830 protein-coding genes, 17 tRNA genes, 3 rRNA genes, 8 pseudogenes and 2 riboswitches (2 of these 860 only partly in view) are annotated in these 922,746 nt (G+C 74.9%); of the genes and pseudogenes, 314 read left to right on the top strand and 544 right to left on the bottom strand.

Translation table 11 applies throughout. From position 1 onward, the window contains the following. Positions 1-522, bottom strand: the beginning of a protein-coding gene (locus K5O09_RS06300) for a dynamin family protein (RefSeq protein WP_255596165.1). Its footprint begins 1,170 nt before the window's first position; 522 of the gene's 1,692 nt are visible here — the first part of the coding sequence; it begins with the start codon at positions 520-522; its stop codon lies off the left edge, out of view. A 146-nt stretch (positions 523-668) separates the two neighbouring features. Here K5O09_RS06300 and K5O09_RS06295 point away from each other — a divergent pair. Both K5O09_RS06295 and K5O09_RS06290 read left to right on the top strand, forming a co-directional pair. Beyond that, positions 669-741: transfer RNA gene (locus tag K5O09_RS06295), tRNA-Arg, on the top strand. A 199-nt stretch (positions 742-940) separates the two neighbouring features. Then, positions 941-1,330 carry an Lsr2 family protein gene (locus K5O09_RS06290; RefSeq protein ID WP_222171931.1) on the top strand — a complete coding sequence of 130 codons (390 nt, stop codon included), beginning with the start codon at positions 941-943 and terminating at the stop codon, positions 1,328-1,330. 13 nt (positions 1,331-1,343) lie between these two features. On the opposite strand, the gene K5O09_RS06285 is transcribed toward K5O09_RS06290, so the two are convergent. The 3 genes from K5O09_RS06285 to K5O09_RS06275 form a co-directional block, all read right to left on the bottom strand. Further along, complete coding sequence (locus K5O09_RS06285) at positions 1,344-2,612, bottom strand: transcriptional regulator (RefSeq protein WP_222171930.1); 1,269 nt, start codon at positions 2,610-2,612, stop codon at positions 1,344-1,346. A gap of 67 nt (positions 2,613-2,679) precedes the next feature. After that, entirely contained in the window at positions 2,680-3,135 is a 456-nt protein-coding gene (locus K5O09_RS06280) for a DUF779 domain-containing protein (RefSeq protein ID WP_222171929.1), read from the bottom strand. 65 nt (positions 3,136-3,200) lie between these two features. Next, the gene (locus K5O09_RS06275) at positions 3,201-4,724 is read right to left on the bottom strand and encodes an aldehyde dehydrogenase family protein (protein WP_222171928.1); all 1,524 of its coding nucleotides are present in this window, start codon (positions 4,722-4,724) and stop codon (positions 3,201-3,203) included. Positions 4,725-4,924: 200 nt separating this feature from the next. Between K5O09_RS06275 and K5O09_RS06270 the strand changes: the two genes are divergently transcribed. Next, positions 4,925-5,269 carry a PGPGW domain-containing protein gene (locus K5O09_RS06270; protein ID WP_222171927.1) on the top strand — a complete coding sequence of 115 codons (345 nt, stop codon included), beginning with the start codon at positions 4,925-4,927 and terminating at the stop codon, positions 5,267-5,269. A 36-nt stretch (positions 5,270-5,305) separates the two neighbouring features. Here K5O09_RS06270 and K5O09_RS06265 read toward each other — a convergent pair whose 3' ends face one another. Beyond that, the gene (locus K5O09_RS06265) at positions 5,306-5,836 is read right to left on the bottom strand and encodes a MarR family winged helix-turn-helix transcriptional regulator (protein ID WP_222171926.1); all 531 of its coding nucleotides are present in this window, start codon (positions 5,834-5,836) and stop codon (positions 5,306-5,308) included. A gap of 487 nt (positions 5,837-6,323) precedes the next feature. Between K5O09_RS06265 and orn the strand changes: the two genes are divergently transcribed. Then, positions 6,324-6,926, top strand: coding sequence for an oligoribonuclease (orn, locus tag K5O09_RS06260; RefSeq protein ID WP_370635571.1), 603 nt, complete (start codon positions 6,324-6,326; stop codon positions 6,924-6,926). 56 nt (positions 6,927-6,982) lie between these two features. Continuing rightward, positions 6,983-7,058: transfer RNA gene (locus K5O09_RS06255), tRNA-His, on the top strand. Between the two features lie 79 nt (positions 7,059-7,137). Here K5O09_RS06255 and K5O09_RS06250 read toward each other — a convergent pair. Then, positions 7,138-8,055: a RimK family alpha-L-glutamate ligase gene (locus tag K5O09_RS06250; protein ID WP_370635531.1), complete on the bottom strand. Its 918-nt coding sequence runs from the start codon at positions 8,053-8,055 to the stop codon at positions 7,138-7,140. Positions 8,056-8,065: 10 nt separating this feature from the next. After that, positions 8,066-9,106, bottom strand: coding sequence for an ABC transporter ATP-binding protein (locus K5O09_RS06245; protein WP_222171925.1), 1,041 nt, complete (start codon positions 9,104-9,106; stop codon positions 8,066-8,068). Positions 9,107-9,240: 134 nt separating this feature from the next. On the opposite strand from K5O09_RS06245, the gene K5O09_RS06240 reads away from it, so the two are divergent. From K5O09_RS06240 to K5O09_RS06230, 3 genes are all read left to right on the top strand, one after another. Further along, on the top strand, positions 9,241-9,957 hold the full coding sequence (locus K5O09_RS06240) for an ABC transporter permease (protein WP_255596162.1): 717 nt from the start codon (positions 9,241-9,243) through the stop codon (positions 9,955-9,957). Between the two features lie 3 nt (positions 9,958-9,960). After that, positions 9,961-10,797 carry an ABC transporter permease gene (locus K5O09_RS06235; protein WP_222171924.1) on the top strand — a complete coding sequence of 279 codons (837 nt, stop codon included), beginning with the start codon at positions 9,961-9,963 and terminating at the stop codon, positions 10,795-10,797. A gap of 154 nt (positions 10,798-10,951) precedes the next feature. Further along, on the top strand, positions 10,952-11,956 hold the full coding sequence (locus K5O09_RS06230) for a glycine betaine ABC transporter substrate-binding protein (RefSeq protein WP_222171923.1): 1,005 nt from the start codon (positions 10,952-10,954) through the stop codon (positions 11,954-11,956). A 122-nt stretch (positions 11,957-12,078) separates the two neighbouring features. Here the strand turns inward: K5O09_RS06230 and K5O09_RS06225 are convergent, their stop codons facing one another. After that, positions 12,079-13,563, bottom strand: a complete 1,485-nt coding sequence (locus tag K5O09_RS06225) for an NAD(P)/FAD-dependent oxidoreductase (protein WP_222171922.1) — start codon at positions 13,561-13,563, stop codon at positions 12,079-12,081. A gap of 264 nt (positions 13,564-13,827) precedes the next feature. On the opposite strand from K5O09_RS06225, the gene K5O09_RS06220 reads away from it, so the two are divergent. After that, positions 13,828-14,040: a hypothetical protein gene (locus K5O09_RS06220; RefSeq protein WP_222171921.1), complete on the top strand. Its 213-nt coding sequence runs from the start codon at positions 13,828-13,830 to the stop codon at positions 14,038-14,040. 44 nt (positions 14,041-14,084) lie between these two features. Here the strand turns inward: K5O09_RS06220 and K5O09_RS06215 are convergent, their stop codons facing one another. The 4 genes from K5O09_RS06215 to K5O09_RS06200 all read right to left on the bottom strand — a co-directional run bounded on the left by K5O09_RS06215 (position 14,085) and on the right by K5O09_RS06200 (position 16,649). Further along, a complete protein-coding gene (locus K5O09_RS06215; RefSeq protein ID WP_255596161.1) occupies positions 14,085-15,587 on the bottom strand; it encodes a GH1 family beta-glucosidase in 1,503 nt (500 codons plus the stop codon). Between the two features lie 146 nt (positions 15,588-15,733). Next, positions 15,734-15,806, bottom strand: a tRNA-Lys gene (locus K5O09_RS06210). 93 nt (positions 15,807-15,899) lie between these two features. Beyond that, complete coding sequence (locus K5O09_RS06205; protein ID WP_222171920.1) at positions 15,900-16,265, bottom strand: hypothetical protein; 366 nt, start codon at positions 16,263-16,265, stop codon at positions 15,900-15,902. An 87-nt stretch (positions 16,266-16,352) separates the two neighbouring features. Then, positions 16,353-16,649 (bottom strand): co-chaperone GroES, encoded by a 297-nt coding sequence (locus K5O09_RS06200; protein ID WP_255596302.1) that lies wholly within the window; start codon positions 16,647-16,649, stop codon positions 16,353-16,355. 136 nt (positions 16,650-16,785) lie between these two features. On the opposite strand from K5O09_RS06200, the gene bcp reads away from it, so the two are divergent. From bcp to K5O09_RS06185, 3 genes are all read left to right on the top strand, one after another. After that, a complete protein-coding gene (bcp, locus tag K5O09_RS06195) occupies positions 16,786-17,253 on the top strand; it encodes a thioredoxin-dependent thiol peroxidase (RefSeq protein WP_222171918.1) in 468 nt (155 codons plus the stop codon). Positions 17,254-17,293: 40 nt separating this feature from the next. Further along, positions 17,294-17,376 (top strand) — tRNA-Leu (locus K5O09_RS06190). A 268-nt stretch (positions 17,377-17,644) separates the two neighbouring features. After that, entirely contained in the window at positions 17,645-19,327 is a 1,683-nt protein-coding gene (locus K5O09_RS06185) for a methyl-accepting chemotaxis protein (protein WP_255596160.1), read from the top strand. Between the two features lie 76 nt (positions 19,328-19,403). On the opposite strand, the gene trxA is transcribed toward K5O09_RS06185, so the two are convergent. Continuing rightward, complete coding sequence (trxA, locus tag K5O09_RS06180; RefSeq protein WP_255596301.1) at positions 19,404-19,829, bottom strand: thioredoxin; 426 nt, start codon at positions 19,827-19,829, stop codon at positions 19,404-19,406. A 99-nt stretch (positions 19,830-19,928) separates the two neighbouring features. Between trxA and K5O09_RS06175 the strand changes: the two genes are divergently transcribed. Together K5O09_RS06175 and K5O09_RS06170 are read left to right on the top strand one after the other, a co-directional pair. After that, entirely contained in the window at positions 19,929-20,483 is a 555-nt protein-coding gene (locus K5O09_RS06175; RefSeq protein WP_222171916.1) for an NUDIX hydrolase family protein, read from the top strand. A gap of 10 nt (positions 20,484-20,493) precedes the next feature. After that, positions 20,494-21,225: a Pr6Pr family membrane protein gene (locus K5O09_RS06170; RefSeq protein WP_222171915.1), complete on the top strand. Its 732-nt coding sequence runs from the start codon at positions 20,494-20,496 to the stop codon at positions 21,223-21,225. Between the two features lie 21 nt (positions 21,226-21,246). Here K5O09_RS06170 and K5O09_RS06165 read toward each other — a convergent pair whose 3' ends face one another. The 7 genes from K5O09_RS06165 to clpS form a co-directional block, all read right to left on the bottom strand. Next, entirely contained in the window at positions 21,247-22,863 is a 1,617-nt protein-coding gene (locus tag K5O09_RS06165; RefSeq protein WP_222171914.1) for an ABC-F family ATP-binding cassette domain-containing protein, read from the bottom strand. 8 nt (positions 22,864-22,871) lie between these two features. Then, on the bottom strand, positions 22,872-23,522 hold the full coding sequence (gene rdgB / locus K5O09_RS06160; RefSeq protein ID WP_222171913.1) for an RdgB/HAM1 family non-canonical purine NTP pyrophosphatase: 651 nt from the start codon (positions 23,520-23,522) through the stop codon (positions 22,872-22,874). Continuing rightward, positions 23,519-24,352 carry a ribonuclease PH gene (gene rph, locus K5O09_RS06155; protein WP_222171912.1) on the bottom strand — a complete coding sequence of 278 codons (834 nt, stop codon included), beginning with the start codon at positions 24,350-24,352 and terminating at the stop codon, positions 23,519-23,521. The genes rdgB and rph overlap by 4 nt, the downstream gene beginning before the upstream one ends. 40 nt (positions 24,353-24,392) lie before the next feature. Beyond that, positions 24,393-25,193 carry an MBL fold metallo-hydrolase gene (locus tag K5O09_RS06150; RefSeq protein ID WP_222171911.1) on the bottom strand — a complete coding sequence of 267 codons (801 nt, stop codon included), beginning with the start codon at positions 25,191-25,193 and terminating at the stop codon, positions 24,393-24,395. 179 nt (positions 25,194-25,372) lie between these two features. Further along, positions 25,373-26,188 carry a glutamate racemase gene (murI, locus tag K5O09_RS06145; RefSeq protein WP_222171910.1) on the bottom strand — a complete coding sequence of 272 codons (816 nt, stop codon included), beginning with the start codon at positions 26,186-26,188 and terminating at the stop codon, positions 25,373-25,375. Between the two features lie 10 nt (positions 26,189-26,198). Then, positions 26,199-26,897, bottom strand: a complete 699-nt coding sequence (locus tag K5O09_RS06140) for a DUF2017 family protein (RefSeq protein WP_222171909.1) — start codon at positions 26,895-26,897, stop codon at positions 26,199-26,201. Then, on the bottom strand, positions 26,898-27,185 hold the full coding sequence (gene clpS / locus K5O09_RS06135; RefSeq protein WP_222171908.1) for an ATP-dependent Clp protease adapter ClpS: 288 nt from the start codon (positions 27,183-27,185) through the stop codon (positions 26,898-26,900). It lies immediately after the preceding gene. A gap of 57 nt (positions 27,186-27,242) precedes the next feature. On the opposite strand from clpS, the gene K5O09_RS06130 reads away from it, so the two are divergent. Beyond that, positions 27,243-28,568, top strand: coding sequence for a nicotinate phosphoribosyltransferase (locus tag K5O09_RS06130; RefSeq protein WP_222171907.1), 1,326 nt, complete (start codon positions 27,243-27,245; stop codon positions 28,566-28,568). 92 nt (positions 28,569-28,660) lie between these two features. On the opposite strand, the gene K5O09_RS06125 is transcribed toward K5O09_RS06130, so the two are convergent. From K5O09_RS06125 to K5O09_RS06080, 10 genes are all read right to left on the bottom strand, one after another. Next, a complete protein-coding gene (locus tag K5O09_RS06125; RefSeq protein WP_222171906.1) occupies positions 28,661-28,816 on the bottom strand; it encodes a hypothetical protein in 156 nt (51 codons plus the stop codon). Positions 28,817-28,987: 171 nt separating this feature from the next. Then, positions 28,988-30,793 carry a DEAD/DEAH box helicase gene (locus tag K5O09_RS06120; protein WP_222171905.1) on the bottom strand — a complete coding sequence of 602 codons (1,806 nt, stop codon included), beginning with the start codon at positions 30,791-30,793 and terminating at the stop codon, positions 28,988-28,990. Further along, complete coding sequence (locus K5O09_RS06115) at positions 30,790-31,170, bottom strand: DUF3039 domain-containing protein (protein ID WP_222171904.1); 381 nt, start codon at positions 31,168-31,170, stop codon at positions 30,790-30,792. The genes K5O09_RS06120 and K5O09_RS06115 overlap by 4 nt, the downstream gene beginning before the upstream one ends. Positions 31,171-31,402: 232 nt before the next feature. Beyond that, complete coding sequence (locus K5O09_RS06110) at positions 31,403-31,930, bottom strand: hypothetical protein (protein ID WP_222171903.1); 528 nt, start codon at positions 31,928-31,930, stop codon at positions 31,403-31,405. 205 nt (positions 31,931-32,135) lie between these two features. Further along, positions 32,136-32,930 (bottom strand): glucosamine-6-phosphate deaminase, encoded by a 795-nt coding sequence (gene nagB / locus K5O09_RS06105; protein ID WP_222171902.1) that lies wholly within the window; start codon positions 32,928-32,930, stop codon positions 32,136-32,138. Continuing rightward, positions 32,930-33,913, bottom strand: coding sequence for an ROK family protein (locus K5O09_RS06100; RefSeq protein WP_370635529.1), 984 nt, complete (start codon positions 33,911-33,913; stop codon positions 32,930-32,932). The genes nagB and K5O09_RS06100 overlap by 1 nt, the downstream gene beginning before the upstream one ends. A 1-nt stretch (position 33,914) precedes the next feature. After that, entirely contained in the window at positions 33,915-34,868 is a 954-nt protein-coding gene (locus K5O09_RS06095; RefSeq protein WP_222171901.1) for a carbohydrate ABC transporter permease, read from the bottom strand. Beyond that, the gene (locus K5O09_RS06090) at positions 34,865-35,821 is read right to left on the bottom strand and encodes a carbohydrate ABC transporter permease (protein WP_222171900.1); all 957 of its coding nucleotides are present in this window, start codon (positions 35,819-35,821) and stop codon (positions 34,865-34,867) included. The genes K5O09_RS06095 and K5O09_RS06090 overlap by 4 nt, the downstream gene beginning before the upstream one ends. A 40-nt stretch (positions 35,822-35,861) precedes the next feature. Continuing rightward, on the bottom strand, positions 35,862-37,157 hold the full coding sequence (locus K5O09_RS06085) for an extracellular solute-binding protein (RefSeq protein ID WP_222171899.1): 1,296 nt from the start codon (positions 37,155-37,157) through the stop codon (positions 35,862-35,864). 104 nt (positions 37,158-37,261) lie between these two features. Beyond that, positions 37,262-38,464 carry an ROK family transcriptional regulator gene (locus K5O09_RS06080; RefSeq protein ID WP_222171898.1) on the bottom strand — a complete coding sequence of 401 codons (1,203 nt, stop codon included), beginning with the start codon at positions 38,462-38,464 and terminating at the stop codon, positions 37,262-37,264. 131 nt (positions 38,465-38,595) lie between these two features. On the opposite strand from K5O09_RS06080, the gene K5O09_RS06075 reads away from it, so the two are divergent. Together K5O09_RS06075 and pgi are read left to right on the top strand one after the other, a co-directional pair. After that, positions 38,596-39,645 (top strand): LLM class flavin-dependent oxidoreductase, encoded by a 1,050-nt coding sequence (locus tag K5O09_RS06075; RefSeq protein WP_222171897.1) that lies wholly within the window; start codon positions 38,596-38,598, stop codon positions 39,643-39,645. A 109-nt stretch (positions 39,646-39,754) separates the two neighbouring features. After that, the gene (gene pgi, locus K5O09_RS06070) at positions 39,755-41,437 is read left to right on the top strand and encodes a glucose-6-phosphate isomerase (protein ID WP_222171896.1); all 1,683 of its coding nucleotides are present in this window, start codon (positions 39,755-39,757) and stop codon (positions 41,435-41,437) included. A gap of 82 nt (positions 41,438-41,519) precedes the next feature. Here pgi and K5O09_RS06065 read toward each other — a convergent pair whose 3' ends face one another. The 6 genes from K5O09_RS06065 to K5O09_RS06040 form a co-directional block, all read right to left on the bottom strand. Next, positions 41,520-42,578: a glycosyltransferase family 1 protein gene (locus K5O09_RS06065; RefSeq protein WP_222171895.1), complete on the bottom strand. Its 1,059-nt coding sequence runs from the start codon at positions 42,576-42,578 to the stop codon at positions 41,520-41,522. A gap of 6 nt (positions 42,579-42,584) precedes the next feature. Then, complete coding sequence (locus K5O09_RS06060; RefSeq protein ID WP_370635528.1) at positions 42,585-45,326, bottom strand: sodium-translocating pyrophosphatase; 2,742 nt, start codon at positions 45,324-45,326, stop codon at positions 42,585-42,587. 108 nt (positions 45,327-45,434) lie between these two features. Next, positions 45,435-46,202 (bottom strand): 16S rRNA (uracil(1498)-N(3))-methyltransferase, encoded by a 768-nt coding sequence (locus K5O09_RS06055; RefSeq protein ID WP_222171894.1) that lies wholly within the window; start codon positions 46,200-46,202, stop codon positions 45,435-45,437. A 3-nt stretch (positions 46,203-46,205) separates the two neighbouring features. Then, on the bottom strand, positions 46,206-47,333 hold the full coding sequence (gene dnaJ / locus K5O09_RS06050; RefSeq protein ID WP_222171893.1) for a molecular chaperone DnaJ: 1,128 nt from the start codon (positions 47,331-47,333) through the stop codon (positions 46,206-46,208). Between the two features lie 82 nt (positions 47,334-47,415). Then, on the bottom strand, positions 47,416-48,450 hold the full coding sequence (gene hrcA, locus K5O09_RS06045) for a heat-inducible transcriptional repressor HrcA (RefSeq protein ID WP_222171892.1): 1,035 nt from the start codon (positions 48,448-48,450) through the stop codon (positions 47,416-47,418). Between the two features lie 132 nt (positions 48,451-48,582). Further along, entirely contained in the window at positions 48,583-50,163 is a 1,581-nt protein-coding gene (locus tag K5O09_RS06040; protein ID WP_255596159.1) for an MFS transporter, read from the bottom strand. Positions 50,164-50,211: 48 nt separating this feature from the next. On the opposite strand from K5O09_RS06040, the gene K5O09_RS06035 reads away from it, so the two are divergent. Further along, the gene (locus K5O09_RS06035; RefSeq protein WP_222171891.1) at positions 50,212-51,063 is read left to right on the top strand and encodes a DUF3097 domain-containing protein; all 852 of its coding nucleotides are present in this window, start codon (positions 50,212-50,214) and stop codon (positions 51,061-51,063) included. Positions 51,064-51,127: 64 nt separating this feature from the next. Here K5O09_RS06035 and K5O09_RS06030 read toward each other — a convergent pair whose 3' ends face one another. Next, the gene (locus K5O09_RS06030; protein WP_222171890.1) at positions 51,128-52,165 is read right to left on the bottom strand and encodes a hypothetical protein; all 1,038 of its coding nucleotides are present in this window, start codon (positions 52,163-52,165) and stop codon (positions 51,128-51,130) included. A gap of 171 nt (positions 52,166-52,336) precedes the next feature. On the opposite strand from K5O09_RS06030, the gene K5O09_RS06025 reads away from it, so the two are divergent. Beyond that, on the top strand, positions 52,337-52,708 hold the full coding sequence (locus tag K5O09_RS06025) for a DUF4870 domain-containing protein (RefSeq protein ID WP_222171889.1): 372 nt from the start codon (positions 52,337-52,339) through the stop codon (positions 52,706-52,708). 6 nt (positions 52,709-52,714) lie between these two features. Here the strand turns inward: K5O09_RS06025 and hemW are convergent, their stop codons facing one another. Beyond that, entirely contained in the window at positions 52,715-53,959 is a 1,245-nt protein-coding gene (hemW, locus tag K5O09_RS06020) for a radical SAM family heme chaperone HemW (RefSeq protein WP_222171888.1), read from the bottom strand. After that, a complete protein-coding gene (lepA, locus tag K5O09_RS06015; RefSeq protein ID WP_255596158.1) occupies positions 53,956-55,836 on the bottom strand; it encodes a translation elongation factor 4 in 1,881 nt (626 codons plus the stop codon). The genes hemW and lepA overlap by 4 nt, the downstream gene beginning before the upstream one ends. Positions 55,837-55,879: 43 nt before the next feature. Between lepA and K5O09_RS06010 the strand changes: the two genes are divergently transcribed. Together K5O09_RS06010 and rpsT are read left to right on the top strand one after the other, a co-directional pair. Further along, entirely contained in the window at positions 55,880-56,623 is a 744-nt protein-coding gene (locus K5O09_RS06010) for a maleylpyruvate isomerase family mycothiol-dependent enzyme (RefSeq protein WP_222171887.1), read from the top strand. A 263-nt stretch (positions 56,624-56,886) separates the two neighbouring features. After that, positions 56,887-57,147 (top strand): 30S ribosomal protein S20, encoded by a 261-nt coding sequence (gene rpsT, locus K5O09_RS06005; protein WP_222171886.1) that lies wholly within the window; start codon positions 56,887-56,889, stop codon positions 57,145-57,147. A 281-nt stretch (positions 57,148-57,428) separates the two neighbouring features. Here rpsT and K5O09_RS06000 read toward each other — a convergent pair whose 3' ends face one another. Together K5O09_RS06000 and K5O09_RS05995 are read right to left on the bottom strand one after the other, a co-directional pair. Continuing rightward, positions 57,429-58,760 carry a helix-turn-helix domain-containing protein gene (locus K5O09_RS06000; protein ID WP_222171885.1) on the bottom strand — a complete coding sequence of 444 codons (1,332 nt, stop codon included), beginning with the start codon at positions 58,758-58,760 and terminating at the stop codon, positions 57,429-57,431. A gap of 133 nt (positions 58,761-58,893) precedes the next feature. Beyond that, entirely contained in the window at positions 58,894-59,031 is a 138-nt protein-coding gene (locus K5O09_RS05995; RefSeq protein ID WP_222171884.1) for a hypothetical protein, read from the bottom strand. A 208-nt stretch (positions 59,032-59,239) separates the two neighbouring features. Between K5O09_RS05995 and K5O09_RS05990 the strand changes: the two genes are divergently transcribed. Beyond that, positions 59,240-59,992 (top strand): EAL domain-containing protein, encoded by a 753-nt coding sequence (locus tag K5O09_RS05990; protein WP_222171883.1) that lies wholly within the window; start codon positions 59,240-59,242, stop codon positions 59,990-59,992. A 49-nt stretch (positions 59,993-60,041) separates the two neighbouring features. On the opposite strand, the gene holA is transcribed toward K5O09_RS05990, so the two are convergent. From holA to K5O09_RS05955, 7 genes are all read right to left on the bottom strand, one after another. After that, complete coding sequence (gene holA / locus K5O09_RS05985) at positions 60,042-61,079, bottom strand: DNA polymerase III subunit delta (RefSeq protein ID WP_370635527.1); 1,038 nt, start codon at positions 61,077-61,079, stop codon at positions 60,042-60,044. Positions 61,080-61,083: 4 nt separating this feature from the next. Next, on the bottom strand, positions 61,084-62,454 hold the full coding sequence (locus tag K5O09_RS05980) for a ComEC/Rec2 family competence protein (RefSeq protein WP_222171882.1): 1,371 nt from the start codon (positions 62,452-62,454) through the stop codon (positions 61,084-61,086). Between the two features lie 437 nt (positions 62,455-62,891). Further along, the gene (locus K5O09_RS05975) at positions 62,892-63,572 is read right to left on the bottom strand and encodes a ComEA family DNA-binding protein (protein WP_255596157.1); all 681 of its coding nucleotides are present in this window, start codon (positions 63,570-63,572) and stop codon (positions 62,892-62,894) included. Positions 63,573-63,952: 380 nt separating this feature from the next. Further along, positions 63,953-64,876 carry a DegV family protein gene (locus K5O09_RS05970; RefSeq protein WP_222171880.1) on the bottom strand — a complete coding sequence of 308 codons (924 nt, stop codon included), beginning with the start codon at positions 64,874-64,876 and terminating at the stop codon, positions 63,953-63,955. Positions 64,877-65,010: 134 nt separating this feature from the next. Continuing rightward, entirely contained in the window at positions 65,011-67,956 is a 2,946-nt protein-coding gene (gene leuS, locus K5O09_RS05965; protein WP_255596156.1) for a leucine--tRNA ligase, read from the bottom strand. Between the two features lie 183 nt (positions 67,957-68,139). Continuing rightward, positions 68,140-69,348: an MFS transporter gene (locus K5O09_RS05960; RefSeq protein WP_222171879.1), complete on the bottom strand. Its 1,209-nt coding sequence runs from the start codon at positions 69,346-69,348 to the stop codon at positions 68,140-68,142. 200 nt (positions 69,349-69,548) lie between these two features. Further along, positions 69,549-70,241: a metal-dependent transcriptional regulator gene (locus K5O09_RS05955; protein WP_304518606.1), complete on the bottom strand. Its 693-nt coding sequence runs from the start codon at positions 70,239-70,241 to the stop codon at positions 69,549-69,551. Positions 70,242-70,368: 127 nt separating this feature from the next. On the opposite strand from K5O09_RS05955, the gene K5O09_RS05950 reads away from it, so the two are divergent. After that, positions 70,369-72,102, top strand: a complete 1,734-nt coding sequence (locus tag K5O09_RS05950) for an alpha/beta-hydrolase family protein (RefSeq protein WP_255596155.1) — start codon at positions 70,369-70,371, stop codon at positions 72,100-72,102. A 144-nt stretch (positions 72,103-72,246) separates the two neighbouring features. On the opposite strand, the gene K5O09_RS05945 is transcribed toward K5O09_RS05950, so the two are convergent. Beyond that, positions 72,247-73,023: an LLM class F420-dependent oxidoreductase gene (locus K5O09_RS05945; protein WP_222171876.1), complete on the bottom strand. Its 777-nt coding sequence runs from the start codon at positions 73,021-73,023 to the stop codon at positions 72,247-72,249. Positions 73,024-73,247: 224 nt separating this feature from the next. On the opposite strand from K5O09_RS05945, the gene K5O09_RS05940 reads away from it, so the two are divergent. Both K5O09_RS05940 and K5O09_RS05935 read left to right on the top strand, forming a co-directional pair. Next, a complete protein-coding gene (locus K5O09_RS05940) occupies positions 73,248-74,321 on the top strand; it encodes a hydroxymethylglutaryl-CoA reductase (RefSeq protein WP_222171875.1) in 1,074 nt (357 codons plus the stop codon). A gap of 246 nt (positions 74,322-74,567) precedes the next feature. Then, entirely contained in the window at positions 74,568-75,773 is a 1,206-nt protein-coding gene (locus tag K5O09_RS05935) for a hydroxymethylglutaryl-CoA synthase (protein WP_222171874.1), read from the top strand. 52 nt (positions 75,774-75,825) lie between these two features. Here the strand turns inward: K5O09_RS05935 and K5O09_RS05930 are convergent, their stop codons facing one another. Continuing rightward, on the bottom strand, positions 75,826-77,538 hold the full coding sequence (locus K5O09_RS05930; RefSeq protein WP_255596153.1) for a hypothetical protein: 1,713 nt from the start codon (positions 77,536-77,538) through the stop codon (positions 75,826-75,828). Between the two features lie 281 nt (positions 77,539-77,819). Here K5O09_RS05930 and K5O09_RS05925 point away from each other — a divergent pair, with 281 nt between their 5' ends. Then, the gene (locus K5O09_RS05925) at positions 77,820-78,875 is read left to right on the top strand and encodes a glutathione S-transferase family protein (RefSeq protein WP_222172619.1); all 1,056 of its coding nucleotides are present in this window, start codon (positions 77,820-77,822) and stop codon (positions 78,873-78,875) included. 115 nt (positions 78,876-78,990) lie between these two features. On the opposite strand, the gene K5O09_RS05920 is transcribed toward K5O09_RS05925, so the two are convergent. The 5 genes from K5O09_RS05920 to K5O09_RS05900 form a co-directional block, all read right to left on the bottom strand. After that, positions 78,991-79,893 carry a VOC family protein gene (locus K5O09_RS05920; protein WP_255596151.1) on the bottom strand — a complete coding sequence of 301 codons (903 nt, stop codon included), beginning with the start codon at positions 79,891-79,893 and terminating at the stop codon, positions 78,991-78,993. 69 nt (positions 79,894-79,962) lie between these two features. After that, positions 79,963-80,601: a hypothetical protein gene (locus K5O09_RS05915; protein WP_222171872.1), complete on the bottom strand. Its 639-nt coding sequence runs from the start codon at positions 80,599-80,601 to the stop codon at positions 79,963-79,965. A 108-nt stretch (positions 80,602-80,709) separates the two neighbouring features. Beyond that, positions 80,710-81,312 (bottom strand): N-acetyltransferase, encoded by a 603-nt coding sequence (locus K5O09_RS05910; protein ID WP_222171871.1) that lies wholly within the window; start codon positions 81,310-81,312, stop codon positions 80,710-80,712. 39 nt (positions 81,313-81,351) lie between these two features. Next, the gene (locus tag K5O09_RS05905) at positions 81,352-81,843 is read right to left on the bottom strand and encodes an NUDIX domain-containing protein (protein WP_222171870.1); all 492 of its coding nucleotides are present in this window, start codon (positions 81,841-81,843) and stop codon (positions 81,352-81,354) included. A 9-nt stretch (positions 81,844-81,852) separates the two neighbouring features. Then, the gene (locus tag K5O09_RS05900; protein ID WP_222171869.1) at positions 81,853-82,713 is read right to left on the bottom strand and encodes an NAD(P)-dependent oxidoreductase; all 861 of its coding nucleotides are present in this window, start codon (positions 82,711-82,713) and stop codon (positions 81,853-81,855) included. 95 nt (positions 82,714-82,808) lie between these two features. Between K5O09_RS05900 and K5O09_RS05895 the strand changes: the two genes are divergently transcribed. Further along, positions 82,809-83,129, top strand: coding sequence for a nucleotide pyrophosphohydrolase (locus K5O09_RS05895; RefSeq protein ID WP_222171868.1), 321 nt, complete (start codon positions 82,809-82,811; stop codon positions 83,127-83,129). Continuing rightward, positions 83,116-84,843 carry a DUF2075 domain-containing protein gene (locus K5O09_RS05890; protein ID WP_222171867.1) on the top strand — a complete coding sequence of 576 codons (1,728 nt, stop codon included), beginning with the start codon at positions 83,116-83,118 and terminating at the stop codon, positions 84,841-84,843. The genes K5O09_RS05895 and K5O09_RS05890 overlap by 14 nt, the downstream gene beginning before the upstream one ends. An 18-nt stretch (positions 84,844-84,861) precedes the next feature. On the opposite strand, the gene K5O09_RS05885 is transcribed toward K5O09_RS05890, so the two are convergent. Continuing rightward, positions 84,862-85,227 carry a DUF2200 domain-containing protein gene (locus K5O09_RS05885; RefSeq protein ID WP_222171866.1) on the bottom strand — a complete coding sequence of 122 codons (366 nt, stop codon included), beginning with the start codon at positions 85,225-85,227 and terminating at the stop codon, positions 84,862-84,864. A 111-nt stretch (positions 85,228-85,338) separates the two neighbouring features. Here K5O09_RS05885 and K5O09_RS05880 point away from each other — a divergent pair, with 111 nt between their 5' ends. The 5 genes from K5O09_RS05880 to K5O09_RS05860 all read left to right on the top strand — a co-directional run bounded on the left by K5O09_RS05880 (position 85,339) and on the right by K5O09_RS05860 (position 90,630). Next, complete coding sequence (locus K5O09_RS05880; RefSeq protein ID WP_222171865.1) at positions 85,339-86,538, top strand: sensor histidine kinase; 1,200 nt, start codon at positions 85,339-85,341, stop codon at positions 86,536-86,538. A gap of 5 nt (positions 86,539-86,543) precedes the next feature. Continuing rightward, positions 86,544-87,200, top strand: coding sequence for a response regulator transcription factor (locus K5O09_RS05875; RefSeq protein ID WP_222171864.1), 657 nt, complete (start codon positions 86,544-86,546; stop codon positions 87,198-87,200). Between the two features lie 166 nt (positions 87,201-87,366). Then, entirely contained in the window at positions 87,367-88,119 is a 753-nt protein-coding gene (locus tag K5O09_RS05870; RefSeq protein ID WP_222171863.1) for a hypothetical protein, read from the top strand. After that, a complete protein-coding gene (locus K5O09_RS05865; protein WP_222171862.1) occupies positions 88,116-89,123 on the top strand; it encodes an electron transfer flavoprotein subunit alpha/FixB family protein in 1,008 nt (335 codons plus the stop codon). Before K5O09_RS05870 ends, K5O09_RS05865 begins: the two co-directional genes overlap by 4 nt. Before the next feature lie 31 nt (positions 89,124-89,154). Then, positions 89,155-90,630, top strand: a complete 1,476-nt coding sequence (locus K5O09_RS05860; RefSeq protein ID WP_222171861.1) for an FAD-dependent oxidoreductase — start codon at positions 89,155-89,157, stop codon at positions 90,628-90,630. A gap of 79 nt (positions 90,631-90,709) precedes the next feature. Here K5O09_RS05860 and K5O09_RS05855 read toward each other — a convergent pair whose 3' ends face one another. After that, the gene (locus tag K5O09_RS05855) at positions 90,710-91,663 is read right to left on the bottom strand and encodes an alpha/beta hydrolase fold domain-containing protein (protein WP_222171860.1); all 954 of its coding nucleotides are present in this window, start codon (positions 91,661-91,663) and stop codon (positions 90,710-90,712) included. A 136-nt stretch (positions 91,664-91,799) separates the two neighbouring features. On the opposite strand from K5O09_RS05855, the pseudogene K5O09_RS19520 reads away from it, so the two are divergent. The 7 genes and pseudogenes from K5O09_RS19520 to K5O09_RS05825 all read left to right on the top strand — a co-directional run. Next, positions 91,800-92,465 (top strand): annotated as a pseudogene (locus tag K5O09_RS19520) (YncE family protein); the annotation flags it as partial. A gap of 136 nt (positions 92,466-92,601) precedes the next feature. Beyond that, complete coding sequence (locus K5O09_RS19140; RefSeq protein ID WP_255596431.1) at positions 92,602-93,300, top strand: hypothetical protein; 699 nt, start codon at positions 92,602-92,604, stop codon at positions 93,298-93,300. Further along, entirely contained in the window at positions 93,300-94,586 is a 1,287-nt protein-coding gene (locus K5O09_RS05845) for an MFS transporter (RefSeq protein WP_222171859.1), read from the top strand. Before K5O09_RS19140 ends, K5O09_RS05845 begins: the two co-directional genes overlap by 1 nt. Next, complete coding sequence (locus K5O09_RS05840; protein ID WP_222171858.1) at positions 94,576-95,673, top strand: DNA glycosylase AlkZ-like family protein; 1,098 nt, start codon at positions 94,576-94,578, stop codon at positions 95,671-95,673. Before K5O09_RS05845 ends, K5O09_RS05840 begins: the two co-directional genes overlap by 11 nt. After that, positions 95,666-96,127 carry a hypothetical protein gene (locus tag K5O09_RS05835; RefSeq protein WP_222171857.1) on the top strand — a complete coding sequence of 154 codons (462 nt, stop codon included), beginning with the start codon at positions 95,666-95,668 and terminating at the stop codon, positions 96,125-96,127. Before K5O09_RS05840 ends, K5O09_RS05835 begins: the two co-directional genes overlap by 8 nt. Before the next feature lie 46 nt (positions 96,128-96,173). After that, positions 96,174-96,710, top strand: a complete 537-nt coding sequence (locus tag K5O09_RS05830; RefSeq protein WP_222171856.1) for a thiamine pyrophosphate-dependent enzyme — start codon at positions 96,174-96,176, stop codon at positions 96,708-96,710. A gap of 181 nt (positions 96,711-96,891) precedes the next feature. After that, positions 96,892-97,815, top strand: coding sequence for a PHB depolymerase family esterase (locus tag K5O09_RS05825; RefSeq protein ID WP_222171855.1), 924 nt, complete (start codon positions 96,892-96,894; stop codon positions 97,813-97,815). 300 nt (positions 97,816-98,115) lie between these two features. On the opposite strand, the gene K5O09_RS05820 is transcribed toward K5O09_RS05825, so the two are convergent. The 12 genes from K5O09_RS05820 to K5O09_RS05765 form a co-directional block, all read right to left on the bottom strand. Next, positions 98,116-98,188, bottom strand: a tRNA-Ala gene (locus K5O09_RS05820). 87 nt (positions 98,189-98,275) lie between these two features. Next, a complete protein-coding gene (locus tag K5O09_RS05815) occupies positions 98,276-98,971 on the bottom strand; it encodes a histidine phosphatase family protein (RefSeq protein WP_222171854.1) in 696 nt (231 codons plus the stop codon). Next, positions 98,968-99,363: a ribosome silencing factor gene (gene rsfS / locus K5O09_RS05810; protein ID WP_222171853.1), complete on the bottom strand. Its 396-nt coding sequence runs from the start codon at positions 99,361-99,363 to the stop codon at positions 98,968-98,970. The genes K5O09_RS05815 and rsfS overlap by 4 nt, the downstream gene beginning before the upstream one ends. Before the next feature lie 31 nt (positions 99,364-99,394). After that, positions 99,395-99,703, bottom strand: coding sequence for a hypothetical protein (locus K5O09_RS05805; protein ID WP_222171852.1), 309 nt, complete (start codon positions 99,701-99,703; stop codon positions 99,395-99,397). A gap of 1,211 nt (positions 99,704-100,914) precedes the next feature. Continuing rightward, complete coding sequence (gene nadD, locus K5O09_RS05800; protein WP_222171851.1) at positions 100,915-101,517, bottom strand: nicotinate-nucleotide adenylyltransferase; 603 nt, start codon at positions 101,515-101,517, stop codon at positions 100,915-100,917. A gap of 24 nt (positions 101,518-101,541) precedes the next feature. Next, on the bottom strand, positions 101,542-101,697 hold the full coding sequence (locus K5O09_RS05795; protein ID WP_222171850.1) for a hypothetical protein: 156 nt from the start codon (positions 101,695-101,697) through the stop codon (positions 101,542-101,544). Positions 101,698-101,758: 61 nt separating this feature from the next. Further along, the gene (locus K5O09_RS05790) at positions 101,759-103,099 is read right to left on the bottom strand and encodes a glutamate-5-semialdehyde dehydrogenase (RefSeq protein ID WP_222171849.1); all 1,341 of its coding nucleotides are present in this window, start codon (positions 103,097-103,099) and stop codon (positions 101,759-101,761) included. 160 nt (positions 103,100-103,259) lie between these two features. After that, positions 103,260-104,399 carry a glutamate 5-kinase gene (gene proB, locus K5O09_RS05785; RefSeq protein ID WP_222171848.1) on the bottom strand — a complete coding sequence of 380 codons (1,140 nt, stop codon included), beginning with the start codon at positions 104,397-104,399 and terminating at the stop codon, positions 103,260-103,262. Between the two features lie 58 nt (positions 104,400-104,457). Beyond that, positions 104,458-105,969 (bottom strand): GTPase ObgE, encoded by a 1,512-nt coding sequence (obgE, locus tag K5O09_RS05780; RefSeq protein ID WP_222171847.1) that lies wholly within the window; start codon positions 105,967-105,969, stop codon positions 104,458-104,460. A gap of 87 nt (positions 105,970-106,056) precedes the next feature. Beyond that, complete coding sequence (rpmA, locus tag K5O09_RS05775) at positions 106,057-106,311, bottom strand: 50S ribosomal protein L27 (RefSeq protein ID WP_147796066.1); 255 nt, start codon at positions 106,309-106,311, stop codon at positions 106,057-106,059. A gap of 64 nt (positions 106,312-106,375) precedes the next feature. Then, positions 106,376-106,684 (bottom strand): 50S ribosomal protein L21, encoded by a 309-nt coding sequence (gene rplU, locus K5O09_RS05770; protein WP_222172616.1) that lies wholly within the window; start codon positions 106,682-106,684, stop codon positions 106,376-106,378. 276 nt (positions 106,685-106,960) lie between these two features. Then, positions 106,961-110,545 carry an Rne/Rng family ribonuclease gene (locus K5O09_RS05765; RefSeq protein ID WP_222171846.1) on the bottom strand — a complete coding sequence of 1,195 codons (3,585 nt, stop codon included), beginning with the start codon at positions 110,543-110,545 and terminating at the stop codon, positions 106,961-106,963. A 299-nt stretch (positions 110,546-110,844) separates the two neighbouring features. Between K5O09_RS05765 and K5O09_RS05760 the strand changes: the two genes are divergently transcribed. The 5 genes from K5O09_RS05760 to K5O09_RS05740 are packed head-to-tail and all read left to right on the top strand — an operon-like array spanning position 110,845 to position 118,999. Then, positions 110,845-112,326, top strand: a complete 1,482-nt coding sequence (locus K5O09_RS05760; RefSeq protein ID WP_222171845.1) for a cytochrome ubiquinol oxidase subunit I — start codon at positions 110,845-110,847, stop codon at positions 112,324-112,326. Between the two features lie 21 nt (positions 112,327-112,347). After that, positions 112,348-113,430: a cytochrome d ubiquinol oxidase subunit II gene (gene cydB / locus K5O09_RS05755; RefSeq protein ID WP_222171844.1), complete on the top strand. Its 1,083-nt coding sequence runs from the start codon at positions 112,348-112,350 to the stop codon at positions 113,428-113,430. 15 nt (positions 113,431-113,445) lie between these two features. Next, the gene (gene cydD, locus K5O09_RS05750; RefSeq protein WP_222171843.1) at positions 113,446-115,206 is read left to right on the top strand and encodes a thiol reductant ABC exporter subunit CydD; all 1,761 of its coding nucleotides are present in this window, start codon (positions 113,446-113,448) and stop codon (positions 115,204-115,206) included. Beyond that, positions 115,203-117,224: a thiol reductant ABC exporter subunit CydC gene (cydC, locus tag K5O09_RS05745; protein ID WP_222171842.1), complete on the top strand. Its 2,022-nt coding sequence runs from the start codon at positions 115,203-115,205 to the stop codon at positions 117,222-117,224. Before cydD ends, cydC begins: the two co-directional genes overlap by 4 nt. Beyond that, the gene (locus tag K5O09_RS05740; RefSeq protein WP_222171841.1) at positions 117,209-118,999 is read left to right on the top strand and encodes a GAF domain-containing sensor histidine kinase; all 1,791 of its coding nucleotides are present in this window, start codon (positions 117,209-117,211) and stop codon (positions 118,997-118,999) included. Before cydC ends, K5O09_RS05740 begins: the two co-directional genes overlap by 16 nt. Before the next feature lie 6 nt (positions 119,000-119,005). Here the strand turns inward: K5O09_RS05740 and K5O09_RS05735 are convergent, their stop codons facing one another. Next, positions 119,006-119,635 carry a response regulator transcription factor gene (locus K5O09_RS05735; protein WP_222172615.1) on the bottom strand — a complete coding sequence of 210 codons (630 nt, stop codon included), beginning with the start codon at positions 119,633-119,635 and terminating at the stop codon, positions 119,006-119,008. A gap of 159 nt (positions 119,636-119,794) precedes the next feature. Between K5O09_RS05735 and K5O09_RS05730 the strand changes: the two genes are divergently transcribed. After that, a complete protein-coding gene (locus K5O09_RS05730; protein WP_222171840.1) occupies positions 119,795-120,745 on the top strand; it encodes a phosphoglycerate dehydrogenase in 951 nt (316 codons plus the stop codon). Positions 120,746-120,760: 15 nt separating this feature from the next. Here K5O09_RS05730 and mutM read toward each other — a convergent pair whose 3' ends face one another. The 11 genes from mutM to K5O09_RS05675 form a co-directional block, all read right to left on the bottom strand. Continuing rightward, on the bottom strand, positions 120,761-121,669 hold the full coding sequence (mutM, locus tag K5O09_RS05725) for a bifunctional DNA-formamidopyrimidine glycosylase/DNA-(apurinic or apyrimidinic site) lyase (protein ID WP_222171839.1): 909 nt from the start codon (positions 121,667-121,669) through the stop codon (positions 120,761-120,763). Positions 121,670-121,682: 13 nt separating this feature from the next. Beyond that, positions 121,683-122,432, bottom strand: coding sequence for a ribonuclease III (rnc, locus tag K5O09_RS05720; RefSeq protein WP_222171838.1), 750 nt, complete (start codon positions 122,430-122,432; stop codon positions 121,683-121,685). Positions 122,433-122,492: 60 nt separating this feature from the next. After that, positions 122,493-122,687 carry a 50S ribosomal protein L32 gene (gene rpmF / locus K5O09_RS05715; protein WP_146839392.1) on the bottom strand — a complete coding sequence of 65 codons (195 nt, stop codon included), beginning with the start codon at positions 122,685-122,687 and terminating at the stop codon, positions 122,493-122,495. 2 nt (positions 122,688-122,689) lie between these two features. After that, positions 122,690-123,268: a DUF177 domain-containing protein gene (locus tag K5O09_RS05710; protein WP_255596148.1), complete on the bottom strand. Its 579-nt coding sequence runs from the start codon at positions 123,266-123,268 to the stop codon at positions 122,690-122,692. Between the two features lie 118 nt (positions 123,269-123,386). Continuing rightward, the gene (locus K5O09_RS05705) at positions 123,387-123,872 is read right to left on the bottom strand and encodes a hypothetical protein (protein WP_222171837.1); all 486 of its coding nucleotides are present in this window, start codon (positions 123,870-123,872) and stop codon (positions 123,387-123,389) included. Beyond that, positions 123,869-124,372: a pantetheine-phosphate adenylyltransferase gene (gene coaD, locus K5O09_RS05700; protein WP_222171836.1), complete on the bottom strand. Its 504-nt coding sequence runs from the start codon at positions 124,370-124,372 to the stop codon at positions 123,869-123,871. The genes K5O09_RS05705 and coaD overlap by 4 nt, the downstream gene beginning before the upstream one ends. 10 nt (positions 124,373-124,382) lie before the next feature. Then, positions 124,383-124,964: a 16S rRNA (guanine(966)-N(2))-methyltransferase RsmD gene (gene rsmD / locus K5O09_RS05695; protein WP_222171835.1), complete on the bottom strand. Its 582-nt coding sequence runs from the start codon at positions 124,962-124,964 to the stop codon at positions 124,383-124,385. Then, the gene (locus K5O09_RS05690; RefSeq protein WP_255596147.1) at positions 124,961-126,652 is read right to left on the bottom strand and encodes a DUF6297 family protein; all 1,692 of its coding nucleotides are present in this window, start codon (positions 126,650-126,652) and stop codon (positions 124,961-124,963) included. The genes rsmD and K5O09_RS05690 overlap by 4 nt, the downstream gene beginning before the upstream one ends. After that, positions 126,649-127,341 carry an ABC transporter ATP-binding protein gene (locus tag K5O09_RS05685; RefSeq protein ID WP_222171834.1) on the bottom strand — a complete coding sequence of 231 codons (693 nt, stop codon included), beginning with the start codon at positions 127,339-127,341 and terminating at the stop codon, positions 126,649-126,651. Before K5O09_RS05685 ends, K5O09_RS05690 begins: the two co-directional genes overlap by 4 nt. A gap of 64 nt (positions 127,342-127,405) precedes the next feature. Continuing rightward, positions 127,406-129,658 carry an ATP-dependent DNA helicase RecG gene (locus tag K5O09_RS05680; protein ID WP_370635524.1) on the bottom strand — a complete coding sequence of 751 codons (2,253 nt, stop codon included), beginning with the start codon at positions 129,656-129,658 and terminating at the stop codon, positions 127,406-127,408. Beyond that, positions 129,655-130,983: a DAK2 domain-containing protein gene (locus K5O09_RS05675; protein ID WP_222171833.1), complete on the bottom strand. Its 1,329-nt coding sequence runs from the start codon at positions 130,981-130,983 to the stop codon at positions 129,655-129,657. Before K5O09_RS05675 ends, K5O09_RS05680 begins: the two co-directional genes overlap by 4 nt. Positions 130,984-131,333: 350 nt before the next feature. Between K5O09_RS05675 and rpmB (K5O09_RS05670) the strand changes: the two genes are divergently transcribed. Together rpmB (K5O09_RS05670) and K5O09_RS05665 are read left to right on the top strand one after the other, a co-directional pair. Continuing rightward, on the top strand, positions 131,334-131,525 hold the full coding sequence (rpmB, locus tag K5O09_RS05670) for a 50S ribosomal protein L28 (RefSeq protein ID WP_146839379.1): 192 nt from the start codon (positions 131,334-131,336) through the stop codon (positions 131,523-131,525). Positions 131,526-131,655: 130 nt separating this feature from the next. After that, the gene (locus K5O09_RS05665; protein ID WP_222171832.1) at positions 131,656-132,174 is read left to right on the top strand and encodes a GNAT family N-acetyltransferase; all 519 of its coding nucleotides are present in this window, start codon (positions 131,656-131,658) and stop codon (positions 132,172-132,174) included. A gap of 49 nt (positions 132,175-132,223) precedes the next feature. On the opposite strand, the gene K5O09_RS05660 is transcribed toward K5O09_RS05665, so the two are convergent. Next, positions 132,224-133,249, bottom strand: coding sequence for a thiamine-phosphate kinase (locus K5O09_RS05660; RefSeq protein ID WP_222171831.1), 1,026 nt, complete (start codon positions 133,247-133,249; stop codon positions 132,224-132,226). Positions 133,250-133,291: 42 nt separating this feature from the next. On the opposite strand from K5O09_RS05660, the gene K5O09_RS05655 reads away from it, so the two are divergent. Further along, complete coding sequence (locus tag K5O09_RS05655; RefSeq protein WP_222171830.1) at positions 133,292-133,879, top strand: DUF3515 family protein; 588 nt, start codon at positions 133,292-133,294, stop codon at positions 133,877-133,879. 3 nt (positions 133,880-133,882) lie between these two features. On the opposite strand, the gene K5O09_RS05650 is transcribed toward K5O09_RS05655, so the two are convergent. Further along, positions 133,883-135,016: a D-alanine--D-alanine ligase family protein gene (locus tag K5O09_RS05650; RefSeq protein ID WP_222171829.1), complete on the bottom strand. Its 1,134-nt coding sequence runs from the start codon at positions 135,014-135,016 to the stop codon at positions 133,883-133,885. A 69-nt stretch (positions 135,017-135,085) separates the two neighbouring features. Here K5O09_RS05650 and K5O09_RS05645 point away from each other — a divergent pair, with 69 nt between their 5' ends. Beyond that, the gene (locus tag K5O09_RS05645; RefSeq protein WP_222171828.1) at positions 135,086-136,249 is read left to right on the top strand and encodes a PLP-dependent aspartate aminotransferase family protein; all 1,164 of its coding nucleotides are present in this window, start codon (positions 135,086-135,088) and stop codon (positions 136,247-136,249) included. Positions 136,250-136,388: 139 nt separating this feature from the next. Here K5O09_RS05645 and K5O09_RS05640 read toward each other — a convergent pair whose 3' ends face one another. The 6 genes from K5O09_RS05640 to K5O09_RS05615 form a co-directional block, all read right to left on the bottom strand. Continuing rightward, a complete protein-coding gene (locus K5O09_RS05640) occupies positions 136,389-138,686 on the bottom strand; it encodes a glycoside hydrolase family 3 N-terminal domain-containing protein (protein WP_255596146.1) in 2,298 nt (765 codons plus the stop codon). Continuing rightward, a complete protein-coding gene (locus K5O09_RS05635; protein ID WP_222171827.1) occupies positions 138,683-139,741 on the bottom strand; it encodes an ABC transporter permease in 1,059 nt (352 codons plus the stop codon). The genes K5O09_RS05640 and K5O09_RS05635 overlap by 4 nt, the downstream gene beginning before the upstream one ends. A gap of 3 nt (positions 139,742-139,744) precedes the next feature. Continuing rightward, positions 139,745-140,728 carry an ABC transporter permease gene (locus K5O09_RS05630; protein ID WP_222171826.1) on the bottom strand — a complete coding sequence of 328 codons (984 nt, stop codon included), beginning with the start codon at positions 140,726-140,728 and terminating at the stop codon, positions 139,745-139,747. 5 nt (positions 140,729-140,733) lie between these two features. Beyond that, the gene (locus K5O09_RS05625) at positions 140,734-141,546 is read right to left on the bottom strand and encodes an ABC transporter ATP-binding protein (protein WP_222171825.1); all 813 of its coding nucleotides are present in this window, start codon (positions 141,544-141,546) and stop codon (positions 140,734-140,736) included. Then, the gene (locus K5O09_RS05620; RefSeq protein WP_255596145.1) at positions 141,543-142,400 is read right to left on the bottom strand and encodes an ABC transporter ATP-binding protein; all 858 of its coding nucleotides are present in this window, start codon (positions 142,398-142,400) and stop codon (positions 141,543-141,545) included. Before K5O09_RS05620 ends, K5O09_RS05625 begins: the two co-directional genes overlap by 4 nt. A gap of 110 nt (positions 142,401-142,510) precedes the next feature. Then, positions 142,511-144,181, bottom strand: coding sequence for an ABC transporter substrate-binding protein (locus tag K5O09_RS05615; protein ID WP_222171824.1), 1,671 nt, complete (start codon positions 144,179-144,181; stop codon positions 142,511-142,513). A 226-nt stretch (positions 144,182-144,407) separates the two neighbouring features. On the opposite strand from K5O09_RS05615, the gene K5O09_RS05610 reads away from it, so the two are divergent. The 3 genes from K5O09_RS05610 (at position 144,408) to K5O09_RS05600 (ending at position 146,614) form a co-directional block, all read left to right on the top strand. Next, positions 144,408-145,052 carry a TetR/AcrR family transcriptional regulator gene (locus K5O09_RS05610; RefSeq protein WP_222171823.1) on the top strand — a complete coding sequence of 215 codons (645 nt, stop codon included), beginning with the start codon at positions 144,408-144,410 and terminating at the stop codon, positions 145,050-145,052. Between the two features lie 114 nt (positions 145,053-145,166). After that, positions 145,167-146,129, top strand: coding sequence for a hypothetical protein (locus K5O09_RS05605; RefSeq protein ID WP_222171822.1), 963 nt, complete (start codon positions 145,167-145,169; stop codon positions 146,127-146,129). Continuing rightward, the gene (locus K5O09_RS05600; RefSeq protein WP_222171821.1) at positions 146,126-146,614 is read left to right on the top strand and encodes a GntR family transcriptional regulator; all 489 of its coding nucleotides are present in this window, start codon (positions 146,126-146,128) and stop codon (positions 146,612-146,614) included. The genes K5O09_RS05605 and K5O09_RS05600 overlap by 4 nt, the downstream gene beginning before the upstream one ends. Here the strand turns inward: K5O09_RS05600 and K5O09_RS05595 are convergent. Beyond that, positions 146,611-147,612 (bottom strand): NAD(P)H-dependent glycerol-3-phosphate dehydrogenase, encoded by a 1,002-nt coding sequence (locus K5O09_RS05595; protein ID WP_222171820.1) that lies wholly within the window; start codon positions 147,610-147,612, stop codon positions 146,611-146,613. The two genes, K5O09_RS05600 and K5O09_RS05595, sit on opposite strands and share 4 nt — an antisense overlap. Then, positions 147,609-148,367, bottom strand: coding sequence for a 1-acyl-sn-glycerol-3-phosphate acyltransferase (locus K5O09_RS05590; protein WP_222171819.1), 759 nt, complete (start codon positions 148,365-148,367; stop codon positions 147,609-147,611). Before K5O09_RS05590 ends, K5O09_RS05595 begins: the two co-directional genes overlap by 4 nt. Before the next feature lie 254 nt (positions 148,368-148,621). Here K5O09_RS05590 and K5O09_RS05585 point away from each other — a divergent pair, with 254 nt between their 5' ends. The 3 genes from K5O09_RS05585 to K5O09_RS05575 are packed head-to-tail and all read left to right on the top strand — an operon-like array spanning position 148,622 to position 150,745. Beyond that, positions 148,622-149,752 (top strand): ANTAR domain-containing protein, encoded by a 1,131-nt coding sequence (locus K5O09_RS05585; protein WP_222171818.1) that lies wholly within the window; start codon positions 148,622-148,624, stop codon positions 149,750-149,752. A 25-nt stretch (positions 149,753-149,777) separates the two neighbouring features. Continuing rightward, a complete protein-coding gene (locus K5O09_RS05580; RefSeq protein ID WP_222171817.1) occupies positions 149,778-149,939 on the top strand; it encodes a hypothetical protein in 162 nt (53 codons plus the stop codon). 2 nt (positions 149,940-149,941) lie between these two features. Beyond that, positions 149,942-150,745, top strand: a complete 804-nt coding sequence (locus K5O09_RS05575) for a GAF and ANTAR domain-containing protein (RefSeq protein ID WP_255596294.1) — start codon at positions 149,942-149,944, stop codon at positions 150,743-150,745. 72 nt (positions 150,746-150,817) lie between these two features. On the opposite strand, the gene murA is transcribed toward K5O09_RS05575, so the two are convergent. The 3 genes from murA to leuC form a co-directional block, all read right to left on the bottom strand. Continuing rightward, positions 150,818-152,134, bottom strand: coding sequence for a UDP-N-acetylglucosamine 1-carboxyvinyltransferase (gene murA / locus K5O09_RS05570; RefSeq protein ID WP_222171815.1), 1,317 nt, complete (start codon positions 152,132-152,134; stop codon positions 150,818-150,820). Between the two features lie 205 nt (positions 152,135-152,339). After that, a complete protein-coding gene (gene leuD / locus K5O09_RS05565) occupies positions 152,340-153,005 on the bottom strand; it encodes a 3-isopropylmalate dehydratase small subunit (protein ID WP_222171814.1) in 666 nt (221 codons plus the stop codon). 47 nt (positions 153,006-153,052) lie between these two features. Further along, the gene (leuC, locus tag K5O09_RS05560) at positions 153,053-154,504 is read right to left on the bottom strand and encodes a 3-isopropylmalate dehydratase large subunit (RefSeq protein WP_222171813.1); all 1,452 of its coding nucleotides are present in this window, start codon (positions 154,502-154,504) and stop codon (positions 153,053-153,055) included. Between the two features lie 96 nt (positions 154,505-154,600). Here leuC and K5O09_RS05555 point away from each other — a divergent pair, with 96 nt between their 5' ends. Further along, entirely contained in the window at positions 154,601-155,320 is a 720-nt protein-coding gene (locus K5O09_RS05555; protein WP_154728344.1) for an IclR family transcriptional regulator, read from the top strand. A gap of 307 nt (positions 155,321-155,627) precedes the next feature. Here K5O09_RS05555 and K5O09_RS05550 read toward each other — a convergent pair. Both K5O09_RS05550 and K5O09_RS05545 read right to left on the bottom strand, forming a co-directional pair. Further along, positions 155,628-155,700, bottom strand: a tRNA-Glu gene (locus tag K5O09_RS05550). A 103-nt stretch (positions 155,701-155,803) separates the two neighbouring features. Beyond that, positions 155,804-155,875, bottom strand: a tRNA-Gln gene (locus K5O09_RS05545). A 239-nt stretch (positions 155,876-156,114) separates the two neighbouring features. On the opposite strand from K5O09_RS05545, the gene K5O09_RS05540 reads away from it, so the two are divergent. The 15 genes from K5O09_RS05540 (at position 156,115) to K5O09_RS05470 (ending at position 169,903) form a co-directional block, all read left to right on the top strand. After that, the gene (locus K5O09_RS05540) at positions 156,115-156,363 is read left to right on the top strand and encodes a hypothetical protein (RefSeq protein ID WP_222171812.1); all 249 of its coding nucleotides are present in this window, start codon (positions 156,115-156,117) and stop codon (positions 156,361-156,363) included. 350 nt (positions 156,364-156,713) lie between these two features. Then, positions 156,714-157,250 carry a hypothetical protein gene (locus K5O09_RS05535; protein ID WP_222171811.1) on the top strand — a complete coding sequence of 179 codons (537 nt, stop codon included), beginning with the start codon at positions 156,714-156,716 and terminating at the stop codon, positions 157,248-157,250. Between the two features lie 96 nt (positions 157,251-157,346). Next, complete coding sequence (locus tag K5O09_RS05530; RefSeq protein WP_222171810.1) at positions 157,347-157,610, top strand: hypothetical protein; 264 nt, start codon at positions 157,347-157,349, stop codon at positions 157,608-157,610. Between the two features lie 404 nt (positions 157,611-158,014). Then, positions 158,015-159,904, top strand: a complete 1,890-nt coding sequence (locus tag K5O09_RS05525) for a hypothetical protein (RefSeq protein WP_222171809.1) — start codon at positions 158,015-158,017, stop codon at positions 159,902-159,904. Beyond that, positions 159,901-161,424 (top strand): phage tail domain-containing protein, encoded by a 1,524-nt coding sequence (locus K5O09_RS05520; protein ID WP_222171808.1) that lies wholly within the window; start codon positions 159,901-159,903, stop codon positions 161,422-161,424. The genes K5O09_RS05525 and K5O09_RS05520 overlap by 4 nt, the downstream gene beginning before the upstream one ends. A 12-nt stretch (positions 161,425-161,436) precedes the next feature. Then, the gene (locus K5O09_RS05515) at positions 161,437-163,914 is read left to right on the top strand and encodes a siphovirus ReqiPepy6 Gp37-like family protein (protein ID WP_222171807.1); all 2,478 of its coding nucleotides are present in this window, start codon (positions 161,437-161,439) and stop codon (positions 163,912-163,914) included. Positions 163,915-163,930: 16 nt separating this feature from the next. Next, complete coding sequence (locus K5O09_RS05510) at positions 163,931-164,110, top strand: hypothetical protein (RefSeq protein WP_222171806.1); 180 nt, start codon at positions 163,931-163,933, stop codon at positions 164,108-164,110. A gap of 37 nt (positions 164,111-164,147) precedes the next feature. Further along, the gene (locus K5O09_RS05505) at positions 164,148-164,873 is read left to right on the top strand and encodes a hypothetical protein (RefSeq protein ID WP_222171805.1); all 726 of its coding nucleotides are present in this window, start codon (positions 164,148-164,150) and stop codon (positions 164,871-164,873) included. 1 nt (position 164,874) lies between these two features. Beyond that, positions 164,875-165,936, top strand: coding sequence for a fibronectin type III domain-containing protein (locus tag K5O09_RS05500; RefSeq protein ID WP_222171804.1), 1,062 nt, complete (start codon positions 164,875-164,877; stop codon positions 165,934-165,936). Between the two features lie 48 nt (positions 165,937-165,984). Continuing rightward, on the top strand, positions 165,985-166,908 hold the full coding sequence (locus K5O09_RS05495; protein WP_222171803.1) for a peptidoglycan-binding domain-containing protein: 924 nt from the start codon (positions 165,985-165,987) through the stop codon (positions 166,906-166,908). Beyond that, positions 166,905-167,198, top strand: coding sequence for a hypothetical protein (locus K5O09_RS05490; RefSeq protein WP_222171802.1), 294 nt, complete (start codon positions 166,905-166,907; stop codon positions 167,196-167,198). The genes K5O09_RS05495 and K5O09_RS05490 overlap by 4 nt, the downstream gene beginning before the upstream one ends. Then, a complete protein-coding gene (locus K5O09_RS05485) occupies positions 167,195-167,419 on the top strand; it encodes a hypothetical protein (protein WP_222171801.1) in 225 nt (74 codons plus the stop codon). Before K5O09_RS05490 ends, K5O09_RS05485 begins: the two co-directional genes overlap by 4 nt. 147 nt (positions 167,420-167,566) lie before the next feature. Further along, positions 167,567-168,148 (top strand): hypothetical protein, encoded by a 582-nt coding sequence (locus K5O09_RS05480; RefSeq protein ID WP_222171800.1) that lies wholly within the window; start codon positions 167,567-167,569, stop codon positions 168,146-168,148. A gap of 403 nt (positions 168,149-168,551) precedes the next feature. Then, positions 168,552-168,938 carry a hypothetical protein gene (locus K5O09_RS05475; RefSeq protein WP_222171799.1) on the top strand — a complete coding sequence of 129 codons (387 nt, stop codon included), beginning with the start codon at positions 168,552-168,554 and terminating at the stop codon, positions 168,936-168,938. A 197-nt stretch (positions 168,939-169,135) separates the two neighbouring features. Then, positions 169,136-169,903, top strand: coding sequence for a hypothetical protein (locus K5O09_RS05470; protein ID WP_222171798.1), 768 nt, complete (start codon positions 169,136-169,138; stop codon positions 169,901-169,903). A 32-nt stretch (positions 169,904-169,935) separates the two neighbouring features. Here K5O09_RS05470 and K5O09_RS05465 read toward each other — a convergent pair whose 3' ends face one another. Genes K5O09_RS05465 through K5O09_RS05450 form a run of 4 tightly spaced genes read right to left on the bottom strand, consistent with a single transcriptional unit; the run spans position 169,936 to position 173,873 of the window. Beyond that, positions 169,936-170,682, bottom strand: a complete 747-nt coding sequence (locus tag K5O09_RS05465) for an HAD family hydrolase (RefSeq protein ID WP_222171797.1) — start codon at positions 170,680-170,682, stop codon at positions 169,936-169,938. After that, positions 170,679-172,187, bottom strand: coding sequence for a glutamate--tRNA ligase (gene gltX / locus K5O09_RS05460; protein ID WP_222171796.1), 1,509 nt, complete (start codon positions 172,185-172,187; stop codon positions 170,679-170,681). Before gltX ends, K5O09_RS05465 begins: the two co-directional genes overlap by 4 nt. A 54-nt stretch (positions 172,188-172,241) precedes the next feature. Continuing rightward, positions 172,242-173,024 carry a fumarylacetoacetate hydrolase family protein gene (locus tag K5O09_RS05455; protein ID WP_222171795.1) on the bottom strand — a complete coding sequence of 261 codons (783 nt, stop codon included), beginning with the start codon at positions 173,022-173,024 and terminating at the stop codon, positions 172,242-172,244. A gap of 27 nt (positions 173,025-173,051) precedes the next feature. Continuing rightward, complete coding sequence (locus K5O09_RS05450; protein WP_222171794.1) at positions 173,052-173,873, bottom strand: methyltransferase domain-containing protein; 822 nt, start codon at positions 173,871-173,873, stop codon at positions 173,052-173,054. Between the two features lie 95 nt (positions 173,874-173,968). On the opposite strand from K5O09_RS05450, the gene K5O09_RS05445 reads away from it, so the two are divergent. Then, the gene (locus K5O09_RS05445; RefSeq protein WP_222171793.1) at positions 173,969-175,006 is read left to right on the top strand and encodes a heparan-alpha-glucosaminide N-acetyltransferase domain-containing protein; all 1,038 of its coding nucleotides are present in this window, start codon (positions 173,969-173,971) and stop codon (positions 175,004-175,006) included. Between the two features lie 7 nt (positions 175,007-175,013). On the opposite strand, the gene K5O09_RS05440 is transcribed toward K5O09_RS05445, so the two are convergent. The 5 genes from K5O09_RS05440 to K5O09_RS05420 all read right to left on the bottom strand — a co-directional run bounded on the left by K5O09_RS05440 (position 175,014) and on the right by K5O09_RS05420 (position 177,692). Beyond that, positions 175,014-175,676 carry a pyridoxal 5'-phosphate synthase gene (locus K5O09_RS05440; protein ID WP_222171792.1) on the bottom strand — a complete coding sequence of 221 codons (663 nt, stop codon included), beginning with the start codon at positions 175,674-175,676 and terminating at the stop codon, positions 175,014-175,016. 100 nt (positions 175,677-175,776) lie between these two features. Then, complete coding sequence (locus tag K5O09_RS05435; RefSeq protein ID WP_222171791.1) at positions 175,777-176,238, bottom strand: PTS glucose transporter subunit IIA; 462 nt, start codon at positions 176,236-176,238, stop codon at positions 175,777-175,779. Further along, the gene (locus K5O09_RS05430) at positions 176,238-176,468 is read right to left on the bottom strand and encodes a PTS transporter subunit EIIB (RefSeq protein WP_222171790.1); all 231 of its coding nucleotides are present in this window, start codon (positions 176,466-176,468) and stop codon (positions 176,238-176,240) included. Before K5O09_RS05430 ends, K5O09_RS05435 begins: the two co-directional genes overlap by 1 nt. Positions 176,469-176,514: 46 nt before the next feature. Next, entirely contained in the window at positions 176,515-176,760 is a 246-nt protein-coding gene (locus K5O09_RS05425) for a glucose PTS transporter subunit EIIB (RefSeq protein ID WP_222171789.1), read from the bottom strand. Positions 176,761-176,777: 17 nt separating this feature from the next. Next, complete coding sequence (locus K5O09_RS05420; RefSeq protein ID WP_222171788.1) at positions 176,778-177,692, bottom strand: GntR family transcriptional regulator; 915 nt, start codon at positions 177,690-177,692, stop codon at positions 176,778-176,780. Between the two features lie 267 nt (positions 177,693-177,959). Between K5O09_RS05420 and K5O09_RS05415 the strand changes: the two genes are divergently transcribed. From K5O09_RS05415 to K5O09_RS05405, 3 genes are all read left to right on the top strand, one after another. Beyond that, positions 177,960-179,423 carry a PTS transporter subunit EIIC gene (locus tag K5O09_RS05415; protein WP_222171787.1) on the top strand — a complete coding sequence of 488 codons (1,464 nt, stop codon included), beginning with the start codon at positions 177,960-177,962 and terminating at the stop codon, positions 179,421-179,423. Continuing rightward, complete coding sequence (gene ptsP / locus K5O09_RS05410) at positions 179,420-181,096, top strand: phosphoenolpyruvate--protein phosphotransferase (RefSeq protein WP_222171786.1); 1,677 nt, start codon at positions 179,420-179,422, stop codon at positions 181,094-181,096. The genes K5O09_RS05415 and ptsP overlap by 4 nt, the downstream gene beginning before the upstream one ends. Positions 181,097-181,202: 106 nt before the next feature. Then, positions 181,203-182,285, top strand: coding sequence for a LacI family DNA-binding transcriptional regulator (locus K5O09_RS05405; RefSeq protein WP_370635523.1), 1,083 nt, complete (start codon positions 181,203-181,205; stop codon positions 182,283-182,285). Here the strand turns inward: K5O09_RS05405 and K5O09_RS05400 are convergent. The 15 genes from K5O09_RS05400 to rnhA all read right to left on the bottom strand — a co-directional run bounded on the left by K5O09_RS05400 (position 182,266) and on the right by rnhA (position 199,680). After that, on the bottom strand, positions 182,266-182,559 hold the full coding sequence (locus K5O09_RS05400; RefSeq protein ID WP_222171784.1) for a ferredoxin family protein: 294 nt from the start codon (positions 182,557-182,559) through the stop codon (positions 182,266-182,268). The two genes, K5O09_RS05405 and K5O09_RS05400, sit on opposite strands and share 20 nt — an antisense overlap. Beyond that, complete coding sequence (locus K5O09_RS05395; RefSeq protein ID WP_222171783.1) at positions 182,556-183,869, bottom strand: FAD-dependent oxidoreductase; 1,314 nt, start codon at positions 183,867-183,869, stop codon at positions 182,556-182,558. The genes K5O09_RS05400 and K5O09_RS05395 overlap by 4 nt, the downstream gene beginning before the upstream one ends. Beyond that, positions 183,866-184,765: an electron transfer flavoprotein subunit alpha/FixB family protein gene (locus K5O09_RS05390; RefSeq protein WP_222171782.1), complete on the bottom strand. Its 900-nt coding sequence runs from the start codon at positions 184,763-184,765 to the stop codon at positions 183,866-183,868. Before K5O09_RS05390 ends, K5O09_RS05395 begins: the two co-directional genes overlap by 4 nt. A 51-nt stretch (positions 184,766-184,816) precedes the next feature. Then, entirely contained in the window at positions 184,817-185,584 is a 768-nt protein-coding gene (locus K5O09_RS05385) for a hypothetical protein (protein ID WP_222171781.1), read from the bottom strand. Further along, on the bottom strand, positions 185,581-186,906 hold the full coding sequence (locus tag K5O09_RS05380) for an MFS transporter (RefSeq protein ID WP_222171780.1): 1,326 nt from the start codon (positions 186,904-186,906) through the stop codon (positions 185,581-185,583). The genes K5O09_RS05385 and K5O09_RS05380 overlap by 4 nt, the downstream gene beginning before the upstream one ends. A 21-nt stretch (positions 186,907-186,927) precedes the next feature. Continuing rightward, on the bottom strand, positions 186,928-187,800 hold the full coding sequence (locus tag K5O09_RS05375; protein WP_222171779.1) for a TIGR03084 family metal-binding protein: 873 nt from the start codon (positions 187,798-187,800) through the stop codon (positions 186,928-186,930). Further along, positions 187,797-188,951 (bottom strand): acyl-CoA dehydrogenase, encoded by a 1,155-nt coding sequence (locus K5O09_RS05370; RefSeq protein ID WP_222171778.1) that lies wholly within the window; start codon positions 188,949-188,951, stop codon positions 187,797-187,799. The genes K5O09_RS05375 and K5O09_RS05370 overlap by 4 nt, the downstream gene beginning before the upstream one ends. Positions 188,952-188,963: 12 nt before the next feature. Further along, positions 188,964-191,651: an AMP-binding protein gene (locus K5O09_RS05365; RefSeq protein WP_222171777.1), complete on the bottom strand. Its 2,688-nt coding sequence runs from the start codon at positions 191,649-191,651 to the stop codon at positions 188,964-188,966. Next, positions 191,648-192,421, bottom strand: a complete 774-nt coding sequence (locus K5O09_RS05360) for an enoyl-CoA hydratase/isomerase family protein (protein WP_222171776.1) — start codon at positions 192,419-192,421, stop codon at positions 191,648-191,650. Before K5O09_RS05360 ends, K5O09_RS05365 begins: the two co-directional genes overlap by 4 nt. Continuing rightward, positions 192,418-194,508 carry an FAD-dependent oxidoreductase gene (locus tag K5O09_RS05355; protein ID WP_222171775.1) on the bottom strand — a complete coding sequence of 697 codons (2,091 nt, stop codon included), beginning with the start codon at positions 194,506-194,508 and terminating at the stop codon, positions 192,418-192,420. The genes K5O09_RS05360 and K5O09_RS05355 overlap by 4 nt, the downstream gene beginning before the upstream one ends. A 95-nt stretch (positions 194,509-194,603) precedes the next feature. After that, on the bottom strand, positions 194,604-195,893 hold the full coding sequence (locus tag K5O09_RS05350) for an MFS transporter (RefSeq protein WP_222171774.1): 1,290 nt from the start codon (positions 195,891-195,893) through the stop codon (positions 194,604-194,606). 40 nt (positions 195,894-195,933) lie between these two features. Then, complete coding sequence (locus K5O09_RS05345) at positions 195,934-197,151, bottom strand: CoA transferase (protein ID WP_222171773.1); 1,218 nt, start codon at positions 197,149-197,151, stop codon at positions 195,934-195,936. 72 nt (positions 197,152-197,223) lie between these two features. Beyond that, positions 197,224-198,459, bottom strand: coding sequence for a CoA transferase (locus K5O09_RS05340; RefSeq protein WP_222171772.1), 1,236 nt, complete (start codon positions 198,457-198,459; stop codon positions 197,224-197,226). A gap of 342 nt (positions 198,460-198,801) precedes the next feature. Beyond that, positions 198,802-199,071 carry an HPr family phosphocarrier protein gene (locus tag K5O09_RS05335; RefSeq protein ID WP_222171771.1) on the bottom strand — a complete coding sequence of 90 codons (270 nt, stop codon included), beginning with the start codon at positions 199,069-199,071 and terminating at the stop codon, positions 198,802-198,804. Between the two features lie 147 nt (positions 199,072-199,218). After that, on the bottom strand, positions 199,219-199,680 hold the full coding sequence (rnhA, locus tag K5O09_RS05330) for a ribonuclease HI (protein ID WP_255596142.1): 462 nt from the start codon (positions 199,678-199,680) through the stop codon (positions 199,219-199,221). Between the two features lie 44 nt (positions 199,681-199,724). Between rnhA and K5O09_RS05325 the strand changes: the two genes are divergently transcribed. Together K5O09_RS05325 and K5O09_RS05320 are read left to right on the top strand one after the other, a co-directional pair. Beyond that, entirely contained in the window at positions 199,725-202,316 is a 2,592-nt protein-coding gene (locus K5O09_RS05325; protein WP_222171770.1) for an RNA helicase, read from the top strand. Positions 202,317-202,476: 160 nt separating this feature from the next. After that, positions 202,477-203,166: a VIT1/CCC1 transporter family protein gene (locus K5O09_RS05320; protein WP_222171769.1), complete on the top strand. Its 690-nt coding sequence runs from the start codon at positions 202,477-202,479 to the stop codon at positions 203,164-203,166. A 53-nt stretch (positions 203,167-203,219) separates the two neighbouring features. Here the strand turns inward: K5O09_RS05320 and K5O09_RS05315 are convergent, their stop codons facing one another. From K5O09_RS05315 to K5O09_RS05300, 4 genes are read right to left on the bottom strand one after another with little or no spacing between them, the layout of a single operon-like run. Then, positions 203,220-203,966 carry an energy-coupling factor transporter transmembrane protein EcfT gene (locus tag K5O09_RS05315; RefSeq protein ID WP_222171768.1) on the bottom strand — a complete coding sequence of 249 codons (747 nt, stop codon included), beginning with the start codon at positions 203,964-203,966 and terminating at the stop codon, positions 203,220-203,222. After that, on the bottom strand, positions 203,963-205,756 hold the full coding sequence (locus K5O09_RS05310) for an ABC transporter ATP-binding protein (protein ID WP_222171767.1): 1,794 nt from the start codon (positions 205,754-205,756) through the stop codon (positions 203,963-203,965). Before K5O09_RS05310 ends, K5O09_RS05315 begins: the two co-directional genes overlap by 4 nt. Continuing rightward, entirely contained in the window at positions 205,746-206,378 is a 633-nt protein-coding gene (locus K5O09_RS05305) for an ECF transporter S component (protein ID WP_255596141.1), read from the bottom strand. The genes K5O09_RS05310 and K5O09_RS05305 overlap by 11 nt, the downstream gene beginning before the upstream one ends. Continuing rightward, complete coding sequence (locus K5O09_RS05300; protein ID WP_222171766.1) at positions 206,371-207,024, bottom strand: Ykof family thiamine-binding protein; 654 nt, start codon at positions 207,022-207,024, stop codon at positions 206,371-206,373. Before K5O09_RS05300 ends, K5O09_RS05305 begins: the two co-directional genes overlap by 8 nt. A gap of 51 nt (positions 207,025-207,075) precedes the next feature. After that, positions 207,076-207,184, bottom strand: a riboswitch (TPP riboswitch). A gap of 46 nt (positions 207,185-207,230) precedes the next feature. On the opposite strand from K5O09_RS05300, the gene ybaK reads away from it, so the two are divergent. Genes ybaK through K5O09_RS05280 form a run of 4 tightly spaced genes read left to right on the top strand, consistent with a single transcriptional unit; the run spans position 207,231 to position 209,295 of the window. Next, on the top strand, positions 207,231-207,725 hold the full coding sequence (ybaK, locus tag K5O09_RS05295; protein ID WP_222171765.1) for a Cys-tRNA(Pro) deacylase: 495 nt from the start codon (positions 207,231-207,233) through the stop codon (positions 207,723-207,725). A 42-nt stretch (positions 207,726-207,767) separates the two neighbouring features. Next, positions 207,768-208,547 (top strand): YggS family pyridoxal phosphate-dependent enzyme, encoded by a 780-nt coding sequence (locus K5O09_RS05290; RefSeq protein WP_222171764.1) that lies wholly within the window; start codon positions 207,768-207,770, stop codon positions 208,545-208,547. Beyond that, positions 208,544-208,915 carry a YidH family protein gene (locus K5O09_RS05285; RefSeq protein WP_222171763.1) on the top strand — a complete coding sequence of 124 codons (372 nt, stop codon included), beginning with the start codon at positions 208,544-208,546 and terminating at the stop codon, positions 208,913-208,915. The genes K5O09_RS05290 and K5O09_RS05285 overlap by 4 nt, the downstream gene beginning before the upstream one ends. Beyond that, complete coding sequence (locus K5O09_RS05280) at positions 208,912-209,295, top strand: DUF202 domain-containing protein (RefSeq protein WP_222171762.1); 384 nt, start codon at positions 208,912-208,914, stop codon at positions 209,293-209,295. The genes K5O09_RS05285 and K5O09_RS05280 overlap by 4 nt, the downstream gene beginning before the upstream one ends. 93 nt (positions 209,296-209,388) lie before the next feature. Here K5O09_RS05280 and K5O09_RS05275 read toward each other — a convergent pair whose 3' ends face one another. The 10 genes from K5O09_RS05275 to K5O09_RS05230 form a co-directional block, all read right to left on the bottom strand. Beyond that, positions 209,389-209,787: a YccF domain-containing protein gene (locus K5O09_RS05275; protein WP_222171761.1), complete on the bottom strand. Its 399-nt coding sequence runs from the start codon at positions 209,785-209,787 to the stop codon at positions 209,389-209,391. A 97-nt stretch (positions 209,788-209,884) separates the two neighbouring features. Then, on the bottom strand, positions 209,885-210,961 hold the full coding sequence (locus K5O09_RS05270; RefSeq protein WP_222171760.1) for a biotin/lipoate A/B protein ligase family protein: 1,077 nt from the start codon (positions 210,959-210,961) through the stop codon (positions 209,885-209,887). 177 nt (positions 210,962-211,138) lie between these two features. Continuing rightward, positions 211,139-212,290, bottom strand: coding sequence for a glycerate kinase (locus K5O09_RS05265; RefSeq protein WP_222171759.1), 1,152 nt, complete (start codon positions 212,288-212,290; stop codon positions 211,139-211,141). A gap of 18 nt (positions 212,291-212,308) precedes the next feature. Then, positions 212,309-213,937 carry a citramalate synthase gene (gene cimA / locus K5O09_RS05260; protein WP_222172607.1) on the bottom strand — a complete coding sequence of 543 codons (1,629 nt, stop codon included), beginning with the start codon at positions 213,935-213,937 and terminating at the stop codon, positions 212,309-212,311. Between the two features lie 424 nt (positions 213,938-214,361). After that, a complete protein-coding gene (locus K5O09_RS05255) occupies positions 214,362-215,462 on the bottom strand; it encodes a branched-chain amino acid aminotransferase (RefSeq protein WP_222171758.1) in 1,101 nt (366 codons plus the stop codon). A gap of 92 nt (positions 215,463-215,554) precedes the next feature. Continuing rightward, the gene (locus tag K5O09_RS05250) at positions 215,555-216,598 is read right to left on the bottom strand and encodes a 3-isopropylmalate dehydrogenase (RefSeq protein ID WP_222171757.1); all 1,044 of its coding nucleotides are present in this window, start codon (positions 216,596-216,598) and stop codon (positions 215,555-215,557) included. A gap of 44 nt (positions 216,599-216,642) precedes the next feature. Continuing rightward, entirely contained in the window at positions 216,643-217,113 is a 471-nt protein-coding gene (locus tag K5O09_RS05245) for an ASCH domain-containing protein (RefSeq protein ID WP_222171756.1), read from the bottom strand. Positions 217,114-217,194: 81 nt separating this feature from the next. Then, positions 217,195-218,223, bottom strand: a complete 1,029-nt coding sequence (gene ilvC, locus K5O09_RS05240) for a ketol-acid reductoisomerase (protein ID WP_222171755.1) — start codon at positions 218,221-218,223, stop codon at positions 217,195-217,197. Between the two features lie 45 nt (positions 218,224-218,268). After that, positions 218,269-218,793: an acetolactate synthase small subunit gene (ilvN, locus tag K5O09_RS05235; RefSeq protein WP_222171754.1), complete on the bottom strand. Its 525-nt coding sequence runs from the start codon at positions 218,791-218,793 to the stop codon at positions 218,269-218,271. 18 nt (positions 218,794-218,811) lie between these two features. Further along, entirely contained in the window at positions 218,812-220,692 is a 1,881-nt protein-coding gene (locus K5O09_RS05230; RefSeq protein WP_222171753.1) for an acetolactate synthase large subunit, read from the bottom strand. A 346-nt stretch (positions 220,693-221,038) separates the two neighbouring features. On the opposite strand from K5O09_RS05230, the gene K5O09_RS05225 reads away from it, so the two are divergent. Further along, a complete protein-coding gene (locus tag K5O09_RS05225; RefSeq protein WP_222171752.1) occupies positions 221,039-221,722 on the top strand; it encodes a hypothetical protein in 684 nt (227 codons plus the stop codon). A 4-nt stretch (positions 221,723-221,726) separates the two neighbouring features. Here the strand turns inward: K5O09_RS05225 and K5O09_RS05220 are convergent, their stop codons facing one another. The 6 genes from K5O09_RS05220 to K5O09_RS05195 form a co-directional block, all read right to left on the bottom strand. Continuing rightward, positions 221,727-223,451 carry an alpha-glucosidase gene (locus K5O09_RS05220; RefSeq protein WP_222171751.1) on the bottom strand — a complete coding sequence of 575 codons (1,725 nt, stop codon included), beginning with the start codon at positions 223,449-223,451 and terminating at the stop codon, positions 221,727-221,729. Positions 223,452-223,483: 32 nt separating this feature from the next. Next, positions 223,484-224,479, bottom strand: coding sequence for an ABC transporter permease subunit (locus K5O09_RS05215; protein ID WP_222171750.1), 996 nt, complete (start codon positions 224,477-224,479; stop codon positions 223,484-223,486). Further along, positions 224,476-225,489 (bottom strand): ABC transporter ATP-binding protein, encoded by a 1,014-nt coding sequence (locus K5O09_RS05210; RefSeq protein WP_222171749.1) that lies wholly within the window; start codon positions 225,487-225,489, stop codon positions 224,476-224,478. The genes K5O09_RS05215 and K5O09_RS05210 overlap by 4 nt, the downstream gene beginning before the upstream one ends. 90 nt (positions 225,490-225,579) lie before the next feature. Beyond that, positions 225,580-227,295: a dihydroxy-acid dehydratase gene (gene ilvD / locus K5O09_RS05205; RefSeq protein ID WP_222171748.1), complete on the bottom strand. Its 1,716-nt coding sequence runs from the start codon at positions 227,293-227,295 to the stop codon at positions 225,580-225,582. A 109-nt stretch (positions 227,296-227,404) separates the two neighbouring features. Continuing rightward, positions 227,405-229,222 carry a dihydroxy-acid dehydratase gene (ilvD, locus tag K5O09_RS05200; protein WP_370635570.1) on the bottom strand — a complete coding sequence of 606 codons (1,818 nt, stop codon included), beginning with the start codon at positions 229,220-229,222 and terminating at the stop codon, positions 227,405-227,407. A gap of 175 nt (positions 229,223-229,397) precedes the next feature. Next, the gene (locus K5O09_RS05195) at positions 229,398-230,138 is read right to left on the bottom strand and encodes a VOC family protein (protein WP_222171746.1); all 741 of its coding nucleotides are present in this window, start codon (positions 230,136-230,138) and stop codon (positions 229,398-229,400) included. Positions 230,139-230,263: 125 nt separating this feature from the next. Here K5O09_RS05195 and K5O09_RS05190 point away from each other — a divergent pair, with 125 nt between their 5' ends. The 4 genes from K5O09_RS05190 to K5O09_RS05175 all read left to right on the top strand — a co-directional run bounded on the left by K5O09_RS05190 (position 230,264) and on the right by K5O09_RS05175 (position 234,477). Further along, positions 230,264-231,049, top strand: coding sequence for a MerR family transcriptional regulator (locus tag K5O09_RS05190; RefSeq protein WP_222171745.1), 786 nt, complete (start codon positions 230,264-230,266; stop codon positions 231,047-231,049). Between the two features lie 371 nt (positions 231,050-231,420). Beyond that, positions 231,421-232,782 (top strand): deoxyribodipyrimidine photo-lyase, encoded by a 1,362-nt coding sequence (locus K5O09_RS05185; protein WP_222171744.1) that lies wholly within the window; start codon positions 231,421-231,423, stop codon positions 232,780-232,782. 220 nt (positions 232,783-233,002) lie between these two features. Continuing rightward, entirely contained in the window at positions 233,003-233,569 is a 567-nt protein-coding gene (locus K5O09_RS05180; RefSeq protein ID WP_222171743.1) for a DoxX family protein, read from the top strand. Positions 233,570-233,913: 344 nt separating this feature from the next. After that, on the top strand, positions 233,914-234,477 hold the full coding sequence (locus tag K5O09_RS05175) for a DoxX family protein (RefSeq protein WP_222171742.1): 564 nt from the start codon (positions 233,914-233,916) through the stop codon (positions 234,475-234,477). A gap of 152 nt (positions 234,478-234,629) precedes the next feature. Here K5O09_RS05175 and K5O09_RS05170 read toward each other — a convergent pair whose 3' ends face one another. From K5O09_RS05170 to K5O09_RS05105, 14 genes are all read right to left on the bottom strand, one after another. Then, the gene (locus K5O09_RS05170) at positions 234,630-235,175 is read right to left on the bottom strand and encodes a GNAT family N-acetyltransferase (protein WP_222171741.1); all 546 of its coding nucleotides are present in this window, start codon (positions 235,173-235,175) and stop codon (positions 234,630-234,632) included. A 216-nt stretch (positions 235,176-235,391) separates the two neighbouring features. Then, entirely contained in the window at positions 235,392-236,903 is a 1,512-nt protein-coding gene (gene gatB / locus K5O09_RS05165) for an Asp-tRNA(Asn)/Glu-tRNA(Gln) amidotransferase subunit GatB (RefSeq protein WP_222171740.1), read from the bottom strand. Next, positions 236,900-238,414: an Asp-tRNA(Asn)/Glu-tRNA(Gln) amidotransferase subunit GatA gene (gene gatA, locus K5O09_RS05160; protein ID WP_222171739.1), complete on the bottom strand. Its 1,515-nt coding sequence runs from the start codon at positions 238,412-238,414 to the stop codon at positions 236,900-236,902. Before gatA ends, gatB begins: the two co-directional genes overlap by 4 nt. Position 238,415: 1 nt before the next feature. Further along, complete coding sequence (gene gatC / locus K5O09_RS05155) at positions 238,416-238,712, bottom strand: Asp-tRNA(Asn)/Glu-tRNA(Gln) amidotransferase subunit GatC (RefSeq protein ID WP_222171738.1); 297 nt, start codon at positions 238,710-238,712, stop codon at positions 238,416-238,418. An 81-nt stretch (positions 238,713-238,793) separates the two neighbouring features. Next, positions 238,794-239,207: a pilus assembly protein CpaE gene (locus tag K5O09_RS05150; protein WP_222171737.1), complete on the bottom strand. Its 414-nt coding sequence runs from the start codon at positions 239,205-239,207 to the stop codon at positions 238,794-238,796. 100 nt (positions 239,208-239,307) lie between these two features. After that, positions 239,308-240,549: a GNAT family N-acetyltransferase gene (locus tag K5O09_RS05145; protein ID WP_222171736.1), complete on the bottom strand. Its 1,242-nt coding sequence runs from the start codon at positions 240,547-240,549 to the stop codon at positions 239,308-239,310. Next, a complete protein-coding gene (gene ligA, locus K5O09_RS05140; protein WP_222171735.1) occupies positions 240,546-243,029 on the bottom strand; it encodes an NAD-dependent DNA ligase LigA in 2,484 nt (827 codons plus the stop codon). Before ligA ends, K5O09_RS05145 begins: the two co-directional genes overlap by 4 nt. Beyond that, entirely contained in the window at positions 243,029-243,403 is a 375-nt protein-coding gene (locus K5O09_RS05135) for a hypothetical protein (protein ID WP_222171734.1), read from the bottom strand. Before K5O09_RS05135 ends, ligA begins: the two co-directional genes overlap by 1 nt. Before the next feature lie 113 nt (positions 243,404-243,516). Further along, a complete protein-coding gene (locus K5O09_RS05130; RefSeq protein WP_222171733.1) occupies positions 243,517-243,738 on the bottom strand; it encodes a helix-turn-helix transcriptional regulator in 222 nt (73 codons plus the stop codon). Positions 243,739-244,050: 312 nt separating this feature from the next. Continuing rightward, complete coding sequence (locus K5O09_RS05125; RefSeq protein ID WP_222171732.1) at positions 244,051-244,275, bottom strand: helix-turn-helix domain-containing protein; 225 nt, start codon at positions 244,273-244,275, stop codon at positions 244,051-244,053. Between the two features lie 230 nt (positions 244,276-244,505). After that, positions 244,506-244,889 (bottom strand): hypothetical protein, encoded by a 384-nt coding sequence (locus tag K5O09_RS05120; protein WP_222171731.1) that lies wholly within the window; start codon positions 244,887-244,889, stop codon positions 244,506-244,508. Beyond that, on the bottom strand, positions 244,886-245,920 hold the full coding sequence (locus tag K5O09_RS05115) for a hypothetical protein (RefSeq protein WP_222171730.1): 1,035 nt from the start codon (positions 245,918-245,920) through the stop codon (positions 244,886-244,888). The genes K5O09_RS05120 and K5O09_RS05115 overlap by 4 nt, the downstream gene beginning before the upstream one ends. After that, on the bottom strand, positions 245,917-247,068 hold the full coding sequence (gene mnmA, locus K5O09_RS05110; protein ID WP_222171729.1) for a tRNA 2-thiouridine(34) synthase MnmA: 1,152 nt from the start codon (positions 247,066-247,068) through the stop codon (positions 245,917-245,919). Before mnmA ends, K5O09_RS05115 begins: the two co-directional genes overlap by 4 nt. Then, positions 247,068-248,264, bottom strand: coding sequence for a cysteine desulfurase family protein (locus K5O09_RS05105; RefSeq protein ID WP_222171728.1), 1,197 nt, complete (start codon positions 248,262-248,264; stop codon positions 247,068-247,070). Before K5O09_RS05105 ends, mnmA begins: the two co-directional genes overlap by 1 nt. A 38-nt stretch (positions 248,265-248,302) precedes the next feature. On the opposite strand from K5O09_RS05105, the gene K5O09_RS05100 reads away from it, so the two are divergent. After that, a complete protein-coding gene (locus K5O09_RS05100; protein WP_255596139.1) occupies positions 248,303-249,295 on the top strand; it encodes a phosphotransferase family protein in 993 nt (330 codons plus the stop codon). A gap of 31 nt (positions 249,296-249,326) precedes the next feature. Here K5O09_RS05100 and K5O09_RS05095 read toward each other — a convergent pair whose 3' ends face one another. Next, positions 249,327-250,319, bottom strand: coding sequence for an electron transfer flavoprotein subunit alpha/FixB family protein (locus K5O09_RS05095; RefSeq protein WP_222171727.1), 993 nt, complete (start codon positions 250,317-250,319; stop codon positions 249,327-249,329). Then, positions 250,319-251,143 (bottom strand): electron transfer flavoprotein subunit beta/FixA family protein, encoded by an 825-nt coding sequence (locus tag K5O09_RS05090; protein ID WP_222171726.1) that lies wholly within the window; start codon positions 251,141-251,143, stop codon positions 250,319-250,321. The genes K5O09_RS05095 and K5O09_RS05090 overlap by 1 nt, the downstream gene beginning before the upstream one ends. Before the next feature lie 126 nt (positions 251,144-251,269). Here K5O09_RS05090 and glgX point away from each other — a divergent pair, with 126 nt between their 5' ends. Continuing rightward, entirely contained in the window at positions 251,270-253,486 is a 2,217-nt protein-coding gene (gene glgX / locus K5O09_RS05085) for a glycogen debranching protein GlgX (RefSeq protein WP_222171725.1), read from the top strand. 65 nt (positions 253,487-253,551) lie between these two features. Here glgX and glgP read toward each other — a convergent pair whose 3' ends face one another. Then, a complete protein-coding gene (glgP, locus tag K5O09_RS05080; protein ID WP_222171724.1) occupies positions 253,552-256,131 on the bottom strand; it encodes an alpha-glucan family phosphorylase in 2,580 nt (859 codons plus the stop codon). A gap of 201 nt (positions 256,132-256,332) precedes the next feature. Here glgP and K5O09_RS05075 point away from each other — a divergent pair, with 201 nt between their 5' ends. The 4 genes from K5O09_RS05075 (at position 256,333) to glgB (ending at position 263,874) form a co-directional block, all read left to right on the top strand. After that, positions 256,333-258,447, top strand: coding sequence for an alpha-1,4-glucan--maltose-1-phosphate maltosyltransferase (locus K5O09_RS05075; RefSeq protein WP_222172605.1), 2,115 nt, complete (start codon positions 256,333-256,335; stop codon positions 258,445-258,447). 98 nt (positions 258,448-258,545) lie between these two features. Further along, a complete protein-coding gene (gene treS / locus K5O09_RS05070; RefSeq protein ID WP_222172604.1) occupies positions 258,546-260,255 on the top strand; it encodes a maltose alpha-D-glucosyltransferase in 1,710 nt (569 codons plus the stop codon). A gap of 11 nt (positions 260,256-260,266) precedes the next feature. Then, positions 260,267-261,622 carry a phosphotransferase gene (locus K5O09_RS05065; RefSeq protein WP_255596138.1) on the top strand — a complete coding sequence of 452 codons (1,356 nt, stop codon included), beginning with the start codon at positions 260,267-260,269 and terminating at the stop codon, positions 261,620-261,622. A 65-nt stretch (positions 261,623-261,687) separates the two neighbouring features. Continuing rightward, positions 261,688-263,874 (top strand): 1,4-alpha-glucan branching protein GlgB, encoded by a 2,187-nt coding sequence (glgB, locus tag K5O09_RS05060; RefSeq protein WP_222171722.1) that lies wholly within the window; start codon positions 261,688-261,690, stop codon positions 263,872-263,874. Positions 263,875-264,419: 545 nt separating this feature from the next. Here glgB and rrf read toward each other — a convergent pair. The 6 genes from rrf to K5O09_RS05030 all read right to left on the bottom strand — a co-directional run bounded on the left by rrf (position 264,420) and on the right by K5O09_RS05030 (position 273,950). Continuing rightward, positions 264,420-264,536 (bottom strand): 5S ribosomal RNA (gene rrf / locus K5O09_RS05055). Between the two features lie 97 nt (positions 264,537-264,633). Next, positions 264,634-267,743: ribosomal RNA gene (locus K5O09_RS05050) — 23S ribosomal RNA — on the bottom strand. Positions 267,744-268,104: 361 nt separating this feature from the next. Further along, positions 268,105-269,626 (bottom strand): 16S ribosomal RNA (locus K5O09_RS05045). Together the 16S, 23S and 5S rRNA genes form the textbook arrangement of a ribosomal RNA operon. A gap of 658 nt (positions 269,627-270,284) precedes the next feature. Beyond that, the gene (locus K5O09_RS05040) at positions 270,285-271,226 is read right to left on the bottom strand and encodes a tetratricopeptide repeat protein (protein ID WP_222171721.1); all 942 of its coding nucleotides are present in this window, start codon (positions 271,224-271,226) and stop codon (positions 270,285-270,287) included. Between the two features lie 49 nt (positions 271,227-271,275). Then, positions 271,276-272,322: a hypothetical protein gene (locus K5O09_RS05035; protein WP_222171720.1), complete on the bottom strand. Its 1,047-nt coding sequence runs from the start codon at positions 272,320-272,322 to the stop codon at positions 271,276-271,278. Further along, positions 272,319-273,950 (bottom strand): hypothetical protein, encoded by a 1,632-nt coding sequence (locus K5O09_RS05030; RefSeq protein ID WP_222171719.1) that lies wholly within the window; start codon positions 273,948-273,950, stop codon positions 272,319-272,321. Before K5O09_RS05030 ends, K5O09_RS05035 begins: the two co-directional genes overlap by 4 nt. 233 nt (positions 273,951-274,183) lie before the next feature. Between K5O09_RS05030 and K5O09_RS05025 the strand changes: the two genes are divergently transcribed. Both K5O09_RS05025 and K5O09_RS05020 read left to right on the top strand, forming a co-directional pair. Next, the gene (locus tag K5O09_RS05025) at positions 274,184-276,613 is read left to right on the top strand and encodes a hypothetical protein (RefSeq protein ID WP_222171718.1); all 2,430 of its coding nucleotides are present in this window, start codon (positions 274,184-274,186) and stop codon (positions 276,611-276,613) included. Further along, on the top strand, positions 276,610-277,083 hold the full coding sequence (locus K5O09_RS05020; protein WP_222171717.1) for a hypothetical protein: 474 nt from the start codon (positions 276,610-276,612) through the stop codon (positions 277,081-277,083). Before K5O09_RS05025 ends, K5O09_RS05020 begins: the two co-directional genes overlap by 4 nt. Before the next feature lie 56 nt (positions 277,084-277,139). Here the strand turns inward: K5O09_RS05020 and K5O09_RS05015 are convergent, their stop codons facing one another. The 9 genes from K5O09_RS05015 to K5O09_RS04975 all read right to left on the bottom strand — a co-directional run bounded on the left by K5O09_RS05015 (position 277,140) and on the right by K5O09_RS04975 (position 287,478). After that, entirely contained in the window at positions 277,140-277,955 is an 816-nt protein-coding gene (locus K5O09_RS05015; protein WP_222171716.1) for an alpha/beta fold hydrolase, read from the bottom strand. Beyond that, positions 277,952-278,746 carry an alpha/beta hydrolase gene (locus tag K5O09_RS05010; protein ID WP_222171715.1) on the bottom strand — a complete coding sequence of 265 codons (795 nt, stop codon included), beginning with the start codon at positions 278,744-278,746 and terminating at the stop codon, positions 277,952-277,954. Before K5O09_RS05010 ends, K5O09_RS05015 begins: the two co-directional genes overlap by 4 nt. Before the next feature lie 38 nt (positions 278,747-278,784). Beyond that, entirely contained in the window at positions 278,785-279,096 is a 312-nt protein-coding gene (locus tag K5O09_RS05005) for a hypothetical protein (RefSeq protein ID WP_222171714.1), read from the bottom strand. Positions 279,097-279,170: 74 nt separating this feature from the next. Beyond that, positions 279,171-280,625 (bottom strand): GH1 family beta-glucosidase, encoded by a 1,455-nt coding sequence (locus tag K5O09_RS05000; RefSeq protein WP_222171713.1) that lies wholly within the window; start codon positions 280,623-280,625, stop codon positions 279,171-279,173. Positions 280,626-280,813: 188 nt separating this feature from the next. Continuing rightward, complete coding sequence (gene yicI, locus K5O09_RS04995; RefSeq protein ID WP_222171712.1) at positions 280,814-283,087, bottom strand: alpha-xylosidase; 2,274 nt, start codon at positions 283,085-283,087, stop codon at positions 280,814-280,816. A gap of 13 nt (positions 283,088-283,100) precedes the next feature. Then, positions 283,101-284,027 carry a carbohydrate ABC transporter permease gene (locus K5O09_RS04990; protein WP_222171711.1) on the bottom strand — a complete coding sequence of 309 codons (927 nt, stop codon included), beginning with the start codon at positions 284,025-284,027 and terminating at the stop codon, positions 283,101-283,103. Then, positions 284,027-284,965, bottom strand: a complete 939-nt coding sequence (locus K5O09_RS04985) for a carbohydrate ABC transporter permease (RefSeq protein ID WP_255596137.1) — start codon at positions 284,963-284,965, stop codon at positions 284,027-284,029. The genes K5O09_RS04990 and K5O09_RS04985 overlap by 1 nt, the downstream gene beginning before the upstream one ends. Before the next feature lie 82 nt (positions 284,966-285,047). After that, positions 285,048-286,355, bottom strand: coding sequence for an ABC transporter substrate-binding protein (locus K5O09_RS04980; protein WP_222171710.1), 1,308 nt, complete (start codon positions 286,353-286,355; stop codon positions 285,048-285,050). Positions 286,356-286,428: 73 nt separating this feature from the next. Beyond that, positions 286,429-287,478, bottom strand: a complete 1,050-nt coding sequence (locus K5O09_RS04975; protein WP_222171709.1) for a LacI family DNA-binding transcriptional regulator — start codon at positions 287,476-287,478, stop codon at positions 286,429-286,431. Positions 287,479-287,846: 368 nt separating this feature from the next. On the opposite strand from K5O09_RS04975, the gene K5O09_RS04970 reads away from it, so the two are divergent. Together K5O09_RS04970 and K5O09_RS04965 are read left to right on the top strand one after the other, a co-directional pair. After that, positions 287,847-288,845 (top strand): LacI family DNA-binding transcriptional regulator, encoded by a 999-nt coding sequence (locus tag K5O09_RS04970; protein WP_222171708.1) that lies wholly within the window; start codon positions 287,847-287,849, stop codon positions 288,843-288,845. A gap of 127 nt (positions 288,846-288,972) precedes the next feature. Then, on the top strand, positions 288,973-289,383 hold the full coding sequence (locus K5O09_RS04965) for a hypothetical protein (RefSeq protein ID WP_222171707.1): 411 nt from the start codon (positions 288,973-288,975) through the stop codon (positions 289,381-289,383). Positions 289,384-289,403: 20 nt separating this feature from the next. Here the strand turns inward: K5O09_RS04965 and K5O09_RS04960 are convergent, their stop codons facing one another. From K5O09_RS04960 to rpmE, 18 genes are all read right to left on the bottom strand, one after another. Further along, positions 289,404-289,850: an HNH endonuclease gene (locus K5O09_RS04960; RefSeq protein WP_222171706.1), complete on the bottom strand. Its 447-nt coding sequence runs from the start codon at positions 289,848-289,850 to the stop codon at positions 289,404-289,406. 32 nt (positions 289,851-289,882) lie between these two features. Further along, the gene (locus tag K5O09_RS04955; protein ID WP_222172602.1) at positions 289,883-291,193 is read right to left on the bottom strand and encodes an N-acetylglucosamine-6-phosphate deacetylase; all 1,311 of its coding nucleotides are present in this window, start codon (positions 291,191-291,193) and stop codon (positions 289,883-289,885) included. 10 nt (positions 291,194-291,203) lie between these two features. Next, positions 291,204-291,899: an endonuclease NucS gene (gene nucS / locus K5O09_RS04950; protein WP_222171705.1), complete on the bottom strand. Its 696-nt coding sequence runs from the start codon at positions 291,897-291,899 to the stop codon at positions 291,204-291,206. A gap of 25 nt (positions 291,900-291,924) precedes the next feature. After that, positions 291,925-292,350 (bottom strand): DUF2550 domain-containing protein, encoded by a 426-nt coding sequence (locus K5O09_RS04945; protein ID WP_222171704.1) that lies wholly within the window; start codon positions 292,348-292,350, stop codon positions 291,925-291,927. An 11-nt stretch (positions 292,351-292,361) separates the two neighbouring features. Then, a complete protein-coding gene (locus tag K5O09_RS04940; protein ID WP_222171703.1) occupies positions 292,362-292,643 on the bottom strand; it encodes a F0F1 ATP synthase subunit epsilon in 282 nt (93 codons plus the stop codon). Between the two features lie 56 nt (positions 292,644-292,699). Then, complete coding sequence (atpD, locus tag K5O09_RS04935; protein ID WP_222171702.1) at positions 292,700-294,184, bottom strand: F0F1 ATP synthase subunit beta; 1,485 nt, start codon at positions 294,182-294,184, stop codon at positions 292,700-292,702. Between the two features lie 71 nt (positions 294,185-294,255). Beyond that, complete coding sequence (locus K5O09_RS04930) at positions 294,256-295,152, bottom strand: F0F1 ATP synthase subunit gamma (RefSeq protein ID WP_222171701.1); 897 nt, start codon at positions 295,150-295,152, stop codon at positions 294,256-294,258. Positions 295,153-295,155: 3 nt separating this feature from the next. Then, on the bottom strand, positions 295,156-296,784 hold the full coding sequence (gene atpA / locus K5O09_RS04925; RefSeq protein ID WP_222171700.1) for a F0F1 ATP synthase subunit alpha: 1,629 nt from the start codon (positions 296,782-296,784) through the stop codon (positions 295,156-295,158). Between the two features lie 74 nt (positions 296,785-296,858). Next, complete coding sequence (locus K5O09_RS04920; RefSeq protein WP_222171699.1) at positions 296,859-297,671, bottom strand: F0F1 ATP synthase subunit delta; 813 nt, start codon at positions 297,669-297,671, stop codon at positions 296,859-296,861. Further along, positions 297,671-298,255: a F0F1 ATP synthase subunit B gene (locus K5O09_RS04915; protein WP_222171698.1), complete on the bottom strand. Its 585-nt coding sequence runs from the start codon at positions 298,253-298,255 to the stop codon at positions 297,671-297,673. The genes K5O09_RS04920 and K5O09_RS04915 overlap by 1 nt, the downstream gene beginning before the upstream one ends. Beyond that, complete coding sequence (gene atpE / locus K5O09_RS04910) at positions 298,252-298,506, bottom strand: ATP synthase F0 subunit C (protein WP_283321017.1); 255 nt, start codon at positions 298,504-298,506, stop codon at positions 298,252-298,254. Before atpE ends, K5O09_RS04915 begins: the two co-directional genes overlap by 4 nt. A 90-nt stretch (positions 298,507-298,596) precedes the next feature. Next, on the bottom strand, positions 298,597-299,388 hold the full coding sequence (gene atpB / locus K5O09_RS04905; protein WP_222172601.1) for a F0F1 ATP synthase subunit A: 792 nt from the start codon (positions 299,386-299,388) through the stop codon (positions 298,597-298,599). A gap of 114 nt (positions 299,389-299,502) precedes the next feature. Next, positions 299,503-300,006 (bottom strand): hypothetical protein, encoded by a 504-nt coding sequence (locus K5O09_RS04900; protein WP_222171697.1) that lies wholly within the window; start codon positions 300,004-300,006, stop codon positions 299,503-299,505. Next, positions 300,003-301,325, bottom strand: a complete 1,323-nt coding sequence (locus K5O09_RS04895; RefSeq protein WP_222171696.1) for an MraY family glycosyltransferase — start codon at positions 301,323-301,325, stop codon at positions 300,003-300,005. The genes K5O09_RS04900 and K5O09_RS04895 overlap by 4 nt, the downstream gene beginning before the upstream one ends. Continuing rightward, entirely contained in the window at positions 301,322-301,975 is a 654-nt protein-coding gene (locus K5O09_RS04890) for an L-threonylcarbamoyladenylate synthase (protein WP_222171695.1), read from the bottom strand. Before K5O09_RS04890 ends, K5O09_RS04895 begins: the two co-directional genes overlap by 4 nt. Beyond that, a complete protein-coding gene (gene prmC / locus K5O09_RS04885) occupies positions 301,972-302,928 on the bottom strand; it encodes a peptide chain release factor N(5)-glutamine methyltransferase (protein WP_222171694.1) in 957 nt (318 codons plus the stop codon). Before prmC ends, K5O09_RS04890 begins: the two co-directional genes overlap by 4 nt. Continuing rightward, entirely contained in the window at positions 302,925-304,016 is a 1,092-nt protein-coding gene (prfA, locus tag K5O09_RS04880; RefSeq protein ID WP_222171693.1) for a peptide chain release factor 1, read from the bottom strand. Before prfA ends, prmC begins: the two co-directional genes overlap by 4 nt. A 135-nt stretch (positions 304,017-304,151) precedes the next feature. Further along, the gene (rpmE, locus tag K5O09_RS04875; RefSeq protein WP_222171692.1) at positions 304,152-304,367 is read right to left on the bottom strand and encodes a 50S ribosomal protein L31; all 216 of its coding nucleotides are present in this window, start codon (positions 304,365-304,367) and stop codon (positions 304,152-304,154) included. 139 nt (positions 304,368-304,506) lie between these two features. Between rpmE and K5O09_RS04870 the strand changes: the two genes are divergently transcribed. Continuing rightward, positions 304,507-305,628: a glycosyltransferase family 4 protein gene (locus K5O09_RS04870; protein WP_255596136.1), complete on the top strand. Its 1,122-nt coding sequence runs from the start codon at positions 304,507-304,509 to the stop codon at positions 305,626-305,628. Positions 305,629-305,780: 152 nt separating this feature from the next. Here K5O09_RS04870 and rho read toward each other — a convergent pair whose 3' ends face one another. From rho to K5O09_RS04835, 7 genes are all read right to left on the bottom strand, one after another. Beyond that, entirely contained in the window at positions 305,781-307,874 is a 2,094-nt protein-coding gene (gene rho, locus K5O09_RS04865; protein ID WP_255596135.1) for a transcription termination factor Rho, read from the bottom strand. A 269-nt stretch (positions 307,875-308,143) separates the two neighbouring features. Beyond that, on the bottom strand, positions 308,144-309,100 hold the full coding sequence (thrB, locus tag K5O09_RS04860; RefSeq protein ID WP_222171689.1) for a homoserine kinase: 957 nt from the start codon (positions 309,098-309,100) through the stop codon (positions 308,144-308,146). A 5-nt stretch (positions 309,101-309,105) separates the two neighbouring features. After that, positions 309,106-310,197: a threonine synthase gene (gene thrC / locus K5O09_RS04855; RefSeq protein WP_222171688.1), complete on the bottom strand. Its 1,092-nt coding sequence runs from the start codon at positions 310,195-310,197 to the stop codon at positions 309,106-309,108. Next, entirely contained in the window at positions 310,197-311,552 is a 1,356-nt protein-coding gene (locus K5O09_RS04850; RefSeq protein ID WP_222171687.1) for a homoserine dehydrogenase, read from the bottom strand. Before K5O09_RS04850 ends, thrC begins: the two co-directional genes overlap by 1 nt. Positions 311,553-311,712: 160 nt before the next feature. After that, on the bottom strand, positions 311,713-313,119 hold the full coding sequence (lysA, locus tag K5O09_RS04845; RefSeq protein ID WP_370635569.1) for a diaminopimelate decarboxylase: 1,407 nt from the start codon (positions 313,117-313,119) through the stop codon (positions 311,713-311,715). Between the two features lie 50 nt (positions 313,120-313,169). After that, complete coding sequence (gene argS / locus K5O09_RS04840; RefSeq protein WP_222171685.1) at positions 313,170-314,849, bottom strand: arginine--tRNA ligase; 1,680 nt, start codon at positions 314,847-314,849, stop codon at positions 313,170-313,172. A 91-nt stretch (positions 314,850-314,940) separates the two neighbouring features. Then, positions 314,941-316,209: an MFS transporter gene (locus K5O09_RS04835; protein WP_222171684.1), complete on the bottom strand. Its 1,269-nt coding sequence runs from the start codon at positions 316,207-316,209 to the stop codon at positions 314,941-314,943. Positions 316,210-316,314: 105 nt separating this feature from the next. On the opposite strand from K5O09_RS04835, the gene K5O09_RS04830 reads away from it, so the two are divergent. Both K5O09_RS04830 and K5O09_RS04825 read left to right on the top strand, forming a co-directional pair. Continuing rightward, positions 316,315-316,968, top strand: a complete 654-nt coding sequence (locus tag K5O09_RS04830) for a FadR/GntR family transcriptional regulator (RefSeq protein ID WP_222171683.1) — start codon at positions 316,315-316,317, stop codon at positions 316,966-316,968. 56 nt (positions 316,969-317,024) lie between these two features. Then, positions 317,025-317,097 (top strand) — tRNA-Arg (locus K5O09_RS04825). Positions 317,098-317,189: 92 nt separating this feature from the next. Here K5O09_RS04825 and K5O09_RS04820 read toward each other — a convergent pair. From K5O09_RS04820 to K5O09_RS04805, 4 genes are all read right to left on the bottom strand, one after another. Next, positions 317,190-317,564 carry a PH domain-containing protein gene (locus tag K5O09_RS04820; protein WP_222171682.1) on the bottom strand — a complete coding sequence of 125 codons (375 nt, stop codon included), beginning with the start codon at positions 317,562-317,564 and terminating at the stop codon, positions 317,190-317,192. A gap of 265 nt (positions 317,565-317,829) precedes the next feature. After that, complete coding sequence (locus tag K5O09_RS04815) at positions 317,830-319,500, bottom strand: SulP family inorganic anion transporter (protein WP_222171681.1); 1,671 nt, start codon at positions 319,498-319,500, stop codon at positions 317,830-317,832. After that, the gene (locus K5O09_RS04810; RefSeq protein ID WP_222171680.1) at positions 319,497-319,859 is read right to left on the bottom strand and encodes a helix-turn-helix transcriptional regulator; all 363 of its coding nucleotides are present in this window, start codon (positions 319,857-319,859) and stop codon (positions 319,497-319,499) included. The genes K5O09_RS04815 and K5O09_RS04810 overlap by 4 nt, the downstream gene beginning before the upstream one ends. A 71-nt stretch (positions 319,860-319,930) precedes the next feature. Continuing rightward, on the bottom strand, positions 319,931-321,139 hold the full coding sequence (locus K5O09_RS04805; RefSeq protein ID WP_222171679.1) for an acyltransferase: 1,209 nt from the start codon (positions 321,137-321,139) through the stop codon (positions 319,931-319,933). Between the two features lie 174 nt (positions 321,140-321,313). Here K5O09_RS04805 and K5O09_RS04800 point away from each other — a divergent pair, with 174 nt between their 5' ends. Continuing rightward, entirely contained in the window at positions 321,314-322,153 is an 840-nt protein-coding gene (locus tag K5O09_RS04800; protein ID WP_222171678.1) for a CPBP family intramembrane glutamic endopeptidase, read from the top strand. Between the two features lie 495 nt (positions 322,154-322,648). Here the strand turns inward: K5O09_RS04800 and K5O09_RS04795 are convergent, their stop codons facing one another. Both K5O09_RS04795 and K5O09_RS04790 read right to left on the bottom strand, forming a co-directional pair. Further along, positions 322,649-324,892 (bottom strand): LLM class flavin-dependent oxidoreductase, encoded by a 2,244-nt coding sequence (locus K5O09_RS04795; RefSeq protein WP_222171677.1) that lies wholly within the window; start codon positions 324,890-324,892, stop codon positions 322,649-322,651. After that, a complete protein-coding gene (locus tag K5O09_RS04790) occupies positions 324,889-325,818 on the bottom strand; it encodes an LLM class flavin-dependent oxidoreductase (RefSeq protein WP_222171676.1) in 930 nt (309 codons plus the stop codon). The genes K5O09_RS04795 and K5O09_RS04790 overlap by 4 nt, the downstream gene beginning before the upstream one ends. 96 nt (positions 325,819-325,914) lie before the next feature. Between K5O09_RS04790 and K5O09_RS04785 the strand changes: the two genes are divergently transcribed. Continuing rightward, positions 325,915-326,403, top strand: coding sequence for a MarR family winged helix-turn-helix transcriptional regulator (locus K5O09_RS04785; RefSeq protein ID WP_222171675.1), 489 nt, complete (start codon positions 325,915-325,917; stop codon positions 326,401-326,403). Between the two features lie 126 nt (positions 326,404-326,529). Further along, positions 326,530-326,736, top strand: coding sequence for a hypothetical protein (locus tag K5O09_RS04780; protein ID WP_222171674.1), 207 nt, complete (start codon positions 326,530-326,532; stop codon positions 326,734-326,736). A gap of 55 nt (positions 326,737-326,791) precedes the next feature. Here the strand turns inward: K5O09_RS04780 and K5O09_RS04775 are convergent, their stop codons facing one another. Further along, positions 326,792-327,544: a YcnI family protein gene (locus tag K5O09_RS04775; RefSeq protein ID WP_222171673.1), complete on the bottom strand. Its 753-nt coding sequence runs from the start codon at positions 327,542-327,544 to the stop codon at positions 326,792-326,794. Positions 327,545-327,634: 90 nt separating this feature from the next. Further along, positions 327,635-328,267: a hypothetical protein gene (locus K5O09_RS04770; protein WP_222171672.1), complete on the bottom strand. Its 633-nt coding sequence runs from the start codon at positions 328,265-328,267 to the stop codon at positions 327,635-327,637. Positions 328,268-328,388: 121 nt separating this feature from the next. Between K5O09_RS04770 and K5O09_RS04765 the strand changes: the two genes are divergently transcribed. After that, positions 328,389-330,764 carry an excinuclease ABC subunit UvrA gene (locus K5O09_RS04765; RefSeq protein WP_222171671.1) on the top strand — a complete coding sequence of 792 codons (2,376 nt, stop codon included), beginning with the start codon at positions 328,389-328,391 and terminating at the stop codon, positions 330,762-330,764. Between the two features lie 158 nt (positions 330,765-330,922). Then, entirely contained in the window at positions 330,923-333,229 is a 2,307-nt protein-coding gene (locus K5O09_RS19415; protein WP_222171670.1) for a bifunctional diguanylate cyclase/phosphodiesterase, read from the top strand. Positions 333,230-333,250: 21 nt separating this feature from the next. Here K5O09_RS19415 and K5O09_RS19130 read toward each other — a convergent pair whose 3' ends face one another. Beyond that, positions 333,251-335,269 carry a sodium:proton antiporter gene (locus K5O09_RS19130; RefSeq protein ID WP_255596134.1) on the bottom strand — a complete coding sequence of 673 codons (2,019 nt, stop codon included), beginning with the start codon at positions 335,267-335,269 and terminating at the stop codon, positions 333,251-333,253. 203 nt (positions 335,270-335,472) lie between these two features. On the opposite strand from K5O09_RS19130, the gene aztD reads away from it, so the two are divergent. After that, entirely contained in the window at positions 335,473-336,828 is a 1,356-nt protein-coding gene (gene aztD / locus K5O09_RS04750) for a zinc metallochaperone AztD (RefSeq protein ID WP_222171669.1), read from the top strand. 144 nt (positions 336,829-336,972) lie between these two features. Continuing rightward, positions 336,973-337,995, top strand: a complete 1,023-nt coding sequence (locus tag K5O09_RS04745) for a metal ABC transporter substrate-binding protein (protein ID WP_255596133.1) — start codon at positions 336,973-336,975, stop codon at positions 337,993-337,995. Between the two features lie 9 nt (positions 337,996-338,004). Here the strand turns inward: K5O09_RS04745 and K5O09_RS04740 are convergent, their stop codons facing one another. Continuing rightward, complete coding sequence (locus K5O09_RS04740) at positions 338,005-338,274, bottom strand: Rho termination factor N-terminal domain-containing protein (protein ID WP_222171668.1); 270 nt, start codon at positions 338,272-338,274, stop codon at positions 338,005-338,007. 111 nt (positions 338,275-338,385) lie between these two features. Then, positions 338,386-339,483 carry a GTP-binding protein gene (locus K5O09_RS04735; protein ID WP_222171667.1) on the bottom strand — a complete coding sequence of 366 codons (1,098 nt, stop codon included), beginning with the start codon at positions 339,481-339,483 and terminating at the stop codon, positions 338,386-338,388. A 52-nt stretch (positions 339,484-339,535) separates the two neighbouring features. Here K5O09_RS04735 and rpmB (K5O09_RS04730) point away from each other — a divergent pair, with 52 nt between their 5' ends. From rpmB (K5O09_RS04730) to K5O09_RS04700, 7 genes are read left to right on the top strand one after another with little or no spacing between them, the layout of a single operon-like run. Next, a complete protein-coding gene (rpmB, locus tag K5O09_RS04730) occupies positions 339,536-339,772 on the top strand; it encodes a 50S ribosomal protein L28 (RefSeq protein ID WP_222171666.1) in 237 nt (78 codons plus the stop codon). Beyond that, a complete protein-coding gene (rpmG, locus tag K5O09_RS04725; RefSeq protein ID WP_255596132.1) occupies positions 339,772-339,939 on the top strand; it encodes a 50S ribosomal protein L33 in 168 nt (55 codons plus the stop codon). Before rpmB (K5O09_RS04730) ends, rpmG (K5O09_RS04725) begins: the two co-directional genes overlap by 1 nt. Next, positions 339,939-340,244 (top strand): 30S ribosomal protein S14, encoded by a 306-nt coding sequence (gene rpsN / locus K5O09_RS04720; RefSeq protein WP_222171665.1) that lies wholly within the window; start codon positions 339,939-339,941, stop codon positions 340,242-340,244. Before rpmG (K5O09_RS04725) ends, rpsN begins: the two co-directional genes overlap by 1 nt. A 10-nt stretch (positions 340,245-340,254) precedes the next feature. Continuing rightward, positions 340,255-340,527, top strand: coding sequence for a type B 50S ribosomal protein L31 (locus tag K5O09_RS04715; protein ID WP_222171664.1), 273 nt, complete (start codon positions 340,255-340,257; stop codon positions 340,525-340,527). Next, positions 340,524-340,646 carry a type B 50S ribosomal protein L36 gene (gene ykgO / locus K5O09_RS04710; protein ID WP_034227039.1) on the top strand — a complete coding sequence of 41 codons (123 nt, stop codon included), beginning with the start codon at positions 340,524-340,526 and terminating at the stop codon, positions 340,644-340,646. Before K5O09_RS04715 ends, ykgO begins: the two co-directional genes overlap by 4 nt. Further along, positions 340,646-340,816, top strand: a complete 171-nt coding sequence (gene rpmF / locus K5O09_RS04705) for a 50S ribosomal protein L32 (RefSeq protein ID WP_222171663.1) — start codon at positions 340,646-340,648, stop codon at positions 340,814-340,816. The genes ykgO and rpmF (K5O09_RS04705) overlap by 1 nt, the downstream gene beginning before the upstream one ends. 53 nt (positions 340,817-340,869) lie before the next feature. Then, the gene (locus tag K5O09_RS04700; RefSeq protein WP_222171662.1) at positions 340,870-341,517 is read left to right on the top strand and encodes an alpha/beta family hydrolase; all 648 of its coding nucleotides are present in this window, start codon (positions 340,870-340,872) and stop codon (positions 341,515-341,517) included. Between the two features lie 2 nt (positions 341,518-341,519). Here the strand turns inward: K5O09_RS04700 and K5O09_RS04695 are convergent, their stop codons facing one another. From K5O09_RS04695 to K5O09_RS04685, 3 genes are all read right to left on the bottom strand, one after another. Further along, complete coding sequence (locus K5O09_RS04695) at positions 341,520-341,999, bottom strand: heme-degrading domain-containing protein (RefSeq protein WP_222171661.1); 480 nt, start codon at positions 341,997-341,999, stop codon at positions 341,520-341,522. A 73-nt stretch (positions 342,000-342,072) separates the two neighbouring features. Beyond that, positions 342,073-342,753: a cyclopropane-fatty-acyl-phospholipid synthase family protein gene (locus K5O09_RS04690; protein WP_222171660.1), complete on the bottom strand. Its 681-nt coding sequence runs from the start codon at positions 342,751-342,753 to the stop codon at positions 342,073-342,075. Positions 342,754-342,793: 40 nt separating this feature from the next. Then, positions 342,794-343,825, bottom strand: a complete 1,032-nt coding sequence (locus K5O09_RS04685; RefSeq protein WP_222172598.1) for an FAD-dependent oxidoreductase — start codon at positions 343,823-343,825, stop codon at positions 342,794-342,796. Positions 343,826-344,001: 176 nt separating this feature from the next. On the opposite strand from K5O09_RS04685, the gene K5O09_RS04680 reads away from it, so the two are divergent. Then, the gene (locus K5O09_RS04680; protein WP_255596288.1) at positions 344,002-344,628 is read left to right on the top strand and encodes a helix-turn-helix domain-containing protein; all 627 of its coding nucleotides are present in this window, start codon (positions 344,002-344,004) and stop codon (positions 344,626-344,628) included. Here K5O09_RS04680 and K5O09_RS04675 read toward each other — a convergent pair. Continuing rightward, on the bottom strand, positions 344,625-345,797 hold the full coding sequence (locus K5O09_RS04675) for an SLC13 family permease (protein WP_222171658.1): 1,173 nt from the start codon (positions 345,795-345,797) through the stop codon (positions 344,625-344,627). The genes K5O09_RS04680 and K5O09_RS04675 overlap by 4 nt on opposite strands. A 65-nt stretch (positions 345,798-345,862) precedes the next feature. Then, on the bottom strand, positions 345,863-347,095 hold the full coding sequence (locus K5O09_RS04670) for an AGE family epimerase/isomerase (RefSeq protein ID WP_222171657.1): 1,233 nt from the start codon (positions 347,093-347,095) through the stop codon (positions 345,863-345,865). Between the two features lie 207 nt (positions 347,096-347,302). On the opposite strand from K5O09_RS04670, the gene K5O09_RS04665 reads away from it, so the two are divergent. From K5O09_RS04665 to K5O09_RS04635, 7 genes are all read left to right on the top strand, one after another. Beyond that, complete coding sequence (locus K5O09_RS04665) at positions 347,303-348,433, top strand: LacI family DNA-binding transcriptional regulator (protein WP_222171656.1); 1,131 nt, start codon at positions 347,303-347,305, stop codon at positions 348,431-348,433. Between the two features lie 27 nt (positions 348,434-348,460). Further along, positions 348,461-349,228: an HAD family phosphatase gene (locus K5O09_RS04660; protein ID WP_222171655.1), complete on the top strand. Its 768-nt coding sequence runs from the start codon at positions 348,461-348,463 to the stop codon at positions 349,226-349,228. Next, positions 349,225-351,738 carry a glycoside hydrolase family 65 protein gene (locus K5O09_RS04655; protein WP_222171654.1) on the top strand — a complete coding sequence of 838 codons (2,514 nt, stop codon included), beginning with the start codon at positions 349,225-349,227 and terminating at the stop codon, positions 351,736-351,738. Before K5O09_RS04660 ends, K5O09_RS04655 begins: the two co-directional genes overlap by 4 nt. A gap of 280 nt (positions 351,739-352,018) precedes the next feature. Continuing rightward, positions 352,019-354,745 carry a bifunctional acetaldehyde-CoA/alcohol dehydrogenase gene (gene adhE, locus K5O09_RS04650; RefSeq protein WP_222171653.1) on the top strand — a complete coding sequence of 909 codons (2,727 nt, stop codon included), beginning with the start codon at positions 352,019-352,021 and terminating at the stop codon, positions 354,743-354,745. 150 nt (positions 354,746-354,895) lie between these two features. Continuing rightward, a complete protein-coding gene (locus K5O09_RS04645; protein WP_222171652.1) occupies positions 354,896-355,396 on the top strand; it encodes a hypothetical protein in 501 nt (166 codons plus the stop codon). A gap of 118 nt (positions 355,397-355,514) precedes the next feature. After that, entirely contained in the window at positions 355,515-355,637 is a 123-nt protein-coding gene (locus tag K5O09_RS04640; RefSeq protein ID WP_222171651.1) for a molybdopterin oxidoreductase, read from the top strand. Positions 355,638-355,782: 145 nt separating this feature from the next. Continuing rightward, positions 355,783-357,084 carry a pyridoxal phosphate-dependent aminotransferase gene (locus K5O09_RS04635; protein ID WP_222171650.1) on the top strand — a complete coding sequence of 434 codons (1,302 nt, stop codon included), beginning with the start codon at positions 355,783-355,785 and terminating at the stop codon, positions 357,082-357,084. A gap of 20 nt (positions 357,085-357,104) precedes the next feature. Here the strand turns inward: K5O09_RS04635 and K5O09_RS04630 are convergent, their stop codons facing one another. The 3 genes from K5O09_RS04630 to K5O09_RS04620 all read right to left on the bottom strand — a co-directional run bounded on the left by K5O09_RS04630 (position 357,105) and on the right by K5O09_RS04620 (position 360,515). Continuing rightward, the gene (locus tag K5O09_RS04630) at positions 357,105-358,391 is read right to left on the bottom strand and encodes a multidrug effflux MFS transporter (protein WP_222171649.1); all 1,287 of its coding nucleotides are present in this window, start codon (positions 358,389-358,391) and stop codon (positions 357,105-357,107) included. A 114-nt stretch (positions 358,392-358,505) separates the two neighbouring features. Continuing rightward, the gene (locus K5O09_RS04625; protein ID WP_255596131.1) at positions 358,506-359,633 is read right to left on the bottom strand and encodes an adenylate/guanylate cyclase domain-containing protein; all 1,128 of its coding nucleotides are present in this window, start codon (positions 359,631-359,633) and stop codon (positions 358,506-358,508) included. Positions 359,634-359,648: 15 nt separating this feature from the next. After that, positions 359,649-360,515, bottom strand: coding sequence for a biotin--[acetyl-CoA-carboxylase] ligase (locus K5O09_RS04620; protein ID WP_255596130.1), 867 nt, complete (start codon positions 360,513-360,515; stop codon positions 359,649-359,651). 144 nt (positions 360,516-360,659) lie between these two features. Between K5O09_RS04620 and K5O09_RS04615 the strand changes: the two genes are divergently transcribed. From K5O09_RS04615 to K5O09_RS04600, 4 genes are read left to right on the top strand one after another with little or no spacing between them, the layout of a single operon-like run. Next, a complete protein-coding gene (locus K5O09_RS04615) occupies positions 360,660-362,267 on the top strand; it encodes an acyl-CoA carboxylase subunit beta (RefSeq protein WP_222171648.1) in 1,608 nt (535 codons plus the stop codon). After that, positions 362,264-362,869, top strand: a complete 606-nt coding sequence (locus K5O09_RS04610) for a hypothetical protein (RefSeq protein ID WP_255596129.1) — start codon at positions 362,264-362,266, stop codon at positions 362,867-362,869. The genes K5O09_RS04615 and K5O09_RS04610 overlap by 4 nt, the downstream gene beginning before the upstream one ends. Next, complete coding sequence (locus K5O09_RS04605; RefSeq protein WP_222171647.1) at positions 362,866-363,114, top strand: acyl-CoA carboxylase epsilon subunit; 249 nt, start codon at positions 362,866-362,868, stop codon at positions 363,112-363,114. The genes K5O09_RS04610 and K5O09_RS04605 overlap by 4 nt, the downstream gene beginning before the upstream one ends. 53 nt (positions 363,115-363,167) lie before the next feature. Next, entirely contained in the window at positions 363,168-364,889 is a 1,722-nt protein-coding gene (locus K5O09_RS04600) for a DUF885 domain-containing protein (protein WP_222171646.1), read from the top strand. A 150-nt stretch (positions 364,890-365,039) separates the two neighbouring features. Here K5O09_RS04600 and K5O09_RS04595 read toward each other — a convergent pair whose 3' ends face one another. After that, positions 365,040-365,747: a vitamin K epoxide reductase family protein gene (locus K5O09_RS04595; protein WP_222171645.1), complete on the bottom strand. Its 708-nt coding sequence runs from the start codon at positions 365,745-365,747 to the stop codon at positions 365,040-365,042. A 97-nt stretch (positions 365,748-365,844) separates the two neighbouring features. Between K5O09_RS04595 and K5O09_RS04590 the strand changes: the two genes are divergently transcribed. From K5O09_RS04590 to K5O09_RS04520, 15 genes and pseudogenes are all read left to right on the top strand, one after another. Then, a complete protein-coding gene (locus K5O09_RS04590; protein WP_222171644.1) occupies positions 365,845-366,495 on the top strand; it encodes a nucleoside triphosphate pyrophosphatase in 651 nt (216 codons plus the stop codon). 501 nt (positions 366,496-366,996) lie between these two features. Next, a complete protein-coding gene (locus tag K5O09_RS04585; protein ID WP_222171643.1) occupies positions 366,997-368,796 on the top strand; it encodes a biotin carboxylase N-terminal domain-containing protein in 1,800 nt (599 codons plus the stop codon). Next, positions 368,797-369,303: an NUDIX domain-containing protein gene (locus tag K5O09_RS04580; protein WP_222171642.1), complete on the top strand. Its 507-nt coding sequence runs from the start codon at positions 368,797-368,799 to the stop codon at positions 369,301-369,303. A gap of 251 nt (positions 369,304-369,554) precedes the next feature. After that, positions 369,555-370,457 (top strand): class II fructose-bisphosphate aldolase, encoded by a 903-nt coding sequence (locus tag K5O09_RS04575; protein WP_222171641.1) that lies wholly within the window; start codon positions 369,555-369,557, stop codon positions 370,455-370,457. 24 nt (positions 370,458-370,481) lie between these two features. Continuing rightward, entirely contained in the window at positions 370,482-370,958 is a 477-nt protein-coding gene (locus K5O09_RS04570; RefSeq protein ID WP_222171640.1) for a PTS sugar transporter subunit IIA, read from the top strand. An 89-nt stretch (positions 370,959-371,047) separates the two neighbouring features. Next, entirely contained in the window at positions 371,048-371,371 is a 324-nt protein-coding gene (locus K5O09_RS04565) for a PTS fructose transporter subunit IIB (protein WP_222171639.1), read from the top strand. Then, on the top strand, positions 371,368-372,447 hold the full coding sequence (locus K5O09_RS04560; RefSeq protein ID WP_222171638.1) for a PTS fructose transporter subunit IIC: 1,080 nt from the start codon (positions 371,368-371,370) through the stop codon (positions 372,445-372,447). Before K5O09_RS04565 ends, K5O09_RS04560 begins: the two co-directional genes overlap by 4 nt. Before the next feature lie 163 nt (positions 372,448-372,610). After that, the gene (locus tag K5O09_RS04555; RefSeq protein WP_222171637.1) at positions 372,611-373,528 is read left to right on the top strand and encodes a cupin domain-containing protein; all 918 of its coding nucleotides are present in this window, start codon (positions 372,611-372,613) and stop codon (positions 373,526-373,528) included. Positions 373,529-373,657: 129 nt separating this feature from the next. Beyond that, the gene (locus K5O09_RS04550; RefSeq protein WP_222171636.1) at positions 373,658-375,388 is read left to right on the top strand and encodes a dihydroxyacetone kinase family protein; all 1,731 of its coding nucleotides are present in this window, start codon (positions 373,658-373,660) and stop codon (positions 375,386-375,388) included. Then, entirely contained in the window at positions 375,385-376,152 is a 768-nt protein-coding gene (locus tag K5O09_RS04545) for a triose-phosphate isomerase family protein (RefSeq protein ID WP_222171635.1), read from the top strand. Before K5O09_RS04550 ends, K5O09_RS04545 begins: the two co-directional genes overlap by 4 nt. A gap of 38 nt (positions 376,153-376,190) precedes the next feature. Beyond that, positions 376,191-376,661 (top strand): annotated as a pseudogene (locus tag K5O09_RS04540) (ribose-5-phosphate isomerase); the annotation flags it as partial. Positions 376,662-376,754: 93 nt separating this feature from the next. Then, positions 376,755-376,964, top strand: coding sequence for an HPr family phosphocarrier protein (locus K5O09_RS19515; protein WP_370635567.1), 210 nt, complete (start codon positions 376,755-376,757; stop codon positions 376,962-376,964). A 4-nt stretch (positions 376,965-376,968) separates the two neighbouring features. Beyond that, a complete protein-coding gene (locus K5O09_RS04530; protein WP_255596127.1) occupies positions 376,969-378,669 on the top strand; it encodes a putative PEP-binding protein in 1,701 nt (566 codons plus the stop codon). 57 nt (positions 378,670-378,726) lie between these two features. Next, positions 378,727-379,674: a sugar-binding transcriptional regulator gene (locus tag K5O09_RS04525; protein ID WP_222172592.1), complete on the top strand. Its 948-nt coding sequence runs from the start codon at positions 378,727-378,729 to the stop codon at positions 379,672-379,674. 49 nt (positions 379,675-379,723) lie between these two features. Then, the gene (locus K5O09_RS04520) at positions 379,724-381,691 is read left to right on the top strand and encodes an endonuclease/exonuclease/phosphatase family protein (protein WP_222171634.1); all 1,968 of its coding nucleotides are present in this window, start codon (positions 379,724-379,726) and stop codon (positions 381,689-381,691) included. Between the two features lie 4 nt (positions 381,692-381,695). On the opposite strand, the gene K5O09_RS04515 is transcribed toward K5O09_RS04520, so the two are convergent. Beyond that, positions 381,696-383,225, bottom strand: coding sequence for an NAD(P)H-quinone dehydrogenase (locus K5O09_RS04515; RefSeq protein WP_255596126.1), 1,530 nt, complete (start codon positions 383,223-383,225; stop codon positions 381,696-381,698). Positions 383,226-383,493: 268 nt separating this feature from the next. Between K5O09_RS04515 and K5O09_RS04510 the strand changes: the two genes are divergently transcribed. The 3 genes from K5O09_RS04510 (at position 383,494) to K5O09_RS04500 (ending at position 387,239) form a co-directional block, all read left to right on the top strand. Then, positions 383,494-384,324 carry a purine-nucleoside phosphorylase gene (locus tag K5O09_RS04510; protein ID WP_222171632.1) on the top strand — a complete coding sequence of 277 codons (831 nt, stop codon included), beginning with the start codon at positions 383,494-383,496 and terminating at the stop codon, positions 384,322-384,324. Between the two features lie 57 nt (positions 384,325-384,381). Further along, complete coding sequence (locus tag K5O09_RS04505) at positions 384,382-386,265, top strand: phospho-sugar mutase (RefSeq protein ID WP_222171631.1); 1,884 nt, start codon at positions 384,382-384,384, stop codon at positions 386,263-386,265. 185 nt (positions 386,266-386,450) lie between these two features. Beyond that, positions 386,451-387,239: a hypothetical protein gene (locus tag K5O09_RS04500; protein WP_222171630.1), complete on the top strand. Its 789-nt coding sequence runs from the start codon at positions 386,451-386,453 to the stop codon at positions 387,237-387,239. Between the two features lie 60 nt (positions 387,240-387,299). Here K5O09_RS04500 and deoC read toward each other — a convergent pair whose 3' ends face one another. The 12 genes from deoC to K5O09_RS04440 form a co-directional block, all read right to left on the bottom strand. Beyond that, on the bottom strand, positions 387,300-387,974 hold the full coding sequence (gene deoC, locus K5O09_RS04495) for a deoxyribose-phosphate aldolase (protein WP_222171629.1): 675 nt from the start codon (positions 387,972-387,974) through the stop codon (positions 387,300-387,302). Beyond that, on the bottom strand, positions 387,971-389,062 hold the full coding sequence (locus K5O09_RS04490; RefSeq protein ID WP_222171628.1) for an adenosine deaminase: 1,092 nt from the start codon (positions 389,060-389,062) through the stop codon (positions 387,971-387,973). The genes deoC and K5O09_RS04490 overlap by 4 nt, the downstream gene beginning before the upstream one ends. Before the next feature lie 94 nt (positions 389,063-389,156). Further along, entirely contained in the window at positions 389,157-389,381 is a 225-nt protein-coding gene (locus K5O09_RS04485; RefSeq protein ID WP_222171627.1) for a hypothetical protein, read from the bottom strand. A 74-nt stretch (positions 389,382-389,455) separates the two neighbouring features. After that, a complete protein-coding gene (locus K5O09_RS04480; protein WP_222171626.1) occupies positions 389,456-390,397 on the bottom strand; it encodes a hypothetical protein in 942 nt (313 codons plus the stop codon). 318 nt (positions 390,398-390,715) lie between these two features. Then, a complete protein-coding gene (locus tag K5O09_RS04475) occupies positions 390,716-392,020 on the bottom strand; it encodes a thymidine phosphorylase (protein ID WP_222171625.1) in 1,305 nt (434 codons plus the stop codon). Beyond that, positions 392,017-392,427 (bottom strand): cytidine deaminase, encoded by a 411-nt coding sequence (locus tag K5O09_RS04470; RefSeq protein ID WP_222171624.1) that lies wholly within the window; start codon positions 392,425-392,427, stop codon positions 392,017-392,019. The genes K5O09_RS04475 and K5O09_RS04470 overlap by 4 nt, the downstream gene beginning before the upstream one ends. Before the next feature lie 79 nt (positions 392,428-392,506). After that, complete coding sequence (locus K5O09_RS04465; RefSeq protein WP_222171623.1) at positions 392,507-393,793, bottom strand: ABC transporter permease; 1,287 nt, start codon at positions 393,791-393,793, stop codon at positions 392,507-392,509. Continuing rightward, the gene (locus K5O09_RS04460) at positions 393,790-395,073 is read right to left on the bottom strand and encodes an ABC transporter permease (protein ID WP_370635520.1); all 1,284 of its coding nucleotides are present in this window, start codon (positions 395,071-395,073) and stop codon (positions 393,790-393,792) included. The genes K5O09_RS04465 and K5O09_RS04460 overlap by 4 nt, the downstream gene beginning before the upstream one ends. Continuing rightward, a complete protein-coding gene (locus K5O09_RS04455; RefSeq protein ID WP_222171622.1) occupies positions 395,070-396,650 on the bottom strand; it encodes an ABC transporter ATP-binding protein in 1,581 nt (526 codons plus the stop codon). The genes K5O09_RS04460 and K5O09_RS04455 overlap by 4 nt, the downstream gene beginning before the upstream one ends. A gap of 143 nt (positions 396,651-396,793) precedes the next feature. Beyond that, entirely contained in the window at positions 396,794-397,885 is a 1,092-nt protein-coding gene (locus K5O09_RS04450; RefSeq protein WP_222171621.1) for a BMP family protein, read from the bottom strand. A gap of 231 nt (positions 397,886-398,116) precedes the next feature. Then, complete coding sequence (locus K5O09_RS04445; protein ID WP_222171620.1) at positions 398,117-399,325, bottom strand: amidohydrolase; 1,209 nt, start codon at positions 399,323-399,325, stop codon at positions 398,117-398,119. Positions 399,326-399,387: 62 nt separating this feature from the next. Then, positions 399,388-400,539: a mannose-1-phosphate guanylyltransferase gene (locus tag K5O09_RS04440; protein ID WP_222171619.1), complete on the bottom strand. Its 1,152-nt coding sequence runs from the start codon at positions 400,537-400,539 to the stop codon at positions 399,388-399,390. 234 nt (positions 400,540-400,773) lie between these two features. On the opposite strand from K5O09_RS04440, the gene sdhC reads away from it, so the two are divergent. From sdhC to K5O09_RS04420, 4 genes are read left to right on the top strand one after another with little or no spacing between them, the layout of a single operon-like run. Next, a complete protein-coding gene (gene sdhC, locus K5O09_RS04435; protein WP_222171618.1) occupies positions 400,774-401,202 on the top strand; it encodes a succinate dehydrogenase, cytochrome b556 subunit in 429 nt (142 codons plus the stop codon). Next, a complete protein-coding gene (locus K5O09_RS04430; RefSeq protein ID WP_222171617.1) occupies positions 401,202-401,651 on the top strand; it encodes a succinate dehydrogenase hydrophobic membrane anchor subunit in 450 nt (149 codons plus the stop codon). The genes sdhC and K5O09_RS04430 overlap by 1 nt, the downstream gene beginning before the upstream one ends. Positions 401,652-401,697: 46 nt before the next feature. Beyond that, positions 401,698-403,536, top strand: coding sequence for a succinate dehydrogenase flavoprotein subunit (gene sdhA / locus K5O09_RS04425; protein ID WP_222171616.1), 1,839 nt, complete (start codon positions 401,698-401,700; stop codon positions 403,534-403,536). After that, the gene (locus tag K5O09_RS04420) at positions 403,536-404,303 is read left to right on the top strand and encodes a succinate dehydrogenase iron-sulfur subunit (protein WP_222171615.1); all 768 of its coding nucleotides are present in this window, start codon (positions 403,536-403,538) and stop codon (positions 404,301-404,303) included. Before sdhA ends, K5O09_RS04420 begins: the two co-directional genes overlap by 1 nt. Positions 404,304-404,618: 315 nt before the next feature. On the opposite strand, the gene K5O09_RS04415 is transcribed toward K5O09_RS04420, so the two are convergent. The 8 genes from K5O09_RS04415 to sigE form a co-directional block, all read right to left on the bottom strand. Beyond that, complete coding sequence (locus K5O09_RS04415; RefSeq protein ID WP_222171614.1) at positions 404,619-405,545, bottom strand: endonuclease domain-containing protein; 927 nt, start codon at positions 405,543-405,545, stop codon at positions 404,619-404,621. Positions 405,546-405,997: 452 nt separating this feature from the next. Beyond that, positions 405,998-407,041: a YihY/virulence factor BrkB family protein gene (locus K5O09_RS04410; protein ID WP_222171613.1), complete on the bottom strand. Its 1,044-nt coding sequence runs from the start codon at positions 407,039-407,041 to the stop codon at positions 405,998-406,000. Positions 407,042-407,100: 59 nt separating this feature from the next. After that, a complete protein-coding gene (locus tag K5O09_RS04405; protein ID WP_222171612.1) occupies positions 407,101-407,664 on the bottom strand; it encodes a 2'-5' RNA ligase family protein in 564 nt (187 codons plus the stop codon). Beyond that, on the bottom strand, positions 407,661-408,683 hold the full coding sequence (gene trpS, locus K5O09_RS04400; RefSeq protein ID WP_222171611.1) for a tryptophan--tRNA ligase: 1,023 nt from the start codon (positions 408,681-408,683) through the stop codon (positions 407,661-407,663). The genes K5O09_RS04405 and trpS overlap by 4 nt, the downstream gene beginning before the upstream one ends. A gap of 61 nt (positions 408,684-408,744) precedes the next feature. Beyond that, positions 408,745-409,149: a twin-arginine translocase TatA/TatE family subunit gene (locus tag K5O09_RS04395; RefSeq protein WP_370635519.1), complete on the bottom strand. Its 405-nt coding sequence runs from the start codon at positions 409,147-409,149 to the stop codon at positions 408,745-408,747. An 80-nt stretch (positions 409,150-409,229) separates the two neighbouring features. Continuing rightward, entirely contained in the window at positions 409,230-410,906 is a 1,677-nt protein-coding gene (locus K5O09_RS04390) for a S1C family serine protease (protein WP_255596120.1), read from the bottom strand. Beyond that, positions 410,903-412,009, bottom strand: a complete 1,107-nt coding sequence (locus tag K5O09_RS19410) for a zf-HC2 domain-containing protein (protein WP_222171610.1) — start codon at positions 412,007-412,009, stop codon at positions 410,903-410,905. Before K5O09_RS19410 ends, K5O09_RS04390 begins: the two co-directional genes overlap by 4 nt. Further along, a complete protein-coding gene (gene sigE / locus K5O09_RS04380; RefSeq protein WP_222171609.1) occupies positions 412,006-412,641 on the bottom strand; it encodes an RNA polymerase sigma factor SigE in 636 nt (211 codons plus the stop codon). The genes K5O09_RS19410 and sigE overlap by 4 nt, the downstream gene beginning before the upstream one ends. A 284-nt stretch (positions 412,642-412,925) precedes the next feature. Here sigE and K5O09_RS04375 point away from each other — a divergent pair, with 284 nt between their 5' ends. Then, positions 412,926-413,558: an O-methyltransferase gene (locus K5O09_RS04375; RefSeq protein ID WP_222172588.1), complete on the top strand. Its 633-nt coding sequence runs from the start codon at positions 412,926-412,928 to the stop codon at positions 413,556-413,558. 136 nt (positions 413,559-413,694) lie between these two features. On the opposite strand, the gene K5O09_RS04370 is transcribed toward K5O09_RS04375, so the two are convergent. The 6 genes from K5O09_RS04370 to dapE all read right to left on the bottom strand — a co-directional run bounded on the left by K5O09_RS04370 (position 413,695) and on the right by dapE (position 419,922). Further along, positions 413,695-415,302: a M17 family metallopeptidase gene (locus tag K5O09_RS04370; RefSeq protein ID WP_222171608.1), complete on the bottom strand. Its 1,608-nt coding sequence runs from the start codon at positions 415,300-415,302 to the stop codon at positions 413,695-413,697. Positions 415,303-415,324: 22 nt separating this feature from the next. Then, a complete protein-coding gene (locus tag K5O09_RS04365; protein WP_082812748.1) occupies positions 415,325-415,492 on the bottom strand; it encodes a DUF3117 domain-containing protein in 168 nt (55 codons plus the stop codon). Positions 415,493-415,658: 166 nt separating this feature from the next. Further along, entirely contained in the window at positions 415,659-416,933 is a 1,275-nt protein-coding gene (locus K5O09_RS04360) for a hypothetical protein (protein ID WP_255596117.1), read from the bottom strand. Positions 416,934-416,944: 11 nt separating this feature from the next. After that, complete coding sequence (folP, locus tag K5O09_RS04355; protein WP_222171607.1) at positions 416,945-417,889, bottom strand: dihydropteroate synthase; 945 nt, start codon at positions 417,887-417,889, stop codon at positions 416,945-416,947. Then, positions 417,879-418,736 (bottom strand): TIGR00730 family Rossman fold protein, encoded by an 858-nt coding sequence (locus K5O09_RS04350; protein ID WP_222171606.1) that lies wholly within the window; start codon positions 418,734-418,736, stop codon positions 417,879-417,881. Before K5O09_RS04350 ends, folP (K5O09_RS04355) begins: the two co-directional genes overlap by 11 nt. Positions 418,737-418,827: 91 nt before the next feature. Then, positions 418,828-419,922: a succinyl-diaminopimelate desuccinylase gene (dapE, locus tag K5O09_RS04345; protein WP_222171605.1), complete on the bottom strand. Its 1,095-nt coding sequence runs from the start codon at positions 419,920-419,922 to the stop codon at positions 418,828-418,830. Between the two features lie 67 nt (positions 419,923-419,989). Here dapE and dapD point away from each other — a divergent pair, with 67 nt between their 5' ends. Both dapD and K5O09_RS04335 read left to right on the top strand, forming a co-directional pair. Further along, complete coding sequence (gene dapD, locus K5O09_RS04340) at positions 419,990-420,943, top strand: 2,3,4,5-tetrahydropyridine-2,6-dicarboxylate N-succinyltransferase (protein ID WP_222171604.1); 954 nt, start codon at positions 419,990-419,992, stop codon at positions 420,941-420,943. 41 nt (positions 420,944-420,984) lie between these two features. Further along, positions 420,985-421,851, top strand: a complete 867-nt coding sequence (locus K5O09_RS04335; RefSeq protein ID WP_255596115.1) for a hypothetical protein — start codon at positions 420,985-420,987, stop codon at positions 421,849-421,851. Between the two features lie 64 nt (positions 421,852-421,915). Here the strand turns inward: K5O09_RS04335 and K5O09_RS19405 are convergent, their stop codons facing one another. The 5 genes from K5O09_RS19405 to fdxA form a co-directional block, all read right to left on the bottom strand. Further along, complete coding sequence (locus tag K5O09_RS19405; protein ID WP_304518601.1) at positions 421,916-422,830, bottom strand: methyl-accepting chemotaxis protein; 915 nt, start codon at positions 422,828-422,830, stop codon at positions 421,916-421,918. Beyond that, positions 422,830-423,456 carry a PAS domain-containing protein gene (locus K5O09_RS04325; protein ID WP_222171603.1) on the bottom strand — a complete coding sequence of 209 codons (627 nt, stop codon included), beginning with the start codon at positions 423,454-423,456 and terminating at the stop codon, positions 422,830-422,832. Before K5O09_RS04325 ends, K5O09_RS19405 begins: the two co-directional genes overlap by 1 nt. A gap of 76 nt (positions 423,457-423,532) precedes the next feature. Further along, on the bottom strand, positions 423,533-424,831 hold the full coding sequence (locus K5O09_RS04320; protein ID WP_222171602.1) for a citrate synthase: 1,299 nt from the start codon (positions 424,829-424,831) through the stop codon (positions 423,533-423,535). A 203-nt stretch (positions 424,832-425,034) separates the two neighbouring features. Beyond that, complete coding sequence (gene dapC, locus K5O09_RS04315; RefSeq protein ID WP_222171601.1) at positions 425,035-426,192, bottom strand: succinyldiaminopimelate transaminase; 1,158 nt, start codon at positions 426,190-426,192, stop codon at positions 425,035-425,037. 5 nt (positions 426,193-426,197) lie between these two features. Then, positions 426,198-426,524 carry a ferredoxin gene (fdxA, locus tag K5O09_RS04310; protein ID WP_222171600.1) on the bottom strand — a complete coding sequence of 109 codons (327 nt, stop codon included), beginning with the start codon at positions 426,522-426,524 and terminating at the stop codon, positions 426,198-426,200. A 121-nt stretch (positions 426,525-426,645) separates the two neighbouring features. Between fdxA and K5O09_RS04305 the strand changes: the two genes are divergently transcribed. Further along, positions 426,646-426,900, top strand: coding sequence for a hypothetical protein (locus tag K5O09_RS04305; RefSeq protein ID WP_222171599.1), 255 nt, complete (start codon positions 426,646-426,648; stop codon positions 426,898-426,900). Between the two features lie 27 nt (positions 426,901-426,927). On the opposite strand, the gene K5O09_RS04300 is transcribed toward K5O09_RS04305, so the two are convergent. The 6 genes from K5O09_RS04300 to K5O09_RS04275 form a co-directional block, all read right to left on the bottom strand. Then, positions 426,928-428,721: a VanW family protein gene (locus K5O09_RS04300; protein ID WP_222171598.1), complete on the bottom strand. Its 1,794-nt coding sequence runs from the start codon at positions 428,719-428,721 to the stop codon at positions 426,928-426,930. 150 nt (positions 428,722-428,871) lie between these two features. Next, complete coding sequence (locus K5O09_RS04295; RefSeq protein ID WP_255596111.1) at positions 428,872-429,408, bottom strand: flavin reductase family protein; 537 nt, start codon at positions 429,406-429,408, stop codon at positions 428,872-428,874. Continuing rightward, on the bottom strand, positions 429,405-429,788 hold the full coding sequence (locus K5O09_RS04290) for a hypothetical protein (RefSeq protein ID WP_222171597.1): 384 nt from the start codon (positions 429,786-429,788) through the stop codon (positions 429,405-429,407). Before K5O09_RS04290 ends, K5O09_RS04295 begins: the two co-directional genes overlap by 4 nt. Before the next feature lie 299 nt (positions 429,789-430,087). Continuing rightward, positions 430,088-431,188: a PIG-L family deacetylase gene (locus tag K5O09_RS04285; RefSeq protein ID WP_255596109.1), complete on the bottom strand. Its 1,101-nt coding sequence runs from the start codon at positions 431,186-431,188 to the stop codon at positions 430,088-430,090. 11 nt (positions 431,189-431,199) lie between these two features. Then, positions 431,200-433,137 (bottom strand): translational GTPase TypA, encoded by a 1,938-nt coding sequence (gene typA / locus K5O09_RS04280; protein WP_222171596.1) that lies wholly within the window; start codon positions 433,135-433,137, stop codon positions 431,200-431,202. 141 nt (positions 433,138-433,278) lie between these two features. After that, positions 433,279-435,096 carry an ABC transporter ATP-binding protein gene (locus K5O09_RS04275; protein ID WP_255596107.1) on the bottom strand — a complete coding sequence of 606 codons (1,818 nt, stop codon included), beginning with the start codon at positions 435,094-435,096 and terminating at the stop codon, positions 433,279-433,281. 84 nt (positions 435,097-435,180) lie between these two features. On the opposite strand from K5O09_RS04275, the gene K5O09_RS04270 reads away from it, so the two are divergent. Further along, the gene (locus K5O09_RS04270) at positions 435,181-435,789 is read left to right on the top strand and encodes a PH domain-containing protein (protein WP_222171595.1); all 609 of its coding nucleotides are present in this window, start codon (positions 435,181-435,183) and stop codon (positions 435,787-435,789) included. Between the two features lie 37 nt (positions 435,790-435,826). On the opposite strand, the gene K5O09_RS04265 is transcribed toward K5O09_RS04270, so the two are convergent. From K5O09_RS04265 to K5O09_RS04250, 4 genes are all read right to left on the bottom strand, one after another. Next, positions 435,827-436,924 carry an ABC transporter permease gene (locus tag K5O09_RS04265; RefSeq protein WP_222171594.1) on the bottom strand — a complete coding sequence of 366 codons (1,098 nt, stop codon included), beginning with the start codon at positions 436,922-436,924 and terminating at the stop codon, positions 435,827-435,829. Then, on the bottom strand, positions 436,921-438,441 hold the full coding sequence (locus K5O09_RS04260; protein WP_222171593.1) for an ABC transporter permease: 1,521 nt from the start codon (positions 438,439-438,441) through the stop codon (positions 436,921-436,923). Before K5O09_RS04260 ends, K5O09_RS04265 begins: the two co-directional genes overlap by 4 nt. Positions 438,442-438,652: 211 nt before the next feature. Further along, positions 438,653-440,497, bottom strand: a complete 1,845-nt coding sequence (locus K5O09_RS04255; protein WP_222171592.1) for an ABC transporter family substrate-binding protein — start codon at positions 440,495-440,497, stop codon at positions 438,653-438,655. Between the two features lie 341 nt (positions 440,498-440,838). Further along, on the bottom strand, positions 440,839-441,342 hold the full coding sequence (locus K5O09_RS04250; RefSeq protein WP_222171591.1) for a MarR family winged helix-turn-helix transcriptional regulator: 504 nt from the start codon (positions 441,340-441,342) through the stop codon (positions 440,839-440,841). A gap of 108 nt (positions 441,343-441,450) precedes the next feature. On the opposite strand from K5O09_RS04250, the gene K5O09_RS04245 reads away from it, so the two are divergent. Then, positions 441,451-442,242, top strand: a complete 792-nt coding sequence (locus K5O09_RS04245) for an SDR family NAD(P)-dependent oxidoreductase (protein ID WP_222171590.1) — start codon at positions 441,451-441,453, stop codon at positions 442,240-442,242. 64 nt (positions 442,243-442,306) lie between these two features. Here the strand turns inward: K5O09_RS04245 and K5O09_RS04240 are convergent, their stop codons facing one another. From K5O09_RS04240 to K5O09_RS04225, 4 genes are all read right to left on the bottom strand, one after another. Further along, positions 442,307-443,437 carry a class I SAM-dependent methyltransferase gene (locus K5O09_RS04240; protein WP_222171589.1) on the bottom strand — a complete coding sequence of 377 codons (1,131 nt, stop codon included), beginning with the start codon at positions 443,435-443,437 and terminating at the stop codon, positions 442,307-442,309. Continuing rightward, entirely contained in the window at positions 443,437-444,522 is a 1,086-nt protein-coding gene (gene ychF / locus K5O09_RS04235; RefSeq protein ID WP_222171588.1) for a redox-regulated ATPase YchF, read from the bottom strand. The genes K5O09_RS04240 and ychF overlap by 1 nt, the downstream gene beginning before the upstream one ends. Before the next feature lie 108 nt (positions 444,523-444,630). After that, entirely contained in the window at positions 444,631-446,193 is a 1,563-nt protein-coding gene (locus K5O09_RS04230; RefSeq protein WP_222171587.1) for a hypothetical protein, read from the bottom strand. Continuing rightward, positions 446,169-447,035 (bottom strand): ABC transporter ATP-binding protein, encoded by an 867-nt coding sequence (locus K5O09_RS04225; protein ID WP_222171586.1) that lies wholly within the window; start codon positions 447,033-447,035, stop codon positions 446,169-446,171. The genes K5O09_RS04230 and K5O09_RS04225 overlap by 25 nt, the downstream gene beginning before the upstream one ends. Before the next feature lie 104 nt (positions 447,036-447,139). On the opposite strand from K5O09_RS04225, the gene rmuC reads away from it, so the two are divergent. Then, a complete protein-coding gene (gene rmuC / locus K5O09_RS04220; RefSeq protein ID WP_222171585.1) occupies positions 447,140-448,558 on the top strand; it encodes a DNA recombination protein RmuC in 1,419 nt (472 codons plus the stop codon). A gap of 12 nt (positions 448,559-448,570) precedes the next feature. Here rmuC and K5O09_RS04215 read toward each other — a convergent pair whose 3' ends face one another. Beyond that, positions 448,571-449,614 (bottom strand): 4-hydroxy-3-methylbut-2-enyl diphosphate reductase, encoded by a 1,044-nt coding sequence (locus K5O09_RS04215; protein WP_222171584.1) that lies wholly within the window; start codon positions 449,612-449,614, stop codon positions 448,571-448,573. Between the two features lie 89 nt (positions 449,615-449,703). Here K5O09_RS04215 and xseA point away from each other — a divergent pair, with 89 nt between their 5' ends. From xseA to K5O09_RS04200, 3 genes are all read left to right on the top strand, one after another. Beyond that, the gene (gene xseA, locus K5O09_RS04210) at positions 449,704-451,071 is read left to right on the top strand and encodes an exodeoxyribonuclease VII large subunit (protein WP_222171583.1); all 1,368 of its coding nucleotides are present in this window, start codon (positions 449,704-449,706) and stop codon (positions 451,069-451,071) included. A gap of 253 nt (positions 451,072-451,324) precedes the next feature. After that, positions 451,325-451,597, top strand: coding sequence for an exodeoxyribonuclease VII small subunit (locus K5O09_RS04205; protein ID WP_222171582.1), 273 nt, complete (start codon positions 451,325-451,327; stop codon positions 451,595-451,597). An 85-nt stretch (positions 451,598-451,682) separates the two neighbouring features. Beyond that, entirely contained in the window at positions 451,683-452,630 is a 948-nt protein-coding gene (locus tag K5O09_RS04200; protein ID WP_222171581.1) for a carbohydrate kinase, read from the top strand. Positions 452,631-452,757: 127 nt separating this feature from the next. Here the strand turns inward: K5O09_RS04200 and K5O09_RS04195 are convergent, their stop codons facing one another. The 4 genes from K5O09_RS04195 to K5O09_RS04180 are packed head-to-tail and all read right to left on the bottom strand — an operon-like array spanning position 452,758 to position 457,318. Continuing rightward, positions 452,758-454,119 carry an ABC transporter ATP-binding protein gene (locus K5O09_RS04195; RefSeq protein WP_222171580.1) on the bottom strand — a complete coding sequence of 454 codons (1,362 nt, stop codon included), beginning with the start codon at positions 454,117-454,119 and terminating at the stop codon, positions 452,758-452,760. Between the two features lie 28 nt (positions 454,120-454,147). After that, positions 454,148-454,996 (bottom strand): carbohydrate ABC transporter permease, encoded by an 849-nt coding sequence (locus K5O09_RS04190; RefSeq protein ID WP_304518600.1) that lies wholly within the window; start codon positions 454,994-454,996, stop codon positions 454,148-454,150. Further along, complete coding sequence (locus tag K5O09_RS04185) at positions 454,996-455,982, bottom strand: carbohydrate ABC transporter permease (RefSeq protein WP_222171579.1); 987 nt, start codon at positions 455,980-455,982, stop codon at positions 454,996-454,998. Before K5O09_RS04185 ends, K5O09_RS04190 begins: the two co-directional genes overlap by 1 nt. Before the next feature lie 46 nt (positions 455,983-456,028). Further along, positions 456,029-457,318, bottom strand: a complete 1,290-nt coding sequence (locus K5O09_RS04180) for an extracellular solute-binding protein (RefSeq protein WP_255596100.1) — start codon at positions 457,316-457,318, stop codon at positions 456,029-456,031. Between the two features lie 207 nt (positions 457,319-457,525). Between K5O09_RS04180 and K5O09_RS04175 the strand changes: the two genes are divergently transcribed. Further along, positions 457,526-458,188: a carbonic anhydrase gene (locus tag K5O09_RS04175; RefSeq protein WP_222171578.1), complete on the top strand. Its 663-nt coding sequence runs from the start codon at positions 457,526-457,528 to the stop codon at positions 458,186-458,188. Positions 458,189-458,305: 117 nt separating this feature from the next. Further along, positions 458,306-459,718 carry an aspartate ammonia-lyase gene (locus K5O09_RS04170; protein WP_222171577.1) on the top strand — a complete coding sequence of 471 codons (1,413 nt, stop codon included), beginning with the start codon at positions 458,306-458,308 and terminating at the stop codon, positions 459,716-459,718. A 188-nt stretch (positions 459,719-459,906) separates the two neighbouring features. Here K5O09_RS04170 and K5O09_RS04165 read toward each other — a convergent pair whose 3' ends face one another. Together K5O09_RS04165 and K5O09_RS04160 are read right to left on the bottom strand one after the other, a co-directional pair. After that, complete coding sequence (locus K5O09_RS04165) at positions 459,907-461,256, bottom strand: PhoH family protein (protein ID WP_222171576.1); 1,350 nt, start codon at positions 461,254-461,256, stop codon at positions 459,907-459,909. 278 nt (positions 461,257-461,534) lie between these two features. After that, complete coding sequence (locus tag K5O09_RS04160; protein WP_222171575.1) at positions 461,535-462,296, bottom strand: isoprenyl transferase; 762 nt, start codon at positions 462,294-462,296, stop codon at positions 461,535-461,537. A 187-nt stretch (positions 462,297-462,483) separates the two neighbouring features. On the opposite strand from K5O09_RS04160, the gene K5O09_RS04155 reads away from it, so the two are divergent. After that, positions 462,484-463,155 carry a hemolysin III family protein gene (locus K5O09_RS04155; protein WP_255596097.1) on the top strand — a complete coding sequence of 224 codons (672 nt, stop codon included), beginning with the start codon at positions 462,484-462,486 and terminating at the stop codon, positions 463,153-463,155. 22 nt (positions 463,156-463,177) lie between these two features. Further along, complete coding sequence (locus tag K5O09_RS04150; protein ID WP_222171574.1) at positions 463,178-463,951, top strand: GTP pyrophosphokinase family protein; 774 nt, start codon at positions 463,178-463,180, stop codon at positions 463,949-463,951. A gap of 10 nt (positions 463,952-463,961) precedes the next feature. On the opposite strand, the gene K5O09_RS04145 is transcribed toward K5O09_RS04150, so the two are convergent. Genes K5O09_RS04145 through mca form a run of 3 tightly spaced genes read right to left on the bottom strand, consistent with a single transcriptional unit; the run spans position 463,962 to position 466,095 of the window. Then, a complete protein-coding gene (locus tag K5O09_RS04145; RefSeq protein ID WP_255596095.1) occupies positions 463,962-464,786 on the bottom strand; it encodes a nitrilase-related carbon-nitrogen hydrolase in 825 nt (274 codons plus the stop codon). Continuing rightward, complete coding sequence (locus K5O09_RS04140) at positions 464,783-465,241, bottom strand: hypothetical protein (protein WP_222171573.1); 459 nt, start codon at positions 465,239-465,241, stop codon at positions 464,783-464,785. The genes K5O09_RS04145 and K5O09_RS04140 overlap by 4 nt, the downstream gene beginning before the upstream one ends. Beyond that, a complete protein-coding gene (mca, locus tag K5O09_RS04135) occupies positions 465,238-466,095 on the bottom strand; it encodes a mycothiol conjugate amidase Mca (RefSeq protein ID WP_222172577.1) in 858 nt (285 codons plus the stop codon). Before mca ends, K5O09_RS04140 begins: the two co-directional genes overlap by 4 nt. Positions 466,096-466,233: 138 nt before the next feature. Here mca and K5O09_RS04130 point away from each other — a divergent pair, with 138 nt between their 5' ends. Together K5O09_RS04130 and greA are read left to right on the top strand one after the other, a co-directional pair. Beyond that, positions 466,234-466,644 carry a DUF4307 domain-containing protein gene (locus K5O09_RS04130; RefSeq protein WP_255596094.1) on the top strand — a complete coding sequence of 137 codons (411 nt, stop codon included), beginning with the start codon at positions 466,234-466,236 and terminating at the stop codon, positions 466,642-466,644. 308 nt (positions 466,645-466,952) lie between these two features. Then, positions 466,953-467,441 carry a transcription elongation factor GreA gene (gene greA / locus K5O09_RS04125; protein WP_222171571.1) on the top strand — a complete coding sequence of 163 codons (489 nt, stop codon included), beginning with the start codon at positions 466,953-466,955 and terminating at the stop codon, positions 467,439-467,441. A gap of 197 nt (positions 467,442-467,638) precedes the next feature. Here the strand turns inward: greA and ilvA are convergent, their stop codons facing one another. Genes ilvA through K5O09_RS04110 form a run of 3 tightly spaced genes read right to left on the bottom strand, consistent with a single transcriptional unit; the run spans position 467,639 to position 471,349 of the window. Further along, on the bottom strand, positions 467,639-468,862 hold the full coding sequence (gene ilvA, locus K5O09_RS04120; RefSeq protein WP_370635518.1) for a threonine ammonia-lyase: 1,224 nt from the start codon (positions 468,860-468,862) through the stop codon (positions 467,639-467,641). Beyond that, the gene (locus tag K5O09_RS04115; RefSeq protein WP_370635517.1) at positions 468,855-470,123 is read right to left on the bottom strand and encodes an AI-2E family transporter; all 1,269 of its coding nucleotides are present in this window, start codon (positions 470,121-470,123) and stop codon (positions 468,855-468,857) included. Before K5O09_RS04115 ends, ilvA begins: the two co-directional genes overlap by 8 nt. Next, the gene (locus tag K5O09_RS04110; RefSeq protein ID WP_222172574.1) at positions 470,120-471,349 is read right to left on the bottom strand and encodes a cystathionine gamma-synthase; all 1,230 of its coding nucleotides are present in this window, start codon (positions 471,347-471,349) and stop codon (positions 470,120-470,122) included. The genes K5O09_RS04115 and K5O09_RS04110 overlap by 4 nt, the downstream gene beginning before the upstream one ends. 110 nt (positions 471,350-471,459) lie before the next feature. Between K5O09_RS04110 and msrA the strand changes: the two genes are divergently transcribed. From msrA to K5O09_RS04095, 3 genes are all read left to right on the top strand, one after another. Further along, on the top strand, positions 471,460-472,128 hold the full coding sequence (gene msrA / locus K5O09_RS04105; protein ID WP_222171570.1) for a peptide-methionine (S)-S-oxide reductase MsrA: 669 nt from the start codon (positions 471,460-471,462) through the stop codon (positions 472,126-472,128). Positions 472,129-472,214: 86 nt separating this feature from the next. After that, positions 472,215-472,937, top strand: a complete 723-nt coding sequence (locus K5O09_RS04100; RefSeq protein ID WP_222171569.1) for a HEAT repeat domain-containing protein — start codon at positions 472,215-472,217, stop codon at positions 472,935-472,937. Positions 472,938-472,957: 20 nt separating this feature from the next. Beyond that, complete coding sequence (locus tag K5O09_RS04095) at positions 472,958-473,719, top strand: hypothetical protein (protein ID WP_222171568.1); 762 nt, start codon at positions 472,958-472,960, stop codon at positions 473,717-473,719. 7 nt (positions 473,720-473,726) lie between these two features. On the opposite strand, the gene deoD is transcribed toward K5O09_RS04095, so the two are convergent. Then, positions 473,727-474,443, bottom strand: coding sequence for a purine-nucleoside phosphorylase (deoD, locus tag K5O09_RS04090; protein ID WP_222171567.1), 717 nt, complete (start codon positions 474,441-474,443; stop codon positions 473,727-473,729). Positions 474,444-474,546: 103 nt separating this feature from the next. After that, entirely contained in the window at positions 474,547-474,948 is a 402-nt protein-coding gene (locus tag K5O09_RS04085; protein ID WP_222171566.1) for an FKBP-type peptidyl-prolyl cis-trans isomerase, read from the bottom strand. 143 nt (positions 474,949-475,091) lie between these two features. Here K5O09_RS04085 and K5O09_RS04080 point away from each other — a divergent pair, with 143 nt between their 5' ends. Next, positions 475,092-476,357 (top strand): FAD-binding protein, encoded by a 1,266-nt coding sequence (locus tag K5O09_RS04080; RefSeq protein WP_222171565.1) that lies wholly within the window; start codon positions 475,092-475,094, stop codon positions 476,355-476,357. Between the two features lie 52 nt (positions 476,358-476,409). Here K5O09_RS04080 and K5O09_RS04075 read toward each other — a convergent pair whose 3' ends face one another. The 3 genes from K5O09_RS04075 to K5O09_RS04065 form a co-directional block, all read right to left on the bottom strand. Next, entirely contained in the window at positions 476,410-477,762 is a 1,353-nt protein-coding gene (locus K5O09_RS04075) for a hypothetical protein (protein ID WP_222171564.1), read from the bottom strand. A 122-nt stretch (positions 477,763-477,884) separates the two neighbouring features. After that, the gene (locus tag K5O09_RS04070; RefSeq protein WP_222171563.1) at positions 477,885-479,291 is read right to left on the bottom strand and encodes a cystathionine beta-synthase; all 1,407 of its coding nucleotides are present in this window, start codon (positions 479,289-479,291) and stop codon (positions 477,885-477,887) included. A gap of 93 nt (positions 479,292-479,384) precedes the next feature. Further along, positions 479,385-480,239 carry a Bax inhibitor-1/YccA family protein gene (locus K5O09_RS04065; protein WP_222171562.1) on the bottom strand — a complete coding sequence of 285 codons (855 nt, stop codon included), beginning with the start codon at positions 480,237-480,239 and terminating at the stop codon, positions 479,385-479,387. Between the two features lie 256 nt (positions 480,240-480,495). On the opposite strand from K5O09_RS04065, the gene K5O09_RS04060 reads away from it, so the two are divergent. The 4 genes from K5O09_RS04060 (at position 480,496) to K5O09_RS04045 (ending at position 484,577) form a co-directional block, all read left to right on the top strand. Beyond that, positions 480,496-481,440 carry an ABC transporter ATP-binding protein gene (locus K5O09_RS04060; RefSeq protein ID WP_222171561.1) on the top strand — a complete coding sequence of 315 codons (945 nt, stop codon included), beginning with the start codon at positions 480,496-480,498 and terminating at the stop codon, positions 481,438-481,440. Continuing rightward, the gene (locus K5O09_RS04055; protein ID WP_222171560.1) at positions 481,437-482,270 is read left to right on the top strand and encodes an ABC transporter permease subunit; all 834 of its coding nucleotides are present in this window, start codon (positions 481,437-481,439) and stop codon (positions 482,268-482,270) included. The genes K5O09_RS04060 and K5O09_RS04055 overlap by 4 nt, the downstream gene beginning before the upstream one ends. A gap of 13 nt (positions 482,271-482,283) precedes the next feature. Continuing rightward, positions 482,284-483,840 (top strand): histidine kinase, encoded by a 1,557-nt coding sequence (locus K5O09_RS04050; protein WP_222171559.1) that lies wholly within the window; start codon positions 482,284-482,286, stop codon positions 483,838-483,840. Positions 483,841-483,950: 110 nt separating this feature from the next. After that, entirely contained in the window at positions 483,951-484,577 is a 627-nt protein-coding gene (locus K5O09_RS04045) for a response regulator transcription factor (RefSeq protein WP_222172573.1), read from the top strand. 4 nt (positions 484,578-484,581) lie between these two features. On the opposite strand, the gene K5O09_RS04040 is transcribed toward K5O09_RS04045, so the two are convergent. Beyond that, positions 484,582-485,814 carry an MFS transporter gene (locus tag K5O09_RS04040; protein ID WP_222171558.1) on the bottom strand — a complete coding sequence of 411 codons (1,233 nt, stop codon included), beginning with the start codon at positions 485,812-485,814 and terminating at the stop codon, positions 484,582-484,584. 111 nt (positions 485,815-485,925) lie between these two features. Between K5O09_RS04040 and K5O09_RS04035 the strand changes: the two genes are divergently transcribed. Beyond that, the gene (locus tag K5O09_RS04035; RefSeq protein WP_222172572.1) at positions 485,926-486,387 is read left to right on the top strand and encodes a MarR family winged helix-turn-helix transcriptional regulator; all 462 of its coding nucleotides are present in this window, start codon (positions 485,926-485,928) and stop codon (positions 486,385-486,387) included. A gap of 149 nt (positions 486,388-486,536) precedes the next feature. Continuing rightward, a complete protein-coding gene (locus K5O09_RS04030) occupies positions 486,537-487,448 on the top strand; it encodes a siderophore-interacting protein (protein WP_255596089.1) in 912 nt (303 codons plus the stop codon). A gap of 55 nt (positions 487,449-487,503) precedes the next feature. Here K5O09_RS04030 and K5O09_RS04025 read toward each other — a convergent pair whose 3' ends face one another. The 16 genes from K5O09_RS04025 to mfd all read right to left on the bottom strand — a co-directional run bounded on the left by K5O09_RS04025 (position 487,504) and on the right by mfd (position 506,927). Beyond that, entirely contained in the window at positions 487,504-487,782 is a 279-nt protein-coding gene (locus tag K5O09_RS04025; RefSeq protein WP_255596087.1) for a sulfurtransferase TusA family protein, read from the bottom strand. Between the two features lie 97 nt (positions 487,783-487,879). Continuing rightward, positions 487,880-488,590, bottom strand: a complete 711-nt coding sequence (locus K5O09_RS04020; protein WP_222171556.1) for an ANTAR domain-containing protein — start codon at positions 488,588-488,590, stop codon at positions 487,880-487,882. Between the two features lie 175 nt (positions 488,591-488,765). After that, positions 488,766-488,839, bottom strand: a tRNA-Leu gene (locus K5O09_RS04015). Positions 488,840-488,961: 122 nt separating this feature from the next. Further along, positions 488,962-490,488, bottom strand: coding sequence for an MDR family MFS transporter (locus tag K5O09_RS04010; RefSeq protein ID WP_222171555.1), 1,527 nt, complete (start codon positions 490,486-490,488; stop codon positions 488,962-488,964). 356 nt (positions 490,489-490,844) lie between these two features. Further along, positions 490,845-492,311 carry an NAD(P)/FAD-dependent oxidoreductase gene (locus K5O09_RS04005; protein WP_222171554.1) on the bottom strand — a complete coding sequence of 489 codons (1,467 nt, stop codon included), beginning with the start codon at positions 492,309-492,311 and terminating at the stop codon, positions 490,845-490,847. Between the two features lie 79 nt (positions 492,312-492,390). After that, positions 492,391-493,557, bottom strand: a complete 1,167-nt coding sequence (locus K5O09_RS04000) for a hypothetical protein (protein ID WP_222171553.1) — start codon at positions 493,555-493,557, stop codon at positions 492,391-492,393. Further along, complete coding sequence (locus tag K5O09_RS03995) at positions 493,554-493,880, bottom strand: PadR family transcriptional regulator (protein ID WP_222171552.1); 327 nt, start codon at positions 493,878-493,880, stop codon at positions 493,554-493,556. The genes K5O09_RS04000 and K5O09_RS03995 overlap by 4 nt, the downstream gene beginning before the upstream one ends. A gap of 428 nt (positions 493,881-494,308) precedes the next feature. After that, the gene (locus K5O09_RS03990) at positions 494,309-495,280 is read right to left on the bottom strand and encodes a Ppx/GppA phosphatase family protein (RefSeq protein ID WP_255596084.1); all 972 of its coding nucleotides are present in this window, start codon (positions 495,278-495,280) and stop codon (positions 494,309-494,311) included. Positions 495,281-495,321: 41 nt separating this feature from the next. Then, positions 495,322-495,831: a DUF501 domain-containing protein gene (locus K5O09_RS03985; RefSeq protein WP_222172570.1), complete on the bottom strand. Its 510-nt coding sequence runs from the start codon at positions 495,829-495,831 to the stop codon at positions 495,322-495,324. Between the two features lie 95 nt (positions 495,832-495,926). Next, positions 495,927-496,412: a septum formation initiator family protein gene (locus tag K5O09_RS03980; RefSeq protein WP_222172569.1), complete on the bottom strand. Its 486-nt coding sequence runs from the start codon at positions 496,410-496,412 to the stop codon at positions 495,927-495,929. 874 nt (positions 496,413-497,286) lie between these two features. Beyond that, positions 497,287-498,567: a phosphopyruvate hydratase gene (gene eno, locus K5O09_RS03975; RefSeq protein ID WP_222171550.1), complete on the bottom strand. Its 1,281-nt coding sequence runs from the start codon at positions 498,565-498,567 to the stop codon at positions 497,287-497,289. A 155-nt stretch (positions 498,568-498,722) separates the two neighbouring features. Then, positions 498,723-500,108 (bottom strand): Re/Si-specific NAD(P)(+) transhydrogenase subunit beta, encoded by a 1,386-nt coding sequence (pntB, locus tag K5O09_RS03970; RefSeq protein ID WP_222171549.1) that lies wholly within the window; start codon positions 500,106-500,108, stop codon positions 498,723-498,725. 1 nt (position 500,109) lies between these two features. Continuing rightward, complete coding sequence (locus K5O09_RS03965) at positions 500,110-501,672, bottom strand: Re/Si-specific NAD(P)(+) transhydrogenase subunit alpha (RefSeq protein ID WP_222171548.1); 1,563 nt, start codon at positions 501,670-501,672, stop codon at positions 500,110-500,112. A gap of 172 nt (positions 501,673-501,844) precedes the next feature. Continuing rightward, positions 501,845-502,615: a MazG family protein gene (locus K5O09_RS03960; RefSeq protein ID WP_255596080.1), complete on the bottom strand. Its 771-nt coding sequence runs from the start codon at positions 502,613-502,615 to the stop codon at positions 501,845-501,847. Further along, positions 502,612-503,163: a SurA N-terminal domain-containing protein gene (locus K5O09_RS03955; protein ID WP_222171547.1), complete on the bottom strand. Its 552-nt coding sequence runs from the start codon at positions 503,161-503,163 to the stop codon at positions 502,612-502,614. The genes K5O09_RS03960 and K5O09_RS03955 overlap by 4 nt, the downstream gene beginning before the upstream one ends. 113 nt (positions 503,164-503,276) lie before the next feature. Continuing rightward, positions 503,277-506,927, bottom strand: coding sequence for a transcription-repair coupling factor (gene mfd, locus K5O09_RS03950; RefSeq protein WP_222171546.1), 3,651 nt, complete (start codon positions 506,925-506,927; stop codon positions 503,277-503,279). Positions 506,928-507,207: 280 nt separating this feature from the next. On the opposite strand from mfd, the gene K5O09_RS03945 reads away from it, so the two are divergent. Then, positions 507,208-508,884: an acyltransferase gene (locus K5O09_RS03945; protein ID WP_222171545.1), complete on the top strand. Its 1,677-nt coding sequence runs from the start codon at positions 507,208-507,210 to the stop codon at positions 508,882-508,884. Between the two features lie 18 nt (positions 508,885-508,902). On the opposite strand, the gene K5O09_RS03940 is transcribed toward K5O09_RS03945, so the two are convergent. The 5 genes from K5O09_RS03940 to K5O09_RS03920 form a co-directional block, all read right to left on the bottom strand. Beyond that, positions 508,903-510,093, bottom strand: coding sequence for a glycosyltransferase family A protein (locus K5O09_RS03940; RefSeq protein WP_222171544.1), 1,191 nt, complete (start codon positions 510,091-510,093; stop codon positions 508,903-508,905). An 87-nt stretch (positions 510,094-510,180) separates the two neighbouring features. Beyond that, on the bottom strand, positions 510,181-511,245 hold the full coding sequence (locus K5O09_RS03935) for a glycosyltransferase family 2 protein (RefSeq protein WP_222171543.1): 1,065 nt from the start codon (positions 511,243-511,245) through the stop codon (positions 510,181-510,183). A gap of 114 nt (positions 511,246-511,359) precedes the next feature. Then, complete coding sequence (locus K5O09_RS03930) at positions 511,360-511,878, bottom strand: DapH/DapD/GlmU-related protein (RefSeq protein ID WP_222171542.1); 519 nt, start codon at positions 511,876-511,878, stop codon at positions 511,360-511,362. A 1-nt stretch (position 511,879) separates the two neighbouring features. Then, positions 511,880-513,025: a glycosyltransferase gene (locus K5O09_RS03925; protein ID WP_222171541.1), complete on the bottom strand. Its 1,146-nt coding sequence runs from the start codon at positions 513,023-513,025 to the stop codon at positions 511,880-511,882. Then, the gene (locus K5O09_RS03920) at positions 513,022-513,882 is read right to left on the bottom strand and encodes a glycosyltransferase (RefSeq protein ID WP_222171540.1); all 861 of its coding nucleotides are present in this window, start codon (positions 513,880-513,882) and stop codon (positions 513,022-513,024) included. The genes K5O09_RS03925 and K5O09_RS03920 overlap by 4 nt, the downstream gene beginning before the upstream one ends. A gap of 176 nt (positions 513,883-514,058) precedes the next feature. Between K5O09_RS03920 and lhgO the strand changes: the two genes are divergently transcribed. After that, positions 514,059-515,279 carry an L-2-hydroxyglutarate oxidase gene (gene lhgO / locus K5O09_RS03915; RefSeq protein WP_222171539.1) on the top strand — a complete coding sequence of 407 codons (1,221 nt, stop codon included), beginning with the start codon at positions 514,059-514,061 and terminating at the stop codon, positions 515,277-515,279. A gap of 50 nt (positions 515,280-515,329) precedes the next feature. Then, a complete protein-coding gene (locus K5O09_RS03910; protein ID WP_222171538.1) occupies positions 515,330-516,448 on the top strand; it encodes a glycosyltransferase in 1,119 nt (372 codons plus the stop codon). Positions 516,449-516,535: 87 nt separating this feature from the next. On the opposite strand, the gene K5O09_RS03905 is transcribed toward K5O09_RS03910, so the two are convergent. Beyond that, positions 516,536-517,375 carry a polysaccharide deacetylase family protein gene (locus tag K5O09_RS03905; protein WP_222171537.1) on the bottom strand — a complete coding sequence of 280 codons (840 nt, stop codon included), beginning with the start codon at positions 517,373-517,375 and terminating at the stop codon, positions 516,536-516,538. A 374-nt stretch (positions 517,376-517,749) separates the two neighbouring features. Between K5O09_RS03905 and K5O09_RS03900 the strand changes: the two genes are divergently transcribed. The 15 genes from K5O09_RS03900 (at position 517,750) to K5O09_RS03830 (ending at position 537,617) form a co-directional block, all read left to right on the top strand. Beyond that, complete coding sequence (locus K5O09_RS03900; protein WP_222171536.1) at positions 517,750-518,574, top strand: glucose-1-phosphate cytidylyltransferase; 825 nt, start codon at positions 517,750-517,752, stop codon at positions 518,572-518,574. A 4-nt stretch (positions 518,575-518,578) separates the two neighbouring features. Continuing rightward, the gene (locus tag K5O09_RS03895; protein WP_222171535.1) at positions 518,579-519,607 is read left to right on the top strand and encodes an NAD(P)-dependent oxidoreductase; all 1,029 of its coding nucleotides are present in this window, start codon (positions 518,579-518,581) and stop codon (positions 519,605-519,607) included. After that, positions 519,604-520,191, top strand: coding sequence for a dTDP-4-dehydrorhamnose 3,5-epimerase (gene rfbC / locus K5O09_RS03890; protein WP_222171534.1), 588 nt, complete (start codon positions 519,604-519,606; stop codon positions 520,189-520,191). The genes K5O09_RS03895 and rfbC overlap by 4 nt, the downstream gene beginning before the upstream one ends. After that, entirely contained in the window at positions 520,188-521,471 is a 1,284-nt protein-coding gene (locus K5O09_RS19400; protein WP_222171533.1) for an NAD(P)H-dependent oxidoreductase, read from the top strand. Before rfbC ends, K5O09_RS19400 begins: the two co-directional genes overlap by 4 nt. 291 nt (positions 521,472-521,762) lie before the next feature. Next, entirely contained in the window at positions 521,763-523,004 is a 1,242-nt protein-coding gene (locus tag K5O09_RS03880; protein WP_222171532.1) for a glycoside hydrolase family 99-like domain-containing protein, read from the top strand. Continuing rightward, complete coding sequence (locus tag K5O09_RS03875; RefSeq protein ID WP_222171531.1) at positions 522,997-524,169, top strand: glycosyltransferase family 4 protein; 1,173 nt, start codon at positions 522,997-522,999, stop codon at positions 524,167-524,169. Before K5O09_RS03880 ends, K5O09_RS03875 begins: the two co-directional genes overlap by 8 nt. Then, the gene (locus K5O09_RS03870; protein ID WP_222171530.1) at positions 524,166-525,374 is read left to right on the top strand and encodes an ABC transporter ATP-binding protein; all 1,209 of its coding nucleotides are present in this window, start codon (positions 524,166-524,168) and stop codon (positions 525,372-525,374) included. The genes K5O09_RS03875 and K5O09_RS03870 overlap by 4 nt, the downstream gene beginning before the upstream one ends. Positions 525,375-525,379: 5 nt before the next feature. Next, positions 525,380-526,204 carry an ABC transporter permease gene (locus K5O09_RS03865; RefSeq protein WP_222171529.1) on the top strand — a complete coding sequence of 275 codons (825 nt, stop codon included), beginning with the start codon at positions 525,380-525,382 and terminating at the stop codon, positions 526,202-526,204. A gap of 24 nt (positions 526,205-526,228) precedes the next feature. After that, a complete protein-coding gene (locus tag K5O09_RS03860) occupies positions 526,229-529,501 on the top strand; it encodes a hypothetical protein (protein ID WP_222171528.1) in 3,273 nt (1,090 codons plus the stop codon). 37 nt (positions 529,502-529,538) lie between these two features. After that, the gene (locus K5O09_RS03855; RefSeq protein WP_222171527.1) at positions 529,539-530,426 is read left to right on the top strand and encodes a glycosyltransferase family 2 protein; all 888 of its coding nucleotides are present in this window, start codon (positions 529,539-529,541) and stop codon (positions 530,424-530,426) included. Next, positions 530,423-531,646 (top strand): glycosyltransferase family 4 protein, encoded by a 1,224-nt coding sequence (locus tag K5O09_RS03850; RefSeq protein WP_222171526.1) that lies wholly within the window; start codon positions 530,423-530,425, stop codon positions 531,644-531,646. The genes K5O09_RS03855 and K5O09_RS03850 overlap by 4 nt, the downstream gene beginning before the upstream one ends. Before the next feature lie 31 nt (positions 531,647-531,677). Continuing rightward, complete coding sequence (locus K5O09_RS03845) at positions 531,678-533,783, top strand: glycosyltransferase (RefSeq protein WP_255596072.1); 2,106 nt, start codon at positions 531,678-531,680, stop codon at positions 533,781-533,783. Then, the gene (locus tag K5O09_RS03840) at positions 533,780-535,327 is read left to right on the top strand and encodes an O-antigen ligase (protein WP_222171525.1); all 1,548 of its coding nucleotides are present in this window, start codon (positions 533,780-533,782) and stop codon (positions 535,325-535,327) included. Before K5O09_RS03845 ends, K5O09_RS03840 begins: the two co-directional genes overlap by 4 nt. Beyond that, complete coding sequence (locus K5O09_RS03835) at positions 535,324-536,403, top strand: glycosyltransferase family 4 protein (protein ID WP_222171524.1); 1,080 nt, start codon at positions 535,324-535,326, stop codon at positions 536,401-536,403. The genes K5O09_RS03840 and K5O09_RS03835 overlap by 4 nt, the downstream gene beginning before the upstream one ends. Continuing rightward, positions 536,400-537,617, top strand: coding sequence for a glycosyltransferase (locus K5O09_RS03830; RefSeq protein ID WP_255596070.1), 1,218 nt, complete (start codon positions 536,400-536,402; stop codon positions 537,615-537,617). Before K5O09_RS03835 ends, K5O09_RS03830 begins: the two co-directional genes overlap by 4 nt. Here K5O09_RS03830 and K5O09_RS03825 read toward each other — a convergent pair. The 9 genes from K5O09_RS03825 to K5O09_RS03785 all read right to left on the bottom strand — a co-directional run bounded on the left by K5O09_RS03825 (position 537,595) and on the right by K5O09_RS03785 (position 550,754). Further along, positions 537,595-538,818 (bottom strand): glycosyltransferase, encoded by a 1,224-nt coding sequence (locus tag K5O09_RS03825; protein ID WP_222171523.1) that lies wholly within the window; start codon positions 538,816-538,818, stop codon positions 537,595-537,597. The two genes, K5O09_RS03830 and K5O09_RS03825, sit on opposite strands and share 23 nt — an antisense overlap. Continuing rightward, on the bottom strand, positions 538,815-540,749 hold the full coding sequence (locus tag K5O09_RS03820) for a polysaccharide biosynthesis tyrosine autokinase (protein WP_222171522.1): 1,935 nt from the start codon (positions 540,747-540,749) through the stop codon (positions 538,815-538,817). The genes K5O09_RS03825 and K5O09_RS03820 overlap by 4 nt, the downstream gene beginning before the upstream one ends. Continuing rightward, on the bottom strand, positions 540,746-541,915 hold the full coding sequence (locus K5O09_RS03815; RefSeq protein WP_222171521.1) for a glycosyltransferase: 1,170 nt from the start codon (positions 541,913-541,915) through the stop codon (positions 540,746-540,748). Before K5O09_RS03815 ends, K5O09_RS03820 begins: the two co-directional genes overlap by 4 nt. Beyond that, positions 541,902-543,464 carry a sugar transferase gene (locus K5O09_RS03810; protein ID WP_222171520.1) on the bottom strand — a complete coding sequence of 521 codons (1,563 nt, stop codon included), beginning with the start codon at positions 543,462-543,464 and terminating at the stop codon, positions 541,902-541,904. The genes K5O09_RS03815 and K5O09_RS03810 overlap by 14 nt, the downstream gene beginning before the upstream one ends. Positions 543,465-543,798: 334 nt before the next feature. Beyond that, positions 543,799-544,419, bottom strand: coding sequence for an aminoacyl-tRNA hydrolase (pth, locus tag K5O09_RS03805; protein WP_222171519.1), 621 nt, complete (start codon positions 544,417-544,419; stop codon positions 543,799-543,801). Between the two features lie 133 nt (positions 544,420-544,552). Next, a complete protein-coding gene (locus tag K5O09_RS03800; protein ID WP_222172565.1) occupies positions 544,553-545,140 on the bottom strand; it encodes a 50S ribosomal protein L25/general stress protein Ctc in 588 nt (195 codons plus the stop codon). A 632-nt stretch (positions 545,141-545,772) separates the two neighbouring features. Then, on the bottom strand, positions 545,773-546,756 hold the full coding sequence (locus K5O09_RS03795; RefSeq protein ID WP_222171518.1) for a ribose-phosphate diphosphokinase: 984 nt from the start codon (positions 546,754-546,756) through the stop codon (positions 545,773-545,775). Next, entirely contained in the window at positions 546,753-548,411 is a 1,659-nt protein-coding gene (glmU, locus tag K5O09_RS03790; RefSeq protein WP_222171517.1) for a bifunctional UDP-N-acetylglucosamine diphosphorylase/glucosamine-1-phosphate N-acetyltransferase GlmU, read from the bottom strand. The genes K5O09_RS03795 and glmU overlap by 4 nt, the downstream gene beginning before the upstream one ends. Before the next feature lie 300 nt (positions 548,412-548,711). Beyond that, a complete protein-coding gene (locus K5O09_RS03785; RefSeq protein WP_222171516.1) occupies positions 548,712-550,754 on the bottom strand; it encodes a DUF11 domain-containing protein in 2,043 nt (680 codons plus the stop codon). A 288-nt stretch (positions 550,755-551,042) separates the two neighbouring features. Between K5O09_RS03785 and K5O09_RS03780 the strand changes: the two genes are divergently transcribed. After that, a complete protein-coding gene (locus tag K5O09_RS03780; RefSeq protein ID WP_222172914.1) occupies positions 551,043-551,186 on the top strand; it encodes a hypothetical protein in 144 nt (47 codons plus the stop codon). Here the strand turns inward: K5O09_RS03780 and K5O09_RS19110 are convergent. From K5O09_RS19110 to K5O09_RS03740, 6 genes and pseudogenes are all read right to left on the bottom strand, one after another. Next, complete coding sequence (locus K5O09_RS19110; protein ID WP_255596068.1) at positions 551,164-552,030, bottom strand: PRD domain-containing protein; 867 nt, start codon at positions 552,028-552,030, stop codon at positions 551,164-551,166. The two genes, K5O09_RS03780 and K5O09_RS19110, sit on opposite strands and share 23 nt — an antisense overlap. Before the next feature lie 2 nt (positions 552,031-552,032). Further along, the gene (locus K5O09_RS03760; protein ID WP_222171515.1) at positions 552,033-553,442 is read right to left on the bottom strand and encodes a glycoside hydrolase family 1 protein; all 1,410 of its coding nucleotides are present in this window, start codon (positions 553,440-553,442) and stop codon (positions 552,033-552,035) included. A 9-nt stretch (positions 553,443-553,451) separates the two neighbouring features. Further along, positions 553,452-553,991, bottom strand: a complete 540-nt coding sequence (locus K5O09_RS03755; RefSeq protein ID WP_222171514.1) for a PTS glucose transporter subunit IIA — start codon at positions 553,989-553,991, stop codon at positions 553,452-553,454. Between the two features lie 45 nt (positions 553,992-554,036). Beyond that, entirely contained in the window at positions 554,037-554,816 is a 780-nt protein-coding gene (locus K5O09_RS03750) for an FAD-dependent oxidoreductase (RefSeq protein WP_222171513.1), read from the bottom strand. A gap of 205 nt (positions 554,817-555,021) precedes the next feature. After that, positions 555,022-555,927, bottom strand: a pseudogene (locus K5O09_RS19510) (hypothetical protein); the annotation flags it as partial. Between the two features lie 82 nt (positions 555,928-556,009). Continuing rightward, the gene (locus K5O09_RS03740) at positions 556,010-557,440 is read right to left on the bottom strand and encodes a PTS transporter subunit EIIC (RefSeq protein ID WP_222171512.1); all 1,431 of its coding nucleotides are present in this window, start codon (positions 557,438-557,440) and stop codon (positions 556,010-556,012) included. Positions 557,441-558,052: 612 nt separating this feature from the next. On the opposite strand from K5O09_RS03740, the gene K5O09_RS03735 reads away from it, so the two are divergent. The 3 genes from K5O09_RS03735 (at position 558,053) to K5O09_RS03725 (ending at position 560,346) form a co-directional block, all read left to right on the top strand. Then, positions 558,053-558,331 carry an HPr family phosphocarrier protein gene (locus K5O09_RS03735; protein WP_222171511.1) on the top strand — a complete coding sequence of 93 codons (279 nt, stop codon included), beginning with the start codon at positions 558,053-558,055 and terminating at the stop codon, positions 558,329-558,331. Positions 558,332-558,351: 20 nt separating this feature from the next. Further along, on the top strand, positions 558,352-560,073 hold the full coding sequence (locus tag K5O09_RS03730) for a putative PEP-binding protein (RefSeq protein ID WP_255596066.1): 1,722 nt from the start codon (positions 558,352-558,354) through the stop codon (positions 560,071-560,073). 99 nt (positions 560,074-560,172) lie between these two features. Continuing rightward, the gene (locus tag K5O09_RS03725; RefSeq protein WP_222171510.1) at positions 560,173-560,346 is read left to right on the top strand and encodes a DUF6767 domain-containing protein; all 174 of its coding nucleotides are present in this window, start codon (positions 560,173-560,175) and stop codon (positions 560,344-560,346) included. 11 nt (positions 560,347-560,357) lie between these two features. Here K5O09_RS03725 and K5O09_RS03720 read toward each other — a convergent pair. Beyond that, positions 560,358-560,429, bottom strand: a tRNA-Gln gene (locus tag K5O09_RS03720). Between the two features lie 152 nt (positions 560,430-560,581). Between K5O09_RS03720 and K5O09_RS03715 the strand changes: the two genes are divergently transcribed. Both K5O09_RS03715 and K5O09_RS03710 read left to right on the top strand, forming a co-directional pair. Next, a complete protein-coding gene (locus K5O09_RS03715; RefSeq protein ID WP_222172562.1) occupies positions 560,582-561,232 on the top strand; it encodes a TetR/AcrR family transcriptional regulator in 651 nt (216 codons plus the stop codon). A gap of 64 nt (positions 561,233-561,296) precedes the next feature. Then, positions 561,297-561,827 (top strand): MarR family winged helix-turn-helix transcriptional regulator, encoded by a 531-nt coding sequence (locus K5O09_RS03710; protein ID WP_222171509.1) that lies wholly within the window; start codon positions 561,297-561,299, stop codon positions 561,825-561,827. Between the two features lie 124 nt (positions 561,828-561,951). Here the strand turns inward: K5O09_RS03710 and K5O09_RS03705 are convergent, their stop codons facing one another. The 4 genes from K5O09_RS03705 to K5O09_RS03690 form a co-directional block, all read right to left on the bottom strand. After that, on the bottom strand, positions 561,952-563,085 hold the full coding sequence (locus K5O09_RS03705; protein WP_222171508.1) for an ABC transporter permease: 1,134 nt from the start codon (positions 563,083-563,085) through the stop codon (positions 561,952-561,954). Continuing rightward, positions 563,082-564,020: an ABC transporter ATP-binding protein gene (locus tag K5O09_RS03700; RefSeq protein WP_222171507.1), complete on the bottom strand. Its 939-nt coding sequence runs from the start codon at positions 564,018-564,020 to the stop codon at positions 563,082-563,084. The genes K5O09_RS03705 and K5O09_RS03700 overlap by 4 nt, the downstream gene beginning before the upstream one ends. Before the next feature lie 119 nt (positions 564,021-564,139). Continuing rightward, on the bottom strand, positions 564,140-564,865 hold the full coding sequence (locus K5O09_RS03695) for a response regulator transcription factor (RefSeq protein ID WP_222171506.1): 726 nt from the start codon (positions 564,863-564,865) through the stop codon (positions 564,140-564,142). Continuing rightward, entirely contained in the window at positions 564,862-566,181 is a 1,320-nt protein-coding gene (locus K5O09_RS03690) for a sensor histidine kinase (RefSeq protein WP_255596063.1), read from the bottom strand. The genes K5O09_RS03695 and K5O09_RS03690 overlap by 4 nt, the downstream gene beginning before the upstream one ends. A 46-nt stretch (positions 566,182-566,227) precedes the next feature. Here K5O09_RS03690 and K5O09_RS03685 point away from each other — a divergent pair, with 46 nt between their 5' ends. From K5O09_RS03685 to K5O09_RS03655, 7 genes are all read left to right on the top strand, one after another. Next, positions 566,228-568,036: an ABC-F family ATP-binding cassette domain-containing protein gene (locus tag K5O09_RS03685; protein WP_222171504.1), complete on the top strand. Its 1,809-nt coding sequence runs from the start codon at positions 566,228-566,230 to the stop codon at positions 568,034-568,036. A gap of 88 nt (positions 568,037-568,124) precedes the next feature. Continuing rightward, positions 568,125-569,918, top strand: a complete 1,794-nt coding sequence (metG, locus tag K5O09_RS03680; RefSeq protein WP_222171503.1) for a methionine--tRNA ligase — start codon at positions 568,125-568,127, stop codon at positions 569,916-569,918. Beyond that, positions 569,919-570,893 (top strand): TatD family hydrolase, encoded by a 975-nt coding sequence (locus tag K5O09_RS03675; protein WP_222171502.1) that lies wholly within the window; start codon positions 569,919-569,921, stop codon positions 570,891-570,893. 403 nt (positions 570,894-571,296) lie between these two features. Then, positions 571,297-572,625 carry a ubiquitin-like domain-containing protein gene (locus K5O09_RS03670; protein WP_255596061.1) on the top strand — a complete coding sequence of 443 codons (1,329 nt, stop codon included), beginning with the start codon at positions 571,297-571,299 and terminating at the stop codon, positions 572,623-572,625. A gap of 274 nt (positions 572,626-572,899) precedes the next feature. Next, positions 572,900-574,141 carry a resuscitation-promoting factor gene (locus K5O09_RS03665; RefSeq protein ID WP_255596060.1) on the top strand — a complete coding sequence of 414 codons (1,242 nt, stop codon included), beginning with the start codon at positions 572,900-572,902 and terminating at the stop codon, positions 574,139-574,141. 63 nt (positions 574,142-574,204) lie between these two features. Then, positions 574,205-575,170 (top strand): rRNA adenine dimethyltransferase family protein, encoded by a 966-nt coding sequence (locus K5O09_RS03660; RefSeq protein WP_222171500.1) that lies wholly within the window; start codon positions 574,205-574,207, stop codon positions 575,168-575,170. A gap of 73 nt (positions 575,171-575,243) precedes the next feature. Next, positions 575,244-576,188, top strand: a complete 945-nt coding sequence (locus tag K5O09_RS03655) for a 4-(cytidine 5'-diphospho)-2-C-methyl-D-erythritol kinase (protein ID WP_255596058.1) — start codon at positions 575,244-575,246, stop codon at positions 576,186-576,188. A gap of 13 nt (positions 576,189-576,201) precedes the next feature. On the opposite strand, the gene K5O09_RS03650 is transcribed toward K5O09_RS03655, so the two are convergent. From K5O09_RS03650 to rsmI, 3 genes are all read right to left on the bottom strand, one after another. After that, positions 576,202-576,927 (bottom strand): head GIN domain-containing protein, encoded by a 726-nt coding sequence (locus K5O09_RS03650; protein ID WP_222171499.1) that lies wholly within the window; start codon positions 576,925-576,927, stop codon positions 576,202-576,204. 147 nt (positions 576,928-577,074) lie between these two features. Then, positions 577,075-578,256, bottom strand: coding sequence for an aminotransferase class I/II-fold pyridoxal phosphate-dependent enzyme (locus K5O09_RS03645; RefSeq protein ID WP_222171498.1), 1,182 nt, complete (start codon positions 578,254-578,256; stop codon positions 577,075-577,077). A 106-nt stretch (positions 578,257-578,362) separates the two neighbouring features. After that, positions 578,363-579,220, bottom strand: a complete 858-nt coding sequence (gene rsmI, locus K5O09_RS03640; protein WP_255596056.1) for a 16S rRNA (cytidine(1402)-2'-O)-methyltransferase — start codon at positions 579,218-579,220, stop codon at positions 578,363-578,365. A 65-nt stretch (positions 579,221-579,285) separates the two neighbouring features. On the opposite strand from rsmI, the gene K5O09_RS03635 reads away from it, so the two are divergent. Continuing rightward, the gene (locus tag K5O09_RS03635) at positions 579,286-581,118 is read left to right on the top strand and encodes a dolichyl-phosphate-mannose--protein mannosyltransferase (RefSeq protein ID WP_222171497.1); all 1,833 of its coding nucleotides are present in this window, start codon (positions 579,286-579,288) and stop codon (positions 581,116-581,118) included. Positions 581,119-581,178: 60 nt separating this feature from the next. Here K5O09_RS03635 and K5O09_RS03630 read toward each other — a convergent pair whose 3' ends face one another. Then, complete coding sequence (locus K5O09_RS03630; RefSeq protein WP_222171496.1) at positions 581,179-582,657, bottom strand: family 20 glycosylhydrolase; 1,479 nt, start codon at positions 582,655-582,657, stop codon at positions 581,179-581,181. A 496-nt stretch (positions 582,658-583,153) separates the two neighbouring features. Between K5O09_RS03630 and K5O09_RS03625 the strand changes: the two genes are divergently transcribed. Further along, the gene (locus K5O09_RS03625; RefSeq protein ID WP_222171495.1) at positions 583,154-584,041 is read left to right on the top strand and encodes a DUF4349 domain-containing protein; all 888 of its coding nucleotides are present in this window, start codon (positions 583,154-583,156) and stop codon (positions 584,039-584,041) included. A gap of 87 nt (positions 584,042-584,128) precedes the next feature. Here K5O09_RS03625 and K5O09_RS03620 read toward each other — a convergent pair whose 3' ends face one another. The 6 genes from K5O09_RS03620 to glp form a co-directional block, all read right to left on the bottom strand. Then, positions 584,129-585,160: a bile acid:sodium symporter family protein gene (locus K5O09_RS03620; RefSeq protein WP_370635516.1), complete on the bottom strand. Its 1,032-nt coding sequence runs from the start codon at positions 585,158-585,160 to the stop codon at positions 584,129-584,131. Between the two features lie 43 nt (positions 585,161-585,203). Continuing rightward, a complete protein-coding gene (locus K5O09_RS03615) occupies positions 585,204-585,761 on the bottom strand; it encodes a dihydrofolate reductase family protein (RefSeq protein ID WP_222171494.1) in 558 nt (185 codons plus the stop codon). A 179-nt stretch (positions 585,762-585,940) separates the two neighbouring features. Beyond that, a tRNA-Ala gene (locus K5O09_RS03610) sits at positions 585,941-586,016 on the bottom strand. 58 nt (positions 586,017-586,074) lie between these two features. Next, entirely contained in the window at positions 586,075-587,178 is a 1,104-nt protein-coding gene (locus K5O09_RS03605) for a hypothetical protein (RefSeq protein WP_222171493.1), read from the bottom strand. 102 nt (positions 587,179-587,280) lie between these two features. Continuing rightward, positions 587,281-587,886, bottom strand: coding sequence for a GNAT family N-acetyltransferase (locus K5O09_RS03600; protein ID WP_222171492.1), 606 nt, complete (start codon positions 587,884-587,886; stop codon positions 587,281-587,283). Next, on the bottom strand, positions 587,886-589,100 hold the full coding sequence (gene glp, locus K5O09_RS03595) for a gephyrin-like molybdotransferase Glp (RefSeq protein ID WP_222171491.1): 1,215 nt from the start codon (positions 589,098-589,100) through the stop codon (positions 587,886-587,888). Before glp ends, K5O09_RS03600 begins: the two co-directional genes overlap by 1 nt. Positions 589,101-589,256: 156 nt before the next feature. Here glp and K5O09_RS03590 point away from each other — a divergent pair, with 156 nt between their 5' ends. Beyond that, positions 589,257-589,895, top strand: coding sequence for a 5-formyltetrahydrofolate cyclo-ligase (locus tag K5O09_RS03590; RefSeq protein WP_222171490.1), 639 nt, complete (start codon positions 589,257-589,259; stop codon positions 589,893-589,895). Beyond that, positions 589,892-590,125 (top strand): annotated as a pseudogene (locus K5O09_RS19505) (FmdB family zinc ribbon protein); the annotation flags it as partial. The gene K5O09_RS03590 and the pseudogene K5O09_RS19505, both read left to right, overlap by 4 nt. A 62-nt stretch (positions 590,126-590,187) precedes the next feature. Here the strand turns inward: K5O09_RS19505 and K5O09_RS19500 are convergent. Next, entirely contained in the window at positions 590,188-590,439 is a 252-nt protein-coding gene (locus K5O09_RS19500; RefSeq protein ID WP_370635587.1) for a hypothetical protein, read from the bottom strand. 80 nt (positions 590,440-590,519) lie between these two features. Between K5O09_RS19500 and K5O09_RS03580 the strand changes: the two genes are divergently transcribed. From K5O09_RS03580 to K5O09_RS03570, 3 genes are all read left to right on the top strand, one after another. Continuing rightward, on the top strand, positions 590,520-591,221 hold the full coding sequence (locus K5O09_RS03580) for an SAF domain-containing protein (protein ID WP_222171488.1): 702 nt from the start codon (positions 590,520-590,522) through the stop codon (positions 591,219-591,221). Positions 591,222-591,279: 58 nt separating this feature from the next. Beyond that, positions 591,280-591,813, top strand: a complete 534-nt coding sequence (gene mscL, locus K5O09_RS03575) for a large conductance mechanosensitive channel protein MscL (RefSeq protein ID WP_222171487.1) — start codon at positions 591,280-591,282, stop codon at positions 591,811-591,813. A gap of 76 nt (positions 591,814-591,889) precedes the next feature. Then, on the top strand, positions 591,890-592,066 hold the full coding sequence (locus tag K5O09_RS03570; RefSeq protein ID WP_222172913.1) for a hypothetical protein: 177 nt from the start codon (positions 591,890-591,892) through the stop codon (positions 592,064-592,066). A gap of 136 nt (positions 592,067-592,202) precedes the next feature. Here K5O09_RS03570 and K5O09_RS03565 read toward each other — a convergent pair whose 3' ends face one another. Further along, entirely contained in the window at positions 592,203-597,032 is a 4,830-nt protein-coding gene (locus K5O09_RS03565; protein WP_255596053.1) for a hypothetical protein, read from the bottom strand. 697 nt (positions 597,033-597,729) lie between these two features. Between K5O09_RS03565 and K5O09_RS03560 the strand changes: the two genes are divergently transcribed. Continuing rightward, on the top strand, positions 597,730-598,170 hold the full coding sequence (locus tag K5O09_RS03560) for an OsmC family protein (RefSeq protein WP_255596052.1): 441 nt from the start codon (positions 597,730-597,732) through the stop codon (positions 598,168-598,170). Here K5O09_RS03560 and K5O09_RS19395 read toward each other — a convergent pair. The 10 genes from K5O09_RS19395 to K5O09_RS03510 all read right to left on the bottom strand — a co-directional run bounded on the left by K5O09_RS19395 (position 598,133) and on the right by K5O09_RS03510 (position 613,437). After that, positions 598,133-600,631 (bottom strand): LuxR C-terminal-related transcriptional regulator, encoded by a 2,499-nt coding sequence (locus tag K5O09_RS19395; RefSeq protein WP_222171486.1) that lies wholly within the window; start codon positions 600,629-600,631, stop codon positions 598,133-598,135. The two genes, K5O09_RS03560 and K5O09_RS19395, sit on opposite strands and share 38 nt — an antisense overlap. A 198-nt stretch (positions 600,632-600,829) precedes the next feature. After that, positions 600,830-601,390 carry a hypothetical protein gene (locus K5O09_RS03550; protein WP_222171485.1) on the bottom strand — a complete coding sequence of 187 codons (561 nt, stop codon included), beginning with the start codon at positions 601,388-601,390 and terminating at the stop codon, positions 600,830-600,832. Between the two features lie 12 nt (positions 601,391-601,402). Then, the gene (locus K5O09_RS03545; RefSeq protein ID WP_222171484.1) at positions 601,403-602,551 is read right to left on the bottom strand and encodes a zinc-dependent alcohol dehydrogenase; all 1,149 of its coding nucleotides are present in this window, start codon (positions 602,549-602,551) and stop codon (positions 601,403-601,405) included. A 123-nt stretch (positions 602,552-602,674) separates the two neighbouring features. After that, a complete protein-coding gene (locus K5O09_RS03540) occupies positions 602,675-603,049 on the bottom strand; it encodes a hypothetical protein (RefSeq protein WP_222171483.1) in 375 nt (124 codons plus the stop codon). 145 nt (positions 603,050-603,194) lie between these two features. Further along, the gene (locus tag K5O09_RS03535; RefSeq protein ID WP_255596051.1) at positions 603,195-607,706 is read right to left on the bottom strand and encodes a polysaccharide lyase family 8 super-sandwich domain-containing protein; all 4,512 of its coding nucleotides are present in this window, start codon (positions 607,704-607,706) and stop codon (positions 603,195-603,197) included. A gap of 141 nt (positions 607,707-607,847) precedes the next feature. After that, positions 607,848-609,023, bottom strand: a complete 1,176-nt coding sequence (gene manA, locus K5O09_RS03530; RefSeq protein WP_222171482.1) for a mannose-6-phosphate isomerase, class I — start codon at positions 609,021-609,023, stop codon at positions 607,848-607,850. A 14-nt stretch (positions 609,024-609,037) separates the two neighbouring features. Then, entirely contained in the window at positions 609,038-610,144 is a 1,107-nt protein-coding gene (locus K5O09_RS03525) for a glycosidase (protein WP_370635515.1), read from the bottom strand. A gap of 109 nt (positions 610,145-610,253) precedes the next feature. Next, positions 610,254-611,159 carry a carbohydrate ABC transporter permease gene (locus tag K5O09_RS03520; RefSeq protein ID WP_222171480.1) on the bottom strand — a complete coding sequence of 302 codons (906 nt, stop codon included), beginning with the start codon at positions 611,157-611,159 and terminating at the stop codon, positions 610,254-610,256. Next, positions 611,159-612,127 carry a carbohydrate ABC transporter permease gene (locus tag K5O09_RS03515; protein ID WP_222171479.1) on the bottom strand — a complete coding sequence of 323 codons (969 nt, stop codon included), beginning with the start codon at positions 612,125-612,127 and terminating at the stop codon, positions 611,159-611,161. The genes K5O09_RS03520 and K5O09_RS03515 overlap by 1 nt, the downstream gene beginning before the upstream one ends. A 17-nt stretch (positions 612,128-612,144) precedes the next feature. After that, complete coding sequence (locus tag K5O09_RS03510) at positions 612,145-613,437, bottom strand: sugar ABC transporter substrate-binding protein (RefSeq protein WP_222171478.1); 1,293 nt, start codon at positions 613,435-613,437, stop codon at positions 612,145-612,147. A gap of 239 nt (positions 613,438-613,676) precedes the next feature. Between K5O09_RS03510 and K5O09_RS03505 the strand changes: the two genes are divergently transcribed. Further along, the gene (locus tag K5O09_RS03505) at positions 613,677-614,786 is read left to right on the top strand and encodes a LacI family DNA-binding transcriptional regulator (protein WP_222171477.1); all 1,110 of its coding nucleotides are present in this window, start codon (positions 613,677-613,679) and stop codon (positions 614,784-614,786) included. Between the two features lie 91 nt (positions 614,787-614,877). Here K5O09_RS03505 and K5O09_RS03500 read toward each other — a convergent pair whose 3' ends face one another. The 6 genes from K5O09_RS03500 to K5O09_RS03475 all read right to left on the bottom strand — a co-directional run bounded on the left by K5O09_RS03500 (position 614,878) and on the right by K5O09_RS03475 (position 621,226). Beyond that, the gene (locus K5O09_RS03500; protein WP_222171476.1) at positions 614,878-615,186 is read right to left on the bottom strand and encodes a hypothetical protein; all 309 of its coding nucleotides are present in this window, start codon (positions 615,184-615,186) and stop codon (positions 614,878-614,880) included. Between the two features lie 223 nt (positions 615,187-615,409). After that, a complete protein-coding gene (locus tag K5O09_RS19095) occupies positions 615,410-615,733 on the bottom strand; it encodes a hypothetical protein (protein WP_255596050.1) in 324 nt (107 codons plus the stop codon). 96 nt (positions 615,734-615,829) lie between these two features. After that, entirely contained in the window at positions 615,830-617,923 is a 2,094-nt protein-coding gene (locus K5O09_RS03490) for a glycoside hydrolase family 2 protein (RefSeq protein WP_222171475.1), read from the bottom strand. Between the two features lie 41 nt (positions 617,924-617,964). Further along, positions 617,965-618,912 (bottom strand): carbohydrate ABC transporter permease, encoded by a 948-nt coding sequence (locus K5O09_RS03485; protein WP_222171474.1) that lies wholly within the window; start codon positions 618,910-618,912, stop codon positions 617,965-617,967. Continuing rightward, positions 618,912-619,814, bottom strand: coding sequence for a carbohydrate ABC transporter permease (locus K5O09_RS03480; RefSeq protein ID WP_222171473.1), 903 nt, complete (start codon positions 619,812-619,814; stop codon positions 618,912-618,914). The genes K5O09_RS03485 and K5O09_RS03480 overlap by 1 nt, the downstream gene beginning before the upstream one ends. Beyond that, a complete protein-coding gene (locus K5O09_RS03475) occupies positions 619,811-621,226 on the bottom strand; it encodes an ABC transporter substrate-binding protein (protein WP_222171472.1) in 1,416 nt (471 codons plus the stop codon). Before K5O09_RS03475 ends, K5O09_RS03480 begins: the two co-directional genes overlap by 4 nt. A gap of 125 nt (positions 621,227-621,351) precedes the next feature. On the opposite strand from K5O09_RS03475, the gene K5O09_RS03470 reads away from it, so the two are divergent. After that, the gene (locus K5O09_RS03470; protein ID WP_222171471.1) at positions 621,352-622,383 is read left to right on the top strand and encodes a LacI family DNA-binding transcriptional regulator; all 1,032 of its coding nucleotides are present in this window, start codon (positions 621,352-621,354) and stop codon (positions 622,381-622,383) included. Positions 622,384-622,484: 101 nt separating this feature from the next. Next, the gene (locus K5O09_RS03465; protein WP_222171470.1) at positions 622,485-622,805 is read left to right on the top strand and encodes a hypothetical protein; all 321 of its coding nucleotides are present in this window, start codon (positions 622,485-622,487) and stop codon (positions 622,803-622,805) included. A gap of 59 nt (positions 622,806-622,864) precedes the next feature. Here K5O09_RS03465 and K5O09_RS03460 read toward each other — a convergent pair whose 3' ends face one another. Further along, on the bottom strand, positions 622,865-625,153 hold the full coding sequence (locus K5O09_RS03460) for a bifunctional diguanylate cyclase/phosphodiesterase (RefSeq protein WP_222171469.1): 2,289 nt from the start codon (positions 625,151-625,153) through the stop codon (positions 622,865-622,867). Positions 625,154-625,544: 391 nt separating this feature from the next. Here K5O09_RS03460 and K5O09_RS03455 point away from each other — a divergent pair, with 391 nt between their 5' ends. Then, the gene (locus K5O09_RS03455) at positions 625,545-626,627 is read left to right on the top strand and encodes an acyl-CoA desaturase (RefSeq protein WP_222171468.1); all 1,083 of its coding nucleotides are present in this window, start codon (positions 625,545-625,547) and stop codon (positions 626,625-626,627) included. Between the two features lie 84 nt (positions 626,628-626,711). Here K5O09_RS03455 and K5O09_RS03450 read toward each other — a convergent pair whose 3' ends face one another. The 5 genes from K5O09_RS03450 to K5O09_RS03430 form a co-directional block, all read right to left on the bottom strand. After that, entirely contained in the window at positions 626,712-626,921 is a 210-nt protein-coding gene (locus K5O09_RS03450) for a cold-shock protein (protein WP_222172553.1), read from the bottom strand. 611 nt (positions 626,922-627,532) lie between these two features. Then, positions 627,533-628,213: a DUF6226 family protein gene (locus K5O09_RS03445; RefSeq protein WP_222171467.1), complete on the bottom strand. Its 681-nt coding sequence runs from the start codon at positions 628,211-628,213 to the stop codon at positions 627,533-627,535. Positions 628,214-628,269: 56 nt separating this feature from the next. After that, positions 628,270-628,725, bottom strand: a complete 456-nt coding sequence (locus K5O09_RS03440) for an N-acetyltransferase (RefSeq protein ID WP_255596049.1) — start codon at positions 628,723-628,725, stop codon at positions 628,270-628,272. Between the two features lie 164 nt (positions 628,726-628,889). Then, complete coding sequence (locus tag K5O09_RS03435) at positions 628,890-629,513, bottom strand: DUF47 family protein (RefSeq protein WP_222171465.1); 624 nt, start codon at positions 629,511-629,513, stop codon at positions 628,890-628,892. Next, a complete protein-coding gene (locus K5O09_RS03430) occupies positions 629,510-630,481 on the bottom strand; it encodes an inorganic phosphate transporter (RefSeq protein ID WP_222171464.1) in 972 nt (323 codons plus the stop codon). Before K5O09_RS03430 ends, K5O09_RS03435 begins: the two co-directional genes overlap by 4 nt. 211 nt (positions 630,482-630,692) lie before the next feature. On the opposite strand from K5O09_RS03430, the gene K5O09_RS03425 reads away from it, so the two are divergent. The 6 genes from K5O09_RS03425 to K5O09_RS03400 all read left to right on the top strand — a co-directional run bounded on the left by K5O09_RS03425 (position 630,693) and on the right by K5O09_RS03400 (position 638,145). Then, positions 630,693-631,622, top strand: coding sequence for a carbohydrate ABC transporter permease (locus K5O09_RS03425; protein WP_222171463.1), 930 nt, complete (start codon positions 630,693-630,695; stop codon positions 631,620-631,622). After that, positions 631,622-632,440, top strand: a complete 819-nt coding sequence (locus K5O09_RS03420; protein WP_222171462.1) for a carbohydrate ABC transporter permease — start codon at positions 631,622-631,624, stop codon at positions 632,438-632,440. Before K5O09_RS03425 ends, K5O09_RS03420 begins: the two co-directional genes overlap by 1 nt. A gap of 8 nt (positions 632,441-632,448) precedes the next feature. Then, positions 632,449-633,810 carry an extracellular solute-binding protein gene (locus K5O09_RS03415; protein ID WP_222171461.1) on the top strand — a complete coding sequence of 454 codons (1,362 nt, stop codon included), beginning with the start codon at positions 632,449-632,451 and terminating at the stop codon, positions 633,808-633,810. 112 nt (positions 633,811-633,922) lie between these two features. Next, positions 633,923-634,552, top strand: a complete 630-nt coding sequence (locus tag K5O09_RS03410) for a 2'-5' RNA ligase family protein (RefSeq protein WP_222171460.1) — start codon at positions 633,923-633,925, stop codon at positions 634,550-634,552. A gap of 50 nt (positions 634,553-634,602) precedes the next feature. Beyond that, positions 634,603-635,637, top strand: a complete 1,035-nt coding sequence (locus tag K5O09_RS03405; protein WP_222171459.1) for a LacI family DNA-binding transcriptional regulator — start codon at positions 634,603-634,605, stop codon at positions 635,635-635,637. Positions 635,638-635,817: 180 nt separating this feature from the next. Then, positions 635,818-638,145 carry a glycerophosphodiester phosphodiesterase family protein gene (locus tag K5O09_RS03400; protein WP_222171458.1) on the top strand — a complete coding sequence of 776 codons (2,328 nt, stop codon included), beginning with the start codon at positions 635,818-635,820 and terminating at the stop codon, positions 638,143-638,145. A 488-nt stretch (positions 638,146-638,633) separates the two neighbouring features. On the opposite strand, the gene K5O09_RS03395 is transcribed toward K5O09_RS03400, so the two are convergent. Beyond that, positions 638,634-639,452 carry a hypothetical protein gene (locus K5O09_RS03395; RefSeq protein ID WP_222171457.1) on the bottom strand — a complete coding sequence of 273 codons (819 nt, stop codon included), beginning with the start codon at positions 639,450-639,452 and terminating at the stop codon, positions 638,634-638,636. 150 nt (positions 639,453-639,602) lie between these two features. Next, positions 639,603-640,106, bottom strand: coding sequence for a hypothetical protein (locus K5O09_RS03390; RefSeq protein WP_222171456.1), 504 nt, complete (start codon positions 640,104-640,106; stop codon positions 639,603-639,605). A 241-nt stretch (positions 640,107-640,347) separates the two neighbouring features. Here K5O09_RS03390 and K5O09_RS19090 point away from each other — a divergent pair, with 241 nt between their 5' ends. From K5O09_RS19090 to K5O09_RS03375, 4 genes are all read left to right on the top strand, one after another. Beyond that, a complete protein-coding gene (locus K5O09_RS19090) occupies positions 640,348-640,773 on the top strand; it encodes a hypothetical protein (protein WP_255596046.1) in 426 nt (141 codons plus the stop codon). Further along, positions 640,740-641,327, top strand: coding sequence for a nuclease-related domain-containing protein (locus K5O09_RS03385; protein WP_255596044.1), 588 nt, complete (start codon positions 640,740-640,742; stop codon positions 641,325-641,327). The genes K5O09_RS19090 and K5O09_RS03385 overlap by 34 nt, the downstream gene beginning before the upstream one ends. Positions 641,328-641,464: 137 nt before the next feature. Continuing rightward, the gene (locus K5O09_RS03380; protein ID WP_222171454.1) at positions 641,465-642,034 is read left to right on the top strand and encodes a hypothetical protein; all 570 of its coding nucleotides are present in this window, start codon (positions 641,465-641,467) and stop codon (positions 642,032-642,034) included. Positions 642,035-642,247: 213 nt separating this feature from the next. Continuing rightward, a complete protein-coding gene (locus tag K5O09_RS03375) occupies positions 642,248-642,895 on the top strand; it encodes a hypothetical protein (protein ID WP_222171453.1) in 648 nt (215 codons plus the stop codon). Between the two features lie 65 nt (positions 642,896-642,960). On the opposite strand, the gene K5O09_RS03370 is transcribed toward K5O09_RS03375, so the two are convergent. The 11 genes and pseudogenes from K5O09_RS03370 to K5O09_RS03320 form a co-directional block, all read right to left on the bottom strand. Beyond that, positions 642,961-643,317: a hypothetical protein gene (locus K5O09_RS03370; RefSeq protein WP_222171452.1), complete on the bottom strand. Its 357-nt coding sequence runs from the start codon at positions 643,315-643,317 to the stop codon at positions 642,961-642,963. A gap of 152 nt (positions 643,318-643,469) precedes the next feature. Then, on the bottom strand, positions 643,470-644,669 hold the full coding sequence (locus tag K5O09_RS03365; protein WP_222171451.1) for a hypothetical protein: 1,200 nt from the start codon (positions 644,667-644,669) through the stop codon (positions 643,470-643,472). 32 nt (positions 644,670-644,701) lie between these two features. Continuing rightward, the gene (locus K5O09_RS03360) at positions 644,702-645,001 is read right to left on the bottom strand and encodes a hypothetical protein (RefSeq protein ID WP_222171450.1); all 300 of its coding nucleotides are present in this window, start codon (positions 644,999-645,001) and stop codon (positions 644,702-644,704) included. Between the two features lie 148 nt (positions 645,002-645,149). Next, positions 645,150-646,372 (bottom strand): annotated as a pseudogene (locus K5O09_RS03355) (low temperature requirement protein A). A gap of 146 nt (positions 646,373-646,518) precedes the next feature. Next, entirely contained in the window at positions 646,519-648,480 is a 1,962-nt protein-coding gene (locus K5O09_RS03350; RefSeq protein ID WP_222171449.1) for an ATP-dependent endonuclease, read from the bottom strand. 230 nt (positions 648,481-648,710) lie between these two features. Beyond that, entirely contained in the window at positions 648,711-649,223 is a 513-nt protein-coding gene (locus K5O09_RS03345; protein WP_222171448.1) for a helix-turn-helix domain-containing protein, read from the bottom strand. 78 nt (positions 649,224-649,301) lie between these two features. Then, positions 649,302-651,470 carry a DEAD/DEAH box helicase gene (locus K5O09_RS03340; protein WP_222171447.1) on the bottom strand — a complete coding sequence of 723 codons (2,169 nt, stop codon included), beginning with the start codon at positions 651,468-651,470 and terminating at the stop codon, positions 649,302-649,304. 718 nt (positions 651,471-652,188) lie between these two features. After that, positions 652,189-653,118 carry a carbohydrate ABC transporter permease gene (locus K5O09_RS03335; protein WP_222171446.1) on the bottom strand — a complete coding sequence of 310 codons (930 nt, stop codon included), beginning with the start codon at positions 653,116-653,118 and terminating at the stop codon, positions 652,189-652,191. Then, entirely contained in the window at positions 653,115-654,278 is a 1,164-nt protein-coding gene (locus K5O09_RS03330; RefSeq protein WP_222171445.1) for a carbohydrate ABC transporter permease, read from the bottom strand. Before K5O09_RS03330 ends, K5O09_RS03335 begins: the two co-directional genes overlap by 4 nt. A 112-nt stretch (positions 654,279-654,390) precedes the next feature. Then, complete coding sequence (locus K5O09_RS03325) at positions 654,391-655,707, bottom strand: extracellular solute-binding protein (protein ID WP_222171444.1); 1,317 nt, start codon at positions 655,705-655,707, stop codon at positions 654,391-654,393. Positions 655,708-655,747: 40 nt separating this feature from the next. Further along, entirely contained in the window at positions 655,748-657,397 is a 1,650-nt protein-coding gene (locus K5O09_RS03320) for a beta-xylosidase (protein ID WP_222171443.1), read from the bottom strand. Between the two features lie 189 nt (positions 657,398-657,586). On the opposite strand from K5O09_RS03320, the gene K5O09_RS03315 reads away from it, so the two are divergent. After that, entirely contained in the window at positions 657,587-658,627 is a 1,041-nt protein-coding gene (locus K5O09_RS03315) for a LacI family DNA-binding transcriptional regulator (RefSeq protein WP_222171442.1), read from the top strand. Between the two features lie 60 nt (positions 658,628-658,687). On the opposite strand, the gene K5O09_RS03310 is transcribed toward K5O09_RS03315, so the two are convergent. Then, a complete protein-coding gene (locus K5O09_RS03310) occupies positions 658,688-659,719 on the bottom strand; it encodes a LacI family DNA-binding transcriptional regulator (protein WP_222171441.1) in 1,032 nt (343 codons plus the stop codon). A 208-nt stretch (positions 659,720-659,927) separates the two neighbouring features. Between K5O09_RS03310 and K5O09_RS03305 the strand changes: the two genes are divergently transcribed. From K5O09_RS03305 to K5O09_RS03295, 3 genes are read left to right on the top strand one after another with little or no spacing between them, the layout of a single operon-like run. Then, positions 659,928-661,898, top strand: coding sequence for a right-handed parallel beta-helix repeat-containing protein (locus tag K5O09_RS03305; protein ID WP_255596042.1), 1,971 nt, complete (start codon positions 659,928-659,930; stop codon positions 661,896-661,898). 5 nt (positions 661,899-661,903) lie between these two features. Continuing rightward, positions 661,904-662,797 (top strand): dihydrodipicolinate synthase family protein, encoded by an 894-nt coding sequence (locus tag K5O09_RS03300; protein ID WP_222171440.1) that lies wholly within the window; start codon positions 661,904-661,906, stop codon positions 662,795-662,797. Next, positions 662,794-664,800 (top strand): YjhG/YagF family D-xylonate dehydratase, encoded by a 2,007-nt coding sequence (locus K5O09_RS03295; RefSeq protein WP_304518599.1) that lies wholly within the window; start codon positions 662,794-662,796, stop codon positions 664,798-664,800. The genes K5O09_RS03300 and K5O09_RS03295 overlap by 4 nt, the downstream gene beginning before the upstream one ends. A 79-nt stretch (positions 664,801-664,879) precedes the next feature. Here K5O09_RS03295 and K5O09_RS03290 read toward each other — a convergent pair whose 3' ends face one another. The 7 genes from K5O09_RS03290 to K5O09_RS03260 all read right to left on the bottom strand — a co-directional run bounded on the left by K5O09_RS03290 (position 664,880) and on the right by K5O09_RS03260 (position 673,667). Next, the gene (locus K5O09_RS03290) at positions 664,880-665,641 is read right to left on the bottom strand and encodes a hypothetical protein (protein ID WP_222171439.1); all 762 of its coding nucleotides are present in this window, start codon (positions 665,639-665,641) and stop codon (positions 664,880-664,882) included. A 34-nt stretch (positions 665,642-665,675) separates the two neighbouring features. After that, positions 665,676-667,781, bottom strand: a complete 2,106-nt coding sequence (locus K5O09_RS03285; RefSeq protein ID WP_222171438.1) for an alpha-amylase family protein — start codon at positions 667,779-667,781, stop codon at positions 665,676-665,678. A gap of 34 nt (positions 667,782-667,815) precedes the next feature. Further along, positions 667,816-668,802 carry an ABC transporter permease gene (locus K5O09_RS03280; protein ID WP_222171437.1) on the bottom strand — a complete coding sequence of 329 codons (987 nt, stop codon included), beginning with the start codon at positions 668,800-668,802 and terminating at the stop codon, positions 667,816-667,818. Further along, on the bottom strand, positions 668,799-670,301 hold the full coding sequence (locus tag K5O09_RS03275; protein WP_255596040.1) for a sugar ABC transporter ATP-binding protein: 1,503 nt from the start codon (positions 670,299-670,301) through the stop codon (positions 668,799-668,801). The genes K5O09_RS03280 and K5O09_RS03275 overlap by 4 nt, the downstream gene beginning before the upstream one ends. Positions 670,302-670,400: 99 nt before the next feature. After that, a complete protein-coding gene (locus tag K5O09_RS03270; RefSeq protein ID WP_255596039.1) occupies positions 670,401-671,510 on the bottom strand; it encodes a substrate-binding domain-containing protein in 1,110 nt (369 codons plus the stop codon). A 405-nt stretch (positions 671,511-671,915) separates the two neighbouring features. Beyond that, entirely contained in the window at positions 671,916-672,929 is a 1,014-nt protein-coding gene (locus K5O09_RS03265; RefSeq protein ID WP_222171435.1) for a LacI family DNA-binding transcriptional regulator, read from the bottom strand. 87 nt (positions 672,930-673,016) lie between these two features. After that, positions 673,017-673,667, bottom strand: coding sequence for a GntR family transcriptional regulator (locus K5O09_RS03260; protein WP_222171434.1), 651 nt, complete (start codon positions 673,665-673,667; stop codon positions 673,017-673,019). Positions 673,668-673,806: 139 nt separating this feature from the next. On the opposite strand from K5O09_RS03260, the gene K5O09_RS03255 reads away from it, so the two are divergent. Beyond that, positions 673,807-674,553: an alpha/beta fold hydrolase gene (locus K5O09_RS03255; protein ID WP_222171433.1), complete on the top strand. Its 747-nt coding sequence runs from the start codon at positions 673,807-673,809 to the stop codon at positions 674,551-674,553. 43 nt (positions 674,554-674,596) lie between these two features. On the opposite strand, the gene K5O09_RS03250 is transcribed toward K5O09_RS03255, so the two are convergent. Beyond that, entirely contained in the window at positions 674,597-675,064 is a 468-nt protein-coding gene (locus tag K5O09_RS03250; RefSeq protein WP_222171432.1) for a MarR family winged helix-turn-helix transcriptional regulator, read from the bottom strand. Between the two features lie 149 nt (positions 675,065-675,213). Here K5O09_RS03250 and K5O09_RS03245 point away from each other — a divergent pair, with 149 nt between their 5' ends. Further along, positions 675,214-676,197, top strand: coding sequence for an NAD(P)-dependent oxidoreductase (locus K5O09_RS03245; protein WP_222171431.1), 984 nt, complete (start codon positions 675,214-675,216; stop codon positions 676,195-676,197). Positions 676,198-676,283: 86 nt separating this feature from the next. Here K5O09_RS03245 and K5O09_RS03240 read toward each other — a convergent pair whose 3' ends face one another. From K5O09_RS03240 to K5O09_RS03225, 4 genes are all read right to left on the bottom strand, one after another. Continuing rightward, on the bottom strand, positions 676,284-676,796 hold the full coding sequence (locus tag K5O09_RS03240; RefSeq protein WP_222171430.1) for a hypothetical protein: 513 nt from the start codon (positions 676,794-676,796) through the stop codon (positions 676,284-676,286). A gap of 453 nt (positions 676,797-677,249) precedes the next feature. Continuing rightward, positions 677,250-679,880 carry a hypothetical protein gene (locus K5O09_RS03235; RefSeq protein WP_222171429.1) on the bottom strand — a complete coding sequence of 877 codons (2,631 nt, stop codon included), beginning with the start codon at positions 679,878-679,880 and terminating at the stop codon, positions 677,250-677,252. A 242-nt stretch (positions 679,881-680,122) separates the two neighbouring features. Next, positions 680,123-680,791, bottom strand: coding sequence for a hypothetical protein (locus K5O09_RS03230; RefSeq protein WP_222171428.1), 669 nt, complete (start codon positions 680,789-680,791; stop codon positions 680,123-680,125). A gap of 355 nt (positions 680,792-681,146) precedes the next feature. Next, positions 681,147-681,740 (bottom strand): DUF4304 domain-containing protein, encoded by a 594-nt coding sequence (locus K5O09_RS03225; RefSeq protein WP_222171427.1) that lies wholly within the window; start codon positions 681,738-681,740, stop codon positions 681,147-681,149. On the opposite strand from K5O09_RS03225, the pseudogene mobF reads away from it, so the two are divergent. The 6 genes and pseudogenes from mobF to K5O09_RS03205 form a co-directional block, all read left to right on the top strand. After that, a pseudogene (gene mobF / locus K5O09_RS19085) lies at positions 681,739-682,644 on the top strand (MobF family relaxase); the annotation flags it as partial. The gene K5O09_RS03225 and the pseudogene mobF sit on opposite strands and share 2 nt — an antisense overlap. Next, positions 682,574-682,864: pseudogene (locus tag K5O09_RS19080) on the top strand (hypothetical protein); the annotation flags it as partial. The pseudogenes mobF and K5O09_RS19080, both read left to right, overlap by 71 nt. A gap of 162 nt (positions 682,865-683,026) precedes the next feature. Then, entirely contained in the window at positions 683,027-684,835 is a 1,809-nt protein-coding gene (locus K5O09_RS19075) for an ATP-dependent RecD-like DNA helicase (RefSeq protein ID WP_255596280.1), read from the top strand. A gap of 36 nt (positions 684,836-684,871) precedes the next feature. Next, a complete protein-coding gene (locus K5O09_RS03215) occupies positions 684,872-685,084 on the top strand; it encodes a helix-turn-helix domain-containing protein (RefSeq protein ID WP_013772283.1) in 213 nt (70 codons plus the stop codon). Continuing rightward, the gene (locus K5O09_RS03210) at positions 685,084-686,046 is read left to right on the top strand and encodes a site-specific integrase (protein ID WP_222171426.1); all 963 of its coding nucleotides are present in this window, start codon (positions 685,084-685,086) and stop codon (positions 686,044-686,046) included. Before K5O09_RS03215 ends, K5O09_RS03210 begins: the two co-directional genes overlap by 1 nt. After that, positions 685,950-686,237 (top strand): tyrosine-type recombinase/integrase, encoded by a 288-nt coding sequence (locus tag K5O09_RS03205; protein WP_370635513.1) that lies wholly within the window; start codon positions 685,950-685,952, stop codon positions 686,235-686,237. The genes K5O09_RS03210 and K5O09_RS03205 overlap by 97 nt, the downstream gene beginning before the upstream one ends. Here the strand turns inward: K5O09_RS03205 and K5O09_RS03200 are convergent. Beyond that, the gene (locus K5O09_RS03200; RefSeq protein ID WP_222171425.1) at positions 686,230-686,766 is read right to left on the bottom strand and encodes a hypothetical protein; all 537 of its coding nucleotides are present in this window, start codon (positions 686,764-686,766) and stop codon (positions 686,230-686,232) included. The genes K5O09_RS03205 and K5O09_RS03200 overlap by 8 nt on opposite strands. Before the next feature lie 259 nt (positions 686,767-687,025). Next, the gene (locus K5O09_RS03195) at positions 687,026-688,933 is read right to left on the bottom strand and encodes a DUF4209 domain-containing protein (protein ID WP_222171424.1); all 1,908 of its coding nucleotides are present in this window, start codon (positions 688,931-688,933) and stop codon (positions 687,026-687,028) included. Between the two features lie 368 nt (positions 688,934-689,301). Here K5O09_RS03195 and K5O09_RS03190 point away from each other — a divergent pair, with 368 nt between their 5' ends. Further along, the gene (locus tag K5O09_RS03190; RefSeq protein ID WP_222171423.1) at positions 689,302-689,844 is read left to right on the top strand and encodes a hypothetical protein; all 543 of its coding nucleotides are present in this window, start codon (positions 689,302-689,304) and stop codon (positions 689,842-689,844) included. Positions 689,845-690,024: 180 nt separating this feature from the next. On the opposite strand, the gene K5O09_RS03185 is transcribed toward K5O09_RS03190, so the two are convergent. After that, positions 690,025-690,097, bottom strand: a tRNA-Arg gene (locus tag K5O09_RS03185). A gap of 239 nt (positions 690,098-690,336) precedes the next feature. Next, positions 690,337-690,846 carry a hypothetical protein gene (locus tag K5O09_RS03180; protein ID WP_222171422.1) on the bottom strand — a complete coding sequence of 170 codons (510 nt, stop codon included), beginning with the start codon at positions 690,844-690,846 and terminating at the stop codon, positions 690,337-690,339. A 757-nt stretch (positions 690,847-691,603) separates the two neighbouring features. On the opposite strand from K5O09_RS03180, the gene K5O09_RS03175 reads away from it, so the two are divergent. Then, positions 691,604-692,152 carry a hypothetical protein gene (locus K5O09_RS03175; protein ID WP_222171421.1) on the top strand — a complete coding sequence of 183 codons (549 nt, stop codon included), beginning with the start codon at positions 691,604-691,606 and terminating at the stop codon, positions 692,150-692,152. Positions 692,153-692,502: 350 nt separating this feature from the next. Here the strand turns inward: K5O09_RS03175 and K5O09_RS03170 are convergent, their stop codons facing one another. From K5O09_RS03170 to K5O09_RS03155, 4 genes are all read right to left on the bottom strand, one after another. Beyond that, on the bottom strand, positions 692,503-692,823 hold the full coding sequence (locus K5O09_RS03170) for a hypothetical protein (protein ID WP_222171420.1): 321 nt from the start codon (positions 692,821-692,823) through the stop codon (positions 692,503-692,505). Between the two features lie 511 nt (positions 692,824-693,334). Then, complete coding sequence (locus tag K5O09_RS03165; protein ID WP_222171419.1) at positions 693,335-693,634, bottom strand: hypothetical protein; 300 nt, start codon at positions 693,632-693,634, stop codon at positions 693,335-693,337. A gap of 88 nt (positions 693,635-693,722) precedes the next feature. After that, positions 693,723-694,376 carry a response regulator transcription factor gene (locus K5O09_RS03160; protein WP_222171418.1) on the bottom strand — a complete coding sequence of 218 codons (654 nt, stop codon included), beginning with the start codon at positions 694,374-694,376 and terminating at the stop codon, positions 693,723-693,725. After that, positions 694,373-695,560 (bottom strand): sensor histidine kinase, encoded by a 1,188-nt coding sequence (locus tag K5O09_RS03155; RefSeq protein WP_222171417.1) that lies wholly within the window; start codon positions 695,558-695,560, stop codon positions 694,373-694,375. The genes K5O09_RS03160 and K5O09_RS03155 overlap by 4 nt, the downstream gene beginning before the upstream one ends. Positions 695,561-696,036: 476 nt before the next feature. Here K5O09_RS03155 and K5O09_RS03150 point away from each other — a divergent pair, with 476 nt between their 5' ends. The 8 genes from K5O09_RS03150 (at position 696,037) to K5O09_RS03115 (ending at position 704,162) form a co-directional block, all read left to right on the top strand. After that, positions 696,037-696,732: a DUF4352 domain-containing protein gene (locus K5O09_RS03150; protein ID WP_222171416.1), complete on the top strand. Its 696-nt coding sequence runs from the start codon at positions 696,037-696,039 to the stop codon at positions 696,730-696,732. 63 nt (positions 696,733-696,795) lie between these two features. Continuing rightward, positions 696,796-697,806 (top strand): LacI family DNA-binding transcriptional regulator, encoded by a 1,011-nt coding sequence (locus tag K5O09_RS03145; RefSeq protein ID WP_222171415.1) that lies wholly within the window; start codon positions 696,796-696,798, stop codon positions 697,804-697,806. A 269-nt stretch (positions 697,807-698,075) separates the two neighbouring features. Continuing rightward, a complete protein-coding gene (locus tag K5O09_RS03140; protein ID WP_222171414.1) occupies positions 698,076-699,275 on the top strand; it encodes a sugar ABC transporter substrate-binding protein in 1,200 nt (399 codons plus the stop codon). Between the two features lie 19 nt (positions 699,276-699,294). Beyond that, on the top strand, positions 699,295-700,251 hold the full coding sequence (locus K5O09_RS03135; RefSeq protein WP_222171413.1) for a carbohydrate ABC transporter permease: 957 nt from the start codon (positions 699,295-699,297) through the stop codon (positions 700,249-700,251). Then, the gene (locus K5O09_RS03130) at positions 700,248-701,072 is read left to right on the top strand and encodes a carbohydrate ABC transporter permease (RefSeq protein WP_222171412.1); all 825 of its coding nucleotides are present in this window, start codon (positions 700,248-700,250) and stop codon (positions 701,070-701,072) included. The genes K5O09_RS03135 and K5O09_RS03130 overlap by 4 nt, the downstream gene beginning before the upstream one ends. A gap of 47 nt (positions 701,073-701,119) precedes the next feature. Beyond that, positions 701,120-703,162 (top strand): TIM-barrel domain-containing protein, encoded by a 2,043-nt coding sequence (locus tag K5O09_RS03125; RefSeq protein ID WP_222171411.1) that lies wholly within the window; start codon positions 701,120-701,122, stop codon positions 703,160-703,162. Between the two features lie 105 nt (positions 703,163-703,267). Further along, entirely contained in the window at positions 703,268-703,933 is a 666-nt protein-coding gene (locus K5O09_RS03120; protein WP_222171410.1) for a transcriptional regulator, read from the top strand. A 1-nt stretch (position 703,934) separates the two neighbouring features. Continuing rightward, the gene (locus tag K5O09_RS03115; protein ID WP_222171409.1) at positions 703,935-704,162 is read left to right on the top strand and encodes a hypothetical protein; all 228 of its coding nucleotides are present in this window, start codon (positions 703,935-703,937) and stop codon (positions 704,160-704,162) included. An 86-nt stretch (positions 704,163-704,248) separates the two neighbouring features. Here the strand turns inward: K5O09_RS03115 and K5O09_RS03110 are convergent, their stop codons facing one another. From K5O09_RS03110 to K5O09_RS03090, 5 genes are read right to left on the bottom strand one after another with little or no spacing between them, the layout of a single operon-like run. Further along, positions 704,249-705,016 (bottom strand): ABC transporter permease, encoded by a 768-nt coding sequence (locus K5O09_RS03110; RefSeq protein ID WP_222171408.1) that lies wholly within the window; start codon positions 705,014-705,016, stop codon positions 704,249-704,251. After that, on the bottom strand, positions 705,013-705,783 hold the full coding sequence (locus K5O09_RS03105; protein WP_255596033.1) for an ABC transporter ATP-binding protein: 771 nt from the start codon (positions 705,781-705,783) through the stop codon (positions 705,013-705,015). The genes K5O09_RS03110 and K5O09_RS03105 overlap by 4 nt, the downstream gene beginning before the upstream one ends. Next, positions 705,776-706,354: a TetR/AcrR family transcriptional regulator gene (locus K5O09_RS03100; protein ID WP_255596032.1), complete on the bottom strand. Its 579-nt coding sequence runs from the start codon at positions 706,352-706,354 to the stop codon at positions 705,776-705,778. Before K5O09_RS03100 ends, K5O09_RS03105 begins: the two co-directional genes overlap by 8 nt. A 9-nt stretch (positions 706,355-706,363) precedes the next feature. Then, a complete protein-coding gene (locus tag K5O09_RS03095) occupies positions 706,364-707,008 on the bottom strand; it encodes a hypothetical protein (RefSeq protein ID WP_222171406.1) in 645 nt (214 codons plus the stop codon). Continuing rightward, positions 707,005-707,994: a sugar-binding transcriptional regulator gene (locus tag K5O09_RS03090; protein ID WP_222171405.1), complete on the bottom strand. Its 990-nt coding sequence runs from the start codon at positions 707,992-707,994 to the stop codon at positions 707,005-707,007. The genes K5O09_RS03095 and K5O09_RS03090 overlap by 4 nt, the downstream gene beginning before the upstream one ends. A gap of 137 nt (positions 707,995-708,131) precedes the next feature. On the opposite strand from K5O09_RS03090, the gene K5O09_RS03085 reads away from it, so the two are divergent. From K5O09_RS03085 to K5O09_RS03060, 6 genes are read left to right on the top strand one after another with little or no spacing between them, the layout of a single operon-like run. Next, a complete protein-coding gene (locus K5O09_RS03085) occupies positions 708,132-709,211 on the top strand; it encodes an ABC transporter permease (RefSeq protein WP_222171404.1) in 1,080 nt (359 codons plus the stop codon). Between the two features lie 44 nt (positions 709,212-709,255). Beyond that, the gene (locus K5O09_RS03080) at positions 709,256-710,278 is read left to right on the top strand and encodes a substrate-binding domain-containing protein (protein WP_222171403.1); all 1,023 of its coding nucleotides are present in this window, start codon (positions 709,256-709,258) and stop codon (positions 710,276-710,278) included. 1 nt (position 710,279) lies between these two features. Then, positions 710,280-711,890, top strand: a complete 1,611-nt coding sequence (locus K5O09_RS03075; RefSeq protein ID WP_222171402.1) for a sugar ABC transporter ATP-binding protein — start codon at positions 710,280-710,282, stop codon at positions 711,888-711,890. A 44-nt stretch (positions 711,891-711,934) separates the two neighbouring features. After that, on the top strand, positions 711,935-712,606 hold the full coding sequence (locus K5O09_RS03070; RefSeq protein ID WP_222171401.1) for an SIS domain-containing protein: 672 nt from the start codon (positions 711,935-711,937) through the stop codon (positions 712,604-712,606). Continuing rightward, complete coding sequence (gene xylB / locus K5O09_RS03065; RefSeq protein WP_222171400.1) at positions 712,603-714,114, top strand: xylulokinase; 1,512 nt, start codon at positions 712,603-712,605, stop codon at positions 714,112-714,114. The genes K5O09_RS03070 and xylB (K5O09_RS03065) overlap by 4 nt, the downstream gene beginning before the upstream one ends. 2 nt (positions 714,115-714,116) lie before the next feature. After that, positions 714,117-714,761 (top strand): transaldolase family protein, encoded by a 645-nt coding sequence (locus K5O09_RS03060; protein ID WP_222171399.1) that lies wholly within the window; start codon positions 714,117-714,119, stop codon positions 714,759-714,761. Positions 714,762-714,851: 90 nt separating this feature from the next. On the opposite strand, the gene K5O09_RS03055 is transcribed toward K5O09_RS03060, so the two are convergent. The 6 genes from K5O09_RS03055 to K5O09_RS03030 all read right to left on the bottom strand — a co-directional run bounded on the left by K5O09_RS03055 (position 714,852) and on the right by K5O09_RS03030 (position 722,890). After that, on the bottom strand, positions 714,852-717,194 hold the full coding sequence (locus K5O09_RS03055; RefSeq protein ID WP_222171398.1) for a TIM-barrel domain-containing protein: 2,343 nt from the start codon (positions 717,192-717,194) through the stop codon (positions 714,852-714,854). Next, positions 717,191-718,408 carry a glycoside hydrolase family 15 protein gene (locus K5O09_RS03050; protein WP_222171397.1) on the bottom strand — a complete coding sequence of 406 codons (1,218 nt, stop codon included), beginning with the start codon at positions 718,406-718,408 and terminating at the stop codon, positions 717,191-717,193. Before K5O09_RS03050 ends, K5O09_RS03055 begins: the two co-directional genes overlap by 4 nt. A 90-nt stretch (positions 718,409-718,498) precedes the next feature. Continuing rightward, positions 718,499-719,767 carry a sugar ABC transporter substrate-binding protein gene (locus tag K5O09_RS03045; protein WP_222171396.1) on the bottom strand — a complete coding sequence of 423 codons (1,269 nt, stop codon included), beginning with the start codon at positions 719,765-719,767 and terminating at the stop codon, positions 718,499-718,501. Positions 719,768-719,803: 36 nt separating this feature from the next. Further along, positions 719,804-720,706 carry a carbohydrate ABC transporter permease gene (locus tag K5O09_RS03040; protein ID WP_222171395.1) on the bottom strand — a complete coding sequence of 301 codons (903 nt, stop codon included), beginning with the start codon at positions 720,704-720,706 and terminating at the stop codon, positions 719,804-719,806. Further along, positions 720,699-721,700, bottom strand: coding sequence for a carbohydrate ABC transporter permease (locus tag K5O09_RS03035; protein WP_222171394.1), 1,002 nt, complete (start codon positions 721,698-721,700; stop codon positions 720,699-720,701). Before K5O09_RS03035 ends, K5O09_RS03040 begins: the two co-directional genes overlap by 8 nt. Then, positions 721,697-722,890, bottom strand: a complete 1,194-nt coding sequence (locus K5O09_RS03030; protein WP_222171393.1) for an ROK family transcriptional regulator — start codon at positions 722,888-722,890, stop codon at positions 721,697-721,699. Before K5O09_RS03030 ends, K5O09_RS03035 begins: the two co-directional genes overlap by 4 nt. Positions 722,891-723,137: 247 nt before the next feature. Here K5O09_RS03030 and K5O09_RS03025 point away from each other — a divergent pair, with 247 nt between their 5' ends. The 3 genes from K5O09_RS03025 to K5O09_RS03015 all read left to right on the top strand — a co-directional run bounded on the left by K5O09_RS03025 (position 723,138) and on the right by K5O09_RS03015 (position 725,567). Further along, positions 723,138-724,265, top strand: coding sequence for a TerC family protein (locus tag K5O09_RS03025; protein ID WP_222171392.1), 1,128 nt, complete (start codon positions 723,138-723,140; stop codon positions 724,263-724,265). 103 nt (positions 724,266-724,368) lie between these two features. Beyond that, positions 724,369-724,836, top strand: coding sequence for an OsmC family protein (locus tag K5O09_RS03020; RefSeq protein WP_222171391.1), 468 nt, complete (start codon positions 724,369-724,371; stop codon positions 724,834-724,836). Next, a complete protein-coding gene (locus tag K5O09_RS03015; RefSeq protein ID WP_222171390.1) occupies positions 724,833-725,567 on the top strand; it encodes a hypothetical protein in 735 nt (244 codons plus the stop codon). The genes K5O09_RS03020 and K5O09_RS03015 overlap by 4 nt, the downstream gene beginning before the upstream one ends. Positions 725,568-725,630: 63 nt before the next feature. Here the strand turns inward: K5O09_RS03015 and K5O09_RS03010 are convergent, their stop codons facing one another. After that, positions 725,631-726,623, bottom strand: coding sequence for an aldo/keto reductase (locus tag K5O09_RS03010; protein WP_222171389.1), 993 nt, complete (start codon positions 726,621-726,623; stop codon positions 725,631-725,633). A gap of 203 nt (positions 726,624-726,826) precedes the next feature. Between K5O09_RS03010 and K5O09_RS03005 the strand changes: the two genes are divergently transcribed. The 3 genes from K5O09_RS03005 to rocD all read left to right on the top strand — a co-directional run bounded on the left by K5O09_RS03005 (position 726,827) and on the right by rocD (position 729,647). Next, positions 726,827-727,315 (top strand): SRPBCC family protein, encoded by a 489-nt coding sequence (locus K5O09_RS03005; protein ID WP_222171388.1) that lies wholly within the window; start codon positions 726,827-726,829, stop codon positions 727,313-727,315. A 150-nt stretch (positions 727,316-727,465) separates the two neighbouring features. Beyond that, on the top strand, positions 727,466-728,296 hold the full coding sequence (ddaH, locus tag K5O09_RS03000; protein ID WP_222171387.1) for a dimethylargininase: 831 nt from the start codon (positions 727,466-727,468) through the stop codon (positions 728,294-728,296). 106 nt (positions 728,297-728,402) lie between these two features. Continuing rightward, a complete protein-coding gene (gene rocD / locus K5O09_RS02995; protein ID WP_222171386.1) occupies positions 728,403-729,647 on the top strand; it encodes an ornithine--oxo-acid transaminase in 1,245 nt (414 codons plus the stop codon). Between the two features lie 54 nt (positions 729,648-729,701). On the opposite strand, the gene K5O09_RS02990 is transcribed toward rocD, so the two are convergent. Next, complete coding sequence (locus K5O09_RS02990) at positions 729,702-730,889, bottom strand: hypothetical protein (RefSeq protein ID WP_222171385.1); 1,188 nt, start codon at positions 730,887-730,889, stop codon at positions 729,702-729,704. 185 nt (positions 730,890-731,074) lie between these two features. Between K5O09_RS02990 and K5O09_RS02985 the strand changes: the two genes are divergently transcribed. Then, positions 731,075-731,548, top strand: coding sequence for an Lrp/AsnC family transcriptional regulator (locus K5O09_RS02985; RefSeq protein WP_255596030.1), 474 nt, complete (start codon positions 731,075-731,077; stop codon positions 731,546-731,548). 21 nt (positions 731,549-731,569) lie between these two features. Here the strand turns inward: K5O09_RS02985 and K5O09_RS02980 are convergent, their stop codons facing one another. From K5O09_RS02980 to K5O09_RS02965, 4 genes are all read right to left on the bottom strand, one after another. Continuing rightward, positions 731,570-732,568: a universal stress protein gene (locus K5O09_RS02980; protein WP_222171383.1), complete on the bottom strand. Its 999-nt coding sequence runs from the start codon at positions 732,566-732,568 to the stop codon at positions 731,570-731,572. A gap of 111 nt (positions 732,569-732,679) precedes the next feature. Continuing rightward, positions 732,680-733,186, bottom strand: a complete 507-nt coding sequence (locus K5O09_RS02975; RefSeq protein ID WP_222171382.1) for an HNH endonuclease — start codon at positions 733,184-733,186, stop codon at positions 732,680-732,682. Between the two features lie 202 nt (positions 733,187-733,388). Further along, complete coding sequence (locus tag K5O09_RS02970) at positions 733,389-734,162, bottom strand: C40 family peptidase (RefSeq protein ID WP_222171381.1); 774 nt, start codon at positions 734,160-734,162, stop codon at positions 733,389-733,391. Between the two features lie 2 nt (positions 734,163-734,164). After that, a riboswitch (cyclic di-AMP (ydaO/yuaA leader) is annotated at positions 734,165-734,364 on the bottom strand. A 210-nt stretch (positions 734,365-734,574) separates the two neighbouring features. Further along, entirely contained in the window at positions 734,575-735,273 is a 699-nt protein-coding gene (locus tag K5O09_RS02965) for a metal-dependent transcriptional regulator (RefSeq protein ID WP_222171380.1), read from the bottom strand. An 87-nt stretch (positions 735,274-735,360) separates the two neighbouring features. On the opposite strand from K5O09_RS02965, the gene serC reads away from it, so the two are divergent. Then, the gene (gene serC / locus K5O09_RS02960) at positions 735,361-736,494 is read left to right on the top strand and encodes a phosphoserine transaminase (RefSeq protein WP_255596029.1); all 1,134 of its coding nucleotides are present in this window, start codon (positions 735,361-735,363) and stop codon (positions 736,492-736,494) included. A gap of 133 nt (positions 736,495-736,627) precedes the next feature. On the opposite strand, the gene K5O09_RS02955 is transcribed toward serC, so the two are convergent. The 4 genes from K5O09_RS02955 to K5O09_RS02940 form a co-directional block, all read right to left on the bottom strand. Beyond that, the gene (locus tag K5O09_RS02955; protein WP_222171379.1) at positions 736,628-737,485 is read right to left on the bottom strand and encodes a peptidase; all 858 of its coding nucleotides are present in this window, start codon (positions 737,483-737,485) and stop codon (positions 736,628-736,630) included. 492 nt (positions 737,486-737,977) lie between these two features. Then, positions 737,978-739,777, bottom strand: coding sequence for a DUF4012 domain-containing protein (locus K5O09_RS02950; RefSeq protein WP_222171378.1), 1,800 nt, complete (start codon positions 739,775-739,777; stop codon positions 737,978-737,980). 65 nt (positions 739,778-739,842) lie between these two features. Further along, the gene (locus tag K5O09_RS02945; RefSeq protein WP_222171377.1) at positions 739,843-741,168 is read right to left on the bottom strand and encodes an MFS transporter; all 1,326 of its coding nucleotides are present in this window, start codon (positions 741,166-741,168) and stop codon (positions 739,843-739,845) included. A 10-nt stretch (positions 741,169-741,178) separates the two neighbouring features. Beyond that, positions 741,179-741,646 (bottom strand): MarR family winged helix-turn-helix transcriptional regulator, encoded by a 468-nt coding sequence (locus K5O09_RS02940; protein ID WP_222171376.1) that lies wholly within the window; start codon positions 741,644-741,646, stop codon positions 741,179-741,181. Positions 741,647-741,965: 319 nt separating this feature from the next. Here K5O09_RS02940 and K5O09_RS02935 point away from each other — a divergent pair, with 319 nt between their 5' ends. Then, positions 741,966-742,958: an endonuclease domain-containing protein gene (locus K5O09_RS02935; RefSeq protein WP_222171375.1), complete on the top strand. Its 993-nt coding sequence runs from the start codon at positions 741,966-741,968 to the stop codon at positions 742,956-742,958. A 27-nt stretch (positions 742,959-742,985) separates the two neighbouring features. Here K5O09_RS02935 and K5O09_RS02930 read toward each other — a convergent pair whose 3' ends face one another. From K5O09_RS02930 to K5O09_RS02705, 47 genes are all read right to left on the bottom strand, one after another. Then, entirely contained in the window at positions 742,986-744,311 is a 1,326-nt protein-coding gene (locus K5O09_RS02930) for a UDP-glucose/GDP-mannose dehydrogenase family protein (protein ID WP_222171374.1), read from the bottom strand. A 136-nt stretch (positions 744,312-744,447) separates the two neighbouring features. After that, positions 744,448-745,932, bottom strand: coding sequence for an NCS2 family permease (locus K5O09_RS02925; RefSeq protein ID WP_222171373.1), 1,485 nt, complete (start codon positions 745,930-745,932; stop codon positions 744,448-744,450). A gap of 100 nt (positions 745,933-746,032) precedes the next feature. Beyond that, positions 746,033-746,518: a hypothetical protein gene (locus K5O09_RS02920; protein ID WP_222171372.1), complete on the bottom strand. Its 486-nt coding sequence runs from the start codon at positions 746,516-746,518 to the stop codon at positions 746,033-746,035. Continuing rightward, the gene (locus K5O09_RS02915) at positions 746,515-746,877 is read right to left on the bottom strand and encodes a response regulator (protein ID WP_222171371.1); all 363 of its coding nucleotides are present in this window, start codon (positions 746,875-746,877) and stop codon (positions 746,515-746,517) included. Before K5O09_RS02915 ends, K5O09_RS02920 begins: the two co-directional genes overlap by 4 nt. Positions 746,878-746,947: 70 nt before the next feature. Next, positions 746,948-747,400 carry a chemotaxis protein CheX gene (locus K5O09_RS02910; protein ID WP_222171370.1) on the bottom strand — a complete coding sequence of 151 codons (453 nt, stop codon included), beginning with the start codon at positions 747,398-747,400 and terminating at the stop codon, positions 746,948-746,950. Then, a complete protein-coding gene (locus tag K5O09_RS02905; RefSeq protein WP_222171369.1) occupies positions 747,397-747,780 on the bottom strand; it encodes a response regulator in 384 nt (127 codons plus the stop codon). Before K5O09_RS02905 ends, K5O09_RS02910 begins: the two co-directional genes overlap by 4 nt. Then, entirely contained in the window at positions 747,777-748,784 is a 1,008-nt protein-coding gene (locus K5O09_RS02900; RefSeq protein ID WP_222171368.1) for a protein-glutamate O-methyltransferase CheR, read from the bottom strand. The genes K5O09_RS02905 and K5O09_RS02900 overlap by 4 nt, the downstream gene beginning before the upstream one ends. Further along, the gene (locus K5O09_RS19070; protein ID WP_255596026.1) at positions 748,781-749,389 is read right to left on the bottom strand and encodes a CheB methylesterase domain-containing protein; all 609 of its coding nucleotides are present in this window, start codon (positions 749,387-749,389) and stop codon (positions 748,781-748,783) included. The genes K5O09_RS02900 and K5O09_RS19070 overlap by 4 nt, the downstream gene beginning before the upstream one ends. Positions 749,390-749,513: 124 nt before the next feature. Next, positions 749,514-749,966, bottom strand: a complete 453-nt coding sequence (locus K5O09_RS19065) for a response regulator (RefSeq protein WP_255596025.1) — start codon at positions 749,964-749,966, stop codon at positions 749,514-749,516. A 103-nt stretch (positions 749,967-750,069) separates the two neighbouring features. After that, entirely contained in the window at positions 750,070-751,698 is a 1,629-nt protein-coding gene (locus tag K5O09_RS02890) for a methyl-accepting chemotaxis protein (protein ID WP_222171367.1), read from the bottom strand. Beyond that, a complete protein-coding gene (chvE, locus tag K5O09_RS02885) occupies positions 751,698-752,807 on the bottom strand; it encodes a multiple monosaccharide ABC transporter substrate-binding protein (protein ID WP_222171366.1) in 1,110 nt (369 codons plus the stop codon). Before chvE ends, K5O09_RS02890 begins: the two co-directional genes overlap by 1 nt. 137 nt (positions 752,808-752,944) lie before the next feature. After that, positions 752,945-754,549, bottom strand: a complete 1,605-nt coding sequence (locus tag K5O09_RS02880; protein ID WP_222171365.1) for a methyl-accepting chemotaxis protein — start codon at positions 754,547-754,549, stop codon at positions 752,945-752,947. 191 nt (positions 754,550-754,740) lie between these two features. Further along, positions 754,741-756,459 (bottom strand): methyl-accepting chemotaxis protein, encoded by a 1,719-nt coding sequence (locus K5O09_RS02875; protein ID WP_255596024.1) that lies wholly within the window; start codon positions 756,457-756,459, stop codon positions 754,741-754,743. A gap of 141 nt (positions 756,460-756,600) precedes the next feature. After that, on the bottom strand, positions 756,601-758,205 hold the full coding sequence (locus tag K5O09_RS02870) for a methyl-accepting chemotaxis protein (protein WP_222171364.1): 1,605 nt from the start codon (positions 758,203-758,205) through the stop codon (positions 756,601-756,603). 167 nt (positions 758,206-758,372) lie between these two features. Then, the gene (locus K5O09_RS02865) at positions 758,373-758,789 is read right to left on the bottom strand and encodes a chemotaxis protein CheW (protein ID WP_222171363.1); all 417 of its coding nucleotides are present in this window, start codon (positions 758,787-758,789) and stop codon (positions 758,373-758,375) included. Beyond that, positions 758,786-761,233 carry a chemotaxis protein CheA gene (locus K5O09_RS02860; protein WP_255596022.1) on the bottom strand — a complete coding sequence of 816 codons (2,448 nt, stop codon included), beginning with the start codon at positions 761,231-761,233 and terminating at the stop codon, positions 758,786-758,788. Before K5O09_RS02860 ends, K5O09_RS02865 begins: the two co-directional genes overlap by 4 nt. 217 nt (positions 761,234-761,450) lie before the next feature. After that, complete coding sequence (csrA, locus tag K5O09_RS02855) at positions 761,451-761,714, bottom strand: carbon storage regulator CsrA (protein ID WP_222171361.1); 264 nt, start codon at positions 761,712-761,714, stop codon at positions 761,451-761,453. Between the two features lie 193 nt (positions 761,715-761,907). Further along, positions 761,908-763,197 carry a hypothetical protein gene (locus K5O09_RS02850; RefSeq protein WP_222171360.1) on the bottom strand — a complete coding sequence of 430 codons (1,290 nt, stop codon included), beginning with the start codon at positions 763,195-763,197 and terminating at the stop codon, positions 761,908-761,910. Continuing rightward, positions 763,175-765,238 carry a flagellar biosynthesis protein FlhA gene (flhA, locus tag K5O09_RS02845; RefSeq protein WP_222171359.1) on the bottom strand — a complete coding sequence of 688 codons (2,064 nt, stop codon included), beginning with the start codon at positions 765,236-765,238 and terminating at the stop codon, positions 763,175-763,177. Before flhA ends, K5O09_RS02850 begins: the two co-directional genes overlap by 23 nt. Positions 765,239-765,341: 103 nt before the next feature. Continuing rightward, the gene (locus K5O09_RS02840) at positions 765,342-766,499 is read right to left on the bottom strand and encodes a flagellar biosynthesis protein FlhB (RefSeq protein WP_255596021.1); all 1,158 of its coding nucleotides are present in this window, start codon (positions 766,497-766,499) and stop codon (positions 765,342-765,344) included. Continuing rightward, positions 766,496-767,254 (bottom strand): flagellar biosynthetic protein FliR, encoded by a 759-nt coding sequence (locus K5O09_RS02835; protein WP_222171358.1) that lies wholly within the window; start codon positions 767,252-767,254, stop codon positions 766,496-766,498. The genes K5O09_RS02840 and K5O09_RS02835 overlap by 4 nt, the downstream gene beginning before the upstream one ends. A gap of 6 nt (positions 767,255-767,260) precedes the next feature. After that, positions 767,261-767,533 carry a flagellar biosynthesis protein FliQ gene (gene fliQ / locus K5O09_RS02830; protein ID WP_222171357.1) on the bottom strand — a complete coding sequence of 91 codons (273 nt, stop codon included), beginning with the start codon at positions 767,531-767,533 and terminating at the stop codon, positions 767,261-767,263. Beyond that, the gene (gene fliP / locus K5O09_RS02825) at positions 767,533-768,333 is read right to left on the bottom strand and encodes a flagellar type III secretion system pore protein FliP (protein ID WP_222171356.1); all 801 of its coding nucleotides are present in this window, start codon (positions 768,331-768,333) and stop codon (positions 767,533-767,535) included. Before fliP ends, fliQ begins: the two co-directional genes overlap by 1 nt. Positions 768,334-768,439: 106 nt before the next feature. Next, positions 768,440-769,267, bottom strand: coding sequence for a flagellar biosynthetic protein FliO (locus K5O09_RS02820; RefSeq protein ID WP_222171355.1), 828 nt, complete (start codon positions 769,265-769,267; stop codon positions 768,440-768,442). After that, a complete protein-coding gene (gene fliN, locus K5O09_RS02815; RefSeq protein ID WP_222171354.1) occupies positions 769,267-769,980 on the bottom strand; it encodes a flagellar motor switch protein FliN in 714 nt (237 codons plus the stop codon). Before fliN ends, K5O09_RS02820 begins: the two co-directional genes overlap by 1 nt. Then, entirely contained in the window at positions 769,980-770,861 is an 882-nt protein-coding gene (locus K5O09_RS02810) for a FliM/FliN family flagellar motor switch protein (protein ID WP_255596020.1), read from the bottom strand. The genes fliN and K5O09_RS02810 overlap by 1 nt, the downstream gene beginning before the upstream one ends. A gap of 242 nt (positions 770,862-771,103) precedes the next feature. Then, positions 771,104-771,619, bottom strand: a complete 516-nt coding sequence (gene fliL, locus K5O09_RS02805) for a flagellar basal body-associated protein FliL (RefSeq protein ID WP_222171352.1) — start codon at positions 771,617-771,619, stop codon at positions 771,104-771,106. 7 nt (positions 771,620-771,626) lie between these two features. Next, positions 771,627-772,550 (bottom strand): flagellar motor protein MotB, encoded by a 924-nt coding sequence (locus tag K5O09_RS02800; RefSeq protein WP_222171351.1) that lies wholly within the window; start codon positions 772,548-772,550, stop codon positions 771,627-771,629. Then, the gene (locus K5O09_RS02795) at positions 772,547-773,314 is read right to left on the bottom strand and encodes a motility protein A (protein WP_222171350.1); all 768 of its coding nucleotides are present in this window, start codon (positions 773,312-773,314) and stop codon (positions 772,547-772,549) included. Before K5O09_RS02795 ends, K5O09_RS02800 begins: the two co-directional genes overlap by 4 nt. Further along, positions 773,314-773,637 carry a flagellar FlbD family protein gene (locus K5O09_RS02790; protein WP_222171349.1) on the bottom strand — a complete coding sequence of 108 codons (324 nt, stop codon included), beginning with the start codon at positions 773,635-773,637 and terminating at the stop codon, positions 773,314-773,316. Before K5O09_RS02790 ends, K5O09_RS02795 begins: the two co-directional genes overlap by 1 nt. Before the next feature lie 317 nt (positions 773,638-773,954). Then, on the bottom strand, positions 773,955-775,133 hold the full coding sequence (locus K5O09_RS02785) for a flagellar hook protein FlgE (protein WP_222171348.1): 1,179 nt from the start codon (positions 775,131-775,133) through the stop codon (positions 773,955-773,957). Positions 775,134-775,169: 36 nt separating this feature from the next. After that, a complete protein-coding gene (locus tag K5O09_RS02780) occupies positions 775,170-775,610 on the bottom strand; it encodes a flagellar hook assembly protein FlgD (RefSeq protein WP_222171347.1) in 441 nt (146 codons plus the stop codon). Positions 775,611-775,620: 10 nt separating this feature from the next. After that, positions 775,621-776,544: a flagellar hook-length control protein FliK gene (locus K5O09_RS02775; RefSeq protein ID WP_222171346.1), complete on the bottom strand. Its 924-nt coding sequence runs from the start codon at positions 776,542-776,544 to the stop codon at positions 775,621-775,623. Positions 776,545-777,142: 598 nt separating this feature from the next. Then, complete coding sequence (locus K5O09_RS02770) at positions 777,143-777,916, bottom strand: C40 family peptidase (protein WP_255596019.1); 774 nt, start codon at positions 777,914-777,916, stop codon at positions 777,143-777,145. Continuing rightward, positions 777,913-778,350 (bottom strand): flagellar export protein FliJ, encoded by a 438-nt coding sequence (locus K5O09_RS02765; RefSeq protein ID WP_222171345.1) that lies wholly within the window; start codon positions 778,348-778,350, stop codon positions 777,913-777,915. Before K5O09_RS02765 ends, K5O09_RS02770 begins: the two co-directional genes overlap by 4 nt. Next, positions 778,347-779,633, bottom strand: a complete 1,287-nt coding sequence (locus K5O09_RS02760) for a FliI/YscN family ATPase (protein ID WP_255596279.1) — start codon at positions 779,631-779,633, stop codon at positions 778,347-778,349. Before K5O09_RS02760 ends, K5O09_RS02765 begins: the two co-directional genes overlap by 4 nt. Positions 779,634-779,740: 107 nt before the next feature. Continuing rightward, entirely contained in the window at positions 779,741-780,397 is a 657-nt protein-coding gene (locus K5O09_RS02755; RefSeq protein WP_222171344.1) for a FliH/SctL family protein, read from the bottom strand. Beyond that, entirely contained in the window at positions 780,387-781,394 is a 1,008-nt protein-coding gene (fliG, locus tag K5O09_RS02750; RefSeq protein ID WP_222171343.1) for a flagellar motor switch protein FliG, read from the bottom strand. The genes K5O09_RS02755 and fliG overlap by 11 nt, the downstream gene beginning before the upstream one ends. Further along, positions 781,394-782,989, bottom strand: a complete 1,596-nt coding sequence (gene fliF / locus K5O09_RS02745; protein WP_222171342.1) for a flagellar basal-body MS-ring/collar protein FliF — start codon at positions 782,987-782,989, stop codon at positions 781,394-781,396. The genes fliG and fliF overlap by 1 nt, the downstream gene beginning before the upstream one ends. Continuing rightward, the gene (locus K5O09_RS02740; RefSeq protein WP_222171341.1) at positions 782,989-783,330 is read right to left on the bottom strand and encodes a flagellar hook-basal body complex protein FliE; all 342 of its coding nucleotides are present in this window, start codon (positions 783,328-783,330) and stop codon (positions 782,989-782,991) included. Before K5O09_RS02740 ends, fliF begins: the two co-directional genes overlap by 1 nt. Then, positions 783,327-783,731 carry a flagellar basal body rod protein FlgC gene (locus tag K5O09_RS02735; RefSeq protein ID WP_222171340.1) on the bottom strand — a complete coding sequence of 135 codons (405 nt, stop codon included), beginning with the start codon at positions 783,729-783,731 and terminating at the stop codon, positions 783,327-783,329. The genes K5O09_RS02740 and K5O09_RS02735 overlap by 4 nt, the downstream gene beginning before the upstream one ends. After that, complete coding sequence (locus tag K5O09_RS02730; RefSeq protein ID WP_222172543.1) at positions 783,731-784,072, bottom strand: flagellar basal body protein; 342 nt, start codon at positions 784,070-784,072, stop codon at positions 783,731-783,733. Before K5O09_RS02730 ends, K5O09_RS02735 begins: the two co-directional genes overlap by 1 nt. Before the next feature lie 240 nt (positions 784,073-784,312). Continuing rightward, on the bottom strand, positions 784,313-784,753 hold the full coding sequence (locus K5O09_RS02725; RefSeq protein ID WP_222171339.1) for a hypothetical protein: 441 nt from the start codon (positions 784,751-784,753) through the stop codon (positions 784,313-784,315). After that, positions 784,743-785,195: a flagellar export chaperone FliS gene (fliS, locus tag K5O09_RS02720; protein ID WP_222171338.1), complete on the bottom strand. Its 453-nt coding sequence runs from the start codon at positions 785,193-785,195 to the stop codon at positions 784,743-784,745. Before fliS ends, K5O09_RS02725 begins: the two co-directional genes overlap by 11 nt. A gap of 28 nt (positions 785,196-785,223) precedes the next feature. Further along, a complete protein-coding gene (fliD, locus tag K5O09_RS02715; RefSeq protein ID WP_222171337.1) occupies positions 785,224-786,579 on the bottom strand; it encodes a flagellar filament capping protein FliD in 1,356 nt (451 codons plus the stop codon). Positions 786,580-786,708: 129 nt separating this feature from the next. Further along, positions 786,709-787,902, bottom strand: a complete 1,194-nt coding sequence (locus K5O09_RS02710; RefSeq protein ID WP_222171336.1) for a flagellin — start codon at positions 787,900-787,902, stop codon at positions 786,709-786,711. Between the two features lie 219 nt (positions 787,903-788,121). Further along, entirely contained in the window at positions 788,122-788,997 is an 876-nt protein-coding gene (locus K5O09_RS02705; protein ID WP_255596018.1) for a sigma-70 family RNA polymerase sigma factor, read from the bottom strand. 370 nt (positions 788,998-789,367) lie between these two features. Between K5O09_RS02705 and flgN the strand changes: the two genes are divergently transcribed. Genes flgN through K5O09_RS02675 form a run of 6 tightly spaced genes read left to right on the top strand, consistent with a single transcriptional unit; the run spans position 789,368 to position 794,175 of the window. Continuing rightward, positions 789,368-789,853: a flagellar export chaperone FlgN gene (gene flgN / locus K5O09_RS02700; RefSeq protein ID WP_222171335.1), complete on the top strand. Its 486-nt coding sequence runs from the start codon at positions 789,368-789,370 to the stop codon at positions 789,851-789,853. A gap of 13 nt (positions 789,854-789,866) precedes the next feature. Next, positions 789,867-791,285 carry a flagellar hook-associated protein FlgK gene (gene flgK / locus K5O09_RS02695; protein ID WP_222171334.1) on the top strand — a complete coding sequence of 473 codons (1,419 nt, stop codon included), beginning with the start codon at positions 789,867-789,869 and terminating at the stop codon, positions 791,283-791,285. Then, positions 791,282-792,184, top strand: coding sequence for a flagellar hook-associated protein FlgL (gene flgL / locus K5O09_RS02690; protein WP_222171333.1), 903 nt, complete (start codon positions 791,282-791,284; stop codon positions 792,182-792,184). Before flgK ends, flgL begins: the two co-directional genes overlap by 4 nt. Further along, positions 792,181-792,606 carry a flagellar assembly protein FliW gene (locus K5O09_RS02685; protein WP_222171332.1) on the top strand — a complete coding sequence of 142 codons (426 nt, stop codon included), beginning with the start codon at positions 792,181-792,183 and terminating at the stop codon, positions 792,604-792,606. Before flgL ends, K5O09_RS02685 begins: the two co-directional genes overlap by 4 nt. 25 nt (positions 792,607-792,631) lie before the next feature. Continuing rightward, positions 792,632-793,876 (top strand): EAL and HDOD domain-containing protein, encoded by a 1,245-nt coding sequence (locus K5O09_RS02680; protein WP_222171331.1) that lies wholly within the window; start codon positions 792,632-792,634, stop codon positions 793,874-793,876. A gap of 56 nt (positions 793,877-793,932) precedes the next feature. Beyond that, positions 793,933-794,175 (top strand): DUF2530 domain-containing protein, encoded by a 243-nt coding sequence (locus K5O09_RS02675; RefSeq protein ID WP_222171330.1) that lies wholly within the window; start codon positions 793,933-793,935, stop codon positions 794,173-794,175. Positions 794,176-794,230: 55 nt separating this feature from the next. Here K5O09_RS02675 and K5O09_RS02670 read toward each other — a convergent pair whose 3' ends face one another. The 7 genes from K5O09_RS02670 to K5O09_RS02640 all read right to left on the bottom strand — a co-directional run bounded on the left by K5O09_RS02670 (position 794,231) and on the right by K5O09_RS02640 (position 804,069). Further along, positions 794,231-795,463, bottom strand: a complete 1,233-nt coding sequence (locus K5O09_RS02670) for an MFS transporter (RefSeq protein WP_222171329.1) — start codon at positions 795,461-795,463, stop codon at positions 794,231-794,233. Then, entirely contained in the window at positions 795,460-798,780 is a 3,321-nt protein-coding gene (locus tag K5O09_RS02665; RefSeq protein WP_222171328.1) for a sacsin N-terminal ATP-binding-like domain-containing protein, read from the bottom strand. The genes K5O09_RS02670 and K5O09_RS02665 overlap by 4 nt, the downstream gene beginning before the upstream one ends. Next, positions 798,777-799,664, bottom strand: coding sequence for a DUF3027 domain-containing protein (locus K5O09_RS02660; protein WP_222171327.1), 888 nt, complete (start codon positions 799,662-799,664; stop codon positions 798,777-798,779). The genes K5O09_RS02665 and K5O09_RS02660 overlap by 4 nt, the downstream gene beginning before the upstream one ends. Before the next feature lies 1 nt (position 799,665). Further along, complete coding sequence (locus K5O09_RS02655) at positions 799,666-800,049, bottom strand: cold-shock protein (protein ID WP_222171326.1); 384 nt, start codon at positions 800,047-800,049, stop codon at positions 799,666-799,668. Between the two features lie 131 nt (positions 800,050-800,180). Beyond that, positions 800,181-801,464, bottom strand: coding sequence for an EAL and HDOD domain-containing protein (locus tag K5O09_RS02650; RefSeq protein WP_222171325.1), 1,284 nt, complete (start codon positions 801,462-801,464; stop codon positions 800,181-800,183). Between the two features lie 112 nt (positions 801,465-801,576). Continuing rightward, on the bottom strand, positions 801,577-802,791 hold the full coding sequence (locus K5O09_RS02645; RefSeq protein WP_222171324.1) for a M20 family metallopeptidase: 1,215 nt from the start codon (positions 802,789-802,791) through the stop codon (positions 801,577-801,579). A gap of 3 nt (positions 802,792-802,794) precedes the next feature. After that, a complete protein-coding gene (locus tag K5O09_RS02640) occupies positions 802,795-804,069 on the bottom strand; it encodes an MFS transporter (protein ID WP_222171323.1) in 1,275 nt (424 codons plus the stop codon). Between the two features lie 131 nt (positions 804,070-804,200). On the opposite strand from K5O09_RS02640, the gene K5O09_RS02635 reads away from it, so the two are divergent. The 4 genes from K5O09_RS02635 to K5O09_RS02620 all read left to right on the top strand — a co-directional run bounded on the left by K5O09_RS02635 (position 804,201) and on the right by K5O09_RS02620 (position 811,458). Next, positions 804,201-806,570, top strand: a complete 2,370-nt coding sequence (locus K5O09_RS02635; RefSeq protein WP_222171322.1) for a helicase-associated domain-containing protein — start codon at positions 804,201-804,203, stop codon at positions 806,568-806,570. Then, positions 806,567-808,249, top strand: a complete 1,683-nt coding sequence (locus K5O09_RS02630) for a DNA repair helicase XPB (RefSeq protein WP_222171321.1) — start codon at positions 806,567-806,569, stop codon at positions 808,247-808,249. Before K5O09_RS02635 ends, K5O09_RS02630 begins: the two co-directional genes overlap by 4 nt. Positions 808,250-808,573: 324 nt before the next feature. Then, positions 808,574-810,652: a TPM domain-containing protein gene (locus K5O09_RS02625; RefSeq protein ID WP_222171320.1), complete on the top strand. Its 2,079-nt coding sequence runs from the start codon at positions 808,574-808,576 to the stop codon at positions 810,650-810,652. 41 nt (positions 810,653-810,693) lie between these two features. Then, positions 810,694-811,458, top strand: a complete 765-nt coding sequence (locus K5O09_RS02620) for a PspA/IM30 family protein (RefSeq protein ID WP_222171319.1) — start codon at positions 810,694-810,696, stop codon at positions 811,456-811,458. Positions 811,459-811,530: 72 nt separating this feature from the next. Here K5O09_RS02620 and K5O09_RS02615 read toward each other — a convergent pair whose 3' ends face one another. Further along, the gene (locus K5O09_RS02615; protein WP_255596016.1) at positions 811,531-812,262 is read right to left on the bottom strand and encodes a type 1 glutamine amidotransferase; all 732 of its coding nucleotides are present in this window, start codon (positions 812,260-812,262) and stop codon (positions 811,531-811,533) included. A 79-nt stretch (positions 812,263-812,341) separates the two neighbouring features. Between K5O09_RS02615 and K5O09_RS02610 the strand changes: the two genes are divergently transcribed. From K5O09_RS02610 to K5O09_RS02595, 4 genes are all read left to right on the top strand, one after another. After that, positions 812,342-813,076, top strand: coding sequence for a response regulator transcription factor (locus tag K5O09_RS02610; RefSeq protein WP_222171317.1), 735 nt, complete (start codon positions 812,342-812,344; stop codon positions 813,074-813,076). Next, on the top strand, positions 813,073-814,710 hold the full coding sequence (locus K5O09_RS02605; RefSeq protein ID WP_255596015.1) for a cell wall metabolism sensor histidine kinase WalK: 1,638 nt from the start codon (positions 813,073-813,075) through the stop codon (positions 814,708-814,710). Before K5O09_RS02610 ends, K5O09_RS02605 begins: the two co-directional genes overlap by 4 nt. Positions 814,711-814,823: 113 nt before the next feature. Then, positions 814,824-815,585 carry a hypothetical protein gene (locus tag K5O09_RS02600; protein WP_370635512.1) on the top strand — a complete coding sequence of 254 codons (762 nt, stop codon included), beginning with the start codon at positions 814,824-814,826 and terminating at the stop codon, positions 815,583-815,585. Continuing rightward, positions 815,582-815,854: a DUF4031 domain-containing protein gene (locus K5O09_RS02595; protein ID WP_222171315.1), complete on the top strand. Its 273-nt coding sequence runs from the start codon at positions 815,582-815,584 to the stop codon at positions 815,852-815,854. The genes K5O09_RS02600 and K5O09_RS02595 overlap by 4 nt, the downstream gene beginning before the upstream one ends. Positions 815,855-816,146: 292 nt before the next feature. Here the strand turns inward: K5O09_RS02595 and groL are convergent, their stop codons facing one another. Then, entirely contained in the window at positions 816,147-817,772 is a 1,626-nt protein-coding gene (groL, locus tag K5O09_RS02590; RefSeq protein ID WP_222171314.1) for a chaperonin GroEL, read from the bottom strand. Positions 817,773-818,044: 272 nt separating this feature from the next. Between groL and K5O09_RS02585 the strand changes: the two genes are divergently transcribed. Beyond that, positions 818,045-819,337 (top strand): glycoside hydrolase family 15, encoded by a 1,293-nt coding sequence (locus K5O09_RS02585; RefSeq protein ID WP_222171313.1) that lies wholly within the window; start codon positions 818,045-818,047, stop codon positions 819,335-819,337. Positions 819,338-819,362: 25 nt separating this feature from the next. Here K5O09_RS02585 and K5O09_RS02580 read toward each other — a convergent pair whose 3' ends face one another. From K5O09_RS02580 to K5O09_RS02570, 3 genes are all read right to left on the bottom strand, one after another. Next, the gene (locus K5O09_RS02580; RefSeq protein ID WP_222171312.1) at positions 819,363-819,566 is read right to left on the bottom strand and encodes a cold-shock protein; all 204 of its coding nucleotides are present in this window, start codon (positions 819,564-819,566) and stop codon (positions 819,363-819,365) included. Between the two features lie 127 nt (positions 819,567-819,693). Further along, positions 819,694-820,308, bottom strand: coding sequence for a LytR C-terminal domain-containing protein (locus K5O09_RS02575; RefSeq protein WP_222171311.1), 615 nt, complete (start codon positions 820,306-820,308; stop codon positions 819,694-819,696). Positions 820,309-820,361: 53 nt separating this feature from the next. After that, positions 820,362-820,727, bottom strand: coding sequence for a DUF3263 domain-containing protein (locus K5O09_RS02570; protein ID WP_255596014.1), 366 nt, complete (start codon positions 820,725-820,727; stop codon positions 820,362-820,364). Positions 820,728-820,818: 91 nt separating this feature from the next. On the opposite strand from K5O09_RS02570, the gene K5O09_RS02565 reads away from it, so the two are divergent. Both K5O09_RS02565 and K5O09_RS02560 read left to right on the top strand, forming a co-directional pair. Next, positions 820,819-821,499 (top strand): uracil-DNA glycosylase, encoded by a 681-nt coding sequence (locus K5O09_RS02565; protein ID WP_222171310.1) that lies wholly within the window; start codon positions 820,819-820,821, stop codon positions 821,497-821,499. A gap of 73 nt (positions 821,500-821,572) precedes the next feature. Beyond that, entirely contained in the window at positions 821,573-822,439 is an 867-nt protein-coding gene (locus K5O09_RS02560; protein WP_222171309.1) for an SGNH/GDSL hydrolase family protein, read from the top strand. A 16-nt stretch (positions 822,440-822,455) separates the two neighbouring features. Here K5O09_RS02560 and K5O09_RS02555 read toward each other — a convergent pair whose 3' ends face one another. From K5O09_RS02555 to K5O09_RS02535, 5 genes are all read right to left on the bottom strand, one after another. After that, positions 822,456-822,869: a hypothetical protein gene (locus K5O09_RS02555; RefSeq protein ID WP_222171308.1), complete on the bottom strand. Its 414-nt coding sequence runs from the start codon at positions 822,867-822,869 to the stop codon at positions 822,456-822,458. Between the two features lie 119 nt (positions 822,870-822,988). Then, positions 822,989-824,086, bottom strand: a complete 1,098-nt coding sequence (locus K5O09_RS02550; RefSeq protein ID WP_222171307.1) for a hypothetical protein — start codon at positions 824,084-824,086, stop codon at positions 822,989-822,991. After that, entirely contained in the window at positions 824,083-824,643 is a 561-nt protein-coding gene (locus tag K5O09_RS02545) for a signal peptidase I (protein WP_222171306.1), read from the bottom strand. The genes K5O09_RS02550 and K5O09_RS02545 overlap by 4 nt, the downstream gene beginning before the upstream one ends. Positions 824,644-824,722: 79 nt before the next feature. Then, on the bottom strand, positions 824,723-825,175 hold the full coding sequence (locus K5O09_RS02540; protein ID WP_222171305.1) for a hypothetical protein: 453 nt from the start codon (positions 825,173-825,175) through the stop codon (positions 824,723-824,725). Positions 825,176-825,429: 254 nt separating this feature from the next. After that, positions 825,430-826,578 carry a sensor histidine kinase gene (locus tag K5O09_RS02535; RefSeq protein ID WP_222171304.1) on the bottom strand — a complete coding sequence of 383 codons (1,149 nt, stop codon included), beginning with the start codon at positions 826,576-826,578 and terminating at the stop codon, positions 825,430-825,432. Positions 826,579-826,653: 75 nt separating this feature from the next. Here K5O09_RS02535 and K5O09_RS02530 point away from each other — a divergent pair, with 75 nt between their 5' ends. Further along, positions 826,654-827,325 carry a response regulator transcription factor gene (locus tag K5O09_RS02530; RefSeq protein WP_222171303.1) on the top strand — a complete coding sequence of 224 codons (672 nt, stop codon included), beginning with the start codon at positions 826,654-826,656 and terminating at the stop codon, positions 827,323-827,325. Between the two features lie 175 nt (positions 827,326-827,500). Here K5O09_RS02530 and K5O09_RS02525 read toward each other — a convergent pair whose 3' ends face one another. Both K5O09_RS02525 and K5O09_RS02520 read right to left on the bottom strand, forming a co-directional pair. Next, the gene (locus K5O09_RS02525; RefSeq protein ID WP_222171302.1) at positions 827,501-828,037 is read right to left on the bottom strand and encodes an alpha/beta hydrolase; all 537 of its coding nucleotides are present in this window, start codon (positions 828,035-828,037) and stop codon (positions 827,501-827,503) included. 5 nt (positions 828,038-828,042) lie between these two features. After that, the gene (locus tag K5O09_RS02520; RefSeq protein ID WP_255596012.1) at positions 828,043-829,017 is read right to left on the bottom strand and encodes a LysR family transcriptional regulator; all 975 of its coding nucleotides are present in this window, start codon (positions 829,015-829,017) and stop codon (positions 828,043-828,045) included. Positions 829,018-829,118: 101 nt separating this feature from the next. On the opposite strand from K5O09_RS02520, the gene K5O09_RS02515 reads away from it, so the two are divergent. Next, the gene (locus tag K5O09_RS02515; RefSeq protein WP_222171301.1) at positions 829,119-829,976 is read left to right on the top strand and encodes an aldo/keto reductase; all 858 of its coding nucleotides are present in this window, start codon (positions 829,119-829,121) and stop codon (positions 829,974-829,976) included. Between the two features lie 31 nt (positions 829,977-830,007). Next, entirely contained in the window at positions 830,008-830,943 is a 936-nt protein-coding gene (locus tag K5O09_RS02510) for an aldo/keto reductase family oxidoreductase (protein ID WP_222171300.1), read from the top strand. A gap of 132 nt (positions 830,944-831,075) precedes the next feature. Here the strand turns inward: K5O09_RS02510 and K5O09_RS02505 are convergent, their stop codons facing one another. The 7 genes and pseudogenes from K5O09_RS02505 to K5O09_RS19050 form a co-directional block, all read right to left on the bottom strand. Beyond that, positions 831,076-831,927: an SAM-dependent methyltransferase gene (locus K5O09_RS02505; protein ID WP_222171299.1), complete on the bottom strand. Its 852-nt coding sequence runs from the start codon at positions 831,925-831,927 to the stop codon at positions 831,076-831,078. A 74-nt stretch (positions 831,928-832,001) separates the two neighbouring features. Beyond that, a tRNA-Thr gene (locus K5O09_RS02500) sits at positions 832,002-832,075 on the bottom strand. Positions 832,076-832,118: 43 nt separating this feature from the next. Next, entirely contained in the window at positions 832,119-833,402 is a 1,284-nt protein-coding gene (locus K5O09_RS02495) for an MFS transporter (protein ID WP_222171298.1), read from the bottom strand. A gap of 101 nt (positions 833,403-833,503) precedes the next feature. Further along, positions 833,504-834,358 carry a thioredoxin domain-containing protein gene (locus K5O09_RS02490; protein ID WP_222171297.1) on the bottom strand — a complete coding sequence of 285 codons (855 nt, stop codon included), beginning with the start codon at positions 834,356-834,358 and terminating at the stop codon, positions 833,504-833,506. Positions 834,359-834,394: 36 nt separating this feature from the next. After that, positions 834,395-834,943 carry a hypothetical protein gene (locus K5O09_RS19060; RefSeq protein ID WP_255596430.1) on the bottom strand — a complete coding sequence of 183 codons (549 nt, stop codon included), beginning with the start codon at positions 834,941-834,943 and terminating at the stop codon, positions 834,395-834,397. Positions 834,944-834,989: 46 nt separating this feature from the next. After that, the gene (locus K5O09_RS19055; protein ID WP_255596429.1) at positions 834,990-835,883 is read right to left on the bottom strand and encodes a hypothetical protein; all 894 of its coding nucleotides are present in this window, start codon (positions 835,881-835,883) and stop codon (positions 834,990-834,992) included. Between the two features lie 485 nt (positions 835,884-836,368). Further along, positions 836,369-836,902, bottom strand: a pseudogene (locus K5O09_RS19050) (serine/threonine-protein kinase); the annotation flags it as partial. A gap of 233 nt (positions 836,903-837,135) precedes the next feature. On the opposite strand from K5O09_RS19050, the gene K5O09_RS02480 reads away from it, so the two are divergent. The 5 genes from K5O09_RS02480 (at position 837,136) to K5O09_RS02460 (ending at position 843,649) form a co-directional block, all read left to right on the top strand. Further along, positions 837,136-838,569 (top strand): trehalose-6-phosphate synthase, encoded by a 1,434-nt coding sequence (locus tag K5O09_RS02480; RefSeq protein ID WP_222171295.1) that lies wholly within the window; start codon positions 837,136-837,138, stop codon positions 838,567-838,569. 12 nt (positions 838,570-838,581) lie between these two features. Beyond that, entirely contained in the window at positions 838,582-839,421 is an 840-nt protein-coding gene (otsB, locus tag K5O09_RS02475; RefSeq protein WP_222171294.1) for a trehalose-phosphatase, read from the top strand. 9 nt (positions 839,422-839,430) lie between these two features. Beyond that, on the top strand, positions 839,431-840,996 hold the full coding sequence (locus tag K5O09_RS02470; protein ID WP_222171293.1) for a PQQ-binding-like beta-propeller repeat protein: 1,566 nt from the start codon (positions 839,431-839,433) through the stop codon (positions 840,994-840,996). 173 nt (positions 840,997-841,169) lie between these two features. Further along, on the top strand, positions 841,170-842,294 hold the full coding sequence (locus tag K5O09_RS02465) for an ABC transporter ATP-binding protein (protein WP_222171292.1): 1,125 nt from the start codon (positions 841,170-841,172) through the stop codon (positions 842,292-842,294). 83 nt (positions 842,295-842,377) lie between these two features. Further along, a complete protein-coding gene (locus K5O09_RS02460; RefSeq protein WP_222171291.1) occupies positions 842,378-843,649 on the top strand; it encodes a DUF4032 domain-containing protein in 1,272 nt (423 codons plus the stop codon). A gap of 33 nt (positions 843,650-843,682) precedes the next feature. On the opposite strand, the gene K5O09_RS02455 is transcribed toward K5O09_RS02460, so the two are convergent. The 6 genes from K5O09_RS02455 to K5O09_RS02430 all read right to left on the bottom strand — a co-directional run bounded on the left by K5O09_RS02455 (position 843,683) and on the right by K5O09_RS02430 (position 848,542). Further along, positions 843,683-844,165 (bottom strand): pyridoxamine 5'-phosphate oxidase family protein, encoded by a 483-nt coding sequence (locus K5O09_RS02455; RefSeq protein WP_222171290.1) that lies wholly within the window; start codon positions 844,163-844,165, stop codon positions 843,683-843,685. A 102-nt stretch (positions 844,166-844,267) separates the two neighbouring features. Continuing rightward, positions 844,268-845,260 (bottom strand): 23S rRNA (guanosine(2251)-2'-O)-methyltransferase RlmB, encoded by a 993-nt coding sequence (gene rlmB, locus K5O09_RS02450; RefSeq protein WP_222171289.1) that lies wholly within the window; start codon positions 845,258-845,260, stop codon positions 844,268-844,270. Next, a complete protein-coding gene (cysS, locus tag K5O09_RS02445; protein ID WP_222171288.1) occupies positions 845,260-846,702 on the bottom strand; it encodes a cysteine--tRNA ligase in 1,443 nt (480 codons plus the stop codon). Before cysS ends, rlmB begins: the two co-directional genes overlap by 1 nt. A 131-nt stretch (positions 846,703-846,833) precedes the next feature. After that, a complete protein-coding gene (ispF, locus tag K5O09_RS02440) occupies positions 846,834-847,325 on the bottom strand; it encodes a 2-C-methyl-D-erythritol 2,4-cyclodiphosphate synthase (protein ID WP_222171287.1) in 492 nt (163 codons plus the stop codon). Then, positions 847,322-848,038, bottom strand: a complete 717-nt coding sequence (gene ispD, locus K5O09_RS02435; protein ID WP_222171286.1) for a 2-C-methyl-D-erythritol 4-phosphate cytidylyltransferase — start codon at positions 848,036-848,038, stop codon at positions 847,322-847,324. The genes ispF and ispD overlap by 4 nt, the downstream gene beginning before the upstream one ends. A 21-nt stretch (positions 848,039-848,059) precedes the next feature. Beyond that, positions 848,060-848,542: a CarD family transcriptional regulator gene (locus tag K5O09_RS02430; protein WP_013769765.1), complete on the bottom strand. Its 483-nt coding sequence runs from the start codon at positions 848,540-848,542 to the stop codon at positions 848,060-848,062. Positions 848,543-848,943: 401 nt separating this feature from the next. Here K5O09_RS02430 and K5O09_RS02425 point away from each other — a divergent pair, with 401 nt between their 5' ends. Then, the gene (locus K5O09_RS02425) at positions 848,944-849,435 is read left to right on the top strand and encodes a hypothetical protein (RefSeq protein WP_222171285.1); all 492 of its coding nucleotides are present in this window, start codon (positions 848,944-848,946) and stop codon (positions 849,433-849,435) included. Positions 849,436-849,576: 141 nt separating this feature from the next. Here K5O09_RS02425 and pstB read toward each other — a convergent pair whose 3' ends face one another. The 6 genes from pstB to K5O09_RS02395 all read right to left on the bottom strand — a co-directional run bounded on the left by pstB (position 849,577) and on the right by K5O09_RS02395 (position 855,825). Continuing rightward, the gene (pstB, locus tag K5O09_RS02420; protein ID WP_222171284.1) at positions 849,577-850,356 is read right to left on the bottom strand and encodes a phosphate ABC transporter ATP-binding protein PstB; all 780 of its coding nucleotides are present in this window, start codon (positions 850,354-850,356) and stop codon (positions 849,577-849,579) included. Between the two features lie 41 nt (positions 850,357-850,397). Next, complete coding sequence (pstA, locus tag K5O09_RS02415; protein ID WP_222171283.1) at positions 850,398-851,366, bottom strand: phosphate ABC transporter permease PstA; 969 nt, start codon at positions 851,364-851,366, stop codon at positions 850,398-850,400. Between the two features lies 1 nt (position 851,367). Beyond that, positions 851,368-852,381, bottom strand: coding sequence for a phosphate ABC transporter permease subunit PstC (gene pstC / locus K5O09_RS02410; protein ID WP_222171282.1), 1,014 nt, complete (start codon positions 852,379-852,381; stop codon positions 851,368-851,370). A gap of 115 nt (positions 852,382-852,496) precedes the next feature. Further along, positions 852,497-853,612, bottom strand: coding sequence for a phosphate ABC transporter substrate-binding protein PstS (pstS, locus tag K5O09_RS02405; protein WP_222171281.1), 1,116 nt, complete (start codon positions 853,610-853,612; stop codon positions 852,497-852,499). 157 nt (positions 853,613-853,769) lie between these two features. After that, positions 853,770-854,486, bottom strand: coding sequence for a response regulator transcription factor (locus K5O09_RS02400; protein ID WP_222171280.1), 717 nt, complete (start codon positions 854,484-854,486; stop codon positions 853,770-853,772). A 4-nt stretch (positions 854,487-854,490) separates the two neighbouring features. Continuing rightward, positions 854,491-855,825, bottom strand: a complete 1,335-nt coding sequence (locus K5O09_RS02395) for a cell wall metabolism sensor histidine kinase WalK (protein WP_222171279.1) — start codon at positions 855,823-855,825, stop codon at positions 854,491-854,493. Between the two features lie 192 nt (positions 855,826-856,017). Here K5O09_RS02395 and phoU point away from each other — a divergent pair, with 192 nt between their 5' ends. Next, entirely contained in the window at positions 856,018-856,683 is a 666-nt protein-coding gene (gene phoU / locus K5O09_RS02390) for a phosphate signaling complex protein PhoU (protein ID WP_222171278.1), read from the top strand. A 90-nt stretch (positions 856,684-856,773) separates the two neighbouring features. Here phoU and K5O09_RS02385 read toward each other — a convergent pair whose 3' ends face one another. Further along, on the bottom strand, positions 856,774-857,514 hold the full coding sequence (locus tag K5O09_RS02385; RefSeq protein ID WP_222171277.1) for a phosphoglyceromutase: 741 nt from the start codon (positions 857,512-857,514) through the stop codon (positions 856,774-856,776). Between K5O09_RS02385 and K5O09_RS02380 the strand changes: the two genes are divergently transcribed. Beyond that, complete coding sequence (locus K5O09_RS02380; protein WP_370635510.1) at positions 857,513-858,049, top strand: nitroreductase family deazaflavin-dependent oxidoreductase; 537 nt, start codon at positions 857,513-857,515, stop codon at positions 858,047-858,049. The two genes, K5O09_RS02385 and K5O09_RS02380, sit on opposite strands and share 2 nt — an antisense overlap. 58 nt (positions 858,050-858,107) lie before the next feature. Here the strand turns inward: K5O09_RS02380 and mshA are convergent, their stop codons facing one another. The 4 genes from mshA to K5O09_RS02360 all read right to left on the bottom strand — a co-directional run bounded on the left by mshA (position 858,108) and on the right by K5O09_RS02360 (position 863,458). Beyond that, entirely contained in the window at positions 858,108-859,346 is a 1,239-nt protein-coding gene (gene mshA / locus K5O09_RS02375; RefSeq protein ID WP_222172537.1) for a D-inositol-3-phosphate glycosyltransferase, read from the bottom strand. A gap of 130 nt (positions 859,347-859,476) precedes the next feature. Continuing rightward, complete coding sequence (locus K5O09_RS02370; protein WP_222171276.1) at positions 859,477-860,901, bottom strand: sugar porter family MFS transporter; 1,425 nt, start codon at positions 860,899-860,901, stop codon at positions 859,477-859,479. Then, on the bottom strand, positions 860,898-861,962 hold the full coding sequence (locus K5O09_RS02365) for a lactonase family protein (protein ID WP_255596010.1): 1,065 nt from the start codon (positions 861,960-861,962) through the stop codon (positions 860,898-860,900). The genes K5O09_RS02370 and K5O09_RS02365 overlap by 4 nt, the downstream gene beginning before the upstream one ends. A 191-nt stretch (positions 861,963-862,153) precedes the next feature. Then, entirely contained in the window at positions 862,154-863,458 is a 1,305-nt protein-coding gene (locus tag K5O09_RS02360; RefSeq protein WP_255596009.1) for an ROK family transcriptional regulator, read from the bottom strand. A 108-nt stretch (positions 863,459-863,566) separates the two neighbouring features. On the opposite strand from K5O09_RS02360, the gene xylA reads away from it, so the two are divergent. After that, positions 863,567-864,754, top strand: a complete 1,188-nt coding sequence (gene xylA, locus K5O09_RS02355) for a xylose isomerase (RefSeq protein ID WP_222171274.1) — start codon at positions 863,567-863,569, stop codon at positions 864,752-864,754. A gap of 111 nt (positions 864,755-864,865) precedes the next feature. Continuing rightward, the gene (gene xylB / locus K5O09_RS02350) at positions 864,866-866,296 is read left to right on the top strand and encodes a xylulokinase (RefSeq protein ID WP_222171273.1); all 1,431 of its coding nucleotides are present in this window, start codon (positions 864,866-864,868) and stop codon (positions 866,294-866,296) included. Positions 866,297-866,374: 78 nt separating this feature from the next. Here the strand turns inward: xylB (K5O09_RS02350) and K5O09_RS02345 are convergent, their stop codons facing one another. From K5O09_RS02345 to dacB, 19 genes are all read right to left on the bottom strand, one after another. Further along, positions 866,375-866,713 (bottom strand): Lsr2 family protein, encoded by a 339-nt coding sequence (locus K5O09_RS02345; RefSeq protein WP_222171272.1) that lies wholly within the window; start codon positions 866,711-866,713, stop codon positions 866,375-866,377. Positions 866,714-866,833: 120 nt separating this feature from the next. Beyond that, entirely contained in the window at positions 866,834-867,010 is a 177-nt protein-coding gene (locus tag K5O09_RS02340) for a hypothetical protein (protein WP_222171271.1), read from the bottom strand. A gap of 32 nt (positions 867,011-867,042) precedes the next feature. Further along, entirely contained in the window at positions 867,043-868,572 is a 1,530-nt protein-coding gene (lysS, locus tag K5O09_RS02335) for a lysine--tRNA ligase (RefSeq protein ID WP_222171270.1), read from the bottom strand. A gap of 9 nt (positions 868,573-868,581) precedes the next feature. Next, positions 868,582-869,580, bottom strand: a complete 999-nt coding sequence (gene nadC, locus K5O09_RS02330; RefSeq protein WP_370635509.1) for a carboxylating nicotinate-nucleotide diphosphorylase — start codon at positions 869,578-869,580, stop codon at positions 868,582-868,584. Between the two features lie 10 nt (positions 869,581-869,590). Then, on the bottom strand, positions 869,591-871,282 hold the full coding sequence (locus K5O09_RS02325) for an L-aspartate oxidase (RefSeq protein WP_255596008.1): 1,692 nt from the start codon (positions 871,280-871,282) through the stop codon (positions 869,591-869,593). Continuing rightward, on the bottom strand, positions 871,275-871,772 hold the full coding sequence (gene panD / locus K5O09_RS02320) for an aspartate 1-decarboxylase (RefSeq protein WP_255596007.1): 498 nt from the start codon (positions 871,770-871,772) through the stop codon (positions 871,275-871,277). The genes K5O09_RS02325 and panD overlap by 8 nt, the downstream gene beginning before the upstream one ends. A gap of 3 nt (positions 871,773-871,775) precedes the next feature. Beyond that, on the bottom strand, positions 871,776-872,663 hold the full coding sequence (gene panC / locus K5O09_RS02315) for a pantoate--beta-alanine ligase (RefSeq protein WP_222171268.1): 888 nt from the start codon (positions 872,661-872,663) through the stop codon (positions 871,776-871,778). After that, positions 872,660-873,751: a Rossmann-like and DUF2520 domain-containing protein gene (locus tag K5O09_RS02310; RefSeq protein ID WP_222171267.1), complete on the bottom strand. Its 1,092-nt coding sequence runs from the start codon at positions 873,749-873,751 to the stop codon at positions 872,660-872,662. The genes panC and K5O09_RS02310 overlap by 4 nt, the downstream gene beginning before the upstream one ends. Further along, positions 873,748-875,304 (bottom strand): PH domain-containing protein, encoded by a 1,557-nt coding sequence (locus K5O09_RS02305; RefSeq protein WP_222171266.1) that lies wholly within the window; start codon positions 875,302-875,304, stop codon positions 873,748-873,750. The genes K5O09_RS02310 and K5O09_RS02305 overlap by 4 nt, the downstream gene beginning before the upstream one ends. 101 nt (positions 875,305-875,405) lie before the next feature. Beyond that, positions 875,406-875,969, bottom strand: a complete 564-nt coding sequence (locus tag K5O09_RS02300) for a PH domain-containing protein (RefSeq protein ID WP_222171265.1) — start codon at positions 875,967-875,969, stop codon at positions 875,406-875,408. A gap of 84 nt (positions 875,970-876,053) precedes the next feature. Next, positions 876,054-876,551, bottom strand: a complete 498-nt coding sequence (locus K5O09_RS02295) for a DUF3180 domain-containing protein (RefSeq protein WP_222171264.1) — start codon at positions 876,549-876,551, stop codon at positions 876,054-876,056. Then, a complete protein-coding gene (folK, locus tag K5O09_RS02290; protein ID WP_222171263.1) occupies positions 876,551-878,110 on the bottom strand; it encodes a 2-amino-4-hydroxy-6-hydroxymethyldihydropteridine diphosphokinase in 1,560 nt (519 codons plus the stop codon). Before folK ends, K5O09_RS02295 begins: the two co-directional genes overlap by 1 nt. After that, a complete protein-coding gene (gene folP, locus K5O09_RS02285) occupies positions 878,107-878,991 on the bottom strand; it encodes a dihydropteroate synthase (RefSeq protein WP_255596005.1) in 885 nt (294 codons plus the stop codon). Before folP (K5O09_RS02285) ends, folK begins: the two co-directional genes overlap by 4 nt. 50 nt (positions 878,992-879,041) lie before the next feature. Continuing rightward, on the bottom strand, positions 879,042-879,665 hold the full coding sequence (folE, locus tag K5O09_RS02280; RefSeq protein WP_222171262.1) for a GTP cyclohydrolase I FolE: 624 nt from the start codon (positions 879,663-879,665) through the stop codon (positions 879,042-879,044). Between the two features lie 16 nt (positions 879,666-879,681). Next, positions 879,682-881,769, bottom strand: coding sequence for an ATP-dependent zinc metalloprotease FtsH (ftsH, locus tag K5O09_RS02275; RefSeq protein ID WP_222171261.1), 2,088 nt, complete (start codon positions 881,767-881,769; stop codon positions 879,682-879,684). Positions 881,770-881,908: 139 nt separating this feature from the next. Further along, positions 881,909-882,463, bottom strand: coding sequence for a hypoxanthine phosphoribosyltransferase (hpt, locus tag K5O09_RS02270; protein ID WP_222171260.1), 555 nt, complete (start codon positions 882,461-882,463; stop codon positions 881,909-881,911). Further along, the gene (gene tilS, locus K5O09_RS02265; protein WP_222171259.1) at positions 882,460-883,590 is read right to left on the bottom strand and encodes a tRNA lysidine(34) synthetase TilS; all 1,131 of its coding nucleotides are present in this window, start codon (positions 883,588-883,590) and stop codon (positions 882,460-882,462) included. Before tilS ends, hpt begins: the two co-directional genes overlap by 4 nt. 1 nt (position 883,591) lies before the next feature. Beyond that, positions 883,592-884,611: a zinc-dependent metalloprotease gene (locus tag K5O09_RS02260; RefSeq protein ID WP_255596004.1), complete on the bottom strand. Its 1,020-nt coding sequence runs from the start codon at positions 884,609-884,611 to the stop codon at positions 883,592-883,594. A gap of 38 nt (positions 884,612-884,649) precedes the next feature. Continuing rightward, on the bottom strand, positions 884,650-886,053 hold the full coding sequence (gene dacB, locus K5O09_RS02255) for a D-alanyl-D-alanine carboxypeptidase/D-alanyl-D-alanine-endopeptidase (protein WP_255596003.1): 1,404 nt from the start codon (positions 886,051-886,053) through the stop codon (positions 884,650-884,652). A gap of 184 nt (positions 886,054-886,237) precedes the next feature. Here dacB and K5O09_RS02250 point away from each other — a divergent pair, with 184 nt between their 5' ends. Continuing rightward, positions 886,238-886,735, top strand: a complete 498-nt coding sequence (locus tag K5O09_RS02250; protein ID WP_146835884.1) for an inorganic diphosphatase — start codon at positions 886,238-886,240, stop codon at positions 886,733-886,735. Positions 886,736-886,821: 86 nt separating this feature from the next. On the opposite strand, the gene K5O09_RS02245 is transcribed toward K5O09_RS02250, so the two are convergent. Further along, positions 886,822-888,207 (bottom strand): C40 family peptidase, encoded by a 1,386-nt coding sequence (locus K5O09_RS02245; RefSeq protein WP_222171256.1) that lies wholly within the window; start codon positions 888,205-888,207, stop codon positions 886,822-886,824. Between the two features lie 543 nt (positions 888,208-888,750). Here K5O09_RS02245 and K5O09_RS02240 point away from each other — a divergent pair. The 5 genes from K5O09_RS02240 (at position 888,751) to K5O09_RS02220 (ending at position 894,328) form a co-directional block, all read left to right on the top strand. After that, positions 888,751-890,070, top strand: a complete 1,320-nt coding sequence (locus tag K5O09_RS02240; protein WP_222171255.1) for a bifunctional o-acetylhomoserine/o-acetylserine sulfhydrylase — start codon at positions 888,751-888,753, stop codon at positions 890,068-890,070. Between the two features lie 89 nt (positions 890,071-890,159). Beyond that, positions 890,160-891,332: a homoserine O-acetyltransferase gene (locus K5O09_RS02235; RefSeq protein ID WP_370635507.1), complete on the top strand. Its 1,173-nt coding sequence runs from the start codon at positions 890,160-890,162 to the stop codon at positions 891,330-891,332. Between the two features lie 38 nt (positions 891,333-891,370). Continuing rightward, positions 891,371-892,198, top strand: coding sequence for a maleylpyruvate isomerase N-terminal domain-containing protein (locus tag K5O09_RS02230; protein ID WP_222171254.1), 828 nt, complete (start codon positions 891,371-891,373; stop codon positions 892,196-892,198). A 162-nt stretch (positions 892,199-892,360) separates the two neighbouring features. Beyond that, positions 892,361-893,323, top strand: coding sequence for a zinc-binding dehydrogenase (locus tag K5O09_RS02225; protein WP_222171253.1), 963 nt, complete (start codon positions 892,361-892,363; stop codon positions 893,321-893,323). A gap of 36 nt (positions 893,324-893,359) precedes the next feature. Further along, positions 893,360-894,328, top strand: a complete 969-nt coding sequence (locus K5O09_RS02220) for an alpha/beta hydrolase (RefSeq protein ID WP_222171252.1) — start codon at positions 893,360-893,362, stop codon at positions 894,326-894,328. A gap of 12 nt (positions 894,329-894,340) precedes the next feature. Here the strand turns inward: K5O09_RS02220 and K5O09_RS02215 are convergent, their stop codons facing one another. Both K5O09_RS02215 and K5O09_RS02210 read right to left on the bottom strand, forming a co-directional pair. Then, complete coding sequence (locus tag K5O09_RS02215) at positions 894,341-895,453, bottom strand: hypothetical protein (RefSeq protein ID WP_222171251.1); 1,113 nt, start codon at positions 895,451-895,453, stop codon at positions 894,341-894,343. 203 nt (positions 895,454-895,656) lie between these two features. Further along, positions 895,657-895,950 carry an MTH1187 family thiamine-binding protein gene (locus tag K5O09_RS02210; protein ID WP_222171250.1) on the bottom strand — a complete coding sequence of 98 codons (294 nt, stop codon included), beginning with the start codon at positions 895,948-895,950 and terminating at the stop codon, positions 895,657-895,659. A gap of 155 nt (positions 895,951-896,105) precedes the next feature. Between K5O09_RS02210 and K5O09_RS02205 the strand changes: the two genes are divergently transcribed. After that, positions 896,106-896,525, top strand: coding sequence for a DUF4383 domain-containing protein (locus tag K5O09_RS02205; RefSeq protein ID WP_222171249.1), 420 nt, complete (start codon positions 896,106-896,108; stop codon positions 896,523-896,525). Further along, positions 896,522-897,121 (top strand): hypothetical protein, encoded by a 600-nt coding sequence (locus K5O09_RS02200; protein WP_222171248.1) that lies wholly within the window; start codon positions 896,522-896,524, stop codon positions 897,119-897,121. The genes K5O09_RS02205 and K5O09_RS02200 overlap by 4 nt, the downstream gene beginning before the upstream one ends. 143 nt (positions 897,122-897,264) lie before the next feature. Here K5O09_RS02200 and rplA read toward each other — a convergent pair whose 3' ends face one another. The 5 genes from rplA to K5O09_RS02175 all read right to left on the bottom strand — a co-directional run bounded on the left by rplA (position 897,265) and on the right by K5O09_RS02175 (position 899,928). Beyond that, positions 897,265-897,984: a 50S ribosomal protein L1 gene (gene rplA / locus K5O09_RS02195; protein WP_222171247.1), complete on the bottom strand. Its 720-nt coding sequence runs from the start codon at positions 897,982-897,984 to the stop codon at positions 897,265-897,267. Positions 897,985-898,089: 105 nt separating this feature from the next. After that, on the bottom strand, positions 898,090-898,521 hold the full coding sequence (gene rplK, locus K5O09_RS02190; RefSeq protein WP_222171246.1) for a 50S ribosomal protein L11: 432 nt from the start codon (positions 898,519-898,521) through the stop codon (positions 898,090-898,092). An 88-nt stretch (positions 898,522-898,609) separates the two neighbouring features. Continuing rightward, positions 898,610-899,404: a transcription termination/antitermination protein NusG gene (gene nusG / locus K5O09_RS02185; protein ID WP_222171245.1), complete on the bottom strand. Its 795-nt coding sequence runs from the start codon at positions 899,402-899,404 to the stop codon at positions 898,610-898,612. Between the two features lie 71 nt (positions 899,405-899,475). Beyond that, on the bottom strand, positions 899,476-899,760 hold the full coding sequence (secE, locus tag K5O09_RS02180) for a preprotein translocase subunit SecE (protein ID WP_222171244.1): 285 nt from the start codon (positions 899,758-899,760) through the stop codon (positions 899,476-899,478). A gap of 95 nt (positions 899,761-899,855) precedes the next feature. Continuing rightward, positions 899,856-899,928 (bottom strand) — tRNA-Trp (locus tag K5O09_RS02175). 157 nt (positions 899,929-900,085) lie between these two features. Here K5O09_RS02175 and K5O09_RS02170 point away from each other — a divergent pair. The 6 genes from K5O09_RS02170 to K5O09_RS02145 all read left to right on the top strand — a co-directional run bounded on the left by K5O09_RS02170 (position 900,086) and on the right by K5O09_RS02145 (position 906,315). Continuing rightward, positions 900,086-901,333 carry a pyridoxal phosphate-dependent aminotransferase gene (locus K5O09_RS02170; protein ID WP_222171243.1) on the top strand — a complete coding sequence of 416 codons (1,248 nt, stop codon included), beginning with the start codon at positions 900,086-900,088 and terminating at the stop codon, positions 901,331-901,333. 83 nt (positions 901,334-901,416) lie between these two features. Continuing rightward, entirely contained in the window at positions 901,417-902,319 is a 903-nt protein-coding gene (locus tag K5O09_RS02165) for an ABC transporter ATP-binding protein (RefSeq protein WP_222171242.1), read from the top strand. After that, positions 902,316-903,155, top strand: coding sequence for an ABC transporter permease (locus K5O09_RS02160; RefSeq protein ID WP_222171241.1), 840 nt, complete (start codon positions 902,316-902,318; stop codon positions 903,153-903,155). Before K5O09_RS02165 ends, K5O09_RS02160 begins: the two co-directional genes overlap by 4 nt. Before the next feature lie 50 nt (positions 903,156-903,205). Then, a complete protein-coding gene (locus tag K5O09_RS02155; protein WP_222171240.1) occupies positions 903,206-904,570 on the top strand; it encodes a sensor histidine kinase in 1,365 nt (454 codons plus the stop codon). After that, the gene (locus K5O09_RS02150; RefSeq protein ID WP_255595999.1) at positions 904,567-905,196 is read left to right on the top strand and encodes a response regulator transcription factor; all 630 of its coding nucleotides are present in this window, start codon (positions 904,567-904,569) and stop codon (positions 905,194-905,196) included. The genes K5O09_RS02155 and K5O09_RS02150 overlap by 4 nt, the downstream gene beginning before the upstream one ends. 69 nt (positions 905,197-905,265) lie before the next feature. Beyond that, on the top strand, positions 905,266-906,315 hold the full coding sequence (locus K5O09_RS02145) for an adenosine deaminase (RefSeq protein ID WP_222171239.1): 1,050 nt from the start codon (positions 905,266-905,268) through the stop codon (positions 906,313-906,315). A gap of 107 nt (positions 906,316-906,422) precedes the next feature. Here the strand turns inward: K5O09_RS02145 and K5O09_RS02140 are convergent, their stop codons facing one another. The 3 genes from K5O09_RS02140 to K5O09_RS02130 all read right to left on the bottom strand — a co-directional run bounded on the left by K5O09_RS02140 (position 906,423) and on the right by K5O09_RS02130 (position 910,403). Then, positions 906,423-907,517 carry a UDP-N-acetylmuramate dehydrogenase gene (locus K5O09_RS02140; protein WP_222171238.1) on the bottom strand — a complete coding sequence of 365 codons (1,095 nt, stop codon included), beginning with the start codon at positions 907,515-907,517 and terminating at the stop codon, positions 906,423-906,425. Further along, positions 907,514-908,749 carry an MFS transporter gene (locus K5O09_RS02135; RefSeq protein WP_222171237.1) on the bottom strand — a complete coding sequence of 412 codons (1,236 nt, stop codon included), beginning with the start codon at positions 908,747-908,749 and terminating at the stop codon, positions 907,514-907,516. Before K5O09_RS02135 ends, K5O09_RS02140 begins: the two co-directional genes overlap by 4 nt. A gap of 82 nt (positions 908,750-908,831) precedes the next feature. Then, positions 908,832-910,403: an MFS transporter gene (locus K5O09_RS02130; protein WP_255595991.1), complete on the bottom strand. Its 1,572-nt coding sequence runs from the start codon at positions 910,401-910,403 to the stop codon at positions 908,832-908,834. Positions 910,404-910,576: 173 nt separating this feature from the next. Here K5O09_RS02130 and K5O09_RS02125 point away from each other — a divergent pair, with 173 nt between their 5' ends. Further along, the gene (locus tag K5O09_RS02125; RefSeq protein ID WP_222171236.1) at positions 910,577-911,644 is read left to right on the top strand and encodes a LacI family DNA-binding transcriptional regulator; all 1,068 of its coding nucleotides are present in this window, start codon (positions 910,577-910,579) and stop codon (positions 911,642-911,644) included. A gap of 55 nt (positions 911,645-911,699) precedes the next feature. Here K5O09_RS02125 and K5O09_RS02120 read toward each other — a convergent pair whose 3' ends face one another. The 6 genes from K5O09_RS02120 to K5O09_RS02095 all read right to left on the bottom strand — a co-directional run bounded on the left by K5O09_RS02120 (position 911,700) and on the right by K5O09_RS02095 (position 913,309). Beyond that, positions 911,700-912,125: a MaoC family dehydratase gene (locus K5O09_RS02120; RefSeq protein WP_222171235.1), complete on the bottom strand. Its 426-nt coding sequence runs from the start codon at positions 912,123-912,125 to the stop codon at positions 911,700-911,702. Then, complete coding sequence (locus tag K5O09_RS02115; RefSeq protein ID WP_222171234.1) at positions 912,125-912,574, bottom strand: MaoC family dehydratase N-terminal domain-containing protein; 450 nt, start codon at positions 912,572-912,574, stop codon at positions 912,125-912,127. The genes K5O09_RS02120 and K5O09_RS02115 overlap by 1 nt, the downstream gene beginning before the upstream one ends. Before the next feature lie 15 nt (positions 912,575-912,589). Beyond that, positions 912,590-912,760 (bottom strand): 50S ribosomal protein L33, encoded by a 171-nt coding sequence (rpmG, locus tag K5O09_RS02110; RefSeq protein WP_146839572.1) that lies wholly within the window; start codon positions 912,758-912,760, stop codon positions 912,590-912,592. Between the two features lie 74 nt (positions 912,761-912,834). Beyond that, positions 912,835-912,911: transfer RNA gene (locus K5O09_RS02105), tRNA-Met, on the bottom strand. Between the two features lie 49 nt (positions 912,912-912,960). After that, positions 912,961-913,032 (bottom strand) — tRNA-Thr (locus K5O09_RS02100). 195 nt (positions 913,033-913,227) lie between these two features. After that, positions 913,228-913,309 (bottom strand) — tRNA-Tyr (locus tag K5O09_RS02095). Positions 913,310-913,437: 128 nt separating this feature from the next. Here K5O09_RS02095 and K5O09_RS02090 point away from each other — a divergent pair. Further along, entirely contained in the window at positions 913,438-913,938 is a 501-nt protein-coding gene (locus K5O09_RS02090) for a YajQ family cyclic di-GMP-binding protein (protein WP_222171233.1), read from the top strand. Positions 913,939-914,010: 72 nt separating this feature from the next. On the opposite strand, the gene htpX is transcribed toward K5O09_RS02090, so the two are convergent. Then, positions 914,011-914,889: a zinc metalloprotease HtpX gene (gene htpX / locus K5O09_RS02085; RefSeq protein WP_222171232.1), complete on the bottom strand. Its 879-nt coding sequence runs from the start codon at positions 914,887-914,889 to the stop codon at positions 914,011-914,013. Between the two features lie 136 nt (positions 914,890-915,025). Here htpX and K5O09_RS02080 point away from each other — a divergent pair, with 136 nt between their 5' ends. From K5O09_RS02080 to K5O09_RS02070, 3 genes are read left to right on the top strand one after another with little or no spacing between them, the layout of a single operon-like run. Continuing rightward, complete coding sequence (locus K5O09_RS02080; RefSeq protein WP_255595990.1) at positions 915,026-915,871, top strand: transporter substrate-binding domain-containing protein; 846 nt, start codon at positions 915,026-915,028, stop codon at positions 915,869-915,871. Continuing rightward, entirely contained in the window at positions 915,871-916,767 is an 897-nt protein-coding gene (locus tag K5O09_RS02075) for an amino acid ABC transporter permease (RefSeq protein WP_370635566.1), read from the top strand. Before K5O09_RS02080 ends, K5O09_RS02075 begins: the two co-directional genes overlap by 1 nt. Before the next feature lie 32 nt (positions 916,768-916,799). Further along, positions 916,800-917,561, top strand: a complete 762-nt coding sequence (locus K5O09_RS02070) for an amino acid ABC transporter ATP-binding protein (protein ID WP_304518613.1) — start codon at positions 916,800-916,802, stop codon at positions 917,559-917,561. 256 nt (positions 917,562-917,817) lie between these two features. Here K5O09_RS02070 and K5O09_RS02065 read toward each other — a convergent pair whose 3' ends face one another. Beyond that, complete coding sequence (locus K5O09_RS02065) at positions 917,818-919,215, bottom strand: FAD-dependent oxidoreductase (RefSeq protein ID WP_222171229.1); 1,398 nt, start codon at positions 919,213-919,215, stop codon at positions 917,818-917,820. A 208-nt stretch (positions 919,216-919,423) separates the two neighbouring features. Between K5O09_RS02065 and rarD the strand changes: the two genes are divergently transcribed. Further along, a complete protein-coding gene (rarD, locus tag K5O09_RS02060; RefSeq protein ID WP_222171228.1) occupies positions 919,424-920,425 on the top strand; it encodes an EamA family transporter RarD in 1,002 nt (333 codons plus the stop codon). Between the two features lie 26 nt (positions 920,426-920,451). Here rarD and K5O09_RS02055 read toward each other — a convergent pair whose 3' ends face one another. The 3 genes from K5O09_RS02055 to eccB all read right to left on the bottom strand — a co-directional run. Further along, entirely contained in the window at positions 920,452-920,805 is a 354-nt protein-coding gene (locus tag K5O09_RS02055) for a hypothetical protein (RefSeq protein WP_222171227.1), read from the bottom strand. 135 nt (positions 920,806-920,940) lie between these two features. Then, entirely contained in the window at positions 920,941-922,227 is a 1,287-nt protein-coding gene (locus tag K5O09_RS02050) for a S8 family serine peptidase (protein WP_222171226.1), read from the bottom strand. Then, positions 922,224-922,746: the 3' portion of a type VII secretion protein EccB gene (gene eccB, locus K5O09_RS02045; RefSeq protein ID WP_222171225.1), read on the bottom strand. The gene runs 866 nt beyond the window's last position; the window shows 523 of its 1,389 coding nt (coding positions 867-1,389); its start codon lies off the right edge, out of view; it ends in the stop codon at positions 922,224-922,226. The genes K5O09_RS02050 and eccB overlap by 4 nt, the downstream gene beginning before the upstream one ends.

The following is a 922,746-nucleotide window of genomic DNA, read 5'->3' as shown; positions in this document are numbered from 1 at the left end:
CCACAGGTCCGCGGCCTCCAGGAGCCGCTGGGCGGAGCGACGGTTGCTCTCCAGCACCGAGTCGAGGTCCGGGGCGTCCATGAGCGCGATGCCCCGCGGTACCTGCTCGGAGGCCACGACGTCGACGGCGTCGGTCACCGGGTGCTCGCGCACCAGCTCGGCGTCGTCCGGGTGGTGCACCAGCACCGGCCGGCGCGTGGTCGGCCGCAGCACGCCAGCGGCGCTCACCTCGGCGCCCACCAGGGAGTTGACCAGCGTCGACTTGCCCGCACCCGTGGACCCGGCGACGACGACGACGGCCGGCGCCGACAGCTGCCGGAGCCGCGGCACCAGGTGGTCGGCGAGCTGGTCCACGAGGCGGGTGCACGACGCGCGCGCCTGCTCCGCCCCCGGCACGTCGAGCGGGAAGTCCGTCGCCCGCGTGTCCCGCAGCAGGTCCGTCACGGCGTCGAGCAGCGACGTGGCGGCGAGCGGCCGGTCGAGGACGTCCCCCGCGGCCGAGCTCCCCGCCTCTGCGTGCACGGCCACATCCTCGCCCGTGACCGGGCACCGGCCAAACCCCCGCGCCGCGCGACCTGCGATTCCATGGGGCAGACGGCCCCGGGGCGGCAGGCCCGGGGCGCGTAGGCTGGTGCGCCGGACGGGCGCCCGCCGGCGGGCCGTCCCCCGCCTCCATAGCTCAATGGATAGAGCAACGGCCTTCTAATCCGTCGGTTGCAGGTTCGAGTCCTGCTGGGGGCACCGCACCTGACGTCACGGACCCGGGGTCGTGTACCTGCCCGGCTTGCACCCGACCCCTGCCGCGGTGTCCACGACCCCCGATCCCGACGCACAGCACCCCCGACCTCGACCGCGGGCCGCTTCCGGCCGGTGGCGCGCGCGTAGGTTCGGACCCCGCCCGCTGCCGGCGAGGTGCGGGATCGGACCCCGGAGGGCGGACGTGGCACGACGCACGCAGGTCGCCCTGGTCGACGACCTGGACGGCTCTCCCGCGACGTCGAGCCACGTGCTGGCGCTCGACGGGCACGTCGTCGAGCTGGACCTGTCCCCCGCGAACGCGGCCCGGCTCGCCGCAGCCGTGGCACCGTTCCTCGAGGCCGGCCGGACCTCGCGTCGGCCCCGCACGGCAGCCCCGCTGCGGGAGGCGTCGGTGATCCGCACGTGGGCGGCGCGTCAGGGCATGGCCGTCACGGCCACGGGCCGCATCCCGCACGAGGTGCTGCGCGCCTACGTCGAGGCGCAGGCCCGCACGGGCGGCACGGGCGGCACAGGAGGAGACGGCGCGGACCGCCCGGGTCCCGCCACCGCCACCGCCGACCCCGCCCGCTGACGCACCGCGCCCGTCACCGCCACGGGTACGGTGCCGGCCCCACCCCGAGCCGCCGCACCAGCAGGTCCAGCCGCGACAGCGCGCGGGCGTGCACCGCGGTGCCCGGCCGGGTGCACGCGACCAGCCGCTCCCAGCCCTGCCAGTCGTCCGCCCCGTCGTCGCGGTCGAGCCAGCCCTGGAGGGCGACGGGGTCGTCGCCGCCGAGCACGGCGCCGCGGACGTCGGCCGCGAGCGCGTCGCGCACCCGCTCGACCCCCGGCGCCCGGGACCGGGGCAGCACCGGCCCGGGGTACTGGTCGAGCGCCTGCCGCACGCGACCGGACGCGAGCGTCTCCCGCACGGCCGCGACGTCGGAGTCGAGCGGCGCGGCGAGGCGGTACGGCCGGGAGTGCGCGACCAGCGGCCCCGCGACGCGCCGCAGCCGTGAGACCTCCGCGCGGACGGCCACGTCGGACATCGCGTCGGGATGCAGCAGCACCGCCAGCTCGTCGGCGTGCAGGCCGTGCGGGTGCTCGCCCAGCAGGAGCAGCAGCTCGGCGTGCCGCAGCGACAGCGTGCGCGGGGCGCCGTCGGACCCGACGAGCACGCCCGACCCGGGGCGCAGCACCTCGAGCCGCATCCGACCGGCGGCGACGGGACGGTCCCGCGCGAGGCTGCGCGCCCGCAGGTCGGCCTCCACCGCGACGGCCGTGGCGCGGACGAGGGAGCCCATGAGCACCGACGCGGCCTGCTCGCGGCCGGTGACGTCGAGCGCACCGAGCACCCGCCCGTCCGGTCCTGTCAGCACCGCGGCGGTGCAGCTCCACGGCTGGACGGCCCGCGTGAAGTGCTCGGCGGCGCGCACCTGCACGTCGTGGCCGGTCGCCAGCGCGGTCCCGGGGGCGTTCGTACCGACGTGCTGCTCGTCCCAGGCGGCGCCCTCGACGAACCCGACCTCCTCGACCGCCCGCCGGACGCGCGCGTCGCCCGCGACCCACAGCAGGCGGCCGTCGGCGTCGGTGAGCGCGACCACGAACCCCTCCCCGACGGCCGCGTCGAGCAGCAGGCCCCGCACCAGGGGCAGGGCGTGGCGCAGCGGGTGCTCGTCGCGGTACGCCCGCAGGTCGGCCTCCGAGAGGGTCACCGGCGGCGCGGGCCGCTCCGGGTCGACGCCGCTGCGCAGGCTCCGCAGCCACGAGTCGGCGACGAGCGGGCGGACGCCCGCGACGCGCACCCCGGTGTGCAGGAAGCGCTCGTGGGCGACACGGGTGCGCGCGAGCGCCGACGGCTCGTCGGTCCGCACGGCCCACCCCCTCGACGTCGTCGTCGCGCCGCCAGTCTGACCCGGCCGGCCCCCGGCGCGCCAGAGGTCAGCCCCCTCCCGGCACCGGCGCCGCGCCCGTCCGCCCCGGCCCGCGCACGAGCAGCTCCGGCGGCTCCTCGCCCGCCGACGTCGCGCGCCACTCCTCGTCGGTGAGCAGCCGCGACCGGATGAGGAACCGCACCCCCTCGGGCGCCTCCAGCGAGAAGCCGGCGCCGCGCCCGGTCACCACGTCGATCGTCAGGTGCGTGTGGCGCCAGTACGCGAACTGCGCGCGGCTCATCCACACCGGCACCGTGAAGCCGTCCACCCGCAGGTCGCCCAGGTGGACGTCCGCGTCGCCGGTGAGCAGCTCGCCCGCGGGGTAGCACATCGGCGAGGAGCCGTCGCAGCAGCCGCCGGACTGGTGGAACATCAGGTCGCCGTGCTGGTCGTGCAGCCGGCGCAGCAGGTCCGCCGCCGCCGGGGTCAGCGCGACCCGGCCGGGCGTCTCGTCGTCGTCCACGTGCCTCCGTCCCGCCCGCCGCGCGGCCCCGCCGGGTCGGGGCGGGGCCGCGCGCGGGGTGCCGATCAGAAGAACCCGAGCTTCTGCCCGGAGTAGGACACCAGCAGGTTCTTCGTCTGCTGGTAGTGGTCGAGCATCATCTTGTGGTTCTCGCGCCCGACGCCGGAGCCCTTGTAGCCGCCGAACGCCGCCGCCGCGGGGTACGCGTGGTAGCAGTTCGTCCACACGCGGCCCGCCTCGATGTCACGGCCCGCCCGGTAGGCGATCGACCCGTCACGGGACCAGACGCCCGCGCCGAGCCCGTACAGCGTGTCGTTGGCCGTGTGGATCGCGTCCGAGTAGTCGGAGAACGACGTGACCGCCACGACCGGCCCGAAGATCTCCTCCTGGAAGATCCGCATCGAGTTCTTGCCCTCGACGATCGTCGGGGTGACGTAGTAGCCGCCCGCCAGGTCGCCGTCGAGCTCCGCGCGGGTGCCGCCGGTGAGCACCTTGGCGCCCTCGGCCTGACCGATGTCGATGTACGACAGGATCTTCTCGAGCTGGTCGTGGGAGGCCTGCGCGCCGATCATCGTCCCGGTGTCGAGCGGGTTGCCCTGCTTGACGGCCTCGGTGCGGGCGATCGCGTCGGCGAGGAACCCGTCGTAGATCGACTCCTGGATGAGCGCCCGCGACGGGCAGGTGCAGACCTCCCCCTGGTTGAGGGCGAACATCGTGAAGCCCTCGAGCGCCTTGTCGTAGTAGTCGTCCTTCGCGCGGGCGACGTCCTCGAAGAAGATGTTCGGGCTCTTGCCGCCCAGCTCCAGGGTCACCGGGATGATGTTCTGGCTGGCGTACTGCATGATCAGCCGCCCGGTGGTCGTCTCCCCAGTGAACGCGATCTTGCGGATGCGGGGGCTGGACGCGAGCGGCTTGCCGGCCTCGACGCCGAACCCGTTGACCACGTTGACGACGCCCGGCGGCAGCAGGTCGGCGATGAGCTCCATGAGCATGAGGATCGACGTGGGCGTCTGCTCGGCGGGCTTCATCACCACCGTGTTGCCGGCCGCGAGCGCCGGGGCGAGCTTCCACGTCGCCATGAGCAGCGGGAAGTTCCACGGGATGATCTGCCCGACCACGCCGAGCGGCTCGTGGAAGTGGTACGCAATCGTGTCCGCGTCGATCTCCGAGATGGACCCCTCCTGCGCGCGCACCGCGCCGGCGAAGTACCGGAAGTGGTCGACGGCCAGCGGCAAGTCCGCGGCCAGGGTCTCGCGGACCGGCTTGCCGTTCTCCCAGGACTCGGCGACCGCGAGCATCTCGAGGTTCGCCTCCATGCGGTCGGCGATCTTGTTGAGGATCACCGCGCGCTCCGTCGCCGTGGTCCGGCCCCAGGAGCGGGCGGCACCGTGCGCGGCGTCCAGCGCGCGCTCGACGTCCGCGGCGTCCCCTCGAGCCACCTCGGTGAACGTCCGGCCCGTCACCGGCGTCGGGTTCTCGAAGTAGCGTCCGGAGGCCGGGGCGACGAACTCGCCGCCGATCCAGTGGTCGTACCGCTCGCGGTAGGTGGCGGGGCTGCCGGGCTGGCCCGGTGCTGCGTAGACGGTCATGTGCACCCTCCGTGCAGGTCTGCGGCCGGGCCGGGGTGCGGCCGGGGCCGGGGGCACCGCGTCGTTGCGGTGCGCCGTGCCGCGACGGTAGGCAGGGCACGGTTGCAGCACCGTTGCAGCGCAGGTCAGCCCCGTGCGGGAACACGGGGGCGTCGTGGTGCGTCTACTCTCCGAGGACCCCCGACACCCCTGGAGCCCGCATGACGGACGACGGCCTGGCCGCGGAGATCGCCGCCGGGGAGCGCACGGACGGCCGGGCGCACCGTGCGCTGGCCCGGCTGCGCGCGCGTCTGGACGGCTCGCCGTGGCTGCGGCTGACCTACAAGGTCCTGGTCACGGTCGTGGGCGGCGGCGTGGTCGCGGTGGGGATCGCCCTGCTCGTGCTGCCGGGCCCGGGCTGGCTGGTGATCTTCCTCGGCCTGGGGATCCTCGGGACGGAGTTCCCGGCGGTGCGGCGGCTCACGGACCGGTTCAAGGCGCTGGTGCTGCGGGTGTGGCACCGCTGGCGGACCCGCCGCGCGCGTCGGGCCGCCGACACGGCCTGAGGTCGGCCGGGGGGGCGCGTCAGGAGGCGGTCGCCCTCAGGACGCGACGACGGCGTTCCCGCAGGCGCCGGACGGGTCGGCCACGGGGGTCTGCGCCTGCAGCCGGTTGTCCGGGTCGAGGGCCCCGAGGACAGCGAGCGCGATGGCGTCGAGCTGGTCGAGCTGGTCGGACGTGAGCCGGTCGACCACGAGGCGGCGCACCTCCGCGACGTGCGCCGGTGCCGTCGCGACGACCTTCGCCCAGCCGGCTTCCGTGAGGGTCGCGAGCGTGGCGCGGCGGTCCGCCGCGCTGCGGGTGCGGGTGAGGTAGCCGCGGGACTCGAGCCGCGCGGCGACGTGCGAGAGCCGGGGCAGCGTCGCGTTCGTGCCGGACGCGAGGGCGGTCATCCGCAGCGTCCGGCCCGGGGCCTCGGACAGCTTCGCGAGCACGAGGTAGTCGAAGTGCGTCAGGTCGGCGTCCCGCTGGAGCTGGTGGTCGAGCGCGGCCGGCAGCAGCTCGGCCACCGCCTCGAGCCGCATCCACGCCTGGAGCTGCCGGGCGGTCAGCCAGCGCGGGTCGTCGGACATACCCGGAGCCTACCCGAAGTGATTGACGCTTCAACTGTGGGCGACGCGCGCCACGCCGCGCGGACCAGGTTCGTCCCCCAGAAATACCGGTGACGCGACCGGCCCGGCGGTGGAACCGTAGGGGTCACCGCGGTGAGTCCCGGGACCCGGCCAGGTCCTTCCCAGCAGCACGACAGGACCACCACCATGCACCCCACCCTCACCTTCGAGCTCGTCCGAGCCGACCACCAGGCGCGCCTGGAGGCCTCCCGCCTGCGCTCCGAGCGGCTGCTCGCCGCCCGGGGGTCCAGACAGGTCGCCGAGACCCGCGGCCGCCCGCCGGAACGGCGACCCCGCCACCTCCTGCGGCGACCCGCCGCGGCGCGCTGACCAGGACGGGCGAGCCCGCCGGACCCCCGTCCGGCGGGCTCGCCCGTACCCTGGGCGGGTGAGCACCCTCAGCAACGGCAACGGCAGTGCCGACCGCATCGTGTGGATCGACTGCGAGATGACCGGGCTGGACTCCGTGTCGGACGCGCTCGTCGAGGTCGCGGCCGTCGTCACGGACTCCGAGCTCAACGTCCTCGGCGAGGGCGTCGACGTGGTCATCGCCCCGCCCCCGGAGGCGCTCGCGCAGATGGGCGACTTCGTCCGGACGATGCACACGACCTCCGGCCTGCTGGACGCGCTCGCGACCGGCACCACCCTCGCGGACGCGCAGGAGCAGGTGCTCGCGTACGTGCGCGAGTGGGTTCCGGAGCCGGGCAAGGCGCCGCTGGCCGGGAACTCCGTCGGCACCGACAAGGTGTTCCTCGACCGCGACATGCCGGAGCTCGTGGCGCACCTGCACTACCGGGTCGTCGACGTGTCGTCGATCAAGGAGCTCGCCCGCCGCTGGTACCCGCGCGTCTACTTCGCCTCGCCGCAGAAGCACGGCGGGCACCGGGCGCTGGCCGACATCCTCGAGTCGGTCGACGAGCTGCGCTACTACCGGGAGGCGCTGCTCGTGCCGCAGCCCGGCCCGGACTCCAAGGCCGCCAGGGCCGTCGCCGCCCGCATCGAGGCGACGTCCGTGGCCGCCGCTCACCGCGCCTCGACCCCCTCGTCCTGAGGACCCCGCGGGAACCGGTACACTTCTCGTCGGCCCTGCGAAACCGGGGCCGCATGGTGGCTATAGCTCAGTAGGTAGAGCACCTGGTTGTGGTCCAGGGGGTCGCGGGTTCAAGTCCCGTTAGCCACCCCACCGACGACAGCGGCGCAGTCCCCGAGGGGCTGCGCCGCTGTCGTACGTGCCGCCCGGCGACCCCGGGCCGGCCACGGCCTCAGAGCCGCCGGACGACCGCGTCGGCGAACCGCTGCACGGCCTCGGGCGCCTGCGCGAAGAAGAACGACGGCTCGATGAGCTCCAGCTCCAGGACCACAGGGTTCCCCTGGTCGTCGGGGATGAGGTCGACGCGCGTGTAGGCCAGGGGCTGCTCGACGCCCGGCACCAGAGCGGGCAGCGCGTCGACGACCCGGCGTCCCAGCGCGAGCTCCGCCTCGGAGGCCTCGCGGGGGGCCATGACCTCCTCCTTGTACAGCACGCCGTCGGTCTCCCCCTCCCGGTACGGACCCTCCAGCAGCGGCGCCTTGCGCACGGCGTGGCTGAGCTCGCCGTCGAAGTAGACGAGCGCGGTCTCCCCCACCGTGTCGACCTGCTTGAGGTACCGCTGCACCATGACGTGGCGCCCGGCGTCCAGCAGGTGCTTCACGTGCTGGATCGCCAGGGCCCGCGACGGCGTCTGGCTGGCGTCGTACCGCCCGGTGTCGCGGGAGCCGGCGCTGATGGTCGGCTTGATGACGAACTCGCCGAACGCCGGGAACCGGGTGTGGATCGCGCGGGCGTCGAAGTTGCGGGCCGGGTCCATCCAGATGGTCGGGACGATCGGCAGGCCCGCCGCCTCCATCGCGCGCTGGTAGATCTTGTCGATGTTCCAGGTCAGCACCTGGGCGGGGTTGATGAGGCGGGAGGACTGGCTGACGCGCTGCGCCCACCAGCGGAAGTCCCGCGGGCGCTCGGTGTAGTCCCAGGTGGAGCGGACGACGACGGCGTCGTACGACGACCAGTCGACGTCGGCGGCGTTCCAGACGGGCGACTCGACCTCGAGGCCGCGCTCCCGGAGCGCGGCGACCAGCGGCGCGTCATCCGGGTCGAGGTCCGGCAGGGCGGCGCAGGTGGCCAGGGCGATCCGTGTGCTCACCCTCGGCAGACTACCCACGCACCCCCGCGGACGGCTCCGGTTCGACCGTGCCGGTCGCCCGCTCCTGCGCGTCGTCCACCAGGCGGTGCAGCGCGGCGAGCAGCCCCGAGGCGTCCAGCTCCCCGGCGACACCGCCGCCGTCGGGCGCGTGCACCGGGACGCGCCCGGACGGCTCCGCGGCGAGGGCGGCGAACGCGGCGTCCAGCGGGTCGCCGAGCCGCACGGGCGCCGCCGCCGCCCGGGTGCCCTCCGTCGGCCCGCGCACCGGCCGGACGTCCCGTGGCTCGACCGTGCCGAGCGACAGCAGCCGGACCGCTGCGCCGGTCCCCACGAGGTCCGCCACCGCCTCCGAGGCCGGCGCGGCGAGCAGGCGGACGGGGTCCGAGAGCTGCTCCAGGTGACCCCCGCGGCTGAGCACCGCCACCCGGTCGGCGAGCCGCACCGCCTCGTCGACGTCGTGCGTGACGAGCATCACGGTCGTCCCGAGCTCCTGCTGGATGCGGCGGAACTCCGTCTGCAGCCGGCGCCGGCCGACGGGGTCGACCGCCCCGAACGGCTCGTCCATGAGCAGCACGGGCGGGTCCGTCGCCAGCGCGCGGGCGACGCCGACGCGCTGGCGTTCGCCGCCCGACAGCTCGTGGGGGTAGCGGCGGGCGTACCGGCCCGGCTCGAGTCCGACCAGCTCGAGCAGCTCCGCGGTGCGGGCCCGGGTGCGCGCCCGGTCCCAGCCGAGCAGGCGCGGGACGGTGCCGACGTTCTGCTCGACGGTGCGGTGCGGGAACAGCCCGACGTTCTGGATGACGTAGCCGATGCGGCGCCGCAGGCCCACCGCGTCGACGTCGGTGACGTCCTCGCCGTCGAGCACGATGCGCCCCGACGACGGCTCCACCAGGCGGTTCGCCATCCGCAGGGTCGTGGACTTGCCGCAGCCCGACGGCCCGACGAGGGCGAGCAGCTCGTGCTCGCGCACCTCCAGGGAGAGGTCCCCGACCGCCACGGTGCCGTCCGGGTACTCCTTGCGCACGTGCTCGAACCCGATCGCCGTCGCCATGCGCCCACGCTATCCGGGCCCGCCGACAGCCGCGCCACGAGGTGCTCCCCCGGTGACCGCCTCACGTCACCGCCGCGCACCGCCCGTGACGTCCCGGGCCGCGCGTGTCGGAGCTCCCGGGTAGCGTCACGGAGGTGACTGGAGACCCGACGGCCACGACTGTGGCGCGCGCCGCCGCCGCGGCGGGCGACCCTGCCGCGAACCCCTGGCTGTCGTGGGAGTACGTGCAGCGCAACTGGGGTGACATCAGCCGGGCGCTCGAGCAGCACGCCGGCCTCACCGTGCAGGCCGTGCTCATCGCCTGCCTCATCGCCCTGCCGCTCGGCATGCTGGCCCACCTGCGTCCACGACTGGCGGCCCCGATCGTCGGCACCACCGGCGTGCTCTACACGATCCCGTCGCTCGCCCTGTTCACGGTGCTCGTGCCGTGGACGGGGATCGGCCGGACGCCGGTGCTCGCCGGGCTCGTGCTGTACGCGCTGCTCGTGCTGGTGCGCAACGTGCTCGTGGGCCTCGCCGGCGTGGACGACAGCGTCCGGGACGCGGCGCGCGGACTCGGCTACGGGCGGCTGCGCCTGCTGCTCACCGTCGAGCTGCCCAACGCGCTCCCCGCGATCGTCACCGGCATCCGGCTCGCGACGGTGACCACCGTCGCGCTCGTCACGGTCGGCGTCGTGGTCGGCTACGGCGGGCTCGGCAACCTGATGTTCCGCGGCTTCCGCAACAACAAGTACCACGCCGAGATCCTCACGGCGACGCTGCTGTGCCTCGCGCTCGCGCTGGTGCTCGACCTCGTGCTGTGGCTGGTCGGGCGCGCGGTGACGCCGTGGGCCCGCGGACGGGAGGCCTGACGCGTGGACGTGCTGCAGGACGCGGTCACCTGGCTCAACGACCCGCTGAACTGGACGGGCCGCGGCGGCGTGCTGGCCCTGGCCGCGGAGCACCTGCGGATCAGCGCGCTGGCCGTGCTGCTCGCCGCCCTCGTCGCCCTGCCCGCGGGCATCTGGCTCGGGCACCGCCGCCGCGGAGGCGTCCTCACCGTCGTCCTGGCCAACACGTCGCGCGCCCTGCCCACGTTCGCGCTGCTCACGATCTTCGCCGCGAGCGGGCTGTTCGGCGCGAGCGCGACGATCCTCGCCGTCGCGGTGTTCGCCGTGCCGCCCATCCTGTCCAACACCTTCACCGGTCTCATGGAGGTCGACGCCGACGTGCGCGAGGCCGCCCGCGGCATGGGCATGTCGGGCTCCCGCTCCCTCGCGCTCGTCGAGCTGCCGCTCGCGCTGCCGCTCGTCGGGGCCGGGCTGCGCACCGCCGCCACCCAGGTGCTCGCGACCGTGCCGCTGGCGGCGCTCGTGGGCGGCACCAGCCTCGGCTCGGTCATCGTCCAGGGCATGGCGCTCCAGCGGTACGGGCAGGTCGTCGCAGGCGCCGTGCTCGTCGCCGGGCTGTGCCTGCTCGTCGAGGGGCTGCTGGCCCTCGCCCAGCACGCCGCCACGCCCGAGCCGATGCGCGCGTCCGCCCGGCGCCGGGCCGCCCGGGGCCGCTCCGGCGGGCGCGGGTCGGGTGGCTCGTCCGGCTCCACCGACCCGGCGCGGACCGGGCCGGCCGGCCGCGGTGCGACGAGCGCGACGGGTCCCGCCCGCACGTCCGTCACCGAGACGGCAGGGCCGAGCGCCAGGAGGTCCTCGTGACCGCGCGACGTCCCCAGCGGTTGCCGGTGCCCTGGTTCACCGGTTCGATGAACGGCGCGCTCTGCGCGCCCTCCGCGACCCCGGCGCCGGACGACGGCGCCGGACCACCGCGACCCCGCCCGTGTGCCCCCATCCCGAGAACAGAGGAACGCACATGAACCTCCGCCGATCCACGCTCCCCGCCGCGGCGGCCGGGCTCCTGCTCCTGGTCGCCGCCTGCGGCGACCCGGGCTCGGGCGGCGGCACCGCCGACCCCACCTCCGGCTCCGACGCGTCCGGCGCGGTCTGCGAGCCCGTCGCGGGCGACCAGCTCGTCGTCCTGGAGGACGACGAGGGCCTGCAGAACGCCGACAACGTGATCCCCGCCGTGAACGCCGCGGCCGCCGAGGCGGACCCCGGCCTGGTGCCGCTGCTCGACACCGTGTCCGAGGCGCTCGACACCGACAAGCTCATCGCGCTCAACAAGGCCGTCGACATCGACCGGCAGACCTCCTCCGAGGCCGCCGCGCAGTTCGTCGAGGACGAGGGCCTGGCGGCCGACGACGACGCGGCGGGCGCCGGGAAGAGCGTCGTCGTCGGCGCGGCGAACTTCTCGGAGAGCGCGACGCTCGGCGAGATCTACGCCGCCGTGCTGCGCTCGGCCGGCTACACCGCCGAGGTGCAGACCATCGGGAACCGGGAGACGTACCTGCCGGCCCTCGAGAGCGGCCAGATCACGCTGACCCCGGAGTACGCCGCGACGCTCGCGGAGTTCCTCAACGCCTCGGCCAACGGCCCGGACGCCGAGCCGGTCGCGAGCGCCGACCCGGACGCGACCGTCGAGGCCCTGACCGCGCTGGGCGCCGACGCCGGGCTGACGTTCGGGGCGGTGTCCGCCGCCCAGGACCAGAACGCGTTCGCCGTGACCAGCGCGTTCGCCGAGGAGCACGACGTGACGACGCTGTCCGACCTGGCGACCGCGTGCGGCGGCGGCCTCGTGCTCGCCGGGCCCGCCGAGTGCCCGGAGCGGCCGTTCTGCCAGCCGGGCCTCGAGGAGACCTACGGGCTCAGCTTCACCGAGTTCCGCTCGTACGACTTCGGCCTCATCGGGGACGCCGTGCGCCAGGGCGAGGCGTCGATCGGCCTCGTCCTGTCCAGCGACGGCTCGCTCGCGAGCTGACCGCAGCGGACGGGCTGCGGCGAGCACCGCGCGCCCGGCGGCGCCGGACCCCGCTCACGCCGACGGCCCGGGAGGAGGACACCTCCTGCCGGGCCGTCGGCGCCTCCGGGCCGGGCGCGCGCTCAGAGGCCGGCGGTCTCCAGCAGCCGCAGCCACAGCTCGCTGACGGTGGGGTACGCCGGCACCGCGTGCCAGAGCCGGTCGAGCGGCACCTCCCCCACGACGGCGATCGTCGCGGCGTGCAGCACCTCCGCCGCGTCGGGACCGGTGAACGTCGCCCCGACGACGACGCCGCGGTCCTCGTCGAGCACCAGGTGCGCGGTCCCGCTGTAGCCGTCGGCGGCGACGGAGGCGCCCGCCACCGATCCGATCGGGTACGAGACGGCCCGGACGCGCAGGCCGGCGTCCCGCGCCTGCTGCTCGGTCCGCCCCACCCACGCCACCTCGGGCCGCGTGAACACCACCTGCGGCACCGCGGCGGCGTCCGCGCTGGCCCGGTAGCGCGTCCACGGCCCGGCCTCCCGCTCCGCGTCCGCGTGCCCCTCGGAGAACCGCGCGGCGACGACGTCGCCCGCCACGCGCGCGTCGTACTTGCCCTGGTGGGTGGTGGCGGTGCGGCCCGTGACGTCCCCGACCGCGAACAACCAGCCCCCGTCGACCCCGGTGACCTCCAGCGCGTCGTCGACGGCCAGCGGCGCGCCGGGCTCGAGCCCGAGGACGTCGAGACCCAGGTCCGCCGTGCGCGGCCGGCGCCCGGTGGCGACGAGCAGCTCGTCGGCGTGCACCTCCTCCTCCCCCTGCGGGCCGGTGGTGGCGACGTGCACGCCGTCCTCGTCCCGGCGCACCGCCGTGACCGCCGTGCCGAGCCGCACGTCCACGCCGAGGTCACGCAACCCCGCCGCGACCTCCTCCGACGCGAACGGCTCCGCACCCGTGAGCACCCGGTCGCCGCGGACCAGCAGCGTCACCGCGGCACCCAGGTCCCGGTACGCCACCGCCATCTCCACGCCGACCACGCCGCCGCCCAGGATCGCGAGCCGCTCGGGCACGTCCTGGACGGCCGTGGCCTCCCGTGAGGTCCAGGGGGCGGACTCCGCCAGACCCGGGACGGGCGGGATCACCGGCTCGCTGCCGGTGGCGACGACGACGGCGTGCCGGGCGATGACGCGGACGTCCTCCTCCTCGCTCTCGACGAGCAGCTCCCGCGGGCCGGTGAACCGCGCGGTGCCGCGCACCAGCGCGATGCCCGCCGAGTCCAGCCACTCGACCTGCCCGTGGTCGTCCCAGTGCGAGGTGAAGACGTCGCGGCGGGCCAGCACCTGCGCCGGGTCCGGCGTGCCGGTCACCAGCTCCGCGGTGCCGGGCACCGCCTGCGCCGCCGCGAGGACCGCGCCGGGGCGCAGCAGCGCCTTCGACGGCATGCAGGCCCAGTACGAGCACTCGCCGCCGACGAGCTCGTGCTCGACCACCGCGACGGACAGCCCGAGGCGTCCGGCGCGGTCCGCGGCGTTCTCCCCGACCGCTCCGGCGCCGATGACCACCACGTCGTAGGTGACGGTGGTGCCGCCGGATCCGGTGGTCCCGGGGGTCTGAGGGCTCTCGGTCATGTGCTCGCTCCGTTCCCTGGCGTGCGCGGTCGGGTCGCCCGCGACGCAGCAGGTGGCCGGCTCGCGGGTGCCGACGCCGCGACGAGGCAGAGCGGGTCGCGGCGTACGGACCCATGGTGGCCCCGTCCGCACCGGTCGGCAGGTCGACCCGGACCGGGCGTTTCGGCCGCCGACCGCGTGACGTGACGGTTCCGGGTGGATGCACCCGGGTGAAACGGGTCCGTCCCCCTGTGGCGGACCGCCGACTGGTGGGACCTTTGTCCCATGGAACGGGACGAGTGGCGGATCGACGTGACCGATGCCGATGTCCGCGCCGCGAAGCGCGAGTGGGCGGCCGCCCGCGACGGCGGCGCCACGGACGCGGAGGTGGCCCGCCGGTACGACGTCCTGCGGATGCTCGTCCACGCGCAGGCGCAGCAGCTCGCGGACGACGTCCGGGCCCACGCCGGGCGGGCGCGCACCCCCGACGCGGAGTGACCCGCACCGACGCCCCCTGACGCCGGCCGGCCCGACGGGGACGGTCAGGCCGCCGGCACCGCGTTGCCGGCGATCACCCGCTGGTAGAACCGGAAGCTGTCCTTGGGCACCCGCTCCTGGGTGTCGAAGTCGACCCCCACGATGCCCCAGCGCTGCTGGTACCCCTCCCCCCACTCGAAGTTGTCGAGGAACGACCAGACGTAGTGCGCCTCGAGCGGCACCCCGTCGGCGATCGCCCGCGCGGCCTGCTGCATGTGGGTGCGCAGGTACTCCGTCCGGTACGGGTCGTCGGTGGTGAGCTCCGGCGTCTCGTCGGGGATGCCGTTCTCGGTGAGCAGCAGGGGGATCGCCGGGTACTCGTCGCGCAGCCGCACCAGCAGGTCGTACAGCCCCTCCGGCCACACCTGCTGCCAGGTCGCCGCCGACGTCGGGTGGATCTCCACCTGCTCGCCGGTGACGCCCACGCCGGTGACCCCGTAGTACTGGACGGCCAGCAGGTCCGCCGGTGTGCTGATCACCTCGAGGTCCCCGTCCTGCACGAGCGCGGCGAACGCGTCCGGGTCGGCCGGGACCTGACCGGGTTCCGGGCCGATCGCGTCCTGCGGGTAGGACCCCCGCAGCACCGCGTCGAGGAAGAGCCGGTTCTCCCGGGCGTCCACCCGCGCCGCCGCCTCGTCGGCGCCCTCCAGCGGGTAGACGGGCAGCAGGTTGAGCGCGATCCCGATCCGCCCTCGCGCCCCGCTCTCCCGGAACCGCCGGACCGCCAACCCGTGCGCCAGCAGCTGGTGGTGCACCGCCGCCACCGCGGTCGCGGGGTCGTGGAGACCGGGTGCCTGCGCGCCGTACCAGTGGCCGACGTACGCGTGGGTCTTGGGCTCGTTGATCGTGAACCAGTCGGCGTCCACGTCGCCGAGCGCGTCGACCACGATCCCGGCGTAGTCCGCGAACCGCTCGGCCGTGTCCCGCCGCGCCCACCCGCCCGCGTCCTGGAGCGCCTGCGGCAGGTCCCAGTGGAACAGCGTGATCGCGGGCCGGATGCCGGCGTCGACCAGCCCGTCGACGAACCGGCGGTACCAGTCGAGCCCCGCCTGGTTCGCCGCGCCCGCCCCGGTCGGCTGGATGCGCGGCCACGCGACCGAGAACCGGTAGGACCCGATGCCCAGCTCGGACATGATCCGGATGTCGTCCGCCCACCGCCGGTAGACGTCGGCGCCCGGGTCCCCCGTCGCCCCGCCCTTCACCTTCCCGGGCGTCGCGCAGAACGTGTCCCAGACCGACGGCCCGCGCCCGTCGGCGGTCGTGGAGCCCTCGACCTGGAACGCGGACGTGGCGGCGCCCCAGGTGTAGCCGGCGGGGAACGCCAGCGGCTCCGCCGGTGGTGCCCAGACGCCGGGCGAGGCGGAGGGCGCCGGGCCCGGACCGGCCGAGCAGGCACCGAGCAGCGCGACACCCGCGGCCGCTCCCAGGCCCAGGACGGTGCGGCGGTCGAGCACGGGGCCGCCCTGCCGCAGCAGGTCGGCGAGGGAGGGGGTGGTCGGGGACGGCACTGGACGCTCTCCTTCGAGGTCAGCGGCGTGGGAGCGCTCCCGCACCGACGTGCGGCCCAGCGTAGCGAGGGACACCCTGCTGCGGGGTGCGAATCGGCCATGCAGAGAGGCCCCGCCCGGCTCTCGCCGGACGGGGCCTCTCACAGTGCGCCATCAGGGACTCGAACCCCGAACCCGCTGATTAAGAGTCAGCTGCTCTGCCAATTGAGCTAATGGCGCGCGGTTGAGAACGTTAGCACCGCCCTGCGGCCGGACGCGAATCCGATCCCGCGCCAGGCGCCCGTTGTGGTGCAGGTCACGGCTGACCTGCGCTCACGCCGGCTTCCGGCCCTCCGGCAGGCTGCCCGCTGCGGCGTCCGGGTCGACCGGGAGCTCGTCCTCGGCGCACGGCGCGACGACCCCCGCCGCGTCGTCGGCGTCCGCGTCGGCCGCGTCCCCCTCGTCCCCACCGGGCTCGACCCACCACGCGTCCTCGGGCAGGCCCTCGGCGCGCAGGATCGCCTCGGAACGGGGCTCGGCCACCGCGAGGTCGGCGAGCAGGGTCAGGGGCACGTGCTCGGCGAGCAGGTCCATCACCGTCCCGGCCGCGTCCTCGGCGACCGCCGGCGGCGCGGCCGGACCGTCCCCCGGTCGGTGCTCCTGCGGCTGCCGCTGCGGCCGCCCCTCGTCGTGCTCCACGGCCTCTCCCCCGGTCGTTCCAGACGACCATGGGAACACCCCCCTCGGGGCGGCGCAACAGCGCGGACGCGGCAGGGTCTGCGCTGCTCAGAGGTACAGGCCGGTCCCCTGGCCGTCCCCGCGCGGCTCGGCCACCGCGTGCACGTCCTTCTCGCGGAGCAGCAGGTACGTGCGCGCCTCCAGCTCGACCTCGGCACGCTCGTCCGGGTCGAACAGGACCCGGTCCCCCACGGCCACCTGGCGCACGTGCTGCCCGACCGCGACCACCGCGCCCCACGTCAGGCGCTTGCCCACCGCAGCCGTCGCGGGGATGACGATGCCGGCCGTCGACCGGCGCTCCGAGGCGTCGGCGTCGAGCTGCACGAGCAGGCGGTCGTTCAGCATGCGGATCGGCAGCTCGGGGCGGGCCGCGGCGGCCTCGGGACGCTGTGCACTCACCCGGCAGACGGTACCCCGCGCGCGTCGTACGCTGACGGCGCCGGGCACCCGCCCGAGCAGCCCGCAGACGCAGGAGACGACCATGCCCCGCCTCGCCGCCGGCGACACCGCGCCGGACTTCACCCTCCCGACCGCGGACGGCGGCTCCGTCACGCTGTCCGATCTGCGCGGGGAGCACGTCGTCGTGTACTTCTACCCCGCCGCCGGCACGCCGGGCTGCACCACCCAGGCCTGCGACTTCCGCGACTCGCTCGCGTCGCTGCAGGCGCACGGCTACCGCGTGGTCGGCGTCTCGCCGGACGGTGTCGAGGCACTGGCCCGGTTCGCGGAGGCCGAGGCGCTGACGTTCCCGCTGGCGTCCGACCCCGACCGGACGGTGCTGGAGGCGTGGGGCGCGTGGGGTGAGAAGACGCTGTACGGCAAGACGGTCACGGGCGTCATCCGCTCGACGGTCGTCGTCGACCCGCAGGGCGTCGTCGAGCTCGCCCGGTACAACGTCAAGGCGACCGGGCACGTCGCGAAGCTGCGGCGCGACCTCGGCATCGACTGACGCCACGGCCCCGGCGCTCTGGCAGAGTGACCGGGCCGACGCGGGAGTGGTGAAACGGCAGCCACGCCAGGTTTAGGTCCTGGTGCCCGAGAGGGCGTGCGGGTTCGAGTCCCGCCTCCCGCACCTCGTCGACTCTCTCGTCGACAGCCCCCGGACCACGACGAGACCGACTCCGGCCGGTGCTCAGCCGACCGGCCCCGCGCCTCGCGCGCTCCCGCGGTTCACCCGCCCGCCCGGCCCGTCACCCGCCCGTGGCACGTGAGCGCCCGGCGACCGGGTGAGCCGCGCCGCCGTTCCTCAGTTCGCCTCTCACCCGCGCGACCAGGACGACGGGGTGTGGTGCATCCCTCGCAGGTGACGGCGCTTGCGGTGCGACGACGAGAGGCCGGGGATGACGACGACGACCGACCGGGTGGCCGGGGCGGACGAGGACACCGGCACGAGCCCGGACGCGCCCGACGCGCAGGAAGAGCGCGTGCCCACCGCCCCGCCGGACCGGCGGGCCCCCCGGGCACCGCGGGCCCCCCGGGGCAGGCGGCGCGGGCTCGGCTTCACCGGCAAGATCCTGCTGACGGTCTCGGTGGCGGTCGGCATGACGGGGCTGCTCGGCTGGGTGTCGATCCTCACGCTCTGGCAGAGCACCGCCCGCACGGAGCGGATGTACTCCGACCACGTCGCGGGGATGGTGCTCGCCAGCGAGGTGCGGACGGAGCTCGGCAGGGCGCAGCAGCTCGGGGCGGACATGCAGGACGCGCTCGGCAACAGCGACCCGGTCCGCGCGTCGTCGATGGAACCGGACCGCGCGAGAGCGCTCGACGCGGCGGCGTCCGCGCTCGACGAGTACGCGGCCCTGCCGCGCCTGACCGCCGAGCAGACCGACGCGGTGGGCGGCGTGCAGGCCGCTCTGACGACGTTCAGCGGCCTGGTCGCGTCCAGCCAGGGCGCGGAGACGGCTGCCCGGGAGGCCGTGCAGCGCGTCGACGACCTCATCACGCTGCAGGGCGGGCTCGCCGAGGACGCGTCACGCGCCGCGACCGCGGCCGGCGACCTCAGCGTGCGGATCGAGTTCGCGGCCCTGGCGGTCGCCGCGATCGTGCCCACGATCGTGGCGGTGGTGGTCGCGCGCCGGCTCAGCCGCCGGATGCAGCGGCTCGCGGACGCCGCGCAGGCCATCGCCGGAGGCGACCTGACCGGGCGCACGGACGACGACGGCCCGGACGAGATCGGCCGCACGGCGCGGGCCCTCGACCAGGCGACCGAGTCGCTGCGCAGCACCGTCGGCCGCATCGACAGCACGGCGCGTGCGGTCGCCGACGCGGCGGGGACCCTCGCGGGGGCCGCGCAGCAGGTCGTGGCGGAGGCGGACGGCACGGCGGAGCGGGCCGGGCTCGTCGCGGCGTCTGCCGCCCAGGTGGACGGCAACGTGCAGGCGGTGGCCGCGGGGACGGAGCAGATGGGCGCCTCCATCCGCGAGATCGCCCGGAACGCCGCCGAGGCCGCGAAGGTCGCGGCGCAGGCCACGGACGCCGCGGAGTCGACCAACGCGCAGATCAGCCGGCTCGGTGCGTCGTCGCAGGAGATCGGCAACGTCGTGAAGGTCATCACGACGATCGCCGAGCAGACGAACCTGCTGGCCCTCAACGCGACGATCGAGGCGGCGCGCGCCGGGGAGGCCGGCAAGGGCTTCGCGGTCGTGGCCGGCGAGGTCAAGGAGCTCGCGCAGGAGACCGCGAAGGCGACGGAGGACATCGCCCGCCGGGTCGAGGCGATCCAGCAGGACACGGACGGCGCCGTGGCCGCCATCGGGGAGATCGCCCGGGTCATCGCCCGGATCGACGACTACCAGACCACCATCGCCTCGGCGGTGGAGCAGCAGACGGCGACGACGGCGGAGATGTCCCGCTCCGTCGGCGACGCCGCGGCGGGGTCCGGGGAGATCGCCTCGACGATCACGGCCGTCGCGGGCAGCGCCCGCGAGAGCTCGACGGTCCTGGGCGGGATGAGCGCGTCGGTCGCCGACCTCGCGAGCATGGCGGAGGACCTGCGCACCAGGATCGCGCAGTTCCGGCACTGACCCTCCGGCGTCCCGCGCGCGGACCCGGACGCGACGACGCCCCCGTGCACCAGGTGCACGGGGGCGTCGTCGTGGTTCAGCTCTGCGCAGCCCCTGCGGCAGCGATCTGGGCGCGGACGTCGTCCATGTCCAGCGCCTTCACCGCGTCGACGACCTGCTCCAGCGCCGGCGCCGGGAGGGCACCCGCCTGGTTGAACACGAGGACGCCCTCGCGGAACGCCATCAGGGTCGGGATCGACGTGATCTGCAGCTCGGCAGCCAGCTGCTGCTCGGCCTCGGTGTCCACCTTGGCGTGCACGATGTCGGGGTGCTGCTCCGACGACTGCTCGAAGATCGGTCCGAAGCGCTTGCAGGGACCGCACCAGTCGGCCCAGAAGTCCACCAGGACGATGTCGTTCTCGCTGATCGTCTTCTGGATGGTGTCGGCCGTCAGCTCGGTCGTGGCCATCAGTCGCCTCCTGTTGTCGGTTTGACGCCAGTAGAGCGCCCGGACCCTCCCCAGTATTCCCGGCGCCGGGAGCCGCCGCGCGCGGTCTCCGCCGCCCTCCCCCGTCCGCGCGTCGGGGTGTGCGCCCGGGCGCCCGCGGGGTACAACTGCCGGGTGACCGACACCGCCGACCTGCCCCCCGACCCCGAGCGCCCCGCCGGCTGGCTGAGCCCCGAGGGCATCGCGGCCGCCCGGCGCTCGTTGCCTCTGCTGTACGTGGACGCCGTGCCGGTGCGGGTCGACGAGGCGGGGGACGTCGTCGCCGTGGGGCTGCTGCTGCGCGTGACACCGGAGGGCGTCATGTCCCGCGCGCTCGTGTCCGGTCGCGTGATGTACCACGAGCGGGTGCGCGACGCGCTGCTGCGGCACATCGAGAAGGACCTCGGACCTGTCGCCCTGCCGCAGGTCCCGCCGACCCCCCAGCCCTTCACCGTCGCCGAGTACTTCCCGACGCCGGGCGTGACGCCGTACCACGACCCGCGGCAGCACGCGGTGTCCCTGGCGTACGTCGTGCCGGTCACGGGTGACTGCCGCCCGCAGCAGGACGCGCTCGACCTCGCCTGGCTCACCCCGGAGGAGGTGTGCAGCGAGCAGGTGCAGGTCGAGATGAACGGCGGTCAGGGCCTGCTGCTGCGCCAGGCGATGGCGCACGTCGGCCGGATGCCCTGAGGCCCGGGCCGTGACCACCCCCGCCGTCGGAGCGACGCCCCCGGGACGAGGCGTCGCGCCGGCGCGGGTGCTGCACGCCGTCCCCGCGCTCGCCGCCGGCGGCGGCCTGGTCCTCGAGGTCGGGCGTGCCCTCGCGGAGGGCCCCGGCGACGCGGGCACCACCACGGAGCGGCTGGTCCGGCTGTTCTCGTACTTCACGATCCAGTCGAACCTGCTGGTGCTCGCGGCGTCCGTCCTGCTGGTGGCCCGGCCGGCACGCACGGACCGGTTCCCGGCCGTGCTGCACCTCGACGCGCTGCTGTGCGTCGCCGTCACGGGCGTCGTCTACCACGGGGTGCTGGCGGACCCGTCGGCGGCGTCGACCCCGAGCGGCCGGGCCGCCGACCTGCTGCTGCACACGGTCGCGCCCGTCGCGACGTGGCTCGTGTGGCTGCTCGTGGGCCCGCGGCCGCGGTTCGGGGGCGGGACGGCAGCCTGGGCGGTCGTGTACCCGCTGGTGTGGATCGCCTGGACGTTCACGCGCGGCGCCGCGACGGGCTGGTACCCCTACCCGTTCCTGGACGTCGCCGCGGTCGGTGCGGCGCGGGCCGCGCTCAACACCGCGGCGGTCGCGGCCGGGTTCCTCGTGCTGGCGCTGCTCGTGCGCCTGCTCGAGCGGGTGCTCCCGCGGACACCTCGCGTCCCCACGGCTCCGGCTGCCCCACCGGACGCGCCGGACACGCCGGACACGCCGTCCGCCTGACCCCGTCGGGCCGCGACCGCGTCAGAGGTCGAGCACCGGCCAGCCCGCGAGGTCCGCGCGCATGGCCCGGTCGTGCGTCGCGACGACGACCGCGGCGGACGTGAGCCGCAGCGCCTCCGTGAGCTCGTCCACCAGCGCGATCGACAGGTGGTTGGTCGGCTCGTCCAGCACGAGCACGTGCGGTGCGGCGAGGAGGGCCGCCGCCAGCTCGAAGCGCCGCCGCTGCCCGACCGAGAGCTCGCGCAGCGGTCGTTCCAGGTCGGCCTCCTCGAGCAGGCCCAGCGCGGCGACGGGCAGGACGTGCGCCGGGTCGAGCGCGCCGGACTCCAGCAGGTCGATCGCCCGGCGGGCGGCCGCCTCGAAGCCGGTCATCGCGAGGCGGACGGGGCTGTCGTCGTCCTGGACGAGCACGCCGAGGCGGACGCCCGGCGCGACGGAGCGGTGGCCCCGGTCGAGCGGCACCTGGCCCGTCAGCGCCGCGAGCAGCGTGGACTTGCCCGCCCCGTTCGCCCCGGTGACGAGCAGCCGTCCGGCGGGCGGCAGGTCCACCCGCACGCCCGGGAGGTCCAGCCGTCCGGCCACGCGCGGGGCGCGCAGCTCCAGCAGCGGCCCTCCGGCGTACCCGGGCGGCAGCGACGGGAGGTCGGGGAACGCGAGCGCCGGCGGCGGCACGGGCACCTCGACGGCCTCCGCCTCCAGGCGCTGCACGAGGCGGTCGGCGGCCTTGACGTGCAGGCGGGCGCGGGTGGCGCGGCGGTGCTTCTGCGAGCCCTTCGGCGGGCGCCACTCGTCGGACAGCCCCTCGTACGAGGCGTCGAGGCGCTCGGCGAGCCGCGCGGCCCGCTTGCGCTCCTGCGCGTACCGGGCGCGCCACCGGCGCAGCGCCTGGTCCTTCTGGAACCGGTACGTCGCGTACCGGGTGGCGCCGTACAGCACGGGCCGCCCGTCCATCGAGGGGTCGAGGTCGAGGACGGCGGTCATGACGTCGTCGAGCAGCCGGCGGTCGTGCGTGACGATGACGACGACGCCCGGCCACTGCTGGAGCTCGGCGGTCAGGTAGTCGATGCCGCCGGCGTCGAGGTGGTTCGTGGGCTCGTCGAGCAGCAGGATGTCGGCCCGCTCCGCGACGTGGCAGGCGAGCCGCGCGCGGTAGGCCTCGCCGACGCTGAGCGTGTCGAGCCGCCGACCCGGGTCCCGCGGTGCCCCGAACCGCGTCAGCGCCTCGTCGACGCGCCGGTCGACGTCCCAGGCCGCGAGCCGCTCCGCCGCGGCCAGCGCCTCGGTCAGCTCCGCGAGGTCGCCCGACGCGTGGTCGAAGCGCGCGACGACCTCGTCCAGGCGGGCCGCGGCCGCGCGCACGTCCCCCGCCGTGCGTCGCACCAGGTCCCCGACGGTCGAGCCCGGCGGCACGTCGAGCTCCTGCTGCACCACCGCGACCGAACCCGCGCGCCGCACCTCGCCGGACGTGGGCACCAGGTCGCCCGCGAGCAGACGCAGCAGCGTCGTCTTGCCGGCGCCGTTCTCGCCCACCAGGCCGACGCGGTCACCCGCGGACGCCGAGACGCTGACGGCGTCGAGCACCGGGCGCCCCGGGTAGCCGAACGTGAGGGCGTCCGCGACGAGGTGGACCTCGGCCACGGGCGCGCTCAGCCGCCGGCCGCCGGACCGCCCGCGGGCGCCCCGGCGAGCACCGCGACCACGGCGGGCACGAGCGCCCGGAACGCCTGACCGCGGTGCGAGATGCGGTTCTTCTCGTCCGGCGTCAGCTCCGCGCACGTGCGCGTCTCCCCCTCGGGCACCAGCACCGGGTCGTACCCGAAGCCGTGCTCCCCCCGCGGCTCCCGCGCGAGCGTGCCGCGCAGGTGCCCGAGCTCCACGTGCTCGGCGCCGTCCGGGGTGACGAGCGCCGCCGCGCAGGTGAACCGCGCCGCGCGGTGCTCGGGCGCGATGTCGGCGAGCTGCGCGAGCAGCAGGTCGAGGTTCGCGCGGTCGTCGCCGTGCCGGCCGGCCCAGCGCGCCGAGAAGATGCCGGGCGCACCGCCGAGCACGTCCACCGACAGCCCGGAGTCGTCCGCGACCGCGGGCAGGCCGGTGTGCCGGGCGAGCGCGCGCGCCTTGATGAGGGCGTTCTCCGCGAACGTCACGCCGTCCTCGACGGGCTCCGGGGCGCCGACGTCGCGCGCGCCCACCACCGAGGCCGGGTCCAGGCCGGGCAGCGCCGGGACGAGGATCGCCCGCAGCTCGGTCAGCTTGTGGGCGTTGTGCGTCGCGAGGACGAGGCGGGCGGGCGCGGTCACGCGGGCACCGCCGGACCCGGCGTCGCCGAGCCGCCGCGGACCGTGACGGGGCCGTCCGCCACCGGCAGCGCCAGCACCTCCGCCTGCACGCGGGCGAGCTCACCGGTGCCGACCAGCGCCAGGTCGAGCAGCGCGTCCAGCTCCGCGCGGTCGAACGGGGCGTGCTCGGCCGTGCCCTGCACCTCGACGAACGAGCCCGAGCCGGTGACGACGACGTTCATATCCGTCTCGGCGCGGACGTCCTCGACGTACGGCAGGTCCAGCACGGGGCGGCCGTCCACGATGCCGACGCTCACCGCCGACACGGAGTCGCGCAGCACGGTCCGCTTCCGGTCGACCTGCTTCTGCGCCACGCCCCACGCCACCGCGTCCGCGAGCGCCACGTACGCGCCGGTCACGGCCGCGGTCCGCGTCCCGCCGTCCGCCTGCAGCACGTCGCAGTCCAGCACGATCGTGTTCTCACCCAGCGCGGCGACGTCCACGACCGCGCGCAGCGAGCGGCCGATCAGTCGGGAGATCTCGTGCGTGCGACCGCCGATCTTCCCGCGCACCGACTCCCGGTCCGACCGGGTGGTGGTGGAGCGCGGCAGCATCGCGTACTCGGCGGTGACCCAGCCCTCGCCCGAGCCCTTGCGCCAGCGCGGGACGCCCGCGGTGAACGACGCCACGCACAGCACCTTGGTGCCGCCGAACTCCACGAGCACGCTGCCCTCACCCGCGTCGAGGTAGCGGCGGGTGATCGCGATCGGCCGCAACGCGTCAGGCGCGCGGCCGTCGGCGCGCGGGGTCGCGGGCACGGCGGACGTCGAGGTGGTGGGCTCGGTGGTCATGCCCCCGAGGGTAGCCCGGCGCACCGGGGGCGCCGCGCGGTCAGAGGTCGACGACCGCGCCCGGCCGGGCCAGGTCGAGCGGCCCGTCGTACGCGCCGGCCGCCTCCGCGAGGCTCGCCTCCGGGTCGTTCCAGGCGACCAGGTGGGTGAGCAGCAGCCGCCGCGCGCCGCCCCGTTGCGCGGCCCGCCCGGCGCGCAGCCCCGTGAGGTGCACGCCGCGGGGCGCGTCCGACGACTCCAGGTACGCCGCCTCCGCGAGCAGCAGGTCCGCGTCGCGCGCGACGTCGTCGAGTCCCGGGCACTCGTCGGTGTCGCCGGTGTAGCCGAGCGTGACGGTGCGCCCCGGGTCGACCGAGGACGGGCCGGAGACGCGGAACCCGAACGCGGGCACGGGGTGCTCGACGGGGACGGGCAGGATCGTCAGCGGCCCGACCCGGACGGCCTCACCCGCCCGCCAGGTACCCAGCGCCAGGTGCGCCCCGGTGTCGGTGGCCGGGTCGTGGCCCGAGAGCTGCGCGAGACGCTCCGCGGTGCCGTCGGGCCCGAAGAGCGGCAGCGGCTCCGAGCGGCAGCCCCGGGGGTCGTAGCGCAGCATCACGCCCAGCACGACGACGTCGGCGACGTGGTCGGCGTGCAGGTGGCTGATCGCGACCGCGTCGAGCCTCGACGGCTCGAGGTACCGCTGGAGGGGGCCGAGCGCGCCGTTGCCCAGGTCGAGCAGCACGCTCCACGTGCGGGTGCCGCCCTCGCCGTCCGGACCCTCGGCCTGGACCAGGTAGCTGGACGCGGCGGAGTCCGGGCCCGGGAACGACCCGGCACTGCCCACGACGACCAGCCTCATCGGCACCTCTCCCCTGCATGACCGGCAGGACCGACGACCCTCGGCGGCCCGGGTGCCATGATGCCGTGCGCGTCGCGGTGGCGGGCGGTCGACGGTCCCGCCGCGGACGTGTCGCTCGTCACGGCGGGGAGGGGGAGGCCACCCGGGGTGCACCTGCCGGGCGCGCCGTCGTCCGCCGGTCAGCGCAGGGCGCCGCGCGCCTCCACGTGCTGCACCTCGGGGCCGAGGAACCGCCGGGCGAGGTGGGCGAACGAGTCCGGGTCCCCGGTGGCGAGGAACCGGTGCTGCGGCGGCCCCGCGGCCGGGTCGCGCTCCAGGTCGTGGGCGACGAGCGTCCGGTAGACGTCCTTCGCGGTCTCCTCGGCCGAGGACACGAGCGTGACGCCCTCACCCATCACGTACGAGATCACGCCGGTGAGCAGCGGGTAGTGCGTGCAGCCCAGCACCAGCGTGTCGACGCCCGCGTCCTTGACGGGCTGCAGGTACTCGCTCGCGACGCTCAGCAGCTCCGGGCCCGACGTCACGCCCGCCTCGACGAACTCGACGAACCGGGGGCAGGCCTGCGTCGTGAGCTGCACGCCCGGCGCCACCGCGAACGCGTCGTCGTACGCCCGCGACTCGATCGTCGCCTTCGTGCCGATGACGCCGATGCGGCCGGTGCGGGTCGCGGCGACCGCGCGCCGCGCCGCCGGGAGGATCACCTCGACGACCGGCAGGCCCTTGCGCAGCGTGTACCGCTCGCGGGCGTCGCGCAGCACCGCGGACGACGCCGTGTTGCAGGCGATGACCAGCATCTTCACACCCGCGTCCACCAGGTCGTCCATCACCTCGAGGGCGTGGGCGCGGACCGCCGCGAGCGGCTTCGGGCCGTACGGGGTGTTGAGGGTGTCGCCGATGTAGAGCACCGACTCGTGCGGGAGCTGGTCGATGATCGCCCGCGCGTTGGTGAGACCGCCCACCCCCGAGTCGAAGATCCCGATGGGTGCGTCGTTCACGTCCGCGATCCTAGTCCCGGCCGGCGCCGTCGTGCTGCGGCGGCTCCGGGAGGTCCGCCAGCAGGCACGCCATCAGGGTCTCCTGCCACCAGCCCAGCGCCAGGAAGACCGAGCCGAGGTACTGGCGCGCCTGCGCCGCGTGGTCACCAGGGGCCGGGTCACCGTGCACGACCTCCTGCTCGAGCCGATCGCTCGCCTCCTCGTCGGTCACGCCGAGCCGCTCGCCGAGCACGAGGCGGACGTCGGTCAGCGTCGCCGCGAGCTCCGGGGCTCGGTCGCGCGGCACCCGGACCACCGCTCCCGCGCGGTGGCGCCCACCGCGGACAGCCGTGCCGCCCGCGGGCGCCGGGCCCAGCAGCGCGGTGTGCAGCTCCTGGAGGCGCCGGAGCTTGCGGGCGCGCAGGTCGTCCTCGGTCAGCCGGCGGAACTCGGCGGTGACCTCGGGGTCGTCCCGGGAGGCGTCGGGCAGCAGCCGGTGCACGGCGGGGTCGTCGGGCGCGGGCAGCGGGTCCAGCCGCAGGTGCACCTCGCCGAGCGCGTCGCCGCGCGGACGGTCGCCCCCGGCGTCCCCGGCGTCCCCGGCGGGCCGGGTCCCCGGGAGCCCGCCGAGCAGCTCCGCCACGTCGGCCACCACCGTGGCGAGCACCTCGCGCTCACCCGCGTCGACCTCCGCGACCAGGTCCCCGCCCTCGCGCCGGAACGCGCGCACCTACGCCTCCCCCCGCTGCAGCGTCGCCCACAGGCCGAACCCGTGCATGGCCTGCACGTCCACCTCCATCTGTTCGCGGTTGCCCGTGGACACGGCCGACCGGCCCTGCTCGTGCACCTCGAGCATCAGCTTCTCCGCCTTCGCCTGCGGGTAGCCGAAGTACGAGCGGAACACGTAGGTGACGTACGACATGAGGTTGACCGGGTCGTTCCAGACCACCGTCACCCAGGGCTCGGCCACGGCGCCCTCGGCGTGGGCGGTCTCCTCGGGTGCGATCTCCACGGACACCGGACCACTCTAGGTTCCCTGGCGGCGACGCCGCCCCCGCGCGCCTACCGTGTGCCCATGACGTCGAGCACCGCCCTGCTGACCGACCGGTACGAGCTCACCATGCTGCAGGCCGCCCTCGCGGACGGGACGGCCGGGCGCCGCTGCGTCTTCGAGGTGTTCACGCGGCGCCTGCCGCACGGGCGACGCTACGGCGTGCTCGCCGGCACCGGCCGCGTCCTCGAGGCGCTGGCCGACTTCCGCTTCGGGCCCGAGGAGCTCGGCTGGCTGTCCCGCGAGGGCGTCGTCGACGACACCACGCTGGAGTACCTCGCGGACTACCGGTTCACGGGCACCATCACGGGGTACGCCGAGGGGGAGATGTTCTTCCCGCACTCCCCCGTGCTGACCGTCGAGGGCAGCTTCGCCGAGGCGGTGCTGCTGGAGACCGTCGTGCTGTCCGTCCTCAACTACGACTCCGCCGTGGCGTCGGCGGCGTCCCGCATGACGAGCGCCGCGATCGGCCGGCCGTGCCTGGAGATGGGCGCCCGGCGCGCCCACGAGCAGGCCGCCGTCGCCGCCGCGCGGGCCGCCGCCGTCGCCGGGTTCGCCGGGACGTCGAACCTCGAGGCCGGCCGGCGCTACGGGATCCCCACCATCGGAACGGCCGCGCACGCCTTCACGCTGCTGCACGACGACGAGGAGGCCGCCTTCGCGGCACAGGTCGCGTCGGCCGGCGCCGGCACCACGCTGCTGGTCGACACCTACGACGTGCGCCGCGGCGTCGAGCGGGCCGTCGCGGCCGCCGGCCCGGGCCTCGGGGCGGTGCGGCTCGACTCCGGCGACCTCGGCGTGCTCGCGCAGGAGGTGCGCGCCCAGCTCGACGCGCTCGGCGCCCGGGACACGCGCATCGTCGTCACGTCCGACCTGGACGAGTACGCGATCGCCGCGCTCGCCGTCGCACCCGTGGACTCGTACGGGGTCGGCACGTCGCTGGTCACCGGCTCCGGCGCGCCCACGTGCGGGATGGTCTACAAGCTCGTCGCCCGTGAGGGGGTGGACGGTCGGCTCGCGCCGGTGGCCAAGGCCTCGACCGCGAAGACGTCGACCGGGGGCCGCAAGAACGCGGCGCGACGGCTCGACGGCGAGGGGCGCGCGGTCGCCGAGGTCGTCGTGGGCGGTTCCGACGACGCGGTGCGTGCATGGACCCCGGACTCCGACGACCTGCGCGGACTGGTGGTCCCGCTCGTCGTCGACGGCGCGGTGCAGCCCGGCTGGACGGGCTCGGAGGGCGTCGCCGCCGCCGCCGCGCGCCACGCGGCGTCCCGCGACGAGCTGCCCCGCGGAGCGCGGCGGCTGTCGGCCGACGAGGCCGCGCTCCCGACGGTGACGCTGACGGTCTGAGCGCCGGGCCCCCGCGGGGACCGGACCCGGGGACGCACCGGCGCCCGCGCCCCCAGGAGGGGACGCGGGCGCCGGGTACCAGCGGTGGCGGGCTAGACCCGCGAGCCTCCGCGGCGCACCAGGCCGAGAATGAGGCTCACGACGAGCACCGCGATGCCGATCCAGAGCAGGAACTTCGCGGCCTCGACCGCGACGCCCAGGATCAGCAGCACCACACCGATGATGATCAGGATGAGCCACGTGGGCATCTGACGACTCCCTTCGTCCCCCTGCTCCGTGGTCCGCCGGTCGACCCGGCGGACGTCTGTCACGGGGATGACGCTCTCATCGCGCTGCACGGTCCGCACGCCGGGAGCAGCGGTTGCGCGCCGGCCGAACCGTGGTAGTAGCAGCGCGCTGACCTGCGCGGATACCGGGAGTCAGCGCTTGCCGACGAACCAGCCCCGGACCATCGACACGCGCGCCTCGAGCTGCGCCGGGTCCGCCAGCGGGACCTCCGGACCCCCGCAACGGCGGCGCAGCTCGGCGTGCACCGCGCCGTGCGGCTGGCCGCTGCGGCGCGACCAGGCGCCCACCAGCTGGGAGAGCTCCTTGCGCAGCTCCGCCTGCCGGCGGTGGTCCATCTCGGCGCGGTCCGGGGCCGGCTGCCCCTTGCCCTTGCGGGCGTTCACCTGGCTGGCCTGGCGCTGCCGCAGCAGGGTCGTCACCTGGTCCGGGTCGAGCAGGCCGGGCAGCCCGAGGAAATCCAGCTCCTCCTCCGACCCCACGTCCGCGCCGGTGCCGAACTCGCCGCCGTCGAACAGCACACGGTCGAACGACGCCTGGGCCTCGAGCGCCTCGAACGTGCCCTGCAGGGCGTCCGAGGCCTTCTCCGACCGGTTCGCGTCCGCGACCAGCGCGTCCTCGGGGTTGTAGCCCTCGCCCTGCTCCTCCGCCGTCAGGGGGCGGTCCAGGGCGTGGTCGCGCTCGACCTCCAGCGCGTTCGCCAGCGCCAGCAGCGGCGCGACGCTCGGCAGGAACACCGACGCGGTCTCCCCGCGGCGCCTCGCCCGGACGAACCGCCCGACCGCCTGCGCGAAGAACAGCGGCGTCGCCGTGCTCGTCGCGTACACGCCCACGGCGAGCCGCGGGACGTCGACGCCCTCCGAGACCATCCGCACCGCCACCAGCCAGCGCGACTCCGACGCGGAGAACTCGTCGATGCGGGCGCTCGCGCCGTCGTCGTCGGACAGCACGACCGTCGGCGACTTCCCCGTGAGCCGTGCCAGGTGGCCGGCGTACGCGCGGGCGTCCGTCTGGTCGGTCGCGATGACCATCGCGCCCGCGTCCGGCACCGTGCGCCGCACCTCCGTCAGCCGGCGGTCGGCCGCGGCCAGCACCGACGGGATCCACTCGCCGTCCGGGTTGAGCGCCGTCCGCCACGCCTGCGCGGTCATGTCCTTGGTCAGCGGCTCGCCGAGGCGGGCGCTGACCTCGTCGCCGGCCTTCGTCCGCCACCGCATCGAGCCCGAGTAGGTGAGGAACAGCACCGGGCGGACGACGTGGTCGCGCAGCGCCTCGGAGTAGCCGTACGTGTAGTCCGCGCGGCTGCGGCGGATGCCGTCCACGCCGCGCTCGTACTCGACGAAGGGGATCGCCGCCGTGTCGCTGCGGAACGGGGTGCCGGTCAGCGCCAGGCGGCGGGTCGCCCCCTCGAACGCCTCCCGCACGGCGTCACCCCAGGACAGCGCGTCACCGCCGTGGTGGACCTCGTCGAGGATCACGAGCGTCGGCGCCGCGGTCGTGCGGGCGGCGTGCAGCGCCGGCTTCGACGCCACACCGGCGTACGTCAGGGCGACGCCGTCGAACCCGTGACCGTGCCGGCCCTGCGCGTTCTTGAAGTTGGGGTCCAGCTTGATGCCCACGCGCGCGGCGGCGTCCGCCCACTGGTGCTTGAGGTGCTCCGTCGGGGCGACCACGGTCACGCGGCGCACGATCCGCGCCTGCAGCAGCTCCGTGGCGATCCGCAGCGCGAACGTCGTCTTGCCGGCGCCCGGCGTCGCGACCGCCAGGAAGTCCCGCGGCGACGTCGCCAGGTACTGCTCGAGCGCCTCGGCCTGCCAGGCGCGCAGCTTGCCCGCCGTCCCCCACGGCGCACGCCCGGGGAACGCCGGCGGCAGCTGCGATGCTGCCGACGTCGAGGCGTGCGAGGCGGATGCGGACGAGGGGCGCTCCGCGGCGCTCACTGTCCGCCGGAGGAGTCGCCCGAGCCCTTGCCGCGGCCGAAGCCCCAGCGGCGTCCCCCGCCGCCGGACCCCTGGTCACCGTCCCCGCCGTCCTGCGGTTCGCGCAGACCCTCGTAGATCTCCTTGCACACCGGGCAGACGGGGAACTTGTTCGGGTCCCGGCCGGGGACCCACACCTTGCCGCAGAGCGCGACCACGGGCTTGCCGGACAGCGCCGACTCCATGATCTTCTCCTTGCGCACGTAGTGCGCGAAGCGCTCGTGGTCACCCGGCTCGACGGCCTGCTCCTGCTCGACGCGCTCGAGGAGCCCCGTCGAGCCGCCGCCCGGCTCCGACAGTCGGTCCGGCTCGGTGCTCGGCGGCAGGGGCTCACTCATGCCCGCCATCGTACGACCCCCCACCCCCACACCCCCTCCCCTCGCGCCCGCCCCCGTCCCCCCCTCGCGAGTTCGGCACTCCGGGTGCGAGTTCGGCACGTGCAGGTGCCGAACTCGCCTGGGACTGCCGAAGTCGCCAAAACCGCCGGCACGCCGTCACGGTCGGGAGCGCAGGAGGCGGGCAGCACGGGCGGCGACGACCTCCGATCACCCGGCGGGCGGACACGACCCCTCAGCCACCGGCAGCCGTCCGGACCACCGCGGCGAGGGCATCCGGATCCACACCCCGGCGGATCGCGGCGTCCACCACGACGAGGGCCGGGCCGGGTCGCGTCGCCCGCGCGCAGTCCACCACCGTCCGCGCCAGCGAGGTGACCGGGAGACCGTCGACCGTCGTGCGGTGCGACAGAGGCAGCTCGCCGACGTGCCGCGCGAGCGCGGGGTCGTTCCGGGCGCTCGGTCGTGTGGCCTGGAGGATGTGCGTGCGACCCGAGAGCCCGACCACCGGCAGCCCCCACACCAGCGCCGCTGACTCCCCGCAGAAGTGGAAGGGGAGGGTGATCTGGGCGGCGACGGCGATCAGGCGCTGCACCGCGGCGCGGTGCGCCGACTCGCCCGGCGGCTCCGCGGGCGGGGTGGCCCCGTACGCGCCGCGGCGGAGCCGGACCAGCGCACCGTCACGGACGGCCCGTCGCACGTCCGCTGCGGGGCGCGTCCGTGCGAGGACCACGGTGGCGTCGGACAGCGAGGACGAGGACATGCCCCCAGCCTCACGCCGGACAGCGCCGCGCGGGCTCGGGCAGCCACCCGCCTGGGACCACGCTCGACCACCCGGCCTGTGCAGGACCCGGCGCGCCGCCCAGCCCGCGAGTTCGGCACTCCGAGGCGAGTTCGGCAGCTGCAGATGCCGAACTCGCACGGGAAGTGCCGAACTCGCGGGCGACCCGGGGCGACCGCGGGGTGGGCTAGATGGTCTGCCAGGCCGGCTTGGCGGCGAAGGTCTCGCGGTAGTACGCCGCGAGCTGGAGGCGGCTCGCCGCCGCCTCGTCGACGAGGACCGTGGCGTGCGGGTGGTGCTGCAGGACGGTCCCGGGCCACATCGCGCTGACCGGGCCCTCGACGAGCTGGTGGACGGCCTCCGCCTTGTGCTTGCCGGTGGCCAGCAGCAGGACGTGCCGGGCGGACATGATGGTCGCCAGGCCCTGCGTCAGGCAGTGCGTGGGCACCTGCGAGACGTCGCCGCCGAAGAACCGGGCGTTGTCCTCGCGGGTCTGGCGGGTGAGCGTCTTGATGCGGGTGCGGGACGCCAGCGACGACCCGGGCTCGTTGAACGCGATGTGCCCGTCGGTGCCGACGCCGAGGATCTGCACGTCGACGCCGCCGGACTCCGCGATGGCGGCCTCGTACGCCGCGCAGGCCGCGGGGATGTCCTCCGCGAGCCCGTCGGGGCCGTGGACGTCGGCCGGGTCGATGTCGACGCGGGAGGCGAACTCGGTCTCGATGACGTTGCGGTACCGCTCGGGGTGGTCGGCGGCGAGCCCGACGTACTCGTCGAGCATGAACGCCTGCACGCCGGCGAACGACAGGCCCTCCTGCGTGTGCCGCCGCGCGAGCTCGTCGTAGACCGCGAGCGGGCTGGACCCGGTGGCGATGCCGAGCACCGCGTGCCGGCCCTCCGCGGCGCGGGCGCGCAGCACCCGCTCGATCGTGTCCGCCGCGAGGCGGGCCAGCTCGGGCCCGGGCGCGATGACGACCTCCATCAGGACTCCCTCCGTCCGACCAGCGCGGCGCCGACGGCACCCACCGGTACTCCACGCGGCGCGAGGGTGACCCGCTCCGCCATCTGCATCGCGGCCAGGAACGCGGAGTCCCGGGCCTGCCGGTCCAGCTCGTCGCGCAGCACGTCGAGCAGCGGCGCGCCCAGCTCGCTGACGCCGCCGCCCACCACGACGTGCGCGACGTCGGTGGTGAGCAGCAGCACCCGCACCGCGGCGGCGAGGGCGTCGGCGAACCGGGAGCGCACGGCGAGCGCCTCGCGGTCGCCCGCCTGCGCCGCCTCGAACAGCGCGACCGGCGCGGGCCGTCCGTCGGACGTCGGCCAGGCGGCGCCGAGCGCGCTGCCGGACGCGTACTGCTCGAGGCAGCCGCGCTGGCCGCACGGGCACGGCAGCCCGCCGGGGACGTGCACGAGGTGCCCGATCTCTCCTGCGACACCGCTCGCGCCGCGCCGCAGCCGGCCGTCCAGCACGAGACCCGCCGCGAGGCCGGTGCCGAGCGCGAGGAACGCCAGGTCGGGCGCCGGGTCGGGCAGCAGGTGCGCAGCGCCGACGGCGGCGACGTTGAGGTCGTTCTCGAGCCGCACCGGCACGGCGCCCAGCAGGCCGGACACCTGCGCGGCGAGCGGGACGGAGCCCTCGATGCCGAGGTTGACGGCGTGCTCGACGCGCCCCGCGGCGGGGTCGACGATGCCGGGCAGCCCGATGCCGACGCCCGCGAGGTCGGCGACGGCGAGCCCGGCGTCCGCGACGAGCCGGCGGACGGCCTCGGCGGCGGTGGCCGCGACGGCGTCACCCCCGGGGCGCGACGCGAGCCGCAGCCCGGGTCCGCTGGTGCCCTCGGGGTCCACGAGCACGCCGAGCGTCTTGGTGCCGCCGACGTCGAGCCCGACGGACCAGCCGGCGGACGCGCCGGTCGTTCCCGGTCCCGGGCCGCTCGCCCGGGACCGCGTGATCACCTCGTCCACGTCAGCCCTTCACCGCTCCGGACACCAGCCCCGAGGTCATCCTGCCCTGGACGACGAGGAAGAACACGATGACGGGCACGGCGATGAGCGTGGACGCGGCCATGACCTCGCCCCAGTCGACGCCCCGGTTGGTGCTCGCGGCGAGGAACGAGCGCAGCCACAGCGGCAGGGTCCGCGCGGACTCGGCGGGCAGGGCGACCAGCGCGACCGTGAACTCGTTCCACGCCTGCAGGAACGCGTACACGCCGGAGGCCACGAGCCCGGGGGCCAGCAGCGGGAACGTGATCCGCAGGAACGCCCGGGTGCGCGACAGGCCGTCCACCATGGCGGCCTCCTCGAGCTCGATGGGCACGCCGGCCACGAACCCCCGCAGCATCCAGATGGTGAAGGGCACGACGGCGGCGGTGTACAGCACCGAGACGCCGATGACGCTGTTGAGCAGCCCGGCGGTGGACAGCATCTTGTACTGCGCGATGAACAGGCCCTCGGCGGGCAGCATCTGCACGAACAGCACCGCCACGACGAACGTCAGGCGCCCGCGGAACCGGAACCGGCTGATGGCCAGTGCGGCCAGGAACGCGAACACGAGCACGGCGACGACGGTCGTGCCGGTGATCGCGAGGCTCATGCGCAGGGCCGACCCGAACGAGCCGCCCTCCAGCACGGCGCGGAAGTTGGCGAGCGTCGGGCTGGTCGGCAGGAACGACGGCGTCGCGGACCGCAGGCGCGCGTCGGGCGTCAGCGCCGACAGCACCATCCAGTAGACGGGGAACGCCCACAGGGCGGCGACGGCGACGCCGAGCGCGCCGAGCAGCACGCGACCGAGGCGGCGGCGCACGCGAGGACGCGCGGCGGGGCGGCGGCTCACCGGCGCGGCGGGCGTCCCGCCGCGGGCGGCTCCGGCGGCGACGGGGCGGGCCGGCGCGGCAGCGGCGCCGGTCTCGACGGAGCTCATCGGTCCTCCTTGAGCAGGCTGCGGACGTAGGGCCAGCTGAGCAGCACGGTGAGCGCGAGCACGAAGATCGACACCGCCGCGGCGCCCGCGAAGTCCTGCCGTCCGATGCCGAGCTCGAAGATGAAGTTGCCCAGCAGGTTCGTCTCGCTGACGGGGGCCCCGCTGTCCTGCAGCAGCCGGATCTGCGCGAACACCCGCAGGTCCCAGATGATCTGCAGCAGCAGCACGATGGACAGCACGGGCCGCACGAGCGGCATCGTGACGTGCCAGAAGATCTGCGCGGGCCGGGCGCCGTCGATGCGGGCGGCCTCGAGCACCTCGTCGGACACCTGCGTGAGCGCGGCGTAGACGGACAGCGCCACGAACGGCACCGACATCCAGACGATGACGACGGTCGCGACGAAGAAGAACGACAGCGGCTGCGCGAGCCACGAGTGCCCGGCGTACGAGTCGAAGCCGACCTGGACGAGCAGCCAGTTGACGACGCCGGTGCGCCAGTCGAACAGCCACTTCCAGACGGTGACGGCGGCGACGAGCGGCATCGCCCACGCGAGCAGGAGGGCGACCTGGAGCACGACCCGCACGACGGGGTGCACGGCCTTCATGAGCAGCGCGAGGAGCACCCCGATGCCGACGGTGACGAAGGCGTTGACGAGGCAGAAGACGACGGACCGCACGACGACCGCCCACAGCGCGTCGTCGCTGAAGATGCGGGCGTAGTTGTCGAGGCCGACGAAGGTGGGCGGCTGGCCGAACTGCTGCGCGAGTCCGAACTCCTGCAGCGACGTGACGACCTGCCAGAACAGCGGGTACCCCATGCCGAGCAGCAGAACGGCCACGGCGGGCACGAGCAGGACGTACGGGGTGGCGCGGGGGCCGCGGCGCCGGCGGGCCGCAGGCGGCGCGGCCGGGGAGGCGGCGGGGGGCGCGGGGCGCGCCTCGGTGGTGGACATGCGTTCTCTCCTGACGGGCGACGTGCCGGCCGGCGGTCGGTCACTGGCCGTTCAGCATCGGCGTGATCTGCTCGTCGTACTGCGCGGCGAGCTCGGTCACGTCACCGCCCTCGGCGATCTTCTGGAACAGCTCCTCGTAGACGAACGCCGCCTCGACGGCGGCCCAGCCCGGCGCCGCCGGGGTGAGCTTGGACGCCGCGGCGGTGTCGATCATCGTCTGCGCGAACTCGTCGTCGCCCAGGGAGTCGACGTACTGCGAGTTGGCCGGCCCGAGGCCGTTCTCGCCGAGCATCTGCTGGTACTCGGGCGAGAAGATGATCCGCATGAGGTTCTCGGCCAGCTCCGGGTGCTGGGACTGGGCCGAGATCGCGATGTTCGAGCCGCCCGCGAACACCGGCGCGAGGCCGCCGTCCGCGCCCGGGAGCGCGAAGATGCCGAACTTGCTGGTGTCCGTCATGCCGTCGCGGACCTCCTCGCCGGCGTCGTTCGTCGTCAGGTCGCCGATGGACCAGCGGGCCCAGCCCGGGGCCATGATCGTCGCGGCGGCCGGGGCGGCGCCGTCGGTGCCGTCGTTGAGGAAGTCCCAGTAGGCGACGTCGCGCTCGGTGGCCGGCACGTTGGACGAGCCCTCGTAGACGGCCTGCCACTGCTCGAGACCCTCGATCGTCTTCGGGTCGGACAGCGTGGAGGTCCACTCGCCGCCGTCCTGCGTGGCGAGCTCGCCGCCGTTCGCGAACACCCACGAGATGCCGTTGCGCCAGTCCTGGCCGCCGATGGCGAACCCGGACTGCGCGTCGGTGCGGAGCTTCGTGACGTCCTCGGAGAACTCGGCGAGGGTCGTCGGCGGCTCGAGGCCCGCGGCCGACCAGATGTCCTTGCGGTAGAACATGTGGCGCGAGCCGAAGTAGTAGGGCAGCGCGTAGTTCTTGCCGTCCGCCTTGCCGACCTCGACGAACGACGGCAGCAGGTCGTCTCCGCCGAGCTCGTCGTACAGCGGGGTCAGGTCGCGGAACGCGCCGATCGTGGTGAAGGTCGGCGACTGCGTGTTGCCGATCTCGACGACGTCGGGGGTGTTGGCGGCGTCCGGCAGCGCGGTCGTCAGCTTCGTGACGAGGTCGCCCCACTCCTGCTCCTCGATGGTGAGCGTCGAGCCGGGGTTCTCCTCCTCGAACGTCGTCTTGAGGTAGTCGCGCAGCTCGTCGGGCGTGTCCGCGCCGGCGAGCCAGAGGGTGATGTCCGCGGCCTCGGGGGTGCCGTCCGACGACGTCGAGCCGCCGTCGTCGCCCGACGAGCACGCCGTCAGCGCAAGCGTCGCCGCCACACCGACGGCTGCCATCCGTACGATCTTCACGTTGGTGTTCCTCCCTGATGCGAGGCGAGGCCCGTCCGGGCGTCGCCGGGGTGGTGGTACCGGCACTGCAAGCGGTCGGCTCGGGGTCGTCACGTGACCCCGAGCTGACCGGACAGCACGAGCGCCGCGGCGCCGGAGAGCGCCCCGTCCTCGTCCAGCGAGCCCATCCGCAGCACGAGGTCCTGCCCCAGCAGGGGCATGGTCCGGGCCCGGACGGTGGCGAGCGCCTCCACCCTGAGGGCTCCGTCGAGCAGCTCCGGGGGACCGGAGAGCAGGACCTCGGCGAGGTTGAGCGCGCTGACGACGGGAGCCAGGGCGATGCCCAGCTTCCGTCCGACCGACGCGAGCACCGCGTCGGACTCCTCGGGGGTGCGGCCGGCCGTGGCGCGGCGCAGGGCGGGCAGGGACAGCAGGGTCTCCAGACAGCCCTCGCGCCCGCACGCGCAGGGCTGCGGCAGCGGGTCGCCGGCGCGGACGTCGCGGTCGTCGACCACGGTCACGTGCCCGATCTCCCCGGCCGCGTCGCCGCGGCCGCGCACGAGCGCGCCGTCCAGGACGATGCCGGCGCCGACGCCCTGCCCGACGGTGACGACCATGAGGCCGGTGCCGGTGGCACCCCCGTACGTGTACTCCCCCAGCGCGTGGGTGTTGGCGTCGTTGGCGACCTGGACCGGGACCCCGAGGCGCTCGGTCAGGAGCGCGGCCAGCGGCAGCTCGTACCACCCGCGGTTGGGGGCCGCGACGACGTAGCCGGAGGAGTCGATGACGCCGGGCGACCCGATGCCCACGCCCACGACGGGCCGGTCGGCGGCTGCCAGCAGCTCACGGCACAGGTCCTCGAGCACGGCGACGGCCGCGTCCCCGGTGCGCCCGTCGAGCGAGACGGCGCGGCGCGCCACGACGGCACCGGTGAGCGTCATCACGGCGCCGCGGAGGCTGGCGTCGTCCGCGAGGTCGACGGCGACGACGTGGAACTCCTCCGTGCGCATCCCGACGAGAGTGGCGGGCTTGCCCACGCGGCCCTCGGGCCGGAGGCCGAGCTCCTCCACCAGGCCCTCGGAGATGAGGACGGAGACGAGGTCCGAGACGGTGACGCGGGTCAGCCCGGTGCTGCGGGCGAGGTCGGCCCGTGACGACGGCCCCTCGTGGAACAGGTGCTGCAGGACGAGCGCGCGGTTGTGCGCCCGGGCGTGCTCGGGGAGCACCTTCGCCGTGGGTCGCAGCGCCCGGCCCACTCCCCGGGGCGCGGGTGCCCCGGGACGCGCCGTCCGCGTCGTCTCTGTCGCCGCCATGTTTGTTAGTAGACCTTCCTTACTAACTACCGTCAAGAAGTTCCCGTGACCGTGACCACATCGTGACCGCGCGTTCACCGGCGTGACACGCGTCCCGGAATGCCCGCGCCCGCGCGAGCGCTCCACCTCGCATGGAGCTCGGTCTGTACACCTTCGGCGACATCCACCCCGACCCCGTCAGCGGGGCGGTGACCTCCCCCGCCCAGCGGCTGCGCGACGTGCTCGAGCGCGTCCGGCTGGCCGAGCAGGTCGGCCTCGACCACGTCGGCGTCGGCGAGCACCACCGGCCCGACTACGCCATCTCCTCCCCCGCCACCGTCATCGCCGCCGCCCTCGCGCAGACCGAGCGGATCAGCGTCGGCAGCGCCGTCACCGTGCTGTCCACCGAGGACCCCGTGCGGGTGTACCAGCAGTTCGCAACGATGGACCTGCTGTCCGGCGGGCGGGTGGAGCTGCTGGCCGGGCGCGGCTCGTTCATCGAGTCGTACCCCCTGTTCGGCGCCTCGCTGGACGACTACGACGCGCTGTTCGAGGAGAAGATCCGCCTGCTGCTGCGCATCGACCGCGGCAACCCCGTCACCTGGTCCGGCCGGTTCCGCCCGCCGCTGCAGGGCGTCGACGTGCTGCCGCGCCCGCTCGACAAGCCGGGGCTCGGGGAGCACCTGCGCATCGCGATCGCGACCGGCGGCAACCCCGCGTCCTCCGAGCGCGCCGGGCGGCTCGGGCTGCCCGTGTCGTACGCGATCATCGGCGGCCGCCCGGCCGACTTCGCCGGGCTCGTGCAGCTGTACCGCCGCGCCCACGAGGAGGCCGGCCACGACCCGGCCACGCGACGCGTCGAGGTCGCCGGGATGGGGTTCGTCGCCGAGGACGGCAAGCAGGCGCGCGACTTCTTCTTCCCGTACTGGCTCGACTCCATGCGCCGGATCGCCTCCGAGCGCGGGTTCGCGATCCCCAACCGCATCGCCTTCGAGTCGCAGGCCGCCACGGGCGGGGCGTACTTCGTCGGCGCGCCCGAGGAGATCGCCGAGCGGATCGTCGCCCTGCACGGCGCGCTCGGCCACGACCGGCAGATCTTCCAGATGGACCTGTCCGGCGTGCCGCAGCGCGAGAGCCTGCGCGCGATCGAGCTGCTCGGCACGCGCGTGGCGCCGCTGGTGCGCGAGGCGCTGGGCGGCTGAGCCGGCTCACGCGACCGACGCCGCCCGCGGGGCCGACGGTCCCGCTCGCCCGGGGTGCGCGCGCGGATACGGTGGTCCCCGTTGGATCTGCTTCCGAGAGGGACTCCCCGTGACTGCACCCGTCGACGCCACCACCACCGGCGCCTGGACCGCCCTGACCGCGCACCGTGACGCGCTGACCCCGGACCTGCGCGGCTGGTTCGCCGCCGACCCGGAGCGTGCGACCCGCCTGACCCGGCAGGTGGCGGACCTCACCGTCGACCTGTCGAAGAACCTCGTCACCGACGAGACCCTGGAGCTGCTGACGCGGCTCGCCGACGAGGTGCACCTCAAGACCCGCCTGGACGCGATGTTCTCCGGCGAGCACATCAACGTCACCGAGGACCGCGCGGTGCTGCACACGGCCCTGCGGCGCCCCGCGGACGCCGAGCCGCCGCTGGTCGTGGACGGCCAGGACGTCGACGCGGACGTGCAGGAGGTGCTCGCCAAGGTCGCCGCGTTCGCGGAGAAGGTCCGCTCCGGCGAGTGGACGGGCGTGACCGGCGAGCGGGTGGCGACGGTCGTCAACATCGGCATCGGCGGTTCGGACCTCGGCCCCGTCATGGCGTACGAGGCGCTCAAGCCGTACGTGCAGGAGGGCCTCGAGGTCCGGTTCGTGTCGAACATCGACCCGACGGACATCGCCGAGAAGACGAAGGACCTCGACCCGACGACGACGCTGTTCATCGTCGCGTCCAAGACGTTCGGCACCCTGGAGACGCTGACCAACGCGCGCCTGGCCCGTGACTGGCTGTGGCGCGGGCTGGTCGCCGCCGGCGCGATCGAGGACACCGAGGAGGCCCGCACCGGCGCCGTCGCGAAGCACTTCGTCGCGGTGTCGACGGCGCTCGACAAGGTCGCCGCGTTCGGCATCGACCCGGAGAACGCGTTCGGGTTCTGGGACTGGGTCGGCGGCCGCTACTCCGTCGACTCCGCCATCGGCACCTCGCTCGCGATCGCGATCGGCCCGGACGCGTTCGGCGAGCTGCTCGAGGGCTTCCACGCCGTCGACGAGCACGTCCGCAGCACGCCGTTCGAGCAGAACGTGCCGGTCCTCATGGGCCTGCTCAACGTCTGGTACGTGAACTTCCTCGACGCGCACACGCACGCCGTCCTGCCGTACGCCCAGTACCTGCACCGGTTCCCGGCCTACCTGCAGCAGCTGACCATGGAGTCGAACGGCAAGTCGGTCCGCTGGGACGGCACGCCGGTCACGACGGAGACGGGCGAGGTGTTCTGGGGCGAGCCCGGCACCAACGGCCAGCACGCGTTCTACCAGCTCATCCACCAGGGCACCCGGCTGATCCCGGCGGACTTCATCGCTGTCGCGAACCCCGCGCACCCGCTGCAGGACGGCGGCACCGACGTGCACGCGCTGTTCCTGGCGAACTACTTCGCGCAGACCAAGGCGCTGGCGTTCGGCAAGACGGCGGACGAGGTGCGCGCCGAGGGCACGCCGGAGGAGATCGTCCCGGCCCGCGTGTTCTCCGGGAACCGCCCGACGACGTCGATCCTGGCGCCGTCGCTCACGCCGTCGGTGCTGGGCCAGCTGATCGCGCTGTACGAGCACATCACGTTCGTCCAGGGCGTGGTGTGGGGCATCGACTCGTTCGACCAGTGGGGCGTCGAGCTCGGCAAGAAGCTCGCGCTCGAGATCGCACCGGCGGTCGAGGGCGACACGGCGGCGCTCGACGGGCAGGACCCGTCGACGCGCGCCCTCATCGCGCGGTACCTGGAGCTGCGGCAGGGCTGAGCCCGGAGCACGCGTCACGACGGAGGCCCGCACCCCGAGCGAGGGGTGCGGGCCTCCGTCGCGTCCGGCCCTGCCGCGCGGCTCAGTGCGCGGAGCCGAACCACTCCTCCACCCGCTCGGCCACCGCGCGGTCGAACGTGTCGTCGTCGTGGTGCGTCATCAGCCACTGCACGAACGACCCGCCGGCCACCGCGTCGAGCTCCTTCCGGCAGCGCGCGGTGTCGGTGACCGCCCGGTGCAGCAGGTCGACCGCCTCGTCTGGAGTCCGGTAGCAGAACGGGTACCCCTCGGGCAGCAGGGCCCGCGCCCAGGGCAGGTCGGGGAACACCCCGACGGCACCGGCGGCGAGCGCCTCCACGTACTCCAGGCCGTAGGACTCCTCGGTGGCGGTCGCCAGGAACGCCGTGGTGCGCGCGAGCGCCTCCCAGTACGAGTCGCGGCTGGACGTGAGCGGCCCCACCCAGCACCAGTCCCGCTCGGACATCCGCATGGCGGTCTCGGACACGAGGTGCGACTCGTGCAGGCGGGCCTCCACCCGGATCGGCGTCCGCTTGTGCACGCGGTCCACGACCTCGAGGAACAGCCGCGGCTGCTTGCGCTCCGAGACGTAGATCGCGGGGTACAGCACGACGGGGACCGGCGGTTCCCGGCGCGGCCGGATGTGGTCGACCCGGAACCCGAGGTTGACCCAGGCGATCCGCGCCCGCTCCCCGAGCGCCGGCACGGTGCTGCGGGCCACCAGCTCGCGGATCTCCGAGGCCGTGCGGGCGGAGTTCGCGAACGTCGGGAACAGCGCGCACGACAGGGCCAGGGCCGCGCGCTCGACGTCGTGCTGGTAGCGGGTCGCGTCCCACCAGACGAAGTTCATGATCTGCGGCCGCTCGCACCCGCCCGCGCGCAGCGTCTGCCAGACCTGCACCGAGTCGAGCACGTCCATGGTGACGACCACCGTGCCGTCGCCGTCGAGGAACTCCAGCGGCAGCATGTCGAAGCCCGCGCACCGCCGCGGCCCCGGACCGACGAGCACCGACCCCGGGAACACCCGCAGCAGCCGCCGGACGAGCGTGGCCGCGGCGTCGTGCCCCGCGACCTGCCCGTCAGGCCCGACGAGGACCGCGTCGTGCTTGACCGCGACCCGCACGGCCGGTCACCGCCCCTCGGACTCGACCAGCTCGTCGGCGTCCACCGGGACGTCGTCCGGCAGGACGTCGCGCTCGGTCGCCGCCTGGCGGGGCACACCGTCGCCGGCCGTCCGGTCGGCCGGCATGGCCGTCCGGTCGTCGGCGCGGTCGCCGGCGTCCGCGTCGCCGCCGGCGGGCTCGGACGGCTCGGCCGGCTCCGCGTCCCCGACCGGCGCCGAGCCGATGCGCATCCCGTAGAACGACCGGTACACGAAGTACGCCGACACCACGAAGAACACCGCCGCCAGCACGTGCACCAGGACGCCGCGGCCGTCGTCCGCGAGGCTCACCGCGAGCTCGACCGCCAGCAGCCCGAACAGCGTCGTGAACTTGATGACCGGGTTGAGCGCGACGGACGAGGTGTCCTTGTACGGGTCGCCGACCGTGTCGCCGACGATCGTCGCGTCGTGCAGGGCGGTGCCCTTCGCGTGCAGGTCGACCTCGACGATCTTCTTCGCGTTGTCCCAGGCGCCGCCGGCGTTCGCCATGAAGATCGCCTGGTAGAGGCCGAACACCGCGATGGAGATCAGGTAGCCGATGAAGAAGAACGGCTCCACGAACGCGAACGACAGCGTGGCGAAGAAGATCGCGAGGAACATCGTCAGCATGCCCTTCTGGGCGTACTGGGTGCAGATCTCCACGACGCGGCGGGAGTCCTCCTCGGACGCCCGGGTGCTGCCGTCGAGCTTGATGTTGCCCTTGATGAACTCCACCGCGCGGTACGCGCCCGTCGTGACCGCCTGGATCGACGCCCCGGTGAACCAGAAGATCACCGCGCCGCCGGTGATGAGGCCGAGCAGGAACGGCGGGTGCAGCAGCGACAAGTTCTCCAGGCCGGTGGTCAGGCCCTGGGTGAGCGCCACGATGATCGAGAAGATCATGGTGGTCGCGCCCACGACGGCCGTGCCGATGAGGACGGGCTTCGCCGTCGCCTTGAACGTGTTGCCGGCGCCGTCGTTCTCCTCGAGCATCCGCTTGGCGTTCTCCCACTGCGGCAGGAACCCGTGCTCGGCGTCGATCTGCTCCGCGGCGCCCGGCAGCTCCTCCACGAGCGACAGCTCGTAGACGCTCTGGGCGTTGTCCGTGACCGGGCCGTAGGAGTCGACCGCGATGGTCACGGGCCCCATGCCGAGGAACCCGAACGCGACGAGACCGAAGGCGAACACGGCCGGCGCGACCATGAGGTCGCCGAGGCCCTGCTCGCTGATGAGGAACGCGCCGCCCATGAGGCCGACCACCGTGATGCCGAGCCAGTAGGCCGAGAAGTTGCCGGCCACGAGCCCGGACAGGATGTTGAGCGACGGGCCGCCCTCGCGGGAGGAGGTGACGACCTCGCGCACGTGCCGGCTGTTGGTCGAGGTGAACACCTTGACCAGCTCCGGGATGAGCGCGCCGGCCAGCGTGCCGCAGGAGATGATCGCCGCGACCTTCCACCACAGCCCGTCCCCGGCGCCCTCGAGGTGCCCGAGCACCGCCCAGGTGGTCACGTAGGTGAAGACGATGGACACCAGCGAGGTCAGCCACACCAGCGACGTCAGCGGCCTCTCGAAGTCCATGCGGTCCGCCGTGGCGTAGCGGCGGCGGGTCCAGGCGTCGTTGGCGAGGTAGGACACGGCGGACGCGATGACCATCACCGCGCGGATGACGAACAGCCACACCAGGAGCGTCGCCTGCACCGCGGGGTCGTCGACCGCCAGCAGCACGAACGTCACCAGCGCCACGCCGGTCACGCCGTAGGTCTCGAAGCCGTCCGCGCTCGGGCCGACCGAGTCGCCCGCGTTGTCACCGGTGCAGTCGGCGATGACACCGGGGTTGCGGGCGTCGTCCTCCTTGATCTTGAAGACGATCTTCATGAGGTCGGACCCGATGTCCGCGATCTTGGTGAAGATGCCGCCCGCGATGCGCAGCGCCGAGGCGCCGAGGGACTCGCCGACCGCGAACCCGATGAAGCACGCGCCCGCGACGTCGGCCGGCAGGAACAGCAGGATCACCAGCATCATGAACAGCTCGAGGCTGATGAGCACCATGCCGATCGACATGCCCGACTTCATCGGGATCCGGTGCACCGGCAGCGGCCGGCCCCGCAGCGACGCGAACGCCGTCCGGGAGTTCGCGAACGTGTTGACGCGGATGCCGAACCACGCCACCGCGTACGACCCGGCCATGCCGAGCAGGCTGAACCCGATGATCATCGCGACCCGGCCCCACTCGAAGCCGACGAGCGCCTTGTAGTACACGACGATCACCGCGGCGATGAACACCCACAGCAGCATGAGGAACCTGCCCTGCTGCGTGAGGTACGTCTTGCAGGTGGAGTAGATGAGCTCGGAGATCTCCCGCATGGCCGTGTGGACCGGCAGGCGGCGGAGCTGCACGTACGACGCGACGCCGAACGCCAGGCCCAGCACGCACACCACCAGCCCGAGGCCCAGCAGCAGCCGCCCGGAGACCCCGCCGAGCACGGTCACGGCGCCGAGGTCGGGCAGCACGAGGCTGGCCTCGCCGCCGTGCACGGCACCCGCGCCGGCGCCCGATCCGGCACCGGACCCGGCACCCGCGCCGGCCTCGCCGCACCCGGCGAGCAGGAGGACCAGCGCGCCGGCGGCCCCGCCCAGCACGGGCAGGCGCCGGGAGCGCCGGGAGGTGCGGCGGGGTCCTGCTGCCCCCGCCGCGAGGTCGTCGTTGCCGGTCCGTACGTCTGTGTTCACGGTCGGTTCCCTGGTGAGAGCGCCTTCGCTGCCACCTTCGACGCTAGGACCGTGACGCAGGTCACGGATGAGACGTACGGCCCAGGACCGACGTCCCGGGCGGGCGCCTCAGCCCCAGCGCCCGAGCCGCTGCGCGAGCAGCCCCAGGGCCACCGGGCCGGCCGTCGACGTGCGCAGCACGTGCGGCCCGAGCCGGACGGTGACCGCCCCCGCGCCGACCAGCGCCGCGACCTCCCGCTCCGAGATGCCGCCCTCCGGCCCGACGACGACCAGGACGTCCGTCCCGGCACCCGCCGCGGGCAGCGCGGCCCCGCCCAGCGGCACCGTCGCCTCCTCGTGCAGCACCAGCGCGACGCCGCCCGCGGCCACCACGTCGCCGACACGTCGCGCCAGCGCCGGGGAGTCCAGCGCGAGCTCCACCTCGGGGACGTGCGCCCGGCGGGCCTGCTTCGCCGCCGTCCGCACCGTGCCGAGCCAGCGCGCGCGGCTCTTCGCCGCCCGGTCCCCGCGCCACACGACGACCGACCGCTCGGCCTGCCACGGCACGACGCCGTCGGCACCCACCTCCGTGGCCGCCTCGATCGCCAGCTCGTCCCGGTCGCCCTTGGCGAGGGCCTGCACGAGGACGAGCCGCGGCGCGGGAGGTGCCTCCACGACGACGTGCCGGACGCGCAGGTGCACGCCCTCGGGGCCCACGTGCTCGACCTCGCCGACCAGCCGCACGCCGGCCGTGTCCACGACGTCGACGCGCTCCCCCGGCGCCCGCCGCTGCACGACCCCCGCGTGCCGGCCCTCGGTGCCGTCCAGCAGGTACAGGTCGCCGGCCGCGAGTGCCGCGAGACCGCCCGGCTCGGCCAGGAAGACGGGTGCCGTCACGTGTCAGCGCCCGGCGAGCTTGTCGCGCAGCTTCGCGAAGACACCCGGCGTGGACGCGGACAGCCGCGCCTCCGGGCGCTCCTCCCCGCGCAGCGCCGCGAGCCGGCGCAGCAGCTCCGCCTGCTCGTCGTCCGTCGCGGTCGGCACCTGGACGTCGACGTGCACGTGCAGGTCGCCGCGGCCCCCGGCGTGCAGGTGCCCGACACCGAGCCCGCGCAGGGTGACCACCTGCGCCGGCTGCGTGCCGGGGCGCAGGTCGACCTCCTGAGGGCCGTCCAGCGTGTCCAGCGTGAGCACCGTCCCGAGCGCCGCCGCCGTCATCGGGACCTGCAGCGTGCAGTGCAGGTCGTCGCCCTCGCGGACGAACGACTCGTGGCGCCGCTCCCGGATCTCCAGGTACACGTCGCCCGCCGGGCCGCCCGCCGGGCCGACCTCGCCCTGCGCCGTGAGCTTGATGCGCGTGCCGGTGTCCACGCCCGCGGGGACGTCGACCTCGAGCACCCGGCGCGACCGGACGCGGCCCTCCCCGGCGCACTCGGTGCACGGCTCGGGGATGACGGTGCCGAACCCGTGGCAGGCGGCGCACGGCTGCGAGGTCATGACCTGGCCGAGGAACGAGCGCGCGACGCGCTGGACGCTGCCGCGGCCGCCGCACACGTCGCAGGTGCGCGGCGACGTGCCGGGCCGGCAGCACGTGCCGCCGCAGGTCGGGCAGAGCACCGCGGTGTCCACCGGAACCTCGCGATGCGTGCCGAACGTGGCCTCCGCGAGGTCGATGTCGAGCCGCACGAGCGCGTCCTGGCCGCGCCGGGCGCGCGGGATCGGGCCGCGCTGCGCCCCGCCCGCGGCAGCGGCACCGAAGAACGTCTCGAAGATGTCCTGGAAGCCGAAGCCCCCGCCCATGCCGCCGCCCGAGGACGACGGGTCGGCACCCATGTCGTACATGCGGCGCTTCTCCGGGTTGGACAGGACGTCGTACGCCCGGGAGACGTCCTTGAACCGCTCCTCCGACGCGGCGTCGGCACCGGCCACGTCCGGGTGCAGCTCGCGCGCCAGGCGGCGGTAGGCCTTCTTGATCTGCTCGGGCGTGGCGTCGCGGTCCACGCCGAGCACCTCGTAGTAGTCGCTCACTCGTCACTTCCTGTCGGTCGCGCGCGTCGACGCGGGTCGGGGGCGCCGCGGGGGCGGGCGCGGGTGGTGCGGTCGGGGCCGGTCACCCGGCGAGGATCCGGGACAGGTAGCGGGCGACGGCGCGGACCGTCGCGATCGTCCCGGGGTAGTCCATGCGGAGCGGGCCGACCGAGCCGATCCGGGCGACCGCGGCGCCACCGCCGTCGCCGGGCCCGCCGTAGCCGGTCGTGACGAACGAGGTCTCCACGAGGCCCTCGTGCTGGGTCTCGCGGCCGATGCGCACCGCCACGGCCGCCTCGTCCTCGGCCATCTCGGTCAGCAGCCGCAGCAGCACGACCTGCTCCTCCAGCGCCTCCAGCACGGGGCTGATGGTGCGGGCGAAGTCCTGGCCGCCGCCCCGCACGAGGTTCGCGGTGCCGGCCAGCACCACGCGCTCCTCGCTCTCGCGGGCCAGCGTGTCCTCCACGACGGCGACGACGGCGCGGACCAGCGGGGCCGCGACGGGCTCGAACTCGTCGGACAACCCGGACAGCACGGCGTCCAGCTCCGCGAGCCGGCGGCCCGCCGCCGCCACGTTCAGCCGGACCCGCAGCCGGGCGACGACCGCTCCGTCGAGCGGCTCGGCCAGCTCCAGGGTGCGCTGCTCCACACGGCCGTGGTCGGTGATGATGACGACGAGCAGGTGCCGGTCGCCGACCGGGACGAGCTCGACGTGCCGCAGGGCCGTGCGCCGCAGCGACGGGTACTGCACGACGGCCACCTGGTGCGTGAGCTGGGCGAGCAGCCGGACGGCGCGGTCCACCACGTCGTCCAGGTCGGCCGCGTCCTCCATGAAGGTCTCGATGGCCCGGCGCTCCGGCGCGGACAGCGGCTTGACGGTCGCGAGCCGGTCCACGAACAGCCGGTAGCCCTTGTCGGTCGGCACCCGGCCGGCGGAGGTGTGCGGCTGCACGATGTAGCCGGACTCCTCGAGCGCGGCCATGTCGTTGCGGATGGTGGCCGGCGAGACGCCGAGCGCGTGCCGCTCGACCAGCGCGCGGGAGCCGACGGGCTCGCGGGTGGCGACGTAGTCCTCCACGATCGCGCGCAGCACGTCCAGCCTGCGGTCCTCGCTCATCGCCACCTCCCGATGCCTGTCACCCGGTCCGTCGCGCCCGGTCCGCCGGCGCCCACGTCCCGTCCGCCGCGCCGTCCGGCGGCCGCCGGGACGCACCACCGGGATGGCACTCACCGGACGCGAGTGCCAATTCTACTCGGCCGCGCGGGCAGGTGCCCTGCGGCCCGCGCCCGAGGCCCCGGGTCCGGCCGTCCCGCCGGTCGCCTCCGGGTCGCGCCGCCGCGCCACCAGGTCGACGACGCCGACCGCCAGGGCCACCGCGACGAGCGACACCGTCACGAGCAGCGCGCGCCCCGCGGCGACACCCCCCTCCACGCCGCCCGCCAGCGCGGTGTAGTACGTCGAGAGCGCGACGGCCACACCCAGCGCGGACCCCACCCGCTGCCCCACCTGCAGCATGCTGCCCGCGACGCCCGCCCGGTCCAGCGGCACGCGCGCGAGCGTCAGCGTCTGGTTCGGGGAGATCACCAGGCCGCTGCCCGCGCCCGCGACCATCTGCGTCCCGGCGACCACCAGGCCGACCGCCGGCGGGTCCACCAGGCGGATCGCCAGGTCCGTGCCGACGAGACCCGTGAGCACGAGCACCAGCCCCACCACGACCAGCGCCCGGCCCCGCGTCGCGACCAGGCGGCCGGACTGCTGCGCGGCCACGGCCGACGCGATCGCGAACGGCATCCCGACCAGACCCGCCTGCAGCGGCGTGAACCCCGCGATCTGCTGCAGGTACAGCGTGGTCACCAGGAACACGGCCGTGAACCCCGCGAAGTACGCCATGCCCAGCAGGGCCCCGTTGTGGAACGACGGCTCCCCCAGCACCCGCGGGTCGAGGACGGCGGCCCCGGTCCTGCGCTGGTACCCGCGCTCCCACGCGACCGTGGCCACGGCCAGCACCGCCGCCACCGCCAGCCACCACCAGCGCGCCGGGTCGTCGCCGCTCTCGCCGGTGGTGATGACGAACGGGACCATCACGGCCGTCGTCGTGACAGCCACGAGCACGAGACCCGGCACGTCGAGCCGCGGGCGGCCCGGACGCGCGGACGCGGCGGACGTCCCGGGGCGGCCGCGCGGCAGGAACCGCAACGCCAGCGGCAGCACCACCGCGATCACCGGCACGTTGACGAAGAACACCCAGCGCCAGCCGTGCTCGGCCCCGAACGCCTGGATGATCAGCCCGCCGAGCAGCGGGCCGAGCGCCGTCGACACCCCGATCGTCGCGCCGAAGTACCCGAACGCCCGGCCGCGCTCGTACCCCGAGAACAGCTGCTGGATCGTGCCGACCACCTGCGGGTTCAGCAGGCCCGCGCTCGCGCCCTGCAGCAGCCGCATGGTCGCGAGCACCTCGTCCGACGGAGCCAGGCCCGCCCCGAGGCTGGTCAGCGCGAAGCCGGTGAGCCCCACGAGGAACAGCGCACGCCGGCCGTGGGCGTCCCCGAGCCGGCCGGCCGGCACCAGCACCAGCCCGAACGCCAGCGTGTACCCCGCGACGATGAGCTGGAGCTGGCTCGCGCCGGCGTCGAGGCTGCGCTCGATGGACGGTAGAGCGACGTTGACGATGGAGACGTCGAGCATCGTGATGAACCCGATGGCCAGGCAGACGCCGAGCGCGCGCCAGCGGTGGGGGTCCGGCTCCTGCGCGGCCGGCGGCTGCGCGGCCGGCCGGTGCGCGGCGGGCGGCTGCGCGGTCGGACGCTGCGGGTGCGGGGTGGACGTCACCGTCGTGTCGTACCACGGCCCCGCGCGGTCGGCACCTAGGCTGCCGCGGTGACCGACCGCTACGGACCCGACGTGCTGGCCGCCGGATCGGCCCGCGCGCACCGCCGCCCGACCTCCGTCCCCACCCCGGCCGAGCGCGGGCTGGTCGTCGAGGAGGTCACCACCGGCTGGGTCGGCGCGGTGGTCCGGGTCGAGAAGTCGGGCGGGGAGCACGTCGTCGTGCTCGAGGACCGCCGGGGCCGCACCCGCACGTTCCGGCTCGGCCCCGGGTTCTGGGTCGACGGGCGGCCCGTCGAGCTCGTCGCGCCGCGCGCCGCCGCCCCCACCGGTCCGCGCCGCACCGCCTCCGGCTCGGTCGCCGCACCCGACCAGCGCGCCCGCGTCGCCGTCGGCAGCCGGATCTGGGTGGAGGGCAAGCACGACGCGGAGCTCGTGGAGAAGGTGTGGGGTGACGACCTGCGCGCCGAGGGCGTCGTCGTGGAGCTGCTCGACGGCGTGGACCACCTGGTCGACGCGCTGCGCGGGTTCCGGCCCGAACCGTCCCGCCGCGTCGGCGTCCTGGTCGACCACCTGGTGCCCGGGTCGAAGGAGCAGCGGATCGCGGAGGAGGCCCTGCGCGCCGCGCCCGCCGGGACGGTGCTCGTGCTCGGGCACCCCTACGTCGACGTGTGGCAGGCCGTGCGCCCCGAGCGGGTGGGCCTGCGCACGTGGCCGACCATCGAGCGCGGCACCGAGTGGAAGCGCGGCATCCTGCGCGAGCTGGGCTGGCCGGCGGACGATCAGGCAGACGTGGCGCGCGCCTGGCAGCGCATCCTGCGCAGCGTGCGGAGCTACACGGACCTGGAGCCGTCGCTGCTGGGGCGGGTCGAGGAGCTGATCGACTTCGTGACGGCCCCCTGAACGACGACCGGCGCCGCCCCCGGGTGGGGGCGGCGCCGGTGCGGCGTGCGGGTGCGCCCCGGGGTCAGGGGGCGACGGGGTCGCCCTGCGCCCGGCGGTACACGTACGTGGTCGCCAGCAGCCCGAACGGGAACGACACCAGCTGGCCGACGTAGCACAGGAAGCTGCCGACCGCGTTGGCCGCGAGGACGCCCAGGTACAGCAGCACGACGGTGCCGAGGTTGCGGTTCACCAGCGCGAAGCTGGCCTTGAGCGCGTCCACCGGCGCCATGCCCTTGTCGAGCACGAAGAACAGCGTGAACTGCGCGAAGAACGCGAACACGATGCCCGGCAGCACGAACAGCAGGGTGCCGATCGCCGTGCCCACGCCCACGAGCAGGACCGCGACGACGACCTTGCCCAGGTCGTCGAACCGGAAGAACGTGCCGAACTCGATGCGGCGGCCGTTCGCGACCTCCAGCGACGCGCGGATCACGCCCGCCTGGAGGAACGCCGACAGCAGGACGACGACCGCCAGGACCAGGAGCCAGCCGAAGCCGAGACCGACGGCGCCACCGGTGCGCAGCTCGCCCGTGACCGGGTCGATCGAGGCCGCGGTGCCCACTCCGAGGATCGCGAACAGCACGGCCGCGACGATGCCGATGACGACCACGTACACGAGGACGCCGAGCACGAACGGGCCCCAGTTCTGCGTGAACTTGGTCCAGCCCCAGTTGAACGAGTCGCCGACCGTCACGCCCGCGCCGGGCTGGCCGTACCCCGGCTGGCCGCCGTAGCCGGGCTGGCCGTAGCCGGGCTGCTGGCCGTAGGGGCCCTGGCCGGGCTGGCCGTAGCCGGCGGCCGGCGGCGGCGGGTAGCCCCCGGGAGGCGGCGGGTAGCCGCCTGCGGGGGCGCCGTACCCCCCGGCGGGCGGGTATCCGGGCGCCCCGGCGGGCGGCGGGGGCGGCGGGTACGCGCCGGGGGCGCCGGCCGCCGTCGGCGGCGCGGTCGGCGGGACCGGGGGCTCCGCGACAGGCGGCTCCGGCGTGCTCGGCGGGATCGGGGCGTCAGGCGTCGACGGCTCGTCGTCGCGCGGCGGGTTCGTGCCGGGGTTCTCGGTCATCGGAGTCCTCCTGGTCCGGACGTCGCTCGTCCGTCGCGACAGCGAACCGAAGCCCGAGGTCGCGTGTCAAGGAATACGACCGGACGTGTGCGAATCGGGCAGCTCGGACACAGCGCACCTCCGACCGGTAGCCTCGCCACGACCCGTCGCCGACGTCCCGGGAGCACCACCGTGTCGTACCCCCCGCCGTACCCGCCCGCCGGACCGCCGCCGCTGCGCCCCGACGAGGAGCGCACGTGGGCGATCGTCGCCCACCTGGGCGGCCTGGTCGCCGGGTTCCTCGCGCCGCTCGTCATCTGGCTGGTGTTCCGGGGCCGCGGCCCGTACCTGGAGAACCAGGCCAAGGAGTCGCTGAACTTCCAGCTCACCCTGCTCATCGCCTACGTCGCCGGGGGCGTGATCGCGCTCGTCACGCTCGGCTTCGGGACGCCGCTGCTGCTGCTGGTGTGGGTCGGGCAGCTCGTCCTGCAGATCCTGGCGGCCGTCGCCGCGAGCCGGTACGAGTGGTACCGCTACCCGGTGAACATCCGGTTCGTGAGCTGAGCCGGCTCAGTCGGTCAGCGCCCGCACCACGGCGTCCGCGAGCAGCCGCCCCCGGCGGGTGAGCACGACGCGGGCGCCGGGGCGGTCACCCCGTCCCAGGGCCGCGCGCCCGTCGACGAGACCGTCCGCCACGAGGGTCCCGACCGCGGCGCGGGCGCGTGCCGACAGCTCGTCGAGGGGCAGCCCCTCGCCGAGCCGGACGCCGAGCATCACCCGCTCCAGTCGCGCCGACGCGTCCTCGACCACCTCGCGCCCGGCCGCCGGGCTGAGGCCCGCCGCGAGCCGCGCGTCGTAGGCCCGCGGGTGCTTGACGTTCCACCACCGGACGCCGCCGACGTGGCTGTGCGCCCCCGGTCCGACGCCCCACCAGTCGTCGTTGCGCCAGTAGGCGAGGTTGTGCCGGCACGCGTCGTCCGGTGTGCGCGCCCAGTTGCTGACCTCGTACCACCGCAGCCCCGCCGCCGTCAGCAGATCGTCGGCGAGCTCGTACTTCGCGGCCTGGTCGTCCTCGTCCGGCAGCGCCAGCTCGCCCCGGCGCACCTGCACCGCCATCCGGGTGCCCTGCTCGACGACGAGCGCGTACGCGGACACGTGGTCGACCCCCGTCGCGAGCGCGGCCTCGACGGACGCCCGCCAGTCGTCGAGGGACTCCCCCGGTGTGCCGTAGATGAGGTCGAGCGACACCGCCAGTCCCGCGTCGCGCGCCCACCGCACGACGTCCGGGATGCGCCGCGGGTCGTGCGTGCGGTCCAGCGTGGCGAGCACGTGCGGCACCGCCGACTGCATGCCGAACGACACCCGCGTGAAGCCGCCCCGGGCGAGCGCCTCGAGCGACTCCGGCGTCACGGAGTCCGGGTTGGCCTCCGTCGTGACCTCGGCACCGGGCGCGAGCCCCCACGCGTCGCGCACGCCGTCGAGCACGCGCACCAGGTCGCCCGGCGGCAGGACCGTCGGCGTGCCGCCGCCCACGAAGACCGTCGACACCGGGCGCTCGGGCAGGCCCGCGTCGCGCAGCACCCGGGCGCCCAGCGCGACCTCCGCGAGCGCGGTGTCCGCGTACGCGATCTGGCTGGCCCCGCCGCCCAGCTCGGTCGCGGTGTACGTGTTGAAGTCGCAGTAGCCGCACCGCACCGTGCAGAACGGCACGTGCAGGTACACCCCGAACGCCCGCCCGGCCGCCGCGTCGACGACCGAGGCCGGCAGCGCGCCGTCGTCCGGGGCGGCGTCGCCGTCCGGGAGCGCCGGGCTCACTTCTTCTTCGCGTCCTTGGCGTCCTTGCCGCCGCCCGCGTCGGACGACAGCGCCGCGATGAAGGCCTCCTGCGGCACGTCGACCCGGCCGATCGTCTTCATGCGCTTCTTGCCCTCCTTCTGCTTCTCCAGCAGCTTCCGCTTGCGGGTGATGTCACCGCCGTAGCACTTCGCGAGGACGTCCTTGCGGATCGCGCGGATGGTCTCGCGCGCGATCACGCGCGACCCCACGGCCGCCTGGATCGGCACCTCGAACTGCTGGCGCGGGATGAGGTCCTTGAGCTTCGACGCCATCATGACGCCGTACGCGTACGCCTTGTCCTTGTGGACGATCGCGCTGAACGCGTCCACCTGCTCGCCCTGCAGCAGGATGTCGACCTTGACGAGGTCCGCGACCTGGTCGCCCAGCGGCTCGTAGTCGAGGCTCGCGTACCCGCGCGTCCGCGACTTCAGCTGGTCGAAGAAGTCGAACACGATCTCCGCGAGCGGCAGCGTGTACCGCATCTCCACGCGGTCCTCGGACAGGTAGTCCATGCCCTGCAGGTCGCCGCGCTTGCTCTGGCAGAGCTCCATGATCGCGCCGATGAACTCGCTCGGCGCGAGGATGGTCGACTTCACGACCGGCTCGCGCACCTCGCGGATCTTGCCGCCCGGGAACTCGCTCGGGTTCGTCACGGTGACGACCTGACGGTCCTCCATCGTCACCTCGTAGACCACGTTGGGCGCGGTCGAGATGAGGTCGAGGCCGAACTCGCGCTCCAGCCGCTCCCGGATGATCTCGAGGTGCAGCAGGCCCAGGAACCCGACGCGGAACCCGAAGCCGAGGGCCACCGAGGTCTCCGGCTCGTAGTTCAGGGCGGCGTCGTTGAGCTTGAGCTTGTCGAGCGCGTCGCGCAGCGCCGGGTAGTCCGAGCCGTCGATCGGGTACAGGCCCGAGAACACCATCGGCTTCGGGTCGGAGTAGCCGCCGATCGCCTCGGTGGCCGGCTTGCCGGCGTTCGTGACGGTGTCGCCGACCTTCGACTGGCGGACGTCCTTCACGCCGGTGATGAGGTAGCCGACCTCGCCGACGCCCAGCCCCCCGGTCGGGACGGGCTCCGGTGAGATGACGCCGATCTCGAGCAGCTCGTGCGTGGCCTTGGTCGACATCATCGCGATGCGCTCGCGCGGGTTGAGGTTGCCGTCCTTCACCCGCACGTACGTCACGACACCGCGGTAGGTGTCGTAGACCGAGTCGAAGATCATGGCGCGCGCCGGGGCTCCCGGGTCGCCCGTCGGGGCGGGCACGAGCTCGACGATCCGGTCCAGCAGCGCCTCGACACCCTCGCCCGTCTTGCCGGACACCTTGAGGCAGTCCGCGGGGTCGCCGCCGATCAGACCGGCGAGCTCCTCCGCGTACTTCTCGGGCTGCGCGGCCGGCAGGTCGATCTTGTTCAGCACCGGGATGATCTGGAGGTCGTTCTCCATCGCCAGGTACAGGTTCGCGAGCGTCTGCGCCTCGATGCCCTGCGCGGCGTCCACGAGCAGCACCGCGCCCTCGCACGCCGCCAGCGACCGGGACACCTCGTAGGTGAAGTCCACGTGGCCCGGGGTGTCGATCATGTTGAGCGCGTACGGGGTCTCACCGAGCTGCCACGGCATCCGCACGGCCTGCGACTTGATGGTGATGCCGCGCTCACGCTCGATGTCCATGCGGTCGAGGTACTGCGCCCGCATGGCGCGCGCCTCGACGACGCCCGTGAGCTGCAGCATGCGGTCGGCGAGCGTCGACTTGCCGTGGTCGATGTGCGCGATGATGCAGAAGTTGCGCAGCAGCTCGGGCGGGGTCGCCGCCGGGGTGATGCGCCGGGACAGCTCGGCGCTCGGGATCGGGGACACGTGCTCCCTCGGTTTCGCAGGGTCGGACTGCCACCATGGTCCCATGCCGACGCGCGAGTCCCGAGCCGGCGGCGCCGCGCCCGCCGCACCCGTGCTGCTCGACGTGCTCGCCGAGGCGCAGGACGCGTTCGCCCGGCTGCTCGCCGACGCCGACCCTGACGCGCCGGTCGCGGCCTGCCCCGGCTGGACCGTCACCGACCTCGTCCTGCACCTCGGCGCCGTCCACGTGTGGGCGGCCGGCATGGCGCGCGGCACGGACAGCGACGAGGAGGGCGCGCCGGGGCCCCGTGAGCCGGTCGCCCTGCAGGCGCGGTACCGGGAGCAGGCCGGGACGTTGCTCGGCACGCTGCGCGCACTCGGGCCGGACGCCCCCGGCCTCACGCTCCTCGGCCCGGGCCCCGCGTCGTTCTGGCACCGGCGCCAGGTGCACGAGACGCTCGTCCACCTGCACGACCTCGCCGCAGCCGCCGGCGCGGAGCACCCCGTGACCGACCCGTCGCTCTGGGCCGACACGGTCGACGAGGTCGTCACCGTGATGCTGCCCCGGCAGGTCCGGCTGGGTCGCACCACGCTGCCCGAGGTCGCCGTCCGCCTCGCCGCGCCGGACGCGGGCAGGACGTGGCTGCTCGGCGTCGCGGAGGCCGGCCCCGCCGCCGAGGTGGCCGGACCCTCCCGCGCGCTCGCGCTGCTGCTCTGGGGCCGCACGACCGCGGACGACCCCGCGCTCCGGGTCGCCGGGGACCGGGCCGCCCTTCGTGCCGCGCTCGGCCGGGCTCTCACGCCGTAGGGCGTCGGACCGGGCCCCCGACCTGACGGGATCGCCGACGCCGCTCCCCCCGGGCGACGCGGGCCGGGCCGGCCGCGTGGCCGGAGGACGCATCGTCGCGACAGGATCCGCCTGGTAAGATCGTCAGTCGCGTGTCCGCCCGGGTCGGCGGGCACTCGTCCAGCGCCTCTCCGCGGGTGTCCCCACGCCCCAGTCCCGGAGCTGGACGCGCCCTCTACGACCTGTTCCTTTCGCTCCGGCGAACACACGAGAGAGACCACACCGTGGCCAACATCAAGTCCCAGATCAAGCGGATCCGCACCAACGAGAAGGCGCGCCTGCGCAACAAGGCCGTCAAGTCCGAGCTGAAGACCTACGTGCGCCGCGTGCGCGAGGCCGTCGCCGGCGGCGACAAGGACGCGGCGACCACCGCGCTCACCGCCGCGTCGAAGAAGCTCGACAAGGCCGTCTCGAAGGGCGTCATCCACGCCAACCAGGCCGCGAACAAGAAGTCCGCGCTGGCCAAGGCTGTCAACACGCTCTGACACGCCAGCAGTCCTGACCGGAGGGCGCCACCCCTGAGGGGTGGTGCCCTCCGTCGTCTCCACCCCGAGGGCCGCCGCGACCCGGCCACCGGCACCGGCCGGGCCACCCGCGTTCCGCGCCCGAGCAGGGCGACACGCCCCCCGGCGCGTCCGCACGGACGGATCCGAACGACGACGTGCCGCGGACGGCCCGTGAGACGCCCGAGGGCGTCACCCCCCCTGCGGGGTGACGCCCTCTGCGCGGGGGCGGCCGTCGCGGCCACCCCAGAGGAAGGCGGTGGTCAGTCCTGCGCCACCGCGCTCCACGCCTCCCAGAGCACCGCGGGGACCGCGGGCCGGAAGCCCGCCTCGCGCAGCGCCCGGTCGAACGCCTGCGCCGCGCCCGTGACGTCCCCGTGCCCGAGGAACCGGTCGCCGAGCTCGCGCCAGACAGCAGCGGACTGCCGCGACGCGGACATCATGCCGAGCATGTCGGCAGCCCAGCGGTACGCACGAGATGCAGCCGGCACCTCGCCGCGCGCGTGCAGCGCGTCGCCGAGCGCGAGCTGCGCGGCACTGCTCTCGAGACGCGGCTGGTCGCCCAGCCGCTCGAGGGCGCCCCGCGCAAAGCGCTCGGCCGCGATCGGGTCCCCCTGCATGAGGTGGGCGCGGGACCGCTCGACATCCAGGCGCGCCATCTCCACCTCGGAGCCGGACACCGCGAGCTCCGGAGCGGCGCGCTCGAGCTGCTCGAGCGCCATCGCCGGCTCGGCCGGATCGCTGCGCAGCAGGAGCCACGCGTAGTTCAGCCGGAGACGCGGGATGTCACGGCTGACCTCCCCCTCGCCCAGCAGCGCGAGGGCGCGCTCCGTGTAGCGCTTCGCCAGCGCGTAGTCGTGCCGCTGCTCGGCCACGAGCGCGGCGTTCCAGTACACGGACCCGCGGCCGCGCGGCGTCCCGAGCGACTCCGCCTGGCGGATCAGCTCGGCGGCGCGGTGCGTCGCGTAGAGCAGGTCGCCGCGCTCGACGTACGCCCACAGCGTCGTCGACCCGAGCCGCAGGTGCTCGTCGGTCCCGGTGAGCCCGGCGTCCTCCAGTTCGGCGAGCTGGCGGTCACCGAGCTCGATCGCCCGCCCGAGGTCGCCGGACTCCACGTAGGAGGCGACGAGGGCGGTCGCGGCGGCGGCGGCGTCGAGGTGGTGCCCCTCGGCACGGGCCTGGCTCAGGAGCGGCTCGAGGACGCCGACGGCCGACTCGAGGTCGCCGGCCATCTCGTGGGCCTGGGCGAGCGCGAGACGCGCATCGACGCGGACCTGCCTCGAGACGGGCTCGAGGTCGAGCGCGAGGATCCTGTCGCGGGCGGAGGTAGCCTCACCCGACACGAGGTCGAGGCGCGCGTAGTCCAGTGCGAGCCGGGCGCGGGCCTCTGCCGGCCCCTCGTCGCCGTGCTTGAGGTAGTCCACGGTCGAGCCGAGCCGCTCGGCGATGATCCCGAGTGCGGCGTCGGTGGGCTCCCGGCGGCCGGACTCGATCAACGAGATGTAGCTCGGCGAGAGCGCGTCGCCTGCGAGGGCCGTCTGGGAGAGCCCAGCGGCCAACCGCGCCTGGCGGACGCGGTCAGCAATGGTCGTCATGGAAGTCATTGTAGCTATGACGTGGTCCTGGGGCGAGCGGGTCACCCGTCCGCCCGTGCGGGAGCCGGACGCAGAGCCGGCCCGCTCCGCGCACCGAGAGCCAGCGGAGCGGGCCGGCATGCACCGACTGCGATCAGGCGATGACCCGGCAGCAACCCGTCGCGCCGCTCTGGATCGTGAAGCCACCGCCGGCGTTCGCAGCACCCGAGGCGCCGAGCGTGAGGGTGAGGGCGAGGGCGGCGGTCGCCAGGGCCTTGATCGAGGTGCGCATGGGTCTCTCCTGTCACAGAACGTTGACTCTCTGTCACGTCGATCATGACTCATCCGCCCCGGCCCGCACCACCTCTTCTAGGGATTCGCCTGATGTCCGCCCAAATGGGTGAATTGTCGCTCCAGATCAGGCGAGAATCCGGGGCAAGTGCGCCGGTCCGCGCGGTTCGCCCGTGTCATGCCGGATCGACTGTGATGTCATGGACGGCATGACCAGGGGACAGGGCGAAGCGGAGCGGCGGCTCGCCGCCGAGATCGACGCAGCGATCCCGGACGCGTTGCGACGCGAGTGGGACCGTCGTGTGGCCCGCGAGCAGGTCGTCATCGGCCGCCAGGGGATCTTCTCGCCACGACTGCACCCCTTCGGCTACGAGCTCGGCTTCCGTGTCCCCGGGGCGGCGGCCGCGGACGCCGCGGCCTGGTCGGAGCTGCAGCACGAGCGAGCCACCAGCGCCGTCCTCCGGGCGACGTTCGGCCGCGCGGACGTCGACGAGGTCGGGCACGGCCGGTGGTTGTTCGTCCGCTGCCCCCGTGCGTTCCTGGTGGGAGACCTGCACCTGCCTGCACGCCCCGACCGGCTCGTCGTCGAGATCGCCGCGGGCACCCGCATCGACGGCGACGTGCTGCGGGGGGTCCGCCACCTGCGCGAGCAGGGCTTCCGCGTCGCGCTCGCCGGGTTCGTGTCGCGCGCCGACCAGCGCGCGCTGCTCCCCCAGGCCGACTTCGTGAAGATCGACGCACGGGACCTCGACGTCGAAGGCGAGCCCGTCGTGGACCTGGCCCGGTCGCACGGCGCGCTGCTGGTCGCGGAGTTCGTCGAGTCGTCGGAGGAGCTGCGCGCCGGCCGCCGCCTCGGCTTCGACCTCTACCAGGGCAACCTGCTCGAGCGCAGCCTGCTGCTCGACCGGTCGTCGGCACCGCTGCTCGGCCCCGACCACGACTCGATCGGCCGGTACCTCTAGCCCGGGCGGCGTCCACGCGGGTCGATCGGCGCCCCGGGGACGCACCGGATCAGCGTCGGACGGACGCCGCGATCCGCAGGACCGCACGTTCGACGGCGAAGTGCGGGTCCCGGCCCGCGCCCTTGACCTCGGCGTCCGCCTGCGCCACCGCCGTGATCGCCTGCGCCAGCCCCTCGGGGGTCCAGTGAGCCAGCTCACGACGCGACCGGTCGAGCTGCCAGGGCGCGAGGCCGAGCTCGCGCTCCGCACCGGAACCGCGCCCCCGGACCGCCGAGACCTTGGCGAGCACGCGGAGGCGGGCGGCGAGCGCGGCGACGAGCGGGACCGGGTCGACGCCGGTGGCGAAGGCGTGCCGGAGGAGCGCGACGGCCTCACCGGAGGCCCCCTCGACGGCCGCGTCGGCGACGCGGAAGCCCGTCGCCTCGATACGGCCTCCGTAGTAGCGCTCGACGACCTCGACGCTGATCACGCCCGTGGTGTCGGAGACCAGCTGGGTGCACGCCGCCGCGAGCTCGCGCAGGTCGCTGCCCACCGCGTCCACGAGCGACCGCACCGCCCGTGGCTCCATGCGCCGGCGCGCCCGCCGGAGCTCCTGGGTGACGAACGCGACCTTGTCCGCGTCCTTCTTGAGCGGCTCGCACGCCGCCACCGGGTGCCCCGCCGCCCGGACCGCGTCGAGCAGCCGCTTGCCGCGCTGGCCGCCGCCGTGCCGCAGCACCAGGACGACGTCCGACTGGGGGGTGGAGACGTAGGCCGTCGCGTCGAGGATCAGGTCGTCGGTCGCCTTCTCCACGCCCTCCACGACCACGAGGCGGTCCTCGGCGAACAACGAGGGGCTGGTCACGAGGGTCAGCTCCCCGGCCGTGTACGCCGCGCCGTCGACACGCGTCACCTCGACCTCCGGGTCGCGCTCCCGGGCGAGCGCGACGAGGCGCTCCACCGCGCGGTCCGCGAGGAGCTCCTCCGCGCCGGTCACGAGCACCACCGGCGCGAGGACGACCTCGTCCCACGCAAGGCCTGCGGGAGCTGACGACCGGGCGCCGCCACGGGAGGTGCGGCGCGGGGCGGAGGTCGAGGCGGGTGGCACGTGCCTAGGGTGCCACGCGCCGCCGACAGCGCAGGACCAGCACCACCGACGCGGCCGACGCCGCCGCCAGCAGCAGGACGCCCACCGGGCCGCCCGCCCAGGTCACGAGCGAACCGGGGAGGCCCGCAGCCGTCCGCGCGACCCCGGCGATCCACCAGCAGGCCGCCCCGGCGACGCCCGCAGCCCACGCCGCACCGTCCGGCCACCAGGGTCCGAGGACGGCCGCGACCAGCCCGCCCACGGTGGCCGGGGCGACAGCGGGCGCGGCGAGGAGGTTGGCGGGGACGGAGTAGACCGGCACCTGCGGCGAGAGCAGGAGGACGACCGGAGCGCAGACCGCCTGGGCGGCGACCGGCACCGCGCACGCCAGCGCCAGCCAGGACGCCTGCCCCCGCGCCGCCCGCGATCCCGCGTCCCGCCACCGGTGTGCGAGCGGGGCCGCGAGCACGGCGATGCCCGCGGTCGCGACCACGGACAGGACGAAGCCCAGGTCACGGGCGAGCCACGGGTCGACGACGAGCAGCACGACGACCGCGCAGCCCAGCGCCGGCACGGTCCGGGACGGGCGCCCGGCGGCCAGGCCGAGGAGCCCGACGCCTCCCATCACGGCAGCCCGCACCACGCTCGCGGCCGGGTGGACGAGAGCGACGAAACCCGCCATCACGGCCGCGGTCGGCAGCCACCGCCAGCGGCGCGGGACGTGCAGCCTGGCCGCGAGCGCCAGGACCACCGCACCGAGCAGCGAGAAGTGCGCCCCGGAGACCGCCGTGAGGTGCGCGAGCCCCGAGTCGCGCATCGCCTGCTCCAGGTCGCCGACGCCGCGCGTGTCCCCGACCGCGACCGCGGGCAGCAACCGCCCGGCGTCTCCGGGGAGGTCGGCGGACAGCTCACCGAGACCGGCCCGGAGGCGTTCCGAGACGACGAGCGGCGCCGGTGGGCCGCCCCGGACCCGCGGAGCGACGGTGGCGCGCGCCCGGGCGACCGCGCGGTCCGCCGTGTGGCGTGCCGGCACGAGCCGCGCGAGCACCGTCACGACGGTGCCGTAGCGCAGTCCAGCAGCCGAGCCGGGCGCGACGACCTCCACGGCGGCGCGGGTCCGCAGCCCGTGTCCACCGGATCGCCCGTCATGATCCGGGCGTCCGGTGGTCGCCACCACCTCGGTCACCGCGAGCAGGAAGCGGACCCGGCTCGGCGGCGACCGGCCACTGCCGTCGCGGTTCCCCGGGTGGGCGTCGGACGGATCGCCGAGCGGCGCCGGCGTGCTCCGGACGACGCCCGTCAACCGGACGGACGAGCGCGCCTCGGCGAGCGCGCGCAGGTCCCCCGACTCGCGGGCACGGACCTGACCGGCGGTCGTGAGGAGCAGGACTCCCACGGCCCCGAGGACGAGGACGGCCTGCCCACGCCCCGCTCGCCCGGTGCCGACGGCGCGACCCGTGCTGTCGGCGCGCCCGGCAGGATCGGCACGCCCGGCAGGATCGGCACGCCCGGCACCACCGGCACGGCCCGGACGGCGCGCCGCCGCGGCGGATCGGGCCCCGCCGACCCGTGGCGCACCGGCCCCGCGACCACGACGTGGCCTCGAGCGGAGGTACGTCGAGGTCGCCACCAGGACCGTGAGCGCCGCACAGGCCCCTCCCGCGACGGCGAGCTCCCCCGCAGGGCGCGCCACGGCGACGAGCGCCGCAGCCCACACAGCACCGGCGGCGGGCACCAGGCGCAGGTCGGTCCGCTCCGCGCCGGGGCCGGGCACCCCCGACGTGGCCACCACCTCGGGGCCCCCGGTCGCGGACGCCCTGGTCGTCGCCACCCTCACACCCGCGCCCGGTCGCGCAGACCGGCGAGCAGCGCCGGGCCGATGCCCGGGACGTCCTCGAGCGCCTCCACGTCGGCGAACGTCCCGTGCTCGGTGCGCCACGCGACGATCCGCTCCGCCAGGACCGGGCCGATACCGGGCAGCGCCTCGAGCTCGGTCGCGCTCGCCGTGTTGAGGTCGACCTGTCCCCCGGGCCCCTGTCCCCCGGGTGCCCCTCCGGAGGGCGCGTCGACGCCCGTGCCGGCCTGGTCCGCGGCCGGCACGGGCTCTCCGGGGGCGGGCACCCGCACCTGGGTGCCGTCGGCGACGACCGCGGCGAGGTTGACGACCGCGAGGTCGGCGTCCGGGAGCGCCCCGCCCGCGGCGGCGACGGCATCCGCGACACGCGAGCCCGACGGCAGCTCCACGACGCCGGGGACGGCCACCCGACCGACGACGTGGACCCGCACGACCGCGACCGACGGGACGCTCGTGGGGGGCGGCGGAGCCGTGGCCGAGGGCTCGGGCAGGGCCACGGCGGGAGCACTGGGCGCCGAGGCGGCGCGCAACGCGACCGCGCCCCCGACGAGGGCGAGGGCGAGCACGGCGGCGGCCGCCACCCGCGGGGTGACCCTCCAGCGGACGGCACCGAGGACCCGGCCGCCGTCGCGGTGCCAGGGCTCCTGGTCGTCTCCCACGTCGGGCACCCCCGTTCCCGGTTCCCGGCGAACCGCGTCCCGTGCCACCGGCTCCCAGGACGCCGGCTCCCAGGACGCCGGCTCCCAGGACGCCGGCTCCCAGGACGCCGGCTCCCGGGCCGGAGGCTCCGCGGGCGTGTGCTGCCACGCGTCCGCCGGCCGGGGCCGAGGAGCGCCATCGCCGGCACGGGCGGCGTGCCGACCCCGAGCGCGCCGGGGCGCGGGCTCGGGGGCGGGTCCGCCGTCGTACCAGGTCATGCCCGGACGCTAGGCACGGCGCGGCCGTGGGGTCCGCTCCGGGAGCGCGTGCCTGGGGACGACACACGGCCGGGCCGCCTGGGGAGGACCCGACGTCCCGCGACAGGCGGACCCGCCCGGCCTCAGCGGTCGGTGACCGTCACCGCCAGTGCCCCCACGCCGAGGTGGCCACCGAGCACCGCACCGACCTCGCGCACCAGGACGTCAGCGGTGCCGAGCGTCGCACCCACCCGTGCCGCGAGTGCCTCGGCATCGTCCGTGCGCTCCAGGTGCTGGACGGCGAGCCGCACCCCCGGTCCGCGGCGGCGCGCCTCGGCCACCACGAGGTCGTGCAGCCTGTCCCGTGCCGCGCGGCGGGTCCGGACCCGCTCGGCGACCTCGATGCGGCCGTCGCGCAGCGTCAGCACGGGACGCAGGCCGAGCACGGTCCCGAACGCCGCGGCCGCCCCGGACAGCCGCCCACCCCGGCGCAGGTGATCCAGCGAGTCCACGACGAACCAGGCGGCCGTCGAGCGCCCGACCTGCTCGGCCGCGGCGGCGACGGTCGCCCCGTCGGGCTGTCCGCCCCAGGCGTCCCCGGACGCCGCCTCGGCGGCGGCGAGCGCCGCGAAACCGAGGCCCATCCCGGCGGAGCGGGAGTCCACCACGTGCACGGGCAGCGGGGCGAGCTGCGCCGCGAGCCCGGCGGCCCGCACCGTCCCGGACAGCTCGCCCGAGAGGTGCACCGAGACGACCTCGGCCGCGCCGCGGGAGGCGGCGGCCTCGTAGGCCCGGGCGAACGCCGCGGGGGGTGGCTGCGAGGTCGTGAGCCGGCGCCCCGCGGTCAGCAGCGCGGCGAGGTCACCGGGCCCCAGGTCGACCCCGTCGCGGTAGCGCTCACCGTCGGCGGCGACGTCGAGAGGCACCACGGCGACCCCCCATGCCTGGGCGTCCGCGGCGGTCAGGCACGACGTCGAGTCGGTCACCACGGCGACACGCGGCGGCAGGGGTCGGCCGTCGGGCACCCCGCCGCCGGCGGCGGGCGCGGCGACGTCCCGCCGCAGCATCCGGGCGATCCGCTCCGCCCACCTCGGCGGCAGCGCCGTCCGTGCCGCCTCCGGCGCCCTGCGTGGCGTTCTGGAGGACGCCGCCGCGACGTCCTCCAGAACCTCCGGCGAGCCGCCGGCGCCGCGGGGCACCGTCAGGCCGGGACCACGTTGACGAGCTTCGGCGCGCGCACGACCACGGTGCGCACGTCACGGCCGGCGAGCGCGCGCTGCACGCCGGCGTCGGCGAGAGCCAGCTCGCGCAGCGAGGCGTCGTCCGCGTCCGGGCTGACCTCAGCCCGGCCGCGGACCTTGCCCTGCACCTGGAACACGCAGGTGACCGTCTCCTCCACCAGGTACTGCGGGTCGACGACCGGGAACGGCTCGTGCGCCAGCGAGCGCTCGTGCCCGAGGCGGGACCACAGCTCCTCCGCCAGGTGCGGCGCGACGGGCGCGGTCATGAGCACCAGCTGCTCGGCGACGGACCGCGGCACGGCGGGCAGCGACGTGAGGTGGTTGTTGAGGACGATCAGCTTGGCGATCGCGGTGTTGATCCGCATGCCTGCCATGTCCTCGCGGACCTCGGCGATCGTGCGGTGCAGCACCCGGAGCGTCTCGACCGTCGGCTCGGCGTCGGCCACGGTGACCTCACCGGTCTCCTCCGAGACCACGTTGCGCCAGACACGCTGCAGGAAGCGCTGCGCGCCGACGACCGCCCGGGTCTCCCACGGGCGGGACAGGTCCAGCGGGCCCATCGACATCTCGTAGACCCGCAGCGTGTCCGCGCCGTACTCGGCGTACATCTCGTCCGGGGAGACGGCGTTCTTCAGCGACTTGCCGATCTTGCCGTACTCACGGTGGACCTCCTCGCCGTTCCAGGTGAACCCGGACGCGACGGACTCGTCCTCGACCACCTCGGCGGCCGGCACGTACACCCCGCGCGCGTCGGTGTAGGCGTAGGCCTGGATGTAGCCCTGGTTGAACAGCCTGTAGAACGGCTCACGGCTGGAGACGTGGCCCAGGTCGTACAGCACCTTGTGCCAGAACCGGGCGTACAGCAGGTGCAGCACGGCGTGCTCGACGCCGCCGACGTACAGGTCGACGCCGCCCGCGCCGTGGGTGTCGCCAGGATTGTGGCCCGGGCCCATCCAGTACTGCTCGAGCGCCGGGTCGACGACCTGGTCGGTCGCGTGCTGGGGGTCCAGGTAGTGCAGGTAGTACCAGCACGAGCCGGCCCAGTTCGGCATGGTGTTGGTGTCGCGGCGGTAGACCTTCGGGCCGTCGCCCAGGTCCAGCGTGACGTCCACCCAGTCGTCGTTGCGGCTCAGCGGCGCCTCCGGGGAGGAGTCCGCGTCCTCGGGGTCGAACGTGCGGGGCGCGTAGTCCGGCACGTCCGGCAGGTCGACGGGCAGCGACTGCTCCGGGATCGCGATCGGCAGGTCGTTCTCGTCGTAGACGATCGGGAACGGCTCGCCCCAGTACCGCTGGCGGCTGAACAGCCAGTCGCGCAGCCGGTAGGTGGTCGTGCGGGACCCGGCGCCGCGCTCGGCCAGCCAGTCGACGATCCGCGTCTTGGCCTCGGCGACGGACAGCCCGTCCAGGCTGATCTCGTCGTTCGACGAGTTGATGATCTCGCCGTCGCCGGTCCAGGCGCCCTCGTGGCCCTCCGGCGGCTGCACGGTGTGGACGACCGGCAGGCCGAACGCCTCGGCGAACGCGAAGTCGCGGGTGTCGCCGCCGGGCACCGCCATGATCGCGCCGGTGCCGTAGCCCATCAGGACGTAGTCGGCGATGAACACGGGCAGCTGGGCGCCGTTGACCGGGTTCAGGGCGTAGCCGCCGGTGAACACGCCGGTCTTGCGGCCGGCGTCGGCCTGGCGCTCGACGGCCGACTTCGCGGCGGCCTCGCGACGGTAGGACGCGACGGCCTCCGCCGGGGACGCCGCACCGCCTCGCCAGGACTCCGGCACGTCCTCGTCCCAGGCGGGCTCGGACGCGGCGACGATCGCGTCGACCAGCGGGTGCTCGGGCGCCAGCACGACGTAGGTCGCGCCGAACAGCGTGTCGGGTCGGGTGGTGAACACGGTCAGCGGCTCGTCGGCGTCGGTCACCTCGAAGTCGACGTGCGCGCCCTCCGAACGACCGATCCAGTTCCGCTGCATCGCGGTGACCTTCTCCGGCCAGTCGATCAGCGACAGGTCGTCGGCCAGGCGGTCGGCGTACGCGGTGATCCGCATGTTCCACTGCCGCAGCGTGCGCTGGAACACCGGGAAGTTGCCGCGCTCGGACCGGCCCTCGGAGGTGACCTCCTCGTTGGCCAGCACGGTGCCCAGGCCCGGGCACCAGTTCACCGGGGTCTCGGAGACGTACGCCAGCCGCTGGGAGTCGACGACCCGGCGCCGCTGCACCTCGTCCAGCTCGGCCCACGTCGCCCCCTCGGGCACCCCGTCGACGCCCTCGGGGAGGGCCCGGCCCGCCTCGTAGGCCGCGACCAGGGTCGCGACCGGGCGCGCGGCCCCCCGTCCGCCGTCGGGCCGCTCGGCGTCCTCGTCGTACCAGGAGCCGAAGATCTGCAGGAAGATCCACTGCGTCCAGCGCACGTAGTCCGGGTCGATCGTGGCGAACGTGCGACGCGGGTCGTGGGCGACACCCAGGCGCTTCAGCTGGCGCGCCATGATCTCGATGTTCGCCTCGGTCGTGGTGCGCGGGTGCTGACCGGTCTGCACCGCGTACTGCTCCGCCGGGAGCCCGAACGCGTCGTACCCCAGGGCGTGCAGCACGTTGTCGCCCTGCATCCGGCGGAACCGCGCGACGACGTCGGTCGCGATGTACCCCAGGGGGTGCCCGACGTGCAGGCCCGCCCCCGACGGGTACGGGAACATGTCCATGACGAAGAACGGGCGGGCGTCCGGGCGTGCCGACGCTCCCTCGCCGTCCGTCAGCGCCCCGGTGGGGTTCGCCGCGAAGAACGTGCCGCGCTCCACCCACTCGTCCTGCCACCGGAGCTCGATCTCGCGTGCGAGGTCGGCGGTGTAGCGGAACGGCACGTCCTGGCCGGTGGTGGGGACGGAGTCGGGCTGGGCTGAGGCGTGCGAGGTCACCGCCCGAGCATATCGACGCCCACACCCCCTCCCTCCCACCTCTCCCCCACCCCCGCTGACGCCGTCGGAGGCTCCGACGTGGGATCGAGGTGGTCCGCGGAGCACCACGATCCCGCGCGACACCCTCCGAGCGCGTTGGGAGCCTCCGAACGGGCGGGAGGGGACGGGAGGGAGGGGTGGGTGTCAGCGGGGTGGGGGGCGGAGGGCGGTGGCGGCGACGGTCAGGCCCACGGCGGTGAGCGCCACGCCGACCCACGCGGGCGCGAGGTAGCCGAGGCCGGCGGCGATGACCAGGCCGCCCGCCCAGGCACCGGCGGCGTTGCCGACGTTCAGCGCGGAGTGGCAGAGGGCGGCGCCGAGGGACGGCGCGTGCGGCGACAGGTCCATGAGCCAGGACTGCAGCGCCAGCCCGAGCACCTGCGACGCCACGCCGAGCCCGACCACGGCGATCACCCCGGGCACCGGCGAGCGCCCGAGGACCGCGACGAGGACCAGCACGACGGTCGTGGCGGCGAAGCCGAGCAGCACGGTGCGCGGCACGGACCGGTCCGCGAGCCGGCCGCCGATCAGGGTGCCGGCCGTCATCCCGACGCCGAACAGCGCGAGGACGACGGGCACGGTCGTGACCGCCAGGCCCGTGACCTCGGTGAGCAGCGGCGAGACGTAGGAGTACACCGCGAACATGCCGCCGAACCCGACGGCACCGGCGCCGGCCGCGACCCACAGCCGCGGGTTGCGCAGCGACCCGATCTCGGTGCGGACGCTCGCGCCGTCCGGCACGGCGAGCCCCGGCAGCCACCGCCACAGCGCCGCGAGCGTCACCAGCCCGAGCGCTCCGACGGCCACGAACGCGGCCCGCCAGCCCATCGCCTGCCCGAGCACGGTCGACAGCGGTACACCCACGACGTTCGCCACGGTCAGCCCGGCCATCATCGTCGCGACCGCCTGGCCGCGACGCCCGGGACCGGCGACGTGGGCACCCATCGCGGCACCGACGCCGAAGAACGCCCCGTGCGGCAGCCCGGCGACGAACCGCGCTGCGACCAGCCACCCGGCTGTGGGCGCGAGCGCGGACAGCACGTTGCCGACGGTGAACGCGGCCATGAGCAGCAGCAGGAGCCGGCGCCGCTCCACGCGGGCGGCGACGCTCGTGAGCAGGGGCGCCCCGACGACGACGCCCAGGGCGTAGGCGGTGATCACGTGGCCGGCGGTGGGGATCGAGACCCGCAGGTCGTCCGCGACGAGCGGGAGCAGGCCCATCGTCGCGAACTCGGTGGTCCCGATGCTGAAGCCGCCGAGTGCCAGGGCGAGCAGCGGCAACCGTGCCCGCCGGCGCACGAGGTGCGGGTCGAGGACGGAGTCGCCCGCGGGCGTGCCGGTGGTCGTGTGCATGAGGGCGCTCCCGCGGCGAGGTCGGTGTGCGGCTGCGCGCGGGCCGGACGGGCGGGGGCACGGCCGACGGGTGCGGCGGCCCGTCCCGGTGTGCCACGTCGGCGGGGTCCCGGTCGAGCCAGCCTACCGGCCGCAGCCCGGACCGCGCGGTGCGGCCCCGCCCGCGCCCGACCCGGGTCCGCCGGGCCGCCCCCCGGAGCTCAGGCGTCGAGCAGCACCCAGATCGCGCGGGCCGCGACCTCGCCCAGCTCGACCCCGCTCGGCTCACCGCCACCGTCCGGGGGCAGCACGCGCACGGACGTCATGCCGGCGAAGTCGCGCCGCTCCACCACCTCGACCCGGGCGTCCAGCACCACCCCGACGGACGCGAGGTACCGCAGCAACCCCGGGTCGGCGTCGGAGATGCGGGCGATCCGGCCCGACCCGCCGTCGAGCTCCCACAGCATGCGCGCGGCCGGGGCGGGCACCGTGCCGTCGGGCGCGGGGATCGGGTCGCCGTGCGGGTCCCGCGTCGGGTGCCCCAGCCTGGCGTCGATGCGCTCGACCATGAGGTCGGACACGGCGTGCTCGAGCACCTCCGCCTCGTCGTGGACCTCGTCCCAGGCGTAGCCGAGCTCGCTGACCAGGAACGTCTCGATGAGCCGGTGGCGGCGCACCACCTGGACGGCGTGGCGCACCCCCTCGGGGGTGAGGGTGATGGCGGCGTACGGGGCGTGCTCCACGAGCCCCTGGTCGGCGAGGCGGCGCACCGTCTCGGACACCGTGGACGCGCCCACCCCGAGCCGCTCGGCGAGCATCTTGGTGGTCACCGGCGCCGTCGACCACTCCCGCGCGGTCCAGATGACCTTGAGGTAGTCCTGGGCGACGGAGGTCAGGTCGCTCGTCTCGCTCACGACGTCCAGCGTAGGGCCGTGGCAGCTGCGGGGCGGGGACCGTCCGCGGCGACGACGCGCTGTGGTAGGAATCGCGGGAGCCGTCCGCGCACGCCGGGCGGCGCGGACCGCTCGACGGAGGACGCCCGTGGACGCCGACCGACCGACCGCTGTGGACCGGGCGCGACGCGCCGCCGGGAGCGTCCTGGGGGCGGTGGGTCGCTGGTTCGCCCGGCGCGAGCTGTCGTGGCCCGGCATGCTCGGGGCGCTGCTCGGGTTGGCGGCCGCGATGACGCCGTCGCTGCTCCCCCGCCCGACCCTGTACCTCGGGTTCATCGCGGGCGTCGGGGCCGCGCTCGGGTACGCCCTCGGCGTCCTCGTCGCGTGGGTGGTCCGCCGCACCGGGATACCCCTGCCTCCCGCCCGTGTGCGCCGCGTCGCCTGGCGGGTCCTGTCCTGGGCGGGCCCTGTCCTCGCCGTGGTCGTCGTCGTGGTGGGCTGCCAGTGGCAGGACGACGTCCGCGTGCTGGTCGGCGAGGAGCGGCGAACGTCGTCGGCGTTCCTCGTCGGGGTCCTCGCGCTGGCCGTGGGACTGGCGCTGATCGCCCTGGGGCGCGCGCTGCGCCGACTGTCCCGCCGGGTCTCGCGCCTGCTGGGACGCTGGGTGCCCGCCTCCGCGGCGTCGCTGCTCGGTGTCGTCGTGGTGACGCTGCTCGTGTACTGGCTCGCCGCGGGCGTGCTGTTCCGGGTGGTCGTCGACGTCGCGGACTCCGTGTACGCGGGCACGAACGCCGGCACCCCCGACGGGGTCGAGCCCGTCACGTCGCCGCTGCGCTCCGGGTCGCCCGCCTCCGCGGTCTCGTGGGACTCCCTCGGTCGCCAGGGGCGCGCGTTCGTGGCCGGCGGCCCGTCGACGGACGAGATCGCCGAGGTGACCGGTGAGCAGGCGACCGAGCCGATCCGCGTCTACGCCGGGCTGGACTCGGCCGACGACGCCGCGGGGCGGGCCGAGCTCGCCGTCGACGAGCTGGAGCGCACCGGGGCGTTCGACCGGTCGGTCCTGGTGGTGGCCGGCGCGACCGGCACCGGCTGGACGGAGCCCCAGCAGATGGCCGCCCTGGAGTACCTGTGGGGCGGTGACACGGCGATCGCGACCATCCAGTACTCCTTCCTGCCGAGCTGGCTGTCGTTCCTCGTCGACGCCGACCGCGCGTCCGAGGCCGGGCGGCTGCTGTTCGACGCCGTGCACGCCCGGTGGGCCGAGCTGCCGCAGGACGACCGGCCGCAGCTCGTGTCCTACGGCCTGAGCCTCGGGTCGTTCGCCGCGCAGGCGCCGTTCGGATCCGTCGGCGACCTCACCGCGCGCGTCGACGGCGCCCTCTATGTGGGCACGCCCGCCTTCACCCCGCTCTGGCGCACGATCACCGCCGAGCGCGACCCCGGCAGCCCGCAGTGGCAGCCGGTCGTCGACGACGGCCGCACGGTGCGGTTCGCGTCCGACGGCACCGGGCTCGCCACGCAGGCCGGGACCTGGGACTCCCCGCGCGTCGCGTACCTGCAGCACGCGTCCGACCCCGTCGTCTGGTGGTCGTGGGACCTGCTCACCCGGCAGCCCGACTGGCTCGCCGAGCCGCGCGGGCCCGACGTGTCCGGCCGGGTGCGCTGGTTCCCCGTCCTGACGTTCGTGCAGGTGACCGTGGACCAGTTCTTCGGGGTCAGCGTCCCGGACGGGCACGGGCACAACTACGCCTCGCAGGTGGTGGCGGCGTGGGCCGCCGTCACGGAGCCCCCGGGCTGGTCGGACGCGGAGCTGGCGGACCTGCAGTCCCTCATCGACGAGACCCTGACCCTGCCGACCCTCCCGGGCGCCGACGTCGGCTGACCCGCACCCACCCCGGCCACCTCTGCCCGCCCCGGCCGCCCCTGCCCACCCCCGCACGCGAGTTCGGCACTCCGGTGCGAGTTCGGCAGCCGGAGCTGCCGAACTCGCCGTGGCGGGCGGATGGCGGGTGCGCGCGGGTGGGGGTCAGGCGCGGGCGTCGCGCCAGCGGGTCCACTGCTCGACGAGGGAGAGGTCGTAGTCGGGGCCCCCGACGCCGACCGTGAAGAGAGTCACACCTGCCTCCACCAGCGGGGCCGCGACCTCGGACGGCGGGGCGCTGACGCCCACGGACCGCTCGACGAGGGCGGCGGTGTCACGGCCGACGGCGGCGCCGTGCTCGTCGAGGATCGCGCTCTTGCGGGTCAGCGTCTCGAGGTCGCCGAACGAGTGCCACGCGTCGGCGTGCTCCGCGACGACCCGCAGCGTCTTGCGCTCGCCGCCGCCGCCGATCAGCACCGGGATGTCCCGCGTCGGCGCGGGGTTGCCGGCCGCGAGGCGGGCCTTGATGCGCGGCAGCGCCTGCGCGAGGTCCGCGATGCGGGAGCCCGCGGTGCCGAACTCGTACCCGAACTGGTCGTAGTCCTTCTCGAACCAGCCGGCGCCGATGCCGAGGATCAGGCGGCCGCCGCTGATGTGGTCGACCGTGCGGGCCATGTCGGCCAGCAGCTCGGGGTTCCGGTACGAGTTGCAGGTCACGAGCGCACCGATCTCGACGCGGCTGGTCTGCTCCGCCCACGCGCCGAGCATCGTCCAGCACTCGAAGTGCTTGCCGTCGGGGTCGCCGTAGAGCGGGAAGAAGTGGTCCCAGTTGAAGATCACGTCCACCCCGAGGTCCTCGGCGCGGCGGACCGCGTCGCGGATCTGGGCGTAGTCCGCGTGCTGGGGCTGGATCTGGACTCCGATGCGGAGGGGTCGTGTCATGGTCGTCACCGTACGTCCGCGCCGGCCGCGCGCGCCGCCCCGGACCGGCACCCGGCGCCGGCGCGGGGTCGCGCGCCGTCTACGCTGAGCCGGTGCGGCCGCCCGCGTCCGCGTGCCGTCGCCGGCGCGCACCCGGCCGGCCGCGCCCGATCGACCAGCGCCCGGCACCAGCCGGCCCGTGCGCCCGCCGCACGGTCGCCCCGCTCCCGACCCCGGAGGTCCCCATGCCCGCCGTCGCCGACGCGTCCGAGCTCTCGGCGCCCGTCCCGCTGCGCTGGGTCGGCCCGCTGCGGGTCAGCGGCAACGTCATGACCGGCGAGGCGGAGGTGCCGCTCGCGACGTACGAGTCCCCGCTGTGGCCGTCGGTGCGCCGCGGGGCCCGGATCTCCACGATGGTCGAGGGCGGCATCCGCGCGACGCTGGTGGACGAGCGGATGTCCCGCTCGGTGCTGCTGGAGGCGGGCGACGCGGGCGTGGCGCTGGCCGCCTGGCAGCACCTGACGTCGCACCGGGCGGAGCTCGAGGCCGTCGTCGCCGGCAGCAGCCGGTTCGCCCGGCTGATCGACCTGCACGTGCAGATCGCCGCGAACCTGCTGTTCGTCCGGTTCGAGCTGACCACAGGCGACGCGTCGGGCCACAACATGGTGACGAACGCGGCGGACCGCCTCATGGACCACGTCCTGGCGACGGTGCCGGGCGTGCGGTACGGGTCGGTGTCGGGCAACTACTGCTCGGACAAGAAGGCCACCGCCGTGAACGGCATCCTCGGACGCGGCAAGAACGTCGTGACGGAGATCGTCGTGCCGCGGCGGCTCGTCGAGCGGTTCCTGCACACCACGCCCGAGGCCGTCGTCCAGCTCAACGTCCGCAAGAACCTCATCGGCACGATGCTGGCCGGCGGGCTGCGCTCGGCGAACGCGCACTACGCGAACATGCTGCTGGCGTTCTACCTGGCGACCGGGCAGGACGCGGCGAACATCGTCGAGGGCTCGCAGGGCCTCACCCACGCGGAGGTCCGCGACGGCGACCTCTACTTCTCCTGCACCCTGCCGAACCTCATCGTCGGGACCGTCGGGAACGGCAAGGGCCTCGGCTTCGTCGAGGAGAACCTCGCCCGGCTCGGGTGCCGCGAGGAGCGTGAGCCCGGCGCGAACGCCCGGCGGCTGGCGGTGCTGTGCGCCGCGACCGTGCTGTGCGGGGAGCTGTCGCTCATGGCCGCGCAGACGAACCAGGGCGAGCTCATGGCCGCGCACCTGCGCCTGGAGCGCGGCGCGGCGGGTCCCGCGGCCACGGCCTGACCCGGCGCGCGGGGCGGCCGACCGGCCGGGTCTCCCGTGACCGCCGGGATGAATCCGGCCCGCGGGGGCGTTCCGTGTGAGGCGCGTGAAGACCCCGGCCGTCGCTGGTCGGGCTCCGCGCGCGGGGCTACAGTCGTCCGGGCCTCGCGTGGCGCCGGTACGACGCAGCACCACGCTCCGGGGCCACCCGCCCCGGGCCCCTCCGCCCGACGGGCGGCGACCAGCCCGAGAGGATCCCACCCCGACATGCAGCTCGGCATCGACGACCTGGCCTTCGCGACCGCGGACCGGTACCTCGACCTGGCGGACCTCGCCCCCGTGCACGGCGTGGACGTCGCGAAGTACACCGTGGGCCTGGGCCAGGACCGGATGAGCGTGTGCGCCCCCGACGAGGACGTCGTGACGCTGGCCGCGGCAGCCGCGCTGCCGCTGGTCGAGGACCTCGACGACGCCGGCCGCGCCGCGATCCGGACCGTGCTGCTGGCCACCGAGTCGGGCATCGACCAGTCGAAGTCCGCCGGCGTCTACGTGCACCGGCTGCTCGACCTGTCCCCCTCGGCGCGCGTCGTGGAGCTCAAGCAGGCCTGCTACGCGGGGACGTCGGCGCTGCAGATGGCGCTCGCCCTCGTGGCGCGCAACCCGGAGCAGAAGGTGCTCGTCATCTGCTCGGACGTCGCCCGGTACGACGTGGGCTCCTCCGGCGAGCCGACCCAGGGCTGCGGCGCTGTCGCGATGCTCGTGACGGCCGACCCGCGCCTCGTGGCCATCGAGCCGGTGTCCGGCCTGCACACCACGGACGTCATGGACTTCTGGCGGCCGAACTACCGCTCGACGGCGGTCGTCGACGGCCGGCTGTCGCTGCGCGCGTACACGGACTCGCTGGCCGGGGCGTGGCAGGACTACCAGGCGCAGGGCGGCGCCGCCCTGGCCGACATCGACGCGTTCGTGTACCACCAGCCGTTCACGAAGATGGCGGTCAAGGCGCACGCGCACCTCGCCCGTGTCGCCGGCGGCCCCCGGGACGCCGAGGCGCAGGCCGCGCAGATCGCGGACACCCTGCGGTACAACCGCGAGATCGGGAACTCGTACACCGCGTCGATGTACGTCGGGCTGGCGTCGCTGCTCGACCACGCGACCGAGGACCTCGCCGGCTCGCGCATCGGGTTCTTCTCGTACGGCTCCGGCTCCGTCGGCGAGTTCTTCACCGGCGTCGTGCAGCCCGGGTTCCGGCAGCACCTGCGCGCCGAGGCCCACCGCCGGCTGCTCGACGACCGGGAGCGGATCTCGCACGCCGAGTACCTGCGGATCGTCGCCCCCGTGAACCCGGTGGACGGCGGGGACCACGTCCTCGAGCCCACCACGCGCGGCTCGTTCCGGCTCGCCGCCATCTCGGGCCACCAGCGGGTGTACGAGCGGGCAGCCGCGGCGGACGCGGGGAGCGCGGTCGCCTGACGGGGACGCCGCCCGACTCGCTCGTCCGGCGGCGGCCGCCCACGTGGCGGCGCTACTGGTACGTCACCAGGTCCGGCGTCGGCTGCACGGCGTAGGTCTGCGCCGGGTCCAGCATCGGCTGGTCCTCGTCGTAGAAGTTCTTCCAGCCCCAGTGCACGTCCGGCGCCCCCTGGCGCAGTGCCCGCCACGTGTCGGCCTTCGCGGGCTGGGAGCCCTGGCCGTCGGCGTGGATGATCACCGCCAGCTCGTCGTGGCTGGTGTCGAGGCGCTCGCGGTCGGTGATCATCCGCAGCGAGAACTGGTGGAGCAGGAACATCTTCTGCGGCAGGTGGTGCTCCCGCGTGAACCCGGCGAGCCAGTCGGCGGTCGCGTTGACCTCGTCGACGCCCACCGACCCGATCTGCCGGAGGTGGACCTGGTCGGGCGCGAGACGCCACTCGGGGTCGAGCGCGAGGCCGACGTGCGGGTACGCGAGCAGCTCGGCGTACTGCTTCGCCTGGGTGACGAAGTCCGTGCGACCGGGCTGCAGGTCGATGACGACCGCCTGGCCCGCCTCCTGCGCGGCCTCGACCAGCGGTCGCAGGTCCTCCACGCTGCGGGCGCGCGAGTACGAACCGTCCGGCTCCGGGGCGGCGGAGGCGACCGTCGCGATGATCTCGAGGGTGGGCACGACCGTGTCGTCGGTCAGGGCCGCATAGGGCTCCGCGGTCTGGCGGGCGCGCGCGATCGTGGCCGGTACGTCCTGCTCACCCAGGACGCCGAGCGCCGGCGTGCCGGGGGTCCCGTACAGCGCCACGTAGCGCTTGCCCGGCTCGCCGCGCGGGAACACGAGCTGCCCGCCTCCGGGGAGCTCCACGCCGGTCGCAGCCGCCGCGACGCGCGCGCCGAGCCGCTCGGGACCGCCGAAGCCGGGGGCCAGGGCCACCACGGTCCGGACGCCGTCGAGCGCCTGCACCGTCTCCGAGGTCGCCCGCGGGTCCCCGCCGGGCACGTCGACGACGGGGACCCCCGCCGCCCGCGCCGTGGCGAGCGCGGCAGCGGTGCGGCCCTCACGGTCGGCGGCGGCGTCCACGAGGACGGCGGCGTGGGCCGGCTCCTCGGACGGCACGACGAGCGGGCCGTCGGCGGCGAGCAGGACGCCGGCCGACGGCGGCCCGGACGGGGCGGCCGTCGGCGAGGCTGAGGACGGCGGCGTCGGCGGGCGGCTCCCGGACCGGGTCCGCGAGGGCTCCGGCGACGTCCGGGCACGCGACGCGCGGGACGACGCGGGAGAGGACGGCGCCCGCGGCGAGGAGCTCGCCGTCGGGGAGGCGTCGGGCGCGGGCGCGGGCCCGGTCAGCAGCGCCGTGCCCGGCCGGTCCAGGCCGGCGACCGCTGCGGCCAGCCGCGCCGGGTCCACCTCGTGCGGGTCCCCGAACGCGAACCCGAGCTCGGCGAGCACGGACGGGTCGGCAGGGTCGACGGCGTGCACCCGCAGGCCGGAGCCGAGGTCGTCCGGCGGCTCGCCGACCGCCACGACGTCGGTGGCCCCCAGCCGCTCGATCTCCTCGGCGAGCCCGTCGTCGCCCGCGACGAGCGCCGGCACGCCGAGAGCGACGGCCGCCGACGCGGCGGGTCCGACGGTCGCCGGGTCGTCGTCCGCGGCGAGCACGACGGCCGGCGCCTGCGCGAACAGGGCACGGCTCACCGCCAGCGCCGTCGCGGCGGCGGATCCCTCGGGCAGGACGGTCGCCCGCTCCTCGGGGAGCCGGACGTCCGCGCTCACGGGCTCGGGCGTCGGCGTCGGCGAGGCACTCGGGCCGGGCGGTGTCGCCCCGCCGGTGCAAGCCGCGAGCGCGACCGCGACGACGGACGCCAGCACGGCGACTGCGCCACGCCGGGTCGGCCCGGGGCGGTGTGCGCGGGGTCGGGCGGGACGAGGGGCGGGGGCGGACGCAGCAGGCACGGGTCTCCGGGGCCGGGGACAGGTTCCCTGCCACTGTAGGTGTGCCCACCGACACCTGCGACGCCGAGCGCGCACCGTCGCGGCACGGGATGATCGTCCGCATGGGCACGGAGAGCACGCAGCAGGAGTTCAGCACCGCGGGGTCGTACGTCACGTCCGGCGAGGAGTTCGTGCGGGACCAGAACTACCTCACGACCCGCATCACCGCGGACGGCCGGGACGGCTACCCCGTCGAGCCCGGCCGCTACCGCCTGGTGGTGTCCCGCGCCTGCCCGTGGGCGAACCGCGCGGTCATCGTGCGCCGCCTGCTCGGCCTGGAGGACGCGATCTCGCTCGGGGTGTGCGGTCCGACGCACGACTCCCGGTCCTGGACCTTCGACCTCGACCCGGGCGGCGTGGACCCGGTGCTCGGCATCCCCCGCATCCAGGACGCCTACTTCCGGCGCGTCCCGGGGTACGACCGCGGCATCACCGTCCCGGCGCTGGTGGACGTCCCGTCGGGCGCCGTCGTCACGAACGACTACGCGCAGATGACGCTCGACCTGTCGACGCAGTGGACGGCGTTCCACCGCGAGGGCGCCCCGGAGCTGTACCCCGAGCACCTGCGGGACGAGATCGACCAGGTCGCCCGGAAGGTGTTCACCGACGTGAACAACGGCGTCTACCGCTGCGGGTTCGCCGGGTCGCAGGAGGCGTACGAGCGGGCGTACCGCCGGCTGTTCTCCCGGCTCGACTGGCTGTCCGAGCGGCTGTCGATCCAGCGGTACCTGGTCGGCGACACGATCACCGAGGCGGACGTCCGGCTGTTCACCACGCTCGTGCGGTTCGACGCCGTCTACCACGGGCACTTCAAGTGCAACCGGTCGAAGCTGACCGAGATGCCGGTGCTGTGGGCGTACGCGCGGGACCTGTTCCAGACCCCGGGCTTCGGCGACACGATCGACTTCGACCACATCAAGCGGCACTACTACGTGGTGCACGAGGACATCAACCCCACCCGGATCGTCCCCGCGGGCCCGGACCTGCGCGGGTGGCTGACGCCGCACGGCCGCGAGTCGCTGGGCGGACGCCCGTTCGGCGACGGCACCCCGCCCGGCCCGGTCCGCGAGTCCGAGCGCGTCGACCCGGCGCACACCGCGGAGGCGATGGCGGGCTGACCCGCCCGCCGCGGACTCCTCCCGCCGGGTTCGGCAGCTCCGGCCGCGGAACCGGCGTGTCGCGCCGGCGTGTCGCCTGGGAGTGCCGAACTCGGCGGAGGCCGGGCGCGGCTGGTCAGGCAGCCGGGCGGACGCGGACCACGTTGCGCCACGGGTCGTCGAACGTGACCGTCGCGCCGTCGTCCCGCACGTGCACGCCGTGCGCCGCCAGCCGCTCCCGCAGGGCGCCCACGTCGTCGCTCCCGGGGACGACCAGCGTGACCTCGCCCAGCCCCAGGCTGCTCGCCCGCGGGCCGGCGCCGGCGGAGTTCCACGTGTTCATCGCCATGTGGTGGTGGTACCCGCCGGCCGACACGAACAGCGCGCCGTGCCACTCGGCCATCACGTCGAACCCGAGGGCGTCGACGTAGAACGCCCGCGCCCCGGCGACGTCGCCGACCTGCAGGTGCACGTGACCGACGACCGGCGCGCCCGCCGGGGCCGCGAGCGCCGCGTCGGTGACGTGCCCGCGGATGAACTCGTTCGGGTCGAGCCGCAGCGCGTCCATGACCACGCGCCCCTGCGCGTCGTACTGCCACACGTCGCGGGCGCGGTCCCAGTACAGCTCGACGCCGTTGCCCTCGGGGTCGGTGAGGTAGAACGCCTCGGAGACCAGGTGGTCGGCGCTGCCGACGTACGTCTGCGGCGCGCGGGAGGCGACGGACGCGAGCGTGGCCGCGAGCGCCTCCCGGGTGTCGAAGAGGATCGCCGTGTGGAACAGCCCGGCCTGGCTACGGCTCGTCGGGGGGAGGTCCGGCGTGTGGCGCAGCACGACGAGCGGCCGACTCCCCCGCCCCAGGACGACCACGTCGGGGCGCTCGACGCCCTCGATCCGCGCGTCCGGCCGCTCGACCACGTCGAGCCCCAGCACGTCGCGGTAGTAGCGGAGCTGGGCGTCGAGGTCCGCGACGAGGAGGGTCACGGGTCCCATCGCGGTGTCGGCGGCGAGGCGGTCCTGGGTGGTGTCGGCGGCGGCCATGCCGTCGATGATAGTTGAGGCTTCAACTGTTGACCAGAGACGCGTGTCGCAGGACCACGCCGGAGCGCGTCAGCCCCGGCGCTGCAGGTCGTTGTGCCCGAAGTCGGTGAGGAACCGCGGCCCCTGCTCGCGCAGCTCCGCCTCGAAGTCCGCGGCCCAGCCGCTGTACGGTGCCCGGGCCAGACCGTCGTTCGCGAACCGCGCGTCGTCCGTGAGCTCCGTGACGCAGAACGCCGGGATCTGCAGGTCCGTCACCGGGCCGGAGCGCTCGCACTCCGCGACCACCAGCGGCGCGTTCTCCCCGCCGAAGACGTCGACCACCCAGCCGTCCGCGCCCAGCCACACCGCGTACCGGTTCTTGACGATGCGGTGGCCGCCGCGCCGGATCATCTCGATGCCGACCGTCACGTCGATCTCGCGCTCCGCCTCGTACCGGGTGCCGACGTTCATGGGGCCCTTGAGCGTGACCGCGCAGAACTCGAAGGCGTCACGGGCCTCCTCGAGGACCGCCAGCGGGTCGGCGTCGGGCCCGAGCGGCAGCTGCAGCCCGTCGGCCTGCACCCGCAGGCGCAGCGCGTAGCCGTCCTGCGCCAGGAAGTACGACTGCACGATGAGCACCGGCTCGGGCTCGGCCAGCAGCTCCATCGGCGGCGTGCGCACGAAGAACCGGCGCTCGAACTCGAAGTCGCCGTAGCCGGTGTCGCTCACCGGACCCTCCCCGCTCGTCCTCACAGCGCCCGGGGCGTGGGCGCCGCTGCAGGTCACGCTACGCGACCGCCCCGCGCCGCCGCGGGACCCCGCTCCCGCCCGGCGGCGTCACGAGGCGCGCAGGTCCATCCCCAGCGTCCGGCCCCAGGACGCGGTGGCCACCTCCTGGAACCCGACGCGCCCGTAGAACGCGATCGCGCCCGGGTTCTGCTCCGAGACCTTCAGGTGCACGCCCGGCACGCCGCGCTCGCGCAGCGCCCCCGTGAGCGTCTCGATGAGCGTGCGTCCCAGCCCGCGCCCCTGGGCGCGCGGCAGCAGGTCGATGTGCAGGTGCGCCGGGTAGGCCGCGGTGAGCTCCTCCTCGTACCGGGAGCCGCGGTGGATCGTCTGCAGCAGGTCGTGGTCGCGCAGCCCCTCGACCTCCGGGCGCAGCGGGTACCGCTCGCGCAGCGGGGGCCACCAGACGTCCTCCTGCCAGCGCGCGAACGCCTGCGAGTCGGCCGTGCCCACGACGTATCCGGCCACGCCGTCCTCGTCGGTGACGACCCACGCCAGCCCCGGGTCGGCCACGGGGTACGGGGCGGCGTACACGTGGCCGAGCAGGTCCGGGTCGCGGTAGAACCGGGTCCCGTCGCCGCCGGAGTCGCCGGTGAGCAGGCACACGCGGTACATGCCCGCCAGGTCGCACGTCGAGAACGGTCTCACCTGCATGCCCGCGACCCTACCGGCGCAGCCCGACGTGCGGGGCGGTCAGACCGCGAACCGCGCGGACGTCTCCGGCGACAGCGCGTGGGCGATGCGCGCGTGCATCTCCGCGGACATCTCCGGCAGGGCGTCGAGCGGGAACCACCGCGCCTCGGAGTTCTCGCCGTCGCCCGGCCCCGGCTCCCCCGAGACCCAGCGGAACCGGAACGTCAGGTCCAGGTACTGCGAGCGGTCGCCGTTCGCGTACGTCATCGGCGGCAGGGAGTGCACCCACGCCAGGCGCTCGGCGACCGCGACCACCTCGGTCTCCTCGAGGACCTCGCGCGCACCCGCGACCGCCGGCTCCTCCCCCGGGTCGATGATCCCGGTGACGGGCGTCCACGCCCCGTTGTCGGCGCGCCGCACCAGCAGGATCTCCTCGGCACCGGGCGCACCGCCGACCACCGGGCGCACGACCACCGCGCTCACACCGGACAGCCACAGCAGGTCGTGGCCGATCTTCTCGCGCAGGTCCAGGACGAAGTCAGGCGTGGGCACGCTGCGATGCTACGGGCGCGGCGACCCGACCTCGTCGCGCCACGAGTGCTGCGGCTCGAACCCGATGAGCTCGCGCGCCGCGTCGATCGCGAGCAGCGTCTCGTACGTGCCGAGGTCCCGCCGCACCGGCACGTCGGGGAACTCCGCGGCCAGCAGCTCGGAGGACGGGGTGTCCATGATCGTGTCGGCCGCCGCGATGATGACGTTCCGGGAGCCGGACGTCGTGGCCTCCAGCGCGAGCCGGCAGGACGCCGCCGCGTCGCGCGCGTCGATGTAGCCCCACAGGTTCCACCGCCGCAGGGCGGGGTCGCCGTGGAAGGCGGGGACCCGGGCGTACGCCTCGGGCGGGAAGACGTTCGAGAACCGCAGCCCGACGAACGGGATGCCCGACCACTGCGCGACCTGCGCCGCGAGGTCCTCGCTCAGCACCTTCGACAGCGCGTACGTCGACGTCGGGTACGGGAAGTGGTCCTCGTCCACCGGCGCGTACCGCGGCGGCACGTCGAACGGCAGGCCCAGCGTGGTCTCGCTCGACGCCCACACCACCTTGCGCAGCCCCAGCCGCTGCGCGGCCAGGAACACGTTGCCGTTCGCCGCGAGGTTGCGGCTCAGCGTCTCCGGATCGGACTCCATGCCCGGCTGCGGGATGTTCGCCAGGTGCACCACGGCCGTGCAGCCCGCGAGCGCCTCCACCGCCTGCCCGTAGTCGGTCAGCTCGGCGCGCATCACGTCGACACCCAGCCCGGCGCGCTCGCCGAACGGCCCCTGCGCGTCGGTGGCGTGGACGGCGTAGCCGTGGTCCAGCAGGTCCCGCACGACGGCCCGGCCCACCTTGCCCAGGGCACCCGTGACGGCGACGGTCTCGGTCATGGCCGCCATCCTCGCCGGGGCGCGGCGGGCGCGTCCACCGGAGGCGCGTATCCCGAACCGCCTGCCGCACCCCCGACGTCCCCTACCGTTGTCCCATGCCGCACCGCGACGTTCTCGAAGCGATCCGTGCATTCGTGGCCGAGCGCGAATGGGCCCAGTTCCACACCCCCGAGAACCTGGCGAAGAGCATCTCCATCGAGGCGGCGGAGCTGCTCGAGTGCTTCCAGTGGGACGAGGCGTCCGACCGTGAGCGGGTCATTGCCGAGCTCGCGGATGTCCTGACCTACGCGTACCTCCTCGCCGACAAGCTAGGAGTCGACCCGGGCGACATCGTCCTGTCCAAGCTCGCGACGACCCGGCAGAAGTACCCGGTCGAGAAGGCTCGCGGGCGGAGCACGAAGTATGACCAGCTCTAGGGTCCACCGCTTCCCGTTCACGCAGGCGCACGTCCGCCTGCTCAGGGACGTCGATCCGCGCTTTGCGAACTGGCCGGTCGTCTACGCCCTGGACGGCGCGGGCGAGGTGTACGTCGGCGAGTCGCTGAGCGTCGCGACCCGCTTGAAGCAGCACCTGGAGAATCCCGACCGCCAGCACTTGGCCGAGGCCCGCGTCGTCATCGACGAGACGTTCAACAAGTCGGCGTGCCTCGACCTCGAGTCGTACCTGATCCGCCTGTTCGCGGGTGACGGCAAGTTCCGCGTGCTCAACCGCAACGAGGGCGTCACGGACGCCGACTACTTCGATCGCGATGCCTACCGTGCCGCCTTCGCGGAGATCGCCGACGAGTTGCGGGAGGCAGGCCTCTTCGAGCGGTCGGTCCCGGAGATCGAGAACAGCGACCTGTTCAAGCTGTCGCCGTTCAAGGCGCTGAATGCGGACCAGGCGATCGCGCTGGAGTCGCTGCTGGACGGACTCTTCGCCGACATCGGTGCGGGGACGCACAGCACCTCCGTCGTCCAGGGAGACCCGGGAACGGGCAAAACGGTCGTGGCGATCTACCTCATCAAGCTCCTGCGCGACATCGCGCGCTGGGAGCCGACGGAAGACCCGGTGTCGGACTCCGTCTTCGCCGAGTACTTCACTCCGGAGAACGCCCGTCTGCTTCGCGACTTCCGCATCGCGCTGGTCGTCCCCCAGCAGTCTCTCCGCAGGACGATCGAGAAGGTCTTCGCCCGGACGCCCGGCCTGAGCCCGTCGATGGTCCTCACCCCGTTCCAGGTCGGGGAGTCGCGGGATCGGTTCGACCTGCTCATCGTCGACGAGACGCACCGTCTCAACCAGCGCGCCAACCAGGCCACGGGCGTGCTCAACGCGAAGTTCCCCGCGATCAACCGGCGGCTCTTCGGAGAGGACGACCTGCAGCTGACGCAGCTCGACTGGATCGTGGCGCAGAGCGATCACCGGCTCTTCCTGGTCGACGCAGCACAGCGCGTCCGGCCCGCCGACCTGCCCAGGGAACGGCTTGAGCGCCTGGTGACGGAGGCGTCGTTCGACCGCCGCTTCCACCTCCGATCGCAGATGCGGCTCGCAGGCGGGAGCGACTACATCGAGTACGTCCGCGCCCTGCTGCGCCCGGGCAGCACGCCCTTCGTCGCACCGCAGACATTCGGCGACTACGAGTTCGCCATGTACGACGACATCGCCGCGATGAGAGAGCGGCTCGCTGCTGCGGAGCGTGCTCACGGCCTCGCGCGGCTGGTCGCCGGCTACGCCTGGCCGTGGCGCTCGCGCCACGACCGTGCTGCCTACGACATCAGCATCGGCGGCCTCCAGCTCCGGTGGAACAGCGCCGCACGGGACTGGATCAGCTCGCCAGGGTCCGTCGACGAAGTCGGATCCGTCCACACCGTGCAGGGGTACGACCTCAACGTGGCCGGCGTGATCATCGGGCCCGATCTGCGCTTCGACCCGGTGCGCGAGCGACTCGTGTTCGACCGGTCGAACTACTTCGACACCAAGGGCAAGGAGAACAACCCGACGCTCGGCAAGACGTACACGGATGACGAGCTCCTGGAGTTCGTCACGAACATCTACGCCGTCCTGCTGACCCGAGGCATGCGGGGGACGCTCGTGTACGTGTGCGACGCACCGCTGAGGGAGCACCTCGGCCGGTACATCCCCCGGGCCTGAGCGCGTCCACCGGAGCGCTCAGACGGTCGCGTCGCTCCCGCGCAGGATCGACGTCATCTTCTTGCCGCGCCCCACCTCGTCGACCAGCTTGTCCATCCACCGGATCTGCTGCATCAGCGGGTCCTCGATCTCCTCGACCCGGTACCCGCAGATGACCCCGGTGATGAGCCCGGCGTTCGGGTTCATGGCGGGCGCCTGCGCGAAGAACGTCCGCAGGTCGGTGCCGTCGTCGAGCACGCGGCGCAGCCCGGCGTCGTCGTAACCCGTCAGCCACGTGATGACCTGGTCGACCTCGGCCTGCGTCCGGCCCTTGCGCTCCGCCTTGGCGACGTAGTGCGGGTAGATGCTGGCGAGGCTGGTGGCGAAGATGTCGTGCCGCGGCATGGGGTCCTCCTCGGGCGTCCGGCCCAGTATCGCCGACGGCGCCGTCCCGGGACCGCCGGTGTGGGTCCACGGTCCCTGGCGGCCCGGCGGCGCCTCCCTACGCTCGGGAGTGTGCACGACGCCGACGTGGTGGCGCTCCTGACGCGGCTGGTCCGGGTCGACGAGGTGCTGGCCGCGCCCGGCGACCGGGCGGACCGGCTGGCCGGCGCGGCGGAGGTGCTGCGGGAGGTCGTCGGCGCGCGGCTGTCCCCGGTCTTCCTGCTCGACCGGACCGGCACGCGGCTGGAGCTGGTCGCCGACCAGGCGCAGCGCCGCGTCCTGGGCGACGACTTCCGGACGATGCCGGCGTACCAGCACCTGCGCGCCCCGTGGATCAACACCGAGGAGTGGCCGGTGTCCGCGGCCGACCACCTGGACCACGCGTCGTGGCAGGTCCTGCCCGAGGACTTCCGGGCCTGGTTCGGGACGTCCGGGATCGTGGCGCCGATCCACGCCGACGGGCGCCACCTGGGGGCGGTGCTGCTGGCGTTCGACGGTGAGTACCGCCTGGCCGAGGACGTCCGGGCGTTCCTGGCGGTCGCCGGCCGGATCATGGGCAACGCCCTGTACCGCTGGCAGGCCGGGGAACGGGAGCAGGAGCTCGGCGCCCTGCAGGAACGGCGGCGTCTCAGCGACGAGCTCCACGTGGACCTCGCGCAGCAGACCGCCGCGCTCGGCATGCAGGTGGAGGCCGTCCGGCTGGACGCGGAGACCGGCTCCGAGCTGCTCGCGCAGGACGTGGAGGCTCTGCGACGGGCCGTGGGCAGCCTGCAGCGGAACCTGCGTCACCAGATGCTGGGGCTGCGCGCGGACGCGGGGCTGGGCGCCCGGCGGCTGCTCGAGACGGTGCGGGCGCACCTCGACACGTTCAGCACGGAGCTGCAGATCCGCACACACCTCGTCTGCCCCGACACGGCAGCCGCCGATCGCGTGCCGGTGGCCGTGGCGGCCCAGCTGCTGCGGGTGCTCCAGGAGTCGCTGTCGAACTGCCACCTGCACGCGTCCGCCAAGGCGGTGGCCGTGCGGCTGCTGGCGTCCGGCACGCGGGTGCGGCTGGAGGTCCAGGACGACGGCGCCGGGTTCGACCCGGCGAGCGTGCCGGACTCGCGGCTCGGCCTGTCCATCATGCGCGAGCGGATGGAGCAGGTCGGCGGCTCGCTGTCCCTGGTGTCCGTCCGCGGCGGCGGCACGCTGGTCGTCGCGGAGGCGCCGCTGGACCCGGCCGGCCGTGTGGTCGGCGGCCCCGGAGTCGACGTGCGGGAGAGGATCTGAGTCCCGTGGAGCAGGCGACCGGTGTCCTCGTGGCCGACGACCACGCGCTGTTCCGGGACGGCCTGACGTCGCTGATCGGCCGGTGGCCGGACTTCGAGGTCGTCGGCACCGCGGCCGACGGGGCGGAGGCGATCAGCCTGGCGCGCTGCCTGCACCCGCGGCTGGTGCTGATGGACGTGCGCATGGAGCCGGTGGGTGGCGTCGAGGCGACCGCGCGCATCTGCGCCGAGGACCCGTCGGTCAAGGTCGTCATGCTGACGATGTCGCGGCTCGGGGAGGACGTCTACCAGGCGCTGCGCAGCGGGGCGGACGGGTACGTCATCAAGGACGAGCCGGCGCACCGGCTGCACGACTACCTCGCGGCCGTCATGCGCGGCGAGACCGCCCTGTCCAGCGCGCTGGCCGCCCAGGTGCTCGCCGAGCTCACCGGCAGCCCCGTCGGCCACGACCCCGGTCCGCGGGTCTGCGACACGCTCACGCCGCGGGAGCTGGACGTGCTCCGGCTGCTGGTCGACGGCCTGTCCAACGAGGAGATCGCCCGCGACCTGCACCTGGGCGAGACGACCGTGAAGAAGCATCTGGGGCGCGTCATGGACAAGCTCCACGTCCGCAACCGTGTCCAGGTCGCCGTGTACAGCGTCCGCCAGGGCCTCGTGCCGTGACACCTACCCCCCGGGGGTAGCCGATCGGTCGCCCCGGCCGGACCGGTCGGTGCTGGTGACCGAGGGCGGCGCGGCGAGATCGTGGAACCGCGCGGGGGCGTGCGCCGCACGACGCCGTCCCTGCACCCGGACGTCGCCGTGCGCCCGGTCGACGAGGAGGTCCGGCGTGCGTGTGGTGATCGTGTACTCGTGGGCTCGCGACACGGGAGCCGCGAGCGTCCGTGCCGACGGGTCCGTGGACTGGCGTGGCGCGAGGACCGCCCCGGGCGAGGACGACCCGGCGGCGCTCGCGGTCGCGCGGCAGCTCGCCGAGGACACCGGCGGGGAGGTCACGGGCCTGACCCTGGGTGAGGGGGACGCCAGCTGGGTCCTCGCCCGCGGGGTCGGGTCGACGTGGTGCGTCGGGGACGCGCCCCTGCTCACCGACGACGCGGCGACAGCCGGGATCCTCGCGGCAGCCGTCCGCGCGATCGACGAGGTGGACGTGGTCGTCGTCGGGGATGCGGCGGAGCACGCCGGTGTCCCGGCAGCGCTCGCCGGTCTGCTCGGATGGCCCGCCGTGCTCGGTGTCACGGCCGCGAGCGCCGAGACCGCCGACGCCGTGGGTGCCCCCGCGCGGGTGCGCGCCACCCGCCGGTCGCCGTCCGGCACCGAGACGATCACCGCCGCGCCGCCCCTCGTGCTGGGGGTCGCCGCCGAGTCCGGGACCCACCGCGTCCCCGGCATGAAGGAGCTGCTCGCGGCACGGCGGCGGCCCGTGACCCCCCTGACGCTCGCGCAGATCGGCGCGGGTGTCGAGGACGTGACGAGCCGCGGGACCGACCTGCCGCCGACCGCGCCGACGCACGTCTTCGAGGGCCCTCCCGACGAGGTGGCGGCGCAGCTCGTGGCGGCCCTGCGGGCAGGAGGCGCGCTGTGAGCGCCGGACCGGGCGACGCCCGCGGCCCCGCCGGTGCCCGCGAGGGCGGCGCGTGGCTGGTCGTCGCGGACGCAGGCTGGCGGGCGGCGCTGCGCGTCGCGCGGGGGGCGCGGTCCGAGGTCAGCGCCGTCGTCGTGGGCCCGCGCCCGCTCGCGGACGCCGTCGCGGCGGCCGGGGTCCCGGTGCTGTGGGTCGAGCCCGGGACCGGGACGCCCGCCGAGGCGTACGCGGGGGCGCTCGCCGTGCAGGTCGCCGCCGAGCAGCCGGCACTGCTCGTGGGCACCGGCCATCCCGCCTCCCGCGTCCTCCTCGGCGCCGCCGCGGCGCTCGTCGGTGCCCGGCTGCTCACCGGCGCGGTCGACGTCGTGCCGGTGGCCGTGGCCACGGGCGCAGCGGGAGGCGGCGGGACGGGCGCCGTCGCGCCGGCGTGGACGGTCCGGCGCGCACTGCTCGACGGGGCCGTCGTCGAGACCGTGGACTCCCCCGCCCCGCTCGCCCTGGTCGTCGACGTCGCGGCCGAGGACGAGGACGAGGGTGCTGCGACTGCGCTGTCGCCCGGGACCGTCCGGCCCCTCGCGGCCGCGCCGGCGGCCATGACGCTGAGCACGGTCCCGTCCGCGGAGCCGGCCGGCGGACTGGAGGACGCCCGCGTGGTCGTCGCCTTCGGCCGCGGCGTGCGCTCCCGCGACGACGTCGCGCTCATCGAGCGGCTCGCGGACGCCCTCGGCGCCGAGCTGGCGTGCTCCATGCCGGTGGCGGACGACCGCGGGTGGCTGGACCGGTCCCGCTACGTCGGCCGGTCGGGTCGGCACATCGCGCCCCGGCTGTACCTCGCGGTCGGCATCTCCGGGGCGCCCCAGCACCTGGAGGGGGTCCGCGGCGCGAAGGTCGTCGCCGCCGTGGACCAGGACCGGGCCGCCCGCATCTTCCGCGTCGCCGACTACGGCGCCGTGGGCGACCTGTACGAGGTGGTGCCGGCACTCATCACGGCACTGCAGCGGTGAAGCAGTCACGAGTCCGGATCAGGAGAGCATCATGAGCGAGCAGTTCGACTCCCGCTACGACGTCGTCGTCATCGGCGGGGGTGCATCGGGCCTGTCGTGCGCGGTGCAGGCCGCCAAGGACGGCCTGACGTGCGCCCTGCTGGAGAAGGAGGAGCACACCGGCGGCAGCTCGGCCTTCGCGGAGGGGCACGCGGCGTTCGAGTCCGACGAGCAGGCCAAGCGGGGCATCACGGTCACGAAGACGCAGGCGTTCGACACCTACCTGGACTACTCGCACTGGCGGGCCGACGCGTCGATCGTCTCCCGGTTCGTGGAGAACGCGGCCACGACGATCGTCAAGATGCGGGACGAGGAGGGCGCCGTCTACGAGGACGTCACCGTGACCGCGGTCGACCAGCCCGGCGAGCTCGTGACATGGCACCTGCCCGAGGGCGAGGTGGCCCACCTCATCGAGCTGCTCGAGGCCGATGCGCGTCACCGCGGGGTCGACGTGTTCCTCGGGACCAGCGCGACGTCGCTGCTGCAGGACGAGTCGGGACGGGTGGTCGGCGTGACCGCCACGGACGCGGACGGTGCCCCGGTGCGGCTGGGCGCCCGGGCCGTCGTCGTCGCGACGGGCGGCTATGCGGCCAACCCGGAGCTCGTCGACCGCTACACGCGCTACGACGCGCTGGGTGAGAAGCTCATCAACGTCGGCGGCCCCGGCAACACCGGCGACGGCCTGCGGATGGTCCTCGAGGCGGGCGGCACCGAGCACCGGTCGATCGGGACGCTGCTGCTGTTCCCGTTCATGCGGGACAAGGCGATCACCAGCCAGACCAACGCCGCGGCGTTCCAGCCGTACTTCTGGGTCGACGCGCACGGTCGCCGCTTCACGGACGAGGCGGTGGCCCTCAGCTTCGGCAACGCCGGCGACGTGGTCGCAGGCCTGCCGGGTGCGATGTTCTGGTCGGTCTTCGACTCCGGCACCGTGCGCCACCTCGTCGAGGACGGCAACGAGGTCGGGCTCGGCATCTACGTGCGCAACGGCGAGAAGCTGGTCGGCCTGCCCGACGAGATCGCGGCCGACGCCACCGACCCCGCGCGCACCAACGTCGTCGGCGCGGACACGATCGAGGACCTCGCGACCGCGATGGGCGTCGACCCCGCCGTGCTGCGCACCGAGGTCGACGCGTACAACGCCGCCTGCGAGGACGGCGTCGACAGCCGGTTCCACAAGGCCGCGAAGTTCCTGCTCCCGGTCACGACGCCGCCGTTCTACGCGGTGAAGATGGAGACCGGGATCATGGTCACGATGGGCGCGATCCGGATCGACGACCGGATGCGGTGCCTCGACGCGGACGGCCGGCCCATCCCCGGCCTGTACAGCGTGGGGTGCGACGCCGGCGGCCTGTTCGGTGAGTCGTACAGCCTGCCGATCCCCGGGTCGGCGAACGGCTTCGCGCTCACGTCGGGCTGGCTGACGGCCGACGACATCGCCGAGCGCATCGGGGCCGGGAGCCTGTAGCCGCAGGGGGCACCGACGGCGGCCGGCCGGGACGCGCGGGTCCCGGCCGGCCGCCGTCGCGCCTGCCCCGGCCCGCGCGTCAGCCGGCGTCCGCCGCCGCGGCTTCCCGCACCGCCGCGCCGACCAGGCCGAACGCCGCGACGGCGTGCGTGCGAGCCACCGGCGAGCGCCACGTCTGGTCGAGGAACCCGTGCGGCATCCCGCCGGCCGTGAGCACCGTCAGCGGGCCGCCCGCCGCGCGCACCCGCTCGGCGAACCGCTCCTCGCCGGCCCGGAACCCGTCACGCTCCGCGATGAGCAGCAGGCTCGGCGGCAGCGCCGCCAGCACCTCCGGCGGCGCGAGCACCGGCGAGACCAGCGGGTCCGTGCGCACGGCGTCGTCGGGCAGGTACGACCGCTCGAACAGCAGGCCGATCTCGTCGGGCTCGTCGGCGCGCGTCGTCACGTGGTCCACGTCGGGGTACGCGAGCAGCGCGAACGCCGGCCGCGGGGCCGCGCCGCGCACCGCGAGCTGGCACACCGCGAGCGCCGTCGACGCGCCCGCGGAGTCCCCCGCGACCGCGTACGGCCCGCTCAGGCCCAGCCCGGCGCCACCCTCCCCGGTCAGCCAGGTCACGGCGTCCTGCGCGTCCTCGACGGCCGCCGGGAACGGGTGCTCGGGCGCGCGCCGGTAGTCGAGGCTGACGACCGGCAGCCCCGAGCACCGGGCGAGCTCGGCCGCCGTGTGCTCGGCCGTGTCGAGGTCACCGAGCACGAACCCGCCGCCGTGCACCCAGACGGCGAACCCCGCTCCGAGGGCGGCGCCGTGCGGCCGGTAGAGGCGGGCGGCGATCGAGCCGGCCCGGGTCGGCACGGACAGCTCGGCGCGCTCGACCCCCGGCGCCGGTACGGGCCCGAACTGCCCGGTGTCCGCCGCGCGCATCCGCCGGGCGGTCGCCACGCGCTCGGCGTGCGTCCCGCTCGGGAACGTCTCGGGCGGCGCCGACGGGTCGGGCTGCGGGGGTGCGTCGACGAACTCCGGGTCCAGCTCCACGACCGGCGAGGCTACCGCGCCGAGCGTCCGGCGACGCGAGTCACAGGTGGACTCACTCGCTGTCATTGTGTCAGTGTCCCCATGGTCAACGCGTTGGCGCTGACGCGAATCATCCGGATCGCCGCCTGGGGGACACATGAGCGACATCCAGATCTTCTCGACCGACACCGATGACGGGACCATCTCAGTGATCGGCAAGGCGGGTGACGAGCACCGCCTGCTCCAGCGCATCCGCGTCGGGAACGCGCCGCGAGGGGCCGTGAAGTTCACCGCCCACGGACGAGGGTTCGTGTCGAACACGAGTCAGAACACCATCTCGGAGATCGACCCCGTCTCTCTCGAGGAGGCACGGCGGATCGAGGTCGGCCACGGTCCGCGCGGCCTCGGGATCGTACCGGGCGACACGTACCTGCTGGTCTCGAACTCCGGCTCCGACTCGCTGTCGATCGTGGACCTCGCCCTCAACGTCGAGGTGCGCCAGATCGGCACCGGTCGCGACCCGCGGCACATGGCGATCACCCCTGATGGCCGCTGGGCGTTCGTCTGCATCTGGGGAGACGGTGTCATTGCGAAGATCGACCTCGCCGGACTCGCCACCGGGCGGGTGGAGGACGTCGCGATCGTCGAGACGTTCGACGTCGGGAGCACCGCTCACCCGTACGCGCCGGCGCTCGACCCCTCCGGCAGTCGTCTCTTCGTCGCGAACACACAGGCGACGTACCTCTCGGTCATCGACATCCACTCCGGCGTCGTGACGCAGATCGAGCTCGGCAGCATCGGCGGCCGCGCCATCACGTTCACCACCGACGGGCGCTACGCGCTCGCGACGATCGAGGCGCGCTCCGAGGTCGTCGTCATCGACCTGACGACCCTCGAGGAGACCCGCCGGATCCCGGCCGGTCCGAGGCCGGCACCACCACCTGGCACGAGGAGAACTGGTGGCCGAGATCCCCGCTGTGACGGTGCGGCGCGAGTACGAGTGGGCATTGCCGCCCGAGAAGCACCGCACGGACCGGACGGCAGCCCACGACGAAGCCACGCTGCTCGCCCAGCACTTCCGGTACGTCAGGCGCGTGCGGTACCCGGAGGCGTGCCCTCCCTGGGTCCTGGGCCAGGAGCTCGGCTGGATCATCAGGGCCCCGTTGACCGTCACCGTCTCGCCCGTCCACGACCTGCAGGTCGACGCCGAGGCCGATCCGAACGAGATCGCCCGCCTGGCCGGGACGTCCGAGTTCTGGAGCCGCAGCGGTGGCTTCATCACAGCGCCGCGTTCTCCGTGGCTCCGTCTGCACCAGTTCCGGGGTTCCTCCGGCGCGTGGGAAGCGGTGTTCCTTCCGAACGGGGACGGTTCCGTGGAGTGGCGCCTCGGCTTCTCCGTCGACATCCCGGACGAGTACTTCCTGCTGACGCAGTCGATCGGGGTACCCGGGATCGACGTCCCGCCGGGCGTGCTGACAGCGCGACAGCTACGACGCAGCATCGGCGCCGGAGGCATCTCGCTGGCATTTCGTCCGACCGGTGACGTCTCGATCCAGCGCGGCGACCCGATCGCCAGGCTCGTGCTGCTGCACCGGTCGTCGATCCAGGCGCGCCTCGAGGTGGACGAGTCCGCGGACGTCGTCGGAGGAACAGCGTGATGAGGCCGCCCGGCACGGAGCGTGCGGTGCTCGGCGATCCGCGAGCGTTGTGGTTGTTCATGATCATCGTGGTGCGTCGGGTGGCCGGTGCGGCGTTCCCCGTGGCTCTCCTCATCGCCGTCGCCGATACGCGGGGGCTCGTGATCGCAGCGAGCGTCCAAGCGGTCCGGGTCGCCGTCGCGACGTTCAGCACCCCGTTCCGTGCGCGGCTCATCGACCGGTTCGGGCGGTCCCGGGTCGTGCTGCCGCAGACGCTCGTGGCAGCGGTGACGCTCGTGCTGTTCGTCGCGGTCGTCGGCGACGACCGAGCGGCGCTGGTACTGATCTACGTCGCGTGCGTACTCGCCGCGGTCGCGCCTGCGGCGGTGGACGCTGTCATCAGGTCCGCGTGGGCCGAGATCGGGCGGACGGAACGGCAGGTCAAGCTCCTCCACAGCGTCGACTCGCTCCTCGAGGAGACGGGGTTCCTGCTCGGACCGGTGGTGGCCTCGGCCCTGCTGCTCGCCATGTCGCCGCAGCAGGGCCTGTGGGCCGTGACCGCCGCGGCGGTCGGTGGCAGCCTGCTCGTCTTCACGTCGAGCCACTTCCGCACCGCGCTGCGACGTCCGCCGGCGGCGAGACCACGCGCAGCGGAGAGGACACCCCGCACCTGGCGCGCACGCCTTCGCACGGTGGCCGGACCGATCGCTCAACCGTCGCTGCGGCAGATCGTCCTGCCGCTGGTCATGATGGGCACGAGCCTGGGGTGGCTCGGGCTCCTGGTCCCGCAGGTCGCGACCGCGTCTGCCGGTGGGCTCGACCGCACCGGATACCTCATGGGCGCGATCAGCCTGGGAGGCGTCGTCGGAGGGTTCAGATACGCGCTGGTCACGTGGCGAGCGTCGCTGCGCACGCGCCACGCCGTGCTGCTCCTGGCATTCGCGGGCCCGCTCGCGACCGCTGCTCTCACGTGGTCGAGCGCCTGGGGGCTCGCCGTCGTCCTGGCGGTGAGCGGACTCGCGGTCACGCCCCTGTACATCAACAGCTACCTCATGATCGACGACGGCCTGCCCGAGGACGTGCGACATGAGGCGAACACGTGGGTTCCCGTGGGCAACAACGTCGGCTACACCATCGGGATCACCGCCGCCGGGTTGCTGACCGCCGTCGCCCCGGGCGCCCGGACGCTCGCGCTCGCACAGTCCGTGCTGGCGGTCGGCACGGTGCTCATCGGCTGCTGGTTGCTCCGCACCGCACGCACGCTCGCACCGCGCCCTGCAGAGGAAGCGGCGTCGCATGCGATCTGAGACCGGGATGCCGGTCGCGCGAGCACGCAGTCTCGCCGTGACCGCGCAGGGCCTGCACGACGACGAGACGAGCACCGCACGGATCGTGGAACGCATCGGCTTGCTCCAGATGGACCCGCTCACTCGCGTCGCGCGAGCGCATCTGCTCACGTGCGCGGCCCGGACGACCGTCCGTCCGGTCAGCGGGGTCGACCGCGAGCTGTGGCCGGTCGACGAACCCGCCGCAACCTTCGAGACCTACACGCACGCAGCGTGCGTCATGCCGATCAGCGACTGGCCACTGTTCGAGATCCACCGTTCTCGCGCCCGTGACCGGGCCGACACTCCACCACCGGAGGTGCGACAGCGGGTCCGAGAGCTGATCGCCGACAGCGAGCACGGGTTGACCATCCGCGAGCTGCAACGAGACGACCGCACCGGCGGTGGTTGGGGATGGTCAGCGACCAAGCGCGCAGCCGAGCACATGGTGTGGCGAGGAGACCTCGCCTGCACGAGACGCCGACGGGGCGAGCGCGTCCTGGACCTCGTCGGGCGAGCCGTCCCGGTCGAGCAGCTGGACCAGACCCTCGCACCCGACGAGTGCGTCGCGGCACTGGCCGAGCGTGCGCTGGCGGCGCTCGGCGTCGCCACGACCGAGGAGGTGGCGACGTACTACCACCTGCGCGCCGATCTGGTCGCCGCCACGCTCCGTTCGCGGGGTCACGCACGGGCGAGGATCGAGGGGTGGCCGGACACAGCCTGGGTCCTCGAACCCGCCGCGACGAGGACCGCGCAGCCACGACCCCGGCTGATCGGACCGTTCGACAACCTCATCAGGGACCGGGCACGGACCCGCCGCCTGTTCGGGTTCGACTACGTGTTCGAGGCGTACAAGCCCGCCGCGCGCAGGAGGTACGGCCCCTACGCGCTCGCCGTTCTCGTCGATGACGACCTCGTCGCGCGAGCCGGCATCCAGCGGCAGGGTCGCTCGCTGACGCTGCAGCAGGTGTTCCCCGAGGCCTCCCAGGACCCGAGCTGGTGTCGACAGCAGACCGTGGAGGCCGTCAGGTCGCTCGCGGTCCAGCTCGGGCTGGAGTCCGATGTCTGAGCTCTGGCCCTTCAGCCACCACGTCCTGGTTCCCTGCTCGTTGCTCGCGGCGCTGGACGTGCTGAGCAGCTCCGTCGAGACCGTGCACGCGGCGCGCGAGGAAGAAGCGATCGCCATCGGGTGCGGACTCGTGCTCGGCGGCGGGACGCCTCTGGTGGCGATGCAGAACTCCGGACTGGCCAGCGCGCTCAACACTCTCGGGTCGCTGGCGGTGGCCTACCGGATCGGGCTGTGTCTGCTCATCTCCGTCCGTGGTGACGACGCCGACCCGAACCCCGCGCAGCAACCAGTGGGACGCGCCACACGAGCGCTCCTGGGCAGTCTTGACGTCCCCCACGCGACCGCCGGCGACCCGACGGACCTGCGGCTGCTGCTCCCCGACTCCGCGCGGTCCGCGACTCAGCATCGACGGCCCCACGCCGTGCTGATCGACAGACAGGCCATCGATGCTTGAGCGCGCGGTGCTCCTGGAGGACCTCCGTCGGTCGCACCCGGAAGCGGTGATCGTCTGCCAGCTGGGCGACACCACCGAGGAGCTCCGACGAGTGGCCGACGACCCCCGGAACCTGTACCTGCTCGGGTCCATGGGCATGGTGATCCCGGTGGCACTCGGCGTGGCCTTGACCACCGGCACCCAGGTGATCGCCGTCGAAGGCGACGGCGGCTGCTTGATGAACCTCGGCACCCTGACGACCGTCGCTCGCTACGGACCCGAGACGCTCTCCATCCTCGTCCTGGACAACGGTTCCTACGGCAGTACCGGGGGGCAGCCGAGCGCGACGAGCACCGGCGCCGACCTCGCCGCGATCGGGCGCGCTGCGGGCCTCGGTGAGTCACGGCAGTTCAGCCACGCCGGCTCGGAGGACGCGCTCGTGAACTGGCTCGGCATGCCCGGACCCAGGCTCGCGGTCGCCCGGACGCGACACAGCTCTCCGCCGGAGGATCGACGACCGCCCCCGATGCTCCCGGTCGAGAACAGAGCCAGGTTCACGGTGGCCATCGGTCGAGGCCGACCTCGCACCCCTGACCCCACCTGAGTGTCGACGGCGCGTACCGCATCCAGGTCACCGACGGCGAGCTCTGCGGCACCTCCGTCGCGCGACGTCGGGATCCCTGCGCCCGTCCGATCGGTCACCGCTCGTGCGGCCGCGCCGAAGAGCACGCGGCGGCTCAGGGGCTGGTTTGCCCCATCCCCCTGACCCGCGCAATCATCCGCCCATGACGATGATGTCCGCGCGGAAGACCGGTGCATGGGCCGCTGCCCTGCTGCTCGTGCTGGCTGGGTGCACCGGCGGCTCCGACGCCGCTGCGCCGACGCCGACGCCCACTCTGGTCGCACCGGGTGGCTCGGGCACCATCGACCTCGACGACCGCACGTTCACCCTCGACGTCCCCTCCGGCTATGACGCCGCCGAACCTGCGGCCCTGATCGTGTCGCTGCACGGCTACTCGGAAGTCGGAGCGAGCACGGCCACCTACCTCGGCCTGCGGGATCAGTCCGAGGAGAAGGGCTACCTGCTCGCCTACCCGGAGGGCCTCGTCGACAGGGCGGGCAAGCAGTACTGGAACGCGACGGCCGCCTGCTGCTCCTTCGACGGTGTCGACCCGGACGACGACGGCTTCCTGACCAGCGTCATCGAGAGGATCCAGGCGCAGTACGCGGTGGACACGAAGCGGGTCTTCGTCATCGGCCACTCGAACGGCGCGTTCATGGCGCTGCGCATGGCGTGCCACCACCCCGACCTGATCGCTGCGGCCGTGTCGGTCGCCGGAGAGAACGACGTCGACCCGTCGGCGTGCGCCCCGGGCCAGCCCGTCAGCGTCCTGCAGGTGCAGGCCGACACCGACGAGGTCATCAGCTACACGGGCGGCAGTGTCGGTCCGGGGGATCCCTATCCGGGGGCTGAGCAGACGGTCGCGGACTGGCGGGCGATCGACGAGTGCGAGGACAGCGCGACCCAGGGCACCGCGGACTACGACTCGACGCTCGCGGGCCCCGAGACCGTCACGAGCAGCTGGTCCTGCTCCCAGGGCACAGAGGTCGGTCTCTGGACGATCGTGGGCGGCACGCACGGCCCGACGTGGTCGGACGCGTTCGCCCCTGACGTGACCGACTGGATGCTGGCGCACGGGAAGGCCTGACGTCGGGCGTCGGTCGGCCTGAAGGGGGCTCCGGGGCCACCGACGACCCTCCGGTCGATCCGTGATCCCGTCGGCCGCACGGTGTTCAGAGCCCCGGTGGGCACCCAGCGGGACGCGTGCGGGTCGCCGGCTGGTCCTGCCGGGAGTCCCGCCTCCCTCGCACGTGCGCGACCACCCCGTGGTCCGCGTCGGTGATGGCGCAGGGCCGCAGCGCGCCGGTGAACATCTGGATCAGCAGCAGAGGCCACATCCGGGCCCTGTCTCCAGGATGCCGGCGTGGCCTCTGACCTGCTACGTCGGTGGAGCTGAGGGGACTCGAACCCCTGACCCCCTGCATGCCATGCAGGTGCGCTACCAGCTGCGCCACAGCCCCGTGATCAGGTCCGCAGACCGTCACACCACCCGCTGAGCGGGCGACCTGAACTCTACTCGACGCCTCGCCCCGACGCGAATCGGCAGGTCACGCGGGGTCTCGCACCTCTTCGTCCATCGTCGGCGCGGGGCGGTCGGGGCCCGCGTTCCAGTCCGACGACGCGTGCACCGGCCCGACGTTCAGCGCCTCCAGGCGCCACGCCAGCCCGGACCCGGGGCGCCCGGGCTGCAGCTCCGCCCAGTGGGCGTTCGACATGCCGGACATGCCCTTCCAGGTCGGCGGCAGCCCGAGCAGCCCGACGATGCCGAGGTTGATGGCGGCGCCGTGCGACACGACGACGAGCGTGTCGTCCCGCTCCAGCGCGCCGGCCAGCTCCGTGACGCCCTCGACCATGCGCGCGAGCACGTCCGCGCGCGTCTCCGCGCCGACCCGCTCCGGCTCGCGGCCCGACACCCACGCGGCGTGCTGCTCGGGCCAGAGCTCAGCGATCTCCGCGGACGTCATGCCCTCCCACTCCCCGAAGGAGCGCTCGCGCACCCGGGCGTCGGTGTGCAGGGGCAGGCCCGTGCGGGCGGCGAGCGCCTGCGCGGTCTCCCGCGCACGCCCCAGGTCGGACGACACGATGCGGGTCGGGGCGTACCGGCTCGCGAGCGCCGCCGCGGCGGTCTCCGCCTGCCAGAGCCCGACGTCGTCGAGCGGGATGTCGGACTGGCCCTGCAGCCGCGCGCTGGCGTTGTGGGCGGTGCGCCCGTGGCGCCACAGGACGACGCGCCCGGCGGTCACTCCCCCGCCTCGCCGCCCTCGGGCGTGCCGTGCACGTCCGCCGGGAGCTCGATCACCGGGCAGTCCTTCCAGAGCCGCTCGAGCGCGTAGTAGACGCGGTCCTCGGCGTGCTGCACGTGCACGACGATGTCGCCGAAGTCGATGAGGACCCAGCGGCCCTCCTGCTTGCCCTCACGACGCAGCGGCTTGGCGCCCAGCTTGTGCAGGGACTCCTCGACGGCGTCGACGATCGCGCCGACCTGCCGCTCGTTCGTGCCCGACGCGATGACGAACGCGTCGGTCAGCACGAGCTGGCCGCTCACGTCGAGGGCGATGATCTCCTGGGCCTTGAGGTCGGCGGCAGCACGGGCTGCTGCGACGGTGAGCTCGACGGCGCGGTCGGATGCCGGCACGGCACTCCTCGGTTCGATGGGGTGGGGCAGGTCAGGGTGCGGCGCTGGTGGCCGCGAGCGCGACGGCGGGAACCGACGGCCCGGCGGCCGAGGCGCGGTCCGACGCCGTGTTGGCGACGAAGATGATGAGGAAGCCGAGCACGAACGCCACGACCGCCAGGATGATCCACTGCAGCCACGTGAACGGCAGCGGCCGCCGCAGGCGCTCGGGCTGCTCCGGCTCGTCGTCGGCGTCCTCGACTGCCGACGCGGGCACCAGGGTGCCGGTCGGGTCGGTCTGCTCGGCCTCGGGGACCGGCGCGGGAGCCATCGCCTTGAGCAGGCTCTGCCACTGCGGCACGGGGACGTCGTCCTCGTCGGCCGCCTGCTCCGCGGCCGGTGCGGGGCTCGCGGCGGCGGGCGGGAGCGACGCCCAGGGCGACGGGGCCGGGGCCGGGCGGGGTGCGCCGGTCGCGGCAGCTGCGGACGCCGGAGCAGCGGCGCCGGTGGCCGCGGGTCCGGCGGGGCTCGCCGTCCGCGGCCGGGGTCCCGGCCGGCTCCCCGTCGCGGCACCGGGTGCGGACGTCCGGGACCCGGGCTGCCCGGGACCCTGCGGCGCGCCGGGGGCCGGTGCAGCGGGGGTGACGGCGGTCGGAGGTGCAGCGGGCGCGACGCCACCGGACGGCACCCACGCGCGGTCCTGACCGGCGGGTCCGCCCCCGGGGCGGGTCCCCTGCGCCGGGGCGACAGGTGCGGGCCGGTCGGCCCAGCGGGCGGCGCGGTCGGGGCGGGGCGGCACGGCACCCGCGGGGGTCGTGCCCGGCGCCGGGGCACCGGCGGCCGAGGGGCCGGCGGCCACCCCGGGGCGCCCGGTGGGGTCGGGGCGCCCGGGCGTCGGAGGGGCCGGACGCGATCCGGCGGCCGGTGCATCCGGCCGTGGCGCGGCAGGCGCAGCAGGCCGTGGTGCGGCCGTGGGGGCGGCGTCCCGGCCGCCGGGCGCACCGGCTCGCGCCTCCGTCCCGCCGAGCGCCGTCCCCGGGACCGCGGTGGCGTCAGGGGCCGAGGCGGTGCGGATCGAGCGGCGCGTGCGCGCAGGTGCCTCCGGCTGCAGACCCGGCACCTGGTAGGGCGTCGACCCGCCCGGGCGGCCGTCGGGGCCGACCGCGGAGACCGGGCGGTTGCGCAGGGCGCGGCGCGAGGCCACGGCTGCTGCCCCGGCCCCGCCGGTCGCCGCGACACCCGGGCCACCGGGGGCGCTCCCCGTCGACGGTGCCTCGCCGGCCCGGCCCGAGCCGCGGGCGGGCGTCGCCTCACCACCGCCCGCCGCACCGGCTCCGGCCGACCGGGGGGCCGCGCCGTCCGGGTTCGCACCCGGCGCAGGGGGACGCACCGCGGGAGCGGGGGAACCGGACGCCGCCGCGGCGCGGGCGGCACCGGCGGCGGGCTGCACGGGGGCACCGGGGCGTCCGGCGTCGGCCGGCGTCCCGCCTGCTGCGGCCGCCTGCTCCGCCGCGCGCCGTGCCGCCTCGCGCTCCCGCAGCTCCCGACGGGTCAGCGGAGTGCCGGGTGTGCTCATGACTGACTTCCTCGGTACAGACCGTGCTTGGCGATGTACTGGACGACCCCGTCCGGGACGAGGTACCAGACGGGCTTCCCGGCGCGCGCGCGCTCACGCACGTCGGTGGACGAGATGGCCAGCGCCGGGATCTCCCACTGGCTGACCCGGTCGGACGGCAGGCCGTCCGTGGACAGGGCGTGGCCCGGCCGGGTCACCGCGACGAACTGCGCGCGCTCGAAGAGCTCCGGGGAGTCCTTCCAGGTGAGGATCTGCTCGATGGCGTCGGCGCCGGTGATGAAGTACAGGTCGGCGTCGGGCCGCTCGTGCGCCAGGTCGCGCAGCGTGTCCACGGTGTACGTCAGACCGGGCCGGTCGATGTCGACGCGGCTCACCGTGAACCGCGGGTTCGACGCGGTCGCGATGACCGTCATGAGGTAGCGGTGCTCCGCGGGCGTGACCTCGACGTCCTGCTTGAACGACGGCGCGCCCGTGGGCACGAACACGACCTCGTCCAGGTCGAACTGCGCGGCGACCTCGCTGGCGGCGACGAGGTGGCCGTGGTGGATGGGGTCGAACGTGCCGCCCATCACCCCGAGCCGGGATCGTCGCTGCGTCATCGGTGGCGGGTCCCTCGCGGCCGGTCAGTCGTGGCGGGTGCCGACGCTCCGGAAGGCGAACGTCACGAGCAGCAGGGCGATGAGGACGCCGAAGCCGGCGATGCCGAAGACGACGGGCTCGAACGGCAGCTCGACGGTCTGCTCGGCGGCGGCCTCGGCGGCGCGCAGCGCAGCGTTCACGTGGTCCTCCCGGGAGGGGTCGAAGTGAGGGTCCAGTGTCGCACGTCCGGCGGGTCCCCCGTCAGGGACGGACGTGCCCGTCGCCGTGCACCACCCACTTGGTGGTGGTCAGCTCGGCGAGCCCCATGGGACCGCGGGCGTGCAGCTTCTGGGTGGAGATGCCGATCTCCGCGCCGAGGCCGAGCTGGCCGCCGTCCGTGAACCGGGTGGACGCGTTGACCATGACGGCCGCGGAGTCGACCTCCGCCACGAACCGCTCGGACGCGGCGAGGTCGCGCGTGACGATCGCCTCGGTGTGACCCGACGACCAGGTGCGGATGTGCTCCAGCGCGGCGTCGAGGTCGTCGACCACCCGCACCGCGAGGTCGAGCGACAGGTACTCGGTCGCCCAGTCCTCGTCGGTGGCCGGCACGACGTCCACCCCCGCGGGCGCGAGGTCCGCGGTCGCGGCGTCGCCGTGCACCGTGACCCCGGCGTCCGCGAGCGCGGTCAGCGCGGACGGCAGGAACCCGGCGGCCGCGTCGCGGTGGACGAGCAGCGTCTCCGCGGCGTTGCAGACGCCGACGCGCTGCGTCTTCGCGTTGAGCAGGATCGGCAGGGCGACCGCGGGGTCGGCCGTGGCGTCGACGTACACGTGGACGTTGCCCACGCCCGTCTCGATGACCGGCACGGTGGCCTCGCGCACGACCGTCCGGATGAGGTCCGCCCCGCCACGCGGCACCAGGACGTCGACCAGGCCGCGGGCGTGCATGAGCGCGACGCCGCCCGCGCGGCCGTACGCGTCGATCGACTGGACGAGGTCGGCGGGCAGCCCGCGGGCCTCGAGGGCGGCGCGCAGCACCGCGACGATCCGCTCGTTGCTGCGCGCGGCGGCCGACCCGCCCCGGAGCACCACCGCGTTGCCGCTCTTCAGCGCCAGCCCGACGGCGTCGACGGTGACGTTGGGCCGCGCCTCGTAGATCATGCCGACCACGCCCATCGGGACCCGGAGCTGGCGCATCCGCAGCCCGTTCGGCAGCGTGGAGCCGCGGACGACCTCCCCGACCGGGTCGGGCAGCGCCGCGACCTCCCGGAGGGCGTCGGCGATGCCGGCGATCCGCTCGGGCGTCAGCGTGAGCCGGTCGAGCAGACCGGCGGACGTGCCCTGCTCGCGGCCTCGGGTCACGTCCTCGGCGTTCGCCGCGACGATCGTGTCGGCATCCGCGACGAGCGCGTCCGCGAGCGCCCCGAGCGCGGCGTCCTTCGTGGCGCGGGTGGCCACGGCGAGCGCGCGGGCGGCGACCTGCGCGCGCTGCGCCACGGCGAGCACCTGCTCGGCGACGTCGGGCTGCGTGCCGCCCCCCGGTGCCGGGGCCGCGTCGAGGTGCTGCGCCGTGGCCGGGGCGTCGAGGGAGGTCGTCATCGCACCAGGGTAGTCCCGGGCGCCGGACACGCCCCGGAGCCGTCCGGGGGCTGGTCGGACGGCCACCGCCGCACCCGCGCGCGCCTGCCGCGGCCCGCCGCGCGCGCCTCGGGCCCGCCGCCCCGGCCCGCCGCGCCCTGCCCGGCGCCCCGCGTCGCGCTCAGCGCCGCCGGCGCACCAGCACGAGGTCGTCCCGGTGCACGAGCTCGCGGTCGTACCCCTCGCCCAGGTCGGCACGCAGGTCCTGCGTCGAGCGCCCGAGCAGCCCCGGCGCCTCCTGCGCGGAGTACGCGACGAGGCCGCGGGCGACCACCGTGCCGTCCGGCCCCGCGAGCTCCACGGGGTCGCCGGCCTCGAAGTCGCCCTCGACCGCGGTGACGCCCGCCGGCAGCAGCGACGTGCCGCGCTCGACGACGGCCCGCACCGCCCCGTCGTCGAGGACGAGCCGACCTCGGGTCCGCGCCGCGTACGCGAGCCACAGCAGGCGCGTGGACGTGCGGCGCCCCGTCGCCGCGAACCACGTGCCCACGTCCTGGCCCGCCAGCGCCGCCGCGACCTGCGCAGCCGAGGTCAGCACCACCGGCACGCCCGACGCCGTCGCGATGGCCACGGACTCGAGCTTGGTCACCATGCCGCCGGTGCCGACGTGGCTGCCGCGCGCCGACACGTCGACGCCCTCCAGGTCGCGCGGCCCGCGGACCTCCGGGATGCGGCGCGAGCCCGGCCGGGACGGCGGACCCGTGTACAGCCCGTCGACGTCGGTGAGCAGCACCATCGCGTCGGCGTGCACCAGGTGCGAGACGAGCGCCGCGAGCCGGTCGTTGTCGCCGAACCGGATCTCGTCGGTCGCGACCGTGTCGTTCTCGTTCACGATCGGCACGATGCCCAGGTCCAGCAGCCGGTCCAGGGCGCGCTGCGCGTTGCGGTACTGCCCGCGCCGCATGGTGTCGTCGGCCGTGAGCAGCACCTGCCCCACCCGCAGGCCGTGCGCGTGGAACGCCCGCGTGTAGTGCGCGACGAGCAGGCCCTGGCCGACCGACGCGGCGGCCTGCTGCGTCGCGAGGTCCCGCGGGCGGCGGGCGAGGCCCAGGGGGTCCATGCCGGTCGCGATCGCCCCCGAGGACACGAGCACGACCTGACGGCCGTCCGCGACGCGGGACGCCAGCACGTCCACCAGCGCCCGCAGCCGCTCGGGGTCGAGGCGGCCGTCCGTGTCCGTCAGGGACGAGGAGCCGACCTTCACCACCACGCGGCGGACCTGGGGCAGCAGGCGGCGGTCGGACAGCGCGGCGGCACTCACGCGGGCATTCTGCCCCGGGGGCGGCGGCGGCCCCACGGGATTCCGCGGGCCGGACGCCTCAGTCCTCGGTCCAGAGACCGGCCTCGCGCTCCGTCCACAGCTCGGCGCGGGCCTCCGCCTTGGCGTCCATGCGCTCCTTGTACTCGTGGCGCTTCTGGCCGCGGGTGGGCCGGCTGTGGTCCTCCAGCCGCACGTCCGACCCGCGCGGACCGCCGAGCAGCTCCGCGCCGGTCAGCAGCGTGGGCTCCCAGTCGAACACCACCGCGGACGGCCCGTCGCCGATGACGACCTCGGCGCCCGAGACCGCACCGGCCTTCAGCAGCGCGTCCTCGACACCCAGCCGCGCCAGCCGGTCCGCCAGGTACCCGACGGCCTCGTCGTTCGCGAAGTCCGTCTGACGCACCCACCGCTCCGGCTTCGACCCCCGCACCTGGAAGTACTCGTGATCGCCCTCGACCCGCCGCGTCACGGTGAACCCGGACTCGTTGACGGCCCGTGGCCGCAGCACGACGCGGGTGGCCTCGGGCGCCGGAGCCTCCCGGCGGGCCTGCTCGACCAGCTCGGCCAGCGCGAACGTCAGGGGGCGCAGGCCCTCGTGGCTCGCCGTCGACACCTCGAACACCCGCAGGCCCCGCGCCTCGAGGTCCGGGCGCACGAGGTCCGCGAGCTCGCGCGCCTCGGGGACGTCGATCTTGTTCAGCACGACCAGCCGCGGGCGCTCCGTCAGCGGCACCCGGCCACCCTCGATGCCGAGGTCCCCCGCGTACGCCGCGAGCTCGGCCTCGATGACCTCGAGGTCGGTCAGCGGGTCGCGCCCCGGCTCCAGCGTGGCGCAGTCCAGCACGTGCACGAGCACCGCGCAGCGCTCGACGTGCCGCAGGAACTCCAGACCGAGCCCCTTGCCCTCGCTCGCGCCGGGGATGAGGCCCGGCACGTCCGCGACGGTGTAGCGCGCGTCTCCCGCCTGGACGACGCCGAGGTTCGGCACCAGCGTCGTGAACGGGTAGTCGGCGATCTTCGGCCGGGCGGCGGACACCGCCGCGACCAGGGACGACTTGCCGGCGCTCGGGAACCCGACCAGCGCGACGTCCGCGATCGTCTTGAGCTCCAGCACGACGTCCCGGGCCTCGCCCGGCTCACCGAGGAGCGCGAAGCCGGGGGCCTTGCGCCGCGGGGACGACAGGGCCGCGTTGCCCAGACCGCCGTGACCGCCCTCGGCGACGACGAACTGCGCGCCGGCGCCCACGAGGTCGGCCAGGACCTCGCCGTCGGCCGACTTCACGACGGTGCCGTCCGGCACGGGCAGCACCAGGTCCTGGCCCGTGGAGCCCTGCCGGTGGTCACCCATCCCCTGGGTACCCGACGGGGCGTGCCGGTGCGGGGCGTGGTGGTAGTCGAGGAGCGTCGTCACCTGCGGGTCGACGACCAGGACGACGCTGCCCCCGTTGCCGCCGTTGCCCCCGTCGGGACCGGCGAGCGGCTTGAACTTCTCGCGGTGGATGGACGCGCAGCCGTGGCCGCCGTCACCGCCGCTGGCGTGGAGGACGACTCGGTCGACGAACGCGGCCATGTGCGGGTGGTTCCTTCCTCATGGACGAAGGGGCGCACCGCGTCGTGCGGTGCGCCCCTCCGGCCTGCGTGCTGGGGTGCGGCGGTGTCAGCCCGCCGTCACGATGTCGATGACCTTGCGGCCACGACGGGTGCCGAACTGCACCGCACCGGCGGCGAGGGCGAACAGCGTGTCGTCGCCGCCACGGCCGACGTTCACGCCGGGGTGGAAGTGCGTGCCGCGCTGGCGGACGATGATCTCGCCGGCGTTGACGACCTGGCCGCCGAAGCGCTTGACGCCGAGGCGCTGGGCGTTGGAGTCGCGACCGTTGCGCGAGGAGCTCGCGCCCTTCTTGTGTGCCATCTCAGGCCTGCTTTCCTGCGGTGCTGTCTACGGGAGGTCGGTCACGGGCGCGCGGCCCGCTGGGTCACTTGATGCCGGTGACCTTGAGGCGGGTGAGCGCCTGACGGTGGCCCTGGCGGCGGCGGTAGCCGGTCTTGTTCTTGTACCGCAGGATGTCGATCTTCGGGCCCTTCTCGTCCCGGACGACCTCAGCGGTGACGGTGACCTTGGCGAGCGCCGCGGCGTCCGACGTCACGGCCTCCCCGTCGACCAGCAGCAGCGCCGGCAGCTGGACCGTCGAGCCGGCCTCGGCCGCGATGCGGTCCACGACGACGACGTCGCCGACGGCGACCTTCTCCTGACGGCCGCCGGCCTTCACGATCGCGTACACCACGTTGCTGCTCATCTCTGCTCGTCGAACTACAGGTTCTGGGGGCGTCCCGACCCGGGCCGCGTCCCGGCGCGCCACCGCGGTGGCAGCGGGACTCGGGAGCGTCGGCACCGCAGGGGCGGTACGCGCGAACGGTGCTCTCCGGCGAGGACCGCACGAGCGGCTCTCGTCAGAACGCACCGACGTTCAAGGATACGCAAGCCCGTCCCCGAGGGTCAAACCGTGCCGGTATCCGGGGGTGGGTGCGGGGCCCGGTGCCGGTGCACCGGGCCCCGTCCCTCAGGCCTCGTCGGGCTCGTCGGTCTCCTCGGGCGCGGGCAGCTCGAACAGACCGGGGTCCACCGGCGTCAGCTCGAGCCGGCCTCCCCCCTCGTCCGCGGCGGACGCCGCTCGCCCGGTCGTGCCGGGCTCGTCGGCCGTGCCGGAGCGGTGCGCCAGGTCACCCAGGGCGGCGAAGACGTCCAGCACCACGGGGTGCGGGTCCGGCTCCGGCGCCCGGTCGGCCGCCGGGTCCTGAGCGGCACCACCGTCACCGACCACCTGCTCGACCCGCTCCGCCACCACGGTCCGGGCCACGGTCGTGCCGTCCGCCTCGGCGTCGTGGTCGTGCTGCGGCTCGTCGTCGTGGGCGTGCGCGTGGGCCGCGGCGGCGGCGATCGTCGCGAGCGTCGCCTTGACGGCCTCGCGCGCCTCCGGCAGCACCGGGACGGCCGCCGTCGGCGCGCTCGCCGCCGGCTGCTCCTTGGCACCACCGCGCTTGCGTCGGGACTTCTTGGCCTCGCCCCCCTCGGGCGCCTGCTGCGGGGCGCCCGCGTCGGGGCGCCCGTTGCCCCGCTCGACCGGCTCCGCGTGCACGATGAACCCGCGGCCGTTGCAGTGCTCGCAGGTCTCCGAGAACGCCTCGACGAGCCCCTGGCCCACCCGCTTGCGGGTCATCTGGACCAGGCCGAGCGAGGTGACCTCGGCCACCTGGTGCTTCGTGCGGTCCCGGCCGAGGCACTCGACCAGCCGGCGCAGCACGAGGTCGCGGTTGGACTCCAGCACCATGTCGATGAAGTCGATGACGATGATGCCGCCGATGTCCCGCAGCCGGAGCTGGCGGACGATCTCCTCCGCGGCCTCCAGGTTGTTGCGGGTGACGGTCTCCTCGAGCGTGCCGCCCGCTCCGGTGAACTTGCCGGTGTTGACGTCCACGACCGTCATGGCCTCGGTCCGGTCGATGACCAGCGAGCCACCCGACGGCAGCCACACCTTGCGGTCCATGCCCTTGGCGAGCTGCTCGTCGACACGGTGGTCGTGGAACACGTCGCCCGTGCCGGTGTACTTCGACACCTTCTGCGCGAGGTCCGGCGCGAGCTCGCCGATGTACGACGAGATCGTCGACCACGCGCCGTCGCCCTGGACGACGAGCGACGAGAAGTCGTCGTTGAAGATGTCGCGGACCACGCGGATCGCCAGGTCCGGCTCCCCCTGCAGGAGCGCCGGGGCGGACGCGGTCTTCGCCTTCTTCTCGATCGCCTCCCACTGCGACTGCAGGCGGGCGATGTCCGCGCGCAGCTCCTCCTCGCTCGCCCCCTCGGCGGCCGTGCGCACGATGACGCCGGCGGAGTCGGGGACGACCTCCCGCAGGATCTTCTTCAGGCGGGCGCGCTCGGGCTCCGGCAGCTTGCGGCTGATGCCCGTCATGCCACCGCCCGGCACGTACACGAGGTAACGGCCGGCCAGCGTGACCTGCGACGTCAGGCGGGCACCCTTGTGGCCGATCGGGTCCTTCGTGACCTGCACGAGCACGGAGTCGCCGGACTTCAGCGCCTGCTCGATGCGGCGCGGCTGCCCGCCCTCGAGACCCGCGGCGTCCCAGTTGACCTCACCGGCGTACAGCACGGCGTTGCGACCCTTGCCGACGTCGACGAACGCGGCCTCCATGCTCGGCAGCACGTTCTGGACCCGCCCCAGGTACACGTTGCCGGCCATCGAGACCTGCGCCTGCCGGGACACGTAGTGCTCGACGAGCACGCCGTCCTCGAGCACGGCGATCTGCGTCTTGCCGTGCGCCTCGCGGACGATCATCGACCGCTCGACCGACTCACGACGCGCCAGGAACTCGGCCTCGGTGATGATCTGACGGCGGCGGCCGGCGTCCCGACCTTCCCGGCGGCGCTGGCGCTTGGCCTCCAGGCGGGTCGATCCGCGCAGCGCGGTGACCTCGTCGCTCCGGCCCCCCGTCCGGCGCGGCTCGCTCTCGCCCTGCTCGCCGCCACGGCCCGAGCGGCGACGGCGCCGGCGACGGCGGCTGCCACCGCCCTGCTCGTCACCCTCGGACTGGTCGTCCGCGTCGTCCCCGCCGTCGGTGCCGTCCGCGTCCTGCCCGCCGTCCGCCTGGTCGTCGTCGCCGTCCTCCGGGGCGTCGGCGGACTCGGCGTCGCCGTCCGACGTGCCACGGGAACGCCGTCCGCGCCCACCGCGGCGGCGACGACGACGCGGTGCGCCCTCGTCGCCGTCCTGCTCGGTGTCGCCGTCCTCGGCGGCACCGGCGGGCTGCTCGTCGGCGTCCACCGCGGCCTCGTCCTGCGGGAGGGGCACCTCGGTGCCATCGACCTCGGGGGCCTCGGCGGCCTCGGGGGCCTCCTCGGGACGGGTGCGTCCACGGCGGCCGCGACGACGGGACGGCGCGGGCTGCTCGTCGGCGGGCGCAGCCGGAGCGGGACCGGCGTCCGCGGTCCGGGCGTCCTCGGCCTGGGCCGCGGCGGAGATCGTCTCGGGCGACCCGGACGGCGCCTGGGCGCGCCGGCGGCGGCGCGGCGCCTCGGGAGCCTGGAACAGCAGCGCGGTCGTCGCGAGACGCGCCGCGCTGCGGTCCTGGTCGCCACCCGGGGCGGCCGGGGAGGCCGCCGGGCCGGCCGGCGTGGTGCGCCCGAGCTCGGCGAGGACGTCCAGACGCGACTCCGGCGCGGCGGCGGACGTCTGCTCGGCCTGCTCGACCGTCTCGGCGATCTGCTCGTCCTCGGGCTCGTCGATCAGGGGCTCGTCCACCGGCGCGGCCGGCTCCGGCTGCGCGGCTGCCGTGCCGACCGGAGCGGCGGAGCCCGGCTCGACCGGGGCGGCGGTGGGACGGGTGGCCCGGCGGGACCGGCGCGCGCGGGACACGGGCTGCTCGGCGGCGGGCTGCTCGGCCGGGGCCTGCTCGGCGACGGGCTGCTCGGCGACGGGCTGCTCGGCCGGGGCCTGCTCGGCGACGGGCTGCTCCGCGGCCGCCGGGGCGGGCTGCTCCGCGGCGGGGGCGCCCTGCGCGTCGGCGACCGGGGCCTGCGGTGCCTCGGCGGCGGCAGGAGCGTCCGCAGCCGGCGCGGCGGCCCGGCGGGTGGACCGGCGGCGGCGCGGGGTGGGCGCCTCCTCGGGCTCCGGAGCGGTCGCCTCGGCAGGCACCTCAGGGGCACCGGCCTCGTCGGCGTGGGCGGCGGCCTCGGCGGCGAGCTGCGCCTTGGTCCTGCGGGGGGTGCGGCGCCGGACGGGCGTGGCGGGTGCGTCGTCGGCAGCGGGCGCGGGGCCGGGGTCCGCGGGGCCGGCCGGCACGACCGCAGCCGGTGCGTCGGCGGCCGGCTCCGGGGCGCCCGGCGATCCGGCGGCCTTGGTCACGCGCTTGCGGGGGGTGCGGCGCGGGCGGGTGGTCGCCTCGGCCTGCTCACCCCCCGGTGCTGCTGCGGGGGTGGTGTCCGAGGTGTTGTCGAGCGTCACGCGGGGTGCTCCTGCAAGCCCGGGTACGCCGGCCACACGCGCGGCGCCCTCGGGCGGTCGGTCGTCGCTCGCGTCCCCGCGGCGACGGAAGTCGTCGGTGTCGGCCGCTGCACGGGCGTTCGGCGCCATCGCCTGCCTGGCGCGGCAGTCCGGGTGGACCGTCCGCGGCCGGCGGCGCCTGGCGAGCGCGATGCGCTGGTGCGGCGAGCACGGTGGGCGCCCGGGGTGTGTGGATCCCGGGAGTCCGCCGCCAGTATCGCACAGTGCCCTAGATCACGCTCGTGAAGCGCGTCACGATGAGACGACACGGCGTCAGATCACGGGACCTTCGTCCTACCCTTGTGAAGCCGGGCGCAATACCTTCGGAGAGCGGCCGGCACCTAGGCCGTACGGCCCCCCACTCGCACCTGCTCCTGGACGGATCGCCCATGGAAGCCCTCGATCTGGCTCGCTGGCAGTTCGGTGTCACCACCGTCTACCACTTCATCTTCGTCCCGCTGACGATCGGCCTCGCCCCGCTCGTCGCCATCATGCAGACCATCTGGGTGCGCACCGGCAACGAGGCCTGGCTGCGCCTGACGAAGTTCTTCGGCAAGCTCCTGCTCATCAACTTCGCCATCGGCGTGGCGACGGGCATCGTCCAGGAGTTCCAGTTCGGGATGAACTGGTCCGAGTACTCCCGCTTCGTCGGCGACGTGTTCGGCGCGCCGCTCGCGATGGAGGCCCTCGCCGCGTTCTTCGTCGAGTCCACGTTCCTCGGCCTGTGGATCTTCGGCTGGGACAAGCTCCCCAAGAGGATCCACCTGGCGTGCATCTGGGCGGTCGCGATCGCGACCAACCTGTCGGCCTACTTCATCCTCGCGGCGAACTCCTGGATGCAGCACCCCGTGGGCGCGATCTTCAACACCGAGACCGGGCGCGCGGAGATGAACGACATCGGCGCGGTCCTCACCAACAACACCCTGCTCGCCGCGTTCCCGCACACCATCACCGCGGCGTTCCTCACCGCGGGCACCTTCGTCGCCGGCATCGCCGCCTGGTGGATGGTGCGCCTCGTGCGCCAGGGCCACGCCGAGAAGGCGCGGACCGTCTACCGCCCGGCCGTGATGCTGGGCGTGGTGACCATGCTCATCTCGGGCGTCGGCCTCGCGATCACCGGACACGCGCAGGGCCAGCTCATGTTCGAGCAGCAGCCCACCAAGATGGCGGCCGCCGAGGCGCTCTGCGTCACCGAGGACGGCGCGGCCTTCTCGCTGTTCGCGGTCGGCGACCTCACCAACAACTGCGAGGGCGTCACGCACTACCTGCAGATCCCGGGCCTGCTGTCGTTCCTCGCGAACAACGACTTCAACTCGACGCTGGAGGGCGTGGACGACCTCCAGGCGCGTTACGAGGAGCAGTTCGGCGAGGGCGTGAACTACATCCCCGACCTCACGGTGACGTACTGGTCGTTCCGCCTCATGATCGGCTTCGCGCTCGGGTCCGTGGCCCTCGCCCTGACGGCGCTGTGGCTCACCCGCAGGGGCCGGGTCTCGGACAACCCGTGGCTCGCCCGCATCGCGCTCATCGCGATCCCCACCCCGTTCATCGCGTCCGCGTTCGGGTGGATCTTCACCGAGATGGGCCGGCAGCCCTGGGTCGTCTACCCGAACCCGACGGGCGTCGACGGCGTCTGGCTGCTCACGCAGCGCGGTGTCTCGGAGGTGGTGTCCCCGACGACGGTGATCATCTCGATGACCGCGTTCACCCTGCTCTACGGGGCGCTCGCCGTGGTGTGGTTCAAGCTCATGAAGCGGTACGCCGTCGAGGGCGTCGCCGACACCGAGAAGGACGTGAGCCCGGACAACCCCGACAACAAGCCCGACAACTCCCCGGACGCCGCGGACCGCCCGCTGTCGTTCGCCTACTGACGGACGGAGGGACTGACCGACATGGAGCTCTCGACTCTCTGGTTCCTGCTCATCGCCGTCCTGTGGACCGGTTACCTGGTCCTCGAGGGGTTCGACTTCGGCGTCGGCATGCTGCTGCCGTTCCTCGGCCGCAAGGACAAGGACCGCCGGGTGATGATCAACACGATCGGCCCGGTCTGGGACGGCAACGAGGTGTGGCTGCTCACCGCGGGTGGCGCGACGTTCGCGGCGTTCCCGGAGTGGTACGCCACGATGTTCTCCGGGTTCTACCTGGCCCTGCTGCTCATCCTGCTCGCGCTGATCATGCGGATCGTCGCGTTCGAGTGGCGCGGGAAGATCAACACCGACGCGTGGCGGGCCTGGTCCGACCGCGGCATCATCATCGGCTCCTACGTCCCGGCCCTGCTGTGGGGCGTGGCGTTCGGCAACCTGGTGCGCGGCGTCGAGCTCGACGCGAACCACCAGTACGTCGGTGGGTTCTTCGCGCTGCTCAACCCGTTCGCCCTGCTGGGCGGTGCCACGACGCTGCTCATCTTCCTCACGCACGGCGCCGTGTTCCTGGCCCTCAAGACCTCCGGGGACATCCGCGACCGGGCCGGCGCGGTCGCCGCCCGCCTGTCGGTCGTCACCCTCGTGGTCGCGGGCGGCTGGGCCGTCTGGGCGCAGCTCGCCTACTCGGTGGCCTGGACGTGGGCGGCTGTCGTCGTCGCGGCCGGCGCGCTCGTCGCCCTGGTGCTGACGACCCGCGCGCGGCGCGAGGGCTGGGCGTTCATCGCGTCGGCGGTCGCGATCGTCGCGGCGGTCGTGCTGATCTTCGGGTCCATGTACCCGGACGTCATGCCCGCGATCGACCCGGCGAACTCGCTGACCGTCGACAACGCCTCGTCCACGCACTACACGCTGACCGTCATGACGTGGGTCGCCGTGATCCTCACCCCGATCGTGCTGCTCTACCAGGGCTGGACGTACTGGGTGTTCCGCAAGCGGATCTCGACGGACCACATCCCGGAGCACACCGGGCTGACGTTCGCCGAGGTGACGTCGAAGGTCGGTGCCGGCACCGGTCACGGCGGCACCTCCCCCGACGGCTCGACCCGGGCCTGAGGACCGCTCAGCCGCGTGAAGCCGCTCGACCCGCGCCTGCTCCGCCACGCCCGTGCCGCCCGGGGGTACCTGGCCCTGACGGCCTCCCTCGGGATCGTCACGGCCGGGCTCGTCATCGCCCAGGCGGTGCTGCTGGCGCAGGTGCTCGCGGCCGCCGCGCACGACGGCGCCGGCCTGCCCGACCTGCTCCCGCGGGTCGGGTGGCTGGCGGCCGTCGTCGCGGCGCGCACGGTCGTCACGGCCGTGCAGGAGCGCTACGCCCACCGCGCGGCCACGCGGGCGGTCGCGGAGCTGCGCGAGCAGGTCGTCGCCCGGGCCGCCGAGCTCGGACCGCGGTGGCTCGCGGAGGGTGAGGGCGCGCGCGTCGTCACCCTCGCGACCCGCGGGCTCGAGGCCCTCGAGCCGTACTTCGTGCGGTACCTCCCCCAGCTCGTCCTCTCCGCGACCGTCACCCCGGCGACGCTGGTGGTGATCCTCGGGCTCGACTGGGTGTCCGCCGCGATCGCCGCCGGCACGCTCCCGCTCGTCCCCGTGTTCATGGTGCTGATCGGGCAGCTCACCCAGGGGCGCTCCGCCCGGGGCCTGCGCGTGATGCAGCGGCTGGGCTCGCAGGTGCTCGACCTGGTCGCGGGTCTGACCACGCTGCGGGCGTTCGGGCGCGAGCGCGGCCCGGCGGCCCGCGTGCAGGCGCTCGGCGACGCGCACCGCCGCGCCACGATGGGCACGCTGCGGATCGCGTTCCTGTCCGGCATGGTGCTGGAGCTGCTCACCACCCTGTCCGTCGCGCTGATCGCCGTGGGCATCGGGCTGCGGCTCGTCTACGGCCAGCTCGACCTCGAGACCGGCCTCGCCGTCCTGGTCCTGGCACCCGAGGTCTACCTGCCGCTGCGGCAGGTCGGGGCGCAGTTCCACGCGTCCACGGACGGCGTCGCCGCCGCCGACCAGGTGTTCGCGGTGCTCGAGACGCCGGTCCCCGAGGGCGGGGAGGAGCCCGCACCGGACCTGCGCACCGCCACGGTCCGGCTCCGGGGCGTGAGCGTGCGGGCCCCCGGGCGCGACCTGCTCGCGCCCGCCGGGCTGGACCTGACCGTCGGCCCGGGCCGCACCGTCGCCGTGACGGGCCCGAGCGGCGCCGGGAAGTCGACGACCGTGGACCTGCTGCTCGGCCTCCTGCGGCCCGACGAGGGCACCGTCGAGGTGGTCGCCGACGACGGACGCGCGACGCCGCTCGCGGACCTCGACCCGCAGACGTACTGGCGGCAGGTCGCGTGGCTCCCCCAGCGGCCCGTCCTGGAGCCCGGCTCGGTGAGCCGACTCGTCGCGGGCACCGAGGACGCCGAGCTCACGCCGGCCGCCCGGGCCGACCGCGACCGGGCCGCCGCGCTCACGGGGCTCGACGCCGTCGTCGCGGGCCTGCCGCACCGGTGGCGCACGGACCTCGGGCGCGGCGGGGCGGGGCTCTCCGTCGGGCAGCGGCAGCGGGTGGCGCTCACCCGGGCGCTGCTGTCCGAGGCGCCGCTCGTCGTGCTGGACGAGCCGACGGCACACCTCGACGCCGCGGGCGAGCAGGTGGTCCTCGACACGGTCCGCGCCCTGCGGGCGGAGGGCCGGACGGTGGTGCTGGTCGCGCACCGGCCGTCGCTCGTCGCGCTGGCCGACGAGGTCGTGACGGTGCGGTCCGCGCCGCTCACCACGGGCGGCCGTGACGACGTCCGCGCGCTCGCCGCCGGCGTCGCGGGCAGCGTCGGTCCGGCGGGCGCCGAGGGCGTGCGATGAGCACCTCGCCGTCGTCGCCGGGTCCCGCGACGCACCTCCGCCCGTCCCGGGACCGGGCGGTCGCACGCCCCCCGGCCCCCGGGGTCGAGGGCGGCGGCCCCGGCCACGGGGACGGGCTCCGGCAGCGCCTCGCCGTGGACCCGCTGTGGCGCGCCGTCCGGCTGCTCGACGTGAACCCCCGGCGCGCCGCCCTGGCCGTGCTGCTCGGCGTGGCGGCGCTCGGGTCGGCGGTCGCTCTCGCCGCGGTGTCCGCCTGGCTCATCACGCGGGCCGCCCAGATGCCGCCGGTGCTCGAGCTCTCGGTCGCCACGGTCGCCGTGCGGGCGTTCGGCATCGGCCGCGGGCTGTTCCGCTACCTCGAGCGGCTCGTGTCGCACGACGTCGCCCTGCGCGGCATGAGCCGCCTGCGGACGACGCTCTACCGCCGCCTCGCGGAGGGACGCGCGGAGGCCACCCTGGGGCTGCGCCGCGGTGACCTGCTCGCCCGGGTGGGCGCGGACGTCGACGCCGTGGGCGACGTGGTCGTCCGGGGGCTGCTGCCCGCCGCCGTCGCCGCGGTCCTGGGCCTCGGGACGGTCGTCGCGATGGCGCTGCTCCTGCCGGCCGCCGGCCTCACGCTCGCCGTGTGCCTGCTCCTCGCGGGCGTCGTCGCTCCCTGGCTCGCGCAGCGCGCCGCCCGGACCACCGAGCTGCGCGCCGCCGCCGCCCGCGCCGAGATGGCCGCCACGGCCCTGGGCCTGCTCGAGGACGCGGGGCCCCTCGCGGTCCAGGGCCGCACAGGCGCCGAGCTGTCCCGGCTCCGGTCCGCCGACGCCGACCTCGCGGCGGCCACGGACTCCGGCGCCGGTCCCGCGGCGGTCGCCGCCGCCCTCGGGACGCTGGCTGTCGGTCTCGCCGTGGTCGCCGCCCTGCTGGTCGGCGTGCCGGCCGTGACCGCGGGGACGCTCGCCCCGGTGGAGCTCGCGGTGGTCGTCCTCACGCCGCTCGCGGCGTTCGAGGCGACGAGCGTGCTCCCGGCCGCCGCCATCCAGGTGCACCGCTCGCGGGCGGCCGCGCAGCGGCTCGTCGCGCTGCTGGACGACGCGGCGGGGCCGGAGCCCGCTGCCGGCGCGGGGACCGCTCCAGGAGCGGCGGCGACGCTCCCCCGCCCCGCGTCGCCGGCCGGCTCGTCCGCTCCAGGGGCCGCCCCTGCGGGCGCGCCGGGCACGTCCACCCCGGCGACCGTGGCACCCACGCCCGCGGTGCCCGGCGGTCCCCACCTCACCGCGCGCGGCCTCGCGGTCGGCTGGCCCGGGCGGGAGCCGGTGGTGACCGGGCTGGACCTCGACCTCTCCCCCGGGCGCAGCGTCGCCGTCGTCGGGCCGTCCGGTGTGGGCAAGACGACGCTGCTGCTGACGCTCGCCGGGATGCTGCCGATCCGCGGCGGGGAGCTCCTGCTCGACGGGGTGCCGCTGGCCGCCGTCGACCCGGCCCTGCGCCTCGCGCGGTTGGCGCTCACCACCGAGGACGCCCACGTCTTCGAGACCACCGTGCTGGAGAACCTGCGGGTCGCCCGTGGGGACGCGACCGCGCAGGACGCCGAGGCGGCGCTGGAGCGGTCCGGGCTCGGGGACTGGCTCGCGGGCCTGCCGGACGGCGTCGACACCGCGCTCGGCCCGGACGCGCGCAGCGTGTCCGGCGGCGAGAGGCGGCGGCTCCTGCTGGCCCGGTCCCTGCTGGCGACGGCCCCCCTGCTGCTCGTCGACGAGCCCGCGGAGCACCTCGACCCCGTGACCGCGGACCGGCTCGTCCGCGACCTGCTCGGCACGCCGCGCACGGCCGGCAGCGCCCGGGGCGTGCTGCTCGTCACGCACCGGCTCGCCCCCCTCGGCGCGGCGGACGAGGTCGTCGTCCTCCGCGAGGGTCGGGTCGCGGCGCGCGGGACGCACGCGTACCTGCTGGACACCGACGCCCACTACCGTGTGGCCCACGCGACCGAGCAGCACGACAGTGGGGCACAGACATGGCGGACCACCTGACGGCACCGGACACCACCCCCGGTGCCGGTGCGCCCGAGACCGGCCCGGGCGTGACGACCACGATCCACGTCCGCGAGCCCGGCGGCCGCTCCCACCTGGAGCTCGGCACCGCCGCCGAGACCGGCGACGAGCTCGCCGACCTGCTCGACGCGGTCCTGTCGGTGGCCTCCGGTCTGGAGCTCCCCGGCGTGCTGGAGCGGTTCGTGCGGGTGTCCGTGGAGCTGACGGGCGCCCGCTACGGCGCGATCAACGTGCTGGACTCCCGCGGCGAGTCGACCACGTTCGTCCAGACCGGCGTCCCCGCCGCGACCGCCGCGCTCATGGGGCACCCGCCGCACGCGCAGGGCGTGCTGGGCCGGATCCCGGCGCAGGGCGTGCTCAGGCTCGACGACCTCACCCAGCACCCGGCGTTCCGCGGGTGGCCCGCCGGCCACCCGCCGATGGGCTCGTTCCTCGGCGCGTCCGTCCGTGTGCGGGACCAGGTCTACGGCTACCTGTACCTCTCCGAGAAGGACGGCGGGTTCACCGACAAGGACGCCACCACCGTGATCGCGCTCGCCGCGACCGCGGGTGTGGCCGTCGCCAACGCCCAGCTCTACTCGGACGCGGCCCGCCGCGAGCACTGGCTGCGCGCCGGCCAGGACATCACGACGATGCTGCTGTCCGGCGCGGACGAGGAGGAGGCGCTGGCCCACATCGCCGCGACCGCGCGGGACGTCGCCGACGCGGACGCCGCCGCGCTGGCGCTGCCGGGCGTGGGCGGCGAGCTGCTCATCGAGCTGGCGGACGGCCACAACGCGGACACGCTGGTCGGTGCCCAGCTCACACCCGGCGGGCCGACGTGGTCCGTCATGCAGGAGGGCACCGGGCTCGTCATCGACTCGCTGGCCAAGTCGCGGCGCATCACGGTGCCCGCGATGCGGTCCTTCGGCTCCGCCCTGTTCGCCCCGCTCCAGACCTCCGGGCGCGGCGTGGGCGTGCTCATCCTGCTGCGGCGCATCGGCTCGCCCGCGTTCGACGCGAACGACCTCGCCACGGCCGAGTCGTTCGCGTCGCAGGCCGCCCTGGCGTTCGTGCTCGCGGAGGCGCGCCACGCCCAGGACCAGGCCGCGCTGCTGGACGAGCGGGAGCGCATCGCCCGGGACCTGCACGACCTCGCGATCCAGCAGCTCTTCGCCACGGGCATGCAGCTCGAGACCGTCCGGCGGCGGTCCTCCCGCGGCGTCGACCCGTCGGAGCTCACGAGCATCGTCGAGGAGGCCCTCGACAACGTCGACGCCTCCGTGCGGCAGATCCGCCAGATCGTGTACGCCCTGCGGGACCCGGACGCCGCGACCGGCATCGTCGAGCGGCTGCGGCGCGAGGCGTCGCTCGCGCGCACGGGCCTGGGGTTCGCGCCCTCGCTGGTGGTGCTCCTCGACGGCGAGGCCGTGCCGGACGGCGACTACATCGTCGCGGACCTCGTGGACGAGCGCATCGGTCCCGACCGGACGGACGACGTCGTCGCGGTGGTCCGCGAGGGTCTCGCGAACGCCGCCCGGCACGCCCACGCGTCCTCGGTCAGCGTGCGCATCGGGGTGCGCGGCGCGGGCCCGACGGGCGCGGTGCGCGTGGAGGTGGAGGACGACGGCGCGGGTCTGCCGGCGACGCGGGACCGCCGGTCCGGCACCGGCAACCTCGCCGCCCGCGCGCGGCAGCACGGCGGGACCTTCTCGCTCGGCGTCGCGCCCGGGGGGACGGGGACGCTGCTGTCGTGGGAGGTCCCGCTCGGCTGAGCCGGCTCAGGAGTGGCCGGTCTCCGCGCGCCACCCGCTGTGACGCCGCGCGGCCACCCAGGCCGCGACCTGCGTGCGACGCTGCAGGCCCATCTTGGCGAGCAGCGACGTGATGTGGTTCTTCACCGTCTTCTCGGCGACGCCCAGGCGCTCGGCGATCTCCCGGTTCGACAGGCCGTCGCCGATGAGGTCGAGCACCTTCAGCTCGCTCGGCGTGAGGTTCTCGGTGGGGTCCTCGTGGCCGGCCCGGCGGCGGGTCACCGTGCGCTCGTCCAGCAGCGTGCGGCCCGCCGCGACGGCGCGGATGACGTCCGTGATCTCGGCTCCGCGCACGCTCTTGAGCAGGTAGGCGGCGGCCCCGGCGTCCAGTGCGGCGGCCAGCGCGTCGTCGTCGTCGAACGACGTCAGCACGATCGCCCGGGCGGTCGGCAGGGTGACCTTGACCTGGGTCATGAGGTCGATCCCCGTACCGTCGGGGAGCTGGAGGTCGACCAGCAGCACATCGGGGTGCACGAGGCCCGCGCGCCGGACGCCGTCGGCGACCGACCCTGCCTCGGCGACGACCTTCATGCCGTCGGCTCGCTCGACGACCTCGGCGATGCCGCGCCGGACCACCTCGTGGTCGTCGACGATCATGACCGAGATCGGACCGGTGCGGGCCGGCGGGACTGCGCTGTTCGTGGCGGACACGAGGGCATCGTAACGACACGGGGGCGCGTGGTCCGGCACCGGCGCTCCGACGGCCCGCCGGTGCGTCGCCTGGCGTGCGCCCGTCCGGTACGGGAACCTGCCCGCATGACGACCACCGTCCTGCTGCCCTCCTCGATCGCGCTCTCCCCCACGCTCCCGGACGGGGTCCGCACCGCCGCGTACGACGTGCGGGAACCGCTGCCGGACGCGCTGCTGGACGCCGACGCCCTGGTGGCGTGGGGCAACCCGACCGAGCAGCTCGCGGACGCGGCCCGCCGCATGGGCCGGCTGCGCTGGGTGCAGACGCTGGCCGCCGGGCCGGACTCCGTGCTGTCCGCCGGCTTCGCGCCGCACGTCCGGGTGACCTCGGGACGGGGCCTGCACGACGGCCCGGTGGCCGAGCACACGCTCGCCCTCGTGCTCGCGGTCGCGCGCCGGCTGCCCGACCTGGTGCGGGCGCAGGACGAGCACCGGTGGGCGGCGGACCTCGGCGGCGTGCAGCGCCTCCCGCACGAGGGCGGCGAGTTCCGCTCGCTCGCGGGCGCGCGGGTGCTCGTGTGGGGCTTCGGGTCCATCGCGACCCGGCTGGCGCCGCTGCTGACCGTCCTCGGCGCCCAGGTCGTCGGCGTCGCGTCCACGGCGGGGACCCGGGCGGGCTACCCGGTGATCACCGCCGCCGAGGTGCACGAGGCGCTGCCCGGCACGGACGTGCTCATCGGCATCCTGCCGTCGACGCCCGCCACCCGCCGCGTGCTCGACGCGCGGGTGCTCGGGCGGCTGCCCCGGCACGCCTGGGTGGTCAACGTGGGCCGCGGCTCGACGCTCGACGAGGACGCCCTGCTCGCCGCGGTCCGGGAGGAGCGCCTCGCCGGGGCGGCGCTCGACGTGTTCGAGACCGAGCCGCTGCCCGCGTCGTCGCCGCTGTGGGACGAGCCGCGCATCCTCATCACGCCGCACGCCGCCGGCGGCCGGCCGGTCGGCGCGGACACCCTGCTCACCGACAACATCGCGGCGTTCGTCCGGGACGAGCCGCTGCGCAACCTCGTGCGCCGCTGACGGCCGCCGGCCGGGTCAGGGCGCCTGGCAGACCGGGCAGTAGTGCGACGACCGGTTCGCGAACGCGACCCGCACCACCGGCGCCCCGCACCGCGGGCACGGCCGGCCCTGCTGCCCGTACACCGCGAGCGAACGGTCGAAGTAGCCGGACGCCCCGTTGACGTTCACGTAGAGCGCGTCGAAGCTCGTGCCGCCCTGCGCGAGCGCGTCCCGCATCACGGCGGCCGCCCCGTCGAGCACCCGCAGCGCCGTGACCTGGTCGAGCGACGCGGTCGGCGTGGCGGGGTGCACCCGCGCCCGCCACAGCCCCTCGTCGGCGTAGATGTTGCCCACGCCGGACACGAGCCCCTGGTCGAGGAGCGCGCGCTTGACCTCCGTGCGCCGGCGCCGCACCGCGCGGGCGACGGCCTCCGCGTCGAGGGCCGGGTCCAGCAGGTCGCGCCCGATGTGCGCGACCGGGGAGGGCAGCAGCGACAGCGCCGAACCGGCGCCGCCCGGACCGCCGTCGGCGGTGGGTACCAGGTCGGCCACCGACACGTGGCCGAACGTCCGCTGGTCGACGAAGTCCAGCGCGCCGCCGTCCTCCAGCAGCAGGCGCACCCGCAGGTGCGGGTGCGCGTCCCCCGACTCGACGTCGGCCGCTGACCCGCGCACCAGGAGCTGCCCGCTCATCCCCAGGTGCGCCAGCAGGGCGTCGTCCGGGTGCTGACCCGCCGGGCGGTCCAGCGGCAGCCACAGGAACTTGCCCCGCCGGACGGCCGCCACCGGGGTGCGCCCCACGAGCCGGCCCACGAGGTCTCCCGGACCCGCGAGGTGCCGGCGGACGCTGTACGGGCGGCGCACCTCGACGGCGCGCACCGTGCGCCCGACGACGTGCCGCTCCAGGCCGTCGCGGACGGTCTCGACCTCGGGGAGCTCCGGCACGGCAGGTGGGGAGTCAGCCGGCCGTGCGGTCGTCGGCGCCGGCCGAGACGGCGCCCGACCCTGCCTCGGACCCGGCCTCGGCCCCGGCTTCGAGGGCGGCGTACGCCAGGGCGGCGGCCCGCTGCTCGGCGAGCTTCTTCGCGGTGCCCGTCCCGGTGCCGCGCACGACGCCGGCCACCACGGCCTCGGCCGTGAACGTCCGCGCGTGATCCGGCCCGTCGCTCGTGACCGCGTAGGCGGGCGCGCCGAGGCCGAGCGTCGCGGTGAGCTCCTGGAGGCTCGTCTTCCAGTCCAGGCCCGCGCCGAGGTCGGCCGCAGCGGTGAGCGTCGGCCCGACGAGGCCCATCACGACGCCACGCGAGACCTCGAGCCCGTGCGACAGGTACACGGCGCCGAACAGGGCCTCCAGCGTGTCCGAGAGGATCGAGTCCTTGTCCCGGCCGCCGGTCGCGAGCTCGCCCTTGCCGAGCAGGACGTAGGAACCGAGGTCGAGCGCGCGCGCGACCTCGGCCAGCGCCCGCTGGGAGACGGTCGCGGCCCGCATCTTCGCGAGCTCGCCCTCCGACTGCGCAGGATGCCGCCGGTAGAGCTCCTCCGTCACGACGAGCCCGAGCACCGTGTCCCCCAGGAACTCCAGGCGCTCGTTGGTCGGGATGCCGCCCGCCTCGTGGGCGAACGACCGGTGGGTGAGTGCCAGCACCAGCAGCTCGGGGTCCAGGTGGACCCCGAGCTGCTGGGCGAGCTCTGCTGCTGCTGTGCTCATGGTGCGGTCATCCGCCCGGGCGGCGCGTCGGCTGCTCGGGCGGACGGGAGACGCGTCGGCTCAGCCGGCGTGCTCGGTCCGCATCGCCTCGGCGTAGCGGCGACCGGCGTAGGCGCCGCAGGTCGGGCACGCCTGGTGCGGGCGCATGTCCGACTTGCACTGCGGGCAGGTGCTGAGCGTCGTGGCAGTGGTCTTCCACTGCGACCGACGCGCACGGGTGTTGCTGCGCGACATCTTGCGCTTCGGAACAGCCACGGCTAGCTCTCTCTCTTCTCGTCAAGCGTGCTCTGCAGGCCGCCGAGGGCCGCCCACCGAGGGTCAATGGTGTCATGCGCGTGTCCCGGCTCGTCCGCCAGGCGCGCTCCGCACTCGGAGCACAGACCCGGGCAGTCGTCCCGGCACAACGGCTGGAACGGTAGCGCAGTCACCAGCGCATCCCGCAGCGCGGGCTCGACGTCGGCCAGGTCGCCGTCCAGCTCGCGCACGTCCTCCTCGTCGTCACCGTTCTCCGCCGCCACCTCGGCACGACCGGGATACACGTACAGCTCCTGCACCGGGACGTCGACATGGTCGACGACCTCGTCCAGGCAGCGGACGCACTCCCCGACCACGCGGGCACGCACGGTTCCGGAGACCAGGACCCCCTCCATGACGGCCTCGAGCCGCAGATCCAGCTCGAGGTCGTCCCCGGTGGGGACGCCGATCACGTCGGTACCGAGGTCCTCGGGCGCGGGAACCGTGCGCTGCACCCGCCGCATCGATCCCGGACGTCGCCCGAGCTCGTGGGTGTCGAGCACGAGCGGCGAGCGGGGATCGAGGTGAGTCGGGCGCTCCACGGTCCACGTTCCTGTCGTGAGGGGGTCTCGGTGCCTGCGGTGACCGGCAGGACCAACGGTCGATCCTACGGCACAGCGCGGCGAGCGCCCAATCCGCCGGCTGCCGGCGGCCCGCTGCCTACGCCTGGTCGTCCTCGAGGCGTCCCGCGAGCTTCGCGCGCCCCGCCTGGACCTGGCTCAGCACCTTGCCCAGGTCGATCTCGAACTCCGCGAGCCGGCGGTCGCAGTAGTCGTCGGCCTCACGGCGCAGGGCCCGGGCGGTCTCCTCCGCCTCCCGGACGATCTGGGCCGCGCGCTCGCCGGCCTGCGCCACGACCGCCTCCTGCTCGACGAGCTCTGCGGCGCGGCGCCGGGCGGCCGCCTCGATGCGCTCCGCGTCGGCACGCGCGGCCGCACGTTCGGCGTCCGCGGCGGAGAGCACCTCGTCGGCCCGGCCGAGCTGGGCCGGGAGCGCCTCACGGGCCTGCGCGACGAGATCCAGCAGCTCCGCGCGGCTGACGAGGACGGAGGACGACATCGGCATCGCGCGCGCCGCGTGGAGCGCCTCCTCGAGCGCGTCGAGCACGGCGGTCAGGCTGCTCCGGGCGGCGGTCGGCTCGGTCATGCGGGGCTCCCCTCGGGTCCGGGCGCGGCTGCCAGGGCGGCGCGCACCGCGGCCGCGACGGCAGGGGTCACCAGGTCGTCGACCACGCCGCCGTGCCGCGCCACGTCCTTGACGAGCGAGGACGCCACGTGGGACAGCGCGGGGTCACCGACCACGAACGCGGTCTCGACCCCCGACAGGTGGCGGTTCATCAGGGCCATCGGCAGCTCGGCGTCGAAGTCCGCGCCGCCCCGCAGGCCCTTGACGACGACCGTGGCGCCGAGCGCGCGCAGCTCGTCGGCGAGCAGCCCGTCCGACGAGGCCACCCGGACGCCCGGCAGGTCCGCCACGGCGTCCCGGATCAGCGCGACGCGGGTGCCGACGTCCAGCAGCGGGCGCTTCGCGGCGTTGTGGGCGACGAGCACGACGACCTCGTCGGCGAGCCGCGCCGCGCGGCGCACCACGTCGAGGTGGCCGAGCGTGAACGGGTCGAACGAGCCGGGGCAGACCGCGAGCGTCACGCCAGCGAATCTACCTCCGGCCCGGCTCGCCGTCCGGGACGGGGCTGCGCGCGCCGAGGTGCACGGCCGTCTCCCCGTAGGTCCGGGTGTCGAACCCGTGCATCCCCGCGGGCCACGGGGGCGCCGCGCTCCGCGCGGACCGCTCGACCACCACCACGGACTCGACCGTCAGGGCCGGCACCAGCGCGGCGAGGACCTCGGCCAGCGTCGCGTCGGGCACGTCGTACGGCGGGTCGAGCAGCACCAGGTCCCACGGCTCGGCCGGCGGGCGGGCGGTGTACGCCTCGACGCGGTCGCGGACCACGGTGACGCGGTCCGCGAGGCCCAGCGCAGCGGCGTTGCGGCGGCACACGTCCGCCGCGGCGCGGCCCCACTCGACCAGCACCACGCGCGCGGCCCCGCGGCTCGCCGCCTCCAGGCCGAGCGCCCCGGAACCCGCGTAGCCGTCGAGCACCCGGGCGCCCTCGACCGCGTCGAGGTGCTCGAGCCGCGAGAACAGCGCCTCGCGGACGCGCTCGCTCGTGGGGCGCGTGCCCTTCGGCGGCACGGCCAGCGTCCGCCCGCCGACCGACCCCGCCACGATCCGCGTCACCGCCCACCGCCCTTCTCCGGCTCGGTCGCCTCCGCCAGCCGGTCCATCATCGTCTTGGTGCTGGTGCTGGACCCGAACGCCAGCGCGATCGCCGAGGCCACCGCCTGCACCACCACCAGCGTCGGCACGACGGTGCCGAGCGCCACGCAGATGACGACCGGGACCATGCCGAGCACCGCGACGTCCGGGCCCCGCGACAGCACGCCGGCCACACCGCCGGGCAGCGCACCCATCGGGGTCGAGACCAGCGGCCCCTGCCAGTTCGGCGCCGGGCGGTACGCGCCCCGCACGGCCGCTCCCGCCCAGACCGGCGCCGAGACGGCGCCGAGCACGAGCCAGGGCACCGGCTCGCCCTCCCACCGGCCGATCGCGGTGAACGCGACGACCGACCAGAGCAGCATCGCGACGCCGGGCACCACGAGCCGCGCCCGCCGGACCCGGGCGGCGGAGAGCGGCAGCAGCCGGTCCACCACCGGGGCCATCTCCGCGCGGCGCGCGCCCTCGGCGGTCGCCAGCATCCCGACGTAGCCGCTGACCAGCACCGCGGCCACCACGCCCAGCACCCCGGCGAGCTGCGGGGTGACGACGACGACCACGGGCACGAGCGCGGACACGACCAGCTGCACGAGGTGCCGCGGCGAGCGCAGCAGCACCGTCAGGTCGGCGACCACGACCGCGGACACCGGGCCGCGCACGAGCCGCATGCGCCGCACCGAGCGCCGGCGGGGCCGGGCCGCCGAGTCGGACAGCGCGCGGCCGAGCTCGCGCGAGTCGAGCGACACCACCGCACCGGCCGCCTGGGTCGCGACGGAGCCGCTCTCCCGCAGGTGCCGGCCCCGGATCCGGCCGAGCCGGGTGTCCAGCCACCAGGCCAGCCCCCCGACCGCCAGGACGAGGACGCCGAGGACCGCCGCCGGGACGTCGGGCAGCGCCGTGACCCGCCAGCCCGCGAGCGCGGCGACCAGCGCCAGCACCGGGGCCGCGGCGACGACGAGGTCCCCCACGACCGCCGTGGTCCGGCGCGGCACCCCGCGGGACTGGGCGAGGCCGGCGAGCAGCACCAGCGCCGCGCACGCCAGCCCCGCGGCCGCGCCGATGCGCAGCACGTGCCCGATGCCGTGGTCGGCGAGCAGGCCGCCGTCGAGCAGGGCCACGGCGACCGCGCCGACCACGCCGGCGGCCACCGGGAGGCGTCGCGCCGTCGGTCGCAGGAGCCCGCGGCGGTCCACCGGGGACCCGAGCCACCACGTGGCCTCGGCGCCGCCCGCACCGACCGGCCCGAGCCGCGCGCCGAGGGAGAGCACGGCCCCGCCCACGAGCACCGCCACGACGGCGACCACGGTGGGCAGGCTGACGCCGGTGGACAGCGCCTGGTCCGGGACGTGCGGCAGCGACGTCCGGAGCTGGCCGGCGACCCCGAGCGCGACACCGAGACCGATCGCCGTCGTCACCGCGGCGTAGTACACGTCGCCCAGCACCTCGCCGAGGCCCGCTCCCGACCGGCGTCGCGCGACCTGCGCGGTGTACCGCCGGACGGACCGCGCGGCGGGGACGGGGGTCACCCCCTCGCTCGGCGACACCGCCGGCGCGGGGGCGTCCTCCCAGGTGGCGTCGCCCGGGTCCGGCGCACCGCCCGTCGTCACCGCGAACTCGTCGACCGACCCCGGGCCGGGCTGCCGCGCGGTCACAGCACGCCCGGACGCAGCGCCTCGACGGCGTCCGCGACACCGAGCAGCCGGGAGCTCTCGTCGCCGACGAGCACCGCGCGGTCCGCGACGGCGCGCAGCAGCTCCGGGTCGTGCGTGGCGAGCAGCACCGAGCCGCCCGCGCGCTTCTCGGCCACCAGCCGCTCCGCCAGGTGGTCGCGCATCGCGACGTCCAGGCGCTGCTCCGGCTCGTCCAGCACGAGCAGCGACCGCGGCCGCACGAGCCCGGCGGCCAGCAGCAGGCGCCGCCGCTGACCCGACGAGAGGGCGACCGGCAGCGCCGCCGCGTGCTCGGTCAGCCCGAACTCGTCCAGCAGGCCGTCGACCACCGCGTCCGCGCCCTGCACGCCGTGGGCCCGGGCGGTCAGGTACAGGTGCTCGGCGACGGTCAGCGCAGGGAAGTACGCGTCGTCGTCCAGCACGCTCGAGACCCGCGTCCGGAAGCCGACCTCGCGCTCGTCGACCGGCCGCCCCAGCACCTCCACCCGGCCACCCACGGGCTCGAGCAGACCGAGCACGGCGCGCAGGACGGTCGACTTCCCGGAGCCGTTCGCGCCGACGAGGGCGAGCGCGCGGCCCGGTGGGAGGGTGAAGGACACAGGGGCGCACACCGGCTCCCCGCCGTAGCCGACGAGCAGGTCGACGGCACGGATCACGGGCTGCTTCGACACGGGCAGCAGCGTACGCACCGCCGCCGGGCGCCCCGACGGGACCGTCGGCCCGCGGGCCGTCCGGTCACGTGCGGTCGAGGAACTCCTCGCGCTCGCCCGCCAGCACGCCCTGGATCGCGGCCGCGAGCGCCGGGTGGCCCGCGAGCTCCGGGTCGGCCTCCACGAGGCCGCGCGCGGCGACCCGGGCACGCTCGATCACGTCGGCGTGCCGGGTGACCTGCAGCAGCCGCAGCGAGGAGCCGCGGCCGGACTGCGCCGCACCCAGCACGTCGCCCTCCCGGCGCAGCTCCAGGTCGGCGTCCGCGAGCTCGAAGCCGTCCCTCGTCGCCTCGAGCCGCCCGAGCCGCGCAGCGGCCGGCGTGCCCTCGGCCACGTCCGCCACCAGCAGGCACACCCCGGGCCGGCTCCCCCGCCCGATGCGCCCGCGGAGCTGGTGGAGCTGCGAGATCCCGAACCTGTCGGCGTCGAGCACCACCATGACCGTCGCGTCGGGAACGTCCACGCCGACCTCGATCACCGTCGTGGAGACGAGCACCGGCACCGCGCCCGAGGCGAAGTCCGCGAGCGCGCGGTCCTTGTCCTCGGGGCTCATCCGGCCGTGCAGCTCGCCGACCCGGACGCCGTGCAGCGCCGGTGCGGCGCGCAGCTCGGCGGCGACCTCGGTGACGGCCCGCAGCGGCCGCTGCGCGGGGGCGTCGTCCCCGGGGCCGTCCGGCGGCAGGTCCGTCACGAGGTCCGCGCCGTCGACGTCCTCGCGCTTCGCGTCCCCGTCGATGCGCGCGCACACCACGTACGCCCGCCCGCCGCGCTCGACCTCCTCCCGCACCCGCTGCCACACGCGCTCCAGCCAGGCCGGCCGCGCGGCCGGGACCAGGTGCGTGACGACCTCCGCGCGACCCGCCGGCACCTCGCGGAGCGTCGACGTCTCGAGGTCCCCGAACACCGTCATCGCGACCGTGCGCGGGATGGGCGTGGCGGTCATCACGAGCAGGTGCGGCACGCCACCGGCCTTGGCGCGGAGCACGTCGCGCTGCTCCACCCCGAACCGGTGCTGCTCGTCCACGACGACCAGGCCGAGCTCGGCGAACTGCACGTGCTCGGACAGCAGCGCGTGCGTGCCGACCACGATCCCGGCCGCCCCGCCGGCGATGTCCGCGAGCGCTCGCCGACGCGCCGCCGATCCCTGCGAGCCGGTCAGCAGCGCGACCCGGGTCGCGCCGTCGGCGCCGCCGAGCATGCCGCCCTCCGCGAGGTCGCCGAGCAGCGCCTGGAGCGTCCGGGCGTGCTGGGCGGCCAGCACCTCGGTCGGTGCCAGCAGCGCCGCCTGACCGCCGGCGTCGATCACCTGGAGCATCGCCCGGGCGGCGACCACCGTCTTGCCGGAGCCGACCTCGCCCTGCAGCAGGCGCTGCATCGGACTGCCGCCGGCGAGCTGCCGGGCGATCTCCTCCCCCGTCTCGCGCTGGCCCGCGGTGAGAGCGAACGGCAGCCGGGCGTCGAACGCGTCCAGCAGGCCGCCGGCCCGCCGTGGACGCGCCACGGCGGCCTGGGCGGCGAACCGCGCCTTGCGCCGCGCGAGCTCCGCCTGGAGGACGAACGCCTCCTCGAACCGCAGCCGCTCGAGCGCAGCCTTCAGCTCGTCGTCGTCCTGCGGCCGGTGCACGCCGAGCAGCGCCTCGCGCAGGCCCGGCATCGACCCGCGCACGTCGTCCGGCAGGGGGTCGGGCAGGTCCCGGTCGGTCATCGACGTGAGCACGACCTTGACCGCCTCGACGACGGTCTGGTTCTTCAGGCCGGACGTCAGGCCGTACACCGGCCGGGGCCGCTCGCTCTCCGCCAGCCGGGTGGCCTCGTCGGCGTCGTCGTCGGTCTCCCGCAGCTCGTACTCGGGGTGCAGGAGCTGCATCTGGCCGCGGTAGTCCTTGACCGTCCCCGAGAACAGCCCGAGCGCGCCGGGCCGCAGCTCCTGCTCGAACCGGCGCAGCGCGCCCTGGTGCTTGGCGAACCAGGTCAGGTGGAGCCGGTCGCGCCCGTTGCGCACGACGGCCTCGAGGATGACCCCGCCGCGGGACCGCATCGTGCGCATCGTGGCCTGCTCGACCTCGGCGTCGACCGTGACGTGCTCGCCGACGCGCAGCTCGCCGATCGAGGTCGGGTGCCCCCAGCGGTGGTAGCGCCGCGGGTAGTGGCGCAGCAGGTCGCCGACGGTCAGCACGTCGAGCTTCGCCAGCTTCTTCGCGACGCCCGGCACCACCCGGCCGAGGTCCTGCTCCAGGTAGGGCAGCGGCCGCACGACCGCGTCGTGCGGGGCGGTCACGCGCCGGCCTCCGTCGGCTGCGCCCCCGCCGTCCCCGAAGCGGGCACCCACGCCACCGCCGGACGGGACACGCCGGGCGTCCCGAGCGCGGCCAGCACCGCGTGGTCGTCCACGGCGCCGTCGACGACCACCCACGAGGGGTCCAGGTCCCCCGGCCCCAGCAGGCCCCCCGGCAGGACGGTCACCGGGCCCCCGCCGGCCGCGGCGTCGCCCGCCGCCCGGCGCACGGCGTCGCGGGCCGCGGCGGGCGACGTGCCGGCGGGCAGCAGCGCCACGACCGCGCCGGTGTCCGCGAGGGCCTCCGCGGCGGTCGCCGACGCCGTGCACGCCACCACCGGCCGGGCCCCGCCGAGCAGCGCGCGCACCGTGGCGGTCCACGCCGCGCCCGACGCGGCGAGCACGGCGGCCGCGTCGGCCGGGACGGGCGCGTGGACGTGGGCCGTCACCAGCCCGTCGCCGGGGACCACGGCGACGGCGTCCCCCACGGATCCGAGCGCGCCCGTCAACGCGCCGGCCACGGTCGCAGCGTCGGCGGCACCGAGCAACGCGACCACCTCGTAGACCGACGGGCCGGCGGACGCACCGGCACCCGCCTCGGGCGGGGTGCCTCCCGGCGGGGCGGAGCCGGCGTCGCCCGGGCCGCCGCCCCGTGCGGCCCCGCCCGGACGCGCGTGCTCGGTCAGCCACCCGACGTCGACCGCCCCGTCCCGGCCCGCGAGCGCCGCCGCCAGGGCGTCGAGCAGCACCAGCAGCGCGCACGCGCCGGCGTCCACGACGCGCGCCGATCGCAGCACCGGGTGGGTTGCGCTCACCCGTGCCAGGCCCTCCCGGCCGGCCGCGACGCCGGCGGCGAGCGCCGAGGCGTCGTCCGCCCCGGCGGCCGCGGCGTGGCGCGTCGCGCTCGCGACGCCCGCCGCCACCGTCAGCACCGTCCCGTCCTCGGGCGCGGCCACCGCCGCCCGCGCGGCCTCCGCCGCCACCCGGAGCGCCTCCGCCAGCGACCCCGGCGCCGCCCCGGCGAGCCCGCCCAGGTAGCGGCTGAGGATGACGCCGGAGTTGCCGCGGGCCGACAGCAGCGCCCCGCGGGCGAGCGCCTGCAGCACCTGCGGCCCGTCTCCGGCCGCGGCGGGCCGGGCGGCCACCTCCTCGGCGGCGCCGCGCACCGTCAGCAGCACGTTGGTGCCGGTGTCGCCGTCCGGGACCGGGAAGACGTTCACGGCGTCGATCCGCTCGCGCGCCGCCTCGAGAGCCGGTACCGCGCGGTCGAGCCAGCCGCGCAGCACGAGGCCGTCGTCCAGCCGTCCGGTCCCGGGTCGCCCAGCCACGTCCGCGCGCAGTCCTTCCGTCGTCGCCGCGGGCCCGCTGACCCGCACCCCCTTACTCTGCCCCACCGCGGCGACACCCCACCCCTCGTGCCCGGGGATGCCGGGCGGGCACCGGACCGGCAGGAGCGGGACCGGGTCGCGCGGCGCCCGCCGGCAGCCGGTGTGACGGACGTCGTTTTGAGGCTCACCGCGCTCGTGGGCTAGTCTTGTCCGGTTGCCTGGCCTCTGCCGGGCACGGGTGCGCCCCCCGGCCGGTCCTCGGACCGCTGGTGCGGGCCCGCCGACCCACCAGGACTTGCCGCCCGGGGCACCCCCCGAGCGGCGTGCAATGACCGGATCAGGAGAAGACCGTGGCTGCCAACTGCGACGTCTGCGCCAAGGGCCCGAGCTTCGGGCACAGCATCTCGCACTCGCACGTGCGCACCAAGCGCCGCTGGAACCCGAACATCCAGCGCGTGCGCGTCGTGGTGGCGGGCACCCCCAAGCGGATGAACGTCTGCACCTCGTGCCTCAAGGCCGGGAAGGTGCAGCGCGCCGTCTGAGCGCACCAGGCTCGACGAAGGCCCGCGCGGAGCGATCCGCGCGGGCCTTCGTGCTGCCCGGGGGACGGCCGGTGGCGGACCGCCCCGCGTCCCCGCCCCCACCCCGCGGGCCGTGTGGCACGCTGGGCGCATGAGCGAGCAGCGTCGCGAGCACACGGTCCGTCCCGCGGAGCCCGCCGACGCCACCGGGATCGCCCGCGTCCACGTCGAGACGTGGCGCCACGCGTACGCCGGCCTCGTGCCCGGCGACTACCTGGCGGCGCTCGACGTCGAGCGACGCACCGAGGTCTGGCGGCGCGACCTCGCGCCGGGCGGCCGCATCCGTGCGTGGGTCGCGACGGTGGACGACGAGGTCGTCGGGTTCATCTCGCTGGGCCCCTCGCTGGACGAGGACGCCGAGCGGGGCACGCTGCAGGTCTACGCGATCTACCTCGAGCCGGGCCTGTGGGGCTCGGGCGCGGCCCGCGAGCTGCTGCGGACCGCGCTCGCCGACGTCCCACCGCGCACCGCCGTGACCCTGTGGGTGTTCGCCGAGAACGAGCGCGCCCGGCACTTCTACCGGCGGCACGGGTTCCAGCCGGACGGCACCGAGCGCACCGAGGAGGTCGGGGGCGCCGACCTGCTGCAGGTCCGGTACCGCCGGCACTGAGCTCCCCGGGCACCGCGCCCCGGCGTCCCCCGGCGGCAGCACGGAGCCGTCAGCGGTGGAAGTGCTCCCAACCGGGCGCGGCGTGCGGCGGTCGTCCCGCGACGAGCACCGCGCCGGCGGGCGTCCCGGGGCCGGGCCCGCGCACCCGGCCGACCACGCGGAAGCCGGGCGGCACCGCGCCGGGCGGGAACGCCGCGAGCAGACCATGGTCCTCACCTCCCCCGAGCACCCACGCCACCGGGTCGGCACCGAGCGCGTCCGCCGCCGCCCGCAGCGCCGCGACGTCGTCCGCCAGCGCCCGGTGCGGGTCGTGCAGGTCGAGCACCACGCCGGCGGCGGTCGCGAGACGGGCGGCGTCGCGCAGCAACCCGTCCGAGACGTCGAGCATCGCGGTGGCGCCGCAGCTGGCGGCCTCCGGCCCGGCCGCGAGCGGCGGCTCCGGGCGACGGTAGACGCGGACGACCTCCGGGTCGGCGTCCGGCCGGCCGGCGTCGAGCAGCGCGAGCCCCGCGGCGGACCGGCCGACCGTGCCCGCGAGCGCCAGGACGTCGCCCGGGCGCGCGCCGGAACGCAGCACGGGGTCCCGCCCGCCGAGATCGCCGTGCACCGTGACGGCGACGACCACGACGGCGCCGCCCGACAGGTCCCCGCCGACGACCCCCGCGCCCACGGTGCGGCAGGCGGCTCCGAGCCCGCGCGCGAGGCCTTCGACCCAGGCCACCGGCAGGTCCCCCGGTACGACCAGGGAGACGACGAGCGCCGTGGGACGCGCGCCCATCGCGGCGACGTCGGCCAGGTTCTGCATCGCCGCCCGCCAGCCGACGTCCTCACCGCTGGACCACCGGCGCCGGAAGTGCCGGTCCTCCACCAGGACGTCCGTGGAGACGACGAACCGGCCGTCGGGCGCCGCGAGCACGGCGGCGTCGTCGCCCGGGCCCAGCAGGGTGCGGTCGCCGGCCGGCAGGTGCGGGAGCACGCGGGCGAGCAGGCCGTCCTCGGACAGGTCCGCGACGACGGGGCCGCGGTCGCCGCCGTCCGGGGTCGGAGCGGCGTCGGGAGCTGCGGCGTCGGTCACGCCCGTCACGGTAGCGCCCGTCCACCGGGTTACCGTGACGGGGTGACCGACCGCACCGCGCCCCCCGCCGCCGGACCGCGTCCCGGGAGCACCGCCCCCGCACGGAGCCGGAGGCCCCGGACGGTCGCCGTCGTCACCGCGCTCGCCGGTGCCGCACTCGCCGGGTGCGCACCCCAGGTCGGCGTCACCGTCGCCCCCCACGCGACCGACCCCGACTGCGCCCGGGTGGTGCTCACGCTCCCCGACTCCCTCGGGGACGGCCTGGACGAGGTCCGCACCACCAGCCAGGCGACGGCGGCGTGGGGCGACCCGGCCGACCCGGTGACGCTGCGCTGCGGCGTGGAGGTGCCCGGCCCCACCACGGAGCAGTGCGTGACGATGGAGACCGCGAGCGGTCCGGGCATCGACTGGCTCGTGCGCGCCGAGGCGGAGGCGGCGGACGGCACGGTCGCGCCCACGGGCCCCGCCGAGGCCCCGGGATCGAACGACTGGACCTTCGTCACCTACGGGCGGGACCCCGCCGTGGAGGTGCACGTCCCGGCGGCGGTGGTGGCGGAGCGGTCGACGTCGTTCCTCGACGCCCTCAGCCCGGCGATCGCGCAGGTCGAGGCGACCCGCTCCTGCGTCTGACGGTCAGCGCAGCCCGGTGGGGCGCTCGAGCGCCAGCCGCAGCAGCTCGTCGAGCAGGTCCGGGTACGACAGCCCGCTCTGCTGCCACATCCGCGGGTACATCGAGAACGGCGTGAACCCCGGCATGGTGTTGATCTCGTTCACCACGACGTCGCCGTCGGGCGTGACGAACACGTCGACGCGGGCCAGTCCCTCGCCGTCCACCGCCTCGAACGTGCGCACCGCCACCTCCTGGACGCGGGCGACGACGTCCGCGGGCAGGTCGGCGGGGCACGACAGCTCGACGGCGGACTCGTCGAGGTACTTCGCCTCGAAGTCGTAGAACCCGTGGGTGCCGTCGGTCACGACGATCTCCCCCGGCAGCGAGGCCCGCGGGCGGGACCCGCCGCGCCCGCCGAGCACGGCGCACTCGATCTCGCGGCCGACGATCGCGGCCTCGACGACCACCTTCGGGTCGTGCCGCCGCGCCTCCTCGACGGCGGCGGGCAGGTCCGCGAAGTCGGTCACGCGGCTGATGCCGATGCTCGACCCGGCGCGGGCCGGCTTGACGAACAGCGGCAGCCCGAGGGCCTCGACACGCGAGCGCACGCCGTCGCGGTCGGTCTCGAGGTCGTCGCCCCGCAGCGTCACGTACGGCCCCACGGGGAGTCCCGCCCCGGCGAGCACGACCTTCATGAAGTGCTTGTCCATGCCGACCGCCGACGCGAGGACGCCGGCGCCGACGTAGCGCACGTCCGCGAGCTCGAGCATGCCCTGGAGCGTGCCGTCCTCGCCGAACGGCCCGTGCAGCAGCGGGAGCACCACGTCGACGGCGCCCAGGGCGGCAGCGGGCACGCCCGGCTCGATGACCTGGAGCTCGCGCGAGCCGGCCTCCTGCGGCAGCAGCACCTGCTCCGGCACCGCCTCGACCTCCGGCAGCCGGCCGTCGACGATCGCCCACCGGTCCGGGTCGTCGGCGACGCGCACCCAGCGGCCCTGCGGGGTGATGCCGATGGGCAGCACGTCGTACCGGTCGCGGTCGATCGCACGCAGCACGGCACCCGCGGTGGCGCACGAGATCGCGTGCTCGCTGGACCGGCCGCCGAACAGGACGAGGACGCGCGGACGGGCGGACGGGGACTGCTCGGTGCTGGACATCGCCCGCGAGCCTAGCCGCAGCGTGGGACGCGCGAGGGCGGCACGCGGGCGCGGCGTACCCTGCGCTGCGTGACGCACCCCGACCCCGCCGCCCTCGCGCGCGAGACGCTCGCCGTGACCGCCGGTCGCCCGCCGCGCGCCCAGGGCGCCCCGGTGAACCCGCCCGTCGTGCTGTCCTCGACGTACGTGTCCCAGGGCGTGCCGCAGCCGGGCGAGCTGATGTACGCCCGGGGCGACACCGAGACGTGGGGACCGTTCGAGCAGACGCTGGGCGCGCTGGAGGGCTCGGCCCACCCGGCGCTCGTGTACGGCTCCGGCATGGCGGCGATCGCCGCGGCGCTCTCGCTGGTCCCGCACGGCGGGCGCCTGGTGCTCCCGCGGCACGCCTACCAGGTGACGCTCGGGTACGCGCGCGACCTCGCGGAGCGCTCGGACGTCGAGGTGGACCACGTCGACGTCGCGGACACCGCGGCGGTCGTCGCGGCCCTCGACCCGTCCGCCTCCCCCACCGGCCGGCCGACGTCGGTCCTGTGGGTCGAGTCCCCCACGAACCCGATGCTCGAGGTCGCGGACCTGCCCGCCCTGGTCGCGGCCGGCCACGCCGCCGGCGCGCTGGTCGCGGTCGACAACACGTTCGCGACGCCCCTCGTCCAGCGGCCTCTCGAGCACGGGGCCGACGTCGTGGTGCACTCCGTGACGAAGTACCTGGCGGGCCACAGCGACGTGGTGCTCGGCGCGGTGCTCACGGACGACGCCGCCCTGCGCGAGCGGCTGCACACCTACCGCACGGTGCACGGCGCGATCGCCGGCCCGTTCGAGGTGTACCTCGCGCTGCGCGGCGTCCGGACGCTCGCGCTGCGGGTCGAGCGCTCGCAGCGCACCGCGCTCGACCTCGCGCACCGCCTCGCCGCCCACCCCGGCGTCGTCGAGGTGCGTCACCCCGGCCTGCCGGGCGACCCGGGCCACGCCCGCGCGACCGCCCAGATGTCCGGCTACGGCTCGATCATCGGGCTGCGCCCGGCGGGCGGGGCGGCCGCCGCCGACGCGGTGGTCGAGCGGCTGCGGCTGTGGGTCCCGGCGACGAGCCTCGGCGGCGTGGAGTCCAGCATCGAGCGCCGCCGCCGGTTCGCGACGGAGTCGCCGACGGTCCCGGAGGACCTGCTGCGCCTCTCGGTCGGCATCGAGGACGTCGAGGACCTCTGGCGCGACCTCGCCCAGGCCCTCCCCGCCTGACCCACCCACGCCCGCCCACGCACACCCACGCCCGCCCGCGCCGCCGAGTTCGGCAGTCCCAGGCGAGGTCGGCACCTGGAGCTGCCGACCTCGCACCCGGAGTGCCGAACTCGGCGGGCGGGGGTGGGGCGTGCGTCGGTCAGCGGATCGTGAACGGGGCGCGCACGAGTGAGGCGTCGCGGGAGCTCGGGCCGACCAGCAGGTCGAAGTCCCCGGGCTCGACGACGCGGCGGCCCGCGGCGTCGACGATCGTGCAGTCCGCGACCGGCACCTCCAGGACCACGCGCACCGACGCGCCGGGCGCGACGTCGACCTGCCGGAACGCCTTGAGCTCCTTGTCCGCCCAGGACACCGACGTCACACGGTCCGACACGTAGGCCTGCACGGTCTCCCGCACGGGCCGCGTCCCGGTGTTGCGGACGGTGACCTCGGCCCGCACCACGTCGCCGGTGCCCAGGTCCGTGGCCGCGAGCACCAGGTCGGCGTACTCGACCGTCGAGTACGTGAGCCCCTCCCCGAACGCGAACGCGGGCCGCTGGGTCAGGTCGGCGTAGCGGTCGCCGTGCTGGCCGCGGATCTGGTTGTAGTAGGTCGGCTGCTGCCCGACGTGCCGCGCGAACGACACGGGCAGCCGCCCGGACGGCTCGGCGAGCCCGAGCAGCACCTCCGCGAGCGCCCGGCCGCCCTGCATGCCGGGGTTCGCGGCCCACACCAGGGCGTCCGCCCCGAGCGCCGACTCCGGCAGCACGAGCGGCTTGGAGGCCAGCAGCACCACGACGAGCGGCGTCCCGGTCGCCGCGAGGGCGTCGAGCAGGGCGACCTGCCCGCCCACCAGCTCGAGCGTCGCGGTGGAGCGCCCCTCGCCGACGAGCTCGATGCGGTCCCCCACGACGGCGACGACGTAGTCCGCGCCGCGCGCCGCGGCGACGGCCTCGGCGATGAGCGCCTCGTCCGGCTCGGCGGGCACGACCACGGGCGGGCGCGGCTGCCCGTCGGGGAACGTCGCGCCCTCGGGGTCCGGCTGGAGGGTGAGGATCTCGGCGCCGCGCGCGTGGTCGACGACCCAGCCCTCCGGCACGGACGAGCGCAGGCCGTCCAGCACGGTCGTGATCATGGCGCGGGGCTGGCCCTCGGGCAGCCAGTCGGCCTGGCCGGACGAACCGGCCCAGTCGCCGAGCTGCGTCTGCGCGTCGTCGGCGAGCGGCCCGACCACGGCCACGCGCCGCGGCGTCGCCCCTGCCGGGTCCACCGCACGGCCGGAGGCGTCCGCGGTGAGCCCGCCGGCCAGCGGCAGCACGGCGCCCTCGTTGCGCAGCAGGACCAGCGACCGTCGCGCGACCTCGAGGTTGAGCGCGGCGTGGTCGGCGCTCCCGATGACGGCGGCCTGGGTGGCCGGGTCGGGGCGGCGCGGGTCCTCGAACAGCCCGAGCCGGAACTTCAGCGCGAGGATGCGGGCGACCGCCGGCTCGAGGTCCGCCTCGGTCAGCAGGCCCCGCTCGATCGCCTCCAGCGCGCCCTCGAAGAACCGTGGCGTCGTCATGACCATGTCGTTGCCGGCCTTCACCGCGGCGGCGGCGGCGTGCGCGTAGTCGGGCTGCACCTTCTGCTCCCAGACCATGCGGCCGACGTTGTCCCAGTCGGTGACGAGCGTGCCGGTGTAGCCCCACTCGCCGCGCAGCACCTCGTTGAGCAGCCAGTCGTTGACCGTGATCGGCACGCCGTCGGTGGTCTGGTACCCGAGCATGAACGTCGCGCAGCCCTCGCGCGCCACCCGCTCGAACGGCGGCAGGAACCACGACCGCAGCTTGCGCCGCGAGATGTCCGCCTCGGAGGCGTCCCGGCCGCCCTGCGTCTCGGAGTACCCGGCGAAGTGCTTCGCGGTGGCGAGGATGGCCGTCGGGTCCGCCAGGCCGTCGCCCTGGTAGCCGCGGACCATCGCGGACGCGAGCTCCCCGATGAGGTACGGGTCCTCCCCGAACGTCTCGTCGACGCGGCCCCAGCGCAGGTCGCGGGTGATGCACAGCACCGGGCTGAACGTCCAGTGCACGCCCGTGGGCGCGACCTCCCGGGCGGTGGCCCGGGCGACCCGCTCGACCAGCGCGGGGTCCCAGCTCGCCGCCATGCCGAGCTGCGTGGGGAAGATCGTGGCCCCCACCCAGAACGAGTGGCCGTGGATGCAGTCCTCGCCGACGAGCAGCGGGATGCGCAGCCGCGTGGAGTCGACGAGCTCGTGCGCGAGCGCCAGCCGCTCCGGCGACGCGTGCAGCAAGGACCCCGCGAGCCGGCGCAGCACGTGGTCGGCCACGTCGTCTCGGGCGTCGAGCTGCAGCATCTGCCCGACCTTCTCCTCGACGGTCATGCGGTCCAGCAGGTCGCGGACCCGGTCGGCGACGGGCAGGGCGGCGTCGAGGTAGGCGGCGGTGGTGGTCTCGGTCACGAGGGGTCCTTCTGCTCGGAGTGCTGCCGCGGCTGCGGCGGGTGGAGCGGGGTGGTGCGGACGGCGGTGACGCCGCTGGTCGGACGCAGGCCCCGCCTGCGCATCGCACGGGCCCGCTCCCCCGCGGACCGCAGCCGCGGGTTCACGTACTCGTCGATGCCGAAGTTGATGAGCGACAGCGCCATGCCGAGCAGCGCGATGCACAGCCCGGCCGGCACGTACCACCACCAGAAGTCGGGGAACGCGCCGTTCTGCTGCGCCCAGTACAGGATCGTGCCCCAGTTGAGGTTCGTGATGGGGATGACCCCGATGAACGCCAGCGTCGTGAGGCCCAGCACGGCGGCGGTCACGGTGCCGACGAACGACGAGGCGATGATCGCCGTGAGGTTCGGCAGCATCTCCACCGCGATGATGCGGTGCAGCGGCTCGCCGTTGGCGCGGGCGGCCTGCACGAAGTCGCGGTTGCGCAGCGACATCGTCTGCGCGCGCAGCACGCGGCCGCCCCACGCCCAGCCGGTGATGGCGAGCACCGCCGAGATGAGCAGCAGGCTCGGGTTGTCGTACTGCGAGGCCACGATGATCATCAGCGGCAGGCCGGGCAGCACGAGGAACACGTTGGTCAGCGCCGACAGCGACTCGCTGCGCCACCCGGCGACGTAGCCGGCGGTGACGCCCACGGCCACCGCGATGAGGGTCGCGATGACGCCGGCGCTGAACCCGACGACGAGCACCCCGCGGGTGCCCAGGACGATCTGGCTGAACACGTCCTCGCCCATGTGCGTGGTGCCGAGCCAGTGCTGGGCGGACGGCGGCTGCCGGAGGGCGTCGAAGTCCTTGTCGAGCGGCCCGTACGGGGCGATGAGGTCGCCGAAGACCGCCAGCAGGACGAAGAACCCGAGGATCGCGAGCCCCGTCAGCGACTTGCCGTTGCGGAACATCGCGAACGCCCGGCCGAGCCGCGCGGCGGCGCCCGTGCCGCGCGACGCGGCTCCGGACGGCCCGGGCCCGACGGGGGCCGCGGCCTCCTCGGTGGCGGTGGTGGTGGGGAACGTCATGGCTCAGCCCTCCGTCTGGCGGGTGCGCGGGTCGAGGACGGCGTACGCGACGTCCGCCAGGATGTTCGCGACCAGGACGGTCAGCGTGATGACGAGGAACAGCCCCTGCATGAGCGGGTAGTCCTTCGCGGTGGTGGCGTCGAGCAGCAGCTTCCCGACACCGGGGTAGGAGAACACCAGCTCCATGACGAGCGTGCCGCCGACGATGAACCCGAGCGACAGCGCGAACGACGACAGCTGCGGCAGCACCGCGTTGCGGGCGGCGTAGTTCACCATCACGCGCCGCGGGGACAGGCCCTTCGCCTCGGCGACGGTCACGTAGTCCTCGTCGAGGACGGTGACCATCATGTTGCGCATCCCGAGGATCCAGCCGCCCAGCGACGCGAGCACGATGGTGAGCGCCGGCAGCGTGCCGTGCTGGATCACCTGCCCGACGAAGTCGAGCGTCAGCGCCGGGCTGCTGCCCTTGTCGTAGGCGTGGGACGCGGGGAACCAGCCGAGCGTCGTGGAGAACACGGCGATCGCGATGAGGCCCATCCAGAAGTACGGCACGGTCGAGAAGAACGTCGCGACGGGGACGAGGGCGTCCGCGCGGCTGCCGCGGCGCCACCCGATCCACGACCCGAGGCCGGTGCCGAGGAAGAAGCTGAGGACGGTCGCGATGCCCACGAGGCCGACGGTCCACGGCAGGGCCGTCGCGATGACGTCGGTGACGGGCGCGAGCCCCTTGGAGAACGACCGGCCGAGGTCGCCGCGCAGCAGCAGCCCCCAGTAGTCGGCGTACTGCTGCAGCAGGCCCTTGCCGTCGTCGAGCCCGAACAGCGTCCGCAGCGAGTCGGCGGCCTCCGGGCTGATCCGGCCCTGGTTCTTCTGCAGGTAGGCCGAGACGGGGTCGCCCTTCATCATGCGGGGCAGGAAGAAGTTGATGGTGATGGCCGCCCAGGCCGTGAACAGGTAGAACACGGTGCGGCGCACGGCGAATCTCACGGCGGTCAGCTCCTGGAGGTCGACGTCGCCGGGCCGGCGAAGTGCGTGTCCGGGTCGGGTGAGGCGTCCCGCAGCGCGCGGGTGTAGGGGTGCTGCGGGCGCAGGATGACGTCGTCCGCCGGTCCGCTCTCCACCACGACGCCGTGGTGCAGCACCATGATCTCGTCGCTGAAGTGCCGGGCCGTCGCGAGGTCGTGGGTGATGTAGAGGACGCCGAGGTCCGACTCGCGCTGCAGCTCGGCCAGCAGGTTCAGCACGCCGAGCCGGATCGACACGTCGAGCATCGACACCGGCTCGTCGGCGACCAGCAGCGACGGCCGGGACGCGAGCGCCCGGGCGATGGCGACGCGTTGGCGCTGGCCGCCGGACAGCTCGTGCGGGCGGCGGTCGACGACGGCGGGCGGGTCGAGGTGGACGCGCTCGAGCAGCCGCACCACCTCCGCGTCCACCTCGTCGGGCGGGACCACGCGGTCCAGCCGCAGGGGGCGCTCCACGTGGTGGCGGATGGTGTGGTACGGGTTCAGCGACGCGAACGGGTCCTGGAACACCATCCGCACCTGCTGCCGGTAGCGGCGCAGCGCCCGGCCGCGGCGCGGGATCGGGGCGCCGTCGAGCAGCACCTCGCCGCTGGTCGCCCGCTCGAGCTGCGTGATGATCTTCGCGATCGTGGACTTGCCGCTGCCGCTCTGCCCGACCAGCGCGATCGTCTGCCCGGACGTGAGCGCGAACGACACGTCGTCGAGCGCGAGCATGTCCCCCGCCCCGCGGACGCGGTAGCGCTTGGTGACGCCACGGAGCTCCAGCGTGCTGGTGGTCATCGTGCGGCCTCCTCGGCGCTGCCCGTCCGCACGAAGTCCCCGCGCTCGCCGGTCAGGCTCGGGAACGACCCGAGCAGCCGCTGCGTGTAGGGGTGCTGCGCGTGGCGGTAGATGTTCTCGGCGGTGTCCAGCTCGACGATGCGGCCCTCGCGCATGACGGCGATCCGGTCGCTGATCTCGAGCAGCAGCGGCAGGTCGTGCGTGATGAACACCACGGAGAACCCGAGCTCGCGGCGCAGGTCCGAGATCTGCTGCAGGATCTCGCGCTGCACGAGCACGTCGAGGGCCGTGGTCGGCTCGTCCATGATCATGAGCTGCGGCCGCAGGGCGAGCGCCATCGCGATCATGACGCGCTGGCGCATGCCGCCGGAGAGCTCGTGCGGGAAGGACCGGAGCCGCTCGCGGCCGACGCCCACCATGTCGAGCAGGTCGCCGCACTCGCGCCGGCGCTCCGCCTTCGGCATCCCGGGCCGGTGGGTGCGGAACACGTCGTCGAGCTGCTTGCCGATCGCCACGACCGGGTTCAGCGCGTTCATCGCGCCCTGGAACACCATCGAGGCCTTGTCCCACCGGAACGCCCGCATCTCGGCGTCGCTGAGCGCCCCGAGGTCGATGTCCGCCCCGGAGGCGTCGTGGAACGTCGCCGAGCCACCCGCGATCACGGCGGGCGCCTTGAGCAGACGCTGCACGCCGTACGCCAGCGTGGTCTTGCCGCACCCGGACTCGCCCGCGAGGCCGAGGATCTCACCCCGGTGGACGCTGAGCGACACCTCCCGGACCGCCTCCACCGGCGGGTCCACGTCGTACACGACGCTGAAGTCCGACACCGTCAGCACGTCGTTGGTCGTCGTCACTGCACCTTCCCGTCTTCCCGCGGGCCCGTGGCCCGCCCGTCCGTCCGGCACGGCTGCGGCCGGCCGGCGGCGGGGACGAGGTCCCGTCGCCGGCCGGCCGCAGCGGCGCGTCAGCTCGCCGGCTCCAGGCTGGTGAGGATCAGCGCGGCGGTGGGCTGCGTCGGGTCGGGGTTGGCGTACGGGTCGTCCTCGCCCGGCCAGCCGACGTAGCTGCGCGTGTTGTACTCGCCGATGAACGGGCGGGTGCCGATCGGGAGGGCGGGCACCTGCTCGACGAAGATCTGCTGGATCTCCGCCAGGGCCTCGGCGCGCGCGGCGTCGTCCGTCGCGGTGGCGTAGGTGTCGAGCGCCGCCGTGGCCTCCGGGCTGTCGAACCGCCCGAAGTTGTAGTCCGCGGCCTCGCCGAGCGGCTTCAGCCACCGGCCGTCCATGATGTCGCTGTACAGGTCGTACGGCGTGGCGCCGGTGTCGGTCCAGTGCAGGATCGCCTGGAAGTCGCCCTCGCTCTTCATGGCCCACCAGGTGTCGGCGTCCGGGGTGTCGACGGTGGCCTCGACGCCCAGCTCCTTGGCCGAGTCGGCGATCAGCGAGATGCCGGTGACGTAGTCGCTCCAGCCCTGCGGGACGCTGAGCTCGAAGGTGACGGGCTCGCCGTCGGGGTCGACCAGCGCGTCGCCGTCCCAGGTGTAGCCGGCGTCCGTGAGGATCTCCTTGGCACCCTCGACGTCGACGCCGTAGCTCTCCCCGGTGAAGTCGTCGCCGATGAACGGGTCGCCCGCGGGCGTGGGCAGGCCGGTCACCGAGGTGAGCTCCGGCACGCCGCCCTCCCGGGCGATCGCCTGGTGCTTGCTGCGGTCGACGACGAGGTTCATCGCCTGGCGGAACGCGACGTCGCTGAACGGCTTCGTCCCGGTGTTGACGAACATCGCGTCGATGCCGAGGCCGGCGGCCGCCCAGTAGACGTTCGCGTCGTCCTTGTCCAGGTACGCGGACTGCACGTTCGGGATGAACGCCTGCGCCCAGTCGGCCTCGCCGTTGGCCAGCGCCGTGGTGAGCGCCGTGTTGTCGTTGTACGACACGTAGTACAGCGTCGGCGCGGCCAGCTCACCGCCCCAGTAGTCGTCCCGCGCGGTGAGCTCGACGCTCTGCGAGGAGAACTGCGACAGCACGTAGGGGCCGGTGCCGACGGGCTCGAGGTTCGGGTCCGTGGCCGGGTCGGAGACGTTCTCCCAGATGTGCTGCGGGACGATGAGCTTGTGCAGGACCTTGTCCTGCTTGGCGAACATCGACGCGGCGAAGGAGATCGTGACGGTGTCGCCGTCGAGCGCGACCTCCTCGATGCCGAGCGCGGCGTTGTCCAGCTCCGGCTTGTCCTTGAGCAGCGTGAACGTGTACGCGATGTCGTCGGCGGAGAAGGCCTCGCCGTCGTTCCACGTCACGCCGTCGCGGGCCACGAGGGTGACCTCGGTGTAGTCGTCGTTCCAGGTGATCTCCTGCGCGAGCCACGGCGTGACGTCGTCGCTCGGGTCGATCAGGTTGACGAAGCCGAGGGGCTCCAGGATGGCGTTGATGTAGCCGAGCTTCATGCCCGAGGCGTCGCCGACCCACGGGTTGTTCGACTCGGTGGCGATGGCACCGTCCGGCTTGGCGATGGTCAGCGGGGCGCCGGCGGCACCGGTGCTGCTGCCCTCGTCGCCCGCGCCGTCCGACCCGCCGGAGCAGGCCGTCAGTGCCAGGGCGGCGGCCACGCCGAGCGCGACCGCCGGGTACTTCACCCTCATGGTTTCTCCTTCGAAACGGCGCCGGGACGCAGCCGGCGTCTGAGGTCACGCCGCGTCCTCGCGGTCGTGCTGCGCGGAACGTTACTACACTGTCAGTAAGTCTTTGCCAGGCCACGAGATCACGAGTTGGTCACGGCTGGCGGGTCCCGGTCGGCAGCAGCGCCGGCCGCTACGATCGGCGCGCGACCACGCCCGCAGGCGCGTCGGCAGAGGAAGTGAGACAGCCATGAGCTCGGCCAAGCGGCCCGCCCGGCCGCGCCCGGAGACGCTGGAGCGCCGGCGGCGCATCCTGACCGCCGCCACGACGACGTTCGGCAGCAAGGGCTACAACAACGGCCCGCTCACCGAGATCGCCGAGCAGGTCGGCATGACGCACGCCGGGATCCTCCACCACTTCGGGTCCAAGGACCAGCTGCTCGTCGAGGTCCTGCGCTTCCGCGACCAGTCCGACGTCGAGGGGCTCGCGGAGCAGCACATCCCCGGGGGCATCGAGCTGTTCCGCCACCTCGTGCGCACCGCGTTCGCCAACGAGGAGCGGCCCGGCATCGTCCAGGCCTACGCGGTGCTGTCCGCCGAGTCCGTGACCGACGACCACCCCGCGCGCGCGTACTTCGAGGAGCGCTACCGCACGCTGCGCGCCGAGATCGCCGACGCGTTCCGGGAGGTCTGCGCCGAGCGCGGCGTCACCGAGCCGGACACGGTCGGCCGCGCCGCCGCCGCCATCCTCGCGGTCATGGACGGGCTCCAGGTGCAGTGGCTGCTCGCGCGCGACGACGTGGAGCTGGCGCGCACGAGCGAGTTCGCGATCGAGGCGCTCGTGGCGGCGGTCGTGCGGCCGCAGGAGCCCGTCGTCGGCACCGAGCGCGCCTGACGCCCGTTCCGGGACCGGCCCCCGCGCGGGGTTGCTCCGCCCGGAGGCCCCCTCCTGCGGGCGTCGGCGTCGGGACGGCCCCGGGCTTGCCGCCGCACACCCGGGCGGTGTTCAATGAGTCAACTCATCGACTCATTGGAGCACCTCATGGCCGGTCTCGTCCTCCTGCTCCTGCTGGCGCTCGCCGGGTGCGTGGGCGTGCTCCTCGCGCTGCTGCTCGCGGCGGCGCGGGGCGGCACGACCGCGGACGCCCCGGCCGTCACGCGCGCCGCCCGGCGCCACGAGACGCTGGTGTCCCTCGGCGCCACCGCGACCAGCGTGCTGGTGGCGCTCGCGGTCGTCGGCTCCTCCGACGTCGTCTGGACGTCGACGTACGAGCCCCTGCCCGCCGCGCCGGGCGTCCTCGCGTACACCGCGCCGTTCCTGGCAGCGGTGGTGTTCGCAGCCGTCCGGGCGCTCGGGGAGACGTCCTGGCCCCGCCCCCGGGGCGCCGTCCGCTCCGCGCCGCTCGCGCGCCGGACGGTCCGCGACCTCGGGGGCCGACGCCTCGTCGCCCTGCTGGGGACCGTCGCGGCAGGGCTGGTCGCGGTCGTGGTCCTGGGCGTCACGGCCGCCCCCGACGGCCGCTCGGTGGCGCACCCGCCGGTGCTCGACGCCGCGGGCCGGGTGGTCGGGACCGGCGCATCCGGGCCGTACCCGGGCTGGCCCTTCGGCGTGCCGGTCGCGGTCGCGCTGCTCCTGGCGCTCGGTGCGGCACTGGTCGCGCTGCGCGTCATCACCCGGCGCCCCCCGCTGCCCGTGCTGCCCGCCGCGCACGACGACGTCATCCGCCGCACGTCCGCCGCGCGGGTGCTGGCGGGCGTCCAGGCGTGGACCGGCTCCGCCCTCGGCCTCATGCTGCTCGTCGCCGCCGCCGCCCTCGCGAACGCCGAGCACCCCGCGGGCAGCGCGGCCGCAGCCGCGGCGGGCGTCGCCTTCCTGGTCGTCTCGCTCGGCCTCGCAGGCTCCGCCGTGCCCGCCCGCAGGTTCACCCCGGCCGCGGCAGCCGGCGACAGGGTCCGGGGCGTGGCCGCGTGACGGAGCTGCGGGTCGACGTCTCCGCCGCGACGCCCGTCTACGAGCAGATCCGGGCCCAGGTCGCGGGCCTCGTCGCGCTCGGCACCCTGGCACCGGGCGAACGCCTGCCCGCCTCCCGCGACCTCGCGCGCGACCTCGGCATCGCGGTCGGCACCGTGCAGCGCGCCTACCGGGAGCTCGAGGCGGCCGGCGTGGTGACGTCACGGCGCCGGGTCGGGACCGTCGTCGCGGGGCCGGAGGCCGGCGCAGCCCCCGCGCACCGGCGGGACGCCGCGGACGGCCGGGACGGCGCGCACGGCACACCGACGCTGCTGGACGACGTGCGCGCGCTGGTCCGCAGGGCCCGTGCCGAGGGGCTCACCGACGGCGCGCTGCTCACACTCGTGCGGGGCGCGCAGGTCGACCCGTCGCCGGACCGGTCGCACCCACCGGGTGTGCCGTGGCTCGAGGGCGACCGGGGCCTCGTCGGGCCTCCCCCGGCCTAGAGGCCCTCCGCCTTGCGCGGGCGCCCCAGCAGCAGCGGCGCCAGGGCGTCCACCGGCAGGCCCTCGTGCAGCACCTGCACGACGGCCGCGGTGATCGGCATCTCGACGCCCGCGCGCTCCGCGAGGTCCAGCACCGACCGGGAGGACTTCACGCCCTCGGCGGTGCCGCCGGTCGCCGCCACGGCCTCGTCGAGCGTCATCCCCTGGCCGATGTGCAGCCCGAGGCGGTGGTTGCGCGAGTCCGGCGACGCGCACGTCGCCATGAGGTCCCCCATGCCCGCGAGCCCCGGGAACGTCTCCGCCTTCGCCCCGAGCGCCAGGCCGAGCCGCGTGATCTCGACCAGCCCGCGCGTGATGACCGTCGCCATCGTGTTGTACCCGAGGCCGCGGCCCTGCGAGATCCCGACCGCGAGCGCGATGACGTTCTTCACCGCACCGCACAGCTCGACACCCACGACGTCGTCGTTGGTGTACGGCCGGAAGTACCCGGAGGCGCACGCGGCGGCGACGCGCTCGGCGGTGCCCGCGTCCGACGACGCGACGACGGTGGCCGTCGGCTGGCGCGCCGCGATCTCCGAGGCGAGGTTCGGGCCCGACAGCACCGCCACCCGGGCGGGGTCCAGCTCGAGCGCCTCGGCGACGACCTCGCTCATGCGGCGGTCCGTCGCGAGCTCGACGCCCTTCATGAGGGACACCGCGACGGCGCCCGGGTCGAGTCGGCCGGCCAGCGGGGCGAGCGTCGCCCGGGCGGACTGCGACGGCACCGCGACGGCGACGACCTGCGCGCCGGCCACCGCGGCGACCGGGTCCGGGTCGGCGGTCACGCGCGCGGGCAGCTCGACCCCGGGCAGGTAGCGCTCGTTGCTGCGGGACCCGGCGATCTCGGCGCAGACGGCGGCGTCACGCCCCCAGACGGTCACGTCGCAGCCGGCGTCGGCGAGCACGGCCGCGAACGTCGTGCCCCACGCGCCGGCGCCGAGGACGGCAGCGCGGGTCACGCGGCCCCGTCCGCCGTGGGGGCCGCGGGTCCGTCCGCCCCGGCACCGCCCCCGCCACGGCGCATGTCGTACGGCCGCTCCGGGGGGGTCTCGCCGCGCACGTCGGCCAGCAGGGCGGTGATCGCCGCCATGACCCGGGCGGTCGCCTCGCGCAGCGTCGCGGCGTCGAGCGGGCGGCCGTACAGGTCCGCGAGGTCGACGGGGGGTCCGGCCACCACGGTCACCCGCTTCGGCGGGATCGGCTTGAACACCTTCGCGTACCGGCCGAGCAGCAGCTGCGGCCCCCACTGCGCGATCGGCACGACCGGGACGCGGGTGGTCAGCGCCAGGCGGGCCACGCCGGTCTTCGCGACCATCGGCCACAGGTCCGGGTCGCGCGTGAGCGTGCCCTCGGGGAACACCGCGACGCACTCCCCCGCGGCGAGCGCCTGCTCGGCCGCCCGCAGCGAGTCGCCCGCCTGGGAGGTGTTGCGGTGCACGGGGATCTGCCCGCTGGTCCGCAGCACCCAGCCCAGGACGGGGACGGAGAACAGCGACGACTTGGCGAGGATCTTCGGCGCCACCCCGTTGTCGTACAGGTAGTGCGCGAACGTGATCGGGTCGACGTTCGTCATGTGGTTGCCCGCGGCGATGAAGCCGGAGCCCACCGGCAGGTGCTCGGTGCCCCGCCAGTCACGACGCGTGATCGCGTACAGCACGGGTCGCAGCACGCGGGCGACGTTGCGGTAGGCGCGGTTGGCGCGGGGCGGGTGCACGGGAGCCGATGCTACCCGGGCGACCGCGCGCGGCCCCCCGTGCGGCACGACGCCGGCGCAGCACGGGCCCGGCCGCGGACCACGCAGCCGCCGGCAGGAGCGTCGGCGTGCGAACAGCGGGCGGTTTTGGCACGATCGCACCGTCCTCGCGGCCGCGCCGCAGGACGCCCGGGCGTCGTTGGGACGAAGCGAACCGCACGGGACACCAGTGCGTCGCGCCCTCGCGCGCGCCGCGCCCCGGCTCCGGAGCACGCATGTCCCTCACCACCCGCGCCTCGTCCCCCGTGGAGCGCCGCAGCACCGCCGTCCCCGGCACCTTCCACCTGCTCGGCGACGACACCCTCGTCTGGTCCGAGCCCGTCTTCCGGCTCCACGGCTTCGAGCCGGGCGACGTCGTCCCGTCGACCGCGCTGATGCTGGCGCACTGCCACCGGGACGACCGCCCCGCCCTGGAGGCGGTGCTCCGCGCCGCTCCCGCGCAGCCCGGCGAGGGCCGTAGCGTCCGGTACCGCCTCGTCGACGCGTCGGGGACGGAACGCGTGGTGCTGGCGGTGCTCGCACCCGGGCTCGACCCGCGGCACGCGCACGGCCTCCGCGCGACGGCCGGCGGTGCCGGGCTCGACGGCTGGCCGCCGGCCCAGGACCACACCCACCTGGGCGCCACCTCGCCCGCAGCGGAGGGCACGCCCACCGGCGGGGGACGCACCCCGCAGCCGCTGGGTCTGCTCGTCGACCTGGACGCGGAGATCGGTGCGGCGGCGGCCCGGCGGGCGGACGAGATGCTCGCCGCGGCGATCTCGTCGCGAGAGGTCATCGACCAGGCCAAGGGTGCCGCGATGCTCGCCTACGGGCTCGACGGCCCGGCGGCGTTCGAGCTGCTGCGGTGGCACTCCGAGCACCTCAACGTCAAGGTGCGGACCGTGGCCGAGCGGATGCTCACCGCGCTGCCCGGGCGCCGGCGCCACACCGACCCGAGGGACCTGGTCGACGCCGCCCTCGCGAGCCTCGTCGACGCGCCGGGCGGAGCCCCCGCCGACGGCGGGGCCCGCACCGACGACGGAGCCCGCACCGACGACGCACCGGCACCGCTGACCGTGCGGCACCGGGTGGACGGACGGTCCGTCCTCGTGGCGCTCGACGGCGAGGCGGACGCGGCGACCGCCCCGGCGCTCGTCGCCGGGTTCGCCGACGCACTGCGTGCCGTACCACCCCGCGGCGTGCTCGTCGTCGACGCCTCGCGCCTGCGTCGGCTCGGCCCGGTGGCCGCGCTGCACCTGGCCCGGCTGCGACGACGCTGCGACAACGCGGGCGTCAGCCTGCGGATCCTGCCGCCCGCAGGGAGCCGGCCCGAGATGCGGGCTCCCGCCGCACGCAGCAGCATGTGAAGGACCCCAGCCGAGGAGGACCGACGTGAGCGACAAGCCGACGGACCGGCCCGAGGGCCTGCTGCCCGACGGAGACCCGGACGACGTGGCCGAGGCGAGCACGCCCGGCTCGGACGGTGACGGCCCCGAGTCCGGCTACCAGAGCGAGCCCGAGCAGACGGGCGAGGACCAGCCGGACGGCGCGTGACGATGTCGGAGTCGACCGTCCCCGCGTCGAGCGGACCCCTCGCGAGGGACCCCGCCACGGACGCGGACGGCTGGCGGACCGGCGTGCTCGACGAGCTCCACGGTCTGCTCGTCGCCACGGTCCCGGTGGACGCGCTCCTCGACGCGATCGTGCGGCGGGCGGCGGACCGCGGCGGCCCCGGCGCCTCCGCGGCGATCACCGTGCGGCTGGGGGGCCAGTCGACCGTGGCTGCGGCCGCCGACGAGCGGGCCGCGGCCTGCGACCGCGCGGAGCAGTCGGCAGGAGAGGGCCCGTGCCTCGAGGCCGCGCGCGTCGGCCGGCGCATCACCGTGCCGGACGTCGTCGGGGAGCAGCGGTGGCCGGCCTGGCGTCGTGAGACCGTGCGTGGAGGGTTCCTCGCCGCCGCCGCGCTGCCGGCGACCGTCGTGCCCCGCAGCGCGCTGGAGCTCGCCATCAACCTGTACCGCACCACGCCCGGCGAGTGGGACGAGGCCGTCCTGGACGACGTCGCGCGCCTCGCTGACGACGCCGCACGGGCCGTGGTGGTCGCCGCGCGCGCCGAGGAGCAGGCGCAGCTGAACACCGATCTGCGCCAGGCCATGGCGTCGCGCGCGGTCATCGACCAGGCGCTCGGCGTGGTGATGGCGCAGAACCGCTGCGGCCCGGAGGAGGCGTTCGCGATCCTGCGGCGGGCGTCGCAGCACCGGAACAGCAAGATGCGGGACGTCGCCGGCGAGATCGTCGCGCGCGTCTCCGGGACGCAGCCGCACAGCCCGCACGAGTTCCGCGACCGGCCGCGCGGCTGAGCCGGGCCGGTGTCCGCGGCGCCCGGGCCCGGGGCGCCGGGGCGCGACCCTCCGCCCGGACAGGTCCGGGGTTCAGCCCCGGTCGAACTCCGCGCCGAGCGCCGCCAGCTTGTCCGCGAAGCGTTCGTAGCCCCGGTCGATCAGGCTGATCCCGCGGACCGCGGACGTCCCCTTGGCCGCCAACGCGGCGATCAGGTGGCTGAACCCGCCCCGCAGGTCCGGCACCTCGATGTCGGCGGCCGCGAGCGGGGTCGGCCCGGAGACCACGGCCGAGTGGTAGAAGTTCCGCTGCCCGAACCGGCACGGCCGGCCGCCCAGGCACTCCTTGTACACCTGGATCGTCGCGCCCATCCCCCGCAGCGCGTCCGTGAAGCCGAAGCGGTTCTCGTACACCGTCTCGTGCACGATCGACAGGCCCTTGGCCTGCGTCAGCGCCACGACCAGCGGCTGCTGCCAGTCGGTCATGAAGCCGGGGTGGACGTCGGTCTCCAGCACGATCGCGGACAGGTCGCCGCCGGGGTGGAAGAACCGGATGCCGTCGTCGTCGACCGTGAACTCGCCACCGACCTTGCGGAACGTGTTGAGGAACGTGGTCATCTCGGGCTGGGTGGCGCCGCGGACCAGGACGTCGCCCCCGGTGGCGAGCGCCGCCGACGCCCACGACGCCGCCTCGATCCGGTCCGCGAGCGCGGTGTGCCGGAACCCGACGAGCCGGTCCACGCCCTCGATCCGGATGACCCGGTCGGTGTCGACCGAGATGATCGCGCCCATCTTCTGCAGGACGTTGATGAGGTCCATGATCTCGGGCTCGATCGCCGCGTTCGTCAGCTCGGTGATGCCCTCGGCGCGCACAGCCGTCAGCAGCAGCTGCTCGGTGGCCCCGACGCTGGGGTACGGCAGCGTGATCTTCGTGCCCTGCAGGCGGCGCGGCGCCCGGATGTGGATGCCGCCCGCGCGCTTGTCCACCACCGCGCCGAACTGGCGCAGGATGTCGAGGTGGTAGTTGATCGGCCGGTCGCCGATCCGGCAGCCCCCCAGGTCGGGGATGAACGCCTCCCCCAGCCGGTGCAGGAGCGGCCCGCAGAACAGGATCGGGATGCGGCTGGAGCCCGCGTGCGCGTCGATGTCGGCGACGTGCGCGGACTCGACGTCCGTCGGGTCGAGCCGCAGCACGCCGGCCTCGGCGTCCGCGTCCACCCGCACGCCGTGCAGCTCGAGCAGGCCGGTCACGACCGCGACGTCGCGGATCTGCGGGACGTTGCGCAGCTCGCTCGGCGTCTCCCCGAGCAGCGAGGCGACCATCGCCTTCGAGACGAAGTTCTTGGCGCCCCGGACGGTGATCTCGCCCGAGAGGGGCGTGCCGCCGTGGACGTACAGCAGATCGGTCATCCCCCCATGGTGACGCACGCCGGCGCGCGATCACGCCCCCGCGCCGCGCGGCCCCGTCCCCGTCCGCCAAACCTCCACAACCACCCCTCGCCCCGCCCCACCCTTCCCGCGAGTTCGGCAGTCCGCGCGCGAGGTCGGCAGCTCCAGGTGCCGACCTCGCCTGGGACTGCCGAACTCGGCGGGTGTGCGGGCGCGGGGGTGGGGGTCAGAGGCCGGGGCGGCGGCCGATCGCGACCTCGACCGGGCGGGCGGCCTTGATCTCGACCGGGGGCAGGTGCTTGGCCGGCAGGGTCTTCGGGCGCCAGGCGTCCCGGGTGGCCTCGAACGCCGTGATCTCGTCCTCGTGCTGCAGCGTGAGGCCGATGTCGTCCAGGCCCTCCATGAGGCGCCAGCGCGTGTAGTCGTCCACCTGGAACGGCACCACGACGTCGTCGCACGTGACGGTGCGCGTGCCGAGGTCCACGGTCACCTCGGTGCCCGGCTTGGTCTCGAGGATCTTCCAGATCAGCTCGACGTCCTCCTGCGCGACCTGGGCCGCGAGCAGCCCCTGCTTGCCGGAGTTGCCGCGGAAGATGTCGGCGAACCGGGCGGACAGGACGACCCGGAATCCGTAGTCCTTGAGCGCCCACACGGCGTGCTCGCGGGAGGAGCCGGTGCCGAAGTCGGGGCCGGCGACCAGCACCGAGCCCGCCTTGTACGCGTCCTGGTTGAGCAGGAACTCCGGGTCGTTCCGCCACGCGGCGAACAGCGCGTCCTCGAACCCCGTGCGGGTCACCCGCTTGAGGTAGACGGCCGGGATGATCTGGTCGGTGTCGACGTTGCTGCGGCGCAGCGGGACGCCGACGCCGGTGTGCTGGGTGAACTTCTCCATGAGGGTTCTCGATCCTGGGGTCGTGGGGGGCGTCGGGGCGTCGGGGCTCAGGCCGGCTGGAGGTCCAGCGGCGAGCCGTCCGGCACCGCGACGTCGGGGCCGAGGTCGGAGACGGACGAGAGCGTGCCGCGGATCGCCGTGGCGGCGGCGACGAGCGGCGACACCAGGTGGGTCCGGCCGCCCTTGCCCTGCCGGCCCTCGAAGTTGCGGTTCGACGTCGACGCGGACCGCTCCCCCGGCGCGAGCTGGTCGGGGTTCATGCCCAGGCACATCGAGCAGCCGGCGTTGCGCCACTCCGCGCCGAAGTCGAGGAAGATCCGGTCGAGCCCCTCCGCCTCCGCCTGGAGCCGCACCCGGGCGGACGACGGCACGACGAGGACGCGCACCGAGTCGGCCTTCTTCTGCCCCCGCATCAGCTTGGCGGCCGCCCGCAGGTCCTCGATGCGGCCGTTGGTGCACGAGCCGATGAAGACCGTGTCGACGGCGATCTCACGCAGCGGCTGGCCCGGGGTCAGGCCCATGTACTCGATCGCGCGCTCGGCGGCGACGCGCTCGTTGGCGTCCGCGATCTCCTCCGGCACCGGCACGGCGCCGGACAGCGGCAGGCCCTGCCCGGGGTTCGTGCCCCAGGTGACGAACGGCTCGAGGTCCGCGGCCTCGAGGACGACCTCGGCGTCGAACACCGCGTCGTCGTCCGAGCGCAGCGTCTCCCAGTACGCGACGGCGGCGTCCCAGTCGGCGCCCTCGGGGGCGTGCGGACGGCCCTTGAGGTAGTCGAACGTCGTCTGGTCCGGGGCGATCATGCCCGCCCGGGCGCCGGCCTCGATCGACATGTTGCAGATCGTCATCCGGCCCTCCATCGACAGGCTCCGGATGGCCTCGCCGCGGTACTCCAGGACGTAGCCCTGACCCCCGCCGGTCCCGATCCTCGCGATCACCGCCAGGATGATGTCCTTCGCGGTGGCGCCGAGCGGCAGGGAGCCGTTGACCGTGATCGCCATCGTCTTGAACGGCGCCAGCGGCAGCGTCTGGGTGGCCAGCACGTGCTCGACCTCGGACGTGCCGATGCCGAACGCCAGCGCCCCGAACGCCCCGTGCGTCGAGGTGTGCGAGTCGCCGCACACGACGGTGAGGCCCGGCATGGTCAGGCCGAGCTGGGGGCCGACCTGGTGCACGATCCCCTGGTCGGCGTCGCCGAGCGAGTGCAGCCGGACGCCGAACTCCTTCGCGTTGTTCCGCAGGGTGTCGATCTGCGTGCGCGACGTGAGGTCGGCGATCGGCAGGTCGATGTCGAGCGTCGGGGTGTTGTGGTCCTCGGTGGCGAGCGTGAGGTCCGGGCGGCGGACCTTCCGGCCGGCGAGCCGCAGACCCTCGAACGCCTGCGGGCTGGTGACCTCGTGCACCAGGTGCAGGTCGATGTAGAGCAGGTCCGGCGCGCCGTCGGTGCCGCGCCGCACGATGTGGTTCTCCCACACCTTCTCCGCCAGTGTGCCGGCCATGTCGCCGTCCTCTCGTCCGCCCGGGCGGGGGGCCGCCGCGGGTCCGTTCTCCGTGTCGCACTTGCGTCTCAGTCAGCGAGACGCCAATATCGACCTATGGACAACTCTAGCGGAGTCGGCGTGCTGGACAAGGCCGCCTCGGTCCTCAACGCCCTCGAGGCCGGACCCGCCACCCTCGCGCAGCTGGTCAACGCCACCCATCTTGCCCGCCCGACGGCCCACCGTCTGGCCGTCGCGCTCGAGCACCACCGCCTGGTGGGGCGCGACATGCAAGGCAGGTTCGTCCTGGGGCCGCGACTGACCGAGCTCGCCAGCGCCGCCGGCGAGGACCGGCTGCTCGCCGCGGCCGGCCCGGTGCTCGCCGCGCTGCGCGACCACACCGGCGAGAGCGCGCAGCTCTACCGGCGGCAGGGCGACCAGCGCATCTGCGTGGCCGCCGCCGAGCGCCCCATCGGGCTGCGGGACTCGATCCCCGTCGGCGCGACGCTGACCATGGCGGCCGGCTCCGCCGCGCAGATCCTCCTCGCCTGGGAGGAGCCCGACCGCCTCCACCGCGGCCTGCAGGGCGCGAAGTTCACCGCCACGATCCTGTCCGGCGTCCGCCGCCGCGGCTGGGCGCAGTCGGTGTCCGAGCGCGAGGTCGGCGTCGCGAGCGTCAGCGCCCCCGTGCGCGGGCAGTCCGGCCGCGTCGTCGCAGCGGTGTCGATCTCCGGCCCCGTCGAGCGCCTGAGCCGCCAGCCCGGCCGCCTGCACGCCGCCGCGGTGGTCTCCGCCGCGAACCGCCTCACGGAGGTCCTGCGCCGCACGGCGGAGTGATGGAGCACCCCCGCCGCCGCCCCGAGGTGCGCGCGAAGGTGCGCGCAGGGCCGCGCAGCGACCCGTCGGCACCGCACGCCGTCCGCGTGCGTGTGCACGCGACGTCGGCAGTCCCAGGCGAGATCGGCACCTCGGACTGCCGACGTCGCCCCCGAACTGCCGACCTCGCGGGATGACCTCGCGGGGCGCGGCGGGGCGGGGGCGGTGCGGGGGGCGACAGGGCGGCCATGGCCGCGCCGGGGGGGTGCAGGCCGCGCGGGGAAAGGCGAAAGGCCGGCCGCCCCGCGGGCGACCGGCCTTTCTTCTGTACCCCCAAGGGGATTCGAACCCCTGTTACCGCCGTGAGAGGGCGGCGTCCTAGGCCACTAGACGATGGGGGCCTAGTCGATCCCACCGCAGCAGCGGTGTGACCGGGTCATACTCTACATCATCCTGCTCGGCCTCGTCGAACCACCCGATCCCGGGCCATTCTCGGAAACCTTGCTGGGGTACCAGGACTCGAACCTAGACTAAGTGAACCAGAATCACTCGTGCTGCCAATTACACCATACCCCAATGGCGATCCCGGCCATTCTTCCGCCTTCCCGGGCCCGCGCCGGCCGGTGCACGGGGGCGCCGGAGGAGCAGGTGGGAGGGACGGCGTCGTGGACGCTGTGCCGACCGAGAACACTACCGGAGCCGAACCCCACCGCCAAACCAGCGCACCGACGGCACCTCTCACGCGGCGCGAGACGCACCGGCAACAGCCGCGCCACTGCTCGGACGACCGCGCAGCACGACAGGGAGGCCCCACGATGACGACCCACGAAGCTCGGCTCGCGGAGCCTGTCACGACCTGGCTCCGCTACGGAGACCGTGTCGAGGTCGTGGGCTGGGACGCTCCCCAGCGCCCGTACTGGGACGGCCCTGCGCTGGTCCTCGCGGTGCACGAGGACGGTACCGCTGCGGTCGTCGCCTCCGGCACCCAGCCCGCCGCGTCGGCGTGCGCGTGCCTCGGCCCGTGCGCTGGCGTGTTCGACGCGCGTTACCTCCGCCGGGTCTGACCCAGGGGCAACAGCCGCGCCACTGCTCCGTCGAGGCGGTCGAGAGCCACCGGGAGCCCGCTCCCCCGCGGCCGGTCGGCACCGATCCCTCGGCGGCCGGGCCGCGAGCGCGATGAAGCGCCCGCCCGGCCACCCGCGGTGCGTCCCCTGCTTCCGTGCGCCCGGCGCCGACGGGGGACGCACCGCCCTGTGACGGCACCGGCCGTCGCCTCGATCCTCCGGCGCCGCGTGCGCCGGTGGCCGCTCCGTCCGACCGACGCGAGCCAGCCCCCACCCCGACCCGGGAGCCGCGACGACGTCGCACCGGGTCACGGCCTTCCCGTGGCCGACCAACCACTAGGAGAACACCGATGGCAGGAGACGCCACCAACACGAGCCTCTGGGACGGGGCCGACGTCTACATCGCCGAGGCCGGCACCGCGAGCCCCACCGACACCACGACCGCGTGGGGCGTCGCCTGGAGCCCGGTCGGACTGCTGAACGGCGAGGAGGGCTTCACCGAGGCGCGCGAGGAGGAGACCGCCGAGCACTACGCCTGGGGCGGCACCCTGTACCGCCGCACCAAGAGCAAGCACAAGCGGACGATCCGGTTCGTCGCACTCGAGGACAACGAGACCACGTTCGCGCTGCGCAACCCGGGCTCGACCCGGACCACCGCGGACGGCCTCGTCAGCTCGACCGTGAAGCTGCCGGTCGGCCACACGTTCGCGATCGGCTTCGAGATGCGCGACGGCGGCAAGGTCAAGCGCCGCGCGATCCGCACCGCCGAGATCCAGGAGATCGCGGAGATCAAGGAGAGCGACGTCGAGCCGACGATCTACGACATCACCGTCCTGATCTTCCCCGAGGCCGACGGCACCCTCTACACCGAGGTCGCCGACGCCTGAGCACGGACCGGGTGGGGGTCGTCGCGCGGGCGACCCCCACCCCTGCACCACCCTCCCGCGCACCAGCCACCTCCGATCCGCGCCAGGAGCACACCCATGAGCAGCACCGCCCGCAAGTCCGAGTCCGCCGGCACCCCGATCGCGTTCGACCACGAGGGGCAGTCGCTCGAGGTCCTCGCCCCGTCCGACTGGACGGTCGAGGCGCTCGAGGCCTACGAGGGAGGCAAGGTCACCACCTTCCTGCGCGCCATCATGACGCCGTCCGCGTGGGCCGAGTTCAAGTCCCGAGCCCCGAGGGTCTCCGACCTGGAGGGCCTCGTGGTCGCGATCCAGAGGGCCGCGGGGCTCTCGGGAAACTGACGACGCTCCTCGCGCTCCTCCGTGAGCACGGCGACGCGGTAGAGGCCGACCTCCAGCGCTTCTACCGCGTCGACCTCGCGGAGTTCTACCGCGGGGAGCTCTCCGTCCGACGCCTGTCCGTCCTCGTCGACCATCTGCCGCACGAGGCGGCGACGACTGCCGCCCGCCTGGGCACCGACCCGGGCTGGAGCCTGACCTCGGTCTTGACGGCGGACGTGTTCCACGCGCTCTCCGGCAAGGCGCATCCCGCGCGCCCGAAGCCGCGCCGCGGCGGTCCCTCGACGGGCCGGTACCGCGCGCTGCGGGCGCGCCTCGAGGCCCAGCGCACCCGCCAGTCCGCCGAGCGGGCACCTGTCCCCGACGCCCCGGAGGCGCCACCCCCCATCTAGCCATTGGAGGCCCCCGTGCCCGAGTCCGCCGGGACCATCACGCTCGTGCTCGTCCCGAGCCTGAAGCAACTCACGCAGTCTCTGCTGCCCGCGCTGGAGTCCCTCGCGGGCTCCGCGGGAAGGGCCGCCGGCAGCGCCCTCGGCGCGTCGATGTCCGCGACCGCCGGCGACGCCTTGTCCCCCCTCGCGAAAGCGGGCGCAGACGCCGGCACGAAGACCGGGGACTCGTTGTCGGCCGCGGTGTCGAAGGCGGTGTCCGGCCTGGGCCCGAACCTCGTGGACGAGCTCGCCGACATGGGCGTGTCGGCAGCGGCCGGCATGGTGAAGTCGATGATCGGCCTGGGCCCCGCCCTGGTCTCGAAGATCGCCGGGCTGGGCATGAGCGCCGTCAAGAGCGTCGCCGGCCTGGGCATGAGCGCCGCCAAGAGCCTCGGCAGCGCGATCGCCTCGATCGACTTCGCCTCGATCGCCGGCCCCGACGGGGTCGCCGCCTTCCAGCAGATCCTCACCCCGCTCACCTCCGTCACGGACGCCTTCCGGGTCTTCGGGCAGACGGCGATGGGCGCCTTCACGCAGGCGTACTCCGAGACCGGTTCGGTCGAGGGCGCGATCACCGCGCTCACGGACTCGCTGCTGGCCCAGCTCCCCGGGCTCGCCGCGACGATCCAGACCGCCTTGAAGCAGGTCGTCACCCTGATCCAGACCGCGCTGCCGGTCATCACCGGCCAGCTCGTCCCGGCGCTGCTGGCGACCGTCACCACGCTCCTGCCCGTGCTCGTGTCGGCGATCGTCACCGCGGCGCCGATGCTGGTGGAGGCCGCGTCCACGCTGTTCAGCGGCCTGCTCACCGCGCTCGTGCCGCTTCTCCCGCTGCTCGTCGAGGGCATCACGACCCTCGTCGCCGGCATCGCGCTGGTGCTGATCGAGAACCTGCCCCTGCTCATCGAGGCCGGACTGACCCTGTTCACATCCCTCGTGCAGTCGCTCGGGGTAGCCCTGCCGCTGCTGATCGAGGCGCTGGCCGCGGCGCTGCCGGTCATCATCGAGACGATCGTCATGATGCTGCCGGCGCTGCTCGACGCCGGTCTCCAGGCGCTGATGGGTCTGGTGATGGCGGTGGCGTCCGCGCTCCCGTCGGTCATCACGGCGCTCGCCGAGATGGCGCCGGTGCTCGTGCAGACGATCATCACGTTCCTGCCGCAGCTCCTCGACGGCATGATGCAGGCGCTCGTCGCGCTGGTGATGGCGATCGCGCAGAGCCTCCCGACGATCCTGACGGCGCTGGTCGGCATGCTCCCGCTGCTCGTGGGTGCTCTCGTGGACATGGGCCCCGAGCTCATGGTGGCTTTCGTCCAGGCCCTCGGCTCGCTCATCACGGGGCTCGCCTCGACCGTGCCCGACGTGATCGCCGGGGCGTGGGACCTGATCGAGACGCTGATCGGGGAGTTCACCAAGATCGACCTGCTCCAGGTGGGCAAGGACGTCATCGGCGGGCTCATCAGCGGCATCGTCTCGATGGGGTCGCAGCTGCTCGACTCGATCCGGCGCACGGTGACGGACAAGCTCCCGTCATTCGTCAAGGACGCGCTGGGCATCCACTCCCCCTCGCGCGTGTTCATGGAACTCGGCGCCTTCACGGCGGCCGGCATGGCGCTCGGTATCGCGGACGGCGGGCGGCGGGTGCAGCGCGCCGCCGACTCCCTCGTGCCGTCGACGCCGCGGAGCCTGCTGTTCGGCTCTCCCGCCGTCGCCGGCGGCGGGCTCGCCACGCCGGCTGCCTCCTCACCGCAGTACCTCGTCCTCGTGGACCAGGACGGCGACCTCATCGGCCGGATGCAGGTCGAGGCCGGCCGGGTGCAGGACGGCGCCGTCACTCCTCTGACCCTCGGAAGGGCTTCCTGGTGAACACCTCACGTCTCACGCTCAGCGGCGGTGGCGTCGTGGTCGACCTGAGCGACCACCTCGACCGCCACCCGTCCGGGGGCACGGCGGTGCTCGACGACGGGCTCGACGGGCTGGGCCTGCCGCCCGTCTCGCCGCGGTTCTTCGACGGTGCCGGCGACGGCTCCACGTACCGGGGCGCGCGCGTCCAGCCCCGGGACATCACGCTGCCGGTCCTCATCACCGCGACCGGCCGGAACCTGCTCCGCGAGCGGGTCTCTGCCCTCGCGACCGTCCTGTCCCCCGTGCACGCGCCGGCGCGCCTGACCTACACCGAGCCGGACGGCACGGCGTGGACCGCCGACGTGGTCCGCACGGGCTCCGGTGCTCCGGTCACCGACGGGGTGTCGCACTACGCCGTCGACCTCGGGCTGCGTTCCGCGGATCCCTACTGGACACGCGAGAACGCCGCCTCGCACACCATCGAGTCTGCAGGTGCCGGCCGGGGCCTCCTGCGCCCCGGGGCATCCCTGTCCGCGCTGCGGCTCGCCTCGGGGCAGGTGATCGGGGACGCGGTGATCGAGAACCCGGGCGACGCGCCCGCCTACCCGGTGGTGACGCTGACCGGGCCGGCGACGCAGTTCGAGCTCACCTCGCCGACGGGTGAGCGGCTCCTCTGGTCCGGGACGCTCGAGGAGGGTGAGCGCCGTGTGTTCGACCACCTGGCGGGCACCGTCGTCGACGACAGCGGGACCAACTGCTATGCCGAGCTGGGTGCGGCGCCCCGCTTCTGGGCGATCCCGCCCGGGGTCCAGACCGCGCACGTCGACGTGGCGGGATCGAGCGTGGGCCGGGTGGTCCCGGTCGACCCCCCGCTGCGGACGAACCTGGTCCCGGACCCTCGGGCCCGCTCGCTGTCGTCGTGGGTCGCCGGCGCAGGTGCCGAGCTCGACCTCGGCGACGGGGTCGTGCGCATGACTGCCACCGCCGGGACGGGTGCCACCGCCCGCCTCCGCCGGGCGCCGGACGCGCCCGACGAGCGCTGGGAGGTCTCCGACGGCGACCAGGTGGCCGTCCGTGTCGCCGTCGCGAACCCCGGCGAGGGCGACCTGGTCGTCCGGCTGCGCACGACGGCCACCCTGCCCGACGGGTCGCCCGCCTCCTCGGCGCCCGGGACACCGGCGGTCGACGTGCGCGTGGCGCTGCCCGCAGGCGCTCACGCGGTGCTCGAGGGCGTCGGCACCCACCGGTCGGACGACGCGACGCACCTCGCCGTGGAAGTCGCCGTCCTGGGCCCCGCGGACTCGGCACCCGCCCCCGGGGACGCGGTGACGCTCGGACAGCCCGCACTCCTGCTCGGTCCCGGCGCGCCGACGGCGCTGCCGGTGCCGTACTTCGACGGCGCAACCGCCGCCTCGTCCGGCCGGGTCTACGCCTGGGCCGGCACCCCCGACAGCTCTCCGTCCGTCGAGCGCGCCACCGCGGTCGTCGGACGCACCTCCGTCTCCGTCGCCTGGAAGCCCCGGCGCTGGTTCATGCTCTGAGAGGAGCCCCTCGTGCAGGTGTCCGATCTGCTCGTCGAGGTCCGCGACCGCGACCTGCGCCGCATCGCCCAGATCTCGCCCCAGTCCCTCGACCTGTCGTTCACCGTCCGCGACTCCGCGGTCGGTGAGTGGCGGCTCCGCCTCCCCGCGGAGCACCCGGCCGTCGCGCACCTGCGCGTGCCCGGTGCCGGCATCGTCGTCTCCGGCCCCGACGGCGTGCTGCTGTCGGGGCCGGCCCGGACCCCGACGATCGAGGCCGACCTGGCGGACCCCACCGGCATCGCCACGGTGGAGGGCGTCACGGACGAGTCGCTGCTGTGGTCCCGGCTCGCGTACCCGCCCTCCGACGGCCGCACGCCGGAGCGGGGCGAGGGGGCCGGCTCCGTCCGGCTCGGCTTCTCCGACGCGTACGCCGTCCGGACGGGCGACGCGGAGTCGGTGATGCTCGACTTCGTCTCGGCCAATCTCGGCGCCGGTGCGGAGCACTCCCGGAGGGTGCCCGCGTTCGAGGTCGCGGCGTCCGAGCACCGTGGTGGGCCCGTCACCAAGAGCGCGCGCTTCGACGTGCTCGGCGACCTGCTGCGCGAGATCGCGTCGGTCGCGAGCCTGCGGTTCCGCGTCGTGCAGGTCGGGGACACGCTCCGGTTCGAGGTGCTCGACGTCGTCGACCGCCGGGCGACCGTGCGCTTCGACCTGGTCAACGGCACGCTGTCCGCGCAGAAGGTCGCGACGAGCCCTCCGGCGCTGACCCGCGCCATCGTCGCCGGCCCCGGCGAGGGCAGCGACCGCACGATCGTCGAGGCCTGGACGGCCGAGTCCACCGAGGCGGAGGACGCCTTCGGCCCGTGGGGCCGTGTGGAGCGGTTCCTCGACCAGCGCGGGGCCGAGGACGACACGGAGCTCGAGCAGGCCGGTGCGCAGGTCCTCGGCGAGGAGGGCACGATCTCCGTCGCCGTCCGTGCCGTCGCCAGCGACGACCTGACCATGCGGTTCACCACCGACTGGGGTGTCGGCGACCAGGTCGCGGTGGTGGTCGAGGGGCAGGAGACGGTCTCGCGCGTCACCGCCGCGACCGTGATCGCGGACGCGTCGGGCGTGACGGTCGGCGCGACCATCGGCGACGTCGAGGGGTTCGACCCACGGAGCGCGCTCGACCGGCGGGTCGAGGACACCCGAGCGCGGGTGTCCTCCCTGGAGCGGACCGCCGAGTCGGGCGTCTTCTCGGTCGGCGACGAGGTGGTCACGTTCCAGCAGGTGCAGGCGGGCACGGCGGTCCAGCTCCCGACGCTCCCGTACCTCACCCGCACCGGCGTCGTGGAGCAGTACTACACGCAGGGCGCTCCCCGCGTGCTGTGGGACGACTCGACGACGCTGTCCGGACCGTACGCGCAGCTCGGGCACGACTGGCACCCGACCGCCGGGGAGAAGGTGCTCGGCATCCGCAACACCCGGTCGGGGGCGTGGGTGGTGAGCCCGGTCCGCGAGACGCCGGGGCTGCCGCCGCGTTGGCACCCGATGGCGCTGGAGAACGGCTGGACAGCCTACTCGTCCACCTACGCGTCGCCTGCCTTCACGCGAACCTCGCTCGGCCTCGTGAAGCTCCGGGGGCTGATCAAGAACGCCGTCCAGTCCCCCTCCGCTGGCGGCGTCATCGCCCGGCTCCCTGCGGGCTTCCGGCCGTCGACGCTGCTGATGTTCGCCTCGCAGATCAGCGAGAACGGCGGCACCTCGGGCGCGGTCGACGTCCGCCCCGACGGCTCCGTCGCGGCCCGGCACGTCGCAGGCGGGTGGACCAGCCTGGAGAACGTCGTGTTCTGGGCGGCAGATGCCCTCCCGGAGCGCGAGTGGACGACCGCAACGCTCACGAACGGGTTCCAGCACTTCGTCGACGTCAGCGGCGGCGGCTGGGCCCGCGTCTCCAGCTACCGGGATCCGTACGGCGTGGTGTGGGAGCGCGGTCTCGCGACCCGTGACGCGGTCCCGGGCACCGGGGTCGCGATGCTCTGGTCACCTCCGGGCCAACGCCCCGCTCACACGCAGCACCGTCGCACGACCGCGAACAACGGTCACGCGCACGTGTACAAGCTCGCCTCCGGCGCGACCACGGTGGGGACCGGGGCGGCGGGTTCGACGTTCGTGTCGCTCGACGGCGCACCGTTCGTCGACGTCGGGTCGCCGCTCACGTGGACGCCGCTGCCGCTGGAGAACGGCTGGACGGACTACAACGCGCAGTCGTTCTCCCCCGCGGCCTACACCCGCACCCCCGACGGCGTCGTGCACCTGCGGGGGCTCGTCACTGGCGGGACCGCGACCGCGACGATCTCCCGGCTGCCGCCCGGCTTCCAGTCCTCCGAGCGCCTGCTGGTCGGCACGGTCGCCAACAACGCCACCGCGCGTCTCGACGTGCTTCAGACCGGCGCGATCCAGCACCTGGCCGGATCCACCACCTGGTTCTCCCTCGACGGGCTCTGCTACGTCGCGGACCAGTGACCCGCAGGGAACTCCCATGATCCACCTCGCCTCTCCCCGGTCGTACGCGCTCGACGAGAGCACGGGCGAGCTCGTGCTCGTCTGCGCCGAGGCCCCCGCACCGGACCACCCCGACCCGGTCTCGTTCGTGTCGGAGCACGACCACGTGCTGCGCCTCGCCGTGACGGCACCCGACCCCGCACCGACCACCGACTGACCGACCCGCACCGACGACCTCCTGACGGGAGACCCCGATGACCCAGACCTCCTGGCCCTTCGAGAACGCGGACACCTCCGAGACCCAGTACTCGTACCTCGTCCGCGAGTTCCTCGACCCGGGTGTCGCCGGCGCACCCGGCGACACCACTCTGCGAGTCACGGCCGGGAGCACCGGCCTCGCCGTGACCGTCGCGCCCGGGCGCGCCTTCGCCCGGGGCTACATGCTCTCCGTCACCGGAACGGAGTCGCTGGCGCTCGAGCCCGCGCACGCCTCGCTGGCGCGGATCGACCGGGTCGTGGCGCGCTTCGACCCGACGGCCGACGCCGCGACCCTCGAGGTGGTCCCGGGCACCCCCGGGTCCGGTGCGGCCCCGGCGCTCACGGTCACCGACACCGGCGTCTTCGACCTCGCTCTCGCCAGTGTCGCGGTCGCAGCGGGTCAGACGACGACCTCGGCGTCCGACGTCACGGACGAGCGGGTGTACCTCGGGAACGTGTGGTCCACCGCGACCCGGCCCGGCTCGACCCGCAATCCCGTCCCCCCGGTGAAGGGGCGCTCGCTCGGCTTCAACCTGACGCTGAACGCCTACGAGTACTGGGACGGCGCCGCGTGGCGACCGCTGATCCCCCCGCCCCCCACCTGGGCCACCCTCACGGGCAAGCCGACCACCTCGACGCTCGACGGCCGCACGATCACCGTGAGCGACGACGCCCCCACCGCCGGAACCGGCGCACCCGGGGACATCTGGCTGGAGTACTGAGATGCCGATCCAGTGGGGCGGCACCACCGGCCACATGCAGGTGGGCATCGACGTCCGCTACGACGCGTACGACACGAACACCACAGCGATCAACGTCTACGTGGACTTCTGGGTGCGGACGATCGCGTGGGGCGCGGCCGACAACCAGACGCTCACGGCCTACGTCAACGGCGGGGCGTGGTCGACGTGGAACTACCACCTGAGCTCTCCGAGCGGCGCCACGACGGCGCAGGTCGTCGGCACCGTGACCATCGCCAGCCAGGGCCTGTCCTACGGCGGCGGGCCGAGCTACACGTTCCAGGGCTCGGTCTCCGGGTCCGCGCTCGGGCCGAACCCGTCGCACGCGATCGGGTGGACGCTGCCGGCCCGGCCCGCGAACGTGCCGACAGCGCCGGGCACCAGCGCCGACTCCGTCACCTCCTCGTCCGCGCGGGTGGTCGTGCGCGCGGCCGACGGCCGCGGCGCCGGCGTCGACGCGTACCGGGTCCGTGTGCAGCGGACGGCTGACGGCGCCATCGTGTTCGACCAGCAGACCGGCGGCACGGTCACGGTCGGCGGGCTCGCGCGCGCCACCCGGTACTCGTACTTCGCCGGAGCCCACAACGCGGTCGGATGGGGGCCCTGGTCGGCCGCACGGGACTTCACCACCGCGGCGACCGCACCGGACGCCCCTACGGCGGCACCGCGATCGACAGCGGTGGCGCCGGACTCGCTCGGGTTCTCCTGGACCGCACCCGTCAACGGCGGTTCCGCGATCACCACGTACGACCTCCAGGTGAGCACCTCCGCGGCGTTCAGCACCGCGAGCACCGTCTCCACCACCGCCCTGTCCGCCACCGCGACCGGACTGGCGCCCGCCACGCTCCACTACGCCCGGGTGAGGGCGCGCAACGCCGTCGGGGTGGGCGCGTGGTCCCCGGTCGCGCGGGTCGAGACGCTCTCGAGCGCGAAGGTCCGGGTCGACGGCGCGTGGCGTCTGGCCCGGGTCTGGGTCCGCACCTCGACCGCCTGGGTCCAGGCGAAGGCGTGGAAGCGCCACCCGGACGGCTCCTGGCGCCTGTGACCACCGACGCGGCGGCCGCACTCCGAACCACCGGAAGGAGGGCCCTCCATGGCCCGCTACCCCGGCGCCACCTGGCGCCCGCTGCCGACGTCGCGCCTGTCCGGCGCGCGCATGGCGGCCTACAACCGCGTCAACCTGCACGTGACGGCGGGCATCGGCTCGCCGTTCGGGGTGTTCGACCGCCCGGGTGCCGCGTCGTCCCACTTCTACGTCGCGAAGTCCGGGGCGGTCGAGCAGTTCGTCGACACCGGACTGCGGGCCGAGGCCGACCTGGACGGCAACGACGCGACGATCTCCGTCGAGACCGAGGGCGGGCACCCGGCCGCCGTGGCGAACTCGGAGCCGTGGACGGCAGCACAGGTCGAGTCGATCGCCCGGCTCTACGCCTGGACGGTGACGACGCACGGCATCGCGCTGCGGATGGCGACGTCCTCAGCGCTCGGCGAGGCGTCCCGCGGCTTGTCCTGGCACCGGCTGGGAGTCGACGGGGCGTTTCCCGCGTTGCCCTCGGTCCTGGCGGGGCGCACGCAGCGTGGTGGCGGCATGCGCTACTCCACCGTCCGCGGGAAGGTCTGCCCGGGCGATGCGAAGATCCAGCAGATCGGAGCGGTGCTCGATCGCGCCCGGGAGCTCCTGCGCACACAGTCGACGACCAGCGCACCCGCACCCGCACCCGCGCCGGTGGCCCCGGGCGTCCCGGCTCCGCCCTACCCGCTGCCGGCGGGCCACTGCTTCGGCCCGCGGTCGGGCCCGGTGTGGCAGCACTCCGGCTTCTTCGACCACCGGGAGCACCTGCGCACGTGGCAGGCCCGGATGCGGGACCGCGGCTGGGCGATCGACCCCGACGGGCTGTACGGCGCGCAGACCGCCGCGACGACCCGGGCGTTCCAGGCGGAGAAGGGCCTGACCGTCGACGCGCTGATCGGACCGGTGACGTGGGCCGCCGCGTGGACGGCACCCATCACGCCGTGAGCGGTGCGCAGTCGGCTCCGGCAGCACTGCCGGTCGATACCCGGGCGGACCCGGCCGTCGTCCTCGCCGTGGCGCGCGTCGAGGCGAAGATCGACGTCGTCCTGGCCCAGCACGAAGCCAAGCTCGAGGCCCACGGCCACCACCTCGCCGACCACGAGACCCGCCTGCGTGCCCTGGAGGCACGGTCGACGGTCTCCCCCCGCGCACTGTGGACGACGGTCTCCGGCGCGGCCGTGCTGCTCGTCACCCTGTCCCCGTTCCTCACCCGACTGCTGGGAGCCACCCCATGACCCTGTACGCCCTCCTGCCACCGTCCTGGCGGCCCTACGCGAAGACGGTCGTCGCCGTCGTCGGCACCGTCCTGTCCGTCCTGGCGGTCGGTCTGCCGGCGGTTCCCCCGTGGGTGGTCGTCGCGACGAACGTCCTCACCGCGCTCGGCGTGTGGGGAGTCCCGAACACATCGCCCGGCACCGACGACCCGACCGCGACCCGGGCGGACCCGGCCGGATGACCGGAGGCCGGCGCGCTACCGGACCGGTAGCGTGCCGGCGACCCCTCAGGGCTACCGGACCGGTAGCGTGCCGGCGACCCCTCAGGGCTACCGTTCATCCGTGAGTCGTCTCGCGGGAGACGTCAGGCGTGGGATACGGTCGTCGTCATGCCGCACCGTGACCGTTCGCTCGACGCCATCCGGGACGACGCCGTCGGCGCGCTCCGAGCGCTCGTGCACCCTGATGCGGACGCCGACCTGACGCGGCTCCGTCGCCGGGCCGCCTCAGCCCTCGTGGAGGCTCGCGGGCACTTCGTGACGCGCAACGGCACGCTGGACTGGAGCGGCCGCTCGCACGCGTACCACGCGTTCGTGGGCGACCTGTTCTCCGAGGCGAACATCCCACGGGAGCTCACCCCGACCATCCAGGCATCGCTGCGCTACCACACCGGGAACCTCGTCCGGGAGAGCGTCGCCGAGGACGATCTGGCCGTGGCCGGTTTCCACCGCACCGCCACCCCGCGCGAGCGTTCCGCCGAGCGCCGCCGGCGCCGCAGCGAGACCGTCGCTCTCGTCGAGTCCGGCGGTCCGCTGAGTGGGGACGACGTGCTTCGCGCCCTCACGCTCGCGCAGTCCGTCCTCACCCGGCTCGACACGCACGCGATCCGGGCGCTGCCCGCCCGCGAGCGTCGCGACGCGACCGTCGCCCTGCGGCACCTGGCGGATCGGGCCGCCGAGCTCTCGGACTGAGGCGTCGGCGCGCCGTCCCGCACCGGAGGCCCCGACCTCCGCCCCGCGAGCTCGGCGCGACGGGTCGACGACCAGGCGGGTGCCGCAGGCGGGCAACCGATGCGAACCGTCGCGGTAGACCACGAAGCGCTCCCCGCACCCGCACGTGCAGCACTCTTCGCGGCCCCCCGCCGTCGCGTCCGACGCACCCGAGCCCGCACCGTTCAGCATCCTCGCTCACCCCTCCCAGCCCTCTCCGTGAGGACTGCCGGCAGCGTAGGACGGGGCCCTGACACGCACTGACGCAACTGGGTGACGTGTCAGCGGGTCGGCAACGCGGGGCCGTCCGGGCGCCACTGCCCTGGTACGCCGGACACCGCCGGCCAGCCGGATCGCACCGGCGTCGCATCCCCACGGAGGACACATGCCTGCCCGCACCGACGCCCGCAGCACCCTCGGCGACCTCGTCCTGCACGCCAGGACGCTCGCCCTCCACCTCGAGGTGGCGGAAGCCGCCCAGTGGACGCCCTGCCCCCGCCCGGAGGCGCCGGAGCGGCAGCACGGCCGGTCGCGCAGCGCTCGCCCGAGCGACCCCACGGCGGAGGTCGCGCTGGACGAGGCCCGGCTGGCCCTGCGCAGAGTGGTGCGGGACGGAGAAGCCACCCTCGCGGAGGCGGTCGCGCGACTGGCCGGCAGCACCCGACGCCTCGAGGTCGCACTGAACGCCTGGTACGGCGGCGCACCGACCGCGACCGCCCCGGAGACCCGCGACGTCGTCGCAGTCGCCACCGCCGTCGCGAGCCGCGTGTGACGCCTCACGCGAGTGCTACCGTGACCTCGACCCGGGCGGTCGCGCGAACAGCGCACCCGACCGCGCTGACGGGCTCGGGAACGACCCCCGCGGAGCCCGACACACGACGCGGCCCCCGCCGGGCCGCTCCCGTACGACTCCGATCCGCGCAGGCTGCGACGCGACGCACCGCCGGAGAGACTTGGAAGGACGCCTCCATGCCCGATGTCGCCCACCTCTTCGAGGCGCGGACCCAGATGCCGGACCTGCTGCCCGAGGTCGAGGACGCACTGGTCCAGCGCGTGCGAGACGGCGACTCCGAGGCGTTCCTGCGGCTCGCGGAGAACTACGCACCTCGCCTGCGGGCCGCGTCGGCCCGTGCCCGTGCGACCATCGACGACCGGGACGAGCGGCGTCAGGCCGCGCTCACCGCCTTTCACAGCGCGGTGCTGGCCACCCGCCCGGGGCAGCGCGTGGCCCGGGTGGTGAAGCTGACGATGAGCAGCGAGATGAACCGGGCCGCTTCTGCGGCACGCCCTGGCCCGTCCGTGCCGCACGGCACCGCCCGGCGCTACTTCTCGATCCTGGGCGCCGCGGGCGGCGACCCGGTCGTCGCAGCGGCCACTGCGCCGGAGCTGGGCATGTCGGCCGACGCATTCCGGAGCGTCCGGGACGCGGTGCACCACAGCGTCTCCGTCGAGGCGCTCGCGGAGAGCGAGGACGGGTCCGCGATCGACCGGCACATCTCACCCACCTACGAGCCCGTGGCACACGCCGGGGCCGTGGAGCGCCGCATTCTCGTCGAGGTCGCACTGGACGCGCTGGAGGGCGTCGAACGGACGGTGACGCTGCTCGCGTACGGGTTCTCCGAGCCCGATCCGGTCCCGGACGCCGAGATCGCGCAACGCCTCGGGATCAACCGCAGCAGCGCGTGGAAGATCCGGCAGCGAGCCCTCGGCAAGATGCGCGCGCGGCTGGGCGCGTGAGACGCCTCATGGGGCGCTCGTCGCGGCCGTGCTCAGAGCCCCAGCACCCACGGCAGCTCGTCGAGCCCGCTGATCACCACGTCGCCGGGCAGCGCCTCGGTCGCGTTCGTGCCCTTGAGGCCCAGCCCCGGGCGGGCGAGCCACACGCCCCGCAGACCGGCGGCCACGGCGGCGCGGGCATCCACGTCCAGCTCGTCCCCCACGTACGCCGTGCGCCCGGGCTCCGTGCCGAGGCGGCGGCACGCCTCGGCGAACACCCGGGGGTCGGGCTTGCCGAAGCCGAGCGTGTCGACGCCGACCAGCAGCGGGACGTCGTCGGCGAGGCCCGCCCGGGTGAGCTTGCGCACCTGGTACTCGGTCGCGGCGTTGGTGAGCGCCCCGACCCGGATCCCGGCGTCCAGCAGGCGACGGACGGTCGCCGCGGCGTCCTCGTGCGCTGCCCACGCCCCCGTGAACCGCTCCTCGAACAGGGAGTTCCACCGGTCGTAGGCCGCGTCGTCCAGCGTGGGCCCGCCGAACGCGGCGTGCAGGTCGTTCGCGCGGCCCATCCGCTGGTCGCGGTAGCCGACCTCACCGCGCGTGTACTGCCGGTAGCGCCCGTGGGCGTCGGCCCGCCAGTGCGCGAGCACCTCCGCGTCGCGTGCCGGGTCCAGGCCCGGCAGCCACTCGCGCGCGACGGCGGCGAGCGCCGCGGCGAACGCCCCGTGCGTGTCGACCAGGGTGTCGTCGACGTCGAACAGGACGCCGTCGACCAGGGGTCCGGAGGCGGGAGCCGTCACAGCGTGGCGCGCAGCGCGGCGACCCGGGCGAGCGTCGACGCGCGGCCCAGGATCTCCAGCGACTCGAACAGCGGCGGCGACACCCGGCGGCCCGAGACGGCGACCCGCAGCGGTGTGAACGCGAACCGCGGCTTGATGCCCAGCCCGTCCACCAGGGCCGCCTGCAGGGCCTCCTGGACGGCCTCGGTGGTGAACCCGTCGGCGGGCAGCGCGGACAGCGCCTCCGTGGCGGCGTCGAGCACCTGCGCGGCGGTGTCCTTGAGGGCGCCCCGGGCGTCCTCCTCGACCACGAGCGCGTCGTCGGCGACGAACAGGAACCCGAGCATGCCCACCGCCTCGCCGAGCAGCGTCACCCGGGTCTGGATCAGCGGGGCGCCGGCGTCCAGCAGCGCCCGGTGGGCGGGCGCGAGGTCGGCGTAGGAGTCGGCGGGCACCAGGCCGGCGTGGTGCAGGTACGGCACCAGGCGGTCCCGGAAGTCGTCGGGCGCGAGCAGCCGGACGTGCTCGGCGTTGATGGCCTCCGCCTTCTTGAGGTCGAACCGCGCCGGGTTCGGGTTGACGTCCGCGACGTCGAACGCCTCGACCAGCTCGGCGACCGAGAAGATGTCGCGGTCCGGGCCGATGGACCAGCCGAGCAGCGCCAGGTAGTTCAGCAGCCCCTCGGGGGTGAACCCGCGCTCCCGGTGCAGGAACAGGTTCGACTCGGGGTCGCGCTTGGAGAGCTTCTTGTTGCCCTCTCCCATCACGTACGGCAGGTGGCCGAACTGCGGCATGACGGTGGCGACGCCGAGCTCGAGCAGCGCTCGGTACAGCACGACCTGGCGGGGGGTGGAGGACAGCAGGTCCTCGCCGCGCAGGACGTGGGTGATGCCCATGAGCGCGTCGTCGATCGGGTTGACCAGCGTGTACAGCGGGTGGCCGTTGCCGCGCACGATCACGTAGTCCGGCACCGAGCCGGCCTTGAACGTGACGTCGCCGCGGACGAGGTCGGTGAACGTCACGTCCTCGTCGGGCATGCGCAGCCGCAGCACGGGCTCGCGGCCCTCGGCGCGGTACGCGGCCTTCTGCTCGTCGGTGAGGTCGCGGTCGTAGCCGTCGTAACCGAGCTTGGGGTCGCGGCCGGCGGCGCGGTGCCGGGCCTCGACCTCCTCCGGCGTCGTGAACGACTCGTAGGCGTACCCGCCCTCGACCAGCCGGCGCGCGACGTCGGCGTACAGGTCCATGCGCTGCGACTGCCGGTACGGCTCGTGCGGGCCGCCGACCTCGACGCCCTCGTCCCAGTCCAGCCCGAGCCAGCGCAGCGCGTCGAGCAGCTGCTGGTACGACTCCTCGGAGTCGCGCGCCGGGTCGGTGTCCTCGATCCGGAACACGAACGTGCCGCCGACGTGCCGGGCGTACGCCCAGTTGAACAGCGCGGTGCGGATCAGGCCGACGTGCGGCGTACCGGTCGGGGACGGGCAGAAGCGGACGCGCACGGGCGCGGAGCCGGGGGCAGCAGGACTCACGGCCTCCACCCTAGCGAGGGCACGGGGCGCTCCCGACCGGCGGGCGCCCGGGCGTCAGGAGCGGCGCAGCACCGGGTTGCGCAGCGTGCCGATCTCCTCGACCTCGACCTCGACGACGTCCCGCTCGGCCAGCAGCCCGACGCCCGCCGGGGTGCCGGTGAGGATGATGTCGCCGGGCAGCAGCGTGAACACCTCGGAGATGTACGAGATCAGCGCGGCGACGTCGAACACCATCTGCGACGTGCGGCCGTCCTGCTTGGCCTCGCCGTTGACGCGCGACCGCACGGCCAGGTCCTCGACGTCGAGCCCCGGGACGACCCAGGGGCCGATCGGGCAGGACGAGTCGAACCCCTTCGCGCGGGTCCACTGCGGGTCGCTGCGCTGGGCGTCCCGGGCGGTGACGTCGTTGGCCACGGTGTAGCCGAACACGCGGCTGAGGGCGTGCTCGGGGCGGACGTCCTTGGTGACCTTGCCGATGACGACGGCGAGCTCGGCCTCGTACGAGACCTCCTCGGTCCAGTCCGGCAGCACGATCGGGTCGTCCGGGCCGACCACCGAGGTGTTCGGCTTGAGGAACAGCAGCGGCGCCGTCGGCACCTCGTTGCCCAGCTCGGCGGCGTGGTCGACGTAGTTGCGGCCGACGCCGACGATCTTGGACCGCGGGATCACCGGGGCCAGCAGCCGCACGCCGTCGCCGAGCGGGATGCGCTCGCCGGTGGGCTGCACCGGGGTGTAGATCGGGTCGCCGGTGATGACGACGAGCTGCTCCTGACCGGGATCGCCCTCGACCAGGGCGTAGCGGGGGTCGTCCCCCGTGGTGAACCTCGCGATGCGCACGGGCCCAGCCTAACGGCGCACCGCGGGTCAGACGCGGGCGAGGACCTCGCCGTGCAGGACGGCGAACCAGCCGTCCGGCGCGTCGCCCCACTCGCGCCAGCCGACGGCGAGCTGCTCCAGGCCGACCTCGTCGGCCAGTGCGTGCTCGACCGCCTGACGGCCGAAGTCGGACTGGACGCAGCGGTCCGCCCACAGGTCGGACCACCAGGCGCGGTCCTCGGCGGACGCGTAGCACCAGACACCTGCCGTCACGACGAGGCCGTCCGGGTCGAAGCCCGCGGCGAGCGCCCACGAGTGCAACCGGCGCCCGGCGTCGGCCTCCGCCCCGTTGGCCTGCGTGACCTCGTGGTACAGCGCCGACCACTCGTCGAGCGTCGGCGAGGGCGGGTACCAGGTCATGCCCGAGTAGTCCGCGTCGCGCACCGCGACCACGCCACCGGGCTTCGTGACCCGCCGCAGCTCCCGCAGCGCGGCCACGGGGTCGACGAGGTGCTGCAGCACCTGGTGGGCGTGCGTCACGTCGAACGTGGCGTCCTCGAACGGCAGGGCGTACGCGTCGCCCTCCTGGAACGTCACGGTGGTGGCACCGGCGGCCGCGGCCTCCTCGCGCGCGAGCTCGAGGACCCTCTCGGACCGGTCGACCCCGACGACGGCACCGGGTGCGACGCGTGACGCGAGGTCGACGGTCAGGTTGCCGGGGCCGCAGCCGACGTCGAGCAGGGACAGGCCCGGGCGCAGGGCGGGCAGCAGGTAGGCCGCCGAGTTCTCCGCGGTGCGCCACCGGTGGGAGCGCAGCACGCTGTCGTGGTGGCCGTGGGTGTAGACCTCGGCCGGGTGCGTGTCGGTCACCTGCCGACTGTAGGGCGGCACGGGGGGTGCGTTCCAGTGGGCGGTACGCGACGTCTCGCTGTCCGAGACCACCGGTCACGCACTAGCGTGACGGCATGCAGCGGATCGCCGGGGTGGACGTGGCGCGCGGCCTCGCCGTGCTCGGCATGGTCACCGCCCACGTCGGCCCCGGCGGCCCGCAGGACCCCTGGCCCTGGTCGCTCACCCAGGTCGCGGACGGCCGCCCCGCGGCGTCGTTCGTGCTGCTGTCGGGCGTCTCCGTCGCGCTTCTGTCCGGCGGCCACGCGGCCGTCGCGGGCACCCGGCGCGTCCAGGCCCGCACCCGGCTCCTCGTCCGGGCGTTCCTGGTGCTGGCGATCGGGGTGCTCGTCGAGCTGCTCGGCACCCCGGTGGCCGTGATCCTCCCCACGTACGCCGTGCTGTTCGCCTGCGCCGTGCCGCTCCTGGGCGCCCCGCCCCGCCGGCTCCTCGTCGCTGCGGCGGTGGTCGCGGTGCTCGGCCCGGTGCTGCGGATCGCCCTCGACCCCGCGCTCGAGCGGCTCCCCGCCCGCGCGTGGACCGAGATCCTCACCGGCTCCTCCTACCCCGCGGTGGTGTGGTTCGCGTACGTCCTCGTCGGGCTCGCGGTGGGGCGCGCGGACCTGCGCTCGACCCGGGTCCGGCTCCGGCTGCTCGGCGCCGGCGTCGCGCTCGCCGTCGTCGGCCACGGGGCGTCGGCGCTCCTCACGCGCGCGGTCACGCCCGACGGCACCCTGGCGGCCCTGGTCACGACGGAGCCGCACTCGTCCTCGCCGCTCGAGGTGGCCGCGAACACGGGCGTGGCGCTCGCGGTGCTCGCGCTGAGCCTCGTGGTCGCGGACGCCGCACCGCGTCTCGTCGCACCCGTCGCCGCGACCGGTGCGCTCGCGCTGACCGCGTACACCGGGCACCTCGTGGCGATCGCGCTGCTGGGCGACGCCGTCGTGTGGGAGCCGGACGCCGGGACGTGGCTCGCGTTCCTCGTCGGCGTCGTCGGGCTGTGCTGGCTGTGGCGAGCGACGTCCGGCCGCGGACCTCTCGAGCGGCTGCTGCACGACCTCGCCGCGCGGGCGTCGGACGTCGCACCCGACGCCCTGCCGCCGGCACGGCCGTGAGGTCCGGTCAGGGCCAGCCGAGGTGCCGGGCCCACCGCCCGTCGGCGCGCTCGTACTGCACCCGCAGGTGCGCGCGGTCGGAGTCGCCCTGCCACAGCTCCACCTCGTCGGGGTCCACCGCCCAGAGCTGCCAGGTCGGCACCACGAGCCGCGGCTCGCGGTCCACGCGGGAGCGGGCGGCGACGACGGCGCCGGTCATCTCCTCGATCGAGTGCAGGACCTCCCCCGGCCGGGACGCGAGCGCCGCCGCGCGGGAGCTCGGCGAGCGCCGCAGGAAGTCCGCGGCGCAGGTGGCGTCGTCCAGCGCGTGCGCCGTCCCGACGACACGCACCTGGCGCCCGAGCGGCTGCCAGTAGAAGGACAGGGACGCGCGCGGGTTGCCCGCGAGCTGGCGCGCCTTCACCGTGCGCGCGTCGGTCGCGAACACCCACGCGCCGTCGACGAGGTCGGCCAGCAGCACGACGCGCGCGCTCGGCGCCCCGTCCGGGCCGACCGTGGCGAGCGTCATCGCGTGCGGCTCCGGCACGCCGGCGTCGACCGCCGCGGCGAACCACACCTCGAACGCCTCCACCGGGTCGGCGGGCAGCGCGTACGGGTCGACCTCGGGCAGGTTCCCGGTCAGCGCCGGCAGGGCGCGGAGCAGGTCCCGCGTGGACGCTCGGGGCAGCATCCGCCCAGTATGGCGCCCGGCGGGCGGGCACCCTCGGGACGCGGGCCGGGACCTGCGCCAGGGGCGGGCGCGTCCGTGCGCGGCCGGCCCCGGCGAGGGGTCAGGCCAACGACAGCAGCGGGTCGCCCGCTGCCACGGTGGCGCCGGGCTCGGCGAGGCGGGTCAGCGAGTCGGGCAGCGCCTCGAGGCCGATCACGGGGCAGATCGCGGAGCGGCCGCCGGCCTCGATCGCGGCCGGGTCCCACTCGACCAGGAGCTGGCCCTGCTCGACGGCGTCACCCTCGGCGACGTGGAGCGTGAAACCCTCCCCCCCGAGCTGCACGGTGTTGATGCCCAGGTGCACGAGCACGCCGCGCCCGCCCTCGGCGAGCAGCACGAACGCGTGCGGGTGCAGCTTCGCGACGGTGCCGGAGACCGGCGCGACGACGGCGCGGCCGGCGTCCGGGTCGGGCTGCACCGCGAGCCCGGGGCCCACGATCTCCCCGGAGAACACCGGGTCGTCGACGTCCGCGAGCGCCCGCACGGCGCCGGCGACCGGGGCGAGGACGGTCAGAGCCGCCATCAGCGCAGGTCCTCGATGTCCGAGGCCAGCGTGTCGGCCTCGGGGCCGACGATCACCTGCACGACCGTCCCGGACTGCATGACCGCGATGGCGCCCGCGGCCTTGAGGGTCGGCTCGCTGACCTTCGAGGGGTCCTCGACCTCGACCCGCAGCCGCGTGATGCACGGCTCCAGGTCGACGATGTTGGCGTCCCCGCCCAGTCCGGCGAGGATCTGCTCGGCCTTGCTCATGGTGTGTCTCCTTCGGTGCTCGGTCGGTGGGGTCTGCGGGGGCGGGTCACATCAGGTCGGCCAGGTCGAGGGCGAGGGTGTCGACGCTGGGCCCGATGACCACCTGCACCACCCTGCCGGACACCATGACCCCGAACGCGCCGGCCGCGCGCAGGGCCGCCGTGTCCACGCGCGAGGGCTCCTTCACGAGCGAGCGCAGACGCGTGGTGCACGGCTCGATCTCGTCGATGTTGTCCACCCCGCCGAGCCCGGCGAGGATCGCCGTGGCCTGGTCGGTGTCGGGTCGTGCCATGCGGTTCCTCCCTGGGTTCACGGTCGCGCCCCGACGACCTCGGGCGGGCGGGTCGCACCGGGCGCCTGCGGGGCGGCCGACGCCGCGGGTGCCGGCGACGGCGCGCGACCCTCCCCCGCGGCGAGGGGCGGCAGACCACGGTCCCCGGTCTCGTGGCGCGCACCGTCGCGCACGCGGGGTACGAGGGCGGGGCTGGGCGTGCTGAGCGGCACCCACACGCTGTACCGGTCGCCGCGGTAGCAGGCTCGCGAGTACATGCACGGGGTGTCCGCGCTGAACGTGCGCCGGGTCGCGCGCAGCACCGCGCGGGTGGCGCGCAGGTCGAGCAGCGCGGCCTCCTCGTCGGTCGCCTCCGACGCGGTCAGCGTCTCCTCGCCCCACGACGGGTCGAGGCCGACCGCGCGGAGCGCGTCGTACAGGCTCGGAGGCGGTCCGGCGGCGAACAGGTCGGGGGCCAGGCCCACCGGCACCCAGAGCTGCTCGATGCTCATCGGCGTGCCGTCGGCGTACCGGACGCGCCACAGGTGGTGCAGCGGGGCACCGACCTCGGTGCCCAGCGCGTCCGCGGCCTCCGCCGAGGCGGGCACCGTGAGCGCGTCGAGCACCCGGGTGTCGGGGCGCATGCCGCGGCGGCGCATCTCCTCGCCGAAGGTCGTCAGGCGCATCTCGAAGTCCATGCGCTGGGGGGCGACGAACGTGCCGCGCCCCTGCTCCCGCACCAGGACGCCCTCCCCGACGAGCGCCTCGACAGCCTGCCGGACCGTCATCCGCGACACGCCGAACCGCTCGCACAGCGCACGCTCGGACGGCACGGCGTCGCCGACGGCCAGCTCGCGCTCGACGAGCTCCTCGAGGTAGGACCGGACGGCCTGGTGCTTGTGCGTCGCCCGGACGGTCGACGCGGGGGCGGTGCGGGGCTGCTCTGCGTGCACGGCCTCACCTTCCCACTCGGTCGACGTCGTCCCGGCACCGGACCACGGTGCGGTCCCCTGTGTGGTGCTTGACACATCTTCCGGTCTAGACCACTCTGACCGCAACTGGTCCAGACAACCTGCCGGACGGGCCGGGCTGCACGCAAGTCGGCCCCCTCCCGCCGCCCGGCGCACGCGCTCCGACCGCCGGCGCCACCAGCCGGCGGAGCACCCCTCCCGCACCGGACGGACCCGGCTGCGGGTCCGACGCTCGACGAGGAGACACCCATGACCGCCACCACGGTGGACACCCCGAAGCGGGGCATCCCCGGCCTCGCGCAGCTGCAGCGCGTCGGCCGGTCGCTGATGCTCCCCATCGCCTCGCTCCCCGCCGCCGCGCTGCTGCTGCGGCTGGGGCAGGCCGACATGCTCGGAGCCGACGGCCTCGGCGCGCGCGCCGACTGGCTGCTGCCGGTCGCCGACGTGCTCGCCGCCGCCGGCAACGCGCTGATCGGCAACCTGCCCATCCTCTTCGCGCTCGGCGTCGCGGTCGGCTACGCCCGCAAGTCGGACGGCTCGACCGGGCTGGCCGCGCTCGTGGGGTACCTGGTGTTCAAGGGCGTGACCGACGCGCTCTCCCCGTACATCCTCGGTGAGCCCGACGCCGTCACGGCAGAAGGCGTCCTCGGCTCGGCCGACCCCGCGGCGCTCGACGCGGCCGGCAACGGCGACTACAACGCCCTCGTCCTCCACGCCGTCCAGCAAGGCCTCGGCGCACCGGACCAGGAGCTCATCAACTACGGGGTGCTCGGCGGCATCGTCATCGGCCTCGTCGCGGCCCTGCTGTACCAGAAGTACTACCGGATCAAGCTGCCGGCCTACCTCGCGTTCTTCGGCGGCCGCCGCTTCGTGCCGATCGTCACCGCGGGCGCCGCCGTGCTCATCGCCGTCCTCGCGGCGCTCATCTACCCCGCCTTCGACGCCGGGTTCACCGCGGTCGGCGACTGGGTCACGGGCTCCACCGTCGTCGGCGGGTTCGTGTTCGGCACCCTCAACCGCCTGCTGCTGCCGTTCGGCCTGCACCACCTGCTCAACTCGCTGCCGTGGTTCCAGTTCGGCGACTACACCGACGCGGCCGGCGACGTCTGGCACGGCGACATCGCGCGGTTCCTGCACGGCGACCCGACCGCCGGGACGTTCATGACCGGCTTCTTCCCGATCATGATGTTCGCCCTGCCCGCCGCCGCGCTGGCGATCGTGCACACCGCGAAGCCGAAGAACCGCAAGGTCATCGCCGGCATCATGGGCTCCGCCGCGCTGGTCGCGTTCGTCACCGGCGTCACCGAGCCGCTCGAGTTCGCGTTCGTGTACGTGGCCTACCCGCTGTACGCCATCCACGCCGTGCTGACCGGCACGTCGCTGGCGCTGGTGAACGCGCTCGACATCCGCAGCGGGTTCGGGTTCTCGGCGGGTGCGATCGACTACCTGCTGAACTTCCGGATCGCCGAGCAGCCGCTGCTGCTCATCGTGATCGGCCTGGTCTACGCGGTCATCTACTACTTCCTGTTCCGGTTCATGATCACGCGGTTCAACTTCAAGACCCCCGGCCGCGAGGACGACCCGGTGGCCGAGGGCGCCGGCGACGTCGCGGCGGACCGGGCGGAGGCGGCGCCGGCCGGAGCCGCCACCACCTCCGCCACGCCGCCAGCGGCCGACGGCCCGGGGCGCCGCGCCGGCGGGGGCACCGCATGACGGTCGCCCTCCAGGGCGTCGGGGTCAGCCCCGGGACGGGCGCCGGCACGGTGCAGACCATGCCGGCGCCCGTCGCCGAGCCCCCCGCCGCCGACCTCTCCCCCGCGGCGGACGTCGAGGCGGCCTGCGCGGCGGTCGAGTCCGCCGCGGCGGGCGTCCAGGCGGACCTCGCGGACGCCGCCGGGCACGCCTCGGGCACCGCCGCCGAGGTGCTGACCGTCGCCGCCGCGATGGCCGCGGACCCGGCGCTCGCGACCGACGCGGTCCGACGCGTCCGGGAGCTGCGCCGCACCCCGGAGCGGGCGGTGTGGGAGGCCGCCGCCGTGGTCATCGACCAGCTCGCCGGACTCGGCGGGTACATGGCCGAGCGCACCCGGGACGTCGCGGACGTCCGCGACCGGGTCGTCGCGCGCCTCACGGGCGTCCGGCCGCCGGGCGTGCCCGCGCCCGGGCACCCGTTCGTGCTCGTGGCGCACGACCTCGCCCCGGCCGACACCGCCACGCTCGACCCGGAGCAGGTCGTCGCGATCGTGACCGCGGGCGGAGGGCCGACCTCCCACACCGCGATCCTCGCGCGCTCGCTCGGCATCCCCGCCGTCGTCGCCGTGCCGGGAGCCAGCGCGCTCCAGGACGGGGAGACGGTCGCGGTGGACGGCTCGGCCGGCACGGTGCTGCGCGACCCCGGTCCCGACGACCTCGCCGCCGCCGACCGGGCCCGCGCGCGCCGCGACCGCGCGTTCTCCGGCACCGGGCGCACGGCCGACGGGCACCGCGTGCAGCTGCTCGCCAACGTCGCCGACCCCTCCGGGGCGGTGTCGGCGGCGGAGGCCGGCGCGGAGGGCGTCGGGCTGTTCCGCACGGAGTTCTGCTTCCTGGGCCGCGCCGACGAGCCTCCGGTCGCCGAGCAGGTCCGGGCCTACCGAGCCGTCCTCGCGGCGTTCGCCGGCAAGAAGGTCGTGGTCCGGACCCTCGACGCGGGCGCGGACAAGCCGCTGCCGTTCGTCACCGCCGACGGTGAGCCGAACCCGGCCCTCGGCGTGCGCGGCCTGCGCACGGCAGCCCGCCACCCCGAGGTGCTGGACCGGCAGCTCGCCGCGATCGCCGAGGCGGCGCACGCCGAGCACGCCGAGGTCTGGGTGATGGCCCCGATGGTCGCGACCCCCGACGAGGCCGAGGCGTTCGTCGCCCGGTGCGAGGCCCACGGGCTGCGGCAGGCGGGCGTGATGGTCGAGGTGCCGGCGGCCGCGCTGTGCGCCGGCCCGGTCCTGGAGCACGCCCGGTTCGCGAGCCTCGGCACCAACGACCTCACGCAGTACGCGATGGCCGCCGACCGGGAGCTCGCGGACCTCGCGGCGCTGTCGACGCCCTGGCAGCCCGCCGTCCTGGCGCTCGTCCAGGCGACCTGCCGGGGCGCTGCCGCGCACGACCGGCCCGTGGGCGTGTGCGGCGAGGCCGCGGCGGACCCGGCGCTCGCGCCGGTGCTGGTGGGGCTCGGCGCGACGTCGCTGTCCATGACGCCGCGGGCGCTCGCGGACGTGGCCGCCGTGCTCGAGCGCGTCACCCTGGAGGACTGCCGGCGGGTCGCGGCGCTGGCCGTCGCCGCACGCACGGCCGGTGAGGGCCGGGCAGCGGTCCGGGAGGCGCTGCCGGTGCTCACCGGGCTGGGGCTGTAGCGGTGCCGGAGGAGCGCGGCGGGGCGACCGGCCCCCGGGACCTGCGTAGACTCCGGCAGGACCCGGGCCGTCGCCCTGGGGTTCGCGGCGCCTCGACGACGGGGCGGTGAGGGGGAGGACGAGGGCCGTGGGCCGGGTGCGCATCGCGGACGTCGCGCAACGTGCGGGCGTGTCCAAGGGCGCCGCCTCGTTCGCGCTGAACGGCCGCCCCGGAGTCTCCGCGGAGACCCGCGAACGGGTGCTGCGCATCGCCGCGGACATGGGGTGGCGGCCGAACACAGCCGCCCGCGCTCTCGCCGGCGGACGCTCCGACACGATCGGTCTGGTGCTCAACCGGCCGCCACGCGTGCGGGGCGTGGAACCGCTGCTCCAGCACTACCTCGAGGGCATGCAGGACGAGCTCGTGGACCACGCGATCACGCTGAGGATGCAGGTGGTCTCCGGGCACGCCGCGGAGCTCGCGACCTACGACCAGTGGGCGTCCGGGAACGGGGTCGACGGGCTGGTGGTCATCGACCTCCGCGTGGACGACGACCGGCCCCGGGCGCTGCAGACCCTCGGGCTGCCGGCCGTCACGCTCGGCGACCCCCGCTACACCTCCGGCCTGCCGACCGTCTGGACCGACGACGTGGGCGCGGCCCACGAGCTCGTGGACGCCCTGGTCGCGCTGGGCCACCGCCGCCTGGCGCGGGTCACGTCCGGTTCGCGGCTCGCGTACTCCCGGGTGCGCACGGACGCGCTCACCGAGGCGGCCGCCGCACGCGGGCTGCCCGCACCTGCCGTGGTGCAGTCCGAGGGCGGCTCCGCCGCCGCGCCGGAGGCCACCCGGCAGCTGCTCGACCGCCCCGCTGCGGACCGGCCGACCGCGATCGTCTACGAGAACGACGTCCAGGCGATGGCGGGGACGGGGGTCGCCGCCGAGCTCGGCCTGGACGTACCCGGCGACGTCTCGATGGTCGCGTGGGACTCCTCGGGGATCAGCCGGCTGACGCGGCCGACCCTCACCGTGATGACGCGGGACGCCCGGGCCGAGGCCGCCTGCGCGGTCCGGATGCTCCTGGAGCTCGTGGAAGGCGCCCCGGCCCAGCAGCTCCAGGCACCGACCGCGCGCCTGGAGCTGCGGGCCAGCACGGGGCCCGCGCCGGACGACGACCGCCGGCGACCGCCCCTCAGCCTTCCCGGAAGCTGACCCCGAACCCCCCGCGCGGGTAGTGCCACGTCAGCGCCCCCGGCGGGGCGACCGCCCGGCACGTGCCGCACTCGAGGCAGGCGGCGTACTCCACGTCGAGCCCGCCGTCCTCCCGTTCCGCGTACACGCGGGCAGGGCACACCGCCACCAGGACAGGCCCGCAGCCGGTCGCCCGGACCACGTCCTGGTGCACCTCGATGTGCGACTCGTCCTCGTCGAGCTCGAACCGGTTGCGCGCGAGGCGCTCAGCGGTCGACGGCTTCGCGCCGGTCACAGGGCACGCACCCCCGCCAGCGCGTCGGAGGCGAGGTCCCGCAGCCGCACGGGTGAGCGCCGCAGCGCGTCCACGGCGACCCGCGCCAGGTGCTTGCGGGGCGTCCCGTCCAGCCGGAACACGTCCACCATGATCTCCTCCAGGAGTCGTCCGTAGTCGCCGTACACACGGGGCCGCTCGAGGAACGCGGGCGCCTTCGCGTAGGTGCGCAGGTCCCGCCCGACCGTGCCGGCGAGCAGCCGCTCGCGGTACCCGCTGAGCCCGGCGGCCGACACGTCGTCCGCCTCGAGCGCCGCGCTCACGCCGGCGGCGGCTGCGACGGCCGAGCCGATCGCCAGGTCCATGCCGCGCACGGTCAGTCCCGAGTTGATGGTGAGCCCGGCGGCGTCGCCGACGACGACCATGCCGTCGGAGACGACCTCGCCGAGCATGTCCCAGCCGCCTTCGGCGACCAGGTGGGAGCCGTACTCCACCACCTGCGCGCCGCGGACGTAGCGGGCCAGCCGCGGGTGCGCGAGGAAGTGCTCGAACACGTCGGCGGCCGCCAGGCCCTTCGCGACCAGGTCGTCGAGCCGCAGCACCACGGCCACCGACAGCGACGAGCGGTTGGTGTAGACGATGCCGCCGCCCCCCACACCCCGGGTGCAGTCGCCGACGTACGCGATCGCGGCGCCCTCGTCGCCGGAGACACCGAACCGGTCCTCGATGACGTGCTCCGGCAGGGTGAGCACCGCCTTCACCCCGACCGCGAGGTGGTGGGTCGGGGGCTGCGGACGCAGGCCGGCCTCGCGGGCGAGGAACGAGTTGACCCCGTCCGCCGCCACGACGACGCGGGCGCGCAGCTCGTCCTCGCCCGCCTGCACGCCGACCACGCGGCGCCCCGCGGCGCCGGACCCACCGGGCGCGGTGAGCACCCGGTCCACGCGGACGCCCGGCATGAGGTACGCGCCGGCCTCCTCCGCCTGGGCGGCGAGCCACGGGTCGAACCGCGCGCGCAGCACGGTGACGGCGTTCACCGGGTCCGCGAGCCGGTCGGAGGCGACGTCGAGCCCGACGGCCGACTCCGGGGTGAGGAACACGACCTCGTTGCGGGTGACACGCCGCTCGTAGGGCGCCTCGTCGAGGCAGCCCGGGAACACGTCCTCGAGGACGCGCGAGTAGAGCACGCCACCGGAGAGGTTCTTCGACCCGGGGGACTCACCACGCTCGATCACCGCGACGGAGTGGCCCTGCCGGGCGAGCAGCGCCGCCGTGACGCTCCCGGCCGGCCCCGCCCCGACGACGACGACGTCGAAGTCCGGCTCGGTCACCGCAACGCCTCCGTCAGCGCCGGGACCACCTGGTAGAGGTCACCGACGACGGCGTAGTCGGCCTCGGCGACGATCGGCGCCTCCGCGTCGGTGTTCACCGCGACGACGGTGCGCGAGCCGCGGGCTCCGACCATGTGCTGCACCTGACCGGAGATGCCGAGCGCCAGGTACAGGTCGGGGGTGACGGTGCGGCCGGAGACGCCGACGTACCGGTCCTTCGGGAAGAACCCGACGCCCTCGGCGAGCGGCCGGGTGCAGGCGGTGGCGGCACCGAGCGCGTCGGCCAGTGCCTCGACGAGCGCCACGTCCTCCCGGGCCTTCAGCCCGCGGCCGACCGAGACGACGCGGCGGGCGCCGCGCAGGTCCACCCCCGCCGTCGCCGCCGGGCGGGTCTCGACGACGCGGACCGCCGCCGGGACGGCCGGCGCCTCCTCGACCGGCGCAGGGGCGCCGGGGGCCGGCACGTCGCCGCCGTCGGTCACCAGCACGACAGGACCGGTCGCGCGCACGTCCTCGGTCGCGACGCCGCCGAGCACGGTACGGGTGACCAGCACGCTCCCGCCCTCCGGGACGACGGCCGTGACGCCACCCAGCGCAGGGGCGTCGAGCCGGGCCGCCGCGGCACCCGCCAGCACGCGGTCCGCGGGACGGTCGGCGGCGAGCACGACAGCCGGTCCCGCCGCTGCGACGGCGTCGGCCGCGGCGGACGCGAAGGCCGAGGCCGGAGCGTCCCCGGGCTCGCCGAGCCAGACGACGCGGTCCGGCGCGCCCGCGGCGACGGCGTCCGCGACGGCGCGGGCTCCGGCGACGACGGCGACGACCGGGCCGCCGAGCGTGCGGGCGATCGCGAGCAGGCGGTCCACGGCGGGGTCGGTGGTGACGATGCAGGTGGTCATGGGGGGTCCTTCGGTGGTGTCGGTCCGGGCAGGTCGCGGAGGCGCGACGCCTCAGAGCACGCCGTCGGCGCGCAGCGCGGCGACGAGCTCGGCCGCAGCGGCCTGCGGGTCGGCGGCGTCGATGCGGATGCGGCGGCGGTCGGCGAGCGCGGGCTTCGCACGGCCGACGACCTCCAGGCCGTCCGGCCCGGCCTCGGGCGCGGGCAGCTCGTCCGTCGGCTTCTTGCCCGCGCCGAGGATGTCCTTCATGCCCGGCACCCGAGGCAGCACCGCGTCGGTGCTCGCGGCCAGCACCGCCGGCCCGGTGACCTCGAGCACCTGCGAGCCGGAGCCCACGGCCTGCTCGACGCGGAGCACGCCGCCGTCGCCGGCCGACACCGCGGTCACCTCGGTCAGCAGCGGCCAGCCGAGGTACCCCGCGAGCACGGCCGGCACCAGGTGCGCACCCTCGTCCACGGACGAGTCGCCGGTGAGGACCACGTCCACGTCGCGCTCGGCACGCACCGCGGACGCGAGCGCCCGTGCCGTCGCCGTGGCGCGTGCTCCGGCGAGCGAGGCGTCGGCGACGACGACCAGCCGGTCGAGGCCGCGCGACAGCGCCGCCTTGCGGGCCATCGGGGACCCCGCGTCGGGGCCGCCGACCGTGAGGCCCACGAGCTCCGCGCCCGACGCGTCCGCGAGCGCCCGGGCCAGCTCGATGGCCACCGGGTCGTACTCGCTGACGGACGCCTTGGCACGGGACAGGTCGACGGACCCGTCCGCCGCGACCACGGCCTCCTGGGGGTTCGGGGCCCACTTGTGGGCGACGGCGATCTTCACGGACGAGCTCCTTCACGAACGGAGGTGGGGGTGGCACGGGGGGCCGTGCGGGTGCGCACAGCGAGGACGGCGAGGGCCGCCACACCGAGGAACGCCGACGCGCTCGCCCACCAGGCACCGGTGAACGTGCCGGTCACGTCGTGGATCCGGGCGTAGGCGACCGGGGCCGCTGCCGAGAACAGACCGAGGGCGACGGTCACGAACGAGTACAGGCGGGAGTAGTCCACGGTGCCGAACAGATGCCGCACCATCAGCGGCGGCACGACGACCAGTCCGGCGTAGCCGCCGCCGAACACGAAGCAGCCGAGCAGGAACATCCGGGCGTCCGCACCGCCGGCGACGACGATCAGCGGCCCGGCGACACCGGACGCGGCGCTGACCAGCGCGGTGGGCAGCACGCCGTACCGGTCGTGCAGCCACCCGAGGGCGAGCTTGCCCAGGATGCCGCCGACCATGATCGCGGACACGCCCGTCGCACCGGTGGCCGAGTCGAGCCCGATCGACGCGGCGTGGCTGGGCGCCTGCTGGAGCATGCACGCACCGAAGGCGATGAGACCGCCGAGCAGGACGGCGCAGACGAACGGGACGGAGCGCACGACCGCACCGACCGACCTCGGGGAGCCCGCCGGCGTGGTCGCGGCACCGGGCCCCGGGGCAGCGGAGCCCGGTGCCTCGCCCACGTCCTGCGGCGCGTCCGCCCCGTACGGCCGCAGTCCGAGCTGCTCCGGCTTCAGCCGGATCAGCAGCAGCGTCGCCGGCACGGCCAGCAGCCAGCCGGCACCGCCCATGATCGCGCGGGTCTCCCGCCAGCCGATGGCGTCGATCAGCGCGCCACCCAGCGGGTTCACCAGGGCGGCGACGGCGCTGGCGAACGCCGCGGCGATGCCGAGAGCGAGGCCGTTGCGGGTGCGGAACCAGTTGTTGATCACCAGCGGGATCGGGATGTACAGCAGCACCCCGTAGCTGATGCCGAGCAGCACACCCGCCGCGTACCAGTGCCCCAGCGACGTGAACAGCGCGCTGGAGGCGTACGTGCCGCACGCCAGGGTCATGGCCCCGGCGAGCACCCACGGCAGCCCCGTGCGGGGCAGGAGCCAGCCGGCGACCGGCAGCGTCGCCGTCATCACCAGCGACACCACGGTGAGGTACCCGTTCAGCGAGGCCAGGGACCAGCCCATCTCCTCGCTCACCGGGCTCAGGTAGATGCCGGCCGAGTTGCCGATGACGCCGACGGCACCGCCGTACAGCAGGCAGCAGGCGACGAGCACCCACCAGGCGCGGTGCAGGGGGTGCCGGGTGGCGGGGGCAGCGGGAGCGGACATGTCTCACACCTTCGGGAGAGGTCAGCGGGGCGGGGTGGCGGGGACGGCGGCGGGGGCCTGCGCGGCGGCGCCGGCGAACGACTGCACGACGTCGGCGTACTGCCGCGCCTCGTCGCCGACGACCTCCAGCCCGGTGTCCTGCCAGCGGCGACGGCGGGTGGCGACGAGCGCCCAGTCGAGCGCGTCACCGCGCACGACGTCGGCGGCGTCCGGCTCGCCCCTGGTCCAGGGGACACCGGACGGCATCGTGAGCTCGAGGCGCACGGGGGTGGCCGGCAGCTCGAGGCCGTTGATCCGGTACGCGTTCGGCCGGGCCTGCCAGGACAGGAACAGCGTGCTGGCGATGCGGTCGGACGTGATCGGTGCGACGCCGAGCGCATCGGTCAGGTCGACCGAGTGCGCCCACAGCTCCATGTGCCGGGCGGAGGCGAGCGACCGGGCGGCCATCGGCAGCCCGGGCGCCCACGGCACCCGGGCCTTCGGGTCGGCCTCGAGCAGCGCCGTGACCAGGCGGGACCGCAGCTCGCGCCACCGGTCCAGCACCTCGGCGCCGGGCAGGTGGCTGAACCGGGTGACGCGGTGCGCGTCGTCGTGGCCGAAGTTCGCGTCGGCGAGCACGGTGACGTCGGCCGACGTGTCACCCGAGCCCGCGGCGACGAGCAACCGGGTCGCGGCCCAGTCGAACGCCGCGATGTGCAGCAGCTCTTCCTTGAACGTCCACGCGCACGTGGCCGCGGGGGCGTCCCACTGCGCCTCGGTCAGCGGGTCGAGCAGCACGTCCACGGCCGCCTGCTCGGCGACCAGGTCGTCGACGATCCCGGACATCGGACGCGGGTCCATCTCGGGCGCGAGCTCCGGGACGCCGCCGGTGGCGACGCGGTCGCCGGCGCTCACTGCGCGGCCTGCTTCAGCAGCTGGCGCCCGGCGATGTGGATCATGACCTCGTCGGTGCCGCCGCCGATGCGCTGCACGCGGGCGTCCACCCACAGGCGCGACACCCGGCAGTCGGTGGTGTAGCCGATGCCGCCGAAGATCTGCATCGCGTCGTCGATGACCTCGTTGGCGGCCTGCGCGCAGTACAGCTTCGCGAGCGCGGAGTCGATCTGCACCGGCTGGCCGTTGTCGATCTTCCACGCCGTCTTCGCGACGAGGTTGCGCATGTTCTCGATCTTCAGCGCCATCGAGGTGATCTTCTGCTGGACGAGCTGGAAGGCGCCGATGGGCCTGCCGAACTGCACGCGCTGGTTGGCGTACCGGGCGGCGTCGCCGTACGCGCACTCCGCCATGCCGAGCAGCTGGGCTGCCATGAGCAGGCGCTCGACCTCGAAGTTGACCATCGCCTGCATGAAGCCGTTGCCCTCGACGCCGACGAGGTCGGACTCCTCGAGCTCGACGTCCTGCAGGTAGACCTCGCAGGTGTCCATCATGTGCCAGCCGATCTTCTGCAGCGGCTCGATGGTGACGCCCGGCGCGTCCATCGGCAGCCACCACATCGACAGGGCGTCCGTCTTCGACTCCTCGCCGGTCGCGTCGGCGTTCCGGGCCAGGCAGAGCATGTACCTCGAGCGCAGCGCGTTGCTCATGAACGTCTTGTGGCCGTTGAGGTACACCTTGCCGTCGCGGCGGGTGAACGTCGTGGCGATCGCGGAGGAGTCCGACCCCGCCTGCGGCTCGGTGAACCCGAGGACGAATCCGACCCGCCCGGCGGAGACCTCCTCCATGCACTGCCGCTTCTGCTGCTCGTTGCCGAACTCCAGCATGTCCGCGATGGACAGCGCCTGACCGAAGACGAAGTGCGGGCCGCCGCACCGGGTGATCTCCTCCGCCACGAGCATGAGGGTCTGGGTGTCGACCGGTGTCCCGCCGTACTCCTCGGGGACGCCGAGCATCGTGAACCCGGCCTCGGCGAGCGCCTCGACGAGCTCGGTGGGGTACCGGTGCTGCTCGTTGCACTCCTTCATGTACGACTCGGGGCAGGCCCGGTCCATCACCTCGCGGAGGCTCTCGAGCAGCAGCTCCTGCTCGTCGGTGGTGCGGAAGTCCATCGGTGGTGCCCTTCAGTTGCGGTGGTGGGAGCCGTCGGTGCCGCGGCGCAGGACGCCCCGGCCGACGAGCAGGTCCAGGTAGGCGACGGTCTGGCCGGCGGTGAGCCATCGCAGCCCGAGCGGGGCGGCGTCCCAGTCGGCCACCGCCCGCCAGCGGAGCAGCGGGACGAGGTCCGCCGCGGTCGCGCCGTCGTACGCCGCGACCAGGTCGGCGAGCTGGGTCAGCCGCTCCTCGTGGTGCGCGAGCAGCTCGCGGGCCCGCGCGGCCGCCGGGCCGTCCGCTGCGCCGTGCCCGGGCAGCCAGACGTCGACCGGCAGCTCCGCGACCCGGCGCAGCCCGCCGAGGTGGTCGGACGCCGCGGAGGCCGACGGTCCCGGGCACAGCGGCGGCGTGACGTGCCCGAGCAGGTGGTCGCCGGAGAGCAGCACGCGGCTCTCCGGCTGGTACAGGCAGATGCTGCCCGGCGTGTGCCCCGGGGTGGCGAGCACCCGCCAGTCGTGCCCGTCGACGGTCAGCACGGCCCCGTCGGCGAGCCCGACCGGGTCCTCGGCGAGCAGGCCGGTGTCGACCGAGCGCAGGTCGGTGGCGGCGAGCGCGTCGGCGTCCGCGGCGAACCCCGCCGCCGCCCAGCGCACCGCCGCGGCGGCCCGCGCCCCGGGCTCCGCCGAGCGTCGCAGGTGCGCGAGCGCGCCCTCCCCCGCCAGCAGCCGCCCGCCCCGCGCCCGCAGCCGGTGCACGAGTCCGGTGTGGTCCGGGTGCTCGTGCGTGACGAGCACGTCGAGGTCCTCGCGCCGCACGCCGAGGCGGTCGAGCACCCGCGCGAGCAGCCCGAGGCCCGCAGTGGAGTCCGATCCGGTGTCGACCAGCAGCGACCGCTCGCGCCCGCGGAGCAGGTAGCAGAGCGTGGCGTCCTCGAGGCCCGCGGTGTGCGGCAGCGGGATCCGGAACACGTCCGGGGCCTCGCAGACCTGCTCGTACGCGTCGTCGAGGGCGGGGCGGGCGGCGGACGATGCGGCGACGGCGTCCAGCACGCCGCAGGTCCGGATCACGTCGCGCGTGGTGATCTTCCCCGCGTCGTCGCGGTCCAGGGAGTCGAGCACGAAGAGGTGCAGCGGCTTCTTGTAGCGCGCGAGCCGGGCGCAGCAGGTGTCCTGGATCTCCGTGAGCGTCGGGGCGGTCCCGCCCTCGGACAGCTCCACCGCGACCGCGACCGCCTCACCGAGGACGGGGTCCGGCACGCCGAACACGACGCAGTCCGCGACCCCGGGGTGTGTCCGCACGGCGGCGTCGACCTCCGCGGCGAACACGTTCTCGCCGCCGGACTTGATCAGGTCGCGGCGCCGGGACATCAGGTAGAGGTATCCGTCGGCGTCGCGTCGCATGAGGTCGCCCGAGCGCAGCCAGCCGTCGGCCGTGAACGCCGCCCGGGTCGCCTCGGGCTGCCCGTGGTACCCGGTCATCACGGCCCCGGTGCGGACCACGGCCTCGCCGACCTCGCCCTCGGCGACGTCCCGGCCCGCGTCGTCGACCAGGCGGATCTCGGTGAACGGCATCGCGCGGCCGACCGACCCCGCGTGCGCGGCCGCCGGCCCGGCCTCCTCGGGCCCGAGCACGGCGCAGGCCCCCAGCCCGCTCTCGGTCTGGCCCCAGCCGTAGGACAGCACGGCGTCCGGGAGCCGGCGGTAGACGGCCGCGATCACGTCGGGTGCGAGCCCGCCCGCCGCGGACTGCACGAGCCGCACCGTGGACAGGTCGTGGTCGCCGATCGCCGGGTGGTGCAGCAGCCGGCCGAGGGTGGAGGGCGGCAGCAGGATCAGGTAGCTGACACCCCGGCGCTCGACCTGCCGCAGGATCGCCTCGGCGTCGAAGCCTGCGCACAGGACGAGGGTCGCGCCGACGGCGATCCCCATCGACATCCACGCGTGCCCCGCGTGGTGGTCGAGGGGGCACTGGATGAGCACGACCTTGCGCTCGTCGACGTCCAGACCGTTCGACAGGTAGGTGCCCTCGGCGTTCACCAGGTCCGCGCGGTGCGTGCGCTCGACCCCCTTGGGAGCTCCGGTGCTGCCTCCGGTGAACTGGATCCGGGACACCGCGTCCAGGTCCCGGACGGGCGGGGGCGCCTCAGCCGGCGCGCTGCGCTGGAGGCCGGTGAGCGACGTCGCCCACACCGGGCACTGCCCCTCCGCGAAGGCGGGGTCCGCCACGCCCAGGTCAGCGGCCGACCAGGGCGCGACCCCGGGACCCGTGCACGGCCCGTCGACGCACAGCATCCGCACGCCCGCGAGCGCCGCGGAGTCCACCTTCGCCGTGTACATCGCGGCGAACACCAGCGTGCCGGCGTCGCAGGACCGCAGGAGGCACGCCACCTCGCGCGCGGTGAGCCGCACGTTCAGCGGCACCGCGACGGCCCCGATCAGCTGGACCGCGTAGAACAGCTCGACGATCTCCGGGCAGCTCGGCAGCAGGTACGCGACCCGGTCGCCGCGCCGCACGCCCTGGCCGAGCAGGGCGCGGGCGATCCGGTGCACGGTGTCCCGGGCGGTGCCGTAGTCGACCACCACGTCGCCCAGCACGAGCGCGGGGCGGTCCGGGTGGGCCGCGGCGGCGGCCAGGAACGGCTCGGCCGTGTTCGCGTACCGCGCGGCGAGCGTCGGCGCGGACGTCACGTCCGCCGCTGTGCGCTGCGCGCGGGTCATCGCGCGAACCGCTTCATCGTCTCGCGGAACCCCTCCGTGCGGGTGCACAGCGGGGACGCGGTGGTCTCCGCCTGGAGCACGGCCTCGAGGCCGGTGTCCGCGGCGGCGTTCATGATGCCCTTGGTGATCTGCACGGACTGCGGGGGCATCCCCGCGACCCGGTGGGCCAGCTCCAGCGTGCCGGCCTCGAGCTCGTCCGGCGGCAGCACCCGGTTCGCCAGGCGCAGCTCGCGCAGGTCCGTGGCGGACAGCTCGCGGTCGGCGAGCAGGATCTCCTTGGCGACCTTGTCCCCCACCAGGTCCGGCAGGAGCTTCATCAGGCCCATCTCGGGCACGATGCCGATCCGGCAGAACGCCGGCACGACGCGCACCCGGTCGGACACGCACACGAGGTCGCAGGCCAGCAGCAGGCTGAACGCGCCGCCGACCACGAAGCCGTCCGCCATCGCGACGACGGGCGTGCCGATCTGCCGGATCGTGCGGATCACGGTCTCGTACCGCTGCAGCCGGGCCCGGGCCGCCTCGACGGTCTGCTCGCCGGGGCCGGACTGGGTGAGGTCGCCGCCGGAGGAGAAGTGCTCACCCTCGCCGCGCAGCACGACGACCCGCACGTCCTCGTCGGCGTCCGCGACCCGCAGGTACGCCGCCAGCAGGTCCATCATGTCCGCGCTGATGGCGTTCCTCTTGCGCGGCTGGTTGAGCACGACCGCCAGCACGCCGTCGCCGAGCTGCTCGGTGTAGACGGGCTCGCAGGAGCCGGGCGCCGTCACAGCGACACCCCTGCGCGGAAGCCCGCCTTGGTGGCGTCGGCGATCCGGCCCGGGTCGTGGCAGTCGCCCACCGCGTGCACCTCGACGCCCAGGGCCTCGATCTCGCGCGCCAGTCCGGGGTTCGGCACGAAGCCGAGCGTCACGGCCACGGTCTTCGCGTCCGCGCGGACCGGGTTCTGCGTCCCGTCCGGCGCGGTCTGGACGCCCAGGACACCGTCCCGGGTGATCTCCGTGACGCGGGTCGACGGGTAGGTGGTGACGTTCGGAGCCTTCTTGAAGTCCGACGTGACGTGGAACCGGTCGGAGCCGCCCACGTCGTAGCCGATCTTCTTGCCCTCCTCGATGATCGTCGTCGTCCGTCCGGAGTGCATCGACAGCTCGCCGAGCTCGCAGCCCGGCAGGCCGCCGCCGATGATCGCGACCGACCGGCGCAGCGGCCAGGGGCTGAACGAGGTCGCCCAGCGGGCGAAGCCCGGCGTGTAGTAGATCCTCAGGAACCGGGCGGCGGCGGCCCACAGCACGGTGCTCACGACGCCCGGCTTGCGCGGCGGCGTGCCGTTGAGCATCTGCAGGAAGTCGTGCGAGGTGACGACGTTCTTGCCGTCGACGCCCGGCACGTCGATGCCCTTGGGCTCACCGCCGATCGCGACCACGACCGCGTCGGGGCGCTCGCGACGCACCAGGTCGGCGGTCACCGGGGTGTTCAGCACGACGCGGATCGCGGGGTTCTTGCGCAGCCTGACCTTGTAGTACGACAGCAGCCGCTCGTGCAGCGGGCTGAAGATCGCGCTCATCTTCGTGCAGCCGCCGGTGCGCGGCCCGGCCTCGTAGATCGTCACGTCGTGCCCGCGCTCGTGGGCGGCGAACGCGGCGGACAGCCCGGCCGGGCCGGAGCCGGCGACCATGACCTTCTTGCGGACCGGCGCCTTCTCGGTGGCGATCGTGTCGAGCTCCGGGCCCAGGCGGGGGTTCAGGCCGCACTTCTCCAGCGGCAGCCCCCGGCCGACGACGTCGTCGATGCACCGGTTGCAGCAGATGCACATCGCGATGTCCTCGGGCCGGTCCTCCATCACCTTCCTGGCGAAGTCCGGGTCGGCGATCGAGTACCGCAGGCCGCCGATCAGGTCGGCTTTGCCCTCGCGCAGGATCCTCTCCATCACGACCGGGTCGGTCTCGCGGTAGGCGGTGACGACGGGCTTGGTCGCGACCGTCTTGATCCGCTCGGAGATCCAGGACCAGTGCCCGTCCGGGACCCGCTTGGTGGTCAGCGGGACGCTGCTCTCGTGCCAGCCCACCGCCAGGTCGTGCAGGTCCAGGCCCGCCTCCTCCAGGTACGGCACGACCTGCAGGGCGTCCTCGATCGTGTGCCCGGCGCCGTGGGGGCTCGAGACGTACTCCACCGGGGACCAGCGCACCAGGATCGGGAAGTCCGGCCCGACCTCGGCGCGGACCGCCCGGAGCACCTCGACCGTCAGGCGCACCCGGTTCTCCAGCGAGCCGCCGTACTGGTCCGTGCGGTTGTTCGTCGCCGGCGACAGGAACCGGTTGAGGATGCCGCCGACGCCCGCCATCACCTCGACCGCGTCCCAGCCCGCAGCCTTGACCACCCGGGCGCAGTTCACGAACTGCTGCGTGAAGATCTCGATGTGCTCGAGGGTCATCGCCCGGAACGGGCCCATCATCGGCAGGATCGAGATGTCGGACGGACCCCACGCGTGCTCGTCCTCGTCCGTCCTCGACTTCCAGTCGTGCACGAAGTAGGGCTGCCCGGCGAGCAGGCCACCGTGCTCGTGGACCGCGTCCGCCATCCGGCGCAGGTGCGGCAGGCAGCTGTCGTCCCACGCCCCCGGCAGCCGGTGGTTGCCGGGGTGCTCGGCGGTGCGCTCGTACGGGCAGACCGTCTGCAGGATCAGGCCGGTCTGCCCGGCGGCGCGCACCGAGAGGTAGTTCAGGAACCGCTGCGTCGGTCGCGATCCGGCGTCCACGTAGCCCGCCCCCGGCGACATCGAGGTGGTCATGAGCTTGTTCCGGAGGGTCATGCCGCCCACCTGGATCGGTGCGGACAGCAGCGGGAACTGGGTACCCATGAGGAGTTGCTCCTGGAGTGGTTCGGGGGCGGGCGGAGGTACGGGGGGCCGTCCGGCCCGGCGGACGGGGGTGGCCGCCGGGCCGGACGATGCGGTCAGCGCCGCCCGGCCCAGCCCCTGCGAGCGGTCCGCAGGATGACCGGGACGAACACGGCCACGGCGAGGTACAGGCAGATGACGAGCACGAAGGCCGGGGTGAAGGAGCCGCTCATGTCGTAGATCCGCGCGTACGTCAGCGCGGCGAGACCGGAGAACACGAAGATGCCGGTGGAGACCCAGGAGTAGATCTCCGCGTAGTGGGCGGTGCCGAAGCCCTCCCGGGCGACCATCGGGGAGATGACCGTCAGCGCCGAGTAGCCGACGCCGAACACACCCATGCCGACGTAGAAGAGGGCGACCGACGAGCCGGCGAGCAGAGCCATGGCGAGGCCCGCCGCACCGCACAGGCCCGCGACCACGCCGGTGACCTTGCTGCCGAGCGCGTCGGACAACCAGCCGAGCAGGAACTTCCCGCACGTGCCGCCGATCATGACGATGGACACCGCGACCGCGCCGGCCTCGGCACCGAGCTCGCCGGTGGCCGCGAACGACGGGATCTGCTGGAAGAACGCCGCGCAGAACACCAGGAAACCGGCCGTCAGGATGAGCAGGTAGAACGCCGGGATCCGACGGGCCTGGGCGAGCTCGGCACCCTCCTCGGCCGGCGGGGCGCCCGTCGTGGTGGCAGCCGCCCCGGTGTCGTCGGCCCCGAACGGCAGGACGTTCATCGACGCCGGGTCCTTGCGCACGAACAGCGCGGTCAGGGCGACCGACACCACGGTGATGACGACGCCGAAGACCATGCGGGTGTGCTGCCACCCCTGGGACTCGATCATCGACTGACCCACCGGGCTGGCGACCGCCGCCAGGATGCTCAGCGCCGCGCCCGCCGTGCCGATGGCCAGGCCCGCCTGCTTGCGGAACCAGGCGTTCACGAGCGTCGGGACCGCGAGGAACATGAAGAAGGAGCAGGAGACGCCGTAGATCACGCCGTACAGGTGCCACTGCCACGGGTGCGTGGCGTACGCGGTCCAGATCGTGCTCAGGCCGTAGGCGGCGGCGGTGAGCGTGAGGATCCAGCGCGGGTTGTACTTCGCCATGAGCGCGCCGGCGACCGGCGTGCACAACGCCGCGACCCAGGGCTGGATGGTCATGTACAGCGTGGCCTCGGTGCGGCTCCAGCCGAACTGCTCCATGACCGGGGTCACGAAGATGCCGGAGGTGTTGCCGACGATGCCGACCGGCACGGCGTAGAAGCCGATGCAGGCGATCAGGATGACCCAGGCGTAGTTCGAGCGCGTCGGGGCGGCGCTCGCCCGGGCCGGTGTGACGGCCGTCGTGTTCACAGGGGGGCTCCTCAGGGAGGTGGGGTGCCGGGGACGGGGATCAGACCGCGGGGCCGCCGACGACACCGTCGGCGCGCAGCGCGGAGATCTCGTCCGCGGAGAAGCCGTGCTCGGCGAGCACGGTGTCGGTGTCGAAGTCCCGGGGCGCACCGCCGCGCACGGTCTTCGAGGGGTTGTTGCGGAATCTCGGCACGGGAGCCGCGCCGGTGACCTGCTCGCCGGTCTCCAGGTCCTGCCAGGACTCGAAGACGCCCCGCTGCCGGTAGTGCGGGTGCTCGCGCATCATCTGGTAGGTCATGACCGGGCTGACCGCGACCCCGAGCGCGCCGAGCTCGGCGTCCACCTCGGCGACGGTCCGCGCCGCGCAGTACGCCTCGAGCTGCTCGACGAACTTGCGGGCACGCTCCGGCTTGTCGCGGCTGATCGACTGGATCACGCCGTCGAAGTCCGGGTCTCCCTCGAGGCCGAACAGCCGGATCATGTTGCGGACCGCGGTGGCGCCGCCGACCGCGATGAAGACCCAGCCGTCGGAGCAGCGCTCGGTGCCGTTGCACGCGCCGTAGGTGTCGAGGTTGCCCATGCGGGGCGGTTGCAGGCCCTTGTTGAGCCCGTCGGTGAGGTACGAGGCCTGCAGCCGGACCAGCGACTCGAACTGCGCGACGTCGATGCTCTCCCCCTGGCCCGTCTGCCGGGCGCGCAGCACCGCCGCGAGGGCCGACCACGCGCCGAACAGCCCGGTGACGAAGTCGCCGGTGTACGGCTTGGTGACGTACGGCGGCAGCGGGTCCGGGAACCCGTTGATCGCCAGGTACCCGCTGAACGCCTGCCCGATCGAGTCGAACGACGCCCGTCGCAGGTACGCCGGGTCGCCCGTCAGGCCGAAGCCCGAGATGTGGACGATCACGAGACGCGGGTTGGCCTCCCACAGCACCTCGTCCGTCAGCCCCCAGCCGGCCCACGTGCCGCCCTTCGACGACTCGACCAGGATGTCGGCGTCGGCGAGCAGGCGGAACAGCACCTGGCGGCCCCGCTCGGAGGGGATGTCCAGGCTCATCGAGCGCTGGTTGCGGCGCTCCGTCGACCAGGACTGCGGCCACAGCCGGTACATGTCGGGCACCCGGGTGTTCTCCACCTGGACGACGTCGGCGCCCTGCTCGGCGAACAGCCCGCACATGAACGGGCCGGCGACCACCGACGAGGCGTTGACGACCTTGAGGTCCTGCAGGTTGCCGAACGGCTGACCGTCTGCGTCCTTCACGGGGGCTCCTGGGATGTGCTCGGGTGACGAGGTGTGAGGTGGCCGGGCGGGTGCCGTGGCCGGCGTGCGGGGTCAGGCGGTGGTCTCGGAGTACGGCAGCCGGCTCAGGCCGCCTGCCGCGTACAGGGCGTCACGGGTGGCGTCGGGGATGCCGAGCTCGGCGAGCAGCTCGTCGTTGTCCTGGCCGACGGCGGGGGCGCCGCGCCAGATCCGCCCGGGCCGGTGCGTCACCTCGGGGACGACCTTCACGCCGGGCACCGTCGTCACGCCGTCCGACGCGGTCCACTCGGTGAACACGCCGCGCGCCCGGTAGTGGGGGTGCTCACGGGCGGCGGCGTAGTCGAGCAGCCGGGACACCGGGACCCCCGCGGCGGCCAGCTCGTCCTCGACCTCGGCGGCGGTGCGGCTCCCGATGTAGCCGGCGAACGCGCGTTCCAGCACGTCGGCCGCCCGGGTCTGCACGGCGACGTACCCGGCACCCTCGGGGAAGAGCTCCGAGCCGGTCTCCAGCCCGAGGACTGGCAGCAGCCGCGCGAGGACGCCGGCGCCGAGCGCCAGGACGTAGATCTCCTGGCCGTCACCGCACCGGTAGGTCCCGTAGACCGCGCAGATACGTGACCGGTCGCCCTCCTTGACGTAGTCCAGGCCGTACCTCAGGTAGTCCGTCGGGTAGTTCGCCTGAATGCGCAGCATCGCCTCGAACTGGGCGATGTCGAGACTCTCGCCCCGCCCGGTGCGTTGCCGCGACAGCAGCGCCGCATTCGACATGCCGAACGCGAAGAATGCCGCCGTGTAGTCGGCCGGGAACGGCATCGCCGGGGTCGAAGGCTGCCCCGGCATCCCATTCATCCGCATGGCGCAACCGAACGCCTGGGCGATCGGGTCGTAGGACGCGCGCCGGACCCAGGCGTCCTCACCCGTCTGCCCGAAGCCTGAGATGTGCGCGACGACCAGGCGGGGGTTGTGTTCCCACAGCACCGCGTCCGGCAGACCGATCCGGGCGAACCGGCCGCCGACCGACGCCTCGATCAGCACGTCGGTGGTCTCGATCAGCCGCAGGAACACCTCGCGGCCCGGGCCTTTGACGTAGTCGAGGGCCAGGGAGCGCATGTTGCGCCGGTCCTGCTGCCAGGCGCCCGAGCGGCGTGCGACGCGGGAGGTGTCGACGGCACGAGGGTTCTCCACCCAGATGACGTCGGCGCCGTGCTCGGCGTAGAGCTCGGCGGCGAACGGCGCCGCGACGGACAGGCCCGTCATGACGACGCGGTAGCCCTCGAGCATACCGAAGGACGGCTTCTGCGTCACCACGGCGCAATCCTCCCCGGTCATTGAGGCACGCGGACGACGCATTCCATGACGTCCAGGCGCACGGTCCTGCAGAGAATGGTCACCGCGCCGAGCCTCTCAGCATCGGACGAGGTTCCCAGGAATGACCGTACGCCATCTACTAAACCGCGATAGCAGGACCTCCGTCCCACGACCTCCCGGGACCTCGGTCCCGACTCCCGCGGCCGGTGCGACCCCGCAGCACCGATCCCGCGCCGCCGCCCGGCACTGCAGGACCTGGGTCCCGCCCGGCGGCGGCCCGGGCACGACGAGGCCCCGTGCACCAGGACGGTGCACGGGGCCTCGAGCGGGGTGCGGCGCCGGTCAGGCGATCTCGGTCTGCAGCAGGAACGCCTCCAGGGCGTCGAGCGCGGCCGCGGCCTCGGGGCCGTCGGCCTCGGTGGCCAGCACCACGGTGTCCCCGGCGGCGGCACCGAGCGTCATGATCCCGAGGATGCTCGCTGCCTGCACCGGGGCGGCGTCGCCCTTGCGGACGGTGACCGGGACCGGCTGCTTGCCGGCCTCGGCGACGAAGAGCGCGGCGGGGCGGGCGTGCAGGCCCTCGGCGATGGCGACGACGACGGGACGTTCCATGGGGGCGACCTCCGGGGTGACGTGTCCGTGCCCGGCACTGGGCACCGGTGCAGCGTAACTGGTCTGGACCATCCGCCCGGACCGGTCGCGCGGGACGGCCTTCGCGCGCCGTGCCGGCCCCGCCCGCCCCGTGCCGACCCGGCCGCGTCAGCCCGCCCGGACCTGGTCGACGCCCCGGTTCGCGAGCTCGTCCGCGCGCTCGTTGCCCGGGTCGCCCGCGTGGCCCTTCACCCAGTGCCAGGAGATCGCGTGCCGCGCGACCTGCTCGTCGAGCGCCTGCCACAGGTCCTGGTTCTTCACCGGCTTCTTGTCGGCGGTCCGCCAGCCGTTGCGCTTCCAGCCCGCGATCCACTTCGTCACGCCCTGCATCACGTACTGCGAGTCGACGTGCAGGTCGACGCGGCACGGCTGGTTCAGCGCCTTCAGCCCCTCGATGACGGCCGTGAGCTCCATGCGGTTGTTGGTGGTGACGGCCTCGCCGCCGAACAGCTCGCGCTCGTGCCCGCCGGACCGCAGCAGGGCCCCCCAGCCGCCGACGCCGGGGTTGCCCTTGCAGGCGCCGTCCGTCCACATCTCGACGGCGGGCGGGGCGGGTTCGGCGGCGCTCATGGTCGCCCACTGTAGGGCGCACCCCGCCGTGAAAGGATCGCCGGGTGGCTGCCTCCCGATCGACCCTCGCCGACCGGGTCCCCGCCGATCCGCGCGACCCCGACGCCCTGTACGCGGCGTTCACCGGCTGGGCGCAGGACCAGGGCCTGACCCTCTACCCGCACCAGGACGAGGCGCTGCTGGAGCTGGTGACCGGCTCGCACGTCATCCTGTCGACGCCCACGGGCTCCGGGAAGTCCCTCGTGGCGACCGCGGCGCACTTCGTCGCGCTCGCCCAGGGCCGCCGCACGTACTACACCGCGCCCCTCAAGGCGCTCGTGAGCGAGAAGTTCTTCGCGCTGGTCGAGGCGTTCGGGTCCGCGGACGTCGGCATGATGACCGGCGACTCCGCGGTGAACCCCGACGCCCCGATCATCTGCTGCACCGCCGAGATCCTCGCGAACCTCGCGCTGCGCCAGGGGCCGGGCGCGGACATCGGCCAGGTCGTCATGGACGAGTTCCACTTCTACGCCGACCCGCAGCGGGGCTGGGCGTGGCAGGTGCCGCTGCTGGAGCTGCCGCGGGCGCAGTTCCTGCTGATGTCGGCGACGCTCGGCGACGTCACGTTCTTCCGCGAGGACCTGGAGCGGCGCACGGACGTGCCTGTGGCCGTGGTCGACGACGCCGAGCGGCCGGTGCCCTTGTCGTTCTCCTACGAGGTGGAGCCGCTGCACGAGCTGCTGGAGATGCTGGTGCAGACGGGCCGCTCCCCCGTGTACGTCGTCCACTTCACCCAGAAGGAGGCCGTCGAGCGCGCGCAGTCGCTGCTGTCCATGACGCTCGCGAGCCGGGAGCAGCGGGACCGGATCGCGGACGAGCTGGGCGACTTCCGGTTCGGCCCGGGGTTCGGCAGGACGCTGTCCCGGCTGCTGCGGCACGGCGTCGGCGTGCACCACGCGGGCATGCTCCCCAAGTACCGCCGCGTCGTCGAGCGGCTGACCCAGAAGGGCCTGCTCCGGGTCGTCTGCGGCACCGACACCCTGGGCGTCGGGATCAACGTGCCGATCCGCACCGTGCTGCTCACCTCTCTCGTGAAGTACGACGGCACCCGGATGCGGCACCTGTCGGCGCGCGAGTTCCACCAGATCGCCGGGCGGGCGGGCCGCGCGGGCTTCGACACCACCGGCGAGGTGCTCGTGCTCGCCCCGGAGCACGTCATCGAGAACCGCCGGGCCCTGGCCAAGGCGGGCGACGACCCGAAGAAGCTCAAGAAGATCGTCCGCAAGCAGGCGCCACCCGGGATGGTGAACTGGACGGACAAGACGTTCGAGCGGCTGCGCGACGCCGAGCCCGAGCCCCTGACGTCGTCGTTCACGGTCACCCACGCGATGGTGCTGAACGTGCTGGCGCGGCCGACGGGCGACCCGGTCGAGACGATGCGCCACCTGCTGCTCGACAACCACGAGCCCGAGGCCTCGCGCGGCCGGCTGGTGCGGCAGGCGGTGGCGATCTACCGGTCCCTGCGCACGGCCGGCGTCATCGAGCGCGTCGTCGAGCCCGGACCCGGCCCGGAGCGGCTGCGCCGGACCGTGCGGCTCACCCTCGACGTGCCGCCCACGTTCGCACTGAACCAGCCGCTGTCCCCGTTCGCCTACGCCGCGCTCGACCTGCTCGACCGCGAGGACCCGGGCTACGCGCACGACGTGGTGTCGGTCATCGAGGCGACGCTCGACGACCCGCGCCAGGTGCTCGCGGCGCAGGAGAACCGCGCCCGCGGGGAGGCCGTCGCGGCGATGAAGGCCGACGGCATCGAGTACGAGGAGCGGATGGCGCTGCTCGAGGAGGTGACCTACCCGCGGCCGCTGGCGGAGCTGCTGGGCGGGACGTTCCAGATCTTCAAGCAGACCAACCCCTGGGTCGCGGACCACGAGCTGTCCCCGAAGTCCGTCGTGCGCGACATGCACGAGCGCGCCGCGACGTTCGCCGAGTACGTGTCGCTGTACCAGCTCGACCGCACCGAGGGCGTGCTGCTGCGGTACCTCGCGGACGCGTTCCGGGCACTGCGGCAGACGGTGCCCGAGGACGCCCGCACCGAGGAGCTGCACGAGATCATCGAGTGGCTGGGCGACCTGGTGCGCCGCACGGACTCGAGCCTGCTGGACGAGTGGGAGCGGCTGGCGCACCCGGAGGACCTCGACGACGCCACCGTCGCCGGGTCGCGGCCGGAGGACGACGCGCCGCCGCCGGTCACGACGAACCGCCGGGTGTTCCGCGCGCTCGTCCGCGGCGCCCTGTTCCGGCGGGTCGACCTCGCGGCGCGGGAGGCGTACCCGGCGCTCGCGGCACTGGGCGACCTGGACGCGGACGACGCCCCGTGGACGGCCGACCGCTGGCGCGACGCGCTCGACCCGTTCTACGACGACCACGACGAGATCCTCACCGGGCCCGCGGCACGCGGGCCGGCGCTGTTCCAGGTGGACGAGCGCCCCGCGGCGCACGGCGAGGCGGGCGCGCGCGGCGACCTGTGGTTCGTCCGCCAGCTGCTCGACGACCCCGCCGGGGACCACGACTGGCGCATCGACGCGCTGGTCGACCTGCCGGCGTCGGACGCCGCGGGCGAGGCCGTGCTGCGGGTGCTCGACGTGGGCCCGCTGTGACGTCCCGCTGACCCCCGCCGCGGACCTGACGAGACCTGCCGCTGGCCTGCACAGATACCTGGATCGGTTCCAGATCAGGGCAGGCTAACCTGTGTTTGCGCAGGTCAGGGCAGCCTTTCCTGTGATGACACGGCGTCAGAACCGGCCTAGCGTGGAGGCCATGACGAGCCTGTCGAGCCACCTCCTGGACCGCGGTCGCACCCCGGCGACCGCTCCCCAGCGCCGGGTCGCCGGTGACACCCCTGCCGCCGACGACCCGGCCCTCGCTGCCGCCACCGCGCCCGTCGTCGCCGCGCCCCGCCCGGCCGCGGACGTGCTCGACCTGCCCACCGCCAGCCGGCTCAACTGGCTGCGCGCCGGCGTCCTCGGCGCCAACGACGGCGTCGTCTCCGTCGCCGCCACCGTCGTCGGCGTGGCGGGCGCGGCCACCGAGGTCAGCGCCCTCGCGATCGCCGGGTTCGCGGCCCTGGCCGCCGGGGCCCTGTCCATGGCGGCCGGCGAGTACGTCTCGGTGAGCAGCCAGCGTGACGCGGAGAAGGTGCTGCGCACCCACGGCGTGCTGGACGCGACCGCGGAGCTCACCAACCCCTGGCACGCCGCGCTCGCCTCGTTCGTCGCGTTCCTCGCCGGTGGCATCGTGCCGCTGCTGGTCGTGCTGGCCCCCTGGGGCGCAGGTCGCATCGTCGCCACGTTCGTCGCCGTGGCCCTCGCCCTGGTCGTCACGGGGTCCGTCAGCGCCCGGCTCGGCGGCGCCCCGGTGGGCCGGGCCGTACTGCGCAACGTGGTCGGCGGCTCGCTCGCGATGCTGGTCACGTACGGCGTCGGGTCCCTGGTCGGCCTGGCGGTCTGACGACGCGGCGGTCCGACGACCCGGCGCGCCGCCGGCCTCCGACCACCCCGGCCTCACCCCGCGGACCAGGCCCCCGCGGCGACCACGACCACGACCACCCCGAGCACGCCGGCCGCCAGCGCCCCGTCGCCCGCGCCGAGCGGCACCGGGCGCCACACCGTCCGCGGACCGGCGGACAGCCCGCGCGACTCCAGCGCGAGCGCGACCCGCTCCGAAGCCCGGACCGACGCCACCAGCAGCGCGAACGCGGAGCGGCCCAGGCCACGCCACCCCTCCCGCGGCCGTCCGTCGCGGCGGAGAGGGGCACGGACGGCCTGCGCCGCCCGGATCGTCGCCCACTGCCGCGGCAGCCCGGCGAGCATCCGGTGACCCGCCAGGAGCGCGTACGCGTACCGCGGGCTCAGCCGGGCGTGCCGGACGAGGCTGACCATCAGGTCCCGCGGCGGGGTGCTGGCCAGGAACGCGACGGTCGCGACGCCGATCACGCACCCGCGCAGCGCCAGCGCGGCGCCGACCGCGAGCCCCTCGTCCGTCACGCGGAACGGGCCCGCTGCGGCCAGGACGTCGCCCGGCCGGCTGAGCGCGTTCACCAGCAGGACGCCGGCGCCGAAGGTCCAGAACGGCACCTGCGCGAGCAGCAGCCGGCGCGGTCCGACCCCCGCTCCCCAGCGGGCGGCGACGAGCCCGAGCAGGTACAGCACGGCGAGGGTGCGGGGGTCCAGCAGCGCGAGCGTCGCGACGGACACCGCGACGACCAGCAGCAGCTTGACGGCGGGGTTGCGGGCCTCGAGGGGGCTCACGGGGCCGGCACCTCCGTCCGCTCGCCCGCGGGCGCGGCGGGCCCGGCCGCGACCGTGGTCGCCGCACCGGCCGTGGTCACGCCGCGGGCGTCCAGCGCCGCGAGCGCGTCCCGCAGCCGCCCCGCGTCGTCCGCGGCCTCGGCGAGCCAGCGCAGCAGCCGCGACGGGCGCAGCCGGGCGGCGTCGAGCAGCCTCGGGTCCCGCAGCAGGGTGAGCGGGTCCACGTCCGCGACCAGCCGGCCGCCGGCGAGCACCAGCACCCGGTCCGCGCACGACGCGACCGCGCGCAGGTCGTGGCAGCTCAGCAGCACGGCCCGTCCCGCGCGCGCCGTCTGCGCGAGCGCACCGAGGACGGCCGCGGTGCCGTGCCGGTCCAGCCCGAACGTCGGCTCGTCGGCCAGCAGCACCCCGCGGTCGTGCACGAGCATCGCGGCCAGGCTCAGCCGGCGCTGCTCACCGCCGGACAGCCGGTGCGGGTCCCGGTCCGCGAGCGCCGTCAGGCCGAACCGCTCGAGCGCCTCGGCGACCCGGGCGTCCGTCGCCGGACCGGGCGGCAGCCCGACGGCGACCTCCGCCCGCACGGTGCGGGCGGCGATCTGGTGCTCGGGGTTCTGGGCCACCAGCCCGGCGCGCGCCCCGTCCACGACGCCGGCGAGCGGCGGCAGCAGCCCGGCGAGGCACGCGAGCAGCGTGGACTTCCCTGCGCCGTTCGCCCCGACGAGCGCCACCACCTCGCCCGCGCGCAGCTCGAGGTCCACGTCCCGGAGCACCGGTTCGGGCACGGGGCCGCGGCGGGAGCGCCGGCCGTGACGGGGTGCGGGCCCGCCGCGCCCTGCCGCCAGGCCGCGCGCCGCCAGCAGCACCTCCCCCCGCGGTGCGGTCACCGGGCCCGGCGGTGCGGCGGCGGCGAGGGCCAGGACCCGGTCGCGCTGCCCGGGCCCGCCGACCGCGCCGCCGAGGACCGTCGCGATCTCGACGTCCTCCGGCAGCCAGCAGCCGCGGGCGAGTAGCTCCGGCCCCGCCTCCCGTGCGACACGGGCGGCGGGGCCGTCGTGGGTCACGCGCCCGTCGGCCGACAGCACGACCCACCGCCCCGGCAGCCCGGCGACGCCCGCGTCCCCCGCGAGCGCGTCGAGCCGGTGCTCGACCAGGACGCACGCGGCCCCGGTCGCGGCGCGCGTGACGGCGAGCGCGTCCCGCACCGCCGCCACCCCGTCCGCGTCCAGCATCGACGTCGGCTCGTCGAGCAGCAGCAGCCGCGGTCCCGCCACGACGGCGGCCGCGAGGGCGACCCGCTGGAGCTCGCCGCCGGACAGCGCGTCCGTGCGGCGGCCCGCGAGAGCCCCCGCCCCGGCCGCGCCGAGCGCCGCCGCGACCGCCGGTCCGATCACGTCCGGCGGCGTCCCGAGGTTCTCCAGCGGGAACGCGACCTCGTCCGTGACGTCGGCCAGGCACACCCCGGTCTCGGGGTCCTGCGCGAGCACGCCGACCACGTCCGCGAGCGCCGCGACGCCGTGCTCCGCGACCGCGCGGCCGGCGACGAGGACCCCTCCCTCGACGTGGGCGGGCACCGCGTGCGGCACCGCGCCGTGCAGGCAGCGCAGCAGCGTCGACTTCCCCGCCCCCGAGGGCCCGAGCACGAGGACCTGCTCCCCCGGTGCGAGCCGCAGGTCGACCGGGCCGACGCCGGCGCCGCCGTCGAGCACGGCCTCCAGCCCGGACACGTCCAGCACGACCCCGGGCGCCGGCGGGACAGCGGGCGCCACCGGGGCCGGCGCGTCAGCCGGCACGGCGCCGGGGCACCGGGCGCCCGGCCGCAACCGCGCGTCCGATCGCGAACCCGTCGAGCACGCCGGTCCGGTGCAGGGCGTCGACGACGACCTTCGCCAGCAGGCCGCCCAGGACGACGCCCGACACGGCCTGGAGCACCAGCCGCAGCACCAGCACGTCCTGCCCGTACCAGCCGAACCGGAACGCCGACCAGCCGAACACCAGCGTCGCGCCGAGCAGCCCGGAGGCGGCGAACCGGCCCCAGCCGAACCGCCGGTACCGGCCGAGCGCGAACGGGATCTCGCTGCCGAGGCCCTGCAGCAGCGCGGCGACGACCAGCAGCGGCCCCACCGGAGACCCGAGGAACACCACCTCGACCACCGAGGCGATCACCTCGGCGAGGATCCCCACGCCGGGCCGCCGGATGATCGCGACGGCGACCGGGGCCACCAGCAGCCACCCGCCCAGCAGCACGTGCTGCGCGAGGTCGCCCGCGGGCCCCATGAGCACCGCGAGACCGTTCCACGCCTGGACGAGCGCCCAGTACAGGAACCCGAACACCACCCCCAGCACGACCATCAGCACGATGTCCTTGAGCGCGAGCGGCTCCCGCCGGCGCGCGCCCACGACGCCCTCAGCCACGGCGGGTCGGGCTGTTGAGCGAGAAGGTGACGTGGCTCGTCACGTGCTGCACGCCGCGCCCCGCACGCGCCCAGGCGCCGACCACCGTCTCCACGAGCGCTCCCACGTCGCCCTCCAGCCGGGTGACGAAGTGCTCGGAGCCCCGGAACGTGCCGCTCGCCCGGGCCAGGTCGATCGCCGCCTCGATGTCCCGCATGTGGTCGGGCACCACCCCCGCGCGGACGTCGTCGGCCAGCGGGTACAGCGCCCACTCGGCCGCGCCGGAGCGGCCGGTGCGCCGGCCGGGCGGCAGCACGACCTCGCGCGGGCCCGCCCCTCCGGGCAGCGCGCACCGCACCTCGCCCGGGCAGCCCCGCGACAGGTGCAGCGTGACGGCGGCGTGCTCGCCCGTGGCGGCCACGGCGTCCACGAGGTCGGTGAGGTACCGGAGCAGGTCCGCCTCGTGGCCTCCGACGTAGGTGCTGACGTCGCCGGTCTGCACCACCAGCCCGTCGGTGCGGACCGACCCGAGCACGCCGAGGACCACCTCGACGTACCGGTCGCACATCACGGCGACGGTGACGCGGGCGCCCACCCCGAACCGGAGCGGGTCGGCGACCAGGTCGGCGGCCTCCGCGGGCCGGACGGGCGTCGGTGTCGGGGTCATGCGTCCTCCTGTGCTGGTCGGATCAGCACGGGGGACGCGGACGGGTGCCCGGCATCCTGCGATGTCGCTCCCTGCGCTGGCATGACCCAGATCAGGTTCAACGGTCGGAGTTCGAGTACTCCCTCTCAGCCCGGCTCACCGGACTCCCGTGCTGCCCCGCACGCTAGCAGCACCGGGGCGGACGGGGCGCGCCCTAGGCTGGCCCCGTGAGCCGCAAGCAGCCGCCGTCCGGCACGCCCGCGCTCGTCGCGCTGACCGCCGCCGGGGTCCCGCACACCGCGCACGCCTACGAGCACGACCCGCGCAGCACGGTCGGCTACGGGCTCGAGGCCGCCGAGGTGCTGGGCATCGACCCGGAGCAGGTCTACAAGACCCTCATGGCCTCGGTCGACGGGACGCTGACGGTGGCCGTCGTGCCCGTCGCCGGGAAGCTCGACCTCAAGGCGCTCGCGAGCGCCGTCGGCGGGAAGAAGGCCGTGATGGCCGACCCCGCGGCCGCGGAGCGCGCGACCGGGTACGTGGTCGGAGGGATCTCCCCGCTCGGTCAGAGGACGGCGCACCCGACCGTCGTCGACGAGACGGCGCAGCTGTTCGACACCGTGTTCGTGTCCGGCGGACGCCGCGGCCTCGACGTCGAGCTCGCCCCGGACGACCTGATCCGTCTGACGGCGGCGACCGTCGCGGACATCGCCCGCGGCTGACGGCGCCGGGCGCCCGCCGCCGGAGCGATTAGGGTCGGACACATGACGACCGGCGCGACCGAGCTCGCGGAGCGGCTGGCGCGCGTCCGCTCCCGGGTCGCGGCCGCCGAGTCCGCCGCGGGCCGCCCCGCCGGCTCGGTGCGGCTGCTGCTGGCCACCAAGACCCAGGACGCCGCGACGGTGCGCGCGGCGGTGCTCGCCGACATCGCCGGGGCCGCCACCACGGCCGGCACCGCCCGTCGGGTGCTGCTCGGCGAGAACCGGGTGCAGGAGCTCGTCGCCAAGGGGCCGGACCTCGCCGACCTCGCGCCCGAGCTGCACCTCATCGGCCCGCTGCAGTCCAACAAGGTCAACGCCGCGCTGCGCTGGGCCACCTGCGTGCAGAGCGTCGACTCCACGGCCCTGGCCGACCGGCTCGCGCGCCGGTGCGCCGACGACGACCGGACGCTCGACGTGCTGGTGCAGGTCAACGTCTCCGGCGAGCCCACCAAGCACGGTGCCGCGCCGCAGGACGCGCTCGACGTGGTCCGGGCGGTCGCCGGACACCACCGGCTGCAGCTGCGCGGGTTCATGACGGTCGGCGCGAACACACCCGACGAACGGGCCGTGCGCGCCGGGTACGCCGCGCTACGCGACCTGCGGGACAAGGTCTCCGGCAGCGGGGAGGCGGGCACCGGCGACGCCGTCGAGCTGTCCATGGGCATGAGCCGCGACCTCGAGGCGGCCGTGGCCGAGGGGGCGACCATCGTGCGCATCGGCACAGCCGTGTTCGGCCCGCGGCCGGTCCGCGCGGGCGTCCCGGGAACGGCCCCGGCGGCGTGACCGCGCCCGCCGACCGCCGGCTCCCCCGGCGGGTGTACGCCCGCGGCACCGAGCCCGACGGCCGGTTCTCGCTCGCGAACGAGCGGACGTTCCTCGCCTGGGTCCGCACGGCGCTCGCGCTGCTCGCCGGTGGCGTGGCCCTGGAGGCCCTGGACCTGCCCGTGGAACCGCACCTGCGCCTCGCGGCCGCCGTGCTGCTGCTCCTGCTGGGGATCGCCGCGCCGGCGCAGGCGTGGCTCGGCTGGGCGCGCGCCGAGCGGGCCCTGCGCGAGCGGGACCCGCTGCCGGCACCGGCGTTCAGCGGCCCGCTCGCCGCCGGTGTGGCGCTGGCCGGCGTGCTCGTGCTCGTCGGGCTGCTGCTGCGGTGAGCACCGCGAGCCGGGCGCACACCGCCCCGCCCGGGGCGCAGCCGGAGCGCACGGCGCTCGCGTGGCGCCGCACCTCGCTGTCCGTCGCGGTGGGTTCGCTGGTCGCCGGCCGCGTGCTCGAGCCGTGGCTCGGAGCGTCGGTCTGGGGGGCCACGGCGCTCGGGCTGCTCGGCGCGCTCGCGCTCGACCGGGCGGGCGCCCGCCGGGCCGTGCTCTGGGCCGCGGTCGTCGACGACGCGCACCCCGACCGCGGGCCGGGCGCCCCGGTCCCCGCCGGCGCGCGCACGCCCGGCGGTGCTGCCCTCGGTGCGACGGCGCTGGCCGCGGCGGTGCTCGGTGTGGCCGCGCTGGTCCTCGTCCTGCGGCACGCGGCGGTCTGACGCGACGCCGGGGCCGACGCGACGCCGGGGCCGACGCGACGCCGCGGCCGACGCGGCGCCGCGGCGGACCGGGGTCGGAGGCCGCCGCGGGGCTCAGCGCCCGTACGCCGCCAGTGCCCGGTCCGTCGGCACGATCTGCTTGCCGAGCGGCACGAGCGAGACCGGGATCATCTTGAGGTTCGCGATCGCCAGCGGGATCCCGATGATCGTGATCGCCTGCGCGAGCGCCGTCGTCAGGTGCCCGAGCACCAGCCACCAACCGGCCACGAGGATCCAGATGACGTTGCCGATCGTCGACATCGCGCCGGCGGTCGGCCGGTCGACGATGGTCCGACCGAACGGCCACAGCGCGTACGACGCCATCCGGAACGACGCGATGCCGAACGGGATGGTCACGACGAGCACGCAGCAGATGATCCCGGCGACCACGTAGCCGAGCGCGAGCCACAGGCCGCCGAACACGAGCCAGATGAGGTTGAGCAAGAGCTTCACGGCACCAGCCTGACGGACGCCACCGCTCCTGCGCATCGGGGACCTCCCCGACCCGACCCTGGTCCTGCCGCGGTCGTGCGGTCGCCGTGCTGCCGGCTCACGGCACGCGCGCCGTCCACTCCGGGTTGCCGAACTTCTCCTCGACCAGCTGCTGCGCCCGCTCCAGCTCCTCCGGCCGGAGGTCGCCGTCGACCGTCCGGTACCGCGACCGGAAGTGCGTGACGAACGCGTCGATGACCTGCTCGCGCGGCAGGCCGGTCTGGGACCGCACCGGGTCCACCCGCTTGTTCGCGCTCGTCGTGCCCTTGTCGGACAGCTTCTCCCGGCCGATGCGCAGCACCTCGAGCATCCTGTCCGCGTCGATGTCGTAGGCCATCGTCATGTGGTGCAGCACCGCCCCGCCGGCCAGGCGCTTCTGCGCGGACCCGGCGATCTTCCCGGCCGGCGACGCGATGTCGTTCAGCCCGGAGAACGTCGCGGTGACGCCCACGTCGGCCAGCGCGCCGATCACCCAGTCGTCGAGGAACCGGTACGACTGCTCGAACGACAGGCCGTCGACGAGCGACGCCGGCACCACGAGCGAGAACGTGATGCAGTTGCCGGCCTCCATGAACATGGCCCCGCCGCCGGAGATCCGCCGGACCACGGTCACGTCGTGCTTCGCCGCACCCTCCGGGTCCACCTCGTTGCGCAGCGACTGGAACGACCCGATGAACACGGCGCGCTCGTCCCACTCCCAGAACCGCAGCGTCGGGCCGCGACGGCCGGCGGCGAGCTCCTCGGTCAGCACCTGGTCCAGCGCGCCCAGCACGGCGGGCGGCAGCGCACCGGGCCGGATGAGCTCGAACGTGTGGTCCTGCCAGGACGTCGCGTGGCCCAGTGCGCGCCGCACGGCGATCGCCACGGCCTCGGCCGTGAAGCCGACCATGTGCACCGGGGCGTCGAGCGTGCCGTCGGCCTCGGCGCGCCGCAGCCCGTCCTCGACGGCCACCGTGAGGTCCGGCACCCGCGCGTCGGCGGGGCGGCCGCGCAGCGACGCGTCGATGACCGCGAGCGCGGCGTCGGGTTCGAGGAAGAAGTCCCCGCTGATCCGGACGTCGGCGAGGGCGCCGTCCGCGACCTCCACGTCCGCCGCCACGAGCTTGCCACCGGGGACCTTGTACTCACCACGCACGATGCCGATCCTAGGCCCGCCGCGTCCGCACCCCACCCCGGGCCCCGGCCCAGGCCCACGTAAGGACCCGATCACGCGGGCGCACCCGGCGCGCCCGTCCGCACGGATCCGGACCGCAGGACGGCGCGGTCCCGAGCGACGGCCCGGCGAGGGCAGGCCCGGTGGAGGGCCTCCCGGCTACCCGCGGGAGTGGTGCCGGCCCGCGGCGCGCACCAGGCGGGCCACCTCGCCGGCCGTGGCGGCGAGCTCGTCCGACGCGATCCCGGGGTCCAGCGCCTCCGCGAGCGGGCGCGGCCCCGACTGCACGGCGAGCACCGCGTCGAACGGCGCGGTGGCGCCCGGGTCGCCGCCCCGCGCGACCGACCCGGCGAGCGCCACGACGACCGCCCCGGCGTCCCGGGCCAGCGCCGCGACGCCGGCCGGGGCCTTGCCGTGGGCGGTCTGCCCGTCGACGCGCCCCTCCCCGGTCAGGACGAGGTCGGCGCCGACGAGCGCGTCCGCGAGTCCGGCGGCCCGGGCGACGAACGCGAACCCCGGCTCGCGCCGCGCCCCGAGCGCGAGCAGCGCCGCGCCCAGACCGCCCGCGGCCCCCGCGCCCGGCAGGTCCGCCACCGGCCGGCCCGCGGCAGCGAGCGCGGCACCCCACGCGGCGAGCCGGTCGTCCAGGTGCCGCACCTGGACGGCGGTGGCACCCTTCTGCGGCGCGAACACGTGGGCGGCGCCGGCCGGCCCGTGCAGCGGGCTGTCGACGTCCGTCAGCACGAGCAGCCCGACGTCCCCGAGGTCGGGCAGCGACGACGGGTCCAGCGCGCAGGGCGACCACAGCGGGTTCACCCCCGCCGCCGGCACCGGGCGGCCGTCGGCGTCGCTCACGCGGGCCCCGAGGGCGATCAGCAGACCCGCGCCGCCGTCGGTGCACGCGGTCCCGCCCAGGGCGACCGCCACCCGCCGGGCGCCCGCGTCGACGGCGTGACGCACCAGCAGGCCGACCCCGGCCGAGCCGGCCCTCGGCGGCAACGTCGCGTCCACCGGGCCGACCTGGGCCGGCCCCACGCACGACGCGGCCTCGACCACCGCGGTCCCGTCCGGCAGCAGCGCGTACGCCGCGGTCACCGGCCGGCCGAGCGCGTCGACCGTCGACGCCTCCACCCGCTGCCCGGCGACGGCGGCCAGCAGCGCGTCGACCGTGCCCTCGCCGCCGTCGGCGACCGGGACCACGCGCACGTCGGCGCCCGGCACCGCCGCGAGCACGCCGACGCGTGCGGCGTCGCCCGCCTCGGCGCTGCTGAGGCAGCCCTTGAACGAGTCGAGCGCGACGACGACCTTCACGGTGCCTCCCACGGCCGCTCAGCGCGGCGCGACGCCCCGGTTCCGCAGTCCCCAGATCGCCGAGTCCGTCAGCGCCTCCCACGACGCCTCGATGAGGTTCGGCCCCACGCCCACCGTGCTCCACGCGGTCTGCCCGTCCGTGGTCTCGATGAGCACCCGGGTCACCGCGTCGGTCCCGTGCATCGCGTCGAGGATGCGCACCTTGAAGTCGATGAGCTCGAACTCCGCGAGCTCGGGGTACACCCGCTGGAGCGCGAGGCGCAGGGCGTGGTCGAGGGCGTTGACGGGGCCGTTGCCCTCGCCCGTGGCGACGATGCGCTCCCCCCCGGCGTGCAGCTTCACGGTCGCCTCCGCGGTGGCGGGGGTGCCGCGGGAGCCGGCGCGCTCGACGATGGTGCGCCACGACTCGACCCGGAAGTACGCGGGCCGTCCGCCCTCGACCTCCTCGGCGAGCAGCAGCTCGAACGACGCGTCGGCGGCGTCGTACGTGTAGCCCTGCGCCTCGGCGTCCTTGACGCGCTGGGTGACGCGCGTCAGCACCTCGTCCTGCCCGGCCAGGTCGAACCCGAGCTCACGGCCCTTGAGCTCGACCGACGCGCGCCCGGCCATCTCCGAGACGAGCATCCGCATGTCGTTCCCGACGGCCTGCGGGTCGATGTGCTGGTACAGGTCCGGGTCGACGCGGATCGCCGAGGCGTGCAGCCCGGCCTTGTGCGCGAAGGCGCTGACCCCGACGTAGGGCTGGCGCGCGAACGGCGCGATGTTGGTGATCTCGCTGATCTGGTGGGCGATGCGCGACATCTCGGCCAGGCCGCCGGAGCCGTCCGGCGGCGGGGCGAGCACGCTGCGCCCCGTCTTGAGCTCGAGGTTGGCGACGACCGACAGCAGCTCGGCGTTGCCGGTGCGCTCCCCGTAGCCGTTGACGGTGCCCTGGACGTGCACGGCGCCCGCCTCGACGGCCGCGAGCGTGTTCGCCACCGCACAGCCGGAGTCGTTGTGCGCGTGGACACCGAGGCGCACCAGCGGGTCCGCCGTGCCGAGCGCGGCGCGCAGGTCGCGGATGACGTCGGCGACGTGCGTGGGGAGCATGCCGCCGTTCGTGTCGCAGAGCACGACGGTCTCGGCGCCGGCCTCCGCAGCCGCGAGGACGACGTCGCGCGCGGCGGCCGGGTCGTGCCGGAACCCGTCGAAGAAGTGCTCCGCGTCGACGACGACCCGGCGGCCCTCCCCGACGAGCAGCCGGACGGAGTCCGCGACCATCGCCAGGTTCTCCGCGACCGTGGTGCGCAGCGCCCGCTCGACGTGCCGGGAGTCGCTCTTGGCGACGAGCGTGACGACCGGGGCCTCGGAGTCGAGCAGCGCGCGCAGCTGCGGGTCGTCCCAGGCCCGTACACCGGGCTTGCGGGTCGCGCCGAACGCCGCGAGCACCGCGTGCCGCAGGTCGAGCTCCTTGGCCGCGCGGGCGAAGAACTCCGTGTCCTTCGGGATCGCGCCCGGCCAGCCGCCCTCGATGTAGCCGACGCCCAGCTCGTCCAGCAGCGGGGCGATCGCGAGCTTGTCGGCGACCGACAGGTTCATGCCCTCCTGCTGGGCGCCGTCGCGCAGGGTCGTGTCGTAGACGTCGAACGCGCCGGGCGTGCCGGCCACGGGGTGCGCGGCACCGGTGCGGGGCAGCGAGGCGGGGGCGTCGTCGCGGGGTGCAGAGGTCACGGTCGGGCTTCTCTCGGCGAGGGAGGACGGTGCGAGCCGGGTGAGCGTGCGGGTGAGCGTGCGGCAACAAAAAGACCCCCCGGGTTCGGGAGGTCGGCGCGTCCGCGGGGGTGGGCGGACGCGCTAGGCGATGACGATCGGGTGGCGAACGGTCATGGGCGCCATCGTGGCACACGTCACGCCCGCCGTCAGCCCCGTCCACCCCCCGGGACGCCCCGCACCCCACCCGCCCCACCCCCGCGAGTTCGGCAGTCGGCGCGCGAAGTCGGCAGCTCCAGGTGCCGAACTCGACGGGGAGTGCCGAACTCGCGGGCGGGGCGGGGGCGGGGCGGGTGGGGCGGGGCGGGTGGTGGGTGGGGCGTCAGGCCAGGCGGTGCATCCAGCCGTGCGGGTCCGCGGCGCGGCCGTACTGGATGTCCGTGAGGGCCGCGCGGATGCCGGTCGTCACCGCGCCGGCGGTGCCGTCGCCGACGGTGACGTCGAAGTCCCCGCCCGCGAGGCGCCCGATCGGCGTCACGACCGCGGCCGTGCCGCAGGCGAGCACCTCCGCGACCGACCCGTCGCGCAGCCCCGCGAGCAGCTCCGTCAGCGGGATGTCACGCTCCCGGATCTCCCGGCCCTGCTCGGCCAGCAGCGTGAGGATCGACGACCGGGTCACGCCCTCGAGGATCGACCCGGACAGCCGGGGCGTGGACACCGACCCGTCGGCGCCGACGACGAACACGTTCATGCCGCCGAGCTCCTCCAGGAGGGACCCGGTCGAGGCGTCGAGGAAGCAGACCTGCTCGCACCCGCGCGCGTAGGCCTCCTGCTGCGGCAGCAGGCTCGCGGCGTAGTTGCCGCCGCACTTGGCCGCCCCCGTGCCGCCGGCGCCCGCCCGCGCGTAGTCCTCGGAGACCCAGATGGACACCGGCTTCACGCCGCCGGCGAAGTACGACCCGACGGGCGACGCGATGACGAGGTACTCGGCCTGCATCGACGGCCGCACGCCGAGGAACGCCTCGGAGGCGTACATGAACGGCCGCAGGTACAGGCTGGTCTCCTCCCCCGACGGCACCCAGTCGAGGTCGGTGCGCACCAGGGCGGTGATCGACGCGAGGAAGTCCTCGGTCGGCAGCTCGGGCAGCGCCAGGCGCCGCGCGGACCGCTGCATGCGCTCGGCGTTCGCGGTGGGCCGGAACGTCCAGACCGAGCCGTCGTCGTGCCGGTACGCCTTGAGCCCCTCGAAGATCTCCTGGGCGTAGTGCAGCACCGCGGTCGCGGGGTCGAGCTGCAGCGGGCCGTACTTCTCGACCCGGCGGTCGTGCCAGCCGAGGCCCTGCGTCCAGGAGGCGCGGGCCATGTGGTCGGTGAACACGGTGCCGAACTTCGGCGTGGCGAGCAGCGACTCCCGCTCGGCCCGGGGGGTGGGGGTGTCGGTGGGGCGGACCTCGAACGCGAGGTCGGTGTCGGAGATGCTCATCGGTGGCGGCCTTTCAACCAGGAGTCGGGACGACGGTACCTGGGCGACGGCCGGGGTGGACAGGCGCGGACGGGTCCGCGCGGGTGGGGCGCTCAGCCGGCGATGCGCGCGGCGAGGTCCTTGCCCACCTCGGCCGTCGACCGTACTCGCGTGCCCCGCTCCGCCACGTCGGCGGCGACCGCGGCCTCGACGCGGGCGGCCGCGTCGTGCTCGCCGAGGTGGTCGAGGAGCAGCGCGACGGACAGCACGGTCGCGGTGGGGTCGGCCTTGCCCTGCCCGGCGATGTCGGGCGCGGAGCCGTGCACGGGCTCGAACATGCTCGGCGCGGTGCGGTCCGGGTTGATGTTCGCGGACGCGGCCAGCCCGATGCCGCCGACGATGGCGCCGGCGAGGTCGGTGAGGATGTCGCCGAACAGGTTGTCGGTGACGATGACGTCGAACCGGGCCGGGTCGGTGACGAGGAAGATCGTCGCGGCGTCGACGTGCAGGTAGTCGACCGTCACGTCGGGGAACTCGGCGTTCACGGCCTCGACGGTCCGGCGCCACAGGTGGCCGGCGTGCACGAGGACGTTGTGCTTGTGCACGAGCGTGAGCTTCTTGCGCGGGCGCGCGGCAGCCCGGGCGAACGCGTCGCGGACCACGCGCTCGACGCCGAACGCGGTGTTGACGCTGACCTCGTTGGCGATCTCGTGCGGGGTGCCCACGCGGATCGCGCCGCCGTTGCCGACGTACGGGCCCTCGGTGCCCTCGCGGACGACCACGAAGTCGACGTCGCCGGGCGTGGCCAGCGGCGACGCGACGCCCGGGTACAGCTTCGCGGGGCGCAGGTTGACGTAGTGGTCGAGGGCGAAGCGCAGCTTCAGCAGCAGCCCGCGCTCCAGCACGCCGGACGGCACGCTCGGGTCGCCGATCGCGCCGAGCAGGATCGCGTCGTGCGTGCGGATCGCGGCGAGGTCCTCGTCGGTGAGCGTCTCGCCGGTCGCGTGCCAGCGGCGGGCGCCCAGGTCGAAGTCCGTCGTGGTGACCGTCGTGCCGGTGCCGGACAGCGCCGCCTCCAGCGCGAGCAGGCCCTGCTCCACGACCTCGGTCCCGATGCCGTCACCCGCGACGACCGCCAGGTTGATCTGCTGCGCCATGGTCCTCATCCTAGCCGTGCGTCCCACTGATCGGGACGACTGTCTCAGCGGTCGGACGACCGCGGGTAGAGCAGCTCGAACCGCTCCACCACCACCGGCGCGTCCGGCGCGAGGGCGCCGACCCCGTCGACGTCGACGCCGTCCGCCCCCGCCTCGTCCAGGCGCGCGGTCCGGACCTCGGTCGTCCGGATCAGCGCTCCCGGGTGCCCGGCGCCGTCCAGGACGATCGCCAGGTCGCCCCGCACCGGGAGCGGCTGACCCGCGCCCTCGAGGTCCGCGAGCGCCGTCGTGGAGGCCGTCGTCGCACCGTCGAGCACCCGGGCGAGGAACCGGTCCGCCTCCGCGGGGTCCTCCCCCGCGGACCACGTCGGAGGCACGAGCGTGCCGTGGATGTCCGGCCCGGTCACCGAGACCAGCCGCACCACGCCGGCCCGCACGCGGGCGACCTCCCAGAAGGCGAGGATCTCCGCGCCCACGTCCGCGTCGCCCGCCGGCCTCTCGTTCGTCCCGCCCATGTCGCCATCCTCCCCCGGCGACCGACGGAGCGGGGCCCCGGGGGCGGACCCCGGGACCCCGCTCGCGTCAGCCGTGGCAGGTCAGCGCGCGGCCGAGCCCTCCACGTAGTCGGTGTCCGACGGCTTCACCCACGCGAACAGCTGGCGCAGCTCGCGGCCGACGGGCTCGATCGGGTGGTTCTGGCCCTTCGCGCGCAGCGCCTGGAACTCCGGGGCGCCGGCGTCCTGGTCGGCGATGAACCGCTCCGCGAACGCGCCGTTCTGGATGTCCGCGAGGACGGCCTTCATGTTCTCCTTCACGTCGGGCGTGATGACCCGCGGGCCGGAGACGTAGTCGCCGTACTCGGCGGTGTCGGAGACGGACCAGCGCTGCTTGGTGATGCCGCCCTCGAAGATGAGGTCGACGATCAGCTTCAGCTCGTGCAGCACCTCGAAGTACGCGACCTCCGGCTGGTAGCCGGCCTCGGTCAGCGTCTCGAAGCCGTACTGGATCAGCTGCGACACGCCGCCGCAGAGGACCGCCTGCTCACCGAACAGGTCGGTCTCGGTCTCCTCGGTGAACGTGGTCTTGATGCCGGCGGCGCGCAGGCCGCCAATGCCCTTGGCGTAGGACAGCGCGAGGTCCCAGGCGGAGCCGGACGCGTCCTGCTCGACGGCGACGATCACCGGCACGCCGCGACCGTCGACGTACTCGCGGCGCACGAGGTGGCCCGGGCCCTTGGGGGCGACCATGACGATGTCGTGGTCGGCCTCGGGCTTGATGTAGCCGAAGCGGATGTTGAAGCCGTGGCCGAACACCAGGGCCGCGCCGTCCTTGAGGTTCGGGGCGATCTCGTCGCGGTAGATGTGCCGCTGCACCTGGTCCGGCGCGAGGATGACGACGACGTCCGCGCCCTGCACGGCCTCGGCGACGCCGGCGACCGCGAGGCCCTCGTTCTCCGCCTTCGCGCGGGACGACGAGCCCTCGCGCAGGCCGACGGTCACGTCGACGCCCGAGTCGCGCAGGTTCAGCGCGTGCGCGTGCCCCTGGCTGCCGTAGCCGATGACGGCGACCTTCTTGCTCTGGATGACCGACAGGTCGGCGTCGTCGTCGTAGAACAGCTCAGCCACGATGGATCTCCTTGTGTGTGGGACAGGTGGTGCGGGACGGGGTGGTCAGGCGGACCGGCTCACGCGCTCGAGCGCGCGGTCGGTGATGGAGCGCGGACCGCGGCCGATGGCGACGGTGCCGGACTGGACGATCTCGCGGACGCCGAACGGCTCGAGCGCCGCGAGGAGCGCCGTGAGCTTCGCGGGCGACCCGGTGGCCTCGATGGTGACGGTGTCGGGGACGACGTCGACCACGTGGGCGCGGAACAGGTCGACGACCTCGAGCACCTGCGTGCGGGTGGCGCCCTCGGCGCGCACCTTCACCAGCAGCAGCTCGCGCTGCACGGACGCGGCGTCCTCGAGCTCGACGATCTTGATGACGTTGATGAGCTTGTTCAGCTGCTTGGTGACCTGCTCCAGCGGCAGCTCGTCGACGTCGACGACGACCGTGATGCGCGAGATCTCCTCGTGCTCGGTCGGGCCCACGGCGAGGGAGTGGATGTTGAACGACCGCCGGGCGAACAGGCCCGCGACGCGGGTCAGCACACCGGGCTTGTTCTCCACGAGGACGGAGAGGGTGTGACGGCTCATGATCTGCTCGCTCCCGGGTCAGTCTTCGCGGTCCCACGCCGGGCTGATGCCCCGGGCGTACTGGATGTCGTCGTTGCTCACGCCGGCGGCGACCATCGGCCACACCATGGAGTCGCGCGACACCGTGAAGTCCACGACGACGGGTCGGTCGTCGATCTCCATCGCGCGCTGGATGGTGGCGTCCACGTCCGCCGCCGTCTCGCAGCGCAGACCCACCGCGCCGTACGCGTCGGCGAGCTTCACGAAGTCGGGGACGCGCGCGGTGCCGTGGCCGGTGTGGAGGTCGGTGTTGGAGTAGCGCGACTCGTAGAACAGCGTCTGCCACTGCCGGACCATGCCGAGCGAGGAGTTGTTGATCACCGCCACCTTGATCGGGATGTCGTTGATCGTGCAGGTGGCGAGCTCCTGGTTGGTCATCTGGAAGCAGCCGTCGCCGTCGATGGCCCAGACCGTGCGGTCCGGGTCGCCGACCTTCGCCCCCATGGCCGCGGGCACCGAGAAGCCCATGGTCCCGAGCCCGCCGGAGTTCAGCCAGGAGTTCGGGCGCTGGTACTTGATGAACTGCGCGGCCCACATCTGGTGCTGCCCGACGCCGGCCACGAAGATGGACTCCGGGCCGGAGATCTCCCCGATGCGGGAGATGACGTGCTGCGGGGCGAGATGGCCGTCGCTCGGCTCGTCGTAGCCGAGCGGGAACGTCTCGCGCCACGCGTCGATCTGCCGCCACCACGCCTCGAGGTCCGGCTTGCCGTGGTGCGCCTGCTCCTTGGCCAGCTCCGGCAGCAGGTCGGTGATGACCTCCCGCAGGTCCCCGACGATCGGCACGTCCGCGGCGCGGTTCTTGCCGATCTCGGCGGGGTCGATGTCGGCGTGCACGATGGTCGCGGACGGGGCGAACGACGAGAGCTTGCCGGTGACGCGGTCGTCGAACCGCGCGCCGAGCGCCACGACGAGGTCGGCCTTCTGCAGCGCGGCGACCGCGGCGACCGTGCCGTGCATGCCGGGCATCCCGAGGTGCTGCGGGTGGGTGTCGGGCAGGGCGCCCCGGGCCATGAGCGTCGTCACCACGGCGGCGCCGGAGGCGTCGACCAGGCGGCGCAGCTCGGCGGAGGCACCGGAGCGGATGACGCCGCCGCCGACCATCAGCACCGGGCGGCGGGCCGTCGCCAGCAGTCGGGCGGCCTCGCGGATCTGCTTGCCGTGCGGCTTGGTGACCGGGTGGTAGCCGGGCAGGTCCATCTGCTGCGGCCAGCTGAACGTGGTGTCGGACTGCATCGCGGACTTGGCGATGTCGACGAGCACGGGGCCCGGGCGGCCGGTCGAGGCGATGTGGAACGCCTCGGCGATGGTGCGCGGGATGTCGGCGGGGTCGGTCACGAGGTAGTTGTGCTTCGTGATCGGCAGCGTGATGCCGACGATGTCGGCCTCCTGGAACGCGTCCGTGCCGATCAGCGACGCGCCGACCTGGCCGGTGATGGCCACCAGCGGGATGGAGTCCATGTTCGCGTCGGCGATCGGCGTCACGAGGTTCGTCGCGCCCGGCCCGGAGGTCGCCATGCAGACGCCGACCCGGCCGGTGGCGTGGGCGTACCCGGCGGCGGCGTGCCCACCGCCCTGCTCGTGCCGCACCAGGATGTGCCGCAGGCGCGTGGAGTCCATGAGCGGGTCGTAGGTCGGCAGGATCGCGCCGCCCGGGATGCCGAAGACGACCTCGGCACCCGCCTCCTCCAGCGAGCGGACGATCGACTGCGCACCGGTCACCTGCTCGGTGACGACGGGACGCGGCCGGATCGCGGTGGGCTCGGCGAGGCGCGCGCCGTCGCGCGGCTCGGGGGCGGCGGCCGCGGGTGCGGACGGGGCCGACCTGCGGGGCGGTGCCGGGTGGGGGCCCTGGACCATCGGTGTCTCCTGGCGTCGGTGCTGGTGGAGCGTGGTGCGAGTGGTGCCGCCGGTGGCGTCCGTCGGCACGAAAAAACCCCTCGAGCCCCTGGGCGGGGCGGGTCGAGGGGTGCGCGCGCTGACGAGGCCTTCCGTGCGTGGCCTCAGCCGGCGCGCCCGGGAAGTACTACGAGGAGGTTCGTCCGCATGCCCGTGACCCTACGCCTGTCGCCGACGGGCTGTCACGCCCGGGTGGCGCCGTCTCACATCGTGGTGCACGAGTCCACCTGGTGATCGGTACCGAGCTGTGACCCGGGAGGCGGCGTGCCGCCCGGCAGGTCGCAGCGGCTGCTCCTAGCCTCGCACCATGACGCGCTCCTCCCGGTCCAGCCGCCGCCCGCTCACCGCCGGGGCCCTCGGCGCCGTCGCCGCGCTCGCCCTGCTGGGCGCCTGCGGCACCGACGACACCGCCGGCGAGCCGACCACACCCCCCGAGACCTCCGCCGCACCGACGTCCGGGACCTCGCCGACGCCGACCCCGGAGCCGACCGCGACCTCCGGGTCCGGCACCACCGACGACGACGCCGAGGCGGACTCCGCCGCGCCGCCCTTCCCCGCCGACACCGACGTCGACACCGCGGAGCCGTCGTCCGACGCGCGGCTCACCGTGACCGACGTCCGCGTGGGCCACCACGAGGGCTACGACCGCGTCGTCCTCGAGCTGGGCGGCACGGGGACCCCGGGCTGGCGCGTCGAGTACGTGGACTCCGCCACCGAGGACCCCAGCGACGCCGCCGTGGAGCTCTCCGGGGACAGCGTGCTGCAGGTCATGCTGAACGGCACCGCCTACCCGTACGACACCGGTCTCACGGAGTTCCCGCTCCGCGAGGCGGTGACCGCGCCCGGGACCACCGCCGTCACCGAGGCGGTGCTGCTGGGCACGTTCGAGGCGCAGTCCCAGGCCCTCGTCGGGATCGACGGGGACCCGCGGCCGTTCCGGGCGTACCTGCTGCCCGACCCGGCGCGCGTGGTGGTGGACGTCCAGCAGTGACGCGTCAGCCGCGGCGCCGCACCACCCGCGCCTCCCACGGGCGCAGCACGGTCGGCTCCCCCGGCCCGTCGTGGGTGCCGAGCACCAGCTCGCCCCAGCCGCCGTCCGCCGCCGCCGGCCAGCCGTCGCCCAGGTCGACGCGCGCGTCCTCGCCGGAGACGTTGACGACCACCAGCAGGGCGTCGTCCCCCAGGGTCCGCGTGAACGCGTAGACCTGCTCGTCCCGCGGCAGCAGCATCGTGAAGTCGCCGAGCGCGACCACCGGGTCGGCGTGCCGCAGCGCGATGAGGCGACGGTAGTGGTGCAGCACGGAGGCCGGGTCGGCCTGCTCGGCGGCGGCGTTGACCTCGACGTGGTTCGGGTTGACCGCCAGCCACGGCGTCCCGGTCGTGAACCCGGCCTGCGGCGAGCCGTCCCACTGCACCGGCGTGCGCGCGTTGTCGCGGCTCATCGCGGCCAGCCCCGCCAGGAGCTGCTCGTCGGTGGCGGTGCCCAGCGCCCGGGACTGCGCGACGTGGTTCAGCGACTCGATGTCCCGGTACTGGTCGAACCGCGTGAAGTGCGCGTTCGTCATCCCGAGCTCCTCGCCCTGGTAGACGTACGGCGTCCCGCGGTGCAGGTGCAGCAGGGTCGCGAGCGCCTTCGCGGACTCCCTGCGGTACCGCCCGTCGTCCCCGAACCGCGACACGACCCGCGGCTGGTCGTGGTTGTCCCAGTACAGGCTGTTCCAGCCGGCGTCCGCGAGACCGGCCTGCCAGCGCCCGAACGTCGCCTTGAGGTCCGTGAGCCGCAGCGGGCGCGGGTCGAACTTGCCGCCCGGCCCGTGGTCCAGGCCGACGTGCTCGAACTGGAACACCATGTCGACCTCGCGCCGCGCCGGGTCCGTGTACCTGCGCGCCTCCTCCAGCGTGACGCCGGGCGTCTCCCCGACCGTCAGCAGGGCGCCCTCGCGGCCGTCGAACACCTCGCGGTGCATCTCCTGGAGGAACTCGTGCACCCGCGGGCCGTCCGTGTAGTGCGCGCTGCCGTCACCCCACACCCCCGCCACGACCGGGCCGTCGGGCAGCGACGTGTTCTTGGAGATCAGGTTGATGACGTCCATGCGGAAGCCGTCGACCCCGCGGTCCAGCCACCAGCGCATCATCGCGTAGACCGCCTGCCGCACCTCCGGGTTCTCCCAGTTGAGGTCGGGCTGCTTCCGGCTGAACAGGTGCAGGTAGTACTCGCCCGACGCCTCGTCGAGCTCCCAGGTGGAGCCCGAGAAGAACGAGTGCCAGTTGGTGGGCTCCGCGCCCGGCTGCCCCGGCGCCATGCCCTCGCGGGGCGGGCGCCACCAGTACCAGTCGCGCTTCGGGGAGTCGACCGACGACCGGCTCTCGACGAACCAGGGGTGCTCGTCCGACGTGTGGTTCACGACCAGGTCCATGACGAGCTTCATCCCGCGGGCGTGCAGCGCGCCGATCAGCTCGTCCAGGTCCTCCAGCGTCCCGAACACCGGGTCGACGTCCTGGTAGTCGCTGATGTCGTACCCGTTGTCGTCCTGCGGCGAGCGGTAGATCGGCGACAGCCAGACCACGTCGACGCCCAGCGCCTCGAGGTGGTCCAGCCGCGACGCGATCCCCCGGAGGTCACCGACGCCGTCGCCGTCGGAGTCCTGGAACGAGCGCGGGTAGACCTGGTAGACGGTCGCGCGGGTCCACCACGGCGCGTCCTCGACGGTGAAAGCCATGCCGCGACCCTCTCACGGGGCGGGTGCGGCCGTCAGTCGACGTCGCGCCTGCGCAGCACCACGGCCCCGAGCGCGACGAGAACCGCCGCCACCACGGCCAGCAGCACCCCGCCGTGCAGCATCGACAGCGTCCGCTCCCCCGTGCAGGCCCCCGCCTGCGGGACGCCGTCGAGCGGCGGGCACGCCTCGGGAAGCCAGTACGTCGTGCCGGCCTGCAGCCACGCCTCGAGCGACAGCCGCAGGGTCCAGGGCTGGAGCGCCGGCAGGATGCCGGCCAGGACGCCGTCGACGAGCAGCATCCACCCGATGCCCACGCCGAGCGCCGCCGCCGCGCTGCGCAGCAGGAACCCGAGCGCCGCGCCCACCGCGCCCAGCACCGCCGCCGCGGCGAGGGTGCGCGCCGCCTGGTCGCCGAGCGCCCGCCACGTCTCCGCCGTCACGTCGCCGACCGTGTCCTGGAGAGCCGCCGCGGCCCAGGACCCCGCCACCGTGACGGCGAGCGCCGCGGCCGCGGGCACGAGCACGCCCACCCCCGCGACGACGACCTTGCTCGCGTAGACCCGGCCGCGCTGCGGCACGAACGTCAGCCACGTGCCCAGCGCCCCGGTCGCGAGCTCGGCGGTCACGAACGTGACGCCCGAGGCGAACGCCAGCAGCAGCACGAGCACGGTCGCGCCGGAGAGCCAGCCGCGCGCGTGGTCGGCGAAGGTCGGCTGCACCGGGATGTACTGCTCGAGGCGAGGCTCGATGCTGTCGCATCCCCAGTCGGCGTCCGGGTTCGTGGCGCGTTCCTGCTCCTCGCCGCTGCGGCAGTCCGCGACGTACTGGTCGCCGTTCTCCTCCCAGTCCTCCTGGGCGAGCGCGACCTGCTGCTCGGCGCTCGCGACCGCCTCCGCGGACGGCGGCCGGACGGACGCGACCACACCCGCCACCACCGCGAGCGCCGCCACGACCGACAGCAGCGCGAGCCAGCGGATCGCCGCGCGGTACCGGAACCGCCGCGCCTCGACGCGCACGAGCCCGGTCACGAGCGCGCCCGCCGTCCGTGCGGGGCCGGTCGGCCCTGGTACGGCGCGGTGCCGGCGCCGGTGCCGGGCGGCCCGTCCGCGCCGCCCGTGCCGGTCAGCGCGAGGAACACCTGCTCCAGGTCCGCGCGGACCGGCACCAACTCGTGCAGGTACAGGCCCGCCTCGGCGAGAGCACGGGTGATGTCGGCCGGCGCCGCGCCCCCGACGACCAGGCCGCCCGATCCGTCCGGCCGCACCGGCCACCCCCGGCCGGCGACGACGGCCGCGGCGCGCTCCGGCTGCTCCACGCCGACGCGCGCCTCCTGCGTCCCCGCTCCGGCGACGAGGTCCGTGACGCGGCCGCTCGCGACCAGCCGGCCCTGCGTGACGATCGAGACGGTGTCCGCCACCTGCTGCACCTCGGCGAGGATGTGGCTCGACACCAGCACCGTCCTCCCCGCGTCCGCCAGGGCGCGCATGGTCCGGCGCACCTCGTGGATCCCCGCGGGGTCGAGCCCGTTGGTCGGCTCGTCGAAGATCACGAGCTCCGGGTCCTTGAGCAGCGTCGCGGCGATGGCGAGGCGCTGCTTCATGCCGAGCGAGTACGTGCGGAACGGGCTGCCCGCGCGGTCCCCCAGGCCCACGTCCGCGAGCACGCGGTCGACGCGCGCCGGCGGGGTGCCGATCGCGGCGGCGAGCAGCTCCAGGTTGCGGCGGCCGGAGAACGCCGGGAAGAACCGCGGCGACTCCACGATCGCCCCCACCCGCTGCACGACGTCGGGCAGCGCCTCCGGGACGGGCCGGTCCAGCACGCGCACGCTGCCCGCGTCCGGGCGCACCAGGCCGAGCAGCATCCGGATCGTGGTGGTCTTGCCGGCGCCGTTCGGGCCGAGGAACCCGTGCACGCCGCCGAGCGGCACGTCGAGGTCCAGGCCGCCGACGGCCACGACGCGGCGACCGCGGTGCCGGTAGGTCTTGCGCAGCCCACGGGTGCTGACCGCGGTCGTGCCGGGCGGGGCCAGGTCGGTCATCGTCCTCCGTCGGTCCGGGAGCACCGCGTGGTCGACGCCCCCGGCCGACCCTAGCGGCGGAGCACGCCGCCGGGGGCCCGTTCACCCCGGTCAGATCAGCACGGCCCCCGTCGACGCGGACTGCACGAGCTTCGCGTACTTCGCCAGCACGCCGCGGGTGTAGCGCGGCGGCAGCGGCGCCCACCCGACGCGGCGCGTCGCGAGCTCCTCCTCCGGCACCAGCAGGTCGAGGGTCGCGTTCGCGACGTCGAGCCGGATCCGGTCGCCGTCACGGACGAACGCGATCGGGCCCGCGTCCACGGCCTCGGGCGCGACGTGGCCCACGCACAGGCCGGTGGTGCCGCCGGAGAACCGGCCGTCGGTCAGCAGCAGCACGTCCTTGCCGAGCCCGGCACCCTTGATGGCGCCGGTGATCGCCAGCATCTCGCGCATCCCCGGGCCGCCCTTCGGGCCCTCGTACCGGATGACCACGACGTCCCCGGCCTGGATGGTGCCGTCCTCGAGCGCGTCCAGGGCGGCGCGCTCGCGCTCGAACACGCGGGCGGTGCCCTCGAAGACGTCGGTGTCGAACCCGGCGGACTTCACGACGGCGCCCTCGGGGGCCAGCGAGCCGTCGAGGATCGTGATGCCGCCGGTGCGGTGGATGGGGTCGTCGAGCGCGCGCAGGATCTTGCCGTCCGGGTCCGGAGGGGCGACGTCGGCGAGGTTCTCCGCGACGGTCCTGCCGGTGACCGTGAGGCAGTCGCCGTGGATCAGCCCGGCGTCGAGCAGGGCCTTCATGACGACGGGCACCCCGCCGATCCGGTCGACGTCCGCCATGACGTACCGGCCGAACGGCTTGAGGTCGCCCAGGTGCGGCACCCGCGCGGCCACCCGCTTGAAGTCGTCCAGCGTCAGCTCGACCTCGGCCTCGTGCGCGATCGCCAGCAGGTGCAGCACCGCGTTGGTGGAGCCGCCGAACGCCATCACGACGGCGATCGCGTTCTCGAACGCCTCCTTGGTCATGATCTGCCGGGCGGTGATGCCCTTCCGGAGCAGCTCGACCACGGCCTCGCCGGACCGCAGCGCGACGTTGTCCCGGCGGCGGTCGGCGCTCGGCGGTGCGGCGGACCCGGGCAGCGACATGCCCATCGCCTCGGCGACCGACGCCATCGTGTTCGCGGTGTACATGCCGCCGCACGCGCCCTCGCCCGGGCAGATGGCGCGCTCGATGCGCTCCAGGTCGCCCTTCGACATCAGGCCGCGGGCGCAGGCACCGACCGCCTCGAACGCGTCGATCAGCGTCACGTCCTTCTCGGTGCCGTCCTCGAGCTTCACCCAGCCCGGCATGATCGAGCCGGCGTACACGAACACGCTCGCCAGGTCGAGCCGCGCTGCCGCCATGAGCATGCCGGGCAGCGACTTGTCGCACCCCGCCAGCAGCACGGAGCCGTCCAGGCGCTCGGCCTGCATCACCGTCTCCACGCTGTCGGCGATGATGTCGCGGCTCACCAGGGAGAAGTGCATGCCCTCGTGGCCCATGGAGATGCCGTCCGACACCGAGATGGTCCCGAACTCCAGCGGGTAGCCGCCGCCGGCGTGCACGCCGCTCTTCACCGCCTGCGCCAGACGCTGGAGCGACAGGTTGCAGGGCGTGATCTCGTTCCACGAGCTCGCGACGCCGATCTGCGGCTTCACCCAGTCGTCGTCGCCCATGCCGACCGCGCGGAGCATGCCGCGCGACGCCGTGGCCTCGATGCCGTCGGTCACCTGCCGGGAGCGCGGCTTGATGTCGATGTCCGGGGTGGTCCCGCCCGTGGTCGTCATGAGCCGACTGTAGGCGCGCGCGGCGCGGCGCGCCCCGGACGGGTCGGGCGCGGCGGGCGCGGCGGGCGCGGCGGGGCCGCGCGTCGTGGCGCCCGGCCCCGCCGGAGGTTCAGCCGCGGCGGATGCGGCTCACGTCGCGGACGGCGCCGCGGTCCGCGCTGGTCGCCATCGCCGCGTACGCCTGCAGCGCCGGGGACACGTACCGGTCGCGGGCCACCGGCTGCCACGGGTTCTCGCGCGCCTCCATCTTGGCGCGGCGCTCCGCGAGCACCTCGTCGGGGACGTTGACGCGGATCAGCCGGGTCTCGACGTCGATCTCGATCTCGTCGCCGTCCTCGATCAGCCCGATCGTCCCGCCGGCCGCGGCCTCCGGGCTGACGTGGCCGACCGAGATGCCGCTGGACCCGCCGGAGAACCGGCCGTCGGTGATGAGCGCGCACACCTTGCCCAGGCCGCGGCCCTTGATGAACGACGTCGGGTAGAGCATCTCCTGCATGCCGGGGCCGCCGGCCGGGCCCTCGTACCGCACGACGACGACGTGGCCCGGCTCGACCTCCTTGCGCAGGATCTTGTCGACCGCCTCGTCCTGCGACTCGCACACCAGCGCCCGCCCGACGAAGTGGAACACGTCCGGGTCGATGCCGGCGGTCTTGATGATCGCGCCGTCCTCGGCGAGGTTGCCGCGCAGCACCGCGAGGCCGCCCTCGACCGTGTAGGCGTGGGCGACGTCCCGGATGCAGCCGTTCGCCGCGTCCGTGTCGAGGGACTCCCAGACGTTCGAGGTCGAGAACGCCTGCGTGGTGCGGACGCCGCCGGGCGCCGCGTGGAACAGCGCCTCGGCCCGCTCGGTGGCCTTGCCGCCGCGGACGTCCCAGTCGTCGAGCCATGCCCGCAGCGTCGGGGTGTGCACGCTCGTGACGTCGTGGTCCAGCAGGCCCGCCCGGTCGAGCTCGCCGAGCAGCGCCGGGATGCCGCCGGCGCGGTGCACGTCCTCCATGTGGAAGTCCGGGTGGTTCGGCGCGACCTTCGACAGGCAGGGCACGCGGCGGCTGAGCGCGTCGATGTCGGCGAGCGTGAAGTCGACGCCCGCCTCCTGCGCCGCCGCCAGGATGTGCAGCACCGTGTTGGTGGAGCCGCCCATGGCGACGTCCAGCGTCATGGCGTTGGCGAACGCCGCCCGGGTGGCGATGCCGCGCGGCGCCGCGGTGTCGTCCTCGTCCTCGTAGTAGCGGCGCGCCAGGTCGACGATCGTCCGGCCGGCCTCGAGGAACAGCTCGCGGCGGGCGCTGTGCGTCGCCAGCGTGGAGCCGTTGCCCGGCAGCGACAGGCCGAGCGCCTCGGTCAGGCAGTTCATCGAGTTCGCCGTGAACATGCCGGAGCAGGAGCCGCACGTCGGGCAGGCGTTCTCCTCGACCGTGGCGAGCGCCTGGTCGGAGACGGCGTCGTCCGCGGAGTAGTTGATCGCGTTGATGAGGTTGAGGTGGGTCTTCGCGACGCCGTCCGCGACGACCGCCTTGCCGGCCTCCATCGGACCGCCGGACACGAAGATCACCGGGATGTTGAGCCGCAGCGCGGCGTTCAGCATGCCGGGGGTGATCTTGTCGCAGTTCGAGATGCACACCAGGGCGTCCGCGCAGTGGGCCTGCACCATGTACTCGACCGAGTCGGCGATGAGGTCGCGGCTGGGCAGCGAGTAGAGCATCCCGGCGTGGCCCATCGCGATGCCGTCGTCGACCGCGATGGTGTTGAACTCCTTGGCGACGCCGCCGGCCTCCTGGATCGCCGACGCGACGAGGTCGCCCATGTCCTTGAGGTGCACGTGGCCCGGGACGAACTGCGTGTACGAGTTCGCGATCGCGACGATCGGCTTGCCGAAGTCCTCCGAGCCCATGCCGGTGGCCCGCCACAGCGCGCGGGCACCGGCCATGTTGCGGCCGTGGGTCGAGGTACGGGAGCGCAGGGGACGGCTCACGGGACAGCTCCTTCGGACGTGCAGGGCGTCGCCGCCGCGGTGACGCCCTGACACGGTACGTCCGGGCGGGTGGCGAGGCGGGGCACGTCCGACCTGTGATCGCCCAGCAGCTGGACGGTGGGCGCTTCGCTCAACCCCGCCCGCGGTCCTGCCAGGTGCAGACGCACGCCTCGTTCCCCTCCGGGTCGGCGAGCACCCAGAACGCCGGTGCGCGGCTGTCCGACACCAGCCTGCCCCCGGCGGCGAGCGCGGCGGCCACCCGGGCCTCGGCCTGGTCGTGCGGGACCGTGACGTCCACGTGGATGCGGTTGCGCTGGGGGCGCGGGGCGTCCATCTGCTGGAACCAGTACCCCGGGCCGAGGCCGGCGGGGTCGGCGAGCACGTGGTCCTCGGGGTCCGTCCCGGGCTCGGGGCCGTAGCCGAGCACCGCTCGCCAGAACGGCGCGACCGCCGAGATGTCCAGCGCGTCGACCGCCACCTCCTGCGACGTGAGGAGGCCGGGGTCGCCTGCGACGCCGAGCTCGTCCGCCGCGCGGGAGACCGCCTCGGCGAGCGCGAGGTCGGTCTCGGTGAGCCCGTGGGACGCCCACGTCGTCGTGCGCACGTGGACCTGGTCGGGGCGCAGGGTGACGTCCGGCCTCGCACCCAGCCGTTCGGCCTCCGCCGCGACCCGCGCGACGAGGGCCGCGCCGGTGGCGAGGTCACCGGTGCGGAACGCGGCCTGCAACCAGAGCAGCAGCACCCGCCAGTGGCGGCCGTCGACGCGGGCGGTGGCCGCGGCGGGACCGACGACGGGAGCGGCGGGCGGGACCGCCGGTGCGGCCGCCGGCGTGGCTGCCGACCGGGCTGCGTCCTGGGGGGAGGGCTCCATGTGCCGAGCCTGCCACCGGGGTCCGACAACGGTCGTGGCGCACGGTGTTGCGGTTGACGCGACGTCGACGCCTACGGTCGGTCGACGACGGCGGACCTCCCGCCGTCGGAGGCGGAGGAGCGACCATGACCAGCACCGGGCCGGACGGCGGACGGTGGACCACGTCGGAGGTCGTGCGCCTGTCGGGCGTCACGTCGCGCACCCTGCGCCACTACGACGCGATCGGCCTGGTCCGTCCCCTCGGCACCGCACCGAGCGGTCAGCGCGTGTACGGACGAGCCGAGCTGCTGCGCCTGCAGCAGGTGCTGGTGCTGCGGGAGCTCGGCGTCGGTCTCGCGGGCATCGCCCGGGTCCTCGACGCGCGGGACGACCCCGCCGCGCAGGCTGCACGGCTCCGCGAGCACCACACGTGGCTGCTGGCCGAACGGGACCGGTTCGACCGGCTCGCCCGGACCGTCGCCTCCACCGTCGAGTCCCTGGAAGGGGGCACCGTCATGTCCGTCGAGCACCTGTACGAGGGCTTCGACCACCGCCGCTACGAGCCGGAGGCGCGCGAGCGCTGGGGGGACGACGCCGTGGACCGCAGCAACCGGGCCTGGGCGTCGATGTCCGCCGAGGAACGGGGCGCCCACCGGGCCGAGGGCCTCGCCCTCAGCGAGGCGCTGGCCGCCGCCCTGCGCGCCGGCACCCCCGCGGACGACCCCGCCGTCTGCGCGCTCGTCGCCCGCCACCACGCGTGGGTGTCGCTGTTCTGGACCCCCACGGCGGAGGCCTACCGGGGGCTGGCCGCGACGTACACGGAGGACCCGCGGTTCGCCGCGACGTACGACGCCGTCGCGCCGGGGCTCGCCGCGTACCTGCGGGCGGCCGTCGACGCGCACGCCGACGCCGTCGCCGCCTCAGGGAGCTGACCTGGCGGGGACGCACCGGGAGGCGCCGCGAGATCGGGACCATCGGCCCATCCGCGCGGTCGGCGCGCGCGGGACCCTGAACTCGGTGTCGGACCACCGGCCGTCTCTCCCCCGGGGCGGTCACCGGGCCACCAGCCCGCGGTCCAGCCAGGTCACCTGGTGACGACGACCCGTCCCAGGTACCCCCAGTCGAGGCACCATCGGCTCATCGCCCGGGCCGGTGGTGCCTCGACGTCTGCCCGGGGTCGTGCGGCTGCGTGCCCGTGCCGTGCCGCCCTGCCGCCGGCCGCCCTCCGCCCCCACGTGGCACGCGCCGGGTGCGACGCCCCGCCAGGCTCGCGGGCTCGGGTCGGTGTGGCTACGGTCGGCCGATGACCGCCATCCACTGGTTCCGCCGCGACCTGCGCCTCGGTGACAACCCGGCGCTGCACGCGGCGGCGGACGAGGGCGACGTCGTGGCGCTCTACGTGCTGGACCCGCGGCTCTGGGCGGCGGCGGGTGCGCCGCGCCGCGCGTACCTGGCCCGGAGCCTCGCGGCACTCGACGCGCAGACCGGCGGGCGGCTGCTGGTGCGCCGCGGTGACCCGTGCGACGTCGTGCCCAGCCTGGCGCGCGAGGTCGGCGCCTCCGGGGTGCACGTCGCGGCCTCCGTCGAGCCGTACGGGCGGCGCCGCGACGGCGCCCTCGAGCGCCTGCTCGCCGACGAGGACGTCCCCCTGGTCCGGACGGGATCGCCCTACGCCGTCACGCCCGGACGTGTCCGCAACGGCTCGGGCAACCCGTACCAGGTGTTCACCCCGTTCCGGCGGGCGTGGCACGAGCACGGCTGGCGCTCCCCGGCCCCGGACGCGGTGGCGACAGCCCGCCGGGTGGCGTTCGCGGACGCCGGGCCGGGTGAGCTCGTCCCGGACGCCCCGGTGCCGGACGGTCTCGAGCTGCCGACCGCCGGCGAGGCCGCCGCGCTCGAACGGTGGGCCGAGGTGCTGGACGACCGGGTCGCACGGTACGCCGACGAGCGCGACCGCCCGGACCTGGACAGCACGTCGCGGCTGTCGGTCCCGCTGAAGTGGGGCGAGATCCACCCGCGGACGATCCTGGCCGACCTGGCGAGCCGGCGCGGTGAGGGCGCCGAGACGTTCCGCAGCCAGATCGCCTGGCGCGAGTTCCACGCCGACGTGCTGCTGCACCACCCGCGGGCCGTCCGGGAGTCGATGACGCCGGTCGTGCCCGAGGACGCGTGGGCGACGGGGGCCCGCGAGCAGGAGGCGTTCGACGCCTGGGCCTCGGGACGCACCGGCTACCCGCTCGTCGACGCCGGGATGCGGCAGCTCCGCCACGAGGGCTGGATGCACAACCGCGTGCGGATGGTCGTCGCGTCGTTCCTGGTCAAGGACCTGCACGTGCGGTGGCAGCGGGGCGCGGACCACTTCATGGCGTGGCTGGTGGACGGCGACGTGCCGCAGAACCAGCTCAACTGGCAGTGGGTCGCGGGGACGGGCCGCGACGCGGCACCGTACTTCCGGATCTTCAACCCCGTGACGCAGGGCACGAGGTTCGACCCCGACGGACGCTACGTGCGCCGCTGGGTGCCCGAGCTGCGGGACGTCCCGGGGCGCGCGGTGCACGAGCCCTGGAAGCTGCCGCGCTCCGCCGCCCCGGACTACCCGGAGCGCCTCGTCGACCACGCGCGGGAGCGGGCCGTCAGCCTCGGCGCGTACCAGTCGATGCGCTGAGCCGGTCGACGCGCTGAGCCGGTCGATGCACGGAGCCGGTCATGCGCGGAGCCGCCCCGGCTGGGACCTCGGTCCCGGAGACGAGCCGCGCAGCCCCCGGGGAACCGCTGGCGGGAGCCGCTCCGGGACGGCCCGGGACCTTCGGCCCGTGCGCACCCCGGACGGTCGCCGCCAGATTGGGAACGTCGTCACAAAGACGTGAACCCGACCGGAGGCTCTCATGACCGCGACCGTGACACCTCGCAGCAGCTCCACCACCACCGCCCTGCCGGCTCAGGAGGAGGTGGTCACCTCCCTCACCGCGCGCCGTGTGCTGGCCCTGACCCGCCTCGCCACCGGCTTCATCTTCCTGTGGGCGTTCCTCGACAAGACGTTCGGGCTCGGCTACGCCACGCCGTCCGAGCGGGCCTGGATCAACGGCGGGACGCCGAGCCAGGGCTTCCTCAACAGCCCCGCCGTCGTCGGCCCGTTCCAGGGCTTCTTCCAGGGCATCGCCAGCCCGCTGACGGACGTCCTGTTCATGCTCGGCATGCTCGGCGTCGGCGCCGCCGTCATGCTCGGCATCGGGATGCGCGTCGCCGCGTGGTCCGGCTCGATCATCATGGTGATGATGTGGATGGCCGAGTGGCCGCTCGTCGAGGGCTCCACCAACCCGCTGGTGGACTACCACATCATCTACGCGCTGACCCTCGTCGTGCTGGCGACCTGCCTGGCGAGCGACACGTGGGGCCTGGGGCGCTGGTGGCGCGAGCTGCCGGTGGTCCGCGCGCAGCGCTGGCTGCGCTGACCCGCGGCGGCGGGGCGGGCGGACTGCGCCCACCCCGCCGCGAGGCCGGCCCGAGGCGCCCGTCCCGTTGCTGCGGGGCGGGCGCCTCGGCGTGCCGGACCCAGGACCTGGGTCCCGGGTCCGGCGCGCCCGGGCACCGGTCGTCGGAGTGGCGACCGACGCCTCCACCCTCCGCCGTGGGTCCAAGGTCCCGAACCATCCTCACGAGCGGCCCATTTCGGGCCTCCCTGACGGTTTCGGGCGGGGACCTGGGACTTTCGGCCAAGGCGTCCGGCCCCACGCGGGTGGAGATTGGGAATGTCATCACAAGGACGACGACCTACCTGAACGGACGTGAGCAGACGATGGCCACGATCACCCCCACCCGGACCAGCGGCACCACCGAGACCCGCACGCACGACGACGTCCTCACGTCGGTCGCCGCGCGCCGGACGCTCGCGGGCCTGCGCCTGGCGACCGGCTTCATCTTCCTCTGGGCGTTCCTCGACAAGACCTTCGGCCTGGGCTACTCGACGCCCTCCGAGAACGCCTGGATCAACGGCGGGGCGCCGAGCCAGGGCTTCCTCAACAGCCCCGCCGTCGTCGGCCCGTTCCAGGGCTTCTTCCAGGGCATCGCCAGCCCGGTCACCGACGTGCTGTTCATGCTCGGCATGCTCGGCGTCGGCGCCGCGGTGATGCTCGGCATCGGCACCCGCGTGGCCGCCGTCGCCGGCACCGCCATCATGCTGATGATGTGGGCCGCCGAGTGGCCGCTGCAGTCCGGCTCGACCAACCCCCTGGTCGACTACCACATCGTGTACGCGCTGGCCCTGATCCTCGTGGCGTTCGCCGCGGGCGGCGACACCTGGGGCCTCGGCCGCTGGTGGAAGAGCCTGCCGGTCGTGCAGAAGAACCGCTGGCTCGTCTGAGCCACACCGACCCGAGGCGCCGGTCCCCTCCCTCCCGGGGGCCGGCGCCTCGCGCTGTCCCCCGGGAGACCGAGCGGCGCGGCGCCCCCGGTGGGCGGCGTGCGCCCGGCGGGGCGACGTGCGCCCGGCGCACGCCCCCTCGCGCGCGGGAGTCAGGCGGCGCGCTGGGTGCGGTACTCGTCCTCGAGCATCGCCATCATGATCGCGTCGCACCAGCCGTCCCCGTCGCGGTAGGCGTCGCGCAGGCGCCCCTCGACCCGGAACCCGATGTTCTCGTACAGGGAGAACGCGCGGGCGTTGATGCTCAGGACGTCCAGGCCGACACGATGCAGCCCGATGCCGTCGAACGCCAGGCCGAGCACCAGCTCGATCGCCTCCGTGCCGTAGCCGCGCCCGCGGTAGGCCGGACGCATGACGAGGCGCAGGTTCGCCGACCCGACCACCTCGTCGATCTCGTTCAGGACGATCTCGCCCAGGTACTCGTCCGACCCGTTCGCCGTGATCGCCAGGTCGATCCGGCCCGGCCGGTCCGCGACGGTCGCGCACCAGCGCTCGACCTGCTCGCGTGTGAAGACGGTCGTCGTCCCCGTGGTCCGTCTCCCCTCCGGGTCGCTGACCATGTCCCACATCGCCGGCGCGTCCTCCGCCCGGATCGGCCGCAGGCGGATCATCTCGCCCTCGAGCGTCGGCTTGTCCATGAGGCCTCCTGTCGTCCTGCCCGAGCCTAGGCAGACGTCGTCACGGGCGTGTTTCGGGCTCCCCCACGTCGCGCGTCGACGGCCGCGCTGGAGCGCGGTCCTGTCGTCGGCGCGGCGCCCCGGCCGGGTCGTCGGCGTGACGACACCGTCAGATCGCCGGGTCGCTCCGGTCGTCCGGTGCGGCGGCGGCCCGCTCAGGCCCGCCGCCGCAACCGGTCAGCCCTGGGCGACCCGCTCGAGCACGAGCTCCCGCACGCGCCCTGCGTCGGCCTGACCGCGCGTGGCCTTCATGACCGACCCGATGATCGCGCCGACCGGCCCGAGGTTGCCGGACCGGATCTTCTCGGCGATGTCGGGCTGCGCCGCGAGGGCGGCGTCGATGGCCTCGAGCAGAGGACCGTCGTCCGACACGACCTCGAGCCCGCGCGCGACGACGACCGCCTCCGGGTCCCCCTCGCCGGCGAGCACGCCCTCGAGCACCTGCCGCGCGAGCTTGTCGTTGATGCGGCCCGCGTCGACCAGCTGCTGGAGCTGGCCGATCTGCGCCGGGGTGATCGGGAGCTCGCCGAGCTCGACGTCCTGCGTCTTGGCGGTGCGCGCGAGCTCCCCCATCCACCACTTGCGGGCCGCGGCGGGGCTCGCGCCCGCGGCCACGGTGGCCTCGATGAGCTCGACGGCCCCCGCGTTCACCACGTCGCGCATCTCGGCGTCGGCGTAGCCCCACTCGCCCTGCAGCCGACGCCGGCGGGCGGCCGGGAGCTCGGGCAGCGCGGCGCGGATCTCCTCCACCCACGCACGGGACGGTGCGACGGGCACGAGGTCGGGCTCCGGGAAGTACCGGTAGTCCTCGGCGTCGGACTTCACGCGGCCCGCCGTCGTGACACCGGTGTCCTCGTGCCAGTGCCGCGTCTCCTGCGTGACGGTCCCGGCGGCGTCGAGGATCGCGGCCTGGCGGCTGATCTCGTACCGGACCGCGCGCTCGACCGACCGGAACGAGTTGACGTTCTTGGTCTCGGTGCGGGTACCCAGCGGCGACGTCGACGTCGGCCGCAACGACACGTTGACGTCCGCCCGCACGTTGCCGCGCTCCATCCGGGCCTCCGACACCTCGAGGGCGCGGAAGATGTCGCGGAGCGTCTGCACGTACGCCCGGGCGACCTCGGGCGCGCGCTCGCCCGCACCGGTGATCGGCCGGGTGACGATCTCCACGAGCGGGATGCCCGCCCGGTTGTAGTCGACCAGCGAGTACTCCGCGCCGTGGATCCGGCCCGTGGACCCGCCGACGTGGGTGTTCTTGCCCGCGTCCTCCTCCATGTGCGCGCGCTCGATCTCGACGCGGAACACGGTGCCGTCCTCGAGCTCGACGTCGAGGTACCCGTCGTGCGCGATCGGCTCGTCGTACTGCGAGGTCTGGAAGTTCTTGGGGACGTCCGGGTAGAAGTAGTTCTTCCGCGCGAACCGGCAGGACTCCGCGATCTCGCAGTTGAGCGCCAGGCCGATGCGGATGGCGTACTCCACGGCGGTGCCGTTGACGGCCGGCAGCGCCCCGGGCAGGCCGAGCGACACCGGCGTGACGGCGGTGTTGGGCTCTGCGCCGAACGTCTGCGGGGCACCGTCGAACATCTTGGTGGCGGTGCCGAGCTCGACGTGCACCTCGATGCCGATGACCGGGTCGAACCGGGCCACGGCCTCGTCGTAGTCGACCAGGTCGACGCTCCGGGTGCTCACTCGCCCACCTCCAGCTCGGGAGCCTTGGCCAGCAGCGGGCCGCCCCAGTTCTTCTCCAGCAGCGCCTCGAGCGCGGCGCCCACGCGGTACAGCCGGTCGTCGGCCTTCGCCGGGGCCAGCACCTGGAAGCCGACGGGCAGGCCGTCGTCCGACAGGCCGTTCGGCAGCGACATGCCCGGCACGCCGGCGAGGTTCGCCGGGATGGTGGCGACGTCGTTGAGGTACATCGCCAGCGGGTCGTCCAGCTTCTCGCCGAGCCTGAACGCCGTGGTCGGCGCCGTCGGCGACACCAGCACGTCGGCCTGCGCGAACGCGTTCGCGAAGTCGCGCTGGATCAGGGTGCGGACCTTCTGGGCCGAGCCGTAGTAGGCGTCGTAGTAGCCCGCCGACAGGGCGTAGGTGCCGAGGATGATGCGGCGCTTCACCTCGTCGCCGAAGCCGGCCCCGCGGGTCGCGGCCATGACGCGCTCGGCGGTCACGGGCCCCTCGGACGGCTCGACCCGCAGGCCGAACCGCATGCCGTCGAACTTGGCCAGGTTGCTGGACGCCTCGGACGGCAGGATCAGGTAGTAGGCGCCGAGCGCGTACTCGAAGTGCGGGCAGGAGACCTCGACGATCTCGGCACCCGCGCCGCGGAGCAGCTCCAGCGACTCCTCGAACCGCGCGAGCACGCCGGGCTGGTAGCCCTCGCCCTGCAGCTCCCGGACCACGCCGACGCGCACGCCGGTGAGGTCGCCGGTGGCGCCCTCGCGGGCCGCCGCGACCAGGCCGGGCAGCGGCTCCGGGATGGACGTCGAGTCGCGCGGGTCGTGCCCGCCGATGAGCTCGTGCAGCAGGGCCGAGTCGAGCACGGTGCGCGTGACCGGGCCGGCCTGGTCCAGCGACGAGGCCAGCGCGATCAGGCCGTAGCGGGACACCGAGCCGTACGTCGGCTTCACGCCGACGGTGCCGGTGACGGCGCCCGGCTGGCGGATCGAGCCGCCGGTGTCGGTGCCGATGGCCAGCGGTGCCTCGTACGCCGCGACCGCCGCGGCGGACCCGCCGCCGGAGCCGCCGGGGATGCGCTCGAGGTCCCACGGGTTGTGCGTGTTGCCGTAGGCCGAGTGCTCGGTCGACGACCCCATGGCGAACTCGTCCATGTTGGTCTTGCCGAGGATCGGCAGCCCGGCGGCCTTGATCCGCTCGACCAGGGTCGCGTCGTACGGCGGCACCCAGCCCTCGAGGATCTTCGAGCCGGCGGTGGTCGGCAGGCCCTGCGTGACGACGACGTCCTTGACGGCGATCGGCACGCCGGCGAGCGGGTGCAGGTCCTCGCCCGCGGCGCGGCGCGCGTCGACGTCGGCGGCGGTGGCCAGCGCCTGCTCGGCCGACACGTGCAGGTACGCGTGCACGGCGGGCTCGACGGCGGCGATCCGGTCCAGGTGCGCCTGCGTGACCTCGACGCTGGTGACCTCGCGCGCGGCGAGCCTGTCGGCGATCTCCGCGGCGGACAGACGGGTCAGGTCGGTCATCTCACTCCTCCCCGAGGATCTGCGGGACGAGGAACTTGCCGTCCTCCGACGCCGGCGCGCCGGACAGGGCCTGATCCTGCGTCAGCGGCTGCTCGGGTACGTCCGGGCGGAACACGTTGGTCATCGGCAGCGGGTGGCTGGTCGCCGGCACGTCGGGCGTCGCGACCTCGCTGACCCGGGCGACCGACTCGACGATCACGTCGAGCTCGCCGGCGAGACGGTCGAGCTCCTCGGGGGTCAGGTCGATCCGCGCCAGGCCCGCGACGCGCGCGACCTCGTCACGAGAGAGGGAGGACATGGCCGCGAGTCTAGTCGCGGAACGGTCCCCGACCGGCGTCGTCCCCAGGCACGGTGCGGCCGGGCGCGCGACCCGCCGGTCTCAGACGCGCGCCGCCGACACCAGGGCCAGGACGGCGTCCGCGTAGGCGTCGGCCGCGTCCGTCGCCGCGAACGACCGCTCCGGCTGCCCGGGGAGCTCGGCGACCACGAGGTAGGAGCCGTCGAGCGCGCGCGCCAGGCTGCGGAACGTCCCGCCCAGCAGCTCGCGGAGCTGGTCCTCGCGGGGCAGCCACAGGGCGTCGTCCTGGGTCACCGAGTCCAGCGCCCACTCCGTCGTGCCGTTGAAGCCGAGGACCGTGCCCGTGGGGTACGTGTGCGGCTCGATGGTCATCTCGCTGATGGTGAAGACCTCGCCCGCGAGGCCCGGCTGCCGCAGTGCGAACCGGTCGCCCGAGCGGGGTGCCCACAGCAGCCCCGCGGCCTGCAGCAGCTCCGCCCGCTCGATCGAGATCACGCGATCAGTATGGTCCGGTGCCGCACGAGCCGCGCGACGTCCGGCCGGAGCCTCCCGGCACCCGGCAGGAGCCGACGGCGCCCCGGACCCTCGCCCCGCGTCAGCGCTGCCAGTAGGCGTACCGTTCGGCCGGCCGGAACCCCTCGGCGGCGTAGAGGTCCGCCGCTCCGGCGTTGCTCACCTCCACCTGCAGGAACGCCCGGCGGGCTCCCGTGCGCGCCGCCACCGCCAGAGCCGACCGGGTGAGCAGGCGACCGACGCCCCGGCGTCGCGCCTCCGGCGCCACCACCAGGCAGGACAGGCCCACCCAGTCCTCGGCGAACGCTGCCCGCAGCACCCCCAGCGTGGTCCGGCCCTCGCCCACGGCCGAGAGGTAGCGGGCCGGCGTCGCAGCCAGCACCTGCCGGGCGGTCGCCGCGTCGGCGTTCGCTCCGCCTGCCTTCACCCCGAGCCAGCCGTCCAGCCACGGGCCCTCCACCCGCTCGGAGACGACCACCTGCACCCCGGCGTGGGCTGGCACGGGGGGCGGGGGCTCCACGTCGCGGACCAGCACGTCGGTGGCGGCGACCGGCGCGTAGCCGCGGGAACCCAGCACCTCCGCCAGGCCCGCGGGCGCGGCCGCGCAGACGCGCACGACCGTCGGCAGACCGACCGCGTCGTAGCGAGCCTCCACCGCGTCGAGCGCGCCGTCCAGGTCCATCGGCCGTCCCAGCGGCAGCACGCTGTTGGCGCGCCGCGTGAACCCGCCGGCGAAGCCGAGCCGCCAGCCCTCGAGCGTCTCGACGGTCGCCGGCACCCACGTGGCGGACTCCACCAGCACCCCCGGCGCGGCGGGCGGTGTCCACGTCAGGACGCGCAGGGCGACCCCCTCGTGGCCCCAGTCCCGCGCGGGCGCGGCCACGAACCCGAGCCGTTCGTAGAGGCGGCGCGCGGCGGCCATCGGCTCCAGCGTGGAGAGCACCACGCCCCGGGCCCGTCGGGCGACCGCCTCCCGCAGCGCCGCCGTCGTCAGCCGCTCCGCGACTCCTCGACGCCGGGCCTCCGGCGCGACCGCGAGCATCCGCAGCTCCAGCTCGCCCGGTTCGGCGACCTCCGCGTAGGAGGTCCCGGCGGGGGCGAGCGTCACCGTCCCGACCACGACGTCCTGTGCGGCGCCCGTGCCCGGGACGGTCGCGACCAGCAAGACCGCCTCCCGCGCCCGCCGGGCGGCGTCGCGCAGCTCAGCCGCGTAGCCGTCGCCGTCGTCGAGCAGTCCGTCGGCGTGGTACGCCTCCGCGGCCAGGGCACCCGCCTGGTCCAGGTCCTCCGGGCGGGCGACGCGCACCCGCACCGCGCCGGTCACGCGTCGTCCGACGCGTCCGCCGGGGACCCCGGGGGTTCCGTTCCCGGGGGCGCCTCGACGCCGTCGGCGTCCGGCAGGCCCGCGGGTCCCTCCGCCAGCAGCGTGACGAACCCGGCCTCGTCCACGATGCGGAGGCCGAGCTCGCGCGCCTTCGCCTCCTTCGAGCCCGCGTTGTCGCCGACGACGACGAAGTCCGTCTTCTTGGAGACGCTGCCCGCCGCCTTGCCCCCGCGGCTGAGCACGGCCTCCTTCGCCTGGTCGCGGCTGAACCCCTCGAGGCTGCCGGTGACCACGACGGTGAGCCCCTCGAGCGTGCGCGGGACCGAGGCGTCCGCCTCGTCCGCCATCACGACGCCTGCTGCCCGCCACCGCTGCACGATCTCGGCGTGCCAGTCCTCGGCGAACCAGTCGACGATCGAGTCCGCGATCGTCGGGCCGACGCCCTCGACCGCCGACAGCGTCTCGCGGGCCTGCTCGGCGTCCGCGAGCGCGTCCTCGAGCGCGGCCATCGACCCGAACCGCTGCGCGATCGCGCGGGCCGCCGTCGGGCCGACGTTGCGGATGCTCAGCCCGACGAGCACCCGCCAGAACGGCTTGCTCTTGGCGGCGTCCAGCTCGTCCAGGAGCTTCCTCGCCTGCTCGGACGGCACGTCCTCGTGCTCCGGCAGCACCTCCCCGCGGGCCTCCGCCTCGCGCCGGGCCCGCGCGCTGTGCGTCACGCGGCGCCGGAACGGGGAGCGGCGGCGGACGACGCCGTCCTCGTCGACGCGCGGCTCGCCGGAGTCGGGGTCGCGGACGACCACCTCGACCTGCTTCAGCAGGTCGAAGCTGCGGTCGCGCACGCGCTGCCGCTCGGCCTCGGTGGCGTCCGCGGGCCAGGCCACGAGGTCGAAGAGGTCCGCCTCGTTCACGACCGGCGGCCGGGCCGGCACCTCCGGCTGCGTGAGGGCGGCCGCGGTGACCTCGCCCAGCGCCTCGATGTCGAGGGCGCCACGCGAACCGATGTGCTCGACGCGTCCCCGGACCTGGGCCGGGCAGGTGCGGGCGTTGGGGCAGCGCAGGTCGACGTCGCCCTCGCGCATCGGACGCAGCGTGGAGCCGCACTCGGGACACTGCGTCGGCATCGTCCAGTCGGTCCGCGGGTACCCGTCGTCCGCGAGCGCGGTCACCGGCCCGACGATCTCGGGGATGACGTCGCCGGCCTTGCGCAGCACCACCACGTCCCCCGGACGGACGCCCTTCGCGGCGACGACGTCCTTGTTGTGGAGCGTGGCCATCGCGACCGTCGAACCGGACACGCGGACCGGCTCCATCACCGCGTAGGGCGTGACGCGCCCCGTGCGCCCGACGTTCACCTCGATCGCGAGCAGCCGGGTGTTGACCTCCTCCGGCGGGTACTTGTAGGCGATCGCCCAGCGCGGGGCACGGCTGGTGGCACCGAGCCGGCGCTGGAGCACGAGCTCGTCGACCTTGATCACGATGCCGTCGATCTCGTGCTCGACCTCGTGCCGGTGCTCGCCGTAGTGGTCGATCATCTCCTGGACGCCGGCCAGGCCCGAGACCACCCGGCTGTGCGGCGACACCGGGACGCCCCACCCGGCCAGCAGGTCGTACACCTGCGACTGCCGCTCGAGGCCTGCGCCCCCGCCCGTCCCCCACCGCAGGGCGCCGATGCCGTGCGCGTACATCTGCAGCGGGCGGGACGCCGTCACCCGCGGGTCCTTCTGGCGCAGCGACCCCGCGGCCGCGTTGCGGGGGTTCGCGAACGGGGACCGGCCGGCCGCGACCTGCGCCGCGTTGAGCCGCTCGAACGCCTCGACGGGCAGGAACACCTCGCCGCGCACCTCGATCTGCTCGGGGTGCGAGGCGGGGTCGCCGGCGAGGGTCTCCGGGATCGCGGCGATGGTGCGGACGTTGAGCGTGACGTCCTCGCCGGTGCGCCCGTCGCCGCGCGTCGCCGCACGCACGAGGCGGGCGGGGCCGTCGCCCGCCCGCTCGTAGAGCAGCGCGATCGCGAGGCCGTCGATCTTGAGCTCCGTCAGGTACCGCAGCCCCGCGTCCGCCGGGATCTCGAGGTCGCGGTGCACGCGCTCGGCCCACGCCGCGACGTCCTCCGCCGAGAAGGCGTTGTCCAGCGACAGCATCCGCTCGACGTGGTCGACCGCCCGGAAGTCCGTCGAGAACGTGCCCCCGACGCGCTGCGTCGGGGAGTCCGGGGTGCGCAGGCCGAGCCCCTGGTACGCGTCCTCGAGCGCCTCGAGTCGACGCAGGGTCGCGTCGTACTCGGCGTCGCTGGCCAGCGGCTCGTCGCGCACGTAGTAGGCGAACTGCAGGTCGCGGACCCGGTCGGCCAGCTCGGACCAGAGGCGGCGGGCCGCCGGCTCGTCCAGGCCGGTGTCGTCGGGCGTCGTCGTCTCGGCTCGTGTCGCGTCCACCGGCACATCATGCCTCCCGGTGCCGACACGCACGCGGGCGGGCATCAGGCCCTCGCCAGGTCGAGCAGACGGTCCAGCGCCGGCACCAGCCGGTGCCAGGACTCGACCGTCAGCTCGAGGACCTGGTCCGTCCCGTCGCCCGCGTAGAGCCAGGTCGTGGGCGCCCCGTCGCGCCGGTGGAGGCAGAGCGCGAGGTCCGTGGTCGCGCTGCGCTCCCCGTGCCCGTCGTCCGGGTCGAGCTCGCCGAACAGCGGCGGCGTCTCGTCACCCCGGGCCCGCAGCTCGCGCACCGGCACGGACAGCGAGGCGCTCGCGTGCCGGCGCCCCGCGCCCTCGTCGTCGTCCTCGTGCAGCACCACGCACCAGGGCGGGCAGCCGCCCGCCACCGTCCTGCCGGGCCTGTCCTGCGTCGTTCCCACGGCTCCTCCTCCGCTCGTGTCGCGAGGGGTCCGGGACTGCTCCCCCTCGGGTGGTGACCACCATGGGCGGGGGTACTGACACGGGAGGCCGGTCGTCCACAGGGGACGGCGGATCACCGTCCGGCGGGCTCCAGCAGGTCGCGCACGTCCACGGCGAGCCGGTCCGCGAGCCGCTCCACCGTCCGCAGGGTGAGGTTGCGCTCGCCGCGCTCCACCGCACCCAGGTACGTGCGGTGCACGCCGAGCGCGTCGGCGAGCGCCTCCTGGCTCAGACCACGCTCCGCCCGCACGCGACGGACCTGCTCACCCACGACACGCTGCAGCTCGCCTTCCACCCGACCACGGTCCGGGTCTCGCTACTTCTGCGTCTACAGACTCATGAGTAGCACACGCGAGCCCGGGCGGCACCGTCCGGACCCGCCGGAGCGCACGACCCGTGGGAGGCGCTGGCGCACGGGGGCCGGAGCCGGGTCCGCGGCGAGCGCCGGCACCGCGCCACGCACAGCGCCGCGCGCACCACCGGGCGCAACGCCGCGCGCAACGCCGCGCGCAAGGCCGGCCGCGCGACCGGCACGCGCCCGGCGCGCAGTCCCCGCGCCCGGCGGGGCGCGCGGTCAGGCGGGCGCACGGCTCGGCCGGGCGCGCGGTCAGCGGGGTGCGGGGTCGCGGAGCAGCTCGGACGGGACGACGCCGAGCCCGGCGGCGAGCCGCTCGACGGTGCGGAGCGTGAGGTTGCGCTCGCCCCGCTCGACCGCCCCCATGTACGTGCGGTGCACGTCCAGCTCGACGGCGAGCGCCTCCTGGCTGACGCCCCGCTGGGACCGGATCCTGCGGACGTTGCGTCCGACCACGCGCTGCAGCTCGCCTTCCACCCGCCCGACGCTCCCGGCGCGTCCGGTCGCCGTCCACACACTGATGCGTAGCGCCCGCGCGATCCCGCCGACCCCACCTACCCGGCGCGCCCCATCCCGCACCCGCCCGTCCGCCCTCCCGTCGGAGGCACCCGCGAGGGATCGGAGGTCTCCGTGGACCACCACGACGACGCGCGGGCACCACCGTCCACGTCCGGAGCCTCCGACGGGAGCACGCATGCCGAGGAGGGTCACACCGGTGGCGGCACGTCCCGTCGCCGGCGCACCAGCGCCACGCCGGCCGTCCCGAGCACCAGCGTCACACCCACCGCCGCCGCCACGACCGCCGCCGTCACCGCGGGGGCCGAGCCCTCCGCCAGCACCGTCTCGTGCGGGCTGCCGCCGACCGTCCAGGTGCACACCGAGCGCGGCGGCAGCAGCGACGTCGTGATCTCGGCGCCCTCCTCACCTGCGGTGGCCGCCGCGACGCACGACCCCTCGTCCGCCAGCCCCGTCCGCAGCGTCCCGGTGAGGAGCCCGATCCCCTGCACGAGCAGCACGACGAGGCCCACGACCGCCAGCGCCGCACCGCCGGCGAGGAGTGCTGCCCTCGCCGTGCCCGCGCGCCGCCTCACGACTCGGCCCGCTCGGCCACGACGGTGGCGGCGCGTGCCACGGCGGCGAGCGTCGCCCGCGCGGCCGCGGGGTCGACGGCCGCACCGCCCGGCACGGACGGCCCGGCCGGGGCGAGCAGCACGACGTCGCGCAACCCCGCGCGGTCGAGGCCGACACGCTCCCATCCGCGCAGCACGGCGTCCGCGACCCCGCGCACGTCGGGCCCGGCGCACTGCGACGTCGCGGGCTGCGGCACCCCGGCCCACAGGGCGGTGCCGGCCTCGACGGCTTCGGCGACCCTCTCCCAGGCGTGCTCGTCGAGCGCGGACGTCTCGACCCCGAGGGCGTCCGCCCCTGTGCCGCGCGCAGCGCCCACCACGGCGGCACCGGGCCCGACGTGCAGGACGACGCGCTCGGCACCGGCCGCCCGCAGGACGCCCACGACACGCGACAGCCGCTCGGAGACCACCGGCGCGGGCACGGCACGCAGCCGGGCGTACCCGGAGAACGACGGGAAGACGCCGGCGACCACGGGGGCGAGCAACGGCTCGTGCAGCAGCACCGTGGGCCGCGCCCCGGGGACGGCGCGCATGATCGCCGCCAGGTGCTCGGCCGTGCCGGCGGCGAGCGACTCGGCGATCTCGGCGACGGCACCCTGGTCGCCGACGGCCCGGTCGCCGCGCGCGAGGTAGACCGAGGCCGCCAGCGTGAGCGGACCGCACACGGGGACGACCAGCGAGCCGGACCAGCCGTGGGCGGCGACCGCGAGCGCGTCGAGGTCCTCACGGCGGGCGGCGGCGAGCCGGGTGGCGTCGGCCCCGGGGCGGTCGGCGAGCTTCCAGCCGTGCGGCCCGAGCTCGGCGGGCAGCTCGACCAGCAGCCCGAGCGCCTGCGCCGCCGCCGTGCCGACAGGTCCCCGCTCGGCGAGCCGCACGGTCCACGGCAGGCCCGTGACTCCGTCGGGCAGGTCCGCGAGGTCGCCGAGCACGGTCTGCTGCGCCTCGAGGGGGTCGGTGCCGGGCCACGGGCCGGTGCCGCTGACCGCCGTCACCCGCGTCCCCCGGCCGGGACCGCGCGGCCCGGGACTGCGCGCTCCGGGACCGCCCGGTGCGCCCGGTGCGCCCGGTCGACGGTTGCCTGCCCGAGCACGCGGTCGTCGTCCCCGCCGCCGTAGAGCACCGCGGACTGCCCGGGCGCGACACCGCGCAGCCGCCCGTCGACCTGCACCTGCGCGCCCCCGTCCACCGCCCGCACCCGCGCGGGCACGCCCTCGCCGTGCGCCCGCACCTGCAGCGTGCACGCCGTCCACCCCGCGGGGGCGTCGCCGAACCAGACCGCGTCGACCGCGTCGAGCGCGGCCACGGACAGGTCCTCGGCCCCGCCGACGACCACGCGGTTGCTCACCGGCTCGATCGCCAGGACGTACCGGGGCCGGCCGTCCGGGGCGGGCCGCCCGAGCCGCAGGCCCTTGCGCTGACCGACCGTGTACCCGTACGCCCCGTCGTGCTGCCCGAGCACCGCGCCGTCCACGTCGACGACCTCCCCGGGGCGCGACCCGAGCCGGGAGCGCAGGAACCCCTGGGTGTCGCCGTCCGCGACGAAGCAGATGTCGTACGAGTCGGGCTTGGCCGACACCCCCAGGCCGCGCGCGGCCGCCTCGGCGCGCACCGCGTCCTTCGACGGTGCGTCCCCGAGCGGGAACAGCGCGCGGGACAGGCGCTGCGGCCCCATGACGGCCAGCACGTACGACTGGTCCTTCGCCCGGTCGACCGCGCGCCGCAGCACCGGCGCCCCGTGGTCGTCGCGCTCCGCGCGCGCGTAGTGCCCGGTGCAGACCGCGTCGAAGCCGAGCGCGAGCGCCTTGTCGAGCAGCGCGTCGAACTTGATGTGCTCGTTGCACCGCACGCACGGGTTCGGCGTCCGCCCGGCCTCGTACTCGGCGAGGAAGTCCGCCACGACCGTGTCCTCGAACCTCTCGGACAGGTCCCACACGTAGTACGGGATGCCCAGGACGTCGGCGGCGCGCCGGGCGTCGCCCGCGTCCTCGATCGAGCAGCAGCCGCGCGACCCGCTGCGCATCTGCGCGCGGTCGCGGGAGAGCGCCATGTGGACGCCGACGACCTCGTGGCCGGCGTCGACCGCGCGCGCGGCGGCCACCGCCGAGTCCACGCCGCCGGAGAGCGCGGCGAGCACGCGCATCAGGCGACCCCCGCCCGCGACCGGCCCGCGAGGCCCGCGGCCTGCGCCCGCTCGACCGCACCCGGCAGCGCCGCCAGCAGCGCGTCCACGTCGTCCCGGGTCGACGGCCACCCGAGGCTGAACCGCAGGGCCCCGCGGGCGTCGCCCTCCTCCAGGCCCATCGCGAGCAGGACGTGGCTCGGCTGCGGCACCCCCGCCTGGCACGCCGAACCGGTGGAGCACTCGACGCCGGCGCTGTCGAGCAGGTAGAGCAGCGAGTCCCCCTCGCAGCCCGGGAAGGTGAAGTGCGCGTTCGCGGGCAGCCGCCCGGCGGCGTCGGCGGGACCGCGCAGCACCGCGCCGGGCACGGCCGCGCGCACGCCCGCGACGAGCGCGTCGCGCAGCGCACCCAGGTGCTCGGCGGTCGCGGCGCGAGCGGCCACCGCGCGGTCCACGGCGACAGCGAACGCGGCGATCGCAGGGACGTCGAGCGACCCGGACCGCACGCCGCGCTCCTGCCCCCCGCCGTGCAGCACCGGCACCAGACCGAGCTCGCGGCGCGCGAGCAGGGCACCGACACCGACGGGGCCCCCGACCTTGTGACCCGAGACCGTCATGGCGTCGAGACCGGACGCCGCGAAGTCCACCGGCACCTGGCCGACCGCCTGCACCGCGTCAGCGTGCACGGGGACGCCGTGGGCGTGCGCCAGCGCGACGACCTCGGCGACCGGCTGCAACGTCCCGACCTCGTTGTTCGCCCACATCACGGAGACCAGCGCGGTCGCGTCGCCGTGCTCGGCGAGCTCGTCGCGCAGCGCGTCGAGCCGCACGCGGCCCTCGTCGTCCACCGGCAGCAGCACGATCTCGGCACCCGCGTGCTCGGCGAGCCAGAACGCGGGGTCGAGCACCGCGTGGTGCTCCACAGCCGACACCAGCACCCGCCGACGGGTGGGGTCCTGCGCGGTGCGCGCCCAGAACACCCCCTTGACGGCCAGGTTGTCCGCCTCGGTGCCCCCACCGGTCAGCAGCACCTCGCTCGGGCGGGCGCCGAGCGCCGCGGCGAGGCGCTCGCGGGACTCCTCGACGACCCGGCGCGCCGCCCGCCCCGCAGCGTGCAGCGACGACGGGTTCCCGGTGCGGGACAGGTGCTCGACCAGGACGGCGGCCGCCTCCGGGAGCACGGGCGTCGTGGCCGCGTGGTCCAGATACGCGCTCACCCGCACGAGTCTACGAACCACTTTGGCAGGATGTGCGCGTGAGTCACGACGCGACGATGCCTCCGCTGGCCTTCAGCGGCCAGCGCCTGGACTGGCGCGACCTCCCGCGGGGGGTCCGCAGCCGCATCCAGGAGCTCGCCGGCGCCCAGGTCACGGCTGAGACCAGCGCCACCACCGGCTTCAGCCCGGGGTTCGCCGCGGTGCTCGAGCTGGCCGACGGCCGGGGGGTGTTCGTCAAGGCGGTCTCGCCCGAGCAGAACCCCGAGTCCCCGGAGCTGGCGCGGGCGGAGGTGCGGGCCGCCGCCGCCCTGCCGGCGCACGTCCCCGCCCCGCGGCTGCTGTGGTCCGGCGACGACGGCGAGTGGGTGCTGCTGGGCTTCGAGGTCGCGGCGGGACGACCGCCGCTGCTGCCGTGGCGGCCCGACGAGCTCGAGGTCGTGCTGCGGGCGCTCGACACGCTGGCGGAGTGCGAGCCGCTGCCCGGCCACGAGCTGCGCCCCACCGCCGAGATGCTGGCGGGCGACTTCACGGGCTGGGAGCGGATCGCCGCGCGCCCCGCCGACGAGCTGGACCGGCTGGTCGCGACGGCCGGCGACGCGGGGCCGTGGCTGCTCGGGCACCTGGACCTGCTCGTCGCGTGGGAGCGGGACGCCCTGGCGGCGTGCGCCGGGGACGCCCTGGTGCACGGCGACCTGCGCGCCGACAACGTCCTCGTTGACCACGACCACGACGGCGGCCGCGTCGCTCTCATCGACTGGCCGCACGCCGGCACCGGCGCGCCGTGGCTGGACCTGGCGTTCATGCTCCCGAGCGTCGCGATGCAGGGCGGCGGGTCGCCCCAGGAGATCTTCTGGTCCCGGCCCGTGGCGGCGCGGGTGGACCGGGACCGGCTGCGTGCCGTGGTGGCCGGGCTGTCCGGCTACTTCGCGCACTCGGCGCTGCAGCCGGCCCCGCTCGGCATCCCGAACCTGCGCCGGTTCCAGGGCGCGCAGGCCCGCGCGGCCGTGGAGTGGCTGCGGGCGATGGCGTAGCACCCGGCCGACGTCGCCGTCCGGCCCGCGCTCAGCCCCGGCGGAGCCTCCGCAGCTCCTCGGTGAGCTGCGGCACCACCTGGAACAGGTCGCCGACGACGCCGTAGTCGGCGATCTCGAAGATGGGCGCCTCCGGGTCCTCGTTGACGGCGACGATCGTGCCCGACGCCTGCATGCCGCCGCGGTGGTGGACGGCGCCGGACACCCCGAGGCCGAGGTAGAGCCGCGGGGAGACCGTGACGCCGGTCTGCCCGATCTGCGCCTCGTGCCCGATCCAGCCCTCGTCCGTCGCGACGCGCGTGGCGCCGACGGCTGCACCGACCTCGTCCGCCAGCGCCTCCAGCGGACCGAAGTCGCCGCCCGTCCCGCGCCCGCCCACGACCACGACGTCCGCCGAGGACAGGTCGGGACGGTCGGAGGGCGCCTGCGGGGTGCGCTCCACGACGCGCACGCGGGTGGCGCGGGCGGTCACCGCCACGGTGCGGGGGCGGACCTCCGGCGCATGCGGCGCATCGTGCTCGACGTGCGAGGAGACGACCGCGCCTGCCTTGAGCAGCACGACGGCCGCGTCGGTGAGCACCGCGCAGCGTGTCGTCCACGTGCCGGCCAGGACGGTCTTCGCCGCGACGACGCGCCCCGCGGCGTCACGCTCCACCGACGCGGCGTCCGTCACGACCCCGGCGCCGGTCGCGATCGCGACGCGGGCGGCGGCCTCCTTGTTCTCGAACGTCGACAGCGCGAGCAGCACCGTGGCCCCGGTCGCGCGGACGACGTCCACGACGGCCTCGGCGAGCACGGGCGTGAGCAGCGGGTCCGCGTCGCCGGTCGTGACCGCGTGCACGACCGAGACCCCGTGCCTGCCCAGCACGGGCAGCGCGGGGTCGAGCGGCTCGTCGCCGACCCACACGCCGTGCACGGCCCCGTCCGGGCCGGCGAGACCCCGGGCGGCCGTCGCGAGCTCGAGCACGCTGCCGCGCAGCGCACCCGTGTCCGCGTGGTCGAGCAGGACCAGCACCGTGGCCATCAGAGGACCTCCCCCGTCGCGGGCGTCGTGCGGACCAGGTCGCGTTCCAGCAGCCAGGCGGCGAGCCGCCGGCCCGCCTCGCCGTCGTCGGTCACCAGCACGCGGTCCGTGCGGGGCGGCCGGGGCGCGGCCTCGACGACCTCCGTGCGGGCGCCCGCGACACCGACCGTCGCGGCGTCGACCCCCAGGTCGGCGAGCGTCAGCACCGTGACCGGCTTCTTGCGGGCGGCCATGATCGCCTGGAAGTTCGGGTAGCGCGGCTCGTTCGCCCGGTCGGTGACGGACACCAGCGCCGGCAGGGGCGCCTCGAGCACCTCCGTGGCGTGGTCCAGGTCCCGGCGCACGGTGACGGTGCCGTCCGCGAGCGCCACCGACGAGGCGAGCGTGAGCTGCGGGAGGTCCAGCAGGTCCGCCAACGCCGCCGGCACCAGCGAGGTGAGCCCGTCGAGGCCGGCCATGCCGGTGACGACGAGGTCGGCCTCCCCCAGGTGGCGGACGGCCGCGGCCAGCACCCTCGCGGTGCCGATCACGTCCGACCCCGCGACCGCGTCGTCGAGCACGTGCACCGCGGCGTCCGCCCCGAGCTGGAGACCCCGCCGCACGGCGTCCTCGGCGTCGTCCGGGCCGGCCGTCACCACGACCACCTCGACGTCCACGCCGGCGTCGCGGGCCTGCTCCGCCAGGACGACGGCGGCCTCGACCGCGTTCTCGTCGAGCTCGTTCAGCGTGCCGTCGCCGCCGTCGCGCACGAGCCGGCCGTCGGGGCCGAGGGCGCGCTCGGACTGGATGTCGGGCACGTGCTTGACGCACACCACGATTCTCACCTCCGGAACGTTACCCGTCCCGGGCCGGCTGCGGCGCGGGGCGCGGCCGGCGACGACGACGTCCGGGCGACCACCTCACCCGGCCGCTGCGCAGGTCGGGGGGCACCGGCACGCCACAATGGAGGCGTGGTGCACTCCTCCGACCGCCCGTCCGCCGGCCCGCCGCCGCGCCTCGGCGTCCACGTCACGGACGACGGCGCCGACGTGGCGGTGCTCGCGCCCCACGCCGAGGCGGTGGAGCTCTGCCTCCTCGACCCCGACCCGTCCGCGCCGACGGGGTGGGCGGAGCGGCGCGTCCCCCTGGCGGGCCCCGACCTGGGCGTCTTCTCGGCCCGGGTGCCCGGTCTGCGCGCCGGCCAGCGCTACGGCCTGCGCGCGCACGGCCCGTGGGACCCGGAGGCGGGGCTGCGGTACAACCCGGCGAAGCTGCTGGTGGACCCGTACGCGACCGGGCTGGCCGGGGAGGTCGGTCACGGGCCGGCGACGTACGGCCACGTGGTGGACGACGCCCTGCGAGGTGACCCCTACGGCCCCGCCGACCCGCGCGACTCCGTGGCCCAGGTCCCGCACGGCGTGGTGGTGGACCGGCGGCCGGGCCACCGCGGCGCGGGGGACGGCGTCGACCCGACCGCCAACCGCCCGTACACGCCGTGGGGCGACACCGTCGTCTACGAGGCGCACGTCCGCGGGCTGACGCTGCGGCACCCGGACCTGCCGCCGCACCTGCGCGGGACGTACGCCGCGCTCGGGCACCCGGCGGTCGTCGGGCACCTACGGGCTCTCGGTGTCACCGCGCTGGAGCTGCTGCCGGTGCACGCGTCCTCCTCCGAGCCGCACCTCGTCGGCAAGGGGCTGACGAACTACTGGGGGTACAGCACGCTGGGCTTCTTCGCCCCGCACGCCCCCTACGCCACCGCGGCGGCACGAGCAGCGGGGCCCGCTGCGGTGCTCGACGAGCTGCGCGGCGCGGTGCACGCCCTGCACGAGGCGGGCATCGAGGTGCTGCTCGACGTCGTGTGCAACCACACCTGCGAGGGCGGGCTCACCGGCCAGCACCTGTCGCTGCGCGGCCTGGACTCCGCCGTCTACTACCTGCACGACGGCGGCCACCCGGCGGCGCTCGCGGACGTGACGGGCACCGGCAACACGCTGGACTTCCGCCGTCCGGAGGTCATCCGGCTCGCGCTCGACTCGCTGCGGTACTGGGCGCTGGAGGTCGGCGTCGACGGCTTCCGGTTCGACCTGGCCGTCACCCTGGGGCGCGGGCACGGCGGCTTCGACCCGGACCACCCGTTCCTGGTCGCGGCGGCGACGGACCCGGTGCTGCACGGCCTGAAGCTGATCGCCGAGCCGTGGGACGTCGGGCCGGGGGGCTGGCGCACCGGGCAGTTCCCGCCGCCGTTCGCCGAGTGGAACGACAAGTTCCGCAACTCCGTGCGCTCGTTCTGGCTCGCGGACCCGGCGCGCGCCGCGCACGGCCTGCCGGAGCACCGGGTGCGGGACCTCGCCACCCGGCTCGCGGGGTCCGTGGACCTCTTCGGGCACACCGACCCGCCGCTCGTGCGCGGGCCGCAGGCCTCCGTGAACTACGTGACCGCCCACGACGGGTTCACGCTCGCCGACCTCGTCGCCTACGAGCACAAGCACAACGAGGCGAACGGCGAGCAGAACCGCGACGGCTCGGACGACAACCGGTCGTGGAACCACGGGGTCGAGGGCCGCGTGGGTCCCGACTCCGTGGCCTCCGACATCGTGCCGCTGCGCCGGCGCTCGCTGCGCAACCTGCTGGCCACGCTGCTGCTCGCCGCCGGGACGCCGATGATCACGGCGGGCGACGAGATGGGCCGGACGCAGCGCGGCAACAACAACGCGTACTGCCAGGACTCGGACGTGTCGTGGGTGTCGTGGGACCTCGCCCCCTGGCGACGCGACCTGCTGGCGACCACGCGCCACCTCACGGCGCTGCGCCACGCGCACCCGGCGCTGCGCAGCACCCGGTTCTTCACGGGGCGCGCGGGGTCCGGCACCCGGCCGGACCTCACGTGGTTCGACCCGTCCGGGGTGGTGTTCACCCACGAGCGGTGGCACGACGGCGACCTGCGCACGCTGCAGATGCTGCGGGCGACGGCTGACGACACGGTGCTCGTGGTGGTCAACGGCTCGCTCGACCCTGTCGACGTGGTGCTGGCCGACGACCGGCCCACGCTGTGGGAGCTGGCCTGGGACTCCACCTGGGAGCACCCCGACGAGGCCCGGACCGCCGCCGTCGACGGTGCGCTGCACCTCGAGTCGGGGACGCGCGTGGTGGTCGAGCCGCTCAGCCTGCGGGTCTACGTGGCCTGACACGCCAGGAGGAGCCCCGCCCGGTCGTGGGGGCGGGGCTCCTCCTGGCGTGCGGTCGGGCGAGGTCAGCCGGCGTTCGCGACCAGGCCGACCTCGGCGACGGACGCCAGGCCCGGGTGCCGCGGGACCACCCGGACGCTGTACCCGAACGGGCCGGACGCGGCGAGCAGCACGTCACCCGCGAAGGCGTACCGCCCGCCCTCGTACGTCTCCGCGAGTGCGAGCGGGTCGACCGTGAAGCCGTGGAGCTCGTCCGACTCCGTGACCTTGCCGTGCACGACCTGCACCTCCACGTCCTCGGGCGCGAGGTCGCCGAGCGCGACGTACGCCTTGACGTGCAGGGCGTCGCCGACCTGCGGCACCTCGCCGACGCCGCCGGACTCGACGTGGTCGACGCGGACGTGCTGCCAGCCGGACCGCACACGCCCCTTCCAGGCGGCCAGCTCGCGGGCCCCGGTGAACCCGGCGTCACCCGCGAGCGCGCGCCCGGCGGACGCCGCCGGCGCGTAGAGCCGCTCGACGTAGTCCGCGACCATGCGTGTCGCCTGGACCTTCGGGCCGAGCGTCGCGAGCGTGTGCCGGACCATCTCCAGCCAGCGCAGCGGCAGCCCGCGCTCGTCGCGGTCGTAGAACCGCGGTGCCACCTGGTGCTCGATGAGCTCGTACAGGGCCGCGGCCTCCAGGTCGTCGCGGCGGTCGGGGTCCTCGACGCCGTCCGCCGTCGGGATCGCCCAGCCGTTCTCGCCGTCGAACCACTCGTCCCACCACCCGTCGAGGATGGACAGGTTGAGGCCGCCGTTCAGCGCCGCCTTCATGCCGGACGTGCCGCACGCCTCGAGCGGGCGCAGCGGGTTGTTCAGCCAGACGTCGCAGCCCGGGTACAGCGTCTGCGCCATCGCGATGTCGTAGTTCGGCAGGAACACGATGCGGTGGCGGACGTCGGCCTCGTCGGCGAACCGGACGAGCTGCTGGATCAGCCGCTTGCCCTGGTCGTCCGCGGGGTGGGACTTGCCGGCGATGACGAGCTGGACGGGGCGGTCGGGGTGGGTGAGCAGCGCGCGCAGCCGCTCCGGGTCCCGGAGCATGAGCGTGAGGCGCTTGTACGTCGGCACCCGGCGTGCGAACCCGATCGTCAGCACGTCGGGCGACAGCACGTCGTCCACCCAGCCCAGCTCGGCCGGCGACGCCCCGCGGCGGGCCCACGAGCCGCGCACCCGACGCCGGGCGTCCGCCACCAACGAGGCCCGCAGCGTGCGGCGCAGCTCCCAGAGCTCGGCGTCGCCGATCGCGTCGGTGAGCCAGCCGGTCCCGGAGGCGATCTCGTCGCCCGTGAGGCGCTCGGCCGCGAGGTCCGACAGCCGGCGGTCCACCCACGTGGGCGCGTGGACGCCGTTGGTCACCGAGGTGATCGGCACCTCGACGTCGTCGAAGCCCGGCCACAGGCCGTTGAACATGCCGCGCGACACCTCGCCGTGCAGCAGCGAGACGCCGTTGGCCCGGCCCCCCAGCCGCAGGCCCATGACGGCCATGTTGAACATCAGCGGGTCGCCGCCCGGGTAGTCCTCGGCCCCCAGCGCGAGCACCCGCTCCACCGGGACGCCCGCCGTGGCGTTCGACCCGCCGAAGTACTGCTCCACGAGCGACGCCTGGAACCGGTCGATGCCGGCGGGCACGGGGGTGTGCGTCGTGAACACCGTGGCGGCCCGCACCGCCTCCAGCGCCTCGTCGAACCCCAGGCCGGCCCCCCCGACCAGCTCCCGGATCCGCTCGACGCCGAGGAACCCGGCGTGCCCCTCGTTGGTGTGGTAGACCTCCGGCTCCGGCGCTCCGGTCAGCCGCGACCACAGCCGCAGCGCGCGGACGCCGCCGACGCCCAGCAGCAGCTCCTGCTGCAGGCGGTGCTCGCCGCCGCCGCCGTACAGGCGGTCGGTGACCTTGCGGGCGGCCTCGTCGTTCTCCGGCACGTCCGAGTCGAGCAGGAGCAGCGGCACGCGGCCGACGGTCGCCGTCCAGACGTGCGCGTGCAGCACGCGGTCCCCGGGCAGGGGGATCGACACCACGGCGGGCGTCCCGTCGTGCTCCCGCACCAGCGTCAACGGCATGCCGTCGGGGTCGAGCAGCGGGTAGGTCTCCACCTGCCAGCCGTCGCGCGTCAGCGCCTGCTTGAAGTAGCCCGCCCCGTAGAGGAGGCCGACGCCGACGACCGGCACACCCAGGTCGGACGCGCTCTTGAGGTGGTCGCCCGCGAGGATGCCGAGGCCTCCGGAGTACTGCGGCAGCACGGCGGTGATGCCGAACTCCGGCGAGAAGTAGGCGATGGCCGCGGGCAGCGACGGGTCGGAGACCTGGCGACGCTGGTACCAGCGCGGCGCCTCGAGGTACTCGTGCAGGTCCGCGGTCGCGGCGCGGACGGCCGCCACCACGTCCGGGTCGGCGGCGAGCTCCGCGAGCCGCTCGGGACGCAGCGCGCCGAGCAGGGCGACGGGGTCCCCGTGCACCTCGTCCCAGAGCGCCGGGTCGATGCGGGCGAACAGGTCGCGGGTCGGCGCGTGCCAGGACCAGCGCAGGTTGTGCGCGAGCTCGTCCAGGTCGGCGAGCTCGGCGGGCAGCGACGTGCGGACGGTGAATCGGCGGATGGCTCTCACGGTCCACGAGCGTACGCAGGGGCGGGGCCGTCGGAACAGCACCTCGGTCCCACCAGATGCGGATCGCGGCACGTCGCGCCGTCCGGATGCCGGGCAGGCACCCCAGTGGATAGGTTCGGAACCGTGACGTCGACTCCCCCGCCGCGCCGGCCCGCGCCGCGCCGCACCCGCGCACGCCAGACCCCCGCCCAGGCCGAGCTGGTGCCCGCCGAGCAGCCGGGGACCGGGGCGCACGCCGCCCCGGCGACCGCCACCACCGCGGCGGCACCCGCCGCGCCTGCCGCCCCGGTCGCGACCACCGACCCTGTGCACGCGCCCGTGGGACGGATCCCCGTGGTCGACGTGTCCCCCGTCGCGGAGGCCGGGCGCTGGCCGGCGAAGGCCGTCGTCGGCGAGGCCGTCCCGGTCCGCGCCACGGTGTTCCGCGAGGGCCACGACGCCTGCGCCGCGACCGCCGTGCTCGTCGGGCCCGACGGGCGGGACCGCGCGCGGGCGACCATGGTCGACATCGCCCCGGGCCTGGACCGCTACGAGGCCCGCCTCGTCCCGGACGAGCCGGGCGCCTGGGGGTTCCGGGTCGAGGGCTGGTCGGACCCGTACGGCACGTGGCTGCACGACGCGCCGCTGAAGGTCGGCGCCGGCGTGGACGTCGAGCTGGTGCTCGAGGAGGGCGCGCGGCTGCTGGAGCGCGCGGCGTCCCGGGCGTCCGGCGACGCGGGCGCCGCGATCCCCACGGACGACGTGGCGCTGCTGCGGGACGCCGTGACCGCCCTGCGGGACGCGTCCCGTCCGGCGGAGGCCCGGCTCGCCGCGGGCACCGCGCAGGAGGTCCGCGCCGCGCTCGCCGCCCACCCGCTGCGCGAGCTCGTCAGCCCCTCCCCGACGTACCCGCTCGTCGTCGACCGCCCTCTCGCGCTGGCCGGCGCGTGGTACGAGATCTTCCCGCGCTCGATCGGCGCGACGTACGACGAGGTGACCGGGACGTGGAGCACGGGGACGCTGCGCACCGCCGCGGAGGACCTGCCGCGCATCGCCGACCTGGGCTTCGACGTCGTGTACCTGACGCCGGTCCACCCGATCGGCACGACGCACCGCAAGGGGCGCAACAACACCCTCGACGCCCGCCCGGGCGACCCGGGGTCGCCGTACGCGATCGGGTCCCCCGACGGCGGGCACGACGCGATCGAGCCCTCGCTCGGCACGTTCGACGACTTCGACGCGTTCGTCGCCCGCGCCCGGGGGCTCGGGATGGAGGTCGCGCTCGACCTCGCGCTGCAGTGCTCCCCCGACCACCCGTGGGTCGCCGAGCACCCGGAGTGGTTCACCACCCGCATCGACGGGACCATCGCGTACGCCGAGAACCCGCCGAAGAAGTACCAGGACATCTACCCCCTGAACTTCGACAACGACCCGGAGGGCATCTACACCGAGATCCGGCGGGTGCTGCAGGTCTGGATCGACCACGGCGTCACGGCGTTCCGCGTCGACAACCCGCACACCAAGCCGTTGTCGTTCTGGCAGCGGATCCTCGCGGACGTGCGGGCGTCGCACCCCGAGGTCGTGTTCCTGTCGGAGGCGTTCACGCGGCCCGCGATGATGCTCAACCTCGCCCGCGTCGGGTTCCACCAGTCGTACACGTACTTCACCTGGCGGAACACCAAGGAGGAGGTCGCCGAGTACCTCGCGGAGGTCTCCGGCGAGCAGGGCTCGTGGATGCGGCCGTCGTTCTGGCCCACCACCCACGACATCCTCACGCCCTACATGCAGACCGGCGGCGCGGCCGGGTTCGCCGTGCGGGCGGTCCTCGCGGCGCTCGGCTCCCCCACCTGGGGCATCTACTCCGGCTACGAGCTGGTCGAGGACGTGCCGCGCCCCGGCGTCGAGGAGCAGATCGACAACGAGAAGTACGAGTTCAAGCCCCGCGACTGGGCCGCGGCCGAGCCGCTCGGCATCGCGCGCCTGCTGCGGTCCCTCAACGCGATCCGTCGGGCGCACCCCGCGCTGCTCCAGCTGCGCAACCTCACGGTGCACCCGACGTCGGACCCCGCGCTCGTCGCGTTCTCCCGGCACCTGCCGGCGGAGCTGTCGCCGACGGGGGCGGCCGACACCGTCCTCGTCGTCGTGAACCTCGACCCGCGGTCCGCGCACGACGGCGTGGTGGACCTCGACCTGGCCGCCCTCGGCCTCGAGCCGGACGCGCGCTTCGTCGCCCACGACGTGCTGTCGCAGGAGGTCTACGCCTGGGACGCGCACCCGTGGGTCAGGCTCGACCCGTTCAGCCGGGTGGCGCACGTCGTCCGGGTGGAGCGGGTGTGAGCCCGACGGGGCCCCCCGGGGCCGTCCCCGCGGCGGCCGCCGCCCCCGGGTCCGCGACCACCGGCCCGCCTGCCGGTCACGCGCCGCCCACCGGGCAGATCGCGGTCACCGCGCTGCCCCCGCGGCGCCAGCCCGCCGTACCGCCGGCGGAGGGCGGCGGCCTGAGCCCGGATCCCGAGTGGTACCGGACCGCGGTCTTCTACGAGGTGATGATCCGGTCGTTCTCCGACTCCGACGGCACGGGCAGCGGTGACCTGCGCGGCCTCGCCCAGCGGCTCGACTACCTGCAGTGGCTCGGCGTCGACTGCCTGTGGCTGCCGCCGTTCTACCCCTCGCCGCTGCGCGACGGCGGGTACGACGTGTCGGACTACACCGCGGTCGCCCCGCAGTACGGCTCGGTCGAGGACTTCACGGACCTGGTCGCGGCGGCGCACGAGCGGGGCATGCGCGTGATCGTCGACCTCGTGATGAACCACTCGTCCGACCAGCACCCGTGGTTCCAGGCCTCGCGGTCCGACCCGGACGGCCCGTACGGCGACTTCTACGTGTGGTCGGACGACCCGACGCGGTACCAGGACGCGCGGATCATCTTCGTCGACACCGAGACGTCCAACTGGACGTTCGACCCGGTGCGCCGGCAGTACTTCTGGCACCGGTTCTTCAGCCACCAGCCCGACCTGAACTTCGACAACCCGCGCGTCGTCGAGGCCATGCACGACGTCGCGCGGTTCTGGCTGCGACTCGGCGTCGACGGGTTCCGGCTCGACGCGGTCCCGTACCTGTACGAGCGAGACGGCACGAACTGCGAGAACCTGCCCGAGACGCACCGGTTCCTGCGGGACCTGCGGTCGATGATCGACCGTGAGTTCCCCGGCCGGATCATGCTCGCCGAGGCGAACCAGTGGCCCGAGGACGTGGTGCACTACTTCGGCACCGAGGAGGAGCCGGAGTGCCACATGTGCTTCCACTTCCCCGTGATGCCCCGCATCTTCTACTCGATGCGGGACCAGCGGGCGACGCCCGTCGTCGACATCCTGGCCGACACCCCGGCGATCCCGGGCGGCGGCCAGTGGAGCACGTTCCTGCGCAACCACGACGAGCTCACGCTCGAGATGGTGTCCACCGAGGAGCGCGCGTCCATGTACGGCTGGTACGCCCCGGACTCCCGGATGCGCGCCAACATCGGCATCCGCCGCCGGCTGGCGCCGCTGCTCGACGACTCCCGCAAGGAGATCGAGCTCGCCCACGCGCTGCTGCTGTCCCTGCCGGGCAGCCCGTGCCTGTACTACGGCGACGAGATCGGCATGGGCGACAACATCTGGCTGCCCGACCGCGACGCGGTGCGCACGCCGATGCAGTGGACACCCGACCGCAACTCCGGCTTCTCGACGGCCGACCCCGGCAAGCTGTACCTGCCGGTCATCCAGTCGCTCGTCCACCACTACAACAACGTGAACGTCGAGGCCCAGCTCGCGCAGACGACGTCGCTGCTGCACTGGGTCCGGGGCATGCTCGCCGTGCGGCGGCAGCACCCCGCCCTCGGTCTCGGGACGTTCGAGGTGGTGCAGGGCGACAACGACGCGGTGCTGGCGTTCCTGCGTCGCACGTCCACCGAGACGCTGCTGGTCGTGGCGAACCTCGCCGCGACCGCCCGGGCCACGACCCTCCACCTGCCCGCACCGCTCGCCGGCGCCGGACTGCGTGACGTGTTCGGCGGGGCCGCGTTCCCGGGCGTCGGCGCGGACGGGACCACCACCTTCACGCTCGGGTCCCGCGACTTCTACTGGCTGGCGGTGACGGAGCAGTGACCGACCGACGGGTGACCCACGAGCCCCGCGACGACGCGCTCGCCGCGCTGCTCGCGCCCTGGCTGCCGGGCCGGCGCTGGTTCCCGGTGAAAGGGGCCGACGCGCGCGTGACGGCCGTCGGGGGGCTGAGCCTGCGCGACCCCGCGGACGACGGCGGCGACGTCGAGGTGCGGCTGCTCCTGCTCCGCGCGGAGGGCGGCGGCTCGGGCGCGGTGCTGCAGGTGCCGGTGGTGCTGCGGGCCGCCGCAGCGGCCGGCGACGGCTCCGGGGACCGGGACGGGCGCGGGGACGACCCCGCCGTGGTCGGGCGCCTGCCGGACGGCACGACCGTGCTGGACGCCGCGGGGCTGCCCGAGTTCGAGCGCGCGTGGCTCGCCGCGGCCGACCGGCCGGCGGACGTCGATGCGGCGCCGGCGGCGGCCCTCGGGACGCCGCGCGTGATCTCCGGCGAGCAGTCCAACACCTCCGTGATCCTGCCGGGCGCCGGACCGGACGGCACCACCGCCATGCTCAAGGTCTTCCGAGGGTTGTCCGACGGCGACAACCCGGACGTCGACGTGCCGCGCGCTCTCGCGGCGTCGGGGTGGCCGCACGTGCCCCGCCCCCTCGCCTGGATGGGCGCCGAGTGGCAGGACGGCGACCGCACGGCGCACGGGCACCTGGGCGTGCTCAGCGCGTTCGTGCCCGGCGCCACGGACGGGTTCGAGCTCGCCTGCGCGATGGCACGGCGCGGCGAGTCGTTCGGCCCGCTCGCCGAGGAACTCGGCGTCGTCGTCGGGCAGATGCACCGCGCTCTCGCCCAGGTGCTGCCCTCCACCGGCCCCGGGGTCGACGCCGCTGCAGCCGGCTCGGCGGTCGCAGACGCCCTCACCGAGCGCTACGGCTGGGCGCGCGGGGTCGTGCCGCAGCTGGACGCGTTCGCGACGCAGGTCGAGGCGCTCGCCGAGCGCACCCGGTTGCTGGCCGAGGTCCCGCCCCGGCAGCGCGTCCACGGCGACCTGCACCTCGGTCAGGTGCTCCGTGGCGACAGCACCTGGTACGTCCTCGACTTCGAGGGCGAGCCGCTCGCGCCCGTCGCCCAGCGGACCCGGCCCGACCTCGCCCTGCGCGACGCCGCCGGCATGCTCCGGTCGTTCGACTACGCCGCCGCCGTCGGGGGCGGGCCCCAGGCGTGGACGGAGGTCGCACGGGCCGCGTTCCTCGCCGGCTACGCGAACGAGGCGCCGGAGCTCGACGCCGGCACGCGCGCGCACCTCCTGCGCGTCCTGGAGCTCGACAAGGCGCTCTACGAGTCCGTGTACGAGGCGCGGAACCGACCGGACTGGCTGCCGATCCCGCTGCACGCGGTCGAGCGCCTGCTCGGCTGACGACGCCGGTCCGCGGGGCGTGACGTCTCCCTGCGGGAACGCCCCGGGGGTGGTTGGGTAGGCACATGGAACGTCCGGCTGCTGACACGTCGCCCGTCACCGTCGACCCCGGCACGCTGCACGCCGTGGCCTCCGGGACCCACCACGACCCGCACGCCGTGCTGGGCGCGCACGTCACGCCCAGCGGCCTGGTGGTGCGCACGCTGCACCCGCTCGCCGACGCGGTGGTCGTCGTGACCGCGAGCGGCGGCACGCCCGCCGAGCACGAGCAGGACGGCATCTGGGTCGCGCTGCTGCCCGAGACCGAGGTCGTCGACTACCGCGTCGACGTCACTTACGGGGACCGCACCACCCGCCTCGACGACCCGTACCGCTACCTCCCGACCGTCCAGGAGCTCGACCGCCACCTCATCCGCGAGGGCCGGCACGAACAGCTCTGGACCGTCCTCGGCGCCAACGTCCACCGCTACCCCGGGGGGCTGGGCGAGGTCGAGGGCACGGCGTTCGCCGTCTGGGCCCCCAACGCGCGCGCGGTCCGCGTCATCGGCGACTTCAACCACTGGCAGGGCTCCACGCACGCGATGCGCTCGCTCGGCGACTCCGGCGTCTGGGAGATCTTCGTGCCCGGCGTCGGCGCCGGCGCACGCTACAAGTTCGAGATCCTCGGCGCCGACGGGAGGTGGCGCCAGAAGGCCGACCCGCTCGCGAAGGGCACGGAGGTGCCGCCGGCGACCGCCTCGGTCGTCGTCGAGTCGGCGTACTCCTGGCGCGACGAGGACTGGCTGGGGTCCCGGCGGTCCCACGACCCGCACAACGGGCCCATGAGCATCTACGAGGTGCACCTCGGCTCGTGGCGGCAGGGGCTGTCCTACCGGGAGCTCGCCGACCAGCTCACCGCGTACGTCCTGGAGCTCGGCTTCACGCACGTCGAGTTCCTGCCCGTGTCCGAGCACCCGTTCGGCGGCTCCTGGGGCTACCAGGTCTCGTCGTACTACGCGCCGACCTCCCGGTTCGGACACCCCGACGACTTCCGGTACCTGGTCGACACCCTGCACCGCGCCGGCGTGGGCGTCATCCTCGACTGGGTCCCCGCGCACTTCCCCAAGGACGAGTGGGCGCTCGCGCGCTTCGACGGCACACCCCTGTACGAGCACCCCGACCCGATGCGCGGCGAGCAGCCCGACTGGGGCACCTACGTCTTCGACTTCGGCCGCAACGAGGTCCGCAACTTCCTCGTCGCCAACGCCACGTACTGGCTCGAGGAGTTCCACGTCGACGGCCTGCGGGTCGACGCCGTCGCCTCCATGCTCTACCTCGACTACTCCCGCGAGCCCGGCCAGTGGCGCCCGAACGTCCACGGTGGCCGCGAGAACCTCGAGGCGATCGCGTTCCTCCAGGAGGCCAACGCCACGGCCTACCGCCGCACGCCCGGGGTCGTGATGATCGCCGAGGAGTCCACCGCGTGGCCCGGCGTCACCACGCCCACGTCGGGCGGCGGGCTCGGGTTCGGCCTCAAGTGGAACATGGGCTGGATGAACGACACGCTCCGCTACCTCGCCGAGCAGCCGATCAACCGCCGCTACCACCACCACGAGGCGACCTTCTCGCTCGTCTACGCGTTCTCCGAGCAGTTCGTGCTGCCGATCAGCCACGACGAGGTGGTCCACGGCAAGGGCTCGGTCATGCGGAAGATGCCGGGTGACGACTGGCAGCAGCGCGCCGGCGTCCGTGGCCTGCTCGCGTACCAGTGGTCGCACCCGGGCAAGCAGCTGGTGTTCATGGGCACCGAGTTCGCCCAGGGCACCGAGTGGGCCGAGTCGCGCTCGCTCGACTGGTACCTGCTCGACCACGCCCCCCACCGCGGCGTCCAGGCGTGCGTGCGGGACCTCAACGCCTTCTACCGGTCGCACCCCGCGATGTGGGCGCTCGACCACTCCCCCCAGGGTTTCGAGTGGATCGACGCCAACGACGCGGACCGGAACGTGCTCGCGTACCTGCGCCGGGACGACCACGGCGGCGTCGTCGCCGTCGTGGTGAACTTCGCCGGGGTCCCGCACGAGGACTACCGCCTCGCGCTGCCCCAGGGCGGCACGTGGGTCGAGGCGATCAACACCGACGCCCAGGAGTACGGCGGGTCCGGCGTGGGCAACCTCGGCCGGGTGCAGGCCCGGCCGGAACCGCACCACGGCCGCGCCTTCTCGGCGACGCTGCGCGTCCCCCCGCTCGGGGTGCTCTACCTCGTCCCGGCCTGAACCGCCGGCGCCCCTGGGCCGGCTGACCGACCCCACGCGGGCCCGAGCCGCGACAAGCACTCCGTAGGACGCAGCGGACGCTCTCCCGACCACGCCCACACCCGCATCCCCCTGCCTGCGATCAGTGCGACCCTGCCCGGCAACAGGCCCGGCCAGCGTCCATCGCAGGGCCCCGCGCTCGCGAGCCGGGGCCGCCCGTCGAGGTTGCCGTAGATGCGGGGTTGCGCGACATGAACCCCACGACAACCGCAATGTCGATGCGGCACGTGCGAGGACCGCGAACGATCCGCCCGCGCGCCCGGGCGGAGCCGTGGGCGCCCAACGGACCCTGCGCACTCGAGCAAACCCGACAGTGATGGCGGTCCTGCGTATGACGCGCGGCTCTGCGGGCTCACGCGGTGCCGTGCGCGCACGGATGATGAACGCGCGGGTCCGGGGGCTGTGCGCGGGTGCGCGTGCGTTCGCGTCTCTTCTCGCGGGCGTGCATTCCCCGTGGGGAAACAGAAGAAGCCACCCCAGCGATGGGGTGGCTTCTTCTGAATGATGTCCGGCGGCGTCCTACTCTCCCACACCCTGGCGAGTGCAGTACCATCGGCGCTGAAGGGCTTAGCTTCCGGGTTCGGAATGGGACCGGGCGTTTCCCCTTCGCTATGGCCGCCGTAACTCTGTCGAACTGTCGACACGGGACACCCACCGACAGGTCGGAGGGCGCGTGTTCGTGGTTCGGGAACCGCACAGTGGACGCGTAGCAAAGTATGAGTGGTGAAGTTGTCGGCTTATTAGTACCGGTCAGCTGCGAGGGTCTTGCGTCCCCTCTTCCACATCCGGCCTATCTACCCGGTGGTCTAGCCGGGAGCCTCTCAGGTCCGAAGACCCGTGGAAACCTCATCTTGAAGCAGGCTTCCCGCTTAGATGCTTTCAGCGGTTATCCCTTCCGAACGTAGCCAACCAGCCGTGCTCCTGGCGGAACAACTGGCACACCAGAGGTTCGTCCGTCCCGGTCCTCTCGTACTAGGGACAGCCCTTCTCAAGTTTCCTGCGCGCGCAGCGGATAGGGACCGAACTGTCTCACGACGTTCTAAACCCAGCTCGCGTACCGCTTTAATGGGCGAACAGCCCAACCCTTGGGACCTACTCCAGCCCCAGGATGCGACGAGCCGACATCGAGGTGCCAAACCATGCCGTCGATATGGACTCTTGGGCAAGATCAGCCTGTTATCCCCGGGGTACCTTTTATCCGTTGAGCGACGGCGCTTCCACAAGCCACCGCCGGATCACTAGTTCCGACTTTCGTCCCTGCTCGACCTGTCAGTCTCACAGTCAAGCTCCCTTGTGCACTTGCACTCGCCACCTGATTGCCAACCAGGCTGAGGGAACCTTTGAGCGCCTCCGTTACATTTTAGGAGGCAACCGCCCCAGTTAAACTACCCACCAGGCACTGTCCCTGATCCGGATCACGGACCGAGGTTAGATATCCAGAGCGACCAGAGTGGTATTTCAACGTTGACTCCACCGACACTGGCGTGCCGGCTTCACAGTCTCCCACCTATCCTACACAAGCCGCACCGAACACCAATACCAAGCTATAGTAAAGGTCCCGGGGTCTTTCCGTCCTGCTGCGCGTAACGAGCATCTTTACTCGTAGTGCAATTTCGCCGAGTTCGCGGTTGAGACAGCGGAGAAGTCGTTACGCCATTCGTGCAGGTCGGAACTTACCCGACAAGGAATTTCGCTACCTTAGGATGGTTATAGTTACCACCGCCGTTTACTGGGGCTTAAATTCTGAGCTTCGCCTTGCGGCTGACCCGTCCTCTTAACCTTCCAGCACCGGGCAGGCGTCAGTCCGTATACATCGTCTTGCGACTTCGCACGGACCTGTGTTTTTAGTAAACAGTCGCTTCTCCCTGGTCTCTGCGGCCCTCCACGCTTCCCGGGCGAACCGGTACACGCTTCAGGCCCCCTTCTCCCGAAGTTACGGGGGCATTTTGCCGAGTTCCTTAACCACGATTCTCTCGATCGCCTTGGTATTCTCTACCTGACCACCTGAGTCGGTTTAGGGTACGGGCGGCTAGAACCTCGCGTCGAAGCTTTTCTCGGCAGCATAGGATCACCCAATCATCCAGCATACGCTGTCACCATCGGTTCTCAGGCTATGTGAGTGGCGGATTTGCCTACCACTCGCCCTACGGCCTTGGACGTGGACTACCATCGCCACGCTGGGCTACCTTCCTGCGTCACTCCTGTTAATACGCTTACCTACTACCGGATCGGGTCGCGCGCTCCCCGCACGGTGCACCCCGAAGGGCGCGATATGCGGGCTCGGGCGCTTAGCATCACCGGGCTCGGTATGGGCGGTTCTTCGCCGGTACGGGAATATCAACCCGTTGTCCATCGACTACGCCTGTCGGCCTCGCCTTAGGTCCCGACTTACCCAGGGCGGATTAGCCTGGCCCTGGAACCCTTGGTCATTCGGCGGACGGGTTTCTCACCCGTCATTCGCTACTCATGCCTGCATTCTCACTCGTGTAGCGTCCACCACTGGGTCACCCCGCAGCTTCACCCGCCACACGACGCTCCCCTACCCATCCACACGCCTGGACCACGAAGGCCTAGCGCAATGTGTGAATGCCACAGCTTCGGCGGTATACTTGAGCCCCGCTACATTGTCGGCGCGGAATCACTTGACCAGTGAGCTATTACGCACTCTTTCAAGGGTGGCTGCTTCTAAGCCAACCTCCTGGTTGTCTGTGCAACTCCACATCCTTTCCCACTTAGCATACGCTTAGGGGCCTTAGCTGGTGGTCTGGGCTGTTTCCCTCTCGACTACGGAGCTTATCCCCCGCAGTCTCACTCCCGCGCTCTCACTTACCGGCATTCGGAGTTTGGCTAACGTCAGTAACCTGGTAGGGCCCATCGGCTATCCAGTAGCTCTACCTCCGGCAAGAAACACGCGAGGCTGCACCTAAATGCATTTCGGGGAGAACCAGCTATCACGAAGTTTGATTGGCCTTTCACCCCTAACCACAGGTCATCCCCCCGGTTTTCAACCCAGGTGGGTTCGGTCCTCCACGCGGTCTTACCCGCGCTTCAACCTGCCCATGGCTAGATCACTTCGCTTCGGGTCTAGAGCACGCGACTATCACGCCCTGTTCGGACTCGCTTTCGCTACGGCTTCCCCACACGGGTTAACCTCGCCACGTACCACTAACTCGCAGGCTCATTCTTCAAAAGGCACGCCGTCACCCCTGCTAGGGAGGCTCCGACGGATTGTAGGCACACGGTTTCAGGTACTATTTCACTCCCCTCCCGGGGTACTTTTCACCTTTCCCTCACGGTACTTGTCCGCTATCGGTCACTAGGTAGTATTTAGGCTTAGCAAGTGGTCTTGCCAGATTCACACGGGATTTCTCGGGCCCCGTGCTACTTGGGATCCCCTTCGGGAGGCCACATGATTTCGTCTACGGGGGTACCACCCTCTGTGCCGGGCCATTCAATGCCCTTCGACTATCACGAGGCTTTCTGACTCCCTGCTGACTCGGCAGAATCAACTGAAAGGTCCCACAACCCCGTACACGCAACGCCTGCCGGCTTGACACGCATACGGTTTGGCCTGATCCGCTTTCGCTCGCCACTACTCACGGAATATCTCTTCCTGCCGGTACTGAGATGTTTCACTTCCCGGCGTTCCCTCCACACACCCTATATATTCAGGTGCGGGTCACACGACATGACTCGTGCGGGGTTTCCCCATTCGGACATCCTCGGATCACGGTTCGTTTGCCAACTCCCCGAGGCTTATCGCAGGCTACCACGTCCTTCTTCGGCTCCTAGTGCCAAGGCATCCACCCTGTGCCCTTAAAAACTTGACCACAAAGACATACTTAAAGATGCTCGCGTCCACTGTGCAGTTCTCAAACAACGAACGATCCCCGGTCTTGCGTCCGGCGCCTACCCGCTGCACGAAGCAGCTGGCGGTTCGACCGACCAACCGGGCCCGTCACGAAGCAACCTCCCCACGCGGGGCTGTTCCCTCAGGACCCAACAGCGTGCCTCGGCGACCCACCCGACCCGGCGGCGCGCGTTCCATCCCGAAGGAGTACTGACGCAGTGCCGGCCCGAACGGACCGCCGTAGTTGATGTTCCACCCGTGAGCACCACCCCCGACGCGTACGGCCGGGGCATGGCCTCTGCACGACCCCACCGAAGCAGGGCGTGTCAGATGCTCCTTAGAAAGGAGGTGATCCAGCCGCACCTTCCGGTACGGCTACCTTGTTACGACTTAGTCCCAATCGCCAGTCCCACCTTCGACGGCTCCCCCTCAAAGAGTTGGGCCACCGGCTTCGGGTGTTACCGACTTTCGTGACTTGACGGGCGGTGTGTACAAGGCCCGGGAACGTATTCACCGCAGCGTTGCTGATCTGCGATTACTAGCGACTCCGACTTCATGGGGTCGAGTTGCAGACCCCAATCCGAACTGAGACCGGCTTTTTGGGATTCGCTCCACCTCGCGGTATCGCAGCCCTTTGTACCGGCCATTGTAGCATGCGTGAAGCCCAAGACATAAGGGGCATGATGATTTGACGTCATCCCCACCTTCCTCCGAGTTGACCCCGGCAGTCTCCTATGAGTCCCCACCATCACGTGCTGGCAACATAGGACGAGGGTTGCGCTCGTTGCGGGACTTAACCCAACATCTCACGACACGAGCTGACGACAACCATGCACCACCTGTACACCGACCTTGCGGGGCAACCATCTCTGGAAGTTTCCGGTGTATGTCAAGCCTTGGTAAGGTTCTTCGCGTTGCATCGAATTAATCCGCATGCTCCGCCGCTTGTGCGGGCCCCCGTCAATTTCTTTGAGTTTTAGCCTTGCGGCCGTACTCCCCAGGCGGGGCACTTAATGCGTTTGCTGCGGCACGGAACTCGTGGAATGAGCCCCACACCTAGTGCCCAACGTTTACGGCATGGACTACCAGGGTATCTAATCCTGTTCGCTCCCCATGCTTTCGCTCCTCAGCGTCAGTTGCGGCCCAGAGACCTGCCTTCGCCATCGGTGTTCCTCCTGATATCTGCGCATTCCACCGCTACACCAGGAATTCCAGTCTCCCCTACCGCACTCTAGTCTGCCCGTACCCACTGCAAGCCCGAGGTTGAGCCTCGAGTTTTCACAGCAGACGCGACAAACCGCCTACGAGCTCTTTACGCCCAATAATTCCGGACAACGCTTGCGCCCTACGTATTACCGCGGCTGCTGGCACGTAGTTAGCCGGCGCTTCTTCTGCAGGTACCGTCACTTGCGCTTCTTCCCTGCTGAAAGAGGTTTACAACCCGAAGGCCTTCATCCCTCACGCGGCGTCGCTGCATCAGGCTTGCGCCCATTGTGCAATATTCCCCACTGCTGCCCTCCCGTAGGAGTCTGGGCCGTGTCTCAGTCCCAGTGTGGCCGGTCGCCCTCTCAGGCCGGCTACCCGTCGTCGCCTTGGTGGGCCGTTACCCCACCAACAAGCTGATAGGCCGCGAGTCCATCCCTGACCGATAAATCTTTCCAACCGCATCGGATGCCCGAGCGGTACGTATCCGGTATTAGACCTCGTTTCCAAGGCTTATCCCAGAGTCAGGGGCAGGTTACTCACGTGTTACTCACCCGTTCGCCACTGATCCCCCCAGCAAGCTGGGGTTCACCGTTCGACTTGCATGTGTTAAGCACGCCGCCAGCGTTCGTCCTGAGCCAGAATCAAACTCTCCGTAAATGTCTCATTGGCAACCACCACCCGAAAGCAGCAGTCCACCGACACACGAAACGACCCCCACCCGCTGGCGAGCGAGGATCTATCAATTCGGCTTACCGGGAACCGCACCGACGGGGTCGGACACGGCTCCCCAGTGAAACCAAGACCCACCACACGGGCCAACCACCCCGAACGAGGCGACCAAACCCGAGCGATGAACCATCTTGGCATCAACTACTAGGCACACTGTTGAGTTCTCAAAGAACAGACGCGCATCCCCCACTCACCCTTGCGGGCTCCTGGCCGGAGGCAACCGTTCAAACTTATCCGATCCGGTCCTGCCGGTCAAGTCCGTGTGGACCGTCCCGATCTCGGTGGATCGATCCTCGGCGCGACGAGCGACGGGCACATGTGTCCCGACGAGTCCGAGCCAAGGGGGTGGTCTCCCGGGGGACCAGCCACCGGGTTGATCCTCGGTGTCCGTTCCTCCCTGCCGGGCGACGTCGTAGAACATTACGCAGTCCCGCGGTGGAGCGTCAACTCGGCAGACCGTGACCCGGGTCACCCCCGTGATCACGCGGATCTCACCGCTGACCAGCCCGGACGGGAGCCGGGTCCGCCCCCCAGCGGCTCGCGCCCGAGCCGGGACACCGCTCCCTCAGGGCCCGGCTGGCGGCGCTCAGTACAGGGCGCTCGCCAGCGCGCGACGGGCGGCTGCCACGCGCGGGTCCTCGGTCCCGACGACGTCGAACAGCTCGACCAGCCGCACGCGCACACGCTCCCGCTCGGGTCCCGACGTCACGCGCACGGTGTCCACCAGGCGCGCGAACGCGTCCTCGACCTGGCCTCCGAGCACGTCGACGTCGGCCACGGCGAGCTGGGCGTCGACGTCACCGGGCGCGTCGGCCGCCGCCTTGCGCACCGTCGCCAGGTCCGCGTCCCGGGTCCGCGAGAGCAGCCCCACCTGCGCGAGCCCGGCCCGGGCCATCTCGTCCCGCGGGTTCTCCCGCAGCGCCTGCTCGTACGCCGCCGCGGCAGCGGGGAGGTCGTCGCGCTCGATGGCGTCGTACGCGGCCTGGTGCAGGGGCGGCAGCGGCGGCTCCTCCGGCTCGGCGGGGACCTCGGGGGCGTCCGCGCGCGGCGCGACCGTGCCGGTCACACCGTTCGCCGCAGCGGCTTCGAGCACCTGGTCCAGCACCCCCCGCACCTGCTCCAGCTGCGGCACCCCCTGGAACAGCGGCAGCGGCTGGCCTGCGAGGACCGCGACCACCGAGGGCACCGACTGCGCCTGGAAGGCCGCCGCGACCTGAGGGTTCGCCTCCGAGTCGATGCGGGCCAGCAGGAGCCGGCCGCCGTACTCGTCCGCGAGCGCACCCAGGTCGCGCGCCAGGTTGATGCTCGCCTCGCTCCACGACGCCCACAGCAGCACGACCACCGGGTGCTGCGTCGAGGACTGCACCAGGGCCGGGAAGCCCTCGGTGTCCACGTCCGTCACGTACGGGCCGGGCGTCGGCAGTCCGCCGGGGGTCCCGGGGGCCGGGGTCGCGGGTCGGCCGAGACCGGACAGGTCGACCGCGCCCCGCACGTCGAGGCGCGGCTGGTGGGCCGGGTTCTGGCTCATGCTGCTGTGCTCCTGCTCTCGCGTGGACTGACGATGTCGCGGGCGGACGTCACTCGCCGGTGACGGCCGTCCGGGCGTGCTCTGCCGCCAGCACCTGGACCTGGTCCTCCCCGCCGGCGGGCGGCACGTACAGGGCCACGACGTCGGTCCAGGTGCGGACGAGGTTGCTGGACACGCTGTCGCGCCCCGCCAGGGCCACGTCGAACGGGTCGCTCAACGTGATGCTCCCCTGGCTCAGGGTGATGGTCGTGACGGTGCTCAGCTCCCCGACGACGATCGCACCTCCGTCGGCGGTCCGCAGGGCGGTCACCTCGCCGTCGACGGGCGCGACCGTCTCCGCCACGGTCGCGACCTCCTGGAGGCTCGACGCGGTCTGGTTGCGGGCCTCTGTCAGGGCCGAGCGGAAGAAGTCCTGCGGGAAGGTTCCGGCGTGCTGGGAGGCGTCGCCGTTCGTCAGCACGTCCGCGTACTGCGCGACCGCCTCGGTCGGGGTCACGAGCAGCGAGTCGTCGTCGGGGGCGACCGGCTCGCTGCCGATCGCCGGGTCCGCCGTCGCCGGCATCTGCACCGACGGGCCGAGGCGCGCCCAGCCCCACAGGCGGTACGGCTGGCGCGGACCGGTCTGCTCGAGGACGAGCAGCAGCGGCGCCTGGAGGTCCGCGGGCTGCTCGGTCACGACCATCTGCGTGCGCGGCCAGGACGCGGTGTCGGGGACGATCGTCGTCTGCGCCGTCAAGGGGATCGTCACCGGAGGGCGCTCGCCGTTCGTGGCGGCCGCGCGGGCGTACTCCGCCGTGCGGATCGCGAGGGCGGGACCCGAGAGGCGTGCCTCCAGCCCTGAGGCGTCCAGTACCTCGTCCCCCGTCGCCAGCACGTCCCCGACGGCGGCCAGGACGTGCTCGGACTGCGCCGCGGTGAGGACGGGGGGCGGGACGGCCGGGACGGCGTCGGGCGAGGGCTCGGGCAGCGGGGCGGCGCACGCGCCGAGCGCGAGGGCCGCCGCCACCGCGAGCGCCGCGCCCATCGTCCGGCGGCGAGACGGATGCGGGCGGAGAGCCCCGGGCAGGGGGCCGCGCCGGGTGGTCGGTGTGGTCATCGTCCCTCCTCCGTGGGCTCGTCGTCACGGTCACGGGCTGCGCCGCCGGCGGGCCCCGGCCCGTCGTCCGACGGGAACCCCCACATGCGACGCCAGGCGTCGGCGCGCTGCGCGGGCGACGCCGACTCGTCGGCCGGCGCCGGCGGCGTGACCTCCTGCGCGTGCCGCGACGGCGTCGCCGGCGGGGCTGCGGCCGGGGCGACGGGCGACCACGCCGTCGCGGTGGCGGCGGGCGTGGGGTCCGCGACGGCGTCGTCCCGCTGCTGCTCGGCCGGGGTCTCGGCGCGCGACCGGCGCCACGGCAGCCGTGCGCTCAGCCGACGGCGGTCCTGCCCGGGCGCACGGTCCTCGTCGCCCTCCGGTGCGGCGCCCTCGGACGCCGGAGCTCCCGGCGCGCCCGGGCGGGGCTGGTCCGGGGACGCGGGCGCGGCCGACGGTGCGGGCGCGGCCGGGCGCGCCGGTGCCGTGGGGGCCGACGAGGGGGACGCAGGCGTCGATCGGGTCGCCTCCGTGGTCCCGGTCACGGGGGCGCGCTCCCCCGCGCTGCTCCCGGGCCGGGTGGTCCCGCCCGGCCCGCCGCCCGAGGCCGCGCCGGTCTCGTTCGCGGAGTCGTGCGTCGCGCCGCCGGGGGCGGTCCCTGCCGCGGCGGGCGCAGCTCCCGTCACGGTCGGCACCGCTCCGGTCACCACCGGGATCGCCCCCGTCTCCCCGCGCCTCCCGCGCCGGCGTGCGGCGGCGGCGGCCGCGGCAGCCGCCGCCTCGGCCTCGCGGATCTGCCGCCGGGTCAGCGGTGCTCCGGTCGGGCTGATCGTGCCGAGCGCGACGGCTCCGGTCACGGGCGCGCCCTCCCCGGCGCCCCCCGTGCCGCCCGCCGGGGTGGCGGGCGCGGCGACGACCGCGATCTGGCCGGTGGCGACCGCGTGCCATCCCGTGTCCGGCCCCTGGCGACGCTGCCTCAGGATGCGGACCAGCAGCACCGCGGCGACCGCCAGCAGCAGCACGCCCGCCGCCACACCGGGCCACAGCCAGGGCGTCGTCACGGTCTGCGGCCAGGCGAGGTCCAGCACGGGGGCGCTGTCGCCGAGGCTCACCGCCAGGAGGGACCACCGGCCGTCGTGCGCGGGCCACTCCAGGGTCGCGGAGCCGTCCCCGGCGACCTCGACGAGCCACATGTCGGACCCGGTCGGGTCGGCAGCCGGAGCGGCCTCGCTCCCGGCGCCGCCCGTGGCGGACGGGCTCGGGCTCGCGGTCTCGCCCGCCGCGTCGGCGGTGGCCGTCCCGCTCGGTTCCGGGGCCGGCGCCTCGACGCTCGTCGTCGCCAGGGTGTGCCAGTCGGACAGCCCGGTCACCCGGACGTAGGGGTCGTCGCCCAGCCAGCCGAGGACGTCGGTGTCCCGGCCGACCGCCAGGACCACCGGCGAGCCCTCGGCCCGCACGGTGACGGTCACCGGGTCGCCGGCGAGCTCGAGCACACCGGGGTCGGTCACCAGGGCCCGCGTCGCGCCGCCGGGCGCCGCGGTGGCGACCAGGGGGTCGTCGGCCCGCCACACGGTGGCCGACGCGACGCCGAGCGCGATGGCGGCGACGCCGAGCACGGCGAGCACGGCGGCGATCAGTCGCTGGAGCACGCGTCTTCCTCTCGAACGTGACGGCCCAGGATAGGCCGGGGACCTCGGTGACCGGGCACGCCGGCGGGACGGGGCAGGGCACGACCGCCGCGTGCCCGGCCCTGGGGACGGGTGCCGCGGGGCGGGTCCGCCCGGATACGCTGACCGACGGACCGGGGTCGGACGGACGTCCCGAGCCTCCCGCCCGGAGGCGGTCCCCACAAGCGCTCGCGCGCTCCTGCAGGAGGAACTTCGTGGCAGACGACCGTACGCCCTTCCCGGTGGTCAACTTCCGTGGCTACGACCGCGGACCCGTCGACGACCGCATGGCCGAGCTCGAGCGCGCGCTGTCCGACGCACGGAACCAGGTCGCCTCGCTCGACGAGCGCGTGCTGCAGATCTCCGGCGAGCTGTCCGAGGCGCACCGCCAGCTCCGCGAGGCCGAGCGGCCCACCTACTCGGGGCTCGGGTCCCGCATCGAGATGCTGCTGCGCTCCGCCGAGGAGCAGTCGTCGGACGTGGTCCAGCAGGCGAACGCGCAGGCGTCGGACGCCCTCGCCCGCGCCCGCCTCGCCGCCGGCCAGCTCCGCGCCCGCGCGGAGAACGAGGTCGCCGAGATGCTCGCGACCGCCCGCCGCGAGGCCACCGAGGAGCGCTCCACCGCGCACACCGAGGCGGAGAGCGTGCTCACCGGTGCGCAGCGCCGGGCGGAGGAGCTCGTGGGCTCGGCGGAGCGCGAGGCGGCCCGCATCCAGACGGCGATCCAGACCGAGGAGAGCGAGCGCCGGGCGACGCTCGAGCGCGAGCTCGGCACCCTGCGGGCGACGGTCGAGCGCGAGACGACCGAGCTGCGCATCAGCACGGAGCAGGCGGCCGAGGCGCTGCGGTCGACGACGGAGGCGGAGACCTCCGCGATGCGCGCCGACGCCGAGCGGTACGACCAGGACCTGCGTCAGCGCGCCGACGCCGAGACGACCGCGCTGCGCCAGCGCGTGACCGCCGAGCTCGCCGAGCTGCGGACCGAGGCGGAGCGCTGGTCCGCCATGCAGCGGTCGCTCGCCGCGACGGAGATCGCCGAGGCACGGCAGGCGGTGGGTGAGGAGGTCACCTCCCTGCGTGCCGAGGCGCAGTCCCACGCCGACGCGGTGCGGTCGGCCGCCGAGCGCGCTGCCGCCGAGCTGCAGCAGCGGGTCGCCGTCGAGACGGCCGCGCTGAGGACCGAGGCGGAGCAGTACGCCGGCTTCGTGCGGGCGACCGCCGACCGGGAGACCGGAGAGCTCCGGGCGGCCGTGGCCGACGAGGTCGCCGCCGCCCGGCAGGAGTCGGAGCAGGCGCTCGCCGTCCAGCGCGCGGAGGCCGAGCAGTACGCCACCGAGCTCCGCGCGACCGCGGAGCGCGAGACGTCCGAGCTGCGCGAGCGCACCGAGCACGAGGTCGCCACCCTGCGCTCCCTCGCCGAGCGGGAGACGTCCGAGCTGCGCGAGCGCACCGAGCGCGAGACCACGGAGCTGCGCGAGCGCACCGAGCGCGAGGTCGCCGAGCTCCAGGAGGCGACGCGGCTCGACGTCGAGCGGCGGACGACCGAGGCGTCGCGCGCCGCGGAGGAGCTCCTCGGCCGCGCACGGACCGAGGCGGACGCCATGCTCGCGCAGGCCCGGCAGGCGCTCGCCGATGCAGAGCTGTCGATCGCCGCGCAGCGCGAGGCCGCCGAGCGTGCCGACTCCGACCGGCACGCGACCGCGCGCGCCGAGACGGAGAAGCTCGTGGCCGACGCCGAGGCGCACGCCGCCGACGCCGAGCAGCGCGTCGCCAAGGCCCTGGAGCAGGCCGAGAAGATCCGCGTCGACTCGCAGGCGCACGCCAAGGAGCTGCTGTCGAACGCCCGGCAGAACGCCGACCGCGTGGTGGCCGAGGCCCGCGAGCACGCCGAGAAGACCCTGTCCGAGGCGATGTCGGAGGCGGAGCGCGAGCGCACCACCGCGCAGCGCCAGGTCGAGGACCTCAACCGGCAGCGCGAGTCGATCACCACGTACCTCGACGAGCTCCGCAATCTCCTCGGCCACGACCCGGTGCCGAACCGGCAGACGCTCGAGCGGGCGGACGCCGCGCAGGCGCAGTTCGCGGCCAAGCAGGGGACCGCGCGGCCCGCGGCACGCCCGGCGCGCGGGGGGAAGGGCCGGCCCGCGCCGGTCTCCGCGGCCGCGAGCGCACCGGTGCCCGCCGCGACGGACGGCACCGCGGTCTCCGCGGACCCGGAGACGGACGGCGCGGACGGGGATGCGACCACCGGCCCCTCCGGCAGCACGTCCACGGCCGACCGCCCGACGTCCGGGCCGGCCGAGCACGCGACGACCGGTGGGCAGGAGAACCCCGCCGACGGCGAGACCCCCGCGGACGCCGACGACGCACCGGCCGGCGACGCCGGTCCGGGCGAGGCCGACGCCCGGCCCCAGGACGGGGACGAGCACGGTGCGGACGCGATCGGGGGTGCCGCTGCCGACGGCGCGTCGGGTGCCCGTGCGTCCGGCAGCTCGGCGTCCGGCAGCTCGGCGTCCGGCAGCTCGGCGTCCGGCGAACCGGCACCCGGCGAGTCGGCATCCGACGACGAGGGCGACGCCGGTTCCGCCGAGGGCACCGCGCCCGCCGGGGACGACGCCGGCGAGCCCGCCCCCGCCGACCGGTGAGCGCCACGCCCCCCGCCGACGGCCCGGACGCCCGTCCTGCCGCCGACGCGGGGTCGGACTGGCGGTCCCGGCGGCGCGAGGCCGCTGACGCCCACGAGGCAGCGCTGCGGGCCCGACGGCAGGCGGAGTCCGCGCGGGCCCGTGAGCTCATCGCCGCCTTCGTCGCGGAGGCCACCGCGCGCGGCGTCGCGCCGGAGCCGCTGCAGGCGCAGGGGTACGGCGGCCGCGGGCGCTTCCGGACGCCGCTGCGCGGGTGGTACCTGCGCCGGGACCGCACGGTCGCGGTCGGGACGGACGGCGGGTTCTACGTGCTGACCGTGCCGCCGTCGATCGGCGCGCGGCTGCGCGGGGTGCAGCCCGAGCCGCAGGACCCGCCGCTGGTGCTGGGTGCCGGTGGCAAGGACGGCGAGTCGCTGGACCTGCCGGTGGCGCTCGCCCGTGCGCTGGGTGACGCCCCCGGTCCCGTCTGACCCACCGACGCCGGCACGGTCGCGCGCCGGCCGGGCCCCGGCAGCCCCGCCTGGCCTCAGCGCCCGGCGGCCGCCCGTCCGAGCAGCTCCCCGAGGGCGGCCGCGACCGCGTCCGGGCTCTCGACCGCCGTGAGGTGCCCGGCGCCCGGGACGACGACGGGCTCGACGCCGAGCAGGTCCGCGGTGCGACGCGCCTCGGCCACGGGCGTCGGCTGGTCCTCCTCGCCGACGAGCACCAGGGCCGGCCCGGCGAGCTCCGCGAGCTGCGACGCCCGGTCGGGCCGTGCGGCCATCGCCCGCTGCGACCACGCGACGCCGGCGGGCGGCTGGGCCTCGATCCACGCGCGCACGCGGTCCGCCACCCCGCGACCCCGGGCGGCCTCCCCGAGCAAGGCCTCGGCCATGGGGAGCACCGCGTCGACCGTCCCGGACGACTCGACGGCGTCGGCGACGCGCAGCCGGTTCGCCCGTGCCTCGTCGGAGTCGGCGCCGACCTTCGTGTCGAGCAGCCCGATCCCGGCGACGAGGCCGGGGTGCCGCTCGAGCAGCGCCAGGGCCACGTAGCCGCCCATGGACAGACCGGCCACGACGGCGCGGTCGTGGCCGGCCTCCGCGAGCGCCGCGGCGACGGCGTCGGCGGACGCGTCGAGCGACGGCGCGGGCAGCGGCACCCCCTGCGCGGCGCCGAGCCCCGGCAGGTCGAGCGCGAGCACGGGCTGCGTGGCTGCGCCGTGCGGCGCTGCGGGCAGGAGCGCGGCGACGTCGGCCCACATCCGGTGGTCGAGCGGGAAGGCGTGCAGCAGCACCAGCGGCAGCCCGGTCCCGGGTCGCAGCGCGTGGACGACGGCGGTCGCGTGCGGGGTGTGCGTCATGCGTCCTCCTCGGGGGCGTTCCCGGTGGCGGCCTGCTCGCTCGGGCCGTCCCAGGTGGTCGGCAGGGGCACGGGGAAGCCGGGCCGGACGTGCCGGACGACCTCGTCGAGCACGCGGCGGACGTACGCCTCCCCCACCCACAGGTGCTTCGCGCCGTCGACGCCGATCACCTCGGCCTGGTGCACGCGCGCGAACCGCTCGCGGGCCTCGGCGGGGCGCAGGTAGTCGTCGTGCTCGGGCACCAGGACGACGAGCGGCTTGCCGTCGGCGTCCCAGGCGTCGAGGTCCGCGTCGGTGGCGCGGTGCAGCGGCGGGGACAGCAGCACGGCGCCCTCGACGACCGGGTCGAGGCCGTGCATGAGTGCGAGCTCGGTGCCGAAGGACCACCCGACGAGCCAGGGGTGCGGGAGGTCGCGGAACTCGGCGAGCTCGATGGCGGCGTGCACGTCGAGCTTCTCCGACCGCCCCTCGTCGAACGCCCCCTGCGAGGTGCCCCGCGGGCTGGACGTGCCGCGGGTGTTGAACCGCAGCACCGCGATGTCGGCGAGCGCCGGCAGCCGCCAGGCCGCCTTGCGCAGCACGTGCGAGTCCATGTACCCGCCGTGCGTCGGCAGCGGGTGCAGCGTGACCAGCGTCGCGGCCGGGGTCTTCGGCGTCCCGTCGGGGTGGACGGGGAGGGCGAGCTCGCCGACGAGCGTCAGGCCGTCGGCGGTGTGCAGCTCGACGTCCTCGCGGTGCGCGGGCAGGACGGTCAGCGAGCGGATGGCGGTGGAGGCGGCGTCGGTGGTCATCGCCGTCGAGCGTAGTCCGGGGCGCGCGCCGGCTCCCCTCACCGCCGGGTGGGCCGCCGGCGTCCCCGCGCCGACCAGCACGCCGCGTGCCAGTGCCGCCGGTCGGCGAGCGCCGCGTCCGCCCCGAACAAGCCGTCGGCCGCCCAGGCGACGACGTGCGGCGTGCCGGGCGCGATCTCCTGGTCGCAGCCCGGGCACCGGTAGGTGCGCTCGGACCCGGCGACGCGCTGCACCGTCCAGGTGCCGTCGGGGCCCTCCTCGGACGTGCGCCCGCCGCGCACGCGCTCGAGGTCGAGCGGGACGTGCTCCGCGGAGTACGGGCGCTTGCCGGAGCGACGGGTCGAGGGCACGCCCCCATGATCCCGGACGCACCCGGGGGCGGCCACCGCCCTCGCGGTGACCGCCCCCGGCGCGGCGGCGTGGGTCAGGACAGCGTCGCGGCCGTCTCCGCCGGCGCGATGGTCCGGGTGGCGACGAGGTCGCGGTACCAGAGCGCCGAGTCCTTCAGGGTGCGCTCGCCCGTCGGGTAGTCGACGCGGATGATGCCGAACCGGCGGTCGTAGCCGTACGCCCACTCGAAGTTGTCCATGAGCGACCAGACGAAGTACCCGCGCACGTCGGCGCCGGCGTCCATCGCCGCACCGACGGCGTCGATGTGGTCGTGCAGGTACTCGACGCGCGGCAGGTCGTGGACGCGGCCGTCGGCGGACACCTCGTCGGAGAACGCGGCGCCGTTCTCCGTGACCGCCATGGGCAGGCCCGGGTAGCGGCGGTGCAGGTCGAGCAGCAGCTCGGTGAGGCCCTCGGGCTCGATGTTCCAGCCCATGGCGGTGTGCGGGCCGGGCAGCGGCAGCCACTCGACGTCGTCGCAGCCGACCCACGGGCTGACGACCGAGGACTTGTGGCCGTCCGGCCCCGGGGTGCCGTCGCCGACCACCGGCTCGCCCTGGAGCCGCTGCACCTTGCCGGTGGAGTAGTAGTTGACGCCCAGCAGGTCGATCGGGACGCGGATGAGCTCCAGGTCCCCGTCCTGCACGAACGACCAGTCGGTCAGGTGCGCGGTCTGGGGCAGCACGTCCTGCGGGTAGCGGCCCTCGAGGAGCGGCTGCAGGAACACCTCGTTGGCGACCAGGTCGACCTGCCGCTTGGCGGCGACGTCCTCGGGGGCGTCGGAGGCGGCACGGGTCACGTGGAGGTTGAGCGTGATGGAGATCTGCGCGGCATCGCCGAGCACCTCCCGCACCGCCCGGGCGGCCAGGCCGTGCGCGAGGTTGAGGTGATGGACCGCGGCGAGCGAGGTGGCGGGCTCGGTGCGGCCGGGCGCGTGCACGCCGGACGCGTAGCCGAGGTAGGCGGAGCACCACGGCTCGTTGAGCGTGGTCCACACGGTGACCTTGTCGCCCAGCACCTCGGCCATCTTCCGGGCGTACTCGGCGAACCGGTAGGCGGTCTCGCGGTTGCCCCAGCCGCCGGCGTCCTCGAGCGCCTGCGGCAGGTCCCAGTGGTACAGGGTGACGACGGGCGCGATGCCGGCGGCGACCAGGCGGTCCACGAGGTCGACGTAGAACGCGATCCCCTCGTCGTTCCACGCACCGGAGCCGTCCGGCTGGACGCGCGGCCACGCGATCGACAGGCGGTACGCCTGGAGGCCGAGCTGCTGCATGAGCGCGACGTCCTCGGGGACCCGGTGGTAGTGGTCGGCGGCGACGTCACCGGTGTCGCCGTTGAGCACGGCGCCCGGGCGGGCCGAGAACGTGTCCCAGATCGACGGGCCGCGGCCGCCCTCGGTGGCGGCCCCCTCGATCTGGTAGGAGGCGGTGGCGGAGCCCCACAGGAAGTCGGCGGGGAACTGGCGTCCGGACGGACGGGTGGTCGGCATGGCTGTCCTCGAGGGGGTCGGGTGGCGGGCCGTCCGGGGACAACCCTGTCGAATCGATACGATACACGGCGTGGGAGCGCTCCCGCGACTCGTGGCCGCAGGAGCGGGTGGGCCGGTGCCGTCCGGCTGCTCCCGGTGGCGGGACGCGGCGACCCGGCCGCGCCCCGCCGCCGGACGGCGGACGTGCGTCAGGTCGCGGGGACCTCCAGCACGGAGCCGGACGCCGCGACCGGCGCGCCCAGCCCGAGGGCCAGGCCCCAGGCGGCCGGCGCGTCGCCGGTGACCTCCGCACGGACGCGGTCGCCCGCGCGGGTCACCCGGAACACCGCCTCGCCGCCCGAGGGCCGCGCCACCCGCGTGACCGAGTCGTGCCCGTCCGCCAACCCGAACAGCCGCAGGGTGACGCCCTCGGCGTGGTCGTAGTCGGGCCGGTCCGTGCGGGCGCCGACCGGCAGCACCGTGTCCGGGCGGACCAGGACCGGCAGCGAGTCGAAGCCGTGGCGCTGGCGGTGCCACCGCGGGCCGGAGACCCGCGAGCCGTCGAGCAGCGAGGTCCACTCCCCCTCCGGCACGTACACGTCCACGTCGCCCTCCGCCGAGAACACCGGCGCGACGAGCACCGACGACCCCAGCAGGTACTGGGTGTCCACCGTCGCAGCGCCGGGGTCGTCCGGGAACTCGAGCACCATCGGCCGCATCGCCGGCAGCCCGTCGGTGTGCGCCTCGCGGCCGACCGCCGACAGGTACGGCATCAGCGAGAGCTTGAGCTCCGTGAACCGCTGGGTGACCGTGACCGACTCGTCGTCGTAGGCCCACGGCACCCGGTACGACCCGGACCCGTGCAGCCGGGAGTGGGACGACAGCAGCCCGAACGCCAGCCAGCGCTTGAAGACGGCGGCGTCCGGCGTGCCCTCGAAGCCGCCGATGTCGTGCGACCAGAAGCCGAAGCCCGACGACGCGAGCGACAGGCCCCCGCGCAGCGACTCGGCCATCGACACGAACGTCGACTCGCAGTCGCCGCCCCAGTGCACCGGGAACTGCTGGCCGCCGGCCGTCGCGGAGCGGGCGAACAGCACCGCCTCGCCCTCCCCGCGCTCCTCGGTCAGCAGGTCGAAGACCGCCTTGTTGTACAGGTGCGTGTAGTAGTTGTGCATCCGCTCGGGGTCCGAGCCGTCGTGCCAGACCACGTCGGTGGGGATCCGCTCGCCGAAGTCGGTCTTGAAGCAGTCGACGCCCATGTCGAGCAGCGCGCGGAGCTCGCCCTGGTACCAGGCGACGGCGTCCGGGTTCGTGAAGTCCACGAGCGCCATGCCGGCCTGCCACAGGTCCCACTGCCACACCGAGCCGTCCGGGCGGGTCACGAGGAACCCGCGCTCCCGGCCCTCGGCGAACAGGCGCGAGCGCTGGGCGATGTACGGGTTGATCCACACGCACACCCGCAGGTCCCGCTCGTGCAGCCGCTCCAGCATCCCCTCGGGGTCCGGGAACGTCGCCGGGTCCCACACGAAGTCGCTCCAGTGGAACCGGCGCATCCAGAAGCAGTCGAAGTGGAACACCGACAGCGGCAGGCCGCGCTCGGCCATGCCGTCGACGAACGACGTCACCGTCTGCTCGTCGTAGTCCGTGGTGAACGAGGTCGACAGCCACAGGCCGTACGACCAGTCCGGCACCCGCGCGGGCCGTCCGGTCAGGGCGGTGTACCGGCGCAGCACGTCCTTCGGGGCGGGCCCCGCGATGACGTAGTAGCGCATCCGCTGCCCCTCGACGCTGAACTGCGTGCGCGAGACGACCTCCGATCCGACCTCGAACGAGACGTGCCCCGGGTGGTCGACGAACACGCCGTACCCGGCGTCGGTCAGGTAGAACGGCACGTTCTTGTACGCCTGCTCGGACGACGTCCCGCCGTCGGCGTTCCAGACGTCGACGGACTGCCCGTTCTTCACGAACGCGGTGAACCGCTCCCCGAGGCCGTAGACGTGGTCGCGGACCCCTAGCGCGAGCTGCTCGCGCACGAACTGCCGGCCGTCGGCGTCCGTGACGATCCCGACGCCGCGGGACGTCGCCCCCGTGACGACGCGCCCGTCCACCTCGACGTCGAGCGCCCACTCCCCCGCCGTCGCGACGCGGGCCGTGAGGTTGCCGGTGGTGAGGGAGGCGCGCGGGTCGTCCGCGGTGGGACCGGTGACGACGACGTGCGGGCGCTCGTCCGCGACGGCGAACACCGGGCCGCGGTCCACCCCGCCCTGGTGGTGCTCGATCGTCACGCCGAGCACCCCCTCGGCGGGCGAGTCGAGCGTGATCGTGACGAGCGGGTGGTTGAGCGAGTCGCCGCGGGTCTCCAGCCGCCGCACGCCGGCGTACGCGGTCAGACCCCGGTCGCCGACCACGACCTCGTCGACCGATCGTGGACGCAGGATGTCGACCCCGGGCAGGTTCTGCCAGTAGCCGTCGGTGAACTTCATGGATGCGCTGCCCTTACTTGACCGCGCCCGCGGTGATCCCGCGGGTCAGGGTCCGCTGGAAGATCAGGAAGAAGATGATCGCGGGGACCATCGAGACGAGCGCGCCCGCGTTCGTGGTCGGCGCGTCCATCATGCGGTCGCCCTGGAGGGAGGCGAGCGCGACGGGGATCGTCTGGGTGGCGTTGGTCGTGAGCATGACCAGCGGGATGAAGAACTCGTTCCACGTCCAGATGAAGAAGAAGATGAGCAGCACGCTCAGGGTCGGCCGCACCACCGGGAACACGACGCCCCAGAGCGTGCGCCACCGGCCGGCGCCGTCCAGCGACGCCGCCTCGAGCAGCGCCCGCGGGAACGTGCCGAGCACTGACGACAGCAGGTACGTGCCGAACGCCGCCTGGATGACGGTGAAGATGATGATGACCGACCACTGGTTGTTGGACAGGCCCACCTCCTGCGCCATCTGGAACAGCGGGTAGACGAGCACCTCCTGCGGGAGCATGTTCGCCAGCAGGAACAGCGTGACGACCCACATCCGGCCCTTGACCCGCCCGACGCCGAGCGCGTACGCCGACAGCAGCGACAGCGTCACGCCGAACACGGCCACCGTGCCGGAGATCCAGACCGAGTTGACCAGCTTCTCCGGGAAGTCCACGCGGGTCCAGAAGCTCCGCAGACCCTCGGTGTAGAACTCCGCCGGCCACGACAGCGGGCCGTTCTGCGAGTAGTCCGCCGGCGCCTTGAACGCGTTGAGCACCATGATGACGAACGGCACGAGCATGAGCACCGCGACGACGACCGCGGCGGCCAGGACGAACCAGCGGGCGGTGCCGCGGCGGTGCCGGCGGTCGGTCTCGCTGGACCGCAGCGGCGTCGGCGGGCGGCGGGAGCCCAGGGCCCGGCGCGGCGCCACGGACGGGACGGTCTCGATCGGGGCGGCCATCAGCGACCCTCCTCCTCGCGGCGGGCGCTGCGGGCCTGCAGCACCATGATCACGACGGCCACGGCGATGATGAGGACCGTCAGGACGTTGGCGATCGCGGCGCCGTAGCCGACCTTCGACTTGTCGAAGAAGTTCAGGTACGAGTAGTAGCTCGGCACGAGCGTCGAGGACTCCGGGCCGCCGCGGGTCAGCACGTAGATGGGGCCGAACACCTTGAGGGCCGCCACCGTGCACGTGAGCGTGATGACGAACGTCTCCGGCTTGATCTGCGGGATCGTGATGGCCCGGAACCGGTGCCACCAGCCCGCGCCGTCCAGCTCGGCGGCCTCGTAGAGCTCGGGGTCGACCCGCTGCAGCGCGGACATGAAGATGACGACCGGGTAGCCGATCTGGATCCAGATCAGCACGAGCATCACGGTCGGCAGCGCCGTCGTCGTGGACCCCAGCCAGTTCGGCGGGTCCGTCACACCGACCTCCCGCAGCAGCACGTTCAGGGCACCGGTCTGGGAGTTGAGGATCCAGTTCCACAGCACGCCCGCGACGGCGACGGGGAGGATCTGCGGCAGGTAGTACGTCGCGCGCAGCACCGAGGCGACCCGCGGGCCGAACCGCTTGCCCAGCACGTCGAACAGCGTGGTGGCGAGCAGCAGGCCGATCACGGTCGGCACCAGCACCATCGCGACGATCATCGCGACGGAGTTGCGGAACGACGTCCAGAACTGCTCGTCGGCCAGCAGGTCGGTGTAGTTGCCGAGCCCGTACCAGCGCAGCGGGGCGTTGCCGCCCTTCCACTTGTGCAGGCTGTAGTAGATGTTCATCCCGAACGGGATGAGGATGACGACGGTGAACGCGATCAGCCCGGGCACGAGGTACGGGAGGTACCCGAGCCAGTCGCGCGAGCGGCGGTTGCGAACCCGCGGTCGGTCGACGGTGGTCACTGCTGCTCCTCGGTGAAGGCGGCGGGAGGGTCCCGGCCGGCGCCCCGCAGGGGGACGCGGGGCGCCGGCCGGGTGGACGGGGTCAGCCCTCGAGGAGGTCCGTCTTGCCCGACTCGTACGCCGAGGACAGGCCGTCGAGCACCTCGGACGGGGTCTTCGACTGGTTGATCAGCGACTGGAACTCCGAGACCAGCACGTCGTAGAAGCCCGGCACCGGCCAGTCGGGGTAGTACGCCAGGCCGTCGTCATCGAGGATCGCCTCGAAGTTCTCCGTGAGCTCCTTCGTCTTCGGGTCGGTGATCGCGGACGAGTCACCGGCGACCGGCAGACCGCCGGCCTGGCCGAGCACCTCCTGCACCTCGGGGCGCAGGGTGATGTCGATGAAGTCGTACGCCAGGTCCTTCGCGACCGCGTTCTCCGGGACGACCCAGAGGTTGCCCGAGGAGCCCGGGTGCATCGTGTTCTCCGGGAACAGCGTCTGGCCCCAGGTGAACGGGATCTCCTCGGTCAGGCGCCCGAACCACCAGGAGCCCGAGACCATGAACGGGTACGTGCCGTTGATGAACGACACGCCCATGTCCTCCGCGGTCAGCGCGGCGGAGTCCGCCGCGACGTAGCCGGCCTTGATCCACTCGTCGAGCTTCTCGGTCGCCTGCGTGAAGGCGTCGCCGTGGAAGTCGACGTCGGACGTGAAGAGCTGGTAGTCGTCGACCAGCTCGCGGTCCGCGTAGTGCAGCACGAGCTCGTACCAGAGCTGCCCCATCGGGTACTCCGCGCCGGCCTCGGCGAGCGGCGTGACGCCGTTCTCCTGGAACGTCGCGAGGGCGGCCTCGAACTCGTCGAACGTGGTCGGCACGGCGATGCCGTACTGGTCGAGCATGTCCTGGTTGAAGTACACGCCGACGAACTCGCCGTAGTTGGGCACGCCGTACCAGTCGCCGGAGCCCATGAGGCCCTGCTCGTCGTAGCGCGCGGTGGTCTGGATGGACGCCGGCAGCGTCGAGTCCCAGCCGCGCGACTCGGCCTCGTCGGTCAGCGGGGTGATGAGGCCCTGCGACGCGAGCTGCCCGGCCGTGGCGTTGCCCTTGTTGTACTCCATGACGTCCGGCACGTCGTCGCCGGTCAGGAAGATCTTGGCGTTCTTCTGGATCTGCTCGAACGTCTGGTTCTCGACGTTCACGGTGACGTCGGGGTGCTCGTCCTCGAAGATCTCGATGGCCTTGTTCCACGCCTGGCCCATGGCCGAGTCGTCGTTCTCGTAGTGCCAGATGGTGAGGGTGTCGGCGTCGGAGCCGCCCCCGCCGCTGCTGTCGCCGCCGCACGCCGCCAGGGCGAGCGGCAGGGCGAGCGCCAGGGCACCCGCCACGACCGTCTTCCGCTGCACTGCCATCACACGTCCTCCTCGTCGAGTTCCTGCTCCGTGCTGTCCGGGCCCGGCGGTCGCCGGCCCGGTGGGGGTGTGTCTAGGGGGTGGCGCCCGCGACGGTCGCGACCCTCCGGCACGGTGCCGCGGCCGGTGCGGGCCCGGTGCTGCCGCAGTCCACGAACCGGCACGGCAGCACCGCGGGCGGCGGCGGCGTCCCGGCCCCGAGCAGCGCCAGCAGCACGTCGACGCCGGCGCGGCCGAGCTCCGCGCCGGGCGCGTGCAGCGTCGTCAGCGGCGGGACCGACTGCCCCGCCACCGCGGGCGACGACACGACGGGGAGCACCGACACGTCGCCCGGGATGGCGGCGCCGCGCAGACCGAGCTCGGCGACCACGCCGAACGTGGCGTCCTCGTTCATCGTCACGACCGCGGTGGGCGCCTCGGCGTCGGCCATCAGCAGCCGGACCGCGTCCCGCCCGCCCTCGACGGACTCGTCGGCGTGCACCTGCCGGGAGGCGAGCCCGCGCAGCCGCATCGCCCGCTCGTAGGCGGCGGCCGCGCGCACGGTCGGCCCGTGCCCCTCCGCCACCCGGTGCGCCGCGTGGTTGACGAACGCGATGCGGCGGTGGCCCAGCGCCGCGAGGTGCTCCACCGCGTCGTGCAGCGTCGCCTCGAAGTCGACGTCGACCGACGGCAGGTCGGTGTCGCCGGCCGTGCGACCGATCAGCGCCGTCGGCACGCCGGCGGCGCGCAGGCCGCGCACCCGCGCGTCCTCCAGGTGCACCTCCATGACGAGGACGCCCTCGGCCAGGCCCTGCCGCGCGACCTCCAGCACGCCGGCCTCGTCGTCCACCGCGAACGGCCAGAGCACGAGCTGGTACCCGCGCTCCTGGGCGCCGGCCGCGGCGCCGAGCACGAACTCGGCGGACGTCCTGCTCAGCCCGGAGGCCCCGACGGGGTACGTGAGGGCGAGCACGCGGCTGTGGCGCGAGGCGAGGCCGCGGGCGAGGGCGTTCGGGCGGTAGCCGAGCTCGTCCATCGCCGCCTGCACCCGCGCCCGGGTGGCCGCGGAGACCGGCCGCGCGGAGGTGAGCGTCGCGGAGACGGTGGACAGGGCGACCCCGGCCCGGCGTGCGACGTCCTGCATCGTCACGACCATCGGTCTCCCCTCCTCCTTGAGCGGTGACTCTCGTCGATGAGAGTCGAAGCGCTTCGCGCGGTCGTCACTCTAGGCAGCGGGGTGCGGCGGCGTCCAGGGGTGTAGATATCGAAACGGTCACGACTGAGGTCGAAGCGATTCGATACGCGGTTGGGCGTCGTCGTGCGGAGGTTTGGCGGTCTCGCGGAGACGAATCGGACCGGTGGGGCGCCACCTCGACTCTGCACAGTCGAAGCGCTTCACCTCGTTGTTGCCACGCGCTGACCTGCGCTTTCGACCACCTCGAGCGCGCGCCGGCTGCACCACGGGAGGCCGATCGGCACGCCCCGCACCGGCACGCCACTACCCTGTGCTGCATGGCGACCATCGGGGACGTGGCCCGTGCGGCGGGGGTCTCGGTCTCGACCGTCAGCTACGTGCTGAGCGGCAAGCGCACCATCTCCGCCCCCACGCGCGAGCGGGTGCAGCAGGCGATCTCCGACCTCGGCTACCGCCCCCACGCCGGGGCGCGGGCCCTGGCCTCCAGCCGCAGCAACGTCCTCGCGCTGATGGTCCCGTTCCGGCCCGGCATCAACGTGCAGATCATCATGCAGTTCGTCGGCGGGGTCGTCACGACCGCCCGCGAGCACGACCACGACGTGCTGGTGCTCACGCAGGACGACCCGCAGGGCATGACCCGCATCGCCGCGAGCTCGACCGCCGACGCGCTCATCGTCATGGACATCGAGGCGGACGATGCCCGCCTGCCGGCGCTGCGGTCGCTCACGCTGCCGAGCATCCTCATCGGGGTGCCCGACGACACGACGGGCCTGAGCTGCGTGGACCTCGACTTCGCCGGGGCCGGCCGGCTCGCGGTGCGGGAGCTCGCCCGGCACGGGCACCGCCGGCTGGCGCTCGTCGCCGCCTCGCAGGACCGCCTCGACCACCGCGCGAACTACGCGGTCCGCATGCGCCACGGCGTGCTCGAGCAGGCGGCCACCAGCGGCGCCGACGTCGCGGTCGTGCCCGCCGAACCGACCTTCACCGGCGGCGCGCAGGCCCTCGACCGGGTGCTCGACGAGCATCCCGGCACCACCGGGCTGGTCGTCCACAACGAGGCGGCGCTCGGGGGCGTGCTCGCGCGCGCCGCCGACCGGGGGCTGCGGATCCCGGAGGACCTGTCCGTTGTCGCCGTCAGCCCGGCCGACGTCGCCGCCGCCCTGCCCGTCCCGGTCTCGATCATCGAGGTGCCCGGGAACCGCATCGGCCGGCTCGCGGTCGAGATGGCGATGGCCCGCCTCGCCGGCGAGGACCTCGCCGAGACCCGGCTCGTCGCCCCCGCGTACACGGACCACGGCAGCGTCGCGGCCGTCTGACGCGCCACCTCGCCCTCGCACGAGGGGCCGACCCCGGGCCGCCGATCGGGTGACCGCACCACGGTTCGCCCCCGTCACCCGGGTCGGCCCTGCCAGTCTGCGGCCGGGGACGAGCCGAGGAGGCGCGGTGGCACCGGTGGGACAGGATCGGCTCGGACGGCCGCGGGCCGGGCGCCGCGTCGCGCAGCGGGCCGTCACCCTCGTGCTCGGCGCGCTGGTCCTGGCCGGCTGCGGCCTGGGCAACCCCCCGCAGGCCGACATGGCGATCACCAACGACACCGACGAACCCCTCGCGATCAACGAGCAGACCAGCCCACCCCGGTACACGATCGACCCCGGCGAGACGCACGGGTTCTCCCTCGGCGGCTACGAGGGCGACTGCACACCCTGGACGCTGCACGCCACCACCACCGACGGGATCGAAGCCTCCACCGTCGGAGAACCCCTGTGCGACGGCGACCACTGGACGATCACCCAGGACGAGCTCGACACCGCCCGACAGGAAGCCGGCTCACCCCCACCCACCCCGACGCCGTAGGGCGTGACGGCGCCACCGCACTAGCCGGCGACGGCGCTCCCGCCGGCCACGGACCCGTCCTCCCCCACTGCTCCCGGCTCGTCCGCAGCCGCCCCATCGACCGTCGCTGCGCGCAGCGACCGCAGCACCAGCGCGTGCCGGAGCAGGAACGCCTGCTCGTCCAGCTTCTTGCGCCGCAGCCACCCGGTGACCTCGTCGTCGTGCTTGCTCGCGTTGCAGGAGGCGCAGGCCGGGACCACGTTCTCGACCGTGTACCGGCCGCCGCGTGCGACCGGCATCACGCAGTCCCGCTGGAGCGCCGGACCCGGCGCACGGCAGTACGCGCACCCGTCCCACGCCGCGAGCAGGGCCGCCCACTGCGCGGCCGTCAGGTCGTTGTCCACGCGGGAGAGCCGGCGCTGCCGGCGCTTCGCGTAGCGGGCGCGGGCCGCGGGGCCGGCGGGACGGAACCGGCGGGCAGGGGGCACGGGCGGCACCGTCGCACCGTACCGCTGCCGGGTCACACCTCGACGAGCGCCCCGCCGCGGTAGACCGCCACGCACGCGAGGTCGCCGTCCGTCACGACGACGTCCCCGCGCCGGCCGACGGCCAGCGCGCCGAGGTCCGGCCGCCCCAGCACCTCGGCGGGCGTCGCGGACGCCGACCGCACGGCAGCGACGAGGCCGACACCCGCGGACACGACGCTGCGCACGACGTCCAGCAGGTGCGCGGTGCCGCCGGCGATGGCGCCGGCCGTGCCGTCCTCGTTGCGCAGCCGCGCGACGCCCTCGCCGACGCGCACTGCCATCGGCCCGAGCTCGTAGTCGCCGTCCGCCATGCCGGTCGCGGCCATCGCGTCGGTCACCAGCGCGATCGATCCCGGGCCGACGAGGTCGAAGACCGCCCGCACCGTGCCGTCGGCCAGGTGGGTGCCGTCGGCGACGAGCTCGACCACGAGCTCGCCCCGGGCCGCCGCCGCGAGGCAGGCCGCGACCGGTCCCGGGTCGCGGTGGTGCAGGGGGCGCATGCCGTTGAACAGGTGCGTCGCCGTCGGCCGGGCCGACCGTCCGGTCGCTGCTCCCCCGCCGGCCGCAGCGGACCGGCGTCCGCCGCCGAGCAGCGCCCGGGCGCGAGCGACCGCCGCGTCGACCTGCTCGGCGGACGCGTCCGTGTGGCCCACCGACGGCACCGCGCCCGCGCGCACCAGCGCCGCGAGCACGTCGTCGGCCGGCTCCCCGTCGTCGCCGCGTCCGTGGCCGTCCGCGACGCCCGGCACCTCGGGCGCGACGGTCATCGTCACGAGGTGGCCGCGGGCCGCCGCCGCGAGGTCCGTCACCAGGGCGGGGTCGCCCGCGAGCATGTCGTCCGGGTTCTGGGCGCCGCAGCGCGCGGCGGACAGGAACGGCCCCTCGGCGTGGATGCCTACGAGGTCCCCGGACTCCACCAGGTCGGCCAGCAGCGCCGCGCGCTCCAGCAGCACGTCGCGGGGCGCGGTCACGAGCGACGCGACCAGGCTCGTCGTGCCGTGGCGCAGGTGCTCGCGCGCCGCGACGAGGGCCTCCTCGCGCGTCGTCGCGTCCGGGAAGCTGGACCCGCCGCCGCCGTGGTCGTGCACGTCGACCAGCCCCGGCAGCAGCGTCGTCCCCGGTGCCGGCACCGGCGGCAGCTCGTCCGCCCACGCCCCCGGGACCTGCGCGGCGGGACCGACCCACGCGATCGAGCCGCCGGACAGGACGACCACGCCGTCCGGCAGGACCTCCTGGGGAGTCACCACCTCCCCGCGCAGGACGACGTCGACGGGGGCGGTCTCAGCGGTGGTCACGACCCCCATCATGGCGCACTCAGAACAGGCGGGAGTCCACGTCGTCGACACCGCGCATCGCGTCGTAGTCGAGCACGAGGCAGGCGATGCCCCGGTCGGTCGCGAGCACCCGCGCCTGCGGCTTGATCTCCTGCGCCGCGAACACCCCGCGCACCGGCGCGAGCAGCGGGTCCCGGTTCAGCAGCTCCAGGTAGCGCGTGAGCTGCTCGACGCCGTCGATGTCGCCGCGGCGCTTGATCTCCACGGCCACGGTCGACCCCGACGCGTCCCGCGCGAGGATGTCGACCGGCCCGATCGCCGTCGGGAACTCCCGCCGCACCAGCGTGTGGCCGGCGCCCAGCACCTCGATCTGCGCGGCCATGAGCTCCTGCAGGTGCGCCTCCACGCCGTCCTTCACGAGGCCGGGGTCGACGCCCAGGTCGTGCTCCGAGTCGTGCAGCACGTCGTGCACCTCGATCACCAGGCGGTCGTCGCTCTTGGTGTGCTGCACGGTCCACACCTGCCGCACCCCGCGCTCGGCGGCCTCGCCGGCGGCGTCCTCGGTGCGCAGCGTGCACGGCGGGCTCATCCAGTTCAGCGGCTTGTACGAGCCGCCGTCGGAGTGCAGCAGCACCGACCCGTCGGCCTTGACCACCACCAGCCGGGTCGCCAGCGGCAGGTGGGCGTTCAGCCGCCCGCTGTACCGGGCGGAGCAGCGCGCGACGAGCAGGCGCATGGGGGACGTCCTTCGGTGCTGTGCGTCAGATGACGTGGTGCGGCACGGGCGGCGCGGCCTCGAGCCACGAGGTGAGGCCCGCGTAGGCCTCGGGGGTCATGAGCAGCTCCACCTCGGGGCGCGGGCCCGGTCCGGACCCGACCCGGCAGCGCACGAGGTACGCCCCGCCCGGGGACGCCGGGTCCGCCGCGGTGCGCTCGACGACCTCGATGCCGCCCCGCGGCCAGACGTGCTCCGGGCGCGGCGCGAGCGACTGCAGCCGCCACCAGTAGAGGTGCCGGGCGCCGTAGTGGGCGATGCCGCGGGTCCAGCGGCCCCGCACCCGCAGCGAGCAGCGGAACGATCCGACCCGCCGGGTCAGGGAGTGCCACCGCGACAGCCCGAGCCCGAGCACGACGAACGCCGCGAGGACGACGAGCAGCGCGACGAGGGCGACCTGGGTCCCGCTCACCGCCCGGCCCGTCAGCGCGCGGAGGCGCCGGAGGCCACCGCCTCGGCCGCGTCGACCACGACCGTGACCTGGTCGGCGTCCACGGACAGGAAGCCGCCCTCGACCGTCCACCGGTGGACGGTGCCCCCGGTCTCGGTCACCCGGACCTCCCCGCGCCGGAGCACGGAGAGGACCGGGGTGTGCCCGGCCAGGATGCCGATCTCGCCGTCCGAGGCGGGGGCGCTGACGATGCGCGCCTCACCGGACCAGATGGTGCCGTCGGTGTCGACGAGGTCGACCTCGAGGTGGGCCATGGGACGAGAACCTCCGGGGTGGGGACGAGGGCGGGGTGGAGCGGCGGGCGCCTGGGTCAGACGCCGTACTCCTTCTGGATGCGGGCCCAGTTGCGCTCGAGGTCCTCGAGGCCGCCGATGTTGAAGAACGCCTGCTCGGCGATGTGGTCGAACTCGCCGTCCGCGATCTTCTTGAACGCCTCGACCGTCTCGGACACCGGGACCGTCGAGCCGACGACGCCGGTGAACTTCTCGGCCATGTAGGTGTTCTGGGAGAGGAACTGCTGGATGCGGCGCGCCCGCGCCACGACCGTCTTGTCCTCCTCCGACAGCTCGTCGACGCCGAGGATCGCGATGATGTCCTGGAGCTCCTTGTTGCGCTGCAGGATCGACTTCACGCGGGTCGCGACGTCGTAGTGCTCCTGGCCCACGTAGCGCGGGTCGAGGATGCGGGACGTCGACGCCAGCGGGTCCACCGCGGGGTACAGACCGCGGGACGCGATCTCGCGGGAGAGCTCCGTGGTCGCGTCGAGGTGCGCGAACGTCGTGGCCGGGGCCGGGTCGGTGTAGTCGTCGGCCGGCACGTAGATCGCCTGCAGCGAGGTGATCGAGTGGCCGCGCGTCGAGGTGATGCGCTCCTGCAGGAGGCCCATCTCGTCGGCGAGGTTCGGCTGGTAGCCCACCGCGGACGGCATGCGGCCGAGCAGCGTCGACACCTCGGAGCCGGCCTGCGTGAACCGGAAGATGTTGTCGATGAACAGCAGCACGTCCTGCTTCTGCACGTCGCGGAAGTACTCCGCCATCGTCAGGGCGGACAGGGCGACGCGCAGACGCGTGCCCGGCGGCTCGTCCATCTGGCCGAAGACGAGGGCGGTCTTGTCGAAGACGCCCGCCTCCTCCATCTCGACGATCAGGTCGTTGCCCTCACGGGTGCGCTCGCCGACACCGGCGAACACCGACACACCGCCGTGGTCCTGCGCGACGCGCTGGATCATCTCCTGGATGAGGACGGTCTTGCCGACGCCGGCGCCGCCGAACAGGCCGATCTTCCCGCCGAGCACGTACGGGGTGAGCAGGTCGATGACCTTGATGCCGGTCTCGAACATCTGCGTCTTCGACTCGAGCTGGTCGAAGGCCGGGGGCTTGCGGTGGATCGGCCAGCGCTCCGTGACCTCGAACGTCTCGCCCTCGGCCAGGTTGAGCACCTCACCGGTCACGTTGAACACGTGGCCCTTGGTGATGTCGCCGACCGGCACGCTGATCGGGGAGCCGGTGTCCGTCACCAGCGCCCCGCGGACCAGGCCGTCGGTCGGCTTCAGGGCGATGGCGCGCACGAGCGAGTCGCCGAGGTGCTGCGCGACCTCGAGCGTCATCGTGAAGCCGCCGCTGGCCTCGCCCTCGCCCTGACCGGACAGGTCGATCTCGACGGTCAGCGCGTTGTAGATGTCCGGGATCTGGTCCGCGGGGAACTCGATGTCCACGACGGGCCCGATCACACGGGCGACGCGGCCCACGCCCGGCGTAGCCGTGGTGTCCTTCGCGTCGACGGTGGTCGCGGTCATGTCTGCCTGCCTTCGGTCGTCCGCCGGTGTCCGGCGGGCTGGTTCGGGTCGTGCTCGTGCTGCGGGCGGGGTCAGGAGGCGAGCGCGTCGGCGCCCGACACGATCTCGCTGATCTCCTGGGTGATCTCGGCCTGGCGGGCCTGGTTCGCCAGCCGCGTGTAGGTGCGGATGAGGTCCTCGGCGTTCTCCGTCGCGGTGTGCATCGCGCGCTGCCGGGCGGCGAGCTCGGACGCCGCGGCCTGCAGGAGGCACGCGAAGATCCGGGTGCGCACGTACCGCGGCAGCAGCGCGTCCAGCACCTGGTCGGGGTCCGGCTCGAACTCGTACAGCGGCAGCGCACCCTGCTCGCCGGCGGGCGCGACGCCCTCGACGACCTCCAGCGGGAGCATCCGGATGACCTGGGGGCGCTGGCTCACCATGTTGACGAACTGCGTCGACACGATGTGCAGCTCCCCCACGCCGCCGTCCTCGGGCGCCGCGGCGAAGGCCTCGAGCAGCGTGCTCGCGATCTCCTCGGCGAGGTCGGACGTCGGGGCGTCGGACTGCCCGGTCCAGACGCCCGCGAGCTCGCGGTGCCGGAACCGGTAGTACGACTCGGCGCGGCGGCCGCTGACGTACAGCGCGACCTCCTTGCCCTCCTCCTGCTCCAGGCGCTCGACCAGCCGCTCCGTCTCGCGGATCACGGACGCCGAGTAGGCGCCCGCCATGCCGCGGTCCGACGCGATGAGCAGCACGGCCACCCGGTTGGTGTCGTGCCGCTCCGCGAGCAGCGGGTGCCGCACGTCGGAGTGGGTCGCCACGGCCGACACCGCCCGCGTGATGGCGCGGGCGTACGGGGACGCCGCCGCCATGCGGTCGCGGGCGCGCCCGATCCGCGAGGCCGCGATCAGCTCCTGCGCGCGGAACATCTTCTTCAGCGACTGCGTGGACCTGATCCGGGCCCGGTAGATCCGCTGCTGGCCGGCCATGCGTCAGGCCTTCTTCTGGCGGACGATCTGCTCCTGCTCGACCGGGGTCTCCTCCTCGGGCTCCTCGGCACCGACGAGCGGGGTGCCGTCGGCCTTGAGGAACCCGTGGCGGAACTCGTCGACCGCGGCCGCGAGCTTCTCCTCCAGGTCGTCACCGAGCTTGCCGGTCTCCGCGATGGAGGTCAGCACGTCGGTGTTGCGGCGCAGGTGGTCCAGCAGCTCCGACTCGAAGCGGCGCACGTCCGGCACCGGCACGTCGTCGAGCTTGCCCTTGGTGCCCGCCCAGATCGACGCCACCTGGTCCTCGACCGGGAACGGCGAGTACTGCGGCTGCTTGAGCAGCTCCATGAGGCGGGCGCCCCGGGTCAGCTGCGCGCGGGACGCGGCGTCCAGGTCGGAGGCGAACATCGCGAACGCCTCGAGCGACCGGTACTGCGCCAGGTCCAGCTTCAGCGTGCCGGAGACCTGCTTCATCGCCTTGACCTGCGCGGCACCGCCGACGCGGGACACCGAGATGCCGACGTCCACGGCGGGACGCTGGTCCGCGTTGAACAGGTCCGACTGCAGGAAGATCTGCCCGTCGGTGATGGAGATGACGTTGGTCGGGATGTACGCCGAGACGTCGTTCGCCTTCGTCTCGATGAACGGCAGACCGGTCATCGAGCCGCCCCCGAGCTCGTCGGAGAGCTTCGCGCAGCGCTCCAGCAGGCGGGAGTGCAGGTAGAACACGTCACCCGGGTAGGCCTCGCGGCCCGGCGGGCGGCGCAGCAGCAGGGACACGGCGCGGTACGCCTCGGCCTGCTTCGACAGGTCGTCGAACACGATGAGGACGTGCTTCCCGCCGTACATCCAGTGCTGGCCGATGGCCGAGCCGGTGTAGGGCGCCAGGTACTTGAAGCCCGCCGGGTCGGACGCGGGGGCGGCGACGATCGTCGTGTACTCGAGCGCGCCGGCCTCCTCGAGCGCGCCGCGCACCGCGGCGATCGTCGAGCCCTTCTGGCCGATCGCGACGTAGATGCAGCGGACCTGCTGGTTCGGGTCGCCCGACTCCCAGTTGGCCTTCTGGTTGATGATCGTGTCGATCGCGATCGCCGTCTTGCCCGTCTGGCGGTCGCCGATGACGAGCTGCCGCTGGCCGCGGCCGATCGGGATCATCGAGTCGATCGCCTTGATGCCGGTCTGCAGCGGCTCGTGCACGGACTTGCGGGCCATGACGCCCGGGGCCTGCAGCTCGAGGGCGCGGCGGCCCTCCGCGGCGATCTCGCCGAGGCCGTCGATCGGCTGACCCAGCGGGTCCACGACCCGGCCCAGGTAGTCGTCGCCGACGGGCACGGACAGCACCTCGCCGGTCCGGCGGACCTCCTGGCCCTCCTCGATGCCGGTGAACTCACCGAGCACGATGACGCCGATCTCCCGGACGTCGAGGTTCAGGGCCAGGCCCAGCGTGCCGTCCTCGAAGCGCAGCAGCTCGTTGGCCATCGCGCCGGGCAGGCCCTCGACCTGCGCGATACCGTCGCCGGCGAGGGTGACGCGGCCGACCTCCTCGGACGCGGCGCCGCTGGGCTCGTACGTCGTGACGAAGCTGTCCAGCGCGGCGCGGATGTCCTCCGGCCGGATCTGCAGCTCGCTCATGGCATCTCTCCTGTCGTGTCGCACGCTCGCCGCGTGCGCTCCCACGTGGTTCCGGGTCGGGCTCGCAGAGCCCGTCAGCTGGCCAGTCGTCGTCGGGCGTCCGCCAGCCGTGCGAGCACGGTCGCGTCGATCACCTCGGGGCCGACCTGCACGCGCAGGCCGCCCAGGACGTGCGGGTCCACCTGGACCTGCACCTGCATCTCGCGGCCGTAGGCCCGGCCGAGGATCTCCGCGAGCCGGCGCTGCTGACCGCCGTCCAGCTCGGCCGCGCTGACGACCGTCGCGACCGTGCGGCGGCGCCGCTCCGCGATGAGGTCGGTCAGGTGCCCGAGCGTGGCGACGTACCGGCGGCCGCGCGGCGCGACGGCCGCCCGGCGGGCCAGCACCCGCGTCGCGGGCGCGCCCTGCCCGCCCAGCAGGCGGTCGACGAGCTCCCCGCGGGCCTCGGCGTGCACCGAGTCCGCGTACAGGAGCCGGCGCACCTCGCGCTGGCCGGCGAGCGCCCGGCCGAGCCGGAACAGCTCGTCCTGGACCTGCTCGATCGTGCCGTCGGCCTCCGCCGAGGCGAGCACCGCCGCGAAGGCCAGGTGCTCGACGGCGTCCGCCAGGTCCTCCTCGGCGGACCAGCGCGCCCGCACCAGCCCCTGCGCGGCCTCGACCACGCGCGGGTCGGCACCGGTGAGCAGCCGCGCGGCCAGCGCGGCCTTGCGGTCCGCGGCGGCCGACGGGTCGGTGAGGGTGCGCCGCAGCGAGCCGGACGAGTCCAGCGCGTCCACCAGCGCGAACAGCTGCTCGCCGAGCAGCCGCCCCTCGGCGCCGGTCTCACGCAGCACCGGCTCGAACCGGCCCTCCGCGGCGACCAGCGACGCCCGGCTCGTCCCTCGCATCAGCTCCCCTTACCCGCGGTGGCCGTGGTCTGCGCGTCCAGCTCGTCCAGGAACCGCTCGACGACGCGCGAGCGGCGCGCCTCGTCCGCGAGCGACTCTCCGACGATCTTCGACGCGAGCTCGGTGGCCAGCGCGCCGACGTCGGCGCGCAGCGAGACGGCGGCCTGCTGGCGCTCCGCCTCGATCTGGCGCTGGGCCGTCTCGGTCACCCGGGCGGCCTCGGCGGTCGCCTTCTGACGGGCCTCGGCCACGATCTGGCCGGCCTCGGCGCGCGCCTCCTCGCGGATGCGGGCGGCCTCCGTCCGGGCCTCCTGGAGCTGCTGCTCGTACTCGGCCTTGGCCGCGGCAGCCTCCTCCTGGGCGTGGGCCGCCTGGGCGAGCCCGCCCTCGATCTTCTCCGTGCGCTCGTCGAGCACCGCCGTGAACTTCGGCAGCACGAGCTTGTAGAAGACGACCGCGATGACGACCAGGATGACGAAGGACCACAGGAGGTCGTACGAGGCCGGGACCAGCAGCCGCCAGCCCTCGACCTCCTCGGTCTCCGCGGCCAGGACGCTCGCCGCGGTGAGCGCGGCGGTGCTCACGAGAAGAGGAAGCCGGTGATCAGGCCGAGGAGACCGAGCACCTCGACGAAGCCGATGCCGATGAACATCGTGGTCCGGAGCTGGCCGGCGACCTCGGGCTGGCGGGCCATGCCCTCGACCGTCTTGCCGATGAGGATGCCGAGGCCGATGCCCGGGCCGAGGACCGCGAGGCCGTAGCCCACGGTCGCGATGTTGCCGGAGACGGCGTTCTCGGCCGCAAGGATGACGCTGGGGTCCGCGAGAAGAGACACGCTTGCTCGTTCCTTCCGTTTGGCCGCCGACCGGTCGGTCGGCGGTCGTTCAGTGCCGGGGGGTCCGTGACCGCCCGGGGTCGTGCAGGGTCAGTGCTCGTCCTCGATCGACTGGCTGAGGTAGACGGCCGTGAGGACGACGAAGATGTAGGCCTGCAGCGCCGCGACGAACACCTCGAACAGGGTGATCGCGAAGCCGCCGGCCAGGGTGAGCGCCCCGAAGGGCTTCAGGCCGCCGCTGGCCTCGAACAGCAGGAACTGCGTGGCCGAGAAGCACAGCACGAGCATGAGGTGACCGGCGACCATGTTGGCCATGAGCCGGATCGCCAGCGTGAGGGGCCGCAGGACGAACACCTGCAGGAACTCCACGGGCGTCAGCAGCACGTAGAGGAACGGCGGGACGCCCGGCGGGAACAGGCTGTTCTTGAGGAACCCGCCGACGCCGTGGGCCTTCACGCCGGCCCCGAGGTACATGACGTACACCCAGAGCGCGAGCATGACCGGCAGGCCGATCAGGGACGTCCCGGCGATGTTCAGCCCGGGGATCACACCGGTGATGTTGAACGCGAAGATCGCGAAGAAGATCGTCGTCAGGAGTGCGACGTACTTGCCGGCCTTCTCCTTGCCGATGATGTCCTCGGCGACGTTGACGCGCACGAAGTCGAGGAGGAACTCGGCCATGTTCTGGCCGCGGCGCGGGACGAGCCGCGCCCGCCGGGCCGCGATCACCATGAGGGTCAGCAGCACCGCGACGGCGACGAAGCGGACCAGCTGGAGCCGGTTGATCTCGAAGACGGTGCCCTCGAACCAGATGGCCGGCGGGAAGAACTCGGCGATCGACGGCTTGTGGAACCCGGACTCGCCTTCGGCAGCGAGCGGCAGGATCGTCGCAAGGCTGGACAGAGCAGTCTCCTGTAGGTCGAAGGCGCCGGCGGTCGATCCCAGGTATGGGTCACTCCGCCGGGACCCGGCCGTCGTGGGTGGTTCGGGGGAAGCCTAGCCCATCGTCGGGCTGTCGCCGTCCGGCTCGTCCCGATTCGGGACCTTCGACCCAGAACCCGTGGGTGACACGTACGGCACCCTGCCCCGCTGCACCGCGCGGTAGTCGAGCAGGGCCGACCCGATGACGGCCACGGCGACGACCACGGCGAGCACGTAGCGGTCGTAGAAGTCCATGCCGCGCAGCACCGCGAGCACGACCACGACCACCGCGAGCTTGCCCAGCCAGGTGCCCATGATGACGGCCATCATCTTCCCGGGCGCCGTGTGGGAGGTCCGCAGCATGGACAGCGTCGTGGTGCCGGAGAACACGAGCGCGATCGCGGCGCCGACGAGGGCGCCCCAGACGCCCGGCGCCCCCGCGACGAGCCAGCCGATGCCGACGCCGAGCACGGCGACGCCCGCCACCAGCACCACCATGTCGCGCAGGGCGCGGCGGAAGACGGCCGCCACCTCCGGGCTGTCGCCCCGGGGGGTCGTCTCGGGCGTGGGGTCGGTCATCGGTCCGTCCTCGGGTCGGTGTCGGTCGCGCTGGACAAGGAGGCGTGCAGGGCCACGGGCGGGCCGCCGGCGGCGTCCGGGGCGGGGTGCCAGGCGTGCCGGCGGGCGTCCGCGGCGTGCCGCGCGGGAGGCGCCACCCCGTGCGGTGCGGAGGCTGCCGTGCCGGGCTCCCCCGGTCCGGGGCGGGCGGGGCCGGGCGGCGCCACCCCCGGGCCGCCGGCGGGACCGGAGCCGCTGTGTCCCCGCAGCGGTCCCAGGGTGAGGGCGAGCGCCACGAGCACGCCAGCGCCCAGCCCGGTGAGCACCGCGGTGGTCGAGAACCACACCAGGGCCACCGCCGCGCCGGTGAACAGCGCCGTCCACACGTAGAGGATGATCACCGCACGCCGGTGCGAGTGCCCGATCGCCAGCATCCGGTGGTGCAGGTGCATGCGGTCCGGGTGGAACGGCGACTTGCCCGTGCCGACCCGCCGCACGACGGCCAGCCCCATGTCGAGCAGCGGCAGCAGCAGGACGGCCAGGGGCAGCAGGATCGGCAGGAACGCCGGGAACGACTGCCGCGGCAGCGCGATGGCCGGGTCGATCTGCCCCGTGACCCGGATGCCCGCCGCGGCGATCACCAGGCCGATCAGCATCGACCCCGAGTCGCCCATGAAGATGCGCGCCGGGTGGAAGTTGTGGGGCAGGAACCCGACGCACGCGCCCACCAGCAGGGCGACGATCAGCGTCGCGAGGCTCGAGTAGTCGCCCGGGCTGGCCTCGCGCGTGAGCTGGTAGGAGTAGACGAAGAACCCGGCACCGCCGATCGCGATCAGCCCCGCCGCCAGGCCGTCGAGCCCGTCGACGAAGTTCACCGCGTTCATGGCGACGACGACCGTCAGCACCGTCAGGCCGAGCCAGATCCGGTCCGAGCCGAGCACGACGCCGTCGATCGGGAGCTGGTAGAGCTGCACGCCCTGCGAGGCCATCACGAACGCCGCGAGGACCTGGCCGACCAGCTTGGTCATCCAGTCGAGGTCCCAGATGTCGTCCGCGACGCCGAGCGCGCACACGATCGTCGCGGCCGCCGCGATGCCGATGATCGGCCGCGGGTTCTCGAACACGGCGTCGAGGAACGGCAGCCGGCTCGCCATCGCCAGACCCACCAGGATCCCCGCCCACATCGCGAGCCCGCCGAGCCGCGGCGTCGGGATGGAGTGCACGTCACGCGTCCGCACCGCCGTGATGGCGCCCCACCGCAGGGCGCACCACCGCGCCACCGGCGTCAGCAGGTACGTGGCCGCTGCGGCGATCAGCAGGAGCAGGAGGTACGCCCTCACCGGCCGGGTCCACCCACCACGGGTGCGACCTCGCGGAGGCGCTCGAGGGAGAGGGCGCCCTCGCGGACGACCCGCAGCTCGTCGCCGGTGGCGTCGACGATCGTCGAGGCGACCTGACCGGGCGTGCGTCCGCCGTCGAGGTACGTCTGCACGCGGTCGCCGAGCTGCGAGACCGCCTCGGCGACCTCCAGGGCCGACGGCTGCCCGGTGCGGTTCGCGCTCGACACCGCCATCGGGCCGGTGCGGCGCAGCAGGGCCAGCGCGACCGGGTGGTCCGGCACCCGCAGGGCGACCGTGCCGTGCGTGTCCCCGAGGTCCCAGGCCAGCGACGGCTGCGCCACCAGGATGATCGTCAGCCCGCCGGGCCAGAACGCCTCGGCGAGGTCGCGGGCGGCCGGCGGGACGCCCATCGCCAGCCCGTCGAGCGTCCGCGCGTCCGGCATCAGCACCGGGGGCGGCATCTGCCGGCCACGGCCCTTCGCCGCGAGCAGCGCCGCGACCGCGGGAGGCGTGAACGCGTCCGCACCGATCCCGTACACGGTGTCCGTCGGCAGCACGACCAGCCCGCCGCGCTCGACCGTGTGCACGGCGGCGTCGAGGGCGGGCCCCCAGGTCGCGGGGTCGGTGGCGTCCAGGGCGTGGGCAGTCACGGCTGCGAGTCTCCCACGCCGGCCCTGGCGCCCGGAGGCGGCTCGCCCGGCTCCCCCGGTCCGGGCGCCGGGCCGCGGCGGCGGGCCACGAGCATCCGGGGTCGGCCGGTCAGGTCGGGCAGCGTCGCGATCGCCTCGAACGCGCCGGTCGCCTCGGCGTCCGCCCGGGACGCGGCGTCCTGCACCTCGGCGTGCTCCATGACCAGCAACCCGCCCGGCGCCAGCAGCCGCGTGGCCGCGGCCAGGACCGCGCGCGGGACGTCCAGGCCGTCCGCGCCGCCGCCGTACAGCGCCAGGTCGGGGTCGTGGTCCCGGACCTCCGGGTCCACCGGCACGGCGTCCGGCGGGATGTACGGCGGGTTGGAGACGACGACGTCGACGGTGCCGTCGAGCTCCGCCAGCAGCGCCGGGTCCCGCACGTCGCCGAGCTCCACGCGCATCGAGCCGGAGCCGGACGCCCCGTGGTTGTGCCGCGTCAGGGCCACGGCCTCCGGCGACGCGTCGACGGCCACCACCCGGGCACCGGGCACCTCGGTGTCGACCGACAGCGCGATGCCGCCCGCGCCGCAGCAGAGGTCGACCACCAGCGGCGACCGCCCCTCCGCCGCGAGGCGCGCGGCCTCGTCGACCGCGACCTGCGCGACGGTCTCGGTCTCCGGCCGCGGCACGAACACGCCCGGCTCCACCCGCAGGCTCAGGTAGCGGAACACCGTCGACCCGACGATGTGCTGCAGCGGCTCGCGGCGCCGGCGGCGGTCGACCAGGGCGGCGTACTCCTCGGTGAACCCCTCCGGCGCGGGCGGGGCCATGACGAGGTCCAGCCGCGGCAGCCCCAGGGCGTACGCCGCCAGCGCCACCGCGTCGTGCCGTGGCGACCCGACGCCGGCGTCCGCGAGCACGCGCGTCGCACCCTCGACGAGCGCGCGGACCGTCGGCGCCGCGGCCTCGGTCACGACTCCCCCGCAGCGGCCAGGCGCGCGGCCTCGTCGGCGTCGACGGCCGACTGCACGACCGGGCCGAGGTCGCCGTCGAGCACCGCGTCCAGGTTGTACGCCTTGTAGCCGGTGCGGTGGTCCGCGATCCGGTTCTCCGGGAAGTTGTACGTCCGGATCCGCTCGGAGCGGTCGACCGTGCGGACCTGGGAGCGCCGGGCCGCGCTCGCCGCCGCGGCGGCCTCCTCCTGGCGCGCCGCGAGCAGCCGCGCCCGCAGCACCCGCATCGCCTGCTCGCGGTTCTGCAGCTGCGACTTCTCGTTCTGCATCGACACGACGATGCCGGTGGGGACGTGGGTGATCCGCACCGCCGAGTCGGTGGTGTTCACCGACTGGCCGCCCGGGCCGGACGACCGGTACACGTCGATGCGCAGGTCGTTCGGGTCGATCTCGACCTCGCCCTCGTCCTCCACCTCCGGGAAGACCAGGACGCCCGCCGCCGACGTGTGGATCCGGCCCTGGGACTCCGTGACCGGCACGCGCTGCACCCGGTGCACGCCGCCCTCGTACTTGAGGCTCGCCCACACGCCGTCCGCCGGGTCCGTGACCGCGCCGCGCGCCTTGATCGCGACCTGCACGTCCTTGTAGCCGCCCAGGTCCGACTCGGTGGACTCGAGCGTCTCGGTCCGCCAGCCGCGCCGCTCGGCGTACCGCAGGTACATGCGCAGCAGGTCCCCGGCGAACAGCGCCGACTCCTCGCCGCCCTCGCCCGCCTTGATCTCCAGGATCGCGTCGCGGGCGTCGTCCGGGTCCCGCGGGACCAGCACCCGCCGCAGCCGCTCGGCGGCCTCCGCCTCCGTCGCGGCCAGCGCGGGCAGCTCCGCCGCGAACGCGTCATCCGACTCCGCCAGCTCGCGCGCGTCCGCGAGGTCCTCGGCCGCCGCGCGCCAGGCGGCGTGGGCCTGCGCGACCCGGCCGAGCTCGGCGTACCGGCGCCCCAGCCGGCGGGCCAGCGCCTGGTCGGCGTGCACCGCCGGGTCGGCGAGCTGCTGCTCGATGCTCGCGTGCTCGTCGAGCAGCGGGCGCGCCGCCGCGAACGGGTCGGTCATGGGCGGGGAACCTCCGGGAGGTGCGGGCGCGGGCCCGGCGCGGCCGGGACGGCGGCGGGCGCACACCGTCCGGACATGCGACGACGCCGGTGACCGCGGTCCGTGACGGACCGCCGGTCACCGGCGTCGGGACTGCTAGTTGGCCGGGCGCTTGCCGTAGCGCGCCTCGAACCGGGCCACGCGGCCACCGGTGTCGAGGATCTTCTGCTTGCCCGTGTAGAACGGGTGGCAGGCGCTGCAGACGTCGGCGCGGATCTCGCCGGAGGTCGCGGTCGAGCGCGTGGTGAACGTGTTGCCACAGGTGCAGGTCACCTGGGTCACCACGTACTCGGGGTGGATGTCAGTCTTCACAGGTGTTCTCCTCGGGTTGGGCCTCCGGGTCGTGCGCGCGAGCCGCTCACGTGAACCGCAGACCGACGGAACAGTCTGCCAGAACAGCGGGCCCGGACGAAATCTTCCCCGTGCCGCAGGGCTCCCTACGATGGCGGCCATGCGCATCGGCCTGGTGATCGACGACGGCCTCGACAAGCCGGACGGCGTCCAGCAGATCGTGCTCACGCTCGGGCGGCGGCTCGCGGACCTCGGCCACGAGGTCCACTACCTGACCTCCAGCACCGACCGCACGGACCTGGCGGACCTGCACGTGCTCGGCCGCACCGTGTCGGTGCGGTTCAACGGCAACCGGCTGCGCAGCCCCCTGCCGGCGTCGCGCGCGCGCATCCGGCGGCTGCTCGCCGAGGTGCCGTTCGACGTGCTGCACGTGACGATGCCGTACAGCCCGCTGCTCGCGGGACGGGTGGTGTCGGCGGCGTCGCCCCGCACGGCCGTCGTCGGCTCGTTCGTCATCTACCCGCAGGACGCGGTCGCCCGGTGGGGCATCCGCGCGCTCGGGCTGGCCGAGCGACGCCGGCTGCGGCGGTTCGACGCGATCAGCGCGCTGTCCGAGGCGGCCCGGGAGTCGGTACGGGAGGCGTACGGGCGGGACGTGCCGGTCATCGGGGGGCCGGTGGAGCTGGGGGCGGCTCCGGCGGGCGGTACCCGGCGGGCGGACGACGCGCCCGTGCACGTCGTGTTCCTCGGGCGGCTCGTCGAGCGCAAGGGACCGCGCGAGCTCCTGGCCGCGATGGCGGCGCTGCCGGCGACCGTGCGGCCGTGGCGCCTGACGCTCGCCGGTCGGGGACCGCTGCTCGAGGACCTGCGGGCGCGTGCGGCCGCCGCGGGGATCGCCGACCGGGTCGACTTCCCCGGGTTCGTCGCCGAGGAGGACAAGGCCGCCCTGCTCGCCGGCGCGGACGTGGTGGCGCTGCCGTCGACCGGCGGCGAGAGCTTCGGGATGTCCGTGGTGGAGGCGCTCGCCGACGCCGGCGGTGTCGTGCTCGCCGGCGACAACCCGGGCTACCGCACCCCGATGGCGGGGCTCGAGGCGCAGCTCGTCGACCCCCGTGACACGGCGGCGTTCTCCCGGACGCTCGCGCGGTGGATCGACGACCCGGGCGCGCGCCTCGCGGCCGTGGGTCCGCAGCGCGCGGCGGCGCAGCGGTTCGAGGCCGGGGAGATCACCCGGCAGACCCTGGCCTGGTACGCGCAGGCGATCGCGTCCCGCCGGCCCTGACCGGTCCGGCGACCTGACCGCACCCCTGCTCTGCCTGCCTGCTCGCCCCCGCTCGCGCCCCGTCCGCCCGTCGAGAGGTGGGGCGACGCGGCAGGGGCGGCACCCGTGCGGGTGCCGCCCCTGCCGTGAGCGGTGTCGCGCCGAGGCGGACGTCAGACGATCGAGCGGGTCTGGGTCTCGTCGTGGCCGTGCGCGCCGGTGCCGGGCGTCGTCTTCTGCACCTGGAGCAGGAACTCGACGTTGCTGCGCGTCTCCCGGAGCTTGCCGAGCAGCAGCTCGATGGCCTGCTGCTGGTCCAGCGCACCCATGACGCGGCGGAGCTTCCAGATGATCTTGAGCTCGTCCGGGGCGATGAGGATCTCCTCGCGACGCGTGCCGGACGCGTTGACGTCGACCGCCGGGAAGATGCGCTTGTCCGCGAGCGACCGGGACAGCCGGAGCTCCATGTTCCCGGTGCCCTTGAACTCCTCGAAGATGACCTCGTCCATCTTGGAGCCGGTCTCCACCAGCGCCGAGGCGAGGATCGTCAGCGAGCCGCCGTGCTCGATGTTGCGCGCGGCACCGAAGAACCGCTTCGGCGGGTAGAGCGCCGAGGCGTCGACGCCGCCGGACAGGATGCGCCCGGACGCCGGCGCCGCGAGGTTGTACGCACGGGACAGGCGGGTCAGCGAGTCGAGCAGCACCACGACGTCCTGGCCGAGCTCGACCAGGCGCTTCGCGCGCTCGATCGCGAGCTCCGCGACCATCGTGTGGTCCGACGCGGGGCGGTCGAAGGTCGAGGCGATGACCTCGCCCTTCACGGTCCGCTCCATGTCCGTGACCTCCTCGGGGCGCTCGTCGACGAGCACGACCATGAGGTGGACCTCGGGGTTGTTCGCGGTGATCGAGTTGGCGATCTGCTGCATGATGATCGTCTTGCCGGCCTTCGGGGGCGCGACGATGAGGCCGCGCTGGCCCTTGCCGATGGGGGCGACGATGTCGATGACCCGCGGCGTCAGGTGGTTCGACTCGTTCTCGAGCCGCAGCCGGTCCTGCGGGTACAGCGGCGTCAGCTTGGAGAACTCGGGCCGCTGCCGTGCCTGCTCGGGCGCCATGCCGTTGACGGTGTCGAGCCGGACGAGCGCGTTGGCCTTGTTCGGGCGGCCGGCCTGCTGCTGGCCCGGCGCCTCGCCCTCGCGGGGCGCACGGACCGCGCCGGTGATGGCGTCGCCGCGGCGCAGACCCGCCTTGCGGACCTGACCGAGGGGCAGGTAGACGTCGTTCGGGCCGGGCAGGTACCCGCTGGTGCGCACGAAGGCGTAGGACTCGAGCACGTCGAGGATGCCGGCGACCGGGACGAGGACGTCGTCCTCGCTCAGCTCGATCTCCTCGTAGGCGGCGTCGCCCGGGCCCCGCTGGCCGCGGCCGCGCTTGGTCCGGTCACGGTCGCGGTACCGGTCGCGCGAGCGCCGACGGCGGCCGCCGCGCTCGTCGTCGCGGTCCTCCCCGCCCTGGTCCTGCTGGCGGTCCTGCCGAGCCCGGTCCTGCTGCTCGCCCGGCTGCTCCTGCTGCGGGCGCTGCCGCTGGCCGTCGCCGCCCGTCGGCCCCTCGGGCAGCGTCACGTCGACCGTCGGGGCGCCGGCTCCCCGCCCCGAGCGGCGCGAGCGGCGCTCGCCCGTCACGGAGCCGACGGCGTCGGCGGCACGCGCAGCGCGGTCGTCGCGCACCTCGGGCTGCTGCCCGCCCTGGCGGCTGTCGAGGGAGCGCTCGACAGCCTCGAGGCCCGCCAGCACGTCCACGGTGCGGCCGGGTCGCTGCCCGGAGGGACCGTCCTCACCGTCGGCGCGCTGCTCGCCCTGCGCCTCGGCCTGCGCCCGTACGGGGCGGCGGCGCGAGGACCCGCGACGGGCCTCGTCGTCGACGGCCGGGGTCTCGGCGGGGGCCGTGCGCGCCGCCGGGGCGTCCGCGGCGGCGGGCGCGACCGGCGCGTCGGCAGCCGCAGCGGGCCGACCCGCGGCACGGGACGCGGCGCGGCGGGCGCGCGGCTCGGCAGCGGCGCCGTCCTCGGCGCGCGTGCCGGTGCCGGCGCCGGAGCGCTTGGCCCGGATGGCGTCGACCAGGTCGGTCTTGCGCATCCGCGAGGTGCCCGTCACGCCGAGCTGCGCGGCGAGTGCCTGGAGCTCGGGCATGCGCATCGCGGAGATCGCGCCGCCACGGGCGGAACCGCCGGAGCTGCTGCTCACGGCCGGCTCGATGGTGTCTGTCACGAAGGACCCTTCCCCCTCGTCGGGGACCGCCACCCTCCGTCGGGGCGCGGTCTGCGTCCGGCCCTCGGGTCGGGGCCGTCGCGTCGGTGGGGCCTCACCGGTCGCGCGGAAGCGTCGACGTCGGTGGGCTGGTGCGTTCCCGGTCTCGGATCTCATGGGACCCGTGCCTTCGGGGCGCTGGCACGCGCGGCGCTGCACCCGAATGAGGCTGAGCGGATATCAGGACGAAGTCCGGGGAACAGGGCCAGCATACCACCGGGGGCGCGCCGTCAGGGCAGCCTCTGCCACGTCGCACCGTCGGTGTCGATCGCCAGCCGCACGATGCGCCAGCCGCCCATCGAGCCGCCGAACACGGCGGCCAGCGCCGCGTCCGCGTCGGTCGCCGCCGGCGTCTCCGGACCTGCCGCGGAGCGCGCCAGCACCAGCACGGTCGGGCCGGCACCGGACACGACGGCGGGCACGTCCCGGGCCCGCAGCGCGTCGACGAGCGCCATGCTCTCCCGCATCACCGGGCGCCGGTAGCCCTGGTGCAGGCGGTCCTCGGTGGCGGGCAGCAGCAGGTCCGGCCGGCGTCCGAGCGCCTCGACGAGCAGTGCCGCGCGACCGGCCTGGTACGCGGCGTCGGCGTGCGGGACCGTCGCGGGCAGCACGCCGCGCGCGTGGGAGGTGGCCAGGCGCGTGCCGGGGACGACGACGACGGGGGCGATCGAGGCGTCGACCGGGAGCCGCGCGGCGCGCACCGCTCCCCCGGCGGCGGCGTCGTCGCACCACGCGACCGTCGCGCCCCCGAGCAGGGCGGGCGCGGCGTTGTCCGGGTGCCCCTCGAGCGCCGTCGCGAGCGCGAGGACGACGTCGTCGTCGAGCGACTCCGGCTCGGCGACCAGGGCGCGCGCGGCGAGCAGGCCCGCGACGACAGCCCCGGCGGACGACCCGAGGCCCCGGCCGTGCGGGATCCTGTTGCGGCACGTCAGGTGCAGGCCGGTCTGCGGCGCCCCGACGTGGTCGAGCGCGTGGCGCAGTGCCCGCACCACGAGGTGGTCCTCGCCCGACGGGACCTCCTGCTCGCCCTCGCCCACGACGTCCACGACGACCTCGGCGGACCCCAGCGCCCGGACCTCGACGTCGTCGTGCAGCGCCAGCGCGAGGCCCAGCGCGTCGAAGCCCGGGCCGAGGTTCGCGCTCGTCGCCGGCACGCGCACGCGCGCCCGGTCGGCACCCAGTCGCACGGCCGTCAGCCCAGGCCGAGCGCCGCGGCGATCTCGACCACGTCGGGTCGCACGCGGGTGGTCTCGACCTCGCCGCCGTCCGCGGTGCGCAGCGCCCACTGCGGGTCCTTCAGCCCGTGACCGGTGACCGTCACGACGATGCGCGACCCCGCGGGCACGCGGCCCTCCTGGGCGAGCCGCAGGATGCCCGCGACGCCCGCCGCCGACGCCGGCTCGACGAACACGCCGACCCGGGAGGACAGGACGCGGTGGGCGGCGAGGATCTCGTCGTCCGTCACCGCCTCGATCAGGCCACCGGACAGGTCGCGCGCCGCCTCCGCCTGGACCCAGGAGGCCGGGTTGCCGATGCGGATCGCCGTGGCGATCGTCTCGGGCTCCGTCACCGGGTAGCCGCGCACGATCGGCGCGGCGCCCGCGGCCTGGAAGCCCCACATCGCCGGGGTGTGCGTGGCGACCGCCGGGAGGTCCGCACCCGCGTCGAGCCCCGCGTACTCGCGGAACCCCTTCCAGTACGCCGTGATGTTGCCGGCGTTGCCGACCGGGAGCGCGTGGATGTCCGGGGCGTCGCCGAGCGCGTCGACGATCTCGAACGCGCCCGTCTTCTGGCCCTCGATGCGGTCGGGGTTCACGGAGTTCACGAGCTCGACGGGGTACGCCTCCGCGAGCTTGCGGGCCGCGACGAGGCAGTCGTCGAAGTTGCCGTCGACCTGCAGCAGCTTCGCGCCGTGCGCGACGGCCTGGCTGAGCTTGCCCATCGCGATCTTGCCGTCCGGCACCAGCACCGCGCAGACCATGCCCGCGGCGGTGGCGTACGCGGCGGCGGACGCCGACGTGTTGCCCGTCGACGCGCACACGACGGCGCGCGCGCCGCGCCCGGCGGCCGCGGAGATCGCCGTCGTCATGCCGCGGTCCTTGAAGGAGCCCGTGGGGTTCATGCCCTCGACCTTGACGAACACCTCCGCCCCGGTGAGCGCGGACAGCGCCGGCGCGGCGACGAGCGGCGTGCCGCCCTCGCCGAGCGTGACGACGTGCTCCTGGACGTGCGCGGGCAGCCGGTCCGCGTACTCGCGGATGACGCCGCGCCACTGCTGTGCCATCAGGCTCCCTCGACTCGCAGGACGGAGACGACCTCGCGGACGGAGTCCAGGCCGCCGATCGCGGCGACGGTGGCCGCCAGAGCGGCCTCCGGCGCCTCGTGCGTGGTGATGACGAGGCGGGCGACGCCGGGCGTGGCGTCGGCGTCCGCCGGCGACTGCCGGACCGCCTCGATCGAGACGCCGTGCTCCGCCAGCACGGCGGACACCTGGGCGAGCACGCCGGGGCGGTCGTCGACCTCGAGCCGCACCTGGTAGCGGGTGCGGGCGGACTGCGCCGGCAGCACGGGCAGGTCGGCGTACCAGGACTCCGCCGGGCCGCGGCCGCCGTGCACCCGGTGGCGGGCCGCCGAGACGACGTCGCCGAGCACCGCGCTCGCCGTGGGGGCGCCGCCCGCGCCGCGGCCGTAGAACATGAGCTCGCCCGCGGCCTCGGCCTCGACGAACACCGCGTTGAACGCCCCCCGGACGCCGGCGAGCGGGTGGGACAGCGGCACGAGCGCGGGGTGCACACGCGCCTGGACGCCCTCGCGGCCGTCGTCGCCGACCCGGCGCTCGGCGATCGCGAGCAGCTTGATGACGTGGCCCGTGCGACCGGCCCAGGCCACGTCGTCCGCGGTGACTCCCGTGATCCCCTGCCGGTCGACGTCGTCGAGGGACACCCGGGTGTGGAACGCCAGCGAGGCCAGGATCGCGGCCTTCGCGGCGGCGTCGTAGCCCTCGACGTCCGCGGTGGGGTCCGCCTCCGCGTAGCCGAGCGCCTGCGCCTCCGCCACGGCGGCGTCGAGGTCCAGCCCGTCCGCGGCCATGCGGTCGAGCACGTAGTTGGTGGTGCCGTTGACGATGCCCAGCACCCGCTGGACGCGGTCACCGGTCAGCGACTCGCGCACCGGCCGGACCAGGGGGATCGCGCCGGCGACGGCTGCCTCGAAGTACAGGTCCACGCCCGCGGCGTCCGCGGCGGCGTACAGCGTCGGGCCGTCCTGGGCGAGCAGCGCCTTGTTCGCGGTGACGACCGCCGCGCCGTGCTCGACGGCGCGCAGCAGCAGCGACCGCGCGGGCTCGATGCCGCCCACCACCTCGACCACGACGTCCGCCTTCGCGACGAGCCCCTCGGCGTCGGAGGTGAGCAGCGCGCGGTCGACGACCGGGTCCCGCTCGGCGTCGACGTCCCGCACCGCGATCCCGACGAGCTCCAGCGGCGCCCCGACCCGGGCGGCCAGGTCGGGCCCCTGCGTCGTGAGCAGCCGCACGACCTCCGTGCCGACGACGCCGCAGCCGAGCAGCGCGACCCGCACGGCGGGACGGTCGCCGGCGGCGGGCGTGGCGGGTCCGACGGTCTCGTCGCGTGCTGTCACCGCGTGCGCCTCTCGATCACGCCCGGGGCACCGGGCCTGGTGGGGTGCGTCCCGGGGCGTCGCCGCCGGGCCGAGCCCCAGGATAGGGGCCGTGCCGCGCCCGCCGGGGGCGCATCCACACCCTGGGCGGGGCACCGCCGGAGGGGCGGGTCCCCGAGCCTCAGCCCAGGTCGAGGGCCAGCAGGTCGTCCTCGGTCTCGCGCCGGACCAGCACGCGGGTCGCTCCGTCGCGGACCGCCACGACCGGCGGGCGCGGGACGTGGTTGTAGTTGGAGGCCATCGAGCGGCCGTACGCACCGGTGGCGGCGACCGCGAGCAGGTCCCCGGGCGCGACGTCGGCCGGCAGCTGCACGTCGTGCACGACGATGTCGCCGCTCTCGCAGTGCTTGCCGACGACCCGCGCGAGGACGGTCCGTGCCGCACCCGTCCGGGAGACGACCGCCGCGTGGTACGGCGCGCCGTACAGGGCGGGTCGGATGTTGTCGCTCATGCCGCCGTCGACGGAGACGTACAGCCGGACCCGTCCGTCCTCGAGCGTGACGGGCTTGACCGTCCCGACCGTGTAGAGCGTCAGGGTGGTCGGGCCGACGACCGCCCGGCCGGGCTCGAACGACAGCCGCGGCACCGGGGTGCCGAGCTCGGCGCAGGTGGCGTCGACCGTCGTGGCGAGGTCCTTCGCGATGCGCTCGGGGTCGAGGGGCACCTCCCCCGGCAGGTACGCGATGCCGAAGCCGCCGCCGAGGTCGACCTCGGGCGCGAGGTACCCGGTGCGGGCGGCGAGCTCGGCGCGCAGCCGCAGCACCGCGCCCGCGGCGACCGCGAAGCCCTCGGGGTCGAGGATCTGCGAGCCGATGTGGGAGTGGATGCCCAGCAGCCGGAGCTCCGGCGCGGCGACGACCCGCTCGAGGGCGGTCATCGCGGGGCTGGTGCCGTCGGCGGCGGTCGCGACGGACAGGCCGAACTTCTGGTCCTCGTGCGCGGTCGAGATGTACTCGTGGCCGCCTGCGTGGACACCGGTGGTCACGCGCACCATGACGGGGGCGGGCTCGGGCTCGGCACCGTCCGCGGTGCGCGCCCGCACGGCCGCGAGGAGGCGGTCGACCTCCCCGAGGGAGTCGACGATGATCCGCCCGACCCCGGCGTCGAGCGCCCGGGCGATCTCCGCGTCGGACTTGTTGTTGCCGTGCAGCCCGATGTCCGCGCCCGGGACGCCGGCGCGCAGCGCGACCGCCAGCTCACCGCCCGTGGACGTGTCGACCCGCAGGCCCTCCTCGTGCGCCCAGCGGGCGACGGCGACCGACAGGAACGCCTTGCCCGCGTAGTACACGTCGACGCCCGCACCGAGGTGCCCGAACGCCTTCTCGAACGCCACCCGGAGCCCCCGCGCACGGGACCGGAACGCGGCCTCGTCCAGCACGTACGCCGGGGTGCCGTGCTCGGCCGCGAGGTCCCGCAGGTCGACGCCCGCGACGCGCACGGCACCGTCGGCGCCCCGCACGGCGTGCGCCGGCCACGGCAGGCCCAGCGCGCCGGCCTCGGGGGCGCCGTCGGTCCCGGCGCCCGCCACCGCGTGGCCCGCCGCGGAGTCGGCGGTGGCGCCCGAGCCGGGGGCGGCGGTCACATCCGCTCCGGCGCGCTCACCCCGAGCAGCCCCAGGCCGTTCGCCAGCACCTGCCGGGTCGCGTCGTTCAGCCACAACCGCGTGCGGTGCACGTCGGAGACCGGCTCGTCGCCGAACGGCAGCACGCGGCGCTGCTCGTACCACTTCTGGTACGCCCCGGCGACCTCCTCCAGGTACCGGGCGACACGGTGCGGTTCCCGGAGCTCGGCGGCCTGCGCGACGACGCGCGGCATCTCCGCGATCCGGCCGAGCAGCACGGACTCGGTCTCGTGGTCGAGCAGCGAGGCGTCGAAGCCGTCGGCCCGCCGGACGCCCGCGTCGGCGGCGTTGCGGGCGACAGAGCAGGTGCGGGCGTGCGCGTACTGCACGTAGTAGACGGGGTTCTCGTTGGTCGCCCGGCTCAGCAGGTCCAGGTCGAGGTCGATCGAGGAGTCCGCCGACGAGCGCGCCAGCGAGTAGCGCGCCGCGTCGACGCCCACGGCCTCGACCAGGTCCTCGATCGTGACGACCGTGCCCGCGCGCTTGCTCATCCGGACCGGGGTGCCGTCCTTGACGAGGTTCACCATCTGCCCGATGAGGATCTCGAGGTTGACGTGCGGGGTGTCGCCGAACGCGGCGCACATCGCCATCATCCGGCCGATGTACCCGTGGTGGTCGGCGCCGAGCATGATGATGACGCGGTCGAAGCCGCGCTCCCGCTTGTCCAGGTAGTACGCCAGGTCGCCGGCGATGTAGGCGGCGTCGCCGTCGGACTTGATGATGACGCGGTCCTTGTCGTCCCCGAAGTCGGTGGTGCGCAGCCAGGTGGCACCGTCGGCCTCGTAGACGTGGCCGAGCTCGCGCAGGCGCGCGACGGCCCGGTCGACGGCCCCGTTCTCGTGCAGCGTGTCCTCGTGGAAGTACACGTCGAAGTCGACGCCGAAGTCGTGCAGGGACTTCTTGATCTCCGCGAACATCAGGTCGACCCCGCGGGACCGGAACGCCTCCTGCGCCTCCGCGTCGGGCAGCGTGCGGGGGTCGGGCTCGCCGGCCTCGGCGGCCCGCGCGATGACCGCGTCGGCGATGTCGGCGATGTACTGGCCGCCGTAGCCGTCCTCCGGCGCCTCCTCGCCGCGCGCGCGGGCGAGCAGCGAGCGCGCGAACCGGTCGATCTGCGCGCCGTGGTCGTTGAAGTAGTACTCGCGGCCGACGCGGGCACCGGACGCCTCCAGGACGCGGGCCAGGCTGTCGCCGACGGCGGCCCACCGCACGCCGCCGATGTGGATCGGGCCGGTCGGGTTGGCGGAGACGAACTCCAGGTTGATGCTCTGCCCGGTCAGAGTCTCGTTGCGGCCGTACCCCGGGCCGGCCTCGACGACCGAGCGCGCGAGCTCGCCCGCCGCGGCCGTGTCGAGCGTGATGTTGAGGAAGCCGGGCCCGGCGACGTCGACCTTCGCGACCCCGGGGGTGTCCGCGAGCCGGCGCGCGAGCTCCTCGGCGAAGGCCCGCGGGTGGGTGCCGGCCTTCTTCGCGAGCTGCAGCGCCACGTTGGTCGCCCAGTCGCCGTGCTCGCGCTGCCGGGGTCGCTCCACGTGCACGGTCGCGGGCAGGTCGGCGGCGTCCAGGGCGAAGGTCCCGTCGGCGACGGCGCCCGCGAGGGCGGCGCGCAGGGACTCGGAGAGCTCAGCGGGGGTCACCGGACAAGCGTAGCGACGCCCCGGCGCTGCCCCGTCCGCCGTCCACAGCCCGCACGGCTGCGACCGCTGTGGACGGGCCGACGCCCCGTCGTCAGGCGCGCGCCCGCGGCCCCCACGTGTCCTCCAGCATCACCGGGCGGCACGCGACGGTCGCCGCGCCCACGAGGACCACCAGCGTCCCCATGAGGAACAGCAGCGCCGCCGTCCAGGTGCCCGTCGCGTCGTAGAGCACGCCCACCAGCAGCGGGCCGGTGCCGGCGATCGCGTAGCCGACGCCCTGCGTGAAGCCGGACAGCGACGCCGCCCCGGCGGACGTCCGCGTCCGCAGGTTGATGAGCGCCAGCAGCACGGGGAACGCCCCGGGACCGAGACCGCCCAGCAGGATCCACAGCCACACCGGACCCCCGGGCGCGAGCAGCAGACCGAGGTAGGACGCCATGAAGCACGCGACGAAGAACACCACGAGGCCGATGGGGTTCCGCATCCGCGACGCGGCGATCGGAGCCACGAGCGCGGGCGGCAGCCCGAGGATCGCGAACACCGACAGCCACACCCCCGCCGCGTGCGGCGACGTGCCGCCGTCCACGAGGATCTGCGGCAGCCAGGCGAACATCGCGTACGAGTCGAGCGAGTTCATGGCGAACGTCACGGCCATCCCCCACGCCAGCGGGCTGCGCCAGACCCGCCCGCCCGAGCGGTGCCGGGACCTCAGCGCGGGCGTAGTCACCGGGGCGCGCCGCAGGAGGCCGCCGAGCTCGGCGCGCGCGGCGGCGGACCGCACGATCACCACCAGCCACGGCAGCGCCGCGACCACGCCGACCGCGGACCACACCGACAGCGACGCCCGCCACCCGAGCCGCTCCGCCACCGGGAGCGCGAGCAGCGCCGGCAGCGCCGTGCTGAACGTCATCGTCACCGAGTACACGGACGTCACCACGCCGATGCGGTCCGGGAAGTAGCGCTTCACGACCGGCGGCAGCAGGACGTTGCCCATCCCCATGCCGGCGAGCGCGATCACCGACCACCCGAGGAACCCGGTCGCCGTCGACGTGCCCGAGCGCACCACCTCCCCCGTCGCCGACAGCAGCATCGCGAGGACCAGCAGCGGCTCCAGCCCGATGCGGCGCGCGAGCAGCGGAGTCACCGAGCCGAACGCCGCGAACGACACCACCGGGATGGTCCCGAGCAGGCCGGCCTCGGTCGCGGACAGCGCCACGTCCGCGCGCACCAGGTCGAGGATGGGCGACACGGACGCGACCGCGATACGCAGGTTCAGCGCGACGAGGACGACGCCCAGCAGGACGAGGCGGCGGCCCCGCCACGGCGCGGCGGAGCCCACGGGAGCGGCGGCAGACGGCATGCGACCTCAGGAGCGGGGGCGGAGGGCGCGCGGCGGTGGGCGCTGGCGGACCGGTGCCGGGTTCGTGTTGAATCGCGGCACAACTGACCAGGGAGACTACCCCGCATGACGCGACGCACCGGCCTCATCGACGCGACGGTGGCCCAGCTCCGGGCACGGATCACCTCCGGCGAGTGGCGGGTCGGCACCCGCATCCCCCCGGAGCCCGCGCTGGTCGAGATGCTCGGCGTCGGCCGCAACACCGTCCGTGAGGCCGTCCAGTCGCTCGTGCACGCCGGGCTCGTCGAGCGGCGGCAGGGGTCCGGCACGTACGTGCTGTCGGCGTCCGAGCTCGCGGTCAGCATGGGCCGGCAGATCGCCGACGCCCGGCAGCGGGACGTCATCGAGGTGCGCCGCAGCCTGGAGGTCGAGGCCGCCCGCCTCGCCGCGCGCCGCCGCACCACCGCCGACGTCGCCACCATCACCGCCCTGCGCGACGCCCGCGCCGAGGCGTGGCGCTCCGGCCAGCTCGACCGCATGGTCTCCGCCGACCTCGCGCTGCACCGGGCCATCGCCCGCGCCGCCCGCAATCCCGTGCTGCTGTCTCTGTACGAGAACCTCATCGACGCGATCACCGACAACATCCGGTTCAACTTCGCGCAGGTGCTCCAGGACGGGGACCACCACGACGGCCTCGTCGAGGCGATCGCCGCCGGAGACGACACCCGCGCCGTCGACGAGACCGCGACCTACCTGTCGGGACTCCTCGGCGAGGACTGACACCGCCCGCGGCCTGGTAGTCTCGTGCACCGCGCCGGTCCGACGGCCGCGCGCACGCCCTCGTAGCTCAGTGGATAGAGCGTCTGCCTCCGGAGCAGAAGGTCGTAGGTTCGAATCCTATCGAGGGCACAGGTTGACCAGCAGGTCCGCACGCCCGTGACACCCACCGTCACGGGCGTTGCTCGTCCCCGCTTCTCGCGGGTCGAGCGGCGTGGGGGCTCCTAGAGCACCCGCTCGCCGATGAACCGCCCGATGACGCGGATGTCGATCCCGCGGGCGAACTCCAGCTTCACGCGTCCGAGCCCCGAGAACCACAGCTCGAGCTCCGAGTCGAGGTCGAACGTCCCCGCCGACTCGACCGAGAACGCCTGGATCTTGCTGTAGGGCAGTGAGGACCAGTCGCGCTTCTTGCCCGTCATCCCCTGCACGTTCAGGGCGATCAGCCGCTTGTCCGTCAACGTGACCGAGTCGCGCATGCCCTTGAAGGCCATGACGATGCTCTCGCCGGGCACGAGCAGCTCGGCGATCTCCTTGTGCGCGTCGGAGGGGTCGCGGGGGGCGAGCTTGGCGTACGAGGCGTTGGTGAAGTCGATCATCCGCCGAGCGTGCCGCAGGGACCTGCCCGCGCCAACCGCTGATCGAGTGGTGGAGGGATCCCCGCTCGCCTGCCGCCGAGGACGGCTGCTCAGCGCCGTGGACCGGCGATGACGTCGACGCTCCGCGTGGTGGTGCGGGCCCGGACGACGGCGACCGTGGCGGCGGACCCCGGCCGGGCGACCCGTCGAGGTACGTGAGCGACACCGCGAGCGCGGTGGCCGTCACGGCGCCGAGCGGAGGCGGCCCCGGACTCCGGACGGCCCATCAGGGCACCGGCTGCGGCGCCGGCCGGGTGTCCTCCCCGGGCGCGGGGTCCACGAGCGCCCGCGCACGCCTCACCGCGACCGCCGCGTCCTCGACGGCGTGCTCCTCGTCCCGCAGGGCGGCGAGCACCCCGACCCGGCCGGCGAGCGCCCGGTGGTGCACCCGCAGGCCCGTGATCAGCACCGCGACCCCGCGCCGCTCCAGGCCGGTGACCAGCTCCTGCAGCACCTGGGCGCCGGTCGCGTCGATGTGGTGCACGCGTGCGAGGTCGAGGACCACCACGTCCGCACCCCGGACCGTGGCGACGTGGTCGAGCACCCGCTCGGCAGCGGCGAAGAACAGCGAGCCCTCCACCCGCAGCAGCGCGATGCGCTCGTCGCCGGCCACGGCGGGGCCGGGCAGCTCCAGGCGGTGGACGCCCGCCGCCCGCGCGAGGCTGCGCAGGCTGAGGGCGGCGGCCACGGCCATGCCGAGCCCCACCGCGTAGACCAGGTCGACGGTGATGGTGACCACCGCGGTCAGCACGAGCAGCAGCGCCGCCGCGCGGGTCGACCCGAGCACCGCGCGCACCGTCCGCACGGACACCATGCGCACGGCGGTCACGAGCAGCACCCCCGCCAGCGCGGCGAGCGGGATACGGGCGACCACGGAGCCGGCCAGCGCGACGACGCCCAGCAGCACCAGGGCGTGCACCACGGCCGCCGCGCGCGTCCGGGCGCCGGAGCGCACGTTGACGGCGGTCCGGGCGATCGCACCGGTCGCCGGCATGCCCCCGAACAGGGCGGAGGCGACGGACGCCAGCCCCTGCCCGACGAGCTCGCGGTCGCCGTCGTACGGCCCCGCTCCCGGGTAGCCGGCGGCGACGCGGGCGGACAGCAGCGACTCGATCGCCGCGAGCGCCGCGACCGTCACCGCCGGGGCGACGAGGGCGGGCAGCGCGCCCGGGTCCACGCCGGGCAGGGCCGGCGCGGGGAGCCCCGCGGGGAGTCCGCCGATCGTGGCGAGCGGCAGCCCGGCCGCGGACGCCACGACCGTCACCAGGAGGATCGCGACCAGCGACCCCGGGACGGCGCGGTGCACCCGCGGCGCGAGGACCATGACCGCCGCGACCGCTGCGACGACGGCGAGCGACCACGCCGCGCGCGGGCCGCTGACCTCGTGCAGCACCTGCCAGGCCGCGACGACCGCGTTGGCGTCGTGCCCGCCGGCGGCGACGCCGAGTGCGGCCGGGACCTGCTGGAGCGCGATGATGACGGCGATGCCGACCGTGAACCCCTCGATCACCGGCCAGGGGATCAGGCCGACCGCCCGCCCGAGCCGGAGCACCCCGGCGAGCACGACGAGCACGCCGGCGAGCAGGCCCACCACGGCGAGCGTCCCCGTGCCGTACCGCGCGACGATCGGCGCGAGCACGACGACCATCGCACCCGTCGGACCGGACACCTGGACCGGGGAGCCGCCGAACACCGCGGCGACGACACCCGCGACGACGGCGGTGACGAGCCCGGCGGCCGCCCCCGCACCCGAGCTGACGCCGAACGCGAGCGCCAGCGGCAGCGCGACCACGCCCACGGTCACGCCGGCCACGAGGTCCCCGCGCCAGGACGTGCGCAGCTCGGCGTAGTCCCGGGTCGAGGGCAGCAGCGAGCGGACGCCGGTGAGCGCGCTCACCGCGCGGCGCCCGGCAGCGCGGGCTGCTGCTCCCGCGCCTCGGAGAGCTGCCGCTGCGTCGTCCGCAGCACCTCCTCGAGGAGGGCGCGGGCGACGCGCAGCAGCTCCGCGACGTGCGGCGAGGCCAGCCGGTAGGACACCGCGCTGCCCCGGCGCTCCGAGTCGACGAGCTGGTAGCGGCGCAGCACCGCGAGGTGCTGGGACAGGTGCGACGCCTCCAGCCCGGTCTCCTCGAGGAGCACCGAGACCGGCACCTGGTCCGACGCGGCGAGCAGCTCCAGCACCCGGATGCGGACGGGGTGCGCGAGGCCCTTGAAGAGGTTCGCCTTGATCTCGTTGAGCGGCTGCGGCGTGGGCACCGGACTCCCGACGGATGATGGGTTGATGGATCCATCATGCCACGAAGCCACGGCGGCTCCCGGCGACGGCCTCAGGGGACGGGCGCCGCCTCGGGCCGGTCGGTGCGGCGCGGACCCGGCCTCCCGCCCACCAGTGCCCCCACCCGGCGCGACAGCCGGTGCGACGGCCCCTCGACAGCCCGGAAGAACACCTCCGCCAGCAGCAGCGACGCCGGCACCGTCAGCAGCAGCACGGCCGGCGTCACCCAGCCCGTGAGGAAGCCGACCGCGACGACGACCGGCTCGTGGACCAGGTAGAGGCTGAACGAGCGCGTGCCGAGCCAGTGCACGGCGGGGTGCCGCAGCGGCCGGTCGAGCGGCCCGAGCGCCGCGACGACCAGCAGCGCCGCGCCACCCGCCTGGAGCACCCGGGCGAGCGCGAGCACCCCCACCGGCAGCCCCGCGCGCAGCCCCCCGAGGTCGAGCAGCCACGGGCCGCTCGCGAGCAGCGCGGCCCCGACCAGCACCCCGGCCCGCGTCGCCCCGCCCCAGCGCGCGACCGCCGCACCGAGCCGCTCGCGGTCGGCCGCCAGCAGGCAGCCCAGGCCGAACAGCGGCAGCTGGTACAGCGCGCCCAGCGCGTACGGCCGGTCGACGGGTCCGATCGCGGCGCCGACCCATGCCACCGCGGCCAGGACGCCGCCGGTCGCCACGGCGTAGCGGCGCAGGCGCGTCGCCAGCCACACGAACACCGGGAGGGTCAACGAGAACACGACCTCCCAGCGCAACGACCACAGCGCCGTCATCGTGGAGCCCACAGGGCCCGCCAGCAGGGTGAGGTCCGCGAGCACGCCCGTCCGGCCCAGCTCGCCGTGGAACACGAGCCACGGGCTGAGCCCGGCGCTGTCGGCCCGGGGAACCGCGAACCGCAGGGCGACCGCGAGCACGACGGCGGCCCACACCGGCAGGTAGAGCCGCAGCAGCCGCTGCGGGTAGTACGCGCTCCACCGGTGCTGCGCCCGCTGCGCCGCGACGGTCAGCACGAACCCGCTGAGCACGAAGAACATCTGCACAGCCACCTCCCCGTCCCACAGCAGGTGCAGCGGCGTGGCGGTGACCGCCTGCACGAGCGCGCTGCGCGGCGCCCCCGAGCCGTCGGAGGCCGCCATGAGCGCCGGGACGAGCAGCAGCGAGTGGTGCACGAGGACGACGAGCGCCGCGACGCCGCGCAGCCCGTCGAGGGCGGCGAGGCGACCGGACGACGACCCGGTGGGGCCGTCGACGTCGGCGGGGACGGGCATCGGGACCTCCGGCTCCGGGCCGGCGGGTGCGGGCCGAGCCGCCAGCGTGGCGGGAGCCGCGGCGCCCGGGGACCGCCGACCGGGTGGCTCCCGTCCCTTTCACCCTGTATGGGCGGTTGATCGCGACCGCGTGCCCACCGCGCGCCGGGCGCCCGTCCGTGGCAGCGTGCGGGCATGACGACGACAGCCGCGCCGGTCGCCCGCGCCCCCTGGGACACCGGCTCCCCCACCCGGCTCCTGGCAGCCGCGCTGGTGTGCGGCTCGGCCGTGCTGCTGTTCGCGGTGCACGCCCGCCCGCTCGGCTACGTTCCGCTCGTCGCCGGTGTGCTGGTGGCCCTGGCCGTGGACCGGGGGCTCGCGCGCGACCTCGGCCTCGTCGCGACCGGTATGGCGATCATCTCGACGATCTCGCTCGAGGCCGACCTGTCCGACGCGGGCATGGCGCGGTTCACGGTCGCGCTGTCGCTGGCGGTGCTCGTGCCCTGGGCGCTGTCCCGGTACGCGTTCGGCCAGCGCACGATCGTCTTCCCGGTCGCGACGGGCCGGCGGTGGACGCGGGCGCAGCTCGTGTACCTCGCCGTGGTCGTCGTCGCCGGGTACCTGATCCTGCCGTTCTACTTCATCGGGTCGGGCGCCTACCGCAACTGGCCCGAGGTCACCGGCGGCGCCGAGATCGCCCGGCTGTTCGTCGGCGTCAACGCCGTGGGCATCTGGGACGAGCTGTTCTTCATCTGCACCGTCTTCGCGCTGCTGCGCCGGCACCTCGGGCTCTGGACCGCGAACGTCCTGCAGGCGACCGTCTTCGTGTCGTTCCTGTGGGAGCTGGGCTACCGCGAGTGGGGCCCGCTGCTGACCGTGCCGTTCGCGCTGGTGCAGGGCTGGATCTTCGCCCGCAGCGCCTCGCTGACCTACGTGCTCGCGGTCCACCTGCTGTTCGACCTGGTGGTGTTCGGCGTGCTCGTGCACGCGCACCACCCGCACCTGCTGGACGTCTTCATCACCGCGCCCCGCTGAGCAGGGGACGCAGCGGAGGGGGACCGGGCCACCCTCCCTGGCCCGGTCCCCCTCCGTGTCCCCCTGCGAGCCGGCGGCGCGGGGCCGCGAGCTGGTCCCCGGCCCTCACGGGGCCGGGGCGTCGGGTGCCGGCCCTCAGGCCGGGGTGCGCCGCGAGGCGGCGATCTTGCGGCCGAGCGCGATGAGCGCGCCGGTCGCGGCGATGGCGGTGACGACCTTCACGGGTGCGGGCACGGGGTTCTCCTCAGCGGTGGACGCGGTGCCGGGAGTCGCGGGCGCGCTGCACGAGGTCCCCGAGGCCGACGACGACGATCACGGCCACGAGGCCGACGACGACGATCCACACCTGGGGGGTCATGCTGCTCTCTCCTGCGGTTCCGGCTGGCTGGCACGACCATCGTGGCCCGCGGCACCCCCTCGGCGGATCGCCCGCCCGCCGTATCCTCGCGTACGACGAACGGCGTACGCCGGGGGTCGCGGGGTCCCCCTGGGCGCCTACGCGGACCCCCCGGCGACCCCGAGCGGACCCTGAGCGGCGCCGTCCCGCGCGGGCACGGCGCGCGCCGGCCGGTCGGCCACCGAGACGTTGTGCCGGAACACGTCCTGCGGGTCGTAGCGCCGCTTGAGCTCCCGCAGACGCTCGAGCGTCGCGCCCGGGAACGCCTCGGCGACACGCTCGGGCCGGGGGTCGGTCTCGAAGGACAGGTACAGGCCGTCGAGGTGCGGCGCCATCGCGTCCCAGGCGGCGTCGAGGCGCCGCCGGTCCGTGCCGAACGCCACGAGGTTGAAGTGCGCCGTGCGGTGCGCGTAGGCCGTGGCGTCCCGCGGGACGTCGTGGACCGCGCCGCCGGCGGCCCTGATCTGGAAGAACGTCGTGACGCCGCTCCGCACGAGGCGGGCGGCGTCGGCCGCGAGCCCCGGGGTGAGGTGCTCGGCCATCGCGGTCCGCGTCACCGGCTCCCCCTCGGAGGTGTGCCGCTGGTCGGGCACCGACACGACGGCGCTGTACGGCAGGAGCTGCACCTGCTGCTGGAGCAGCGGGGCGATCCGCGCGAAGGGCTGCAGCCGCTCGATGATCGTGTCCGGGTCCTCGGAGTCCACCATCGCCATGACCTGCGCGACCATCACCCCGCCCCGCGGCGGGCCCATGAGGAGGAAGGCGGTCGTGTCCCGCGGCGCGGCCTCGACGGCGGCACCCCAGTCGACGAGCAGCCGCTCCGTGTCGGACGCGTCCAGGACGAGCTGGGCGAACCCGACGTCCCCGACCTCGTCGACCTCGAACTCGAAGGACGTGACGACGCCGAGGTTGCCCCCGGCGCCGCGCAGCCCCCAGAAGAGGTCCGGGTTCTCGGCGTCCGAGGCGCGCACCACGGAGCCGTCCGCGAGCACGACCTCCGCGGCGCGCAGGTGGTCGAGCGTCAGCCCGTGCTCGCGCACGAGGAAGCCGATGCCGCCCGCGGTCGCGAGCCCGCCCACGCCGACGCCGCCGTAGTCCCCGGACGTCAGCGCCCACCCGAGCGGCTGCAGGGCGGCCGCGACCTCGCCCCACCGGGCCCCGGGCTCGATGCGCACCCGGCGGGTGGCGTGGTCGAGCACCTCGATCGCCGCCATGCGCGACAGGTCCAGCACGATGCCGCCGTCGTTGGTGGAGCGGCCGCTGATGCCGTGCCCGCCCGACCGGATCGCGAGCGGGACGTCCTGGGTGCGGGACCAGCGCAGCGCCTCGACGACCTGCGCCGTGTCCGCGGGACGCAGCACCAGACCGGGCCGGCCACCCCGCAGGTACGTCGGGCGGACGGCCGCGTAGCCGGCGTCGCCCGGCTCGACCGCCGCGTCCGCGAGCGCCGCGGGAACGGCGTCGTAGTCGATGCCCGGGCGGCGGGCGGCGCGAACGGCGGAGCTGCGCGTCGTGCCGACCACGGTGCCGCGGGCCGCCCTGACGGTGGCGACGCGCTCGCGCAGCGGGCCCGCCACGTCCGCGGCGAAGCCGGCCGCGGCCGCCTCGTCGGTCGCGGCCACGACGACTGTGGCGACACCCGCGTCGAGCACCAGGGGCGCCAGCACGTCGACGGTGGCGACCTCCACGGGGACGACCACGCCCCGGCGGACCTCGCGCGGGTCCCGCCCGGCCGCGAGCAGCGCGGAGTCGAGCGCGTGCAGCTCCGCGGACAGCGCCTCCCCGGAGGAGGACAGCCACCACCCGTCGGCGACGCGGGCCGCCGAGGCCAGGGCCGTGGGCGCGGTGCCCGGGCCGCCGAACCAGACCGGCAGGTTGTGGGCCGGCGCGGGCCCGCGGGCCGTGCCCGGCACCACGTGGTGGCGGCCCCGCAGCACGAACGGACGAGGGTCGCCGGTGTCCCACAGCCCGCGCAGGACCGCCGCGACCTCCTCGAGCGCCTCGTCGACGCCGTCGGCGTCCGCCACGTCGCCGGCCAGGCCGAGCGCGAGCCGGCCCCCGGACAGGTGGTCGAGGTGCGCCGCGGCGCGGGCCAGCACGGCCGGTGGGCGGCCCTCGGTGCGCAGGCCCAGCGTCGCGACGGCCGCACGCCGCGTCGCCGCCGCGACGTGCGCGAGCAGCGTCCAGGGCTCGAGGGTCCCGTCGCCCCCGTCCGGCACGGCCACGAGATCGAGCCCGTGCTCCTCGGCCCGGGCGGCGACCCGGGCCGGCCGTCCGGGGTCCGCGGCGTCGACGGGCAGCAGGACGCCGAGCTGCAGCGGGTGGCCGAGGTCGGCGGTCATGCGCCCGCCCCCGGGGTCGGGACGTGGGCGGTGCTGCGCTCGGCGGCCACGAGCTCGCGCACGGCCGGAGCGATCTCCTGGCCGACGGTGGCGATGAGGGTGGGGTCGTCGCCCCCGACGACGAACGCGCTGATCCCGTGCTCCAGCGCGAGCGAGGCGAGCTCCTCGACCCACTGGCGCGGCGGCCCGACGAGGAGCTCCCCGGTGGGTCGCGGCGTGAGCCGGCCACCCACGTTGAGCAGCCTGCGTACAGCCGACGGGTCCCGCCCGGCGGCCGCGGCGGCCTCGTCGATGCGGGCGTTGCCGTCGTCGAGGTCCTGCAGGCTGCGCAGGTAGGCGAGCGAGGGCAGCCAGCCGTCGGCCGCCTCCCCTGTGAGCCGGAGCATCCGCGGCTTGTAGGCCCCGATCCAGATGCCGACCGGGTGGGCGGGCGCCGGGCCGCGCTTGGCGCCCACGGCGGGCCAGTACTCCCCGGGCAGGTCGACGCGCGACCGGTCACCGGTGTCCCACAGCGCCCGGACGACGGCGACCGCCTCGCGCAGCGCGTCGACGCCCTGGCCGGGCGTGAGCCGGCGGCCGCCCATCGCCTCGATCGCGTCCCAGAAGCCGCCCGCGCCGAGCCCGAGCTCGACCCGCCCGCCGGACAGCAGGTCCAGGCTGGCGACCGCCCGGGCGAGCACGGCGGGCGGACGCAGCGGGAGGTTCGCGACGTTCGGCGCCAGGCGGATGGTCCGCGTCCGCGCGGCGACCCACGACAGCAGGGTCCAGGTGTCGAGGAACGCCGGCTGGTACGGGTGGTCCTGGAACGTCGCGAGGTCGAGCCCGACCTGCTCGGAGAGCTGCGCCAGCCCCACCACGCGCTCCGGGTCCGCGTTCGTCGGCGTGATGAACGACCCGAACAGCAGGTCGTGGCCGTAGTCCGTCATCGTGCTCCTTCCGCGCGCCGACACTCGTCGGCTCCGGCGATCGTATGTCTCGCAGATCATTGGCACAACCACGGGACCGGCGTACGATCGGCGACCATGACCGCCGTGACCGACACGCACCAGTCCGACCTCGGCTGGTCGCTGGGCGTCCTGCTCCGGGCGTACGAGCGCGGACTCACCTCCGCGCTCGCGGACGTGCCGCACGGGTTCCGCGGCTTCCTCGTGCTGCGGGAGGTGGTGCGTGGCGCGCACCCGAGCCAGGCAGCGCTCGCCGCCAGCCTCGGCATCGACCGCACCGTGATGACCTACCTGCTGGACGACCTCGAGCGCGCCGGGCTCGTCACACGCCGCGTCGCCGAGGTCGACCGCCGCCAGCGGCGTGTCCTGGCCACCCCCGACACCGAGGGGCTGCTCGCCGACCTGGAGCAGCGGGTCGCCCGCGCCGAGGACGCGGTGTTCGGCGCCCTCGACCCGTCCGACCGCCGCACCGTGTCAGCCCTGCTGCGCCGCGCGGCGTGCGAGTACCGCGACAGCGACCCCGACGAGCACCCCTGCGCCGTGGTCGAGCAGGCGCTGGGCGGCTGAGGCCGGACGCCCCGGCCGGTCGCACGCCGCGCCGGGGCACAATGAGCCGGGCGCCGCTCCCGCGGCGCGGGAGTGCGCGGACGGCACGACCGGCACCACCCGGGGACGCGAGGAAGAGGGACGGCGATGGCGACCATCGGCAGGGCGCAGGACAAGCGCGAGGCGGCGCTGCTGAGCGTGTTCGGCCCCGCGCAGGTCGGTGACCCGCTCGCGCCCGACCGGGAGGTCGCCGACGCCGACCGCGAGCGCGACCTCGCGCTGCGCACCGAGTTCGTCCGCGTCGTCGGCGCGGACGGGCGGTCGTACCTCGTGGAGCGACCCGCCGCGGACTGAGCTCGCCGCCGGCCGGCCCCGGGCCGTCGCACCCGGAGCCGGCCGCGCGCGCCGGTCAGCGGGCCGCGTCGCTCCCCCGGCGCCGGGTGCGCAGCGCGACGACGAGCGCCGCGACACCGGCGGCCAGCGCGAGCGCGCCCAGCACCCGGGACGGGACGTCCGCGGCCGGTTCCCGGACCGAGGCGTCGCCGGACGCGGCGGCCTCGTCCGCGGCGGTGTCGGCCCCGGCGGCGTCGTGACCGCCGTGGCCCTGCGCCGCGGCGGTCGTCGTGAGCTCCGGCGCGGGGTGCTCGGGCTCCGCACCGCCGTCGGCGACCTCGTCCCAGTCGACGACCTCGCCGTCGTCGTACTCCTGGTGGGCGGGCAGGACGAGGCGGGTCCCGGCGTCGGGCAGCGGGCCGACGGAGAGCGCGAACTCCTCGAACTCCCCGTCGCCGATCCCGTCGCCGTCCGCCGTCCAGACCACGCGGACCGGCGCGCGGGTGAGCGTGGCGCCGCCCACCTCGACCGGCTCCGGCAGCGCCCCCTCCTCCACGGTGGCGGTCCAGCCCGCGACCGGGCGCGTGGACACCGAGCTGAGCGGCGTGGCGGTCGGCAGGTCCACCGTGACGCGGGTGGTCGCGGCGGACGCGGACTCGTTCGGGACGCGGAACGTCAGGACGGTCCAACCACCCGCGGCGGTGGACTCGGGGACGACCCGCACGTGCGCGGAGGCGGTTGAGGCGGGCAGCAGGACGAGGGCCGCGGCCAGGGCGGCGGAGGTGAGTGCGGACGCCGCGCGGGCGCGGGCGTGACGGGGTGCGGACATGAGGTGCCTTCCAGGGACGACGAGGAGCGCGTCGACGCCCGGGCGGGCGGCGCGCAGGACGGCCCGGCCGGGGGCCCGCCCCCGCGGGGGTCAGGCGGCGGCCGCGGCGGGCACCGGCACCGGGGGGCCCCGCCGGGCGGCGCCGCCGCGGAGCACGGCGGGCGGCCGCGGGACCGCGACCCGCGAACGGACCGGCGCCGGACGGCGTGCCGGCACGGCGACCCGCCCGCCGAGCAGCGCCGGCAGCACCGCGGACCAGCGCCGCAGCAGCGCGCCGACCCCGCGGTCGGTGGCGACGAGCAGCAGCACGGCGACGACGACCGCGAGGGCGTGCGCGCCGACCATCCCCGCGCCGGCACCGTGGGTGTGCGGGACGTCCGCCAGGGCGCCCACCGGGGCGACGGCGCCGGCGTGGTGCCCGGACGGCAGCCCCGACGCGGCGGCGGCACCGGGGCGTGCCGGACCGGCGAGCCACGTCAGCGCCGCGTGCACCCCGAGCTGTCCCGCCAGCGCGGCCGGGAGCAGCACCGGGACGGTCAGGGGCCGTCGTGAGAGCGCCGTCGCGCCCAGCAGCACGGGGACGCCCGCGAGCAGGAGCGCCGGCAGCGTCGGGGCGGCACCGCCGCCGAGGACGTGGGCGCCGGAGCCCAGCCCGAGCACCGTGACCGCGACGCCGACCAGGCGGCCGGCCGCGAGCGCGCGGGGCGGGGGCGGGCGGTCCACGGCGTCGACCGTACTCCACCGACCGGGACCTTGGTCCCGGTCGGTGGCACGGTGCCGGGGGCGGCACGGCCCGGTTGTCGGACCCGTCGGCCACACTGGTGCGCGAGCCGAGGGAGACCCGATGACCACCGAGACGCCCACCGGGCCGCACGTCGCCGACAGCCACGACCGCATCCGCGTGCGGGGCGCGCGCGAGAACAACCTCCGCGACGTCAGCGTCGACCTGCCGAAGCGCCGGCTCACCGTGTTCACCGGCGTGTCCGGGTCGGGCAAGAGCTCCCTGGTGTTCGGGACGATCGCCGCCGAGTCCCAGCGGATGATCAACGAGACCTACAGCGCGTTCGTGCAGGGCTTCATGCCGACGCTCGCCCGCCCGGACGTCGACGTGCTCGACGGCCTGACCACCGCGATCATCGTCGACCAGGAGCGCCTGGGGGCGAACCCGCGCTCCACGGTCGGCACGGTGACGGACGCGAACGCGATGCTGCGCATCGTCTTCAGCCGGCTCGGGCAGCCGCACCTCGGCCAGCCGCAGGCGTTCTCGTTCAACGTCGCCTCCGTCAGCGGCGCGGGTGCCGTGACCGTGGAGAAGGGCGGCGCCCCGGTCGCCGAGCGCCGCGAGTTCCGCGTCACGGGCGGCATGTGCCCGCGCTGCGAGGGCCGGGGCACGGTGCAGGACGTCGACCTCGCCGAGCTGTACGACGCCGACAAGGCCCTGGCCGACGGCGCCCTGCGGGTGCCCGGCTACACGATGGACGGCTGGTACGGCCGCATCTTCGCCGGCAGCGGGTTCTTCGACATGACCAAGCCGATCCGCGACTTCACGCAGCAGGAGCTCGCGGACCTGCTGCACCGGGAGCCGACGAAGATCAAGGTGGAGGGCATCAACCTCACCTACGAGGGCCTGATCCCCAAGATCCGCAAGTCGATGCTCGCCAAGGACGTCGACGCCATGCAGCCGCACATCCGGGCGTTCGTCGAGCGGGCGGTCACCTTCACGACGTGCCCCGACTGCGACGGCACGCGGCTCAACGAGGGCGCGCGGTCCTCGAGCGTCCACGGTCTGTCGATCGCCGACGCCTGCGCGATGCAGATCAGCGACCTCGCGGCGTGGGTGCGCGGCCTCGAGGAGCCGTCCGTCGCTCCGCTGCTGGAGTCGCTCGGGGAGACGCTCGACTCCTTCGTCGAGATCGGCCTGGGCTACCTCTCGCTCGACCGGCCGTCCGGCACGCTGTCCGGCGGCGAGGCGCAGCGCACCAAGATGATCCGGCACCTCGGGTCGTCGCTCACCGACGTCACGTACGTGTTCGACGAGCCGACCATCGGCCTGCACCCGCACGACATCCAGCGCATGAACGGCCTGCTGCTGCGGCTGCGCGACAAGGGCAACACCGTGCTCGTCGTCGAGCACAAGCCCGAGGCGATCGCGGTCGCCGACCACGTCGTCGACCTCGGCCCCGGGGCGGGCTCGGCGGGCGGCGAGATCGTGTTCGAGGGCACCGTCGCCGGCCTGCGCGCGAGCGGCACGCTGACCGGGCAGCACCTGGACGACCGCGCCACGCTCAAGCCCGCCGTGCGGCGGCGCACGGGCGTCCTCGAGGTCCGCGGAGCCCGGACGCACAACCTGCGGGACGTCGACGTCGACGTGCCGCTCGGCGTGCTGACCGTCGTGACGGGCGTCGCCGGGTCCGGCAAGAGCTCGCTGATCCACGGGTCCGTCTCGCGGCGCGAGGGCGTCGTGACGGTGGACCAGGGCGCGATCCGCGGGTCCCGCCGCAGCAACCCGGCCACCTACACCGGCCTCCTGGAGCCGGTGCGCAAGGCGTTCGCGAAGGCCAACGGCGTCAAGCCCGCCCTGTTCAGCGCCAACTCGGCGGGCGCCTGCCCCACCTGCAACGGCGCCGGGGTGGTGTACACCGACCTCGGCATGATGGCCGGCGTCGCCACCACGTGCGAGGAGTGCGAGGGCCGGCGGTTCCAGGCGTCCGTCCTGGAGTACACCCTCGGCGGCCGGAACATCGCCGACGTGCTCGCGCTGCCGGTGACCGAGGCGGAGCGGTTCTTCGCGGAGGGCGACGCCCGGACGCCGGCCGCGCACGCCGTCCTGGCCCGGCTCGCGGACGTCGGCCTCGGCTACCTGACGCTGGGGCAGCCGCTCACCACGCTGTCCGGCGGCGAGCGGCAGCGCCTCAAGCTGGCCGTCCACATGGGCGAGCAGGGCGGCGTGTACGTGCTCGACGAGCCGACCACGGGGCTGCACCTCGCGGACGTCGAGCAGCTGCTCGGGCTGCTGGACCGGCTGGTCGACGCCGGCAAGACGGTCGTCGTGATCGAGCACCACCAGGCCGTGATGGCGCACGCGGACTGGATCATCGACCTCGGCCCGGGCGCCGGGCACGACGGAGGGCGGGTCGTGTTCGAGGGGACGCCGGCCGAGCTGGTCGCGGCGCGGTCCACGCTGACCGGCGAGCACCTCGCCGGCTACGTGGGCGCATGACGCGGGCGGTCCACGGGTGCTGCGGGGCCGCGGAGGCCGGGCGCCAGGGCCCACCGCGCGCTCGGGCCGCACGGGCCTGACCTGCGGGTCGACGGCACCCAGGGGAACCACCCGCCCCCGAGGGTCAGGAACCGCGCGGAGCAGCCGATGACAGCTGCATGACCGGGCGACCTGGCACGTGGCCGCCCCCGCGGGTCGCAGTCGTCGGCGGGGCGCTGGTCGTGCATGCGCTGCTCCCGGACGGCGCCCCACGTGACGCGCTCTTCGTCGCGATCGGCGCGGTGTGCGTGGTCTCGCTGTCCCGCACGTCGTCCGCGATGCCCGCAGGCCGGCGGCGCGCCTGGTGGCTCCTCACCCTGGGGCTGGCGGCGTGGGTGGCCGGGGACCTGCTCTGGACGGTGCTGGACCGGCTGCTGGGCACGTCCCCGTTCCCCTCCGTGGCGGACGTGGCCTACGTGGCGTCGTACCCGCTGCTCGCGCTGGGCATGGTCCGCGCCTTCCCCGCGCCGTCCGGGCGACGCCCCGTGTGGCTGCTCGACGCGCTGCTCGTGACCGGCGGCGCCGTCCTGCTGCTGTGGCTGGCCGTGCTCGAGCCCGCGCTGACCGGGCTCCGGACCGCGTCGGCGGCGACGCTCGTGGGCGCCCTCTACCCGCTCGGCGACGTCCTGCTGCTGGTGGTGCTGGCGCGCACGGCCACGGCGTCCGGGCGCCGTACGAGCGCCCACCTGCGCGCGAGCTGGGCCGTCCTGCTGATCCTCGCCGCGGACGTGCTGTTCCAGATCGGGTCCCGGGAGCCGTCCGCGGAGCAGCACCTGCACCTGCTCGACACGCTCTGGCTCGCCGGGTACGTGCTGCTCGTCGCAGCGGGCCGCCACCCCTCGGCGGCGTCCGAGGCGCCGGCGCGGCCGTCCGCCGACCTCGGCGTGGGGCAGATCGTGCTCGTCGCGGCGTCGTGCGCCGTCGTGCCGGTCACACTGGTCGCCGGGACCCTGTCCGGCGGACCGCTGCACCTCGTCGAGACCTGCGTCGTGGGCACCGCGATGATGACCGCCCTGCTGGTGCGGTTCGGCGGTCTCGTGCGCGCCCTGAGCCGCCAGAACGCCCACCTCGCCCACCTCACGGTGACGGACCCGCTCACCGGGCTCGCGAACACCGCCGGCCTCGCGGCGCACGTCGAGCGGCCCGCCGCCGACGCGCCGTCCGGGACCGTGCCCGTGCTCCTCCTGGTGTCGCTGGACGGGTACCGGGACGTGGTCGAGACGCTCGGGTACGGCGTCGCCGACGACCTCCTGGTGGCCGTCGCGCGCCTGATGGACGACCGCGCGCCCGAGGGCGCCAGCATCGCGCGGCTCGGCCGGGACGTGTACGCCGTGACACTGGACGTCGCGACGCCCGCCGAGGGGTGCGCAGCGGCGCACGAGCTGCGGGACCTGCTGGCGGCGCCCGTGCGGGTGCGGGGCATGGACCTGCCGGCCCACGCGCTCGTCGGCGTGGCCCTCGCCCCGGCCCGGCCGGCCTCCCTGACCGCGCTGATCGCCGACGCGGACGCGGCGCTCGCGGCAGCCCGGCGCCGCCCGGAGCGCGTCGCGTGCGCCCACTGCGACGGCGGCGGCGAGGCGGGAGGTGCGACGCTGCCGGAGGCGGATCTGCTGCGAGGCCTCGCGGCGGCCGTCGAGCGCGGCGAGCTCGTCGTGCACTTCCAGCCGGTCGTCGCGGTGCGGGGCGCGCGGGTCACGGGCGCGGAGGCGCTGGTCCGCTGGCAGCACCCGCAGCACGGCCTGCTCGGCCCGGCCGCCTTCATCCCCGCGGCGGAGCGCACCGGCCTCGTGCGGCCCGTGACCCTGCACGTGCTCGACGTGGCGCTCGCCCGCTGCGCGCAGTGGCGGCAGCGTCGGCCGGACTTCGTCGTCGGCATCAACATCTCGGCCCAGGACCTCGACGACCCGCGCCTCGTGGACGACGTCCGTGCCGCGCTCGACCGGCACGGGCTGCCTCCGCAGGCGCTGACCCTCGAGGTCACCGAGACCATGGCGATGCGCGACGGCCCCGGTGCGGAGCGCACGCTGCGGGAGCTCGCGGCGACGGGGGTCTTCCTCGCGGTCGACGACTACGGGGTGGGCTACGGCTCGCTGGACTACCTGCGGCGGCTGCCCTTCACCGTGCTCAAGGTCGACCGGGTGTTCGTCTCCCCCGCGGCTGCCGACCCGGTGTGCGCCGAGATCCTGCGGTCGACCGTCGACCTGGGCCACGCCCTCGGCATGCACGTGGTGGCCGAGGGGGTCGAGGACTCCGCCACGGGGGCGCTGCTGCAGGAGTTCGGCTGCGACCTCGCCCAGGGCTGGGCGTTCGGCCGCCCGGAGCCGGCGGAGGAGTTCGAGGCCCGGCTCGCGGTCGGCTCCCGGACCGCGGAGCGGCCCGCACCCTCCGGCCGGCCGGGGGCCTCCGAGCGGATGTCCACCTCCTGAGCGCCGACCTCGGGTCGCGGCTCAGTCCTGCGCGCGCAGCTCGAGGCTGATCTGGTCGGCGTCGAGGACCGTGAGCGCCTCGGTCAGCGCGCCGGAGGACGCGGTGCCCAGGTCGCGCACCCGGAGCAGGGCCGCCCGCTGGGCCTCGAGCGTCGCCAGCCGCAGCTCGCGCACCTGGGCGGCGGTCGACGCGCGGTCGGACCCGGCGTCGACCTCGGAGTCGACCTCCTCCGCCTGCCGCTCCGCCGCCCGCCGGGCCAGCTCGAGCACTGCGGGGTCGTACGGCGTGCCGTCCGGGCGGCGCAGGTCGGGGTCGCCCAGCAGGGCGGCGGCGGCACGGGACATCTCGAGCACGAGCCGGTCCAGGTCCGCACGATCGTCGGCGCCGTCGCGCGACAGCCCGAGGCGCCGCACCACCCACGCCAGGGTGCCTCCCTGCACCAGGAGGGTGCCCGCCGCGACCGTGAACGCCACGAGGACCAGCAGCGCCCGGTGCGGCGTCTCGCGCGGCAGCGACTGGGCCGCCGCCAGCGTGACGACGCCCCGCATGCCGGCCCACACGAGCACGACCCCCTCGCGCGGCCCGAGGGGCTCCGCCTGGAGGTAGTCGATGTCCGCGATCCGCCGCGTGATGCGGGCCCGCACACGGCTCGTCCGGGTCTCGGAGCTCTCGTCGGGGCGGACGCGCGGCTTGCGTGCCCAGCGCCGGCGCCCGAGCGCCCGGCGGAGGTCCTCGCGGGCGGGGGCCGAGACCGGCCGTGCCGCGGGAGGCTCCGGGCGCACCTGCTCGGTCGAGGAGGCCGACGGCCCCGGCGCACCGACGGCCGCGTCCTCGCTCCCCCCGGTCACCGGTCGTCCCGGCTCCCGGCGATCGGGCCCCGCCCCCGCGACCCCGAGGCCCCGCTCCGCGAGCGGGTCCGAGCCCTCCCGCCGGGCGGCACCCGGTGGACTCTGACGCCAGATCTGCGCGCGCTCCTCCGGCGTCATCCGGCTGAACGCGTCCACGCGGTCGCTCGCCGCACTGAGGAACCCCCGGACGCCCGCGCCGCGGCGGGCCCGGCGGGACAGCGTCCGCACCAGGAACGCGACGTAGCCCGTGCGCACCAGCAGGACGACGGCGGCGGCGAGCACCGCCAGCCCGAGCGCCGTCCAGAGGCTGCCGTGCTCCCCGCGGACCTCCTCGACGAGGCCGTACACCTCGAGCCCCATCACCAGGAACACGGCGCCCTCGAGCAGCAGCTCCAGGGTGCGCCAGTTCGCGGCCTCGGCGATGCGGTCCTGGGGGCGGAGCCGCACGCTCCCGGAGCCGGCGACGAGGCCGGCCGCGACGGTCGACACCAGGCCGGAGGCTCCGACCCGCTCCGCGGGCAGGTAGGCGACGAACGGCACCAGGAACGAGATGGCGGTGGTCAGGTGCGGGTCGGACACGCGGGTGCGGAGCCACAGGCTCGCCTTGCCGACCGAGGCGCCGACCACCACGGCGACGACCACCGCGAACACGAAGTCGCCGGCGACGCCCCACAGGGTCACCGAGGCGGCCGTGGCCGCGATGGCCGAGCGCAGCAGCACCAGCGCGGAGGCATCGTTGAGCAGGCTCTCGCCCTCCAGCACGGTGACGACGCGCGGGCTCACGCCGGAGCGGCGGACGATCGACGTCGCGACGGCGTCCGTCGGGCTCAGGACGGCGCCCAGGGCGATCCCGGTGGCGAGCGTGACGTCGGGGATCAGCCAGGAGAACACCAGGCCCAGCACCACCGAGGTCACCACCACGAGGGCGACCGAGAGCCCGCTGATCGCCGTGAGGTCGCGGCGGAAGTCCATGGTGGGCATCGACACCGACGTCGCGTAGAGCAGCGGCGGGAGCACGCCGCCGAGGATCCACTCGGGCTCGATCTCCACCGCCGGCACGGCCGGGACGAGGCTGATCGCGATGCCGAGCAGCACGAGCAGCAGCGGAGCGGCGACGCCCACCTTCGGCGCGAGGGCCGTGACCCCGATGACGGCGACCGCGGCGATCAGCGCGACGAGCAGCAGGTCCATCAGGCGTCCCCGGCGGGACGAGCGGGCCCCACGGGGTGTGCGGGCGGGGACGGCTCGGACGGCTCGGGCGACACGGCGGGAGCCGGGGCTGCTGGCGTCATGCCGCCCAGTGTGTCGCGCCGGCCCCGGCGACGTCCCGCACCGGTGCGTGGCTCTCCCGCTGACTTCATGAGAACGGGTATCATTTGTGTTAACGTCGGCACATGAACCGAACGACCCGTCCCCGTCCGCGCGTCCTCGGCGCCCTCGGCCTCGGGGTGTCCGCCGCGCTGCTCGCGGCCTGCAGCACCGGCGCCGGCGACACCGCCGCACCCGCCCCGGACCCGACCTCGGCCGCACCCGCCGCCACCGAGGTGGCGACCGCGAAGCCGCGCCTCGTCCTGACCTACGACGGCGGCCTGCAGGTGCTCGACGCCGACAGCCTCGAGGTCGTGGCGGACCTGCCGCTCGAGGGGTTCACCCGCGTCAACGGCGCAGGCGACGGCCGCCACGTCCTCGTCACCACCACGGGCGGGTTCCAGGTCCTGGACGCGGGCACCTGGTCCGAGCCGCACGGGGACCACGCCCACTCCTACACGAGCGACCCGGTGCTCACCGACGTGCTCTGGCCCGCGGAGAAGCCGGGCCACGTCGTGCCGCACGAGGGCCGCACGGCGCTGTTCGACGACGGCACGGGCGCGATCACGGTGCTCGACTCCACCGACGTCGCCGATCCCGACGCCCCGGCACGGGAGCTGACGACGCCGAGCGCCCACCACGGCGTGGCGGTGGAGCTCTCCGACGGCACGCTCGTCGTGTCGGAGGGGACCGAGGAGGCGCGCACCGGTATCCGCGTGCTCGACGCCGACGGCACCGAGGTCGCCGCGTCGCAGGAGTGCCCCGGCGTGCACGGCGAGGCCGTCGCGGCCGGCGAGGCCGTCGTGATCGGCTGCGAGGACGGCGCCCTGGTCCACACCGGCGGCACCATCACGAAGGTCGCCGCGCCCGACGCCTACGGCCGGATCGGCAACCAGGCCGGTACCGAGGAGTCCCCGGTGGTGCTGGGCGACTACAAGTCCGACCCCGAGGCGGAGCTCGAGCGCCCGACCCGCGTCTCGCTGATCGACACCCGCGACGGCAGCCTGCGTCTGGTCGACCTGCCGTCGTCCTACACCTTCCGGTCGCTCGGCCGCGGTGAGGACGGCGAGGCTCTCGTGCTCGGCACCGACGGCTCGCTCCACGTGATCGACCCGGAGTCCGGCGAGCTCGTCCGCTCGATCCCGGTGGTCGACGCCTGGGAGGAGCCGGACGAGTGGCAGTCCCCCCGGCCCGCGCTCACCGTGCTCGACGGGTCCGCCTACGTCACCGACCCCGCCACCCGCAGCGTGCACGCCGTCGACGTGGTGTCCGGCGAGGTCTGGCTGTCCACCACGCTCGACGTCACGCCGAACGAGATCACCGGCGTCTCCGGCGCCGTGCCGCACACGACCGGGCACGACGGCGCCGAGCACGACCACGAGCACGGGGACGAGCACGACCACGAGCACGGCGACGAGCACGAGGACGCGCACACCGACTGACGCGCCCGCAGCCCGACCCCACACCCCCCACCCAGCCCCCGGCCGCGCGCGCGGACGGGAGGGCGCGGACGCACGACGCGACCGCCCCCCTCCCCGCCCTCGCGCGCGGCCGGACGCGCTCCCGCACCCACTCGGAGGACCCCCGTGCCGCACGCCCGCACCCGCTCGTCGAGCCCCGCCCCGCAGTCGAGCCCCGCCCCGCACCCCGGACGGGGCGCACCGCAGCACCGCCGCCCCGGCTCCCGCACCGCCCCCGCGGCCCGCACCGCGCGCACCCCGCGCGCCGCCGGACTGGCCGCAGCGGCCGGCCTCGCGCTCGCGGCGTGCGCGCCCGCGGGCACCGACGACCGGGTCGACGTCGTCGCCGCGTTCTACCCGCTGCAGTTCGTGGCCGAGCGCGTCGGCGGCGGGCACGTCGACGTCGCGTCGCTCACCCCTCCCGGGGGCGAGCCGCACGACCTGGAGCTCTCGCCGAGCGCCGTCTCCCGCATCGGCGACGCCGACCTCGTCGTCTACCTGTCAGGCTTCCAGGCGGCCACCGACGAGGCGGTCGCCGCCAGCCGCCCCGCGCACGCCGTGGACACCGCCGGGGCGGCGGCCCTCGAGGCCGGCCCCGACGGGACGGACGCCGGGTCCCGGTCCGGGGCCCTCGACCCGCACTTCTGGCTGGACCCGGCGCGGCTGGCGGAGGTCGGGCACCAGGTCGCGGACGCGCTCGCGGAGGTGGCACCGGCCCACGCCGACGACTTCGCCGCGGCCGCAGCGGACCTCGAGGCAGACCTCGACGCGCTGGACGACGACCTGGCCCGGGGCCTGGCGTCCTGCCGGGGGGCGACGCTCGTGGCCTCCCACGAGGCGTTCGGCTACCTCGCCGAGCGCTACGGCCTGCACCAGGTCGGGCTGTCGGGCATCGACCCGGAGGTCGAGCCGTCGCCGGCGCGCCTGCGCGACGTGGCGGACGTGGTCCGCGACGAGGGCGTGCGGACGCTGTACTTCGAGGTGCTCGTCAGCCCGAAGGTCACGCGGACCCTCGCGGACGAGCTCGGCGTCGCGACCGCCGTCCTCGACCCGCTCGAGGGCAGGGCCGAGGGCGACGAGCGCGACTACCTGGACGTCATGCGGGACAACCTGGACGCGCTCGCCACCGGCCTGACCTGCGGCGGCTGACCGCCCGCCTCAGTGCGACCGGAGCGCGTCGACCAGCTCGGACTTCTTCATGGACGAGCGTCCCTCGACGCCGATCTCGGCGGCCCGCTTGCGGAGGTCGGCGACCGTCCAGTCCTCGTAGGAGCCGGACTCGCCTCCCTGGCGGCCGACCGACGACCGTCCCCGCGCGGCGGCGGCGTTGGCGATCCGCGCGGACTTCTCCTTGCTGTTGCCCTCGTCCCGGAGCTCCTCGTACAGCTCCTTGTCCTTGACGCTCGGACCGGGGTCACGGCGCGGCATGGCGGCCTCCTGGGTGTCGGCGGTGCTGACCCCCCCGACACTGCCCCCGTCGGCGCACGCCCGCATCCGCACGGGCGCGGTCGGGCGCGGCTCGGGAACGGGCGTCCGGCGTCAGGCGGCGCGGTCCCCGAGCCAGGGTGCCAGCACGTCCTCCCGGCCGAGCCAGGCGTGCAGCCCCCGGGCGTGCTCGCGGGCGGTCACCAGGACGTCCTCGAACGCGCCGAGCAGCTCGGCGCGCACGTCGTCCACGCCGGTGAAGACCAGGCGGGTCGTCGGCGTGCCGCGACCCCACGTGCCGACCTCGCCGATGCTGAGCTGCCCGCCGGCGCCGTCCCAGCCGCACACCGAGTCGGGCCGGGTGGGGACCCAGAAGTGCCCGCGGCTGCGGTGCCGCCCGCTCCCGAGCCGGGCGACCTCGGCCACGAGGCGGTCGGGGTGCAGCGGACGGTCGGCGCGCAGGTCGAGCGTCCACACGCCGTGGGCGGTCGGTGCGCCGGGCACCGGTGCCGCCGCCCGCGGGTCCAGGCGCCGCTCCGCCGCCGCCGCGTCGTGGCGCCCGGACAGCAGCACGTCGGCGTCGACGCCCCACACGTGGTCGACCCGCAGGCCGTCCGCGGCCCGGACGTGGTCGAGCAGGTCGGAGGCGACGGGGTGCTCGGCGGGGTCCCCGCTGACCAGCAGGACGTCGGCGTGCGCCACCTGGGCGGCGAGCGCCTCGCCGACGCCGCGCTCGTCGTCCTCGGTCAGCGCGATCCCCCGCTCGGCGAGCAGGTCGTCGCCGAGCAGGTCGTGCTCGACGGCCCCGAGGTCGAGGGCCGCGACGACACGGGCGAGCCGCAGCCCGCGGAGCCGGCCGCCCTCGCGCGCGGCCGCTCCCAGCGCCCGGGTGACGGGGAGCGACTCCGCCGAGACGGGCAGGGCGAGCAGCACGGCGTCCCACCGCGGGTCACGGGCCAGGCGCTCGAGGGTGGGCACCGCGTCCTCCCGCACCGAGCAGCTCAGGCACGCGTGCGCGAGCGGGACGAGGACGTCCTCGAGCACGCCGTCCGCGTCCGCCACTACCCTCCGGATGCCACCGCCCTCGGCCCCGTCGACGATGTCGTGCCGCAGCACGACGGTCCGGGGGCGGTCGGTCACCAGGCCGAACGCGACGGCGTCGCGCAGCAGGGGGTCGACGGTGGCCAGGACGGTGAGGGTCGTCGGCGTCATGGGTCCAGCGTAGCGCTTGTCGCAAACGATTCTCATTACGTATGATGGACTCATGTCCGCTCACTGCCAGGTCCTCGGGACGACCCCGGGGTTCGGCCACTCGATCTCCCACTCCCACCGGCGCACCAAGCGGCGGTTCGACCCGAACATCCAGCGCAAGCGCTACTGGGTTCCCTCGCTCGGTCGGCACGTGACGCTGACGGTCTCGGCCCGGGGCATCAAGACGGTCGACAAGCTCGGCATCGAGGTCGTCGTGGCCCGGATCCTGGCCCGCGGGGAGAAGGTCTGATGGCCCGCGCCGCCGACGTGCGCCCGATCATCAAGATGCGCTCCACCGCGGGGACCGGGTTCACCTACGTCACCCGCAAGAACCGCCGCAACGACCCCGACCGGCTCGTGCTGAAGAAGTACGACCCGGTCGTGCGCCGCCACGTCGACTTCAAGGAGGAGCGCTGATGGCCAAGACGAGCACGATCGCCAGGAACGAGCAGCGCAAGCAGGTCGTCGCCCGCTACGCCGAGCGGCGCCGCGAGCTCAAGGCCGCGTCCGTGAACCCGCACCTGCCCGAGGCCGAGCGCGTCGCGGCGCGCACCGCGCTGCAGGCCCTGCCCCGCGACGCCAGCCCCACCCGGGTGCGCAACCGCGACGTCGCCGACGGCCGCCCCCGGGGCTACGTCGGGAAGTTCGGGCTCTCGCGCGTGCGGATGCGGCAGATGGCCCACCGCGGCGAGCTGCCCGGCGTGACCAAGTCCAGCTGGTGAGGAGAACGACATGAAGCAGGGCATCCACCCCGACTACCACCCGGTGGTGTTCCGGGACCTCAGCGCGGACTTCGCGTTCCTGACCCGCTCCACCCTGACCTCGGACAGGACCGGCGAGTGGGAGGACGGGAACACCTACCCCGTCGTGGACGTCGACGTGTCCTCCGCGAGCCACCCGTTCTACACCGGCAGGTCCCGCGTCCTGGACACCGCCGGCCGCGTCGAGAAGTTCCGTCGGCGCTACGGCCTCACCACGCCCGCGACCCCCGAGGAGATCCGATGAAGGTGCGCGCCTCCCTGGCGTCCCTGAAGAAGAAGGAGGGGTCGATCGTGGTGCGCCGCCACGGCAAGACCTTCGTGATCAACAAGAAGAACCCGCGCTGGAAGGCCAGGCAGGGCTGATGGCCGTCCCCAAGCGCAGGCTCTCCCGGAGCAACACCCGCGCCCGCCGCTCCCGGTGGAAGGCCACCCCCGTGCCGCTCACCACCGCACGCACCCCCGACGGACGCACCGTCGAGGTCCCCCGCCGCCTGGTCCGCGCCGTCGAGCGCGGCCTGGTCGACCCGGCCTGACGGGGCCCGCCCGTCCGGGCCCGCGCGCCGTGCCCCGCGCTACCGTGCGGGGCATGGCGCGCGACGACGTCCCGGCCGAGCTGCTCGACCTCGACACCCCGCAGGGGACCGCCCGCGCGCGCCTGCACCTCCCGGCCGGACCCGCCCCGGCGCCCGGCGCGCTGGTGCTCGGCCACGGCGCCGGCGGCGGCGTCGACGCCCCCGACCTGCTCGCGGTGACCGCGCTGGCGACCGGCCTCGGTCTGGCGGTCGCGCTCGTCGAGCAGCCCTACCGCGTCGCGGGCAAGCGCGTCGGCCCGCGCCCGCCCGCGCTGGACGAGGCCTGGTCCGCGGCCGTCGCGGGCGTAGGCGACCGGCTGCCCGGCGTGCCGCTGGTGACCGGGGGCCGGTCCGCCGGAGCGCGCACGGCCTGCCGGACCGCCCCCGCCACCGGTGCCGCCGGGGTGCTGTGCCTGGCGTTCCCGACGCAGCCGCCCGGCCGCCCGGACCTGCCGAGCCGCCTCCCCGAGCTGGAGACCCCCTCGGTCCCCGTCCTCGTGGTGCAGGGTGCGACCGACCCGTACGGCGTCCCGCCGGAGGCCCCCGGCCGCCGGGTGGTCGTGGTGCGGGGCGACCACGGCCTGAAGGCCGACCTCCCGGCCGTCACCGCCGCGGTGCGCGACTGGCTGCCGACGGTGCTGCCCGCGCGGCCCGCCGGCTGACCTCAGCCGTCCAGGAACGTCCGGACGGCCTCGACCACCAGCGCGTGGTCCTCGGCCTGCGGCAGGCCCGACACGGTCACCGCGCCGACCACCCCGACACCCTCGACGTGCACCGGGAACGCCCCGCCGTGCGCCGCGTACTCCTGCAGCGGCAGGTCGTGCGCCGCGGCGAACGTCGTGCCCTTCGCCCGCGCCCGGAGGCCCTGCAGGTACGACGAGGTGCCGAACCGCTCGACGACCCGCACCTTCCGCTCGACCCAGGTGTCGTTGTCCGCGACGGTGCCCGGGCGCGCGGCGTGGAACAGCTGCTGGGTGCCCCGGCGGACGTCGACCGTCACCGGCAGCCCGCGCTCGGTGGCCAGCCGGACCAGCAGGCAGCCGAGCTCCCACGCGTCGTCGTGGGTGAAGGTGGCGAACCGGAGCTCGCGCTCCTGCCGCTCGACCTCGGCGATCACGGCCTGCACGTCGCTGTCGTCGCTCATGCCCGCGATCCTGCCACCCGCCGGGAGCCCCGGCAGGCGGCAGGACGCGCGCGGCGCCCGGGACGGGTCGCGCTCAGCGGCGGCGCACCGCCCGCACCACCGTGTCGCGGATCGTGATCTCCCGGCCGTCGGGGTCCACGACCTGCCGCGGGCGCGCCTCCGCCACCGGGACGTCCCAGGCCCCCGGCTCGAGCGCCGCCACCACGTCCTCGGGCTCGAAGAACAGCGCGGGCACGTCGGGCCGACCGATCGTCGTGCCCAGGTCGCTCGCGTGGTGGGCCACCACGAGCAGCGTCCCGCCGGGAGCGGTCGCCCGGGCCATCGTCCCGAACGCCGCGCCCCGCACGTCCGGCGGCAGGTGCAGGAAGTGCGTCGTGACGAGGTCGAAGGCGCCCTCCCCCGAGTCCCACCCGGCGATGTCGACGCGCTCGGTGCGCACCCGCTCCGCCACGTCCGGCCCGGCCGCCTCGGCCGCGGCCCGCACCCGGTCCAGCGCCGTCTGCGCGAGGTCCACCGCGGTCACGCGCCACCCGCGGGACGCCAGCCACAGGGCGTCCCCGCCCTCGCCGCACGCGACGTCCAGGGCGCGGCCCGGCGGCAGCGCCCCCGCCTCCGCCACGAGGGAGGGGTTCGGCCGCCCGCTCCACACCTGCGGCGCCGACCGGTAGCGCTCCTCCCAGAACTCCCGGTCGTGGCGGACCTCGCCCGGGTCGCCGCCGTGCCCGTGCCCCTGCCCGTGGTCGTGCCGGCTCATGCCGTCCTCCTGTCGTCGGTCCCGATCGTCGTCCTGGTCGTCACAGCCCGTGCCGTCCGTCGCCCGCGAGCCGGTCCGCGAGCGTGCGTTCCGCCGCCGCGGAGAACGCCGCCGCCTGCTCCCGCCGGTACCGCGCCACGGCCGCGTCGGCGTCCTCGGCCGCGAGCTCGGCCACGAACGCGGCGCCCGCGGCGAGCCCCTCGGCGGCCGCCACCTGCACCTGCGCGCGCAGGTCGGTGACGTTGCCGGCCACCCGGACGCCCGGCACCGCGGTCGCGCCGTCGGGGCCCGCCTCGACGGCGGTGCCGAACCGGCGCCCGCCCATCATCAGGGGCACGGTCGGCAGCCCGAGCGGGTCGAGCCCGTCGAGCCGCGCGGACAGCGCCGTGGCCACCACCACGGCGTCGCACGGCAGCACCAGCCCGGATGCCAGCCGCACGCCGGAGACGGCGTCGGTCGTGACCTCCAGGCCCGCGACGCGCCCGTCGACCACCCGCACACCGAGCGCGGCGAGCCGCTCCCACCCGGCCTCGTCGGGGTCCTCACCGCCGTCCAGGAACAGCGTGAGGTCCCGCGTCCACCCGTGCCAGAGCTGGGCCTGGTGCAGCGCCGCCGCCCCGGAGCCGAGGATCGCGACCGCCCGGTCGCGCACCTCCCAGCCGTGGCAGAACGGGCAGTGCAGCACGTCGCGGCCCCAGCGGGCGGCGAGCCCGTCGACGGGCGGCAGCTCGTCCGCCAGGCCCGTCGCGACCAGCACCCGGCGGGCACGGACCACACGCCCGCCGTCGAGCTCTGCCCGGAAGCCGTCGTCGTCCCGCCGGACGTCGACCACGCGGGCCTCGACGACCTCGCCGCCGTACCCCTGCACCTCCGCGCGCCCGCGCGCCAGCAGCTCGACCGGGGGCAGGCCGTCGAGCCCCAGGTAGGCGTGCATGTGCGCCGCGGGCAGGTTGCGCGGCGTGCCGTCGTGCACCACCAGCACCCTGCGGCGGGCGCGCGCGATCGTGAGCGCCCCGCTCAGGCCCGCGGCACCGCCGCCGACCACGAGCACGTCGCACCGGTCCTCGTCCATCGCGTCCACCCCGTCCTCCTCGGTCCGTCGCGACGAGCCTGCGCCGGCACCTCCGGTATTGACAAACATCGTTGCCGGATCGGCAAACTGGGGTCGTGTCCGACCGCACCCGCCCCCACGACCCGCAGCGACCCTCCGGCCCGCCGCCCGCCCCGGCTGACGACCTCGACCCCGTCCTGGAGGCCGTCGGCCCCCGGCTGCGCGACCTCCGCCAGCGGCGCGGCGGAACCCTGGCGGACCTCTCCCGCAGCACCGGGATCTCGGTGAGCACCCTGTCCCGGCTCGAGTCCGGGCAGCGCCGCCCCACGCTGGAGCTGCTGCTGCCGCTCGCCCGGGCGCACCAGGTCCCGCTCGACGAGCTGGTGGGCGCGCCCGCGACGGGCGACCCGCGCGTGCACCTGTCGCCGTTCGAGCGCCATGGCGTGACGTACGTGCCGCTGAGCCGCCGCCCGGGTGGGCTGCAGGCCTACAAGATGGTCTTCCCCGCGGGGCACCACCCCGGACCGCCCGACCCGCGCACCCACGAGGGCTACGAGTGGATGTACGTGCTGTCCGGCCGCATGCGCCTGGTGCTCGGCGAGCACGACCTGCTGGTGGACGCCGGCGAGGCGGTGGAGTTCGACACCCGCGTGCCGCACTGGTTCACCAACCCCGGTCCGGGACCCGCGGAGGTCCTCAGCCTGTGGGGCCCGCAGGGCGAGCGCATGCACGTGCGGGCCCGCTCCACGCGCCGGCGGGCGGCGGCCGGGTCCGGCGGCACGACCGCGGCCGGCGGCACGACCGCGGCCGGCGGCTCCCGCTAGGCCGTCACCGCGAGCGCGAGCACCGCCCCGGCGACCGCGAGCGGCGCCACCCACAGCCCCTGCACGACGAACGCCCGCACGGGCACGTGCACGAGCGCCTGCCGGCAGCGCTGCCACCAGAGCACGGTGGCGAGCGACGCCCACGGGGTCAGCAGCGGGCCGACACCCGTCCCGATCAGCACGGCGGCGAGCCGCAGCGGGTCGCCGCCGGCGACGGGCTCCAGCACCAGGTACGCCGGCAGGTTGTTCACGACGTTCGCCGCGCCGGCCGACAGGGCCGCGACGCCCAGCAGGGCGCCCGTGCCGTCACCGCCGGGCGCCGCGGCGACCAGCGCCTCGCCGAGCCCGCGCACGTGCAGCGTCTCGACGGCCACGAACAGCGCGGCGACCACCAGCAGCATCCGCCACGGCACGAGCTCCGTGGGGCGCACGGGCAGCGCCCGCCGCCGCACCGCGAACGCCGCGAGCAGGACGACCGCCGCCGCGAGCGCGACCGCCCACACCGGCAGGCCCGCGACGAACCCGACGGCCATGACCGCGGTGGTCGCGCCGGTGACGCGCAGCAGCGCCCGGTCGGGCGGGACGTACCGCGGGCCGGGCTCGAACCGCCCGCGCAGGTCGGCCCGCCCGCGCACGGCGAGCACGGCCACGGTCACCAGCACGGCCGCGAGCGCGGGCGCCCACATCAGCCCGAGGTAGCCGACCCCGGCGTCCGTGAACCGGTGGTCGGCGAGCAGGTTCGTGAGGTTGGAGACCGGCAGCAGCAGCGACGCGGTGTTCGCGAGCGCGACGACCGTCAGCACGAGCAGCAGCGGCGACGTGCCGGTGCGGCGGGCCAGGCTGATCGCGAGCGGCGTCAGCAGCACCGCGGTGGTGTCGAGCGAGAGCAGGACCGTGGAGGCCACGGCGATGGCGACGAGCAGCAGCCACAGCAGCCACCGACGCCCGCCGGCCGACCGCGACGCCGCGTCCGTCGCGACGTCGAACAGCCCGGCCGCGCCGCACAGCTCCGCCACCACGGTCAGCGCGGCGACGAACAGCAGGACGGGTCCGACGCGCTCGGCCAGCGCACCCGCGTCGACGCGCGGGAGCGCCCCCGTCACCACGAGGAGGGCGGCCACCACCACGGCGGCGACCCACCAGGGGACGGACCGCCGGCGCCTGGACACGGCGTGACTCTAGGACCCCGTCCCGTGCGCCGCGCGCCAGGTCCGGCGCCGGGACGCCGGCGGGCTCAGTCCAGCAGCCCCTGCGCGAGAGCCGGGGCGATGACCGGCGCGAGCGGCAGCCGCGGGATCAGCGTCGCCTGCACCGCGTGGTAGAGGTCGGCCTTGCCCTCCCACACCGTGCGCGACACCCGGTTGTCGGTGCCGAGCTCGTGCCACCAGGAGCCGCCCTCGTGGTCGAGCAGGTGCTCGGCGACGTACTCCCACCACGTGACGTACCAGTCGTCGAACCGCTGGTCGCCCGTCGCCGCGTGCAGCGCCGCGGCCGCCGCGACGGCCTCGGCCGCCACCCAGTGCATCCGCTCCCGCACGACAGGCTTCCCGGACCAGTCGACCGTGTAGACGAACCCGGGGGCGCCGTCCACCGACCAGCCCTCGCGCACGGCGGCGTCGAACAGGGCGACGGCGTCGTCGAGCATCCACGTCGGCGCCACGTCCCCGGCGGCGGTGAGCGCGGCCCGGGCGTGCAGGGTGAGCCTCGCCCACTCCAGCCAGTGCCCGATCGTCGCGCCGTACGGCCGGAACGGGTGGGCCGGGGTGTCGGCGTTGTACTCCAGGTCGGCCTCCCAGCGGGCGTCGAAGTGCTCGGGGATCCGCCACTCGTTGCCGCGCGCGTACCCGTGCACGACGCGGGTGAGGATGCGCACCGCGCGGTCCAGCCACACCCGCTCCCCGGTCACGCCGTGCGCGGCCAGGTACGCCTCGACGGTGTGCATGTTGGCGTTGACGCCGCGGTAGCCGTCGAGGTGCGTGAAGGTCCGGTCCCAGGACTCGACGGCCATGCCGGCCTCCTCGTCCCAGAACCGCTGGTCGGACACCGCCAGGGCCTCGCGCAGCAGGGCCTCGGCGCCCGGACGCCCGGCCGCCGTCGCCGACGCGGTGGCGAGCACGACGAACGCGTGCGGGTAGGCCGCCTTCTCCGTGTCACGGGGCGTGCCGTCCGCGTCGACCTCGGCGTACCAGCCGCCGTGCTCGGCGTCGCGGAACAGGCCGTCCAGCGCGGCGAGACCGTGGTCCACGAGGGCCGCGTTGCCCGGCCTGCCCATCAGGTGCGCGAGGGCGTAGACGTGCGTCATGCGGCAGGTGATCCAGAGCTCGACCGGCCCGGGCAGCGGACGCCCGACGTCGTCCAGGCGCAGGAACCCTCCGGACGGCGCGAGGGACGCCCTCCCGAAGGCGAGCAGGCGGTCGGTCTCGGTCTCCAGCCAGCGGGCGTGCGCGGGCGTCGTCAGCCACGTCATGGGTGTCACCCTAGTCACACCCGCGCCGGCGGCAGCAGGCCGGCGGCGGCGGCGCGAACCCGCAGGCAGCGCGCGGGACGCCGGGTTCGCCCGACTCGTCCTGGCGCTTTGACAGCGTCGCGCGCGCGGCGGGAGGATTTGACCGGTCAAAGCGCTCCGTCGCCTCCGCCCCCTCCGCACCAGCCGCACGGACGCCCCGAGGACCCCATGCACACCCCCGACGCCCCGCGCCAGCACGCGGACCCGGCCGGTCGCGTCACCATCCGCGCCGTCGCCGAGCACGCGGGCGTCTCGCGGCAGACGGTCTCGAACGCGCTCAACGCCCCCGGTCGGCTGTCCGCGGACACGCTGGCCCGCGTCCGCCGCTCCGTCGACCTGCTCGGGTACGTCCCGGACCGGGCAGCCCGCGCGCTGTCCTCGCGGCGGTCCGGGCTGATCGGCATCCGCGTCGGGCCCACCGCGCACCGCACAGCCGCCCACCCGGACCGGCTGCTGCACGCGCTCGTCGCCGCCGCGCGCCCGCACGGCTACCGGCTGCTGGCCTTCGACGCCCCGTACGGCGACGACGACGCCGAGATCGCGGCGTACGCCGAGCTGCTCGCCGGGCACGACGTGGACGCGGTCGTCGTCGCGGACACCCACCCCGGTGACCGCCGGCCCGCCTGGCTCGCCCGGCAGGGGGCCGCCTTCGCGGTGCACGGGCGCCCCTGGGGCGAGGACGACGCGACGCACCCGTGGGTCGACGTCGACGGCGCCCTCGGCACGGAGCTCGCCGTCCGGCACCTGGCAGAGCGCGGCCACCGCCGCATCGGGTTCGTCGGGTGGCCCCACGACGGCGCCGGCGGGGACGCCCGGCGAGCCGGCTGGCGTGCCGGCACCGCGCGGCTCGGCCTGCGCCCCGACCCGGACCTGACGGCCGCAGCCGACGACCCCGGCGCCGCCGCCACGGTCGTCGCCGCGGCGCTCGCCCGGCGAGAAGACGCCCCCACGGCGTTCGTGTGCGCCTCCGACGTGCTGGCCCTCGGCGCGCTGGACGCCGTCACCGACGCCGGCGCCACCCCCGGCCGGGACGTGGCCGTCACCGGCTTCGACGACTCCGACCTGGCGGCCCTCGCGCGTCCCGGGCTGACGAGCGTCCGGCAACCCCTCACACTGGTGGCGCAGATCCTCGTCGAGCAGGTGCTGGACCGGCTCGGCGTCGACCTCGGGCGCCCGCCGGCCCCGGCCGGCCCGGTCGCCCCGGAGCTCGTCGCCCGCGCGTCCAGCGCCTGGTCCGTCCCCGCGGTCCCCGTCGTCCGCAGGCCCCCCGCAGACCCCGTCACCCCCGCCCCCCGCTGACCCCCGAGCACCCTGGAGCACCCGCCCGTGGCACCCGCCCCCGACCGCCCCTCCGCGGTCCTCGACGGCCTCGACGCCGTCCTGTTCGACCTCGACGGCGTCCTCACGCCGACCGCCGTCGTGCACATGCACGCGTGGGCCCGGCTGTTCGCCCCGCTGCTGGAGGAGCGCGGCGCGGCGCCGTACACCGACGCCGACTACTTCGCGCACATCGACGGCAAGCCGCGCTACGAGGGCGTCCGCACGCTGCTGGCCTCCCGAGGGATCGAGCTGCCGTGGGGGGACCCGGCCGACTCCCCCGACGCCGCGACCGTCTGCGGCCTCGGCAACCGGAAGAACGCGGTGTTCACGCAGGTGCTGGAGTCGGAGGGCGTGACGCCCTACCCCGGCTCGGTGCGGCTCGTGGACGCGCTGATCGCGGACGGCCGGGCGGTCGCCGTGGTGTCGAGCAGCCGCAACGCCGTGCCCGTGCTGGCCGCGGCCGGCCTGACCGACCGGTTCCCCCTCGTGGTGGACGGCCTGGTGGCGGCCGAGCGCGGCCTGGCGGGCAAGCCCGCACCGGCGACGTACCTGTACGCCGCGGAACAGCTCGGCGTGCCGCGCGAGCGCGCGGTCGTCGTCGAGGACGCCGAGTCCGGCGTCGCCTCCGGCCGTGCCGGGGACTTCGGGCTCGTCGTGGGCGTGGACCGGGGCGCGGGCGCCGCGGTCCTGCTGGAGCAGGGGGCTGACCTGGTGGTGGACGACCTCGCGGAGCTCGTCACCACGTCCGACGACCCCGAGAGCACCCTGCCGTGAACCCCACCTCCCTGTTCACCCCCGACCCCCTCGACCGGCACCGGTTCCCGAAGGACGAGTGGCGGCTGCGCGAGACGCGGCACGACGCCCGGGACCTGGGCCGCACCGAGACGCTGTTCGCGGTGGGCAACGGCTACCTCGGCATGCGCGGGAACGTCGAGGAGGGCCGCGACAGCCACAGCCACGGCACCTTCATCAACGGCTTCCACGAGACCTGGCCGATCCGCCACGCCGAGGAGGCGTACGGCTTCGCCCGGGTCGGTCAGACCATCGTCAACGTGCCGGACGCGAAGATCCTGCGCCTGTACGTCGACGACGAGCCGCTGCTGCTCACGGTCGCCGACCTGCACGAGTACGAGCGCACCCTCGACTTCCGCGACGGCGTCCTCTACCGGGACCTGGTCTGGCAGACGCCGTCGGGCAAGCGCGTGCAGGTGCGCAGCCGGCGCATGGTGTCGTTCGCCGAGCGGCACCTGGCCGTCATGACGTACGAGCTCACGATGCTCGACGCCGACGCGCCCGTGGTCGTGAGCAGCCAGATCCTCAACCGGCAGGACGGGCAGGACGAGTACCACGTCCGCGCGGCCGCCATGGGTGAGGGCTTCGACCCGCGCAAGTCCGAGACGCTCAGCGAGCGGGTGCTCGAGCCCCGGTCGCACTGGGGGTCCGGCGGCCGCTACGTGCTGTCGTACCGCACGGCGGCGTCCGGGATGACCCTCGCGGTGGCGGCCGACCACGCCATCGAGACGGACAACGAGGTCGAGGAGCTCTCGCTCGTCGAGGAGGACCTCGCCAAGCACGTCTACCGGGTCGACGCGAAGCGGGGCCGGCCGGTCCGCATCACCAAGGTCGTCACCTACCACTCGTCGCGCGGCGTGCCCGCGCGCGAGCTCGCCGACCGCTGCCGCCGCACCCTGGACCGGGCCGCGAAGGCCGGCGTCGAGCAGGCGTTCGCCGACCAGCGCGCGTGGCTCGACGCGTTCTGGGCGCGCTCCGACGTCGAGGTGCCGGGGCAGCCCGAGCTGCAGCAGGCCATCCGCTGGAACCTGTTCCAGCTCGCGCAGGCCACCGCGCGCGCCGAGGGCAGCGGCATCGCGGCGAAGGGGCTGACCGGCTCGGGGTACAGCGGGCACTACTTCTGGGACACCGAGATCTACGTCCTGCCGTTCCTCAGCTACACCTCCCCGCGGGTGGCCCGCAACGCGCTGCGGTTCCGCTACACGATGCTGGACGCCGCGCGGCGCCGGGCCGCCGAGCTCAACCAGAACGGCGCGCTGTTCCCGTGGCGCACCATCAACGGCGAGGAGGCGTCCGCGTACTACGCGGCCGGCACCGCGCAGTACCACATCGACGCGGACATCGCGCACGCCGTGCGGCAGTACGTCGCCGCCACCGGGGACGACGGGTTCCTGGCGCGCGAGGCCGTCGACATCCTGGTGGAGACCGCGCGCATGTGGGCGGACCTCGGGTTCTGGCGCGGGACCAACGGCGACGCGTCGTTCCACATCCACGGCGTCACGGGGCCCGACGAGTACACGACCGTGGTGAACGACAACCTGTTCACCAACGTCATGGCCCGCGCGAACCTGCGCGGGGCGGTCGAGGCCGTCGAGCGGCTCGCGCACGAGCACCCGGCGGAGCACGCCGCGATGGCCGCCCGGCTGCGCCTCACGCAGGACGAGCTGGACGAGTGGGCGCACGCCGCGGAGCGGATGCACATCCCGTTCGACGAGCGCCTGGGCATCCACCCGCAGGACTCGCAGTTCCTCGAGAAGGAGCTGTGGGACCTCGCCAACACGGACCCGGCCAAGCGCCCGCTGCTGCTCTACTACCACCCGCTCGTGATCTACCGGTTCCAGGTGCTCAAGCAGGCCGACGTGGTGCTGGCCCTGTTCCTCCAGGGCGACCAGTTCACGCCGGAGGAGAAGCTCGCGGACTTCGACTACTACGACCCGCTGACCACCGGCGACTCCACGCTGTCGGCCGTCGTGCAGTCGATCGTGGCCTCCGAGGTCGGCTACCAGGAGCTGGCGCTGCGGTACTTCACGTCGGCGCTGTACGTGGACCTGGCGGACCTGCACCACAACACGTCCGACGGCGTGCACGTCGCGTCGCTCGGCGGGGTGTGGAGCGCGCTGGCGTGCGGGTTCGGCGGCATGCGGGACCACGAGGGCGTCGTGTCGCTCGACCCGCGGCTGCCGGAGGTCTGGGACGGGCTGACGTTCCGGATCACGCTGCGCGGCACGCGGGTGCGCGTCGACGTCCGGCACACCGAGCTGCGGCTGACCGTCGAGGACGGAGACGCCGCGGACCTCGTCGTGCGCGGCGAGCACGTGAAGGTCACGGCGGGCGACCCCGTGGTGGTGCGCCTCGACCCGGCGCCGCGCCTCATCGGCACGCCGACGGTGCGCGACATCGAGGGCACGCGCCGCGCCGACGGCACCCTCATGACGGCGACCGTGCCGGACCACCCGACCGTCGTCACGCCGCCGCCGCTGCCGCACGAGTGAGCCCGTCGGGGCCCCGCACCGGGGCCCCGCGCAGGCTGCGACGACGAGGCCCGTCGTCCCGGACCACCCCGGGGCGACGGGCCTCGTCGTGCTGCCCGCCGCCGCGTCGTCGCAGGTCACGGGCGCGCCCGGCAGGCACGGCCCGGGAGGTGGACCGGCCGGACCTAGGTCCCCGGGACTCCGGTCCCAGACTTTGTGAATTCTTTCTCGATATCGTCGTCCACGTGAGGTCGACGGAGCCCTTACACCCCCACCTCATCGGACCACCCGGGAGAACCCCGTGACCATCACGACGAGCACCGACACCGCGGCCGCCATCGACCAGCTGGTCGCCGGCGCCACCAAGGCGCTGGCGGAGTACGCCCGCTTCACGCAGGAGGACGTCGACCGGCTGGTCAAGAAGGCCGCCGTCGCCGCACTCGACCAGCACGGCCAGCTCGCCGAGCTGGCGGTCGAGGAGACCGGCCGCGGCGTCTTCGAGGACAAGGCCGTCAAGAACATCTTCGCCTGCGAGCACGTCACCAACTCGATGGCGGCGCTCAAGACCGTCGGCGTCATCAGCCGCGACGAGATCAACGGCATCACCGAGATCGCCGAGCCCGTCGGCGTCATCTGCGCGATGACCCCGGTGACCAACCCGACGTCGACCGCGATCTTCAAGTCGCTCATCGCGCTGAAGACCCGCAACCCGATCATCTTCGCGTTCCACCCGAACGCCCAGAAGTCCTCCGTCGCCGCGGCGCGGGTCGTGCGGGACGCGGCGATCGCCGCCGGCGCCCCCGAGCACTGCATCCAGTGGGTCGAGACGCCCTCGATGGAGGCCACCGGCCTGCTGATGAACCACCCCGGCGTCTCCACCATCCTCGCGACCGGCGGCAACGCGATGGTCCGCGCGGCGTACTCCTGCGGCAAGCCGGCCCTCGGCGTCGGCGCGGGCAACGTCCCGGCGTACATCGAGAAGACCGCCAAGCTCAAGCGGGCCGTCAACGACGTGGTGCTGTCCAAGTCGTTCGACAACGGCATGATCTGCGCCTCCGAGCAGGCCGTCATCCTGGACGACGAGATCTACGACGCCGCGCTCGCGGAGTTCGCGGTCCTGCACGCCTACCGCGCCACCAAGAAGGAGAAGGCGCTCCTCGAGAAGTTCATCTTCGGCGTCGAGGCCAAGGGCAAGAACTGCGCCGACGCCAAGCTGAACCCGACCGTCGTCGGCAAGTCCCCGCAGTGGATCGCCGAGCAGGCCGGCTTCTCCGTCCCCGCCGAGACCTCGATCATCCTCGCCGAGGTCGGCTCCGTCGGCCCGAACGAGCCGCTGACCCGCGAGAAGCTCTGCCCCGTGCTGGCCGTGCTGCGCGCCACCTCCACCGAGCAGGGCATCCAGCTCGCCGAGCAGATGGTCGAGTTCGACGGCCTCGGCCACTCCGCCGCGATCCACACCCAGGACGAGGCGCTCACCGAGGAGTACGGCAACCGCGTCAAGGCGATCCGCGTCATCGCGAACGCCCCCTCGTCGCTCGGCGGCATCGGCGACATCTACAACGCCTTCATCCCGTCGCTCACCCTCGGCTGCGGCTCCTACGGCCACAACTCGGTGTCGAACAACGTGTCGGCGATCAACCTCGTCAACATCAAGCGCGTGGGCCGGAGGAACAACAACTTGCAGTGGTTCAAGGTCCCGGCCAAGACGTACTTCGAGCCGAACGCCATCCGCTACCTGACCGACATGGCCGACGTCGAGCGGGTCACCATCGTCACCGACGCCACGATGACCACTCTCGGGTTCGTCGACCGCGTCCTGGACGTCCTGAACCGCCGCGGCAACCACGTGTCGGTCCAGATCATCGACCAGGTGGAGCCGGAGCCCAGCGTCAAGACGGTCCAGGCCGGCGCGGCGCAGATGCGGCACTTCCGCCCCGACACGATCATCGCCCTCGGCGGCGGCTCGCCGATGGACGCGGCGAAGGTCATGTGGCTGCTGTACGAGCACCCGGAGATCGTGTTCTCCGATCTCAAGCAGAAGTTCTTCGACGTCCGCAAGCGCGCGTTCAAGTTCCCGGTGCTCGGCGACCTGGCCAAGCTGGTCTGCATCCCGACCACCTCGGGCACCGGCGCCGAGGTCACCCCGTTCGCGGTCATCTCCGACCCCGACGCCGGCAAGAAGTACCCGCTGGCGGACTACGCGCTGACCCCGACGGTCGCGATCATCGACCCGGTCCTCACCTCGAAGATGCCGCGCTCGCTGGCCGCCGACTCCGGCTTCGACGCCCTGACCCACGCCACCGAGGCGTTCGTCGCGGTGTACGCCAACGACTTCACCGACGGCATGGCGCTGCAGGCGATCCGCCTGATCTTCGACAACCTGGCGCAGTCGGTGAACGGCGACCCGGCCGACCCGGCCACCAAGGCCGCCCGCGAGAAGATGCACAACGCGGGCACCATCGCCGGCATGGCGTTCGGCAACGCGTTCCTCGGCATCGTGCACGCGATGGCGCACGTCATCGGCTCGACGTTCCACCTGGTCCACGGCCGGACGAACGCCACGCTGCTGCCGCACGTCATCCGGTACAACGGCCAGATCCCGACCAAGCTCACGAGCTGGCCGAAGTACGAGCACTACGTCGCCCCGGAGCGGTTCCAGCAGATCGCCCAGATGCTGGGCCTGCCGGCCGAGACCCCGGAGCAGGGCGTGGAGTCCTACGCCCTGGCCATCGAGGCCCTGCGCGCGAAGGTCGGCATCCCGTCGTCCTTCCAGGCGCAGGGCGTCGACGAGCAGGACTTCCTGTCCCGGCTCGACGAGGTCGCGATGGGCGCGTACGAGGACCAGTGCGCGCCGGCGAACCCCCGCATGCCGATGCGGGCGGACATGAAGGACATCATGACTGCGGCCTACTACGGCACCTCCGTCGCCGAGGTGCGAGGCCGCCGCGAGCAGCGGGGTGCGACGAGTGACGCGCCCGCCGGGGCGGGGGCCCCGGACGAGGAGAGCGCCACGGTCGCCTCCTCCTGACCCACGGTCAGGCTGCTCGCCGAGCGCCCCGCCCGCGATCGTCCGCGGGCGGGGCGCTCCTCTGCGTCCGGGCGGTCCCGGCGCCGCCGCTCCCAGCCGGACGCCAGGCGCGCCTGGCACAATGACCGGTCCCCGACGAGGAGGCCCCACATGACCACCCGCCGCCACCGCGCCGCCCTGGCCGCGCCGCTCGTGCTGGGCGCGCTCCTGCTCGGCGCGTGCTCCGAGGCGCAGGACGTCGCCTCGCAGGCGCAGTCCGCCGTCGACTCCGCGCGCGACGCCGCCGGCCGGCTCGGCGAGCTCGCCGACGCGGCCCGCGAGCGCGTCGAGTCCGCCCGCTCCGCCGTCGACGACGCCCGCACCCGGCTGTCCGAGCTCGACGCCGGCGCCCGCGCCGCCGCGCAGGACGCCGTCGACCAGGCGAGCACCGCCGTGGACGACGCGACGACCGCGCTCGCCGACGCCCGGGAGCAGGGCTCCGCCGCCACGCAGGAGCAGCTCGACTCCGCCCGGTCCGCCCTCGACTCCGCGCGCAGCGCCCTCGACGGCGCGTCCACGCAGGTGGACGACGCGACCGCGGACGCCCTGGACCGGCTCGCGCAGCAGGTCGAGGAGCTGAGCCGCCAGGTGGAGCAGACCGAGCAGGGCTGAACCGGCCGGACGGCGCAGCCCGTCGGGCGAGCGGGGCCGTTGCGCGAACCGCTCGGCTCACCCGGGCGAAGGACCCTCGACCCCTTCAGTCCGGGTCCGGCGTGCCGATGTCCCCGTCATGAGCACGCACCACCCGCGCACCCGGACCCGGCACCACGTGCCGTGGTGGGTGGCGTGCGCGTGGGCGTCGCTGCTGCTGCTCGTGCTCGGCGGGCTCGCGGCGGCCTCCGGCTGGCTCTGAGACGGGGCGGCGCCGCCCCTCGGCGTGCCACGTGCCGGCCCTCCCCCGCGCCGACCGACACCACGGTCCCGCCCCGCGGTCCGCTCGCGCGGGCGGGACCGGCCGCGGTCTACCCTCCTGGCGTCCCCGAGACGACAGGACCGCGATGACCCCGCACCCGCACGACAGCCCGGCGCCCCGTCCCGGGCGCCTCGGACAGCGCGCGGGGCGCTGGCAGGCGACCGCCCGGGCGGCGGGCCTGCTCGGTGCGGACGGCGTGCCCCGGCCGACGGTCTTCGCGGAGATGTCCGCGCTCGCCGCGAGCACCGGTGCACTCAACCTCGGCCAGGGGTTCCCCGACGTGGACGGCCCGGAGTCGGTGAAGCGTGCCGCCGCGGACGCCATCGCCGCCGGGGTCAACCAGTACCCGCCGGGGCCGGGCACCCCGGAGCTGCGGCGCGCCGTGGCCGACCACCAGCGGCGCCACTACGGCCTGGACGTCGACCCGGACACGGAGGTGCTCGTCACCACCGGCGCCACCGAGGCGGTCGCCGCGGCGCTGCTCGCGCTCACCGAGCCGGGCGACGAGGTGCTCACGCTCGAGCCGTTCTACGACTCCTACGCCGCGGTCATCGCGCTGGCCGGCGCGCGCCACACCACCGCGCCGCTCGTGGCCGGCCCCGACGGTTTCCGGCTGGACGCGGACGCGCTGCGCGCCGCCGTCACCGACCGGACGCGCGTGATCCTGCTCAACACGCCGCACAACCCGACGGGTGCCGTCCTCACGCCCGCCGAGCTCGCGGTGGTCGCCGAGGTCGCCGAGCGCCACGACTGCCTCGTGGTGACCGACGAGGTGTACGAGCACCTCACGTACGACGACGCCCGGCACGTCCCGTTCGCGACGCTGCCCGGGGCCGCCGGCCGCACGCTGACCGTCTCGTCCGCGGGCAAGACGTTCTCGTTCACCGGCTGGAAGATCGGCTGGGTCACCGGGCCGGCGCCGCTCGTGGACGCAGTGCGGGCGGTCAAGCAGTTCCTCACGTACGTGTCCGGGGCGCCGTTCCAGCCCGCGGTGGCGCACGCGCTCGCGCTCGAGACGACCGACGGCCCCGACGCGGGCTGGGTCCGCGGGCTCGCGGAGTCGCTGGCTGCGCGTCGGGACCTGCTGGCCGCCGGGCTGACCGGGGCGGGCTTCGCGGTCGCGCGGCCGCAGGGAACGTACTTCGTGGTCGCCGACGCCGCCGCGCTGCTGTCCGGGCCGCTCGCCGGATCGGGGATCCGCGACGCGGCAGGTCTGTGCCGCGCGCTCCCCGGTCTCGCGGGCGTGGTCGGGGTGCCCGTGAGCGCGTTCACCCGGCCCGGGTCCGCCGCGGACGAGACACTGCGCACCGCGGTGCGGTTCACGTTCGTCAAGCAGGAGGCGGTCCTCGAGGAGGCCGTGCGGCGACTGGCGCGCCTCGGCGCCTGACCGCCCGCCACCCCGGGGGCTCAGTGCGCCGCGGTCCAGCCGCCGCGACGGTAGGCCGGGGTCGCGAGCGCGAGCACCAGCAGCGCGCCGGCCGCCGCGCCCGTCATGACGCTCGCCATCGCCACGGTGTCCTCGCCGAGCACACCGACCAGCGGGCTCACCGCACCGGCGACACCGGCCTGCAGCGACCCGATGAACGCCGCGGCCGTCCCCGCGCGCTCACCGTGCCGCGACAGGGCGATCGCCGAGGCGTTCGGCGGCGTGAAGTTCACGAGCGACATGATGAGGAACAGCGCCACCAGCAGCGCCGGCAGCCCGCCGGCGCCCGTCAGCGCGAGCACCAGCAGCGCCGCGGTGAGCGCCAGCGAGACGGGCAGGACCGCGCGGATGATCTGGATCGGGGCGTAGCGGCGCACCAGCGCGGCGTTCACCTGGGCACCGCCGACCAGGCCGACGCCGTTGACCGCGAACACCAGCGCGAACTGCCCGGCGCTCAGCCCGAACCCCTCGCGCAGCACGAACGGCGACCCCACCACGTAGCTCATGAGCACCGCCTGCCCGAGCCCCGGCAGCACCGCGAGCGCCACGAAGTGCCGGTCCCGCGCCAGGACCAGGTAGCCGCGCCACGCGCCCGCGGTGGACGACAGCCTCCGCTCGGACGGCAGCGTCTCCGGCAGGCGCCGCAGCACGACGACCCAGAGCACCGCGCCGTACACGGCCAGCGCCACGAACACGCCGCGCCACCCGAACTCGCCGGCGATCAGCCCGCCGACGCTCGGCGCGAACAGCGGCGCGACCCCGATGACGAGCATCAGCCGCGACAGCAGCCGCGACGCGTCCGGCCCCACGAACCGGTCGCGGATCACCGCCATCGCGACCACCGACGCCGACGCGTTGAAGAACCCCTGCATCGTGCGCAGCGCGATCAGCGGGACGATCGCCGGGGCGATCGCGCACAGCAGCGACGTCACGACGTGCAGCGCCACGCCGACGAGCACCGGCCGGCGCCGGCCGAAGCGGTCCGACAGCGGGCCGATCACCAGCTGGCCCACGGCCCCGCCGATGAGCATCGACGTCATCGTGAGCTGAGCCGCCGCGGCACTGGTCCCCAGGTCGCGGGCCACGTCCGGCAGCGACGGCAGGTAGATGTCGGTGGTGACGGCCGGCAGCGCGGTCATCACCCCGAGCAGGAGCACGTACCTGGCGCTCGGCCGGAACACGGGTGCCGCGACGCCCCCGGCAGCCCCCGGCGCGGCGGGGACGGATGCGGGTGCCGGGTGTCGTGCGGGTGGTTCGCCGGTGCTCATGTGCCCTGATCGTCGCACGCGGCGACGAGCGGCGCGAATCGATTCGATCCGGGCCGTCGCGGTCCACGCACCCGCTCGGCGCGCCGACGCCGCGCCGGCTCCGGCGGGCGGACGTCAGGCGGTGCGGACCCGCACCGGCGCCAGCGCCCCGATGCCCTCGAGCTCGCGCTCCGGCTGCGGCTCCAGCACGAGCCCCGGCACGTCGACGAGCAGCCGCGCGGTCGCCGGGTCGGTGAGGACCGTGCTCGGGTCCGCGATGTCCGTCAGCCGGGCGGCGACGTTCACCGACGGCCCGAACACGTCGCCGAACCGGGACAGCACCCGGCCCCACACCACGCCGACCCGCACCGGGGTCACGCCCCGCGCGCCCTCGGCGAGCCCGCCGGCCGCCTTCTCGCGCTCGACGTCGAGCTCCCCGCCGAGCACCCGCGCGAGCTCCAGCGCGACGCGTGCCCCGGTCCGCACGTCGTCCGCCACGAACAGCACCGCGTCGCCGATCGTCTTGACCACGCGGCCGCCGCCCTGCGTGACGACGTCCCGGGCGATGGTCTCGAACCGCTGCACGAAGTCCGACAGGTCCGTCGAGCCCAGCCCGGCCGTCCGGCGCGTGAACGACACCATGTCGGCGAACCCGACGGCCCGGGCCAGCGGCAGCGCCGCCGGGTCCCCGTCGCGGTCCTGCCCGGCCGCGAACTCCACCGCGTACCGCGACGCGATCGACGCCAGGTGCCGGCGGTAGGAGTGCAGCAGCTGCGCCTCGAGCACGGGGGCGAGCACCGGCAGCGCCTCCAGCACGGCGCGTCGGGCGGCCGGGTCGTCGAGCCCCTGCCGCGTCGCGACGTCCTCCACCAGCGCCTCGACCTGCCACAGCGCCAGCCGGTCGCTCGTGTGCCCGAGCGCGCGCGTCAGCGAGATCATCGTGCGGCCCGACACGAGATCCTCCCGCAGCAGCGCCGCCGCACTGCCCAGCGCGTCCGCGTCCCGCACCGTGAACGCCGCGTCGTCCGCGTCCGGGTGCGGCAGGCCGAGCGTGCGCCAGTACAGCCGCACCAGCTCGACGTCGACGCCGGCGCGCTCCGCCAGGTCCCGCATGCTCAGGGTGCGGGCGCCGCCGAGCAGAGCCGCGTCGAGCCGGGCGCCGGCCGACTCGGCGACGCCGGGCGCGGCCGAGGGGTCGGCCGGCGCCGGGGCGACGGGGCGCGCCTCGTCGTCCTGGCGCGCGCTGCCCGTCCGGTCCGTCACACCAGCGACCCTAGTTCACGGCAGGTGCCCGCGGGTGGGCCGGACGTGACGCACGTCACCGGCCAGCAGCCGCCGCTCGGCACCATCAGGGCCCCGCAGCACGAGGGCGCCGTCGGGGTCGATCCGCACCGCCGTGCCCCGCAGCCGCGCGCCGTCCGGCAGGGTGGCCCCGACCTCCGAGCCGAGCGTCCGGCACACCGCCACGACCTCGGAGTCGAGCCCCGCTGCCGCGACGTCCCCGCCCGTCGCCCGCCACCGCTCGAGCACCGCGCAGACCTCGCGGACGAGGGCGACCAGCACGGCGGTGCGGTCGGCGGCGGGCGCACCCGACAGCCGCAGGGACGTGGCGCTCGGCACCGGCAGCTCGGCGGCCGTCTGCGACACGTTGACGCCGATGCCGAGCACCACCGCGTCCCCCGCCGGAGCCGCCTCCGCGAGGATCCCGACGGCCTTGCGGTCCGTCCCCCAGCCGGGCAGGTCCTCGGCACCGGGCGGAGCCGGCAGCAGCACGTCGTTGGGCCACTTCACCGCCGCCGTCAGGCCCGTGGCCGCGGACAGCCCGTGCACGACGCCCAGCCCCGCCAGCAGCGGCAGCCACCCCCAGGACGCGCGCGGCACCCCGGGACGGAGCGCCAGCGACATCGTCACCGCCGCCCCGGCCGGCGTGGTCCACGTGTGGCCTCCCCGCCCGCGCCCGGCCTGCTGGTGCTCGGCGACCAGCAGCCCGCCGTCCGCCCACCCGGCGTCGGCCGCCAGGCGCGCGAGCAGCTCGGTGCTCGTCGACGTCGCCGTCGCCACGACCTCGCACCGCCGCAGCGGCCCGCCCGGCCCGGCCAGCGCCGCGACCTCGTCCGCCCGCAGGGGCCCGCGTCCGTCCTCCACGCCCCCATCCTCCCCGCTCCCGCCCCGCGGCGGCCCGTCCGCTCGGGACCGCGCGCCGGTTGTCGCATCCGCACCACGCCGCGCGCCGAGGTCCGTGGCCGTCGCCCACCCCCGCCGCCGTCCGCGCGCACTAGCCTTCCTCGGGTGACTGACACCCCCGCGTCGCACGCACCCACGCCCCCGGCCGGAACGGCCGCGAAGGTCGCCGACCTCGCGGACCGCTACCGCCGCGCCGTCACGGAGCCCGAGCAGGCCGCCGCCGAGAAGCAGCACGCCCGCGGCAAGCGCACCGCCCGCGAGCGCATCGAGGCGCTCCTCGACCCGGGCTCGTTCACCGAGCTCGACGCGTTCGTCCGGCACCGCTCGACCAACTTCGGGCTGGACCGCAAGCGCGTCCCCGGCGACGGCGTCGTCGTCGGGCACGGCACGGTCGACGGCCGCCCGGTCGCCGTCTACTCGCAGGACTTCACGGTGTTCGGCGGCAGCCTCGGCGAGGTGCACGGCCAGAAGATCACCAAGGTCATGGACCTGGCGCTGCGCACCGGCATGCCGCTGGTCGGCATCAGCGACGGCGGGGGCGCGCGCATCCAGGAGGGCGTCGCGGGGCTCACCCAGTTCGCGGAGATCTTCCGCCGCAACGTCGCCGCCTCGGGCGTCGTCCCGCAGATCAGCCTGATCCTCGGTCCGTCGGCCGGCGGGGCCGTCTACTCCCCCGCGCTCACCGACTTCATCGTCATGGCCGACGGCACCTCGAACATGTTCATCACCGGTCCGGACGTCATCCGTGCGGTGACCGGCGAGGACGTCGGCTTCGAGGAGCTCGGCGGCGCCACCACGCACAACACGCGCTCGGGCGTCGCCCACTACCTGGCCTCCGACGAGGACGACGCGCTGGACTACGTGCGGTCGCTGCTGTCGTACCTCCCGCAGAACAACCTCACCGACCCGCCGGCCTACCCGCACGAGGCCGAGCTCGAGGTGACGGACGAGGACCTCGAGCTCGACACGCTCGTGCCGGACTCCGACAACCAGCCGTACGACATGCGCACCGTCGTCGAGCACGTGCTGGACGACGGGGACCTGCTCGAGGTCCAGCCGCTGTTCGCGCGCAACGTGCTCATCGGCTTCGGGCGCGTCGAGGGTCACACCGTCGGCGTCGTCGCGAACCAGCCGCTGACCATGGCCGGCACGCTCGACATCGACGCCGCCGAGAAGGCCGCCCGGTTCGTGCGGACCTGCGACGCGTTCAGCATCCCGGTGCTGACCTTCGTGGACGTCCCGGGCTTCCTGCCGGGCACCGACCAGGAGTGGAACGGCATCATCCGGCGCGGCGCGAAGCTCATCTACGCGTACGCCGAGGCGACGGTCCCGCTCGTCACCGTCATCACCCGCAAGGCGTACGGTGGCGCCTACATCGTCATGGGGTCGAAGCAGCTCGGCGCCGACGTGAACCTGGCGTGGCCCACGGCGCAGATCGCCGTCATGGGCGCCGGCGGTGCGGTGAACATCCTGCAGCGCGGCGCCCTGCAGCAGGTCGCCGCGGCCGGCGGGGACGTCGAGGCCGAGCGTGCCCGGCTCACGCGCGAGTACGAGGAGGCCATCGTGAACCCGTGGGACGCCGCGGACCGCGGCTACGTGGACGCGGTCATCGCGCCCGCCGAGACCCGGTCGCAGATCGTCCGCGCGCTGCGCGTGCTGCGCACCAAGCGCGCGGCGCTGCCCCCCAAGAAGCACGGGAACATCCCGCTGTGACCGGCGACCCCCTGCTCCCCGGCGGCGGCCACGACGGCGGCGATGGGCACGGCCACGACCACGGGCACGACGCGCACGACCACGCGGGCGGCGCCCACGGGCCCGAGCCGCTGCCCGGCGTCGACACCGGTGCCATGCACACCGCCGTCGACGCCCTGACCGCCGCGCTGCACGACTACGTCGACACGGCCGCGGGCGTCCGGGCGGAGTTCGGCGCCTCGGAGGCCGACGAGGACCCGCGGGTGCTCGCGCTCGAGGCGCGCGTCTCCGGGTTGAACGCCCGGCTGTACGACCTGCTGCACGAGAGCCTGGGCATGCACTCCGAGCTCACGGGCATGACGTGGGAGGACGAGGCGGCGCCCGAGGCCGAGACCGGCGCCGACGAGGACACCGACGAGTTCCACCTCGGGTTCGTCGTCAGCGTGCCCCCGCACCCGAGCGACCAGAGCATCGACGCGGTGCTCGGCATCGTCGACAACGGCGGCGCCGAGATCGTGGAGCGGCTGCTCGAGAGCGGCTTCACGGTCGAGGGCTGGGGGGCGTCGCGCGGGGCGCCGGTCGTGTTCGACGACGACCCGGACGACGACGAGGACGACCGGTGACGGCCGGCGAGGCCGGGACGTCCGGGCCCGCGCACGTCCAGGTCGTCCGCGGCACGCCCGACGACGTGGAGCTCGCGGCGCTCGTCGCGGGGCTGGTGGCCGCGACGGGAGGCGGCGAGGACGGGGCGACCGACTGGCCGGGCACCACGCCGCGCGCCGGGTGGGCGGACCGGGCCCGCACCGTCCCGGGCGGCGGCGCGGCCTGGCGCCCCGGCCCCGACGCGTGGCGGCACAGCCTGCGCTGACGTCAGCGCATTCCCGGTGAACCGGGCCCCGTGGCGCGAGTAGGGTCGGCCGGGTGAGCACTGCACCCACCCCCGACAGCCGCGCACCGGAGCGTGCCGCCACCCCGATCGACGCGATCGCCGACGCCTACGTCGACACGACCGCAGCCCTCAACCCCTTCGAGGCCACCGCGCTCGGCATCACGGGCCACGACCACGAGGTCACGGACCTGTCCCCCGCCGGCCACGAGGCCCGCGCGGAGGCCGCCCGGGCCACGCTGCGCGCGCTCGACGCCGAGCAGCCGGTCGACGAGGTCGACCGCATCACGCTGGCCGCGATGCGCGAGCGCCTCGGCCTGGAGCTCGAGCTGCACGACGCGGGCGAGCTGCTCGCCGACCTCAACGTGATCGCCTCGCCGGTGCAGGGCATGCGCGACGTGCTCGACCTCATGGCGACCGACGGCCCCGACGCGTGGTCCACGATCGCCCAGCGGCTCTCCGGGCTGCCGACCGCCGGCGCCGGCTACGTGGAGTCGCTGCGGCTCGCCGCCTCGCGCGGCCGCGTGCCCGCCGTCCGCCAGGTGCGCGAGGCGCTCGCGCAGGCCGAGGAGCTCGCCGACCCGTCGACGTCGTTCTTCACCACCTTCGTCGCGGGCACCGAGGCCCGCGAGGCCGTCGCCGCCGGCGGTGACGCGCTGCGCGAGGACCTGGAGCGCGGCGCCGAGGCGGCCCGCCGCACGTACGCCGAGCTCGCCGCCTTCCTGCGCGACGAGCTCGCCCCGCAGGCGCCGGAGGCGGACGCCGCCGGCCGCGAGCGCTACGCCCTGTGGTCCCGGTACTTCCTCGGTGCCGCGGTCGACCTGGACGAGACGTACCAGTGGGGGCTGGAGGAGCTCGAGCGCGTCGTCGCCGAGCAGGAGGCCGTCGCCGCGCGGATCGCCGGCCCGGGTGCCACCGTCGAGCAGGCCGTGGCAGCGCTCGACGCGGACCCGTCCCGCCGGCTCGAGGGCACCGACGCGCTCCAGCGCTGGATGCAGGAGACCTCCGACGCCGCCGTCGCCGCCCTCGACGGCGTGCACTTCGCCATCCCCGGGCCGATCCGCACGCTCGAGTGCCGCATCGCCCCGACGCAGAACGGCGGCATCTACTACACCGGGCCGTCCGACGACTTCAGCCGGCCCGGCCGCATGTGGTGGTCCGTGCCGCCGGAGGTCACGACGTTCAACACGTGGCGCGAGAAGACGACCGTCTACCACGAGGGCGTCCCCGGTCACCACCTGCAGATCGGCCAGGCCGTCTACCAGCGCGCGACGCTGAACTCGTGGCGCCGGCTCGCGTGCTGGGTGTCCGGGCACGGCGAGGGCTGGGCGCTGTACGCCGAGCGCCTCATGGCCGACCTCGGGTTCCTCGACGACCCGGGCGACCGGCTCGGCATGCTCGACGGCCAGCGGATGCGGGCCGCCCGCGTCGTGCTGGACCTCGGCGTCCACCTGGGCCTGCCCGCGCCGGAGCGCTGGGGCGGCGGCACGTGGGACGCCGACAAGGCGTGGGAGTTCCTGCGCGCCAACGTCAACATGCCCGAGCAGTTCGTGCGGTTCGAGCTCAACCGGTACCTCGGCTGGCCGGGGCAGGCGCCCGCCTACAAGATCGGGCAGCGCATCTGGGAGCAGGTCCGCGACGGCAACCGCGCCGCGACGGAGGCGCGCGGCGAGGAGTTCGACCTGCGTGCGTTCCACGCCCGGGCGCTCGGCATGGGCGCGCTGCCGCTGGACGTCCTGCGGGACGCGCTGGCCTGACGACGGCGGTCGCCCCGGCCCCGTGCCGTGACGCGAACGAGGGCCCCCGGACCTGGTCCGGGGGCCCTCGTTCGTCGGGTGGTGGGTCGGGGTGGTGCGGCGGGCGGCGCCGCGGCGGGCAGGTGCCGTGCGCAGGTGCGGCGCGTGCCCTCAGGCCGCCAGCAGCGTGGGGCCGTACTTGAGCAGGATCGCCGCGAGGAACAGCACGATCACGGCGGCCGTCACGTACCAGTCGGTCCCGGTCGCCACGAACCGGCGCGCCCACGGCCCGGCGCGGCCCGGCAGCCGCAGGTGCCCGTCGCGGACGTTCCACCGGGTCAGGCCGGCCCACACCAGCGTCGTCGTCACGGTGATGAGCAGGCACCAGGGGCACAGCGCCTTGATGACGAAGTACGACTGCAGGAACAGCCACCACGCGAACACCAGGGCCACCGTGTACAGCGCCTGCGTGCCGAGCATGTACCACCGCGGGAACCGCACCCCGGCGATGCCGGCCACGGAGATCGCGATCACCACGGACTCGAACGCGATGCCGAGGAACGCGTTCGGGAAGCCCAGCACCTCCGCCTGCGGGGAGAGCGCCACGGTGCTGCACGAGATCACCGAGCTCACGTCGCAGCTGAACGTCGCGGACGGGTCGAGGGCGAGGCGCCACGCCTCGATCGACAGCACGAACGACGTGAACAACCCGATGGCGCCGGACACGACCATCTCGATCGCGGTCCGGCGGCGCCACGCGACGCGCTCCGGGGAGTCGGGGTCGTCGTCCACGGGGTCGCGGTCGAGCAGGTCGATCGGGTCGGCGGCGGCGCCCACGGGGCGCGTGGCCAGGTCGCTGTCCTCGGTCACGCCTGTCATCGTCGCATCCCCTCCTGGGAGTTCACCGGACATCATCGGCACGCCGTCGCTGCGCACGGGAGGACGTACGTCCCCGGCCCGGCCGTACGCTCGCCCGGTGACCACCCTCGTGCTGGCCTCCGCCTCCCCCGCCCGGCTCGCGACGCTCCGCGCCGCCGGCATCGAGCCCACGGTGGCCGTGTCCGCGGTCGACGAGCCCGCGGTGCTGGCGGCCGCTGGCTCCGTCACGCCGGCCGAGGCCGTGCTGCTGCTCGCCCGCGCGAAGGCCCGTGACGTCGCGCCGGCCCACCCCGGGGCGCTCGTGCTGGGGTGCGACTCCATGCTGGAGCTGGACGGCGAGGTGCTCGGCAAGCCCGCGGACGCCGCCGAGGCCACCGCCCGGTGGCGCGCGATGCGCGGGCGGGCCGGGCTGCTGCACACCGGGCACTGGCTCGTGGACGCGCGGCACGGGAACGCTGCCGCGGACGCCTCGACGGAGGCCGAGCCGGAGGCGGAGTCGGAGGCGGAGTCGGGCGCGACGTCCACCACCGTCGTGCACTTCGCGGACGTGACGGACGCGGAGATCGCCGCCTACGTCGCCACCGGCGAGCCGCTCCACGTCGCGGGTGCCTTCACCATCGACGGCCTCGGCGGCCCGTTCGTCGAGCGCATCGAGGGCGACCACCACGGCGTCGTCGGCCTGAGCCTCCCCCTCCTCCGCCGCCTCCTGGCCACCCGAGCCGTCCCGATCCCCACCCTCTGGCCCTAGCCCCACCCACCCCCCACCCCACCTGAACCCCGTCGGAGGCTCCGACGGGTCGTCGTGGTGCTCCGCGGACCACCACGATCCCGCGCGCCCACCTCCGAACACACTCGGAGCCTCCGAACGCCGCGACCCCCACCCACCTGAACCCCCCGCGCGGCAGCGCGACACCCCGCACCCACCTGCACGCGCTCCGTCCGTTCGGAGGCTCCGACGGGTCGTCGTGGTGCTCCGCGGACCACCACGATCCCGCGCGCCCACCTCCGAACACGTGGGGAGCCTCCGAACGGGGATAGCGGTGGGGCAGCGAGGGCCACGGTCGCCACGGAGGTGGCGGGGAGGGTTTGTCCGCTCCGGACAAGGGGCGGACGGGTGTGGCACCCCCGGGCGCGAGGGCGTTGACGGAACCTCCAAACGCGAGCGTCGCCAGGTGGGCGGTTCCGCAGTCTTGGGGGCGCACGTCCGCCAGGACGTGATCCCCGCCCACCCCCCGCGTTACCGTGAGCCGTGCCCCGCATCTCGAAGGTCCTCGTCGCCAACCGCGGCGAGATCGCCGTCCGCATCGCCCGCGCCTGCCGGGACGCCGGCATCGGCTCCGTCGCCGTCTACGCGGACCCCGACCGCGAGGCGCTGCACGTGCGCGTCGCGGACGAGGCGTACGCCCTGGACGGCGCCCGCGCGGCCGAGACGTACCTCGACATCGCGAAGCTGCTCGACGTGGCCCGCCGCTCCGGCGCGGACGCCGTGCACCCCGGCTACGGGTTCCTCTCCGAGAACGCCGAGTTCGCGCAGGCCGTCATCGACGCGGGCCTCACGTGGGTCGGCCCGCCGCCGGCCGCGATCCGCGAGCTCGGTGACAAGGTCAGCGCCCGGCACATCGCGCAGCGGGCGGGCGCCCCGCTCGTCGCCGGCACGCCGGACCCGGTCTCCGGCGCCGCCGAGGTGCACGCGTTCGTCGCCGAGCACGGCCTGCCGGTGGCGATCAAGGCGGCGTTCGGCGGCGGTGGCCGCGGCCTGAAGGTGGCGCGCTCCGAGGACGAGATCGACGAGCTGTACGACTCCGCGGTGCGCGAGGCGACGGCGGCGTTCGGCCGCGGCGAGTGCTTCGTGGAGCGCTACCTCGACCGCCCGCGCCACGTCGAGACGCAGTGCCTCGCCGACGAGCACGGCACCGTCGTCGTCGTGTCGACCCGCGACTGCTCGCTGCAGCGCCGGCACCAGAAGCTCGTCGAGGAGGCCCCGGCGCCGTTCCTCTCGGACGCGCAGCGCGCGCAGCTCGTCGACGCCTCCGTCGCGATCCTCCGCGAGGCCGGGTACGTCGGCGCGGGCACCTGCGAGTTCCTGGTCGCCGCGGACGGCACCATCTCGTTCCTCGAGGTGAACACCCGCCTGCAGGTCGAGCACCCGGTCTCCGAGGAGATCAGCGGCATCGACCTGGTCCGCGAGCAGCTCCGGATCGCCGACGGCGAGCCCCTGGGCTACACCGAGGTGGAGACCCGCGGGCACTCGTTCGAGTTCCGGCTGAACGGCGAGGACCCGGCCGCCGGGTTCCTGCCCGCCCCCGGCCGCATCTCCACGCTCCGGTTCCCCGCCGGCCCCGGCGTCCGGGTCGACTCCGGCGTCGTCGAGGGCGACACCGTCTCCGGCGCGTTCGACTCGATGATCGCCAAGCTCGTCGTCACGGGCGCGACCCGGCAGCAGGCGGCCGAGCGGGCGCGGCGTGCGCTCGCCGAGCTGGAGATCGCCGGCATCCCGACCGTCGTGCCGTTCCACCGCGCGGTGATGGCGGACCCGGCGTTCGTCCCGACGGACCCGGAGCAGCCGTTCGCGGTGCACACCCGGTGGATCGAGACGGAGTTCGCCGACCGGCTGCCGTCGCTGACCGGGGCACCCGCCGTCACGACGTCCGGCCCCGACGCGGACCCGGAGCCGACCGAGCTGGAGCGGGTCGTCGTCGAGGTCGGCGGCAAGCGGCTGGAGGTCGTGCTCCCGGCGGCCCTCGCGCTGCGGGCGGGTCGCACCGGCCGCGCACCAGCCGGCCCGCGCCGCGCAGCGCCGCGCCGCAACGGGGCCCGCACGGTCGCCGCGTCGGGGACGACGCTGACGTCCCCGATGCAGGGCACGATCGTGAAGGTGGCCGTCGGTGAGGGCGACACGGTGGCCGAGGGCGACCTGGTCGTGGTGCTGGAGGCCATGAAGATGGAGCAGCCGCTGGTCGCCCACCGCGCAGGCACCGTGTCCTCCCTGTCAGCGGGTGTCGGCGGGATGGTCGCGGCGGGGTCCGCCATCTGCGAGATCGTCGACTGAGTGGCCGAGGTCCCGCCGCACCGGCCGCGGCACCCCGGCGACGGCTGGGTCGCCTGCCGCTGCGGACAGCGGCACTGGGGCCTGTCCGGCGCGGCCGGTCTGCTGCTCGCCCGCCCCGCGACGGGCACGGATGCCGCCGCGGTGGTCCTGCAGCACCGCGCGCTGTGGAGCGACCAGGGCGGGACGTGGGGGCTGCCCGGCGGGGCGCGGCACACCGGTGAGCCCGCGGTCGACGGTGCGCTGCGCGAGGCGGCGGAGGAAGCGGGCATCGAGCCCGCGTCCGTGCGGGTGGTGGGCGAGCACGTGCTGGACCACGGTGACTGGTCGTACACCACGGTGGTCGCGGTGACGGCCGGGCCCGTGGACGCCCGGCCGACCGACGACGAGAGCCTCGCGATCGCCTGGGTGGCGCTGGACGACGTGGCGACGCTGCCGCTGCTGCCGGCGTTCGCGGACGCGTGGCCGACGCTGCGCGCGCTGCTGGACGAGGCCGCCGCGGCCTCCTGACCGCGCCGCCGCGCCGAGTCTCGACGCCGTCGAGGCGCCAGCACCCGTGCACGTGATCCCGGCCGGGTCCGGCTCCTGACGCGGTCCGACGGGATCTCGCACAAGCCTTGTGCAAGATCTTGCACCTGTGCAATGCTCTTCACGAGCCGCTGCGGAGCCCTCCCGGCGGCGGGACAGGTCGACGACGACCGCACCCGGTCACCGCTCGCCCCACCCGCCCCGCGAGGCGCCCTCCGCACCAGTGCGGCTCCATGCCGCCGCACCACCAGAAGGGCTGGACCATGCTCGTCAACATGCGCGAGATCCTCGACGACGCGCGGACCCACAACTACGCCGTGGGCTGCATCAACACCCCCACGATGGACCTGCTGCGCGGGATCGTGGGCGCCGCGGAGGACGTCGGGACGCCGATCATCATCGACCACGCCGAGGTGCACGACCCGCTGGTGCGCGTCGAGGACATCGCCCCGTACATGATCGACTTCGCGCGCAAGGCGAAGGTGCCGGTGGCGGTGCACATCGACCACGGCGTCGACCCGACGTTCATCTGGCGCGGCATCCGCTCCGGCTTCACGTCGGTGATGTACGACCTGTCCACGCTCCCGTTCGAGGAGAACCTGAAGCGGGTCACCGAGTTCACCGGCATCGCGCACTCGCTGGACATCTCGGTCGAGGCCGAGCTCGGCGTGATGACCTCCACCCTGCACGACTCGCACGGCGGTCCCGCGGCCCCCGCGGACATCCGTGAGACGTTCACGGACCCCGACCTCGCGGCGACCTTCGCCAAGGAGTCCGGCGTCGACGCCCTCGCGGTCTGCTTCGGCACCGTGCACGGCATGTACGTCGAGGAGCCGAAGCTCGACATCGAGCACCTGACCCGGCTGCGCGCCGCGGTCCCCGAGGAGACCGCGCTGGTCATGCACGGCAGCTCCGGCGTCGACTTCGACCAGATCGCCCAGGCGGTCAAGGCCGGAGCGACGAAGGTCAACTACTACTCGTACCTGTCGGCCGAGGCGTCCCGGTTCGCCGCGCAGCTCGTCGCCGAGGCGGGCAAGCCGGTGTTCTACCATGACCTCACCGAGGCGACGGTCGAGCACATCCGGACGACGACGACGGAGCTGCTGACCGTCTTCGCCAACGGCCACACGTTCTGAGCCGCAGCCGTGGACGCGCAGGCGATGGGGAGGGCCATCGGCGAGGACCTGGTCCGGCTGGACGTGCCGGCACCGGCGTCGAAGGCGGAGCTGTTCCGCGCGATGGCGCAGACCCTGGCCGCGGACGGCCGGATCGACGACGTCGACGACTTCCTGGCCGCCCTGGAGGAGCGTGAGCAGCTCGGCCCGACGTACATGGGCGACGGCCTCGCCCTGCCGCACGGCCGGGGGGCGACCGTGCGCCGCCCGTCGGTCGCGTTCTGGCGGCTCGCCGAGCCGCTGACCTACACGTCCTGCGGGGAGACGGGCGAGGTGCGGCGGGTGTTCATGCTCGCCGTGCCCGAGGGGGGAGCGACGGAGCACCTGCAGGCGCTCGCCCTCCTGGCCCGGCTCCTGATGGACGACGACGCGGTGCACGCCCTCGACGTGGCCCGCACCCCCGCGGAGGCGGTCGACGTGGTCGTCGCCTTCGCCCGCGCCCGGGAGACCCAGCCCGCCTGAGGCGGCCGCCCCCGAGCACGCACGACGCCCCGGCACCGACGCCGGGTGAGGTGACCAGCAACGACGCATCACCGAGAGGGGAAGTCGCAGTGAAGATCGTCGCCGTGACGTCCTGCGCCACGGGTATCGCCCACTCCTACATGGCCGCGGAGGCCATCACGAAGGCCGCCAAGAAGGCCGGGTACGGGGTCAGGGTCGAGATCCAGGGCGCGATGGGACTCGAGAACAAGCTCAGCCAGGCGCAGATCGACGACGCCGACGTCGTCGTGCTGTCCAACGACGTCGGCCTCGTGGAGCCCGGCCGGTTCGACGCCAGCAGCGACAAGATCGTGCGGATCCCCCCGCACGAGGTCATCACCCACCCCGAGCGCGTCGTCGAGAGCGCCCGCCGCATCACCGGGGAGGCGTCGTGAGCTGGAGGGAGCAGGGCACCGTCGTCAAGCAGGCGCTGCTCACCGGGGTCAGCTACATGCTGCCGTTCGTGGTCGCGGGCGGCATCCTCATCGCCCTCGGCTTCGCCATCGGCGGCATCTACGTCTACGACGGCACCGGGTTCGCGGCCGACGTCTTCGCCTGGGGCAAGATGGCGATGAACCTGATGACCGCCGTGCTCGGCGGCTACATCGCCTACTCGATGGCCGACAAGCCGGCCCTCGCCCCCGGATTCGTCGCGGGCACCATCGCCGCGACGCAGGGCTCCGGGTTCCTCGGCGCCATCCTCGGCGGCATCGCCGCGGGCTACATCGTGATGGCGCTGAAGAAGATCCGGCTGCCGTTCGCGCTGCGCTCGATGCTGCCGGTCCTCATCATCCCGGTGGTCGGCACGCTCGCCGTCGCCGTGCTGATGCAGTACGCGCTCGGCATCCCGGTCACCTGGCTGAACACCTGGATGCTCGACACGCTGCAGTCGATGTCCGGCGGCACGCTCGTGCTGCTCGGCATCATCCAGGGCGCGATGCTCGCGTTCGACATGGGCGGCCCGGTGAACAAGGCGGCGTACGCCTTCGCGCTCGCGGCGGCCGACGCCGGGAACTGGGCGCCGATGGCGGCGAACTTCATCGCCTCCATGGCCCCGCCCCTGGGCATCGCACTGGCGATCCTCATCGCCCGGCGCAAGTTCACCAAGGCCGAGCAGGCCAGCGTCGGTGGCCTGCTCGTCGGCGGGGCCGGGATGATCACCGAGTTCGCGATCCCGTTCGCGGCCGCGAGCCCGCTGCGGGTGATCCCCGCGCTGATGGCCGGCAGCTCCGTCGGGGCCGCCCTGTCCTACGTGGCCGGCCTCACCCTGCAGGCGCCGCACGGCGGGCTGTTCGTGCTGCTGCTGTGCAACAAGCCCCTGCTGTTCCTGCTCATCCTCGCCGTCTCCGGCCTGGTCACCGCGTTCACCCTGATCGCGCTCCGGCCGAACCTGCCCGCCGACCCCGCACCCGGGGCGGCACCGGACGACGAGCCCGTCAGCTCGAGCGCGGACGCCCTGCAGCTCGACTGACGACCCGACGCGGCCGCGGCCCCCGCCCGGCTCCTGCACGACCCCGGCACGCCCGAGGCACGGACCCTGCGCGCACCCGCGCCGGCGTCAGCGTGCCCGCGCACGGGTCGCGGCCGCGTCACCCCCGGACCTCCACCCACCACCAGAAGGAGTGACGCACCCAATGACCAAGTTCCAGGACGTGATGGGGAGCTGGCCGTTCCCGCCCGCCGAGAAGCGGCCGATGCTGCTGCGGCAGTCGGACTACCTGCACTACCTCTACCCGCCGGACAACGCCCGCACGAGCGACAACAACTACCTGTTCCTCTCGACGGACACGATGCTGGTCGGCATCTACGAGCTGGCGCCCGGTGCGTCGTTCGAGCCGATCGACATCCACCCCGGCGACGAGTCGTACTTCATCCTCGAGGGCCCCGTCGTGCAGAAGTGCTCGCTCGGCCAGTACGTGCAGCTGCAGAAGGACGAAGCGCTGTACATGCCGGAGCGGGTGTGGCACCAGGGCAACAACTTCACGACGCACAAGGCCCGCATCCTGTACTTCATCGCGCCGAAGGCGTGGGGCGACGACATCCCGCCGAAGGTGTTCCCGACAGCCGACGACACCAAGTCGTACAAGGGCCGCAAGAACGCCGAGATCGCCGACATCTCGGGCCGGCAGGGCATCACCCGCATGCCCACCACCGACGACCTCGGCCACTGGCCGGTCGACGGCGTCGCGGCGCGGCAGTTCCCGCAGAACATCTACCGCATCCGCGAGGACGACAAGCTCATCACCCTGTCCGGGACCGAGCAGCCCACGCTGATGAAGTTCTCGGTGAGCACCGACCGCCAGCACCTGGGCGAGATCATCCTGCCCGCCGGCGGCACCGGCCCGCGCTGCTCCGACATCGACAGCCACGGCGGCGACGCCCTCCTGTACTGCCTCGAGGGCCCGATCACCGTGAACCTCCCCGACGAGCTCGAGGCGTTCACGATGGACCCGGGCGACTCGTTCTTCGTGCCGGCCGGTACCCGCTACCAGCTGTGCAACTTCGACGGGTACCCCGTCCGCGCCGTGTTCTGCATCGCGCCGGACCTCTGACCGGCCGCGGGGTGCGGCCAGGTCACCTGCCGCACCCCGCGCGCCTTCGCCCGTCCGCCCCGCGACCGGCAACCGGCGCGACGGGACCCATCCGCACGCGAACCCCTGCGACCCGAGGAGACGCCCGCGATGACGCGCGTGCTCAACGACCCCACCACCTTCGCCCGCGACCACCTGCGGGGCTTCGCCCACCTGCACGCCGACCTGCTCACCGCAGTCCCCGGCGGCGTGGTCCGCGCCGACGCCCCCCCGGCCGCCACCGTCGCGGTCGTCACCGGCGGCGGCAGCGGCCACTACCCCGCGTTCTGCGGCTGGGTCGGCCCCGGTCTGGCGGACGGCGCCGTGGTCGGCGACGTGTTCGCCTCCCCGTCCGCCGAGCAGGTCGTCCGTGTCGCCCGCGCGGCGGACACCGGCGGCGGCGTCCTGCTCGTCTACGGCAACTACGCCGGCGACGTCCTGAACTTCACCGAGGCGCTGGACCGCCTCGCCGCCGAGGGCGTGGCCGTGCGCCAGCTCGCCGTCACCGACGACGTCACGTCCGCCGGGCCGGACGAGCGCGAGCGCCGCCGCGGCACCGCCGGCGACCTGGTGGTCCTCAAGGTGGCGGGCGCCGCCGCGGCCGCGGGGCACGACCTCGACCGGGTCACCGCCCTCGCCGAGCGAGCCAACGCCCGCACCGCGTCGTTCGGCATCGCGTTCTCCGGGTGCACGCTCCCCGGCGCGGACGCTCCGCTGTTCGACCTGCCCGACGGGCTCATGGGTGTGGGCATGGGCGTGCACGGTGAGCCGGGCATCGCCGAGCAGCCCGTCGCCCGCGCCGCGGACCTCGCGCGGCTGCTCGTCGACCGGCTGCTGGCCGAGCGTCCCGCGGACGCGAGCGACCGGGTGGCCGTGCTGCTGAACGGCCTCGGCGCGACCAAGTACGAGGAGCTGTTCCTGCTCTGGGGCGAGGTCGCCGCACTGCTGGAGGCCGCAGGCCTGACACTGGTCGCCCCCGAGGTCGGCGAGCTCATCACCAGCCTGGACATGGCCGGGCTCTCGCTGACGGTCTGCTGGCTGGACGCGGAGCTCGAGGAGCTGTGGCGGGCGCCGGCGACCTCGCCCGCGTTCCGGCGCGGGGCGGTCCACGCGGGGCCGGCACGCCGGACCGCCGCCGCCACGCCCGCGCCCGTCGCGGAGACCGCGCCCGTCACGCCCCGCGCGCCCGAGGTCGTCGCGGTGTCCCGCCTGGTCGCGGGCGCCGCCGGGGACGTGCGCGACGCGCTCGCCGCCGCCGAGCAGCACCTGGGTGACCTCGACGCGGTCGCCGGCGACGGGGACCACGGCCGCGGGATGTCCCGGGGCGCGAGCGCCGCGCACGAGGCCGCCGCCCGCGCCGCCGCGCTCGGGGCCGGGCCGGCCACCGTGCTGCAGGAGGCGGGCGCCGCCTGGGCGGACCGCAGCGGCGGCACGTCCGGGGCGCTGTGGGGCGCCGCCCTGCGCGCGGCCGCGGGTGCGCTGCCCGACGACGCCGTGCCGGACGCGTCCGCCGTGGTGGCGGCCGTGACCGCCGCGCGCGACGCGCTCGTGCGCACCGGCGGGGCCGCGGTGGGCGACAAGACGATGCTCGACGCGATCGAGCCGTTCGTGACCGTGCTGGCCGAGGGCGTCGCCGACGGCGCCCCGGTGCGCGAGGCGTGGACCCGGGCGGCGCGGGAGGCGCAGACCGCGGCCGAGGCGACCGCGCAGCTGACCCCGCTCCGGGGACGGGCGCGACCGCTCGCGGCGCGCAGCCTCGGGCACCCGGACCCGGGGGCGGTCTCGGCGGCGCTGGTGCTGACGACGCTCGGCGGGGCCGGCACCGGCGGGGGTCCGGCATGAGCGCCCGCACGACCCGGCCGCTCGCGGCCGTCAGCCTCAAGACCTACCTCGGCCAGGCGGACACCCTGGCGTGGCTGGAGGCGGTGCGCGGCGTCGCGGTCACCGGCCCGGCGGGCGTCGACCTGCTCGTGCTCCCCGTCGCGACCGCCCTGCCCGACGCCGCGCGCGTGCTCGGCGCGGTGGGGGTGCGGGTCGGCGCCCAGGACTGCTCCTGGACGCCGCCCGGCGCGTACACCGGCGAGCTGCCCGCCGAGCTGCTCGCGGAGGTCGGTGCGGAGGTCGTCGAGATCGGGCACGCCGAGCGCACGGGGGTGCTCGGGGAGGACGCCGCGGTGACCGCCGCCAAGGCCGCCGCCGCGGTGCGGGCCGGCCTGGTCCCGCTGGTCTGCGTCGGCGAGGACGAGCGGGTCTCCCCCGAGGCCGCCGCGTCACGGTGCGCCGCCCAGCTCGATGCCGCCCTGCGGGACGTGCCGGAGGGGCCGGTCCTCGTCGCGTACGAGCCGGAGTGGGCCATCGGCGCCGACGAGCCCGCCGGGCCGGACCACGTGCGGGCGGTCTGCCGGCGGCTGCGCACGCACCTGGACGCGCACCGCCCCGACCACCGCCTGCTGTACGGCGGCACGGCGGGACCCGGGGTGTTCACCCGGCTGCACCCCGACGTCGACGGGCTGTTCCTCGGACGGCGCGCGCACGAGGTCGCCGCGCTCGCCGAGGTGATCGAGGAGATGGCGCGGGTGGCCGGACCGGCACCCGTCGCCCCGTGACCAGCACCAGCACCAGCACCAGCACGAGGAGAGGCACGATGACCGACAGGCTGCGGATCGTCGTCGGCGCGGACGACGCCGGCGTGGACTACAAGGAGGCGCTCGCCGCCCAGCTGCGCCAGGACGAGCGGGTCGCCGAGGTGATCGACGTCGGCGTCGGACCCGACGAGCACACCGCGTACCCCGACGTCGCCGTCGAGGCGTCCCGCAAGGTCGCCGCCGGGGAGGCCGACCGGGCGCTGCTGATCTGCGGCACCGGCCTCGGCATGGCGATCACGGCGAACAAGACCCCCGGCGTCCGGGCCGTCACCGCGCACGACGTGTACTCGGTGAGCCGGTCGGTGCTGTCCAACGACGCGCAGGTGCTCACGATGGGGCAGCGCGTCATCGGGCTGGAGCTCGCGCGCACCCTGGTCGACGGCTGGCTGGACCTGCGGTTCGACCAGACGTCGCCGTCGAGCAGCAAGGTCGAGCTGATCCGCCGGTACGACGAGGCCCGCACCGCCGCGCCGACCCCCGACACGGTCCGGGCCGCCGAGTCCCCCGTCACCCGCACCGTCGTCGTCGGCTCCCGCAGCGGCCTGCACGCCCGCCCGGCCCGGTTGTTCGCGGACGCCGCGAAGGCCACCGGCCTGCGGGTCCTGGTCTCCCGGGCCGGCGGCACCCCCGCCCCGGCGTCCAGCGTGCTGGCGGTCATGGCGATCGGCGCGCAGCAGGGCGACGAGATCGTGCTGTCCGTCGCGGGCCCCGGCGCCGAGCGCGTGGCCGACGACCTGGCCGCGCTCGTGGCCCGCGACCTGGACGAGGAGTGAGCAGGTGACGACCACCCTCCGCGACGCGGACCGGGTGCTGCGCGGCGTCGGCGTCGGCCGTGGCGCCGCGGTCGGCCCGGTGGTGCGCGTGCACCCGGCGCCGGCGCTGCCACCGGCCGAGCCCGCCGTCGCCGACCCGGCCGCGGCCGTGACCGCCGCGCTGGACGCCGTCGCCCGCGACCTGGACGCGCTCGCCGAGAGCGCGGACGGCACGCTGCGCGAGGTGCTGCGCGCCACCGCCGCGATGGCCGACGACGAGATGCTCCGCACCGAGGCGCTGCGCCGGGTGGCCGGCGGCACCGCACCGGCCCGAGCCGTCGACGAGGCGGTCGAGGAGGTCTGCGCGACCTTCACCGCGGCGGGCGGGTACCTCGCCGAGCGGGTCACCGACCTGCGCAGCGTCCGGCACCGCGTCGTCGCGCGCCTGCTCGGCCTCCCCGCGCCGGGGGTCCCGCTGCTGACCGAGCCGTCCGTCGTCGTCGCCGAGGACCTCGCGCCGGCCGACACCGCGGGGCTGGACCCCCGGCTGGTGCTCGCGATCGTCACCGAGCAGGGCGGCCCCACGGGGCACACCGCGATCATCGCCGGCCAGCTCGGGCTGCCGTGCGTGGTGCGGGCACCGGGCGCGTCGGTGCTGGAGGACGGCGACCGGGTCGCGGTGGACGCCGCCGCCGGGGTGGTGCACCGCGACCCCGGCCCCGCCCTGCGCAAGCAGCTCGCCGGACGTGCCGCTGACCTGCGCTCCCTCGCGGAGGACACCGCGCCCGGCGCGACCGCCGACGGGCACCCGGTCGCGCTGCTCGCGAACATCGGCACCGCCGAGGACGCCCGCGCGCTGCCGCCCGGTGCCGAGGGCGTCGGGCTGTTCCGCACCGAGGTGCTGTTCCTCAGCCGCGCGGTCGCCCCCGCCGTCGAGGAGCAGGCCGACGTCTACGCCGCGGTGCTCGCGTCGCTCGGCGACCGCAAGGTCGTGGTCCGCACGCTGGACGCCGGCGCCGACAAGCCGCTGCCGTTCGCCGGGCTGCCGCCGGAGGAGAACCCCGCGCTCGGCGTCCGCGGCTACCGCCTGGCCCGGCGCCGCCCGGAGCTGCTGGACGACCAGCTCCGGGCGCTCGCGCTCGCCGCCCGCCGCACCGGCACCGAGCCGTGGGTGATGGCCCCGATGGTGGCGACCCCCGCCGAGGCGTCCGCGTTCGCCGCCCGGGCGCGGGGTGCCGGGCTGAGCACCGTGGGCGCGATGGTCGAGGTGCCGTCGGCCGCCTGGTCCGCGAGCGCCCTGCTCGCCGACCTCGACTTCGTGTCGATCGGCACCAACGACCTGGCGCAGTACACGATGGCGGCCGACCGGTTGCAGGGCGACCTCACGGACCTCCTCGACCCGTGGCAGCCCGCCGTGCTGGGGCTCGTGGAGCGCACCGTGACGGCGGCGCGGGCAGCCGGGCGGCCGGTGGGGATCTGCGGCGAGTCCGCGGCGGACCCCGTGATGGCGCTCGTGCTGGTCGGCCTCGGCGTGACCAGCCTGTCCATGTCCGCGTCGTCCCTCCCCGCGGTACGCTTCTCGCTGCGTCAGCACAGCCGCGCGACGTGCACCGAGATCGCCCGCGCGGCCCTGGCGTCACCCGATGCCCACGGGGCGCGCGCGGCGGCGTCGGCGCGTGTCGCACCCGAGGTCCGCCGGACCCTGGCCCTGCCAGAGCAGGGCTGACCGGTGAGCGGGGGGCGTGTCGTCTGGGCGCTGAGGTCGGGCACGAGAGGGGGCGTGATGCGCGGTGGAGGGGACCACGTGCGCCTGATGGCGCGCGTCGCACGGATGCATCACGAGCAGGGCATGCGCCAGACCGCCATCGCGGCCGAGCTGCACCTGTCGACCGCGCGGGTGTCCCGGCTGCTCAAGCGGGCCGTCGAGGAGGGCATCGTCCGGACCATCGTGACGCTGCCGCCCGACGTGCACACCGACCTGGAGCAGGAGCTCGAGGCGCGGTACGGGCTCGCCGAGGCGGTGATCGTCGACGGCCCGGACGGCGACGAGCCCGTGCTGCCCGCCCTCGGTGCCGCCGCGGCGGTCTACCTGGAGTCGACGCTGACCGGCGAGGTCGTCGGCATCGCGTCCTGGAGCTCCAGCCTGCTCGCGGTGATGGACGCCATGCAGCCCACGAACGGCTACACCCTGCGCCAGGTCGTGCAGATGGTCGGCGGGCACGGCAACCCCGCGGTGCAGATGGAGTCCTCCCGCCTCATCGGGCAGTTCGCCCAGCTCACCGGTGCCGAGGCCGTCATGGTGCCGGCCCCCGGCCTGCTGGGCTCCCGGCAGGCGCGCGACAGCCTGCTCGCGGACCCGCCGGTCGCCGAGGTCGTCACGCGGTGGGACGAGATCACCGTCGCGCTGGTCGGCATCGGCACGCTCGAGCCGTCGGCGCTGATCCGGGAGAGCGGCAACGCCATGGCGCCCGACCAGCTCGAGCGGCTCCGCGGGCTCGGCGCGGTCGGGGACATCTGCCTGCGGTACTTCGATGCCGACGGCCGGGTCATCACCTCCGAGCTGGACGACCGGATTCTCGGCATCGAGCCGGCGAAGCTGCTCGCGATCCCGCGGCGGGTCGCGGTCGCCGGGGGCATGCGCAAGCTCGCCGCGATCCGGGCCGCGCTCGTGGGCGGGTGGGTGACGGTGCTCGTCACGGACGCGAACGTCGCGCGGGCGCTGCTGGCCTGACCCGGGGTTGCTGGTGGCCACGCACCGCCCGCGGCCCTAGGTTGTCGGGATGACCGTCCCGGCCGCCGCACCGCCCGCCACACCCCCGGCCGGTGGCCCGCGGCCCCCGGACGCCGGCGTCACGACCCGCGTCACCCTGCTCGCCCTGGTGACCGTGCTGGCCGTCGACGTCGTGCGCGCGTCCGGGCCGGTCCTGGACCGGGCGTTCACGGTCGGCACGGTCACCGTCGCGGTCACCGCCCTGGTGACGTTCGTCGGTGCGGGGCTGGTCGCGGCCGTCGCGCTGCTGGCCACCGGGCGTCGCGGTCCCGGGACCGCCTCGGGCGCCACGGTGCTGGCCGTCGTGGCCGCCGCGGGCGCGGCGCGCCTCGTCACGCAGGCCGTGCACGACGCCGCCCGGTTCGGCGCCGGGCTGGTCACCGCCGCGCTCGCCGTCGCGGCTCTCGTCCTGACGGCCACCCTGGTCGCGGGGCGGCCCACCGGCGGCCGGCAGGCGGCGCTCGGGCTGACGCTCGGCACCGGGCTGTCCGCGGCGCTCCAGCTGACGCTCGGCACCTGGGACCCGCTGTGGCGCGGTGGAGTCGTCGGGAGCGTCGTCGCGATCACGCTCGTGGGGCTCACGGTCGCGCTGGCCGTGGTCGGGCGCGGCTGGACCGCGGCGGGCCGGCCGCGCCGGACCTGGGTGCTCGGGCCCGCCCTGGCCCTGGTGCTCATGGTGCTGGCCAACCCGGCGTTCGCCGCCTCGCAGTCCGGCGTGCCGCTGCTGGGCGCGGGCACCGCGACCGTGCTCGCCGCCGCGGCGACCGTGTGGGTGCTGCTGGTCCCGCGCGTCCTCGTCCCGGCGGTGCGGGTGTGCGCCGCGGTGCTGCTGCCCGTCGCGACGGCCGTGGCCGTGCTCGTCACCGGGCCGGTCGCCCTGGTCGCGGTCGTGCTCGCCGAGGGCGCCGCGGGGGTCGTCCTCGCGGCGGCCCTCAGCACCCGCCGGCCCGCACCGCCCGGGGTGCCGCGCACCGCGCTGGCCACCTCGGCCGTCGGGGCCGGGCTGGTCGCGGTCCTGCTCGTGTACCTGCTCGACTACGACGTCCCGCTCGGGGTCGACAACGCGTGGGTCGTGGTCCTCGCGGCCGCCCTGGTCGCCGTGGGCGGCCTGCGCTGGCGGACCCCCGAGGAGACCTCGGTCCGGGAGAGCGCGCCCCCGCTGCGGGCCAACGCGCTGCGGTTCCTCGTGCTGCCCTCCGTGGTGCTGCTGCTGGTCGCCTGGTGGGCGTCCGCGGCCGGGACGTCGACGGCCGTCGCGGTCGACCGGGAGGCCGGCACGATGGTCGTCCTCGACTGGAACCTGCACTACGGCGTCTCCGCGGACACGGCCGTCGACCTGGAGCAGGTCGCCCGCACCATCGAGTCCGAGGCGCCCGACGTCGTGATGCTCCAGGAGGTCGCGCGCGGCTGGGTGCTCGGCGGGGGCACGGACATGGCCACGTGGCTCGGGCACCGGCTGGGCATGCACGTGGCGTTCGCGCCGGCGGCCGACCAGCAGTTCGGCAACGTCCTGCTGTCCCGCGAGCCGCTGCGCGACGTCGAGGTGGTGCGGCTGCCGTTCGGCGCCGGGCCGCAGCAGCGCTCGGCGCTCACCGCCCTGGTCGACGGGCCCGACGGGCAGCCCGTCCGGGTCACGTCCGTGCACCTCCAGCACCGGGACCAGAACACCCCCACCCGGCTCGAGCAGCTCGCCGCCCTGGAGCGCGCGCTGCCCGACGACGGGCCCTCGGTGCTCGGCGGCGACCTGAACGCGGGCCCGGGCTCCCCCGAGGTCGGGGCGCTCACGGACGCCGGCTGGGCCGACGCCCTCGACACCGCGGGCGACCCGGTCGCGCTCACCTACCCGAGCGACGACCCCGAGGTCCGGATCGACTGGCTGCTCGGCCGCGGCGGGGCGGTGTTCGACGACGCGCGGGTGCTGTCCGACGAGTCCTCGGACCACCTGCCCGTGGTCGCCGTGGTGCGCGTCGGGGGCTGACCCGCTACTCCGTGTGGTGCAGCACCCGGGCGACCTCGGCGATGCTGCCGGACAGCGACGGGTAGACCGTGAACGCGCTCGCGACGTCGTCGACCGTCAGGCTGTGCGACACCGCGAGCGTGATCGGGAAGATCAGCTCCGACGCCCGCGGCGCCACCACGACGCCGCCGAGCACCGTGCCGGCCGTCGAGTGCGCGAACAGCTTCACGAAGCCGTCCCGGACGCCGAGCATCTTCGCCCGCGGGTTCCGGGCCAGGGGCAGCGTGTGCGTGACGAAGTGCGCGTCCCGCTCGACGAGGGCGCGCTCGCTGAGGCCGACGGTCGCGATCTCGGGGGCCGTGAAGATGTTCGCCGCGACGCCGCGCACCTGCAGCGGCGCGACCGCGTCGCCGAGCGCGTGCGACATGGCGATCCGGCCCTGCATCGCGGCGACGGACGCGAGCGGCAGCACACCCGTCACGTCGCCGGCCGCGTAGACCCCGCGCGCCGACGTCCGGGACACCCGGTCGACCTCGATGTGCCCGGACGGCGTGGTCAGCACGCCCGACTCCGCCAGTCCGAGGCCCTCGGTGCTGGGGATCGACCCGACCGCGAGCAGCACGTGCGACCCCTCGATCTCGCGGCCGTCCGCCAGCGTGACCACGACGCCGTCGGCGGTGCGCCGCGCGGCCTGCGCCCGCGAGCGCGCCACGACCTCCATGCCGCGGGCGCGGAACACGTCCTCGAGCATCGTCGCGGCGTCGGCGTCCTCCCCCGGCAGCACGCGGTCGCGGCTCGAGACCAGCACGACCTGCGACCCCAGCGAGACGTAGGCGCCGGCGAACTCCGCGCCCGTCACGCCCGAACCGACCACGACCAGCCGCTCCGGCAGCTCGGCCAGGTGGTAGAGCTGCGTCCACGTGAGGATCCGCTCGCCGTCCGGCTGGGCGTCCGGCAGCGTCCGCGGGGTCGCCCCGGTGGCGAGCAGCACCACGTCGGCGTCGAGCGTGCGCTCGCCCGCCTCCCCCGTGACGACCACCCGCTCCGGACCGTCCAGCCGGCCGTGGCCGATCTCGACCTGCACGCCCTCGCGCTCCATGCGGGTGCGGATGTCCCGGGACTGGGCCAGGGCCAGCTCGCGCACGCGGGCGTTCACGGCCGCCATGTCGACGCTGTGACGCCGCCGGCGGCCCCCGTCCGCCGCCGTGCCCGGCACCTCGTCGTCACCCGGGGACGCCGGGATGTCCAGCCGGATCCCCAGGTCGGGGGCGCGCTCGGCGATCGTCATCCACTCCGCCGTGGCGATGAGGGTCTTGGACGGCACCACGTCGGTGAGCACGGCGGCGCCACCCAGGCCCGCGCGCTCCACCACGGTCACGTCCGCCCCGAGACGCCGGGCGACCAGCGCCGCCTCGTAGCCGCCGGGTCCTCCCCCGACGACGACGACGCGCGGGGCGGGCCGGCGGTCGTCGCGCGGCTGCTCGGGACCGCGCTGCGGGGCGGGCGTGGCCGGGTCGGCGGGGGCGGGCGCGGGCGTGGGGGTCGGCTGCGTCACGCCGACCATCTTGACCCCTGCGCCCGCCGGGCGCGCGCGACCCGCGCGGGCGTCCGTGCCCCGGCCCGCGCACCCGGCCCGCCGCCCGGTGCCCAGCCGGTGGATCCCGCCGTCTCGGCGGCGCCGTCCCCGGGCTGCGTGAGGCACGACGCCGGTAGGCTCGGCGGGTGCGTCCGGCCCTGGCCGGGGCACCCGCAGACCCGCGCTGCGCCCGCGCGGGCACCCGTGCCGCACGTCCGCAGCACCCGCCCCAGGAGGAGCACCCCGCATGGCCGACGACGCCCGCCTCGACGACCCCACCACCGACCCGCTGGCCGTCGCCGCCGACGCCGCGACGTTCCTCGCCCGCGAGACCGGCGTCGACCGGCACGACGTCGCGCTGGTGCTCGGCTCGGGCTGGGGCGGAGCCGCCGACCTGCTGGGCGAGACCGTCGCGGAGATCCCCGCGCCCGAGGTGCCGGGCTTCGCGGCGCCGGCCGTCGTGGGCCACGTCGGCACGATCCGCTCGATCCGCATCGAGGCGACCGGCAAGCACGCGCTGGTGCTCGGCTCCCGCACCCACCTGTACGAGGGCAAGGGCGTGCGCCGCGTGGTGCACGGCGTGCGGACGGCCGCCGCCGCGGGCTGCTCGACCGTCGTCCTGACCAACGGCTGCGGCGGCCTCGACCCGTCGTGGGCGCCGGGCACGCCCGTGCTCATCAAGGACCACATCAACCTCACGACCGTCTCCCCGCTGGAGGGCGCGACGTTCGTCGACCTGACGGACCTGTACTCCGCGCGCCTGCGGGACGTCGCGCGCACCGTGGACCCCACGCTGGACGAGGGTGTGTACGTCCAGTTCCGCGGACCGCACTACGAGACGCCTGCCGAGGTCGCGATGGCCGGCGTGCTCGGCGGCAGCCTCGTCGGCATGTCCACCACCATCGAGGCCATCGCCGCGCGGCACGTCGGCATGGAGGTGCTGGGCGTCTCCCTGGTGACCAACCTCGCGGCGGGCGTCGGCGACGAGCCGCTGTCCCACGAGGAGGTGCTCGAGGCCGGACGCGCCGCGGGCCCTCGCATCAGCCGGCTGCTCGCGGACGTCGTCGGCCGCATCTGAGCGCCCCGTCCCCGCACGCCGCCCCCACCCACCCCGACCGAGGAGCAGGACCCGCCGATGACCGAGCAGCAGCCCACGGACCCGACCGCCGACGGCTGGCCGGCCCTGGCGGAGCAGGTGCGCGCGTGGATCGCCGACGACCCCGACCCCGCGACCGCCGAGGAGCTGCGACGGCTCCTGACCCGCGCCGAGGCGGAGCTGCCGGAGGTCGACGGGGACACGGTCACGCCCGAGCAGCGGCACGCCGCGGTCGACGTGCAGGAGGCCCGTGAGGACCTCGCGGACCGGTTCCAGGGGTTGCTGCAGTTCGGCACCGCCGGCCTGCGGGGCGCGATCGGCGGCGGCCCGCACCGCATGAACCGCGCGGTCGTCATCCGGGCGGCGTCGGGCCTGGGGGCGTTCCTGCTCGGCGAGCTCGAGGGGGCGACGCCGGCGCCGAAGGTCGTCGTCGGCCACGACGCCCGGCACGGCTCGGAGGACTTCGCACGCGACACGGCGGCGGTGCTCACGGCGGTGGGCGTGGACGTCGTCATGCTGCCGCCGCGGCTCCCCACGCCGGTCCTCGCGTTCGCCGTCCGCCACCTCGGCGCGGACGCGGGCGTCATGGTCACCGCGAGCCACAACCCGCCGCAGGACAACGGCTACAAGGTGTACCTCGGCGGGCGCGTCGTGACCGACGCCGGCCAGGGCGCGCAGATCGTCCCGCCGGTGGACGGGGCGATCGCGGCGGAGATCGCCCGGGTGCCGTCCGTGGCGGCGGTGCCGCGCGCGCGGGACGGCTGGGCGGTCGCCGGGCCCGAGGTGGCGGACGCGTACGTGGCGCAGGTGCTGCGCCTCGCGGACGTGTCGGAGGCGGCGCGCACCGCGGCGGCGGGCCTGCGCATCGTCCTGACGCCGATGCACGGGGTGGGCGGCGCCACCGCGCGGCGCGTCCTCGCGGAGGCCGGCTTCACCGACGTGCACGTGGTCGCCGAGCAGGCCGAGCCGGACCCCGACTTCCCGACCGTCGCGTTCCCCAACCCGGAGGAGCCCGGCGCCATCGACCTCGCCGTCGCCCTCGCGGCGGAGGTCCGGGCGGACCTCGTGATCGCGCTCGACCCCGACGCGGACCGGTGCGGCGCCGCCGTCGTCGACCCGCGGCTGCGCACCTACTCCGGCCCGGGTGCCGCGGCCGCCGACGGCTGGCGGATGCTCCACGGGGACGAGACGGGGGCCCTGCTCGGCAGCGTCGCCGCCGAGCGGTTCGGCACACCCGGCGCCACCGAGGTCGCGCCCGACGCCCCGGTGCTGGCGAACTCGATCGTGTCGTCGCGGCTGCTGGCGCGCATCGCCGCGCACGCCGGTCTGCGTCACGCGCAGACGCTCACCGGGTTCAAGTGGATCTCGCGCGTCGACGGCCTCGTCTTCGGCTACGAGGAGGCCCTCGGGTACTGCGTCGACCCCGCCCACGTCCGCGACAAGGACGGCATCTCCGCCGCGCTCACGCTCGCCGGGCTCGCCGCGCGCCTGAAGGTCGAGGGCCGCACCCCGGTCGACGTGCTCGACGACCTCGCGCGCCGCCACGGGCTGCACCTCACCGACCAGCTCTCGGCGCGGTTCACGGACCTGTCGCAGATCCCGGAGACCATGCAGCGGCTCCGCGAGCACCCGCCGGTCGTCCTCGCCGGCTCCCCCGTGATGTCCGTCGTGGACCTCGCGGCGGGCTCCGAGGCGGACCGCGGCGGCCTGCCCCCGACCGACGGCATCCGGCTGCTCACGCAGGACGACACCCGCGTGGTCGTGCGCCCGTCCGGCACCGAGCCGAAGGTGAAGTGCTACCTCGAGGTCGTCGTGCCGGTCGAGGAGCACGCCTCCCCGGAGACGGTCGGCGCCGCCCGTGCGGCGGCGCGGCAGCGGCTCGACGCGGTGCGCGCGGACGTGGCGGCGGCGCTGGGGCTCTGAGGCCCCGCGGCGGGCGACCCACGCGACCGGCACGACCGGCGCGCCGGGCACGACCGGGGCGATCGGCGCGACGAGCACTGCCGCCGCGGCGGGCACGGCGCGGGACGCCGGGCAGGCGGGTGACGTGCGGGCACGCACCGCGGAACCCGCCCGGCCGGCGCCACCGCGCCGCTACGGTGACGCCCGTGCACCCGACCCCGGCCCGCCGCGCCGCCCTCGGCCTGACCGCCGCGGCGGTCGTCGTGGGTCTGGCCGCGTGCTCGTCCCCGACGGACCTCGGCGAGGAGGTCGCGAGCCACGCCGTGCAGTCCCTGCTCGACGACCTGGCCTTCGAGAGCTACGCCCCGGACATCGTGGAGTTCGCCCGGCGCGCGGAGGCCGCCACCGAGCAGGGCCCGATCATGATGCTGGACGTCGAGGAGGGCGACGCGTCGGCGCGCAACGGCGGCGAGCCGATCGGGTGGATCACGTTCGGGCTGACCGTGAGCGACACCCGCCGGGCCGAGGGCTACTGGGACTCGGACCGCGAGCAGGACCCGGGGCCGTCCTGCTACCGGGTCATGTTCGACCACTGGGGCGCCCAGGACATCCGCGGCGCCGACTGCCCCGACACGCTCGAGGAGGTCCCCGCGCCGCCGTCGCAGCAGCCGGAGATCGCCGCGAACGCCGAGGAGGCGGTGTGGTCGGTGCTGCAGGCCCTGCCGGAGGACCCGCCGTCGGAGGACGAGATCGTCGCGGAGGTCACCGCCCTGCTCGAGCCGCACGACAACGACGTGACGCCGCTCGCGGAGGTGACGGCCCACGTCGAGGGCACGTCCGTGGCCGTCGCGACCGGCGACGCCCACGACTGCGTGCTCGTGGGGCGGTTCCAGGGCGAGGTCCGGGACGTCGACGTCCCGTCGGTGTACCTGCTGCCCGGGGAGCTCGGCTGCACGGCGGACACGGCGTTCGCCGACCTGCGCCCGCCGCACTGACGCCAGACCGGGCCCGGCACCGCCGCCGGCCCACGGGACCGGCGGCGGGGCGTCAGGAGTTCAGTACCCGCCGTCCGCCTCGAAGCCGCCGAGCACCGCCGCGGTGCCCGACAGGCCCAGGCGGGTGGCGCCGGCCTGGACCATCGCGAGCGCGTCGGCCGTCGTCCGGATGCCGCCCGACGCCTTGACGCCCAGCCGTCCGCCGACGGTGGCCGCCATGATCTCGACGGCGTGCACGGAGGCGCCCCCCGCGGGGTGGAAGCCGGTGGAGGTCTTCACGAAGTCGGCGCCCGCGGCCTCGGCGGCGCGGCACACCTCGACGATCTCGTGGTCCGTCAGCGCGGCGGACTCGATGATCACCTTGAGCACGACGGGCGCCGGGGCGGCGGCGCGCACGGCGGCGACGTCGGCCTGCACGTCAGCGAACCGGCCCTCCTTCGCGGCACCCACGTCGATGACCATGTCGACCTCGTCGGCGCCGTCGGCGACGGAGCGCGCGGCCTCGGCCGCCTTGACGTCGCTGTGGTGCTTGCCCGACGGGAAGCCGCAGACGGTCGCGACCTTGAGCCCGCGGGCGTCGAGCGGCAGGAACGACGGCGAGACGCACACGGAGTACACGCCCAGCTCGACGCCCTCCGCGATCAGCGCCTCGACGTCGGCGCGGGTGGCCTCCGGCTTCAGCAGCGTGTGGTCGACGAACTTCGCCAGTCCTGCGGCGTCCAACGAGGCGCTCATGCGCGGTGCCTTCCTGGTGCGGTGGGTGCGTGGCCGGGCAGGATCACCCGGTCGACGAGGTCGGTGCGCTCGTCCTCGTGGAGGAACGCGTGCCGCGCGGCGGTGACCGTGACCGCGCGCAGGTCGTCCGGCGTCCAGCCGGCCTCGGAGACGAGCAGGTGCAGCTCCCGGCTCAGCGTGGTGCGGGACTGCAGACGGTTGTCGGTGTTGACGGTGACCGCGAAGCCCAGCCGCAGCAGCGTCGTCACGGGGTGGTCGGCGTACGACACCGCGCCGCCGGTCTGGATGTTCGACGTCGGGCAGACCTCGAGGGCGATGCGCCGGTCCCGGATCCAGTGCGCGAGCCGGCCGAGCCGGAACCCGCCCTCGCCGTCCGGCCGGATGTCGTCGAGCAGGCGGATGCCGTGGCCGAGCCGCAGCGCCCCCACGTCCACCGCGCCGTCCAGGGAGTCGCGTCCGGCTGCCTCACCGGCGTGCACGGTGACGGGGAACCGGGCGGTCCGCAGCTGCGCGAACGCCGCCCCCATCGCGCTCGCGGGGTACCCGTCCTCCGGCCCGGCGACGTCGAAGCCGACCACGCCGCGGTCCCGGTTCGCCAGGGCGAGCGCCGCGACCTCGTCCGCGCGGTCCGAGTCCCGCATGGCGCACAGCAGCAGGCCGGTGCGGATGGTCCGTCCCTGCGCCGCCGCCTGGGACTCGCCCTCGGCGAGGCCCTCGCGCACGGCGTCGACCGCGTGCTGCAGCGACAGCCCGCGGGCCTGGTGCAGCTCGGGCGCGAACCGCTCCTCGGCGTACACCACGCCGTCGGCGGCGAGGTCGAGCACCGCCTCCCGTGCGACCCGCCGCAGCGCCTCGGCGGTCTGCATGACGCCCGCCGTGTGCGCGAACGTCGCCAGGTACGCCTCGAGGCTCCCCGACCCGGCCTGCGCGTGGAACCAGGTCGCGAGCTCGTCCGCGTCCGTGCTCGGCAGCGCGTGCCCGGCCTCGGCGGCGAGCTCGACGACGGTGGCCGCGCGGACGCCGCCGTCGAGGTGGTCGTGCAGCAGCACCTTCGGCAGCGCGACGATCTGCTCGAGGGTCGCGGTCATGCGCCCACCGTACTGGTCCACGATGCGGACCGTCGCATCGCCCGGGGGCTGCCGGGCGCCCGCCGGTCGCCCGCCCGGGAGCGGGCTGCGCGGGTCAGGCCGGGTACTCCTCGGAGTCGTCGTCGGGGACGGGCGTGACCTGCTCGGCGACGTCGGCGGGGTCGGCCTCGCCGGCGAGGTCCGGCCGGGGCTCGTCGGGGTCGTACGCGCCGTCGCGCGCGTCGCGGTCGTCGTCGGGCTCGACCTCGGGCAGGTCGGTCAGCGCGGGCTCGACGAGCCCGGCGTCCCGCCAGGTCCGGTCTCCGGGCACGGTGCTCATGGCGCCTCCTGACGTCGGCTGCTGTACGCCTCCATCGTGTCCCGCCGCGCGCGGGACCGCCAGGGCAGGGCGGATCAGGCGCGCCGGGGCACCGGGAGGAGCGCCCAGGCCAGGTGGCTCCAGTGGCCGAGGGCGGCGACGGGCCCGGACGGCGACCGCAGCGTCGCGCGGGTCACGCCCAGCACCCGGCCCGCCCCCGGCTCGTACACCCGGTAGCTGTCGCCGGTGCGCGCGACCGCGAGGACGACGTGGCGGGGCAGCGCGGCCCCGAGACCGCCGGACGTGTCGCCGCCGGCGTAGAGCGGCACCGGCACGTCCCGGTCCAGCGCGGCGTCCACGCGCGCCAGCAGGTCGTCCACCTCGTCCGGGCGCGTGTCGTCCACGAGCACCGAGCGGTAGGTCGCACCGGGGAACCGCGCGACCCGGGCCGCGCCCCACGGCGGCGTGCCGAGCGACAGCGGCCACGGCAGCACGCCCAACACGGCCCGCCGCGTGCTGCGCCGGTGCAGGGCCGCCTGGAGCAGGCCCCACCGCTGGGCGGACGCCTGCCCGGGCGTCGCCGCGCCGTGCACGACGGCCCCGCCCGGCGACCGGAACCAGTCCGGGGCGTCCGGGTCGTGAGGCGACGGGGGCGCAGGCAGGTCGACGCCCGCGAGCTCGGGCGGGACCGGCGCGCCCGCGGGCAGCTCCCCCGTCACCAGCCACGCCGCCAGGACGGGGTCGCCCGCGGCCGCGAGCATCCCGAGCACGGCGGCACCGCACGTCGTGCCGTCCACCTGGCGCGCGGCCGCGGTGCCCCACCGCACGGTGCGGCCGGCCGGCACGTCCAGCGGGGCGAGCACCTGCCGGCGCGCACCCGCGTCGAGCGCCGCCAGGACGGGGCGCAGCGGCTCGGGCAGCGCCGGCCGGGGCACCGGCACGGGGTCCGACGCCGCGGGCGGCGCGGTCGCGGGCGACGCGGGGACGACCCGGCCGCGGACGGCGCGCAGCAGCGTCGTGACCTGCATCCCGCTCACACCCTCACCTCCGCCTCGGCCCGAGCCCCCGCAGCGCGTCCGCGTCCGCGTCCGCGTCCGCGTACGAACCGTACGCGCCCGCCCGTGCCCGTCCCGCCCGCCCGTGCCGGTCCCGCCCGCCTGTGCCTGCGCCCGCCTGCCTGTGCCTGCGTCCGCCTGCCTGTGCCTGCGTCCGACGAGATTGCCGTCGTTGTGGGGTTCCGCGGCCGGAAGCCCGCAACGACGGCAATCTCGTCGGCGGACGGGGAGTGCGCACGCGGCCGGCGCGCGGGTGCGGCCCGGGTCCGGGAGCAGGCCCCGCGGACCCGGGCCGGGGCGTCAGGACGCCGCGATGCGGTCCAGGACCAGCGGCGTCGGCGCGGTCGCCGCCTCCGACGCCACGTCGAACGCGCCCTCGAGCGCGCCCAGCGCCCGCGGGAACCGCTCCGGGGTGTCGGTGTGCAGCGTCAGCAGCGGCTGGCCGGCCCGCACGGCGTCGCCGGGCTTCGCGTGCATCTCGACGCCCGCCCCGGCCTGCACCGGGTCCTCCCGGCGGGCGCGCCCGGCGCCGAGCCGCCACGCCGCGATGCCGACCTGGTACGCGTCGAGCCGGGTCAGGACGCCGTCGGCGGGCGCGAGCACCTGCTCGGTGTGCCGGGCGACCGGCAGCGTCGCGTCGGCGTCGCCGCCCTGAGCCTCGATCATCCGGCGCCACACGTCCATGGCCCGGCCGTCGGACAGCGCGGCCCGCACGTCGACGTCCGGCTTCCCGGCGGCCGCGAGCATCTCCTGCGCCAGCGCGACGGTGAGCTCGACGACGTCGGACGGCCCGCCGCCGGCGAGCACCTCCACGGACTCCCGGACCTCGAGCGCGTTGCCCGCGGTGAGACCGAGCGGCGTGGACATGTCCGTCAGCAGCGCGACGGTCCGCACGCCCGCGTCGGTGCCGAGGTCGACCATCGTGCGCGCGAGCTCGCGGGCGCGGTCCAGGTCCTTCATGAACGCGCCGGAACCGACCTTCACGTCGAGCACGAGCGCGCCCGTGCCCTCGGCGATCTTCTTGCTCATGATCGACGACGCGATCAGCGGGATGGCCTCGACGGTGCCGGTGACGTCCCGCAGCGCGTAGAGCTTGCGGTCCGCGGGGGCGAGGCCGGAGCCCGCCTGGCAGATGACCGCGCCGACGTCGTCGAGCTGCGCCATCATCTCGTCGTTGCTGAGCGCCGCGCGCCAGCCGGGGATCGACTCGAGCTTGTCGAGCGTGCCGCCGGTGTGGCCGAGTCCGCGCCCGGACAGCTGCGGGACCGCCACGTCGAACACGGCGACGAGGGGCGCGAGCGGCAGCGTGATCTTGTCGCCGACGCCGCCGGTGGAGTGCTTGTCGGCCGTCGGGCGCCGCAGGCCGGAGAAGTCCATGCGCTCGCCGGACGCGATCATCGCGGCGGTCCAGCGGGCGATCTCCGCGCGGTCCATGCCGTTGAGCAGGATCGCCATGTTGAGTGCCGACATCTGCTCCTCGGCGACGACGCCGCGCGTGTACGCGTCGATCACCCAGTCGATCTGGGCGTCGGAGAGCCGGCCGCCGTCCCGCTTGGTGACGATGACGTCCACGGCGTCGAACTGCTCGGTGCTGGGGGTGCTCACGACGACTTCCTCTCGACCAGGTCCGACGGCCCGAACGCGTCGGGCAGGACCTCGGTCATCGGCTTGATCCCGCTCACCGTGTCGACGAGCAGGTCCGGACCGCCGTGCTCCCACAGGAGCTGACGGCAGCGGCCGCACGGCATCAGGGCGTTGCCGTGGGCGTCCACGCAGGCGAACGCCACGAGGCGCCCGCCGCCGGACACGTGCAGGCCGGACACGAGCGCGCACTCCGCGCACAGGGTCAGGCCGTAGGACGCGTTCTCGACGTTGCAGCCGGTGACGACCCGGCCGTCGTCGACGAGCGCGGCGACCCCGACGGGGAACTTCGAGTACGGCACGTACGCGCGGTGCATCACCTCGGTGGCGGCGGCCCGCAGCGCGTCCCAGTCGATCTCGGGGGTGGTCATGGTGCTCCTTCCGGGGGCGGGTGCACCGCCCCGCGCAGACCGCCGCCGGTCGCGTCGGGGACGCGGCCGGCGGGCGGGCTCACTTCACGTACGCGATGCCCTCCGCGGCGGGTGCCCGCACGCGGCCGACGAGGCCGGCGACCGCGAAGATCGTCACCACGTACGGGGTCATCAGCATGATCTGGCTGGGGATGGGCGTGCCGATGATGCCGAGCACGACCTGCAGGTTGTCGGCGAACCCGAACAGCAGGGCGGCGGCCAGCGCGCCCTTGGGGCTCCACCGGCCGAGGATCATCGCCGCGAGGGCGATGAAGCCCTTGCCGCCGGTCATCTCCTTGCCGAACGCGAGGCCGTTCGCGACGGTGAAGAACGCGCCGCCGAGACCCGCGACCGCGCCGCCCAGCAGGGTGTTGCGCAGCCGCGTGCGGTTGACGTTGATGCCGACGGTGTCCGCCGCCTTCGGGTGCTCGCCGACGGCCCGCATGCGCAGGCCCCAGCGGCTGCGGAACACCAGCACCTGCAGCACGATCACCACGACGTACATCACGTACACCAGTGCGGTCTGGCGGAACAGGACCGGGCCGATCACCGGGATGTCGGACAGGCCGGGGATCGCCAGGGTCGGCAGGCGCGGCGGGGTGTTGAGCGAGCCGGCGTTCTCCTTGAGCACGGTCGAGAACAGGTAGCTCGTGATGCCGACGACCAGCACGTTCAGCACGACGCCGACGATGATCTGGTCCACGACGTACTTGATGGCGAACGCCACCAGCAGCGCCGAGACCAGAGCGCCGGCGACCGGCGCCGCGAGCAGGCCCATGTACGCGCTCTGGGTGAGCGTCGCGACGACGGCCGCGAGGAACGCCCCCGCGAGCAGCTGGCCCTCGATCGCGATGTTGATGATGCCGGAGCGCTCGCACAGCAGACCGGCGAGCGAGCCGAACACCAGCGGCACCGCGAGGAACAGCGAGCCCTGCAGCAGCGACGTCAGCGGCAGGGGCTGCGCCTTGTCCGCGACCGCCCACGTGAGCAGCGCGAAGATCAGCGCCACCGCGTACACGGCGGGCAGCCAGATGCCGGTCTTCCGACGGGTCCGGGCGGCCTGGAACGTCCACGCCGACAGCGCGACCGCCACGAGGCACAGCAGGAGCGCGGTGAGCTTCGACGGCACCGTGAAGGCCAGGTTCTCGCCCGGCCAGAACACGGTGAACGTCGTCTCCCGGCCGGACGCCGGCAGGACGCCGAACAGCAGCAGGGCGAGGACGGCGACCGACGCGTACCCGATCGGCGCCTTGTAGGAGATCGGCGGCAGCGGCTTGCCCGTGGCGGGCGCCGGCGCGGCCGGGGCGGGGGCGGTCACGGCGCTCACGCTGCGGCCTCCTTCACGACGGGGGCGGACAGCTCGGGGGCAGCCCCCGACGCGCCGCGCGGGGACGGGAGGCGGAACACGGCCCGCACGAGCGGCGGTGCCGCGATGAACAGGACGACCAGCGACTGCACGACGAGCACGATGTCGATCGGCGTGCCGGTCCGGGACTGCATCGCGAAGCCACCGGCCCGCAGCGCGCCGAACAGCAGGCCCGCCAGGAACGTGCCGAGCGGCTTGGACCGGCCGAGCAGCGCCACCGTGATCGCGTCGAACCCGAAGGACGCCGCGACGCCGGCGGTGAGCACCTTCTCGGTGCCGAGCACCTGCGCCGTGCCGGCCAGCCCGGCCAGGGCGCCGGCGACCACCATGACCCACAGGTACATGCGGTTGACGTTGATGCCGGCGGTCCGGGCGGCGCTCGCGTTGGAGCCGACCGCGCGGAACGCGAAGCCGATCGTCGACCGGTTCATGAGCCACCACACGAACACCGCGGCGAGGATCGCGACGACGAACCCGAGGTGCAGCCGGAACTGCGACCCGAGCAGCAGCGGGTACAGCGCGCTGTCCTTGATCGGCGGCGAGATCGGGTTGTTGCTGCCCCCGCGCTTGAACGCGCCCAGCGTCAGCAGGTAGCCGACCAGGTAGATCGCGATGTTGTTCAGCATGATCGTCACGATCACCTCGTTGGCGCCGGTCCGGGCCTTGAGGTAGCCGGCGATGCCGGCCCACAGACCGCCGCCGATCGCGCCGCCGATGACGGCCAGCAGCAGGTGCAGGCCCGGGGGCAGCGAGAACGCGAAGCCGATGTACCCGGCGAACACCGCGCCGAGGATGATCTGGCCCTGCGCACCGATGTTGAACATCCCGGCGCGGAAGCCGATCCCGAGGCCCAGGCCCGCGAGGATCAGCGGGACCGACCAGGTCATGGTCTCGGTGATCGGCCGGATGGCCCGGACGAACGACGACGCCGTCGGGTCGAGCACGGCGCCCTCGAACAGCGCGCGGTACGCGCCCCAGACGGCCGTCCAGACGGCCGAGAAGAAGTCCGAGGGACGCGCGAACAGGTAGCCCGCCGCGTCCTGCACGGCGGAGTCGGCGGCCGCGATGAGCACGCCGGAGATGATCAGCGCGAGCACGACCGCGGCGACCGTCACCAGCCAGGAGCTGGAGAGCATCTCGCGCAGCGCGCCCTGGGCGCGGGCCTCCAGGCCGTCGTCGCGCCGGGGGGCCGGCGCCGTGGACCCGGCCGGCTTGTCGGGGGCGGGGGTCGCCTCGCTCACTTGCTCTCCTCCTCGGAGGCGTCGATGTCGGCCACGCCGAGCACGGTGTGGTGGGACGCGGCCTGCTGCTCGGCCTCGGCCTGCGGGACGCCGGCCATCATGAGGCCCAGGACGTCCCGGTCGGTGCCGCCGGGGACGATGCCGACGATGCGGCCGCGGTACATGACGACGATCCGGTCGGCCAGCGCGAGCACCTCGTCGAGCTCGGTGGACACGATGATCACCGGGGTGCCGTTGTCCCGCTCCTGCACGACGCGCTTGTGCACGAACTCGATGGACCCGACGTCGAGGCCGCGGGTCGGCTGCGACGCGATGAACAGCCGCAGCGGCCGGGACATCTCGCGGGCCAGGACGACCTTCTGCTGGTTACCGCCCGACAGCGTGCCGGCGGCGGCGTCGACGGACGGCGTCCGGACGTCGAACTCGACGGTGCGCTGCTCGGCGTTCTCCCGGACGGTGCGGGGGTCGAGCGAGATCCCGCGGGCGAACGGCTCGCGGTCGTACAGGTCGAGGATGAGGTTCTCGGCCACCGAGAAGTCGGCGACCAGGCCGTCCTCGGTGCGGTCCTCGGGCACGAACCCGACGCCCGCCTGCAGCACGTCCTTGACCGAGCGGCCCACCAGCTCGGTGCCGTCCAGCACGACGGAACCGGCGACGGGCTGCTGGAGCCCGAGGATGACCTCGGTCAGCTCGGTCTGGCCGTTGCCCTGCACGCCGGCGACCGCGACGATCTCCCCGCGCGCGACGTCGAACGACACGTCGTCGACCTGCCGGACACCGGCCTCGTCGAGCACCGACAGGTTCCGGACCCGCAGCGCCACCTCGCCCGGCTGCGCGGGAGCGCGGTCCACGCCGAGCGACACCGACCGGCCGACCATGAGCGACGCGAGCTCGGTCTCCGCGGCGTCCGGCCACGCGCTGCCGACGACCTTGCCGCGGCGGATGACCGTGATGCGGTCCGCGACGGCACGGACCTCGCGGAGCTTGTGGGTGATGAAGACGATGGAGGTGCCGGCCGCCTTGAGCTGGCGCATGATCGCGATCAGCTCGTCCGTCTCCTGGGGCGTGAGCACCGCGGTGGGCTCGTCCAGGATCAGCACCTGCGCGTCGCGTGACAGCGCCTTGATGATCTCCACCCGCTGCTGCGCGCCGACCGGGAGGTCCTCGACGAGGGCGTCGGGGTCCACGTCGAACCCGAAGCGGTCGGAGATCTCCTTGACGCGGCGCCGCGCCTCGGGCAGGTCGATGAGCCCGCCGCCCTTGACCGGCTCGTAGCCGAGGACGACGTTCTCCGCGACGGTGAACACGGGCACGAGCATGAAGTGCTGGTGCACCATGCCGATGCCGGCGGCCATCGCGTCACCGGGCCCGGTGAACGTCACCGGTGCCCCGTCGACGAGGATCTGCCCGTCGTCCGGGTCGTAGAACCCGTAGAGCACGTTCATGAGCGTGCTCTTGCCCGCGCCGTTCTCACCCAGCAGCGCGTGGATCTCGCCGGGCTCGACCACGAGGTCGATGTGGTCGTTCGCCACCAGGGCGCCGAAACGCTTGGTGATCCCCCGCAGCTCCAGCTTCACGTGGGCCTGCTCCTTCGGTCGTTCGTCGTGCGCACACTAGGGCAATTCCGGCGCCTTGTGGGCATCCCCCGGCGTGCGCGTGGGGGTGAACGCAGGAGGTGGCCCGGGCAGACCAGCTGCCCGGGCCACCCCTGGGTGCTGCGTCAGTTCTGGCTCGGGGACTCCACGACCAGGTCACCGGAGATGATCTGGGCCTTGAGGTCCTCGACCGCCGTCTTGACGTCGTCGGTCACGACCGAGTCGAAGTCGTGGAACGGGGCGATGCCGATGCCGCCGTTCTCCAGCGTGCCGACGTACGGGTCGGAGGAGAAGTTGCCGTCCGCGGCCTCCGAGACCGTGTCGAACACGGCCTGGCCGATCTCCTTCATGACCGAGGTCAGGACGATCGCGGAGTAGTCCGGCGCCGTGAGGTACCAGTCGGCGTCCACGCCGACGATCGAGACGTCGCCGGCCTCCTGGGCCGCCGCCGCCGCGCCGAGGCCGACCGGGCCGGCGACGGGCATGATGACGTCCGCGCCCTGGTCGATGAAGCCCTTGGCGAGGTTCTGGCCGTTGGCCTGGTTCTCGAAGTCACCGGTGAAGGAACCCGTCTGGGCCTCCTTGTCCCAGCCGAGGACCTTGACGTCCGCGCCGTTGTCCTCGTTGTACTTCGCGACGCCGTCGACGAAGCCGTCCATGAAGATCGAGACCGACGGCAGCTGGATGCCGCCGAACGTCGCGACGGTGCCGGTGGCCGACGTGCCCGCGGCGGCGTAGCCGGCGAGGTAGGCGGCCTCCTGCGTGTTGAACAGGAGCGGCTTGGCGTTGTCGAGCGTGACCGGCTTGAAGTCCGCGTCGGAGAACGACGAGTCGATCAGCGCGAACTCGATGTCCGGGTTCGCCTCGGCGGCCGTCTGGATCGGGTCCTCGAGGAGGAAGCCGACGCCGATGATGAGGTCGCAGTCCTGCTGCACGAGCGAGTCGATGTTCGGCGTGAAGTCGGTCTCGGCCTGCGACTCGACCTTGACCTCCTGGACGCCCAGCTCCTCGACCGCGCGGTCGAGGCCCTCGGCACCGGACTGGTTGAAGGACTTGTCCTCGAAACCGCCCGAGTCGGAGACCATGCAGGCCTTGAAGTCCGACGCGCCGGTGTCGGAGCCGCCGGTCTCCTCGGAGTCCTCCGGCGCGCTGCCGCACGCGGCGAGGGCGAGCGCGACAGCCCCGCTGAGGGCGGCCACACGGATGATCTTCTTCACGCGACACTCCTGCTTCTCGTCGTCGACCGGTCCGGTGGCCCGGCCCGCGCCGCACGCGCCGTTGCGCGCGGCCCGGGAGCAGGGTCCGTCCGGTGTTCGGCACGACCCTAGCGAGGCGCGGGTGTCCGCTGTGTTACCGGGCGGTCACACCGCCCCTTCGTTACGGACTTGGAACAATCGGGACCTCTCGGGCACCTCAGCCGTCACCCGGCCGGGTGCACGCGTCGGGGCTCAGCCCGCCGCGTGGCCGTCGGCGCCCGCCCGCAGGACCGCCCGGGCCAGCAGGGCGGCGCCGGCGGCGATCGCCTGCTCGTCGACCACCAGGTCCCCCTGGTGGATGTCGTAGGTCCGCCCGCCCGGCGTGCGGGTCCCGAGCCGGGCCATGGCACCGGGCACCTTCGTCAGGTACCAGGCGAAGTCCTCGCCCCCGAGCGACTGCTCGGTGAGCTGTACCGAGTCCTCGCCGAGCACGTCGCGCGCGGCGCCCTCGAGCACCGCGACGGCGCGCTCGTCGTTCTCGACCGGCGGCACCCCGCGCTGGTGCCGCACCTCGACCTCGACGCCGTACGGCGCGACGACCTGCTCGACGGCGTCGTGCACCACCTGCGTCGCCCGCTCCCACGCCCGCACGTCCAGGCAGCGCAGGGTGCCGCGCACGGAGCCCGAGGCCGGGATGGCGTTGTGGGCGGCGCCGGCCTGCACGGCGCCCCAGGTCAGGTTGACGCCGGAGCGCGGGTCGAGCCGACGGCCGAGCACCGCCGGGACCTGTGTGATGACCTGGCCGAGCGCGTAGACGACGTCGCCTGTGAGGTGCGGGCGCGACGTGTGCCCGCCGGGCCCGGTGACGACCACGGTGATCTCGTCGGAGGCCGAGGTGATCGGCCCGATGCGGGTGCCGATGCGCCCGACGTCGACCTTCGGGTCGCAGTGCACGGCGAAGATCCGGCCGATGCCGTCGAGACCGCCGGCGCTGATCACGTCGAGCGCGCCGCCCGGCTGCACCTCCTCCGCCGGCTGCAGCAGGAGCCGCACGCCGACCGGGAGGTCCCCCGTGCTGTGCAGCTCGGCGAGCACCAGGCCCGCGCCGAGCACCGCCGCGGTGTGGACGTCGTGGCCGCAGGCGTGTGCGACGCCGTGGACCGTCGAGGCGAACGGCAGCCCCGTGGTCTCCTGCACCGGCAGCGCGTCGATGTCCGCGCGCAGGGCGATGCGGCGGCGGCCGGTCTCGAGGGGGCTCGGCCCGATGTCGCACGTCAGCCCGGTGCCGGGCAGCAGCCGCGGGGTCAGGCCCGCGAGGCGGAGGCGGTCGGCGACGAGCCGGGTGGTGCGCTGCTCCGTGCGGCCGAGCTCGGGGTGGGCGTGGATGTCCCGCCGGATCTCCACGAGCTCGGGGTGCAGCGTGGCGACCAGCTGGGTCACCCGGGAGGCGTCGACGATCACGCCACCGACCCTAGTCGCCCCCGCGGCGGTCGCCCGGGGACGACCGCCGACCGGGACGCAGGTCAGAGCAGGTCGTCGCGCCCCCGCGCCCGCCAGCCGTCCACCGCCTGCTTCACGGCCTGGGCGTGCTCCCGCGTCGTCACGAGCAGCGCGTCCGGGGTGTCCACGACCACCGCGTCGGGGACACCGAGCACGGTGACGGTGCGGCCGGCAGCGGGGACCACCAGCGCACCGGGCGCCGCGATCCGCTGCACGGCCGCGTCGTCGCCGAGCGTGCGGGCCGCCTCGGCGTCGACCGTCGGCAGGAGAGCGCCGAGCGACGCGAAGTCGCCGACGTCGTCCCACGTGAACGACCCCGGCACGACGGCCACACCGCCCGCGGCGGCGACCGGCTCGGCGATGGCGTGGTCGATGGCGATCTTCGTCAGACCCGGCCAGACCTCCGCGAGCACCTGGTCCCGGCGGTCCGGGTCGTCCCAGGCCGAGGCGATCGTGCGCAGGCCCTCGGCGAGCGCCGGGAGCTGGGTCGCGAGGTGGTCCAGCAGGACGCCCGCCTGCACGAGGAACATGCCCGCGTTCCAGCGGTACTCCCCCGTGGCGAGGTACGCGGCGGCGGTCTCGGCGTCCGGCTTCTCCGTGAAGCCTGCGACGTGCCGGGCGCTCGGGGCGTCGGGCACGCCGAGCGGGGCGCCGGAGCGGACGTAGCCGAAGGCCGTCGAGGGCTCGGTCGCCGTGATGCCGATCGTCACGACGTACCCGGCCCGCGCGGCCGCGACGCCCTCGGCGACCGCGCCCCAGAACGCCTCGAGGTCGACGATGACGTGGTCCGCGGCGAACGAGCCCAGCACCGTCTCCGGGCCGTGCCGCCGCGCGAGCACCGCCGCCGCGAGCCCGATCGCGGCCATCGAGTCACGCGGCGAGGGCTCCGCGAGCACCTGCGAGGCGCCCAGCTCCGGCAGCTGCTCCGCCACGGCCGCGGCGTGCCGGGCGCCCGTGACGACGAGCACGCCGTCCTCGCCGGTCAGCGGGACCAGCCGGTCGACCGTGCCCTGCAGGAGGGTGCGGCCCGTCCCCGTGAGGTCGTGCAGGAACTTCGGCGAGCCCTGCCGGGACAGCGGCCAGAGCCGCGTGCCGGCACCCCCGGCGGGCACCACGGCGTGGAAGCCGGGGATCGGGCGGGGACGTGCGGGCGGGGCCGTCGGGCGCTCGGACATGGCGGTCAGCGTAGCGGCGCGGGGACGGCGGGCCCCGTGGTGCGCGCACCCCCTCGTCCGGCGGTGGGACCCGCGCCCCGACCAGGGACTTCGGTCCCGTCGGGCGTGTGCGGTTCGTCACACTAGGCCGGATCGGTTCTCCGCCACGGGGCCGGACGGCGCACCATCACTACAGTGATCTGACCGGACACTGCAGTCCCGCCCGAACTCGCCAGGAGGCCTACCGTGCCCACGGTGCCTACGACGCCGACCGCGCCCGCCGCCGCACCCCCCCGGGCGGCCCGGAAGCGGACCCCCGGCGGCACCCTCTACCGCGGCCGCGAAGGCATGTGGTCCTGGGTCGCCCACCGCGTGACCGGCGTGCTGATCTTCTTCTTCCTGCTCGTGCACGTGCTGGACACGTCGCTGGTGCGGGTCTCGCCCGAGGCGTACAACGCCGTGATCGGCACCTACAAGAACCCGGTCATGGGGCTCGGCGAGGCCGGTCTCGTGGCCGCCATCGTCTTCCACGCGTTCAACGGCATCCGGATCCTGCTCGTGGACTTCTGGTCCAAGGGCGCGAAGTACCAGCGCGTCATGCTCTGGGTCGTGCTCGGCCTGTTCGTCGTGACGATGGCGGGCTTCCTGCCGCGGCACCTCATGCACGTCTTCGGAGGCGAGTGATGGCGACGATCGCCGCCCCGCGCACGCGGGGTACCGGGCCCGGCCGCCGGACGTCGCGCGGCAACTGGGAGCTCTACGGCTGGGTGTTCATGCGCGCGTCCGGCGTCGTGCTGCTCGTGCTGATCTTCGGGCACCTGTTCGTGAACCTGGTCGCCGGCGAGGGCATCTCCGCCATCGACTTCGGGTTCGTCGCCGGCAAGTGGGCGTCCCCGTTCTGGCAGATCTGGGACCTGCTCATGCTGTGGCTCGCGATGATCCACGGCACCAACGGCGTCCGGACGATCATCAACGACTACGCCGAGCGCGACGGCACCCGGCTGGTGCTCAAGCTCGCCCTGTACGCGGCGTTCACCGTCGTGGTGGTGCTGGGCACGCTGGTGATCTTCACCTTCGACCCGTGCCCCGCGAACAGCCCGGCGGACCTGCTGCCGTCGTTCTGCACCGCCTGACGCCCCGCACCCGCCACCCGCTCCCGCTTTGGAGGCATCGACACCGATGCAGACCCACCAGTTCGACGTCGTGATCGTCGGCGCCGGCGGCGCCGGGATGCGCGCCGCCCTCGAGTCGTCCGCCCGCACCCGCACGGCCGTCATCTCGAAGCTCTACCCCACCCGCTCGCACACCGGGGCGGCGCAGGGCGGCATGTGCGCCGCCCTGGGGAACGTCGAGGACGACAACCCCGAGTGGCACACGTTCGACACCGTCAAGGGCGGGGACTACCTGGTCGACCAGGACGCCGCGACGATCATGGCCGACGAGGCGATCGACGCCGTGCTCGACCTGGAGCGCATGGGCCTGCCGTTCAACCGCACCCCCGAGGGCCGGATCGACCAGCGCCGGTTCGGCGGCCACACCCGCAACCACGGCGAGGCCGCCGTGCGCCGCGCCTGCTACGCCGCGGACCGCACCGGGCACATGATCCTGCAGACGCTTTACCAGCAGTGCGTGAAGAACGAGGTCGCGTTCTTCAACGAGTTCTACGTGCTCGACCTGCTGCTCACGCACGACCTCACGGGGCGCGAGGTGCCCGACGGCGAGGACGTCGCCGTCTCCGGCGTCGTGGCCTACGAGCTCGCGACCGGGGAGATCCACGTGTTCCGCGCCAAGTCCGTGGTCCTGGCCACCGGCGGCGCCGGCAAGATCTACAAGACGACCTCCAACGCGCACACCCTCACCGGCGACGGCATGGCGCTGGCCTACCGCCGCGGGCTGCCGCTGGAGGACATGGAGTTCTTCCAGTTCCACCCGACCGGCCTCGCGGGCCTCGGCATCCTGCTGTCCGAGGCCGCGCGCGGCGAGGGCGGCATCCTGCGCAACGCCGACGGCGAGCGGTTCATGGAGCGGTACGCCCCCACCATCAAGGACCTCGCGCCCCGCGACATCGTCGCCCGGTCGATGGCCAACGAGGTGCGCGAGGGCCGCGGCGCCGGGCCGAACAAGGACTACGTCCTGCTCGACCTCACCCACCTGGACCCCGCGCACATCGACGCGAAGCTCCCCGACATCACGGAGTTCGCGCGGACCTACCTCGGCATCGAGCCGTACACGGAGCCCGTGCCGGTGTACCCGACCGCGCACTACGCCATGGGCGGCGTGCCGACGAACGTCGAGGGCGAGGTCCTGCGGGACACCACGCACGTCGTGAAGGGGCTGTACGCCGCCGGCGAGGTCGCCTGCGTCTCCGTGCACGGCTCGAACCGGCTCGGGACCAACTCCCTGCTCGACATCAACGTGTTCGGCAAGCGCGCCGGCATCTCCGCCGCCGAGTACGCCGCCACCGCGCCGTGGGTCGCCCTGCCGGAGGCCCCGGAGGCGGCCGTCGTCGAGCAGCTCGAGACCATGCGCAGCCGCCCGCAGGGCGAGCGGGTGTCGGACGTGCGCCGCGAGCTGCAGCAGACGATGGACACCAACGCCCAGGTGTTCCGCACCGCGGAGTCCCTGCGGCAGGCGTTCGCCGACATCCAGGCGCTCCAGGAGCGGTACACCCGGGTGTCCGTGCAGGACAAGGGCCGCGCGTTCAACACCGACCTCATCGAGGCGATCGAGCTCGGGTTCCTGCTCGACGTCGCCGAGACCGTCGTCGTCGGGGCGCTGAACCGGCGTGAGTCCCGCGGCGGGCACTTCCGCGAGGACTACCCGCAGCGCGACGACGCGAACTTCATGGAGCACACCATGGCGTACCGCCGGGAGCCGGGCGTGCCCGTCGACTCCCCCGCGGGTTCCGCGCCGAAGGGCGAGGAGGTGCCCGCACCGGGCCCCGGCCGCCCCGTCGTGCTCCTGGGCACCAAGCCCGTCGTGACCACCGTGTACCAGCCGATGGAGCGGAAGTACTGATGACTGCTGTCGCAGAGCGCTCGGCCGGGACCGAGCCGAAGGCCGGCGAGATCCCGACGTTCGACGTCACCCTGAGGATCCGCCGCTACACCCCCGAGACCCACGGTGACGAGCCGTACTGGCAGGAGTTCACGGTCACCGCCCACGGCACCGACCGCCTGCTCGACGCGCTGCACAAGATCAAGTGGGAGCACGACGGGTCGCTGACGTTCCGCCGGTCCTGCGCGCACGGTGTCTGCGGCTCCGACGCCATGCGGATCAACGGCCGCAACCGGCTCGCGTGCAAGGCCCTGCTCAAGGACCTCAACCCCGACAAGCCGATCCTCGTCGAGCCCATCAAGGGCCTGCCGGTCATCAAGGACCTCGTGGTCGACATGGAGCCGTTCTTCGCCTCCTACCGCGAGATCATGCCGTTCCTCATCACCACGGGCACCGAGCCCTCGCGCGAGCGGCTGCAGTCCCCCGAGGAGCGGGCCCGGTTCGACGACACCACCAAGTGCATCCTGTGCGCTGCGTGCACGTCGTCCTGCCCGGTGTTCTGGACGGACGGGCAGTACTTCGGCCCGGCCGCGATCGTCAACGCGCACCGGTTCATCTTCGACAGCCGCGACGAGGGCGGGGCGCAGCGCCTCGAGATCCTCAACGACAAGGAGGGCGTCTGGCGCTGCCGGACGACCTTCAACTGCACCGAGGCGTGCCCGCGCGGCATCGAGGTCACCAAGGCGATCCAGGAGGTCAAGCGCGCGATGATCACCCGCGCGTTCTGACCCCGCGGGCCCGGGCCGCACCTGCGCAACCCCGCACCTCTCTGTGCGTTCGGATCCGAACGCACAGACACACCCGGCGCGTCGGTGCCGAGGGATCCACGCGTCCGGCCGGGACGCGCGGTTCTCCATCCGAGAGCTGCTGTCAGGTGTCGTTCGGATCCGAACAGGCAGACACGCTCGGCGCGTCCATGCCGAGGGATCCCTCGGGGCGACCGGCCGGACACCAGCCCGGAGCGCACGTCGACGTGGGCGGGCCGTGCCCCTCTCGCGCGGCGGGACCACCCGATCCCCCGGGCCCCCGAGCCGGGCCTCGACTCAGTGAGCGGTCCACGCACCGGCCGATGCGCGAGGCACCGCCCGGCGGTGGGCATCCCGGAGCAGGCGGCACCACTCCGCCCGGGCTGAGCGCGTCGCGAGGTCGGCTGCCGTCGCCCGCACGATGACGAGGCCGAGGCGCTCGAGACGCTGCTGCCGGGCCGCGTCGGAGCTCCGCTGCTGCGCCGAGGCGTGGACCGCCCCGTCGTACTCGCCCACGAGCCCGACGTCCGGGTCGAGGACGTCCACGCGGGCCACGAAGCCACCGCGCGCGTCGCGGATCACCGCGTTCGACGTCGGAGGCCGGAGACCGGCCTCGCACCAGAGCAGTCTCATCGCCGACTCCTGCCGCGACTCGACACCGTCCGTCGACAGGGCCACAGCCCGACGTCCGCGGGCTGCACCGGTGAGGTGACGCCTCTCCTCCAGGAGCTCCGCGAGCTGGTCCGGATCCACCAGGCGGAGCGCCCGGAGCCGGTCGATCGCAGCCACCGCCTGGGGCAGCGGGGACAGCCGGGCCAGGTCGAAGGCCGTGCGGAGCGGTGTCGTGACCTCGATGCCGTCGACCCGCTCCCGCTCGGCCGCTGCCACGGGCGTCCTCACGACGCGCCGGAACGGTCGTGCCACGAGTCGCGTCTCCGGCGGGACGAGCAGCAGCACGGGTTCCGGTGCGTCCGGGGAGCCCCACGCGCCGTCGAACTGGGGGACCTCGGATCGTCCCAGACGGCGCCGCTCGTGCACCCGGGCGGCGGCCCACCCGCCGACGACCGCGTCGTCGGGAGCGGCGGTGGTCGCGAGCCGCACACGGGTACCGGGATCCGCCGGGTCGGAGCCGACGACCATCCACAGACCACGCGCCGCCCGGGTGTAGCTCCCGTCGCGCAGGAGGCGTGCGACGCCGAACGCCCGCGCCTGAGCGGTGGTCATCACACTGGGGAGTGCCCCTGTCGCCGCCATGTGACCAGCGTCCACGGCCGTCTCCGTCGACGGACCGTCTGCCGCCGGCGCCCTGGGGACGATCACCGAGGCCACGTGCTGTGGAGGAGCGGGACCCCGGGCGTGGCCGCACGAGGCCAGGTCCGCGTCACGTACGGACCCGCGCCGCGACCCGTGCTCCGTGGTCTGCCCCGGACCGTTCGGACCCTTCGGCACCCACACGCCCGGCGAGTCCGCCCCGACGGATCCGATCACCGACGCCGGACGAGGGCGTTCGCGCGCCACCGCACAGCACTGCGGATCCGTGCGCACGAACACGCCCGGTGAGCCCGTCCCGACGGATCCGAACGGCACCGGAGGGCACCGGAGGGCACCGGAGGGCACCGGAGGGCACCGGAGGGCACCGGAGGGCGAGACCTACCGCCCCGCGCCCACCGGGTCCGTCAGCCCGCCGTGGCGGGGGCGTCGACCGGGGCGGTCTCCTGCTGCGCGGCCGGCGGGTCGGCCGTCCACGCGGCGGCCAGCAGCACCACCCGGGCGATGAGGTTGATCCAGATCAGCAGCGTGACGATGACCGCGAAGGACGCGAGCACCGCGTTCGTCCGCACGGACCCGGCGACCACCGAGGTGCCCAGCACGCGCACGACCCCGAGGCCGATCCCCGCGACGAGCATGCCCTGGCGCAGGTCCCGCCAGGCGGGCCGCTGGCCGCCGAGCAGCACGACGATCATCCAGAAGGTCGCCCCGTCGACGACGAACGCCACGAGGATCCCCCCGGCGCGCAGCACCCACGACGCGACGGTGGAACCGTCGAGGCCGAGCGCGCCGAGCGCCCAGTCCGCGGCCGTCGCGGTGGCGATGCTCAGCACCGCGGACACCAGGACGGCGACCGCGATGCCCGCGAACCCTCCGAGCTCCCGCAGCTTGCCCGCCACGAGGTTGCCTCCGGGGCCGACGTCGGCGAACATCGCGCGGACCGCCGTGCGGAGCGCCGCCATCGCGGAGATCGCGCTCACGACCAGCACGACGACGGCGACGGCGCCGGCGATACCCACGGTCGTGCTGAGGACGAGGTCGTCGGGGTCGACGATCCCGCTCTCGTCGCCGCTGCTGGTCTTCACCAGCCCGGGAAGGTTCGCGTCGATGGTCGTCAGCACCGTGCTGCGCAGCTCGGCGTTGTTGCCGAGCACCGCCATGAAGACGGTGTAGCCGATGGTCAGACCCGCGAACAGCGAGAAGACGGTCGCGTACGCGATGCCCCCGGTGAGCACACCGCCGCCCGCCGCACCGAACCGGGCGTTCGCGCGGGCGGCCCGGGTCTGCTGCCACCACGCGAGCAGGGCCTTCGCGCGGGCGACCAGCCCCGCCGCACCGCCGGGGTACACGCGGGCGCCGATGTCCCGGCGGTTGCCGGCCGCCACGTCGTCGGTGCTGCTGACGGAGGCGTGCGCGTGCCCTGCGCCCCGCGGTTCGGCCGGCAGTCCCATGGTGCGACCCTAGGAGCGAGCGGCGTCTCCGGCATCCCGAACGGGTGCGTCCGCGCCGGTCAGGACGCTGCGGGACCGGGGGTGCCGCCGCCGAGCCGGTACGCGCCGATGGTCCGCCACACGCCGTCGTCGCCGTGCTCGTACACGTGGATCTCCGGGACGTGGAACCGGGCCTCGAAGTCCGCGAGCTCCACGAAGGCCCGGTCCAGAGCGGCGTCGTCCACGTCGTGCGCGATCGTCACGTGCGGGTGGTAGTGGAACCGCAGCTCCTGGGCGAGCACGCCGGAGCGCACTGCGACCTCGAGCCCCTCGCACGACGCGATGCCCTCGACGACCTGCACGAACACCACGGGCGAGACCGGGCGGAACGTCGCGGTGCCGCGCAGGTGCACGGTGAACGGCGGGTGCGCTGCCGCGACGGCCCGCAGGTGGCGGTCGACGTCCGGCAGCGCCGCCGTCGGCAGCACGGTGGGGCCGAGCAGCGTGATGTGCGGCCGGATCAGCTCCGCGGCCGGGTCCCCGACCCGCGCCCGGGCGGCCTCCAGCGCACCGGCGAACGGCTCGGGCACGCTGACGGCCACACCGATCCGGAGCTCCTCGCCGAACGGGCCGGTGGGGTTCATGCCGTCCCGCGGCGCGGCAGCAGGCCGAACCGCTCCGAGATCCGCCCGAGCGTCGAGCGCGCGATGACCCGGGCCCGCTCGGCGCCGTCCGCCAGCACCGCGTCGAGCGAGGCCGGGTCGGACAGGTACCCGTCCACCCGCTCCTGGAACGGCGTGAGGAACCCGGTCACGACCTCCGCGAGGTCGACCTTGAGGTGCCCGTAGCCCTTGCCCTCGTAGTCGGCGACGATCGCGTCGACGTCGCGCCCCGTGAGCGCGGAGAAGATCGTCAGCAGGTTGGCGACGCCGGGCTGGGCCTCGCGGTCGAACCGCACCTCGCCGATCGCGTCCGTCACCGCCGACCGGATGCGCTTCGCGACCGTCTTCGGCGGGTCGAGCAGGTCGACGATGCCGTTGGGGCTCGACGCCGACTTGCTCATCTTCGACGTCGGGTCCTGCAGGTCGTAGATCTTCGCGGTCGCCTTGACGATGTGCGCGTCCGGGACGACGGCGGTGCCCTCGCCGAACCGGGAGTTCAGCCGCTGCGCGAGGTCGCGGGTGAGCTCGAGGTGCTGGCGCTGGTCCTCGCCGACCGGCACGAGCGCCGTGTCGTACAGCAGGATGTCGGCCGCCATGAGGATCGGGTACGTGAACAGCCCGACCGAGGTGCCCTCCGCCCCGTGCTTGGCGGACTTGTCCTTGAACTGCGTCATGCGCCCGGCCTCGCCGAAACCGGTCTGGCAGGAGAGCAGCCAGGCGAGCTCGGCGTGCTCGGCGACGTGCGACTGCACGAACAGGATCGAGCGCTCGGGGTCGACGCCGGCGGCCAGGTACTGCGCCGCGGTGCGCCGGGTGCGCTCGCGGAGCGCGGCCGGGTCCGGCGAGACCGTCAGCGCGTGCAGGTCGACGACGCAGTACAGGGCGTCGTAGGTGTCCTGCAGCGCGACCCACTGGGTCAGCGCGCCGAGGTAGTTGCCGAGGTGGAGGGAGTCGGAGGTGGGCTGCATCCCGGAGAAGATGCGAGGGGAGCCGGAGACCATGGGTCCATTCTGACGGTCGGGGGCCGGGGCCCGGTGGAGGGGTGCGGGCACGTGCGGGGCGTCAGGTCGCCTCGTCGTCGAACGGGGCGGGCGGCGTCGGGGGCGGGGCGGTGCCGGGGAGCCGGGAGGGGCCGGCACCGGCGGACGCGGTCGCGGCGGCGGCCGAGGTGCGTGCAGCGACGGCACCGCGCGACGACGCGGTGCCGGGCTCCGGGTCGAGCAGCGCCTCGCGCACGATCCGGCGGGGGTCGTAGCGCCGCGGGTCGAGGGCCTCCCAGTCGATGTCCTTGACCTCGTCGCCGAGCTCCGAGTCCACGCGGGTGCGGGCGTCCTGCAGGTAGTGGCGGGCCTGCTTCGTGAGGCGGGCGAGCTGCTCGGCGTACCGCGGCAGCCGGGACGGCCCGATGACGATCACGGCGACGAGCAGGATCACGAGGAGCTCGCCGCCGTTGATGTCGAACAACACCCGCCCAGGCTACCGCTCGGCGCGAGGGCGGTCGCAGCGCCGCCGTCCGGCCCCGCGTGCGGCTCCGGACGTCCGGCGGCTCAGCCCTGCGGGGACTCGTCCAGCACCACGCGCACGTCCCGCTCCGCACCGTCGTCACCGCGCACGCGCAGCAGGACGGCCTCCCCGGGCGTGCGCGCCCGGATGGCGACGATGAGCTCGTCGGGCTGCGTCACCGGTCGCCCCTCGATGGCGAGGATGACGTCCCCGGGCCGGATCCCCGCCCGGTCGGCCGGTCCGTCCGGCGTCACCGGTGGCTGACCCTGCTGCGACTCCCCTGCGACGCGCACGCCCTCCCCGGTGTAGCGGGTGTCGAGCATCGCCCCGATCACGGGGTAGGTGGCGCGCCCCGTCTCGATCAGCTGCTCGGCGGTGCGACGCGCCTGGTTCGACGGGATCGCGAAGCCGAGCCCGATGCTGCCTCCGGCGGCCGGTGCGGCCCCCGGAGGCTGCGCGATCGCCGAGTTGATGCCGACGACCTCCCCCGCGGCGTTCACCAGGGGCCCCCCGGAGTTGCCCGGGTTGATGGCGGCGTCCGTCTGGATCGCGTTGATGAACGCGGTCGCCTCGTTGCCGTCGCCCGCCGCCACCGGACGGTTGAGAGCGCTGACGATGCCGGACGTGACCGTGCCCGCGAGCCCGAGCGGCGCGCCCACGGCGACGACGGGATCGCCGACCTGGACCTCGTCGGAGTCCCCCAGCGCCAGCGGGGTCAGACCGGTGACGTCGACCTTGAGCACCGCCAGGTCATAGTCCGGGGTGCTCCCGACGACGGTGGCCGGCTCCTGCGACCCGTCCGCGAACAGCACGACCAACGACGAGCCGGCTTCCTCGGCGCCGGCCACCACGTGGTGGTTGGTGAGGATGTAGCCGTCCTGGCGCAGCACCATGCCGGAGCCCGTCGCCGAGCCGACGGCGCTCGTCGCCTCGATCGACACCACGGACGGCAGCACCGTCGCCGCGATGCCGGCGACCCCGTCGGCCGCCCGGTCCGGTGAACCGCCTGGGACCGCGGCGGGCAGGCCCGCGTCGGCCAGCCGGTCGTCCCGGTCGGTGAGGCCGGCGCCGACCAGGCCCCCGAGCAGTCCTGCCCCGAAGGCCGCGACGACCAGCCCGGCGACGACGCCCAGCGGCAGCCGGGCGCGACGGCGCGGGGCGGCGGGCGGCTCGAACGGCGGCCACGGCGCTGCGCCCTCGGGCACGACGGCCGGGCGCGGGACGGCCCCCGGGTCGGGCGGCAGCGGGGTCGGCGCGTACGGCGACGGCGGGGCGGCGCCCCGGGTGGCGGGAGGGACCGGTGGGAGGCCTGCGAGCGGGTAGCCCGACGGGCCCGCGGCCGGGTAGCCCGACGGCGCCGCGCTCGGGTAGCCCGACGGGGCGGGACCCGACGGGGCGGCGAAGGGCGACGAGGACGCCGGCGCCGTCCGGGGGGCGTGCCACGGGTCGGGCGCGGGCGCACCACCGCCGGGCGGGCCCCACGGACGGGGGGCCTGCCACCCGGGCGGAGCGGCCGGTGGAGCGGCGAACGGGTCGCCGTGGCGCGGCGGGGTGCCGCCGACCGGCGGGGTGGTCCCCGGCCGGCCGGGGACGGGTCCCGGTGCCGCGGCGGGCTCGTCCGGCGGCACCCCCGGCTGCTGCTCCCCCACCTGCGGCTCCTCCCCGTGCTGCTCGCGCCGGCCGTGCTCGTCGTGCTCGCCGTGCTCGTCGCGGGCCGTCACGGCAGGTGCACGGCGGTCGTGAGCGTGTCCCAGCCGCGGGTCAGGCGGGCGGGCAGCCCGGTGTCGAACTCCCCGCCGGGGAACCGGGCGACGACAGCCGAGACCTCCGGGTCGGTGCCGGCGGCCACGACCTCGACGACGGTGTCGCCCGACTGCCAGGCGGCGTGCCACGGGGCCGTGGACAGCACGTAGACGGTGCGGCCGGCGACGTCGAGCTGGTCGGCGGCGGTCAGGACCCCGGTGTCGAGCTGGCCGTGCTGCTCGGTGACGACGACGCCGCCGGCCGGCCCGGACAGGTCGACCTCGAGGGTGCGTCCGCCGTCGCGCTCCCGCACGGACGTCACGGCCCAGCCGTCCGGGATCTCGGTGGGGCAGGTCCACCCGTGCGCCCGCATCCAGTCCAGGTACTCCTGCGTGGTGGCACCCACCGCGGGCTCGCTCGGCGCGGCCACCGCGACCGCGGCAGGCGCCCCCGCGTCCCCGAGCACCGCCAGGGCGTCCCGGGACGCGGTCACCGGGGCGACGTCCGGGCGGTCGCCGAGCAGGAACAGACCGACGGCGACCATGCCGAGCCCCGTCAGGGACCCGACAGCGGCGCGGAACCGCCGGCGGCCCTGCCCGGGGCCGGGGAACCCGCGGCCACCGAGCACGCCGCCGGACCCCAGCACCTCACGGCCGAGCACCCGTCCGGTGACGCCCGTCCGGGCACCGACCACACGGCCGGACCCGAGGACCTCGCCGCCGAGCACACCGCGCCCCCCGCCGAGCAGGCCCACGAGCCCGGTCGCCGCCGGGGACGGGCGGGCTGCGCCGGCGGGCGGGACGAACGGGTCCATCCGACCCGGAGCCGCGTGGCCTGCCGGGCCGCGACGCGGGTCCCCGGTCCCCGGGCAGCCGCCGAGAGCCAGCAGCCGGGCGGTCAGGTCCCCGGCCGGGCGGACGTCGTCCGCGTCGGAGAGCACACGGCGGGCGGCCCGGGCGGCGGCCAGGTCGGCCGCGCACCGCGGGCAGCCGGCGACGTGCACCAGGGCGCGCTCGGTCGCCGCCGGGCCGAGCTGCCCGTCGACCAGGGCGCTGATCCGGTCCCCGAGGTGGCCGCTCATCGTGCCCCCGCGGGTGCGGGCGCGGACGGCCCGGCGGCCGGACGCCCGTCGAGGGCCCGCTCGTGCGGGGTGGCGTCCTCGGACGGCGGCGTCCGCTGCTCGCGGGGCGCACGGTGCTCCAGCGACACCCGCAGCCGGGCGCGCGCCCGGTGGATGCGCGAGCGCACCGTGCCGAGCTTGATGCCCAGCGTCACCGCGATCTCCTCGTACGACAACCCCTCGATGTCGCACAGGACGACGGCCGCGCGGTACTCCGGCGGCAGCTCGTCGAGCGCGCGCTGGACGTCGACGTCGAGGTTGTCGTGCTCGAACGCCCGCTCGGGGCCCCCGTCGGACGTGGGGTACCGGTCGCCGTCCTCGCCCATCGCGTCCATGCGGATGCGCTGCCGGCGGCGCGCCTGGTCGAGGAACAGGTTGGTGGTGATGCGGTGCAGCCAGCCCTCGAACGTGCCGGGCGTGTACGTCGACAGCGACCGGAACACCCGCACGAAGACCTCCTGCGTGAGGTCCTCGGCGTCGTGCCGGTTGCCGGTCAGCCGGTAGGCGAGGCGGTACACGCGCGCGGAGTGCTCCCGGACGATGGCCTCCCAGCTCGGGGGCTGCCAGTCCGTGTCGGGCACCGAGGTCGCCATCCAGGTCCTTCGTCTCAGGAGCCGCGGGGCGCGGCGCGTGCCCCAGTCTCCCAGGGCGCGGGTCCCCGTGCGAACCGGTTCCCCTCCTGCTCACGCACAACGCGCACACACTCCGCACCGTTCCCGCGGGTTCCGCCGGTTCCCGACCGGTGCCGGGCGTGACGCGCGCCCGCGCCCGGCCGCCCTCCGCGCGTCGCCCGCGGCCGCGCCGCCCGGGCCGGGTCGCCCACTAGGCTGGCCTGCGTCGACGTCCGCCCCTCTCGAACCGTCCGCAGGAGGACACCATCGCCACCGACAAGGCCGCCAGCTGGGTCTACGCGGAGGGCTTCGTGCCCGAGGACGACACCCTGCTGCGCGCCCGGGACCGCGCGGGTCAGCTCGGCTGCACGCCGGTGGCTCCCGGCACGGGGGCCACGCTGACGGTGCTCGCCGCCGCGGCACGCGCCCGTGCGGTGGTCGAGATCGGGACCGGTGCCGGGGTGAGCGGCCTGCACCTGCTGCGCGGCATGCCCGGCGACGGCGTGCTGACCACGATCGACGTCGAGGTGGAGCACCAGCGGGCCGCCAAGACGGCGTTCGCGGAGGAGGGCGTGCGCCCGGCGCGCACCCGCACGATCTCGGGCCGGGCCCTCGACGTGCTGCCGCGCCTGACCGACGGCGCCTACGACCTCGTGCTCGTCGACGCGGACATCGAGAACTACCCCGCCTACGTCGAGCAGGCGGTCCGCCTGCTGCGCCCCGGTGGCGTTCTCGCCGTCGACGACGCGCTGTGGCACGACCGTGTCGCCGACCCGGCGCGCCGCGACGAGGCGACGACGATCGTCCGCGAGACGGGCCGGCGCGTGCGGGAGGACGAGCGGCTCCTGCCCGCGCTGCTGCCGGTCGGCGACGGGCTGCTGGTGGCCGTCCACCGCTGATCCCCCCGGCCGTCGGGTGGCGGTGCGTCCCGGTCGCGCGCCGCTCCCTCTCGGAGTCGTCGGGCGCGGGGCGCGTCCCCGCTCGCGGTCCGGCCGCGCGCGGACTGCCCCGGAGCCCCGCCCGCCGGGCGTCGGGTCAGCGCAGCGCCGCGAGGTACCGCAGCAGCAACCGGGCGCCGAAGCCCGTCGCCCCCTCGGTCACCTCGTGCTTGTCCGCCGTCGACCGCGCCGGCCCGGCGATGTCGAGGTGCGCCCAGGTGCGGGTGCCCACGAACTCCCGGAGGAACAGCGCGGCGGTGATGGAGCCGCCGCCCTGCTTCGGGTCGATCGGCACGTGCCGCAGGTCCGCCACCGTCGAGCGCACGGCGTCGGCGTAGTCCTCGACGAGCGGCATGGACCACACGGGCTCGCCCGACTCGACGGCGGCGGTCTCGATCGCCCCGGCGAGGCGCGGGTCGGTGGCGTAGAGCGCCGCGTGCTGCTTGCCGAGCCCCAGGCTGGCCGCGCCCGTGAGCGTCGCGACGTCGAGCAGCACGTCCGGGTCCAGCGTCGCGTCCGCCCACGCGAGCGCGTCACCGAGCACCAGCCGGCCCTCGGCGTCCGTGTTCGCGATCTCGACGGTGCGTCCGCCCCACAGGGTCAGCACGTCACCCGGCCGGTACGACGCGGCGCCGACGTGGTTCTCCGCGAGCGGCAGGACCGCGGTGACGCGGTGCGGGACGCCGGCGGCGGCCGCTCCGAGGACCGTGGCGAGCGCGACCGCGGCCCCGGCCATGTCGGTCTTCATCGGGACCATGGACTCGCGCGGCTTGATGGACAGCCCCCCGGTGTCGTACGTGATGCCCTTGCCGACCACCACGACGTGCCGGGCGCGCCGGGAGCCGCCGTCGGCGGGCGGGTCGTACGCGACGGTCACGAGCCGCGGGGTCGACGCCGAGCCCGACCCGACGGCGAGGATGCCGCCGAATCCCTGGGCGGCGAGCTCGCGGGGGCCGAGGACCTCGACGCGCAGCCCTGCGTCGCGGGCCAGTGCGGAGGCACGGTCGGCCATCCAGGCCGGGTCCTTGGTGCTCGACGGGGTGTTGGCCAGGTCGCGGACGAGCCACGTCGCCGTGGCGCCGCGCACCGCGTCGTCGAGCGCGGCCTGGGCCCGGACCCCGTCGCGGCCGACCACGACGAGCTCGGAGGCGGGTGCCTCACCCGCCGGCGCGGGGGCACCGATGCGCTGCACCCGGTAGGCGGCCAGCAGGTAGCCCTCGGCGAAGGCACGCACGGCGCGCGGCCCGTCGCCGCCGGGCTCGGTCGCGACGGTCGTGAGCACGCGCCGCAGCCCGCGCGTGGCGCGCGCCAGGGCTGCGCCGGCGCGTCGCAGCTCGTCGGGGGTGCCGGCGCCGACGCCCACGAGGACGAGCCGGCGCGGCAGGCCGTCCCAGGGCAGCGCGGCACCCGCGCGACCGACCGGCCGCGGGAGGAGCAGGGTCCACGCCTCGCCGGGCGCGCCGGTCAGGCCGGCGCGCTCGGCGACCTCGGCGAGGTCGATGCCGTAGCGGGCGGCGGCGTCGGCGGTGCCGCGGCCCGGCTGGAGGTCGGTGTCGTCCGGTGCGGGCGGGGCGACCGGGACGGCCACCGCGTCGACGTCCGCCTCCAGCAGGAGCGCGGAGGACGCGAGCGAGCCGCCCACCAGGCCGACCGCCGGCACCGGGCGGCCGATGCGCACCTCGGGGTGCGTCACGGAACGTGCCACGACGGAGCGAGTCCCCGAGCCGTCAGGAGACGACGGAGGTGAGGGCCTCGCCCAGCTCCTGCGCCTCGGTCGCGTTGAGCTCGACGACGAGCCGGCCACCGCCCTCGAGCGGGACCCGCATGACGATGCCGCGGCCCTCCTTGGTCACCTCGAGCGGACCGTCACCAGTCCTCGGCTTCATCGCGGCCATGCGGGGCTCTCCTTCGCGTCGTGCGTCCCGGGACCCGAACGCGCTGGTCCCGCCGCGGGCGGGGCCGGTGCGGACAGGGCGCGGATCAGCGGATGTCCGTCGGTCAGTCTAGTTCACCGGGGCGACGAGCGAGGCAGGGAGCGCCCGCTCACGCGCGCACCGGTGGTCACGGCGGCCACCCGGAGGGCGGGACGAGACGCCAGATCCACCACACCCACACCACCTGGAGGACGAGCATCAGGACGGCCACCGCGGCCGTCCACGCCCACCGCCCGGCACGCGGGCGCGTGACCACCCCGGCGGTCGCGGCACCGAGGGGGAACGCCAGCAGCAGGAACCGCGCGAGGCTGCTCCCGGGCTCCACCGCGGCCGCGAGGTACAGCAGGTAGGCGGCGGACCAGGCGTGCAGCTCCCGCCCCAGACGCCAGGTCGACGGGGCGACGAGGCTCCCCACCACGACCACGGCGGCCGCGAGCACGACCCACGGGGCGGCGCTGCCGAACCAGAACTGCGGCACGTAGGCCCACCCGGCGAACGGGGCCGTCGTCGGGGACCCGCGCCACGCCTCCTGCGTGAGCAGGTACGCGTCGGGGACCCCCGTCACCCAGCCGCACACCACCAACCACGCGAAGCCGGAGACCACCGAGGTCAGCGCGAGCGCCCCGAGGCCGAGGACGTCGCGGCCCGGCGGTCGCTGCCCGGTGGCCCGCCACTCCCGCCACCGGACCAGCGCGTGCACCGCGACGACGACGGCCATGGGCAGGGCGACCGCGCGCGTGAACCCGAGCGCCAGCACCGCCAGGCAGGCCCAGCCGTAGCGGCGCGTCACGACGGCCAGCAGCGACGCTGCGACGAGCAGCAGCGCGAGCGCCTCCGTGTAGCCGACCTGGAGCACGACGGACGTCGGGAACACGCTCACCAGCAGCACCGTCGCCAGCGGCAGGCCGGGCCGCGCCGCGACCGCCCGGGGTGCGCCCCGGACCACCGTGCGGTGCACGAGCAGGACCGCGCCCGCGCCGAGCAGCAGCGACACCGTCGGGGCGACGACGGCCCACGACCCGCCGGTGACCGCCATGACGCCGCGCACCAGCAGGGGGTAGAGGGGGAAGAACGCCCACTCGTTCTGCTGGACCAGGCCGTCGGCACCCACCGGCAGCGTCGCGGGGTAGCCGCCCTCGGCGATCCGGCGGTACCAGGTGGCGTCCCACATCAGCCCCGCGTAGTCCGCGTACCCCGGCGCGGCACCCGTCCAGCCGGTGGCGGCCTGGTGCCGCGCGACGACGAGCAGCACCACCGCGGAGAAGGCACGCGCCGCGGCGTAGACACCGAGCGCCTGCGCCCACCACGGCCAGGTGCGGGCGTCGAGCGGCCGCACGGCCGGCACCGGCACCGGGGGCCCGTCCGCGCCGGCGCCCGCCCCCCGCGCGCCGGCCCCCGTCACCCCCGCTCCCGTCACGCCAGGCCCCGGACGGCCCGCGCCGGAGGGGCGTCGCCGCGCAGCGCGGCCACCATGTCGACGACGCGCCGGGTCGCGCGCACGTCGTGCGCGCGGAACACCCGGGCACCCAGCCACGCCGCCACCGACGTCGCCGCGAGCGTGCCCTCGAGGCGGTCCTCCGGCGGGAGCCCGAGCGTCTCGCCCACCAGGTCCTTGCGCGACAGCGCGACCAGCAGCGGGTGCCCGAGCGTCGTCAGCGCGGCGGTCCGGCGGACCAGGTGCAGCGAGTGCCAGGTGTTCTTGCCGAAGTCGTGGGTCGGGTCGACCAGCACGCTCGCCGGGTGCACGCCGAGCCCGACCGCACGGGCCGCGGACGCCCGGAGCGTGGCGAGGACGTCCAGGAGGACGCCGTCCCGGGGGTCGGTGCCCGCGGGCGCGTCGTCCGGCAGCGGGTAGGACACGCGCAGCGGGTCGGTCCGGGGCGGGAGCCCGCCGGTGTGCGAGCAGACCACGCCCAGCCCGCGCTCCGCGGCCACCTCCACGAGGGCCGGGTCGTGGCCGGCCCAGGTGTCGTTCAGCAGGTCGGCTCCGGCGTCCGCGGCGGCGCGCGCCACCTCCGACCGCCACGTGTCGACGCTCACCAGGAGGTCCGGGTGCCGCCGACGGACCCGCTCGACCAGCGGCACCACGCGCGCGATCTCCTCGGCGGCGTCCACGGCGGGACCGCGGCCGGCACGCACGCCGCCCAGGTCCACGAGGTCGGCGCCCTCCTCCTCGGCCCGCGCGACCGCGGCGTCCGCCCCCGCGTCGTCGTACCGGGCGGCGGCGTAGAACGAGTCCGGCGTCCGGTTGACGACCGCCATCACGACCGGGCGCTCCGGGCCGTACCAGCGGCCGCGCAGCAGCAGGGGCGCGCCGGCGGCCGGGACCGCCGGGGCCGCGGAGTCGTCAGCGGCCACCCGACCCCGCCTCCGCCTCGCTCTCCGCGGTGGCTCCGGACTCCGCTGCCGCCTGCGCCCGCGCCGCGTCACGGGCCGCCTCGCGCTCGGCCTCGCGCAGCTCGACGCCGCGGTCGCGGACGATGCGGACCGCCTCCTCCGGGTCGTCCACCAGACGGAGCAGCTCGAGGTCGGCCTCGCGGACCATGCCCCGCTCCAGCACCGGCCCGCGCAGCCACTCGAGCAGCCCGCTCCAGTAGTCGGTGCCGACCAGCACGATCGGGAACTCGGTCACCTTGTGCGTCTGCACGAGCGTGAGCGCCTCGAACAGCTCGTCGAACGTCCCGAACCCGCCGGGCAGCACGATGAAGCCCTCCGCGTACTTCACGAACATCGTCTTGCGGGCGAAGAAGTAGCGGAAGTTGACCCCGAGGTCGACCCACGGGTTCATGCCCTGCTCGAACGGCAGCTCGATGCCGAGGCCGACCGACAGGCCGCCCGACTCGGAGGCGCCCTTGTTCGCGGCCGACATGATGCCCGGCCCGCCGCCGGTGATCACCGCGTAGCCGGCCTCCGCCAGCAGCCGCCCGACCGACTCGCCCAGCGCGAAGTCAGGGTGCTCGGGCAGCGTCCGCGCCGAACCGAACACGCTGACGGCCGGGCCGAGCTCCGCGAGCGCCCCGAACCCCTCGACGAACTCGCTCTGGATCCGCATGACGCGCCAGGGGTCGCCGTGCAGCCAGTCGGAACTGCCGCCGCCGGACAGCAGCCGCTGGTCGGAGGTCGTGGCGGGGATCTGCCCGCGCCGGAGCAGCACCGGGCCCTTGCGGTAGCCGGAGCCGGGTGCCGGGAGGCCGTCGTCGCTCATGGGAGCCGACTCTACGGTCAGCGGCGCGGCGCGGCGGCGTGACGTGCGGCGACGGCGGATGGCGGCCGGGTGAACGGCACGTGGCCCGGCGTCAGGCGGTCAACCACGCGCGCAGGGCCTCGTGGCACAGGACGAGCTGCGCCACGGGCAGCCGCTCGTCGTCCTTGTGCGCGAGCAGCGGGTCGCCGGGGCCGAAGTTGACCGCGGGGATGCCGAGCTCGGCGAACCGCGCGACGTCGGTCCAGCCGTACTTGGGTGCCGGTGCGCCCCCGGTCACGCCCAGCACCGCCGCGGCGAACTCGGCGGCCGCCGGGTCGTCCAGCCCCGGACGGGCACCGCCGGCCGCGTCCGTGACGACGACCTCGAACCCGGCGAACAGCTCCTCGACGTGGGCGGTGGCCTCCGCCACCGTGCGCGACGGGGCGAAGCGGTAGTTCACGGTGACGACGCAGCGGTCCGGCACCACGTTCGTGGCGACGCCGCCGCTGATCAGCACCGCGTTCAGCCCCTCGCGGTACACGAGCCCGTCGACCTCGACGGACGCGGGCTCGTACGCGGCCAGCCGGGCGAGCACCGGCGCGGCGGCGTGGATCGCGTTGACCCCGGTCCACGCGCGGGCCGAGTGGGCGGCGACGCCCGTCACCCGGACCTCGGCGCGCAGGGTGCCGTTGCAGCCGCCCTCCAGGCCGGCGTCCGTCGGCTCCCCCAGCACCGCGAAGTCCGCCTCGAGCCACTCGGGGTGCCGCCGGACGACCCGGCCCAGGCCGCTCAGGGAGGCGTCGACCTCCTCGTGGTCGTAGAACACCCACGTGACGTCGCGGGTCGGCGCGGTGAGCGAGGCGGCCAGCGCGAGCTGCACGGCGACGCCGCCCTTCATGTCGACCGTGCCGCGCCCCCACAGCACCGCGTCCTCACCCTCGCCCTCCAGCCGGGTCGGGAGGTTGCCCGCCACCGGCACGGTGTCGAGGTGCCCGGCCACGACGACCCGCGACGCGCGACCGAGGTGGGTGCGCGCGACGACCGTGTCCCCGTCGCGCAGCACCTCCAGGTGCGGGTACGCGGCCAGGGCCGCCTCCACCGCGTCCGCGAGCGCCGCCTCGTCCCCGCTGACCGAGGCGATGTCGCACACGCGCGCGGTGAGCGTCGTGAGGTCGGCGGTCAGGTCCAGCGGGGTGGTCGTCGTCACGCCGCGACCCTACCGCCGGGCGCCGGGCCGGCCCCGGACGGCCCCGGACGGCCCCTAGGCTGGTGGCATGACCGACCGCACCGCCTGGGGCTGGGGCCTGGCCACCGTCGCCGACTCCGGGACCGTCCTCGACACCTGGTACCCGCAGCCCGCGCTCGGCGCCGCACCGGACGACGTCCCGTGCCCCCCGGAGCTCGCCGACCTGGCCGGCACCGACCCGGCCCGCGGGGTGCGCACGGAGACGGTGCTGACGGTCGTCGACCTGGACGCCGCACCCGCCGGCGCGTCCGACGCGTACCTGCGGCTGCACCTGCTGTCGCACCGGCTGGTGCGTCCGAACACGATCAACCTCGACGGGCTGTTCGGCGCGCTGCCGAACGTCGTGTGGACGGACCGCGGGCCCTGCGCGGTCGAGGGCTTCGAGGCGACCCGCGCCCGGCTGCGGGCGGCGACCGGGCGGCCGGTGACCGTCTACGGCGTCGACAAGTTCCCGCGCATGGTCGACTACGTGCTGCCGTCGGGCGTGCGCGTCGCTGACGCCGACCGCGTGCGGCTCGGCGCGCACCTCGCGCCCGGGACGACCGTCATGCACGAGGGCTTCGTGAACTTCAACGCGGGCACGCTCGGCACGTCCATGGTCGAGGGCCGCATCTCCCAGGGCGTGGTCGTCGGCGAGGGCAGCGACATCGGCGGCGGCGCGTCCATCATGGGCACGCTGTCCGGCGGCGGGCGGGAGCGGGTGTCGATCGGTGAGCGGTCGCTGCTCGGCGCGAACGCCGGGCTCGGCATCCGGCTCGGCGACGACTGCGTGGTCGAGGCGGGCCTCTACGTGACCGCCGGCACCAAGGTGACGCTGGTCGGCCAGACCGGCCCCGACGGCGCGCCGCGGGTCGTCAAGGCGCGCGAGCTGTCCGGCGCCGACGGGATCCTGCTGCGGCGCAACTCCCTGACCGGCGGGGTGGAGGCCGTGGCCCGGACCGGGACCGGCATCGTGCTCAACGCCGCGCTGCACGCGAACTGAGCGCCGTGGCGCGACGGCGGTCCCGGCTCGGCTGCGCGGCGGTGACCGCGCTGGCCGTGCTCGCGGGTGCCGTCGGCGCGGTCGTCTGGACGCTCGACGCCACGCACGACGACACGGCGTCCCGGCGGTGCACGGCCACCGTCGACGGCGCCGTGTGGGACCTGTCGGCCGACCAGGCGGACAACGCCGCGCTGATCGCCGCCACCGCCCAGCACCGCGGTCTCCCCGCGCGCGCCGTCACGATCGGGCTGGCCACGGCGCTGCAGGAGTCACGCCTCATCAACATCGACTACGGCGACCGCGACTCGGTGGGGCTGTTCCAGCAGCGGCCGTCCCAGGGCTGGGGCACCGTCGAGCAGATCATGGACCCCGTCTACTCCACCGGCCGGTTCTACGACGGCCTGGTGGAGGTGCCGGGCTACACGGAGCTGCCGGTCACCGAGGCCGCGCAGGCCGTGCAGCGGTCGGGGTTCCCGGACGCCTACGCGCAGCACGAGGCCCGCTCCCGGGCGTGGGCGTCGGCCCTGACCGGCTGGAGCACGGCCGCCCTGCACTGCGACCTGGACGCGCCCGGCGGCCCGGGCGACCCCGACACCGTCGCGGCGCGGGTCCAGCGGGACTTCGCGGGCAGCGTGACGGCCGTGGCCGACGGTTCGGCGACTGGCGAGGAGGGGCCGGTGGTGCTGCTCGAGGCCGGGGGCCTGGTCGCGCTCGCCGGAGGCGATCCGGCGCGCGCAGGGTGGGCCGTCGCGCAGTGGGCGGTCGCCGCCGCGGAGGCGCTCGACCTGGCGACCGTCGAGGTCGGGGACGCCCGCTGGTCACGCGGCGGCGACGGGTGGCAGGCGGGCGCGCTCGCCGAGGCCCTCGCCCCGGGCACGGTCGCGCTGACGCTGCCGCCCGCGCGCTGACCCGCGCCGGGCCACGCGCCGGCTCGGCGCCAGGCCCGGCGCGTGGGTCCGACCGGCCCGGGCGTCAGCTCAGAGCCGCGAAGCTCGTGATCTCCGCACGGAGCTGCTCCGCGAGCTCGGCGAGCCCCGCCCCGTCACCGCCGTCGGCCGCCGCAGCGACCGCGGCCACCTGCGTCGACATCCCGGCGATGATCTCGTCGATGCGGCCGATCGCCCGGCCGGCCTCCTCGGCGGCGGCCTGCGCGGCCACGACCTGGCGCGCGATGTCGTCCGACCGCCCCGCGGAGTCGTCGGCGAGCGTGCGCACCTCGTCGGCCACCACGGCGAACCCGCGCCCCGCGTCGCCGGCCCGCGCCGCCTCGATCGCGGCGTTCAGGGCGAGCAGGCGCGTCCGGCTCGCGATCGTCTTGACGAGCCCGGCGGCCTCCTCGATCTGCGCGGACGTGTCCGTGAGCTCCCGCACGGTCTCCCGGGAGTCGTGGGCGGCTCCCGTCGCCGAGCGCGCCGCGGCGGCGAGCGACGCAGCCGACGAGGCGAGCCCGTGGGCGGAGTCGGCGACCCGTGCTGCCACCGCGACCATGCGCTCCGCGAGGTCGGACCGTTCCGCCTGGTCCCGCGCCGTGCGCTGCGCGGCGGCCTCGAGCCCCGCCCGGGCGGCGTCGATCCGCACGGCTCCGTCGCGGAACGCCCCTGGCATGCCGCGGCGCAGGAACCGTCGGTGGAACCGCCCTTCACCGGCCGCGGTGAGCGACGCCTGCGACTCGCGCACGTACGCGTCGACGACGTCGGCCAGCCGGTTCAGCGCGGTACGAGCACGCTGCACCGCCGGATCGCCCTCGAGGACCGGCAGCCGGCCCTCCAGGTCGCCGTCGGCCACGCGGTCGCAGAACGCGGCGACGAGCTCGAGCGACCGCCGGGTCTCCTCGTCGACGCCCGGGACGACGTGCCCGTCCTCTCGCCCGGGACGCCCTCGCCGCATCACCGGGCACCCGCGGCGGGTGCGTCGGAGGCGTCGTCGGCCGCGGCCAGCGACCACACGAACTCGTCGTACGTCGCCCCGGCCTCGGCCAGCGCGGCGTCGAGCGCGGCACGGCCCGCCGCGATCCGGTCCGGCGTCCGGGACTGCGCGTCCTCGACGGCGCGGATCCGGGCGTAGAGGTCCCCCACCGCGCGGCGGGTCGCCGGCGGCACCCACCGCCGGTTGGAGTGGTAGCCGACCACCGAGCCGTCCGGCGCGAACGACGGCGTGACGTGCGCGAGCACCCAGTAGTGCCCGCCGTCCGCCGCGAGGTTCACCACGTAGGCGAAGATCTCCCGCCCCGTCGGGATGACCTCCCACATCAGCTGGAAGACGGCCCGCGGCATCGCCGGGTGCCGGATCAGGTTGTGCGGGCTCCCGAGGATCTCGTGCTCGGCGTAGCCGCTGACGCGCACGAAGACGTCGTTGGCGTAGGTGATGACCCCCTTGGGGTCGGTCTTGGAGACGATGATCTCCTCGGGACCGAAGGTCCGCTCGACGCCGGTCGGCCCCGCTGCGCGCCGCCCTCGCGCAACGTCGGTGGGCCGCCGGGTCCCGCGCACGGGCGCGGTCGACGTGGGCGACATGCTCCCTGCATCGGTCCGGCTACTGGCGTTCTGACCGATTCGTCCTGCGGAAACGCAGGGAAGCGGTTGCCGGTCGTCAGCGCTCCGTGACCGCCCGATAGTCGCGCGCCGGCGAGCCGGAGTACACCTGGCGCGGCCGGCCGATCTTCGTCTGCGGGTCCGTCATCATCTCCCGCCACTGGGCGATCCAGCCGGGCATCCGGCCGAGGGCGAACAGCGGCGTGAACATGCGCTCCTCGAAGCCCATCGCCTTGTAGATGAGCCCGGTGTAGAAGTCGACGTTCGGGTAGAGCTTGCGGGAGATGAAGTACTCGTCCGACAGCGCGATCTCCTCGAGCGTGCGCGCGATGTCGAGCAGCTCGTTGTTGCCGCCGAGCGCCGCGAGCACCGCGTCGGCGCTCTCCTTCACGATCGCCGCGCGGGGGTCGTAGTTCTTGTACACGCGGTGCCCGAAGCCCATGAGGCGGACGCCCTGCTCCTTGTTCTTCACGCGGCGCATGAAGTCCGAGGCGTCGCCGCCGTTCGCCTGGATCTCGGCCAGCATCTTCAGCACGGCCTCGTTCGCCCCGCCGTGCAGCGGGCCGGACAGCGCGTTGATGCCCGCGGCGACCGACGCGTACAGGTTGGCGTGGCTGGAGCCCACGACGCGCACGGTCGACGTCGAGCAGTTCTGCTCGTGGTCGGCGTGCAGGATGAGCAGCTTGTCGAGCGCCCGCACCACGGTGGGGTCGACGTCGTACTGCTGGTACGGGACCGCGAACGTCATCCGCAGGAAGTCCTCGATGTACCCCCGCGAGTAGTCGGGGTACAGCAGCGGCTCCCCGCGCGACGTCCGGTGCAGGTAGGACGTGATCGTCCGGGTCTTGGCGAGGATGAGCACGGTCGCGAGCTCGACCGTCTCCGGGTCGAACGGGTCGAGCGACTCCGGGTAGAACGTGGCCAGCGCGTTGATCGCCGACGACATCACCGCCATCGGGTGGGCGCCCGACGGGAACGTGCCCATGAACGTGCGGAAGTTCTCGTGCACGAACGTGTGGCGGTTGACGCGCTCCACGAACGCCTCGAGCTGGTCGGCCGTCGGCAGCTCGCCGTTGAACAGCAGGTACGCGACCTCGAGGAACGAGGACTTCTCGGCGAGCTGCTCGATCGGGTACCCGCGGTAGCGCAGGATGCCGGCGTCGCCGTCGATGTAGGTGATCTGCGACTCGCAGGACGCGGTGTTCATGAAGCCGGGGTCGACGGTGACCAGGCCGGTGTCCCGCAGCAACGACGACACCACGACGCCGTCGTTGCCCTCGGTGGCGCGCACCACGGGCAGGTCGTGCGGGGTGCCGTTGACGACCAGCTGGACGGGCTCGGTGGCGACGTCGGTCATGGCGCTCCTCCTCGGGCGGTGTGCGGGTGGACCTCGGTCCGGTCCGCGAGGTCGATCAGGGGCCGGAGGCGGCCGCTGCGGTGCGGGCGCGCCACGGGGGTGGCGTCGGCCTGCCCTGACGCTACTTCCCGTCCGGGGGCTCGACCATCCCGGCAGCGGCCCGGCGGCGTGTGACTCGGGTCACAGGACGGGCGACGCGCGGATCAGGCCGACGGCACCGCCGCGAGGCGCTGCACGGCCGCGGCCACGCGCTCGTCGGTCGCGGTGAGGGCGACCCGCACGTGCCGCGGCGCCCCGTAGAACGCCCCCGGCGCCACCAGCACCCCGGCCTCTGCGAGCCTGCCGACGGTCGCCCAGCAGTCGTCATCGCCGCGCGCCGGCCGGGCCCACAGGTAGAGGCCGGCGGGCGACCCGTCGACCACCAGCCCCGCACCGGTCAGCGCCCCGAGCAGCGCCGACCGCCGCGCCCGGTACCGCTCGCGCTGCTCCGCCACGTGCGCGTCGTCACCCAGCGCGACAGCCATCGCCGCCTGCACCGGCGCCGGGACGATCATCCCCGCGTGCTTGCGGGTGGCCAGCAGGTCCGCCACGAGGGCCGGGTCCCCGGCGACGAACGCCGCCCGGTACCCCGCGAGGTTCGACTGCTTGGACAGCGAGTACACCGCCAGCAGCCCCGTCACGTCCCCGCCCGTCACGCGGGGGTCGAGCACGCTCGGCACGCCCTGCGAGGCCCACGGCTCGTCCCAGGGCAGCTCCGCGTAGCACTCGTCGGACGCCACGACGACGGGCCTGCCGGTGCGCCGCCCCGCGGCACGCGCGGCGTCGACGACGGCGCGCAGCGCGCCGACGTCCAGCACCCGGCCGTCCGGGTTGCCCGGCGAGTTCAGCCAGACCAGCCGCACCCGGTCGCCCCCCGGGCCTCCCAGCAGCGCCGCCGGGTCGTCGGTGGCGACCGGCTCGGCGCCCGCCAGGCGTGCGCCCACGTCGTACGTCGGGTACGCGGCCGCCGGGTGAGCGACGACGTCACCGGCCCCGAGACCCAGCAGGGCCGGCAGGAACGCGACGAGCTCCTTGGACCCCACGGTCGGCAGCACACCGGCCGGGTCGAGCCCCGGCACGCCGCGCCGCCGGGCGAACCACGAGACCACCGCCTCCCGCAGCGCGGGCGTCCCCCACGTCTGCGGGTACCCCGGCGCGTCCGCGGCGTCGGCCAGCGCGCGCCGCACGACCTCCGGCGTCGGGTCCACCGGGGTCCCGACGGACAGGTCCACGATCCCGCCGGCGTGCTCCCGCGCGCGGTCGGCGTACGGCGCGAGCGTGTCCCAGGGGAAGTCCGGCAGGGCGCCGGTCAGCAGGCCCACGCGCTCTACTCGCCGTGCACCTGGAGCGGCAGCGTCGCGATGATCGGGTGGTCCTTCTCGATCACGCCCATCTTGGCGGCGCCGCCCGGCGAGCCGAGGTCGTCGAAGAACTCGACGTTCGCCTTGTAGTACTCGCTCCACTGCTCGGGGACGTCGTCCTCGTAGTAGATCGCCTCCACCGGGCAGACCGGCTCGCAGGCGCCGCAGTCCACGCACTCGTCGGGGTGGATGTACAGCGACCGCTTCCCCTCGTAGATGCAGTCGACCGGACACTCCTCGATGCAGGCCTTGTCCTTGACGTCCACGCAGGGCTGGGCGATCACATACGTCACGGTGCGTCCTCCACGCGCGCGGCCTCGGCGGGGGCCGGCGCGGTCGCAGGTCGGGTCCAGTTGGTTCGTCCTAGTATCGCTCACCTGCGCACGGACGGCGCAGCCAGGGACGGAGGCACCGGTGACCACCGACGACGGGACCGACCCGGCCGCGCCCTGGCGCGCCTGGCGCCCCGGGCAGCGGGTCGTGGTCCGCCGCCGGCTCCCCGCCGGCGAGCCGCAGCCCTACACCGACGTGCTCGGCGAGCTGCTCGCGGTGGACGACGCCGGGGTCACGGTCCGGACGCGGCGCGGCGGCGACGTGCGGGTGCCGGGCGACCAGATCGCGATCGGGAAGCTCGTCCCGCCCGCCCCGCAGCGGCGGCCCCGGCGCTGACCGCCGCCGGGGCGTCGGGGACCCCCCTCAGCCGGCGGGCGGCGCCGACGCCGGGTCCGGGCCGCACACCACCTTGTTCTGGGGCTTGTACGTCCACGTCGACGGTTCGACCGCGACGACCTCGCCGTTGAGCGCGATCGTCCGGGTGACCGTGATGCGGAACCCGGGGTTGCCGGCGGACTGCGGTTCGCACGTCGGGGACTGCGAGTACACCGTGGTCGGCTGCACGACGTTCGTCTTGGGGCCGGACTCCGAGGTGACCTCCCAGTACGGCGTGCCCCACAGCCGCACCCAGGTGCGGCCGTCGGCGACCCACGCCTGGACGAGCACGCCGTGCGGGGTGTTGTTCTTCCACCGCATGTCGAGCGTGCCCGTGTAGATGGTCGCCTCGCGGCCGGCCGGGTAGCGCTGGAACCACTCGGAGTGCGGCTTGTGCTCGATGTCCTCCATGCCGGCCTCGTAGGCGGCGTTGTACGTGGTGGTGGACAGCTGCGAGAGCCCGCCGCCCCACGCGTCGGTGTGCTCGCCGTTGACGATCGCGCCGGCGGTGGTGAAGCCGTGGGCGGCGTCGATCGGGCCGAGGGCGTCGGTGAGGCTGAAGATCTCGTCCGGGCGCACCAGCGTGCCGTTGATCGCGGCGGCGCCCGCGGTGATGTTCTGGGTGCGCCGCGGCTCGCTGGTCAGCGGGGTCGAGAACTCCGAGACGACCTGCGTGATGCCGAGGTCCTCGAGCGCCTTCGTCGTCTGCGCGGGGTCCGACTCGACCAGCTCCACCTCGGTGGTCCGCTCGTCCGCCACGGCGGCGCCGGCGACGGCTGCCGCCAGCGCGTCGGGGTCGAGCGTGGTGCCCGGGACGCCGGGGACGATCACCGGGCTGCCGCTCGACAGGTCGAACCGGGCGTCCGAGGCCGTGGTGAGCAGGTCGGTGCTGCGGGCGAGCACCGCGTCCACGAGCGCGGGCCCGTCCATCCGCAGCACCAGGTCGCCGTCCTCCGGCACCATCGACGACACCGAGGTCAGGACGTCGACCGGCAGCTCGACGGTCTGACCGGCGACCTGCACGGCCACCGGCGCGGCCGTGACGCGCGAGGCGACGTCCTGCAGCGCGGCGTCCGTCTCCTCCTGCGTGATGTCGGGCTCGACGACCTCGGTCGGCAGCTCGAGCGGTCGCGCGGCGGTCAGCCAGGTGTCGACGAGCTCCTGCCGGACGGCGTCGACGTCGAGCGACCAGCCGTCGACCGCGTCGACGGCGTGGGCGTCGCCGTCCGCGAAGACGACCGAGCCGTCGACGGGGGCCAGGCTCAGGGCACCGCCCAGCGTGTCCAGGGCCGCGTCGAGAGCGGCGTCGTCGACCTGGGTGACGGGCGGCTCGGCCTGCCCGCCCACGACGTGCTGCCACAGCCGCTGCGGGCGCAGGTCCGCGCCGGTGAGCCGCTCGACGGTCGCGTCGACGTCCAGGGCCAGCCCGGCGGCGGCCGGGTCCAGGGAGCCCGTGATGTCCTGCGCGGTGACGGGCACCGCCTCGGTGGCGAGGTCGCCGAGCCCGTCGGTCAGCGCCCGCTCGGCGTCGGCCGTCGTCATGCCCCCGACGTCCACGCCGGCGACGGTCGTCCCGCGCGGCACGCGGTCGGCGAGCGCGTACGCGGCACCCACGTAGCCGCCCCCGAGCACGACGAGCACGCCGACGACGACGAGCACCGTGCGCAGCCAGCGGCGGCGGGGGCGGTCCGCGTCGAACTCCTCGAGCGGCGACCACGCACCGTCGTCCGGGCCCTCGGGGTCCACCACGGGCTCCGTGCCCTCCGCACTGCCCTTCGCCATCCGGTTCCCCCTCGCGAGACCCCGCGGGTGCGCTCCGTGCGCTCGCCGCCAGGGGCCGATTCTACGGGCGGCCCCTGACGCTCCCGCGGCGCGTCCCACGGTGCGCCCCCGCGGCGAGATCACGACTTCGCAACGATTCGATCCCGCAGGTCAGCGGACCGGCCGCAGGCGCCGCCGCAGGTGCACGAGGCTGCCCGACCCGGGGTCGCCCTCGCGCGCGGTCAGCACCTCCCCCAGCACCACGTCGTGGTCGCCCGCCGCGACGACCTGGACGGTCCGGCACTCCACCCAGGCGGCCGCCCCCGACACCCACGCGGCGCCCGACCGCGGGGCGCGGACGTGCGGCACCCGGTCGAGCTGCCCGATGCTCGGCCGGCCCGGGGACGCGAGCCAGTCCGCGACCGGCGCCTGGTCGTCCGCGAGCACGCTCACCGCCCAGGTGTCCACGTCGTCGAGCGCCTCCCGCAGCCGCGCGTCCCGGTGCACGCAGAACAACAGCATGGGCGGCTCCAGCGACACCGAGGTCACCGCGCTGGCGGTCATCGCGTGGTCGAGCCCGCGCCAGCGCACGGCGAGCACGACGACGCCCGCGGGCAGCCGGCCCATCGCCGCCCGGAACGCGTCCGTCGCCGCGCCTCCGCCCGGGTCGCCGTCGCCGTACAGCGGGTCTACCGACGCGTCGGTCACGGCGTGCTCGGCCGGCGCCGCAGCGGCACGTCCGCGAACCACGCCCCGGGGGCGAGCACCGCGCCCAGCGCCACGGCGAGGGCTCCGACCGCCCAGACCCAGCCGATCGCGCCGGCCGCGGGGACCAGCACGTCACCGCCCGGACCGCGCCCGGAGAGCACCTGCACCGCCAGGAAGAGGCCCGCCAGCAGGGCCGTCGACGCGATCCGCCCGCCGCCGGCCCGCGCGACGACGGCCACGGCCAGCACGAGCAGCAGCCCGACGACCAGACCCCAGGGGCGCGTCGAGCGGTGCAGCACGGTGCCGACGGCACCGGCGACGACGCCGAGCAGCACGGCGCCCAGGGTGCTCAGGACCAGGCGGGAGGTGAGGGGCGGCACGGGCGCCAGGCTACGTCCGCCGCGGGCGCCGCGTCACGCCGGTCGGGCGGCGCCGGCGGACCGGCACCGGGCCGGCGTCGCGCGGCGCCGGGACCGGCGGGTCGCGCCGCCGTCAGGTCCGGCGGGGTCGCGCCCGTCAGGACCCGCGAGCCGTGCCCGTCAGGTCCCGCGAGCCGTCCCCGTCAGGTCAGGCGGGTCGCGCCGCCGTCAGGTCAGACGGGTCGCGCCCGACAGGACCCGCGCGTCGCGCCCGTCAGAACCCGCGCGTCGCGCCCGTCAGGTCCGGCGCGTCGCGCCCGTCAGGTCCGGCGCGTCGCGCCCCGCGGCACCCGCAGCTCCGCCGGGGCGCCGCCGGGCGCCCAGCGGTACCCCTCAGCCGGCAGCACGGGGGCGAGCACGAGGTTCGACAGCGCGAGGCAGGCGGCGGCCGCGGAGTGGTCGAGCGGCCGGACCGCCTGCACCTGCGTCGCGTGGGCCCGCAGCGCCGCGAGCACCCGGTCCCGCACGGGCGCGACGTCCACCACGAGGTCCGGCTCCCCCGCGGCGGCCACCGACGGCAGCGGGCCGCCGGGGTCGGGCAGCGCGAGCGGGCCGCTGCGCGTCGCCGGGTCGGCGGCGGCGTGGGCCGCGAGCACCGCGCGGACCGCGGGGTCCTCGGCCAGCGCGGCGTACCCGGCGCGCAGGGCGTCCGGGTCCTGCACCGCCCACGCGACGGCCGGCCGCCACCCGCCCGCGGCGGCCGGGTCGGCGGCCCGCTCCGGGTCGGCAGGCCGCTCCGGGTCGGCAGCCTGTGCCAGCTCCACCGCCCGCATCGTGACCTCGTGCGCCCGCACGTGGTCCGGGTGCCCGTAGCCGCCGCCCGGCTCGTACGTGACGACGAGGTCCGGGCGCCGGTCCAGCAGCAGCCCGGCGAGCCGCCCCGCGGCCTCGTCCAGCGGCACGCCCACGAACGCCCGCTCCGGCAGCGCGGCCGCGGCCCCGGCCCGCCCGGTCCCGACCCACGCCATTCCCGAGTCCTCGTACCGCGTCCCGGACGTCGAGAGTGCAGCAGATGCGGGGTTCAGGGCCTCGGACCCCGCACCTGCTGCAACCTCGACGGGCGGGGAGGCGAGCGGGAGCGTGTCGAGGAAGACCTGGGCCGCGCCCAGGGCCGCGACCGCGCGCGCGAGCTCCCGCTCCCGGTGCGTGGCCAGTGCCGGGCCGTCGCCCTCCAGGTGGGCGAGCTCCGCGCCGATCACCTCGCCGCGCTCCCCGCGGGTGCACGTGACGACCAGAGCCGGGAGGCCGGCGGCGGCCCACGTGGCGAGCAGCGCGCCGGACGTCAGCGTCTCGTCGTCCGGGTGCGCGTGCACCGCGACCACGCCACCCGTCACGGGCGGCGTGGTCGCGGCGGTCGTCACGGCGTGAGCCGTCAGGCGCGCTTGGCCCGCGCGGTCTGGCGGGCGCGCTCGGTCTGGTCCAGGACCACCTTGCGGATGCGCACCACCTCGGGGGTCACCTCGACGCACTCGTCCTCGCGGGCGAACTCCAGCGACTCCTCGAGCGTCAGGTGCCGCGGCGGCACCAGGTTCTCGAAGTTGTCGGCCGTGGAGGAGCGCATGTTGGTGAGCTTCTTCTCCTTGGTGATGTTGACGTCCATGTCCTCCGCGCGGGAGTTCTCGCCGACGATCATGCCCTCGTAGACCTCCTGCGTGGGGTCCACGAAGAACGAGCCGCGGTCCTGCAGGTTGATCATCGCGTAGGGCGTGACGACGCCCGCGCGGTCGGCCACCAGCGAGCCGGACACCCGGGTCTCGATGGGGCCGGCCCACGGCTCGTAGCCCTCGGCGATCGACGACGCGATGCCGGTGCCGCGGGTGTCGGTGAGGAACCGGGTGCGGAAGCCGATGAGGCCGCGCGACGGCACGAGGAACTCCATGCGGACCCAGCCGGTGCCGTGGTTCGACATCGTCTCCATGCGGCCCTTGCGCTGCGCCAGGAGCTGCGTGACGGCGCCCAGGTACTCCTCGGGCACGTCGACGGTCATGCGCTCGACCGGCTCGTGCACCTTGCCGTCGATCTTCTTGGTGACGACCTGCGGCTTGCCGACGGTCAGCTCGAAGCCCTCGCGGCGCATCTGCTCGACGAGGATCGCCAGCGCCAGCTCGCCGCGGCCCTGGACCTCCCACGCGTCGGGGCGGTCGGTCGGGACGACGCGCAGCGACACGTTGCCGATGAGCTCGGAGTCGAGGCGGTCCTTCACCTGCCGGGCGGTGACCTTGTGGTTCTTGCCGCCCTTGCCGGCGAGCGGCGAGGTGTTGATGCCGATGGTCATCGAGATCGCCGGGTCGTCGACCGTGATGAGCGGCAGCGGGCGCGGGTCCTCGGGGTCCGTCAGCGTCTCGCCGATGGTGATGTCGGCGATGCCCGCGACGGCCACGATGTCGCCGGGGCCGGCCTTCTCGGTGGGCACCCGGTCGAGGGCCTTCGTCTCGAGCAGCTCGGTGATGCGGACGTTCTGCATCGTGCCGTCGGCGCGCGCCCACGCGACCGTCTGCCCCTTGGTCAGCTCGCCGTTGAAGACGCGCAGCAGCGCGAGGCGCCCGAGGAACGGCGAGGCGTCGAGGTTCGTGACGTGGGCCTGCAGCGGCGCGCCCTCGGTGTACGTGGGGGCCGGGATCTTCTCGAGGATCGTCGCGAACAGCGGCTCGAGGTTCTCGGAGTCCGGCAGGCCGCCGTCGGCGGGCTGGTTCAGCGACGCCCGGCCGGCCTTGGCGGCCGCGTACACGACGGGGACGTCGAGGATCGCGTCGAGGTCCAGGTCCTCGACCTCGTCGTGCAGGTCGGACGCGAGGCCCAGCAGCAGGTCGGTCGCCTCGGCGACGACCTCGGAGATGCGGGAGTCGGGGCGGTCGACCTTGTTGACGACGAGGATCACCGGCAGCTTCGCGGCGAGCGCCTTGCGCAGCACGAACCGCGTCTGCGGCAGCGGGCCCTCGGACGCGTCCACCAGCAGCACGACGCCGTCGACCATGGACAGGCCGCGCTCCACCTCGCCGCCGAAGTCGGCGTGACCCGGGGTGTCGATGACGTTGATGGTGATGCCGTCGGGCTGACCCGCCGCGGCCGCCGCGGGGCCGGAGTACCGGACCGCGGTGTTCTTCGCGAGGATCGTGATGCCCTTCTCGCGCTCGAGGTCACCGGAGTCCATCGCACGCTCGTCCACGTGGGCGTGGGCGCCGAACGCGCCGGACTGCCAGAGCATGGCGTCCACGAGCGTGGTCTTGCCGTGGTCGACGTGGGCGACGATCGCGACGTTGCGCAGGTCGCCGCGCACACGGGTTCCCGTGGGCGTCGAGGGCACAGACATATGAGGACTCATTCCGCGAAGGGGGTGGGAGGGGGCGCGACGACGTCGAGCGCCGATCGATTCTACGCGCCCGCGCGCCCCGGCACGAGAGAGGCCCTGTGCCGGGGCGCGCGGGGGTGGTACGGGGGTCGTGCGGGGCCGTCAGAGACCGGTGGGGTCGGGGTGCCCGGCGCCGAGGTCCTCCGCGTCGGCCGGGCGCCGGCGGTCGCGGGACGCCGCCTCCTCGCGCTCGATCTCCTCGCGCTGGGCCTCCAGCATCGCGTCCCGCAGCTCGCGCCGGCGGCGCTGCTCCTCCGGGTCCGGCACCGGCACCGCGGCCAGCAGGCGCTGCGTGTACGGGTGCTGCGGCTCGGTGACGACCTGCGCGGTCTCGCCGATCTCCACCAGCTTGCCCTTGTGCATCACGGCGATGCGGTCGGACAGGATCTCGACCACGGCCAGGTCGTGGCTGATGAACAGGCACGCGAAGCCGTGCTCGCGCTGGAGCTCCTGGAACAGCTCGAGCACGGTGGCCTGCACCGAGACGTCGAGCGCCGAGGTCGGCTCGTCCGCCACCAGCAGCTTCGGCTCGAGGGACAGCGCCCGGGCGATGCCGACACGCTGCCGCTGCCCGCCGGACAGCTCGTGCGGGTAGCGGTTGCGCATGGCCCGCGGCAGCTGCACCTGGTCCAGCAGGCGCTCGACCTCACGGCTGAGCTCGGCGCCCTTGGTGCCGCGGTGCAGCAGCAGCGGCTCGGCGATGGACTCGCCGATCGGCAGGCGCGGGTTCAGCGAGGAGCCCGGGTCCTGGAACACGATGCCGACCTGGCTGCGCAGCGGGCGCAGGGTCTTGGCGGTGGCGCCCACCATGTCGACGCCGTTGATCGTCAGCGAGCCCGACGTCACCGGCAGCAGGCCGACGAGGGCGCGGCCGATGGTGGTCTTGCCCGACCCGGACTCGCCGACGAGGCCCACGACCTCGCCCTGGGCGATCGAGAAGCTCACCTCGTCGACGGCGCGGAACGCCGGCGTGCGGCCGCGCCCGGGGTACTCGACGACCATGTCGCGGGCCTCGAGGATGACCGGGCGCGTCGTGGCCGGCGCCGCCGACGGCTGCTCGACCGGGGTCGCCGAGGCGCCCGGCGTGCCGGCGTGGCGGCCCAGGTGCGGGACCGAGTCCAGCAGCCGCTGCGTGTACGGGTGCTGCGGGGCCGAGAAGATGGCCGCGGAGTCGCCGTGCTCGACGACCTCGCCGTCCTTCATGACGACGATCGAGTCCGCCATGTCGGCGACCACGCCCATGTCGTGGGTGATGAGGACGATGCCCGAGTTGATGCGGTGCCGCAGGTCCCGCATGAGCTTGAGGATCTCGGCCTGCACCGTCACGTCGAGGGCCGTGGTCGGCTCGTCGGCGATCAGGAGCTTCGGGTCGCACGCGAGCGACTGGGCGATCATCGCGCGCTGGCGCTGGCCGCCGGAGAGCTGGTGCGGGTAGGAGTCGAAGCGGCGCTCCGGCTCCGGGATCTCCACCAGGCGCAGCAGCTCGATCGCGCGCTCCTTGGCGGCGGACGGGCCCATCTCGAAGTGGGTGCGCAGCGTCTCGACGATCTGGAACCCGATCGTGTAGACGGGGTTCAGCGCCGTCATCGGCTCCTGGAAGATGACCGCGATCTCCTTGCCGCGGATCTTGCGCAGGGGTCCGTTCGGCATGCCGATGAGCTCGCGCTCGCCGAGCTTGGCGGAGCCGGTCGCGCGCCCGTTCTGCGGCAGCAGGCCGAGCAGCGCCATCGACGACTGCGTCTTGCCGGAACCCGACTCGCCGACGATCGCCAGGACCTCGCCCGGGCGCACGTCATAGCTCACGTGCTTGGCGGCGGGGAACCACGCGCCGTCCACGTAGAAGTCCACGCCGAGGTCGCGCACGCTCAGCACCGGGGTGGTCTCCGGTGCGGTCGTGCCGTGGGAGGTGTCGATGGCCACGGTTCAGTGTCCTTCCTGCAGCGGCAGCGTGCCGGTGCACCACGACGCGGCGGTCCGGGACCGGGCGTCTGGGAGCATGAGGCCATGGGCCCCACGCATGTCTTCCGTTCGGGATTCGGCCGGGTGCTGACCGCCGCGGCCGCCGTCGCGGCGGTGGCCGCGGGCGTCAGCGTGGTCGCCACCGACGGCGCGCAGGCGCTGCTCGCCTACGGTCCGTGGCTGGCACTGGCCGTCGTGCTGGTGGCGGCGACCTTCTGGCTGCCGCAGGTGGAGGTCAGCGACGCGGGCGTCGAGGTCCGCAACGTGTGGTCCACGGTGCGGGTGCCCTGGCCCGCGTTCCGCGGCGTCGAGGCCGGCTTCTCCCTGGAGGTGCGGTCGGTGTCCGGCACGGTGAGCGCCTGGGCGGCGCCCCGGTCGAGCGGCACCGCCGCCCGGCTGTCCCGTGGCCGCCGCGAGGAGGCCCCGCTCCCCGGCGGCGAGCCCGGCGCCGTGCTGCGTCACCGGGGCGCCGCCGAGACCGCGGCCCGCGCCGTCGCCGAGCGGTACACCGCCCTGCGGGACGCCGGCCACCTCACGGGTGCCGAGGCGGCCGTCGCGGCCGGCGTGGTGCCGACCCGCCGGCTGCACGTCCGCACGGTCGCGGCCGTCGTGCTGCTCGTCGCGGCCGGCGTGGCCGGGCTGCTGCTGGGCTGACAGCGGCCCGCGCCGGGGTGCGTCCACCGGGTCGACCTCAGCTGCCGAGGCCGTTGCCGCGGCCCTGGATCTGCAGCGGCACGACCGGCTCGCGCGAGGCCGCGGCCTCGGCGCGCGCCATCTTGCGCTCCGACGGGATCCGCTTCTGCCGCGGGTCGAACGCGTCGCGGAGGCCGTCGCCGATGAAGTTGACGCTCAGCGCGATGACCACGATGAACAGACCGGGCCACCAGAACAGCCACGGCCGCGTGGCGAAGGCGCTCTGGTAGTCGCTGATGAGGCGGCCGAGCGACACCTCCGGCGGCGTGATGCCGAAGTGGATGTAGGAGAGCGCCGTCTCGAGCAGGATCGCCTGGCTCATGAGCAGCGTGGTGCTCACGATGATGACGCCGATCGCGTTCGGCAGGATGTGCTTGAAGATGATCCGCCGCGTGCTCGCGCCGGCGACGCGCGCGGCGTCCACGAACTCCCGCTCGCGCAGCGACAGGAACTCGCCGCGCACCAGGCGCGCGAGGCTCGGCCACAGGATCAGGCCGAGGGCGAAGGCGAACACCAGGCCCGACACCCCGCCGGCGAGCTTGCCGACGACCGCGCCGATGACGAGCGCGGGGACCGTGATGAACAGGTCCGTGGTGCGCATGAGGAACGTGTCGATCCGGCCGCGGTAGAAGCCGGCGAGCGAGCCGACGAGCACGCCCACGACGCAGGACACCACGCCGATGATGAGCATGACCATCAGCGAGGTCTGGATGCCCTTCATCACCTGGGCGAACATGTCGCGGCCGATCTCGTCCTGGCCGAGCGGGTGCTCGCCGATCGCGAAGCCGGTCCCACCGAGCCACGTCGGCAGGGACAGCGTCGGGCTGCCGCCCGGGTTCGTGATGTTCTGCGGGTCCGGCGCGCCGGTGTACTTCCACCAGCCGGGGACGGGGCCGAAGCCGACCGAGCTGAACGCCAGCAGGATCACCGCGACGAGCACGCCGAGGCCGATCATCGCGCCCTTGTGCCGGAAGAACCGGCGCCGGACGATCTGCCCCTGGGACAGGCCCGCGACCTCGTGGAGCTCGATCGCGTTCTCAAGGTGCTCCGTCGGCTGGTCGCCGCCGGACGGGGGGGTGGGGTTCTGGGTGCTCATGCGTCCAACCGGATCCGGGGGTCGACGACCGCGTAGATGATGTCAGCCACGATGTTCGCGATGATCGCGAGGGCCGCGGTGATGAACAGGTAGGCCATCACCGGGTCCATCTCGGCGTTCTGCAGCGACTGCACGAAGAGCTGACCCATGCCGGGCCGCGCGAACACGGCCTCGGTGATGATCGCGCCGCCGATGAGGGTGATGACGTCGATGGGGACGACCGTCGCCAGCGGGATCAGCGTGTTGCGGAACCCGTGGCGGACCACGACGAGCCGCTCCGGCAGGCCCTTGGCGCGCGCGGTGCGGATGTAGTCCTGGTTCATCACCTCGAGCATGCTCGAGCGGGAGTACCGGGTGTACGCCGCGAACGCGATGAGGATCAGCGTCAGCGTCGGCAGGATCAGGTGCGTGAACGAGTCGAGCGTCTGCACCCAGTAGTTGCCGCCGAGGTTCGGCGTGCGGTCGCCGAACGTCGGGATGGGACGGCCGCTCAGCGCGTTGAAGTACGGCACCCAGACCTTCATGACCTGGTCGACGAAGATCAGCGCGCCGACGACGATCGCGGTGATCGCCCCGGCGCGGGCCGAGACGCCGCGGTCCGGGCCGCCGAACAGCATGCCGACCCCCCAGCCGACCGCCAGGGTCACGACCGCGAGTCCCGCGATCAGCAGGTGCGACTCGTCGACCGCCTTGAAGAAGGACCCCATCGGGAAGTACAGGGCGACACCGAGCAGCGCGACCGTCAGCGTCGTGAACAGCGCGCGGCGGTTCTCCAGGCCCGCGGACACCATCGTCACGGCGAGGGCCGTCCCGACGCCGAGCACCAGCAGCAGCACCGGGCCGATCTGCGGCCGCGACCACCAGTCGGCGAGCTGCAGGTAGGCGAACATCGAGAAGGTCGCGGCGGTCGCGATCCCGAAGACCTGCGCGCGGCGGCGTGTCGACCCGCCGATCGCCAGCATCCAGACGACACCGGCGACCGCCGACAGGGCGATCAGCACGGGCCAGGCGATGGTCGGGTCCCGCAGGAAGTCGTTGAAGCCGATGGCGCCCCACTGCTTGAGCAGGACGGCGACCCAGAAGGACGGCAGCGAGTACAGCAGGAACGACACGAAGATGATCAGGTAGTCGAACGCGCTGTACTGGCGCAGCGCGCTGACGATGCCGACGAACACGCCGAGGATCAGCGCGAGGAACGTCGCGGCGGTCACCAGCTCGAGCGTCGAGCCGATCGCGTCGCCGATGAGCGGTCGGACGTCCTGACCCGTGCGCCAGGCGACGCCCCAGTCACCGGTCACGAAGTTCCCGATCCACCGGAAGAACCGGATGACGACGTTCGTCTCGAGGTCGAGCTGGTCGATGCGGGCCTCGATGAGCTGGGCCTTGTTGGGCGCCGTGCTCTCCCGCAGGTCCTGCAGCGGGTCGACCGCGGCGTTGACCAGGATGAACATCAGGAACAGAGCCACGAACAACGTGGCCAGCCCCGCAAGGAAGCGGCGCCAGAGGAATCTCAGCACGGGGAGGGGACCTCGCTCACGGAAAGGATGCCGCGGACGAAGAGGGATCCTAGCCTCACGTCCGCACGTACTCGTGGCCCGGGTCGGGTCCGAGCACGCGAAGGGCGCCGGGCGGGGGTGCCGCGGCGCCCTTCGGTGTGGTTCTGGGCGGCCGTCCCGCCGGCGCCTCGGGGAGGCACCGGCGGGACGTGCCGGTCGTGCGCTGGGTGGGTCAGCTCGCCGAGGCGGCCGAGCCCGGGGTCCAGTTCCAGAAGCCCGCGAAGATCGTCGGGTTGATCGAGATCTTCGAGATCCCGTCGATCTTCTCCGGGTTCCAGGCGGTGACGCCCGGGAACTGGAACAGGGTCACGCCGAACGCGTCGTCGACCAGGTGCTTCTCGATCTGGCCGAGCAGCTCACCCTGCTCGTCGGGGTCGGTCGAGACCTGGAGCTCGTCGAACAGCGAGTCGACCTCCGGGTTCGAGTACCCGTAGAAGTTGTTCGTCGCGTCGGTCCGGTAGTTGGCGTCCGACTCCGTGACGGCCGTCGACTGCGACTGCCAGCCGAACAGGGCCGCGTCGTAGTAGGAGGTCGCGTTGGACAGGTCGGTGCCCCAGTCGGACTGGACCTGGTACGGGGTGACCGTGATGCCGGCCTCCGCCGCGGACGCGGCGATCAGCTGGAACTCGTTCTGGCGCCGGGTGTTCTCCGGGTCGAAGAGCAGGCGGACGTTGACCGCCGGCACGCCGGCCTCGGCGAGCAGGGCCTTGGCGCCCTCGATGTCCACCTCGCCGAACTGGGCGTCCTGGCCGGAGGCCTCAGCGACGGCGTCGTAGTTGGGCGAGCCGGGGACCACGGTGAAGGAGCTGCGCACCGTGGCGTTCTCGTTCAGCGGCTTGATGAGCGAGTCGACGATGTCCTGGCGCGGGATCGTCTTGAGGAACGCCTGGCGCACCTTGAGCGCCTTGTCGGCGTCGCCGCCGTAGGTCGCCGGGTCGAACGGACCACCGTTGGCGAACTGCAGGTCGATGTGCTCGTAGGTGCCCTCGTCGGAGGTCTCCACCTTCAGGCTGTCGATCGCCTGGATCGCCTCGAGGACGTCCGCAGTCGACTGCGGGCTGATGAGGTCGACCTCACCGTTCTGCAGCGCCTGGACCTGACCCATCGGGTCGCCGTTCCAGCGCACCGTGACGGTACCGATGGCCGCCGTGTTCGCGCCCTCGTAGGCCTCGTTGGCCTTGAGGGTCATGTACTGGTCCTTGACGAAGTCCGTCATGACGTACGCGCCGTTGGACAGGTACAGGTTCGCGTCGTCCGGGAGCTCGGTGTAGTTGAAGTCCGTGCTCCAGACCTTGGCGATCTTGGAGAGCGTGTCGACGTCGTTGTTGAGGATCGCGTCCTGGACCGCCTGCGTGGCGGCCTCGGCGTCCGCCTCGTCCAGCGCGCGCTGACCGACGACGTGCGACGGCAGCGTCGGCGCCGTCATGCAGGTCTCCCAGTCCGCGAACGGCTTGGTGTAGGTGAACGTGATGGTGCTGCCGTCGACCTCGGGGGTCTCGATCAGGGCGGCGCACGGGGAGGCGGCGTCGAAGTAGACACCCGCGTCCAGGGCGTCCTGGTTCGAGATGTTGCCCTCGTCGTCGTACTCGGCCTCGACGTTGTTGAACGTGCCGCTCTGGGCCGCCCACTCCAGGAGGAAGTCGGTCGGGGTGACCGCGACGCCGTCGGACCACTTCGCGGTGTCGGCGAACGTGTACTCGACGGTCAGCGGGTCGTCGGAGGTCTTCTCGTACGTGCCGAACGACTCGTCCGGGACCAGGTTCAGCTCCTGGTCGTAGTAGTTGAAGCCCGACTTGGTGAGGTACGTGATGACCGAGTTGGCCGTCGCGTTACCCGTGATGCTGTTCTGGTTGTACGAGTAGAACGGCTGGTTCCAGGCGATGTTCACCGAGGTCTCGGTGTTGATGCCCGAGTCGTCGGTGGTGTCGTCGCTGCCGGAGTCCGAGCAGGCCGTCAGCGCGAGGGCGCCGGCCGCAGCGATGGAGACCGCAGCGGCGGCCTTTCGTGTGATCCTCAATGTTCCTCCTGAGAAGGTGGCGCTCGGCCTCCGGCCCCTGCGCCGCGGCCGTCACCGGCTCGCGCAGGGCGGACGCACGCTCCCGCCATGGATGGGGACACGCTAGTGGCGTCGAGACGGACATATCGGACACCCCCGAGGCCAGGGGCCGATCGTTACCGGATCGATACTGAGTAGTAGTGTCCAGCATTCAAGACGGAACATGCGTGTAACGTCCCGGAAACATCAGGATCGCGGGGCCGGCACCTCGTGACGGGCCCCGCGCGGGCACCGCAGCCGAGCGCGGGTCGCGCCGGGTGTGCTATGGACGCGCCGCTGCGGAGACCGGCACGCGCCCAGGGCTACCGCTCCGCCGGGTCGGCCGGGGGCTCCCAGCCGCCGTCCTCACGGATCCCCCGCGCGATCCGCTGCCCGATGTCCCGCAGCTGCCGGACCTGCGCCGAGGTCAGCCGGTCGAGCACCAGCCGCCGCACGGTCCGCACGTGCCCGGGCGTCGCGTCCGCCACCGCACGGCGCCCGGCGTCCGTGAGGACGGCGAGCGTGTACCGGCCGTCCTCCGGGTCCGGGCCGCGACGCAGCCAGCCGCGCGCCTCCAGCCGGCCCGCCGCGCGCGACAGCCGGGACAGCGTGCTGTTGGCGTAGCCCGCCAGCACGCTCATGCGCAGCGTCCCCCCGTCGGCGCGACTCAGCGCGTAGAGCACGCCGTACTCGAAGTGCGTGAGACCCGCGTCGCGCTGCAGCGGGGCGTCCAGCGCCGGGGGCAGCCACTCCAGGACGGTGGCGAGGGCCGACCACGCCTCGAGGTCGGTGCCGGACAGCTCGCGGGGCGCGCCGGGATCGGTCATGCCCCGCACCCTAGCCGTCGTCGCTGACTTGCCCAGGCAAGTCATCGACGCCTACGGTCACGTGCTTGAGCAAGCGACCCCGCGCCGTGCGGGACGGAGGAGGACGAGATGGATCTGCAGCTGACCGGCCGGAGGGCCTTCGTGAGCGGGTCGACCCAGGGCATCGGCCACGCGATCGCACGGGGGCTGCTGGACGAGGGCGCCGAGGTGGTGGTCAACGGGCGCGACGCCGGCCGGGTCGACGCCGCCGTGGCGCTGCTGCGCGACGCCGTCCCGGGCGCCGTCGTGTCCGGCATCGCCGCCGACCTCGCCGACGCCGCACAGGTCGAGCGGCTGCTGGACGAGCTCGGGGAGGTCGACGTGCTCGTCGTCAACGCCGGGGTCTTCGACGTGGCGCCGTTCGACCGGCTCACGGACGCCGACTGGCAGCGCCACCTCGACCTCAACCTCCTGAGCGCCGTGCGCCTCACCCGCCGGCTGCTCGGCCCGATGCTCGGCCGCGGGTGGGGCCGCGTCGTGCTGATCAGCAGCGAGTCCGGGGTGGACGTCCCGGCCGACATGACGCACTACGGCGTCACCAAGGCCGCCCTGCTCGCGCTGGGGAACGGCCTGGCGAAGACCACCCGCGGCACCGGGGTCACGGTCAACACCGTCCTCGGCGGGCCGACGTGGTCCGACGGCGTCGCCACGACCGTGGAGCAGATCGCGGGCGCCCAGGGCGTGGTGCCCGCCGACCTCAAGGCGTCCCTGGCCACCGCTCGCACCACGTCGCTGCTGCAGCGGTTCATCGAGCCCGAGGAGATCGCCCGGCTCGCGGTGTACCTCGCCAGCCCGGTGTCGTCGGCCACGAACGGCGCCGCCGTCCGTGCGGACGGGGGCGTGCTCACGACGCTGCTGTGAGCCGCTCGACGGCGTCCGGGCGCGTCACGGTCCGCCGCGTCCGGGCGTCCGGGCGCCCGGGCGCTCAGGCCCGCAGGGACGCGGTGATCGTGAACTTCGGGTTCCGCGCGACCTGCCGCGTCGGGCCGACCGCCTCCCGCAGCGCCGGCCGGTACCCCAGTCCCGAGTTCCACACGCACCACAGCTCGCCACCCGGGCGCAGCACCCGCGCCGCCTCCACGAACAACCCGCGGGCCACCCCGTCGTGCACCGCGGCGCCGACGTGGAACGGCGGGTTCAGCAGGACGAGGTCCGCGCTCGCGTCCGCGATCCCGGCGGTCCCCCGGGCGCGCCGGACGCGGACGCGCTCCCCCAGCCCGTTCGCCGCGACGGTCGCCCGGGCGGACGCGACGGCCGCCGCGGACTCGTCGGTGGCCACGACCTCCACGCCCGGGCGCGCGGTGGCCAGCGCGGACGCCAGCACACCGGTGCCGCAGCCGAGGTCGACGGCGGTGCGGGCGTCCGGCACCGCACCGGCCAGGTGCTCGACCAGGAACCGCGTCCCGATGTCGACGCGCGCACCGGCGAACGCCGCACCGTGCGCGCACACCGTCAGGCCGAGGTCGTCGTGCCGCGCGGTGACGGGCCAGGCGGCCGCGCCCGCGGAGGGGCGAGGCTCCACGGCGTGCAGCACCCGGGCCTTCTGCCGCCCGCGGCTGGCCCGCACGACGCCGAAGTGGCGGGCCAGCACCTCGTTCATGGCCCGGGACATGTGCTTCTCCCGGCCCGCCGCGACCACCGCGACCGCCGGGTCGGCGTGCCGCGCGACGAGCCCGGCCACCTCGTCCAGCGCGTCGAGCGACCGCGGCAGCAGGAGCAGCACGACCCGCGCCCCGGACACGAGCTCCGGGCCGAGCCCGGCGAGCGACCGGAACACGTCCGCGCCGCCGAGCCGGGCGGCGTTCCCCGCCAGCGCGAGCTCGCCCGTGAGCCGGTCGGTGTGCGCGCGGACCCCGCTGAGGCCGAACCGGTCGGCCGCCCCCAGGGTCACCGCGCCGTACCGGTCGCCGACCACCACGACCGTCCCGGGCGCGGCCCGGTCGAGCAGCGGCGCGGCCTCGTCGAGGAGCAGCCGGTCCGCGGCGTCCACCGCGACCAGGTCGGGCGCGGGGATCTCGGGGTCGCAGCGCAGCGCGGCGAGCAGGTCCTCGGTCATCAGACGTTGAAGCGGAACTCCACCACGTCGCCGTCGGCCATCACGTAGTCCTTGCCCTCGATGCGGGCCTTGCCGGCGGACCGCGCGGCGGCCACCGAGCCGGCCTCGACCAGGTCGTCGAACGAGATGACCTCGGCCTTGATGAAGCCCTTCTGGAAGTCCGTGTGGATGACGCCGGCGGCCTGCGGGGCCGTCCAGCCCTGCCGGATCGTCCAGGCGCGCGACTCCTTCGGCCCGGCCGTCAGGTAGGTCTGCAGGCCGAGGGTGTGGAACCCGACGCGGGCGAGCTGGTCGAGGCCCGCCTCCTCCTGGCCGTTCTCGGCGAGCATCTCCTTCGCCTCGTCCGGCTCGAGCTCGACCAGGTCGGACTCGAACTTCGCGTCGAGGAAGATGGCGTCGGCCGGGGCGACGAGCGCGCGCAGCTCCTCCTGCATCGCGGTGTCCGCCAGGCCGGCGTCGTCGGTGTTGAACACGTAGATGAACGGCTTGGCCGTCATGAGCTGCAGCGGGGCGAGGTCCGCCAGGTCGAGCCCGGCGGCCTTCGCGCCCTGGAAGAGCGTCTGGCCCGTCTCCAGCACGGCCTGCGCGGCCTGGGCGGCGGCGAGCTCGGCCGGGTCCGCCTTCTTGGCGCGGACCTCCTTCTCGAGCCGGGGCACGATCTTCTCGAGCGTCTGGAGGTCGGCGAGGACGAGCTCGGTGTTGATCGTCTCGATGTCGTCGCGCGGCGACACGCGCCCGTCCACGTGCACGACGTCGGGGTCGGCGAAGGCGCGCGTCACCTGGCAGATGGCGTCGGCCTCGCGGATGTTCGCGAGGAACTTGTTGCCCAGCCCCTCGCCCTCGCTGGCGCCCTTGACGATGCCGGCGATGTCGACGAACGACACGGTCGCGGGCAGGATCCGCTCGCTGCCGAAGATCTCCGCGAGCTTCTCCAGCCGCGGGTCGGGCAGCGGCACGACGCCGACGTTCGGCTCGATGGTGGCGAACGGGTAGTTCGCCGCGAGCACCTGCGCGCGGGTCAGGGCGTTGAAGAGGGTGGACTTGCCGACGTTGGGCAGGCCGACGATGCCGATGGTGAGTGCCACGGGCGACCATCCTAGGGGGCCGCGCGGCGGGCGGCCCGGGGCTGCGCGCGCCGGAGGACGCCGTACGGCGCGACGGGGCGCCGGCGCGGGCTGCCGCCGCGGGGCCGCTCAGGCGAAGGAGCGCAGCGCCTGCAGCAGCTCCGGCGCCCGGCGGTCGTACTCCCGGGCGCCCAGCCGGATCCCGCCGAGCAGCACGGCGACGCCGACCCCGGGAGCCACGACCACCGTCAGCGCGACGAGCACCGCGTTCCCGGTGAGCACGGCGGCGACCGCGAGCGCGACGCCCGGCAGGCACAGCGCACCGAGGACGAGCATCCCGACCCACTGGGTCACCATCGTGGCGAACGACGAGCCCTGCGGCGTCGTGAACGGGCTCTCCCCCGGCTTCGGCACGGGGTAGACGACGCGCGCCGAGAACACGCTCGCCGCGCCCACGCCCGTGAGCAGGACGCCGAGCGAGCCGGCGAGCACCGGCAGCGTCGCGCCCCACCGGCCGGAACCGGCGAGCACCACCACGTCGGTCACCAGCACCGCCGCGCCGCCCACGAGCAGGCCGGCCAGCGCCCGCCCGGCCCTGTCCGCGCGGCCGTCGACGGGTGCGGCGACGTGCGTCCAGAACGCGGTGTAGTCGGACGAGACGTCCGTCGACAGGGACCACCCCATGACGAACGCGACCAGCAGCCCCGCCCACAGCAGCGACGTGCCGCCCCGCCCGAGGAACCACAGCAGCAGCACCATCACCGGCACCACGGCCACCGCGCCGGCGTAGCGGGCGTCGCGCACCCAGTACGTGAGGCAGCGCGCGGCCACGGCCCCGGTCGGCGTGGCCGGCAGCCGCCCGAAGAACCCGAGACCGGTGCTGCGCGCCGCCGGGCCGGCCCCCGGCGGCCGCACCAGCGCGGCGGCCATCGACCGGTCCCACACCAGCGCGCCGAGGGCGACGGAGGCGCACGCGACCGCGAGCTTGCCGAGCGCGGCGAGCCACGCCCCGGCGGCGACGTCCGCCGCGAGCGCCCACGGCGCCCCGAGCGGGGTCCACCCGACGACGACGGCCACCCCGGGCAGCGCGTCCGCGACCGCGCTGAGGCCCGCGGTGACACCGATGACGATCGGGCCCGCGAGGATCAGCGGGACGAACGCCAGCACGGCCGCCACCTCGCGGAACCGCCGCCCGCTCACCAGCGGCGCCAGCAGGGTGGTGAGCGCCCGGGAGCCGACGACGCACAGCGCGACGCCCAGCGCGGCGCCGACGAGGGCGGCGACCGCCGCGAGCGGGGTGCGCCACCACACCAGGGCGGTCGCCGCCGAGATCACGGTCGTCGCGACGCCCGGGAGCCCGACCAGCCCGCCGACCGCCAGCCCCAGCAGCAGCGTCCGGCGCCGCACCGGGAACAGGCGGAACCGGTCCGGGTCCAGCGTGCTGTCCACACCGAACGCCACGAGCGGCAGGAGCCACCAGCCGGCGACCAGCAGTGTCCCCCCGAGCACGACGACGGTGCGGGCCAGCTCCTGGTCGCGCTGCACGCCGAGCGCGACGAGGCCGGCCACCGCGAGGACCACCAGGAACGCCGTGTAGGCACCGCCGAGCACCAGCCCGACGACGCGCCACGTGCTCCGCCGCAGACCACCCCGCAGCAGCGCCAGCTTCAGTCGGACGAGGTGTGCAACCACGCCAGCCCCTCCTCGCTGCGGCGGCCGCCGACCAGCTCCACGAAGCGGTCCTCCAGGGACGCCGCGCCGCGCACCTCGTCCACCGTGCCCTGCGCCAGCACCCGGCCGGCCGCGATCACGGCGACGTGGTCGCACATGCGCTGCACCAGGTCCATGACGTGCGACGACACGACCACCGTGCCGCCGTCCGCGACGTACGACGCGAGGATGTCCCGGATGTTCGCCGCCGACACCGGGTCGACCGCCTCGAACGGCTCGTCCAGCACGAGCACGCGCGGGGCGTGGACGAGCGCGCACGCCAGCGCGATCTTCTTGGTCATGCCCGCCGAGTAGTCGACGACGAGCGTGTCGGCGTCCGCGGTGAGGTCGAACGCCCGCAGCAGGTCGGCGGTGCGGTCCCCGACGGTCGCGCGGTCCAGGCCGTGCAGCAGCCCGGCGTAGGTCACGAGCTGGGCACCGGTGAGGCGGTCGAACAGGCGGACGCCGTCGGGCAGCACGCCCAGCATGCGCTTGACGGGCAGGGGGTCGGACCACAGGTCGTGGCCTCGCACGACCACGCGGCCGAAGTCGGGGCGCAGCAGGCCGGTGGCCATCGACAGCGTCGTCGTCTTGCCGGCGCCGTTCGGGCCGACGAGGCCGTACAGCGAGCCGGCCGGCACCTCGAGGGAGACGTCGGCGACGGCGATCTTGGTGCCGAACCGCTTCCACAGGCCCTGGATGGACAGGGCCGGCGCCGCGGACGGGGGCGAGGCGGGGGCCGGCGCCGCGTCCGCCGCAGCGGCGCCGCCGGACGGGGCCGCGTCGTCGGGCCGGGCAGGGCTCAGGGGCTCGTCCGCGGTCATCGGCCCAGCATAGGAGGGGTGCGCGCCCGGCCGCCCGGCATCCGCCACCCGGACGGGCGCGCGGATCCCGGGCCGTGTCGGTGGTGGCTGGCAGGCTGCGGCGCATGACGGATCTCGCGCTCGTGGTCGCGCTCGCCGGCTCGCTGTTCGTCGGCGTGGCGGTGGGCTGGCTCGCCGCGTCCGGTCGCTCCGCGGCGCGCCTGCGGGCCGCGGAGGTCGAGGCCGCGCGGTGGCGCGCGTCCGCGGAGGTCCGGGGCGAGCTCGGCGGGACGGCCGGCGAGGAGCGGCAGGCGGACCGGTTCCGGGCGCTCGCCGCCGACGCGCTCGCCCAGAGCAGCGAGCAGTTCCTCGCGCTGGCGCACCAGAGCCTCGCCGCACGGCACCAGGAGCAGTCCGGCGACCTGGCCCAGCGCGAGCAGGCCGTCCGGGCCCTCGTGGACCCGCTGGCGCGGACGCTCGACGCGGTGCGCGCGGAGCTCCGCACGGCCGAGCAGGCGCGGGCGCAGGGCGACGCGGCGCTCGGCGAGCAGGTGCGCCAGATGCGCGAGGAGGCCGGGCGGCTGCGGGAGGAGACCGCGCGGCTCGTGACGTCGCTGCGGTCGTCGCAGGTGCGGGGCCGCTGGGGCGAGGTGCAGCTGCGCCGGGTCGTCGAGGCCGCCGGGATGCTGCCGCACGTCGACTTCGTGGAGCAGGACCAGGTCCGCACGGACGACGGGCTGCTGAGGCCCGACATGGTGGTGCACCTGGCGGGCGGCAAGCGCGTGGTGGTGGACGCCAAGGTGGCGTTCCTCGGCTTCCTGGAAGCGGTCGAGGCGACGGACGCGGCGGAGCGGCAGCGGCGCACCGCGGCGCACGCACGGCACGTCCGCGCCCACGTCGACCAGCTCGCCGCGAAGCGCTACTGGGACCAGTTCGCGCCGGCGCCCGAGTTCGTCGTGATGTTCGTGCCGGCGGAGGCGTTCCTGCACGCGGCGCTCGACGTCGACCCGGGGATCGTCGAGCGGGCGTTCGAGCAGAACGTCGTGATCGCCACCCCCATGACGCTGCTCGCCCTGCTGCGGACCGTCGCGTACGCCTGGCGGCAGGACGCGCTCGCCGACAACGCCCAGGCGGTCCTCGACCTGGGCAAGGAGCTGCACGGCCGCATCGCGACGCTCGGTGGGCACCTGTCCAAGGTCGGCCGGGCGATCGACGGCGCGGCCACGGCGTACAACCAGTCGATCGCGTCGCTCGAGTCGCGCGTCCTCGTGTCCGCGCGCCGGTTCGCGGACCTGCGCGTCGTCGACACCGACCTGCCCACGCCGCAGCCGGTCGAGCGGCGGCTATCGGTCGTCACCGCCCCGGAGCTCGTGGCGTGGGAGGAGGCGCGCGTCGTGGGGCTGGACGGCGGGACCGTGCCCGGACCCGGCGACGAACGCCACCGGTCCGCGGCACTGGGTGCGCTGGACGACGCGGTGCTCGGGGAGCCCGGTGGGATCGCGGCGCCGGACGAGCACGGCACCCGGGGCGGCGCGCCGGCCTGACCCGGCCGACGCTCAGACCGGGCGGACCGCCAGGTCGCGGCGCTCGCCCCGGCGGGGCCGCGGGTCGTCCGCACCCGCCGCGCGCAGGTCCGACCGCAGCTCCCTCGGCAGCGAGAACATGAGGTCCTCCGTCGCGGTGCGGACCTCCTCCACGTCGGCGAAGCCGTGCGCCGCCAGGACGTCCAGCACGTCCCGCACCAGGATCTCGGGCACCGACGCCCCCGACGTGACACCGACCGTCCGGGCGCCCGCCAGCCACGCGGGATCCACCTGGGCGGCCGAGTCCACGCGGTACGACGCCCCCGCGCCGGCCTCCAGAGCCACCTCGACCAGGCGCACCGAGTTCGAGGAGTTCGCCGACCCGACCGTGAGGACCACGTCGCACTCCGGCGCGAGCTTCTTCACCGCCACCTGCCGGTTCTGCGTGGCGTAGCAGATGTCGTCGCTCGGCGGGTCCTGCAGCAGCGGGAACCGCTCGCGCAGCCGGCGCACCGTCTCCATCGTCTCGTCGACGGACAGCGTGGTCTGCGAGATCCACACCACGCGGCTCTCGTCCCGCACGGTCACGTCGGCGACAGCCTCGGGGGACGCGACGACCTGCACGTGGTCCGGCGCCTCGCCCTGCGTGCCCTCGACCTCCTCGTGACCCGGGTGCCCGATCAGCAGCACGTCGAGGTCGTCGGCGGCGAACCGCACCGCCTCGCGGTGCACCTTGGTGACGAGCGGGCACGTCGCGTCGATGGTGCGCAGCGACCGCGCCGCGGCGGCTGCTCGCACCGCGGGGGAGACGCCGTGGGCCGAGAACACCACGCGCGCGCCCTCCGGCACCTCGTCGGTCTCGTCGACGAACACCGCGCCACGCGCCGCGAGCGTGTCGACGACGTGGCGGTTGTGGACGATCTCCTTGCGCACGTACACCGGGGCCCCGTAGTGCTCCAGCGCCTGCTCCACGGCGACGACCGCGCGGTCGACCCCGGCGCAGTACCCGCGCGGGGCGGCCAGCAGCACACGCCCGCCGGTGCGGGCGTCCGGCGCGGGCGCGGTGTCAGGCGTCACCGCGCCAGTCTAGGCGGCGGTCGCGCGGCGACGACCGGAGGCACCGGCGGTCGCGCCGGGGTGTCGGGGCGGCGTGGCAGGGTGGGTGCGTGCAGCAGCCCTCCCCCGACGTCCCGCGCGCCGCCGCCGGCCCGCGCCCGGGGACGCCCCCGACGGACCTCCCCGCACGGGCCCTCGACACGACGGCGGAGCGCCCGTGGCCGGTGCGGCTGCTGTCCGTGAAGATCGCCGACTACGTCGCGAAGATGTCCCCGCTCTGGGTCGAGGGCCAGGTCGTGCAGCTGAACCGTCGCCCCGGCGCGGGGATCGCGTTCCTCACGCTGCGCGACACGGACACGGACATGTCGCTGCCTGTGTCGCTCCCCGCCCAGGTGCTGGCCTCGGTGGCGACGCCGCTCAGCGAGGGCGCGCACGTCGTGGTGCACGCGCGCCCGACGTTCTGGACCAAGCGCGGCACGCTGCAGCTCAACGCCGACGAGGTCCGAGCCGTCGGGATCGGCGAGCTGCTCGCCCGCATCGAGCACCTCAAGCGCGTGCTGGCGGCCGAGGGGCTGTTCGACGCCGAGCGCAAGGTCGCGCTGCCGTTCCTGCCGCGGGTCGTCGGCCTGGTGTGCGGCCGGGAGTCCAAGGCCGAGCACGACGTCGTCGTGAACGCCCGCGCCCGCTGGCCCCAGGTGGAGTTCGTGATCCGCGAGGTCGCGGTCCAGGGCGCCGGCGCCGTGCCGCAGGTCAGCCGGGCGATCGCCGAGCTCGATGCCGACCCGCGGGTGGAGGTCGTGGTCGTCGCGCGCGGCGGCGGCTCCGTGGAGGACCTGCTGCCGTTCAGCAACGAGGCGCTCGTGCGGGCCGCGGCGGCGTGCCGCACACCGCTGGTGTCGGCCATCGGGCACGAGACGGACACCCCGCTGCTCGATCTCGTCGCGGACTACCGCGCGTCCACCCCGACGGACGCCGCCAAGCGCATCGTGCCGGACGTCGGCGAGGAGCGGGCTCGAGTGGCCCAGGCCCGGTCGCGCATCCGGGCCGCCGTAGAGCACCGGGTGGCACGGGAGGCCGCGGGGCTCGAGCAGGTGCGCAGCCGCCCCGTCCTCGCGCGACCCGGCACGATGGTCGAGACGCGCGAGGCGGACGTGCACCGGCTGCGGGAGACCGCGCGGCGCTGCCTGGACCACGCGCTCACCGGTGGGGCCGCGCAGGTGCGGTCCCTGGCGGCGCAGGTCCGGGCGCTGTCGCCGGCGGCGACCCTGGAACGCGGGTACGCCGTGGTGCAGACCACCGACGGGGCCGTGGTGCGGGACGCCACGAGCGTGGCCGCGAAGGACTCGCTGCGCGTGCGGCTGGCCCGGGGGGAGCTCATCGCATCGGTCGTGGCGGTGGCACCGGGCCGGCGCCGGCCCGCGGACGCGGACGCCGCGACGGACGCGGACGCCGCGGCGGGCGGGGCCACCGGCTCCTGACCGCGCGCGGCGGCGCCGGGACGGCCCTGCCCGGCGACGGCGCAGGGGCCGGGCGGCGCGCGGCACTCCCTCCGGGTGCCGGCTCGACGGCCGGGCTCGAAGGCGCGCGGCACTCCCCCGGGCACCGGCTCGACGGCCGGGATCGGGAGGCCCGCGGCACTCCCCGGGCACCGGCTCGACGGCCGGGCTCGGGAGGCGCGCGGCGCGTCCCCGGACCGGCGTCCCGGGCCGGGTGTCCTCGGTCGTTGGTTAGATGGGACCCGTGAGCGCCACCACCCCCGCACCGGACGCCCCGGGCGTCGCCGAGCTGTCCTACGAGCAGGCCCGTGACGAGCTGGTCGCGGTCGTCTCCCGCCTGGAGGCCGGTGGCGCGACCCTGGAGGAGTCGCTGGCGCTGTGGGAGCGCGGCGAGGCGCTGGCCGCCCGCTGCCAGGAGTGGCTCGACGGCGCGCGGGCCCGGCTGGACGCCGCCCGGACCTCCGACGACGCCCCCGACGCACCGGCCGGTGAGGGCCGCCCGGCCTGACACCCACTGGCCGCCCGGTCCCCTGATCCGCCCGACCTCCGACCGACCCCGTCCACCGGCACCGCAGCCGGACCGAAGGAGCAGCATGTCCGAGCAGTCCGCCCCCGCCACCGCCCGCGCGCTCGTCGTCGGGGAGGCCCTCGTCGACGTCGTGCTGCGGCCGGGCGACGAGCCCGCCGAGCACCCTGGCGGCAGCCCCGCGAACGTGGCGATCGGCCTCGGCCGGCTCGGGCGCCGCGTGGACCTGCTCACCTGGCTCGGGGACGACGCCCACGGCGACCTGGTGCGCACGCACCTGGAGTCCTCCGGCGTCCACGTGCTCGCCGGGGACCGCCGACCGGAGCACACCCCGGTCGCCCGCGCGCACGTCGACGAGGCCGGCGTGGCGAGCTACGAGTTCGACCTGACGTGGGACCTCCCGGACCGCTGGGACGAGGGCGACGGCGAGGCGCTGGTCGTGCACACCGGGTCGATCGCCACGGTCATCGAGCCGGGCGGCGAGGCGGTCGCCCGGCTGCTCGCGGACCGCAGGGAGGGCGCGACGCTGACGTACGACCCCAACCTGCGGCCCGCGCTCATGGGCTCTCCGGAGCAGACGCTGCCCGTCGTGGAGCGGCTCGTCGGCCTGGCGGACGTCGTCAAGGTGTCGGACGAGGACCTGGGCTGGCTCCACCCGGGTGTGCCCCCGGTGGAGGTCGCGCGCGACTGGGTCGGGCGCGGACCGGCGCTCGTCGTGGTGACACTCGGCGGCGAGGGCGCGCTGGCGGTCACCGCGGGCGGCGACGAGCTGACCGTGACGGCGCCGCGGGTGCAGGTCGCGGACACCGTCGGCGCGGGCGACTCGTTCATGGCCGGGCTGGTCGACGGCCTGTGGACCGCCGGCCTGCTCGGCGCGGACGCGCGCGAGCAGCTGCGGGAGGTCGACGTGGCGACGGTCGAGCGGGTGCTCGCGCGCTGCGTGGCGATCGCCGCGATCACCGTGTCGCGCGCCGGCGCAAACCCGCCCACGTCCGCGGAGCTCGGCGAGGCCTGACCGTCCCGGCGGGCCCGTACGCCGGCCGGGGTCGTCACGTCCGGCCGAGGTCGTCACGCCGACGTGACGACCTCGGCCCGAGCTGACGACCTCGACGGCGGAGCCGGGGCGGCAGCCCGGCCGGGGGTCAGCCTGCCTGGCGGTGCCGGCCCGCGGACGGCTCGCGGCCGCCGGAGGGCTCGCGTCCGCCGGACGGCTCGCGGTCGGGCGCGCGGCCGTCCGACGGCGTGCCGTCGTCCGAGCGCTCCGCGTCGCGGTGCGCCCGCTCCAGCGCCGCCCGGCGGTCCTCCTCCGTCTCGGCGTCGATCCGCTTCGCGGCCTCGTCGTCGTACGTGAGGTTCTCGCCCGACTCCGGGTCGAACACCAGCAGCCGCCGCGGGTCGAACCACAGCTCCGCGCGGCTGCCGTCACGCACCCGGCTCTCGGACCCCAGCGCGACGACGACCTGGGTGCGCATGCCCTCTCCGTCGAGGTCCCGGTCGAGCTCCTCGAGCTTCGCCGCGACGTCGGCGTGCGTGTCGAACGGGATGTACGCGTACAGCTCCGCGCCGAGCCACTCCACGACGTCCACGTCGGCCTCGAACCGCACACCGCCGTCCCGCTTCGTCCCGTCCATGACGCGCGCGTCCTCGACGTGCTCGGGGCGCAGGCCGACGATCACCAGGTCGCGTCCGTCGACGCGCTGCCGCAGGTCGTCCGTGAGGGGCACCTCGGCGAACGGCAGCACCAGGGAGTCGCCGCGCACCTCGCCGGGCATGAAGTTCATCGGCGGGGACCCGATGAACCCCGCGACGAACAGGTTGACGGGCTGCTCGTACAGCGCCCGCGGGCTCGCGACCTGCTGCAGCTCGCCCTTGCGGAGCACGGCGACCCGGTCGCCGAGCGTCATCGCCTCGGTCTGGTCGTGCGTGACGTAGACCGTGGTGGTGCCGAGCCGGCGCTGCATCCGGGCGATCTCGGTGCGCATCTGCCCGCGCAGCTTCGCGTCGAGGTTCGACAGCGGCTCGTCGAACAGGAAGGCGCGGGCGTCGCGGACGATCGCGCGGCCCATCGCGACCCGCTGCCGCTGCCCGCCGGAGAGGTTCGCGGGCTTGCGGTCCAGGTGCTCGCGCAGCTCGAGGGTGTCGGCCGCGAACTCGACGTGCGAGCGGATCTCGTCCTCGGTGAACTTCCCCTTCTGCAGCCGCAGCGGGAACGCGATGTTCTCGAACACGGTGAGGTGCGGGTACAGCGCGTAGTTCTGGAACACCATCGCCAGGTGCCGGTCGCGCGGCGCCTTCTCGTTGACCACCTCGTCGCCGATCCTCAGCTCCCCGGACGTGATGTCCTCGAGGCCGACGATCATCCGGAGCAGCGTCGACTTCCCGCAGCCGGACGGGCCGACGAGGATGACGAACTCGCCGTCCTTGATGTCGAGGCTGACGCCGTTGACCGCCGGGTAGCCGTCGCCGTACTCCTTGACGATGTCCGTCAGGGTGATGGATGCCATGGGTTCCTCCTCGTGCGCGCCCGGGGCGTCAGCCCTTGACGGCGCCCTGGGTCAGCCCGGAGACGATCTGGCGCTGGAACAGCAGCACCAGGACGACGACGGGAACGGTGACGACGACCGCGGCGGCGGAGATGGCCCCGGTCGGCTCCTCGAACTGGGAGGCGCCGGCGAAGAACGCCAGCGCCGCGGGGACGGGGCGCGCGGCCTCGGTGGACGTGAGCGAGATGCCGTACACGAAGTCGTTCCACGCGATGAAGAACGCGATCAGCGCCGTGGTGAAGACCCCGGGTGCGGCCAGCGGGACGATGGCCTTGCGGAACGCCTGCCAGGTGGTGGCGCCGTCGACCTGGGCGGCCTGCTCGAGCTCCCAGGGGATCTGCCGGAAGAACGCCGTGAGCGTCCAGATGGAGATCGGCAGCGTGAGGGACAGGTAGGGGATCACCAGACCCGGCCACGTGTCGTACAGCCCGATGGACCGCCAGAGGTTGAACAGCGGCGTGACGATCGAGATGACCGGGAAGATCGACACCGCGAGCGCCGTGGTGAGGATCAGCTTGCGGCCGGGGAACTGCAGGCGGGCGATCGCGTACGCGGCGAGCGTCGACAGGACCACGGAGATCGCGGTGGCGATCAGCGAGATGCCGACGGAGTTGCGCAGGGACGACAGGAACAGGTCCTGCGCGGACCCGTCGGGCGCGAGGATCTCCCGGTAGTTCCCGAGCGTCCAGGTGGTCGGCAGGAACGTGCCGCTGTTGAGGTCGCTCGACAGCTTGAACGACGTCGCGAGGATCGACGCGACCGGGAAGAGCGCGTACACGAGCACCGCCAGCGTGATCGCGGCCCAGGCGATCTTCTGCCGGCCGGACATGGCACCCATCAGCGGTCCCCCCTCGCGCCGGCCAGGTCGACCTTGAAGATCTTGATCGCGATGAAGCAGATGATGAGGACGCACACGAAGAGCAGCACCGAGATCGCGGACCCGAGCCCGATCTCGAGCCGGCCGATGGAGGTCCGGTAGGCCAGCAGCGACAGCACCGTGGTGTTGTTCGCGCCGTTGGTCATGATGAAGACGTTGTCGAAGATGCGGAACGCGTCCAGCGCGCGGAACAGCACGGCGACCATGATCGCGGCCTTCATGTTCGGCAGGACCACGCGCTTCATGCGCTGCCACCACGTGGCGCCGTCGACCTGCGCGGCCTCCTCGAGGTCGCCCGGGACCTGCGCGAGGCCGGCGAGCAGCAGCAGCGAGATGAACGGCGTGGTCTTCCAGACCTCGGAGGCGATGATGACGAACAAGCTGGTGCCGGTGCCGGCGAACCAGTTGAGGTTCTCGTCGATGCCCGGTACCCAGTCGAACCACTGGTTCACGTACCCGGAGTCGATGGCGAACGCGTAGAACCACGCGAACGCCGAGACGACGGTGATGATCCCGTAGGGCACGAGGATGGCGGTGCGCAGCAGGCCGCGCAGCCGGGTGACCGCCCGGTGCATGACGAGCGCGAGCGCGAACCCGAGCACCAGCTCGATCGCGACCGTGACCAGCATGATGATCGTGGTCACCAGCAGAGAGCCCCAGAACACGGGGTCGGTGAGGATCACGGCGTAGTTGCCGAGCCCGATGAACGCGCGGTCGTCCGGCGCGGTCAGCCGGTTGCGGAAGAGCGACTCGTAGAGCGCCTGCAGGATCGGGTAGGCGGTGACGGCGAGCATCACCACGAACGCAGGGCCGGCGAGGAGCCAGCCGAGGCGTGCCTCGGCGCGGGCGCGGTCGCTGCGGCGCGGCTTGCCGGACCGCTCAGGACCGGCACCCCGGGTGCTGCGCGACGCGGCGGCCGCCGTCGCGCCCGTGACCTCGGTGCTCATGTCCCCGCCCCCTCGGGTCGCGCGGGATGGGCGTCCTCTCGTCGGTTCACAGCAGGCGCTCCCCTCGCAGCACGGCGGTGATGAAGTCGGTCGACTCCTGCGGCGTGGAGTCAGGGTCGACGGCGGTCGGCGGGTGCCACGTCTCGACCAGACCCTGCGAGACCTCGTTGTAGTACGGGGTCTGCGGGCGGGGTGCTGCCTGCTCCAGCGACTGCCGGATGACGTCCGCCATCGGGAACGTCTCCTGCACCTGCGGGTCGTCGTAGGCCACGGTGCTGGCGGGCGGGTTGCCGTCGGAGACGAAGTACGCCGCCTGGTTCTCGGGCGCCACGATGCATGCCGCCGCCTGGTACGCCTCGTCGACGTGCTCGCTGAACGCGCCCACCCCGAGGTTGATCCCGCCGTACGGCGGTGCGGCGTCCTCACCCTCGACGACCTGCGGGTAGACGGCCCAGCCGACGTCGTCGAGCACCGCCTGGTCGAGCGTGCCGTCCTCGACCGCGCCCTGCATGGCCGGCCAGACGAACGGCCAGTTCACCATGAACGAGCCGCTGTCGCCCTGGAACTGCGAGAGGGAGGCGTTCTCGTCCTGCGTCGGCAGGCCGGGGCCGCCGAGCCCCTCGGAGCCGATCTCACCGATGATGCGGGCCGCCTCGCGCCCGGCGTCGGAGTCCAGCCCGAGCTCGACGTCCTGCGCGTCGGCCTCGGGGGTCTCGACGACGTGGCCCCCGGCGGACTCGATCAGCGCGTTGATCCACACGGTGTAGGCCTCGGCCTTGATGCCCTGCACCCCGAGGCGCTTGTCCTGGTCGCGGGCCGCGTCCATGACCTGGTCCCACGTCACGGGCTGCGACATGTCGAGCCCGGCGGCCTCCGCCACGGAGGTCCGGAACCACAGCAGCTGCGTGTTCGCCCAGAACGGGACCGTCACGAGATCGCCGTCCCAGGAGGCGCCCTGCAACGCGCCCTCCGCCACGTCCTGGCTGACCTGCTCGGCGACGTCCGGGGGCACCGGCGCGAGGAACCCGGCGTTCGCGAGCTCGGGGATGAACGGCGGGTCGAGGCTCATGAGGTCGATCGAGGAGTCCGAGGCGGCCAGGCGGCGGGCGAGCTGCTCGCGCTGCGCGCTGGCCTCGCGCGGCAGCACGGAGACCTCGATGCGGTAGGCGCCGTCGGCCTCCTCGGTGCACTGCTGCGCGAGCGCCGCCTGCCCGCCGGCGTCGGGGTTGGTGTACCAGGTCAGGACCGGGGTGTCGTCGGCCGGGGCGCACGCCGCGAGCCCCGCGCCGAGCGCGAGCACGGCCCCCGCGGCGATCCCCCTCGATCGTCTGCGCACCGTCACCGCTCCCTCCCCTGGTGCCGCGGGCGCCGGACCTGCGCACCCGCGGCGTCTGCCACGCGTCCCCCCAGTGCTACCCCGGTCCCGGCGGCCCTGCCACCGGAAGCGGGCGGCGGCGCGCATGGTGCGCTTCGCACGGTCGACGTGCCGGACGCCGGTCGGACCGGCGGGTGCGCACCCGCCGGGCGATGTGATCATGTGGGCATGGCACACCCCACGTCCCCCGCCGAGGCCTGGTCCGCGCTGCGCGACGGCAACGACCGGTTCGTCCGAGGCGCGATGGAGCACCCGTCCCAGGGCATCGACCGCCGGGCCGAGGTGAGCACCGGCCAGGCGCCGTTCGCGGTCGTCTTCGGCTGCTCGGACAGCCGCGTCGCGGCCGAGATCATCTTCGACCAGGGCCTCGGCGACGTGTTCGTGGTCCGGACGGCGGGCCACGTGCTCGACACGACCGTCATCGGGTCCATCGAGTACGGCGTCGAGGTGCTGGGCGCGTCCCTCGTGGTCGTCCTCGGGCACGACTCGTGCGGCGCGGTCGCGGCGGCGACCGCCGCGCTGACCACCGGGGAGCTGCCGCGCGGGTTCGTGCGCGCCGTCGTCGACCGGGTGATCCCCAGCATCGTGTCGCTCGCCCACGGGCCCGACGCCGACGGGCGGCCGCGGGACCTCGCGACGGTGGACCCCGCGGAGCTCGGGCACGAGCACGTGCGGCACACCGTCGACATGCTGCGCTCGTACTCGGTGACGCTCGCGGAGGCGATCGACGCCGGCCGGTGCGCGGTGGTGGGCGTGGAGTACGCGCTCGCCGACGGCCGGGCGCGGCTGACGTCCGCCGTCGGCGAGGTGGGTGACGAGCCTGTCGCCTGACCGTCGCCCGCGCGGCCGGCGCCGCCCACGACGCGCGGGTGTGACGTGCGCCATAACCCGGGACGAAGGTCCCGGACGGTCGGGCCGGCGGCACGCCGCGGTGGCAGGATGCCGCGCATGAGCCTGCACGCCGACGACGACGTCCAGTACCGCACCGAGCACGACACGATGGGCGAGGTCCGGGTCCCCGCCGCCGCGCTGTACCGCGCGCAGACCCAGCGCGCCGTCGAGAACTTCCCGATCAGCGGGACGACGCTGGAGCGCGGCCACGTCGCGGCACTGGCGCAGATCAAGAAGGCCGCCGCCCTGGCGAACGCCGAGCTGGGCATCCTCGACCGCGCCGTCGCGGACGCGATCGCCGCCGCGGCCGACGAGGTCGCCGACGGCCGGCACGACGCGCACTTCCCCGTGGACGTCTACCAGACCGGGTCCGGCACGTCCTCGAACATGAACATGAACGAGGTGCTGGCCACGCTCGCGTCGCGGGCGCTCGGCGCGGACGTCCACCCCAACGACCACGTCAACGCCTCCCAGTCCTCCAACGACGTGTTCCCGACGTCCGTCCACGTCGCCGCCACCGCGGGGGCCGTGCAGGACCTGGTGCCGGCGCTGGAGCACCTCGCCGCCTCGTTCGAGCGGCTGGCCGAGCGCCACGCGGGCGACGTGAAGTCCGGCCGCACCCACCTCATGGACGCCACCCCGGTGACGTTCGGCCAGGAGTTCGGCGGGTACGCGGCAGCGGTCCGCCGGGGCGTCGAGCGCGTGCAGGCCGCCCTCCCCCGGGTCGCCGAGGTCCCCCTGGGCGGCACGGCGGTCGGCACCGGCATCAACACCCCGGCCGGCTTCCCGCAGCGGGTCATCGCGCTGCTCGCGCAGCACACCGGGCTGCCGCTCACCGAGGCCCGCGACCACTTCGAGGCGCAGGGCGCCCGCGACGGGCTCGTGGAGCTGTCCGGCGCGCTGCGCACCATCGCCGTCAGCCTCACGAAGATCTGCAACGACCTGCGCTGGATGGGCTCCGGTCCCAACACGGGGCTCGGCGAGATCCGGATCCCGGACCTCCAGCCGGGCTCCTCGATCATGCCCGGCAAGGTCAACCCGGTGGTCCCCGAGGCCGTGCTCATGGTGGCGGCCCGGGTCGTCGGGAACGACGCGACGGTGGCGTGGGGCGGCGCCAGCGGGTCGTTCGAGCTCAACGTGCAGATCCCCGTCATGGGCCACGCGGTGCTGGAGTCCGAGCGGCTGCTCGCCGCCGCGTGCCGGGTGCTCGCCGACCGCTGCGTCGACGGCATCGAGGTCGACGTCCAGCGCGGCGCCGCGTACGCGGGCTCGTCGCCGTCGATCGTCACGCCGCTCAACCGGCTGATCGGCTACGAGGCGGCCGCGAAGATCGCGAAGCACGCGGTCGCGCAGGGCGTCACGGTGCGGGAGGCGGTGCTCGCACTCGGCTACGTCGACCGCGGGGAGCTCACGGAGCAGCAGCTGGACGAGGCCCTCGACCTGCTGAGCATGACCCGCCCGAAGGCCTGACCCGCCCGAAGGCCTGACCGCGCGCGGGGCCGTCCGCCGCGGCGCCGGTTCGGGTGCCGTTCGGATCCATGCGGCCGGACACGCCGGGCGCGTCGGTGCGTGCGGATCCGAACGCCCCGGAGGGGGCGGCAGCGGGACGGGTCAGGCGGGCCCGGTCCGGGCAACGCGCTGACCCGTCCGGCGCGCCGTCAGAGCTCGATGCCCTCCAGCAGCTCCGTCACCAGCGCCGCCACCGGCGACCGCTCCGAGCGGGTCAGCGTGACGTGCGCGAACAGCGGGTGGCCCTTGAGCGCCTCGATGACCGCCGCGACGCCGTCGTGCCGGCCGACCCGCAGGTTGTCCCGCTGGGCGACGTCGTGGGTGAGCACCACGCGCGAGGACTGCCCGATGCGGGACAGGACCGTGAGCAGGACGTTCCGCTCGAGGGACTGCGCCTCGTCGACGATCACGAACGCGTCGTGCAACGACCGGCCGCGGATGTGCGTGAGAGGCAGCACCTCGAGCAGGTCGCGGTCGAGGACCTCCTCGACCACCTCGCGGCTCACCACGGCGCCGAGGGTGTCGAACACCGCCTGCGCCCAGGGGTTCATCTTCTCGGACTCGTTGCCGGGCAGGTAGCCGAGGTCCTGGCCGCCGACCGCGTACAGCGGGCGGAACACCATGACCTTGCGGTGCTGACGGCGCTCCAGGACGGCCTCGAGCCCCGCGCACAGCGCCAGCGCCGACTTGCCGGTGCCGGCCCGTCCGCCGAGCGACACGATGCCGACCTGCTCGTCCAGCAGCAGGTCGATCGCGATGCGCTGCTCGGCGCTGCGGCCGTGCAGCCCGAACACGTCCTGGTCGCCGCGGACCACCTGCACGTGCTTGTCGGCCGTCACGCGGCCCAGCGCCGACCCCCGGGGGCTGTGGATCACCAGGCCGGTGTGGCACGGCAGCGACGGGGCGTCCTCGACGTCCGCGAGCGGCAGGCTGTCGTGCTCCCAGAGCTGCGCCATCTGCTGCTCGGTGAGGTCGAGCGCGTCCATCCCGGTCCACCCCGAGTCGACCGCCAGCTCGTGCCGGTACTCCTCGGCGCGCAGACCGATCGCGGACGCCTTGATGCGCATCGGCAGGTCCTTGGACACCACCGTCACGTCGTGGCCCTCCGCCGCGAGGTTGGCCGCGCACGCCAGGATGCGGGTGTCGTTGTCGCCCAGACGGAAGCCGGCCGGCAGCACGCCCGGGTCGATGTGGTTGAGCTCCACCCGCAGGGTCCCGCCCAGCTCGCCGACCGGGAGCGGCGCGTCGAGGCGCCCGTGCTGCACCCGCAGGTCGTCCAGCATGCGCAGCGCGGTGCGGGCGAAGTACCCGAGCTCCGCGTGGTGGCGCTTGCCCTCCAGCTCGGTGATCACGACGACGGGGAGCACCACGTCGTGCTCGGCGAACCGCAGGATCGCCCTCGGGTCGGACAGCAGGACGGACGTGTCGAGGACGTGTGTCCTCCGCCCCTCCCCCGGCTGCTCCGTCGAGACGGTGGCGGTTCCCAGCTTGCTGACCACGGCAGGCTCCCTCCGGCGCCGATCAGCGCCGCATCGGGCCCCTCGCGCCGTCCGTGCCCCGAGGGGCCGTGCGGCACGCGGTGACGGGACGAGGGCGGCCGGCCCGGGTGTCGGGCCACGACCGGCCCTCCTCCCGGAGCGGATGCTCCATGGGCTGGCCTCCCCGGGACGGCGGGCGCCGTCCGTTGCTCCCGGACGCTACGCCCGGCGTCCGGGGGCGCGGCGCGCGCGACACGCCCGCGGCGCGGCGCGAAACCTGATGTTCACCCCGCGTGCGCCTACCGGCCGTGCCGGCGCTCCCGCGCGGCGTAGTCGCGGACCGCGCGCAGGAAGTCGACCCGCCGGAAGTCCGGCCAGTACGCCTCGCAGAAGTAGTACTCGGAGTGCACGGACTGCCAGAGCATGAACCCGCCGAGCCGCTGCTCCCCAGAGGTGCGGATGACGAGGTCCGGGTCGGGCTGCCCCTTCGTGTACAGGTGGTCCGCGATGTGCTCGACGTCGAACGTCGCGGCGATCTCGTCCAGCGAGGCGCCCTCGGCCGCGCGCTCGGCCAGGTACGACCGCACCGCGTCCGCGATCTCGCGGCGGCCGCCGTAGCCGATCGCGACGTTCACGTGCAGCCCGGCGACGTCAGCGGTCGCGGACTCGGCGTCCCGCAGGATGCCGCGCGTCCGCTCCGGCAGCAGGTCCAGCGAGCCGACAGCCTGCAGCCGCCACTGCCGGGTCGCGGCGAGCTCGCGCACGGCGTCCTCGATGATGCCGAGCAGCGCCTCGAGCTCCTCGGGGTCCCGGGTCAGGTTGTCGGTGGACAGCATCCAGAGGGTCACGACCTCGACCCCCACCTCCTCGCTCCACTGCAGGAGGTCGGCGATGCGGTCGGCGCCGCGCCGGTGCCCGGTGGCCGTCGACTCGCCGAGCTGGCGCGCCCAGCGCCGGTTGCCGTCGAGGATGACCCCCACGTGGCGCGGGACCCGGTCGCGTGGCAGCGAGGCGGCCAGCCGACGCTCGTACAACCCGTAGAGCGGGTGGGGCAGGCGCACGCGCGGAACTCCTTCGCCGGGAGGGGTGGCGGTGCTCACGGTACCGCCCGGCCGCCTCCGGACGACCGCGCTCGCTGGGGGCGCGCGGAGGAGGGTTCGTGCAGGACCCGCGAACCTACGCCCCCGTAACCTACGCACTCGTAGGTTACGCTGCTGGCGACATCACCGAGCCGAGGAGGGATGCGCCGTGAAGGTCGCCGACACCGCCGAGCAGGTCGCGCAGGCCGTCAAGCCACGGCTGCGCGGCTGGATCCACGCCGGCATGTTCCCGCTGGCCACCGCAGCGTCCGTCGTGCTCGTGGCGCTCGCGCCGACGGCGAGGCTCACGATCGCCTCCGCGGTGTTCGGCGGGGCCGCGATGCTGCTGTTCGGCACCAGCGCCGTCTACCACCGCGGCACCTGGTCGCCCCGCGTCGCCGGCGTCCTGCGCCGCATGGACCACACCAACATCTTCCTCGTCATCGCCGGCACCTACACCCCGCTCGCCGTGGCTCTGCTGCCCACGGCCACCGCCCGCACGCTGCTCGTCATCGTGTGGTCCGGGGCGCTCGTCGGCCTGCTCGCACGCGTCTTCTGGCTCGGCGCCCCGCGCTGGGTGTACGTCCCCGTGTACATCGCCCTCGGCTGGGTGGCGGTGTGGTTCCTGCCGGCGTTCGGACGCGCACCCAACGGCGGCCCCGAGGTCATGTGGCTCGTGATCGCCGGTGGCCTCGCGTACACCGTCGGCGCCGTCGTCTACGGCCTCAAGCGACCGAACCCCAGCCCCCGGTGGTTCGGCTTCCACGAGATCTTCCACCTGCTGACCGTCGTCGGGTTCACCTGCCACTACGTGGCCGCCGCGCTCGCCGTGCTGCGCTGACCCGGCCGATACGGTGGAGGCCATGTCCGCCGTGCCTCCCGCCCACGACGCCCCCGACCCGGCGCAGGTCCGCGCGCTCATGCGCGAGATGCGCCGCCTCGCCCTGACGTACAAGTTCGGGATCGACGAGGTCATGACGAAGATCGCGATCCTGCGCGACGAGTTCCGCCACATGCAGGACGACAACCCGGTGGAGCACGTCGGCTCGCGGCTGAAGTCGTTCGAGTCGATCGCGGCGAAGTGCCGGCGCAAGGGCATCCCGCTGGACCCCGGGGCCGTGCGCTCCCAGATGTTCGACATCGCCGGGGTGCGCGTCACGTGCTCGTTCGTGTCCGACATCTACCGCCTGCGGGACATGCTGATCGGCCAGGGCGACCTCACGCTGCTCGAGGAGCGCGACTACATCGCCCACCCCAAGCCGAACGGGTACCAGTCGCTGCACCTCATCGTCCAGGTGCCGGTCTACCTGTCCGACCGGGTCGAGGACGTCGTCGTCGAGATCCAGCTCCGGACCATCGCGATGGACTTCTGGGCGAGCCTCGAGCACAAGATCTACTACAAGTACGCCGGTCAGGTACCGCGCCACCTCACCGACTCGCTCAAGCTCGCGGCCGACGTCGCCGCGTCCCTGGACACGTCGATGGAGCGCATCCACCACGAGGTCAAGGCCCTCGCCGGGGAGCAGCCGGCAGCCACGGCGGAGGTCGAGCAGGCGCTCAGCCCCGAGGACATCCTGCGCTCGTTCTGGCCGGCGCCCGACACGCAGCTCGACGCCGAGGGCCGCCCGCGCGTCTGAGCAGGCGGGCTCAGGCCACCGGGACGACGCGGTAGCGGCGGTGGTCCAGCGACGGGTTCACCGCGCGCACGGCGGCGAGCGCCGCGGGGTCGAGGTCGACGGTGCGTAGCTCCGGCTCCGTGCCGAGCTCCGGCCCGACGACGCCGTCCGGGCCGACGACGAGCGACCGGCCCGTGACACCGCGCCCGGCCTGGCCGACCGCCACGACGACGACGGTGTTCTCGATCGCGCGCGCCGTCGCGAGGGTGCGCCAGTGGTGCTCCTTGAGCGGACCGGCCGCCCAGGCCGCCGGGACCACCAGCACGTCGGCTCCCGCGTCGACCGCGCGCCGCGCCGACTCGGGGAACCGCAGGTCGTAGCAGGTGAGCACTCCGAACCGCAGGCCGGCGACGTCGAGCGTCAGCGGCGCGGCGTCGACCGGCCCCGGCTCCAGCCGGTCGGACTCGCGGTGCCCGAACGCGTCGTACAGGTGCACCTTGCGGTACACCCCGGCGAGCGTGCCGACGGCGTCCACCGCGACGACGGCGTTCACCGCACGGTCAGCCCGGGACCCGGGGAGCATCGTGCCGGCGACCACCGCGACGCCGTGCGCCACGGCGCGTTCCCGCAGCAGCGAGACGAACGGCCCGTCGAGCGGCTCCGCGTGCTCCGGCCCGGTACCGCGCGGGTCGAAGCCCGAGGCGTACTCGGGCAGCACGAGCACGTCCGCGCGGGCTCGCGACGCGGTGTCGAAGGCCCGCCGGACCACCTCGCGGTTGGCGTCGTGGTCGTCGCTGACCCGCAGCTGGCCGAGCGTCACCCGCACGGCGGGCCGCACGGGCGGGTCGACGGTCACGGGCGGTCCCGGTCCTCGGGCGCGGGGCCGCCGTCGGCCGTTCCGAGAGCTGCTTCGCCCTCGGTGGCGGGCGCGTCGCCCTCGGCGGCGGGCCGGTCGCCCCCGGCCGCGGGCGCGCCACCGCCGGGCGCCGACGTACCGGCCCCGGCCGCCGCCTCGTCCTCCTCGAGCCTGCGGGCGTTGCGCTCGACGACGCGGAGGTGCCGCACCAACGAGAACGCCAGGGCGATCACCGCGGCCGCCACGGCGAAGGTCACCAGGAAGCCGAGCAGACCCGGCGACGTCTGGTCCTCCGGCGGGATCTCCACCGTGCCGGGCGACGGGGACGGCTCCGCGGCTCCCGGCACCCGGGCCGCGGCGGGCGCCGGGAGCACGGTGTGCAGCGCCTCGCCCAGCGCACCGCCCGCCTGCAGCACCGCGCCGTGGGCGACCGCGATCAGCGTCGCGGCGCTCATGCGCGGGCCTCGCGCACGCCGGCGAACAGGTCGTCCTCGGGCAGCGTGGTCGGCACCCGCGACTCGGCGAGCTCGTACTCCTCGTGCGGCCACACCTCCAGCTCGAGGTCGCGCGGCATCGCGAAGAAGAACCCCTCGGGGTCGATCTGCGTCGCGTGCGCACGCAGTGCGGCGTCCCGGGCGTCGAAGTACCCGCCGACGGGGACCAGCGTCGTCACCTCCCGCTCCGGGATCTCCCGCGCGGCACGGGACTCGACCCACTCGCCGAACGGCGACTCGAGACCCCGCGCGACCATCGCCTCGTGCGCGGCACGGATCCGGGCCATCGAGAAGCCGTGGTTGTAGTACAGCTTCAGCGGCGTCCACGGCTCGCCGGCACCGCGGTAGCGCTCCGGGTCCCCCGCCGCGTGGAACGCCTCCACCGCGACCCGGTGGGTCATCACGTGATCGGGGTGCGGGTAGCCGCCGGTCGGGTCGTACGTCGTCATGACGTGGGGGCGGAACTCGCGCACCAGCTCGACGAGCGGCCGCGCGGCGTCCTCGAGCGGCACCAGCGCGAAGCAGCCCTCGGGCAGCGGCGGCAGCGGGTCGCCCTCGGGGAGGCCCGAGTCGACGAAGCCCAGCCAGTGCTGCCGGACGCCCAGGGCCTGCGCGGCCGCGGCCATCTCGACGCGCCGCACCGCGCGCATGCCCTCGATGCCGCCCTCGACCGGCGGGTGGTGCGGGTTCAGCACGTCGCCCCGCTCGCCGCCGGTGCAGGTCACGACGAGCACGTCCACCCCCTCGGCGGCGTACCGGGCGGTCGTCGCGGCACCCTTGCTCGACTCGTCGTCCGGGTGGGCGTGCACGGCCATCAGGCGCAGCTGCTCGGTCACGTTCGCTCGTGGTCCTTCCCTCGGCGTCCGCCGGAGCCCGGCGGGCGGGAGACAATGATCTCTCACCCCACCGACACCGGCGCACCCCGGCGCCCGGCGGACCAGCAGGAGGAGCGCGTGACCGCAGACGCCGCCGCGACGCCGGTACCCCCGGAGGGCCGCTACGGACGCCCGCCGACGCCCCGGGGACGCCGGGCGACGCGGGCCGCCGTGGCGGTGCTCGCGGTCGTCGGCGTCGCGCTCGTGGTCTGGCTCGGCGTCGGGCAGGCGAGGACGCCGGTGCGCTGGGACGAGGTCGGGTTCCGCGTCGACGGACCCACCGCGACCGAGCTGACGTTCGACGTCACGAAGGCCCCCGGCACGACCGCGGTGTGCCAGGTGCAGGCACTGTCCGAGCGGTACGCCGAGGTCGGCGTCCGGACCGTCGAGGTCGGGCCGGCTGGGACGCGCACCCAGCGCGTCACGACGACGATCCCCACCGCCGAGCAGGCCGTGTCCGCCGTCGTGGAGTCCTGCGAGCCCGCCTGACGCCGGGCGGGCACCGGGCGGCACGACGCCGGACACCGGTCGGGCACCGGTCGGGCACCGGTCGGGCACCGCGCGGCACGACGCCGGACACCGTGCGGACCCGCACGCGCCGGGAGCCCGGCGTTGGTATGATTGCCGATTCATACGCCGCCCCCGGACCGACGTCGCCCGACGTCGCCGCAGGTCGACGCGACCACGAGACGGCGGCACACCCGTTCACGCACCTCGCGGGTCCGCGCACGCCTGACCGGGGACGACGCAGAGTGCACCCGCCCCGCCGGGGCGCGACACGCAGGGAAGGAGTGGACGTGACCGACACGACGCAGGCCGCCACCTGGCTGACGCAGGAGGCCTACGACCGCCTCAAGGCGGAGCTCGAGCACCTCGAGGGCCCCGGACGCGCCGAGGTCACCGAGCGCATCGCCGCCGCGCGTGACGAGGGCGACCTCAAGGAGAACGGGGGCTACCACGCGGCGCGCGAGGAGCAGGCCAAGCAGGAGGCCCGCATCCGCGAGCTCAAGGAGAAGCTGCGCAACGTGCAGATCGGCACCCCGCCGGACGACGGCGTCGTGGAGCCGGGCATGGTCGTGACCGCCGTGGTGGCGGGAGACGAGATGACGTTCCTCCTGGGCTCCCGCGAGATCGCCGGCAGCGCCGACATCGAGGTCTTCTCCCCCACGTCGCCGCTCGGCGCCTCCATCAACGGCCGCCAGGTCGGCGACACGGTGGCCTACACCGCGCCGAACGGCCGCGAGATCCCCGTCGAGATCAAGGCCGCGAAGCCCTTCGAGGGCTGACCCGCTCGACACCGCGAGGGCCCCGTCCGCACGCCGGACGGGGCCCTCGCTGCATCCCCGCCCGCCCGCGCCGGACCCGCGCGGTCGGCACGCCGGGCCGAGAGAGCGCGGCGAGGTCGGCACATCCAGGCGAGTTCGGCAGTCCTCGGTGCCGAACTCGCACCGGGAGTGCCGAACTCGCGCGATGGGGGGCGGGGTCAGTGCTCGGACAGGCGGAAGCCGGCGTCGCGGAGGCTCTGCAGGAGGCGCGCGCAGTGCTCGGGGCCCTTGGTCTCCACCTGGACCTCGATCTCGACCTCGTCGATCTCCAGGTCCACCCCGGTGCGGACGTGCGACACGTGCATGACGTTGCCGCCGGCGGACGCGAGCTCGCGCAGCAGACCCGCGAGCGCGCCCGGGGTGTCGTGGACGCGCACCCGCAGCTGCAGGTACCGGCCGGAGACGGCGAGCCCGTGGCGGACGACGCGGAGCAGCACGAGCGGGTCGATGTTCCCCCCGGACAGCACGACCACCACGGGCCCCTCGAGGTCCCCGGCCCCGGCGGCCATGACGGCGGCGACCCCGGCGGCCCCGGAGGGCTCGACGAGCAGCTTCGCCCGCTCCGCGACGAGCAGCAGCGCGCGGGACAGGTCCTCCTCGGAGACGGTGCGCACCTCGCAGGCGTGGCGCCGCAGCACGTCGAACGGCACCCGCCCGGGCGTGCCCACCGCGATCCCGTCCGCCATGGTGTGCAGCTCCGGTGCCGGCACCGGCTCCCCCGCGACGAGGGACGCCGGGTACGCCGCGGCACGGGCCGCCTGGACGCCGATCACCCGGACGTGGGGCGCCGCCTCGGCGACGACCGCCTGGATGCCCGCCGCCAGCCCGCCGCCGCCGAGCGGCACGACGATCGTCCGGACGTCCGGCACCTGCTCGAGGACCTCGAGCGCCAGCGTCCCCTGCCCGGCCACGATGTCGGCGTGGTCGAACGGGTGGATGAGCACCCGCCCGGTCCGGTCGGCCTCCGCCCGGGCGGCGACCAGCGCCTCGTCGACGCTGCGGCCGTGCGGGCGCACCTCGGCGCCGTACTCCTTGGTCGCCGCGATCTTCGGCAGGGCGGCGTCGACCGGCATGTACACGACGGCGTCGATCCCGAGCAGCTGCGCGGCGAGCGCGACCCCCTGCGCGTGGTTGCCGGCGCTCGCCGCGACGACACCCCGCGCCTTCTCCTCGGGGGACAGCCGGGACATGCGCACGTACGCGCCGCGGATCTTGAAGGACCCGGCCCGCTGCAGGTTCTCGCACTTGAGGTGCACCGGGACGCCCGCGACCTGCGACAGCGCCCGGGACGTCTCCACCGGCGTCCGTGTCGCCACCCCGTCCAGCAGGCGGGCGGCGACCCGGGCGTCCTCCAGGAAGCTCACCTCGGTCCGCTCAGCCACGGGAGTCCGCCCCGCCTGCCCCGCGCTGCGAGAACAGACCCGGTGGTCGCAGGTCGGGGTGGTCGTCCGTGCCGAGCTGCGGGAACTTGTCGTGCCCGTGCAGGTACAGCACGACGGTGTTCAGCACGGCGGCGATCGGCACGGCGAACAGGGCGCCGACGATGCCGGCCGCCATCGACCCGGCGGTCACGACCAGCAGCACCGCGACGGGGTGCAGCGACACCGCGTGGCCCATGAGGAACGGCTGGAGCACGTGCCCCTCGATCTGCTGCACCGCGAGCACCACGCCCAGCATGATCAGCGCGACGACCCAGCCCTTCGCGACGAGGGCGACCAGCACCGCGACGGCGCCGGTGGCGATCGCGCCGACGATCGGGATGAACGAGCCGACGAACACCAGCGTGGCCAGCGGCAGGGCGAGCGGCACCCCGAGGATCGCGGCGCCGAGGCCGATCCCGGTGGCGTCGACCAGGGCGACGAGGATCTGCGTGCGGGTGTAGCCGGACAGCGTGACGATGCCGCGGCGGCCGGCCTGGTGCACCCGCTCCCGCACGGACGACGGCAGCAGCCCGACCACCCAGGACCAGATGGTGCGGCCGTCGAGCAGGAAGAAGAACGTGCAGAACAGCGCGATCAGCGTGCCGGCGGCGACGTGCCCGACGGTCGTGGTCACCGACAGCGCGCCGGACAGCAGGGCGTCGGCGTTGGCGCTGAGCTGCTCCCGCCCCTGCTGCACCAGCTGGTCGAGCTGGACGGTGTCGATGCCGAGCGGCCCGTCCGACAGCCACGTGAGGGCCTCGTCGATGCCCTGGGACGCCTGGTCGGACAGGTCGCCGAACCCTGCCGCGATGGAGCGCCCGGCGATGACGACGAGCCCGGTGACGGCGGCGAGCAGGAGCAGCACGGAGGTGATCGAGGCCAGGGCGCGCGGGAAGCGGGCCGCCCGCCGCAGCCACCGGGCCACCGGCGTGAGCAGCACGGTCAGCAGCAGCGCGACGGCGACGGCCACGACGATCATCTGGAAGTACCCGACGAGCCACAGCGCGGCGGCCGCCGCAGCCACGATGAGCAGGAACCGCCACGACCACGCGGCGGCGGCGCGCACGGACGGCGTCACCGACTGCTCGGCGCTCCAGCCGCGGGGCGTCGCGCCGGACGTCAGGTCGCCCTCGTGGAGCACCGGCGCCGGCTCGGCGGCGACGGCCCGGCGGCTCCGCGCCCGGCTGCGCCAGCCCCGCCCGGGCAGGCCCGGCGCGCTCACGCGAGCGCCTGCGCGAGGTCGGCGAGCAGGTCGGCCTCGTCCTCGATGCCGACGGACAGCCGGACGAGGTCGTCGGGGACCTCCAGGTCGGTGCCGACGACGGAGCCGTGCGTCATGCGGGCCGGCAGCTCGATGAGCGACTCGACGCCGCCCAGCGACTCCGCGAGCGTGAACACGCGGGTGCGGGCGCAGACCTGGGCGGCGCGCTCGGCGCTGCCGGCGCGGAACGACACCATGCCGCCGAAGCCGGACATCTGGCGCGCGGCGACGGCGTGGTCGGGGTGCGAGTCCAGGCCCGGGTACAGCACGTCGCCGACGTCGTCGCGGCCGGAGAGGAACCGCGCCACCGCGGCGGCGTTCGCGCAGTGCCGGTCCATCCGCACCGCGAGCGTCTTGAGGCCGCGCAGCGTCAGCCACGCGTCGAACGGACCCGCGACCGCGCCGGACGCGTTCTGGTGGAACGCCACAGCGTCGGCCAGCGCCGTCGTGCCGGTCGGCCCCTCGAGGCCCACCGGCAGCTGCGCCCCGTCGGCGACGACCAGCGCCCCGCCGACGACGTCGGAGTGGCCGCCGATGTACTTGGTGGTGGAGTGCACGACGACGTCCGCCCCGAGCGCGATCGGCTGCTGCAGGTACGGGGTCGCGAAGGTGTTGTCGACGACGAGCACCGCGCCGGCCGCCCGCGCGTGGGCCGCGAGCGCCGCGATGTCGGAGACGCCGAGCAGCGGGTTGGTCGGCGTCTCCACCCACACCAGCTTCGTCTGCCCCGGCCGGATCGCGGCCAGCACGGCGTCCGGGTCGGACAGGCCCACCGGCGTGTGCTCGACGCCCCACGGGCCGAACACACGCGCGATGAGGCGGTACGTGCCGCCGTACGCGTCGTCCGGGACCACGACGTGGTCGCCGGGCCGCAGCACCGCGCGCAGCAGCGTGTCCTCCGCCGCGAGCCCGGACGCGAACGCGAAGCCCGCGCCGCCGCCCTCGGCCGCCCGGAGCGCCTCCTCGAGCGCCGCGCGCGTCGGGTTGCCCGAGCGGGAGTACTCGTACCCGCCGCGCAGCCCGCCGACCCCGTCCTGCTTGTAGGTCGAGACCTGGTAGATCGGCGTCACCACCGCTCCCGTCGCGCCGTCCGGCTCCTGCCCGGCGTGGATGGCCCGCGTCGCGAAGCCGGCCCCGGACCAGTCGCCGTCGTCGGTGTGCGCGGCGAGGTCGCCGGATCCGGGCAGCGTGGGGTGCGTCTCGTCAGTCACAGGGTCAGGCTAGGCGCTCGGGAGGCCGGGGAACACGCGGGCGCGCGGCCCGGTTGAGAGCGTCGGACCCGAGGAAGGGAGTCACCATGAGCTGGCTGTTCGGATCTGCTCTCGCCGCCACGATGGTCACGCCGGAGCGCGCCCTGCGCGGCCGCGAGGACTACGCCTACACCGTGCCCGCCACGCACACCGTGCTCGGCACGCCCCTGCGCGGGCCGTGGCCGGAGGGCACCCGCACGATCACGCTGGGGCTGGGCTGCTTCTGGGGCGCGGAGCGCGTCTTCTGGCAGCTGCCCGGCGTCGTCGCCACGTCGGTCGGCTACCAGGGCGGCTACACGCCGTACCCGACGTACGAGGAGGTGTGCACCGGGCTGACCGGGCACGCCGAGGTCGTGCAGGTCGCCTACGACACGTCGGTGGTGTCGGACGCGGACGTGCTGCGCACGTTCTGGGAGTCGCACGACCCGACGCAGGGGTTCCGGCAGGGCAACGACCGCGGCACGCAGTACCGGTCGACGGTCTACCCGACCACGCCGGAGCAGGAGGTCGCCGCACGCGAGACGCTCGCGGCCTACCAGGAGCGGCTGACCCGCGCCGGGTACGGCGAGATCACCACGGAGGTGCGTCCCGCGGCCGAGGCCGGGCCGTACTACTACGCCGAGGACTACCACCAGCAGTACCTCGACAAGAACCCGAACGGGTACTGCGGGCTCGGTGGGACCGGCGTGTCCTGCCCGCGGCCGCTGGACGCCTGACCGCAGGCGGCAGCACCACGACGCCGCGGCGTCCGGGGGTCGGGAACGGCCCCGGGCGCTGCGGCGTCCGCGTACCGTGACCTGGTGTGACGAAGGTCGACGAGCACCGCGCCGCGCTGCGTGCACTGCCGCCCGAGCAGGTGCGCGGCTACCTCACGCAGCACTCCGGGCTGCCGGGGCCCCGGGGGAACCTCGAGGCGATGGGGGCCTTCGCCGACGTCGCGCCCGCCCCCCTGGTGCTCGCGCTCGCGGACGACCCGGACGAGTACCTGCGCTGCTGCGGCACCGTCGGCGCGGGGCGGCTGCTCGTCGAGGCACTGGCGGCCGGGGACGACGGCGGCGCGCGCGAGCTGCTCGCGCTGCTGCACGACCGTGCCGCGGACCCGCTGTGGCGCGTGCGCGAGGCGACGGCGATGGCCCTGCAGCGGCTCGGCGACGACCGGCCCGCGGACCTGCGGACGACCGTCGCCGCCTGGGCCGCGGACGCCCACCCGCTGGTGCGCCGCGCGGCGGTCGCGGGCGTGTGCGAACCCCGGCTGCTGCGCGACCCGGCGACGGCGGCCGCCACCCTGTCGGCGTGCGCGACGGCCACCGACGCGCTCGCCGCCCTGCCCGCCGGCGCGCGGCGTGACCCCGACGTCCGCACGCTGCGCCAGGCACTCGGGTACTGCTGGAGCGTGGCCGTCGCGGGAGACCCCGGGGCCGGCCTGCCCGCCTTCGCCGACCTGCGGGCGTCCGCGGACCCGGACGTCGCGTGGGTCGTGCGCGAGAACGAGAAGAAGAGCCGGCTGCGCCGGCTGCTGCGCTGACGAGCCGTCCGAGGAGACCCGTGCCACCCGTGCCTCCAGCCGCCCCCGTCCCCGCCCGCGGGGCCGTGCGCACCGCCGCGGAGCCCGGCTCGCCGAGCGACCGCGCCGCCGCACGCCGCGACCGCCGCCGGGCCGGCACCGCTCTCGCCCTGGTGCTGCCCGCGCTGCTCGCCGGGGGAGGCTGCGGACCGGAGACCGCGCGACCTCCCGCCGCGGAGGTCGCGACCGCCCCCGACTGCCTCGCGACCGACGTCCTGTGGGAACTGGGCCTGACGCCGCCGGAGGGCCACGACCGCCCGGCCCCCGCGGCGGGGTCGGTCCCCGGGGGGTTCCTCCCTGTCTCGGCCGTGCACTGCCGCGGCCCGCTCGACGGACCGGTGCAGCTCGTGGAACCGACCGCACCCGGTGGCGGCGCGGAGCCGGCGCCGGGTCTCCTGTCCGTGCCCGAGAGCGACGCCGTCGACCTCGGGGACCTCCCCGCGGTGCCGGAGGCCCCCGACCCGGGCCGCGCGGCCGTCACGGTCACGGAGGTCGAGCTGGCCGGCGACCTCGGTCCCCTGCTCGCGCAGCTCGCGCGCCCGAGCCGGGTCGCCGGACCGGACCAGGCCTGCACCGCGATGTGGCAGTCGCAGCCGCAGGTCTACCTGGTGGACGCCGACGGCAGGGCCGTGCGGGTGCAGTGGCCGTCCGACGAGTGCGGGTACCCGCTGGACGGCGTCACGTCCCCGTTGGCGGTGCTGCGGGCGGTCGGCACCCGCGTCCTGGTGGCCGAGCCGGCCTGACGGCGCGTCAGTCCGTGGCGGCGAACGCGCGCAGCGCGATGCCGACCGCGTGCTGGAACAGCCGCTCGCGCTCGTCCGCGTCGAGCTCGGCCGCCTGGAACGTGAAGTCGGAGATGGACAGCAGCGCCAGGGCCTCCGCCTTCTCCCGGTCGGCCGCCGCGTACAGCCCGGCGGCCTCCATCTCCACGGCGAGCGTGCCGTGGTCGACGAGCTGCTGCATGAGCTGCGGCCGGTCCGCGTAGAACACGTCGGACGTCAGCACCGGCCCGGCGTGGACGCGGGCCCCCTCGACGTCGCGCGCGGCGGCGACCGCGGCGGACGCGAGCGCGAAGCTCGGGGCGTGGGAGTAGTGCAGCCCCGGCAGCCGGTTGGCGCTGACGCCGGAGTCGGTGTGCGCGGCGGTGGCGACCACGACGTCGCCGAGCTCGAGGTGCCGCTGCATGCCGCCCGCCGTGCCGATGCGGATGATCCGCCGCACGCCGTAGAACCGGAACAGCTCGGTGGCGTAGATCGAGATGGACGGCACGCCCATCCCGGAGGCCATCACGGACACCGGCCGGCCCTGCCAGGTCCCCGTCCAGCCGACGACGCCGCGCACCTCGGTCACCAGCCGGGCGTCGTCCAGGACCGTCTCCGCGATCCGGGTGGCGCGCCGCGGGTCGCCCGGCATGAGGACGTCCGGGGCGAAGTCGCCGGGCTGGGCGGAGATGTGCGGGGTGGGCATGGGGGTCTCCTGGTCGGGGCGGAGCGGGGGCCGGGCGGGTCCGGACGCCGCGCCGCCGCCCTCCGGGTGCGGGCGGGCGGCGGCGCGACGACGGGCGGAGGCGTCAGCGGGTGCCGACGATGTCGACGACGAACACCAGGGTGTCGCCGCCGCGGATGCCGGCCTGCGGCACACCGCGGTCGCCGTAGCCCAGGTGCGGCGGGATCGACAGCAGCACGCGCGAGCCGACGGGCTGTCCGACGAGGCCCTCGTCCCAGCCGCCGATGACGGCGCCGACACCGATCGGGAACGAGATCGAGGAGCCGCGGTCGTACGAGTTGTCGAACACGTGGCCGCCCCAGGTCTGGCCCAGGTAGTGCACCTCGAGGTCGTCACCGGCCTCGACGAGCGCGCCGTCCCCGGGAGCGAGGACGACGACCTCGAGCTCGGCGGGCGCGTCGCCCTCGGGGAACGTCAGGGTCGGCTTCTCGCCGAACGATCCGGTGGCCTCGGGCAGGGTGGACATGACGTCTCCTCGGTCGTGGGCTGAACTCCCCCATCCTGCCCGCTCCCGTGCCCTCCCTGCGAACCCGGGAGACCGGCCGCCCCGGCGCGGACGGGTTAGCGTCGTCCCGGCGGGCGAGGGGCGCGCGCCGGACGGGAGCACCGATGTCGCTGACCACCTGGGCCGGGAACCTCACCTACGGCGCCGCGCGCGTGCACGAGCCGCGCACGGTCGAGCAGGTGCAGGAGGTGGTCGCCGGCGCGCGACGGGTGCGGGCGCTCGGGACGCGGCACTGCTTCAACGGCCTCGCCGACACGGAGCACGACCTGGTCCGCCTGGACGCCCTCGACCCGGACGTCCGCGTCGACGCCGGTGCCCGGACCGTGACGGTCACGGCAGGCACCCGGTACGGCGCCCTGGCGCGCGTCCTGCACGCGCAGGGCTGGGCGCTGCACGACCTCGCGTCGCTGCCGCACATCTCGGTGGCCGGGGCGGTGGCGACCGCCACCCACGGGTCGGGTGACCGGTCCCGGAACCTCGCCGCGGCCGTCGCGGCGGTCGACCTCGTGGCCGCGGACGGCACGCTGCGGCACGTCGCCCGCGGCCACGACGACTTCGCCGGTGTCGTGGTGGGACTCGGTGCGCTCGGGGTCGTCGTGCGGGTCACGCTCGACGTGGAGCCGACGTACGACGTGGCGCAGGAGGTCCACACCGACCTGCCGTGGGACGTCGTGCTGGAGCACCTGGACGACGTGACCGCCTCGGCGGACTCGGTCAGCCTGTTCACCGACTGGACCGGACCCGCGGTGCAGCAGGTCTGGCGCAAGACCCGCCTGCCCGCCGGTGGCGGCTACGAGCGACGCACCGAGCTGTTCGGGGCCCGCCCCGCGCCCGGCCCGCTGCACCCCCTGCCCGGCATCGACCCCGTCCACTGCACCGAGCAGCTCGGCGTCCCCGGCCCCTGGCACGAGCGGCTGCCGCACTTCCGGCTGAAGTTCACCCCGAGCAACGGCGACGAGCTGCAGTCCGAGTACCTGGTGCCCCGGTCGCGGGCAGCCGAGGCGTTCGAGGCGCTGCGAGCCCTCGCCCCCGTCGTCACGCCGCTGCTCCAGGTCTCGGAGGTCCGCACCGTCGCGGGCGACGATCTGTGGCTCAGCACGGCGTCCGGCGGCGACCGGGTCGCCCTGCACTTCACGTGGCACCCGCGGCAGGCCGAGGTCGAGGCCGTCCTCCCCCGCATCGAGGCCGCGCTGGCCCCGCTCGGCGCGCGCCCGCACTGGGGCAAGCTGTTCGCCTCGCTGGTCGCCCCGGGCTCGGACCCCCGCGCGCTCTACCCCCGGCTGGACGACTTCCGCGCGCTGGTGGCGCGCACGGACCCGGAGGGCACGTTCCGCAACGCGTTCGTCGACCGCCACGTCCTGGGGGCGTGAGGGGTCGGGCCCGACCCGGCCGCGGGCGGCGCACCGCCCGCGGCCGGGAAGGTCACCCGAGTGCCACGCCGGTGGCGCCCGCGTTCGTCACGGTCACCCACCCCGCGGTGAGCGGACCCTCCTTGACGGAGACCTGACCGGACGCGCTGCGCACGGCGACCCGGTCGTCGTACAGGTCGAGCTCGACCTTGGTCGTCGACAGGGTCACCCACTGCGCCGTGACCGGACCGTCCTTCACGTAGACGGCCCCGGAGGTCGAGAGCACGCCGATCCGGCTGCCGGCGAGCACCACGTCGGCGCCCCCGGTCGTGACCGTGGTCCAGCCCGCGGTGACGGCACCCTCCTTGACCTGGACGGCACCCGACTTCTGCACGACCGCGATGCGGTCCGCGCCGAGGTCGAAGGTGGACACGCTCGTGGCCACCTTGGTCCACATCGCCTCGAGCGGGCCGTCCTTCACCCACAGCGTCCCCTGGGTGTCCAGGACGCCCACCCGCTCGGCGTCGAGGGCGACCTGCGTACCCGGCGACTGGACGGCGACCCAGGGTGCACTGACGGGCCCGTCCTTGACGAACACCGTGCCGTTGGTGTCGACCACCCCGATCCGGTCACCGGAGAGGTCGAACGACGCGACGCCGCGGTACACGAGAGTCCACGTACCGGTCAGCGACTCGCCCTCCTTCACGTACAGGTCGCCCCCGGTCGTGAGCATGGCGACGCGGTCACCCTCGACGGCGCTCGTCGCGACCGCCGACGCGACCGTCGTCCAGCTGCCCGTGAGGGGCCCCTGCTTGACGGAGAGCGATCCGGAACCGTCCACCACGGCGACACGGTCGTAGGTGGTGGGGAGCACCGGCGCCTGGGTCGGCGCGTCGTCGCGGATGCCGGTGTAGCGCCACGCCTGGTAGCCCTGCCCCGCCATGGCGGCCATCGAGTACGTGGTCTTGCGGGCGGTCAGGTTCCAGTTCGGCTGCTCGTACACCCAGGCCGCCGTGCGGGAACCGTCGGTCCACCCGGCGAAGATGCGGGCGTGGACCCCCGGCCGCAGCAGCATGTCCCCAGGGGCCAGCTCCCCGAAGCCCCCGAGCCGGACGCTGACGTTCGGCAGCGTCCGCGTGCTGAGCGAGCTCCCGAGGTGCCACGCCATCGACACCATGCCGGAGCAGTCTTGGCGGTAGAGCCGGCCGTCCGGGTCCGGGTGGGACGCACTCTGGCTGTACGGGACCTGCCGGTCGACCCAGAACTGCGCGCGGGCCAGGACCTCAGCCCGGTTGATCGGGCCTCCGACGTCGGAGGCCCGGGCCTCCGATCCGGTCGTGATCGTCAGCCACGCCGTGAGAAGCAGGACCGCAAGAAGAGCTGCGATCACTCGTCGGGGCGGTCGGATCGTGAAGCTGGTGGGCATGTCATTCCCCCTTCACTCGGGTATCTCCCGAGGTCAGGGGCACCGTAGCGACGGCGGACGCGCCGGCGGGCGCGAACGCCGGCAGGTTCACGCGACCGGCGGCAGGTCGACACGCGCGCCGGTCAGCGCGCCAGGAACGCCAGCAGGTCGTGCCGGGTGAGGACGCCCACCGGCACGCCGTCGTCCACCACCATGAGCGCGTCGTGCTTCTGGAGCGCCTCACGCGCCGAGCCGACCGTCTCGCCTGACCCGATGAGCGGCAGCGGCGCCGACATGTGCCGGTCGACGCGGTCCGACAGCGCCGCGGCGCCCGAGAACACGGCGTCCAGCAGCTCGCGCTCGGAGACGGCACCGGCGACCTCGCCGATCTTCACGGGTGGCTCGGCCCCGACGACCGGCATCTGCGAGACGCCGTACTCCTGGAGGATCTCGATGGCGTCCCGGACCGTCTCGTTGGGGTGCGTGTGGACGAGCGCCGGCACGCTGCCGTCCTTCGTCCGCAGCACGTCGCCGACGGTGGCGCCCTCGCCCGCGTCGAGGAACCCGTAGGACCGCATCCAGCGGTCGTTGAAGATCTTCGACAGGTAGCCCTTGCCGCTGTCCGGCAGCAGCACCACGATCACGGCGCGGGCCGCCGCCTGCGGGTCCTCCTCCTCGAGGCGGCGGGCCAGGCGCAGCGCGCCCTCGACGGCCATGCCGCAGGACCCGCCGACCAGCAGCGCCTCCTCGCGGGCCAGGCGCCGGGTCATCGCGAACGAGTCCGCGTCGGACACGGCGATGATCTCGTCCGGCACCGCCGGGTCGTACGCGGTCGGCCAGAAGTCCTCGCCGACGCCCTCCACCAGGTACGGCCGGCCGTCGCCGCCGGAGTACACCGAGCCCTGCGGGTCGATGCCGACCACGCGCACCGGCCCGCCGTCCGCCGCCGGGCGGTCCGCCGAGACGTCGTGCAGGTAGCGGCCGGTGCCGGTGATGGTGCCGCCGGTCCCGACGCCCGCGACGAAGTGCGTGACCCGGCCGTCGGTGTCCGCCCAGATCTCCGGGCCGGTCGAGTCGTAGTGGCTCGCGGGGCCGTTGACGTTGGCGTACTGGTTGGGCTTCCAGGCGCCCTCGATCTCGGTCACCAGCCGGTCGGACACCGAGTAGTAGGAGTCCGGGTGGTCCGGCGGGACGGCCGTGGGGGTGACGACGACCTCGGCGCCGTACGCGCGCAGCACGTCGCGCTTGTCCTCCGAGACCTTGTCCGGGCACACGAACACGCAGCGGTAGCCCTTGCGCTGGGCGACGAGCGCCAGACCGACGCCCGTGTTGCCGCTGGTCGGCTCGACGATGGTGCCGCCGGGCCGCAGCTCGCCGGAGGCCTCGGCCGCCTCGATCATCCGCAGGGCGATGCGGTCCTTGGCGGACCCGCCCGGGTTGAAGTACTCGACCTTGGCCAGGACGGTGGCGGACAGGCCGGCGGTCACGGCGTTGAGGCGGACCAGCGGCGTGTTGCCGACGAGGTCGGAGACGTGCTGCGCGTACTTCACGGGGCTCCAGACGGCCGAGGGGGTGGCGGGGACGTGCGACGGCCCCGTCGCACCAGCCTAGGGCCGGGCGGCGGGGCCGTCGTGGGGGTGGTGTCAGTCGCGGCCCTGGAGGATCGCGAGGATCCGCAGGATCTCCAGGTACAGCCAGACGAGCGTGACGATGAGGCCGAACGCCGCGGACCAGGCGAACTTGTTCGGCACGCCCTGCTCGACGCCGCGCTTGATGGCGTCGAAGTCCATGATGAGGCTCGCGGCGGCCAGGCCGACCGCGAACAGACCGGCGATGACGCCGATCGGGCCGTTGCGCAGCGGGCCGAAGCCGTCGCTCGCGACGAAGAACATCATGACGACGTTGACCAGCGAGTACGCCAGGTAGCCGACCATCGCGATGAGCAGCCAGCGCGTGAACTTCGGGGTGACGCGGACGCGGCCGGACTTGAACAGGAACAGCGCGGCACCGAAGGTGGCGAACGTGGCGATGATCGCCTGCATGACGATCGGCTGCACGTTGCCGGTGACGTCGGTCGTCATGTTCTGGAACGCCAGGCTGATCCCGCCGAGGAACACGCCCTGCGCCACCGTGTACAGCGTGATGAGCACGGGGCTCGGCTCGCGCTTGAACGCGTTGACGAGGCCGAGCACCAGGCCGACGACCGCACCGATCGGCCAGATGCCGGGCGCCAGGTTCCAGGTGGCGGCGGCGACGACGACGAGCAGCGCGAGCAGCCCGCCGGTCTTGACGATGACGTCGTCGTAGGTGAGGCGGCGGGTGTCGCGCGTGGTCGCGGACGGCGCGCCGTACATCTGCTCGAGCGTCGACGCCTCGACGACCGGGCCCGTCTGGCCGAGGGTGCCCGTCGGGGCACCCTGCTGCGGGCGGGCGGCCCGGTTCCCGCGGGCGCGCGGGTCGCCGAAGACGGCGCTGTTGTTGAACACCGGGTTGCTCATCGGTCCTCCAGGGTCGGTTCGAGATCGAGCCGGCAGTGGTTCACCACCCTAGAACGCCACGCCGCCTCCGGAAGTTCCCGCGGCGCACGACGCGACCTGCGCGGGAGCCCGGACCGGACCGGGTCATCCGTGAGGAGGACCCGCGTCGTCCGCCCGGCCGAGCGCAGGGCCGGACGGGTTCGGCCGCGCGACCGTTCCGCGCGGGCACACGGGTCCGTACGGTCGTGACGTACCGGAACCCACCAGTGAGGACACCATGATCGAGGCACGAGGACTGACCAAGAGGTACGGCAGCAAGACCGCCGTCGCCGGCATCGACTTCACCGTGCAGCCGGGCAAGGTCACGGGCTTCCTCGGCCCGAACGGCGCCGGGAAGTCCACGACCATGCGGATGATCATGGGGCTGGACCGCCCGACCGCCGGCACCGTCACCGTCAACGGCCGCCCGTACGCGCAGCACCGTTCCCCGCTGACGGAGGTCGGCGCGCTGCTCGACGCGAAGGCGGTGCACTCGGGCCGCTCCGCGACCAACCACCTGCGGGCGGTCGCCGCGACCCACGGCATCGGTCGCAAGCGCGTCGACGAGGTCATCGAGATGACCGGCCTGCAGGGCGTCGCCGGCAAGCGGGTCGGCGGGTTCTCGCTCGGCATGGGCCAGCGGCTCGGCATCGCGGCGGCGCTCCTCGGCGACCCGCGCACCCTCATCCTCGACGAGCCGGTCAACGGCCTCGACCCCGAGGGCGTCCTGTGGGTCCGCAACCTCGTCAAGCACCTGGCCGGCGAGGGCCGCACGGTGTTCCTGTCCTCCCACCTCATGAGCGAGATGGCGCTGACGGCCGACCACATCCTCGTGATCGGCCGCGGCCGGATCATCGCGGACGCCCCCGTGGCGGACATCGTGGCCGGCGCGTCCGGCGCGTCCGTCCGGGTCCGCAGCCCCCAGGCGGCGCAGCTCGCGGACCTGCTCCGCGGCCCCGACACCACCGTGACCTCCGTCGAGGCGGGCCTGCTGGAGATCGCGGGCGCCACGGCCCCGGCCGTCGGCGAGCTCGCCGCGCAGCACGGCCTGGTGCTGCACGAGCTCACGCCCGTGTCCGCGTCGCTGGAGGCGGCCTACATGTCGCTGACCGCCGACGACGTCGAGTACCACTCCGACCCCGCGGCCCTCGCCGCCACGACCAGCCAGGAGGCCCGGCGATGAGCGCCACCGCCACTGTCCCCGCCGCCCGCCGCGGCTCGCCCCACGTCTCCGGCGACGTCCGCGTCACGTTCCCGCGGCTGGTCCGCTCGGAGTGGATCAAGCTCTGGACGGTCCGCTCGACGTGGTGGGTGCTGCCCATCACCGTGCTCGCGATGGCCGGCATCGCCTGGATGGTCGCCTACTTCGGCACCCAGGAGGCGACTGACGGCGCCGAGGTGGTCCTCGGCGCGTCCACCGCGGCGGTCGTGGTCAGCGGCCTGCAGCTCGCTCAGCTCGCGATCTGCGTGCTCGCGGTGCTGACGATCACCGGCGAGTACACGACCGGCATGATCCGCAGCACGCTGACCGCGGCACCGACGCGCACGCCCGCGCTGCTGGCGAAGGCGCTCGTCGTGGTGGTCGTGGCCTGGGTGACCGGCCTGGTGGCGACGCTCGCGTCGTGGGCCGTCACGTACCCGGTGCTGGGCGAGCAGCTCCGCGTCGACCTCGACGACGCCGTGAACCAGCGCATCCTGGTCGGCGCGCCGCTCTACCTCGCGGCGATCGCGCTGCTCGCGTACGGCATCGGCGCGCTCCTGCGGCACTCGGCCGGCGCGCTCGCCACCGTGCTGGGCCTGCTGCTGGTGGTCGAGAGCGTCTTCGCGCTGGTGCCGTGGACCTTCTTCCAGAAGGTCAGCCCGTACCTGCCGATGTCCGCCGGGTCGCAGCTCGTGCAGAACGGCGGCCCCGACGCGACGCTGTCCCCCTGGGAGGGCTTCGGGGTGCTGGTGGCCTGGGGCGTGGTCGCCCTCGCCGCCGCGCTGGTGCTCGCGAAGCGCCGCGACGCCTGACCCGGCCGCACCCGTGGCAGGGTGGCCCCGTCCCGCTCCGGCGGGGCGGGGCCGCCGCCGTCCCGGCCCCGCCCGATCCGCCCGCCACCCCCCGGAGGTCCCGCTGAGCCAGAGCCCGAGCCAGACGCCGGACACCGCTCCCGCCGGCTTCACCGAGCTCGACGCGCGTCGGCTCGGCCGCGTCCGGCGGTTCTTCGCGCAGCGCCCGGTGGCGTCCGACGTGCTGGTCTGCCTGGTGTACGCGGTCGCCGTGGTGGGAGAGGCCGGGCCGCAGGACGTCAGCGGGTTGCTGCTGGCCGGCCGGCCCGCGGCCGCGCTGTCGCTCGTGCTCGCCGTGCTCGGCGTCGCCGTGCTGGCGGTGCGGCGGCGCTGGCCCGTCCGCGTGGCGCTCGCCATGGCCGCGCTCGGCGTGCTGCACGTGCTGGTCGCCGGGCACGTGGGGGCGTTCGACCTCGGCTTCGCGCTGGCGCTCTACGTCGTCGCCGCGAGCCGGCCGCAGCGGTTCGCCTGGTCGGTCCTGGGGATCGCGTCCGTGACGGTGGTCGGGGCGCTGCTGCTGTGGGGCGGGCGACCGGATCCCACACCGGGCACGGTGACGGTGGCGACGGCCGAGGGCACCGAGGTCCGTCCGCTGCCCGAGCCGGTCGTGACCTCCGACGCGCCGAGCTTCCTGCTGGTCGGGCTCGGGGCGTTCGCGATCGGGGCGAACGTGCGCGCGCGCCGCCTGCACACCCGGGCCCTGGTCGACCGTCACCAGCAGCTGGTCGATGCCGGCGAGCAGCACGCCAAGCTCGCGGCGGCCGCCGAGCAGGCCCGGATCGCACGCGAGATGCACGACGTCGTCGCGCACGGCCTGACCGTGATGATCGCACTGTCGGACGGCGCGCGGGTCGCGGTGCGGCGGTCCCCGGACGACGCGGTGGCCGCGCTCGACCTGCTCTCGGAGACCGGCCGCTCCGCACTGGCCGACATGCGGCGGATGCTCGGCGTGCTGCGCGGCGCCGACGTGCCGCTCGAGCCGCAGCCCGGCACGCACGACCTGGAGTCGCTGGCGCAGCAGTTCCGCGCCGCGGGCCTCACGGTCCACCTGACGACGGCGGGTCCGGCGCTCCCGGCGGACGCCGGCCTGGCGCTCACCGTCTACCGCGTGGTCCAGGAGTCGCTGACGAACGCGCTGCGCCACGCCGGCAGCGGCGCGCGGGTGGACGTGCTCGTGCGGCACGGCGCGGGCCGCATCGGGATCGAGGTCGTGGACGACGGCGGCGCGGACCCTGCCACCGAGGCGGATCCGGAGCCGGGCCGGCGCGCGCGCCTGAGCGGGCGGCTCGCGGAGCGGCTCGAGGACCCGCTGGGGACCAACACCGACGCCGGCGGCACCGAGGCGCTCGTGCCGGACCAGCCCGTCCGGACCGGCCGCGGGCTGGTCGGCATGCGGGAGCGCGCCGCGGTCTACGGTGGCTCCGTGGCGGCGGGGCCGTACCGGGGCGGCTGGCGGGTGCACGTGGAGCTCCGCACCGAGGACTCCGGGGCCGCCACCACCACCGACGAGCACGACGAGGAGCGCACGTGAGCAGCACCGGGGACGCGACAGGGCCCGGCACCGGGCCGGCGGTCGGGACCCCGGGCGGCGCACCCGGACCGGTCCGCGTGCTCCTGGTGGACGACCAGCCGCTGCTGCGCATGGGCTTCCGGCTGGTGCTCGACGACGAGGACGACCTCACGGTCGTGGGCGAGGCCGGGGACGGCGCCGAGGCGCTGCAGCAGGTCGCCGCCCTGCAGCCCGACGTCGTGCTCATGGACGTCCGGATGCCCGGGACGAACGGCATCGAGGCGACCCAGCGGATCGTCGCGTCCGGGTCGCCGTCCCGCGTGCTCATCCTCACGACGTTCGACCTGGACGAGTACGCGTTCGCGGCGCTGCGCGCCGGGGCCAGCGGCTTCCTCCTCAAGGACCCCCGCCCGGCGGAGCTCACGGACGCGATCCGGGCGGTCGCGACCGGGGACGCCGTGGTCTCCCCACGGGTCACCCGCCGGATGCTCGAGCTGTTCGCGGAGGAGCTGCCCAGCGCAGTGGCCGACGCCGCCCGGCCGCGCGACGACGCCCGGCTCGCCGAGCTCACGCAACGCGAGCGCGAGGTGCTGCTGGCCGTGGCCGAGGGGCTGTCGAACGCGGAGGTCGCGCAGCGGCTGTTCCTGTCGGAGGCCACCGTCAAGACGCACGTCGGGCGCATCCTGGCGAAGCTGGGCGTGCGCGACCGGGTGCAGGCCGTGGTGTTCGCGTACGAGTCGGGCCTGGTCGGGCGCTGACGGCTCAGGCCTCGCCGACGGCCTCCTCCGGCGTGCCCTCCACGGCGCGCGCCGCGCGGTCCCAGGCGCGCCACGTCAGGCGCTCCCCCACCGCGCCGGCCATCGCCTGCCCCTTCCGGGCGAACACCGCGACGCCGAGCAGCAGCACGCCCGCGCCGAGCCAGTACGGGGCGGTCGGGCTGACGGGGTGCAGCAGGCCGGCGATGACCGGCGCGGGTGCCGCGAAGCCCCACCGCACGAGGTTGAACGCCGCGGTCGTCGTGCGCCGCTCGGCTCCGCCGATGCCGAGCGCGAGGTCCGTCAGGTTGGCGTTGGCGATGCCCATGCAGACGCCCGCGAGCACGAGGACGACGACGGACTCCGCGGTCCCTGCGCTCGTGGCCAGCAGCACGAGCGCGACGAGCAGGCCGCCCACGGCGACGCCGACCGTGGCGACGGCGCCGACGCGGTGCGCGAGCCGGTGCCCGACCACGAGGATGCCGACGGCGAGGCCGACGCCCCACGCCGTGAACACCAGCCCGAGCGGGATGACGCCGAGGCCGAGGAACACGGGCGTGTAGCCGAGCACCACGAAGAACACGAAGTTGTAGGCCGCGGTCACGGCGCACAGCGCGCGGAACGCGGGCCGGCGGTAGGGCTGCAGGACGTCGCGCAGCCGCAGCGGCGTCGGCGGGTCCTGCGGGTCACGCAGCCGGGTGACCGACATCGCGAGCGCCAGCAGCATGAGCACGCCGCAGGCCGCGAACGGCACGCGCCACGAGATCTGGCCGAGCAGCCCGCCGATCAGCGGGCCGACGGCGAAGCCCAGGCCGACGCAGGTCTCGAAGAGCTCGACCACCCACTCCCGGTCCGTCGCGAGCGCGACCAGCAGCACCATCGCGGTCGCGAAGAACATGGCGTTGCCGAGGCCCCACAGGCCGCGCAGCACGGCGAGCTGGGCGATGGAGCCGGACAGGGCGGCCAGCACCGAGGCGACCGCGACGACGGTCACGCCGGTCGCGAGCACCGCGCGGTACCCGAACCGCCCGGTGGCGATGACGGCGGGGATCATGCCGACCGCCATCACGATGAGGTACGCCGTGAACAGCAGCTCGATCTGCCACGTGGAGGCGCCGATCTCCGTGCCGATGACGGGCAGGATCGGGTCCACCACGGCGATGCCGGCGATGGCGAAGAAGGCCGTCAGGGCGGTGGCGTAGATCGCGGTGCGGTGCGGTTCGTGGTGCCGGCTGGGCATACGTCTCCTGGGGAAGGGGTTCGTCGAGGGGTTTATCTGTACTATACAGCCATCTGTCACCGGGGCACGTGGCAGACTGCCGACGCCGACCACGAGGGACCCGAGGTGACCATGCAGCAGCCCGCCGACGACGTGCGCACGATCGAGGCCCAGGTCGCGATGCTGCTCCGCCTCGCGGACCGCACCCGCCGGGCCGGCGCGCGCGCCCGCGGGGAGATCGAGCGGTCCGCCTACCTCGTGCTCTCCGTGCTGGCCGCCCAGGGGACCGCCAGCGTCAACGCGATCGCCGACGCCCTCCGCCTCGACCCCTCGACCGTCACACGGCAGGTGCTGGCCATGGAGCAGGCCGGCCAGGTGCGGCGCACCGCCGACCCCGGGGACGGGCGCGTGACGCTGGTCGCCGCCACGGATGCCGGGCTGGCAGCGCTCGCGACGACGCGGGACGTCCGGGCGCGCCTGTACGCCGAGGTGCTCGACGGCTGGCCCGAGGACGACCGGACGGAGCTCGCGCGGCTGCTGACGCGCCTCAACGCGGACATCGACACCTGGGGCCGGGCGCACCCCGTGCGCTGACCGCGCGCGGACGCCCCGGGCCGGCAGATGCGCCGGGCACGTGACGGGGCCCCGCACCAGCACCTACGCTCGTCACCGGCGGTCGACACCCCCGGGGCCGCCTCCCCCCGGCGCCGTCCGGCGCCCGGCACCCCCACCGGAAGTGCCCCGTGACCTCTCCCGACCCCGCAGCCGCGCCCGCCGGCCCTCCCCGCAAGGGGCGGACCGCGCTGCGCGCTGTCGTGCTGCGCACCCAGCACCTCACGCCCGCGATGGTCCGCGTGACGCTCGGTGGGCCCGGCCTCGCAGGCTTCGCGCCGTCGGCGGCCGCGGACTCCTACGTGAAGCTCGTGTTCCTGCCCGGCGTCGGCCGCACGGTCACCGGCGCTGACGCCCTCGCGCTGTGGACCACGCCCGAGGGCGTCGTCGACCTGGCGGCCGCCCGGGAGGCCCTGCCGCCCGAGCACCAACCCCGCCTGCGCACGTACACGGTGCGCGCGTGGGACGACCTGGAGCTGACCCTGACCCTCGACGTCGTCGTCCACGGCACCGCCGGCCTCGCCGGCCCGTGGGCCGCGACCGCCGCGCCCGGGGACGAGATCGCGGTGGTCGGACCGGGCGGCGGGTACAGCCCGGACCTGGGCGCCGACCACCACCTGCTCGTCGGCGACGCGTCCGCGCTGCCCGCCGTCGCGGTCGCGCTCGAGCGGCTCGGGGACTCCGCGTCGGGGATCGCCGTGCTCGAGGTGACCGACCGCGGCGAGGAGGTCGCGCTGCACGTGCCGGACGGCGTGGCGCTGCGCTGGGTGCACGCCGGCGAGGCCGCACCCGGCACCCGACTGGTGGAGGCCGTGCGCGGTCTGCCGTGGCCCGACGGCCGGGTGCACGCGTTCGTGCACGGGGAGGCCGGGGCGGTGCGCGACCTCCGGCGGTACCTGCGGGTCGAGCGCCGACTGCCCGCCGCCGACCTGTCGATCTCCGGCTACTGGCGCCTCGGCACGGACGACGAGGGCTGGCGGGCCGCCAAGCGCGACTGGCTCCGGGGCATCGAGGAGTCGGAGTCGGCCGCAGGCCTCGACTGATCCCCCACCGGCGCGTCGAGGCTCCCGGGGGACCCCGGAGCCCGCAGGACCGTGCTCAGGCGCCCGGCGCCAGGTGCCACGGACGCGCCGGGTCCGTCGCCCGCGGGTCCGCGGCCAGCCGCACCGCGTAGGTCGCCGGCGGCGGGCCGTCCGGCACCGGCCCCAGGTACTCGTGCCCCGTGAGCCGGCACCACGCCGGCAGGTCGACCGGCGCGACCGGGTCGGACGTCGTCAGGTGCACGACCGTGCCGGCCGCCAGCTCGCGCGCGCGGTCGCGCAGGAGCACCAGGAGGCGGGCGCAGCCCAGGTCGCCGCCGTCGATGTGGACCGTCACGAGGCGTGACCGTACCAAGTCCCGCGGGCCGCCCGGCGGTCGACGAGCGCGCGAGCTCCCGTGCTGTCGCGCCGGGCGGGTCAGCGCCGGTGCCCGGTCACGCCACGTCGCGCGGAGCCGGGACCACGCCCGGCGCCGGCACGGCCCCGGCGACCAGCCCGGCGGCCACCTCGCGGGTGTCGCGGTGGGTGGCGGCGTCCCGCAGGTAGGCCAGCGCCTCGGCCGCGTCGCACTGCCGCTGCGCCATCACGACCCCCACCGCCCGGTCGATGAGCGGCTGGGACCGGCTGCACGCCAGCAGGTCGTCCATCGTGTGCGCGAGCGCGATCACCTCGTCACGGGCCCGCACCACCGACGCGATGCCCTCGGCGAGGCCCGCGGCCCGCTCCGCCACCTCGTCCCAGCCGGCCGGGCGGCGCCCGTACAGCGACAGGTGCACGGTCACGTCGCGGTGCTCCCCCGCGACCACAGCCGCGGACCGGTAGCCCTGCACCCGGCACGCGTGCGCCCACACCGGCCACCGCCGCTGCACGTCGGGGTCCGCCAGGTCCGGCAGCAGCACGGGGTCACCGGTCAGCCGCACCTGGTAGCGCGGGCCCCGCCGCGGCCGGTCCTGCGCACCGTCGCAGCGCGCCGCGCCGACCGACGACGCCGCCAGCCACCGGTCCACACCCCGCACCGTCGCGGTGGCGCAGGCGTGCGCGTCCTCGACCCCGGCGGTGCGACCCGCCCGGTCGGTGAGCGTCTGGATGAGCGCGTCCAGCGAGGCGTCGGCGTGCAGCCGGACGGCCTCGTCGTGACCGGGCATCGGGTCCCCCCGCGAGCTCGCGCCGGCCTGCGCGCCGCTGCACAGGGGGTCAGGATGGCGCTCTCCGGCGCGGTGCGCCACCGGAGAGCGCTCGCCGCGTCCGGGCTGCACGCCCCGGCGGCCGTGCGAGCGGCACTGGCACGAGGACGTGGGGGGCTCCGGGTCGAGCTCGAGGTGCCCCCGGCGGGGGTCGAACCCACACTGTGCCGGGTTTAAGCCGGCTGCCTCTGCCGGTTGGGCTACGGGGGCCGGGGCCATCCTGCCACCCACGCCGGACGTCCGGACCCGTGGGGAGGGGCGGGCGTGCGGGCGCGCGGGGACGGCGCGGGCCCGGGGGCATCGCCGGACGCCCCCGGGTCCCACGCCGCGGCTCAGTGCACCGCGGGCCGCTCCCCGGCCGGCGGCCGGCGCACCAGCAGCGACGCCCCGACCGCGACGACCGACACGATGCCGCCCCACAGGAACGCGTCCTGCACGCCGGCGGTCGTCGCGTCGAGCACGTCCGCGCCCGCCGCGATCCGGCCGGCCGTCGTGGTGGACAGCACCGTGATGAACAGGGCGGTACCGGCGGCCCCCGCGAGCTGCTGGACCGTGTTGACGATCGCGCTGCCGTGCCCGTACAGCTCACGCGGCAGGGTCCCGAGCGCGGACGTGAACAGCGGCGTGATCATGAACGCCAGCCCGGCGGACAGCAGCGTGTGCACCGCGACGACGGTCGCCGCCGAGGTCCCCGGGTGCAGCGTCGACAGCAGCCACAGCGCGGCGCTGAGCGCGACGGCGCCCGGCGTGACGAGCGGGCGCGGCCCGAACCGGTCGAACAGCCGCCCCACGAGCGGGGACAGCGCGCCCATGACGACGCCACCGGGCAGCAGCAGGAGGCCCGTCTGGAGGGTCCCGCGGCCCAGCACGCCCTGCAGGAAGATCGGCAGCACGATGAGCGCGCCGAACATCGCCATGAACGAGATGACCAGCACGAGCGTCGACACCGTGTAGGAGCGGTGCGTGAAGACGCGCAGGTCGAGCAGCGCGCCCGTCGTCCGCTGCAGGGCGAGCTGCCGCCGGACGAACACGACCAGCGCCACCACCCCGACGGTCAGCGGGATCCAGGGTGCGACCGGCGCGTGGCCGCCCGCGGACTCCCCGATGCTCGACAGCCCGAAGATCAGCGCGCCGAAGCCCACGGCGGACAGCGCCAGCGAGACGACGTCGAGGCGGGCGTCCCGCGGGGTCGTCACGTCGCGGACCCGCCACACCCCGAGGCCCAGCGCGGCGAGCGCGATCGGCAGCATCACGAGGAACACCCAGCGCCAGGACAGCTGCGACAGCACGAGGCCCGACATCGTCGGACCGACCGCCGGCGCCACGGAGATGACGATGGAGATCGTCCCCATGACCCGGCCGCGGATCGCCGGCGGCACCAGCGTCAGCACCGTCGTCATGAGCAGCGGGATCATGACGGCGGTCCCGCTCGCCTGGACCACACGGCCGGCCAGCAGGACGCCGAACCCGGGGGCGACCGCCGCGATCGTCGTGCCGACGGTGAACAGGGACATCGCCGCGACGAACACCTGCCGGGTCCGGAACCGGTCCATGACCCAGCCGGTCGCGGGGATGACCACGGCCATCGTCAGCATGAAGCCGGTGGTCAGCCACTGGCCGGTCGCCGCGGAGACGCCGAGCTCCTCCATGAGGACCGGCAGCGCGACGCCCATCGCGGTCTCGTTGAGGATGACGACGAAGCCGGCGACCAGCAGCAGGGCGATGACGGTGCGGTCGGCCGGGTCGAGCCGCACCGGCGCGGGTGCGGCCTGCGGGTCGGCGGGCGCGGTCGACCGGTCCGCGGTTCCGCGTGGGGCGGGCGGGGGAGACGGCGGCAGGGTGCCGGTGCGAGCAGTCATGGGTCTCCCTCGAGTCGGGTGGTCGTCCACCTGGGGGTGCGGGGCCGCTCACGGGCGCGGGGGCGCCGGGCAGCGGTGCGTCGTCGACCTGGGAACCCCCGCCGGGGGACGGGCATTCCGGGTGTCCGCCGGTCGGACGCCGGCGACTGCGCCATGGTGCCACCCGGCACCGACACGGACGCCAGCGATTTCCCGGCACGACACCGCCCGCCCACCGCCCCGTTCGGAGGCTCCCAACGTGGTCGGAGACCTCCACACGTCATCGGAGGTGTCCGGGGAGGTCTCCGATGACGTGTGGAGGTCTCCGTACGCGTTCGGAGCCTCCGACGGGGTCGGTGGGCGGGCGGGGTGGACCGTCAGGCCGTGGTGCCTGCCGTGGACTTCGGCTCGGCGGCGGGCTTCGCCTCCGTGCTCGCGACCGGGCTGTGGTCCTCGGCGGCCGGCTCGGCCTTCGGGCGGGGCGGGACCGACGCGGCGCGGAACTCCGCGCGCGGGTCGTGCAGCGAGCCGAGCGGCACGACCTCGCGGCGCCACAGCAGGTTCGCGGTCCAGCCGGCCATGATGCTGAGCTTGCGGTTCAGCGTCGGCATGGCGAACACGTGGTACGTCCGGTGCATGACCCACGCGAGGAACCCGCGGACCTTGATGCGGCCCATGAACTGCGCGACGCCCTTGTACATGCCGAGCGACGCGACGGCGCCGATGTTCTTGTGCTTGTAGTCCGTCGGCTCCGCGCTGCGCAGCACCCGGGCGAGGTTGTCCGCCAGGTGCGTGGCCTGCCGGATGGCGTGCTGGGCGTTCGGCGGGCAGAACTGGCCCGGCTGGGTCAGGTCCGGCACGGCGGCGCAGTCGCCGGCCGCGTAGGCGTCGGGCACGACGTTCCCGTCGGCGTCCGCCACCTGGAGCGTCGGCAGGGTGATGACGCGACCGAGCTTGTCGAGCGGCAGGTCCGAGTTCTGCAGCACCGGGTTCGCCTTGACGCCCGCGGTCCACACGATCGTCTCGGAGTCGAACTCCGTGCCGTCGGACAGCACCACGTGGCCGTCGACGCACGAGTTGAGGAACGTCGACAGGAACACCTCGATGCGGCGCTTGCGGAGCTGCTCGAGCGTGTAGCCGCCGAGCTCCTCCGAGACCTCGGGCAGGATGCGCCGCGAGCCCTCGACGAGCACGAACCGCAGGTCCTCCTGGTCGAGCGAGCGGTACTGCTTGACCGCGTCGCGCGCCATGTCCTCGACCTCGGCGATGGCCTCGACACCCGCGAACCCGCCGCCCACGAACGTGAAGGTCAGCATCCGCCGGCGCAGCTCCGGGTCCCAGGTGGACGACGCGAGGTCGATCCGACCGAGCACGTGGTTGCGGACGGCGATGGCCTCCTCGACGTTCTTGAAGCCGATGGCCTGCTCCGCGAGCCCGGGGATGGGCAGCGTGCGCGCGACCGACCCGAGGCCGACGATCAGGTGGTCGTAGGTGATCCAGTACGGGTCGCCCTCCTCGGGCGTGACCTCGACCGTGCGGTCGGCGTGCTGGATCGCCGAGACCTTGCCCTGGAGCACGTCGATGCCCTTGAGGGCGCGCCGGTGCGGCGCCACCACGTGGCGGGCGTCGATCGAGCCGGCCGCGGCCTCCGGGAGGAACGGCGCGTAGGTCATGTAGGGACGCGGGTCGACCACCACGATCGCGGCCTCCCGGTTCCCGAGCCGCCGGCGCAGCCGCCGGGCGGAGTACAGCCCCACGGAACCGCCGCCGAGGATGACGATGCGCGGCACCTTGCGGGGCTTCCCCGACGCGCGCGCGGGGGTCGTGACGGTGGCCTCAGACATACGTCAACGGTACGTCCCATGACTTGTTGAAAGCGACCTGACCCCACGTGATCCTGGGCACAAAGTCCCGGACGACGTGTCACGGGGTCGCGGTGGCCTCCGACTCAGGGCTCGCCGACGGTTCCGAGGCAGGACGTTCGTCCTGGTCGGCGGACTGCTCGTCGGTGGTGTCCTCAGGATCGGCCGCCGCGTCGTCGACGATCGCCGGGGCCTTGGCGAACGGCCGCGGCGGCTGCTGCGGCTCGGTCGTCAGCAGCTCCTCGGTCGTGCGCTCCGAGCCGTCGCCCCGGTCCCAGTCGAACTCCGCCGACGGTGCGCCGCGCAGCGGGTAGATGTTCCACCGCTCGCGACCGTCCTCGTCCTGCACGGGCAGGAACGACCACTCCCCCGCGACCCCCGGCAGCGACCACCAGCCCCAGCCGCCGTCGGTGACCGTGCGCACGGGCCTGCCGCGGTCGTCGTACACCTGCACGTCGGTCAGCGCGTTGCCCTCGGCGTCGTAGACGAACAGGTTGCTGACCTGCATCCCGTCCACCCACACGCCGTCCTGCGGCTGGGTCTCGACGTACTGCGTCGAGTACTGCATCCGGCTGACCTCCGAGTCGCTCGCGACGGCGACCACCGGCACCAGGAGGACCGCCGCGACCGCCGAGACCAGCACCGGGAGCACCCGTCCGCGCCGCGGCACCCAGCGCCCGCGACCCCACTGCACGCTCACGACCGCCAGCACTGCGAGCACCAGCATCGTCACGGGGTCGCGCGGCAGCCAGCCCTGGCGGAAGCCGAACACGAACGCGATCACCTGGTAGACGACCCACGCGCGCGCGAGCCACCACACCGGGCGGAGCGAGACGAGGAAGTCGCGCAGCGGCGGCCACCACGGCTGCGCACCCAGCTCGGATCCCATCCGCTCGAGACCGGCGCGCAGGCGGGCCCACGCCCGCTGGGCGGGCGACCGGAGGTCCGGCACGTCGTCCGCGGGCTCGGGCAGCCCGGCCGCCAGGCGCAGCTCGCGCGCGTAGTCCCGCGGGTCGCCGAACCGCGCCCGCAGGTCGGCGACGTCGCTGCCGGCGGCGAGCCGGGACTCGTCGGCCAGCGCGTCCGCCAGGTCGGCCTCCAGCCCGTCGGTCAGGTCGTCGACCTGGTCCTGCGGCAGCCCGGTCAGGTGGGCGCGGACCAGGGCGGCGTACGCCCCGACGTCCGGCACCGGCCCGGGTGCGGGCGCGGCGTGGGCGGTCCCGGTCACGCTGCCTCCTCCTCGAGCAGGCGGGACATCGTGCCCGCGAACTCGCGCCAGTCCTTGCGCTGGGCGGCGAGCATCGCCCTGCCCTGCGCGTTGATCCCGTAGTACTTGCGGTGCGGGCCCTCGTCGCTCGGCACCACGTAGGACGTCAACGCGCCCTGGGAGTACAGGCGCCGCAACGTCCCGTACACGGAGGCGTCGCCCACCTCGGCGAGGCCCGCGGACCGCAGCCGGCGGACGACGTCGTAGCCGTAGCCGTCCTCGTCCGCGACCACGGCCAGCACCGCGACGTCGAGCACCCCCTTGAGCAGCTGGGTCGTGTCCACCGCGCCTCCCGCATCACCGCCGGCCCTGCGGCCGGTCCGTCCGTCCCGGGGTGCGGCGCCCCCTGTCCGCCGCACCCCGGGCTGCTGGCGCGGGAGTCGACCCTCCTCGGCTCCCGCAGGTCACACGGTACTACAGTTCGCGCAGTACCGGGCAGAATTGGATAGTCCGCATGTCGCAGCACGGGCGAGGTGGCGGTCGCGGGCGTGCCGGGCGTCGACGGGAGCCCGTCTACGCCCGGCACGACCCAGGGACAGCGCGACTCAGGGACGGCACGGCTCAGCGACTTCACGGCTCGGCGACGTCACGGCTCAGCGACGGCACGGCTCGGCGACGTCACGGCTCGGCTCGGCGACCGGATCATCCGGGCACGACGCGGCACCGAAGCACCGGCGGCACGGCGGTGCCCGACCGCCGTCCCCCCAGGCGGTCAGCCCCGGAGGTCGGCCTGCCGCTCGGCGACGCTCCAGGCGATGCCGTCGAGGATGTCGTGCTCCGAGGTGACGACCTCGGTGAGCTCGCCGCCGGCCGCGGCGACCTCGGCACGGACCCGCTGCACGACCTCGCGCCACACCAGGGCGCCGGCGCCGATGACGTCCACCCGCCCGGGGTGCATGAACCCGAGCGCCGCGCGCGAGGCCCGGTCCCGCGCGAGCAGGTCGTCGCAGGCCGCGACCACGTCGTCGACCGGGAGCACGGAGCCGTCGATCGCCGCCGGGTCGTACGCGGGCAGGCCCAGCGCGTGCGCGGTGACGGTGGTGACGGACCCGGCCAGCCCGACGAGGGTCGCAGTGCGCGAGAACGGCACCGCCCGCCCGGCGACATCGAGCGCCGCACGGACGTCGCGGACCGCGGCCTCGACCTCGTCCACCGCGGGCGGGTCCGACCGGAGGTGGCGCTCGGTGATGCGCACGCAGCCGACGTCCATCGAGTAGGCGGCCTCCGGGGCGCCGTCACCGAGCACGACCTCGGTGGAACCGCCGCCGAGGTCGACCACCAGGTACGGCGCGTCGTGCCGGGCACCGAGCACCCCGGTCGCGCCCCGGAACGAGAGCGCGGCCTCCTCGACGCCCCCGATGACCTCCGGCTCCACGCCGAGCGCCTCGCGCACGCCGGCCACGAACTCGTCGCGGTTCTCCGCGTCGCGCGAGGCGCTGGTCGCGACGAACCGGACCGCCTCGACGCCGAGGTCCTCGCACACCTGCGCGTAGCGGTGGGTGGCGTCCAGGGTCCGCGCGAGCGCCTCCGGTGCGATGCGTCCCGTGCGGTCGACGCCCTGCCCGAGCCGCACGACCTCCATGCGGCGGTCCAGGTCCACGAGGGTCCCCGCGGACGGGTCGACGTCGGCCACCAGGAGCCGGATGGAGTTGGTCCCGCAGTCGATGGCAGCCACACGCGTCACGCGGGCCATCCTCCCATCCCCCGGCGGGTGCGCCCGGCGGCTCAGCAGGTGCAGCGGTCCGGCCGCCACACGTCGCGCAGCATCAGCAGGACCTCGTCGCCGACCGGGTTCACGCCGGGACCGGCGGCCAGCGCGTGCCCCACGACAACATGCAGGCACTTCACCCGCGTCGGCATCCCCCCGGCCGACACCCCGGCGATCTCCGGCACGTCGCCGAGCGCCGCGCGGTCCGCCAGGTACGCCTCGTGCGCGGCCCGGTACGCCGCACCCAGCTCCGGCTCGCTCTGGACCCGCGCCGTCAGCTCCTTCATCAGGCCGCCGGCCTCGAGCGTGCTGACCGCACCGACAGCGGGCGGGCACGTCAGGTAGTACGTCGTCGGGAACGGGGTGCCGTCGTCCAGCCGGGGCGCGGTGCGCACCACCAGCGGCCGCCCGCACACGCACCGGGCGGCGACGCCCACCACCCCGCGCGCCGGCCGGCCGAGCTGCTCCCGCAGCGCCGCGAGGTCCGCGTCGGTCACGTCGGGCGCGTCGTGGCGGGCGCGCGGCACCTCGGCGGGGTCGGGCAGGGCGCCCACGGTGGTCGGGGGCAGGTCGGTCACGGCGGTCCTCGGGTCGGGCTGGTCGGCAGCGGTCGGGGCGGACGTCAGGGCGTCGGCTCCGCGTCGGGAGCGCCGTCGCCCGGGCTCGGGGTCCCGTCGGCCGGCGCCGACCCATTGTCCCCCGCCTCCGGGTCCTCCGCGGAACCGCCCGCCTCGCCCGTCCCCGCGACGCCCGCGACCTGCACGGAGTCCCAGAGCCGCGCGTACCAGGGCCGTGTCGGGTCGTCGGACCCCGCCGAGGCCGTGGGCCCGGTCGGCGCCTCGTCCGCGGGTTGCTCCTCCGGCACGACCTCAGGGTCCGCCACGCGTAGCGCCCGCTCCCCCGGCATCACGAACGCCAGCCGGGACCGGGCCTGCGCCTCCACGTACGCCGGGTCCGACCACCGGTCCAGCTCCGCCTGCAGGTCCTCGTTCCCCTGCTCGGCGGCGGCGACCTCGGCGCGGAGCTGCTCGAGCTGCACCTGCTGGTCGAGGTACTGCCGCAGCGTCGGGAACACCAGCACGAACGCGATCGACAGCACGACCAGCATCACCAGCGCGCGGACGGTGAACAGCCGCGGCAGCCGCTGCTGGACGGTCTCGGCGCGCGGGCCCCGGCGGTCTCCGCCGCCGGCACGCGCACCCGGGCGGGAGCTGCTGGGGCGCCCCGCCGCGGGGCGAGGGGGTGCCGAGCGCGCCCGGGACAGCCGTGGGACGCGGGGTCGCGGGACGCGGCACGGACTGCTGCGGCACGCCCGTGCGGGGGCTGCCCGCGGTGCCGACGGCGCCGGGCGCGGGCGAGCGCGGCACGGCCGCGGTGCTGGGCGCCCCCGGGGTCCGGGCCGGCTCCCCCGGGGTCCGGGCCGGCTCCCCCGGGGTCCGGCCCGGCGCCCCCGCGGTCCGGGTCGGTGTGCGCGGCGCGCCCGGCGTGCCGGCGGCTGCCGCAGGACGTGCGGCCGCGGAGCCGCGCGGGGCGGCCGGCGTGCGCACCCCCGTCGCGGACCGGGGCTTCCCGGTGCGGCCCGTGCCCGCGACACCCCGGCCGGCGGCGGGCGTCCGACCGGAACGGTCGGCGTCCGTGCGGAGCGCCGCCTCGCGGCTCGCGTCGTCGCCGGCCCCGGTGCGGGGCGCGGCGGGACGACGAGGGGCGGGCATGGACCCGATTGTGCCCCGCCCGGTGCCGCCCGCCCCGCAGGTGGCCCGGCCGTGTCCGCCGCCACGCACACGATCCGCACATCCCCCGACCCCCGCGAGGTCGGCACGTCCAGGCGAGTTCGGCAGCTCCAGGTGCCGACCTCGCACCGGAGCTGCCGAACTCGCGGACCCGGCGGCGGCAGGCGGCGGCCGGCGAGGCGGCGGGAGCGGACGCGCCGGAGGCCGGCAGCCCCGTCAGGGCTACCGGCCTCCGGTCGTGAGCGTGAGGGCTCAGGCCTTCCAGCGGGGGAAGGCCGACAGGCCGGCGTAGCGGCCGGCGTCGTCCAGCTCCTCCTCGATGCGGAGCAGCTGGTTGTACTTGTTGATGCGCTCGCCGCGCGCCGGGGCGCCGGTCTTGATCTGGCCGGCGTTGGTCGCGACGGACAGGTCGGCGATCGTGACGTCCTCGGTCTCGCCGGAGCGGTGCGAGGTCATCGTCGTGAAGCCGTTGCGCTGGGCCAGGGTGACGGCGTCCAGCGTCTCGGTCAGGGTGCCGATCTGGTTCAGCTTGACCAGCAGGGAGTTCGCGGCCTTGAGCTCGATGCCCTTGGCCAGACGCTCCGGGTTGGTGACGAACAGGTCGTCGCCGACGATCTGCACCTTGTCGCCGACCTTGGTGACGAGCTCGGACCAGGTGCCCCACTCGTCCTCGGACAGCGGGTCCTCGATGGAGACCAGCGGGTAGTCCGCGACGAGCTGCTCGTAGAACGCGATCATCTCGGCCGGCGTGGTGGCCTTGCCCTCGAACTGGTACGCGCCGTCCTTGAAGAACTCGGTGGCGGCGACGTCCAGGGCCAGCGCGACGTCCTTGCCCGGCACGAAGCCGGCCTTCTCGATCGCGACGAGGATCAGGTCCAGCGCGGCGCGGTTCGACTCGAGGTTCGGCGCGAAGCCGCCCTCGTCGCCGAGACCGGTCGACAGGCCCTTGCTCTTCAGCACGGACTTCAGCGAGTGGTAGACCTCGGCGCCGGTGCGCAGGGCCTCGCGGAAGGTCGGGGCGCCGATGGGGGCGACCATGAACTCCTGGATGTCGACGTTGGAGTCGGCGTGCGACCCACCGTTGAGGATGTTCATCATCGGGACGGGCAGCACGTGGGCGTTCGGGCCGCCGACGTAGCGGAACAGCGGCAGGTCGGCCGAGTCGGCCGCGGCCTTCGCCACGGCGAGCGAGACGCCGAGGATCGCGTTGGCGCCGAGCTTGCCCTTGTTCGGGGTGCCGTCGAGGTCGATCAGGGCCTGGTCGACCAGGCGCTGCTCGGTGGCCTCGAAGCCGATGAGCTCCGGGGCGATCTCGTCGATGACGGCGTTGACCGCGTCCTCGACGCCCTTGCCCAGGTAGCGGGACTTGTCGCCGTCACGGCGCTCGACGGCCTCGAAGGCACCGGTCGAGGCACCCGAGGGCACACCGGCACGGGCGATCGTGCCGTCGTCGAGAGCGACCTCGACCTCGACAGTGGGGTTGCCGCGCGAGTCCAGGATCTCGCGGGCGCCGACGGCCTCGATGCTGGCCATACGTGCTCCTTCGACAGTTCGGGTGGGGATGCGTCCTCAGCCTAGTGCCGTCCGCCGCGTGCGTCGGTGGGACCTTCGGCGAGCGCCCGGTGAACACGCGACGACGGGCCCCGGGCGGCCGTGGCGGCCGGGGCCGGGGCCCGTCGTGCGGGGTGTCAGAGCGCGGCGACGATGCGCTCCACCTGGTCCTTCGCGTCGCCGAACAGCATGGCGGTGTTCTCGCGGAAGAACAGCGGGTTCTGCACGCCGGCGTACCCGGTGGCCATCGAGCGCTTGAACACGATGACCTGCTTGGCGTGCCAGACCTCGAGCACCGGCATCCCGGCGATCGGCGAGCCCGGGTCCTCGAGGGCCGCGGGGTTGACCGTGTCGTTCGCGCCGATGACGAGAGCCACGTCGGTGTCCGCCAGGTCGTCGTTGATCTCGTCCATCTCGAGCACGATGTCGTACGGCACCTTGGCCTCGGCGAGCAGCACGTTCATGTGCCCGGGCAGGCGCCCGGCCACGGGGTGCACGCCGAACTTCACGTCCACGCCGGAGGCCCGCAGCCGCGCCACGAGGTCCGCGACCGGGTACTGCGCCTTGGCGACGGCCATGCCGTAGCCGGGGGTGATGACGACCGAGCCGGCGTTCTTGAGCAGCTCGGCGACCTCGGCGGCCTGGATCTCGCGGTGCTCGCCGTAGTCCTGCGCGGACGCGCTCACCGTGCCGCCCTCGGCGCCGAAGCCGCCCAGGATCACGCTGATGAACGACCGGTTCATGGCGCGGCACATGATGTACGACAGGATCGCGCCGGAGGACCCGACGAGGGCGCCCGTGACGATGAGCAGGTTGTTGCTCAGCATGAAGCCGGCGGCGGCCGCGGCCCACCCGGAGTACGAGTTGAGCATCGACACGACGACGGGCATGTCGCCGCCGCCGATCGCGGCGACCAGGTGCCACCCGAGCGCGAGCGCGACGACGGTCATGCCGACCAGCGGCACGAGCGACGGGCTCGCGAGGAACCACGCCATGAGGCCGCCGGACGCCACGAGGGCGCCGAGGTTCAGCCAGTTGCGGCCGGGCAGCGTCAGCGGCGCGGACTTCATCTTCGCCGACAGCTTGAGGTAGGCGACGACCGAGCCGGTGAACGTCACGGCGCCGATGAGGACGCCGAGGAACACCTCGACGAGGTGCACCGCGTCGGCGTGCGTCTCGGTCAGGTAGGAGTTGAAGCCGACGAGCACGGCCGCGATGCCGACGAACGAGTGCAGCATCGCGATCATCTCGGGCATCTGCGTCATCTCGACGCTGCGCGCCCGCCACGTGCCGACGGCGATGCCGATGACGAGCACGAGGGCGATGAGCAGCAGCGTGACCAGCGGGCTGCGCTCGGACTGGTCGAGGCTGAGCACGACGGTGGCGGCCAGGGCGAGGCCCATGCCGATCATGCCGAGCAGGTTGCCCCGGCGGGCGGTCTCCTGCTTCGACAGCCCCGCGAGGCTCAGGACGAACAGGACGGCGGCGACGAGGTACACGCCCTGGACAGCGGAGGTGAGCATCTCAGGCCTCCTCCTTCCGGAACATCCCGATCATGCGGTAGGCCACGAGGAAGCCACCGAAGATGTTGATGGAGGCGACCGCGGCCGCCGCGAACGCGAGCGCCGACACCACCCAGTCGTCGCTGCCGATCTGCAGCAGGGCGCCGACGAGGATGATCCCGGAGATGGCGTTGGTCTGGGCCATCAGCGGGGTGTGCAGCGAGTGGCTGACGTTGGAGATGACGTAGTAGCCGACGAACACCGCGAGCACGAACACGGTGAAGTGCCCGAGGAACGCGGCGGGCGAGAACGTGATCGCCAGGGCGAGCAGGACGGCGCCGAGCGCGAGCCCGACCATCTGCCGGCGGCCCTTGCGCGCCGCGGCCTCGCGGGCCAGCCGGGCCTTCTCGGCGGGGTCGACCGGCGCGACGGCGGGCGCCGCGTCGGCGGCGGGTGCCGCGGAGACCTGCACCGGCGGGGGCGGCCACAGCACCTCCCCGGCCTTCGTCACGGTCATCCCGCGCTGCACGACGTCGTCCATGTCGAGCACCAGCGCGCCGTCCTTGCCCGGCGTGAGGAGCTTGAGCAGGTTGACCACGTTGGTGCCGAAGAGCTGCGAGGTGTGCCGCGCCATCCGGCTGGTGAGGTCGGTGTACCCGAGGATCGTCACGCCGTTCGCGGTGACGACCTTCTCCCCCGGGACGGTCAGCTCGCAGTTGCCGCCGCCGGACGCGGCCAGGTCGACGATCACGCTGCCGGGCCGCATCGCGGCGACCATGTCGGCGCTGATCGTGCGGGGGGCGGTGCCGCGGACGAGCGCCGTGGTGACGACGATGTCGGCCTTGGCGGTCTCCGCGGCGTACATCTCCGCGGTGAGGCGCTCCTGCTCCGCGGTGAGCTCGCGGGCGTAGCCGTCGGCGCTGACCTCCTGCTGGGCGGCCGCGGCCTGGACGAACGTCGCGCCCATCGACTCGATCTGCTCGCCGACCTCGGGGCGCACGTCGTACGCGCGGACCTGGGCGCCGAGGCTGCCGGCGGCGCCGATGGCCGCGAGCCCGGCGACGCCGGCGCCGATCACGAACACCGTGGCCGGCGGCGTCTTGCCCGCGGCGGTCACCTGGCCGGTGAACATCCCGCCGAACTCCTCGGCGGCCTCGATGACAGCCCGGTAGCCGGCGACGTTGGACATGGTGCTCAGCACGTCGAGCGCCTGCGCGCGCGAGATGCGCGGGACCGCGTCGAGGGCCAGGGCCGAGACGCCGCGGGCCGCGAGGGCCGCCACGAGCTCGGGGTGGGCGGCCGGTGCCATCATCGACACCAGCGTCGCGCCGGGGGTCAGGGCGGCGATCTCGTGCTCGGCCGGGGCGTTCACGGCGGTGACCACGTCGCTGGCCCAGACCTCGGCGGCGTCGGCGAGGGCCGCACCCGCCTCGGCGTAGGCCGCGTCGGGGAAGCTCGCCGCGGCACCCGCACCGTGCTCGACCACCACCTCGTACCCGAGCTTCGCGAGCTGGGCGACGGTGGCGGGCGTCGCGGCGACCAGGCGCTCGCCGGGCCGGCTCTCCTTCGGGACGCCGATCCTCATCGACCCCTCCTCATCCGTGGACGCGCACCCGCGCAGGTGCGCGGGACCGGCCGCGCGGGGGCGTGGCCGCGACCATCCTGCCCAGCCCGGGCGCGGGCCGTGCCGGACCTTCGGCCCGGCAATCGCTTTCCTGCTGCTGGTGGCGGTGTGACGTGCCTCGCGGCCGGCCCGGTCAGTCCGCCTGCTGGACGCCCGCGGCCTCCGCGGCCCGCAGCCGGGCCTCCCACGCCGCCGTCGCGCGCCGCAGCTCGCCCTCGGCGTCGAGGCCCGCGCGGCGCGCCTCCTGCACCAGCGCGAGGAGCCGCTCCCCGACCCCGGTGCCCGCAGCGCCGTCAGCGGCGGGGACCGCGTCCGCGCCGACGGGGAGGGTCGCGCCGGCCGGGACGTCCAGGTCCGCGCGCGCGGCGCGGGAGGCGATCTTCTGCGCCCGCGCCAGCGCCCCCATCGCCAGCGGGACGCCGTCGAGCACGGACTCGCGCTGCTTCTCGACGCGCTTGATCCGCTCCCACTGCCGGTGCACGCCGTCGCTCCCGTCGACCTCCGCGCCCGCGAACACGTGCGGGTGCCGGCGGACCAGCTTCGCGACGAGGTCCGCCGCGACGTCGTCCACGTCGAACGGGTCGTCCGGGTCCTCCTGCGCGATGCGGGCGTGGAAGACCACCTGCAGCAGGAGGTCCCCCAGCTCCTCGCGCAGGTTCGCCCGGTCGCCGCGCTCCACGGCCTCCGCGACCTCGTAGGCCTCCTCCAGCACGTACGGGACGAGCGAGGCGTGCGTCTGCTCGGCGTCCCACGGGCAGCCGCCCGGCGAGCGCAGCCGGTCCATGACGGCGACGAGCCGGCGCAGCGGGTCGGCGACGTCGGCGGCGTCCCCCGGACGCGCGGCCGGGTCCGGGTGCCCGTCGCCGGGCCCGCCCGGCCGCGCGGTGCCGGGCGCCGCGGTCACGGGGTCGCGTCCGCCGCGGCGTCCTGGGCGACGAGCCACGGGTACGTGGTCGCGCCGATCGTGCCCTCGTCGGTGCGCGTGCCGAAGCGCGGGTTGATCGTGAAGTCGAGGGACGACAGGTCCTCCTGCAGCGCCGTCAGCCGCTGCTCGGCGTCCGAGGCGCCCTGCAGCGCCTGCAGGGACAGGACGTAGCGCATGACGTCGACGGAGGACTCCGAGAACTCGCGGTCCTCGTCGCCCCCGGCCGCCGCGACCTGCTGCTGCAGGGCGTCGCCCGCCTGCTCCGGCGACACGCCCACGCCCGCGTCCTGCGCCGCACCGACGACCAGCGGCTCCTGGACGAGGACGCCCACGATCGCGGACTGCGTCACGCCCTGGAGCACGTCGCCGAGCTCGCGCGTCGCGGTGTCGACGTCGGCCGACGACACGACGCGGTCACCGACCACCGCGGCCGCCCCGGGCTGACCACCGCTGCACGCGGCGAGCGCCGCCACCAGCGCCGCGGCGCCCGTCACCGTCAGCAACCGCCTGCTGGACCTCCGCGTCACCGCACGCTCACCTTGCCTTCTCCTGGTCGCACCCTCGCCCGACCGGGCCATCGTAGAGGCCGCGCCTGGCAGCCCGGGACGCGGGGCGTGCGCGCGGCGGGTCGGCGAGCCCGTCACCGCCCCGCCGTGCCGACGCCCGCCGCAGCGGCCACGTCCCCGAGCACCACCGCGTCGATGAGCTGGCGCGCCCACGTCAGGACCGCCTCGCCGTGGAGGGGCTTGCCGCCGATGCGCGCCGTCGTGGGGAACGGCACCAGCACCGTGCGCAGCGCCGGCTTGAGCACCGATCCCGGGTACAGCCGCTTGAGCCGCAGCTGCGCGGACTCGGGCAGCTCGACGGGCGCGAACCGCACGAACCTGCCCTGCGCGGTGACGTCGCTCAGACCCGCCGCCCGGGCGTGCAGCCGGAACCGCGCGACCGCGAACAGGTTCGTGACCGGCTCGGGGATCGGCCCGTACCGGTCCACGAGCTCCTCGGAGATCTCCGTGAGCGCCGCCTCGTCCGCGGCCGCCGCGAGCTTGCGGTACGCCTCGAGCCGCAGCCGCTCGTGCGCGATGTAGTCGTGCGGGATGTGCGCGTCCACCGGCAGCTCCACGGTGACGTCGGGCAGCTCCTCCGGCTGGTCGCCGCGGTAGGACGCCACCGCCTCGCCCACCATGCGGATGTACAGGTCGAACCCGACGCCCTCGATGTGGCCGGACTGCTCGCCGCCCAGCAGGTTGCCCGCGCCGCGGATCTCGAGGTCCTTCATCGCCACGGCCATGCCCGCACCGAGGTCCGTGTTCGCCGCGATCGTCGCGAGCCGGTCGTGGGCGGTCTCCGTCAGGGGCTTCTCCGGCGGGTACAGGAAGTACGCGTACGCCCGCTCGCGGCCGCGGCCGACGCGCCCGCGGAGCTGGTGGAGCTGCGAGAGCCCGAGGCGGTCGGCGCGCTCCAGGATGAGGGTGTTCGCGTTCGAGATGTCCAGGCCCGTCTCGACGATCGTCGTGCAGACGAGGACGTCGAACCTCTTCTCCCAGAAGTCGACGATGACCTGCTCGAGCTGGTGCTCGTTCATCTTGCCGTGGGCGACGGCGACGCGGGCCTCCGGCACCAGCTCGTGCAGCCGGGACGCGGTGCGCTCGATCGACTCCACCTTGTTGTGGACGTAGAACACCTGGCCCTCGCGCAGCAGCTCACGGCGGATGGCGGCGGCGATCTGCTTCTCCTCGTACGCGCCGACGAAGGTCAGCACCGGGTGCCGCTCCTCCGGGGGCGTGGCGAGCGTCGACATCTCCCGGATGCCGGTGACCGCCATCTCCAGGGTCCGCGGGATCGGGGTCGCGGACATCGCCAGCACGTCGACGTTGGTCCGCAGGGCCTTGAGCGTCTCCTTGTGCTCGACGCCGAACCGCTGCTCCTCGTCGATGACGACCAGGCCGAGGTCCTTGAACCGGATCTCACCGGTGATGAGCCGGTGCGTGCCGATGACGATGTCCACCGAGCCGTCGCGCAGGCCGTCGACGACCGCCTCGGACTCGGCCTTCGTCTGGAACCGCGACAGCGCCTTGACCGTGACCGGGAAGCCCGCGTACCGCTCGGTGAACGTGTCGAGGTGCTGCTGGACCAGCAGCGTGGTCGGCACCAGCACCGCCACCTGCTTGCCGTCCTGCACGGCCTTGAACGCCGCGCGCACCGCGATCTCCGTCTTGCCGTAGCCGACGTCGCCGCAGATCAACCGGTCCATGGGGATCGGCTTCTCCATGTCCTGCTTGACCTCGTCGATCGTCGCGAGCTGGTCCGGCGTCTCCACGTAGGCGAACGCGTCCTCCAGCTCGCGCTGCCACGGGGTGTCGGGGCCGAACGCGTGGCCCGCGGTCGCCATGCGCGCGCTGTAGAGCCGGATCAGCTCCCCGGCGATCTCCTTGACCGCCTTGCGGGCGCGGCCCTTGGTCTTCGCCCAGTCGGAGCCGCCCATCTTGTTGAGGCTCGGCGCCTCGCCGCCGACGTACTTGGTCACCTGGTCGAGCTGGTCGGTCGGGACGAACAGCCGGTCCCCCGGCTGGCCCCGCTTCGACGACGCGTACTCGATGACCATGTACTCGCGGGTCGCCGCGGCCGCGCCGGAGCCGATGGTCCGGGACACGAGCTCGACGAACCTGCCGACGCCGTGCTGCTCGTGCACGACGAAGTCCCCCGGCCGGAGCTGCAGCGGGTCGACGACGTTGCGCCGCCGGCTGGGCATCCGGCGCATGTCACGCGTGCTCGACCCCGGGCGGCCGGTGAGGTCGGACTCGGAGAAGACCGCCAGACGCAGCCCCTCGGCCACGAAGCCGGGGCCGACCTGCGCCGGTGTGACCAGCACGACCCCGCCCTCGGGCTCGGCCTCGAGCGCCGGCACCAGGCGTGCCGGGACGTCGGCGGCGCGCAGCTGCTCCGTCATGCGCTGCGCGGGGCCGTGCCCCTCGGTCGCCAGGACCAGCCGCCAGCCGTCCTGCTGGAGCCGCCGCACGTCGGCGACGGCGCGGTCGACCTCGCCGCGGTAGCGCTCGACGTCGCGGGCCGCCACCACGAGCGTCTCCACACCGTCCGCGACGCGCAGCCCGTCGGGGTCGCCCTCCGCCGCGTCGGCGTCGAGGGTGAACGGGCTGAGGGTCCACCACCCGAGCCCCCGCACGGCGGCGAGCGCCCGGACCTCCGCGAACGAGGCGAACGAGGCGGCGGACAGGTCGAGCGGCGTCGCGGCGCCCGCCGCCGCCGACGTCCACGCCGCCTGGAGGAACTCCTCGGTGGTGGCGACCAGGTCGTGCGCGCGCCGGCGGACCCGCTCGGGGTCGGCGAGCACGAGCAGCGCGTCGTCGGGCACCAGGTCGAGCACCGGGACCATCCGCTCCACCAGGGCCGGGGCGAGCGACTCCATCCCCTCGACGGCGATGCCCTGCGCGAGCTTGTCGAGCATGTCCACCGCGCCGGGCAGCCGCTCCACCAGGGCGGCGGCGCGCTCGCGCACCTCGTCGGTCAGGAGGATCTCCCGGCACGGCGGCGCCCACAGCCCGTGGTCGGCGATCTCGAGGCTGCGCTGGTCGGCGACCGAGAACCAGCGGATCTCCTCGACGGTGTCGCCCCACAGCTCGATGCGCAGCGGGTGGTCCTCGGTCGGCGGGAACACGTCGAGGATGCCGCCGCGGACCGCGAACTCGCCGCGCCGCTCCACCATGTCGACGCGGCTGTACGCGGCCGCCACCAGGCGCTCGGCGACGTCGGTGAGGTCCGCACGGTCCCCGGCCGCGAGCGCGACGGGCTCGAGCTCGCCCAGGCCGTCGACGACCGGCTGGAGCAGCGCGCGCACCGGCATCACGAGCACGCGGATCGGTCCGGCGTGGCCCGGCTCGGGGTCGGGGTGCGCCAGCCGGCGGAACACCGCGAGCCGCCGGGCCACGGTGTCGGCGCGCGGGGACAGGCGCTCGTGCGGGAGCGTCTCCCACGACGGGAGGACGGCCACGTCGTCGTCGGCCAGGTAGCAGCGCAGCGCGGCCGCCATCTCGTCGGCGTCACGGCCGGTCGCGGTCACGACGACGAGAGGGCGCCCGGCCCCGGGGCGGGGACGGTCCGCCGCTCCCGCCCCGGCACCCGCCGTCCGGGCCCCCGCGAGAGCGGCGAGCAGCGGAGGGCGCACGCCGGCCGGCCCGACGACGTCGACCTCGCCGCGGGCGGCGACCAGGCCGACGGCGCGCGCCACCGCGGGGTCGGCGAGCAGGACGGGCAGCAGACCGGCGACGTTCATGGGTTCCTTCCGCCACGGGGGCGCACAGCACGAGAACCCCGGATCCAGAGGACCCGGGGTGGGTGCACCACTCTACGAGCGCCCACCGACACCCTCATCTGCGGCCGGGTTCTTGACACGGTCTCACCCAGTTTGTCCTAATTTGCACCGAGGGCCGTGCCCTCACGGACCCGGTCGGGCAGGACCCGGTTCAGCTGCCCGGCCCGCCGGGCCCGCCGACGGCGTGCAGACCACCCGCGCCGGCACCGGCCACCCTGCCGCCGACCCACCGGGAGACGACATGACGGGATCCGCGCCTGCGCGGAGCGTGCCCTGCGCGACGGCGGCGGGCGCTGCCGCGGCGGACGGCGCGGCCCCGTCGCTCCCCGTCCTGTGGAGCCTCAACGGGCTGCGGGCCGTCGGCGCGCTGCTCGTGATGCTGTACCACGTCAACGCCTGGAACCTGCAGGTGATCCGCGGTTCCAGCGCCGGGTTCACCGGCGTCGGGCTGTTCTTCGTCCTGTCCGGCTTCGTGCTGACCTGGACCGCACGGCCCGGCACGACCGTCGGCACGTTCTACCGCAGGCGGCTCGCGCGCATCGTCCCGAACCACGTGGTGACCTGGCTGCTCGGGCTGGCGATCGCGGTCGTGCTCATGGAGCAGGTGCTCGACCCCACGACCGCGGTCGTGGGCCTGCTCCTGCTGCAGGCGTGGTCCCCCGACGCGCAGCTCGTGTTCGCGGTCAACGGCGTCACGTGGTCGCTGTCCTGCGAGATCGCGTTCTACGTGGCGTTCCCGCTGCTCCTGTGGGGCCTGCGGCGGATGCGCGCGCGCACGCGCACCGCCGTCGCCCTCGGCGCGCTCGCCGTCCCGCCGCTCGTGGGCGTGCTCTGGCCGGCCACCGTCCCGCTGCTGTTCCACCTGCCCCCGGCCCGGCTCCCGGAGTTCGTGCTCGGCATGGTGACCGCGATGGCGGTGCAGGAGGGGTGGCGACCCCGGGTCCCGGCCCCGGTGCTGCTCGGCCTGCTCGCCGTCGGCATCCTCGGCGCCGCCGCCGTCACGGTCCACCCCACGGTGCTCACCGCCGCGCTCGCCGTCGCCTTCGCGCCGCTCGCCGCCCGGTGCGCGCGGGGGGACATCGACGGTGGCAACCGCTGGGCGCGGCACCCGGCGGTGGTCGTGGCGGGTGCGCTGTCGTTCTCCTTCTACCTGCTGCACGAGCTCGTGATCAAGATGGTGCTGGTGACACCGGTGCGGGGTCCCGTGACGATCCCGCTGGTGCTCGCCGTCTCCGCCGCGCTGGCGTTCGGGCTGTACCGCGGGGTCGAGGTGCCGGCCCGCGCGCGGCTGCTCGCCGGGGCCCGGCAGCAGCCGAGGCCGTCGCTCGCGGAGCTCGGCGCCGCCGCGCACGCGCGGGCCGAGCGGCGACCCCGTCACTCCCGGCCCCGCTCCGTCGCGTGGTCGTTCCCTGTCCCCGGGACCGCCGGCCGTGCCGTGCTCGCGACGGCCGCCCCGGCACCCGTGCTCCCCGCCGGCCACGTCGTCGCGGCCGGCGGGGCGACCGCCGCCGGAGCCGTGGTGCACGGGGCGGTCGCGCCCGGGGCACCAGCCGCGGGTGCCGCTGCGGGTGCCGTCGCGGGTGCCCTCGCGGCGGAGCCGGACGGCGCGCTGCCGGGCGGCCCGGGCTCGGCCTCCGAGGCGCGCTGGGCCGGTGCGGCCGACCACGGGACGCCGGGATGGCGCCCGCCGGCCGCGCCGCGCACGCCCCCGCCGGCACCGGTGCGGGTGCGGCCGTGGGCCCCGGCCGCACCACCCGCGGCCACGGCGCGCGGCGCCGGGCCGACGACCGTCCGCCCCGTGCCGACGGCGTGGTCCCCTCCGCCGCCTCCGTCCCGCCCGGCCCGGCCCGTCGATGCGGCCCGCCCGCTCCACCCGGCCCACCCGGTCCCGCCCGGGGCGGGCGGCGCGCGGACCTGATCTCCGGCGCGTCCGGTGTCAGGACGCGCTGCGGTCCGGCAGCACGGGCGCGGCGGGCCGGCTGTGCGGCGGTCGGCGCCAGAAGTCGACCACGGACCCGCGCGGCCCTCTCGCTCCGGCGGACGGCTCCCGGACCGCGGCAGCGTCCTGCGCGGCCCCCGGTGCACCGGGGGCCGCGCAGACCGCCACGGCCGACGACCGGGGACGGGTGACCAGCGCGACGGGCGCGGCCGCCCGGGGCGCGCCCGCGCCGCCGGGGACGTCGCCTTCGGCGGAGCGCGGCGGCTCCCGGTCGGACGCCCGCCGCTGCCGGAGCAGCTCCGCCGACCGGGCGCAGGCCGCGCGGGCGGGCAGGAGACGGTCCGGCGGGGCGTGGCGCGCGCCCAGCAGCAGCACCACGGCCGCGTCCCGGAGCAGGGCGGCCAGGGCGGGGAGCAGCGCGGGGCGGCCCTGACCGAGGTGGCGGACGACGTACGCGTCGACCCGGCCCAGCGCCCGGGCGCGGCGCGCCGCGGCACGGCGTCCGGTGCGCGGGTCACGGCCCAGCAGCACCGGGCTGCCGGAGACGGCGGCCTCACGGAAGCCTGCGCCGACCGCGTCACGCCGGAAGACGGCCGCCGCGCCCTCCTCGTCGGCGGCGAGCCCCTCGTCGAACCCCACGGCCTCGAGCACGGCCCGCGTCGTGCCGCCCGCGGCGGCGGGCCAGGCCCCGGCCGGAGGCGGGTCGGGGACGAGACCGAGCACGCGGTCGGCCGGGCCGGCCGGCACGCGGGCCCGGGCGTGCACAGCGCCCCCGACGAGGTCGGCACGGCCGGCACGCATCGGCGCGGTCATCGCCGTCACCCAGCCGGCGGGGACCCGCACCTCCGCCAGCGTGAAGAGCAGGTACCGGCCGCGGGACGCCGCGACGCCGAGGTTGCGGGCGCGCGCCGCACCGACGCCGGGCGCGGCGACGACCCGCAGCCGTCGCCCGCAGGCGCGCAGCACGGGGCCCAGGGAGGCCGCGTCCCCGGCGACGAGCACGATCTCCCCGCCGAGCCGGTCGCCCCGCAGCGGGACGGCGGGCCCCCCGGACCCGGCGTGCGGACCGCGCGCCGCGGCGTCGAGGGCGGCGAGGAGGTCGAGCAACGTCCGGGGCAGTCCCGGCTCCGACCCGCGGGCCACGACGACCACGGAGACGTCGACGCGCCCCGGGAGCGACTCGGGCACCCTCACCTCCCGGTGGCACGGCCCCGGGCACGGGCACCCGGGGATGAGGTCATACCCTCCCAAACCGGACAGGCCGGGTCGAGCGTCTCACCCGTCCGGGTGGTCCCCCGGGTCCGCCCGCCCGTGCGCACCGCCCCCGCGGCCGGGCGTCACGCCGCGGCCGGCCAGACCTGCGACCTGGCCCGGCGGGAACGGCTCGGGGTCCGGCAGCCCGCCGAGCGCGTAGCCCAGTCCGAACCCTGTCGACCACGACAGCCGTGCCACATCACCGCGCGACCGCACGCGCACGATCTCGCCGGCGACCGCGCCGGCCCGGCGCACGACCCGCACCGGCGTGCTCCGCAGCAGGCGCTGGTGCGGGCCGCCCCGCTCCGGACCCGGGCGGGGCGTCGGTTCGTGGTGCGCCGCGAGCGCCTCCCGCACGTCCCCGTACCGGGCGGCGAGCCAGCGCTGGCCCATCCCGCTGTGGCGGCCCTGGTCCCAGGTGTCGCGGAGCCCGTGCCGCAGCCGCATGTGCACGACCGCGGCCGGCTCGAACCCCAGGGGGCTCCCGGCCAGCTGGGCCCGCCAGCACAGGTCCGTGTCCTGCAGCCAGCGCGCGCGGGTGTCGAAGCGGCCGATGCGGTGGAACAGCTCCCGTCCGATCCCGAGGTTGCTGGCCGCCGCGCACGGCAGCCAGGGCAGCGGCTCGGTGTACTGGAGCCCGTCGACCTGCGGCAGCGCGCGCGAGCGGCGGGACGCCCGGTCGTTGAGACGGTGCCACTCCAGGCGGCCGGCGACGACGCCGTCGCGGTCGACGGCGGCGCCGAGCGCGTCGATCCACCCGGGCGCCACGACGTCGTCCGCGTCGCAGAACAGCAGCGTGCCGCCGCGGGCGACCCGGGCGGCGGCGTTGCGCGCCGCACCGGCGCCGGGCGTCCCGGCGGCGTCGACCAGGCGGGCCTGCGGCAGCCAGGAGCGTGCCTCCTCCACGACCTCGCGGGTGCCGTCGGTCGAGCCGTTGTCGGCCACGATGACCTCCCAGGGGCGCTCGGCGCGCTGGGCGGCGAGGGCGCGGAGCTGGTCCGGGAGCGTGGCGGCGGCGTCGCGCGCGGCGATGACCACGGAGACGGCGACGGGGTCGGATCCGGCGTGGCGAGCTGGCGCGCGCATGGTCCCCCTATGGGTCAAACCGTGACATTTCACCCATCGAAGCACGCGTCCGGCCGTCCCGCACGCCGCGCCGGCCGCGGTCCTCGGCAGCCCCCGGGGCGGTGGCCGGCGGCGTCAGTACCGCTCGGGCCCGTAGTCGATGCGGTAGTGCTGCTCGCGCGGCCGCTCCCCGACCGGCTTCGCCGGGACGCCGCCGACGACGGTCCACGGCGGCACGTCCTGCGTCACCACCGCGCCCGCCGCGACGACGGCCCCCTCGCCGATCGTGACGCCCCGCACCACCGTCGACCGGCTCGCCAGCCAGGCCCGGTCGCCGATGACGATCGGCCCGAGCCGCCCCGCGAACCCCGGGTCGCGCAGGTCGTGGTCGGCGGTCACCAGCAGGACGTGGCTCGCGATGACGACGTCGTGCCCGATGTCGATCCCACCGCGCGCGTCCACCTGGCAGAACCGCCCGACGTGGCAGCGCCCGGCGATCCGCAGGTTGCCCGGCTCGAGGACCTCGGAGCCTCCGAACAGGTACACGTGCTCGCCGAGGTCCGCGCCCAGCCGGCGCAGCGTCGCGATGCGCAGCGCGTTGCTCGGCACGTGCGTGATGACCCGGTTGAAGACCAGCTCTCCCCGTCGTCCCACCTCAGGCCTCCTTCCCGCGGACGGCGCCCGCGCGCTCCGGCTCCCGCGCCCCGACCAGCCGTGCGGCGATCGCGCCCGGCAGGTGCTCGCGACGGACCAGGGCGCGTCCCGCCTCCCCCCGCCGGCGCCGGTCCCCGCCGTCCGCCACGAGCGCCCGGACGGCCGCGACCAGCTCGCGCTCACCCGGCTCGCCGTCCCCGACGACGACGACCTGCGCCTCGTCGAACAGGTGCGACGCGCCCCGGGAGTCGTTCGTGACGACGGCGCAGCCGTGGCCCAGCGCGGCGACGAGCGGGCCGCTCACCGCGAAGGCTCCACCCCCGCCCCAGCCGTCGCGCCGCCACCGGACGACGACGGCCGCGCGGGCGAACGACGCCCGGACCTCGGTCTCGGGCAGGAACCCCAGCAGGCGGACACGGTCGAGCACCCCCCGCGCCGCAGCCTCCGCCCGCACCCGCTCCTCGGTGGCCGGCGCTGCCGCGCCGACGGCCAGCGTCCAGCCGTCGGGCAGCCCGCCCGCCACCCGCACCAGCGGGACCACGTCGGCGGCGTCCGCGACGTAGCCCGGCACCAGGACCTCGGTCCGGCCGCCGGTCGGCACCTCAACGACCGCGCCGACGTGCGGGAGGTCCTGCACGGGGCGGGTCAGCCGGTGCGCGCGCTCCAGCGTCCGCGCCCCGGCCGGCGACAGGCACAGCACGCGCTCCGCCCGCTGCAGCAGGCCGCGCTCCGCCCGGCGACCGAGCGTGGCGGACAGGAACGCGGCCAGCCTGCGCCCCCCGCGACGGTCGAGCAGCGTGGTGAAGAACGCGCCGCCGGAGAGCTCCGGGACGTCGTGCACCATGAGCCACACCCGGCGACCGCGGAGCGCCAGCCACCAGGCGGCCCAGAACTCCGCCAGCCCCCGGCCGGCCTGCTCGACCACCAGGACGTCGGACGGGGCGCGACGGGCGAGCCGACGGGCCAGCCGCAGGGCCAGCACCGCCGACTGGGACGCCGCCGGATCGGGCGGCAGCCGCTCGACGTCGACGTCCCCGAGCTCCTCCAGCACCGGGCGGAACGCCTGGGCGTAGGCCGCGACGCCGCTCGGGCTGGGCGGCAGCCGCGTCACGTGCACCAGCCGCTGCACCGTGCGGTCGGCGGTCACCGTGTCCCCCGCCGGCCGCCGCGGACCCCGTCCCGCACCCCGACCGCGGTGCGCTGCAGCCCCTCCGCCAGGCCGAGCAGCCGGGTGCGGCGGCGCGGCACGTCCTGCGTCAGGCGCCCCGTGCGCTCGTCCTCGAGCAGCGAGCCGTACAGGTGCCCGAACGTGTGCAGAGCGGCGACCGCGAAACCCGCGCGGCCGTCGCGCCAGACACCGGAGTAGACGGTCGACCGCAGCAGCTCCCGCAGCAGGGCGACAGGATCGTCCAACCGGGTGAACCGTCCGGGGTTGTTCGCGGCGTACCGGAGGATCTTCTCGGTCGTCTGGCCGATGGAGCGGAAGTTCAGGTGGGCGATGGCCGGGACGGCGTCCGGGGCGTCGACCCCGCGGCCGTCCAGCACCGGGGGGACGTGCGCGAGCGCCGGCTCGGCGTAGTGCGCGCGCCCGCGCCGCAGGAGGGCGAACTTGGCGCTGCCGCGCAGCGAGTGCTCCAGCAGCCGGCCGAACGCCACGTTGTCGTACCGCAGCCGCACGCCGGCGACGTCGTCGGGACCGTCGAGCACGGGCTGCAGCGCCTCGCGGAACCCTGCCGGGAGGTGCTCGTCGGCGTCCACGAACAGCACCCAGTCGCTGCTCGCCGCATCGAGCCCGAGCTGGCGCACCTGCTCCACGACGGGCGCGTCCGGGACCGGCACCACGCGCGCACCGTGCTCGGCGGCGACGGCGGTGGTGTCGTCGCGCGAGCCCATGTCGCAGACGAGCACCTCGTCGAACCCGGCCAGCCGCGGCAGGCAGTCGCGCAGCAGGTCGGCCTCGTCTCGGGAGTACACGACGGCGCTCACGGTGCCCGGGGAGGTCATGGCGTCGAGCGTAGGTGGGGGTCCCCCGGAGGCGGCACCGCCTCCAGGGTGAATTCCGGCGAAAGCGGACATAGCGGGCATCACGGACGGCTAGCCTCGCGGTGCGGACGGGGGTCCGCCCACCGCGCCGCCGCGGCGGCCTGCGGCCCGACCGGGCCACCCGGAAGGAGCACGGCATGAGCCACGTCCTCGTCGTCGGCAGCGGGATCGTCGGGCTGGCGGTGGCCGCCCGCCTGGCCGCGCGCGGCGACCAGGTCACCGTCCTGGAGAAGGAGGACGGGCTGGCCCTGCACCAGACCGGCCGCAACTCCGGTGTCGTGCACTCCGGCCTGTACTACGCGCCCGGCAGCCTCAAGGCGACGATGGCCGCCGCCGGCGCCCGGTCGCTCACCGCGTACGCCCGCGAGCGCGGCGTGCCGGTCGAGATCTGCGGCAAGCTGGTCGTGGCCACCTCCGAGCGCGAGCTGCCGGGCCTGGAGAAGCTCGCGGACCGCGCTGTCGCCAACGGGGTGCCCGCCCGGCGGCTCAGCCCGTCCGAGGCCCGCGAGCACGAGCCGCACGTCCGCGCGGTCGGCGCGCTGCGCGTCGAGTCGACCGGCATCGTCGACTACCCCGGCGTGTGCCGTGCGCTCGCCGCGGACGTCGAGGCCGCCGGCGGCGAGGTCGTGCTGGGCGAGGACGTGCTCGCCGCGCGGACCGTTCCCGACCGGCCCGGCACGCGCGGCCGCGTCGAGGTGCGGACCGACAAGGCGGACCGCGAGGTCGACGCGCTCGTCGTGTGCGCCGGGCTGCACGCCGACCGGGTCGCCCGCGCGTGCGGGCTGCAGCCGGAGGCGCGGATCGTGCCGTTCCGCGGGGAGTACTTCGAGCTCACCCCCGAGGCCGGCGAGCAGGTGCGCGGGCTCATCTACCCCGTGCCGGACCCCCGGTTCCCGTTCCTCGGCGTGCACCTCACGCGCGGCATCGAGGGGCACGTCCACGCCGGGCCCAACGCCGTGCTCGCGCTCGCCCGCGAGGGCTACACGTGGCGCGACGTGTCGCCCGGCGACATGGCCGACGCGCTCGGCTGGCCCGGTCTGTGGCGGCTGGCCGCCCGCAACCTCGTGCCGGGTGCGGCCGAGGTGGGCCGCTCGCTGTCGACGCACGCGTTCGCCCGGAGCCTCGCCCGGCTGGTGCCCGGGATCACCGCCGGCGACCTCGTGCCCGCGCCGTCCGGCGTGCGCGCGCAGGCACTGCGCCGCGACGGCGGACTGGTCGACGACTTCCTCGTCCAGACGACCGCGCGCCAGGTCCACGTGCTGAACGCGCCGTCCCCGGCGGCCACGGCGTCGCTGGAGATCGCGCGCCACATCGTCGAGCGGCTCGACGCCACCGTCCCCCTGGAGCACGCCGCATGAGCCCGCACGCGGCGACCCCGGCGGCGAGTCCCTGGTCGAAGGAGACCACGATGCGCATCGCCCTGATCGTGCAGCACCCGGTGCTGCCGGAGGTGACCGCCGGGGGCATCCTCGACCTGCACCACCTGGCGCGGGAGCTCGTGCGCGCGGGCCACGCCCCGGAGGTCGTCGCGACGAAGTACGGCGGCCGGCGGCTCCTCCCCCGCCGCGCCCTGCAGCGGCTGCGGCCGCGCCACCCGGCCGCCTGGGCGGACGACGCCCAGGGCTACCGGACCACGCGGTACGGGCCGTGGGCGCTGCGCGCCGGGGTGGAGCAGCGGCTGGACGACGGCGACTGGGACGTGGTCGCGCTGCAGGACGTGGCCACGTTCGACCTCGTCGAGCCGGTGCACCGCCGCGGGATCCCGCTGCTGATCCGCATCGTCGCGATGCAGGAGGTCGACGAGCTCGCGCGGCGCAGCGCCACGGACCCGGTGTTCGCCGCCGTGCTGCGCGACCCGCGCGTCCGCGTGGTGAGCAACTCCCGCTACGTCGCCGGCCAGGTCCGGGACGCGCTCGGCCTCGACACCCCCGTGGTCTACCCGCCGGTGGACCTGGGCGACTGCCGCGCGACCGGGCACGACCCGGTGCACGTCACGATGGTCAACCCCCGCGACGTCAAGGGCATCGACACCACGCTCGCGGTCGCCGCCCTGCTGCCGCACCGGCAGTTCCTGCTGCAGGAGGCGTGGGCGCTGGACCCGGACGAGCGCGACGTCCTGCTCGGGCGGCTGCGCGCACTGCCGAACGTGCGGCTCGCCCCGGTGACCGACCGCATGGCGGAGGTCTACCGGCGCACCGCCGTCCTGCTCGCGCCGTCCCGCGTGGTCGAGACGTTCGGGCGCGTGGCGCTCGAGGCCGCGGCCAACGGCATCCCCGTGGTCGCGACGCGCGCCGGCGGGCTGCCCGAGGCGGTCGGCCCCGGTGGCGTGCTCGTGGAGCCGGACGCGGCGCCGCAGACGTGGGCCGGCGCGGTCGAGGAGCTGCTCGCGGACCCCGCCCGGTACGCCCGGGTCGCCGCCGCCGGTCGCGCGCACGCGGCGCAGCAGGCGTTCGACCAGAGCGCGGTGGCCGCCGCGATCCTGCGGGTCGCGCTCAGCGCGTCGGGCGGGACGACGCTGGCCGCCTGATCCCGTCGCGACGCGGCCCGCCCGCATGCGCAGACGCCGGGCCCCTGATGGAGGGAGGGACCCGGCGCCGGTCGGTGGACGCGCCGGTCAGCGCATCATGTCGCGCATCATCGCCCGCACCGGCGGGTACTCGGCGAGCAGCTCACCGGCGGTGCGGGTGCGGTAGCCGTCCGCGGCGATCCGCTGCAGCAGCGCGTCGAGCACCGCGGCGCGGTCGTGGCGGGGCAGCTCGGACGGGTCGGAGGCGGTCTCCGGATCGGCGCGGGTGTCGTGCATGAGCACGAGCGCCCCGGGGTGCAGCGACGCGTACGCACGGCGCTCCATCTCGTCCTGCTCGCCGTGGTACCAGTCCTCGACGGACGAGGACCACAGCACCACGCGCAGGCCCTGGCGCGCCCAGCCGCGGCGCTGCCGCACGGTGTGGGACCCGTACGGCGGGCGGAACAGGTGGATCCGCTGCCCGGCGATCTGCTCCACGACGGCGCGCGACTCCGCCACCACGCGCATGGACTCCTCGTACGGCACCTGCGCGAGCCGGCGCCGGTGGTCGCGGCTGTGCAGGGCGAGCTCGTGGCCCTCGGCGACGATGCGCCGCACGAGGTCCGGGTGCTGCTCCGCCGCCTCGCTCAGCACGAAGAACGTCGCGTGCGCGCCGCGCGCCGCCAGGACGTCGAGCAGGCGCGGCGTGTGGTGCGGGTCGGGGCCGTCGTCGAACGTCAGCGCGACCACCCGGTCGAGCGTCTCGACGCCGACGAGCGCCGCGAGCGGCTGGAGGACGGGCCGGGCGAGCTCGACGACGGCGCGCCGGGGCAGGGGGCGCGGCGCGGGGGCCCCGAACTCGCCCATGTCGCGGCGCAGGACGACCCGTCCGCGGCCGGGGTGCAGCCGCGGGGCGGACTGCTCGCGGGGGACGAGGGGTGTCGGCATGACGGCCTCCTGCGCCGCGGGCCGGGACCGGGTCGGCGCCCGGCCGGCGCGCTCGCTGCTTCGGCGGGTGGGCTGGCCGGGCCAGTCTGCCCGCCCCAGCGTGTCCTGGATGTCCGTTTTGCGGCATTTCACCCTGATGACAGCATGCGCGGCCCGCGTTCACCCGAACGTGGCGCGGGCTGTCTCCGCCGGCCGCGACCGCGCGCCCGCCCCGGGCCCCGGCCCGCCGCCGGGCACCGCACGGGACCGTTCGGGCGAAATGTCCGAGTTTCACCCGTTCATACCTGTCTGGGTGGAAATGCCCCGACTAGCCTCGGAACCAGAGCCGGCAGTCCCCACGGCCACCACACCCCCGTCCCCGCCCTGGAGGAGCCATGACCGCAGGCGAGCCCGACCCGGCCGACATCCCGGTGGTGATCCTCTGCGGCGGCATGGGGACGCGGCTGCGCGAGGCCAGCGAGAAGCTCCCCAAGCCGCTGGTCGACATCGGCGGCCGCCCGATCCTCTGGCACATCATGAAGACCTACGGCGAGCACGGGTTCCGCCGCTTCGTGCTGGCGCTCGGCTACAAGAGCGACCTGATCAAGCAGTACTTCCTCGACTACCGGCACCTCACGTCGGACTTCACGCTGCACCTCGGCGCGGACGGCGCCGGCTCCGAGCCGGTCTTCCACGGCACCGCCGCGAAGGAGGACTGGGAGATCACGTTCGTGGAGACCGGCCTGACCACCGCGACCGCCGCCCGCATCCGCCGCGTCGCCGACCACCTCGACGCGCCGCGGTTCGCCCTCACGTACGGCGACGGCATCGGGGACGTCGACATCACCGCGGCCCTCCGCCACCACGAGCAGCACCGCCTGCTCGGCACGCTCACGGGCGTCCACCCGTCCAGCCGGTACGGCGAGATGCGCGTCGACGGCGACACCGTGGTCGAGTTCAACGAGAAGCCGACGCTCGCCGACGGCTGGGTCAACGGCGGGTTCTTCCTGTTCGAGCGGGAGTTCGTCGACAAGTACCTCGACGACGACCCGACCGTGATGCTCGAGAGCGCGCCGCTGCAGCAGCTCGCCCGCGACCGGCAGCTCTCCGTGTACGAGCACGAGGGCTTCTGGATGGGCATGGACACGTTCCGCGACTGGACGGAGCTCAACGGGCTGTGGGACAGCGGCCGGGCCCCGTGGAAGATCTGGGAGGACTGAGCACGTGCGCATCCTGGTCACCGGCACCGAGGGCTACCTCGGGAGCCTGCTCGCCCCGACGCTGCTGGGCCGCGGGGACGAGGTCACCGGCCTCGACACCGGCTACTACAAGAACGGCTGGCTCTACAACGGGGTCCACGAGACGCCGCACACGCTCGTCAAGGACATCCGGCACGTCACACCCGACGACCTGGCCGGGTACGACGCCGTGGTCCACATGGCCGAGCTGTCGAACGACCCCATCGGGGACCGCATCGGCGACGTCACGTACGACATCAACCACCACGGCTCCGTCGCCCTGGCGTCCGCCGCGAAGCGCGCCGGGGTGTCCCGGTTCGTCTACATGTCGTCGTGCTCCGTGTACGGCGTCGCCGACGGGACCGTCGACGAGACCAGCCCGGTCGACCCGCAGACCGCCTACGCCCGGTGCAAGGCACTCGTCGAGCGGGACGTCACCGCCCTCGCGGACGACGACTTCTCCCCGACGTTCCTGCGCAACGCCACCGCGTTCGGCGCCTCGCCGCGGCAGCGGTTCGACATCGTGCTGAACAACCTCGCCGGCCTGGCGTGGACGACGCACCGCATCGCGATGACGTCCGACGGCACGCCCTGGCGGCCCCTCGTGCACGGCCTCGACATCGCCAAGGCCATCCGCGCGGTGCTCGACGCGCCCCGGGAGGCGGTGCACGCCCAGGTGCTGAACGTCGGCGCGGACGCAAACAACTACACGGTGCGCGAGATCGCCGAGACCGTCGGGGCCGAGTTCCCCGGCTGCGAGGTGTCGTTCGGCGAGCCCAGCGCGGACAACCGGTCCTACCGGGTCTCCTTCGCGAAGATCCGCGAGGTGCTGCCCGGCTTCGACACCGACTGGGACGCCGCCGCCGGCGCCGCGCAGCTCCACCGGGTGTTCGAGCAGATCTCCCTGGACACGGAGACGTTCACCGGGCGCGGGCACACCCGCCTCGCGCAGATCGAGCACCTGCTCAAGACCGGACAGGTCGACTCTCAGCTCTTCTGGACGGTGAACCCGTGAAGTACACCCCGACCGCCGTCGACGGCGTGACGATCGTCGACCTCGAGCCGCGCGGCGACGACCGCGGGTTCTTCGCCCGGACGTTCGACACCACGGAGTTCGAGGCGCACGGGCTCGACACGACGGTCGCGCAGTGCAACCTGTCGTACAACCACCGGGCCGGGACGCTGCGCGGGCTGCACCGGCAGGTGCCGCCGTACGCGGAGGGCAAGCTCGTGCGGTGCACCGCCGGGGCGATCGTCGACGTGGCCGTGGACGTCCGCCCCGACTCGCCCACCTACGGGGCCCACGTCATGGTCGAGCTGTCCGCCGCCAACCGGCGCGCGCTGTTCATCCCGCCCTACGTCGCGCACGGGTACCAGACGCTCACCGACGACGCCGAGGTGGTCTACCAGGTCAGCGGGCCCTACGCGCCCGAGGGCGAGCAGGGGTTCCGGTACGACGACGCCGCGTTCGGCATCGAGTGGCCCGTGCCGGTGACGGTGATCTCCGACAAGGACGCGTCGTGGCCGCTGGTCGGGTCGGGCGGAACGCCTGCGTCCGCGGGCGCGTCGGCGTCGGCGTCGGCCGAGGTGGCGCCGTGATCGTCGTCGACTCCCTGCTGCGCGCCCGGCAGGCCGACGGCGCCCCCATCCGGGTGGCGCTCGTCGGCTCGGGGTTCATGGGCCGGGGGCTCGTCAACCAGATCGTCAACTCCGTGCCCGGCATGGACGTCGTCGCGATCGCCGCCCGGCACCCCGAGCAGGGCGTGCGGGCGTACACCGAGGCCGGCCTGTCCGGCGTCGTCGAGGTCGACTCCCCCGCCGCGCTGGCCCGGGCCGCCCGGTCCGGCACGCCCGTCGTCACCGCCGACTACCGGGTCGCGATCGCGTCCGACGCGGTCGACGTGGTCGTGGACGTCACCGGCGCCGTCGAGTTCGGCGCGCACGTGGCGCTCGCCTGCTTCGAGCACGGCAAGCACCTGGTGCTCATGAACGCGGAGGTCGACGCGACCGTCGGCGCCGAGCTCGCGCGCCTCGCCGACAAGGCCGGCGTCGTCTACACCGGCTGCGACGGCGACCAGCCGGGCGTGCAGATGAACCTGCACCGGTTCGTCACGGGGCTCGGCCTGACGCCGCTCGTGGCGGGGAACATCAAGGGCCTGCAGGACGAGTACCGCACGCCCACCACCCAGAAGGCGTTCGCCGAGCGCTGGGGCCAGGACCCGCACATGGTCACGTCCTTCGCGGACGGCACCAAGGTGTCCGTCGAGCAGGCGCTCGTCGCGAACGCGACCGGGATGTCGGTGCACCGCCGCGGGATGCTCGGCATGGACCACGACGGGCACGTCGACGAGCTGACCACCCGGTACGACGTCGACGAGCTGCGGGCGCTCGGCGGGGCGGTGGACTACGTGGTCGGGGCGCGCCCCGGGCCCGGTGTCTACGTCCTGGCGACGCACGACGACCCGAAGCAGCGGCACTACCTGGAGCTGTACAAGCTCGGCACCGGGCCGCTGTACTCGTTCTACCAGCCGTACCACCTGTGCCACTTCGAGGTGCCGACCACCATCGCGCGGGCGTTCCTGCTGGGCGACGCCACCATCCGGCCGCTCGGGGCGCCGTCCGTCGAGGTCGTCACGACTGCCAAGACGGACCTGCCGGCGGGGACCGTGCTGGACGCACTGGGGGGCTACCACTACTACGGCCAGGCGGAGAAGGCGTCCGTCACGCGCGCCGAGCAGCTGCTGCCGGTGGGCGTCGCGGAGGGGTGTCGCCTGGTCCGGGACGTGCCGAAGGACGCCACGCTGACGTACGACGACGTGGAGCTGCCGGAGGGCCGCCTGGTCGACCGCCTGCGCGAGGCCCAGGCCGCCCTGACCTGACGACCCGCCACCCCCCGGGGCCCGCTCGGAGCCTCCCACCGCACTCGGAGGGGTGCGCGCGCCATCGTGGTGGCCCGCGGACACCTCCGAGAGCGCCCGGACGCCTCCGAACGCGTTCGGAGCCTCCGAGGGGATGGGGGTCGGGGCGGGGGTGGGGCGTCACCCGGATGCCAGGCAGTTCACCCGGGGTGACGGGACAAATCGGACAAATGCGCTCATAGACTCGCCACCACGGGGGCCCGGGACACCGCCCCGACCCGTCACCGTCCGACACCGAGAGAGGGGACCGCTGTGCCCGCGACACCCGCGACGCCCACGTCACCCACCGCGCTGCGCGCCCGTGCCGTGACGTTCTACCTCCCCCAGTTCCACCCGGTGCCGGAGAACGACGCCTGGTGGGGCCCGGGGTTCACGGAGTGGACGAACACGGCGAAGGCCCGGCCGCTGTTCCGGGGGCACGTCCAGCCGCACCTGCCGGCGGACCTCGGGTTCTACGACCTGCGGATGCCGGAGGCGCGGGAGGCGCAGAGCGACCTCGCCCAGCGGTACGGCGTCGAGGCGTTCGTGTACTGGCACTACTGGTTCGGCGGCGGCCGGCGGATCCTCGAACGGCCGTTCGCCGAGGTGCTCGCGTCCGGCGCGCCGTCCGTGAAGTTCTGCCTGGCCTGGGCGAACCAGACGTGGAGCGGGATCTGGCACGGCGCCAGCGACCGCATCCTGATGGAGCAGACGTACCCCGGGGCGGAGGACGAGCAGCGGCACTTCGACTCGCTGCTGCCGGCGTTCCGCGACGAGCGGTACCTGCGCGTCGACGACCGCCCGGTGTTCTACGTGTTCCGCCCCGAGGACCTGCCCGACGCCGCGGCGTTCGTCGACCGCTGGCAGGCCATGGCCCGCGCGGCCGGCCTGCCCGGGCTGTACCTGGTGGCGGAGGTGTCCGACCTGCTGGGCCGCGGCCCCCGCTACACCGACGTGGACGCCGCCGGGTTCGACGCCGGCGTGTACATGCGCATCCCGGCACGGCGGACGCGCGCCGACGTGCTGCGGATGCGGGTGGGGCGCAAGCTCGGCCGCCCCGAGGTGTACCCCCACGCCCCCGACTTCCAGCCGGCGCCCGCCGGGCTCTCCGACCGGTTGCAGCCGTGCGTGTACCCGAGCTGGGACAACACGCCGCGCTCCGGCACGCGCGGGCTGGCGGTGACCGGCTCGACTCCCGCGCTGTTCGAGCGGCACGTCCGGCAGGCCACCGACTCGCTGCAGGACCGCCGCCCCGAGGAGCGGCTGCTGTGGGTCAAGTCGTGGAACGAGTGGGCGGAGGGGAACTACCTGGAGCCGGACCTGGAGCACGGCCACGGCTGGCTCGAGGCGCTCCGGGACGGCCTGAGGGACCAGGCGGCGGCAGCACCGACCGCCCGGACGACGACGGCCACCCGCGCGACCGGGACCGCAGTCGCAGCGGCGACGACCTCTGCCCGCGCCCCGCGGCCGGTCGCCGCCCGCGCAGCAGCAGCGGAGGGGGGCGCGCGTGGCTGACCGCACCCGGACGAACGCCACCGCGGCAGCGCCCGGCGCCGACGCCGACCGCGCCGACAGCCCCCTGCGCATCGCGATGGTGTCCTACTACCTCCCGTCGGGCAGCAAGATCGGCGTGGGCTTCCAGGCGCACGAGCTGGCCACCGAGCTGGCCCGCCGCGGCCACCACGTCGCGATGTTCAGCGACTGCCCGCCCGTCCCCGGTGCCCCGTACGAGCACCGGCACGTCGCCATGTCCGGCTCGTTGCGCACGTTCCGGTTCGCGACCGCGCTGCGCCGGCAGGACCTGTCGGGCTTCGACGTGCTGCACGCGCACGGCGACGACTACTGGCTGTGGCGCCGCCGCGCGCCGCTGCACGTGCGCACGGTCCACGGCTCGTGCTTCGAGGAGGCCCGGCACATCCGCGGTGCCAAGGAGAAGCTGCGCATGCTGCTGCTCGGCGTGAGCGAGGTGGTCGCGTCGTACGTCGCCGACCGGGTGGTCGTCGTGTCGCCGCAGACCCGCCGCTGGGTGCCGCGTGCGCACGCCGTGGTCCCGAACGGCGTCGACACCACGCGCTTCACCCCCGCGGACGACGGTGACCGCGCGGACCACCCGGTGGTGCTGTTCGTCGGCACGTGGCACGGCCGCAAGCGCGGGCGGGACCTGGCGGCGGCGTTCCGGCGGGACGTGCTGCCGCGGCTGCCCGACGCCGAGCTGTGGATGGTCACCCGCGACGCGCCGCAGGACCCGGGGCCCGGCGTGCGGGTGCTGGGCCGGCTGTCCGACGCCGAGCTCGCCGACGCCTACCGGCGCGCGTGGGTGTTCTGCCTGCCGTCCTCGTACGAGGGCTTCGGCATCCCGTACGCGGAGGCGATGGCCAGCGGGCTGCCCGTGGTCGCCACGCCGAACGTCGGCGCCCGCTACGTCAGCGACGAGGGCCGCGCCGCGGTGCTGACGGAGCTCGACGGCCTGGGGACGGCGCTCGCGGACCTGCTCGCGAGCCCCGGCCGCCGCGCGGACCTCACGGCGCGCGGCCTGGACCGCGTCCGCACCTTCTCGCTCACGGCCGTCGCCGACGCCTACGAGCGCCTGTACCGCGGCGGAGCCCCGGCCGGCCGGGCAGCCCCCGGCCGCGCGCGTCCGCCGCAGACCACCACCGCCCAGCACGGAGAGTCCCGATGACCGACGCCGCCATCCGCGCCACCGGGGTGGGCAAGCACTACCGGATCGCCACGAGCGGGGACGCCCCGTCGACCGCCGCGGAGGCGGTGATGCGCCGGCTGCGCCACCCGATGGAGCGCCAGCAGTTCGAGGAGTTCCGCGCACTGGACGACGTGTCGTTCGAGGTCCCGTGGGGCGAGGCCATCGGCATCCTCGGCCGCAACGGCGCCGGCAAGTCGACCCTGCTCAAGCTGCTCACCCGCGTGGCCGCCCCGACCCGCGGCCGCATCGAGCTGGGCGGACGTGTCGGGTCGCTGCTGGAGGTCGGCACCGGGTTCCACCCCGAGCTGACCGGCCGCGAGAACGTGTTCCTCAACGGGACGCTGCTCGGCATGCGGAAGTCGGAGATCAAGGCCCGGTTCGACGAGATCGTGGCGTTCTCCGGTGTCGAGAAGTTCCTCGACACCCCCGTGAAGCGGTACTCGTCCGGCATGTACGTGCGGCTCGCGTTCGCCGTCGCGGCCCACCTGGACACGGAGATCCTGGCGATCGACGAGGTGCTGGCGGTCGGCGACGCGGAGTTCCAGGCCAAGTGCATCGAGCGGATGCGCACGGTCGCCGCGGAGGGCCGCACCGTGCTGTACGTGTCGCACCAGATCCAGACCGTCAAGGCCCTCTGCACGTCGGCGCTGTTCCTCGAGCACGGCAACCTCGTGATGCACGGGGACGTCGACGACGCGATCGAGCTGTACCAGACCAGCCGCGACCGGGCGGCGATGAGCCGGACGGACATCGAGCGCCGCCCGGGCACCGGGGAGCTGCGCATCACGTCGGCCACGATCTCCAGCCCGCTGTACCGGACCACCGAGCCGAAGACCATCGAGTTCCTGGTCTCCGCCAACGCGGACTACATCGGCAAGTACTTCGTGTCCTGCCACGTGAACGACCGGCACGGCACGACGATCCTGCAGTGCGACTCCCGGGTCACCGGGCTGTGGCTCGACCCGTCCGTCGAGCAGAAGATCGCGCTGACGATCTCGGGCCCGTGGCTGAAGCCCGGCGAGTACTCCGTCGACCTGTTCGTGTGCTCCTCGGGCGTGCTCGACGCGTTCGAGGGCGCCGGCCGCTTCGAGATCCACCCCGTGCTGCCCTACCCGCAGGCCGTGTCCGACGAGGGTCTCGACGCCGGCCTCGTCCTCGCCGACTTCGACTACGAGAGGCGGTGACCGCGGTGGCCACCCGCGCGATCGTCATCACCCCGCCCGGCCGGCTGCCGCTGCCGTCCGTCCGCGAGCTCTGGGAGGCCCGCGAGGTCTTCACCCGGTTCGGCACCCGCGACCTCAAGCTGCGCTACCGGCAGACGGCGCTCGGCGTCATCTGGGTGGTGCTGCAGCCGCTGCTGAGCGCCGGCATCTTCTCGGTCGTCTTCGGGCAGATCGCGAACCTGTCGAGCGACGGCGTGCCGTACTTCGTGTTCTCGTTCGCCGGGATGCTCGCGTGGACGCTGTTCAACGGGATCGTGTCCCGGGCGGCGCCGTCGCTGGTGAACAACCAGGCGCTGGTGTCGAAGGTGTTCTTCCCGCGGATGCTGGTGCCGCTGTCCTCGGTGCTGTCCGTGCTCGTCGACTTCCTCGTGGCGTCCGCGCTCATGGTGGTGCTGCTGCTGGTCTACGGCGTGCAGCCCGGCTGGGCGCTCGTGACGCTGCCCCTGTGGGTGCTCGCGGTGATCCTCCTGGGGTCGGGGCTCGGGATGGCGTGCTCGGCGCTCATGGTGAAGTTCCGTGACGTCGCGTACGTGGTGCCGTTCGCCCTGCAGACCCTGCTGTACGCGAGCCCGCTGGCGTACTCGCTGTCCGAGGTGGGCGAGAACATCCGCTGGCTGTTCGACATCAACCCGCTGACCTGGGTCCTCGAGGGCTTCCGCTGGGCGCTGCTGGGGCTCGCGCAGCCGGCCCCCTGGCAGATGGTCGCGACGGCGGTCGCGAGCGTCGTGGTGTTCGCCGGCGGCGCCCTGGTGTTCTCGAAGATGGAACGCGGTTTCGCGGACGTGATCTGACGTGCAGGCGCCGAGGGGGACGACGTGACCAGCACCAGGGGCTCAGGGCCGGGCGGGGACCGCGCGCGCGCGCGCCGGGTGGTGGCGGCGGTCGTCGTCGCGGGCGCGGTGGTCGCGACGGGGACGACCGTCGCCCTCACCCGCGACCGCGGCGCGGCGGTGTCCTCGAGCGGCGAGGGGGCGGCCCCCGCGGGGGTACCGGCCACGCGGATGTGCGGGGTCGCGGACACGGGGCGGTTCGCGGCGCTCGCGGCGGACGCCCCGTCGGTGGAGCCCACCGCGCTGGTGCCCGACCTGGCCGCGGCGGGCGGCGGCGACCCCGCGGGCCTCGAGGCCGTGGGCGACCACGTCGCGACGCTCGCGCGGGCGGACGGCGCCGGCGGCACCGCCGTGGTGACCGTCTGGTCGCCGGACGGCGACGCCGAGCGGGTCGTCACGGTGACCGCCCCGGCCGGCGGCTCCGCTCCGGACACGTTCACGCTGTCCCCCGACGGCGACGTCATCGCCCCGACGGGGTCGGCCGACGGCCGGGAGGTCGGGGCGTGGACCGAGGGTGACGAGCCGGAGACCGTCTGGGACCTCGCCGGCGCCGGCGACGGCCGGGTGGTCGACGTCATGCCGTTCACCGCGGGCGACGACGACGCGGTGGCCGCCGTGGCGTTCGAGCGGTCGCGCACCCTGGTGCTGCTGCACGCCGACGGCACCGTGTCGGACGGACCCGAGGTGGCGTGGGACTGGTACCCCCGGTTCTTCCCGCAGCCCGACGGCACGCTGTTCGTGCTGAGCGACGCGGACGGGGAGTCCTCCTACACCACGCTGACCCGGTACGACGCGGACGGTCGCGTGCTGCTCCAGGTCGGCGGCACGATGACCACCGACTCGGGCAACGGGCGCGGGCAGACGCTCGACCACCCGTCGGGCGTGGCGCCCGCCCCGGACGGCGACGGGTTCCTCGTGTCCGGTCCCACGTGGCGCGTCGTCGAGATCGGACCGGACGGCATGTGGCGCGGCATCGCGCTGTCCGGCGAGGGCCAGGGGTCGACGTTCCGGCTCGCGGACCACACCCCGCTGACCCGTGCGGGCGACCACTACTACTTCCTGTCCCCGGCCGACGGCGGCGGCGTCCAGCTCAGCCGGGCGACCCCGCCGGAGCTGCGCACGCTGCTGGACGCGCCGATCACCTGGAACGTGTCGGTGTCCGGCACGACCGACAAGCTCGGCTACGGCGCGGGCCTGGCCACGGACGCGACCTACGACTACTTCGCGGACGGCGAGACGCCGGCCGTGCACGCGCAGTTCGACCCGTGGTGGGGCACCGTGGCGGACGACTACGAGGTGCGCTACGAGGTCAGCGGCGACCCGTGGGTGCAGCCGGCCGTGGAGACCGTGAGCGGCACCGTCGCGATCCCGGAGGACGGCGGGCAGGTGCCGATCGACCTCCCGGCGGCGCGCCCGGGGCCGTACCAGGTGCACGCGACGCTGGTCGAGAAGGCGACGGGCGAGGTCCGCACCGCCACCTGCCTGCGCTACGCGGTCGGGGCGCCCGGCGCGACCTTCGACCCGGACGGCCTCGCGGACGGCGCGGACTGGGGCGGCGCGGGGCCGCTGCGCGGGGTGCAGCTCGCGGACGAGCTCGGCGTGGGGACGCACCGCGTGCAGCTCGACGTCGCGGGCATGGTGCCCGAGGACGCCACCCCGTCGGTGAGCGCCCTGAACCTGTCCGCGCTCCCGGGCGCGACCGAGGACGACCCGTTCGCCGGGCTCGCGGCGGCCGCCACCGAGGCCGCCGCGCGCGGGGTGAACCTGTACGTGCAGGTGGGCGAGGCCGACGAGCGCGCACAGCAGGCGGTGGCGGACGGCACCTGGGGCGACTGGGTGACGGCGATCGTGACGGCGGTGCACGAGGGTGCCCCGGACGTCCACCTGTGGGCGCCGTGGAACGAGCCGAACAACACCGGCTTCGGCGACGGCGCGTCCTACGTCGAGCACGTGCTGGAGCCGTTCGCCGCGGCGGTGCACGCGATCGACCCGGACGCGCGGGTCATCGGCGGCAACGCGCTGAACGTCGTGGTGCCCTGGTACCGGCAGGCCGTCGAGGCCGGCGCCTGCGACGCGTGGGACATCGTCGGCATCCACCCCTACACGGGCTTCAACCGGTCGTGGGACGAGGAGGGCGAGCAGGGCCCGATCGGCCAGATCACGCAGCTCCGCGAGGTCCTGGCGGCGTGCGGGGACGACCTGCCGGTGTGGAACACGGAGTCCGGCTGGTGGTCGGACGGGCCGGCGAACGAGTGGGGCCAGGCGTACGACGTCGCCCGCACGTCGCTGTGGCAGAGCGAGCTCGGCGTCGACGCGTGGATGTACTTCTTCAGCGAGGGCGGCTGGGGCGAGGGCAACAACACCTGGTCGCTGGTGCAGGTCGGCTCGTTCGTGAAGCCGGGCGCGCTGGCGATGGCGACGGTGGGCGACCTGATGGCCGGACGCCCCGCCGCGGAGCGGGCCGAGGTGGAGGACCCGACGGTGCGCGCGATGACCGTCGGCCCGGTGCCCGGCGCGGACGACGGGCCGGCCGCCGAGCCGCTGCTGGCGGTGTGGACGCTGGACGCCGTCACCGACGTGGCCCTGCTCGCGGACCGGGCGGCGTCCGTGACCGTCACCGACGTGTACGGCGGCACCCGCACGGTGGACGTCGCCGCCGGGGAGTCGACCCGGCTGCGCGTGACCGGCGCGCCGCAGTACCTGTCCGCGCCGGCAGGCACCGGGCTGCGGGTGGCGGCGCTCGACGGCGGGGCGAACCTGCTCGCCGACGCCGACGTCAGCGCGTCGTCGACCTCCGCGGGCGACGCCGCGACCCTCGTCACCGGGGCGGGCGCCCTGGCGGACCCGTGGCGGGCCGGCCCGACGGTGGACGGCGAGCCGGACGTGAGCCCCTGGGTGAGCGCCACGCTGCCCGCAGCGGCGACCCTGGACCGGGTGGTGGTCGGCTCGGCGGGCATCCGGTGCTGCACCGCGGGCGTCAAGGACGCCGTCGTCGAGGTCGAGGCCGCCGACGGCACCTGGACCGAGGTCGGCCGCGTGACCGGCGCGTTCCTCGAGCGCACCCACGTGCTCCGCTTCGACCCGGTCGAGGCGACGGCCGTGCGCCTCACCGTCCCGACCACCGAGCAGCGGGACGTCACGATCCCCAGCGCGAACTACGGCGGCCAGACCGGCGGCCTGCTCCCGGCCTGGGAGCCGGTGCGGCCGGAACCGACCTGGCCCGTCTCCCTGGTCAGCCTCGCCGCCTACGGCCCCTGACCCCGTCCGTCCCGACTCCGCCGACCAGGAGGCCGCCATGCCACCCCGGGCTACCGTGGGGATCCCCGTCTACAACGGGGAGAAGTACCTGCCCGCCGCCCTCGACTCCGTGCGCGCGCAGGACGAGGAGGACATCGAGATCGTCATCTCGGACAACGCCTCCACCGACGCCACCGAGGAGATCTGCCGCGCGGCGGCCGCCGAGGACCCGCGCATCCGGTACGTCCGGCAGGCGGAGAACCGCGGCGGGCGGTGGAACTTCAACCACCTCGTCGAGCTCGCGCGGGCGCCCTACTTCACGTGGGCCGCCGCGGACGACATCCGGCGCCCCGCCTTCGTGCGCCGGTGCCTGGAGGTGTTCGCCGACTCCGACCCCGCGACGGTGCTCGTCTACCCGCGCACGCAGATCATCGACGCCGGCGGCCTGGTCACGGAGGACCTCCACGACGCCGACCTGGCCTGCGACGAGCCGACGCCGCACGAGCGGATGGCGCACTTCCTGCGCGCCCAGGCCGCCCACATCTTCTACGGCCTGCACCGCACCGACGCCCTGCGCAGCACGCGCGGCATCCGGCCGACGGTCGGCAACGACCTCGTGATCCTCGCGGAGCTGGCGTGCCGGGGGCCGTTCGCGCTGGTCCCGGAGCAGCTGTTCTGGCAGCGGCGGCACGCCGAGCAGTTCTCGGCGCAGGGCCAGGCGCAGATCGCGTGGCACGCCCCGAAGGCGTCCGTCCGGTTCGCGTTCCCGCACACGAAGGTCAGCATCGAGCTGGTGCGCGGCGTGCTGTCCTCGCCCGTCGACGCCGCCGAGACGGCCCGGTGCCTGGCGACGATCCCGGTGGCGTGGACGCTGCCGCGCTGGCGCGGGCCCGCGGCGGACGTGTGGGCGGCGCTGGGTCTGCCGCCGCGGAGCTCGCGGCGATGAGCGCGCCGGCGGGCGGCGCGACGGCGGACGCGACCCCGGGTGGCGGCCCGGCCACCCGGGTCCCCGAGGTGCACGTCCTGACGCCCGGCGACCACTTCTCGCCCCGCACCGGATCGGCCATCCCGACGGTCGTCGACGGCCTGTGCGCCGCTCTGCCCGCCGGCACGGCCCCGCGCCCGCGCGTCGTGGTCGCCGACGGCACCTACCCCGACCGCTACCCGAGCGCCGAGGCGGTGGGCTACCCGCAGGCCGCCGCCCGGCGGTCCGACCGCTACCTGGACGCCGCCGCCGGCCGGCTCGGGCTCCCCCGGCCCGGTGTGCGCCGGACGCTGCGCCCGACGCTGGCCGCGCAGGCCGACTGGGACCCCGGGGTGGTGCTCGCGCACAACGCGCCGCAGCTGGTGCCGCTGGTGCACGAGCGGCACGCGGCCGTGCTGTACGCGCACAACCTGCTGCTGCGCACGTACTCGACCCGGGAGGCGGACCGGGTGCTCGGGCGCGCCGCCGCGATCGTGTGCGTCAGCGCCGCGCTCGCCGAGCAGACCGCGGCGCACCTGCCCGCGCGGCTCCGCGACCGGCTGCGGGTGGTGCCCAACGGCGTCGACACCACGCGCTTCGCCCCCCGCGCCGACCCCGGCCGCGGCGAGCGGCTGCGCGTGCTCTTCGTCGGCCGGATGATCCCCGACAAGGGCGCGGACGTGCTGGTGTCCGCGGTGGAGCGCCTCGGCCGGGACGACGTGGCGCTGACGCTCGTCGGGTCGCAGAACTTCGACGCGGGCGCGCGGCCCTCGCCGTACGAGCGGGACCTGCGGGAGCGGGCGGCGGCGCTCGGGGACCGGGTCCGGCTGCTCCCGTTCACCCCGCGGGGCGCGGTCGCGGAGCTCTACCGGCAGGCCGACGTCGTCGTGGTCCCGTCCCGGTGGGCGGAGCCGTTCGCGCTGACCGTCATGGAGGGGATGGCGTCGGGTGTACCGGTCGTGGCGTCGGCGGCCGGCGGGATCCCGGAGGTGCTGGGCGACGCGGGCGTGGCCGTGCGGCCGGACGACCCGGACGACCTCGCGGCGGCTCTCGCGGCGCTGGCGGACGACGAGACGCTGCGCCGCCAGGTGGGCGCGCGCTGCCGGCGCTGGGCCGAGGCGCGCGACTGGCGCTGGGCCCGCGGCGTGCTGGACGGCGTGCTGGCGGAGGTCGCCGGTGTTTCACCCACGCCGGTCGGGTGAACCTCTTGCACCAATTGTCCGTTTTGTTCTGGTGACCGGCACGATGGTCACCATGCGCGTCCTGCGGATCTCCCACAGCGCCGTCGTCACGGCGTGGCGCGGTCGCGAGGCCGCTCTGCGCGCCCGCGGCATCGAGGTCCGCACGCTCTCGGCCCGCCGCTGGGAGGAGGGCGGCCGGGACGTCGACCTGGACCCGCAGCCCGGCGAGGACGTCGTCGGCGTCCGCACCGTCGGCCGGCACCCGAACGTCTTCCTCTACGACCCGCGTCCGATCTGGCGCGCGCTCGGCGAGCGGTGGGACGTCCTCGACGTCCACGAGGAGCCCGCCGCGCTCGCCACCGCCGAGGTGCTGCTGCTGCGTGCGCTGCGGCGCTCCCGGGTCCCCTACGTCCTGTACTCCGCGCAGAACATCGCCAAGCGCTACCCGCCGCCGTTCCGGTGGTGGGAGCGCCGCGCCCTGCGCCACGCCGGTGCCGTCAGCGTCTGCAACACCGAGGCCGGCGACGTGCTGCGCGCCAAGGGGCTGACCGCCCCCGCGCACGTCATCGGGCTCGGTGTCGAGCAGTCCGGCCCGGCGCCCCTGGACGCCGGCGTAGCCGGTGCGGCCGCCCCCGCACGCACCGGCTACGTCGGCCGCCTCCTCGCCCCGCACAAGGGCCTCGACGTGCTGCTGGACGCCGCCGAGGCCGACCCCGGGCTGCACGTCGCGATCGCCGGGGCCGGCCCGCACGAGGACGCCCTGCGCCGCCGCGCGTCCTCCCCCGCGCTCGCCGGGCGCGTCACGTTCCACGGGCACCTCGCAGGCGCCGGGCTGTCCGCGTTCTACCGCAGCATCGGCGTGCTCGCCGTGCCGTCCGTCGCCGCCCCCGGCTGGCTCGAGCAGTTCGGCCGCGTCGCCGTCGAGGCGATGGCCGCCGGGGTGCCCGTCGTGGCGTCCGACTCGGGCGCGCTGCGGGACGTGGTGGGCGGTGCCGGGGTGCTCGTCCCGCCCGGGGACGCCACCGCGCTCGCCCGGGCGCTGCGGGGCGTGCTCGACGACCCGGAGCACGCCGCGCGGCTGCGCGAGGCCGGGCTGCGGCGCGCCCGCGCGTACACGTGGGACGCGATCGCCGAGCAGTACGAGGCGATGTACCGCGGGCTGCTGCCGGGACCGGACCTCACCGACCCGGCGACATCGGGCGCCGGCAGGAGCGCGGACCGGGGCGTCGAGGTCGTCGTCGTCGCGTACGGCGCCGCCGACCTCCTGCAGCGCGCCCTCGCCCCCGTCGCCGGCGCGCTGCCCGTGACCGTCGTCGACAACTCCGGCGACGCGGACGTCCGCGCCGTCACCGAGGCGGCCGGCGCCCGCTACCTGGACCCCGGCGCCAACCTCGGGTTCGGCGCCGCGGTCAACCACGCGCTCGCCGACCGGCTCCTGCCCGGCGCGGACGTGCTGCTGCTCAACCCGGACGCCCGGGTCGAGCCGGACGACGTCGCGGTGCTGCAGCGGCGCCTGCTCGCCGAGCCGGACCTCGCGGCCGTCGGCCCGGCGCAGGTCGGCGAGGACGGCGCCCCCGCCCGCGTGCGGTGGCCGTTCCCGACCCCCCGCGCCGCCTGGCGGCAGGCTGCAGGCCTCGGACTCGGCCCCGACGACCAGGGGTTCGTGATCGGCTCGGTGCTGCTGCTGCGCGCCGAGGCGCTCGCCCGGGTCGGCGGGTTCGACGAGTCCTACTTCCTCTACGCGGAGGAGACCGACTGGCAGCGCCGCGCCCGCGACGCGGGATGGCGGTCCGCGGTCGTCGCGGACGTCGTCGCGCAGCACGCCGGCGGCGGCACCAGCTCCGACCCCGCCCGCCGCGAGACGCACTTCCACGCCGGCCAGGAGCGCTACCTGCGCCGGCACCACGGCGCCACGGGATGGGCGTCAGCGCGTGCGGCGGTCGCCCTCGGGGCCGTGCCGCGCGCGCTGCTCCCCGGGGACCGCGGCCGCGCCGCCCGGCTCCGGCTCCGGCTCTACCTGGGCGGCCCCGTGCGTGCCGAGGCGGCGCTCGGCGACCTGCGCGCCCCCCGCGGCGACGGTGCCGCCCCACCCGCGGCCCCGCCCCCCGGCCCGCGCACCCTGCCCGAGCCCGTCGACGAGCGGGAGCCCGCCGCATGACCACGACCACGCCGCCCGCCCCGCCCGGCCCCCCGCCCGCGGAGGACGTCCCGCGCGGGCCCGGTCTCTCGCTCGCCCCCGGCGTCGAGCCGCACCGGGCGCTGCCGCCGCAGGGCGTCCTCGAGCGCGTCCCCGGCGCGGGCGCCAGGCGTCGGGTGACCGTGGCCGCGGGTCTCGCGACCCTCGGTGTCGTGCTGGTGCTGCTGACGTCCGTGCAGCCCTGGTTCACGCTGGGCGCCGGCGTGCTCGTCCTCGTGGTGGGGCTGACCCTGCGGGAGCCCCTGGCGCTCCCCGTGCTCGGCATGCCGTTCCTGCTGCTGGTGAACCGGGTGGGCGGGGCGCTGTCGCTGTCGGACTTCGTGCTGTTCGCGGCGTTCTGGCCGGCGCTGCTGTTCGCCCGGCGTCCTCTGACCGGCGCGATGCGGGGCGTGCTCTGGGCCACCGCGTTCTACCAGGCCACCGTGCTGTTCACCGTGATCGCGAACCCCTACGTCGCGAACGCCGTCGAGTGGCTGCACTCCTGGCTGCTGGTCGGCGGCGCGCTGCTCGTCGGCTGGGCGATCGGCGCCGCCGGGCACGCCCGCCTCGCCCTGGGGCTCTACGTGGCGGGATCGGTCGTGGTGGCGCTCGCCGCGCTGGCGCAGTTCGCGGTGAACCTCGGCCAGGGCAGCACCGCGCCGGTGTACCTCAACGAGCCGTTCCTCATGCACAAGAACTACATCGGGTGCGTGCTGGCGTTCGCGGCCATCGTCGTCTACACCCGCCCGCGGTGGCTGCGGTGGAACGACCTGGTGTGCCTCGGCCTGTTCGGCCTGTTCGTCGCCGGCATCCTCGTCGCGCAGTCCCGGCAGGCGCTCATCGGGCTCGCCGTCGCGGTCGCCGTCGTGGCGCTGCGCCCCGACCCGCACCGGCACCGCTCGAAGGTCGTCCTGCTCGCCGTCGCGGGCGGGGCGCTCGTGGTCGGCACCCTCGTGCAGGACCAGCTCGAGTCCGGCAACCAGTACAACTCCGCCTACCAGCGGCTGATCTGGTTCCGGCAGTCGCTGCTGATCTGGGAGCAGTACCCGTGGTTCGGCGCCGGGCTGCGCTGGTGGTACACGGACCGGTTCGACGAGAAGTTCCAGCCGCCGAACGCCGAGTTCGAGATGCTGTCGTCGGGCGGCATCGTGGGCCTCGTCGGCTTCCTGGTGATGTTCCTCGTGATCCTCGTCATCCTGTGGCGGGTCGACTCCCGCTACGGGACGCTCGCGTTCGTGCTGGTGCTGATGCGCTTCGTGCAGGGCCAGTTCGACCTGTTCTGGGTGGCCGCGCAGGTGTCCATCCCGTTCGTCATCGCCGGCATCTGCCTCGGGGCGCAGGCCCACGCCGCCCGCTCGGGCGCCGGGGAGGACGGCCTGCCGCCCCGGGTGGCGCCACCACCGCCCGCACGGCGCGGACCGGGCAGCGCGGACAGCGCGGAGGGTCGCCGCGCCCGGCACGCCCGGCCCGAGCGGCCCCGCCGGCGCCGCCTGCCCCTGCCGATCGGCCACCGGGAGCACTCGTGACCACCGACGTCGTGCACGTGGTGTGCACCGACGCCTTCGCCGGCGTCGAGCGCTACGTGACCACCCTCGCCCGCACGCAGGACGCCCGCGGCCTGCGCGTGCACGTCCTCGGCGGTGCGGCGGACCGGATGCCCGCCGAGCTGGCCGGCTCCGGCGTCCGGTGGGCGCCCGCGCCGACGCCCCTGCGCGCCGCGGCCGCCCTGCGCCGGCTCGGCACCCGCCTGGTGCACGCGCACATGACCGCCGCCGAGCTCGCGGCGGTCACGGCCGGCCGCGCCCCCGTCGTCACCACACGGCACTTCGCGGACCACCGCGGGTCCTCCGTGGCCGGGCGCGCCGTGGCCCGCGTCGTCGGGCCGAGGATCGCCGCGCAGGTCGCGATCAGCCGGTTCGTGGCCGACCGCGTCGAGGGTGCGTCGACGGTGGTGCACCCCGGGGTGCCGTCCGTGCCGCGGGTGGACGGCGAGGTGGCGGCCGACCGCCGCCCGGTCGTGCTCATGGCGCAGCGGCTGGAGGCGGAGAAGCGGACCGACCTCGGACTGCGCGTGTGGGCGTCCAGCGGGCTCGCCGACGCCGGCTGGCAGCTGCTCGTGGCAGGATCCGGCGCCGAGCGGCCCGCGCTGGAGCGCCTCGCCGCCGAGCTCGGTGTCGCGGCGTCCACGCGGTTCCTGGGTTCCCGGTCCGACGTCGACGCGCTGCTCGCCACCGCCGGGATCTTCCTCGCCCCGCGGCCCGACGAGCCCTACGGCCTGTCGGTGGTCGAGGCCATGGCGCACGGGACCCCCGTCGTCGCGGGGCGCGGCGGCGGGCACGACGAGACCGTCGGGTCCGCGGACGGGGCGGTGCTCGTGCCCGCCGACGACGTCCCCGCGGCGGGTGCCGCGCTCGCCCGGCTCGCCCGCGACCCGGAGCGCCGCGCGGCGTACGGCGAGGAGCTCCGCGCCGTGCAGCAGCGGCACTTCGACCTCGGCACGCACGCCGACGGCATCGCCGCCGTGTACGCGGCGGTGCTCGGCGGGGAGCCCGGGGCCTCCGGGCCCGCAGCGCCCGCGGTGCCCGGGGCGGTGCGCCGGTGACCGCCGCGACCCACGACGCCGTGCGACGCTCCGCGGCCCCCGACGACCGCCGCGACCTCGTCGTGGTGTCCCTGGAGCCGTGGGACGAGGTGTGGCGCCGCAACCAGCACCTGGTCGCGGGCCTCCTGGCCGACGACCCGGGGCTGCGGGTGCTGTTCGTCGAGCCGCCCGTCGACCACCTGCACGACCTGCGCCGCGGCGCCCCGCCCACGCTCGGGCGCCCGGTGCGGCGGCTCGGCCCGCAGGACGGGGCCCCGGAGGGGAGGGCGTGGGCGTACCGGCCGACGAAGTGGCTGCCGCGCCGTCTCGACGCGGGCGGCGACGACCGGCGGGCCCGGGCGGTCGCCCGCGTGGCCCGGCGGCTCGGCATGGTGAACCCGGTGCTGTGGGTGAACGACCCGGGCGGTGCCGCCGTGCTGCGCGCCACCGGCTGGCGGGCGCTGTACGACGTCACCGACGACTGGCTGCGCGCCGTCCGCGAGCCCGCCGAGCACGAGCGCCTCGAGGCCGCCGAGCGGGTGCTCATGGAGCGCTGCGCGGAGGTCGTCGTCTGCTCCCCCGCGCTCGTCCGCGCGAAGGGCGCCGACCGGCCGGTGACGCTGCTGACCAACGCCGTCGACGTGGACGCCTACCGCACACCCGCGCCCCGCCCCGCCGACCTGCCGGACGGCCCGTACGCGGTGTACGTCGGCACCCTGCACCCCGACCGGCTCGACGTGGACGCGTGCCTGCGGCTCGCCACGCACCTGCGGGCGACCGGCTCCCGGCTCGTGCTGGTCGGGCCGCCGCTGCTGGACCTGCTCGACCTGACACGGCTCGAGGCCGCCGGGGCCGTGCTGCTCGGTGCCCGCCCGGCCGCACTGGTCCCGGCGTACCTGCAGCACGCCGGAGCGCTCGTCGTGCCGCACGTCGTCGACGACTTCACCGACTCGCTGGACCCGATCAAGCTGTACGAGTACCTGGCGGTGGGCCGCCCGATCGTCGCGACCCCCGTCGCCGGGTTCCGGGACCAGCCGCCGGACCGCGTGACCACGGCCTCGCCGCAGCACCTGCCGGACGTCGTCGCCCGCGTGCTCTCCGACGCCGACGCCACCGGCGCCGCCGCCACGGGGCCCCGGTTCCCGCGGCAGGCCCTGGCCGCCGCCGACGTGCCGCGCTGGTCCGACCGGGTCCAGGAGATGGCGGTGGTCCTCAGCCGCGTCCGCGCCGGCTGACCTGCTCCCACACGGCGGTCAGACGGACGGCGGTGCGCTCGACGGCGAACTCCGCCTGCACGTCCTTCCACGCCCGGTCCGCCCGTGCGGCGGCCTCCTGCGGGCGCTCCAGCACGCGCGCGACGGCCGCGGCCAGCGCCTCCGGGTCACGCGGCGGGACCAGGAGGCAGCGCTCGGTGCCGTCGGCGGCCACAGCGAGCTCGTCGACGCCGCCGCCGGCGGTCGCGACGACGGGCACCCCGCGGGCCATCCCCTCGGCGACGACCTGGCCGAACGGCTCGGGCACCGGCGAGGCGTGCACCAGCACGGACAGCCCGTCCACCTCGGCGACCGGATCCGCGACCCAGCCCGTCCACTCCAGCCGGCCGTCGAGCCCGCGCCGGGCGGCCAGCTCGCGCACCTGCGCCTCGTAGCCCGCCTCGGCGAACAGGGCCGCTCCCACCACCCGGAACCGGGCCGACGGGAACCGCTCGGCCAGCAGGGCGCACGCCTCGACGAACTCCCGCTGCCCCTTGGTCGGGCTGACCCGCCCCACCAGGCCGACGACCGGCACCTCCGGCGCCCGACGCGCCGCAGGGTCCGCCGCGACCTGCTCCGGCGCCAGCCCGGGGTACGCGAGCGTCCACCCCCGGCGCAGCGGCAGCAGGGTCCCGGCCGTCGCGCGCGAGTTCACCACGACGTGCCGGGGCCCGTGGCGCGCGACCGCCCGCAGCACCCGGGCCAGGCCCCCGGGCAGGTAGTCGTCCGCGATCCGGTCGTGCACGTGCCAGACCAGCGGCCGGCGGCTGAGCGCTGCGGCCGGCAGGCCCAGCAGGTCGGCCTTGAGCGACGTCGTGTGCACGACGTCCGCGTCCAGCTCCCGCAGCAGACGGCCGAGGCGGGCCACGAACGGCGCCGTCACGACCGCGGACCTGACCGCCCCGAGCACGGAGCGCCCCGCCGCCGCGCGATCCGTGCGGGCGATGCCGGGGTCCAGCGGCAGCACGCGCACGGCCACGCCGGCGTCGCGCAGGCGCTCGCGCAGCGGGCCGTCGGAGAACAGCACCACGGTCACCGCGACGCGGGCCGGGTCGAGCGCGCGGCACGTCCGCAGCAGCGCGAGCTCGGCACCGCCCAGCTCCGCGGTGTGGTCCAGCACGACCACCCGCACCGGTCCGTGCGGCGCCGCGGGCCCGCGCGGCGCGGCGCGGCCGGCGGTCACGTCGTCTCGGCGACGACCGGCGCGCGGTCCTTCCGGCCGCGGTCGCCGGCGCCCGGCCCCGTGCCCGACTCCTCCGACGCCCGGCCACCGGGACCCGGCGCGGGGGTCGGGACCCGGCCGTCGCGCGCGGTGTCGTCGCCCTCGACCGCCCCGTCGGTCTCGTCCGGCCCGGCGTCGTCCGCCCGGCCCGGCCCGGCGTCGTCCGCCGCGCCCGGCCCGGCGTCGTCCGCCGCGCCCTTGCCGGCGTCGTCCGCCCGGCCCGGCCCCGCGGCGGGCTCGGATCCGGCGTCGCCACCGCCCGCGGGCCCGCCGGCGGCGCTCGCGTCCTGCACCGTGCCGCTCGCGCCGGACGCCCGATCGTCGTCGGCGACGTCCCCGGGCTCGACCGCCGCACCGGTGTAGGCGTACGTCGCCTCGTAGGCCACGTGCCGACGCTCGCCGGTGCCCTCGAGCGCCAGGCCCAGCAGCGCGGCGTTCGCGGCGCGCAGGCGCTCGGCCGACTCCTCGACAGCCGCCGCGGCGGTGTGCCCGACCGTCACGGCCAGCAGCACGCCGTCCGCGTAGGAGCCGAGGATGGTGGCGTCGGCCGCGACCAGCATCGGCGGCGCGTCGATGATCACCACGTCCGCGGCGCGTCGCAGCTGCTCCACCAGCGCGCGCACCTCGTCGCTCGCGAGGTAGTCGGCGGGGTCCAGCTCCGTCTGGAGGGCGGGGTGCACGGACAGGTGCGGGATCGCGGTCGGGACCGCCGCGGTGCGGTTGCGCGCGCCGTCACGGCCGGACGGGGCCGGGGCGTCGGCGGACGCCGGCAGCAGCGCGTTGAGGCGCGGCTGACGCAGGTCACCGGACAGCACCACGACGCTGCGTCCGGACAGCGCCCACGACGCCGCCAGGTTGGCCGCCACGAACGAGCGCGGCGTCTCGACGTCCGCCGCCGTCACCACGATCACGGCGCTGCCCGAGTCGTTCTCGACCGCCGCCTGCAGGGCGGTGCGGAGCTCGCGGACGGACCGGGTGTACGCCGTCGCCTCGCGCCGGGCGACCGGGAGCGTGCCCTCCGCCTCGTACGACTTCAGCGCCGCGCCCGTGCCGGACAGACGGGCGAGCACCGGGGCGCCCGCCGATCGGCGCGCCGCGCCCGTCGTGCGGATCTTGGTGTCCAGGCCGCGCCGGACCACCGCGAGGCCGATGCCGACCAGCAGGCCCGCCAGCCCCGCGACGGCGTACACCAGCATCGGCGGGAGGCTCACGAGCGTGCCGTGCACCGCGTTCTGGAGGATCGAGGCGGGGGAGGCCAGCAGCTGCGCCTGCGTGAGCTGCGACGACAGCGTCTGGTACTGCTCCATCGTCGTCGAGTACTGGGCCTCGAGCAGGCCCTCGACCGGGTCCACCTGGGCGTCGGGGTTCGCGTTCGCGGCCGCCGCGGCGGCCGCCCTCCGGGACTCCGTGATCGCCTGCTGCTGCTCGTCGATGCTCACGGCGAGCCCGTCGAGGCGCTTCTGCATCGCGGCGACGTCGTCGTCGAACTGCGACTGCAGCGCCGCGACGTACGCCGTGGCGACGGCGTTCGCGGCCTCGACGGTGTCCTGCGGGTCCAGCCCGGTCTCGGTGACGACGACGTTGTTGGGGTTCTCCAGCGCGTACTCGGCCGACGTGCGGGCCGCGAGGTCGTCGGCGAGGCCCGGGTCGCCCAGGGCGGTCGCGGCCGTCGTCGTCACCCCGTCGCCCGTCACGAGCGCCGGGTCGCTCTCCAGCCGGATGCCGGCCTCGGACAGCGTCTCGGTCCCGACGATCTGCACGGTCGCCTCGGCCGCGTACTCCGGCTCCTGGCGGTCGACGTAGAGCCAGGCTCCCGCGAGCGCCGCCAGGACGGACACCAGCACCAGCCACTTGCCGAACCAGATGGTCCGGAACATGTCCTGCAGGGTCATCGGGGGCGCCTTTCGGTCGGGACGGTCTCGAGGCGGGGCCGGGTGCCGGCCGCGTGCGCGAGCTCCTCGCGGGCGATCGCGTGCAGCCGCGCGACGAACCGCCCCGCGGCGAACTCGTCGGCGTGCGCCGTCAGCACCCGGGGGTCCCAGGTGCGGTCCAGCGCGCGCCCGGCGGCCTCGGCCACCAGGTCGGGGTCGGGGGCGTCGAAGAGCTCCCCGGTGACGCCGTCGCGGACGGTGTCGAGGTAGCCGCCGTCACGCAGGACCACGGACGGGCGACCGAAGGCCGCGGCCTCCAGCGGCGACAGGCCGTAGTCCTCGTAGGACGCGGCGACGAGGGCGGCGCAGTGCCGGTACAGCCAGCGCAGCCGGGCGTCGTCGACGCGCCCGACGAGCCGGACCCGCGGCAGGTCGCGCACCCGCTGGGCGAGCGACGCCCGCTCGGGGCCGTCGCCGACCACCACGAGGCGCGTTCCCGGCATCCGGCGCACGGCCTCCACGACGACGTCCACGTTCTTGTAGGGCAGCAGCCGCGCGACGCACAGCAGGAAGCCCGGCTCGACACCGTCGGGCGCGGTCTCCTCACCGGCGGGCAGCATCGCGGGGGGCGGCGGGAGGATCTCCGCCTCGATCCCGTAGGTCTCCCGGATCGCCCGGGCCGTCACGGTCGAGTTCGCGAGGTACCGGTCGGCGGTCCCTGCGGCCCGGCGGTCCCAGCGCCGCAGGCCGGGGGCCAGCAGGCCGAGGGCGCGGGCGGCGAGCCACCGCTGGGCGCCGCCGGCCGGGCCGAGGTACCGGTCGGTCTGGTACAGCCAGCGCGCGGGGGCGTGGCAGTAGACGACCTTGCGGCCCGACGTCGGGAACCCGTGCGCCCACCCGGTCGACGACGCCAGCACCACGTCCGCCTCGATCGGCGTCGCCCTCACGGCGGGCGCCAGCAGCGGCAGCGCCAGCCGGTGGTGGCGACGCAGCAGCCCGACGCGGTCCAGCGGGCTCGTCCGCACGTCGAGGGGCCCGAACTCCGGGAACGTGCCCCGCGGGTGGTAGAGCGTCGTGTACAGGGGCGCGTCCGGGAACGCCTGCGCCATCACCAGCGCGACGCGCTCCGCCCCGCCGCGCTGGGTGGCGTAGTCGTGCGCCAGCGCGACGCGCTCACCGCCCGCCATGCCCGCTCACGACGACGTAGAAGGTGCGCCACAGGATCATCAGGTCGAAGGCGATCGACCAGTTCTCGACGTACCGCAGGTCGAGCTTCACGGCCTCCTCCCACGCCAGGTCCGCGCGGCCGCTGATCTGCCACAGGCCGGTGAGACCCGGCTTGACCAGCAGGCGGCGGCGCGCCGACTCGCGGTACTGGGCGACCTCGAACGGCAGCGGCGGCCGGGGACCGACCAGCGCCATGTCGCCCTTGACCACGTTGAACAGCTGCGGCAGCTCGTCCAGGGAGTGCTTGCGCAGGAAGTGCCCGATGCGCGTGATGCGCGGGTCGCGGTCCATCTTGAACAGGGGGCCGTCGGCCTGGTTCGCCGCGCGCAGCTCCGCGAGCCGCTCCTCGGCGTCGACCACCATGCTGCGGAACTTCAGCATCGAGAACTCGCGGCCCTCCTTGCCGACCCGCGTCTGGCGGAACAGCACAGGCCCGGGGCTCGTGACCTTCACCGCGACCGCGATGACGACCAGCACCGGCAGCAGCGCGAGCAGCGCGCCCGCCGAGAACGCGGTGTCGAACGCGCGCTTGGCGATGATCCGCGAGCGGCGCGACTCGGCGGCGTTCACGTGGATCAGCGAGAGGCCGGCCGTGGGCTCCAGCGTGACACGCGGGCCGAACACCTCGACGATCCCGGGCGCGACGACCAGCTCGGTGCGCGTGCGCTGCAGCGCCCACGACAGCCGGCGCAGCGCCTGGCCGGACAGCTCGGAGCCGGTGACGATGACGACGTCGAACTCTCCGTCGACCGCCACCTGCACGACGTCGGAGACGGACCCGAGCACGGGGACCCCGAGGGGCGGCAGCGACCCGTCGAAGGACGGGACGCACACACCGGCGATGTGGTAGCCGTACTGCGGGAGCCCGCGCAGGTCGTCCACGACGTGCGTGATCGACGACGCGTCCCCCACCACGAGCGTGCGACGCATGGACTCCCCGGCCGCCCGGCGCCGGTGCAGGGCCCGGCGCGCGACGTGGCGGGCGGTGATGAGCACCAGCACCACCAGCGGCAGCGCGAAGAACACGATGGTGCGCGGCACGTCGACGTCCAGGCCGACCGCCAGCAGGGCCAGCCCCGCGGCGCTGAGCACACCGCCGCGGATCACCGCCTCGAACTCCAGGTGCCCGTCGCCGATCACCTGCCGGTCGTAGCCGCGCTCGACGGCGACCATCGCGATGAACAGCACGCCGATCATCAGGCCCCAGGACAGCTGGAGCAGCGACACCCCGTGCATGAGGAACAGCAGCAGCGTCGGGATGCAGGTGGCCAGCACCACGTCCCGTGCCAGCGTCTCGATCTGGTACGTCGCGTGCTGGCTGCGCCATCGGGAGGGCGCGGCGGTGCCGAGGGGCTCGTGGAACGGGCGGTCGGAGGCCCAGGAGAGCCGCGGTCCGCGGGCGGCGCGCCGGCGTTCGGCGGCGTCGTGCTCGGTCGAGGGTCCGGCCTCCGTCGCCGCGACGGCGCGCTCGGCGGAGCGCGACACGTCGTGATCGTCGAGCAGGCTCATGTCTGGGTCCCCCCGGGCGGCGTTGGTGTGACTTGAGGCTATATCAGCGGGTTTGCCCCAGTCCGCCCGATCTGTCCGTTTTCACCCCTTTCGCACCCGTATGGGCGATCGGCGGGGCGCTGACCTGCGACGACACCCGCGCTGGACGCGCTCCCACCCCGGTGTCACCCGGATGCCGCACCGCACGCCCCGGGCCTGCGACAACACCCGCCACGCGCCCGCCACCCGCCCCGGACACACCGCGAGGTCGTCGCTCCGGGCCGAGGTCGTCACGTCGGCGTGACGACCTCGGGCCGAGGTGACGACCTCGAGCGGGCTGCTGCGCGCGACCCGGTCAGCGGGTGCGGGTGTGGAAGCGGAGCTGCGCGCGCTCCAGGCCCTCCGTCACCAGCAGCTCGACGGCGTCCGCCGCGTCGTCGAGCAGGAACGGCAGCTCCTTCTGCTCCGGCTTCGCGAAGTCGCGCAGCACGAAGTCCGCCGCGTCCATCCGCCCCGGCGGCCGGCCGATGCCCACCCGCACCCGCAGGTAGTCCTTGGTGCCGAGCGCCTTGGACGTGTCCCGCAGACCGTTGTGCCCGCCCTCGCCCCCGCCCAGCTTCAGCTTGATCTCGCCGAACGGGATGTCGAGCTCGTCGTGCACCAGCACCACCCGCTCCGCCGGCACGTCGTAGTACCGCGCGAGCGCCGCGACCGGCCCGCCGGACGTGTTCATGAAGGTGGTCGGCTTGGCGAGGACGGCCCTCGGACCGGGCGCACCGCCGGGCAGCGTGCCGATGCGCACCTCCGCGGTGGCGGCCTGCGGGCGCCGGGACAGCACGCCGCCCTTCGACCCGAACGACGCCCCCGAGCGCCGCGCCAGCTCGTCGAGCACCATCTGCCCGACGTTGTGCCGGTTGCCGGCGTACTGCGGCCCCGGGTTCCCCAGGCCGACCACCAGCCAGCGCCCCTCGCTCATCGCGGCGCCACTCCCTCTCGTCGTCGGGGGCACCGCTCGGCGCCCCGCATGCCGGACGCCCGGCACCGTGGCACGGTACCGGGCGTCCCCAGCGCGGTCGGCGCTGCCCCCTGGAGGGGGCGCGCCGGGCGGATCACTCCGCGGCGGCCTCGGCGGCCTGGTCCGCGGCACGGTCCTCGGCGGACACGGTCGGGACCGTGACGGTCACGATGACCTGCTCGGCGTCACCCTCGAGCAGGGCGCCCGTCGGCAGGGCGAGCTCGCCGGCGGTCAGCGCGGTGCCGGCCTGCAGGCCCTCGATCGAGACCTCGACGTGCTCGGGCAGGTGCGTGGCCTCGGCCTGGAGGGTCAGCGTCTGGGTCTCGACGATGTGGATCGTGCCCGGGGCGGACTCGCCCACGACGGTGACCGGGACCTCGACCGTGACCTTCTCGCCGCGGCGGACGATCAGCAGGTCGACGTGCTCGATGACGTTCTTGACCGGGTCGCGCTGCACATCCTTGGCGATCGCCAGGGTCGCCTTGCCCTCGAGCTCGATCTCGAACAGGGCGTTCGCCTGCTTGACGGCCAGCATCGTCTCGTGGCCCGGGAGCGCCACGTGCACCGGCTCGGTGCCGTGCCCGTACAGGACGGCGGGGATCTGGTGGGCGCGGCGCAGGCGGCGCGCGGCGCCCTTGCCGAACTCGGTGCGGGTGGTGGCGGCGAGCTTGACCTCGGACACGGTGACTCCCAAGAAGCAGAGGATGACGGGCGAGACGGTGTGGTGGCCTCGACGCGGGACGCTGGACGGGCACGCGGAGGCGGACCACCCAGTCGATCACGGAGATCGGTGGTCTCGATCCGACGCGGTCCGCGCGGCCGTGTCCGCGGCACCCTGGGGTGCGGGACGCGCCGTCCGCCGGACCGTCGACGGGTCGTGGAGCGACCGTCCGACGTCCCTCGCCGAGGCAACCCCCCGATACTACCCGCGTCCCACCCCGCGGGACGAATCCGCTCCCACGGCTCCCGCACCCCTCCCCCGTGCCGGCCCGTACCCGCGCCCATCCACCCGCACCCGCGCACCCGCTCATCCGCGCACCCCCACCCGCACCCGCTCATCCCCACGCGCCGCGCCGCGCCGAGAGTCCAGGACACGCCCGGGATCGCGACTCCCGGCCGGCGTGTCCTGGACTCTCACCGCAAGAACGCGCGCGAGCGGCGGGACGCGCGGGCACGCACGGTCAGGCCCTGCGTCCGCGCGCAGCCCGCGTCGAGAGTCCAGGACACGCCCGGGGCACGCCGCCCGGGTCGGCGTGTCCTGGAGTCTCGGCGTGGCGGGGCGCGCGCGGAGGGTGCGCGGGACCGCGCTCGGGGTCAGGACTGGCCGTCGAAGAGGCTCGTGACCGAGCCGTCGTCGAACACCTCACGGATCGCGCGGGCGATCAGCGGGGCGATCGAGAGGACGGTCAGGTTCTCGAACCGGTGCTCGTCCGGGATCGGCAGGGTGTCCGTGACGATGACCTCGCGGGCGCCGCACTGCTGCAGGCGGTCGGTCGCGGGGTCGGACAGCACGCCGTGCGTCGCGGCGACGATGACGTCCTTCGCGCCCGCCTCCTTGAGCACGCGCACCGCCCCGGTGATCGTGCCGGCGGTGTCGATGAGGTCGTCGACCAGCACGCAGGTCCGACCCTCGACGTCGCCGACGACGCGGTTCGCGACCGTCTTGTTGGGCTGCCGGATGTCGCGGGACTTGTGGACGAACGCCAGCGGACCGCCACCGAGCTTCTGGGCCCACAGCTCCGCGACGCGGATGCGGCCGGCGTCCGGGGACACGACGGTGACGTTCTGCACGTCGACGCGGGTCCGCACGTACTCGGTGAGGATCGGCATCGCCCACAGGTGGTCGACGGGCCCGTCGAAGAAGCCCTGGATCTGCGCGGCGTGCAGGTCGACGCTCATCAGCCGGTCGGCGCCCGCGGTCTTGAACAGGTCCGACACCAGGCGGGCCGAGATCGGCTCGCGGCCGCGGTGCTTCTTGTCCTGCCGGGCGTAGCCGTAGAACGGCGCGATCACGGTGATCGTCTTGGCCGAGGCGCGCTTGAGCGCGTCGACCATGAGGAACTGCTCCATCAGCCACTGGTTGATGGGCGCCGCGTGGCTCTGCAGCACGAACACGTCCGCGCCGCGCACCGACTCGGCGAACCGCACGTAGATCTCGCCGTTCGCGAAGTCGTACGCCGTCGTGGGCAGCAGGTCGATGTCGAGGCTCTGCGCCACGGCAGCGGCCAGATCAGGGTGCGCACGACCCGAGACCAGGACGAGCCGCTTCTCACCGTCCTGCGAGACGATCCCGGTCATCGTGCGGTGTCCTCCGTGCTGGGCTGGGCGTCGGGCAGCGGGGCCGGGTGGTCCGGCAGGTGCGGGGGCGGCGTCGAGTAGACGCCCGAGCCGGCGGCGCGTCCGGCGCGCTCACGCTCGGCGCGCGCCTGGGGCGAGAGCTGGTCGTCGTCGCCTCGCGCGCGGGCGGCGGCCTCGGCGGCCGGGGTCCCGGCGCGGGACCGGGCGACCCAGCCCTCGATGTTCCGCTGGGCGCCGGCGCTCACGGCCAGCGCGCCCGGGGGGACGTCGTGCCGGATGACCGAGCCCGCACCGGTGTACGCGCCGTCGCCGACCGTGACCGGCGCGACGAACATGTTGTCCGAGCCGGTACGGGCGTACGAGCCGATCGTGGTGCGGTGCTTGCGCACGCCGTCGTAGTTGACGAACACCGACGCCGCGCCGATGTTCGTCTCCTCCCCGATGGTCGCGTCGCCCACGTAGGACAGGTGCGGGACCTTGGAGCCGGCGCCGATCTCGGCGTTCTTCGTCTCGACGAACGTGCCGATCTTGCCGCGCTCACCGAGCACGGTGCCGGGGCGCAGGTACGCGAACGGCCCGACGGTGGCGCCCTCGCCGATCACCGCGAGCGACCCGTGCGTCCGCACGACGGTCGCGCCGGCGTGGACCTCGACGTCCGTCAGGGTCGTGTCCGGGCCGATCGTCGCGCCGGAGGCGACCGACGTCGCTCCGTGCAGCTGGGTGCCGGGCAGCAGGGTGACGTCCTGCGCGAGCTCGACGTCGACGTCGACCCAGGTCGTCGCAGGGTCCACGACCGTCACGCCCGAGCGCATCCAGTCGTCGAGGATGCGGCGGTTCAGCTCGGCGCGCAGCACCGCGAGCTGGGCCCGGTCGTTGACGCCCTCGACGAGTACCGGGTCGTCGGTGCGCAGCGCCCGCACCCGCCCGCCGTCCGCCCGCGCGATCGCGAGCACGTCGGTCAGGTACACCTCGCCCTGCGCGTTGTCGCGCCCGAGCCGGCCGAACGCCCCGCGCAGCACCGCGGCGTCGAACACGTAGACCGACGAGTTGATCTCGGCGATCGCCCGCTGCTCGTCGGTCGCGTCCTTCTCCTCGACGATGCCGAGCACGTCGCCCGCGTCGGCCGGGTCCTGCGAGCGCAGGATGCGCCCGTACCCGGTCGGGTCGGCGACCTCGGTGGTCAGCACGGTCACGGCGTCGCCGTCCGCGGCGTGCGCGGCCAGCAGCTCGGCCAGCGTGCCGCCGTCGAGCAGCGGGATGTCCCCCGCCAGCACGACGACCGGGCCCTCGACGAGCACGTCCGCGGCGGAGCCGGGCACGCCCGGGCCGTCCCCCGCGGACGCCGCCTCGGCCTGGGCGGCGGCGTCGAGCACCGCGAGCGCGCACTGCACGGCGCGCCCGGTGCCCGGCACGTCGTCCTGGTCGGCGACCAGGACCTGGGGCATGAGCTCGCGGGCGTGCGCGGCCACCTGGTCGCGCTCGTGCCGGACGACGACCGCCGTCCGCCGGGGCTCGAGCGCCTGGGCCGCGGCGAGCGCGTGCCCGAGCATCGAGCGGCCCGCGAGGGTGTGCAGGACCTTGGGTGTGGCCGAACGCATCCGGGTGCCCTCACCTGCGGCGAGGACGACGACCGCAGCGGGGCGGGGGGTGGTCACCTGTGGGTGCTCCCTGTCGAGAGGTCTGCCCGGACGAACGCGGGGGCGCGGCCGGGCGGGGACGTCGTGCTCCCGCACTCTACCGCCGTCGCGGCGACCCCCGGCGCGCGTCCGTCGGCTCCCCGCACGCGCCCGACCACGCCGGACCCGTGCGCGACGGCCGTCGCTGCGGCCCGGCTCCACGACGGTCGGGGGTGCACGACGGGTCCGCGACGGGTCCGCGACGGGTGCGCGAGGGTGTGCGGGAGGGACGTGGGCGCACCCCTCCGCACGCCCGCGCCCCTCCCGCACGTCTGGGGGTCAGCCCTCGCCGCGCGGCCGGCGGCGGCCACGGACCACGAGGAGCGCTCCACCTGCGACCACCAGCGAGGCCGCGCACAGCAGCACCACGCCGGCGGGGGTACCGGTCCACGCCAGGACGCCGCTCGCCGTGCTCGGCGCCGCGTTCCCCGTCGACGGCGAGGTGGTCCCGCCCGGCACGGCCACCACGGTCGGGTCGGGGGACGGCGCCGGGTCCGGGTCGGTGGGCTGCGGGTCGACGGGCTGCGGGTCGGTGGGCACCGGGTCGACAGGCTGCGGGTCGACGGGCTCCGGGTCGACCGGCTCGGGGTCGACCGGCTCGGGATCCGCCGCGACGAAGCTCACGCGCACCGTGCCGACCTCGGTGCCGCCGACGGACGCGCGGACCGTCGCCACGCCCGGCTCCGCGGACCGGAGCCCGACCGTGACGGTGCCGTCGCCGTGGTCGACCGGGGTGTCCAGCTCCCCGAGGTCCGTGGCGAACGTCACGTCGCCGGCAGCATCCGCGGCCTCGACGCCACCCGCGCGGGGCGCGTCCGCAGAAGGCGCATCCGCAGCGGGCGCGTCCGCAGAAGGCGCATCCGCCGAAGGCGCGTCCGCCGAAGGCGCGTCCACGGCAGGCACAGCCGCATCAGGCGCATCCGTAGCGGGCGCGTCGCCGGCGGGGACCGCGGCGTCTGCGTCCCCCTGGCCGGGGGTGACCGCCCCCGTGGTGAGCGTGACGGTCGACACCGACACGCCGTCCGCCGGGAGCGCGCGCGGGGCGGCGTCCAGCGTCGCGGTGACGGCCCGCTCGGTGACCTCGACGGTCGTCGGGGCGCCGCAGCTCTCCGGCGATCCGGTGGCGCACGCCGACGGGTCGAGCACCGTCGGCGACGCCGCGCGCGTCACCGACGCCTCCCAGGTCCCGGCGGACACGGCGCGTGCCGTCAGCCGGATCTGCGCCGCCTGCCCGGACGCGAGGTCCCCGACGGTCCACGTGCCCGTCGCGGCGTCGTAGGTCCCGTCGCCGGACTGCGCCGTCAGCGCCAGGCCGGCGGGGATCGCGAAGTCGACGGCGGTCCCGGGCGACGCCGCGGGCCCGTCGTCGCGGACGTCGAGCGTGTAGGTCACCTCGTCGCCGACCTGGACGGAGGGCGGGTCGACGGTCGCGCCGACCGCGAGGTCCGCGAACGGCTCGACCCGCTCGCCGACCGTCACGAACCACGCGCGGGTCACCTCCGCCCCGGGCGCCACCGCGTCGGCGCGCCACAGGACGGCGGCGCTGTTGTCGAGCGCCGGGAGCTCGTCGCACGCCGCCGTGGTCCTGTCGGCGCGCAGGCACCCCGTCGTGACGCCGTACCCGCTGGCGGCAGCGGCGACGGCGTAGTAGTTGCCACCCAGCAGGATCGGGTCGGGCGACACCGCCACGACGCTCATCGCCCCCGCGCCCTCCGACGCGATGCAGCTCGAGGAGGTGGCGTCCATCGCCGACATCCCGAAGTCGCTCCCGGCGAAGTAGCAGTCGTACCAGTAGCCGAGCTGCACGTCCTCCGCCCTCTGCCTGAGGTTCGTGTAGCTGATCCGCCCCTGGACGTAGTCGTCGCCGTCGGCGTAGAGGTTCGTCGTGGTGACCCGCATGACGCCGGCCACCTCGCGCGTCGTGGAGATCCAGTACGGGTCGGCCGGCGTGCCGGTGCCGCCGTGCCGCTGCTCGACGAACGTGCCCGACGCCCAGAACATCTCGCGCCCCGACGCTGTCGTGACCATGGGGCCGGTGTTGCCCGCGGCCGTGCCGCCCTCGCGGTCGGTCGTCCGGTAGTACGCCCCGAAGGTCGTCGAGTGCCGGGTCCAGAGCTGGCTGCGCATCGACGGGTCGAGGTACACCCGCTGGATGCTGGTGTTCTCGACGCGGATCGCGCCGTCCTCGACGTGCCCCGGCGCCGCGAGCGCCGGGCCGCCCCCGGCCACGAGCCCGAGCCCGGCCAGTGCCACGGCGAGCACCCCCGCCCCGGCGCGCCGCAGCCGGCCCCCGATCGTCGTCCTCGGTCGTCTGGCGTCCACGCCTGGTCCTCTCGTCGCCGCGGCGGCGCCCGCGCGGGCACCGCGTCCGACGCTGACGGCGCTGCGGCAGGACCGGGTGGGGGACCCCTGTCCTGCGTGGGTGCTCCGTCGCCGCGTCCGCACGCGGGCCCGTGGAGCACTCAGGCCGTCCACCGCGCGGGTGAGTGGAGGCGCAGCGGACGTGAGCGCCGCGACCTGCGTGGGCCCGCGTGCAGCGCCGGCCCCGCGCGGGGATGCTGGGACGCGGCCCCCGGCGGACGGTGCCGGGGCGGCCGAGGGAGGCGCCGGGTGCCGGGCCTGGGGGCCCGGCTGCTGCTCGACCGGCGCGACGACCCGGACGAGCCGCTGCGGGTCGACGCCGACCCGGCGGGGCGCCCGTTCCGCCGTCGTCCTGGGCTGAGCCTCCCCGTCAGCGCGGCGCGGCCCCGGTGAGCCGCGTGACGTGCAGCGTGAGGTAGAGCAGCTCGTCGGCGTCGACCGTCCAGTCGAACAGCTCCTCGAGCAGCGCCCCGATCCGCACGGCCGAGGCGAACTGCCGCGGCTTCGACGCCCGCACGGCCGCGAGCACCTCGTCGGTGTCGCCGCTGCCGGAGGGCACGCCCGGGGCCGGGGGCTTCGGGTCCTGGCGCGCCCGGACGAACAGGAACCGCAGGTGGGTGACGAACCGCGCCACGTCCACCGCGCCCTCGTCGAACCGGATGCCGTGCTCGTCGTCGATGATCTGCAGGATCTGCTGCAGCGCCTCGGTCATCCGCACGTACTCGCGCATGTCGTCCGAGCCGTACTGGGCGTTGACGAAGTGCATCGCGATCGGCACGGCCTCGGACGCGGGCAGCCGGACGCCGGTGCGCCGCTCCACGATCTCCAGCGCCTCCCGGCCGAACGCCAGCTCGGCGGGGTAGAGGTAGGAGAGCTCCGAGCGCAGCGGGTACTCGGTCGCGCTGCCCTCGCGCACGCGGCGGAGGGCGAACCCGATGTGGTCGGCGAGCGGGAGGAGCACCCGCGCCGTGACGTGCGGCCCGAGGCGCTCGCGTCCTGCGCGCATGACCTCCTCGGAGGCCGCGACGGCGTCGATCGAGATCTCCTCGACCATGGCCGCGAGCCGCTCCAGCGAGCCGATGCCGTCGGGCACGAAGGTGCGCTGCACCGCGGCGGGGTCCACCTCGTCGCCGGGCGAGGTGCGGAACCCCAGGCCGGGGCCGAGCAGGATGACCTCCGTCCCGGCGTCGTCGATCCCGAGCACGACGCTGTTGTTCAGGACCTGCTTGACGCGCATGGTCACCTCCGCCGCCCGTTGGTCGCGATCAGCTCGCGGTACCAGTGGAAGGAGTCCTTGCGGTACCGGTCGAGCGTGCGCAGGTCGTCCTCGTCGCGGTCGACGTAGACGAACCCGTACCGCTTGCGCATGCCCTGGTGCGTGGACACGAGGTCGATCGCGGCCCACGGGCAGTAGCCGATCACCTCGACCCCGTCGGTGACCGCCTCCTGGATCTGCGCCACGTGGTCGCGCAGGTACGCGATGCGGTACGGGTCGTGCACGGTGCCGTCGGGCTCGAGGACGTCGGGGGCGCCGAGCCCGTTCTCCGTGACGAGCAGCGGCAACCGGTACCGGTCGTACAGCTGCCGGAACGTCGTCCGGAACCCGACCGGGTCGGTCTCCCAGCCGAACGCGGTGGTCGGCAGGTGCGGGTTCTCGACGCCGCGGTACACGCCGGCGTCGCCGATGAGCAGGTGCTGGTCCTGCGAGCCGCCCTTCTCGGGCCCGTCCGGCGTCGGGGCCCCGACCGTGTGCGAGGTGTAGTAGTTGAACGCCACGAAGTCCGGCCGGCCGGCGGCCAGGTCGTCCAGGTCCCCCGGCGCGACGACCGGCCGCCAGCCGCGCTCCCCCAGGTACGCCCAGGCGGTCGGGTTGTAGACGCCGTGGACCGCCGCGTCCAGGTACAGCCAGTTCCGGATCGCGGCGAAGTCCTCGGCCGCGACGACGTCGAGCGGGTCGCTGCTCGCCGGGTACACGCACGCGATGTTCGGCGCCGGCCCGACCAGCGCACCGGGCACCTCGTGCACCGCGCGCATGGCGCGGGCCTGGGCGACGAGCATGTGGTGGCTCTGCTGATAGAGCTCGCGCTGCGGGTCGTCGCCGGCGGGTGCCGGGACACCGAGCGCCCCGCCGAACAGGATCATGACGTTCTGCTCGTTGATCGTCAGCCAGTACCGCACGCGGTCGCCGAGCGCGGCGGTCAGCACCCGCGCGTACCGCTCGAAGGCGTCGACGGTCGCCCGCGACGACCAGCCGCCCTTCGCCTGGAGCGCCTGCGGCAGGTCGAAGTGGTACATCGTGAGGACCGGCTCGATGCCGTGCGCGAGCAGCGCGTCGACCAGGCGGCCGTAGAACGCCAGGCCCTCCGGGTTCACCTCGCCGTCGCCGTCCGGGATCACGCGCGACCAGGACACGGAGAACCGGTACGCGCGCAGGCCGAGCTCCGCCATCAGCGCCACGTCCTCCTCGAACCGGTGGTAGTGGTCGCTCGCGACGGTGTAGTCGGCGACGTCCGCCGGGCGGTCGGTGCGGGCGTCCATGACCGACGGGCCCCTGCCGTCGACGTCGGCGGCTCCCTCCACCTGGTAGGCGGACGTGGAGGCGCCCCACAGGAACGTCGGCGGGAACGGGCGCAGGGTGCGGTGGTGCACGGGTCCTCCTCAGGCCGCGGGGGTGACGGTCAGGAGCGTCCGGCCGGCGTCGACCGGGCCCGGGGGCTCGGTCTCGACGCCGCCCAGCGTCCGGGCGTTGGTGACGACGAGCACGACCGTGGTGGGGCAGCCCGCCGCCTCGACGCCGGCGAGGTCGACCCGGGCGAGCACGTCCCCGGCCGCCACGCGGGCACCGGCCGTGACGGCGGGGGCGAAGTGCCGGCCGTTCAGCGTCACGGTGTCGATGCCGATGTGCACGAGCACCTCGACGCCCGCGTCGGACCGGAGCCCGTACGCGTGCGGCATGGCGGTGACGACGGTGCCCGCCAGCGGCGCGACGACGGTGCCCGACGTGGGCCGGACGGCCATGCCGGGCCCGAGGAGCCCCGCGGAGAACGCCGGGTCCTCCACGTCGGCGAGCGGGACGGCGGCCCCGGTGACGGGCGCACCGAGCCGGACGGGACCCTCCTCGGCGGGGCCGGGTGCTGGTGCCTCCCGGCGGCTGCCCCGCCCCCACCGGGGGCGGCGGCTCTCGTCCTTCGCGGGCATCGGTGCTCCTTCTCGTGGTGCGACGTGCGGGACGGGCGGGGCCCGTCAGAGGTTCATGGCGTACGTGTGGCCCTCGAAGACGGCGTCCATGATGATCCGGGGCCGCACGCAGTCCCCCACCACCACCGTCTCCGGCGTGATCCCGTAGAACGACCGGGCCAGGTCGTCCCGCGCGCGCATGCCGACGGACACGACCACGTGGTCGGCGGGCAGCGCCTCCTCGACGCCGTCGGCGTCCGCCACGACGACGGCGTCCGCCTCGATCCGCAGGCAGCGCCTGCCGAGCCGGAAGCCCAGGGTCGGGGTGTCCTCGATCTTCTGCCGCAGGGCCTCCCGGTACAGGCTGTTGCCCTGCGGGGCGTAGGTCTGCCCGATGTCGACCATCGTCACGTCCTTGCCGCGCAGCCGGGCGAGCTCCAGCCCGATCTCGGTGCCGATGGACCCGGCCCCGACGACGACCACGCGGTCGCCGATCTCGTCCTCGCGCAGGATCGCCTCGTTGCCGGTCATGACGTGCGGCTGGTCCAGGCCGATGATCGGCGGCACCACCTCGGTGGCCCCCACGGCGACGACCAGCGCGTCCGGCCGCAGCTCGCGGACCAGGTCCGGCGTGGCGTCGACCCCGGTGCGGACGTCGACCGTGCTGTTCGCGACCTGCCGCAGCAGGTACTCCAGGTAGGCCCTGATGTCCTGCTTGTAGTGCTCGCGTGCCACGTACTGCAGCTGGCCGCCGAGCACGTCGTCCTTCTCCAGGAGCACGACCTCGTGGCCGCGCTGCGCGGCGGTGAGCGCCGCGGTGATGCCACCGGGGCCGCCGCCGACCACGACGGTGCGCCGCGGGCGGGGGGGTGACGGTGAGCTGCCGCGGGACGAACCCCTCGTTCCAGAACCGCGGGTTCACCGAGCAGCCGACGTTCCGGCGGTTCGTGCTGATGTGGTAGCACTGCAGGCACCGGATGCACGGCACGATCTCGTCGGCGCGACCCTCCTGCGCCTTGCGCGGCCAGTCCGGGTCCGCGATGAGCGGCCGGCCGAGAGCGACCATGTCGACGACGCCCGACGCGATGAGGTTCTCCGCCTCGGCCGGGGTCATGATCGCGCCGACCACGCTGACCGGGACCTGCACCTCGGCCTTGACCCGCGCCGCCCACGGGACGTTCGGCATGTGCTCCTCGAAGTTCGTGGTCGCCATGTGGACGTTGCCCTCGACCCCGATGTCGACGCCGGCGGAGACCTGCACGGTGTCGACGAGCGGTTCGGCCAGCCGGATGAACGCCAGCGTGTCCTCGAACGAGATGGAGCCCTCCACCCACTCCACCGCGCTGATCCGCATGTCCACCGGGAAGTCCGGGCCCACCGCCGCGCGCACCGCCTGCAGGATCGCCAGCGGGAACCGCGCCCGGTTCTCCAGGGACCCGCCGTACCCGTCGGTCCGGGAGTTCGCGCGCGGCGACAGGAACTGCGCCGGCAGCCAGCCGTGCCCGAAGTGCAGGAACACCATGTCGAAGCCCAGGTCGCGGGCGTTGCGGGCCGTGCGGCCCCACAGCTCGGCCACCTCGGCCATGTCGTCCTCGGTCATGCCGCGGACCTCCACGCCGTCCTCCCGGACGTACGACACGGGGCCGCGGGCGAAGTCCGCGACGCGGGCGTGCCGGCCGCCGTGGAAGATCTCGATCGACGCCTTCGCTCCCGCCTGGTGCGCCTTGAGCACGCGGCGGCGGGTCTCCTCCACCTCGTACTTGGCGAACGCGTCGGGCTCGTCCGGGCTCGCGTAGGAGGACCGGCCGGGCTCGACGATCGCGTGGCCGGTGATGACGATGCCGGCACCGCCGAGCGCCTTGTCCTCGAAGAAGTCCCCGGTGGGGGTCGCCACGATGCGGTTCTTGGTGGTCACCCGGTTGATGCGCAGGGGCGAGAACAGGTGCGGGAAATCCATGGGGGCCTTCCGGTGCGGGCGTGGGGGGCGACGTGGCGGGGCACGGCGGCGGGGAGCGGGGGCGTCCCCGCCGCCGTGCGGCTCAGCGGGCCGCGGCGGGTTCGACGGCCGCGGCGCGGGCGGTCCCGGCCGACGCCGCGCCGGCGGACCGGGAGCGTCCGCGCCGGTCGAGCACGAGCGTCACGACGAACGCCACGGCGATCGTGCAGAAGACCGCCAGGAAGTACGGCACGGCCCGCGGCGACGACAGGAAGGCCGGCGCCCCGAGCACGCCGGTGAACGCGAACGCCGTGATGTACACGTCGAACAGCCCGCAGACCAGGCCGCCGACGAGACCACCGGCGAGCACGCCGACGAAGTACTTCTTGCTCTTGACGAGCACGCCGTAGATGCCGGGCTCGGTGATGCCGGCGATGCCGTTGACGAAGGCCGCGGACCCGGCGACGGCCCGGGTGGGACGGTCCTTCGACAGCACCAGGACGGCCAGCAGGACGCCGAGCACCGCGTAGTTGCCCATGCCGCCCGCGGCGAGCGAGTACTCCGTGCCCTGGTCCGCGAGGATGCCGAGCTGCAGCGGCAGCACCAGCCAGTGCGCGCCCAGCATGATGACGAAGACGAACAGCGCGCCGAAGATCATGCTCATCACGAGCGGGTACTGGACGAGCCAGTCGTAGCCGGTCGCCACGCCGTTCGCGATCGCGAAGCCGATGGGTCCGAAGACCAGCAGCATGAGCGGCACCATGACCACGAGCGAGACCACCGGCACCAGGAGCAGGTGGGTGATCTGCGGCAGGACCCGCTTCAGCGCGCGCTCCAGGAAGGAGAACGCCCACATCCCGATGATGATCGGGATCACGGTGTTGGCGAACGACTGGCCGACGAACGGGATGCCGAAGACGTCGAGGCGCTCCCCCGTGACGTTGATCGCCGTCAGGCTGGGCTCCATCAGGGCCGCGCCGATCGTCGCCCCGACGTACGGGTTCGCGCCGAACTGCCGGGCCGCGGTGAACGCCAGGAGGATCGGGAAGAAGTACAGCATCGCGTTGCCGGCGGCGGACAGGATCGCGTAGGTGTTCGAGGTGTCGGCGATCCAGCCGAACTGCACGCAGAGGGCGAGCAGGCCCTTGATGATGCCGACGGACGCCAGCACCGGGATGTACGGGGTGAAGATCGCGGAGATCGTCGCGAGGACGCGGTCCAGCCACGAGCCCCGCGGGCGCTCGGGCTCGGGCGCACCCGGTGCCGGCCGGGCGGCGGCCTCCTCCCCGGGCACGCCGGGGACGGCGGCGACGGCCTTGTAGGCGTCGGGGACGCCGGGTCCGACGATCACCTGGAACTGGCCCTGGGACTCCAGGACCCCGACGGCCTCGGGGAGCTCCTCGATGCGCTTGCGGTCGACCTTCGCCGGGTCGACGAGCTGGAACCGCAGGCGGGTCGCGCAGTGCGTGACCTGCCTGATGTTGTCGGGGCCGCCCACCGCGTCGACGGTGACGCGAGCGAACTCGGTGTACATGGCGCTTCCTCTCCCGACCCGCTGCACCGCGGACCGGATACGGCTCGGCAGGGGCCGAGACCTGGACGGGCGACTGCTCCGTCGCAGTCAGACGCCGGCGCGCGGGACGGACGGCGGCCGCGGCGACCGCAGGCGGGGGCTGCCTGCGGCGCGTCGACCGCCCGGGTACGCAGGAAGGAGGCGTCTCACCGACCGCCACCGCCTGGTGGCTCGCGGCGAGGGGCCACGTCGTCCTCCGGGGACCTGGGACCGTCCGTCCGGTCCGGTCGCGGGGAGGCGATGCGGACCCGGACGCACGGACGACCGTGCGCCGGGCCACCGATCTTGCCTCCGCGAGGAGTAACAACCCTGTGGCCGTGGATGAAGCAGGTGCTTCGGGCGGCAGCATGCCCCTGCCGTGGCAGGGAACGCAAGTAGCGGGGGCCGAGGCACCGTCCTGGGCACGGGGTTTGACGCCGCGCCCCCGGTCGCCGTAGAACTGGGCGCACCAGGGTTGTTACTGAGCGGATCAGGCAAGACCTGAGGCACCGGCACCACGTCGGACGCCTCAGGTCTTTTTTGTTGCCCTGGGACGTCGCCCACCGCCGGGCGCCGGACGAGAAAGGGACCTCCATGCCTCACCGTCGAGCGCGCATCGCGACCGCCACCGGCCTGCACGCCCGCCCCGCGTCCGTCCTCACCCGCGCCGCCGCGGACGGCGGGCACGCCGTGCAGATCGGCCGTGACGGCGAGCCGGCCGTGGACGCCGCGAGCATCCTGTCGGTGATGGGCCTCAAGCTGCAGCACGGCGAGGAGGTCGTGCTGTCCGCCGAGTCGGCCGACGCCGGACCGCTGCTGGACGAGCTGGCCGCGCTGCTGGCGTCGGACCTCGACCTGGTCGGTCAGGCGTGAGCGCCGCCGGCGACGGACCCGTGGCCCGTCCCACGGCCCAGCCCGTGACCGGCGGCCCGCTGCGCGGCATCGGCGTCGGCCGCGGCTGCGCTGTCGCCCCGGTGGCACGCGTCGCCCCCGCGCCCCAGGTGCCGGCCGACGAGCCCGCCCCCGCCGACCCGGACGCCGCCGAGGCGCGTCTGCGTGCGGTGCTGGGGGAGGTCGGCGACGACCTGCGGGCTCGCGCCGCCGCGACCGGCAACGAGGACCTGCGCCACATGCTGGAGGCCGCGGCGACGATGGCCGGCGACCCGGCGCTCGCCGCCGAGGCCGCGCGCCTGGTGCACGCCGGCCACGGGCCGGCCACCGCGGTCGACCAGGCGGTCGAGGGTTTCGCGGCCGCGTTCACCGCCGCGGGCGGCGACCTGGCCGAGCGCGCGACGGACCTGCGCAGCGTCCGGCACCGTGCTGTCGCCCGGCTGCTGGGCGTCCCCGAGCCGGGACTGGCGCCGTTGGACGGCCCCGCGGTCGTCGTCGCGGAGGACCTCTCGCCCGCCGACACCGCGGCGCTGGACCTGACGAAGGTCGCCGCGATCGTCACGGAGCTCGGCGGGCCGACCTCGCACACCGCCATCGTCGCGGGGCAGCTCGGGCTGCCGTGCGTCGTGCGCGTGGCAGGCGCGACCTCGCTGGCCACCGGCACCCCGGTGCTCGTCGACGCCGCCGCCGGCACCGTCGAGCCCGACCCGTCGCCCGAGGCGGTCGCCGTGGTCGCGCGCCGCGCTGCGGCCGAGGAGGAGATCCGCGCCGTCGACGGCCCCGGCGCCACCGCCGACGGCCACGCCCTGCCGCTGCTCGCGAACGTCGGCACGCCCGCCGACGCCCGCGACGCCGCGCCCCGCAGCGAGGGCGTCGGCCTGTTCCGCACCGAGGTGCTGTTCCTCGACGCGCGCACCGAGCCGACCGTCGCCGCGCAGCAGTCCGCGTACGCGGAGGTCGTCGAGGCCTACGCCGGCCGCAAGGTCGTCATCCGCACCCTCGACGCGGGCGCCGACAAGCCGCTGGCCTTCGCCACGCAGCCCGACGAGGAGAACCCCGCGCTCGGCGTGCGCGGCTACCGGCTGGTGCGCAGCGTGCCGGGCGTCGTCGAGCGACAGCTCGAGGCCCTGGGAGCGGTCGTCCGGTCCCTGCCCGCCGAGCGCCGTGCGGACGTCTGGGTGATGGCGCCGATGATCGCCACCCCCGCGGAGGCCCGCGCGTTCGCGACCGCCGCCCGCGCCGCCGGCGTCGAGCGGGTCGGCGTCATGGTCGAGGTCCCCGCCGCCGCCCTGCGGGCCGAGGCGATCCTCGCGGAGGTCGACTTCGTGTCCCTCGGCACCAACGACCTCGCGCAGTACACGATGGCGGCGGACCGGCTGCGCGGCGAGCTCGCCGACCTGCTGGACCCGTGGCAGCCCGCGGTGCTCGACCTCGTGGCCGCGACCGCCCGCGCGGGTTCGGCGCTCGGCAAGCCCGTGGGTGTGTGCGGCGAGTCGGCCTCCGACCCGCTCATGGCGCTCGTGCTCGCGGGTCTCGGCATCACGTCCCTGTCGATGGCCGCCGGGCGGGTGCCCGCCGCGCGGTACGCGCTGCGCGCCCACACCCTCGACCGGTGCCGCGCGATGGCGGACGCCGCGCTCGCCGCGCCGGACGCCGCGGCGGGCCGGGCGGCGGTGCGGGAGCTGCTCGACGCCGACGCGGCGCGGGTGCTGCTCGGGGAGTGACCGGCTCCGGGCGGGGGCCGCGACGCCCCCGCCCGGAGCCCGCGCGCCGGCGTACGCTCGCCGAGGGCGCGCCCTGCTCGCGCCCACGAAGGAGCCGCCATGGGACACCCGGTCCCGAAGTGCCCGATCCGGCCGGGCGACGCCTGCACCCTGTGCTTCCCCGGGGCGGACGGCCCGCAGAACTGCGGGCTCGTGTGGCTGGTGATGGACGACGAGGAGCAGCGCGAGGAGCTGCACGAGCGGACCGTGGCCCGGCGCACTGCGCCGCGCTGACGCCGGACGGGCTCCGCCCCCAGGATTCGAACCCGGACCGCAAGGCTCCAAAGGCCTGCGTGCTGCCGTTACACCAGGGCGGACCGCGGGCCGCCAGGAGGGCGCCCGCGTCGGCCGCCAGTCTGCCAGGCGGAGACGTCGCGCGACGCAGCGCCCCCCGGGCGGGCGCCGGGCCTGACAGGATGGCCGGATGACCGCCGAGCCCCGCCGCAGCCCGAAGGCGACGCGCGCCCGCATGACCGCGACGCAGCGGCGCGAGCAGCTGCTGGCCGTCAGCCGCCGCCTGTTCGCCGAGAAGGGGTTCGAGGGGACCTCGATCGAGGAGATCGCGGCGCGCGCCGAGGTGTCGAAGCCGGTCGTGTACGAGCACTTCGGGGGCAAGGAGGGGATCTACGCGGTCGTCGTCGACCGGGAGATCCAGGCGCTGACGAGCGCGCTGTCCGGGGCGCTGGACGAGGGCGGGCACCCCAAGGTCATGGTCGAGCGGTCGGCGCTGGCGCTGCTGGGCTACATCGAGGACTCCGAGGACGGGTTCCGGATCCTCGTGCGGGACTCGCCGGTCGCGCAGGCCACGGGGACGTTCTCCAGCCTGATCGGGGACGTCGCGACGCAGGTCGAGCACCTGCTGGCGGAGCAGTTCCGCAAGCAGCAGCTGGACCCGCGGACGGCGCCGATCTACGCGCAGATGCTGGTGGGGATGGTGGCGCTGACCGGGCAGCACTGGCTGGACGCGCGCAGCCCGAAGAAGGCGGACGTCGCGGCGGCGCTCGTGAACCTGGCCTGGAACGGCCTTTCGGGCATGGAACGGCGCCCGACGCTGACGACCGAGGCCGCGAGGCGCCCGGCGGCCACGCGGGGCGGCGCGGCGGCCGCACCCGCGGACTGAGCCGGCGCCGCCGACGGCGTGCCCTGCGGGGGTCCGTCCGCGCGCAGCGGGTAGCCTCGCCCGCATGTCGGCTGCCGCCCCTCCCTCCCCGCGTGGGGACGACCCGGCGGACGAGGTCGACCGGATCGTCGCGGCGTGGGCCCGCGAGCGGCCGGACCTGGACGTCGCGCCGCTGGCGGTGCTGTCCCGGGTGACCCGGCTGTCGCGGCACCTGGACCTGGCGCGGCGGCAGGCGTTCGCGCGCCACGGCCTGGAGCCGTGGGAGTTCGACGTGCTGTCCGCCCTGCGCCGGGCGGGGGCGCCGTACCGGATGTCGCCGGGTGCCCTGCTGACGCAGACGCTCGTGACGAGCGGCACCATGACGAACCGCATCGACCGGCTGGCCTCGCGCGCGCTGGTGGAGCGGTTGCCGTCCCCGGAGGACCGCCGGGGCGTCCTCGTGCGCCTGACGGACGACGGCCGCGCCCGGGTGGACGCGGCGATGTCGACGCTGCTGGAGGTGGAGGCGGGGCTGCTCGCCGGCCTGCCGGACGCGGACCGGGAGCGGCTCGCGGACCTGCTGCGCACGCTGGTCGCGCCCTTCGACACGCCCTGAGCGCGTGCCCTCAGCGCGTGCCCTGCCCCCGGCACGGACCTCGGCCCGGCCCCGACCGACGCCCCGGCACGCAGACGCGCGCGGCACCCCCCTCCCGGGTGCCGCGCGCGCCGGTACGGGTCGGTCAGGCCGCCTTGGCGAGCGCCTCCGACAGCTTCACGCGCCGCCCGGTGCGGAGCACGGACCGCTCGTAGATGCGGGCGCCGATCGCGGTGACGACCGCCGCGGACACCACGAGCACCGCGAGCGACAGCAGCGGCTCCCACCAGGACGCCTCGCCGAGGAACAGCCGCACCGGCATCCCGACGGCGGCGCTGAACGGCACGTACGACATGACCGTCAGCACGGTGTCGTTGTCGTTGAAGAAGATGACACCGAAGTACGGGATCATCACCAGCATGATGACCGGCGTCAGCACGGAGCCGGTGTCCTCGATGCGCGACACCAGCGAGGCCGCGGAGGCGAACATCGCCGCGAGCAGCACGAACCCGACGAGGAAGAACAGCACGAACCAGGCGACGGGCGCGCCGACCAGGCTCAGCACGTCGTCCTGACCGGTGACGACCAGGCCGACGACGGCCACCGCCGCGATCGCCGCGATCTGCCCGACGGCGAGCACGGTGTTGCCGAGGATCTTGCCGGCGAGCAGCGCCCGGGGCGGGACGGTCGACAGCAGGATCTCGACGATGCGGGACTGCTTCTCCTGCACGGTGTTCTGCGCGATGGTGCCGCCGAACGACGACGCGGCCATGAGGAACACCAGGCCGAACAGCAGGGAGACGAGGTACCGCAACCCGTCGGGCGTCGCGGAGTCGTCCAGCAGCTCCACGGGCGGGGTCACGGCGAGCGCCCCGACCACGCCGTCCGGCGCGGAGTCCAGGCCGACGACGACGATACCGAGCGGGTTGCCGGCGTCCTCGTCGGGGAGGATCGCGGCCGACACCTCCTCGGACTCGACGAGGGCGCGGGCCTCGTCCTCGTCGGCGGCGTCGACCGGCTCCAGGCCGTCCACGTCGGCGATCACCGACGCCGTCGCGGGCACGACGGCGACCTTGGTGTCACCGCCGCCGAGCTTGTCGCCCAGCAGCGAGGTCAGCACGATGCCGCCGAGCACCAGCAGCAGCAGGACACCCGTCGAGATGAGGAACGACTTGGTGCGGATCTGCGTCACGATCTCCCGTTCGGCGACCATGAGCGTGCTCTGCACGGCGCTGGGCGTCGCGGGACGGGCGGGCCGCGGGGCGGTGGGGGACGTCATCGGGCGGTCTCCTTCTCCCGCGCGCCGGCGGGCTCCTCGTCGTGGCGCTGCTCGTCGGTGACGATGTCGCGGAAGATCTCCGCGAGCCGCGGGCGCACGGGGGTGAACTGGCTGACCGGCGCGGCGTCGAGCGCGGCGCGCAGCACCCGCTGGGCGGTCGGCTCGTCCGCGTCGAACAGCGCATAGCCGCCGTCGAACTCGACGACTCGGACACCGGGCTCGGAACGCAGCCAGCCCATGTCGCCGCCGGACGTGATCTCGTACCGGGGCTCGGAGTACCGGGCGCGCAGCGCCTCCTTCTCCCCCGCCGCGCGGATCTTCCCGCCGGCGATGACGACGACGTCGTCGCAGAGCCGCTCGACCACGTCGAGCTGGTGCGAGGAGAACAGCACCGGCACGCCCCGGGCCGCGTGCTCGGACAGCACCCCGAGCACGACGTCGACCGCCATCGGGTCGAGGCCGGAGAACGGCTCGTCGAGGATGAGGACCTCCGGCTCGTGCACCAGCGCAGCGGCGATCTGGGCCCGCTGCTGGTTGCCGAGCGACAGGTCGTCGACCGGGTCGTCCAGCCGCTCGGCCAGGCCGAGCTTCTCGAGCAGCTCGCGCGCCCGCTCGGTGGCGCTGCGCCGGTCGTACCCGTGCAGCCGCGCCAGGTAGGCGATCTGCTCCAGCACCTTCATCTTCGGGTACAGCCCGCGCTCCTCCGGCATGTAGCCGAACCCGCGCCGCTGGTCCTCACCGAGGGGCTTGCCGTCGAGCGTCACCGTGCCGGAGTCGGCCGACAGCACCCCCAGCACGATCCGCATGGTCGTGGTCTTGCCCGCGCCGTTGCCGCCGACGAACCCCGTCAGCTTGCCGCGCTGCACCTCGAAGCCCACGTCGTCCAGCACCAGGCGGTCCCCGAAGGACCGGTGGATGCCGTCGAGTCGCAACATGTCCGTCTCCCGTTCTCCTGCGTCGTCCTCGGTCAACGCTAGGGATCGGGGGCTGCGTGCGCCTCAGCCGGGCGGCGGAACCTGCGCCCTCCGCCCCGCGGCGGAGGGCGCCGCACGCGTCAGTCCGCGAGGCCGTTCTGGTAGGCGAACACCACGGCCTGCACCCGGTCACGCAGGCCGAGCTTCATCAGCAGGTTCGAGACGTGCGTCTTCACCGTGGCCCGTCCCAGCACGAGCTCCGCGGCGATCTCGTCGTTGCTCATCCCGCGGGCGACGAGCCGCAGGACCTCCGTCTCGCGCTCGGTCAGCCCGGCGGCCGAGAGGCGCCCGCCCCCGTGCGGACCCGCGGCGGCGCTCCGGCCCGGGGTGGAGGCCACGCCCGCCCCGACGGCCCGGGCGATGACCGCCCGCGTGACCTCCGGCGACAGCAGGGCGTCTCCGGCGGCGACCGCGCGCACCGCGTCGGCGAGCTGCTCGGGGCGGGAGTTCTTCAGCAGGAACCCCGCGGCGCCGGCCTGGAGCGACTCCAGCAGGTAGTCGTCGCGGTTGAACGTGGTGAGCACGAGCACCGCCGCGGTGACGTCCGGGTCCGCGACGATGCGGCGGGTGGCCTCGAGGCCGTCCATGTCCGGCATCTGCACGTCCATGCAGACCACGTCGGGGCGCAGCGCGCGGGCCAGGTCGACGGCTTCCCGGCCGGTGCCTGCTTCGCCGACGACCTCCAGGTCCGGCGCGGCGCCGAGGATCGTCGCGAGGCCGGCGCGCAGCAGGGCCTGGTCGTCGGCGAGCAGCACCCGCACCGACCCCGCCGTCCGGGGCGTGCCCGCGGCCTCCTGCTGCGTCATCGCGCTCCTCCCGTCCGCGGTGCGAGCGGCACCCGCGCCCGCACCAGGTAGCCGCCGCGGCCCCGCGCCCCGGTCTCCAGCGTGCCGCCGTCCGCGGCGACCCGTTCCCGCATCCCGACCAGCCCGAGCCCGCCCGACGTCCCCCGGCCGACGCGCCGGCCGCCGGTGCCGTCGTCCGCCACCTCGAGCTCCACCGCGGCGCCGTCGTAGCGCAGCCGGACGTCCACCCGCGCGCCCGTCCCGGCGTGCTTGCGGACGTTCGTCAGCGCCTCCTGGCAGATCCGGTACAGGTTGAGCGACGTCAGCGGCGGCACGCGCACCGGCTCCCCCACGACCTGGAACTGGGCCTCGAGACCGTTGTCCGTGGCCTGCCGGACCAGCTCCGGGAGCCGGTCGACGCCGAGCGAGCCCACCGCCGCCTCGCCCGGCTCGGGCACCGGGGTGTCGCGCAGGGTCGTCAGCAGCCCGTGCAGCTCGTCGACGGCCTCCCGGGCGGAGTCCTCGACCTGCTCGAGCGCTGCCGCGGCGCGCCCCGGGTCCACGCCGAGCAGGGTGCGGGCGGCGGCCGCCTGCACGCCCATCATCGACACGTGGTGCGCGACGGCGTCGTGCAGCTCACGCGCCAGCCGCAGCCGCTCGATCGCCACGGCCTGCTCCTCGACGCGGCGGCGCTCCCCGACGAGCAGCCGGCCCCGCCAGTCGGTGCGGGCGCGCTCCCGTGCGGCGTTCCACGCGTGGTCGCCGAACCACCAGGCGCCGGCGAAGTACAGGACGTTGGTGAGCAGCTGGATCAGCAGGAACGCGACGAGCGGCGAGAACGCCCCGGCGTTGGAGAAGCCCTCGATCCCCTCGGGGTCGGTGACCGCCTGGAACATGGCGATCAGCAGCCACACGAACATCGCGACGACCACGACGCCGCGCACGACGAGGGCCCGCGTCCGCCGCGGGTCCCAGGCACCGACCGTGTACAGCGCCATGAACAGGGCGATGTTCGAGAACAGGGTCTCCGGGACGCGCAGCTCGCCGACCACGACGAACGCCGCCGCGACGGCTACCGCGACGGCGGCGGGCCACCGCCGGCGCACCGCCAGAGGTGCGGTGACGGCGAGCACGCACAGCACCGCCACCCAACCCTCGGCCGGGTCGTCGTACATCCCGGCGGTGCCGCCGAGCGCGAGGCTGAGCACCCCGCCGACCAGCAGGCCGGCCGCGAGCAGCGCGTCGTACCGGCGCTGGTCGGCGGTCAGGGACGGTCGTCGCCAGCCGGGGGCGTCGGGGTCGGCGTCGAGGTCGGCGTCGAGGTCGGGGCGCGGCACGGGCCCCACGGTAGCCGCCACCCGGACGGCCCCTACGCTTGGCGGAATGGCCCACCTGCTCGGCGGCGAAGCGCTGCACCTGTCCTTCCCGACCACGCGCGTCTTCGACGGCGTCACGGTCGGGCTGAACGAGGGCGACCGCGTCGGGGTCGTCGGGCGCAACGGGGACGGCAAGTCCTCGCTGCTGGCGCTCCTCGCGGGCCGGCTGACCCCGGACAGCGGCCGCGTGACCGTCCGCGGCGGGGTGCGCGTCGGCGTGCTCGACCAGACCGACACCCTCGACCCGGCGCTGAGCGTCGGCGCGGCGGTCGTCGGGGACCGCGTCGAGCACGAGTGGGCCGGCGACGCGCGCGTCCGCGACGTCGTGCAGGGCCTCGTCGGCGACCTGCCCTGGGACAAGCGCGTGGCCGACCTGTCCGGGGGTCAGCGGCGGCGGGTCGCCCTCGCGGCGCTGCTCGCCGGCGACGACGACGTGCTCATGCTCGACGAGCCCACCAACCACCTGGACGTCGAGGCCGTCACGTGGCTCGCCCGGCACCTGAACCGCCGCTGGTCCGCGAACGCCGGCGGCCTGCTCGTCGTCACCCACGACCGCTGGTTCCTCGACGAGGTGTGCACCGCGACGTGGGAGGTGCACGACGGGATCGTGGAGCCGTTCGAGGGCGGCTACGCGGCGTACGTGCTGCAGCGCGTCGAGCGCGACCGCATGGCGGCGGCCACCGAGGCCAAGCGGCAGAACCTCCTGCGCAAGGAGCTCGCGTGGCTGCGCCGCGGCGCGCCCGCCCGCACGTCGAAGCCGAAGTTCCGCATCGACGCCGCGAACGCCCTGATCGCCGACGTGCCGCCGCCCCGCGACACCGTGGCGCTGTCCCGCATGGCCACCGCCCGGCTCGGCAAGGACGTGGTCGACATCGAGGACGTGTCGGTGTCCTACGGCGACCACGAGGTGCTGCGGCACGTGACCTGGCGGATCGCGCCCGGCGAGCGCACGGGCGTCCTCGGCGCCAACGGCGCGGGCAAGTCGACGCTGCTGGGCCTGGTCACGGGCGCCGTCGCGCCGAGCGCCGGCCGGGTCAAGCGCGGCAAGACGGTGCAGGTCGCGACGCTCACGCAGGAGCTCGCGGAGCTGGCGGACATCGCCGACGACCGGCTGAGCGACGTCATCGGCCGGTACCGCACCACCTACGTCGCGGGCGGCAAGGAGATGACCCCCGGGCAGCTGCTCGAGCGGCTCGGGTTCACCAGCGCCCAGCTCTCGACCCCGGTCAAGGACCTGTCCGGCGGCCAGCGGCGACGGCTCCAGCTGCTGCTGATCCTGCTGGACGAGCCGAACGTGCTGGTGCTGGACGAGCCGTCCAACGACCTCGACACCGACATGCTCGCCGCGATGGAGGACCTGCTCGACACCTGGCCCGGCACGCTGCTGGTCGTCTCCCACGACCGGTACCTGCTCGAGCGCGTCACCGACCAGCAGTACGCGGTGCTCGACGGACGGTTCCGGCACGTGCCCGGCGGGGTGGACGAGTACCTGCGGCTGCTGGAGCACCACCGCGGCGGGAACCCGGTGCAGACGGGGGCCCCGACCGAGGCCACCGGGGGCGCCCCGGCGGCGCCCGGCGGCACCGGGCTGGACGGCGCGGAGCTGCGCGCGGCGAAGAAGGAGCTCGGGGCGCTGGAGCGGCGGATCTCGAAGCTGACCGGCCAGATCGAGGCGCTCGACCGGACGATGGCCGAGCACGACCCCGCGGACTACGTCGGCCTCACCGCGCTCGGGACGGACAAGGCGGCCCTGGAGGCCGAGGTGGCGGACGTCGAGGAGCGGTGGATGGCCCTCGCGGAGGCCGTCGAGGGCTGACCAGGGCGGCGCCGGCCCCGGGTCGCGCCGGACCCGGGCACGCGCACCGCGCGCCGGGAGGGCCACGCGGCTCACTAGGATCGACGGCATGTCCCGCATCCTCAGCGCTGTCGCCTGGCCCTACGCCAACGGCCCGCGCCACATCGGCCACGTCGCCGGCTTCGGCGTCCCCTCCGACGTGTTCAGCCGCTACATGCGCATGGCGGGCCACGACGTCCTCATGGTCTCCGGCACCGACGAGCACGGCACGCCGATCCTCGTGCAGGCCGAGCAGGAGGGCGTCACGCCCCAGGAGCTCGCCGACCGGTACAACCGCGTCATCGTCGAGGACCTCACCCAGCTCGGCCTGTCGTACGACCTGTTCACCCGGACCACCACGCGCAACCACTACGCCGTCGTGCAGGAGATGTTCCGCACGGTCCACAAGAACGGGTACATGGTCGAGCGGACCACCATGGGCGCCATCAGCCCGTCGACCGGCCGCACCCTGCCCGACCGCTACATCGAGGGCACCTGCCCGATCTGCGGCTACGACGGCGCGCGCGGCGACCAGTGCGACAACTGCGGCAACCAGCTCGACGCGATCGACCTCAAGAACCCGCGCTCGCGCATCAACGGCGAGACCCCGACGTTCGTCGAGTCGAACCACTTCTTCCTCGACCTGCCGGCGTTCGTCGACGCGCTCGGCGACTGGCTGCGCACCCGCACCGAGTGGCGGCCGAACGTCCTGAAGTTCTCGCTGAACCTGCTGGACGACGTCCGGCCCCGCGCCATGACCCGCGACATCGACTGGGGCATCCCGATCCCGCTCGAGGGCTGGGAGGACAACCCGTCGAAGCGCCTGTACGTGTGGTTCGACGCCGTCATCGGCTACCTGTCCGCGTCGATCGAGTGGGCCAGGCGGTCCGGGGACCCCGAGGCGTGGCGGCAGTTCTGGACCGACCCCGAGTCGCTGTCGTACTACTTCATGGGCAAGGACAACATCACCTTCCACTCGCAGATCTGGCCGGCGGAGCTGCTCGGCTACGCCGGCGGCGGGTCCAAGGGCGGCGAGCCGGGGGCGTACGGCCGGCTGAACCTCCCCACCGAGGTGGTGTCGAGCGAGTTCCTCACCATGGAGGGCAAGCAGTTCTCGTCCTCGCGCGGCGTCGTCATCTACGTCCGCGACATGCTGAGCCGCTACCAGCCGGACGCGCTGCGGTACTACATCTCCACCGCGGGCCCGGAGAGCCAGGACGCCGACTTCACCTGGGCCGACTTCAAGCGCCGCACGAACGACGAGCTCGTCGCCGGCTGGGGCAACCTGGTCAACCGCACCGCCAGCATGATCCACAAGAACGTCGGAGCCATCCCGCAGCCCGGGCCGCGCACGACGGTCGACGAGGACCTCCTCGCCACGACGACCACCGCGTTCGGCCGCGTCGGGGAGCTCATCGGCACGCACCGGCACCGCGCGGCCATCGGCGAGGCGATGCGGGTGGTCCAGGAGGCCAACCGGTACATCTCCGAGACCGAGCCGTGGAAGCTCAAGAACGACCCGGAGCGCCTCGGGACCGTGCTGCACACCGCGGCGCAGGCCGTGAGCGACTGCAACACCCTGCTGTCGCCGTTCCTGCCGCACTCGGCCCAGAAGGTGCACGAGGCGCTCGGCGGCACCGGGGCGTTCTCGCCGCTGCCCCGCATCGACGAGGTCACCGACCTCGACGACGCGTCCCGGTCGTACCCGGTCATCACCGGCGACTACCGCCGCGGCGTCACGCTGCCCGCGTGGCAGCCCACCGCGCTCGTGCCGGGCACGCCCGTCGGCAAGCCCGAGCCGGTGTTCACGAAGCTCGACGACGCGATCGTCGAGGAGGAGCTCGACCGGCTGCGGCAGGGCTGAGTGGGCCGCTCACGCTCCGGCCGGGACCGCGGCTGGCCGGCGCTGCCGGACGCGCTCCCGGCCCCCGTCGTCGACGACCACACGCACCTGGAGTCGGTGCTCGGCTTCGACGCGCCCCCGGGGGCCGAGCCGGCGCCCACCGGGCTCGACGACCACCTCGACCGGGCCGCCGCCGTCGGGGTGACCCGCATGGTGCAGGTCGGCTGCGACCTCGACGCCGTGGCCTGGACGGACGCGGTGCTGGCGGTGGACGCCGGGGCGGCAGACACCGGTCCCGTTCCGCAGCGGCCCGGCCGCCGCGCCCTGCTCGGCGCCGTCGCGATCCACCCCAACGAGGCCGTGCTGCACGCCGGCGTCCACGAGGTCGCGCCCGACGGCCTCGACCCGGACCCGCAGCCCCGCCACGACGTCGGACTGGACGACGCCCTGGCCCGCGTGGCGGCAGTCGCGCGCGGCAACGACCGGGTGCGGGCCATCGGCGAGACCGGGCTCGACCACTTCCGCGCCGGACCTCGCGGGCGGGAGGTGCAGCGTGAGGCGTTCCGGGCGCACGTCGCGCTGGCCAAGGAGCTCGGGCTGGCCCTGCAGATCCACGACCGTGACGCGCACGACGACGTCGTCGACGTCCTGCTGCGCGACGGCGCCCCCGAGCGGACGGTCTTCCACTGCTTCTCCGGGGGGCCGGCGCTCGCGGAGGTCTGCGCACGCGAGGGCTGGTTCTGCTCGTTCGCCGGGCCGCTGACGTACCCCGCGAACGAGGACCTGCGCGCCGCCCTGCGCCTGCTGCCCCTGGACCTGCTGCTGGTCGAGACCGACGCCCCGTACCTCACGCCGCACCCCCTGCGCGGCCGGCCCAACGCGCCGTACGTCGTCCCGCACACCGTCCGCCGGCTCGCCGAGGTGCGCGACCTCGACCTGGCGACGACGTGCGAGACCCTCGCCGCGACGGCCACCCGCGTCTACGGCACCTGGTGAGCTGACCGCCCCCTCTCTCCTTCCCCTCGGAGACTCCGAACGGCATCGGAGACAGGCACGCGCCATCGGAGGGCTCTGCGGACACCTCCGAGCCCGCGCGAGCACCTCCGAGCGTGCACCCCCACCTCTCCAGCACCGTGGGAGGCTCCCAACGGCATCGGAGAGGGGGACGCAGCATCGGAGGGCTCCGCGGGGACCTCCGAGCCCGCGCGGACACCTCCGAGAGCGGTGGGAGCCTCCGAACGCTCCGGGTGGCGGGTGGGGTGCCGGGCGGTGGTCCGCCGGGCGGGTGGTCGGGATCGCGGTGGCTTCCGCTGCGGGTCACGAATCGGTTACGGTCGGGGTTGCTGTACCCGGCGCGAGTCCCTCCCTCCCGCCGTCCCGACCTGCTGGAGCCGTCCGCGTGCCTGCGCCCGACCCGTCCGTGCCTCCCCGGCCGCTGCCGGCCGGGCGCACCGAGCCCCCCGCCGACGCCGGCGCGACCGGGTCCGCCTCGACGGGATCGACCCCGCACCCCGCACCGGGCGACGCGCACGCCCACCGCGCGCACGCCCACCGCGCGCACCGGTCCCGCCGGGGCCGGCTGCTGCGCCTCGGGGCTCAGGGCGCCGCCCTGCTGCTGGTCGCGGGCGCGACGACCGCGTTCGCCGGGCTGCACAAGACGGTGACGGTGGAGGTCGACGGCACGCCCGTCGAGGTCAGCGCGTTCGGCCGGACGGTCGGCCAGGTGCTCGCGGCGGGCGACATCGCCGTCGGCGAGCACGACCTGGTGGCCCCGGCGCTCGGCGAGCCCGTGCGCGACGGCTCCCAGGTGGTCGTCCGGCACGGGCGGCAGCTCGACGTCGAGGTGGACGGCGAGCAGCGCACGGTCTGGACCACCGCCCTCACGGTCGGCGAGGCCGTCGAGGGCCTCGGGCTGCGCGAGAACGAGACCCTGCTGTCCGCATCCCGGTCGTCGTCGCTGAGCCGCGGCGACGTCCTGCGGGTGTCGACGCAGAAGACGATCCACCTCGCGGTGGACGGCCAGGTGATCGACGGGGTGACGAGCGCCGGGACGGTGCGCGACGCCCTGCGGGAGATCGGCCTGGTGCTGAACGAGGGCGACCGCGTGTCGGTGCCGCTGGACGCCACCGCGACGGACGGGCTGGTGGTCCTGGTGACGCGCGCGGCGACCGGTGGCGAGCGCGTCGAGGAGGCCGTCCCGTTCGAGGAGCAGGAGGTCGAGGACCCGACGCTCGTCGCGGGCACCCGGGTCGTCGAGACGAAGGGCCGCGCGGGCGTGCGGACGACGACCTACGCGACCTCCACGGTGGGCGGCGCGGTCGTCGACCGGCAGGTCGTCGCGTCGGCGGTGACCGTCGAGCCGGTCACGCAGGTCGTGAAGGTCGGCACGATGGAGCTCGCGTCGGGCGTCGACATCACGGTCACGCCGGGCAGCGCGCAGGAGGTGGGCAAGCAGCTCGCCGCCGAGCGCGGGTGGGGCGACGACCAGTTCGCCTGCCTGCTGGAGCTGTGGAACAAGGAGAGCGGCTGGCGGGTCGACGCCGAGAACCGCTCGTCGGGCGCCTACGGCATCCCGCAGGCGCTGCCGGGCTCGAAGATGGCGAGCATCGCCGCGGACTGGCGCACCAACCCGGCCACGCAGATCACGTGGGGTCTGAACTACATCGCCGGCCGGTACTCGACGCCGTGCGGGGCCTGGTCGTCGTTCCAGGCCAAGGGCTGGTACTGACCCGCGCGGGCTGTCCCCCACTTGGCAGCAGATCACGAATGGGTTACGGTCGCGTGTCGCCCGTGACAGCCCGGAACCCCGGGGTATCGGGCAGCACCGCCCCTCCGGGTCCCGGAGGGCCGACCGCCGGATCGAGGATCCGGGACCGTCGGGTGCGGCTCCTCCCTCCAGGTGCCGCCGCAGCCGCGGGCTCCTGAGCCCCGGCACCGCCGGGCGTCGCGGACCGCGACGCACCCCGCCCCTCGTGCCCGGGACCGTCGTCGTCTGGACACACGTGACCTCCCTCCTCCGTCGCGCCCGCACGCGCCTCGCAGCCACGCCCGCCACCCTCCGCACCCGCGTCGTCCGCAACACGACGGACCCGGGGACCACGGACCAGGAGCCGACCGCCGAGCGCCGGACGCGCCGGGGTCGCGTGCGCCTCATCGGCGCCGCGACCGCCGTGGTCGTCCTGGCCACCGGCGGCATCGCCGTCGCGGACGCCCACAAGACCGTCACCCTCGACGTGGACGGCGTGACCACCACCGTCTCCACGTTCGCGGGCAGCGTCGACGGCCTCCTCGCCGAGCAGGACCTCGAGCTCGGCGCGCGCGACACCGTCAGCCCCGCCGGCGCCCTGAGCGACGGCGTCGACGTCGTCGTCCGGCGCGCCCGCCAGGTGACCGTGCAGGCCGACGGCGAGCAGGCGACGGTCTGGACGACCGCGCTGACCGCCGACGAGGCGCTCGAGATGCTCGCGACCCGAGGCGACGACGTGCGCCTCGTCGCGTCGCGCTCCACCGCGGGCGGCCGCCCCGACCTGTCGCTGGACCTCACGCTGGACGGACCGGCCGACGTGGTCGTGGACGGGACGACGCTCACGGTCCCGAACGGCAGCACGACGGTCGCCGACGCGCTCGACCGCCTGGACGTCGAGCTCCAGCCCCTCGACCGGGTGAGCGTGCGCCACCGGGACGACCGCGTGACGGTCGTCGTGAACCGCGTGGTCGTCGAGGACGTCACCACCACGAGCGAGGTGCCGTTCGACGCCGTCGAGCAGGGCGACCCGGCGCTGTACGTCGGCCAGTCGAAGGTCACCACCGCGGGCGTGCCCGGCGTGCGGACCGTCATCGAGCGCGTCACCACCGTGGACGGCGAGGAGACGGGACGCGACCTGCTGTCCGACGAGGTCACGCAGGCGCCCGTCGCCCAGGTGACGAACGTGGGCACCACGAAGCGCCCGGTCGTCGCCGCGCCGACCACCCCGAGCAGCCCCGCCGTCGGCGGCGGCGACGCGGCGGGCCTGAACTGGGGCGCGCTCGCGGCGTGCGAGTCGGGCGGCAACCCCACCGCGGTCTCGGCGACCGGCAAGTACCACGGCCTGTACCAGTTCTCGGTCGCCACCTGGCAGGCCGTCGGTGGCGCGGGCCTGCCCTCGGAGGCCTCGGCCGACGAGCAGACCGCGCGGGCGCAGATGCTGTACAACCGCTCCGGCGCCGGCCAGTGGCCGCACTGCGGGCCGCGGCTGTTCTCCTGACGCACCCACCCCGGCGGGCGGCGGCGCGCCGCCCGCCGGCGGGCGGCCGGTAGGCTCGCCCGCATGTCCTCCAGCACCGGCCCCGTCGCACCCGCGGCGGGGCCGCTGCTCGGCCCGGCCGAGATCCGCGCCCTCGCCGAGCGCGCGGGGATCCGGCCGACGAAGACGCTCGGCCAGAACTTCGTGCTCGACGGCGGCACGGTCCGCAAGATCGTGCGGCAGGCGGACGTGGTCGCGGGCGAGCGCGTCGTCGAGGTCGGCCCGGGGCTCGGGTCGCTGACGCTGGGCCTGCTGGAGGCCGGCGCGGACGTCGTGGCCGTGGAGATCGACCCGGTGCTCGCGGGCCTGCTGCCGGAGACGGTCCGCCGGCACGTCCCCGGAGCGTCCGTGGACGTCGTGGACCTCTCCGACGTCAGCCCGGACGCCCGCCCCGCCGAGCGCCCGACCCCCTCCGCCGGGTCCGCCCCCGCCCCGTCGCTGACCGTCGTGCGCGGTGACGCCCTCGACGTCCGGGCGCTGCCAGGCCGGGCGCCCACCGCGCTGGTCGCCAACCTGCCGTACAACGTGTCGGTCCCCGTGCTGCTGACGTTCCTCGAGCGGTTCCCGACCCTCGAGCGCGTCCTCGTGATGGTGCAGGCCGAGGTCGCGGACCGGCTCGCCGCACCGCCCGGCAGCCGCACGTACGGCGTGCCCTCCGCGAAGGCGGCCTGGTACGCCTCGGCGCGGCGGACCGCGACGGTCGGGCGCTCGGTGTTCTGGCCGGTCCCGAACGTCGACTCGGCGCTCGTCCGCCTGGACCGGCGCGAGCCCCCGCGGACCTCCGCCACCCGCGAGCAGGTGTTCGCCGTCGTGGACGCGGCGTTCGCGCAGCGGCGCAAGATGCTGCGATCGGCGCTCGCCCCTCTTGCCGGCGGATCCGCCCCCGCGGTCGCGGCCCTCGCCGCCGCGGGGGTCGATCCGCAGGCGCGCGGCGAGGCCCTGGACGTCGCCGCCCTCGCGCGCGTCGCGGAGCACCTGCCCGGCCTGTGAGCGCGACGCCGCACCTCCGGCACGCGGCCGACGACCCCGCGCCACCAGCGCCCGGACCTGGCACAGTGGTCCCGTGACCGACCTGCGCCTCGCCCCCCGCACCGGCCGTGAGGTCCGCGTGCGGGCGCCTGGCAAGGTCAACCTGTCCCTCCGGGTCGGCGCGCGCCGGCCCGACGGCTACCACCCCCTGTCCACCGTGTTCCAGGCGGTCTCCGTCTACGAGGACGTGGTCGCGACCGCTGCGGACGAGCTGCGGGTCACGGTCTCCGGGCCGCAGTCGGAGCTGGTCCCGACCGACAGCAGCAACCTCGCCCTGCGCGCCGCGCGGGCACTGGCCGACCGCACCGGTGTGGCCGACGGCGTGCACCTGCACCTGCACAAGGGGGTCCCCGTCGCCGGTGGCATGGCCGGGGGCTCCGCCGACGCGGCCGCGGCGCTGCTGGCGTGCGACGCGTTCTGGGGCACGGGCCTCGGGCGGGAGGAGCTGCACGAGGTGGCCGCCGACCTCGGCTCGGACGTGCCGTTCCTGCTCATGGGGCAGACCGCCGTCGGGGCGGGTCGCGGCGACCTGCTCACCGCCGCCCTCAGCCGCGGCGAGTACCACTGGGCGTTCGGCGTCCGGGACGAGGGGCTCGCGACGCCGCGCGTGTTCGAGGAGTTCGACACGCTCGGCGGCGGCCACCCGGGGCCGGAGCCCGACGCCGACGTCGCGCTGCTGCAGGCGCTCCGCGCGGGGGACGCGCCGGCGGTCGGCGCCCTGCTGCACAACGACCTGCAGGACGCGGCCGTGGAGCTCGCGCCCGGCCTGGTGGAGACGCTCGCCGTCGCCGAGGACGCCGGAGCACTCGGCGTGGTCGTCTCGGGGTCCGGCCCGACGGTCGCGGCGCTGGCGCGCAGTCGGCAGCACGCGCTCGTGATCGCCGCGGCGATGACCGCCGCCGGGGTCGCCGACTCCGTGCTCACCGCCTCCGGCCCCGTGCCCGGCGCGAGGGTGGTCGCCGGCTCCGACGTGCTCTGACCGGCGGCGGACGTCAGCCGCGCTCGACCGAACCGGACCCCGACACGTCCTGCTCGACCCGCGGGTCGCCGGTGTAGCGCACGGTCCCGGAGCCGCTGATCGACACGGCGAGCCGGTCCCGGACGCTGACCTCGGCGTCGCCGGAGCCCTCCACCGAGACGTTCGCCTCCTCCAGCCGGAGGTCCTCCAGGTCCAGGTCGCCGGAGCCCTCGATGCTCAGGTCGGCCGCACCCGCCCGGCCCGCCAGCTCGACGCCGCCGGAGCCCTCGACCGTCACGTCCACCCGGTCCGCGGCCACGCCGGTCGCGGACAGGCTGCCCGAGCCCTCGACCAGCACGCGCAGCCGCCCGCCCGTGACGTCGACCAGCTCGACGTCGCCCGAGCCGGACACCGCCACCTCGTCCAGCTGCGGCAGCACGAGCTCGTACGCGACGTCACCCAGACCGCCGAACAGCCGGTCCTCGGCCCCCAGGTGCAGCACGCCGTCGCGCTCCTCGACCACCAGGCGGTCGTGGGTGCGCTCGCTCGCCGTGATCGTCAGGCCGGGCCGGTCCCCGCGCCGCACGGTGAGGTCGCCGCCGGTCGCCAGGTCCACCGCGTGCACGTCGCCGACCTCGACGTCCCGGGCCGACGTCGGACCGCCGGGCCCGGCCACGCAGCCGCCGAGCGCGACGGCGAGCGCCGCCCCGAGCGCCGCTGCCGCAGCCGTCCTGCGGGGTGCCGTCCTGAGCGGTGCCATCGTGCGTCTCCTCGTCCCCGGCCGGGGGCCGTCCCCGCGTCGTCCCCTCGAGCCTCCCAGCCGTCCGGGGGACGCGGCATCGGGGACTCCCCGGAGCGCACCCTGAACCCCACCCGGAGCGCGCCGCGGCACCGTGCCGCGGTCGTGTCAGAGCCGGGTGAGCCCCCGCCGCAGCCCGCGGACGGCCTGGGCGATCCGCTGCTCGTTCTCGATGAGCGCGAACCGCACGTGCCCGTCGCCACCCGGGCCGAACCCGACTCCCGGCGAGACGGCGACGTCGCACTCACGGACCAGCAGCTCCGCGAACTCGATCGACCCGAGGTCCCGGTACGGCTCGGGGATCCGCGCCCAGGCGAACATCGTGCCGCGGGGCCGCAGGATGTCCCACCCGATCCGGGACAGGCCGTCGACGAGGGCGTTGCGCCGGCTCTCGTACACCGCGGACAGCTCCGCCGGGTACTCGGTCGCCTCGTTGAGCGTGACGGTCGCCGCGATCTGGATCGGCTGGAACGTGCCGTAGTCCAGGTACGACTTGAGCTTCGCGAGCGCACCCACGACGTCGCGCCGCCCGACGAGGAACGCCACCCGCCAGCCGGCCATGGAGTACGACTTCGTCATCGAGTACAGCTCGACCGCGACCTCCGTGGCGCCGACGCACTGCATGATCGACGGCGGCGTCCAGCCGTCGAAGCTCATGTCCGCGTACGCCAGGTCGTGCACGAGGACGACGTCGCGCTCCCGCGCCCAGTCGACCAGCCGCTGCAGGTCGTGCAGCTCGACGGTCGTGGTGGTCGGGTTGTGCGGGAAGGACAGGACGACGACACGCGGCTTCGGCCAGCCGAGGTCCCACGCCTCCATCACGCGGTCCACGTAGCCGCCGCCGTCCGTGCCGTCGCCGATCGGCACCTGGCGGGCGTCCGCCCCGGCGAAGTACGGGCCCCAGATGTGGATCGGGTACGACGGGGTCGGCACCAGCGCGGCGTCGCCCGGCTGCAGGAGCACCCACATGAGGTGGCTGAAGCCCTCCTTGGCGCCGATCGTCGAGATCACCTCGGTCTCCGGGTCGAGGGTCACCCCGAACCGGCGCAGGTAGTGGTCGGCGACCGCCTGGCGGAGCTTGGGGATGCCGCGGGACGCGGAGTACCGGTGGTTGCGGGTGTTCTGCGCCGCCTCGGCCAGCTTGTCGACCGCGAGCTGCGGGCTCGGCAGGTCGGGGTTGCCGAAGCCCAGGTCGACCACGTCCCGGCCGGCGCGCCGGGCCTCGACCTTGAGGGTGTCGATGATCGTGAACACGTACGGCGGCAGGCCCGGGATGCGTCGGAACTCCATGTCCCGACGCTAGACCCGAGGCCACGCCCGTGCGTGGAGGCGCGGTGGGAGGACCGTGCAGGTGCACAGGTCAGGCCCCCAGCGGCGTGCCGGGCGCCGGATCCGGTCAGCGGGCGCGCGCCGCCAGCGCCGCCCCGTACAGGTCCCGCTTCGGCACGCCGGCGACCTGGGCCACCTCGGCGACCGCGTCCTTGAGCCGCTCCCCCGCGTCGGCGCGTGCGAGCACCTCGGCCACCAGGTCCGCGGTCGACGCGACCTCCCGCGCGGGCGCCCCCGCGACCACCACGGCGATCTCACCCCGCACCTCGCCGTCCGCCGCCCACTGCGCGAGCGCCCCGAGCCCGTCGCGGACGACCTCCTCGTACGTCTTGGTCAGCTCCCGGCAGACCGCGGCCGGGCGGTCCGCCCCGAACACCGCCGCCATGTCCGCGAGCGTCGCCGCCAGCCGGTGCGGGGCCTCGAAGAACACCATCGTCCGCGGCTCGCGCTCCAGGGCGGTCAGCGCCCTCGACCGCTCCCCGGGCTTGCGCGGCGGGAACCCCTCGAAGCAGAACCGGTCCGTCGGCAGCCCGGACAGCGCGAGCGCGGTGAGCACGGCGCTCGGCCCGGGCGCGGCGGTCACGGTCAGTCCGGCCTCCACCGCGGCCGCGACGACCCGGAAGCCCGGGTCGGACACCGCGGGCATGCCCGCGTCGGTGACCACGAGGACCGTGCCGCCGCCGGCGACGACGTCGAGCAGCTCCGGGGTGGTCGCGGCCTCGTTGTGCTCGTGGTGGCTGACGACGCGCCCCCCGACGGTCACGCCCATGCGCGCGGCGAGCGCCCGCAGCCGCCGGGTGTCCTCCGCGGCGACGACGTCGGCCTCCGCCAGCAGCCGACGCAGCCGCGGGGAGGCGTCCTCGACGTCGCCGATGGGCGTCGCCGCGAGCACGAGCCGGCCGGCGCCGGTGGCAGAGGGGGTCACGGCGCCCAGCCTGCCACCTCCTCGGTGCGCGGACTCCCAGGTGGCGCTGAGCGGCCGCCCCTACGATGGCGGACGTGCCGCAGCCCGACGAGACGCCCGCGCCGCAGGCCGTCCCGCCGGGGCCGGCAGGGGCGCGGCCCCGCGCGTCCGACCGCTGGGACCCGGTGACGACGCCGGAGCCGGAGACCGCCCTCGTCACGGCGGACGCCCACGGCCCCGCGGTCGGGTCCGGCCCGACGGCCCCCGCCGACCCGGCCGCCCCGCCCCCGTCGCGCCGGGCCCACGCCGCCGCCGGCGGCGGGGACGACGCCGCGCTCTCCACCCACGACCGCCTGCTGGTCGCCCTGCTCGGCACCCGGACGCTGCTGCTCGGTGCGACGCGCCGCGCACGCGTGACGGGGTGGCTGTGGCCGCTCGCCGTCACGCTGCTGGGCGGCGTGCTGCGGTTCTGGCGGCTCGGGACGCCCCACGAGCTGGTCTTCGACGAGACCTACTACGTCAAGCAGGCGTACTCGCTGCTCGTGCAGGGCTACGAGGGGACCTGGGGCGACGACGCGAACCCGCTGTTCGCCGCCGGGGACGGCTCGGCGCTGCAGGACCAGGCCGAGTACATCGTCCACCCGATGGTCGCCAAGTGGCTGATGGCCCTCGGGATCCACCTGGGCGGCGGCATCGGGTCGTCGGCCGCGTGGCGGCTCGCGTCCGCGGTCGCGGGCACCCTGGCCGTGCTGATGGTGGCGCGCATCGGCCGGCGGCTGTTCGCGTCGACGGCGCTCGGCACGCTGGCGGGCCTGTTCCTGGCGGTGGACGGCGAGGGCATCGTCCACTCGCGCACCGGGCTGCTGGACGGCTTCCTCATGGTGTTCGCGCTCGCGGCGTTCGGCGCGCTGCTGCTGGACCGCGACCAGGCGCGCCGCCGGCTCGCCGCGCGGACGGCCGCCGTGCTCGACTCCGGCGCGCCCCTCGGTCTCGGCCCGCGGCTCGGGTGGCGCTGGTGGCGGTTCGCGGCGGCCGTGCTGCTGGGCCTGGCGATCGGCACCAAGTGGTCCGGGCTGTACGTCCTGGCCGTCTTCGGCCTGCTGTCCGTCGCGTGGGACGCGACCGCGCGCCGCACCGTCGGGGTGCGCCGCTGGCCGCTGGCCGCCCTGTGGCGCGACGCCGTCCCCGCGGCGCTGGTGATGGTGCCGACGGCGGCGCTCGTCTACGTCGCCACGTGGTGGTCCTGGTTCGCGCACCCCGCGGCGTACCTGCGGCAGTGGGCCGTCGAGCACCCCGGCGAGGGCGTGACCTGGCTCCCGCCGGCGCTGCGGTCGCTGTGGCACTTCCACACGCAGATGTGGGACTTCCACACCCACCTGACCGCCGAGCACGCGTACGCCGCCCACCCGCTGGGGTGGATCGTGCAGTGGCGGCCGACGTCGTTCTACTACCCGGACTCCGTGTCCGGGCTGACCGGTGCGGCCGCGCGCGACGCCTGCGGCGCGGACGCGTGCTCCCAGGCCATCACGTCGCTCGGGAACCCGGTGCTCTGGTGGCTCGGCGCAGTCGCGCTCGTGGTCGCGGTGGTGGTCCTCGTCGTGCGGCGCGACTGGCGCGCCGGCGCCGTGCTGTCGGGCGTCGTCGCGGGGTGGCTGCCGTGGTTCGCCTACGCGCACCGCACGATCTTCACGTTCTACTCGATCGCGTTCGCGCCGTGGGTGGTGCTCGCGCTCGTCTACGTGCTCGGCCTGCTGCTGCACTCCGGGGACGACAGGCGACGCCGCCGGGGGATCGCGACGACGGTCGCCGTGACGCTCGTGGTGCTCGCCGTCAGCGCGTTCTTCTACCCCGTCTGGACGGCGTGGGTCGTGCCGTACGACTTCTGGCACCTGCACATGTGGCTGCGGTCCTGGATCTAGGCGGCCCGGTCCGCTGCCCGGCGGACCCGGCGCGCCCGGGCCGCCCCGCCCCCGTCCGCCTCAGCCGACGTGCCAGTCCACCTGCAGGCTCGGGTACCAGGCGAGGCCCTGCGCGTCCCACCGCGGGCCGTGCGCGGCGACGCGTGCGCGGAAGTCCTCCCAGTCGCGCTGCTCGGGGCGCGTCCACGCCACCTCGGCCACGGCGGCCAGCCGGGGCAGCAGCATCGTCATGAGGTCGTCCAGGCTGCGCAGCGTCTCCGTCCACACCGTCGCCTCCACGCCGATGACCGATCCCTCGGGCAGCCCCGGCACCAGCGCGGTCGGCTCCCAGTCGTAGGCGTCGCGCAGCTCGATGTGGCCGGCCCACTCCAGGCCCAGCGGGGTGTCGGCGTCGTACTTCATGTCCAGGTACGCCTTCGACCCGGGGCTCATGAGCAGCCGGGCACCCGCGCGCGCCGCCGCGACGAACGGCGCGGGATCCATCCGGGTGTCCCAGTACTGCACGACGGTGCCGGGCTCCAGCGGGGTCGTCGCGATCTCCTGCCAGCCGACGACCTGCTTGCCCGCGGCGCGCACGGCGTCGGAGGCCATCGCGACCAGGCGCGCGTACTCGTCGTGCCCCATCGTGAGCACCTCGTCGCCGCCGATGTGCACGTACTCCCCCGGCGTCACGGCCGCGACGTCCCCGAACACGTCCCGCAGGAACGGCTCGGTGGCCGGCAGGTCCGCCGCCAGCTTGCTGAAGCCCACGTCGATCCCCGTGTACGCCTCGGTCGGCACGCCCTCGGGCGTCAGCTCGCCGTAGGCGTGCAGGGCGGCGTTCACGTGCCCCGGCACGTCGATCTCCGGCACGACGCGCACCCCGCGCGCCGCGGCGTACGCGACGAGCGCCTCGTACTCCTCGGTCGTGAAGAAGCCGCCCGGGTCGCCGTCGACGGCGGTGCCGCCCGAGCGCGCCGCGAGCGCCGGGCGGGACGGCAGGTCGAGGCGCCACCCCTGGTCGTCCGACAGGTGCAGGTGCAGCACGTTGAGCTTGTACGCCGCCATCAGGTCGACGACGACGCGCAGATCGTCCGGCCCGAAGAAGTGCCGGGCGACGTCGACCGAGAGCCCGCGCCAGCCGTGCGCGGGCGCGTCCTCCACCACGACCGGGGGCGCCACGAACGTCCCACCCTCCCGGCGGAGCAGCTGGTGCAGGGTCGCGAGCCCGCGCATCAACCCCTCGGCGGACCCGGCGCTGATCTCCACGCGGTCCTGGTCGACGTCCACGCGGTACTCCTCGGTGCCCGGTCCCTCCGCGAGCCGCAGCGCCACGTCGCCGGGTTGCGTGGGCTCGGCGACGTCGCGGTACCGCATCTCCACGGTCGCGCCGGTGACCCGGCTCAGGCCCTCCGCGGCCAGCACGCCGAGCGAGACCTCGGCCGGGGAGACGCCCACGGTGACGGTGGTGCCGGCCGAGACGACGAACGGCGGCCCGTCTCCCACGCGCACCGACCGGGGGGCAGGGACCAGACGCAGGGCGGTGACGGGAGTGGGCACGGGAGTCCTTCCGGACGACGGGACGACGACGGGCGCACTCCTGCCCGGCCCCCGGGACCAGTGTGCCGTCTCGGAGCCACTGCGGGGGACGACGCGCGGGGGCGCACCGACGGGCACGACGGGGCGTGCGACCAGCGCGTCCGCGACCGCCCGCCGTGCCCTGCCACCGACTGCTGGGAGCCGTCTGGTCACGGGCCGGACGCGGCCGGGGCACCACGGCAACGATCCGGTCTCCTTCGGTCCGGGACGCCCCCGCTGCGGGCACCCGGCCCACTACCGTCCAGCCATGCGGGCACCGATCGGCCGAGACGTGACAGGGACCCCGGTGGGGCGCGACCGCCGGGGATCCACCGTGGGACCGCGCGCCACCCGCCCGGCCCGGCGGCCGGCCGGGTGGCGGAAGGGAGCGGCGCGCGGCGCCCTCGGCCTCGCACTCCTGGCGACCCTCGTCGCGGGCTGCAGCGCCGGCGGCGGAGCCGACTCCGGCGGGGCGTCGATGACGGACACCGGCGCGTTCTCCGGCGAGGGCTCCGTCACCGGCGGGGACGACGCGGGCGGGGCCGCTGCCGACCTCGGGGACGGCGCCCCGGCCGACCTCGGCGCGGACGCCGCGGGTCGCCAGGTCGTCACGACCGGTGACGTCGCGCTCACCGCCCCCGACCCGCGCGGCGCAGCCGACGGGGTCGTCGCGCTGGTGGAACGGGCCGGCGGCCGGGTGGACGCGCGCCAGGAGACCTCCGCGCGGGCGGAGGACGGCACCGACGCGTCCGCCAGCCTCACGGTGCGGGTGCCCTCGGACGACGTGAGCGACGTGCTCGACGCGCTGGAGGACCTCGGCGACGTGCAGGAGGTCGATCTCAGGTCCGAGGACGTCACCGCCGCGGCGCAGGACCTCGACGCCCGCATCCGCGCCATGCGGCTGTCGGTCGCCCGCATGGAGGACCTCCTCGCCGGCGCCGCCACGCAGGCGGACGTCATCAGCGCCGAGAACACCCTGACCGAGCGGCAGGCGGCGCTCGAGCAGCTCGAGTCGCAGCGGGCGCGCGTCGCCGAGCAGGTGGCGCTCTCCACCCTGCACGTCATGATCTGGAGCGACGGCGCGCCCGCCCCCACGACGGACGAACGGACCGGGTTCCTCGGCGGGCTGGCGTCCGGGTGGGACGCGCTGGTCGAGGTGCTCGGCGTGGCGCTGCTCGTGCTCGGCGCGCTCGTCCCCTGGCTCGCGGTCGCCGCCCTGGTCGTCGGCGCGGTCGTCGCGGTGCGCCGGGTGCTGCGGCGCCGGCGGGCGCGGCGGGGGCCGGAGGGCGGCCCCGACGAGGAGGCACCCGGGGGCGGCACGGCGGGTCCGCACGAACCGATAGTGGTGGGCGGCGCACGGGACTGACCGCGGTCACCCGCCCGGTGGGGCGGTCGGCCCGGCGGGTCGGGTGCGGCCCGCCGGCCGGGGGCGTCAGGCCGGACGGGAGCCGGGTCAGGCGGGGACGGTCGCCCGCTCGTCCTCCGGGTCGGTGGCCGCCAGCCGCCGGGCGATCACCGCGCACGTCGCGAGCTGGAGCTGGTGGAACACGATCACCGGCAGGGCGACGCCCGCGGCCGCGACCGGCCCGAACAGCACGCTCGCCATGGGCAGGCCGGTCGCGAGGCTCTTCTTGGAGCCGCACATGAGCAGCGCGATGCGGTCGCGGCGCCCGAGGCCGAGCAGCCGCCCTCCGCTCCACGTCGCCAGCAGCATGAGGCCGAGCAGCACCGCGCACACCACGAGCAGCACCGCGAGGACGCCCACGGTGAGGTCGTCCCACACGCCCGACCGCTCGGCCTCGGACACCGAGCCGTACGCGACCAGCAGGATCGTCCCGCGGTCCGTCAGCAGGGTCACGGGCCGGTGCGAGCGCACCCACCCCCCGATCCACGGCTGCAGCACCTGCCCGGCGACGAACGGCAGCAGCAGCTGCAGCAGCGTGGCGCCCGCGGAGCCGCCGACGGGCCCGCCGGCGCGCGACATCAGCAGGCCCACCAGCAGCGGGGTCAGCACGATGCCGAGCACGTTCGACACCGTGGCCCCGGTGATCGCGCCGGCGATGTTGCCGCGGGCGATCGACGTGAACACGACGGAGGACTGGATGGTCGACGGCAGCAGCGACAGGTAGAGCAGCCCGGTCTGCAGGTCGCCCGGCAGCACCGACTCCGGCAGCAGCTGCGCCCCGAGCCCGAGCACCGGGAACAGCAGGTACGTGGAGGCGAGCATCCCGCCCTGGAGCCGCCAGTTGCGCAGCCCCGCCCAGACGTCGCTGGTCGCCATGCGCGCGCCGTACAGGAAGAACAGCAGCACGACGGCACCGGTGGTGACGTGGTCGAGTCCCGTCGCGAACGCCCCGGACGCCGGGGCCAGCAGCCCCAGGACGAACACGGCGACGATCATGACGACGAGGGGGTCCACCCACGTCCGGACGGCGGACCGGACCCGGGACCACCGGCCCGGTCGGGTCGGGGTGGCGTCAGGCACCGGGACATTCTGCCACCGGCAGGTCGGCCGCCCCGTCACGCCGTCAGCCCGCGGGGGTCACGTCGTACGTCAGGTGCGCGAACTGGCCGAACCGCTCGACCGTCCGCAGCCGCAGGCGGTCCGCCCCGACGGCCCGCGGCAGCACCGGGGCGCCGCCGGTGAGCGCGGCCGGCGCGACCGAGAGCTGCACCTCGTCCAGCGCCCCGGCGTCGAGCAGCTGCCCGGCCAGGTCGCCGCCGCCGACGAGCCACGCGTCGCCGTCGCCCGCCGCCTCCTGGATCCGGGGCAGCACCTGCGCCACCGGTCCCCTCACGAACCGCACGTCCGCTCCGGCGGGCACCGGCAGCTCACGGGTCGTGAACACGAACAGGGGCCGTCGGCCGAAGTACCCCGGCCACCGCTCGGGGTGCGTGATCAGGTGCTCGTGCTCGACCACCCACTCGTACGTCGTGGACCCCAGCACCAGCACCGTGATGCCGGCCAGGAACTCCTCCTGGTCGGGCGCCACCGAGTCGTCCACGGCGAACAGCCAGTCGAGGGAGTTCCGCTCGTCGGCGATGTACCCGTTGAGGGTCGTGGCGGTGTTGTAGATCGTCCTCATCGCGCGACCGTAGCGCCGGGGTCCGACACCCCCGGGGGGCAGGGGCGGCGGTCGGAAGCCGAGGGCGCCGGGGGCGCCGGGGGCACGGCGCGGCCGCCGCGCCCCGGCCGCTCCGTGCCGAACGCGGCGACGGAGACGCACGAAGGGCCCGCCATGACGGCGGGCCCTTCGTGTGCTGCTGGTGGAGCTGAGGGGATTCGAACCCCTGACCTTCTCATTGCGAACGAGACGCGCTACCAACTGCGCCACAGCCCCTTGAGCGGTGAACAGCGTAGCACCCGGTGAGGGGTGCTCACGACACCGCCGGCCGCGGCTACTCGCCGGCCGCGCGACGCCGCGCGAGGACGGCGTCCAGGTCGATGGAGCCCGTGGGGACCTCCGGCGCCGCCGGGGCCGGGGCCGCCGCGGCGGACGCGCCCGTGTCCACCGCGGCGGTCGACGCACCGGTCTCGGCCGGTCGCTCCGCCGCCGAGCTCGCGGCGCCCGCGACGGGCCCGTCCGCGGCCGCGGGCGCGAGGTCGCGGTCGGCGACCGGCGTCCGCACCGGTGCCGCGTGCGTCGAACCCTCGACCTCGCCCAGCGGAGCGGGCTCGCGGCGTGGTGCGGGCGCCTTCATCGCGTACGTGGGCCGCGGCACGGCCACCGGGGACCACGTGTCGCCCTCGCGGCCGCCGTCCCGCACGGGCCGTCCGGCAGGCGCCTGGTCGGCACGCACCCGGGTGATGGCCTGGGTGTCGGCCGACGAGGGGTGGACCGCCCGGCCGGCGGCGTGGCTGCGGGCCGGACGGGTCGTGCGGGCGCGGGCGGTCTCGTGCGCCGCGGCGATCCGGCGCTCCCACTCGGCCTCGGCGGCCTGGCCCTGCACGACGGCGTGCCTCCCGAGCCCCAGCACCGTGGCCAGCAGCACGGTCGGCACCAGCCCGGCGAGCACGCCGACGGCGGTCGCCGCGACGACGACCCATCCGGCCGCCGACGCCAGCAGCAGCGCCCCCGCGAGCGCCCCGCGGCGGCGCGCGGCGGCGCCACGGCGTGCCGTCGCCGCGGCGTGGGCGGCCTGGAGCTGCGCGGCGCGGCGGGCGGCGTCGGCGCCGACCCTGTCCTGGGTCCCGTGCGGTCGGTCCACGTCCGTGGCTCCTCTGTCCGTTCCGGCGAGCCGGGTACCCGTGCCCGGGGTGAGCAACCCGGCTCGCTTGTCCACCGGGCCGCAGTCCGGCCGGACACCCCGGGCGACGTCCGCGCGCCGGCGCCGTCCGGACCCCGCGGGGCCGGTCACCGCCAGCACCCGCAACGCGTCGGAGAACCGGTCGTCGGTCCGCGACTCGAGCAGCTGCTGCCGGTGCCGCAGCTTGTGCGGCACCAGGTACGCGATCCACAGGACGACCACCACGAGGGCCGTCGGTCCGGCGAATTCGTACACTCCACGACGGTAGGGGCCGCGCGCGCGGTGCGACCGGACCCCTCGCGGCGTGTCCGCGGGGAAATCACACCGGTGTGATTCCCCGGTCCCGCGCCCGGCCGGTCAGGCGCGCGGCGTCCGCGCCGCGTGCCAGCGCGCGAGCAGCCCGCCGGGGACGTCCTCGGTCGTGAGGGCGAACGTCCGGTGGTCGCACCACCGGCCCTGGATGTGCAGGTAGCGCTCGCGCAGACCCTCGTCCCGGAACCCCAGCTTCTCCACCACGCGCAGCGACGGGCCGTTCTCCGGGCGGATGTTCACCTCGACGCGGTGCAGCCCCAGTCCGGCGAAGCAGTGGTCGGTGGCGAGCGCGACGGCGGTGGGCATGATGCCGCGCCCCGCGACGTGCCGCGCGATCCAGTACCCGATCGACGCGGAGTACAGCGAGCCGTAGGTGATGCCCGAGACCGTCAGCTGCCCGACGAGCTCGCCCTCGTGCTCGACGGCGAACGGCAGCGACGACCCCGAGCGTGCCTGCCGGTCGAGCGTCCGCACGAACTGCGCGAACGTCGGACGACGCCCGCTGAGCGGCTCGGGCGAGGTCGCGTCCCACGGCTCGAGCCACGCGGCGTTGGCAGCCCGCAGCCGCATCCAGGACGCCTCGTCGGCGCGGCGCAGCGTCCGGAGGGCCACGTCGCCGTCGGTCAGCACGACCGGCCAGCCGCGCGGCATCAGCCCTCCAGCACCAGGCAGTGCACGACCTGCCCGGCCACGACGGCGGTGTCCTGCTCGCCGACCACGGCCAGGGCGTTCGCGTGCGCGAGGCCGGTCACCGAGGGCACACCCGGGTCGCCGACCGGCGTCACGCGGTAGCCCTCGCTCGGCGAGCCCACGACGGCGGCGGGGACGAACTGCCGCACCCCCGCCGGCGACTCCCAGCCCACGTCCGCGCGCGCCGCCACCGACGGCCGGAACAGGTCGGTGTGCCCGGCCATCGCACGCAGGGCCGGGCGGACGAAGACCTCGAACGCGACCTGCGCGGCGACCGGGTGGCCGGGCAGCGCGAAGAGCGGCACCGCACCGGCGCCGCCGCCCACCGTCCCGAACCCGTGGCGGAAGCCGGGAGCCATCGCCACCTGGTCGAACCGGACCGTGCCGAGCGGCGCGAGCACGTCGGCGAGGGTGTCGTGCTGCGACTCGGACAGCCCACCGGTCGTCACCACGACGTCCGCGCGCACGAGCTGGTCCTCGAGAGCCTCGCTCAGCACCGCGCGGTCGTCGGTCACGACGCCCACCCGCACCGGCGTCGCACCGGTGTCGCGGACGGCCGCCTCCAGCGCGTGGCCCGCGGCCTCGTAGACGCCGCCGTCGCGCCGGGGCGTCCCCGGCTCTGCCAGCTCGGACCCCGTCGAGACCAGGACCACGCGCGGGGCGGGATGCACCCGCAGGCGTCCCCGGCCGCTCGCCGCGGCGACCGCCAGCTGCCGGGCGCCGAGGCGCGTGCCCGCCGCCAGGACGACCGCTCCCCGCACGGTGTCCGCTCCGACCGGCCGCACGTTCGCACCGGGACCGGGCAGCCGGTGCAGCGCGACCCGCACGGCGCCGCGGTCGGTGTCCTCCGCGGCGACCACCGCGTCCGCGCCCGCGGGCACCGGCCCGCCCGACGCGATCCGCACGGCCTGGCCGGGGGCGAGACGCAGCGCGGCCGGGTCGCCGGCCAGCACGTCGTGGGCGACCGGGAGCACCGGGGCTCCCGCACCGTGCAGGTCGCCGCTCGCGACCGCGTACCCGTCGCACGCCGCGACCGGCCGCGAGGGCACGTCCGCGGGGGCGACGAGGTCCTCGGCGAGGATGCAGCCCGACGCGTCGGAGAGCACGACGTCGAGCGGGGCGACCGGGCCCACCGCGGCCAGCACGGCCGCGAGCTGGTCCTGCACGGATCTCATGCCCGCATTCTGCCCGGCGGGCACGGCGGCGGGCGCGCGCACCGCGCCGGGCGTGCACGTTGGTCCGCCCTCCCGGCCGCCCGGCAGGGCGGACCACCGACGCGCTGTCCGCCGATGGTCCTGCTGCCGACCACGGGCGTTTGCGACACTAGGGGCATGAGCGCCGTCGCCCAGCCGTACCCGCACGTCTCCGACGGCAGCACGGCGACCGAGGTGAAGGACGAGTTCCGGGCCCTCCTGCGGGCGGCCCGGCAGGCCCGGTCGGCCCGGAGGCGCACGGATGCGGCGGACGCGTTCGTCGACGTCGTCGAGACGATCCCCGCCCTGGCCGACGCCCGGTGCGTCGCGGTGTACTCGGCACGTCCCACCGAGCCCGACACCGGCCCGCTGCTCGACTCCCTGGCGGGACGGCAGATCGAGGTGCTGCTGCCCGTGCTCGGCGCGGGGCTGCAGCGCGAGTGGGCGCGCTACGCCGGCCGGCACGACCTGCTGCAGCGCGCTCCCGGACGCCCGCCCGAGCCCTCCACGCCGTCCCTCGGTGCGGAGGCGCTCGCCGAGGCCGACGTCATCATCGCCCCGGCGCTCGCCGTCGACACCACCGGCACCCGCCTCGGTCAGGGCGGCGGCTGGTACGACCGCGCCCTCGCGCACGCGCGCCCCGGCACGCCCGTGATCGCCCTGGTGTTCGCCGAGGAGCTCTACGACGCCGAGGTCCGCCCCCTGCCACGCGAGCCCCACGACCGGACGGTCGACATCGTCGCGACGCCGGAGCGCTGGTACCGCCTGGGGGCGTGACCACGCACCCCGGGGGTGAGCTTGCCGGGGCGCGTATCATTGGCACTCGGACACGGAGAGTGCCAGGCACGCCGCCGACGAGCGCGCGGACGGCAGGCACCTCCCCCACCAGGTCACGTCATCCGCGGGAGACAGCAGTGCCCACCTACTCGTACACCTGCACCGAGTGCGGCCACGCCTTCGACATCCACCAGTCCTTCAGCGACGCGGCGCTCACCGAGTGCCCCAGCTGCGGCGGGCGCCTGCGCAAGGTCTTCTCCGCCGTCGGCGTGGTCTTCAAGGGATCGGGCTTCTACCGGAACGACTCCCGGTCGGGCCGGACGTCGGGCTCGAGCAGCTCGTCGTCGAGCGCCGCGTCGTCGTCGAACGGCTCGTCGTCGTCGAACGGCTCGTCGGGCTCGGGAGGGACGTCCGGGGGGTCGTCGTCCGGCGGGTCGTCGAGCACGTCGACGACCTCCTCGGCGGCCTCGTCCTCCTCCGCGGCGAAGCCCGCCGCCGGCTGAGCCGCCCGGCACCGCCGAGGGGTGGGTGCCCGCCCCTCCACAGGGCGCCCTGCCGCCCGTCGTCCCCAGCCGTGCTCTCCGCGACCTGAGCGGTCGGCGCTCCCGCGGCTAGCGTCGCGCCATGGCTGTCACCGAACGGATCCCCCCACGGGCGCGACGGGCGCTGCGGCTGCTCGCCTGGCGGGCCCGGCGCCCGCTGGCGGCGGTCTGCGCCGCCCTCGCGGTGGTCTCCGTCGTCGAGCGTGTCCGCCCACCCGACCCGCCCACCGTCGAGGTGCCCGTGGCGGCCCGCGACCTGGAGGCCGGGGCCGTCCTGCGGCCGCAGGACGTCCGCCTGCAGCCGGTCCCGCCTGCACTCGTGCCGCGTGACGGCCCCCGGCGCTCCGGTGACGTCACGGGGCGGCCGCTCCTCGTGGCGGTCCCGCAGGGCCTCCCGATCGTGCCGGAGCTGCTCACGGACGAGACGGCTGTCCCTCCGGAGGGGACGGTCGTGGTGCCCGTGCGGTTCGCGGACGCGGGCGTGGCCGCACTGCTCCGTCCGGGCGTGCTCGTCGACGTCGTCGCCGCGCCGGTCCGGGAGGGCGACGAGCCGGAGCGCCTGGCGCGCGGCGCCGTCGTCCTCGCCCCCGCCGGAAGCGGTGCCGGTGACGCGCCGGGCACGGCGGCTGCGGACAGCCCGGGGCCCGCCGCCGATCGCGGCGGTGGCCTGCTCGGCACGTCCGCCGCCGACGGTCCCGTGCTGCTGGCCGTCGGGCCCGAGGACGCGCTGGGCCTGGGGGCGTCCGCGTCCTCGCGCGTGCTCGGCGCGGTCATCGTGGGATGATGCCCCGGACCACCCGGCACCGGACGTGCTCACGACGGGCACCGGAGGAGTTCACGACATGAGCGACGCACTACGCCAGGGCCTGCGCAGCACCACGGAGCGCGCACGGGGTCTCTCGGGCGTCTTCCAGGGGTTCAAGGACTTCGTCTCGCGGGGCAACGCCGTCGAGCTCGCCGTCGGCGTCGTCATCGGCGCCGCGTTCGGCGCGGTGGTGGCGGCCGTGCAGGCCGGGCTGATCGGCCCGCTGATCGCCATGATCTTCGGCAAGCCGGACATCTCGAACCTCTGGGTGATCAGCGGCCGGAACGACGCCGAGATCAACGTCGGCGTGATCCTCGACGCGCTGCTGCAGTTCCTAATCACCGCGGCGGCGGTCTACTTCGTCATCGTGCTGCCGCTGAACAAGCTGGCCGAGCGCCGCAAGCGGGGCATCGAGGCCGAGCCGGCCCGTCCGTCGGAGGACATCCTGCTGCTCCAGGAGATCCGCGACCTGCTCGCCGCGAGGCAGGGTGCCACGCCGCCTCCGGCCCCCGGCACGCCGCCGGCCGACTCGGGCCCCGGCGCGCACGCCGCGCCGCAGCCCCCGCTCTGACACCGGCCCCCCGCCCGGCGCGGGGTCGCACCGGGCCGACACGTCTCGAGCCGCGGGGCGGTGGGACACTGGCCCGGTGACGACGCCGCCGACCGACCCCCGACCCGGCACCACACCCCCGACGCGCCGTGTGGTGGACGACACGCCCCTGATCCCGGGGCGGAGCGCCGACGACTCGGACAGCGGCTGGGGTGACGACCGGTCGGACTCGAACGACGACCGCCTGCTCCGGGACGTCCCGCCGCACTGGTGACCCCGTCCGCCGCGGGTCCCGGGGGCGCCACCCCCCGCCTCGCGGCGTCAGCGCACCGGTCGCCCGGCACGGGCGCACCCCACACGCCGGTCGCCCGCCCGGCGCGTCAGCACGTACCGGTCACCCGCTCGGCGCGTCAGCGACCGCCGGCCGACCGCCGCACGGCCGCCGCGACCACCGAGTCGACCCGAGCACCACGTCGCGTGACACCGAGCTCCCGGCGGAGCGCGGCGCCCAGCTCCTCCGGCGTCCGCTCGCTGCCGTCCGACACCAGCCAGGCCACGAGGTCGTCGAGCTGGTCGTCGGAGTAGGCGCTGATCGGCAGGCCCGGGCGCACGTCGGGCCGGGGGCCGCCGGGCACCGCCAGCGTCGGCTGGACGGCGCGGACCGCCCCGGTCATGGGAGCTGCAGCCTCCATGACGCCGGGGATCTGCGAGGCGATCGCGGGGATCGGGGAGGTCGACGGGCGCGGGCCGCCGGCGGGGCGCTCGTCGGCGGGCCGGGCGGAGGAGGCATCCCGGTCCGCCGCGCCCTGTCCAGCCGCGCCCGGGGCCTGCGGAGGCGTCCACGTCGTCCCGGCCGCGCCACCCGGCGCCGTCGCTGTCGGTGCCTCCGCCCGGACCTCCTCGGGCGTGACGGTCGCGGCGCTGCCGGTCCGCCGGCCGCCTGCCACGGCGGGTGTCCGGACCTCGTCGGGGCCGGTGCCGTCCGCGGTGCCGCGGCGGTCGGCGGGGGCCGGCGCGCGGACCTCCTCCGGGCGGGCACCGCCTCCGGCGGGCAGCCCGACGGCCGGCAGCACGGCGAACCCGGTGAGCGTCGGGGCCGGCCCCGTGCCGTCGTCGCCGAGCAACGGGACCTCGGGCACGAGCAGCCTGCCCCTGCGACGCTCCGCCTCGGCCTCCGCGATCCGGCGGTCGGCCACGGCGTGCAGCGCCCGGCGGATCCGGTCGACCTCGGAGGCGGGGTCGAGGAACGCGGCCGCCGACCACACCCGCAGCACGCTCCAGCCCAGGCGCTCGAGGCGCTCCGCGACCTGCCGGTCGCGCACCCGCACGCTCGGCTCGCCCAGGTACGCGTCGTCGTCGGTGAGCACGGCGACGAGCAGCTCGCCGGGCAGGTCCGGGTGCCCCACGGCCATGGGCAGGTGCAGGCCGCCGGGCAGACCGTGGTCGAGCTCCACGACGAGCCCGTGGCGCCAGAGCCGCTCGGCGAGGTCGACCACCAGGCGGTCGGGCTCCGCGGGGACGTCACCCCCGGTCGGCACGCGGTCGTCCGGCTGCACCGCGTCCGCGGGGGTCCCGGCAGGGTCGCGCCCCGCCACGTCGGTGGCCGCACCGGCCTGGAGGTCGCCGCCGGCAGCCTCCGGGACGGCGGACGGCTCCACCGCCGCGTCCGTCTCCCCCGCCGCCCGCCGCTCGGCGAACCGCAGCAGGTCGACCAGCAGCCGGGGGCCGGGTCCGCGCAGGCGCTCGGGGTCGATGTCGGCCGTGGCGAAGCAGGACACCACGTCGAGGCGGTGGCGCGTCACGCCGAGCGCCGCGAGCAGCAGCGCGTCACCTCCGGGGCCGCTGATCGGCCCGAACCGGTGCAGCACCCGCCCGTGCGGCGTCCGCCCGAACCCGAGCGACAGGATGAGGGCGTCGCGGCGCAGCCCGGCGACGTTCGTGAGGTCCGTGACCACGAAGGGCTCGGGCCGGGAGCCGTCCAGGCAGGCGGCGAGCGACGGCGAGTCCCGGACCTGGGCGAGCACCGCCTCGCGCACCTGGGCGGTGTGCAGGGCCGAGGCGGTCACCACCGCGAGCGACTCCTCCGGGTGGGTGAGCGCGTGCTCGATGACGAGCTCCACCACGCGGTCCACGTCGGCGCGCGTGCTCTGCACGGCCCCCGATCCGTCGGGCATGCCGGTGCCGTCGACGAGGTGGTGCCCGACCGCCGCCGTGGCGGTCGGGAGCGGCGTCGGCGACAGCACGTCGCCGTAGCCGTGGGCGGCGAGGAACGCCGTGAGGTAGGGGTCGCGGCGGGACGCGTCGGCGCGCAGCGGAACCGTCGGCAGCACCTCCGCGAGCTCGCGCACGGCCGTCCCGGAGGCGCAGCGGCGGTCGCCGACGACGACGACCTGGCGGCCGCGGGCGATGGCCGGCAGGGCGACCTCGACCGGCAGGTGCGCGGCCGCGTCGAGCACCACCAGGTCCACCGTGCGGACCGGGGGCAGCACCTGCGGGACGAGCATCGGGGCCGCGGCGAGCACGGGCCGCAGCCGACGCGCGACGTCCGGGTACCGCTCGAACGTCTCCCGCAGGCCGGTGAGCCGGTCCTCGACGAGCTCGGCGAACAGCGCCTCGGTCTGGTCCGGGTGGGCGGCCATCGCGGCGCGCACGTGCGCCGCGGCCCGGGCCCGCACCGGCCCGGCGAGCGCCGCGGTGTGGGCGAGGTCGAGCTCGCGGTACTCCGCGGCGAGCTGTCCGAGCGTCCGGCCGTCGTAGCCGGCGAGAGCGGGATCGGCGGCGATGACCTGCTCGAAGACGGTGCTCCACCACGCGAGCTCGAGCTCGGCCGCGACCAGATCGGCAGGGACCCGGCGGTCCGCCAGGTCGTCGAGCAGCTCCCCCAGCCCGTCAGCGACCAGGGACCGCACGAGGCGGGTGCGCCCGGGCAGGTCCGCGAGCGCGCCGGAGCCGGCCGCGAGCCGGCGCAGCCGGTCGAGCACGTCCGCGAGCGGCCGGTGCAGCAGCTCCGCTCCCTCCGGCGTGCCGGCCAGCACCGGGGAGAGGGCGTCGAGGTCGGCGCGCACGGCACGGTGCTCCGCCTCGATGTCCGCGAGGCCCTCGGGGAGCCGCGGCCAGCCCCCGGCGGGGCAGTGCGCCTGCCAGATCTCCCGCTGGCGCTGGACGTCGACGAGCGCCGCGTGGAGGTCGGCGACGGGTCGACCGGGTCGCAGCAGGTCCTTCGCCTGCTTGCGCAGCCGGCGACGCAGCCAGTACCCCATCGGGCTGCCGTGCTCCGCGCGCCACGCCTTCGACGCGGTGGCGGCCACCATGTCCGAGGGGCTGCGCTCGAACACGAGCGGCTGGAACACGTCGAGCGCCCCGCGGACCCCGGCGAGCACCTCGAGCTGCTCGGCCCACGTCGCGAGCGTCGTCGCGGGCGTGAAGCCCGTGACGTCCGCGACCTCGGCGATCCGCCGTTGCAGCGCCGGGAGCCCGTCGTCGCCCGCGAGCCGCTCGACCCGGCGCAGCGCGTCGGCCGCTTCCGCGTCGGACAGCAGGACGGCGCCGTACCAGGGGGTGTCGACCGGGCGCAGCGTGAAGGCACCGGCGCGCGCGGCCTCGGTCAGGTCCGCCGCGACAGCTCGCCGCCGCTCCCCGTCGAGCTCGCGGGCGACCTCGGGGCGCAGCCGTACCGTCGTCCGGGGCGCGGGCCGCTGGGCGGTCAGCCGGGCGAGCGCCTGGAACGCGTCGTACGCGGACGCCTCCCACGGCCGGCGCACGAGGTGCAGCGCGTCGACGTAGCCGCGCAGGCGCTCGCGGCGCTCGACGAGCCGGCGCCGCAGCTCGGCGGTCCCCGCGGGGTCGCCGGGGTCGACGTCCAGCGTCATGGCGCCCATGAGGCGCCGGGCGGACGCGGCGCGCCACGCGGCGTCGGGCGCGACGTCCAGCAGCACCTCGCCGACGCCGAGGCGCTCCAGCCGCTCCTGCAGCGCGACGGCCGCCCGCCGGTGCCCCGGCACGTACAGCACCGTGCGGCCGTCGGCGGCGGCGTCCGCGACCAGGGCGGCGAGCGTACCGGTGACGTCGCTGTCCGCGGGGGCGTCGACGAACACGTGCGCGCCTGCGGCCACGACGTCGAGGACGTGCTGCTGGGCCGGGTCCAGGTCGCCCACACCGCGCTCGGCTGCCGGGTCGCGGTCCCCGCGCACCGGTGGCGGCAGGGGCACGGCGAGCGCCTCGGCGGCCTCCGCCACACCCGCGAGCGCCGCCACGACCTCGTGGCGCTCCAGACCGGCCGCGAGCCGGTCCAGGTCGTCGACCAGCACCTGGCCGGGGTGGACGAACGTCCCCACGACGATGCGGTCCACGAGCCGGAAGTCGTCCAGCACGGCCGTCCCGAGCGAGGTGAGGCGTGCGACGGCGTCGCGGGGGTCGAAGCCGGAGCCGGTGAACGCGCTGCGGGCGACCGCGCCGGGGTCCAGCAGGGCACCGCGCGACCGCAGCGCGCGCGCCAGCACGGGGTTGACCTCGAGCGAGGGCTCGAGCGTCAGCTCGTAGTCGCTCTCCGCCGTGCCGCGTGCCGCCAGCGACACGGGCCGCAGCAGCACGGGCGCGCGGACCTGGCGGGCGACCGTGGCCGGCTCCGCGGCGTCGTCCTCCGCCCCGCCCGGCCGGGCGGCCCCGGTCTCACGGGTCGCGGTGGCGATGGCGGCGACGTCGTCCGTGGCGACGTCCGGGGTGCTGTGCTCCGTCCAGGAGGCCACGCCGATCGCCAGGTAGGTGGGCGCGATGCCGTACTGCTGCGCGTACGTCGCGGCGCGGGCGGCCACCGCGCGGGCCCGCCTGCGGGCCGTGCCGAGGGCTGCCCCCTCGCGCACGAGGTTCGACAACCGCGTCTCCCTGCCGGCGAACAGCTGCGCGATGCCGGACGGGTGGGCGGCGGACAGGTCGAGCGCCGCGTCGCCGAGCAGCTCGACGTCCGCGAGCGTGGAGCCGCCGGCTGCCTCGACGAGCGCCGCGCGCCACGTGCTGGTGGCCCCGGCGACGAGCTCCTCGGGCGCCGGGGGCGCGACGAGGACGGGGCCGACGGGTCCGGCGTCGGGCACGGGGACCTCGCCGCCGTCCGGCGCGTGCCGCTCCGGCCGGGGCCCGAGGTCCTCGGTGCCCGTCGCGGGGCTGTCCGCGCGCGGCGCGGGGACGGCGGCCTCGGAGGAGGCGGCCGGCTGTCCGGTGGCGGGGCGTCGAGCGGGGACCTTCACCCGCAGCACGCTATCCGTCGTGGGCGCGGGGGCCGCGTGTGACGCGCCGCCGTGCCGGGTGATCACGCGGATTCCGGCGTGGGAGCGGGGCTCCCGGCTCCGCTCCCCGGGGGCACGACCCCGGGACCGCGCCTGCGCGGCGAGGGCGCCCGCGGGCCGGGCAGGGGCTCACGGTCGCGGGGCGACCGGGCGCCTCACCTGCGACTCGGCGCTGCGGCTGGGCCTGGACGTCGTCGACGGTGCGCACCGCGCAGGGGGCAGGCGATGCGCACCGTCGGGAGAACTATGGACCGGGGGTGGTGCAGCGGTCAACAACCTGGCGTCCTCCCGGGTGAACGCTCACGGGGAGCGCCGAGGAGCGGGTCGCGTCGCCGCAGGTCGTGCCGCGCGCACCGTGACAGGGATCACCGTGTGACAGGGGCAGCTGGCGGGCCGGTGCCCGGCGGGGGGCCGTGCCGGGCACCGGGGCTCGTGGGTGCCGGTGGGGCCCGTCAGCCGCTGCGGACCCCACCGACCGGACCTTTCTAGGCCACCCGTCGGGCGTACCTCCCGCGGTTGGGTGCCCCCGACGCCCGAGGTGGGTACCGGGATCGTTCCCGTCAGGGGTCCTCGCCGGCCGATTGAGGGTTCCGGCACCGCTCGGGCCGTGCTGCACTGGGTGGTGCGCCGGACCGACCGCCGGACAGGAGGAGGCACCGTGCCGATCCCCGAGGAGAACGCCGTCACCGTCGCCGCCGGCTCACTGCACCTCGAGGACGCGACGATCCGGCTCCCCCACCGCTGGACGGAGGGCGGCGTGGAGGTGCGCACCACGTTCACCGGCGCGCACCTGCTGCACCTCGCGGTCGCGGGGTGCGTCCTGAACGACCTGTTCCGGGAGGCCGAGGCGCTCGGTGTCCCGCTGGACGGCGCGGAGGTGACCGCCACCGGTGGCTTCGACACCGCGACGTGGGCGTCCACGGGCGTCGACTACGCGGTGCGGCTGTCCGGCCCGTCGCCCACCGACGCCGCGCGCCTGCTCGCCGCCGTGGACGCCGTCGCCGAGATCCCCCGGGCGCTCCGCCAGGGCGCGCCGGTGCGGCGCGCGGACGGCCTCGGCGTCACCCCGCCCGCCACCCCGCGAGCTCCGCGCGCGTGACGTAGCCGAGCTTGCGGAGCGCGCGGCTCATGTGGTTCTCGACGGTACGCACGCTCAGGTACAGCCGGTCGGCGATCTGCCGGTTGGTGAGGCCCTCCCGCGCGAGGACGGCGACCTCCTGCTCGCGTCCGGAGAGCGGCTCCACGCGCACCAGCCGGGGGCGCGCGCCGTCCGGCTCCGACGGGGCGATGCCCAGCAGCTCCTCACCGGCCCGCACCAGCGCCGGGGCGACCTCGGCGCGCGTCGCAGCCAGGTGGCGAGCGGCAGCCTCCGGGTCACGGTCCGCGACGGCCAGCAGCAGCCGCACGTACGGCTCGATCAGCGGCACGGAGGTCCGCGCGAGGACCTCCCGCACCGTGTCGGCGCGTGCCGGTGTCAGGCTCGCGGGGCCGCCGACCCAGGCCAGCAGCGCGGGCTGCAGCAGGCCCGCCTCGGCGTACCGCTGCCCCGCCTGCCACGCGGTCTGCCCGGGCGTCGCGCGGTCCCCGGACGCCGTGGCGAGCGCGACGCGGGCCAGGACGTGCAGCGAGCGCACCAGCGGGTGGTACGCCCGCGGCGTCTTGTCGAGCTCGCGCAGCAGCACCTGCCCGAGCGTGTGGTTGCCCGTGTGAGCCTGCAGCACCGCCCCGAGCGTCAGCCCGCGGCGGTGGAACGTCGTCTCGATCGGGCCCGCGGCGCCGAGCCGCAGCGACGTGCTCACCACGCGCCACGCGGCGTCGGGCTGCCCGGCGAAGTACAGGACCTCCGCCAGGACGCACGCGTGCACCCGGATGCCGAGCGCGTCCACGGCATCGGAGGCGGCGTCGAGCAGCCGGCGCTCCCACTGCTCGGCCTCGGCGAGCCGCCCGGACATCAGCAGGCTCTCGCCCCGCAGCGCCGCCCGGTAGTGCACGACCTCCGGGTCGGCGTCGTCCGGGACGTCCGCCTCGCACGCCCGCAGCGCCTCGGCGGGCCGACCGGCCTCCAGGAGGGCGGCGGCGCGCACCACCGACGACCAGCCGCGGAGGAACCGCAGCGGCGGGGCGGCGGGCGCCTCCTCCACGAGCTCGTGGGGCGGGCGCCCGGCGGCCAGGTCGGCGACCAGCCGCCGCTTGAGGTCCCGCAGCCGCAGGAGCGGGCCGAGGTCGGCGCCGGCGCGCGCGAGCCCCGCCTCGATCTCCTCGTCGGGCAGCCCCGCCCACGCCGCCCACCGCATCCGGTAGTACGCGTGGAGCACGCGGTCCTCGGCGGCGTCGCGGTCTCCCGGGCGGGTCCCCGCGAACACGGCGGCGAGCTGCTCGGCGGCGGGGCGGCGCATGAGCAGCGCCAGGTAGGCGTTCGCGGTCGCCACCGTGGGGGCGGCGACCCACGCGGAGCGCCGGGCCGCCTCCTCGACGGTGGTCCGCTCGTGCACGAGGCCGGCGAGCTCGGCCGTCCACCTCCAGTAGGCGTCGTCCTCCCCGGGCGCCTCGCGGAGCAGGACGGCCGTGAGGTCGTCCTGCCGCGGCCCGACCGGGGCGAACGTCGCGCCCGCGGCAGCCGTGACCCTGCCGGCCAGCTGCCGGCGGCGCACCGGTCCGACCCGCGCGCGCAGGGCGCGTGCCAAGGCCGGCGGCACGACGCCCAGGACCTCCCCCGATCCTGGCGTCTCGTGGCTCACCACGCGGCCGGAGTCCGCGAGCTCGGCCAGCACCGGCGCCGGGACGAGGCGCTCCGCCACCTCGGCAGGCACGGGACCCGTCGCTGCGAGGAGCTCCAGCCCCTCGACGTGCTCCCGGGGCGCGTCCGCGAGGAACGTGAACGCGACGGCCTCAGCCGTCACGTCGGCCGCCCCGCCGGCGTCGACCCACAGGCCGTCCGTGCGCCGGACGGCCCCTGAGGCCCGCGCGGCGTCAGCGAGAGCGACCACGGCGCGGGGGTTCCCGCCGCTCTGCGCCATCACGGCGGCGGTGAGACCGGCGTCCGCGGGCGCGCCGAGCACCGCCGCGAGCAGGCCCGACACGGCCCGGAAGCCGAACGGCTGCACGCGCACCACCGCGGGCGGGCGGTGGACCAGCACCTCCCGGAGACCGGCGGACGCGTCCCGCAGCGGGTCCGCCGTCGTCGTGGCCACCAGCAGGCACGGGGTGCGCCCGAGCACGCGCCGGACCACCGCCAGGCTGGCGGCGTCCACCCGGTCGGCGTCGTCGAGCAGCAGGACGCTGCGCCGGGTCGGCAGCTCCTCGACGAGCCAGTCCGCGAGCGCGGTCCCGTCAGGGACGCGCACGGGTGCCGAGGCGTGGTCCAGCAGGGCAGCCAGGTCACCCGAGCCGGAGGCGCGCAGGAGCACACCGGTGGTCCCGCGCCGCGACGCGTCGGCCAGCAGCGCCTCGAGCACGCTCGTCTTGCCCGACCCGCGGTCGCCGCGCACGAGGACGTCCCTGCCCCGGGGCAGCCACCGCTGCACCGCCCGGACGGTCACCCCGAACCCCTCGGTCTCCACCGGCCCCCCGCGTCGTCCCGCTGTCGCGATCGGCCAGCATGCCGCGCCGGGCACCACCTAGTCGGGGCCCGTCACCACCTACGCAGTCGTCCGCCGGCGGGCGGCACGGCCAGGGGCGAGCACACGCGCTCCGTGGCAGCGGCCTCGAGGTTCGTCATGTCGCCGGGCCCCTCGGCCCCTCGGCCCCTCGGCCCCTCATCAGCCTCGCCGCGCGAGCCGCCGGACCACGGCGACGGCCACGACGCCGCCGGCGATCCACGGACCCGCGACGAGCAGCGGGTCCAGCACCTGGTGGCGCACGTCGGCCCGCCCGCGACGTGAGGCGACCGGGTGGTGCCGCGGCTCGGACAGGATGCCCGACTCCGTGACCGGGTCGTCGGGCCGGGTGGTCGCCAGCGACCGCAGGTGCGCGGTCGTCGACTCGACGCGGTCGGCGGCGATGAGCAGCAGCCAGTGCGCCGCCCGTCCCTCGCTGAACCGCTCGTACGCGTACCGGCGGATCGTGCCCGCCGGACCGTGCAGCGGCTGCGCGGTGCCGAAGACCGGGGTGAGCCTCTCGTGCTCGATCGAGCGCTCCCGGGGGTACGTCTCGGGCTGCTGCTCGGGCAGGTCCCAGTGGGCGCCCGTCTCCAGGTCGGTCCGCTCCCGCGGGTACGAGGGGCGGTCGGCGGGGTCGAGGTCGGCTCCCCAGCCGGGGATGCGGGCGCGGAGCTGCTCGGGGGTCTCCGGCAGCGGCGGCTTCTCGGCGCGGTACGGCATGGTCGTGCCCCCTCAGTCCTCGGCCGGGACGATGACCGGCTTGATGATCCCGTCGAGCTTCGACGACATCAGGTGGTACCCCTCAGCGATGTGCTCCAGGGGGATGCGGTGCGTGATGACGTCCGACGGCTTCAGGTAGCCGTTGCGGATGTGCTCGAGCAGGCGCGGCCACTGCCGGGCGACCGGCGCCTGGTTCATCCGCAGCGTCAGGCCCTTGTTCATCGCGTCGCCGAACTTCACGGCGGAGAAGATCGGCCCGTAGGCGCCCATCACCGAGACGGTGCCGCCCTTGCGGACGCCGTCGATCGCCCAGTTCAGCGCGACCGGGGACCCGCCCTGCAGCTTGAGCTTGGCGGCGGTGACGTGCTGGATCAGGTTGCCGTCCGCCTCGGCGCCGACCGCCTCGATCACCCGGTCGAACCCCAGGCCGTCGGTGGCCTTCTTCATCTCGACCACGATGTCGTCGTGGTGCGTGTAGTTGCGGGTCTCGGCGTACGCGAACTCCTCCGCCTTCCGCAGCCGGTAGTCGAGCTGGTCGATCACGACGACCCGCCCCGCGCCCATGAGCCACGCGGACCGAGCCGCGAACAGCCCCACCGGCCCGGCGCCGAGCACCGCGACCGTGTCGCCCTCCGCGATGTCCGCGAGCTGCGCCCCGAAGTACCCGGTGGACAGCGCGTCCGTCATCATCAGCGCGTCCTCGTCGTCCAGCCAGTCCGGGATCACCCGCGGGCCGACGTCCGCGAACGGCACCCGCACGTACTGCGCCTGGCCGCCGTCGTAGCCGCCGGTCGTGTGCGAGTACCCGTAGATACCGCCGACGGCGGTCGCGTTCGGGTTCACGTTGTGGCAGTTCGAGTACAGTCCCCGCGCGCAGAAGAAGCAGGTCCCGCAGAAGATGTTGAACGGCACCATCACGCGGTCCCCGACCTGCAGGTTCTGCACGGAGGGGCCGACCTGCTCGACCACCCCGACGAACTCGTGCCCGAACGTGTGCCCGATCCGGGTGTCCGGCATCATGCCGTGGTAGAGGTGCAGGTCGGAGCCGCAGATCGCCGCCCGCACCACCTTCACCACCGCGTCGTTCGGGTGCTCGATCCCCGGGACGTCCTTCTCCTCCACGCGGACCTTGTACGGCCCTCGGTACACCATGGCGCGCATCGGCGTGCCCCCTCCCGCTCGGTCCCCCCAGCCTGCGGAGCGTCCGCCCCGGCCGCATCTCGGGGCGCGGGGCCGGGAGAGCGCGGGCTGCGTCGGCGGGCGGCGCCTGCGCGCGGGCGCGGGTCAGCCGACCAGGCGCTCCTGCGGGACGCCGAGCCGCACGACGTCGCCCTCCACGGCTGCCACCTCGTCGCCCGCGGCGTACCGCGACCCGCCGAGCAGCCCACCGCCGACGCGGAGGTAGCCGAGCCGCAGCAGCCGGTCGCGCTCCCCCTCGGGCAGGTCGGAGTCCCGGCCGACGGCGTCCACGACCGCGCCGACGAGGCCGCCGACCCCGCCCGACCCGGTGGCGCGCTGGCCGTCGGCGGTCGCCGCGTCCGGGTCGCCGAGCGACACCTCCGCGACGGTCCCGACGTCCACGCCGGCCACGTCGACCACCGTCATGCCCTCGCGCACGCCCGCGATCGGACCCTGCTCGTCGCTGATCGGCACCGTCATCGTCACGTCCCCTTCCGTGGCGGGCCGATGGGGCCTCGTCGCCCCACCGGCACCTCCACCCTCCGCCGGGCGGGCGGGCGCGGCAACCGGAGGTGCTCCCGGGGACGGTGCGGGCCCGAGCGGCAGCCGCACCGTCCCCGGGGTCCTAGGCCCGTCGCCGGCGCGCCCGGACCGCGAGCGCCGTGCCGAGCGCGAGCAGTGCGAGCGCCACCGCGAGCGGCAGCACCACGCCCGCGCCCGTCAGGGCGAGCGACCCGTCCCCGGTGACCACCGTGAGGGGCGTCTCCGCGAGGACCCGTCCGGCGTCGTCCCGCACCTGCAGGTGGTGCGCGCCCGCCGCGAGGTCGGCCGGGACGGTCACCACGACGCTCGCGGCGCCGTCGACCAGGGCGGTGACCGTGAGCCGGCGGTACGTGGACGCGACGCCGATCTCGGCCCGGTCGCCGGGGACGTGCGCCAGCGTGACCGTCACGCGGTCCCCGGGACGCACCGTGGCGGCCGAGACCGTCACCGCCGGCGCGGGCTGCTCGCCGGGCCCGGGCTCCTCACCCGGCCCCGGCTCCTCACCCGGCCCGGGGCTCTCCCCCGGTCCCGGTTCCACCGCCGCGACCTCCACGGCGACCACGCGGGAGACGTTCCCGGCCCCGTCGGTCGCCCGCGCCTGCACGGTGACGGCGTCCGTGCCGGGCACGGTCACCGGCCCCGTGTACGCGGTCCACGCGCCGGAGGTGCCCCGCCGGTGCTCGACCGAGGCCACACCGGACCCGCCCTCGTCGGACGCCGTCACGGTCACGACCCGGCCGTCCGCCGTGATCGCGACCTCGGGCGCCGTCGTGTCCGCCGGCGGCAGCTCCACCAGCCCCGAGAGGGCCGCGTCCAGCGCCGTGGCGGCCGCGTCGACGTCCTCCTGCGGCGTGCCGTCGGCCGCGAGCAGGGCCTTGGCGTGCTCGAGCGCGGGCAGCAGGGGCGCCCAGCTGTCCGGGGTGTACTGCCGGCTGTCCAGCGCGTCCGCCCGGGCGACCAGCTCCTCGAGCTCGCCGGTGGCGACGGCGATGCTCACCGCGCACCACACCAGCTCGTCGCCCTTCGCGTGCGTGAGGAGCACTGCGGTGCTGCCCGATGCCCCGGTGGCGAGGTCGACCGTGATGCGGCCGTCCGCGTCGACCCGCGGCGCGCCCGCCACGGACGCGACGGCGCTGTCGAGCGAGGCCGCGGACACGACGTCGTCGGCCTCCACCGGGGTGATCGTCGCCTCCAGGAGGGCCGTGGAGTCCCGCCCGGCACTCACCGCGGGCGCGGTGCACCCGAGCTTGTAGCCGCCGTAGACCTCGAGCTCGAAGAGGGACAGGCCGTACTTGGTGACCGGCAGCCCGATGACCCGCAGGTACCGGACCTCCGCGTCCGGGAAGTCGACCACGTTGCGCAGCTCGGTGGAGGTCTTCTGCACCCGCGCGAGCTCGCGCCACTCCTGCCCGTCGTCGGAGCCCTCCACGCGGAAGTCGTCCGACGTGGCCGACTCCCACGTCAGCACCACCTGGTTGACCGTGCGGGGCTGCTCCAGGTCCACCTGCAGCCAGCGCTCCGTGGTGTACGGCGCGTTCTGGCGGAGCGAGGCCCACCGGGTCGTGAGGTTGCCGTCGGTGGCGTTCTGCGGCGCGAGGGTCGCGTTGTACTGCGAGTCGGCCGTGGTCGGCCGCCCGAGCGCGACGTTCTCCCGCCCGGCCGCCACCGGCGGGGCGTCGGCGATCGCGGAGTCCGGGAACACCTCCAGCTCCCACAGCGAGACGCCGTACTGGGTCGTGCTGCGCTGCACGGTCTGCATCCGCACGTAGCGCGCCCGCTCGTCGAGGCCGACGACGTCCACGCCGCCGTCGCTGCCCTCCGCCGGGGTGGCGTACGCGTCGCGCCACGCGTCGCCGTCGTCGGAGACCTGGATCCGGTACTGCCGGGCGTACGAGGCCTCCCACCAGAGCCGGACGGTCCCGACCGGCTGCACCGCGCCGAGGTCGACCTGCGCCCACGCGGTGTCGGAGAGGTTGCCGCTCCACCGCGTCGTCGTGCTGCCGTCGGTGATGTTCCCCGCCGCGCCGCTCGACGTCCCGGACACCGAGACCCCGCGACCGAGCGCGAGGTTCACGCTCGCGTCCACGGCGAGCTCCCGCACCTCGTACCCGTCGCCCGGCCCGTCCAGCAGCAGCAGCCGGACCGCGCTCGCGGCGGTCGGCTCGATCGCGATCCGGGTGGTCCCGCCGGTGCCGTCCTGGGTCAGCGCGTGGTCGGTCCACGTCCTGCCGTCGACGGTCGTCTGGAGCAGGAACCTGCTGGCCGGGGCGTCGCCCCAGGTCACCGTGACGCCGGTGACGAACGAGCCGTGGTCGAGCTGCCGGGCGAGCCACGCGGTGCCGTCGCCCCGCGACCGCCACGACGTGCCCTCGTCCCCGTCGCCGGCGAGCGCCGCCGCGTGCCCCGCCTGCGCGCTGCTCGCGGTGTACGGCGACGACGCGTCGTCCCCGGCGGTCAGCGCGGCGGTGACCGTGCGACCCAGGTTCGCGCCCGAGCCGAGGCCGAACGTGCCGTGCGCGGACGCGTCCGGCCCGGTGAGGCCGACCCGGACGACCAGCCCGGGTCGGTTCGGGTTCGCCACGCTGACGACGGGCACGTCCCCGGACTCGTCGAGGATGACGAGGGCGGGCTGGTCCACGGTGAGCGCGCGACCGTCCCCGAGGTCGAGGGTCCCGGCCTCGTAGAACGTCGCCATGGTGCGCTGCAGCCCGGGGTGGCGCGCGGCCTGGACGGCGCCGTCGTTGCGCAGCACCTCGACGGCGGGGTCGGCGGCGTAGGCCTCGACCTCGGCGGGCTCGGCGGCCGGCAGCACGACGTACTCGTAGCCGGCGTCGGCCGGGCGCACGCCGTGGTCGACGTACAGGGTGAACGCGTCGCGGGTGACGGGGTCCTCCCCCAGCCAGCTCCCGGTCTGGGCCTTGCTCGACACCTGCACCCGGGAACCGGCCGGGAAGACGTACCCGACCTCGTCGTTGTACGCCCACGTCGGGCCGTCCACGGTCGCGCCGTCCGTCCCGGGCGCGACCGGCACGCCGCCGACCGAGGCGTTCGGCTTCGCGACGGCCTGGTTGACCGTGGTGTGCACCGGGGCGTCGGAGGTCGACGCGATGCCGGTGCCGAGCGCCACCAGCTCGTCGTCGAACGTGAAGTAGCTCTTCTTGCCGGTCGTCGCGGCGCGGTCCAGCGTGTAGACGCTCGCGCCGTAGGTGCCGTCCGAGACGCCGCCGGTGAAGCTGCCGCCGTTGCCGGTCGAGCCGCGCGTCTGCTCCTTGACGTAGGGCGCGGTCACCCCGGGGTAGTGGAACCAGTCGAACGTCGGGCCGAGGTCGAGGTACTCGCGGTTGTTCACCTGGATCGCGGTGGCGCCCGCCGAGTTCCACACGATCTCGTTGCCGACCGACGGCCGGAACGTGGACCGGTACTCGCTGCCGACGGTGCGGCTGGAGTTCAGCCGCGTGAAGATCCCGTAGTCGTCGCGCAGGTGCGACGCGAACTCGGAGCGCCAGAAGTACCTGTCGCCCGTCACGCCGTTGGTGCGGGTCTCGCCGCGGATGCCGTCGAGGACCGCGCGGTAGGCGGTGGAGTACAGCGGGTCGGTCCGCACCATGCGGGTGAGCGGCTCGATGAACTCCGACGCGTGGCTCGTCACCCCGTCGATCGTCTTCGGCTGCCGGTAGTTCAGGTAGAGCATCCCGATCTCGCCGCGGATCATCCAGCGGGTGCCGGAGATGATGTAGAAGGCGATGGTGTCGAGGTGCTCGCGGCTGAACGCCAGGCTCGTGCCGCGGGAGACGTCCGCCCAGAGCGCCACGTTGGTGAACAGCACCATGCCGTAGCCCTCGCTGTAGAGCTGGGCGCCGTGGGCCCAGAAGCTGGCGTCCGGCTGCACGGCCTCCTGCACCGTCCCGGAGTCGTCCACGGCGACGGTCTGGACCATCGTGTCGAACCCGGCGCGGATCTTGTCGAGGTCGTGGGTCGCGATCGCCTCGAACAGGTAGTTGGTGGTGCGCCAGGCGCCGTTCGCGCCGACCGGGTCGAGCTTGCCGGTGTTGTGCTCCAGCGCGACGGCCATCGCGTCCTCGCTCAGCACGTCACCGAGGGAGATCGAGATGCGGCCCATCGCGATGGACTCGCCGATCTCGGTCTCCCACCAGTTGGTGTTCCCCGGGTCGGCGACATCCCAGTAGGCGAGCGCCCGCTCGACCGCGGTCACGAGCGCCGGGTCCTCGAAGCCCTCGGCGTCGGGGTCCCGGTACGCGTGGGTCATCGCGAGCATCCGGTAGAGCGCGGTGTACGCGGACCACACGGACCCGTTCGCGGAGCTGGTCCGGTCCGCGTAGTCGACGTCCGCCCAGGAGCCGTCCGCCCGCTGGCTGGCCGCGTACTCCCGGGCCTCCGACGTGCGCGCCAGGTAGATGCCGTTCGCGATGATGATCTCGTCGCCCTGCCCGAGGTAGTACTCCTCGAGGCGGGAGACGATCGTGCCCAGGTCCTCGGCGGGGTCGGCCGCGGCCGCGCGCGGTCCCGCCGCGAGCCCACCGCCGCCCAGCACGAGGGCGACGGCGAGGGCGATCACTGCTCTGAGGTGTCTCACGTCCAGCTCCTTCGCTGATGTGGCTCGAGCCGCACCTGTCAGGGGGTCCGGTGCGGGTGCTGCAGTGGTGCGGTGGCGCGGCGCTGCGGTGCTGCGGGTGCTGCGTCGGGGGCGGGCACGGGAAGGGGCGGGCCGCGCCGGTCAGGCGGCGGCGACCACCGCCGTCCCGTCGCCCGAGACGGTCAGGGGCCCGTCGACGTCCGGCACGAACACGGCGTCGCCGGGACGGAGCCCGCGGACGTCGCCCGCCTCGACGCGGACCTCGCCCGCCGTGCACACGACCACGCGCGGCCCGTCGTCCGGCCCGGTGACGACCGACCCGGCGCGCGGCGTGAGGACGCGGAGCACGAAGTCCGGGACGGGCGGGACGTAGTCCACCGCGCCGGGCCCGACCCGCACCGGGCGCAGGAACCCGGTGAGCCGGGGGGTGAAGTCCGTGACGGCGAGCAGCTCGTCGACGTCGACGTGCTTGGTGGTGAGCCCGGCGCGCAGCACGTTGTCCGACGCCGCCATCACCTCCACCGCCATCCCGCTGAGGTAGGCGTGCAGGGTGCCCGCGCCCGTGTAGAGCGCCTGCCCGGGCTCGAGCCGCGCGAAGTTGAGCAGCAGCGGGGCGACGAGGGCCGGGTCCCCGGGGAACTGCCGCGCGAGGTCGCGGACGACCCGGACCTCCGGGCGCGTGCCGGCGGCCTCGTCCGCGACGCGGGCGACCTCGCCCACCCAGGCGGCGGGCGTGGGGCCGCGCTGGTGCAGTAGCCAGGTGAGCGCCGCGCGGTGCCCGGCCCCGGGCGACTCGTCCCGCAGCATCTCCACCAGCGGGTCCAGGGCCGGGACCTCGAGCTCCGCGACGAGCTTCGCCGCCTGCTCGGGCTCGCGCAGCCCGCTGAGCAGCTCGAACGGCGTGAGGGCGTAGAGCACCTCGGGCTTGTGCGAGCGGTCGCGGTACGTCCGCCCGGGGTCGTCCCGCCGGACGCCCCGGCGCTCCTCCGCCGCGAACCCGGCCTCGGCCTGCGCGGCGGTCGGGTGCACCTGGACGGACAGCGCGTGCGCGGCCGCCAGGATCTTGGTGAGGAACGGCAGCCGCGGTCCCGCCGTCGCGAGCACCCGGCGGCCGAGCATCGCCTCGGGCTGCCCGGCGACGAGCACGTCCAGCGGCACCCGGCGCCCGGGGGCGGCTGCGACGGACGGGTCGTCCGGGTGGGCGCCGATCCAGACCTCCGCGACCGGGCGCCCGTCCAGCGGACGCCCGAGGAGCTGCTGCACGAGCGACGTCGAGCCCCACGGGTAGCGCCGCACCGGGTTGTCGAGCAGGAACACGTCGGCTCCCCCGGTCAGCTCTCGGCGCCGTCGGGGCTGCCGGCGCCGTCGGCGCGGACGAGCTCCGCGACGCCGATCCGCGAGTCCGCCATGCCGTAGAACACGAACCGGCGCCCGCCGACCTGCTCGACCGCCGTGGGGAACACGACGTTGCCGAGGGTGCCCTCCAGCTCGTCATCGGTCTCGGGGACCAGCAGCGGCTCGGCCGTCCGGGCCAGGATGCGCCGCGGGTCGGCGGCGTCCAGCAGCATCGCGCCGGCGGTGTACCGCGCGCCGTAGGCGAGCTCGAACCCCTTGACGTCGGCGCCCGTGACGCCGTGGTGCAGCACCAGCCAGCCCTCCGGCACCCGGATCGGCGCGGGACCGCCGCCGATCTTCGACTCCTCGTACGGCATCTCCGGCGCCGCGATCATCGACGCGTGGGTCACCGACGTCAGCGCGGCGAGGTCGCGCCGGACCGCGTCGAGGTCGACGAAGCCGATCCAAATCGACGGCCGGTCGTCCTCGACGCCACGCGGGGCGGGCGCGCCCTCACCGGGACGCAGCCAGTCCAGGTCCCACATCGGGCGGTGCAGCAGCGCGAGCGCCGGGCGGCCGTCCGGGCCGGGCACGGCCTCGGGGAAGAACACGACGTCCTTGTTCGCGAACAGGTTGAGGTCCGTGCCGAGCTCGGGCTGGTACCCGAACCGCAGCGGACCGAGCCGCCGCCACGCCACGGTGTCCTCGGAGACCGCGAGCGCGGGACGCGGCCCCAGCGGCCCGTACGCGACGTACGTCATCACGTGCAGCCCGAGCGGCTCCACGAACGTGATGCGCGGGTCCTCGACGCCGGCGTTCCGGGTGCCGTGCTCCCACTGCTCGTCCGGGGCCAGGACCACACCCTGCCGCTCGACGCCGGTCGGGACGCCGTCGGTGACGACGACGCGGGCCCGGCCGATCCGGGAGACGTTGCCCTCCGCGACCATCCGGGGGAACAGGTACAGCTCGCCGTCCGGGCCCCGGGCGGTGCCGGGGTTGAGCACGCCCTCCACCTCGAGCGGGTTGCCGGGCTCGGGCTCCATGATCGTGCCGATGCGGCGCAGCGCGTAGGGCACCGTCTGGACGGATGCGGTCGGGTTCACCTGGGTCATGACCTTGCCTTGAGGTTGTGGGCGCACGCCGAGGACGGCGATGGCCCTGGTGCGGGCGTGCAGACGTGCGGGCGGGACGTGCCGGCGGCGTCGGGCGGGCTCAGCCCTTGACGGCCGAGCCGAGGTTCGCGGACGTGAAGTGCCGCTGGAACAGCAGGAACAGGACGACGGCCGGCACCGCGAGCACGCAGGCCCCCGCGAGGACCGCGCCCATCGGGTTGGCCTGGAACGTGGAGTTCGCCTGCGAGAAGTTCGCGAGGCTGACGGCGAGCGGCTGCATCGACGCGTCCTTCGTCACCAGGAACGGCCAGAGGAACTCGTTCCACGGTCCGATGAAGGTCACGAGCATCGCCGTGAGGATCGCGGGGCGGACCAGCGGGACGGCGATGGACGTCATGATGCGCAGCTCGCGGGCCCCGTCGATGCGGGCCGCGTCGAACACGTCCCGCGGGATCTGCAGGAAGTACTGCCGGAAGATCAGCACGGCCACCGAGTTGACCGCGAACGGCAGGATCATCCCGAGGTAGCTGTCCGCGAGGCCGAAGTACCGGACGACCATCACGTACAGCGGCACCATGAGCAGCTGGAACGGGATCGCCTGCACCAGCAGCACCAGGGCGAACACGAGCCCCTGGCCGCGGAACGACAGCACGGACAGGGCGTACCCGACCATGAGCCCGAGCACGAGGGTGCACCCCACGACGCCGGCGGTCATGATCAGCGAGTTGAGCAGCGACTGCAGCAGGTCGATCGACCGGTTGACGCCCGCGAAGTTGTCGAGCGTCAGGTTGCCCGGCAGCGGCAGCATCCCCAGCAGGCTCGTGTCCCGCTCGTCCTGCAGCGCGCCGATGACCATCGAGTAGAACGGGACGAGCGCGAGGAACGCCCCGATCGCCAGCACGACGAACCGGCTGACCGCCAGCACGCGGCGGCGCACGCGGCCCCGCTCGTCCGCGGCGGCCCGCCCGGTGGTCGTGGCGGCCGTGGTGGGCGTGGTGGTCGCCATCAGCCCTTCCTCTCCGTGAGCCGGCGGGAGACGAGCGAGACGACCATCACGGCGAGCACGAGGATCATGCCGATGGCCGCGGCGACGTCGGGCTGCCCCTGCTGGATGCCCTTCTGGTACATGAGCAGGGCGGGGGTCATGGACGCCCCGTTCGGCCCGCCGCCGGTCAGCAGGTACGGCTCGGTGAAGATCTGCCCGGTCGTGATGATCGACAGCAGCACCACCAGCGAGGTCACCGGTCGGACGCCGGGCAGCGTGACGGACCGGAACCGCCGCCACGCCCCGGCGCCGTCCACCTCCGCCGCCTCGTGCAGCTCGCGCGGCACGTTCTGCAGCCCCGCGAGGTACAGCAGCACGTAGAACCCGAGGTTCTTCCAGGTCACGTACACCGCGATGAGCGGCATGATGAGGCCGGCGTTCGCGAGCCACGTCGGGTCCGGCGCGAGGCTGCCGAGCAACCGGTTGACGACCCCGTTGCCGCTGAACAGGAAGATCCACGACGCGAGCGTCGCCACGGAGGCCGTGACGTACGGGACGTAGTACGCGACCCGGAAGAACCCCTTCCACCGCGTCGAGGCGTCCAGCGCGGTCGACAGCAGCAGGCCGAGGACGACCGTCAGCGGCACGTTGATGACGAGGAACACGAGCAGGTTGCCGAACGCCTGGCGCACCGCCGGGTCGGCCAGCACCTGCCGGAAGTTGTCCAGGCCCACGAACGGGTGCGGCACCTGGACGCCGGGCGCGGTGAAGAAGAAGTCGTGCACCGACATCCAGACGCCGAACCCGAACGGCACCAGGAACACCACGACGACGAACGCCGTGTACGGGGCGCTGAGCAGGGCCCCGAGCGGGTGCTCACCGAGCCAGCGCTGCAGGCGCCGGCCCCGGGCCGGGCGGCCCCGGCCCGGACCACGGCTGCCCGTGGTCCGGACCGGCGACAGCACGGCGTCGTCGCGGAGAGTGGTCATGTCAGATCCGCCGGAGGTCAGCCGGAGAGGCCGTCGACGGTCGTGGCGGCCTGGCCGAACACGCCGGACAGGTCGCCGGAGCCGGACTGGACCGCCTCGCCCCACGCGTCGCGGAACACCTGCATCTTCTCCGCGAGGCCGTCGACGGTGGGCACGTCCACGGCGAGCGGCACGGCGGCCGCGAAGGACTGGAAGAACGGCTTCTCCGCGAGGAAGTCAGCGGCGAGCTCCGGCACGTCCGTGCGCGTCGGGAACTGGCCGGTGGTCTCGAGCAGCGCGAGGTCGTTCTCGTCGTCCGTCGCGAACTTGAGGAACTCCCACGCGGTCTGCTGGTTCTCGCAGGAGGAGTACAGGCCGACGTTCTTGGAGTCCGCGAACGTCGACGTCTGGTCCGCCGGCGTGCCGTCGTGCGTCGGGATCGGCACCGTGCCGTACTCGACCTTGCCGTCGAACTGCCCGGCGCCCCACGGCCCGGCGATGCCCATGGCCGCGACGCCGTCCGCGAACGGCCCGGCCCACATGTCGCCGCTGTACGCCTCGGCGGACGCGTAGCCCTCGGCGTACAGCGTCTGCCAGAGCTCCAGCGTCTCCAGGGCCTCGTCGCTCGCGAAGGTCGCCTGGCCGTCCTCGATCAGCTGCGTCCCGCCCGAGTTGGCCAGGAAGAACGGGTAGAAGTCGAAGTTGACGTTCGTGTAGTCCGCGGTGGCCGGCGGGTAGATCGCGTAGTCCGCGGCACCCGACTCCTTGATCGCCTTCGCGGCCGCCAGCAGGTCGTCGTACGTCTCGAGCTGCGGGTCCTCGGCGTCCAGGCCCGCGGCCTCGAACACCGTCTTGTTGTAGTAGAGCATGAACGGGTTCGTCTTCCAGGGGAGCTGGTAGAGGTCCCCGTCCGCGCTGCGGAAGCCGTCGGCCGCCGTCCCGGACCGGCCGGTGATGTAGTCCTCGGCGTCGTCGAACGTCGTCGACAGGTCGACGAGGCCGCCCTGCTTCTGGAAGGCCGGGACCGCCGAGGGCGCCGTGTTGAACACCAGGCACGGCGTGTTGCCGGCGGTGATCGACGCCGAGATGACGTCCTCCGAGGAGCTGCCGGCGGGGATCGCCTGGGCGGTCACCTGCTCGTCGGGGTGGTCGGCGTTCCAGGCCTCGACGACCTGCTCGCCCCAGGCGATCTCCTGCTCGTTGGTGGAGTACCAGATGTCGATCGGCCCCGCGCCCGTCCCCGAGCCCGCCCCCTGGTCGTCGCCGCCGCCCGATCCGCACGCCGCCAGCGGGAGCACCACCACCGCTGCGGCCGCCGTCAGCACTGCCATTCGTGCGCCACGCTTCATCGCGTCGCTCCTCGCTTCCCGGGACCCGTGGTCCCCCCGTGCTCCGGGCGCCTCGACGCGGCCGGAGCGCCGGTCCGTCGTGACCGGGCTGGCGCTAGTAAACCGGTTTGAACGCGAGCGGTCAACCATCGGCTTCGGAGCGGCCAAGCTGGGGCGATCGGCGCGAAACGGACGCTTCTGTTTACTAAACCGGTGAGGAACTGGTGCGCTACGATGCCGCGGTGGACGCAGAACCCGCACCAGGCGCCGAGGCCGCGACCGATACCCCGGCGCCTCGCGCGACCAAGCCGGAGCCCCGGGGGCGCCGCGCGACCATCGGCGACGTCGCCGAGCGCGCCGGGGTCTCCAAGAGCGCCGTGTCGTTCGTCTTCAACGGCCGCCCCGGCGTCAGCGAGGCGGCGCGCACCCGCATCCTCGAGGCCGCCCGCGAGCTCGACTGGCGGCCCGACTCACGGGCCCGGGCGCTGTCCCGCAGCCGCGCGCAGGCCCTCGGCCTCGTCATCCGCCGCGAGCCCGAGCTGCTCAGCACCGACCCGTTCTTCCCGCACTTCGTCGCCGGCGTCGAGAGCGCCCTGTCGGCGTGCGGCTACGCCCTCATGCTCCAGGTGGTCGACGGCGAGGAGTCCGAGAGCGCCGCCTACCACCAGTTCGCCCGCGAGTCCCGGGTCGACGGCGTGTTCCTCACCGACCTGCGCACCGACGACGAGCGGCCCGAGACCCTCGACCGGCTGGGCGTGCCGTACGTCCTGGTCGGACCCGCCGCGCCCGTCGAGGGCCGGCCGCGCCCCCTGAGCGTCGACGACGAGGCCGGCGTCCGCCGCGCCGTCCGCCACCTCTACGCGCTCGGCCACCGCCGGATCGCGCACGTCGCCGGCGCCGACGGCTACGTCCACTCCGAGGTGCGCCGGCGCGGCTGGGCCGCCGAGATGGCCGAGCTCGGGCTGGACGCCGGCCTCGTCGTCACCGCCGACTTCTCCGGGGCGTCCGGGGCGCGCGCGACGCACGAGCTGCTCGACCTCCCCCACCCCCCGACGGCGATCGTCTACGCCAACGACCTCATGGCGATCGCCGGGATCTCCGTCGCCACCGACCGCGGCGTCCGCGTGCCCGACGACCTCTCGGTGGTCGGGTTCGACGACGTGCCGCTCGCCGAGTACGTCGTCCCCCCGCTCACCACCGTGCGGCAGGAGGTCATCACCTGGGGCCGCGAGTGCGCGCGCACCCTCGTGGCCGTCGTGGAGGGCCGGGAGCCGGAGGAGCCGCTGCTGCCGCCGGTCGCGTTCGTGGTGCGGGGCAGCACCGGCCCGGTGCGGCAGCGCGCGGACGCCTGACCGGACGCGGAGGCCCTCACATCCATCTTTTCCGGGAGACCGGGCCAGGATCCCTTCCCTGTGGTGACGGCACGGCGCTCGTCCACACCGCTCAGCGCCACTGGAACGTGAAGTTCCATCCCAGTGCGTCGGCCGCGAGGTCCGAGAGACCCGGGTGGCGACGCTTCATCTCGGCGGCGACCTGCCGTCCTGCGTCTCCCAGGCTGGTGCGCGACCAATCCACGGGGACGGCGAGCGACTCGGCGACCATCTGCTCGACGGCGGATGTCCTGGAGGGGCTCCCGTTCCGGACCGCGGCCGCGTCGGCAGCTTCTGCATCGGCCCGCGGGGAACGCTCACGCCTGTACCCGAGGTAAGCCACAACGGCTTCGCTCAGTGTGTTGGAGTCGGATGAGGTCACGGGTGGATCACCACTTCGTCGCCGGTCAGGGAATCGATCCGCACGATCTGGGTCACGTTCGGACTGCTGCGGAGAACGGGCAGCTCTGCACCGGCGTCGGCCGACGCACTGCCGGACGCTCGGGGCCTCAGGGTCCCCGTGGCGGAGCTCCCTGAAGAAGCCCCGGTCAGGGCATGCACACCACGCCGCCCCCGGCCCCTGATCGCTCGTCGAGTCCGGCCGTTCACTCCCAGGCGGACGGGTCGGTCCGCCGACCCTCGGCCGAAGCGGACACCATCTGGTCGAAGGTCAGCACCGATGCGCCGAACAGCAGCGAACCGTCCCGGTGCACCAGCAGCTGTCCTCCCCCACGCACGGGCTGCCAGAAGTAGTACGCATCGACCTCTGGCACCGGCCGGGAGTGGCGCCGGGCATCGGTCGGCGACATCTCGAGCAGCCGTGCGGCGACGGCGACGGCCACCTCCAAGGCGGCGCGCTCCTGCGCGGCCCGGACGCCGGCCTGGACACGTTCGATGGCGGCGTCGGGGTCGTCGAGGGGGAAGGCCACCCGCCGGACCGTAGCCAGGGACGGCGGAGCCCCCGGCGCGACCTCCCACCGGTCGTGAGAGGTCGCGCCGAGGGCGCGGCGCTCAGCCGGCGGCGGTCACCCGCCGGTGCGCGCCCCGCGGCGGTTCGGCGCCTCGACCGGCGCCGCGTCGACGTACGCGCGGGCGCGTACCTGCCCGTCCTCGTCCTCCAGCCACAGGTGCAGCCGCGCGGCCGGCGCGTCGCCAGGGGCCGGCACGGTGACGCGCACGGCCGCGCTGAGCTCCCAGGGCTCGGCCTTCACCGGCTCGGACTCCGCCTGCGCGGGCACCGGCTCGGCACCGAACGGCGTCCCGGCCGGTACCCAGGCGGCGCGCACCCGCCCCAGCACGGGCGACGGCCCGTGGTGCGACACGTGCACGTCGAGCGCAAGGGGCGCGTCCGGCACGGGGATGTCGGCGCCGGCGTGGGCGGGCACCAGGTCGATCACGAGGGTGGTGGGCGCGTTGACGTCGCGGGGGTCGACGCCGCCGAGGTCCTTGGGGCGGCGGTCGGCGTCCCGCAGGCCGGCCATCTCGTGCTCCACGTCGGTGAGCTCGGTGTAGACGTAGCCGGCGAACCGGTCGTGGCGGCGCAGCTCCTGGGTCTGCCACCGCAGGTGCCACCCGCGCTCCAGCGACGTGAACCCGGCGCCGTACTCGCTGTTGAGCACCGGCACGCCCCCGCGGGGGAACGCCGCCGACCCGTACAGCGACTTGTCGACCACGAAGTCCGGCCCGAGCTTCACGGGGAAGTCCTCGCGGCTGCCGTCCGCGAGCGCCGCGAGGTTCGCCGCCCACGCGGCGGGGTCCTCGTCGTAGTAGTGCCAGTCGACGAGGTCGGTGCGCACGTGCGACCAGCCGGAGTTCTCGACCACGGGCCGGGTGTCGTCGAGCGTGCGCATCAGGTCGTAGGCGCGGGCCGCCGCCTCCGCGCGCGCCGGGGAGCCGGGGATGTCCCAGTCGAGCCCCCACTCCTCGTTGTACAGCCCCCAGATGACGACGGACGGGTGGTTGCCGTCGCGCTCGACCATCGGCGCGAGCTGCGCCTCGAACGCGGCGGCGGCGGCGTCGCTGAACCGGCTGGGCGCCGGCGGCTCCGCCCAGACGAGCATCCCCATCCGGTCGGCGGCGTCCAGCCAGCGGGGGTCCTCGAGCTTGATGTGCTTGCGCACGAGCGTGTACCCGAGGTCGCGGGCGAGCTCGAGGTCGGCGAGCAGCGCGGCCTCGTCGGGGGCGGTCGGGCCGGTGCGCGGCCAGTAGCCCTGGTCGAGGACGCCGGTGACGTAGAGCCGCTCGCCGTTGAGCAGCAGGTGCTCGCCCCGGACCTCGACGCGGCGCAGGCCCGCGGTCACCCGGACGGTGTCGGCGTCCGCCTCGGGCGCGCCGTCGGCGCGGGTGGTGACCGCGAGGACGTACAGGTGCGGGTCGGCGGGGCTCCACAGCCGGGGGTCGGCCGGCTCGACACGTCCGCGGGCGATGCCGCCCGCGTCGGCCACGAGGTCGACGCCCTCGCGCCCCGCGGAGCCCTCGGCCACCTCGACGGACACCCGCGCGCCGGCCGGGGCGTCGCCCGCGACGGTGACGGTGACGTCGAACCCGGTGAGCGAGTCGCCGCGCACCGCGACGGACGCGGCGTGGGTGCGGCCGCGGGCCTCCAGCCAGACGCTCTGCCAGATGCCGGACGTCGGCGTGAACGACACCCCGTCGTAGTCGTCGCGCGGGATCGAGCGCTGCTTGCCGTGCGGGATCGAGCGCTTGTCGGCGGGCGCCTCCACCTCGACCTCCAGCACGCCGGTCGACCCCGCGGCGAGGACGCCGGTCAGGTCGACCTCGAACGGCGTGTGCCCGCCGACGTGCTCGGCGACCGCCACCCCGTCGACCCGGACCACCGCGCGGTGGTGCACGGCGCCGAAGCAGAGCACCGCGCGCGACCCGGCCCACGCGGCAGGCACGCTCAGCGTCCGGCGGTACGTGGCGCGCTCCAGCCACGTGCGGGCGACGCCGGACGCGGCCGTCTCCCACGCGAACGGCACGACGACCGGGACGGTGCCGTCGGGCACGTCCAGCTCCCAGGTGCCGTTGAGGGGGACCCAGCGGTCGGACCGGTCGCGGTCGGGCCGCGGGTACTCCGGGCGCGGGACGGACGCGGCGCGCGGCAGGGCAGCAGACATCGGGTGGAGCCTTTCGACAGGGTCGGGAGAGGAGAGCGGGGTCAGCCCTTGACGCTTCCGGCGAGGATGCCGTTGATGAAGTGCCGCTGGAGGGCGACGAAGATCAGCAGGAGCGGGATCAGCGCGATCGACGCGGCGGCCAGCAGCTCGCCGGTGACGGTGGCGTAGTCGGCGCCGATGCGGTTGCCGGTGATGTTCTGCGCGAGCGTCGACAGCACGACCTGGAGCGTGGCCATCCGGGAGGACGACGCGGCGACGACCGGCCAGACGAAGTCGTTGTAGATGTTCATGACGGTGAGCACCGCCAGGCCCGCGAGCGCCGGCCGGATGACGGGCAGCACGATCCGCCAGAAGATGCCGAACTCGGTGGCCCCGTCGACGCGCGCGGCGTCCAGCAGCTCGTCCGGGACGGCGGCGATCACCTGGCGCATCCAGAAGATGGCGAACGCGTCGACCGCTCCCGGCAGGATCAGCGCCTGGTACGTGTTGACCCAGCCGAGCTCCTTCATCTCCAGCAGCAGCGGGATGATCAGGACGATCGTCGGGAGCATGAGCGTGATGAGCACGGTGCCGAACAGCAGGTCCCGGCCGCGGAACGTGTACTTCGCGAACGCGTAGGCGGCGAGCGGCGCGCAGAACAGCGTGATCGAGCCCTTCACCACCAGCACGACGGCCGTGTTGAGGAACCCCCGGCCGATCGGCACGTCCGTGAACATGCGCCGGAAGTTCTCGACCGTGAACGCCGACGGGTCGACGCCGAGCGGGTCGCTGATGATCTGCGTGGCCGGCTTGAACGCCGAGACCAGCGCCCAGACGACCGGCGCGAGGAAGGCGAGCGCGAGCACCAGCAGGAACGCCTGCGACCCGAGGGTGCCGGCGAGCTCCCGGCGGGCGCGACGTCCGCCGTCGCGACGGGACGGGCCGACCGGAGCGGCGCGGCGCGGCAGGGCGGCGGCCGGCGCGGTGTGCGCGGAGACGGGGGCGGTCATCAGTCCTCCGACCGGAGCAGCCGCACGAACAGCAGCGACAGCGCCATGACGACGATCACGAGCAGGAACGAGTTGGCCGCGCCCGTGCCGAGGTCGGCGCGGGTGATGTGGTCGTACAGGTGCAGGCCGGCCGTGGTGGTGGACCCGTACGGCCCGCCGTCGGTGACGACGTACGGCTCGGCGAACATCTGGAACACCGCGAGCGTCTGCAGCACCACGGAGAACATCAGCGTGCGGCGCACCAGCGGGACCGTGATGCTCCAGAGCTGCCGGCGGGGCGAGGCGCCGTCGATGGACGCGGCCTCGTAGACGCTGCGGTCGATGGACTGCAGCCCGGACAGCAGGATGATCACGATGAACCCGGTGGTCTTCCACAGGAACAGCAGGGCGAGCGTCGGCTTCGCCCAGGCGGTCGTGGTCAGCCAGCCGACGTCCGGCAGGCCGACGAGGTTCAGCAGCCCGTTGACGGCGCCGTAGTCCCGGTCGAACACGACGACCCAGATCTGCGCGACCGCGACGAGCGGCGTCACGAACGGCACGAGGAACGCGATCCGGTAGAACCCGCGCATCCGCACCTTGGCGTTGTCCAGCAGCACCGCGACGACCAGCGCCAGCACCATCTGCACCGGGACGATCAGCAGCCACAGCACCGCGGAGTTGCCGAGCGACGACCAGAACGCGTCGTTGCCGAGCAAGTAGGTGTAGTTGCCCAGGCCCACCCACTCGGCGGCGCCGGAGCCGCGCCAGCTCGTGAAGGACAGCCGCAGCGTGAACACCATCGGGTAGACGCTGAACGCGACGAACAGCGCGACGAACGGCAGGACGAAGACGTACGGGGCCACGGCCCGGGGCAGGTGCGGGCGGCGCCTGCCCCGGGCCGTCGCGACGGCGGCAGCGGTCACTGCCGGTCCACGAGGTTGCTCTGGATGTCGGCGGTCGCCTGCTCGATCACCTGGTCGGGCGTGAGCTCGCCGTCGAGCATCCGCTGCACGTCGGTGCCGAGGTAGTCGACGGCGCCGGCCCACCACGACGGTGTCGGGGCGCCGCCGGGGATCTGCGCGCCGGCCTCGACGGCCGTGGTCCACAGGTCCTGGTCGCCCAGGCCCGCCACCGGGCCGAACAGCGGCGCGGACGGGTCGGCGGCCGGCAGGTACGCGGGGATCGACGTGGCCAGCCCGTTCGGGTAGGTGTCGTTCGGGCCCCACACCGCGGAGTACCCGGCCTCGTCGTACATGAGGAACTCGTAGAACAGCCACGCGAGGTCGGCGTTCTCCCCCGCCTTCGGCAGCACGAACGACGAGCCGCCCATCGCGCCGGAGCGGGCACCGCCCTCCTCCCAGGCCGGCAGCGGCATGGCGCGCCAGTCACCGGTGGTCTGGGTGAGCTGCTGCTCCGGGGCGAACGAGAACCAGATGGCCCACGGGTAGAACACCTGGCGGCCGTCCTCGAGCGGGCCGACGTCGCTCGGGGACAGGTACTCGGCCCGAGTGCCCAGCCCCTCGGACTGCACGGTGTCGAGCCACCCGAGGATCTGCCGGTAGGCGTCGGAGTCGAGCCGGAGCTCCCCGTTCTCGTCCGCGATCGACGTGCCGAGCTGGCTCGCGTACATCTCGAGCTGGAGCTGCCCGAGGAACGCGCTCTGCTCCAGGTGGATGGGCTTGGAGTCCGGCACGGCCTCCTGGTACTGCCGCGCGGCGTCGAGCAGGTCGTCGTAGGTCTCGATCTGCGTGGCGTCGACCCCGGCGGCCTCGAGCGCGGTCGCGTTGTAGAACAGCAGGCCGGGGTCGAGGTCGAACGGCACTCCGTAGATGCCGCCGTCGAGCGAGTTCACGTCGACCTTCTGCGGCGCGATGTCGTCGACGTACGGTGCGAGCACGTCGCCGAGGTCCCAGAGGTAGTCGGCGTACCCGGCGACCTTGGCGTCGTCGAGGAACACCCCGTCGGGGACGTCCGTCTCGGTGATGAGCGTGTTCTGGAGCTTCGCGTCGATGTCGACGGCCTCGTGGTGGACCACGACGTCCGGGTACACCGTGTTGAAGTCGTCGATGACGGCGTCGAAGACCTCGAACAGGTCGCCGGAGCGGTCCCAGATGGTGATCTCCCCGCTCGGGCTGCCCGTGGGTGCCTGGAGGCGGTCCGGGTCGGCGGACGTGGTGCCTGACCCGCCGGCGCCGTCGTCGGACCCGCCCGAGATGGACGGCCCGCAGGCGGCGAGGACGGTGGTGGCGGCGAGCAGGCCCGCGGCGATCGCGAACGGGCGGGGGCGCGTCCGGGCCGCGGGGGCGGTCCGCGGGCGGCGGTGGGTCGGGTGCATCGGCACTCCCTCGTGCGAGCAGGGGTGCGGCGGCTCCGCACCTCTTTGCCAACGTGTGCAAACTAGCGCGGCTTTGCACACGATGGCAAGCCCCTATGCTGGGCCTCGACCGACGAGGGGGTGCCATGGCCGCGACACTGCGGGACGTCGCCGAGCACGCGCAGGTGTCCGTGCGCACGGTGTCCAACGTGGTCAGCGGCTACGCGCACGTCAGCGAGAAGATGCGCCGCCGCGTGCTCACCGCCATCGAGGAGCTCGACTACCGGCCGAACCCCGTCGCGCGCACCCTGCGCACCGGCCGCACCGGCGTGCTCGCGCTCGTCGTACCCGAGATCGACCTGCCCTACTTCGCCGAGCTGGCCCGCGAGATCATCAACGCCGCCGCCGAGCACGGCTACCGGGTGATGGTCGACCAGACCGGTCACGACCACGAGCGGGAGCGGGAGCTGCTCACCGGGGCCGACCGCACCATGCTGTTCGACGGCGTGCTGTTCAGCCCGCTCGTCACCCGCGCCGAGCTCCTCGAGATGCAGCCCGCGACGACCATGCCGCTGGTGCTGCTGGGCGAGCACGAGTTCGACGGCCGGTACGACCACGTCGCCATCGACAACGTGCAGGCCGCGCAGGACGCCGTCGCGCACCTGCTGGCCCGGGGCCGGACGCGCGTCGCCGCCATCGGGGCCCAGCCCGAGGAGTCCTACGCGACGCCCCAGCAGCGGACCACCGGGTACGAACGCGCGCTGCGGGCCGCCGGCCTGCCCGTCGAGCCCGCGCTGCTGCGTCCCGCCGCGCACTACCGCCGCGCCGACGGGTACCGCGCCGCCGAGGCGCTGCTGCGGCTGCCGGACCGGCCCGACGCGATCTTCTGCTACTCCGACCTGCTCGCGATGGGCGCGATGCGCGCGGTGTTCGACGCCGGCCTGCGCGTCCCGGAGGACGTCGCCGTCATCGGCGTCGACGACATCGAGGAGGGCCGCTACTCCCGGCCCACGCTGAGCACGGTGTCCCTGGACACGCCGTTCATCGCGCGCGAGGCCGTCGCCCGCATCGCCGCCCGCATCGGCGAGCCGGACACCCCCGCTGTCGAGGTCACCGCCCCGCACGCCGTGCTCGCGCGGGAGAGCACGGGCGCGGCCGACAGCCCCGCCCGGGCCTGAGCGGCGGGGGCCGGACGGCACCGCCCGGGGCGTCCCGCGACCTCGCGTGACCGCCCGAAGGACCCTGGTCCCGCCGTCCGGCCCGGTGCCACGATGACCGCATGGAGCCTCGTCGCCGCGCCCGCACCCTCGCCGCCGCCGGCCTCGCCGCGGCGACGCTCCTGCTGCTCGCCGCCTGCGCGGCCGGCGTCAACCCCGAGGTCGGCAGCCCGCCCCCGGGCTCCGACGCACCCGCCGGGTTCTGGCTGGGCCTGTGGCACGGCGCCATCCTGCCCGTCACCTGGATCGTGTCGCTGTTCACCGACACCGTGACGCCCTACGAGGTGCACAACAACGGCAACTGGTACGACGTCGGCTTCGTCCTGGGGATCTCGCTGGTGTTCGGCGGGCCGCTCGGCGCCCGACGCTCGCGCCGGCGCTGAGCCCACGCTGAGCCGACGCGCTCAGCGCCGGGCCGGCTGCGCGCGGTCCGGCACGGCGTTCAGGCGGTGACCCGCGCGGACGCCGCGGCGAGCCCGCGGAGCGTCTCGGTCAGCTCCGCGGCGGGCATCGGCCGGCTGTGGAAGTACCCCTGCGACCGGTCGCAGCCCAGTCGGCGCAGCACCTCCAGCGTCTCGGCGTCCTCGACGCCCTCCGCCACGACGCTGAGCCCCAGGTGGTGCCCGAGCTGGACCGTGCCCGCGACGATCGCGCGGGTGCGGGGGTCGGCCGTCAGGCGCGCGGTGAACGAACGGTCGATCTTCAGCTCCCCCGCCGGCAGGTCGTTGAGGTAGGCCAGCGAGGAGTAGCCGGTCCCGTAGTCGTCGATGCTGATGCCGATGCCCTGCGCGGCGATCCGCTGCGTGACCCGGATCGCGAGCTGCGGGTCACGCATGAGGCTGGTCTCGGTGATCTCGACGACCAGCCGGTCGGACGGCAGGCCCGCCGAGACGAGCGCCTGCTCGATCACACCGAGCAGCCGCGGCTCCTCCAGGCAGGACGTCGACAGGTTCACCGCCACCCGCAGGTCCAGGCCCTCGTCCCGCCAGCGCACCGCCTGGGCGGTCGCCTGGCTCAGCACCTGCCACGTGACCAGCTGCATCACGCCGTGCGCCTCGGCGAGCTCGAGGAACGCGACGGGCGGCAGCACGCCGTGGGTCGGGTGGTCCCAGCGCACCAGGGCCTCGACGCCGACCGGCGCACCCGTCGCCACGTCGACCTGCGGCTGGTAGTGCAGCACCAGCCGACCGTGCTCGCCCCCGGTGGTCGTGAGCATCGCGCGCAGGTCCTCGAGCAGCTCGCGCTCGGCGCGGGCCCGGGTGTCGGCGTCGTGGTCGAACACCCGGATGCCGCCGCCCGCGCGCTTCGCCAGGTACATCGCGGCGTCCGCCCGGCGCAGCAGCTCGCCCTCGGCACGTCCGTCCAGCGCGGTGCAGGCCACCCCGATGCTGGTGGCGACGTGGATGGTGCGCGCGGCGACGTCGACGGGCTCGGCCACCGTGGCCGCCAGACGCTGCGCGACCCGCACCGCCGCCGCCGCATCGGCGCCGGGGAGCACCACCGCGAACTCGTCGCCGCCCAGCCGGGCGAGCAGCCCGCGGCCGGTCACGGCCTCGTCGAGCCGGGCGGCGACGGCGATGAGCACGGCGTCACCGACGGCGTGGCCGAAACGGTCGTTCACGTCCTTGAACTTGTCGAGGTCGACGATGAGCAGCGCGGCGCCGCCCTCGCCGCCGGACGCCTCCTCCACCGCCTCGATCAGGGCCCGGCGGTTGGCGACGCCCGTCAGCGGGTCCGTCCGCGCCTCGATGCGCGATGTGGCGAGCTGGGCCAGCTCGCCCACGAGGTGGAACACCCGGCCGCTCGCCGCGAACACCCCGAGCGCCGCCAGCAGCGCGACCGCCCTGTCGGCGCCGGCCGTGAACACGTCGAGCAGCAGCAGGACGACGCCGGCCACGATGACGATGATCGAGCCGGTCGTCGTCGCCCGCGAGGACGCGTACCGCCGGGCGCTCCGCGCGCGCGGCAGCAGCGCCGCCACCGCGAGCCCCACCGCGAACGCCGTCCACGCCAGCACCACGCCCGGGCCGGCACCGGGGGCGTCCGCGCCGAGCCGCAGCGCGCGCAGCAGCCCGCCGACCTCCACGAGGGACAGACCGGCGATCACGCCGACGAGCGCCAGCGCCCGGGCGTCACGGCGCAGGTCCGCGATGGCGGACACGGTCAGCGCCGTGCCGAGCATCACCGTCATGACCGACAGCCGCACCAGGTGGCCCACCAGCGCGACCACCGGCACGGCAGCCGCCCCGCTGTTCGGCAGCTGCTGCACCACCCACAGCCCGAGGGCGAGGGCGCACAGCGTCGACCCGATCGCGTTGAGCCAGTCCCCCGGGTCGGAGACCGCCGTGCGGAGCCGGTTCCAGCGGACCAGGCCCTGGTACGCCACGGCGGACGCCACCACCGCCCCCGCCGTCAGCCCCACGCCGTCGAGCCCGCCGGGCAGCATCCGCGCCACGAGCTCGGCCACGAGACCCACGGCCACGACCGCGGCGGACCGGCCCGCCCAGCGCCACACCTGGGCGTCCGTGCCGGTCAGCTGCCGCACCCGGGCGCGCAGCACGACCGCCGCCAGGGCGGCCGTCACCGCCCCGGCAGCCACGCCGGCGGCGGGCGGAGCGAGGACGGCGGTCGCCACGGCGACGGCCGCGACGACCGCGAGCGCGCGCACGGGCCACCGCGGCGCAGCGGCGTCGGCTGCTGCGCCGGGACGGTGCCGGGGTGCGCGGAACATGCCCTGATCATCGGCCGTGCGGTGCGCCGGAGCAGGCCGAGGAGCCCGGTTTCACCCGGTCACCGCGGGTGATCCCGGACGCCCCACGTCCGGCCACGCCGCGCCCGGCTCGCGCGCGGCGGCCTCGTCGGCCGTCGCGACCCGCCACGGGGGGTGAAGGAGAACGGGGCCCCCGCGGCCGGGGGCGAGGTCGTCGAGGACGTCGCGGGCTCTCCCGGGCACGGCGAGCCGTCGTCGACCGCCGTCGACCGCCGTCGTCCCCGGCAGCACCGGGGCCGTCCGCCAGGCGGTCCTGCGCGTGCGCGGGTTACCATGGGGTGATCCGAACGACCGAGCGCCACGCTCACGCCGCGGCTGGGAAGCCGACCGACCCCCACCGTCCGGAGACCCCGTGCCCGCATCCCCTCCCGCCACCACGCGCACCTCGGCCGCTCAGAGCGCCGTCACGGGCTCCTACCAGGAGCTCTCGCAGCAGGTCCGGGAGGCCGGACTGCTGACGCGCACGACCGGCTACTACGTGGGGCTGCTGGTCGGCCTCGGGGTAGCCCTGGCCGCGCTCGTCGCCGGCTCGGTGCTGCTCGGCCACTCCTGGTTCCAGCTGCTCGTCGCCGGTGCCCTCGGCATCGTGCTGACGCAGTTCGCGTTCGTCGCGCACGAGGCGTCCCACCGCCAGGTGCTGGCGTCCGGCCCCGCGAACGACCGGCTCGGGCGCGTGCTCGCCAACGGCGTCGTGGGCATCAGCCACTCGTGGTGGATGTCCAAGCACTCGCGGCACCACGCCAACCCGAACCGCGTCGGCAAGGACCCGGACATCGCCCCGGACACCATCGTGTTCCTGGAGCAGGACGCGGCCGGGCTGGGCCGGGTCAAGGCGGCGCTGGCGCGGGTGCAGGGCTGGGCGTTCTTCCCGCTGCTGACGCTCGAGGGCCTGAACCTGCACGTCACGTCGATCCGCTCGCTGCTCACCGCCGAGCGCAGCCGGTCGCGGACCCTGGAGCTCGCGATGATCGCCGCACGCCTCTCCGCGTACGTCGCGCTCGTGCTGTGGCTGCTGCCCGTGGGGCTGGCGTTCGCGTTCCTCGGCGTGCAGCTCGCCGTCTTCGGCGTCTACATGGGGGCGTCGTTCGCCCCGAACCACAAGGGCATGGCGGTCATCCCGGAGAACAGCCGGCTGGACTTCCTGTCCAAGCAGGTCCTCACGTCCCGGAACATCACGGGCGGGCGGTTCATGAGCGCCCTCATGGGCGGGCTCAACTACCAGGTGGAGCACCACCTGTTCCCCAGCATGCCGCGGCCGCACCTCGCGCGGGCCCGTCGGCTGGTGCGGGCGCACTGCTCCCGCCACGGCGTCCCCTACACGGAGACGTCCCTGCTGCGGTCGTACGCCATCGTCGTGCAGTACCTCAACCGCGTCGGCCTGGCCGCGCGGGACCCGTTCGACTGCCCGATCGTGCGGCGGTACCGGGCGGTCTGACCGCCCGGGCGCCGGGTCGTCACCCCGCGGGGTGACGACGGGTGGTCCCGGTCGCCGGGCGGGGCCCGGCGACCGGGACGCCGGTCACGCGAGCGGCCGGATGTTCGACGCCTGCGGGCCCTTGGGGCCCTGGGTGACGTCGAACTCGACCTGCTGGTTCTCGTCGAGCGAGCGGTAGCCGCCGGTCTCGGCGATCGCGCTGTAGTGCGCGAACACGTCCGGACCGCCGTCGGACGGGGCGATGAACCCGAAGCCCTTCTCGGCGTTGAACCACTTCACGGTCCCGTGGGTCATGATGTCTTCTCTCCTTCGAAGCGAGGCGACGCGACTGCGGCGCCTCGAGCCGCGCCCCGAGGGGCACGGACAGTGGTGGCCGTGCAGCGTGCGCTGCACGGCGGCGGCCGGGGCGCGGACGCCCGCGAGCAGGGCGACGGCGCCCTGCCACGACGGGGCGACGCCCAGGGCGCGCGAGTGGTGGTCGTGGACGTGGTGGCCGTCGGCCTCGCGCGCCACCGTGCCGGCGTACTCGCCGGCGCGGGTCGCGACCCAGAGGTCGTCGTCGGCCTGCCGCCAGTCGAGCGGCGCGGGACGCGCCGGGACCTCGGCGGCCGCGGTGCCGCGCGCGGGGCGGACGGAGGGGGGACGAACGGTGGTGAACGTGGTGATGGTGACTGCTCTCACTCCGTGCGCCGTCGGCGGCTGCGGAGGTGGTCGGGGGCGGGTCAGGTGTGGTCGCCGGCATCGTGCGGGCGACGGTCAGGTCCTGCCGCGGCGGGGAGGTCTCTCGTCCCCGCGGATCGAGTCCGGTCAGTCTACAGGACGACGCCGGGACTGCCCAGGGACCGCCCCGGGCGGCCAGTCGCCGAGGTGCCCGGGGGTCACGACCAGCGCGGTGTCGACACCGCTCACCGCTCCCACCACGGCGCCCCGGCGAACGCCTCCGCCCGCCACGGCAGCCGCACCTTCTCCCCCGCGTGCACCCTCCGGCACAGCTCCATCGCCCGGTCGAACCGCATCCGCCGGCCCCCGCCGCTGAGCCCGGCGCCGCCCGGCTGCCACGTCGCGCTCCACCGCGGGTGCCGCAGCACGACCGTCTCGCCCGCCACCACGTGACCGATCGCCTGGTCGACCTCCTCCAGCAGCGCCGCCGAGCCCGGGTCGCAGGCGTCGCACGCGCACACCGGCACCCTCTCGACGACGACGTCCGGGCGGACGACCGCGACCTCGAGCACCGGCAGCAGCCCCGGGTCGCTGTCCTCCGCACGGACGTCCCGCTCGAGCAGCAGCAGCCGCAACGCGTCGTCGCGCGGCGGCACGACCACCACCCCGCGGTCGACCCCCGGCGGAGCCGTGCGGTCCTGCGGGCCGAGCGGTTCGGTGCGGGCACCCAGGCCCGGGACGAGCGCGTCCACCCACGTCTGTGCCCGCGCGTGCACGATCCGGAACCGCTCCGGGTCCGTGACGCGGCCGTACTCGTCGTCCGCGGGGCCGTGGACGTCGGCGTGCGGGTCCGGCCACGACGGCAGGCCCAGGCGGTCGTACCGCCGGGCGACGTCGGCGCGCAGGTCGTCGAGGAGGAAGGGCACGAGCACGACCGTAGACGCCGCCGGAGCGGCGGGGGCAGGCACCGGCTGCCCGGTCCTCAGCGGGGTACGGCTGCGTCCAGCGGCTTGACCATGAACAGGCACGGGTTGTCCGCCCCCCACTCGTCGGTCTCCGCCAGAGGCAGGAACCCGAACGCCTCGTAGAACCGACGAGTCTGCGCGTAGCCGGCGTCGGGGTGCGAGGGCCCGAGCGTCTTCACCAGGAGCAGCCGGACGGCCCGGTCGCGGGCGTCGTGCTCGAGCGCCGTCAGCATCGCGCGGCCGGCGCCCCCGCCGCGCGCCTGCCGATCCACGGCGATGAGGTGCACCTCGGCGACCCACGCGAACGGGCGGTCCACCAGCAGTACCCCGCGCACGTCGCCCGCCGGATCCCCGCCGGCCCGGGCGGTCCACGTCTCGGCCGTACGCGCCTTCTCGACGTACTCCGCCGTCGACTCCGGGATCCCGAACCACTCGGGCAGCGTCCCGAGGATCCGCGCGACGTCACCGGGCACGGCCGTGTCACGGGCGACGTGCCACCGCCGCGTGGCACGAGCGACGGGAAGCGGCGATTCTGGGGTGGTGGCGGGCGGCACGGCCTCCACCCTCATGCACCGGCCGCGGTGAGGACGAGGGGTTTTCTCTGCCCGGTGCGGCCGGGCGGACACACGGGTTCTCCTCACGTCCCGCGCTTGATCGCCGCGGTCGCCAGGTGGTCCGCCGCCTCCGACAGCCGGATCCCCACGATGTCGAGCCGCCGCAGCACCTCGCGGCGGCGGAGCGTGGAGTCGTCGAGCGGTTCGGCCAGCAGGCGGGACATGGCCGTCTGGTAGTGCGCCCGCACCGGGGTCTTCTTGGCCGCGAGCGCCGCGACCGCCACCCGACCGACGTCGTCGCGCAGGCACGCGGTGGCCCGCGCGAGGGCTCGCACGCCGTCGCGGATCTGCTCGAGCACGGGCACGCCGTCCGCGCCGGGGGCGACGCCGTACAGGTCGACCTCGCGGACGTAGTCGCGCAGGTTGTCCAGCACGTCGTCGACGGCCCGCGAGTAGGTGAACAGGTCCTCGCGGTCGAGGTAGCTGGTGAGCGCGCGCGTCAGCGACTCGACGACGTGCGCCCGCCAGGCGTCGCCCTCGTGCTCGACCGCCGCGACGGCCGCGCGCGCGTCGGCGACGCCGAGCGTGCCGCGGGTGAGCCGCAGCGCGATCGTCACGGCGTCCTCGGTCGCCCGGAGCTGGCCGGCGAGGCCGTCGACCAGGTCGTCCCGTGCGGCGCCCGAGATGCCGCGGACCAGCCGCCTCACCCGGCCCCGCGGCCGGCGGTCAGCCACGCGACGCCCGTCGCCACCAGGACGCTCGCGGGCACCGTCAGCACCCAGGCCAGCGCGACTCTTCCGGCGTACTCCCATCGGACTCTTCCTCTCCCTCGTGCGAGCCCGGCGCCCACGAGGGAGCCGGAGAGCGTCTGCGCCATGCCGACCGGGCTGCCGACGGCGGAGCTGGCGAGCATGACGGCGGCGGTCGTCGTCTGGGCGGTGACCGCGTCGAGGCCGCGGACCGCGAGGATGCCGCGGTTGACGGTCCGCTCCATGCGGCCGAGCCCGACGGCGGCGCCGGCGGTGAACAGCCCGGCGCAGAGCGCGAGCTGCCAGGCCACCGCGTCGACGGTCGCAGCACCGGGCGCGGACGCCACGGCGACGATCGCCAGCAGCTTCTGGGCGTCGTTGGCGCCGAACGCGAGGCACAGCACGACGTAGGACGCGACGTGCCAGCGCCGCACGGCCGCCGGGGAGACCCGGGACGCCGCGGACAGCCGGTGCACCAGGCCCGCGAGCGCGAGGCCGGCGAACGGCGCGGCCGCGACGAGCGCGAGCACGCGGCCGATCGCCGCCCAGCCCATCGCCTCCCCCGCGCCGAGGCCGCCGCCCGCGACGCCCGCGATGAGCGCCAACGTGAGGCTGGTCGGCTGGCCCCACCGGCTCAGGACCCCGGTGACCACGAGCGCGGCGACGACGGCGGCCAGGAACACCGCGCGCCCGGTCGCGGGGTCGCCGCCGGGCGGGACGAGCTCGCGCGCCACGGTCGTCGCCACCGCGGTCCCCAGCAGCGGCGGCGCCAGGGCGATCGCGCACCCGAGCACCAGCAGCGCGGCCCACGGTCGTCCTCCGTGCACGCGCAGGCTCGTGGCGGCGATGGTCGCGCCGGCGTTGGAGCCGTACACCAGCGCGAGCACGCCCGCCGCGACCAGCAGGACGACCGACCCCTCGGGCACGGCGGCTCCTCTCGTGATTTGCGTACGCGCTCTCGCAAACGTCAGCGGGTGTTGTCGGATGCTACTCATGAGTGTACAGTCCGAGCCAAGCCGATCCGGTCACGCAGCAATGGTGCGGAATGACGGGATGTCCATCTCGACCCGTTCTGGGTGGACCACACAGCATTTGTCGCGCCCGCGTCGCCGCGGGCCGGACACCCCCGGAGGATCCATGCACGACGTCGTGGCGACGCGCCCCCGCAGCGGGCCGGACCGACCCCCGCGCCGACCCCGCGGCCGCCCGCACGCCTGGGCCTACGCGGCCCTGGCACCGACCGTGGTGGCGCTGCTAGCCTTCACCTACTGGCCGCTGCTGCGCACCGCGGTGCTCTCGTTCCAGAGCTCCGACCTGTTCGGCCGGCCCGCGGGCTTCGTCGGCACCGACAACTACACGGCGATGCTCGGGTCGCCGGACTTCCGCCGCACCCTGCTCGTCACGGCCGCGTTCGTGGTCCTGACCGTCGTCGGCAAGCTGCTGGTCGGGCTCGCGCTCGCCGTCCCGCTGTCCCGGCGGCTGCGCGGCACGGCGTTCTCGCGGGCGGCGGTGCTCATCCCGATGGCCGTGTCCGCCGCCGTCGCCGGCCTCGCGTTCCGTGCGCTCATGAGCCCGACGTACGGGCTGCTCGACCAGATCGCGATCGCGCTCACCGGCCGTCCCGCGGGCTGGCTGACCGAGCCGACCATGGCCATGGTGTCGATCGTCGTCGTCGACGTCTGGATCTCGATCGGCTTCGTGACGCTGCTGCTCATCGCGGCGGTGGACGCCATCAGCGTGGAGGTCGAGGAGGCCGCGGCCCTCGACGGTGCCTCCCGCGCCCGGATGCTCCGCTCCATCACCCTGCCGCTCATCACGCCGACGCTGTTCTTCATCGTCGTGACGCAGTCCGTGCAGGCGATGCGGGAGTTCACGATCATCCAGGTGGTCACCGGCGGCGGCCCCGCCCGCGCCACCCAGACGCTCGTCTTCGACATCTGGGCGAAGGCGTTCGGCGGGACCGCCGACTACGGCGCCGCGTCCGCCCGCGGGATCATCCTGCTGGTCGTCATCGCCGTGCTCACGGTCGTGCAGTTCGGCGTGCTCGAGCGGCGGGTGACCTACTGATGCGCGCCCGGGTCGCCCACATCGCGCTCGTCGCCTACCTCGCGGTCGCGGCGCTGCTCGTCGCCCTGCCTGTCCTGTACGTGGTGTTCGCGGCGCTCCGCCCTGGCCAGGCGCTGACCGGCACGTTCCGGGACGTGCTGCCGACCGGCATCTCGTTCGAGAACTTCCAGGCCGCGCTCGGCCGGGCCCCGCTGCTGCGGCAGATGGTGAACTCCGGCGTCGTCACGCTCGCGCAGACCGCCGCCCAGGTGCTGACCGCGCTGCTCGCGGCCTACGCGCTGGTGTTCGGGCGGCTGCGCCGGCCGAACCTCGTGTTCGGGTTCGTCCTGCTCACCATGATGGTTCCGGGCGAGACCATCCTCGTCGCGAACTACCTGACCATCCGGTCGCTGGGCCTGTTCGACACGGTCGTCGCCGTGTTCCTGCCCTTCCTGGTCTCCGCGTACAACGTGTTCCTGCTCCGGCAGACGTTCCTGTCGTTCCCGAAGGAGATCCACGAGGCCGCCGTCGTGGACGGCGCGGGCCCCATGCGGTTCCTGTTCGGGTTCCTGGTCCCGCTGTGCCGGCCGACCGTCGTCACGGTGACGCTCATGGCCGCGATCGCCGCCTGGAACGGGTACCTGTGGCCGCTCGTGGTGTCCGAGACCCCGGCGTCCCGCACCGTCCAGGTCGGCATCAAGATCCTCACCGACGAATCCGGCACCGACCTCGGTGCGTCATTGGCGGGCGTCACCATCGCCGCCGTTCCCACCATCGTCCTCGTGCTCCTCGGCCAGCGTTTCCTGGCCAAGGGTCTCACGCAGGGCTCGGTCAAATGAGGAGAGGAATGTCCACCATGCAGAGAATCCGAGGACGCAAGGGCCTGGGAGCGGCAGGGCTGCTCGCCGCGGGCGGGCTGGCGCTCGCCGCGTGCGGGTCGGCCGAGGACCCGGGCGACAGCGCCGGCGGTACGTCCGGCGGGACCGACGACGGGGTGACGGTCGACTTCTGGTACTCCGTCAGCGGCGTGCCGGCCGACACCCTCACCGCCCTGGTCGACGAGTTCAACGAGGAGCACGACGACATCACGGTCAACGCCGTGTTCCAGGGCAGCTACGTCGACTCGATGGCCAAGCTCACCAACTCGGTGCAGTCCGGCGCGCTGCCCGACGTCGTGCAGGGCGGGGACACGTTCTCGACGTACCTGAACGACACGGGCCTCACCGTCGCGCCCGGCGAGGTCGCCGGCGTGGACGGGACCACGTTCGACGGCGAGGACCTGGTGCCGGTGCTCGCCTCGTACTACACGTTCGGCGGCGAGCTCACGTCGGTGCCGATCATGGTGTCCCAGCCGGTGGTGCTCTACAACACCGCGATGCTGGAGGCCGCGGGCATCGACCCCGCCGACGCACCGGGCAGCATCACGGAGCTGTTCGACACCGCCACCGCCGTGCACGACGCGACCGGCACGGCGGGCCTCACGATGTTCCTCGACCCGTGGTGGTCCGAGCAGTTCACGGCCTCCGAGGGCCTGGAGTACTGCACGCCCGACAACGGGGTCGGCGCCGAGCCGGCCGACGCGTTCCAGTACACGACCGACGCCCAGGTCGGCCTCTGGGAGCACCTGCAGCGTCTCGTCCAGGACGGCTCCATGCTCAACACCGGCACCGACGGCAGCGCGTCCCTCACCGCGTTCGCCGCCGAGGAGGCCGCGATCATGGTGCAGTCGTCGCGGATCTTCGGGGACGCCGAGCGGGCCACCGCGTTCGACTTCGGCGTCTGGCCGCTCCCGGTCGGCAGCCCCGACGGCGGGGCCGTCCCCGGCGGCAACTCCGTGTGGCTGGTCGACGAGGGCAGCACCGACGAGAGCCTCGCGGCCTCGGCGACCTTCGTGCAGTACCTCGCCTCCCCGGAGGTCCAGGAGCGGATCTTCCTCGAGACCGGGTACCTCCCGACCTCGCAGGAGGCCCTCGCGTCCCTCGAGGGTCAGACCACCGACGTCCAGCAGGTCGCGCTCGACCAGCTCGCCCGGACCACCGACTCGGTGCCGAGCGCCGGCTGCCACACCGGGGCGATGAACGAGGCCCGCGACGCCGTGCGCAGCGCCATCGAGGCCGTCGTCGGCGGCGCGGACGTCGCCGCCACCTGGGCGGACGCGGAGCAGCGCGGCAACGACGCGATCGCGAGCTACCTGGACCGGCTCGGCTGACGCCGGCCCTCTGGACCACCGCGGGCCCGGGGCGTCGCCCGGGCCCGCGGTGCCGACCTCACCTCACCCCCGCCCCACCCGCTCCCCGCACCGACCCCGAAGCGAGATCCCGATGACCGAGCCCGTCTACGGCGTGTTCCTGCTCCCCGACCCGGTGACGTCCGCCGCCGTCACCACCGTCACCCTCGCCGTCGAGCGCCAGTTCGGCTTCGTGTCCGCCGGCCGGTTCCCGCCGCACGCCACGCTCGCCGGCTCGGTGCCGATCCGCGCGGAGGCGCCCGTCATCGAGGCCGCCCTCGACGTGGTGCTGCGCGACCGCCCCGGCTTCGACGTCCACCACAGCGGCATCGTCCGGCACGGCGCCGCCGTCACCTACGACGTCGACCGCCTGCCCGACGGCCGCCGCAACGAGGCGCTGGCCGACCTGGCCGCCGACGTCAACGCGGCGCTGGTCCCGCTCGCGCACTCCCTCGACGCCTACCTGGTGCAGCCGTTCGACCCCGAGCGGTTCCGGGCGCACATCTCGCTCGCGTCGCACGAGATGCGCACCCAGCCCCACCTCGCGGACGATGTCGAGGCGTTCGTCCGCGCCGTCCCCGCCCCGGCCGTGCCCGCGGTGTTCCCTGCACGCCGGGTCGCGCTGTACGCGTTCCGGTCCGACGGCTGGACCGGACCCTGGTGGGAGACGCTGGTGTGGCGGCACCTGCGCACCTGGGCACTGACGTCCCCGCGGGCCTCCTGACTCGGGCGGAGGCGCCGGTGGCCGGCGGGGCCGCCCCTAGCATGGGCGACGTGAGCGACCCCGCCGGCGGACCGGCCCCGCGCCGTCCGATCACGGAGGAGTACCTGGCGCTGCGGCTCGGCGTCTCCCGGGCGACCGTGTCCCGCGCCCTGCACGGCACCGGCCGGGTGTCCGCCCCCACCCGGCGGCGCGTGCTCGAGATGGCCGACCGCGTGGGGTACGTGCCCAACGTCATGGCGAGCGAGCTCGCCGCCGGGCGCACCCGCACCGTCGGCCTGCTGCTCCGCGACTCGTCCAACCCGGCCTACGGTCTGCTGCACGCCAGCCTCCAGGCGTCCGCGCACCGCCGGGGCATCGAGGTGCTCACCGTCACGGCCACCGGCGACGTCGGGGCGTCGCGGCAGGTCGCGGGCCTGCGCCGCCTGCTCGGGATGCGCGTCAGCGGCCTCGTCGTCGCGACCGGCGACGTCCCGTCCGAGCACCTGCTGCCGTTCCGCGACGCCGTGCCGATGATCCGCGCCGGCCGCCCCGAGTCCGACCCCGAGATCCACGCCGTCGCCTACGACGAGGCGCACCACGCACGGCTGCTCGTCGAGCACGTGCTGTCCCGGGGGCACCGGCGCGTCGCCGTCCTCACCCCCGACCGCGAGGTGTCACTGCCCGAGTCGGTGCGCGCGTCGAGCGCCGCCCGCCTGTTGGAGGCCGCGGGCGCCGAGCCGGTGCCCGTGCCCGTCCGCGAGACCACCGACGGCGTCGCGCGCGTGCTCGAGCTGGCCCGCCACGACGTGGTGACCGCCGTGATGTGCCCGACCGACCTGCGGGCGCTCGAGGTGCTGCGGCAGGCCCGCGCCCGCGGCGTGTCCGTGCCCGGCGACCTGTCCGTGACCGGCTGCGACGGCGTGCTGCCCGGGCTCGACCTCATCGGGCTCACCAGCGTCCGGCTGCCGGTCGAGGAGCTCGCCGACCAGGTGGTGGGGCACCTCGCGCGGCTCATGCAGGGCGAGCCCGAGGAGCCGGTGCACGAGTCGCTGCGCGGCGAGCTGCTCGAGCACGGCTCGGTCGGCCGCGTGGCCGCCGACGACTGACCGCTACCTCACCGGTCGCGCCTCGGCTGACCACCTGTCGTCATCCGTGGGAACTCCCCTCGGAAGCTCCGACGGGGCGGTCCTAGCGTCGCGGGCGTCGGGCCCCTGCGGCGCCTGGTCCTGGGCGCGGCGCGTGGCGGCACCGACGCGCTGATCACTGCGACGAGCGAGGGAGCCGTCATGAGGAGATCGATGCTGCGCGCGCTGGGCGTCCTGGTCGGGGCGGCCTGCGTGCTGCCCGCCACCGTGGCGGCCGCGGCGGCACCGCCAGAGCCGACGGCCACGGTCACGGCGACCGCCGCCGCGACGGCGTGCACGAAGACCGCCGCGCAGGTGCTCACCGGTCTGCAGGGCCTCCGGGGCCAGCAGCAGTTCACGACCGTCCGGCACCGCGGCGACTTCGACGCCGCCACCCCGGAGAACAGCCTCGGCGCGTTCCGGCGGTCGTACGACCGGTGCCGTCCCGGCGTCGAGACCGACCTGCGGCACACCGCCGACGGCAAGCTCGTCATGTTCCACGACACCCACGTCGGCAAGATGATGGAGCCGACCTACGACCCCGAGCGGAACACCGGCCCGAATGCCGCGCTCACCAGCCTCACGCTCACCCAGCTGCAGCAGAAGCGCCTCGTGACGATCGACCGCCGGCCGTCCGAGTGGAGCATCGTGACGTTCGAGGAGTTCCTGGCCGACGCCGTCGAGCGGGGCGGCCCGTCGCTGCTGTTCGTCGAGATCAAGGACAACGCCGACATCCTGCCGGCTGTCCGCGAGACGCTGACGTACCACCAGAGGCACCCGCAGGCCTCGATCTTCGACCGGGTGGTGTTCAAGATCCGGCTCAACGCCTACCCGACGTTCGCCTCGTGGCGGCAGGCGACCGCCGGCATCGCCGGGCTGCCGCGCACCCCGCTCACGCAGGTCATGGTCAGCCGGGTCATCGCCGACGACGTCGACCGCCGCACCGACCTGGGCACCCCCTCCGGCCAGACGCCCAGCTACTACGCGACCTCCACCTGGGCGAAGGCGAACGCCACCACGGACGGCGTGCTCAGCGTCGAGGTCACCATGAAGGACTCGGCGGGCTTCTACGAGACGCGCCACCGGAAGGGCTCCGCCCACGGCGCCTCCGCACCGCAGCCGTTCCGCGACGTCGAGTACTACGCGCCCCTCACCGTCACCGAGGCCAACGCCCGCCCCGGCACCATGGCCCGGCTCACCGCCCTCGTCCGGGCGTCGGACAAGCCGCTCGGTCAGTTCGTGCCCGTCCCCGACTGGGTGATGTGGCGGTCCGGCACGGTCGACTGGGACCAGGCGCTGCCGAGCGTCGTCGGCAGCGCCACGCCGATCACGCCACGCGAGGCGTACTTCCAGAACGACTCGCGCTGCTGCTACGCCCTGGAGCTCCGCCTCGCGGACACCGGCAACGACCCCGAGCAGAACGAGCAGCGCACGATCCTGCCGTGGATGCAGGACATCGGCGCGACCGTCCTCACCGCCGACGACACCGACAGCATCGACGCGTTCTTCCACTCCCAGAACAAGCTCCACGACCTCGGGCGACCTGTCGGGCAGACGCGGGTCGACCCCGCCCCCGCGGCGATGAACTCCCTCATCAGCCCCGCCGTCAACCAGGGGACCCGCCGGCTCAGTCCGACGATGATGATGGTCTCCGTCCGATCCGTGCGGGTCACCGACATCGACGACGAGGACCCCGGCGACCTGTACGGCACCGTCGAGCTGCGTGACACCAGCACCGTCGGCAGGTCACCGCTCGACGTCGCGAGATCGGACTCGCGGTCCCACTACCCCTCGGCCCCCGAGGTGCGCATCGACGCCGGCGGTCAGGCGCTCTTCCGCGGCGGCACCCTCGACGTGGAGCTGTGGGACCGTGACCGGGACGCCTCCGCGCACGACCTCATCGCCAAACGGGTCATCGACCTGCCTGCCGGCACCCCCGACGGCGTCTACACGGTCACCACCCGACGCGGCGAGATCCACCACATCCCCGGCACCGGATCCCGGGAGACCTTCGGCTCCGCCACCATCGTGTACACCGTGCAGCGGTACTGGACCACCATCGAGCTGCGCAACGTCACGATCGGCCGCATCGACGACGAGAACCCCGGTGACCTGTTCGGCACCATCCGGACGCGCCACCCCGACCAGCCGAGCGGCTGGTCGAGCTACAACTTCCTGCTCAACCGCTGGGAGTGGATCAGCATCCGGCCCGGCCAGTCCGCCCCGCTGCACTCCTACGACGCGCCCGGCCACGACCTGGCGTCGATCACGTTCGACCTCTGGGACGCCGACGGCGGCTCCGCGGACGACAAGATCGCGCAGGGCACGCTGACCGTCGACAAGCACCAGGACATCGACGCGGGGCTCATCCGCAGGGTCAACGGGCAGTGGGGGTGGGTCACCGCGACGACCTCGTGGAACGCCCGCACGAACCGGGTGCCGCTGCAGCCGCTCGGGTTCGCGCCGGTGGTGACGGGGGACGGGTCGTAGGGGCGCGGCGGGTCGGGGCTCGATGAGTCCTCGTCGGCCGCGGGGAGGCGCGCGAGCTGCTGGATCGCACGCAGTCCCCCTCCGGATGGGTGCCTCGAGCTCGCGTGCGAGGTCGCCTCACTGCGTGCGGCGAGCGTCGCCCCTCCGCCGGTCCGACTCCGTCTCCGTGCGCCGGCCGTTCGTCGATCGAGCCGTCCGCGTACATCCGGAGGAGGTCGCGCAGCGACGTCTCCGTGATCCAGGCGTCCGCGTCGCGCCACCGTGGAGCCGCGGCATCGGCCTCGTCGACGCCCACTGCTCTCGGGGATGGGCGTCCCCTCCAGCCACAGGGTCCCGCATTGCGCAACGCCACAGCCTGGTCCAGGTCGGGACGTCGTCCACGATGAACGGCTCGTGCCGCCCCTGAGAAGGCGGTCGTCGTGCAGACGACGCACGCCGGAACGACGGTCACTCGCGCCGACTCAGAGCACGCGAGGGCGGACCAGCGATCACGATCGGGCCAGATCGCGAACCACAAGCACGCTCGCTGCAGTTCCCAGCACGGCAGTGTCCGCGCCGGAGGCGTAGTGCCGGAGCACCCGCGCGATCGACGGCGCGCCGATCGCAGTCGATGCCGACGAGATGACGACCTCCTCGGCAAGCCCGGCCGACGGCCGGGGCCGCCCGGCCGACTCCACCGCCGCGCCCGACCTCGCGCGCACCACCACGAGCTCCGCGGGTCCGCGAGGTTCGCTGATCGCCACGACGTCGCGCCACGCCACGCTCTGCCGGGAGTCACGCCGGACGACGACGAGCGACGCCGGCGTCAGCCAGACTCCCGCGCGCCGGGCACGCAACGCCTGACGCACGGCCGCCGTCACGAAGCCCGCTCCCACGACTCCCGCGACCACGACGAGCGCGAGGTGCAGGCCTCGGACAGCACCCAGGACCGCGAGAGCGAGGAACAGCAGGCCCGGGTACGCGGTCACACCAGCGGTGAGCATCGCCCGGGTCCCGTGCTCGGGCAGCACGGTCGCTCTCGCGCCATCGAGCTCCGCAACGGTGACCGCGCTCCTCCGCCCGACGCCCCGCTCCTCACGGTCCCGGACGGAACGACCGACGAGGAGGAGCAACCCGAAGCCCGCGACCCAGGAGCCGATCAGGACGAGCAGAGCGCTGGGAGCTCCCCCGCCCGCGAGAACGGCTCCGAACACGACGAGACCGGCGACGACCGGGATCTCCCGCCTGCGGGCCGCCCTCTCCCGACGGTCGAGCTCGGCGCCCAGGGCAGCGAGCGGATCAGGACGACCGGACCCGCTCGAGGGCATTCCGCCCGAGGGTGGCGCAGCGCTCATCCGAAGATCGACTCCCATGCGTCAGACAGGCCGTCACCGACGACTGCCACAGCATCTCCCACCGCAGCGGCGCCCCGGGCTCCACTTCCTCCGGTCGCCGTCCCGGCAGGTGAACTCGGGAGTTCAGTAACCCATCACGAGCAGGCCTTCGAGATGCCCTTGGATGACGCGCTGCGCATACAGGGACGTCACGAGGTTGTTGTAGGTGTCGTACGGCTTCGTGTGGTGCGCCCGGAACGGGACGACCAGCGCGAGATAGTCGACCTCCGGGAGGAGGAGGGATTCGACGATGTCCTTCATTCCACGGTAGTTGGTCTCTGCTCCACCGCCCTCGATCTCCACGAGGGTGAGCCGCGAATGCTCGTCCACGTGGACGGCGTCCGGCCGCACGCTCTTGATGCTCTGGTCACCCTCGCCGTAGAGGAAGGGCATCTCCGGGTAGTGTTCCCGCGTCTCGAGATTCCATCCGGGACGCAGCGCATTCAGTGCCGTCGACACGCCGCGATCCGGCGGCAGGAACGGTTCGAGGGCCGCCGTGATCTTCGTGGTATCCGTCTGTTCACTGGGCCACCACTCGTCCCGCAGCCACGGCCCGAGCGCGGTCACAGCGTCGATCAGCTGACGCATCTCGGTTCTCGGGCGATCCGGCTGCGGGTAATAGCGCCAAGCGGGCGGCCTCTCGTAGCGCATCTGTCTGGGGTACCACCTGACATCGGCCTCGCACGTCGTCCTCGCCGGGCGCTCCAACTCTCCGCATCGGCATTCCCCCGGGTGGGTGAACGCGACCGCGCACGCGCTGTGAGTGCGTCGGCTCGACCCGGTGCCGGGCGTGGTTCAGTGGACACGAACCAACCGGAAGGTGTCATGCGTGGCTGAACCCCTCGTCGTGCAGCTCCGGCCGGAGACGCGGCAGGCGCTGGAGCGTCGCGCCACCCGCGACCCGGTGCTCCGGGGCACGGCCGCGATGCGGCTCGCGCTGTTCGTGTCGGCTCTCCTCCTCGTGCCGCTGATCGCGGTCAACGCCATCGAGGGCTTCCGTCCGCGGACGCTGGTCCTGCTGCTCTTCCTCGCCGTCCCCGCCGCCATCGCGCTGTGGGGTCGGCGCATGCTCCGCACCGTCCCCAGCGAGGTCGCAGTGGACGTCCTCGTCATCAGCGACGACGACGTCCGCTTCGAGGCGCTCACCGCCGTGAACCCGGCGATGGGAGTCGCGGAGCCAGACGTCTGGCCGCGGGTCGACACCACCAGCGTGAGGAGCGCGTGCGGGCCGCGCACCCCCGGTTGGGCGGGCTGATCCTGGCGCTGTCCGACGACCCGCAGAGCACGACCGCGTGGGCTCGGGGCGCGCGCGGGGAGGAGCTGCTCGGATCGGCGCCCAACGGGCTGACCGACCGCGGCGTCCGCCTGCTGCACGATCGGCGCATCCCTCGCAGCCGCGCGAACATCGATCACATCGCCGTCGCCGCCAGTGGCGTGCACGTGGTCGACGCGAAGCGGTACCGCGGCCGGCCGGCGCTCCGGGTCGAGGGCGGGATCCTGCGACCGCGGGTCGAGAAGCTGGTGGTCGGCGGCAGGAACTGCACGGCGCTCGTCGCCGGCGTGCAGAAGCAGGTCGGCGTCGTGCGTGACGCCCTCGCTGCGGCGGGCATGGATGACGTCCCTGTGCACGGGGTCCTGTGCTTCGTGGACGCGGACTGGCCGCTGATCGGCGGGTCGTTCGTCACCGGCGGCGTCGCTGTGCTGTGGCCGAAGAAGCTCAGCGAGCGTCTGCGGGCGGAGGGGACGTTGGATCAGGCGGCTGTCGATGCCGCGCACCGCGCGTTGGCCGGTGCACTGCCTCCCGCGTGAGGCCGACGTCGGGCACGCGTGGCGGGCATCCGACGCTTCCGAACCCGCTCGGTACCGCAACCCACGTCCGCTACGTCCGAGGTGAGGGCCATACCGCCCCGGGGCACGATCTACCGTCTGGACCCGTGAGGAGCGACATGACCGACGTCCTGTACACCGGCGGCTGGAGCAGCGACACACGGCTCCCCTTCCCCGGCGTGGGCTGGTACGACGAGCGGCGCGCACGCGCGATCTACGAGCAGCAGAGCGATCTCCTGAGCGTCGTCGACGCCCAGGAACGGCTGGACGACGGTCGCCCTCGGCAGCGCTGGGTCATCGGGGCGTCCACGTCAGGCGGGTTCAGGTGCTCGTTCTTCACCTCGGCGGGCACGCTCTACCGCCAGATCGACTACGTGCCGCACAGCGGCAGGCTGTGGCGCGAGACCACCCTCGACTACCGCTATCCCGACGGAGATCGCTTCTACGTCTACGGGCTGGAGTCGCTCGGCCACACGATCGCCCGCTTCGCCCCCGACGGGAGCGGCACCGTCCTGTACGTCGAGACCGGCAACCCCGTGGGCGAGGAGGTCGAGCTCCACGACGCGCCCGTCGCGGGGTTCTGGCTCGACAGGCCCGAGTTCGGCGACTGGTCCCGGCTCTCCGACCCGCTGTACGGCGTCCCGACGGACGACGACGTCGACCGCCACATCGCCCGCCGGCTGTCCTGACCCGGTCGACCCGGCGCTCCCCGCGGTGCTGCCGACCGCTGCGGCGGCGGGCAGCCCGATCCGGTGACAGACCGTCGGCCACGACCCGATCCCGCTTGCACCACCCCCCTCGCCCGTTACGTTCGAGGTGAGGGCCGTGCGGGACGATCCGCCGGACCCTCGCGGCACCCGCCGATCGAGCCGCGATCGGGCCGACCCGCTGGAGGACATCCCGTGACCACGACCCCCACCCGCCCCTGGACCCGCGCTCGCGCTCCTCGCGCGTTCGTGCTCGCCCTCGCCGCGGGTGCCCTCGTCGTCGGGACGTCGGCGTGCACCGGCGGCGACGACGACACGGAGAGCACCGGCACCACGGCGCCGGCGCCCGACCCCGTCACGACCACGGACCCCGCCGACGACGGCGCCGATGACGACGCGTCGGCCCCCGCCGGCGACGACCTGCTCGCGGGGACGCACCAGGTCGACATCCAGACGTACGGCGGTGAGTGGGTGACCACGACGGTCGAGGGTGGCGTCACCACGGTGACCGACCCGGCGGAGGCCGGCGGGGTGCCGACCACGTGGGTGTTCGAGCCGAACGGCTCGGCGTTCCAGGTGCGGACCGTCGCGACGACGGACGCGGAGCCGTCCTGCCTGAGCATCCCGGGCGACGGCGTCGTGACGGTGGCGACGTGCGACCCGGCGGCCGCGGACCAGCAGATCCAGGTCGGGATGCTCGACCAGCCGGACCAGGTGAACATCTCGTCGGAGGCGGGCGTCGTGGTCGCGGACCAGGAGGGCGGCCTCGCGATCGAGCCGGACCCGTCCAGCCCGGCCAGCGTGTTCACGCTCGTGGACCGCGGCGCCGCGTCGGAGAGCTGACGTCGGCAGGACCTCCACGGATCGCGGGGCCGCCGAACGACCTCGGCGGCCCCGCGGCCCGACGACTACTGCCCGACGACGGTCAGCACCAGGCGGTCCCCGCTGGCCTCGAGGAACGCTGTCGACCGCCAGCCACCTGCGGAGAAGGCCTCATCGAGCTGCGGCCCGGCCAGGAGATCTCCTGCCGGCAGTGCGGGCACCAGGTCGTCGACCACCCCCGGCCTGTCGACCGTGGGTGTGAGGTCGAGCGACTCCCGCAGAGCGTCCGCCGCGTCCGGGGGCAAGGTGACCACAGCGTCGATCCAGTACAGCGACGGGCCCGGCGCGTCCGGGTCGCCCAACGTCCCGCTGAACCACATCGGGTCAGTGACCTGGGTGAGCGCTGGGATGCGCGACGCCAGCGGTTCGACATCTCGGCGCATCGTCCTCTCACCTGTCTTCCTCGACGCCTCGCTGGTCATCGCACTCCTCGAGCTCGTAGGTTCGTCGGTCGACCCGGGCGCGCATGCCACCAGACAGCCGCTGAGTGCCGACAGCCACACGAGACCGCACGCCAGGCGCACACGGTGACCGCTCATCTGTCGGCCCCGTTCGGGGCCGGTTCCGTCGTCGCGGCACCCGGCGCCCCGAGCGGCCACGTGACGGTCCGCGTCAAGGAGCCTGTCGTGGGGAACGGCCTCGCCCACCCGACCTCGGTGAACCGACCGTTCTCGTCGTCCGGCGCACCGCTGGCGATGTCCGCCTGACCGCGGTTGAAGTTGTAGTAGTCCTCGGCGTGCACCGTGACGGTCATGCTCACTGTCCCAGCGTGCACCACGACGTCCGCGCTGCTCCACTGCTGGTACCCACCGACGGTCTTCTGCCAGTTCTCGGTGACGGGGTAGGAGCTCGTCGCGCTCGCGCCTCCCGTCATGGCGAACTCTGTCACCCCACCGGAGGCGAGGCGATCAGCCCCGGCGACGGCACGTGCGATCTCCGCGCGGACGTTCGCTTCGATTCCTGCGTCCTGCCGGCTCGCACGGTCGTAGTCGATCGTGAACAGCTCCCCGGTGTTGCTCCAGTAGTGCGAGTACGCATCGAGCGCGTCGTCGAGATCGCCCCGGACGAGGCGGGCGGCAGCCATCTTGGCCCGCCACTGCGCCGCCGCCGTCCAGTCGCCCGCAGTCGGAGTCGCGGATCCCCACACGTAGTCCTCGTCCCAGTCGATCGTGGGCCGATCCGGGGCTCCGATCCGGAACCCGTCTGGGCCGGGCTGTGTCAGATCGATCCCGTCCCCGTCGGGCACCGATGCCATGAGGGTGAGCACATCGACCTCGTCGCCTGCCGCAGCCGCGAGCGCACCTGCCGCATCCCTGTCGGCCCGGTCGATCGCGCTGAGGAGTCCTGAGATCTGGAGCTCGAACACCGGCGCGAGCACCCGCGCCCGCGCCCAGCCGACAAGGTCCTGCATCGGGACTGCGACCGTGACCTCGCCGGCGTCGTCGACCCGCAGGCCGTCACGTGGCGCGCCGTCGGCCAGCAGCAGGATCCGCGACCGGAGGTCTCCGATGTGGGTGGCTGCAGCCCCCACCGCGCCTGCCGCCGAGGTCCAGAGGTCGACCACCCGCAGCATGGATGCCCGCTCCGCGGCGACCGCCTCGCGGGCGCGTTCGGCGGCCTCACCGGACCAGCTCGGCGTCGTCTCGTCCACGGTGCGTACGAGATCGTGCGCAAGGCGCTCCAGGCGCTCGGCCGACGATCTCAACCGAGCGGCGTGAGACCAGAGACCGTCCATCTGCCAGAGCCGGAGCGTCGGGAGTGAAGGTCTCAACGGCCGAGCCTGTCGAACAGGTGCGCAGGGATCTCGTCCGCTCGGACGTAGGCGGAGGCGTTGGCTCGGGCGGTATCTCCGAGCCCCATCAGCCGATCGGCCGTCGCGCAGGCGACTCGTGCCAGCGCAGACGCAACGGGCGCGGAGATCGACCCGACGTGCGAGCCGGGCACGGCCGCCCCCGCAGCGGCGACCGCGTCGGACGCGTCGATCCCGCGCGCCTCGGCGCTCAACCCGCTCAGCGTCGTCGCGAGCGCGCGCAGCTCACCATCATCGGCGGTCATCTCCCCCTTCACGTGCACCTCCCAGGCACCGGACGCTAGATCGTCCGCCCGGACAGGTGCCGGGAAGGTGACTCACGACGTGGCATCTGGGGCCGCGGCCCCCAATGGGCAAGAGGGGCCAATCGGTCAGGTGCACGGCCGGTTCGTCGGCACGGCACCACTAGCGGCGCGGGTCGCCTTCCGCGCTTTCCCACCCTGCGGGGTTGTCTGCCGCCCACCGCCCAGCGAGCCCGTGCCCGACGACCGTCACCCACGGCACGAGCGCCAGCACGAGCAGCCCCCACACGAGCGGCGCCCCCGCGGCGACCAGCGCCACGGCCGCCACCACCACGGCGAGCGACGCCGACGCGAGCCCGAGGTGGACGCGCCCGCGTTCCCGGCTCAGCGCCCCGAACAGCGCGGTGAACGTCGCCACGTAGACCGTCACGGGCACGGCGACCGTGAGCAGCGTCCCGACCCGCCCCAGCGCGCTGGCGCCCTCCAGCGAGAACGCCGCCGCGTGCAGCCCGCCACCGGTCGCGACGATCGAGCCGAACAGCACGATGTGCCCGTACCCCCACGCGAACGACCGCCGCCGGCGCGCGGCCAGGAGCGCACCGCTCGGCATGACGTCGTACGCCCACCACAGGCCGAACGTCAGGGCCACGCCGGCGAGCCCGAGCAGCGCGGTCTCGACGGTCCAGCCGGACTCCTCGAGGATCGCGGCGAGCGCGAACGTCGTGCCGGTGAGCCCCTCGCCGACGGCGATGATGACGACCAGCCCGTACCGCTCGGCGATGTGGTGGGGTGCCAGGGGGTGCCGCCGTGCACGCGCTCGGCGACGACCGGGCCGACGGCCTCGAGCACCATGAGCGGGACGACGAGGGCGAGCGCCGTGACCGTCGGGACGTCGACCAGCGCGAGCGCCACCCACCCGGCCTGCGCGGCGAGCAGGGTCGCGATGAACACCGCGATGCTCGGCCGGCGAGCCGGATCGGCGAGCGCCGCGCGGCTCCACTGCAGGACCATCGGCACGCGCATCACGACGTAGCCGAGCACGAGCACCCGGTCGTCGAGGTGCTCCCCCGCGGCGAGGGACTCGAACATCGGCGGGACGCCCAGCGCCAGGATGAGCACGCCGACCATCTGGACCATCGTGGTGAGCCGGAACAGCCAGTCGTCGGTGTCGTACGCCGAGGCGAACCACGTGAAGTTGATCCACGCCCAGGACACGGCGAACGTCGCGAACGCGAACCCGGTGACCGCCGCGCCGACGTGCCCGTCCGCGACCAGGACGGCGAGTTCCTCCGCCGTCCGCCCGAACGCGATGACGAACGTCAGGTCGAACAGCAGCTCCAGCGGCGTCGCGGTCCGCAGCCGCTCCAGCGGGTCCCGCCCGACCATCCGCACCCGCAGCGGGGCGACGCGCGGGGACGCGGTAGCGAACGGCGCCTCGTCACTTCACGGACCGTGTCATGTCCGCCAGCCCGACAGCGCCAGGCAACACCTCGCCCGCCCGTCGGTGACCCGCATCGTCCGGTCTCACGACACTATCCGCTCAACAGGCTTCGCACCGTGCAAAGCACAGTATCGAGTCGCGCACACGTCCGCGGGTCGAGTTCTACGGCAGTTCGAGTCGCATAGAGATACTCGATCCCTCGCGCGAAGGTCTTCTTTGAGAATCGAGTCGCCGCGGCATCGACGGACCTTTGAACCTTCAGCCGGTCCTCCGTGGAGAACAGCGACTCCATCGCAGAAACAGCACTATCACCACAGAGCGACGCCAGGTCGACGACCACGCCTGCCAATGCCGGACCCAACTGCCGAAGATACCTCTCGCGGGCACGATCGCCGGCGGCGTCACTGTCCAGCAATACTACAAACGGCCTGGACCAGGCCAGGTACATTTGTATCACCGGAAGAAGTGAGCCCGATCCCGTACCTGGAAGTATGTTCAGGCGATCAACGGCGTTGGCGCCGCGGATGACCTCCGAGTAGTACCTCAGCGCGTAATAGTCAGTCTTCCCCTCGGTCATGACCACCGAGGGAATGTGCTCGAGTTCCGACGGCCGATACTGCAACACGTCCAGAATCGGCTGAAAATAATGGGTGCGATTCGGGTGTTGCGAAGCAAACTGCTGGAGCGGTTCGACCCTAATGTCTGTTCGCCGTGCCGCGACCTTCGACGTTATTACTCTTGGATCCACGCCGTCGTTGGCGACGACGAACGCGCTGGAGAGCCATGCCGGATTTATCAAGTGGTGGCTATGTGTCGTGAATATCACGCTTGAATGCTCGGCCAGTTTGCCCAGACTCTCAAGAAGGGCAGCCTGTGCGGTTGAGTGGAGGTTCGACGCTGGCTCGTCAAACAAGAACAGTATTTCGCTTTCCTCCGACCTGCGCCTGCCACGGTAGTGCGTCAGAAGCAGATACACGAAGAACCACCGGAAACCCAGAGAGCGCTCGTGTATGCCGAACATGCCGTCAGCATCCTCCAGCAGGAACTCGACGGCCACCTCACCAGGTCCGACCCGCTGCGGATCGACTAGGTCAACCACAACACGTTTGCCTTGAAGGTCGTCTCCGCGGTCGAAAAGGCGACTCCACGATGCTACGACCGAGTTCGTGACCTCACGGCTAACTTCGAGCAAGACCTGGCGCAGGTTTTGGAGGTCACCAGACTCGCGAGACAGCGCGCGAGCGACCACGTGTTCATCGAGCCGCAAGTCGCGACCCAGCGCGTCAAGGATGTCTTGGAAGAGCTGACGATAGAACCTGTTCGTTGAGGTTTCGTCGGGCGAAATAGTCAGAGTGATCACCCTCGGAAACTCGAACAAGAAGTTCGGAAAGTACCAGATCCGCGGCAAGCGCTCCCTGATGGCGCCAACAGCAGCGCGCCATGCTAGGTTCTCACTAGAGGACCCGAGATCTCGCTCGACTCTGCCGTTCGCCTTATAGCCCACGCCCAGGACCGAGGACCATGCAGTGGCTGTGCCCACGAATCGGCTATTCTTGAACGAGTGCGACACCGTAACTTCGAGCTCCGAGCGAAGGGAAGAGACGCGGAATCCGGTTCTCTTCTGAACTGCCTTCTTTATGTGAGCGACGTCATCAGGCTCTAGGCGCACCCGCGCAGATATCTGTACCTTCCCGTTGAAGTTGCTTCGCTCGGAGATGGGGACAAGGGCGTCAAGGTCGGACTGTATCCAGCCGGTCAGCTCATTGGGCCTGACTTCCGTGTTCTCGCCATCCTGTGTTGGGAGGAAGCTCTCGATGGCTTCGAGGATCGTTGTCTTTCCACTCTCGTTTAGCCCGACGAGCGTCGATATCCTCGAATCTGGCCCAGCCGCCATCAAGTCGAGCGTCGCGTCGCGAACGCCTCGAAAGTTCGAGATCCGAAACCGCGAGTAACGCACCCACCACTCCTCGCTCCCGCGGCACGCCGAGACTCCGTCTAGAGCCAGCATGCCGAACCAGACGCACCGAACCTGCTCACGGTCCCCGGCCAACATCCAGCACGTCCAGTACGCCCGGACTCCGCGTTATCGAGCGACGCTAGCGCCAGCAAGCATGGCGGGCGGGCAGCACCCCTCGCGGTCCCCCGGTTGGCGTAGCACTAGAGCGCTCTCAGGCAGCGCGCGAGAAGCGTCCCCGCCTCCGCCGCGCGAAGGAGCGTGTCGGCCAGCGAGGCGGGGACGAGCACGCAGGCGTCGAGCAGCGCCCCGAAGCTCACGGATCCCCGCTACCGGTCGCTCGCGCCGTCGCCCCCGCCCGCACGAGCGCGACGGAGGGCGTTCTCGTAGTCGGAGGCGGCGGCGTCGTAGAGCCCGTCGGCCACCGCCTGGCGCGTGATGTCGTCGAGCTGCGCGCGCTGTTCGCGCCGTCGGTCGTCCCGGAACGCGAGCAGGTCGTCGAGGCGCACCCGGCGGTGCCGAGTGACCCGCTCGAACGGGATCCGACCCTCCTCGAGGAGCTTCACGACCGTGGGCCGGGAGACGCCCAGGAAGTCGGCCGCCTGGGAGGTCGTCAGCCGCTGCTCCACGGGAGCGACGGTGATCGCCCGACCGGCCTCCATCGCCTCGACGACCCGTACGAGCACGTCGTGCACCGGGGACGGGATGTCGACGGCGGTCCCGTCCGGGGCGACGAGCCGGGCCGTCGGCTGCTCGAGAGCGCGCGCGAGCAGCCTCACCGACTCGACCTCGGCACCCTCGGAGGGTGGCAGCGTGGTCCTGGCGGCAAGGGCGGCGCTCATACGCACACGATGCGCGAGAAACGAAACATTCGCAAGAGCGCGACCGGGCCTGGGGACGACCTCGCTCCGTCCCGTCGCTCAGCCCCGGGCGGCCTCCGCCTCCAGCGCCTCCGTCAGCAGCCCCACGAGCGTCTCGAGCTGCACGTCGGTCGCCCCGGCGTCCTCCTGCTCCCCCGCACCGTCGAGCGCCCGTGCCGCGAGCCCGGACTTGGCGTCGATGAGCTCGGCGATCTTCGCGTCGACGGTCTGGGCGGCGATGATCCGCCAGGCGGTGACGGGCTCGGACTGGCCGATGCGGTGGATGCGGTCGATGGCCTGGGTCTGCTCCGCGTCCGTCCAGGAGAGCTCGGCGAGCACCATGTTGGACGCGACCTGCAGGTTGAGGCCGACGCCGGCGGCCATGAGGGAGCAGACGACGATCTGCACCTCGGGGTCGTCGGTGAACGCGGTGACGTTCTTCTCACGGGCCTTCGGGGTCTGGTCGCCGCGGATCGACGCGTACCGGATGCCGCGGTCGGCGAACAGCTGCTCGGCGGTGTCCATGACGTCGACGTGCTTGGCGAAGAACACGACCTTGCCGACGTTGCGGGCGAGCTGGGCGGCGTAGTCGGCGGCCAGGCCGGCCTTCGCCTGGCCGATGCGGCGGACCATCGTGAAGACGTTCTCGCCGCCGCCCTTGCTGCTGGAGTCCTTGAGCTCCGTGGCGGCGACGCGGCGCACCAGCTCGCGGTCGAGGCCGTCGGAGACCTCGGAGCGGGCGGCGAGCGCGGCGTGGTACCGCTCGACCATGCGGCGGGTGAGCGCCTCCTCGGCGGCCCGGATGGAGCGGCCGACCGCGCCGTCCAGCTCGACGGGCAGGTCCGCGACGCGGCGGGCGGGGATGTCGGCGACGACGTCGATCTTGCGACGCCGGACGATGCCCATGTCGATGACGGCAGTGCGCGCGGCGGCGGAGAACCCGCGGTCGGCGGGCGTCAGGCCGGTCTCCTCCAGGGCGGTCATGAGGCGACCGAGCGGCTTCTCGTCGTCGATCCAGCCGAGGTACTGCCAGATCGCCCGGAAGTCCTCGATGTCGTTGATGAGCGGCGTGCCGGTGAGCGCCATGAGCAGCGGGCGGGGCGCGCGCTCCCGGATCCGCTGGGACAGCGCGAGCACGTGCCGCGAGCGCTGCGAGCCCTTGTTCTTGATGAAGTGCGCCTCGTCGACCACCATGCCGCGGAACCCGAAGTCGCCGAGCCAGCCGACGTGCCGGTCCAGCAGCTCGTAGTTGACGATCACGACGTCCGCGAAGCCGTTCACGCCCTCGCCGTCGCCGTGCACGACGGTGGGCTGCCGCTCGGGCGTCCACATGCGGACCTCGTGCGCCCAGTTGGTCTTGACGACGTTGGGGACGACGACGAGCAGCGGGTACGCCTCCGCTGCGCGGGCGGACAGCAGCGCCTGGGCGGTCTTGCCGAGGCCGGGCTCGTCGGCCAGCAGGTACGTGCGGTGGCCGGCGGCGGTCGCGGCGACGACCTGCGCCTGGTGCGGCATGAGCTCACGCCCCGCGGGCACCTGGACGAGCTGGCCGCCGGGCAGCGGCATGCACGCGGGCGCACCGGCGGGCGCCTGCTCGAACGACCGGAACAGCGGCTCGAGCAGCTCCCAGCCGGCGAGGCGGCGCGGGCGGCCGGCCATCCGCTCGGCGGCGGCCTCGAAGTCGGGGGCCAGGAACGGGTTCGCGAGCTGGCGGGCGACCACGGAGCGGGGCACGACGCGCTTCTCGGCGCCCGGCTCGGGCTGCACGGGCGCGGGCTCCTCGGGCTCCTCCGGGGGCTCCAGGCCGCCGGCGCGCATCATCGTGGCCTTGAGGGTGCGCGCGGCCTCGGACACCCGGGCGTCGTCGCCGAGCAGCGCCAGCAAGGACGTGTCGCGGGCGGCGATCTTCGCGAGCAGCGTCGCGACGCCGTCGAGGCGCTTGAGCTGCTCGGTGCGGCGCGCCTGCCCCAGCTCGGCGTCACCCATCACGCGGGCGCGCTCCTCGCGGACCAGCAGCGCGACGACCTGGAACTTGGTGCGGACGGCCGGGCGCGTCGGGGGTCGGCGGACGATCCCGTCGACGTCGCGGGCCGCGGCAGCGAGGACGGGGATGAGCCCCTCCTCGGAGCGGCGCGGCGCACGACGTCGCTGCGCGGTGGCGGCACCGCCACCGCCGGACGCGGAGCGCCCACCACCGGACCGCCGTCGACCCGAGCCCGCTCCTGCCACATCTCCTCCTTCGACGACCGACCGCAGCGACGACGCCGGCGCGGCACGCGACGGCTGCGCAGCACACGCGTCCGCGACGCCCGGGACGGACACCGCCCGGACACCCGCACCGCCGGAACCCCCGAACCGCCCGGGACCCCCGACCGCCCAGGACGACCCGACCGCCCAGGACGACCCGGCTGCCCGGGACGATCCAGCCGCCCAGGTCCACCCGGCCGCCCGGGACGACCCGACCGCCCCGGCACCCCGACCGTCGGGAACCCCGGACGATCCGAGCGCCCGGACCCGGCCGGACACCCGGCACCGCACGCCACCGTGGTGCATGTGCGCGCCGCCGGCCGACCGGGACCTCCCGGCACGCGCCGGAGCGCCGCGGTCAGGGCCGAGCCTGCGCCCCCGGCAGGAGTGACTCCACCGGCCACCCGGGGGTGGCACGCCGCCATACGCCTCGCGGGACCACGACGCGGACCACCGTGGGTGCGTCGCCGTCGGGAGCAGCCTAACGCCGCGGAGCCCCCGCGTGTCACCGCACCCCGCGGACGCGCCGACACGCGGTTCCGTCGGCAGCGGCCCGAGGCCGTCAGGTGCGGCCGAAGCCGTCAGGTGCGGCCGAAGCCGTCAGGTGCGGCCCGAGGCCGTCAGGTGCGGCCGAGGTCGTCACGCCGGGCTGACGACCTCGGCCCGACGTGACGACCTCGCGCCGCCGCGGAGGCGGGCGTCAGCCCTTGACCGCCCCCGCCATGACGCCGGAGACCAGCTGCTTGCCCGCGACGACGAACACCACGAGCAGCGGCGCCGCCACGAGGAACACCCCGGACATCACCAGCCCGGTGTCGGTGGTGAACGCCCCCTTGAGCTGCGGCACCACCAGCGGCATCGTGAGCTGCGACCGCATGACCACCGACGGCCAGAAGAAGCTGTTCCACGACCCGACGAACGTGAACAGCGCGAGCGTCGCCGCGGCGGGTCGGGCGGCCGGCAGTGCGATCGACCAGAACGTGCGGAACATCGACGCGCCGTCGACGCGGGCGGCCTCGACGAGCTCGAACGGCAGCGCCTCCTGCAGGTACTGCGTCATCCAGAACACGCCGAACGCCGTGACGAGCGTCGGGACCGTCAGGGCGAGCAGCGAGTCGATCCACCCGAAGTCGTTCATCATGATGAACATCGGGATGGTGCCGACCTGCGCGGGGATCGCCATGGTCGCGATGACGGTGACGTACAGCGCCTGCCGCCCCCGGAACGTGAGCTTCGCGAAGCTGAACCCGGCGAGCGTCGAGAAGAACACCGTCGACGCCGTGACGGCGACGGCCACGAGGACGGAGTTGAGGAACGCCATCCAGAAGTTGAACTGGGAGGCGTTGAACACCTCGCCGAAGTTCTCGATCAGCACGAGCGTCGGGAACCACGTGGGCAGGTTGCCGACGGCGCGCGCGATCTCCTGCGTGGTGGACGACCCGTACATCGCCGAGGCGTACAGCGGGAAGACGGACACCACGAACACGACCGTGAGGATCACGTACGTGACCCACCCGGGCCGGCGGCCGGACGACTCGTGCTGCGGGACGGGCCGGCCGCGCCGGGCGCGCTTCTTGGCGTAGGCGGCGGCCCCGCGGCCCGCGGTGTTCTCGATGAATCCGGTGCTCACGACCGCACTCCTTCCTCAGATGGGTCGACGTCGGAGGACGACCCGGGCGGCCCTGCCGCCGGTGCCGCCACCGTCTCGGGCCCCTGCGGCGCGGACGCGGCGACCGGCGCGCCCGACGGGAGGGACCCGGCCGCGACGGCCCGCGCCCGGTCGACCGCCGCGCGGTGCTGCGCGCGGGTGACGCGGGACGCCTTCGACTGCGTGGACGAGATGGACCGGGTGAGCAGGAAGTTCACCAGGGAGAACACGGCGATGATGAGCGCGAAGATCCACCCGACGGCCGCGGCCTGGCCGAGGCGGTCCTGCCAGTCGCCGAAGCCGAGCTCGTAGAGGTAGAGCACGACGGTCGTCCACTGGTTGTCGGCGCCGCCCTTGCCGCCGCCGGTGCCGCCGCCGTCGAACATGCGGGCCTCGTCGAAGATCTGCAGCCCGCCGATCGTCATCGTGAGGATGACGAAGATCATGGTCGGCCGGATGCTCGGGATCGTCACGGAGAAGAACTGCCGGGTGCGGCTCGCGCCGTCGACGGTGGACGCCTCGTAGAGCTCGCGCGGCACGGCCTGCATGGCGGCGAGGAAGATCAGCGCGTTGTAGCCGGTCCACCGGAACACGACCATCGAGCCGATCGCCATGTGCGACAGCATCCGGTCCTGGAAGAACGGCGAGTCGAGCCCGGTGAGCAGCCCCAGGTCGTGCAGGTTCGGCACCAGCAGCCCGAACTGCCCGAAGACCTGACCGAAGATCATGGACGTCGCGACGGGCATGACGACGAACGGGACCAGCACGCTCATGCGCCAGAACGTCCGGGCGCGCAGGTTCTGGTCGAGCACCGCCGCGATGAGCAGCGCGAGGACGAGCTGCGGGACGCTGCCCCACAGGAAGATCGAGAACGTGTTCTCCAGGGAGCGCCAGAACAGCGGCTGCTTCAGCACCCACGTGAAGTTGTCGAACCCGACGAAGTCGCCCATGCCGGCGCGACGGTGCCAGTCGTGCAGGGCCACGACGACGTTGAACAGGAGCGGGAACGCCCCGAAGACCGCGAACAGGATGAAGAAGGGCGAGACGTACAGGTACGGCGAGACCTTGATGTCCCACCGCGAGAGCCGCTGACCCCACCCCACGCGGCGCACCGCACCCGGTGCCGCCGATCTGGATGACATGCGTGAGCCTTCCGTGACGTGCGTCTGGTGGACGGGCTGCCGGCCGGCGCGCACACCGGCCGGCAGCCCCGGTCGCGGCCGGCGCCCTCGCGGGGGCGCCGGCCGCGTCGGGTCAGCTCGCGGTCTCGAAGCCCAGGGCGTCGAAGTTCGCGACCACGGAGTCCCACGCCTCCTGCGCGGTGGCGCTGTCGGACTCGACCAGGCGGATGCCGTCCGTGACGAGGGTCTGGATGCCGGCGAAGTTCTCGCCGCGGTAGCCGCCGGCCGCGGCGTCACCGGCCGCAGCCGCGAGGTCGCCGTAGATCTTGCCGACCTGCTGGTCGCCGAAGAACGGGTTGGTCGACTCGGCGATCTCGGGGGCGGACATGGCCTCGAGCTGCGACGGGAACTGGCCGGTGGTGTTGAACCAGTCGATCGCCGCGTCGGGCGAGGTCAGGTAGTCCGCGAGCTCGGTGGCCCACGCGGTGTTCTCGCCGGTCGACGGGACGGCGAAGAACGAGCCGCCCCAGTTGCCGCCGCCGTCGGGGAACGTGCTGGCGATGCGCCAGCCGTCGATGCCGTCGGCGTTGTCCGCGATGATCCCGGTCATCCAGGCGGGCGTGACCACGGTGGCCCACTGCTCGTTCTGGAACCCGGCGCCCCAGTCGGCGTGGCCGATGGCGATGCCGGCGGAGATGTCGTCCTCGGCGGCGTCGGCGAACATCATGAAGAGGTCCTTGACCTCGGTGTTCTCCGACAGGTCGTACGGCAGGCCGGACTCCGGGTCCTCGAACGCGGCCGGGAGCAGGTTGATGGCGGCCTGGAACGCGTTGGTCAGCGAGTCGATGAAGTAGTTGTCGCTGGCGGCGACGTACTCGCGGCCGGCGTCGAGGAACGTCTGCCAGGTGGCGTCGTCCCCGCCGATGAACTCGCCCAGCGACTCCGGGTCGGTCGCGACGCCGGCCTCGGCCGTCATGGTCTCGTTGAACGCGATGGCGAGCGGGCCGATGTCGGTGCCGTAGCCGGTGATCGCGCCGTCGACGGAGCCCTGCGTGACCTTCCAGTCGACCCAGCGGTCCGGGATCTCGGGCAGCTCGACCCAGTCCTCCGGGACGGCCATCATCTCGGCCCACCAGTCGAGCTCGACCAGGTGGACGTCGGACAGGCCGGCGCCGTCGGAGGACAGGCCGTTGCGCAGGACGGTCTGGGCGGAGGCGCCGTCGGGGAACGAGTTGACGACGACCTCGATGCCGGTCTCCTCCTCGAACGAGTCGAGCAGCTCCTGCGGGAAGTCCATCCACGCGGCGACGGTCAGCTTGTCGGGCTTGTTGTCCTCGCTCGGCTCCTCGGCGGTGCCGCCGCCCCCGCCGCCACCGCCGCACGCGGTGAGAGCGAGAGCCGTGACGGCAGCGGCAACGGCTGCTCCTGCGGACTTGCGGGTGATCCTCATCGGTGAGGTCCTTTCCGGTTTCCGGTTTCCAGCGGGCGTTTCAGCGGGAGTCGTGGTCGGTGGTGGCGGGGGCGATCGACGCCACCGCCCAGGCGGGCAGGTCGAGGTCGATCACCAGCACGCCGTCGGCGCCGACCGTGACGGTGCGGCGGTCCAGGGCGTCGGCGACCTCGGCGAGCTCGGCGACGTCGCGGCGCGACAGGTTGAGGGGCTCGCCGCGGCGGAACCACTCCTCCGCGACGTTCCCGTGCTCCCAGTCGAGGACCTCGACGGTGTACGCGGCGCCGGCGGGCAGGCCGGCGACGGTGTGCGTGATCCGGCGGGCGGGCCCCTCGGAGGCCAGCGCGCGGGTCGCGGCGTAGCTGTTGGCGCTGCCGACGGAGCGGGAGCCCATCGACTCGGGGTAGTTGAAGAACACCCCGGCGACGGCGTCGTCGGCGGTGCGGGTCAGCACCCCGTGCTCGGTCTGCAGCAGCATCCGGTCGCCGAGGCGGTTCAGCATCGCCATGGCGTGGAACGTCGGCTTGTGCAGGCCCTGCTCGTTGACGAACCCGAACCCGCCGTGGAACGGGCCGATGCCGCCGCCGCCCTCCTCGAACACGTCCGTGAACGTCCAGTACGAGATCGAGTCGGCGAGGTCCTGGCACTGCAGGAACGCCCGCGTGATGTACGTGGCGGCGAACAGGGTGTCGTGCATGCGGTCACGGCTGGACGGCGACGTCGACCACTCGGTGATGTGCAGCTCGGCGTCCGGGTACGGGCTCGCGGCGATGATCTCGCGGAGCAGGCGCAGGTCGTCGCGGGTCGCGTCGCGGTGGCGGCTGATCGGCCGGCCGACCCCCTGGGTGTCGAACGCGAAGTCCGTCGGGTACAGGTGGGTCGACAGGAAGTCGATCGGCAGGTCCCGCTCGGCGCAGTACGCGATGAGCTCGTGGATCCAGACCGGCTTCCACGGCAGCACGTCGGGGTCGGGCGCCTCGGCGGTCGCGCCCTCGAGCGAGGGGTCGTGGTACTCGCCGTCGTAGCGGGCGTCCGGGACGAACACCGACGACGACGGGCCGCCGACCCGGAGCTGCGCGTCGACGCCCTTCACCGCACGGGCGGTGGCGGCGTAGAGCTCGAAGTACTCCGTCCTGGTGCCGGTCCAGAAGTGCGGCACGAGGTTCGGCTCGTTCCACACCTCGAACGGCCAGCGGCGCACCTCCTCGACGCCGTACCGGTCGACCCAGTGCTGGACGGTGGCGGTGACGAGGTCGACCCACGCGTCCATGTCCGTGGGCGGGCTGCCGTGGGCCTTCCACCAGAACAGCGTCTCGGTGTCCCGGGCGAGCTCGCGCGGCATGAAGCCGAGCTCGACGAACGGGCGGGCACCGGCGTCGAGGATCGCGTCGACCACCTTGTCGACGTACGCGAACGTGTAGACCGGCTTCTCGAGCGGTGTGGGCGGGCCGAACCCGCCGCCGTTGGTCGCGCGGTACACGAACATGTCGTCGTGGAACACCCCGTGGAACCGCACGGAGCGGGCCCCGAGCACCTCCACGGCCTCGCGGAAGTGGTCCTGCCAGTCGACGCGCAGCGCCTCGTTGGCCCGGCCGGCGCCGAGGCACTGGCTCCAGACGTGCCGCAGCTCGATCTCAGCCGCGGGGCGACCGTCGATCAGTAGGGTTGACGGCGGTGCGTCGACAGGCACGCAGACCTCCTTTGGTCGGCGGGGCCGCTGCCGTGCGGCCCCTCGTGAGTTCGAAACAGTTTCGCAACCTGTATCGTGGCTTGACCGTAGAGGGTCGGCGCACCGTCTGGCAACACCCGGTCCCGAATCGGTGCTTTCTGCGCGCCGACTGTTATAGAGTGGCGAAACAGTTTCGATCTGAGGAGCTCCATGTCGAGTGGTCCGGAGCGGCGGCGCGCCACCCTGTCCGACGTCGCCGCGGCCGCCGGCGTGTCCAAGGCCACCGTCTCCAAGGCGCTGAACGGCCGGGACGACGTCTCCGCCGACACCCGCGAGCGGATCCTCGCCGCGGTCGCCGAGATCGGCTACCGCCCCACGACGAGCCTCGCGCCGGTCACGTCGCGCCGCGCCGTCGCGGTCGTCTTCGACATCCCCGCCTCGCCGTACATCCTCGGCGTCCTCCAGGGCACCATCGACGCCGCGACCGCCGAGCAGGTCGACCTGCTGGTGCGCCTCGCCCCCGAGCGGGCGTCCCGCACGCAGCGCACGGTCGCCCGCGAGTGGGTGGCCGACCAGCGCGCCGCCGGCGTGGTCGGCATCATCGGCCTGACGCTGACCGCGCCCGACGGGCTCATCCGCGCGGCGAGCGACGCGGACCTGCCGTTCGTCATGGTCGACCCGGTCGACACCCGGCACCGGCACATGGTGAGCGTCGGGTCGAGCAACTGGGCCGGCGCGCGCACCGCCACCGAGCACCTCATCGGCCTCGGCCACCGGCGCATCGGCTGGATCGGCGGCCCCGAGGCCTCCGACGCCGCGCGGGACCGGCTCTACGGCTACCAGGCGGCGCTCGACGCCGCCGGGCTCACCGTCGACCCGGCGCTCGTGCGGTCCGACCAGTTCGCGGTCGCGCCCGGCACCCGGCACGCGCACGAGCTGCTGACCCTCGACGAACCGCCGACGGCGATCATGGGCGGCGACGACGAGATCGCCGTCGGCGTGCTGGCCGCGGCCCACGCGCTGGGGGTGCGCGTGCCGGAGCAGCTCAGCGTCACCGGGTTCGACGACACCCCGCAGGCCGCCTGGACCACGCCGCCGCTCACCACCGTGCACCAGCACCTGGAGGAGATGGGGCGGATGGCCGTGCAGACCGTGCTCGCGATGGCCGACGGCGGCCGGCCCGCGTCGCGGCACGTCGAGCTGGCGACCTCGCTGACGGTGCGCGCGAGCACGGGCCCCGCGCCGGCCTGAGCACGGGGTGCCGGACCTGGTCGGGAGCGCACCGGCCCGGGCCGGCGTCGCACCCGGCCGTCACCCCGCCGGCGGCGCCGTCGACTCCCGCACCACGAGGGTGGTCGAGAGCTGCACGTGGTGGGAGTCGACGCCCTCGCCGCGCGCGAGCTGCAGCAGGGTGCGCAGCGCGACCCGGCCCATCTCGACGACCGGCTGCCGGACGGTGGTGAGCGGCGGCGCGGAGGACGAGGCCGCCGGGCTGTCGTCGAACCCCACGACGGACAGGTCCTGCGGCACGCGCAGCCCGTGCCGCTGCGCGGACGCGAGCACGCCGAGCGCGATCGAGTCGGACGCCGCGAACACCGCCGTCGGCCGCTCGGCCTGGTCCAGGACGTGGTCCGCCATCTCGAGCCCCGCCGCGAACGTGTGCGCCCGCGAGCGCACGAGGGCCTCGTCCACCTGGCCGCCGCCGGCGCGCATCATGCTGAGGTAGCCCTGGAGCCGCTCCGAGGACGGCAGGAACGACTCGGCCCCGCCGGCGAACGCGATGCGGCGGTGCCCGAGGTCCAGCAGGTGGCGGGTGGCCTGCACCCCGCCGGAGAAGTTGGTGGAGCCGACGGAGACCGTCGAGTCGTCCAGCGGGTTCACGGGGTCGATGTGGACGGTCGCGACGCCGAGGTCCCGCAGGAGGGCCTGCTGCTCGGGGGTGGTCTGCAACGTCACGAGGACGACGCCGGCGCGGTCGGGAGCTGCCTGTCGTCGGATCCAGCCCGGGGACAGCGGCGGTGTGCTGCCGCCGGGCACGTCGAGCACGTCGACCGCGACCTCGATGCCGTGCTCCCGCGCGGAGGCGACGACGCCCTCCAGCACCCGCATCGCGTAGATGTCCGACAGCGTCCGGAACACCACGGCCACCCCGACCGGCGGCGTGCCGGCGCGCGGCCCGGTGGTGGGCGCGTAGCCGAGCGCGTCGATGGCCTCCTCGACGCGCCGCCGGGTCTCCGCGGAGATGCCGGGGCGGCCGTTGAGCACCTTGGACGCGGTCGACGTCGACACCCCGGCGGCGGCGGCGACCTGCTCGAGTGTGGGCCTGCGCGGGCGGTCTGACATGCGGGGAAGTCTAGCGAAAGAGTTTCCACGACCGGTAGCCCCGGGGCGGCGCAGGCAAGGGGAGGGACGAGCACTTCCGCCCGAGGCCGACACCGTCTAGGGTCGAGGCAGCAGAAACGCGACGGAAACAGTTTCGTCGCGCGGGGCGTCGACGCCGGCGGGCGGACGTGCGCCCGCACCCGGCCCGACCCCTCGGAGGACCTCCGCCGTGACCACCTTCCACGTCGCCGTGACCGGCTCCGACCGGGCGGACGGCTCCCCCGGCGCCCCGTTCCGCACCGTCAACCGGGCCGCGCGCGCCGCGATGCCCGGGGACACCGTGCTCGTCCACGAGGGCACCTACCGCGAGTGGGTGCGGCCCGTGCGCGGCGGCACCGGCGACGACCGCCGCATCACGTTCGAGGCCGCCCCCGGCGAGCACGTGACGATCACCGGTGCGGAGGTCGTCACCGGCTGGGTGCCCGAGGAGGGCACGGTCTGGCGCGCCGAGGTGCCGAACGCCCTGTTCGGGGAGCTCAACCCGTTCGACGAGCCCGTCGCCGGCGACTGGCTGCACCCCGGCCCCGTGGTCCACCGCGGCGCGGTGTACCTGGACGGCCGCTCCCTGCACGAGGCGCCCGACCGCGCCGCCGTCACCGCCCCCGAGCGCCGCACCCACGTCCGCTACCAGTGGACCGCGCTCGACACCGAGCTGCTGGAGCCCGACCGGACCGTGCTCGTCTGGTACGCCGAGGTCGGCGAGGACGTCACGACGATCTGGGCCAACTTCGCCGGCGCCGACCCGAACGCCTCCCTCGTCGAGGTCAACGTCCGGCCCTCGGTGTTCACGCCCGTGCGGCACCACATCGACTACGTCACCGTGCGCGGGTTCGAGCTCGCGCAGGCCGCGACCCCGTGGGCGCCGCCGACCGCCGAGCAGCTCGGCCTCGTCGGCCCCGGCTGGTCGAAGGGCTGGGTCATCGAGGACAACCTGGTCCGGGACGCGACGTGCGCCGGGATCTCCCTCGGCAAGACCGCCGCGAGCGGCGACAACTTCGCGTACGAGCGGGGCGACAAGCCCGGCTACCAGTACCAGCTCGAGTCCGTGTTCACCGCCCTGCACCAGGGCTGGGAGCGCGAGCGCGTCGGCTCCCACGTCGTGCGCCGCAACGAGATCCGCGACTGCGGGCAGAACGGCGTCGTCGGGCACCTGGGCTGCGCGTTCTCGACCATCGAGGACAACCACATCCACCGCATCGGGACCAAGCACGAGTTCTCCGGCTACGAGATCGCGGGCATCAAGCTGCACGCCCCGCTCGACGTCGTCATCCGGCACAACCGCGTGCACGACACCACGCTCGGCATCTGGCTCGACTGGCAGGTGCAGGGCACGCGCGTCACCCGCAACCTGCTGTACGGCAACATCCGCGACCTGTTCATCGAGGTGGCGCACGGTCCCGCGACCGTCGACCACAACGTGCTGGCCTCCCCCGCGGCGATCGAGCTGTTCAGCCAGGGCAACGCGTTCCTGCACAACCTGGTGCTCGGCGCCGTGCGGATGCAGGCCGTGCTGGACCGTGCGACGCCGTACCACGTGCCGCACTCCACGCAGGTGGCGGGCTACGCGTTCGTCTACGCCGGCGACGACCGGTACGTCGGCAACCTGTTCGTCGGCGCCCGGCGCGGCGTGTACGGCCCGGAGGCGCCGCTGGTGCTGGAGGAGTTCCCGCCCGAGACGTTCGGCACGCACGCCTACGACGGCGCACCCGGGTCCTGGGAGGAGTACCTGCGCCGGGTGGGGACGCCCGGCGGGGCCGGCGACCACTCCCGGTTCCACCTCGAGCAGCAGCCCGCCTACCTCCGCTCGAACGCCTACGCGGACGGCGCCCGGCCCGCCGCGCACGAGGCCGACGCCGTGACCGTCGCCGGCCCCGCGACCGTGCGGGTGGTCGACGAGGGCGACGCCGTCTACCTGGAGCACGACCTGCCCGGCGCCCTGGTCGCGCCGTGCGTCGGCGTCGTGACCGGCCGGGACCTCGGGCACGTGCGGATCGCGTCGGCGTCGTACGAGAACCCGGACGGCACGCCCCTCGTCGCGGACGTCGACCTGCTCGGGCACCGCAAGGAACCCGGGACCGCCTACCCGCCGGGCCCGCTGGCCTCCCTCGCCGACGGCGCCGCGCGCGTCCGGGTCTGGTGAGCGCGATGGCCCGGTTCTACGCCCCCGCCGTCACCGCCTTCCACGCCGACGGCACCCTCGACCTCGACGGGAACGTGGCCGTCTGGGAGCACATCCTCGACGGCGGCGTCGACGGCATCGTCCTCATGGGCAGCACCGGCGAGTTCTTCGCGCTGCTGCCCGAGCAGAAGCGCGCGCTCATCGACCTGGCCGTCCAGCACGTCGCGCCACGCGCCGACCTGATCGTCGGCACCGCCTGCCTGCGGGTCGACGAGACCGTCGAGCTCAGCCGGTACGCCCTGGACGCCGGGGCGCCCGCCGTCATGGTCGTCAGCCCGTACTACTTCGCGCTCGAGGACGCGAGCATCGAGGCGTACTACTCGGCGATCGCGGAGCAGGTGCCGGGCGACATCTACCTGTACAACTTCCCCGCCCGCACCGGCTACGACCTGGGGCCGGACGTCACGCGGCGGCTGCTGCGCCGGCACCCGAACATCGTCGGCTACAAGGACACCGTGCAGGAGGTCGGCCACACCCGGCGCCTGCTCACCGAGCTGCTGCCGGAGTTCCCGGACTTCCGGGTGTTCGCCGGGTTCGACGAGAACCTGCACCACGTGGTGACCTCCGGCGGCGCCGGCGCCATCGGGGGGCTCGCGAACCTGTACCCGGAGTACTGCGCCGCCTACGTGCGGGCCGTCGACTCCGGGGACGCCGCGGCGATCGCGCGGGCCCAGCGGCGCATCGACGTGCTCATGGGGTTGTACTCCCTCGGAGCGCCGTTCTTCCCGCTGCTCAAGGAGGGCATGGTCGGGCGGGGCGTGCGGATGGAGCACCACTCCACAGCGCCGCACCTGCCCGCGACGCCCGAGCAGGCCGAGGCGCTCGCCGCGCTCATGGCCACCGTCGAGGACATGCCGTGACGTCCGGGGCGGACGTGCTCGGGGGCCTGCTGGAGCCGCATGACGGCATCTACGCGCTCCGCTCGCACGCCGAGGGGCCGAGCGGCCGGCTGCCGCTGACCGCCGAGGTGCTGCGCGACTCCCCCAGCGGGGACGTGTTCGGCATGACGCAGAACGCCGGCATGGGCTGGCCGCGCGCCAACATGCTGGGCCCGCAGGTCATGATCGTCTCCACCGCCGGCGGGCTGCGGTCCGAGGCCGGCGAGCCGATCGCGCTCGGCCTGCACTCCGGGCACTTCGAGCTGGTCGACCAGGTGCGCGCCGCGTCCGAGACCATCGCCGAGGCCGGCGGCCTGCCGTTCGCGTCGTTCGTCTCCGACCAGTGCGACGGCCGGTCGCAGGGCACCACCGGCATGTTCGACTCCCTGCCGTACCGCAACGACGCCGCCACCGTCATGCGCCGGCTCATCCGCTCCCTGCCGACCCGGCACGCCGTCATGGGCGTCGCGACCTGCGACAAGGGGCTGCCGGCCACGATGATGGCGCTCGCCTCCCAGCACGACCTGCCGACGATCCTGGTGCCCGGCGGCGTCACGCTGCCGCCGACCACCGGCGAGGACCTCGCGCGCGTGCAGACCCTCGGCGCCCGGTTCGCCAACGACGAGCTGAGCCTCGCCGACGCGTCCGAGCTCGGCTGCCGCGCGTGCGCGTCCCCCGGCGGCGGCTGCCACTTCCTCGGCACCGCCGGCACCAGCCAGGTGATCGCGGAGGCGCTCGGACTCGCACTCCCGCACTCCGCGCTCGCGCCCTCCGGGGAGCCCGTCTGGGCGGAGATCGCCCGGCAGTCCGCGCGCGCCCTGCTCGACATGCGGCGCAGGGGGATCACCACCCGCGACGTCCTCACCCCCGAGGCGTTCGAGAACGCGATGGTCGTGCACGCCGCCGTCGGCGGGTCCACCAACCTGCTGCTGCACCTGCCCGCCATCGCCCACGCCGCCGGCGTCCCGCGCCCCACGGTCGACGACTGGGCGCGCACCAACCGGGCCGTGCCCCGCATCGTCAGCGTGCTCCCCAACGGGCCCGTGCAGCACCCCACCGTCCGGATGTTCCTCGCCGGCGGCACACCCGAGGTCATGCTGCACCTGCGCGACCTCGGCCTGCTGCACCTCGACGCGCTCACCGCCACCGGCGAGACCCTCGGCACCGTGCTCGACTGGTGGGCCGGCTCCGAGCGCCGCGCCCGCATGCACCAGGCCCTGCGCGACCAGGAGCACGTCGAGCCCACCGACGTCATCATGAGCCCCGACCAGGCGCGCCGCCGCGGCCTCACGCCGACCACCGCGTTCCCGATGGGCAACCTCGCCCCCGAGGGCTCCGTCATCAAGTCCACCGCCATCGACCCGTCCCGCATCGTCGACGGCGTGTTCGAGCACACCGGCCCGGCCCGGGTCTACACCTCCGAGGCCGACGCCATCGCCGCCATCAAGGCCCGCGACGTCCACCCCGGCGACATCATGGTCATCATGGGCGGCGGCCCCCTCGGCACCGGCATGGAGGAGACCTACCAGGTCACGTCCGCGCTCAAGCACCTGTCCTACGGCAAGGAGATCTCGCTCGTCACCGACGCGCGGTTCTCCGGCGTCTCCACCGGCGCCTGCATCGGCCACGTCGGGCCGGAGGCGCTCGCGGGCGGCCCCCTCGGGCGGCTCCGCGACGGGGACGTCGTGTCGATCCGCGTCGACGTGGAGCGGCTCGAGGGGTCGGTCGACTACGTCGGGTCCGTGGACGGCGCGCGGGTGTCGGCGGTCCAGGGTGCCGCTGTGCTCGCGGCGCGGCCGCCGCACCCCGGGCTCGCGCCCCACCCGCTGCTGCCCGACGACACCCGCCTGTGGTCGGCGCTCCAGGACGCCAGCGGCGGGACGTGGGGCGGGGCGGTGTACGACGTGGACCGCATCGTGGAGGTGCTGCGGGCGGGGACGGCGGCGCTGGCAGCGACGGCACGGGAGGACGCCGGCGGGGCCTGAGGACGGGCGGCCCGCCGCTGCGGCGGCCGGAGCGGACGCCCCGGTGGCCGGCCGGTCGGGACCGGCCGGCCACCGGTCGTCAGACGCGGAACGTCGCCGCGCCGCCCGCCACGAGCGCCGTCAGGACGGCGCCCTTGCGGTCCGCCGGGGCGGCCAGGTACTCGTCCGCCGCCGCCCGGTCCAGCAGCAGCGCGAGGGACACGGTGCGCCCGGTCGACTCCTGCCAGGTGGTGAGGCGTCCGAGCACCTCCTCCCGGGTCCCCACGATGTCGACCAGCGACGGGTCCGCCGTCGTCACCGACGTGACCTTGTGGTCCTCGTCGAGGTCGAGCACGAGGGACGCCCACAGGCTGCCGGCGTCGTGCACGCCGAGGACGACCGTCGTCCCCGCGGGCACGAGCGCCCGGGCGGCGCGCTCCACGTCGTCCCGTGACGCGCCGGTCGCCCACTGCAGCCCCAGCACGTCCCGCGCGGCGCCCGGGAACGTGACGATGCCGTCCGGGTACCGGTCGAGCAGCGCGTACGTGCGCTGGACGAACACATCCAGGTCCTCGTCGATGTCCCAGGAGTCCTGGACGGCGGCGAAGTAGGAGTCGACGGCGTCGCGCTCCATCACCACCACGAAGTCCACGGCCTCCGCGTTCTGCGTGTACAGCGCCTCGGCCAGGGCGTGCGGGTCGTCCACCCGGTCGACACGGCCCGCGCACGGGGTGCCGGCGGTGTGCCGGAACTTCACCACCGTGCCCCGGTCGTGGATGACGACGAGCCGGCGGGCGGCCTTGGCGGAACGCAGCAGCAGCGACTGGGCGTTGCGCCACTGGTCGACGTCGATGTCAGCCATGAGGACGTCTTGATGCAGCATGAAGGTGCTCCTCTCAGGCGGTGACGGTGCACCGGTAGACGTGGATCGAGTACGGCGCCATGCGCTCGGCGACGGTGGTGCCGGAGGTGGTGACGTCGCGGTCGTCCCAGACCTCGCGGACCTCCTTGAGGCCGACGCCCAGACCGACCTCGGCGTCGACCGGCTCCGCGGTGGGGTTCGCGACGAACACCAGCAGCGTGCCGGGGTCGTGCGGGTCGGAGTGGATGGTGACGTCGAGGCGCGGGTCGTTGGTGACCACCTCGTGGGCGCCCGCGTCGCGGACCACCCGGGCCACGGCCTGCGGGACCGCGTCGAGCTGCGTCACGACCGTGACGGAGCCGGCGCCGACCTGCGCGGTCACCACGTCACCCGCCGCGTCGGCGAGCGCCTCGCCGACCGCGTCGGCGAGCACCGGGCAGGGCCGCATCACGCTGTCGAGCCCCGGCACCTTCGGCCCGATGACGACGTGACCGCCGCCGCGCGCGAAGTCGACCAGGCCGCGCTGGACGCCCTCGTCGAGGTAGTCCAGCGTCGTGAGCACCACGACCTTGCGGCCCGCCCAGCGCTCGGGGCGCAGGTCGGTGTCGGACAGCACCGTGCTCGCGCCCGTCGCCGCGAGGGCGTCCGAGAACGCGCCGAACCACGTGCCCTTGGCGAGCTGCACGGGCTGGTCGAAGCCGAGCGTCGCCTCGCTGACCGTCACCGGCCCGGCGTACTCCGAGAAGCCCGACGGCGTCTCGAGGAAGTCGCCCGGGAAGGACACCAGGACGCTCGTCGCCTCGAGCCGGTCGTACTCGCGGTTGGCCAGCAGCAGCACGTCCGCGTCCCGCCGGAACCGGTGGTACTCGCCGCGGTCCAGCATCGCGTTGACGTTCCCGAACATCGCGACCTTCTCGGGGCGCTCGCGCCCGTCGCGGCGCACCGGCGAGTCGAGCCACCGGTCGCGCTCCACGAGCATGTACCGGGAGAACCCGCGGATGCCCTGCATGAGGGCCGCCTTGGTGACGAACTCCTCGTCGTGCCAGTCGCCCGGGTTGAGGTACCAGGGCCACACGCCGGCGATGAACTCCGGGATGTACGGGTAGCGGCTCGTGCCGGCCACGTACGACGCGACCGTCTTGACGTGGGAGAACAGCTCCTTGCGGGAGTAGATGTCGAACCCGACGAAGTCGAGCTTGTCCTCCAGCCGCATGAGGTTGAACGGGGTCGTGAACCCCGACGCGGCGCCGCCCGGGCCCAGCGGGTGCGGGTAGTTGTGGAACAGGGTGATCCCGCCGAGCCCGCGCTCGCGCATCATCCCGGCGAGCCGGTCCATGGCGTCCACGAGGTACTGCTCGCGGTACTCCGCCCAGTCCGCGTACCAGGGGATGTCGGCCTTGTCGGTCGCCTCGAACCGCCGCGGCGGCTCGACCTCGGACAGCTCGGCGTACGGCCGGGAGTACGCCGCCGCGACACCCGGCAGGTCCCCGTACTTGCCGACCAGGAACGCCCGGTAGTTCTCGAGCGACTCGGCCGAGTAGTCGGCGATGTACGCGTTGACCCCGAAGAAGTACGCCATCTCGTTGTCGACCTGCGCGGAGACGATGCCGCCGTTCGGGTAGGCGTGCTTCGCGAGGATCGAGCAGATCGCGTCGTACCAGAGCGCCGTCTCCTCGTAGAACGCCTCGGAGGCGTAGTTGAGGGCGGGGATCGGCTTCGGCACCTGCGTGAGGATCACCTTGGACCCCTTGCCGCTCACGGCGTGCAGCCGCTCGTCGGCCAGGATGCGCCGGGGGTACCCGAACCACGTCAGCTCGGAGTTGATCTGCGGCCCGGGTCGGACGACGATCCGGAAGCCCTTCTGCTCGCAGAGGGTGAGGAACGCGTCGATGTCGTTCGACGGGTTGATCTCGCCGAAGTCGAAGCGGCCCTTCTCGATCTCGTGGGCCTCCCACGGGATGTAGATCGAGATCATGGTGAAGCCCATGCGCTTGACCGAGTCGAGGATCGGTTCCCAGCGGTCGCGCTCGAGGCGCCAGTAGTGCACGGCGCCGCCGTAGAGGCTGACCTCCTCGCCGTCGACGGCGAGGGAGCTGTTCTGGATCGTGACGGGGCGGTGGGTGCCGGAGTGGTGTGGCACGGGGCGTCCCTTCCTTCCTGGGTGAGTGGTGGTGCTACTTGTTCCGGGCGAGGGCCACCGCGAGGACGATGATCACGCCCCTGATGACCTGCTGCTGGCTCGAGTCGAGGCCGGCGAGGATCAGGCCGTTGTTGATGAGGCCCATGAGCAGGGCGCCGAAGAGGGTGCCGACCACGGACCCGCGTCCGCCGGCCAGCGCGGTCCCGCCGAGGATCACGGCGGCGATGGCGGAGAGCTCGTCCCCGGCGCCCCACTGGAAGCGCCCGGACTGGAGCCGCCCGGCGTACAGGAGGCCGGCGAGGGAGGCGGCCATCGCGGAGAGCATCATCACGCGGAACGTGATGGCCCGGGTGTTGATCCCGGAGTACTCCGCGGCGGTGCGGTTGGCGCCGGTGGCGAGCACCTGGCGACCGAACCGCGCCTTCTTCAGGACGACGGCCCCGACGGCGACGACGACGGCGCTCCAGACGACCAGGCCCGGGAGGCGGCCGATGTTGCCGCTGCCGAAGACGGTGTTGAAGGTGCGGTCGAGGATGGGCTGCGGCGCCGACGCGGTGACCCACTGGGCGACGCCCGCGGCGATCCCGAGCATCGCGAGCGTCACGAGGAACGACGGGATGCGCAGGAACGCGACGAGCGAGCCGTTGACCGCGCCGACGACCACCCCGACCAGCAGCCCCGCGACGATGCCCGGCACGAGGCCCCAGGCGGCGATCGCCATGGCGGCGGTGATGGACGTGAGCCCGGCGATCGAGCCGACGGACAGGTCGATCTCGGCGCACGCGATCACGTACGTCATCCCGACGGCGATGATCGTGATGATGGCCGACTGCCGCAGGATGTTCAGCAGGTTGGTGGTCGACAGGAAGCCCTGGTCGCCGAGCAGGACGGCGAACACGAGGAACACCACCACGAAGCCGACGTAGATGACGTCGCGGCGCCAGTCGATGCGCGCGCCGGCGCTCCGCCACCACGGCGTCGCCGCGCGGGTGCCGGGCCGGTCGGGGGCCGTGGTGCTCATGCCGCGATCCCCTGGACGGCGAGCTCCAGCTCGACCTCGGTGGTGATGCGGTCGGCGTCGATGCTGTCGACGACCCGGCCGTCGCGCATGATGAGGAACCGGTCGCACATGGCGATCAGCTCCGGGTACTCCGACGAGATCACGATGATCCCCTTTCCGGTCCGCGCGAGCTCGCGCACGATGCGGACGATCTCGGTCTTGGTGCCGACGTCGACGCCGGCCGTGGGCTCGTCCATCACCAGGACCTCGGGGTCGGTCCCCAGCCACTTGGCGATGACGATCTTCTGCTGGTTGCCCCCGGACAGGAGGCGGGCGGGCCCGTCGGGGCGGGCCACCGCGATGGAGAGCTGCTCGATCAGCCGGTCGGACAGCGCGCGCACCTTGTCCCGGGCGATCAGGCCGTGCCGCCGCAGCCCGTCCAGCAGGGGCAGCGTGAGGTTCTCCCGCACGGAGTGGTCGAGCACCAGGCCCTGCAGACGCCGGTCCTCGGGGATGAGCGCGATCCCGGCGGCGATGGCGTCGGCAGCGGACCCGAGGCGCACCGGGCTGCCGTTGCGGTGCACCGAACCCCCGGTGACCGGGCTCATGCCGAACAGCGCCCGGGCCAGCTCGGTACGGCCCGACCCCATGAGGCCGGCGATCCCCACCACCTCGCCCGCCCGCACCTGGAACGTCGCCCCGTCGACGCCCGCCGCGTGGACCTCCCGGACGTCGAGCACGACCGGCCCCGGCTCGGTGTCCCGCACCGGCCCGGTGATCGCCGCGAGCTCTCTGCCCGCGATGCCGGCGACGATCTCCTGCGGCGTGATCTCGTCGAGCGCCGCGGTCACGAGGTTCCGGCCGTTGCGCAAGATCGTGATGCGGTCGGCGATCCGGTACACCTCGTCCATGCGGTGCGAGATGTAGACGATCGCGATCCCCTGCTCCTTGAGCCGGGCGACCAGCTCGAACAGGGCGTCGACCTCGTGCTTGGCGAGCGAGGCCGTCGGCTCGTCCATGATCAGCACCGTGGCGTCCTGGCCGAGCGCCTTCGCGATCTCGGTGAGCTGCCACTGGGCGGTCGAGAGCGAGCCCACCTCAGCCCCCGGGTCGATCGCGACGCCGATGCGGCCGAGCAGCTCGGCCGCGCGGGTCCGCATCGCGGCGTCGTCGATCAGCCCGGCGCGGGTGGGCTCCCCGTCGAGGAAGATGTTCTGCGCCACGGTCAGCGTGCTGATCAGCGAGAACTCCTGGAACACCATCCCGACTCCCGCGGCGCGGGCGGCCTGGATGCTGCGGGCCTCGAGCGGCTCGCCGAACACCTCGACGACCCCGGCGTCCCGCTGGTAGACGCCCTGCAGGATCTTCATGAGCGTGGACTTGCCGGCTCCGTTGCCGCCCGCCAGGGCGTGGACCTCTCCCGGGCGGACCTCGAAGTCGACGTCGTCCAGCACCGTCACGCCGTCGAACGCCTTGCGGATCCCGTGCATCCGGATGGCGAGCGGGGACTCGCTGGGCATGCGGCACCTCCTCGTGCGCAGTCGTGTCTGTGAAGTGGGGACCGGGGGGGTGGAGCAGCGGCTCCCGGTCCCGGCGGCGCCGCCGGCCGCGGGGTCGCCTCAGTCGGCGTAGGAGTCCGTGACCTCGGACGGCGGGTCCGCGTGGTACACCTGCTGCCACGCGTCGAGCACGTTGTCGTGCGTGACCGGCAGCGCGGACAGCGCGACGTACGGCGGGGCCGTCCTGCCGAGCAGCGCGCCCGCGGCCAGGTCGGCCTCGGTCACGCCCTGGTCGAAGGGCACCTGGGCGCCGAGGCCCACGACCATCTCGCCGCGCGCCAGCGCGATGGCGACGTTCGTCCCCAGGTCCTCCGTGGCGATCTTGAGGTCGGTGCGGCCGGCGGCACGCGCCGCGGCCATGACGCCCTCGGCGGGGACGTCCCAGACGGCCCAGATCCCGTCGAGGTCCGGGTACTGCGTCAGCCAGGCGTCCGCGACGGCCTGGGCGTCACCCGCGAAGTCGGGCCCGGCGATGCCGCGCTCGTCGACGACCTCGATGTCCGGGTACTGCTCCTCGATGGTGGTCTTGAAGCCCTCGTACCGCTGCTGCGTCACGAAGAAGTCGGCCTCGTGGTAGATCAGGCCGATCGTGCCGGAGCCGTTCAGCGCCTTCGCCATGAGGTGGGCGGACACGACGCCGTTGCCGTAGTTGTCGGCCGAGACCACCGAGACGTAGTCGGTCCCCGGCTCCAGGCCGTCCGGGACGTTGTCCATGAACACGAGCTTCACGCCGGCGTCCGCCGCGGCCTTGTACGCCGCCGCGGTGGCGACCGGGTCGGTCGGGATCGACACGATGATGTCCGGGTCGCGGGCCATGACGGTCTCGATGTCCGACACCTGCTGGCCGGGGTCGAAGTCGGCGTCCGTCACCGCGACGACCTCGATGCCGAGCTCCTCGAACCGCTCACGCAGCCCGGCGATCTGGGCGTTCGCCCAGTCGTTGCCGCCGTAGTGCATGACGATCGCGGCCGTCGCCCCCATCTCGCGGACCTGCGCGACCTCGTCGTCCGTGAGGGCGGCCTCCGATGCGGGCGCCGGGTCCTCACCGCGCGGTCCCTGTGCCAGGACCTGCCCCTCGAGCTCGGCCAGCGCCTCGTCGGCCTGGGTCGAGACCTCGGTGTTCTGCTCGGTGGTCGCGCCGCTCTCCGACGAGCACGCGGTCAGTGCCATGGCGGCGACCGCCAGTGGTGCCACCCAACGCAGCCTGCGCAACATCATCAATCTCCTTCGATCGGTGTGCGGTGGTGGTGCGGGGTCGGGACGCCTGTCACGGCTGCTCCCGAGTGCGGGGCGCCATCCTCGGCGGGTCACCCGACCCGAGGAGTGTGAACGTTCGCCCTGAGCGGGGTCAAGGGTTTGGGCGAACGTTCGCCTATCACGATTCGGTCTCGGTGCGCGGGGTGCGGTGCGGGCAGGACGTTCGACCCGGGCGGGAGGGGTCCCGGCGGAGGCGACAGGGCTTGCCGGGGGCGGCCGCGCGCTACTCCGGGCCCGGCGGTGCTGCGGCGGGGCGGGCGGGCGGCGGGGGTGCGGCCGGGCGGACGGACGTCAGCGCGCGGGCCGGGCGGGCGGAGGTCAGCGCGCGGGCCGGGCGGCGGACGCCCGGACGACCAGCGACGGCTCGGCCGGCGACGTGTCCACGTCCTGGCCCTCGATCAGCCCGAGCAGGATCTCCATGCAGCGCGACCCCACGGTCGCGAACGACTGGCGGACCGTCGTCAGCGGCGGGAACACCTGCGCGGCGAACTCGTTGTCGTCGAACCCGACCACCGAGACGTCCTGCGGCACCCGGACACCCGCCTCGTACAGCGCGCGCAGGAAGCCCAGCGCCATGAGGTCCGAGGCCACGAACACCGACGTCGGCAGGCCGGCGGCGACCATGCGGCGCCCGATCCGGTACGCGCTCTCGCCCGTCCAGTCCCCGTACTGCACGGCCGGCGCCGGCAGCGCGTGCGCGCGCAGCTCGGCCTGCCAGCCCCGCAGCCGCACCTGACCGTCCAGCCAGTCCTGGCTGCCGGCGAGGTGCGCGACCTCGCGGTGGCCGAGCTCCACCAGGTGCCGGGTGGCCAGCCGGGCGCCGAGCTCCTGGTCCTCGTAGAACACCGTGATGCCCTCGTGGCTCGTCTCCCCCGGCGACAGCAGCACGACCGGGAGCCCGGCGGTGACCTCCTGCGTCACGTGCGACAGGGACACCCGGGGGGCGATCACGACGACGCCCTCCACCCCGCGCTCGACGAACGCGCGGAAGATCGCCGCCACCTCCTGCGGGGACGGGTGGCTGGTCGTGGTGACGAGTGCCGTGTAGCCCGCGTCCCGGGCCGCGGACTCGACGGCGGCGAGCGTGCTGACCGGCCCGTACTTGGGCGAGGCGTCGGCGATGACACCGATCGTGTGCGAGCGGCTCGTCACCAGGGCGCGCGCCGCGTCGTTGCGGCGGTACCCGAGCTCCGCGATCACGGCGAGCACCCGGTCGCGCGTGGCCGTCGAGACCCGGCCGCCGTCGTTGATGACGCGCGACACCGTCTGGTACGAGACGCCGGCCTCCCGCGCCACGTCCTTCAAGGACGCCCGCCGACGCGTTCCTGGCACTGCGGCTCCTCGTCCCTCGCCCCCGGAGGGCGCTACCCCCCTGACAGAGCCCCAGGTTAGGGCCTCATGCGCCCCGGGCACCCGCGCTCACTCCCGCGTGCTCTCCAGGCTGTGCCACGTGTCGTACGCGACGGCGGCGGCCCGGTCGGTCTCGCCCGCGGCGCACAGCCGGATCAGCTCGTCGTGCTGCGCGACCGAGCGCCGGCCGGCCTCCGACTCGAACCGCAGCCGCTCCGCGCGCCGCACCGCGGGGGTGAACAGCTCCAGCACCCGCTCGAGCGCGCGGTTGCCGGCCACGTCGACCAGCACGCCGTGCAGCTCGCCGTCCGCGCGGAGCGCCGCGTCGACGTCCCCGGACTCGACCGCCGCGGCGAAGCGCACGTTGGCGTCCCGCATCTCCGCGACCTCCGCCTCCGTGAGCAGCGGCACCGCCTCGCGGACGGCCACCTCGTGCATCGCGGCGACCACGTCCCGGGCGTCGCGGACCTCGCGCGCGTCGAGCGGGCTGACGATCGTCGAGCGCCCCGGCTGGGCGAGCACGAGACCGCCCTGCGCGAGCCGCAGCAGCGCCTCGCGCACCGGCGTGCGGCTGACGCCGAGCCACGCCGCGATCTCCTGGTCCCGCAGCTGCTCCCCCGGCTCGAACGTCCCGTCGACGATCGCGTCGCGCAGCCGCAGGTAGACGTCGTCGCGCAGCAGGTGGCGGTCCACGCCGGGGGGTGTTGCCGGGACGGGCACGGGCGGGTCCTCTCGGATCGGTCGGGGGCTGGCTCTCGACAGAGCGTATCGCTGGATGCAATATATCGGATACCGCGTGCGTTACTCATCCCGACCGGAGCGGGACCCGCCCGCTCCGGATCACCGAGAGGACACTCCGATGACCGACACCACGCTCGACAGCACCGGCACCTCCACCCCCACCGTCGTGCTCGTGCACGGCGCGTTCGCCGACTCCTCCAGCTGGAACGACGTGATCGCCCGGCTGCGCCAGAACGGCTACCCCGTGCTCGCCGTCGCCAACCCCCTGCGCTCCCTGGACGGCGACGCCCGGTTCCTGCGCGACGTCCTGGACAGCATCGACGGCCCGATCGTCCTGGCCGGCCACTCCTACGGCGGCACCGTCATGAGCGAGGCCGCCGACGGCCACCCCGGCGTCCGGGCGCTCGTGTACGTCGCGAGCTTCCTGCTCGAGGAGGGCGAGAGCACCGGCGAGCTCGCCGGCCGCTACCCCGGCAACGAGCTCGGCGGCGCGCTGCGGCCCGTGCCCGTGCACACCCCCGACGGGCGCACCGTCGACGACCTCTACATCCAGCTCGACCAGTTCGGGCCCGTGTTCGCCGGCGACGTCCCGGCGGACGTCGCGTCCGTCATGGCCGTCACGCAGCGTCCGATCATCGGCGAGGCGCTCGCCGACAAGGCCACCAGGGCTGCCTGGAAGACGATCCCGTCGTGGACGCTCGTCACCCTCGCCGACCTGGCCGTCCCGGCGGAGGCGCAGCGGTTCATGGTGTCCCGGGCGTCGTCCCACGCGGTCGAGGTGGACGCGTCGCACGCGGTCACCGTGTCGCAGCCGGGCGTCGTGGCGGAGCTGATCGAGGAGGCGGCGCGGGCGACCGCGCGCTGAGCCCTCGCGCGCAGGGCGGCGCCCTCGGCCGCTCCGGCCCGGGTCAGTCCGGGGCGGGGCGGCCGGGGGCGTCGCCGGTGGGCGCGGCACCGAGCTTGCGCAGCATCACGGCCAGGGCCGTCAGCTCGTCGTCGTCGAGGACCGCGAACAGCTCGTCCGTCGCGCGCTCGTAGCTGGCGACCCACGCGCTCGCCAGGTCGGCGCCGTCGGGGGTGACGTGCAGCAGCACGGACCGCCGGTCGTCGGCGCTCGGCCGGCGCTCGAGCAGCCCGTCGCGGACGAGCCCGTCGACCAACGTCGAGGCCGTGCCCTGCGCGATGCCGACCGCGTGCGCGAGCTCGGTGAGGCGGACCGGCTGCGACCGGGCCACCTCGACCACCAGGCGGGACCGCGGCGTCGACACGCCGTGCTCGCCCAGCCGCTCATCCAGCCGGCGCACCAGCACCTTGGCCGTGCGGCTGAACTCGTCCGCCACCTCGGCGGCCGTCACCGTCGCTCTCCTGCGTGCCATCGGCACCGCCCCTCCCTTGACGAGTCGATCCTACGGCGGGTTACATAGATCACGATGTATTGATACCGAACTATTTGGTGTCGATGCGGTCCCGGGTGGTGCCGTCGCGCCCCCCGCAGCCCACGCACGTCGATCGGAGAGGACCAGCCATGAGGATCTTCGTCACCGGCGGCAGCGGCTTCGTCGGCAGCGCGCTCGTGCGCCGTCTCGTCGCCGAGGGCCACGAGGTCACCGCCCTCGCGCGGTCGGAATCCAGCGCCCAGCGGGTCCGCGCGGCCGGCGCCGTCGCGCTGCGCGGGGACCTCGCCGACCTGGCGGACGCGGCCGGCGCCGGGTGGCTCGCACACCTCGCCGACATCGACGCCGTCGTCCACACGGCCGCGCACATGGAGTTCTGGGGACCGGACGCCCTGTTCGAGCGCCTCAACCACGCGCCCACCGTCGCCCTGCACGCCGCCGCCGTCGCCGCCGCCGGGGTGCGCCGCTTCGTCCTCGTCAGCGCCGCCTCCGTCTCCACCGGCAGCCAGCGCAGCCCGGTCGTCGACGAGTCGACCCCCGAGGGCCGGCCGAACATCGCCTACAGCCGGGTCAAGCTGGCGACCGAACGCGCCCTTCTGGCCGCGCCGGCGGGGAGCACCGAGCTCGTGGTCCTGCGGCCGCCGTTCATCTGGGGACGCGGCATGGCGACGATCGACGGCTTCGTCGAGGCGGCGCGGACGGGTCGGTTCGCCTGGATCGACCACGGCCGCCACACCGTCGACATGGTCCACGTCGACAACCTCGTCACCGCCCTCGTCCTCGCGCTCACCCGCGGGCGACCCGGCGGCGTCTACCACGTGACCGACGGCGCGCCGATGCCGATCCGCGAGTTCCTGGTGCCGCTGCTGGCGACGCAGGGCATCGACGTGTCGGGGAGCCGCAGCGTCCCGCTCGCGGTGGCCGCGCCCCTTGCCGCCGCAGTGGACCGCGCGGCGCGGGTGCTGCGGCGGCGCACCGCTCCCCCGCTGACGAACTGGCTGGTGAGCTTCACGGGGCGCGACCGGGCATACGACATCACAGCCGCGCGGAGGGAGCTCGGGTACGTGCCGGGGGTGACGTTCGAGCAGGGGCTCGCGGGGATGGCGTCGGCGTGAGTCCTGGGCAGCGTCGCGACGGCCTATGGGTGGGGATCACCCGGAGCCGCAGCGGGACCAGGTTCAGGTGAGATGGGGTGGAGCGGTCAGCGCCGCAGAGGCCACCGAGACCAGCGCGCCGGGGCCGACGCACTCACCGCCACGTCAGGAGCCGGGCCCCACCCTCCGGCGCGCAGCGCTGCCACGGCTGCGACGACGGTGTCCTCGTACTGGCGCCGATCGAACACGAACGGCCCGAACCCCGCGTACGACCTCGCCCGGCGGTGCGGCTGGGAGAAGCTGGACCACGTCACCGTCTGGCCGGCGAGCCTCACTTCAGCCTCGAACGGCCAGCACCCCTCCTCACCGCACTCACACCCGAGAAGCCAGACCCGCTCACGCCGGGGCCACTGCCGTCTCGCGACGCCGAGGTAGTAGTCAGGGATGTCGCCGAACGCGACGAGCGTCGGCGCGACACCCGCGTAACCCCCGGCAGGCGTGAAGCCCTGGCTCTGTTCGAAGGCCTGCACCATGTCGGCCAGAGCCGTGCCGTCGACCGACGGGACCAGCGTCGCGAGGCCCTCCCACTCGTCCACGGCGAGATCCAGGACGTTGACCATGCCGGTGAGTCTTGCACCGCGAGATGCGGCGCGGGGCAGAGAAATGGGCCCATCTGCCAGGTCCGATGCTTCAGTCGCACGCCCGGGCCGGCAGTTCTAGCAAGATCTCGCTGAGTTCTCCCTGGTCTCCGTCCCCGATCCCCGCTGTGGCCTCGGCTCCGAGACCCTGACCTGATGGAACGCCCCTGTGCGCCTGGGCAGACACAGACTGCCGACACCCGCTTTAGGAGTTCGATCTTGGACTGGTCGCAACGCGCTGACCTGCGGAACTACATGCGGGTAGTTCGCGGAGTGACCCTGTTGCAGGCGTCGCACTGACCACAGGCTGACCACGCGTCCGCCATGGCTCACACGAACAGCCGCCCGTGCGGCGTGAACCGCTACCGGAACCGCGACTTTCGATCACAGTTAGCATGAGCTGCAGAGTGAGGGACGACCCACCCCGGCCCTTCCCTAAGCGTCGCTCACCTCCGTCTGCCCAATCCTGCCTTCAAGAACCGCATGCACCTCTGCTTCGAGCGCGACGTATCCTTGTTCACCCAGGGCGTTCATGAACGCTGTCGCCTCGGACTTGAGCCGCTCATCACCGGCAGCCATCGCACGGGCGATGATCAGCGGGACTGCGTTCCGTGTCAGTTCGAGCGCCGGCATGGTCGCATCACTCCTGGCAGCGATCAAAGCTCGCAAAGCGTCCAGTGCGCCCGCGGGGTCGGACTCAGAGGCCATCGCCAGATCCTTGCCAATCATGTAACGTTCTCTCGCGAGGTGCGGTTCGAGCTCCACCGCCTCCTTTAGGCGCGGCAACCACCAAGCTGGCGGGAACTTCCCGCACTTTACGGCCCAATAAAACTTGCTCAACTCCTGGGCGTCGGCCGGGCTGCGGCGGACATGCTGAAAACGCGTATCCCAAAGTTCCGCGAAACGATCGCGAATTTCGGGGTCCACCGAATCGGCATGGAAGAATCTCCACGCAACATGCCCCAACGCCCTGCCGCGCACGTCCGGACTAGTGTTGACGAAGAAGGAAGCAGCTACCGGGTCATCGATTGAGAAGTCGCCCCGGATGACTCCCTCAATGACCCAGTCCCCGATCCGCTCCAGTGGTCCAGAGGTGCTGCTGCTCCATCCCGGCTCGAGAGCGTCCCCGAGAGCAATCGCAGCGAGCATAGATTGCGAGAGCACCTTATAGAGCTCCGGGTGATAGTAGTGCACGGCCATTGCCGTTGTGAGCGCAACCTGCTGGCTCCTGGTGAGTTCAGTCTCGCCGAAGATAGCCGGAATCCTGGGATCGATCCACTCGGGATCGACATTAAGGAGTCGCCCAAGGCTCTCGCCGACCGCTGCGGCAGAGGCCGCCGGAGGATCATCCCTCTGCAGTTCGCGCTCTAAAGCCTCCCGGGCCCGCTCGTACCACGGTGCCCCCTTGCCGTGAGACAGGAGTTTCAAGAGTCCCCGCGTGCGGACGGGCCACCGCCAATTGATCGATAGGTTGAGCGGGTCCATCCCACTCTCTTTGCTACCCTCGATGTACTCTTCCCACGCCGCTTCATCATTAGCGGGACCGATCAGCAGGTCGGCATACGCGGTCAAGTACGGTTCTGGCACCTCTGGCTTTACTTTCGCACCAACGAGGCTCTCCAGTAAGTCAACGGCGACGTGTTTCGCGTGCCGATAGTCCGCTTCGTCATCCCAATCGCGGCGCCCCTCAACGGGAAACTCTGATTCATCGCTATGGTTGAGCACGTCGCGAATGACGGCGGCGACCTCGCCCCAGTTCAAATTCAAGCCAGCTCGCAAGGCGCCGTCCCAGCCTCGAAGCGCAGCGCTGACGTAGGTGGGTCGAAGGCGACCCAAGAGCGCACCTTCTCCGGAGAGCGCGAGCGGGTTCGTCGTGAGCAGGCCGGTCAGCTCCCTACCCTGGCCCTCGTGTGACGGCGCGGGACCGAACCGGTCGCCCCCGTCGTGCCAGCTTTCAAGATGAGCGACCAGTTCGTTCGGCGACATCACGGACATCTCATCCTGAGACATCGGGCTGGTGGGACCAACCCAGGTCGTGATCTTGGAAGTAGGAGCGAGCGGGTTGTCGATTACCCCAAAGCGAGAGTCCAGTTCGTCGAGCGCCTCGCGCAGTCCTGGACGCAGTGCCTGCCGACCGACCGCGGCGAGCCATCGGTGCTTCCAGCGGTCCACATAGTCAGCGACCCGGTCATCCAACGTCTCTGGTTCGGCCTCCGGGTCTCGGTTGAGCCTCTCCCGCAACTCGTCGAGCTCGACTCGAGGGCCGGCAGCCAGGAAGCCTTCGAGCGGCTCGAGTGCTTCGGGGGACCTGTTTGCGACCGCCCGGGCGAGTTCCCCGAACTCGATCCGGCAAGCGTCATTGCGAGTGTCCGCATCCCACATGAGGCCGCCGGCCGTCGCCAGCAGCGCGTCGACCTCCTCGGTGTTCAGTTCGGGAGCCTCGAGTGCTTTCGCAACCGCGAAGAGCGCGAGTTTGCGCCCGAGGGCCATGCCACTAGAGCAGAGCGCCGCAGTCACCTCTTGCGGGCGCCGTGCTACGGCAACGGCGGCGAGATCCCGCACGGCATCTATGAGGGCCTGTTCAACACCGCGGTGGCCGCTGATGTGGTCGGGATTCGCCGCGCGCACGGATTCGCGCGTCCAAGCTGTCATGTCGTAGGTGTCCGTCAGGTTGCCGTGCACACGCTCATATTCGATCAGCCACGGGAGCAGGACTGAGAGCCCATCGGTGCCCAGTGCATCGACGATCTTCGGCAGCCCGTCGACGTACCAAAAGTCGTCAAGCGCGGCTGCTGGCGCACCTTCCGGCGTATCAGCCTGGGGGCGGAACAACACGTTTGCAAGCCAGCGCCCGACCTCGACCTCTCCACCGCTCAACAGATTGGCTGCTAGGGCCGCCATTTCGCGAGGATCCGTGCGCCAACCAAATCCGCTGACCAGCCAAAACTTCAACAGCGGCTTGAGGCGCGCGGCTTGATCGGCAGGGATCACGGCGCCAATCGTGAAGACCGCCCTGCGTACCCACGAGTTCTTTGTTTCGCCCATTTGCAGGAGGGCGTCAACCACTTCCCGAGGCTTAGCCGGAGCGACTCGCTTCAGGTAGTCAATTTCCGGCCAGTACGCTTCATGGACGAGACCGTCTGGGGCCACGCTAGGCTCAGGCGGGCTTTTGAATAGGCCGAGAGCTGCCAAGGGCTCGAGCCAAAGCGGGTTGCGGAGCCGCTCGAAGAATACACGACGAAGTTGAGGCGTGCCTATCCGACGAACCGCCTCGGCAACCTCAGCTTCAGTGGGTGCGCGAAACTGACTCACTCGCCATTACCTCCTTCTTCCGCGTTCGCCGCTTGCAGCAGATCGTCGAGCGCGCGCACGTTATCAAAGAAGAGCGCGGTACGGATTTCAACGATGTCTTCGACGACCCTGATGTTGTCTCGCAACACCTCATCAGCCGGCAGTTGCCGCTCTGCGCCGGGGTTGCGGTCGAGATGCGCCCACTGAAGGAAGAACCGCTGCGTTCGCAACCATTGGCCAATGAGGGGATGGTTAGGATCGGAGCCATCGGTTAACAAGGCGGCGGCGTTGGAGCGATTTCGTCCTTTTTCCTGGACCGATGTTCGAATCAACTGATCGAGCAAAAGCGCAACGTCGCGTGGTATTGGGATGAGGTCTTGGTCGGCGCTCAGATCCAGTTCGCGATGTTTGCTAAGCAGGTCCGGAAGTCGCCCTTTCAGCGCTTCCGAATTCGGCGAAGGCCTCGGAATGAGGATGGTCGCCATCGCCTCAGGAAGCCCGTTCATGATCTCGCGCATCCCGTGGCAAATGAGGGAAACCCTGGCTTGCTCACATCCATCGCGGGGCGGTTCCGCCAGCGCGAGTACCACCGATGCATACATGCCCGCCAGAGCGGGGCTCCTTGCGGCCAACGCCTCCCAGACGCGAGCCTGGCGTTCGTCTAGCCCTACTTCCGTCGGCGCCACCCTCGCTCCTCCCTTCGCCGCAGGGCGCGCCTAGACTGCGCCAAGAGGCCGGGCGCTTGAACGCTGGCCGTCGCGGTGCTGGCCATGCCTGGTCGTCCATCATCATGGCAGTCCCGTGGGCGGCGGCGTAGCGGCCAGTGCTCTGACACGCAACGGCCGCGCCGAAGCTCGCAATGTCGCTCGCCAAGCCCTGGTTCCTAGTGCGTGGGCCCCGACCCCGGATGCCGACGCGGTGACGGTTCACGCCACGGACTCCGACCTCGCACTTCGCAGAAGTGCAAGAAGAGTCGCCGCCCGTCATCGCCTCGACGCCGCTCGGCGTCTCACCCAGGCCTCGAAGCGGCTCGCGTGCTCGCTAGGTGTCCATGGTGTTCTCGAAGGCACCTGCGAGCAGTCGGTCGAGCCCCGGCCCGGGCCCGTCTTCGGAGACGAGGAGGGCCTCGGCGCGTGCGAAGAACACTTCGTGGCTCGCTCGCTTCATGTCGCTGAGGCCGCCCGTACGAACCTGCTCGAGCATCGCCTCCTCCTCGAGCAATCGCGTGAGGGTGGTCCAGCCGTTGAGCTCGAGTTGGTGCCCCATGTCCATGGCGGCGGCCTCCGCCTCGGCCTGGCTATTGATCTCCCACCAGACGTCGGCACCGGCGGGTGCCCCGGTCGGGTGTAGCCGAGCCCCATAGAGGCCGAGTGAGCCGCCGACCGACCTGGGATAGCCGGCACCGAGCGCCTCCTTCATCCACTCGAGCCACGGCGCTGGAGCGACGAAGACGTTGATCACACAGCTCATCGACTCGCGAGTGTTCCACGACGACGACTGAACGTTGACGATCGCCCAGTCGCCCGACGGGCTGCACCTGCGCCACGTCGGTGCCGTGCCGCGGAACCCGTGGCTCCGCGCCGCCGGGCCCACATGCTCTCGAAGGGCGGCTCGTAGCGCTTCCTGCACTGTCATGGCTGGACCTTGCCACCAACCAAGCCTGGGGGATGGCCACTCCCGACATCGGACTGCCGGACGTCGGTCCAAGTCTCTCAGGTTGGTAGGTCCGCTGGCACACCTCTTCCTGAACGCCGTCGCGGCGGCAGGTGCGCATCTTCTTCCCACGTCCGCGCACCTGCAGGTAGCGACGGAGTCGCGAGGGGAGGTGGTGCCGGTGATGTCGATGCACAAGCTGACGGCTGGGGACGGCTACGCCTACCTGACCCGGCACGTCGCCGCGGGCGACGCCGGCCTCGACGCAAGGGCGTCGCTGACCGCGTACTACGAGCAGACCGGCAACCCGGCCGGGCGCTGGTACGGCGAAGGGCTCGCCGGTCTCGGCGACGTCACTCGGCGGCTCCGCCCGGGCGACGTCACCACCGAGGCGGCGATGACGGCCGTGTTCCGCGACGGCGTGGACCCGCTGACCGAGGACGCGCTCGGCCGGCCCTATAGCCGGTTCGATGACGGGAAGCGGCACGCGGTCGTCGGGTTCGACCTGACCTTCACCGCGCCCGAGTCCGTCTCCGTCCTTTGGGCGCTGGCCGATGGCGCGACGCGCGTCATCGTCTATGACGCGCACCGGGCGGCGCTCGCGTCATCGCTGGAGTTCGTCGAGCAGCGCGTCATCCGCACGCGCATCGGTGACGCGGGCCGTCATCAGGCCCGCACCCGCGGGATGGTCGCCGCGGCATTCGACCATTGGGACACCCGCGCGGGTGACCCGAACCTGCACACCCACGTCGTCATCGCCAACAAGGTGCAGGGTCCCGACGGTGCGTGGCGGAGCCTCGACGGGCGGACCGTGCATGCCGCCGCCGTCACCGTGTCCGAGCTGTATGACGCTCTGCTGGCGGACGAGCTGGCGCGGCGGGCGCCGGTGCAGTGGTCAATGCGCGACCGCGGCCCCCGACGCAACCCGGCGTTCGAGGTCGACGGGGATCGGCGATGCCCTGCTCGCGCACTTCTCGACCCGGGCGGAGGCGATCCACTGCGCCGAGCAGGAATGGCTCGCCCAGTTCGAGACCACGCACGGCCGGGCGCCGACGCGGGTGGAGACGACGCGGGCGCGCCAGCACCTGACCCGCACCACGCGGCCGCCGAAGACGGTCCGGCCGCTGACGGATCTGCTGGCGGACTGGGCGAACCGTGCCCGCACTCTCACCGGGCTCGAGCCGCGCGACCTGGCCGCCCGGGCACTGGCTGGCTCCTACGGGCGGGCGCTTCACACGCACGACGTCGGCCCGGAGGTCCGGGCGGCGATGGTCGCCCAGGTGCTCGACGACGTGTCGACGCGGCGGTCGGTGTGGACGACGTGGAACCTCGGCGCCGCCGCCGTCCGCGCGTCGAAGCTGCTGCGGATGGCCTCCCCTGCCGAGCGACGGGCGCTGCTCAACGTGATCACGACCGACGCCGCGGCGGCGTGCGTGCACCTGGATGACAATCGCGACCCGATGACGCGACGGGTCGGGGAGTCGCTATTCACGTCGACCGAGCTGCTCGGGGCGGAGAAGGCGCTCATCGACGCCGCAGAGACCACCGGCGCACCGCACCGGCCGGTGGAGATGCTCGGCGCCATCCCGCTGCGCACCGAGCAACACCTCGGCGCCCTCGCCCCTGACCAGCGTGCGGCCGCCGAGGCCGTCATCACGTCCGGCCGGCTGCTCGACGTGCTCGTCGGGCCGGCCGGGTCGGGCAAGACCACCACTCTCGCCACGCTGAGCTCGTTCTGGCGGCACGGGATCGGGTCCGTCGTCGGGCTCGCGCCGTCGGCCACCGCGGCCCGGGCGCTGGCGGAGTCGCTCGGGGTGCCGTGTGAGACGACCGCCAAGTGGCTGCACGAGTCCACCGGCGACGGCGCCACAACCCGCGCCCTGCGGTACGCCGACGCCCTCGCCCGCATGTCCAGCCGCGACTACCGGGAGCAGCGCGCGGCCAACGAGGAGCACTGGCGGCTACGCGCCGAGCAGGACCAGTGGCGGTTCTCCCCCGGCCAGCTCGTCATCGTCGACGAGGCCTCCCTCGCCGACACCCGGACACTTGCTGCGATCGTCGAGCAGGCGCGGGCGGCGACCGCGAAGGTGCTGCTCGTCGGGGACCACCTGCAGCGCGGGTCGGTCGACGCGGGCGGCGCGTTCGGGATGCTCGCCCGCCGCGGGCCGACCGCCGAGCTCACCAGCCTCTGGCGGTTCGCGAACCCATGGGAAGCGCGGGCGAGCCTCGAGCTCCGACGCGCCCACCCGGCCGCGCTCGACGCGTACGAGGCCCACGGCGCCATCGCCTCCGGCGGGCGCGACGACATGCTCGTCGCCGCCATCGGAGCCGTCACCACCGCCGCCGAGCGCGGCCGGGTCGCGGTGCTCCAGGCTGTCGACAACCGGATCGTGCGCGAGCTCAACGCCCGCATCCGCGCCGACCGCATCACCACCGGCGACGTCGCCCCCGCCGGGGTGAGCATGCACGACGGGCTGACGGCCGGCGTCGGCGATCGGATCGTCACCCGCCGCAACCACCGCCGCCTGACCACCGGCGACGGGTTCGTCCGCAACGGCGCCCTGTGGGACGTCGCCGCCGTCCTGCCCGACGGATCCCTTCGCGCCCGGCCGGCCACCCACACCGACGCCGCCACCGTCCGCCTGCCCGCCGAGTACGTCGCCGAGCACGTCGAGCTCGGCTACGCCACCACCATCGCCCGCACTCAGGGCATGACCGTCGACGAGACCCACACCATCACCACCCCCGGCATGGGCCGCGAAGACCTCTACGTCGCGATGAGCCGCGGCCGCCACACCAACCGCGCCTACGTCGTCGTCGACCAGGGCGACCCAGAGTGCCTGCCGGGCCGGGCGCCGTCGTCGGGCCGCGAGGTGCTCGAGCAGATCCTCGCGACCAGCCACGCCGAGCCCAGCGCGACTGAGACCTCGGACGCCTACCGCCCGGGCCGCGCCGCGCCCACCGTGCCGCCCGTGCATCCACAGCAGCCATGGAACCCCTGGCCTCCACAGCCCGCGCTGCATCCCTTGACCTCCCCGCCGCCGACGTCCGCCGATGGACCGGTGCTCGGCCGCTGACCACCGCCACACCCAACCCAACAGAAGGAGAAGGTCATGACCACCACCGCACAGCACACCGTCCCCACCACCCCGGCCCGGCAGTACTACCGCGTGAAGGACGCGGCGCGCGTGCTCGGGGTTCCGCCTCGGACGCTGTACCACCTGGTCGAGCACGAGCAGATCCCGCACCGGCGCCTGGGCACGGTGATCCTCCTCCCCGCGGCGTGGGTCGAGCGCGAGCCGACGATGCCGGTCAAGCGGCGCTGATGTCCATCACCAGGCGGGCGCACTTGACGGGCAACGTGACCTGGCGCGCGAAGGTGTTCTTCGAGGGCCGGGTCATCGCGCAGCGGTCGTTCGGGCGCCGGGTCGACGCGAAGCGCTGGGAGGCCGACCAGCTCGCGAAGCTGGACGCCGGCTCGTGGATCGACCCGGCGCGCGGGCGGATGACGTTCGCCGCGCTGGCCGAGGAGTGGCAGGCCTCGCGTGGTCACCTTGCGGTGCGCAGCCAGGAGACCACGCGGTTCCTGCTGGACAAGTACGTGCTCCCGGAGGTCGGGGCCTACCCGATCTCCGGGATCTCGGCGGCCGACGTCGAGCGGGTGATGTCCGCGCTGACGGCGCGCGGTCTCGCGACGGCGACGCGGCGCCGGGCGCTGTCGATGATGCGGCTGGTGTTCGACTACGCGATCCGCGACCGACGGCTGAGCGTGAACGTCGCGCGAATGGTGGCGCTGCCCCGCGGCGGGACCAAGCGCGAGCCGCACTGGCTGCGACCCGAGCAGCTCGGCCGGCTCGTCATGGCGGTCCCGCCGCTGTGCCAGCCGGTCGTGCTGTTCCTCGGTACCACGGGGTGCCGGTTCTCGGAGATGGCGGCGCTGCGGGTCGACGACGTCGTGCAGACCCCGCACGGGCTCGGCGTCCGGGTGCACCGGGCCGCGACGCAGTCCAAGCGGACCAGCGGGGCCGTGTTCGGGCCGACGAAGACCCACCAGACCCGGACCGTGCCGGTCCCGGCGGCGCTCGATGAGTACGTGCGCACGCGGGTCGCCTTCACTGCGCCGGGTGGTTACCTGTTCCCGAGCCCGAGCGGGGGCGTGTGGACGAACACCAACTTCCGGGCGCGGTCTGGGTGGATGCCACGCGGCGGGCTGGGGTGGAGGGGACGACGATCCACGATCTACGGCACACCGCCGCGTCGCTGCTCATCGCGGCCGGGGCAGACGTGAAGGCGGTGCAGGTGATCCTCGGGCACTCGACCGCGACGATGACGATGGACCTGTACGGGCACCTGTTTAGCGAGGCGACGTGGCAGGCCATGGAACGGCTGCCGGTAATACCGCTGATGCAGACGCCACGGGCGATCGAGGCGCCGCCGGAGACCGGCACGCGCCGGTCGTCTCCGCACACGACTACTTAGCCCAGGTGCGGCCCAACTCCCGGCCCGAACTCAGCTCGTAGTCGATCCGCCAACCGCCCCACGACCAGGCCTGCACGTAGCCGTCCGCAACGCGCGCGCGAAGCCAGCCGTCCGACGACGCGGGCGACTCCACGCTCCACAGTCGACGACCATCGGCGGCGATCCGGGCAAGCTCGTTCGCGAGGCCGTCCTGGCGCCTACCGACGAGGACGACGGCACCGCCGTCCGGCAGGCCGGCCGACCACAGGACCGACTCGCCGCGGTCCCACTCCGCCTGGAACTCCTCGCGCGAGATCGCCCACTCGCTCCAGTCCTCGTCTCGGTCGCGCGGCCCCTGAGCGAGCTGGCCGAGCGCGTCCTCCTCGCAGCCCGGGCCGTACTGCAGCAGGGGGCCGGCGTCGTAGACCTCGATCTGCCGCGTCGGCACGCCGTCGTCATCGACCTCGAAGTAGTAGATCGCCCCACCCCAGGCGTCGAAGGCGTCGCCTCGCCGCTCATCCCATCGCCGCCTGAACCAGCGTGTCCCCACCGGGCCAAGACTGCCACTCCCTCTGCCCGGCTCCGCCTCGGTCCGCGCCCCCGTACCGCTGAGCGGGGGCCGTAGCCTTCGATGCCATGGGGGCGTTCCACGTCGGCGTCATCAACTACAACCGCCCGCCGGCCTCGGAGCCCGCGTGTGGCGTGGAAGTCGTCGTCTGCGCCGAGTCACGCGTGGAAGCCACCATCGCCCTGCGCAACACATCGGAGACACGGCCACGCGACACGGCCCACCGTGGAGGCCGATATCGCTACTCGCCGGTCTCGTCGCCTGTCGAGTTCGAGTCGCCCTGCCCCGCAGGGGGAGCTTCGTCTGCTGCCTCAGGGCCGCTAGGCAGGGATCTTGTCTCCATTGCATTCCACAACGGAACGACGACCAACCGCAGACAGAGCCACCATGCGTATACCGCGCCCGCACTCCACGCTTGACCATCGTGGAGCAGTCCGTGCGCCGTATCGTGTCGGAGGTTGTCACCCTGCGACTCTATGAGCAGCGTGGAAAGTTCATACTGCAACTCGGCACCCAGAACTTCCTTCGCCTCGGGCATTGTCAACAACGAACCGAGGCCCTTCTCGGACTCGACTCCGGTTGCATCATCGACAAGCAAGGTGTAAGCGCCACCTGCCTTAAGCACCTGCCGCAGAGCATGCTCAATCTGCGGCACCAGCACCGAAACCGCCGACGGGAAGTCACCGTTCAGGCCATGGCCCAGCCCCCGCGCCCAAAGGTCCTCGTGGCCCGCTGGAACCCAAGGCGAGTCGATGCACAAGCGACGGAGAAACGGCAAGTCGTAACGATGCTCGAAGGTAACGACGCCGTGGCCGGGAATGATGAACGCGGTCGCCGCGACCCCTCTCGCCATTACCGCCCCCCTTATCATGTCCGACCAGAGGGCCGCCTCGAGTTGCTCGATCCCCCCTTCGGTAACCGCCACCTTTCGCCCGTCAGATGCGTACGTGGCCCCGCCGAAGAGATGCCTGATTGAACCTTCAGCGAGTTCCTCTGCCAGCGCCCGATCTCTGACCGGGTCGGATAGCGGCCAAGATGCCGCCAAACGGACGAGAGCCTCGAATCGCGAGAGACCGGAGAGTCGCCGGCGCGTGTCGGCTATCGCATCTGAAAGGTCAATCGGCTCTGTGTCGATCCGGAGCATCGCCTCGAGCGTCGCCTCGCGATTCTCTGCAAGGCGGCCTCGGATTTCGCGCAGAAGAGAGTCGAGCCCTTTGGCCGCGCGGTACCTGCGCGGCAACGTCCTGAATGTACCGATAGCCTTTTCGAGGAACATACCGGCGGCCATCGCGGCGCCGTCGTCACCATTCGCCAGACGCCCGTCCGCTTCGCGTAGATAGAGGCGCGCAACGCGCTCAACCGATTCATTTGCCCCTTGCAGATCGTCAATCGACCTAAGCCACTTCTGGACCTGGTGCTCTATGTGGCGAGAGAAACGATAGTCTCCGCGGTCCGCGGCCGCGATCGCCAGTCCACCTAGGTGTTTGGCTAGTTGTTCTCGACGATCTGAATCAACATCCCCGACCTTGAACAGCATGTCGGATAGGTCCTGGAGCATGAACCCATCGTCAATACTGCCGGAAAGAAGCCGGGCGTGGAGCGCTTCGGAGATCTTGACGAGGCGCACCCTCTCCGCCTTCCCTCGGCGGCGGACGATTTCGATGGCGCGCCGCCAAGCGTCATCACCCCGGCGAATCCACACATTCCGATCTAGTGGTACCTGCAAGTACGCATCTATGGCCGTGTTGAGCCATTCCGCGTTGGATCGATCGCGGAAGCACCAAAGGACGTCGGCGACACGCGCCCGCAGGAGTGGGTGACTGATGCTGGGCAACACACTCGCGAGCAGATCTAGCTGCTCCAGGGTAAGGTCTGCGGGAATCGCCGATCGCTGGCCGTCCATGACCCACATGGGCTTGAACGGAGCGCCCCAGTTCTCGGGGTCAAGCATCGCAGACGACGCGACCGCAAGCGCCTCAAGCACTCGTTGCTGCAGCGTCGATGCCGGCGCGGCCCTTGCGTGTTGGACAAGGTGGCGGCTCATAACCTCGACCGGTCGCCACGCGGCGTCGATCACGTCATCTTCCGCCAGGGCGGGCTCCCACCACGCCTCGTCCAGCGTGGGGATGCCATCTCCGTCCACCGACACCGCTCGTCCTCTCTGCCGGTCCACACGATCTGGCCCTCTGACCTAACGGTAGAGGCGAGCGGAGTTCGCCCCGAGCACTATCGCCGGTCGGTGACACGGGAGACGTCGAAGCCCGAAGCCGCGCCGGGAATGCACCAGTCCCGCGAGCCCCGCGAGCCTTCCGCCGAGCCCGCTGCCAAGTGATGATCCGGCGGCGTAGGGACGCTCCACGCTCCACTGTTCTCGGCCCCGAACAGGACTCGCGGCCGGGACCGAGGCGCGAGCCACGGGCGGCCGAGGCTCAGGCAGAGGGCCGCTGTTGGGGCATGGGTCCATGCCGTGCACGGAGAGGACAACACGGCGGGAGGGGCTCCGATACCCTCAGCAACGTGGACTGGCCAGCGTTCTGGACGGCGGCGTTTGCGAGTTCCGGCGCCGCACTTGTAGGCCTCGTGAGCGCGGTGCTCGTCTTCCGACGCACACGTGCCGCGGACCAGCGCGACGCGGCCATAAGGGAGCGTCGTGAGCGCATAGCCGCCGTTCACGGAGCGCTCTGGGGGGACCTCGCACCCCGACTGACGATGCGTTGGCGTCAGATCGGGACCGCGCCTCTGCCTCTGGCAAAGGCACTGACGGACGTCATCGTCGCCGAATGGGGGGATCACCCTGCGGTGGCCCTCTGGGCCACGGAGCAGCTGGAGGACTTCACAAGGCGCATCCACGCGGCAGAACGCGGCTGGCTCCTGCCGGGTCACCAACGACGGCGGGGGAAGCTCATGCGATCCGTCTCGACGACCGTCTCGATGCTTATGGGGTGGGATGCGGGGCTCATCGCCGACGACTGGTTCGCCGGGCAACTCTCCAAGAAGAGCCGGCGGCTGCTCCCGTCGCCGCACCGTCGGAGACTCTGGAGGTCACGATCCCGGGCTTGAGCGGTGCTGCCAACGAGCCTGCCGCCCGATTGCCCGCCGACGTCCGTCCACGTACTTAACAGGCCGTCCACGTCCTGAGACAACTCGCTGACCACACGCTGACCAATGCCCGGCAAATCGGACACCGCCCCGGCGGCCCTCGCGGCACCCATACCGCCGCTGACCTGCACAAACACTCTGTGCGCCTGGGCAGATTCGAACTGCCGACACCCGCTTTAGGAGAGCGGTGCTCTATCCACTGAGCTACAGGCGCCCGGGCCGGGTCAGAGACGTGGTCGGCAACCCGGCGACGATCACCCCGGGTCGTTCCGTCCGCATCCTCGTCGGCCCCGTGCGGCGCCGGTCGGCCCTGCACGGGCCGTTCGACGCCCGTTCAGCCTACCGGTGCGCGGAGCGGGTCCGCGCAGGTCCCCGGCCAGGAGCCGTCCGCTCGTGGATGCCAGCCGGGACGTGCAGACGGATCGGGTACGGACGTGGGGAGGGCAGGAGCCGTCAGGAAGGCCTGACCTCCTGGGAGAACCACTCACCTGCGAACTTCCCGGGGATGTGCACGGGCACCGGCGCGGCCACCAGATCCTGCTGCACGACCCGCACGATCCGGGATGCGAGCTCGTCCAGCGTCGCGCCCCACTCCGTCGGCGCCGGCAGGCTCTGCGTGAGGTCCAGCTCCTCCAGGACGAGCACCCGCGCGTCCAGCCCGGGAACCGTCAGCTCGATCAGCGGACGCCACACCGTGTTCGGCAGCACCACCACCTCGCGCTCGTCCGGGTGCGCCGAGAATGCAGCGAGGCTCCGCGCGTTCCGATTGAGGAGCACGAGCAGGGCAGCCGTGGCGAAGTTCTCCGACGCGACCCGCGGACTGCGCGAAGAAGCGTGCACGCCCGTCGTGGCACTCAGCGACTGCGGCGGCTCCGCACCGTCCGGTAGACCGCGAAAGCTGAGGCCGTCGAACCGCGGCAACTTGTCCACGGCGCTCAGGAAGGCCTGGGCAGCGTCACTCACGCTCAAGCGTCCCCCTCCTGCTCCTGAGACACCGGAGATCGGTGAGACTCACGTCCCCGGCCAACCGCGGGTTCCGACGCTGACGGATCGATAGGCTCGATCGTGCCGTCCGGTCGTCGACGACCCGTCACCCGGCTGGCGATCGGCACCCGAGCCTTGCGGAGCCCGATGGGCCCGCTCGGGGCTTCGGCATCACGCCGTGCCTTCCAGGCACGCATGCGTTCGTCCCGCTCCTCCTGCGGAAGCGCGAGCCACGCGTCGATGTCGTCGAACGGCTGGTCGCTCACTCGATGATCTCCTCCAGCAGGTGGTCCAGGACCTCTCAGGTCAGAGGTCGATCAGGACCTCGCTTGTACAAGTGTCGGGTTGTGTCTCTCAACGTATGGCACACGCCCGACCAGGCCACACGAGTTCCCCAATGGTCCACAGACGCCGGGGCCCGGCCAGAGAACTAGGCCGGGTCCCCCGGGCTGGACCCCCCGGTCGGCCCTCTGCGGCGGAGCCATGTGTGACCCACGGCACATCGGTTTGCCTGCGACGACGTGAAGCCCCGTCCTAGCCTCTGCCTGGCCAGCCGGGTCCCGGATCGACCACGCTCGACGAACCGCGCGATCAACTCGATGCCTGTCCGGAGCGCGATCGACTCGGGGCCTGAACGGTCGGACGCGACAAAGGGCCGGCACGGAGATGCACGACGGTCGCTGACGGCCTCGTACGCGCAGTCCCTGTCTGAATGGACCGCAAGAAGGTCGCACGGATGAACACAACCCGTCCCGGTCTACGGCCGCTCGGCCGGTGGAGTCTCGCCCTCGGCTGTTCAGCCCTCCTCATCGCCTCGCTCGCGGGATGCGCGGCAGGGAGCGAGGCCTCGGCGCCCGCATCGGACTCCGCCACCGGCCCGAGCGCCGCCGAGCTCATCGCGGAGCAGGCCGAGCGCGGAGGCCCGACGGCTGCGCCCACCGAGTGGGTCCCCTCGGAGTACGCCCTGTGCGCGGAGTTCCCGCTCACTGGGCAGACATCGGCGGGCGACCTCGAGGGCTGGTGGAACGGAGCGCCGGCGAATCCTGACGGCAGCATCATCCAGAACCCGGACGAGTGGCCGAACACCCGGCTGCGCGATCACCCGCGGGTCGCGGTCGTCGGGGTGGACAACGCAGAGGTGTACTCGACGTGGGACCGCATCACCTGCGGCCCCGACCCGACCTACGTGCCGACACGGACGGACGAGTGGCCCGCCGACGTCGATTCCGTCGTGCTCGACATGGACACCGGAGAGGTGCTCGCCACCGGCCGCCTCGGCGGGTGACCGCCGGACCGCGCGCGGGCACCAGAGGCGATCGACGCCGTCCGCGGCGACCGCGCAGGCAAGCCGGCGAGGCATCACCCCCGTGACGACCATCCGGGACTGGCAGCTCCCACAGCTCCCCCAGCACCGCCTTCACCTGCGTGATCCGCCGCCGCCGCCGCCACGCCGTCGCCCCGACCCCCGCGGTGAGAGCCCCGACCCCGATCGCGCCGACGGGCAGCAGGTCGCGCAGGTACCGCTCGGGCGGCCCGCCGATGAGCGCGATCCGCAGGCCGTCGACCAGCGCGACCCGGAGGCAGCCGGCGGCGGACGCCAGCCCGCGCCGGTTCACGGGCGTGCCCCGCTCCAGCTCATGCGCCCTCGCCGCGCAGCAGCCGCTGCACGGTCCCGAGGCTCTGCTCCGTCCCGAGCTCCGTCGCTGCGGCGGCGGAGCGGTAGTGCGTCAGCACCCGGGCGACCGCCGCCCCGGTCGCAGGGAGCCTGTCGGTCGGGATGCCCTTGATCGTCGTGAGGGACGCCCCGGAGGCAGCCGGACCGCGGTCGCGGGACACGGCGACCCGCAGCACCACTGGCCCGGAGGCCGCGGACGGTGCGACCACGTCGACGACCTCTGCCCAGGCGACCGTGAGGGATCCGCGCGCGTCACGCACCACGAGCTGCTGCGGGGTCATCCACACCCCGGGCCGTCTGGCCCGGAGCACCGCGCGAACCGTCAAGACCCCGAACCCGATCGCGCCCGCGGCCGTCACGACACCGACAGGGTCCGCAGCGGCGCTCAGGGCGGTGGCGGACGCGGCGAGCGCCGCCGCGGTCCACCCGGGAATCGCCGTTGCGATGCGATCAGCCCGCACGTCGGCCGGGATCACAGTCGCCGGCGTCCCGCCGGTCTCGGCGATCAGCGGCGCGGCGCGCCAAGGGATCCGCCGACGACTGGAGCGCGCACACCGTGCCGCCAGGAACACGAGACCGAGCCCGGCGATCCACACGCCGAGAAGCATGAAGCCGGGATCATCACGTGCCGCCACCGCGATGAGCGACCCCACGATCAGCAGCGCGCTGATCGTGGGGACCTCCGTGCGACGACGACGGCGCTCATGGCGGTGAAGCTCCGCACGGAGAGCCAAGACCGGTGGGGTCACACGGGTCGTCGGCACGATCCTCCTCGGAGACGCTCTGAGCTCGTCACCGACGGTAGGAAGCGCTGCGCTCGCCGGCCGCTCGTCCTCCCACGCTGCGTGGGAAACCCGGCGCAGGCGCGACCTGCGGGCCGGTGATCTTCTCCACCAGGCGGATCTGGTCGACCGCGGTGAGCGCGGGCACGAGGAGCACCTGCCGGCCGCCCTCCGCGAGCGCACCCGCGGCCCGCTCGGCGAGCGCGCCCGCCCCCGACCCCGCGACACCGGTCAGCAGCGCCCCGGTCCCGGCGCGCAGCGCGTCGAGGACCTGGTCCGCCGCGTCGTCGTCCCCGGGTCCCGCCCCCATGCCGGCCACGCTACTCACGCCTGGCCCGGGAGGCCCGGCGGCAGGCGCGGGCCCCGGCCTGCTCCGGCGGCGGTGGGCGCTGCGCGTGTCAGCCCGGCCGCAGCCCCGCGCGGTCCACGATGACCGCGAGCTGCGACCGCGTCGTCACCCCGAGCTTGGCCATCGCGCGGCTGAGGTGCGCCTTGACGGTCGAGTCCGAGCGGTAGGTCAGCTCGCCGATCGCCTGGTTCGACAGCCCGGCGGGCACGTACGCGGCGACCTCGAGCTCCGCGTCGGTCAGCACCTCCAGGGCGCGCTGCGCCTCCTCGCGCCGGCCGCGGTCGGGGTCGGCGGCGACGTGCCGCAGCAGCGACCCGGCGGCGGCCCGGCCGAGCGCGCCGTCCCCGTCGGCGACGCGGCGGACGGCCTCGGCGATCTGCGCCGGGTCGGCGTCCTTGGCCAGGAACCCGGACGCGCCGGCGCGGACCGCGGCGACCACCGTCTCGTCCGTGCCGAAGGACGTGAGCGCGATGACGCCCGGCGGGGACGGCAGCTCGCGCAGCGCCGCGAGGGCATCGAGGCCCGACATGCGCGGCATGTGCAGGTCGAGCAGCACGACGTCCGGGTGGTGGGCCTGCACGGCGGGGACGACCTCGTCACCGTCTGCGGCCTGGGCGACGACCGTGAGGTCCTGCGCGGTGAGGATCGTCGTGAGCAGCGTGCGCACCAGCGCGTCGTCGTCGACGACGAGGACCCGGATCACACGGACGAGCGTAGGGCCTGGCCGTCGTCCGTCCGGGACTGCCAGGGCAGACGCGCGTCCAGGACGTGCCACCCCTGGTGCACGCCGGCCTGCACGGTGCCGCCGAGCAGGGCGGCCCGCTCCCGCATGCCGACGAGGCCGGTGCCCGTGCCGGGCACGAGCGGGCGCGCGGCGGGCGAGACCGGGTTCGCCACCCGGATGTGGACGCCCTCGGCGGGCGACGCGCGGACGGTCACCTCGACCGGGCGGCCCGGGGCGTGCTTGAGCGCGTTGGTCAGGCCCTCCTGCACGATGCGGAACGCCGCCCGGGTGAGGGCCGGCGAGGCGTCGCGGCCGTCGGTGACGAACACCGTGCTGGTGACCCACCGGCCCTGCCGCCGGGCGCCGTCGAGCAGCCCGGCGAGCTCGTCGAGCGTCGCGCCGGGCGCGTGCGGGTCGTCCCCCGTGCGGAGCGTGGAGATCAGGCCGCGCATCTCGGCGATCGCCTGCTGCGCGGAGGAGCGGACCTGCTGGGCGGCGGCCTGCACCTGCGCGTCCGTCGCGCCGCGCTGCACCTCGAGCGCGGAGGCCTGCAGCGAGATGCGCGAGATGTGGTGGGCGACCGTGTCGTGGACCTCGCGGGCGATCAGCTCGCGCTCCTCCTGCCGGGACATCCGGTCCCGCAGGGTGTCGGCGCGCGCCACCTGCCCCTCCATGTCCGCGACGGCGCGCTCGGCGCGGGCGCGGGACGCGCGGACCAGGCCGGCGGCGACCGACGCGCCCAGGCAGAGCACGCCCACGACGACGATCCCGAGCGGGCTCGCGGTCGAGATCTGCCCGGTGACCTGGTCGGTCAGGCTCAGCACCCGGTGCTCCGGCGGCCGTGCGGCGTCCCGCCACAGCGCCGCCCCGGTCCCGGCGGCGACGGCCGCGGTGCACCACCAGGCGACCCGGCGGGACGCGGTCGCGAACACCCACGGCAGGGCGATCAGCGCGGTGACGGAGTCGAGCGGCAGCACCACGGGCAGCGCGGACGCGGCGAGCGTCAGGGGCACGGCGGCCGAACGGCGGGCCACCAGGAACCCCGCCCCGACCAGGCCGACGAGCATCGCCACGATGTCGAGAGCGATGCGCGGGTCGTCCGTCACCCGGGCGTTGCCGCTGAACGACGACGCGACCATCGCGCTGAACGCGGCGACGGTCACGGCACCGACCGTCCCGGCCCGCGACCACCACGGCCGGCCCGGGCGCGGCGCGGAGGTGCGGGCCCCACCCGCGGGCGGGGCGCCGGGGAACCACGGCGCGGCGGCCGGACCCGGCGGCACCGTGCCCGACGGCAGCGGGCCCCGAGGCTCCGGCCCCGGCGGCACGGCACCCGACGACCCGGCACGCGACGACCCGGCACGCGACGACCCGGCACGCGACGACACAGGGCGCTGCGGGCCGGGGACCAGGGACATGCCGCACAGGGTACGGACGACCGGGGACACCCCACGTCCGCCGACCGGGCGGTCCGACCGCGTCGGTGCTGCCCGATCGGGCACACCGGTCCTGCCCGGCCGGCCGACGCCGCACCCCGGGCCGGTCCGGGAGCGTCGGTGCACGTCACGGCGGTGCCCGTCACCGCCGGTCCGCACCACCCGATCCGTCCGCGTCCGCGGCGCCCACGAGGAGCAGCACCATGTCCCAGGTCCCCCCGCCCGGCTCGTACCCCGTCCCCGGCGCGCCCACGCCGCCCCCGTCGGAGCCTCCGACGCGGAAGCGGTCGTGGTTCGCCCGTCACAAGGTACTCACCACGCTCGGCGTGCTGGTCGTCGCCGTCGTCGCGATCGCGTCGGCCACGTCCGGAGGCTCCGACGCGCCCGACGCCTCCGCCCCGGCCGCCGGTGGCAGCACGGCCGGCGGCGGTGACCCCGCGGCTCCCGCCGACGACCCGGCGGCCGACGACGCGGGCGACGACGCCGCCCCCGCCGCCGAGCAGCCCGCCGGGATCGGCACCCCGGTCCGCGACGGCAAGTTCGAGTTCACCGTCACCGGCGTCGACCCCGGCGTCGCCCGCATCGGCGACGACGTGCTCGGGCAGGACGCGCAGGGCCAGTTCGTGCTCGTCCACCTCACCGTCACGAACATCGGGGAGGAGGCCCAGTACTTCGACGGCTCCTCGCAGAAGGCGTTCGACGCGCAGGGCCGCGAGCTGTCGGCCGACGGCAGCGCCGCGGTGTACCTCGGGGACGCGAACTCGTTCCTCAACCAGATCAACCCGGGCAACTCCGTGACGGGAACGGTGGTGTTCGACATCCCGGCCGACGCGGCGCTGACCCGGCTGGAGCTGCACGACTCGCCGTTCTCGGGCGGCGTGGAGGTCGCGCTCGGCTGAACGCGCGACCGGCCGGCCCCGGAGCACGCTCTGCGGGGCCGGCCGCCGCTCTACGCTGGGCGCATGGCCACGATCAGGGACGTCGCCTCGGACGCGGGGGTCGCGCCGAGCACCGTGTCGTACGTCCTGTCGGGCCGCAAGAAGCTGCCGGACGCCACCGTGCAGCGCGTGCTGGAGAGCGTCGCGCGCCTGGGGTACCGCCCCTCCCCCGCGGCCCGCGCCCTCGCGCTCGGCCGCACGAACATCCTCGGGATGCTCGCGTCGTACTCGCCTGCGACGCCGGAGCCGGACGTCGACGTGTTCATGCGGTTCGTCCGCGCGGCGATGTACACGGCGCAGCCGCGCGGCTACGACGTGCTGGTGATGGGCCGCGGCGACGACGAGCTCGCGGGCGACATGCTGGCCGACGCGCTGGTGGTCATGGACATCCGGCTGCACGACCGGCGGCTGCCCGTGCTGCGGGAGCGGGGCCTGCCGACGGTCCTGATCGGCTGGCCGGCCGACCCGGGCGGCATGAGCGCAGTCGACCTGGACTTCGCGGAGGCCGCCCGTGTGATGGTGCGCCACCTGGCCGCCCTGGGGCACCGCGAGGTGGCCGTGCTCGTGCACCCCGACGACCACGACGACGAGCTGGCGTTCCGGTACCGCTACCGCACGGCGTTCGCCCAGACCTGCGCCGAGCTCGGGCTGCGGGGCGCGGTCGTGCCGTGCCTGCCGGGACCGGGAGCGGCCGGCCGGTGGCTGGACGAGGTGCTGACCACGCTGCCGGGCCTCACCGGCGTCCTGGTGCTCGGCCTCGCGTCGTTCGACGACCTGACCGCGGAGCTGGCCCGTCGCGGTCGCTCGGTGCCGGGCGACGTGTCGGTGCTGGCGCTGGCGCCGGCGGAGCAGTTCCTCCCGCTGCACCCGGGAACGACGCTCGTGGACCTGCCGGGCCGGGCGATGGTGTCCCGCGCGGTCGAGCGGGCGCTGGACGAGCTGGCGGGCGCGGCGGGCGGCGCGGTGGACCTGCTGCCGGCGGTCCTGCACGAGCACGGGTCGACGGGCCCCGCGGGCCGCGGCCTGCGCGCCTGACACGCGGCCCCGGGCGCTCGGGCGGAGCGAGAGGTCGTCACGTGCGGCCGGCGGCGCCCCGCCGACCTGACGGCCTCGCCCGGAGATGACGACCTGGTGCGAAGGGGGCCGCAGGTCACGATCCGGTCACGATCGGTGAACCGGTTCTCCTGACCCCCTTGATCCGCCGCGCGCCGCGACGATACGGTGCCGCGCATCGGTGAACCGGTTCTCCACATGAGGACCCGCACCGCCGCTCATCAGAGAGGATGACCGTGAAGCAACGACGCTTGGCCCCTGCCGCCGCCCTCGCTCTCCCCCTCGCCCTGCTCGCGACCGCCTGTGGTTCCGGCGGTGGCGGCGAGTCCTCGGGCGACCCCACGCAGCTCACGTTCTGGGACGGGTTCACGCAGTACAACACCGGCGGGTCCCCGTTCGAGGAGCTCATCGCGACCTGCGAGGACGAGACCGGCATCACCATCGAGCGCACCGTCAGCGACAACATCTACGACAAGTACACGCGCGCCGCGTCGACCGGTGACCTGCCCGACCTGCTGATCCTCGACAACCCGAACGTCGCGCAGTTCGCGGAGACCGGGATCCTCGCGGACAACGAGGCCGCGGGGATCGACACCAGCGAGATGCAGCCGAACATCGTGGCCTCGGGCGTCTACGAGGGGAAGACCTACGGCGCGCCGTTCGGCTCCAACACCCTCGCGCTGTTCTACGACGTGGACGCCTTCGCGGAGGCCGGGCTCGAACCCCCCACCGACTGGGACTCCCTGACGTCGGCCGCGCAGACGCTCACCGACCCGGCGACCGGCCGCTACGGCATCGCGTTCTCCGCCCGCCCCGACCAGGAGGGCACGTTCCAGTTCCTGCCGTTCTTCTGGGGCGCGGGCGCGGAGCTCACGGACGTCGGCTCCCCCGAGGCCGTCGAGGCGCTGACGCTCTGGACCGACCTGGTCGCCGACGGGTACGCCTCCGGCGAGAACGTCACCCTGAACCAGCAGGAGATCCGCGACCAGTTCACCGCCGGCCACGCCGCGATGATGGTCAACGGCACCTGGCAGCTCAACACGCTCGACGACAGCGACGTGAACTACGCCGTCGTGCCGATCCCCGCCCCGGACGGCGGCCCCGCGCCGAGCCCGCTCGGCGGCGAGTTCATCAACGTGGTCCAGAACGAGGACCCGGCGATCGTGACCGCGGCCGGCGAGTTCGCCTCCTGCTTCACCTCGCGCGAGAACCTCGCGGGCTGGCTCGAGGGCCAGACGTACATCTCGCCGTACGCGGACCAGGCGGAGCAGCAGGCCGCGGACGACCCGCGCCTGGTGCCGTGGGTGGAGGCGGTCGGCGCGGCGCGCAGCCGCACCGAGGACCTCGGCTCGTCCTTCGCGTCCGTCGCGACCCGGCTCGGTGAGGCGCTCTCCGGAGCGGTGGCGGGTCAGACCGACCCGGCCACGGCCCTCGCCGACGCCGCCCAGTGAGCCCGGCGGACGGACGACCGTGACGCTGCCGGCCACCGCCCCGGCGCCCGCCGGCGCCGGCTCGCCCCACGCGGATGCGCGTGAGGCCAGCCGGCGCCGGGCGCGGCGCGCCTCCCGCCTCGCGGCCTTCGGGTTCATCGCGCCCGTGGTCGTGTTCATCGCGCTGTTCTTCGCGTACCCCATCGTCCGCACGATCCAGCTCAGCCTGCAGGACTACACGTTCCAGTCGTACTTCACGGGCCAGGCCGACTTCGTCGGGTTCGCCAACTACGTGACGCTGGTGCAGGACCGGCTGTTCGGGCCGGTCGTGCGGAACACCGTCCTGTTCACCGTCGTGAGCCTGGTGTTCCAGTTCGTCATCGGGCTGGCGCTGGCGGTGTTCTTCCAGCGGACGTTCCCGCTGTCCGCGACGTTCCGGGCTCTCATCCTCATCCCGTGGCTGCTGCCCGTCGTCGTCTCGGCGACCACGTGGCGCTGGATGTTCTACAAGGACTACGGGATCGTCAACGCCGTCCTCGGGACGCACATCGGCTGGCTGTCCGACCCGCAGTGGTCGCTGTGGGCGGTCATCATCGCGAACATCTGGCTCGGGATCCCGTTCAACCTCGTGCTGCTGTACGGCGGCCTCCAGGGCATCCCCGGCACGCTGTACGAGGCCGCCGCGCTCGACGGGGCCGGTGCCTGGCGCCGGTTCCGGTCGATCACGTGGCCGCTGCTGCGCCCCGTCACCGCGGTGACGCTGCTGCTGGGGCTCGTCTACACGATCAAGGCGTTCGACGTGATCTGGGTGATCACCGAGGGCGGGCCGGTCGACAGCTCCCAGACGCTCGCCACCTGGTCCTACAAGCTGTCGTTCGAGGGCGGCACCGACCAGAGCCTGAGCATGGGCGCGACGGTGGCGTCGCTGCTGTTCGTCGTCGCCCTGGTGTTCGGGCTGCTGTACATCCGCACCCAGCGCCAGGAGGCCGCGGCATGACCCGCTCCCGGACCCGCTCCGCCGTCCGCGTCGCGATCGGCGCCGTGCTGTGCGGGGCGCTGCTGTTCCCGCTCTACTGGATGGTCGCGGTGTCGCTGACCCGGCCGCAGGACCTCATCCGCTCGCCCCCGGCCCTGTTCCCGACGGACCCGACGTTCGACGGCTACGCGCTGGCGATCGACCGGAACCTCAGCTCGATGGGCACCAGCCTGCTGATCGCGCTCGGCACCGTGGTGATCACGCTGGTGATCGCCCTGCCGGCGGCGTACGGGATGAGCAAGCTGCGGGCGCCCGGCACCGGGGCGGTGATGTTCGCGTTCCTGCTCGCGCAGATGATCCCGAGCGTCGTGGTCGTGACCGCCCTGTTCGCGCTCTACAAGCAGCTCGGCCTGCTGGACTCCTACCCGGGGCTCATGCTCGCGAACGCCACGGCGTCCGTGCCGTTCGCGATCATCCTGCTGCAGGCGTTCATGCGGACCATCCCGGACGAGCTGCTCGAAGCCGCCCGGATCGACGGTGCGGGCCGGCTGCGGACGTTCGGCTCGATCGTCGTCCCGCTGAGCCGCAACGCGGTGGTGACCGCCGCGCTGTTCGCCTTCCTGTTCTCGTGGGGCGACTTCCTCAACGCCAAGACGCTGACGACGGGCAACAGCATCACGCCGATGACGCTGGCGCTGTTCCGGTTCGTCGGCGCCGAGGCCACCAACTGGAACGGCGTCATGGCCACCGCCGTGCTCGCCTCCGTCCCGGCGGCCGTCCTGCTCGTCGTCGCCCAGCGCTACGTCGCCGCCGGCGTCACCGCCGGCGCGGTCAAGGACTGACCCGCACACCCCGTGCCCCCGAACCACCCTGCGACATCGGAGACCCTGTGAGCTTCTTCCAGACCGACGGACACCACCTGCGCTGGACCGGCGACGGCGAGACGCTGCTCGTCGAGCCGTGGGGCGCGGACGCCGTGCGCGTCCGTGCCGTGCCGGCCGGCGACGTCCTCGACACGGCGTGGGCGCTGCTGCCCGCGCCGCGCACCCCCGACCCGACGGTCGAGATCGCGCCCGACGGCGGGTCCGCCCGCCTCGCCCAGGGCCGCCTGACCGTCGACCTCGAGGCCGGGCAGGAGCACGACTGGCAGACCGGGTACTCCGTGTCCCGCTGCCGGCTCACGTTCCGCGACGCCTCGGGCCGCGTGCTGCTGCGCGAGCTCGAGTCCGGCGGTGCGCTCAAGCAGAAGGCCCGCGACTACCGGGCGATCGTCGGCGGGGACCACCGCCTCACCGCGGCGTTCGAGTCCCCCGCGGACGAGCACCTGGCCGGCATGGGCCTGTACCAGCAGGAGCTCGCCGACCTGAAGGGCAGCACGCTGGAGCTGGCGCACCGCAACTCCCAGGCGTCCGTGCCGTTCGTGCTGTCGAGCGCCGGCTACGGGATGCTCTGGCACAACCCCGCGATCGGCCGGGCGACGTTCGGCGTCAACCGCACCGAGTGGGTCGCGGAGTCCACCCGGCAGCTCGACTACTGGGTCACGGCCGGCGACACCCCCGCGCAGATCCTGGCGGCGTACGCCGACGCGACCGGCCACGTGCCGCCGATGCCGGAGCACGGTCTGGGGCTGTGGCAGAGCAAGCTGCGCTACGCGTCCCAGGAGGAGCTGCTGACGACGGCGCGCGAGTACCACCGCCGCGGGTTGCCCGTCGACGTGATCGTCGCGGACTTCTTCCACTGGCCGCACATGGGCGACTACCGGTTCGAGGAGGAGTTCTGGCCGGACCCGGCGGCGATGGTCGCGGAGCTCCGGGAGCTGGGCATGGAGCTCATGGTCTCGGTCTGGCCGCAGGTCTCGGTGGAGTCGGAGAACTTCGAGCGCCTGCGGCGGGACAACCACCTGGTGCGGGCCGACCGCGGGCTCGACGTCCAGATGTCGTTCGAGGGCCCCAGCATGTTCGTGGACGTGACCCACCCGGGCGCCCGCGCGACGCTGTGGGACCTGTGCCGGCGGAACTACCACGACCACGGCGTCCGGCTGTTCTGGCTGGACGAGGCCGAGCCGGAGTACGGGCGCTACGACCTGGACAACTACCGCTACCACGCCGGCCCGGGCGCGCAGGTCACCAACCTGTACCCGCAGCACTTCTCGCGGGCGTTCCACGACGGGCAGACCGCCGCCGGCCAGGGCGACGTGGTCAACCTGGTGCGGTGCGCGTGGGCGGGCAGCCAGCGGTACGGCGCGCTGGTGTGGTCCGGCGACATCTCCTCCACCTGGGAGGCGCTGCGCCGTCAGGTCGTCGCCGGGGTGCACATGGGTGTCGCCGGCATCCCGTGGTTCACCACCGACATCGGCGGGTTCCACGGCGGCGACGTCACCGACCCGGGGTTCCACGAGCTGCTGGTCCGGTGGTTCCAGGTCGGCACGTTCAGCCCGGTGCTGCGGATGCACGGCGACCGCCGGCCCGGCCAGGAGGTCTCCGCCGCGGACGGCTCGCGACGGTCCCCCACGGGCGCCGGCAACGAGCTGTGGAGCTTCGGCGAGGAGGTCTGCGGCGTCCTGTCCGGCTACCTGCGCCTGCGGGAGGCGATGCGGCCGCTGCTGCGCCGCCTCATGGCCGAGGCGCACGAGCACGGGCAGCCGGTGGTCCGCGGGCTGTTCCACGAGTTCCCGGACGACCCGCGCGCGTGGTCCGTCGCCGACCAGTACCTGCTGGGCGCCGACCTGCTGGTGGCGCCGGTCGTGGAGCCGGGCGCGACCACCCGGGAGGTCTACCTGCCGCAGGGTCCGACGTGGACCGACCTGTGGTCCGGCGCCGTGCACGCCGGGGGTGCGACCGTGCGCGTCGACGCCCCGCGGCACGTGATCCCGCTGTTCGGGCGGGACGGTGCGGGCGCCGGGCTGCGGCCGGTGCTCGCCGAGCTGGGCTGACCGGCAGCACGGCGACGGGCGCCGGACGGGACCTCTCCCCCGTCCGGCGCCCGCTATTCGCAAGCGTTGTTGCGCAAGAGTTGTTGCGTGTCGTAGGGTCGCGTCGTGGAACCGAGCCAGCCGACCCCCGCGCCGCCCGACCCGGCGCGCGCCGACGCGCAGCACATCTCCGACCCCGCCCGGATGCGCGCCCTCGCGCACCCCGTGCGGCTGGACCTGTTGAACCACCTCGACGACGTCGGCGAGGCGACCGCCACCGAGTGCGCCGCCCACCTGGGCCAGACGGTCGCGAACTGCTCGTTCCACCTGCGCAGCCTCGCGAAGGCAGGGCTCGTGGAGCCGGCCCCGCGGCGCGGTCGCGAGCGGCCGTGGCGCGCCGTCGCCCGCGAGCGGTCGTTCGCCACCGACGCCTCCGACCCGGCGGGCCTGCGGGCCGTCGCCGAGCTCGGCGAGGTGCAGGTGCGCCGGGAGGCCGAGCGCTTCGTCGCCCACCTGCGGCGGTCGGCCACGGCAGCCCAGGAGGACCCCGACCTCGTCCGGCTCACGCAGGCCTCGCAGGCGACGTTCTGGGCGACCCGCGACGAGGCGACGGAGCTGCTCGCGGAGCTCACCGCGCTCACCGAGCGCTTCGCGGGACGCGCCGCCGACCCCGCGCGCCGCCCCGCCGGCGCCCGGCTGATGCGCCTGTTCGCGACCGCCAACCCCGATCTCGACCACGCCCCCGCTCCGGCGACCGCGCCGGCGACCGGACCCGCGCCGCAGGAGGACTGACATGACCACGGTGACGTTCGACGTGACCTACGGACTGCGGCCCGTGCGGCTGCGGCTGCCCTACCTGTCGGTGCGCCGACTGCCCGGCGGCGCGGCGGGGCCCCGGGGCCCCCGGCACGACCGGGCGGCACGGGCCGCGCGGGCCGACCGGCTCGGCGCGCGCGTGGCCGCCGGCCGCGACGCCGCGCTGCGCCGGGTGCTGGCGGAGCGGGCCGGCGCGGGCTGGTGAGCACGGGCCGGTGAGCACGGACCGGTGAGCACGGGCCGGTGAGCACGGGCCGGTGAGCGCCGCCGGGTGGACCCCGGCGGCCCCGGTCAGATCACCGGCGCGCGCCGCCACCACCGCGCGGTGCCCCACGCGGACGCCGCAGCGACCGCGACGGGCAACGCGAGCTGCACCGGCGTCACCGACCGGGCGAGCTCCGGGCCGCCCATGCCCGCCCACATGCCCGGTGCCGCCCACGGGAACCACGCCCCGGCGCCGCTGAGGGTCACCACCTGCGTGACGACCACGATGCCGAGCAGCACCGACACCCCCGGCAGGTAGCCGCGCAGCGCGCTGGCCGCCAGGGAGAGCGGGACGGCGAGCAGCACCGACAGCATCCCGACGGCGAGGACGCGACCGACGCCGCCCAGCTCGTCCGCGCCCGGAGCGCCCAGCCCGGTCACGACTCCCGCGACCACGGACGCCGCAGCGGCCGCGACCACGGTCGCCGCGCCCCAGGCGAGCAGCACCACCGTCTTCGCCCACGCGATGCGGTCCCGCCCCACGGGCAGGGACGTCAGACCGGCGAGCCGGTGCTCGGCGAGCTCGCGCCCGAAGCACCACGACACCAGCACGCCGGAGGCCAGCAGCGCACCGATCGACACCACCTGGGCCGCGAGCGCGAGCACCGCGTCCCAGCCCGTGCCGGTCACCATCCCCGCGACCTTGGCGGCCAGCAGGCTGTCGCCGTTCGCGCGCGCGGCGGCGGGCAGGCCGGCGCTGAGCGCGGGCACCCCGAGCACGACCGCGAGCGCCGCCACCCACGCCGCGGTGGCACGCCGGAGCTTGAGCGCCTCGACGCGCAGGGCGGCGCTCACGACGCGACCCCCAGCCGCTCCTCGGCGTCGTAGACCATGCCGAAGAACGCCCGCTCGAGGTCCGTCCCTCCCGGCGGCAGCGTGCCGAGCACCCGCCCGCGGTGCAGCACGGTGATCCGGTCGGCGACGCGCGCGACCTCGTCCAGGTGGTGGCTGGACACCAGGACGCCGCTGCCCTCGTCGGCGAGCGCGCGCACCACCCGCCGGACGACGAGCACCCCGGCCGGGTCGAGCGCGTTCGTCGGCTCGTCGAGCACCAGCAGCCGGGGTCGTGCGACCACGGCGCAGGCCAGTCCGGCGCGCTGCCGGTTGCCGAGCGACAGCGCGGCGTTGCGGCGGTCCGCCCAGTGCCGGAGGGCCAGCTCGTCGAGCAGCCGCTCCGTCGCCTCCCGCGCGTCCCGCGTGCTGAGCCCTCGCAGCAGCCCGGCGCACCGCACGGACTCCCGGACGGTCAGCTCCGGGTAGGCGAGCGCGCTCTCGACGAGGTGCCCGACGCGACCCCACACGGCGTCGGGCACCCGCGCGGCCCCGGGCCCGACCCGGACCAGCGGGTGCCCGGACTCCGGCAGGCGCAGGTCCACGTGCCCCCGGCCGGGGCGGACCATCGCGAGCAGCACCCGCAGCAGGGTCGACTTGCCGGCGCCGTTGAGCCCGACGAGCGCGTGCACCTCGCCGCGCCGCACGGACAGGTCGACGCCGTCGAGCGCGGTCTCAGGTCCGAATCGCACCCCGACGCCGTGCGCCGCGACCAGCACGTCCTCAGTCACGGGCCGCCACCTCCGGCCCACGTCCGCGGAGCTGCTCGAGCGCGGTCCGCACCACGGAGCCGAGGGGCGGACCGTCCTCCGCGACACCCCAGTGCAGGAGCGCGGCCATGAGGGCCCCGAGGCACGCCCCCGCGGCGACGCGGGCCTCGAGCGCCGGCACGTCACGCTCGAGCAGCACGGCGACGAGCAGGTCCTCCGTGCGCTGGTTGCCGCTCCAGACGCCGGCGCGCAGCGCGGGGTGCGTCGCGGCCAGCCGGACCCGCACGCGGGTGCGGTCGTCGTCCGGCTCCGGGAGCGCCGCCCACGCCGCGAGCAGGGCGCGCCGCACCTGCTCGAGCGCCGGGAGCGACGCGTCCTGGCGGCGCAGCGCGTCGGCCATCGCCGGGTCGTACGGGTCGTCGAGGACGACGGCCTGCTTGGTGGGGAAGTGGCGGAAGAAGGTCATGTGGGAGACGCCGGCCCGCTGGGCGATCTGCTCGACCGTGGTCGCGTCGTACCCCTGCTCGGTCATGAGCGCGAGGGCGGCGTCCTGCAGGCGGTCCCGCGTGCGTGCGCTCCGGGATGCGGTCACGGCGACATGTTAGTCACTAACGTTCGCGGCCGTCCAGCGTCCCTGCGCCGCGGTGAGCCACGCCGCCGGGTCGGCGGACCCGCACAGCGCGGAGCCGCTGACCACCCACGTGGCGCCGTGCGCCGCGCAGTCCCGCGCGCGGTCGAGCGTGACGCCGCCGTCCACCCCGAGCGCCGGGCGGCCGGCCAGGGCGTCCAGCCGCGCCAGCGTCGCCGGTTCGAAGGCCGCGCCGGCCCGGCCGGGCACGATCGACATGACGAGCACCGCGACGTCGCCGGGCAGGTCGTCGAGCACCGCGGGCGGCGTCGCGGGCGCCACCGCCACGCCGGGCCGGCGCCCGCGCCCGCGCACCCGGTCCACGGCCTCCTGCCAGCCCCGCGCCTCCGCGTGCACCACGACCGTCTCGCAGACGTCCGCCCAGTCGTCGACGTGGGCGAGCGGGTCCGCGACCATGAGGTGGGCCTCGCCCGGCAGGCCGGTGCGCCCCATCAGCCGCGCCGCGGTCGCGACGTCGAACCCGCCGGGCGCCGCGAGCACGCCGTCCGAGGCGTCCCAGTGCCACCGGCGCAGCCCGGCGGCGGCGAGCCGGGCGGCCTCGGCGTCCAGCCGGTCGCGCGGGGTGGACCAGAGCGACGCCGCGACCAGCAGCGTCACCGACCCGCCCCCGGTGGGCCGGGCACCGCCACCGGCGGCAGCGCGAGCAGCGCCTCGGCGAGCGCCCGGTCGGTGACGAGCTCGGTGCACAGCCCCGCGCGCACGATCGCCGCGACGGCCCGCGCCTTGCGCGCCCCGCCCGCGGCCGCGACGATCCGCGGCACGGCCCGCATCTGCTCGTAGGCGATGGTGACGCAGCGGTCCTGGAAGGCCGGCGCGACGAGCTGGCCGTCGTCCGAGACCAGCAGGGAGGCGACCTCGGCCCGGACGCCCGCGTCGAGCAGCTCCTGCCGCTCGTCGTCCCCGATGGTGCGCAGGAGCTGGGACTCCGGCGGGTCCCACGACCCGACGGACACCACTGCGGTCGTCACCGAGCCGAACATCCCGAGCGCGGCGGCCACGTCGGGCTGCCGGCGCAGCGCCGCGGCGGTGCGGGCGTCGTCCACCACGAGCGGCGCGAAGATCGGGCGCGCGACGCCGCCGGACCGCAGGGCGACGCGACGGACGATCTCGACCGGCGACTCGTCGAGGTCGGTGCCGATCGCGCCGGTGAGCTGGACGACGTCCACGCGCGGCAGGGGCGGCAGCGCCGCGCTCATCGCCGTCAGGGTCCGCCCCCACGCCAGGCCCAGCACCTCGCCGGGCCGCAGCGTCGCGCCGAGCACCTGGGCGGCGGTCTCGCCGACCTGGCGCCGGACCGCGGCGTCGTCGCCGCTGGCCTCGACGACGGTGACCTCCGCCAGGCCGAGGTGCTCGCGGAGCCGGGCCTCGAGCACCGGGTCGCGCAGGCCGTCCGCGTGGACGGTGATCGTGACGACGCCGTCGGCCTTGGCCTGCTCGAGCAGCCGCGCGACCTTGAAGCGGGAGATGCCCAGCTCCTCGGCGATCTGCACCTTGGACGCGTCGTCGACGTAGTAGCGCCGCGCCGCCAGCACCGTCAGCGCGCGCTCGTCCGACGTGCCCCCACGGGCTGCCTCCTCGCTCATGTGAGCACTGTAGCGCGCTCGAACGTTTCCAAACCGTGATCTGGAACCGGGTTGCCAGAGGCGGCGACGGCACCGTACGGTCGTCGCAGATGAGCACGGCATCGTGCTCAGATGAGCGATCTGCGAGGAGGCAGACCATGGTCAGGCGACGCCGGATCCCGGAGGAGCTCGGCATCGGTGTGGTGATCGTGCTCGTCGCCGCGATCTTCAGCCTGATGTCGCCGACGTTCCGCACGTTCGACAACGCGAACCTGCTGCTGCTCAACGGCACGGTGATCGCGTTCCTCGCGATGGGGCAGGCGTTCGTGCTGCTCACCGGTGGCATCGACCTGTCGACGGGCTCGAACATCGCGCTCACCGGCATGGTCGCGGCGCTCCTGATGCGCTCCGGGCTGCCGTGGTGGCTCGCCGCCCTCGCCGCGCTGGCCGTCGGCGCGCTGGTCGGCACGATCAACGGCGCCCTGATCCACTACCTGCGCCTGCCACCGTTCATCGTCACCTTCGCCGCCTTCGGCGTCGCCGCGAGCATCCCCCTGATCCTCACCGGGGCCAGCTCCGTCAACGTCGCCGACCCGATGTTCGCCGTGATCGGCCGCGGCTCGCTGTTCGGCGTGCCGATGCCCGTCGTGCTCGTCGCGCTGTTCGCCGTCGTGCTCACCGTGCTGCTCAAGCTCACGCCCACCGGCGTGCGCATCTACGCGGTCGGCGGCAACCGGGAGACCTCCCGGCTGTCCGGCATCCCGATCGGCCGCGTCACGATGCTGGTCTACGCGCTGTCCGGCCTGTGCGCCGGCATGGGCGGCCTCATCGTCACGTCCCGGCTCATGGTCGGCTACCCCTCCGCGGGCTCCGGCAACGAGCTGTTCTACTCGATCGCGGCCGCCGTCGTCGGCGGGGTCAGCCTGTTCGGCGGCATCGGAACCCTGCCCGGGGCCCTGCTCGGCGCGGTGCTGATCGCGACCGTCTCCAACGGCATGAACGTCGTCGGCGTCCAGTCGTACTGGCAGCCGCTCGTCATCGGCCTGATCATCCTCGGCGGCGTCATCGTCGACACCTACCGCCGCCAGTCCTCGCTGTCCGCGCTGATCCGGGCCCACCTGCCCGGCCGCAGCGGCCCCGGCGACCCCGGCGGACCCGGGACCACCGCCCCGGCGACCCCGGCCGCCGTCCCCTCCGGCGCCGCACCGGCCGCACCACCCGGCACCGCGGCCCCCTGACCACCCCCGACCGCAGCGAACCCCGTCCACCAGGAGATAAAGCGATGAAGCTTCGTGCCCCCGTCCTCGCCGCCGGCCTGTGCGCCGCCGGCCTCACCCTCGCGGCGTGCAGCGCCGTCGACACCGGCACCGGGTCCTCCGGCGGGTCCGACGACAGCTCGGGCTCGTCCGCCGCCTCGAGCGAGATCCCCCGCCCCGACTCGTGCGACGACGACACCCCCTACGTCGCGGTCGCGCTGCCGAACCTCACCAACCCCTACTACGTCGCCATGAAGCAGGGCTTCGAGGACGCGGGCGAGGCCAACGGCTTCGACGTCGAGGTGCAGATCGCCGACGACGACGACGCCAACCAGCTCGCCCAGGTCCAGGCGATGCTGCAGAAGCAGCCGTGCGCCCTGGCGCTCAACGCGGTGAAGTCGGAGCCCGGCGCCGCGATCGTCAAGGCCGCGAACGACGCGGGCGTCCCGGTGTTCACGGTGAACGTCGGCATCGACCCCGACGCCCTCGAGTCGCAGGGCGCGAGCATCGTGCAGTACCTCGGCGCGGACAACGTCGCCGGCGGCCAGCAGACCGCCGAGCAGGTGCTCGCCGACCTGGGCGCCGACGCCGAGCTGACCATCGGGTTCGTCACCGAGCCGGACGAGACGCCCACGCAGATGCGCGACCAGGGCTTCGAGGACGAGATCGCGTCGAACCCGAACGCCGAGGTCGTCGCCCGCGTGGACGGCAACGTCAAGCCCGACGACAGCCTGCGCGCCACCACGGAGATGCTGTCCGGCAACCCGGGCATCAACGTCATCTTCGCCTCCACCGGGCCGGCCGCGTACGGCGCGCTCCAGGCGCTCAGCGCGGGCAGCGACGTGAAGGTCTACGGGTTCTGCGCCGCCGAGGTCACGCTCACCGAGCAGTACCCGGCGTGCGTCGCCCAGGAGCCGAACGTGTACGGCACCGAGGTCGTCGAGCAGATCCGCGCGTGGGCCGACGGCGCCACCCCGGAGCCCGAGATCCTCAAGCCGCTGAAGCTGTTCACGGTCGGCGAGACCCCCGGACCGGGCGAGGTCGGCTGACATGACGACGTCGACCGGGACGCCGGCTGGGCTGAGCGTCCGAGGGATCACCAAGACGTACTCGGGTGTGTCGGTGCTGCACGGCGTCTCGGTCGACGTCCGGCCGGGCGACGTCGTCGGGCTGGTCGGCCACAACGGGGCCGGCAAGTCGACGCTGCTGCGCACCATCTCCGGGGCCACCACCCCCGACGGCGGGCGCATCGTGGTGGACGGCCGCCCCGCGGCGGTCGACTCGCCCGCGGACGCCATCGCCGCCGGCATCGCGACCGTCTACCAGGAGCTGGCGCTGCTGCCGAACCTCACGGTGGCGCAGAACGTCTTCCTCGGGCAGGAACGGTCCCGCGGGGGGCTGCTGCGCCGGGAGGAGATGCGCGCGGCGGCCCGCGAGCTCGTCGCGTCGTTCGGGATCGAGGTGGACGTCGACCGCAAGCTCGGCGACTACCCCGTCGCCACCCGGCAGATGCTCGAGATCGCGGTCGCCACCCACCGCGACGCCCGCTACCTGCTGCTGGACGAGCCGACCACCAGCCTCGAGGGCGGGCAGGTCGAGCGGCTGCTCGACGTCGTCCGCTCGCTGGCCGCCGACCGCGGGCTGGGCATCGTGTTCGTCGACCACAAGCTCGACGAGCTGTACGCGGTGTGCAACCGCGTCGTGGCGCTCGTCGACGGGCGGGTCCGCATCGACGCGCACGTCGACGAGGTCGGCCGGCAGGACGTCGTCGCGGCGATCGCCGGGGACGAGGCCGCGGAGCACGCCGCTCCCCGGCCCTCCCCCGCCGGCGCCCCGGCGCCCTCCGGCGCTCCCACCCCCGCCCCCGCCCCCGCCGGCGCCGCACCCGCGCGCGCCGTCCCCGACACCCGGGCGTGGTTCCCTGACGCCACGCCCAGGCCCCTCCTGGAGGTCCGCGGCCTGCGCGCCCCCGGCGTCGCCGGCGTGACCCTCACCGCCGAGCCGGGCCGCGTGCTCGGCCTGTACGGGCTCGTCGGCGCCGGGCGGACGGAGCTGCTGCGCGCGCTCGTCGGCCTGGCCCCGGTGTCCGGCGGCGCGATCACCCTCGACGGCCGCCCGTACCGCCCGGGCAACCCCGCGCACGCCCAGCGGGAGGGCGTGGTCTACGTGACCGAGGAGCGCAAGAGCGACGGCATCGTGCCGGGCCTCGACTCCCCGATGAACGTCGCGCTGCCCGTCCTGCGCCGCTACCGCCGCGCCGGCCTGCTCGACACCCGCCGCATGCTGCGCGAGGCGGACGACCTACTGGGCAGCCTGCGGGTGCGCGGGGACCGCCACGGACCCGTCGTCAGCCTGTCCGGCGGCAACCAGCAGAAGGTGCTGCTGGCCCGCGCGATCGCCCAGCGGCCCCGCGTCCTGCTGCTCGACGAGCCCACCAAGGGCGTCGACCTGGGCGTGAAGGCCGAGATCCACCGGATCGTCCGCTCGCTCGCGCACGACGCCGGGCTGACGGTGCTGCTCGTGTCCTCCGAGGAGGACGAGGTGTGCGAGGTCGCCGACGACATCGTCGTCGTCTCGCACGGCCGCAGCACCGGCGACCGGGTCCCCGCCGAGCACCGCACGCCGCAGGCCCTGCGGCACGCCGCCTGGGACGCCGCGTGACCCGCGCCCGCCCCGACCGCCCCACACCCCCGGAGGACAGCACGATGACCACAGCCGCCGACAGCCTCGAGACCGCCCGCGCGATCGTGCGGCGCGAGGGCCGGGGCGTGGCCGACGTCGCCGACCAGCTCGACGCGACGTTCGTGACGGCGGTCGAGATGATCGGCCGGGTCACGGGCAAGGTCTTCGTCACCGGTTCCGGGACGTCGGGGGCCGTCGCGCGCCGCATGGCGCACCTGCTGTCGGTGTGCGGCACGCCGTCGCTGTTCCTGCCGGGGATGGACGCCCTGCACGGCACGATGGGTGCCGTGGTGCGCGGCGACCTCCTCATCACCATCTCGCGCGGCGGCGAGTCCGACGAGCTCAACGACCTGTCCCGGCGCGTCCAGCAGCGCGACGTCCCCGTCATCGCGCTCACCGCCGTGCCCGGGTCGTCGCTCGGGCGGCTCGCGGACCTGACGGTGGTCGTCGACCCCGGGCCGGAGGTCGACCCCGGCGGCGTCATCGCGATGGGGTCCACGCTGGCGACCGCCGTCTGGGGCGACGCCCTCGCCGCGGTGCTCATGCAGCAGCGGGGCTACGGCTGGGAGCAGGTGCTGTCCACGCACCCGGCCGGCGCCGTCGGCCGGCTCGAGACCCTGCCCCCGGCGCTGCCCGTGCTCGGGTCCCCCGCGGCGACCGGCGCCGCGCCGGCCCCGGAGGCCGTGCAGCCGTGACGGGCGTCGTCGCCGGCGTCGACTCCTCGACGCAGTCCTGCACCGTCGAGCTGCGCGACGCGGACGACGGCCGCCTGCTGGGCACGGGACGCAGCCCGCACCCGCCGACGTCGCCGCCGGTCAGCGAGCAGCACCCGGACGCGTGGTGGCGGGCGCTGGAGCAGGCGCTCGCCGCCGCGCTCGCCGCGGCCGGGCTCGCCGCGCGGGACGTGGACGCCGTGTCCGTCGCGGCGCAGTGCCACGGCCTCGTCATGCTCGACGCCGCCGGGCGCGTGCTGCGCCCGGCGAAGCTCTGGAACGACACGACGTCCAGCCCGCAGGCCGCGGCGCTCGTGCGCGAGCTCGGCGCGGCCGGCTGGGCCGACGCCGTCGGGTCGGTGCCGACCGCCGCGTTCACGATCACCAAGCTCGCGTGGGTCGCCGAGCACGAGCCACAGCACCTGGACGCGCTGCGCACCGTGCTGCTGCCCCACGACTACCTCACCCACCGGCTGACCGGCCGGGCCGTCACCGACCGGTCCGAGGCCTCGGGCACCGGCTACTACGCCGCGCACACCGGCCGGTACCTCGTCGACCACCTGCGGCGCTGGGTCCGCGACGACCTGCCGTGGCCGGAGCTGCTCCCGGAGGTGCTCGCGCCGTCGGAGCCCGCCGGCACGGCGAGCACCCCGGACGCCCGCCGGCTCGGCCTGCGACCCGACGTCGTGGTCGGCGCGGGTGCGGGCGACCAGCACGCCGGCGCGCTCGGTACCGGCCTCGCCCCGCACCAGGTGCTGTACAGCCTCGGCACGTCCGGGGTCGTGATGACGACCTCGCCCACCCCGGTGCACGACCCGTCCGCGTGGGTGGACGGCGTGGCCGACGCCGCGGGCGGGTGGCTGCCGCTGGTCTGCACCCTCAACTGCACCAAGGTCACCGACACGATGGCGCGGCTGCTGGGCGTCGACCACGCGGGGCTCGCCGCCCTCGCGCTGGCGGCGCCCGCCCGCGCGGACCGGCCGCTGCTGGCCGCGTTCCTGGACGGCGAGCGCAGCCCCGACCGCCCCGCCGCCCGCGGGCTGCTCGCCGGGCTGCGCACGGACACCACGCGCGAGGAGCTCGCGCTCGCGGCGGTCGAGGGCGTCGTCCTGGGGCTCGTCCGCGGGCACGAGGCGATCCGCGCGGCCGGCGCCACCGCCGACGGCCCGGTCGTCGTGGCCGGCGGCGGCGCCCGGTCGGCCGCGTACCGGCAGGTGCTCGCCGACACGCTCGGCACGCCGGTCGAGACCCGCGCGGTCGACGAGGCCACCGCCCGCGGCGCCGCCGTCCAGGCCGCCGCGGTGCTGGCGGGGGCGGACGTGCGGGACGTGCGGGACGCGTGGGCGCCCGCGACCACCGGCGTCGTCGAGCCTCGCCGCGCCCCGGACCCGGAGGTGGCGCGCCGCTACCGGGCGCTGGCCGACACCCGCCAGCCGGACGAGCCGCAGCCCGGACGCACGTCGCCCGCCGGGTCCCCGAACGAGGAGTGAGCATGCTGCTGTACCTGGACGCCGCGGACACCACCGCCCTGGAGCCGCTGCTGGCCACGGGCCTGTTCCGGGGCGTCACGACCAACCCGCTCATCCTGCAGCGCGGCGGCGTCCGGCTGCCCGCCGTGCCGGACCTGGTGGGCTGGCTGCTCGCCCACGGCAGCCGCGAGGTGTTCGTGCAGACCACCGCGCACGACGTCGACGCCGTGGTCCGCGAGGGCCACGACCTGCGCGCGCTGTCCGACCGCCTCGTGGTGAAGGTGCCCGCCACGGCGGAGGGCCTGGCGGCCACGCGGCGGCTCGCGGACGACGGGGTGCCCGTGCTCGTCACGGCCGTCTACCACCCGCGGCAGGCCGTGCTCGCGGCCGCCGCCGGCGCCCGGTGGATCGCCCCCTACCTCGGCCGCATGACCGAGTCCGGCCGCGACGGCCACGCGCTGGTGGCGCAGATGGTCCGGGTGCTGGCGGGCACCGGAACGGGCACCCTCGTGGCCAGCGTCCGCACGCCCGACGACGTCGTCACGCTCGCCGAGGCGGGGGCGGACGCCGTCACGCTGGCGCCGGACGTCGCGCGCGGGCTGTTCGCGGAGCCGCTCACGGACGCGGCCGTCGCGCAGTTCGACGCCGCGGCCGCCGCGCTCGCCTGACACCGGCCGGCGGCGCGCCCGGAGCGGTCCGGGAGCGCCGCCGGGGCGCGTCCGCCGCCGAGTGTCGCCGGGCGGCGCCGGGTGTCGCCCTCAGCCCTCCCCGAACACCGCCGCGAGCCCGTCCCAGGCGGACGCCCGCGCGTACACCGGCACGACGTCCCGCGGCACCTCCCGGGTGACGACCACGCCGTCCCCGTGCGGCTCGCCCGCGACGCGCTCCCCGGTCCACACGTCGACCCACTCGCCCGCCGGCAGGTAGGTCTCCCAGGTGGTGGCGCCGGGCTCCGTGACGGGGTGCACCAGCAGGTCGTCGCCCAGCAGGAACTGCCCGGGACGCTCCCACACGGCCGGGTCGTGCGGGTGGTCGACGAACAGCCCCCGCATGAGCGGTGCGCCGGTCGCGATGGCCGCCCGGGCGCCCTGGGCCAGGTACGGCACCAGCCGCTCGCGCAGCACGGCGTAGCGCCGGAACACGTCGACCACGGTGGGGTCGTCGTTCACCTCGGCCACGAACCACGGCGTGCGGTCGCGCAGCGGGAGCCGGTGGTGGTTGAACTCCGAGTGGTACTGCATGACGGGGCAGAACGTCGCCGCAGCGACCGCCCGGACGTACAGCTCCGCGTCGGGCACCGGCCCGGAGAACCCGGCGAGGTCCCACCCCCAGTAGACGATGCCGGACGCCGACGCGGTGATGCCGGCGGTCATCGACCAGCGGAACGCCTCCCACGTGGAGTTCTCGTCGCCGGCCCAGTGCAGGCCGTGCGCCTGCGAGCCGGTGAACCCGGCGCGGGAGAACGTCACCGGCGCCTTGCCGGCGGACCGCAGCAGGTCGCCGAACGCGCGGGCGTAGTGCACGGGGTTGAGGTTGTTGCCCTCGTCGCCGCGCCGGCCGTCGGCGTACCGCAGGTCGTCGCCCCACGCGTGCTCGCCGCCGTCGGTCTTGAAGCCGTCGACGTCGTAGTCCTCGACCAGGTAGCGCCGACGCTCGGTCCACCAGGCCCGGCCCTCAGGCGTGGACAGGTCGGCCATCAGCGCCTGCGGGAACCACCAGCCGCGGTTGTGGTACGGCGTGCCGTCGGCCTCCCGCACCGCGTGCCCGGCGGCCACCATCGCGCGGCCGTCCGCGAGCACCTGCGCGTCGTGCGGGACGTCCGGGCCCAGGTCGTGCTCCGTCTTGAGCAGCGGGATCTGCCAGAGGACGACCTTGATGCCGCGGGCGTGCAGCTCCTCGACCATGGCCCGCGGGTCCGGCCAGGCGCCGTCCGGCGGGTACGTGAAGTCGGCCGCGCGGTGCGGCGCGCCGTCCGGGTGCACGGCGTAGCGGGCGTCGCGGAAGATCGTGATGCCCTCCTCGTCCGACCACGCCTCGATGACGACGACGCCGACGGGGATGTCGAGGTCGCGGTGGGCGTCCATGCGGTCCATGACGATCGCCTGGGTGTTCCACTCGTTGCCGGACGCCCACAGCCGCAGCACCCAGTCCGGGAGCTCCTCGGCGCGGCCGACCTCGTCGCCGAACGCCCGCAGCACCGCGGCCGGCGTGCCCTCGTAGACCGCGACGTCGAGCGCCGCATCCGCCCCGACCAGGGCCTCGACCACCAGCTCGTCCGGCGTGGACGCGCCGACGTCGAACCACGTGCGGCGGGACGTGCGGACGTGGAACCCCCAGCCGTCGCCGCCCACGACGTGGGCGAACGGCATGGGCAGGTACGTGCGGCCGGTCGCGCCCTGCGACTTGTACTGCTCGAACACCACGGCGTCGAGCCGGCGGCCGCGCTGGTCGACGGCGTCGAACCGCTCGCCGAACCCGACGACGTGCTCGGACGGGGCGAGCCGGAACGCGAACCGGACCCGGCGCGCGCCGTCGAGGTCGCGCCACACCCGCACGGAGCCGGGGACGACGCGCGGGTGGTCGGCGGCGGGGACGCCGCCGACCGTCACGGGGGCGTCCGGGGCCTCGGCCCACGCGCCCGCGGAGACCGCGGACCAGGGCGTCGCGACGGCGCCGTCCGCGGGGTCGCCGGCGCCCGTCACGACGAACCGGTACCGGTACCGCACGCCTGCCGCGAGCGCCGGGGCGGTCACGTGCCAGGCGCCGTCGGCGGCGAGCTGGCCCGCCTGCGCCGCGGCGAGGTGCCCGTCCCCGCCGGCCAGGGCCGCGGCGTCGGCGGGCGAGACGGACCCGGGCTCGCACGGCAGCACGGTGACCTCGTCGCCCGCGGCCCACTCGCAGACCACGGACGCGGCCGCGGGCAGGCCGGTGGCGACGACGCCGAGCGCGGGCCGGTCGCCGACGCCGGGGTGCACCGGGAGGCGCTGGTCGGCGGACGCGGCGTACGGGTGGCCGATGCCGGCGGGCCGGTGGGTGAGCACGGGCCGCGCGGGAGCCGCCGCCTCCGTGCGGGTGGCGGCGCGGTCGTCGGTCGAGGTCATCGGGAAGCCTCCGGGGCGTCGTCGGTGCCGGACTGGCCGGGCCGGGCAAGCAGGCCCAGCTCGTCGGCGAGGATCAGGTACATGCCGTGCGACCACAGCAGCGGCTGGGCGACGGTCCCCCAGCGGTCCACCCACTCGTCGCGGGAGCCGGGGTGCAGCAGGTGGTCGGGCACCTGCTCGGGCATCTCGCCCGTCGCCGGGTCGGCGTGCGCCGCGATCCAGCGCAGGTGCGCCCACGCGGCGTCGGTGCGACCGGCCGCGGCGTGGTTCCAGCCGAGCAGGGCGGACAGCAGCAGCCACTGACCGCCGCCGTAGAACACGTCCGCGCGGAACCGGTGCACCCCGCCGTCGACGTCGAGGTCCCGGGAGACGGCGTCCAGCGTCGCCTCCGCGACGGGCGAGCCGACGGGCACCAGGCCGAACGGCACGACGCAGGACGCGAGCGAGGCGTCCACGGCGTCCGAGCCGCACCACTTGGCGAGGTGCGGGGCGTCCGGGTCGGCGGCCCGCCCGGACGTGACGCCGGCGGTCGCGACCAGGGCGGCGGCGGCCTCGGCGACCTCCCGGGCGCGGGCGGCCGTCGCGGCGGGCAGCAGCGGCGCGCCGTCGGCGCCGGTCGCCCCCGCCGCGGCGAGCAGGCCGGCGCGGACGGCGGCGAGCGTCGAGGGGTGCCGCTGCTCGACGTGCTCCTCCCACCAGTCGTAGCAGGGCCGGTCCCACGTGGCGCACAGGTAGTCGACGGCCACCGCCACGGCCTCGCGGTACGGCTCGAGGGGCCGGTCGTGCCGGGCGGCGTGCGAGGCGAGCTGCCACAGCCACATGCCGTACCCGTCGGTCTGGAAGTCCCACCACGGGTCCTGGCCGTCGGAGCCGTCCAGCCGGAACCGCGTCGGCAGCAGGTCGGTCAGCGGCACGTCCTCGCCGGCGTCGCGGCGGGCGAGCACGTCCGCGACCTGCGCGCGGCGGCTGGTCAGCACCCCCGCGGCCCAGGCGTGGAACCGGTCGACGCCGGCCACGTCGCCGTACCGGGACATGCCCTCGGCCGTGAACGAGCCGTCCCGCAGCCACGCGTAGCCGCGGTAGGCGCTGAACGTGGGCGACGCCGGGTAGGCGCCGCCGGCGTCCTGGTGACGGGCGATCACCTCGGCGGAGGTGCGGACGAGCGCGCGCAGGCGCTCCGTCGACGGAGTGGACGGCGGGGCGGTGAGGGTCATGGAACGGTCCCGGGGGTGGTGCGGATCGAGAGGGTGCGGGGCCCGCCCGCCGCGCGCCGGCAGGGCGGCGGGCGGCGGGCGGGCGGCGCGTCAGCCGAGCAGCGCGTCGACGCGCGAGGCGGCGTCGGCCAGCGCCTGCTCGACGGTCTTGCGGCCGGCGGCGGCGTTGGAGAGCTCCTCGTTCACCGCGTCCTGCATCTCCTGCTGCGACGCGATCACCGGCGGCAGCGCGACGGTGTCGAGCGCGTCGAGGACGGCCTGGCGGTTGGCCGGCGGGGTCTGCTCCAGGTACGGGGCGAGCGCGTCGGCGTCGTCCACCGGCGGCAGCTCCCACGAGGACGCGACGCGGGTGTCGACCGCGGTGGAGGACGCCGTGAGGAACTGCGCGAAGTCCTGTGCGGCCTCCTTGACCTCCGACGAGGCGGCGACGGCGACGCCGTTGGTGAACAGCGCGGAGGCGTGCGTGGTCTCCCCCGGCTCGACGACGATGTCCCAGTCCAGCCCGTCGACCTCCGCGAGGCCGCCGAACATCCAGATGCCCGAGTGCCACATCGCGAGCTTGCCGGCCTTGAACAGGTCGGTGTCGAAGTCCGGCGTCCCCGCGCCGTCCGCCTCCGTCGGCATGACGGTGCCGGGCTTGGAGACGAGCCACTGCGCCGCGCGCAGGCCCTCCGGGCTGTCGAACGCCGTCGCGGAGCCGTCCTCGGTGAAGAACTCCCCGCCCGCCTGGGCCAGCGCCTTGTAGAACTCGTGGAACGACACCGGCTGGTAGTCGCCCCACACCCCGGCGCCCGCGTCGGTGAGCGCGGTGGCCGCCGCCTGCTCGTCCTCCCACGTCCAGTCGGCGGTCGGGTAGTCCAGGCCGGCGGCGTCGAACAGGCCCTTGTTGTAGAACAGCACGACGTTCGAGTACGACGACGGCAGGCCGTACTGCGTGCCGTCGAGCTGGAACGACTCGAGCAGGCTGCCCTGGTAGGGCGCGGTGTCGACGTCCTCGAGCGGCGCGAGGCTGCCCGCCTCGGCGTACGACACGAAGTTCTCGTAGTTGAGGTCGACGACGTCCGCGACGGTCTGCCCGGCGAACGCGGTCTGCAGCTTCGTGAAGTAGTCCGCGTACGGGAGGGTCTCGACCTGGACGTCGACGTCCGGGTGCTCCTCCTCGTAGGCGGCGACGATCGCGTCGAGGTCCTCCTCGTGGCCGTCGTTCGACGTGAAGTTCATGTAGCGGACGACCGTCTGCCCGTCGGTCGCGGCGCCGCCCGAGGTGGCGGAGCCCTGTGCGCACCCGGCCATCACCACCGCCCCGGCGAGGGCGAGCGGGACGAGCGCGACCTTGCGCCCGGAGATGCTGGAGGCCATGGGAGCCTCTCCTTCCAGTGTGGGTGTGGGTGGTGCTTACTTGAGGCCGGTGTGTGCCATGCCGGCGATGATGTGGCGCTGGGCCACGAGGTAGACCAGGGCGATCGGCAGGATCGAGACCACGGACCCGGCCATGACGACGTCCCACTGGGTGGTGAACTGCCCCTGGAGCGTCGCCAGCCCGAGGGGCAGCGTCATGAGCTCCGGGGAGCGGATGACGACCAGCGGCCAGAGGAACGAGTTCCACGAGCCCATGAACGCGAACACCGCGAGCGTCGCGAGGGCCGGCCGCACCAGCGGGAGGACGACCGTGCCGAAGATCCGCAGGTGCCCGGCGCCGTCCAGCGTCGCGGCCTCGTCGAGCTCCCGCGGCACGCCCTCGACGGCCTGCCGCAGCAGGAAGATGCCGAACGCCGACGCGATCGTCGGGGCGAGCAGCGCGAAGTACGTGTCGTTGAGCCGCAGCCGCGTCATCTGGATGAACAGCGGGACGACGAGCACCTGCAGCGGGATCATCAGCGTCGCGAGGTAGGCGGCGAACACCACCGGCTTGGCCCGGAACTCCATCCGGCCGAACGCGTACGCCGCCATCGACGCGGTGACGAGCTGCAGGACGGTCGAGATGATCGCGACGAGGAACGAGTTCGCGACGATCCGCCAGATCGGCAGGGACTCCCCGAGCGTGCGGTACGCGTCGAGCGTCGGGTCGTCGACCACCAGCGACGGGCCGCCGGACAGCGAGCCGCTCGGGGTGATCGACGTGACGACGGTCCACAGGAACGGGAACAGCATCACGCCGGCGCCGACGGCGACGGTCAGGTACAGGCCGGCGCGGCCGAGCGCGTGGCGGGCGCCGCGGCGCGGTCGGCGGGCGGGTGCGGGACCGGCGGCGGGCGCCGCGGGGGCGGCCGGCGCGGCGGGGGCGAGCGTGTCAGGCATGGGTCACCCACTTCCGCTGGCCGCGCATCTGCACGGCGGTGACGAGGAGGATCAGGACGAAGAGGATCCAGGAGAGCGCGGACGCCTCCCCGGCCCGGCCGTACCGGAACGTCAGGTCGTAGATCTGCCCGACCACGACCTGGCTGGCGCCGGACGGCCCGCCGCCGGTCATGACGAACACCTGGTCGAACACCTGGAACCCGTTGATGAGCGAGATGACGACCACGAAGAACGTCGACGGGGACAGCAGCGGGAACGTGATCCGCCAGAACCGCTGCCACGCGTTCGCGCCGTCGACCCGCGCGGCCTCCAGCACGTCGCCGGGGATCGCCTGGAGCCCCGCCAGCAGGATGACCATGACGAAGCCGAGGTCCTTCCACGCGGACGCGAGCACCACCGAGGGCATCGCCCACTGCGGGTCGGTCCACCACCCCGGCGGCGCGAGCTCGGTGCCGAGCACGCCGTTCACCGCGTCGAGCACGGGCGCCAGGAGCTGGTTCACCAGGCCGTTAGACGGGTTCAGCAGCCACTGCCAGACCAGCGCGACGACGACCCACGACGTCACGACGGGCAGGAAGTACGCGGCCCGGAAGAACGCCCGGCCACGCATCGCCCGGTTGAGCAGCACCGCCAGCCCGAGACCGCCGGCGTAGACCAGCGGCAGGTACCCGACGATGTAGCCGAGCGTGTGGCCCAGCACCTTCCACGTCGTCGGCGACGTCAGCAGCGCCGTGTAGTTGCCGAGGCCCACCCACTCCATCGGGGAGATGAGGTTCCAGGAGTGCAGGCTCACCCACAGCGACGACACCATCGGCGCGAGCGTGAACACCGCGAGCGGCACGGCGCTGGGCAGCAGGAAGAACAGCACCCACGCGCGGTTCCGCCACCGGCGGGTACGGGCGGTGCGGCCGTCGGAGGACCGCACGGGGCGGGTGGCGCCGGCGGGCCGGGTCACCTCGCGGGCGGCGGCCGCGGGGCTGCTGGTGGTCGTCACGACGTCGCCTCCTGCAGCCGCGCCAGCACGAGCCGGCCCTGGTCGCCGGACGCCCCGGCCACGTCGAAGGGCGTCGCGAGCACGAGGGTCGCGGCGCCGAGCGCCCACTTGTCCTCCGCCCACGGCTCCACCACGAACGGCAGCGAGCGCCGCGACGGCAGCAGGTGCGCCCGGAACACCGGGTCGAACCCGCGTTCCCAGTGCCGCCACGCGCGGATGCCCTCGCCGAGCAGCACGACGACCTCCGGGTCGATCACGTGGACGACACCGGCCAGCGTGCGGGCGAGCAGGGCGCCGGCCTCCCGGTAGATCTCCTGCGCGACCGCGTCGCCCGCGTCGGCGGCGGCGACCAGCGCGGCGACGCCGGCCCCCGGCGCGACCGCGCCGCGCTCGACCGCCCGGGCCAGCAGCGCGGCGTCGCCGATGACGGCCTCCAGGCAGGCGCGGTTGCCGCACTCGCACACCGGCCCGTCCTCGGCGACCGGCACGTGGCCGATCTCGCCGGCACCGCCGCCGGCCCCGCGGCAGATGCCGCCGTCGACCACCAGCCCGCAGCCGATGCCGCGCCCGATCGTCAGGACCAGGAACGTCCGGTGGCCGCGGCCGGTGCCGTACAGCCGCTCGGCGACCGCGAGCGTGTTGACGTCGTTCTCGACCAGCACCGGGACGCCGAGCGCGTGCCGCAGGGCCGCGCCGACGGGCACCGCCGTCCAGCCGAGGGTCGGGGCGGTGACGACGCCGGAGTCCTGGGCGTCCACCGACCCGGGCAGCCCGATCCCGACGCCCAGCACGGGGCCGTCCTCCGCCGCGACGGCGTCGCGCAGCACGTGCCCCAGCGCATCGAGGGCGTCGGGACGGGACGGGTCGAACGGGTAGGTGGCCTGGCCGCGGACCTCGCCGTCGAAGCCGACGGAGACGACCGCGACGTGGTCGTTGGTGACCTTCGCGCCGATCGCCCGGGCCTGCGCGCCGCTGAGGCCCAGCAGCCGGGCCGGGCGTCCGCCCTGGCTCGGGGCCGTGTCGAGCTCCACGACCATGCCGCGCTCGACGAGCTCGCGGGTCACCTGGGTGATGGTCGCCGGGCTGACGCCGAGCAGCCGCGCGATCTCCGCACGGCCCAGCGGGCCCCGCGTGCCCAGCAGGGCGAGCGTTGCCGCCGGGACCTGTTCCCCCCGCGCCGTGACGGACACGCGAACTCCTTCGTTCATGACTACCTTTAGTCACAAATTAAGCCCACGACCGGGGACGGGTCAAGCGCCCCGGCGCGACCACCTCCGTTCCCGTTGCCGACGCGCTGCCGGCTTGCTTCACTGGTCCCCCTCGGAGGGGAGTACCCCCCGCGCAGCGTCGTCAGCACGGCACCCACGGGGGTGACCCGGCGCAGCGGGCCCCGCAGCGGGTCGGCGAGACCTCCGGTCACGAGACCGGAGGTGTGCCATGGACGTCCCGTTCGGGGTCTGGGTGGCGGTGCTCGCCGTCATCCTCGCGATGCTCGCCGTCGACCTCGTCGCCCACCGGCGCGCGCACGTGATCGGCGTCCGCGAGGCCGCCACGTGGTCGGCGGTCTGGGTGGCGCTCGGCATCGGCTTCGGCGCCGTCGTCTGGTGGGCGTACGGCGCGGAGGCCGGCCAGCAGTACTACGCCGGCTACCTGATCGAGAAGTCGCTCGCCGTCGACAACGTCTTCGTCTGGGCCGTCGTGCTCGGGTACTTCGCCGTGCCGCGCGAGCTCCAGCACCGCGTGCTGTTCCTCGGCGTGCTCGGCGCCCTGGTGCTGCGCGGCGGGTTCATCGCGGCGGGTGCCGTCCTCGTCGAGCGGTTCTCCTGGGTGCTCTACGTGTTCGCGGCGTTCCTCGTCCTCACCGGCGTCCGCATGCTCCGCGAGCGCGACAGCCACGTGGACCCGGCCTCGTCACGGACGCTCCGGCTGTTCCGCCGCTGGGTGCCCATGACCGACGCGTACTACGGGCAGCGGTTCCTGGTGCGCCGCGACGGCGTCCTGCTCGCCACGCCGCTGCTCGCCGTCCTCGTGCTCGTCGAGGTCACCGACGTGGTGTTCGCTGTCGACTCCATCCCGGCCATCTTCGCCGTCACCCAGGAGCCGTTCCTGGTGTTCACGGCCAACGCGTTCGCGATCCTCGGGCTGCGGGCCATGTACTTCCTGCTCGCCGACCTCATGCACCGGTTCGTGCACCTCAGGACGGGTCTGGCGCTGGTGCTCGTGTGGGTCGGGATCAAGATGCTGCTCAAGGTCGACGTGCTGGACGTGCCGACGACGGTGTCGCTCGCCGTGATCGTCACCATCCTGACCGTGGCGGTGGTCGCGAGCCTGCGGGCCACCCGCGGGCAGGGCCGCCGCGCCGTGCCCCCGCCGGCGGACCCGCCGTTCCGGTCCGCGACGCCCGCCGAGCTCGCCGCCGCCGGCCCGGTGCTGCGGCGGCACCGGCCCCGCGGCGGGGGTGGCTCGGGTGACCGGGGCCGGGGCCGGGGTCCGAGCCGCGGTCGGGGACGGGTCGACGCGGGCGACCGGGGCGGGTCCGGCCCGGACGGCCTGGGCGGGGGCTGACCGGGGGCGGCCCGGGCGGGGGGCCGGGGCGGCGGGCCGGGCGGCGGGCCGGGCCGGCCGCCCGGTCTGCCGCCCGAGCGGGTGCGTGCGAGGATCGGGCGTCATGGAGACCCCGTCCGCGCCGGACGCCACGGCGCACGTCCCGTCCACGGCTCCCGCGCAGCCCACCCGGCTCTGGGTCGAGCGGACCGGCACCCGCACCTACACCGGCCGCAACGACCGCGGGGCCGAGGTCAGCATCGGCCCCGTCGAGGCCGGTGCCGTGTTCACCCCCGGCGAGCTGCTGAAGATCGCGCTCGCCGGCTGCTCCGGCATGTCCGCCGACACCGCGCTGAGTCACCGGCTCGGCCCGGACGTCGAGGTCACCGTCGAGGTCGAGGGCGCGAACCACCCGACCGAGGACCGCTACCCGGCGCTGCAGGAGCGGATGGTCGTGGACCTCAGCGGGCTGGACGAGGCCACGCGCGACCGGCTGCTGCGCGTCGTGCAGCGGGCCGTCGACCAGCACTGCACCGTGGGCCGCACCCTCACGCACGGTGCGACCGTGGACCTCGAGGTCGTCAGCCCGTGACCCGCCGCACCCCGCTGGTCGACGCGGCCCTGGACCGCGCCGTGACGATCCCGTCCGCGACCGTCCACGCGCACGTCGACCAGCTCCGCCGCAAGCACCCGGACGCCACGCCGCAGCGGCTCGTCGAGCTGCTCGAGCGGGAGTACCTGCTGCTCGTGCAGGGCACCGGCGGCGCGGTGGGCGCGGCAGCCGCGGCACCCGCGGTCGGCACGGGCGTCGCCCTGGCCCTGACGCTCGGCGACGTGGCGACGTTCTTCGGCGCGTCCGCGGCGTTCTCGCTGGCCGTCGCGAGCGTGCACGGCATCGACGTCCAGGACGCCGAGCGCCGCCGGGCGCTCCTGCTCGCGACGATCCTCGGGGAGACCGGCGTGAAGGCCGCCGCCGACGCCGGCGGCATCCGCACCGTCTCGGTCGCCCGGGCGCTGCTCACCCGCATGCCGACCGGCACGATCCGCCGCGTCAACACCCGGCTCACGCGGCAGCTGTTCCGGCGCCAGCTCGCCCGGCAGAGCGGGCTCGCGCTCGGGCGGCTCGTGCCGTTCGGCGTCGGGGCCGTCGTCGGCGTGACCGGCGCCCGGGCGCTCGCCCGCACCGTCATCGAGGGCGCCCAGCAGGCCTTCGGCCCGGCCCCGGCGTCGTTCGGGGACCGCGTCGTGGTCGTCGAGACCGGCGCCGAGCCCCGCCTCCTCCCCGAGGGCACCCCGGCCCCGCCCCGGACGCCCGCCGACTGACCCCGCGCCCGCCCTCCGCCCCGTCGAGGTCGGCGCGCGGGCGGGGCGCGGGGTCCGGGTGGGTCACCAGCGGGTGTGGACGTGCTCCCGGATGCGGTCGTCGTAGATCGCCCGCAGGGCATCCTGCGTGGCCCCGTCCAGCGCGGGCAGCGACGCCGCCGCGGCGTTCGCGCGGGCCTGCTCGGGGTTCCGGGCGCCGGGGATGACGGTCGAGACGCCGGGCTGGTCGACGATCCACCGCAGCGCGAGCTGGGCGGTCGTGGCGCCCTCGGGGGTCAGCGCCGCGACCTCGCGGGCCGCCGCCACGCCGACCTCGTACGGCACACCCGAGAAGGTCTCGCCCACGTCGAACGCCTCGCCGTGCCGGTTGTAGGCGCGGTGGTCGGTGGCGGCGAACTGCGTGTGCTCGTCGTACTTCCCGGACAGCAGCCCGCTCGCGAGCGGCACCCGCGCGATGATCCCGACGCCGGCCTCCGCGGCCGCGGGCAGCACCCGCTCGAGCGGCTTGCGGCGGAACGCGTTGAGGATGATCTGCACGGAGGCGACGTGCGGGCGGGCGACGGCCGCGAGCGCCTCGTCGACGGTCTCGACGGACACCCCGTAGGCCGCGACGCGCCCCTCCTGGACCAGCGTGTCGAGGGCGTCGTAGGTGGCGTCCCGGTCGAGCACGACGCTCGGCGGGCAGTGCAGCTGCACCAGGTCCAGGGTGTCCACGCCGAGGTTCGAGCGGGACCGGTCCGTCCAGGCCCGGAACGCGTCGAGCGTGTACGCCTCCGCGACGTGCGGGTCCGCGCGGCGGCCCATCTTCGTGGCGACGGTGATCCGCGCGGCGTCCGCGGGCCGGTCCGCCAGGAACCGCCCGATGAGCGTCTCGCTGCGGCCGTCGCCGTAGACGTCGGCGGTGTCGAAGAACGTCACGCCCGCGTCGGCCGCCGCGGCGAGCACGGCGAGTGCGTCGTCCTCGGCGACCTCGCCCCAGTCGGCGCCGAGCTGCCAGCAGCCCAGCCCCACGACCCCGACGTCCCGTCCCGTCCTGCCCAGCGTCCTCGTCTGCATGGCCGCGAGGCTACCCGCGCCGGCAGGGGTGACGCGCACGGACGGGCGGGCGACGCGTCGGTCCGCCACCGCGCCGGTCGACTCCTCCGGGAGCAAGATGGTCCCTGCGCCCCGATCGGGCCGTCACCGCACGAGGGGGGTGCCCGGTGCACGCAGGACCGTCTCAGCCGTCTCGGCCGTCGCCGCCGCTCCCGTGGGCACGGGTGTCGCGGACGATCCCGCTCGGTGCTGCCGAGGCCTGGGAGCTGGTCGCCGACGTCCGCCACCACGGGCGCTGGGTGCCGTCGACGCGGGTGACCCTCTGCCGCCCGCTCGGGGCCGCGTGGCAGCCGCGCGCGCCGGAGGCTTCCCCCGAGCCGGGGGACCAGGTGGAGGCCGTGACCGGGCCGTGGGCGCGGCGCGGGGGCGGCGGGCTCGTCGACCGGATGCGCATCGAGCGGTTCGACCCGCCGCTGGGCGCCGCCCCGGGCGTCGCCGTGCTGGTGAAGCTCGGGCCGGTGCTGCTGGGGTCGGCCCGCATCGAGGTCGCCGCCGCCGGGCCGGGGAGCGCGCGCGTCACGTGGTCCGAGCAGGTGCACCTGAGAGGGCTGCCGCCGGCGCTGACGGCGTGGGCAGGCGCCGCCGGCACGGACCGGATGATCGACCTCGTGCTGCGCCGCGCGGCCCGCGAGGCGCAACGATCCGCCGGGTGAGGGTGCATCTGCGCAACGAAACGCCGGTCGCCGCGCAATGTCGCGCCATGATGTGCGGCCGGGCGGGCTCGTAGGCTGTGCGGGACGTGCCCCGACGAGGCGGCCGACGTCCCGTGGACCCGACCGCACCCGGACCTTCGAGGAGCACCCATGACCGTCACGCCCCGCGCCACGAGCCGGCACTACCTGATGTGCGAGCCGACCCACTACACGGTGTCGTACGAGATCAACCCGTGGATGGACTCCACCCGGTACACGGACGCGAGCCTCGCCGTGCAGCAGTGGCGCACCCTGCGGGAGACGTTCGAATCGCTCGGGCACGTCGTCGAGACGATCGACCCGATCCCGGGCCTGCCGGACATGGTCTACGCCGCGAACGGAGCGACGGTCGTCGACGGCCTGGTGTACTCCGCGCGGTTCCGCTACCCGGAGCGCCAGCCCGAGGGCCCGGCCTACGAGAAGTGGTTCGCGGACCACGGCTACGTCACGCACACCGCGGAGCAGGTGAACGAGGGCGAGGGCGACATCCTGTCCGTCGGGGACGTCCTGCTCGCAGGCACCGGGTTCCGCACCGACCGGGCCGCGCACGACGAGATCGCCCGGGTCACCGGCCGCGAGGTCGTGTCGCTCGAGCTCGTGGACCCGCACTACTACCACCTCGACACCGCGCTGGCCGTGCTGGGGTCCGAGCCCGGTGCCGAGCAGGTCGCGTACTACCCGCCGGCGTTCTCCGACGCCTCCCGGGCGGAGCTCGAGCGCCGGTTCCCCGACGCCGTCGTCGCCTCCGAGCGCGACGCCGCCTGCCTGGGCCTGAACGCCGTGAGCGACGGCCTGAACGTGGTCGTCGCGCCGGGGGCCGTCGACCTGGCCGCCCAGCTCACCGAGCGCGGCTACCGCCCGCACCCCGTCGACACCAGCGAGCTGCTCAAGGGCGGCGGCGGGGCGAAGTGCTGCACCCTCGAGATCCGCGCGGCCCGCTGACCTCCTCCGGGCCCGGGTCGTCCGGCCCGTCCCGCACCACCCGACCCCGCACCGCTCGACCCGCGCCCTGAGGACACCCGGGGCGCCTGCCCGCCGAGGTGACGCCATGACCGCCACGATCCCCGCCCGTCACGCCGAGGGCGCCGCCGCCGGGCCGCTCGCGCAGAACTACCACCCGCTGCCCGTCACGCTCACGACCGGCGAGGGTGCGTGGGTGCGGGACGTCGAGGGCCGCACGTACCTCGACCTGCTGGCGGGCTACTCGGCGCTGAACTTCGGCCACCGGCACCCGGCGCTGACGGCCGCGGCGCACGCGCAGCTCGACCGCCTCACCCTGTCGTCGCGGGCGTTCGACCACGACCTGCTGCACCCGTTCGCGAGCGCGCTGTCCGACCTCGCGCGCCCGGTGGTCGCGGGGGCGGAGGACGACGGCGTCATCCCGATGGTGCTGCCGATGAACACCGGGGCGGAGGCCGTGGAGACGGCGATCAAGGCGGCTCGCAAGTGGGGGTACGAGGTCCGGGGCGTCGCGCCGGAGCAGGCCACCATCGTCGTCGCGGCGGGGAACTTCCACGGCCGCACGACGACCATCGTGTCGTTCTCCACCGACCCGGAGGCGCGCGCGGGGTTCGCCCCGCACACCCCGGGGTTCCGCGTGGTGCCGTTCGGCGACGCCGAGGCGCTGCGGGCTGCGGTCGACGGCACGACGGTCGCCGTGCTGCTCGAGCCGGTCCAGGGCGAGCAGGGCGTCGTCGTCCCGCCGGACGGCTACTGGCCGGCGGTCCGGGACATCTGCACCGAGGCGGGCGTGCTGCTCGTCGCGGACGAGATCCAGTCGGGCCTCGGGCGCACGGGCACGACGTTCGCGCTGGAGCTCTGGGGGGTGCGGGCCGATCTGGTCACGCTGGGGAAGGCGCTCGGCGGCGGGGTGCTGCCCGTCTCCGCGGTCGTGGGGCGGCCGGACGTGCTCGGGGTGCTCACCGCAGGCACCCACGGGTCGACCTTCGGCGGCAACCCGCTGGCGTGCGCCGTGGGGATCGCGGTGGTGGACCTGCTGCGCACCGGCACCCACCAGGAGCGCGCGCGGGTGCTCGGCGAGCGGCTGCACACCCGCCTGGCGACCCTGGTCGACACCGGGCTGCTGCTCGGGTCCCGCGGCGTGGGGCTGTGGGCGGGGCTGGACGTCGACCCGGCCCGGATGACCGGCCGGCAGCTGTGCGAGCGGCTGCTCGCGCTCGGCGTGCTGGCCAAGGACACCCACGGCTCGACGATCCGCCTGGCGCCGCCGCTCGTCATCGACGAGGACGACCTGGACCTGGCGCTGGACCGGCTCACGCAGGCGCTGCGCTGACCGCCGTCGGCGTCGGCGTCGGCGTCGGCGTCGGCCTCACGGTCGCCGCCGGTGTCAGGAGAACAGCATCGCGGTGTAGAGCCGCCCGCCGTACGTCACCGCGCCGATCGAGACGGTCGACACCCCGTCCTTGAGGATCCACGCCCGGTGCGGCGGGGAGTTCAGGTACGCCTGGATCATCTGCTCGTCGCTGACGGGCTGCACCCACCCGACGATGTGGTCGCTGCCGGAGTGCCAGATGCTGCCGGCCGCGGCCATCGCCGCCGCGTGGTCCGCCAGGGAGGACGACCCGGCCACCGCGAGCGCGGGGAGGCCGTTGGCCGCCCGGGCCGCGTTGATCGAGGCGCCGAGCCCGCCGATCCCGGAGGAGGACACCCCCGCGGCCCACGCGCTCGCGGGAGCGGCCGCGGCCGGTGCCGCCGCGGCTCCGCCGCGGGTGATGGCGGGCCGGGAACCGCCCGAGGGTCGTGCGGTCGCCGCGCGGGCGGCCGCCTCCGCGGCGGCACGCTCCGCGGCCAGGCGCTCGGCCTCGATCCGGGCGTCCTCCGCGGCCTGCCAGGCCGTCTGCGCCTCGACGACGGTGCGCTGCGGGGCGGCCACGTCCGCGGAGGTCGCACGCAGGACGGCGACGCTCGTGCCCTCGCCGAGCCCGGCGGCCGCTGCCTCGACCGCCTGGGTCGCCGCGCGCAGCGCAGCCAGGGCCTCGTCCCCGGCGTGCGGGGAGGCGTCCGCGGCCGCCCGGGCGTCGGCGATCACCCGCTGGGCCCCCGCGACCGCGGCGTCGCGAGCTGCGGCGTAGGAGGTGGCGATGGCGCCCGCCCGGGCCGTGGCGGCGACAGCGGCGTCGGTGGCGTCGGCCGCGACCTGCGCGGCGACCCGCTCCCGGGCGTGCGCCCACGCGGTCGCCCGCGCGTCCGCCCGGAGCTGCACGACGACGGCCGCAGCCACCGTGCCGACGAGCAGCGGGCAGAGCACGACCACGGCGACCGCGCGACGGACCGCACGGGAGGGCGCGCCCGGCGCCGTCGGCGGGGCAGCCGGGGCGGGCGTCAGGTCGAGCGGGTGTGTGCGCTGCGTGGGGATCGTGCCGGTGGGAGCCTCCGACCGGGAGCGGGTCGACCCGTCGCGCGGCCCGGGCCCCGCCGCGGTGGCGAGCGACCCGACGCGCTGGTCCGGCGCGACCGGGCCTGCCGCCGCGGGCGCGGGTCCGGTCGCCGTCCGCTCGGCGTGCGGTGCCGACATCCGCCTGCCCCCTCTGCTCGGTGACGTCCTGTCCCCGGTGTCATCGGCGCGCGACGCGGCCGCCTGAAGGGTGTCGCCGAACATCGCCCGTGACGACGGCGACGGCCGCGGGTGGCGCCGTCGACGGTGCCGGCACGTCCGGACCACCGCGGACGGTCCCCGCGCCGTGCGCGAGGATGGGACCCGTGCCCCCCTACTCCGGCGACCTGGACCCGATCGACGAGGCGCTGCTGCGCGAGCTGGCCGTCGACGCCCGCGCGTCGTACGCGGACCTCGGCGCCGTCGTGTCGTTGTCCGCGCCGGCGGTGAAGCGGCGGGTGGACCGGCTGCGCGAGCGCGGGATCGTCCGCGGGTTCACCGTCCTGCTCGACCCGGCCGCGCTCGGCTGGGCCACCGAGGCGTTCGTCGAGCTGTTCTGCCACGGCTCGACGAGCCCCGCCACGATGCGCTCCGCCGTCGAGCGCTACCCGGAGGTCGTCGCCGCCAGCACGGTCACCGGCGACGTCGACCTCGTCGTGCAGGTACGCGCCCGGGACATGCGGCACCTCGAGCAGGTGGTCGAGCGGTTCGCGGCCGAGCCGTTCGTGTCACGGACCCGCTCCACCGTCGTGCTGTCGGCGCTCGTGCGGCGACCGGACGTGCCGCCACCGCCCGCCTGAGCCACCGGCCCGCGCCCCGCGTCAGCCCGCCGCGCCGCCGTCGTGCCCGGCTCCCGCGGTCCCCGCGGCGTCGCCGGCCCCGGCGGACGCCACGCGCTCCGCGCACCGGTTCGTGACCACCATCACCGGGCACGCCGAGTGGTGCAGCACGGCCTGGCTCGTGGACCCGAGCAGCAGCCCCGTGAAGCCGCCCCGGCCCCGCGACCCCACGACGATCAGGTCGGTCGCCGCGGAGAACTCCGTGAGCAGCTCCGCCCCGGTGCCGTCCAGCACGGCCCGCCGCACCGTGGCGCCGGGGTGGTCGGCCAGCGCGCGGTCCACGACGACGTTGAGGCCCTCCGTGACGTCCGCGAGCACCTGCGTCTGGTCGATCGTCGCGGGGAGCCACGCCATGACGCCCGAGCCGCTGCCGACGGGCACGCCCGCGACGGCCGTGAGCTCGGCACCCCACGCCTGCGCCTCCTCGATCGCGTGGCGCAGCGCGAGGTCCGCCTGCGGGGAGCCGTCGACGCCGACGACCATGCGCCGGACCGGCCGCACCACCGGCGCGGACTCGTCGCTCGGAACGATGCCGCCCCGACGCTGGTCGCGCAGCGGCACGACGACGGTCGGGCAGTACGCGTGCGCCGGCAGCGTCGACGAGACCGTGCCGAGCAGCCGGTCCGCGAACCCGCCCTTGCCCCGGGTCCCGACGACCACGAGCGAGGCGTCACGCGACATCTCGACCAGGACGGCGGCCGCGTCGCCGGTCGCGACCGTGGTGGTGACCTCGAGCCCCGGTCCCGCGACGCGCTGCTGGGCCTCCGCGAGCACCGCGCGGGCGCCCTGCTGGATCGCGGTGTCGTCGAGGGCCGCGTACCCGCCGTCCAGCGAGGCCGCCGTGAACGACGGCAGCGTGTACGAGCACACCACGTGGAGCGGCCGGCGCCGGGTACGCGCCTCGCCCGCCGCCCAGTCGAGCGCGTGCATGCTCGCTGCCGACCCGTCCACCCCGACCAGGATCTCCGCGTCCCGCTTCATGGTTCCGACCTCCTTGGTGGCACACCCCAGTGTGCCTCGGATCATGCCGGTTCCGCACCTGCCGCGGAGCGAGGCGTGGCGTCCCCTTGCCGACTTCTTGACCCGTGGTCCTCAGGCGGCCAGGTACGCGGACCAGGCGGGCTCGTCGGCGGCCACCCCGCGCAGGAACGCCGTCGCACCCCGCGGGGCCGACGGCGTCCAGGAGAGCTCCCACCCGATCTCGTGCAGCAGGTGGTCGGCCTTGCGGTGGTTGCACCGCCGGCACGCCGCGACGACGTTCGTCCACTCGTGCCGGCCCCCGCGCGAACGCGGGTGCACGTGGTCGACGGTGTCGGCGTGCGAGCCGCAGTACGCGCACCGGTGGTCGTCGCGCTGCAGCACCGTGCGCCGCGTCGGCGGCAGCGGCCGGCGCACCGGGACGTGCACGTACCGCGTCAGCGACAGCACCACCGGCAGCGGCACGGCCACGTGCTCGGAGTGCAGCACCCGGCCGTCCGACTCGAGCACGGTGGCCTTGCCCGACATGACGAGCGTGACGGCGCGCGGCAGGGCCACGACGCACAGCGGTTCCAGGCTGGCGTTGAGGAGCAACGTCCGGGGTGGCGCAGGGAGCAGCACGGCGAACTCCTTGACCGGGGGGCCCGTCTGGCTGACGGGTCCGCTGGGGAGCGAGCAGCGCCAGCGTACGCGCCCACCCCGGGAACCCGCGCCGTCCGCCCGCGCCGCGCCCCCGGTGCCGCGCGCAGGCGCCCCGGCACGGCAGGACCCCCGCGGCCGGTGGCCACGGGGGTCCTGGAGGCGTCGTGCGTGCCCGGGAGGCTCAGCCGATGCGGATGAACGTCGGCGAACTCTGCCAGATGGCGCGGAACTGCACCGTCTTGCCGGGGCGCGGCGAGTCGATCTGCTGGTCGCCGCCGGCGTAGATCGAGATGTGGCCGGGGCTCCAGATGAGGTCGCCCGGCTGCGCCTCGGCGGCCGAGATGACCGTGCCCGCGTCGCGGATCGCCGACGACGTGCGGGGCAGCGAGATGCCGAGCTGCGCGTACACGTAGGACACGAAGCCGGAGCAGTCGAAGCCGTCCGGGGTCGTGCCGCCGGACACGTACGGCGTCCCGACGTAGCGGGCCGCGATCTCGAGGACCGCGTTGCCGGCCACCGACTGCGGGACGGCGGCGGCGGCGACCTCGACCGGGGCGGCCGCGGCCGTGGCGCGCTGGGCGCTGCGGGAGACGACCGGCTCCGGCTCGGGCTCCGGCTCCGGCTCGGGGACCACGGCGGTCACGGCGGGGGCCTCGAAGGTCCACGCGGCGTCGGCCGGGGCGGTGACGACCGGCGCGGTGTCGAGGACCGTCTTCGCGGAGGCGGTCAGCGCGGTGGTGTCGACCGACGGCAGCGCCGCCTGGTCGCCGGACGTGGTCGCGGCGCCTGCCGGGACGGCGACCGCGGAGACCATGAGCCCCGTGGTGGCCGCGACGACGGCGGTGCGGCGACCGGCCTGGGCGAGGGTGCCCGTGGCGGCGGTGGCGAGGTCGGTCAAGGGGGTGACGGGGCGACGCGCGGAACGGTGTCGGGCGCGCACAGCACTAGCGGACACGTACAGCCTCTCCTGGCGCCTACGAGGTGAGCTGTCGGGTTCGGGTGGAGATACCCGGCCGCGTGGCGCTCCCGGGAGGTCCGGTCACGTCGCGCGGCTTCACCCCAAGGACACCGTCGCCGGTGCCCGCAAGTGGTTCCCCCGCCCCTGCCGGCGAGTCGTACGGACCTCGGGCGGCGGCAGGGTTCGGCGTACCGTCCAAGGGCTCTGACGGAGGAGGGTTCCGTCGAGCAGGACCGACCGTACCCGACCCCCGAGCCGATTGTCACGTTCCGGTCACGATCCGTTTGCCGAGCACCCGCAGGCCCCCGCGGGGACCCTGGTCACGCACACGACGAGGCCCCGCGAGTGGCGCGTGCCACACCGCGGGGCCGTCGGTGCCGGACGCGGTCGCCGGCGCGGGGCGCGGACCTCAGCCCACCCCGAGGAACACGTGGCGCGCGACCTCCTGCGGCAGGTCGAGCACCGTCTCCGCGCCGGGCGCGCCGACCGTCACGACGCCGACGCCCTTCTCGACCGTGACCTGCTGGCCGGGCCGCACGCCCGCCTGCGCGAGGCGCGCGAGCAGGTCGACGTCCGTCTGGATGGGCTCCCCCAGCCGGGCGACGACACCCGTGGTCGGGCCGGGCGCGGCCGCCGCGACGGCGACCAGCGACTCCACGCCGTCGAGGAACCCGACCGGCGTCCGCTCCTCGCCGATCTCGTCGAGACCGGGGATCGGGTTGCCGTACGGGTCGAAGTGGGGGTGGTCGAGAAGGCCGGCGAGCCGGCGCTCCACCCGCTCGCTCATGACGTGCTCCCAGCGGCACGCCTCCTCGTGCACGTACTCCCAGTCGAGCCCGATCACGTCGACGAGCAGCCGCTCCGCCAGCCGGTGCTTGCGCATCACGCGCATCGCCTTGGTGCGGCCCGCCTCGGTGAGCTCCAGGTGGCGGTCACCGGACACGACCACGAGCCCGTCCCGCTCCATGCGGGCGACCGTCTGGGACACCGTCGGTCCGCTGTGGCCCAGGCGCTCGGCGATGCGGGCCCGCAGCGGCGTGATGCCCTCCTCGGTGAGCTCGTAGATGGTCTTCAGATACATCTCGGTCGTGTCGATCAGGTCACTCACGCCGGTGCCCTCCTGTGTGCGCGGACGTCCGTCCACAGGCTAGTTGGTCCTGCCGCCGGGCGGCGTCGGGCGCGTAGGGTGCGGCGCGTGACCGTGACGCCCGCCACCGTGACCATCCCCGAGGAGCTCCTGCCGTCGGACGGCCGGTTCGGGTCCGGGCCCGCGAAGGTCCGCGACGCCCAGGTCCGGGCGCTCGCCGAGGTCGGCCGCAGCCTCCTCGGCACCTCGCACCGCCAGGCCCCCGTCCGTTCCCTCGTCGGCCGCGTGCGGGCCGGCCTCGGCGAGCTGTTCTCGCTCCCCGACGGGTACGAGGTCGCGCTCGGGAACGGCGGCTCCACCGCCTTCTGGGACGTCGCGACGCTGTGCCTCGTGGAGCGCCGCTCCGCCCACGCGGTGTTCGGGGAGTTCGGCAGCAAGTTCGCGGCCGCCACGGCGCGCGCGCCGTTCCTCGAGGACCCCGTCGTCACCGAGGTGCCCGCCGGGTCCTCCGCGACCCCCGCGGCCGCCGACGGCGTCGACGCCTACGCGTGGGCGCACAACGAGACCTCCACCGGTGCCGTCGCGCCCGTGCGCCGCGTGCCGGGCTCCGCCAACCAGGGTGCGCTGATGCTGGTCGACGCGACGTCGGGCGCCGGGGGGCTCGCCGTGGACGTCGCTCAGACCGACGCCTACTACTTCGCGCCGCAGAAGTCGTTCTCGTCCGACGGCGGCCTGTGGCTGGCCGTGCTGTCCCCGGCCGCAGTCGAGCGCGCCGAGCGGGTCGAGTCCGGCCGCTGGGTGCCGGAGTTCCTGTCCCTCGGCGCCGCGGTGCGCAGCTCGCGGGCGGACCAGACCCTCAACACGCCGGCGATCGCCACCCTCGTGCTGCTCGCGGAGCAGGTGGACTGGATGCTCGCGAACGGCGGCCTCGACTGGTGCGCCGCGCGGACCGCGACCTCCGCCGGGCACCTCTACGGCTGGGCGGACGCCCGCGACTGGGCCCGGCCGTTCGTCAGCGACCCCGGGCAGCGGTCCCCCGTCGTCGGGACGGTGGACCTCGCGCCCGAGATCGAGGCACCGACGGTGGCACGCATCCTGCGGGCCCACGGCATCGTCGACGTGGAGCCCTACCGCAAGCTCGGGCGCAACCAGCTCCGGGTCGCGATGTTCCCGTCGGTGGAGCCCGACGACGTGCTCGCCCTCACCGCCTGCATCGACCACGTGGTGGACCGGCTGGCCTGAGGCGCGGGCGTGCTCCCGCACAGGAGCACGAGCGGACCCCGCTGCGGTGCACGACGGCCGCAGCCGACGGCACCGGCCGGGGCTGCGGCTGTCGCGCCCGGTCGGTGCCGCCGTCCGCTCGGCGCGGGTGCGCTCAGCGGGCCCGGTGAGCCCGGCGGGACGCGACCACGACCAGCCCGGCACCCAGCAGCACCGCGCCGCCCGCGGCGGCCAGGAGCTGCCACGAGTTCGCACCGGTCACCGCCAGCACCGCGGACTGGTAGCGGACCTGCGTCGCGGGCGCGGCGAGCACCTCGGAGGCCGTCACGACACCGGAGACCTCCGAGTCCGGGGGCGTCACGACGACGGCGTCGACGTCCTCCTGCGGGCCCGCGCACGCCGACGTCGCGGGCGGGTAGGCGACCACGGTGGACGCCGACGGGTTCACCTCGAACTCGAGCCGCACGACCGGACGCGAGAAGTCGAACTCGTCGTGCTGCACCCACGTGCCGTCCGGCTGCTGCGACCATCCGGGCCAGTCGACGACCTGGTCGCCGTCGAGCACGGTGCCGGGCCAGTACACGCGGCCGCTGAGCGGCAGGCCCGACTGGACCACCGCGTCGCCGTCGGGGTTGACCCACGTGAGCGTGACGGTGTCGTTCGGCGTCCCGTACGGCTCGACCGCGTAGTCGAGCACGGGGGCGTCGCCGACGCAGAGGGCGGTCGCCCGGGCGATGACCAGCTCGCAGCGCCCGGGCGGGGCGTAGCCGTCGGAGGGCGTGGTGCAGGCGGCGTCAGGGTCCGGCGCGCCGGCGTCGGGGCCGGTCGCGTCCGGGGCGGCCACCGGGTCGCCCGCCGCCGGGTCGCCCGCCGTCGGGCCCTCGGCCACCGGGCCGTCCGCCGCCGGCCGGGGCTCCGCCGGGGTCGACGTCGCGAAGGCCGGAGCCGCCCCCGCGGTCACGGCCAGCGCCGCCAGCAGGAGCCCGGCGAGCGCTCGTCGCGTCCGTGCCATGTCACACCTCCACCCGCCCGACGTCGTCGCCGGGCTCGCCTCGCCGATTCGTACAAATCGGACATTTCACCCATGTTACGGGCACCGGGCCTCGGAGCGCGCGCCGGAGGGCCGGGTGAAATCCGCATGATCACGCGGAAGAGTGGCCCCGGAACCTCCCGACCAGCCGAGACACCCGGGCCCGCCCGGCGCGACCGACCCCACCCCGTTCGGAGACTCCCACCGTGCTCGGAGGTACCCGCGCGCCATCGTGGTGCTCCGCGGACCACCACGATCACCGCTCGGAGGCTCCGACGGGTTCCGGGTCCGGCCATGAGGGGCCCGTGCCGGTCGGTCGCGGCGCGGTCGGAGGCGCCGGACGCGGGTGGTGGTGGCCGCACGTCGTCGTGGTGCTCCGCGGACCACCACGATCACCGCTCGGAGCCTCCGACGGGCTCAGGACGGGTGCGGGGTGCGGGGTGCGGGGTGCGGGGTGCGGGGTGCGGGGCGGGGTCAGCGGGGGGTGGGGCAGGGGGACGAGACGGTGCCCGGGCCCGTCAGGGTCGGAGTGGTCCAGACGGTGATCCCGCTCGCCGGGGCCGGCACCGTCAGCGTGTAGGTCTCCGTCGCGCCCGGCTCGAGGCGGGAGGTCACGACGGCGACGTCGCGGCGCGCGGTACGGACCTCCTGCCCGCCGACCACGGCGTCGTCCCGCCGGACCTCACCGAGCCGACCGTCGCGCGCGGAGTAGAACGACACGTTCGTCGCCAGCCACCCGGGCGGCAGCCCCGACCCGCCGTCCCCGAGCACCTGCGCCGGGAAGGTCGTGACGTCGGCGGGCGGCCGGTACCCGAGCGTCAGCTCGATGCGGGCCCGCACGTCCGACGACCCGCACCCCGTCAGGGTCACCGCCACCCGGGCGTCGAGGTCGACGTCGAGCTTGCCGGCCGTCGCGTCGTCGAGGAACACGCCGACGGCCTGCCCCACGGTGCCGGTCGGCGTCGAGGGGTCACCCGTGAGGAACGCCCCGCCGAGCGCGGACGAGGCGATCCGCGCCTGCTCGCCGGCGTCCGCCGACCACAGCGCGACCCGGCGCTGCTCCACCGCGTCAGCCGCGACCTGCACCGCCGCCCCCGCCGTCTGCGGGTCGGCCGCCGCGTCACGCAGCACCGCGAACGCCGCCGCCGCGACCTGGGCGTAGAACGCGTCGCCGGCCTTGGGGTCGCCGTAGGCGAGGTAGGCGTCGCGCAGCAGGCCGCGCAGCAGGTCCTCGCCGCCGAGCTCGGTCCCGTCCGCGCTCACGGTCCGACCGGTCGCGCCGAGGAGGTCCGCGACGACCACCGGGTCGGTCGCCAGCACACCGTCGACCTGCTGGCCGGTCGACGCGGTCCAGAACGCGGAGGCGGCCTCGGCGGCACGCGGGAAGTCGGGCGTCAGCACCGTGTCCTGCACCCACCGGCCGAGCCTGTCGCCGAACAGGGCCAGCTCGTCGTCGCTCAGCGGCAGCGCGGGCTCGGCGAGCTCCGGCAGGTCCGCGGTGCTGCGCTGACCCACGAGCCCGACGGCTCCGTCGCGCGCCTGGAGCACGCTGACAGCGCCGACGATGCCGCCCTGCGCGCGCAGCTCCGCCGGGTTGAGGGACAGCAGCAGGTACGTCCGCGGGCCGTCCTCACCCAGGAGGTCGGGCAGGACGGGCGCGAGCTCGCGGACGGTCTGCAGCGGACCCGCCGCGGCGTCGACGGCGTCGCGGACCCCCGCGACCGGGCCGGCGAGCGGCCCGGCCAGCCCGGCGGGGTCGACGGCGGCCAGGTCGGCGCGCAGCTGCTGGACGGTGACCGCCGCCCGGTCGAGCGCCGGTGCCGCGTCGGCGAGCGCCTGCAGGTCGACCCAGCCGTCGGGCACCTGAGCCGCTCCGGCCGACGCGCCCGCGCTGCCGGACGGGCCGGCGAGGGCCTCGAGGGCGTCGAGCAGGTCGGGGGCGGCATCCCCCGCGAGCGCGTCCGCCGCCCGGCCGATCGCCGAGACGGCGGCGAGGTCGTCGCCGACCACCGGCAGGTGCTCGGCCACGCGCCACACGGGGTCCTGCCCGGCGGCGTGCACGCGGGCGGCGGCGTCCTGCACCGCCGCGAGCCGGGAACGCAGGGCCGCGACGTCCAGCCGCGAGACCTCCTCGTCCGCACCGGACGTGGCGGCCTGCAGGTCCCGAGCGGCGTCGGCGGCCTGCCAGACCCGGTACGCCAGCCAGCCGCCCACCAGCAGCAGCGCCGTCAGCAGCACGGCGCCGGCCAGGAGCACACGCCGCCGGGTCGTCATCAAGCGATCGTCACATACCGGACAAATCGACCGGCATGGCAGGACCCAAGTTCACCCGGGTGGTGTCACACGGACGCGTCGGCGGCCTCGCGCGCGGCGAGCTGGTCCGCAGCGGCACGGCGAGGCGCCGGAACCTCCGGGTGCAGCACCTCGAGGTGGGGCCTCGTCCGCACGTGGTACCGCAGCTCGACCTGCCAGCGCCGCTTCGCCCACACGGCGGCGAGCGCCGAGACCAGCAGGGCCGTGATCGAGCCGATGCCGATCGACCAGCGCGGGCCGAACGTCTCCCCGATCCAGCCCACGATCGGCGACCCGATCGGCGTCGCCCCCAGCATCACGATCATGTAGAGGGACATCACCCGCCCGCGCACCGTCGGGTCGGTCGACATCTGGATCGTCGTGTTCGCCGCGGTCAGCATCGTCAGGGACGCCAGGCCCACCGGGATGCACGCGACCGCGTAGGAGACGTACGTCGGCATCAGCGCCTGGACGCCGGTCGCCACCCCGAACGCGAACGCCGCCCCGATCACGAGGCGCACCCGAGGTCGCTCGCGCCGGGCCGCGAGCAGCGCCCCGCCGAGCGACCCGATCGCCAGCACCGACCCGAGGATCCCGTACTCCCCCGCCCCCTTGTCGAACTCCGCCCGTGCCATGAGGGCCGACGTCATCTGGAAGTTGAGGCCGAACGTCGACACCACGCCGATGACCGCCATGATCACGAGGATGTCGGAGCGACGGCGGACGTAGCGCACACCCTCCCGGATCTGGCCTTTCGCGCGCCGGGCGACCGGCATCGGGTGCAGCTCGGACGTCCGCATCGCCACGAGCGCGAGGATCGTCGCCGCGAACGAGACCCCGTTGATGACGAACACCCAGCCCGTCCCGACCGCCGCGATGAGCAGCCCCGCGAGCCCCGGCCCGATCAGACGCGCCGCGTTGAACGACGTGCTGTTGAGCCCCACGGCGTTCGACAGCCGCCCCGCGGGCACCAGCTCCGCCACGAACGTCTGCCGCACCGGCTGGTCGATCGCGGCGACGGCACCGAGCAGCGCCGCGAAGACGTAGACGTGCCAGAGCTCCGCACGACCCGAGAGCACCAGGGCACCCAGGCCGAACGCGAGCACGCCCTGCGCGCCCTGCGTGATCATCAGCAGCTTGCGGCGGTTCACCCGGTCGGCGAGCAGGCCGGCCCACGCGGACAGCAGCAGCGTCGGGGCGAACTGGAGCGCCGTGGTGATGCCGACCGCCAGCCCCGAGTCGTCGGACAGGTCGGTGAGCACCAGCCAGTCCTGGCCGACACGCTGCATCCAGGTGCCGATGTTCGCGACGAGCGCGCCGGCGAACCACAGGCGGTAGTTGACGTACTTCAGCGAGGCGAAGGTGGAGTTCATGCAGGCGGCCTCATCCTGCCGCGATCCGGCGCAGCAGCACGGCGGCCTGCGCCAGGGTCCGGCGCTCGTCGGGGGTCAGGTCCTTGAGCTGGTCGGCGAGCCACGCGTCGCGGCGGCGGCGGGTCTCCCGGACCTCGGCCTCCCCTGCGTCCGTCAGGCTCACGACGACCTGCCGCCCGTCCGTCGGGTGCTCGGACTTCGCGACGAACCCCAGCCCGACCAGGGCGTTCACGGTGCGGGTCATCGACGGCGGCTGCACGTGCTCGGCCTCGGCGAGTGCCCCGGGCGTCAGCGGGCCCTCGCGCAGCAGGATCGCGAGGACGTTGAACTGCGGGTCCGGCAGGTCGGCGGCGCCGCGCCGCGAGCGGATGCGCCGCGTGGACTTGCCGAGCGCGACGCGCAGCTCGCCCGCGAGCGTCGACGGCCGGCACTGCGCCGCGGGCACGCGCGGCTCCTCGGGGAGGTCGGCGGCAGGCATGTCGTTAGCCTAGCTCATTACCTTCGCTAACGACACCGCCGCCCCTCCGGCCGCCGCACCCGCGAGCCGGTCGGCTCGTCGAGAGTGCAGTCGTTGCGGGTCTCACCGCTCTGAACCCCGCAACGACTGCACTCTCGTGGGGCAGCACGGGCGGGAGGTCGAGCGGGCCGGGTAGGTCGAGCAGGCCGCACGGGTCAGAGCAGTCCGCACGGGTCGGTCAGCGGGGACGGGTCCTCCACAGGGCCAACCGGATGGCCCGGTCCCCAGGACGACCACCCGGGTGCAGCCCCTCGCGGGCCCGACGCGTCACCGTGGCTGCATGCCGCAACGCCCCGCTCCTGTGCCGTCAGGGCTCGGGGCGGCGTTCAGCGTCCGCGAGGGCCGGGCCGCGGGCATGACACCGGCGCAGCTCCGTCGTGAGTCCCTCCGGGCGCCGACCCGCGGCGTCCGCGCCACCGGACCGCCCCCGGAGACGGTCGACGTCCTGGCCCGGTGCCGCGAGGCCTTGCCGTGGCTACCGGCGGACGCGGTGTTCTGCGGCGTGACGGCGCTCGCGCTGCTGCACGTGGACCTGCCGCGAGGCGTCGACCCGGCGGGCGCTCTGCACGTCGAGGTCGGCCCGGGCACCACGCCGCCGCGTCGGCCGGGTGTCCGGGGCCATCGCCGTAGCGGGCCCGGGGTCCCCACGCGGTTGCTCGCGGGCGGCGTGCGGGTGATGCCACCCGAGGTGGTGTGGACCCGGATGGGCGGCGAGCTCGACGAGGAGGAGCTCGTCGTGCTCGGCGACGCGCTCACCCGCCGACGCGCCCCGCTGTCGTCCGTCGGCGGGCTCGAGGACGCCCTCGCGCTCCTGCCGCCGAGGGCCCGTGGCCGGCGACGGCTGCGCGCGGCGCTGTCGCAGGTCCGACCTCGCACGGACTCGCCGATGGAGACACGGCTGCGCCTCCTGGTCGTCAGGGGAGGCCTCCCCGAGCCGGTCGTCAACCTGCCGGTGCTGTCGGGCGCCGGGACGTTCGTCGCCCTGCCGGACCTCAGCTACCCGGCGTCGAAGGTCGCGATCGAGTACGACGGGGACGTGCACCGGACGGACCGCACGACCTGGCGGCGGGACATCGGCCGGCGCCAGGTGATGGAGGCGCTCGGCTGGCGGGTCGTCACGTGCACCGCGGACGACCTCCGACGGCCCGCCCGGGCACTCACCTGGATCCGCGCGGCCCTCACCCGGCCCGACGAGGTTGCAGCAGATGCGGGGTTCAGCGCGACGAACCCCGCAGCTGCTGCAATCTCGACGCGAGGCGCGGGCGGGCGGTGAGGGACAGGGACGGCTGACGGGCGCGGGTCAGGGGCGGCCGAGGGCGCGGTACGTCCACCCGGCGGCCCGCCAGCGGGCCGGGTCCAGCACGTTGCGGCCGTCGAGGATGCGGCGCTCCGCGACGAGGCCCGCGATCGAGTCCGGGTCGAGCGTGCGGTACTCCGCCCACTCCGTGGCCAGCAGCACGACGTCCGCGCCGGTCACGGCCTCCTCGACGGTCGGCGCGAACGCGAGCCCCGGCCAGGCGGCGCGGGCGTTGTCGACGGCCTGCGGGTCGGTGACCGTGACGTGCGCGCCCTGGAGCTGCATCTGCGCGGCGACGGACAGGGCCGGCGAGTCGCGGGTGTCGTCGGAGTCGGGCTTGAACGCGGCACCGAGCACGGCGATGCGGCGGCCGACGATGGACCCGTCGCACACCTCGCGGGCGAGGTCGACCATGCGGACCCGGCGGCGCATGTTGATGGCGTCGACCTCCCGCAGGAACGACAGCGCCTGGTCGACGCCGAGCTCGCCGGCGCGGGCCATGAACGCCCGGATGTCCTTGGGCAGGCAGCCGCCGCCGAAGCCGAGGCCCGCGTTGAGGAACCTGCGGCCGATGCGGGCGTCGTAGCCGATGGCGTCGGCGAGGCGGGTGACGTCGGCCCCGGTCGCCTCGCACAGCTCGGCCATGGCGTTGATGAACGAGATCTTGGTCGCGAGGAACGAGTTCGCGGCGACCTTCACGAGCTGCGCGGTGGCGTAGTCGGTGACCACCAGCGGGGTGTCGTCGGCGAGCGGCGTGGCGTAGACCTCGTCGAGCAGGACGCGGGCGCGCTCGCCCTCCGCGGTGGGGACGCCCGCGTCGTCCGTCGGGAGGCCGTAGACGAGACGGTCGGGGTGCAGCGTGTCCTGCACGGCGAAGCCCTCGCGCAGGAACTCGGGGTTCCACACGAGCGTCGCGCCCGTCCCGCTGAGCCGCTCGGCCAGGGCCTCGGCGGTGCCGACGGGGACGGTGGACTTGCCGACCACCAGGTCGCCGGGCTGCAGGTGCGGGAGCAGCGCCGCGAACGCGTCCTCGACGTAGCTGAGGTCGGCGCGGAACTCGCCGTGCTTCTGCGGGGTGCCGACGCAGAGGAAGTGGACCTGCGCCCCGGCGACCGCTGCCGTGTCCGTGGTGAACTCGAGCCGGCCGGTGCCCTGCGACTCGGTCAGCAGCTCGGGGAGGCCGGGCTCGTAGAACGGCGCCCTGCCGGCGGCGAGCATCTCGATCTTCGCGGGGACGACGTCGACCCCGACGACGGTGTGACCGAGCTTGGCCATGCTGGCCGCGTGCACGGCTCCCAGGTAGCCGCACCCGATGACCGACACGCGCATGACTGCTCCTTCGACCGACACGTGGGACGGCGTCGAACCTACCCTGCGGGGTGTTGCGCAGGCACACAGGACATTTCCGGCACGCCGGCCCCGCGAGTCTCACGGGGCCGGCGTCGACCGGTCGGGGACGTCGCGCCTAGAGGCCGAGCCAGCCCTTGATCGGGCCGATGAGGAAGTAGACGACGAACAGCACGCCGGCGACCCACATCAGCGGGTGCACCCGGCGGATCTTGCCCATCGCCAGCTTGATGACGATGAACGAGATGACGCCCGCGCCGATGCCGACGGTGATGGAGTAGCTGAACGGCATGAGCACGATGGTCAGGAACGCCGGGACGGCGACCTCGAAGTTCTTCCAGTCGATGCCCGACACCTGCATCACCATGAGGAAGCCGACGACGACGAGCGCCGGGGTGGCGGCCTCGAACGGCACCATGTCGACCAGCGGGGACAGGAACGTCGCCAGCAGGAACGCGACGCCGGTGGTCACGGACGCCAGGCCGGTGCGGGCACCGTCGCCGACGCCCGCGGCCGACTCCACATAGGACGTGTTGGACGACACCGAGGCGGCACCGCCGGCGGCCGCGGCGAGCGAGTCGACGACGAGGATCTGCTTCGTGCGCGGCGGGTTCCCCTGCTCGTCGAGGAGCCCGGCCTCGCCGCCGACGGCCACCATCGTGCCCATCGTGTCGAAGAAGTCCGCGATCATCACCGAGAACACCAGCAGGATGACGGCGACGAGGCCGATCTTCTCGATCGACCCGAACAGCGAGAACTGGCCGAGCAGCGAGAAGTCCGGGGTGGCCACGACGCTGTCGGGCAGCTGCGGCACGTTGAGCTCCCAGCCGCCCGGGTTGTCCGCGCTCTGCCCGCCGATGGACCCGACCGCCTCGACGACGATCGCGAGGACGGTGGCGCTGGCGATCGCGATGAGGATGGCGCCCTTGACCTTGCGCGCCATGAGGATGATCGCGAGGAACAGGCCGACGACGAACACGAGCAGCGGCCAGGAGCCGAGCGAGCCGGCGATGCCGAGCTCCACGGGCGTGGCCTGGCTGAGCGGGATGCGGACGAACCCGGAGTCCACCAGACCGATGAAGGCGATGAACAGGCCGATGCCGACGCTGATGGCCGTCTTGAGCTCCATGGGGACGGCCTTGAACACGGCCTCCCGGAACCCGGTGAGCACGAGCACCAGGATGATGAGGCCCTCGAGCACCACGATGCCCATCGCGTCGGCCCACGTCATGTCGGGCAGCGAGGCGATCGAGTAGGCGACCACCGCGTTGAGGCCGAGCCCCGCGGCGAGGGCGAGCGGGAAGTTCGCCACCACGCCCATGAGGATGGACATCACGCCGGCGACGAGGGCGGTCGTCGCGGCGATCATGCCGATGTTCGGCTCGGACCCGCCGCCGAGGAACGACCCGGAGCCGTCCTGCACGGTGCCGATGATCAGGGGGTTCAGCACGATGATGTAGCTCATCGTGAAGAAGGTGACGAGGCCGCCGCGGATCTCGGTCCCGATCGTCGAGCCGCGCTCGGAGATCTTGAAGAACCGGTCGATCGCGTTCCGCGGCTGGACGGGCGCAGACGCGGGCGCCCCCGTGGAGGTGGTGGACATGGGGCGAAGTGTGGCAGAACCGTGAAGGGCGCCGCGCCCCCGTCCGTGAACGTTCACCTCCCGGAAACACGACGCGCCCGGCGGCCCGCCCCGGGAGCCGTCAGAGCACGAGCACCGACGCGCAGCCCTTGCCGTAGCCGGACACCTCGACCTCGAGGTCGAGCCGCCGGACGTACGCGAGCACCCACTGCGCGACGTCGGCGGGCAGCGGGTCGCGCGGCGCGTAGACGGCGTCGAGCTTGAGGTGCGGGGCGTCGCCGACGTTGAACAGCGCGGCGGTGACGTTGAGGATCTCCCCGGCGTTCTCCGTGAGCGCCGCGGGGAGGGTCTCCTCCTCGACGGCGGCCTGCGCGGTGCGCGCCGGCACGAGGGCGATCGCCGCGCCGAGGTGGGCGGCGAGCGGCAGGTCGAACAGGACGAGCGCGGACAGCTTCATCAGCCTGTCGACGAAGACGCCCACGAGGGCACCGCCGTTCAGCACGGGGTCGACCATCGGGCCGCCCGTGGTGACCTCGATGTCCCTGCCGACGAGGCCCTCCCAGTGCTCGCGGACCTCCAGGGCGCTGGGCAGCGGCGTCCCGCTCATGCCAGCACCGGGTCGATCGCGTCGCGGAACGTGTCCGCGGTGAACGGCTTGGCGATGAGGAACAGGGCACCCGCCTCGTCGGCCAGCGTCCGCATCTCGTCCGACCCCTCCGAGGTGACGAAGCCGAACGGGGTCGAGAACCCCTCCGCCCGCAGCCGGCGCAGCAGGTCGATACCGGTGAGGTTCGGCATGTTCCAGTCCGAGAGCACGACGTCCGGCTCGTCGGCGCGGACCGCCTCGAGCGCCTCCTGGCCGTCGGACGCCTCGCGGACGTCCCAGTCGTAGCCGGCCTGGCGCAGCGTGCGGATCACGATCTGCCGCATGACGCGGCTGTCGTCGGCGATGAGCACGCGGATCATGCTCGTCACTTCCCTTCGGGTCGGGGCGCCGGGGCCGGGGCCGCGGCGGGTCGGGCGGTCGGCGCGGAGGTCACGGGAACAACCAGACCACGACGACGACGGGGCGGCCACGCCAGTCCAGGCGCAGCTCGTGGGTGAGCGAGGTGCCGGGGACGACCGGCAGCTCGGTGGCGACCTCCGGCAGGGTCAGCGTGCCCTGCGACGGCAGCAGCGCCTTGACGTTGCCGCCGACGACGTTCGCGACCTCACCGAACGCGTCGACGAGGTCCTCAGGACCGACCGGCTCGCCGGCAGCCATGCCGAGCAGCGCGCGCGTGAGCTCGTGCGCGGTCGGCACGTCGGTGGTGACGGCGGCCCGGCCGGCGAGCTCGCCACGCACGTCCACCCAGGCGACCAGCGGCTCGGCGGGCACCGGCACGTCGCCCTCCCAGGGGCGCAGGTAGCCGGGCTCGCCGTCGATCATGGCGGCGAACACCTCCTCGGCGATCGCGTACACCTGGTCGTGCTCCACGGCGGCGGTCATACGGGCTCCTCGGCAGGGACGAGCCCGAGCAGGTCGAGCTTGTCGCGGATGGCGTCGATGGTGAACGGCTTGATGAGGTACTCGTGGGCGCCCGCCGCGAGGGCCCGGACGATCTGCCCGTGCTCGCTCTCCGTCGTGACCATCATCAGCGTGATGTTCCGCCAGGCGGGCACGGCGCGGACGCGCGTGACGAAGGTCAGCCCGTCCATGACCGGCATGTTCCAGTCGATGCAGGCGAGGTCCACCTCCTCCCCGGACTCCAGCACGTCGAGCGCCTGCTGGCCGTCGCCGGCCTGGACCGTGGCGAAGCCGAGGTCCTCCAGGGCGCTCGCGACGATGCGGCGCATGGTCCGCGAGTCGTCGATGACGAGGGCTCTCATCGCGTCACTCCTTGTTCGGGTGCCGTGCCGGGGCGGCCGGCCGGGACGGTCGGGAAGGCGGGAGCTCCCACGCGCGGGCGCGCGGGCGGCAGCGGGGTGCTGGTGGGCCAGGCCGCGGCGGTCCGCGCCGGCGCGGGCGCGGCCGGGGCGAGGGCCGCGGCGGGTGCCGGACGCTGGCGCGGCACCAGGCCGGCGTGCACCGGCCGGTACACGGAGCCGCGTTCGACGGGCACGCGCTCCCAGTCCCCGTCGACACCGATCGTCGTCTCCGCGGCGCCGAGCACGAGGAACCCGCCCGGCTTGAGCACGCGGTGCACCCGGGACAGGATCGAGCGCTTCGTCCCGAGGTCGAAGTAGATGAGCACGTTGCGCAGGAACACGATGTCGAACGGCCCGGTGGGCGGCAGGTCCAGCAGGTTGTGCTTCTGGAACGTCACCGCCCGCCGGAGCGCGTCGGAGATCTGCCAGTCCGCGCCGGAGCGCTGGAAGTGCCGGACGAGCATGGGCGCGGGCAGGCCCCGGTTGACCTCGAGCTGGGAGTACCGGCCGGAGCGCGCCTGGGCGAGTACCTGGTCGGACAGGTCGGTGGCGGTGATCTCGACGCGGACGCCGGGGCCGAGCACGTCCGCGAGGGTCATCGCGATCGAGTACGGCTCCTGACCGGTCGAGCAGGCGGCCGACCAGACACGCACGGAGTCCAGCACGGGGCGCTCGGCGCGGAGCGTCGGCACGACGTGGGTGCGCAGCGCGGAGAACGGTGTGGCGTCCCGGAACCAGGACGTCTCGTTGGTGGTGAGCGCTTCCACGATCTGCGCGAGGTCGGACTCGCGGCGGCCCGCGCGGACCTCCCGGACGTAGGCGTCGACGCCGGCGTGGCCGCCCTCGCGGGCGAGCGGCAGCAGCCGGCTCTCCACGAGGTACTCCTTGCCTGCCTCGAGCTGGATGGCGCTGCGACGGCGCACGACGTCCGCGACGAAGGCGAACGTCTCCTGGGTCAGGCTCATGGCCGACCTCCGATCGGTGCGGTCGGCCGGCTGCCCGCACGGGCGAGCACGGCTTCGAGGGCGGGGGCTACCTCCCCGAGGGGCAGGACGCGGTGGGCGAGGCCGGCGGCGGCGACGGCCCCCGGCATGCCCCAGACGACGCTCGTGGCCTCGTCCTGGACCAGCACGGTGCCGCCGGCGGCGACGACGTCCTCGCAACCGGTGCGGCCGTCGGCGCCCATGCCGGTGAGCACGACCGCGAGGAGCTGGCCACCGAGCTCGCGGACCGCGGAGCGGAACAGGACGTCGACCGCGGGGCGGCAGAAGTTCACGGGCGGGCCGTCGGTGAGCACGGTGCGCAGGGCACCGGCGGAGCGGCTCACCTCCAGGTGGTGGTCGCCGGCCGCGACGTAGACGGTGCCCGCCCGCAGCGCCTCGCCGTCGGTGGCCTCCACGACCGTCGCCGGGCCGAGCCGGTCGAGACGGGCCGCGAGCTGGCGGGTGAACACCGGGGGCATGTGCTGCACGACGAGCACCGGCACCGGTGGCGGGGCGGACAGCGCGCCCAGCACGCGGGACAGCGCCTCCGGGCCGCCGGTGGACGACCCGAGGACGACGGCGGACACCGGGTGCGGCGTGGGCGCGGGCCGCAGGACGACGGGGCGCCGCGCGGACGCGGCCCCAGGGTCACGTCACGCCCGACGTCGTCCTCAGCGAGCGGCCCGCCGAAGCCGAGGACCGGGCGGGAGCTCAGCCACCCGAGCGACCACGCCGGCCGCCGCCCGGGAGCCCCCGCCGCGGCACGAGCGCCTTGATCTTGGGGATCAGCTCGCTCGCGACCCGGTCCAGCGACTCCTGGACGCTGCCGACGTTCGCCGGCTTCGTCACGTAGTCCGTGGCGCCCGCGACGAGCGCGTCCAGGGTGGCCGACGCGCCGCGCTCCGTGAGCGTCGAGAACATGATGATCGGCATGGTCTGCCGGCCCCGGCGCAGGGCGCGGACCGCCTCGATGCCGTTCATCTCCGGCATCTCGATGTCCATCGTCACGAGGTCCGGCCCGAGCTGCTCCACCTTGGCCAGCGCGATGCGGCCGTTGGACGCGAAGCCCACCACCTCGATGTCGGGGTCGCGCGAGAGCGAGTCCGTCACCAGCCGGCGGACGACGACCGAGTCGTCGACCACCAGCACGCGGATCCTGGTCATGGGCTCCCCTGGGACGGAACGGACCGGCCGCACCGGCCGGTTCGTGGTTCTGATCGGTCGGTGCGGCCGGTTCCTGAGCGGCGCCGCGTGGCGGAGCGGGGCGTCAGTAGGTGAAACGTGCGACCCGGTCGTGCAGGTCGGCGGACAGCGTCGCGAGGTCGGCCACGTGGGTCGAGACCTCGCCCAGCACGCCCGCCGACCGGGACGCCGCGCCCGCGACCCCGGTGATGTTGCTCGCGATCTCCCCCGAGCCCGTGGCGGCCTCCGCCACCGACCGGGACATCTCGTTGGTCGTGGCCGTCTGCTCCTCCACGGCGGAGGCGATCGTGAGCTGGTAGTCGTTGATCGACGCGATGATCTGCGCGATCTCCCCGATCGCCACGACGGCGGCACCCGTGTCGTTCTGGATGGCCTCGACGCGGCGCGCGATGTCGTCGGTGGCGCGCGCCGTCTCCTGCGCGAGCTCCTTGACCTCGCCGGCGACGACGGCGAAGCCCTTGCCGGCCTCCCCGGCACGCGCGGCCTCGATCGTCGCGTTCAACGCCAGCAGGTTCGTCTGCTCCGCGATGGAGGTGATGACCTTCACCACGTTCCCGATCTCCTGGCTGGAGGCACCCAGGCGGGCGACCTGCTCGTTGGTCGCGGCGGCCACGTCGGTGGCCTGCCCGGCGACCTTGGCGGCCTCCGAGGCGTTCTGGGCGATCTCGCGGATCGACGCCCCCATCTGCTCGGCGCCGGCCGCGACGGCCTGCACGTTGCGGGAGACCTCCTCGGCGGCGGCCGCCACGACCCCCGCCTGCGCGGACGTCTCCTGGGATCCCTCGACCACGGTGCCGTTGGAGGCCGCGAGGGTCGCGGCGGTCCGCTCCACGGAACGGGCCGCGGTGACGACACCGGACAGCGTCGTGCGCAACGACTCCTGGGCCTGCGCGAGCGCTGCGGCCATCCGTCCCGTCTCGTCCCGCCAGGGCACGTCGGCCTGCACCGTCAGGTCCCCGTCGGCCATCGCCTCGAGCGAGCCCTGGACGCTGCGCACCGCGGTGGTGATGCGCCGGATCACGAGCACGGCGAGCACGCCGGACAGCGCCGCACCGACGACGAACGCCACGACGAGCGCGAGGATCGTCCGGTTCACCTCGGCACGGCTCGCCGCGAGGATGTCGTCGACCTGCGCGTCGACCTGACCCTGCGCGAGCGCCAGGGCCCGACCGGCCCAGTCGGGGTCGGCGGACGCGTCCGCGGCCAGCGCCGTGCGCAGGCCGGCGAGGTCCCCGTCCTCGACGAGCGGCAGCAGGGTGGCGTCGCGGTACGCGACCCAGGCGTCCCAGCGGTCGACGAAGTCCCTCCACTGCCGGGTCCCCGACTGCGGGAACGCGGAGATCGCGTCGATCTGCGAGGCGACGTCCCGGTCGGTCCACGCGGAGGACTCCAGGAGCTGCGCCCGCACGGAGTCGTCCGTGGCCTCGGCGGCGCGGTGCACCAGCAGGTGGCTGCGGGTCTGCGCGGCACGCAGCTCCGACATCGCCGACTGCAGGTCGCCCGTCAGGCCGGACATCTGCTCCAGGTGCTGCCCGGCGCGGAACAGCGCGATCGCCCCGACCCCGCCGACGACGGCGAACGTGCCCCCGAGCACCAGCAGGGAGACGGCGATCTTCAGGGCCACCGGGCGGTCCCAGAACCAGGACGCCCGGCGCCGGGGCGCGTGCTGCGCGGCGGTGCGGTCGGTGGCCATCAGCCCAGCTCCTCGGCGGTGTAGTAGCGGCCGGCCACGAGGACCTGGCGGTAGTTCTGCTCGGTGACGACCTGCGGCGTCAGCAGGAAGGACGGGACGACCTTCACGCCGTTGTCGTAGGACCGGGAGTCGTTGGTCTCCGGCTCCGCGCCGTCCAGCAGCGCCCGGACCATCGACACGGCCACCTCGGCGAGCTGGCGGGTGTCCTTGTAGACCGTCGCGTACTGCTCGCCGGCGGCGATGGACTTGGCGGAGGCGAGCTCGGCGTCCTGGCCGGTCACGACGGGCAGCGGCTGGTCGGCCGTGCCGTAGCCGATGGTCTTCACGGCGTCGAGCACCGCGATCGAGATGCCGTCGTACGGCGAGAGCACCCCGTCCAGCCGGCGGTCGGCGTACAGCGGCAGCAGCGTGTCCATCCGGGCGGTCGCGTTCTTCGGGTCCCACTTGTCGGTGGCGACCTCCTCGAAGCCGGTCTCCCCGGAGGGCACCGTCAGCACACCGGAGTCGAGGTACGGCTGCAGGACGCCCATCGCGCCGTCGAAGAACACCGTCGCGTTGTTGTCGTCCGTCGAGCCGGCGAACAGCTCGACGGCGAACGGGCCGGTGACGTCCGTGCGGTCACCCGCCTCGTCGAGCAGGCCGAGCCCCTGCAGGAGGGTGGTGGCCTGCTGCACGCCGACGCGCGCGTTGTCGAACGTCGCGTAGTAGTCGACGTCGCCGGACTCCCGGATCAGCCGGTCGTAGGCGATCACCGGGATGTCCGCCGCGGCAGCCTCCCCCAGCACGTCCTTGAGCGCCACGCCGTCGATGGACCCGATCACGAGCGCGTCCGCGCCCGCCGCGATCATGTCCTCGAGCTGGGCGACCTGCGTGGGCACGTCGTTCTCGGCGTACTCCAGGTCGACGTCGTACCCCAGCGCGAGCAGCTGGTCCTGCACGTTCTCGCCGTCCGCGATCCAGCGCTCCGACGTCGTCGTCGGCATTGCGACGCCGACCAGCGGCCGGTCCCCGTCGTCCTCCGCACCGGTCGCCGACGCGCACCCGGCGAGCACCCCGGCCACGGCGACCGCGGTGGCGGCGGCGGCCGGACGGCGCTTCCCCTGCCTCATGTGGACTCCCTCGTCTGTGCGGCGCGACACTGCCCGTCGTCGCCGTGCCGTCTGGATCGGATGCGGTGCCCAGGATGTGAGCGCTCCCGCGGTCACGTGGCCCAACCGGAGCAGTCCTGCGGGTGAACGCCCGGCATTCAGTAGGAGAACTGCGACACCCGGCCGCGCAGGTCCTCCGAGAGCCGCGCGAGCTCCGCGACCGCCCCGCCCATCTGGCCGAGCGTCTGCGACGACGTCGCCGCGGCCGACGCCACCCCGGTGATGTTGGTGGCGATCTCCCCGGAACCCGTCGCGGCCTCGGCCACCGACCGGGACATCTCCGTGGTCGTGGCGGTCTGCTCCTCCACGGCGCTGGCGATGGTGAGCTGGTAGTCGTTGATGCTCGCGATGATCTGCGAGATCTCGCCGATCGCGGTCACGGCCGACCCCGTGTCCGCCTGGATCGCCTCGACGCGCCGGGCGATGTCCTCGGTCGCCTTGGCCGTCTCCTGGGCCAGCTCCTTCACCTCGCCCGCGACGACGGCGAAGCCCTTGCCGGCCTCCCCGGCGCGCGCGGCCTCGATCGTGGCGTTCAGCGCCAGCAGGTTCGTCTGCTCCGCGATCGAGGTGATGACCTTCACCACGTTGCCGATCTCCTGCGAGGACGACCCCAGCCGGGCGACCTGCTCGTTCGTGACGGTCGCCGCCTCCGTGGCCTGCCCGGCGACCTTCGCCGCCTGCGACGCGTTCTGCGCGATCTCCCGGATGCTCGCGCCCATCTGCTCCGCGCCCGCCGCGACGGTCTGCACGTTGCGCGACACCTGCTCCGCCGCAGCCGCCACCACACCCGCCTGCGCCGACGTCTCGTCGGAACCGGCCACGACCTGGTTCGACGCCGCCGACAGCTCCTCCGCCGCCGCCGCGACCGTCTGCGCCGTCTCCGCGACGCCCGCCACCAGCGCCCGCAGGCTCCGCTGGGTGCGCTCCAGGTCCACCGCGAGCCGGCCGAGCTCGTCACCACCCGTCACGCCCGGGGGCACGGTGAGGTCGCCGTCGCCGGCGGCCGCCAGGCTGCGGGACACCCCGCGGAGCCGGCGCACGATGCCGCGAGCGACCGCCACCGCGATGGCGGCCGCCGCCAGCGCGCCGAGGACGGCGACGAGCACGGTCGCGAGGGCGGAGCGGCCCGCGAGCGTGTCGGTCTCGGCCGCCAGCGCCTCCGCCTGCTCGCCCTGGGCCGCGGTCTCGACCTGCAGCGCGTCCATGACCGCGGTGGTCAGCGGCCGGATGGTCTCGTCGAAGTACGCCGCGAACCCGGCGTCGTCGCCCGCGTCGGCCAGCGGGAACAGCGTGTCCTCCGCAGCCGCGTAGTACGCATCCAGCGCCGCGACGATCGCGTCCACCTGGGCCCCGTCGACGGCGCCCGCCCGGTACTCGTCGATCTGGGCGTCCAGGTCCTGCTGGCGCTCCGTCAGCTCCTGCACCAGCGTCGCGCGGGTCTCGTCGTCCGCGATGCCGTACTGGATCACCCGGGCGCGGTCGCCCTGGTAGGACCGCTGGATCTCGGTGAGCTGCTGGAGCGGGACGACGTTGCCCGCGTACATCTCGGCCGCGTCCGCCCGCAGGGTACGCAGCGAGGCGACGGCGACGGCCGTGACGACGGCGGTCATGGCCGCCATCACGGCGACGGCCGTCATGATCTTCACGAGGACGGGCCGGTCGGCCCAGAGCCGGCGGGTGGAGGCATCGTGCTGCGCGCTCATCGTGGTCGGTTCGCCCTTCCGGTACGGAGTCGGTCCTCCCTCCCATCGGCGGGGCACGGCCGGTCCGAAGCGCTTTCCGCCGCCCGGTGAGCGGGCGGTGACCCGCCCCGGGGGGCACGACGAGCGCTCCGGGGCGGGGCACGACGAGCGCCCCGGGGCGCCGGCTCCCCGGGGCGCTCGCGCCGCCGTGGCTAGAGCCGGAAGCCGCCGACCTGGGCGCGCAGGTCCTCCGACATCCGGGCGAGCTCGGCGATGGCCCCGCCCATCTGGTTGAGGGTCTGGCTGGCCTCGGAGGCCGCGGAGGCGACGCCGGTGATGTTCGTGGCGATCTCCCCCGAACCCGTCGCGGCCTCGGCCACCGACCGGGACATCTCGTTCGTGGTCGCCGTCTGCTCCTCCACCGCCGACGCGATCGTCAGCTGGTAGTCGTTGATCGACGCGATGATCTGCGAGATCTCCCCGATCGCCGCCACCGCACCCGAGGTGTCGCCCTGGATCGCCTCCACCCGCCGCGCGATGTCCTCCGTCGCCTTCGCCGTCTCCTGCGCCAGCTCCTTGACCTCACCCGCCACGACCGCGAAGCCCTTACCGGCCTCCCCCGCGCGCGCCGCCTCGATCGTCGCGTTCAGCGCCAGCAGGTTCGTCTGCTCCGCGATCGACGTGATCACCTTCACCACGTTCCCGATCTCCTGGCTCGAGACCCCGAGCCGCGACACCTGCTCGTTGGTGCTCGCCGCGACCTCGGTCGCCTGCCCGGCGACCTTCGCCGCCTGCGAGGAGTTCTGCGCGATCTCCCGGATCGAAGCCCCCATCTGCTCCGCGCCCGCCGCGACGGTCTGCACGTTGCGCGACACCTGCTCGGCCGCAGCCGCCACCACACCCGCCTGCGCCGACGTCTCGTCCGAACCGGCCACGACCTGGTTCGACGCCGCCGACAGCTCCTCCGCCGCCGCCGCGACCGTCTGCGCCGTCTCGACCACGCCGGAGATCGCGCCGCGCAGGTTGCCCTGCGCCCGGGTCAGCGCCCGGGCCATCCGGCCGAGCTCGTCGTCGGAGTCGACCTGGGGCGTCACCGTCAGGTCGCCGTCCGCGAGCGCCTCGACCGCGCGCTGCACCTCGGTCACCTGGCGCCGGATCATCCCGGCGATCACCAGGCCGACCACGGCGACCAGAGCCACGCCGAGGACGAGCACCACGACGAGCACGACGGTGCTCGACCACGCCTCGGCCTGCGCCTCGTCCGCGACGCCCTGCAGGTGGGCGCGGACGGCCTTCTCGGCCGTCTCCAGGCCCGCGATCATGCCGTCGAGCGCGGTCTGGGCCTCGCCCGCGGTGACCCGGCCGAACGTGACCTGGTCGTTGTTCAGGGCGGCGGGCACCAGCTGCTCGTCCCGGATCTGCGTCCACGCGACCCAGCCGGCCGTGAAGTCGTCCCACCCCTCGACGGTGTTCTCGCCGATGCCCGCCTCGAACGCGTCCGCGGCGGCCTGCAGGTCGGCGTCCGTCGCGGCGATCGCGTCGAGCGCGGCCTGCCGCTGCTCCTGCGTGTCCGTCTGGCTGGCGCCCGCCTGCGCGACGAGCATCCGCGCCTTGAGCTCCTCCTGGTGCACCATGGCGAGCGGGGTGGCGACGTCCGCGTTGACCTCCTGGACGCTCGCGGTGCTCGCCGCGAGGTCGTCCAGCCGCAGCACGGCGAAGGTGCCCGTGGCCGCGACCATCACGACCACCAGCGCCAGCAGCTGGAGGATCTTGGTGCGCACGCCGCGGTTCGCGAACCAGGCGGTGCCGCGGCGGGTGCCGCGAGGACGGGGCCCCGACGCCGGCGCCTGGCCGTGGCCGCGCTGGGTGGGCACCCGGTCGACCGTCGGCACCCGCGCGGGCGTCGACACCGTCGTCGTGGTGACGCTCATGGTGGGTCCTTCCTGTCCGTCCCCTGCTGCCCCACCGATCGTCCGCACGCGCCACCGGCTGAGCCCGGCAGCGGGTGATTGCCGCACGACGACGCGCCGCGCCGCCCCACCCCGGGGCCGCGCGGCGCGTCGTCGGTGCGGTCAGTAGGTGAAGCGGGACACCCGGCCGCGCAGGTCCTCCGAGAGCCGCGCGAGCTCCGCGACCGCCCCGCCCATCTGGCCGAGCGTCTGCGAGGACGTCGCCGCCGCGGACGCGACGCCGGTGATGTTCGACGCGATCTCCCCCGAACCCGTCGCGGCCTCGGCCACCGACCGGGACATCTCCGTGGTGGTCGCCGTCTGCTCCTCGACCGCCGAGGCGATCGTGAGCTGGTAGTCGTTGATGCTCGCGATGATCTCCGAGATCTCGCCGATCGCGGTCACGGCCGACCCGGTGTCCGTCTGGATCGCCTCGACGCGGCGCACGATGTCCTCGGTGGCCTTCGCCGTCTCCTGGGCCAGCTCCTTCACCTCACCGGCGACCACCGCGAAGCCCTTGCCGGCCTCACCGGCTCGGGCCGCCTCGATCGTCGCGTTCAGCGCCAGCAGGTTCGTCTGCTCCGCGATCGACGTGATCGCCTTCACCACGTTGCCGATCTCCTGGCTCGAGACGCCGAGCCGCGACACCTGCTCGTTGGTCGCCTGCGCGACGCCCGTGGCCTGCGCCGCGACCTTCGCCGCCTGCGACGCGTTCTGCGCGATCTCCCGGATGCTGGCGCCCATCTGCTCGGCACCCGCCGCCACCGTCTGCACGTTGCGCGACACCTGCTCCGCCGCAGCCGCCACCACACCCGCCTGCGCCGACGTCTCGTCCGAGCCCGCGACCACCTGCGTCGAGGCCGCCGACAGCTCCTCGGCCGCAGCGGCGACCGTGTGCGCGGTCTCCGCCACGCCCGACACGACGCCGCGCAGGCTCTCCTGGGCCGTGCCGAGCGACCGCGCCATCGCGCCGAGCTCGTCCACGCTGCGCACGTCCGCCCCGACCGTCAGGTCACCCTCCGCCATCGCCTCGAGCGCCTGCTGCACCTCCCGGGCGTCCCGCGACAACCGGCGGGCCACCCGCAGGCCGATCACCAGCACCACCGCGAGGCCGACGACCACCACGCCCACCACGATCACCAGGGTGCGCGACACGGTCGCCGCGGAGTCCTCCGCGCTGGCGTCCGCCACGGCAGCGACGGCGGCGTTCTCCTGGACGATCGCCTCGGCCGCGATCGTGGTCTGCGGCAGGATCTTCTCCCGGTACAGGGCCGCCGCACCGGTGACGTCGCCCGAGTCGGCCAGCGGGAACAGCTCCTCCTCGGCGAGCCGGACCATCTCGGACCAGCCGGAGTCGAAGTCCGCCCACGCCTGCGCGTCCACCGCGAGCTCGTCGTACGCGGCCTGCTGCTCGGTGATGCTCGCCTCGTACTCGTCGAGCTGCGAGCGCAGGGCGTCGCGCACGTCGTCCGCGGCCGCCGGGTACTCGACCATCCGCGCGCGACCCGCCTGCAGGGCGCGCTGCAGGTCGCTCACCCGGCCGAGCTGCGCGACGCGGGCCGCGGACGACTCCACGTCGGTCCGGAGCTCGCCCAGGCTCACCGCCGCGGACAGCACGACGAGCACGGCCACGAGGCCCGCCGCGGCGAGCAGACCGAGCACCTTCGCGGCGATCGAGGACCTCAGCCCCCGCCGGGGACGAGCGGCGACGGCGGACGACTGGGACATGCTGATCTCCTCGCAGGACGGACCGGGGTTCGTGACGCCTCATCGGCCACGCGGCCGTCCGTGTGATCGCCCAGGCGGGTGACGCGGGTCGCCAACAGGGGGAACAGCGCGCGGGGCGCCCCTCCCGGCGGACCGGGTGGGGCGCCCCGCGACGTGGGCGTGAGGGGTCAGGCCGCGGTGGCCTGGTCGACGTCGAGCACCAGCAGCAGCCGGCCGTCGAGCTTGTGCGCCCCGAGGATGAGCGGCCGCAGCGCGGCGTCGAGCGTCTCCGGCGGCGCCTCGAACGTCTCCGGACCGACCTCCATCACGTCGCCGATCTCGTCGACCAGCAGGCTCACCGGCTCACCGGCCACCTGCACGACCACCATCATCGGCTCGGCGTCCTCGTCCAGCGGCTCCAGGCCCAGGCGCGGACGCAGGTCGACGGTCAGCACGACCTGCCCGCGCAGGTTCACCAGCCCCGCGACCCCCGGCGGCGCGAGCGGCACGCGGGTGCGCACGTGCGACCGCAGCGCCTCCTGCACCCGGGTGACGTCGACGCCGTAGAGGCTGCCGCCCAGGGAGAACGTGACGTACTGGCTCATCGCAGGGCTCCCACCAGCTCGGTCCCGGCGGCCTGCGTCGGGACGTCGTCGAACGTGGAGCGGTGCTCGGTCCGCTCGTCGTAGAACGCCGCGTCGGCGGCGAGGATCGCACGGCGCACGTCCAGCAGCTCGGTCACGCGGTCGCCGAGCACCGTCGAGCCGACCAGGCCGGCGTCCTCGATGTCGGAGTGCCGCGCGGAGTCGTCGTCGACGATGTCGACGATCTCCCGGACGACCAGGCCGACGCTGCGGCCCGCCCGGCTGTAGACCACCAGCAGCAGCTCGGAGCTGTCCTCCTCGCCGTACGCGCCGAGGATCCGATCCAGGCGCGCGAGCGGCAGGATCGTGCCGCGGTACTGCACGACCTCCCGGCCGCCGACGTACTCGACCTGCTCGGCCTGCACGTGCTCGAGGCGGGCCACGGACGCGAGCGGCATCGCGACCTGCCGGCCACCGCCGATCCCGACGACCAGCACCTGCTGCACCTCGTGGGCCAGGGCCGCGGTGCTGCTGGTGTGCGCGTCGCGCGCGGCGACGTCCAGCTCCCCGGCCAGCGCCCGGCGGGCGATCGCCTGCACGTCGAGGATCAGGGCCACGTGCCCGTCACCCAGCACCGTGGCGCCGGCGTACGCGCCGATCGCCTTGAGGCGGGCCGACAGCGGCTTGACCACGATCTCCTCGGTGTTCAGCACCCGGTCGACCAGCAGCCCGAACCGCTGGTGGTCGGACTGCACGACCGCGATGACCGCGTTGTCCGGGCGCTCCCCGCCGGCCTCCAGCACGGAGGACAGCGACACCAGCGGCAGCAGCTCCCCGCGCAGCCGGTACACCGGCGCCTCGTGGATGTGCTCGATGCCGGACTCCGAGCGCTGCGAGTCCAGGGCCACGAGCTCCAGCAGGTTCACCTGCGGGATCGCGTACAGGTCCCCGGAGCACTCCACCGTCAGCGCCGGCATGATCGCCAGCGTCAGCGGGATGCGCAGCCGCCACGTCGTGCCGCGGCCGACGACGGACTCCACGTCCACCGCCCCGCCGATCGACTCGATCTTGGTCCGCACGACGTCCATGCCGACGCCGCGGCCGGAGACGTTCGAGACGACCTCCGCCGTCGAGAACCCCGGCAGGAACAGCAGCTGCAGCAGGTCCGCCGCGCTCATGGCGGCGACCTGGTCCGCGGTGCGCAGACCCTTCTGGACCGCCTTCGCGCCGATCTTGTCCGGGTCGATGCCGCGGCCGTCGTCCGCGACCTCCACGACGACCTGACCGCTCGCGTGGTACGCACGCAGCGCCAGGACGCCCTTGGTGGGCTTGCCGGCGGCCGCACGGTCCGCGGCCGACTCGATGCCGTGGTCCACGGCGTTGCGCACCAGGTGCGTCAGCGGGTCCTTCACGGCCTCCAGCAGGCTGCGGTCCAGCTCGGTGTCGCCACCGGAGAGCTCCAGCTGCACCTCGCGGTGGCACGCCGCAGCGACGTCGCGCACCATCCGCGGCATCTTCGACCACAGGTGCTCGATGGGCTGCATGCGGGTCTTCATGACCCCCTCCTGCAGCTCGCCGGCGATGAGGTTCAGGCGCTGCGCGGAGCGGGCCAGGTCGACGTCGTCCGTCCCGGTGGCCAGGCGGCTGATCTGGTTGCGGGCCAGCACGAGCTCGCCGACCTGGCGCATGAGGGCGTCGAGCAGGTCGACGTCCACGCGGATCGACGCGTCGGCGGCACCCCCGCGGAGGGTGCCGACCTCCTCGGCGGCCGGGGCCGCAGCAGCGGCGGGGGCTGCGGGCGACGCGGGCGACGCGGTCGCGGCGGCCGGGGGCTCGCCGATGGCGCGTGCCGCGATCGCGGGGGCGGGCTGCGCGACGGGCGCGGGCTGCGCGACGGGCGCGGACTCCGCCGCAGCGGGTGCCGCGGCGGCGGGCAGGGGCTGCACGGGCTCCGCCGCCGCTGCCGGCTCGGCCGACCCGGCGGCGGGTGCCGGCTCGGGTGCGGACGGGGCAGGCGGGGATGCCGACGCAGCGGGTGCCGGCGCGGGGGCCTCGGCGTCGCGTGCGGGCGCCGAGGCGGCGGACGGGTCGGCCGCCTGGATGGCGTCGATCGCCGCGATCACCGCGTCGATCTCCACCGCGCCCTCTCCGCCCTCGGCCTCGATCGCGCGCAGGATCTCGCGGATCGTGTCGACGAGCCGCAGCAGCACGTCCGTCGTCGCCTGGTCCATTGAGCGGCGGCCGTCGCGCAGCTCCACGAGCAGGTTCTCACCGGCGTGCGCCACACGCTCCAGGTGGGAGAACGCGAGGAACCCGCTGGTCCCCTTGATCGTGTGGATCGTCCGGAAGACGCTCGCGATGAGCGACCGGGATCCCGGTTCGCTCTCGAGCGCGACCAGGTCCTGGTCGAGCTGGTCGAGGTTCTCGTGGCTCTCGACCAGGAACTCGCGGACGATGTCGTCCATGTCCTCCACTGCAGCCTCCTCGCGGGTGCACCGTCTGACGTGAGGATCGGCGGCGAGCACCGCTGCGTGAGGCATTCGGCCCGCGCGACCACCCGCCAACGGGGTGAACTCGCCCCCACCCGCCTCGCCGCGGCCCGCCGAGAGTCCACGACACGCCCGGGATCCGGGCCCAGCGCCGGCGTGTCCTGGCGTCTCGATGCAGGCGGCCGGGCGCGGGTCAGCGGGGGCGGGGGCCGCCCTCCGGGTCCTCCGGGGTGGGCGGGATGAGGCCGCGGAGCGACTCGACGGCGTCGTCGCCGGCGTCGGTCGCGGCGACGTTGGCGGCGGTGACGGCCTCGAGGACCTCCGCGCGGTGCACGGACACGGAGCGCGGGGCGTCGATGCCCAGGCGGACTCCGTCGCTGCGCACCTCGATCACGGTCACGACGATGTCGTCCCCGATCACGAGTCGCTCCCCGACCCGCCTGCTCAGCACCAGCATGGCGCCGACCCTACCCGCCGCACGCAAGCGGCCGGCACCCGCGCGCGGGGCACGTCCACGACGACCGCACGGCGGTCTCGGCGACGCCCGCCCCGCGCGCGCCGGCCCACCGACCACCCCCGCCGCGCCTCCGCGCCGGCATCCACGCGGCGGCCCCGTCGGCCTCGACCCCGGCCGGGCGCGGACGTCGAGGTCAGCCCCAGGCCGTCCCCTCGGGCAGGTGCTCCGCGAGGGCGGCCGCCCACGCGACGCGCGATGCCGGGACCCCGTCGATCCACGCCACCGGGACGCCGAGCCCCAGCACGGTGCCGGGCTCGCTCGTGTCGAACAGCCCGCCGACCGCGAGCGCGTCGAGAGGCCGCCGCCCGCCGACGGCCGCGATCCAGCGCGCGCAGTCGCGGCGCTTGCTGCGCGCGTCGACGACGCCCCACGCCTGGTCGGGCGCGAGGGCCGCGAGCAGCTCCGCCGCCGCCTCCTCGCGCGCGCGTCCCGGGCGGACGCCGAGCGCGACGACGGTCACGCCGGCGGCGTCGTGGTGCTCGGCCCGCCAGCGCTGCGCGGCGGTCACGGTCGTCAGCCGGCGTCCGCCGCCGACGGGCTCGGCGTCGCCGGCCGCGACCACGGTCGTCCCACCGGTGCGCAGGGCGAGCAGGTCCGCGACGCGGGTGGCGTCCGCAGGGGGCCCCGCCACGACCACCACGGTCCCGGGGGCACGCGGGAGCGGCGGGGCGGACGGCACCGCGGCGAGCAGGCTGGACAGCCCGACAGGACCGTCGCCGTCGAGCAACTCGGCCGGGACGCCGAGCTCGGCGAGCACCGTGCGAGACACGCCGGACGCCGCGGGAGCCGCCGCGTCCGCCGCGGCCCCGACCCCGCCCGACCCGGCCCCGGTCGACGCTCCCCCGGTCGACGCTCCCCCGGACGGCTCCGCCCGCGACGGCGCGGCCGACGCGACCGCCCCCGTCGGCCCCGCCGGTGCGCTCTGGGACGGGCCAGGCACGCCCAGCGGTTCGAACGTCCGCTCGGCGGCGGGCACCGGCTCGGGGGCGACCTCCAGGTGGTGCTCCGGCGGCAGGCCCGTCATGGCCCGCATCTGCTCGAGCACGGAGGCGAACGCCTGCTCACCGGTCGAGACGCGCGGCGTCCGCTGCTCGGGCAGCGCGGAGGTCGCCGCGGGCGGCGGGACCAGCGTGCCGTCCGGCGCGGCGTCCCCCGCGTCCGCGGCCGCGAGCAGCGCGTCGATGCCCCCGGCGGCCACCACCTGGCCGGCCCCGCGGCGCCGCGGCAGCCCGGCGGTGGGCGCGGGCGCAGCGTCGGGCACGTCGATCGTCAGCTCGTACCGCTCGCGCGCGAAGAACCCCGCGATGCCGCCGCTGCGCACCCGTTCGGCACGGACGATGCGCGCGGTGGGGCCGAACTCCTCCCGCACGTGCACCATCAGCTCGGCGAGGTCGGCGCCCTCAAGCAGCAATCGCGTGGGCACCGCTCACCACCCCGACGGTCTCGATGCGCACCCCGCCGCCGGTGACCTCGGCGTAGGACAGCACCGGGAGCCGCTCCAGGCCCAGCACGACCACCTTGCGCAGGGCGGGCCGCAGCGCGGGCGCGCAGACCAGCACCACGGACCGGCCGGTCGCCTCCGCGTCCGCGACGGCGACGCGCAGCCGCTCGAGCATGGCCTCCAGCCGGTTCGGGTCGGTGACCACCTGCGTGCCGCTGTCCGAGGGCCGCAGGGACTCGACGAGCGACTGCTCGAACACCGGGTCGAGCGTGAGCACGCGGAGCACGCCGTCCTGCACGTGCTGCGCGCACAGCGCCGGGCCGAGCGCACCGCGGGCGGCCTCGACGAGCCCCTCGGGGTCCGTGCTGACCTTCGCGCGCAGCGTCAGCGCCTCGTAGATCCGGCCGAGGTCGCGGATCGGCACCTCCTCCGCGAGCAGCCCCTGGAGCACGCGCTGCACCTCGCCGAGCGACAGCAGCCCGGGCACGAGCTCCTCGACCACGGACGGGTTGACCTGCTTGACGCCCTCGGTGAGCACGCGGACGTCCTCGCGCCCCAGCAGGCGCGGGGCGTTCGCGGTGATGATCGCGCCGAGGTGCGTGATGAGCACGGACACCCGGTCGACGACGGTGGCCCCCGCCATCTCGGCGGCGTGCCGCAGCTCGGCGGCCACCCACTTGCCCGGCAGCCCGAACACGGGCTCGACGACGGCCTGCCCGGGCAGGGCGGCCAGGTCGTCCCCGAGCGCCAGGATGCGCCCGGGCGGGACCTCGCCCCGGCCGACCTCCACGCCGGCGATCCGCACGACGTAGGTGGACCGCGGCAGGTCGACGGAGTCGCGCGTGCGGACCGGCGGCACGACGATGCCGAGCTCCATCGCGATCTTGCGGCGCAGGCCCCGGACGCGCTGCAGCAGGTCCTGGTCCGGGCCGTTGCCGACCATGTCGACCAGGTCGGGCGCCAGCAGGATCTCCAGGGTGTGCACGCGCATCTGCTCGATGAGCGCCTCGGGGGTGTCGTTGCTGGTGGGTGCGGCGGTCGCGGTGGAGGCGGCGGCCAGCTCAGCGGCAGCGGCCTCCCGGGCCTGCGTGGCCTTGACGCGCTGCCCGACCACCAGCAGGCCGGCGCCGACCAGGACGAACGGCAGCTTCGGCATGCCGGGCAGCAGGGCGAGCGCGAGGGCGCCGGAGCCGGCGATCATCAGCGCGGTGCGGGACTGCAGCAGCTGCTTGGACGCCGCGGTGCCCATGTCGCCCTCGGCGGTGGCGCGGGTCACGACGATGCCGGTCGACACCGACAGCAGCAGGGCGGGGATCTGGGTGACGAGGCCGTCGCCGATGGTCAGCAGGCTGAACCGCTCGAGCGCCTCCGGCATGGACAGGCCCATCTGGACCATGCCGATGACGAACCCGCCGATGAGGTTGATGAGCGTGATGATGATGCCGGCGATGGCGTCGCCCTTGACGAACTTCGAGCCGCCGTCCATCGCGCCGTAGAAGTCCGCCTCGGCCGCCACGTCGGCGCGGCGCTTGCGGGCCGTGTCCTCGTCGATGAGGCCGGAGTTGAGGTCCGCGTCGATCGCCATCTGCTTGCCCGGCATCGCGTCGAGGGTGAACCGCGCCCCGACCTCCGCGACGCGCCCGGCACCGTTCGTGATGACGACGAACTGGATGACCACGAGGATCAGGAAGATCACGAGCCCGATGACCAGCGAGCCGCCGACCACGAAGTGCCCGAACGCGTCGATGACGGCGCCCGCGTAGCCGTCGCGCAGCACCAGGCGGGTGGACGCGACGTTGAGCCCCAGCCGGAACAGCGTGAACACGAGGATCAGCGACGGGAAGACGCTGAAGTCCAGCGGCCGCTGCACGTACATGCTGGTGAGCAGGATGACGAGCGACGCCGTGATGTTGACGGCGATCAGCACGTCGAGCATCGCCGCGGGCAGCGGCACGACGAGCAGCAGGACGATGCCGACGACGCCGACCGGGACGGCGAGCTGCGAGATCTGCCGGTTCTTCATCACAGGTCCTCGGAGGTGTCGGGTCGGTCGGCGGGGCGGACGCGATCTGCAGGGCACGGCGCACGGCGGTCCCCTCCCTTGGTCATCGGCAGGCGGGGCCCGGTCATGCGGCCTTCTCCGCACGCATCCGCCGGCGGGCGGCGACGACGGTGGTGGGGACGTCGTCCGGGGCGACGGACCCGCCGGGCATGGTGTGGCGGCCCATCGCGGCCCCGCGGCGCTTGAGCTGCATGACGAACGCCAGCACGCGCGCCACCGCGGTGAACAGGTACGCGGGGATCTCCTGGTCGACGGCGCAGGCCGCGTGCAGCGCCCGCGCCAGGGGGACGTCCTCGACCATCGGGACACGGTGCTCGGTCGCCTGCGCGCGGATGCGGGCCGCGACGGCGCCGGCGCCCTTCGCGACGAGGCGGGGCGCCCCGGAACCGGGCACGTACGTCAGGGCGACGGCCACGTGCGTGGGGTTGACGATCACCACGTCCGCGTCGGCGACGGCCGCCATCATGCGGTTGCGGCTCATCGCCATCTGCTTGGACCGGATCTGCCCCTTGACCAGCGGGTCGCCCTCGGTGCGCTTGTTCTCCTCCTTGATCTCCTGGCGGGACATGCGCGTCTGCTTCCGGTTGCGCCGGATGACGACGAGCAGGTCGACCGCCGCGAGCAGCACGCCCGCGGCGACACCCCACACCAGGAGCTGCTTCACGCCCGACCCGGCGACGCCGAGCATGTGCGCGAGCGGGATGCGGCCGGTGCCCATGAGCTGCGGCACGAGGGCCTGCACCGCGAGGTACAGCACGGCGCCCACGACGGCGGTCTTGAGCAGCGTCTTGGCCGCCTCCCACCACGCGTGCGCACCGAACAGCCGCTTCACGCCCGACACCGGGTTGAACTGCTGCACCTGCGGCTTGAACTTCTTCACGTGCACACCGCCCTGCGCGACCGCGACCGCCACGACGACGCCCGCGACGACGGCCAGCATCGGGCCGATCGTGCCGACGACCGACCACAGGCCGTCGCCGAGCAGCTGCGTGACGGTGCCGGCGTCGGGCGACGCGATGGCCTCGCGCACGGCCCCGAGCTGCTCGTACGCCGCGTCGGCCGCCCGGCTCGCGGTGCCGGGCAGCATGACCGCCGCCGCGGCCAGCCCGACCCACGCGGTGAGGTCCTGGGACCGGGAGAGCTTCCCGTCCCGGTGGACCTGCTTCATCCGCTGGGCTGTGGCCTTCTCGGTCTTCTCCCCGCCGTCCCCGCCGCCGCTCACGACGCGACCCCCAGCATCGCCTCGAGCGCGCGGCCCGCCAGGTCGTCGATGACGCCCGGCATGGCGAGGTACGCGAAGCCCGCGAACGTCACGGTCATGAGGATCTTCAGCGGGAAGCCCATCGCGAAGGCGTTCAGCGCGGGCGACACCCGGGTGAGCAGTCCCAGGCCGACGTCGGTGAGGAACAGCACGACGAGCAGCGGCCCGCCGATCTGCAGCGCCGCCAGGAACATCTGCGTGAGCCCGGTGGTCGCCACCGACGCCAGGGCCGCGAGGTCCAGCCCGGCACCCGGCGGCACGGCGTCGAACGACCGGGCCAGCCCGCCGATGAGCACCTGGTAGGCGCCCGAGACGAACAGCAGCACCAGGCACGTCCAGTTGTACAGGCGGGCGAACTGGGCGCCGGACGTCATGTTCTGCGGGTCGAACGCCTGCGCGAGCTGGAACCCGCCGAACAGGTCGATGAGGTTGCCCGCCGCCTGCACGGCCGCGAACACCAGCGACACTAGGAACCCGAGCGCGGCGCCGACGACGGCCTCCAGCACCAGGGCCCCGACGAACTCCCCCGTGGACGTGGTGGCGACCAGGTCGAGCCGCGGCAGCACGGCCAGCGCGAGGCCGACCGACAGCATCGCCTTGACCGCCCCCGGGATGCCGCGGTGCGCGAACGGCGGCGCGACCACGAAGAACGCCGCGAACCGGACGCCGGCGAGCATCGCGGTCTGCACGGCCGCCAGGGAGAGGGTGACGTCCATCCGGGGTCAGCCCCCGAGCAGGCTGGGGATGCGCTCGAAGAGCTCCTGCGTGAAGGACACGAGCTCCGAGATCATCCAGTTCCCGCACACCAGCAGCGCCACGGCCGCCGCGATCGCCTTGGGGACGAACGACAGCGTGACCTCCTGGATCTGGGTCACGGACTGCACGAGGGACACGGCGAACCCGACGACGAGCGCGGTGACGAGCACCGGTGCCGCGAGCTTCGCGGTGAGGATCAGGGCGTCGAGCCCGATGTCGAGGACGGCCGCGGTGTCCATCAGCCGCCCCCCGCCGACGCCGCGCCCACGAGGGCGGTGACGATGAGGCCCCAGCCGTCCACCAGCACGAACAGCAGCAGCTTGAACGGCAGGGACACCATGACCGGCGGCAGCATCATCATGCCCATGCTCATCAGGACCGAGGACACGACCAGGTCGATGACGAGGAACGGCACGAAGATGACGAACCCGATGATGAACGCCGAGCGCAGCTCCGACAGCATGAACGCCGGGATGAGCGTGAGCATCGGCACGGACGCCGGGTCCTCGGGGTTCGGCTGGTCCGCGGCCCGCGTCAGCAGGGCGAGGTCGGCCTCCCGGGTGTGTCCCAGCATGTAGTCGCGCAGCGGCGCCGAGCCGGCGTCGAGGGCCGTCTGGAAGTCCATGCTGCCGTCCAGGTACGGCTGCACCGCGGCCTGGTTGACGTCCGACAGCACCGGCGCCATGACGAACAGGCTGAGGAACAGGGCGAGGCCCGCGATGACCTGGTTCGGCGGCACCGTCGTCAGGCCCAGGGCGTTCCGGGTCAGGGACAGCACCACGAAGATCTTCGTGAAGCCCGTCATCATCAGCAGCAGCGCCGGTGCGACGGACAGCAGCGTGATGCCGATGAGCACGACGATCGAACTGCTCGGCGAGCCGTTGACGCCGTTGATCGCGACGGACACCTCGCCGCCGCCCGCGGGGTCGGCCGGGCCGGTCGGCGCGGCGGGACCGTCCGGCGGGACCGGCGCGGCGTGCGCGACGCCCGAGCCGAGCACGACGAGGACGACGGCGAGCGCCAGCACGGCGGCCAGCACGAGCGGCCAGGTGGGGCGGGCGGCGCGGGGGCCGTCGGGGCCGCGGCGGCGGTCGCGGTGGCCCCGGCCGGCCGCACGGCCGCGGGACGCACGCGCAGGTCGGTGGTCACCGGCGCACCGTCCGCTCACGCAGCGCCGCGACGGCCTGCTTCCACGTGGAGGGCGCCAGCACGGAGCCGTGCAGGGCACCGGTGGCCTCCGCCGGGTGGGCGGCGAGCTCCAGGCGGGCGGCGTCGACCTCGGCGACCTCGAGGCCTGCCAGGCCGGGCACGGGCTCGCTGCCGACGGGCTCGACGGGGATCGCCGCGGCGGCGGCGAGGGCGGCGGCGGCCGACGCGGCGGAGGCAGCGGCGGCGTCACGCGCGGGGCCGGCGGCACCGGGGCCGGGGGTGGTCGGGGCGGCCGGTGCGGGGGCGCTGCTCGCGGTGGCCAGGGCCTGGGCGAACACGCGCTCACGCTGCGCGGCGGACCCGGTGGCGGGCGGAGCGGACGGCACCCGCGGGCCGGCGGCGGACGCAGAGGCGGCCGGCACCTCGGGCGCGGCGGCCGCGGCAGCGGGCCGAGCGGCCCGTGCGCGCCGGGGCGTCGGCAGCACGGCGGCGGCGAGCGAGCCGAGCGTGACCGGCGCGCGGTCCGCGGCGGGCTGCGCGGTCCCCGCCGCCGGGGAGGCGGGAGCCTCGGCAGGCGCGGGCGCCAGCTCGGTCAGCATCGTGACGTTCTGCTCGCCGTACCCGAGGAGCAGCCGGCGGTTGCCGACGGCCACCACCGCGACGCCGGCGTGGCGGCCGAGCGCCTGGCGCCCCACCACCTCGACCGCCGGACCCGCGGGACGGCGGCGCGCACCCCACCCGGCGCGGCGCGCGAGGACCCAGATGAGCCCGATCACGCACGCCAGCGCCAGGAGGACGCGCAGCCCCAGGACGACGGAGTCCATCAGAGGGCGCCGTCCTCGCCCCGGGCGATCTCGGTGATGCGGATGCCGAACTCCTCGTCGATCACGACGACCTCGCCACGGGCGATGAGGCGGCCGTTGACCATGACGTCGGCGGGGCTGCCGGCGGCGCGGTCCAGCTCGAGGACGGCGCCCGGGGTCAGCTCCAGCACCTGGCGCACCGGCAGCTTGGTGCGGCCGAGCTCGGCGGTCAGGGTCATCTCCACGTCGTAGAGCACCTGCAGGCTGGCGCGCTGCGTCGGGACGCCGGGCGTGCGGGGCGTCGGCTCGGTGCGCAGCCGCAGCGCGAACCACGCCTGCACGCCGTCGTCCGTGGTGAGCGCCACCAGGTGGGCGTCCGCGGGCAGCGCGGTCGCGACCGGCTCGGTGCGGGCGGCCTCGAGCACGCCGGCGCCGAGCTCGGCGACAGCGGCCTCCAGCGCCGGGCGCAGGGCGGCGGCGAGGTCCAGCGGGCTGCCGTCCGGCGCACCGGCGGCGAGCGCCTCGCTGACGGCCGCGTCGGCGACCAGCACGACGTCCGCGCTGTTCGGTCCGACGAACGACGCCACGACCGCGAGGGCGCCGGGGTCGGGGCGGGCGCCGGCCGGGGCGGGCGCGGGCACGAGCGGTGCGGCGGCGGGCAGCAGCCGGGCGGCGGCGGTGGCCGCGGCGAGCGCGACGGCGGCGTCCGTGGTCTCGGCGGTGGGGGCGTTCATCAGGGCTTCTCCTCGACGGTGACGACCATGCAGGCCAGGCGGGAGCCGTTGTTCCCGGCGGCGGCTCGGGCGAGCACGACGCCGTCCACCACCACGTCGAGCGGCTGGGACGACGGGTGGGACAGGGGCACGACGTCGCCGACCGCGAGGCCGACGACGTCGCGGGGGCGGACGACGACCGGGGCGAACCGCACGGCGACCTCGACGGGGACGTCCTCGACGGCGGTCTCCAGGTCGGCCAGGGCGACCTCGTGGGCGCGCTGGTCCTCCAGCGACCGCCCGTTCGTCCCGTCGGCCTGGCGGACCGCCCCGAGCAGCAGCTCGGCGGGGAACATCACGGTCGCGAGGTCCTCGCGCTCCCCGACGCGCATCTGGAACGTCGCGACGAGCACCGCGTCGGAGGCCGGCACCGCCTGCACGAACTGCGGGTTGTACTGGACGGCGCGGAACGTGACGTCCAGCGGGGCGAGCGCGGAGAACGCGTAGCCGAGGTCGCCGAGCGCGGCCTGCATGACGCCGCGCAGCAGGGTCAGCTCGATCTCGGTGAGCTCGCGGTCCTCGCGGGGGTCACCGCTGCCGGGGCCGCCGAGCAGGAAGTCGATCCACACCATCGTGGTGCTCACCGGCACCTGCACGACGGCGGTCTGCCGGGTCTGCTCGATTGTGCACAGCATCATCGCCGTGGTGCCGGGCAGGGTGCGGACGTACTCGTCGTAGGACGTGAGGCTCAGCCCGTCGAGGGTGACCTGCGCCATCGCGCGGAGCCGGGCGGTGAGCTGGTTGCCCCACTGCCGGGCGAAGGTCTCGAACGCCATCTCGAGGACGCGGGCGTGCTCACGCGCCATCGTCATGGGGCGCCGGAAGTCGTAGGGCTCGGGCACGTGCGTCCGCCGCCGCGAGCGCGCAGGGGGCTGACCCTGGGTGTGGACCGTCACGCCCACCCTCATCGGCGCGCGAACAGGTGATGTGAGGGGTCGTGCCCGGAACTTCCTCCGCCCTCGGCCCGTCGTGGGCCGGCGTGCTGCGGAGCGATGTGGCGCCCTCCGTGGCGCCGTGGTTCACCGGCCCCGGACGCTGCTGGCCCGGGTCCCGGCCGGAGGGAGGCGCGTCGCCGCGCTCCCCCTCACTGCGTGACGTAGTTCGTCAGGTAGAGGTCCATCACCTCCCCCTCGTAGAGCTCCTCGACCTGGTGCAGGAGCTCGGTCTTGAGCTCCTCGCGCTTCTCCGGGTCGCTGACCTCCGACACGGACCGGCCGGAGAACAGCGCGATCGCGGCGTCCACCGCCTTGCCCGTGTCGGGAGCCTCCTCGCCGACCTCCTCGGTCAGCTGCAGGTCGAAGCCGAGCCGCAGGTAGTGCCCGTCGGCCAGGTTCAGGCTGATCGGCTCGACCGCGACGACGGCCCCGGGCACGGGCTCCGGCTCCGCCGCCGGCTCGGCGTCGCCGCCCTTCGCGAACAGGAAGACGTACGCCGCGCCGCCGCCGACCACCAGCAGGAGGGCGATGATCACGACCAGCATCTTCTTGCTCTTCTTCTTCGGCTCCTCCGGCTCGGGCGCCGGGGCGTCCTTGGACCCGCCGATCTTCTGGCCGCCGCCGATCTTCTGGCCGCCGCCGACCACACGCTGCTCGATGGGCACCTCGTCCTCACCCTCCCGTCGCACTTCCGGCTGCCACCGCGGGCAGCAGGGCACGGACCGCCTCAGGGGCCGCGCTCAGGATCACCATGTCGACCCGCCGGTTGGCGGTCATCGCGTCGTCGCCGCTCCCCTGCACCAGGGGGCGGGTGTCGCCGTAGCCGACCGCCTGGATGCGGTTGCCCGGCATGCCGTCGCCCTCCACGAGGTGCCGCAGCACCTGGGTGGCGCGGTCCGAGGACAGCTCCCAGTTGGTCGCGTACCGGCCGGAGATCGGCACGGTGTTCGCGTGCCCCTCGACGGAGATCTGCTCCTGCAGACCCACGAGGGTCGGGGCCGCGAGGTCCAGCACCTGCATCGCGGTCGGGGTGAGCTGCGCCGACCCCTGCGCGAAGAACACGTCGTCGGCGACCAGGCCCAGCACCAGCCCGCGCTCGTCCATCCGGAACCGCACGGCGTCCTGCAGGCCCGCCGACCCGAGTGCGGCGAGGATGTGCTGCTTCACCTCGTCGAGGTGCGCAGCCTCCGCCCGCGCCGCCGCCAGCGTGGACGCGTCCACCTGCGCGGGGTCCTTGACCTCCTCCGGGGACGGGTCGGACGCCTGCAGGCCGAGGCCCTCGTCGGCGCTCACGATGCCGGCCGTGCCCGAGTCCGGCTGCTGCTCCGCACCGGGCGTCAGGCCGTCCATCGTGCCGTCGCTGCCGTCCAGCACCGACTGGTTCACGGTGCCGTCGCCGAACCCCGCCGCGAGGGACGCCCGCAGCTGCACGTACTTCTGCTGGTCCACCTGGCTGATCGCGAACAGCACGATGAACAGCGCCATGAGCACGGTGATCATGTCGGAGTACGACACGAGCCAGCGCTCGTGGTTCACGTGCTCCTCGTCGTGCCCCCCGCCGCGCCGGCTCCGACCGCGCCCGCCGTGGCCGCTCACGCCGCCTCCTTCGCGGCGGGCGTGTCCGGCAGCAGGCTGCGCAGGCGCTCGCCGACCAGGCGCGGGTTGGCGCCGGCCTGCACGGCCAGCAGGCCCTCGAGGGTCACCTCCATCTGCGCGCACTCCAGGTCGGAGAACCGCTTGATGCGGGTGCCCAGCGGCAGCCAGACGACGTTCGCGGACAGGATGCCCCACAGCGTCGCGACGAACGCGGCGGCGATGGAGTGGCCCAGCGACGACGGGTCGGACAGGTTCTCCAGCACGTGCACCAGGGAGATGACCGTGCCGATGATGCCGATGGTCGGGGCGTAGCCGCCCATGTCCTGGAAGTACTTCGCGTGCGTCTTCTCGCGGGTCCGCTTCGTCGCGATCTTGTCCTCGAGGATCATCCGCAGGTCGTCCGGGTCGGTGCCGTCGATCGCCGCCTGCAGGCCGCCCCGCAGGAACGGGTCGTCGATGTCCTTCGCGGCGTCCTCCAACGCCAGCAGGCCCTCGCGCCGCGCCCGGTCCGCCAGCTCCACCAGCGTGTCGACCGTCGTCGTCGGGTCCGGGACCTTGCTCATCAGCGCGCGGGGCACCGCCTTGTACGACTCGATGACGTCCTTGACCGTGTGCCCGGCGATGCCGACGCCGATCGTGCCGACCCACACCAGCAGCAGCGGCGCGGGCAGGAAGATCGACATCGGGTCGGCGCCCTCCATGATGAGGGCGCCGAAGATCGCACCGAAGGCGACGACCAGCCCGATGAAGCCGGCGGGATCCATCAGCGGCTCCTGGGTCTCAGGGGGACAGGGTCGGCGAGCGGGCCGTCGCCCTCGTCACCCGGGTCGTCACCGGCCGGCGCCTCGTCGGCGTCCCGGACCAGCTCGACCGCCGGCGACGGCGCGGCCTGGATCTCCTGGGCGCGCGCCAGGAGCTGCGCGCGGTGCTCGTTGACCCGCGCGATGACCTCGGCCATCGACTCCCGGACGATGTACTTCGTCCCGTCGATGAGGGTCAGGATGGTGTCGGGAGCGCTGTCGACGCGCTGGAGCAGGTCCGGGTTGACCCCGAACTGGGCCCCGTTCAGGCGCGTCACGATGATCACAGCGGTTCCCGTCCCTGGTGGTGCGTCTGCGGCGGAGTGCGCCGCGGCGGCCCGTCCGTGTGCCGCTCACCCCAGCCCATCGGACGGGGCCCGGAGGGGCTGAGGCGTTTGCGGGACTTCGCCCGGTCGCCTTGCCGCTGCGCCGGCCGCTGGGCCCTGGTCGACGACGAACGCGCGCTCCCCGCCCCTGCCCCGCGCACAGACCGGCCCGCCCGCCCGGCCACCCACCCGCAGCCTCCGGGCGTGCACGAGAGGCCGGCACCCGGGCGTCCCGGTGGGGACGGGTGCCCGGGTGCCGGCCTCTCGACCGGCGTGGGTCAGCGCTTGAGGTTGACCAGCTCCTGGAGGACCTCGTCCGACGTCGTGATCACGCGGGAGTTCGCCTGGAACCCGCGCTGCGCGATGATCAGCTGCGTGAACTCCGTGGACAGGTCCACGTTGCTCATCTCGAGCGAGCCGGAGGACAGCGTCCCGCGGCCGCCGACGCCCGCGGCGCCGATCTGCGCGTCGCCGGAGTTCACGGTCGTCGTGAAGAGCGAGCCACCGGCCTTCGACAGGCCCGCGGGGTTCGTGAACGACGCCATGGCGATGCGCCCGAGGTCCTGCTTGAGGCCGTTCGAGAACGCGCCGTTGATCGTGCCGTCCGACCCGAGCGTGAAGGACTCCAGGATGCCGGCCGCGTAGCCGTCCTGCTTGCCCGCCGCGACGGTGTCGACGCCGGCCATGCTGGTCAGGCCGGAGATGTCGACGTTGACGCCGCCGAGCGTGAACGCGCCGGCGCCCGTGAGGTTGCCCGACCCGTCGAACGTCAGCGGCGCCGCCGCCACGGTGCTGGTGCCGTCCGAGGCCGCCATCGTCCAGCCGGTGGCGGACTTCGTGAACGTCAGCGAGATCTCCCGCGCGTTGCCGAGCGCGTCGTACGCCTTGGTCGTGACGGTCTGGACGGTGCCGTCGGCGGCGTCGGCCTTGAGGTTGCCGGCGAACGGGGCGTTCTGGGTGGCCTTCGCCGGCATCACGGTGCCCACGGCGACCTTGATGTCGCCGACCGGCTCGGTGGTGTCGATGACGCCGTTCACGGCCGCCCAGCCCTGGACCATGGCGCCCGCGCCCGGCAGCACCATCTGGCCGGTCGAGTCGAAGTCGAACGACCCGGCGCGCGTGTAGAACTGCTGGGTCCCCTGGCGGACGACGAAGAACCCGTCGCCGGAGATCATCATGTCGGTGCTGCGGCCCGTGAGCTGCGACGCGCCCTGCTTGAAGTTGGTCGTGATGCCGGCGACCTGCACGCCGAGACCCACCTGGGCGGGGTTCTGGCCGCCGACGCCGTCCTGGGCGCCCGAGGCGGCGTTCAGCATCTGGCTGAGCGTGTCCTGGAACTGGATCTGGGACGCCTTGAAGCCGGTGGTGTTGACGTTGGCGATGTTGTTGCCCGTGACGTCGAGCATCGTCTGGTGGCTGCGCAGACCGCTGATGCCGGAGAAGAGGGAGCGGAGCATGGTGGATCCCTTCGGTGTGGTGGAGCCGGACCGCGGTCAGGCGGTGGTCGTGGGGGTGGTGGCGGGCACGGTGCTGATGCCCGCGACGGCGTCGAGCGGGATCTCCGTCTCGCCCACCTGGAGCACGGGGACGGTGGCGGAGTAGTCGACCGAGCCGACCACGCCGGTCTGCGTCGCGCCGTCGGCGTCGGTCCAGGTGACCTGCTTGCCGACGAGGTCCGCGGAGGCCATGCGCATCTGCAGGGCGAACTGCTCGCGGGCGGACGCCTGGATCTCGGAGAGGGACTCCATCATCGACAGCTGCGTGGTCTGCGCCATCATGTCGCTGGTGTCCATGGGGCTGCTCGGGTCCTGGTTGGACAGCTGGGCCACGAGCAGCTTGAGGAACGTGTCCTTGTCGAGGGTCTTGCTCGGCGTGGAGGTGCTCTCGGCCGCGGCGGCGCTCTGGTTGGTGATGTACGAGACGTCGATGGACACGCGGGTCTCCTCAGACGAGCAGGTCGAGACCACCGGAGGCGGTCGACGGACGGGCGGCGGGCAGGTCGGTGGCCGGCCCGGCGGGTGCGGTGCCGGCGGGCGCGGCGCCCAGGGGCCGGGCCGCCGCGAGGGAGTCGCGCCGGGTGTCGCCGCCTGTGGCGCCCGAGGCGTCACCGGAGCCGAGGCTGACGTCGGACGACAGCCCGGTGGCGGCGAGGTCGCGCCGCAGGTCGGGCAGGGACTGCCGCAGCGCGTCGCGCGCGGAGTCGGTCGCGCCGACGAGCTCGACCCGGACGGCCTCCGGCGAGATGTGCGCGACGACGGTGACCGGCCCGAAGTGCTCCGGGTCCACCCGGAGCGTGAGCACGTGGGAGCCTCCGCCGAGCGACCGCAGGGCCGGCAGCTGCTCGCCGAGCTTCGCGGCGATCTGGTCGGACAGCGGCACCCCTGCGGCCGGCGCGGCGGCGACGGGGGCGCGGTGCTGCACGGTGCCGACCTGCAGCGCGGCGGGAGCGGTCGGTGCCGGCGCGGGGGCCGGCGCGTCGCCCGCCGGGTCGGTGGACGCGGCGGCGGAGCCCGACGCCGCGGAGCCGGCGGACGGCTGCGCCGCGCCCGCGAGCGCGGTCGGTGCGGGAGCAGCCCCGCCGGCGGCGGCCGTGGCGGCGGTGGGCGCGGCACCCGGGCCGGCGGGGTCCAGCGCGACGGACGCGGCGGCGGGCTGCGGTCCGGCCGGGCCGGCCGGCGCGGCGGCGGACGCGGGAGCCGTCGTCCCGGCGGGGACGGCGCCGGCACCCGCGGGGGCGGGCGTGGTGGCGACCTCCCCGGCGGCCGGGGCGTCCTGCGCCGACGACGAGGGGGCGGCAGCGGCCGGCCCGCCGGCGGCGGCCGGGGCCGGGGCGCTCGCGGTCGGCGCGGCGGCGTCGGCGGCGACCACGGCGGGGTCCGCGGACGAGGCGCCCGGGGCCGGGGTGCCCGGGACCGCGACGGCCGGGGCCGCGGCTCCCGCCGCAGCGGTCGCGGTCGGCGCGGGCGTGGCGGGTGCCGGCGTCGCCGCGGGGTCGGTGGTCGCCGCCGGGTCGGTCGTCGTCGCGGCGGGCGCGTCCGCGGGCGCCTGCGTGGCGGGCGTCGCGTCGGGGCCGTCCGCGCCGGGGACGGCGTCGGCGCGATCGCGCGGCTGCGCCCCGGCGGCACGGTCGGTGCGGTCGGTGCTGTCGGAGCGGTCGGTGCGGGAGGGACGGTCCGCCCCGCGGCACGGTCGCGGCGGTCGGCCCGCGCACGGTCGGCGCGCACCCGGTCGGCGGCCCGGTCGGCCGCGCGGGCGTCCGCACGCCCGCGGTCGTCGGCGCGCGCGGCCGCGGCCCGGTCGGCGGCCCGCTCGGCCGTCCGACCGGTGGCGCGCTCCTGCGGCGACTCCGCGATCGCACCGGCGAGCACGGCGTCGAACCCGCTCGCGGCGGTCCGGGTGCCCGTGCCGGTGCCGCCGGCGGTGGCTGCCGCGGCGCGCGCGGGCAGGGCGGTCAGGGTGGTCGTGGTCACGAGGCAGCCCCCCACAGGGACGAGGTCAGGGTCGAGGTCGAGCCGGAGCCCGCGAGCAGCGCGAGGGCGGTGCGCCCGGCGCTGGAGGAGGCGAGCGCGCCGGTGAGCGCGGTCGCGGCGGAGGATGCCCCGGACTGCGGCAGCACCCGCCGGATGGTGGTCGGCTCGGCGTAGACGTCGCGCACGGTCACGCTGGCGCCGGGCTTCGGGGCGTCGATCATCCTCCCGTCACCGACGTAGATGCCGATGTGCGAGCCGCCGGACAGCACGACGAGGTCGCCCGGGAGCGCCTGGTCGAGCGACGGGACCTCCGTGCCGAGCGTCGCCTGGTCGCGGGCGACCCGCGGGACGCCCGTGACGCCGAGGTCGGCGAGCGAGCGCAGCACCAGCCCGGAGCAGTCGAGGCCGCCCTCGTCGAGGGACTCCCCGCCCCACACGTACGGCACGCCGAGGTACCGCCGGGCGGCGGCGACGAGGTCCTGCCCGGTCGCGGTCCCGGCGGTCCCGTTCCCCGCCCCCGCCGCAGCCACGTCGGAGCCTGCGACGGCGGACCCGGTGCCGGTGAGCTCCGCGAGCGCGGCGGCGAAGGCCGCGCCGGTCGTGGACGACGACGCGAGCGAGGTCCCGGACGCACCGCTCGCGGCGGCTCCGGGCCCGTCGACGCCGCCCACCACGGGCGTCGTGACGACGGCCGCGGGCGCGACGGACTGCTGGATCTGGGCGATGCGCGCCTGCACGGCGGCCACCGCTCCGGTCACCGCGCCGGTCACCGGAGCTCCCCCGGCGACGGCGCGACGCTGCGGCGCCCCGCGACCTCGTCCAGCACGACCTGCTCGGCGCGCTGGTCCTCGACCCGCACCGTCTCCTCGTGCTTCTCCTGGAGCTTCTCGAGCGTGCGGGTGCGGGTGCGGGCCTGCGACCAGGCGGTGTCCGCGGCCTCGACGACGTCCTGCGCGGCGGTGGCCGCGGCGCGCTGGTCGACCAGCAGCGCGGACAGCGCCATCCGGCTGGCGACGACCGCGCGCATGCCGAGCGCGTCCGTGCCGGACGGGAACCGGGCGTCCCCGAGCGCGGCCTGGGTGGCGTCGCGGCGCGCGGCGGCCGCGTCACGGCTGCGGGTGGCGTCGCCGAGGCGGGCGGCGGCCTGCTCCTCGGCGAGGGTGCGCAGCCGCAGCAGCCCGGCCAGGCGGAAGGCGCGGCTCACGGCAGGTCCCCCATCGCGGCGACGAGCGCGGCGAGCCGCCCCCAGGAGTCGGCGGCGGGCGCGCGCTCGTCCATGCCCTGACGCAGGAAGGAGTCGATGGCCGCGCCGTGCGTGACGGCGGCGTCGACCAGCGGGTTCGACCCCGTGACGTAGGCGCCCACGTCGAGCAGGTCCTGCGCCTGGCGCCGCGCCGCCATGACGCGGCGCAGCCGGGTGGCGAGGTCCTTCTGCTCGGGTCGCAGGACGCGCGACGCGACGCGGGAGATGGACCCGAGCGCGTCGACCGACGGGAAGTGGCCGGCCACGGCGAGCTTGCGGTCCAGCACCACGTGCCCGTCGAGGATCGACCGCGCGGCGTCGGCGACCGGCTCGTTGTGGTCGTCGCCGTCCACCAGCACGGTGTACAGGCCGGTGACGGAGCCGCTCGCGCCGGTGCCGGCACGCTCGAGCAGCTGGGCCAGCAGCGCGAACGTGCTCGGCGGGTAGCCGCGCGTGGCGGGCGGCTCGCCGACGGACAGCCCGATCTCGCGCTGCGCCATCGCGACGCGTGTGAGCGAGTCCATCATGAGCACGACGTCGTCGCCGCGGTCGCGGAACCACTCGGCGATGCGGGTGGCGACGAACGCGGAGCGCAGGCGCACCAGCGGCGGCTCGTCGGAGGTCGCGACCACGACGACGGACCGCGCGAGACCCTCCGGCCCGAGGTCGTCCTCGAGGAACTCCCGGACCTCGCGGCCCCGTTCCCCGACGAGGGCGATGACGGAGACCTGCGCGTCCGTGCCGCGCGCGATCATCGACAGCAGGCTCGACTTGCCGACGCCCGACCCGGCGAACAGGCCGAGGCGCTGACCGCGGCCGGCGGTGACGAGCGTGTCGAGCACCCGGACGCCGAGGTCCAGCGGCCGCTCGACGCGCGCGCGGGCCAGGGGGTGCGGGGCCTGGCCGGTCACCTCGACGCGGCCGACGCCGGTGAGGGGGCCGCGACCGTCGATGGGACGGCCGAGGCCGTCGAGCACGCGGCCGAGCAGCCCGGGGCCCACGGGGGCTGTCAGCGCGGAGCCCCGCGGCCGCACCCGCATCCCGGCGCGCAGGCCGTGCGTCGGGCCGAGCGGCATGGCGTGGGCCGACCCCTGCCCGGTGGCGACCACCTCGGCGGGGACCAGGCCGTCGGCGGTCTCGATGGTGACGAGCTCGCCCACGGCGGCGCCCGTGCCCGCGACCTCGACCGTCAGACCGACGACGCCGCGCACCGAGCCGACCCGCTCCGGGCGGGCGGCGCTCAGGGCCGCGGCCCACGCCGGCCCGCCGGGGTGCGCCCCGGCAGTCCCGGCCGCCCCAGCGCCGCCCACGGCTCCCGTGCGCGGCGTCGGCAGCACGCCCGCCGTCGTGGTCACAGCGCACCGCCCGCCTGCGCGGACTCGGCGAGCGCCGCCCGCGCACGGTCCAGCGCCGCGCCGATGCGCGCGTCGAGGTACCCGTCCGGGAGCTCGCCGACGGCGTCGCCGGGCTCGAGCGCGGGGTCGGCGACGAGCTCGACGCCGGTCAGGTCCGGCAGGCCGGCGAGCACGTCGCCCGAGGTGGCGGGCGCGGACAGCACCGCCCGGACGACCGCGAGGTCGCGCGGGTGCAGCCGCACGGTGTGCACCTCGCGGCGCGGGTCCTGCGCGCGCACCCGGCGCAGCGCCGCGCTCGCCGCCGTGGGCGCGTCGGAGAGCTCCTGACCGAGGACGACGGCCGCGAGCTCGAGCGCCGCGCCGTGCAGCACGGCCTCGGACGCCGCCAGCACGGGCGCGCTCCGCTCGGCGGCGGCCCGGGCGGCGGCCGTGAGCACGGCGAGGGCGTCGGCGTGCTCGGCAGCGCGGCGGGCGTCGGCCTCGGCGCGCTCGCGCTGCACGCGGGCGGCCTCGGCCTCCGCGGCGCGGGCGGCCTCGCGGGCGCCCGCGGCGTAGCCGGCCGCGTACCCCGCGGCATAGCCCTCCGCGCGGGACGACGGCTCCGCCACGCTCGTGGCACCGAACACCTGGGTGAACCGGGGCTCAGGAGACATACTCGTCCTCCCCCTCGCGCCGGATGACGATCTGGCCCGACTCCTCGAGGCGGCGGATCACCTGGACGATGCCGGCGCGCGCCTCCTCGACCTGCGAGAGGCGGACCGGGCCGAGCAGCTCGATCTCCTCCTCGAGGTTCTCCCGGGCGCGCTCGGACAGGTTGCGCAGCGTCTTGTCGCGGACCTCCGGCGTCGCGCCCTTGAGGGCCACGGACAGCTCGTTGGTCTCGACCTGGCGCAGCACGAGCTGCATCGCGCGGTCCTCGAGCAGCACGATGTCGCCGAACACGAACATCCGGCTGCGCACCTCGTCGGCGAGCGCCTCGTCGCGGCTCTGCAGGCCCTCGAGGATGAGCTTCTCCGTGGTCGGGTCGGCCCGGTTGATGATCTCGACGAGCGGCTGCACGCCGCCCACGGCCGACAGCTCGTTCGGCGTCAGAACGGTCGAGGCCTTGCGCTGCATCGACTCGGCGATGACCTGCACGACGTCCGGCGAGGCCCGCTCCATGAGCGCGATGCGGTGCGCGACCTCGGACTGCTGCTCCGGCGGCAGGCCCGCCATGATCGCGGAGGCGTGCTCGGGGCGCAGGTGCGCGAGCACGAGCGCCACGGCCTGCGGGTGCTCGCCGTTCAGCAGCGACAGCACCTGTCGCGCGTCCGCGTTCTGCAGGAACTCGAACGGCTGCCCCGCCATCGAGGTCTGGAGCCGCTCGATGACGCCGGCCGCCTGGTCGCGCCCGAGCGCGCCCTCGAGGAGCTGGGTGGCCAGCCCGAGCCCGCCGTTGACGCCGGGCCCGATCATCGACGCGGAGTAGAACTCCTCGACGACCTCGTCGGCCATCGTCTGGTCGACGCGCTCCAACCGCATGATCTCGGCCGTGAGCTCCTCGATCTCGGCGACGTCGAGCTGCGCCATCACCCGGGCGGCGCGCTCGCGACCGAGCTGCAGCAGCAGCATGGCGGCCTTCTGCGTGCCGGTGAGCGTCGTGGTGGCCATCAGCGCCGTCCGGCCGGAGTCAGCCAGCCGCGCAGGAGGTCCGCGACCTCGTCGGGCTGCTCGTCCGCGAGCGCGGCGATCTCGGCGCGCTTGACCGCGAGCGAGGCGGCCACCGGGTCCACCTCGGCCGGGCCGGGCAGCGCCGGGGGGATGTCCGCCGGCGCCTCCAGCTCGGCGGCCTCGGACGGGCCGTCGACGAGCGGCAGCTCGCCGATGTCGAGCGCCTCGCGACGGCTGCGCCGCGACCGGCGGGCCAGCACGATCGCCACCACGACCACCACCAGCAGCAGGGCTCCGGCGATGACGGCCTGCCGCAGCAGGTCCGCCCGCTGGTCGGCCGCGGCCTGGGCGTCGGCGGCGGCCAGCGCGTCGGCGGCGGCGTCCGCACTGGTCGTGTCGAAGGCCATGGCCTGCACCGCGATCGTGTCGCCACGGCCGGTGTCGATGCCCGCGGCGGCGGTCAGGGTCGCGGTGAGCTGGTTGAGGTCGATCCCCGCGGCGGCCGTCTGGTCCACGAGCACCGCGAGGGACTGCCGCTGGACCGTGCCGGGCGCGACGGTCGTCACCTCGGTGACCTTGTTCACCGCGTTGCTGACGTCCTCGGTGGTCTTCGCGTACTCGCCCGTGCCGTCGGTCCCGCTCGGCACCGCGATGTTGTCCGGGCCGAGCACGCCCGCGGCGGTGCCCGTCCCGGCGCCCGTGTAGGTCTCCTCCGTGGTGGAGGACACCAGCGGCGGCACGTCCTCCGCGGTCGAGAACTCCTCCGAGGTGCGCTGCGTCTGGTCCTGGTTCAGCTCGGCCGTGACGGTCACGGCCGACTTGCCGGCGCCGACCACCTGGTCGAGCAGCGCCTGCACCGCACCGGTCACGCGCTGCTCGTAGGCCGACGTCGCCTCGTCCCCGGAGCCGGCGGTGATGCCGGTGCCGACCTCGGAGAGCACCTTGCCCGTGGAGTCCACGACCGCGACGTCCGTGGCCTTCATGCCCTCGATGCCGGCGGAGACCAGGTGGACGATCGCCTCGACCTGGTCGGTGGTCAGCTCGGTGCCGGTGCGGGTGCGCACGAACACCGACGCCGTCGGGTCCTGCTTCTCGGAGACGAACACGGTCTCCTGCGGCAGCGCGAGCTTGACGGACGCCGCCTCGACGCCGGACATCGCGCCGACCGTCTTGGCGAGCTCGCCCTCCAGCGCGCGCTGGTAGGTGGTCTGCTGCTGGAACTCGCTGGACGTCATGGACATGCCGTCGAGCAGCGAGTAGCCGTCGCCCTCGGCGTTCGCCGGCAGCCCGGCCGCGGCGAGCTTGAGCCGCATCGCGTACAGCTTGTCCTGCGGGACCATGACGGTGCCGCCGCCGTCGGTGAGCTCGTAGGACACGCCCTGCGCGGAGAGCTGGTCGACCACCGCCGAGGCGTCGGTGGCGGACAGACCGGAGAACAGCGGCGCGAGCGTCGGCTTGCTGGCCCACGAGTACACCGCGAACCCGCCGAGCAGGATCGCGGCGACCGCGATGACCGCGAACGTCTTCTGGGGCAGCGAGAACTGCTTGACGGCCCCGCTCATGCGGCCGAACAGGGACTTCACCTGGGCGGGCATCAGGCCTGCATCCTCATGATCTCGGTGAACGCGTCGACGGCCTTGTTGCGCACGGCGGCGGTGAGCTCGAGCGCGAGCTTCGCCTCGGACGACGCCACCGTGTAGTCGTGGACGTCGTCGAGGTCGCCGGTGACGGCCTGGACCGCCAGCGCCTGGCTGGTGGACTGCAGCTGCTGGACGTGGTCGACGGCACCGAGGGCCGCGGCGAACCCGCCGTCGAGCCCGGCGACGCCGGTGGCGGACGCACCCGACGTGGCGGAGGCGCCCGCCAGGTCGGACAGCGCCGACAGGTACGTGGTGGGGCTGACGCCGGAGACGCCGCCGACGGGCTGGATGCTCACGAGGTCCGTCCGATCTGCAGCGCGGCCTCGTAGGACGCCCGCGCGCGGTCCACGACCGCCGCGTTCGCCTGGTAGCCGCGCTGCGCCATGATGAGCTGGGTCATCTGGCTGGCCATGTCGACGTCGGGGTAGCGCACGTACCCCTCCTCGTCGGCCAGCGGGTTGGTGGGCTCGTAGACGACGCGGCCCTCGGCGGACCCCAGCGCGATGCCGGACACCTGCGCCCCGCCACCGTTCTCGGTGGGGATCTCGCTCGCCACGACGTACTTGGCCTGGTACGCGGCCTCCGTGGTGGAGGTCGCGTTGTTCATGTTCGCGAGGTTGTCGCTGACCGCGTCGATCCACTTGCGGTACACGGTCATGCCGGTGCTGGCGACGCCGATCGCCCCGAAGGTCGTCATCAGGAGGTCCGCATCGCGATGCGCACGCCGGAGAACGTGCCGTCGACGGCCTGGGTCGCGAGCTGGTACCGCAGGTTCGTGTCGACGTTGAGCAGCGTCTCCTCGTCGAGGTTGACGTTGTTGCCGTCGGTGCGGGTGGGCTCGAGCGACCGGGCGACGGTGGCGGAGGTCGCGCCGGTGCCGCCGTCGACCGCGCGGGCCAGCGCGTCCTCGAACTGGACCTTCTTGGCCTGGTAGCCGGGCGTCTGGATGTTCGCGACGTTCTCGGCGATCACGCGCTGGCGCAGGGCCAGCCCGTCCAGCGCGCTGTTCAGCGCGACGTAGCTCACGGAGTCGAACATGCCCATGGCAGGGTCACCCTCACCGAGGTTGGTCCTGATCGGCCTGTCCGTGGCCTGCTGCGCGAGCGATCCCTGCTCACTGCCCCCATCGGCGGCGACGGGACCGCACTGAGGGTCCAGGGCGGACTTCTTGCCGCGTCACCCGCGCGAGGGAGGGGATACGCGCGGTCTGTCCGCTTCGCCCGCTCCCGTCCCCAGCCGCGCGGGGTGCGGGGCGTTCGCAGGGTCGCCCGACCGGGGTCAGGCCTCCGCGTCGAGGTAGACGGGGACCGCGGCGGGCCGGGTCCGCATGGAGTCCGCGAGGCGCAGGCTGCGGCGGTGCTCGCCGAGCTGCTCGGCGGTGCGGCGCACCAGGTCGCGCTGCCGCTCCACCAGGGCGGCGGCGCGGGGCGCGAGGTCCAGCGGCAGGGGGCCGAGCCCGCGGGGGGTGCGCCACGGCTCCGTCACCGCGACGTCCGGACCGGCCGCGACCTCGGGCGACCGGGCGGCGCGCAGCAGCGCCTCGGCCCGGTCCGCGACCGACTCCATCTCGGCCAGCGCGCGCGCCCAGGCCGACTCCCGCTCGTCCCGCCCGCGGGCGTCGCCGCCGCGGGTGCCCGTGCCGGGGTCGGCGTAGCCGTCGACCGCCGGGCCCTCGGCCGGCGCCGTCACGGCGCCGACCGCGGGCGCCTCAGCCGACACCGAGCACCCCGGTGCCGCCCGCGGCGCCCGAGGCGGTCTCGAACGCCGACGCCGGCCGCGGGGCCGGCACGTCCTGCGCCACGACAGCGGCGGCCTCGCGCCACGTCTCGGCGAGCGGCGCGACGACGCCGCGGCAGGCCGCGACCCGGTCCGCGTCGCCCGAGGTGCCGGCACCGATCAGCTCGGACAGCAGGAACGTGTAGACCGACAGCAGCCGCTCCGCGCCGTCCCACGCGTCGACGTCGAGGTTGGCCATGAGCTCCGCGACGATCTCCTGCGCGTGGCCGAGCTGGGACGTGCCGCCCACCCGGTCGCCGGCGCGCAGCCGCACCTCGGCGCGGTCCAGGTCGAGCAGCAGCCGGTCGTAGAGCATGGTGAGGAGCTTCGCGGGGCCCGCGGTGGCGACCGCGTCGGCGAGGTACCGGGTCCGGACGTCGTACACGACGGCCCTCCGTTCGGGATCGGGCGGCTCAGCTCGCGTTGTTCGCGTTGAGCTGGGCGAGCTGCTGGGTGAGGAAGTTCGAGGTCGACTGCATCTGCGACATGGCGACCTCCATGGCGGCGTACGTCTTGACCAGCGCGGCGCGGCGCGTGGCCAGCCGGTCGTCCCAGCTCGCGATCCGGTCGGTGAGGTCCTTCACCTCGTCCTCGCGGACCTTGATCGAGGTCGTCAGCGTGCCGTCGGTCGCGTCGGAGGCGTCCTTCGCGGCGGTCTCGAGCGAGGCGGCGATCTTCTGGACGACGTCCTGCACCGCCGTGGGGTCGGCGGCGTACGCCGCGGCGAACTTCTCCGCGTCGAAGCTGAACGTGCCGTCCTTGCCGAGCACGATGCCGGTGCTGGCCACGTCGGTGCCGTCGGCCGCCGTCGAGCCCGCGGCGAGCAGCTGCTGCTGCAGGAGCCGGATGGTGGTGTCGCCGGACAGCAGGCCCGCGGTGATGATCGAGCTGCCGTCGGCGGCGGTGCCGGTGCCCGGGGTGGTGCGGCTGGTGATCTCGCTGAGCACCAGGTTGAGGTTGGTCACGAGGTTCTGCGCCAGCGTGCTCATCGCCTTGGCGTCCCGGGTCACCGTGAGCGTGACCGGCTCCTCGGTGGTGGCCGAGACGGTGACGTCGACGCCGGTGAGCAGCCCCTCGAACGTGTTGCTCGCGGAGGTGACCGTCGTCGCGCCGGCGGTGTCGGGCCAGAGCGTGATCGACGCGTCCGACGCCGCGCGGAGCTGCTGCGACGTGAGGGTCTGGCCCGCAGCCGGGTTCCCGACGGCGACCGTGAACCCGTTGGCGGCGCCGGTCTCGGTGCCCGTGAGCTGCAGCGTGTAGACGGGGGCGGCCGCGGTGCCCACGTTGACCGCGGTCGCGGTGACGCCGGTGCCCTCCGCGTTGAAGGCGGCGACGACGTCCCCGATGTTCGAGCTCAGGGCCTTGATGGTGGTGGTCTCCCCGCCGCGCGTCAGCGTGAACGACGGCTGCAGGTCCGTGTACTGCGCGGGCAGCGTGTAGAGCGTGGACTGCGAGGCCGCGACCGCGTCGACGGTGAACGCGAGCGACGACGGCTGCGCGCCGGCCGAGGTGACGGCGGTGACCGCGGTCGACGAGGAGGTCGCCTTCGCCGCCTGCCAGGACTCCGCCTTCGCGGCGGCGCCGGCGGCCGTGCCGAGCGAGGACACCTTGGTGTTCAGCGACTGGAGCGCGGAGACCACGGACTGCAGCCCGGACTTCTTGCTCGCCAGCAGCTTCTGCTGGTTCGCCTCGACCGCCATCAGCTTGTCGATGATCGCGGTGGTGTCCAGGCCGGAGCTCAGGCCGTCGATCCCGATGCTGCTCGCCATCGTCTGCAGTCCCTCGCTGTGCTGGTCGGCGGTGGTGGTGATGCGGCCAGGCGGTGGGCGGACGGTCGTCCACCCACCGCCTGGCCGGTCGTGCGGTGCCGCCCGTCACGAGGCCGGGCGGCGGTCAGGTCACTGCAGGAGCTGGAGCACGCTCTGCGGCAGCGACTTGGCCTGGGCGAGCATCGCGGTGCCGGCCTGCGACAGGATCGACGCCCGCGTGTACGACACCATCTCCGAGGCCATGTCCGTGTCGCGGATCCGGCTGTCCGACGCGGAGAGGTTCTCCACCGCGACGTTCAGGTTGTTGATGGTGTGGTCGAAGCGGTTCTGGACCGCACCGAGCTGCGAGCGGACCTTCGACACGGACTGGATGGCCGCGTCGATGGCGTCGATCGCCGAGGTCGCACCCGCGTTGGACGCGACGTTCGCGAAGGTGGCGGTGTCGGCACCGGCGGCGCCGTCCACGTCCGCGACCAGGTCACCGGTGACGACGGCCGCACCCGCGGCGGTCTTCTCCGGGCCCTGGACCGTGACGTCGCCGTAGGCGCCGAACTTCACCGACAGGCCGGAGCCCGACAGCGCGGAGTCGACGGCGGACTGCAGCGCGTTGCGGTTGGCCTCCGCCTGGCTGGCGTTGGCGGTACCGCCGCCGGCCCAGGTGATCGACGCGGCGTCGACCGTGTAGGTGTTGCCGCCGAACGCGAAGGACAGGTCGGCGGCCGGGGCCGCACCCGCGTAGTCCATCGTGCCCGGGCCGAAGGTCCAGGTCGAGCCACCGGAGGTGACGTCGATGTTGTCGACGCCGAGGCCGGCCGCGCTCATGGACTTCGCGGTCAGGTCGACCGTGATCGAGTCGGCGCTCGAGGTGTTGGCGCCGACCTGGAACACGCCCTCGTAGGAGCCGTTCAGCAGCGTCTTGCCGTTGAACTGCGTGGTGTCCGAGATGCGGGTGAGCTCCTTCTTGAGCTCGCCGATCTCGTCCTGGATGTTGCCCTTGGCGGTGGAGGACAGACCACCGTCGTTGGACGCCTGCACGGACAGGGTCCGCATGCGCTGCAGGATCGAGTGCGTCTCGGTGAGCGCGCCTTCAGCGGTCTGGACGACCGAGATGCCGTCCTGGGCGTTGCGCACGGCCTGGGTGGTGCCGCCGATCTGGGCGCGCAGACCCTCGGAGATCGCCAGACCAGCAGCGTCGTCCGCAGCCCGGTTGATGCGCAGGCCGCTCGAGAGCTTCTCGAGGGACTTGCTGAGGTCGTTCTGGGTGCTGGACAGGTTGCGGTACGCGTTCAGCGCCGCGATGTTGGTGTTGACGGAGAGACCCATGGTTCTCTTCCTCCTTGATTCGGGTCGAGGTGGCCCATCCGTGGGCTCACCCCTGACCTTCGACCGGGCGCCGGGAGGCCTGAGGGTTTCGCGCCGGTTCACCCGTCCGGGTGGGGCACGGCCGCCGCGCCCCGCGGGCACCCCCCCGCACGGCGCAGGGCGCCGGCCGCGGGTGTGCGGCCGGCGCCCTGCGCCGTGCGTGAGCTGCTCCGGTGCGCCTCAGACCGCCGCGGCCCGGCGGGCGTCGTCCTCGTACGGCGTGGGGACGGCCCGGGCGACGTCGGCCTGGTGGCTGGCGGCGGTCATCGCGGCGCGGGACGCGACGGCGGCGAAGTACGTGCGGCGGCGGCGCTCCGCCACGCCGTCGGGACGCTCGGCGGCGGGCACCAGGTCGGGGTCGAGGCTCGCGTTGAGGCCGTCCCGCATGAGCGCGAGGCCCTCGGTGCGGAGCTGGCTGATGCGCGACTGCGTCACCCCGAGCTCGTCGGCGAGCTCCGCGACGGACCGGTCCTGCAGGAACAGGCCCTCGATGACGGTGCGCAGCCGCTCGGGCAGCGTCTCGACGGCGGCGCGCAGGTAGCGCAGGCGCTCGCCGGTGAGCACGTTCTCCTCCGGGCCGGGCGTCTCGTCGCGGACCAGCTCCGCCACGGGGTGCACGGTCGCGTCGATGGACAGCACGCGCCGCTCGGCGTCCTGGCGGGCCTGGTCGACCGCGGCGAGGTCCGTGCCGAGCGCCGACGCGAGCTCCTCGCGCGACGGCGTGCGGCCGAGCGCGGCGGTGAGCCGGTCGCTGGCCGCGGACAGCTCGCGGGCACGGTGCCGGGCGCCGCGCGACGCCCAGTCCATCGAGCGCAGCTCGTCGATCAGGGCACCGCGGATGCGCAGCGCGGCGTAGCGGGCGAACGGCACGCCGGTCTCCGGGTCGTACGCGCGGGCGGCGAGCACGAGGGCGAGGTGGCCGGCGGACACGAGGTCCTCGCGGCTGACCGTGGCGGGGACCCGGGCCAGGACCTCGCTGACGTGGTAGCCGACGATCGGCATGTGCGCGACGACGAGGTCGTCGGCGACGGCGGGGGCGGCTGCGGAGCTGTTCACGGACCGGTTCTCGACCCCGGGGAATCCGGGCTTGAGCGATTCCCATAAAGTTCCTGAGTATCCGAATTATCCGACTTGGACGGCCATTTCGGACGTTCCGGACCGACAAAACGGACATGGACCCCCATAGCTCCGCGACGTTGGTCCCAGGTGTGAGGCAGATCACATCCGGTGGGTGCTCGGCGACGCCGGCAACCTGCATGACGCAGGTTCCGGCGGCCCTGACCTGGGAGGCCACGCGGCCCGTCACCCACCTGTCCGATTTCGCTCAGGACCTCCCCCGCCGGCCCGATAGGAGGGACGTGCCGCCCGGCGACCGCCGCGACCGGCCCAGCGACGCACCACCACACGGAAAGGGGGGCTCACGGCCATGGCCCTGAGCGAGCTGTCCGACGTCCTGTGGACCGAGCGCCGCCTGCTCGAGCTGCTGCTGTTCAAGCTCGAGGAGGAGCAGCTGGTGCTCACCAGCGGACGCACGCGCTGGCTCGCGCACGCCACCCGTGAGGTCGAGACCGTCCTCGACGAGATCCGCGACGCCGAGCTCGGCCGGTCCGTGGAGGCCGACGCCGTCGCGCTCGAGCTGGGCCTCGAGCCCGGCGCCACGCTCCAGACGCTGGCCCAGCACGCGCCGGCTCCCTGGGACGACCTCCTGCAGGCGCACCGTGACGCGTTCGTCCAGCTCACCACCGAGATCGCGCAGCTCGCCGACGGCAACCGCGAGCTGCTGGCCCTGTCGCACCGGGCCACGCAGGAGACCCTGATGTCCCTGCAGGAGTCGGTGCAGACCTACGACCCGACGGGCCACACGACCGCCGGAGCCGACCGCAGCGCGCAGCTGCTGGACCGCTCGTTCTGAGGAAGAGGACCCGTTGAGCACCTTCTCCGGACTGGGCACCGCCCTCAGCTCCCTGATCGCGCAGCGCCAGGCGCTCGAGGTGTCGGGCCAGAACGTGGCCAACGCCAACACGGTCGGCTACACGCGGCAGCGCGCCGCGATGAGCTCCCTGCCCGCCGCCACCGTGCCGTCGATGTTCTCCACGACGGACGGCGTCGGCATCGGCACAGCGGTGACCGGCATCGAGCGGCTCGGCGACGTGTTCCTCGACGCCCGGGTCCGCAACGAGACCTCCGGCGCCTCCCGGCTGTCCGCCGTGGCGACCGAGTACAAGACGCTCGAGACCACCATCGGCGAGCCGTCCGCGACCGGGTTCTCGAAGGACCTCACCGCGTTCTGGACGTCCTGGTCGGACGTCGCCAACTCGTCCGGGACCGTCGCCAACCGCTCCGTGCTGCTCGAGCGCGGCAAGGCCGTCGCCGACCGGATCGGCACGATGTACCGCGACATCGACACCCAGTGGCAGCAGGCGCTGACGACCACCACGTCGCTCGTCACGCAGGTGAACACCACCGCCGCGAACGTCGCCGACCTCAACACCCGCATCCTCGCGATCACCAACGCGGGCGGGTCGGCCAACGAGCTCATGGACCAGCGCGACCTGCTCGTCACGCAGCTGTCGTCCCTCGTCGGCGCGTCCACCCGCGCGAACGCGGACGGCACGCTCGACGTGATGGTCGCCGGCAACGCCCTGGTCTCCGGGGGCAGCGCCAACGCGCTCGAGGTCGCCCCCACCAGCCCGGTGTCGTTCCAGGGCGCCGTCGCCGGGGACGCGGTCACCATCCGGTGGGCGAAGACCGGCCACGCCTCCGGCATCGACGGCGGCACGGTCGCCGGCCTGCTCACCGTCCTCGCCCCCGCGGGCAGCGGCGGCGTCCTCACCGGGGCGGCCGCGCAGCTCGACGGGCTCGCCACGCAGATCGCCGAGCAGGTCAACGCGATCCACCAGGACGGCTACACCGTCGACGGGCGCACCGGCATCGACTTCTTCACCTACGACTCCGGCAGCCCGGCCAAGAGCCTCGCGGTCGCGATCACGGACCCCGACGACATCGCGGTGTCCGCCAACGCCGCGGAGGCGTTCGACGGCACCGTCGGGGAGAAGATCGCCGGGCTCGCGAAGACCGCCGGCGGGCCCGACTCCCTGTGGTCCGCGTTCGTCGTCGACCTCGGTGTGAAGTCCGCGAGCGCGTCCTCCCGCGCCACGGTCGCCGAGGCCGCACGCGCCACCGCCGCGACCGCCCAGCTCGCGCAGACCTCCGTCGACACCGACGAGGAGACCGTCAACATGCTCGCGTTCCAGCGGGCGTACGAGGGGGCGGCCCGCGTGCTGACCGCGGTGGACGAGATGCTCGACACGCTGATCAACCGGACGGGGGTGGTGGGCCGATGAGCACCATCGGGCGCGTCACGCACTTCACGGTGCGGGCCTCGACGCTGGGCAACCTGCAGACCAACCTGCACAAGATGTCCGAGCTGCAGGCGCAGATGTCGTCGGGCACGAAGATCAACGTCGCCTCCGACGACCCCGCCGGCACCGCCGACGTGCTGCGCATCCAGGGCGACCAGCGGCTGCTCGACCAGTACAGCCGGAACGCCGCCGACGGCGAGGCCTGGCTGCTCACGGTCGACAGCGCGCTCACCACGTCGCTCGCCTCGCTCCGCAAGGCCCGCAACCTCACCGTCCAGGGCGGCAGCGGTGCGCTCGGCACCACCTCCCGGGCGGCGCTCGCCCAGGAGATCGAGGGCATCCGCGAGTCGCTGCTGGCCCAGGCGAACACCACGTACCTGGGGCGGTCCGTCTTCGCGGGCACCGTCTCCGGGGAGGCGTTCAGCGACGCCGCGGGCGGCTACGTCTTCAACGGCGTCGCCACCGGACGCGTCGAGCGCACGGTCGCGAGCGACACCACGGTGCGCGTCGACAGCACCGGCTCGGCCGTCTTCGGCGAGGGCACCGACTCGGTGTTCGCCGTGCTCGACCGCATCACGGCCGCGCTGAACGACACGACCACGGACTTCGCCCCCTCCGCGTTCCTCGACGAGATCGACGGCCACCTCGACAACATGCTCACGGAGCTGTCGTCCAACGGTGCCCGCCAGAACCAGGTCGACTCGGCGCAGGACCTCATCTCCGCCAACCAGATCACCGCCAAGACGCGCCTCGGAGCCATCCAGGACGTCGACCTCGCGCAGATCATCCTCGACATCCAGTCGCAGGAGGTCGCGTACCAGGGCGCCCTGGGCGCCGCCGCCAAGGTGCTTCAGCCGACCCTCCTGGACTTCCTGCGATGACCGCTGACCTCGTCGACGCCGCGCGTCGCACCCACCTGCCCGAGCACCTCCACCTGCAGTCCCCCATGCCGGGGCTCGCGGGCTACGAGGACTTCACGCTCACCCCGCTGGACGACGCCGGCGTGCTCTACGCGCTGCGCTCCGAGCCCGAGGGTGCCCGCCCGGTGCGGCTCTTCGTCGTCGACCCGGCCGTGTTCTTCCCGGAGTACGCGCCCGCCCTCGACGCGGACGTGCTCGCGGCCCTCGGCACCGACCGCGCCCACGCGGTGCGGCTCGTCGTGGTCCGCCCCGCGGACGGAGGCGAGCCGCCGACCGCGAACCTCCTCGCGCCCCTGGTCCTGGACCCCGTGAGCGGGACGGCCGTGCAGACCGTCCTCACGGAGGACTGGCCGCTGCGCGCGCCGCTCGCCCCGGCCGCCTGACCGTCCCCTCCCGCAGGAGCCCGCCATGACCACCCCCCTCGGCGACGACGTCGCGCCGGCGGCTCCCCGCCCCGCCGGGCCCATCGGCGGCGGTGAGACCACCGTGCTGCGCCAGCCGGTCGTCCACCCCGACCGGAGCGTGTTCGGCTACGCCGTGCGCGTGCGCGTCGGCGGCCCGTCCGGCGTCCCGCTGCCGGAGGAGGTCACCGAGCCCGCCGTCGAGACCGCGTACCGGCGCCTGGACCTCACGGGCCTCGCGGACGACCGGCCCGTGCTGCTGCGCGCGACCACCGGGCTGCTCTCCGGCTCCGTGGCCGTCTGGTACGACGCCGCGCGCCTGGTGCTCGAGGTCACGCCCGCCCTGACGCGGCACCCCGAGGCCGATGCGCTCGTCGCCGCCACCACGGCCCGCGGCTCGCGCGTCGCGCTGGCCGACTACGACGGCTCCCTGCCCCAGGACCGCCTGCTCCCGCGGGCGTCGCTGGTCAAGGTCGACCTGCGACGGGGGCCCGACCAGCTGGCCGACCTCGTCTCCCGCGCGCACGCCGCCGGCGCCACGGTGGTCGGCGAGCACGCGGACGACGCCGAGCGGGTCGCACTGGCGCTGTCCCTCGGCGCCGACCTGATGCAGGGCCCGATGTTCCAGCGCGACACCCCGCCGGTGCGCCGGACGTTCTCCGCGGGCGAGCTGCAGTGCCTGGAGCTCGTGCGCGTGCTCGGGCAGGACCCTGTCGACCAGCACGCCGTCGTGCGGACCGTCGCCGCCGACCCCGAGCTGTCGATGCGCGTGCTGCACCTGGTCAACTCCTCGGCGTTCGGCCTGCGCCGGGAGATCGACTCCGTGCAGCAGGCCGTCGTGCTCGTCGGGCCGCGGCAGCTGCACGCCCTGGCCATCGCGTCGCTCATCCAGGCCCGGCCGACGTCCGTGGCGTCGCTGTGGTCGGTCCTCACGCGCGCCACCGCGTGCCACACCCTCGCCGGCGACGACGCCGGGTACACCGTCGGTCTGCTGTCCGCGGTGGCGGCGCAGCAGTCCATCGACCTCGTCGAGCTCGTCGAGCGCACGGGGGTCTCCGACGCGCTCGCGGGGGCGCTGCTGCGGCACGACGGCCGGCTCGGGAAGGTGCTCGCCGCGGTCCTGGCGCACGAGGAGAACGACACCGAGGCCGTGCAGGCCACCGGGCTGGAGCCGTGGGACGTCGCGCACGCGTACCTGGCGGCCGTGCCGCAGGCGCTCGGCACGGCCACGGCGCTGGCGTTCGGCGACTGACCGCAGGGGCCTGCGACCCGCACCGGGCGCCGTCCCGCACGGCCTAGGGTGGTGCCGTGCCGTCGTTCATCCGCCTCGCCCTGCGCCCCGAGCAGCGCAAGCCCGCGCCCGACCCGGTGCCCGTGAGCCTGCGGCCGGTGTTCCTCGTCGGCATCGCGGTCTGGCTGACGGCGCTGGTCGTCGCGCTGGTGCTGTGGCTCACGGGCGCCGCCGGGCCGCTCGGCGTGTGGACCTGCGCCGTGGGCGCGGCGCTGGGGGTCCTGGGCCTCGGCTGGAGCCGCCGCCGGCCCGGGCGCTGACGGCCCGCCGGGCACGGCGCGCTCGGCCCGCCGGGCACGGCGCGGGCGCGCACCGTCAGGCGTCGTCCGTCCGGGCGACCTCGCGCGCGGCGCGCGCCTCCGCGGCCCGCGCCCGCGTCCGGCCCGTCGCGTGCTCCGACCACCGGGGCACGAACGCCGCGAGCGCGGCCGCGGACAGCACGCCCGCAGCCCCCATCGTCACGATGCCCGCGGCCAGGCTCCCGGCTGCCGCCACCGCGGACACGACCAGCGGTCCGGCCGCCGCGCCGGAGTCCTGGAACACCCGCCACACCCCGAGGAACCTCGCCCTGGCGTCCGGCGGTGCGACGTCCGCGCCGAGCGTCATGAGGATGCCCGAGCCGATGCCGTTGCCGAACCCCATGACCATCGCCACCACCGTCAGCCCCGCCAGGGAGCCCGTCAGCGGCAGCGCCGCGATCGCCCCGCCGAGCACCAGCATCGACGGCACCGCCACCCACAGCCGGCCGCGGCGGTCCATGACCTTGCCCGCCGGGTAGAACAGCAGCATGTCGACCGCGCCCGAGATCCCGAACACGAGGCTGGTGGTCGCCGGCGACAGGCCCAGGTGCTCCGACCACAGCGGCAGGACGACCTGGCGCGTGGAGCGCACCGCGCCGACCAGCACGACCGCCACGCCGAGCGTCGCCAGCAGCCGCGCGTGCCGCCGGACCAGCGCCGCCGTCGACACGGCCGACCGGGGGCGCGGGGCGCCGTGCGGGTCGTCCGGGTCTCCCGCGAGGCCGACGACGAGCGCGGCCGCGACGCTCGTGCCGACAGCGAGCCAGAACACGGACCGCAGGCCGCCGAGGTGCAGCACCCCCGCCCCGAGGAACGGCCCGAGGAACACGCCGATCCGCGCGACCCCGCCCAGCGTCGACAGCGCACGGGCCCGGTTCACGACCGGCACGGCCTCCGTGAGGTACGCCTGCCGGGCGAGGTGGAACACCGCGGAGGCGGCCCCCATGACCAGCACCCCCGCGCCGAGCACCGGGAGCGTGGGCGCGAGCGCGCAGGTCGCCAGCGCGACGCAGGCGACGCCCGCCGCCACGATCATCGCGCGCCGGTCGCCCACGCGGGCGGCGAGCGCCCCGGCCGGGACGTCCCCGAGGATCTGGCCGACGCCGACGAGCGCCACCACGAGCGCGGCCCGGTCGAGGCCCGCACCGAGCTCCGCTGCGACCAGCGCGACCACCGGGGTGACGGCGCCGAGCCCCGTCTCGTAGAGCAGGGCGGGCAGGTAGGCGGAGGTCAGGAGGGAGCGGGTCATCGCCCCGACATCATGCCCCGCCCGTCGGCGGCCTGCTCCACGGCGAGCTCCGCCACCCGCTCCGGCTCGAGCAGCACCAGCTCCACCGCGTGCCGCAGGTGCCACGCGCCGGCCGCCTGCACGAGACCGCGCGCCAGTCCCGCGAGGTGCGTCGCGTGCACGACGGCTGCCGGGCCCGTCCCCTCGACCCACCAGTCCACCGGGACGCCGTCCACCCGCAGCGACTCGTGCTCCACCCAGGTGGACGGGGCTCCCGGCAGCAGCGTCCGCACGGCGGGCGGCGTGGCCGTCAGGGCGCCGGCGTCGTCGCCGTCCTCCTGCGCGACCGCCCCGTCGGCGAGCTCGTCCGCGGTCGGCACCCCCAGCGCCTCCGCGAGGTCGTCCGGGTCCGCGGGCCCCACCGGCGGCACCATCGCGGCCACGTCCGTGCGCTGCCACCACATCGGCTCGGGCGCCACCGCGGCGTCCTCCGCGTGCACCAGCGCCACCCGGTCCGGGGCGACGAGCGCGGGGAGCACGTCCAGCCCGGGCCGCCCGGCGTCGTCGTCCGCCCACGCCCGGGCGCGGCCCGCCCAGGCCGCCCAGACCGCCGCGGCCAGTGCGAGGTCGACGGGGGCGCCCACCGGAGCCGCGGCGCGCAGCAGCCGGTTCCAGTCGGGGGCCGGCACGTCGGCGACGCGCGCGACCCCGCCGAGCGCGGCCAGCACCGCGTCGTCCAGCCCGGCGACGTCCGCCGGAGCCGGGGGCAGCAGCCGTGCGGCGGCCGGCTCGGCGCCCGCGACGGCGAACGGCCCGCCCGGCACGAGGCCGGAGCGGTGCCGCAGCCACCACGCCGTGTACGACGGGGCGGTGCCCGTGGCCTGCTCCGCCCGCACCGGCTCGAGCAGCGCCCGGCGCAGCGGCCCGGGCTCCGCGAACCGGGCGAGCACCCGCGACCACGCCCCGGGGTCGACGGCGTCGAGGTCCGCGACCGCGACGACCTCCGGCAGCGACTCCCCCTCGCCGAGCAGCCGGGCGACCTCCGCCAGGTAGTCGTCCCACCCGTCGAGGCCGTCGGTCACCAGCTCGGCGTCCTCGTCGAGGTCCGGCCCGGACGTGGCGACGTCGGCGAGCCGCAGGAGCACCAGGTCGGCGCGCACCCCCACGGCCGCGAGCGCCGCAGGCCCCCAGCGGTCCACCGCCGCCGGGTCGGCCGGTGCCAGCACCCGGTCGTCGAGCAGCGCCGCGGCCCGCGACCCCGGGAGCACCAGGCCGTGCGCCGGCGCCGGCTCCCCGTCGGCGTCGCGCAGCGTCAGCAGGCCCAGCACCGCGCGGCCGGCCGGAACGGGCGTGCCGGGGTCGAGGCCGGCGTCCGGGCCCCCGGCGAGCGTGGCGCGCACCAGCGTCAGCACCGCGTCGGTGACCTGCTCGGCGAGGTCGAGGTCGTCCTCGCCGGCCTGGTCCAGCACGGCCTGCCGGACGCCCGGGTGCCCCAGCAGCGCCGCGGGGTCGGCGGGCGCGGCCCCGAGCCGCTCCAGCACCGGGTGCGCGGCCTCCGGGTGCACCAGCCGCAGGCCCCAGCGGCCCAGGACGCCGAGGGCGGCGGCGAGGCCCCCCGGCTGCGCGGGGTCGCCCGGCCGGTCAGCCGCCGAGCCGTCGGCCGGCAGCAGCAGCCCCCGCGCCCCGCGGACCACGCGCCCGTCCGCCAGCGGGACCGGCAGCCCGGCGAGCGCCTCCCGCACCAGCGGGTCCCCCACCGCGGGCGCCAGGGCCTCGTACAGCGCACGCCAGCGTGCCTGCGGCAGGTTCGCCGCCGCGGGCAGCTCCTCCACGACGTCGGCGACCTCCCGGACCTCGACGCCCAGCGCCCGCGCGGCCGGCAGGTCTCCCTCGGCCAGCACCACCATCCCGCCGAACCACGGCGCCAGCGCCCGCGTCAGCTCCGCCGCGGCCGGCCCCGCGAGCGCCACGGCCCGCCGCGGCTCGACCAGCGCCGCGGGGTCCCCGCTGCTGCCCGCGCCCGCACCGCCCGCACCGCCCGCAGGATCCCCCGGGGGACCGGGGGGCGCGGACGCGACCGGGAGGAGCGGGGTGCGGGACAGGGCGGCCAGCAGCCGCGGGCGCAGGGCCGCGTCGACCTCCCCCGCCGGCAGACCCTGCGGGACCAGCCGCAGGGCGTCCCCGCCGTCGGACGCCACGTCCGCGGCCAGCAGCGCGTACAGGTCGCCCGCGACGTCGAGCAGCGCGTCCGTCACCCGGCCGCGCGCTGCACGCCGGCGGGTCGGGTCGAGCGGCAGCGTCGCGACGAGCAGGGCCGGCAGGTCCAGGGGGTCGTCGGTCGGCGTCGGCGCGTGCAGCACGGCCGGGGCCCGCACGGCACCCGGACCCCCGTCGCCCGTCCACGTGTCCGGCGCCCGCCCGTCCCGCGGCAGCGCCCAGGTGACGCGCCACCCGCGGCGGCCGCGCTCCTCGACGGGTCGGTCCGCGACCAGGGCCGGTTCGAGCTCCCCCTCCGCGGTGCGCCGTCGCCACCTCTGGTCCAGGTCGGCGACGCGCCGCCGCGTCCCGGCCAGGTCGTCCTCGACGACGACCTCCGCGAGCGCCGGCAGGGCGAGCAGCAGCGGGTCGCCGACCTCCGCCAGCATCCGCCGCACGGCGTCGACGGCCTCCTCGTCGCGCAGCGCCAGGACCACCGCCGTGTCGTACCCGCCGGGCGGTCGTCCCGCGTGCTCCCGCGGGAGCCGCAGCGCCGGCAGCGACCCCTCCCGCCGGGCCACCTCGTCCGCGAGCCGGGGCTCACCGGCCGCGGCGAGCGCGAGGTCCTGGCGCGTCTCCGCGAGCGAGAACCGGACGGACCCCGAGGTCGAGAGCACCGCGAGCTCGTCGGACACCGCGCGCACCGCGGCGAACCCGACGCCGAACCGCCCGACCAGGCCGCCGCCCGACGCCGGCCCGCCCCAGTCCCGCGAGGAGGACGCGCGCATCGACGCGAGCGACGCCACGCCGGCCTCGTCCAGCGGGGCACCGGTGTTCGCGGCGACCAGCACCGGTACGCCGTCCGCGACCCCGGTCGGGCCGCCGCCCGTGCCGGCCCCGTCCGCGCCGCCGCCGTCCGACCCCGCGGCGGTCAGCCGCAGCAGCAGCCGCCCGGGCACGCCGGCGCGGACGGCCGCGTCGGCGGCGTTCTGCGCCAGCTCCACCACCACGCGGTCGCGGTAGTAGCCGCGGGCGTGGTCCTCCTCGGTGTTCGCGTCCTCGCGCAGGCGCGCGGGGTCGCTGCGCCACGTCCTCAGCACCCGCTCGCGCAGCGCGCGCGTGCCGAGGACGTCGGCGGTCACGGCTCCGGCTGCGAGGCGGGGGCCTCTCCGGCCCCGGCGTCCGGGGTTGCTCCGGTGACGTCGTCCCCGGCCGCGTCCACCTCGGCATCGACCGCTCCCTGAGCAGTCGCCCCCGCCTCGGCGGCCCCCGCCTCGCCGGTGCCCGAGGTCGGCTCCAGCACGAGGTCGCGCGTCACCGGCACGTCCGGCCACTCCGACGGGCGCGGCTCGACGTCGGTCTCCGAGTGGGCGCCGCAGCCGTGCTCGAGCGCGACGACCTTGCCGTCGTCGGGCGACCACTCGTTGACGCACACGCCGAACACGGTGCCGAGCGGTCCCTGCAGCGGCACGAGGAACCCGCAGGTCATGCAGGGCTCGGCGGACGCGACGGATCCGGCGGTCGCCGGGCCCTGCCGCCCGCGGTACCAGCGCTCGGCCGCCTCCGCGATGCCGACGGGCGACAGCACCCGGTTGCGGGCCAGCGCGAGCTCGCCGATCGCGACCTCGTCGACCTCCGGGTCGCCGGTCGGCGTGAAGCCGGGCTCCAGGCGCGGGTCGTCGGCGCGGAACGGCAGCACGTCGCCGGCACCGATGTCGCCGGGACGCAGGCGCTCCTCCCACGGCACCCAGGCGGGCGCCAGGACGGCGTCGTCGCCGGGCAGCAGGACCGCCTCGCACACGGTGGCCTTGCGGGCACGCGGCACGCGCGACAGCGTGACCGTCCACACCCAGCCGCGGTAGCCCTTCGCGGTGCAGGCGAAGCGGTGGGAGACGAGGCGGTCGGCCTCGACGGTGTACCCGAGGTGCTCCCCGACGTCCTCGGGGTGCTCCGCGAGATCGAGGGCCGCCGCGCGCGCGAGGTCGACGGCGCCGCCGAGCACCGCGTCCTGGGTCGCCGTCGCCATCTCAGGCCTCGAGGTCGTCGGCGACGGCGCGCAGCAGGGCGGAGACCTGGCCGGCGCGGGACTTCTCGGGGTAGCGGCCGCGGCGCAGGTCGTTGCCGACGCGGTCGAGCACCTTGATGAGGTCCTCGACGATGACCGCCATGTCGTCGGCGGGCTTGCGCGCGGCCTTCACGACCGACGGCACCGGGTCGAGCAGCTTGACGGACAGCGCCTGCGGACCGCGGCGGCCGTCCGCCACACCGAAGTCGACGCGGGTGCCGGGCTTGGGCGAGCCGATGCCGGCGGGCAGGGCGGACGCGTGCAGGAACACCTCGGTGCCGTCGTCGGCGGCGATGAAGCCGAAGCCGCGATCGGTGTCGAACCACTTGACCTTGCCGGTGGGCACTGCGATCCCCTGGTGTGTCGTCGGAAGCGCGCGGACCGCCCGCACGTCACCAGGCTACCGGTCGCGCCGCGTCCCCACGGCCCGCTCCGCCGCGGGCGGTGCCCCCGCGCGGCGGTGGGAGCGCCCCGGCCTCAGCCGAACGCCACGCCGTCGTCCGGCTCGCCGTCCAGGGCCTGCAGCCGCGGCACCGGCTGGTACACGGTGGCGAGCAGGGCGCGCGCCTCGCGCAGGGCCGTCAGGTACACGAGCGACACGTGCAGGGCGGAGTACGGGGACCTGATGCTCGGCGAGTGCTCCTCGGCGATGGCGTCGAGGTACGCGTCGAGCACGTCGCAGGCCGCCACCACGCGGGCGCTCGGCTGCGAGCGGTGCAGCTCCGGGTCGAGGTCCGCCACGGGAACGTCGAGCAGCTCGGAGACGATGCGCACCAGCGCCTCGGTCGACGCCTCGAGCGGGTCCTGCGGCGCGAGGATCTCGGCGGCGCGCGTGCGGGCCAGCGCCATCAGCGGGATCTCGTCGTCGTGGTGGCCGGCGGTGGCGAGCACCTCCAGCACGAGCATCGCCCGGAACCGCTCCCGCCCCAGCAGCACGAGGGCCTGGTGCAGGTTGCGGACGGTCCGGCCCGCGCCGGAGACGCTGTTGACGACCCGGAACACCTTGAGCGCGATCGCCGGGTCGGCCGCGGTGAGCCGCGCGAGCCGGCGGTAGGACACCTGCGGGTCGCCGAGCTGGACGAGCAGCCGGCCGGCGACCATCGCGTGGTGGGCGAGCGCGGGCCGGGTCAGCACCGTCGGGCGCCGGAAGTGGTAGCCCTGGAAGAGGTCGAACCCGGCGTCCTGGGCAGCGAGGAAGTCGTCCTCGTCCTCCACGTGCTCCGCGACCAGGGCGGCCGTCGGCGCCTCCTCGCGCAGCTGCGCGGCGAACTCCGCGAGCCGGTCCCCGACGTCGGACATGTCGACCTTGACGTAGTCGCACAGCGGCAGCAGCGGCCAGCGCGCGTCGCCGGGCACGAAGTCGTCCAGCGCGATGCCGAACCCGAGCCGGCGCAGCCGCTCGACGCCGGCGACGACCTCCTCGTCCGCGGGGACCTGCTCGAGCACCTCGAGGACGACGCGGTGCGGGTCGAGCGCCACGGGCAGCTCGTCCACGATGAAGGACCGGGGCACGTTGACGAACAGGTCGCCGCTCCCCGCGAGGTCCTCCACGCCGAACTCGGTGAGCGTCGCGACGATCACCGTGGCCGTCGCGCGGTTGTCGTCGATGCCGGGGCGCACACCGGACTCGACGGCGTCGGCGCTCGCGCGGAACAGCAGCTCGTGGCCGATCGGGCGGCTGAGGACGTCGTAGATGCCCTGGCGCGCGACGCACACCTCGTGCGTCGCCCCGGGCAGGTGCCCGGCGGTGATCGGGGCCATGGGGTCCCTTCCGGTCGGCGCGCGCGCTCCTGAAGCCGCGCGAGGGCGTTGACCACCTGCTGATCGGCACCACCGCCCGCGTCCTGAGCACCCGGACGGGTGGCGCCGCTGCTCAGCCCTCGGCCAGCCGGTCGAGCGCGAGGGCGGCGAGCACCGCCGGGCCGACCGCGAGCGCCTCGTCGGCGAAGCGGGCCTGGGCCGCGTGGTTGTACGCCGCCGTCGCCGGGTCGTGCCCCGCGGGGGTGGCACCGAGGCCCAGGTACGTGCCGGGCACCTGCTGCAGGACGTACGAGAAGTCCTCCGCCCCCGGCAGCGGCTGCGGCGCCGGGTAGTAGGCCGACTCGCCGAACAGCGCGCGGGTGAGGTCCGCGGCACGCCCGACCTCGCCGGGGGTGTTCGACGTGACCGGGTACCCCGGCCGGTAGTCGACGGTGACGGACATCCCGTGCGCGGCGGCGACGCCCTCGCACACCCGCGTCAGGCGCTCGGCCACGACGCCGTGGGTGGCCTCGGAGAACGTGCGCACCGTCGCCTCGAGGCGCGCCTCGGCGGGGATGACGTTGTCGGTGGTGCCCGCCTCGATCCGCCCGACGGTGACGACCACCGGGTCGAAGACGTCGAACTGCCGGGTGACCGCGGCCTGCAGGGCGAGGACGATCTCCGCCGCGACGGGAACGGGGTCCTGCGCCAGGTGCGGCATGGAGCCGTGGCCGCCCCGGCCGTGGACCGTGACGTGCACGGTGTCGGCGGCGGCGAGCATCGTGCCGGGCCGGGACGTGACGAGACCGGCGGGCAGCAGGGCCGACAGCACGTGCAGCCCGTAGGCGGCGACCACCCGCTCGCCGGCCGCGTCGAGCACGCCCTCGTCGATCATGTGCCGGGCGCCGTGGTCGCCCTCCTCGCCGGGCTGGAACATCAGCACGACCGAGCCCGGCAGCGTCTCCCGGCGCGCGGCGAGCAGCCGCGCGGCACCGACGAGCCCCGCGACGTGCAGGTCGTGCCCGCACGCGTGCATGACGCCGGGGTTCTCCGAGGTGAACGGCTCGCCCGAGTCCTCCGTGACCGGCAGCCCGTCCATGTCGCCGCGCAGCAGCACCGCGGGGCCGGGGCGCCCGCCGCGCAGCACCGCGACGACGGACGTCAGCCCCGTGCCGGTGACGACCTCCAGGTCGAGCGGCGCGAGCGCCTCGAGCACGAGCGCCTGCGTGCGCGGCAGGTGCAGGCCGAGCTCGGGGGTGCGGTGCAGCGCGTGCCGCAGGGCGACCACCTCGGGGAGCTGGGCGGCGGCCTCCTCGCGCAGCGCGGTCAGGACGGCGGGGTCGAGCACGGTTCAGACCTCCAGGGCAGCGGGCTCCGCCGGGATGTCGGCGGGGTACATGAGGCGCTCGGACACCAGCCACGACCCGACGGCGGAGACCGCGAGGCCGACGGCGGCGTACACGGGCACGAGGCGCAGCGCGTCCTGCGCGATCAACCACTCGGCCACGAACAGGAACGTACCGCCGAACACGGCGATGGCGGCCCCGGCGGGCACGCCCAGCCCCACGGCGCGGATCGGCACCGGGAACAGCCGCGCGCCGGCGACGGGGGTGACGCCGAGCTGGAGCCCGACGCAGGTCGTCAGCAGCGGCGCGGCGACCACGTACGGCAGCACCCCGGACGCCAGCCCCAGCATGAGCGGCACGACGAGCACCGCCGCGGCGGTGAACCCGGTGCGGATCAGCGCGAGCGGCCCGAACCGGTCGGCGAGGAACCCGGAGGCGATCATGGCGACCAGCAGGCAGACGAGCGCGACGGTGTGCTGCGACGTGGCCTGGGCCTCGGTGTAGCGGCCGGTGTGGCCGGCGAACTCGGGCAGGTACACGGACCCGAAGTAGACGCCGACGGTGGAGCCGATGGTGAGCATGAACGCGAGCGCCATCCGCCCGGCGTGGGCGCGCAGCAGCGGGCCGGGCGCCTGCAGACCGGCCGCGCGGGACCGCTCGAACACCTCCGACTCGGGAACGCCGCGCCGGATCCACAGCGCGAGCAGCCCGCACAGCGCCGCGACGACGAACGCGACCCGCCAGCCCCCGTCCCGCACGGCGTCGGCCCCGAGCACACCCAGCAGCACCGCGAGCACCACCGTCGCACCGAGCGTCCCGAGGGCGTCCCCGGAGTACGCGAACGCCCCGTACCGGTGCCGCCGGTCCGCGGGCGCGACCTCGACCACGTACGTCGCGGCGGTCGCGACCTCGCCGCCCATCGCGACGCCCTGGAGCACCCGGGCGGCGACCACGACGACCGCGGCCCACCACCCCGCGACCGCGTAGGTCGGTGCCGCGGCGATCAGCGCCGAGCCGACCGCGATCAGCGAGACGGACACCAGCAGACCGGTCCGCCGGCCGCGGGTGTCCGTGACCCGCCCCATGAGGTACGACCCGACCGGCCGGGCCACGAACCCGATCGCGAACACCGCGTAGGCGCCGAGCACCTTCGTCACCGGGTCGTCCCCGGGGAACACCTGCCCGGCGAAGTACGGCGCCAGCAGGCCGTACATCGTCCAGTCCAGCGACTCGACGAAGATCCCCGCCGTGCTCGCGACCACCACGCGCGTCCGGCGCACACCCGCCACCGCTGCCTCCCGCCGCACCGGCGCACCGGGTCGGCACGCGGTGCACCGCATCGTGCACCCGCCGGTTCCCGGCCGTCGGCCGACGCGCCGGGAGCCGCGGCCCGCGCCGTATCGTGGTGCGGATGGCCACGTTCAGCGAGCACCTGCGGGGCAGGTCCGACGACGATCTCGTGCGCCTGCTGCTGCGGCGGCCCGACCTCGCGCACCCGTCGCCCGCGACCCTGGCCTCGCTGGCCGCGCGCGCGACGAGCCGGCCGAGCCTCGAGCGCGCGCTCGCGGGCGTGGACGCCGCGGTGCTGCAGGCCGTGGAGTCCGTCGTCGTGCTGCTGGACCGCGCCGACCCCGGCGCCGGTGTGCGGGCCCGCGACGTCGTGGCGGCCGTCGGCGGCGACCGGGCGACCGCCCCGTCGGTGCGCGAGGCCCTGCGCGACGCGACCGACCTCGCGCTGCTGCACCCCGTGGGGGGGCGCACCGCGGACCCGCTGCTGCGTCCGGCGCCCGGCGTCGCCGAGCTGCTCGGCCCCGGGGCGGCCGGGCGCGCCGCCGCGCGCGGGGACGACCCGGACGAGGCTGCCGTGCGGGAGGCGCTCGCGTCCGCGCCCGCCGCCGGCCGGACGGTGCTCGACGCCCTCGTCTGGGGGCCGCCGGTGGGCGTCCGCCCGTCCGCCGGACCGGCCGCCGACGCCGTGGCCGAGCTGCTGCGGCTCGGGCTGCTCGTGCGCGCGGACGACCGGCACGTCCTGCTGCCCCGGTCCGTCGCCCTCGTGCTGCGCGACGGCCGGACGCACCGCGCACCGGCCACGCCGCCCGGTGACGCGGACCTCCCGCACCGCGACGCCGCCCTGGTCGAGGCCGAGCACGCCGCGGCGGCCGAGCGGGTCGTGCGCCTGGTCGCGGGGCTCGTCCGGCTGTGGGAGCAGGCACCCCCGCCGGTGCTGCGGGCCGGCGGCCTGGGGGTCCGGGACCTGCGGCGCACGGCCGCGGCGCTCGAGGTCACCGAGCCGGAGGCGGCGTTCGTCGTCGAGCTCGCGGGCGCCGGCGGCCTGGTGCGCGACGACGGCGAGGAGTCGCCGCACTGGGTCCCGACGACCGCCGCCGACGAGTGGCTCGCCCGGGACCTCCCCGGCCGATGGGCCCGGCTGGCGGCGTGGTGGGCGGCGACCACGCGCACGCCCGCGCTGGTCGGCACCCGCGACGACCGCGGCGGGGTGCGCGCGGCGCTCGGCCCGGACGGCGCCCGGCCGTGGGCGCCGCGCCTGCGCCGGCAGGTGCTCGACGTGCTGGAGGACGCGGCGCCGGGCGCCGCCCCCGGGCCGGAGCAGGTGCGGGCCGTCCTCGCGTGGCGCACGCCCCGGGCCCAGCCCCCGACGGACGCCGTCGGGGCCGTGCTGCGCGAGGCCGGCTGGCTCGGGGTGCTCGGCGCGGGCGCGCTGCCCGCCGCCGGCCGCGCGCTGCGGGACGAGGACCCGCTGCCCGGTCTGGCGCGCGGGCTGGACGCCGCCCTGCCGCCCGCGGTCGACGACCTGCTGCTGCAGGCCGACCTCACGGGCATCGTCCCGGGGCGCCCGAGCGCCGCCCTGGAGGCGCTGGTCGACGCGTGCGCCCGTGTCGAGTCCCGCGGCGGCGCCGTCACCGTGCGGTTCACGCCGGAGTCGGTCCGCTCGGCCCTCGACGCGGGCCGCTCCGCGGACGACCTGCTCGGGGCGCTCGCCACGCACGCCCGGGGCCGGGTCCCGCAGCCGCTGGAGTACCTGGTCCGCGACGCCGCCCGGCGGCACGGGCGGCTGCGCGCCGGCGCCGCCTCGTCGTACGTCCGGGCCGAGGACCCCGCCCTGCTCGCGGGCCTCGCCGAGGACCCGCGCCACGCCGCGCTGGGCCTCGTGCGGCTCGCGCCCACCGTGCTCGCCGCCCAGGCGCCTGTGCACGAGCTGCTCGCGGCCCTGCGCGCGCACGGTCTCGCCCCGGTGGCGGAGACGCCCGACGGGCAGGTGCTGCACGCGGCGCCGACCGTCCGCCGGGTCACCGCCGGCCGGACGCGCGCCGACGAGCCGGCACGCGGCGGGGTGCCGCAGGCCGAGCGGGCGGCGGCCCTGGTCGGCCTGCTGCGCCGCGCGGGGTCGGAGCCCCGCGCCGCGGCGCGCCCCGGGACGACACCCGGGGCGGGTCCGGCAGCGTCCGCGACCGCCGGCACCGGTGCCGGCGGCCCGGGCCGCGCGGGGGGAACAGCCGACGTCGCCGAGGCGTTGGGGCTGCTGCGCGAGGCGGCCGCCGGGCACACCGAGGTGTGGCTGGACGTGGTCGGCTCGCGCGGCGCCCTGGAGCGGCGGCGCGTGCGTCCCGTCCGGGTGGACGGCGGCCGCGTGCGCGTCGTCGACACGACCCGGGACGCCGAGATCGTCGTCGCCGCGCACCGCGTGGCCGCGGTCACCCCGGTCGCCGTGCCCGACGTCGACGACCACGCCCCCGACCCGTGGAGGACGGACACCGCATGACCGACGGACCCCTGATCGTCCAGAGCGACAAGACCCTCCTGCTCGAGGTCGACCACGACCAGGCGGAGGCCTGCCGCCGCGCGATCGCCCCGTTCGCCGAGCTGGAGCGCGCGCCCGAGCACGTGCACACCTACCGGCTGACGCCGCTGGGCCTGTGGAACGCCCGGGCCGCCGGACACGACGCCGAGCAGGTCGTCGACACCCTGCTCGAGTACTCCCGCTACCCGGTGCCGCACGCCCTGCTGGTCGACGTCGCCGAGACGATGTCCCGGTACGGGCGGCTGCAGCTCGTGGCGCACCCGGTGCACGGCCTGGTGCTGCACGCGCTGGACGCCGCCGTGCTGGCGGAGGTGCTGCGGTCCAGGCGCACCGCAGGCCTGGTCGGCGAGCGGGTCGACGAGACCGACGTCGTCGTGCACGCCTCCGAGCGCGGCACGCTCAAGCAGGCGCTGCTCAAGCTCGGCTGGCCGGCGGAGGACCTCGCGGGCTACGTCGACGGCGAGGCGCACCCCATCGACCTCGACACCTCGGGGGAATCCGACCCCGCGGCTGACGGCACGCCGCGCCCGTGGCAGCTGCGGCCCTACCAGGCCGAGGCGGCGGACGGGTTCTGGCACGGCGGCTCCGGCGTCGTCGTGCTGCCCTGCGGCGCCGGCAAGACGCTGGTCGGCGCCGCGGCGATGGCCCGCTCGAAGACCACGACGCTGATCCTCGTCACCAACACCGTCTCCGCGCGGCAGTGGCGGGACGAGCTGATCCGGCGCACGTCGCTGACCCCGGACGAGATCGGCGAGTACTCGGGCTCCCGCAAGGAGATCCGGCCCGTCACGATCGCGACGTACCAGGTGCTCACGCTCAGGCGGAAGGGCGTCTACCCGCACCTCGAGCTGCTCGACGCCCGCGACTGGGGCCTCATCGTCTACGACGAGGTCCACCTGCTGCCGGCGCCGATCTTCCGGATGACGGCCGACCTCCAGGCGCGGCGGCGCCTCGGGCTCACCGCGACGCTGGTGCGCGAGGACGGCCGCGAGGACGAGGTGTTCAGCCTCATCGGCCCCAAGCGGTACGACGCGCCGTGGAAGGACATCGAGGCGCAGGGCTACATCGCGCCGGCCGACTGCGTCGAGGTGCGCCTCACCCTGCCCGACCGGGACCGCATGCTCTACGCGACGGCCGAGCCGGAGGACAAGTACCGCCTCGCCGCCAGCGCCCCGGGCAAGACGCAGGTCGTCAAGCAGCTCGTGGCCCGGCACGCCGGGGAGCCGCTGCTGGTCATCGGCCAGTACATCGACCAGCTCGAGGAGCTCGCCGACGACATCGGCGCGCCCGTGATCACCGGCTCGACCACCGTGAACGAGCGGCAGCGGCTGTTCGACGCGTTCCGGGCCGGTGAGATCACGACGCTCGTGGTGTCGAAGGTGGCGAACTTCTCGATCGACCTGCCGGAGGCGTCCGTGGCGATCCAGGTGTCCGGCTCGTTCGGTTCCCGCCAGGAGGAGGCGCAGCGGCTCGGCCGGCTGCTGCGGCCGAAGGGCGACGGCCGCACGGCGCACTTCTACGCGGTCGTCGCCCGGGACACGGTCGACCAGGACTTCGCGGCGCACCGCCAGCGGTTCCTCGCGGAGCAGGGCTACGCCTACCGCATCGTCGACGCGGAGGACCTCGAGCAGCCGGCCTGACGTCCCCCGCGCACGCGCGCTCCCAGCGCGCACCCCGCGCACCCCTCGCGCACCCCGCGCACCCTGCGCACCCCGCGCACCCCGCGCACCCCGCGCACCCCGCGCACCCAGCCTCCGTGCGCTCACCGAGAGTCCAGGACACGCCGGCACATCGGCCGCGCCCCCGGGCGTGTCCTGGACTCTCGGCGCGCGGGTACCCGGACGGATCGGGAGCGGACCGGGAGCGCGGGAGCTGTCGCGGGGACGGGCGCGGGCGCGGGCGCGGGAACCCCGGCGCGTGTTCCTCCGTTGCGACGGGTGCACGCCCTGAGAAAGGATCGTCGGGTGCCGTCGTCGTCCCGTGGCTGGTCCGCCGCCCTCCCGCTCGTCCCCGTGCTGCTCGCGGCACCGCTGCTGGTGGGGGCCGCGCCGGCGGCGACCGCCCCGCTGACCCCGGCGGTGGCCGCCGCGTCCACGCCCGCGGGGCCGGTGCTGCCGGCGACCGACCCGCTGCCGCTCGCCGGGGAGATCACCGACGAGGCCGGCGTCCTCGGCGGCGACGAGGCCACGGTGCAGGCCGCGCTGGACGAGCTCGCGGAGGCCACCCCGTACCAGCTGTACGTCGTGTACGTCGACGACTTCGGCAACCTCGACCGGGAGGACTGGGTCCAGCAGACGGCGCAGCAGACCGGCCTGGGCTCGCAGGACATGGTGCTGGCCGTCGCCGTCGACCAGCGCTCGTACGTGCTGGCGCCGGAGTCGGTGGACGGGCTGTCGGGCAGCGCGCTCGACCGCGTGGCCACGGACGTCGAGGACCGGCTGCGCCAGGACGACTGGTCGGGCGCGGCCGTGACCGCCGCCGACGGCATCCGCGAGGCCGCGACCGGGGGCGGCGGCGGATCGGCGCTGGGCTGGCTGTTCGTGGGCGGGCTCGTGGTGATCGCGGTGCTCACCGCGGTCGGCTGGGCGAGCGCCCGCCGCCGCTCCCGCGTCACGACGCCCGCCGGCGCCGGGGGTGCCCAGGTGCCGGGCCGCCCCGCCGACCCGTACGCCGAGCTGCCGACCGCGGAGCTCGACCGCCGCTCGTCGTCGGCGCTCGTGGGCGCGGACGACGCCCTGCGGTCCTCCGAGCAGGAGCTCGGCTTCGCCCAGGCGCAGTTCGGCCCGGACGCGACCCGCGAGTTCGAGCAGGTCCTGGCCCAGGCGAAGACCCAGGTCACCGAGGCGTTCCGGCTCCGCCAGACGCTCGACGACGACGTCCCCGACACCGAGCCGCAGGTGCGGCAGACGGCCGGGCGCATCCTGGCGATCGTCGACCAGGTCTCGGACGCGCTCGACGCGCAGAAGGAGGCGTTCGACCGCCTGCGGGACGTGGAGTCGCGCGCGGGCGAGGCGCTGGACGCGCACGAGCGCGTCGCCGCCGCCCTGCGCGCCCGCGTCGAGGCCGCGCGCGGCACGCTCGGCACGCTCGCCGCGACCTACCCCGCCGCCTCGCTCGCCTCCGTGACCGGCAACCCCGACCAGGCGCTGCGGCTGCTCGACGAGGTGGGCTCCGCGGTCGCGCAGGGCCGTCAGGCCGTCGCCGCGGGCGACCGCGGCATCGCGGTGCGGTACGCCCGGGCGGCGGAGGAGGCGCTCGGCCAGGTCACCACGCTGCTCGACGCCGTCGACCGCGCGGGCACCGACCTGGCCACCATCGGGGCCCGGCTGGACGCCGCGATCGCCTCCATCGGCTCGGACCTCGACGACGCCGCGCGGCTCGCGCCCCGGCACCCCGAGGTGTCCGCCCGCGCGGACGCCGCCCGGGCTGCGATCGCCACCGCGCGCACCGCCCGGGACGGGCAGGGCGACCCGCTGGCGGCGCTCGCGACCATCACGGACGCCGAGGCGGCGATCGACCGGGCGCTCGCGCCGATGCGCGAGGCGCAGGACCGCGCGGCGCGCGCCCGGCAGATCCTCGAGCAGACGCTCGGCCGCGTCGACTCCGCCCTGCGCGGCACCACCGACTACGTGGAGACCCGCCGCGGCGCCGTCGGCCCGGAGGCCCGCACCCGCCTCGCGGAGGCCCACCGGTTGTTCCGCGCCGCGGTCGACCAGCGGGAGGCGGACCCGGAGCAGGGCCTGGTCGCCGCGCAGCAGGCCGAGCGGCTCGTCCGCGAGGCGCAGTCGCTCGCCCAGCGCGACGTCGACTGGTACGACGACCAGCGCCGGGGCGGCCCGCGCGGCGGGGGCGGCGGCGGGCTCGGCGACATCGGCGGGATGGTGCTCGGCGGCATCATCATCGACTCGATCCTGCGCGGCGGGGGCGGCGGCTGGGGCGGCGGCGGCGCGCACGGCGGCGGAGGCGGGTTCGGCGGCGGCGGCCACGGGGGCGGGTTCGGCGGCGGCGGCTTCGGCGGTGGTGGCCGGGGCGGCGGGTTCTGATCATGTTCGGCAGGCGCAAGAATCGAGAGAGGCACCAGGCGATGACCGAGAAGCAGAGCATCTTCGGGCGGATCACCCAGCTCGCGCGGGCGAACATCAACGCCCTGATCGACCAGGCCGAGGACCCGCAGAAGATGCTGGACCAGCTGGTCCGGGACTACACGAACTCGATCGCGGAGGCCGAGAAGGCGATCGCGCAGACGATCGGCAACCTGCGCCTGGCGGAGCAGGACTACAACGAGGACGTCGCCGCCGCCCGAGAGTGGGGCGCGAAGGCCCTGGCCGCGTCGTCGCGCGCCGACCAGTACCGCCAGGCGGGCGACGCGGCGAACGCCGACAAGTTCGACAACCTGGCCAAGGTCGCACTGGGCAAGCAGATCACCGCCGAGGGCGAGGTCCGTGACTCCGAGCCGCTCATCGCGTCGCAGCGCGAGACGGTCGAGAAGCTCAAGTCCGGCCTGGCGCAGATGAAGGACAAGTTGGGCCAGCTCAAGCAGCGCCGGGACACCCTGGTCGCCCGGCAGAAGTCGGCCCAGGCGCAGCAGACCGTGCAGACGGCGATCTCGTCGATCAACGTGCTCGACCCGACGAGCGAGCTCGCCCGCTTCGAGGAGAAGGTGCGCCGCGAGGAGGCCCTCGCGATGGGCCAGGCGGAGATCGCGGCGTCGTCGCTCGACGCGCAGTTCGCCGAGCTCGAGGCCTCGGGCGAGGAGATCGAGATCGAGGCCCGCCTCGCCGCCCTGAAGTCCGGCGGGCAGCCGCAGCAGCTCGGGACGACGCCGGTCACGCCGCAGATCGAGGCCTGACCCGGGTCCGACCCCGGACGCTGACGGCCCGGTCGCCCCGCGAGGGGCGGCCGGGCCGTGGTGCGTGCGGCGTCAGGCGGCGGCGGGCTGCGACGCCCTGGCCACGACGAGCCCCGCGAACGCCTCCGCGATGCGCGGGCCGTCCACGAGCACGCGGTCGTCGGCGGCCGACACGGCGGCGTCGATCGCCGCGACGTCCGCGTCACCCGCCAGCTCCGCCCAGCGGTGCATCGTGGCGGGCGAGGCCTCCGGGTGGAACTGGAGCCCCCACGCCCGCTCGCCGACACGGAACGCCTGGTACGGGTAGGTGCGGGACGCCGCGAGCCACGTCGCACCGCGGGGCAGGTCGACGATGGCGTCGCCGTGCATGGTCGGCATCGGCGTGCTCCGCCGGGCCTCGGTGGCCAGTGCCCCCAGCAGGGGGTCCGCCGCCGCCTCCGGGCGCCAGCGCACGTCCACCACGCCGGCTTCGCGCCCCGGGGGGGCGTCGACGTGCACGCGGCCGCCCGTGGCCACCGCGAGCAGCTGCGCGCCGAGGCAGATGCCGAGCACGGGCACGCCCGTGGCCACCGCGTCGGCCAGCAGCGCGCGGGTGGCCGCCACCGCCGGGTCGTCGTCGTACGCGTTCGCCTCCCCGCCGAGCACCAGCAGGCCGTCGCGCACGCCGGACGGGCCCTCGCCCGCGTACGCGCGCACGAGGTGCACCTGCACCCCGGGCAGCGCGTCGGCGAACCGGTCGAGCGGCGCGGTCTCGTCGAGCTGGACGACGGTGAGGACGGGGGTCGTGGGGGAGTCGGCACTCACGAGGCAGCACGGTACCGCGCCGCGGTCACGACCAGCGCGCTCCCAGGAAGCGTCCAGGGACCGGGCGCACACTGGGGCGGTGACCGCCGCACCGCACACCCCCGAGGCACGGCTCCTCGTCGTGGACGACGAGCCCAACATCCGCGAACTGCTCGCCACCTCCCTGCGCTTCGCGGGGTTCGAGGTGCACGCCGCCGCCGACGGCGGCACCGCGCTGCGCCTCGCCAAGCAGGTGCAGCCCGACCTGCTGGTGCTCGACGTGATGCTGCCGGACATGGACGGCTTCACCGTGACCCGGCGCCTGCGGGAGAAGGGCCAGCACGTCCCCGTCGTGTTCCTCACCGCGCGCGACGACACCGCCGACAAGATCACCGGGCTCACCGTCGGCGGCGACGACTACGTGACCAAGCCGTTCAGCCTCGAGGAGGTCGTGGCCCGCATCCGCGCCGTGCTGCGCCGCACCGCCGTCGGCGAGGTGGTCGCCGCGAGCGTGCTGAGCTACGAGGACCTGGAGCTCGACGAGGACAGCCACGAGGTCCGCCGCGCCGGCCAGGTCGTCGACCTGTCCCCCACCGAGTTCAAGCTGCTGCGCTACCTGCTGCTCAACCCGGGGCGCGTGCTGTCGAAGGCGCAGATCCTCGACCACGTCTGGCAGTACGACTGGGGCGGCGACGCGAACATCGTGGAGTCGTACATCTCGTACCTGCGCCGCAAGGTCGACCAGGTGACGCTCCCCGACGGCACCAAGGTCGCCCCCCTGATCCAGACGAAGCGCGGCGTGGGGTACATGCTGCGCAAGCCGAGCGGGTCGTGACGGCCGCGCCCGAGCAGGACCGCGCCGAACGGGACCATCCGGTCCGGCCCGGTGGGCCTCGACCCGGCGAGCCGGGGCCCGCCGCACCCGCGCCGGCCGCGACCGACCGGCTGGTGGCGCCGCTGCGCGCCGCCTGGGCACGCACCCCCCTGCTCGCGCGCCTCGTCGGGATCACGACCGTGCTGCTCGCGACCGGGCTCGGGATCGCCGGCGCGGTGACGACCACGCTCCTGTCGGACTACCTGGTCAAGCAGGTCGACACCAAGCTCGACGCCAACAACCGCCTGTACGGCCGCCAGATCGCGCAGATCTACCAGCAGTACGGCACGCTCTCGGTGCTGGACGACGAGACCGGTTGGGGCGCGATCGACTACGCGCTGCGCGCCGAGATCTTCGGGGAGGCCGGCGACCTCACACCGACGGAGGACACCCGCGAGGACTTCGGCACGCCCCGGCTGCCGTCCGTGGACACCACCCGACTGCCCAGCGCGACCACGTTCTTCACGGTCGGCAGCGACCCGCGCGGATCGTCGTGGCGGGTCGCGCTGTCGCCGATCACCGCCTCCGGCGCGGAGGGGACGACGGTCGTCGGGTACGTGATGCTCGCGCAGCCGCTCGGCGAGGTGCAGGACATCGTCCGCCGCGCCGCCCTGCTGCTGTGGTCGAGCGCCCTGTCGATCCTCGTCATCGGCGTCGTCGTCGGCGGCTGGGCGGTGCGGCGGTCGCTGCGCGGGTTGCGGGAGATCGAGGCCACCGCCGCGCGCATCGCCGCCGGGGACCTGTCCGAGCGCGTGCCGCCCGCTCCGGAGTCCACCGAGGTCGGCCGGCTGGGCGCCGCGCTCAACACGATGCTCAGCCAGATCGAGGCGGCGTTCGACGACCGGACCCGCTCGGAGGAGCGGATGCGCCGGTTCGTGGCGGACGCCTCGCACGAGCTGCGGACCCCGCTCGCGGCGATCCGCGGGTACGGCGAGCTGTACCGGATGGGCGCGCTCACCGAGAAGGACCAGGTCGACGACACCATGCGGCGCATCGAGCAGTCGGCCACCCGCATGGGCGGGCTGGTCGAGGACCTGCTCGCCCTGGCACGGCTGGACGCGAACCGCCCCGGACGCACCGACCCGGTCGACCTCGCCGTCCTCGCGACCGACGCCGCCCACGACCTGCGCGCGCTCGACCCCGCCCGGGAGGTGCGCGTCGGGTCGCTCGACGGCGCCACCGGCGGGTCCTCGGTCGTGGTCGGCGACGAGCCCCGGCTGCGGCAGGTGCTCGCCAACCTCGTCGGCAACGTCGCGCGCCACACCCCGGCAGGCTCACCGGCGGAGCTGTCGGTCGGGCGCCTCGGGGACCGGGTCGTCGTGGAGGTGCGCGACCACGGCCCCGGCATCGCCCCGGAGCACTCCCACCGGGTGTTCGAGCGGTTCTACCGGGTCGACGCCTCGCGCACCCGCGAGGGCAACGGCACCGGTGGCGGCGCGGGGCTCGGCATGGCGATCGTCGCGGCGATCGTCGCGGCGCACGACGGTGAGGTGGCGATCACCGCCACGCCGGGGGGCGGGGCGACCGTCCGGGTGGCCCTCCCGGTGGGCGAGCCCGGCCGCTCGCACGTGGCGGAGGATCACCCGGGCGGCTGAGCGGGCGCCCGTGCGCGACCGTCCGGGCTTGGGGCTACGATGGCGCGTCCGAGCAGGGTCGTCTGGTGCAGTGAGGCTTGTCCATGGGCGTCTACGACGCGCCACAGTGGCTGTTGTCCGCGTTCGTCCGCAGCGCGCAGGGTGCGGGGGCGACCGCACCGCCGGAGCAGGTCCGTGAGGTCGGGGCGGACCTCGTCGGACGCTGGACCGGCCCCGGGCGGACGTACCACAACCTGCGGCACCTGACCGACGTGCTCGCCCGCGTCGACGAGCTCGCCGAGGAGACCCACGAGCCCGACCTGGTCCGGTTGGCGGCCTGGTACCACGGCGCGGTCTTCGACGCGGCGCACGTCGCGGCGTACGCCAACCGCGGCGGGGAGGACGAGGTCGCCTCGGGTGTCCTCGCCCGCGAGCAGCTCACCGGGCTCGGCGTCCCCGCCGAGCGGGTCGAGCGCGTCCACCAGCTGGTGACCGCCCTGGTGCGGCACAGCGCCGACCCCGCGGACTTCGACTGCGCCGTGCTCTGCGACGCCGACCTCGCGATGCTGGCCGCGGAGCCGCAGCGCTACAAGGCGTACCTGCACGACGTGCGCGAGGAGTACGCCGACATCCCCATGGCGGACTACATCCGCGCCCGGCAGCGCATCGTCCGCAAGCTGCTCGCCCGGCCCAGCCTGTTCGTCAGCCCCCTGGGCGCCGCGTGGGAGGAGCCCGCCCGGCAGAACCTGGGCGCGGAGCTGCACAAGCTCGACAAGGTGCTCACCGAGCTCGAGGACGGCTCCGACGGGACGGCGGCCGGCACCGCCGGTCCGGACCCGGCCGCGCCGGCCGACTCGACGCCTGCCGACCGGCACCCGGTGCGGCCGAGGGCGTGACGGTCCTCGTCGACCCGCCGCTCTGGCCGCGGCACGGCCGCACCTGGTCGCACCTCGTGAGCGACACGTCCCTGGACGAGCTGCACGCGTTCGCCGCCCGCGCCGGCCTGCCCCGGCGCGCGTTCGACCTCGACCACTACGACGTGCCCGACGACCGGCACCCCGCCCTCGTGGCGCTGGGCGCCGAGCCGGTCTCCGCCGGCGAGCTGATCCGCCGCCTGCGCGCGTCGGGCCTGCGCGTCCCCGCCCGCGACCGCCGCCCGACCTGACCGACCCACCCCGCACCCGCCCCCGCCCGCACCCGCCCCACCCCACCCCGCGAGTTCGGCACTCCGCGTGCGAGTTCGGCACCTCCAGCTGCCGAACTCGACTGGGACTGCCGAACTCGCCGGACGGGCCTGGGCGGGGCTGGGCGGGGCCGGGCGGGGCCGGGCGGGGCCGGGCGGGGCCGGGCGGGGCCGGGCGGGGCCGGTGGACACACGACGGGCCGGCCACCCCCGGAGGGGTGACCGGCCCGTCGTGTGTGCGGTGCGAGCGCTCAGCGCCCGCGCGCGGCGTGGCTCAGAAGTCCATGCCGCCCATGCCGCCGGCGTCCGGGGCGGCCGGGGCGGCCTTCTCCGGCTTGTCGGCGACGACCGCCTCCGTGGTGAGGAACAGCGCCGCGATGGACGACGCGTTCTGCAGCGCGGAGCGGGTGACCTTGACCGGGTCGTTGACACCCGCGGCCAGCAGGTCCTCGTACACGCCGGTCGCGGCGTTCAGGCCCTGCCCGGCGGGGAGGTTGCGCACCTTCTCCGCCACGACGCCGCCCTCGAGGCCCGCGTTGATCGCGATCTGCTTGAGCGGGGCGTCGATCGCGACCTTGACGATGTTCGCGCCGGTCGCCTCGTCACCCGTGAGCTCGAGCTTGTCGAAGGCCACGGCACCCGCCTGGATGAGGGCGACGCCACCACCGGCGACGATGCCCTCCTCGACGGCCGCCTTCGCGTTGCGCACGGCGTCCTCGATGCGGTGCTTGCGCTCCTTGAGCTCGACCTCGGTCGCCGCGCCGGCCTTGATGACGGCCACGCCGCCGGCCAGCTTGGCGAGGCGCTCCTGGAGCTTCTCGCGGTCGTAGTCCGAGTCGGAGTTGTCGATCTCCGCGCGGATCTGGTTCACGCGACCGGCGATCTGCGCGGCGTCGCCGGAACCCTCGACGATGGTGGTCTCGTCCTTGGTGACGACGATCTTGCGCGCCTGGCCGAGGACCTCGAGGCCCACGGTGTCGAGCTTGAGGCCGACGGTCTCGGACACGACCTGGCCGCCCGTGAGGATGGCCATGTCCTGCAGCATCGCCTTGCGGCGGTCGCCGAAGCCCGGGGCCTTGACGGCGACGGACTTGAACGTGCCGCGGATCTTGTTGACGACGAGCGTGGCCAGGGCCTCGCCCTCGACGTCCTCGGCGACGATGAACAGCGGCTTGCCGGACTGGATGACCTTCTCCAGCAGCGGCAGCAGGTCCTTGACGTTCGAGATCTTCGACTCGACGAGCAGCACGTAGGCGTCCTCGAGGACGGCCTCCTGGCGCTCCGGGTCGGTCACGAAGTACGCCGACAGGAAGCCCTTGTCGAAGCGCATGCCCTCCGTGAGCTCGAGCTCGAGGCCGAGGGCGTTGGACTCCTCGACCGTGATGACGCCCTCCTTGCCGACCTTGTCGAGCGCCTCGGCGATGAGCTCGCCGATGGCGGTGTCGCCGGCCGAGATCGACGCCGTGGCGGCGATCTGGTCCTTGGTCTCGATCTCCTTCGCCTGCTCCAGCAGGGCGGCGGTGACGGCCTCGACGGCCTGCTCGATGCCGCGCTTGAGGGCGATGGGGTTCGCGCCGGCCGCGACGTTGCGCAGGCCCTCGCGCACGAGCGCCTGGGCGAGCACGGTGGCAGTGGTGGTGCCGTCACCCGCGACGTCGTCGGTCTTCTTCGCGACCTCCTTGACGAGCTCCGCGCCGATCTTCTCGAAGGGGTCCTCGAGCTCGATCTCCTTGGCGATGGAGACGCCGTCGTTGGTGATCGTGGGGGCGCCCCACTTCTTGTCCAGCACGACGTTGCGGCCCTTGGGGCCGAGGGTGACCTTGACGGTGTCGGCGAGGGTGTTCAGACCCCGCTCGATGCCGCGACGGGCCTCCTCGTTGAAGGCAATGATCTTGGCCATGGGGCTATCGATCCTTCACTCTGGCTCGTGGTTCGGCCGGTCGGTGCCCGCGACGGACGGTCGCGCCGGCCCGCCGGTCATGTCCCGTCGGGCGGTGCGACCTCACCGGGTCGGCCTGGGTTGTCATCCTGTCACTCTCGACCCGAGAGTGCTAACACCAATGGTTAGCACTCGACCCTGGTGAGTGCAAGGCGCTCCGCCCTCGGCGGACGTGGGCGGGCGCCCGCACGAGCCGCACGACGCGCCCCTCCGGGGCCGGTAGCCTGCCGCGCATGCCCGCCCGCCGCGCCACCGCCGTCGTGCTGCTGGCCGCGCTGGGCGCGGGGCTGGTGGCGTGGGGCTCGGCGGGCCCGCGCGACGCCTCCCTGCCGCTGTACGCCGCCGGCGTCGCCCTGGACGTCGACGGGGCCGTGGTCGACGTCCCGGTCGGCTCGGAGGTGGCCCTGCACGCGGGGACACGCGTGCTCGACGACCCCGGGAGCCGGGCGGACGACGTGCTCGCGGCGGAGCAGCGGGCGTGGCTCGCCTCCGGATCCCTGCCCGGCGGTGCGGACGGGCCGTACGCGGACATGGTCGCCGACGCGCTGCTGGACCTGCGCACCCTGCTGCTCGACGACGGTGCGGCGGTCGCCGCGTGGACCGACCGGTGGCGCTACGTGTGGCCGCGCGACGCGGCGTTCGTCGCGGTCGCGCTCGCGCGGACCGGTCACGGCGACGACGCCCTGGACGTGCTCGGGTTCCTCGAGCGGGTGCAGGCGCCCGACGGGTCGTTCGAGGCGCGCTACCTGCCCGACGGCTCGGGGCCGCCGGACGACCGCGCGCCGCAGACCGACGGCACGGGCTGGGCGCTGTGGGCTGCCGGCGAGGTGGTCGCCGCGCAGCCCGCGGACCGGCAGCAGCCGGTCGCCGAGCGGCTCCGCGGTCTCGTGACGCGGTCGGCCGCCGGCGCGGTCGCGCTGACCGCCCGCGACGGCCTGCCGCCCGCGTCCCCCGACTACTGGGAGGTGGCGGAGGACGAGCTGACCCTCGGGACGGTCGCGCCGCTGCTCGCCGGCCTGGAGTCCGCGCCGGCGCTCCTGGAGCTGCTCGACGAGGAGGAGGCGGCGGCCGCCGCGCGGGAGGCCGCCGGGCGCACCCGGGACGCCGTCGAGCGGGCGTTCGGCGACGACACCGCGTACGGCCGGTACGCCGACGGCAGCGTCGCGGACGCGGCGAGCGCGTTCGTCCTGCCGCCGCTCCAGCCGCGCCCGCTGGCCGGGGCGCTCGACGCGTGGCAGGCCTCGGCGGCGGCGATGGAGCGCCCGGCCGGCGGGCTGGCCCCCGGTGCGGCCTGGAAGAGCGACGGCATCTCCTGGACGCCTCAGACCGCGCTGTACGCCCTGGTGGCCGCGGAGAACGGCCGGCCGGACGACGCGCGGGCCCGGCTCGACTGGCTCGACGCCCACCGGACGCCGCTCGGCGCGCTGCCTGAGAAGGTGCTCGCGGACGGCTCGCCCGCGGCGGTGGCGCCGCTGGCGTGGACCGCCGCGTGCGTGGTGCTGGCCGTCGACGCGCTGGACGGCTGACCCGGCGCGCCGACGGCCGGGGCTCTCAGAGCGGGCGCACCTGCTCGGCCTGCGGGCCCTTGGTGCCCTGGCCGACCTCGAAGTCCACCGACTGACCCTCTTCCAGGGTCCGGTAGCCGTTCGTCTGGATGGCGCTGAAGTGGACGAACAGGTCCTGACCGCCGTCGGCCGGGGTGATGAACCCGTAGCCCTTCTCGGCGTTGAACCACTTGACGGTTCCCTGCGGCATGCGGTGCTCCTGATGACGACGTGACCGGTCGACGACGGCCCCCGTCCCCCGGCGGGCCGGCGGGCAGGCACCGCGACGCGCCGAGCGTAGCCGCGCCCCCTCACGGGCGGAAGAGGCGGGCGGACCCTCAGCCTGCGAAGTCGGCCAGCAGGAGCACCACGACACCCTGGTCCGCGACCTCGGCCGACTCGACCACGTTCGTCAGCCCGAGCGTGGCCGCGACCTGCTGCGCCGTGACCGCGAGGTCGGCGTTCGCGTAGAAAACCGTGGAGGCGGTGCTGCCGCCGGCGTTGCCGTTCCCGGCGGTGACGTCCGTGAACCCGGCGCCCTCGAGCTGCTCCGCGGCACCGCCCGCGAGGCCGCTGATGTTCGCCGCGTTGAGCACGCGGACCGGCACGGACAGGTCGGGGGCCGGGGGCGGCACCTCGTCCGCAGGGGGCTCCTCGGAGGTCTCCTCCGTCGGGGCCGCACCCGTGTCGTCCGGGCTGGCGGAGGGGCTGGACGGCGGGGGCGCCGAGGCGTTCGTGTCGTCGCCCCGGCCGATGACCGGCAGCGTGCCGTCCCAGGACGCGGCCCAGAGCACGGCGGACACGGTCAGGGCCGGCACGACCACGATCACGGCGACGAACGGCCACCACCGGCTCCACCAGCTCCGGGGTGCACGGTGCACACCGATCGGCGCGTCCATCGCCGGGCCGGCGTCGAACTCGTCCTCCGGGAAGCGGGAGCTGGCCTTGGTCACGGCGGACAGGCTAACGGCTCAGCCTGGCCGGACGGTCCAGCACGCCGCGCGGGTCAGGCGTCGGCGCCCAGGCGGCGGGCGGACCGCGCCCGCTGGCGGGTCGAGCGCATGCGGCGCAGCCGCTTGACGAGCATCGGGTCGTGCGCGAGCGCGGCGGGCGAGTCGATCAGCGCGTTGAGCACCTGGTAGTAGCGGGTGGCCGACATGTCGAACAGCTCGCGGATGGCCTGCTCCTTGGCGCCGGCGTACTTCCACCACTGCCGCTCGAACGCCAGCACCTGCTGGTCGCGCTCGGTGAGCTCGCCGTCGTCCGCGCCGCCGTCGACGGCGACGAGCGCGGGCCGGGTCGCCGTGCCGAGGTCGAGCCCCGCCGTCGCGTCCATCCGTGCCCTCCCGTGCTCGCTGCTGCGTGCTGCCACGCCTGCGGTCCGCCGCCCATCGTACGGCCGGAATGACACGGCTGTCATTCGTCGCGGGACGCCGGGCGGTGGTCCGCTAGCGTGGACGACCGTGAGCCCCGCCGCACCGCTGACCGAGCTCGTCGCCGCCGACTGGGCCGCCGCGCTCGCCCCCGTCGAGGACCGCGTGCACGCCGTCGGGGAGTTCCTGCGGGCCGAGGTCGCCGCCGGCCGGGGCTACCTGCCCGCGGGCCCGGACGTGCTGCGCGCGTTCACCCGGCCGCTCGCGGAGGTGCGGGTGCTGGTGGTCGGCCAGGACCCGTACCCCACGCCGGGTCACCCGATGGGCCTGTCGTTCTCCGTGCAGCCGCACGTCCGGCCGCTGCCACGGTCGCTCGCGAACATCGTCACCGAGCTCCAGGCCGACCTCGGCGTCGCCGCGCCCAGCACCGGGGACCTGTCCCCCTGGGCGGACCGGGGCGTCATGATGCTCAACCGCGTGCTGACCGTCCGGCCCGGCGAGCCCGCCTCGCACCGCGGCAAGGGCTGGGAGGCCGTGACCGACCGCGCGATCGCGGCGCTGGTCGAGCGGGGCGGCCCGCTGGTCGCGGTGCTGTGGGGCCGCGACGCCCAGTCGCTGCGGCCCGCGCTCGGGGACGTGCCCGTCGTGGCCAGCGCGCACCCGAGCCCGCTGTCCGCGAGCCGCGGGTTCTTCGGCTCCCGGCCCTTCTCGCGCGTGAACGCCCTGCTCGCCGAACAGGGAGCGGACCCCGTCGACTGGTCGCTGCCCTGAGGCGGACGGACCGCTGCCACGGTCGTCGTCGGAACCTCTGACACGCCCGCGGCGCCGGGGGCAGACTGCGGGGGTGAGGACGCACGACAGCAGGGAACCCGCACGCACCACCGGCCCGCAGCCCGCGACGGGCGCCGGCCCGGTCCACGACGCCGCACCGCCGCGCTGGGAGCGGTACGTGGCGGTCGGGGACTCGTTCACCGAGGGCCTGTGGGACACGCCGGAGGGCGAGGACGGTCCCGCGCGCGGCTGGGCCGACGTGCTGGCCGGCCTGATGTCCGACCGGCGCCGCGCGGCCGGGCTCCCCGCGCTGCGGTACGCCAACCTCGCGGTGCGGGGCCGGCTGCTGCGCCCGATCGTCGCCGAGCAGCTCCCGCGGGCCCTCGAGCTCGGCCCGGACCTGGTCAGCCTGGTCGGCGGCGGGAACGACATCCTGCGCCCGGGCGCCGACCCGGACCGCCTGGCGCGGGACCTGGAGCGGGCCGTCGTCCTCGTCCGGAGCACCGGGGCGGACGTGCTGCTCGCCACCGGCTTCGACTCGTCGGGGTCGCCGCTGGTCTCCACGACGAGACCCCGCGTGGGCGTGTTCAACTCCCACCTGTGGTCCATCGCCCGACGGCACGGCGCCCACGTGCTGGACCTGTGGGGCATGCGGCACCTGCGCGACCTGCGGATGTGGGCGCCCGACCGCATCCACCTCACCACCGAGTCGCACGCCCGGGTGGCCCAGGGTGCGCTCGCCGCGCTGGGCCTCGCGCCGGACGACCCGGAGTGGGACGAGCCCCTGGCCCCGCTGCCGCGTCTGCCGCGCGCGCAGCAGGCCCGGCTCGACGCCCGGTGGGTGCGGATGTACGCCTACCCCTGGGCGACTCGCCGGCTCCGCGGCCGGTCGTCGGGCGACGCCCGCACCGCGAAGCTGCCTGCGCTGACGGAGCTCTGACCGGGCCCGGCCGGGCTCAGCCGGCCGCCGGGGCGTCCGTCACGAGGGCGAGCGAGACGCCCGACACCTCCTCGGCGGGCACCGGCGCCCCGTCGAGGGCGACGACGGTGCTCGGGAGCGTCACCGGGGCGCGCGCCTCGGCGAGCGCCTGGTCCCCGCTCCCCCGGAGCGTCAGCGCGACCTCGCGGCCCTCGCAGCCGTCCGGGACGCCCGACAGCGACGCCCGCGTCACCGCGTAGCCGCCGATCGCCGCGTCGTAGCCCACGTCGTAGCCCACGCTGATCCGGCTCACCACGCAGGCACCGGGGGGAGCCGCCTCGCCGCCGTCCCAGGTCATCGCGCGCGCCATCGAGACCGCCAGCCCGGCGCACCCGAGCCACGCCAGGGTGACCCCTGCCGCGCGACGTGCGCGGGCGTGCTCGTGCGCCATGGGCGCCCCCTCCGTGGACCCTGCCCGGTCGATCCGTCGACCTGACAGGATCATCGTCCGCCCGCGAGCGGCGGTGAGCACCCCCGGGCACGGTCCACCCCTTCGGGGGACGCCCGACGTCAGCGGCTGCCGGCGCAGATCCCGAAGGTCTGGGGCACGTCGTCCCGGATGCCGAGGGCGCTCCAGCCCTGCCGGGCGGTGACGCGGTAGACGGTCCCGCTGAGCGGTGACACCGACAGCTCGCCCGTGCTCGTGCGGATCCTCGAGGTGTCGAGCGACCGCCCGGACGCCGCGAAGAACGCCTGCAGCGGTGCGAGGTCCACGTCCGCGCGCCAGCCCGCGAAGAACTGCGGCGTCCCCGTCACGCGGACGGTCGTGCTGAAGCAGGCGTCGTAGGCGCTGCCGGTCACCGCGGTGGAGGTCTGGCTGTACGTGAGCGCGGGGTCGTACGCCGGTGCGGGCAGGCGGTAGTGGCAGATCTCCACCTCGAACGCCTGCCCGGCCTGCAGCACGGCTGCGCCGGGCGCGCCGCCCGAGGCCACACCGCCCACCTGCACGACGCCGTCGACGGGGCGCGGGTCGAGCACCTTCGCCCAGTAGGGCGTGTGCACCGCGAAGCCGGACCCGTCGGCGACGCCGTTGAACGGCCGCTGGTCCAGGTGCAGGTCGATCCGCCAGGTGGTTCCCGCGTCCCCGGAGACCGGCACGACGACGCACGCCTGCGTGCCGGACTGCGGGAGCACCGTCCAGCGCAGCGGTCCGAGCACCGTCCCGGGGCCGGGCGTGACGGGGCCGGAGGGGCCCGCCTGGGGCGTCGTCCAGGTGACGGGCACACCCCACGTGCCGACCGTGAGCGCGACACCGGCGACCCGCTCGGCGGCGTACGCGGGGACCGTCACGGTGGTGCTGTCAGCGGCCGCGAGGGTCACGGAGGTGTCGGAGGCCGCGAGCGGCGTCCCGTCCGCCGCGTGCAGCCGCAGGGAGGCGCGTTGGCCCCGGCAGGCGGCGGGGACGCCGGACAGCACCACGGTCGTGAGCGTGCCGGACGCGCCGCCGGTGCCGCCCGCGAGCGCCGCGGTGGTGCAGGGTGCCGCGTCGACGGCGGTCAGGCCTCCCGCGGACAGCTGCAGGCGGGCGGCGCTGGCCGGGGTGAGGAGCAGCAGGACCAGCACGCCCGCGACCGCGGCGACGAGGGCGCCGGCGCGGCGGGGGGTCACGGGACGCGCTCCGGCACCGGCACCGTGTCGGGCACCGCGTCCGGCACCGTGTCCGGCCCGGTGCCCGACGCCGCACCGGGGCCCGGGGCCGCCTGCTCCTCCGGGCGTCCCGGCCACAGCAGCACGCCGGCCGCGATCACGAGCAGCGACGCCCACGCCCACGGGTCGAGCAGCAGGGACGCGACGCGACCGACTCCGGGGAGGTGGACCCGGGCGGTGCCCAGCACGTCCTCCTGGTGCGGCCGCCACGGGTCGAGGAAGTCGTTGTTGTCGCCCTGGATCGACCAGCCGTCGTCCGCGTCCCCGCCGACGACCCGGTGGATGATCCGCCCGTCCACGCCCGGCGGGGTGTAGACGACGACGTCGCCCGCCTCCGGGACGCCGCACCGGGAGACGACGAGGTCACCGGTGCGGTACGTGGGCTCCATCGAGCGGCCGGACACGATCGTGAGGGTGGTGCAGCCGCCGAGCGTGCTCGGCCAGCCGAACCAGATCAGCAGCCCCACGACGCCGGCGGTCAGCGCCCAGCCGACGGCGGAGCGGACGCGTCCGGGCACGCCGGAGGGCCGGCGCGGGGCAGACCTGCTGCCCGCACCGGCCCGGCCGGCGTCCCCGACGCGCACGACCCGTCCGGCGTCAGCCCGCGATGACGGCGGCGACGCCCTGGACGTCGGCGGCCTTCGGAGAGCCGGTGACCGTCAGCGTGACGGTGCCGCCGCCCGGGGGCACCGTGCCCTGGGCCTGGCCGAGGGAGGTGCCGGCGGTCGTGGCGGCCGGGTCGGCGTCGAGCAGCTCGACGGTGACGGTCTGGCCCGCGCAGGTGTCGGCCACGCCCGTCAGCGTGAGGCCGTTGACGGTGTAGCCCTTGGCGGCCACGGAGAACGCGTTCGTGAAGCCGATCTCGACGCCGTCGGTGTCGCAGGAGGCCACGACGGTGGTGCCGGCGCCGAGGGAGCCGGCGGTGAGGGTGAGCTGGGCGGCGGACGCCAGGCCCAGGCCGGCGACGCCGAGGGCGACGACGGTGACGGCGACGACCTTGCGGCGGCCGGTGCGGCGGACGGGGGTGGGACCGGCGGTGCGGCGGGACATGGGACTCCTCGCGGACGACGGCTCGCCAGGGCGAGGCGCGACCGTGGAGCCGGTGGACGGGACGCGCCTTCCGGCGCAGCGAAGTCCCCCTGGCCCACGCGCGCCGGCTGCCGAACGGTAGGGCCTGCGCCCGGGAGCGCCGCGCACCCGTTTGGGTGGCACCACCCCCGCCGTGGTACGTCAAGTGCGAATTTGCACCAGATACCCCCTCAAATCGGACATATCGGGTGGGTGAACTTCCGTCGCGTCGCTGGTCAGCGCGCCGCGGTGCGCAGAGATTCCACCGGAAGGCGGGCGACCACCTGGGTGCCGTTCCCCGGGACGGATGTCACCCGGAGGTCGCCTCCGGCCAGGCGCAGGCGGTCGCCGAGACGCGCCGTCCCCGACGCCGGCACGGTGCCCGGCACGAAGCCGACGCCGTCGTCCGCCACCCGCACCTCGAGGGCGTCCCCGACGACGGCGACCCGCACGTCGACCACCGCGGCGTGCCCGTGCCGCAGCGAGTTCGTGACACCCTCCTCGACCACGCGCACCGCGAGCAGCCGCTCGGACCGGGTCAGACGCGGGTCCGCGGGGTCGTCGAGCGCGCGCACCTCGTCCGCGACACCGAGCCGGGTGTTGACCGTCGCGGGGATGCGGCCCAGCAGGGCGCGGATCGCGGGGACCATGCCGACCTCGAGCTGGTCGGGGTAGAGCATGCGCGAGGTCGAGCGCACGTCCGTCTCCCGGACCAGCTCGAGCTGCTCGCGCACCTCCCCCAGCAGCTCGAGGTCCTCCGGCTCCGTGCGCCCGGACAGCTGGTCGCGCAGCCGGTCGAGGCGCGCGACCACGAGCACGAGACGCTGCTGCATGCTGCCGTGCAGGCCCTCCGCCACCTCCCTGCGGACGCGCACCTCCTCGTACTGCAGCGCCTGCAGGGCGAGCTCGATCTGCAACCGGCTCTCCGCCGCGGCCGCGACCTGGGTCCGCAGGCGGCGCTGCGACAGCATCGCCGCCAGGCCCATGAACCCCGCGATCCACGCCACCACCGCACCGCTGACCACCTCGGCGAGCACGACCGAGCGCGCCGGATGGGGGTAGATGTCCAGCGCCACCTGCACCCCGAACCGGGTGACCGCCGCCGCGATGCCGGCCGCGAGGACCCCGAGCACCACCAGGGCCGTGGGGCGGCGTGGGCGCGCCACACCCACCGCCACGAGCAGGACGAGCATGCCGACCACCGCGGTGAGGTTCGCCGCGATGCGCAGCAGCACCGGCACCGACCCGTCCTGGTTGCCGTAGACCCACGCGGTCTGCGCCGCGGCCCCGACGGCGAACACCGCCATGACGGTGCCGGCAGCCAGCAGCAGCGTCCGCCGGTCGGCCCGCACCGCTGCCGGGTCGTCCGCCGTCGCTGCGGGCATGTGCACTCCCCCATCCGTGGGACCGTTCGCGCGCCGACCCGACGTCCGCGGGTCGCATTGACCATACTGTCCGAGATGTCCGATCCCACATCCGCCCCGGTCCGCGTGGTCGTCGTGGAGGACCAGCCGCTGTTCCGGTCGATGCTGGAGCTCACGCTGGGAGCCGCCGACGACGTGCGCGTGGTCGCGTCCGTCGGCACGGTCAGCGAGGGCGCCGCGGCCCTGCGCCCCGGTGCCGCCGACGTCGCCGTGCTCGACATCGACCTGCCCGACGGCAACGGGATCGCGCTCGGCGTCACGCTGCGGCGCCACCAGCCGGACCTCGGCATCCTGCTGCTGTCCGCGCACGACGCCATGGACCTGCTGCTCGACCTGCCCCCGGACGTCGCCAGCGGCTGGTCCTACCTGTCCAAGACGTCGTCCACGAGCGCGCAGACCCTGGTCGCGGCCATCCGCGCCACCGCGGCCGGCCGCACGACGCTGGACCCGGCGCTGCTCGACCGGATGGCGCCGCGCACCGGGTCGACCGTCTCCCGGCTGACCGACCGGCAGTACGCCGTGCTCCGGCTGCTCGCGCAGGGGCTGTCCAACGCCGGGATCGGCGAGGCGCTGCGCATCACCGAGAAGTCCGTCCAGAACCACATCAACGGCATCTACGCGACGCTCGGGATCGACGTGGACCCCGGCCGCAACCCCCGCGTCACGGCGGCGCTCCGGCTGCTGGAGGAGACCGGCCGGGCGTCCTGACGCCGCGCACGACCGCGGGCGCGCTGCGCGGCCGAGATGTCTGGCGTCCGTTCGGGTGAGACTTGCCCACGACCCCGCGGCGTGGGTTACAGTAGGCAAGCCCTCGGTCGCCTGCCCCCTGCGCGGCCGAGGGCTTCTTCGTGCCCGGGCTCGACGCGGGCCTCCGCACCCGCCCTCACAGCACGAGCCGCTCCAGCAGCGGGAACTCGTCGTACGGCTGGTCCCCGTCCCCGAAGTGGCCGTCGTCCCGGACCACCAGCGTGCCGCCGAGGCGGTCCAGCAGCGCCCGCCCCTGCGTCGCGTCGCAGCCGTACGGGTCCCGCACGGAGTTCACGAACACCAGGTCGCCCGCGCGGGCGCGGATCCGGTCCCAGTCGTAGGCGTCCTGCAGCACGGGCTCGTCGGCGTCGTTCGGCGGCGTGGCGTAGCCGGCCACGAGCACCGCCTGCGCCACCCGCACCGGGGCGTGCTCCAGCACGGCCAGCAGCAGCGCCGCACCGCCGGAGTGGCCGACCAGCACGGTGTCCGCGTCGAGGGGGTGCGCGGCCAGGAACCGCGGCAGGGTCTCCGCGACGGGCTCGACGTTGAGGGCCGGCAGGTGCGGGCGCTCGACGGCGTAGCCACGCGCCGCGAGCCGGTCCGCCAGCCACGGGTACCAGACGTTGTCCGGGTGGCCGCCGGTGCCGTGGACGATGATCGCGCGCCGGGCCACGGCGGTCAGCCCTGCCCCGGCGCGGCGGCGACGGCGACGGCGGCAGCCGTGGCGGTCGTGGCCCGCTCCCCGGGGCCGCGGGCGGTCCCGCGCTGCGCGACGGCGGCGGCCACGTCCTCGTCCGCGTCGAGCAGCTCGAGCAGCCGCGGCGCGAGGCCCGGTGCCGGCCCCACGACGGCCGACACGACCCACCAGGCCTGCTGCGGCAGCCGCACCGGCACCAGCCCGGCGGCCTGCGGCTTGGCCGCGACGTGCTGCGGCACCAGCGCGATCCCGAGCCCCCGGTCGACCAGGTCCAGCAGGGTGTGGATGTCGTTGACGGTGCAGCGCACGTGCCGGGCGACGCCCCGGGCCGCGCACACCGCGTCGTTGAGCGACCGCACCCCCCAGCTCGGCTGGAAGTCGATGAAGTCGTGGCCGGACAGCGCCTCCCAGTCCACCTTCGAGGCCGCGCTCAGCGGGTGCCCGGGGGGGCACAGCAGCACGACCTCCCGGCGCCCGAGCTCCACGGGCCGCACCCCCGTGAGGTGCTCCTGCGTGGCGACGAACGCCACGTCGAGGTCACCCGAGCGCACCGCGGCGACGAGCTCGTGCGAGCCGGCCTGCGTGAACGCGATGTCCACCTGAGGGTAGCGGCGCCGGAACCGCTCGAGCAGAGGAGGCACGTCGACCACCCCGAGGCACTGCTCGGCGCCGAGCCGCAGGGTGCCGCTCAGCTCGTGGGTGGCGCGGACCACCGCGTCCCGGCCGGCCGCCGCCTGGTCGAGCACCGCGCGGGCGTACGGCAGCAGCGCGAGGCCCGCCTCCGTCGGGGCGACCCGGCGCGTCGTGCGCGCGAACAGCCGGGTGCCGAGCTCGTCCTCGAGCGCCCGGATCGCCGCGGACAGCCCGGACTGCGAGACGCCGCACAGCGCGGCGGCGCGCGTGAACTGCTCCTCCTCGGCCAGCGCGACGACGTACTCCATCTGCCGCAGGTCCATCATCGGCCTCGCTTCTGAATCTCATGAGTCCTAGTCGTTGGACTTGTGGAGCCAGCGTACCTACGGTCGAGGGACCGACCCCGACGACGTGAGGTGGACACGTGCAGCAGCGCACCCTCGGCAACCGCACCGTGAGCGCGATCGGACTCGGCGGCATGCCGATGTCGATCGAAGGACGACCCGACCGCGCCCGGTCCCTGGCCACGATCCACGCGGCGCTCGACGCCGGCGTGACCCTGATCGACACGGCCGACTCCTACCACCTGCACGCCGGGGAGGTGGGCCACAACGAGGAGCTCATCGCCGAGGCGCTGCGCACCTACGGCGGCAGCACGCAGGACGTGCTGGTCGCCACCAAGGCCGGGCACCTGCGCCCCGGCGACGGCACCTGGACGCAGGACGGCCGCCCCGAGCACGTCAAGGCCGGGGCGAAGGCGTCCGCGCGGCGCCTAGGCGTCGAGGCCATCGGGCTGTTCCAGTTCCACCGGCCCGACCCGGCCGTCCCCTACGCCGACTCCGTGGGCGCGCTCGCCGAGCTGCTCGACGAGGGCGTCATCCAGCAGGCGGGCATCTCCAACGCCACCGTCGCGCAGATCGACGAGGCGCAGCAGGTGCTCGGCGGCCGGCTCGTGTCCGTGCAGAACCAGTTCTCGCCGGCGTTCCGGTCCAGCCTGGACGAGCTGCGGCACTGCGCCGACCTCGGCCTCGCGTTCCTGCCGTGGTCCCCGCTCGGCGGCATCACCCGGTCCGGGGAGCTCGGCGAGCGCCACGCGGCGTTCCGCGAGGTCGCCGACGCCCACGGCGTCAGCCCGCAGCAGGTCGCCCTCGCGTGGGAGCTCGCGCTCGCGCCCGTCGTCATCCCGATCCCCGGGGCCTCCCGGCCCGAGAGCATCACCGACTCCGTGCGCGCGGCCGAGCTGGTGCTCGACGCCGACGAGGTCGCCCGGCTCTCCGCCTGACCGCCCGCCCGCACCACCGAGAGGCCCCACCGTGAAGACCTTCACCCTGCCCGGCACCGACATCGAGGCGCCCAACGTCGTGCTCGGCCTCATGCGCATCGCCGAGAAGTCCGACGACGAGATCCGCGAGCTCGTGCGCACCGGCCGCGACGCCGGCACCACGTTCCTCGACCACGCCGACGTCTACGGCCGCGAGCTGCACGAGTGCGAGGCGCGGTTCGCCGAGGCGCTCGCCCTCACGCCGTCCGAGCGCGACGAGTACACGATCCAGACCAAGTGCGGCATCGTCCGCGAGGGCCCGTACTTCGACTTCTCGTACGAGCACATCCTCGAGTCCGTCGAGGGCTCGCTGCGCGCCCTGCGCACCGACCACATCGACGTGCTGCTGCTGCACCGCCCCGACGCGCTCGTCGAGCCCGACGAGGTCGCCCGCGCTTTCGACGAGCTCGAGGCCGCCGGCAAGGTGCGGGCGTTCGGCGTCTCCAACCACACGCCCCGCCAGATCGACCTGCTGCGCCGCTCCGTCCGGCAGCCGATCGTCGCGAACCAGCTCCAGCTCTCGATCACCCACGCGGCGATCGTCACGCAGGGCCTCGCGGCCAACATGGTCGGCGCCGACCAATCCGTCACCCGGGACGCCGGCGGCATCCTCGACTACTGCCGGCTGAACGACATCACCGTGCAGGCGTGGTCGCCGTTCCAGGCCGGGTTCTTCACCGGCACGTTCCTGGACAACCCGGAGTACGCCGAGCTGAACCAGGTGATCGGTGACCTGGCCGCCGCCTACGACGTGCCGCCGATCGCGATCGCCACGGCGTGGATCACCCGGCACCCGGCGCGCATGCAGGTCGTGCTCGGCACCACGACGCCGGAGCGCGTCGCCGGCGCCGCCCAGGGCTCCGACCTGCCGCTGACCCGCGCGGAGTGGTACGCCCTGACCCGCGCGGCGGGGCACATCGTCCCCTGACGGCGGCCCCGCCCGGCCGACCCCGCCCGGCCGACCCCGCCCGGCCCCGCGAGGTCGTCACGTCGGCACGAGGTCGTCAGGTCCGCCTGACGACCTCGTCCGCACGTGACGACCTCGCGCCGCGTCCGCGGATCAGCGCTCGGCGTGCACGAGCCGCACGAGGCGCTGCCGCCGCAGGCCGTCGGGCCGGGCGGCCCCCCGGTCCGGCCAGAACCCGGACGGGACCGCGTCGCCCTCGTCGACGGCCTCGACGACCTGCCAGCCGGCGGCCCCGAGCAGCGCGGCCACCTCGTCCGCTGTCGCCGACGAGCGCCACGGCTCCCCCGACCCGCCCGCGACGGCCGCCAGCGCCGCGGCGTACGCCCGGCCCGCGTCGTCCCGCTCACCGGGCGGCAGCACGTGGTCCAGCACCACGTGCGAGCCGGGTGCCCACAGCCCCGGCCGGTCCAGCACCCGCCGCACCGCCTCGCTCGGCAGGTACATGGTCGTGCCGAGCCACACGACCGCCGCCGGTCGTCCGGGGTCGAACCCCGCGGCCACGAGGGCGTCGGCCAGGCCGTCCCCCGCGAGGTCCGCGCCGACGGGCCGGCCGACCTCACGGATCCCCGCGGCGGCCAGCATCCCCGCCCGCCACGCGAGGACACCCGGCAGGTCGACCAGCCAGACGGTCCGGTCCGGCCCGAGGCGGTGCGCCGCGGTGTCCAGGCCGGCGCCGAGCACGACGACCTGCGCGGTCCTCGCGGCGCGGACGCGGTCCTCCGCGAACCGGCTGCGGACCACCGCCGAGAACCGGGCGGCGGCGAGCACGGGCTCGCGCGGCGCGGCGCGCTGGTAGTCGAGCGGCCCCGGCGACCCGGCGGCGGCGCACAGCAGGGGCGCCTGCTCGTCGACGAGCAGCGGTGGACCGTCGTCCACCAGGGGGTGCGCCGCCCGGGCGGCGGCGGACATGAGGGCGGTGGGGCTGGGAGCGGGATGTGCTGTCACTTCAACCACCTACCACGGCCGACGGCCCGGGGCGAGGAGGCGCGCCGTCGGTCGGCCCCATCGGACCGGATCGGAGCCCCCTGTCGGATTCGAACCGACGACCTGCTGTTTACAAGACAGCTGCTCTGGCCAGCTGAGCTAAGGAGGCGGGCGCGCGCCGCAGCGTCGCGCGGGGCCAGCCTACCGGCGCGTCAGGGCTGCGGGTCGCGGGCGTCGTAGCGCCAGAACCCGCGCTGCCACCGCACGAGCGCCCACAGCAGCACCACGCACGCCAAGCCGCCGACGAGGGCCGCGCCTCCCTCCCCGAGGCGCTCCGACACCGCGCCGAGCAGCAGCTCGCCCAGGCGCGGACCGCCGGCGACGACCACCACGAACACGCCCTGGAGCCGGCCGCGCATGTCGTCGGGCGTGGCGGTCTGCAGGATCGTCTGCCGGAACACCGCGCTGACGGCGTCCGCGGCGCCGGCGGCGGCGAGCGTGAGGACCGCGAGCGCCAGCGACCACCACAGGACGTCGTCCGGGTGGGAGCGCCCCGCGAGCACCAGCACGAGGCCGAACCCCGCGACCGCGAACCCCCACACGGTGATGGCGAGCACGATGATGCGGCCCTGCCAGCGCACCCGCGCGAGCCCGCCCGAGAACACCCCCGCGAGCATCGCGCCGGCGGCCACGGCGGCGGTCATGACGCCCGCGGTCGTCTCGCCGCCGCCGAGGTACACCAGACCGACGGCCGGGAACAGCACGCGCGGGGAGGACGTGATCATCGCGATGAGGTCGACGAGGAACGTCATCCGGACGTTCGGCCGGGTCCCGAGGTAGCGCAGGCCGTCGAGCACCGACGCGAGCCCGGCGCGCGCCCGCCGCGTCCCGGACGGCTCCGGCGGGATCGGGGGCAGCCGCAGCAGCGCCGTGAAGGCGAACGTGAACAGCAGCGCGTCGGCGGTGTAGACGACGCCGTAGTCGAGCGCCGCCACCAGCCCGGCCCCCAGCAGCGGCCCGAGCGTCAGCGCCACGTTCCACCCGACGGTCTGCAGGGCGTTCGCGGCGGGCATGAGCCGGGGCTCCAGCAGCCGCGGGATGATCGCCGACCGTGCCGGGCTGTTGACCGCCCCCGCGCCGGACTGCACCGCCACCAGGGCGTAGAGCACGCCGACGTGCTCGTTGCCCGCCCACCCCTGCACCGCGAGCCCGAGGGTCGCGACCCAGCTCACCGCGGAGGCCACCAGCGCGACCGTCCTGCGGTCCGCGTGGTCGACGATCGCGCCGCCGTACAGCCCGAAGACGACGAGCGGCACCAGCGCGCAGAGCCCGACCAGGCCGACGGAGAACGTGGAGCGGGTCAGCTCGTACACCTGGAGCCCCACCGCGACGACCGTCAGCTGCGCGCCGAGGTTCGCCACGGACAGGCCCCACCACAGCCGCCGGAACTCGGGACTGACGCGCAGCGGCGTCAGGTCCACGAGCAGGGAGGGCACGAGCGCTCAGCCTACGTGCCGCGGCGGCGCGACCCCGGACGCGCACCGCCCGCCCCCTGCGCCGGGCGCTGAGGGCGGGCGGTCCGCGGGGACCCGGGGGATCAGCCCGCGACGGCCTGGAGCAGGGCCGACGGGTCGGTCCAGTTCTCGGTCCAGACGGTGCCGTCCACGAGGATCGTCGGCGTGCCGAAGCTCCCCGACTGCGGGTTCACGAGGTCCTGGTTCGCCGAGGCGGCGTTGGTCGCCGACGTGACCCACTGGCCGAACCGGTCGAGCGCGGTGCCGTCGGAGATCAGGGACGTGACGGCGTCGGGGACGCCCGCGTCGCTCGCGATGTCCGCGATCTCGTCGTTCGTCAGACCGGACGTGCCCTCGTCGGGCTGGCCCGCGAACATCTGCTCGTTGAACACGGAGAACGCCTCGGGCGCCTGCTCGGCGACGAGGGCGGCGGCCGACGCCGCCCGGGTCGAGTAGCCCGTGCCGTTGGAGTACCGGTTGAGGATGGCGATCGGGTGGTACACGACCGTGGCCTGCCCGTCGGACGCGAGCGAGATGAGGTTGTCGCCGTTCGTCTCCTCGAACGCGCCGCAGGCGGGGCACATGTAGTCGAGGTACACGTCGACGCGCGCCAGGTCCTCGTCGACGTCCGAGCCGACGCCGTCGGCGCCGACCGGGATGCCGCCGTCCTCCAGGGCGACGCTCGGCGCGTCCGTGACCTCGCTCAGGGGCGTGTCCGCGTACTCCGGGAGGCCCTCGCCGCTGGAGCCCTGGTTGAGGAGCCAGACGACGACGCCGCCGAGCGCGATGACCGCGACGCTCAGGGCGCTGATGCCGACGATCTTGTTGCGGCGGTCCCGCTTGGCCTGCTGCTCGCGGAGGACCCGCGCCTGCTCCCGGGCGGCGTCACGCCGCTGGTTCTTGGTCTGCTTCCCGTTGCCGGGGGTCGTGCTGCTCATGGGTGGTCCTGCTCTCGTGGTGGTCCGGTGGTGGGCTCAGGCGAGCGCCACCGGAGGGCCACGGTGAGGGTGCCGCTCGCGTGGGACCCGTGCGGGGCGGGAGCTCTCGGCCCGCCACGTGACGGGCTGCGGGGTGGCTGCCGGCTGCGGGCCGGCCGGGCGGGGCAGCGCGTGGACGACGGCCCCGAGGACACGGCGTGCGCTGCCCGCCAGGCGGAGCAGCAGTGCGGTCATGCCCGCCCCCGCCGTGGCCAGGGCGGTGTGCGCGGCGAGCACCGGGAGGACGAGCCCCAAGGTGAGCACGGCCCCGTGCGACGGGTCCGGGGTGACGGCGAGCGTCCCCGTCGGGCAGTCCGCGACGTCCTGCAGCAGCGAGAGGCGGATGCCGATCGCGGCCAGCGGCTCGTCGAGCCGCACGCACTGGTGGAGCACGACGCGCGCCGCGCCCGTGGTCGTCCCGGCGGCGAGCACGGCGAGCGCGGCAAGCGCGACGAGGACGGCCGGCAGGTGCGTCCGGGTGCGGCGCACGACCACGCCCACGGGCACGCCGGGGCCCGGTACGCGGCCTCGGTCGTCCCCGGTCATGGGGCACAGGGTACGGGGTCGGGCCGGGCGTTCCCGGGGCGGCGCGTCAGCCACCCACGGTGGGCAGCGACGGCTCCGGCAGCGGCGTCCAGTCGACGGCCGTCCCCCCGGCGGCCAGCGCCACGAGCACGCCGGCGGCCAGCAGCGCGACGACGACGACCGCCGCCGCCCCGCCGCGTCCGGGCGCCACCCCGGCGAGCAGCCGACGGGCGCCGTCGCGGGTGTCGCGGGCGTACGGCCCCGCCCACAGCGCGACCAGGGCCGCGACCGCCGCGACCGCGAGCAGGACGGGCACCGCGTCCGGCGCCGGCCCGTCGTCGCCCGCGCGCAGCGGGCCGGCCTCGAGCGTCCCCGTGCCGACCAGCCACCAGCCCACGCCGAGCACGATGACCACCACGCTCGCGGCGACGAGCAGCGACGGCAGACCGGTGACGAGCGCCCGCAGCAGGTGCCAGGGGCTCGACGCGACGGCCACGAGGGTGTCGCTGCGCCGGGCGCCCGCGCGCTCCCGCCGGCGGGCGACCGCGCGGGCCGCCGACCCGACGGTGCGCGCCAGCAGCAGCAGCGGCAGCAGCGCGACGAGCGTCCAGCCCGGGGCCAGCGCCGCGCCCGCGACGGCGAGCAGGCCGAGCGCGAGCAGCGTCCCGGCGCGACGCGGCGGCGCGGGGGCGGGCTGTGGGTCGACGTCCGGCCACGCGCCCGCCGGCCCGGCACCGTCGGGCCACGCACCGTCGGGCCACGCACCGTCAGGCCCCGCACCTCCCGGCCACGCGCCTCCCGGGGCGGCACCGTCGTGGCCCGCCGCACCCGGCCACGCCTGCTCCCCGGACGGCCCCGCGGCGGCGGGCGCGACGGACGGCGGCGCGAACGCCCGCGTCGCCCCGTCCCGCACCGGCGCCTCGGCGGGCGCGACGACCGCCGGCCGTCGGAGCGCGGCCACGCCTGCGTCGCGGCGGTCCCGGCCGGTCCCGCGGCGGCGGTGCCGGAGGGCAGCGCCTGCGTCGGGTCGGTCGGCGGGCCGGCGGGCCATGCGGCCGTCGCGGCGGTCCCCGTCGCCGGCAGCACCGCGGGCGGCACCGGCCCGGTCCCGGCCGCCTGCACGACCGTCGGCGTCGCGTCCGCGGCAGGGAAGGCCACCGTGCTGCCCGCGGCGGTCGCGGCGGGCGGCGGGGACGGCACGACCGTGCCGAGCGCGACGGTCGCCGCCTCAGGCGAGTACCGCTCCCCCCGCCGCTGCGCCTCCGCGAGCGCGGCGACCACCTCGTCCGGCTGCGCGCGGTCCGCGGGGTCGGCGGCGAGCGCGTCCCACAGCGCGCCGGCGGTGACGGGGCCGAGCCCCGCGAGGTCGGCGTCGCCCGACCGGGTGCGCACCAGCACGGCCTCCAGCGGCCGGGTGCCGAACGGCGCGCGCCCGGTCGCGGCGAAGGCGAGCAGCGCCGCCCACCCCCACCAGTCCGTCGCAGGCGTCGGCTCCGCCCCGTCCACGAGCTCCGGGGCCAGGTACCCGGGCGTGCCGACGACGAAGCCGGTCGACGTCACGCGGGTCTCGTCGACCGACTGCGCGATGCCGAAGTCGATGAGCACGGGGCCGTCCGGCGTGACGAGGACGTTGCTGGGCTTGAGGTCGCGGTGCACCACCCCGGCGGCGTGCACGGCCGCGAGCGCGTCCCGCAGCCCCTCGGCCAGCCGGTGCAGCGCGGCGGCGTCGAGCGGCCCCCGCCGGCGCACGCGCTCGCTGAGGTCCTCACCGGGCACCAGCTCCGTGACGAGGAACGCCTCCGTCGAGTCGGCCTCCGCGTCGAGCACCGCGGCGACCCCCGGGTGCCGCAGCCGCTGGAGGGCGAGCACCTCCCGCCGCAGCCGCTCGCGCGACGTCGGGTCGGCGCCGATGTGCGGGTGCAGCAGCTTCAGGGCGACCGGCGTACCCCCGCCGTCGACGGCCCGGTACACCGTGCCCATGCCCCCGGAGCCGAGCGGCGCGAGAATGGTGTACCCGCCGATCTCGGCGCCCGGTGCCAGGCCGATGCGCTCCATGCGGGCACGGTAGCCGCCGCCCCCGCGGCGCGCGGGGTCGGCACGCGGTGTCCCGGTGAAGCCGCCGCCGGGGGCCGTCACCTGTCGTCCGACGTTTCCCGGGCGGGACCGAGAAGGTCACGTTAGGGTCAGGTCGACACCAAGGAGCTGATGGATCCGTGACATCTGCTGGTTACGACCTGGTCGTCGTCGCGAACCGCCTGCCGGTGGACGTGACCCTGGACGACGACGGAAACCCGAGCTGGACGCGCTCCCCCGGCGGCCTCGTGACCGCCCTGGAGCCGGTGGTCCAGCGGTCCGACGGCGCGTGGGTGGGCTGGGGTGGCTCCGCCGACCTGGAGCTCGAGCCGTTCGACGCCGACGACATGCGCCTCGTGCCCGTGCAGCTCACCGAGGACGAGCTGCGCGACTACTACGAGGGCTTCTCGAACGACACGCTGTGGCCGCTGTACCACGACGTGATCCAGCCGCCGACGTTCCACCGGCAGTGGTGGGACGCGTACCAGCGGGTCAACCGCCGGTTCGCCGAGGCCGCGGCCGCCCAGGCGGCCCAGGGCGCGACGGTCTGGGTGCACGACTACCAGCTCCAGCTGGTGCCGGCGTACCTGCGGGAGCTGCGCCCGGACGTGCGGATCGGGTACTTCCACCACATCCCGTTCCCCCCGCTGGAGATCTTCGTCCAGCTCCCGTGGCGGCTCCAGGTCGTCGAGGGGCTGCTGGGCGCCGACCTCGTGGGCTTCCAGCGCGGCGGCGACGCGGCGAACTTCGTGCGGGCGGTGCGCCGCCTGACCGACCGGACCACCCGCGGGCAGATGATCACGCTCACCGGTCCGGACGGCCGCGTGCAGCGCCACGTGCGCGCCGCGTCGTTCCCGATCTCGATCGACTCGCGCGCGTTCGACCGGCTCGCCCGCACGCCCGAGGTGCAGCAGCGCGCGAAGGAGATCCGCACCGAGCTCGGCGACCCGAAGGTGCTGCTGCTCGGCGTCGACCGCCTGGACTACACGAAGGGCATCCGGCACCGCATCAAGGCGTTCGGCGAGCTGCTCGAGGACGGGCGCATGACGGTCCCGGACACCACCCTCGTCCAGGTCGCGTCGCCGAGCCGCGAGAACGTGGGCGCCTACCAGCAGCTCCGCGACGACGTCGAGGTGCTGGTCGGCCGGATCAACGGCGAGTTCGGCGAGTTCGGCCACCCGCCGATCCACTACATGCACCACTCCTACCCGATGGAGGAGATGGCGGCGCTCTACCTCGCGGCGGACGTCATGCTCGTGACCGCCCTGCGCGACGGCATGAACCTGGTCGCCAAGGAGTACATCGCGGCGCGCTCGGACGACCGCGGCGCCCTGGTGCTCAGCGAGTTCACCGGCGCCGCCGACGAGCTCGGCGGGGCGGCCATCCTCGTGAACCCCCACGACATCGCCGGCCTGAAGAACGCCATCCAGCACGCGGCGAACATCGACCCGCGCGAGGCGCGCAAGCGCATGCGGCGGCTCCGGCGCCGGGTGCTGGAGAACGACGTCGCCCACTGGTCGGACTCGTTCCTGTCCGTGCTGACGGCCGTGCCGGTGCGCGACCAGCACGTCTGAGGAGGACCCCGCGTGACCGACGACCTGCGCACCGCCCTGCTCGGGGCCGTACCCGACCCCGGTGGGCCGCCGCTGCTGCTCGCCCTCGACTTCGACGGCACCCTCGCGCCGCTCCAGGACGACCCCGAGCTCTCCCGGGTGCTGCCCGGGGCGGCAGCCGCGCTGCGCTCCCTGGCGGGCAGCCCCGAGCGGGTGCGGCTGGCGCTCGTCTCCGGGCGGGCGATGGTCGACCTGCACCGCCTCGCGGAGGTGCCCCCGGGCACCGTGCTGATCGGCAGCCACGGGGCCGAGCGGGCGCGCGTCACCGAGCACGGGCTGGACCGCGACGTCATCGCGCTGACCGACGAGCAGGCGGACCGGCTCGCGGCGCTCGGCGGCGAGCTCCAGGCGGTGGCCCGCGGCCGGGACGGCGTCTGGGTGGAGACCAAGCCCGCCGCGGCCGCCGTGCACACCCGGCTCGCCGACCCCGACGTCGCCGACCTGGCGGAGGCCGAGGCGCTGGCGGTCGGCGAGCGCCTCGGCTCCGTGACGCTGCACGGGAAGAAGGTGGTCGAGGTGTCCGTGCTCGACGCCGACAAGGGCGCGGCGCTCGCGGCCCTGCGCGACGAGCTGCACGCCGGCGCGGTCGTCTACGCCGGCGACGACGTGACGGACGAGCACGCCTTCCGGGCGCTGGGCCCGGCCGACGTGACGGTGAAGGTCGGCGAGGGGGCGACCACCGCCCGGTTCCGGGTCGCGGACCCCGAGGAGCTCGCGGCGCTGCTGTCCGGGCTCGCGGCGGCCGTGGCGGGCGCACCGGACGACCGCCCGGCGCCCGGCACCCGCGGGGCGGCGAGCGCCACCGGGGCGTAGGTTGCGGCCATGAGGGGCGACCGCGCCGCCATGCAGGACGTCGAGCTGGTCGACGTCGGCACCGGCGCGGACGCCCTGGCACCGCCGGCGGACGACCCCGCCGCCGAGGCCGAGCGCAGTCGACGGCTCGCCCGCCGGCGACGTCTGCTGCGCCGCTGGTGGCCGCTCCCGGTGGGTGTGCTGGCGGCGCTCGCGGGCACCCAGGCCGTGGTCGCCGCGCACGAGCAGTCCCACGTCGCTGCCCGGCAGCGCGTCGACGGCGTGCTGCGGTCCGTCTCCCCCGCCCTCGCACCGACCCGGCGGCTGTCGGACGACGTCGCGCCGGTGGTGTTCAGCGGGGTCGCCACCGAGGACGGGCTACGCGTCGGGCCCGCCCAGCCGACCTGGGAGGACCCCCGCGAGCTCATCGCGGTCGACGCGCAGGGCGAGACGGTCTGGCGCGCGTCGCTCGAGGCGCGGGCGACGACCGACGCGGCCCCCGGGCTGGGCGCGGAGTACCCGCTCTGCGCCGGCGACGCCGGCCCGGCCGCCGTGGTCGACTGCGTCGTGCTCGACCGGTCGGCGCTCGCGGTCGCCGCCGGTGACGACGGCGGGGTCGCCGGACCGCCGGAGTCCGGGCGGCTGATGTCCTTCGACGCCGGCACCGGCCACCCTCTCGGGTCGCGCCCCGTTCCGCCCGTCTCCGGCTGGGACGGTGACGGCTCGGTGCACGTGCTGGCGTCCGTGACCGGCTCGACGCTGGTCGTGACGGCCTGGGAGGCCGGTGACGCCCTGGACGGCGAGCCGCGCTGGCGCACCCGCGTCCCCGTCGACCCCGCCCTGCTGACCCGGGAGGCGCTGACCTACCCCCCGTCCGTCGACGTCGACCGGGGTCGCGTGATCGTGCAGGGCGCGCTGGGGGCGTGGGTCCTGTCCGCCGGCGACGGCGAGCTGGAGAGCGCGGGCTCGCAGCTCCTCCACCTGACGCGCTCCGGTCACCTGACCGCGCCCGGCTACCCGGTGCGGGTGCTCGACGGCGGGGGCGGCACCGTCGCGACGCTGCCCGGCGCCCCGGTGACGCTGCTCGTGGACGACGGCAGCGAGGCGGAGGTCGAGCTCGTCGTCGCCGCCGGCGAGCACGGCCGGGAGCTCGTCGGCTACGACGTCGCCCGCGACCGGCCGCTGTGGACGCTCGCCCGGCCGATGTGGCTGGACACGGGCGTGGTGCTGCTCGAGGGCACGCTGTACGGGCAGGACCGCGGCTCGCTGTGGGCGGTGGACGTCGCCACGGGCCGCGAGGTGTGGCGGACGCCCGCGCCGCTGCTCACCGCGTACGGCGGGCTGCTCACCGACGGCCGCTCCGTGCTCGCGCTCGCCTCGACCCTCGAGGTGACCGCCGCCGGGACGCCGGTCGAGACGGCTGCGGGCCAGGACGCGGGCCCAGCTGCGGCATCCTCGCGCACGCTGCTGGCGTTCGACCTCGGCACCGGCGCCCTCGTGTGGGCCACGCGCCTGCCCGACTCCGTGCAGGGCGTGTGGGCCTGGCACGGCGACCTGCTCGGCTTCGGCCCGGAGGACGTGCTGGTCCTGAACTGATCAGGTCGCCGAGGGTGTGACCGACGTCCCACCGCCGCACGCAGGTGTGGTTTGATGTCCGTGGACCGAGGGGGGTCACCCGACCTCCCTCGAGCCGTGTCAGCGAAGACACACTGACACTCTTCACGACGGATCGTCCGGCACGTACCTGCCGGTGAAGGGACTGATCACGCATGGCTACGGTCACGTTCGACAAGGCCACCCGGGTGTACCCGGGCACCGAGCGCCCCGCGGTGGACGCGCTCGACCTCCACATCGAGGACGGCGAGTTCCTCGTCCTCGTCGGCCCCTCCGGCTGCGGCAAGTCGACCTCGCTCCGCATGCTCGCGGGCCTCGAGGACGTCAACGCCGGTCGCATCCTCATCGGCGACCGCGACGTCACCGACGTCCAGCCGAAGGACCGGGACATCGCGATGGTGTTCCAGAACTACGCGCTGTACCCGCACATGACGGTCGCGGACAACATGGGCTTCGCCCTCAAGATCGCCGGCACCCCCAAGGCCGAGATCCGCACCCGCGTCGAGGAGGCCGCCAAGATCCTCGACCTCACCCAGTACCTCGACCGCAAGCCGAAGGCGCTCTCCGGCGGTCAGCGTCAGCGCGTCGCCATGGGCCGCGCGATCGTGCGCCAGCCGCGCGTGTTCCTCATGGACGAGCCGCTGTCGAACCTCGACGCCAAGCTCCGCGTCCAGACGCGCACCCAGATCGCCTCGCTGCAGCGCCGCCTGGGCGTCACCACGGTCTACGTCACCCACGACCAGACCGAGGCGCTCACCATGGGCGACCGCATCGCGGTGCTCAAGGACGGCCTCCTGCAGCAGGTCGGCACGCCGCGCGACATGTACGACACCCCGGCCAACGTGTTCGTCGCCGGCTTCATCGGGTCCCCGGCCATGAACATCGGCACGTTCCCGATCGTCGACGGCGTCGCCACGGTCGGCTCGGCCGGCATCGCCGTGCCGCGCACCGCGCTCGACACCCTGGCCGCGGACGACAACAACAGCATCACGATCGGCTTCCGCCCGGAGTCGCTCGACGTCGTCCCCGAGGGCACGCCCGACGCGCTGCCGGTGGTCGTGAACATCGTCGAGGAGCTCGGCTCCGACGCGTTCGTGTACGGCTCGCTGGTCGGCGAGACCGGCGCGGCCGAGGTCCACTCGGGCGCCGGCGACGCGCAGGTCATCGTGCGCGTCGACCCCCGCCAGGTCCCCGCCAAGGGCGAGAAGATCTGGGTCCGCATCCGCACCGGCGAGCAGCACCTGTTCCACGCCGGCTCGGGCGAGCGCATCGCCGTCTGACGCACGACATCTCCACCTCGGAGGGGCGGGGCCGGCACACCACCGGCCCCGCCCCTTCGTCGTCGGATGGGAGAATCGACCCCATGACCCCTCGCACGCGCCTGCAGATCACCGCGGCCGCGCCGGACCCCGCCCTGCTCGACCTCCCGTGGGACGTCCCGCTGGCGGACTGGCCCGCGGACCAGCTCGCCGCGCTGCCCCGAGGCATCTCCCGGCACACGGTGCGGTTCGCCCGGTTGTCCGGACGCGTCATCGCGATCAAGGAGATCGGCGAGACGGTCGCGTACCGCGAGTACGAGCTGCTGCGCCAGCTCGGCCGCCTCGATGTGCCGAGCGTCGAGCCGGTCGGCGTCATCACCGGTCGCACCTCCCCCGACGGCGAGCCGCTCGAGGCCGTGCTCATCACGAAGCACCTGCGGTTCTCGCTGCCCTACCGCGCGCTGTTCAGCCAGTCGCTGCGCCCCGACACCGCGACCCGGCTCATCGACGCCCTCGCGGTGCTGCTCGTCCGGCTGCACCTCGCGGGTTTCTACTGGGGCGACGTGTCCCTGTCGAACACGCTGTTCCGGCGCGACGCCGAGACGTTCGCCGCGTACCTCGTCGACGCCGAGACCGGCGACCTGCACGACAGCCTGACCGACGGCCAGCGGGGGTACGACCTGGAGGTCGCGCGCGTCAACATCATCGGCGAGCTCATGGACCTGCAGGCGGGCGAGTTCCTCGAGGAAGAGGTCGACGCGGTCGCGATCGGCGACATGCTCGCGGAGCGCTACACCGAGCTCTGGACGGCCCTGACCAGCTCCGAGTGGTTCGGGCTCGACGAGCGGTGGCGCGTGCAGGCGCGCATCGAACGGCTCAACGACCTGGGCTTCGACGTCGGCGAGCTCGACATCACCACCGACATCGACGGCACGTCCGTGCGCATCCAGCCGAAGGTCGTCGACGCCGGCCACCACTCCCGGCGGCTCATGCGGCTCACCGGCCTGGACGTCCAGGAGAACCAGGCCCGCCGCCTGCTCAACGACCTGGACCAGTTCCGCGCCGCGACCGACCGGCAGAACGACGACGAGACGTTCGTCGCCCACGACTGGCTGACGGAGGTCTTCGAGCCCGCCGTCCGGGCCGTGCCGCGCGCCCTGCGCCCCAAGCTCGAGCCCGCGCAGATCTACCACGAGCTGCTCGACCACCGGTGGTTCCTGTCCGAGCAGGAGCGGCGGGACGTGCCGATGCAGGAGGCCGTGCGGTCCTACATCGCGACGATCCTGCCGAACCGGCCGGACGAGGAGGCCGTGCTCGGCGTCTCCCCCGCCGACCTGCGCGAGGACACGGACGTCATCCCGGTCGTCCGGGACTGACGCACCGGCGCGCCGCCCCCGCCTCCGGGCGGGTCAGAGGTCCAGGCGCTCGTTCTGGCCCTCCAGGCGCTCGCCGCGGGCCTTCGCCCGGACGAAGCTGAGCAGCGTCGCGAGCCGCCCGCCCGGCGCGTCCCAGTACTCGGCGGACTCCGCCCGCACCCGGAGCAGCACCGCCTCCTCCGACTCCGGGCCCTGGGGGAGCCACGCCTCGACGCCGGCGCTCCACAGCTCGCGCTTCTTCTCGACGTCGTCGACCAGCTCCGCGGTCCCGGCGACGGAGACCCAGGTGGCGCCGGACCCGACCGCGACGTTCACCCGCGGCTCGAACGCGACGTGCGCGAGCTTGCGCGACCCGCGCTCCGCGAAGAACCACAGGTCCCCGTCGAACTCGACCTCCTGCAGCGCCATGGGGCGCGCGACGAGGGTCCCGTCGGGCGCGAGCGTGGTCAGCACGCCCAGGCGCTGCTCGCGCAGCAAGTCGGCGACGGTCCGGACGGCGGTGTCGTGGTCGGTCATGCCTCCATCGTCCGTCGCGGGCGGCCGGGTCGCACGCCAGGGCGGCGCGCGGGGCCGCCGGGCGGGACCGGCGCGCGGCGGGACCCGCGCGCCGGCCGGGCGTCAGGACGCGCGGTGCCGGGCGACCTCGTACAGCGCGATGCCGGCCGCGACGCCGGCGTTGAGCGACTCGACCTCCGAGGCGATCGGGATGGAGGCGATCGCGTCGCAGTGCTCGCGCACCAGCCGCGACAGGCCCTTGCCCTCGGACCCCACGACGAGCACGAGCGGGTCGGTGGCGTACGGGAGGTCGCCCATCGCGACGTCGCCGCCGCCGTCGAGGCCGACCACGAAGCAGCCCGCCTCGTGCAGCCGCTCCAGCGCCCGCACCAGGTTGGTGGCCCGCGCCACCGGGACGCGGGCGGCGGCGCCGGCGGAGACCTTCCACGCGGACGCCGTCACACCGGCCGAGCGGCGCTCGGGCACCAGCACGCCGTGCGCGCCGAAGGCGCCCGCGGAGCGCAGGACCGCTCCGAGGTTGCGGGGGTCGGTGACTCCGTCGAGCGCGACGATCAGCGGGGCACGGTCGCTCGCCGCCGCGACGTCGAGCAGGTCCTCCACGTCGCCGTAGTCGTACGGCGGTACCTGCACGGCCACGCCCTGGTGCACGGCCCCGTCGGTCATGCGGTCGAGCTCCGGCTTCGTGACCTCGAGCAGCGGGTAGCCCTCGTCGGCGGCGGTCCGGAGGATCTCCCGCGTGCGGTCGTCGCCCTCGAGCCGGGTCGCGACGTACACGGCGGACACGGGGATGCCGGCACGCAGGGCCTCGACGACGGAGTTCCGCCCCGCGACGACCTCGGTGACGGACCCGCTGCGGTTGCGCCCCCCTCCGGAGCCGCCGCGGCCGGTCGGCCGGCCCGCCCGCCCGGCGGCGGACTGACGCCGCTCGGCCGCGGCCTTCCGCTTCGCCGCCGGGTGGTACTCGCGCTCCTCGGCCTTCGGTGTCGGGCCGCGGCCCTCGAGCGCGCGACGGCGCTGGCCGCCCGATCCGACGGTCGCGCCCTTCTTGGAACCCGCCTTGCGGGTCGCGCCTCGGCGCTGGGAGTTGCCGGCCATCAGTCCTCGTCCTCGGTGGTGGGGCGCGCGGCCAGGGACCAGCGCGCGCCGGTGGCGGAGTCCTCGACGGCCACCCCGGCGGCCGCGAGTCGGTCACGGATCGCGTCGGCGGTCGCCCAGTCCCGGGCGGCACGCGCGGCGGCGCGGGCGTCCAGCTCGGCGCGCACGAGCGCGTCCAGGGCGGCCGCGTGGCGGTCGTCGGTGGTGCCGGCGGCCCACTGCGGGCTCGCCGGGTCGAGCCCGAGCACGTCGAGCATCGCCCGGACGGAGACCAGCTCCGCGCGGACCGCCACGTCGTCCCCGGAGGCGAGCGCGGTGTTGCCGGCCCGCAGGTGCTCGTGCACCACCGCGAGCGCGGCGGGCACGTTGAGGTCGTCGTCGAGCGCGGCCGCGAACGGGGCGGGGAGCTCCGCGGCGGCGAGCTCGGCGGCGGTGACCTCGCCCGGGACACGCTCGGCAGCACGCTCCACGAAGCCGGCGAGCCGGTCCCACGTGGCTTCCGACTCGACGAGCGTGTCGGCGGTCCACTCCAGCATCGAGCGGTACTGCACCGCGGTGAGCGCATACCGGACGACGGCCGGGCGCACCGTCTCCAGCAGCACGTCGACCAGCAGCCCGTTGCCGAGCGACTTGCTCATCTTCGCGCCCGACTGCGTCACCCAGCCGTTGTGCAGCCAGTACCGGGCGAACCCGTAGCCGGCCGCGCGGGACTGCGCCTGCTCGTTCTCGTGGTGCGGGAACCGCAGGTCCAGGCCGCCGCCGTGGATGTCGAACGTGTCGCCGAGGTAGCGCTGCGCCATCGCGGAGCACTCGAGGTGCCAGCCGGGGCGGCCGCGACCGAACGGGGTGTCCCAGGCGGCCGTGGCGGGCTCGCCGGGCTTCGACGCCTTCCAGAGCGCGAAGTCGTGCGGGTCGCGCTTGTCGTCCGCCCTGCCGTCGGGGGCCGGCGCCATGTCGTCGAGCCGCTGGCTGGTCAGCGAGCCGTAGTCGGCGTAGGAGCGCACGTCGAAGTACACGTCCCCCTCGGCCGCGACGTACGCGTGGCCGGTGTCGACCAGTCGCTGCATGAGCGCGACCATCGCCGGCACGTGCCCGGTCGCGCGCGGCTCGTACGTCGGGGGCAGCACACCGAGCGCGTCGTACGCCGCGGTGAACGCGCGCTCGTTCTGCATCGCCCACGCCCACCACGGGACACCGGCCTCCGCGGAGCGGGCCAGGATCTTGTCGTCGATGTCGGTGACGTTGCGCACGAGCGTGACGTCGTGGCCGGTGCGCCGCAGCCACCGGACCAGCACGTCGAACGCCACCGCGGAGCGGACGTGCCCGATGTGCGGCGGTGCCTGCACGGTCGCGCCGCACAGGTAGATGCCGACCCGGCCCGGTACCACGGGGACGAAGTCGCGCACCTCGCGGGTGGCGGTGTCGAACAGGCGCAGGCTCACGAGGGTCAAGGCTACCGGGGGCCGGTGCCGGCGGCGGTGCCGGCCGGTGACCCGGACCGGGCGCGCGACTCGCGCGCGGGCTCCGGGTGCCGACCGATCGACCGCGCGGTCAGCCGCGCGCCCGCGTGGCGTCAGGCGCGCGGGGCCACCAGGGCGGTCGCGATCGCGGCGACGCCCTCCCCCCGGCCGGTGAGCCCGAGACCGTCGGTGGTCGTCGCCGACACCGACACCGGTGCCCCGGCAGCGGCGGACAGCACGGCCTCCGCCTCGGCGCGCCGGGGGCCGAGGCGCGGCCTGGTGCCGATCACCTGGACGGCGACGTTGCCGATCTCGAACCCCGCCTCGCGGACCAGCCGTGCGGCCTCGGCGAGCAGGGAGGTCCCCGCCGCTCCCGCCCACTCGGGCCGCGACGTCCCGAACACCGAGCCGAGGTCACCCACCGCGGCGGCGGACAGCAGCGCGTCCGCGGCGGCGTGCGCGGCGACGTCGGCGTCGGAGTGCCCCGCGAGCGGGCGTTCGCCGGGCCAGGCCAGGCCCGCGAGGTGCAGGACCGCGCCGGGAGCCGGGTCGGGGTCGTAGCCGTGGACGTCCACGCCGACGCCGGTGCGCGGCAGCCCGCTCACGCCGGCACCTCGGCGCGCGCGAGCAGCTCCGCGACCGCCAGGTCCCGCGGCGTCGTGATCTTGGCGGCGGACTCGTCGCCGGGAACGACCCACACCTGCTCGCCGAGCGCCTCGACGAGGGCGGCGTCGTCGGTCGCCGCGGTGGCCTCGTCCGTGGCCCGGTGCGCCCCGGCGGCGTGTGCCGCGTCGAGCAGCGTCCGGTCGAACCCCTGCGGGGTCTGCACCGCACGCAGCGCGGCTCGCTCGACCGTCGCGACGACGGGCGCGGCGCCGTCGCGGGACTCGCCGACCTGCTTGACCGTGTCCGTCACGGGCAGCCCCGGGACGACCGCCGGGTGCCCCGCCCGGACGGCACGCTCCACGGACCGGACCAGCGCGGGTGAGGCGAGCGCACGAGCCGCGTCGTGCACGAGCACCACGTCGGCCTCGGGCGGCACAGCGGCGAGCCCGACGGCCACGGAGGCCTGCCGGGACGCCGCCTGCCCCTCGACGAGGACGACGGGCACACCCACGTCGCCGAGCGCGGCCCGGAACGCGTCGGTGCACCCGGGCGGCACGGTCACCACCACGGACGCGATCACGCCCGACGCCGCCAGCCGGTGCGCGGCGTGCCGCACGAGCGGGGCCCCGCCGACCTCGGCCAGCGCCTTGGGCCCGGGCAGCCCGAGGCGCGTCCCGCTGCCGGCGGCGGTGAGGATCGCGGCGGTCGACATGCGCGCGTGGTCAGCGCGGGGTCAGGACGCGAGCACCTCGTCGAGGATGGCCTCGGCCTTCTCCTCCTCGGTGTGCTCGGCGAGCGCGAGCTCCGAGACGAGGATCTGCCGGGCCTTCGCGAGCATGCGCTTCTCGCCCGCGGACAGCCCGCGGTCGGCGTCCCGGCGGGACAGGTCGCGCACGACCTCGGCGACCTTGATGACGTCGCCGGACGCCAGCTTCTCCAGGTTCGCCTTGTAGCGGCGGGACCAGTTGGTCGGCTCCTCCGTGTACGGGGCGCGCAGCACCTCGAACACCCGGTCCAGGCCCTCCTGGCCCACGACGTCACGCACACCCACGAGGTCGACGTTCTCCGCCGGCACCTCGATGGTCAGGTCACCCTGGGCGACCTTCAGCTTGAGGTAGATCTTGTCCTCGCCGCGGATGGTCCTGGTCTTGATCTCCTCGATCAGCGCTGCACCGTGGTGCGGGTAGACAACAGTCTCCCCAACAGTGAAAGTCATCTGCAGGTGTCCCCTTTCGCGGAAGCCCAGTCTATCACGCGGACTCGGGGGGACTTGGTGGAGATCTCCGACGTTTGCGCAGGTCAGAGCGTTGCCGACCTCGTCAGGGGTCCGACACGCCGGGCGCAGCGCGCGCATCCGCGCCCGGTCGTGGCTAGTCTCCGACCAGGCCTCTACCGCGCTCACGAGCCCTGTGACCTGCGGCGACGGCCGCCCGCCGCCCGTCGGGCCGGCTCCTCGCACGGGAGCCCCGGCCGACCGCCCTGCCGACTCCCCCCGGCGGCGGGGTCGTGCGGACCCGCACCCCGCCCACGTAGGCTCAGCACCGCACGCCCCCGCGTGCGCCCGAGCGTCCGCGCACCGCAGCGCGCCCCCGTCGTCCCGACACCCGAGGAGTCACCGTGGCCCGCAGCCGCACGTCCACCCGTCCCGTCCTCGCCGGCGCGGTCGTCGTCCTGGCGGCCGCCCTGACCGGGTGCTCCGCCACCAACGAGATCACGTCGATGGACGCGTACTCGGCGTCCGACGGCGTGCGGGCGACGCTCGGCACCGTGACCGCGGAGAACCTCCTGCTGGTGGCCGCCGACGCCGACGCCCCGGGCGCCCTGCAGGGAGCGCTGTCGAACCGCGGCGACGACGGTGTGACGGTGACGGTCGCCCTCGGCGAGGAGAGCGCCCGCGTGTGGCTGCCCGCCGGCGACACCGTCCTGCTCGGAGGCTCCGACGGGGACGAGGTCGTGCTCACGACGCCCGCGGCGCCCGGCGCGGTCGCCGACGTGACCCTCAGCACCGGCACCGACGGCGAGGTCGGCGTCCCCGTGCCCGTGCTCGACGGCACGCTCCCGGAGTACGCCGACCTCGTGCCGGCGGCCGACGGCGGCACCGGCGCCTGAGGGCCCGCGGGGACGGCGCCCAGGACCACCCCGCCGGCCCCACCGGTCCCCGTCGCACGCGGACGCGGGTGCGCCACAGCAGACGACAGCAGCCCCCGCCCGGTGACCGGGCGGGGGCTGCTGTCGCCCGGGGACGGCCCGTCAGCCGAAGCGGCCCGAGATGTAGTCCTCGGTCGCCTGCTCCTTCGGGGACGAGAACATCGTCGCGGTGTCGTCGATCTCGATCAGCCGCCCCGGCTGGCCCGTGCCCGCGATGTTGAAGAACGCCGTCTTCTCGGACACGCGCGCCGCCTGCTGCATGTTGTGCGTGACGATCACGATCGTGTACTGCGACTTCAGCTCCGCGATGAGGTCCTCGATCGCGAGCGTCGAGATGGGGTCGAGCGCCGAGCACGGCTCGTCCATGAGCAGCACCTGCGGCTTCACCGCGATGGCCCGCGCGATGCACAGCCGCTGCTGCTGACCGCCGGACAGGCCGGAGCCGGGCCGGTCGAGGCGGTCCTTCACCTCGTTCCAGAGGTTCGCCCCGCGCAGGGACTGCTCGACGAGGTCGTTCGCGTCCCCCTTCGAGATCCGGCGGTTGTTCAGGCGGATGCCCGCGAGCACGTTCTCGGCGATCGACATGGTCGGGAACGGGTTCGGACGCTGGAACACCATGCCGACCTGGCGGCGGACCGCCACCGGGTCGATGTCCGAGCCGTACAGGTCGACCCCCTCGACGGCGACGGTGCCCTCGACGCGGGCGCCGGGGATCACCTCGTGCATCCGGTTCAGGGTGCGCAGGAACGTCGACTTGCCGCAGCCGGACGGGCCGATGAACGCGGTGACCGAACGGGGCTCGATGGTCATGTCCACGTCGGCCACGGCGCGGAACGAGCCGTAGAAGATGTTCAGGTTCTTGACGTCGATGCGCTGGGCCATCGGTCGTCTCCTTGCCGGGTCAGAAGGGGAGGTCGGGGAGGTCAGCGGGCCTTCGGTGCGAACCAGCGGTTGACGAGGCGTCCCACGAGGTTCAGCAGCATGACGATGAGGAACAGGGTGAGGGCCGCCGCCCACGCCCGCTGGAGGGTGATGTCGGGGACGCACGCCAGGTCGTCGGCGGAGCACGGCACGAGGCCCTGGGCGTACTGCCGGTACACGTAGACGGGCAGCGTCATCATGCGGCCGTCGAACAGGTTGGTGTTGATGGAGTCGACGACGCCGACGGTGAGCAGCAGCGGCGCGGTCTCGCCGATGACGCGGGCGATCGCCAGCATGACGCCGGTGGTGAGGCCCGCGACGGAGGTCCGCAGCACGACCTTGATGATCGTGAGCCAGCGCGGCACGCCCAGGGCCAGCGACGCCTCGCGCAGCTCGTTCGGCACGAGCCGGAGCATCTCCTCGCTGGAGCGGATGACCACGGGGATCATCAGCACCGACAGCGCGACGGAGCCGACGAGGCCCATCCGCACGCCGGGCCCGAAGATGAGCGCGAACAGGGCGTAGGCGAACAGGCCGGCGACGATCGACGGGATGCCGGTCATGACGTCGACGAGGAACGTGATGAGCCGGGCCAGGGCGCCGCGCCCGTACTCGACGAGGTAGATCGCGGCGAGCAGGCCGATCGGCACGGAGATGAGCGTCGCGAACAACGTGATCAGCAGGGTGCCGACGATCGCGTGGTAGATGCCGCCCGCGTCCATGCCGCCGTAGACGCCGCGCATGGAGTACAGGAGGAAGTCGGCGTTCATCCGGCCGATGCCGCGGGACACCACGGTCCACGTCAGCGAGACGAGCGGCAGCATCGCGAGCAGGAACGCCGCGGTGACCAGGACGCGCATGACGACGTCGGTGCGCCGGCGGCGCCGGTCGGTGGTCTGCAGCAGCTCGCGCAGCGTGGCGGAGCCGTCCGCCGCCGGGCCGGCGGGTGCCGCGGGGGTGGTGGCGGTCATGTCAGTTGGCCCCCGAGAAGTCCTTGCGCCGCGCGACGATCGCGCGGGCGGCCATGTTCACGGCCAGGGTGATGACGAACAGCGCCAGGCCGGTCGCGATGAGCGTGGCGACGCCGGTCTGGTTCGCCTCCGGGAACTGGGCGGCGATGTTCGCGGCGATGGTCTGCTGCTGGCCCGCGGCGAGCAGCTGGAACGAGTAGAGGAACCCCGGCGACAGGATCATCAGCACGGCCATGGTCTCGCCGAGCGCGCGGCCCAGGCCGAGCATGGCGGCGGACACGATGCCGGAGCGCGCGAACGGCAGCACGGCCATCCGCACCATCTCCCACTGCGTCGCACCGAGGGCCAGGGCGGCCTCCTCGTGCAGGCGCGGCGTCTGCAGGAACACCTCGCGGCAGATCGCCGTGATGATCGGCAGGATCATCACCGCCAGCACCACGCCGACCGTCATCATCACGCGGCCCGTCGGGGAGACGGCACCGGCGAAGAACGGGATCCAGCCGAGGTACTCCCCCAGGAACGCCCACAGCGGCTGCACCAGCGGGCTGAGCACGAGCCCGCCCCACAGGCCGTAGACGACCGACGGGATGGCGGCCAGCAGGTCGACCACGTAGCCGAGGGCGGTCGCGAGACGCCGCGGGGCGTAGTGCGAGATGAACAGCGCGATGCCGATCGCGACCGGCGTCGCCAGCAGCAGGGCGAGAGCCGCGGCGAGCAGCGAGCCGAAGACCAGCGGCCCCACGAAGCCGAGCAGGGACGTGTCCTCCGGGAACCAGCTCACCGTGTCCGCGAGGTCGGCCGGGTCCGCGCTGAGGGCGGGCCACGCCCGCTGGACGAGGAACACGGCGACGGCGGCGAGGATCACGAGGATCAGGACGCCGGCCCCGGTGGCGAGCCACCGGAACACACGGCTGCCGCCACGGTCCGCGGGGCGGTTGCGCCCGCGGCGGGCGGCGGCAGCGGCCGGGTCCGTGTCCGGCCGAGGGGTCCCCGTGCGGGGCTGGGTGCTGGTCACACTGTCTCCAGGGGGAGGGGGAGGAGCGGGCCTTCGCGCCGAGGGCCGGCCCACAGGTGTGGACCGGCCACGGAAGGGACCGGCGGCCGGGTCGCGGCCGCCGGTCCCTTCCGGCTCAGGACGCCAGGCTGATCGCGTCGATCGAGGCCTGGACGTCGGCGCGCAGCGTGTCGGAGATCGGCGCGGACCCCGCGGCGGACTCGGAGGCCGACTGGCCCTCCGCGCTGGCGACGTAGGTGGCGAACGCCTTGACCAGGTCGACGTCCTCCTGGGTGTCGTACGCCTGGCAGACGACCAGGTACGAGGCGAGGATCAGCGGGTAGGCACCCTCGGCGGTCGTCTCGCGGTCGATCGCGATGACGATGTCGCCGTCCTCGCGGGTCTCGTCACGCGGCGAGACGTCGAGCGCGGCCGCGGCGGCCTCCTCGGTCGGCGCGACGAAGGAGTCGCCGACGCCGAGCGAGACGATGCCGAGGTCGCCGGCCTTCGAGGCGTCGGCGTAGCCGATGGTGCCCTCGCCGCCCTGGACGGCCTGGATCAGGCCGGAGGTCTGCGCGCCCGACTCGCCGCCGTCGATCGGCCAGTCACCGGAGGGCTCCTCGGTCCAGGCGTCGTTCGAGGCGGCCGCCAGGTACTCGGTGAAGTTCTCGGTGGTGCCCGACTCGTCGGAGCGGTGCACCGGCGTGATGGCGGTGCTCGGCAGCGTGACGTCCGGGTTCGCCTCGGCGATCTCCGGCGCGTCCCACGTCGTGATGGTGCCGTTGAAGATGTTGGCGATGGTCTCCGCCGACAGGTTCAGCGTGTCGACGCCCTCGAGGTTGAAGACCACGGCGATCGGGGAGATGTAGACCGGCAGGTCCACGGCGTTCGCGCCGAAGCAGCGGTCCTTCGCCTGCGCCAGCTCCTCCTCGTCCAGCGCGGCGTCCGAGCCGGCGAACGTGACGGAGCCGTCGAGGAAGGACGTGCGGCCGCCGCCGGAGCCGACGGGGTCGTACGAGACGGTGACGTCGGGGTTCGCGCTCTGGAAACCGGCACGCCAGGCCTCCATGGCGGACTCCTGCGACGAGGCGCCCGCACCGACGAGCTCGCCGGACAGCGAGGTCTCGGAGCCGGTGTCGGTGCCGTCGGTCGAGCCGGAGCCGGTCGGGTCGTCCGAACCACATGCCGTGAGGGAGAGGGCGACGACGCCGGCGAGGGCGAGGGCACCCGTACGACCGCGGTTGAGCTTCACGTTGTTCCGTCCTGTCGTGACGCGGCGCGCACCCGTCTGTGCGCGACCTGACGCCGACGCTAAGGAGCGGAGGTGACCAGCCCTCCGTCGCCCGGTGAACCCCAGGTGAACGACCGGCCAATCCTGGCGGCGCCCGCCGCGGCGCCCCCGGCGGCGGCTACGCGGGCTCGTCGTCGAGCAGCTTGTAGCCGAGGCCGCGGACCGTCACGAGCAGCGTGGGGTTCGCGGGGTCCGGCTCGATCTTCGCACGCACCCGCTTCACGTGGACGTCGAGGGTCTTGGTGTCCCCCACGTAGTCCGTGCCCCACACGCGGTCGATGAGCTGCCCCCGGGTGAGGACCCGGCCGGCGTTGCGCAGCAGCAGCTCGAGCAGCTCGAACTCCTTCAGCGGGAACGCGACGGTGCGGTCGCCGACCGTGACGGTGTGCCGCTCGACGTCCATGCGCACCGGACCCGCCGCCAGCACGCCCTCGTCCTCGTCGTCGTCCACGGCGGGCGTCACGGCCGCCGGTGCCTGGCGCCGGCGCAGCACCGCGCGCACGCGGGCCAGGAGCTCGCGCGACGAGTACGGCTTCGTGACGTAGTCGTCCGCCCCGAGCTCCAGGCCGACGACCTTGTCGATCTCGCCGTCCTTCGCGGTCAGCATGATCACCGGCACGTCGCTGCGCGCCCGGAGCTGGCGGCAGACCTCCGTGCCGGACAGCCCCGGGAGCATGAGGTCGAGCAGGACGAGGTCCGCGCCCTCGGCGTCGAACGCGGCCAGGGCGTCCGGGCCGGTCGCGGCGGTGGTGACCTCGAAGCCCTCGCGGCCCAGCAGGTACGCCAGCGGGTCGCGGTACGACTCCTCGTCCTCGACGAGCAGGATGCGGGTCACGGGGTCAGTCCTCCGGGGTGGGGTCGGCGGGCCGGGCGGGGCCGTCCGCGCGGGCGGGCACGGTCAGGGGGGGGGGGGCCGGGCCGGGCCCCGGGGCCGCCGGGGTGGACGAGGCCGCCGGGGTGGACGCGGCGGGCGGCGCGGTCTCGCCCGCGGGCGCGCCGGGCTCCGTCACGGCGGTGTCCGGCGCGGCAGGCTCCGCACCGTCCGGGCGCGCGGCCTCGGGCAGCCGCAGCGTGAAGGTCGACCCGCGGCCCGGCTGCGACCACACCTGCACGTCGCCGCCGTGGTCCGCCGCGACGTGCTTGACGATCGACAGGCCCAGGCCGGTGCCCCCGGTGTCGCGGCTGCGCGCCGGGTCCACGCGGTAGAACCGCTCGAACACGCGCTCCTGCTCCTCGGCGGAGATGCCGATGCCCTGGTCCACGACGGCGATCTCGACGAGGCCGTCGCACGTCCGCACGCCGACGCCGACGTGGGTGCCCGCCGGGGAGTACGACACGGCGTTGTCGAGGAGGTTCCGCACGGCCTGGACCAGCATCGTGTGGTCGCCGAACACCTGCGCGCCCGTCTCGCCACCGACGTCGAACGCCATCTCCTTGGCCGCCGCGCCGGTCCGCGCACGGTCCACGGCCTCCGCCACGACCCCGTCGACGTCCACCACGGCGATGTCCTGCAGCGCGCCGGCCACCTGCAGCCGCGACAGCTCGAGGATCTCGTGCACCAACGCGGACAGCCGGGCGGACTCCCCGACCATGCGGCCCGCGAACCGCCGGACCGCCACCGGGTCGTCCGCGGCGTCCTGCACCGTCTCGGCGAGCAGCGACAGGGCACCCACCGGGGTCTTCAGCTCGTGGGACACGTTCACCACGAAGTCGCGGCGGATCGCCTCCAGCCGCCGGGCCTGCGTCCGGTCCTCCGCCAGCACCAGCAGCAGCCCCGGACCGACCTGCGCGACCCGCACCTGCAGCATCAGCGTCCCCGGGCCGAGCGGCCCCCGGGGCAGCTCCAGCTCCTCGTCCCGGATGACGCCGGTCCGCCGCACGTCCGCGATGAGGTCCCGCACTGCGGGGTGCACCACGGCGCCGTCCCGCACGACGTTCAGCGCGTACGCGGGCGGGCTCGCGCGCACCACCCGGTCGTCGTCGTCGAGCACCACCGCCGCTGACCGCAGCACGGCCAGCACCCGTACCAGGCCGTCGTCGAGCTCGCGCTCCGGCGGCTCGGGCAGCGTGTGCTGCGCGCGCTCGCTCCACCGGAACGCCAGCGTCGCGCCGATGCCCGTCACCAGGCCGAGCGCGCCGGCGAGCAGCACGACGAAGCCGTTGAGACCCTCCACGTCGTCAGCGTACGGTCGCCGCGGGGGTGCCACGGGCCGTCCGCGCCCCCGCCACGCCGCACCGCGTCCAGAGTTCACCGCCGTTCACCTGGGGGCGACCCGGCGTTCACCGCGGCGTTCACCTGGTCGTGCGAGCGTGGCACCCGGACTGTTCTGTGCCCAGACGCGCGCACGCGCGGACGAGAGGAAGCCATGCGGGAGATCTTCGACGCCGAGCTCAAGCAGCTCGGTGACGACCTGGTCGCGATGAGCCGGCGGGTCGAGCACGCGATCGCGGCGGCCGGGGAGGCGTTGCTGCGCCAGGACCTGGCGCTCGCCGAGACCGTCATCGCCGACGACCTGGCGATCGACGCCCTGGAGCGCGACCTGGACGAGCGCTGCGTCCTGCTGCTCGCCCAGCAGCAGCCGGTCGCCACGGACCTGCGGGTCGTCGTGTCGGCGCTGCGGATGAGCGCCACCCTGGAGCGCATGGGCGACCTCGCGCGGCACGTCGCCCAGGTGGCGCGGGCCCGCTACCCCCACGGGGCGATCGACCCGGCGCTGGTCGGCGTGTTCACCGAGATGAACGCCGCGGCGGTGCGGGTCGCCCAGCGCACCACGCAGGTGCTCACCACGCACGACCTCGCCGAGGCCGAGGGCATCGAGCGGGACGACGACCTGCTCGACAGCCTGCACGAGGAGACGTTCCGCGTCCTGCTCGGCGGCTCCTGGACGGGCACGCCGCAGCAGACCATCGACGTCACGCTGGTCGGGAGGTACTACGAGCGGTTCGGGGACCACGCCGTGTCCGTCGCCCGGCGCATCGTGTTCCTCGTGACCGGCGAGTTCGCCGCGGAGCGCTCCGCCACGACGCGCTGACCCCGCCGCCCGCCTCGTCCGGCGGGGACACCACGAGGGCCCGGTCCGACGACTGTCGGACCGGGCCCTCGTGCGTGCGGGGACCGGGGCTCAGCGGCCCTGGTTGGCGACCGCGGCGATGGCCTCCGCCGCGGCGTCCGGGTCGAGGTACGTGCCGCCCGGGTTCGTGGGCTTCAGCGTCTCCTCGTCCAGGTGGTACACGAGCGGGATGCCCGTCGGGATGTTGATCCCGGCGATCGTCGCGTCGTCCACGTCGTCGAGGTACTTCACGATCGCGCGGATCGAGTTGCCGTGCGCGGCCACCAGGGTGGTCTTCCCGGCCTGCAGGTCCGGCACGATGTCCGACTGCCAGTACGGCAGCGCGCGCTCGAGCACCTGCTTCAGCGCCTCCGCCCGCGGGATCGGCTCACCGGCGTAGCGCGGGTCCTGGTCCTGCGAGAACTCCGAGCCGAGCTCGATGTCCGGCGGCGGCACGTCGTACGACCGGCGCCAGAGCATGAACTGCTCCTCGCCGTACTGCTGCAGGGTCTGCTTCTTGTCCTTGCCCTGCAGGTCGCCGTAGTGGCGCTCGTTCAGGCGCCACGAGCGCTTGACCGGGATCCAGAGGCGGTCGGCGGTGTCGAGCGCGTAGTTCGCGGTCATGATCGCGCGACGCAGCAGCGAGGTGTGCACGACGTCCGGGAGCACACCCGCGTCGGTCAGCAGGGTGCCGCCGCGCTTGGCCTCCGCGACGCCCTTCTCGGACAGCGCGACGTCGACCCAGCCGGTGAACAGGTTCTTGGCGTTCCATTCGCTCTCGCCGTGGCGGAGCAGAACGAGGGTGTAGGTCATGGGTCCCATCCTGCCGCACGCGCTCGCGACGCGTCGGGGGACGTTCGGCCCGCGGAACACCGGCGCCGCGGTGCGCGTTGTCGCGGGCATGCCGATCACCGGAGAGTACGCACCGAGCACCGACACCCGGACCCGCGAGCAGGTCGAGCTGTACGAGAGCTCCGGCGGGACGCAGGGCACGACGCTGCGCGGGATGCCCGTCGTGGTCGTCACCATGCGGGGCGCGACGTCCGGGAAGGTCCGCAAGATCCCGCTGATGCGCGTCGAGCACGACGGCACGTACGCGGTCGTGGCGTCGCTCGGCGGCGCGCCGCAGCACCCCGTCTGGTACCGGAACCTGCGGACCGACCCGCACGTCGAGCTGCAGGACGGGCCCACCCGGCGCGACTACGTGGCGCGCGAGGTCACGGGTGCCGAGCGGGAGCTCTGGTGGGAACGGGCCGTCGCCGCCTACCCGGACTACGCGGACTACCAGCGGCGGACCGACCGCGTGATCCCGGTGCTGGTGCTGGAGCCGGTGGAGGCGGGGGCCTGACCGCGACGGCCGACGGCCCGCCCGGGCGCCGCGCCGCGGTCGTCCCCGCTCGCGCGCGTCAGACCGCGAGGCGTGCGCGCCGCTCGGACGCCAGCGCGTAGACCTTGAGCACCTGCTCGGCCGTCGCGTCCCAGCCGTACTGCTCGGCCACCCGTCGCGCGCCCCGGCGCCACGGTCCGCGCACCGCCGGGTCGGCGAGCGTCGCCGCGAGCGCGTCGGCCCACACCGCCGGGTCGTGGCCGCGGACCTGACGACCGGACACGCCGTCCTGCACCACGGACCGCAGCCCGCCGACCGCCGACGCGACGACGGGTGTGCCCACGGCCTGCGCCTCGACCGCGACCAGGCCGAAGGACTCCGACCTCGACGGCATCGCGACCACGTCGGCGGCGGCGAACCACCGCGCGAGCTCCTGGCGCGGGACCGGCGGACGGAACAGCACGTGCTCCGCGACGCCCTCCGTGGCCGCGAGCGCCTGCAGCTCCCGCAGTGCGGAGGCCCGGCCGCTGGGGCCGCCCAGGACCACCAGCAGCGGCAGCGGCCGACCGGTCGCGCGCAGCACGCCGAGCGCCCGCACCAGCACGTCGGGCGCCTTCAGCGGCTGGACGCGGCCGGCGAACAGCACGACGTCACGCCCCGCCGGCAGGCCCAGCTCCCGGCGCAGGTCCGCGACGTCCCCCGGCCACGGCCGGAACGTCCGCAGGTCCACCCCGGGCGCCACCACGTGCACCTGCTCCGGGTCCGCGTCGTACATGCCGACCAGGTCGTGAGCCTCCTCGGCGGTGCTCGCGACCAGCGCGTCCGCGGCCGCGACCACCTGCTCCTCGCCGATGACCCGCGTGGCCGGTTCGGGGCTGTCGCCCGGGGCGAGCGCGGCGTTCTTCACCCGCGCCATCGTGTGCATGGTGTGGACCAGCGGCACGTCCCACCGCTCCGCCGCGAGCCAGCCCACCTGGCCCGACAGCCAGTAGTGGGAGTGCACGACGTCGAACCAGCCCGCGGGCCGCGTCGCACCGAGCCGCAGCACGCCGGCCGCCATGGCGCACAGCTGGCCGGGCAGGTCGTTCTTGTCGAGCCCCTCGTACGGACCGGCGGGCACGTGGTGCACGAGCACCCGGTCGCCGGTGCCGTCGAGCGCCACCGTCTCCGGCGACGCGGACGAGGTCGCGCGCGTGAAGATCTCCACCGCGGCGCCCCGGCGGGCCAGCGCCCGGGACAGCTCGGCCACGTAGACGTTCATGCCGCCGGCGTCGCCGGTCCCCGGCTGGTCGAGCGGGGACGTGTGCACCGACAGCATGGCGATGCGCTGCTGCGGCACGGCGGGCTCCTGCGGGCGACGGACGGTGGACTGCTCCCATTGTCCGTCATCCTCGAGGTGCCGCGACGCAGGCCGCGCGCGCCCGCGGGTGACGGACCGGCGTCCCAGGTCAGGCGCGTGCGGCCCGGAAGTCCTCCTCGAGCTGCTCCAGCGACCGGTCCCGGGTCTCGGGGAGCACGAAGCGCACGAACAGCCACGACAGCACGTTGACCCCGGCGAACACGAGGAACGTCCCGTTCACGCCGATCGCCGCGACGACCGTCGGGAAGAACCCCGAGATCACGGCGTTCGACGTCCAGTTCCAGAACACGCACAGCCCGATCGCGAGGCCGCGCACCCGCAGCGGGAAGAGCTCCGCCAGGACCACCCAGCAGACCAGCCCGACGGACGCCTGGTTGAAGCCGACGAACAGCACCAGGAACGCCGTGACGGCCGCCGACCGGCCCGGCCCCTCCGGCAGCGCCGCCGAGGACAGGGCGATCATCAGGTGCGACGCGATGATGCCGGTGAGCCCCACGAGCAGCAGCGAGCGGCGGGTGACTCGGTTGATCACCCGCAGACCGATCAGCATGCCCACCACGGAGAACACGCCGTTGAGCACGTTCGCGACCAGCGCCACGTCGCCGGAGAACCCGGACTCCCGCAGCAGCTGCGTGCCGTAGTACATGACCGCGTTGATCCCGCCGAGCTGGTTCACCACCGCGACCCCGATCCCGACCAGCACCAGGCGGCGCACCCACGGCAGCCGGAGCTCGGCCCAGCCGCCGCGCGTGGCGGACTCGGCACGCTCCAGCTCGACGAGGTCGCGCACCTCCAGCAGCTCCGCGGCGGCCCGGCCGGGGTCGCGCACCTGCCGCAGCACCGCGAGCGCGTCCTCGTCCCGGCCGCGGCCCAGCAGCCAGCGCGGCGACTCCGGCATCCGCAGCATCCCCGCGAACAGCGCGACGGCCGGCACCGCCTGGACGGCGAGCATGTACCGCCACACCCCCGCGTGGTCCGACCACACCGTGCCGATCACCGCGTTGACGACGAACGCCGCGAGCTGGCCGACGACGATGGCGATCTCGTTGCGCCCGGTGATCGCCCCGCGGCGCTCGGTGGGCGCCAGCTCCGCCAGGTAGACCGGCACCGTGACGGACGCCCCGCCGACGGCCGCGCCGAGCACCAGGCGCATCGGCACCATGACCTCGAACGACGGCGCCACGACGCTGCCCAGCGCCCCGAGGAAGAACACCACCGCCAGCACGACCAGGGTCCGGCGGCGTCCCAGCCGGTCCGCGAGCCGCCCGCCGACCAGCGCACCGAGCGCCGCGCCGACCAGGAGGCTGCTCGTCACCAGCCCCTCGGTCGCCGGCGTGAGGCCGAGGTCCGCCACCATCGGGTCGAGCGCCCCGTTGATGACGCCCGTGTCGTAGCCGAACAGCAGACCGCCGAAGGTCGCGACGACCGTGATGACGTCGAGGCGCCGCAGGTGCGGCCCGGGCAGCAGCGGGGGCAGCGCGCGTCGTGCGCCCTCCGGGACGGCGGCGGTCATGCCGCCACGACGCAGGCCGGTGCCGGCAGGGGCGCGCGGGAGACGACCGCGCCGTCGCGCAGGACCGTCAGCGTGTCCCCGCGCTCGTCCGCCACCACGGTCCAGCCGTCGACCACCGCGAAGTGCCGGGGCCAGGCGCCGGGCAGCGCGGTCTGACCGGCCGGCGCGAGCGTGCCGTCCGGCGCGGGCGCGAAGGCCGCGAGCAGGTCCGGGCCGCGCGTCGCGACCAGCACCCGGTCGCCCGCGCGGTCGATGTGGGACGGCAGCGGCCGGACGCCGGACCCCGCACCGGAGCCGTCCTCGGACGCGGGGACGTGCTGCACCACCCGGCCGGACGCCGTCGCGGCGTCCCAGGCCAGCACCGCCACGGTCGCGTCGAGCTCGCACGCGACGTACGCGATCCGGCCGTCCGCGGAGAGCACCAGGTGTCGCGGCCCGGAACCGGCACGCAGCGCCGCGGCGATCCCGTCCTCGGTCAGCAGGCCGGTGGCCGCGTCGCGCCGGTACCGGCGGATCTCGTCCGTCCCCAGGTCGCACACCAGCAGGTGCGCGCCGTCCGGGGTCAGGGCGGCGAAGTGCGCGTGGGACGCCTCCTGGCGCTCGGCGTCCGGGCCGGAGCCGTCGTGCACCAGCACCTGCGCGGGGGCCTCGGCGGCCAGCCCGTCCGGGCCGAGCTCCAGGACCGCCACCGACCCGGAGGAGTAGTTCGCCACGTACGCGACGCGACCCGCCGGGTCGAGCAGCACGTGGCAGGGGTCGTCGCCGCCACTGGCCGCCGTGCCGGCCGGCGTCAGGACCGACCGGCCGTCGTCGCCCGTCCCGATGCGGAAGGCGGACACGGTGCCGTCGGCGTGCTCACCGACCGCGAGCAGCAGGCCGGCCTGCCGGTCGACGGCCAGGAACGAGGGCGCGGGGGACTCGGCGGCCAGCACGGGCTCGCCCAGCTGCCCCGTGCCCGTGTCGAGCGCGACGCGCCAGACCCCCTCGCCGACCCCGGCGGGCGTCCCCGCGCCGGCCGAGGGGTAGGTCCCGATCCACAGGTCGCGCAGGTGCTCCGTCACGGCGAGGACTCTAGGCGACACCACCCCCACCCGCCGCGCCGACCCCGCCTCCTCTCCCCCGTCCCGCGCCGTCGGAGGCTCCGACGGGGCGTCGTGGTGCTCCCCGGACCACCACGATCCCGCGCGCCCACCACCGAGCACGTTCGGAGCCTCCGAGGGGAGGACCCCGGAGGACCCCGGGGCGGCGCCGGTCAGGGAGTGGTGGGGGGGTCCAGCCAGGCGGCGGGGTCGTCGGCGACGGCGCGCAGGACGACGACGGCCGCGCCCGTCATGGCGGCGTGCGAGCCGCCCGCGGCGACGCCCACTCGGGCGTCCTCCCACGCGGCCGCGAGGACGCGGGAGCGGAGCTGGGCGACGACGGCGTCGGTGAGCCACGGGGCGAGCGGGGCGTAGATGCCGCCCAGGACGATGGTCTCGACGTCGACGAGGTTGACGAAGTTGGCGAGCGCGACGCCCAGCGCGTCCCCGGCGGACCGCAGGGCCCGTGCGGCGCGCTCGTCCCCCGCGGCGACGGCGGTCACGAGCGCGTCGACGGGCTCCTCGACGTCCCGGCCGGCCGCCCGGAGCAGCGCGTCCTTGCCGGCGTACTGCTCGAGGCAGCCCCGGGCCCCGCACGTGCAGCGGGGGCCCTGCTGGTCGACGACGGTGTGACCGAGCTCGCCGCTCCACCCGTGCCGCCCGGCGAACACCTCGCCGTCGAGGACGATCGCGGCACCGATGCCGACCTCGCCGGAGACGTAGAGGAACGACTGGCCGGCCGCGCCGGTGCGGGCCTCCGCGCGCGCGGCGAGGTTGGCCTCGTTGGCCAGGCGGACGGACAGCCCGTCGAGCTGCGGCTGCGCGGTGAGCAGCGCGACGACGTCGACGTCCCGCCAGCCGAGGTTCGGCGCGAGCCGCAGCGGCCCGGTCACGCGGTCGACGAGCCCGGGCAGGGCCAGGCACATACCCGCGAGCCGCGCACCGTCCGGCAGCGACGCGCGCACGTCGCCGACGAGGCCGGCGAGCAGACCGAGGACCTGCGCGGGGTCGCTGTGCCGGAAGTCCCCGACCGTGGTGCGGTCGGCCACGAGGTCCCCGGCGAGGTCGACGGCGCGGACGCCGATGTAGTCGACGTTGACCTCGGCGCCGAGTCCGACGACGGTGCCGGACGCCGGGACGAGGGGGACGGCGGGTCGCCCGGCCCGGGCGGTGGTCAGCGGCGGCAGCTCGGCGACGAGCCGGGCGCCGACGAGCAGGTCGACGAGCGCCGAGACCGCCCCGCGCGTCAGGCCGGTGGCCGTGGCGACGTCGGCGCGGGACGGCGGGGGCTCCCCCGCCAGCGCGGCGTCGAGCACGTGCCGCAGGACGAGCGCGAGGTTGTGCTCCCGCAGCGACCCCTGCCGGGCGGGGCGCGCGGGCGACCGCCGGCGGGCCACGGTCCCGGACGGGGGTGGTGCGACCGCGCCGAGCGGCACGCCGGCGGGCGGCGCGGCGGGGTCGGCGGCGGGGTCGGTCACGCGGTTGACCCTAGCCGGTTCCGGCGATAAGTTCATCCACAAGACAAACCCGCTGTGCTCGCAGTGTCCGCAGCGGTCGCCGTGTTCTTCGATGAGGAGTGAACCCCGATGGTGCGCACGCCCACCCCCGCCGACAAGTTCTCCTTCGGTCTCTGGACCGTCGGCTGGAACGCCCAGGACCAGTTCGGCTCGGCCAGCCGTCCGTGGCTCGACCCGGTGGAGTCCGTCCACAAGCTCGCGGAGCTCGGCGCCGCGCACGTGACCTTCCACGACGACGACGTGGTGCCGTTCGGCTCCGACGCCGCCGAGCGCGACCGCATCCTCGCCCGCTTCAAGCAGGCGCTCGCGGACACCGGCATCACGGTCGAGATGGTCACGACCAACACGTTCAGCCACCCGATCTTTAAGGACGGCGCGTTCACCTCGAACGACCGCCGCGTCCGCCGCTACGGCCTGCGCAAGGTCATCCGCAACGTCGACCTCGCCGCCGAGCTCGGTGCCGACACCTTCGTCATGTGGGGCGGGCGCGAGGGCGCCGAGTACGACTCGGCCAAGGACCTCAACGCCGCGCACGACCGGTACGCCGAGGGCATCGACACCGTCGCCGCGTACATCAAGGAGAAGGGCTACGGCCTGCGGATCGCCATCGAGCCGAAGCCGAACGAGCCCCGCGGCGACATCCTGCTCCCGACGATCGGCCACGCGCTCGGCCTCATCGCCAAGCTCGAGCACGGCGACATCGTCGGCCTGAACCCGGAGACCGGCCACGAGCAGATGGCGGGCCTGAACTACACGTCCGGCATCGCCGAGGCGCTGTGGGCCGGCAAGCTGTTCCACATCGACCTCAACGGCCAGCGCTCCATCAAGTACGACCAGGACCTGGTGTTCGGGCACGGCGACCTGTTCTCCGCGTTCGCGACCGTCGACCTCATCGAGAACGGCTTCCCGGCCGGCGGCCCGCGCTACGACGGCCCGCGCCACTTCGACTACAAGCCGTCCCGCACCGAGGACTTCGACGGCGTGTGGGCCTCGGCCAAGGCGAACATGGACACCTACCTGATCCTCAAGGAGCGCGCGCAGGCGTTCCGCGCGGACCCGGAGGTCCAGGAGGCCCTCGAGGCGTCCGGCGTGCTCGAGCTGGCCCAGCCGACGCTCGGCGAGGGCGAGACCCTGGCCGACCTGCTGGCCGACCGCTCGGCGTTCGAGGACTTCGACGTCGACGGCGTCGCGGCGCGCGGCTTCGGCTTCGTCCGCCTCAACCAGCTCGCGCTGGAGCACGCGCTCGGCGCCCGCTGAGCACACGCACACCCTGCTGCCGAGGGCGGGCACGACGTCCGACGTCGTGCCCGCCCTCGGCGGTTCCCCGCTCCCCCGCCCGACCCCCACAGCACAGCAAGGACGCATCCCATGGCACTCGTCGCCGGGGTGGACTCCTCCACCCAGTCCTGCAAGGTCGTCGTGCGCGACGCCGAGACCGGGGCGCTCGTGCGCACCGGCCGCGCCTCGCACCCGGACGGCACCGAGATCGACCCCCGGCACTGGTGGGACGCCCTGCAGACGGCCGTCCGCGACGCCGGCGGGCTGGACGACGTCGACGCGGTCGCGGTCGGCGGGCAGCAGCACGGCATGGTCACGCTCGACGCCGACGGGGAGGTCGTGCGCGACGCCCTGCTCTGGAACGACACCCGCTCGGCCCAGGCGGCGCTCGACCTGATCGGCGAGCTCGGCGGGCCGCAGGCGTGGGCCGACGCGATCGGCTCCGTGCCGGTGGCGTCGCTGACCGTCACCAAGCTGCGCTGGCTGCGCGACCACGAGCCCGACGCCGCCGCCCGGGTGGCCGCCGTCGCGCTCCCCCACGACTGGCTGACCTGGCGCCTCGCCGGTCACGGGCCGGGTGCCGCCGACCTCGCCGCGCTCGCCACCGACCGGTCCGACGCGTCCGGCACCGGCTACTGGTCGCCGTTCACCGAGGACTACCGCCGCGACCTGCTCGAGCTCGGCCTCGGGCACGACGCCGCGCTGCCGCGGGTCGTCGCGCCGCACGAGGCAGCGGGGCGCGCGGGCGCCGGCGGTCCGGTGCGCGAGGGCGCGCTGCTCGGGTCCGGCGCCGGCGACAACGCCGCGGCGGCGCTCGGGCTCGGCATGGTCGCCGGGGATGTCGCGATCTCGATCGGCACGTCGGGCGTCGTCTCGGCGGTCGCCGCCCGGCCGACGGCCGACGGCACCGGCATGGTGACCGGCTTCGCCGACGCGACCGGCCGCTACCTGCCGCTCGCCTGCACGCTCAACGCCTCCCGGGTGCTGGACGCCGCCGCGCGGATGCTGGGCGTCGACCACGCCGGCCTCTCCGCGCTCGCGCTGTCCGCCCCCGCCGGGGCCGACGGCCTGGTGCTGGTGCCCTACCTCGAGGGGGAGCGCACCCCGAACAAGCCCGACGCCACCGGCGCCCTGCACGGCATGCGGCTGGCGAACACCACGCCCGCGCACCTCGCGCGCGCGGCCGTCGAGGGCATGCTGTGCGCGCTCGCCGACGGCCTCGACGCCCTGCGCGCCCAGGGCGTGCCGGTGGAGCGGGTGTCGCTGATCGGCGGCGGCGCGCAGTCCGAGGCGGTCCGCCGCATCGCCCCCGCCGTGCTGGGGCTCGACGTGCTCGTGCCCCCGCCCGGCGAGTACGTGGCCGACGGCGCCGCACGCCAGGCCGCGTGGGTGCTGTCCGGTGCCCAGGAGCCGCCGGCGTGGACCGCGAGCGGGGCGGCCGAGGTGTTCGCGGCCGACGCGGCCCCGCGGGTCCGCGAGCAGTACGCGGCGGTGCGGGACCTGACGGGCACCCGTCCCTGACCCGGCCCCGCGGCTCGACGCACGAAGGCCCGGCCCCCTCGCGGGGGCCGGGCCTTCGTGCGCGGCGGCGTCGTCGCGTCAGTGCGCGGCGTCGTACGCCTCGCGGATCTCCGCGGAGATGCGCCCGCGCTCGGAGACCTCGAAGCCGTTCTCCTTCGCCCAGGCGCGGACGGCGCCCGCGTCGGACGAGCGGCGGGGACGGCTCGCACCGCCCGCCGAACCGCCGCGGCCGCCGGAACGACCGCCGGTCTTGCGCGCGTGCCCGACCCACGTCGCCAGCGCGTCGCGCAGCTCGGTGGCGTGCTCGGTCGTCAGGTCGATCTCGTAGGACACACCGTCCAGCGCGAACGACACCGTCTCGTCGGCGGTTCCGCCGTCAATGTCGTCCACGAGCAGGACCTGAACCTTCTGTGCCATTTCGCCCTCCCGAGCCGTTGGCCGCCGCTTCCCCCCGCCATCATCAGCGGCATGTATTCGTGCGGTCCGGAAAAGCATGGCACCACGGTGCGCGACCGTCAAAGCGAACGCACGCGGACGTCACTTTTCGGTGGCGTTCTCAGCGGATTTCTGCCGCTCGAGGTCCTGCGCGTCCAGGCGCGCCAATGCGGCGCGTTCCGTGCGGTCGGCGTTCACCAGCGCCCGGATGACCAACCAGAAGACGAGCCCGACGCCGATCGACGGGATCAGCGCGGCGAGCGCGGGGCCGATGTCCATGCGGTCAGCGTACGCCGCACCCCGGACCCGTCTCAGGCCTGCGGCTTCACCAGGGGGAACAGGATCGTCTCGCGGATCCCGAGGCCGGTGAGGGCCATGAGCAGCCGGTCGACGCCCATGCCCATGCCGCCGGTGGGCGGCAGCGCGTACTCGACGGCGGCGAGGAAGTCCTCGTCGACCCGCATGGCCTCCTCGTCGCCCGCTGCCGCGAGGAGCGCCTGCGCCTCGAACCGCTGGCGCTGGATCACCGGGTCGACGAGCTCGGAATAGGCGGTGGCGAGCTCGAACCCGCGCACGTACAGGTCCCACTTCTCGACCAGCCCGGGGACCGTCCGGTGGTCGCGCGTCAGCGGGCTGGTCTCGACCGGGAAGTCACGCACGAACGTCGGCGCGTGGAGCTTCTCGCCGACCAGGTCCTCCCACAGCACCTCGACGAGCTTGCCGTGGCTGACCCGCTTCGGGTCGAGCACGACCTCGTGCTTGTCCGCGACCGCCTGCAGGTGCGCCACCGACGTCTGCGGCGTGATCTCCTCGCCCAGCGCCTCGGACAGCGAACCGTACATGGTGAGCTGCGCCCACTCGCCGCCGACCTCGTACTCCGAGCCGTCGGCGAGCGTCAGGGTCGTGGTGCCGAGGACGTCCTGCGCGGCGGTCTGGACGAGGTCGCGGGTGAGAGCGGCCATGGTGTCGTAGTCGCCGTAGGCCTCGTACGCCTCGAGCATCGCGAACTCGGGCGAGTGCGAGGAGTCGGCGCCCTCGTTGCGGAAGTTCCGGTTGATCTCGAAGACGCGCTCGAGGCCGCCGACGGCCGCGCGCTTGAGGAACAGCTCGGGCGCGATCCGCAGGTACAGGTCCATGTCGAACGCGTTCATGTGCGTGACGAACGGACGGGCCGCCGCGCCGCCGGGCTGCGTCTGCAGCATCGGCGTCTCGACCTCGAGGTAGCCGCGCCGGTGGAAGCTGTCCCGCAGCGAGCGCACGACCCCCGCCCGCAGCCGGACCGCGTCGCGGGCGGCCGGACGCACGATCAGGTCGACGTAGCGCTGCCGGACGCGCACCTCCTCGGAGAGCTCCGGTGCCTCCTCGTCGCCGCGCGCGTAGAGGTTCGGCAGCGGCCGCAGCGACTTCGCCGCGAGCTGCCAGGCGTCCGCCATGACGGACAGCTCGCCGCGGCGCGACGACACGACACGGCCGTGCACGAACAGGTGGTCGCCCAGGTCGACGTCCGCCTTGAACGCCGCCAGGCGGTCCTCGCCGACGTTCGCGAGGCTGAGCATCGCCTGGAGGCGGTTGCCCTCGCCGTCCTGCAGCGTGGCGAAGCAGAGCTTGCCGGTGTTGCGCAGGAACACCACGCGGCCGGCGACGCCGACCTCGTCCTCGGTCTCCTGGCCCGGCTCCAGGTCGGGGTAGCCGGCGCGGACCTCGGCGACCGTGTGCGTGCGGGGCACGCCGACCGGGTACGGCTCGACGCCCTCGGCGATCAGGCGGTCGCGCTTCTCGCGACGGAACCGGAGCTGCTCGGGGAGGTCGTCGACGGGGGCTGCGGCGGGGGCGTCGGTCACCCGCCGATCCTACCGAGCGCCGGGGACCGGCCCGGACAGCCCGGCGACGAGGTCCAGCGCGAGGTCGAGGATCGGCGAGGAGTGCGTGAGGGCGCCGACGGACAGGTAGTCGACGCCGGTGGCGGCGACCTCCGCCGCTCGGGCGAGCGTGAGGTTGCCGGTCGCCTCGAGCTCGACGCGACCCACCCGGGGCTCGAGCGCCCGCACGGCGGCCACGGTCGCGGCGAGCACCGGGGTCGGCATGTTGTCGAGCAGGAGGAACCGGGCGCCGGCCCCGACGGCCTCGAGCGCCTGGGCGGTGGTGTCCGCCTCGACCTGGACGACGACGTCCGGGAACCGCTCGCGCACCGCCCGCACCGCGGCGGCGGCGCCTCCCGCCGCCACCACGTGGTTGTCCTTGACCATCGCCACGTCGTAGAGGCCCATGCGCTTGTTCGTGCCGCCGCCGCAGCGCACCGCGTACTTCTCGAGCTCACGCAGGCCCGGGGTGGTCTTGCGGGTGTCGAGCACCTGCGCGCCCGAGCCGGCGAGCGCGTCAGCCCAGCGCCGGGTGTGGGTGGCGACGCCGGAGGCCCGGGACGCGAGGTTGAGCGCCGTGCGCTCGGCGACCAGCAGGGCCTGCACCGGCCCCGTGAGCACGGCGAGCACGTCCGCGGCGGCGACCGTGGTGCCGTCGGGCACGCGCTGCTCGACCGCCGGGGCCGCGAGACCGAGCCGTGAGGCGACCTGCCGCAGCACCTCGGCGACGACCGGCAGCCCGGCGACGACGCCCGGCTCGCGCGCCACGAGGTGCGCCTCGCCGGTGACGGCGGGGTCGACGGTCGCCTGCGTCGTGACGTCCCGGCCGGGCGCGGGCCCGAGGTCCTCGTCGAGCGCGACGGCGACCGTGCGGGCGAGCCACGCCGGGTCGAGCGAGCCGGCCGACGCGGGCGCCGGAGCGGGCGCCGGCGCGGGCACGGCGTGGGGGACCGTCGGGGCCGGGGGATCCGTGGGGGTCACGGCGAGCAAGCCTAGGACCTCACTCGAGCGGCACCCGTCGCTGCACGAGGCCCCCGTCCGGGTCGAGCGTCGCGACCACCCGCAGCAGCCAGGCGTCGTCGCCCGCGGGGAAGTCGCTGCGCAGGTGCCCGCCGCGGGTCTCCCGCCGGGTCGCCGCGGTGGCGGTGAGCACCGTGGCGACCTGGTGCACGTTGGTGGTCTCCCACTCCGCGACCTGCGGGCCGGCGACCGGCACCGCGCCGCCGTCGGGGGTGCGGTGGGCGTCCGTGCGGACCGCGCGCAGCGCCCGCCCGGCCGCCTCCAGCCCCGCGGCGGACCGCAGCACGCCCGGCCCGTCGCTGGCGATCCGCTGGATGCGGGACCGCGCGGCGCCGGCCACGAGCGCCGCGCCGCCGGGGCGCTCGACGGGCTCGGACGGCCGCAGCGTGCCCGCGTCGAGCCGCCGGGCGACGTCCCGGGCGGCGCGGTGCGCGAACACCAACCCCTCCAGCAGCGAGTTGGACGCCAGCCGGTTCGCCCCGTGCACGCCGGTGCAGGCGACCTCGCCGACGGCGTACAGCCCGGGCAGCGTCGAACGGCCCACGAGGTCGGTGACGACGCCGCCCGAGTGGTAGTGCTGGGCGGGGGCGACCGGCACCAGGTCGGTCGCGAGGTCGATGCCGTGCTCCGCGAGGCGGTCCGCGATGGTGGGGAACCGGCGGCGCAGCCGCTCGGCGCCGAGGTGCCGGGCGTCCAGCAGCACGTGGTCGGACCCGGTGCGGGCGAGCTGCCGGACGATCGCGCGCGACACGACGTCCCGCGGCGCGAGCTCCGCCAGGGGGTGCACCTGCGGCATGAAGCGGTGCCCGTCGGTGTCGACGAGCACCGCCCCCTCGCCGCGCACGGCCTCCGAGACCAGCGTGAGCTGGCCCTTGACGCCCGACCCGAGCCACAGCACCGTCGGGTGGAACTGCACGAACTCCACGTCACCGACGGCGGCACCGGCGCGCAGGGCGGCGGCGAGGCCGTCACCGGTGGCCTGCACGGGGTTGGTGGACGACCGGAACACCTGCCCGATGCCTCCGGTCGCGAGCACCACGGCGGGCGCGAGGACGGCACCGACGCCGTCGCGGCTGCCCTCCCCGATGACGTGCAGGGTCACCCCGCACACGGGGCCCGGCCGGCCGTCGCGCCCGGGCGCGCCGGTGAGCACGTCGAGGACGAGCGCGTGCTCGATCACCTCGATGCCCGGGTCGGAGCGCACCGCGTCGACCAGCGCCCGGGAGATCTCCGCGCCCGTGGCGTCGCCGCCGGCGTGCGCGACGCGGTCCGCGTGGTGGCCGCCCTCGCGCGTCAGGCTCAGGTGCCCGTCGGGCTGGGTGTCGAACACGGCACCGCGCGCCACGAGCTCCCGCACGCGCGCGGGCCCCTCGGTGACCAGCACCTCGACGGCCCGCGGGTCGCAGAGCCCGACGCCGGCCTCGAGGGTGTCCCGCAGGTGCGCCTCCGGGGAGTCCGCCGGGTCGAGCGCCGCGGCGATGCCACCCTGCGCCCAGACGGTCGAGCCCGAGACGAGCACGTCCTTGGTGACGAGCAGGACGCGCGCCAGCCGGGCGCGCAGCTCCAGCGCGGCGGTCAGGCCCGCGATGCCGGAGCCGACGACGACCGCGTCGGCCCGAGCCGTCCACCCGGGCGCGGGGGCCGCGAGCCGGCGTGCGACCCGGTCAGTCACCGGCCGCACGGCCCGCCGGGCCCGCGGGGTCGCGCTCCACGAGCGCGCGGCCCTCGTCGAACGGCACCCCGCTGGGGTGCAGCCCGGAGGCGTCGGTCCACTGCACGGGGACGGTGCCGGGGTCGTGCCCGGTGTCCACCACGCGGTTGTCGGCGTCGACGAGGACGACGCGCGGCTCGTAGGTGCGGGCCTCGGCGTCGGCCAGCATCCCGTAGGCGATGAGGATGACGACGTCACCGGGGTGCACGAGGTGCGCCGCGGCGCCGTTGATGCAGATCTGCCCGGAGCCGGCCTCCCCCGCGATGACGTAGGTCGTCAGCCGGGAGCCGTTGGTCACGTCGACCACGTCGACCTGCTGCCCGGGCAGCAGGTCCGCGGCCGCGAGCAGGTGCGCGTCGACGGTGATGGAGCCGACGTAGTGCAGGTCGGCCTGGGTCACGGTCGCGCGGTGGATCTTGCCGATCATCATCGGCCGCAGCAGCGAGGTCATGCCTCAGCCCCACCTCACGTCGGAGTTGTCGATCAGGCGCGTGGCGCCCACGGTGGCCGCGAGCGCGAGGACCGACGTCGTGCCGGCCGGCCCGGGCCGGGTGACGTCGTCGAACCCCGCCGGGTCCACGAGCGCCACGTAGTCGGTGGCGACGCCCGCGGCGTCCAGCACCGTGCGGGCGGCGGACCTGACGTCGTCCGGCGACCCGCCGGCCTCGGCCGCCGCGGCACCCGCCGCGAGCGCACGGGACAGCGCGAGCGCCTGCTGCCGCTCGGGGGCCGAGAGGTACACGTTGCGCGAGGAGAGCGCGAGCCCGTCGTCGTCGCGGACCGTGGGCACGCCGACGACCTCGACGGGCACCTCGAGGTCGCGGACCATGCGGCTGACCGCGACGAGCTGCTGCACGTCCTTGCGCCCGAACAGGGCCACGTCGGGCGCGGTCAGGTGCAGGAGCTTGAGCACGACCGTGAGGGCCCCGTCGAGGTGCCCCGGGCGGGTGACGCCCTCGTACACCCTGCCGATGCGGCCCGCGTCGACGCGCACGACCGGGTCGCCGTCCGGGTACATCTCGGCCGGTGCGGGGGCGAACACGACGTCGCCCGCGCCGAGCAGGCCCGGAGCGGTGAGGGACGCGAGGTCGCCGGGCAGGTCCCGGGGGTAGCGGTCGAGGTCCTCGTGCGGGGCGAACTGCAGCGGGTTGACGAAGATCGTGACGACGACCTGCTCCGCCCGCGCCCGGCCCTCCCGGACGAGCGCGAGGTGCCCCGCGTGCAGGGCGCCCATGGTCATGACCACCGCGCGTCGCCGTCGGGCGTCGCCGGGCGCCAGGGCCGCGGCGAGCTCGGCGCGGGTGCGCACCACGGTGGGGGCACCGGTGCGTGCCTGGGTCATGCCTGGTCCTCCTCGTCGGCGGGCGCCGGGGCGTCCCCGGGCCGGCCGCTCTCGTCGTGGTGCGCGCCGTGCACGGTACCCCTCTCGGGTCCCGCGACGTGACCGGGGGCCGCGTCCGACGGGGCGCCGACCGCCCGACCGGGTTCCGGGGCGTCGCCCGCCGGGTCCGCGAGCGCGTCCAGCACCGCCTGGCCCTGGTCCGGCCGCAGCAGCCCGGCCGCGTGCGCCCGTCCGGCCGCTGCGCGCGCGAGCGTGCGGTACGACGCGGCGACGTCGGTGGCCCCGGTGCGGACGCCGAGCGCGCCGAGCTCGACCAGGTGGTCGCGCACCGTCCCGGCGTCGCCGCGGCGCACGGGCCCGGTGAGCGTCGTGATCGCGCCGTTGCTGACCTCGCCCTCGGCGTCCCGGCCGCCGCCTGCGGACTCCGCGCGCAGGGCGCCGTCCAGCGCGGCGGACAGCAGCGGTCGCAGCACCGCGCCGGGGTCCGCGACCCCCGCCGCCGCGAGCGCCTGCCCGGCCTGCGCGACGAGCACGACGAGGTGGTTCGCGCCGTGCGCGAGCGCCGCGTGGTACAGCGGCCGCGCGTCCTCGCCGAGCACCACCGGCTCGCCGCCCATCTCGACGACGAGGGCCTGGCCGATCGGCAGCACCGCGGCCGGGGCCGTGACCGCGAACGTGCAGCCGACGAGGCGGGACAGGTCCAGCGAGGTCCCGGTGAACGTCATCGCCGGGTGCAGGGCGATGGGGATCGCGCCCGCGGCGCGGGCGGGGTCCAGGACACCGGCGCCGTAGCGACCGGCGGTGTGCACGACGATCTGACCGGGTTGCCAGGCGCCCGTCGCGGCGAGACCGGTCACGAGGCCGGGCAGCGCGTCGTCCGGGACGGCCAGCAGCACCAGCTCCGCGCGCCGGGCGACCTCCGGCACGTCCAGCACCGGGACGCCCGGCAGCAGCGCGTCGGCCCGCTCCCGCGAGGCCTCCGACACCGCGCTGACCGCGACCACCGGGTGCCCGGCGGCGCGCAGGGCGCTCCCCAGCACGGCGCCGACCCGGCCCGCGCCGACGACGCCGGTCCCCAGCCGCGTCATGCCCGGCGCATCCACTGCTCCGGCCCCGCCCCCGCGCGTGCCGTCCGGGCGCGCGTCGACTGCTCGTCGAGCAGCCCGGCGGCGACCCGCGCGTCCAGGTGGTCGACCCGGGGCGACACGGGCCCGGGCGTCGAGTGCAGCTGGAACGACGCCAGGCCGAGCCGCCGCTGCAGCGGCCCCTGCGCGAGGCCGAGCGACTGCGTGCGCTCGTGCGGCACGACCACCAGACGGCGCACGAGCACGCCGGAGCGCAGCACGAGGGCGCGGTCGGTGACGGTCACGCCGTGCCGCCGCCAGCCGACCGGGTCGAGCCACCGGGACCGGCGCGGCGCGACCGCCCAGGTGCCGTCGGCCTCCCGGCCGGTCAGGCCGGCGTCGACGAGGGCGCGCGGGTCGGGTGTGCCGAGGTCCGGCAGCACGAGCCACAGCGCCAGCAGCGCGTCGTCACGGGTCCCGACCGGCAGCAGCACGTTCTCGGTGTGGGTCTGCTCGGTGCCGGCGCCGTAGCCGGCGACGTTCACCTCGACCCGCCACCAGTCCGCCCGCCGCCACAGCAGCCCCTGCGTCACCTGCACGGCCTGCACCCGGCCGGGCGGGACGGTCTGGGCGCGCGCCTCGGTCAGCCCGTGCCGCAGGCGGATCCCGTCCGGGGAGATCGCCGCGCGGAAGTTCGCGCCCCGGTTGAAGCGGGTCCAGGAGTACGACACCACGCCGAGCAGCGCAGGCAGCAGCGCGAACGCGGACTCGAACCGCCCGGAGGTGGCGATCAGCGCGACGACGGCGACCAGGATCCCGAGCAGCCAGAAGGTCGCGGACGACAGCAGGGTGGACCCCAGCAGCCGCCCGACCGGGACCTCGTAGACGGGGCGCTCGGGGGCGACCGGTGCCGGCCCGACCCACCCCGGGGCGCCCGCGTCGTGCGCACCCGGCCCGGCCGTCGGGGTGCCCGGGGCGCCGGGGGCGACCCCACCGACGGCGGCGGGCCCGGGGCGGCCGGTGCCGGGCGCGCCGTCCGCACCGCCCGCCCCGTCCGCACCGTCCGCGCCGACGGGCTCGAGGTCGACGCCCGCGGGCACGGCCAGGGGCGGCACCCCCGCCGGGCGGTGCAGCCCGGCCGCCCGGGCGAGCAGCTCCGCCCGCAGCTGCTCGGCCTCCGCCTCGCGCAGGAACGCGAGCGAGACCGCGGAACCAGCGCCGCCGGCGACCTCCAGCCGCAGCTCGGACAGCCCGAGGATCCGCGCGAGGAGGGGCTGCACGACGTCGACGGCCTGCAACCGGTCCAGCCGGGCCTGCCGCTGCTGCCGGAACAGCACGCCGGACCGCAGGTGCACCGCGTCGTCGGTGACGGCGAACCGCGTCATGCGCCACGCGACCGCCGAGTACCCGAACCCGATCAGCCCGACCAGGACGACACCGCCCGCGAGGAACAACCAGGCGCGGGCGCCCAGCCACTCGGCGAGCTCGCGCACGTCGTCCGCGGAGTTCCACACGATCACCGCGAGCACCGCCACGAGCACCTTCCAGCCCTTCACCGCCGGGGTGACGGGGTGCATGCGGCGCCATCCCAGCGCGTCGTCGGGCGGCGGCGGTGCGACCGGTGCCGGTGTCCCGGTCACGGCGGGTCCCGCGGGGCCGGCCGGGAGCTGCTCGCCGCTCACAGCCCCGCCAGGCGGGCCTCGCCGCGCGAGGCGAGCTGGTCCCGCAGCCGGGCGGCCTCGGCCGTCGGGAGGCCGTCGATCGACGCGTCCGTGCCCGGCGACGCGGTGTGGAGCTGGACGGACGCGATGCCGAGGCGGCGTGCGAGCGGGCCGGCCGTCACGTCGACGTACTGCATGCGGCCGTAGGGGACCACGACCATCGAGCGGAACAGGATGCCCCGGCGCAGCAGCAGGTCGTCGGCGCGCTCGGCGTACCCCATCGCGCGGACCTGCCGCGGCACGAGCCACAGCAGCCAGACCGTCAGGACCGCGAGCACCGCGGCACCGGCCCACAGCCACGCGACGCCGGAGAGCGCCGCGGCGAGCACCAGCGCGAGCAGCGGCACCCCCAGCCAGCAGAGCCCCACCACGAGGCGCGCGGTCGCGAGACGGCTCGACACGGGCGTCCAGACGACCCCGGCAGGCTCGAACGGCTCGCTGCTGGGTACCGGGGACGGCGGCGTCGCGGGCACGGCGTCGGGCTGCGGGAGGGCGGCGGCGCCACCGTCAGGCGTGGTCATGCGCCCATCCTTCCACCGCGCGGGAGGGCGGCGCGGCCCGGAGGTCCGTCCCCGCGCGACCCCGGCGCCGCAGCGGGAGGGCGCTCAGCCGTGCGCCGCGTCCGGAGACGCGTCACCCCGAGGGCCCGCCGCGTCCTCCGGGTCGCTGGGCGGAGGGATCCGGCAGAACCACTCCACGACGAGCCCGGTCACCGCCAGCACGACCGCCCCGAGCACGGCCAGGCCCGCGGAGGTCGCCCGGTCGCGCTGCGCGTCGATGTCGAGGTCCCCCAGCACGACGAGCACCTGCGCGGCGTACCAGCCCGACAGCAGCGCCCCCGTGTAGCAGGAGGCCTTCGCGAGCACCGCGGTCCGTGCGGCCCGCACCGGGTCGAGCGTGGGGTGCCGGCCCCGCAGGTACTGCCGCACCGACCAGCCCATGCCGAGGACGACCGCCGCGATCAGCAGCAGGACCGCGACCATCGGCCACGGCACCGGCGGCGGCTCGACGCCGCGGCTGGCGAGCAGCCGCAGCACCAGCCACCCCAGCGCCGCGGTGACGGCGGCGACGAGCAGCAGCGTGCGGGCGTGGGTGCGCTGCATCAGAGGTCCCGGCGGTCGACGGGTCCGAGCGGGTCGGCCGGGTCGGACGGGCCGGACGGGCCGGGCGCGTCCGACGGGTCCGGCTCCGTGCCCGGCCAGGGGGACGCCGCGGCGGGCTGCGCGCCCGGGTCGGGCAGAGCCGCCGGCACCGGGGCCGTCAGCCAGTCCAGCGCCAGCCAGCGCACGCCGTCCCGGTCGGGCGCGGTGGCCGCCAGCGCCGCGACCGGGCCGCCGCCCAGGCCGTGCAGCACCGCGTCCGGCCGGACCTGCGCCCACGGCTGCAGGACGAACGCCCGCTCGTGCGCCCGCGGGTGCGGGAGCTCCAGGTCGTCGGTCACGGCCGACACCTGCCCGTACACGACGATGTCGACGTCCAGCGTCCGGGGGCCCCAGCGCACGGTCCGCTCGCGCCCGTGCACGCGCTCGACCTCCGCGGTGGCCCGCAGCAGGTCCCGCGGGGACAGCGTGGTGCGCGCGATGACGACGGCGTTGAGGAAGTCCGGCTGGTCGGGACCGCCGACGGGCGCGGTGCGGGCGAGCGCCGAGACGTCCACCACCTCCAGGCCGGGCACCGCCGCGAGGTCGGCGACGGCGTCGCGCAGCGTGTCCTGCGCCGGGCCGACGTTCGAGCCGATCGCGAGGACGACCTCCACCGGCTCGTCCGGCGGCACGTCCATCGCGTCCTGCACGAGCTCGGCCTCGACGACGTCGTCGTCAGCGGGCCACGCGCCCACCCCGGCGCCCAACCCGTCGGGCACGACGGCCGCGACCGGCACGCCCGACGGCTCGTCCGGCCCACCGGGCGGCGCGGGGGTCGCGACCGCGGGCCGGACGGGGCCGCCGGCCCGGTCCGCCTCGCCGGGCACGTCCAGGGGGCGGGGCTCGTCGGAGCCGGGGCCTGCGGGCACCGCATCCGCCCCCGGTCCGGGGAGGGCACCGGCGGCGGCGAGCGGCAGCGCGGCGGTCGCGGCGGCCCCGCTCGGCGGCGTCGGCGCGGGCAGCGGCGCCGACGGGAGCTGCGGCCCCGCGGCGACGAGGTCCGGGACCGGCAGGGGGTCGTCCTCGGCGGGCGGCGCCGCGGCGGGCTCCGCCGACGGCGCGGTCACGGGGTGCCACGGGACGGACGACTGCGCGTCGAGCGGCTCGGCGGCCGGCAGCCAGGAGCGGTCCCGGCGCACCTCGACGACCACGTCCGCGAACGGCACCGTGATGGGTGCCTGCGGCTTGTGCACCGCCACGTCGACGGCCTGCACCTGGTGGTGCCCGAGGACGGTCGCGGCGATGCGCTCGGCGACGGTCTCGACGAGGTCCGCGGGCTCCCCCGCCAGCACGGCCGCGACCTGCTCCGCGAGCGCGCCGTAGTCCAGCGTGTGCGCGAGGTCGTCCGTCGCGGCGGCGCGCCGGGTGTCGAGGTGGGCCGTCACGTCCGCCACGAACGTCTGCCCCTCGCGGCGCTCGTGCTCGAACACCCCGTGGTAGCCCGTGGCCGTCACGCCCACCAGCCGGATCCGGTCCAGCCGCCGGCCCGTGCGGCCCAGGACCTCGTCCTCGTCGCTCATCGGTCGTCCCTCCCGGACGGCACCGCGGCCGTCCACCGCGCGGCGACGCGCACCGCGTCCGCCGTCCCCCGAGCCTCGTGCACGCGCACTCCCCACGCACCCGCGGCCGCTGCCAGCGCCGAGACCGCCGCCGTCGCCGCGTCCCGGGCCCCCGGCGGGGCGGGTGTCCCGTCCGGGCCGGCGAGCAGGTGCCCGAGGAACCGCTTGCGGGACGCGCCGACCAGCACCGGGAACCCGTCCGCGACGAGCTCGGGCAGCCGGGCGAGCAGCGGCCAGTTCGCCGCACCGGGCTTCGCGAAGCCCAGTCCCGGGTCGAGCACCACCTGGTGGTCCGCGACGCCGGCCTCCCGCAGCTCGGCGACCCGCTGCGCGAGCTCCCGGCGCACGTCGGTCACCACGTCGTCGTACTGCGCCAGGTCGTCCATGACGTCGGCGTGGCCGCGCCAGTGCATCGCGACGTACACGACACCGGTGCGCGCGACCACCTCGCGGATCGCGGGGTCCGCGAGTCCGCCCGACACGTCGTTCACCACGACGGCGCCCGCAGCCACCGCCGCCTCCGCGACCTCCGCCCGCGTCGTGTCGACGCTGACGGGCACCCCGCGGCCCGCGAGCTCCCGCACCACGGGCAGCACCCGGTCGAGCTCCTCGGCGACCGGCACCCGGGCTGCGCCGGGACGGGTCGACTCGCCGCCCACGTCCAGCAGGTCCGCGCCGTCGGCGACCAGCGCGAGGCCGTGCGCCACCGCGGCCTCCGGCGTGAACCAGCGCCCGCCGTCGGAGAACGAGTCCGGCGTCACGTTCAGCACGCCCATCACGACCGTCCGGCCGGCCTGACCGGCGGACGTCAGCGCGGGCGGGAGCGGCGAGGGGGGACGCACGTGACCAGCCTAGGGGGTGCCGGACCGGGAGCCGTCGGCGGCAGCGGGGCTCAGCGGCCGAGCACGAGGCTCATCGCCTCGGCGCGCGTCGCCGGGTTGCGCATCTGGCCGCGCACGGCCGACGTCACGGTGCGCGAACCGGGCTTGCGGACCCCGCGCATCGACATGCACAGGTGCTCGCACTGCACGACCACGATGACCCCGCGCGGCTCCAGGACCTCCACCAGGGCGTCCGCGATCTCCCCGGTCATGCGTTCCTGCACCTGCGGCCGCCGGGCGAACACGTCGACCAGCCGGGCGAGCTTGGACAGCCCCGTCACGCGACCGGACGCGCCGGGGATGTAGCCGATGTGGGCGACGCCGTGGAACGGGACGAGGTGGTGCTCGCACGTCGAGTACACCTCGATGTCCTTGACCAGGACCATCTCCTCGTGCCCGATGTCGAAGGTCGCGCTCAGCACGTCCTTCGGGTCCTGGCGCAGACCCGCGAAGATCTCCTGGTAGGCCCGGGCCACGCGCGCCGGGGTGTCCCGCAGCCCGTCCCGGTCGGGGTCCTCCCCCACCGCCAGCAGGAGCTCGCGGATCGCCGCCTCCGCGCGCGGTGCGTCGTACGGCGGGACCTCGCGCGGAGCCCGCCGGTCGTCCTCCGCCGGGGGCCCTCCCGCGTCGGTCACGGTCGCGCCCGTCCCGTCAGGCCCGCGGCCCGGCGCCGGGGCCGGGGCCGTCCGGGGTCGCCTCGGAGCCCGCGGGGCCGACGTCCGGGGTCTGGCCCGGCGGCACCTCGACGACGCCGACCGGCGGGTGCTCGTCCTTGGCGGCGGCGGCCTCGTCCTGCGGCACCACCGAGCCGTTCTGCGCGGCCTTCTCCGCGGGCGTGAGCACCGGGGGCCGGTCCGACACGGAGCGCTGCTCGCTGGACAGCCAGACGTCGCGCGGCGGCCGCTTCGTGATCGGCGCGAAGATCTGCTCGAGCTCCGCCTGGTTGAGCGTCTCCTTCTCGAGCAGCTCCAGCACCAGCCGGTCGAGCACGTCGCGGTACTCGACGAGGATCTCCCACGCCTCGGTGTGCGCGGCGTCCATGAGGCGGCGCACCTCGACGTCGACCGTGCCGGCCACCGTCTCGGAGTAGTCGCGCCCGTGGCCCATGTCGCGGCCCACGAACGGCTCGCTGCCGTCCTGGCCGAGCTTGACCGCGCCGACCCGCTCGCTCATGCCGAACTGGGTGACCATCTTGCGCGCGGTCGCCGTGGCCTTCTCGATGTCGTTGCTCGCGCCCGTGGTCGGGTCGTGGAAGACGAGCTCCTCGGCGACGCGGCCGCCCATCGCGTACGCGAGCTGGTCGAGCAGCTCGTTGCGCGTGGTCGAGTACTTGTCCTCGGTGGGCATGACCATCGTGTACCCCAGCGCCCGGCCGCGCGGCAGGATCGTCACCTTCGTGACCGGGTCGGTGTACCGGAGCGCCGCCGCGACCAGGGCGTGCCCGCCCTCGTGGTACGCGGTGATCTTCTGCTCCTTGACGTTCATGACGCGCGTGCGCTTCTGCGGGCCGGCGATCACGCGGTCGATCGCCTCGTCCAGCGCGCGGTTGTCGACGATCTGCGCGTTGGAGCGCGCGGTGAGCAGCGCCGCCTCGTTCAGCACGTTCGCGAGGTCCGCGCCCGTGAACCCGGGCGTGCGGCGCGCGACCGCGCCGAGGTCGACGTCCGTGGCCATCGGCTTGCCCTGCGCGTGCACCTGGAGGATGCGCTCGCGGCCCTTGAGGTCGGGCGCCTCGACGGACACCTGGCGGTCGAACCGGCCGGGCCGCAGCAGGGCGGGGTCGAGGATGTCCGGGCGGTTCGTGGCCGCGATGAGGATGACGTTCGTCTTGACGTCGAAGCCGTCCATCTCGACCAGCATCTGGTTGAGGGTCTGCTCGCGCTCGTCGTGCCCGCCGCCCATGCCCGCGCCGCGGTGCCGGCCGACGGCGTCGATCTCGTCGATGAAGATGATCGCGGGGGCGTTCTGCTTCGCCTGCTCGAACAGGTCGCGCACCCGGCTGGCGCCCACGCCGACGAACATCTCGACGAAGTCCGAGCCGGAGATCGAGTAGAACGGCACGCCCGCCTCGCCCGCGACGGCGCGCGCGAGCAGCGTCTTGCCCGTGCCCGGCGGGCCGTACAGGAGCACGCCCTTCGGGATCTTCGCGCCGACCGCCTGGAACTTCGACGGCTCCGACAGGAACTCCTTGATCTCCTGGAGCTCCTCGACGGCCTCGTCCACGCCCGCGACGTCGGCGAACGTGACCTGCGGCGACTCCTTCGACACCAGCTTGGCCTTGGACTTGCCGAACGACATGACCCGCGAGCCGCCGCCCTGCATGGACGACATGAGGAACCAGAACAGCCCCAGGATGATGATGAACGGCAGCATCACCCCGAGCAGGCTCGCCCACCACGACTGCTGCGGGACGTCCGAGGTGTAGCCACCGGACGGGTCCGCCTCCGCGATCGCCTCCACCACGGCCGGGCCCTGCGGCACGACGTAGTAGAACTGCACGTCCTTGCCGAGGTTCTGCTCGTCCTTGACGAAGTCGTCCTTCAGCGTGAGGTCGACCCGCTGCGCGCCCTCCGTGATCCGGGCCTGCTCGACCTTGTCGTCGCGGATGAGCTCGAGGCCGTCGGAGGTGTCGATCCGCTGCACGCCGGACCCCATGAAGGCGCTCGCCCCGATCCAGAGGATCAGGACGGCCAGGATGATCCACAGGACGGGTCCGCGGGTGAGGCGCTTGAGTGTCATGGGCAGACGGGGGCGTGCCCCCTCGTCCCTCCGGTCGCAGGGGTGGAGGCTCCGAAGTTACACGGTGGACCTGACGCGGACGGTGCGTGTTCGCCCAGGGCGGGACTCCCGCCCCGGGCCCCGCGGCGACCCGGCGCGGTCAGGACGCGTAGACGTGCGGCGCGAGCGTGCCGACGAACGGCAGGTTGCGGTACCTCTCCGCGTAGTCCAGGCCGTAGCCCACGACGAACTCGTTCGGGATGTCGAAACCGACGTACCGGACGTCGACCTCGACCTTGGCGGCGTCGGGCTTGCGGAGCATCGTCGCGATCTCGACGGTCGCCGGGCCGCGGCTGCGCAGGTTCGCCAGCAGCCACGACAGCGTCAGGCCGGAGTCGATGATGTCCTCGACGACGAGCACGTGCCGGCCGGTGAGGTCGGCGTCGAGGTCCTTGAGGATGCGCACGACCCCGGACGACTTGGTGCCCGACCCGTAGGAGGACACCGCCATCCAGTCCATCGCGAGCGGGGTGCTGATGCGGCGGGCCAGGTCGGCCATCACCATGACGGCGCCCTTGAGCACGCCGACCAGCAGGATCTCCCGGCCGGCGTAGTCCGCGTCGATCTGCGCGGCGATCTCGTCCAGGCGGGTGCCGAGCTGCTCCTCGGTCAGGAGCACGCGCTCCAGGTCCGCGCCCATGTCGTCGGCGTTCACCGGTGCCGGTCTCCTCGCTGTGTCGCCTCGGCCGGCTCGCCGGCCCCGTCGGTGCCTCGCGCGCCCCCGTCGTCGTCCGCGGGCTCGGCCGGGGGTGCGGCGCGCAGCGCAAGCCTGCCACACGCGCGGGAGGCCTCCACGCGCCCGGGCAGGTGCACCGGGCCCTGGCCGTGCCACGCGGTCACGAGCGCGTCGACGGCCCGGACGTGCGCCGCGGCGAGCGCGCCGGCCGGCGACCCCGCCAGGACCGCGGCGGCGCGCAGGGCGCGGGCCCGCAGCGCCGCCGGGGCGGCGGCGAGCACGGCGGCGTCGAGCGCCACGGCGGGCTCGGGGAGCGCGGGACCGGGCGCGTCCCCGGCCCCGGCGACGGCGCGTGCCCGGTCGAGCAGCTGCGCTGCCAGCGCGTCCAGGGCGTCGGCGTCCTCGCGCAGGAGCTCCGCCGAGCGTGCGAGCGCCGCCGCGACACCGGGGCCGAGCTCGCGCTCGAGCACCGGCATCACGTGCGCCCGCACCCGTGACCGCCGGGGGTCGTCGGGCGCGGCGCCGGCGTTCGTGGGGTCGTGCCAGGGGTCGAGGCCGAGCGCCGCGCACGCCGCGACGGTCTGCTCCCGCGTCACGGCCAGCAGCGGCCGGCGCAGCAGCCCGCGCACGGGCGCCATCCCGGCGAGCGAGCGTGCCCCGGAGCCGCGGGCCAGCCCGAGCAGCACGCCCTCGGCCTGGTCGTCCCGTGTGTGCCCGAGCAGGACCGCCGCCGCGCCGAGCCGTCCGGCGACCTCGTGCAGGGCGTCGGCGCGCGCCGCACGCGCGGCGGCCTCGGGGCCGCCGGGTCCGGTCACGTCGACCGCGACGACCTCCACCGGGTCCAGCCCCAGCCGCCGGCAGGCCGCGGCGGCGCGCGACGCCACCTCGGCGCTGCCCGGCTGGAGCCCGTGGTCGACCACCACGGCACCCGCCCGCAGGCGCGCGCGCCCGCCCCCCGCCGCCACGAACGCGGTCGCCGCCGCCAGCGCGAGCGAGTCCGGCCCGCCGGAGCACGCGACGAGCACCCGCGCGCCGTCGGGCAGGTCCGTGACCGACGCGGCGACGGCGGACCGGGTGGCCGCGACCGCCGGGTGCGGGCCCGCCACGTCAGCCGTGCACCCGCCGCACCCAGGCGGCGGGGTCCGCGATCTCCGCCGGCGTAGGGAGCGCCTCCGCGCCGGTCCACACCGCGTTCAGGCCGTCGGTCCCGACGCTGCGGCGGACGGCCCGGACGAACGCGGCGCCGTCGCGGTACTGCGCGAGCTTGACGTCCGCGCCGAGCAGGGCCCGCAGCACGCGGCGCATCGCACCGGTGCCGGGGGCGCCCGAGCGGCGCGCCTCGAACCGGCGCCGGATCCGCCGCACGGACGGCACCGCGCCGCGACCCGCCGCGTCCATCGTCACGTCCGCGTGGCCCTCGAGCAGCGCCATCACGGCACCGACCTCGTCGACGACGCCGCGCTGCCGCGGGTCGAGCAGGTCGAGCACCGACCGGCCCCCTCCGGCCCGGCCCCCTCCGGCCCGGTCGCGGGAGGCGCCGGGGAGCCGGCGGCGGGAGTGCTCCTCGTCCGCGAGCAACGCCGCCACCCGCGCCGCGAGGTGGTCCGTCAGCCAGGGCGCCGCGGCGAACTGCAGGGCGTGGGTCTGCTCGTGCAGCGTCACCCAGAGCCGGAAGTCCGCGGGGTCCAGCCGCAGCGCGCGCTCGACGGCCAGCACGTTCGGCGCGACCAGCAGCAGCGTGCCGGGCGGGTGCCACGGGTCGTACTGCCCGAGCACCGAGCCGGAGAGCAGGCCCAGGACGGCGGCGACCTGACCTGCCCCCGCGGTCGCGCGGACGCCGTGCGCGGCGGGGACGCCCGCGCGCTCCGCCAGGGACCGCAGCGAGCGGACGTTGGCCCGGGCCCACGACGCCCGGTCGACCACCCGCACGTCGTGCGCCACTGCGCCCGTGGGCGCGGCGGCCGGGACGAGGCGCGTCAGGCGGGCGACGTGCGCGACGGCCTCGGGCGCGGCCGCCCGCAGCGCGGCGACGACGTCCTCGCGCTCGGCCTGCGTCGCCTCCGGCCCGGTCCGCACCGCGCGGGCGGCGAGCCGGGCGGCCAGGTCCCAGTCGACGGCGGGCTGCACCGCACCACGGTAACCACCCGCGGCGCCGGTCCGTGGGGTCATCCCCGGCAGCCGCACCCCGCGAGCCCGCCGACGAAGCCGTCGAGCGCGGCGCGCGGCTGGGCCTGGCCGACCGCCCCGGTCCGGTCGGCCATGAGGACGAACAGCAGGAGGCGCCCGTCGGCGTCCAGCACCGTGCCGGCGAGCGACGTCACGTCCTTCAGGCTGCCCGTCTTGGCGCGGACCAGTCCGGTCCCGGCGCCGCCGGTGAACCGGTCGGCGAGCGTCCCGGTGAGACCTCCGACCGGCATGCCCGTGCCGACCTCGCGCAGCTCCGGGTGGGCGGGGTCGATCACCAGCTGGAGCAGGCCGAGGAGCATCCGGGGCGGCAGCGCCGAGCCCTCCGCGAGCCCGGACGCGTCCGCGAGCACGGCCCCGGACGTGTCCACGCCGAGCGCGGACGCGGTCCGCAGCACGGCCTTCGTGGCGCCCTCGAACGAACCGGGCAGCCCGAGCTCCACGGCCACCATGCGGGCGACGACCTCGGTGATGGTGTTGTCCGACGTGTCGAGGAAGTACTGGGCGACCTCCGCGACGGGGGCGGACGACACCGTGCCGAGCACGTCGCCGGTGGCGGGGGCGTCGACCCAGGACACCTCGCCGGTGACCGTGATCCCGGCGTCGGCGAGCCGCTGCGCGAAGACGCGTCCGGCGTGCAGAGCCGGGTCCGGGTGGCGGGGCGGGTACTCGCCCTCGGACATCTTCGCGATGTCGACCGCCAGCGGGGCGACGGGCGCGACGTACCCCATCGCCACGTCGGCCTCGTCCCAGCCGGGTGCGAGCGCGGGGCCGCTGAACAGCGTGGTGTCGAGCACGACGGTGGCGCTGTCCCGGCCCGCGAGGCGGAGCTTCGCGGCCACCTGCTCCGCGAGGTCGGCCAGCCCGGCGCGGCCGTTCACGGCGTCCGGGTCGCCCTGGCCGGCCGCGAGCATCATGTCGCCGCCGCCGGAGAGGACGACGGTGTCGCCCGGCCCCTGCCGCACGACGGTGTCGAACGTGCGGTCCGGGCCGAGCTCGGTGAGGGCCGCGACGCCCGTGACCAGCTTGGCGGTCGAGGCCGGCGTGCGCGCGCCGCTCTGCCCGTGCTCGGCGAGCACCTCGCCCGTGAGGGCGTCCGCGACCACGGCGCCGACCGAGGGGCCGAGGCGCGGGTCCGAGACGAGCGCGTCGAGCATGCCCTGCACGGTGGCCGCGTCCGGCAGCGGGACCGTGGGGTCCAGGCCGGCGAGCACCTGCGCTCCCGCGGCCGGCGCGCCGGCCGCGGGAGCGGTGGGGAACGGCGCGGCGGGGGCGACCTCGGGGGCCAGCGTCACCGCTCCGGGCACCACGTCGTACGCGTCCGCGGTCACGTAGGCGCCGCCCGCGAGCAGCACGACCAGGGCCGCCGCCCCGACCGTCCTCACCGCGCGTGCCACCGGCCCGCCCGCCTCCCGTCGACCACCATCCGCGCCGCGGGTGGATCCCCGCCGTCCGTGCGTCACACTAGGGGACTGAAGTGCGACGGGCCGCCACCTGGCACCGTCGTCGTGATCAGCTGCCCGTCGCGGCCGGCCAGGGGGCCGGCCGGGCGGCGACGAAGGAGCGGGTGTGGAGTTCGACGTCACGATCGAGATCCCGAAGGGCCAGCGCAACAAGTACGAGGTGGACCACGCGACCGGCCGCATCCGGCTGGACCGCATGCTGTTCACGTCGACGCGGTACCCCGACGACTACGGCTTCATCGACGGCACGCTCGGCGAGGACGGGGACCCGCTCGACGCCCTCGTCCTGCTCGAGGAGCCGACCTTCCCCGGCTGCCTGATCCGCTGCCGCGCGCTGGGCATGTTCCGCATGCGCGACGAGGCAGGCGGCGACGACAAGGTGCTGTGCGTCCCGACCGGTGACCAGCGGGCCGCGTGGCGGCAGGACATCGACGACGTGTCCGACTTCCACCGCCTGGAGATCCAGCACTTCTTCGAGGTCTACAAGGACCTCGAGCCCGGCAAGTCCGTCGAGGGCGCCCACTGGGTCGGGCGCGCCGAGGCCGAGGCCGAGATCGAGCGGTCGCGCCAGCGGGCGATCGACGCGGGGTACGACCAGCACTGAGCACGGCAGCGGGCCCGGCACCGGAGGGTGCCGGGCCTCGGCCGTGCCCGGGAACCCCGGGGCGGTGCGTCGGACGGGCCGGGACGTCAGGGGCGGCCGGCGTACGCCATCGACGACGCGTAGCGCATCGGGGAGATCTGCACGGTCTTGCCCGGGCGCGGGGCCTCGATGATCTGCCCACCGCCGATGTACATCGCCACGTGGTAGATCGACGACGCGTCGTTCGGGTCCGAGCCCCAGAACACGAGGTCGCCGGGCCGGAGCTGGTCGTAGGAGATCTTCTTGACCTGCCGGTACTGGTCGCGCGACGTCCGGTTGAGGCTCACACCGCCCGCGGACCAGGCGCCCTGCGTGAGGCCGGAGCAGTCGTACCCGTTCGGGCCGACACCGCCCCACTGGTACGGCAGGCCCAGCCGGCCCTTCGCCCAGGCGATGGCCGCCTCGGCGCCCGACGTCGTGCCGGCGGACGACCCGCCGCCGCTGGGCGGGGTCGCCGGCGTGCTGGGCTGGCTCGGCGTGGTGGGGTTCGACGGCGGGGCGGGGTTCGACGGCGTGCTCGGCGTCGAGGGCGTGCCCGGGTTCGACGGCGCGCTCGGGGCCGAGGGCGTGGACGGGGTGCTCGGGGCTGCCGGGGCGGAGCCCGTGCCGCCGCTCCCCGCACCGGGGGCCGGGGCGTCCGGCGCGTCGGTGCGCGCGGCGCGGGCCGCGGCCTCCTCGCGCTCGCGGCGGTCGGCGTCGATCTGGTCCTGGCGCGCCTGCTCGACCTCGGCGCTGGTGTCCCGGGCGGCGGCGAGCTGGACGATGAGCGACTGCCGCTCGGTCTGCGCGGCGGCCACCTGGGTGTCGGCGTCCGTCTGCGCCTGCTCGGCGGCCTCGAGCGCCTGCTGCGCGTCGGCGGCCGCGGACTCCTGGGCGGCCTCCGCCTGCTCGGCCGCGCCCTTCAGGGTGTCGGCGACCTGCTGCGCGGCGAGGTAGGTCTGCACCGCCTGGTCGGCCTTGTCGCTGACGTGCGACAGCGCCTCGTTGCGGGACACGACGTCCTGGAACCCGTCGGCCGACAGCAGCGCCTGCACGGTGTCCATCGAGCCGCCGGACCGGGCGGCCTCGCGGGCGATCGCGACGAGCGTCGAGCGCGCCGAGGCGAACTGCTCGCGCGCCTGGTCGTACTGCTCGGCGGCGCGCGCGGCGTCCTGCTGGGCGGACGCGAGGTCGGCCTGGGCCTGCGCGTACGTCTCGCCGGCCTGCTGCACGGCGACCTGCGCGGTCTGGGCGCGGGTGCTGAGCTCGGCGAGCCGCACCTCGATGTCGGCGACGGCACCGGCGGCGCTGGTCACCGCGCGCTGCGCGTCGCGCACGTCCTGGTCGGAGACGTCGGGGTCGGCGACCGCCGCCCCGGCCGGCAGGAGCAGCAGCGCGGCGGCGACCGCCGCGGTGGCACCGCGGGCCAGTCGCGCCCGTCCCGTCGTCCGCACGTCGTCCGCCTCCCGTCGCCTGCCGGTCGCCGCTCTCGACCGGCAGATCCGGGGCGCCACCGAGCGGCGCGCCCGCGGGAACGCTACCGGCTGGAATCACAGAAGTGAACACCAGTCACACCGTTCACATGAGTCACATCGGCGTGGTTCGGGACGAACCGGACAGGACGGGGGCTCGATCACCCGTTCGGACCTCCCAGGCGCCCCACCACCGGCTCCGTGCGTCCCGCCCGGCCACCGCGACCGCAGCGGCGCGTTCACCACGCGGACGCGCGTCTCGGATCATGAGACACCTGTTCCGCACCCGGCCCGCCGCTCCGTACTGTGGCGCCATGTCCCGCCGAATGTGTCGCTGACCAGCGCACGCTCGGCTGTGCCCGCAGACCGGTCCACCGGCCCGCGGCCCCGGCTCCCCGCTGACGCGACACCGACCGTCGCACCGGGGCAGCCGCACACCGGCACCCCGGCCCGGACCCCTCCTGGCACGACGCGCGTGCGCCGCCGTCCCCCGCCCCACCAGCCCACCCAGCCAGGAGCCCCACCATGAGCCAGCCCCAGTGGTCGTTCGAGACCCGCCAGATCCACGCCGGCCAGACCCCCGACGCCGCGACCGGTGCCCGCGCCCTGCCGATCTACCAGACCACGTCCTACGTCTTCCCGGACGCCGGCGTGGCAGCCGACCGGTTCGCCCTCAAGGACCTCGGCCCCATCTACACCCGCATCGGCAACCCGACGGTCCAGGCCGTCGAGGACCGGATCGCGTCCCTGGAGGGCGGCGTCGGCGCCCTGCTGCTCGCCTCCGGCCAGGCCGCGGAGACCTACGCGATCCTCAACGTCGCCGAGGCCGGCAGCCACGTCGTCGCCAGCCCCTCCCTGTACGGCGGCACCTACAACCTGCTGCGCCACACGCTGCCGCGGTACGGGATCGAGACGACGTTCGTGACCGACCCGCACGACCCGCAGGCCTGGCGCGACGCCGTGCGGCCGAACACCAAGGCGTTCTACGCCGAGACCGTGCCCAACCCGAAGCAGGACGTCCTCGACATCGAGACCGTCGCCGGCATCGCCCACGAGTCCGGCGTCCCGCTGATCGTCGACAACACCGTCGCGACGCCGTACCTCATCCGGCCGCTGGAGTGGGGCGCGGACGTCGTCGTCCACTCCGCCACCAAGTACCTCGGGGGCCACGGGACCGCGATCGGCGGCGTGATCGTCGACGGCGGCACCTTCGACTACGGGACGGACCCCGACCGCTACCCGTCGTTCAACCAGCCCGACCCGTCGTACGACGGCCTGGTGTTCGCCCGGGACCTCGGCAAGGACGGGGCGTTCGGCGTCAACCTCTCCTACGTCCTGCGCGCGCGGGTGCAGCTGCTGCGCGACCTCGGCGCCGCGATCAGCCCGTTCAACGCGTTCCTCATCGCGCAGGGCCTCGAGACGCTGTCCCTGCGCATCGAGCGGCACGTCGCGAACGCCCAGAAGGTCGCCGAGTGGCTCGAGGCACGCGACGACGTGCTCTCCGTCACCTACGCCGGCCTGCCGTCCCACCCCCAGCACGAGCTCGGCCGCAAGTACGGCCCGAAGGGCACGGGCGCGGTGCTGGCGTTCGAGATCGCCGGCGGGGCCGAGGCCGGGCAGGCGTTCGTCTCGGCGCTCGAGCTGCACTCCAACGTCGCGAACATCGGTGACGTGCGCTCGCTCGTCATCCACCCGGCGTCCACCACGCACAGCCAGCTCACGCCCGAGGAGCAGGCGCTGTCCGGCGTCACCCCGGGCCTGGTCCGGCTGGCCGTCGGCCTGGAGGGGATCGAGGACATCCTCGCCGACCTCGACGCCGGCTTCCGCGCCGCCAAGGGGGCCTGAGCGCCGCCGTGACCTCCGCCACCACCCGTCCGACGGGCGCCGTGACCCCCACGGCGCCCGTCGGCGCGCCCGCGTCAGGACGGTCCGACGTGCCCGAGCACCGCACCACCCGTCAGCCCCGCCGTCGCGCCCTGCCCGACGGCCCTCCGCGCGCGTCGTCCGCCTGGCGCGAGGGCGACCCCGTCGGACGGCGGCAGTTCGCCGACCTCGGCCCGCTCGACCTGGAGGCCGGCGGCCGGCTGCCGGGCGTCCGCCTCGCCTACGAGACCTGGGGGACCCTCGCGCCCGACGGCTCGAACGCGGTGCTCGTGCTGCACGCGCTGACCGGCGACTCGCACGTGACCGGGCCGGCGGGACCCGGCCACCCGACGCCCGGCTGGTGGTCGACGCTCGTGGGCCCCGGCGCGCCGATCGACACGGACCGGTGGTTCGTCGTCGCGCCGAACGTCCTCGGCGGGTGCCAGGGCAGCACCGGGCCCGCGACCCCGGCCCCCGACGGCCGGCCGTGGGGCAGCCGGTTCCCGCACCTGACCGTCCGCGACCAGGTGGCGGCCGAGGTCCGGCTCGCCGACGCGCTCGGCATCGGGTCCTGGGCGCTCGTCGTCGGCGCGTCGATGGGTGGGCAGCGCGCGCTCGAGTGGGCGGTCACCGCGCCGCCCCGGGTGGAGCGGCTCGCCGCGATCGCCACGACCGCGCAGACCTCCGGCGACCAGATCGCCTCGTTCCACACCCAGCTCGCGGCGCTCGCGGCCGACCCGCGATTCCGCGGCGGGGACTACTACGACGCGGCCGACGGCGAGGGCCCGCACGTCGGTCTCGGCCTGGCGCGGCAGATCGCCCACCAGACGTACCGCAGCGCCGCCGAGCTCGACCAGCGCTTCGGCCGCATCCCCCAGGGAGGCGAGGAGCCGCTCGAGGGCGGGCGCTTCGCCGTGCAGTCCTACCTCGACCACCACGGTGACAAGCTCGCGCGACGTTTCGACGCGAACACGTACGCCGTGCTCACCCGCTCGATGATCACGCACGACCTCGGGCGCGACCGCGGAGGCGTCGAGGCGGCCCTCGCGACGGTCACCGCCCGCACGCTCGTGGTCGCCGTCGACTCCGACCGGCTGTTCCTGCCCGAGCAGTCCGCCCGCATCGCGGCCGGCGTCCCCGGCTCCGGCCCGGTCCGCACCCTGCACACGCCGTACGGCCACGACGGGTTCCTCATCGAGCACGACCAGCTCGGCCCCCTCGTGCGCGCGCACCTCGAGGGCTGAGACCGTGCAGCCGACCGCCCGCGTGGCACCCTGAGCCCATGGCAGCGACCACCGGCGGGGACGTCACCGAGCGCGCGACCGTGCTGCGCCGGCAGTGGGAGACCCTGCGCGCCTGGGTCGGCGACGTCGTCGCGGCAGGCGGCACGGGCACCCCGAGCATCCTCGACGGGTGGACGGTGGCCGACCTCGTCGCGCACCTCGGGCGGGCGATGAACGCGCTCACGGCGTGCGAGCCCGCCCCCGAGGGCACCGTGCCGCTCACGCTCGGCGAGTACCTCGGCACCTACGCGGGACGCGCGGCGGACATCGACCGGGTCACGCGCGAGCTCGCCGCGCAGATCGCCGACGACCCGCTGCGGCACGTCGACGACCTCGTCCGGGAGGCCCTGCGCCACGTCGACTCGCTCGGCCCCGCGGACCGCGTGGTGCAGGCCCGCCGCGGGCCGGTGCTGCTGTCCACGATGCTCGCGTCCCGGATCACGGAGCTCGTGGTCCACGCCGACGACCTCCAGCGGTCCCTCGCCCGCGCCCGCGGCGCCGCGCCGGGTTCACGGGCCGAGCTCGGCGACGGCGTGGGCCCTCTCCCCGGCGTGCCCGGTGGGCTCGGACCCGCCGACGGCCTCGGCGACGGCGTCACCTCCGGGGGACCTCTCGACGGCGACGCCCTCGACCTCGTCGCCCAGGAGCTGCTGCGCATCGTGCGGGCCCGCGGCGGCTGGGACCTCGAGGTGGTGCGCCCCCTGACCTGGGTGCGCCTCGCGGCCGGCCGGCTCCCGTACGACGTGGACGCGCTCGCATCCGCCCTCGCGCCGCGGTTCCCCTCGGACGCCGTCCCGGACCTCGGGCGCATGCTCCCGCTGCTCTGACCGCGCCGCGCACCCGGCCCGCACCCGCACGCCCGCAACCCGCCCCGCGATCACCGGGACGCCAGGACACGCTGACCCGCACCCGCGAACCCCGGGCGTGTCCTGGAGTCTCGGCGTGAGAGCAGCGCAGCGCGGGGCGGCGCGAGTGGCTAGGTTGGGCTCGTGCTCGCTGCCTATGTGGACCGGTTCGCGCCCGAGGAGCCGCTCGCCGGCCTGGTCGTCGGGGACCTGCCCGCACCGGAGCCCCGCACGCACTGGACGACGGTCGACGTGCGGGCCGCGGCCCTCAACCAGCACGACCTGTGGTCGCTGCGGGGAGTCGGGCTGCGCGCCGAGCAGCTGCCGATGGTGCTCGGCACCGACGCGGCGGGCGTGACGGCGGACGGCCGGGAGGTCGTGGTGCACGCGGTCGTCGGCGGGGACTCCGGCCACGGCGTCGGACCGGACGAGCCGCGCTCGCTGCTGTCCGAGCGGTACCCCGGCACCCTCGCCGAGCAGGTGTCCGTCCCCACCTGGAACCTCGTGCCGAAGCCCGCGGAGCTGTCCTGGGCCGAGGCTGCGTGCGTGCCCACCGCGTGGCTGACGGCGTACCGCATGCTGTTCCGCACCGGACGCGCCCGGCCCGGCCAGCGCGTGCTCGTGCAGGGCGCCGGGGGCGGCGTCGCGACGGCCGCGGTCCGGCTGGCGTCGGCCGCGGGCCTGGAGGTCTGGGTGACGAGCCGGGACGCGGGCCGGCGCGAGCGGGCGGTCGCGCTCGGCGCCGCGGGAGCGGTGGCGCCCGGGCAGCGGCTGCCCGCCCGCGTCGACCTCGTCGTCGAGACCGTCGGCGCGGCGACCTGGTCGCACTCGGTCCGGTCCGTCCGGCCCGGCGGGACGATCGTCGTCGCCGGCGCGACGACGGGCGACCCCGCCGCGATGGAGATCCAGCGGCTGTTCTTCCTCGAGATCGCGGTGCTCGGTGCCACCATGGGCTCCCGCCAGGACCTCGAGCAGCTGCTGGCGTTCCTCGCCCGCACCGGCGTCCGGCCTGTCGTGGACTCGACGATCCCGCTGGCCCGGGTCGGCGAGGGGCTGGCACGCTTGGCGCGCGGCGAGCAGTTCGGCAAGGTCGTCGCGGAGGTCTGAGGCGCCGGGCCGCGCCCACGACGGAGGAGGGGGCGCATGGCGGGACGCTGGCAGCCGGACGTCCTGGGCGACGGCTACCGGGTGCGGACGCTGGAGCTCGCGCCCGACGACGAGGGCGAGGTCGTCGCGAGCCTCGTGCGGTACGCGCCCCCGACGCCCGAGCCCCTGCGCCCGTCCCGCGCGGTGCTCTACCTGCACGGCTGGTCGGACTACTTCTTCCAGACCGGGCTCGCCGAGTTCTGGCACGCGCAGGGCGCCGCGTTCTACGCCCTCGACCTGCGCAAGTACGGCCGCAGCCTCCGCCCGCACCAGACGCCCGGCTACGTCGACGACCTGCGGACCTACGACGAGGACATCGAGGCCGCTCTGGAGCAGGTGCACCGCGATCTCGGCCGCTTCGCCCGGGTCATGCTCATGGGCCACTCGACGGGTGGCCTGATCAGCGTCCTGTGGGCGAACCGGCACCCGGGCCGGTTCCACGGCCTCGTCCTCAACAGCCCGTGGCTGGAGCTCCAGGGCGCGGCCGTCGCCCGGCACGTCAGCGCGCCCGCGATCGCGCGGCTCGCCCGCCTGCAGCCCAAGGCGCCGTTGCCGAACATCGACCCGGGGTACTACGCGCGCACGCTGCGGAGCGCCGACGGGGGCGAGTGGACGTACGAGGACGCCTGGCGCCCCGCCCGGTCGTTCCCCGTGCGGCCCGGGTGGCTCGCGGCGATCCTCGACGGTCACGCCGAGGTCGCGCGCGGTCTGCACATCCGCCGGCCGGTGCTGATGCTCGCCTCGGACCGCACGGTCATCAGCCCGCGGTGGAGCGAGGACATGCGCGCCGCCGACGTGGTGCTCGACGTCGAGCTGCTGGCGCGGCGCGCCGTCCAGCTCGGCCCGGTGGTGTCCGTGGTGCGGATCGCGGGCGGGCTGCACGACCTCACGCTGTCGCCGGCCCCGGTCCGGGCGCGGCTGTACGCCGAGATCAGCCGGTGGACGGCGGCCTACGGCTGGTCGTGACCGCCGCGCGCGTCAGCGGACGCCGACCGCCTCGCCCAGCGTCGGCCCGTCCTCGCCGAACCGCCACACACGCCAGCCGTCGGCCGTCGACTCGAGGTCGGCCGCGACCGTCGCCGCGTCGTCCGGGTCGGCGTGCAGGCTGCCCCCGGGCAGCTCGATGAGGCCGTCGGTGCGCAGCGTCGCCGTGAGCCGCTGACCCCGTCGGACGCGGTGCCACACGAGCTCCAGCGCCGAGCGCTCCGCCGCCGCGAGCGCGGCGAGCTCGGGCAGCGGGCGGTGGTCGACCTCGCCGCGGTGCTGCGGACCCCCGTCCGTCGGCACAGGCGGGATGAGCGTCGTCTCGTCGCTGCGCGGCGACACCGGTGCGGGCCGGGGCGTCGGCGTGCCGGCAGGTGCCGGCGCGGCCGGCGCGGCGGCGTGCCGGCGGGGGCCGGCGGGCGCGCCGTCCTCCGGCGGAGGCCCGGCCGGCGCGGGGACGACCGGGGTGGGGTCCGTGACCGCGGCGGACGGGGGCGGGGCGACCTGCACCGCCCCGGTGCGCAGGCCGGGCTCGACCGCCCGCCGGGCTCCCGCGGTCGTCGAGCGCAGCGGTGACACGTCGACGTAGCGGCGACCGCCGGGTCCCTGGGTCACGCCCATCCGCAGCACCTCGACGTGCAGACCCGAGGTGACGAACTCGACGGCGTCGAGCAGCCCGCCGGTCACGTCCGCGCACACGACGACCAGGCGCACGCCCGCCGCGGAGTCGCGGCTCGCGAGGATCGGCGAGCGGTCGCGGAACACGGCGAGGTCGGCCTCGAACGACTCCGCGCCGCCGGCGTACATCCGCGCCAGGTCCGACCGGCTCAGGCGCGCGGCACCGCCGGCGTGCCGCAGCGCGCGCACCAGCGCGGCCTCGTCGAGCAGCTGCACGACCTCCACCACCACCGGGCGCGCGGACGCGTCGAGGGCCAGCAGGTGCGGGCCTCCGGGGCCTCCCTCGCGCACCGGCAGCACCTGCTCGCCGAGCAGCGCGGAGACGTGGTCGGTGACGAGGGCCGAGGAGTCGGCGTCGAACGAGTCGGAGCGGGGTCGCATCGGCTGGACGAGACTGCTGCGGCCGCCGTCGAGCTCGAAGATCGCCATCAGTACGCTGCTTCCCTTCCTGCGTCCGCCGTCGTGCCGCACCGCGGCGCGGATCCCGCGGCCGGCACCCCTCGCCGGCGCCCGCGGACGCGCTCCACCGCACGGCAGTCTGTCATCCCCCGGGCGTCACCCGGCCCGGGAACCACCCATCTGCACGACATGTCCACGCGGGCGCGGCCCTGCCCGGCCCGCCGCCCGACCTCTCACGACCGGAGGCGTTCCTCCAGCCGCTCGACCTTGCCCGTCAGCTCGCCCGTGCGACCCGGCCGGATGTCGGCCTTGAGCACCAGGCTGACCCGCGCACCGTGGCGGCCGACGGCCTCCGTGGCCCGGCGGACGACGTCCATGCACTCGTCCCACTCGCCCTCGACCGTCGTGAACATCGCGTCCGTGCGGTTCGGGAGCCCGGACTCGCGCACCACCCGCACGGCGTCGGCGACGGCCTCGGTCACGGACTCACCGGAACCGAGCGGGGAGACGGAGAAGGCCACGAGCATGCCTCCCACCCTGGTGCAGGTGCCGGGCCCGCGTCCAGCCCCCGGACGGCTGCACCGCGCCACCCATCCGCCGCGTCGACCGCTCCGAACCCGGGGTGCGCGCGGACCGGCGCGCACCACCAGCGGGGACGTGGCCCCGGAAGGAGACAGAACGCATGAGCCAGTCGGCCAACCGCCTCGTCGGCGGCATCTTCGGCGCGGTCTACCTGCTCGTCGGCATCGCCGGCTTCTTCGTCAGCTCCGGGGCGGCGTTCGCCGGCACCGAGGGCGGGACGCTGATCGTGTTCGAGGTGAACCCCCTGCACAACATCGTGCACCTCGGCATCGGCGCGGTGCTGCTGGGCGCCGCGGCGGCCTCGACGCGCGCCGCGAAGGCCGCCAACTCGACGGTGGGAGGCGTCTACCTGCTCGTCGGGCTGCTCGGGCTGTTCCTCGTGGGGTCGTCCGCGAACATCCTGGCGCTGAACGGCGCCGACAACGTGCTCCACTTCGCGAGCGCCGTCCTGCTGCTGGGGGTGGGCCTGGGCGCCGACCGCACCGCGGAGGCGGGGACCACCGCCCGCCGCGCGGCATGACCGCCCGCCGGCCGGCCGCGACCCGGCCGGCCGGCGGTGCGCCCCCGCGCGCGGAGGGTGCCCTGGCGCTCACCGCCCGCGCGTGGTCGGCGACCGCCGCCCTGGGCTTCGGGCTGGTCGCGTGCGGGACCGGCGCGGGCCACCTGACGCACCACCTCCCGGTGGGGGTCGCCCTGGCCGTGCTCGGGCTCGCCGCGCTGGGCTGGTCGCTCGCCGCGCTCCGCGGTCCCGCTCCGGCGCCCCGCGCGGCACTCGGTGCCCTGCTCGCCGCGGGTCCGCTGGTGCTGCTGAGCGCACCCGCCACGGGCAGGGGCCCGACCGCCGCGGAGGGCGCCGCCCTCGTCCTGGCGCTGGCCGGCGCGGTGCTGCTCGGTCTCGCCGAGCGCGCGGCCGGTGCGCCCGGTCGTCCCGGACGCCGCCCCGGACCGGTCGGGCAGCTCGCCGCGCTGGCGACCGGCTCGGTGCTGGTCGCCCTCGTCACCGTGCCGGGGCTCGCCGCGACCGAGGCGGGCGAGCACGCCGTCCCGCACGGGCAGCACGGGCAGCAGGACCCGGGGCGCGGCCCCGGGCTGCCCGCCGAGCAGCCGCATCACTGAGCCGCCCGGCACCGCGCCCGTCGGCGGCACGCGCCCGCCGCCGGCCACCCGCCCGCCGGCTCCACGCCGCACGGCCCCGTCACGCCGCAGGCCCGGCTCCCCTCAGCGGGGGGCCGGGCCTGCGGTCGCGGTGGGGACGGGCGTCAGGCCGCGTCGTCCTCCGAGGTGAGGTTCCGGGTCTTGTTCTGGTCGAGCAGGATCCCGGGGCCGTTCGTGGTCGAGACGGTCGCCTTGGTGATGTAGCGACCCTTCGACGCGGACGGCTTCAGACGCAGGATCTCCTCCAGCGCCGCCGCGTAGTTCTCCACCAGCGCGGTGTCCGAGAAGGACGTCTTGCCGATGATGAAGTGCAGGTTCGCGTGCTTGTCGACGCGGAACTCGATCTTGCCGCCCTTGATGTCGGACACGGCCTTCGCGACGTCCATGGTCACCGTGCCGGTCTTCGGGTTCGGCATGAGGCCACGCGGACCGAGCACCTTGCCGAGCCGGCCGACCTTGCCCATGAGGTCCGGGGTCGCGACCGCGGAGTCGAAGTCGGTGTAGCCGGCCGCGACCTTCTCGATCAGCTCGTCGCCGCCGACCTCGTCCGCACCGGCCGCGCGGGCCTGCTCGGCACGCTCACCGGTCGCGAACACGATGACGCGGGCGGTCTTGCCGGTGCCGTGCGGCAGGTTGACGGTGCCGCGCACCATCTGGTCCGCCTTGCGGGGGTCGACGCCGAGACGCATCGCGACCTCGACGGTCGCGTCGTACGACGTGGTCGACGTCTCCTGGGCCAGACGGATCGCCTGGAGGGGGGCGTAGACGGCGCCGGGCTCGATCTTCTCGGCCGCGGCGCGGTACGCCTTGCTGTGCTTCGCCATCTGCTCTGTCTCCTTGTCAGCAGTCGTGGTCGTCGGGCCGCACAGGGCCCTGCCACTGGGGTGCCCGCCCCGGACGTCCCGGGGCGGGCGGGTGGTGCGTGAGGGTCAGCCCTCGACCTTGATGCCCATGGAGCGGGCGGTGCCGGCGATGATCTTCTCGGCGGCGGCCAGGTCGTTGGCGTTGAGGTCCTCGAGCTTGGTCTGGGCGATCTCGCGGACCTGGTCCGCGGTCAGCGTCGCGACCTTGACGGTGTGCGGCGTGGGCGAGCCCTTCGCGACACCGGCGGCCTTCTTGATGAGCTCGGCGGCCGGCGGCGTCTTCGTGATGAAGGTGAACGAGCGGTCCTCGTACACCGTGATCTCGACGGGGATGACGTTGCCGCGCTGCGACTCGGTCGCCGCGTTGTACGCCTTGCAGAACTCCATGATGTTCACGCCGTGCTGACCGAGCGCGGGGCCGATCGGCGGGGCGGGCGTGGCCGCACCGGCGTTGATCTGGAGCTTGATGAGGCCGGTGACCTTCTTCTTCGGGGGCATGAGCCACCCTTTCTTCTCTCGTGGGCCGACGCCGTGGGCGATGACCCGGTTGCAGTGCCGTCGTGCTCCCGGCGGGGCCGGGCGGCGGTCAGATCTTGGCGACCTGGCTGAACGACAGCTCGACCGGGGTCTCCCGGCCGAAGATGGACACGAGGACCTTGAGCTTCTGGTTCTCGGGGCTGATCTCGGAGATCGTGGCCGGCAGCGTGTCGAACGGGCCGTCCGTGACGGTGACCGACTCGCCGACGGAGAAGTCGACCTCGATCGCCGCGGCGGCCTTCTGCTGCGGGGCGGCGGCCGGGGCCTTCGCCTCGATCGTCGGCGCCAGCATCGAGAACACCTCGTCGAGCGTCAGCGGCACCGGCTGGTGGGTGTGGCCCACGAAGCCCGTGACGCCCGGGGTGTGCCGGACGGCGCCCCACGACTCGTCGGTGAGGTCCATGCGGACGAGGACGTAGCCGGGGATCCGGACGCGGCGCACGACCTTGCGCTGCGCGTTCTTGATCTCCACGACCTCCTCCATGGGGACCTCCACCTGGTAGATGAAGTCCTCCATGTTGAGGCTCTGCGTGCGGTTCTCGAGGTTGGTCTTCACCCGGTTCTCGTACCCCGCGTACGAGTGGATGACGTACCAGTCGCCGGGCTGCGAGCGGAGCTGCGCCTTGAAGGCCGCGACCGGGTCCTCGTCGACGTCCGGCTCGTCCGCGACGGGCTCGTCGCCCTCCGCCTCGGCGACCTCGGGCTCGTCCCCCGCCTCGTCGCTCACGTCGGCCGGCTCGTCCGAGCCCGCCGCGGGGGCCTCGACCGCCTCGACCGACGCGAGGGCGTCGTCGAGCTCGGACTCGGCGGCACCCGGACCGGGCTGCTGCGATTCCTGCGACACGTGCGAACCTGCTTTCTGCTGCGGACGATGGTGCTGAGGTGTCGAGCGCCCGGGCGGGGCGCCGCGGAGGCTCAGCCCCCGAAGATCCAGCGCGTGGCCTGGCCGATGCCCAGGTCGACGACCGTCACGAACGCCATGACCACCGCGACGAAGACCAGCACGACGGTCGTGTACGTGACGAGCTCGGACCGGGTGGGGCGGACGACCTTCTTGAGCTCCGCGACGACCTGGCGGACGAACAGCGCGATCCGGGCGAACAGGCCCCGGCGCTTCTCCGGACGGGCGGGCTTGCCGGCACCGGTCCGCTCGGCGGGCTCGCCCGCGCCGGACGCCGCCACGGGTGCCGAGTCGCTCACCTGTTCGTTCCCCTACGTCTCGCGACGCCGGCCGTCGCCGGGCGCCTCTTGTCGTCCACCGGCCCGCTGGGGTCGGCGGTCCGTGACCACAAACGCAGGGCAGGCGAGACTCGAACTCACAACCGCCGGTTTTGGAGACCGGTGCGCTACCAATTGCGCCACTGCCCTACGGCGGCGTCCCTCCCCCACGACGGCGCCGCCCCCGTGGGCACGGCTCATCATGGCGGGCGTCAACCACCGAGGGACAACTGTACGCGACGGTCGGCCCGGGGTCGAACCGCGCCCCGTCGGGCCGCTCGACCCGCCCGGCCGCAGGTCTGCGAGGATGGGACCCGTGAGCGCGCACGCCGACCAGCCCGCCCCGTCCGCCCCCTCGCCCCGCCGCGTCTCCGCGCGCGTCGGTGGCATCGCCGAGTCCGCCACGCTCGCCGTGGACGCGAAGGCCAAGGCGCTCAAGGCCGCCGGCCGGCCCGTCATCGGCTTCGGGGCCGGCGAGCCCGACTTCCCGACGCCGGACTACATCGTCGAGGCCGCCGTGGCCGCCGCGCGCGACGCCGCCAACCACCGCTACTCGCCCGCCGGCGGCCTGCCCGTGCTCAAGGAGGCGATCGCGGCGAAGACGCTGCGCGACTCGGGGTACGAGATCTCGCCGGCCGACGTGCTGGTGACCAACGGCGGCAAGCAGGCCGTCTACGAGGCGTTCGCGACGCTGCTCGACCCGGGCGACGAGGTGCTCCTGCCCGCGCCGTACTGGACGACGTACCCGGAGGCCGTGCGGCTGGCCGGCGGCGTCCCCGTCGAGGTGTTCGCCGGGGTCGACCGGGGCTACCGGGTGACCGTCGAGCAGCTCGAGGCGGCACGCACCCCGCGCACGAAGGTGCTGCTGCTCTGCTCGCCGTCCAACCCGACCGGCGCGGTGTACACCGCGGAGGAGACCGCCGAGATCGGCCGCTGGGCGCTCGAGCACGGCATCTGGGTCGTCACCGACGAGATCTACGAGCACCTCACCTACGACGGCGCGGTCGCCACCCCGGTGCTGCGCGTCGTGCCCGAGCTCGCGTCCACGACCGTGGCGCTCAACGGCGTCGCGAAGACCTACGCGATGACGGGCTGGCGCGTCGGGTGGCTGGTCGGCCCCCCGGACGTCGTGAAGGCCGCCACGAACCTCCAGTCCCACCTGACGTCGAACGTCGCGAACGTGTCGCAGCGGGCCGCGGTCGCCGCGCTGACCGGGGACCTGTCCGCGGTCGCGGCGATGCGGGAGGCGTTCGACCGGCGCCGCCGCACGATGGTCGCGATGCTCGGGGAGGTCGACGGCGTGCGGATCCCCGCGCCGCAGGGCGCGTTCTACGCGTACCCGGACGTGCACGGCCTGCTCGGCCGGACGTTCCGCGGCGTGACGCCCACGACGTCGGCGGAGCTCGCCGCGCTGCTGCTCGACCAGGCCGAGGTCGCCGTCGTGCCCGGCGAGGCGTTCGGGCCCAGCGGGTACCTGCGCCTGTCGTACGCGCTCGGGGACGCGGACCTGGCCGAGGGCGTCGGCCGCATCCAGGCGCTGCTCGCCGAGGGCTGACACCGGCGTCCACCGGTCGGTGGACGCCAGGTCCCGACCGCCGGTCGTCGCGGCGGCGCCCGCCCGCGCGGGACGCTGGCGTCATGACGACAGACGACCTCGCGGTCCGGGTGACCGGCCTGCAGAAGCGGTACGGCGACAAGCGGGCCGTCGACGGGCTGGACCTCACCGTGGCCCGCGGCGAGATCGTCGCGGTGCTGGGGCCGAACGGCGCGGGCAAGACCACGACCGTCGAGATCCTCGAGGGCTACCGGCACCGGGACGGCGGCGACGTGCGCGTGCTCGGCGCCGACCCGCAGACCGCCGGTCGGGACTGGCGCGCCCGCATCGGCATCGTGCTGCAGACGACGAACGACCTCGCCGAGGCCACCGTCGGCGAGCTGGTGCACCACTTCGCGCGCTACTACCCGCACCCGCGCGACCCCGAGGAGGTCATCGACGCCGTCGGGCTGCGCGAGAAGGTGCGCACCCGCAGCCGGCAGCTCTCGGGCGGGCAGCGGCGCCGGCTCGACGTCGCCCTCGGCATCGTCGGCCGCCCGGAGCTGCTGTTCCTGGACGAGCCGACCACCGGGTTCGACCCCGAGGCGCGGCACGCGTTCTGGGACCTGATCGCGGGCCTGCGCGACGGCGGCACGACGATCGTCCTCACGACGCACTACCTGGAGGAGGCCGAGCACCTGGCCGACCGGGTGGCGGTCGTCCGCGCCGGGCGGGTGGTCGCGGTGGACACCCCGGCCGAGCTCGGCGGGCGCTCCGCGCAGGAGGCCGTCGTGCGGTGGGTCGAGGGCGGGGTGCACCGCGAGGAGCGGACGGACTCCCCCACCGGCCTGGTCACGGCTCTCGCGCACCGGCTGGGCGGCGAGGTCCCCGGCCTGCAGGTCGCGCGGCCCACGCTCGAGGACGTCTACCTGGGCCTGATCGCCGAGGACGCGTCCACCACCCCGGCGGCCGCGGCCGCCCTCGTCACGACGGAGGCCCTGCGATGAGCGCACCCGCCCTGGACCGGCCGGCCGCGCGGCTGCCCGGCACGCTGCGCCTCGGGTACGAGCGCGCCCGCTACGAGGTCCGCGGGTTCTTCCGCGAGCGCGACGCGGTGATCTTCATCTTCGCGTACCCCATCATCATGCTGGCGATCTTCGCGACGGTGTTCGGGCAGGACGGGGCGGAGGTCGCGGACGGGGTGCCGTTCGCGCAGTACTTCCTGCCGGGGATGATCGCCACGGGCGTCCTGCTGTCGTCGTTCCAGTCGCTGGCGGTGTCCATCCCCGTGGAGCGCGACGAGGGCGGCCTCAAGCGGCTCGGCGGCACCCCGCTGCCGCCCGCCGCGTACTTCCTCGGCAAGGTCGGCCAGGTGCTGGTCACGTCGGTGGTGCAGGTCGCGCTGCTGCTCGCCGTCGCGGCGCTGCTGTTCGACGTCGACATGCCGGACGGCTCGGCCCTGTGGGCGACGTTCGCGTGGGTGTTCCTGCTGGGGGCCGCCTCCGGCGCTGTGTGCGGCGTGGGGTTCTCCTCGATCCCCCGGTCGGGCCGGTCCGCGAGCGCCGTCGTGACGCCCGTCGTGCTGGTGCTGCAGTTCATCTCCGGGGTGTTCTTCACGTTCTACGACCTGCCGTCGTGGATGCAGGACCTGGCGTCGGTGTTCCCGCTCAAGTGGATGGCGCAGGGCATGCGCTCCGTGTTCCTCCCGGACAGCGCACGCGCCCTCGAGCCCTCCGGCGAGTGGCAGCACGGGGCGATCGCCGCGGTGCTGGTCGCGTGGCTCGTGGTCGGCCTCGTGGTCGGCGCCCGCACGTTCCGGTGGCGTCGGCGTGACGACGGCTGACCTGCGCCACACTGGGCCGGTGAGCAGCCCGCAGGAGCCGACGGCCGGGGGTGTGCCCCCCGCCCGTCGGCGGCGCGCCCGGGTGGTCCCCGGGCGACGACGCGGGTCACGGGTCCGGCGCGGGAGCGTCGGCGGGGCGGGCGCGCGCCGTCCGGACGCGGCTTCCCGCCGGTGCCGGCCCGGCCGAGCGCCACGAGTTCTGGCGGCGGGCGCTCGCCGGCTGGGACGCCGCGTTCTACGCCCTGCTGGCGATCAGCGCCGTCTCGATGCTGGCGGTCGACGGTGCGCTCCCCCCGCGGCCCGGCACCTCCGCGGCTCTCGGTGGCCTGCTGGTGCTGCTCGCGGCGTACCTCCTGCTCGGGCGGCGCGGAGCGCTGCGGGGCGACGCCCGGCTCACCCGGGCCTACGTGGTGGTGCTCGTCGCGGTCGTGGCGCTGGCGAGCGGCGTCAACCCGATCGGCTCGATCCTGCTCTTCATCGGGTTCTCGCAGGTGTGGTTCTTCTCCGGCAGCCTGCGCGAGGGCGTCATGGCGTCCGTCGTCCTCGCGGTGGCGACGAGCGCGACGATGGCCGTCGCCGAGCGCGCGACCGGCCGGGACCTGCTGTCGCTGACCGGCCAGATGGCGATCGGGCTCATCTTCTCGCTCGCGCTCGGGTTGTGGATCACCCGGGTCGCCGAGCAGTCCGAGGAGCGCGCCGCCCTGATCGAGCAGCTCGAGGCCGCGCAGGCGGAGCTGGCCGCCAGCCACCACGCCGCGGGGGTGCTCGCCGAGCGGGAGCGCGTCGCGCAGGAGATCCACGACACCCTGGCCCAGGGGTTCACGAGCGTCGTCATGCTCGCGCAGACGGCGCAGGCGCAGCTCGAGGTCGGCCAGCAGCCGCAGGCCGCGGACCGCCTCGCGCAGATCGAGCAGGTCGCGCGGGACAACCTCGCGGAGGCGCGGGCGCTGGTGGCCGCCTTCGGGCCCGCCGCCCTGGCGGACGCCACGCTCGGCGAGGCGCTCGAGCGGTTGGCGGAGCGGTTCCGCGCCGAGACGGGCGTGCGGGTGGACGTCACGCTGACCGACGTCGGACCGGCCGGGCGGGACACGGAGGTCGTGCTGCTGCGCGCCGCGCAGGAGGCGCTCGCGAACGTCCGCCGGCACGCCGGTGCCCGTCGGGTGCTGCTGCGTCTGGCGGGTGGCGACGGCTCCGTCACGCTCGAGGTGCTCGACGACGGCCGCGGGCTGGCGCCGGGCACCGCGGAGGGCGTGGGGCTGCGCGGCATGCGGGACCGCGTGACCTCCGGCGGGGGCACGCTCGACGTCACGGGCGAGCCGGGGCACGGCACGCGGGTGCGGCTCGCGCTGCCCCTCCCCGCGGGCGCGACGGCGGGCGACGGGGACGGACCGAGGGACGAGGACGGGACGACGTGACGACGGTGCGGGTGCTGCTGGCCGACGACCACCCGGTGGTCCGCTCCGGGCTGGCCGGGCTGCTGGCCGTGGAGCCGGACATCGAGGTGGTCGGCGAGGTCGCGGACGGTGCCGCCGCGGTGCAGGCGGCGGCCGAGCTGCGGCCCGACCTCGTGCTCATGGACCTGCGGATGCCGGTGCTGGACGGCGCGGCCGCGACCGCCCGCATCGTCGCGGAGCTTCCCGGCGTCCGGGTGCTGGTGCTGACGACGTACGAGACCGACGCCGACATCCTGCGTGCCGTCGAGGCGGGGGCGACCGGCTACCTGCTCAAGGACACCCCGCGGGAGCAGCTCGTCGCGGGGGTGCGCGCCGCCGCCCGCGGGGAGTCGGCGCTGTCGCCGTCCGTCGCGTCACGGCTCGTGCAGCAGGTGCGGGGCGAGTCCGACCGGCTGACCGCCCGCGAGCTGGAGGTGCTGGGCCGGGTGGCGCAGGGCCTGTCGAACGCCGCCATCGGACGCGAGCTGTTCATCGCGGAGGCCACCGTGAAGACGCACCTGCTGCGCGCGTTCGGCAAGCTCGGCGTCGACGACCGGACGGCGGCGGTCACGGTCGCCATGCAGCGGGGCCTGCTGCCGGCACCCTGAGCCAGGACGTGGCCGCGGTGCGGGCGGGTCGCGGTCGTGACCACCGCCCGCATCGGGCACACTCACCGGGTGCGAGACCTGGCCCTCCTGCCCAAGGCCCACCTGCACCTGCACTTCACCGGGTCCATGCGGGTCGCCACCCTCGCCGACCTCGCCGACCACCGCGGGGTCAGGCTCCCGGCCACGCTGCTGGACGGCGAGGGGCTGCGGGTGCCCGCGGACGAGCGCGGGTGGTTCCGGTTCCAGCGTCTGTACGACGCGGCGCGCGCCTGCGTGCGCGGCGAGGACGACCTGCGGCGCATCGTGCGCGAGGCCGCCGCGGACGACGCCGCGGAGGGCTCCGGCCGCCTGGAGATCCAGGTCGACCCCACGTCGTACGCGCCCCCGGTCGGCGGGATCACCCCGGCGCTGGAGATCGTGCTGGACGAGGCCCGCCTCGCCTCGCGCGACCTCGGCCTGGAGGTCGGGGTCGTCGTCGCGGCGTCGCGGATGCGCCACCCCCTGGACGCGCGGACGCTCGCGCGGCTCGCCGCCCGGTACGCCGGGGACGGGCCGGGCGAGGTCGTCGGGTTCGGGCTGAGCAACGACGAGCGGCGCGGCGACACGTCCGAGTTCGCGCCCGCGTTCGCGATCGCCCGCCGGGCGGGTCTGGCCTCTGTGCCGCACGGCGGCGAGCTGCTCGGCCCCCCGCACGTCGAGGACGTCCTCGAGGCGCTGGCGCCGGACCGCCTGGGGCACGGCGTGCGGTCGGCCGAGGACGGGGCGCTGCTGCGCCGCATCGTCGACCGCGGCATCGCGCTGGAGGTGTGCCCGGCGTCGAACGTCTCGCTCGGCGTCTACCGCGAGCCGGCGCACGTCCCGCTGCGCGAGCTCGTGGCCGCCGGTGCGACGGTGGCGCTCGGCGCGGACGACCCGCTGCTGTTCGGGTCGCGCCTGGTCGAGCAGTACCGGACGGCGCGCGAGGTGCACGGGTTCTCGGACGCCGAGCTCGCGGACCTCGCGCGGGCGTCGATCCGGGCCAGCCGGGCGTCCGACGGCACGAAGGTCCGGCTGCTCGCGGGCGTGGACGCGTGGCTGGCGGCGGGGCCGGGGCCGGGTGCGAGGGCTGTTCGCGGCTGAGCCCGCCGCGCCGCCCCCTGGCTGGGCGTTCGGATCCGAACGGGCAGGCTCGCCGGGCGCGTCGGTGCGAACGGATCCGAAGGGCCCGGGTGAACGCCGGGGCGCCGTCAGAGGTCGGCGCCCACCACGACGGGCTCGGGCTCCAGCACGATGCCGAACCGCTGCGCCACGCCGTCCCGCACGGTCCGCGCCAGCGCGAGCACGTCCCCCGCGTTGGCCCCGCCGCGGTTCGTCAGCGCGAGCGTGTGCTTGGTGGACAGCGCGGCCGGGCCGGGCAGGCCGTAGCCCTTCGCGAAGCCGGACTGCTCGATGAGCCAGGCGGCGCTGGTCTTCACCAGGCCGTCACCGGCCGGGTACCGCGGGGCGTCCTCGGGCAGGTCGGCGGCGTCCTCGGCCGTGAGCACGGGGTTGGTGAAGAACGACCCCGCCGAGCGGGTGTCCGGGTCCGCAGGGTCGAGCACCATGCCCTTGCGGCCCCGCAGCGCGAGCACCGCCTCGCGGACGTCCGGCAACGGCGCGCGCTCCCCGACGGCGATGCCGAGCTCGCGGGCCAGCTCGCCGTACGCGATCGGCTCGGAGAGGTCGGCGACGCGGAGCTGGAACGTCACGTCGAGCACCACGTAGCGCGGCGTCGGGTACCACGGGGCGTCCGGGTCGGCGGCGTCGGGCAGCGCGCGCATGGAGCGCTTGAGCAGCGAGGTGCGGTAGCCGAACTGCAGGTCGACCAGCGGCAGGGTCCGCACGCGGGCGCGCGACCGGTCCCAGACCCGCACGGTCGCGACGGTCTGGGACACCTCCTGCCCGTACGCGCCGACGTTCTGCACCGGCGTCGCGCCGGTCGACCCCGGGATGCCGGAGAGCGCCTCGATGCCCTTGAGCCGGTGCGACGCGGCGTGCGCGACGACGTCGTCCCACGGGGTGCCGGCGACGACGGACACGGTGACGCCCGCGCACGCCGAGTGGTCGGGCGTGGTCAGGTCCCGGCGGCCGTCGCGCACCACGAGCCCGTCGAACCCCGCGTCGGAGACCAGCAGGTTCGAGCCGCCCCCGACCACCAGCACCGGGACGCCCTCGGCGTCGGCCGTGCGCACCGCCTCGACGAGGTCGGCCTCGGAGGTGGTCTCGACGAACCGGGACACCGGCCCGCCCACGCCGAGGGTGGTGAGCTCCGAGAAGGTGGCGGGCTGCAGGGCGGTGGTCACGGCACGAGCGTAGGCCGGTCCGTGGGCTCCCGCCGCGCCGGGGCGGCGGCGTTCACGACGAGCAGACCGATGACGATCGGGCCGGCGACAGCGAGCAGCGCGTGCCGGTAACCCACGTGCTCCGCGAGCAGGCCGAGCAGCGGCGGCCCCGCGAGGAACGCCGTGTACCCGATGGTCGAGACCACGCTCACGCGCGCGGCGGCCCGCAGCGGGTCGTCGCTCGCGGCGCTCATGCCGACGGGGAACCCGAGCGCCGCGCCCATGCCCCACAGCACCGCGCCGAGCACCGCGAGCCACAGCATGGTGTCCGGCACCAGCCCGAACACCAGCAGGCCCACCAGCCCGAGCGCCGCGCACAACCGCAGCACGGCCACCCGGCCGAACCGGTCGAGCAGGCCGGTGCCGAGGAACCGCATCAGCGTCATCGCGGCCACGAACACCCCGAACGACAGCGCGCCGATCTCGTCCGAGCGCCCGAAACCGTCGACCACGGCGAGGCTCAGCCAGTCGTTGCCCGCACCCTCGGTGAGGGCTGCGGCGAGCACCACCAGCCCGATGAGCAGCGTCCGCGGCTCGAGCCAGGCGGAGAACACCGAGGTCCGTCCGGCGCCGTGCGCGACCTCGCCGTCCGGGGAGGCGTCGTGGCCGGCGGGGAGGAACGAGCGCACGGCGACGACGACGGCGACCGACGACAGGGCGACCGCGAGCAGCACGTGCACGTGCACCGGGACGTCCGCGCGGGCGGCGAGCGCGGCGATCCCCGCGGCCGCGACCGTGCCGACCGAGAACCCCGCGTGGTAGCGCGGCATCACGGTGCGCCCCAGACGCTGCTCGACGACGGCCCCCTCGAGGTTCATCGCCGCGTCCCACACCCCGGTGCCGACGCCGTAGACCACCAGGCCCGCGCCGGCCAGGACGACCTCCCCGGCGGAGGCGCCGACGGCCGCCGTCGCCAGGCCCGTCGCGTTGAGCAGCGCGAAGACGAGGACGGTACGCGCCGCACCGATCCGCGTCACGACGAGGCCGGACAGCGGCAGGGCGACGAGCGACCCGAACGAGCCGACGAGCAGCAGCAGGCCCATCTGGTTCGCCGAGAGGTCCAGCCCGTCCCGCACGGCGGGCAGCCGCGCGGCCCAGGTCGAGAAGTTGAACCCGGACAGCGCGAACACGGTGAACACGGCGACGGAGGCGGCGTTCACGCGCCGGGCGTCGATCGGGGGGTGCTGCGCCATCGCCGTGCTTCCTCGCGGGTTCGTGGGTGGGTGGTGCGGGGACCGGGCCTGTCGCGGCGTGCGGGGCGCCGGGACCGGCCGGTCAGGCGGGGCGGGCCGGCTCAGGCCGGTGCTCCGGGGTGGCGTCCCGTCGGACGCTACCGGAGGGGACGCACGCCGCGGCGTCCTGCGCGGGCTCGTGCGGGGACGTGGGGACGGGCGCGGCCGTCGCGGGCGTGAGGGCCGCCGCGGCCGGGGTGGTCGCGCCGGGCGCGTCGACCGGAGTCGCGGCCGGCAAGCCGTCCGGGCGGCGGACCGTGCGGGCGAGCAGGATCGTCGTCGCCATCGCTGCCGTGATGAGCAGCAGCGCGTGCCGCGGCCCGACGACCTCCGCAGCCAGCCCCAGCAGCGGGGGCGCAGCCAGCGAGGCGGTGGAGGAGAACGCCGAGACCACGGCGACGCGGCCGGCCGCGCGCAGCGGGTCGTCCGAGGCCGCTGCGATGCCGAGGGGGACGGTCAGCGCCGCGCCGAAGCCCCACGCGAGCACGCCGGCCACCGCGAGGGGCAGCGACGGCGCGAACCCGAACAGCAGGAGCCCGGCCAGCGAGACGAGGCCCGACGCGCGCAGCACGCGCACGCGCCCGAACCGGTCGATGAGCCGGGTCCCGAGCAGCCGGACCGCGGTCATCGCGCCGACGAACGCGCCGAAGACCGCGGCGCCGACGGCCTCGGCCTGCCCGAACCCGTCCACGACGGCCAGCGCGAGCCAGTCGTTCGCGGAGCCCTCCGAGAGCGCGGCGGACATGATGACCACGCCGATGAGCAGCGTCCGCGGCTCCCGCCACGCCCCGAGCGCCGAGCCCGGGCGGGCGCTCCGCCGGACGCGGGCGACGCGCAGGCGACCGGCGAGCCCGGCCTCGCGCGGCCCGGCGCCCGCGAGCAGTGCCTCCCGGGCGGCGCGCGCGGCGGCACGGTCGGGCGGCAGCGACTCGATGACCGCGCCGGGGATGGACAGCAGGCGCCACACCGTCCCGACCACCGCCGTGGCGGTGAGCTGGACCAGGACCGGCACGCCGGCCGCCGCGCAGAGCGCCCCGATCCCGGAGCCGACCACCGCGCCGATGGAGAAGGCCGCGTGGAACTGCGGGAGCACCGTGCGGCCCATGCGCCGCTCGACGGCGGCCGTCTCGACGTTCAGCGGCACGTTGCCCAGCGCGAACGCGACACCGGACAGGAAGATGCCGACGGTGAGCACCGGCGCGGAGCCGACGGTCGGCCCGATCCCGATGAGCACGTACGCCGCCGCGAACGCCGCCGTCGACACGTACAGCACCAGGCGGCCGCCGTACCGCGTGACCAGGAGGCCGGCCACCGACACGGTCACCAGCGACCCGACCGACCCGGCGATGAGGATCCCGCCGAGCTCCGCCGGGCTCATGCCCAGGGCGTCCCGGACGGAGGGGATCCGCGCCAGCCACCCGGAGAACATCACGCCGACGAGGCCGAACAGCCCGAGCAGCAGCACCCGGGCGCGCTGTACCTCGGGGTCGACGGGCGCGGCGGGGCGGCGGCTCGCGCCCGGCCGGCGCCCCGCGGAGGACGGCGACCCGGGGCGGGGACGGCGGTTCGCGGGTCGCAGGGAGGCGCGGCCGGTGCGGGCGCGCGGCTGGCTCACGGCAGCTCCTGGTGGGGACGGGCGGACGAGGGGCGACACTCGGTCGAATCGATTCGATCCCGGGCCGCGAGCAGCGGTCGAATCGATGCGAGGGAGACGACCAGTCTGCGGGTACGCTGACGGCGGCGTCAACCGTGACGCCTGCCACCGCCCCCGATCCGGGAGAAGCACCGGTGTCCCAGCGACCGACCCTGGCCGACGTGGCGTCCGCCGCCGGCGTCTCGGTCTCCACCGCCTCCCTGGCGTTCTCCGGAGCCGGCCCCATCGCCGACGCGACGCGCACCCGCGTGCTCGACGCCGCCGCCGGGCTCGGCTACTCCGGGCCGAACCCGCTCGGGAGGCAGCTGCGCAGCGGGCGCTCCGGCATCGTCGGGGTCGTCGTGGGCGACACGCTCCGCCGCTCGTTCCGCGACCCCGTGTCCGTCCAGCTGCTCGACGGGCTCGTCGACACCATCGGGCCGCTCGGGCTCGGCGTGCTGCTGGTGCCCGGGAGCACCGCCCCCGACGCCATGGCCGTCGACCCCCTGCTCGAGACCGCAGCGATGGACGTCGCCGTCATGCTGTGGGGCGGCACGCTCGACGACCCCACCCTGGAGGCACTGCGTCGGCGCGGCATCCCGGCGGTCGTCGTGGAGGGCCAGGACCTGCCCGGCGTCGTGACCGTCGGCATCGACGACCGCGGGGGGATCGCCGACGCGACCCGGCACCTCGTCGGGCTGGGCCACCGACGGATCGCCGCGGTCACGCTCCCGTTCGGGCCCGAGCGGCGCGCGGCCGTGGCCGACGCCGACCGCATCGCCCAGATCACGTGGACGCTGTCTCGCCGCCGGCTCGACGGCATCACCGACGCCGGCGTGACGCCCACCGTCGTCTACGAGACGCCCGCATCGCTCGTCGAGCACGGCACCGCCGCCGCGCACGCGCTGCTGTCCGGCCCCGCCGCCACCCGGCCCACCGCCGTCGTCGCGCAGTCCGACCTGCTCGCCTCCGGCGTCGTGCTCGGCGCCCGCGAGCTCGGCCTCCGCGTCCCCGAGGACGTCTCCGTGGCCGGCTTCGACGGACTGGACCTGCCGTGGCTCGCGCCCGACGTCCTCACCACGGTGGTGCAGCCGATCGCCCGGAAGGGCGCCGCGGTGGGTCGCGCGATCGAGGCGCTGCTCGCCGGGGAGACACCGGCCGACGCGGTGCTGCCGGTCGAGCTGCGGGTGGGCACGACGACGGGGCCGGCACCGCGGGACTGACGCGTGTGCCGGGCCGTACGAGCCCGGGGGCCCCGCCCGGACGAGCCCGGGTGGATCAGGCGAGGCGGACGAGCACCTGCGCCTTGGCCAGCACGCGCGTGCCGCCGGTCGAGACGGCCAGGTCCACACGCGCGGTGCGGGAGTCCGCGTCCACGGCGCCGACGGTCGCGACCACCTCGACGGTCGCCGCACCGGGGTCCGGCACCGGGACGGGGCGGCTGAACCGGGTCTGGTAGTCCACGACGGCACCGGGGTCCCCGAGCCAGTCCGACACGACGCCGACAGCCGCACCCATCGTCCACATGCCGTGCGCGATGACGCCCGGCAGGCCGACCCCGGTCGCGAACCGCTCGTTCCAGTGGATCGGGTTGAAGTCCCCCGACGCGCCGGCGTACCGGACCAGGCGGGCGCGGTCGACGGCGATCTCGCGCCGGCCGACCTCCTGGCCGACCGACAGGTGCTCGAGCACGGGCAGCGCCATCAGGAGTCCTCCCCCCGCACGGCGAGCGTCGAGGTCACGGTCGCGACCGGCTCGCCGTCGGCGGCGCTGATCACCGCGCGGGTCGTCACCATCGACAGCCCGGCACGCTCCGTGACGGAGTCCACGTGCAGCACCGTCACCAGACGGTCCCCGGCGTGGATCGGGCGGTGGTGGATGAACCGCTCGTCGGCGTGCACCACGCGGGTGAAGTCGATGCCCGCACCGGGGTCGGCGATGAGCTGCGCCTCGGCGCGCTGCGCGACCACGACGGCGAACGTCGGCGGCGCGATCACGTCGGGGTACCCGAGTGCTCGCGCCGCGTCGACGTCGGTGTGGGCCGGGTGAGTCGCCCCGACCGCCTCCGCGAACTCGCGGAGCTTCTCGCGGCCGACCTCGTACGCCTCGTTCGGCGGGTACTCGCGTCCCGCGTACTCAGGGTTGACGGCCACGACGGTGCGCTGAGGTCAGCGGGTCTCGCGGTGCAGCGTGTGCCGGCCGTCGCGCGGGCAGAACTTCTTCATCTCGAGCCGGTCGGGGTCGTTCCGACGGTTCTTCTTGGTGATGTAGTTCCGCTCCTTGCACTCCGTGCAGGCGAGCGTGATCTTCGGACGGACGTCCGCGCTCTTGCTGGCCATGGTCTTGCCACCTCTCGCGCCGGGGCGCTTGCGATCTCGTCGTCACGCGCCGGCCGACGCGCGGTTCTCCACACTGGTAGCGGGGGCGGGGTTCGAACCCGCGACCTCACGATTATGAGTCGTGCGCTCTCACCAACTGAGCTACCCCGCCTCGGATGCGCCCGGCCAGGACGGGAGTCCTGACCTGCGACACACCGCAGAGCCCCGAACGGGATTCGAACCCGTGACCTCTTCCTTACCAAGGAAGTGCTCTACCACTGAGCTATCGGGGCAGCGCGGGCTAGGTTACACGGTGGCCGCGGCCGGAGCGAAATCTCGCCGCCCGCACCCGGCTGACCCGCACGATCACGCGGCACCCGCCGCCGGGCGTCGCCGCCCGGCCCGGACCCGGCACCGCCCGGCCCCGTCGCACCCGCGGCACGCGACAGGGCGCCCTCCGTGAGGAGGACGCCCTGTCGTCCATCGCGTGGCGGGTGAGGGATTCGAACCCCCGTAGGCGATGCCAGCTGATTTACAGTCAGCCCCCTTTGGCCACTCGGGTAACCCGCCGGGGATGCGCGCACGGCGACTGCGTCCCCGTGCTGCGGATGGAAGGATAGCAACGGATCGGCCCCGGACCGCAATCGGCCCCCGGGGCGCACACCCGCAGCACCCGCACCGCACGGCAGGAGGAAGTCATGGCAAGCGAGTCGTCGTTCGACGTCGTCAGCAAGGTGGACCGGCAGGAGGTCGACAACGCGCTGAACCAGGCGGTCAAGGAGATCGCCCAGCGGTACGACTTCAAGGGCGTCGGCGCCTCGATCGCCTGGAGCGGCGAGAAGATCCTCATGGTCGCCAACTCCGAGGAGCGGGTGCGCGCCGTGCTGGACGTGTTCCAGACCAAGCTCATCAAGCGCGGCATCTCGCTCAAGTCGCTCGACACCGGCGACGGCGACCCGAAGCCGTCGGGCAAGGAGTACCGGCTCGAGGCGTCGGTCAAGGAGGGCCTGTCCTCCGAGATCGCCAAGAAGGTGACCAAGCTCATCCGCGACGAGGGCCCGAAGGGCGTCAAGACGCAGATCCAGGGCGACGAGGTCCGGGTCTCGGCCAAGAGCCGCGACGACCTGCAGTCCGTGATCGCGCTGCTCAAGGGCGCGGACGACATCGACGCGGCGCTGCAGTTCATCAACTACCGCTGACGCGGGCGCACGACGGCCCGGCCACCCCCGGCGTGGGGGGGCCGGGCCGTCGTCGCTCCGTCTGCGGTGCGCTCAGTAGCGCGTGACCGGGCCCCCGGTGCCGGCCATGCGCTCGAGCCGCGCGATGCGGTCGGCCATGGGCGGGTGGGTCGCGAACATCCGGCCGATGCCTGCGCCCTTGAACGGGTTGGCGATCATCAGGTGGGACACGTCGACGAGCTCGCGGTCCTGCGGCAGGGGCCGCGCCTGCGTGCCGGCCTCGAGCTTGCGCAGGGCGGACGCCAGCGCGAGCGGGTCGCCGGTGAGGGCCGCCCCGTCCTCGTCGGCGTCGTACTCGCGCGTGCGGCTGATCGCGAGCTGGATCATCGTGGCCGCCAACGGGGCGAGGAACACCATGAGCAGCGCCGCGATCGGGTTGCCACCGCGGTCGCGGTCGTTGCCGCCGCCGAAGAACAGGGCGAACTGCGCCACCGACGTGATGACGCCCGCGACGGCTGCGGCGATCGACGAGGTGAGGATGTCGCGGTTGTAGACGTGCATGAGCTCGTGCCCGAGGACACCGCGCAGCTCCCGCTCGTCGAGGATCTGCAGGATCCCGTCCGTGCAGCAGACGGCGGCGTTGCGGGGGTTGCGGCCGGTGGCGAACGCGTTCGGAGCGGCGGTCGGCGACACGTACAGCCGCGGCATGGGCTGCCGCGCGGCCGTGGAGAGCTCCCGCACGATCCGGTACATCGCGGGCTGCTCGATCTCCGACACCGGGCGGGCGCGCATCGCGCGGATCGCGATCTTGTCGGAGTTCCAGTACGAGTACGCGGTCATCGCGAGCCCGAACAGCGCGAACAGGAAGATGTAGCGCCCGTTCGCGACGAACGTGCCGATGCCGAGCAGCACCGCCCACAGGACGCCGAAGAGCAGCGCCGTCTTCAGGCCGTTGTAGTGCCGGTGACCCATGTCCGTCCTCTCGGTGCTCCACGCGGGTCGGTCGACTCGTCCCGCGTGGAGGACAACGCCGCGGCGGGCGCACTGGTTCCCCTACCCTGACCCCGCACGTCGTCGAACCCCGCCCCGGACCCCCTTGGAGAGCACCGTGCGCACCGCCCGCCTGATCGCCCTGGCCGCTGCGAGCGCCCTGGCGCTCGCCGCGTGCGCCCCCGCCGACAAGGAGCCCGCCGCGTCCGGCTCGCCCGCCGCCGACGGCTCGCTCGACACCCTGACCGACGGGGTCCTCACCATCGGCACGTCCGACCCCGGTTACGAGCCGTGGATCGTCGACAACGACCCGTCCACCGGCAAGGGCTTCGAGTCTGCCGTCGCGTACGCCGTGGCCGCGGAGCTCGGCTTCGACGCCGACCACGTCACGTGGGTCCCGGTGACGTTCGACCAGATCATCGCCCCGGGCGCCAAGTCCTTCGACGTCGCGATCAACCAGGTGTCGATCAGCCCGGAGCGCGCCGAGAACCTCGACTTCTCCTCGTCGTACTACGACACCGCGCAGGCCGTCGTGACCGTGGAGGGCAGCCCGGTCGACGACGCGTCCTCCCTCGCGGACCTCCGGGACGCGAGGATCGGCGCGATGGTCGGGACCACCAGCCTCGCGGTGGCGCAGGAGTCGATCGACCCGGCCACCGACATCCAGGTGTTCAACGACAACGACCAGGTCAAGCAGGCGCTGCAGTCCGGCCTGGTCGACGCGATCGTCGTGGACCTGCCCACCGCGCTGTACATCACGGCGGCCGAGCTCGACGGCGGCGTCCTCGTCGGGCAGCTGCCCGCGGGCGACGACCCGGACCAGCTCGGCCTCGTCCTCGACAAGGGCTCGGCGCTGACCGGCCCCGTCACGGACGCCGTCGACGCGCTGCGCGAGGACGGCACGCTCGCCGACCTCGAGGCCGAGTGGCTGACCGACGCGGCCGGCGCTCCCGTCCTGAAGTGATCCCGACGACGCCGCCGGACGGCGCCCGCCCCGCGTGGGTGCCGTCCGAGCGGCAGCGCGACCGGGACGCGTACCGGCGCACGCAGACCCGCCGCTCGACCCTCGTGGCCCTCGTGAGCACGGTCGTCGTGGCGGGGCTCGCCGTGCTCGGCCTCGTGTCGTCGCCCGGCTGGCCGCGGGTGCGGCAGTCGTTCCTCGACCCGGACGTGGCGTGGGCGTCGCTGCCGAAGATCGCCGAGGGGCTGTGGCTCAACGTGCGCGTCATGGCCGTGTGCGCCGTGCTCATCGTCGTGGTCGCGATGCTCCTGGCCCTCGCGCGGACGCTCCGCGGGCCGGCGTTCTTCCCGCTGCGGGCGCTCGCGACCGGGTACGTCGACGTGTTCCGCGGGCTGCCGCTCATCCTCGTGCTGCTGCTCGTCGGGTTCGGGCTCCCCGGGCTCCGGCTCCAGGGCATCCCGACGTCCGCCGTGGTGCTCGGCGGGCTCGCTCTCGTGCTGACGTACTCGGCGTACGTCGCCGAGGTGTTCCGCGCCGGCATCGAGTCCGTGCACCCCTCGCAGATCGCGTCCGCCCGGTCCCTCGGCCTGACGCGCGGGCAGACCCTCCGGCACGTCGTGCTGCCGCAGGCGTGGCGCCGGGTGGTCCCGCCGCTGCTGAACGACCTGGTGGCGCTGTCCAAGGACTCCGGCCTCATCTCGATCCTCGGGGCCGTCGACGCGGTCCGCGCCGCGCAGATCCAGACCGCCACCTACGCCAACTTCACGCCCTACGTCGTCGCGGGCGTGCTGTTCGTGCTGCTCACCATCCCGCTGACCCGGTTCACCGACGCGCTCGCCCGGCGCAGCGGCTGGCTCGGGTCGCAGGCGGGGCTCGCCGGGGCGGGGGCGATGCGGTGAGCGGGCGCGACGCGGTGACCGCCGGCGGTGCGGTGGGCGGGGACCGGACCGGGGCGCCGGGTGCCCCGCTGCTGCGCGTCGACGGGGTGCGCAAGGCGTTCGGCGACCACGTCGTCCTCGACGACCTCTCGCTCGACGTCGCGGAGCACCGGGTCGTCGTGCTGATCGGCGCCTCCGGCTCCGGGAAGTCGACGCTGCTGCGCTGCATCAACCTGCTCGAGGAGGTCGACGACGGCGTCATCGAGGTCGACGGCCAGGAGGTCACCGACCCGCGCGTCGACGCGAACGCGGTGCGCTCGCGGATCGGCATGGTCTTCCAGGCGTACAACCTGTTCCCGCACCTGCGGGTGCTCGACAACGTGGCGCTGGCGCCGCGGCTCGTCCACCGGGTGCCGCGCGCGGAGGCCCGTGACCGTGCGGCCGCGATGCTGGAGCGGGTCGGGCTCGGCGCGAAGGCGGGGGCGTTCCCCGACGAGCTGTCGGGCGGTCAGCAGCAGCGCGTCGCCATCGCCCGGGCGCTCGTGACGCAGCCGGCCCTCATGCTGCTCGACGAGGTGACGAGCGCCCTCGACCCGGAGCTGGTCGGCGAGGTGCTGGACCTGCTCGGCGAGCTCAAGGACGAGGGCACGACGATGGTGGTCGCCACGCACGAGATGGCCTTCGCCCGGCACGTCGCCGACGAGGTGTGCTTCCTGCACGCGGGCCGGGTGCACGAGCGGGGGCCGGCCGAGCAGGTGCTCGTCGACCCCCGCGAGGCCCGCACGCGCGAGTTCCTCCGGCGCTTCACGGCCTGACCCCCGGCACGGGCCGCCCACGCGACCCCGGCCCCCGGCTGCGGCCGGCTGCCTGCCTGCCTGTCTGTTTGCCTGTCTGTCTGTTTGCCTGTCTGTCTGCCTGCCTGTCTGTCTGTCTGCCTGTCTGCCTGCCTGTCCGCGCGATCGGATCCGAACGGCCGGACACACCCAGCGTGTCGGTGCGAACGGATCCGAACGGGTCCCGGTGGGCGAGCAGGTGACGGTGTGGGGACGCGGACTGGCCCGGGTGGGCGGGTCAGGCCTCGCCGGCCGCCTGGGCGAGGGCGATGCGGACCATCTCCTCGCGCGGCACGACCTTGACGCGATCGCGACCGTGCGGCTCGCCGAGCGAGCGCTCGTACGCGTCGAGCAGCTCCCAGCCGGCCCAGTGGATCGGGCGGGCACCCCGCGCGGTCAGCAGGTCGAGGACCGACTGCGGGTCGGGCTCCGCGGCGGAGAGGAACGGGTTGCCCAGGTCGCTGACGTCGCCGGCGTCCTCGACGAGGTGCCGGATCGTCTCGCTCGCGTCGGACTTGGTGTGCCCGATGAGGCCGACCGGCCCGCGCTTGATCCAGCCGGTGGTGTAGACGCCCGGCACGGGCTCGCCGTCGACGTCCACGACCCGGCCCTCGCGGTTCGCGATGACCCCCGCCGCCTCGTCGAAGGGCACGTCCACCAGCGGGGAACCGAAGTACCCGACCGCCCGGTACACGGCCTCGACCGGCCAGTCGTGCGTCTGCCCGGTGCCGGCGACCGTGCCGTCGCCGGCCAGCGCCGTGCGCTCCGTCCGCAGGCCGACCACGTGGCCGTCCTCGCCGAGCACCTCGACGGGCCTGTGCAGGAAGTGCAGGTGGATGCGGCGGCTCGCGGTGAGCTCCTCCGGCTCCTTGAGCGTCCAGTCGGTCAGGGTCTTGACGACCTGCTTCGTCTGGTTCGACGAGTGGATCGCCGCCATGGAGCCCTCGTCGAAGTCGAAGTCCTCCGGGTAGACGACGACGTCGACGTCCGGCACGTGCCCGAGCTCGCGCAGCTCCAGCGGGGAGAACTTGGCCTGCGCCGGGCCGCGCCGGGCGAACACGTGCACGTCGGTGACCGGGCTGGCCTTCAGGCCGTCGTAGACGTTCTGCGGGACCTCGGTCGGCAGCAGGTCGTCGGCGTGCTTCGCGAGCATGCGGGCGACGTCGAGCGCCACGTTGCCCGCGCCGAGCACCGCGACGTGCTGCGCGGTCAGCGGCCAGGTGCGCGGGACGTCCGGGTGGCCGTCGTACCAGGACACGAAGTCCGCGGCGCCGAACGACCCCTCCAGGTCGATGCCCGGGATCGGCAGGTCCGCGTCCTTGATCGCGCCCGTCGCGAAGATCACGGCGTCGTAGTGCCGGCGCAGGTCGTCGAGCTTGAGGTCCTCGCCGTAGTCCACGTTGCAGATCAGCCGGATGTCACCGCGCTCCAGCACCTTGTGCAGGGCGACGATGATCTGCTTGATCCGCGGGTGGTCGGGCGCCACGCCGTACCGGACCAGACCGAACGGCGCGGGCAGCCTCTCGATCAGGTCGATGGACACGTCCAGGCCGGAGCGGGACAGGATGTCCGACGCGTAGATCCCGGCGGGTCCGGCACCGACGACGGCCACACGGACAGGGCGGTTCGAGCTCACGCAGGTCCTTCCTCCGAGGTCCCGGCGCGGCACGGCCCCGGCGGCGTCGGGAGGACGTCCCGGCCGGAGCCCGGCGCGGCGCGCACAGGATGACACTGCCAGTGTAGGACGGCCTAACCTCTGCCGGAGGTGCGCGACTTCCTGCCGTTCTCCGAGGCCCGGCCCGGCAGGTGCCGGCACTGTCCCCGGAGGGCGTTAGCGTCTGCTCGTGACCACCCCGTCCCCGGCGGCCGGCGCCGCCCCGAGCACGACCGCGGCCGTCTCCCCCGCGCCGCCCTCCTCGCCCGCCGCCCCCGCGGCGCTCGACCCCCGCGGGCTCGCCGCCGGCGCCGGCGCCTACCTGCTGTGGGGCGTCCTTCCGCTGTACTTCGAGCTCCTGAAGCCGTCGGGTGCGACCGAGATCGTCGCCCACCGCGTGCTGTGGTCCCTCGTGTTCTGCGCTGCCGTGCTCTCGGTCACGCGGACGTGGCGCGCCCTGGGCGTCGTGCTGCGCTCCGGCCGGACCCTCGCTCTGCTCGCCGCCGCGGCCGTGCTGCTCGCGGTCAACTGGCTGACGTTCGTGTTCTCCGCGCTCAGCGGGCACGTCGTCGACGCGGCGCTCGGGTACTTCATCAACCCCCTGGTCACCGTCCTGCTGGCCGTCCTGGTGCTGCGCGAGCGGCTGCGGCGGCTGCAGTGGGTCGCCCTCGGGTTCGGGGTCGCGGCCGTCGTCGTCATCACGCTCGGCCTCGGTCGGCTGCCGTGGGTCGCGCTCACGCTGGCCGGGTCGTTCGGGCTGTACGGGCTGCTGAAGAACCGCGTCGGGCGCAGCGTGGCGGCGGCGCCCGGGCTCGCGGCCGAGACGCTCGTGCTGGCGCCGGCGTCAGCCGTCTACCTCGTGTGGCTCCAGGGCACCGGCGACGCGACGTTCAGCGCCGACGGCACCTGGCACGCTCTCGCGCTCGCCGGCACCGGCATCGCGACGGCCCTGCCCCTGCTGCTGTTCGGCGAGGCCGCCCGGCGCCTCCCGCTCAGCGTCGTCGGCAGCCTGCAGTACCTCGCACCGGTGCTGCAGCTCGTCATCGGCGTGCTCGTCCTGCACGAGACGATGCCGCCCGCGCGGTGGTGGGGCTTCGGGCTGGTGTGGGTCGCGCTCGTGCTGCTCACGGTCGACGGGGTGCGGGCGCGGCGGGCGTCGGTGCTGCGGCTCGCGGACCTCGCGGCGCGCTGAGCCCGCGGCGGGCAGTCGGCGAGCGGTCAGCCCCGGCCTGACGGGAACTGCCTCGCGCCCTGCTCGGCGAGCCGGATCAGGTCGTCGAGATCGGCGGGCGCGTCATCCCCGTCGGTCTCGAACCCCACCGCCAGGACCCGCGCGTCGTCGAGCGGCATCACCGCGAACTCACCCCAGTGGCCGTCCGAGTCCTGTGTGCGCCACGCGACGACCCGGGAATCCCCGGCGTCGATGCCCGAGATGGCCTCGCCCGCCTCGATGAGCGTCGAGCACAGCTCAGCCGACGACACGAACTGGTCGATCTGCTCACCGGCGTCGATACGGCGACCCGACAGGTCCAGGATCGTGGCTCCGACCGTCGAATCACCGCCCAGCTCCAACCACGTCCCACGCTCCGGCGCCTGCATGCGGTAGGCGGGGCTGAGCCCTTCGCACCACGTCCAGTTCCGCACGATCCCGTGACACGTCCACGAACCACCGTGCGGCGGCTCGGCACGGCGCGGCGCGCGGGAGGGTCAGCGGCGCCGGCGGCGGCCGACGACGCGGCCCGCGAGGGCGGCCAGCAGCACGAGCGCGAGCCCGGCGATCCCCCACCACGTGGCGCCCCGGCGCGCGGCGGCCAGCGGGTCCGTGCGCGGAGACACGTCGATCGTGCGCGGCTCGGGGGTAGCGGCGGCGTCGGTGCCGTGCAGGGGGCTCGGCGGTCCGACCGCGGTGCCGTCGTCGACGAAACCCAGCGCCTCGGCGGGCCGGACGACGCCCCAGCCGACCAGGTCGTCCCGCTCGCCGGGCTGCGTGCGGGCGGCGGTCACCTCGAGGCGGTGCGCCCACTGCTCGGGGGTCTCGTCGGGGTACCGCTCCGCGAGGAGGGCCGCCGCCGCGCTGACGTACGCCGTCGCGAAGCTGGTGGAGACGTTCTCGCCCGACAGCAGGCAGTCGCCGGCCGCGTGGTAGGTCGTCAGCACGTTCGTCCCCGGTGCGGCGACGTCCACGTGCTCCCCGTGGACCGCGTCCGCGGACGGCGCGTCGTCCACGTCGACCGCGGTGACCGCGAGCGCGCCGTCGTACGCCGCCGGGTACCGGGGTCCGTCCGTCTCGTCGCTGCTGGTGGTGCGGTTGCCCGCGCTCGCGACGACGAGCGCGCCGGCGGCGGTGGCCCGGGCGACGGCGTCGCGCAGCGCCGGGGTGTCGGTGGGCGTGCTCATCGAGACGTTGACGACCTGCGCCCCGGCGGCGACGGCGGCCTCGATCCCGGCGGCGATCCGCCCGGCGTCCGGCGCCACGCCCTGCTCCCGCGCCCGGTCGTCGTCGGCGTAGTACACGCGCACCGGCAGGATCTCGGCGTCGGGGGCCAGCCCGACCACGCCGGAGCCGTCCACGGGCCGTGCGGCGATCTGGCCGGCGACGGCGGTGCCGTGGCCCGCGGTGTCCGTGCGCCCGCCGGGGTCGCCGCTGACCGCGACGAGGTCCACGCCGGGCTGCACCGCGTCCGCGAGGTGCGCGTTGCGGGCGTCGACCCCGGAGTCCACGACGGCGACGAGGACGCCCCGGCCCGTGGCGGTGTCCCAGGCACGTTCGGCGGACAGCCGCGCGAGCGCCTGCGGCCGCTCGGTGCAGTACGCGACGCGATCGGGGGTGCACTGCTGGTCGGGCGCGGCGGTCGCGACGGTCGCGGGCACGGCGGCAGCGCGACCCGGGAACGCAGGTGCGGCGGACGCGGGCTGCGCGGCGGGCGCGAGCAGCAGCGCCGCCCCGACCAGCCCGGCGGCCGCCCGGCGACGCCCGGCGGGCACGCCGCTCACGAGTCCCCGGCGCCGCCCGACGCGGCGGTCGCGCCCGACGCGGCGGTCGCGCCCGACACCTCCGTGGCGGCGGCCTCGACCGTCAGCGACGGCCCCCTCGGCAGCAGTGCCGCCCACGCCGGCGGCACGGGCGTCACGTCCTCGGGCTCGTAGCCGAGCCGGGCGAGCACCTCGTCGCTCGCGTCCGGCACGGGGTACGCGCGCCCGGAACCGTCGACGAGGCTGACGGTCGCCGTCCCGCCCTCGGAGGTCTGCGCCCGCACGAGTGCACCGGAGCCCGGGGCGACGCGCACGCCCGGCTCGACGTCGCCGTCACGGAGCACGAGGTCCACGCCGCCGTCGTCACCCGTACGGAGCACCGCGCACGGCACCTGGCCGGCCATCGCGGGGAGCGTCGGCACGGTCGCAGGCAGGTCCGCGGGCGCGACCGGCGTCGTCGAGGTCCGGACCTCCCCGATGTCCGAGGCGCTCACCCGCAGCGGCTCCGCCGCCAGGTCGCCCGCGCCCAGCAGGTACAGC

This window comes from Cellulomonas sp. C5510, assembly GCF_019797765.1.
In the GTDB taxonomy this organism is placed as follows: Bacteria; Actinomycetota; Actinomycetes; order Actinomycetales; family Cellulomonadaceae; genus Cellulomonas.
The sequence above is the reverse complement of the archived record's forward strand: the minus strand, read 5'-3'. Positions and strand labels throughout refer to the sequence as shown.

What these genes read in the sequence shown, in the direction of transcription:
- K5O09_RS06275 (WP_222171928.1), bottom strand. Translation starts at nt 4,724, where the DNA reads ATGACCGTCTACGCAGCACCGGGCCAGCCCGGCAGCCCCGCCACCTAC.
- K5O09_RS06270 (WP_222171927.1), top strand. Translation starts at nt 4,925, where the DNA reads ATGACGGACGACGGCCTGGCCGCGGAGATCGCCGCCGGGGAGCGCACG.
- K5O09_RS06265 (WP_222171926.1), bottom strand. Translation starts at nt 5,836, where the DNA reads ATGTCCGACGACCCGCGCTGGCTGACCGCCCGGCAGCTCCAGGCGTGG.
- orn (WP_370635571.1), top strand. Translation starts at nt 6,324, where the DNA reads ATGACCGGGCTGGACTCCGTGTCGGACGCGCTCGTCGAGGTCGCGGCC.
- K5O09_RS06245 (WP_222171925.1), bottom strand. Translation starts at nt 9,106, where the DNA reads ATGGCGACGGCGATCGGGTTCGAGCACGTGCGCAAGGAGTACCCGGAC.
- K5O09_RS06230 (WP_222171923.1), top strand. Translation starts at nt 10,952, where the DNA reads ATGAACCTCCGCCGATCCACGCTCCCCGCCGCGGCGGCCGGGCTCCTG.
- K5O09_RS06225 (WP_222171922.1), bottom strand. Translation starts at nt 13,563, where the DNA reads ATGACCGAGAGCCCTCAGACCCCCGGGACCACCGGATCCGGCGGCACC.
- K5O09_RS06220 (WP_222171921.1), top strand. Translation starts at nt 13,828, where the DNA reads ATGGAACGGGACGAGTGGCGGATCGACGTGACCGATGCCGATGTCCGC.
- K5O09_RS06200 (WP_255596302.1), bottom strand. Translation starts at nt 16,649, where the DNA reads ATGCTGAACGACCGCCTGCTCGTGCAGCTCGACGCCGACGCCTCGGAG.
- bcp (WP_222171918.1), top strand. Translation starts at nt 16,786, where the DNA reads ATGCCCCGCCTCGCCGCCGGCGACACCGCGCCGGACTTCACCCTCCCG.
- K5O09_RS06185 (WP_255596160.1), top strand. Translation starts at nt 17,645, where the DNA reads ATGACGACGACGACCGACCGGGTGGCCGGGGCGGACGAGGACACCGGC.
- rph (WP_222171912.1), bottom strand. Translation starts at nt 24,352, where the DNA reads ATGACCACCGAGCCCACCACCTCGACGTCCGCCGTGCCCGCGACCCCG.
- K5O09_RS06150 (WP_222171911.1), bottom strand. Translation starts at nt 25,193, where the DNA reads ATGAGGCTGGTCGTCGTGGGCAGTGCCGGGTCGTTCCCGGGCCCGGAC.
- K5O09_RS06130 (WP_222171907.1), top strand. Translation starts at nt 27,243, where the DNA reads ATGACGTCGAGCACCGCCCTGCTGACCGACCGGTACGAGCTCACCATG.
- K5O09_RS06125 (WP_222171906.1), bottom strand. Translation starts at nt 28,816, where the DNA reads ATGCCCACGTGGCTCATCCTGATCATCATCGGTGTGGTGCTGCTGATC.
- K5O09_RS06115 (WP_222171904.1), bottom strand. Translation starts at nt 31,170, where the DNA reads ATGAGTGAGCCCCTGCCGCCGAGCACCGAGCCGGACCGACTGTCGGAG.
- K5O09_RS06110 (WP_222171903.1), bottom strand. Translation starts at nt 31,930, where the DNA reads ATGTCCTCGTCCTCGCTGTCCGACGCCACCGTGGTCCTCGCACGGACG.
- nagB (WP_222171902.1), bottom strand. Translation starts at nt 32,930, where the DNA reads ATGGAGGTCGTCATCGCGCCCGGGCCCGAGCTGGCCCGCCTCGCGGCG.
- K5O09_RS06095 (WP_222171901.1), bottom strand. Translation starts at nt 34,868, where the DNA reads ATGAGCTCCGTCGAGACCGGCGCCGCTGCCGCGCCGGCCCGCCCCGTC.
- K5O09_RS06090 (WP_222171900.1), bottom strand. Translation starts at nt 35,821, where the DNA reads ATGTCCACCACCGAGGCGCGCCCCGCGCCCCCCGCCGCCTCCCCGGCC.
- K5O09_RS06085 (WP_222171899.1), bottom strand. Translation starts at nt 37,157, where the DNA reads ATGGCAGCCGTCGGTGTGGCGGCGACGCTTGCGCTGACGGCGTGCTCG.
- K5O09_RS06080 (WP_222171898.1), bottom strand. Translation starts at nt 38,464, where the DNA reads ATGGCGGCGACAGAGACGACGCGGACGGCGCGTCCCGGGGCACCCGCG.
- K5O09_RS06075 (WP_222171897.1), top strand. Translation starts at nt 38,596, where the DNA reads ATGGAGCTCGGTCTGTACACCTTCGGCGACATCCACCCCGACCCCGTC.
- hrcA (WP_222171892.1), bottom strand. Translation starts at nt 48,450, where the DNA reads ATGAGCGAGGACCGCAGGCTGGACGTGCTGCGCGCGATCGTGGAGGAC.
- K5O09_RS06030 (WP_222171890.1), bottom strand. Translation starts at nt 52,165, where the DNA reads ATGACCGAGAACCCCGGCACGAACCCGCCGCGCGACGACGAGCCGTCG.
- K5O09_RS06010 (WP_222171887.1), top strand. Translation starts at nt 55,880, where the DNA reads ATGCCGACGCGCGAGTCCCGAGCCGGCGGCGCCGCGCCCGCCGCACCC.
- K5O09_RS06000 (WP_222171885.1), bottom strand. Translation starts at nt 58,760, where the DNA reads ATGACGACCATTGCTGACCGCGTCCGCCAGGCGCGGTTGGCCGCTGGG.
- K5O09_RS05995 (WP_222171884.1), bottom strand. Translation starts at nt 59,031, where the DNA reads ATGCGCACCTCGATCAAGGCCCTGGCGACCGCCGCCCTCGCCCTCACC.
- K5O09_RS05990 (WP_222171883.1), top strand. Translation starts at nt 59,240, where the DNA reads ATGACCAGGGGACAGGGCGAAGCGGAGCGGCGGCTCGCCGCCGAGATC.
- K5O09_RS05970 (WP_222171880.1), bottom strand. Translation starts at nt 64,876, where the DNA reads ATGCTGCGGCGGGACGTCGCCGCGCCCGCCGCCGGCGGCGGGGTGCCC.
- K5O09_RS05960 (WP_222171879.1), bottom strand. Translation starts at nt 69,348, where the DNA reads ATGCACACGACCACCGGCACGCCCGCGGGCGACTCCGTCCTCGACCCG.
- K5O09_RS05945 (WP_222171876.1), bottom strand. Translation starts at nt 73,023, where the DNA reads ATGACACGACCCCTCCGCATCGGAGTCCAGATCCAGCCCCAGCACGCG.
- K5O09_RS05940 (WP_222171875.1), top strand. Translation starts at nt 73,248, where the DNA reads ATGCCCGCCGTCGCCGACGCGTCCGAGCTCTCGGCGCCCGTCCCGCTG.
- K5O09_RS05935 (WP_222171874.1), top strand. Translation starts at nt 74,568, where the DNA reads ATGCAGCTCGGCATCGACGACCTGGCCTTCGCGACCGCGGACCGGTAC.
- K5O09_RS05925 (WP_222172619.1), top strand. Translation starts at nt 77,820, where the DNA reads ATGGGCACGGAGAGCACGCAGCAGGAGTTCAGCACCGCGGGGTCGTAC.
- K5O09_RS05920 (WP_255596151.1), bottom strand. Translation starts at nt 79,893, where the DNA reads ATGGCCGCCGCCGACACCACCCAGGACCGCCTCGCCGCCGACACCGCG.
- K5O09_RS05910 (WP_222171871.1), bottom strand. Translation starts at nt 81,312, where the DNA reads ATGCAGGTGAGACCGTTCTCGACGTGCGACCTGGCGGGCATGTACCGC.
- K5O09_RS05900 (WP_222171869.1), bottom strand. Translation starts at nt 82,713, where the DNA reads ATGACCGAGACCGTCGCCGTCACGGGTGCCCTGGGCAAGGTGGGCCGG.
- K5O09_RS05895 (WP_222171868.1), top strand. Translation starts at nt 82,809, where the DNA reads ATGCCGCACCGCGACGTTCTCGAAGCGATCCGTGCATTCGTGGCCGAG.
- K5O09_RS05890 (WP_222171867.1), top strand. Translation starts at nt 83,116, where the DNA reads ATGACCAGCTCTAGGGTCCACCGCTTCCCGTTCACGCAGGCGCACGTC.
- K5O09_RS05885 (WP_222171866.1), bottom strand. Translation starts at nt 85,227, where the DNA reads ATGCCGCGGCACGACATCTTCGCCACCAGCCTCGCCAGCATCTACCCG.
- K5O09_RS05860 (WP_222171861.1), top strand. Translation starts at nt 89,155, where the DNA reads ATGAGCGAGCAGTTCGACTCCCGCTACGACGTCGTCGTCATCGGCGGG.
- K5O09_RS05845 (WP_222171859.1), top strand. Translation starts at nt 93,300, where the DNA reads ATGAGGCCGCCCGGCACGGAGCGTGCGGTGCTCGGCGATCCGCGAGCG.
- K5O09_RS05840 (WP_222171858.1), top strand. Translation starts at nt 94,576, where the DNA reads ATGCGATCTGAGACCGGGATGCCGGTCGCGCGAGCACGCAGTCTCGCC.
- K5O09_RS05835 (WP_222171857.1), top strand. Translation starts at nt 95,666, where the DNA reads ATGTCTGAGCTCTGGCCCTTCAGCCACCACGTCCTGGTTCCCTGCTCG.
- K5O09_RS05825 (WP_222171855.1), top strand. Translation starts at nt 96,892, where the DNA reads ATGACGATGATGTCCGCGCGGAAGACCGGTGCATGGGCCGCTGCCCTG.
- nadD (WP_222171851.1), bottom strand. Translation starts at nt 101,517, where the DNA reads ATGACGCAGCGACGATCCCGGCTCGGGGTGATGGGCGGCACGTTCGAC.
- K5O09_RS05790 (WP_222171849.1), bottom strand. Translation starts at nt 103,099, where the DNA reads ATGACGACCTCCCTCGACGCCCCGGCCACGGCGCAGCACCTCGACGCG.
- obgE (WP_222171847.1), bottom strand. Translation starts at nt 105,969, where the DNA reads ATGGCCGCGTTCGTCGACCGAGTCGTCCTCCACGCCAGCGGCGGTGAC.
- rpmA (WP_147796066.1), bottom strand. Translation starts at nt 106,311, where the DNA reads ATGGCACACAAGAAGGGCGCGAGCTCCTCGCGCAACGGTCGCGACTCC.
- K5O09_RS05765 (WP_222171846.1), bottom strand. Translation starts at nt 110,545, where the DNA reads ATGGCGCCGAACGCCCGTGCAGCGGCCGACACCGACGACTTCCGTCGC.
- K5O09_RS05760 (WP_222171845.1), top strand. Translation starts at nt 110,845, where the DNA reads ATGGAAGCCCTCGATCTGGCTCGCTGGCAGTTCGGTGTCACCACCGTC.
- cydB (WP_222171844.1), top strand. Translation starts at nt 112,348, where the DNA reads ATGGAGCTCTCGACTCTCTGGTTCCTGCTCATCGCCGTCCTGTGGACC.
- cydC (WP_222171842.1), top strand. Translation starts at nt 115,203, where the DNA reads ATGAGCACCTCGCCGTCGTCGCCGGGTCCCGCGACGCACCTCCGCCCG.
- K5O09_RS05740 (WP_222171841.1), top strand. Translation starts at nt 117,209, where the DNA reads ATGGCGGACCACCTGACGGCACCGGACACCACCCCCGGTGCCGGTGCG.
- K5O09_RS05735 (WP_222172615.1), bottom strand. Translation starts at nt 119,635, where the DNA reads ATGATCGTCGACGACCACGAGGTGGTCCGGCGCGGCATCGCCGAGGTC.
- K5O09_RS05730 (WP_222171840.1), top strand. Translation starts at nt 119,795, where the DNA reads ATGACGACCACCGTCCTGCTGCCCTCCTCGATCGCGCTCTCCCCCACG.
- rnc (WP_222171838.1), bottom strand. Translation starts at nt 122,432, where the DNA reads ATGAGCACAGCAGCAGCAGAGCTCGCCCAGCAGCTCGGGGTCCACCTG.
- K5O09_RS05705 (WP_222171837.1), bottom strand. Translation starts at nt 123,872, where the DNA reads ATGACCGAGCCGACCGCCGCCCGGAGCAGCCTGACCGCCGTGCTCGAC.
- K5O09_RS05665 (WP_222171832.1), top strand. Translation starts at nt 131,656, where the DNA reads ATGAGCGAGCAGCGTCGCGAGCACACGGTCCGTCCCGCGGAGCCCGCC.
- K5O09_RS05650 (WP_222171829.1), bottom strand. Translation starts at nt 135,016, where the DNA reads ATGTCCAGCACCGAGCAGTCCCCGTCCGCCCGTCCGCGCGTCCTCGTC.
- K5O09_RS05635 (WP_222171827.1), bottom strand. Translation starts at nt 139,741, where the DNA reads ATGACGTTCCCCACCACCACCGCCACCGAGGAGGCCGCGGCCCCCGTC.
- K5O09_RS05625 (WP_222171825.1), bottom strand. Translation starts at nt 141,546, where the DNA reads ATGACCACCAGCACGCTGGAGCTCCGTGGCGTCACCAAGCGCTACCGC.
- K5O09_RS05615 (WP_222171824.1), bottom strand. Translation starts at nt 144,181, where the DNA reads ATGAGGGTGAAGTACCCGGCGGTCGCGCTCGGCGTGGCCGCCGCCCTG.
- K5O09_RS05610 (WP_222171823.1), top strand. Translation starts at nt 144,408, where the DNA reads ATGAGCTCGGCCAAGCGGCCCGCCCGGCCGCGCCCGGAGACGCTGGAG.
- K5O09_RS05605 (WP_222171822.1), top strand. Translation starts at nt 145,167, where the DNA reads ATGAGTCAACTCATCGACTCATTGGAGCACCTCATGGCCGGTCTCGTC.
- K5O09_RS05585 (WP_222171818.1), top strand. Translation starts at nt 148,622, where the DNA reads ATGTCCCTCACCACCCGCGCCTCGTCCCCCGTGGAGCGCCGCAGCACC.
- K5O09_RS05575 (WP_255596294.1), top strand. Translation starts at nt 149,942, where the DNA reads ATGTCGGAGTCGACCGTCCCCGCGTCGAGCGGACCCCTCGCGAGGGAC.
- murA (WP_222171815.1), bottom strand. Translation starts at nt 152,134, where the DNA reads ATGACCGATCTGCTGTACGTCCACGGCGGCACGCCCCTCTCGGGCGAG.
- leuD (WP_222171814.1), bottom strand. Translation starts at nt 153,005, where the DNA reads ATGGAGAAGTTCACCCAGCACACCGGCGTCGGCGTCCCGCTGCGCCGC.
- leuC (WP_222171813.1), bottom strand. Translation starts at nt 154,504, where the DNA reads ATGGCCGGCACACTGGCGGAGAAGGTGTGGGAGAACCACATCGTGCGG.
- K5O09_RS05555 (WP_154728344.1), top strand. Translation starts at nt 154,601, where the DNA reads ATGGACAACTCTAGCGGAGTCGGCGTGCTGGACAAGGCCGCCTCGGTC.
- K5O09_RS05540 (WP_222171812.1), top strand. Translation starts at nt 156,115, where the DNA reads ATGACGACCCACGAAGCTCGGCTCGCGGAGCCTGTCACGACCTGGCTC.
- K5O09_RS05535 (WP_222171811.1), top strand. Translation starts at nt 156,714, where the DNA reads ATGGCAGGAGACGCCACCAACACGAGCCTCTGGGACGGGGCCGACGTC.
- K5O09_RS05530 (WP_222171810.1), top strand. Translation starts at nt 157,347, where the DNA reads ATGAGCAGCACCGCCCGCAAGTCCGAGTCCGCCGGCACCCCGATCGCG.
- K5O09_RS05510 (WP_222171806.1), top strand. Translation starts at nt 163,931, where the DNA reads ATGATCCACCTCGCCTCTCCCCGGTCGTACGCGCTCGACGAGAGCACG.
- K5O09_RS05505 (WP_222171805.1), top strand. Translation starts at nt 164,148, where the DNA reads ATGACCCAGACCTCCTGGCCCTTCGAGAACGCGGACACCTCCGAGACC.
- K5O09_RS05500 (WP_222171804.1), top strand. Translation starts at nt 164,875, where the DNA reads ATGCCGATCCAGTGGGGCGGCACCACCGGCCACATGCAGGTGGGCATC.
- K5O09_RS05495 (WP_222171803.1), top strand. Translation starts at nt 165,985, where the DNA reads ATGGCCCGCTACCCCGGCGCCACCTGGCGCCCGCTGCCGACGTCGCGC.
- K5O09_RS05485 (WP_222171801.1), top strand. Translation starts at nt 167,195, where the DNA reads ATGACCCTGTACGCCCTCCTGCCACCGTCCTGGCGGCCCTACGCGAAG.
- K5O09_RS05480 (WP_222171800.1), top strand. Translation starts at nt 167,567, where the DNA reads ATGCCGCACCGTGACCGTTCGCTCGACGCCATCCGGGACGACGCCGTC.
- K5O09_RS05475 (WP_222171799.1), top strand. Translation starts at nt 168,552, where the DNA reads ATGCCTGCCCGCACCGACGCCCGCAGCACCCTCGGCGACCTCGTCCTG.
- K5O09_RS05470 (WP_222171798.1), top strand. Translation starts at nt 169,136, where the DNA reads ATGCCCGATGTCGCCCACCTCTTCGAGGCGCGGACCCAGATGCCGGAC.
- K5O09_RS05445 (WP_222171793.1), top strand. Translation starts at nt 173,969, where the DNA reads ATGCAGCGGATCGCCGGGGTGGACGTGGCGCGCGGCCTCGCCGTGCTC.
- K5O09_RS05440 (WP_222171792.1), bottom strand. Translation starts at nt 175,676, where the DNA reads ATGCTGCCCCGAGCGTCCACGCGGGACCTGCTCCGCGCCCTGCCGGCG.
- K5O09_RS05435 (WP_222171791.1), bottom strand. Translation starts at nt 176,238, where the DNA reads ATGGCGGCTCTGACCGTCCTCGCCCCGGTCGCCGGCGCCGTGCGGGCG.
- K5O09_RS05430 (WP_222171790.1), bottom strand. Translation starts at nt 176,468, where the DNA reads ATGAGCAAGGCCGAGCAGATCCTCGCCGGACTGGGCGGGGACGCCAAC.
- K5O09_RS05425 (WP_222171789.1), bottom strand. Translation starts at nt 176,760, where the DNA reads ATGGCACGACCCGACACCGACCAGGCCACGGCGATCCTCGCCGGGCTC.
- K5O09_RS05415 (WP_222171787.1), top strand. Translation starts at nt 177,960, where the DNA reads ATGACCGCCACCACGGTGGACACCCCGAAGCGGGGCATCCCCGGCCTC.
- ptsP (WP_222171786.1), top strand. Translation starts at nt 179,420, where the DNA reads ATGACGGTCGCCCTCCAGGGCGTCGGGGTCAGCCCCGGGACGGGCGCC.
- K5O09_RS05390 (WP_222171782.1), bottom strand. Translation starts at nt 184,765, where the DNA reads ATGACCACCTGCATCGTCACCACCGACCCCGCCGTGGACCGCCTGCTC.
- K5O09_RS05380 (WP_222171780.1), bottom strand. Translation starts at nt 186,906, where the DNA reads ATGTCCGCTCCCGCTGCCCCCGCCACCCGGCACCCCCTGCACCGCGCC.
- K5O09_RS05370 (WP_222171778.1), bottom strand. Translation starts at nt 188,951, where the DNA reads ATGGACTTCCGCACCACCGACGAGCAGGAGCTGCTGCTCGAGAGCCTC.
- K5O09_RS05365 (WP_222171777.1), bottom strand. Translation starts at nt 191,651, where the DNA reads ATGACCCGCGCGCAGCGCACAGCGGCGGACGTGACGTCCGCGCCGACG.
- K5O09_RS05355 (WP_222171775.1), bottom strand. Translation starts at nt 194,508, where the DNA reads ATGGGTACCCAGTTCCCGCTGCTGTCCGCACCGATCCAGGTGGGCGGC.
- K5O09_RS05335 (WP_222171771.1), bottom strand. Translation starts at nt 199,071, where the DNA reads ATGGAACGTCCCGTCGTCGTCGCCATCGCCGAGGGCCTGCACGCCCGC.
- rnhA (WP_255596142.1), bottom strand. Translation starts at nt 199,680, where the DNA reads ATGAGCGCCGCCGAACCCGCCCCGCCCGCCGTCGAGATGTGGACGGAC.
- K5O09_RS05320 (WP_222171769.1), top strand. Translation starts at nt 202,477, where the DNA reads ATGACGAGCCTGTCGAGCCACCTCCTGGACCGCGGTCGCACCCCGGCG.
- K5O09_RS05300 (WP_222171766.1), bottom strand. Translation starts at nt 207,024, where the DNA reads ATGACCCCGACACCGACGCCCGTCCGGCCCGCGGAGGCCGCCGACCTG.
- K5O09_RS05290 (WP_222171764.1), top strand. Translation starts at nt 207,768, where the DNA reads ATGACGACCGGCGCGACCGAGCTCGCGGAGCGGCTGGCGCGCGTCCGC.
- K5O09_RS05255 (WP_222171758.1), bottom strand. Translation starts at nt 215,462, where the DNA reads ATGAGCATCTCCGACACCGACCTCGCGTTCGAGGTCCGCCCCACCGAC.
- K5O09_RS05250 (WP_222171757.1), bottom strand. Translation starts at nt 216,598, where the DNA reads ATGGCGCAGCAGATCAACCTGGCGGTCGTCGCGGGTGACGGCATCGGG.
- K5O09_RS05245 (WP_222171756.1), bottom strand. Translation starts at nt 217,113, where the DNA reads ATGGGCGGGACGAACGAGAGGCCGGCGGGCGACGCGGACGTGGGCGCG.
- ilvN (WP_222171754.1), bottom strand. Translation starts at nt 218,793, where the DNA reads ATGAGCCGTCACACCCTCTCCGTCCTCGTGGAGAACAAGCCCGGTGTG.
- K5O09_RS05230 (WP_222171753.1), bottom strand. Translation starts at nt 220,692, where the DNA reads ATGGTCCAGGGCCCCCACCCGGCACCGCCCCGCAGGTCGGCCCCGTCC.
- K5O09_RS05225 (WP_222171752.1), top strand. Translation starts at nt 221,039, where the DNA reads ATGACGCGCTCCTCCCGGTCCAGCCGCCGCCCGCTCACCGCCGGGGCC.
- K5O09_RS05220 (WP_222171751.1), bottom strand. Translation starts at nt 223,451, where the DNA reads ATGGCTTTCACCGTCGAGGACGCGCCGTGGTGGACCCGCGCGACCGTC.
- K5O09_RS05210 (WP_222171749.1), bottom strand. Translation starts at nt 225,489, where the DNA reads ATGACCGACCTGGCCCCGCCCGGCACGACCGCGGTCAGCACCCGTGGG.
- ilvD (WP_222171748.1), bottom strand. Translation starts at nt 227,295, where the DNA reads ATGACGACCACGGGCGGGACCACCCCGGACATCGACATCAAGCCGCGC.
- ilvD (WP_370635570.1), bottom strand. Translation starts at nt 229,222, where the DNA reads ATGGCCGGTGCCCGCGCGCTGTGGCGGGCCACCGGCATGGGCTCGGAG.
- K5O09_RS05195 (WP_222171746.1), bottom strand. Translation starts at nt 230,138, where the DNA reads ATGGAGCCCTCCCCCCAGGACGCAGCCCGGTCGGCAGCCACGCCGGCG.
- K5O09_RS05190 (WP_222171745.1), top strand. Translation starts at nt 230,264, where the DNA reads ATGACCAGCACCGGGCCGGACGGCGGACGGTGGACCACGTCGGAGGTC.
- K5O09_RS05185 (WP_222171744.1), top strand. Translation starts at nt 231,421, where the DNA reads ATGACCGCCATCCACTGGTTCCGCCGCGACCTGCGCCTCGGTGACAAC.
- K5O09_RS05180 (WP_222171743.1), top strand. Translation starts at nt 233,003, where the DNA reads ATGACCGCGACCGTGACACCTCGCAGCAGCTCCACCACCACCGCCCTG.
- K5O09_RS05175 (WP_222171742.1), top strand. Translation starts at nt 233,914, where the DNA reads ATGGCCACGATCACCCCCACCCGGACCAGCGGCACCACCGAGACCCGC.
- K5O09_RS05170 (WP_222171741.1), bottom strand. Translation starts at nt 235,175, where the DNA reads ATGGACAAGCCGACGCTCGAGGGCGAGATGATCCGCCTGCGGCCGATC.
- gatA (WP_222171739.1), bottom strand. Translation starts at nt 238,414, where the DNA reads ATGACCGACCTGACCCGTCTGTCCGCCGCGGAGATCGCCGACAGGCTC.
- gatC (WP_222171738.1), bottom strand. Translation starts at nt 238,712, where the DNA reads ATGTCCTCCCTCTCTCGTGACGAGGTCGCGCGCGTCGCGGGCCTGGCG.
- ligA (WP_222171735.1), bottom strand. Translation starts at nt 243,029, where the DNA reads ATGCCCGCCCGCGTGCGTGTCGGCACCGGGAGGCATGATGTGCCGGTG.
- mnmA (WP_222171729.1), bottom strand. Translation starts at nt 247,068, where the DNA reads ATGCGCGTGCTCGCCGCGCTCTCCGGCGGCGTGGACTCGGCGGTGGCC.
- K5O09_RS05095 (WP_222171727.1), bottom strand. Translation starts at nt 250,319, where the DNA reads ATGGCCACGGTGCTGGTCCTGCTCGACCACGCGGACACGGGTGCGCTG.
- glgB (WP_222171722.1), top strand. Translation starts at nt 261,688, where the DNA reads ATGGAACGTCCGGCTGCTGACACGTCGCCCGTCACCGTCGACCCCGGC.
- K5O09_RS05040 (WP_222171721.1), bottom strand. Translation starts at nt 271,226, where the DNA reads ATGAGCCAGAACCCGGCCCACCAGCCGCGCCTCGACGTGCGGGGCGCG.
- K5O09_RS05035 (WP_222171720.1), bottom strand. Translation starts at nt 272,322, where the DNA reads ATGACCACACCGACCACCCGGCGCGGCCCCCTGCCCGGGGCTCTCCGC.
- K5O09_RS05015 (WP_222171716.1), bottom strand. Translation starts at nt 277,955, where the DNA reads ATGACGCACACCCCGCACGCGACCGCCGTCGTCCACGCGCTGCGACCC.
- K5O09_RS05010 (WP_222171715.1), bottom strand. Translation starts at nt 278,746, where the DNA reads ATGACCACCGACGCCGCCTCCACCGCCATCCGCTCGCTGACCGTCCTG.
- K5O09_RS05000 (WP_222171713.1), bottom strand. Translation starts at nt 280,625, where the DNA reads ATGCCGACCACCCGTCCGTCCGGACGCCAGTTCCCCGCCGACTTCCTG.
- yicI (WP_222171712.1), bottom strand. Translation starts at nt 283,087, where the DNA reads ATGAAGTTCACCGACGGCTACTGGCAGAACCTGCCCGGGGTCGACATC.
- K5O09_RS04990 (WP_222171711.1), bottom strand. Translation starts at nt 284,027, where the DNA reads ATGGCCGCCCCGATCGAGACCGTCCCGTCCGTGGCGCCGCGCCGGGCC.
- K5O09_RS04980 (WP_222171710.1), bottom strand. Translation starts at nt 286,355, where the DNA reads ATGGCAGTGCAGCGGAAGACGGTCGTGGCGGGTGCCCTGGCGCTCGCC.
- K5O09_RS04975 (WP_222171709.1), bottom strand. Translation starts at nt 287,478, where the DNA reads ATGCAGGACGTCGCACGCCGGGCCGGGGTCGCCCTGTCCACCGTCTCC.
- K5O09_RS04970 (WP_222171708.1), top strand. Translation starts at nt 287,847, where the DNA reads ATGGCGACCATCGGGGACGTGGCCCGTGCGGCGGGGGTCTCGGTCTCG.
- K5O09_RS04955 (WP_222172602.1), bottom strand. Translation starts at nt 291,193, where the DNA reads ATGGGGGTCGTGACCACCGCTGAGACCGCCCCCGTCGACGTCGTCCTG.
- nucS (WP_222171705.1), bottom strand. Translation starts at nt 291,899, where the DNA reads ATGCGCCTGCTCGTCGCGCGCTGCTCCGCCCGGTACAGCGGGCGGCTG.
- K5O09_RS04940 (WP_222171703.1), bottom strand. Translation starts at nt 292,643, where the DNA reads ATGGCCCACCTCGAGGTCGACCTCGTCGACACCGACGGCACCATCTGG.
- atpD (WP_222171702.1), bottom strand. Translation starts at nt 294,184, where the DNA reads ATGACCGCGACCACCGTCGACGCGAAGGACACCACGGCTACGCCGGGC.
- K5O09_RS04930 (WP_222171701.1), bottom strand. Translation starts at nt 295,152, where the DNA reads ATGGCCGGCCAGCAGCGGATCTACCGGGCCCGGATCAGGTCCACGCAG.
- atpA (WP_222171700.1), bottom strand. Translation starts at nt 296,784, where the DNA reads ATGAGCGAGCTGCAGATCCGGCCGGAGGACATCCGCGCCGCGCTGGAC.
- K5O09_RS04920 (WP_222171699.1), bottom strand. Translation starts at nt 297,671, where the DNA reads ATGCGAGGGACGAGCCGGGCGTCGCTGGTCGCCGCGGAGGGCCGGTTC.
- K5O09_RS04900 (WP_222171697.1), bottom strand. Translation starts at nt 300,006, where the DNA reads ATGACCGACCCCACGCCCGAGACGACCCCCCGGGGCGACAGCCCGGAG.
- prfA (WP_222171693.1), bottom strand. Translation starts at nt 304,016, where the DNA reads ATGACCGACCCGTTCGCGGCGGCGCGCCCGCTGCTCGACGAGCACGCG.
- K5O09_RS04870 (WP_255596136.1), top strand. Translation starts at nt 304,507, where the DNA reads ATGCGCATCGGCCTGGTGATCGACGACGGCCTCGACAAGCCGGACGGC.
- thrC (WP_222171688.1), bottom strand. Translation starts at nt 310,197, where the DNA reads ATGGCACAGCAGTGGCGCGGCGTCATCCGCGAGTACGCGGACCGGCTG.
- K5O09_RS04835 (WP_222171684.1), bottom strand. Translation starts at nt 316,209, where the DNA reads ATGCCGTCTGCCGCCGCTCCCGTGGGCTCCGCCGCGCCGTGGCGGGGC.
- K5O09_RS04830 (WP_222171683.1), top strand. Translation starts at nt 316,315, where the DNA reads ATGACGCGACGCACCGGCCTCATCGACGCGACGGTGGCCCAGCTCCGG.
- K5O09_RS04820 (WP_222171682.1), bottom strand. Translation starts at nt 317,564, where the DNA reads ATGATCGACTTCACCAACGCCTCGTACGCCAAGCTCGCCCCCCGCGAC.
- K5O09_RS04805 (WP_222171679.1), bottom strand. Translation starts at nt 321,139, where the DNA reads ATGCCCGTCCCCGCCGACGTCGACGGCCCCACCGGGTCGTCGTCCGGT.
- K5O09_RS04800 (WP_222171678.1), top strand. Translation starts at nt 321,314, where the DNA reads ATGACGACGACAGCCGCGCCGGTCGCCCGCGCCCCCTGGGACACCGGC.
- K5O09_RS04795 (WP_222171677.1), bottom strand. Translation starts at nt 324,892, where the DNA reads ATGACCGCCGACCTCGGCCACCCGCTGCAGCTCGGCGTCCTGCTGCCC.
- K5O09_RS04790 (WP_222171676.1), bottom strand. Translation starts at nt 325,818, where the DNA reads ATGACGGACTACGGCCACGACCTGCTGTTCGGGTCGTTCATCACGCCG.
- K5O09_RS04785 (WP_222171675.1), top strand. Translation starts at nt 325,915, where the DNA reads ATGACCGCCGTGACCGACACGCACCAGTCCGACCTCGGCTGGTCGCTG.
- K5O09_RS04780 (WP_222171674.1), top strand. Translation starts at nt 326,530, where the DNA reads ATGGCGACCATCGGCAGGGCGCAGGACAAGCGCGAGGCGGCGCTGCTG.
- K5O09_RS04775 (WP_222171673.1), bottom strand. Translation starts at nt 327,544, where the DNA reads ATGTCCGCACCCCGTCACGCCCGCGCCCGCGCGGCGTCCGCACTCACC.
- K5O09_RS04765 (WP_222171671.1), top strand. Translation starts at nt 328,389, where the DNA reads ATGACCACCGAGACGCCCACCGGGCCGCACGTCGCCGACAGCCACGAC.
- K5O09_RS19415 (WP_222171670.1), top strand. Translation starts at nt 330,923, where the DNA reads ATGACCGGGCGACCTGGCACGTGGCCGCCCCCGCGGGTCGCAGTCGTC.
- K5O09_RS19130 (WP_255596134.1), bottom strand. Translation starts at nt 335,269, where the DNA reads ATGGACCTGCTGCTCGTCGCGCTGATCGCCGCGGTCGCCGTCATCGGG.
- aztD (WP_222171669.1), top strand. Translation starts at nt 335,473, where the DNA reads ATGAACCGAACGACCCGTCCCCGTCCGCGCGTCCTCGGCGCCCTCGGC.
- K5O09_RS04740 (WP_222171668.1), bottom strand. Translation starts at nt 338,274, where the DNA reads ATGCCGCGCCGTGACCCCGGTCCGAGCGTCAAGGACAAGGAGCTGTAC.
- K5O09_RS04735 (WP_222171667.1), bottom strand. Translation starts at nt 339,483, where the DNA reads ATGACGCCGACGACCCTCACCGTCCTGGCCACCGTCGACCCCCTGCTG.
- rpmB (WP_222171666.1), top strand. Translation starts at nt 339,536, where the DNA reads ATGTCCGCTCACTGCCAGGTCCTCGGGACGACCCCGGGGTTCGGCCAC.
- rpmG (WP_255596132.1), top strand. Translation starts at nt 339,772, where the DNA reads ATGGCCCGCGCCGCCGACGTGCGCCCGATCATCAAGATGCGCTCCACC.
- rpsN (WP_222171665.1), top strand. Translation starts at nt 339,939, where the DNA reads ATGGCCAAGACGAGCACGATCGCCAGGAACGAGCAGCGCAAGCAGGTC.
- K5O09_RS04715 (WP_222171664.1), top strand. Translation starts at nt 340,255, where the DNA reads ATGAAGCAGGGCATCCACCCCGACTACCACCCGGTGGTGTTCCGGGAC.
- ykgO (WP_034227039.1), top strand. Translation starts at nt 340,524, where the DNA reads ATGAAGGTGCGCGCCTCCCTGGCGTCCCTGAAGAAGAAGGAGGGGTCG.
- rpmF (WP_222171663.1), top strand. Translation starts at nt 340,646, where the DNA reads ATGGCCGTCCCCAAGCGCAGGCTCTCCCGGAGCAACACCCGCGCCCGC.
- K5O09_RS04700 (WP_222171662.1), top strand. Translation starts at nt 340,870, where the DNA reads ATGGCGCGCGACGACGTCCCGGCCGAGCTGCTCGACCTCGACACCCCG.
- K5O09_RS04695 (WP_222171661.1), bottom strand. Translation starts at nt 341,999, where the DNA reads ATGAGCGACGACAGCGACGTGCAGGCCGTGATCGCCGAGGTCGAGCGG.
- K5O09_RS04690 (WP_222171660.1), bottom strand. Translation starts at nt 342,753, where the DNA reads ATGAGCCGGCACGACCACGGGCAGGGGCACGGGCACGGCGGCGACCCG.
- K5O09_RS04685 (WP_222172598.1), bottom strand. Translation starts at nt 343,825, where the DNA reads ATGGACGAGGACCGGTGCGACGTGCTCGTGGTCGGCGGCGGTGCCGCG.
- K5O09_RS04670 (WP_222171657.1), bottom strand. Translation starts at nt 347,095, where the DNA reads ATGACGTGGCTGACGACGCCCGCGCACGCCCGCTGGCTGGAGACCGAG.
- K5O09_RS04665 (WP_222171656.1), top strand. Translation starts at nt 347,303, where the DNA reads ATGCACACCCCCGACGCCCCGCGCCAGCACGCGGACCCGGCCGGTCGC.
- K5O09_RS04645 (WP_222171652.1), top strand. Translation starts at nt 354,896, where the DNA reads ATGACCACCCGCCGCCACCGCGCCGCCCTGGCCGCGCCGCTCGTGCTG.
- K5O09_RS04640 (WP_222171651.1), top strand. Translation starts at nt 355,515, where the DNA reads ATGAGCACGCACCACCCGCGCACCCGGACCCGGCACCACGTGCCGTGG.
- K5O09_RS04635 (WP_222171650.1), top strand. Translation starts at nt 355,783, where the DNA reads ATGACCCCGCACCCGCACGACAGCCCGGCGCCCCGTCCCGGGCGCCTC.
- K5O09_RS04630 (WP_222171649.1), bottom strand. Translation starts at nt 358,391, where the DNA reads ATGAGCACCGGCGAACCACCCGCACGACACCCGGCACCCGCATCCGTC.
- K5O09_RS04595 (WP_222171645.1), bottom strand. Translation starts at nt 365,747, where the DNA reads ATGACAGGCGTGACCGAGGACAGCGACCTGGCCACGCGCCCCGTGGGC.
- K5O09_RS04575 (WP_222171641.1), top strand. Translation starts at nt 369,555, where the DNA reads ATGCCGCCGCACCACCAGAAGGGCTGGACCATGCTCGTCAACATGCGC.
- K5O09_RS04570 (WP_222171640.1), top strand. Translation starts at nt 370,482, where the DNA reads ATGGGGAGGGCCATCGGCGAGGACCTGGTCCGGCTGGACGTGCCGGCA.
- K5O09_RS04555 (WP_222171637.1), top strand. Translation starts at nt 372,611, where the DNA reads ATGACCAAGTTCCAGGACGTGATGGGGAGCTGGCCGTTCCCGCCCGCC.
- K5O09_RS04550 (WP_222171636.1), top strand. Translation starts at nt 373,658, where the DNA reads ATGACGCGCGTGCTCAACGACCCCACCACCTTCGCCCGCGACCACCTG.
- K5O09_RS04545 (WP_222171635.1), top strand. Translation starts at nt 375,385, where the DNA reads ATGAGCGCCCGCACGACCCGGCCGCTCGCGGCCGTCAGCCTCAAGACC.
- K5O09_RS04525 (WP_222172592.1), top strand. Translation starts at nt 378,727, where the DNA reads ATGCGCGGTGGAGGGGACCACGTGCGCCTGATGGCGCGCGTCGCACGG.
- K5O09_RS04520 (WP_222171634.1), top strand. Translation starts at nt 379,724, where the DNA reads ATGACCGTCCCGGCCGCCGCACCGCCCGCCACACCCCCGGCCGGTGGC.
- K5O09_RS04510 (WP_222171632.1), top strand. Translation starts at nt 383,494, where the DNA reads ATGGCCGACGACGCCCGCCTCGACGACCCCACCACCGACCCGCTGGCC.
- K5O09_RS04505 (WP_222171631.1), top strand. Translation starts at nt 384,382, where the DNA reads ATGACCGAGCAGCAGCCCACGGACCCGACCGCCGACGGCTGGCCGGCC.
- deoC (WP_222171629.1), bottom strand. Translation starts at nt 387,974, where the DNA reads ATGAGCGCCTCGTTGGACGCCGCAGGACTGGCGAAGTTCGTCGACCAC.
- K5O09_RS04490 (WP_222171628.1), bottom strand. Translation starts at nt 389,062, where the DNA reads ATGACCGCGACCCTCGAGCAGATCGTCGCGCTGCCGAAGGTGCTGCTG.
- K5O09_RS04485 (WP_222171627.1), bottom strand. Translation starts at nt 389,381, where the DNA reads ATGAGCACCGTGCCCGGAGACCGGACCTGGCGGGACGCCGGGCTCGTC.
- K5O09_RS04470 (WP_222171624.1), bottom strand. Translation starts at nt 392,427, where the DNA reads ATGACCACCCCCGAGATCGACTGGGACGCGCTGCGGGCCGCCGCCACC.
- K5O09_RS04440 (WP_222171619.1), bottom strand. Translation starts at nt 400,539, where the DNA reads ATGTCCGAGCGCCCGACGGCCCCGCCCGCACGTCCCCGCCCGATCCCC.
- K5O09_RS04430 (WP_222171617.1), top strand. Translation starts at nt 401,202, where the DNA reads ATGGCGACGATCGCCGCCCCGCGCACGCGGGGTACCGGGCCCGGCCGC.
- sdhA (WP_222171616.1), top strand. Translation starts at nt 401,698, where the DNA reads ATGCAGACCCACCAGTTCGACGTCGTGATCGTCGGCGCCGGCGGCGCC.
- K5O09_RS04420 (WP_222171615.1), top strand. Translation starts at nt 403,536, where the DNA reads ATGACTGCTGTCGCAGAGCGCTCGGCCGGGACCGAGCCGAAGGCCGGC.
- K5O09_RS04415 (WP_222171614.1), bottom strand. Translation starts at nt 405,545, where the DNA reads ATGACCACCGCTCAGGCGCGGGCGTTCGGCGTCGCACGCCTCCTGCGC.
- K5O09_RS04410 (WP_222171613.1), bottom strand. Translation starts at nt 407,041, where the DNA reads ATGGGACTGCCGGCCGAACCGCGGGGCGCAGGGCACGCGCACGCCTCC.
- K5O09_RS04405 (WP_222171612.1), bottom strand. Translation starts at nt 407,664, where the DNA reads ATGAACCCCACCGGCCCGTTCGGCGAGGAGCTCCGGATCGGTGTGGCC.
- trpS (WP_222171611.1), bottom strand. Translation starts at nt 408,683, where the DNA reads ATGGTCTCCGGCTCCCCTCGCATCTTCTCCGGGATGCAGCCCACCTCC.
- K5O09_RS19410 (WP_222171610.1), bottom strand. Translation starts at nt 412,009, where the DNA reads ATGAGCGGCCACCTCGGGGACCGGATCAGCGCCCTGGTCGACGGGCAG.
- sigE (WP_222171609.1), bottom strand. Translation starts at nt 412,641, where the DNA reads ATGGCGACCTCGGTGCCCGACACGGACTGGCAGCCCCCGAGCTGGGAG.
- K5O09_RS04365 (WP_082812748.1), bottom strand. Translation starts at nt 415,492, where the DNA reads ATGGCCGCGATGAAGCCGAGGACTGGTGACGGTCCGCTCGAGGTGACC.
- K5O09_RS04350 (WP_222171606.1), bottom strand. Translation starts at nt 418,736, where the DNA reads ATGAGCGACGACGGCCTCCCGGCACCCGGCTCCGGCTACCGCAAGGGC.
- dapD (WP_222171604.1), top strand. Translation starts at nt 419,990, where the DNA reads ATGACCGACCGCACCGCCTGGGGCTGGGGCCTGGCCACCGTCGCCGAC.
- K5O09_RS19405 (WP_304518601.1), bottom strand. Translation starts at nt 422,830, where the DNA reads ATGCGGCGAGGGCGTCCCGGGCGAGAGGACGGGCACGTCGTCCCGGGC.
- K5O09_RS04325 (WP_222171603.1), bottom strand. Translation starts at nt 423,456, where the DNA reads ATGTCGCCCACGTCGACCGCGCCCGTGCGCGGGACCCGGCGGCCCACC.
- K5O09_RS04320 (WP_222171602.1), bottom strand. Translation starts at nt 424,831, where the DNA reads ATGACCGACGTCGCCACCGAGCCCGTCCAGCTGGTCGTCAACGGCACC.
- K5O09_RS04300 (WP_222171598.1), bottom strand. Translation starts at nt 428,721, where the DNA reads ATGGCGAAGGGCAGTGCGGAGGGCACGGAGCCCGTGGTGGACCCCGAG.
- typA (WP_222171596.1), bottom strand. Translation starts at nt 433,137, where the DNA reads ATGTCTGTGCCCTCGACGCCCACGGGAACCCGTGTGCGCGGCGACCTG.
- K5O09_RS04270 (WP_222171595.1), top strand. Translation starts at nt 435,181, where the DNA reads ATGGGCCCCACGCATGTCTTCCGTTCGGGATTCGGCCGGGTGCTGACC.
- K5O09_RS04265 (WP_222171594.1), bottom strand. Translation starts at nt 436,924, where the DNA reads ATGAGCACCCAGAACCCCACCCCCCCGTCCGGCGGCGACCAGCCGACG.
- K5O09_RS04250 (WP_222171591.1), bottom strand. Translation starts at nt 441,342, where the DNA reads ATGACCGATCCCGGCGCGCCCCGCGAGCTGTCCGGCACCGACCTCGAG.
- K5O09_RS04245 (WP_222171590.1), top strand. Translation starts at nt 441,451, where the DNA reads ATGGATCTGCAGCTGACCGGCCGGAGGGCCTTCGTGAGCGGGTCGACC.
- K5O09_RS04240 (WP_222171589.1), bottom strand. Translation starts at nt 443,437, where the DNA reads ATGACCGAGGACCTGCTCGCCGCGCTGCGCTGCGACCCCGAGATCCCC.
- K5O09_RS04225 (WP_222171586.1), bottom strand. Translation starts at nt 447,035, where the DNA reads ATGACCGCGGACGAGCCCCTGAGCCCTGCCCGGCCCGACGACGCGGCC.
- rmuC (WP_222171585.1), top strand. Translation starts at nt 447,140, where the DNA reads ATGACGGATCTCGCGCTCGTGGTCGCGCTCGCCGGCTCGCTGTTCGTC.
- K5O09_RS04205 (WP_222171582.1), top strand. Translation starts at nt 451,325, where the DNA reads ATGGGACCCGTGAGCGCCACCACCCCCGCACCGGACGCCCCGGGCGTC.
- K5O09_RS04200 (WP_222171581.1), top strand. Translation starts at nt 451,683, where the DNA reads ATGTCCGAGCAGTCCGCCCCCGCCACCGCCCGCGCGCTCGTCGTCGGG.
- K5O09_RS04195 (WP_222171580.1), bottom strand. Translation starts at nt 454,119, where the DNA reads ATGGCATCCATCACCCTGACGGACATCGTCAAGGAGTACGGCGACGGC.
- K5O09_RS04190 (WP_304518600.1), bottom strand. Translation starts at nt 454,996, where the DNA reads ATGGGTGCCATGTCCGGCCGGCAGAAGATCGCCTGGGCCGCGATCACG.
- K5O09_RS04185 (WP_222171579.1), bottom strand. Translation starts at nt 455,982, where the DNA reads ATGAGCACCGAGGTCACGGGCGCGACGGCGGCCGCCGCGTCGCGCAGC.
- K5O09_RS04175 (WP_222171578.1), top strand. Translation starts at nt 457,526, where the DNA reads ATGGCACACCCCACGTCCCCCGCCGAGGCCTGGTCCGCGCTGCGCGAC.
- K5O09_RS04170 (WP_222171577.1), top strand. Translation starts at nt 458,306, where the DNA reads ATGAGCCTGCACGCCGACGACGACGTCCAGTACCGCACCGAGCACGAC.
- K5O09_RS04150 (WP_222171574.1), top strand. Translation starts at nt 463,178, where the DNA reads ATGTCCGCCGTGCCTCCCGCCCACGACGCCCCCGACCCGGCGCAGGTC.
- K5O09_RS04140 (WP_222171573.1), bottom strand. Translation starts at nt 465,241, where the DNA reads ATGAGCGCCGCGACGCTGATCGCGGTCGCCCACGGCGCGGTGCTGCAG.
- mca (WP_222172577.1), bottom strand. Translation starts at nt 466,095, where the DNA reads ATGGCCGTGCACGCCCACCCGGACGACGAGTCGAGCAAGGGTGCCGCG.
- msrA (WP_222171570.1), top strand. Translation starts at nt 471,460, where the DNA reads ATGAGCTGGCTGTTCGGATCTGCTCTCGCCGCCACGATGGTCACGCCG.
- deoD (WP_222171567.1), bottom strand. Translation starts at nt 474,443, where the DNA reads ATGCCCACCCCGCACATCTCCGCCCAGCCCGGCGACTTCGCCCCGGAC.
- K5O09_RS04085 (WP_222171566.1), bottom strand. Translation starts at nt 474,948, where the DNA reads ATGTCCACCCTGCCCGAGGCCACCGGATCGTTCGGCGAGAAGCCGACC.
- K5O09_RS04080 (WP_222171565.1), top strand. Translation starts at nt 475,092, where the DNA reads ATGTCGCTGACCACCTGGGCCGGGAACCTCACCTACGGCGCCGCGCGC.
- K5O09_RS04075 (WP_222171564.1), bottom strand. Translation starts at nt 477,762, where the DNA reads ATGCCCACCAGCTTCACGATCCGACCGCCCCGACGAGTGATCGCAGCT.
- K5O09_RS04065 (WP_222171562.1), bottom strand. Translation starts at nt 480,239, where the DNA reads ATGAGCAACCCGGTGTTCAACAACAGCGCCGTCTTCGGCGACCCGCGC.
- K5O09_RS04060 (WP_222171561.1), top strand. Translation starts at nt 480,496, where the DNA reads ATGATCGAGGCACGAGGACTGACCAAGAGGTACGGCAGCAAGACCGCC.
- K5O09_RS04055 (WP_222171560.1), top strand. Translation starts at nt 481,437, where the DNA reads ATGAGCGCCACCGCCACTGTCCCCGCCGCCCGCCGCGGCTCGCCCCAC.
- K5O09_RS04045 (WP_222172573.1), top strand. Translation starts at nt 483,951, where the DNA reads ATGGGCTTCCGGCTGGTGCTCGACGACGAGGACGACCTCACGGTCGTG.
- K5O09_RS04040 (WP_222171558.1), bottom strand. Translation starts at nt 485,814, where the DNA reads ATGCCCAGCCGGCACCACGAACCGCACCGCACCGCGATCTACGCCACC.
- K5O09_RS04035 (WP_222172572.1), top strand. Translation starts at nt 485,926, where the DNA reads ATGCAGCAGCCCGCCGACGACGTGCGCACGATCGAGGCCCAGGTCGCG.
- K5O09_RS04020 (WP_222171556.1), bottom strand. Translation starts at nt 488,590, where the DNA reads ATGCCCGGTCACGACGAGGCCGTCCGGCTGCACGCCGACGCCTCGCTG.
- K5O09_RS04010 (WP_222171555.1), bottom strand. Translation starts at nt 490,488, where the DNA reads ATGACTGCTCGCACCGGCACCCTGCCGCCGTCTCCCCCGCCCGCCCCA.
- K5O09_RS04005 (WP_222171554.1), bottom strand. Translation starts at nt 492,311, where the DNA reads ATGTCTGAGGCCACCGTCACGACCCCCGCGCGCGCGTCGGGGAAGCCC.
- K5O09_RS03980 (WP_222172569.1), bottom strand. Translation starts at nt 496,412, where the DNA reads ATGCTGGTCGTGCTGTCGATCGCGTTCGTGCTGGTGTTCCCGACGCTG.
- eno (WP_222171550.1), bottom strand. Translation starts at nt 498,567, where the DNA reads ATGGCCAGCATCGAGGCCGTCGGCGCCCGCGAGATCCTGGACTCGCGC.
- pntB (WP_222171549.1), bottom strand. Translation starts at nt 500,108, where the DNA reads ATGCTCACCTCCGCTGTCCAGGGCGTGTACCTCGTCGCCGCCGTCCTG.
- K5O09_RS03965 (WP_222171548.1), bottom strand. Translation starts at nt 501,672, where the DNA reads ATGAGGATCGGCGTCCCGAAGGAGAGCCGGCCCGGCGAGCGCCTGGTC.
- mfd (WP_222171546.1), bottom strand. Translation starts at nt 506,927, where the DNA reads ATGAACGTCGCCGGTCTGCTGCCCGTCCTGCTCGCCGACCCCGCGGTG.
- K5O09_RS03945 (WP_222171545.1), top strand. Translation starts at nt 507,208, where the DNA reads ATGACGGGATCCGCGCCTGCGCGGAGCGTGCCCTGCGCGACGGCGGCG.
- K5O09_RS03935 (WP_222171543.1), bottom strand. Translation starts at nt 511,245, where the DNA reads ATGCGCGCGCCAGCTCGCCACGCCGGATCCGACCCCGTCGCCGTCTCC.
- K5O09_RS03920 (WP_222171540.1), bottom strand. Translation starts at nt 513,882, where the DNA reads ATGACCTCCCCGGGCACCGTGAGCGCCGTCGTGTACTCCCGAGACGAG.
- lhgO (WP_222171539.1), top strand. Translation starts at nt 514,059, where the DNA reads ATGAGCCACGTCCTCGTCGTCGGCAGCGGGATCGTCGGGCTGGCGGTG.
- K5O09_RS03910 (WP_222171538.1), top strand. Translation starts at nt 515,330, where the DNA reads ATGCGCATCGCCCTGATCGTGCAGCACCCGGTGCTGCCGGAGGTGACC.
- K5O09_RS03905 (WP_222171537.1), bottom strand. Translation starts at nt 517,375, where the DNA reads ATGCCGACACCCCTCGTCCCCCGCGAGCAGTCCGCCCCGCGGCTGCAC.
- K5O09_RS03900 (WP_222171536.1), top strand. Translation starts at nt 517,750, where the DNA reads ATGACCGCAGGCGAGCCCGACCCGGCCGACATCCCGGTGGTGATCCTC.
- K5O09_RS03870 (WP_222171530.1), top strand. Translation starts at nt 524,166, where the DNA reads ATGACCGACGCCGCCATCCGCGCCACCGGGGTGGGCAAGCACTACCGG.
- K5O09_RS03855 (WP_222171527.1), top strand. Translation starts at nt 529,539, where the DNA reads ATGCCACCCCGGGCTACCGTGGGGATCCCCGTCTACAACGGGGAGAAG.
- K5O09_RS03850 (WP_222171526.1), top strand. Translation starts at nt 530,423, where the DNA reads ATGAGCGCGCCGGCGGGCGGCGCGACGGCGGACGCGACCCCGGGTGGC.
- K5O09_RS03840 (WP_222171525.1), top strand. Translation starts at nt 533,780, where the DNA reads ATGACCACGACCACGCCGCCCGCCCCGCCCGGCCCCCCGCCCGCGGAG.
- K5O09_RS03820 (WP_222171522.1), bottom strand. Translation starts at nt 540,749, where the DNA reads ATGACCCTGCAGGACATGTTCCGGACCATCTGGTTCGGCAAGTGGCTG.
- K5O09_RS03815 (WP_222171521.1), bottom strand. Translation starts at nt 541,915, where the DNA reads ATGGCGGGCGGTGAGCGCGTCGCGCTGGCGCACGACTACGCCACCCAG.
- K5O09_RS03810 (WP_222171520.1), bottom strand. Translation starts at nt 543,464, where the DNA reads ATGAGCCTGCTCGACGATCACGACGTGTCGCGCTCCGCCGAGCGCGCC.
- pth (WP_222171519.1), bottom strand. Translation starts at nt 544,419, where the DNA reads ATGAGCGAGGGGCGCTGGCTGGTGGTCGGCCTGGGGAACCCGGGGCCG.
- K5O09_RS03795 (WP_222171518.1), bottom strand. Translation starts at nt 546,756, where the DNA reads ATGACCGGGATCGTCTCGCAGGACGGTGAGAAGCGGCTCGTCCTGGTC.
- K5O09_RS19110 (WP_255596068.1), bottom strand. Translation starts at nt 552,030, where the DNA reads ATGCGCGTCAAGCAGGTCCTGAACAACAGCGTCGTGCTCGGGATCGAC.
- K5O09_RS03755 (WP_222171514.1), bottom strand. Translation starts at nt 553,991, where the DNA reads ATGCCCGCGAAGGACGAGAGCCGCCGCCCCCGGTGGGGGCGGGGCAGC.
- K5O09_RS03740 (WP_222171512.1), bottom strand. Translation starts at nt 557,440, where the DNA reads ATGTACACCGAGTTCGCTCGCGTCACCGTCGACGCGGTGGGCGGCCCC.
- K5O09_RS03735 (WP_222171511.1), top strand. Translation starts at nt 558,053, where the DNA reads ATGCCTCACCGTCGAGCGCGCATCGCGACCGCCACCGGCCTGCACGCC.
- K5O09_RS03725 (WP_222171510.1), top strand. Translation starts at nt 560,173, where the DNA reads ATGGGACACCCGGTCCCGAAGTGCCCGATCCGGCCGGGCGACGCCTGC.
- K5O09_RS03715 (WP_222172562.1), top strand. Translation starts at nt 560,582, where the DNA reads ATGACCGCGACGCAGCGGCGCGAGCAGCTGCTGGCCGTCAGCCGCCGC.
- K5O09_RS03710 (WP_222171509.1), top strand. Translation starts at nt 561,297, where the DNA reads ATGTCGGCTGCCGCCCCTCCCTCCCCGCGTGGGGACGACCCGGCGGAC.
- K5O09_RS03705 (WP_222171508.1), bottom strand. Translation starts at nt 563,085, where the DNA reads ATGACGTCCCCCACCGCCCCGCGGCCCGCCCGTCCCGCGACGCCCAGC.
- K5O09_RS03700 (WP_222171507.1), bottom strand. Translation starts at nt 564,020, where the DNA reads ATGTTGCGACTCGACGGCATCCACCGGTCCTTCGGGGACCGCCTGGTG.
- K5O09_RS03695 (WP_222171506.1), bottom strand. Translation starts at nt 564,865, where the DNA reads ATGACGCAGCAGGAGGCCGCGGGCACGCCCCGGACGGCGGGGTCGGTG.
- K5O09_RS03685 (WP_222171504.1), top strand. Translation starts at nt 566,228, where the DNA reads ATGGCCCACCTGCTCGGCGGCGAAGCGCTGCACCTGTCCTTCCCGACC.
- metG (WP_222171503.1), top strand. Translation starts at nt 568,125, where the DNA reads ATGTCCCGCATCCTCAGCGCTGTCGCCTGGCCCTACGCCAACGGCCCG.
- K5O09_RS03660 (WP_222171500.1), top strand. Translation starts at nt 574,205, where the DNA reads ATGTCCTCCAGCACCGGCCCCGTCGCACCCGCGGCGGGGCCGCTGCTC.
- K5O09_RS03650 (WP_222171499.1), bottom strand. Translation starts at nt 576,927, where the DNA reads ATGGCACCGCTCAGGACGGCACCCCGCAGGACGGCTGCGGCAGCGGCG.
- K5O09_RS03645 (WP_222171498.1), bottom strand. Translation starts at nt 578,256, where the DNA reads ATGGAGTTCCGACGCATCCCGGGCCTGCCGCCGTACGTGTTCACGATC.
- K5O09_RS03635 (WP_222171497.1), top strand. Translation starts at nt 579,286, where the DNA reads ATGGCGGACGTGCCGCAGCCCGACGAGACGCCCGCGCCGCAGGCCGTC.
- K5O09_RS03625 (WP_222171495.1), top strand. Translation starts at nt 583,154, where the DNA reads ATGACGGACACCGGCGCGTTCTCCGGCGAGGGCTCCGTCACCGGCGGG.
- K5O09_RS03615 (WP_222171494.1), bottom strand. Translation starts at nt 585,761, where the DNA reads ATGAGGACGATCTACAACACCGCCACGACCCTCAACGGGTACATCGCC.
- K5O09_RS03600 (WP_222171492.1), bottom strand. Translation starts at nt 587,886, where the DNA reads ATGCCGCGCGGCTGGCCGGTCGTGCTGACCGACGGCGACGTGGCCCTC.
- glp (WP_222171491.1), bottom strand. Translation starts at nt 589,100, where the DNA reads ATGAGATCCGTGCAGGACCAGCTCGCGGCCGTGCTGGCCGCGGTGGGC.
- K5O09_RS03590 (WP_222171490.1), top strand. Translation starts at nt 589,257, where the DNA reads ATGAGCGCCGTCGCCCAGCCGTACCCGCACGTCTCCGACGGCAGCACG.
- K5O09_RS03580 (WP_222171488.1), top strand. Translation starts at nt 590,520, where the DNA reads ATGGCTGTCACCGAACGGATCCCCCCACGGGCGCGACGGGCGCTGCGG.
- mscL (WP_222171487.1), top strand. Translation starts at nt 591,280, where the DNA reads ATGAGCGACGCACTACGCCAGGGCCTGCGCAGCACCACGGAGCGCGCA.
- K5O09_RS03550 (WP_222171485.1), bottom strand. Translation starts at nt 601,390, where the DNA reads ATGCCGTACCGCGCCGAGAAGCCGCCGCTGCCGGAGACCCCCGAGCAG.
- K5O09_RS03545 (WP_222171484.1), bottom strand. Translation starts at nt 602,551, where the DNA reads ATGCGCGCCATGGTGTACCGAGGGCCGTACAAGGTCCGCGTGGAGGAG.
- K5O09_RS03540 (WP_222171483.1), bottom strand. Translation starts at nt 603,049, where the DNA reads ATGACGGTGCCGATCAGCGACGAGCAGGGTCCGATCGCGGGCGTGCGC.
- K5O09_RS03520 (WP_222171480.1), bottom strand. Translation starts at nt 611,159, where the DNA reads ATGGCGACCACCACGCCCACCACGGCCGCCACGACCACCGGGCGGGCC.
- K5O09_RS03515 (WP_222171479.1), bottom strand. Translation starts at nt 612,127, where the DNA reads ATGACCACTCTCCGCGACGACGCCGTGCTGTCGCCGGTCCGGACCACG.
- K5O09_RS03510 (WP_222171478.1), bottom strand. Translation starts at nt 613,437, where the DNA reads ATGGCAGTGCTGACGGCGGCCGCAGCGGTGGTGGTGCTCCCGCTGGCG.
- K5O09_RS03490 (WP_222171475.1), bottom strand. Translation starts at nt 617,923, where the DNA reads ATGTCTGCTGCCCTGCCGCGCGCCGCGTCCGTCCCGCGCCCGGAGTAC.
- K5O09_RS03485 (WP_222171474.1), bottom strand. Translation starts at nt 618,912, where the DNA reads ATGACCGCCCCCGTCTCCGCGCACACCGCGCCGGCCGCCGCCCTGCCG.
- K5O09_RS03475 (WP_222171472.1), bottom strand. Translation starts at nt 621,226, where the DNA reads ATGCACCCGACCCACCGCCGCCCGCGGACCGCCCCCGCGGCCCGGACG.
- K5O09_RS03470 (WP_222171471.1), top strand. Translation starts at nt 621,352, where the DNA reads ATGGCCGCGACACTGCGGGACGTCGCCGAGCACGCGCAGGTGTCCGTG.
- K5O09_RS03465 (WP_222171470.1), top strand. Translation starts at nt 622,485, where the DNA reads ATGGAGCCTCGTCGCCGCGCCCGCACCCTCGCCGCCGCCGGCCTCGCC.
- K5O09_RS03460 (WP_222171469.1), bottom strand. Translation starts at nt 625,153, where the DNA reads ATGTTCCGCGCACCCCGGCACCGTCCCGGCGCAGCAGCCGACGCCGCT.
- K5O09_RS03450 (WP_222172553.1), bottom strand. Translation starts at nt 626,921, where the DNA reads ATGACCCACGGGACCGTGAAGTGGTTCAACGCCGAGAAGGGCTTCGGG.
- K5O09_RS03425 (WP_222171463.1), top strand. Translation starts at nt 630,693, where the DNA reads ATGCACGACGTCGTGGCGACGCGCCCCCGCAGCGGGCCGGACCGACCC.
- K5O09_RS03420 (WP_222171462.1), top strand. Translation starts at nt 631,622, where the DNA reads ATGCGCGCCCGGGTCGCCCACATCGCGCTCGTCGCCTACCTCGCGGTC.
- K5O09_RS03415 (WP_222171461.1), top strand. Translation starts at nt 632,449, where the DNA reads ATGTCCACCATGCAGAGAATCCGAGGACGCAAGGGCCTGGGAGCGGCA.
- K5O09_RS03410 (WP_222171460.1), top strand. Translation starts at nt 633,923, where the DNA reads ATGACCGAGCCCGTCTACGGCGTGTTCCTGCTCCCCGACCCGGTGACG.
- K5O09_RS03400 (WP_222171458.1), top strand. Translation starts at nt 635,818, where the DNA reads ATGAGGAGATCGATGCTGCGCGCGCTGGGCGTCCTGGTCGGGGCGGCC.
- K5O09_RS03395 (WP_222171457.1), bottom strand. Translation starts at nt 639,452, where the DNA reads ATGCCCTCGAGCGGGTCCGGTCGTCCTGATCCGCTCGCTGCCCTGGGC.
- K5O09_RS03390 (WP_222171456.1), bottom strand. Translation starts at nt 640,106, where the DNA reads ATGCGTCAGCTGATCGACGCTGTGACCGCGCTCGGGCCGTGGCTGCGG.
- K5O09_RS03380 (WP_222171454.1), top strand. Translation starts at nt 641,465, where the DNA reads ATGACCGACGTCCTGTACACCGGCGGCTGGAGCAGCGACACACGGCTC.
- K5O09_RS03370 (WP_222171452.1), bottom strand. Translation starts at nt 643,317, where the DNA reads ATGCGCCGAGATGTCGAACCGCTGGCGTCGCGCATCCCAGCGCTCACC.
- K5O09_RS03365 (WP_222171451.1), bottom strand. Translation starts at nt 644,669, where the DNA reads ATGGACGGTCTCTGGTCTCACGCCGCTCGGTTGAGATCGTCGGCCGAG.
- K5O09_RS03350 (WP_222171449.1), bottom strand. Translation starts at nt 648,480, where the DNA reads ATGTTGGCCGGGGACCGTGAGCAGGTTCGGTGCGTCTGGTTCGGCATG.
- K5O09_RS03345 (WP_222171448.1), bottom strand. Translation starts at nt 649,223, where the DNA reads ATGAGCGCCGCCCTTGCCGCCAGGACCACGCTGCCACCCTCCGAGGGT.
- K5O09_RS03330 (WP_222171445.1), bottom strand. Translation starts at nt 654,278, where the DNA reads ATGTCATCCAGATCGGCGGCACCGGGTGCGGTGCGCCGCGTGGGGTGG.
- K5O09_RS03325 (WP_222171444.1), bottom strand. Translation starts at nt 655,707, where the DNA reads ATGAGGATCACCCGCAAGTCCGCAGGAGCAGCCGTTGCCGCTGCCGTC.
- K5O09_RS03315 (WP_222171442.1), top strand. Translation starts at nt 657,587, where the DNA reads ATGTCGAGTGGTCCGGAGCGGCGGCGCGCCACCCTGTCCGACGTCGCC.
- K5O09_RS03310 (WP_222171441.1), bottom strand. Translation starts at nt 659,719, where the DNA reads ATGTCAGACCGCCCGCGCAGGCCCACACTCGAGCAGGTCGCCGCCGCC.
- K5O09_RS03300 (WP_222171440.1), top strand. Translation starts at nt 661,904, where the DNA reads ATGGCCCGGTTCTACGCCCCCGCCGTCACCGCCTTCCACGCCGACGGC.
- K5O09_RS03290 (WP_222171439.1), bottom strand. Translation starts at nt 665,641, where the DNA reads ATGGCTGACATCGACGTCGACCAGTGGCGCAACGCCCAGTCGCTGCTG.
- K5O09_RS03280 (WP_222171437.1), bottom strand. Translation starts at nt 668,802, where the DNA reads ATGAGCACCACGGCCCCCGACCGGCCCGGCACCCGCGCGGCGACGCCG.
- K5O09_RS03275 (WP_255596040.1), bottom strand. Translation starts at nt 670,301, where the DNA reads ATGCCCAGCGAGTCCCCGCTCGCCATCCGGATGCACGGGATCCGCAAG.
- K5O09_RS03270 (WP_255596039.1), bottom strand. Translation starts at nt 671,510, where the DNA reads ATGGCACTGACCGCGTGCTCGTCGGAGAGCGGCGCGACCACCGAGCAG.
- K5O09_RS03255 (WP_222171433.1), top strand. Translation starts at nt 673,807, where the DNA reads ATGACCGACACCACGCTCGACAGCACCGGCACCTCCACCCCCACCGTC.
- K5O09_RS03250 (WP_222171432.1), bottom strand. Translation starts at nt 675,064, where the DNA reads ATGGCACGCAGGAGAGCGACGGTGACGGCCGCCGAGGTGGCGGACGAG.
- K5O09_RS03245 (WP_222171431.1), top strand. Translation starts at nt 675,214, where the DNA reads ATGAGGATCTTCGTCACCGGCGGCAGCGGCTTCGTCGGCAGCGCGCTC.
- K5O09_RS03240 (WP_222171430.1), bottom strand. Translation starts at nt 676,796, where the DNA reads ATGGTCAACGTCCTGGATCTCGCCGTGGACGAGTGGGAGGGCCTCGCG.
- K5O09_RS03225 (WP_222171427.1), bottom strand. Translation starts at nt 681,740, where the DNA reads ATGACAGTGCAGGAAGCGCTACGAGCCGCCCTTCGAGAGCATGTGGGC.
- K5O09_RS19075 (WP_255596280.1), top strand. Translation starts at nt 683,027, where the DNA reads ATGGTCGCCCAGGTGCTCGACGACGTGTCGACGCGGCGGTCGGTGTGG.
- K5O09_RS03215 (WP_013772283.1), top strand. Translation starts at nt 684,872, where the DNA reads ATGACCACCACCGCACAGCACACCGTCCCCACCACCCCGGCCCGGCAG.
- K5O09_RS03210 (WP_222171426.1), top strand. Translation starts at nt 685,084, where the DNA reads ATGTCCATCACCAGGCGGGCGCACTTGACGGGCAACGTGACCTGGCGC.
- K5O09_RS03175 (WP_222171421.1), top strand. Translation starts at nt 691,604, where the DNA reads ATGAACACAACCCGTCCCGGTCTACGGCCGCTCGGCCGGTGGAGTCTC.
- K5O09_RS03170 (WP_222171420.1), bottom strand. Translation starts at nt 692,823, where the DNA reads ATGACCCCGCAGCAGCTCGTGGTGCGTGACGCGCGCGGATCCCTCACG.
- K5O09_RS03165 (WP_222171419.1), bottom strand. Translation starts at nt 693,634, where the DNA reads ATGGGGGCGGGACCCGGGGACGACGACGCGGCGGACCAGGTCCTCGAC.
- K5O09_RS03150 (WP_222171416.1), top strand. Translation starts at nt 696,037, where the DNA reads ATGTCCCAGGTCCCCCCGCCCGGCTCGTACCCCGTCCCCGGCGCGCCC.
- K5O09_RS03145 (WP_222171415.1), top strand. Translation starts at nt 696,796, where the DNA reads ATGGCCACGATCAGGGACGTCGCCTCGGACGCGGGGGTCGCGCCGAGC.
- K5O09_RS03130 (WP_222171412.1), top strand. Translation starts at nt 700,248, where the DNA reads ATGACCCGCTCCCGGACCCGCTCCGCCGTCCGCGTCGCGATCGGCGCC.
- K5O09_RS03115 (WP_222171409.1), top strand. Translation starts at nt 703,935, where the DNA reads ATGACCACGGTGACGTTCGACGTGACCTACGGACTGCGGCCCGTGCGG.
- K5O09_RS03090 (WP_222171405.1), bottom strand. Translation starts at nt 707,994, where the DNA reads ATGAGCGAGGAGGCAGCCCGTGGGGGCACGTCGGACGAGCGCGCGCTG.
- K5O09_RS03085 (WP_222171404.1), top strand. Translation starts at nt 708,132, where the DNA reads ATGGTCAGGCGACGCCGGATCCCGGAGGAGCTCGGCATCGGTGTGGTG.
- K5O09_RS03080 (WP_222171403.1), top strand. Translation starts at nt 709,256, where the DNA reads ATGAAGCTTCGTGCCCCCGTCCTCGCCGCCGGCCTGTGCGCCGCCGGC.
- K5O09_RS03075 (WP_222171402.1), top strand. Translation starts at nt 710,280, where the DNA reads ATGACGACGTCGACCGGGACGCCGGCTGGGCTGAGCGTCCGAGGGATC.
- K5O09_RS03070 (WP_222171401.1), top strand. Translation starts at nt 711,935, where the DNA reads ATGACCACAGCCGCCGACAGCCTCGAGACCGCCCGCGCGATCGTGCGG.
- K5O09_RS03060 (WP_222171399.1), top strand. Translation starts at nt 714,117, where the DNA reads ATGCTGCTGTACCTGGACGCCGCGGACACCACCGCCCTGGAGCCGCTG.
- K5O09_RS03055 (WP_222171398.1), bottom strand. Translation starts at nt 717,194, where the DNA reads ATGACCTCGACCGACGACCGCGCCGCCACCCGCACGGAGGCGGCGGCT.
- K5O09_RS03050 (WP_222171397.1), bottom strand. Translation starts at nt 718,408, where the DNA reads ATGACCCTCACCGCCCCGCCGTCCACTCCGTCGACGGAGCGCCTGCGC.
- K5O09_RS03045 (WP_222171396.1), bottom strand. Translation starts at nt 719,767, where the DNA reads ATGGCCTCCAGCATCTCCGGGCGCAAGGTCGCGCTCGTCCCGCTCGCC.
- K5O09_RS03040 (WP_222171395.1), bottom strand. Translation starts at nt 720,706, where the DNA reads ATGCCTGACACGCTCGCCCCCGCCGCGCCGGCCGCCCCCGCGGCGCCC.
- K5O09_RS03025 (WP_222171392.1), top strand. Translation starts at nt 723,138, where the DNA reads ATGGACGTCCCGTTCGGGGTCTGGGTGGCGGTGCTCGCCGTCATCCTC.
- K5O09_RS03020 (WP_222171391.1), top strand. Translation starts at nt 724,369, where the DNA reads ATGGAGACCCCGTCCGCGCCGGACGCCACGGCGCACGTCCCGTCCACG.
- K5O09_RS03010 (WP_222171389.1), bottom strand. Translation starts at nt 726,623, where the DNA reads ATGCAGACGAGGACGCTGGGCAGGACGGGACGGGACGTCGGGGTCGTG.
- ddaH (WP_222171387.1), top strand. Translation starts at nt 727,466, where the DNA reads ATGACCGTCACGCCCCGCGCCACGAGCCGGCACTACCTGATGTGCGAG.
- rocD (WP_222171386.1), top strand. Translation starts at nt 728,403, where the DNA reads ATGACCGCCACGATCCCCGCCCGTCACGCCGAGGGCGCCGCCGCCGGG.
- K5O09_RS02990 (WP_222171385.1), bottom strand. Translation starts at nt 730,889, where the DNA reads ATGTCGGCACCGCACGCCGAGCGGACGGCGACCGGACCCGCGCCCGCG.
- K5O09_RS02980 (WP_222171383.1), bottom strand. Translation starts at nt 732,568, where the DNA reads ATGAAGCGGGACGCGGAGATCCTGGTCGGGGTGGACGGGTCGGCAGCG.
- K5O09_RS02955 (WP_222171379.1), bottom strand. Translation starts at nt 737,485, where the DNA reads ATGGCACGGACGCGACGAGCGCTCGCCGGGCTCCTGCTGGCGGCGCTG.
- K5O09_RS02950 (WP_222171378.1), bottom strand. Translation starts at nt 739,777, where the DNA reads ATGACGACCCGGCGGCGTGTGCTCCTGGCCGGCGCCGTGCTGCTGACG.
- K5O09_RS02945 (WP_222171377.1), bottom strand. Translation starts at nt 741,168, where the DNA reads ATGAACTCCACCTTCGCCTCGCTGAAGTACGTCAACTACCGCCTGTGG.
- K5O09_RS02940 (WP_222171376.1), bottom strand. Translation starts at nt 741,646, where the DNA reads ATGCCTGCCGCCGACCTCCCCGAGGAGCCGCGCGTGCCCGCGGCGCAG.
- K5O09_RS02935 (WP_222171375.1), top strand. Translation starts at nt 741,966, where the DNA reads ATGCCGCAACGCCCCGCTCCTGTGCCGTCAGGGCTCGGGGCGGCGTTC.
- K5O09_RS02930 (WP_222171374.1), bottom strand. Translation starts at nt 744,311, where the DNA reads ATGCGCGTGTCGGTCATCGGGTGCGGCTACCTGGGAGCCGTGCACGCG.
- K5O09_RS02925 (WP_222171373.1), bottom strand. Translation starts at nt 745,932, where the DNA reads ATGTCCACCACCTCCACGGGGGCGCCCGCGTCTGCGCCCGTCCAGCCG.
- K5O09_RS02920 (WP_222171372.1), bottom strand. Translation starts at nt 746,518, where the DNA reads ATGAGCGGGACGCCGCTGCCCAGCGCCCTGGAGGTCCGCGAGCACTGG.
- K5O09_RS02915 (WP_222171371.1), bottom strand. Translation starts at nt 746,877, where the DNA reads ATGATCCGCGTGCTCATCGCCGACGACAGCCGCGTCATGCGGCAGATC.
- K5O09_RS02910 (WP_222171370.1), bottom strand. Translation starts at nt 747,400, where the DNA reads ATGACCGCCGCCGTGGAGCACGACCAGGTGTACGCGATCGCCGAGGAG.
- K5O09_RS02905 (WP_222171369.1), bottom strand. Translation starts at nt 747,780, where the DNA reads ATGAGAGCCCTCGTCATCGACGACTCGCGGACCATGCGCCGCATCGTC.
- K5O09_RS02900 (WP_222171368.1), bottom strand. Translation starts at nt 748,784, where the DNA reads ATGAGCCTGACCCAGGAGACGTTCGCCTTCGTCGCGGACGTCGTGCGC.
- K5O09_RS19065 (WP_255596025.1), bottom strand. Translation starts at nt 749,966, where the DNA reads ATGACCAGGATCCGCGTGCTGGTGGTCGACGACTCGGTCGTCGTCCGC.
- K5O09_RS02890 (WP_222171367.1), bottom strand. Translation starts at nt 751,698, where the DNA reads ATGGCCACCGACCGCACCGCCGCGCAGCACGCGCCCCGGCGCCGGGCG.
- chvE (WP_222171366.1), bottom strand. Translation starts at nt 752,807, where the DNA reads ATGAGGCAGGGGAAGCGCCGTCCGGCCGCCGCCGCCACCGCGGTCGCC.
- K5O09_RS02880 (WP_222171365.1), bottom strand. Translation starts at nt 754,549, where the DNA reads ATGAGCGCGCAGCACGATGCCTCCACCCGCCGGCTCTGGGCCGACCGG.
- K5O09_RS02875 (WP_255596024.1), bottom strand. Translation starts at nt 756,459, where the DNA reads ATGAGCGTCACCACGACGACGGTGTCGACGCCCGCGCGGGTGCCGACG.
- K5O09_RS02870 (WP_222171364.1), bottom strand. Translation starts at nt 758,205, where the DNA reads ATGTCCCAGTCGTCCGCCGTCGCCGCTCGTCCCCGGCGGGGGCTGAGG.
- K5O09_RS02865 (WP_222171363.1), bottom strand. Translation starts at nt 758,789, where the DNA reads ATGAGCCAGTACGTCACGTTCTCCCTGGGCGGCAGCCTCTACGGCGTC.
- K5O09_RS02860 (WP_255596022.1), bottom strand. Translation starts at nt 761,233, where the DNA reads ATGGACGACATCGTCCGCGAGTTCCTGGTCGAGAGCCACGAGAACCTC.
- csrA (WP_222171361.1), bottom strand. Translation starts at nt 761,714, where the DNA reads ATGCTGGTGCTGAGCAGGCGGGTCGGGGAGCGACTCGTGATCGGGGAC.
- flhA (WP_222171359.1), bottom strand. Translation starts at nt 765,238, where the DNA reads ATGAAGAACCGGCAGATCTCGCAGCTCGCCGTCCCGGTCGGCGTCGTC.
- K5O09_RS02835 (WP_222171358.1), bottom strand. Translation starts at nt 767,254, where the DNA reads ATGGACGTCACCCTCTCCCTGGCGGCCGTGCAGACCGCGATGCTCGCC.
- fliQ (WP_222171357.1), bottom strand. Translation starts at nt 767,533, where the DNA reads ATGGACACCGCGGCCGTCCTCGACATCGGGCTCGACGCCCTGATCCTC.
- K5O09_RS02820 (WP_222171355.1), bottom strand. Translation starts at nt 769,267, where the DNA reads ATGGACTCCGTCGTCCTGGGGCTGCGCGTCCTCCTGGCGCTGGCGTGC.
- fliN (WP_222171354.1), bottom strand. Translation starts at nt 769,980, where the DNA reads ATGAACGCCCCCACCGCCGAGACCACGGACGCCGCCGTCGCGCTCGCC.
- K5O09_RS02795 (WP_222171350.1), bottom strand. Translation starts at nt 773,314, where the DNA reads ATGGATCCCGCCGGCTTCATCGGGCTGGTCGTCGCCTTCGGTGCGATC.
- K5O09_RS02785 (WP_222171348.1), bottom strand. Translation starts at nt 775,133, where the DNA reads ATGCTCCGCTCCCTCTTCTCCGGCATCAGCGGTCTGCGCAGCCACCAG.
- K5O09_RS02755 (WP_222171344.1), bottom strand. Translation starts at nt 780,397, where the DNA reads ATGTCTCCTGAGCCCCGGTTCACCCAGGTGTTCGGTGCCACGAGCGTG.
- fliG (WP_222171343.1), bottom strand. Translation starts at nt 781,394, where the DNA reads ATGGCCACCACGACGCTCACCGGCACGCAGAAGGCCGCCATGCTGCTG.
- fliF (WP_222171342.1), bottom strand. Translation starts at nt 782,989, where the DNA reads ATGCCCGCCCAGGTGAAGTCCCTGTTCGGCCGCATGAGCGGGGCCGTC.
- K5O09_RS02735 (WP_222171340.1), bottom strand. Translation starts at nt 783,731, where the DNA reads ATGACGACCTTCGGGGCGATCGGCGTCGCCAGCACCGGCATGACCGTG.
- K5O09_RS02730 (WP_222172543.1), bottom strand. Translation starts at nt 784,072, where the DNA reads ATGTTCGACTCCGTGAGCTACGTCGCGCTGAACAGCGCGCTGGACGGG.
- fliD (WP_222171337.1), bottom strand. Translation starts at nt 786,579, where the DNA reads ATGGCGAGCAGCATCGGGATCGACGGCCTGAGCTCCGGCCTGGACACC.
- K5O09_RS02710 (WP_222171336.1), bottom strand. Translation starts at nt 787,902, where the DNA reads ATGGGTCTCTCCGTCAACACCAACATCGCGGCGCTGAACGCGTACCGC.
- flgN (WP_222171335.1), top strand. Translation starts at nt 789,368, where the DNA reads ATGGCCCTGAGCGAGCTGTCCGACGTCCTGTGGACCGAGCGCCGCCTG.
- flgL (WP_222171333.1), top strand. Translation starts at nt 791,282, where the DNA reads ATGAGCACCATCGGGCGCGTCACGCACTTCACGGTGCGGGCCTCGACG.
- K5O09_RS02685 (WP_222171332.1), top strand. Translation starts at nt 792,181, where the DNA reads ATGACCGCTGACCTCGTCGACGCCGCGCGTCGCACCCACCTGCCCGAG.
- K5O09_RS02680 (WP_222171331.1), top strand. Translation starts at nt 792,632, where the DNA reads ATGACCACCCCCCTCGGCGACGACGTCGCGCCGGCGGCTCCCCGCCCC.
- K5O09_RS02670 (WP_222171329.1), bottom strand. Translation starts at nt 795,463, where the DNA reads ATGACCCGCTCCCTCCTGACCTCCGCCTACCTGCCCGCCCTGCTCTAC.
- K5O09_RS02660 (WP_222171327.1), bottom strand. Translation starts at nt 799,664, where the DNA reads ATGGCGACGGCGACCCAGGACGCGGTGCTCGGCGGCGCCGTCGACCTC.
- K5O09_RS02650 (WP_222171325.1), bottom strand. Translation starts at nt 801,464, where the DNA reads ATGGCCCCGATCACCGCCGGGCACCTGCCCGGGGCGACGCACGAGGTG.
- K5O09_RS02635 (WP_222171322.1), top strand. Translation starts at nt 804,201, where the DNA reads ATGGCCACGTTCAGCGAGCACCTGCGGGGCAGGTCCGACGACGATCTC.
- K5O09_RS02630 (WP_222171321.1), top strand. Translation starts at nt 806,567, where the DNA reads ATGACCGACGGACCCCTGATCGTCCAGAGCGACAAGACCCTCCTGCTC.
- K5O09_RS02620 (WP_222171319.1), top strand. Translation starts at nt 810,694, where the DNA reads ATGACCGAGAAGCAGAGCATCTTCGGGCGGATCACCCAGCTCGCGCGG.
- groL (WP_222171314.1), bottom strand. Translation starts at nt 817,772, where the DNA reads ATGGCCAAGATCATTGCCTTCAACGAGGAGGCCCGTCGCGGCATCGAG.
- K5O09_RS02585 (WP_222171313.1), top strand. Translation starts at nt 818,045, where the DNA reads ATGCCCGCCCGCCGCGCCACCGCCGTCGTGCTGCTGGCCGCGCTGGGC.
- K5O09_RS02580 (WP_222171312.1), bottom strand. Translation starts at nt 819,566, where the DNA reads ATGCCGCAGGGAACCGTCAAGTGGTTCAACGCCGAGAAGGGCTACGGG.
- K5O09_RS02555 (WP_222171308.1), bottom strand. Translation starts at nt 822,869, where the DNA reads ATGGCGCACGAGCACGCCCGCGCACGTCGCGCGGCAGGGGTCACCCTG.
- K5O09_RS02540 (WP_222171305.1), bottom strand. Translation starts at nt 825,175, where the DNA reads ATGTCCCGCCGCACCGCCGGTCCCACCCCCGTCCGCCGCACCGGCCGC.
- K5O09_RS02535 (WP_222171304.1), bottom strand. Translation starts at nt 826,578, where the DNA reads ATGCCCGCAGCGACGGCGGACGACCCGGCAGCGGTGCGGGCCGACCGG.
- K5O09_RS02530 (WP_222171303.1), top strand. Translation starts at nt 826,654, where the DNA reads ATGTCCGATCCCACATCCGCCCCGGTCCGCGTGGTCGTCGTGGAGGAC.
- K5O09_RS02520 (WP_255596012.1), bottom strand. Translation starts at nt 829,017, where the DNA reads ATGGACCTGCGGCAGATGGAGTACGTCGTCGCGCTGGCCGAGGAGGAG.
- K5O09_RS02490 (WP_222171297.1), bottom strand. Translation starts at nt 834,358, where the DNA reads ATGAGCAGCACGACCCCCGGCAACGGGAAGCAGACCAAGAACCAGCGG.
- K5O09_RS19060 (WP_255596430.1), bottom strand. Translation starts at nt 834,943, where the DNA reads ATGACCGGGGACGACCGAGGCCGCGTACCGGGCCCCGGCGTGCCCGTG.
- K5O09_RS02470 (WP_222171293.1), top strand. Translation starts at nt 839,431, where the DNA reads ATGAGGGGCGACCGCGCCGCCATGCAGGACGTCGAGCTGGTCGACGTC.
- K5O09_RS02465 (WP_222171292.1), top strand. Translation starts at nt 841,170, where the DNA reads ATGGCTACGGTCACGTTCGACAAGGCCACCCGGGTGTACCCGGGCACC.
- K5O09_RS02460 (WP_222171291.1), top strand. Translation starts at nt 842,378, where the DNA reads ATGACCCCTCGCACGCGCCTGCAGATCACCGCGGCCGCGCCGGACCCC.
- K5O09_RS02455 (WP_222171290.1), bottom strand. Translation starts at nt 844,165, where the DNA reads ATGACCGACCACGACACCGCCGTCCGGACCGTCGCCGACTTGCTGCGC.
- rlmB (WP_222171289.1), bottom strand. Translation starts at nt 845,260, where the DNA reads ATGGCCGGCAACTCCCAGCGCCGAGGCGCGACCCGCAAGGCGGGTTCC.
- ispD (WP_222171286.1), bottom strand. Translation starts at nt 848,038, where the DNA reads ATGTCGACCGCCGCGATCCTCACCGCCGCCGGCAGCGGGACGCGCCTC.
- K5O09_RS02430 (WP_013769765.1), bottom strand. Translation starts at nt 848,542, where the DNA reads ATGACTTTCACTGTTGGGGAGACTGTTGTCTACCCGCACCACGGTGCA.
- pstB (WP_222171284.1), bottom strand. Translation starts at nt 850,356, where the DNA reads ATGGCCCAGCGCATCGACGTCAAGAACCTGAACATCTTCTACGGCTCG.
- pstA (WP_222171283.1), bottom strand. Translation starts at nt 851,366, where the DNA reads ATGACCGCCACCACCCCCGCGGCACCCGCCGGCCCGGCGGCGGACGGC.
- phoU (WP_222171278.1), top strand. Translation starts at nt 856,018, where the DNA reads ATGCGGGAGATCTTCGACGCCGAGCTCAAGCAGCTCGGTGACGACCTG.
- K5O09_RS02380 (WP_370635510.1), top strand. Translation starts at nt 857,513, where the DNA reads ATGGGTCCCATCCTGCCGCACGCGCTCGCGACGCGTCGGGGGACGTTC.
- K5O09_RS02385 (WP_222171277.1), bottom strand. Translation starts at nt 857,514, where the DNA reads ATGACCTACACCCTCGTTCTGCTCCGCCACGGCGAGAGCGAATGGAAC.
- mshA (WP_222172537.1), bottom strand. Translation starts at nt 859,346, where the DNA reads ATGCTGTCGGTGCACACGTCCCCGCTCGACCAGCCGGGGACCGGCGAC.
- K5O09_RS02370 (WP_222171276.1), bottom strand. Translation starts at nt 860,901, where the DNA reads ATGACCGCCGCCGTCCCGGAGGGCGCACGACGCGCGCTGCCCCCGCTG.
- xylA (WP_222171274.1), top strand. Translation starts at nt 863,567, where the DNA reads ATGGTGCGCACGCCCACCCCCGCCGACAAGTTCTCCTTCGGTCTCTGG.
- xylB (WP_222171273.1), top strand. Translation starts at nt 864,866, where the DNA reads ATGGCACTCGTCGCCGGGGTGGACTCCTCCACCCAGTCCTGCAAGGTC.
- K5O09_RS02345 (WP_222171272.1), bottom strand. Translation starts at nt 866,713, where the DNA reads ATGGCACAGAAGGTTCAGGTCCTGCTCGTGGACGACATTGACGGCGGA.
- K5O09_RS02340 (WP_222171271.1), bottom strand. Translation starts at nt 867,010, where the DNA reads ATGGACATCGGCCCCGCGCTCGCCGCGCTGATCCCGTCGATCGGCGTC.
- panD (WP_255596007.1), bottom strand. Translation starts at nt 871,772, where the DNA reads ATGACCTCGCTGCTGCGGCCGATGATGATCGGCAAGATCCACCGCGCG.
- panC (WP_222171268.1), bottom strand. Translation starts at nt 872,663, where the DNA reads ATGACCCAGGCACGCACCGGTGCCCCCACCGTGGTGCGCACCCGCGCC.
- K5O09_RS02310 (WP_222171267.1), bottom strand. Translation starts at nt 873,751, where the DNA reads ATGACGCGGCTGGGGACCGGCGTCGTCGGCGCGGGCCGGGTCGGCGCC.
- K5O09_RS02305 (WP_222171266.1), bottom strand. Translation starts at nt 875,304, where the DNA reads ATGCACCCCGTCACCCCGGCGGTGAAGGGCTGGAAGGTGCTCGTGGCG.
- K5O09_RS02300 (WP_222171265.1), bottom strand. Translation starts at nt 875,969, where the DNA reads ATGACCACGCCTGACGGTGGCGCCGCCGCCCTCCCGCAGCCCGACGCC.
- K5O09_RS02295 (WP_222171264.1), bottom strand. Translation starts at nt 876,551, where the DNA reads ATGCAGCGCACCCACGCCCGCACGCTGCTGCTCGTCGCCGCCGTCACC.
- folK (WP_222171263.1), bottom strand. Translation starts at nt 878,110, where the DNA reads ATGAGCGACGAGGACGAGGTCCTGGGCCGCACGGGCCGGCGGCTGGAC.
- ftsH (WP_222171261.1), bottom strand. Translation starts at nt 881,769, where the DNA reads ATGACACTCAAGCGCCTCACCCGCGGACCCGTCCTGTGGATCATCCTG.
- K5O09_RS02240 (WP_222171255.1), top strand. Translation starts at nt 888,751, where the DNA reads ATGAGCCAGCCCCAGTGGTCGTTCGAGACCCGCCAGATCCACGCCGGC.
- K5O09_RS02230 (WP_222171254.1), top strand. Translation starts at nt 891,371, where the DNA reads ATGGCAGCGACCACCGGCGGGGACGTCACCGAGCGCGCGACCGTGCTG.
- K5O09_RS02220 (WP_222171252.1), top strand. Translation starts at nt 893,360, where the DNA reads ATGGCGGGACGCTGGCAGCCGGACGTCCTGGGCGACGGCTACCGGGTG.
- K5O09_RS02215 (WP_222171251.1), bottom strand. Translation starts at nt 895,453, where the DNA reads ATGGCGATCTTCGAGCTCGACGGCGGCCGCAGCAGTCTCGTCCAGCCG.
- K5O09_RS02210 (WP_222171250.1), bottom strand. Translation starts at nt 895,950, where the DNA reads ATGCTCGTGGCCTTCTCCGTCTCCCCGCTCGGTTCCGGTGAGTCCGTG.
- K5O09_RS02205 (WP_222171249.1), top strand. Translation starts at nt 896,106, where the DNA reads ATGAGCCAGTCGGCCAACCGCCTCGTCGGCGGCATCTTCGGCGCGGTC.
- K5O09_RS02200 (WP_222171248.1), top strand. Translation starts at nt 896,522, where the DNA reads ATGACCGCCCGCCGGCCGGCCGCGACCCGGCCGGCCGGCGGTGCGCCC.
- rplA (WP_222171247.1), bottom strand. Translation starts at nt 897,984, where the DNA reads ATGGCGAAGCACAGCAAGGCGTACCGCGCCGCGGCCGAGAAGATCGAG.
- rplK (WP_222171246.1), bottom strand. Translation starts at nt 898,521, where the DNA reads ATGCCCCCGAAGAAGAAGGTCACCGGCCTCATCAAGCTCCAGATCAAC.
- K5O09_RS02170 (WP_222171243.1), top strand. Translation starts at nt 900,086, where the DNA reads ATGGGACCCGTGAGCGCGCACGCCGACCAGCCCGCCCCGTCCGCCCCC.
- K5O09_RS02165 (WP_222171242.1), top strand. Translation starts at nt 901,417, where the DNA reads ATGACGACAGACGACCTCGCGGTCCGGGTGACCGGCCTGCAGAAGCGG.
- K5O09_RS02160 (WP_222171241.1), top strand. Translation starts at nt 902,316, where the DNA reads ATGAGCGCACCCGCCCTGGACCGGCCGGCCGCGCGGCTGCCCGGCACG.
- K5O09_RS02135 (WP_222171237.1), bottom strand. Translation starts at nt 908,749, where the DNA reads ATGGCGCAGCACCCCCCGATCGACGCCCGGCGCGTGAACGCCGCCTCC.
- K5O09_RS02120 (WP_222171235.1), bottom strand. Translation starts at nt 912,125, where the DNA reads ATGGCGCTGCCCGTGCTCGAGCACCTGTCGGTCGGCCAGGAGGTCGGC.
- rpmG (WP_146839572.1), bottom strand. Translation starts at nt 912,760, where the DNA reads ATGGCCAGCAAGAGCGCGGACGTCCGTCCGAAGATCACGCTCGCCTGC.
- K5O09_RS02090 (WP_222171233.1), top strand. Translation starts at nt 913,438, where the DNA reads ATGGCAAGCGAGTCGTCGTTCGACGTCGTCAGCAAGGTGGACCGGCAG.
- htpX (WP_222171232.1), bottom strand. Translation starts at nt 914,889, where the DNA reads ATGGGTCACCGGCACTACAACGGCCTGAAGACGGCGCTGCTCTTCGGC.